The organism is Desulfovibrio ferrophilus, from assembly GCF_003966735.1.
Lineage (GTDB): Bacteria > Desulfobacterota > Desulfovibrionia > Desulfovibrionales > Desulfovibrionaceae > Desulfovibrio_Q > Desulfovibrio_Q ferrophilus.
This window is the reverse complement of the sequence record NZ_AP017378.1, coordinates 667,501-1,590,246: the sequence shown is the minus strand read 5'-3', so window position 1 is coordinate 1,590,246 and position 922,746 is coordinate 667,501. Positions and strand designations below refer to the sequence as shown.

The following is a 922,746-nucleotide window of genomic DNA, read 5'->3' as shown; positions in this document are numbered from 1 at the left end:
GCCGTTGGCCTGTTGGATAATGATATTTCAGGCGAAATGGCTGGTTGCCTCTCGGCCTGCTCCAAGATGGAGTTGCCCGTTGCCGAGGCCCGTCCCTATGTGGCTGTGGCAACCCGCGAGGGCATGCTGGTCAATCAGCATCTGGGCGAGGCTTCACGTTTCCAGATCTGGGCAGAACAGGATGGAGCACTGTCCATGGTCGAGGAACGTCAGTCTCCGCCTGCGGGCTGTGGCCCTAAGCGATGGGAGGCCTTGGCAAAGACCTTGAAGGATTGCAGCGCCATCTTTTGCGCCGCAGCAGGTGAAACCCCAAGTCTGCTGTTGGAAGAGAGCGGTATTCAGGTGGAAGCTTGTACTGGATTCATCAGCGATGTCTTGAGTGCTCATTTCGGTGATGGCGATCTGGCTGCCTTCAAGGCCCGCAAGGGCGGCTGTGCCATGGGCTGTGGTGGGGCCGGCGGCGGCGAAGGCTGCGGTTGAGCCGAACCGGTGAAAAACGGGTGCCTGCATTGTTGCTGCGGCGGATTTTAACTCTTGCGTATGAGGAATACGCAGCGATCTCAAATCCGCCTTTCGCCTCGCATCCACACCATTTTTGAACGATTCGGCAGGGCGCACTGCGACGGTGGACGAGGGGGCCGACTACGTCGTTTAACGCCTATGAGCGATTGCGCGGGGCGGCAAAGAAGGAACTTTATGTTTGCCCCGTGATTAACCGTCCGAATTATTTGAAATAGAAGTAATCAACTTTTCACAAGGGAGAACGAACATGAACAAGGGAACTTTGGAAAAAGTGTTTGAATATGCTTCCAAGCCCGTGCAGGGCACCATGTCCCGCAAGTTGCGCAAGGACATTGCCCTGCAGGTTAATGAAGGCCCGGTCTATAGCGAGGCCGTTTTATTCCTGGGCGAAGAGTTTGTGCGTGTGACTTGCCAGGACGATGGCAAGACCATGAATACCTATTACGATTGGGAGATGATCGCCTCGGTGCGAACCATTGGCCCAGCCTCGTAACGCCAAACAGCGGCACTCCTACTGAAAAGGCCCTTCGGATTGAATCCGAGGGGCCTTTTTGTGCAGCTGCAAGTTGGGACTCCTTGCAACCGAGTGAGGGTGGGAGTTACCTTCAAATTTAAGGAACAGTGTTCATTTGGTTCACGCTGCGGCAACGCATGCGCTCCGTCGCCACGCGTTCTTCGAGTCCAAATTTCTTGATGCGGTATCCGATCTGTCGTTCGGTAAGCCCCAGTGCAACACCCGCACGTCGTTTGATCCAATTACTCTCGCGCAGGGCGTTCAGGATTTCGGCTCGTTCGATTTCTTTCAGGGATTGCTTTCTGCCCTGCGAGGTCTGGTGCTGCGCCTGTGGCGCTGGTTCTGAGCTATGGGACTCGGGTGTGATGCGGGTCGATTCCGGCTCCATGGCCAGACCGATGAGCTGCGCGTCAATGCGGTTGGCTTCAGCCATGATCACCAGCCGTTCAACCATGTTTTCCAGTTCCCGAACGTTTCCGGGCCAGTCGTGGTTGTTAAGCAATGTCAGTGCTTCGGGGCTGAAATAGAGGTCGCGCCCATACTCATGGGCCATCTTCCGCAGGAAATGGTTGAGCAGGCCGATGACGTCTTCCTTGCGCCGTCGAAGTGGGGGCACGGTGAGGGGAAAGACATTCAGTCGGTAGTACAGGTCAAGGCGGAATCGTCCCTGATCGACCAGGTCACGCAGGTCGCGGTTGGTGGCTGTCAGGATGCGTACATCAGTGCGGATAGTCCGGTTACCGCCAAGACGTTCAAACTCCCGGTCCTGTAAGACCCTCAGCAGCTTGGCCTGAAGCCCCAGGGAAAGTTCTCCGATTTCATCCAGAAAGATACTGCCTTTGTTGGCATCCTCAAAGCGCCCGGCCTTGGAACCCGTGGCGCCGGTAAAGGCTCCACGTTCGTATCCAAAAAGCTCACTTTCCAGCAGATTTTCAGGGATGCTGGCGCAGTTGACCTTGACGAAGGGGTTGGTCTTGCGATCGGACAGGTCGTGAATGATGCGCGCGATAAGGGTCTTACCTGTGCCGGATTCTCCCAGCAGCAACACAGTTGCCCGAGTTGGGGCCACCTTGGCAACCTGTCGCTCCACCTCCTGCATGGGAGGGCTCTTGCCCACGATGTAAGGGCCGCGTGCTTCCTTGGACAACTGGTATTTGAGAGTCACGTTTTCACGTCGTAGTTCTTCCTCGCGTGCGCGAACGACTTCATTGAGCTTTGTGAACTGGGCGATAAGCGTTGCCAGTACGGTCAGGAATTCGATGTCTTCCTGTACGGTGGTTTCGCCGCTGAACAGCCGGTCTACGGAGAGGACGCCGATGGGTTCGTTATTCAGGATGATGGGCACTCCCGTGTAGGAAATGCGGCAGTCCTGGCTGCTTCGCGCCCCGGTTCTGTCCAGGAACAGGGGGTCGCAGGTGACATCAGGGATATGCAACGGTTTGACGGTGCGGAAGATGGTTCCCGTGACACCTTCGCCGGAGCGATAGACACCACGCTGGCGTTCCTGTTCAGACAGGCCATGTGAGGCCATGATCACCAGATGACCGGAGTCACGGTCCAGAAGGGTAACGGTGGCGCGCTCCATGGACAGGGTCGAGGACAGGATGCGCAAGACTTCCTGCAAGGCCTCTTCCAGATTCAGGGCTTTGTGGATAATGGCACTGACTTCCGAAAGTACCTGGAGCTTGAGGGCGCTGATGCTGCGTGACATGGGATGAGCATTGCAACAACGGTGCCTAAGCTAAAGACTGTGCGCTGAGAGTTTAATACCATGAAATATAAGAATATTCTTTTGGGAATGAATGTGTACAATTTTTGCGATTTGACGATAATGGGATATCACTTCTGAAAAATGTAAATAATAAAAGCTTAGTTTGACATATTTGGATAATGTATAGAGTAGTGAAGGCCCTGAAGGGATACTGCTTTTGCGGAGTGCTAGCCGAGCAATAGCTCTGCCAATTCAACAAAGCCAGCGCCCCCCCTGCTGTGGGAAATCCAGCCGGGTTCAGCGTCAAGTTCACCCCGGAAGTCCAGTACATTGGCCACACCCATGGAATTGGGGAAGAAGCCGAACATGGGGGCGTCATTGGGGGAATCACCGCTAAAGACAATCGAGTCGCGTATGGCATCCAGATCTGTATCGAACTGTTCGCTGAGCATCAGACGGGTCATGGAGAGTTTGTCCCAGTCGCCAAACCAGCCATTGACGTGGATGGAACTGACCTTGGCATGGGCACCGGCTTCTTCGAAAAGCTCGACGATGCGGGCGACCTGAGTCTTGTCCAGGGCAGGGACGTCTTCACAGAAATCGATGGCCAGATCGGCCTCCCTGTAAGGTTGGTCGGCGGACAATCCTGCTCCGGGTACTTCGGCCAGAATGCGTTGGCGCAGTTTGGCCAACTTTCGGCGATCTTCGGTGCGTTGGGGCTCGTCCTTCATGAACCGTCGGATCATTCGTTTTTTGGAATCGTCATAGCGAAAATAGAACGCCCCGTTTTCGCCCACCACTCCGTCCACAGGCCACATGCGGGCAATGTGATCACACCATCCGGCAGGACGTCCCGTGATGGGAATGACTTTCAACCCGGCCTCACGCAAGCGCTGCAAGGCACCGTAGGCCCCGGCACCGAGGCGGCCTTCATCGGTCAAGGTGTCGTCAATGTCCGTGAGAACGAATCGGATGGATTTACGGACGGCTTCGGGCATTTCGGCCAGTGGCTTCATGAGTGCTCTCCGGGGTGAAAAAGGCGCCGCCCCCAGTGGAAGCGGCGCCCATGTCGTTCATTTCATTGAGTCGGTTAGATGATCCGTTCTCTGATCTTGGTAACCAGAATCTCGGCGGCGATGACCACCGCGAAGATGCAGAGCAGAATCAGGGAGACTTCGTCCCACCGGAAAAGGTTCAAAGCCGTGTCCAGAGCCACACCAATGCCGCCAGCACCCACCAGCCCGATGACTGATGATTCGCGGACGTTGATGTCCCAGCGGAACAGGGTGATTCCCCAGAAGGCGGGCGCAATTTGCGGCCAGTAGCCTTTCAGGAAGATGCTGGTCCACGGTGCCCCCGCGGCCTTTAAGGCCTCGATGGGGCCGGGGTCGCATTCTTCCAGGGCCTCGCCCATCAGCTTGCCGCAGAATCCAATGGATCGGAATCCGATGGCCACGGTCCCTGCCAGTGCGCCCGGTCCGAAGACCGCCACGAACAGGATGGCCCAGACCAGGGAGTTGACCGAGCGTGATGAGACAAGGATGAGCTTGGCAAACCAGTTCAGCGCGGGAATACGGGTGATGTTCTTGGCGGACATCAGGCCCACGGGCAGTGCCAGCAGCAGCGCCAGCATGGTGCCAAGTCCTGCGATATTCAGCGTTTCGATCAGGGCATCGTGGATATTGACCGCGTAGCTTCCCGTATCCGGTGGCCACATGCGGGCAAACAGATCTCCGATTTGAGACGGTGCATCATACAGGAACTCGGGAATGATCTCCACTGTACGCAGGGAGAGCATGAATCCGATGGCAATTCCCAGGAAAATGGTGAATCGCGCCAGCCTCTGCGCCGGAGTGAAACGCTCCCATTCATAGTGTTGATCAGTCATTGAACACCGCCTTGACCTTCACGGCCAGATATTCACTGATCATGATCAAACCGATGATGGACAGCAGGATCGTGCACAGGAAGTCGTAGTCAAAGCGCTGGAATGCGGCGAACAATGTTCCACCGATACCACCTGCGCCCACGATGCCGACCATGGTCGAGTTGCGCATGTTGGCGTCGAACTGGTAGGTGGCAAAACCGATGAAACGGTTCAGCACCTGGGGTAACACCGCGTAGATCAGGACGCTCAGGAAGGGTGCTCCTGCGGCTTTGCAGGCTTCAACGGGCTTCAAGGAAATTTCCTCGATAGCCTCGGCAAAGAGTTTGCCGATGAACCCGATGGACGCAAAGATCAGCGTCAGGATGCCCGCCATGGGGCCGAAGCCCACAGCCTTTACGAACAGAATGGCGAAGATCACGGGGTGGAACGAGCGGCACACGCAGATCACGGTGCGCGCCGGCCATGTGGCCCAGGCAGGCATCAAGTTGCGTGCCGACATCAGCCCGATGGGCAGCGACAGGGTGATACCGAATGCCGAGGCAATGATGGCGATTTCCACGGTCTCGATCAGGTTCTCGACAAGCAGCTTCCAGCGCTCGAAATTGGGCGGGATCATTTCGCCCAGGAATTCGGCACCATTGCCGAGGCCCATCACGAAACGGTCCCAGGTGATGTCCAGGGCGCTCAAGGCATAAATCGTGTAGACCGCGAGTGCCACCCAACCCAGCCGGGCGAGATTGTTCGCCGGGAACGGTTTTCTCAGGGTCTGGGAATGGGCGCTCATGTCAGCCACTCCTCGCCGCCATAGATCTGCATCAGGTGTTCATCGGTCAGGTCATCGGGAGAGCCGTCGAACACGATGTGTCCTTCGGACATGCCGATGATCCGGTCGGTGAAGCGCTTGGCGAGATTCACATCATGGATGTTGATGAGTACCGGAATATCCTGGGTGCTGGAAAAATTGTTCAAGAGTTCCATGATTTCCACGGAGGTCTTGGGGTCCAGCGAGGAGGTCGGTTCGTCCGCCATGATGATGTGCGGGTTCTGCATCACAGCACGGGCAATACCTACGCGCTGGCGCTGACCACCGGACAGTTCATCCGCCCGGGCGGTGGCAAAGTCCTCAAGGCCGACCATCTGGATCAGCTCAAAGGCCCGGTCGATGTCCTGTTGCGGGTATTTGCGCAACCAGGCTCGCCAGACGGGGACGAATCCCAGGCGGCCGCAGAGCACGTTTTCAATGACGGTCAGGCGTTCCACGAGGTTGAACTCCTGGAAGACCATGCCGATGTAGTGGCGTGCCAGCCGCAGATCACGTCCGGAAAGAGAGGTGATTTCCTGCCTTGAGACTTCGATGGAGCCGCTGGTGGGTTCGATCAGGCGGTTGATGCATCGGAGCAGTGTGCTCTTGCCCGTGCCTGAAGGACCAATGATGCCGACAGTCGTCCGGCCCGTAACTTCAAAGGATATTCCCTTGAGAACGGGTTTGCCGGAGACGTATTCCTTGACGAGATTGTTGACGGTAAGGGAGCGGGGGCCTTGGCCCCCGTTCCCATTATTTTGATTGTTCACCATATTGCTCTATTACTTCTTTGCCTTTTTCTTGGCAGCCTTTGCTGCTTCTTTTTCTGCCATCTTCTTCAGACCAGCATTGTTGTAGCTGGTGCCCGTGGCGGCGGCGATGTCGCGAATGACTTTCCAGTCGGCAGCGTAGGTCACGGGGTAGAAGCGGTCAGCTCCACCGAAGGTTTTCACCATCTCGGGGGTGAAGCGGTAGGCGTGGAAAGCACCAACGATCTTCTGCGCCAGACCGGGGCACAGCTGATTGGAGTAGCCGAAGGAGGACGTGGGGAACTTGGGGCTGGTGAACACGATACGCAGGGCATCCGCGTCTACACGGCCGGCACGCACCATGCGATGATACACGTCGGAAGCCACAGGAGCGGCGTCATAGTCGCCGTGGGCAACGCCCAGAACGGACTGGTCATGCTTGCCGGAGTAGACCACGGTGTAGTCCTTGTCCGGGGTGATGCCCAGGGGCGGGAACAGGGCCCTGGGGGCCAGGTTGCCGGAGTTGGAAGAGGCGGAGGTATGAGCAACCTTCTTGCCCTTCAGATCGGCAAGGCTCTGGATGGGGCTGTCTTTTTTGACAACCACGATCAGGTTGTAGCCCTGGAAGCCTTCAGCGTAACCCTTGACTGCGATGGGGACATAACCGGCGAGATTGACGGCAAAGCCGGTGGGGCCGGTGGAGAAGCCAGCGATGTGCAGGCGGCCGGAACGCATGGCTTCGACCTCGGCGGCGTTGGACTGCACGGTGTAGTAGACAACCTTTTTGCCAGTGGCTTCACCCAGGTACTCCTGGAAGTCGGCGAAGGCGTCACGGTAGACTGCAGGGTCCTCAACCGGGGTGTAGGTAAACACCAGGGTGCTGGGGTCCTTGCACTGGCCGGCCTCGGCCAGATCGGCCGTGAGGTCTTTGTCGTTGTCACAGTACATCTCGTCCAGAGTGCCTCGATTCTGGCAGTCGGCCGCAAAAGCGGGGGCTGCCAGGGCCAGGACCAAAGCCATGGCCAGCAGGGTCAGCAGTTTTTTCATCATACTCTCCTGTTCCACAAAGGTTTCTCCCAAGGCATGGCCTTCCATACCTTCCTCCTCGACACATCACGGATTCCCGCAACGAACCTTGAAAGTGATCGCAGAGCGACCAACCAAGGCTCCCACCGTTGCAGTAGGGAACCCGTATAAAACTAAAAATTATGGCTTGGCTATGGCCTCCACGGCTGCGTAGGCCGTGGCAATGGCGACGCCTGCACCGCATTTCATCCGAATCCAATCCTGATGGGCCAGGATTGACCCTGCAGCAAAGAGCCGCGGATGGACCGGTGCGTTGTTCTCGTCCAAAGGACGAAATTTATCATCAGTCTGAAGCCCTGTGGTATGTATAGCATGGCCGCGCGGATCAAAGTAGTCGACCTGATACCAGTTCGAGCGGGTTTCGGGTTGAACCACGTCCAGATCGAAAACGGTTTCGGCAATGCCGTCCAACGAGCCTGCCAAGCCTCCTCCGAGGAAGCGGCCCGAAGCCAGCAGCACGTGATTCGCTCTGACCTCACGCTCCACGGGTTGGCCAGTTATACGCAGGGTAAATGGCGAATCCGAAGCCGGTATTGTTCCGGAGATCTGCTGTTGGCAGAACAAGTCTACACCAATTTCAGGCAGCTTGTCCTCGAAGGCTTCCTTGAGGCGGATTCCGGGAACTCCCGGAGGCATGGTGGGTACTTCGAAGACCGGTACGCCAAGACGCATGGCGAGGTCCTGGGCGACCTTGATGGGCCTGTGCATGCCCATGACAGCGGGCATCCCGACGGCCCTGGCATCGCTCAGAAGGGGCGCGATGGCCTCGGCCAAACGCTGCCTGGCATCTGGGGTTTCCAGAGTGCGCGCCAGTTGCTCGGTATAGAGTTCTCCGCTTTCGAACCCGGGGAATTCGATGCGCTCTGCCCGCAGTCCGGGCCAGAATTCTTTCAGGTTAGCCACGACCTGGCGTGCGGAAAAGCCCTTGAGGCCCTTGAAACCCAGGATCAAGGTCGGGGTTTTTTCCTCCAGGGCGATACACCCGGGCAGAACCGTCTTGGGAACACACCAAGTGTGCTTGAGTGTTCCAGCCGGTGAAATGACGCGGTAGTTGCGGTCACTCCCTGCCTGATAGGAAACCCCGGCATAGCGCAGGAACTCGATCAGATCATGAAAAGCGCAGCGGATGTCCTCTGGACTGATTTTGCCATAGGGGTGTCCGGGGAAGGCTTCGAGCAGCGCCGGAATCCCGGCGAATGGCTGATGAATGGTTCGGATCCCATCGTCCTTGCCCGAGGCGGGGATGGCCCCCAGCACGTCGAACACACCACTTGTGTAGGAAATCGCTCCTGTGCTGCCTGCCTGAACCACGGAGAGCCCTTGCTTGCGGGCGAACACTGCGGCGGCCATGCCGGCAATGCCAGTGCCCACGATGGCGAGATCGCAGGTGAGGTTGGTGGAAGGCGTCATGCTATTCCACCTCCTGCGGATCATCAGGGTTGACCAGCTCCAGGCCGAGGAGACCACAGTGCAGGGCTTCGGCCAGTTCGGCCTGAACGAGTTGTGCATTCCAGAGCGCCGGGCGCTGGCCCTTGAACCGTTCCTCGAAGAATTCACGCATTTTGACCAGTCCCTGGCGAGAGTCCATTTGTCCATTTTCATAGAGGTGTGCGGCAACGCGGACTCCGCAGAATGCGCCCTGGCAGGAGCCTTTGCCAATGCGGCTGCGCTTGCCCAGAGCCTGAAGTCCCGGGTCGGGAAACTCGTCGCGGCAGGAGTGGATGATTTCATCCACGGCACTGGCGGGAACCATCTCGCATTCGCACAGCAGTTCATCGCCGGAGTCGTGTCGTGCTGCCCACAGCTTGGGAGCGCGCCCGGGCTCGGTCCATTCGCAGGCGCTGGCCTCGGGCAGAGGTTCACTGACTGTGAGACTCGGTTTGGTGTTGCCCAATCGGCGGCACACCAGATCGGCTGTTTTTTCGGCCATCATGCGGAAGGTGGTCAGTTTGCCGCCAGCCACGGAACAGAAATTCGACAGGTTTGCATCCTCATGGTCGAACAGGGCAAAGCCTCGGCTCACGGATCGACCATCGCCACCGCCTGCACTGATCAGAGGGCGTACGCCGCAGTAAGCGCGGACATAGCGCGTATCCATCAGCGAGGGAATCATACCCGCTCCCTGGCGGACGTTGACGTCCACTTCGGCCACGGTGGGCCGGGCCAGGTCCGGGTTCGGGATGGTCACGGATGTGGTGCCCAGAATGGAAACAGTGCCTCCGGGAACCAGAATATCTCCGTCTCCGGGGGGACGCAGTCGGTTGACCACCCGGTCGGTCATGCGCTCGTGGGTCACCAGCAGAGTGCCCTGGGAATAGAGCATGGAAATGTCGGCCCCGGCCATGGCGGCGACTCGGTCGGTCCAGGCCCCGGCGGCATTGACGATTTGTGTGGCTTCGATGCTTGATTTCTCGCCGGTAACGGTATTCACCAATTGGACTCGAACGATGCGCCCGGCCTCGATATCGAAGCCGATCACAGCCGTGCGCCGCAAGAGAGTGGAGCCGGTCAGGGCCTTGGCGTGGGCCATGTTCTCGAGAGAAAGCTTGAACGGATCGATGGATGCATCGGCAACTTCATAAGCTGCGATAAGCTTGTCCGAGAGGACGGGTTCCATTTCGCGGGCCAGATCTGGATCGATGGTCTTGACCGGGACTCCGGCCTTGGCGCACCAGCCGGGATAATCGGCGATGAAATTTTCATCGTCACCCTGAACGGCAACGAACAGCCCGCCACAGTCCTCGACGCACTGGGGAGCCAAGCGCTTGAGCAGCAGGTTTTCCTCGTGGCATTCCCGGGCTGCTTCGGTATCATTAGATACGTATCGCCCGCCACTGTGCAGCAGGCCGTGGTTGCCTCCCGACGCGCCAGCATTGATGTCGCCGCTTTCAGTCACCACGCAGTGCACACCGCGCAGGGCGAGATCGCGTGCGATGCCCGTGCCGGTGGCTCCGGCACCGATGATCAGAACATCAGTCTGCATTGGCGCCTTCCACGGTGGCCACAGGCTGAGCCTGCGGGTATGATGAGTCGTGCAGCGGGAACATGGCCGCATGCTGCATGGGGTACTCCTTTCGGGCATTTTGCCCCTGGTGGCCTGCCGAAGCGTGTTTGCACGCCCCGAACAGGGTAGTTCTAGTTGAACGAATTGTTGAGTGCAACCTTTCTATCACTAAATTGTACCACTTCTGATAAGGTGCAAATAGCTTGCGTGATCGATCAGGCTACGAATAGTTGTGTGAGCAATTGCCTTGCCGGGGCGGGGGTAGTATACCGCGCCATTGAAAAGGCCACCCCGTACCGGGGCGGCCAACATGAAGGACAAATTATGAGTGAATCATACACTTCCAAGCGGCCTTCTTTCAAGGCCAAAGCCATGGAATTATTGCCTCAGGACGGGCATTATACCACGTGTCTGACCTGTGGGTTGTGTTCCTCGGGCTGCCCTGCCTCTGGGCTTGAGGGCATGGATCCTCGCAAGTTCCTGCGCATGGCCTCTCTGGGGCTGGACCAGGAACTGGTCGAGACTCCCTGGGTCTGGATGTGCACCATGTGCAAGCGCTGCCAGCACGTCTGCCCCATGAATATCGATATTCCGAGTCTGATCTATTATGCCCGTACCTGTTGGCCGCGTGAAAAGCGGCCCAAAGGCATCGTGGCTTCCTGCGATCAGAGCCTGAAAACCGCCACGCATTCGGCTATGGGCGCCAGTCCTGAGGACTTTGCCTTTGTGGTCGAAGACGTTTTGGACGAGGTCCATGAGTCACAGCCTGGGCAGGAGCATTTGCAGGCCCCGCTGAACAAGAAGGGTGCACACTTTTTCCTGAATCAGAACTCTCGTGAACCCATGACCGAGCCGGATGAGATGGTTCCGTTGTGGAAGATTCTGGATTACGTGGGGGCTGATTGGACTTATGCCACCCTGGGGTGGGCGGCGGAGAACTATTGCATGTTCGCCGCTGACGAGAAAAACTGGGAAAAGATTGTGCGCGGGAAGGTGGAGGCCGTGGAAGAGTTGGACTGCAAAGTCTGGCTCAATACTGAGTGAGGACACGAATTCTACGCAGTCCGGGCCGGGCTGCAAAAATTCAATATCACTCCCTCGTTTTCCCTGGAGAGCGTCATTTCCTGGTACGCCCGCTGGATTCGCGAAGGCAAGTTGCCTGTGAACAGCGACTGGAACCGTGAATTGGGTTTGAAATTCACGGTACAGGATCCTTGCCAGTTGGTGCGCAAATCCCAGGGCGATAACATCGCCAACGACCTGCGTTTCGTGGTCAAGGCTGTGGTGGGCGAGGAGAACTTTGTGGACATGCACCCCAACAAGTCCAACAACTATTGTTGCGGTGGTGGTGGCGGTTCCCTGCAGTCCGGGTATAATGAAGCTCGGCGTGCATATGGCAAGCGCAAACGGGATCAGATTGTGGCCACGGGCGCGCATTATTGCATTGCCCCATGCCATAACTGTCACTCCCAGATTCACGACCTTGCGGATCACTTTGAGGAGAACTGGCATACAGTCCACCTCTGGACGCTGATTTGCCTGTCCCTCGGAATTCTGGGCGAGAACGAGCGCGCTTATCTCGGGCCGGAGCTGGAAGCCTTGGGGCTTTGAACAGTCAGTGCTTAATGTGAGCCATCATGATTGAAATGAAAACGGGCGCTCCCTTGCGGGAACGCCCGTTTTTTATTGTGGCATGAAAGATCGGCTCGCGATCTCAACATGGTGGGCCCCTGTTGTTGTCATGGCTTGGACCCGGCTCCGGTCTGCCCGCGCTAGGCGCTGGTCATGGCGTCATTCAATTCTTCAATGCGTCCGGCGATGTCTTCGGCCTCGACGATTTCAGTCACGAGTGCAACACATTTGGCTCCGTGGCTGGTCACCTGGGCTATGTTGTGAACCTTGATTCCACCGATGGCCACAAAGGGCAGATCGATGTTTTTCGCCACATGGTTCAGGTACTCAAAGCCTACGGGTTCGCACACATCTTCCTTGGTAAAGGTCCGGAAGATGGGGCCTACACCAATGTAGTCGGCACCGTTCCGCAAGGCAGCCCGAGCTTCCTCGGGGGCGTGGGTGGACAGGCCAATGGCCATGTCTTCGCCCACCAACTCGCGTACGGCAGGCACGGGCAGGTCCTCCTGTCCCACATGGACACCGTCGGCATCCACCAGCAGGGCCAGATCAATATCGTCATTGATGATCAAGGCGGCCCCGGCCTGGCGCGTCATTTCGCGCAGGGCGATACATTCCTTGTATTTAGCACCCATTTTCTTGGTCTTTTCGCGGTATTGGATGATCTTGATTCCCGCATCCAACATGGCGCGAACGACATCGATGTTGTTTCGTCCTGCGGAAAACTTTTCGGCAGTCAGGCAATAGAGCCCGCCTGTGCTGATGAATGTGGTCACCAGCTCTCGTCCGTTAGTCATGGTGTTCCTCCATATAACGATCAAGCACGTGCGCCAGCACGGCATCGGCCTGTTTGGCAGCAGCTACTCCCACCATGGGGGCCAGTGGTGGTGCGGTGGCTCCGCATTCCGTTTCCATGTCGCCCACGAGAATGAAGTCGTCGCGCAGGCGGCGGGTGACAATGGCATCAGCCCTGCCGCAACCGCCCATGCCCGAGGCCGCGACAAAGAGCTTATTCTGCATCAGCATGGCCTCGGCCAGCATCTTCTTGGCTGCGGGATCGTCCAATGCTTCCACCACCACGTCGCAATCCGCGAACAGGTCGGCGGCATTGCCTTTGTCTATCCGGAGGTTGTGGGCAGTGATCCGCGCGTCCGGGTTGATGGCCCACAGGTTTTCGGACAGCGCATCCACCTTGGCCATGCCCACCTGATTCAGGAAGTAGAATTGCCGGTTCAGGTTTGAGGGTTCGACCATGTCGAAATCCGAGATGACCAGACGAACAAATCCAGAGCGGACCAAATGCATGGCGCAGTTGGAACCCAGCCCTCCGGCTCCGGCGATGCCGATGGTGATCTGTCTGAAGTATTTCAGAACATCTTCACCCAAATAGGCGGCCATGCCCTGTTCGGCGATATTCATCGGGCGATCTCGTGACTGCCGGGGGAAGTGATGGGTTCCCAGTCCTTGAACACGGGCTGGTATCCCCGTGTTTTCAGAGCGCTGCACATTTCATCCACACTACGCGGGTCAGAGATATCGAATTGAGCAGTGTCGTTGCCTTTGGTGTGACCGCCAACAGCTGTGGTCACACCGGCAGACATGCGCGTGACGCCCAGAGGCAGAATATTGTCGCGGAACTCCGGGGCCTCGCGAGTGGAAATGGTGATTGAGACCCGGGGCAGGAACAATCTGAGGGCGGTCATGATCTGAACGAGTTGTCGGTCGTCCACGATGTGTGCGGGCTGGAACGCCCCGGTATGGGGTCGCATGCGTGGTAGGGACACGGCAATATCAACGCCGGGATAGGCGTGCAGCAGATGAGCGGCGTGCATCCCTGTCATGAACGATTCGCGTCGCCAGTCATCCAGGCCCAGCAACCCACCGATATTGACCACTCGCATTCCCGCGCGGCAACCCCGGTCCGGGGCTTCCAAGCGATAATCGTAAACCCGCTTTGGACCTGCCGGGTGCAGCTTTTCGTAAAGCTCCTTATTATAAGTCTCCTGAAAGACTGTGAGCCCATCCACCCCGGCACCGATCAGGCGGACGTAGTCGGCTTCGTCCATGGGGAAGACTTCAATGGACACGGAGGGAAAGATCGGGGCGAGGACGGTGACGGCCTCTTCCAGATAATCCACTCCGGCCTTGTTCGGGGCCTCACCGGTCAGGATCAGCAGGTGCTTCAGGCCTGTAGCTGCAATGGCCTCGGCTTCGACTCGCAGCTCGTCCATGCTCAGTTGGCTCCGCGGAATATCGTTGCGTGCATTGAATCCACAGTAAACACAGTGGTTGCTGCAATGATTAGCCAGATAGAGCGGGGTGAACAATTGGATGGTGCGTCCGAAATGCTGGAGCGTACGCTTGTGAGCGGCCTGGGCCATGGCTTCGAGATGCGGCTCGGCAGCGGGCGACAATAGCGCCATGTAGTCCTCGGAGGACAGGGTGGGCTTGTCCAATGCTCGCAGCACGGCATTTTCCCCAAAATTACGGATCATATCTCCCAGGGGTTGGCGATCAAGCTCCTTGCAGGCGGGCAGAAAGCTCATGACTGACCTCCACCGAGGAATCCGGTCAGTGGTGAAGACGCTGTGGCCAGGGTTCGCGTGGCTCCAGGCCCTGCCAGAAACGCCTGACGACCAGCGGCTACGGCATTTCCAAAGGCATGGCCCATGGCAATGGGGTCGTCTGCGGTGGCAATGGCGGTGTTGACCAGCACGGCATCAGCGCCCATTTCCATGGCCTGACAGGCCTCGCTGGGTTTGCCGATACCCGCATCCACGATGATGGGCAGGTCGATCTCCTCGATCAGGATACGCACCATTTCCTCGGTGCGTAGGCCCCGGTTGGTTCCAATGGGGGCGCCCAAGGGCATGATTGCGGCGGCACCTGCGTCCACGAGGCTACGGGCGACGTACAGATCCGGGTTCATGTAGGGCAGCACCACGAATCCTTCCTTGGAAAGAACCTCGGTGGCCTTGGCGGTTTCATAACCGTCGGGCAGTAGATATTTGGAGTCGGAAATGACTTCGATTTTGATCCAGTCTCCACAGCCCATGGCCCTGGCCAGTCGTGCGATGCGGATGGCTTCGTCCGCATTGCGGGCACCAGAGGTGTTGGGCAGCAGGGTCATCTGCTCGGGGATGTGCTGCATGATGTTGTCAGTGGCTGCATCCATATCCACACGACGCAGCGCTGTGGTGATGACCTGAGAACCCGAAGCCTCACAGACCTGGGGGATCAGGGTGTCGTCGGCAAATTTGCCAGTGCCGATGAACAGGCGGCTCTGCAGGCTTTTACCGCCGATGTCGAAGAGATCGTTCATGGAATTCATGCTCCTCAGCCTCCGCCGACAAAGCGGAGGATTTCCAGGCGATCGCCATCGACCAGCTCTGTGGTCCCAAAGGCGTCGCCCTGAATGATGTCGCCGTTTCTTTCTACGACAACGGAAGCTGGATCGAGCTCTTTATTTCGCAACAGGGCCAGTACGGTGGTCAGTGGCGGAAGGGTCGTTTCCTGGCCGTTTATGGTGACGGTCATGGGTGCTCCAGCGTTTGGCTGGGGTGATTTACCTGAGGAGGTCGGTCGAGGGGCCGTCGTCCTGAAAAAAGAAAAGCGCTTGCATCGGGTGCATGCGCGGTTCGGACGAGGTCTGGAAATGTCGAAACCGGCTTCCCTACGGCAGCATCAACTGCGTCAGGTTCAAAGGGTCGGGAACAAGTCCCTTCTCAGCCCGTGGGCTCCCCCAGCGTTTTGATAGATTTATGAGGTTTCGATGTGCTTGTAAAGGCATGAACCGGGCCGATTGGTCAATATTCTGCTTCTCTGAGATTTCAAGCCTGCCTGCGCCTTAATAATTCCTTTGAGCCACTGGTGTGTTTGTCGTGCTTTAGAACACGCGTAATGAGAGTGGGATTGAAAACGAAAAAGGCCCGAAGCAGATGCTCCGGGCCTTTTATGTTGTGTTGAACTCGGTTACTTCTGGCTGGCGAACCATGTGGCGAGGTCAGCGATGTCCTGATCGGACAGGCTGGCGGCCTTTTTGTTCATGAATTTATTGATGAGCTTCCCTGTTTTGAAATCTGTAAGTGTCTGAGTCAACTTCTCCTCGGACCAGCCTTCCAGTTCGCCCTTGTGGCATTTGCAGCCTTTGGCTAGCTTTTCGCCATTGGAGGCATTGCCAGCAGCAAACAGGTTGGCACCTGTGAAGACCATTATTCCCAGCATGAACGTAATGACGAGCTTTTTCAGCATGCGTTCTCCATGATGTCTGTGAGGGTTACAGGGGGCGAGCCCCTTGCAAACAGGCCCTTGATGGGGCAGATTTTCCTTTGTGAATGAGACTTATACCAAAGGTGGCATTAATGGGCTATAGAAACATGCAGGAATGCCTGCTCGCTCTGGAAGAACAGGGGCAACTGGTTCGCATCCGCGAGGAGATGGAACCCAATATCGAGATAGGGGTCGTGCAGCGACGAGTGTTTCAGGCTGGTGGCCCTGCATTGCTGTTTGAGAATGTGCGCGGAACCAGATTTCCCATGGTCGCCAACGTGTTCGGCACTCTGGATCGGGTTCGCTTCCTGTTTCGCGACACTCTCGGGCTTCTGGAGCGGTTGTTCCAACTCAAGGTCGACCCTCTGGTCGCATTGAAGCAGCCCTGGAAATATCTGAAGACCCCGCTTGCCTTGTATAACACCATGCCCAAGTCTCAGCCTGGTGGGCCGGTAATGGCTCATAAAACCACCATTTCCGAGCTGCCGCATCTGAAGTCCTGGCCCCTGGACGGCGGTGCGTATGTGACCCTGCCGCAGGTCTATTCCGAGAGCCCGAACAAGCCCGGTTTCGGAGGCTCCAACCTGGGTATGTACCGGGTGCAACTCACCGGCAACGATTATCAGCCTGATCGTGAAGTGGGCCTGCATTACCAGATCCACAGGGGGCTGGGGCACCACCATTCAGAGGCCCTTGCCAAGGGTGAATCTCTGCCTGTGAACGTCTTTGTCGGTGGGCCTCCGGCCATGACCATGGGCGCGATCATGCCCCTGCCCGACGGGATGCCCGAGCTGTTTTTTGCCGGAGCGCTGGCCGGCCACCGCATGCAGATGGTTAAACGCCCGGGGCAGTTGCCCATTCTGGCACAGGCCGATTTTTGCATCTGTGGGCATATCTCGGCCCGGGGCGAAAAGCCCGAAGGGCCCTTTGGCGACCACCTGGGTTATTACAGCCTTGCACATGATTTCCCGGTACTCACTGTGGATGCGGTGTATCATCGCGACGGTGCGGTCTGGCCGTTCACCACTGTGGGGCGCCCCCCGCAGGAAGACACGATGTTCGGGGCCTTCATTCATGAATTGACTTCCGAGCTGGTACCAACAGTGTTCTCGGGAGTACACGAAGTCCATGCCGTGGACGCTGCTGGAGTGCATCCTCTGCTTCTGGCTGTGGGCAGTGAGCGTTATGTTCCCTATGCCGAGGAGCGTCGCCCTCAGGAACTGCTGACCAACGGCATGGCCCTGTTGGGCACAAGCCAGACCTCGCTTTCCAAGTACGTACTCATTGCCGCCCGCGAGGACGATGCACATCTGAGCGCACACCACATTCCCGAATTCATCCGGCACATGCTGGAGCGGGTTGATTTGACCCGCGACTTGCATTTTGTGACCCGGACAACCATGGATACCCTGGATTATTCCGGTATCAGCCTGAATCAGGGCTCCAAGCTGCTTTGGGCTTCCTGTGGGCCTAAGAGGCGGACCTTGGCTGTAACGCCGCCTTCGGACCTCTCCCTGCCTCCTGGATTCTCGGATCTGCGAGTCTTTGCCCCGGGCATTCTGGTTGTGCGCGGTCCGGCCCACAAGCGCGGGCGTGATGAGCATGATCCGCTCATGAATCGACTGGCCAATGCCTTGGACAAATCCGGTGGATTGGATGGATTCCCGCTGGTCGTCTGTGTGGATGATGCCGAGTTCACTGCCCGTGATTGGGACAATTTCCTGTGGGTGGCCTTTACCCGCTCGGACCCGGCAACGGACATGTATGGTGCTGGAGCCTTTACCCATTGCAAGCATTGGGGCTGCACAGGGCCGTTGGTTCTCGATGGCCGGTTGAAGACCTACCATGCCCCGCCTCTGGAAGATGACCCGGATGTGGAACGGCGAGTGGATGCTTTGGGCGCTCCCGGTGGTCCGCTGCATGGCATCATCTAACGAAGTCGTTGCCCCGGTCTTTGGAATTCGGTACCCACGGGAACTGTTGTGCGAACATTGATTTGATTCATTGCGGGCTCTGGCCCGCTGAGAGGAAATAGAATGAAGAAACCTTTGCTTGCTGCGGCCTTGGCCGCACTGCTGCTGCCGGGTTGTGCGGCTCAGCTTTCGGATCAGGAACTGGATCAGCGTATTCAGAAAACACTGCGCGAGAATCCCGAGATCGTCTTGCAGGCGCTGGAAAACGATTCCATCGCCGTGTTGGAGTTGGCTGAGGCCGGTTCCAAAGCGCGTCGGGCACGGGATGCTGAAAAGCGTTTTTATGAAAAGTTGGCTGATCCTCTTGATCCGACCATTGACCTCCAGCGACCGATGCTGGGTGATGCACAGGCACCCGTCACCGTGGTGGCCTATACGGATTTCCTGTGTGCCTATTGCGCCAAGGGTGCCAAAAATATGAAGGAACTCATGCGCCGCCATCCGGGCAAGATTCGTTACATGGCGAAGCATGTTCCCATGTCCGAGACTGGAGAGTTCGGGGGGCGGTTGTTCGAGGCCCTTGGGTTCCAGGACCCTGCCCTGGCCTGGGAGTTTTACATGTTGGCCTTTGAGCATCAGGATGAGGTTCGCAACGCCGAAGATCAGCAGGCCAAGCTGCTGGAGTATGCGACTCAGGTCGAGGGTGTTGACGCTGTGCGCCTGGCTCAGGACCTGAGTGACGAGCGTCTAAGCGGCTTTGTGCGTGATGATTTTCTGGAATTCCAGAGCTACGGTTTCCGCGGAGTACCCGTCTATTTGTACAACGGTGCCCCCCTTGAAGGCTCGATGCCTTTGGAGTTTCTGGAGAAGGCTGTTGCCAGAATTCTGGGTGACGCGACATCGGGACAGGATGAATTCACTGCCGAGGAAGCAGGGGCCTGCCTGGACTGCCTGGATAAGTAGTTTAGGGCTGTCGATAGAGGCTCGATTGCGGTGTTGCTGCAAACAAATCAAACCCTTATGTGCGGCAAGGTACACTTCGGTCTTTATTTTTTCTTTTGCCCTGCCTTCAAGTATCTCTCAATAGACTGATGGGATTGTTGAGATGCGATGAATTTGGAAAGTCCGGTCCCGCTTGGGGGCCGGGCTTTTTTGCGTGATATTTGTGGAAGATCGCCCACGAACCGCAGCAACGGTATTTCTTACAGTGGCGGTTCGTGGCGAGGAATTTATTCTCGGTCTGGAGGGATCAGTTCGTTTCTTGGTTGTCCAGAGCATAGGCCTCGCAGATGCTGTCAAAGCAGTCCAGGGTGTCGGGACTTCTGCCACGCATGTAGACCGCAAGAATTTTGTTGTCACCGGGCAGCCACGCCTTGCCTTTGAGTGCCCTGTACGCACCGTTACGCTTTAGCCGGGCCAGCAGGCCCGGGCGAGGTTGGGCTTGTCCGGAGGCTGCAGATGGTCCCGGCCCAGGCACAAAGAATCCGGGTTCGGCTCCACATCCGCCATAGAGTTTATCCGTATAGGTATGCAGGGCTGTATTGCCCAGCAGCACGTCTGCCGGTCCCAGCCGATCAAGGATCAACTCCGTGGCGCCCCTCCGGGATCGGCCTGCAAAGCGTAGCCTGAAGTGGCCGGGGTGAAACGAGTAGGATGACAGCCTCAGTTCACCGGGAACTAAAGCCTTGATGCCGTATGCGGCCCAAGGGACATGGCCGTCGGTTCCATGAAATCGTATTCCCGCCAGCAGGCGCGCCGCAGCGCCCCAAGATGGGGGCATGCTCTCAGGAAAGACGACCTGGGCCAGTGCAGCGGTGTGGGCCTGAGGGCAGTGCAAAATCAGGCCTGCAGCCTGTTGCTTACCCGATGCGGTCCAGGCGAAAGTTTTGGTTTCTATTTTGGTGTTTTCCAGAACCTCGGCGGCCGCAGTGATTTGAAGAGGGACTTCGGCATGGGTCGCTCCGGCAGCGATTTCACCACCAACCTTGTCCAGGCGCTTGCGAGCATCAAACCCTCGTGTGCCTCGTTCCCATTTCAACTCAAGAAACAGGCCGCCTGTGCCCGTTGCCCGCAGGGAGTGGGCTTCAAGCTCCACGGGGTCCCAGTCAGGAGGGACGTCCAGGCTGACGCCGTTCCAGGCCAGGGTTTTCCAGGGGGGAGCGGAATTGGGCATAGGTCAGCGGGAGATGTGGTCGCCAAGATTAAAGTCGCGCCCGTGCATGTGATGCTTTGGCTTGGGATGACTTTGCTTCCAGCATTGGTGCTCTGCTGGGAACAGTGAGCGGTGCGTCAGCTTGACGGAGATACGTTCAATATTCAGATCCACTTTATCCAAGACTGTGGCCTCGGAGTTGACCGCCACTGTGTCGTCCAGACAGGAGGTCTTGCGGTATTCCCTGCCCCAGCCTTGTCGAATACTCGCAATGGACCTCATGATATCTTGGGCAAAGGCTGATTTAGAGGCCATACGCAGGCTCAGTAGTACAAAAAATAAACATTGAAAGACGATAGACATTGTCTGTGTTGATGTCCAGAACTCGGCGGAAGGAGCAGGGGAGTCTGCGTTGTTGAATGATGTGGTTTGTCACGGAGTCAGTTCATGATGGTTCATGAATCCTGCGTTGAAAATGCCCGTGTGGGAATGGCGATTGCTGCGCGAGAGATCGTACGATGGAAGCTGTAGTTGCTCGAAAGGCTGAATGTTGGGACTTGTCTCGGAGAGAGGGGCGGGGTAAGTTTGGCTTAATCAATATATTAATTTTTGATGATTTTGAGCCCGTAGTGTGACTGAAAATATATTACTGGTGGGAATTGCTCTCCAGGCCGTGTGACCTTAGTGGCAATAAAAGTCACAGGCGTGATTCGTCGTTCAAAGCCGTTGCAGGACAAAGGAGCTGTCATGTTCAGGGGGAAAGAAACAGATTTTCTGCCCGTCGATCGAGCGAGCACTGAAGAATTGAACAGGGATGTCAGAGCCGTGGGCAAGGCGGTGCCCGCTGCTCTGGTGGATATGTTCCCCATCGGAATTGTAGTGATCAATCAATATCGACAGATCGTGTTTGCCAACTCGGCCTTCAAAGGCGTGGCGGCAACCAGCGGAACCAACGAACCTGTTGGGCTGCGGCCCGGCGAGGCCTTGGGCTGCGTGCATGGCTGCAGCGCAGAAAGTGGCTGTGGTACCACCCGGTTTTGTCGTCACTGTGGTGCTGTTCTGGCCATTCTGGAAAGCCTGCGGGGCCATCAGGCGGCTGAGGAATGTCGCATGGTGCGCAAGGGGGCTGTGGGTGATGAATCACTTGATTTGCAGGTATTCACCTCTCCTTTGGAAGTGGAAGGCAGACGATACAGCTTGTTTTCCGCTTTGGATATCAGCCATGAAAAACGCAGAAGCGCCATGGAGCGAATTTTCTTCCACGATGTGTTGAATAGTGCCTCAGGCATGTACATGCTTTCAGGATTGATGGAGGAGGGAATTGGCCCGGAACGAGAGGAGGCTGGAGCTCTGTTGCGTCAATCCTCATCCAAAATGCTTGAGCTGATTTTGTCGCAGAAGGATTTGTTGGCGGCTGAGCAGGGCCATTTACAGGTGTGCTTCGAAGATGCGGAATCCAGGGATGTGCTGGAGCAGGTTCGCGACAAGATGCTTCGGCGTCCAGAGGCGCAGGACCGAGTGCTTGTGCTGAGTGAGAACGTGAGCCCGGTGGCGTTTGTCAGCGATGAAAAGCTGCTCGGTCGTGTGCTGGGGAATCTGGTCCTCAATGCCCTTGAAGCAGCGGATCCCATTGATACCGTGACGTTGGATTGCCGGACAGTGAATGGTGAGGTGGAGTTTCTCGTGCATAACGAAGGTGTGATGCCTGAAGATGTCCAACTGCAACTGTTCAAACGTTCGTTTTCCACCAAGGGCCAGGGGCGCGGACTTGGGTTGTATGCTGCTCGGCTGATGGGTGAAGGGTATCTGGGAGGAACACTTTCCTTCTGTTCCAATGATGCCACTGGCACGGTGTTCAGTCTGCGGGTGCCCATTGGGCATCCTGAAATGCAGTGATTCGAATCAGGCTCAGAGGACGTAAGATCATGAGGCCGGGGCGTGTGCGCTCCGGCCTTTTACTGTCGTCGTGGAGTGGGTCGATGGGCACCCGCTCAAGTGACCTGAGGTGCCGGGGCCCAACCCCTGGCAGACATGCCTATCCGGCCCATGGTGCATGAGAATACGGCCAGTAGTACCGGGGCGTAGCGTCGCCATCTCCAGATTAGCTTACAAAATGAGCTGGCTGAGTGTGTTGAGGTCTGTTTCAGCCCCCTGGTGATAGTAGATGTCCGAAATGTACCAAGCGTATGGGTGGACGGCTGGCGAGGTCTTCGAGCAGGACATCCAGAAAATGGACGGCGTTATCATTCATGCGCTGGTGATGAAGCATGACCCCACACAGGCCCGACCTCAGTGTGTGCTCAATGTCGTGAAGCAGGTGAATTCTGTCCTGGGTGGCATCGGCATCGCGCCGGGTGTGCAGGTTCACGTTGACTCGGAATTCCGGCAGGTTGTGTGGGGCCTCTGGAGAGGCTGTTTGGTCTCTTGAAAGGGCCTTGAATCCGGCTTCGGGCAGAAGCTCGAGCGCTTGTGCGGATATGTTGTTCCAGGGCGGGGTAAACACGGGGGTGAACTGGTCGCCCAGAAACTGCTCCAGTCGTTGTCGTCCTCGAACCATGTCCGAAAGTAATTCTCCCGCAGGGCGGGCCGGTCCGAATTCGTGGTTTCGTCCATCGGGCTCATGGTTTTTGTGCCTCCAGCCGTGCTGATGCCAGCACCAGAGCGGGGATGGCCCTCCTGCCTGTTCCAACTGTGATTCCCATCGTGTCTGCGTGAGCCATGCGGGCACCAGCGCAGGGCATAACGGGGTGTTGTGTTTGGCAAAGGTCTCGAACATGACACCGGACAAGGTCCCCGCCACACCTACATCGTCTGCCCTGAAGAACATGTGCAACTGCTTGTTGCTGGAAGTTTCAAGGGCACGATCAAGGCATTGCTTGATGTCCTCGCGCATGGTGGGCCAGGGGGAGAGCCAGAGGGGGGAGGTGGGATGACGTAAACTCATTGTAGTGCTCGCTGTCGGAGAATGGGCGCCGTGGATGTGTTATCATTAAGGCCTATGGAGTGCTGAATGGGTTCTTCAGCCAGGGCCTGGACCATTAAGCTTGCCCGGATGCCTGTTGCGTTTTCGTCGTGGATCAGGCGGGGAAAATTGGCGTCCATGGCAAGGGGCGGCAATGGGTAATGGGAAATGTTAGAGGGCAGGGTAATGCCTATCTCCCTCTCTCCGCTGACCAGGGTCAAGTCATGATGATTCGACAGGGCATGTGTGATCTCCAGGCTACGAAAGAAGTGACCAATCCCTAATACATGTGGGCTGTAATGCCGGATGCGCATGGTCAGAGTTCCATGTTCAGGTGCAAAATGTTGAAACGGCCATTGGAATAGGTCAGTTCATGCAATGTCCGCTTGGCCACAGGATCTGGTGTGTCAGGCTCGAAACCAAGCTCAAGCAGGTCGTAGATCAGGCATTTGACCACTCCAAGGTGGGTCACCACCAGAATTGTATCCTCGGGGTGTTTCAGGATGGTGTCGTTTAAGGCTGCTTTGGCGCGAGCCAACACTTCCTTGCGATTTTCTCCACCGGGTGGTCGAAACTCCCAGGCGGCTTTCTCCTGGCGCCTGAATTCGCCACCAGAATTGGTTAGCAGGTCGGGCAGAGTCCGACCGACCCAGTGCCCCCAATCCTGTTCACGAAGGCGCTGGTCAGTCATCAACGGGAGTCCAAGTGACTGGTTCACCAACTGTGCGGTCTGCATCGCGCGTCCCAGATCGCTTGCCAAAATAAGCGTGTATCCTCGTCCGGCAAGGGTATGCCCCCAAGCCAGGGCCTGATCTCTCCCCGTGGGGGAGAGATCAGTTTCGCATTGGCCCTGGATTCGTTTCTCGCGATTCCAGAGCGTTTCGGCGTGGCGTATCAGTCCCAAGCGTATGGTTGTCATGTTTGCTTTCCTTTGTGTCCTGCCACAACCTTTTGCATGACCGCATCCATCAGGGCATAGCTTTGATGGATATCATGCCGTTCTTTTACGAAAGAGGTTGCATTGGAGCTCATGCGCTGACGTAATTCATCGTCTTCAAGCAGGGTCCGGATGGCGGAAACAAAGGCTCGTTCATCCCAGGAAGGGGTGATGAGTCCACTCTGCCCATGACTTATGACTTCGGGGGCCCCGGCGTGGTCCCAAGCCACGGTCGGCAGTCCGCAGGATTGGGCTTCCAGATAAACCATGCCCAGCCCCTCGTTGATGCCAGGGAAGGCGAAGACGTCGCCCGCGCTGAAGACTTGAGATAATTCTTCTCGGGGGACAAGACCCAGAAAGCGCACTTTACCGGGCAGGAGATTGCGGCCCAATTGTTCGAGTTCCTCGCGACCTGGCCCATCGCCAGCCAGGACCAGTTGCAGTCCGGGGATATTCCTAGCAAGGGCTGCGCAGGCCTTGAAGACCCATCTCAGTCCATCAAGTTTGATGCCGGGGCGGAACATGGCTGCCGAAATGACCACGGAACCGTCCTTGGCCTTCCATTTATCACGTAGGGCTTGGCGGGCCTGCGGATCAAATTGGAATTGACTGGGCTGAATGCCGGGCCGAAAATGGGTCGCATGTTCCTTGGACACGACGCGCAGGATGTTGAGCCAGTCGCCGCGTTTGTTGGCAAAATGATGATCGGCCGCTCGCAGAGCCCGTAGATTCAGGAAGTATCCGGGTATGGACTTCCATTGCCAGAAGCGTTTGAGGGCGTAGCTGCCTGCCAGGATGAAATAGGGGATACCTGCTCGTCTTGATGCCCACGGCCCGATGACATCAGGGGCCTTGTAGTATGAATGGTAGGTCAACCATGCGTCGCAACCCCTGGCTTGTCTGACGGCATGACGCGCAGCTCGTAACGTGTCTGTCCACAGTGCAGGTTTGCGCCATAACCACTTGCTGCTTGGGGTGCTGATAGGGAGGACTTCATGACCTTGATCCCTTAGATATTCCATCATGTCACGGGCGATGGTGTCATCCCCCGATATTCGCGGATGGTCCAAGGGCTTGAAGGGGGTGTGTAGTGCAATTCGCATGTTCGATAATTGTTATTCGTTTGCTGGTTTCAGCAGCTTTTTCGGGCCTTCACGCGAATTCTTTAGGTTTCATTTTATTTTTTTGGATTTCGTTGTCTGCGTATGTGCGGGGCAAACGCTCGATGAGTGTACGGTTGTCAAAGATATCCTCGGCCCGACGTCGGGCAGCAGGAATGATTTTGTCCAGGAAACGGCTATCCGCAAGCAGGCGTTCAATGGCCAGGACCAGAGCCTCATGATCGTCGGGTGCGGCCAGCATTCCCTTTCTTCGTACAGCACCAGTATGCCTGATATCGTTGTTGCTACCATGGGTCCCCTCCATGTCCATCCTTTCGGCGATGACGCTGGGGATTGCGTCTTGGTCATCATCCAGAGTTTCTTGGCAGCCAAGAACGAATCAATCCGCTCTGCGCTAAACAGTCAGCACTTGCTCGTGAGGGATGGTCCCAGGCAGTTCAACCATATCCTCCAGTTCCAATGATAGGATTAGCGAGATGCTTTCGGCTTTGTTCGGCCCGTCACGCCTCCCCAGAAAAATGTATCAGAGTGCCAACCCTTGTCTGCTTCGCCAAGGGCGAGTATTGGAGTGGAGAAATTGAGAATGTCATTGTTTTTAGAAGGGTAAACTGCCATGTCAGAAGACAGAACTCAAGCCGAGTTGCTCGTCGAGATTAAATCCTTGAAGCGTGAGAATGCGGCCCTCAAAGGCCACGTTGTGGGTGTCGAGATCGATGCTTTTCTCAGAAGTCTGCTGGATGATGTTCAGGGCATCAGCGTGCAGGGGTACGGGGCTGACTGTATCGTAAGCTATTGGAATAAGGCCAGTGAAGTGCTCTATGGTTATAGTGCCGAAGAGGCTTTGGGGAATGATCTGGTGGAAATGATCATCCCTGAACCGGCGCGCCCCGCTGTGCGGGCTTTGATTGCCGAAGCCGTGATGACCGGGTGCATGCCACCACCTGAAGAGCTTGAATTGCTGCACAAGGATGGTTCTCTTGTGCCGGTATTGTCGAGCCACAGCGTGATCAAGCTCCAAGGAGCCTCCCCCATGCTGTTTTGCATCGATGTGGATATGACTTCACTGAAACGAGTGGAGCGAGAACTGAAGCGCTCTCTTGTGGAAAAGGATTTGCTGCTGCGCGAAGTTCACCACCGCGTGAAGAATAATTTGCAGGTGGTGTCAAGCCTTCTGGATATGAGTGGACGCAGGGCCAAGACCGAGGAAGCTCAGGTCTTATGCCGTGATCTGGGGGCGAAAATCATCAGCATGTCCATGGTGCACAGCCAACTCTATCAGGATGATCATCTGAGCGAGATTGATATGGCGCACCACGTTCGCCATCTCTGGGGGCATCTCAGAGGATTGTTCTCTGCCACCCGAATTGAAGCCAGGATGAATATGCAGGATGTTCTGCTGCCTGTGAGCATGGCGCTTCCACTGGGGCTGGTGATCGGCGAGTTGGCGACGAATGTGCTCAACCATGCATTTCCCGACGGGAGAGGCGGTCTGGTTGAATTTTCTCTGGAAAGTGATTCAAGGCAGGTTCGGTTCACCATCCGGGACCATGGAGTGGGGCTTGGTGATAATGAAACCGGAGCCGCCGGGAAGCTGGGACTGAAGCTTGTTCGGAGCATCGTGTCTTATCAACTCAAGGGTGATATTCATTTTCGGACTGAGGGGGGCACTGCCGTGGCCATATGCTTCCCCTGGACAGAGGTTGGTCACCATGATTGTCCATGTCCAGTCGCTCCTCGGGAATGTGTCTGAGCAGTGATCAGAGAAGTCAGGGGGGGCGGGGATGCTTTCCGCCTCTATCTCTCCTGCGGGGATATTTTTTCGGTGCATTGATTCCATTCTCTCCCTTGCCTTATATTTTACTCCTGTCGGTGGTGTTGAATATTGTCGGGCATGACTGTTGTCGCGAATGGGGGGGCTGCCTCGATACTTGGGGCATTCCCATCAACCTGGAAATTCTGTATAGGATGAAGTGACTTCGATCATTCGACTCCAAGGGGGATGCATGTATATTCAGTGTTTGGACTGCCGCAAGAAACTCAAGGTCAAATCCGGATCCATTCCGTATCAGGGCGCTGTGGTCTCCTGCCCAGGCTGTGGTGGCAAGCTGAAGGTGGCCCCTCGCGATAATCAGGAAGCGGACATGACCAAGATTCCGGTCAACAAGCGCAAGCATAAGAAAGAGGTCAAGTGGCATGACCGCATGACTGAGATGATCAGAGGCTTTGGTTATCAATCCAAGACTCATGAATTTAACATGCTGTTCAGCTTGATGAAGGAGTATCGGAAACGCTTTGGTATCACCTTCTTCGACATCACCTGCTCGGCTCGTTTGGCCCATGTGGATCGGGAGTTGGCGTATAACGTTCTCGAGTTTTCCGGCAAATGCTGCGTGCCTCCTGCCAATGGCTTCGAGAGTTGTGTGGCTTCCATGATCGAAGGTACTTCCGAGGTCCTGAATTCTAAGGATTCAACCGGCCGCTACACCGTCGAGCCAGTGATGCGGGTGCAGTATCCTGATTCTTTTCCTGCGCTGATCAAATTCTCCTTGGATGCGGCATTCGAAACCTCATATGGGGAAGTGTTGTACGGCAACGCCGTGCGCATCGATTTGTCGCTGGACAACCTGCGTAGTGTACGTGCTCCTTTCGATGGTAAAGACCTTGTGCGCTATGCCCGTATCGAGATGGCCAGATATCCGGTGGATACAGGGCGGTTGACTTTTGCCCAGCGAACAACACCAGGGCTGCACGTTCATACTGAGCCGGATCCTGAGTTGCGTTGTGGAGATCCCGATGTGCTCAGCCTGATTGAACAGTATTCGTAAATCCTTTCAGCTTTCTGCAGTTTGGTTTTTCCTGACGGATTCCCTACCTCTAAAGGGTGCTTTTGAAAGCGCCTGCTTTGAGCCAATGATGGTGTTGCTTTACATAACAAGCCAAGATATATGACTATTTTGTGCTGTGGCTACTGGTGCGTTCTTGTGCCAGGCAGATGTCTTTGTCGCGCCTCATTCATCTTTTGAAAAAATAATTTTCCTTCCATAATTCTCCTCTTGAAGAGGGGTATTTATGCATGCTGATGCGATTGCGCTTCTGCCAAATGGGTAGAGGAGTATGTTTTAATCAATATTGGCTGCATGTTGCTTTGTTTTAGCTGATGCAGTGAGTGTTTGATTGAACTATAGCTATTCCATACTTATTCACTCTGTAATTGATAAACTCAGCCAAAATCAATCCATACCTGTGTGGTAGAAATTCGTAAGGTGTTGACTATAAAGAAAACATATTGTTAAGAATGGCTTAATTCCTACTCTCTCAAGAGGATAGTATTCGGTAGGACTTGCCGGAGAGTCGAATCGGACGACGATGAACACGCCTGTACAATCATTACCGCATCGGTCGGTCTACTACATTAGATTGCAGGTGCGGCGAGAGGCGAACAGATACAGCCTTCATAATCCTCATAATCCTGGCGGATGCACGTCGAAGGAGGAGCCATGGTGGATGTCGGTTTGTGGAACTGGGAACCAGGCGAACGGGTCGTCAGCGACGTGTCCGGCTGGGCCGACCGGTTTGAGTGGGTCGAAGAATTTTGTGTCAGCCCTGACGGTGAAAGAATCGCCGCCGTGGTCAATAAGGGTGACCTGCAGTTCACGGTCTGCGTGAATGGAGAGGCTTGGGAAGGGGATTACGATAGGGTTTGGCACCCCAAGTATTCACCTGATGGTCGACTGACCGCCTTGGCAACTGAAATGGCTGAATGGACTCTTGTCGTCGAGGGCGAAGCCTGGGAAGGCAGTTACGCCTATGCCTGGGGTACTAAATTTTCCGAGAATGGTCAGGTTATTGCGTGTGCCGTGCAGCAGGATGGCATGTATGGATGGGCCGTTGATGGCAAACCGTGGGAAACCATGTATGAAGCCGCCACGGATTTTGAGCTATCCAGTGATGGAAAAACCACCGCTGCAGCCGTGCAGACAGTGAGCTTCGGACAGGCAGACATATTTACCTTCCAGAAAGGGGGGTACTCTTGTGCGGTAAACGGCAAGGCCTGGGACGATAACTTCGTCAATATCTTCCATCTCAGCATCAGTCCCGACGGGGCACATGTGGCTGCCGAGGCCCGGACGTCACTGTACGACTATACCATCGTGTTGGACGGAAAGCCCTGGGGCAAAAGCTATCCATGCGTCTGGAAACCCGTGTTCAATCCGAGCACAGGTGAAGTGACGGCGCCGGTCCGCATTGCGGGCAAGTGGACCATGGCCAACGAGGCGGGTCCGCTCTGGCAGCCGTTCTTCAATTGTTGGCATGCCTTCTACAGTCAGGATGGTGCTCATCTGGCGGCACTGGTTGCCCCCGAATACGGGCGCTGGACCATCGCTGTGGATGGCAAGCCTTGGCGCAGTACCTTCAGCAGCTATGTCGGAGAGGCATCATTCTCTTCTGACGGCGAGCTGGTGGCTTGTCTCGGTAAGGATGGGGATGTCTGGAAGATTGCGGTTCAGGGCCAGATCTGGCCCGGAAAATACGACATGGCCTGGAAGCCCGTCTTCAGTCCCGGAGGGGCTCATGTGGCTGCCAAGGTCGAGCGTGGTGGCAAATATACCGTGGTCGTGGACGGCAATGAACTGCCGGGTGGTTTTGACCAGTGTTGGGAGCCCGCATTCAGTCCTGATGGGCGGTTCCTCCTTATTCGCGCTGTGGAAGGCGGTAAGTATGTCCGTCGTGTACTGCCCATCACGGACTTCAAATAGGAGGGGGGAAGCATGAACGCATTCTACAACCTCGTGAGTGGTCCTCTGGTTTGGGTGGCCTTTGCCGTTTTTATCGGTGGCAGCGTCTGGAAAATGACCTCGTTGCTCAGCGAAGCCAGAAAAAAAGATAATCACATTTTTGAATACTGGAGCTGGGGGCACGCTATCCTGTCCTATATCCACTGGTTGTTGCCCTTTGGGAGCGAGAATTCCAAACAGCAGCCCGTGATGAGCCTTGTGACGTTTCTATTTCATCTCGGAATCATACTCGTCCCTGTTTTCACCATGGGGCATATAGTGCTGCTGGAAGAAGGGGCGTTGGGCTGGTCCTGGCCGACTCTGCCGGATCAGGTGGCGGACATTGCCGCCTGGGTCGTGGTGGGCGGCTGTTGCTACTTTGCCTGGCGCAGGTTGACTCTGGAGCAGGTCCGCTATGTCACCTCTCCTGCCGACTTCGGCATTCTGATCATGGTCGCTGCACCGTTCGTGACTGGCCTCATGGCCTATCATGGCTGGGGCGACAATCTGCTGATGACCAGCCTGCACATGTTCTCGGGCGAGATCATGCTTGTGGCTATCCCGTTCACCAGGCTTTCGCACATGCTCACCTTCTGGGTGATCCGTGGCTATACAGCTTCGGAATTCGGTGCGGTCCGTCACGTCAGAGATTGGTAATCAGCAAGGAGGAAAACCGACATGTCGGAAGCCGAAGCTAAAAAGAAGATCGACATCGACAATATTCAGGACGCGGGCCTGGATCAGGGCGTAGCCAAGTTGACGCCGGAGCATATCGAGAAAGTGATCAATCAGGTCATGGATGCCGAGACCGGGGCGCGTATGAAGATGTACGTGGACACCTGTGTGCATTGTGGCCTGTGTTCCGAAGCCTGCCATTGGTATCAATCCTACGACCGGCAGCCCCGGTTCTCGCCAGTGGGCAAGGTGAAGCAGACCATCTGGAAAATTGTTCATCAAAAGGGAAAGCTGACCCCGCAGGAAGTGCGGGAACTTGCCGTGGTGGCCTATACGGAGTGCAACCTTTGCCGTCGCTGCCAGCAGTATTGTCCCTTTGGCATCGAGATCGCCTACATGATCGCCATGGTCAGGCGTATTTGCCACAAACTGGGCGTTACTCCGCAGTATATGCAGGACACCTGTCACAGTCATTCAGCCACGTTGAACCAGATGTGGGTCAAAGAAGATGAATGGACTGATAGCCTGCAATGGCAAGAGGACGAGGCTCGGGATGAGTTCCCGGATCTGCGTATTCCCGTCGGTAAGGAAGGGGCCGAGATCATGTACTCGGTCATCGCCCCGGAGCCCAAGTTCAGAACCCAACTCATCTATCAGGCGGCAAGTATCTTCCATGAATCCGGCGCGGACTGGACCATGCCCGAGACGCGTGGCTGGGACAATTCGAACATGGCGATGTTTTCCGGTGATACTGAACTGGCTGGTCGTATCGTCAAGGAACATTTCGAATCCGCAATGCGGCTCAAGGTCAAGCGCATCGTCATGGGCGAGTGCGGGCATGCCTATCGGGCCGTGTATGATGTGGGAAATCGCTGGAATGCATGGAAAATGTTCCCCATTCCCGTGATTCATTCGGTGCAGTTTTTCTATGAGCTGATCACCAGCGGCAAGATCAAGTGCGCCGAGAAATATCCCGAGAAGGTGTCCTTCAATGACCCCTGCAACATTTCGCGAGGGATGGGGCTGCACGATATGGGGCGCCATGTGACCGAGGTCTTTTGCGACGAATTGATCGAGATGCATCCCAACCGTGAGCATAACCTGTGCTGTTGTGCCGGAGGCGGAGTGATCAACTGTGGCCCGCCGTGGAAGAACAAACGCATCCTGGGCAATTCTGCCAAGGCCGACCAACTCAAGCGCGTTGTGGATCTAGGTGTGACGACCATTGTCGCCCCCTGTCACAACTGCCATGGTGGACTGGATGACATCATTCACCACTACGGATTGCCACTGAAGTTGAAATTCCTGGGCGACATCATTTATGCGCACATGGAAAAGACGCGGGCGGTCGAATAACCGGCGGGTCCATAGGACTCCAAACAAGGAGACGCGACATGAATGTCAAAAGAATAGTGCCGCACCTGATCGTCGTCCTGCTGGTGGCCTTTGTCTGGCTTCCGACGGCTCTGTCTCAGGACGATATTGTTGAATTGAAAAGCGATGCCTTTATGAAGCACACAAGGCCTGCAGCGGTGTTCATGCACGATGCCCATAACGAAAAAGCGGGTCTGGAAGATTGCTTCCGCTGCCACCATCTTTATGAGGATGGCAAGCTCGTGCCTGAAGAGGATTCGGCAGGCACAGCCTGTGCCGATTGTCATGCTCTCAAGAAGCAGGGCGGTCAGCCGGGGCTGATGACGGCTTATCATAAGCAGTGCAAGGGGTGTCATGTAGAGCAGGACAAGGGTCCCCTGGCTTGTGGTCAATGTCATGTAAAGGATTAAAAAGGCTTCTGACAATCAGTAGCTCATGATCGGAAAATGGCCCCTTTTCGTGTGAACGTTCTCACGCGAAAAGGGGTTTTTTCGTGCATATGGCCCATTGTCTCCCTGTTTGGAGGACAATGGGCCGCTTCGTGTGTCACCAAGCTGAAATAACTTGAATATTGTCAACGATATCCCTTGTTAAGATTTATACCCTTTTCGTAGGGGAATTGCCTATGGTTTTAGTATGATTACGAATTATTTTAATATGTTATGGGCCTTTTGCTGGACAAGAAACGCGGGTCATGATTAAGGGATTTTGTCAAAGTTGAGGCTCGGTAGGTAAGCGATCGGGGCGCGGTCCCGAACGATGTCAGAGCGACACAGACGCCGCAATGGAAGGAGGGTAGTCGTGGATACCTCAACATGGAGTTGGGAACCAGGCGAGAGGCTCATAGTTGACCTCAATGCCTGCAAAGACAAATACGAGTGGATCGAGGAGCTGCACGTCAGCCCTGATGGTGAAAAGCTCGGTGCTGTAGTCAACGTGCAGGGTGAATTTTCGGCCTGTATCAACGGTGAAGCATGGGATGAGACCTTTGAACGGGTCTGGAACCTTAAATTTGGGCCCAAGGGCCAGCTTACGGGCTGTGCTTCCGACATGGGCGAGTGGAAGTTTGTGGTTGACGGACAGCCCTGGGACGACACCTACGGGTATGTCTGGAATACTATGTTCAGCAAAGACGGGTCCAAAATTTGTACGGCCGTTCAGCAGGACATGAAGTATGGCGCGGCCATCGACGGTGTTCTCTGGGAGAACCTGTACGAAAACGCGACTGGCTTTGTCCTGAGTGACTGTGGCAACCATGCCGCCGCTGCTGTCCAGGTTGATCAGATGGGACAGGCGGAGATCGATAAGTTCGCAGCCGGCATTTACACCGTAGCTGTGGACGGCAAGGCTTGGAATACCAAGTTTACAAACGTCTTTGGTCTCGTCTTTAATCCCGACGGCTCGCGCATTGCCGCCGAGGTCAGACTGAATCTCTACGACTACACGATCGCAGTAGATGGCAAACCTTGGACGCAGACCTATCAGGGGACATGGGCTCCGACATTCAACCCGGTATCCGGTGCAGTCATTGCCCCGGTGCGTCAGGGTGGAAAATGGACCCTGGCTCAGGATGGTCTTCCCATCTGGGACTTCTTTGTCAACTGCTGGCAGCCTCAGTTCAGCCAGGATGGTAGCACACTGGCGGCCATTGTTGCCACTGCGCTGGGTTCCTGGACTGTTGCCGTGGATGGGCGTCCCTGGAACGTGACTGCGGATGCCATGGTCAGTGATCTGGTCGTGTCGCACAATGGCGGGCTGATTGCCGCATTGGGCAAGACTGGCGAACAGTGGACCGCTTTTGTCAACGGTAAGGCCTGGCCTAATCGTTACGACATGGCTTGGGCTCCTGTTCTTTCTCCCGATGGTGAGCATGTTGCCGCCAAGGTGGAAAAGAACGGCAAGTACACTGTGGTCGTGGACGGCAAGGAATACAGCCGCGCCGGCGACAACTGCTTCGATCCCGTCTTCAGCCCGGATTCGCGCTTCGTGCTGGTGAAGATGGTCGAGGGCGGCAAGTACTATCGCCGCGTCGTGCCAATCGCCGAATTCAAGTAACAGGGGGTAAGCCATGCACGCGTTTTACAATCTCGTCAGCGGCCCCTTGGTTTGGGTGGCCTTTGCCATCTTTCTGATTGGCAGCATTTGGAAGGTCTTTTCGCTGCTCTCAGGCACCAAGAAAAAAGACGGCTACGTCTTTACGTACTGGAGCTGGGGCCACGCGATTCAATCCTATATTCATTGGCTCATTCCCTTTATGAGCGAAAACTCGCGCCAGCAGCCCTTGATGAGTGTCATGACGTTCCTGGCGCATCTGGGAATCGTGCTGGTGCCGATTTTCACCATGGGGCACATCGTGCTTCTGGAGGAAGGGGCTCTGGGGCTGTCCTGGATCGCTTTGCCGGATCAGGTGGCAGATTACGCTGCCTGGGCTGTCATTGCCGGCTGTTGCTTCTTCGCTTATCGCCGCCTGGTTCTGCCGCAGGTCAAGTTTGTGACCTCGTGCTCGGACTTTGTCATTCTGGCCATTGTCGTCGCTCCGTTTCTTACGGGTGCGATGGCTTACCACGGCTGGGGTGACAATCTGCTGATGACCAGTTTGCACATGTTATCAGGTGAGATCATGCTGGTGGCGATTCCGTTCACCAAGCTCTCGCACATGCTGACCTTCTGGTACACGCGTGGTTATACCGCGTCCGAGTTCGGAGCTGTGCGCAAAGTGTACGACTGGTAAGCGACTGATCAACTAGAACGCTTCCGTGAGGAGACGATTATGTCCGATACTGCAGAACACACCGAAGCTGCCGAGCCTGTACTGACCTTCCTGGAGAAGGTTCATGCCAAGGCCGAGCAGGATCAGGTGGACGGAAAATACGCCGCGTTTGAAAAGATTGAGGACGTCGGCATTGATCAGGGCGTAGCAAGGCTGACGCCCGAGAAAATCCAAAAGACCATCAATGGTGTCCTCAAAGGTGAATGCGGCACACGCATGAAGACCTATGTGGAAACCTGTGTGCACTGTGGCTTGTGCTCTGATGCATGCCACCACTACCTGTCCAACGACAAGAATCCCAAGTATTCGCCTGTCGGAAAAGTCAAGCGTACCATCTGGAACATGCTCGACAAGGACGGCAAGCTCACTCCAGAGGAGTGTCGCGAGGCAGTGATTGTGGCGCAGACGGAGTGTAACCTCTGTCGTCGTTGCCAGCAGTTCTGTCCCTTTGGTATTGATATCGCCTATATGATTTCGACCGTAAGGCGAATCAGCTTCAAGCTGGGCATTACCCCGCAATACATTCAGGACACCGCCAACTCTCATTCGGTGACCATGAACCAGATGTGGGTCAAGGACGACGAATGGCCGGATACCCTGCAGTGGCAGGAAGATGAAGGCCGTGACGAGATTCCCAGACTGCGCATTCCTGTTGATAAGGAAGGGGCAGACTTCATGTACTCGGTCATTGCGCCCGAGCCGAAGTTCCGGACCCACTTGATCAACCAGGCGGCAGTGATCTTCGATCAGGCCGGTTGCGATTGGACCATGCCTCAGCTTCCCGGTTGGGATAACTCCGACATGGCCATGTTCACCGGTGATTTTGAGACCATGGGGCGCGTCAAGAAGATGCACTATGAAGTGGCTCAGAAACTCCGCGTCAAGAAAATAGTCATGGGCGAGTGCGGACATGCTTTCCGTAGCGTCTACGATGTGGGTAACCGCTGGTTGGGTTGGCGTATGCCTCCCATCGAGATGGTTCATTCCATCGAGTTCTTCGCGCAGCTGTTCCGCGAGGGACGCATCAAGCTGAAGGACAAGTATCCAGAACAGGTTACCTTCCATGATCCCTGCAACACCGTGCGTGGTCGTGGCCTGCACGAGGATGGTCGTTACGTGGCCAACCTGTTGACTCAGGGTGTGGTGGAGATGAGCCCTAGCAAGCTGTACAACTACTGTTGTAATGCCGGTGGTGGCGTCATCAACTGTGGTCCTCCGTGGAAGACCAAGCGGGTGCTTTCTAATAAGATCAAAGCTGAACAACTGGCGCGCATGAAGGACCGGGGGATCAACACCATTGTTTCCCCTTGTCACAACTGCCACGGTGGCTTGGAAGACATCATCCACCACTACGGTTTGGAAATGGAACTCAAGTTCCTGGGCGACCTGATCTATGAGCTCATGGAAAAGCCCGGGGCTGTGGAATAGGAACCTCAAGGAGAAGGGATATGAACGCAAGAACTATCGTCACCCTCGTCCTGGTTGGGCTCCTGACCGTGCTCTTTGTGGGCGCAGCCCAGTCTCAGGATGATATGGTGCAGTTGAAAGCCGATGCCTTTGTTACGCATACCCGTCCTGCAGCTGTCTTCGTCCATGACGAACACAACGAAAAGGCCGGAGTGGAAGACTGTAACGCCTGCCATCACGTGTACGAAGACGGCAAGTTCATGGCGGATGATGACTCTGCCGGAACCGCCTGTTCCGAGTGCCATATGCTGAAGGCCAATGGCCGCCAGCCTGGCCTCATGGTGGCCTATCACAAGCAGTGTAAGAGCTGTCACGAAGCCGAAGGCAAGGGCCCCATGGCCTGTGGCCAGTGCCACGTGAAGTAATGGCCTAAGACGGTAACCGTCGACCTAAACGACGGTCAATGCAAAGCCCCACCCCGCGCGATGTCCCTTGTCGCGGGGTGGGGCCTTTGTCGTTTCAGGTGAGGGCTAGTCTGTCAGGTGGAGCCCGTCGAAGGGGTCTTCGGGCATCCCGATGGCCATGAGCTTCCACATCCCTGCCCGGAAGTAACAGGCCTCGAACAGTCCTCCGCAATTGATCATGAGGCGCCCTTTGCCCGTCTTGCCAAGAACGCGGGCGAGTTCGTCGAATATGCTGGTCAGATCTGCAGGTGAATCACTAACGCCTCTGGCGCCACATAGATTGAGAGCACCTGTGTCGGCCTCGTATTCAACGAGATTGAACAAATCATCCAGGTAGCCTTTGCGCTTGGCGAAAGCCTTGTCGTCCACGCCTGTAAAGTTGCCGCAGTGCATGCTGCAGGTTTCCGAATGCATTGTTATTCCTCCATGGTTCTCTATCGCCGAATTTGGCTAGGTGAACATGTTGATGGCACAACCTTCGGCCAACTTCAGATATTCCTCTGCGTTCATGACCTCGACGTCTTCAATGAGATCATCCTTGGTCATCTTCATCATCTCCAGAGTCATATGGCAAGCAACGAGCCTGACACCTTCGATCTGGGCTATCTCAAGCAGGTCGGCGGGGTCCGGAATGTTGGCCTCTTCGATCTGCTTCTTCATCATTGAGGTCGCCAGGCTGGACATTCCTGGAATGGCTCCCATGAATCCCGGGGGATGGAACTTCAGCTTTTCCAGATAGCCCTTCTTGACGATATTGATCCCCATGAAGGTGTAGAACACGGTGGCTTCGTGCCCGAGGCGTACGGAGTTGAGCGCAAGGACAAGGGATGGATAAACCCCGTCCAGGGTCCCGCGGGAGCAGATGAATGTGTACTTCTTCTTTTCAGTGTTTTCAGTGGTCATTATTATTCTCCTTTGCGGTTTGCCCGCAGTTGACTCGTAGGGGGTTAGAACAGCCAGCTTAATCCAAGGGTCAAGCTGTCTTCGTAGAGGCTGGACTCGATGGATGCCGTTGCCCCTGTAAAGTCCGTGCCATCGACTGAAATCTTGTTTTCGAATGCGTGCATGTAGGCCAAGTCCACGGAAAAGGTCTTGCTGATATCCCAGGTTGCACCGAGAGTAATATGATGCTCGACGATGGCCGGGAAGCCGACCAGGCGGAAGGTCTCGTAGTAGTAGCGGGGCATGCCCTTGTCCTGGACAATGACGTTCTCGGTGCCGTCAAAATTGTCGTTCAGATCAACAGGGCTGGGCGCGTAGTTGTAGCCTGCCCTGAGCACAACCGAATCAAACCCTCGGTACTGTGCTCCGATATTGAAGACCCACTGGTCCTTCCAGCCGAAGTCCTTATAGCCAGTGGCATTGCTCCAGTTGATCCACTTGACGTCGGTTTCAATGAGCCATGTCATGTTGGGTTCCCAGGCCAGACCTGCCCCGAATATCTGGGGAGATTCAAGCTTCAGGCCGTCCATGATTCCATCGCTATTGAAATCCGCCACGTTTTCGTGATTGATCTCTTGGGGCGAGATATAGGTCAGTCCCAAGGATATTTGGTCGGTGGGCTTGTAGATGATGCCAGGCTGGAATCCAACGGTTATGCCGTCCTTGGGGCCATTGCCCAGATCCAGAGAGGCGTAGTGCAGATGGACGGCCAAGCCGATGGAAAGGTCGTTGTTGACTTGGTAAGCGAGTGCAGGGGCGACCTTCATGCGTTGTAAAATGGTATAGGTGCCTGTGGATTGAGGAAAGGCACCCACATAAATGGAATCAAGCCCTGTATCACGATAGTCCACGCCCATGCCGGAAACTCCGTAGGCGGCCAGACCGAAGCGCAGGCTGTTGCTCAGTGGATAGGACAGAGCCGCTGTGGGGATGGGGTAGGTCTTCTCTTCACTTGTGGCAGAATAGGAACCGGTACCGTTGGTGACCTTGGCCTTAACCGTGGGCTTGAACAAGGTCATCGAGGCTGATGCTTCGCTGCTGGGGCAGTAGGGACCGAAGCACATGGCCGCAGGATTGGCAAATACGGCACTGGCGGAATCCTGTGGGGATGCGATGCCAACACCGCCCATGGCTCGTGAAACCGGACCTACACTGATCAGGTTGTCTCCGTTGGTAGCGTGTGCTGGTTCTGGAATGACCAGCAGACCAAGAAGTGCGCCCAAAACGATGAACAGGTGCCACGTCCGCATTCCCTTGTCCTCCTGTCTGAAGTGAATGGGTTGAACTGTGGTTCAGTGGAACTCCTTTTGTCTATGTAGAGAAGGTTGACGCTATTAATATTTGATAGTGTGAACCTTGTGCTTAAATCAAATTGTACAGCATAATATGTTTTTTATGCAATCAGATCATTCTCTCTTTGATTGCTTCCATGGATAGCTTCAATGATCCAAGCGAGTTGATCAATGTTTGCCGTTGCTCTTGGCTGAATTGCTCAAGTACGCTGCGGTGAGTTTCCGCCATGAAGTCGACGATTTCTTCCAATTGCTGCTTGCCTTTGGGGGTAAGGCTGAGCAGTGAGATTCGCGAGTCTTCTGGGTCGGATGAGCGCTTTACCAGGCTCTTTTGGCGCAGGCCATCCACAATGCGCGTTACGCGGCTCTTGGCGATGTTCATGCGCAGTGCAATGGTTTTGGGGGTCAGGTAGTGCTCGTCTTCGAATTGCAGCAGACAGCGAAGCTCGGCATCAGGAAGTTCGAAGCGCTCACATTGGTATTGATTGCGTTCTTGGCAGCAACGCATCAACGAGATCATCAGGTCTCTGAATTGATCGAGCTGGGCGGAATTGATCTCGGATTCTTTATGGGTGTTATCGTTCATGCTGTTAACTATATATAGATTCAAAGCCAAGTCAACCCCCCTTGGGGGCGACTCGTTATGTATAATGAAACTATGCGGAATAATGAGTTCTTTCAGGGCGGTGTTTTGAGGCTGTTGAATCTTGAGTGAACGCTGGAGGAAGGAACGGGATTTCGGGAGGATAAAGAAAACTGGGTTCAGCGGTAAAAATGCGTTGACAAGTTGAAGGCAGGTAGCTAAACACTGTTCTCCCGAATGCGGGGGTTCTGGGCGGGTAGCTCAGCTGGGAGAGCATCGGCCTTACAAGCCGAGGGTCACAGGTTCGAGCCCTGTTCCGCCCACCACATTTTTCGGGAAAAGAGCGGAGCCGTAGTTAAGTTGGTTATAACGCCGGCCTGTCACGCCGGAGGCCGCGAGTTCGAGTCTCGTCGGCTCCGCCACTTTGACATCTAAGGGCCTGAGGTATCAGGCCCATTTTACGCCCCAAACTTTGAGCGGGGGTTTGGGGTCCAGAGCGACCCACCAGGCAGGTGCGGATTTCCAGGGGGAGTCCATGGTCATGCGACCATAGCTTGCTGAACCTCTCATGCGACATGTCGTATGTATGTTCTTCCCGCCAAATTGATATATAGCGGAGCCGTAGTTAAGTTGGTTATAACGCCGGCCTGTCACGCCGGAGGCCGCGAGTTCGAGTCTCGTCGGCTCCGCCATGCTAATCACCGCCCATGACAGGGCGATATCATTCCAAGGCCCGAGGATTAATTTCCTCGGGCCTTTCTGTTTTTCTGAAATGAAAAGACCTTCTGGGGGTGCGCCCTGTGTGTCGAGAAGTGCGCTCAGGCTGATTCTCCAGGGCAAGCATAGGTCCATAGTCATTCTTGCTCCTGAGCGTTCTCCGGGCAAAGCCAGCTCTTTGCAGGGCTATTCCTGTCCGGGGATCACGTAACGAGTGGCTGGGCCTTTTCCCACCTTGTTTAACATATCCTTGCTCACAAGTTCATTGAGGTCGTAATTGGCCGTTCGGGGCGAGAGATTACCGCCCACTAATTCCTGATATTCGCTACGGGACGTACCGCCGTTTTTCAAAATTGCCGGCCAGGCCTTGGCCTGCCGCGGATTGAGATCCGTTGTGGGTTGGGAGTCCGTTGTGGCCTTGTCGAGGACTGACTCCTGTTTTGTGGGCGGCGGTTCTTCGGCCGTAGGGGCTGCTCGGCGTGGCTCGGCAAGGCCACCTTCCAATCTGATTTCTTCGGCCTGAATGACATCGGTTTCGGCCATTACCGCTGCGCGCGTAATGGCATTGATCAATTCGCGAATGTTTCCGGGCCATGTGTAGGCGCAAAGTCGGCGCATGGCGCCCTTGCTCAATTGTAACCCGTTTCTTCCTGTCAGGGTTTCAGCCTGCTCCAGGTAATGCAAGGCCAGCAGAGGGATGTTTTCCGGGTGGTCGGCCAGGGCAGGGGTCTGAATGGAGACGACCTTGAGGCGGAAGTAGAGGTCCTCGCGGAATGTCCCTTCCTTGATCATTTCTGTCAGGTCGACGTTTGCCGCGGCAATGATACGGACATCAACGGGAATTTCGGTGTCGCTGCCCAGTGGTTTGATCCTGCGAACGGACAAGGCTCTGAGGAGCGATTGTTGGACCTTGGGGGACGCTGACTGGATTTCGTCCAGAAACAATGTCCCGCCGTTGGCTTCATGAAAAGCTCCATTGCGATCCGTTCTGGCCTCGGTATAAGCCCCCTTCACATGACCAAACAGGGCGTCGAGCAGCAGGTTTTCATCCAGCGCTCCACAGTTGATGGACACAAACGGTCCTTTCTTGCGACTGCCGTGATTATGAATGGCTTCGGCCACAAGCTGTTTGCCAGTGCCTGTTTCACCCACAACGAGGACATCCACATCCACCTGGGCTGCTTTGAGAGCATTGTTCTTGAGTGACATGATCTCCGGGCCGATACCTATAATGTCCGGCAACAGGCTCAGACGAGCTTCTTCGAGCAGGCATCCTTCTTCTGCGAGATCGGCTGGTTCTCGCAGGTTTACATTCAGGATGGCTTCATCCTTTTCTCGGATTTCCTCCATTTGTCTGCTGATGCGGCGGATCATGGAATTGACGGCGTTTTTGAGTTCGTTGATGTCATGGCCGCCATACGCAATCTCGATTTCCTTGATGTTCTCAAGGTCCTTGAGTGAATTCAGTTGCTCGGAGAGCATTCGAATAGGTGCCGTTAATTTGCGCCCGAGCCAATAGATCAGCAGGGCAATGACAAGAATCGCCGAGACGGTGACCACCAGCATGACATCGAGATACTGGTATCCCGCAAGGACAAGCAGGATGCTTCGATCAACCCGCACAATTCCGCCATAAATGATCGGACCTGATTCACCGCCTCCATTGAATCGCACGGGTGAGAAGGCAAAGTAATAGTCGTGCACCGCGGAGGTGATGTGTTGCTCCGGGACCTTGGACAGGCTGTCGGTGCCACCACGAATGCTCTGGACCATGTCCCAGTAGCGAGTATGTTCACTGTTGGGGCGGAAGGCATTGCGCAGGCCAGGCCTGCCCAGAGTTCCCTGGTAAGCCGATCGAGCAAGATATGTCGTGAGTTCCTGATTGGTCTGGTTTGGTTCGCCAGATTGAAAGAGCATCCAGCCGTCAGGGTCGATCATGTAGTCATAGCGAAGCTCTTTGCTACGGGGGAATGCCCATAACGGGGAGTTCTCGGAGTTGAACAGTGTCAGGATATCTCGAATGTCCGATGCTCGTATGGAAAGAATAATGAGCCCGGCATCTTTCTGACTGCTCATGCGGTAGGGAGTTACAAATCGAATGATTTGATCGCGACGCATGGTGTTTTCGGCTCCTGGTCTTGGCAGGGGATGTTCTGTTTCCATGACAGGTGAAATCCAAACCTCGCCGGATTTGAGCTTGGGTATTTCTCCGAAAAGCAGGAGTGGGTTGGGGGTGATTCGAGTGAAATCCCGGCCGGAAGCCCGTATGACCTGGTCGTCACGTCGATAGAGGAAGATGTGGTCGTCGCTGTTCGGCGCGATATAGGCAAATTCCAGATATTTGGTTCCTCCTGCCGCGGCAGTGTTCTGGAGGAAGTCTTGCATGCTTTTATCGGAGAGTTGCCCGTGTGCAGCAAAAAGAATGTCCTGCCTGCATTTCTCGAGGAAGGTTTCGACCTCATGGGCGACAGCAAGGTTTTGAAGTCGGACAAACCGTTCGAGGGCGACATTGATGAATTGCTCCGCCACTCCGTAGTTGGCCAGTCCCGCAATCAGGAGGATGGCAACAACTGAAGGAATGAGCGCTGCCATGAGGCGTCCGCGCAATCCTAGTGAGGTGAGGCGCAACCACTTGTTTTTCAATATTCCGACTCTGGTTTTCATCGTCGAATCCTCCGTAAGATATCTCGAACCTATTTCGCAAGTATTGCGCAGCGCAAAGAATGTCAAGCGTTATAGGGGGCATATGAGCTATCAATGTCGTATTTTGATCTGGCACACCCATTGCTATAGACGGTTGGCGTATTTTATTATGCGCGACTCTGCGTGTTGATATTGCTCGTACAAAAAACATCTAGGAGAGGCTGATGAACCTCGACATGTACAAGGACGTTCGCAAAACGCTTCTTGCGGTCATGATTCTGGTTCCACTGGTTCCATTTCTGGCATCGTTGACTATTGGGTATTCGTCGTACAGGGAGTCCATGGAAAATGCTGCTCTGAATACTACCAAGCGCATTGCCGCTGACCATGCCACTTTGATTTCGTCCTTCTTGGAAGAACGCAGGGTGGATTTGAGCGTGATTCTGACAACGGTTGAGGTGGCAGATCTAAATGCTCCCGAGAAATTGAAGGACCTGCTTGGGTCACTTCAGAGAGCATCCCGAGCTTTCATGGATTTGGGTTTGATTAATGAGCAAGGAATTCAGGAAGCATATGCGGGGCCGTTTGATTTGAAGGGCAAGGATTATTCGCAGGCTTCATGGTTCAAGAATACCCTGGAGTCGGGCAGTCATGTCAGTGACATCTATCTTGGCTATCGCCACCGGCCGCATTTTACAGTCGCTGTGGCTGCGATCAAGGGTGATGTGAAATGGGTACTCCGGGCGACAGTCGATCAGGGGCTTTTTGGGAATCTCGTTCAGGGGGTCAGCATTGGCGAGACTGGCGAGGCCTACATTGTGAATAGGGATGGCGTGCTCCAAACGAAGCTTAGATCCGGCGGGGATATACTGATGAAGGATACCAGCCTCGGATCAATTCTGGAGATCAGGGGCAATCGGGCAAGTCGCACTGATGAATATATTTATGCCACCGCAACTCTTAATTATGGCATGTGGCTTCTTGTCGTTCGTCAAAAGACCGAAGAGGCTTTTCAGGAGCTGGACTGGGCTTCATTGCTCATTGCATGCGTTTGTGCGGCCGGAGGGGCCCTCATTGTAGGGTTGGCGTTTATTGTCAGTGGTCGTGTCGTGGGCCTGATTCGTTCCAAGGAGCAGGCGCGTTTTGAGATGGAAAACCATTTGATGCGGGCAGCTCGCCTAGCCGAGCTGGGTGAAATGTCCGCTGGTTTTGCCCATGAAATCAACAATCCTCTACAAATCATGAAGAGTGAGATCATGTTGATGAGCATGACTGCGGAGGCAGACAAGCCTGAAGCCCCCATCAATCATGAAGCTAAAATCGAAGTGCTGGACGGGTTGCGCCAGATAGACAAACAGATCGATCGTTGCGCGACTATCACACGTTCCATTCTGAAGTTCGGGCGTAACTCCGAGCCTGAAAACACTGTGATCAAGCTGGATGAATTTCTCGCGGAGTTGTGTGCAATGATCAAGCGTAAGGCTCAGGTCTCCGGAATTGATTTCAGCTGCACTGTTCCCGGGAACACTCCTTCCGTCGTCGGTGATGCCGGTCAGCTGCAGCAAGTGATGCTTAATCTCATGAATAATGCACTTCAGGCTATTGTTGAGAGGCATGGCACAGAGGGTGGAATGTTGAAGGTTGCGACTCTTGCGGATGATCGCGGGCATGTCTCCATATTTGTAGAGGATAACGGTGCGGGAATTCCTCCGGAAAACATGGAGCGAATATTCAATCCGTTTTTTACTACCAAGCCTCCAGGTAAGGGCACCGGATTGGGATTGTCTGTCTGTCATGCGATTTTGAGTGCCATGAATGGCTCGATCAATGTCATAAGCAAGCAGGGTGAAGGGACTATCTTCAAAGTTTCACTTCCAGTTGGGCGATGACCTCATAGAGAGTGCGATTGCCTTTACATGCGGCCCGCTTCAGCGGGTCGTTTTTTTTGCATTTTTTTTGGGGCTTCTGGTTTGGTTGTTTCGTGCGCGATTTGTCGTTCTCGCAATCTTTAAGTATATGAAATGATTGATATTTAAGTTGGCACGGTGGTTGCTTTGTTCTGGTTGGGAATTGAAGCTTTGCGCGAATAAGCACTGCTCATGATAACAGCAAATCGGAAAGCAGGTTGGAGAATGATGACAAGGGAAACAATGACAATCCTTCTCGTAGACGACGAAGAGAGGCTTTTGGACACGACTCAAAAGCTTTTTGAGAAAATGAATATTCGTGTGTTTACGGCTCAGAGCGGTGAAAAAGCTCTCTCTATTGTCTGTAAGAATGAAGTAGATGTCATTTTTCTCGACATCAAGATGCCTGGTTTGGACGGCATGCAGACCTTGAAAGAAATAAAAAAGATCAATCCATTGACTGAAGTTGTTATATTAACTGGTCACGCTACAATGGAGGATGCTGTTGATGGCCTTAAACTTGGAGCTATGGACTTTCTTATAAAGCCTTTGAATATGAAAGATATGCTCAAAAAGGCAGAAGAAGCATTTGAGAAAGTCAGGCGTCACAGTGTTCTCTTTGAGTCAATAAAGAAGTCAGAAGGTTCCTGAGAATGATAACTCGGGTTGTTACATCAATTGAGGAGGCATGGAATGTCTAAAATACGGATTCTCATGGTCGATGACGAAGAGCGTTTCCGTACCATAACAGCGAAAATTCTCGGACGGAAAGGGTTCGAAACGATTGTTGCTGAAAGTGGTGAACGAGCGCTTGAGAAGCTTTCAGAATCACCGGATGTGGTGGTGCTGGATGTGAAAATGGGCGGTATGGATGGGCACGAGACCTTGCGTGAAATCAAGAAGCAACATCCTGATCTTCCTGTAATTATGCTTACCGGACATGGAGATGTTCCCAGTGCGGAGCAGGCCTTGAAGGAAGGCGCGTATGATTATCTCGCAAAGCCTTGCGATATTGATCTGCTGACCGCCAAAATCCAGGATGCCCTTCATTTCGGGCAAAAGGCCATTCGTCGGGAAAAAACGGTGAAGGATATCATGATCCCCATCGAGAGCTACACCTCCATTACTGAAACCAGCACTGTGGCGGATGCCATTGCAGCATTGCAAAAGGTGCATAGTGAAATGGTGGTTACAGATCGGCTGATGGATACGCGACACCGTTCGCTGCTGATTTTTACTGAAAGCGGTGAGTTGGTTGGTATTTTGTCTCCCAATGATTTGATTCAGGCGACTCTGCCTGCTTACATCTTCGCCCCCAAACCTTCCATGGCCGATTCCCTCCAATATTCACCGATGTTTTGGCAAGGCATGTTTACCTCTCGGGTTCATGAAATCATGAATCTCGAAGTAGCAGAAGTCATGTCTGAAAAGCCATTGCAAGTTGATTCGACCACCAACCTCATGGAAGCCGCTCACGCTATGTCCACTGGGCATCGCAGACGTGTGGCCGTCATGGAAGGCGGGAAAATTATTGGCGTCATCAGGGAACAGGAAGTGTTCTACGAAATAGCGTCGATCATTTCAAATAGCTAGGCACAGCCTGAATCGACACGAAAAGAGGTGCTCCATGGCTCAAGCTAAAAGTGAAAAGAAAGCAACTGGTTATGACAAGTATGTCAACTGGAAGCTTTTCATCATACCGGTAATATTGTTTGCGGCAATCCTTGTCATGCCCACGCCAGATGGAATGAAGCGCGTTGGCACGCAGTATTCGGTCGGCCCCAAAATAGTCGTCGACTTTATTTGTAACGAACTTTTTCAACAGAATAGCTCCGACGTGGAGCAGTGGCAGATGGTCACCGCCCAAATGATGGAGCGCAACATGCGCATGGGCGCGTTGACTCAAGATCGTTTCCTGAAGCGCAATGCGAAGTGGTGCAAGAAGTACAAGATCCAGGCAAGCAGCACCAACGTTGATCGAGCGAAGGAATTCGTGAAGTCGACGATGTCACCTGAGCAATTCAATTCTATCATGAAGGCCAGCTTCGACCTGCGGATCAAGAAGCTGAAGTATGACGAACTCAAGGGCAGCGACAAGAAGTCCGCCGACAAGGGTGCCTGGCATATCAAGGTCGCCATCGCCATGGTTGTCTTCGTCGTCTTCTGCTTTATGACCGAGTGCATCCCCTTGCCCGGCGTTGCATTCTGCATCGGCCTGATCCTGGTCTTCACCGGAGTGGTCACGCGCAAGCAGGTGGCTATGTACTACTGGTCGGACGCCTGCTGGTTCATCATGGGTTCGCTCATGTTTGCCGCGGCATTCGTCAAGACCGGTGTGGACAAGCGCATGTGCATGATGATGTTCAAGAAGTTAGCTGTCCCCAATGTCCGTTGGATCACGCTCATCTTCTTCCTGATCATCACGCCTCTGGCTGCGTTCATTTCGGACCATGCCCTGGCAGCCATGTTCCTGCCCATCGGTATGCTGCTCTATCAGAACAGCCTGACCGATGAGATTCCAGAGGACAAGGAACTGGCGAAGATGCTCATGATCGCCATTGCCATGGCCTGTAACATCGGCGGTCCGGGTGCTCCCTCCGGTGGCGCACGTAACGTCATCATGATGACCTATCTGACCGATATGTTCGGTTTCGATATCGGTTACTTCCAGTGGGTTACCTACTGCTTCCCGTTCATTATCATCATGATCCCCATTACCTGGATCGCAGTGAATACGCTGTTCAAGCCTCGGATCAAGTCCCTTGCCCCGGCAATGCAGCATCTTGAAGCCGAAATCGGCAAGATGGGCAAATGGAACAGGAACCAGATCTGGGCAGTCATCATCTTTGTTGTGATGGTCTGGGGCTGGTTTACGGAGAAGATCTTCTACAACATGGGCATCTACCCCGTGCGTCTGGGTATCGGTGTCATCGCGGTTGCCGGTGCGGTGGCCTACCTGTTGGCCGGTGTGGTCAACTGGCGCGACTATCACGAGAAGGTCGACTGGGGTGTTGTGTGGCTGTACGCAGGTGCCATCATCTTCGGTCGTACCCTGGATTCCACGGGTGCAGCATACTATCTGGCCGACTCGGTGGTCTCCTTCCTGGCACCGTTCGGGATGGACCATGGTCTGCCACTCATGCTGACCTCCAATGGTCTCACGGCTGTGCTCACCAACCTCATGGCAGACGGCCCCGCAGCAGCAGCTGTTGGTCCCATCTGCCTGAACATGGCGGGCATTGTCCATCCGGGCACGACCTTCCTGCCATTCATGGCCATGTCCACTGCCGTAGCTTCATCGTTCGCGTACTGCCTCATCATTGGCACACCGCCTAACGCAATCGTCTACGCCTCCGGCTATCTGGAGCCCAAGGACTATCTGCGGGTTGGTGTCCCGATGTGGTTTATCGCGAACATCGTCATCATTCTGGTGACGGCTGTGTACTGGAGTTGGAGAGGCTTTGGCGCATTGCCTGGATTCTAACCCGAACTGATTATCAGCGGCGGCTCGCAACCGGGCCGCCGCTCCCTCAGGGGATCAAAAGGAGCGAGAGCATGTTTCGAGAACTGGAAGAGCAAACGGGAAAGAGCTTCTGTCATGAAAAAGGTGTGACATCTTTCAGCAGACGCACCGAGCGGACCATCTTTTTTGTCCTGACCGTGGGAATGATGATCTGGGGCATTGTCGAAATGATCATGGCCCGGATGAACTAGGGAGGGCACAAGCAATGACAGCGCCAGCAACGACTGTGGAAGAAGTGACAACAGCCAGGAATACACTGGGCGTGAAGGATTACTTTGACGCTTTGGTCAATATCATGCGCTCACCGGCAGGATTCTACAGAGAGATTGCCGAAGAAACGGGGATGCGCAAAGCAATGCTGTTTCTGTTTGTCTCGGCCATGTTCTATTCCACTGTCAGCATGACATACTTTTATGAAAATTCGCTGACCATGGGCGGGGTCTATCTGCTCAATGCCCTGGTTATGCCCGTGCTTGCCGCCATATTCAGCTTTACTCTTGCAGGGATAGTACCCGGCAGCAACGTCCGTTTCGACAAGATATTTTCTGTTTATGCCTATGCCTCTGGCGCGATCATGGTCATTTCCTGGATTCCTGCCTTGAGCATGATTCTGGAGTTGTTTCGCGCCGCCCTGGTCACTGTCGGATTGGTCAGGGCATGCGGCATGGGGTGGATCAAGTCACTCTGTGTGGTGGGCATGACCGCTGTCCTGCTGCTGGTGTTTTTCTGGACTCTTGATCCTGTGCTGATGGAACTCAAGGCCCTGCTGACGTCATAGGCCCAAGCGACACATTGTTCCCCCTTGGTAGCCGTAAGGCAGCGGCCTCGCCGGATATACTCTCGCCCCCCGGCGAGGCCGCACAAAGGGGTGCTTGAAGGAGGTTTCTCATGGAGACGATGCAATTGCTCCTTGTGGATGATGAACAGGATTTCCTGACATACACGTCCAGGCGCTTCAAGAGGCGCAACGTGAAGATTTCAACGGCACAATCGGGCCAGGAGGCCTTGGACCTGTTTGAAGAGACCGAATTCGATGTTGTGGTGCTGGATGTGAAAATGCCCGGAATGGACGGCATGACTGTCCTTGAGCGCATCAGGAAAATCGCACCCAGGGCCAAGGTCATCCTTCTGACTGGTCATGCCAGTACAGAAGCTGCGGTTCAGGGGATGGCTTTGGGCGCGTTTGAATACATGCTCAAGCCCGTGCAGTTCGAAGAGTTGTATTTCAAGGTTATCGAAGCCGCCAGGGCCGCACGGGCCACGGTGTAGGTAAGGAGAAACAGCATGGCTATCATTGATGCTGTTAGAAAAATGATCACCAGAAGGCGCGAAGCAATCGCCGAGAAGGATAGAAGGCAGATGAATCTCTTTCTCGACAAGTGCGAACGCTTTCGCCAGCTTCTGGCTGCAAATCATGCCGCACTGGACGCCATGTCGGATATGGGGGACGCCCTTGCCGGGTTGCGCCCCATGGATATGAATTATGTCCGGTCCGAATGCGTCAGTGCCGTTGCTGCGGTTGGTCGTATGGTCGAGGCTCTTTGTGCCATGTCTCCCGACAAGTACGACGGACTCAGGCCTTCGCTTCGTAGCATCGCCTTGTCCATGGATTCGATTATTCATACTCAGAAGAAGGACGGCAGTGCCGGGCCGTTGGTTCTGGCCTTGGAGGATGTGGCGGGGCGCCCCGATCTTTGCGGATCAAAAACCGCAAGCCTGGCCGAAATTCAGGCGCGATTGGGACTGAAGATCCCGTCGGGGTTTGTCTTTACCGCTGATGCCTACCGCTTGTTCCTGGGAACGGGACTGCGTGAGGAAATCGAGAGACTGTGCATGGTCATGCCCTCCGACACCTTGAAGGGGCTGTATACCCTCTCATTTCGAATTTCCGATCTGATTTTTTCAGCTCCCATCCCACAGGAATTGGAGCAATTGGCGGCCTCCTTTCTTGAGCGGACACCTCCCGATGTCCGTTTTGCCGTCCGCAGCAGCGCAATGGACGAGGACATGCTCGGTGTGTCTTTTGCCGGGCAGTACAGTTCAGTACTCAATGTTCACCCCGAAGAACTGTTTGATGCCTTTCGCGAGGTGGTCGCCAGTGCCTATTCGGTGACGGCCATGACGTATCGACGCAACCGTGGGCTCAGGGATGACGACACGGTCATGTGCGTTGCCTGTATGGAAATGATCGAGTCTCAGGCTGGCGGTGTGATGTATACGGCTGATCCTTTGGGGCGAGAGATAAATGTCATTCAGATTCATGCTGTGCCCGGGTTGCCCGTCTCCATCGTGGATGGGGCCTGTGACCCTGATGTCTGGTGCGTCAACAGCAACCCCCTGAAGATTTCGAGCGTCACCATCGGGCATAAGGAATGGATTCGGCGAAGTGATGCGAATCAGGGCACCTGTCGAGTGCGTCTTGAGGGTAGGGACTGCCTGGAACCGTCTCTGAATTCCGGGCAGGCATTGGAACTAGCCAACATGGGGCGGTGCATTGAGCAGCATTTCGGCTGTCCGCAGGACGTTGAATGGGCTCTTGATGCTGAAGGCCAGCTGTGCATTTTACAGAGCAGACCTCTGGAAATACTGACTAAAAATGATATTTCTTTGCGCGGTGTCGGTGGCGAGGTCCTGCTTCAATGCGGCACAACGGCCAGCTCCGGCATCGCTGCAGGGCCGGTGCATATCGTTAACTGTGATGCCGATTTGCTGAGCATGCCTCGTGGCGCCGTCATGGTGACGGATCAGGCACATCCTGCATGGGCTTCGGCATTGGACCGGGTTGAGGCGATTGTGGCCGGGCATGGGAGCATCGCAGGGCATCTGGCGAATGTGGCACGAGAATTCGGAGTGCCGGCAATTTTTGGCATTGAGAACATCATCGAAGTCCTGAGTGAACAGGGCGAAGCCGCGGCGGAGATTACCGTGGATGCGGATTCCTGTTCCATCTATTGCGGTGTTCGTCAGGAGCTTTTCCTGAATCGGAAACCCAAGCCGATCCTCATGGAGAACAGTCCGGTCATGCAGTGCCTGCGAGAGGTGACGGAACAGATCATCCCTCTCAAACTGACCAACGCAAAGAGTCCCGATTTTGTGCCTGAAAATTGTTCAACACTGCATGATATCACGCGATTTTGTCATGAAAAGGGTGTGGACGAGATGTTCAACAACCCTGTGGATATTCCGGCGGGGTCAGCCCGAAGATTATGCACCGACGTCCCCACACAGTATTGGATGCTGGATCTTGGTGGAGGGATTGCCGGGCAGACGACTAAGGCCGTGTCCATTGATGATATCAGATCCGAACCCATGCTCGCCCTGTGGCAGGGTATGCACGCCATGCCGTGGCAGGGGCCACCGCCCCCGGATGCCCAAGGCTTTTTGTCGGTCGTCATGGAGGCTACGGCAAATCCGGCCCTTGAAGCCGGTGCATCGAATGCCATGGGGCAGCGCAATTACTTCATGGTCGGCAGCGACTATTGCAACCTGCAGTCCCGTTTCGGATTCCACTTCAGCACCGTGGAGGGCCACGCCGGGCCGTTTACTGACGAGAATTATGTCTATCTCCAGCTCATGGGGGGCGGAGCCGATTCCAAGCGGCGGAAGTTGCGGGCGTCGATGATCAGCAATGTGCTGGCCCGCAAGGGATTCACGGCAACAGCCAAGGATGATGCGGTTTTTGCCCGAATGGAGAATATTCCGGCGGCAAGTGTGCTGCGGGGAATGATGATCCTTGGGCATGTCATTGTTCATACGCGTCAGTTGGACATGGCCATGTCTGATCCCAATGCGGCAAAGCAGCATGAACATAAGCTGCTGGAAGATATCTCCTCACTACTCGAAACAGCCTGTACCCCCATGGGCTGTTTCCCCACCCCAGCGGACTCCGAGCCTCTCGGAGTCCGTTCTGGGCGGGAAGATTCGGATGGTGTGCAATGATCAAGCTCAACCGCAAGTATGCCATTCTGCGGCTCAAGCTCATGGGGATAACCCTGTGCTTTGCGCTCATTCCGCTGGTGGCTCTCGGGCAATTCATCCACTCCCAATTCAGTTCCACCTATCAGGACAAGATCACTTGTAATCTCAAATTGATGGTTGAAAACAAGCGCGATGCCATTGAGATGTTCCTTGAGGAGCGCGTCAGTCAACTCAAGAACATGGCTTATTCGCATAGTCTGGAAAGCATCAGTAATCATTCAAAACTGGCTCGTATCTTTGAGATTATTCAATCCAATTCAGGCTCGTTCATCGACCTGGGCATTGTGGACAATACCGGGCGGCATGTTGCGTATGCTGGTCCTTATCCCCTGCATGACGTGAATTATTCGCACGAAGCGTGGTTCCACGAGGTCATGCTCAAGGGGGTCTTCATCAGCGATGTGTTTATGGGGTTCCGCAATTTTCCGCATTTCATCATCGCAGTGCGCCGTCAGGAAGGAGAGCGCTCATGGATCTTGCGGGCGACCATTGATTCGGACGTGTTCACGTCGCTGGTGCGAAGTGTTCAGGTGGGGCGAAAGGGCGATGCCTTTTTAGTCAATAGTGGTCAGATTCTTCAAACTCCGTCACGGTTTGCAGAGAATGTTCTGTCCGTGGCCTCCGTGTCTGTTCCCGTGGTCGATCCCGGGCAGGGTGTTAATTTCATGGAGTGGATGGATGGTCGGGATATCATGATCGCGGGGGTGACGAATGTACCCGCGACGGGGTGGCGACTGGTCGTTGCCGAATCACCGACCGAAGAGATGTCTCCACTCATCAAGACGCAATCCATAACACTTGGGCTGTTGGGACTGGGTGTGCTCACCATTCTGGGTGGGTCATACCTGAGCACCGGATCAGTCATCACGAAGCTCATGCAGGCCGAAAAGGAAAAAGCCTTGCTGGATGCCTCTGTGGTGCAGTCCAGCAAGATGGCCTCGTTGGGCAAGCTCGCTGCTGGCGTGGCGCACGAAATCAACAATCCTCTGACGATCATCCGCGAAAGTGCCGGATGGATGCGTGACGTCATCAGTGACGGCGAACTGGGTGAATCGAAGATTGTCGAGGAACTGGCCCAAGCTGTGGATGACATTGATCGCCATGTGGAGCGGGCTGGCAAGGTTACACATCGAATGCTTGGCTTTGCCCGGCGCATGGAACCTCTTCAGGAGAACGTGGATATCAATGCGCTGACCAGGCAGACCTTTGCTTTTCTTGAAAGTGAGGCGTTGCACCGCGGCATCGAGATCGTTTTCAATCTCGATGAAGCCCTTCCCGGCGTGACCACGGATGCCAACCAGGTGCAGCAGGTGATCTTGAATCTCATGGAGAACGCCATCGACGCCATGACTCAGGATGGAGTTCTTACCCTGCACACCTATCGCATGGGCAAGGCCGTTGCCTTGAGCGTTCAGGACACAGGGGTGGGGATATCCGAGGAAAATTTGCCCAAGGTCTTTGACCCCTTCTTCACGACGAAGGCGGTGGGCGAAGGCACCGGGCTGGGACTTTCAATCATATATTCGACCATACAGCGGTTGGGTGGCGAGGTAACTGTGGCCAGCAAGCTTGGGCAGGGCTCGGAATTCACCATTACTCTGCCAGCCGCTGAAACAGACGAGGCATTGTGAACCGCAGAGTCGGTCGGGAGGTATCCATGAATAAGAGTATTCGAGTGTTGGTGGTAGATGACGAAGATCGTTTCCGCGAGAACATTGTTCGAATTCTCAATGATTGTGGTCTGGAAGCAGAAGGTGCCGAGGACGGGGAACAAGCCCTGAACCTTGTGAAGGAATATGAATTCGACGTGATCCTGTTGGATATGAAAATGCCGGGGCTCAGCGGCGAAGGAACCCTGAGGAGCATGCGCAGCACTGGCATCGATGCCGAAGTTGTGGTGCTCACGGGCCATGCCTCCGTTTCAGGGGCGCTCAGCATGATGGAACTTGGCGCATTTGATTACCTGCTCAAGCCGGCCTCCGTGAGTGAGATGCTGCGTAAGGTCAAGCTGGCAGGAGAAAAGAAAAGACAACGTAATAAACGCTCGGCCTCAAGAAACATGAAGTCGGACATGGACTGATTGCGACAACGTATGCCGGGGCAGGGTGGACTCTGTCGTGAGAATGCCCTGCGGCCAATTGCCCCAGAGTGCGGTTTGTGCACCGGCGTTAGGCATAGGCAGCGTGAGTTGTACCTACCTGACATCATGATGATTTTTTGATGGTCGCGCCTCATTTGTAAGGAGATGACAATGACAGTCAAAGCAAAACTACTCACCGTCCTTTTTGTGGCATTCTTCGGTTTTACTGCCGTTTTTGCTGCACGTTGGTATGGCGACAGGACTCTGGAGAGGGCCGACCATGCCCTTGCGCTGGCCGCTGAAAGCAACACGCTGATCCTTCAGGCGCGGAGTTGGGAGAAAAGCTACCTCCTGCTCAAGGACAAGGAGGCCGCGATCCGTGTGGGTGAAGATATTGTGCGCGCTGGTGAGGATGTAGCCGCCATCCGCGATTTGGCTTCGGATACGAATGTCAATTTCGAACAGGCCCAGTCGCTGCTTTCCGCCTACCGCAGCACGTTTACCGATGTCGTGAACCTGCAGCAGCACATCGGCTATGACGAAACCCAGGGCCTGCGAAAGGTTTTTGTCGATGCTGCCCGTCATCTGGAGGCTGTCTTCAAGGATGCCACGGATGAAGACGGATTTACCATCCGCCTGTTGCAGCTTCGCAGGCAGGAAAAGAACTACATGATCCGGGTTACTGAAAAGTACTGGAACAAGACCATGGTCGAGCGCGAAAGACTGGAACAGCAAATCCAGCAGGCTGCTTTTCCGCCAGCGACCCGCCAGGATCTTCTCGTCGCCCTGGAGGCTTATACTGTGTCTTTCCGCCAATACCGCGAAAGCATTGAGACAATGACAGGCTTGATGGCAAAACTGCAAGAGCACGCCTCCGCTCTTGAACCATTCTTTGTCTCCGTTGAAGAACACTTCGCTCAAGGTGCAAAGCGTACGGCCACCATCGTCAAGTATTGCGTCTATGGCGTCGAGGGGACCATGGCAGTGGGTATTATCCTCCTTATCCTCATGCTTGTGGTCAGCATTTCGAAGCAGCTGGAAGCATTGAGTAGTTATACTCAGGCTGTGGCTTCAGGAAATCTTGAGGAGCAGCCGGATGGTGACTTCTCAGCCGAGTTCCTGGATTTGACCAACGATGTTACGGCAATGGTCACGAGCCTCAAGGATTTCATTGCCCAGGCCGAGGAAAAGCAAGCGGAGGCCAGAGCACAGGCCAAGGCTGCGGAACAGGCCAGAATCCGTGCAGACAAACAGACCGAGCATTCGCAAGGCCTTGTGGAATTGATGGAGTCGTCCTCGATGGAAGCGGAGGATATTGTCGGCGATCTCTCGAATGCCGCAATGTCACTCTCATGCCAATCGGAGCAGATCAGTAAGGGCGCACAGGTGCAGCGGGATCGGATGACTGAAATGGCTACGGCCATGGATCAGATGAATGCGACGGTGCTTGAGGTTTCCAGAAATGCTCTGGAAGCAGCCGGAACCACGGAGCATTCCAGGGCCAAGGCTGAGCACGGCAGGCAGGTCGTCGGTGGTACGGAAACGGTCATGTCAGAGGTGGCTGAAGCCACGGCCTTGCTGTTGCGGGATATGAATGAACTGAACACCGAAGCCGAGTCCATCGGGCAGGTGATGGAAGTCATCAACGAGATTGCCGATCAGACCAATCTGCTTGCCTTGAACGCAGCCATTGAAGCCGCTCGGGCAGGAGAAGCGGGCAAGGGCTTCGCCGTTGTGGCTGATGAGGTGCGCAAGCTGGCTGAGAAGACCATGAATGCCACCAAGGAAGTGGAAACCAAGGTCAGTACCATCCAGAAGGCGACGCGCAGGAATATGGCCAGTGTTGACAAGACCAGCAAGGATGTTGCCGCAGCCAATGCCACTGTTCGCGAAGCAGGGCAGGCATTGATGGATATTCTGGATAGTACGGAAGCTGCTGCCTCGCTGGTGCAGGGCATCGCTTCTGCTTCCGAGGAACAATCCCAGGCCTCCAATGAAATCAGTGCTGTGGTAAACGAAGTGGCGACCATTGCCGGTGAGTTTGCCAAGATTGTGGATGTCTCCAACGACTCGACCACAAAGCTGGCTTCGATGTCTCAGCAGTTGCAGGGCATCATCGGCACCTTGCGTTCGGAGGACATGCATGTGGACCTGATGGGAGAACCTGTCGAAGCCATAAGACAATAACGCCAGGGAAGTGGTCACCCCCAACTGCCTGGCTGGCTCCTGTCGGGTGGTTCGGTGTGACGGGTATGGGCTCCCCATTGTGCGGGGGAGCACTTATTTGAGCCTCTTTGGGCTCTGCGAAACCAACCCACACTTTCGACTGGCGATGTTCACACAGGCCCGGGGATTCGTCCCCGGGCCTTTAGTGTGCAGGGGCTTCAGAAAGAAGGGGGCATGGGCTCCTTTTGTTGGGGAATGAGAGCGTTTGTGGTGGCGGTTCCATCTAAAATTCAATGCCGTCCTTGTGGCCATCTGCCTCTGTCCTGACGGCACGGTCACGCTTATAGATGTTGGCGTGACTTGGTTGTGGTCAAGGAGTGGGGCTCCTAAGGTGTAATCTATTCCGTCGTTTGTCTTTTGATTACAAGGCGTGGACTGCGGCTGAATCTGGATGTGCGTGTTTTAGTCACTGGGATGTGATTTTTGTCTGTTTCGGTGTTTGGCAGAGTTCGTCGGGTTGTTGTGAAAAGACGGGAATACATGTCTGCGCCGCGGGAGTTGAAACTGTTGCTGAGGTCCTGTCGGGCCTTATTGGTGTGCTCGTGTTGAGAGCCTTTTTCCCGTTGAAACGTTAGTCTACGGTAAAGCCGCGTGTGGTATTGATATGAATCAGATTCTCAATGAAGTCCGGGAACGGGCCGTCAAGGTGTGGAAGCAGGAGAACATGCTGGACCGGAGCGTCCGAGTGTTCACCGGTCCCTTGAATGTCAAGGAAGCCATTGGAAACCCAGAGGGTGATGATTTTCCCATTCAGCAGGGCAAGGAGCGGCTAATGGAGGCCGGATTCGGGGATGCGCGCGGGCAGGCTTTTACCGATGATTTCGGTGCCCATTCCGCCACGTTGGGAGAGATCGCACAATTGCCTTTTGATTCCAATTTCAATCGGGCTGTGTTTGTTGCAGCCTTCAATGCTGCCATGTGCAGCCTGGGCCGAGCTGGAAATACCGTACATTGCCGGGATCAGGGGCCACACGAATGCTCCCTGGCTTTGCCGGGATATTTGCGTGGAGAATATGGAGAGCCTCGCATTACGCTGGTGGGGTTTCAGCCAGCCATGATCGAGGCCGTTAATGCGCATTTCAAGCTGCGGGTGCTTGATCTGGACCCCGACAACGTGGGGCAAATCAAACGCGGTGTGCTGGTGGAAGGCCCGGATACTGCGGCGGAGGCCCTGGCCTGGGCTGATTTGTTGATGATCACAGGTACAACCCTGGCCAATGGCAGCATCGATGATTTCATTGATCTTTCAGGCAAGGCCAAAAATGGTGCCGATGTACTCTTTTATGGCACCACCATTGCCGCTGCTGCGGAGTTGATGGGCTGGCCTCGGTTCTGCCCCATGAGTAGCTAACGACGGCGAGTTCTCGAGGCGGACATCTCTTTTGGTAGAATACTACCTTTCCATGGCCCAAGTTTATCCTCGGGCCTTGTTGTTTCTCGATTTGGAAACGACAAAGATGTTATTAGAATTTGATGTAGAGCTTCAGTCCACTGATATAGAAATCGTTTTCCGGCTCCATGACCCTCCCCTTCACTCCACCGAAGGAAATGCGATCCTTCTTGGAGTCGGCAAAGTGCCAATACCGGAAATACGGCTCGGCACCCAGGGAATAATCACCGAAGTCGTATTCAGCGAAGATGGACAGGCGGGCCCCGCCTCCGTTGCCAAATCGTTGCCTGTTGAAGGCATCTTCGTAACCGGGGCCAGCTTGGGAAAGCTTGGACTCCACTCCACCCATGAGCAGGAGATTGCCTTCCAATGAGCCACCCAAGGACCAGTTCTCCCAGGGCCGTGAAATGACGTTCACTCCAGCAGTCAGATGCAACTGGGTGATGAAGCGTTCGTAACCACCCTGGACCTTGATTTTGTCATACCAGTGGCGGGCACTCAGGCCCACAAATGGCGTGACTCCGGTCCCGCGGAAGTCGAACCCCTTGCCTACGATGGCCCGTGCGGTCAGCAGGGTGTCGTTGGTTGAGCAGCGCAATGAGGTGCCGTTCGAGTAGTGGCCGACATAATCCATTGAACCACCGACGGCCCCGAGCTCCACCGAAGCCATGAGGTGATTGTCCGTAAAGTCGCCGGTCCACGAACCGGACAGACCGTTCAGAAACCCTTCTTCGTGCATGACGTTTGGCTCGTCATAGAACATGTACATGGTCTCGTAGGCCAGCTTGAATTCACTGGGCGGGAAGAGCTCTTTGGCCTGACACGGGAAAGCAAGGTTCATCAGGCAGATGAGTACGAGTACGAGTCTGGCAGCGATTTTGGTCTTCATGGCTTGAGTCATGTCCTTGCAATGAAAGCTGTCTGCTGAAGGCGTAAAGAAGTTGCGCCGCGTTTTGCGGTTGTCAGTTTGGCCAAGCGGTTCAATATTGTCTTGGAATCGCTTTGTCGAGTCTCTTTTAACCCGAGTAATTCAAATGAAATTGGATTGTTGATGCCAATCCTCAGGTTTCATGTTTTACGCTCTGGCCCTAAGAGGCCCGAGGAGAAATCCTCGGGCCTCTGTGCGTTTGGGTGGGCCGAGTTGGACGGCCACGCTTGGCCTTGATTTCCGGTTCCAGTATGCTGAACCTAATAATTTTGAATATCACTCGGCAAAAAGGAGGAGGCATGGTCATTGCCTGGATCAATTTTGCGGTGCTGTTGGGTAGCGCTGTGGCGATTCTTTATCTTTATGAGCAGAGTGTCTCCCCGGCAGCCAGAGAACGGTTGACTGGCGAATCCGAAACGTACAAACGATGCGGGCGGTTACGATGGTTGGTTGTGATCCCCATGGGGCTCAGCGTCGTGTGCTTTGCACTCTATCGTATTTTTCCATTGCCCGTGCCTCTGCCCGAGGACTTCCCCTGGCCCTGGTGGGTTTCCCTGGTCTTGGCTCTGCTGATCATGGTGCCGGCGGGGGGCATTATGATGGCAGGGGCCAGAGCAGCTGGACGGGAGACCATGACACCGCAAAAGGATCAGAGCTTGTTCGGTGGTATTTATCGATGGATACGCCATCCGCAGTTCTACGAGGTCTTCTTCTGGTGGGGGCTGGCTCTCGTCCTGCACTCGCCTTTTCTGTTTGTGTTCTCTTTTGTCTATTTGCCTGTCTGGGTCATGATGGTTCAGGCCGAAGAACGCGATCTTGTTCTGCGCCATGGGGATGTCTATGTGAACTATTATCGCCGTACTGGAGCGATTTTTCCGCGCCGGGACAGACGTGAACCATAGCGATTGTCCGTTGGGGAAAAGGACCGTGCGCCGGGAATTGGATCGTCAGGAGAGGAGAGTGAAATGCAGGACAACTACACCGTCAGGACCATGCGTGCGGACGAGGTTCCCCTGGCCGTTCAGTGGGCCGCGCAGGAGGGTTGGAATCCCGGGCTGGATGATGCCGGACTGTTCTTCAAGGCCGATCCGCAGGGATTTCTTGTGGGGCTTTTGGATGGTGAACCCATCGCCACGATTTCCGCCGTGAAATACGGAAAGACTTTTGGGTTTGTGGGGTTCTATATCGTTCAGTCGGAATATCGGGGGAAGGGGTATGGCCTTCGGCTCTGGGACGCCGCCATGCAGGCCCTTGCCGGACGGGTTGTAGGTCTTGATGGTGTTGTGGCGCAGCAGGGTAACTACAGGAAATCAGGCTTTGAACCGGCTTACCGCAATGTTCGTTACGAGGGCAGATGCGGAGGCGTTGCCCCCGAGCATTCCGGGCTCGTGGATATCTCTGGTCAGTCTCTGGAAAGTGCGGTGGCGTATGATCGGCAGTTTTTCCCTGATGACCGGGCGCAGTTTCTGCGGGCATGGCTTAGCCAACCTCGGGCCAAGGCTTTCGGAATACTGGCTGAGGGCAGGTTGGCGGGATACGGCGTGATTCGACAATGCCGGTCCGGCTACAAGATAGGCCCGTTGTTTGCCGATAATGATGACTATGCCGAAGTTCTGTTTCAGGCGTTGCGATCGGGCTATAGCGCTGAAGTCCCTCTGTATCTGGATGTGCCGGAGGTGAACTCGCAGGCTGTTTCACTGGCACAGGGCCATGACATGTCGGTGGTGTTTGAGACAGCCAGAATGTATGCGGGGCAGGTTCCGGACATCCCGGTAGATCGTATCTTCGGGGTGACATCTTTTGAGCTGGGTTGATCGTGTCCGTTCTTGTGTGCGGGGACAGGGGGCGCGACAGGGCGCGAAGACTGATTCGGAGTGAGTAGACTAGCCTTTTGGGCCGTTCATGGCTGCCTAAGTCATCCGATTATGGGCACAGCTTCTTCCTGATTGATGGTTGAGTATCGACGGTGACTAAGGTAATGAAGCGCATCGTTGGTGCCGCCGTTTGTCCGTGCTGGTGCCAGGAGCCCAAAAGGAGCAACCGTGGCCAAGCACAGACGAGACGTAGCAAAGGATTCCATCATCAAGTCCATGCTCCCCGCCAATACGGGGTTGGACATCTTCGAGAGCAGCGCCGGGCGTGGCGAGTTGGCCATCGAACTGCAAGACGCCGAGCACAGGGTCCGGGTCTCCAATTTCAAGCCTGGTTCCCTCCAGTTCGATATCCCAGAGGACATTGTCAATCTGGAAGCCGGACTGCCCTATGAAGACGCCAGCTTCGACGTCATCATCTGCCGCGAGGTGATCGAGCACATCGCCTGCAATCTGCCCTTGCTCAAGGAATTCGCCCGTTGCCTGCGCCCCGGTGGAACTCTGATTCTGACCTTCCCAAATAAACTTTCGCTGCCATCGCGCCTGTACCATCTGTTTACGGGCTTTTATAACGGTCTGAAATCGCCCATCAATCCGGGCGTGTTCTTTGGCGAGGCCCATGTCAATCTGATCTCCTACCATGAGATGGACTACCTACTGCGCGACAGCGGCATGTCTCAGGTGGTCGGTCGTTCCAGTGACATTCGCCCCGGAGCCTGGCTAACCGCGCCGCTGATTCCCGTTGTGCGCCTGCTGACGTGGTATTTCCTGTTTCAGTACAAGAAAAAGGCTCAGGAACACCGCAAGGACAAGCCGGAATTCGTGGCCTATAATCGAGAGATCTACGAGGCCATCACCTCCACCGAGCTGTTGCTTGGCAAGGATGTGATCATGTCCGCCCGCAAGAATTAGTTTACCTGCCAACGCCAGACGAAAAGCCCGGAAGGATAATAATCCTTCCGGGCTTTTTCATGCGCGCCGTGAAGCAGGTTAAGAAAGAAAGTTGACCAATTGCCCGGTGATGGGTGTGTTCTTGATCTGCTCGATGAATTCCTCTTCGTTGAGTTCACCGGATTGGAACTGCTGGTACAATTGCCAGAGGGCTCCCCTTTTGGTGCCGAACTGGTTGCCCTGAGCCTGCAATGCGTTTTCGTTTTCCTTGCGTGGGCCTTTGAATCCGCTCTCCTGCAACATTTGCTGCAGCTCTCTTGAGCGCGGAATTCCGGCTTCGTGAAATTCCTTTCGCATGGCCAACATGTCATCCCGGGTCATATTTTCCGGGTCATACTTGGCAAGAATTTCCTCTGCAGTGGTCTTTTGCTCCTCGGTCATGGGGATGTCCATTGACTGATTCATCCCGTAACCACCTGTAACTCTCATGCTTTTCCTCCTCTGTCCCCTCCCGACATGAAAAGGATATACGCCGTTGAACAGCTTTGAATGCACAGGCTGTGCCGCTTAACATGTCTTAAACATGGGAGGTTTGGAGAGGAGTGAGGACGCTCAGCGTCTTTCGATGAGCAGCAGATGGGTCTGAGCAGCGGGGTGATTGTGCATGGTGCAGCGCCTGACCCGCGCTAGGTTGGGTGACAGCGTGGCGCAATGTTTGTCCACGGCGACTGCTTCTTTCTGACCGCCTGGGTGGCCCGTATACATGACAATGGAGATGACTCCGCCGGGCTTCATGACGGATAGTGCGGAATCAATGGCCGGACAGGTGGTTGCAGCGCAGGTGACAATGTTCTCATTGCTGCCGGGCAGGTAGCCGAGGTTGAACATGACAGCCATGACCTGCCCATGGAATTCGTCGGGTAGCATTCGTGCCATGAGTTCATGCCCGACCTGGAGCAGGGTCACATTGTCGGGGGCATTCTTGATGTTGAGTCGTTTGCGGGTCTGGTCCAGCGCCTGCTGCTGGACATCGAACCCGAATACGTGGCCTTCGGGGCCAACGCATTGGGACAGGAAAAGGGTGTCGATTCCATTGCCCGTTGTGGCATCAACAACGATGTCACCGGGCAGGATGACCTTTTCCATGATGATTTTGACGAAGCTGATGGTGTGGCTGATGAGCATGGCGAGGTTGTAGCTTGCATCATGCTCGGGGGGCAAGAGCAGTACGACCAACACTTTTGTAGGTTGTTTTGAGGCGTGGCCTACCAATATGTCTGTTTTTGTGGCGGGTGGCTCTTGCTGTTGGTTCAGTCGACGTTCTATCCTGCTTTGTTGGCTCTTAGATGGTGTGTTTTTCTAGGATGTTAGGATGATCATGGGGCTTGGAGGGGCGTTGTCTTGGTGAAACTCATATTTTGGCATGATTCGAGTAATACCAACGCTGTCATCAAACCATTCAAGGAGACAGACAATGGATACACCGGTACGACCTCTTGGGTTGATAAAGGATCTCCTCGAGGATTTGGGACAGGAAGTGAGTTATGCCTACGATGATCTGGTTTTTGTGGGGCATAATGCTTTTTTGTTTCAATTCACGGGGCAGGGGGCATTTGTGGATTTGTATTTCAATACCCAGTGTAAGGACGCAGAACGGCAACGGCTTGCCTCAGCCATCATCAGAGGTGGCGTTTGCCGCGGTCTGACCGTGACCCCGAAAGGTCAGTATGATTTGATTGAAAATGATGACGAAACAATATCCATCGAGTTCTCATGATCTTGCGTATGTGCAGGCACAAGAATTTATCGATGGCATCTTGCCTAAGCGGTTACTTTTTGTTTGGCCCGAGTGGGCGCACGGCCAGTGCCCGGTATCCACGTTTTTTGGCCTTGCGATCCATGTAGGTTTGCCCTTTGCGGAAGTCATAGAGCCTTGCTGTGACAGGGGCCTCTTCCGCAGCCCAGACCCAGGCGCAGGATAAATCGAATTGCCTGACGATTTTGACCTCTGCTCCGCAGTCGGATTCGTAGCCATCGTAGTATTTGCTGTCGTTATATAAGCTGGCCAGTTCCTCGGTGGTTGGCAGGCGCCAATCGTCATACTGGGCCAGAATGGTGGTGGGAAAGGTGAATCGGACCCAGCGCTGGGCATCCTGCCAGGTGACATTCCCCTGATTATCGATTTTGGACCACATCAATCCAAGCTCATGGTCGCTGATGGTACCGTCTTCATTGTCGGTAAAACGGTCACCAGCAGACAGGGATGCGTGGGCAAGCAGCAGGACTGCGAATGCTATGGCGAGGATGCGTGTGATTTGTATGGCCATCGCGCGTCTCCTTGGTTGGGGTGCACGGATGTCCTGGTTCTATGGTCCATCCCGGAGAAGAGTTCAGGGGGCGGGATGGCAGAGCAGAGCAGATGTAGATTCTTGAACCGGGACCCAAAACTGAGGGTCTTATGATTGAGTCGTGATAGCCCGCCGCCTATTGGCGGCGGGCTATATTGGTATTGCGGAGCGGTTTAACCGCCCTGGCTGGAGTGTTCATCCATCATGGCTCGAACACGCCGTTGCACGCGGATGATGCGTTTGAGCATTTCTCCAAGGGCGAAGAGGGCGATGGCCGCGACCACCGAGAGCCCAAGAACGCCGAATCCTGCCGCGATCATCCACAAGTTGTGGGTAAGATCATTCGTGTTGGTATTCCACAGAAAGGCAATGCAGATCGCAGTGCCCATCAGCCACATGGCGTGCCCAACAAAACGCAGCATGGATTCCATGGGCAGTCGGGATATGGGATTGACCACGGTGTATCCTTCAAAGCGTCTGCTCCCGCACTTGGGGCATTGCTCAAAGGAGTCGGAGAAGGACTCCCCGCACTTTTCGCACCGCAGGACGGTTTTGATAATCACGTCTGACTGAACTGCCATAGCGTATCTCCTTGTCCTAGCAGGTTATGCGGATTGAGCCACGAGTTTGTTTTGCGCCGTGGTGAGTTTGTCCTGAGCCGCACGGGGGCGCTGCATCAGCCAGATCAGACCCCACAGAGTGAGACCGATAAGGTAACTCAGATAGCGCAGGTCATGCGGCAGTCCGATGAATTCAGCCACGTATTGTGGCTGCATCATGATGTATGTCACGCAGAGCAGCAGTGGGAATTCCCATATCCTGTTGCGCGTGATGAACCAGCCTTGCGTGGCCGAGGCAAAGGCGAAGTTGCCGATGCAGGCCATGCCGAAGATCAGCAGGCCCTGTGCCCAGCTATTGACGCCGTGCAGGATCAGTTCGGTGTTGAAGATGAACATGAACGGCAGGATGGCTGTTCGAATATCGTACATGAACCCCTGAAGTCCTGTTCGTATCGGGTCTGCCTCGGCGATGGCCGCTGCGGCGTATGCCGCAAGCCCCACAGGTGGCGTGTCGTCCGCCAGGATGCCGAAGTAGAAGCAGAACAGGTGCGCGGCCATGAGCGGCACGATGAAGTTGTGCAGTCCGCCCAAGCTGACAATGGCCGGAGCCGTCAGCGAAGCCATGACGATGTAGGTTGCCGTAGTGGGCAGGCCCATGCCGATCAGCAGGCTGGCAAATGCCGTGATGGCAAGCATCAGGAAGATGTTTCCGCCCGAGAGCACGTCAATGACCTGAGTGATCAGGCCGCCAAGTCCCATAGCCACGATACCGACAATGATGCCTGCTGCAGCTGTTGCCATGGCTACTCCGGCCATGTTGCGAGCACCTTCGGCCAGGGAGTTGATCAGTTCCTTGCAGCCCAGAATAAACGGATCTTTTAAGGACTTGAGGTCGATTCTCGTGTCACCGTTCTTTTTGCCTTTACTGATTGCGAGGATCGGATGCTGGACCAGCATGATCACCACCAGCACCATGATGGCGCGGAAGGCGGCCAGTTCCGGGCTGTGCCGGGTCACGATGAGTTCCCAGAGCAACATGCCCAGAGGCAGCATGAAATGCAGACCGGAAATGAGCGTGGGGAAGAACTTGGGCAGTTCCTTGCGGGGGATGCCTTCCAGGCCCAGTTTGGAAGCTTCGATGTGCGAGATGTAGAGGAGTGCGGCGTAGGATACAAAGGCTGGAATTGCAGCAGCCTTGACCACTTCGATGTAGGGAACGTTGACGTATTCGGCAATAATGAACGCCGCTGCACCCATGATGGGCGGAGCCAACTGGCCGTCAGTGGAGGCGGCCACTTCGATGGCGCCGGCCTTGGTCGCAGGGTAGCCGACTTTCTTCATCAGCGGGATGGTAAAGGTTCCGGTGGTCACAATGTTGGCGATGGATGAGCCGGAGACCATACCCGTCAGGCCTGAACCAAGGATGGCGGCTTTGGCCGGGCCACCCTTGAAACCGCCAAGCAGGCATAGGGCCAGGCGAATGAAAAAGTTACCTGCTCCTGCCTTTTCCAGCATCGTGCCGAACAGCACGAAGAGGAAGACAATGGTCGCTGAAACATCCAGTGGGATACCGTAAATACCTTCGGTGGACATGGTGATCTGGCCCACGAAACGATTCAGGGATACAGCCTTTTGCAGCAGGACTTCGGGCATGAAATCCATCTCTGAGACAAAACTGTAGCCGACGAACATGAGGGCAATCAGGGGCAACGCGGGGCCAATAACCCGGCGTGTGGCCTCCAGCAGCAGCACGACAAGCATCAGGCCCATCACGATGTCTCGTGTGGTGGGCTGCCCATAACGCGTGGCAATGCCATCATAATCAATAAAAATGTAGAGTGCTGTGATGACCGCCAGAATTCCTAGGATGTAGTCAAGGATAGTGACCCGGTGCATGGCCAGGAAGAACCTTAGGTCCGGCCTCCATGTCGGGGTGAACTTGAACATTGGAATGTTCAGGAAGATGAGGAACATGCCGAAGGCCAGGTGAATGGCTCGGATGAAGACGGTGTCGATAAGCAACCAGCTGGCAATGGAAAGTTGGAACAGGGACCATGTAATGGCCACCAGCATGGTCAGGTTGGCGGTGATGCCTGCGGCTTCACCTTGGAGACCGTGTTCGGCCTCGGCCAACTCCTTGGCGTATTCGACGCCCTTGATGTCGTTATCCTCGTAGGATGCTTTCTTATCCTTGGAGTGTTTTTTTACCTTTTCCATGGAATCTGGACGCTCCGGATTGTGGTGTAGCCTGTGAATGTAAACTGGTGGGCGGTGCATCTACCCATACCCATGCATCGCGCTCAAATGGGGTGTGCCCCCTGAAAAATGCGAAAAAAATGATGCGGCCGAACCCGAAGGTCCGGCCGCAAAGGAAACTACATCAGGCCAGCTTCCTTGTAATACTTCATGGCACCGGGGTGAATCGGTGCGGACAGGCCTTCAAGCATGGCCTTCTTGGTCAGCACTGCGTACGCGGGGTGCAGCTTCTTGAAGTCTTCGAAGTTCTCGAAAACTTCCTTGGTCACGGCGTAAACAACTTCGTCAGGCACGTCGGCGGAGGTCACGAAGGTGGCCTTCACGCCAAAGGTGTCCACGTCTTCCTTGTTCACAGCAGCGGGGTAGTTCTTCATAGGAACAAAAGCCTTGGCGTAGTAAGGCTTAGCCTTGATGAGCTTGTCAACGCCAGCGCCGGTGATGGACACGAAGCGAACCTTGCGTGCGCCAGCAGTGGCTTCTTTCATGGAGCCGTTGGGATGACCAACGGTGTAGAAGAATGCGTCAATACGGCCGTCCTGCAACAGGCCAGGAGCTTCAGCGGCTTTGATACCTTCAGCCTTGATGTCCGTTTCGAAATTGATACCGGCGGCTTCGAGGGCATCGATGGAGTTCTGGCGCTGGCCGGAACCGGGGTTACCGATGTTGATAACTTTGCCTTTGACGTCGGCAATGTTCTTGATGCCAGCATCTTCGGCAGCGACCAGAGTCACGGTCTCGGGGTGGATGGAGAATACGGCGCGCAGTTTTTTCTGAGCTTTGCCTTCCCATTCAGCCATGCCATTGATGGCCTGGTACTGGCGGTCGGACTGGACAACGCCGAACTCGAGGTCGCCGGCCATGACGGCGTTCACGTTGAATACGGAGCCACCGGTGGATTCAACGGTGCAGCGAATGCCGTACTGGTCTTTCTTTTTGTTGACGATACGGGCGATGGCGCCGCCAGTGGGGTAATACACACCAGTGATGCCGCCGGTTCCGATGGTCACGAAAGTGGTCTTGGCCTGGGCGGGCGCCGGAGCGAAGCCGCACAGAGCCAGGCCGAGGATCATGACCGCTACGAGAGAGAGAGTTCTCCGCATTCTAGCCTCCTGTCCTTGTTAAAAACTTTGGCCGTCCCCCCATGGGCTGGCCTAAAACAGAGTCCCGAGGAAAGCCCCCGGGATGATTCCCCATGTACGATCCTTCGTTTACAGCAGGATATGACGGGTGGAAATCGTCCTATTGAAGCAAAATGGTTAGCAAATCTGTTGCCAAAAAGCAATGTTGTTCTGATAAATTTGGATTAGTCGTCAGTGCTTTGGCTCGATATTTGATTGCTTGTTTGTTGGAATTACCGAACGTTTTTCGGTGATATGTAAGAGGATGCGGTGGTATGTATGGATGGATAGTGCTCGTGTTGAGAGAGCGGTGTAGTCGCTTGCATAAATTTTGATCGCGGATGGTTGACTCATTTTTCATGGCGATGAGAAGTGAATTTTGATGTGTGATCGTGAACAATTTGGTGAAAATTTGGCAGAGGAAATACGAATAATGTAACTTGTAATGATCGTGATCGCATCGTTTTGTCGGCCAATTTGTCGATTTTTTGAGGTCTGCAGGGTTGAAATATTGGCCCTTTTTTATACATGATTCAAGCTGATTGGTGCCGATGATTTGATTATCGGCACTCCCGTACGCCACTTTGGAAGGGGTCTTCTTGGGCGTTCTCCAATTGAATTTGAAGATAATCGATGAAAAACTGTGAAATACCAATGCAGTGGCGTCCGGTACTTGTCTTTGGGCCAAAACCGGACCGGGGGGGCAACCCCACTGTCCTGTCGGGGTTGCGTTCCGACCGGGCAGTCCATATCACGGTTGGAACAAAGCTAGAGAGGCCCTATGGAACACGTCTGTTTTGAAAATATCCGGCTGGAGTCGGGTGTTGATTATTTTTTGTATATTGGTGAGATCAAGGCCTTTGGACTGAGCGAATTTGTCAGCCAGGGGCTTGAGCGCCGACTTGGACGACCAGTCAGACCCATTGGCATCTGTCCAGATATTTTGCGCCAATATCCTTATGATAATGTGGTGGTGATCAACCCCTGGGCCAAACGCCCGCGCGTGATCTCACAGCGCGGCGAGGCTGAGCGGGTGAGCGTGGGGCCTTTTGTCGCTCATGTTTCTGCCAGCCGTTATGTGAAGTCGTTGGTGCGACTATTGCGTGAACGACAGGACGGGGTCTACGTCTGGATGTTCGAATCACGCCCCGAGTTTCTGCTTCAGGAGATGGATGGAGTCACCCTGCTGGGGCCGGACCCCGCCTTGGTTCACCAACTGAATGACAAGACCTGGCAGTATGAAACGTTCAAAGAGATTGCCCCTGTGGTGGATTTCAGGATTTGCCGAGGCCGCGACGATATGCTCTCGTGCTGTGCCGATTTTGCCAAGCGCAGTCCGCATGGAGTCTTCGTCTCCTGCGACTACAGCGCTGGCGGAGTCTCCTCCAAGGTCGTGCATAGAATCGAGGACGCCGAGTGTAAGTTTACGGACCCGGGCGGGAAATATCTGGTCAGCGCCTACAAGCCCCATGTCTGGGACCCCACGGTGCTGGGGGTTGTGGGGAACGAGAACGATGTTTTTGTTGCTGGCGTGGCTGATATGACCATCGTGGATGGAAACAAGTTCAGAGGTTCAACCTACCCTTCGCAATTGTCCGCTGCCGTCCAGACACAACTGGCGGAGTATACTGCCGCCATAGGGCGCAAGCTCGGTGCTCTTGGTTTCCGAGGCATTTTTGGCTGTGACTATATCGTGGATGCCAAAGGTAATATTTTTTTCATCGAGGTTAACCCCCGTAAACAGGGTACGACCATGGAATATTGCTGTACCATGGAGCACCTGTTGCCCGAAGGCGCGGCAAATCTGCCAGCGCTGGAGATTGGGGCTGTGCTGGATAACCGGTTCCCCGGGAACACCGTTTACCCCGATCAGCATCGTGCAGCTGAGTTGGACATTCATTGGGGGACGTTCAATTATAAGGTCGAGGGGCAATGTGTTCGCACTAGAGATGAACTTCCACAACGCCTGAAGGAGCGCGATCTTTTCAAAAGAGTCGCCAGTGGCGGTGCCGGAGGGCATGTTGTTTTGGAGCATGTTGGTGCCGATGTTGATGTGTTGCCCGGAACGTTCATGGGACGAGTGGCGGCAGTGAGTTCATCGCGACGAGGTATGCAGATGGCTCTGAATCGAGGTAAGAAGAAGCTCGCATCCTGTATTGCGGATGCATAATACATTAGGAGGGATTCACGTGGCGCTGGACAACCAAGCAGGCCTGGACGGTTTTACCAAGGATCTGCTGCAGGAGATTTCCGGGGGCGGTAACGCTCCGGCCGGGTTGGTCGAGAAGTTGACCGAATTGCACGAAGCGGCTGAACAAGGCGAGGGTACGGCCCCCATTGTCCGGTTCTTCAGTGCCCTGAAGGACGCCAAGGGTGAAGCCGGCGTCGGCTTCGAGGGCCTGGGCTTTTCCCGTGAGCAACTGCTTGCCCTGTGTTCCAAGCATGTAGAGATCGATGAGCATTGTGTCACCGTGGGCGGTCGTGTGGGCCGTGCATTGGAAGTAATGGCACAGGCTAATCCCCGTGTGGAAGAATATCTCTCCGCCAAAACCGAAGAGGCTCCCAGCGGTATCGAATTGTGGGATCAAATTCTGGAGAATCAGGCCCGCATCAAGAAAGCCCTGAATCTGGATGACGCCACCTGGAATTCTTTCAGTGGTCAGCTCGGCAATGCCATCAACGACGTGGAGACTCTGGCCAAGTGTATTGATCTCCCGGCTGATGCCATTCGGGACGTGACCCGCATTACCGAAAAATATCGCATGCGTTTGACCCCCTACTACGCCAGCCTGATTCAGCCCGGTGTTGCCAACGATCCGGTATTGCTGCAGGCCGTGCCCACCGCAGAGATGGTGGACAATGTGGGCGTGGAACTGCCCCCTGTGGCCTCCGACCATTCCCCCGCGCGCCTGATCGACCAATTCTATCCACGGGTCGTGGCTGTCAAGGTGACCAATATCTGCGCCATGTACTGTACGCATTGTCTGCGCATTGCTCATATCGGCAAGTCCGATCGTACCTTCTCCAAGAAGGCCTACGGCGAGGCTCTGGACTATATTGCCGCCAATGATCGAATCCGCGACGTGCTGATTACCGGTGGCGATGCCTTTATGCTGAATAACGAGAACCTGCGTTGGCTGTTGGGCCGTCTGGACGAGATTGATCACATCAAGATCAAGCGCCTCGGTACCCGTGTGCCTGTAACCACCCCCAGCGTGTGAACAACGAACTTCTCGATATTCTGGAGGAGTCCAACGACAAGGGACCGGTGCGTGTGGTCACGCAGATCAACACGGCTCAGGAAATTACTCCCGTGTCCAAGCAGGCCTTCAAGGATATCAGTAAGCGGGTCATGGCTGTGCTCAACCAGGCCGTGTTGATGCGTGGCATCAACGACTCCAAACCCAAGATGTGGAAGCTGGTGGAGACCATTCAGGAAGCCTATGTGCGGCCTTACTACGTCTTCAACTGCTCCTACCGAAATCCCCAGTACACGCATATGCGTGTCCCCGTGGAGCAGGGCAGGGATATCATCGAGGGCATGTACGGAAATATCTCCGGTGATGCCATCCCGCGTTATATCGCGGCTGCGGGCGGCAAGATTCCACTGCATCGCGATAATCTGGTTCGCCACGAGGATGGCAATGTCATCCTGCGCAAGCCTTGGAGTGGTGAGGAAACCGCCTATCCGGACGCCGTGCCCGAACTGTATAATGAAGATGCGGATTTCGCGTTCAACAAATATGGCAAGGACGAATAGATGATGAGTGCGCCTGCCGCGGCCAAGATCATGGAATGGCTTGAGCAGCGGGAGCCGGAGATGCTTTCGCTGCTGGAGCGTATCGTGCGCATCAATTCCCACACGCCGAACAAGGCGGGGGTGGACGCTGTGGGCGCGGTAATGACCGAGGTCATGCACGACATGGACTTTGATGTGGAAGTCCATGTCCAGGGTGAAGTGGGCGACAATCTCGTGGCCCGCAATGCGGCTGCGCGGAGTCTGGCCCCAGACGCGAGGCAGGTGCTGTTTTGTGGGCACATGGATACGGTATTTCCCGACGACGGGAGTTTTGATTGCTTCGAGCGGAGTGAGAAGCGCGTCATCGGTCCCGGTATCGTGGATATGAAAGGCGGGCTGGTCGTGGGAATTTATGCCCTGAAGGCCCTTGCCGAAACCGGTCTGTTGGAGCAGATGCCTGTGGCGTTCATCTTTAATTCAGATGAAGAGACAGGGTCCTACCAGTCTCGCGATCTGGTGATGGACGAGGCCCGCAAGAGCGCGTTTGCAATGGTTTTTGAATGCGCCGGGCTCGAGGGTGAGACCACGACAGGGCGTAAGGGGAAGACGACCTTCAAGCTCAAGGCTCTGGGGCAGGCCGGGCATGCTGGGAATTTGTCCGGGCCCAAGCCCACGGCGATTCTGGAACTGGCCCATAAGACAGTAGCCTTGGAAGCCTTGAATGATCCTGCGCGCGACGTGTCCGTGAATGTGGGGCTTGTTTCTGGTGGCCTTGGCCCGAATACCATCGCACCTAGCGCCGAAGCTGTTGTGGAGTGTCGGTATCGGAATGCCTCGGACGCCGATGGTCTGATTGCTGCCGTGACGGCCATGACCACTTCGCCCGATGTGCTAGGGACGACTCTTGAGGTCGAGGTGATCCCCGGGCGACCGCCCATGGAACAGACCGCCGCAAACCGCAAACTGTTTGACTTTGTGCGCGAAACCGGGACCGGACTGGACGTCCCCGTAAAGGAGGATTTCCGTGGCGGTGTTTCCGATGCCAATTATATCGCCCACGTGGGTTGCCCGGTCATAGACGGCATGGGACCGATCGGCGCAGGAGATCATTCACCCAAGGAATTCATGGTCATTGAGTCCCTGGTGCAGCGCGCTGCCTTGACTGCCGTGGCGCTGGAACGCCTGTGGGCGGAATATGACCGGGGAAATCTGTTCGGATGATTCTTTGTGCATTTGAATAATTCAAGCCCCGTCGCAACCATCGTTGGTTGCGACGGGGTTTTTTGATGATCCGTATAAGTCGATGAAGGGGATGCAATGGTCGAAATTCGCCGGGGCGGGCCCGATGATCTGAAGACTTTGTCCATGCTGCGAGCCAGGATGTTCGCCACGTTTTATGACACTGATCCTCAGACCTTGGCTGCTGCCGATCAGGACTTCTTTCTTTCTGCCATGTCGCGGGGAGATGCTGCCTTCTGGCTGGCCGAAGACGAAGCACGGGCGGTGGCCTGCGGTGCTTTGAGCTTGTATCACTTGCCCCCCAAACCGTTCTCGCTGAAGACTCCCTATGCCTACCTGTCCAGTATGTGGACGGAGCCGGAATATCGGCGGCAGGGGGTTGGACGTCAGATCATGGAACTGGCTGTGGAGTTTGCCCGGCAATGTGGTGCGTCACACCTGTCGCTGCATAGCACCGAGGCAGGCCGGTCAGTATACAGCCGTTTTGGTTTTGATCCCACCAATGAGATGCGATTGCCTCTTTTGATTGAATCCGAATAAATCCGCTTCCCCCAAGAGGGCTGAAGCGTTGTCGCAAGCCGTTGATTCTCATGAGCAACCATGGAGGCTCAACGGGTTGCGTCCCCTATTCGGGGCGTGTAGTCTGCCCTTGCTTCGTGCCGGGCTGGCAGAGGTTGGGGGACTGATGAAGACACCACTACAGGTCTTGTTCGTTTACGGGTCGTTGGACCGGGCCGAGATTCTCGTCGCTGAGCTGCGCAGAGGTGGCTATCAACCCGAATACGTGTGCGCGGGTGATAGAAACGACCTGGGGTCAGTGATCGGTTGGCCGTGGGATGTGATCATCTCGGATACGGTCATGTCCGGTATTACGTTGCGCGACGTGCAGGCCAGCCTGGCAATGCGCAAGTCTCCTCCTCCGCTGATTGTTGTGACCGGAAGTCCCGCCATGGAGTGCGCCGTGGAGGCCATGCGCCAGGGTGCATTCGATTATTTGCCTTGGGATGGACGGTCCCGCCTGAACGAGGTTGTGAATTCCGCTCTGGAGTATTCCAGTCGAGTGCAGCACCAGGCGCGTGAACACAAATTCCTTCGATTTACCCAGTTTTCCATCGAGCAGGCTGCCGAGGCGGTGTTCTGGATCGATTCTCTGGGGCGGTTTTTCTATGTGAACGACGCTGCCGGGAGGATGCTGGGGTACGCACCACGAGAACTCAGGATCATGAGCCTGTTCGATATCGATCATGCGCTCAAACGTAGTGACTGGCCCGAGGTGTGGGAACGCCTTCGGCGCGAGCAGTCCTTTGTGGCCGAGTCCCAGTTGTTGGCCAGCGGCGGAAGATTGATTCCCGTCGAAGTAGTCTTCAACATGCTGGTGCTCGACGGAGAGGAATACACGACTGCCTATGTGCGTGACATCACCAAACGCATTCGTGTGCAGAATGCACTGTCCAGCGAGGAAAACCGTTATCGCAGCCTATTTCATAATAGCCCGATTTCATTGTGGGAGGAGGACCTTTCAGACGTAAAGGCCTTCTTTGACGAACTGCGTGAGCGTGGCGTTGAGGACTTTCATGAACACTTCGGCGCGAACGTGGAGGATTTGTTGGAGTGCGTGCGTCGGGTGAAAATCATCGACGTCAATCAGGCGACTTTGGACATGCTGGATGCGCAGAGCAAGGACGAGCTGTTCGGTGGCCTGGACAAAGTGTTTACCGAGGATTCATTGCGGGTGGCGCGTGACGAGTTTGCATTGCTTGCCAATGGCGGACATAGGTACGCTGGCGAATTGGACCACATGACCCTTACGGGGCGCATAATCCGAGTGGCTGTCCATTTCAACGTGGCCCCTGAAGACCGCAAGACCTTGGGCCGGGTTGTGGTGTCACTGATCGATATTTCAGAGCGCAGGCATATGGAGCGCGAATTGGAGCGTGCTCGGGATGAACTTGAGCAACGTGTCGATGAGCGGACGCTGGAACTTGGCGAATCCAACAGGCAGCTGAAAAAGGAGATTTCAGATCGCGAACAGGTTGAACTGCAACTCCGGGACAGCGAACGGCGCCACAGGATGATTATCGACACCATGCCGGTCTTGATTCATGCCCATGATCAGAACGGGGATTTCGTGTTCTGGAACAGAGAGAGCGAACGAGTGCTGGGATATTCGGCGCAGGACGTTGTCAATACACCGAATTTTAAGAGTAAACTATATCCTGATCCGGAATACAGAGCTCAGGTTGTTCGAATGCACGGTACACCCTTTGTTGATATGGAGACGGATGTCGTGACAGCCTCGGGCGAGGTGCGCACCATCAAATGGTCCACCGTCCAATACGCATCGCCTGAACCGGGGTGGGAATCCTGGGAGACGGGCATTGATGTGACCAGGGCCAAGAAATCCGAGATGCGTATCCACACGCTGACTCATGAGTTGATGCGCGCCCAGGAGAGCGAACGGCAACGTATCGCTCTAGACCTGCACGATAATGTGGCACAGAATCTGTCTTCATTGAAGATTTCGTCTGAGACTCTTTTTGATGGGGTCAGTGGGGTTTCCTCCGAATTGCGCAAGCGGGCCGGTGAGTTATCCCGCAACCTGCAGGGCTGTATTGCGGCGGTACGCAATCTCTCCTACGATTTGCGTCCCTCCGGGCTGGACCAGCTTGGGCTTGTGAAATCATTGGATCAGTTCTGCCGGGAGCTTTCCGGTGGCAGAGAGATGGAAATTGTTCTAAGTTCAGCCGGAATGGACAACCTTGAGCCGGACTCCGATATCGAGATTAATTTGTACCGGTTGGCTCAGGAGGCACTTCGCAATGCTGCCCGGCATTCTGGAGCCCAGACGGTTCTGGTCAAACTCGTGGCGTCCTCCCCGCATATTTTGATGCGTGTGGAGGACGACGGGAATGGATTTGATATCCCCAAGCGCAAGACCGAAGCCGTTGATGAGCGGCGCATGGGGTTGCAGAGCATGGAAGAACGAGCGAAACTTCTGGATGGGGAGTTCTCCATCACATCTGTTCCCGGTAAGGGGACGAGAATTTTTGTAAAAGTGCCGTACAAGGAGAAGAGGCGTGGATAAGGAGACCATCAGCATCCTGATTATTGACGATCACCCAATGTTTCGCGAAGGACTCAAAGCCATCCTGAAGCGGGATTCCCGCTACGAGGTTGTTGCTGAAGCCGGTAATGGGCGGGATGGGCTGGTCGCGGCCAAGGATTTCCATCCTGACATGGCCCTGGTGGATATTTCGCTTCCTGATCTGAATGGTATTCGTCTGACCCGCGACCTCAAGCAATTACTCCCTGAACTGCGCGTGATCATTGTCAGCATGCATTCCAAGATTGAGCATATTGCCGAGGCCTTCAAAGCCGGAGCTTCGGGGTATCTTGTCAAGGAATCTGCATCTGAGGGGTTGCTCAAGGGCCTGAATAATGTGGTTCGGGGCGAATATTTCCTGGACAGTTCTGTCTCGCCCACTGTGGTGGAGAGTTTGATGAATGCCCCGTTGCAAAAAGGTCCGTCCCGTGATGTTGACTACGGGACGTTGACCCCGCGTGAGCAGGAAGTCATGAGGCTGCTTGCCGAAGGGTTGTCTTCACGTGAAATCGCTGAAAAATTGTTCATCAGTCCGAAAACTGCTGAGAACCATCGGGCAAACCTGATGAAGAAGCTCAATCTCCATAGTAATATTGAATTAATCCGTTATGCTGCCCGGTTGGGGCTCATTGATCTCGATTTATGGATTGATTCGGGAGAACCGCTTTAATCCTTGCGCATTACTAGGAGTATGTTGTTTGTGACGGGATGATATCCCGGCATCTCCTAGGGAAAATCCCTATTCTGTGTTGCTTAATAAGCCCGAAGGCCTGTGGCCAGAGGGTTTTTTTCTGTTTTGTGCTTGGAAATGCACAGATGTTCCATTGTGTGCTGAGGAGAAGCCCCAGAGATTTGGTTTATCTCCCTATGTACAGTAAGCACGGTGATTTCGTAGAGATCGCATTGGGAAGCCACATTCAGTTTCAAACAAGGAGAAGGGATCATGACTAAAGCTGGACTTGTCGAAAGGATCAAGGACAAAGCTGGCCTGAACACCAAGGTCCAGGCCGAGATGGTTTTGGATACGATCGTCGAGTCCGCCCGTGATGCTCTGCTTGAAGGGGACAGCGCAATCTTTACCGGCTTTGGATCTTTCAAGGTCGTTCAGCGTGCAGCCCGCACCGGCCGGAATCCCGGTACCGGTGAGATGATTCGTATTCCCGAGTGTAAAGTGGTCAAATACACCATGGGGAAACGGGTCAAAGGCGCTATTTGCTAGCGTTGTTTTAGCAGGGGGGGGGGACCAGTCTGGCTTGTGGCTGCACATCGGCGCCACAGCCGAGACAGATCGAACCAGCAAGGGTCCCCGGCAATTATATTGACGGGGACCTATCCAATTTGAACGCCCCGGACGAGTCTTCGTCCGGGGCGTTCTGTTGTTTGAACTAAGGGGATAGGTTCTTTCTGTGCCCGTGAGAGCAGCTCCGCAGCGCCATCACTGGTCGCTGGGCTTTCAGATGATCGTTTTCATAGCCTCGTGGACAGACGCGGCGAGGTCTTTCTTGAGTACCGGCTTGAGCAAATACCCCTTGAGGCCCATCTTTTTCGCTCGTTCGGCTGACATTTCATCGGAAAAACCAGTGCACATGATGACAGCGATATCCGGCCTCAGGTTCAGAATTTGCTGTGCAAGCTCGGCTCCGGTGACACCGGGCATGGTTTGATCGGTAACGATCAAGTCATAGTCGTGGGGAGCCGACTGGAACCGTTTCCATGCGGCTTTCGGGTCGGTTTCCACATCCACCGTAAACCCCATGGTCTCCAGCATCTCGCCCCCCACGGCTGCCAGAGGAGCTTCATCATCCACAAACAAGGCCCGACCACTGTGCTGCTGTGGCACTGAATGCGGAACGCGCAGCAGGCTCTGATCGTTGTCTTCGACTACGGGCAGCAGGATATCAAAATGGGTGCCTTCGCCGAGCACACTTTGAACAGTGACCACGCCACCATGCCCGGTCACGATGCCATGCACCATGGCCAGTCCCATCCCCGTGCCTTCGTCGGGTCCCTTGGTGGTGAAGAAAGGATCAAAGATCTTGTCTACGATGTCCGCAGCAATGCCGTGCCCCTGGTCGGAGACAGACAGGCGAGCATGAGGCGCGTCGGAAATGTTGCCGTCCTGTCCGGGCAGTGCGCTCCCGGCCGGGACGTGAGACAGTTTAATGGTCAGGGTGCCACCGTTGTCTCGCATGGCATGAGCGGCGTTTGTGCAGAGATTCATCAGCACCTGATGAATCTGGGACAGATTGGCTCGCACGGTGCCCGTGTTGTCGTTGAGGTCCAGGCGGATGTCGATACTCGAGGGCAGAGACGCCCGCAGCAGCTTGACCACTTCCTTGACCACGCTGCCCAAATCCAGGGGCTGGAGGTCCAGTTCCTCCTGACGGCTGAACGTCAGAATCTGGTGAATCAGGTCTCGGGCTCGTCGTCCGGCGGAGAGCACCTCGGTCAACCTGCGTTGGGCCGGGGCTCCGTCCTCGGCTTCTTCCAGGCTCATTTCGGTATAGCCCATCATGACGCCGAGAATATTGTTGAAATCATGAGCGATGCCGCCAGCCAGGGTGCCGATGGCTTCCATCTTCTGTGATTGGCGAAGCTTGATCTCCAGGTCCTTGCGATTGCTGACGTCGTGGGCAACGACCACCGAGCCTGCGGGTTGTTCGGTGTCACCGTCCACGAAGAAGGGGGAAACCGTCACCAGGAACCAGCCGCCCAGTGCCGGGATTTGCATTTCCTCGGCCTGGGAACCACTTTTCGACATCACCTTGACGCGGTCGCAGATGTCGTTTTCCTCTCCCTGCAGAGGGAAGAGTTCCGAGCATGGCTTGCCCACCAGGTCCTTGGGGTGCACCCCAAGGCGCTGTGCCAAGGTCATGTTCATTCGCCGTACCCGGAAATTCTGGTCCAGAATGAGGATGATGTCCGGGACGCTGTCGAAGGTCTTTTCCCATTCCTGTTTGGCGCGGATGATCATCGACTCGACGGTCTTGCGCTTTTGAATATCCTCGAAGGTGCCTTCGATGGCCGAAATCTCGTTTTCTTCGCCGCGAATCGCCCTGGCGCTGATGGAGACCCAGATGCGCGAGCCATCGGGACGGGTGATCATGGTTTCAAAATCCGAAACCCTGTCATGGGAGCGGACCATGAACAACAGGGCTTCCATAGCCTGGGGATCCAGGTGGGGCAGGAGCCTGTTGCCTTGAAGGGTCTGGTCCAACTGTTCGACGGATTCATAGCCCAGGATGCGGGCGAAAGAAGGATTGAAGGCGATCAGGTCTCCCCACGGGGCGCATTGGAAAATGCCAAGCACGGAGTTGTCGATCATGCCCCGGTAGGTACGCTCATTGCTGCGCAGCTTGTTCCAGCGGTCGGATAGGGTGCGGTGCTCTCGGGCCTGGCGCAGAATTCGGGTCATGGTGCCGGCTGTTTTCCAGTCACCAGGAATGAGCACATCGTCAGCACCGGCTTCCATGGCTGCAAGGGCGGCTTTGGGGTCGGCCTCATTCGTCAGGAGGAGAAAGGGAACGTCCTGGCGTTCGGCACGGGCCATGGCCATGGCCTCGGTCCAGCTGAGTTCGCCTAGCCATTCGTCGCAAAGCACCATGTCCCAAGGTTCATCAGCCAGTGCGCGGGAGAAGTCGTCGAGGGTGGTTGCTACGGTATAGGCAGGTCGAAGTCCCGCTTGCCCCAGAATTTGGGTCAAGTCCGCTGCATTGTCTTCGGATGATGTGGCGATGAGCAGGCTGAAGCGAGCGTCCATTGAGGGTTCCCCTAAGAGGTTCTCCGTAGCCGTGACAAGGGCGGAAGGCCCTGTGTTTTCTATAAATTGGGTATTCATCATGATATCAGATGGCAGGTTGAAGGACAATCCGTACATCAAAGGTCGCTTGCGGGGCGGTAGGCCCGGGCTTTCCTTTTGCCGACCAGCGGGCTATGGAGGTTCCTCGCCCCCTGTTTGGGGTATCGAGCAGCGCATAAGGAGTATGAAAAGACATGGAAGCCCCCAATATTGATCCGCTTGTGGCCAAGTACATCATCGATTCTCAGGCGTCGGACTTGTACGCCATGATTATGGATTACAAGCGCCGCGGCGAGACAACGAGCTTTGTGGCCGTGGCCGTCAACACACCCAAGTTCAAGGCGGCGTATCTGTTTCGTCCCGCCAAGGAAGTACTTTCAAAGGGCGGTTTGCCCGAGTCCTTCCGTGATCAGGTCAAGAAATTCAATATCCTGGGGTTTATTCAGGAAGGCGAAGGCAAGGCCAATATCGATTTGATGGCCGGGTTGAACAAGCCGTTTCACGCCGTGCGCAGCCCTGCGGAACTGCGCAAGGCCTTGTATCCCGGGTCTGTTTTGACTTTCACCAATCATTTCCTTCGCCTGCGTGGCCTGGAAAAGGATGTTTCCGACTTTACGTATGAAGAGTTCACTCAGGCGGTGCAGAGCCGCAGTGAGTTCCTGAAGAATTTGAAAAACGGAATGGCTTAGCCCGTTTTTGAATCCATCGGCGGCCCTTGCGGGCCGCCGATTCAGTTGCAGGGGAGCCATGGCTCGTTGACCATTCGCTCTCTGCCTGTCAGGACCATGTCATCGGGTACCAGATCCCCTATGATGGGGGTCAGTGCTTCATACGGGTAGCGTACCTCCACCTGTACCAGTTCGCAGGGAGCACCGGCATCATTGATGCGGCCGGTACCCGTGGCTCCGGTATAGGTTTCCCAACTGCTGACCGTGACCGTAGCGCTGCCGGGTAGGACTTCAATGATCCGCTGCGCCTCTTCAATGACCTTGGTCAGGCGTGTTCCATCATCGTCTCCGTTTCCAGTCACCGCATAGCGGACCGCCACCTGGGCGGCCTTGCCTACGGTCGCGCGGGCGAAGTAGATGTATCCCAATTCCACAATGCCGAAGATCATGGCCAGCAGCACGGGCAGGACCAGGGCAAACTCCAGCACGCTGGTCCCCTGTTCGCCACGGCGAGCCCTGCAATGTGCCGCCAAGCTGGTCTCTGCCCGATGCCGCATGGCAATTTCTCCCGACCGCTCCTAGTTGAGCAGTCTCCAACCGAGCTGACGCCCGATCTTCTTGAATATGTCGTCAATGTCGTAGGGCGACGGGGCATCATAGAAATGATCATCCGTGCCAGCCTTGCTCGAAGCCACCTGCTTCATGAGCGTCACATCTGTGGAATCCGAATTGCCATAGCGTACGGCAAAGATCTCGATTCCAGCGTCCTTGGCGAGCTGGGCTTCATCAAGCATCGCCTGGTTTAGTACGCCACCATTGTCACAGTGCGACTCCATGTCCAGCATGCCGTAATAGGCATTGGTCCAGTAGACGTTCGGTGTGTAACTGACGTCATAGTTGCCGCCGCACATGCCGTCTTCGGTGTCGCCATCGGTCAGCAGGATGATGATCTTGCGCATATCATCCTTGTCAGAACCTTCGGTGAACGGAGCTTCCGGGGTCAGAACGTGTCGCGCCCACTTGAGCCCTTCAGAGATGACCGTGCCCGAAGCCGTGCCTCGTGCATCCTGATCCTCGATGGCCGTAACGATGGAGCTGCGGTCATGAGTCAATCCCTGGGTCTCGGGGATGCCGGAGCAGGTGCCACTGCTCACGCGCAGGTAGCTTCCGACCGGATAGCGATACTCAGTCTTGTAGTATTCTTCATCCAGGTCCCAGTTGAATGTACCGTCCGCATTCCGGCAACCAGCAGGCAGTCCGTCCACGTTGGCCGGGATGCGAACTTTGCCGCGGAAAGGCACCAGGCCGACCTTGACCGAAGACTCCATGCCCGCAGGCATGATCAGGTTCACCAGATTCACTGATGCCTCGTTGGTCTCGGTGATGGGGGCGCCCTTCATGCTGCCCGAGTTGTCAATGACGAACACTATTTCCAGGTTGTTGAATCCGGCAGTGGCCTTGGCGGTGATGACCGTATCCGAGAGGCCCAGAGCATCCAGGAGCAACAGGTCCACCACGGCTTCGCCTTCAACCGTCACGCTTCGGGCTTCGGTGCCGGAACCCAGACTTTTGAGTTGAGCTTCGGGATAATTCTTTTCCAGATATTCCACGGCAGCGGCTTCCACGATGCCCTTGGTCATGTCGGGATCGTAGGGCAGCTCCAGGCTACCTGCCAGTGCTGCGGAATCCACAGCGGATTGCAGGCGGCCATGGGCCTGATACAGCAGGGCCGAGTCCAGCCCCAGTCCGGCAAGGCCGACCAGAGTCGGGATGGCAGCTGCCACGAAGACCGCTGTCGCACCACGTGTGTCGGTGATGAGTTGCTTAGGGAACCGGCATGCTCGTGCTCGCAACGAGCGTAAGCAGGTCAGAACTCGTGTCACTAAGCGGGTTTCCACCGAGCTGTGTTTGATAGTCATAAGTCACCTCCACGGTCACTGTGCTTCCAGCATCTTCAAAAGTTACGGTTGTGACGATGTCTGAGGGATCAAGGTCTGGCAGCAGTGCATTGACCAGATCCGGGATGTGCGAACTTTCACCGGTCATGAGTACTTGGCGAGCAGCCACACTGCTGGCTTCTGACAGCGATGAATAAGTGATCAGTGCTCCGGCTCCCTCGACGACCACGTACAGGAGTCCTGCCAGGACCGGCAGCAACAGTGCCGCTTCCAGGGCCGAGACGCCTCTGTTGGATCCAATGAGTTTGCGTAGCATGGCAATTCCTCCAGTCATGGGATTGCGCTCCTAACCTTGGGGCAGCAGATGACGCTGGCTACGGACAATGCGCAATCCCTTGAATTCGTTTTCCTGCCTATGGGACTCAAGACTTTCCCGTGCGGTGGCCAATGAGTCGTACATGCCGATGGTCACGCGATACCAGTCGCCCTTCTCGGGCAGATGCACATGCAGAATGTAGGGCGTCTGGCCCTGGGCCTTCAGGTTGTCTGCATGGCGTAAGGCATGTTCCGGGGTCCGCCAGGAGCTGACGTGCAATGTGTACACTGGCTTTGCGGGCATGGGTCCCGGGATGTATTCCGACAAATCAACGCTGGGCGTCGGTTCCGGGGTGTCCCCAGTGGCGATGGGGTGCGCAACGGGAGAGGCCATGGGCGGCCGGTTCATGGTTGACGGAACAGGTGAAAAAGCAACGGTCTGTGCCATGGGCAGTCCGCTGCCGGAAAGGGAGGCATGGCTAACCGATGCAGTGGTCATGAGCCCGTTGCTGCGAGGCATGATTGGGGTCGTAACCACCGCCTGCGCCTTGGACACGAGACCGGAGCTTGTCAGGCCGGAGTTGTGATCGATGGGTACCACGGGCTTGACGCTTTCGGAGTCGAACGACTGGGGTTGAGGTGTCTTCATGGCCGGGGCACCGGGTGTGGGGTAGGCCGATTCCAGCTCCGGGCCGGGGGCGCCACCAGCGGGCACCAGCGGGCCGGGAGATACGGAAGCGGGGGCCATCAGGCTGGGGATGGAGGTCGTGCCACGGACCGGGGCGCTACGCGGGGCAGCGTTATCGGCAAAACTCAGTGCCAGTCGGGCGCGCTTCAGGTTCTCACTGGCGCGGACGTAGTATTGAGGTTCCAGCTCAATGGCACGCTCGAATGAGGCGATGGCCTGCGGATACATGCCATCCAGGAAGTAGAGATAGCCGATGTTGTTATAGGCTGCGGCCTCGCCATTGCCGCAACGGAAGGCTTCCAGAGCCTCGTCCCAGCGTTGCAGACGGGCCAGGGCCAATCCCATGTTGTTGTATGCCTTGGCCGATGGAGCGCCCATGCGCAGGGCCATGTTGAAGGCCTGCACGGCGTCTTCGTCATTGCCCATCATGGATTGGGTCATGCCGATGTTGTTGTAGATGCTGCCATCGTTGGGGGCGACCATCAGGGCGGAACTGAAGGACTTGAGCGCTCCTTCATAATCCTTGGCATAATTGCGAATCACGCCGATATGCACGTGGGCCCTCACCAGGTTTGGATTCAGGCTCAGGGCGCGGATTAAATGCTGCTCGGATTCAAGATACAATGCACTCTTGAAGTAGACCAGTCCGGCGGCCTCATGGGCGGGGGCGAAGTCGGGCATCTGTTCGCTCACGGCGGCAAATTCGGCCAGAGCCTGGTCGTGCATGCCGTTTTCCATGAGGATCAGGCCACGGCGATAGCGGGCTTCGGCCAGAGTCGGGTCGAGGACCGTGGCTCTCGTGTATTGCTCGAAGGCCAACTCATAGCGCTGCTGTCCGGCAAAGTGCATCCCGCGGGAAAGGTGAGCTCTGGCTTGTTCCTGCTCACTGCTCAGGTTGCCGTCGTCGCCGACCAGCGACATGCCGCTGTGGTAACGCTCCATGAGCGTCAGGTCGGATGCCTTTGGTGCCTTGGAGGAGCATCCTGGCAGCGTGCTGGCCGTCAGGGCGGCGATGATCACGATGGTTGATATGGTTCTTAACATGGCGGAGTCCTCCTATTTCATCGTTGCAAACAATTTCACCATCTTCAGTCCTGCCGGGCCCATGATGGCCACGAGCAATGAGGGCAGAATGAAGAAGATCAGCGGGAATAGAATTTTTACGGGCATCTTGGCTGCGATTTCCTCGGCGCGTTGATAACGGGTGGTACGCAAGGCATCCGAGTACACGCGCAAAGTCTGGGCTACGCTGGTGCCGAAGGAGTCGGCCTGGACAAGAAGCGTCACCAGGCTTGTGACGTCATCCACGCCTACTCGCCCAGCCAGGTTACGCAGGGCGTCGGCTCGGGTCTTGCCTGCGCGCAGTTCAAGAATCACGGTGTGCAGTTCGCTGGCCAGGATGGGGCTGGTCAGTCGCATTTCGTTGCTGACGCGCGCCAGGGCCTGGTCCAGGCCCATGCCTGCTTCCACGCAGACCACCAAAAGGTCCAGCGCATCGGGCATGGCGTTGATGATTTCGCGGCGGCGCTTCTTGACCTTGATGCGCAACCAGATGTTGGGCAGGTACATGCCCATGAACATGGGGACCACGAACAGCAGCGCCAGCAAACCGTTGGGGATTTGCACCGGGGCCAGCATCTTTGCTCCCAGCGCGGCGATGAGGCCCATCAGTGTCAGACAGACCTTCACGCCCCAGAAAATCTTGGGTGCCGTGCTATTGCGGTATCCCGCCTGGATCAGCATTTCGCCGGTTTCAGAAAGTTCGCTTTCATCCTTGGGGCCGAGGCGTTCGCCCAACTGGCGTGCGCCCTGAGTCAGGGTGGCCGTGAGTCCGGGCTTCTTCGGCGCGCGCTTGCCTTCCAGTCGTTCACGCAGGCGTGAGACGCGGTTCTTGTTGCCCACCATCCCGGAGACGCCAAGCGTCAGAAGCAGGATCGAGGCAAAGGCCAGCCCGGCGGCGGCAAGAGGCAGAAGCATGGTGTCGTTCATGGCTATCCCTCCCTAGACCCTGATGGTGATGAGTTTCTTGAGCACTGCAGCGCCGCAGCCCATGAGGATGAGTGCTCCCGTGATGAGGTTGCGGCCAGCCTCCGTGGTGTGCATTTCGCTCATGTAGTCGGGGTTGATGGCAGTGATTGCAAAACCGATTGCAAAGGGCAGCGAGAGCAGGATGTAGGCTGTGAGCTTGCCCTCGGCAGCCAGAACCTGGACCTTGCCGGCGAATCTGAAGCGTTCCCGAACCAGGCGGGCGATATTGCCCACGATCTCGGAGAGGTTGCCGCCCGTCTCGCGTTGGATATTGACCGAAACCACGAAGAATTTGAGGTCCGTGCAGTCCACGCGCTGGGTCAGGTTGAGCAATGCCTGGCCGACGGAGATTCCAAAGTTGATTTCGTCCAGAGTCTTGGAGAATTCAGGACCGATGGGGTCTTCGAATTCGTCAGCCACCATGCGCATGCCCTGTGAAAAGGCGTGCCCAGCCTTGAGCGCCCGGGCAATGAGGTCCAGGGCATCGGCCAGTTGGGCATTGAACTTGTGCATACGCTTGGCCTTGCGCCGTCTGACCCAGAAGAACGGGGCGTAGAAGAAGATCGCCGTCGGGATCAAGCGGATGAAAAAGTTTTCCGTCATGGCCTGAGTAATGAACAGTGCCGTGGTTGCACCCACCAGAGAAGTCAGCACCAGAGTTGAAACATTGACCCTCACCTGGGCCTGTTCCAGGATGTTGTCCAGGCGTTGGCTCCAGGATTGCTGCTTCAGGGCCCTGTTCAGCCAGTCCACGTCAGACAGGCTGCGCGTGCGTTCGATATTCACCTGCTCGCCGGTACTCACGTTCTGATTCAAAGCGGTCAGGCGCTTGCCAACGCGAGCCCGGTTTGCACGCTTTTTGGCGAAGAACAGATCCAGGATGCCCATGGACATGGCAAACATGGCGATGATGATGACAAAGGCGACCAGAGCAATCATGAGGACCAACCTCCTTCATCCGCCAGCTTCGGATCGAAGATGGCACCGTCGAAATGGATGCCTGCAGCCTCAAGGCGCGGAGCGAACTTGGGTCGGATTCCCATGGCCTTGGATTCGCCAATAACCTTGCCGTCAGGGCCGATGCCTTCCTGCTTGAAGGCGAAGATTTCCTGCATGGTGATGGCTTCCCCTTCCATGCCGGCAATCTCGGACAGGCTGATGATCTTGCGTGAACCGTCGGACAGGCGGCTGACCTGCACGATGACGTCCACTGCCGAAGAAATGTAACGCTTCAGTGACGAGCCTGTGATGTTCAGACCTGCCATGGCGACCATGGTTTCCATGCGCATCAGAGCATCGCGTGGGCTGTTGGCGTGAACGGTGGTCAGGGAGCCATCATGGCCGGTGTTCATGGCTTGGAGCATGTCCAGAACCTCGCCGCCACGGACCTCGCCAACGATGATGCGGTCGGGGCGCATGCGCAGGCAGTTCTTGACTAGATCGCGGGCCGTGACTTCGCCTTCGCCTTCAATATTGGGCGGGCGGGTTTCCAGGCGCACCACATGGTCCTGCTTGAGTTGCAGCTCGGCGGCGTCCTCGATGGTCACGACACGTTCGTCGTGAGGCACGAAGCGCGACAGACAGTTGAGCATGGTGGTCTTGCCCGAGCCGGTTCCGCCGGAGACGATGATGTTCAAGCGGGCGCGAACGATGCCCTTGAGCACTTCGCCCATCGCAGGGGTCAACGCTCCGTAATTTATGAGGTCTTCCAGTTCCAGTGGGTCGCGTGAGAAGCGCCGGATGGACATACTCGGTCCGTCCAGGGCCAGAGGCGGGATAATGGCGTTGACGCGCGAGCCATCTTCCAGGCGGGCGTCCACCATGGGAGAGGATTCGTCTACGCGGCGTCCGATGCGCGAAACGATGCGGTCGATGATCTTCTTCAGGTGCTCATCATCACGGAAACGGGTACTTACTCGTTGCAGCTTGCCCCTGCGTTCCACGTAAATCTGGCGGTGGTTGTTGACCAGAATATCCGACACGCTGGGGTCCTGAAGCAAGGGCTCCAGAGGTCCCAGTCCAAGGACTTCGTCTTGAATTTCCGCGATGGCCTGGCGGCGTTCGGCTGCGTTCAGGGGGGCATGGCGGAACTCATCGCGCAGAATACGACCGACCAAGCGGGCGATTTCGTCGCGCAGGCGTTCGGGGGCCAACTCGTCCACCGCCGACAGGTCCAGGCTTTCGATGAGGCGTTCATGCAGTTTGGCCTTGATGTCGTAGTAATCTTCATTGTGGGTAATGCCAGGATCGCCGCTGCCGATTTCTGGGGTTTCCATGGGCTTTGCGAGAACGGGGCGGGTGGTCTCCACCTGACTGACGGGAGCTGCCGCAGACATACGAGGAGCAACGGGCTCTACAGGTGCAACGGGAGCCTCTGGTGCGTGATGTTCTCCGGGAATGGACTGTTCCCCCGCAGGTGTTTCAAACAGGAACTCGTCCTCAGGAATTGTGGATTCCACGGAGGGTTCTGCTACGGGCTGTTCAGGGCGCAGAGGTGCCGGTGCCGGTCTTGGGGCTCGGGCGATGCCGCCCATGCGGGCGCTACGGTTCAGTCTGTCGGCGAGACTCATGGCTTAGCCCTCCACCTGGAGATTGATTCCGGACGGGATGGAACAGGACTCGTTCTTCTTTCTGCCCAAAAAGCGCTTCAGCAGACCGGACTTCCCACCTGTCTGTGCCGATGCGGGAGCCGTGTAGCGGGCCGCGAGCTTGACGATGGACCGGGCTGCGGCAGACTTGGGAGCGGACTCATAAAGCGGGCGCCCGAGGTTGATGGCTTCCAGGGTTCCGGAATAGTCGTTGTCGATGAGCCAGTGGACCTTGATGCCCAGCAGTTCTTCGGCCTCGTTGGGGGTGATGCCTCCCTGAGCCTGATGGCGGGTGACCACCAGTCGGATCTTGTTTTCGATATTGCCGTCCAGATTGGCAAAGGACTCCAGTAGGCGCCGCACCAGGGACAGGCAGGGCAGAGACAGTTCGGTGGTGAGCAGGATTTCGTCAGCAGCTTCCAGGGCGGCCAGAGACGGAGGATCGAGATAAGGGCTGCCATCCACGACCACGGTGCCGTACATACCGCGCATCAGCTCCAGCATGGTCTTCATGCCCTCGGCGGACAGGGCCTCCGTATCTTCCAGGCGATCCGGGGCGGCGAGCACGTCCACGCCACTTCCGTGGCGGGTCATGAGGCTTTCCAGGAAGGTGGTGTCCAGGCGCTTGACGTCGCGTACGGCTTCGGCCCAGGTGTAAGTGTAGTCGAAGTCCAGGAACAGCGGGATTTCTCCTGCTGGAAGGGCTGCGTCCACAAGAGCCACAGGGCGCGAAGGATCGAGCCGCGCCGTTTCCACGGCAAGGTTTACGGCCAGGGTGGTTGCTCCCACGCCTCCCTTGACGCCCAGAACATGGATAATGCGTCCCTTGGGGCCTTCGGAGGCCAGGCTGGGCTGTCTGGTTGAGGCCGTTTCCCTGCGCTCGACAAAGCGGTTCAGAGCTGCGGTAAGATCTTCGGATTCCATGGGCCAAGGCAGGAACTCGGTGACACCGGCGCGCATGGCGGCGATGATCAGGTCCGGGTCCTTAACGGTGGCGGAAACAAACACTTCGGCCACGCGACCACCGGACACCAGACGATGGATGCGATCCAGATCGCTGGCTGTGTCGCGTCCCAATTCGTAGATGACCAGGCCGGCAGGGCCGTTCTTGGACTGGCCAACGTCAAAGCGCGGATGCGTGGCGACCAGAGCGCCGAGATGCTTGGCTGCCTTGGGGCTCTGGAGAACAAGATTGGTGGGGTAGGTGGTACTCATATGTATATCCCCCTACTTTTCCGTATCCATGAGGCTTTCAATGGCATCGGCAAAGCTCGGTCCCTTGTCCTTGGGGTCGGGAGCGCGATAGCCTTCCATGGCATCGGCGGCCACACGGCCATTGATTCCTTCCACCGGGGCGTCAGGAGCAATACGTGGTTCGGGATTCACCTTCTGGGCATTCAACTGCATGCGAAAGGAATCACCGAAGGCGCGGGGCTTTTGATCCCAACTCCAACCGGAGAGTGCCAACAGGGCCAGAATGGCCAGGGATATATGGATGAGATGTCGCATGATCGTCTCCTTGTCTCTATGGCTTCAGGATGTGTCCGAAGTCGCCTTCCATGCCCGCATCCGGGCCGGAGGGGGTTGCTCCGCCAGCGGCGGGTACTGTGGACGCCGGGCGGACACTGGTCTTGGCCGGGGCCGGAAGATCAGGGTCACGTTCACCTTCCATCTTGCCGTAGATGAAGAATTCCAGTTCGCTGGGTTCAACGAAATGATCGGTAGGTAATGAGCCGTCCACCACTTCCATGGGCTTGGCCAGATGCGGTGTGACGATGATCACCAGTTCGGTTTCCGACTTCTGGAAATTACTGGATCGGAACAGGGTCCCGAGGATGGGGATGTCGCCCAGTCCTGGATACTTCTTGATGTCTTCGCGGATTTCGTCCTGCAACAGTCCGGCGATGGCAAAGCTCTGACCGTCGCCCAGTTCCACGGTGGTGGAGGCGCGGCGACTGGTCAGTGCCGGGATGGTGAAGCCCGAAATGTTCAGGGCATTGGCGTAATCCAGCTCGGAAACTTCGGGGAACACCTTCAGGCTGATGCGGCCCTGCGAGAGTACGACCGGGGTGAAGGCCAGGGCCACACCGTAGGGCTTGTACTCGATGGCCACGGTGCCGAGTCCCTGCGGAATGGGCACGGGAATCTCGCCACCGGCCAGGAATTGGGCTTCTTCGCCACTGCGGCAGATGAGAGTGGGTTCGGCCAGGACCTTGACCAGTCCGTTTTGCTTGAGCACATCCAGAAAGCCCGTGATGTTGGTGCTGCCGATGGCGGTGCGACCGATCGCTGTGGTGGTCTCGGTATTGTAGAGCAAGCCTGGAGTATTGGTTCCGCCTGTCAGGGCAGGGTTCTGGTTATCCAGGGAAATCAGGTTGTTCAGCAAGGTGTAGGCCAGATTGCCATTGGATGCGAAGGCCAGGTCCACGCCCAGGCGTTCCAGCACATTGCGGTGCATCTCAGCGACCTTGACCTCGAGCATGACCTGATGCACGCCACCGACGCTCATCAGATTGGTTACCTTTTCCGGGGCATAGAGTTCGGCCAGATCCAGAGCGGTGCTCAGGTTGCCTGTGCTGCTGACAACGCCGGACAGAGTGATGGATTCACCGGCGGCCATGACCTTCAGGTTGCGCTCATCGGGGAGCACGCGGTGCAGCATCTGCTTTAGTTGAGCAATGTCCGGGGTCACGGAGATGTCGTAGATGTGCGAGACACGACCGTCATGACCCCACAGGGTCAGGTTGGTGGCGCCGGGTGCCTTGCCCGTGAGGTAGATCTGATTGGGCGAGAGCAACAGGATTTCGGCAATTTCCGGGTCAGCCACGGACAGCCGCTTGATGGGAATCTGACTGTTCAGGACCATGGACTTGCTCTTGGTCAGTTCAATGGATTCGGTCGCGAAATTCGTGCCCGCAACAGCACCGGTGCAGGACAGGGTCAGGAATGCGACGGTCAGCAAGACCGTCTTGCGGACGATGTTGCTACTAGTCATGACGTGCAAACCTCACTGTCTTGCGGCTGGTGCCGGTGATGACTTCCACTCCCACATACTTGGGCTTGCCGCTCTTGCCTTTGGGTTGCTTGAGCGATGACATCAGCTTGGGAACATCGATGCCTTCGGTGCGAACGTCCTTGACGTCTGCGGGATTGCGCAGAGCAAAATGCAGAGTCCCTCTGGAGGCGGCCAGAGCAAGCTTTTCACTTTCTTCGCTACTCAGTTCCAGGGTGTATGTGTCCATGGATGAGGTTTCGCCGTCGTCGCCCTCGGGCTCCAGTTCGGTGCCCGTGGCGATGACCTTGATGTCTTCAAGCACGGTCTTGGAGAAGGAGTATTCATCCTTGTTCTTGTCCTGGATATCCATGGTCACCAGCACATCCACGTGATTGCCGGGGCGAATGAATCCGGACAGTCCCAAAACCTTGTTGCCCTTGACGGCCACGGCGCGCTTGCCCGGGGCGATCAGGGTGCTGACACCCGAGAAGGCTTCGTCACTGACAAGGCGTGAGGCTGTGATGGCCTCGCCTTCGCCAATGGGGAAAGCCGCAACGCGGTTGGTCAGGGATTCGACTTCGGCATATGTTCCTGAGGGAGCATTTTCCTTCAGGAATCTGGCTTGCTTGAGTAATTCTTCAGTGAGCTTTTCACCCTTGGCAATGTCCTTTGCGGCAACGATGATCGTGACTTGCGAGCTTGCGTCTTCCTGTTGCTTTGCGCCCAGACGGGCGTTCATCCACTTGAAGACGAGCACACCGGCGATCAGCGACAGGACCAGGGCGATAACGATTTGGATAACTGCGGTCTTACGCATGGCGTTGTCCTCCTATGCCCACCAGACCGGAACAAAAGCATTCATCCCGTAATCACTGATTACGGAAATGATGGTTCCGGCCGCGATGGCGGCTCCGTATGCGAGTTGGGGAACGCCCTGCGATCTGCCTTGAAGATTCTGAACCCAGGTGCCAGCGCCAGCCAGCAGTCCCTTTGAGTCCTTCATGGCAGAGGCCAGCATCGTGGTCAGGGGAGAGCGCCAGGCAACAACGGCCACGGCGTAGACACCGCCAACGAGGCTGGTAAACAGAAATGCCTTGAGCGCGCCAGCGGGGCCCAGAAAGGCTCCAGCGACGGCCATGAGCTTGACGTCTCCGGCGCCCATGTATCCCATCAGGAAGGGGATGAGCATGGTGCCGAAACCCGCAGCAAGGCCGATGGAGGCAAAGACGAGACCGTCAGCGCCGGTCATCACGTAGTGCCAGCATAGGGCCAGCAGCATGGCGGGATACGTCAGCTTGTTAGGTATCCTTCGTTCACGCAGGTCAGTGACCGTCGCGATCAGGAGGATGAAGGTGAGGATGATGTAGTGCAGGGCGTCCATGAGATTCTCCTTTGGAGGCGGGACGCCCGGGGGTGGGGGTTGCCCGGGATGCAGACGGAGCCGGGGGGGATGAGGGGAAATCCGGCTCCGTCCGCTCTGCGCTGGGGAAAAAGCGCATAAATTGTGTCCCGCGCAAGGTGTGGATGCGTGTACTTAGCCGCCAATGGCGGTCAGCACGGTTTGGAAAGCGGTGTTGATGCCGGTGCCAAGCAGGCCGACGGTAGCGGCGATAACAGCGGCGATCAGGGCGGCAATCATGCCGTATTCGAGAGCGGTGACGCCTTCTTCGTTACGGATAAGGTTCATCAAGGTCTTCATGGTTCTTCTCCTCATGTTAGAAAGTTCCCGATTCTTGTTATGGCTTGGGGATGGATCCTTTGCCGTTGATGAACTCCACAAGGCAAGGCGTGTGCCACGAAGTGTTTTAGTAGGGCTATAGTTGAATAATTTAATCTCTAAACTGCTGTAATTATGGGTAATAAAAAACCACAAAACTCTGGAGCCTTGTCTGGCGGGGGCAAACTCCGATGCCCTTAGATGGGCTGAAATCTAAAAAAATGAGATTTGATTTGGTCGAAGAGCGAAGGGTTGGCTTAAGTAAGTGTCTTTAATTATTCAAGTAATATTAAGAGTGATGCTTTATCTAAAAAAAATAGACTGGGGGCGGGTGGGAGAAGTTTGTGGGAGAAATCATAGTGGAAGTTTATCTGTGAACAGGGGAAAGCTCCCAAGCCATGGGCGTAATCAGCAAGTTTTTGAGATCATGCATCTGATCTATAAAAAATAGATTTCGATGGGGAGGGCGAGTTGAGAAAGGTGGAGAAGGCTTGTGCTTGAATCAGTGCGGGGCTTTGGGATCGATGCCGTGCTTCTTGATTTTTGCCCAGAGGTTCTTGGGGGTCAGTCCCAGCAGGGTGGCTGCTTCGGTCTGCAGACCTCCGGCCCTGGTCAAAGCACCCACGATCAAGTTGCGTTCCACTTCACGCATGGTGGTGCGCAGATCGATAGCTCCTTGGTCGATATCATCACCGTCTGCCATGGTAGGTTTGGGGCCACCAAGGGCAGACGCAATATCCTGGGCACTGATGATGTCTGAGCCCGCATGTATGGCCGCACGCTCAAGGGTGTTGGCCAACTGGCGGACGTTGCCCGGCCAATCCTGTTTCTTCAGGGCGGCCAGGGCGTCGGGGGATGCCGATTTTACGGGCAGGCCGATGGTGGCATTGATTCTCTTGATGAAGTGCTGGGCAAGGAGTGGGATGTCGCTTTTGCGTTGCCGAAGAGGGGGCAGTTCAACCACTGCAATACTCAATCTGTAATAGAGGTCTTCGCGGAAGGCTTTGTCCCGAACACGTTCTTGCAGGTTCTGGTTGGTTGCTGCGATGATGCGTACATCAACATCTACGGGACGACGTGCGCCAAGGCGCTCAACCTGCTTCTGCTCAACGGCACGTAGGAGCTTGGGCTGGATGGGGAGTGGCATGTCGCCGATTTCATCAAGCATGATGGTCCCACCGTGTGCCAGCTCGAATTTTCCGGGCTGAGCATTGGAGGCTCCGGTGAATGCGCCTTTTTCATGGCCGAATAGTTCATTTTCAAACAGGTGCTCAGGGATGGCGGCGCAGTTGACCTTGACAAATGGACCCGATGAACGCCCGGACAAGGCTCGGATGGTGTCTGAAATCAATTCCTTACCTGTGCCGGATTCACCGATGACAAGAACAGTGGTGTCCAGCGGGGCGATGCGTTCGACCAGCGCCTTGACCTCGCGCATGGGGTGCGAATCCCCAAGGATTCGCATGGAAGGGCCTTCGCTACGTAAGGTTTCACGTAGAGCCACAACTTCATTTTGCAGGCGGCGTTTGTCCAGCGCGCGGCGGATAACCACGTCCAGCTCGGACAGGCTGAAAGGTTTTGAGAAGAAATCGTAGGCTCCCTGGCGCACGGCTTCCACTGCTGTTTCCTTGGCGGAGTAGGCCGTCATGACAATGATGTCAGCGTCCGGGGCCGCTTCCTTGAGCTTGGGGATGGCCTCAACACCGGACATGCCCGGTAATTTGACGTCTGTCAGGATCAGATCAAAGGCTCCACTCCCGGCAATGCTGATTCCATCCTCGGCACGCCCGGCGGCGGACACCTCGTAGTTTCGTGCTTTAAGGGCTTCCTCAATCATGCCTCGGAAGGCTGCATCGTCTTCTATGAGCAATATATTGGCCTGCATGAAATCAATGTATGCTATCTAAAAAAATTAGACAATGTGGGGCTTGAGAGGCCTTTTCCCCTAGAGGAGCGGGATGGAGAAGAGCAAGGCTGAAAAAAAGGCCCTCCTGTTCGAGAAGGGCCTTGGTAATTTACCGGAGTGGTACTGATCTAGTTGCTCAGCACCTCGACCAGTGCCTTTCCAAAGGCCTTGGCCGATTTGGGGCCATCAGCGGTGACGATGTTTCCGTCAACCACAACACTTTTCTTGGTATAACTGCAGCCATGATCCTTCATGGGGAAGCTTGCGCCGCTCTTAGGATGGGCTGTGGCGTTTTTGCCGTCAAGGACTCCGGCGTAGGCGAGGACTCCCGGGCCGGCGCAGATGGCGCCAATGATTTTGCCCTGTTGCTGAGCTTCGCGCAGGATGCGGTGTGCGTCTTCATTCTTCCATTCTTTTTTGATTCCATTCCCGCCAATGACAACCACGCCGTCATATTCGGCGGTTTGAACCTGTGTCAGTTCCAGTTCGGACTCAATGCGTTTGCCCTTGTTGCCCTTGAGGGTACCAATTTTGGTGCTGGCAACCGTACAGATTGCACCAGCATCTTCAAGAGTCGAGCGGGTGTTGGAGTATTCGCTCTGCTCGAAGTCGGCCTTGGCGACGATGAGCAATATTTTTTTGCCCTGTGCAGAGGCCTGCGCAGATGCGGCCGGGATCAGCAGGAGAAGAGCAAGCAACAAGCCGAGTGCCTTGATCATAGTGAAACGAAATGCATGCATTGAGATACGCTCCTAAAGGATTGGAATAGATGAGATGAACGAAAATTCTTATACGCTGGATTCAGAGTGTTTTACAATGGATAATTGAGGGCTCCTAAAGTGGCTGTCTCAGGCCGAAATTGTTGTTTTCGGTAGAATAAGAGCGTTTTGTATGACGGGATTGTTTGCGGGATTCCCTATCTGTTTTAATCAGTAAATAAATGTAAAATCAGGGAGAAATGATTGATTTACCTTACATTCGATGTTTTAGGGATGAGATGTTTTCATTTTTAGAGGAGATTGAATGTATGAGGTGTTCCATATTGGGATGTTTACTCGTGTTGCTGGCCGCTACTGTTGCACTTGGCGGGCAGGACGGGGGCTGCCCGGTCTCCATTTCGGTCGAAACCGGAATAGTATCGGATGCGGATTATGACGATCGTGAAGGTGGTTTTTCGGTTCTTCAGGCCGATGTGTCCATGACGTATGACATTCTGCGGTTGTCCTATGGGGTACGCAGCTACGACTGGAATGACAGGACAGGATTGCCTTTTGGCAATGGTGTCGATGATCCTTGGGATCAACTCCATGAAATTGAATTGTCCGCGCATGACAGAGGTCGTATCAACTCTGAGTGGGGTTGGTTCTATGTGGCTGGTGTTTCTGCAGCCTACGAAGAGGAGATGGACGACTCGTTGGGCATGTTCGTCGGTGGTGGAGCAAGTTATGCCCTGAGCGACGCCTGGGCAGTGCAAATGGGGGTGGGGGTAGCAGGGCATAAGATTCGTTGGGCGGTTGTGCCTATTCTCGGGGTGATGTGGAATCAGGGTGTCGAGCAGGGCTTTTCGGCTCGTATTGGATTTCCTGAGGCCGAATTGGTCTATCGGTTTGATCCGCAGTGGGCGGTTCATCTTGCAGGTAGGGTTGAGTACGACCTTTGGCGCCTGGCTGATGATAGTACCGTGCGTAGCAAGGGCTACCTTGAAGAATCCGGAATTCGTGTGGGGTTGTATGGAGACTGGACTCCTACGAAAGAGTTGTTTGTGCGCTTTGGTCCCGAGTTCATCTTTGCTCGTGAGACAACATTTTATAACAGTGATGGCGATGAGCAGAATTCCTATAATAGTGGGGCCACCGTGGGTGGTTCGTTCTCCATCGGTTATCATTTCTGATTTGTTTCTGAGAGGTTAAGACTTCGGCCGGAGCTGCGGGGCTTGCCAAGTCTCGAAGCTCCGAGTACTTTTTGATATGAAACGAGCTGTTGATTCTGTGAACTGCGGATTTTTCAGAGATCTGCGTGGGCAGCCCGAATCCGTTCACCATATCAAAAGGAAGACGAATGAGCGTGGTTGCCAATAAGGTTCTGGTTGTTGAAAACAGCGCTGTTCAGGCGCGTATCATCAGTGAACATATTGAAGACATGGCTCGCTTTGGAACGATCCTGGCCTCTTCAATGGATGACGTTGAGCGGTTGCTGGATGAACGCGGTGACGAGATCTTTCTTGCTGTGTGCAACCTGAGCCTCAAGGGTGCGCCTGATGGCGAAGCCGTTGAACTGCTTCTTTCTCAGAACCTCCCCGTGATTGTATTGACCTCGACCTTTGATGAGGAACTTCGGAATCGGTATCTCGAAAAACGGGTTCTCGACTTCTTTATCAAGGGGGCTCCCGGTGAGTTGGAGACCCTGGTGGATCTTGTACGCAGGGTCTGGCGCAACCGCGATACGGCGGTCTTGGTCGTTGATGACGCTGCCACCGTTCGCAATATGATGGTTCGCCTGCTTGAGAATCAGAATTATCAGGTCCACGCTGCGGTTGACGGCGAGCAGGCCATGGAGATTCTGGGCTCAGAATCCGATATCCATATGGTGATTACCGATTACGAAATGCCCGGCATGGATGGCCTGGAATTGATTCGCAAGATTCGTGAGCAGTATTCGCGGGAGGAGTTGGCCATTCTGGGCGTCTCGGCTCATAATTCGGGGGCGTTGACTGCCAAGTTCCTGAAGAGCGGTGCCAATGACTTTTTGAAGAAACCATTCGAAGCTGAAGAGTTTACTTGGCGGGTCAACAAGAACATGACGGAACTGGAACGAATTCAGCAGATTCGCGACGCCTTCCGCCGTGACGCCCTGACGGGTTTTTTGACCTTGAAGCATTTTGTGCAGCAGGCTGGGCCGGAGTTCGAGTTTTCCAAGGTGGGGGGCGAACAGTGCTCCATCGCAGGTATTTTTCTGGAAGGTCTGCCTTCGATTCATGCCCAGCAGGGTTTTGAAGCCGGAGATGATGCAGTGGAACGTGTGGCTTCGGCTGTGCGGATGCATTTTCCCAATGCTGGAGCAACCGGTCGACTGGGGTCCATGATCTACGTGATGGCTCATGCACCGCGTGAACAGGTCGGGCAGTCCTTGAACGCCTTGCTTGTTTCCCTTGATGGAGGGCTGAGTGCCGGGGCTGCTGTGGCAGGAGATGGATGCAAAACGGTTACCGAGGCTGTTCGGGCGTTGATGGATGCCTTGACGAGACCTGGACGGGCAAAAGGCAGTCTGACGATGCTGTAATCGTTGTCTTCTGGATTATTGATTGAAAAAGCCGCTTTGAAAGCGGCTTTTTGATTGGTCAGGTGTTGCTTACGCCTTGGTTCACAAGGCGGTGGATGGCCTCCATGACGATGTTCATGTCTGCCAGCGGCTTGATGAATACGTCGTCATGGGTGACGCCACAGTCCCGGATTTCTCGGGGCAGTTTGTAGTTGGTCGACCCCGTATGCACAATAAAGCGGGTCTGGGGACTGACCTTGTGCCCTTTGACGATGAATTCGCTGCCCGCCATTCCGGGAAGCCGCATATCGATGATGCCGACGTGAACTTCGTTTTTGGCCAGGACAGTCAGAGCCTCTTCACCGTTGGTTGCGGTCAAGGGATTGAGTCCCTCATCTTCGAGGAAGGCCTCCAGATTCTCACGGACCATCTGCTCATCATCAAGAACCAGAACGGTGATTCCGCTCAAGTCATCCATGGGGGTTCCCCTTCTCTCCAAATGTATTCTCAGGCCTATGTATCGCAGTGATCTGGACTGTCAGGGCATCTTCAATACGTTGGAACCGATGCCGCTTCTGGTCAAAGTATCAAAAAATAGTCGTATCGGGAATACTTGATTCTAGAATTCAAGGACGATCATTTTTTTGAGAATCGGAATTGCGAGATCCTGAATTGTGCGCAAGGTCACTAGATGTGTTGTCAGGCAAAGGTCGCGGGAACGGTTACAGCCTTGCGACAACTCCTTTGGCTCAATGTTATTTCTGGCAATATTGCGGACTGGTGGCATGGGGGAATTCAATATGAAGTTGCCGTGGCGACATGAAAACGTCACGGAATTATCACCGGAATGACCCCAGCTCTCTTGAGAATCCGGGATAGTTCGAATCCACTCTCGGTTCGGAGGTTCCGAATATGAGCAGTCATGAGTTCCAAAACTATCCGTTGTCCACTGGAGTCAACATGCTGGAAGCTGTCCGAGGATTCGGCTCGGCATTGTTTGCCAAAGATTCGTCCACGGGAATTGAATTGACCAAACCGGGAGAATCGTCCCTGTCATTTATGCGTCCAGGTGGTAGAGAGCGTATCGAGGCCTTTCTTGATTCAGGAAGCGTGGTCGCCTTGTTTTACATCGAGGTGGAGAACTTTCAGGTTTTTCTGGATATCTATGGAGGCATGATCGCCGGACGTATCCTGACCATCATCGAGGAAGAGATTCGCCTCTTGTCTGACGAGTTATTGTCCAAATGCAAATTGCGCTACATTGACCGGTTGGAACCGGGAAAATTTCTGATTCTGTGCGGCGATGACCAATGGCAGGAGGAGCATTTGGGCGATCTGGTGCTCACCTTCCGCTTAAAGCTCAAGAGCCGGGTCAAGCAGGAAACCCTGAATGTGACCGGACAGGGGCTGAACGTCCTAACCGGGTATGGGATGCTTGAAGATACTGATGCGAAGCTGGAAGATTCGGCTTATCGAGCTCTGTCGGATGCCCGCCGGGTAGCTGCCGGGACTCTGGATGTAACCAAACTCTCGTTGCTTCGCGAGTTTCGCGAGATCGTTTCGGACAGGCTGCTGGAAAGCGTGTTCCAACCCATCGTTGATCTGGAAACGGGCAATATCAAATCCTGGGAAGCGTTAACCCGGGGGCCCAAGAAGTCACATTTTCGCTCTCCGGCCGTGTTGTTTGATTTCGCCGAAGAGGTGGATCAGGTTTTTTGCCTGGAGCGAACCTGCCGCGAGAGCGCCATACACAGACTGGGAACCCTGGGGCAGGATCAGAAGCTTTTCCTGAATATCCATCCCCGGACGATTGTGGACCCGGAGTTTTCTCCGGGAAAGACCTTGCAACTGCTTGAAAAGGTCGGTCTCAAAGCCGCGGACGTTGTTTTGGAAATCACGGAACGCCACAGTGTACGAGATTTCGATCTGTTCCACAGAACGTTGGATCATTACCGCAACCAGGGTTTTCAGGTCGCGGTGGATGATGTGGGTACAGGATATTCCGGGCTCTGGTCCATTGCGCAGATTCGCCCTGATTATCTGAAGGTGGACATGTCGCTGGTACGCGGCATCGATAGTGATCCTGTAAAGCGGGCGCTCATGGAAACCCTGGTGACCTTTTCGGACAACATCGGTTGCCGTCTGATTGCCGAAGGCATCGAAAATGAGGACGAACTGTCCACACTGATGCGTATGGGGGTCCATTATGGTCAGGGGTACTTCCTGGCTCGACCAGCTTATCCAAAGCCCGGGTTGCCACCGGAAGTGCAGAATCATTTTTCGAAATCCGGCCGGGGCATGGTGGGGGACAGGCGCATTGCCTCTCCTCTGCGTGAATTGGTGGAGAGTGTGCCCTCCGTCAAGCCCGAAACCACGGTGATGGAAGTCAAGGAACTGCTTAAGGGAGCAGGTCCCATGGGAGCGGCCGTCGTGGTTAATGGACGGCGACCTGTGGGGTTGGTCATGCGTCATCATCTGGATAGCGCATTGTCATCGCAGTACGGTCTTTCGCTCTACCTGAATCGTCCGGTGAGCCTGATCATGGATCCGTCACCACTCTATGCCGAAAACGGGATCCCTGTGGAGAATGTGGCCCGAGAAGCCATGAAGCGCAAGAAAACGACTGTTTTTGACCACGTTGTGGTTACCGAGCGAGGGCGTCTTCAGGGGGTTGTTTCGGTGCAGCGCATGATGGACACCATTGCGACGGCTCAGGTGGAGATGGCCAAGGGTGCCAACCCATTGACCGGTCTGCCCGGGAATGTGGTCATTGAGCTAGAGCTTGAGCGCCGTTGCAATTCTGGCGAATCCTTTGCCATCATCTATGCTGATCTGGACAATTTCAAGGTCTACAATGACACATATGGGTTCAAGAATGGTGACAAAATCATCCAGTTGATTGCCACCGTCACTCAGTGGGCTGCCCGTCGCCATGGTGACTCCTCCCGAGATTTCGTGGGGCACATCGGAGGCGACGATCTGGTTATCATGTGCAACTCCGAACGCTCGGAACGCATTGCCAAGGCCATTACGCGTTGTTTTGGACGTTTGGTGAAGGGCTGCTACATGCCCGCTGACCGGGATCGTGGCTGGATTGAGGCCAAAGGTCGTGACGGATGCGTCCAGCAGTTCCCCTTGGTTTCAGTGTCGCTGGCCATTGTGGATTGCCAGGGCCTGTGTGATTTCTCAGTGCTGGGGCACCGTGCAGCCGAGATGAAGAAATACGCCAAGTCGATCACCGGGAACTCCTATGTGCGAGACCGCCGCGGATCCATCAGTGGCATGGAGTCCGAAACCGATCCAGAATACTGCTCCATCGCTATTGATGCTACGGGGCATGCCGGGGTTGCCGTTTGTGAATTTCCAAAAAACGAAGTGCCGAAAGTAGAGACCTCAGAACCTGTGTGCGAAACTCAGGAGAGTTGATTTTGACTTGTATACAACGATGAATTGAAGCTGTTTGCGGCCCGAAGCACATGTCTGCGCTTCGGGTCGTTTTTTGCGGTCATGCTTTGAGCGTTGGACAAATCCCACTCTTTGCTCTATCCCTTGCGGTCACTTTGCTGAAAAATCGATTATTGGAGGAAGCATGAATAGAACCATATATTTCATCGAGGGTGATGGCATTGGTGCTGAGGTTTGGGCAGCCGGACGTCCTGTTCTGGATGCTGCTGTAGCCAAGGCCTACAAAGGTGAACGTTCGCTTGAGTGGGTGGAACTGCTGGCTGGTGAGAAGGCCTTCAAGGAAACCGGCGAGTACTTGCCCCAGGTCACACTGGAGACACTTGCGAAAGCCGAACTGGCCATGAAGGGACCGTTGACCACGCCTGTGGGCAAGGGCTTTCGTAGCCTGAACGTGACCATGCGCCAGACCCTTGACCTCTATGCCTGCATCCGCCCCATTCGCTATTATGAAGGTGTCGAGTCGCCGGTGAAGCGCCCCCAGGATGTGGACATGATCGTGTTTCGTGAGAACACCGAAGATGTCTATGCCGGGATTGAGTACGCAGCCGGGACTGACGAAGCCAGACGTCTGATCGCTTTCTTGCGCGACGAACTGGGTGCCAACGTCGACGCCGAGGCCGGAGTGGGCATCAAGCCCATGACCGCCAAAGGGTCCAAGCGCTTGGTGCGCAAGGCGTTGCAGCACGCCGTGGACAACGGCAAGCCCAGCGTGACCCTGTCGCACAAGGGCAATATCATGAAATTTACCGAGGGTGCGTTCCGCGCCTGGGGATACGAGGTCGCTGCCGAGGAGTTTGCGGACAGTGTGATGACTGAAGACGCTGCCACAGCGGGAGGCTCCAAGCCTGTCATCATCAAGGACCGTATCTCTGACGCCATGTTCCAGAACGTGCTGATGTACCCCAGGGACTACAGCGTCATCGCCACCACCAACCTGAATGGAGATTATATCTCCGACGCCTTGGCTGCGCAGGTGGGTGGGCTGGGATTGGCTCCCGGTGTGAATATGTCCGATGATCTGGCGTTTTTCGAGCCGACTCATGGCACTGCCCCGACCATTGCCGGCCAGGACAAGGCCAACCCCGGCAGTTTGATTTTGTCCGGAGCCATGCTTCTGGAACATGCCGGTTTGCCCGAGGCTGCCGCTTTGATTCACAAGGCCGTGGACAAGGTGATCGCAGGCAAGAGAGTGACCGTGGACTTGGCTTCCCAGATTCAGGGTGCCGAGGTAGTGGGCTGTAAGGCTTTCGGCGAGTTGCTGGGTGAGAACCTGTAGTGACTGGTTGATCCGTAAAATATCCATGGAGCCGCTGCCCTAACGGGCGGCGGCTTTTTGATGTGATTGGCAAACTGACTGATTTCTGCCCGGAGGTGCCCCGTGCCCGAGAAATATCTTGAAGCTGTTGTCCATGCGGATCAGGCCGTCAATCCATTGCTGACGACCCTTGGGATCGAGGTGCTGAGCGCTGGAGAGGGTCAGGCCGTGTTGCGGCTGCCGTATGATCGCAAATTGCTGCAGGGCGCGGGTGTGGTCGGTGGTGGTGTGCTTGCCACCCTGGCAGATGAAGCCATGGCCCATGCCGTGCTTTCGACCCTGAACAATGGGCGAGTGACGGCAACAGTGGATATGTCCGTCCGTTATCTTTCACCTGCAGGGGCAGGGGAGGATCTGCGAGCCGAGGCCGTTGTGATTCGCCGAGGAAGCCGGGTGATATTCACCCGGGCTGAGATTGTCGACAGTCAGGGGCTGGCCGTGGCCTCGGCAGATGCTTCTTTTTTGGTCAGTGCCAAGAAAGACAAGGCCTGAATCTTGTAGGAATCGTTCATTTTATGGACTTGAATTCCGCTTTTGTTTCCGCCTTTCGCGAGTTGTCAGAAGCATTGAATGAAAAAAGCCGCTGTCCCGGAATGGGACGGCGGCCTTCTTTCGTGTCAGTGGGCAGCTGTCAGAGTCAGCTTCGCAGGCCGTCAATGACCGTGTTCAGATCATGGGTCAGTTGAGAAAGCTCCATAACGGCTTGGGAGGCTTGAACCATTGAATTGGCGCTCTCCCCACTGATGCCGTTGATGTCTTCCATGGAATGGGAGATTTCTTCCACGGCGGCGGATTGTTCCTCGCTGGCTGCGGCAATGCTCAAAATTTGCTCGGTGGTGGTGCCAACGATGTCGACGATCTCGCGCAATGCACTTCCGGCCTGTTCGGCGTAGCCAGAACTTTCGTTGATACTGGTCAGAGTGTCTTCCATGGCTTGGATGTTGTGGTTTGTTTCCTGTTGGATTCGGCCCACTGCATCACCCACTTCCTTGGTCGCGATGGTTGTTTTTTCCGCGAGTTTGCGAACCTCGTCTGCCACGACGGCGAAGCCGCGACCAGCATCGCCAGCTCGTGCTGCCTCAATGGCGGCATTGAGCGCCAACAGGTTGGTCTGGTCCGCAATGTCGGAGATGACGTCCATGACTGAGCCAATGCTTTCCGCCTGGACTCCGAGGTTGGTGAGGCTTGTCTTGAGTTCGGCCGATTGTTCACTCAGACGGGTCATGGAGGTCAAGGTGACTTCCATGCTGTCCCTTCCCGACTGTGCCTTGGCGCTGGCTTCCTTGGCGTATTCTGCTGAAAGTCCTGAATTGCGTGCGATCTCAATGACGGAGGCGCTCATTTGTTCCAAGGCCGTGGCGGCTTCCTGTGTCCTCTGGCTCTGCTGCTCAGCGCCTCGGGATGTCTGTTCGATCTGTGCCGAAAGTTCTTCGGCAGCAGCAGCCGTCTCCATGGAAATACGTCCCGCCTGTTCGGCTGTTCGGGTAATGGCTTGGTTCTGTTCGATGATTTGACGTTCCTGTTGCTTGTTTGCGGTCATGTCGAGATAGATACAGACGCCGCCGATACATTCCCCGTCCAGGTCGTGCAGAGGGAAAACGTTGGCTAGAACGTCAAGAGAGCCTCCCTTGTGCCCGGCGATCTGTACGCTCAGGTTTACGAATTTTTCACCATGATGGATGCTTTTGCCAACAGCCGTTTGGCGCGTGGGATCGTTGTAGAAAACCTCGCCCAGTTTGAGACCGTACTGCGCCTGTACTGGGCCATCCAGTTCCAGCATATCCAGACAGGCCTGGTTGGTGCGCACAACCCGTTCTTTGGCATCCACCATCAGAAAGGGCATGGGGAGATTGTCCAGAACGCCTTCTGCCGATCCTATGCGGAATTTAAGTTCGTGGACCATCTGTTCCAGGGCACTGCGAATCAACATCATTTCTCTGGGCATCGCTTCTTCGTTCCTGGCGTTGAGGTCGCCCCCAGCAACTTGGCTTGCCAGACTGACGATGTGTTTGACGGGCCTTCCCACGGCCTTGAGAGTCAAGGTAAGGGCCAGCAGTGCGACCAGCAGTGCCGCCAGGGTCAGGGCAGCGAACACAAACATGGCGTGCTGGTTTTGGGCATTGAGTTGATCAACGGTGCTGTCGAGGATGGCGATGTCGATCTTGGCCTTGTCCAGAGCCTCAATGATACTCTCGATGTCCTTATCCAAGGGGGCAAACAACTGCTGTATAGCGATGTCTCCCGTCGTTCCGTTGGCGGCTAGCTGTTGGGAAATGGAGAGGAAGTGATTGTGGTAATTTTCAAATCTGACGCGTATTTCGCGGAATTGCTGACGCTGTTCAGTACTGACGACGTTGAGTGAGGCTGCAAGGGGTTCGGCGTAATCCAGGTCCTTGAGTAAAGCCTGCATGGTCTGGTTAAAATATTGCTTGCTTTGGGCACGCGTAGTTGGGGACTTGACGTTTTGGGCGTATTCTTTTTCATGGATTCTGAGTTGGAGAGCTTGAATCTCCAGATTCTTCACGCTGATGATAAGCTGGGTGCATCGCGTCGTCAGCACATCGGCGGATTCACCGATGGATTTGATTTCTATAAATCCGAACAGGGCGATGGCGAGACTGATTGCACAGAGGCTTGAAAATCCGAGAATCAAGTGTGATTTGATGCTGTTGATCATTGGTGAGGTGCTCCTTCTGACAATTCATGTCGTTTCGACACTCCTCGCTAGTGGTATGTTAGTATGAAGGCAAGGGGGAGTAGCATTAATCGTGTTGCCTCCGGAAACCTCTTTGGTCAGGTTCTGTAGATTGTTTTCGATGTTTTGAGTGGGTGGTGTTTGCGCTGTTGATGATTGTTGAGTTTCGGGCTGGTTTGACCGAACAAAATCTGGTGGGTAAATTTGGAGAAATTATTTTTTGGTTCTACGCGACCTTTGGGACAGAAGAATTATTGAGAGGACGGCGATGTTGATTTTCTTCATGGTGTAGTCAAGTGGCTGTGGCGGTTGCGAAGTTCGGTGATTGTGATGGGCGATGTGTTTTTCCTTTGGATTTTTCTTGACTCTCCTTCCGTGTTTGCCTATCAATTTTCGTTCGTTGCCGGGGTGGCGGAATTGGTAGACGCACTGGATTCAAAATCCAGCGGGTTCACGCTCGTGGGGGTTCAAATCCCCCCCCCGGTACCACTAAGATTTTATACAAATGGGACTTGCCGTAGGGCAGGTCCCATTTGTTTTGTGTGGCGGTTTTGTTTTTCTTTTTCACGGTACGGATTTTTTCATTGGAAATGCGGGTTGGCGAAACCGGGGCCCACAGTGTATGCAATGCCTGAAGTGAAAATTCCGGAGGGAATGAATGCGCAATACAGTCTTATTTTGTCTCACCGCCTTATTGGCTCTGAGTATGGCAGCTGGCTTGATCTCCTGCAAAACAGCCGGGTCCAAACCTGCCAAGTCAACCATGGAACAGGCTTCACCCCAAAAGGCCACTGATCCCATGCAGGACCTGTCGAAACGGATGTTCATCCTTGATGATGGCCGCGACATGCGTCTGGTCATTATTCGTATGGGGAATCAGGGGATGTCGGCCGAGCAACTTCAGGCGTATGCCCGTCGCATGACTCTGGCTGACTTTGAGAAGTATGTGGAACAGAAGAGCGAGGCCAAGCGCCTTGTGTATATCGGGGCTGGACAGTTCCGGTTGGATGCTATGTCCTTTGATTTGGGCTCCGAACGTTTCAAAAACGCTCAAATGTTTATGAAGCTCAAGAACTTCGAAATTGAAGGGCACAAAATTGACGGTATCATTCTGGACAGGGTGATATTGGACGGGCGTGATTTTACCGACTTGGCCTCTCTGAAGATTTACAGAGGAGTGCTGGAGATGATGGCCCGGCAATAAGAGACTCGTACTATAAAACGATAACAGGGTGCCCCCTTTTGGGAGCACCCTGTTTTTTTAAATGGCAATTGGGCTTGTTAGGCTTTGACTTCGATCTGACGAACGGCTGTTCCGTAGCAGGAAATGTACTTGCTGCCATCGGGATGGAAGGCCACGTTTTCACGGTACCCGATAATGGCGTTGGCGCCATTGGACAGGGCACGGGTGATCATGCCGTAAAAAGCCTGCTCCATGTCGTAGCCGCGGAATGCGGCCAGTCCGATGATGCGCTTGACGTTTTTGCCGGGCATTTCCTTGGTGGTGACAACAGGAAATTGGCCGCTGGTGAACAGATCCTTGGCGCTCTGGATCTTGTCCGGCATCCGGGTCTCTTGTTCAGGTTTCTTGAGCAGGGAAAGCATGGTGCATCCTCCTTGTATCGCAGCTGGAAATGATGAGTGTGTTCAAGCGCTGCCCTGGTTCATGACTGCGCTGGCTAGACAACAGCAAACACCTTGCCAATATTCTTAACATGCTGATTTATTGGTGTTTATTTGTTTTTTGGAAAGGGCAATCACAGCGCTGGTCGATGACGCGCCAAAATGTCGGCAGGGAAGTAGATTTTTCTCGACAACCCGGAATGAAATTTTTAAAAAAGATTACAGACCAAAACCCCGGCATGCCGGGCTTGAAGCAGGGTTGCGATATGCGAAGAGGCATAAGGATTTTCGGTGAGTTTCGCGGTGTTTCAGAAGAAGCCTTTGGCAAACTTGATGAACTACTGGATTTTGATGAGGTCGGGTACGACGAAGGTGTGGTCGTTATTGAGCACGATGGTCACTACGAAGGCATTGAAGATGTCGTGTTGTGGGTGATGGACGCCATGGACGACGGATTTGAAAGTAATCTGGATGTGATTGACCATGAGGAGAACATCCTGACGCGTTTTGTCATCGAGGCTGATGGATTCAGATCCAAACAGCTGAATATCGATGATGTGGTGCAGGCTTATCCGAACTCCTAGTGACGCGAGATTGCTTCCTTGACGAATTTGAAAAGCCAGGGTCTGGAGTGGAATGCTCCGGGCCCTGGCTTTGCTTGTGTGTGGGTAGTTCGGCTGCTCAAGCTGCTGAATTATAATGCGGTTATGACTGAATTGAGCAGCTTGCTGAGTTTGTTGGCGGCTGCGCCTGCTGTGGCGATAACCTCTTCCAGGGAGGTCTCGGCCATGCAATCTGGCAGGTTCTTGTTGGTCAGACAGGAGATGCCCAAAACCCTGAGGCCCATGTGGTGTGCAGCAATGACTTCCAGCACCGTGGACATGCCAACGGCATCTGCGCCGAGCATTCTGAACGCTCTGGTTTCAGCAGGGGTCTCAAGATTTGGCCCGGTTACGCCGATATAGATACCACGTTCCAGTCTGATGCCCAGTTCAAGAGCCTTGGCGTGTGCAAGCTCGAGCAGGGCTTCGTCATAGGCGCGGCTCATGTCCGGGAAGCGGTCGCCCCAGGCATCATGATTGGGACCGGTGAGCGGGGACAGCCCCGTAAAATTGATATGGTCGCTGATGCCCATCAGCCCCCCGGCATTGAACTGCGGGTTCAAAGCTCCGGCGGCATTGGTGATAATCAGATTGTCGGCTCCGAGTTCGGCCAGGGTGCGAACGCCCATGCAGACTTCGTCTGGGGTGCGGCCTTCATAAAGGTGGAAGCGACCCTGTTGCAGCCATACGGGGCATCCGCCCACCAAGGCTGCCGTCAATTTTCCGGCGTGGCTCTGTACGGTGGAAGGCACGAAGCCGGGGATGTCGGCATAGTCGAAGGATTGGACCTCGGTCAGTCCTTTGGCCCAGTCGCCCAGGCCGGTGCCCAGGATGATGGCTGTCTTGGCATCGTGAGGCTTGCCAAGTCTGGCGCGGATAAATTCTGCTGCACTTTTAACTTGTTGGGGATTTTGCATAAATCTCTGATAGTGTTTATAAAGGATTCATCGTAACGGGGGCGCCCCTGATTCGCGAGCCATTTTCGGCGCAATCGCATGGCTTGTCAATGACGCCCTTGAGGCATCGGAGCTCAGTACATGGATATTGCAACTCTTTTTGGGTCCATCATCGGTTTCGTTCTCGTGGTCTCCGCTATTGTCATGGGCGGCGAACTCTCTCTGTTCTGGAACGGTCCCGGTGTGCTCATTGTCGTGGGCGGTACCTTTGCCGCCATCTGCGTGACCTTCCCTCTGGGCGATGTGATCGAGTCGCACATGGGCGCGCTGTCCATGTTCATGAAAAAAAAGGGCAAGGTTGAGGATGTTGTAAACATCATGGTCCGCATCGCGGAAATCAGTCGCCGTGAGGGACTGGTCGCTCTGGAGAACATTCAGACCGAAAACCCCATTCTCAAGAAGGCCTGCCAGCTCATTGCCGACAACGCCGACCCTCAGATCATTCGCGATACTCTTGCCATTGAAATTTCCACCATGAAGCGACGGCATAATATTTCCGTCGAGGTTTTTCAGAAGCTGGCGGGCTATGCCCCGGCTTTTGGTATGATCGGTACCCTGATCGGTCTGGTGCAGATGCTGGCCAAACTTGATGACCCCCAGAGTCTTGGCCCTGCCATGGCCGTCGCTATCCTGACCACCTTCTACGGCACCATCATGGCCAACCTCGTATTCCTGCCGTTCGCGGGCAAGATGCGCGCACGCACAAGTATGGAAGAACTGCATCTGCAGATCATCTTCGAAGGTGCCAAGTCGATTCTGGAGAACAACAACCCCAGACTCGTCTACGAGAAGCTGTCTTCGTTTGAACCGCCGAAGGAGCGCAAGTCCAGTGGCCGATGAACACCACGAACTCGACACGGAAGAACCGGTAGTCGAATCCAACGAGTGGATAACCACCTTTGCAGACATGTCGCTGTTGTTGTTGGTGTTCTTCATCCTGCTGTTCTCCATGTCCACCATTGACCAAACGAAGTTCACGGACTCGTTTCTGGCTGTGAAGGTTGCCCTTGGCCAGAAAGAGAAGGAGCTGATGACAGCGCGGGTCAAGACCGAGGAGGCCGCCATCCTCGATACCGTGCGCATGCAGAAGCAGTTGATCGAGTCCCAGCGCAAGGTGTTCTCCGATGTTCGGACGTTCATTACCCGCAAGGGTGTGGAGGGCGTGGTCGGTGCTGTGTTGGAAGAGGGCAAGATTACACTCCGAGTCCCCGGTGATGTGCTTTTTGCTCCAGGTCAGGTTGAGCTTGGGCCTCAGGGCAAGAAGGTCATCAGGACGCTTAAAGATTTTCTGGCTAAATCTGTTGATCAACACATGAATATCAAAGGATTTACCGACGACGTACCACCTAGCCGGAATAGCCGGTTCAAGGATAACTGGGAGATTTCCTCCTTGCGGGCCGTGTATGTTTTGCGATATCTTATGGAACTCGGGCTCGACCAGAAAAGGTTGACAGCCACGGGGTTGGCTGATTTAGAACCGCTGTACCCCAACAACACGGCCGAAAACCGTGCCAGGAATCGGCGGGTTGAAATCGTGCTTGAAAAAAGAGTGAGTAAGTAGCCGTGTCTTCATCAGACCTTGATTTTTCAATTGGTGCCGACGATGGCGGCAGTCAGCGGCGAGCTTTTCGGGCCAAGATTCCCGGAGTGGCAGTGTATGTCCCCATCCGCAAAGAGACGTTCGATGTTGCGGATTTGTCAGCGATGGGGTTGGCGTTTATGGACTCTGCCAAAGGCTTTACCGAGGGTCAGGTTATCGAATTTGATCTGCTCATCAACAAGAAAGTCTTCCTGAATAAATTGACGGCCAAGGTGATGCGTGTCCTCGACAAGGGGATTATCGGTTGCAATTTCGAAGGTGTCGACCATCGCAAGGAAGTTAAACTGGACAAACTGGTTCTTGAAGTCCAGAAGCGGCTGATAGCAATCAAGAAAAAGTCCCGAGAATAAGCATAGGATTCATAGGAAGTGTCGAACAACGAAAAAGTATTGGTGGCAAATAGAGGCGAGATCGCCATTAGGATAGTCCAGGCCTGCATTAAATTGGGTCTGGATTTTGTTTGTGTATACACCGAAACCGACCGTGACTCCGGGCATGTCCGTCTGGCTCGTGAAAAGGGCGGGGAGACATCCCTGTACCGCATCTCGTCGTACCAGGATGATAATGAAATCCTGGCTGTCGCAGATGCCTCGGGAGCTACTGCAGTTCATCCCGGTTATGGTTTTTTTGCCGAAGATTTCCGCTTTGCCAGGCGAGTCACCCAGCGCAAGCAGGGGCTGACCTGGATCGGACCCTCCTGGAAAGTGATTCGCGAACTGGGTGACAAGATCAACACCAAGCGTTTGGCCCGCGGGCTGGGCGTGCCCACCGTCCCTGGTTCCGACCGTCCCATCTATGATGAAATGGAAGCCGAGGCGATTGCCCGCAACCTGTTTGCCTTCCAGGAAGAGCAGGGGGTCAAGCGCCCCGTAGTTCTGGTCAAGGCGTCTGCGGGAGGCGGCGGAATGGGTATCGATGAGATTCATGACATCGAGGCTTTCCGTAGCGTATATCGCCGCATTCGCAACTACTCCAAGCGCCAGTTTGGTGACGAAGGCGTGTTGGTGGAGCAGCGGATTTTCGATTTCAACCACCTTGAAGTTCAGCTTCTGTGTGACCGCCATGGCTCTGAGCCGTTGCAGTTCGGCAGCCGCAACTGCACCGTGCAGTCCACGGGACGTCAGAAACGCGTTGAGGTTGCGCCCGGGTTCGCTCCCGCGGAACTCGATTATGCTTTCGACGCTGCCAAGGTGTTGGAGCAGATCAAGGATCACAGCCTGGCCATCGCGCGTGAAGCCGGATACGACAGTGTCGGCACTTGGGAATGGATCGTGACCCCCAAGGGCGAGCCATTTCTGATGGAAGTCAACACCCGCATCCAGGTGGAAAACGGTGTGTCTGCCGTGATTTCGCGTATTAATGGCAAGGGTGATGTGGACCTGATTGCGGAGCAGATTCGTTTGGGACTTGGCGAAGAAATCGGCTACTCCCAGAAGGATATAGAATTCGAAGGGGTTGGCATCGAGTATCGCCTCATTGCCGAAGACCCTGACAATCGCTTCACCCCCTGGTCCGGCGTCATCGATTCCTTCGCCTGGAAGGACGAGTCCTGGCTGTCCATGTACACTCAGGTCCCCACTGATGTTGCGTACCGGATTCCGACTGATTTCGACCCAAACCTTGCGCTCGCAATTATTTGGGGTAAGGACCTTGCAGAGGCCAAGTCACGCGGCCTGGAGTTTCTTGACAACCTCGTGCTCGAGGGGAAAGACTCTTCTGGTGAAGGACTGAAGTCCAACGTGGAGTTCCTGCGCAAAAAGACTGCGGACCTCCTCGTTTTTTCCTGATTCCGAACCGATAACGCCTCGCCCCGTCCTTGAACCCTGTCTGAGGGCGTGAGGCGTTGGAGCGTATGAGACGACATGGATATTGAAAAGAGAATACTGAGCCTCACCGAGAGGCTGCAATACATTAAGGACATCTTCGGCGAGAAGGAAAATGTCAACGTCGAGTTGTTGGAATCCAAACTTGCGGATTTCAATCAGCGCGAAAATGGCCTGTCCGAAGAGGATCAGGCCAGGCAGCTTGCCGCTCTTGAAGATTTGTACGTGTTTCTGGAGAAAAAGCTCGAACGCGAGCTGACCGCCATGGACAAGGTGCGCATTGTGCGTCATCCGCAGCGCATCTGTCTGAAGGACATTCTGGAAAACGTATACGATAACTATACCGAATTGGGTGGTGAGGGCGAGTACAACATCGACCCGAGCATGCTCATTGCGCGGGCCTACATCTCGCGTCTGGTTGGTGGCAAGGTCTACAACCAGCCCGTGATGGTCATTGGTCAGGAAAAGGGCCATGGCGAAGAGTTTCGCAACGGCGGTTCCGTCAAGCCCTGGGGTAATGCCAAGGCCTTGCACTACATGAAGGTCGCCGAAACCGAGAACATCCCCATTCATACCTATGTGTTTACTCCCGGATCGTTTCCCATCGAGGACTATCCCGGTGCAGCACAGCAGATCGCCAAGAACCTCTATGAGATGGCCGGGCTGACCGTTCCGATGATCGCCGTGTTCTCAGAAGGCGGTTCTGGCGGAGCCGAAGCTGTGGGGCTGGCAGACGTGCGTCTGATGCTATCCCATGGCTATTACTCGGTCATCAGCCCCGAAGGTGCTGCTGCCATCGAGGGACGTTTGAGGGGCGGAGATCGTGCCTCCGCCGAGCTTATTGAGACTTGTGCACAGCGCCTGAAGATGACGGCCGATGATAACAGAGCCATGGGCTATATTGACCGAGTCATCCCCGAGCCTGCTTTGGGTGCCCGCCCTGAACACTATGAATTCTTCAAGCTGCTTCGCAGCGAAGTCATCGGTGCGACGGATGAAGTTGTGCTGAACGTCAAGGGCTGGAGATTCTTCCGGGCCATGACTGTGCAGACCCGCAAAAAGAAGAAGGGTGCCAATGCCGAGGACATTTATGTCCGCTGGAGCCTTTCTGCTGGCGCGCGGTCCCGGCTTGCCTGGCGGCGTTATCAGCGTTTCCGCAAGATGAGTCTGGGAGCGTTTATCGATCGTACTCCGTTCAATCGCAAGATGGAGCGGCTGATGCGTGAGACGGGGTGGAGCATCTACTCCTTCTTCAAGTACGATTTCCTGCGCAAGCACCAGAAGAAGATCTCTCATGTCATGGAGGAGATCGGCAGCGAAATTCAGGTGGTCAAGGACCGGGTTGCCGTGCCTGTGCGATGGGTGCGTGAGACCCTGGCACTTTCCTCCAAGCAGGAGAATATCGAAGAGACTGAAAAAAGCCTGACCGAATTGTCCTGTTGGGACGAGGATGCCTGCGATCCCGGTTCCGGTGCCTCGTATGTGAGCCCCCAGGCTCGCGAGGACTACGCCGTGACCTGCCCCAACTCGGCAACCCATGGCTGCAAAGACCTCTGGGCTCCCGATCTGTTCCGTGATTTCGGTGGTGTGTGTTCCAACTGTGGACATCATTTCCGCATGGAATACCAGTGGTATATGCATAATCTGTTTGACTACAATTCCATCTTCGAGTTTTCGCGCAACGTGGAGGCGGGTAACCCCCTGTCCTACGATGGACTGGACGCCAAGCTGGAGAAGGCCAAGGCTCAGACCGGTCTGAAAAGTGCCTGCATCACCTTCGAGGCTCGGATCAAGCACATCAATGTGGTCTGCGCTACCCTTGTCGGTTCGTTCCGTGGGGGCACCGTTGGTGCGGCCGAGGGTGAGAAGTTCGTACGCGCCTGTGAACGCGCGCGGCGCAAGCATTACCCGCTTATTGCCTATGTGCATGGCACGGCTGGCATCCGTATCCAGGAAGGCGTCAATGGCGTTATCCAGATGCCGCGTTGCACCATGGCCGTACGGCGCTACATTGAGGCTGGCGGGTTGTATATTGTTGTGTACGATACCAACTCCTATGCTGGCCCCCTGGCAAGTTTCCTGGGCTGTTCGCCATACCAGTTCGCCATTCGCTCGGCCAATATTGGCTTTGCCGGACCCGGTGTGATCAAGGAGACCACAGGCATGGATATTCCGCCCAACTACCATGACGCGCATCTGGCGCTGTCGCGCGGGCATATCCACGGCATTTGGGATCGTCGCGAGTTGCGTGCGAACCTGCATCAGGCCCTGCAAACCATGGGTGGTCGCAACCTGTATTACAGGTAGCGGTAAGAACGGAGGGAGGCTTTTCGTTGCCTTGTGCAACGGAAACGAGACTTCCGGCGTCAGTTGCTGACGCTTTGCCTCTGTCTGGTCCGGCTTCTTGCCGGTGTGGGATGAATGCCCTGATCGGGACTACGAAACCAAGCTGCCTCAGGGCGGCTGAACGAAAACGGTTGGATAGAGATCGTGATAGACGTCAAGGCACTACTGGATGAAATGAAGGCTTCGCCCTTCAAGGTGATAGATATTGTGGCCCCGCATACCGGGGTTGTTGAATACGTGGCTACCGAACCCGGCACTTGCGTTTTTGGGGCTCGGGGGACCTGGCGTGAAAAGCCGGGAACCCTGTTGCTCAATCTGGAGCGCGAGCGCAACAAGAAGCCTGTGTACGCTCCGCTCAAGGGAGAGATCGAGACGGCCTTCAAGGAGTTGGATGGTACTTTTGTCGAGGCCGGGACGCTGTTGGCGACCATTCGACATTATCTGACCAAGGATGAGGTTATCGAGGCCATCCTCAAGAAGACTCTGTACCTGTTCAATGCTCCCGAGCAGGCCAAGTACTATTTCTTCCCCGAGGTGGACACCAAGATCAAGGCCTCAGGCCCGCAGTCCGTAAAGGTACACGACGGGATGGAGTTGTTTATTGTTTCGCGCATGAAGCGCGAGGCTCCACTTGTCTATAGCGGCCCCGAAGGCATGATCTACGCCGTGTATTTCAAGCACAACGAGAGCATCGAGGCTGGGACACCATTGATTGGCGTTTGCCCCGAGGATCAGCTGTCATTGATTCAGGACGTGGTCAGCCGCGTTCAGAGTGAATGGGAAGAGCGCGACTAGATGGCCAGACTGCTGCAAATCCGGGTTATGGCTCAGACCTATAGTCCCGAGGATGTGGAACAGGCGCTGCCCCGATTGTCTGCCCTGGCTTGGCCGCATCGAGCCGAAGTGGCTGGCCCGGCCATGGAGAAGCGGGGAGTGCTGGAGCTGGTGACCACCTTGTACGATCGTCTGCGTTTCGTCATTGACGATGCAGGCGTGAAGCAGGACCTGGGACCGGGGCTGGAAGAAGCCGCAGCGCTCAAGACGGGGCTGGAAACTGCTCTGGCTGATTGGAAACCGTCCGAGGCCGAGAGTCTTGCCCAGCGGCTTGAGGAGAAACTCAGGGAGCTTGAAAAGCTTGCCCCCGAGCGTCCTTTTGTCGTATCTCCACCTGAATAAATTTTGAACAGGAGAATTCCATGGCTTCTTTGAATAAAGTGATGCTCATCGGCCGCCTCGGGATCGACCCCGAGCTTCGTTACACTCAGAATGGTCAGCCTGTGGCTAACTTCCGCATGGCTACTGACGAGTCGTATCGCGGCCAGGATGGCAATATGGTTGAGCGCACCGAATGGCATCGCGTTGTGGTTTTCGGCAAGCAGGCTGAGCCTGTGGCCAACTACCTGCACAAGGGCAGCATGGCCTATGTTGAAGGTGGCCTCCAGACCCGCCAGTGGGAAGATCAGAACGGTGCCACTCGCTACACCACCGAGATCAAGGCTCAGCGTGTGCAGTTCCTGGATCCCAAAGGTGCTTCGCAGGGTGGCTATGACGCCCCGCGTCAGCAGGCTGCTCCTCAGGGCGGCGGCGGTCGTCCGCAGCAACAGGCTGCTCCCCAGCCCCAGCAGCAGGACGATGACCTCGGCCCCGCGTTCCCTTCCGAAGCTTCGGGTATGGACGACGTACCGTTCTAGTTTTTTTGCAGCATAAAGGCCGGCTTCCTCTGGAAAGCCGGCCTTTTTTTATGTGGGAAATTTGATTGCGTGTTCGAAAAGGCGGAGGGATATCCTCCTGCACAGGTTGATTCTGTTTTCTTTGAAGCCCTATGAGTCCTGGCGGAGTTTTTCCTCGACTTCCTGTTCTGTCTTGCAGGTAAGGCAGTAGGAAGTGACAGGACGGGCTAACAGACGTGCCGGGGCGATATACTCTCCACACTCTTCGCAGATTCCGTATTCGCCGTTTTCCATCCTGCTCAGCGCACCTTTGATCTTTCGGATCATCTTGTGCTCCCGATCTCGCAATCGAAAAACAACGGAGTTCACCTCCTCTGATGACGCCCGGTCTGCAGGATCTGCAAATTGTTCGGATCCCGAAGGCGCATATTGAGCCGTAAGTTTTCCCTTGCTGTATATCTCCGAAAGCACTCGTTTGAGTTCCTTGTTGATGTGTACCAATTCCTCAGGCTTCAATGGTCGGACTTCAGCTCCTTTTGGGAATTTGAAGTGGCGAACCTGATCAATAGTAATCATCTTCTTCATCCCAGTCGTAAACTTCGGGGGCATCCATGACTTCGAAGGATTGAACCTTGATGCGATAGATGTCCTGTTTTCGGCTGACGATACCGCGAGCTTCGACATATTCATCGACAAAATCGAGAAGGTCAGCGCCTTGCCCCGAATGTTCGATTTCGAATTCCCGGCTGTCGTTGGTGACGAGTTCAACCCCACAGACTTCTCCGTTCTCGCCCCAATCACAGGGAGCAACGTAGCCTTCCAAGGTGATCATTCCGGACCTGTTCTTTTTCATTGCAAACCTCTGTTCTGGTTGGTTGGTCCTTCTACTGTCTGGTTTACGAAAAGTTACAAGGTTGATCGAACCGTTTACAGGAGTGGATGGCGGTGGGTTGTTCCGGCAAATCTCTCTGATTGATTAGGATACGATCATCAATCTGGTTTAGTGAGCAATCGGTGTGCCAGTATGTATCTATCTGAGTTAATTGAATATACTTGTTTTGTGTTGGTTGGAGCAGGAAGTCGGTATTCCGATATGCCCTTGGGCAGCGCTCTTTCAGTGGTGCTGCGGCGCCGTGGTGCAGGACTCATTTAAATATGTTAATATTTTCAGATTATTACATTTTCTGTTGTTCATGGGTGAGTTCGATTTCGCTGGGACCCTGTGAGACAAGAATAGGAACAAAAAGTTCCTGTTTTTCACGGCTCCGAGGAATAACCAATTGAGCGAGGAGGCGTTTCGATTTGAATCGTGCAATTGGGAGATCTATCAGGATGTAGATCGTCGTGCCCAGGCAGCAAACTCCGATCAGCACCCAGAGGGGATTGGGTTCTCCCAGTAAATGATCGAAGACGGCGATGACCAGGAATTGCGAGATATACAAGGGATATGACAATTCACCGATGAGGCGATCCCATCTGGCGTGACGCATGCTCTCGAAGATAAAGGGAATGGACACGGCAAGGATCATTGCCATCAGAGGGTATTTCCAGGTGATGGTCATGCTTTGGTAAGTGCAGAGCAGGGTCAATAGTAATGGTAGGCCTGCCAGACCAAGGATACGCGGTAGGTGGCGCGCCAGGGGAACAAGACGGAAGGACAGTGCTCCCATGATGAATAGGTGGAGCTGGGGCAGTAGGGTGTGATGTGCGATGTTATCCCCGTCCGGGACCCACGCCACAATCGAAAGATGTAGTGTGAGACTGCATGAAAAGAGCAGTATCAGGAGGAGTGGGTGGCGGTTTACGATAAATGGCGCAAGCAAGTAGAATCCGAGTTCGACAGCAAGGGACCAAGCCTGGGGAATGAGTAATAGCCAGAATCCGAGGGTGGGGCAATCGGCGCAAGGGGTGAAGGATAGTCCGGATTCCGGATTGGAGTCGAATAGAAAGAACAGGTTTTGACCCAGAATGAGTAAGTTGCTGAGTCCCGCAATGATAATGGTGCCTGGCGATTCCCAGCGTAGGGCTTCGATGTCTTCCCGCGTGATGAATGGGTGAATGTCCATCAGCAGTAAAGCCAGCAGGGAAAGCGCGGCAATGGCAAGGTAGCCTGGGAATAATCTCAACAGACGACTGGAATAGAAAAGTATTTTGTGCTGAGTGCTGTATCGTTCGTTCAGGATCAAGGCCATGTAGAAACCTGAAATAATGAAAAACAATCGTACGGAAAGTGCCCCGGGAAGGAGTTCTCGGCTCAGGATCGGCTCATGATGTGTGAGTACTGCAAGCGCAAGGAATAATCGAATAAGCCCCATGATACCCTCCTCGGCATTCAGAAATGCTGAGTGAGAAGAGCAAAACGCGGTCCATATTGTAACTATTCGATATTAATGAAAAATAGACTTTTAATGGGGTGTGAAACGGAACTGGGCCTTCCGTTCGGGTTATTTGAAGTCTTCCTTGTGCAGTCCATGCCGGGTCATGAGTTTGTGGAGTTGCCGGGTACTGATGCCCGCCTGATTCGCGGACTTGTTGATTCGGCCCTGGTTGCTGGAAAGTAGTTCTTTCAGATAGTGCCGCTCGGCGCTTTCCTTGGCCCGCTCTCTGAATTCGGCCAGGGTCAAATCCATGTCTAGTGAAATGCTTGAACCAGAGGATTGCTTTTCGAACAATTCCGCGGGGAAACTCTCCGGTGTCAGGATTCGCGATGTTTCAAGAATGAAAGCCCGCTCCACAAGGTTTTCGAGTTCACGGACATTGCCGGGCCAAGGGTAGTGCTCGAAAGCCTTCAGAACCAAGGGGTGGATTCCCAGAATGTCTTTGAGCTGTATCCTTGAGAGTCGCTTCAGGAAGTTTTCCGTGAGCAGGGGAATGTCCTCGCGACGTTCACGCAGGGGGGGAATCTCAATGGGGAAGACATTGAGGCGATAGAACAGGTCCTGCCTGAATTCTCCTCGCTCGCACATGCTCTGCAAGTCGATGTTCGTGGCGGCCACGATGCGGGCATCCATGGGGATGTCCGAGTCGCCACCAACCCTTTGGAAAATTCTTTCTTGTAACACCTGGAGAAGCTTAATCTGGGCCGATGTTGATACCGTTCCCACTTCGTCCAGAAAGATTGTGCCGCCAGAGGCGATTTCGAAGCGCCCGAGTTTTCGCTTGATCGCCCCAGTAAACGATCCCTTCTCGTGACCAAACAGTTCACTCTCAACCAGCGTGTCCGGGATGGCACCGCAGTGAATGTTGACGAATGGTCCCTCCTTGCGGTTGCTCAGGGTGTGGATCAGACGGGCGATGACGCCTTTGCCTGTGCCTGTTTCACCGCTGAGCAGAACGGTGGAAATGGTGGGAGCGACAAGTCTGGCTTTTTCAAAGACCGTGCGCATCTGAGGGTTCCGGGTGCCAACCACTTCCGAGTGCTCCCCCTGACCACTGGTGGAGCGGAAATAATCCACCTCAGTCTGCAAGCGTTGCGCTTCCAGAATACTATCCACGATGTAGTTGGTTTCGGCCGGGTCAATGGGGTAGGTCAGATAGTTGTCTGCACCCTCCTTGACGGCCTTGACTGCGTCGCGAATTCGGTCCTGCTCTGACAGGACGACAATGATGATATGGGGATTGATGTTCCATAGGCGTTGCAAACCTTCGCGAGAACATCGTCCGTTACCTGCGGATTGCTTTTCGATGAAGCTGATGTCGATGAAAACCAGGTCATAGATGTGAGAGGCCAGTGTTCGGTCCAGCTCCCGTTGCCCGGTGACTGAATGCACCGTGGCACCCAGACCGAAGCAATCCTTGATTGTTTGTCTGGCATCCTGATTGCCGGTAACGGCGAGCACTTGGTTCATCGCAATCCCCTTGGTTGGTGGGCAGCACTTTACTCGCTGCTGTTTGGAGACGCAATAACCATTCTTTCAATGAGCCATGAAGAACAGCAGGGGCTTGTCGTCTTGAAGAGGAATCGAATGTTCCTGTTTGTTGTAACAGTCTAGATTCTCAGAGTTTTTATCGCATCGTCCTGGTTGAGCCAGATGCCGATTCTCAATCAATTGCATTGATTTGATGTAACCATCTTTAATAACAGTATATATTGAGTTTAAAAAAGCAGTACTGTTAGTGCTGTTTTATTCTCATTGGTGAGCATAAAAATCAAATATATAGGTGGTTTATTACTTGGTCCGAAGGTTGCTTATTTCTTTGGAGTACGGCGGTAACGTGCCCAGAAGTGAACCTCAAAAATGGCGAGGCGACTGATGTCCAGTATGCATGGAAAATCAATGAAGAAGGTGAGCGGTATTATCCTTCCCAATGACTGGGACCAGGACGGTAGCCTGATTGAGGTTGTCCTCTACGGTTCTGATGAATCCGAATTCGTCATCTCAGGTCCAAAGGAAACTGCCTTACTTGGTCTCTGTCATCATCGTGTGGAGTGCGAGGGCAAGCAGGTACTGGATAATCGGGGACGCTGGTTGCTTGTCGTTGGTCAGTGCCGGGTTCTTGGTGATGATGTGGACAGTGGCTATGACTTCAATTGGGATGGTGGTTCAGACGTCGGCCAATCTTTTCCTCGAATGTGGCGGCAATAAGCCGTGAGCACGAGTGTCCAAGGAGTTTGGTGATGCGTAGCGCAATGATGGCCAGCCATGAATGTGTTGTGGCTGTTTTTCTGAGTTTATTATTAACGATGGTGATTGCCCTGCCTGCTTCCGCTGCATTTGAGGCGACTGGTGATGAATATGTGGTCCGTGGTTTAGTCTATGAGAGTGAGGTTGGAATTGTTCTCATTAGTGAGGACGATGTGCTCTATCGACTCGAAGGACTGGACATGAGCCCGTATCTCGAGAGCATTGTCGAAGTGGTAGGCAGGGTTGTCGAAAACGAATTTGGCGAGGCTGTTATTGAGGTGTCTTTCGTCTCTCAGGAGGATGACACCGAAGAGGCCCTCGAAAAGACCAACGAAGCGGTCCAGTAGCTGCTTGGAGACGATGATATGTTTGAGCAAACCCAGACGGTAGATGTCGTGGAGAACCCCGATCAGCCTCCCTCTTCTTCCATGAAGAGGGTGACTGAGTTGATTGGGCGGCGTTTGCAGCTCAGTGTGGAAAGCGATGCCATCCGGGAATACCGGGCATTGTTTCATGCTGATGTGAGCGATAGGGACTGGAACGATTGGCGCTGGCAGATTCGTCACCGGTTGACCTCGGAGCAGGATTTTGAGCGCATGGTTGAGTTGACGGGTGACGAGCGCCAAGCTCTGCGCATGCAGCAGTGCAAGTTCCCGGCGGCGGTGACCCCGTACTATGCCGCTCTGATCAGGCACGAATCGTCTCTGGGGGGGAGTGCTCTTCGATACAGCATGATTCCCCGTCTGGCTGAAGGGTTTGTCACTATGAGCGAGTTGAACGATCCATTGGGCGAGGAGCATGACAGTCCGGTTCCTGGTATCGTGCAGCGCTACCCGGACAGGGTACTCTTTCTGACCACTGATTATTGCTCGGCCTACTGCCGCTATTGTACGCGATCTCGCCGCGTGGGCAGGCCGGAGACCAAAAGTCGGCGCATCGGGGTCTGGGACCGCGCCATCGAGTACATCCGTGAGCATCCGGAAGTCCGTGACGTCCTGTTGTCCGGGGGGGACCCCCTGACCTTGTCGGACGCGGCTCTGGAGTATCTGCTCTCGCGGCTAAGGGCCATCCCCCATGTGGAGATGATCCGGCTCGGAACCAAGACCCCGATGGTGCTGCCTCAGCGGATTACGCCTGCTTTGACCCGGATGCTCAAGCGTTATCATCCGTTGTTTGTGAGCATTCATTGCACCCATCCGGCGGAGTTGACCCCCGAGGCGGCGCAGGCCTGCAACCGTCTGGCAGACGCGGGCATTCCCTTGGGCAGCCAGACGGTACTGCTGGCAGGCGTGAATGATGATGAACTGATTTTGACATCTCTGTTCCAGGGACTGCTCAGGATGCGTGTGCGTCCATACTACCTGTATCATTGTGATCAGGTTGCAGGCACCTCGCACTTCAGGACGACGTTGGTTCGGGGGCTGGAGATTATCAGAAGTATTCGAGGTTTTACCTCCGGGTATGCCGTGCCGCACTTTGTTGTTGATTTGCCCGGAGGCGGTGGCAAGACCCCGGTCTGTCCCGAGTACCTGGTCCGTCGCGATGGCGACAAACTGGTTTTTCGCAACTACGAGGGGCGGGAATATTCCATCGCGGATCCCGTCGGGACTTTTCAAAGCAGACCGTGCGACAGCGGTCACCAAGGACCTCTGCAATGAGAATTGGCATCACCTATGACCTGAAAGAGGCATGGCTCTCCTCCGGTTATTCGTTGGAAGAAACCGCCGAATTTGACAGCCTTGAGACCGTGCAAGCCATTGAGAACGCACTGCGGTCCATGGGGCATCAACCCGTCAGGATTGGCGGGCTGGATGATCTGATGACGGCACTGTGCCGAGGGCGAAGTTGGGACATGGTCTTCAATATCGCAGAAGGGATGCATGGCTTCGGGCGAGAATCCGCCATTCCGGCGATTCTGGATGCCCGCCAGATTCCTTATACTTTTTCGGATCCCCTCGTCTTGGCTGTCAGCCTGCACAAGGCTACTGCCAAGCGGGTCGTGCGGGATTGCGGGCTGAAGACTCCTCGTTTCATTGTGGTGGAGACACCTCTGGATTTGGAGAATGCCGGTCTGAACTATCCGGTCTTTGCCAAACCCATTGCCGAGGGAACAGGCAAGGGCGTGGATGGACAGTCGTTCATCAAGACTCCTGAAGAGTTGGAGGCGACCTGTCGGGTGTTGCTGGCAAAACACCGGCAGCCCGTTCTGGTGGAAGAGTTTCTTCCTGGTCGCGAGTTCACTGTGGGTATTGTGGGCACCGGTCGGAATGCCCGAGTAGTGGGTGTGATGGAAGTGCTAGTGGACAGCGCCTACGAAGGGGGAAACTACGGCTACGAGAACAAGGCCAAGTATGAAGACCGGGTCTCCTATGTGTTGGCTTCGGGGGATGAAGCCGAGGCATCCGCTCAGTTGGCGCTCGATTCCTGGCTGGCTTTGGGCTGTCGGGATGGCGGACGTGTTGATGTCCGGATGGACAGCAGCGATAGACCCGCGTTTATCGAGGTCAACCCTCTCCCCGGGCTGCATCCCGTGGATTCGGACCTACCGATTCTCTGCGGATTGATTGGTGTTTCTTACGATTCCCTGATCGAGCAGATCGTGAACAGCGCTCTGGATCGGGTTCTGGATGATCCGGAAGTGGCACTCCTGCTGGAAGAGTTATCAGCGTTCGAATCGGAGAACGTGGCATGAAGATCGTCATGTTGTATGATGCCCCGCTTGCGGGGGCTTCTGCAGATAATCTGGACGTGCTGTTGCAGGTGCGTTGCCTTGCTGATGAGCTTCGGGCTCGTGGGCATGTGGTCCATTCCGTCTGTTTCTCATTAGATATGAATGCCGTGGCATCATCTCTGCGAGGGTTGGCACCGGACCTGGTTTTCAATCTTGTGGAGGGCGTGCAGGGCAAAGGGCGGTACATCCACCTTGCCCCGTCGCTCCTGGAGGATATGGGGCTGGTCTTTACCGGCTCAGGTAGTTCGGCCATGGCGCTGTCTTCCAACAAGCTCTTTGCCAAGGTTGTGATGAGGGCTGCAGGTATACCTACTCCGCCGTGGTGCGTCGCGAATGATTCGTCGAAGGTGCGTTATTCCGAGAGCAGGCGGTATCTCATTAAGTCGGTATGGGAACATGCCTCATTGGGATTGGAGGACGACTGCCTGGTGGATGCGAGGAGTAGTTCCGAGCTGGTTGATCCCATGCGACGGCTGAGGGCAAGGATGGGCGGTGATTGCTTTGCCGAGCGCTATGTTGAAGGACGCGAGTTCAATGTTGCCATTCTGGATAGCCCTGAAGGATTGATTGTGTTGCCCTTGGCAGAAATCCTGTTCGAGACACTGCCCCCAGGAGCTACCCCAATTGTGGGCTATCAGGCGAAGTGGGACGAAGATTCGGTTCAATACCAAGGCACGGTCCGTAGCTTTGAATTGCAGGACGCCAAGCTTGAAGAGGCGCTGAAGCGGCAGACCTTGGAGTGCTGGAAGGCTTTTGGCCTTTCGGGATATGCTCGGGTTGACTATCGCGTTGATGAGGGTGGAGGGCCGCAGGTTATCGACGTCAATGCCAACCCTTGTCTGTCTCCGGACGCGGGTTTCCAGGCGGCTTTGAAACAGGCCGGGATATCCTTTGGGACAGCTGTGGAGTGTATCGTGGATGCTGCTTTCTCCAGAGTTGGAGTTGCCCCGCAGGGGCTGGTGGCTTGAAGATGGACAGTGATACGGCAGTGATTGATCTTGGGCTACGCGACGAGGTGTGCTGGGAAGATGTCGAGACCGTGCGTGTCCTGACGGATTCCTCCGGGTTCTTCACCCCCAAGGAGGTGGAGATCGCCATGAGCCTGGTCGTTGAGCGTCTGGAACATGGGCCGGGTTGCGGGTATCATTTTCTGTTTGCGCAGGGGCCGGACAGTTGCCTTGGTTTTGCCTGCTACGGCCCCTTTGAAAATCGATCCGATTGGCATGACCTCTACTGGATCGCTGTGCGTGGCAGCCAGCGGAGTCAGGGGGTAGGCAGTCGGCTGCTCGCGGAAGTCGAGCTACGGGTGTGTGCTTCCGGTGGAGTGTGGCTGCGGGTGGAGACCAGTTCTCAACCACGCTATGAGCCCACTCGAAATTTCTATGAACGCAAGGGTTTTTTGCTGACTCGTGTGGACATCGATCATTACGCCAAAGACGATGATCGTTGCATCTACGACAAGCGGCTAGGAGCCTTGTGTGATGATGCAGGAAACAAAGGAACAATATTACAGCAGTAAGCTGGAGTGGGATGATGTCCAGGGTGAATAAGTTGCGGGAGCTGGTCTGTTTCCGGCTGCAAAGAGGGCTGTTCGCCGTGGATATCTCCACGGTGCGAGAGATTGTCAGGCCACAGCGTACGACGCGTGTTCCGAAATCGCCCGTGCATGTGTTGGGTGTGACAAACCTGCGAGGGCATGTGATCCCTGTTCTCGATCTGCGATTGAAGCTCGGGATGCAGCAGCGTGAGCAGAACACTCTCTGTCGTACGCTGGTGATGGAGATTGCCGGAGCGCTTGTGGGGTTTGCCGTGGACGAAGTCACGGGAATCGTCCGCCTGCCCTGGGACGTGATCGAGCCGGTGGATGCCCTTGGAGCACTCAAAGGCTCGGAGCTGATCTCCGGGGTGGCCAGGCATGGGGATGAACTGATTTGTCTGCTTGATTTGCGAGGCGTGGCAGAGAGCGGTGCGTCGTTGGCGTTGATGAGTGTTATTCCGGATTGGCAGGAACCGGAACCAGCTGCTCAATCCTCTGTCGTGCCCCTGAAGAAAGCCGCCTAGCGGAATGGAGTAGGTTATGAGACAGTATCGTCGGATTCTCTGTGCGGTTGATTTTTCAGAAGCCACTCCCACTGTTGCCGAACATGCGGCAATGATCGCCGAAGTGATGGATGCTCAGGTGTTGGTGGTGTATGTTGCCCCGAGTTTGAGCAGATACCGCGATTTTCAGGTCTCAGCCTCGTCAGTGACTGAGTTTGTCCAGTCCATTGTCAGCGGCGCTGAAAGAAGTATGGAGCAGGTGCTTGATAAATATTTTGCGGGGCTTGATGCCGATGGTGGGGTGTTGACTGGCTACCCGGCGGAACTCATCGTAAAAACAGCTTACGACGAACAATGCGACCTGATTGTAATTGGCACGCACGGGCGGCGCGGGGTTGGACGGATTTTGTTTGGCTCAGTGGCAGAGAAGGTGGTCAAGGAGTCATCGATTCCGGTGTTGACCATCAAACCGCTTGTGCATTGACGACTTCCCGAGTATGACCAGCCGCCCTGATGCTCCCAAGGATGGTCAGGGCGGCTTTTTTTTTGGAGGACACAATAGTGGCGCGCATCAAGAACCCCAAAATGCTCATTGGCTGGCGTGAATGGGTGGCTTTTCCCGATTGGGGAGTCCCCGGCCTCAAGGCCAAGATCGATACCGGTGCAAAGACTTCGGCGCTTCATGTCTATGAACCGGAGGTCTTTGAACGTGATGCAAAGCGGTTCCTCCGGTTTCAGATTCACCCCCTGCAGAACAGGGATGACGTCAGCATTCCCTGTGAAGCCGAGCTTGTGGAAAGACGTAGGATCACCAATTCTGGCGGGCAAACGCAACGTCGCTATGTGGTGCGGACCACTGTCGAGTTGGCTGGACGTTGCTGGCCCATTGAATTGACCCTGACCAACAGGGATCAGATGAAATTCCGCATGTTGCTTGGGCGCAGTGCCATGAGCGGACAACTGCTGGTTGATCCGCAGCTGTCCTACCAGGGCGGAAAAAGAAACACGAAGACACTCTATCCCCAGCTTGCGGAGATTGATTCATGAAGATTGCCATCCTCTCGAAGTCTAAACAACTCTACTCTACCAATTCTTTGATAGAGGCCTGTGAAGAGCGCGGTCATGAAGTTCTCGTGGTCAACCCTTTGCGTTGTTATATGAACATTGCGTCGCATAACCCGACGATTCACTATAAGGGTGAGGAGTTGAGAGATGTGGACGCAGTGATTCCTCGTATCGGCGCATCCATAACATTTTATGGCACGGCTGTTGTCCGCCAGTTCGAGATGATGGGGGTCTATTGCCTGAATGAGTCGGTGGCCATCACCCGTTCGCGGGATAAACTGAGGAGCCTGCAACTCCTGGCCCGCAAGGGAATCGGTTTGCCTGTGACCGGCTTTGCAAACTCGACCAAATTTACCGAGGACCTGATAGACATGGTCGGAGGTGCGCCCCTGGTGGTCAAGATATTGGAAGGCACCCAGGGCATCGGGGTCGTGTTGGCCGAGAACAGGCAGGCCGCACAGAGTGTTATCGAGGCTTTCCAGGGGCTTAAGGTGAACATTTTGGTGCAGGAATACATCAAGGAAGCCAAAGGACGAGATATTCGCTGTTTCGTGGTGGGAGGCAAGGTTATTGCGGCCATGGAGCGTCAGGCGGCAGCGGGGGAGTTTCGCTCCAACCTTCATCGTGGTGGAACGGCCTCGGTTATCAAGATTACCCCTGAGGAGCGATCAACTGCCGTCCGGGCTTCGAAGATTATGGGACTTAATGTTTGTGGTGTCGATATTTTGCGTTCCAATCATGGCCCCGTTGTGATGGAGGTTAATTCTTCTCCGGGGCTGGAAGGAATCGAGAAAGCCACGGGTTTGGATGTGGCAGGCAAGATCATTCGGTTTGTTGAAAAGAATGCAAGACCTGGACACACGAGGACCTCGGGCAAGGGATGATTTCAAAAGCTAGATATTCCATGCCCAAGGGGGATGTTCGGAACTCCCGCCTTGCTCTGCAATTTGGCTCCGTGCCCAATCGCTGGTAGGCTGTGTGAACAACACCAAGCACGGAGATGGAGCAATGGATCAATTGGCACCCAGGATGCGGGTCAAGATATGGCTCGAAGAGGATGAGAATATGATATTCGGGCCGGGGTGTGCCATGCTGCTGCGTGAGATTGAACGCTGTGGCTCCTTGGCCGGGGCCGTGAAAGGGCTTAAAATGTCCTACCGGGCCGCCTGGGGGCATATCAAGAAGGTCGAGGATAATCTGGGTGTGAACCTTGTGGAAAAGCAGGGGGGCAATAAATCCGGCTACAGCCTGTCCGAGCAGGGTCAGACACTGTTGGAGGCCTATGAAGCCTGGTACACCGCCGTGGAAGAGACATCTCTCAAGCTGGCTCAGCAATATTTCCCCTGGCCTGTGAAGCGCTAGTTCTGTTTGAGTATAGACAGAGAGAAAGGGCGTCCCCTCAGTGGGGGACGCCCTTTCTCGTGGGGAGTGGTGGGAGTGTTTCTATTGGGCATTCCGGGCCAGACACTGTTGAACAGCGGCTTCCCAGTCATCACTGTAGCGGGCTTTGTGGTGCTCGTCTGCCTGGCTGCGACAGTCCATCAGCACCTCGTCATTCACGCCTTGGGATTGCTGTTGGGCACAGCCCGTCGCCGTAACGATGACCAAGGCCAACAGCATAAGCAAAGTTCTCATCTCTCCTCCCTCGGGCGGCCTTGGCTTCGGGCCGGGCCGGATCATCCAAGTTTGTTCCAGGCGGTGTCGGCCACTGGCGTGTAGCCTTTGCGCTGCATAAGAATATCCAGAGGGATCAAGCCCAGCGCGGCCACATCAGGCTGGGGTTCCTCGAGATATTCACGGACATCCAGAGTGACCAGATAATGGCCACAAGCTTTGCACAGGTCGGCCCGTTCCGTTGTGTTGCTTTGGGACTGGTAGTATTCCAGCGTATCGTTTTCCTCATTACCGCAATGCGGACAGGCATGGCGCTTGAACCTCCATTGCGTGATGCAACGGGAGCAGGACAGCCAGCGCTGTGCTCCATGACCTTTCAAATATGGGTCGTCCACACCGGACTGTTTGAGCAAGGCGACGTGCGGCAGGCCACCGCAGACCGGGCAATAGCCACGCTCCCAATTATGATCTGCCATGGCCTCCTGAGCCTCACGTCCGCAGACCTGAATGATGGGGCGCATGGCGTAGGCTCCCGCCAGGGCGAGAACCTTGATGTTCAACTTTGATTTTTTGGCCAGAGCACGAATGGTTGTCTCGTCACCGGTGATACAGGCTTCCATGAGTGGGGTGGGATCGAGCATTCCGGTTTCCAGATTGTGCAGGATCAGGCCGAGGGCGTCGGATATCCCCGGAAAGGCTTGAGCCATGACGGGGAAGATCTTTCTTGCTGCCGTCAGGAAGGCATCGGCCCAATCGCCAAGGGGTTTGTCCACCATGATGGGAATACCACGAGTGAACTCTGCAGGATCGGGAGGGATGGCCGTCAGGCCAGCGGTAAGCAGTTCGGTGCGCATGCGTCCCTGAGCCAGGAGCAGGGGCTCGAAGGCTTCCAGGATGCCGCGCAATGATTCATTGGTTGCTCCCAATCTCTCAATTCCTTTCTCGATACGCTTGTTTTCTGCGTTGCCGAGCATGAGACTCTCCTGTTCTTCAGGTGTTGATGGGGGGCAATTGCCCCCCACCGGTTCTCAGGGAGGTGTCTCCTGAAACCTAACCCAGTCTGGTCAGCGGCCGTGCCAATCTGGCGAAGAGATCCTTGCGGCTCATCTTTCCGAGACCTGAGGCAATGGCGTACTTGTGCAGACGTTCAGGTTCGTCGGCCAGAAGATAGATCACGTTGACGTCGTCCGGGTTTGCCAGCGACGCTCTCGGGAACTCCTTCTTGACCGTAGCCAGGCGTTTTTCGGCCAGGCGCAGCATGTCATCTCGTTCGCCGAACTCCATGGCACCCATTGCGCAGGTGGTTACGCACATGGGCTTCAGGTTGTTCTTCACGCGGTCAATGCACATGTCGCACTTGGTCACGCGCCCGGTTGCTGTATCTCGGCGCGGGATGTCGTAAGGGCATGACTCCCGGATTTCCTCGAACTCCTCAGCGGACAGCCGTGCTGTCTGATCGGTGTAGATGATCGCACCGGTTTCATCGTCCTGGATCATGGCGCCGGGTGCATAGTCCTCGGCAACCTGCACGCAGGGCGGGGCCAGACAGTGGCGACACTGATCCGGGAAGAAGTACCATTTGACGACTCCGTCGATCAGGTGCTCGCTGAAGCGAACCAGTTTATAGTTGAACGGCGTCAGGTCCGCCGGATTCTGATGGGTCCCTCGTTGCTTTGTCTCCACGGCAGGGAGGTTGTGCCATTCCTTGCAGGCAACCTGGCATCCCCGGCAAGCCGTGCAGCGCGTGGTGTCGATGAGAAATGCCTTGGGCATGTTCGACTCCTTAAGTCTGTGCCGATCCGGGACTGGCCCGGACGGGCGGTTAACGCTACAGTTCCGTCACCTTGTCGGCTTTTCGGATATTCACCAGTGACGCCTTGTACTCCGGAATGGTCGTATTTGGATCGCCCACCGAGGGGGTCAGTCTGTTCACGGCATCACCGCACTTGGGGGTGGTCCAGCCAAAGCAGAAGGGCATTCCAACTTCATGGATGATTCTGCCTTCGACCTTGAATGGCCGCATGCGTACGGTGACCATGGCCACGGCTTCCACTCGACCTCGGGCGCTTTCCACGATGACGACGTCACCGTTTTCAATGTCCTTTTCCTTGGCAAGCTGCGGGCTCATCTCCACATACTGCTGGGGCTCGGCCTCAAGCAGCACGGGGGTGTTGCGCGTTTCGCCGCCGCCGCACCAGTGTTCGGTGAGGCAGTAAGTGGTAAGCACGATGGGGAAGCGTTTGTCACCGGGCTTGGCCATCGCGTCCGCATCACTGAAAGCCTGCTTGGCGCAGGGGTTGTTCAGCTGACGCGAGAACGGGTTGGATTTGAGCGGCGTTTCCATGGGCTCATAATGCTCGGGAAGAGGACCGTCCTGACGACCGGGGCCGAAGAGTTGGGCATGTCCTTCCTTGTGCATGATGAACGGATAGCGCCCCTTGCCGGTATCCAGCGGCGGCCAGCCTCCGTCAGGGATGTCACCGACCCATTTGCCGTTCTTCCATTCGATAACGGCCTTGGCCGGATTCCAGGGCTTGCCGCTGGGATCCACCGAGGCGCGGTTGTAGAGGACGCGGCGATTCACAGGCCAGGCCCAGGAGAAGTTCGGGAAGAGCCCGATATTCTTCTGCATGGGAGTCTGGTCGTGGTCGCGGCGTTTGGCCAGGTTGCCGGAGTCAGGGTACGAACCGCATTGCAGCCAGTTGGTGCTCACGGTGGACCCGTCGTCGGTCAGCTTGGTGAAGCTCGGAACCTGCTGGCCCTTCTTGTACAGCTTGCCGCCGATTTCGACATCGCGGGTGAACCAGCCATTGTTGCGTTTGGCCATCATGTCCGGGTTGTAGTCCGTGGGCCAATCCATGTTCACGATGGGTTCGGGGAAGACACCGTTTTCTTCACGATACAGGCGGCGGACCGCATTCATGATGTCCACCACCATGGCGCCCATGGGCTTGGATTGGGCAATGGGAGGCTGTGCCATGTAATGCCACATCATCCAGCGCCCGGAGTTGGTCACGCTACCTTCCTTTTCGCCGCGCTGAGCGCTGGGTAGCAGGAAGACCTCGGTGCCGATCTTTTCGGGGTCCGCACCTGGCCTGCGCCAGAAGTCGCTGGTTTCGGTGTGGTGAAGCTCGCCCACCACCAGCCAATCCAGGTTCTCCATGGCCTTGCGCACCTTGTTGGTATTGGGCGCGCTCTGGGCCGGGTTGGTGCCGTACACGAAGCCGCCCTTGACCTCTCCCTTGTACATCCTGTCGAACAGGAAGATGTAGGAGTAGTCGCCGTTGTCATCGCAACGGGGCAGCCAGTCATAGCCAAAGCCGTTCTCGGGGGTGGCATTGTCGCCGAACCAACCCTTCAACAGGCTGACCATGTACTTGGGTTTGTGTTGCCACCAGTTGGCACTTTGCGGGTCATTACTGACCGGGGTGTTGGCCTTGTTGTAAGACTCCAGGCTGTCCCACTTGGCCCTGGGCACCGGCAGGTAGCCGGGCAGGATGTGGTACAGAATACAGTGGTCTGTGGAGCCCTGCACGTTGGGCTCGCCACGCAGGGCGTTGATACCACCACCTGCCACGCCGATGTTGCCGAGCAGCAACTGCACGATGGCCGACAGGCGGATGTTCTGCACGCCCACAGTGTGCTGAGTCCAGCCCAGGGCATACATGATGGTTCCGGCCTGATCCCGCTTGCCCGTTGCTGCAAAGGTCTCGTAGACCCTCATCAGCTCTTTCTTGGGCACGCCGGTGGTGCTGGAAACCTTGTCCAGGTTGTAGCGGGAGTAATGCTTGTGCATCAGGTTCAGGACACAACGGTCGTGCTTGAAGGTCTTGTCCCTTCTGGGCACGCCGTTTTTATCCATTTCAAAGGCCCATTTCTTTTTGTTGTACGACTTCTTGGATTTGTCGAAACCAGCAAACAGACCGTTGGAGAACGAGAAGTCCTTGCCCACGATGAAGGCGGCGTTGGTGTACTCGGCCACGTACTCATGGAAGTACTTGTCGTTGTCGAGGATGTATTTCACCAGACCGCCCATGAAGGCGATATCGGTGCCGGAGCGCAGGGGAACATGGAAGTCGCTGCGTGCCGAAGTTCTGGAGAATTTGGGATCGACATGCATCACCTTGGCGCCCTTGTCCTTGGCCTTGAGCACCCACTTGAATGAGATGGGATGGTGCTCAGCCGCGTTACTCCCCATGATGAGGATGGCGTCTGCGTTAGCGATATCGGTCCAGTGGTTGGTCATCGCGCCGCGTCCGAACGACTCTGCCAGAGCCGCAACAGTAGCGCTGTGTCAGATACGTGCCTGGTGGTCCATGTGGACGACACCCAGGCCGCGCAACCCTTGGTGAGCAAGGGTACACTCTTCGTTGTCCATCTGCGAGGTGCCCAGCTGGAAAATGGATTCCACCCGGTTGACCCGCTTGCCTTCATCATTGAACTTCTTGAAGTCGCGGTCGCGGGTATCCTTGACCTTGCGAGCGATCCTCTTGAGCGTCCAATCCCAGTCCTTTTCTTCCCAATGGTCGGAATGTGCAGCACGATACAGGGGCTTTTCAAGGCGATGTTTGCCGGTGTGCATGGACAACAGCGCTGCCCCCTTGGCGCACAACGCGCCTTCGCTCACCGGATAATCCGGGTCGCCTTCCACACTAATGACCTTGCCGTCCTTGACGTGCATCAGCACGTTGCAGCAGCAGGCACAGAAGGGACATATGGAAATGACCTCCTTGGCCCCCTCGATCTTCATCCCGTAGGCCTGAGCCTCAACGGGAGTAAGATCGAGGCCGAGCTGCCCGAGAGTCAGGCCGACGACGCCTACTCCCGTTGCTTTCATGAATCCTCGTCTGGTGATCTTCATATCCTTTCCTCCGTTGTTTCCCTCGGCTTGAGCGAGCCGGCCGGCTTGCCGTGGGGTATGAAACGGTACCGTATTGCTATGCTCAAACGAGCATAATAGCTTCTGTGACTGACTGAAGGCGGCGCACCTCGCTGCCTTCAGATCAGATGCGGGATTACCCCGCAGAGCATCTCTCCGGTTATTTACCGAAGGGGCACTTGGGGAATGTGCAGGTCTTGCATTCGCTGCACATGCCGCCGTGTCCGAGCCGAGCCAGGTCGCGCCTGTTCAGCTCACATCCTGCCAGCAGCCTGGGCAATAAAAGATCCAGGCTGGTGGTTTTGTAAAAGAGCGCACAGGCGGGAACGCCCAAAACCTGCACTTCGCCGATTTTGGCAAGCAGGGTCATGGCGCCGGGCAGGATCGGGGCGCCGTAGAGAACGTCCTCGGCCCCGGCATCGACGAGGCCCTGACGGGTCACATCATCGGGATCAACGCTCAGGCCTGCTGTGGTAATGATCAGGTCACAGCCGGTGGCGATAAATTTCTGAATACCTTCACAAACGGCACTGCGATCATCAGGCACGACGGTGGTTCCACCAGCAGTACATCCCAGTGCCTCGAGTTTATTGGAAATGACGGGTTCGAATTTATCCTCGATCAGACCGTTGGCGACCTCGGTTCCTGTGACGAGGATACCAACCTGAGCCGGGCGCAAAGGCAGTACATTCAGAACGGGGCTATCATCGAGGATGCGCGTGGCCTGCCCCAGAGCGCTCTCAGGGAGGTAGAGCGGAATGGCCCTTGTCGCACCGATGCGTGCACCCTGTTTCACGAGGAGACCATCATGCCGTGTGGCAGCCATGACGCCGGAGACCATGTTGAAGGCTTCCAGGATATCGGTGTTGATCTGAAGAAGTCCGTCGCAGGCAGCAACAAGATTTGCCTTGCCCTCCCGGATGTCTCCCATGAGTTCCACTCCGGTACCAGAGAGCCCCAGGGCAAAGGCCCGGGCCGCATCATCTTCATGGACCCACCCCTCGGAGGCCGCGGTGGTCCGTTCGACATAAATATGGTTCTTGCCCATCTGTTGCAGGCGACAGACATCTCCTGCGCTCAGTACCTGACCTCGAGTGAAGGCTGGCCCTTTTTCAACTCCGGGATCGATGCGGGTCATGTCGTGCAGCGCAGCCTGGCCCACTGCCTCGTCCACGGGCAGAACAGTCAGATCTGCGGGGCCGTCGAAGGCTGATCCGGGATTGGGCGTAATATCGTACGGGGCCTCTCCCTGGCAGAATCGGCAGATGCGCCCGTGATCAAGGGGGTAGGGCTGATTGCATAATGGACAACTGGCGATGCGTCCCTTGCCTTTGCGGGCCACGGCCTGTGTTTGGACGTTGACGGGAGTAATACGGCAGACATTGATTCCTGCCTGTGCAATTTGCTGGCGCAGCAGAACAGAATCCTGTTCCCGCTTGGGCTTGGTCTTCATGAGCCAGGTGTGCATCTCGGACCAGCGCGACAGGAGCTTCTCGTCCACAGCAACCCGGACACCGATACCATTGCTTTTATCATAGAGGGTGACCGCATAGATTCCCAGATTCAGAACCTTGAGCCAGCCATTCCCAACTGTACACGGAGTAAGCATCTGTACGGCATCGGGCAGACACCATGCTGTTTCGGCAATGGCATCGAATAATACCCCTTCGGGGATGTGGGATTTGGCTTCTTCCACCATGAACCCCCCGAGTAACAGACCCGGTGCCGGATATCCGTGAAACTGTCTGGCGCGTTCAACGAATTCATCAAAGGTATCTGTTCCGACGGTTGCTTGATTCACAGTTGAGGTCTCCTGAGTGCTATTTTTATTGTGCCTATTTAGACATATAAAATAGCCGCTAGCCTTGAGGCAGGTTCAAGTCAACGAGATGTTAAGTGTTCAATGTTTTGCACACGATAAATATCTATTTTGTTCCGATTTTACTGTTCATTATTATCTTTCATCGTGTTGGTGTGGCGGGCTGTGTTTATCTATCGGACGTAGCGGGACCCATGACGAATGAGTTTAATTTGTGATACTGAAGGCTAATGTGATAGGTGAAGCTCTGGGGGTTTCCCCTACCTCCGATGGTAGGGTGGAACGCTGACATGGTTTTTTAGCAGCGTATGCAATGGTTGCAGTATCATCGGAAGGTTTAGGCATCTGTCTGTAAATATTGGATAAAAAATATAATTTTACGGCCGGATATGGTGATGGTTTGGGTGAAACTTATGAAGATTTTGTTATTTATCACAATAAATTAGATAGTTATGCTTTGTATGTGGGTTTTCTAATGAGTAGGGCTGATATGTCACAAGCAGCATTGCTCGGTTATGGGTATTCCCCCCATTTATTCTCATAAGTGTTGTCTTTAAAGGAAAAATGAAGCTAGAATTTGATTACTTGTCAACCAAAGTGATGTTGGCAAGTGTGGTGTTTATAGCCGGGAGTTGGGCAAAAAGGAGTGTGCATGTTTCGACGTTTTTCCATCTCAGTAAGGGTGTTTTCCATCCTCGTCCTGTTGGTTTTGTTTGTGGGGGGCGTTGTTGCTGGCTTTTATTCCAATTCAATGAAGATCAAGGATATTGGTCTGGAAAACCTTAATGCCGAAATGCTTGAGGGGCAGAAGGTAAAACTCAAAGTGGCCTCCGATGCCTTGGCGCACACTTTGGGTAAGGCTTTGAAAGGACTGGATGGCGAGGAACGGGACGAAAAAGCTCGCTCATTGCTCGAAGGCTTTGTCTTTGAAGAGGATGGGTCCGGATATTTTTTCGTGGCCCGTAAGACGGTATTGGTTGCCCACTTGAAGGCTTCACTTGTGGGTAAGGATCTTGGTCAGACCAAGGACAAGAACGGTCTGTTGTTTATGGGCGAATTAGCCCAGAAGGCGGCTTCCGGTGGTGGTTATGTCGAGTACGTCTGGCCCAAACCCGGGGCAGGAGATCAACCCAAGCTGAGCTATGCCCAGAAGATTCCCGGAACTGATCTTTGGACAGGAACGGGCGTATATATTGACAACATCGAAGCCCGGAAGTTGGAAGTTGCCGGTGTGATTGAAGACAACGTCAGCAGGAATACAACGGTCATTCTGGGGGTGGTGGGGTCCCTGCTTGTACTGGTCGTGATTCCGCTGTCGTGGTTGATCGTGCGAAGTGTGGTCGGGCCGATTCGCGAAGCCACCCAGGCTTCGCAGGATATTGCCAATGGCGATTTCGCTGTTCATGTTGATGAAAGTGGGCGTGACGAAGCGGCTCAGTTGGCTAAGGCTCTCAATGCCATGGCGAGTACACTTGCCACGAACATTGAAGAGATCAACGCCAAGACCGAGGAAGCCGAGAACAAGGCCGCTCAAGCTGAGATCGCTACCCAGGAAGCCAATGAAGCCAAGGCCAAGGCTGAAACCGCCAAGGCCGAGGGCATGTTCCAGGCAGCGACTCGCCTTGAGGTGATTGTCGAACGCATTTCCGCTGCCTCTGAGGAAATGTCCAGCCAGGGCGAGGAAATTAGGCAGGGTACTGACGTACAGTCTGAGCGGATTGCTTCCACAGCAACGGCCATGGAAGAAATGAACGCTACCGTGCTTGAAGTCGCCCGTAATTCTGCCGAGGCTGCCCAGAGAGGCGATGAGGCCCGTCAGGAAGCTCAGGATGGTGCTCGAGTGGTCGGCATGTCAATCGAGGCCATGAATACCACTCGCGATCAGGCCGCAGAGCTTAAGGACAATATGGAAGTCCTCGGCCAACAAGCTGAATCCATCGGTGCCATCATGACCGTTATTGAGGATATTGCGGATCAGACAAACCTGTTGGCCCTGAACGCAGCCATTGAGGCGGCCCGGGCAGGTGAGGCTGGTCGAGGCTTTGCCGTTGTTGCCGACGAGGTACGCAAATTGGCCGAGAAGACCATGGGAGCCACTAAGGAAGTTGGCGATTCCATTCGCTCCATTCAGGGCGTGGCTAGTCAGAATATTGAATCCATGGACAAAGCCGTTCGTGATCTTGAAAAGGCCGTGCAGTTGACTCATGAGTCCGGCGAGGCTTTGCAGCGCATCGTGGCCGGTGTGGAAGATTCTTCACAGCAGATCAATAGCATTGCCACTGCAGCCGAAGAACAGTCCGCCACTTCCGAAGAGATCAACCGTTCGGTGGATGAGATCAATCGCATTACCTCGGAAACAGCCGCAGGTGTCGCTCAGTCTGCTGAGGCCTTGCGTGATTTGTCCGAACAGATGTCCGAGCTGAGCACCGTGGTTCGGGAATTGAAGGAAGAAGGCAGCGTGTAATTCGATAATCCAAGAGTGGTTCAGCCTCTGATCAATAATCATGCGTAGAAGCCAATTCCAAAGGGATGCCATCAGGGCATCCCTTTTTTTTGCAGCCACCTGGAGATGGCAGATGAAGGAAGAGGCCAATGTCGCCAGAATCATCAATATCAATAACTAAAGGCATGAAAAAAATCGCATCGCCATACAACCTTGTTGTGTTTGTCACCGTCCCGTCATTCCTCGTGAAATGAAATCGGTTACATTTTGATTTGAGCACGGGGAAATGCTATTAAATTTGACCTCCCCCTTCCCTTTTTATCAACCTCGATGTAAACGGTTACATGTTATGGCAACAATCAGAGACGTAGCAGAAATGGCAGGTGTTTCGGTAGCCAGTGTTTCGCGATTCATCAACAGCCCGGACAAAGTACGGGCCGAGACTCGTGAACGCATTCGCTTGGCTATGCAAGAATGCAACTACCGCTATAACTACGTGGCCAAGGTTTTTGCCACGCAACGCACCCAGACCATCGGGCTGGTGATTCCCACTATCACCAATACCGTGTTCGCGGATTCCACACGTGGATTACAGGACGAGGCGACCCGGCGTGGCTATCAGGTGTTGATGGTCAATGCGGATTACGATCCCGACGCCGAGGGTGAGTTGGTGCGCCATCTGCTGGAGCGGCAGGTGGATGGACTGGTGATTACCGCTTCGGACCCGCATGGGGCCATTGCCGGAGAACTCGCAACTGCGGGGATTCCGGCTGTTTTCCTGTATAGCACCCTGTCCGAGGGGCCGGTGTCCAGCGTGGGCATCGACAATGAACGTGGCGGCTTCGATGCCACCGCGCATCTGGCAGACCTTGGGCATGAGCGCATCGCCATGCTCGCCGGATCTTTCACATCTTCGGATCGAAGTCGTCATCGTTATGATGGCTACCGGCGCTGTTTATCTGAGCGTGGATTGGAGTTTGAACCTGGGCTGGTTGTTGAAATCCCCTACGGCCTTGAACATTGCCGAGAGGGTGTTGCGCGCCTGATGGAGGCCGCACAACCGCCTACTGCGATCTTCGCATCCAATGATTTGATGGCCATCGGTGTCATGGGAGAACTGCGGGCCTTTGGCTTGTCTGTTCCTCGTGATGTGTCTGTGGTGGGGTTCGATGACGTTCTCATGTCATCGTATGTCGCCCCAAGACTGACGACGATTCGGCAACCTGTCTACGAGATGGGGCGGCGAGCCGCGCAGATGGTTCTGGATGCCTTGGACCGGGGAGGGCAGAGCGTTCCCCGGCATTTGATTCTCGATCATGAGCTGGTTGTAAGAGAGTCCACCGCTTCCCTGCGCCGGGCTTGAGTGGGGCCCGGAGTGGAGGGGACTTTCTGATGTTCCCGGACCTGCCACCTAAGGAGATTGAAATGAAACGTGTCGCATTATTCCTTGCCATGGCCATGTTTGCCCTCTTCAGCGCTGGCATGGCTAGCGCTTCCGAAGATGCCATCTGCTACAACTGTCCTCCTGAATGGGCTGACTGGGGTACCCAGTTGAAGACCATCGAAAAGGAATTGGACATCAAACTGCCTCATGACAACAAGAACTCCGGGCAGACTCTGTCCCAGTTGATCGCCGAAAAGGATCATCCTGTTGCCGATGTGGCCTACTATGGTGTGTCCTTTGGTATCAAGGCCAAGGAGTCCGGTGTCGTTGCTCCTTACAAACCCGCACATTGGGACGATATTCCTGCCGGTTTGAAGGATTCCGAAGGCTACTGGTTCACCATTCACTCCGGAACCATCGGCTTCTTCGTGAACAAGGATGCCCTGGAGGGCAACCCCGTTCCCCGTTCCTGGAATGACCTGCTGGATCCTCGCTACAAGGGCATGGTCGGTTACCTTGATCCCACCTCCGCTTTCGTGGGCTATGCTTCCGCCACGGCAGTCAACCTGGCCATGGGTGGCAGCCTTGATGATTTCGGTCCTGGTATCGAGTTCATGAAGAAGCTGAAGAAGAACGATCCCATCGTGCCCAAGCAGACGTCCTATGCCCGTGTGCTCTCCGGTGAGATTCCAATTCTGTTCGACTATGATTTCAATGCTTACCGCGCCAAGTACAAGGATGAAGCCAACGTTGAGTTCGTGATTCCCGCCGAAGGTTCTATCATCGTGCCTTACGTCATGAGTCTCGTGAAGAACAGTGAGCACCCCGAGCTCGGCAAGAAGATTCTGGACTTCATCATGAGTGACAAGGGCCAGGCCGTATGGGCCAACGCCTTCCTGAAGCCCGTGCGCGCCTCTGCCATGAGCAAGGAAGTGGCTGCCAAGTTCCTGCCCGAGTCCGACTATGCCCGCGCCAAGCCCATCGACTATGGAAAGATGGCCGTGGTGCAGGACAACTTCCGCGACCGTTACCGCGCCGAGGTGCGATAACTTCTTTCTCTTGTCTCTAGAGCGGGGCTTCGGCCCCGCTTTTTTCAAAGGATTCGTCTATGTCACTCAAGATAAGAAAACAGGCCATGCTTATGGCCGTTCCTCTGGGCGCCGTACTTGTGGCGTTTTTTATACTGCCGATCACGCGCCTGATTATTGAAACGGGCCAGGGTGGCGGCATGGAACTGTATGTGGAGGCCCTGACCAATCCGCAATACGTGCATAGTCTGGGCTATACCCTTGGTGTCTCCGTGGCGGTCACGGCAGTGTCTCTGGCTTTGTCTGGCGTGGTGGGTGTGTTCCTGGCACGCAATGAATTTCGCGGCAGGCGATTGCTTGTTGCCATGCTGACTTTTCCTTTGGCCTTTCCCGGCGTTGTCGTGGGTTTCATGGTGATTATCTGGGCGGGGCGGCAAGGGCTGCTGGGCCAGATGACCAAGGCCATGTCCGGAGACAAGATCGTGCTGGCCTATTCCCTGACCGGCCTGTTTTTGGGCTATCTGTATTTTTCCATCCCCCGGGTGGTGGTCACGGTCATGGCCGCTGCCGAGAAGATTGATATCGAGCTGGAAGAAGCCGCCAGATCGCTCGGGGCATCGCCTTGGCGGGTTGTGATTGACGTCATCATTCCGGCTTTGGTTCCGGCTTTCATCTCCTCTGGCGCCATTTGTTTTGCCACGTCCATGGGGGCGTTCGGTACGGCCTTTACCCTGGCCACCGATATCGATGTGTTGCCTATCACCATCTATACGGAGTTTACCCTGTCGGCCAATATCGCCATGGCTTCATGCCTGTCCGTGATTTTGGGTGTGATCACCTGGGCGGCATTGTTTGGCGCGCGCATCGCGGCGCGTGAAGAAAGTATTGGAGCGGCAGGATGAAGAAAAATGGAGTTCTGTTTGGCACTCAGCTGGGCCTGACCCTGGCATGCTGTGCCTTTCTTATTGTGCCTGTCTGTCAGTCCGTGCTGGCTGGTGTGACCGTCAATGCCTTCAAGGGCATCTCCAGTGGCCTGACCTTGCGTTGGGTGGGCGAAGTTTGGGTGCTGTATAGCGATACCATCTTCCGTAGTCTGTATATCGGTTTGGCCTGTTTGGCGGTGTGCCTGGTGGTGGGAGTGCCCGCAGCCTATTTCATGGTGCGCATGAAAAGCCGTTGGACCAAACTGTTGGAAGAACTGCTGGTCTTGCCATTGGCCATCCCAGGGCTGGCCATCGCTCTGGGGCTGCTGCTCAGCTACGGAGGGTTCAAGGACTTCCGCATGAGCTGGCTGTTCATCCTGGCTGGTCACGTATTGTTCTGCCTGCCGTTCATGGTGCGTTCCGTGGCAGCCGTTATGTCCATGATCGATCTGGACGCCCTGGAAGAGGGGGCGGCCAGCCTCGGAGCTGGATTTGGACGGCGGTTTCTGAACGTGGTTGTACCGAACTCCATGCCCGGCATCGTCTCGGGCGCGTTGATGGTGTTCACCTTGTCCATCGGTGAATTCAACCTGACCTGGATGCTGCATACACCGCTGACCAAGACCCTGCCGGTGGGATTGGCGGACAGCTACGCATCCATGCGCATGGAAATCGGTTCGGCCTATACGTTGTACTTTTTTGTTTTGATTATTCCGCTTCTGACGGCCATGCAATGGGTCGGTTCCAGAAGCGTTGACAAGGTCGCCGCCGATGATTCGGACCAATCCGACCTGCTGGAGGTAACACCCATGACGACTGCGAATATTGAACGGGAAAGCCGTGGCGTTCCCGTTATTTTGAAATCCTGCGGCAAGACCTTCCCGGACGGTACCGTGGGCCTGAAGCCCTTTGACCTGACGATCACTGCCGGTCAGACTGTGGTGTTGCTTGGCCCCTCGGGCTGCGGCAAGACCACGACCCTGCGCATCATCGCCGGGTTGGAATCACCGGACAAAGGTGGTCGGGTCATGTTCGGAGACGATGATGTCACCGATGTGCCCATCGAGAAGCGTAACGTGGGTATGGTCTTCCAGAGCTATGCCCTGTTCCCGAATATGACTGTTTCCCGCAATATCGAGTATGGCTTGCGTGTTCGAGGCGACGACAGTGCCAAGCGTAGCGCGCGGGTCAAGGAGATGCTGGCCATGATGCAAATCGAGCATCTGGCTGATCGCAGAGTGGATCAATTGTCTGGTGGTCAGCGGCAGCGCGTAGCCCTGTCCCGTGCCATTGCCGTGCGTCCGCGCGTGTTGCTGTTGGATGAACCCCTGACCGCTCTGGACGCCAAGCTGCGCGATTCGTTGCGCACTGAGATCGACCAATTGCTCAAGCGATTGGGAATTACCGCCGTCTACGTGACCCATGATCAGGGTGAGGCCATGGCCCTGGGTGATGTTATCGTGGTGATGGACCATGGCGAAGTGGTGCAATCCGGTTCGCCGCGTGACATTTACTTCACCCCCTCCAATCGGTTTGTGGCGGACTTCATCGGCACGGTGAATACGCTGACCTGTCCTGTGCAGGCCGGTCAAATCCAGTTTCCCGGTGGGCAGTCTCTGTCCATAGCCGATTTGGAGGACGTCTGTGATAACGGACAGTCATTGGTCGAACTGTTCTTCAGACCCGAGGCCGTGAGCATCGTGAATCCGGGGGAAGGATTGTTGACCGGTGAGGTTGCTGCGGCCAGTTTCCTGGGTGAGAAGACCAGACTCAGAGTTCGATTGGAAGACGGAGCCGTGTGTACTGTGGATGCCCCGGGAGATAAGGCTTTTGCCTTGGGTGATTCGGTGTCGTTCAACGTGTCCTCCAGATCTCTTCGTTCACTGGGCGGGGGCGGAGTATGTTGATTGCCCAGATCTCTGATTTTCATATCAGTGCCAGCGGAGTGGCTTATGGACAGGCCGATACCAATGCGGCCCTGAAACGGGCGGTGGCCCATCTGAATGCACTTGTTCCCGCCCCCGATGCCGTGATCATCACAGGAGATGTGGCCGATGCCGGAAATCCCGATGCCTATGCCATGGCTGCGCGTATTCTGAGTGATCTTGATGCGCCGTTCTGGATGGTGCCGGGGAATCATGACCAGCGCGACAATCTGAGGGAAGCCTTTCCTGATCACGACTATCTCAGCGGACAGTGTGCCGAGGCACGTGCCTGCTTTGTGGAAGATCGTTTCCCTCTCCGGTTGCTGGGCCTTGATACCCTGCTCCCGGGAGCCCATAGCGGTGGAGTTGATAAGCGGACGTTGGTCTGGCTTGAATCAGCCCTGAGTGACGGCAAGCCCACGGTGGTATTCATGCACCATCCCCCGTTTCCTGTGGGGATTGGTAATATGGATGCCGAACCCTTCAGGCTGGCCGATGAATTGGAGGGAGTGATCCGTCGTTTCCCCAATGTGCTGCGAGTCTGCTGCGGGCATATGCATCGTCCGGTGCTGCGCGGATTTGGTGGGACGCTGGCCTGCATCGCCCCTTCAGTGAGTATGCAGTTGGTGCTGGATTTGACTCAACAGGCTCCATCCCAATTTGTGATGGAACCGGGAGGCTTGGCCCTGCACCTCTATGAACCCTTGGGCGGTCGTCCTCCCGAGTTGGTGACTCACTTCGGGTTGATCCCGGGCGGTGGGCATGAGTTTGCCGGACCGTATCCTTTCAAGGATGTGGTTTCGCCCGTGTAGTGCTGGTGCATTGTCAGAATTGATAGTGTTTTTCAGATAATGAATCAGAAAGGCCGCTGCCCCTCCCCAGGGGCGGCGGCCTTTGTCGATTCCCAAGGAGGGAACCGGGTGCCATCGGTACGTGTCTCCGGCTGGTCCCCCGCAGTGCAAGGGACTGGTGTGGCCGTGTACGACATCATGCGCAAACGACCCGCTACCGGAGCGGGCGATGGGAACCAGAATACGTCTGAAGTGGTGGTGGGGAAGCTAAGAGAACGCACGTGGTTACATGCGTTGGCTTCCTCTGTCCTTTTGCCTGAGAGTTTCACCGGTGTGATCCGGCTTGCTCCTTCGGCGCCCCCTTTTGGGGGTCTCTCCAGAGGCTCGTCCGGTAGCAGTCCATTTGCCTGAAAGATTTACTTCTTCGGCGCTCCACTCGAGGTGGGGACTCTCCTGCTACCTTCATCCGATTTCCAAGACGTCCATCGGATACAACCGCGTGACCGACAAGGCAAGTGCTTTTTGATTCCACATCCTGTTCGAGAACGATTACTGCCTTGAATCGATGGTGATTCCGCTATACAGTGAGCGTAGCCGCGCCCCGGCGTGACGGGGAATCGCACGGCTGCGGTCCACGTCAACCCAGGCAATTCATGGCCACTTCACCCACACGCTACGCGCTCTATTCCATCGCAGCATCCGTGACCACTCTGGTGTTGAAATTCGGGGCGTACTTTCTGACGGGCTCGGTCGGTATATTGTCCGATGCCACGGAATCTCTGGTGAATCTGGCCGCCGCCATGCTGGCGCTGGTCGTTTTGACGCATGCCATGCGTCCTGCGGATGACAGTCACGCCTATGGCCACGGCAAGGCGGAGTATTTTTCCAGCGGCGTCGAGGGTATCCTGATTATTGTCGCTGCCATTGGTATTGTCAGCGCATCAGTGGGCAGATTTATGGACCCTGTGCTGCCTCAGCGATTGGGATTGGGGCTGGGCATGGCTCTGCTGGCTTCTGTGGTCAACTTTGCCACGGCCAAGGCCATGCTCGGAGCGGCCAAGCGGTTTGATTCGATCACTCTGGAAGCCGATGCCAAACACCTGATGACGGATGTCTGGACCTCGGTGGGATTGGTCGTCGGTCTGTCGGTGCTGATGGTTGCACCAGCTTCATGGGCCGTTCTGGATCCGGCCATTGCCGTTCTGATGGCCGTGAATATCGTGTTCACAGGCGTGTCACTCATCCGCCGATCTTTCTGGGGGCTGATGGATATGGCGCTGCCAGAGGCGGAACTCAAAGCCGTTGACATGGCCATTAGGACTCATGCCGGGCCGCAGGCCGAGTACCACGCCCTGCGTACACGCAAATCCGGGGCCAGGCGTTTTATTGATTTCCATTTGCTGGTACCGGGCATGGCTTCTGTTGCTCAGTCGCATGCCCTGTGCTGTGCCATTGAAAGCGAGATTCATGCACATTTGCCTGGGACGCAGGTGACCATTCACGTGGAGCCTCACGAGGACGCTGCCTCCCATGACGGGTGGGTGATTGGCGGGGCCTGTGGCGCAAAATTGGGTCATGACAACGCGCCTTGCGCAGAGCAGTGCAATTCAGGGAAGAGCGAGGCGAAAGAGTCAAAATAAAGCGAGGGGAGCATGGTCGAAAAGGTCATTATCATGGGGGCGGCAGGTCGCGATTTCCACAACTTCAATGTGTATTTCAAGAGCAATCCCCGGTACGAAGTGGTGGCCTTTACCGCCACTCAGATCGAGGGCATCGAAGACCGTGTCTACCCGGCCATTCTGGCAGGGAAAGGCTATCCTCAGGGCATTCCCATCTATCCCGAAGACAGGTTGCGCGAGTTGATCCGCAAACAGCATGTGGATCTGGTGGCCTTTTCCTATTCCGACGTTCCCCATACCGAGGTCATGCATAAGGCGTCGGCCTGCATGGCCGACGGCGCAGATTTTATCATGATCGGAGCCACGTACACCATGCTCGAATCCACAAAGCCCGTTGTTGCCGTGTGCGCGGTCCGGACGGGCTGTGGCAAATCCCAGACGACACGAAAGGTCTGCCGCATTCTTCAGGGGCAGGGCAGGAAGGTGGTGGCCGTGCGGCATCCCATGCCCTATGGCGATCTCTCGCGACAGGTCGTGCAGCGTTTTGCCGAGCTGGAAGATTTTGATCGCCACAAATGCACCATCGAGGAGCGTGAGGAGTACGAGCCTCTGGTTGAAATGGGCGTTATTGTCTATGCGGGCGTGGACTATGAATTGATTTTGCGCCAGGCCGAGGCCGAGGCCGATGTGGTGGTTTGGGATGGCGGCAACAACGACACGTCCTTCTACCGCCCGGACGTTCAGATCACGGTCTTCGACCCCCACCGTGCGGGGCATGAACTGTCCTATTATCCGGGCGAAACCAATCTGCTTATGGCCGATATCGCGCTTATCAACAAGGTGGACACAGCCTCGCTGGACCGGGTTGAAGAGGTGCGGCACAACATCCGTGAACACAATCCGAAGGCAGACATTGTGTGCGCCGCATCGCCGGTGACGGTGGATGCCCCTGATCGCCTGAAGGGCAAAAGGGTTCTCGTCGTGGAAGATGGACCGACCATCACCCATGGTGGAATGCCCTTTGGCGCGGGCAGCGTTGCTGCACGGCAGTACGGCGCCGCTGAACTGGTGGACCCGCGGCCATACCTTGCGGGATCCATTGCCGAAGTTTTTGATCGCTACCCGCACATTGGTCAGGTTCTACCCGCCATGGGCTACAGTGATGATCAGGTGGCCGATCTGGAAGCGACCATTGCGGCCGTGGATTGTGATCTCGTGTTGTTTGGAACACCGGTGGATCTGTCACGTATCATCAAGGTGGACAAGCCGTTCATGCGCGTACGCTACGAGTATGGGGACGCCCCGGGGCTGACGCTGGAACAGGCGCTACTGAGCCGCCTGAATTCCAAGGCAAAAGGCTAGTCATGCTCCGCGACGATCGCAAGACGCTGCTTTTGGCCTTTGGAGGGAACGCTCTGATACGCAAAGGCCAGACAGGAACCATTGATGAGCAGTTCGAGAACCTGCGTCTGCCTTTGGCCCAGGCTGCAACTCTGGCCCATGAGTATCGGCTGATCATCACCCACGGCAATGGTCCGCAGGTGGGTGATCTGCTGTTGCGCCAGGAATGCTGTGGTGATTCTCGGCCGTTACCGCTGGAAATTCTTGTGGCGCAGACTCAGGGGCAGATCGGATACATGATCGAGTCGACCCTTGATACCGAGTTGATGCACTTGGCTCCTCTGGATCATCGCCCTCTGGTCAGCCTGCTCAGTTATGTTGTGGTCAGGCCCAGTGATCCTGCTTTCTTGCATCCCACCAAACCCATCGGTCCTGTTCTGGATGAGGAGCGTGTCTCCTTGGCTCCATATCCAGTTCGCAAGACCGCCAAGGGGTGGCGAAGGGTGGTGGCGTCACCCGAACCTGTGACCATCGTCGAGAAACAGGAGATCAGTCGACTCATCGATGCCGGATTCATCGTTATCTGCTGTGGAGGCGGGGGTATCCCCGTCGTACGCGAAGGCCGTCGTTTCTGTGGCGTTGATGCGGTTATCGACAAGGATCTGGCCAGCGCAAAGCTGGCTCGTGAGGTAGGGGTGGACCTGTTCGTTGTGGCGACTGATGTCGCAGGGGTTTATCTGGATTATGGTGGTCCCGGCGAGCGGTTACTGAAGGATTTGACGGTAACGCAAGGCAGGGAGCTCATGGAAGCCGGTGCCTTTCCGGCCGGATCGATGGGGCCAAAAGTCCTGGCCTGTCTTCGGTTTTTGGAGTCTGGCGGCGGCCGGGCCGTGATCTGCTCCATTGAGCACATTGAGGAGGCCGTGGCCGGTCGAGCGGGAACTCAAATTGTGGGATCTGCTTAATGAGGGGCTTGGTCCCGTTCACGAGAGTTGGGGTCTTATTCCTGGCTCTGAGGGGCGATTTGGCTGAGTAGCTCGTGTAATTTTTCCATATTGATTGGCTTGGAAATGTAGTCCGATAAGCCTTGTTCAATGAATGATTCCCGATCTCCCTTCATGGCATGAGCTGTGAGGGCAATGATGGGGATGTCTTTGGAATACTGCTCTCTAATGATTTTTGTAGCCTCCAATCCATCGACTTGGGGCATCTGGATGTCCATCAGAATGCAGTCATAATGGGAACTCTGAAAGGCTTTCACCGCTTCATGCCCATTGTTTACGGCCAACACATGGTGTCCCGACTTTTCAAGCATGGCGACGATAGCCATCTGGTTGATGCGGTCATCTTCGGCAACGAGAATGCGCAGATGGTGTGTCACTGGAGTCTCAAGCTCTTCCTGAAGCTCTGCGTCAAGGTCTTGGGCTTTGCCGAAGCGGGCAGTGAGGCGCACGGTTGTGCCCAATCGAGGAGTGCTGTCTATGGTGATGTCTCCGCGCATCAGTGTAATCAATTGTTTGACGATGGTCAGTCCGAGCCCTGAACCCTGATAGTTTCGATTGCATGTGGAGTGCACCTGGACAAATTCTCTGAAGATATCTTCGAGTCTGTCTTTCGGGATGCCAATACCGGTGTCCGAAACGGTAAATCCAAGTGTCAGGACTTCAGATTGCTCCTCGTAGAGGAAGGCTTTGAGGATGATTTCACCACTGGGAGTGAATTTAATGGCATTGCCCACAAGATTGAAGAGAACCTGTCTGAGGCGGGTCTCGTCACCACTGATTCGTTTGGGGAGACCAGGGTCCAGTTCGTAGCGCAGATCTATGCCTTGGCTGTCGGCCTGGATTTTGAAAGTATTGATGACAGTCTCCAGGCTGTCGATCAGGGAGAAAGGCGTGTCTGACAGCTCCAGTCTGCCCGCTTCAAGCCTGGAGAGGTCCAGAATGTCGTTGATGACCGTAAGCAGGCTTTTCTCCGATGCCAGGGCCATGGATATCCATTGCTCCTGTTCCTTGTTCACGGGGGAGTCCTGTAGAAGTTGGAGCATGCCATGTATTCCGGACAAAGGAGTGCGGATTTCATGGCTCATGTTGGACAGGAATTCTCCCTTGGCCCTGCTTGCCTGCTTGGCGGCTTCGATGGCGACGCGCAAATCTTCTTCGGATTTCTTGTGCTGACTGATATCCAGAGCAAAACCCATGACTCCGGCGAACTCTCCGTCATTGCCCCGGAGGGGCGAGATCACCTGATACAAGTGTGTTGTGCTGTCGTTTCGCGTGTAGCGGACCTCATGTTTCATGCGTCTGCCGGTACTCAGACTTCGCTGGGCAAGTGAAAAGGTGATGGCCTCATCGTCTCTCAGGGCTTGGGAAATAGTCAGAGGCGGTGCATTGTGTTCGTTTTCGAATTGGGGTGGAAGTCCGACGGCGTTGGCGGCCATGTCATTGATGAACGTGAGATTGAAGTTGGTGTCAGCCGTCCAGAAATGGATGGGAATGCTGTTGATGATGGATTGGCCTTTCCCCACGACGCCGGTCAGCATACGCCGTAGACTGGTTGCCATTTCTCCCATTTCATTGCCGCTGGCGTAGGTGATGGTCTTTGAGAAATCACCCCGGGCAATGGCGTTGGAAACCTGAATGATTTCCCGGGCGGGAACCGTGATGGAACGGGTAACGTACGACGTGAACACCATGCTTATCACAATGGACAAAATGATCAGGCTGACCAGAAAGATGATCAGCAGCCGGCCTGTCCGCTTGGTCTCTGTATGAAATTGAATGGCTTTGAGCTGCGCGAAGTCGGTGAGTTCTCGCATGGCGTCAATGATACGATCCACATGGACTGCCCCGCGTCCTTTGGTGATATCTGCGGCTTCTGTACGTTTATCCTGGCGCATGAGCTGGATGACTTCGTCCCGAATGGGCTTCCACTCCTGTACCAGTGATTTTGTACGTTCGACCATGACTGTGTCACCAAGAAAACGCTGCTGCACGATTTCGAAGCTGTCGAGTACATCGGTCTCCAGGCGGTCCACCAAGGCAATGGCATGTTCCATCTCACCGATGTTTTGCGCCAGGGCGATATCCTTCATGGCACGGTGCATGCGTATGATGTTGGCGTCCAGCTTGCGCACCATGTTGCTGACGGTGAATGGGTGTTGGTACATTTTCTGGTTCAGTGCGCCGATGGTCTGTACTTCGTAGATTCCTACCGCACCAACAATGGCGAGCAATAGGATGACTGTCCCGAAGCCGAACCCAAGTTTGGCAGTAAGGTTGAATCTGGTCAGCACTGCGTATCTTCCATTAGGGACATTTTTATATGTTGGTCCAATTCTGAAAAACAATGAGTTCCTTAATCTAGCATACTTCTGGAGGATGGAAAACCGGGAAGGAACAGTGAAAGGTCCTGCAACGAAAATGTCACAGGTGATGTCGGGGTGTGATGTAGTTCAACGGGGGCGCCTCAGGCCAGACGAAATGACCACCTGCAACTTGGCATCCGTTGGACGGGGTGGCTCCGATCTGGCGATAGGCGGGGATTTGGTGCGGTGTTGTGGACGTCTAGATTCCTGCTAAGGTTGCATCGGGTGAAAGTTCCTTAAGCATTTTTGTGGCTTTTTCATAGTTGGGATTCAGTTTCAACGCAGCCTTGCACATGATCGCTGCGCGTTCCTTACGTCCGCTGTTGGAAGCAATAAGTGCGCAATTGAACGTGATGATGTGGTTCTTCTTCAGGAAGTTGTCGTTGAGTTCCAAAGTTTTTTCCAGGCTATGGAAGGCTTTTTGAGCATGACCGCCATCAGCGTAGGCCATGGCGGTATTGTAATACAGGTTCTCATCGTTGGGGGAGAGCTCAAGCGCCTTTCCATATTCCCGGACGGCCTCTTCCCATTTGCCCTGCTTGCGCAGAGCCGTGCCCAGGCGGTTGAAGATGTCGATATTGGCCTTTAAGTCGAAGCCTTTCACATTCATTGCTTTTTTATAGAATTCCTCGGATTTGGATGGATTCTTTTTCAGATAGGCATCAGCTATCTGGACGGAGATCATGGCCACCTGGGTCATGGCTGCCCGGGTGACATGTTCCATGGCTTGCTCAAAGGTGTTGTCGGCTTCTTCTTCGCGCCCCAACTCCAGATAGAGTTCACCCATGTCGACCTTGCGGCTCACATTGAGTGGGGAAAGTTCATCCAGACGCTCTAGAAAGCTGAGTTCGTTTTCTTTATGCCCCTGTTGGCGGTGGAAATTCGCCAGTTTTTTGAGCGGTTCAAGATACATCCGGGCACAGTCGCTGGCTTGCTCATAGGCCTGAAGAGCTTGGTCGGTCTGCCCCATGGCGGAGAGGGCGTCTCCCATGAGCATGAATGCCGCTGCGCTGTCGGGCTTTACCTTGAGGACCTTCCCGGCGATGGCAGCAGCCTCATCGAACAGGCGCAGGGCCATGAACTTTTTGCCCTCGTCGATGTATTTGCCGATCTTGCCATGCGGTTTGATGGTGAAGGCAATCTTGACCACCAGTGAGTTGGTAGAGATGGGTTTGATGATGAAATTGTCCGCACCGATCTCATGGAGTAGAGCGATGTCGTCTACGTCGGCTTCGCCAGTCAGGACAATGATCTTGAGGTTGTCATATGCAGATTTGAGCTGCTTGATGACGGCTCCCATCTCCTTGCTCACATAATCGCCATCGATAAACAGAATTACATTACGCCCATGATTTGTCTCCAGGCGGATGTGTCGAAGAATATCGTTTTCTTTGCGGATGATGCCCAGGCTTTTTGGGTTCACACTGGCCAGGCTCAAGGTCTTGCGCAGGAACGCGGTGAAGTTCCTGTCCGTGGAGTAGATCAGAAACCTGCCGTTACTCTCCAGAACGTACTGGCGGATGGTTTCTTCATAAAAGCTGTAGTTGATGGATGTTGAAACCGGAAGATTGATGATTTCCGTAATCAACTGTTCGTTGTGCTTTCTGTCCGCCATGCTCTTATCCCTCCCCCAGATGCAAGCCGCTCGTGCAAAACCCTCAGACAGGTTGTCCTGTCTTTGCTTGTTTTCATAAAAGAAATTCTGGGGGCATTTCAATGGGTAAATGCCATAAATATAAGAATTGCTTGTGATTTGTTTGAGAGTGGCAGATGTGATGGTGTCGAGGTGGATGTGAATTGGGTGGCCAGTGAAGGCTTGGCTGATTCTAATGTTCAATAAATTCATGTTGTTATGATGTTATTGGCTGGGTGTCTGGATTGTAATGATCTGAATTGTTTAGGCATAATAAAAAGCACGTTGATTGAACGTGATGTCAAGCAACGTGCTTCGGAAAGGATGTTTGGGGTGTCCCCTGTGCAGATTTAGCAGTTCCGCCTGGAGTCAAGTCCTCGTGCCGTGGTGACAACGAAATCCTGGACGTTGGTCAGGATTGAGCGTGCAGACAGAGAACCCCGGTTGGCCAGTTTGTTGACCACGAACTCCGACATGTCGACGCTATAGAAAAATACGGGGCGAACACTGTCGTCCTTCATGGTGGTATAGGAGGGAGTCATATTGCCCACGGCGATGGAATGCAGTTGGGTGGCCATGGCAATGACTGTGGTGGCCTGCTTGACTACACCGCGCATGGCGTCCTGAGCGTCATAGGCGCTGGGGATGACTTCGGGCATGGGCCCGTCGTCCCGAATGGAGCCAGCCAGGACGTAGGGAATATTCTGTTCGATGATTGCCTTCATGACTCCGTCTTTGACCTGCCCGGATTGCACGGCCTGCTTCATGGAACCAAGGGCACGGATTCGGTTCAGGGCATCCAGATGATGATAATGGCCCAGGCTGGCAGATCGTTTGGTGTAGATTTCCTGGCCCAGGGCAGTGGTGTAGAAGGCTCCTTCCAGGTCATGGGTTGCCAGGGCGTTGCCCGCCAACAAGCCGTGGACATAGCCGTCTTTCACGAGCTTTGCCATGGCTTCGCGTGAGTCGCGATCAAAAACTACGGCGGGCCCGAGTACCCAGCAGATGAATCCGTGTTCGCGCTCGTGCTCCAGCAAGTCATAGAGTTCGTCATAATCGATGGAAAAAGAGGTTTCGCGGCTCATGCGTGTGCGAAAGGCGAATTTTTCTTTTTCCGAGGCCGTTCCCCCAAAGGGCTCGGTATGGACATAGATACCGTCTTCGCCGTCCTCGCGGCGACCACAGGCAACCAGGTCGCCCTTGGCAAGATTCCTGAATTCCTTGATTTCAAGGTGATCGTTTTCCTGGAGCACAACGACGCAATCCATGCGGGACAGCCGGGGAAGTTTCCAAACGCCGGGGCGCAGGTGGTAGTACTCCGGGAAAATAGCTGTAGCATGGTAGCCTTCGGGGGCTACACCGGGCAATTCAACGGGTTTGAACAGCGCCAGAGGGGCGTCTTTCAGGTCCGGACGGTTGAAATCGGGTTCGACATAGGTGGGCAAGGTGAAAGCCATGGATTGACCTCCGTGGCGTCTGCGCATCACTGGTGGATACGCTAGCTCCCCCGTTTGTACAGCTGGGTGCCCGGGGCTCGGAGAGGGAGCGCTATCCGGCCGAGCAGCATGAAAGATGATTCACAGAAAAAGCCCCTCGTGTCCAGAACACGAGGGGCTTTGGTGTACGTTGAGCGTTTTTATTTGATGCCCTTGTTCAGCATAAAGTCGCTGTAGCGTTGATCCACGCCCTGAATGTGTTGGACCAGCCAGTCCTTCAGGAATTTCATCACATCCATGGAGACAGTGGCTTTGCCTGTCTTCAGGCCTTTTTCGAAATCCACGACTTTCTGTACGAACATCCGATGTGCCTTCTTGTGCTCCTCGGTTTCCGCGTAGCGATGGCGATCGAACAGCTGCTCCTCGTATCCGAAGTGTTTTACCGTGTAGTCCTTCAGGCGATCAACCACATCCAGCATGACTTCGTTGCCTTTGCGCTGACGCATGGCGGCATGCAGTTCGTTGATCAGATCAATGAGTACCTTGTGTTGATCGTCGATGGAACCGACCCTTACGGATAACTCATCGAACCATTCCAGAAGTTTGTCTCCATCGCCCAATCGGGTGCCAATGGCCTCTGCCTTGCCAGCGGCCATGATCTGGATCACGGAGTCCAATTCCTGCACAAGGCTTGTTATCTCCATCAGGGCGCCAGCGGCCCGGCCCATGCCTTCGGCAGTCTCTCCGGCGACACGGGTTACGTCTGATACAGCCATATTGATTTCTTCACTGGCAGCGGATTGTTCTTCGGAGGCCGTCGCAATGGACTCCACCTGCGAAGCGGTGTTTTGAACGAAGGAGACGATTTCCTCCATGAACTGTCCGGCTTCGGTTGCCGCCATGGTGCTCTCGGTGATGTAGGTGGCTGTGGATTCCACGGCCGCAATATTGTCTGTGGCTGTGGTTTGGATTTCCTTGATGGCCGAGGAAACTTCCTGGGTGGCAGTCATGGTTTTTTCTGCCAGTTTCCGCACCTCGTCGGCTACGACCGCGAAACCTCGCCCGGCTTCTCCAGCCCGGGCAGCTTCGATGGCCGCATTCAGGGCCAGGAGGTTGGTCTGATCGGCGATATCATTGATGACATTGATGATCTGGCCGATGCCATCGGCCTTGGAGCCCAATTGATCCATGGTCTGCTTAAGGGTCCCCATGCGGGTCTCGATTTGCTGCATGGAAGCGACTGCCTTGCGTACTTCATCCGCACCGGTCTGGGCGTTCTCGCGTGAGCGGGAAGCACTATCCGCGGCATCCGAAGCGTTGCGGGCGACCTCCATGACCGTGCTGTTCATTTCTTCCATGGCCGTGGCGGTCTCGGCCATGCGATCCCGTTGGATTTCCACTCCTCCATTGACTTGATCGACCTGTGTGCTGAGTTCCTCCACTGCGGCGAAGACGTCGCGCGAAGTGTCCGAGGCACGATTGGCCGTATCTTTCATGGTCTCGATGAGTGTGTTGATCTTGGTTTGCTTTGCCTCAGCCTCGCGCAAAGCGGTGGTGGCGAACTGGGCACTCTGCTCAGCATCATCGCTGCGCTGGTCTGCCTGTTCAATTGCCGAGCGCAGGCTGGCGATCATTTGACCAATGGTGTCAGCCAGGGCTTTGAACTCCATGCGCAGGACGCATTTGACCCTGGCGTCCAGTTTACCGGAAGCAACCTCGTGTGCATATTCACCCAAACTGGCCAAAGGGATGGCAAAGTGTCTGCGCAGATTGAACAGGATGATAATCAATGTGATGAGGGCGAAAGCTGTTCCTGCAGCCTGTGCGGTCAGCAAAAAGGAAACTTTGGCTTCAGCTTCGGTCTGCATCATGACCACTGCCTTGTTCATTTCCTTGAGTAGCTCGACACTGTCCGGGATGAGTTGTTGAATGGCCTTGGCATCATTACTATTGATAGTGTTGCCCACATCGTTGTGCAAATCGTTCCATTTGTTGCGAACGGCATCGAGCTGTGTTTTGACTCCTTCGGAGGGAACAGGGATGTATGCCTTGGGTCCGTTCGGATTCAGTGTTGTCGGGGCCTTTCCGGATTTGCTGAGGGCATCCAGTGTGACTCTGAAAAGGATGGATGTCCTTGTGATTTGTGTGACGATTTCAGCTGTGGGTTTGCCCGATTGAGACTGATTGACGTAGAAAAGAACTTCCTTGGTCAGCTTCTGGCTAAGCATGCGTTGGCGGCCTGCCAGATTGAGCACTTGGCTGTCATGCTTTTGTGCAGAAGATACGTACCAGGTCAGTCCAGACATGGTGACGGTTATCAGAAAAATGATGATGACTGAGGCTGTAATTCGGGTGGACAATTTCAAGGTAACCTCTCAGGCGCCATTAAGGAGCAGGCGTTTTGTCGCGTAGTTCTGGGGCTCATATGTGGTTTCAGGCTTCGTTAGCTCTTAATTCTTAATGGTAACTATTCTCGATTGCGCCATAGATCAAGAGGAATTTGATGAAATTTTTGATAGAAGTTGAAGACCACTGGTTAAATAATAATTATCCGGTGCTGTTTGAACGAAGGACGGGATTGGCGCGCGTTGCGAAAGCACATGTTTTGAGGTAGCTCACCACGACCTATGGCAAGAAACACTGCTTGGAATGAATTTTTCGCCAGCCGGTTCGCCGAGCTGGAACAGCGCTCACAATTTCGGGAGATTCCTCCCGTGGATCGTGGGGCGGACCTGTATATTGAATACGATGGGCGTAGACTGCTCAATCTGGCTTCCAACAATTATCTGGGCCTTGCTGGCGCGTCAGAATTGCGGGATGGAGCTATCCAGGCCGTGCAAAAATACGGCGCATCCAGCGGAGCTTCACGGTTGGTTACGGGAAATTTCGCTCTTTATGACCAATTGGATCGTGCCGTTGCCGAGTTCAAGGAGCAGGACGATGCCGTGTGTGTCGGCTCCGGCTATGCGGCCAATCTCTGCGTGCTGACCTCGTTGGCGGATCGCAACACCGTTGTGTTTTCCGATCGTCTGAATCATGCCAGCATCGTGGATGGCATCTTGCTGTCACGAGCCACGCATGTGCGTTATCGCCATAACGACCTCGAGCATTTGGCCGGGTTGATGGATCGATACGTCGATGCCCCCCGTAAACTCGTGGTGACGGATACGGTTTTCAGCATGGATGGCGACGTTGCCCATCTGCATGAACTTGTGCCGCTGTGTCGGGATTATGGTGCGCTGCTGGTGCTGGACGAGGCTCATGCAACCGGCGTGATGGGCCGTGGTCGCGGACTGGCGCATGAGTTGGGAGTTCAGGACGAGGTCGATGTGCATATGGGCACATTCTCCAAGGCTCTGGGCTCCTACGGCGCGTTCATCGCCGGGCGGCGCGATATTGTGGATGCCGTGCGAAATTTCGGCCGTGCTTTCATTTTTTCCACCTCCCTGCCTCCTGCTGCCGTGGGTGCCGGACTCGCTGCCCTTGAACTGGTGCGGAGCAATCAGGACCGTAGTGAGCGACTGATGCTGCTCAGCAGCCAGTTGCGGGCCGTACTCCGCCGCTTGGGGTTTGATTTTGGTCCAAGCACAACCCAGATTATTCCCATTATGCTTGGGGCCAATGATGTGGCCCTGGCAGCTCGGGATTTTCTGATGGACCATGGCGTCTTCGCCCCCGCCATCAGGCCGCCGACGGTGCCCGAGGGAACCTCTCGCCTGCGCCTGTCGCTTCGGGCCGATCTGGGGGGGAAAGATATGGATTTGTTGTGCGCCGGGCTTGAAGCCCTTGCCGGGGAGAGCGGACGATGAGCAGGATCGTGTTTGTGTCCGGTTGGGCCGGATATCCTGAATTGTTTCCGCAGGTCTCCGCATTAACGGAATTTGTGACCCCGTTTCATGATGGTTCCGAGACCGAGGTGGTGGAGCGTTTGCGCCAGGGGGGCGAGGTGCTCATGGCCTGGTCCACAGGGGCGCATCTGGTACTCAAGCATCGGCAGGACTTGTTTCCCCGTTGGCGGCGGGTGGTGCTGTTGTCACCGTTCATGAATTTCTGTGTGCATGTGCCGCGCAACACGGTTGAGCAAATGCGCGATACCATCATGAACGAAGGTCCCAAGCGAACCGTACGGGCCTTCTGGCGGAACTGTACCGCTCCCAAAGTGACATTTGACCATGATGATGACTCCCGCGCTTTGGCGGACGGCCTTGACTACTTGCTGGACTCTTCAGCGCTGATCGAACCTGGAGAGAGCGGAGCCAACGTGCGTATTGTTCATGGTGTCGATGATGTCATTGTGCCCCCATCGGCGGCCAGTGATGTGTCTAGCTTGCTGTCTGGTTCCTGGCTGTCGCTCATGGCCTATGGCCATTATCCTTCTGAAGATCTTCTCTTGGGCATTCTGTATGAAGAAACAGGTCGCAACGCATTTCAGCCGAGCCGGTAGCACGTACGCCGCCGCTGCCGATGTGCAGCGCGAAGTCGCTGCTCATTGTGCCGGGTTGGTGCCCGTGGGGCATTATCCCGTGGCCGTGGAGATCGGCGCCGGGGGTGGACTTTTGACTCAGCAGGTGCGCTCTCATGCAACATGGGAGCGGTATCTGGGGTTGGACATCGCCCGGGGGATGCTGGTTCCAAGTGCTGTTTCCGGCCCAGGCGAGGCCTTGATCGTGGCTGACGGCGAAGCCGCGCCTCTGCGTGAGGAATCAGCGGATTTACTGATCAGTGCCTCGACCATGCAATGGTATGCCTCTCCGCGCATTTCGCTGCCAGCCAACTTGCGGATGTTGAAGCCTGGCGGGCGCTTTGCCCTGTGCCTGTTTGTGCGGGGAACTTTGGCTGAATTGGAAGCCACCAGTACCGAGACCGGGTTTGGCTCCGTGCTGGAGATGCCGGATACTGATCTTTATACGAGCATTCTTGATGCCGAAAAAGGAATCGAATGCTCGCACCGTGTGACCGATTATGTGCGCGAATATCCTGATGCCCGATCTTTCCTGAGACAATTGCAATTCACGGGGGCTACTTGCACTGCAGGCAAGCGGGCTTTTTCACGCCAGCGCTGGGAATCCTTCCGCCAATTGTACGAATGTCGGTATGCTTCCGGTTGTGGCGTGCGTGCCACCTACCGTGTGCTATTCTTGTGGGGCCGTCGGGCCTGATTCCTGTCTTTCCCTGTCTGTGTATTTCGTTTTGATCAGAGGTGCGCCCCCCACAAGGACGCACCTCCGACATCTGACCTATGGGCAATGATGCTCATGGTCGTGGACGTACTTTTGAGTATTGGCAGAAACTGCCCGAGGCTCAGGTTTTGGTCAGACCGTGAAGAAATCCCGGTACCCCTGGGTCAGGGCTTTGGGCGAGAGGTCGTCCAGAGGCGGTATTTCCGCCACCACCTGGATGTTGCCGAAGACCTCGATTGCAGCATGATTGCCTGCGTTAAGTTCGCCGTTCAGGACGACTCCTGCGATGGTCAGTCCCGCACGGCGGATGGCCGACAGGGTCAGCAGGGTGTGGTTGATGGTCCCAAGACCGCTACGAGCCACCACAAGGACGGGGAGGTCCAGGATGCGCATCAGATCCAGCATGAAATGGCCGGGCCCGAGGGGGACCATCACTCCACCAGCTCCTTCCACTATCAACGGCTCACCATCGGGAAACTCCGGGATACCGATGGCCTCCACATCCACGTTGATTCCGTCCAATTCTGCGGCGGCGTGGGGTGAAAGCGGTTCGGTCAAGCGATAGGCCTCGGGCAGAAAACGATGCTTGGCCAGATCCGTCAGATTCTGCACCGTGGTCGTGTCGGTCATGTCTCGGCACCCACTCTGAATGGGTTTCCAGTAGTAGCCACCGCGACCTGCCATGAGCATGGCGCTGACCACGGTCTTGCCGATGTCTGTGTCCGTTCCGGTGATGAATAGTTTCGAGGGCAGGGTACTCATGTGAATAATTCCTTTTGGGCCACGGCATCGGCCATGGCAGCTGTGACTTCCGATAAGTCTTCTGGGCTGATGATATACGGTGGCATGATGTAGACCAGGCGCCCGAAAGGTCGGACCCAGACCCCACGATCCACGAAGAATTGCTGCATGGCCGCTGCGTCTGCTGGACGTCTGCATTCGATGACGCCAATGGCCCCGAGAACCCGAACATCCTGGACTGTGGGCAGTTCCGCGCAGGGGGACAGTTCCGCTCGCAGTTGTCCCTCGATCTGGTCCACTCGCTCCTCCCATGGGGAATTGACAAGCAGTTCCAGGCTGGCATTGGCTGCAGCACAGGCCAGGGGGTTGCCCATGAAGGTTGGTCCGTGATTCAGGATGCCGTGGGTTCCATTGGAGATGCCGTCGGAGACGCGGCGGTTGGCCAGAGTGGCAGCCAATGTCATGGTTCCGCCGGTCAAGGCCTTGCCGACGCACATGATATCCGGGGATATGCCAGCCCAGTCGCAGGCGAACATCTGGCCCGAGCGTCCGAACCCTGTGGCAATCTCATCAGCGATGAGCAGAATCCCTGTCTCGTCGCAGAGTTCGCGTACCCGGCTCAGGAATTCCGGTGAGTAGAAACGCATCCCGCCCGCGCCCTGGACCACAGGTTCAAGGATCACGGCAGCCAGTTCGTCGGTATGCAGGCGGATGAGCTTGGCAAAGGCCTCGATATGTTTTTCTTCCCAAGAATCACCAAAACATGGTTCCGGCTTGGGGGCGAAGAGATGCTCGAACACGATGCCCTTGAAAAACTGGTGCATCCCGCCTTCGGGGTCACAGACACTCATGGTGCGAAAGGTGTCTCCGTGGTAGCCCCCACGGACGGTGAGCATGCGTGTGCGGCCTTTGACCCCCTTGGACAACCAGTATTGGTAGGCCATTTTCATGCCCACTTCCACGGAGACCGATCCCGAGTCCGCCAGAAAGACCCTGTCCAGTCCATGCGGAGCGAGGTCAATCAGACGCTTGGCCAGTTCCACGGCTGGGCGGTGCGTGATGCCGCCAAACATGACATGCGCCATGCTCGAAGCCTGTTTCTGGATGGCTGAAATGATGAAGGGATGGGAATAACCGTGGATGGCGCTCCACCAGGAGGCCATGCCATCAATGAGTTCACGCCCGTCGGCCAAGCATAAGCGAACGCCTTGTGCTCTTGCCACTTCATAGACGGGCAGTGGGTCCCGCATGGAGGTGTACGGGTGCCAGAGGTGCTCGCGATCAAAGTCGAGGATTGTTTGGGGTAATGTCTGCATCACGCCTCATTTGTGGGGCAGTGGACGGGTGATGTCAACGATGGTTTTGGGGGATGGGTAGGTTTGTGTCTGGCAATGTTCGAAACCGAGTTGTTGATACAAGGTCTGGTTTTGCTTTCTCAGTCCGTTTCGAACATGTCGTCGATGCTCTGCTCCAGGCTGCGGATGAAGGTTGTCAGACGGATGACCGCGGCAATGAGATAGAAGACCATCTCGGGTTTGGAAAAACCAAGGCCGAGCAGCCGGACATAGACTGTGAATGCCAGCAGAAGTAACCCACCGCATAACAGCAGTTGCAGGAGGGATTCGTGCATGCGTCCGGCAAAGGTTCTTGAGGATATGCTTCCGTTTGATTTCAGGAAGGCAGCGGCGATCAGCCCTAGAAAGCCAAGCCAAGTCCGTCCGAACATTTCAACGGAGACAAGGCCCATCCCGGCGGCGAGCAGGAGAATGACGATTGATTCCATGCCTCCCCTCCTCGTTGGGAAGGTTGATGGCCTGGTTGAAGATTATTATTTTGCCTATACTTTAGTCCTTGGAATCGGTTCAGGTCAAATGGTCGGGAAGATATAGCTGTCCAACACGGAACAAAAGGCGTAGTCGGCAGTTGTCGGGCTCCGACGTTACTTTAGCCAGGAGTCCCTCTTGACCGATTTCAATCCCCCTTCAGAATCCAGCGATTCTTCTGATCCTCAGGCGCCTTCCCCGTCACAAGCCCCGGACTGCATTGGCTGTGGTTGGTGTTGCCTGACGGACCAATGCAATGTTTCTCATGATCTGTATGGCTACAGCCAGCCCTGTCCCGATCTTTATTGGGACGAGGCTCTGGGCAGGTACGTCTGCCTGTTGATGCGGGATGACGAGAAGCGCGAGCAGTATCGCAAGGCCCTGTATCAGGGGGAAGGTTGTTGCGCCCGGTTCAATCCATGGCGCGAGAATGTGCGTAATCGGGATGGGGAGCGGTAGGCAGAGGACGCTTATAGTTTTTCGCTGGTAAGAAAATCCGGCCCCGCACATGATCATTGTGCGGGGCTTTCTGTTTGTTAATCCTGTTCCAGATCTTCCAGCAGGATGTCCAAGGCCTGCACGGAAATCCTGATTTCCAGGAAGGAGATGAACAGAGAGGACAGCAGGAAGAGCAGGGACAGGGCGAACAGCACCTGGCCGGTTACAATCATGTCTTCAAACAGGCAGATCATGGACAGCACGCAGGAACACATGGACAGAACACCCAAGCCCTGCATGTTGCGGATCATGTGGACCCGTTTGCGTAAATTGCGAATCTGCTTGCGAAGCGAATCGTCGCCACCCTGCCGATACTGGTCATGCAGGCTGCGGATGCGTGCCCCGAGTGACAGGAAGCGGTTGGTGAAAGCCAGCATGAACAAGGATATGGCCGGGAAGAGCAAGGCGGGTGTCGTGACGGTGATTTGCATGTGATCTCTCTTTCTCGTGGCTTGAGGCTTATGATCCGTGGATGACAGTGGTTATGGCCTTGGCTGTCTCGTCGTCAAGCGTGAATGTGTTCTGACCGATGGCAGCAATGGGCTGCATTCCCATGAGCGAGTTGAGGGCCCAGGCGCACTTGAAATTGCCGATTTCATCCACCCTGACGGGCCGAGCGGTGATTTCAAGCGTTTCACTCGCTGCGGCCAGGGCCGTACTGGGAAGTATCCCTGGCGCTTGTTCACCTTGAAGGGGTGGGGCTGGGGTCAGCAATGTATTCCCATCCTGGAAGAGCAGGGCCGCGTGTGTGACTTCCAGTACATGTCCGCTGGGCGCGGCCAGGACTGCTCCATTCATCCCTGCAGCCAGGGCTTTCTTGTGCTCAAGAAAATACGGCAGATGACTGGTGCTTTTGTGGAGTCCCAGCCAGGAATGAAAGGGCCTGGGTGTCAGGACCAGACGGAGCGGTTTGTCTGGCGGGCTATAGGGTGCGGCCATGACGATGGCCTGGGCTGGCCCGGTGTCATCGATGGGGTACTGGATGTTGATGCGCGCGGTCTGGCCTGAGAGGCCGTTGTCGTGGGCTACCTGGGGGATGATTGTGGCAAAATTTTCATCGACGTAGTCCAGATCGAACGCCTTGAGGCTGCTGAATATTCGTTTCTGGTGAGCCTCAAGGCGGCAGACACGCCCGCCGTCCCAATACAGGGTTTCGAAAAATCCGAATCCATAGCGCAGGGCAGGACTTGTCACGGAGAGGTCGATGCGGTCTTTGTGATATTCGCCGTTCCGGTAGAAGATCATGATTTCCCCAAGGCCAGGAATTTATGCGCTTTTGCCATTGTCTCCCGGTACTCCTTCCGGGGGGCGGAGTCCACAACAATGCCGCTGCCGGCATGGAACGAGAAGGTGTCCGTGCGACTGTCATGCCAGCAGGTGCGGATGGCAATGGACGAGTCCATGTCTCGTTTGCCACGGATGATGACAAAGCTGCCGCAGTAGACATCGCGCGTATGCGGTTCCAGCGTTTCGATGAGCTCCATGCTGCGCCGCTTGGGGCACCCTGTGATCGAGCCCCCGGGAAAGGCATCCAGCAGCAGGTCGATCACGGTGGAATCCTCCCGTAAGCGGCCATGCACATTGGAGTACATCTGTACCAGATTATCCACGATGAAAGTGGACTTGTGCCCTTCGACCCGGACCGAACCGTATTCGCAGTTTTGCGAGATATCGTTGCGGACAAGATCCACGATCATGGATAATTCGGCACTTTCCTTGGCTGAGCTGGTGACTTTGTGCTCCAGTTCCGGCGTGTACTGCTTGAAGTGCAACGTGCCCTTGATGGGTTGAGACAGGACCTCACCGTCCGTGACGCGCAGGAAGCGCTCCGGAGAAGTTGAGAGGATTGTGTGCGTCCCGCTATTGAAAAAAGCATAGAAAGGTGCCGGGTGGCGCTGCCAGAAGTCCATGGCCAGTCCCGGCATATCCATGTCTTTGGCCGTGCGCGAAAATTTGAGCGAGAGGTTGAGCTGATAGGTGTGGCCGTCGCGGATGGCCTCAAGGGTTTTGCGAACTCCGGATTCGTAGGCTTCTTGGGTAAGGCTTTGCTGGACTTGTTTGGCTGGGGATGAGGCAAATAAGGGCGGCATGTCAAGCTGTGCTGTTGCCAATGCTGCGAGTTTGCGGGCGGCATTCTCGTCCGGGCCATGAATTTCTCCTCTGCCTGTGGATAGGTCGTGCTCCAGCACGGCGCCGTATTGTTTCAGATGTCCCAGCGGAAAGTCCGTTGTCTTGGTTGTTTTTACCCCACGGAGCTTCAGGCCGTAGGTGTATGAGATAAATCCCAGAGTTGGTTCCTGCGTGCCGAAGCAGTAGTCCTTGATGTCCTGGCGGGTCGTCCGATCCGTGATGATCAGTTCCGATCGGGGAATGAAGCCGATAACACAACGCGTCTCGTCCGATCTGCCTGAGCCGGACAGGAACAGATCAGCCTGTCCATCCTGCGCCAGTCGGTAGGCAAGCGCAGTGAAGGCCTGCACGCTAAGCGATACCGAATGATTGTAGCGCATGGTCAATGAAGACTCCGCCCTGTTTAGTCAAAAATGATTCGGGATGAAACTGGTAGCCCATGATCGGCCGGTTCCGGTGTGCCAGTGCCATGGGGACGCCGTTGGTGTTGGCAGCGATTACTTCCAGTCCTGTGCCCAGATTTGAGCAGTAGAGTGAATGGTAGCGAGCCACGGTTTGGGTCTGCCCCAAAAAGTTGATGTCTTCGGTCTTGCCGTGCACGCAGTGTTGCAGGCGGTCGGTTCGGCCTCCGAAATGTTCATTGATGATCTGCAAGCCGAGGCAGATCCCTAGCACCGGAATGCCGGAATCGATCCAGAGGCCATAACCAGGATACTCAGCAGGCCTTCCCGGACCGGGGGAGATGATGATCAACTCTCTGCCCACTGGCGACAGATGGGGCAGATCGTCATAGCAGACCACTTCCGGGCCGTGGCCCAGGTGTGCGGCCAGCAAATGCTCGAGGTTGTGGGTGAAGCTGTCGTGGTTGTCGATGAGGATGGCGTTCACGGCGTTATCTCGGAGGTGCGTCGCACCAGGGGGGCGTAGGCGACATGGGGGACGATCATGCAGCCCGCGAGCGGTGCTGTCAATGCACGAAAAGGGGCGCCGTGCACGGGGGGGATGCACACGACGCCCTACAGATGAGATTGAGACTTGCCCTTTGGAGTAGAAAGAGCGGAAGTGAGAGAGGGGGTAGAACCCCCGGGGAGATGGGCAGACCACCGGAATATCAGTGGCTTGTCCGTCTCCCCGGCGATAAGTGCTACTGTCCGCCGTGGGGCGGATACTCGATGGTGCTGCGGGTGTTCAGGTTGGCAACGATGCAGGCTTCCACATCGGTGTAATAGAATTCACCGGTTTCGATATTACCTTCATCGATGACGTTGGCCAGATGAGTGATGGCTGCAGACTGCCGGGTCAAGGCCGGACCAGCGACAAAGGTCACGAACCATGCCAGAACCAATCCAAGAACCAGGGCCGACCAGCGGGTCAGGGCGCTTTGGTTTTCCATGATGCTGTATCTCCTTGAAGGATGATCCTGGCGGGGCCGTGACCCCGCCAGGAAGAATTCATGGTTAGATCTTGGCAGTGATTTCAGGGAACACCAGGTAGAACATGACGTAGGCCATGCCCAGAGTCAGGACCAGGTTCAGGGTCTGGCCGCAAACGTACAGCAACAGCGGTCTGCCGCCCTGGAAGTGCTTGCGCAACTCACGGAAGTTGGTGGCCAGACCAATGGCTGCGAAGGAAAGGCAGAAGAACCAGCCACGGAAGACTTTACTCCAGCCGCGAATGACACCCTGGTCGATCATGGTGAAACCAGCGTCGGAACCCATGGAACCGTAGACCACGGAAGCCACAACGGAGGCGGTCAGGAAGCCCAGCACGAACTTGGGGAAGCGGTGCCAGATTTCGATCCAGCCCACGGACTGGCCGGCCTTGGCTTCGACCTTGGCGGTCCAGTACACGGCCACACCAAATGCGGTCACACCGATGAGTACGTTCTGGATCATTTTGATGGTGGCAGCCACGAACATGGCCTTTTCGGACAGGAACGCGCCAGCAGCGGCAACGGCGCCAGTGGCGTCGATGGTGCCACCCAGCCATGCGCCGCCCAGGATGTACGGCATGCCGGTGGCTTTAATGATCATGGGCATGATGATCATCATGATCGAGGTGAAGACCAGGGACAGGCCGATGGAGGCCGTCAGTTCTTCTTTCTTGGCCTTACAGGCGGCAGCGGTGGCGATGGCTGCGGAGGTACCGCAAACGGACATGTCCGCCGAGATGACCATGTTCAGAGTCTTGGATTTGATCTTAAGAACCTTCTGACCAAAGATGAAGGTAGAGATCAGGACGACAGGAGTGACAACCCAGGCCACGAAGATTCCGGGTACGCCAATGGAGATGATCTTGTTGAACAGAACTTCGGCGCCCAGCAGCACCAGACCGGTCTTGATGAAGAATTCGACTTCAAGGGCGGGCTTGACCCATTTGGGTGTGCCGACGGTGTTGGAGATGAGCATGCCGAAGAAGATGGCCCAGGCTGCGTAGCCGATGCCGTAATGTTTCATGGTGGCCTGGTAGCTCATCATGTAGGACAGAACGCCAATGGCAAACACGAAAACGAAGCCTTTCATGAAGGCGGCGGGGCTCTTGCCCATAAATGCCATACCGATGGAGAACAACAGGCCCATGCCGATCATGAGCAGCGGCAGGCTGGTCAGCAGGTTGTAGGGCTTGTTCCCAATCTTCTTCTTGGCTTTTTTGGCCTTCATGTACTGGGTGCGCCAAGCCGAAATCTTATCTTGAGCGGTTTCGTTCAAGGCCTGATTGGCAAAGCTTGCTTCGGCTGCAATCTGCTCGGCTTCAAGAGCTTCGAGTTTCAGGGCGTCGGACTTGGCCTTGGCGGCTTCGTACTTGGCCATGCCCTTGGCGTTCTTGGCGTCGGCAGCGTCCTTGTCCTGCATGAAGGAATCAAGAGGATTGCTGACCCAGGTCTTGGGTTTTGCCATGAAAGCAGTAATGGCTTTGCCGTGAGGCATGCTTTTGGCCTTGATCTTTTCCTTGGAATCCTGAGCCTTGTAGTAGGCCACAGTCTTGAAGGGAGAGCGATCAGCCTCTGCCTGCATCACTGCATTGGCCTTCTCGAATTTTTCGGCCATGTTTTCGGGGGTACGGGGCAGATAGATTATGGCGCCGATGATGAGTAGCGCAAAGCCCAGCCAGATGGCCCAGTAGTCCTCGGTTTTCCAGAGGTCGGACCAGGAGCTTTTGCCCTCGTCAACCACAACTTCGGTATTCTGTTCAGACATCTTTGAAGATCCTCCATGAAACTATTTCGTTCAAATGCTCCTGCCATTGTTTTGCATCTGCGTTTGGGATCATCTCAGTGGATGCCTGAATGAATCCGAAATGCGAATGCGAAACTCCCGGCTCCATGAGCAAGGGGTGTGCCAAGCATTTGAGTTTATATTAATCTGTAATTGTTGAGATTTTTATCTGAGTGTTGGGGTGGCGGTGCCACCTTGGATGCAATTGGTGCTAACTTGAGTTGGCATTTATGAGCTTCGAATGAGCAAAAAGAAGCGGCCGATCATGATGATCGGCCGCTGGGAATAATCGTTGTTGGGGACTACTTGTGCGAGTGTCCTGCTAGACGTCGAAGAGCATCTCCAGATCGTCTCGCGTGAGTGATTTCCAGGTGTCCTTGCCTGGGATGATGGACTCGGCCACTCCGCGCTTCATGTCCTGAAGTTGCAGGATTTTCTCTTCCACGGTGTTCTGGCAGATCATCTTGTAGGAGAAGACTTGACGGGTCTGACCGATACGGTGTGTGCGGTCAGTGGCCTGACTTTCCACAGCCGGGTTCCACCAGGGATCGTAGTGGATGACGTAGTCTGCGCTGGTCAGGTTGAGGCCCGTGCCGCCCGCCTTCAGGGAAATCAGGAAGATCGGGATGTCCGGGTTGTTGTTGAAATTGTCCACCTGTTCGAAGCGGTCTTTGGATGCACCGTCCAGGTAGGAGAAGGGAATGTCACTGATTTGCAGCCAGGAGCGGATGATGTGCAGCATCGGCACGAACTGCGAGAAGACCAGAACCTTGTGTCCTTCCTCGATGATGTCCTGGATCATATCCTTGAAGGCGTCGAACTTGCCCGAGGGCAGGTTTGTGGAGACACCCGGGATATCGAGTTTCAACAGGCGCGGGTGGCAACAGATCTGACGGAGCTTCAAGAGCGCATCCAGAATGGACATCTGGCTCTTGGCCATGCCCTTGTCATCCACGTCCTTGAGGACCTGATTCTTGAGCTTCTTGGCCAGCGCAGAGTAAAGTTCCATCTGCTCTTCGGCCAGAGCGCAGTACTGGACGTTTTCGATCTTGGGCGGCAGGTCCTTGGCAACTTCGGCCTTGGTGCGGCGCAGGATGAAAGGCTTCACGCGTGAGCGCAGGTAATCCAGTGTCTCCTCGTCGCCATCCTTGATGGGTTTGACGATTCCACGCTGGAAGGAATGCTGAGATCCCAGGAATCCGGGCATCAGGAACTCGAACAAGCTCCATAACTCGAACAGATTGTTCTCAATGGGCGTTCCCGAGAGACAGACGCGCAGCTTGGAGTCCAATTGGCGAACGCTACGTGCCGTGATGGTGTTCGGGTTCTTGATATTCTGGGCTTCGTCCAGAATGACGGAGTTGAATTCGTATTTCTGGAGTTCTTCCAGATCGCGTCGCATCAGGGCGTAGGTGGTCAGAACAAGGTCCGCCCCCTCGATCTGTTTGAACAGATTTTCACGCCTGGAGCCGTAAATAGTCAGTTGTTTCAGATCGGGAACGAACTTGTCAGCCTCGCGCGCCCAGTTGGGCAGCACCGAGGTGGGCATTACGATGAGGTTGGGCCCCTCCTGCCCTCGTTCTCGCATATACTGGATGAAGGACAGGGTCTGGATGGTTTTACCCAGGCCCATTTCGTCAGCAAGGATGCCTCCGAAGCCGTATTCCTTGAGGAAATACATGAAAGAGAGGCCCTGTGCCTGATATGGGCGAAGCTCGGCCTGCAGCCCCTTGGGCTGAGGCAGGGTCTCGATCTCCTCAAAGCTGTGAATCTTGGAGCGCAGATTCTCCCAGAAAGAGTCCACCGTGACATCAGGCAGATCTTCCAGAATCTTGTCCAGCACCGGAGCTTCGAACTGCTTGTATTCGGTCTTGGGCGGTTCGTCGGGGTCCAGGCCCATGGCCTTCAATTTGTGCCCCAGCTTCTTGAGCCAGGATTCAGGCAGACTGGTGTAAGTGCCGTCCTTCAATTGGACATAGCGTTTACCGCTGGTCCAGGCGTCCCAGATGATGTCGATGGGAACCCGCTGTCCGTCGTAATCCACGGCCAGATCCAGGTTGAACCACTTTTCGCCTTCTTCGGTTTCCACTTCGGCCACAATGTTGGGCGTAGTCAGGCGGACCTTGTAACGAGCAAGGTTCTTTTCACCGTAGATGCGATATTTCTCCACCAGATTCGGGTAGGAATCCAGCAGGAAATTGATGGCTTCTTCGGGCTCCAGGAACCAGTTCTCGTTGTTGCGAGGCTGAAAATTCATGTCCACCAGTTGCTGGGTCAGGTCACTCTCTTCATCCTGAGCACGCAGGATCAGATAAGACTTGCCGCTGTACTGGTAGCTTCCGGTCTGCAGGTCCGGGTTGGGGCCTGTCAGCACGGCTTCGCCGTGTTCGGTTTCGTACACGTTGGAGATACGCATGGTCAGCAGGCTGCCTTCCTCATCCAGGTACAACTTGGGCTTGTACTGCGCCGGCACGAAGATGGGTTTCATCTTCTCCAGGAATTGATCCTGGTTGTGCAGGTCGCTGGCCGGGAGCTTTGTCCATACGCGGTCCAAAAATTCGGAAATTGCATCCTGGGGGATGATGGGAGGTGCCTCGGCCATCTCCATGATCAGTTCCGGAGACAGGCTCGTCTGTACTGGATAGAACGCCTGTTTCCAGCACACCCAGATGGGGGTACGCCCGTAGAAGAAGACTTCTTCGCCTCCGATGGGGAAGGGCACCTTGCCCTCGCGGCCCAAGAGAACTTCAAAGGAAAGTCCGTCGTCCGTGAGCACCGGAGAGAGCCGCAGGCGCATGGTCTTGGACTGAATGCGAACGGGCTGTTCGGTTTCTCCCATGAACAGGTAATATTCGTCTCGAATGGTGCGGAAGAACCAGGAATGCAGACCCGAGGGGATTTCCACCCTGTGTCCGGCATAATCGAGGTAATGGCTGATCTGCTCGGCCACCATGGGCAGCATGGGAGACATCTCGCACCAGTCGGGATTGGCGATGATTTGTTCCAGGGTAACTTCGTTCTGCACCGTGGACAGGCCCGATTTGTTCTGGCGTGCACGGAAGAAGGCAACCTGAAGTCTGCCATGCTCCGGGTAGAAGCGGAAAAGGAGATAGTGCTTGCCAGCCTCGGGTTCGGGCTCGGTGGCGAAATAGGAGCGGAAGGTCTGTCGCCAGTCGGAGCGGATGGGGCCGGGAGTTCCGTCTTCCTTGACCTCGAAGGTCTGGTGCAGCTTCAGCGCAGTGGCTGCCACGTGGCGGCAGACGCCGGAGAACGAGTCCGGGCAATTGCAATAGAAATTGATGGTGCCTTCACCGAGGTTCAGGCCCAGCTCGGGGCTGTACGACTGGAAGTCGTCCCCTTGGATTTGTCCTTCAACGTCCCAATAGCCTTCGCGCTTATTGAGCGAAAGCTTCTGAACCCCGCCAGAAGAGAGGATATTTCTCGCCCCTTCCACGATGTAGTCGGGGACGGTGAAGTTGATAAATTCCTGGAGAAGGCTTTCTACGACCTTCTCGTCCGGGCTGTCCATGATGCGGTGTGCCTCACTTGCAATGATTGTCTATCCAGCCAACGAGTTAGAGCCGTCAGGGAATCTCGTACTTTCGACCATCTATTGATGGTAGCAGAAAAATGTGACTTGGCAAGGCCCTTGGCTTTTTCCCAACTCTGGTTCATAATCGTAAGTCCCGGCAATGCCCGGGAACTCCTAGGGCGAAGGCCTATATCACGCAAATTATACTTTTGTAAAATGGATGATGCATGCGCCGATTAATATGTCTCTGGCTGACTCTTCTCTTTCTCGTTGCTTCTCTGACTGGTTGTGGCTCTGATACTGATGCTGGCAAGGCTGGCTCCGGCGGTGACGCCACATCATCAGCACCTGCTTCATCAGTTCCCTCGACGCCTGACTATGGTGGTAACTATGTCACCGGAAGCATTGGTGAACCTTCGAATTTGATTCCTCGGTTGGCCTCTGATTCGGCTTCCAGCGAGATCACTGGGTTGTTGTATGTTTCTTTACTTAAATACAATAAAAATCTTGAGCTTGTCCCGTGGGCAGCAAAGAAATTTGAAGTTCTGGATGGCGGGCGTCGGCTGACCTTCGAGCTGCATCCGGGAATCATGTGGACCGACGGAGTGGAAACCACTGCCGAGGATGTGGAATACACCTACAAGATGATGGTGGATCCCAAGACTCCCACAGCTTATGCGGAATCCTACAAATTGATCAAGGAGTTCAAGGTCACAGGTCGATACACCTTCGAGGTTGTCTACGAGCAGCCTTATGCCCGTGCCCTGTCGACCTGGGGTGGTGAAATCCTGCCCAAGCATATTCTGGAGAACGAGAATCTTCTGGAGACAAAATACAGTCGGCAGCCCGTGGGCAATGGCCCATATATGCTCAAGGAATGGAAAGGCGGCAGTCATCTGATATTGCAGGCCAACCCGAACTATTTCAAGGGGCGTCCGTATTTCGACGAGGTCGTCTATCGCATCATTCCTGATCAGGCCACCATGTTTCTGGAGCTCAAGGCCCGCAACCTGGACATCATGGGGGTGACGCCGCAACAGTACCTGTTCCAGACCAAGGGGCCTCAGTGGGAACAGGATTTTAGAAAGTACACGTATCAGGCGTTTGCCTACACGTATCTTGGCTGGAATCTGAACCGGCCGCTCTTTCAGGATGCACGGGTTCGTCGAGCTTTGGCTCATGCCGTCAACCGGGAGGATGTTATCAAGGGTGTCCTGCTGGGGCAGGGGAGCGTGACCTCCGGCCCTTACAAACCTGGAACCTATTGGGTCAACGACAAGATTGAACCTTATCCCTATGATGTTGCCGTGGCCAAGGCCATGCTTGCAGAGGCTGGATGGACGGATAGCGATGGCGACGGCGTGCTGGACAAGGATGGCTCCCCCTTTGCCTTCACCATCCTGACCAATCAGGGCAATGAACAGCGCATCAAGATCGCGACCATTGTCCAGTCCAATCTGAAGGATGTGGGTATCTCTGTGAAGATCCGTACCGTGGAGTGGGCTGCCTTCCTGAAGGAGTTCATCGATACCGGCAACTTCGATGCCCTTGTCATGGGGTGGACCACCATTATTGATCCTGATTTGTATAATGTCTGGCACTCCTCCAAGGCGGTGCCTGGTGGTTTGAATTTCATCGGCTACAAGAATCCTGAGCTGGACGTGTTGCTGGAGAAGGGCAGGCATCTGGTTGATCGCGCAGAGCGCAAGAAGCTGTATGACCGTGCCCAGGAAATTCTGCATCAGGACCAGCCTTACTGTTTTCTGTATTCGCCTAAGTCTCTGAACGTGGTCTCGGCCCGTATCCAGGGCATCGAACCAGCTCCGGCAGGCATTTCGTATAATTTCGAGGAGTGGTGGATTCCCAAGGCCCTCCAGAAAAACACGGCAATGCAGCAGTAGGGGCCTGATAAACATGATTCGTATTCACGAAATACTCGATAAGGTCTCGTATCTTCCCGCAGAGGATCGGGCCTTGATCCAGAAGGCCTACGTGTTTTCTGCTGCTGCCCATGCGGGGCAGATGCGTCTGTCTGGTGAACCCTATCTCTCCCACCCCTTGGAAGTGGCCAACAAGCTGGCCGAGATGCGTCTGGACGCGGCTACCATCGCCGCAGGCCTACTGCACGATACGGTGGAGGACACCAAAGCCGAGGTGGAGGAAATCGACTCCCAGTTCGGTGAAGACGTTGCCGACATCGTGGATGGCGTGACCAAGATCAGCCAGATGCAGATGTCCTTCGACTCCAAGGAGGCTCGACAGGCAGAAAACCTGCGCAAGATGATCATGGCCATGAGTGAGGACATTCGCGTCCTGCTCGTGAAGCTCTGCGACCGCATGCACAACATGCGCACTCTGGACTTCCAGAAGTCTCACAAGCAGAAACTCATTGCCCAGGAAACCATGGATATTTATGCGCCCCTTGCCAACCGGCTGGGGTTGCACCTGCTCAAGATTGAGCTGGAAGACATCTCTCTCAAGTATTTGCGGCCCGACGTTTACAATCAGATTGGCGACGGGCTGAAGGATTATGCCGAGCAGGGCAAGGAGTATATCGATAAGGTCAAGGATCTGGTCCAGAAGAAGCTCAAGAAGCACAAGATCACGGCTCAGGTCTCGGGCCGGGTGAAGCATGTCTACTCCACTTGGCGCAAGATGGAACAGCAGGGGCTGACCCTGGATCAGGTGCATGATCTGATCGCCTTCCGCATCGTGGTGGAGTCCATCAAGGACTGCTATTCCGTGCTGGGGTTGATGCACGCAGACTACAAACCCGTGCCTGGCCGCTTCAAGGATTATATCTCGATGCCCAAGGCCAATATGTACCAGTCTCTGCACACTACGGTGGTGGGGCCGGATGGCGAACGCATCGAGATCCAGATTCGTACCGAAGAGATGCACAAGCTGGCCGAATTTGGTGTGGCTGCGCACTGGAGCTACAAGGAAAAGGGCTCCAAGACCGTGTCGCGCGATCTGGAGCGGTTCTCGTGGTTGCGGGAGATGATGGACTGGCAGAAGGAGGAATCCGACCCTGGCGAGTTCATGAAATCTCTACGCTTCGACCTGTTCAAGGATGAGGTCTACGTCTTTACGCCTAACGGTGATGTGCGTGAATTGCCCGAAGGGGCCACTGCCGTGGACTTTGCCTATCTCATTCACTCCGAGGTTGGCGATCGCTGCGCCGGAGCGCGGGTTAACGGCCGATTGGTGCCTCTGTCGCGCAAGCTCAAGAACGGCGACATGATCGAGATCATTACGGACAAGAAGCGCAGCCCGAGCCGGGATTGGCTCAAGTTCGTCAAAACCGCCAAGGCTCGCACGCGCATCAATCATTTTATTCGTACCGAGGAACGATCCAGAGCCATGGTTCTGGGCCGGGAGATGTTGGAGAAAGAAGGTCGCCGCATGAGCATCAATGTGGCCAAGGGCCTGAAGGCTGGCGACTTCGATGAAATCTCCAGGCATTTCTCCTTCAAGGATACCGATGAGTTGTTGGCTTCCATCGGTTACGCCCGGCTGACTCCACGCCAGGTGCTGAACCGTCTGGTGCCCAAGCTGGAGGAGAGCGAACGCGCCGAGGTTCGTGGTCGGCACAAGAAATCAACTGAGAAGGAAAAGGAAGCCCGGCCCACGGAAAAGGTCAGCATCAAGGGCGTGGACGACGTTCTGGTGCGCTTTGCTCAGTGCTGCAACCCTGTGCCCGGTGACGCCATTATTGGTTATATCAGCCGGGGTCGGGGGGTCACCGTACACACCACGGATTGTCCCAATGTTGGGACAATGGAGCCCGAGCGTCTGTTGAACGTTGCCTGGGAAGGCGAGCAGGAAGACCGAACTTATACGGCCAAGATCCGAGTGGTCTGCAAGAATGTGCAGGGCATGCTGATGCTCATCGCCGGGGCGCTGGACAAGCTGGAGGTCAATATCGATTCCGGTTCTTTCCAGTCCAATGTGGATGGAAATTCGGAGATCATCATGAAGGTGGATGTCCGCGATTCCGACCACCTCTATCAGGCCGTAAAACGACTCTCCGACATCAAGAATGTCATCGAGGTTACGCGCGTGACGTCCAAGAAGGATGAATAATCAGTTGTCGTTTCGTCCATAGTTGCACGATCGCTTTGTTCCTGCGGTATTCGCCGATCCTCGGATATGCTGAATATCCCTCGGTCCGGCGAATACCTTGCGCCTTGCGCTCGCACGACTCTGAACAAAACGCCTCATGCTTTGATGTAGCCGTTTATTTTCAAGTTTTGGCAATTATATAAACTCAAAGCCCCGGCTTGCTGACGCAGGCCGGGGCTTGTTAGATGCTTGCTTTTTCGGGGACGTTTAGTTGCCGCCAAGCTCCTTGGAGCGCTCTGCGGAACGCAGAGTGCCTTGCAGGATTGCGCTGCGCACAGCGTATTCATCAAAGACATTGAGCGCCGCAATGGTGGTGCCCCCGGGGGAACAAACCATTTCGCGCAGTACCGAGATGTGGTGTTCGCTTTCTTCGGCCAGCTTGGCGGAGCCAGCGAATAAACCCTCGGTCATCTGCGTGGCCTGAACGCGGGTCAGGCCCATGGTCACACCAGCTTCGATCATGGCTTCCATGAAGTAGAACACGTAGGCCGGACCGGAACCCACAAGGCCGGTAAAGGCATCGAACTGCTTTTCGGGCAGGATGTGGACCTGTCCCAGGCCGGAGAACATCTCCTTGACCAAGGCTGCACGTTCGGCGTCCAGTCGTTGGTCTTCCAGGCAGATGGCGAACACACCCGCCCCGACCATGGCCGGAGTGTTGGGCATGATGCGCACGATGGCACACTGGTCGCCGCAGCATTCGCGCAGGCTGTCAGTCGTCAATCCCGCTGCGATGGAGAGCACGCATTTGTCCTTGCCCAGTTCCTCTTCGATTTCGGAGAGGACAGCAGCAACCTGGTGTGGCTTGATCGCCAGCAGGATGAAATCCGAGCGGCGAGCCAATTCCAGGGTGGAAGTGGTGGCCTCCAGGCCATATTCAGCCAGAGCTGCAAGGCTGTCCTGATTCAGGTCGAAGCCGAGCAGCTTCAAGTCGTCACGGGTGGACAGGCCTTTGATGATGGCCGCTCCCATGTTGCCGGTGCCGATGAAACCTACAGTGGTCATGTTCTTGTCCCCATTAACAGGATGGTTGGGATTAGCCGACCAATTCCAGGGCGTTGAAGAAGTAGCTGATCTCCACGGCGGCGGTCTCAGGGGCGTCGGAACCGTGGACTGCATTGGCCTCGATGTCGTCGGCGTACAGCTTGCGGATGGTGCCCTCGGCGGCGTCGGCCGGGTTGGTGGCGCCCATGATCTCGCGGTACTTGGCGATGGCGTTTTCGCCTTCAAGCACGCTGACCACGCAGGGGCCGGAGCACATGAAATCACACAAGGTGCCGAAGAAGGGGCGTTCGCTGTGAACAGCGTAAAAACCTTCTGCCTGGGCTTTGGTCATCTGGATCTTCTTGGTTGCTACAATCTTCAGGCCGCTTTCTTCGATGATTTTGAAGATGCTGCCGATGACGTTCTTGGCAACCGCATTGGGTTTGATGATGGAAAAAGTACGTTCAATAGCCATTTCAACCTCCATTTACACGACTTACTGGTGAAACTCCATTTCAATCAGAGTGTTGCGCGTCGAGGCCTTACGCTGCCCCGTCGCACATCGTTTTCCGTCCGCCATGCCCATTCCTTACGCGATGATCCGGGCGTGGCGGGAAGTATGATCAACCATGGAGCATGAAGGCTGACACCCCTCATGCTCCACAAGTGGTCTCTAGGTCAGTAGCATCTTGTCAGAGCTGAATTCCTCACCCTTCACGGCGTAGAACTGGGCCAACAGATCGTTTACAGACAGCGCCTGCTTTTTCTCGCCGGAGATATCCAGAATGATTTCGCCTTGGTGGAGCATGATCAAACGGTTACCCAGTTTGATGGCCTGATTCATGTTGTGTGTGACCATGAGCGTGGTCAGATTCTGGGACGTCACCAGATGCTCGGTCAGGAGCAGGGTCTGGTTGGCGGTCTTGGGGTCCAAGGCCGCAGTGTGTTCGTCCAGAAGCAGGATGTCCGGACGGACCATGGTCGCCATGAGCAGGGTCAGGGCCTGACGCTGGCCGCCGGAGAGCAGCCCGATGCTGTCTGCCAGTCTTGTTTCCAGGCCCAGGCCAATCTTTTTGACTTCCTTGGCGAAGATTTTACGGTCTTCACCCGTCACGCCCCGTGACAGACCACGAATTTTCCCCCGGCGTCTTGCCAGGGCCATGTTCTGCTCGATGGACAGGGTGGAGCAGGTGCCCTTGAGCGGATCCTGAAAAACGCGGCCCATGTGGCGGGCACGTTTGTATTCCGGCCAGGTGGTGATGATTTCACCCTTCAGGCTCATGGTTCCTTTCTGGGGCATGTGGGTCCCCGCCAGGGTGTTCAGCAGCGTGGATTTGCCCGCGCCGTTGGAGCCGATGACGGTAATGAAGTCGCCCTCGTTGATGGTCAGGGAGACGTTATTCAGAGCGCGCACTTCATTGATGCTGCCCTTGTGAAAATAGAGGGTGATATCTTTGAGTTCTAGCATCGCTTCAGCCTCGCTTTGAGCTTGGGTCCGGTCAGGGCGGCGACCACGAGCAAGGCGGTGATCATATTCAGGTCGCTGGGAGTAAAGGCAAAGGAGCCGATTTTCAGCCCCAGCGCCAGGGCGATGGCGATGCGATAGATGACCGAACCCACGATGGCGGCGACGATGGCGCGGGGCACGGAGCCCGCACCAAAAACGGTTTCGCCGACGATGACGGACGCCAGTCCGGCCACGATGGTGCCCACACCCATGTTTACATCTGCTGCACCTTGATTTTGCGCGATGAGCGCGCCCGACAGAGCCACCAGCGCGTTGGACAGGCCCACGCCGAAGATGATGACCTTGTGGGTGTCCACACCCTGGCTGGTGATCATCTGCAGATTGTCACCCGTGGCGAGCATGGTCTGCCCGATCTCCGTGTACAGGAACCAGATCAGCCCCATGACCACGGCAATCACAAAGCCACCGAACAGCACGGGCGAAGCCCAGTATCCGGGTAAACCGGCATTGATCAGTGGGTCGATGACCGTGTCCACGCCGAGGAGGGAAACGTTGGGACCACTCATGACGCGAATGTTGATCGAATACAGCGCGGTCATGGTCAGGATGGAGGCCAGAAGGTGCAGGATTTTCAGCTTGGTGTTCAGGATGCCGGTCATGGCTCCTGCCAGAAAACCGGCTCCCATGGCCATTCCCAGCGAGGCCACAGGGTGCATTCCATTGGTAATGCATACGGCAGAGACAGCGGCACCAAGAGGCAGGCTGCCGTCAACTGTGAGGTCCGGGAAGTCCAGAATACGGAAGGTCAGATAGACCCCCAGGACCATGATTCCGTAGACGAGCCCTTGTTCCAGGGCTCCTAGCAGTGCGAATAGGCTCATTGCGATGTATGATTTCCTCTAAAAGGTGAAGGGCGCGGTTGAACGCGCCCTTACCTTGAATACTCAGGGAGTGCAAGTTTGGGCTACTCGACGATCTTGTCAGCCTTGGCCATCACGGCCTCGGGAATGACCAGCCCCTGGGCCTTGGCGGCCTTCAGGTTCAGGTGCAGGCTCATGCCTTCCTGGAACTCCACGGGGGTGGTTGCAGCAGAAGCGCCGCCGAAGATGCGACCAGCCATGGCGCCGGTCTGCTTGCCGTGCAGGTAGTAGTCAAATCCGAGGGCAGCAACGGCTCCGCGCGGCACGGAATCCACATCCGCAGCAAACAGGGGCAGATGATTCTGCTCACAGACCTTGACCATGGATTCCAGGGCGGAGACCACTGTGTTGTCAGTGGGCACGTAGACGGCCTGGGTGCGACCCACAAGGCTCTTGGTGGCCTGGTAAACGTCGGATGTCTTGGAGGCAGTGGTTTCTTCGAGGGAAACGCCCTTTGCCTTACAGGCCTCGCGCAGCATGTTGACCAGGGTCTTGGAGTTGGCTTCACCGGAATTGTAAACCACACCCAGGCTCTTCAGGCCGGGGACGGTCTCCATGATCATGGCCAGATGCTTGTCCACGGGGGTCATGTCAGACACACCGGTGATATTGCCGCCGGGGTGGTTGAGATCCTTGACCAGACCGGCACCCTTGGGGTCGGTCACGGCGGAGAACAGCAGCGGCACCTTGGCCATATGCGGGGCTTTCTTCACGATCTGCGCACAGGCTTGGGCGCAGGGAGTGGCAATGGCCACGACCATGTCGGGATTTTCACCGGCAATGGACTGGGCAATCTGGTTGGCAGTGGCCATGTTGGCCTGGGCGATATGCACGTTGTACTTCACCTCCAGGCCCTGCTCTTTCAGGGAATCCTGAAGACCCTTGAGTACGGCGTCCAAGGCCGGGTGCTCGACGAACTGGTTGACTGAAATGGTGTAGGTCTTGGCCCATGCCGCTGTGCACATGAGGCTCATGAGCAGGACTGCAATAAGGATCGACAAACGTTTCATTGCGGACTCCGTCTTATGGTTGAAGAGGTTTGAGTTCCCGGACCGGCACGACCCGTACAGTTCGGTTCTGCCGTTCCCCCCATGTCTTCAGTGCCGCCAGTGTTTCCGGGTAGGGGTGCCCGATGGCCACTGCCTGCCCGGTTGTGGCAGCGATACGCTCTGCCTTCTCCAGTTGGCGAAGGATGGCGTTTGTATCCCGTATGTTGTCCAGGAAGACATTGCGTTTGTAAACGGATAGTCCCGCGGCCAGACCTTCGCGCGCACCAACACTGCGCGGAGCCGTCAGGCTATCCAGAAAAAACATGTTTCGTCCCTTGAGCGTTTGCATGACAACGGCCATGGCTTTGCTGGTTTGGGTGAATTTGGAACCCATGTGGTTGTTCACACCCGCTGCCCCGGGGACACGCTCCAGATTTGTCGTCAGCACCTGTCGAATTTCGTCAGGCCCCATGGTGGTGAACAATGCGCCTTGGCCCGGGTTTACCTCGGGATAGGCCTTGGGCTCCATGGGCAGGTGCAGCAACAGTTCAATCCTGTCTCTGGCCGCGACCTGTGCCACCTCGGCTGAATGCGGCTCATAGGGCAGCACCGAAAATGTCACCGGAAAAGGCAGTTCTGCCAAGTGGTTGGCAAAACGTACGCTACGCCCAAGGTCGTCGATGACCACGGATAGTCGGCCACCCTCGGGGGCTTCTAGTTCAGGCGCAACCACATGAAACTTCAATAGGTGTGTGGCTTGACCTACCACAGTTACCTGCCAGGCGTCACCGATGCGAATGAGGCTGGCTTCCGGTGCCCATTTGCCGAGAGCGGTGGTCAGTGCACTCAGGAACCTGTCCGTGCCCCCTTCGAGTTCGATGGACAAAGCCTGAAAATGATACTGCTCGTCGTGGTAACGCTCCAGGCGCACCTCACTGATGGACATGGCCTGCGGGCTGTACCCGGTAAACAGCAGAGTCTCCACCAGGGCATAGTCCACCTGCCTGACCATCCGTTCCAGCGGGACACCCAAGGTCTCCTCAAAGCCCCGATAGCCTCCACCGTTCCCATTGGTTTGGTTCGGCGTTGGGGCTGCTTCGGGTGCTGCTGGGGGCTGTACGGGAGCCATAGGATGTGGCTGGCGTACCGGAGGTGGGTCTGCGGCCATGCGGATGCCGTTTGCCTGCTCGGGGCCAGGAGCATCACGCAGGAACATTCCCGCCAGGATGATTGCCAATACAACTCCCAGCGCCACACCTCCCCAAAGCCATGCCCGGCGTCGGGTGGCTTTGTCTTCTCCCTCGGAAGGGGGATCGGCCGGAGGTGGCTCGTCAGGGAGCAAGGGCAGTTTACCGCCGTTGTCCTCGTTCATGGTGATACCCGGGCGTTAGTTCCCGCCGCTCTTGATCAAAGAGAGGCTGGGCAGCTTTTTCACCAGTTGCAGGGCCATACGCAGCTGGTTGTCCCGCTCCAGCATTTCCTTGGCTTTGTCGGTGATTGTCTGCTTGTCCTTGCCCTTGGCGCCATTGTTGGTCTCAATGTGACCAGACAGGTCGCGTTCGCGCATGACCTTGCCACGTTCTTCCTTCTCGCTAGGGGCTTCGAAGGGATAGACCAGATCAGGAGCAATGCCCTCGGCCTGAATGGAACGGCCACTGGGGGTATAGTACAAGGCTGTGGTCAGTTTGATTCCGGAACCATCGGACAGGGGGATGACGGTCTGAACAGTGGCTTTGCCGAAGGTGCGTTCACCCACGAGCAGAGCGCGGTTGTGGTCCTGCAGGGCACCGGCTACGATTTCGGATGCCGAGGCGCTGCCTGCGTTGATCAGAACCACCATGGGCACGTCCACATCGCCGGAGGACGGGCGGGCGTCGAAGTCCTTGCGGTTATCCTTTTCGCGGCCCTGGATGTAGACGATGTTGCCCTTGGAAAGGAACGTGTCCGCAACGGAGACGGCCTGTTCAAGCAGTCCGCCGGGGTTGTTGCGCATATCGAGGATGATGCCTTTAAGCTCACCCTTTTTCTTTGTCTTCTTGATGGCGGCGCGCATTTCGCGGGTGGTGTTTTCGTTGAAGCGAGTCAGGCGCAGGTACAGGTATCCGCTTTCCAACACTTCACTCTTGGCGCCGAGGATGGGGATGGTGGCGCGTTCAATGGGCACGGTCAGGGGCTTGCCCTCACCCTTGTGCAGGATGGTCAGATTGACCTCGGAGCCTTTGGGGCCACGAATTTTCTTGACGGCTTCGATCAAGGTGATGTCCTGAGTGGAATCACCATCAATTTCAAGAATCAAGTCTCCGGCCTGTAAGCCGGCTTTGTCGGCTGGGGTGTCCTCGATGGGGGCGATAACGGTCAAGCGCCCGTCGCGGATGGAAATTTCAATGCCGATGCCACCGAATTCACCGGAGGTGCTGATCTGCATCTCCTGGAAATCCTCGGGGGCCATGAACATGGAGTGCGGATCAAGGTCTTCGAGCATCCCACGGATGGCTCCGTTGATCAGATCCTCGCGGGGCACTTCGCGCACGTAGTTTGTTTCTACCAGGTCGAGTACCTGGCTGAATCGTTTGAGCGGGGCATAGGGGTCTTCCTGATTGGCCATGGAAGGACCGGTGGAGAGAGTCAGCAGGGCGACGACGAGAAAGGTGCCCGTCCACGTGGCAAGGCGCATGCAAGCCTCCGGGTTGATCGTGTGTAAATTATCCGCATGGGCTGCGGAGTATTATAATAACTGTCTGCTGCGCAGGTAGCGTTAGCTACGGCCTACGAGCCAAAGAACAGGATTAATAGCTTTTTGGCCCAATCGCAACTCAAAATACAAACCGGGGCCCTTTGCTACCGGGTAGTATCCGGCTGTTCCGAGGGGTTCGCCTTTCTCCATTTCCTGTCCGATAGCAACGTGGCTTTCTCCCAGAAAGGCGTAGAGGGTGTAGTAGTCGTCACCGTGATAAAGGATCACGACCCGACCAAAGCCCCGCAGTACATCGTTATGTACGACTTTTCCCCAATATACGGCGGTGACGGGGGCATTCTCGGCAGTGCTGAACCCGGCGCCAGTACGTCCGCGAGCCGCGCCTACTGGTTTTCCATGCACGGGATTGGGAAGTGACCCCTTGAGATCAGAAAATTGACCTGCACTCAGGTTCTTCAAGCGGTATTCCATGTCTTTCACGGCTGCCAGAACCTGGTTCAAGGCCTGTTCGGCATTGATGCGCTCGGCTCTTACCTTGCGAATGCCTCGCACAAAATCCAATCGGTGCGTCAGCAGATTGTCCTTGTCTCCATTGATGGTGGCGAGCCGTTTTTCAGCCTGGGCACGGAGTTCTTCCTGGTGCTTAATGCTGGTTCGAATCAATTCGCTACGGCTCTCGATATCCTTCAGTGTACGGCGAGCATCGGCGTACAGGGCGCTTCCCCATGCAAATTTACGATCGGCTTCTTCCCAGGAGTCACCGCCTTCGGTCCGGCCGCGATGGGCGGCCACACGTAATGGCCAGAGGGCACGGACCAGTTTACCAAGCTCCTGCCACGACGCCTGCTGCGTGTTTTCCAACTGCTGATGGGTTGTCCGTGCGCCAGCCAGTTCGCTATCGATGCGGTCCAGAGCGCGTTCCTGTGTTCGAATCTCCCGGCGCAATGCATCGAGGGAATCCTCCACCTTTGCAAGATTACCGTGCAGCGATCGCTCTTCCTGGGTCAGACGGGTCAATGCCTTCCTGTTCTGCTGAGCCTGTGCTTCTCCCGTGCGCAGGGAGTCTTCTATGGCGGCCTTGTTCGAGGCCATGGTGTTGGCTGGCAGTATGAGGGATGCTGAGAGCAGCAGGGCCGCCAGGATCAGCAGCTGGAGCGCCGGAGGTGGCGCAACAGGCATGAATGAGGGCAGGGAAATGTATGGGATGTCGCGCATTAGTCCAGATACTCCCGCAGTGGGCAGCCCTCGCATTGCGGAGCCTTCTTGAGGCAGAACTCTTTGGCAACACGGACCAAGAGGGCGTGATATTCGTTGAACATCGCGGGATCGGGGGGCAGGACATCCATGAAGAATTCACGGACCTCTTCGTAGTGCGTGTCCTCGGGCAATAGTCCGTGTCGGGACAGGATGCGCCGGGTGTAGGCGTCCACCACGAAGCTCGGCTGGTTCAGTGCGTAGAGCAGGATGCTGTCCGCAGTTTCAGGCCCCACACCTTTGATGGACAGGATCATCGGACGTAGTTCGCCCAGATCGCGGTTAGACAGCAAGGATATATCCCCGTCGCATTGATCGTGCAGAAAAGCGATGAGTCCTTGGAGACGCTGTGCCTTGACGCGGAAATAGCCCGAAGGACGAATCAGCTCGGCCAGTTCATCCGGGGCCAGGGCTGCCATGGTGTCGGGATTGAGAGCACCTGCTGCCTTCAGATTGTCGATGGCCCGCTCTACGTTCTTCCAGTTGGTGTTTTGAGTCAGGATCGCGCCAACGGTCATCTCAAAGGGGGTGTCTGCAGGCCACCAGTGGCTTTCGCCTAGGGCGTCTAGCATGGACTGATAGATGGAAGTTAACAGTGTCTCGCGGTTCATGGCGCGCAGTGTAGTTCGTGGTGCGCGGTCTGGCAATAGCCATGAATGGAAGGGGCTTGGCCTGTGCGTTGTGAGAAAGAAAAACCCCTGCACCAGTGAAGTGCAGGGGCAAAGTGTTTTTTGGGGGGGCACTAGCCGAGGCGCTCCCAGATCAGCGCCGTCCACTCGCCTGCGGATTCGCGACGTGGTTCGGGCAGTCCCTGAGCCTGGTATTTCTCGATGACGCTGTCGGCCTGTTCGTTCAGGATTCCTGAAAGGACGAGGCTACCGCCCGGAGCAACTCGTTTCACGAGAGCGGGGGCCATGGATTTGAGCGGCCCGGCCAGAATATTTGCCAGCACCAGTTCGAAGGTGAGTTCGAGGTCCAGCGTGTCCAGGCTGCCCACAGACAGGGAGAATTCATCGCCGATCTTGTTGAGCGTTTTGTTTTCAACGGCATTTTCGATGGCTAGCGGATCGATGTCGAGTCCCATGCCGGAGAGTCCCAGCAGGCAGCAACCAAGACCGAGGATGCCCGAGCCTGTTCCCAGGTCCAGGAACGTTCCCTTGTTACCGACCACGCCGGAACTGGAAAGATTGGCCAGGGCGGTCAGACACAGGGCTGTGGTGCCGTGATGTCCGGTACCAAAAGCGGTTTTTGGCTCAATGAGAATGGGGATGCGCCCGTCAGGAACTTCATCAGCCAGCCACGGAGGCAGCACGGTAAAAACTTCTCCTGCATTGACCGGGGTGAAGAACTCACGCCAGGCCAGTGCCCACTCCTGATTCTCCACTGTGTCTCGCTGAACGCTGACCTCTGGCAGTTGGGCGGCCAGCCCCTGAACGATTGCTTCGGCGGTCGTGGTGTCTTCCAGATAAATGGTGAAGAGCACCTTCCCGTCGGGAGTTCGGTCTTCCTGCCAGCCGTGCGGTGTGTTTTCGGTCAGATACAGGGTCACGTCGTCTATGAGCGCCCGGGGCGAGGACGCCTTGATTTGGAGGAGATCTTTCATGAGGAACCTTTGATGATGGGGTGAGGTCGCATCGGGTCGACCAGGATGTGTCATGGGGTGGCGTCAGACGATGAAATCCATTACGCGTCCGGTCAACTGCTCGGGATAAGACAGGCGTGGAGATTCAACGGCCTCCTGAGGCGGGGTTGCGGAGGAACTTTCCTCTTGCAATTCTGCTACCTCGGCGGGCGTGATTTCGCTTATCGGTTCAATGTGCTCGTTTTGGCCATCTAGAGCAACCATGGGTGAAGACCTTCCGTTGGATGACGTCTACTGTCTGTGTAAGTCCGTTCCATGAAACGGTCAAGGCTGCTGCCCTCCGTAGGGTGAGCAGCAGCCTGTGTGAATGGGGTGTCGCGGTGGCTCTAGCCAGCCAGAATTTCTTCCAGCGTGCGGGCGAAATGCTCCATGTCCGCTTTCTCGATGACCAGCGGTGGCAGCATACGCAAAACGTTGCCTTGAGTCAGATTCAGGATGAACCCCTTGCCGATGAGGGCCTTCCAGATATCGGCTCCGTCGCACGAGAGTTCAATGGCCAGCATCAGTCCCCGTCCGCGGACTTCGGCGATTTTTTCGGGATGCTTGTTCTGGACGGCCCGGAACAGGGACTGGGCGTAGTCACCTACTTCGGCTGCCCGCCCGGCCAGGTCGTCTTCAAGCATGATATCCACGACCTTTGAGGCTACTGCGGCTGTCAGTGCACCCGCGCCAAACGTTGTGGCGTGGGTGCCGGGCTCAAAGCCCTGCGCCGCCTCGACAGTGGCGAACATGGCTCCCATGGGCAGGCCGTTGGCCAGGGGTTTGGCGGTGGTGAAAATATCCGGAGCCAGACCGAATTCCTGGTGCGCCCAGAATTTTCCGGTCCGACACATGCCGGTCTGCACTTCGTCGATCATGAACAGCACGTCTCTTTCCACACACAGCTTTTCCAGGCCCAGCAGATATTCCTCGGAGAGAGGACGGATGCCACCTTCGCCCTGAATGACTTCGATGAGTACGCCTGCGGTCTGCGGGCCAATGGCTTCAGCCATGGCCTTCAGATCGCCGAAGGGCACGGAAGTGAAGCCTCCGGGCAGCGGCTGGAAGTGTTTGCTGAAGTGGGCCTGTCCCGTGGCAGTCATGGTGGCCATGGTCCGCCCGTGGAAGGATCCTTCCAGGGTGATGATCTCGTAGGCGTCGCGCTTTGCCACGGTGCGCATGTAGCGCCGGGCGAGTTTGATGGCTGCTTCGTTGGCCTCGGCCCCGGAGTTGCAGAAGAAGACCTTGTCCGCACCACAGGTGGCGGTCAGCTTTTCGGCCAGAGTAGGGCCTTCTTCCTGATAGAAGAGATTGGAGACATGCACGAGCTTCTTGTACTGCGTGTTGATGGTCTCGAGCAGTGCGGGGTTACCATGTCCCAGATTGACCACGGCGATACCCGCCAGCAGGTCGATGTATTCCCTGCCGTCCAGGTCATAGAGACGGCAGCCTTCGCCCCGGGCGATAGCCAGGGGGTAACGGCCATAGGTGTTGCAAATATATTTTGAATCTTTTTCTTTCAGTTCTTCGAAAGTCATTGTCTGCTCCTAGAGTTTACCGGTCGATCCGAAGCCCCCACTGCCGCGGGAGGTGTCGGACAATTCTTCCACCTGGGTCATTTTTCCCTGGCGAAAGGGCATGAACACCAACTGTGCGATGCGCTCTCCGCGCTGAATTCGTCGTCGCTGGCCTGAGGTGTTCAGAATTGAGACAATGATTTCTCCCCTGTAGTCGGGGTCAATGACGCCTACTCCCTGGCTTACGGTGAGCCCCTTTTTGGTGCCCAATCCGCTGCGCGAATAGATGAAGGCTGCCCAGCCGGGTTCGCGGATATCAATGGCGATTCCAGTGCCAAAGGCATGGCGCCCCCCAGCGGGAATCTCGATTTCGTCCTGATCGATGCAGGCACGCAGGTCGAAACCCGCGCTGCCGGTTGTGGAATAGGCAGGAGGCATTTCGGCTGCCAGCGGGTGCAGAATCTTGAAGTTGACTTCGATGGGAGCTGGGGCCGTCATGGGAGTCTCCGTTGTGATGATGAAGCGTTAATCCCGCGAATTGCGTCACGGACGAACAGAATTATTCCAGGTTGGCGGTGAAGTCAAAGCAACATGTTGTGACTATCTGGTTTCATAACGTATACGTCTTGCCTTTTTTCTCCCTCGTTGGCACAAGAGAAGGAGCGGAATAGCGTCAAAAATCACCCGGGCCATGAAACTCTCGGGATGGAGGATGCATGAAACCGATCCAGACATACAGCGTGGTGCCCAAACTTCCCAAAAATCTGAAGCCGTTGTGGAGTCTTGCCTACAACTTCTGGTTCGCCTGGAACGACCGGATAGTGGATCTGTTCTCGCGAATTGATGCACGTCTGTGGCGCGAGAGCGGCGGCAATCCGGTGGCCTTCATCAATATGCTGCCTCAGGAAATGCTTGTGGACTTGTCCAACGACGAGCTGTTTCTGGATCGGATGACCGAAACGGTGGAATCCCTGTCTGCCTATCTGGGGAGTACGGCCTCCGCAGTGGAGTTCAAAGGGCGTGATACCTCCCAGCCCGTGATTGCCTATTTTTCTTTCGAATTCGGGATTACCCCCTGCCTGCCCATCTATTCCGGTGGTTTGGGCATCCTGGCGGGAGACCATCTGAAGTCAGCCAGTGACTTGAACCTCCCTCTTGTTGGTGTGGGCCTTTGCTATACTCAGGGCTATTTTCGTCAGTATCTGACCCCGGATGCCTGGCAGAATGAGCGCTACCCTGTCTATGATTTCGAACAGATGCCATTGACCGAGGTCATGAACGAGGCCGGAGAACCGCTGAAATTTCTCCTCGATCTCCGTGGTCAGAAAGTGGTGGTGCGCATCTGGAAAGCCGCAGTGGGGCGGGTGAATCTGTATCTGATGGATACCAATATCACTGAGAATCCTCCCGAGGTTCGGGAACTGACCACACGACTGTATGGCGGTGATCTGGAAATGCGCCTCAAGCAGGAGGTCCTGCTGGGTATTGGCGGCATGATGGCTCTTGATGTCTTGGGCCTTTCGCCCACGGTCATCCACATGAATGAGGGCCATTCGGCCTTTGCCGGGCTGGAACGCATCCGGCGATTCATGCAGGATCGTGACATTTCGTTTGAGGCTGCCAGTGAGCTTACGGCATCCAGTTGCGTGTTCACCACCCACACCCCTGTGCCAGCCGGTAATGACCGCTTTCCGCCTGATCTCATGCAGCGTTATTTCGAGGGCTATGCCCGTGATATGGGCATTGCCTTCAAGGTTTTTCTGGCCTTGGGCAGGGAAGACCCGCGTGATGATGCTGAGTCTTTCTGCATGACGGTATTGGCGCTTCGGTTGTCACGATTCAACAATGGCGTCAGCAAACTGCACGGCGAGGTCTCGCGTAAGATGTGGCAACGCGTTTGGCCACAATTCCCGCTGCAGGACGTGCCCATCGGGGCCATCACCAACGGGGTGCACCATCCGTCATGGGTGGCGGCGGACATGGCCGTGCTTTATGACCGTTTCTTGGGGGCCAACTGGCGGGAAGACCCGGATTGCGATCGGGTTTGGCGCAATGCGGATGCCATCCCTGACTCCGAACTGTGGCGCACGCACGAACGGCTACGTGAACGATTGGTTGACTTTGTGCGCATGCGGCTGCGGGCCGAGTTGACGGAACGCGGAGCCCGCTACAAGGAGATTGAGGCTGCGGATGATGTGCTTGATCCCGGAGCATTGACCATCGGGTTCGCGAGGCGGTTTGCCACCTACAAACGGGCAAATCTCTTGCTGCAGGACAAGTCACGGCTCTTGAAGCTCATTTCACGAACCGAGCGGCCCATTCAGTTCATTTTTGCAGGAAAGGCGCATCCTAAGGATAATGAAGGAAAGCGCTTGATCCAGGAATTGGTCCAGCTTTGTCGGACCCCCAAATGTCGCAACAAGATGGTGTTTTTGACTGACTATGACATGGATGTGGCCGAATACATGGTGCAGGGTTGTGATGTTTGGCTGAATACCCCGCGTGTACCTCTTGAGGCTTGTGGAACCTCGGGCATGAAGGCCATGGCCAACGGTGTCTTGCATTGTAGTACGCTAGATGGCTGGTGGGCTGAAGCCTATGAGTCCAATAACAGTCTGGGTTGGGCTATCGGGATGGGTGAGTATTACGACGATCTTGAGCATCAGGATTTTGTGGAATCCCAAACTTTATATAATTTATTGGAGAACGATCTGGTCCCAGAGTTCTATGAGCGTGGGCATGGCAATTTGCCTCGGACGTGGATCAGGCGCATGAAAAAGGCCCTGCTCAAGCTTGGTCCGGTATTCAACGGTCATCGCATGGTGGAGGAGTATGCAAAGGTGGCGTATCGGCCTGCCTATTCGAATTATAATGATCTGGCTGCCGACAATTTTGCCAAGGCCAAGGCTCTGGCCCAGTGGCGCATGGAAATCATGACTTGCTGGCATGGTGTGGAGATTCGCAATGTGGTGTCTCGTGAGCCAGGCCAGGTCCATGTGGGTGAGGCCATTGAAGTCGATTGCGAGGTCAATCTGAACGGACTGACAGCCGAAGACGTCACTGTGGAGATTTACAGCGGCGGCGTGGACCATGAAGGCGTGTTCACCGACCGGCGCACCAAGTCCATGGAACCAAGGGACACAACAGACGATGGCTGGCGCCGTTTCAGTGGCATGTTCAAACCCAGTTCTCCGGGGCGTTACGGGTTTAACGTGAGGGTTCTGCCTAGTCATGCCAACCTGCTGGATTCGCATAGTCTGGGTCTGATCCGCTGGGCGTAAAACCACTGAGAAGTGGCTGTCTGCTTTGTTACTGCAAACGGTTCATACTCTTGCGTATTGGTTATACGCAAGAGTATGAACCGTTTTTGCGTCTCGCATTCAGCCACTTTTGAGTGGTTGTTTAAACCAGGAGTTGTTCTGCATGGGAGTAGGGGAAGGATGGAGAAGAATAAAGCCGCCGGAGTTCGCTCCGGCGGCTTCTTGTTTACGGGTTCCGTGGGGGTCAGAATCTTGTGAATTCATCATCGTCATCAGGCTCGTGGGATAATTGATGTTCGAATGTGTTGGCTTCGATCCTGTGGCGAGAAATCATGGCCGAAGATGATGAGTTTCCGGTGGAGGAGCTGTTGATGCGGAAGAAGGAAACGTGCTTGTTCATTTCTTCGGCTTCGCTGGACAGGCTTTCGGAAGTGGCCGCAATTTCTTCTGAGCCCGAAGCATTCTGTTGCACGGTCTGATCGAGTTGCGACAGGGACTCGTTGACCTGCCGGGCACCTTCACTTTGTTCCGTGCAGGCGGCAGCTATTTCTTGAACCAGATCTGCATTCCTTTTGATCTCGGGAACCAGCTCCGTGAGCATGGTGCCCGCCCGTTCGGCAACATCCAGGCTGGAGGTGGAGAGGTGACTGATCTCAGCAGCGGCACCACCGCTTCTTTCTGCAAGCTTGCGAACTTCGGCGGCGACAACGGCAAAGCCTTTCCCGTGTTCTCCTGCCCGAGCGGCCTCGATGGCCGCATTGAGCGCCAGGAGGTTGGTTTGACGTGCGATTTCCTCCACAATGGAGATTTTTTCGGCAATGTCCCGCATGGCTTGTACGGATTGGGTGACGGCGTCACCGCTTTGTTCCGCATCATTTGCAGCTTTTGTGGCGATATCTTCCGTCTGTCTGGCTGTGTCGGCATTTTGCAGGATACCCTGAGCCATTTCTTCCATTGTCGCTGAAATTTCTTCAACGGCTGCTGCCTGCTCGCTCGCGCCTTGTGACAAGGCCTCGGATGAGGCGGAGAGTTCTTCACTGCCGGAGGCCACGCTGGCACTGGCACCTTGAACACCTTGCACAACGTCGGTCAGTCTATCAGCCATCGTGTTCAGAGCCTGGGCGAGATGCCCGACTTCGTCCTTGGAGTCAACGTCCAGCCGTGAGGTGAAGTCACCCTCTGCCATGTTTTCTGCAAAGGAGACGCCTTTGTTGACTGGGTGAGTGATGCTTCTGGTCGTAAGGATTGTTGAGATAACGCCAATAAACAGGGCCACGGTACCGAGAATGATAGTGATCAAGGTGGCGCTGCTGGCATCCGTGGTGATGCCGATCGACATTTCTTCGGCTTCCCGGGTCTGCACTGCAAGAAGTTTGTCGATGGATCCACCGAGAGCGGCGGAGTCGGTGTCGAATTCTTCCATGATCAGGTTGCCAGCCTCAAGGCCTTCATTCAGATAGGCTTGGGTCATACGTTGCCCAGTGGCATAGAATTCTTCGAACATATCGGACAGGGCAGCGAGGTTTCGTAGTTCGTCCTGAGCGTTTTCCTGCTGGAACATGGATTTGAATTTGTCGAGGTCGGTCCGGAAGGCCCCAGCGGCCTCATCGGCATCTTTTAACCCCTCGGTGTTATGGGTGGCTGCGACATCGGTCACCCATTGTTGAACATGGGCTGTTGCAAGTTTCATCCTTGAGGCAGCCAAAGTGAACGGCAGGCTTTCGTGCGCGATCTGTTCAGAGTTCGATTGGATGTCTGAAAGTTCTGAATAAATAACGGTAGTCATCAAGGCAATGACAGTCAGTACCAAGCCGAAGCCGATGCTGAGCCTGGTACCGATATTGAGATCGCGGAACCGCATGGGTCCTCCTTGGTAGAGATCCCTGAATTACGACACTATCAGTGGTTAAATGGAGAACAAGTCTATCATAGCGGAAGAGTCTAATACAAGACTGTTTTGAAAGGAGGCAAAGGATGGGGGGGGATGTAAAAGGAGGACTGAGGTTAGAGCTGGTTCAGAGCTTCGGCCAGGTGATCCAGCCAGATGTCTGCGTAGCCATCATATTCGGCTGTGCCACGCACCACGCATGATGTGCTGATACCTGCTGCGTCAAGAATGGAGACCCAGGAGTCTGGGCCACTGCCACACATGTCTTTCTGCACATGTCGGCCAGGAAGAGCCAGTAGGGGGACGAGCCATGCCTTGTTCATGCCACGGGCCAGAAGCTCGTCTCGAACACTTTCGATGGTCAGGCGCCCATCCATGGTGGCTACAAAGATGTTCGGGTCTTTGGTCTGCATGGCATCATAGAGAGTGTCATAGAGGCTGTCCCCTGCGTGCCAGGTGCCGTGGCCCATGAGGACAACGGCTTCCTGCGCCTTTCGGTCCGGGGGCAGGTGCGACAGGATTGCCTCCACAACGCGGGGGACATCTTCCTCGCCGCCAATGAGTGGACGCCCCAGGCTGACGGAGTCAAACCCGTTCGTGCGTTCGGCAAACTGGTCCACGTCTGTGGCCAGGGCTTCATATTCCTTGCCGGTGATGACGTGCAGAGACTGAACGGCAACATGAGTATATCGTTCGAACAGCATCTTTTGCAGCGCCTTGTCCGAGGAATCGGTTTTTTTACCCTTGTCGGCCAGCTTGCCACGCACGATACCGGACGTGAACCCCCAGCGAACGGGGATGTCCGGGAAGCGGTTGCGGACCCGTTCCTCGAATTGTCGAAGAGACAGGTGAGCTTCCTGGCGGCTGGAGCCGAATGCAACGAGTAGTATGCCTTTTCTCATGGGATTCCTTTGGCGCGTGGGGTGCCCCTGTCTGCGCAAGTCCGCAGACTAGCAGAAAATTGGCTTATGATGAAGGAGAATGGAAGACGGCTGTGTGGAGCTAGTCGCCGTGAGTGTGGGGCACATCACCATGCAGGTGTTCGTGGCGATGGCTATGGGTGTGGGCATGACCGTGAGAGTGTCCGCTTTCATGGGAATGGGCCTGAGCATGGTTGTGGCCGTTCTGGTGGTCGTGAGTGTGGGCATGCACATGTTCGTGGGTCGCCGTGTGCCCGTCAAAGCGGATCTTACCATCCTTCATGGCGTAGATGTCCTTCGTGGTCTGCGCCAGAAAATCGTAGTCGTGAGAGATGATGATGCGTGGCAAAGCCAGTTCATTCAGGATGTGGATCAGTCTGTGGCGGGTGTCCACGTCCAGGGCGTTGGTGGGTTCGTCCAGAAATACGGCCTTGGGTTCCATGGCCAGCACCGTTGCCAGGGAGACGAGCTTCTTTTCACCGCCTGAAAGTTTGTAGGTGATGCGTTCTTCAAAGCCTTCAAGGCCGAGGTGGCGCAAGGTTGTGTGTGCGATTTCGGCGGCCTCGGCAGGGGATTTGCCCAGGTTTAGGGGGCCGAAGGCCACATCTTCCAGTACAGTGGGGTAGAAGAGCTGGTCGTCGGCATTCTGGAAGAGTAAGCCAACTTCCTTGCGCAGGGTCGCAAAGCCCTTTTCATCCGAGATGGGGTGGCCCCGGTGCAGAATGGTACCGGAGTTTGGGTTGATGAGCCCCATGACGATGTGGGCAAGGGTCGTCTTGCCGGAACCATTGGGGCCGATCAGACCAATGTTTGCGCCTTGCTCGAAGCAGAAATCCAATTCATCCAGCACTGGCTTGCGGCAGGGATAGGCATAGGTGATTTTTTGAAGCTCGAACAGCGGCGTGGTCATGTCAGCGTGTATCCCAGGTCATAAAGTGCGATGGCGGCGGAAGCAGCAAGTATCAGTATCAGAAAGGCTGCGTCGGCACCAGTGGCTGACAGTCCATTCAAAGACCTGAAACGTCCGGTGAATGCGCGGCAGAGCATGGCGTTGTAGACTCGTTCGGATCTGTCCAGTCCGCGGACCAGAACCATTCCAGCGAGATAAGCCAGGGTGCGGTAGGAGTGCAGATTGGTTCGGGGGGTGAATCCGCGAATGCGCATGGCCTGTCGCATACGTTGGTATTCCCCGGCCATGACAAAGATGTAGCGATAGGTGAACACCAGGAGATACGCCAGTTTGTCCGGGACCTTCAGACGGCGCAGGGCCCGGCCAAGTTCAGTCACCGGGATGGTCGCTACCAGTGCGATAAAGGCCAGGACGATGGCGTTGGATTTCAAAGTGATCAACCCTGCGAGGGCAAGTCCCTCATGAGTGGCAGTGAATAGCCAGACATCAAAGACGGGCGCACCAGGCTGGGAAAAGGGCAGTATGGCCCACAGGAATAAGATGAATACGTTCACGGCCAGCAGGCGGGAAAGCAGACAGCGCAAGGGAGGTCTGGATATTGTTAATAGCAGCAAGGAAATTCCGAGGGCGGCAGCAGCGCAGGGCGGAGTTGAGAGCAGTGCAATGCAAACGGTCCAAGCCGTGGCCCCGGCCAGTCTGAACCGGGGGTCCAGGCGATGTATGGGGCTTTTGCCACTGGAAAAGGCATCTTCGATCATCGTTGCTCCGCGGTGGAGAATGTATCTGTGGAGCAGGCCATCAGCGGCTGCTTTTGCTCTTGAAATAGGCTGCTATACCGAACAGGCCGAGAATGTATCCGATACCACCGAAGATGTCAGAAGCCTTGGGACCGGGCTCGGCCATTGCGGCAAGCTTGTGATTGAGTGGAGCAATGCGTTTGCTGATGGCCTCATCTACAATGCGCTTGAGCGTTGCTTCGTCGAGGGAGGCTGTACGCATGGCGCCATCAATCGTAGAGGAGGCTGTGGTTGTTGGTTCAATAGCCTGTGAAGAAGGAGTTGCTGCTTTGTCAGCCTCAGCTTCACCGAGGTATTCGTCGGCAGTGATAATCCATTCGCCCCGATGGCCTTCACCGGCAATGAGTACGAGTTTGAGGTCCATGCGCTGCTCCCGGGCCTTGGTGGGGATGGCAAAGGTGCAGAGCCCTTCTTTGTCTGTTTGTCCTTCCGTAACAAGGGTGCCAGTCGCATTGTCCAAGACCTGGATGGGGGCTCCCATGGCGGGTTTTCCACCGGAGAAAGCGCATTCCACATGGATGGTATCGCCTTCTGCCCAAGCGAAGATATTCGAGCGGTGGGCATGGGCAGGAAGTGGTATGGCGAGAATCGCGCAGAGAAGAAGGGCAACGAACAGACGATGGCAGGAAACAGGCATTGGAGCTCCTTGAATTGCTTGGGACAGGCCGTGAACTGAACGAGTGACTGCGTAGCATACTTTTTTATAAAGTGCCATACCTGACAACTCGGATTTCAGGCTGTATCCAAGGAGACAATGAAAAACGGCCCGGAACAGGATGCTCCGGGCCGTTGTTAGTTGTTTTGATATCAGGTGGTTAGCCTTGAAGGTCCGGGTGCTTGGCCAGAACTTTCAGGAACTGGCTCGTACGGCGGTCCAGACGCAGTTTCATGAGCATGAAGATCTTGTTCATGAACTGGTAGCCGAAGGTATGGTCATCGTCCATGAACATTCTCAATTCGTAACCGGGCAACACGATGAGATCGCTGTCCGTGGTAGCGACAGCACGCATGGAATGATGCGACGAGGGGATCATGCCGTACCAGCCGAAGATGTACCCGGGCTTGATGGAAGCCAGGGTCACGGCGGTGCCTTCCATGAGGTCGGATTCCAGGACCACCTTACCGTTCTTGACCATGTAGAGGTTTTCGGCTTCCTGCTCGGCGTCGTAGACCACGTCACCTTCCTTCACGGACTCGAGCTGGGCGATCTTGAGAAGCTTTTCGAATACCTGGTCGGGCAATCCCTGCAACAGGGGGACGTTCTTGAGGTCGTCGATGCTGATCATATCTGAATATCCTCTTGTTTTCTTAAAGGCCCTGCTAAGGCAGGGTCAGGATGATGAAACCGAACAGATACAGGGCGGCCACGGCCACGGAAAGTCCGATGGGCGAGATGCCAGCCCGGAAGTATCTGGTGATCTGCTCACGCTTGGCCTCGTCCGCAGGAAGTACCGCCAGGGTCATGTTCAGCGGCCCTTCGGAGAAGTATCGGCCCAGTCCGGTGGCAGCGCCCTTGTGCATCAACTCGTTGAATGCGTAGTTGACGAAGTTCAGACCCTTGTCCATGCAGATGTAGAACCAACGGCCACCCTTGCGCCAGATGATGTCGGTGTCGATGGCGATGGTGTCCGTCCGCTTCAGAAGCTTCAGGAACACGAAGAACGCCAAAGCTGAGAGCATCAGCAACTGGAACTGCTTGATCACTCCACTCAGAGTGTAGGGGACATGCGGTTCCATCTCAAAGGGCAGCAGAGCATACAGCGGCGCGGGGTAGCAGCCCAGGAAAATGCACAAAAAGGCCATGATGCCCATGGCCCAGAGCATGGTCTTGTGCGGCGGCTCACCGGGCCTGAGCCCTCTGTCCTGGTTGAAGAACACGAAGTACGGGAATTTGATACCCGCGTGCAGGAACACACCCGCCGAAGCGATTTCCAGGATCAGCCAGGGCCAGACAAGATGCTGGTTTACGGCTGCCTCGATGATCAGGGGCTTGGAGGTGTAACCACTGGTGAACGGCACGGACGAGATCGCCAGTGCCCCTATAGTTCCGAAGATCATGGTCCAGGGCATGGTCTTGTACAGACCACCCAGTTCCGTGCATTTGCTTTTGCCGGTCATGTAGAGCACGGAGCCCGCGCTCATCCACAACAGCGATTTGTAGATGATGTGGCAGAAGGCGTGTGCCGCTGCGCCGTTCAGGCTCATGGCAGTGCCGATGCCGATACCGCAGATCATGAAGCCGACCTGGTTGATGATGGAATAGGCCAGGATGCGGCGCATGTCGTTTTCAAGCAGGGCGTAGATGATTCCGTACAGAGCCATCACACAACCGACGACGATCAGGATTTCATATCCGGCATACCCGCGGATCAGCGTGTAGACCGATGTTTTGGTGGTGTAAGCCGACAGGATCAATCCGCCGGTAACGGTGGCTTCGGGGTAGGCGTCGGACAGCCAGGCATGGAACGGCGGTGCCGCCGCGTTGACCAGGATGCCTGCCAGAATCAGGTAGGATGCCAGAGTGCGATCAGTGAAGGCATCGAATCCGATGGAGCCGGTGCCGTTGATGTGCAGCACAATACCCGCCAGCAGGACCAGCCCGCCAAACAGGTGAAGCATCACGTAGCGATAACCAGCGCCGTAAGCCTTGGGGGTCCTGCGGGCCAGGATCAGGAAGGTCGAACACACGGCCATCCATTCCCAGAAGAAGTACAGGGTGATCAGGTCACCCGAGAAAACAACTCCCAGCGCGCCGCCTATGTATCCAAGGGCGGACATGTGCTGTTGGGAGTCTTTCAGGTAGAAGGCATAGATGCAGACAATCGTTGCGTTCAGGGTGAACACATAGCCGAAGATCTTGGACAGCTTGTCCACCCGAAGCAGGGACAGATCATGTCCGAAGAAGTGCACGCTCAAGAGCTCACCGTGCGGCAACTGGCTGATCATCCAGAAAGCCAGGGCGGGCAGGGCAATGACATAGATGTTTTTGGCCTTGCCCGGGATCAGCGGCACCAGCAGGGCGCCGAGAATCAGGATGAAGGCCGGGGGGAAGAGAAGACTAGCGGTCATAGTAGTCCTCCCTCACTTTCAGGACCAGTCCCAGCAGTTTTGCCAGGATGATCAGCACCGAGCAGGACGCGAAGCCCAGCAGTGCCGAGAACCCGAAGATACCGTCGAACGAGAAATGCGGGTGCACGTGCACAAACGCCTCGGCAATGACGGTCAGGGCACAGGTGCCCCACAGGAGCTTCCAGAGAAGCTTCCTGTTCTTGTCGTGGTCAAACCAATCGAATTCTTTTTTATGACTCATGGCCGTCTCGTTCTCCGTTAAGGTGCCGGGACACCGAGGCCGATGGCGGCCAGTCCGGTGAAGATGTCGTAAAAGAAGAACAGTCCCAGGGTGATTACCGCAGTGGTAATGATGGGGATCGTGCATTGCACGGGTCCTTCGTTGCGCGGTCCGGGGAACATGTTCTCTTCTTCAGTGCAGAAGAAGGCCTTGTACACGATGGGCAGGAAGTAGGCCGCGTTAAGCAGCGAACTGACCAGCAGCACGATCATGAATTCCCATTGGCCGGATTCCAGGGTGCCCTGCAAGAGGTACCACTTGCTGAAGAAACCGCCCGTGGGAGGGATGCCGATGACCGAGAGTGACCCGATCAGGAAGCAGATCATGGTGATGGGCATTCGTTTGCCGATGCCGACCATCTCACTGATGTTCTTTTTGCCGGTGGCTACGAAGATGGCGCCGGCGCACATGAACAGCGTGATCTTGCCGAAGGCGTGCATGGCGATGTGGACCGAGCCACCCAGCAGAGCTTTGGGAGCCAACAGCCCCATGCCCAATACGATGTAGGACAGCTGACCGATGGTCGAGAAGGCCAGTCGGCGTTTCAGGCCGTCCTGCGAGAGTGCTATGAGCGAGGCTGTGATGATTGTCACCGAGGCGATGGTGGCGATGAGCGTGCCCAGGTTCAAATCCCTGAGCATGTCTACGCCGAATACGCCTGTAACCACACGCACGATGGAGAACACACCGACCTTGACGACCGCCACTGCGTGCAGCAGGGCCGAAACCGGGGTCGGGGCGACCATGGCTGCTGGCAGCCACGAGTGGAACGGCATGATACCGGCTTTGGCAAAGCCGAAGACGAACATCACAAGCAGTGCCGTGGCCACCTCGGGGGTGACATTACCGGACAGGAAGCCCTGCGGACCGAAGTCCAGGGTTCCGGCCTGGAAGTAGGCGATGAGCATGGCTGGCAGAGCCAGGCCGATGGACGTGCCCATGATGTAGCCGATGTATTTGCGACCGGAGACTCTCGCCTCGGGGGTCTGCATGTGTGCGACCAGTGGGTACGTGGACAGTGAGAGAATCTCGTAGAACATGTACATGGTCAGCAGGTTGGCCGAGAAGGCCACACCGATTGTGGACGACAACGCCAGGGCGAAGAACGTCGCGAACCGGGTCTGACTGTGTTCCTTGAGGCCTCGCATGTAGCCGATGGTGTACAGGGACACCACGATCCAAAGCGGTGCGGAGACCATGGCGAACATCAGGCCGAGGCCATCCACTCGGAAGGCGATGGGCACGCCGGGCAGGACCTCGAACAGGGTGTATGTGTATTGGGCACCAGCAAGTACTGCAGGGACCATGCTCACGATAAGGGCGAGCTTGATGCCGGCGGCGGTGAAGGTGACGGCTTCGCGCAGATTGGGCCTTTTCCCGGCTGCCGCGATGAACGGCATGGCGGCCAGGGAGACCAGCACGGCGAGAAGCGGTCGGATGGATTCGATGTATTCCATATCGATAGCTCCCTAGATGATGGTCGCCGGGATGGCGAAGTCGATGATGTTGGTGACGATGAAGCCGGAGTACAGCCCCAGAACCACAAGGCCGACGGCCACGACGAGCAGAGGCAGGACCATGCTCCAGGGAGCATCCTGAATCTTTTCATGCGGCGGTCCGTGGTAGTGGTCGCCATGCATGTCGCCGTAAGGCTCGAAGAAGGCGATTTCGAAGATTCTGAAGAACAGAATGACGTTCATCAGGCTTGAGAAGACCAGTGCGGCCACGAATCCGTAATGTCCGGCATCGAGTCCACCCAGAATCAGGTACCACTTGGAGTAGAACCCACAGGTGGGAGGCACGCCGATCATGGCCAGCGCACCGATGACCAGCGCGGCCATGGTGAAAGGCTGTTTGCGTGACAAGCCCTGAAGGGCTTCAAACTTCGTGGAGCCGGTGCGGTAGGCGATGCAGCCCACACACAGGAAAACGCACAGGGTCATGACTGCGTCGTTGACGATGTGCAGCATGGAGCCGGTGATCCCCAGTCGGTTACCAAGCCAGAAGCCGCCGACCATATACCCCACCTCGGAGATGAGGACGAAGGTCAGCATCTTTTTCATGTCCTTTTGGGACAGAGCAAAGAAGGCTCCCATAACCATGGCGACCACCGCTGCCCAGACAATGCCATCTGCAAACCAGGCGGCCTTGAAGGTGAACTCGGGGGTGAACACGGTCAGGCACATGCGGATCATGGCGTAGACCATGACTTTGGTTGTCATGGGGGCGATGAGACTGGAAGCCGGAGAGTTTGCGTCCGAATATGCGCCTGGTAACCAGGCATGCATCGGGAAGAACGCCATCTTGATGAAGATGCCCACCAGCACCAGTCCGAAGGCCGCTGCAATGGCGGGAGATCCGTACAGGCTGGGCAGCAGGCGTTGCAGGTCCAGCATGTTGAGCGAGCCGGTCATGATGTACATGTAGCCGACGCCGAGCAGGTAGAAGGACGCACCCACGGTCCCCATGAACAGGTAGCGCAAGGTGGACAACTGGGCTCGGGTATTGCCCATGGCAAGGAGCGCGTAGCCTGAGAGGGCTGCGATTTCCAGCAGGACATAGAGGTTGAACGCGTCTCCCGTGACCACGATACCCAGGTGACCTGCTACGGAGAGCAGATACAAGGTATAGAAGACCGGAGCCTTGTCACCGTAGCTCTTTTCGATGTCGGGCCGGGTGGCAATGAGGTTCCAGAAGGCCAGGGACGAAACGACGAACAGCACCAGGGCGTTGAGGTGATCGACATAGTATTCGATACCCATGGGGGGTGCCCATCCACCGATTCGGTAGGAGAGCGGCCCATTGGCGATGACCTGCCCCAGCAGGCCCATGGCCGCAGCCGCAGACAGTCCGAGAGCAAGTGCCGACATGATGAAGGCGGGCTTTCGGCTGAACCAGGCGCTGATGAACACGAAAAGCGCGAACAGCAGCGGTGCGATCAGGATAAGTGATGGATATTGATCGATCATGGCTACTCACTCAAGTGGCTTAAGATTTCGTCTTCATCCAGCGTCTGATGCTCGCGGTAGACTTTGAGCGCCAGGGCCAGAGCCACACCGAGAGTGGCCACGGACACGACGATGGCGGTGAGCATCAATACATGAGGGAGCGGGTTGATGTATTTGTCCGCATCCATGATGTAGTCGTGCCCATGCCCGGGAGCATGCTCCAGAATTGGGATCGTTCCGCCTTTTTTCGCGCCGATGGACACGTAGAACAGAATGATCGCGGTCTGGAAGATGTTCATGCCGATGATTTTCTTGATCAGGTTGACCTTGGCGATCATGGCCCAGATGCCGATCATCATCAGAATGATATAAATCCAATAATTGTATTTGGCCGTGAGGACCGTTTCCAGGAATTCCATCATGGTTACAGCCCCTCGTCGTATGCGCCGACAGAAGCGACGTTATTATAGATGATGACCATGGTGGACATGACCGTCAGGGCCACCCCGATCTCGACGATCAGGATACCCATGGAGCGGGCGGCGATGGGATCGAGGCCGAGCAGTACGCCAAGCACCGAGTAGTCCAGGAAGTTGCCGCCGAACAACAGGGCCAAGGCACCCCATCCAGCGTAAATCAGTACGCCCGATGCGGACATCAGTCCCAGGGTCTTGTTGCTGACGCGTGCGGAAAGGGTACGCAGGTTATGCGACAGGGCCAGCAACAGGAAGCCAGCGGCCAGGATGACGCCGCCCTGGAAACCACCGCCGGGGCTGTGGTGCCCGTGGGCCACGACATACAGTCCGAAGAGCTGGATGAACGGGATCATCAGGCTGGCTACCCGGGAGACGATGAAGTCATAAGGGGTCCAGGTGGGGTCGATGCGTTCGAAGTCCGACCGGGAATTGGGACGGGTGCCGTTGGGTTTGACCTTGAGGACCACGCCCGTGTCCTTGTGACGGAAGTAGCGGATCTGATCGTCATCCTCGCGGCGGAAGGCCCCAAGGATGAAGAAGCAGGCCGCACCGGCGCAGAAGACAACGGTGGTTTCGAACATGGTGTCGTACCCTCGATAGTCTCCAAGGACGGCAGTGACGATGTTCGGAACTGAGGTTTCCTCGATGGTTTTCTCGATGAAATGCGGTGAGAGGTACGTGGACGCAGGTGACTGCGGATCACCCCAGCGCGGGAATTCCGCGGTGATGGCGATGAGCATGATGCCCAACAGGAGGATGGTGACAGAAGCGAGTTTTTTCATCAGTCCTTCGTCCTCCTTGATGTTCTGAACACCGCAGCGATGAACAGTACGGTGGACACACCCGCGCCGACGGTGGCCTCGGTAAAGGCGACGTCAACAGCGCCCATGACGGTCCAGAGTACGCACATCATGAAGCTGTATGCTCCGAAGAGGATGCCAGCGCCGAGCAGGTCCTTGACCTGCAACGAGGCGATGGCGACCACCACCACCAACAGGAGCATGGCTGTATCGATTTGCCAGATCATGGTCGCTATCTCCTTGGTTGGCCCTGAGTCCATGGTTTCTGTCCGGCCCGGAATCCGGCATCCACGATGGCGTGGGTGGCCGTAGGACTGGCGATGAATACAAAGACCAGGATCAGCATGATTTTCAGAGCCGTGAGCACTGAGGTGCTGCTGATGTCATTGAGTTCATACAGGGCAAGTCCACCAAGCATGAACAGCGAGGCCAGGGTGTCCATCTTGCCTGCGGGATGCAGGCGGGAATAAAAGTCGGGAAAACGCACGATACCAAGGGAGCCGCCAAAAAAGACGATCAGCCCAAGGACAAGCAGCGTCACAACGATGATGTCGAGCATGGGGTTCTCCTATTGGCCCTGGGGTTCTTGGTGCAACCCCTTGCGTTTTTGGAAGAATTTTGCGGAGGCGATGACAGCAATGAAGTTCAGCATGCCATAGGCCAGCGCGATATCGACGAACATTTCCTCACGATGGAAGAGGTGCCCGGCGATGACCAGCAAAACAACGGTTTTGGAACCGATACCGTTGACGCCCAACAAGCGGTCGAGGACCGTGGGGCCGACAATGGCACGATACAAGGTCATGAGCATCAGTCCGATGAGGATCAGTGCAGTGGTCAGAAAGAATCCGTCCATCTAGTCCTCCCCGAAGGTTTTGGCGATTTTGTGCTCCATGTCCCCGGGCAGTCCGTCAGCGGACTTCTGATCGATGGCATGCACGGTGTAACGGCCGTTGATATCAACGTGAACCGTGATGGTGCCGGGGGTGAGCGTAATGGAATTGGCATAGGTCAGGCGGGACATGGTTCCCTTCAGGTTGGAGTCGATCTTGATGACCCGGGGGGAGATCTTGTCCATCATCCTGGGGTGAAAGGCGAGATACATGAGCCAGACATTGGCTTTCATGATTTCCCAGATCAGCCAGGGGATGTACATGATGAATCTGAACCAGGTTCCGGTGATGGCAGCTCTGGAGTCCGGAGGGAACAAGAGGTCAGACGAAAACCAGGCCACAATGGCGCAGGAGATGACTCCCAGGCTCATATGAAATGGATCGAATTGACCTGAGAGTACGATCCAGCTGAGCGCCATGATGAGAAAGGTCAGGGCCATGGCCCCGAACCGGCGTCTCGGCTTTCTCTTTTTGGACTGTTTGCGGTTGTATACCATTGTCTTTCCTTGCAACTGTTGGTGCGGGTTGACAAAACGATGAATGTTTCCGGCCCTAAGGGCCGGAAACATTACATACATAAATGAGTACGGACTTCAAGGACACTCCTTGTGAAAAATTCCCCAAAGGCGGAATATTTAAATAACAGGCTTGGAGAATCTGCCCCGCAAGCACCGTGTGACTTGCATTAAGCTGAAATCACAGTAAGTTTCCTGATATATCTCCGAAATTGTCGTGTTCTTCGTTTCGTCCTTTCCGTAAGCCCCCTAGAACATGTCCAGATGAGCTGGGGAGATCTCGACCGTGGGGTAGAGTCCCTTCAGCGGGCCATCCGGATAAGGCTGTACGATGTTAAAGGACATTTCGTTGTTCTGCTGGGCGTGGCCGATGCCATTGTCGCCGCTTTCGAAATAGGCTCCATTTTCTTCCAAGATGTGCTGAATGCGATGAGCGAAGGCGTCCACAAATGCCTTGCCCGATCCGGAGAAGCTCATATCGCCGAAGGTGGTTTCACCACTGAATTCTTTGAGGCGTGAAATGGCGATGGAGTTTCGCTCCAGATCGGCCTTGGAACCCACAAATCCCCAAACAAGTGTGCCATCGGGGATTTCAAGAGGCTCGTCGGCGTCGATGATGGTGTGGGGCATGATAATGCAGCCCTTGCCCACCTGTACGGGGTTTTCCGGTGTGCCGTGAACGAAGGCGTTGAAGCCGACGAAGCAGTTGGGGCCGCAGTGGGCGTGGATGATCTTGCCGCCATGTGCGGTGACGTTCATGCCATCCAGGCGGGAATGCACGATGTAGCAGTTCTCCTGGGCGTTGGCTCCTTGCCCCAGAGATGCTTCTTCCAGATAGGCCCGCTGGCAGACCAGTACATTTTCATCCACGCTGCAGTTGCCTTTAACCACGGCATAGGGCGACAGGGATGCACTCCCCGGCACATTGAGCTGGGTTTCCTGAGTCACTGAACTGTAGATGGGGATGAAGTCTGCTTTCCGTTCCTCCACATAGTCCAGCATCTTGCCAGTGGGGGGCTTGCCAGGCTCGTACTTGACGTACTTGTCGAGGATTTCACGGGGGAATTTATAGTCAAACTCGAAGGCTCCCTCGGCTTTGACCCAGATGCGCCCCGGCTCCACATAGGTGTGCGAAAGCTCTCCGGCCTGAACATAGCTGTGCGTGCCGAATGCGCAGTTGTGCGCACTGGTCAGGTCGACGGTGGCAAAGGGCTCCAGGAAACAGCCGTCCATGGGGGCGCCATGGATGTTGGCCCAGTGCAGAGCAACGGTATTGCGAATTGCGAATTTTTCAAGGTTTTCGGGGTCGTGAGACTTGTTATGGACCAGAGTCTTGATCAGGAAGCTGTCACGGATGGCAATGAACTCATCATTGTATAGTTTGAGCTCCATGTCTTCGAATTTGACCACATCACCTTTGCGCTTGAGTTCGTCGCCGCGGATGTCGCTCTTGTAGAGGACCGAGCGGGTCACTTCGCATTTGCCCAGAAAGTAGGTGCCGGACAGGCATGATTCCGAGAATTTGAAATGCAGAGGGTGAGTTGGGGTCAGGCCGTAAAAGGCATAGAAGGATGACAGGTTCTCTTGGGAAACGATGGTTCGAAGGTGAGGCCCCACGTCCACGAATTCGTGCAGGTTGACGTTGACGCGGGTAATGATGCTTTCGATGAGATTCTTCAGCTGGTCCATTGCTTGCTCCGGAAACGATTGGGTTGGCGGAGTAGGGCTCGGCTCCATAGTGATTACGGAGCCGAGCCGTGGTCTTCAGTATAGCCCCGCCGCTGGCAGCTAGCCGCCGACAGGCAGGGTGGTTGACATGCCCATGAGGGGCCACAGGACGTAGACGGCGAAGCCTGTGACGATCATCAGCAGAATCGATGCCGGCACACCGTACATGAAGAACTCCCCACTGGTAAACTGCTTTGAGTTGTAGGCAATGGCATTGGGAGCCGCGCCGACCAGCAGCAGGAAAGGCATACCAGCCACAATCAGGGAGGAGAACAAAATGACTTCGCCGGTCACGCCCAGATAAGGCGCGATGACCAGGGCCACCGGGAGCGAGATCGCGATGGCGGCCACGTTCATGATGAAGTTGGTCATCATCATGACGAAGAAGGCGATGCTCATCACAAACACGAACCAGTGCGCTTCCTGGAACATGGTCAGCCAGTTAACGGCCATCCACTTGGCAGCGCCGGTTTCCCAGAGGCAGAAACCGATGGACATGGCACCGGCAAAGAGCAGAATAATATTCCAGGGAACTTCCTCCAGATCCTTGAGGTCAAGAATCTTGAAGACATAGAACAGGACCGTGGTCATCAGGATGATGGCGGTTTTGTCGATGGCCTGCAGCGCAGGGATAAAGGAGCGGAGGCTCATGATCACGATGGCAATACCCACGATGAGTGCAGCCATGATTTCATTCCGTTTCAGGGAGCCCAAAGAGGCGTTCAGTTCACGAGCCTTCTCGCGCAAACCGGGTATGGTCTTCTTTTCGGGCTTGCACACGACCATGAAGAAGCCCCACAGCAGGAAGGTCATCAGCCAGCCGATGGGTGCCATGTAGTAGCTGAGCTCGAAGAACGTGATGTCCTTGTCCATGATGTCTTTATAGAAGCCCAGGGCCACTGCGCCACGGGCCGCACCCAGCAAGGTGACGATGGAGCCCGCGCCTGCGACATAGGCCATGCCCATGAACAGACCCTTGCCGAACTTGGTGGGGGTCTTTGGGTCGTCGGTGTACAGGCTGTAGATGGCGATCAGCAGCGGGTACAAGGTCGCGGCCACTGCGGTGTGGGCCATGATGTGGGTCAGTGCGGCACAAACCACGAAGCTGCCCAGATAGATCATGGATGTTCGTTCGCCCACGATGTCCAGCATCTTGTAGGCAAGTCTCTTGGTCAGACCGGTCTTGGTAAACACGGTGCCGATGACCAGAGAGGCGAAGATGAACATTACGGATGGGTCCATGAAATCCTTGAACGCGGCCTTGGCCGGGCGGATCAGGAACATGGCCTGCAGGATGCCGATCATCAGTGAGGTCACACCAATGGGGACGACTTCGAATACCCACCATGTGCCTGCGAGCAGGAATACGGCGAGTGCGCCTTTGCCTTCTCGTGAGAGGAGGAAATGCTGGCCCTGGGGGTCCACAGCATCGGGCCAGGCGGGTGAATAATAGACAATCGTGAAGAGGCCCACGCCTAGCAGCATGAAGATAAGCCGTTTCCAGTCGAAGGATTCGGCGGTCTTGGTTGCGGCAGTCATGATAAAATTTACCTTCCGTCTTTGTCGGTTTGAAACAGTGGCTTGGCTATATGCTGCAGGCCAGGGTCAGTTCTTTGATCTTGCCGAATACATCGCCGTAACGCAGGACGCCAACGACCTTGCCGCCTTCGCGGACAAGAAGTGGCTGATGGATGCCGGCGACATAGCGATTCAAAGCCGAGCCAATAGATCTGTCGGCTTCGACATATTCATCTTCTTTAGGCTCATGCATGATATCTTTGATTTTCAGCATTGCGGCCTTTTGACAATAATTATCCAGAGGCTCGCCCCAGATGTCGTTTTCCTTGAATTGGTTGGCCATGTACTCTGGGGTCAGAATGGAACCTGGCGAAAGTGAATCGAGCAGGCTTTTGTATCCAGGTTCCAGAGCAAGGAAGACATCCATCATGGTGACTTTACCCATAATAGTGCCGTTGTCGTCAAATACCAGGGCGTCACGATGTGAGTGTCCCTTGTCTTTGGTGACCTTGTCATCATCAAGAATTTTGAAATAATCATAGAGGGAGTTCTCCAGTCCCACGGAAACGTATTCCGTAATGGGGATCATGAGCTCCTTGATCAAAACAGTCATTGAACATCCTCCTCCAGTCGTTTCGGGCGGCAGCGAATCGGTTCAGATTCTGGCTGGCCGTCTCCGGGCAATTACTCTTGCTTGTCCTCGGGCCTGGCCCGTTTTCCTGCGGCACGGATTTTTTCCAGAAGTTCGGTCAATTCAAAGGGAATCAGGATGTCGTCCCAAACGCCTCGCTTGCGGGCCTCCATGACGAAATCAATGCTTCCTCCGTTTTCAAGCAGAATGATTCCAGCTTTAGGTGCGGCATCATGCATGCGTTGGATTCGGCGTAAATCGTCTTCGTGTGACTCTCCGGTGGCATATAAAACAACGTCAGCCCCATGATCCGTCAGCACCCGCACGGCCTCCTCCGGATCTGCTTCCTCTGTGACGAGTAAGCCCTGCGCAGCAAGCAGAACCGAAAGCTGTTGTCGGAAGCTGTCCTCCGGCGCGATGAACAGGACGGTATACGCCATGATCGATCTGTCTCCTGGGCACGAGATGAATCGTGCACGGTTCTTTGCCAAAGCATATTGGCAAAATTTTCACAAGCATTTCGTTCTATGAGCAGAAAGCGTGCCATGAAAAAAGATGAATGATTCCAGGGGTGGTAAGATCAAGAAGGTGATGTGGAGACGTAATGAAACATTTTGAATCGAAAGGTGTGTTTCGATTTGTTTCAAAATGTTTTGAATGGGGTTGCGCGGATCCAGTTTGTCTGAATTATAGAGCCTTTGCTTCAAAGTCGAGGATGTCTCCCTGTGTGAGTGTCTCGGCATCCAGGGCTTCGACTACGGCATCCAGGTGGCCCACTACGGAGTCGTACACGGTGACGCCTTTCCATTCCAGATAGTCGTAGAATTTGTATTCAATGGCACCGGTGACTACAATTTCGGCTTTTTCAGTGAGTATCAGTTTGCACAACTCATCCGCTGAGGCAGAGGAGAGAACGAGCGTTTTGCCTTTGGGTGATGAATCCGGTCCGACCTGTCCGATCCAGACCTCTGCGGTCAGATCGAAGCGGGAGGCAACGTGGTCAAGGTCCAGGGTGACGAGTGCTTTTTTCATTGATTATCCTTTGTCATCCAGTCCGTGTTTCTTCATTTTGCGCCACAGGGTGCTACGTGCCCAGTTCAAGGTGTCGGCGGCTTGTCCTCGCCGTCCCTTGGCCTGTACCAAGGCGTCCATGATGAGCTCGCGTTCGGCATCTTCCCAATTTGCGGCGTGGGGGCGTGTGTCTGTGGGGCGTGCTTCGGTGTGTGGCTGTGGGATTTTGGCTGGTTGGGGGGCTGAGGCGTAACGCTCCGGGTTGGTCAGGTAGGCCGGAAGGTGATCCACGGTAATGGTTTCGTCTTCGCAGACGTTGACCGCATATTCTACGATATTGCGGAGTTCTCGGACGTTTCCCGGGTAGTGATAGTCAAGGAGCATGTCTTTGGCCCGAGGATCGAAGATCTTGACCCCTTTCTTGAAGGTGGTTCGAAAACGGTTGAGAAAATGATTCATGATCAATTCGGCGTCCTCGCCGCGTTCCCGTAAGGGGGGCAGGTGCATCCGGACAACATTCAGTCGGAAAAGCAGATCTTCGCGGAAGCGTCGCTCCCGGACCATCTCTTCGAGATTGCGGTGGGTGGCGGCGATGATGCGCACATCTACCTTGGCTGGCTTTGAGGCTCCGATGGGGTAGAAGGTCTTGTCGTCCAGAAAGGAAAGGAGTTTGACCTGCAAGGCCAGGGGGAGATCGCCGATTTCTGTCAGGAACAGCGAGCCGTTGTGAGCCAGGCGGAACCGGCCGCTCTTGTTTTCCACCGCACCGGTAAAAGCTCCTTTGACGTGCCCGAAGAGTTCGCTTTCCAGTAATGTCTCGGGCAGTGCGCCGCAGTTGACCTTGACGAAGGGGCCTTTGGCTCGGCTCGAGGCCTGGTGGATTGAATCAGCCAGAAGATCCTTGCCCGTGCCGGTTTCGCCAGTGATGAGTACCGATGAATCGGTCTGGGCAACGCTGGGGATCAATTGAAACAGGCTTTCCATTTTTGGGCTGTGGGCAATGATGCCGGCAAATCCGAAGGCTGCTTGTTTCTCGGGTTCGAGATTCTGGATGAGGCTCATGTTGTCCAGGGTTTCCATGTAGCCCAGGGTGGAGCCATCCATTCCCTGGATGCGTGCGGCGGTGATGCGGACCGGTATGCGCTGTCGGTCGACATTGATGATATCACCCTCTACGCACACCGGCGCTCCATCGTTATCAATGGACACCAGCGGGCAGTTCTTGACGCAGACATTGCTCCGCAGGACGTGTCGGCAGGGAAGGTTCATGACCCGTTTGGCTGGGAGTCCGGTCAGGACTTCGGCGGCCTGGTTCATGGCGACAACTCTTCTGTTCTTGTCGAGAATGACAACGGCAATGGGGATTTCATCCAGCAATGGCTGAAATGCTATGGGCGAGTTGAGAATCCCCTGAACGCTGGGGCTGGCTACTATGGAGATGGCGTCGGGCATGATGGTCTCGGTATGTTTCAGTCTTGAAACAGAATGGAACAAATTGACATGAAGTCGGGGGGGCATGTCAAGCTTGGGCTCTCTACGATGATCCTTTGGGGGCAGTTCCTCTCCTGAAACGACGCGGAGTGTGGTGAATTTTGCTTCCCGACAAAAAAAGTGTATTCACGGCCCCACGTAAAACCTGAAGGATAATGATATGAAGAAACTCCCCCAGTGCAGAACAGACAACCGCAAGGCCCGCGTTCGCCATGTTGTGGAACGCCGCCAGAAAGATCTTCGATTGCTCGTTGCCAATGTGCACGATCCGCATAATGTCTCTGCCATTTTGCGTAGTTGTGATGCCTTTGGCGTCAATGCCGTGGATCTGTATTATACCGACACCGCGTTTCCGAATCTGGGCAAGAAATCATCGGCCTCCGCCAAGAAGTGGGTCTCGCAACAGCGTCATACCGATGCTGCTTCGTTGGTGGGGGGATTGCGTGAGCAGGGCTATCAGATTCTGTCCACTGGTTTTTCGGAGCGAGCCAAGCCTTTGACCGAATGGAATATGGCTCTGCCCACCGTTATTATGCTTGGCAATGAGCACCGTGGGGTGGACCCGGAATTGGATGCATTGGTTCCGGATCAGATCTATGTGCCCATGATGGGGATGGTTCAAAGTCTCAACGTATCCGTGGCAGCTGCGGTCATCCTGTACGAGGCCTGGCGCCAGCGAAACGTCAAGGGAATGTATGATCGTCCCAGCTATGGAGCCGACGAGGTTGAAGCCATGATTGAGGAGTGGTGCTCAAAATGAGCCTGAGCTTTGCCGAGGCCTCGGCCATTATGGCCAGGGGCGGTTGCCTGGTTTATCCCACCGAGACGCTTTATGCCGTTGGAGCGGATGGTAGGGATGCAGGCGCGGCAGCGCGCATTTATCAGTTCAAGTCTCGGGACGTGGACAAACCATTACCATTGATATTGGGAGATGTGGGGCAGTTGTCCCTGGTCACGGATCTGAGCGATCCTGATCTGGAGCGCCTGGCTCGGGCTTTCTGGCCGGGGCCATTATCCGTGCTTGTTCCGGCCTTGAAAGAGCTTCCTGCTCTGGTGCACGACCGCCGGGGATTGACTAGTGTGCGAGTGACGCCACATCCTCTGGCTGCTCGTCTGGCTCTGGATTGTTGCGCGCCACTCATTGCCACCAGCGCAAATATCAGTGGACGCCCGGCCGTGGCTGACCCGAGGCTGCTTGACCTTGAACTGACTTCTCAAGTGGATGGAGTGCTGGCTGAAAAGCCCTGGCCTTCCGGTGGATTGCCGTCCACAGTTGTGGGGCTTGAAGGACAAGGTCGGCTCACGGTCTATCGCCAGGGGGCCGTATCGCTGGCTGCCTTACGCCGGGCGGGGTTCATGCCCGAGTCCCTGTCTCCGATGGTTTAAAATCTTATACTCTCCTCGTTGCCATCACGGCACATTCTCAAAACAGTACAAAATATTTTACTATGGAGCCCTTCGCCTCCGGTTTGCCTGATGGCAGAAAACCCACGTGTGGTAAGGGCTGAAGGGAATGTTTTGCCTTTGTCTGAGTTTGGCATGCTTAGTGCTATACTCTTAGCATCATCCATCCTTCGTTTTCGGGAAGCCGGCTACTCTCTTGGCGGAAGTAGCCGGTTTCCTCTTTTCTGAATCCATCCCTTCCCGTTTTGCGCCTTTCTTTTCTAATGCTCCCAATCACTGTGCAATGAGTAGTGCCTTGTCAGAGGACTTTGTGGCGAGTGCGAGTCTGTGCCATCTGCTCTGTTTGAGGGTAGGGGGGGTGATGTCCTAATTGTCTGTAATAAATGGTTATATCTTGAATCAATGAGCAGTTGAAATTCTTGTACCGTTAGCCGGGCGGTAGGGCGAAATATACTGAGGTTTTCTGTAAAGTGTCTTGTCAAAGGCATGCACCTGCAATATAAATCATTTATAATGAGAATACCCACTCCTCCAGATTTGAGGTGCAAGTGGGACTTCAGTCGTCAGCCAGTACCGTTAAATTTTGTGACGTAGCATACGTTTCGTGGAGATCAGATGGTTCTCGAAAAGCCCTGTCCGCATTGTGGGAAGTCCGTCCTGCACTATCGTAATCCCGTCCCCACCGTCGATGTCGTAATTTTTGAACCAGAGCGAGGTATTGTACTCATCGAACGTTCCAATCCCCCTCATGGCTGGGCCTTGCCTGGTGGATTCGTGGACTATGGAGAGACTGTTGAGGCCGCCGCAATCCGTGAGGCCCTTGAAGAAACAGGATTGCCTGTCACGTTGACCGGATTGCTTGGTGTGTATTCCGACCCTGAACGTGACCCCAGGCAGCATACTCTCAGTGTTGTCTATACAGCCCGAGTACCCGAAGGCTTGAACCCGCAGGCGGGAGATGATGCGGCAAGGGCACAATTTTTCCCTCTGGAAAAACTGCCCGCGGTCATGGCCTTTGATCACGCAAAGATCATTAATGATTTTCAGTGCAGGTACGGTGAGGTCGTTCCCGAAATGTAACGCGAAATACTGAGTCTTCGCATCTGTCACAGGAGATAGATTTGATGGCAAAGCGTCCACTTGTGCTCTTCGCCACATCCGAAATGTTCCCCTTTTCCAAAACAGGGGGATTGGCGGATGTATTGGGGGCGTTGCCATTGGCATTGCACCGAATGGGCGTGAATACGGCGGTGGTTACCCCCATGTACGGACGATTGTCATCGGGGGAGTGGCCTGTGCACCTGCTGCATTCAGGCTGTCTGGTGGGGTATCCGTGGGCACCGGTGACCTGCGATGTCTACATGGCCGATTACTACGGGATGCCTGTTTATTTCATCGATCGTGCCGAATATTTCGACCGCCGCTACCATTACTGCACGCATCACGGCGATTATTTTGATAATTGCGAACGTTTTTTGTTTTTTTCTCGGGCTGTTTTGGAGTGGGCCAAGCATCTGGGACAACCTCCTGCGATATTGCACCTCAATGATTGGCAAACCGGAGTGGCTGCAGCCTTTTTGCATTACTGGCGCAAAAAGGATTTCTTCTGGAAAGAGTCCCGCAGCGTCATGACCATCCACAATCTGGCTTTCCAGGGCCGATTCTCCAACAGGCTATTCGAGAACAGCGGGTTGCCCACCGAGGCATGGCAGATGGATGGCGTTGAGTTCTATGGAGATTTTAGTCTGCTCAAGGCAGGAATTGCCTATGCCGACGCCATCACCACCGTCAGCCCCGGATATGCTGAAGAAATAGTGACCCCTGAATATGGCTGTGGACTGGAGGGGATTCTGTCACATCGCTCCCACCTGCTCTTTGGCATCTTGAACGGAGCGGATTACGATGTGTGGAGTCCAGATGGGAATCGTTTTTTGAATTGTCCCTATTCCCATGACAGCCTCGAGGGCAAAAAAGACTGCAAGCGCAATTTGCTGGGGGCGTTTGATATGGACCCGGCGCTGATGGACAGGCCACTGCTGGGATTCATCGGCAGGCTGCGGCAGCAGAAGGGCATTGATCTCGTTTTGGATGTCATGGCGAAGCTGATGGATTTGGATGTCGGCGTGGTTGTTCTGGGCGAGGGAAATCCTGAGTTTGAACAGCGATTGTCCGAGTTGGTGGGCGAATATCCGGGGCGGCTCCGTGCGCACATCGGGTATACCGAGGAATTGGCGCATGTGATCCAGGCGGGGGCTGATATCTTCCTGATGCCTTCCCGCTACGAGCCCTGTGGCCTGACTCAGATGTATGCCCTGCGGTTTGGGACAATTCCGGTTGCTACTGCGGTGGGTGGGCTTAAGGACACCATTATCCCTTATCCGAAACCAGGATCAACGGGGTTTACTTTTGCTCGTCCCGATGCCGATTTGCTGGCAGAAACCGTGGGGCGGGCCGTGGCAGTGTGGGACAAGTCGCAGCAGTGGAGGGCCATGTGCCAGCGCGCCATGGCAACGGAGTTTTCATGGGATACCGCGGCCAAGCGGTATCTGGACGTGTATCGTCTGGCTGGGGCGACGCTCTGACCGGATGAACAACTCAAGGCGGCTGTGTCCGCAGACGAGGAGAATCCCATGGCATTGAAGAAACAGCATTTGAAGACAAAGTCGTTGGTGAAAGTGACTTTCCGGCTGGATAAGGCTGCGGCCCTTGATGCGGAAAATGTATCCCTTGTTGGTGATTTCAACGAGTGGAACGTTTATGCCACGCCGATGAAGCGCCTGAAGGGTGGGTCTTTCAAGGTTGACGTGTCCCTTGAGCCGGGAAAATCCTATGAGTATCGCTATTTGATAGATGAAACGAACTGGGAGAATGATTGGGACGCAGATCGCTATGTACGCAGTACTTTCGGGAATTGCGATAACTCAGTGGTGGATCTGTAACGAGACCCTTGCCTTGAGAACCGCTCGGTGTGTTTCTCCAAGAGTATTGGATGATTCACCTTCCGATCGCTTTGGTCAGTGGCGCGCAGGACTGGACCACCTCTCGGCCATGGCGTAAGACCATGCGTTATGAATCAATCACCTCTTCTTCTTACTCTGGGCGATCCTAACGGGCTTGGGCCGGAACTGGTCTGTCGTCTGCTGGGCGATGGCTCGTACGATGGTCGTCCGTTGGTCCTGATTGGTCCCGAAGAATCTTTGGATCATCACTGTGAACGACTTGGTTTGCGCCGATTCTGGACCGAAATCGATACAAGTGGCGTAGCCTCGGCTTCGGCTTCCATCTCCCTGTATACACCGCCGGAACAGGGCGTGTTTACCATGCGATCTGGGCAGGCTCATCCCGAAGGCGGTCGTGCTGCCGGGTTGGCCCTGGAAGCAGCCTGTGAATTTCTGAATGCAAAGCAGAGTCCCGGAGTGGTCACCTGCCCTCTGAACAAGGCCATGCTCCAGGATGCGGGGTTTGATTTTCCTGGTCATACCGAGTTCTTTGCCGAGCGTTTGGGTGTTGGGCGCGAGAACATCTGCATGCATCTGGGAGGACCGAAACTACGGGTTTCGCTGGTGACTACCCATCCCCCTCTGACTGAGGTTCCGAGTCTGATTACACGCGAGCGTATCCTTCGCTGTCTGGAATTGACCTGGGGATTGGTCTCAAAGTTGGAGCCCGCCCCGGCCCCCATTGCCGTGTGCGGCTTGAATCCGCATGCTGGTGAGAGCGGGAAGATTGGGTCCGAGGAGGCGGCCATCATCGCACCGGCCATTGAAGAAGCCCGTGCGCGGGGGATATCGGTAGAGGGACCTTTCCCCGGAGATACCATTTTTCATTTTGCGGCCAAAGGGCTCTATTCTGCCGTGTTGGCCATGTACCATGATCAGGGCCTCGCACCTCTGAAGCTGTTGCATTTTTCCGAAGCCGTGAACGTGACTTTGGGATTGCCGGTTGTGAGGACTTCAGTGGATCATGGAACTGGCTACGATATTACAGGTAAGGATGTCGCCGACACAGGGAGTCTGGCTGCGGCCTTGGCCCTTGCTGAACGCTTGTTGGACTGAAGAGAAATGCTCTGGTTATCGCGAGGCGGCGTCTGGCAGAATACTGTTTGATGCCTTGCCTTGGGTGATTTCAATCCAGATCAAGATTGTTCTCAGGGGAATGAGTTATTTGTTCAACCATGGAGGAGCAATGCTTCCTGTTCTTGTGACCGGCGGAGCCGGATATATTGGCAGCCATACCTGCAAGGCTTTGGCCCGGGCCGGATTTACACCCATTGCCGTGGATAATCTTGTGCATGGGCATGGCTGGGCCGTGAAGTGGGGGCCGCTGGAACAGGGTGACATCGGTGATCGGGCCTTCATGGATCGGGTTTTTGCCCGCTACAGGCCTGTGGCAGTGCTGCATTTTGCCGCATTCATTGCCGTGGGCGAGTCCGTGGCCGACCCGCAGAAATATTACGGCAACAACGTGGCGGGAACCTTGACACTGCTTTCCGCCATGCGTGCCGCCGCCTGTGAGCGGATTGTGTTTTCCAGTACTGCCGCCGTGTATGGTGAGCCTATGCAGGTGCCCATTGCCGAGGCCCACCCCCTGGCACCGGTTAATCCCTATGGTCGCTCCAAGCTGATGATCGAGCAGATGCTGCGCGATTTCGACCATGCGTATGGCACTGGCAGTATATGCCTGCGTTATTTCAATGCTGCCGGGGCCGATCCGGATGGTGAGTTGGGTGAAGAACACGATCCTGAGACTCATCTAATTCCCCTTGCCGTGGGTGCCGCCTTGGGCAAACGTCCTCCACTAAAAATTTTTGGGGATGACTATGATACCCCCGATGGTACTGCCTTGAGGGATTATATCCATGTGACCGACCTGGCAGGCGCTCATGTGTTGGCCGTGAAACGCTTGCTGGATGGTGAGTGTTCCGAGGCCTATAATCTGGGGACAGGCACGGGCAACTCGGTGCGCGAGATTGTCGATGCAGTGCATCGGGTCTCGGGAAAGGAAGTGCCTTATGACTTTGCCCCAAGACGCGAGGGCGATGCTGCACGGCTTGTGGCTTCTGCCGAGGGAGCCAAAGCAGCACTGGGATGGCAGCCGAAATACACGGATATCGAGACCATCGTAAAGACCGCTTGGCGCTGGCACGCGGCTCGTTAGTGTGTCGTAAGGAATTATTGAGGCGTGGGCTTTACCTCTCTTTCATGCTAGTCTGATATGATTCTGCTTCGGACTGTTGACGACCACTGTCCGGGGTATATGGGGGACCTAGCATGAGTCAGACTGATATTCTTCTTGAGTCGGGCACCAACGAACTTGAGATCGTCGAATTCTACATTGATGAACAACTTCCAGATGGTGAAGTCTATCGCGGCCACTACGGTATTAATGTCGCTAAAGTCCTTGAGATCATTCGACAGCCCGGCATAACCCAACTGCCCACACAGACCAAGACAGCGGTAATGGGGACATTCAATCTGCGTGATCGTGTGATTCCGTTGATTGATTTGGCTCGTTCTCTGGGGAAAAAAGCTGCCCCGGTTGATGAACCCAAGGTTGTGGTCACCCGGTTCAATGAGGTGATCAATGCCTTTCTGGTTTCCGGAGTGACTCGTATTTATCGTCTGAGCTGGGAGCAGGTCGAGGCGCCCAAGCAACATATGCTGGACATGACCGATGATTCCATTACCGGTGTCGTGCGCATCGATGATCGTGTGGTTTTTCTTTTGGATATGGAAAAGATCGTGGGGGATCTGAACCCTCGATTTGCCTTGTCCGTAACCGACGACGAAATCGACCATGATGATGACTTTGTCTACAAGACGCTTATTGTGGATGACTCCCCGACCATCAGGCGAATGATCCAGGCTTCTTTGCTCAAGATGGGGTTCGAGGTGACTCCCGCCATAAACGGCAAGGATGCCTGGGACAAGCTTGAAGCCATGATGGCCGGGATTCAGGAGAGTGGCGATCCCCTGAATGATCATCTGCATGTCATCATTTCGGATATCGAAATGCCCGTCATGGATGGCCACAGTTTGACCAAGCGCATCAAGGATACTCCTGGCCTCAAGGATGTGCCCGTGTTGCTGTTTTCATCGCTCATTACTGAAAGCCTGCGCCATAAAGGGGAGGCCGTCGGAGCTGACGATCAGATCTCCAAACCGGACATGAAGACCCTGGGCGACCGTTCCAAGTCGTTGGCCAACACCTACCTCGGGCGGGCCTGATTTTTCTGTCGGTTCTTCGTGCTTCTTCGAGGTCGCATGATGCTTCTCAAGGTATTGCCGGAATTCGTCTGACGGAGTAACGTCCGGCATGCGTATTTGCGTCATCAATGCCCCCGTCTTTTGTCGAGCTTTCAAGGCCTTGGGTCATGAAACTCTCGATCTGCGCCTGTCTCCGGGGCCGCAGGATATTGTCGCTCAGTTGAAGTCTCATGACTTCGAACCAGACTTGTTGCTGGAAATCGAATTGCTCAGTCCCCGAACAATACTCATGGGACTGGGGGATTTGTCGTGCAAAAAGGTTTTCTGGTCGGTGGATACCCATCTCAATGCCTGGTGGCATCGAGCGTATGGCCGAATGTTCGATCTGGTTCTTACGACTCAGGATAGCTGGATTCCCGTGCTGGAGAAACTGGGGCTGAAGGAGGTGCACCATCTGCCCTGGTGTGGTTCGCGACGAGCCTACAAGCCCTGGAATGAGAGAACATCCAGGATGTGTTTTGTGGGGCGGATTACCTCCGCGCGCAAGGTGCGCAAGCGCATGGTGGATTACCTGTGCCGCGAACATGGTCTCGATCTGGTGCAGGACGCTAATTTTTCTGAGATGATGGGGCATTACGATAATGCTTGGGTGGTTCCTAACGAGTCCATCTTCAGTGAAATCAATTTTCGATTGTTCGAGGCCGCTTCCTGCGGTTGTCTTGTTCTGAATCAGGAGGTGTCTTCGGACATCGGCCGGCTATTCGAGCCCGGACGTGAAGTGGAGGTCTATTCCACAATCGTCGAGCTGGATGTTCTTGTGCGCAAGCATCTTGCTAACCCCGAGATTACAAGGAGTAAGGGCCGGGCGGCTTGGGCGCGAGTCCAGGCAGAACATCTACCACGGCACAGGGCTGAACGTATTCTTGAGCTGGCTGAATCAGCGACCGGGGCTGAGGTTGGTCCGGCAGCGGATTCCTTTGCCTGGGAGTCCGTCTTTCGATTGAATGAAGCGGGAATGTTTGAATCTGATTTGGGACAAGCGGCCGCAGGAATTGCTGTGCGGAGTTGCTCCCCCTGTGGAATCGCGGCGCTGATGCGTTGTCTGAACTGGGCAGGGAGAAAGGATGAAGCTCTGCCCATGGCCGCAAAACTGGTTGCCAAGAAACTGCATTCTGATTCTTTTGAGGTCAATCTGACGGGTTCGGGACTGGCCTTGCGACATGGGCAGTGGAATTTGGCAAAGGCCTTCTGGCTCCGTCATGGGCAGGCTGGCCACTTTGCCAAATTCGAGATTCCAGAATCGCCTTTCAGACTCTGGATGCTTTGGGCCGCGGAGTGTGAACGGCATTGGATATCCGTGCGCAGCGGTCTTTGCTATGATATCAGACGTGGTATTCCCGAATCTGCGATGGATTGTCTGATGGAAGCCAATGAAATCGAGCCGGGGCATCTGGATGTGGCCGAGCGCGTTGACGTCGTGCTTGCTCGTCAGGGGAGTGGTGGCGATGGATTCCGCTTGCATGTGCTGTCACATTTGGGCTTGCACAGGCCGGAGGACTGGCGGCTCGGTCTTGAGTTGGCCATGATCAACCTGCGGGCCATGCGTCTGGACGAGGGGCTTCAGGAGTTGCAACTTGCCCAGAACGCGGCGACTGATAAGGGCGAGAATAATCGTTTCCTGCAGGTGCTCGCCTCGCGTGACCCGCAAGGTGTGCTGACCAGCTTGCTGGCCGATGAACTCCCAGGATATCTGTCTCGGTGATGTGAGGCGTTGATACGTCTGACTACAGGTTTACAGCGTCTCGTAAAATTCCATCAATCGTCCGATGACCCGTTCTTCGTTCCAGTAGCGCTCCATGAAGGCGCGGCTATGGGCACCCGCTTTGTGACGTTCATCCGTGTCACAGCTCAGGTGGGTCAGGATATCTTTGAGAGCTTTCGCGTTTCGTGCCACCAGCCAAGGCAGATCTGCCGTGCCAGTGAATTCCTGCATTTGACCAATACACCAGTCTGATAAACCTGCCACGGTAGGCACGCCTTGGGCCAGAGACTCAAGGCTGCTCATGCCGTAGTATCCCTGCATATGGTCGAAGGAGATGTGCGCGCGGCGTTTGCGTTCCAGGCAGTCGCAGTGGGGTGCATCGTCGATGAGGTCCAGTTCAAGGGAATGGCCTTCGGCAAGGAGGGTTTGCATCACGCCGAGCAGGTCGTCGGTGTTCTTGAGGTCTCGCCTTGTGGGCGAATGGGCAATGCGGATTGGTGTCTGGGGTTTGTCGGCAAGAGGCTGATAGGCTGGGTCCTGCTCATTGACACAGTTCGGCTGCCAGCGGGCTTCAGGTAGAATGTGTTGCAGGTCGGGAGTGCTCACCAGCAGGTTGCGACGGTTGAGCATATCATATTTTTGGCTGTATTTGCCTGGATTGTCCCGGAAGTCTGGGTGTCCGTGATGATGGTGCACCAGTGCTTTGCCGTTCATGAAGTCTTTGGGCAGGAACGGGCCTAACCTCAAGTTCTCATCAGCGGTCATGTGGAAGTGGAAGACGTCGGCCGAGAGTAAGGTCTCTTCCAATTCAATCAACCCCGTTCTGTCCAACTCCGGAATGTGGAGGTCCTTGCGCCAGTTGTGATTATAACGAGTTTCCAGGGTCGCCACGCGGCAGAAATGTTCGGTGCGCCGGTTAATGGCATCGGCAAACCCGATGGCCGTTCCGGCGGGATCATTGACGGCAATCATCAGGATGTTCATGCCGATTCCCCCGTGGCCGTTTGAGGAGAGATTGCCTCAGTGATGTCCTCCCACATAAGCTGCTGGTCTTCGCTCAATGGGCGAGTCGTGACGCTGCCCATGACGCTGTCCCAGTGCATTGGTGAGATCCCGTCCCCTGGGCTTTTCATGGTAAGGTGTTCCGGGGTGAGCCGTGTTCCTTGAGGTAAATCCCGGGCTGCGACGATACTCTTGCGGAGTTTGACTGCACAGGCTGATTCCGTCGGCGTGACGCGTTTTTCGGATACGGCCAGGGTTGCTTCCACCTCGCGAATCATGGCCGTCATTCGGGCAAAGCCTTTGGGGTCCAGCGAAGCTGCGTGATCTGTCCCGGGTAGGGTGCGATTCAGAGTGAAATGACGCTCCACCATGCAGGCTCCCAAGGCTACCGCGGCGACGGAGGGGGCGATGCCCGCTTCGTGACCGGAGTATCCCACGGGAAGGCCGAACCGCTGCTCGAGTCGGCGCATGGCGGGTAAGGCAATCTCTTCGGGAGGACAGGGATAGGAACTGTTGCAGTGCAGCAGGATCAATTGGGAATGGTGCCGTCGGACTTCAAGCACGGCTTGGTTGATTTCTTCAACGCTGCTCATGCCCGTGGACAGAATTATGGGCAGATGCAGTTCGCTGGCACAGCGAATGAGAGGCAGGGTCGTCAGGTCCGCCGAAGCGATTTTGATCAGTTCCACTTCCAATTGACGCAGCCCTTCCAGGCTGGGTAGATCCCAAGGTGACGCAAAAAATGTCAGATTTTGATGCTCTGCATGGTCCTTCAGGCGCCCCATGGCTTCGATGGAAAGCTCCAGAGCATCGCGATGCTCGCCATAGGTTGGGCCAAAACTATTACTGCCCGGATAGGGCCTTTCGCGGCCTTCGCGGGTCAGCAGGGCCGTGGTGTCGCGCTTCTGGAATTTGACTGCATCAGCACCGCTCCGGGCCGCATGGTCGATCATTTCCCGGGCCATGTCCTCACTGCCTTGATGGTTGTTGCCGATTTCGGCAACAACGAAGCAGGGTTGACCAGGGCCGATGCTGCGGCCACTTTTGAGCTTGATGATAGGCAAAGTTTTCATAAGCGCACGACCTCCAGGCCATGGGCCATGGCCAAGGGTTTGAGCTGGGCGTGGATATCATCACTCTTGCCGAAGGAGGTGATGATCACGGCATCGCAATGCATGCTGGACAGAATGTCAGGAGGCAGGATGGCGTGCCCGGCCAGCATCGTGCCGTGCTTGGCGGGGGCGCTGTCCACAAGTGCCAGAACAGTCAGTCCGGTGTTCTGGATGGCAGAGAGCACAACCTCGCAGGTCTCTGATGCTCCCCAGAGGACCAGACGCTGCTTACCGGATTTTTCCAGGCTATCCAGTTTATTACCTATGAGAGCCTTCAATGCCGTGTAGCTGCGAACAATCTCGGCACAGTACTCACCGAGCAGTTCTCTGCGTTGACTGTGTCCGGCTTGGGTCAGGACATATTCGTAGCTCTTGGCATTCAGGGGGCGTTTGTCGATCAGGCCCTGATGCTGCAATTCCCGAAGGTACTTGTTGACCATGGCACCGGATAACCCCGTGCGTTCGCCCAGGGCGGATTGAGAGACCGCGCTGTCTTCCGAGAGGGTCTCCAGCAGAGAGAGCGTGCGGTTGTCGGTGCTGGGGCGCAGAAAACGCCCTTGGTGTTGCAGCATTATTCTTGTCTCCGGAAAATCGTTCAGTCGTCAAGTGATTCTATGCAAGCATCGCACCACTGTCAATGAGAGGTTCATGGAGTTAAAGACCTCGATGAATCTCGTTTGAATTCGTCAAGAGTGTTTTATTAAGTCGATATTTAAGGCGTTTATAGTCTTTTTAATTGGTTGGCGTGATATCAAATCTACAAATATTTATGTAGGTTTTGAGGTGGATATGCAGGCTGTGCGAAGAGGTGAAACGGATTATTTCATTTAGTGGGTGAATAATGTTGCCGGGGAAACATTCATAGGGCCTGCTTGTGTCACGTTCTTGTCACCTGGGAGCAGGGTGCTTGTTTGAGTATGGGAGGTTGATCTTGCCAAGCCATCAAGCCCACACTGGTGATACCAGTGTGGGCTTGATGGCTTGGCAAGTAATTTTTGAAAAGATTCTATAGCTTGATGGGTTTGCCCGCGTTCTTTTTGGCTTTTTCCTGCTTGGCGAGTTGTTTGTTGGCAAACTTGCGCATCTTGTGGGCTTCAGTGAAGCCTTTGTTCAACTCAATGGCCTTGGTTGCCATTTCGTCGACCTTTTCCCAGCGTTTCCAGTCGATGTACAGGCGGCCGAAGTTGAAATACAGGCCTGGATCGTCACCGGAGAGTTTGACGGCCTTGTTGTAGTACTTTTCTGACATTTCAAATTCTTCAAGCTTGCGCAGTACCATGGCCACCCGGTTGTAGAGGTGGGAGGATTCCGGCAAGTCTCTGAGTGCCTCTGTGAGGTATTTCAGAGCTTCCTTGTTGCGATCAAATTTGAGGTAGAGCTCGGCAATCTCGTATTTGAGCTCAGTGTCATCTGGAAATTGGAGAAGTAGCTTGTCGAAGGTGAACTTGGCGTCTTTGAACTTGCCCTTTTCCAGAAGGTGCTTGCCGCGTTCGAGCTGAATCCGTTTGGTGTCGTCGATGGCCTGCAAGAGAGCTTGAGCATCGGACACTGCGGAACTCTGCAGATCGTCCAGGAGTTCCTTGAGGGCGGAAAGCAGTTCCTTTTCGCCACCCTTTTTATACTCCAGAACCATGGGACAGACTTTGCGGAAGTCGTCGTTGTGGTTCAGAATGTCCAGCGCTATGTCCAGACTGCGTTCGAACTCTTCCTGCTCATGTTTGAGCAACGGGGTGCGGCAGATGATGCCGACGGATTCGTGCAAAGAGACAATAGCCGGAAGCAGCTTATCCTGCTTCAGATAGCTCTTGATATTGGATATCTTCGAACGTGCCTTGATAAGCTCGCTGGACATGCACCCTCCCCCTGAATTGGACTTCCCAGATCGCAGGCAGTATTCAACGAATGCCGATCAAAGTCTAGACCCCGGTATGTTCTCTCACCATCTCTCTGAATCTCTTGAAGAAGTACTGGCTGTCGTGTGGCCCGGGGCTGGCCTCGGGATGGTGCTGGATGGCCAGGATAGGCTTTTGGGTGTGGTGGAAGCCCTCAAGCGTATCGTCGTTGAGATTGACGTGGGTGATCTCAATGTTCTTCAGGCTGGCGACATCAACGCAAAAACCATGGTTCTGAGACGAGACTTCGATGTGTCCGGTGGTCAGGTCCTTGACCGGATGGTTCAGTCCGTGGTGGCCGAAGGGAAGCTTGTAGGTCTTGCCGCCCAGAGCCAGGCCCAGAATCTGGTGGCCCAGGCAGATGCCTGCAGTGGGGTAGCGGTCGGCCAGTTCGGAGACGGTGTCGGCGATGCCTTCGATGGCTGCGGGGTCGCCGGGGCCGTTGGACAGAAAGACCGCGTCGGGTTCCAGGCGGTTGACGGCCTCAGCGGTCGTTCCGGCCGGTACCATCAGTAGATCGCAGCCTTGTGCAGCGAGCAGGCGGATAATGTTCCATTTGATGCCGAAGTCGTAGACGACCACCTTGGGCCCTTTGCCGGTCCAGTGGTGTTTGCCATCCTTGAGTTCAACCGGTGCGGGCTGGTTGTCGATCCAGGTGTACGGCTGTTTGGCGCTGACGCGCGTAGCCAGGTCCTGCCCTTCCATGGTGGGGATGGACTGGGCACGCTTGACCAATTCTTCGGGGCTGACGTTGTCGGTGCTGATGACGGCACGTTGGGCGCCATGTAGGCGCAGATGCCGGGTCAGGGCACGTGTATCGATGCCCTCGATGCCCATGACGCCATTCTCGACGAGGTAGTCAGGTAGCGACATCTTGGAGCGCCAGTTGCTGGGCTCTTTGGTGCATTCCTTGACGATGAATGCTTCCACCCATACGCGGGAGGATTCCACATCCTCAAGGTTGACCCCGTAGTTGCCGATCAGCGGGTAGGTCATGCACACCATCTGCCCTGCGTAGGAGGGGTCGGTAAGTACTTCCTGATAGCCGCTCATGCCGGTGTTGAAGATGGCTTCGCCTTGGGCGTTGCCTTCGCCGGTGAAGGATTTGCCCTTGAACAAGGTTCCGTCCTCAAGTGCCAAATATGCTTTCATCAGCTAGTCTCCGAAAGTCTCTGAATGACTATGTCGATGTCCTCGGGCCTGTCCACACCGCAGGTGTTGTGGGCGGTTGGTACGACATAGATGGGAATATCATTTTCAAGCAGCCGAAGCTGTTCCAATTTTTCCTGGCGCTCCAGATCGCTGGGGCCGAGATTCACAAATCGTTTCAGTGTGCGCATTCTGAAGGCATAGAGTCCGATATGGCCCCAGAATTCTCCACCTGTTTCCGTGTCGCGGGGATAGGGAACCAGTGCACGTGAAAAATATAATGCGGATCCGCCTTTGGTCCAGAGGACTTTGACCTGATCCGGGCTGTTGGCCTGTTCGCGGTTGATTTTTGTCGCCAGGGTCGTGACCTGGATGGAATCATCGGCGAAGGGCTCCAGCAGTTCGGTCAGCATGGCCGGTTCCAACAGCGGTTCGTCGCCCTGAATGTTTACGACCACACCATCTTCGGGCACTCCAAGTGCCTGTGCAGCTTCCAGAACACGATCGGTGCCGCTGGCGTGTTCTCTGCCGGTCATGATCACCGGTACGTTGTACCGGCAGGCTTCGGAATAGATGCGGTTGTCATCGGTTGCCAGAGCGACCTTGCCCAGCAGTGGGCACTGGATGGCACGCTGGTACACGTGCCAGAACATGGGACGCCCCAGGATATCGGCCAGGGGTTTGCCCGGAAAGCGCGACGACTCGTACCGCGCGGGAATGATGCCTGTGCAGGGCGGAATGTTCGGCATGGTTTATCCGTTTGTGGACGCTGTCCGTTCCGATAAGCTGAGGATGAGTTCCAGGGCCTTGGACGTGCCGCCCCTGCGACTGTCCACATAGGCGTTGATCTTACTCCGCACGGCATCCCGCTTGCGCGGGCGGGCCAGAGTCTTGACCATTTGCTCGGCCAGTTCCTCGGGGGTGCGGACTTCTTGAACCAGCCCCTGCTCTACGATGCCCCGTCCGATCCATGAGAAGTTGGACCAGTGAGGCCCGATGCATGGAACGACGCCGTGAGACAAAGGTTCCAGGAAATTCTGCCCGCCCAGAGGGCGCAGGCTGCCACCGACAAATGCGGTTCGGCAAAACTCGTACGCAGTTCCCAATTCGCCAAAGGCATCCCAGAGAATCACGCTTGCCTCAGGCGGTGGCCCGTCCAGTTCGGAACGCAGGACAGGGTGCAACCCGGACTCATACAGAGCTTCGCGCCAAAAGTCGAGTCTGTGCATGTGGCGGGGAAAGAGTGCGAGGGTGGTTTTGGGGCGGGCTTTGCGGACCAGCAATAGGGTTTTGAGAATGTCGGCTTCTTCCTCCCGACGGACCGAAGCGAACAGGGCGCAGGATGGCTTGGGTCCAAGGATGGAGCGAACAGGATTGTCCTTGCTGGCAGGTTCCGGCGTGGCCGGGAATCGATCGAATTTGATGTTGGGCATGGTATCCACGCGCTCGGCCCCGAAGACCAGGGCATAGCGTTTGGCCGCTTCTTCGGAAATGGCCAGGATTTTGTCCGGGGCCAATTGTTTAAGCAACCCGTGTGCGCAGAGGTAGCCACCAAGACTGCTGGTATTCATGCGCCCGTTGATGACGGCCACGGGGACATCGAATTCCTTGCAGGCAGCCAGCAGTCCGGGCCAGATTTCCGTCTCCAGAAGAACCATGCACTTTGGCGAAAAGCGCTCCATGGCCTTGTTCATCAGCGAAGGCGCGTCAAAGGGCAAATAGCTGGTGTGCATCGTAAGCTGTGGATGCGTCTGGGGCAGGTCCCAGGCCGTTTGTTCCAGAATGCCCAGTCCCTGGCTGGTCATGGAGGTGACCAGCACGGTCAGCTTGCTGTCCTTGGGCAGGCCCAGAATCAGCTCGCGGGCAAGGTAGGCTTCACCTCCGCTGGCGGCCTGAATCCAGATGTCCACATACCCTTCGGGGCCGTCGCGCAACAGGCGCCGAGCGAAGCCTTCACGTATGCGCGGGGCGGCGTAGAGTGCGGGCAGCGCTGGGAGCCACAGCAGATTGTAGGCCCCGAGCAGGGCCTTGGTCATGACGGACAGCCTTGTGCTCATGCCTGGCTCCGGCTCATGCCAAGCTCAATGAGTTTGGCGATGAGATCCTCGAAGCTGTAGCCTGCTTCTGCCGCTTCCTGGGGAATCAGGCTGGTCGGCGTCATGCCCGGCAGAGTGTTGATTTCCAGCAGGTAGGGGGCGTTGCCCACCACCATGAAGTCTGCTCGGCTGTAGCCGGACAGCTTTAGGCAGCGATGTGCCTTCAGGGTGATGTCCTGAATTGATTTTGTCAGTGAATCCGGGATGGGTGCGGGGCAGATCTCGTCGCATTTTCCTGCGATGTATTTGCTGGCGTAGTCGAAAAATGATGCGCCATCCTTGGGGCAGATCAGGATGGGAGCCAGGGCGGTGTCGTCCAGCACTCCACAGGTGATCTCTATGCCTTTGATATAGGCTTCCAGCAGAGCCTCTTCGCCCATGTCGTAGATGGTCTTCAGTGCATCCTGGAGGTCTTCCGGTCCGTTGACCAGCGTCATGCCCAGGCTGGAGCCGCCAAGATTGGGTTTGGCAAATAGCGGGTATTCCAGTTGTGGTGCCCAATCGTTGCCCGGGGGCGTGGGCAGGAACTCCCAATCCGGCGTCGGCAGGTTCAGATCGCGGAAGACAGCCTTGGAGGCCGCCTTGTTCAGCGCCAGGAATGAAGCCGTTGGGTTGCTGCCCTGATAGGGACAGTTCACGGTTTCAAGCATGGCCTGGAACAGACCATCTTCGCCAGGGGAACCATGCAGATTGATAAAGGCAAAATCGCATTGGCGGGCCTTGGTGAACAGTTCGCCAAGGTCCGTTGAGGGATCGAAATCCATGACTTCGTGCCCGAGGTTTTTCAAGGCTGCGCGGATGCCGCGTGCGCCGGAGAGGGAAACTTCCCGCTCAGTCGACCAGCCGCCCGCGATCAAAAGTATACGCATGGAGCTTGACCCCCAAGAGTTCGCTTAAAGTGTGTTCCACGGCCTTGGCCTGGTCCATGCAAATGGTGATTCGTTCCCTGGCCAGAGCTGTCTTGGCGTAGCGTTCGAACAGGTCCGTGAACCGACCGCCCAGCGAGACGAAACCGTCGTGTGTGACTCGCTTGTCCGCATACAGCACGACCAGAGGCAGAAAATATCGTGTAGGGTCAACGTCGAATGGCCACCAGACATGGTGCAGGACCCCCTGAGCGATGGCGGGATTACCTGTTTCGGCCTGGACCCATACGGCTCCGAGCTGGGCGTGGTGTCCCCCATGCTCGATGCAGTACATCTTGCCCAGATCGTGAAGCAGAGCCGAGGCGCGAACGGCTTGGACTTCCGTGGCGGTGAGCAACCCCTTTTCTTCTGCTCTCAGAGCCAGGTCCGTTGCCGCTTCGGCCACCTTGTGACTGTGCGCCCGGATGTGGTCCGGCATGGCGTAGCTGGTGCACAGTTCGTCACACTGAGCATCGCTGGGGACCAGTCCCATGGCGGGTTGGGGCAACGGAATCAACTCCGGCGGTACGGCCCGGAAGGTCGGCATGCCGGTGTTTTTGTGCTGTTCGTTTTTGGCCTTGTTTGGAGAGGGCATGGGGCGCTTTGTTTCCTTGGCAGAAGTATGGCGCCGTTGCGCCGTCAGGCGGTTCTATCAATCTGGCGCGGAAAAATAAAGAGGGCGGCTTGAAGTCATATAGCCTTTCGTAGTAAGCCCGGACCTCAGGCTGTGATTCGTGGGTGAATATCCATCATTTTGGCCTGGGGGAAAACCGTCTATCAGGCCCGCCACCGGCCAAGGGAGCATCTGTGAGTATTCTTGATAAGTTCAGCGATCCCGCCCTTTGCAAGACCCTTCTGGACAAGATTCACGCGGAACTCAAAGATGAACTTCGGTTCATGGAAGTCTGCGGCACTCATACCGTTTCCATTTTTCGCAGTGGACTGCATACTCTGTTGCCGGACAAGATAATTCATTTATCCGGTCCCGGTTGTCCGGTCTGTGTGACCCATGATTCCGAGGTCGCTCTGTTCCTGGAACTGGCCGCGCGAGATGATGTGATCGTGACCACCTTTGGCGACCTGATTCGTGTGCCCGGTCCCGGCGGCGGAAACCTGAAAAAAGCCCAGGCCGAAGGCGCACGCGTCAGCGTGATCTATTCGCCCATGGATGCTCTGACCATTGCCAAGGAAAACCCGGACGCCAAGGTCGTGTTCCTGGGCGTGGGCTTCGAGACCACTGCCCCCACCGTGGCTGCCACCTTGCAGATGGCCCGCAGGATGGGGCTTGATAATTTTCTGGTGCTCTCTTTCCACAAGCTGGTGCCGCCTGCCATCCGTGCCCTGGGTTCCGATCCTGAGATCAGGTTGCAGGGGCTGATCATGCCTGGGCATGTGTCGACCATCGTGGGTATCGAGCCGTATCAGTTCATCGCCAAGGAGTTCGGGCTGCCTGCCGTGGTCACGGGCTTCGACCCGCTCGATGTACTGCAATCCCTGTTGGAGATTATTCGCCAGCGCAACGAAGGGCGCGCTGAGGTTGTGAACCTTTATACTCGTGCCGTGCATGATATCGGCAATCCGCGTGCCGTCGAGATCATGAATGAGGTCTTCACCGAGGCCGACGCCCTGTGGCGTGGTATCGGTATGATTCCGGGCAGTGGGCTGGTTCTGTCCGAAGCCTACGAGCAGTACGACGCCATGAAGCAGTTGGGGTTGGAACTCAAGGAAGTCAAACCCCTTGCGGGCTGCCGCTGTGGCGATATCCTGAAGGGCAAGATGGCTCCGAACAAGTGCCCGTTGTTTGGCAAGGCCTGTACCCCTGCCAAACCTGTTGGACCGTGCATGGTCTCCACCGAAGGGTCCTGCGCAGCGTATTTCAAGTACCATACTGATCTGTAGCCGATCGGGCGGGCTGTCGTTTGTGCGGGCTGTTGCCTGATTCGATCGTCAGGTCGATTTGCGGTCTTTGACCCGGGTGGGGCTTGCCGAAACAAAGGTTAAGGATCAGTATCGAATTCATCTGAAGAACATGCCCATATGGGCGATATGATAGGATTTACAAGGGAGTTGCACTGAAATGGACGATAAGCGGATTCTTCTGGACTATGGCAGCGGCGGCAAGGCCTCGCAACGACTCATCAGCGAACTGTTCATGCACCATTTCGACAATCCCATGCTGACCCAGATGGATGATGCCGCCTTTCTGAATATTCAGGGGCCGCTGTCCATGAGCACCGACACCTTCACTGTGGACCCCATTTTCTTCCCTGGCGGCAACATCGGCTCCTTGGCTGTGCACGGCACGGTCAATGACGTAGCCATGCTTGGTGCCAAGCCGTTGTATCTTTCCTGTGCCTATATCATCGAGGAAGGCCTGGAATTCAGCGTGCTGGAAGAGATCGTGATTTCCATGGCCAAGGCCGCCAAGGAAGCTGGCGTCGCCATTGTCACGGGCGACACCAAGGTTGTGCCTAAGGGCACGGTGGACAAGATTTTTATCAACACCACAGGTGTTGGGCAGATGATCGTTGAGGATTACCCGAGCGGCTCCAAAGCCCGCCCCGGCGACGCGGTGATCATCTCCGGCACCATGGGTGACCATGGTCTGACCATTCTGGCCCAGCGCGAAGGCTTGACCTTTGATACTCCGGTGGAGAGTGACTGCGCCTCCCTGAACGGTCTGACTCAGCGTCTGATCGAGGAAGTGGGTGACATCCATGTGCTGCGCGACCCCACCCGGGGCGGTCTTGCCACGACCCTGAATGAGATTGCCGGACAGTCGGGCGTTGGCATCGATGTGGAAGAGGATGCCATCCCCGTAAATGATGGTGTGCGCTCCGGTTGCTCGTTCCTGGGCATGGACCCGCTGTATCTTGCCAACGAAGGGAAATTGATTTGCATCCTGCCCGGTGACAAGGCCGACAAGGCCCTGGAACTGCTGCGTAGTGAGCCTCTGGGGACTGGCGCTGTGTGCATCGGTACCGTGACCGAGGACAATGCAGGCAAGGTCATCCTGGTGACGCCTCTTGGTGGTCGCCGGATGCTGAACATGCTGGAAGGCGAGCAACTGCCGCGTATCTGCTAGTTGTTTCTATCGTGTAATGATGAAGCCCCCGCCGGAGTGATCCTGCGAGGGCTTTTTTCTGGTGTATGAGACTTGTTGCCTTTTACTGCAGCTTACAGGTGTTCCCCAATCCGCACTCTGGCATCAATTTCCAGAGTACGTAGTCACGGTGCACCCCTGCGGCTTCGAAAAATCGGGCCACGGGTTGCTTGGCTGCGTTGGCGGGGGACAAGTCACTCAAGGATTTCAGATCGTTTTTCCATATCTCAGCATTGTATGGAGGAATGAAATCCGGCCGGTCGAACAGAACACCGCTTTTGGCCATTCTGCACCACTGCTCACAGCGATCTTCCTTGTTGCCCTGGAATCCAATGATTTCCTTGAGTACGGGCTTCATGTTTTTGAAAGGCACGGGCGAGGTGTGCTGATCGGCATATTTGGGATTCTTGGCGAGAAAGTCCGTAAACAGTTTGTGTAGAGCCTTGCAACCTTCCATGAATGTTGCCGGGTTGTCGCGCATTTGCAGGTTTGCTTTGCTCTTGTATTCGAAACTCCATTTCAGGAAGGGACGGTCGGGATAAGTCAGGGCGGGGCCATGTCCCAATCCATCGGACAGGGTTTCTGCAACCAGTGAAGTGACACTTGTCTTGATGACCGACCACCATTTACGATTTTTTCTGGATGAGAGTGTTTTGACGCCCCGGCCCCATGTCATTATCTGGCGCGTCATTCCTGTGAATTCTTCTGCTTTTTCAGCGAGATAACCATTGAGATGTGGTTCCACATTTTCAAGCCGGATGCTGGAGCTGACGATCTTGTTGTCGTCCGAGGAGAGTCCCGAAAATCCATAGTGGGAATAGGTGTCCATCAGTACATGTGCCGTGACGCCCATCAGTTCCAGGCCATAGCGTTTTTTGGCCTGTTTCATGTGGTGGGCGATGACATCGCGCATGAGTTGGCTTCCTGCACGGCATTGCAGTTTCTGCTCGCAATCATCCCCCTCATTTCCGGGTAGAAAATGGAACGGCACCCAAACGTGCCATTGATCCTCGCGCAGAAGGTTGTTGCCATCGTCACAGTGGTGGGCCGTAGGCAGAGTACCTATCCGGCTTCCATCGGGTAGGTTGATGTCATGTCCGTGCGCGTTATCATCCACGAATTGTGCCGCTGTGGCAGCGATGGTTGCTGCTTCAGGCGTCATTCCCGCCGCACGAGCCATGCACCATGTGCCGTAATAATGCATATCCAATTGCATGATAGCCTCCCCTTTTTTATCCCCTAAGCTTTATCTGCTTGTTGGCTTTAGCGTCAAGGATTCATGGTGACGGAGGTCTTGGTGGAGCGGGTCTATGATGATGGCAAAGGGGGAAAGAGGAGGGACAAAGGTTCCGAGGTGATAAGGCCGATGATTTGGGCAGGCAGTGGAAAGGTCGCATCCCGGTCAAAACAGGATTGTTGTCAAATGGTGGCCCATGGAGAAACTGGGGCAATGAAACCACTGCCCCAGCTTGCCAAGAGAGTTATTCTTCAGCGGCGTGACGCCCCATGAAATGCACGATGATATGGTGAAAAGGGCGGATCAGGTTGAAATAGATTGGTCCGGTCCAATGTTGGTAATGGACAATGGTGAAGGTGTTGAACCGGATGCTGCCGTCGGAATTGGGCACGGCGACAACGCCGATGTAGCCCTTGAGATGCTTGTCCGAAGCCTCGCCTATCCAGTAATGATCGGGGGCTCCACCCGAAGTGGTGAAAAAGCTGACCTCGGCACCGGGGGTGAAGTCGATGTCATCGGCAGTGAGGTGTTTATTGTCTGTGGCAACCTGCGAGAGCCCGAGGAGTTTGGCCAGTCCTTTGCGAACCATATACAGCAACTTGAGCCAGCCCGGCTCGTAGCTCACCATTCTAGCAATGAAATCGGACAGAGAGCGCTTGCTGTCGAAACTTTTCATGTCCACGTGATCGGCCTCATCCAGCAGTGTATTCAGTTCCGGGAGATTGTCGGCCAGGCGCATGATGTCGGCGTTCATGGTGTCATCCTTCCCAGGTTAACGGGTTCAACACGAAGAATTTTAAATTCGCGCAGGTGACCCATGTTTTTCCAGAGCAGATCGTGGCCCTTGAAATATTTGAATGGTCGCACCTTTGCCATCCATGCATCAATCTCGGTCTGAGTGGCTTTGCGGCGTTTACTGGCCTCACAGATCAGGCGCAGTGCGGGGTGAGTCACGAACCGTCCACGCCACAGCGAGCGGAACCAGTATCCCATGCCGGGGTGAACGGCCATGATGGCGAGACGGGGATCGCGGTCCAGATTATTCCGCATGCCTTTGGGAAAATGTTCGAAATAGTGACCCCGCCCTTCGTTGGAGAGAAACACGGAACCGATGGGCGACACGCGTGGGGTGCCATCTTCGTCCACAGTTGCCATGGAGCACGATTTGACCTTGGAAAACAGATTCTTGATTTCGTCCCAAGGGATGTTGGATTGCATGCGATCTCCTTTCAAGGAAAAGTCAGAGTTCTCATTCCGGTTCGGGTAGGTCGAGTCCGTACACTTCCGTGGCCATCAAGTGGAAGAGCTTTGCATGTTCGAGGCCTGTGATGGGAGGTGCCACCATGCGAGTGCCAACGTACAGGCAGTATCCGAGTTGTGAGAGATGTTGTGCGCGGTCTGCATCGCCCGTGAGTTCTTCAAACAGGCTGCGCAGATACTCCATGCGGACTGTGTCCACATATTCCAAATGTTCACGGGCCAGAGGATCACGCTGTGCCCAGGCTCGGATGCTGATTTCGGGGCCCTGGGGCACGGCCTCTGCCATCGTGACCATTTCAAGAAAGCGCTGTTGAATATTTTTCGTGTTGTCAGCGTCACGCATACGTCTTTCAGTCCACTGCTCGGTCCAGTGCTTGAGCAGGCGTTCCTGATAATCACGGCGGCCCTTGAAATGGTGATAGAACGATCCTTTGGTCACGCCCAGATGGCGACACAGGGCATCTATCGTCAATTGTTCGATGCTGATTCCTGCCAGCATGTCCAGACCTGCAGTCAGCAGATCCGGGGCGTTATGTCTGGGTGGGGTTTTCGTTTTCCCCGTCTGTTTCGTCTTGCTCATGAGGCTACTCCATTATCAATACCATACGGTATGGTATGTTTAGCGGGCGAAGGAGATACGCGTCAAGGGGTATTTGTATTCCTCTATGTTGTTATTTCTAACATGGGATATTTGTGCCCCGGTTCGTGTATGGCTGAAGATTGCCCGATGGGGAAAGGCAGTATTGCTGTTGGCAGAAAAGAGGGAGAAGAAAGAGGCCGAAAGGGTCAGTGGTTGACGCGCGCTGCCAGAGGCATTCGCCAGCCAGTACCAAAGGCGCGGTCAGTGATCTTGAGGCCTGGAGCAGCCTGGCGGCGCTTGAATTCCGCACCGCGCAGCAAGTGTGAGATCTTGTCTACGGTTGTTCGATCAAATCCAGCATTCACGACGTCGTCGCGCGATTCACGCAGGACCACCAGACGATGAATGATGGCATCCAGAATCTCATAGGGAGGCAGGCTGTCCTGATCTTTCTGATCCGGGCGCAGTTCAGCAGAGGGAGCCTTGTCGATAACGGACTGAGGGATGACTTCATGCCCCTTGTTTTGATTCAGCCAGCGGCAGACATCGTAGACCAGGGTTTTGGGGACATCGGAAATGACCGCCAGTCCACCGGACATATCTCCGTAAATGGTGCAGTAGCCGACTGCCAATTCGCTTTTGTTGCCCGTGGTCAGCAGAATGGAACCGTACTTGTTGGACAGGGCCATCAGCAGATTGCCACGGATGCGGGCCTGGATGTTTTCCTCGGTCAGGTCGGGGGAAAAACCTTTGAATGCCTTTTCCAGGGTCGTGTCGAAACCCTGCATCAGAGGGCCAATGGGCAGGGTCATGGTCTTGATGTCCAGATTGTCTGCCAGGGCAAGGGAATCGTCGATGCTGCCCTGGCTGGAGTAGGGCGATGGCATGAGGACTCCCAGCACATTACTCGCTCCCAGGGCTTCGGCCGCCACTGCCGCGGTCAGGGCCGAGTCGATACCGCCGGACAGGCCGAGCAGGGCTTTCTTGAATCCGCATTTGGTGACGTAGTCGCGGGTGCCGAGAACCAGAGCGCCCCAGGTTTCGCTTTCCGGTGCATTGTCTTGGGCTTCGATGCGTCCGGTGCCGGCCTGCATATCTACCAGCAGGATGTCTTGGGCAAAGGCATTGGCCTGTGCCATGAGGGTCCCGTCTGCTCCAAAGGCCATGGAGCGGCCCGAGAAGACCAGATCGTCATTGCCCCCTACCTGGTTGGCATAGCAAATGGGCTTGCCGTGCTTCTTGGCTGCCCAGGCGAGCATTTCCTGTCGGATGCGCTGTTTGCCCACGGTGAAGGGAGAAGCCGAGAGGTTCAGAACAAGGTCCGAATTGCGGACCACATCCGAACTCATTGGGTCACCGCTGTAGCGGGTCTCATTCCAGAATTCATTGTCATTCCACAAATCTTCGCAGATGGTTACTGCACAATTCTGGCCCCTCAGCTCGAAACCTCCCGGCCCTGGGCCGGGTTCGAAGTATCGGTCTTCATCGAAGACGTCATAGGTGGGCAATAGGGTTTTGTGGAACAGGGCTTCCACGCAGCCTGCGCGAAGCAGAGCGGCCGAGTTGTGCAGGGGGCGACCTGTGGCCTTTGTATTGGGGGTTGCTGTGCCCACGAGCACGGGGATGGCGTTGGCGAGTTCCCGCGCCAGTACTCTGAGTTGAGACTGGGCATTATTGATGAAAGATGGCGAGAGCAGCAGGTCGCGGGGAGGATAGCCCATCAGCGCCAGTTCCGGTGTGACACAAAGCTCGGCCCCCATGGCTTGGGCTTTGAAAACACCGTCGGCGATCCTGGAGGCATTTCCTTCCAGGTCGCCGACAGTCAAATTGAGTTGTAACAGGGCGATGATCATCGTTAGGCGTCGCGGCTAGTTCCCGGACGACTCCTTCTGGACAAACGATTTTCCTGCCATACGTTCCTGAATCAGCTCCTTGGCGCGTATGGCAAGCTTGGAAACCTCCGGTTTGGAGACCTGCTCGTCCGCACCCACGTTATCACCCTTGTGCCTGAGCTTGTCCGTGATCAGCGATGAGAACAGGATGATGGGCATGTCTTTCAGGAACGGGTCCTCGCGGACACGTTTGGTCAGATTGTGACCATCCATCATGGGCATCTCAATGTCCGAGACCATGACATTGACATAATCCCACAGGGAGGCCTCATCTTCTTCTGCCTTGGCTTTGATGGCTTGGAGGCGGTCCCAGGCTTCACGGCCGTTGTTTACGGTTTCAACCTTGAACCCGGCTTTGGTCATCAGGTCCTTGAGCATTTCGCGGACCAGAGCGGAGTCGTCGGCAACAAGAGCCCTGTAGCCGTCGTCCGAAGACCAATCGATGCTTTCGTCCAAACGCAGGCCCAGAGAGGGGTTCAAGTCCGCAACGATCTTTTCCAGATCCAGAATGAAGACGATGCGCCCTTCGAGCTTGACCACGCCGGTGATTGAATTGTTGGACAGAGCGGAGACGTACTTGTTGGGTTGCTCCACTTCTTCCCAGCTGATGCGGTGGATACGGGTAACACCCGAAACCATGAAGGCCGAAGTGACCTGATTGAATTCGGTAACTACGACTTTGGGAGCTTCACTTTCAACCCGTTCCTTACCAAGCCACATGGCAAGGTCGACCAACGGGATGATGTGAGATCGCTGGTTGAACGCTCCGAGAACTGAGGGATGGTTAACCTCTGGCATCTCGGTGATCTTGGGGAGACGGATGATTTCCAGGACTTTGGCGACGTTAACGCCATAGTAACCCTGGTAATGCTCACCACTCTTGCCCACTTCGTCCAGATAGAATTCGACGATCTCGAGCTCGTTGGTGCCAGATTCTAAGAGAATGTTCGTCTGGGACATGCGTCCTCCAGTATTCAGTGATCCGCTCGCGAGGACATACCCTCAAGCGCGGCCCGGACTTCATCTATAGTAATATCATGTGTTGAGGCCCCTGCTGTCAAGCCAACAAGGGAACAGTCTGCAAAATCCTCGGGATTGAGTTCCTCGGCTGTCTCGACATGGATGCAATCCACGCCTTGTTCACGGACCACCTGGGCCAGGCGTCTGGTATTGCCGCTCTGGTACCCTCCGACTACCACCATCTTGTCAACGCGCTTGGCGACTTCGACTGCTTCGTGTTGGCGAACCTTGGTGGCGTCGCAGATGGTTTCCAGAACTGGCAGTTTAAGGTTGCTCTGCTGTTTGGCGTAGTCCCTGATCTGTTCGAAGACACCCCGGTCCTGAGTGGTTTGAGCTGCCAGAAAATATTCCTGATTCTCGTTGATGTGCCCCTGAAGTTCTTCGAGAGAATCGAAAACCTCGGCATCGTCTTTGGCGTAACTGAGCAGGCCTTTGACCTCTGGGTGGTTTTCCTCGCCGTACAGGAGCAGGGTCCGGCCACGTTCGGCTTGGCGTTCAATCAGCAGTTGCGCTTTCTTTACTTTGGGGCAGGTGGCATCCACGACGACAACACCGTGTTTCTTCAGTTCTAGCTCTACGTCTTGTGGGATGCCGTGAGCGCGGATGACGACCACGGTGTCGGGTTCAACCTCTGCAGGAGACTGGATGCGTTTGACGCCGAGCTTTTCGTAATGCTCAAGTACTTGGGGATTATGAATAATCGGCCCAAGAGTGCAGATGGTTGCTCCGCCTTTGCGAACAGCTCTGTCCAGTTTCTTGAGGGCGAGGCTGACTCCCATACAAAAGCCGGCGGTCTCGGCGAGGATGACTTTCATAATTATACCTTTCGTCCGTTTGCTCCCCTGACTTTACAGGAAAAAATCAGGCTGCGCTATGATTGGCTTCGAGGAAATCGAGAACCATGGATTCCAGCTCTTCCCAAGAGTCGCAATTGATGAGTTGAGTCCGTAGTTTGCGGACTCCGGGATTATGCCGGACGTAGCGTGGGACAATGGAGCGCATCTTGAGCAGGGCTTTGCGTTCCGGAAGATGTTCCCGGGAGAGTTCGGCATGGCGCAGGATGACTTTGGCCAGGTCCTGGCCTGTGCGCGGAGGCAACACTTCGCCGCGCAGCAGCGTCAGGTAGTCGTTGAAGATGGTCGGCCCATAGAGCGCTCCCCGGGCAAACATGACACCCTGAACTCCGGTTTCACGGATGCAGCGTACGCCGTCTTCGGCAGTGATCAGATCTCCGCTGGCGATGACTGGAATATCAATAGTGTTGGAAAGTTCCTTCAGACAGGACCAATCGGCTTCACCGGCATACCCCTGCTTGGCCGTGCGAGGATGCAGGGCGACCCAGGCTGTCCCTGCGTCCTGAAGGCGTTTTCCGATGTCCAGGTAGTTGTCCTCACCGGCCACCCAGCCTCTTCGGAATTTGACTCCGCAGTTGCCTGGTCCTGCGATTTTGGCCATGCGCTCGGCAATGGACTCCAGCAGGCCAACATTGGTGTGCAGGGATGCTCCGCAACCGGTCTTGATGACCTTGCGCACCGGGCAACCCGCGTTGAGATCGAAATAGCGGACTCCCTGCTCCATGAGTGTGTGCATGGCACGTTCGATGAATTCAATCTCGGAGCCGAAGAGTTGTACCACCAAAGGGGAGTCCTCGGGGGTGGTTTTCAAAAGTTCGGAAGTGCCCCTGCTGTCGTAACAAAGACCCTTGGCACTCACCATTTCCGTGACCGCGACTCTGCAACCGTTTTCGCGGCATAGCAGGCGGAAGGAGAGGTCCGAATAGCCAGCCAGGGGGGCAAGCCATGGGGCATCCGGGGCGATGGATAAGGTGGAGGTACTGTTCATTTGATGCTGATTCCTGCGGAGCGTCATTGGATGCGTGGTCTTGTGATGCTTTGTTGCGTTGCCGGGCGTGTAGCACCCCACCCGGAGGTTGACAAGTTGGCGGGGGGCGCATCTGGCTAGATGCGTCTGGCGAATCGGGGCAGGGCCTGCCCGCTGGAGAGCTGAGGGGCCAGGACTCCTGCTCTGGCTTCTGGAGGGAGATTGGTCGGAGTGAAGAACTCTACGGACTTCTCGCTGAAGAGAAATGAAAGCAGTATTTTTTCAAAGGCCGGAGCCAGTCCTGTGTGCTCCAGAAAGAGACGGACCGTTGCTGTGGTCGGACTGACCATCAAACGCATTTCACATTGTCCATGAGGCGGTAGGGCAAAGGAAAAAGCCGTTTCTTCGATGGCCGTGCCTTGGTCCTGCGCGGGGGATGGTTCAGGGCGTTTGACGGTGAGCATTTCGCCGGACAAAGCGTCAGGGAGCAGCCATGGGCGGTAGTCGAGGCGTCCTTCTCCCCGAGTGGCAAGCAGGGCGTTGACGGCGTCGCGGGCTTTGATCACGAGTTGAAACTCATGGGCCAGATCCGAAGCTTCAGCCAGTCGGAGCTCAAAGACTACTTTACGTTGTTGTTCAGGGCCGGGCATGGCGGACAGTACTTTGCGAAGTTCCGTCGAGGCGGACTCAAAGCGCGTTCTCGTCGCCCAGAAGAGATTGACCGCTGGCCCCAGCGGGTCTCCCTGAGCCTGGGCAACGTGTAATTCCTGGAGCAGGATGTCTGGCTCAAGGCGGATGATCTGGAATAGTAATCGACTGCCGGGTTCCGGATCGGACTGGATGTTGGCCAACAGCTCAAGTCCTTCGAAGTCGACCCAGGCATATCCTGATCGCTCCCGCTTCAAGACTCTGCCTGTGACGCGTTCGCCTATGCGGTGGCGACGCTGGAACGCGGCAGAGCGTTCACGCTCTTTGCGAGAGTCGCTACTGTTGTTTGAACCCCATCCGGAGATGCGCATGGTGGCCTCCGGCTACTGATTGGCTTGATCGAGGATGAGTTCCACCTCGTCCACGGACAGGCCGGTGGAGGTGGCCAGATCGGGAATGGTCTTGCCTTGGCGTCTGCCCGAGAGAATGACCTCGCGCAGGAAATGTGGAGAACGTGAGACCTGCTCGGTCTGTTTGAGCAGATTGTTGACTTCCTGGATGCGTTCTTCGAGAGCGTTGTTCAATCGGCTGAGTTCGCCCTGGCGTTGCTCGAAGGTGGAAACAAGCTCCTGCTCCAGTTCGGCGTTGAAGTGCAGGTTCCGAAGCAGTGATTCCTGTTTTTCCTGAAGGGTATTGAGTAGAGTTTCAGAGCGCCGAAGGCGCATGAAGAAAACGAGTACGACGACAAGGAGCAAAAGCTCTGTCAGACTCACGAGGAACAACAGGACGAGTGATGAAGACATGTACGGGAGTATCCTGATTGTGTTGCTATATCTTCAGGTTGATGATGTTTCCGGCCCAAGGAGACTTGACGAGAGTTTCCTCTTCTTGTGATTCTTCTTCGGGCTTTTGCTCGCGCTTGTCAGAAGCCTTGCGCTGCTGTGCTTCCTGTCTTTCCTGATCACCAGTGACGGTGGTCTTGTCCTGCTCTTTTGTCTTTTGAACCTGATCCTTGGCACGTTCACTCTGTTCGCGAGAAAGCTGTTCAGCAAACTCGGCCTGCGTCTTCGGACCCTGCTGCTGCACGCTGGCAACCTTGGCCAGGTGGGGCAGTTGTGCCAGAAGCACGGGGAGGTTGATCGTCGTAGACATGCTATTTCACCAGGTATTGCTCGATAAGCAGGGTCTCCAATCGGTCGACACTTAAATATTGATTCACTACCGATAGGACGTCGGCTTTCAATGCCTCTGCATTCTTCTTATCGGACAGGAACGTTAAATCCTTATTCTTGAGATAGTAGAAGACGGCATCCCGGAGGATTGTTGTCTTTTGTGATATCTCAAATGACAGCTTTTCGTTCTGGGTGACGGCAGTGAACTGGCAGACCAGGAATCGGATCTTGTCGTTCTCGCCTTTTTGCTCAACCCAGAACGGGTCAAGGGTAACGAGGTATTCCTCGGGCTCGGGCTCCTCAGGAGGCGGAGGCGGGATGGCTTCTTCGGCTTCCAGCGTTTCCTGCTCGACTTCTGGCTGGGTGACTTCCGGTTCAGGCTTCAGGATCAGGGTGCCGATGATGACTCCCACCAACAAGAGCAGGATGGCTCCAGCGGCGATCTGGATCTTTCTGTTCTTGTACCAAACCGGAGTGCCATCCGGTTCGGGCTCCTCGAGGAGAACTTCTTCCTCCTCGTCCTCTTCTTCATCTTCATCGTCGTCGTCTTCGAGAAAAGGTGCATCCTCAAGGTCCAATTCGACCTTTTGCTGCTCCTTGGGAAGATCTTTGGTCAGCTCCTCGGCATCAAGTTCAGCTTTGGGCTCTCCATCATGTTCCTCCATGACGGAGGAAAGATCTTCCTCGAGCTCGGTGTCGGGAGCGAGCAGCACCATTTATTTACGCCGGGCCGTTGAGGTTATGCTTATTTTTCAAAAATCTTGTCGATCTTCTGGCCAAGAGTCTCCGCAGTGAAGGGCTTGACGATGTAATTGGACACTTTTGCCTGGACCGCTTCGATGATGTTTTCCTGCAGGCCTTCAGCAGTGACCATGAGGAAAGGAATATCTTTGAACTCTTCGCTGGCGCGAACCTTGCGAAGCAGATCGATACCGGGAAGCTCGGGCATGTTCCAGTCGGAGACGATAAAGTCGATCTTGTCCTTGTTCAGGACTTCCCACGCGGTGCTACCGTCATCGGCTTCCACGATATTATTGAAGCCCAATTGGCGAAGGATGTTCTTAACGATGCGGCGCATGGTGGAAAAGTCATCGACAACGAGGACCCGCATGTTTTTGTCGTAAGCCATGTATGTCTCCTTTTTACTCGAGGCCGTAGGCGGCTCTAAATTTTTTGCGTAATTTTTTGAGTGCTTGAGAGTGGAGTTGTGACACTCTGCCTTCGGTTATCCCCATAACTTCGGCAGTTTCCCTCATGTTCAACTCATCACTGTAGTACAAAGATAATACCAGTTTCTCTCGAAGCGTCAATTCGTCTATTAAACCGGCAATTTTGTCAACGACGTCTTGAAGGGCCGCACTGCGGTATGGTTCGTTGTCGTGGTGGGCGCTGGATTCCGGCGAGAAATGTTCCTGGATGGTTTCCAGCGACAGGCAGAGCTGATTTTGCAGTGCTGCCAAGCCCGATTCGACATCCTTGCGGGAGAGGCCAGTGACCTCCATGATTTCGTCGCGGGTAGGCGTTGTGCCTGTGCGGTGTTCGATGGTTCGGATGGCGTCTTCCAATTGGCGGACACGAGCTCGTAGCCCACGAGAAAACCAGTCCATGCGTCTGAGTTCGTCCAGCATGGCACCCTTGATGCGGTTTTCCGCATAGGTCTCGAACTTGATGTTCAGCTCGGGCTTGTATTTGCGCAGGCATTCGATCAGCCCCAAAGACCCGGCAGAGATGAGCTCGTTGAGCTCTACCTGCTGGGGCAGTTTTCCCTTGAGTCTGAGCGCAAGAATCTTGATCTTCGGCGCATAGTGCCTGACGATCTCATCCTTGTCCCTTGCACTGAAGTCTTCCCAGATGACCTCTCCGGTCTCCAGGAACTTCCAGGGCTCAGTCTTGGAAGAGGAGCTTTTTCCAGAAAAACTTAATGTTGCCATCGAGCTGAGCCGTTCCCTTCCACGAGGTTATCTTGCTGACCACGTTCGTGAGCGCCGTAGTCGCCGGGCCGTCGGGGTACATGACTGAAAACGGTTTTTGGTTGATTACGGCCGTTCGCACCCCAGGATCCAAGGGCAGAACCCCGACAAGGTCGAGGGAGATACCCGAAAGGAACTGGTCACAGGCGTTGTGCAGCTTGGAATAAACTTCTTTTGCCGCCGCCGGTGTTTTGGCCATGTTCACCACCACCCGGAAACGCTGAACCCCGTGTTCGGCCTTCAAGACCTTGATCAGGGCATAGGCGTCGGTCAGGGATGTGGGCTCGGGGGTGAGCACCAGTAAACGTTCCTGAACCGCCAGGTTGAAGTACAACACGTTTTCATTGATCCCCGCGCCGGTATCCACGATCAGGAAATCCACGTTGTTTTCCAGGACATCCATGGATTCCAGCAGGTCCAGCTTTTGTCCCGTATCCAGTTCAAGCATCTCGGCAACGCCGGAAGCGGCGGGCAGGATCTTGAATCCGTAGGGTGTATCAAGCAGGACATCCGTAAGTTTGGCGCCTTCCTCAAAGAGGTGGAAGAGGTTCTTCTCCGGCGTGAGCCCGAGGAGTACATCTACATTAGCAAGGCCGAGATCAGCATCCATGAGCACCACTCGTTTGCCCTTGCGGGCCAGCATGGTTGCCAGGTTGACGCTGATGTTCGTCTTGCCCACGCCACCTTTGCCCGAGGTCACTGAAATGACCTGGGGAACGGTGGCAGCGCTTCCTGCGCGGGGGGCCTTCCTGTCTTTAGTGAGCGTATCTGCCACGTTTCTCCTCGACGGGGCTAAGGGGGAGCTCCTTCTTGAACAGGAGCTTCCAGAGCATTACTGCCTTGGACGGGACAAGGGTGCCGCGCAGGCCAGGTCCGAAGGACAGGGCGGATGCGGGAAGTCCCGTAGCGAACGCCGCGTTCACGATGTCCCCGTAGTTACAGGCTTCATCGAGCTTCGTCCAGACGATGGACTTGGTTTTCGGGGATTTGTGCCGCCGGAAATATTCTTTGAGCTGTGCCGGTGCATAGAGCGGTGAGAGAACCAAGTGCACAGCAAGGTCATTGCGATTTGCCAGTCCCAAGAGCTTCAGGTGCGAATCCAGGTTCATGGCCGCTGTAGCAGCGGGTAAATCGATGAAGATGCTGTCAAAATGACGGGTGTCATCCAGTAGTTCAACCAGCTGCCTGGAGCTTTCGACTGTCTTGTGACTCATGCCGGCCAGCTCTGCATAGTGCTTCAGGTAACGACCGCCCTGGCCTTGTGTGCCAGCGGCGTCGATGACCAGAATTCTGGAGTGGGGCGCATGGTTGTGGTGCAGCATGGCCAGGCGCAACAGGGCACTCGTTTTGCCTGCGCCGCTGGGACCGGCAACGGCATGAACGCGTTCGCTCCATTCGTCGGGTCCAAAGGGTTTGACCGGGACCTGTTTGCTCAGTGGGCAAAGAATGGATGCGTCGGTGTCATGCTTGAGCCCAGCCAGAAGCGAAAGGATAGCGCCAGCGCCAACACCTTCGCGCTCCAAGTGCTCAAGGGGCTGGCGCTGGCGCGGTGCCAGATTGGAGAAGTCCATCTGGGGGCGCATGAGTGTCATCATGTGGGATCTGATTTGATCCCATTCGCGGTGCCATTCACCCCAACCGGGGGCAAGGCCTGTGTCCTGATCAGGGCTGTCTGCCATCGGTTCGCTACCACAGGCGCCGTCAAGGGCTGCGGTGACTTCGTACCAGCAACGTCCGGCTTCGGAGCGTTTCTGACTGGAAAGGATCACCGCGTCGGGGCCAAGCTCCGCCTTCACGAGATTGAGGGCACTCTTGGTGTCTTTGCCATGGAAAGTCTTAACCTGCATAGGGCACATCAATGTTGGCTAAGGTTTGCAGCTTCACATCTGCCGGGATCTCCGCCTGGGAGATGACGGGCAGATTCGGGATGAAGCGGACGAGGAGCTGGGCGAGGTGAGGTCGTACAGCCGGAGAGGCCAGGACAACGGGTTGACCGTCGGTCCCAACGGCCTGCTCGGCGGCGTTGTTGATGCTCTGGATGATTTGCTGGGCCAGATTGGGTTCCATAGCCAGATAGGCTCCCTGATCCGTCTGGCGGATATTGTCGCTGAAGGCTCTCTCCACGTTAGGGGAAAGCACGACAATTGGCAGGGCACCTTTGCTGTCCACATAGGGCTTGATGACCGTGCGCGACAGGCGTGCGCGGACATATTCCGTGAGTTGATCCGGATCCTTGATGGACCGGCCATAGTCGGCCAGTGTTTCCACCACCGAGAGCAGGTCGCGTACGGATACGGATTCGCGAACCATATTTTGCAGGACTTTCTGGATGGTTCCGAGGTCCAACAGTCCGGGGACGAGGTCTTCCACGGCCTTAGGGGCACGCTTGGCAAGGTTGTCCAACAGGCTCTGCACTTCCTGGCGGCCCAGGAAATCATGCATGTTATGCTTGAAGACTTCGGTCAGGTGTGTGGCGATGACTGTGGATGGATCCACAACAGTGTACCCGGCAAGCATAGCTTCTTCTTTCTGAGCCTGGGGAATCCACAGGGCAGGGAGGTTGAATGCGGGTTCCACAGTTTCGACGCCCTGGATTCGATGCTTGGCATCGCCCGGGTCCATGGCCAGATAATGGTCGACCATGATTTCTCCGGCAGCGACTTCGTTGCCCTTGACCAAGACCGAGTACTGGCCCGGCTTGAGCTGCAGGTTGTCCCGCAGGTGCAGAGAGGGAACCACCACGCCCATGTCCAGAGCGAACTGGCGGCGAATGGAGCGGATACGGGACAGGAGGTTGCCGTCCTGCTCCTCGTCCACCAGAGGAATAAGACCGTAGCCCACTTCCAGTTCGAGCATGTCCAGAGGCAGCAGGCTTTGCACTTCCTCGGGGGTGTCCAGGCTCGGAACGCTGTTCTTCTTGTCCTTGGCGGCCTGAGCAGTGATGTCTTGCTGGTCACCTGACATGCGGGACAGGAAGAAGAGCAATCCGGACAGGGCCAGAAAGACCAGCGTCGGCATTCCGGGGATAAGGGCAAAGATAATCAGAATACCGGCAACCAGCTTCAGCGCACGGGTGTGGTAGGTCAACTGGGCCAGGAATTCCTCGCCCATCTGTGCTTCGGCAGCGGCGCGGGAAACGATGAGGCCGGCACTGGTGGAAATAATGATTGACGGAATGGTCGAGACCAGACCGTCACCGATGGTCAGCAGGGTGTATGTCTGGGCTGCATCCATCCAGGACATGTCCTTTTGGACCATACCAATGAAAATGCCACCGACGATGTTGATGGCAGTGATTAGGATGCCTGCTTTGACATCTCCAGCCACGAACTTGCCCGCACCGTCCATGGCACCGTAGAAGTCGGCCTCTCTGCGGATATTCTTGCGTTCGAGCTTGGCTTCGTCTTCGTCAATGAGTCCTGCATTCAGGTCCGCCTCAATGGCCATCTGCTTACCGGGCAGACTGTCCAGAGTAAATCGTGCGGCCACTTCGGCGATACGCGAGGTACCAGTGACGATGACCATTTTGTTCAGGGCGAATAAAATCAAAAAGATGACAATACCGACAACGTAGTTACCACCAACAACAAATTCGCCAAAGGTCTGGATGACTTTGCCCGCAGCACCTGTGCCTTCGTCTCCATGCATCAGAATCAGGCGCGTGGAGGCCACGTTCAGCGCAAGTCGAAGCATGGTGGTGACCAGCAACAGGGAAGGGAAAATGGAGAATTCAAGGGGGCTGCTCATGAACAGGCTAGTGACCAGCACAACCAGAGCCAGGGAAATGGAGATAGTCATCATGATGTCTAGGAAGATCGTCGGCATCGGGATGAGCATCACGAACAGGATGGTCACCACGCCGCTAGCGAGCAGGATATTGCCCTGCTTGCTGAACTTCTCGTAGTTCATGTTCATTGTGCTACTTGCTGAAGCCATATTCTTGACACCCTCTTGTTATTCCGGACAGTTGCCGTTTAAGGCTGGGGACGCTTGAATTTGTTGAGTTGGGCGAGTACCGCTGCAACGGTTTGGAACAGCTCTTCGGGGATCGCCTCTCCAATCTCCACACTCTTATACAAGGCCCGTGCCAGTGGCTTGTTCTCGCGGATGGGAACGCCGTTTTCTCTGGCAATTTCCTTAATTTTTTGGGCAAGATGTTCGGCACCCTTAGCCAGCACAATAGGTGCCGGAGCAACCATAGGATTGTATTGCAGAGCCACAGCAATATGCGTGGGGTTGGTGACGACCACATCAGCCTTGGGTACATCCTGCATCATTCGTTCGGCCATTGCCTGAAGCATTTTACGGCGCTGAGCAGCTTTGACCTTGGGGTCTCCATCTGCCTGTTTGCGTTCGTCTTTGACCTCATCCTTACTCATCATGAGATTTTCTTCATAATCCCAGCGAGTATACCAAGTGTCTGCGATGGCAATGATCAGCATGGGCACCAGAGCGTAGATGACCATCTTGGCTCCGGTGGACAGGATATAGACGGCGATGCCCTCGGTGGTGGCGTAGAACAGCGGTCCGACCTTGTTAATTTCCTCTTTGAGCACCAGGTATGGTGCAAAGCCGATGGCAATGGCTTGAAGCAGGTTTTTGGTAAGATTGATGACCGTCTTGGGGTTGATCATTAACTTCTTCAATCCACCAAGTGGATTAAGGACTTTATCAAATTTGGGCTTGAGAACTTTAGTTGTCCAGAGTGGGCCAACCTGAAGTCGTTGAGTAAGGAAAGCCACAAAGGCAATGAATAGCATGACAGGCAGAGTCATATACGCAATGCGACCAGCAACATCAGTGAGCAGAGTGTAGACACCGGACGGACTGAGAACGGTTGAAGGTGCCGTACTCAGAAACCAGGCGAAGATGACTTTCAATTCGCTGGCGATAACATCAATATATACCGTCAGGCCAATCAATCCTGCGAGCAGGACAGTGGTCTTGCCCAGTTCCTGGCCCTTGGGAACGTTGCCTTCCTCGCGAGATTTATTGCGTCGTTTATCAGTCGCAGTTTCTGTTTTACTTGGATCTTTGGCCATCGCTCAAACTCGCTTGGTATCTATAAATCAACTTAGGGCCATTAAAAGATGTCTGAACATGGGCCCCATTTGGGCAATAAAGCCCTCCACGTGCAGGGACAGGGTTGTGAACAGGACCCCAAGAAAGAAGAATCCTACGCTGATCTTAATGGGGAAGCCCAAAATCAAGACGTTCATTTGTGGTGAGGCTCGTCCGACCAAAGCCAGTGCCAAATCGACCATGAATATGGCGCCCATGACGGGGGCGGCAATTTTGATGGACATGCTGAATATCTGCTCCGCAAATCTAATCAGATCGTGCGCAGCTGTTACAGTGAAAACCAGACCTCCGGGCGGAATCAGGGCAAAACTATCGGCTAGTCCCTCAAGTAGATAAAGGTGACCACCGAGTGATAGAAAGGTCAGCAGGGTGGTCATGTACAGAAAATGTGAAGTGATGACGACTTGCTGACCAGTGAGTGGGTCGGCGACGTTGATCATTGAAAAACCCATCTGGAAACCAATGACCTGACCGCCCATCTGTACGGCTGCAAACAGGAAGCGCACAACAAGCATAAGTGTCATTCCAATGACCAGTTCTCCGAGGAACATCAAAACCAATTGAAATGGGTGGTTGGGAAGCAGAACTCCAGGGAAGGATAAGTGTGGCCATAATGCCCAGGTTAGAATCAGGCATAAGGCACCTTTGACTGATTTGGGCACTGTTTGTCCGCCAAAGAATGGTAGAACAAACAGAACGATGCTCACCCGAAGCAGGGTGAGTAGAAAGCTGAAAGTGGTTGCGGGGTCGAAGTTGAACAGATCCATGCCGGTGGAGATGCAAGGGGCGGGCCACTGTGTCAAAGTGTTTGGCTAATGTGTTTATACCATAAAATAAGATAGTTGAAGCCTTTTGCGTCCTGGGTTTAGAGTTGGTTGTGGAGTCGAATTTTTGGCATCGCCGTCGATGGAATGAAAAAGCCCTCCGGCTCGCAGGGAGCGGGAGGGCCATATTGATTCTGTGCGAATCGCTTAGTTCAGGATGTAGCGCATGGGGTTGACCGGCACGCCGTTCAACCGCACTTCGTAGTGCAGGTGCGGACCGGTGCTGCGGCCAGTATTGCCCACATAGGCAATGAGTTGACCGCGGGTGATTTTCTGACCGTTCTTGATGGCAACGGAATGCAGGTGAGCGTAGCGCGTCAGGATACCAGTTCCGTGGTCAACGGTTACGGCCAAGCCATAGCCGCCATCACGCCCCGTGAAAGTGACCTTCCCCTTTGCCGGAGCATAGATCGGTGTTCCTGTGGGAGCGGAAATATCCAGCCCCTTGTGGAATTCACGCTGCATGGTGAACGGAGATGAGCGGTAGCCGAAGCGCGAGGAAATCCAGCCTTGGACAGGCCAGATGCTCGGTGTCGAGGCCCACAGTTCCTTGTTGGAGCGGATGACCTGCATCAGATCCTGCTGGCGGATTTCTTCCAGCCTGGCCTCTGTATTCAACTGATACAGGAAATTGTGCATCTTGCGGGCAAGGAGCTCCTGACGATGGGTGGGCAGGTAGCTGTCCGTAAAGTCGGAAGACTCGGCTCCACCAAGGGAGGTGCCCCCCTTGCGGTCCTGATCAATGTTGATCATGACACGAAGCTTGGAGTCAAAGTCCCGAATTCGCAGGATGTCTTTTTGCAGGGTCTTGATTTTCGAAGCCAGAGACAGAAGCTGCGTACGTTGTTCTTGCACGGTTTTCTGAGAATCATCGAATGATTTTTCTACGGTCTGATAGTTGACGAAGTATCGCCAAAAAAAGACATTGCTTCCGATGAGCCCAAGGCTCAGCAGAAGCATCAAAGCGATGATCCAGCCGCGAACACGAAGCTTTCTCGAGCAACCTTCGTTGCCCTTGAAGACGACGATGTGATATTTTTTAGAAAGCATGAGCCTCCGAAAAATACGGCGTTCCGGTAGGTTAGTGAATAAAATCCTTCACGCCCGAACCTAATTTACCGATATTTATTTAGTATTCAAGGTTATGTCAAGCTGCCAGCGCTGCAGGGCCTTTAAAACATTGCTTTTGATGCGCTTGTCTCGGGTAAATCTTTCTGCCAACCAATCTTCGGTTTCTGTGCGTCTGGTTTTGCCAGCGCTTGGGCAGGGATTTTGCCAGACAGGCAAATCAAAATCCTTTGCAGCTTTGATAACAGTCTTTTTTTCCAGGTACATCAGTGGTCTGATCATTTGAAGCACGCCACCGAAGAAGTCTTCTTTTATTGACATGCCATGAACCTTTCCTGTCTCAAAAATATTCATGAAAAATGTAGCCATAAGATCATCGGCCGTGTGTGCCATGGCCAGATGGGTGAGTTTGTACTGATCGCATAATTCGAAAAGTCTTTTCCGGCGCTGGTGGGCGCAATAGAAACAGGCCGATTTCTTTTGGTTCTCATCCGAGTGCGCTCGCAGTCCGTGGTCGGTCAGTTCAATATGCCCCGCTACGCCGTTCTCCTTGAGCCATGCTGCCAATGGGGCATGGTTATGAGGATCAAATCCTGGATTGACATGCAGAACCATCAACTCGAAGGGGAAGGGAACGATGCGTTGGCGCATGGTGAGAATTTTCAGCATCAGCCAACTGTCCACGCCACCCGATGCGGCGATACCGATTCGTGCTCCGGGATACACCATCTCGGTCTGCTGCATGAGCTTGCCTGTTGCGCCCAGGCATTGTTTTTGGGCGTAAGTCAGTTTGCCCCATCTAGCCATGATTCGTTTCCTCCTGGCGGTCGCTGGAATGTGGCCATTCGCTAAACACGGCCTGTGGGCGAATCAATAGATGAACATTGGGCTTGACGCAACTATCCCGAGCGATTCAGTCGAATTTATCGAATTCTCGTCGATTCTTGACATTAAAGGCGTGCAGGGCATAGTCAATAATCCTTAGGTAATAGCCTGTGATTGGGCCGCAGTTCGGTATTCATGCCGTAGTTTCAAGCTGTGGGGCCCTTCCGTTTGAGATTTCTCCGCGAATCTTTAGTTCCGGCAGAGGCCGGTTATATCGCTATGAGAATTGGTGCTCTTGTTTTCTTCTTTCTGATTGCCGTGGTTGCGGCTGGCATTGTCCTGACTAGGCAAGCTGTGATTCCTGCTCCGCAGGACGAGCGTTGGCCCGAGTATAGTGCTGCGGCTGCAGATCGGGTCATTCTCGAAGGGCCTTCAGGGGTCTTTGAGTTGTTGCGTCAGGACGGTGCATGGCGGTTGCGGTTACCGGACAGAGGTGTATTGCCTTTGGCCGAATCCCGTAAGGTCGAAGCTTTGCTGGAGTTTCTGGCATTGAATAAGCCAATCCGCAGACTGTCAAACAGTGCCGGTCCGGGGGGTGGTTTTCAGCCAAGAGCCGCCGTTACAGTAGAAGGCCGCTCCCGTTTGGAAATTGGAGGAGACGATGGTTCTGGCGTTGGCGTATTCGCACGAATGGCGGACAAGCCGGGCCTGATGGTGCTATCAAAAGATTATGCAGATGTGCTCGGCCGTTTGCCCGCTGCGTATTTGGATACACGGCTCATGGACTTGAGTGTGGAAGATGTCCTTGTCATTCGCATGTCCAGCATGCACGAGGGCTGGGAGATTCAGCGCAAAAAAGAAGAATTTGTATTCGTCAAGCCGGATATCCTTGGCTCGTCGCGAGTTCAGCGCGAGGCTATGGATTTGTGGTTACATGAACTCGGAGCGCTGCAAGCTGTAAGTCTGGCCCCTATGCCCCCTGAACAAGGGCGTTTACCCGATTTGGCTTTGATCTTGCGCCAGAAAGGCGGACGAAATTCTTTTCTGAAACTATGGCGCCCGTTAGATGATTCAAAACCCTGGATGGTTTCCTCGTCACGACAGGATGTGTTTTTTCTGCTTGACCAGGAGCGGGTTGAGAAATTAAACAGAAACGCTTTTTCGCTGATCGACCGTCGACTTGTTCTTGTTGAACTCGGGCAGGTGCGGCGGCTTGAATTGACCCATGCAGGACGTGTTTTCATTGCCCGTCGTGATGGTGAAAATTGGCGAAGTGAAGGCGCTGGGGAATTGACGGGCATTGACATGCGTCTCTGGCGTCTTACTGATTTGCAGTACGAATACGGTCCGGTGGGTGCACTTCCTGCCAGTGCGGAACAGGCGCTTCGGCTCGTTTTAAAGGGCGAGAAGGGTGTTCCACTGCTTGATCTTGTGTTTTATACGGACTCCGGGTTGCCCGGTGGCCAGTGCTGGGCTGGGAGATATGGCGAAAAGGCCTTTCACCCGGTAGATAGCCGTTTGTTTATGGATCTTAAGGGAATGCTGCCTCCGCTTGCGGAGTGAAGCCCCCATGCATTGAACTTAATAGGCTCGTGCGGACGCGCATGGGTCCAACGTTGTGATCACGGAGTATATGACCATGGCTAGAATCACTGTGGAAGATTGCTTGGCCCAGGTAAACAATCGTTTTCTTATCGTCCAGATGGGTATCAAGCGCGTGAAACAGTACCGCGAAGGCTACGAGCCGTTGGTGGTTTGCAAGAACAAGGAAGCCGTAACCGCTCTGCGCGAGATTGCCGGTCACAAGGTGATCCCTGGCGATAAACTTACTGAAGTTGGTCTTCAGACTGCCGATAGCTAAACCATGAGTCAAAAAGATTACTATGATGTTCTGGGCGTTGGTCGCGAAGCCGGTGAGGATGAAATCAAAAAAGCCTATCGCAAGAAGGCATTCGAATTTCATCCAGATCGCAACCCCGATGACGCCCAGGCCGAAGAAAAATTCAAGGAAGCCGCTCAAGCCTACGATGTGCTTAGGGACGCCAACAAGCGGGCCCGATATGACCAGTTTGGACACGAAGGGGTCAATGGCAATGGCTATGGTGGTTTCTCCAATACCGACGACATCTTCAGCTCCTTCTCCGATATCTTCGGCGACCTGTTTGGGTTTGGTCCGTCGCGTGGGCCACGTGCCACCAAGGGTGCCGATCTTCGGTACAATCTGAGGATATCCTTCCGTCAGGCCGCCAAGGGCGATCAGATGGAACTCAAGATTCCCCGCAAGGCGCGCTGTACGGAATGTGACGGCAGCGGAGCCGAGCCTGGCAGTCAGCCTGAATCCTGCCAACAGTGTGGCGGTTCGGGGCAGGTGACGCAAGCCCAGGGATTCTTCCGAGTCTCCACTCCATGCCCGATTTGCCGTGGCCGTGGAACAGTAATCCAGAATCCCTGTGCCAAGTGTCGGGGTGAAGGCATTGTTCAGGAGACTCGCGAGCTGCAGGTCAACATTCCAGCGGGAGTGGATAACGGCTCGCGCCTGCGTCTGCGCGGTGAGGGTGAACCTGGCGAATTGGGTGGCCCCTCAGGCGATCTGTATGTGGTCATCTACGTGGATGAGGACAAGACCTTCCGTCGTCAGGGCCAGGATCTGGTGCACACCGTAGAAATCAATATGGTGCAGGCGGCTCTTGGAGCCACTGTTGATGTTCCCACCCTGGATGAACCCGTCCCCCTGTCCGTTCCCAAGGGAACCCAGAGTGGCGAGGTCTTCCAACTTCGTGGATTGGGTCTGCCTTTTATCAATAGGCAGAGTACTGGCGATTTGCTGGTAGAGGTCCTTGTGGCGACTCCCACGAGTTTGTCCAAGCGTCAGGAGGAACTCCTTGAAGAGTTCTGGAAGCTGGAGGACAAGAAGCTGAAGAACAAGGCCAAGAGCTTTTTCAAGCGGGCTAAAGATAAGGCCATGGGAGACTGAAAATGGGCGACAAGCTGACGCATATTGACGCTTCAGGCAATGCTCGCATGGTGGATGTTGGAGACAAGGCGTCCACCAGACGTGTAGCCATTGCCGAGGTTTGGGTTAAGCTTTCGAGTAAGACCTATGCTCTTCTGGTTGGAGGCGCTTTACCCAAAGGTGATGCCTTGGGGACCGCCAAGGTTGCCGGTATTCTGGCTGCCAAGAGCACGCATCAGCTGATTCCCATGTGTCACCCGTTGGCATTGTCCTACGTGGATGTCCGTTTTGAACCGGACGAGGCAACCTGCTCCTTGCGAATCGAGGCTGAATCTCGTACTGCCGGTCCTACCGGTGTTGAGATGGAGGCCCTGACAGCTGTTCAGGTGGCAGCACTCACTGTCTATGACATGTGCAAGGCCGTGCAAAAGGACATCGTGATTGAGGGGTGTCGTCTGCTGCACAAAAGTGGTGGTAAAAGCGGGACCTACGAAGCTCGCTAAGCCTCTTTAGTTCGAATAAAAAATCAAGGCCCGCTCCGTTTGGAGTGGGCCTTTTCGTTGGTTTATTGAGACTTGCTGATTAAGCCTCCTCTGGCTTGTGTACATAGGGGCGGTGAGAGAGCTGTCGTGAAGTCGGACTAGTTTTGGCCACCGCGTCCCGTAACCATGCCACGACCTTGGCCCATGCCACGACCTTGGCCCATGCCACGACCCATGCCACGACCTTGGCCCATGCCACGACCTTGGCCCATGCCACGACCTTGGCCCATGCCACGACCTTGGCCCATGCCACGACCCATGCCACGACCTTGGCCCATGCCACGGCCTTGGCCCATGCTCATTGCTGCATTGGGTTGAGGTGTCGTTTGCGCACCAGACTCTGCGTTCTTGGTCTGTTCCAGTGCCTGAGCTACTGTGCCGGGAGCTGCGCTCATGATTTCAATCTTAGCCTGAGTCAAAGCTGCTAAGGCATTGGGCCCGACGCGACCGGTGACGACACGAGTCGCCCCTGCTGCGGCAACAGCCTGGGCCGTTTGGATGCCGGCTCCCTGGCCAAGAGCAGAGTTGTTTGAGTTGTCCATAATTGTAAATTGCTCGGTTTCCGTGTCGTAGATGATAAACATGACCGCACGGCCAAAGCGATTGTCCATGGCGCTGTCGAGCGTGTTTCCCGTGCTGCTGACGGCAATCTTCATGGCGGTATCCTCCTTTTTGTTGTTTTGTTCTATTCAAAACACAGCAAGGACCATGCAAGAAAGTGATTCTTAATAATATCAGTATAATGAGTTAGATTGTCTTCAGCTCGTGGAATAAGATTTCGCCCAAAAAAGAGCAGGTAAGGGCGAACTATGCGCCCTTACCTGCTGTGGAGTTGTACTTATGGAAAAAGCTGGTGTTGTCGGGAACTCAACTCCCGGTGATATCGACGGAGTCACCAGGTTTGACCATGCCTCCAACGACGACTTTGGCGAAGATTCCCTCGTTGGGCATGATGCAATATCCCACAGTCTTGTGAATGTTGCATTTGCTGTGGCACTTCTTCCCGATTTGAGTGATCTCAAGGCGGATGTCCGGTCCGATTCTGAGCTTTGTCCCAACCTTCAGCAATTCCAGCGGAAGTCCTGTCGTAGTCAGGTTTTCGGCAAAATCCCCTGGAACCAGTTCTGGCATTTTCTCCTGCATGCGCTGGATGCCTTCCAAGGCAAGCAGGCTGACTTGGCGTTCGCTCCCGGCATGGGCGTCGCCCACCATGCCAATTCCTGCCTGAAGGAGAGCCTTGTCGACGGTTTCCTTTTTCTGGTGCTTGACTGTGCTGGTGCATACGGCGTGGATGGTACCCATGGTTTCTCCAGATGTGTCACTCGGATTAAGTTGCGAGGAAACTATATCCGATAATTTCAATCGGGATCAAGTGCGGGAGACTTGGTCAGACTTTAGCACATGATAAAAACACGATCGGGGACATGGCGTTTGAATTGGAAAAAGACAAAGCCCTCGTCGTTTGGCGAAGGCTTTGTTGTGTTGAAAGAGAAGTGCTCCCGATTGGCGGGAAGAAGAATGTAGGGCTACCAGATTTCGCGGACCTTCACTCCTCGCTTTTTCATTACGTCTTTACAATCCTTGATGGAATACTCGCCGTAATGAACGATGGAGGCGATGAGAGCCGCCGAGGCTTTCCCTTCCAGGCAGGCATCAGCCATGTGGTCCGGATTGCCTGCGCCACCCGATGCAATGATCGGGATGGAGACGGCCTCGGAGATCATTCGGGTCAGATTGAGTTCGTAGCCATCCTTGGTGCCGTCGGCATCAATGGAGTTGAGGCAGATTTCACCGGCCCCGAGGGCTTCAACCGTCTTTGCCCATTCCAGTGCATCCATGCCCATGCGCTTGCGACCACCGTGGATTACGATTTCGTAGCCGGAGGGGCAGGCCTCTGATTTGTCGACGGCCAGCACGTCCATGCCCACGACCACAGCCTGGGAACCGAAAGCGGCTGCACCCTGGCTGATCAGGTCCGGATTTTTTACGGCAGGTGAGTTCAGGGAGACCTTTTCGGCTCCGGCCAGGAGCACGGCCCGCATTTCCTCGAGGGAATTGATGCCGCCACCTACGGAGAACGGAATGAAGATCTGTTTAGCTACTTCCTCCACCACGTTCAGCATGATGCCGCGATGTTCGTGGGAGGCGGTGATGTCGTAGAAGACCAACTCATCCGCGCCTTCCTCATAGTAGACGCGAGCAGTTTCCACCGGGTCGCCGATATCGACATTATCCTTGAATTTAATGCCCTTGGTGAGGCGGCCATCGCGCACGTCGAGGCAGGGGATGATTCTTTTACTGAGCATCACGCACCTCCTTGCAGTACTGGGCGAAGTTGGATAGCAGTGCCAGACCTGGTCGACCACTCTTCTCAGGGTGGAACTGTACGGCCCACAAGCCTTCGCGGCCATGGAATGAGCAGAACTCTGCGCCATAGGTGGTCATGCCCAGCATGTATTCTTCGGCCGGTGCCGGGTAGTAGCTGTGGACGAAATAGAATTCAGAATTGGGGTCGATGCCACGGAACAGTCGTTCCTCGGGATGATTGAGGGCGACTTTATTCCAGCCCATATGGGGAACACGGATGGGGTGGCCGTCTTCATCGAGCCAACCAGGGTTGAACAGTCGGCATTCACCGGGGACGATGCCCAGTGTCTTGGTGTCGTTTTCCGGGCTGTAATCCAACATGATCTGGCAACCCACGCAAATCCCCAGTAGGGGTTTGCCTGCGGCGACCTGTTCGGCCAGGACTTCGTTCAGTCCCGTAGAGGTCAGATTGCCCATGGCCTGTCCCGCAGCGCCCACGCCCGGGAAGATGATTCCGTCGGCCCTGGCAATGGCTTCGGCGTCTGCCGTGATGCGGCAGGGGATGGACAGATTATCAAGGGCTCGCCGGACCGAGGTCTGGTTGCCAGCCTTATAGTCGAGAATTGCAAGCATGTTCCTTCTCCTATGGTGAGACCTGCCGAATTAGTAAATATTGGGCTTGGACACAAGTGAAAATCGATTGTTTGTCCTTCTGAGTTGATGCGATGCCGTCGGTGTGATTGTGAGCGGAAGTCGACTTGTACAAGAGCATGTCTCATGGAAGGTACCGTATCCCGGTGCGTTGCCCTTCGGACGACTGCGGTGTATGACGGGGCCGTTCCGGCTAAGCCCGGACCTTATACGAGACATTTACTGACCACAGGAGAACGTATGCATATTGTTACCGGCGGAGCTGGATTCATCGGCAGCGCTTTTGTCTGGAAGCTGAATGAGATGGGTATCGACGATGTCATCATCGTGGATAACCTGGGCGAGACCGAGAAATGGAAGAATCTCGTCAACCGTCGCTACGTGGACTATTTTCATCGCGACGATTTTCTGGACATGATTCTGCACGATGAATTGCCGTTCGAGGTCGATTCCATCACGCATATGGGGGCCTGTTCTTCCACTACCGAGCGCGATGCCGATTTCCTGATGGAGAACAACTATCGTTATTCCGTGACCCTGGCCTCGTGGTGTCTGGAGAACGATGCGCGATTCATCAATGCGTCGTCGGCGTCCACTTATGGCGATGGTGAACTGGGCTTTATGGATGATGAAGAACTGATTCCCAGCCTGAAGCCTCTGAATATGTATGGTTATTCCAAGCAGTTGTTCGACCTGTGGGCGCTTCGGGCCGGTTGCATGGGGCGCTTGGCGAGTCTGAAGTTCTTCAATGTCTTCGGACCAAACGAGTATCATAAGGACGATATGCGAAGCGTGATCTGCAAGGCTTACAAGCAGATTGGTGAAACCGAGACCATGCGACTCTTCAAGTCCTATCATCCCGATTATGAGGATGGGGGACAGAAAAGGGATTTCGTGTACGTCAAGGACTGCGTGGAGGTCATGTGGTGGCTTTTGGAGAATCCTCAGACTGGTGGAGTCTTCAACGTCGGCACCGGCCAGTCGCGTACCTGGAACGATTTGGCCCGGGCTGTCTTTGCAGCAATGGATGTGCCCGAGGATATCCACTACATCGATATGCCCGAACAGTTACAGGGCAAATACCAGTATTATACCGAAGCCAACGTGGACAAGCTCAAGGCAGCTGGTTGTCCGGTTGGGTTCACGAGCCTGGAGGATGCAGCAAGGGATTATGTGCAGAATTATTTGGCACAGGCCGATCCTTACCTGTAGGCCGTTGAAATTCCCGCACTGATAGCGTTACTTTGATGCACTCCGCCCCTTGTATCTGTCCAATATGCGTCGGTTTGGTGTGCAATCATAGTTTACTCAAAGATAAGAAAAGACCGCTCCCATTAGGAAGCGGTCTTTTTTCGATGGAATCGGCTTAGCCGAAGAAAGAGGAGAAATGGAAGATCAGGGCTTCGACATCATCCTTGGGCAGGTTGTCGTCGAATCTGACTCCGAATTGGCTACCCAATTGGTTATACCAGGCAATGGTGCCAGTTTTGTCCTGCATGAATTCCAATCTCTCAGAGGCAAAGGACTGGAGCTCGATCACTAGGCCACGCTCAAGCGGGGTGTCGAGTGTATCGGGATTCAGTAAGCGACCACGTAGCCCACCTGAACTGACGTCGAGTAGTTCGCAGTGTACCGTACCGCATTGGGCTACTTCGGCGGTGTAGGCTGCGCTGTTCCCTTTGAGCTTCAGGCTGAAACGTGGCGCTGCGCGCTTATCTTCGCCGGGCATGGAAAGGGCCTCCCGATCAGTATTATTCCAGTTCGAATCCTTCGATCATGTCATCCAGGTCCAGGTCGTCGCCTTGTGGGTTGAGTACCACGGGCTCGATCATTCGCTTGCCCTTGGTGGTGTCGGTTCCTGCGGTCAAAGGGATTCCATTGTACGTGATGGAGGAGAGCAACCGATCTTCCAGGCCGAAGCTGGGGAAGGTTTCAACGCAAACGCTAAGCAGGGAGGGTTTGAAGTCACCCTTCACATCGTCAAGGGTCCAATTCAAAGTGCCCTTGTCCACCGAGCCCATGAGAATGAGCAACTCGTCCTTGTTGATCTGGGACAGCATCGGAGCAGGGGAGACAGGTGTTTCATCAACGGCGATTTTGTTGGGATAGATTTCCTGAATGGATTCACCGTCGATTTTGACGGTAATGGACATGCTGTCATCCAGGACAAAAGCCGAGCCGTGATAGAACCTGTTTTCGTCCCACCAACCTTTCCATTCATAGCCTACCGATTCGGCGAATTTTCGGGATAATCCCTCATCGAAATAGAGGACACCCTTGAAGCAGTTGTGTGCGAAGTAGGGGGTGTTATTTTTGCCGTAGCAATGGCGTACAACCTTGGCCAGAAAGGCCTGGGGCACGGAGGAAATCACGATTTCATCTTTGTATCCGGAAATTTCAACGGTCAATTGCATCTGAAGCACTCCTTGTTCAAGGGGGCGGGAGCTGAAACAGGTAGGTCCATGACTTGAAGATATACCCCTGCCCGTAAGTGTTGTGCAAGCAAAACCGAGGGTTGGGGAGATCATCGATACATTCGGAGCGGTCCAATTAGGCTTTGCGTTTGAACAGACGCTCCAATTCACTGAGGCTCCATGAAATCCGAATGGGGCGCCCGTGTGGGCAATAGTCTTTGTCCGGGGTCGTGCGCCAGGTGGAGAGTAGCGAGAGGGCTTCATCTCTGGCCAGGGATTGTCCGGCCTTGATGGCAGCCTTGCAGGACATCATGGCCCACAGGTCACGAATGTTTTTGGCCTGCCCGCTGATGGCAGCACGGAGATAATCCTTGGCTCGTGAAGCCGTCAGCAGTGCTGGAATGGCGTGTATTGACAGGGTCTCAGGCGTTGGCGTCCGCATGTCGAAACCAAGTTGCTTCAGGTCCGTCCAAAGTTCCTGAAGTCTTGAGGCCTCGGAAGGGTGCAGGGGCAATTGCAACGGGGTAACCAGAGGCTGGCTGTCGCCGCCCTGTCCTGCATGTTCGAAGCTGTGGAAAAGCACCCGTTCGTGGGCGGCATGCTGGTCGATGAGAGAAAGCATTCCGTCTTCGCCACGCAGGATGAGGTAGGTGTCCGCCAGTTGCCCCAGATAAGTTTCTGGGCCGGAGGCGACGGGGGGGGCGGCGGCAGTTATCGATGTTGCCCCGGCAGGAGCACTGGCGACCATGTCGGCCTCAAGCCAATGATTTCCGTCGGCGCTGGAACGGTGTGGGGCAATATCCAACGTCAGCTTACGTTCTGTCGCGTGATTGAATTTGTTGCTCAGAGATGTGATGTGGGAGTTGGAATAGGATTGCGATGCGGCACTGCCGCTGGCCCCAAGGGGATTGCGCGCGCGATGATTGTCGTGGCGGATTGTTTCGCTGGCGAATGTGCTGCCCATGCCGGGGCCGGAGGAATTGGTATGATCCAGAGCAGAGAGAATGGCACGGCGTACGGTTGAGAAGACGGATTTCTCGTTGCGAAAACGAACTTCATTCTTGGCCGGGTGAACATTGGCATCCACTTCATGCGCGGGAATTTCGACAAACACAACGGCTTGTGGGTACTCGCGACTGAGCAGCCTGCCCGAATAGGCGTCGCGCACGGCCCGTAGCAGCATTTTGTCCTGAACCGGACGTCCATTGACATACAGCAGGATTCGATCGCCTCTGCCTTGGGCTGCCTGAGGGTCCCCGGTGACACCATGCACGCGATATTCGTCGCGTTGATAGTCGAAGGGGTGCAGAACATCGGTCACCGCCGGGGGCCAGGCCTGAGAAAGTCGTTTGGATAGGGATTCCCCGGCCTGGAAGGTGTATATCTTTCGGCCGCCCGAGGTGAATGTCAGGCGTACATCCAGACGGGCTAATGCCAGTCGGAAGCAGGCATCCTGACAGCGGCGGGCCTCAGTGGCAGGAGTTTTCAGGAACTTTAAACGAGCCGGGACGCTGACAAACAAGTCCTGGACTGTGATACGGGTGCCTGAGCGGAGTGCGGCGGGTCCCTTGGATGCAATATGTCCGGCATCCAACTTGATTTCGAAGCCTTCGTCCCGGTCTTGCGTGATGGAAGTCAGGGTCAGTCGCGAGACCGAGGCAATGGATGGCAGGGCTTCGCCTCGGAAGCCGAAGCTGTCGATGGTGGCCAACTCCCTGATGTCGGTGACTTTGCTTGTGGCGTGACGGGTCAGTGCCAACTCCATCTCGTCGGGAGCCATGCCCCAGCCGTTGTCGAGGATTTCAATCAGGCCTTGTCCGCCTTGGTCTATGCTCACGTCGATGGCTGTTGCCCCGGCATCTAGACTGTTTTCCATGAGCTCTTTGAGTACCGACGCCGGGCGCTCGACAACTTCTCCCGCTGCGATCTGATTTTGCAGTTCGGGAGGCATGACCTGAATGGGACGTTTGTTTTTTGGGGTGCTGCTTGGCATGGTCAGAGTGTACCGGAAAGGCTGCTGGCCGAAAACCCCAGAAGGCAAAAGAAAACGCGCGAAACCATTTGGTTTCGCGCGTTGATTATTGCGAAAAGGTGACGCTAGAAGCTGATGCCCATCAGCACGATGCGAGCTTCGATGCGGGTGTCATTCTCCGTAGAGTCAAGCAAGAAGTGTAAGGCATAGCACTGGTGGCGGTAGATGAGCGTGAGTAGTTTTTCCAGTGTCGCTCCTGTCTTCAGGTTGGAGCGATAGCCCACGCCGATGTACCAGGGGTCAAACAGGCTCAAATAGGTGTCGAATCTGATTTGTCTGATTTGGTTCTGGTCCTGGCGTTTGTATTCGTCGATGGCACGATTGAAGTCGTAACGGACTCTGAACCAACCCACATCATCCCAACTGACCCGGATGGAGTCGTTGGTTTCGGTCCATTCCCCGAGGTAGGGGGAGAAGAACGAGCGGTGGGTATAGGTCAGCCATTCCCGCGGTGTGTATGATAACTCGGCCATGACATCCGAGAAGGGGCGTCTGGCATACTCGTCGCGCTCGTCTGTGCGCGTAGCTTCGCGCAGGTCATAACCCTGCTCGAGGCGAAAACGCATGAATTCCAAGTAGTCGGTGGAGAGTGCCGTGAGCGAGCCTTGGCCTTCAATTTCCTTCGTTGTTACGGTTTCCCGGCGGCGGTCAAAGAGGTTGGTTAGGGAGTAGACCAATTCGTTTTGGGCCGAAATTCGATCGACCTCATCGAAGAAAGGTTTCTCCGTCTGGCTGACGTAGGGTTTCCAGTCGTATTCGATCCGCGGCTGAATGGAGTGCTTGAGTTTGGTCCAACGGCTTTCGCCTGTGAAACTCTCATGCCGGATAAGCTCGTCTTCACCTCCAAGATCAAAGACCTTGTAAAACTCGGTGAAGGCAGTGATGTTGGCATCGAGGAGGAGTCTTGCGGTGGCGTCGTTGTCCGTTTCCGTGGAGGGACTGCCCGCATCCTTGTCTGTCATCCAGGCCGTCTCGCGGACTCCGATGGTGGGAATAATTGATATGCCCTGATAGGCAACGGGCAAACTCAGCTTGGGGTGGATATCCAGCCGGGATCCGGTGGTTCCGTATTCACGCCAGAAATTGGAAGCCTTGACATCTAGTTGGCCTTCCAGCGGAGTCTCCCACAATGACGTTTTCCAGAGGTATGCCGAAAGCTCGGGCAGAACCTGGACGGTATCGTTTTCGCTGCTATTGTTGTTACCGTTCTCAAAATTCAGATTGCGAGTCCACTGCGATTTCAGGGCCACTCCGCCATAATCCCATGAACGGTTGATGAGCAGGGTGGATTCGCGTGTCTCATCATCGGCGTTGTCCAAGTCGCGGTCGAATTCATCCAGAAAGATCTTGTCGCTTTCGGCAAAGCCCAACATTCCGTTGTCGAATTCACGCAGGTAGTTCTGGTCCGAGACCCAATCAATATCAAGCTTCGTGATCCAGTCCGGTGTGAACAGGTAGCCGTCGTATTTGCTGCGGAACCAGTAGCGGCTGCTGTTGGAACGTGTCAGGCCGTCGTTGTCGAATTGACCGTCTTCGTCGGCTTCGGTGTCATCCACGACGTTGTCGCGCATGATGTCCAGTTTCCACAGGCCTTTGGTCTTTGTGTCTGGTGTATGGCGATACTCCAGTCCCTGCTGGTAGCCGCGCGAGCTCATATAGTTGAAATAGAAGGTTGCGTCTGATTCATCGTCGATGGCCCAGAAATAGGGTTGGTTGTAGAAGGTGCCCAGCCGCGAACTGGTTCCCCATTCGGGCATCAGCAGTCCGCTCTGGCGTTTCTTTTTTGCTGGCAGGATGGCCAGCGGCGAATAGAAGACGGGGAAGTCACCGGCTTTGAGCTTGGGATGCCAGAGCCAGGCGTAGCCTTCGAGGGTGACCTCGCCTTCGACCATGTCGATGGACCATGCTTTTTCATCGCCATCGCAAGCCGTGACGGTAGCATTCTTGAAGCTGTAAGTGTCGCCCTGATGCTTCTCGATGTGTTCACCGTTGAAGTACAGATTCTGCGTGGGGGTGAAAATTTGCCCGTTATTGAGCCAACCCGTCTTGTTACGCAGGTCGAATTCAGCTTCTTCGGCTTCCATCTCGTCTTTGCCGAGTACGGCCTCGACATTGCCGCGCAGGTAGACCCAACCCGTAGATCGGTAGTAACGGGCGAAGTCGGCCTTCAGGAACTGTTTGCCCTGCCAGAGGTGGACATTGCCTTCGGCCTCAAGAATTTCAGTGTCGTGCTGGGCGGACAGTTTGTCAGCCTTGATCTGCCACTGTTCGGAGGCCGGTGCTTCTGGCTCTTGCTCTGTTGCCGTCGCCGTGGGTGCAGGTTCGGCAGCGGCAAACCCCGGGAGCGGAGTCACCGCCAAAGCGAAAAGCAGGAAGGCGGTGAGCGCCAGAATGGCGGGTATCGGACGGGAGATGAATCGCGCGTTGTGCTGTGTCATCGTTATCGCATGGCTATGGGGTGAAGAGGTTGGAGCCCCCACGATGGGCATTCAACGCACCTATCACACCCTTACTCAAATGAACAGTAGGCATGGTGTGGGAAATCCATTATATCCCCCGTGTTGCGGGCAGGTGCCCGGATTTGCAAAAAGGAGAAAGCACATGAGTATTGGGTACAATCATGTTCGAGCCAGGATACATGTCCGGGCCATTGCTGATAATTTTTTGGAAATGAACCGTCGTGGCGGCAATTGTTACGGCGTGGTCAAATCCGATGCATATGGGCATGGATTGGCTGTGGTTGCAGAAGCACTTGCCGGGGCAGGGGCCAAAACCCTGGCCGTGGGGACGGTGGAGGAAGCCGCATCTCTGGCGAATACGACCTTTACGGGCCGTGTTGTTGCGCTGCTCGGGGCACAATTGCCGGAAGATTACCCTCTGGCTGTGGCGCATGATGTCATTTGTTTCTGTGGGCGACGTGAACAGCTTCGTAGGCTGAATGAAGCTGCCGTGCTTGCCAGACGCAAGGCCCGGGTCTCTTTGAAATTCGATACGGGAATGCGCCGCCTCGGTTTTTTGCCCGAAGAAGCTTCTGAGGTTTTGGAGCTGGTGCAGAGTCTGCCGAATCTCGAGGCCATAATGGTGTCCTCGCATCTGGCTACGGCGGATGAACCTGAGCAGGAAGCACATGTCCATGAGCAGGGCGCACGGTTCAAGGGCGTCGTGGATGTCTTGCGCGCCGGTGGTCTGGAGATCGAGGCCAACCTGTGCAATTCAGCTGCACTGCTGGCTTTTCCGGAATATCATTTCGATGGGCAGCGCCCGGGTATTTCACTGTATGGTGGCAACCCTTTCTATGGGACAAGCAGGGAAGAGTTGGGTTGCTGTCTGCGCCCGACCATGGAAGTTACCTCGCGTATCTATCAGGTTCATGACCTGAAGGCAGGCGAGGGTATTAACTATGGTCTGACGTATCGTGCCGAACGAGACATGCGGGTGGCCATTGTCGGTGTGGGCTATGCGGATAATTATTCCCGCAATCTGTCCAGCAAGGGCTGGATGGTCGTTGGTGACAAACGGGTGCCAGTGGTCGGTCGTGTCTGTATGCAAATGACCGCTGTTGATGTTACTGATGTAGCGGATGCTCGCGCCGGGGATACCGTCTGGTTGCTGGGTGGGAACTCCCCCGCAGCGATCAGTGCCTGCGAATTGGCCGAGTGGTGGGGGACTATCAGTTACGAAGTCTACTGCCTGATGGGTATGAACCCGCGTGAATACCTTCTTGACAGAGATATTCAAAGGGGCTAATAGCCCCTGTTCGCCTTGCTCCCGCCAAGTGGCGGGGGCCGTATGACCATAAGGAGGTTTTGGCATGCGAAAGTATGAGAATCTGCTGCTGCTCTCCCCTGAGTTGTCAGCTGAGGAACGCCAGGGCATTCTTGACAACCTGATCGCCATTATTGAGCGTGAAGGTGGCAAGATCCTGGAAATGGATGAGTGGGGCATGCGCGATCTGGCTTACGCCGTGCGCAAGATGGATCGCGGTTACTACGTGCTGATCAATTCCGTGATGCCCGGCCCCGCCGTGGCTGAACTGGAGCGCAACATCCGTATCACGGATGGCATTTTCAAGTTCGTGACCGTTAAACTTGAAGACGTCGAGGAGGTTGCGTAAATGGCTTTCCGTAAAAAGTTTACCCCCCGGCGTAAGTTCTGCCGCTTCTGCGCAGACAAGGAATTGCCCATCGATTACAAGCGTGCTGATATCCTGAGGGATTTCATCACCGAGCGTGGCAAGATCATTCCTCGCCGTATTACTGGAACCTGTGCCAAGCATCAGCGCCGCCTGACTACTGAGATCAAGCGCGCTCGCCAGATGGCTCTGCTGTATTACACCGCTGTGCATAGCTCTGCTGTGCGCAAGAGGACCATCTAAGGAGGAATCGACATGAAGCTGATTTTACGCGCCGACGTCGATAACCTTGGTCATCTTGGTGATATCGTCGAAGTCAAGCCCGGTTTCGGGCGCAACTATCTGGTGCCCCAGGGGCTGGCTATGACCGCCACCAAGGGCAATCTGAAGGCCTTCGAACTGGAGCGCAAAAAGCTGCAGTCCGAGATGGATTCCATCAAGTCTGCGGCTCAGGAGCTGGCTGACAAGTTGGTCGAGTCCCGTGCCATCGTCCGCGTTCGCGTGGGTGAAGGCGACAGGATGTACGGCTCCGTCACCACCGCCAATGTCGTTGACGAGTTGCTCGAGATGGGCATAGAAGTGGATCGGAAGAAGATCGTGCTTGGCGATCCGATTCGCGCCCTGGGCGAGTACACTCTTCCCGTGAAGCTGCACCCCGATGTGACTTGTGAAATCAAAGTCGCTGTGGTGCGCCACAACTGGGTTGAAGGTGAGCCCATCACCATTGAGGAAGCCGAATTGGCTGCCTCCGAGGCTAAAGCCGCCGCCCTCGCTGAGGAAAAGGCTGCTGAAGTCGAGACCACCGAGGAAGTAACCGCCAGCGATGACGCAGAACAGGCTGACGAACAACCGACCGAATAATACCACAGCGCAGCGCCGGTCCTACGGGACCGGCGCCGCTTCTGGCGGCGACTTGGACAGGACAACCAGTGACCTCCTGCGCAAAGTCCCCCCCATAACCTGGAAGCCGAGCAGGCTGTTCTAGGCGGGGTTTTCATGAAGAACGAGGTCTTCCACGATCTGGTGGATATCCTCGGCCCCGACGACTTCTACTCTCCGGTTCACCGGACCATCTACCAAGCCTTCCAAGAACTGTTCCGCAAGTCCAAACCCATGGACCTTTTGACCGTGCAGGAAGAATTATCTCTGCAGGGTCAGCTGGACGATGTGGGTGGTGCCGTCTATCTGGCCGAACTGGCCGCTAGCACCGTTGCCGCAGCGAACGCTCCGCACCACGCCAAGATCGTTCGTGATCGTTCGGTGCAGCGCCAGCTGATCTCAGTGGCCTCGTCCATTATCGAGAACTGTTTCGAAGGACGCAACGAGGTGGACAGCCTGCTGGACGAATCCGAGCAGTCCATCTTTGCCATTTCCGAGGCCCGTTCCAACAAGTCGTACGTCAGTTCCAAGGAATTGCTGCAGTCGGTTTTTGATAAGCTGACCGAGTTGTACAACCGCAAGGAACTGGTCACGGGTGTGCCTACCGGTTTCCACGAGTTGAACGAGATTACGGCGGGCTTGCAGCCCACTGACCTGATCATTGTAGCGGCTCGTCCTGCCATGGGTAAGACATCCTTTGCCCTGAACCTTGCGCTGAATGCCGCCGCCGACTACGGCGTGCCGTCTGTGGTCTTTTCCCTTGAAATGGGTATGGACCAGCTGATGATGCGTATGCTGTGCACCAAGGCTCGGGTCAATCTGTCCAGCCTGCGTCGCGGCTATCTTGATGACGAGGATTGGGCTCGTCTGTACGATGCTGGAGATTATCTCTCGCAGGCACCGCTTTTTATCGATGATACACCTTCCATCAGTACCTTGGAACTGCGGGCTCGTTGTCGTCGACTGAAGGCTGAAAAGGATCTTGGGTTGGTCGTTGTCGACTATCTGCAGCTGATGCGTGCTGGTCGCAAGATCGATTCCCGCGAACAGGAAATCTCCGAAATTTCGCGGACGCTCAAAGCTTTGGCCAAGGAAATCAATGTTCCGGTCATCGCCTTGTCGCAGCTGAACCGTAAGGTGGAAGAACGTACGGACAAAAAGCCCAAGCTGTCTGACCTGCGCGAATCCGGAGCCATTGAGCAGGATGCTGACATGATCATGTTCCTGTATCGTGACTCCGTGTATAATGACGCGCCTGATAATCCCAAGGCCAACATTGCCGAAGTCATTATCGGCAAGCACCGCAACGGACCGACTGGAATGGTGGAACTTTATTTCGATAAAGAGTATACCGCTTTTCGTAATCTTTCCCGAGAGCCAGACCCGGTTTAGGGGCTGCGCATTCCGCCAATAACACAGATATTTGGGAGCTCATCGTGTACTTCGATACCGCAGAAACTTTGTCTCGCGAAGAAATCGATAATCTACAAACTGTTCGTCTGAAAAGTACCGTGGAACGCGCCATGCGTTCTCCGTACTATGGTGAAAAGCTCAAGGGCTTCAATGTCGACTCCATCACTTCTGTGGACGACATCCGGCGCCTGCCTCTGACCACCAAGCAGGATTTGCGGGATAATTATCCCTACGGTCTATTGACTTGCTCCACCGATGAAATCGTTCGCTTGCACGCTTCGTCGGGCACCACAGGCACTCCCACCGTTATCTTCTATACCCAGAATGATCTGAATACATGGGCGAACCTGATGGCTCGTAGCATGCATATTGCCGGTGTGCGCGCCGAACATCGTTTTCAGAATATGGCTGGCTATGGCTTGTTTACCGGCGGATTGGGCATCCATTACGGTGCCGAACGACTTGGGTGCCTGACGATTCCCTCCGGGGCTGGAAACACCAAGCGTCAGATCAAGATGATCCAGGATTTCGATGTGGACGTGCTGCACATCATCCCGTCCTATGCCTTGTATTTTGCGGGCGCTCTGGAAGCTGCGGGCATTGATCCAGCCACTTTCACACCCAGCATCGCCTTGATTGGTGCCGAGCCGCATACCGAGGAAGTTCGCCGTAAGATTGAGGAGATGCTCAATCTGAAAGCCTACAATTCCTATGGATTGTCCGAGATGAACGGCCCGGGTGTGGCTTTCGAGTGTGTGCATCAAGACGGGATGCACGTCTGGGAAGATGCCTTTATAGTTGAAATACTCGACCCAGAAACCTTGGAGCCGGTCAAGGAGGGTGAGTTGGGCGAGGTGGTCATGACCACAATCACTCGGGAGGGTATGCCCATCATCCGCTACCGCACCAAGGACTTGTGCCGCTTCATTCCGGGCACCTGTGCCTGTGGTCGGGCGCATCGTCGGCTGGATCGCATCGCCGGCCGAGCCGATGACATGATGATCATCAAGGGTGTGAATATTTACCCCATGCAGATCGAACAGGTACTGATGGGACTGCCTGAGGTTGGAGAGAACTATCAGATTGTGCTGGAGAAGGAAGGATTCATTGATCAGATTCGCGTACGCGTGGAGATCAAAGAAGACTTCTTTGAGGAAGACATGCGCATTCTGAAAGGACTGCAGAAGAAGATTCAGACCCAACTCTGCAACGAAATCCTGGTCACTCCCCGGGTCGATTTAGTACAGAGTGACAGCCTGCCCAAGAGCGAGGGCAAGGCGCAACGCGTTGTGGACCAGAGAAGCCAGGAGGATTAGGCCATGGATTTTGGCCAGATTTGGGCAGGGCTGTATATCATCATCTGCTTTGGCGTACTGGGGCTGCATATTTTCAGCCTGCCTGCGAACTGGGTGCTGCTGGCCCTGGTGGCAGGCTGGAAGGCCATGCACCCCGAGATGCCTCTGACCTGGATGTGGTTCGGCGGACTGGCCGGGCTTGCTGTGATTGCCGAGGTGCTGGAATTCGTAATCCAGCTCAAGGGTTCCAAGAAATACGGAGCCTCGGGCAAGGGGAACATAGGTGGAATCATCGGAGCCATTGCCGGTGCCATTATCGGTGCTGGATTCCTGTTTGGCATCGGCGCATTACCTGGTGCTCTTCTCGGTGCCTATGGTGGTTGCCTGTTGGTGGAGACGCTTATGGGACGCTCCTTTGACGAGGCCCGAGCTGCTGCCTGGGGAGCCATGTGGGGCAAGTTCTTCGGACTGACGGTCAAGGCCGGGATGGGCGGCGTAATCCTTTCCATCTGCGTTCCTGCCATCTGGAGTTGATTGGCTTTGGCTGATGATCTGCGTTTGCGCAAGGTCATCGCCTGAGAATCTGTTAGCGAAAGGCCACTTCAAAGAGTGCTTGCCTAGCGGCTCGCATCTTTCTACCTTGTTGCCTGTTTCATATTCCCTCAAGGATCAGATAGAGGACACGACATGTCAGAATCAAGCGCGTTCCCGGCGTATCGAGGCCGGATGGAATATTTTTGCCTGGGCTGCGGCGCGGTCTATGGCATTGACGAGTTGCATTACACCTGCCCCAAGTGTGGGGACGTGTTCCTGCTGCGGGACAATGGCTTTGATGATCTGAAGCAGACTTCCGGCCAGACTTGGCGCGAGATTTTCGATGCCCGGATGTGCTCTAAAGATAGCGCCCTGCGAGGCATTTTCCGGTTCTATGAGCTCATGGCCCCGGTCGTTGATCCAGAGGACATCGTCTACCTGGGTGAGGGGCAGACCCCCATTATCGAGGCCAGCCCAATGTTGCAGGAGCGCATGGGGGGCCAGCGTCTGGCCTTCAAGAATGATGGGCAGAATCCCTCAGCGTCCTTCAAGGACCGGGGCATGGCCTGCGCTTTCAGTTTTCTGAAGTCCTTGATCCGCAGTCAGGATCTGGATGAAGTCCTGGCCGTGTGCGCCTCCACTGGTGATACCTCCGCCGCTGCCGCGCTTTATGCTGCCTACGTGGGGGGACGCATCAAGAGTGCGGTGATTTTGCCTCAGGGCAAGGTCACTCCTCAACAACTGGCCCAGCCTTTGGGCAGTGGGGCAGAGGTGCTGGAAGTTCCGGGCGTGTTTGATGATTGCATGAAGGTCGTGGAATATCTGGCGGATAATTATCAGGTTGCCTTGCTCAATTCCAAGAATGCCTGGCGTATTCTGGGGCAGGAATCCTATGCCTTCGAGGTCGCCCAGTGGTACGATTGGGATCTTTCCGGCAAATGTATTTTCGTGCCCATCGGCAATGCGGGCAATATCACTGCCATCATGAGTGGTTTCCTGAAGCTGCATGAGCTTGGTGCCATCGAGAGCCTGCCCCGAGTGTTCGGTGTGCAGTCCCACCATGCCGATCCGGTCTATCGCTACTACGACCAGCCCGCTGGAAGTCGCAAGTTCGAGGCCGTGACCGTGACCCCGTCTGTGGCCCAGGCTGCCATGATTGGCAATCCAGTCTCCTTTCCGCGCGTGAAGTATTTCGCTGAGAAGTATCAGGCCATTGCCGGGGATGATGCCTTCAATGTCGTTCAGGTGACTGAACAGGATGTGGTCGAGGCCATGCTTACTGCCAACAACCATGGTCATATCTCCTGCACCCAGGGCGGCGAATGCCTGGCCGGCTTGGCCAAGGCTCGTGAGGCTGGCCTGATCAAGTCCGAGGAATTGGCCATTCTTGATGCCACGGCGCATATGCTCAAATTCATCGGATTCCAGGAAATGTATTTCGAGAACACCTTCCCGCCCGAGTATGGCATTACTCCCAAGCCCGAGTTGGCCAATAGGCCTTCGCTGGTCATTGAGCCTGCGGAGAAGGATCGCCTGTCAGCAGAGGATTACACTGCCAATGCGGCTCAGGCCGTGGTGGAAAAGTTGGGACTCAAAGCCCGATAGCTTGAAACGATTTGATTGTGTTGAACGAGGCCCGGCATATGCCGGGCCTTGTCCGTTTATGGGACATGACTTTGAATTGGGGGAGGCAAGCATTGCTCCGTGCGTCATTCGTTTTGTGCGGATGTTGCTGATAATTCCTGATAATCGAGGCTTGGGAGTGTTTGACGCAGGGCGCCGAGCTGGTGACTGGCCATAAGTATGGTCATCCCCTTGTGCAAGGATTCCTCAATCAGAAGGAGCAGTTTGCGTTGCCATTGGCTGTCCAGAAACGCGAAGGGCTCATCCAGAAACAGGATATCCGGGCAAACGGCAAAGGCACGGGCCAGATTCAGTCGGCGGCGCATGCCACCGCTCATTGCCGGGGGTAGAATCTGGGGGGGCAGGTCGAAGCGGCGCAGCCAGTAGCGGGCGATTCTTTGCCGGAGCCTTTTTTTGTCGTGCAGGACAAAAGTGATATTTGCCTCGGCATCAAGCCAGGGGATGATGGCGTCATCCTGGAATACACAGCCGATGTTCTGCGAACCGAGTTCAATTCGTCCACAGTCAGGAGGATTTAGGCCCGCAGCAATTTCAAGCAGCGTAGTCTTGCCACATCCTGATGGGCCGGTCAGACAGAGCCCTTTCCCTGTTTGGATATGAAGAGTGGTGTGGGGTAAAACCTCAACGTTGTCGTAGTGTTTGCCAACACTATGCAGGCGGATCATGCGCTCTCCCTCGTGGTTGTCCTGAATCGCGCAGCGAGGTTTCGTAACCGTGCGACAAGGCTCATTTCCAATCCCACGCCAATGCCAGCCAGCACAAGCGCCCAGGCAAACAGGTCTGGAATGTCCAGCATGCGATAAGCCCAGTAGATACGTGCTCCTATACCCTCTCCGGACCCCAGATATTCGGCCACGGCAGCGACCTTCCAGGTGGCCGACAATGCATAAGATAAGCCCGCCAGAAGCGCAGGCGTGACGCCGGGCAGGATAATATGGGTGAGTTTTCGGGCAGCAGATACTTTGTACAAGCTAGCCATGGTCAGTAAGCGCCTATCGATGGATAGGCAGCCCTGGGAGATATTGATGAACAGGATGGGAAAGATGGACGCGAACACGGCAACTACAGGGACTGCAGAGCCTGTTCCCACCCAGACAAGAACCAGACTGATCCATAGAACAGGTGGACAGGATTGCAGTGCAGCCACAAGTGGGCCGAGCAATCGGATGAACCCCGGCGATAGCCCGGCCGGGATGCCCAGGATGAGGGCAGCCGTCAGGGCCATTACGAGTCCGCATGCTCCTCGCGCCAGAGTCAGTCCTATGGTTCCCCAGAATTCAACATCCTGAAGCAGGCCACCCAATGCGGGAAAGACTCTCCATGGCGTTGGGATCAGGATAGGTCCGGTCCATAGGCTTGCCGCTGTCCACACGGCAAAGATCAGACTCATGGAGAATAGATATGGTGTCAGGACTTTGATCATTGCCCAAAAAAGCTGTCGGGCAGGTTGTGGATGGCTGATTGATTATCATCGGGCAAGACCATGCTCAGGTATTGGGTGATGATCTCGCGACATTCCCGGGCCGGACGGACAAGGATGATGTCCCGTTTGAGTGAATCCCGAACGATGTCTCGGGTCATGAATTGTTCAAAGTCCTCGGGCAGTGACTCAAGGCCTTTTGTCGGAGCTTCGGCCAGTTCTTGCCCTGCATTTACAAGCGCTTGTTGAAGAGCGTGAATCAATTCCGGGCGTTGACGGGCCAGCTGTTCGTTGATCGCGATTCCTGCGATGGGCAGCAAGGGCACGCGCCCGGTGAAGCGCCCAAACAAATCTTCGACTTGGGCTACAACATGCAGTCCTGGAATCTTGCCCAGCAGGACTGTTGTCATCGGTTCAGGTGTCAGAATCAGAATGGAGGGCTTCTGCAAAGACTCCAGCATCAATTGCCGAGGTTCATGTGGGACATAGACAAATCGGGGAAGTCCAAAGCTTTCCATCGTCCGCATGATCGGGATCGCCGGAGATTGGGGTGGCGCCACGGCTAGCTCGGTTCCGGCGGGACATTGCAGGAGATCCTCGAGGGTTTGGATGTTCGGGGCATTGGTCAGAATGCTGAACTTGCGCCAGCCCGTGACAGCCAGCAGGCGTACCGGAGCCCCTCGCATGGCCGCCTGGGCAAAACCTTCAATGTGGCCCAACCAGAGATCACCACGACCTGCAAGTACGACCCCTCGCAGGTCGTCGAGGTTCTTCCAATAATGGACATCTAGATTGTCGAGTTCAGGTATGGCGCTGTCCGCAACAGCTTTCCAAAAGGGCATCTGAGGGGTTGTCGCGCCGCCGGTGGTATAAAAGGTCAGGCCTTTGGGGGGCGGTTGGGATTCAGCTTCGGCCCCCGGACGACTCATGAACACGGCCAGAGTCAACCCGCATAGAAAGGCCAGGACCAGAGAGAAAAATCGAATTTTCATGGTGCTCATGCCTTAGAATTTCAGGCTGTAAATGAGTTCCGCATTGAATCCACGCTCCAGCAGTTCGATGCCTCTGGCATTGGCCAGGTAGTTGACAAAGCGTCGGTCGAACAGGTTGTTCAGGTTTATACTGAGACTATGGGCCAGGCCTTTATGAGGGACAGTGATGCCTGCTGATAGATTGGCGGTTGCCCACCCCGGTGTTGGGTCCGTTCCCTGGGGTACATTGTGCTTGCCTGCTGCCCACTGACATTCCCCCTGGGTCCAGAATCCCTTGTCGTTTTCGTAACGTAGGCCAGTGACACCATTCAAAGGGGGAACAGCCGGAAGCGGAGTGTCCGAGTTCTCGTCTCTGCCATACAGCCATGCCACGTTGCCGTAGAGTGCCCAGTGCGGGATGAATTGCCAGCGCGCTTGACCTTCTGCTCCATACAGACGTGCATCCCCCACATTTTTCATGGTGATGCTGGTGCTGGAAACCCGTTCTTCGGTGATGAAGTTTTTGATGGTGTCCATGAATACGCTGCCGGAGGCCGTGAATTTCTCGTTGGTGTAACAAAGGCCGTATTCCAGATGAATGGAGCGCTCGGGGTCAAGGTCAGGATTGCCTGACAACACGGTGCCGTTCCCCAGGTTGATGTTTTTGAAACGCTCCATGATATCTGCAACACGGTAGCTGCTTGCGACGATCATGTTCTGGCTCCAGCCTTCGGCAAAACGCCAGGCCAGGCCAGCGTGGATGTTCCAGCCCAAGTCGGTTGAGCTTCCTTCCTCAGCGAGGGCACTTTCCTGATTGGCAATGTTGACGCTGTCCAGCCTGGCTCCCAGATTCAGGCTCAAATTTTCAGTCAGCATCCAGTCATCTTCAGCAAAGACGCCGCTTGAGGTCATGGTTGTGTTGGGGGTGGGGCTATCTGTGATGGTGGCCCCCGAGATCAGAAATTTGGTGCGGGATGACACCATATGCCAATTCCAGGCGTCCATTCCTGCCACGAGTGTATGGTCACCCAGCCAGAACAGGCCCTGGAGCTTGCCACCCCAGGTCTCGTGATCGGCCCCGGGTCGAATCATGTTCACTGCAGGATTGGGAATATTCTCAAGGCGGACCCTGCGGTCATTTTTCATGTAGTAGGCATCCGCCTTGATGCGCTGCAGGAACTCCGATTCGACTTCCCAGGTATTATCCAAGGAAACCATGACATTGCTCGTTCGGGGATATGTCACCATTGCCGTGGCAGGCATGGTCGATGTTCCGCCTGGCAAGCCGATTTCGTTGGCCTCGTTGACCAGGACTTGAACTTCACTGCTCAGGTTGTTCGTCCACTTGATTCCTGATGCGAGCCGGAACTGTTTGTCTTCGTAGCGGCTGTTGGGGATCAATGCACTGTCGCCGCCTGAGTAGTCGTCATGGTTTCTGAAGGCGCCTGACAACTGCAACCACAGGTTCTCCTGGCTGAAGATCGCCCGACCATAAGAGTCAGTGCCTTCCGTGTTGGTTGAAAAGGATTGTGACAGTTCACCGTGCACCTGATTGTCGCTGGTGAAGGTGCCTTTCTTGGTGATGACGTTGACAACGCCACCGATGGAGCCAGTTCCGTACAGTGCACTCACAGGTCCCTTGAGGACTTCGATGCGCTCAATGTCCAGAGGCATGACGAATCCCATCTGAGCATTGATATCCTGCGCAGTATTGACTCGTTTACCGTCGATCAGAAAAATGATGGATGATCCACTAAGTCCCCGGATATTCAAGGCCTGTCCCCAAGGAGAGTCTCCTGTGCGGGCGACGCCGGGGATGCGAGATGCGGCGTCGGCAATACTTGCTTTTGTTGCAAGCTCGATTTCATTCTCGTCGACAACACCGATGGAGCCGGGGATGGTGGAAAGGGGGCTTTCAAATCCTCTGGCAGTCACTACAACGGGGTCCAGAGCCAATGGTTCGGATTTATCCTGTGCGAAGCAAGGAGTAGCCTGAATCAACCCAAAGAGGGCGAGAACAAATAGCACGGTGGAGGTAGGGGGAATATGGTTTAGACGCATGGCTTGACCACCAGGGACTTGACCTTCACGGCTTCGAGCATACCGAGTTTTCCGGTGAGCGCTCCGATCTGGTCCGTGCTGGCTTCTACGATCAGCGAGATCACACTCAGGCCGCGTTCCTTGTAGGGCAGGCCTGTTCTGGCAATGATCAGGCTCCCAAAATCTGTGAGGATTCTGTTGACCTTCGGTGCGGCTTTGGCCCTGTCCTGAATGATAATGCCGATGACTCCGATGTGCGTGCTCATATTGCTTCCTCGATGGCTGGAATCGACTGCGGCAGGGAGGAAAGAGCACAATTGGGCAGATGCAAGCCGGTCGCGATGGGGTAAGGATCACTTGACCGGAGTTTTCCACCCTGAGGTTCAGATTGAGTCCTTGCCGCAGGCCGATTCCGTTTGTGTGTTACGTTTTTATAAAACGTGCTAATGGCTAACGGTCACGCTTTGTATTGTCAAGTGCGATATTACTTTTAGTATATTTTTTTTAAATAGGTATGCAGCAGGAGGGGGCGTCAAGATCGGGAGAAGATATTGGGCGAGGTGTGGTCCGTTACGCAGACCCTTGGGTCAGATCGTCCTTCCGGCAGGTTGCGTACGGATGGCAGGTTGTCAGTGTTGTTAGAGAGCCAGCTTGTAGCCCTTGGCCTTCAAGGCATTGACCCTTGCGCTGCGATCCTCATAGTGGGTGTGCAGCAGGTGATGCGACATGTGGCCACAGGGGCCTTCATGCAGGAAACCGGTTTCATGATTGTAAATCTTCTGGACCATGGGGTTGTCCTGAGATTTCCGAATCTTGTAGACCTCAGCGTCGGTCTTGTAGACGGACTGCTGTCTGAGGCCGACAAAGTTCAATGCCGATGCGAAGGCCCGACGGGTCAGATTGATGCTCAACACCGAGTAGCCGGCAGCGATGCCAGCGGTTTTGATGAATCCGCGTCGGGTCATGGTAACTAAACTGCTCATATGGTCCTCCTTTAGGCAACGGTGCGAGCGCGGAAGCGCTTGTTGATCCTGGCGATGGTGCTCCGGAACAGGGATGCCTGCACGTCGGGATCCAGCGGTTGTCCACCACCGTTTACACACCCGCCGGGGCAGGTCATGACTTCGATGAAGTGGTAGGGAGATTTCCCTGCACGTACTTCGTCGCAGAGTTTGGCTGCATTGCTGAGTCCGCTGACCACGGCAACCTTGACGGTGCCGAAGCCGGGAACATCGACATTGGCCGTGTTGATTCCTTCATGGGTGCGAACGACTTTGATCTCGGGGTTGGCCAGCTTTTTGCCGGACAGCACCTCGTAGGCCAGTCGTAAGGCTGCTTCCATGACACCACCGGAGTTACCGAAGATGGTGGCTGCGCCTGTGGAGGCACCCAAGGCAGGATCGGGAGCGATGCTGGGCAGGCTGTTGAAGTCGATGCCAGCTTTTTTGATCATGTATGCCAGCTCACGGGTGTCGATGGTTGCATCGATGTCCCTGAAGCCACTGTCGGCGAGTTCGGGGCGTAAACCTTCGTATTTTTTTGCAATACAAGGCATGATGGAGACAGTGTACATCTTCTTGGCTGGGGTGTGAGTCTCATGTGCGCCATAGGTTTTGGCCAGGGGGCCAAGCATGCCGATGGGGGATTTGCAGCTTGAGAGGTTGGGGGCCAAGTCAGGGTAGAACGTCTCGGCAAACTTGATCCAACCGGGGCAGCAGGAAGTGAACTGCGGCAACGGACGAGCGTCGGGTTTCCCCTGCTCCTGGACTCGCTGGATGAGTTCGGTGCCTTCTTCCATGATGGTCACGTCGGCAGTGAATTCATTGTCCCAGACATAATCAAATCCCATTTTCTTGAGAGCCGCGTGCATCTGGCCGCCTACATAGGTGCCTGTGGATGCTCCAAAACACTCACCCAGGCCATACCGGACAGCCGGGGCAGGCATTGAAACAACGATTGTTTCCGGGTCGCGCAGTTTCTCGAAGATTTCGTCAACGTAGGAGACGCCTTCGTAGATGGCGCCATAAGGACAGTTGACCAGGCATTGGCCGCAGTTCATGCAGGCCGCAGGGTCTACCACCTGACGGATTCCTTCATCGTTAATGGACTGGATGGCTCCTGTTCCGCAAACTTCCTCACAGGTTCCACAGGCTTCGCATTTGGTGGCATCGACCTGGACGAAGAAGATACTGTCAGGGTCGATCCCCTTGGGGGCGTTGGTCTGATAATAGACGCCTTCGATTTCTCTCATAGTTCCCTCCTTGTCGGGTTTAATGTGACTGAGATTGACTGGGGCAACAGGTGGGCTTTTGGCCCTGCATCCAGACATAGGTTGTTCCTCCGTGAGAAAGTTGTTCGCACAGCCTTGGTGTGCTTCAATGGATACGTATTACTAAAATGTAACACGTGCTACCGACTGTTATCCACCATTCTTTTGCCATGTCAAGGGCAGAGGACTGGTTGCGGAAAGTGTTGTTGTTGACCTTGGTGGGGAATAAATACGGGTTTAAGGGTGACATTGCGGGCTGGTGGTGAGCCGTGCTAGCTTTCGGTTTCTGTGTAACGGAGCCATTGAGGCAGTTATTATGAAAAAATTATCCAATATTCTTGCCATCTTGATACTCCTGTTGGTGTGCTGTGCCAGCCTGGCTCGGGCCGAGTTGATACGCCTGATGCCATCGCCTGTGGAGCTGTCCGAGCGTCGGGTAGAATGGTTCGGGGTCTATCTGGGCGAGATCAAAGCCGGGCATATGCGTGCAGAGCGTGGCTTCTCACTGGATGCAGAGCATCCCGGGCATTTGTTCGCCGAGGATGTGTTTCTTAACTATGTGTCCATGGGCAAGCGTGTGCGTTCCCGGGTGCGATCGGAGTTCCTGTTTGACCTCCAGGCCCCGCACCGGCTGATCAGCGCCCGGTTGATATCAGACGGAAAAATTCGTGTGGAGATTTTGGCACGAGAAGACAAGTGGAGTGTGCGGGCCAATTCTGGCGGTGAGATGAAGCAGGCAGTGGTTCGTCCGTGGAATTTTGTGTACGCGGATTTGTTGACACCTGAGCTTTGGGTTCGCCGAGGGGCACAATCGGGCCAGGTCATGGACTATCGGGCGCTGTCCCTTGAAGATGCAGAAATGCAGGTTCATAGGGCAACTATTCAGTCCATAGTTTCTGAAACCGGGGAATTCGATATTTCGCTGCGTGATGGCAGAGAACGTGTCTATGCCATCCGGACCGGTATTCAGGGGCATTTGTTGCGTGCGGAACTCGGTGCTGGGCTGAGCATGCGCCGAATGTCCAAGGAGCAGGCGCAGGCAGGGAGTGGGGCCGTTGATCTCTACAATCTGTTTCAATGCCCTGTGGATCGTGAGCTGGGCGGTGCACAGTGGTTGGACGGGCTGGAGATGGAGGCCTTTGGTGCCGATGCTAGAAAATTAAAAGCCGGGCCCGGTCAACGTTTACAAACGCTGGAGGACGGTTCGGTACTGCTCCAGTTGGGGACGTTATATGTGGAGCCATCGAGGGCATCTAGCGTTGAGATCAAACAGGCCACAACGGCTGAACGTCGCTATGCCTCGGGCAATGACATCCTGAAGTCGCTGGCTCGGCGAGCCGTGCAGGGAGAACAGGATGCACGCAGGCAGGCCGAACTGCTGGTTGAGTTCGTTCAGAATTATGTGATTGACGATCCAACCCCCCAATATACAGACGTGCTGACCGTGTTGAAGCACAAGCGCGGTGACTGCACGGAACATGCACTGCTGTATACGGCGTTGGGGCGAAGCCTGGGGCTGGCCGTGCGCGAAGTGTACGGCCTGTTGTATGACTCTCGGCAACCCCCCGGATTCAGTGGACATGCCTGGGTTGAGGTCGCTCTGGACGGATGCTGGCAGGGGATGGACCCGACTCTGGGACAGATTGTGCTGGACGCGACTCATGTCCGTTTGGGCGCAGGCGAGGAAGGACTGCTTGCCTTGCCCGTGGATGATCTCATGTTTCGAGTGCGCAAAGTCAGTTGGTACGAGGCTCCACGCGAAGAATTGGAACAGGTATTAGGTGCAGGGAAACTGCCAAGCGGGCAGCGGGCACAGTTGTTGTCCATGCTTGCCGCTGATGACCTTACCCAAGGCCATGACGATCTTGCCATCAGACGTCTGGAAGAAGCTGTGGCCCTGGCCCCTGGTATGCCCTCTACGGAGATGTTGCTGGCTCGTGTGCTGAAATCTCTGGGGCGCGATGATCAGGCCTTTGCCCATGCCCGGTCAGTGCTGAGGCATGCAGAAGATTCGAAGCTTGTGGATCAGGCCATGTTGTTCTTGAATGACAAGGGCCCGGGAATGCCTCCTGTCGAAGCTGGTGAGTCAGGTCTTGGTGATGCCCGAATTGTTTTTGTGCCGGTGGGGACCCCTCAGCGTCGATTGCTGCGAGAAGTAGCCGTTCGTATTGAATCCTTGCTGGGTGTTCAAGTCGCCGTTGATGGTCACCGACAACCAATGGATAGCCCCCAGCGTACTCAGGCCCAAGGGTATGTTTTTGCAGCTTTTCGGGAAGTGGCTTCCCGACTCAAGCCTGAATTGAGCCGGAGGCTGGTTGCATCCATGGGGAAGACAGGACGGCCCAGCACCCACCAAGAGCGCTTGGAATTCATGAAGGCCTACTACGCTGCGGCCGGGCGAGAGAAGCGGCAGGAGCGATTTGATTTTCTGGTGGAGACTTCAAAGTTGCGGGGCCAGGAGCAGTATCGGGTTATGCCATTGCTCAAAAGTCTTGCCGCCCGGTTCTCCTTGGGGCAAGACAAGCCCCAGCGAGTTGTGTTGGGCGTGACCGAACGTGATTTGTTCGATCCGGGAGTGGAATACCTGCTCGGATATTCCAACTCTGGTTCCGCCATGGTGTCCTATCACCGCATGACCTCGCGGTTTGAGGGGCGAGAAGGGCAGGACCGCCAACGCCTGTTGTCCCGGTTGGTCAAGCAGACTCTGGGGAGTCTGTCCTTGGCTTTGGGAGCCCCCCCATGCAACAACGCCGAGTGTGTATGCTCCAGAAGCTTGTCGTTGCGCGAGTTGGATGCCAAGCCCGAAACCATGTGTGCTGAATGCCTGACTGCTGTGCAACGAGCCCTTCACTGAATATTGCCGTAGGATTGTTGAGATGCCGAAAAAAATAAGAGCAGATCACCTGTTACACCAGCTAGGGTTGGCCGAAAGCCGCGAGAAAGCCAAAAGGTTGATCATGGCGAGGCAGGTGTTTCTGGAGCGTGACGGGAACAAGGTTCCTGTGGAGAAACCCGGTCAGCAGTTGTCCCCGGAGAGCGAATTGTCGGTCAAGGGCGGACGGCGTTGGGTTTCGCGCGGGGCACACAAGCTGCTGACGGCCATCGAGGAATTCGGGTTGGACCCCACGGGCAAGACATGCCTGGATGCGGGGGCCTCTACGGGTGGCTTTACTGATGTTCTGCTGGAGCATGGTGCCACCAGAGTCTATGCCGTTGATGTGGGCTATGGCCAGTTGGACCAGAAGCTGAGGACTGATCCTCGTGTGGTGAACATGGAGCGGGTCAATCTGCGCCTGGCTCCTGATGATCTGATCCCCGAATTGGTTGATCTTGTGGTGGCGGATGTCTCGTTTATTTCGCTGACCAAGATTATGCCCCCCTGTAATCGTTTTCTGCGTCCTGGAGGCGAGGTTGCCGCTCTGGTCAAACCACAGTTCGAGGTCGGACCGGGGCAAACCGTCAAGGGGGTTGTCAAGGACGAGTCCTTACGTCGTGGGGCGGTGGACAAGGTCGTTCATTTTTTGGTTTCCGAACTTGGGTTGGAGTTTGTGGGTGAAGTTCCCTCGAAACTCAAGGGCCCCAAGGGCAACCAGGAGTACATCGTCTACCTTCGAAAGCCTCTTTCATAGATTCGAAAGAATAAGCCCCTCGCCTGCCGGAAGCAAGCGAGGGGCTTTTTTGAATTCGGAGGGCAGGATTGTGCCCGCGTAAAAAGTTGTTAGCCTCCGATACGCTTCAGCAGGGTGCCAAGGGCCTTCAGGTGTGCCTTTTCTTCCTGTGCGAGTTTCTGCAGCAGATCCCTGGATTCCTTGTCCTCAACCTTGTTTGCGTAGCGCATGTACAGGTCCAGGGCTTGAGTTTCGAACATCATGCCGGTTTCAACCACGCTGACGGGTTCGTCCAGCCAGGGTTGATTGAGTTCCATGAATTCTTCCGCAGTCAGTCCGCCTTCCAAGGGCTGATCGCCATCGGCAAGGCTGTCCGTGAGGAAGGTGCCGTCCAGTTCCTGACCAGTCAGTTGGCGATAGATGATCAAGAGCCAGTTCTTGTGCTTGTCCTCGAATCCCGCCAGTTTTTTCAGCGTGGCGGCGGTTTCGGAATCCTCGGCTTGTTCTGCCTGTGCCTCATAGAATTTGCCCAGGTTGACTTCCATGCGGCAGGCCACGGCGATGATGTCCTCGATGGAGGCATCCGCCGGAATGGCAGCAAGACCTGCCGTGGCTGGACCAACTGCCGAGCCGCCCTGCCAGGCGTCCACACCACCCATGATGTTGTAGACAACTGGGTAGTCCTGCCCTTTGAGCAGACTTGCGGCTGCGGCACTGCGTCCACCCGCGCGGCAATAGGCTAATACGGGTTTGTCCTTGGCAATCTCTTTGACCCGGTCCCCAAGTTCGGACAAGGGGATATGGGTGGCGCCTGGAATACGGAACTCCTCGTACTCCCAGTCCTCGCGGACATCGAGAAGTGTGAATTCGCCTTCCGTATGCGACTCAAGATAAGCCTTGGCCTGGTCAGGTTGAAAGGTTTCATAGTGGGACTGCATCTGCCGAATTCCGTTGATCAACTTTACGAGCATCATGAGTATTCAATATCAGTTATTGGGAATCGTTACTATAGGTTTGATGAAAAATTTGCGCTCGGAAGCTGGGGCAGGTATATGGCTTGCGTGAATCGAATAACCAGATGAGGATTGCCCATGAGGCTGTATACACCGCGTCTTGTCTTTTTGTATCAGGCCATCATCCTGGTCAGTGTCTCCATTGCCTTGGGCTGGTCTGCCAACGAGCTTCATCCAGATAAGTTGGCCTGGCTCAATATTGAGGACGACACCATTGTTGCCAATTCGGGGCTGGCAACGGTTGCGGACATCGATGTGACCGAGGCCATGCGATTGCACGCCGCGAATGAGGCTGTGTTCATTGACGCCCGGCATGAGGCCGATTACGCGCTGGGGCACATCCCAGGTGCTTTGAGCATTCCGCTTGGACTGTTTGAAGATGAGATCGAGGCCGTTCTTGCCTCCCATGACAGGGAAGCACAGTACGTGATCTATTGCAGCTCCATCACCTGTGGCATGGCTCAGGAATTGGCCTTGGCCTTGGGTTTTATGGAATATCCCAACGTGGTGGTCTTTGCCGGAGGCATGGCTGCCTGGGTGGAAGCCGGAGGCGAATCGGAGGTGGTGGCTCAATGACTTGGCTGACCGCTATTTTGCGTATCGGGTTCGGGTTGGTGTTCATGGCGGCAGGTGTGAGCAAGATCATTCACCCTGTTGATTTTTCGCAGGTTATTTACAATTACCAAATGGTTCCGGATCTGCTGGTGAATCCCATGGCGATCATCCTGCCCTGGGTGGAAGTCGTCTGTGGGGCTGCGTTGGTCACCAACTGTTTTGCCCGCGGGGCTTCCTTCATCCTGTCCTTTTTGCTGCTGATTTTCCTGGGCGCGCTGTGGTTCAATATATCGCGCGGGCTGGATGTGGGGTGCGGTTGTTTCACCGCAGATCCACAAGCCAAGGGCAACCTGATGCACTCCGCCATTCGTGATACGATTCTATTCAGCGTCGGGTTGATTGTGTTGTGGCGGGCTTTTGTCGATGCTGCCAGCCAGCAAGCATCCGCTCGTTTCTGGCGGGAGTTGAAGGCCCCTCCGGTTTCCAGGAAAAAGTCCAACGATCTTTTGGACTACGTTCCTCCTGAACCGACCATCCGGAATGGTACGCTGGTTGTGGGCATGGCAGCACAAAGCGCGCAGCCTGATATCGGTAGTGATATTATTTCTCCTGTTCCGCTTCCCGGTGATGATGGTGTGGATGATTCGAACGCCGAGGGCACACCACAAGACAAACCTGTCGAAGGGACGTAGGGGGCTGGGCTCAGGCGGTGACGGCCGTCTTGTGCCAGACCGCTTGGACCGAGGATCGTAAGGCTCGGATGAGTTTGTCGTCGGACCGGCGCCGTGACGTGATGAAATAGAGGGGGACGCTCCCGGGGGATTTTTCCCAGAGAACGATCTTGCCCTGATCACGGGCGGCACGGGCTTCATCTTCGCACATCAACGCCAGGCCACTGCCTGCCGCAGCAAACTCCAGCAACAGCGCCTCGTCATCAGCAATGGTCACGGCGTTGGGGGCTGGCTGTTCGTTGCCGAACAGTGCTTTGGCGACTTGGTTGAAAGGGCACTCCGGCGGAGTCCAGACCCAGGGCATGTGGATAATATCTTCTCGTGGTGCCCCAAGAACTCTGTCTTTCCACTGCACGGGTGCAACAACACGCATGTTCGTGCGATCCACTTCCAATCCATCCAATTCATTCGAAGGCTCTCCGTACATGAAGCCACCATCGAGCTTGCCCTCAGTCACGTCCGCATCAATGAGATGAGACATTGAGTTGATGAAGTGAACGGTCAGTCCGGGATGGGTTGTGCGCAGACTCTCCATGATTTCCGCCGTACGCAGGCGATGGGCTGCGCTGATGTTCAGCCCGACCCTTGCCAGTCCGGTCAATTCGGCGCGTAGCGTCCGGGCCGTATCCAGCATGCCATCGGCGGCGGATAAGGCCTGTTGTGCTTTTGCAAGCAGCGTCTGCCCCTGTTCGGTGACGATCATGCCTTTGGGGCTGCGTGTGAAGAGGGGTACTCCGAACTCCTCTTCCAGAGCCTTGATCTGGCCACTTACAGCGGATTGGCTGGTGTGGATACGCTTGGCTGCACGAGTCAGATGACCTTCTTCGGCGACCGCGATGAATGTACGCAATTGATAGAGTTCCATGAGTGTCACCTTGTCCCCGTTCGGTCTGGCCGAACGGGTTGATCGAATCATCCCGTTGGATTGCAGATTGGAAGCCGCAGTAGGTTTCATCCTTGAGATGCGCAACACGATGCATCATCCACGAATCGCAGTAAAGCGGAGCGTGAATACCAAGGAGGGAATTGGCATGCGTTATGGAATTGTAGTCTTTGTTCTGTTGTTGTCGGTTATGATGTTTAGAGGCATGGCTCAGGGAGAGGATGCCGTGTCGCCTTTGGAGCAGGTATTGGAAACATCCTCCAGTCAGCGGAGGTGGACGGCGAATGATCTTTTCGCAATTCGATATTGGGCGCTCAGGGCCAATCCTGGGCGTACCGTCATTCTCCCCACCCTCTGTGAAGCCTGTATTGCCGCTTCCCATGATAGTGATCTTGACTTTGTTTTGACTCGTGAGCGTTGTTTTAGGGCGTGCGGTCTCGATGGTTCCATTGTTGATCTGTCAAATTGAGGTGGTTTTTTTGGTTGGAATATGCATTTTCGGGATACTACTCGTTGACGTCGTGACACGTTCAGAGATATCAAGCAGGCGTTGCGTGCATAGGTTTGGCACGTTTTTTTAAGGAACCCCTTGGCCGTTGCGGCGGAGTGAACGAGTGACCATGGAAGCACACGATCAGGCGGTACAACGGCTGATGCCCGAAGCCTGTGGCAGACGTTGGATCATCGAGCGGACCTCTGACCTGGAGACCCTTTGGGAATCCATTGGCGAGGACGATTTTGGCGGTGATGAGCGGCTGCCATACTGGTCTGAGTTGTGGCCTTCGAGCCTCACTCTGGCGGATTGGCTGTGTGACAATGCCGGGCGCATTCAGAATCGCACATGTCTGGACATGGGCTGCGGGCTGGGGTTGACCGCCATTGTCGGGACCAGTCTCGGAGCGCAGGTCGTGGCCTTTGATTACGAGGTTGAGCCGCTACGATTTGCCATGGGTAATGCCACTGCCAACGCCGTGCCCCAGCCTCTTTGGCTGCAGATGGACTGGCGTGACCCTGCCATACGCCGTGGACGTGCGGGGGTGATCTGGGGCGGAGACATTGTGTATGAAACCCGATTTATCGAACCGGTTGGGCGCTTTATTGATCTGGCCCTGTCGCCCGACGGGGTGGCCTGGATTGCAGAGCCGGGGCGTAATATCGGACCACCTTTCATTCGCTGGATGCGCGAGCACGGGTTTTCGTGCGAGCGGGCTTTGACCCGGCGGTTCCCCCACGAGGACCATTCGGTCACCGTGCATATTCTGGAGATTCAACGAGACGCTTGACGCGTCGGCATATTTCAGTAAACCACCCACCCCGGAGGATCGACATGGGCAAGACCATTCGTTTCGGCGTTTCACTGGACTCGGACCTGTTGGACAAGTTTGACCTGCTCTGTGAGGAACAGAGCTATCAGACCCGTTCCGAGGCTATTCGCGATCTGATTCGTAACACTCTGGTCAAGAAGGAGTGGGAGGATACGGACCGTGAAATCGCTGGTACTCTGACGATGGTCTATGATCACCACCAGAGCCAGTTGGCCCAGCGACTGACTGAACTGCAGCATGAGGCGCATGAGGTCATCATGTCTTCGTTGCATGTTCATCTGGACCATGACAACTGCCTGGAAGTGCTTGTCTTGAAGGGCCAGGGCGAGGTTGTCCGCCGCCTGGGACAGAAGTTGATTTCCACCAAGGGCGTTAAGCATGGTAAGCTGAGCTTGACCACAACAGGTGAAGATCTGGTCTAAGCCCATCCACTGTTGTTGAAGGTGGTGCAAACAACCACCTTTCCGGGAGTTACATATTTCAAGGCCCGTCGGCTTTGGTCGATGCTGGCTGTTTTCTGTAGCCAGAGCCGGGCACTCCGAAGTTGAGTGGCCGTCTCCATATATTCACGATCTCAATGATGAGGAAACCATGAAAGATGTTCAAAGCGGACCGGCTGATGTGGCATTGCCCATTGACCGTGTTGGCGTGAAGAATCTCTCGCTCCCGGTCCGGGTGCGCACTCGTGACGACAAGGAAGAAGTGCGCCACACCGTCGCTGAGGTTGATCTGTATGTAGATTTGCCCGCACATTTCAAAGGTACCCACATGAGCCGTTTCATTGAGGCTCTCGAGGGCTGGTCCGAGGCTCTAGATTATGTGAGTTTCAAGACGCTCTTGCAATCCGTTTGTGACAGGCTCGAAGCTCGCCGCGCTCATATCCGTTTCAGGTTTCCATATTTCCTGACCAAAAAGGCACCTGCCAGCGGTAGCCCCGGCACCATGGACTACAAGGTGACGTTGACCGGTGAGTTGGAAGACGACCAACTTACCTGGGGGCTGGGTGTGGATGTGCCTGTCATGACCGTTTGCCCCTGTTCGCTGGCCATCTGCGACGGCGGCGCTCATAGCCAGCGCGCTATTGTGCGCGTGCTGACCCGGCATACGGGGTTCTTGTGGATCGAGGACCTGATTGCCATTGCCGAAGCTGCGGGTTCGTCTCCAGTCTATGCACTGCTCAAGCGTGAAGACGAAAAGGTCGTCACCGATGATGCCTTCGCCAACCCCGCCTTTGTTGAGGATGTGGTGCGGGCAGCAGCCCGGGCTCTGTCGGATCATCCGCAGATCGACTGGTATCGCGTGGAAGTGGAAAGTCAGGAATCCATCCATAATCACAACGCTTATGCCAGCATTGAAAGTGAGAACGAGTTATGAGACAATAGTCCTGTAGGCCGCCGGAATTTCTTCGGGCGGTCAACGGGAGGGAGAGGCCATGGTCAGTACCATGGATACAGCGCTCTCGGCCCTGAACGCGTTTTCCGTGGACATGGCCGTGACCGCCAATAACATCGCCAATGCGAATACCGAGGAGTTCAACCCTTCGCGGGTGATTCTTGAAGAACGCCCGGACATGGGTGGTGTGGCCGTGCAGGACATTCAGGAGATGGATGTTCAGGCAGCACTTGTGGAGACCATTCGTCCCGAGTTGAATGAAGCTACCGGCTTGATGGAACAGAGTTCCGTAATGGTCGAGGCTTCGGGTACGGACATCGCCACTGAGACTGTCAATATGATCATGAATCAACGTGCCTTTGAGGCCAATGCTGCGGTGGTTCGGACTCAGGACGAAATGATTGGTCAGTTCATGGATGAAATGGTTTGATTTTCTTTTTTGCTCATAAATTATGAAAACCGCGCTCTGGCGCGGTTTTTTTGTTTGAAAGCAAGGAGTTGTGGATATTAATGATTGCCTTGTTCCTGTACAGGGAAGTAAGGTGCAAAAAATATTCTAGAAGTTTTCTTGACAATCTGTCAGATAATTGACAGCAAGAGCATGTATCTTATGTAATAGACGGGAGTCACGTCCCCAACGATCCGCCCACCAGGAGTGATGATGGACATCGATACCAGGGGAATCATTGGCAGAAGCCCTGCGCTGCTGGAGGTCTTTAAAGTCCTTGCCAAGGTTGCCCCTACGGAAAGCACGGTACTCGTCACTGGTGAGTCCGGCACGGGCAAAGAACTCTTGGTGCGGGCGCTGCATGCCAACTCCAAGCGTACGGACAAGCCGTTTGTGCCGATCAACTGCGGGGCCATCCCCAAGGAGCTCCTGGAGTCCGAACTCTTCGGTCATGAAAAGGGCGCGTTCACCAGCGCCATCCGAGCCCGTCCTGGCCGTTTTGAACTGGCCGATGGTGGAACCATCTTTCTTGACGAAATCGGCGAGCTTGATCTCTCACTCCAGGTCAAGATTCTGCGAGTGCTGCAGGAGAAGGAATTTGAACGCGTCGGCGGCACTGTTACCAAAAAAGTTGATGTGCGCGTTGTGGCAGCCACCAACCGTGATCTTGAAAAGGACGTGGAAGCTGGTGTCTTCCGCGAGGATCTGTTTTACCGTCTGAATGTGATTCCCATGCAGTTGCCTCCCTTGCGGAACCGGGGGGATGATATCATGCTGCTGGCCGAATATTTCATGGAAGGCTTCTGCTCGGGCAAGGATCGCAAGACCCTGGTGCTGACTGCGGAAGCCAGCGACATGCTTCTGCGATACTCGTGGCCCGGTAATGTGCGGGAGCTTGAAAACTTCATGGAGCGCATGTCCATCCTCTGTGATGGCGATCAGGTCACGCCCGAAGATCTTCCCGAAAAGATATGGGGTAACCTTGGTGAGAAACCCAAGAAACCAGTCTTTGTGGCACCAGCAGGCTTTGTCTGGCCCGAGATACGGGATTTGAAGGGCAGGGGCGACGACCTCAAGGGCTTTTTGGATGAAATCGAGGAACGACTTCTCCGAGAAGCTTTGGACATGGCCAAGGGTGTGAAGAATCAGGCCGCTGAAATTTTGGGCATCAAACGCACGACTTTGATTGAGAAGCTCAAGAAAAAGGGCATCAAATAACGTTTTCGAGGCGTCACCGGGAACAGGGGCATCCGTCGTCATGCAGTGGGCTGAGCGGCGGCGCCGGTGGGGCAACGAAGCAAGCCGTGTGTCTAGCACGTTCCTTGCAGAGCGATATGCCGTGAGCTCGCTTCATGTTTGCAGGTCCGCCTGCCTCTTGCTCGTGACGGGAATTCTGGCGCTCGTCCTTGCTGCTCCTGCAGGAGCCGTGGTCTATAGCTTCGGCCGACATCCTGACAAGGAACGGCTTGTCTTTGCCTTTGATGGCAACAAAATCCCCCAATATTCCGTGTCCCGTACTGCTCAGCGTGAACTGACCCTTCGCGTTCCGGGTGGTTCCTTGGGAAATGCAGGTGTCATTCCTGATCTGACCGGAACCCGCTTTGTGTCGACCATTCGTCCCTCCAATGACGCCGTGGTGATCAACCTGAAGTCTTCTGCTTTTGGCTACGTGGCCTTTGCCCTGGATGAACGTGGGAAACTGGTTCTGGATGTTTTTTCCGATCCTCTGGGAGCTCGCTGGAAACCGCGGGCTGCACGTGGGGCTGCTGCACCGGCTGTCGCAGTCAAAACACGAGAAGTAGCCAAACCCGAGATTAAGACTCCAGCCAAGCCTCCCCGAGCCGAGGCCGTCGTACCGTTTGAGCAGGATTTAGCTGCCGTCAAACCTGAGGCGCCGGAACCGGTCAAGGTGCAGTCTGAGCGCCCGGCCCCGACTGTGGCTCCTTCTGTAACTGCGCAAGCAAAGCAAGCCGAGGATGTGCAGCCTCAACCGGATGTGCCCTCCGCGCAACAGGAGATGAAGGCTGCCAGTTCACAGCCTTCCGAGCCTGTCGAACAGCAGACCGACAGACCGCGCATGAAGAGTGATTCCAGGCCGGATACGACTTTGACGCCCCGCAAGCGTACGGTCATCCGCTTACCACATGTGTTCCGCGGGCGGGTCCTTCGCCCGGGTGAAGAGGCCCCTGAAGATTTCGAAGTGGTGGTCGAACCCTCTACGCCTTCTCGTCCTGAGGCACCGGTAACGCCTGTTGAAGCTGAACCTCTGTTGCCTCCAAAGTCTGATTCGGACAAGGAAGTCGTGACTGCTCCTCGGCCCAGTCAGCAGGAAATCGTCAAACGCATGGTCAGGAACCTGCTTGACGAGACAGCCCCAAAATCGAAGTTTCGCGGCGCAGCCGTGACTCCGCAAGCTGATTCCATTCCCATGGCTGGCAGTGGCGTTCGCATGAAAATAGGAGATCAGGACGAGCCCCCAACCGATACTGCTGCAGTATCGCCTCAGGGCGAGCAGCCGTTGCCCAGCGCTGCAGAAAAGGCTCCTTTACCTCAGCCCGACGCCGTGCCAGCTGTTGTTCCGGCCTCCGATCAGGCTGGCGAACCGGCCATGGAATCCGAGATGGAGGTGACCGAAACCGAAGGCGAGAAACCTCTGACAGATGCTGAAGTCGTCCGCAAAGAGGCTTTGGAAGAGGTCCTGTTTGCGGCTCAGTCCGCCATGGGCTCCGGTAACTATGACGGCGCGATCCAGGAATTGGATACGCTGTTGCGTCAGCGCAAGCTGCCTGAAGGAATGCGCGAGGAAGCGCTCTACACGAAGGCCGATGCCCTTTACGCCAAGCACAAGGGCGAACTCGAAGAGAATTTTGATCCCATCAATGGAGCCTATGAGGCAGCCGTCAACTTCAACCTCGATTCCTGGCGGGTTCCCGCAGCTTTGCTCAGGCGGGGAGTGATCAATCTGAAGGTGGGCAATACCCCCGAAGCCGAGGCGTTTTTCCGTATCCTTCGTGACAAGTTCAAGGGTGATCCCAACGTTCCTCTGACCTACTACTACTGGGGTGACCATCATTACCGTAATGGTGACTATCAGAAGGCTGCCGACGAATTTCAGTATCTGGTCCAGGTCTTTCCGGACAGCAAGTTCGTGCGCGAGGCCTCCCTCGGGTTAGCGCGATCACTGCGTAAATTGGGATATGACAAACAGGCTTTTCAGATTGTGGACTATATCGAAAAGCGCTGGCCCCGGTTCTATGTAGAATTTCCCCCGTTCTTGCGCCTGCTGGGTGACGCTGCCTTTTCCGTTGAAGACTACGACAAGGCCAAAAGCGATTATTGGACCTACTACAATATCGATCCCAACGGTGACGAATCGGATATCATCCTGGCAAAGCTCGGTGATATTTACATCAAGACCGGCCGTGATGGGGCTGCGCGCGAGTTGTACGAAAAAGCCGTTACTGATTTCCCGGACCGGGAAGGCGGGCTCATTGCCAAGATGCGTCTTGCCGAAGAGGGCGTTTACGACGAGCCGACCGTGGAGCAGATGTTCTCCATCTTTGATCGGCCCCTCAATCTGAAGCCGGCGCAGATCTATCAGCAGATCGTGGAGGAGCATCCGGACAGTCCCCTTGCCCCCCTGGCGCAGCTCAAGATGGCCATCTGGCAGCTCTGGAATAACAAGTACGTGGATTCCATGGCCGCAGTCATGGAATTTGAGAATAAGTTTCCGGAAAGTGAGTTGAGGGAACGCGCTCGCAGCGTTGGAGTGAAGGCGTTCAGTCGAATCGTAGATCAGCTCGTTCAGGATGAGAACTTCCCCAAGATCGTCAATCTGTGGGAAGACTATGGGTTTATCCGCGAAAAGAGCAAGGAGCTCGATCCCTCGGCCAAACTGGCCTTGGCCTTGTCTTTCTGGAAGCGTGAACGTCCGGGTACGGCTTTGGAACTGGTGCTGCCCTTCATGAATGAGGAGCAGGTTCCCAAATATTCCGAAATGGCCATGAGCCTTGCCTTGTCAATTTTTGTGGACAACCAGGCCTGGGAACGGGTGCTGGATGTGGGTGAAGGCGTGAGGGAGTGGGAGATTGGACGGGATTATCAACGCGAGTTGAATTATGCCCAGGCTCTGGCCTTTGAGAATCTGGGACGTTTCGACGATAGTCGCCCCCTTTGGGAGGCTTTGGGAGATGACCGCGAACTCGACGACCGGCAGCGTGCCTACGCTATTTTCTTTCTGGCGCGGGACGCCCTGGACAATAAACAGTTGCGCAAGGCCTACGACTATGCTGGTGAGGCTTATGAAATTCTACTGACTGATGGGCAGGATACTCCCAAGGTTCTGGAATGCCTTAATATCCTGATTGATGTCACCGAGCGCTCCGGGCGTTATCGAGAGTCCATCAAATGGGCCTCTGAATACGAAAAGAAGATGGGCGAGGGCAATCCGGGCTTACCCGCGTTGCGCTATCGTGTGGCCGGTTTGTACCGCAAGGGTGGTAATTCGGCCAAATGGCGCTCAATTCTGAGTGATATTTCCAAGAAGGATCCTGGGAGTCTCTATGGCCGCATGGCCACCTCAGATCTGGAAATGGAATCCCTGGAACAGGCAGCCCGACAGTATTCACCGCAGAGCAACGGTCTCTAACTCGTTTCGTGCGTCTCCCCGTACCTTTCTGAATCATTATTTACTTTGCCGTAACGCTGGTCGTGCTTATACTCAATGGTATGCTCGTACCCAGCGAGGAGGACGACATGGATAGATCGCCAGTGGTCGCCGGACGTTTCTATACGTCGGATGGTGCTGAACTCAGTGTTGAGGTAAATGGTTACCTAAACACGGCGGACGTGCCCGGTGTTCAACCAACGCTGCTAGCCATGGTTCCCCACGCAGGCTATATGTTTTCCGGAGCGGTGGCGGGCAAAACGCTGGGGGCAGCCAATCTTGCTTCCACAGTGCTGTTGCTTGGCCCCAACCACACAGGAAAGGGTGAGCCTCTGGCTGTATGGCCGGATGGAAAGTGGCTGTATCCCGGAGGTTGCCTTGGGGTGGAAGAGATGTTTGCCCAGGCTCTGCTGGAGGACATCCCGGCTCTGACTGCGGATACCAAAGCCCATGATATGGAACATTCCCTTGAGGTGGTGGTTCCGTTTCTGGCCGCATTGAATCCGGTTTCTACCTGCGTGCCCATTGCCGTGGCCGAGCACCGGCTGGATGTGCTGCGGGAAGTCGCCGCTGGCATGGCCGCAGTGATACAGAAGAGAGGAAATCCCGTATCCGTGGTGGTCAGCTCAGACATGAGCCATTTTGTGAGTGCCGATCAAGCTAGAGAATTGGATGGTCTGGCTTTGCAGGCCGTGCTTGACCTTGACCCGGAGCGTTTGTTTCGTGAGGTGCGTGATAGGCATATCACCATGTGTGGAGTCCTGCCCATGACCATGGGGTTGATGGTCGCCAAGGCACTGGGTGCGTCTCGGGCCGAGCTGGTGGAATATACCAATTCCGGTGTTGTGAGCGGAGATTATGAGCAGGTCGTTGGGTATGCCGGCGTCCTGGTGAGTTGATAGATCAAGGAGGCCACTATGTTTTCCCAACGCTTGATGCGAATCTGTTCCGTTGTACTGATGAATACTATGATTGTGTTGTCTCTGGGCTGTGCCGCGACCAAACCGTTGCCGCAGCCGCGCAAGGTGATTGATCCAGCTGAAGTGTCAGGTGCCGTGCAGACCTCTCGCTGGGATATCGGAGCGGTACATTATGAGCATTTCGGACAGGGTATGGATTATACGGAAGCCGGTCTGGAACCAATTTTTCTGGTCTTCAAGAACAAGAGCCTGCAAAGCCCCGAGGTGCAGGTGGAAGAAGTCCGTGGAGTTGGCTCCGACGGTGAGTATCTGCCGTATTCGCTGGATGAGGCCTCGGCCCTGGTCTTTGCGTCCGAGAGTTTTTCGGTGACTACGTCCAATGCGTCACGCACGGGAGCTCTGGGAGCTTTCCTTGGAGCCGGACTTGGTGCCCTGATCGGGACCATCGGTGGTGGCGATAATATCTGGAAGGGTGCAGCCATCGGTGCTGCTGGTGGTGCCGTGCTCGGTGGCGCGGCAGGGACCTATCAGAGCTCGGAACGGGACCTTAAGCGTGCCGTGCGCAAGGAATTGTCCGATTATGGATGGTCCAACGAACCCGTCCCCGCCGATTACACCAAAGTGGGTTACATCTATTTCCCTGCCAAGGTCGGGATCGATGTGATCAAGCTGGTCGTGCGGGTGGATGGGCAGATTTTGCGCTACACCATCGATGCATCGGATGTGGCGAAGATTGAGAAATAGCAGTTCCTGATAAGCTGAATAAGAAAGGCGGTGATGCAATGCATCACCGCCTTTCTTTTGGGCAGAGGAATAGAAAAGGCCGGAAGCGAACGAGTCGCTTCCGGCCTTGTTGAATTATTGATCGGTTAGTCTAGCGTCTGCCGCCGCGATCGCCACCGCGACCACCACGATCTCCACCACGACCGCCACGATTATCACGGCTGTCACGGCCTCCGCCGCGAGGGCCACGGGGGGGACGCTTGTCGAAGGTGGCCAGGTCGATGGTCTCGCCGCGGGCTTCGAGCAACACGGCCTTACGGGACAAGCGGACGCGGCCATTGGCCTCGACCTCAAGGACCTTGACCTTGCAGGTATCACCCAGCTTGACCACATCGGAGACGTTTTCGATACGCTCTTCGGCCAGCTGAGAGATGTGCACCAAACCGTCGAGGCCGGGCAGGATCTCGACCACTGCACCGCAGTCGATGACCTTGGTCACGCGGCCTTCATAGTCCTTGCCCACTTCAGCGGTCTGGTCATGGTACTGCACCATTTCACGGGCCATGGCCATGGACTCCGCATTGGGGGCGAAGATGAACACGCGGCCATCGTCTTCGATGTCGATGGACGCCGCAGTTGCTGCGGTAATGGCCTTGATGTTCTTGCCACCGGGTCCGATGACGGAGCGAATCTTCTCGGGGTTAACCGTAACGATCTCCAGCTGCGGAGCATGAGAGGACAGCTGCGGGCGAGGCTCGGCAATGATCTCGTTCATCTCGGCCAGGATGTGGTTGCGACCTTCCTTGGCCTGGGCCAGGGCGTTACGCAGCACGTCGGACGGGATGCCGGTGATCTTGATGTCCATCTGAATGGCTGTAACGCCTTCGCTGGAACCAGCCACCTTGAAGTCCATATCGCCGAGGGCATCCTCGTCGCCAAGGATGTCGGTCAGCACGAGGTACTCATCGCCTTCCTTGATCAGACCCATGGCAACACCGGCAATGGCGTTGGTCACGGGAACACCTGCATCCATCAGGGACAGGGAAGCACCACAAACAGTAGCCATGGAGGAGGAACCGTTGGATTCCATGACCTCGGAGACCACACGCAGGGTGAAGGGGAATTCGTCCTGAGGGGGCAGGATCGGCTGGATGGCGCGCAGGGCCAGGGTGCCGTGACCGATATCGCGACGGCTGGGGCCGCGCATGAACTTGGCCTCACCCACGCAGTAGGGAGGGAAGTTGTAATGCAGCATGAAGCGCTTGATGTCGTCACCAATCAGGGAGTCGGTACGCTGCTCATCACGGGTGGAACCGAGGGTGGCGGTAACTACGGCCTGGGTTTCGCCACGGGCGAACAGAGCCGAGCCGTGCGTGCGGGGCAGCAGGCCGGTTTCGATGCCGATGGGGCGCACGGTGGTCAGATCACGACCATCGATGCGGGTCTTGTCTTCCTTGATCTTGGTGCGGACGATCTTTTTGGTGATGTCCTTGAGCACGCCGCCGATGGCCTTGAGGCGCTCGGGTTGATCGGCAAACTTTTCGGCCAGGGCAGCTTTGACTTCATCCTTGATGGCATCCTTGGCGGCGTAGCGCTCCATCTTGGTGGGGATGAATAGGGCTTCCTTGAGCTTGGGAGTGGCGATTTCCTCGACGGCAGCCTTGATTTCCTCGTCCACAACCGGGGCGATGACTTCAAGCTTGGGCTGACCAATCTTGGCACGCAGATCATCCTGCATGGTCAGGATGGGCTGAATCTTCTCGTGGCCCCATTCGATGGCATCGGCAATCAGGGATTCGGGGGCGAATTTGGCTTCACCTTCCACCATGACGACAGCGTCCTTGGTGCCAGCAACAACGATGTTCAGTTCGCTGATAGCGGCCTGTTCGTAGCTGGGGTTGAAGATGAACTCGTTGTTCACGTAGCCGATACGGCCGGCACCAATGGGGCCCATGAACGGAATCTTGGAAATGTGCAGGGCTGCGGAAGCACCGCAGATGGCGAGCATGTCAGGATTGACGGTGTCGTCAGCGGAGTGCACCTGGGCGATGATCTGCACTTCGTCGCGGAATCCCTCGGGGAACAGCGGGCGGTGCGGACGGTCGATCAGACGGCAGACCAGAACTTCACGCTCGGAGGGGCGACCGATCTCACGGCGGAAGAAGCTTCCGGGGATGCGGCCAGCAGCGTATGCCAGTTCCTTGTACTCAACGGTCAGAGGGAAGAAGCCACGGTCTTCGGGCAGAACCTGGGTCACGGCGGTGACGAGCACTACGGTGCCGCCAGACTGGACCCAGATGGCACCGTCGGCCTGCTTGGCAAGCTTACCGGTTTCCATGATGATTTCATGGCCGCCGACCTCAGTGGTCACGCGGGTGGGATTAAATTCGAGTTTCATAACTCACGTCCTTGTTTAGAGAGTGTGCCACGGCGGTCTGTCGTGACAATCCCGGAAGAGACGTGCTGTAAAGTTGAGAGGATGAAACGTCGTACCGACGCCCCATCATTGCAACCTCACAGCGCTGGACCTTCCGGGGAAAAAGGCCGCCCCGCAAGCGGAGCGGCCTTTGGTAAAGCTGCGTTACTTGCGCAGACCCAGGCGAGCGATGAGATCGCGATAGCGCTGGACGTCTTTGCGAGTCAGGTAGTTCAGCAGTTTGCGGCGCTGACCGACCAGCTTCAAGAGACCCGTGCGGGAATGGTGATCCTTCTTGTGGGTCTTGAAGTGCTCGGACAGGTAGGCGATGCGGTGCGTCAGCAGCGCAACCTGAACCTCGGGGGAACCAGTGTCCCCTTCTTCCTGCCTGTACTCCTCAATGATCTTAGCCTTATCTTCAGCAGTCATAACCACAGCGATATCCTCCGTTTAAATGCGATGCACCCACCATGGGTGCGGAGATCTCTACCAGAGCCCCCTGAGTATGGACCATGACACGCTGCCTTCCTTTTCCTTGGCTTCGACCAGTGCCAGCGGCGTATTGCCGGAGTCAATGATCATGGCCTTGTCTCCCGGTACACCAGCCAGGGTTGTGTCCGTTACGGGCAGCCAGGTTCCATTTTGAACCTGTGCGGCCTGGTCAGCGGTCACGACCACCTTGGGCCAGTGAGGTAGGGCGTCCACAAGGGAAATCACCCGTTCGGGAAACCGTTCGGACTCGTCCAGGACCGTTTCCAGGTCATGGGCTTGATCGAGTCCGAAGGGATGGCAGTGCTCCCGGGTCAAAGCGGTGAGCATGGCGCCGCACCCAAGTCGAATCCCCAAGCTGTGGACCAGGGACCGTACGTAGGTTCCGGCGCTCACCGTTGTCCGGAAGCGCACACGCGGAAGATCCATTTCCAGGACCTCCGCATGAAAAATTTCAATATCCTTTACCTTTACAGGAACTTCCTGGCCAGTTCGCGCCAACTCATACAGGGGCTTGCCCTGATGTTTGGCTGCAGACACAGGCGGAACCTCCTGGGTGGAGAGTTCCATCCAGGAAAGGACGTCCTTCCTTACATCTTCAGGGGGCAAGTGGTCAAACGGCTTTTGCTCGACGATTTTGCCCTGGCGGTCATAGCTGTCAGTGACCGTTCCCAACTCCAGTTCTCCCCAGTAGGTCTTGCGACCTTCGGTGAGGTAAGGGGCGAGTTTGGTGCCATGTCCCAGCAAGACAAGCAGGACCCCTGTGGCCATCGGATCCAGGGTTCCGGCATGTCCAATCTTGCCCTGATGTAAGCCTCGCTTGATCATTGTCAAGCAACCGGCTGAGGTCGGGCCTTCTGGTTTGTTCAGAACCAGCAGGCCGTCCAGCTGTTCCTTGCTGCGTTTGCGACTTCTACCCATCAGTTTTCCTTGGGCATCCCAATAGACGGGCAGCGACTTCAAGAACGGTCTGCTCAGCTTTGTCGATGGGGGCGTGTACCGCACAACCGGAGGCGTTCTTGTGGCCTCCGCCACCGAGTTCGGCAGCAATGGCCTGAACATTGATGTCCCCGGTGGAGCGCAGGCTGATCTTGGTCAGCTCTGGGGAGTCTTCCCGTAGCAGGATGGCAGCTTTAACGCCTTTGATCCGGCCGATGAAATTCACAACACCATCGGTGTCTTCACTACTGGTGCCGGTATTCTCGAACATTTCCTTGGTGATATGGATCACACCAAGTTGACCAGCGCAGTGCAGCTCAGCTTGGGCGAAAATGCGGGACCAGAGTTTCATGCGGCCCAGTGTCCATTGGTTCTGGAGATTGGCCACGAAAGCGGAAGGATCGAGCCCTTGGCGAAGAATTTCTGCCGCCAGTTCCAGCGTGCGGGGACTGGTGTTGCCAAAGCTGAAGGAACCGGTATCCGTTACGATGGCTAGATAGATGCATTCTCCGAGCTTGTCGGACAGAGGCATATCCAGTTCGCGAGCCAGAACGGCAATCATCTCGCCCACGGCAGCGTATCCCGTGTCCACCCAGTTGATTTCGGCGAACTCGGGATTGCCCAGGTGATGGTCGATGTTGATGGTTCCTTTTGCCCCGAAGTTTTCGGCCATCGCCGAGCCCATACGGTGCTTGTCGCCACAGTCCAGGGAGATGATCCAATCAAACTTTTCGTTGGGGACGTCCTGTACCAGTGGGCAGGGCAGGGGCACCCAGCAAAAGGGCTTGGGCAAACGGGATTCGTTGTATAGCACGACTCGCTTGCCCATTGACTGAAGGATGTGACCAAGGGCGGTACTGGAGCCTATGGCATCACCATCGGGGCTGCTGTGGGCAACAATAAGGAAGGATTCGCCGTCTCTCAGGCGCTGGCTAATGGCCTTGATCGGGCTGTCCATAAACCATCTCCTCAAGGAAGTCGTCGCGCTTGAAGATGATCTTAGGCACGTACTTGCTTTTCAAGGCGCGTCCCACCTGGGAGCGGAAGAAGCCTGCAGATTTTTTGAATGCAGCTTCGATTTCAACGGGGTCTGAGCCCATGGGTACCGAATAGAGCACCTCGGCAATGGAGATGTCTTTATTCATGCGCACGCCGCTTACCGACACCATGGCCAATCGCTGGTCATCGATTTCGGTGGCAAGGAGTTGCGCCACGATGCGCATGATCTGGTCGCCCAGCTTGTGGGCTCTGCGTGATCCGGAGGGTTGCATTTGCTACCTCTATAAAAATTCGTCGGCGTCGTTGCCGGAGCTGAAAATCTCTACCTGCGAGTCGATAAGTTCCTCGCTGGTAGCGGCCTGTGCGTGATTGAGAGCCTTTTGGAGTTGGCTTTCCACCCGCCGGGATTCCGGTGAGACCGTCACCACGGCAAGAACCAATCTGTCCAGGCTGTCCTGGGCTTCAACTTCGCTCACTGCGACGTTGAATTTGTTCCTGAGTTTTTGTTTCAGGCTGTTGGCAATTTGCCGTTTTCCCTTGAGGGAACGGTTGCCGTGCAGTCGGAAATCAAGCCGCAGGAGGCCCAGTATCATTGTACACGATCCATTCCGGCGGAGGCAAGGATGTCCTTTCCTCCGCCGGCAGGCTTAATGGATTAGTCCAGAGTTGCTGCGGACTCCACTTCCGTGAAGGCCTCGATAACGTCTCCGGTCTTGATGTCGTTGAAGCGTTCGAGTCCGGCACCACATTCGTATCCCTTATTGACTTCCTTGGCGTCGTCTTTGAAACGCTTCAGGGAGGCCAGGGCACCGGTGTAGATGACAACACCTTCGCGCAGCAGGCGGACCTTGGCGTGGCGGGTCAGTTGACCGTCCACAACGAAGCAACCTGCGATGGTGCCGACCTTGGGCACCGTAAAGGTGTCGCGGACTTCGGCCTGGCCGAGGTACTTCTCCGAAATGATCGGAGCCAGCATACCTGCCATGGCGTCTTTGATTTCGCTCACCAGCTTGTAGATGATGTCGTAGAAACGGATTTCCACGTGCTCTTGCTCGGCGATTTCCTTGATCTTGGCCGTCGGGCGGACGTTGAAACCGATGATGATGGCGTTGGAAGCCGCAGCCAGCAGGATATCGGATTCGGTGATTGCCCCTGCGCCGGAGTGCAGGATGTTGACCTTGACGGCATCGGTGGAGAGCTTGTTCAGAGCGTCACCAATGGCCTCCTGTGAACCCTGTACGTCTGCCTTGGTGAGCAGGTTCAGAGTTTTCACATCGCTATCCGGGCTGGAAGCCAGGAAGCTTTCCAGGGTCACTTTGGACTCGCTTGCAAGCTGACGCTCACGCTGCTTGAGGGCACGATTCTGTGCGATGCGGCGAGCGACTTTTTCATCCTCGACACACACAAATTCGTCACCGGCCAGCGGTACACCCTCAAATCCCTGAACTTCAACAGGGGTAGCGGGGCCGACCGTTTTGACCTTGCGGCCCTGGTCATTCTGCATTGCGCGGACCTTACCACTCTGGACACCACACACGAAGCAATCGCCCTGATTCAGGGTGCCGGCCTCGATAAGGACAGTGGCCACGGGGCCGCGTCCCTTGTCCAGACGGGCTTCCACGATGTGGCCAACGGCAGGCTTGTCCGGGTTGGCCTTGAGTTCCAGGACTTCGGCCTGCAGCAGAACGAGCTCCAGCAGGGTGTCCAGGTTCTCGCCGGTCTTGGCGGACACGTTGCAGAAGATGGTCTGACCACCCCAGTCTTCAGGGACCAGGTCATGATCGGCCAACTCGCGCATCACGCGGTCGGGGTCGGCACCTTCTTTATCGATTTTGTTGACGGCCACGATGATGGGCACGCCAGCAGCTTTGGAGTGACTGATGGCTTCACGGGTCTGGTCCATGACGCCGTCATCAGCGGCAACAACCAGAATGACCAGGTCAGTGACTTTGGCGCCGCGGGCACGCATGGCGGTAAACGCTTCGTGACCAGGCGTATCCAGGAACACGATCTTGCCGCGAGGAGTGGTGACGTCATAAGCACCGATGTGCTGCGTGATGCCGCCGGCCTCACCCGAGGTGATCTTGGATTCACGGATGGCATCCAGCAGGGACGTTTTACCATGGTCAACGTGACCCATGATGGTCACGACCGGAGCGCGATCCTGCAAGGATTCGGGAGCGTCCTTCTCCTTGGGCACGATGTAATCGTCTTCGGAGAAACCGACCTTCTCGACTTCATAGCCGAAGTCAGAAGCGATCAGTACTGCAGTATCAAAGTCCAGGGACTGGTTGATGGTTGCCATCATGCCCATGGTGAACAGCGCCTTGATCAGCAACTGAGCCTTGACGCCCATCTGTTTGGCGAGGTCTGCCACACGAATAGCTTCTTCAATTCTGACTTTGCGCTTTGCGGCTTTGATGGGCTGAGTCGTGGACTGTGGCTCGACACCACCACGCTTACCTCTTTTGCCCTTTTTGCCGCGTCCCTGCATCTCGAAACGTGTCTCATTGTCACGCTTGGAAAAATCAACGACACGCTTGTCCTTTTTACGACGACGACGGCCATCGCCCTCAGGGGCTGCACCAGGAGCCGGACCACCGGGGCCACCAGGACCACCAGGACGACCACCAGGACCGCCGGGGCCACCAGGACGACCACCAGGACCGCCGGGGCCACCAGGACGACCACCAGGACCGCCGGGGCCACCAGGACGGCCACCGGGGCCACCTGGACCACCTGGACGGCCACCAGGACCACCGGGGCGGCCACCAGGACCACCGGGACGACCACCAGGGCCACCGGGACGACCACCAGGGCCGCCGGGACGGCCACCACTCGGGCGGGCCGTAGCTGCTGCTGCACGGCGTTCCTGAACCAGCGCCGGGTCAGGACGAGAAATAATTTTAACTTTGGGAGCTATAGGCTCTTTTTTCTTCTTCTTTTTCTTGGGCTCGTCACCAGCTTCGCCGTCGGCCTTTGCTGCAACCTTGGTTTTTTCACCAGCATCAGTCTTGGCATCCTTGGCGATTGCTTCGGGCTTGTCTTTGGCCTCAGTAGGTGCTGTCTTGACCTGCTCAGGTGCGGCTTCCTTGGCGGCTTCCGGTTCAGGGCTGACAGCCTCAGCAGTCTCTTCGGATTTGGCCGTGGGCTTGGCTTCTGGCTCGACCTTGGCAGCCTCTGCGACAGGTGCTTCGGGAGTTTCTGGAGCAGCCTCTTCAGCCTTGGGGGCTTCATCCACGGTAGGAGCCGTTTTTTCAGGCTGTTCAGGAACCACGGGCTTTACGATACGGGCAGCAGGAGTTTCGGGCCTTTTGGCTTTCTTTTTGGCAACGGGCTTTTTGATCTCGGGGGCTTCGGGCTTGGCTTCCTCCGCGACCGTTTCCGGAACCTTGGCCGCGGCCTCGGCGGGCTCCTCTTGGGGCTCGGGGATGATTTCAGGCTTAGCCTCGGCTTCAGCCTGACCATTGGGGGCTTTGACCTTCTTGCGGCGGCGACGCACCACGGCACCAGGTTGGACTTCTTTGGTCACAACCTCGGTGGAAGTGGGTGCCTTTTTTACATGACCGCGGATGGCCGATGCATCCTCGTCTTCCAACGTGCTCATATGGCTCTTCACCGGAATGTCCAATTCGCGACATGCCTGGAGAAGTTCCTTGTTACTAATTCCAAGTTCTGCAGAAATGTCTTTTACCCGAAGCTTATCCGTCATTATTTACCCCTTGGCGCCCTTTGCCAGCCCTTGTATTTACTTAATCGTATTTCGCATGCCTCATCGGTACACAGGTAGTAGCCTCGTCCAGGAAGAATCTGGGATTCGTCCTGAACCGGGCCCTGCGCACCGGCGGGGCAGATGTATCGCGTCAACTCCCGCTTGGGGAATCTTCTGCGGCAGATGACGCACATCCGGACCGGAACATGTTTTGATTGGCCGTCGTTCATGTCGGGTCCGTTTCGTCTCTTCATTTGCCTGCCGTACCCTCAGGGTTACTCGGCAGATTCATCCGTAGCGTCGACAGGCTTTTCTGCCTGTTCATCAGCCTCTGACTCTTCTCCTGCCTCGGTGGCAGGAGCCTTTTCCTCGTCCTTCAGGCCGTCCTGCTCTTCGTGAGCAGCAGCCTGGGAATGGAACGAGTTGAGCAAGTTGATGGCGGAACGGATGTCCCCGACTTTGTCCTCGGTGATGGACTCGATTTCCTGGAGCTGTTCGTCGCTGGCAGTGACGAGTTTTTCCATGGAATCGTAGCCCGCAACGATGAACTTTTCGACGGGGATTTCGGCCACACTGGCGATCTGCTCCAGAGACTGAAGCTCTGCGTGCAATTCGCCATAACGGCTCTCGGTGAAAATATCGATCTTCCAGTCAAGCAGTTTGGAAGCGAGCTTGACGTTTTGTCCTTTGCGTCCAATGGCCAGGGTGAGCTGATCATCGGGAACGACCACTTCCAGCATCTTCTCTTCTTCATCCACAGTGATGCGGGTGATGATGGCTGGAGAAAGGGCGTTCACAGCGTAGGTAGCCACGTCCGGACTCCAGACAACGATGTCGATGCGTTCGCCGCGAAGTTCCTGAACCACGTTCTGGATGCGGGAGCCACGGATGCCTACACAGGCGCCCACAGGATCTACATCACGGTCGTGAGAGGTCACCGCCACCTTGGCTCGGCTTCCCGGGTCCCGGGCGACACCAATGATGCTCACGGTGTTGTCGGCAACTTCGGGCACTTCGCGCTTGAACAGGGTAATCATGTAGTCAGGGTGCGAGCGAGAGACGATGACCTGAGGGCCACGTCCTTCACGGCGCACGTCAATCATGAAGGCCTGTACACGGTCGCCACGTTTGTAACGCTCGCGGGGAATCTGCTCATCCTTGGGCAACAACGCTTCGGTGCGGCCCAGATTGATGATCCAGCCCATTTTGTCGCGGCGTTGGATGATACCGCTGGCGATTTCGCCAATGCGGTCCTTGTATTCTTCGTAGATGATTTCCTGCTCGGCATCACGCATGCGCTGGATGATGACCTGTTTGGCAGACTGGGCAGCAATGCGGCCCAGATCTTCCACCTTCAGGCGGAAGCCGAGTTCGTCATCCATCTGTGCGCCGGGGTCGTGTTGTTGGGCATCTGCGAGAGTGATCTCGGTGCCCTCGTCTTCGACCTCTTCGACTACAGCCTTGAACTGATAGACTTCGATTTCGCCGTCTTCTTCGTTAAAAGAGACTTCGATGTCGATTTCGTCTCCGAACTTGCGCATAACGGAAGTGCGAACAGCTTCCTCAAGCGTGTCTACGAGCAAGTCGCGGTCGATGCCCTTGTCCTTGCTGATCTGATCGATGGCTTTTCTCAGTTCCATGCTCATGGAAAATCCTCCAGAAGCTTCCGACGCTCCCGGCGTGGCCGGGGATTGACGGTTTATGCCTTTCTTCCCGTGTTCTTTGCGGGAAACTGGTAACGAATTCGGACTCTTTTTATTTCGTCGAAGCCGAATGTCAGTTCGTCACCACCGTCCTCAAGGATAATGGTGAAGCGCTGCTCTTCCACAGTCTTCAGTGCGCCGATGAAACTTTTGGAACCCTCAAAAGGCTCGTGCAGTCTCAATTTAAGTTGTTGCCCTTCGTAGCCTTGCATCTGCTCCGTGCTGAAGAACGGTCTGTTCAGTCCGGGAGAGGAGACTTCAAGGCTGAAGCTGTCGGGAATGATGTCCTCGACATCAAGCATCACGGAGATGTCTCGCGACAGGGAGGCGCATTGACTTACGTCCACGCCGTCATCCGTATCAACATAAATGCGCAGGATAGCACGCCAGTCGTCACTGGACGACTCTATGCCCCACAGGGTGAGTCCCATGGCCTCGGCCATGGGGGCAACAAGCCCTGTCAGTTCCTTGATGATGTTCGGTGCGATCATGACTTACCGCCAGAAAATAAAAAAGTGGACCACAGGGTCCACTCGTATCTGTTAGAAAACGAGAGGGTTGAAGTTAATGGAGCGGGAGACGAGACTTGAACTCGCGACCTTCAGCTTGGGAAGCTAACACTCTACCACTGAGTTACACCCGCCTCCAAAACACCTTTCCCCAACAATGATCGGGGACAAGGGTGAATAGCAAAAATCACGAGCTTGTCAAGTCTATGATGCCAGTAATTTTCGCGTCAGCCAAGTATTTATGCGGCTGTTGGGAATTGTGAAGAGAGATGGATCGGTGGTAATGGTACTAATATCAATATATATGGGAGTCGGAGTTCAAAGGAATACGTTTGAGTTCGTCGGAGGTCTCGGTGAAAAGATTCTGGATGATTGTGTTGATTCTTGTCTTTCTTTTTCAAATTCCTGAGATTTTGCATGCCAAGACACTGAGGCTTGTGACTTTGAATAGCCCACCCCTTGAGTATCCCGATGCCCAGGGGCAGCCGACCGGGTTGAATATGGAAATTGCCCTTGAGGCTCTTCGGCGTTTGGGACATGACGCAGTGGTGGACTTTGTTCCCTGGAAGCGCGCTCTGGAGATGGTGCGAAGTGGCAGCGCCGATGCCATCGTAGATGCTGGCTACAATTCAGAGCGGGCAGCCTATCTTCATTACCCCTATGAAAATATCTATCTGGAGGAGGTCTTCGCTTTCAAGCGTGCCGAGAAGCATTTCACTTTGGATGAGGGGCTTGGGAACGCTCAAGACTTCAGGTTGGGAGTAGGTAGAGGCTATTATTATGGGATGGCAATGGACAGAGCTCTTCAGGAAGGACGTTTCAAGTCCATTGAGGAGGTATATCAAATCGAGCTTAGTTTTCGAATGCTTATGGCTGACAGGATTGACATGTTCATCGGGGTTCGTGTCCCAATTCTTTATTTATTGGAACAAATGGATTTGGCCGATGATATCGATATAGTCTTCAATACTGATACCGGGGCTGAATATGCCTTGGACTTTTCTCCGACCTACGTGGCTTTTTCCAAAAAAAGTATGAATGAACGCATTGCCGATGAATTCGATATTATTCTGAAATCAATGAAAGAAGATGGAACTTTTGAAAGAATTTATAGGCGGTATGGTCTGAATTGATTGGCTGGTTGAGTTAATTGTAAACAGCCGATCCCGAAGCGTTAACGCTTCGGGATTTTTTTTGCTGCGTGCTGTTTGTTCTGTGCGCCAGTCTTTCGTCGTTTGTCGAATTCTCGTCTTGAAGTTTCCTCTATGTAAAGTGAGTTGGTAATTGCTTAATATTATGAATTAATTGAATTAATTCTTAAGATGGGCACACGGGGGATTATCTTTTTGAGCTTGGCGCGGAACTTGCTTCTGAGTGGGCAGGATAAAACCCCACGGAGGGCCAGATCATGCAACAAAGCATGTATACCGCCATGTTCGGGGCAATGACCCAGGAACATCGCTTGAACATCATCGCCAACAATTTGGCGAACGTGAACACAACCGGCTACAAGCGCGATCGTCAGGCGTTCAAGGACGTTTTCGAGCATTATGCTCATGATGACATCCGTGAGCCCATGATGCATCTGCGGTCAAAGCCGTTGTTTCCTGCGCCGGATTATTACGCCAAGCCGCGTATTGCCGTGTCCAAAATCGAGTTTACTCAGGGCAGCCTGAAACAGACGAACAATGAATTGGACGTGGCTGTTTCGGGTGACGGCTTCTTCAAGGTCCGAAGTGGCGATGGAAAGGATTATTACACCCGTAATGGGGCTTTCAGCATGACGGCCGAAGGCCAGTTGGTGGACGGGGTAGGTAATGCCGTTCTGGGCGAGGGTGGCCCCATTGAGTTGCCACCAAACACCCGTATCAGCATTGACGGTTTGGGTAATATCTCAGCCGATGGCGATGTCATCGACACGTTGCAATTCGTGGACATAGTCGACCTCGAAGGTCTGCAGAAGTTTGGCAACAGCTATTACGAACCTGTTGCAGAAGGATCTGCGGTTGAGCGGCCTGTCGAAAATGGGACCATAGCTCAGGGATATCTTGAAGCACCCAATGTCGAAGTCGTGACCGAGATGGTGAATATGATCGAAACCCAGCGTGCTTTTGAAGCCTATCAGAAGGTGATTAGCACGACAGGTGAAACCGATACCAAGGCCATCATGAAGGTTGGCTCGAACCAATAGTTAGGAGGATCCAGCCATGATGCGATCTCTGTGGACTGCCGCGACGGGAATGGTCGCCCAGCAGCTCAATATCGACGTTATTTCCAACAACCTGGCCAACGTGAACACCATCGGGTTCAAGAAGAGCAGGGCCGAGTTTGAGGACCTCATGTACCAAAGCATGAAGATTGCGGGTTCCCCTACCGAGGCCGGCAATCTGATTCCCACGGGCATGCAGGTTGGTATGGGTGTCAAACCCACGACGGTGCACAAGTTCTTTACGCAGGGTGATTTTGAGAACACGGGTAATGCCCTGGATCTCGTGGTCGAGGGAGAAGGGTTTTTCCAGGTGGAGGTCAACGGTGAGTTGGCTTACACACGCGCTGGAGCGTTCAAGCTGGATAACGAGGGCCGGGTCGTCACGGCCAATGGGTATGTACTGCAACCGGAATTTACCGTGCCCACGGAGACCAAGAATATCGTGGTCACGGAAAACGGTCATATCTCCGCTTTGGACAGTGCTGGTGAAGAACTCGCAGCCACCGACATTCCACTTTACACCTTCATTAATAATGCGGGCCTCAACTCCATGGGCAAGAACCTCTATTCGCAGACTGAGGCCTCTGGTGCAGCTACCGAGGGAACAGCCGGTGAGGACAATGTTGGAACCATCGCTCAGGGTTTCCTGGAGATGTCCAACGTCGAAATCGTCGACGAGATGGTCCAGATGATCGTGGCTCAGCGTGCGTACGAAGTGAACTCCAAGGCCGTGACAACCTCTGACCAGATGCTGCAAACCGCAAACCAGATCAAGCGATAGCCTGACTGGGCGGGAGTAAAGACATGCATAGTTATCAGCGACATCTCAAGATCATGGCCACAGTCCTGTTGTGGTTTGCCATGCTGCTTTTCGCAGGGACGGCCCTGGCCGCGACGGTGGAAGCTTCCTGGCGCCTGACATTGGGAACCGCCGCTGTGGCACACGGAACTCGAGTGACTCTTGGTGAAATTGCCCATCCCGTGGGTGATTTGCCCGCGCAGCAGTGGGAACGTCTTGCGGCTATCGAGTTGTGGAGTGCCCCCGAAGAGCAGGGAAAACAGCACACCGTCACGACTGAGAAGTTAACCAAGATGCTGCGCTATTATCTTGGGGATGTCGCTGCTTTGTGCGTGACTTCCGGTCATCTTGTGATTCAGCGGGGCGGAAAAGTCATTGATGGTCCCGAGTTGGAACGCCAGGTCGTTCAGGCGCTGACCTCCAGGATTTCAGGCCTGCGTGGCGAAGTGAGTCTGCGAGATTTTCGTCTGCCCAGGCAGGTCTTTTTGAGTGACAGGCAAAGCAACATCGAGGTGTCCGTGGCTGGACGCTTCGAACCTGGGCGGCTGTCCTTGCAACTGACCGAGATGGATGCTGGGGGCAACGCGAAGCGCCGGTACACCGGAGGCGTGTTCCTGGATCAATGGTTGAATGTACCCTGCGCCCTTAGGCCCATCAATTCCCGGGAACGTTTGACTCCCGATGCCGTTGGTTTCAAGCGCAAGAACGCTGCCTACCTGCGCGGTGAACTCTGGGATGGACGCAGCTTCGGACAGCGCGTGCAACGCTCCGTCGGTGCAGGTGAGGTGCTGTATCAGGACAATCTTGAAGATGTGCCCCTGGTGAGCCGAGGCGATATCCTGACCCTGGTCTTTCAGGGCCAGTATGTCCGCCTGACCGCCAGTGCAAAAGCTCTGAGCGACGGCAAGCTTGGGCAACGAATTTTGGTGGAGAATCTTTCCAGTAAGCGTGAAATTGCGGCCGAAATCCGTGATGCGCACACTGTTGTGGTCCGATGATCGGCGACAGTGAAGGAGTTTGAATATGAAGACTTTGATGATGGCGATGATCTGCATCCTGGCCCTGAGCGGTTGTCAGACGGCTCAGCGCAATGCCGCGCCGTCGCCGGTGTTGACGGCCCCCATAGCCGAAGCACCGCCAGCACGTGAAAATCCCGGTTCCCTCTTCGATCCCGGAGAGGCCAACTATCTGTTTGGTGACAACCGGGCTCGTAACGTTGGGGATGTCGTGATGGTCAACATTATTGAGACCTCCAGCGGCAAGCATAAGGCGGATACCACCGCGGACCGCAAGTCCAGCATGAATTTGGGTATCAGCAACTGGTTTGGCAAGGATGAAGCGGCCTTGATTCCGCTGGGGCAATCTGTGGGCTTGTCGGGAGCCGTTGGTGCTACTCCGATGATTCAATCCAGTGCGACCACTGGTTTTGAGGGCGAAGGCGAGACCAATCGTGAATCCACTGTGTCAGCGACCTTGGCTGCGCGGGTGGTGCGAGTTCTCCCCGGTGGCCTGCTGCAAATTGAAGGCGCCCGCGAGATCAAGGTTAACAATGAAACTCAGATACTTGTGGTTCGCGGATTGGCCCGGGCCAAGGATATCACACCCAATAACTCCATCTCTTCGACCTATCTTGCCGATGCCAAGATCGAGTACTACGGGCAGGGCGTTCTTGCCGACAAGCAGCGCCCTGGCTGGTTGACACGAATTTTGGAAAATGTCTGGCCGTTCTAGGAGACCGAGCATGAGTACTGCAAATCTGAATAGAACTCCGCAAGACTTGCGTAAGCTTCGGGTCGCAATTGCCTGTGCCATTGTGTTCCTGCTGGCGGGGGCGCTTTGTCCCATGACGGCTGATGCCGTTCGCCTGAAGGACATCGCGTCGTTTGGTGGGGTTCGCAATAACGACCTGGTTGGTTACGGCCTGGTGGTCGGTCTTTCGGGCACGGGCGACAAGAGCAGTGGCTCGCAGTTTACCATCCAGTCCATGGTCAGCATGCTCGATCGAATGGGAGTTGCGGTGGAACAGGCTCAACTCAAGCCCAAGAACGTTGCTGCCGTCATGGTCACTGCGCGCATGCCCGTTTCATCCAAGCCGGGGTCGCGTCTTGATGTCACTGTTTCCTCATTGGGTAACGCTCAAAGCTTGTTGGGTGGTATCCTGTTGCTCACCCCCCTGCGCGGTGTGGATGGTAATGTCTATGCCCTGGCACAGGGTGCTCTGGCCCTGGGCGGTGTCTCCGTACAGGGTGCGGCAGCCGGTGCCCAGAAGAACATTGCCACTGTCGGTAGCATTCCCAACGGTGCGAGCGTTGAGCGGGGTGTGCCTTTCAAGTTCAACAATCAGGATGAACTCACGCTGCAAATGAATGTGGCTGATTTTTCAACCACGATGAGCGTGGTGGAGATTATCAACGAAACCTTGGGTCAGGATTTTGCGAAGGCCGACGATGTGTCCACCGTGCGCCTCAGGATTCCTCAGGAATTCAAGGGTAATCTTGTTCCCTTGATGGCCTCGCTGGAGAATCTCGAGGTGAGCCCGGACTCCAAGGCAAAGGTGGTCGTGGACGAGAAGACCGGCACCGTCGTTCTTGGTCGCAATGTACGATTGTCCAAGGTTGCTGTGGCGCATGGCAATTTGCAGATCGTGATTACGGAAGGAACCGATGTTTCGCAGCCAGCACCTTTCGGTGGTGGTGAAACCGTGGCGGCTCCTTCGACAGAGATTAATGTCCAAGAGGAAAACAGGCGGCTGATCATGATGGAGGGAGCAACTCTGCAGGAATTGATCGATGGATTGAACTCCATCGGAGCCACGCCGCGGGATTTGATTTCCATCCTGAAGACCTTGAAGACAGCAGGCGCTCTGCATGCGGATCTGGAGGTCATGTAAATGATTCCCTCCAAGCTTGATACCAGTTCCCCCATGGTGACCGGCGAAACCCCGGCCGAAGTGCGCCAGAAGATGGCCATGGACGAGGTGCGTAACAGCCTGAAGTCCGCTGAGGGTGATGATGCCAAGTTGCGCAAGGCAACTCAGGGGTTCGAGGCAATCTTCATTGGCAAGCTGTGGGAACAGATGCGCAAGAACGTGCCCAAGGAAGGCTATCTGCACAGTCGCGAAGAAGACACCTACATGTCCATGTTCGATCGCGAGCTGGCATTGAAGATGTCTGAATCCGGCGGCATCGGTCTGGGCCAGATGCTCTACGATGAACTCAAGGAGCAGCTGTCAGACAAGGCCAGCGGAATTCGTTCCCGCGGTATTGAAGCACCTGAAATGGTCGGAGACGCCGGACAGGGACTGCCCTTGAAGCAGGAGGCAGAGGTTCGCTCTCAGGACGATCAACATCGCGCCATGGCCTTGCAACAGGCGGAACTGGTCCTGAAGAACATGTCAGCCCGCAGGCTTGGTCCTGCGGAGACGGGGCAGACGCGCCTGGAGCCCGATTTCAATCCGTTGGCGGATACCGACCCCACGGTCCGGTCTGCTGCCTCCAGCCCGCCTGAGATCATGAATCGGGCACTGAACCTGGCCGCACGCATCGAGATGGGCAATGCCCGGACGGAAGCGGCGTCGGAAGTGGCGAAGGGCAATGCACAATCCCGGATGCTCAGTCAGTTGAATTGGCCCGTGCAGGGCGACATCGTCAGTGGTTTCGGTTGGCAAACCGATCAGGCTTCAGGCGAGCGGGTCTGGCGCTCGGGCGTGGAAATTTCCGGAGCTCATGGGGATGCGGTTCAGGCCGGATGGGGTGGAACGGTTGTCTTTGCGGGCGAACGCGGTGATCAGGGGCAGACCATTGTGCTTGAGCATCCCGAGGGATGGCGAACCGTTTATGGTCAAGTAGGCAAGAGCCTCGTGTCCACCGGTGATACCGTTAATGCTGGCAGCAAAATTGCAGAGTTGGAGGAAACCGGAAAAGAAAGCGAACCCCGATTGTACTTTGAAATCAGGAAGGGCGAGCAGGCCTGGAACCCCGAAGCGGTTCGGGAACGTATGCAGGCCGTGGCTTCCGGGAACTAACAACTGAGTGGGGTTGACGAATGCTGGAGAGAATCAAGGCTAATCTCCATCGCCAGGAAAAGGGGCTCATCCTGCTGAGTACCCTGCTTGAGGAAGAATTTACCCACCTGACAGGTCGGGATCCCAAGGCCGTTACGGGCTGCGAGTTCTCCATTCAGGAACTGATCAAGCAATTGGCTGTTGAGCGGCTCGAGCTCAGAGGCATGGTGGCTGAGATCGTTCCGGGAGCGACTTCGCTGCGTGACCTTGCAGAGGCCATGGATGAAGAAGAATCCAAGGGTTTTACAGCATTTTTGCAGTTTGTGGATACATTGGAACAAAAGTGCGCCGTCATGGCGGAAAAGAACTCCAGACTGGCCTTTGGTCTGGCAGAGCAGAGCAAGAATATGCTGGATTTCATTCATAAGCAGATTCAACCCAAGAATGAAGATACTTACGCCAGGAATGGTCGGTACCAGAATCACAGGCCCGAAGCGGCCATCTTCAGAGGGAGATCCTAAATGTCCGGCCTGACGACTCTCCTTGATATCGGAAAGGGCGCGTTATTCGCGAGCCAGTCTTCTATCGAGGTCACCGGCAATAATATTGCCAATGTGAATACCCCTGGGTATGCGCGTCAGGCTGTGCGTCTTGAGGAGGCCCACTCCATTGATTTCAATCCCGGCCAGTTGGGCACCGGGGTCAAAGCCGTTGAGGTCTTCCGCTATTTCAATGACTTCGTTGAGGAACAGTATATCGACAAGAATGCCCAGCAGTATCGTTGGGATGCCACCTACCAGAACCTGCGTGCCGTGGACAGTCTGTTCAACGAAAGCCAGGTGGCTGGTTTGAACGAAGCCCTGTCCAAGTTCTGGGCGGACTGGCAGGAACTGGCAGACAATCCTGCTCTGATTGCTGCGCGTGAAGCCTTGTCCGGCAACACGCAGAACCTCTTGTCCACTTTGCATACCATTCAGCAGGATCTGCATAACCAGCAGGATCAGGTGGATGAGTTCATCGGGCAGGAAGTGGAAGAGGTAAACGATATTCTGGATCAGATCGCGGACCTGAATCTGCAGATCCAGTCTCATGACGTTCCAGGGCAGAATAATGCCAACGAACTGAAGGACAAGCGGGCGCTTCTGGTGCGTGAACTGTCCGAGAAGATCGACATCGACTATGTGGATAACGGCGGAGGTGAGTTCACGGTCTGGACCAAGGCTGGACAAACCCTTGTTGATGGAACTGTAACGTTCTCGCTGGGCTTTGAGAATGCTCAATCCATGAAGGCGCTGACGTCGACCTCGAATTTTGATGGCGATATCTATTTTTCAGGTTCCGATGACTTCGAATACACATTCGAAGTGGTGTCCAGTGGGCTGGTTTCCAATGCAGGCAGTGCCGCCCAGATGCGGGTCTCTCTGGATGGTGGCAAGACCTGGCTGACCGACGATGATGGCAACGAGATGCATGTCGCGGCGCGCCCGGAAGGCGGCAAGACGACTGTCGGCGACCTGACCATCTGGTTTGGTTCCACTACGGATTCCAGTGGGACCCCTGCCGGTGACCTGGAAGTAGGGGACAAGTTCACTGTTGTGCCCAAGAAGTCGCTGTATTGGTACCGGACGACGTCTTCCAAGGAAAATATCACCCCGCAGATTTATGCCAATGGTGCCGACAACGAGTCGCGCCTGACCGGTGGCGCTCTGGCTGGCTATTTCCAGTTCAGAGATCAGCATGTGGGGCGCTACCTGGATAAGCTGGATGGTTTTTCCAAGGCTTTGATCTGGGAAGTGAACCGATTGCAGAGCCAGGGCATGGGGTTGCAGAAGTTTGATACTGCAACGGGTACATATTCTGTCGATTCAACCACGGCAGCCTTGGGGAGTAACGGGTCTGGTCTTGCCTTTTTCGACAAGCTGCAAGATGGCAACATGTCCTTGTATTTTTATGATGAAGCCAGCGGAGAGTTGGCCTCGGGAGCTTCCTTTGGTCCTCTGGATTTCGGTGGTGGCGCCAACTTCGATGCATCGGTCCATTCCATGACTGACGTTGTTGATGCCATCAACAATACTTGGGGAACCTTCATGACCGCCGATATCGTCAACAACCGTGTTCGGATGACAGCCAACACGGGATACGAATTCGGGTTTGGAACCGATACTGCTGGCCTCGCCGCCGCTCTAGGTGTGAATACGTTCTTCGAGGGTGACAGTGCCGCCAGCATGGAAATGACGACGCTGGTTCGTTCCGATCCTGACTTCATCGCCAGTGGACATGCCAATGGCACAGGAGAGATCAACTCGGGCGACAACACCACCGCGCTGTCCATTGCCCAGTTGAAGGATAAGGTTGTGACCATCAATATCAACTCCGAGAACCCTGTGAATCAGACCATCGGGGAATATTACAACGGGCTTGTGGCAGGTGTTGGCGCAGATACGGCCACTGCCGAATTCAATCTGAATTTCAATAGAACCCTGGCTAAAGACCTGAACACCAGACAGCAGGAAACCGCAGGCGTGAACCTCGATGAAGAGATGGCCAATCTCTTGAAGTTCCAGCATTCGTACACAGCGGCCTCAAAGTTGGTGAAGACGGCGGATAGCATGATCCAGACCCTTCTGGGGATGAAGAACTAGCGGGGAGCGTCCATGCGTATATCGACACAGACACGATTTACCTTTTTCATCGGCAACATGAACGATGCCCTTGGTGAGCTCATGGAGCTGAACATCAAGGCCTCGACTCAAAAGGATGTTAACCGTCCTTCCGATGACCCCGTTGGCATGGCTCGTATCCTGGATCACCGCGAGACCATTGCAGCCCTCGACCAGTATGCGGAGAATATCAATACGGCCACGGGGTGGCTGGGATTTGCCGATAGTACCCTGACCCGTACCAATGAGATTTTGACCCGCATCAGGACGCTGGCAGAGCAGGCGGCTACGGGCACCATGAGTGCCGATAACCGTGAGCAGGCCAGCTACGAGGCTCGACAGTTGCACGAGGAACTGATTGTTCTGGCCAACTCCAAGTACGAGCAGCAGTATATCTTTGCCGGACATAATACTGGAGAGCAGGCCTTCGAAAGGGCTTTGTGGCTGAATGATAACGACGGTGCCACGGCCGGGACCACCTTCTCCATTACCGGTGATGCCAACAAGACGGTGCTTGTCCGATTCACCACGGCGGGAGCCGTGGGAACGGATGCTCTGGACTATGAATACTCCACTGACGGCGGTACGACTTTTACCTCGGGGAGTATTCCGGCGGTGGCTGGCGACAAGACCTTGAATCTTGGTGGCGTCCAGTTGACTCTGGAGGCAGGCACCACGGTGACGGCGCATGATCCTGCCGTTTCTGGTGATGCAAATAATGGGACCTGGATGTGGATCCGGCCCACCGCCCAGTACAAGGGTGATGATAACGACGCCATAAGTGTAGATACCTTTGGCCCGTCGCTGCTCTCCAATGCCGCCTCCGGTATTTTCAACAAGAACGTCACCGTGCGCATTGATTCTGATGCCGCACTTGATAGTGATCCTGTGGAGTACTCCTACAGTACCGATGGTGGGAGCTCCTGGGTCGAAGGACTGACGACTGACGGGTCGGGCAGTGCCACGGAGTTGAGCCTTGTGGTGCCGGGTGGAACCCTGACGCTGTATGATTCGGGTTCGGGTAACACTCTGACCGCTGGTGATCAGTGGATTATCAGGCCACGCACGGCAAATGTGCAGATGGAAATTTCCCCCGGTGAGAACATCACCGTGAACAACGTCGGAAAGGATATTTTCGGCGGGATCTATCAGGACCCCAGCTCATCGGTTCTGACACTGGCTCCCGGCGTTCCATCCTCCGAGAATATGTTCGATACCGTGGGCAGGCTGATCGGCTACATGGAAACCAACAACCAGGGAGGCTGTCAGGAGGCGCTCGAAGAATTGACACCGATTTCCGAGCGCATCATGAACTATGCGGCCCGCGTCGGTGCGTCTGAAAACAGATTGCAGGTGGCCAGTGGAATTCTGGATACCATGCGCAATAACGAGAAGGAGCGCCTTTCGTCCGTTGAGGACGCCGATGTGACCGAATTGATGACCAATCTTGCCAATCAGCAGATGGTGTATGAGACCGTGTTGCGGTCCTCATCCATGGTGATGCGCATGAGCTTGGTCAATTACATCTAGCGGGGGAAGCGGCCAGGGGCCGCATGGATTCGCTTGGCTAGGAAGGCTGGGCGGAGGAACGACAACCAACGGGTTGACATGCTTATTCTTACCCGCCGTCCCGGGGAGAGCATTTACCTCGGCGACGACATCAAATTGACGGTCCTCAGCGTGCAGGGCAAGCAGATCAAGGTCGGGCTGGATGTGCCCGACGATATGCCCGTGTATCGCGAAGAGGTGTATTTGCGAGTACAGGAACAAAATAAATTAGCCCTTCAACTTACAGACCAGGACCTCCTGGCAGCGACGCAGTTATGGCACAAGAAATAGAGCGCACAGTAAAGACCCGTCTGGGCAGCCTGGCCGTGGACATGAACCGGGTGATTCGCTTCCCCCGGGGCATCATCGGTTTTGAGGATTGCAAGGAGTTTACCCTGCTGCAGCTCAAGGAAGATTCACCCTTCTTGATCTTGCAGAGCATGACTCGTCCCGATCTTGGGCTGATGGTGGCTGATCCGTATACCTTCTTGCCGGACTATAACGTCAAGATTGGCTCTGCGGAGCAGAAGATTCTTAAATTAGATAATATTCGTCAGATTGCGATTCTGGTGACGGTGACCATCCCTCCGGGTAGGCCCGAGGAAACGTCCCTGAACCTGATGGGACCGATCATAGTCAATTCCCGTTCCCGGGTAGGACTGCAGGTTCCGCAAGTTGATACCAAGTATCCCAATCGCTTTTTGGTGAGTGACAGAGAAAACGAAGCTGCCGAAGCCCTGAATGAAATTCAGGACGCCGGCAGCGGTAAGCTGGCTGGTTCGGAAGTCGGGGCGGCTGCTAAATAAGCAGTTCCAAATCCTCTTCCACGATCTTGGCCGCGGTCTTGCGCAGGTCGGGAGTGTATTCACCCGACTCCACGAGGGCCTTCAGTTCGTTGACCTTTTGCTGGCGGATGTCCGGAGCGCTTTGCGCTTCGGATGTCGCGCTGGCGACAAGCCTGGCCTTACTGGAGACCTTGACAGAATCGCCTTGCCCGGAAGTTGAGGACTTGGAGCCCTTTCCCTTCTTGGTGGACGAATCGGACTTGTCGACCCGGTCGTAACTCTTGAGTCCGTTGATGAGTCCGTTGATTTCCATAGCCGTCTCCCCTTGTACCGTCCCTAAAGCATCGTATCATTGACCCTTTCCAGGGTTATCTCCCACAAACGGTTGAATACGTGATGCCTTTCCGGGTCGGTTACTTCCATTGGGTCCTCTCCGACAAGTCGGAAAATCTGCAGGTCCACCTCGGCGGGCGGATACTCGAATCGGAATGTTTCCCCAAACTCCCGATTAAGTTGTTGCAGGATTTCAAGGACCACCTCATTCTCGCTTCCCGAGACAATAAGGTTCTCCACTATCTCCCTAGCCACCTGCTCCACCAACATTCTGCGCTTGGCAAGTCTTGAAATGGTGACCTCTTCCTCGGCTCCCGCCGCTGCGAGGGATTGTTTGAATCGTGCCAAACGACGGGCGCTTGTAAGTTGCCTGCCGTAGGTTTTAAGCATTCTGCGAGTTTCGTATGAGTGAGCTGCTGACACGATATGTTCCCTCTTACGTTGCTTATCGGACGCTTGTTGCTGAAACTTTAGGTCTCTTAAGGAATTAAAATGAATTCAGTGCAAGATGAAAATGCAACCTTCTGAGATTGCATGTGAAGTTGTTTCAGGGCATTCGTCAGCCTTGAATCCGTGGGCCGTATGGTCTAGAGAATGGTCACTATGACTGAGAAACCACAACATGTCTTGATTGTTTCCAGAGCCGGGCATCCCGATGCACCTGGCCTGGCTGAGGAAATTCGTCTCTGGCTGGAAGGCCGTGGAGTACGAGCCCGAACGGCGGAAAATAATGGTTCCGACGGTGCCGATCCACTGCCCGTGGAAGGCTGTGACCTCATATTGGTCCTAGGGGGCGACGGCACCATGATCAGTGTTGCCAGGCAGGTCGAGGGACGTGTGCCCATGCTGGGACTGAATCTTGGGCGCCTGGGGTTTCTAACGGAACTGACCTCCGACGACTGGCGAGGTTTTCTGAAAAGCGTATTGGCGCAATGCTGCCGCTATTCGGAGCGCCTGATGTTGCACTACGAGGTGCAGCGGGCCGGCGTTGTTGTTCATGAAGGACTCGCCATCAATGATGTCGTGCTCAACAGAGGGAACCTTGCTCGGCTTATTCGCCTGGGTCTGGAGCAGGATGGGGAACCTCTGGGCAGCATGCGGGCCGATGGCTTGGTTGTCGCTACTCCCACAGGATCGACAGCGTATTCCATTTCGTCGGGCGGTCCCATCGTGCATCCCGAATTGGACGTGTACTCCGTGACGCCTATCTGTCCGTTCCTGCACAATTTCAAGCCCATGGTTCTGCCTGGGAATTTGAAATTCACCGTGCGCGTCGAGGAACCACACTCTGAGGTTTTTCTGACCGTGGACGGGCAGGACTGTATTCCTTTGAATCATAGCGATGTGGTCCAAATTGTCCGTGCCGAGGCCCATCTTAAGCTGCTGGAGCCGGAACGTTCAGCCTATGTCTCCCGGTTGCGAGCCAAGGGCGTCATTGAATAGCGGCGGAGAGCAATCCCATGACAGTGTCTTGTCATCAACTCCTGCTAGGAACGACCAAATGAATAATGATCAGATTTTGCGCCGATTGGTCGTGTTCCTGATTGCCGTGTCTCTGGCGGCATGTCTGGCAGGTTGTCCGGGCAGGGTTCCGCCTCCGCTGGATTCGATTTCTACCCCTAGCGCGCGAACCCTGGCCAGGATGCTGGATCCACAGACCCAGAATCTGGCCTCTTGGGAAGAACTGCGCCCTGGTCTGGAACGCAGCTTGAAATACGTTGCTGCGCGTCCTGTGGATGGTGTTGCCGTGCATCAGGACGGGGTGGTCGTGACCTGGGACAGGATGCGAGTGACCCTTGAGGAGCTCTTGCGGGTGTTGCCCGAGCTGGATGAGCACCCCGAGCTTTTGGCTGAACGCTTTGAATGGCTAAGAATTGGTCCCGAAGATCCGCTGATGACAGGCTATTATGCCCCGTATCTGGAGGCCAGCCCAGTACCTACCGAGGAATTTAGCTATCCTCTGTATGCTATCCCTGATGATATGCAGGTGCTGAACCTTGGGTCGTTCCATCATCGCTGGGAAGGGCAGAAGCTTGTGTATCGCGTCGAGAATGGCAAGGCCGTTCCCTATCATGGGCGCAAGGCCATCGACTTTGAAGGGGCTCTGGAAGGCCAGGGGTTGGAAATTGCCTGGGTACGTGATCTGACGGATGTTTTCTTTTTGCATATCCAGGGCTCCGGGCTGCTGATGTTTCCCGATGGCAGCACGCGTCATGTCCTCTATGCGGGGAAGAACGGGCACAAGTATGTGAGTCTGGGGCGAGTGTTGGCGGATCGTGGCTTGTTGCCCCTTGAAGGCATGAGCATGAAAGTGATTCGGGATTTTTTGGCAGAACACCCCGAGGACGTCCCCGAGTTGCTGTCCACCAACCCGAGCTATGTTTTCTTTCGTTTGGGTGACGACGGACCCTATGGCGCCATGGGCAAACTGTTGACGCCGCGAGTCAGCATGGCTACAGACCCGAAGTTCCTGCCTTTGGGCTCGGTGTTAGCCTTCCAGACTCTGATGCCCCCCGAAACTCCCGGTGGCCTTGGCCGTCCGGTATCGGGAATCGGCCTGGCGCAGGACAAGGGTGGAGCTATCAAGGGCACGCGCATCGATTATTATTGCGGTAGCGGTACCGACGTCGAATATTTCGCCGGGCATATCAAAACCCGTGCAAGCGTCCATCTCATACTCATCCGAGAGGAGAACTGAACATATGACCACGACTTTGGCCGATATACAGCAGGCCGTTTCCCATATCATCGAAGAACAGGGCCTACAGGTTGACTCCTGGCATCAAGGTGACCCCGGTGAATTGCCCGAACCTGCTCCTGCAGGAGATTTGCAGGTCATGATCGCCATGGCAGCCCGCGAGCATCAGGCCAACTACCAACTCTGGCATGTGGAAGACGAAGCCAGACGCGTGGATGTCGGCCCTGAGATTATTGCTGATTGCAAGCGCCGGATCGATGGCCTGAATCAGCGCCGCAACGACCTTATCGAGAAGGTGGACGCCTGCCTCGTGCCTTTGGTATCACCGCTCATTCCAGCTGAAGCTCCAGAGCGCTATAATACCGAGACCGTGGGGACGGCCTTGGATCGGTTGTCCATTATTGCCCTGAAAATTTTTCATATGCGTGAACAGACCGAGCGGGATGATGTGGATCAGGAACATCTGGATTCCTGTCGTTCCAAACTGGCGGTGCTCGAAGAGCAGCGTGACGATCTGGCCCGCAGCGTTTCCGAACTGCTGGAGGAATACGCTGCCGGAACCAAGCGTCCCAAGGTCTATTATCAATTTAAGATGTACAACGATCCCAAACTCAATCCTTCGCTGTACGCAAATAAATAGTAACGACAAATATTTAGAATAATTAACGAACGTTCGAAGGTGATCCCATGCCCCAGTACGAAGCCGTTATCGGCCTCGAGGTCCATGCCCAGCTGAAGACCAAGTCCAAGCTGTTTTGTTCCTGCTCTACCGAGTTCGGCAAAGAGCCCAACTCCAACGTTTGCCCCGTGTGCTCCGGCATGCCTGGCGCGTTGCCCGTTATCAATGAGCGGGCCGTGGAGTATGCCACCCGCATGGCATTGGCTACGGGCTGTTCCGTGAACCTGAAGAATGTGTTCGCCCGCAAGAACTATTTTTATCCCGACCTGCCCATGGGGTATCAAATCTCGCAGTTCGAGTTGCCCATTGCCGAGCATGGCAAAATCGACATCGAGACCGAGAAGGGCGGCAAGAAGACCGTTGGAGTCACGCGCATTCACATGGAAGCTGACGCCGGAAAATCCATTCACTCCCAGGCTGAGAATGCCAGTTTTGTGGACCTGAACCGTGCCAGTACGCCACTGATCGAGATTGTCAGCGAGCCGGACATGAGCAGCCCGGAGGAAGCCGAGGCCTACCTGCGCAAGCTGCACGCCATTCTGCTGTACTTGGGCATCTGCGACGGCAATATGGACGAAGGCTCCTTCCGTTGCGACGCCAATATTTCCATCCGTCCTGTGGGGCAGAAGGAGCTTGGTACTCGTACCGAGCTGAAGAACATGAACTCGTTCCGTAATGTGCGCCGGGCTATTGCCTATGAGATCGAACGTCAGGAAGACTTGGTGGATGATGGTGAGGCTGTAGTGCAGCAAACTCGGCTCTATGATGCTGACGCGGGCACGACCCATGCCATGCGTGGCAAGGAAGAGGCCCACGACTATCGCTATTTCCCGGATCCGGATCTGGTGCCATTGGTACTGGAACAGACCTGGGTGGATGAAATAGGTGCCTCGTTGCCCGAGCTGCCCGAAGCCAAGTTCGCTCGGTTCATGGAACAGTACGGCCTGCCAGCCTCTGATGCCGAGGTCTTGACCGCTGATCGTGCGTTGGCCGAGTATTATGAAGCTGCTATTGAGGGCTTCGACAATCCCAAGAAGGTTGCCAACTGGATGATGTCCGACATGCGCCGCATGTTGAACGACAACGTCTGCTCCGTGGCCGATTGTGGCTTGGCTCCCAAGGACTTTGGGACGTTGGTCAGAATTGTGGACGAAGGCTCCATCAACCAGAAGGTGGGGCAAAAGGTTTTCAAGGAACTCTTCGAGCAGGGCGGCGATCCCGAAGCCTACGTCAAGGACAAGGGCTTGGTGCAGATCTCCGACACCGGAGCACTGGAAATCGCCGTGGACGAGGTCATTGCCGAGAATCCGTCCGAGGCCGAGGCCTTCCGGGGTGGCAAGAAAAAGCTCATGGGTTTCTTTGTCGGGCAGATCATGCGCAAGACCAAGGGGCAGGCTAATCCCAAGTTGGCCAATCAACTTCTCAACGAGAAGTTGAATTAGGGCGGACTGCCCATTTGGCACCGTCTGCTTTGTTGTCACGCAGGATTCGAAATCTCACGTATGTTTTGATACGCATCGATCTCGAATCCTGCTTACGCCTTGCATCCGGCACCAACTGAACAATCCGCAGTGCTAAGAGGAATGGTTGCTGAACGCCTTGGGTGGAAAGTTGGTTTTGTTGATTTTTTTATGAAAGCCTAGGGTTGTCGTCATGAGGCTGCAATAGCGACTGATTATGAGATTATTTCAAGGGGCCGGTTGGCCCCTTTTTAGAATGACCAAAGAGCCTGGCTGTTCAAAAATGCGTGGATGGTAGGCGCGAGAACACATCAAGGCTGAAATGTATCTGTGAATACATGAGGGTTTGATGTGTTTGAAGCAACACCGCAGACACGTGTTTTTCAGCAGCCGACAAAGGAGCAAGCGAATGGATTGGCATATGGTCTGGAACGATACTAAAGATCAGCTGGACCTCTTGGATCAGCGTTTTCTGCCCACACGTGAAGACTGGTACGCCTGCACGGATACCGACAGCACCATCTTTGCGCTTCAGGTCATGGTCATTCGTGGTGCTCCCGCCATTGGTGTAACCGCGGCCTATGGCTGCTATCTGGCTGCCAAAGAGGCCGCCCCGGCTGGCGACAATTGGAAGCAGAAATTGGACGAGTTGCTCATCAAGCTGGAAGACGCCCGGCCCACGGCTGTGAATCTGCGTTGGGGGGTGCGCCGTATGCGCGCCGCTTGGGACGAACAGCTAGAGTTGGACAATGCCGGACTGCGTGCCATGTGGCTGGAATTGGCCAAGGAAATCCACGAAGAGGACAAGCGCTTCTGTCGCAAGTTGGGCGAGATCGGCGGGACGGTCATCAACGACGGTGACACCGTGATGACCCACTGCAACGCGGGCGCCTTGGCAACCAGTGATTACGGCACGGCTCTGGGCGTGATTCGTGGAGCCTGGGACGCGGGTAAGAAGAAGATCAATGTCATCGCCAATGAAACCCGCCCCTTTTTGCAGGGCGCACGCCTGACCTCATGGGAACTCATGAAGGATGGCATTCCGGTCAAGGTCGCCTGTGATAACGCCTGTGCGTTGCTCATGAAGAAGGGCCTGGTGGATAAAGTCGTGGTCGGCGCCGACCGCATCGCGGCCAACGGTGATGCGGCCAACAAGATCGGCACCATGGGTGTGGCGATTCTGGCCAAGCACTTCGGGGTTCCGTTCTACGTGGCGGCTCCGCTGTCCACTATCGATCGCGAGACCCCGACCGGCGACGACATCCCCATTGAAGACCGCACCCCACGCGAGGTGACCCATGTGGGCGAGACCCAGATTGTGCCCGATGGAGTGGAGGTCTATAATCTGGCCTTTGACCCGACACCCAATGAACTCATCGCCGGAATCATCACCGAAGAAGGGATTCTGGAGCCGCCGTATGCCGAGTCCATCCCCGCGGCGTTTGCTCGTTCGGGGAAATAAATTCGATAATTTTATAATGCCCATGTTGTATTTTACTTGCGCAATGGGCCGATAGCGTATAGATACGCGGGCCGGTTGGGATGATATTCCTCGCCGGGCCCGCGTTTTCGCATTCCAAATCCCCTGAAAATCCAGTACAACGGAACCATCATGCTTGCTACCATCGCTCTTATCGGACGCCCCAACGTGGGTAAGTCCACGCTATTTAATCGGATGATTCGCTCTAACAAGGCGATCACCCATGACCAGCCCGGCGTGACCCGCGACCGAATCTACGGACTGGTGCGCCCCAGGAGCGGAGCCCAGCCTTTCGGTCTGGTGGATACCGGCGGCCTTGTGCCCGAGGGCGATGGTGATTTCGAACGCGACATCATGGATCAGGCCAACGAAGCCATGGGCGAGGCCAATGCCGTACTGCTGGTTGTGGATGCCCGCGAGGGACTAATGCCCGTTGATGAGCGTGTGGCCCGTGACCTGCGTGCCTCCGGTCTGCCGACCCTGCTTGTGGTCAACAAGGTCGATGGTCATGAGCAGGAATCCCTGACCGCCGATTTCCATGCCTTGGGTATGGATATGATCAGCGTGTCCGCTTCTCATGGCTATGGCATTCACGAGATGATGGATCGGGTTGAAAAATTTCTGAAGGACAACAGCATCGAGAGCGAGGAAGAGGCTTACGACGAGGAAAAGCAGGGCTTGCGCATTGCCATGCTCGGTCGCCCCAACGCGGGCAAGTCCTCCCTCATCAATGCCGTTCTTGGCGAACGCCGCATGATTGTCTCCGACAAGGCCGGAACCACCCGTGATAGCGTGGATGTGACCTTTGAGCGCCAGGGCAAGAAGTACACCTTCGTGGATACTGCCGGTGTGCGTCGTCGCACCAGGATCACCGATTCTCTGGAGCAGTTCTCCATCATGAAGGCGCTCAAGGCCTCGCAGAAGGCACAGGTTGCCGTGCTGGTGCTGGATGGCACCCAGACGTTATCTCATCAGGATAAGCGGCTGATCAATTTCCTGGACCGGGAAAAGACTCCGATCATTGTTGCCGTGAACAAGACAGATCTGATTCCCGGCCGTGGTGAACTCGACAAGCTCAAAGAGCATTTCACCCAGGAACTTTCCATTATCAAGCACGCTCCGGTGGTTTATACCAGTGCGCTGACCAAGGCTGGTCTGGGTGGACTGTTGCCCCTTGCCGAGAAGATCATCAAGGAATGTTCTCTGCGTGTGGGTACCGGTCAACTGAACCGCATCATGCAGGCCGTGATTGATCGCCACCAGCCGCCGGTGGTCAAGCGCCGCCGCGCCAAGTTCTATTATTTGACTCAGGCCGACACTCTGCCGCCAACCTTTGTCTTCTTCCTGAACGATTCCAAGCTCATCCCGCCGTCCTACGCCCGTTATCTGGAAAATCAGGTGCGTAAGCTCGTGGGCATCACCATGGCTCCGATTCTGATTCGCTTCAAGGGCACACACAAGAAGAGAACCAAGAAGTAACACGCGGGCCAGGGCCCGACTTTTCTTGACCTCCCCGCTGGTTTTTCTTAGGCTCCTGCGGCATTCATAGCTGCCCGCCAGGCACGCTCAGTTGAGCTTTTGCCCAGGCTTTGCCGTGATGTACAAATCAGAATCAAAGAGGGAGTTTCCATGGTCCAGAAAGCCGAAAAAATCTGGTTCGACGGCAAGCTCGTCCCCTGGGATGAGGCCAACGTTCATGTCCTGACCCATACTCTGCACTACGGGTGCGGCGTATTTGAAGGCATCCGGTCCTACAAACTCGCTTCCGGCGAGTCCGCCGTATTCCGCCTGCGCGAGCACATCGTCAGACATTTCAACTCCGCCAAGATCATGGAGATGAAGATCCCCTTCACGGTCGACGAGATCTACGACGCCGTGCTTGAAACCCTAAAGGTCAATAAGCTGGAAGAGGGCTATATCCGTCCTCTGTCCTTCATTGGTGAAGGTGTGATGGGAGTTCATCCCGGCAACAACCCCATTCAAACCATCATCGCCACCTGGCCTTGGGGAGCCTATCTGGGTGAAGACGCCCTGGAAAAGGGCATCCGCGTGAAGACCTCCACCTTCACCCGCCATCACGTCAACGTGATGATGACCAAGGCCAAGACCGTGGGCAATTACGTCAACTCCATCCTGGCCAAGCGCGAAGCCGTGGCTGATGGCTATGACGAGGCTCTGATGCTGGATACTGCGGGCTACGTGTCCGAGGCGACCGGTGAGAACATCTTCATCGTGCGCGGCGGCAAGATCAAGACCACTCCGCTGACCAGTGTGCTGGACGGTCTGACCCGCAATAGTTTGATCACCCTTGCCAAGGACCTTGGCTACGAAATCATCGAACAGCGCTTTACCCGCGACGAGTTGTACACCTCGGACGAGGCTTTCTTCTGTGGCACTGCCGCCGAAGTAACCCCCATCCGAGAGGTTGATCGCCGTGAGATCGGCGAGGGCAAGGCCGGTCCCGTGGCCAAGCACTTGCAGAAGGAATACTTCAAGGTCGTCAAGGGCGAGAACCCCAAGTACGATTCCTGGCTTGATAAGTATTCTGTCTAGATCGATACACGACCTGATTCGCCATTAACACGACCTCGCCGTACCGATTCGGTTCGGTGCGGCGAGGATTCCGGGACGCCATGAGCCAGTCGCATCTGACGCACAAGTATCGCCCGCAGCTGTTTTCCGAAGTCGCTGGGCAGGAGATGATCAAGGCCATTTTGTCGCGGGCGGCTCAGACCGATACCGTGGCGCCGGCCTATCTCTTTTCCGGCACTCGAGGCGTGGGCAAGACTACCATCGCCCGTATCTTCGCCAAGGCCATTAACTGCGAGAACGGACCTACCGCTGAGCCCTGCAACCAATGCAGCCATTGTCGCCAGATTCAGGCCGGAGCCGCCGTGGATGTGGCCGAGATCGATGGTGCGTCCCACACCGGTGTGGACAACGTTCGTTCCCTGAAGGAAGACGTGGGCTTTGCGCCCATTGACTGTCGCTACAAGGTCTTCATCATCGACGAGGCGCACATGCTCTCCAAGGGTGCTTTCAACGCCTTGTTGAAGACCCTGGAGGAACCGCCGCCTCACGCGACCTTCATCATGGCCACCACGGAACCGCACAAGTTTCCGGCCACCATCATTTCCCGTTGCCAGCATTATACCTATCAGCGTTTGACTCAGAAGGAACTGGAAGAGCATCTGACCAGCATCCTGGAAAAGGAATCCCTGCCGTTTGACGAGGATGCCGTGCTGCTCCTTGCCCGCCGTGGCGCAGGTAGTGTGCGAGACTCCATGTCGCTGATGGGGCAGGTCTTGGCCTTGGGCAGTGAGCGGTTGACCGCTTCCGATGTGCGCCAAGTTCTGGGGCTGGCCGGCCGCGATATCATGTTCCGCCTGCTGGAAGCGGTGCAGGGACAGGATTGTGTAGGCGTTTCACGCATTTTGCGAGAGGTGCTGGATCAGGGACTGGATCTGGGATTCTTTTTGCGCGAATTGACCGAGTGCTGGCGCAATATGTTTTTGCTGGCTCAGGCTGGCGACAAGGCCATGGATGTTTTGGATGTGCCCGGAGAAGAGGCCGATCAGTGGCGTGAGTGGTCAGGACGGTTCAGTCTGGCGCATATCCATGCCTGCTGGCAGTTGACGCTGGAAGGTCAGCAACGGGTCAAATCCAGCGTGGAACCTGCGTTGGCTCTGGAACTCCTGCTTCTCAATCTGGCCTATTTGCCCAGACTGATGCCTCTGGAGAGTATTGCCTCCACAGGGCAGGCACCGGCAGCTCCAGGGCCGCCAGCAGCTTCGACCCCGGTGCGGCAGTCGACTCCGGTTCCCCTGCATGACTCGGCTCACCCAGCCTATGAATCCATGGAGCAGGCTCCACCCAGGCGTTCGGCCCCTGCTGCCCCGGCACCAGCTTCTGCTCCTGACTCAGCAGCGACTTCAGGGAACCAGGATTCCGATCCTGCACCTGCGGAGGAAGACTCAGGGGCTGGGCACGGCGTCCCTGTCGTAGATGGTCCCAAGACCTGGAAAGGGTTTCTGGGCTATGCGGCGGAAGTGCAGGATAAAACCGGACAGGGGATCAACGGCCTGCAACAAGCGCATGCAGTCATTGAGGACGGAAGGGTCATTCTGGAATGCGTCAGTCGGCTGCATATGGAGCAGATTAAGCGTGGCGAGGCCTTCCATACCCTGACCAGACTGGCACATGAATATTTCGGGCCCGGTGTGGAAGTGCAGTGCACGGCACCGGAAAAGAAGCAGGTCAATCATAAGGAGCTTCGTAAGGATGCCACCAAGCATCCTTTGGTTGAAGCCGTGATGGAAGGCTTTGATGCGCGCATCGTGGATGTGCGGCCCGCGAAAGAAGATTAGGGAAAGGTGCTCCGACACCTTTGAAACGACAGCACAGACAAGGAGATTGATATGCGTGGTATGAACGATATGGTCCGTCAGGCGCAGATGATGCAGAAAAAAATGCAGAAACTGCAGGAAGAGATGGAAGACAAGGTTGTCGAGGCCTCTAGCGGTGGCGGTATGGTGACCGTGGAAGCCACTTGCAGTGGCGTGGTCAAGTCCGTGAAAATTGATCCTTCCGTGATCGATCCCGAAGACGTGGACATGCTGCAGGATCTGGTTCTGGCCGCAGTCAACGAAGCCGTGAAAAAGGGCAAGGATTTTGCTGAATCCGAGATGAAAGGCCTGACTGGCGGTATCAATATTCCGGGAATCTTCTAGGGCTTCGCATGCAGGATCAGCTTCCTGAAGCACTCCGGGTGGTGGTGGATCAATTATCCAAATTGCCCGGACTCGGCCCCAAAAGCGCCTTGCGTGCCGCTTTGGAATTGCTCAAGTGGCCCATGCCCAAAGCACAGGGCTTGGGCCAGAGCATTCTGGAATTGCGTGAGAAACTCTTTTTTTGTGAGCGTTGTGCCAGTCTGTCCGACTGCAACCCCTGCTGCATTTGCGCCAATCCTGGGCGTGATGATTCACAGCTCATGGTTGTGGCCGAATGGGACAGCCTGCTGACTATCGAAGAGGGCGGTTTCTACAAGGGCAAATACCTGGTCTTGGGTGGCCTGCTGGAACCCTTGGCGAATGTCTCCTCCAGTACCCTTGAGGTGGACCGTTTGGTGCGCCGCCTGGATGAAGGCAAAGTCGGTGAGATCATTCTGGCTTTGGGCACAACCCTGGAGGCCGAAACCACCGCATCGTTCATCAAGGACCTGGTGGAGCGCCGTTTCCCCGGGGTCAAGATCAGCCGGTTGGCTCAGGGCATTCCACTGGGTGCCGAGGTCAAATACATTGACCGCGAAACTTTACGGCAGTCGTTGCAGCATCGTCAGGATGTGTAGCCACTTCGGCGATTGATATTCAGGCCGGGGGCGTTTCTACGCGCTCCCGGCATTCTTGCATCCCAGCGAGGGACAGATGAGCGATACGCTCAAGGCCGAAGTACGGAATATTACCTTTCATAACCCATCCAACGGATGGACCGTTGCGCGTGTTCATGCGGATAACGGTCTTGGATCGGTTACGGTCGTCGGTGTGATGCCCGAGATCAACCCCGGCGAGATGGTGGAGCTTTCCGGCTGTTGGAAGGAACACCCCAAGTTCGGTCGCCAGTTTGAGGTGCATGTCTGCCAGCAGATGATGCCCGCCACCGAAAATGGCATTCGCCGTTATCTGGCCTCGGGTCTGATCAAGGGCGTTGGCAAGGTTATGGCCAAGCGGCTCGTGGAGGCCTTTGGCACCGAGGTGCTCGATATCCTCGACAGCGAGCCGGAGAAGTTGCTTGCCGTTGAAGGTGTGGGGCGCAAGACCTTGAGTAAAATCAAGGAATCATGGGACGCGCAGCACGAGGTGCGCAACCTGATGCTGTTCCTGCAATCCCATGATGTTTCGCCCACTCATGCTGCTCGTATCTATCAGCGCTATGGCAACAGCGCAGTCAAAAAGCTCAAGGATAATCCCTACGAATTGGCCTATGAGATTCGAGGCGTGGCGTTCCGTACTGCGGACAACATGGCCCTGAAACTTGGCTTTGCCACGGACGCTCCGCAGCGTATCGAGGCGGCGGTGATTTATGCCCTGTCGTCGGCCTCCTCGGACAAGGGGCACCTGTTCCTGCCCTTTGAGAAACTCGTTCCGGCGGTTTTGGGATTGCTGGAAGGCGGACAGACCGGCTGCGGCGGGGCTGCACCTACCGAGTTTGATATTCCTCTGGACGAGGAAGGCTGGCCTTGCGACGAGTACGTCGCCATTGGCCCTGTGCAGGTGGAGGCCGCCGTCGGTGATCTGTCCGTGCGCAAGAAGGTCATGGTGGAGGACCTCTCGGCTCAGGGCATCGAGCGTGCCGTGTATCTGATGCAACACTACAGGCAGGAGACGGAGATTGCCTCTCGCCTGTATCATCTCATCGAGCATCCTACACCGCTGGATATAAAGAAAATCCGCACGGTGATGCCCAGACTGGAGGCCTCGGACAAGATCGAACTGTCCGGCGAACAGCGCGAGGCCGTGTTGGGTGGTTGCGAAAACAAGATTTTTGTCATTACAGGTGGGCCGGGAACGGGCAAAACCACTATTACGCGCATCATGGTTCAGTGCCTGGACGAGATGAAGTTCAGGATCAAGCTTGCCGCTCCCACGGGCCGAGCTGCCAAGCGCATGGCCGAAGCCACGGGGTTCCCTGCCTCAACCCTGCATCGGCTGCTCCAGTATTCGCCTGACGGTGGCTTTGCCAAGAGTGAGGATGACAAGCTCAAGGCCGACGCCGTGGTGGTGGACGAAGCCAGTATGCTGGATGTGTCATTGTTTTTGGCGCTGCTGCGGGCATTGCCTCTGACCTGTCGCCTGATTCTCATTGGCGACGTCAATCAGTTGCCCAGTGTGGGGCCTGGCAATATTTTGTCTGATGTCATCGATTCCCAGGCCGTACCCAGTGCGGTGCTGACTCGTATTTATCGTCAGGCTCGGGAGAGTCTGATTGTGACCAACGCCCATCGCATCAATAACGGCCAACTCCCCGAGAATCCCGAGCCTCCGGGTCCGGAGCATGATTTTTTCTGGGTGCGTCGTCAGGAAGCAGCCGATATCCAGCGTTACATCCTTGAATTGGTGACTGAGCGCATCCCCACGGCCTATGGCCTGGACCCGAAACGGGATATCCAGGTGCTGACCCCCATTCATAAGGGGGAGCTAGGCACCCAGGCCCTGAATGCCCTGCTCCAGGAGCGGATCAACCCGAGTGGCCGCGAGATCAAGCGTGGTAACACCATTTATCGCGTGGGCGATCGGGTCCTGCAGCTCAAGAATGATTACGATAAGGATGTCTTCAACGGCGACCTGGGCTGGATTGAGGACGTGGACCCCAATGATGGCGAAGTGTTGGTCAATTTTGACGGGCGCATGGTCATGTACGAGTCCTTTGAACTGGATGAATTGGCGCCTGCCTATGCCATCAGCGTTCATAAATCCCAGGGCAGTGAATACCCAGCAGTGGTCATGCCCGTGGTCACACAGCACTACGTGATGCTTGAGCGGAACCTGATCTACACGGGATTGACGCGGGCCAAGCGCCTGGCTGTCATGATCGGCCAGACCCGGGCCATGAACATCGGCCTGGGGCGCAAGGAGAGTCGCAAGCGTTTTACCCATCTTCGTTACCGACTCCAGGAAGCAGTGAACAGATAGACCGTTGAAAATCCCGCGAGGACGGTGTCGCTGCGCGAGAATCAAATCTTCGTGTATGTTGAATACGCGTCGGCCTTGATTTTCCCTGGCTTCTAGCCCTTACTGTTTTTGAACGGTCAGCGAAGAAAAGATGCTGCGCTGTGTGGATTTCGTGCATTCAGCAAATTTCATGATACAGGTCATCGTGTGCCTGGCGGTCTCGAGTTTTTTCAGGTGCGGACAGGTCAGGCGATTGACTGAATTGGCCCTGGATTTGTGTTAACAATATTTATGTGAGAGGCGCTCATGCCCAATCCTCCTTCCATATTGACCATTGCAGGGTCGGACTCCGGCGGTGGAGCCGGAATCCAGGCCGATCTGAAGACGTTCGCCATGCTTGGTGGTTATGGAATGTCCGTGATCACGGCGCTCACCGCCCAGAATTCCATGGGTGTTACGGGTATCGAGGCACCATCTGCCGAATTCGTTGCCTTGCAGCTGACTACCGTGCTGGAGGATTTTGAGGTTGCTGCAGCCAAAACAGGAATGCTTTTCTCCGCATCCATTATCGAGTCCCTGGCCGAGAAGCTGGAAGGTAAAAATTTCCCACTGGTGGTGGACCCCGTTTGTGTCAGTCAGAGTGGTCATCGTCTGCTTCAGGAAGATGCCGTTCAGGCCCTGCGTGAGCGGATGTTGCCGCTTGCCGATTTGTTGACCCCCAACCGTCCTGAGGCTGAACTGCTCGCCAATATTGAAATAGCAGGGGAGGTTGACCTCCACGAGGCGGCGGCCAGACTGCATGATATGGGTGCCGGAGCCGTACTTATCAAGGGCGGACATTTTGACGAAAGTGAGTTGGGGCAGGGCAGGATGGCTGATTGGCTGTTCATGCCAGGCCACGAGCCGTTGGTGCTGGAACAGGAGCGCGTGGAAACCACCAACACTCACGGTACTGGCTGTACCCTGTCTGCGGCTATTGCTGCGGGTTTGGGTCACGGGCTGCATCTGGATCAGGCCATTTCTCTGGCGCAGGAATATTTGAACCTCGGGCTGCGCACGGGGTTTGCTCCCGGGCGGGGATGTGGTCCGATAAACCACAGTGCCACGTTGCAGTACGGGTTGCGCGGGGATATGTCGGAGGATGTCGTGGCCCGAGTCGCTGAATTGACGGCAAAGTACGGCTTTTGAACGCTGTCCGTGGCGTGAGAAGGCTTGACATGAATGTATAAATGAGGTCTCTACCGGCGGGCGGGATTGACACCGAAGCCGCCCACGAGTAGGTGACTACCGTTTGCGAGAGTGGCGGAATTGGTAGACGCACTAGGTTTAGGACCTAGCGGGTAACCGTGGGAGTTCGATTCTCCCCTCTCGCACCAAATTTTTGTTGGTGGCGCGGATCGTTTTAAGACGACCCGCGTCTTCCGTATATTTCATTAATGGGAACGCCGAACAGGTCAAGGAGGAGTTAATCCATGGAATATAAAGCCGAAGAAAAATCTCCCGTCGAACGCAAAATCGACGTCACCATCCCCGTTGAAGAGGTGAATGCGGCCATCAGTGCCACCATCGCCATCTACAAGACTTCTGCGGATTTCAAGGGCTTCCGTAAGGGCAAGGTCCCGACCAAGATGGTCGAGGCACGCTTCAAGACCCAGATCTACGAGGAAGCCACCACTGATCTCATCAATTATCAGATCAACGAGATTCTGGGCGAGCTGAAATTGGCACCCTTGTCCCGTCTGGAAGTCGATGCCGAGCTGCTGGTTCGCGACGAGGAGTTCACCTATTCCGTGGCCTTCGAAGTTGCTCCTGAGATCACGCTGCCCGAGTATCACAATCTGGAGGTTGAGCAGGAGAAGCCTGTTATCAATCCTGCCGAGATTGAAGCCGTTGTCGAGCGCATCCGTGGCAACCTGGCTGAAGAGATCAAGGTTGAAGAGGACCGCACCGCCGCTGACGGCGATATCGTCATGGTCACCTTCAATGCATGGGAAGATGGCAAGGCCATCGACGAGATCAAAGCCAGCAACTTCCGCATGGTGCTCGGTGAAGGTCAGTCTCTGGCTGACTTCGAGAATATCATCAAGAAGCTCAAGGCTGGCGAAAAGGGCGAAGGCGAAGTCGCTTTCCCCGAGGACTTCATCAATAAGGATTTCGCAGGAAAGTCCGTGACCATGCGTGTCACCCTGCACGAAATCAAGAAGCAGTCCCTGCCCGAACTCGACAATGATTTCGCAGCCAAGGCTGGCGGTTTCCGCGATATGGAACAGCTTCGTGAAGCCATTGAGAGTTCCTACATGGAGTCCCGCAAGAGCCTGGTGAAGGCCGCTGCCCAAAAGGACATGGTTGATGCCGTGCTGGCGAAGATTGACTTCCCGCTGCCTCCTGCCATGGTTGAAGAACACATTGACCGTCAGGTGCACGAATTCACCCAGCGCATTGAGCAGCAGGGCAGAAGCATCGAGGCTTTGGGCAAGACCCCCGAGGAAATCCGTGAGGATCATCGGGGTCCTGCCGAGACCACCGTTCGCACCCAGTTGCTGCTTCTGGCCATTGCCGCCAAGGAAGATCTTTCCATTTCCCGCGAGGAAGTTGAGCAGTATGTCCACCAGGAAGCCATGCGTAACCAGCAGGACCCCGAGTCTGTGAAGCGTTTCTATGAGGACAACAACCTGATGTTCGCCCTCAAGGATCGCCTGCTGTGCGACAAGGCTGTGGAACTCGTGTATTCCCTCGCCAAGGTCACCGAGGTTGAGCCTCAGATCGGCGAGGAGCCCAAGAAGAAAGCCCCGGCCAAGAAAGCCGCCGCCAAGCCCGCTGCTGACGGCGAGCTGGTCATGACCAAGGGTGGCACTCCCTTCAAGACCGAAGGTGCTGCCAAGTCCCGGCTGAAGGCTCTGGATATCGAGGGTGAGATTGTCGAGGCCGATGGTGGCTTCGCCATTAAGCCCACGGCTTAGTTTATTTGATGCCAAAAGGGCGAAGGCCGAATGGCCTTCGCCCTTTTTTTTTACGGATTGCCGTGAACTTCGACATTGTCGCGGCTTTTCTTGCATTTCGAGGGTGGACTCGTGTCAACACGATGGCTATAGTTTGCCCAGGCGAATTGACGCCGCACCTGAACATCCGAGAAAAAGGGAGAAAAGTGCACATGGCAACCATTCCCATTGTTGTTGAATCCACCGGCCGTTCCGAGCGGGCTTACGACATTTATTCCCGACTGTTGAAGGACAGGATTATCCTGCTTGGCACTCCTGTGGACGACCATGTGGCCAGCCTGATCTGCGCACAGCTTCTGTTTTTGGAGTCCGAGAACCCTGAGAAGCCAATCAATCTGTACATAAACTCTCCCGGCGGAGTCGTGACAGCAGGGCTCGCCATTTACGATACCATGCAATACATCTCGTCTCCGGTCTCCACCGTTTGTATCGGTCAGGCCGCCAGCATGGGAGCGTTGCTGCTTTCTGCCGGCGAAGCCGGAATGAGATTTGCATTGCCTAATGCCAGGATACTCATCCATCAGCCCCTTGGCGGAACGCAAGGTCAGGCCACGGATATTGAGATCCATGCCAAAGAGATTTTGCGCCTGCGTAAGCGGTTGAACCAGATTCTGGTTCATCACACCGGCCAGAAGCTCAAGAAGATTGAAAACGACACCGACCGCGATTACTTCATGGGTGCCGACGAAGCCGTGAAATACGGCCTGATCGACAAGATCCTCGTCTCACGGAAGGACTTGCAAGAAGAAGGTAAGGAGTAGCGATTACATGACCAAGCAGAAGATGGGCCTCCCTCCCGAGCTGTATTGTTCGTTCTGCGGCAAAAGTCAGGAGGAGGTTCAACGCCTCATTGCCGGGCCGGATGTCTATATCTGCGACGAATGCGTTTCCCTGTGCAACGAGATTATCGCCCAGGAAAGTCTTTCCGAGGAAGTGGAAGACGGCCGTCTGCTCACTCCCGCAGAGATCAAGGACCTCCTGGATGAATATGTCATTGGTCAGAAGCAGAGCAAAAAGACTCTGGCTGTTGCCGTGCACAATCATTACAAACGCGTGTTCTATGCCGGAAATTCCACTTCCGACGTTGAACTCGACAAGTCCAACATCTTGCTTATCGGTCCCACTGGCTCGGGTAAGACCTTGATGGCCCAGACTCTGGCGCGCATTCTCAAGGTTCCCTTTGCCATTGCTGACGCCACCACGCTGACCGAAGCCGGTTACGTGGGTGAGGATGTGGAGAACATCCTCGTGCAGCTGTTGCAGAATGCGGATTATGATATTGAGTCCGCTTCCAAGGGCATTATCTATGTTGATGAAATCGACAAGATTGCCCGCAAGAGCGATGGCCCGTCCATTACCCGCGATGTGTCTGGCGAGGGCGTGCAACAGGCGCTCTTGAAGATTATCGAGGGGACCGAAGCCAACATTCCGCCCAAGGGTGGGCGCAAGCACCCGCAGCAGGAATTCATCCGGATGAATACCGGGAATATCCTGTTTATTCTGGGTGGCGCTTTTATCGGCCTGGACAAGATTATTCAGCGCCGTGGCACGGGTGGCGGATTGGGTTTTGGAGCCGATGTGGCCGCCAAGAAGGAAGAGGAATTCAGCGAAGCGATCAAGTCCGTGTCACCCACGGATCTGATCAAATACGGGCTGATTCCAGAATTCGTTGGCCGTATTCCCATCGTAGCCACTCTGGAGGAACTCACCGAAGATGATTTGGTGCGCATTCTCACTGAGCCCAAGAACGCCCTGGTCAAGCAGTACGAGAAATTGTTCGAGCTGGACCACGTCAAGCTCAGGTTCACGACCAATGCCTTGCGCGCCGTTGCCGCTCTGGCCCTGAAACGCAAAACAGGCGCTCGTGGCCTGCGTAGCGTGCTGGAAGGCATCATGCTGGACATCATGTACCGCCTGCCGTCCATCGATGGCGTCAAGGAATGCGTGGTCAACAGCGCAGTGGTCGATGGTGCCCAGGAGCCACTGCTGATTTATCAGCAGGAAGCCCGCTCGGCTTAATCTGATTTGTTCTTTCACGGCCCGGATTCGTTCCGGGCCGTTGACAATCAGCGACCCGGAGTTAGTTAGAATTCAGCCCGCCCCCCGGCCCCCTGACCGGGGGGCGTTTGGCAGAATTGCATCCCGGAGGAGTTCATGACCAATTTTCTGACAGTTGATAACGATCCCCGCTCTGCCGACGTCCGCCTGCCGCTGATGTCCCTGCGTGAGGTGGTGATGTTCCCGAGGTCCATCGTGCCCCTGTTTGTGGGCCGTGCTGCCTCGGTCAAAGCCATCGAGACCGCCCTTGGCGAGCATAACAAGAAGATCTTCCTCGTGGCCCAGCGCACACCTGAGCAAGAGCGCCCCATGCCCGATGATCTTTATGAAGTAGGGACCGTCAGCAAGATATTACAGCTTCTTCGACTGCCCGATGGCACCATCAAGGTGTTGTTTGAAGGATTGTATCGCGCAACATGGTCTCCGGCTGGCGGCTTTGACGCCCTGGACGGTGATCTGGAAGACGATGTGTTCCCCATGGCCGATGTGGAGCGCATCGTGGATGCGGGACTTGATTCCGCAGACGGCGAGGCTCTTGTTCGCGCCACTCACGATGCCCTTGAGGAATACGGCAAGATCAACAAAAAGCTGGCGGCTGAGACCATTTCTGCCATCACTTCTCTGACCAACCCCGGGCGTCTGGCAGACTCCGTCATGCCGCACCTCAAAGTGGACTACGTCAAGAAGCAGGCTCTTCTGGAAGAGATCGATCCCAGTAAGCGCCTGGAGGAGACCTTTGCGCTCCTGCAGGGTGAGATCGAGATTGCCAATCTGGAAAAGAAGATCAAGACTCGCGTCAAGGACCAGATGGAGTCCAACCAGAAGGAGTACTATCTCAACGAACAGCTCAAGGCCATCAACAAAGAGATGGGCCGTGAGGAAGATCCGAATCAGGAAATCGTTGAGATCGAGAAACGTCTGGCCGAGAAGGTCATGCCCGATGAAAACCGGGAAAAGGCCCTGCGCGAGATCAAGAAACTCAAGCAGATTCCTCCATCATCCGCCGAGTACACCGTTGTCCGCAACTATGTAGACTGGATTCTGGATCTGCCCTGGAATGTGTGCAAGGAGACCTCTTTGAATATCGAAGAGGCCCGTGCCATTCTGGAAGAGGATCATTTCGGTCTGCAAAAGCCCAAGAAACGCATCTTGGAATATCTGGCTGTGCAGAGCCTCGTGGACACCATGAAGGGCCCCATTCTCTGTCTGGTGGGCCCTCCGGGAGTCGGTAAGACCTCTTTGTCCAAGTCCGTAGCCCGTGCCACCGGTCGTGAGTTCGTGCGCCTGTCCTTGGGTGGTGTACGTGATGAGGCCGAGATTCGTGGGCATCGACGTACGTATGTCGGCGCGCTGCCGGGCAAGATCATCCAGTCCCTGAAACGCGTGGAGTTCAACAACCCCGTGTTCTGCCTGGATGAAGTGGACAAGATGAGCATGGACTTCCGGGGTGACCCTTCGGCCGCCATGCTGGAGGTGCTTGACCCGGAACAGAACTATTCTTTCAATGATCATTATCTGGACATGGATTACGACCTGTCCAAGATCTTCTTCATCACCACGGCCAACAGCCTGCACTCCATCCCCCTGCCACTGCAGGATCGCATGGAGATCATCCAGCTGCCTGGCTACCTGGAGACCGAGAAGAAGCAGATCGCCAAGCAGTTCCTCGTGCCCAAGCAGATCGAGGAGCATGGCCTGAAGCCTGAGAATCTGGCTATTTCGGATAACGCGCTGATGGAGATCATCCGTCGGTATACCCGTGAGGCCGGTGTCCGAAATCTTGAGCGAGAGATTGCTGCAGTGGCTCGTAAATCCGCCATGAAACTGGTGGAGGACGGAGACCTTGAGCAGTCCCTGAAGATCACCAAGCAGAAGCTGCCCAAACTCCTGGGCGTACAGAAGCACAGCTATGGCTCCAAGGAAGATGCGCCTCAGGTGGGCGTGACGACCGGTCTGGCTTATACCCAGTTGGGTGGCGAACTGCTGATGGTTGAAACCGCTCTGATGCCTGGTAACGGCAAGATCGAGATTACCGGCAAATTGGGCGATGTGATGCAGGAATCCGTCAAGGCGGCATTGTCCTACATTCGCTCCCGCTCTGACCTGTTTGGCCTCAAGCGTGATTTCTACAAGCAAATTGACATCCATGTTCATGTGCCCGAAGGAGCTATCCCCAAGGACGGCCCGTCCGCAGGTATCACTCTGGGCACTACGCTGGCTTCGGCTTTGCTGAACATTCCGGTCAACAACGAATTGGCCATGACTGGCGAAATCACTTTGCGTGGTCGTGTCCTGCCTATCGGTGGCCTGCGCGAGAAGCTTCTGGCTGCCCATCGTGGCTTGATCAAGACTGTCCTGATCCCCAAGGAGAACACCAAGGACCTGAAGGACGTGCCCAAGGCTATCCTAAGGGACCTGACGATCATTCCGGTGGAGAATATGGACGAAGTGCTGGCCCATGCTCTGGTCTGTGCCGATCCGAAGTCCATCTTCAGTGGCAAGGACGCTGAAGAGTGCCCCATCTCGGCTTCGCTGATGAAGACCGATGAGGTCATCGAACAGACTCACTAAGGAGTCCCCTCGGAGAAATTGGTGCGGCAGTCGAACCATTGGTTCGGCGCGGCCTCCTGTTAGGTAAATAGAATAAATTAACCCCGGAGTTGGAAACAACTCCGGGGTTTTGATTTGGTAGGTAGACCATACTGGTGATTTTCAATGCGAAAGCCCGGAACTATTCCATAGTTCCGGGCTTTCTCCATATCCGTATGAAGCGGTGTGAAGGGCCGCTCTAGTCGGTAAGGTCGATGACGTTCGGTACGTCTTCCCGCACAGGCTTGGTCAGGGTGTGCATGTCCGTGAAATCGGGCAGCGCCCAGGTGTTCCAATCCTGTGTAGGGGTGCCAGCATCGTTCATGCTCACCTGCCGCAGGTTGGTGCTCACCGAGGGTTGGATGCGCCGTGCGCGTGCGCGTGCGCCTTCGTCCAGAAGCTGAGCCGTCTCGCGGGTGATCCGAATGGTTTGCGAGGCCATGGCCAACACCTCTCCGGTGGGAGCGTGCAGCAGGCGCAGATTGAAGCGCACGTTGCGCTGGGTCTGGCTGTAGGTGCCGGTCAGAATAACGGCGCTCTTCAGGTAACGGGCGTCCACAAAGCGGACGTCACGTGACAGCGACAATTCACCCAGGCCGGGTTCGAAAAGCATGTGCTTGGTCTTGCGGATTTCCTGAACACGATAGCCACTTTGCACGAACCACATGGCAAGCTCTTCGGCCAGCAGGCGCGACAGGGGCGAGCTTTCTTCCATGTTTTCCAGGCTCACAGGCGTGGACAGAATCAGCGTGGTGCCCTTGGCGGGGCCTTCCAGCAGTTGCAGGCGTTCAGCCAATTGGGTGTCCAACTGCGTGGCCGCAGACTTTGCTGCTCCGGGGATGCTCGTGGTACCTGCCAGGGCCGGAGCCGCGCAGCACAGCGTTGTCAGAACGGTGATGATCAACAGTACCTTTCTCATGTGGTCCTTCCTATCGTTGACTGAGGATCAATCGATCTGTGGCTTCGATTTCCAGGGCCAGTCGCTTGCGCATCTCTTCATCACGGGAAGTTGCCAACCCGTTCAGGAATGTCTCGCGCGCCAGTTCAAAACGCCCTTGGGTCTGATAGTGACGCCCCAGTGCAAGGCTGTTCACGCTATTTTCGTGATAGGGCAGGGCATGGGCGCCTTGCTCCGGCGCGGACCACGGCATCGAGCAACCTGAGAGCATTGTGGCAATTGTCAGCGTCAGCAAAAAATATTTCATATTCATGTGCTTTTCCTTCCTGCTAGTGCAGGTCGTCCTGCTGGAGCATGAATTCCAGACTGGCCTCGTCCTTCAGCTTGGCAAAGGATTTGACCTCGGTTTCGGCCTGTTGCAGCCGGATGCCGGTCCCGCGGGAGAGCATGGTCCGTGTGACCGGAGTCTGGGCAAAGACCAGATTCGCAGTGCGCAGCACCATGCCGTCCAGCGGACGGAAAAGGCGCGCATTGACGAACACATTGTGCTTGTCGAAATAGTAGGTTCCCGTCAGCACCAGCCCGGTCGTGGGCACAGGAGCCTGTTCTTCCATGCTGCGGGTCAGGGCGAACTCGCCGTCTTCGGGGCGTGTCATGATGCGTGGCAGGGTGCGGTATTCACGTACGGGGATACCCAGTTGGTTCAGCTCGTAGAAGAGTTGTTCGGCGATGTAACGCCCAAAGGAAGAGGAGCTTTCAAAGTTGTCCTGGTTTACGAATGAGGCGGGCATGGCAACGCCGTCCTGCAAGCCGTTTGTGCCGAGCTTTTCGAACAGTTGCGAGGCCATCTCACGAACCTTGAGGCGAATCTCGCGACCACCGGCATGTTCGGCGGAAGGCATGGGGATCGGCTTGTCCGAGCCAACCCAGACATAATCGCCACGGCCATCAGGCAGCATGGTTCCGGCGTGAACCTGACCATCGCTGTGCAGTCCATAGGATTGCCCATTCACATCGATTTTGCCGGTCTTGAAGGCCTTGACGCCTGCGCCCGGATCAAACGGACCCTGCTGCCCTGTGGCTTGGGCATTACGTTGAGCCAGCTTGTGAGCGGTCATGTCGTTCGGGGCGTCGTCCGCCGCCAGTGCGGGTACGGCCAGCAGCAGGATGAGTGCCAATATGGCCGGAAACGCTTTCGCGGTATGCATGCTCTCTCCCATGGGTTCGCGCGGTGCGCGTTACTTCTACTATCCTGACGTTCATATCGGCTGCTTACGATTTTTCCTTTACACAACGTGGGGGCTCAATGGGGGAATATTTTGACCCCTGTTTCCAGAGGACCGATTTTACAGTAGAATAAGGATTCAATCGAAAGGAGCGAATCATGCGTGGAATATTTGTTTTTATAGTGCTGGCTTTGATGATGGGCGGGGCAGGCGGGGCAGAAGCCCAGCATCCGCCGCTGGTGGACAATACCATTTATGCGGCACTGCTGGACGCGAATGTAAGCCCGACGGGTGAGGTTGATTATCGGGCATTGAAGATTCGCGAAGCCGAGCTGGATGCCTATCTGGATGTGCTGCGCGGAATCAACCCTCAGTCTCTGGGGCAGGATGAACGTTTTGCCTACTGGATCAATGTGTACAATGCGTTCACGCTGAAACTGATTCTTAGCGAGTATCCGGGGGTTGAGAGTATTCGTGATCTTGGTGGCCTGTTTTCAAGCCCCTGGAAGCGTAAGTTCATTGTCATCGGTGGGCAGGAATTGCATCTGGATAATGTGGAGAAGGATATCCTGATCCCGGAGTTCAAGGACCCAAGAGTGCATTTTGCCATTAACTGCGCCTCCAAGAGCTGTCCTCCGCTTTTGACGGAGCCCTATGAGGGGCAACGATTGAATGAACAGCTTACCGAGCGGGCACGTTCATTCGTCAACGATGGGCGCAATGTGGTTCTTCAGGGTGAGATGCTTTCTGTTTCGCGTATATTCAAGTGGTACGGGGATGATTTTGGTGATGTGGCACAGTATCTGATGCGATACGCCACCGGTGACTTGGCTCAGGGGATGCGTGCCTTGGGGCCCAAGGTCGAGGTTCGTTTTCTGGACTATGACTGGTCGCTCAACGGAAAGTAGGGTGGAAGTGAAAACAGCGCCACAGGCGGTGCAAGCCCAAGGGCTGGGGACATTAGGGCACGACAGGAGAACGCTTGGTTTGAAGCGTTGCTATGGGAGCTTGTGACGGGGACTCTGGAATTGGGAGGCGCTAGATTCTATCGCAGGGGACGTTGCCCATGAAGTCTTCGATGTCATCGATGTAGTCGACGTACTCTTCCAGGCGGAAGCGGCCACCGCATTTGTTGCAGAAAACGGTGACTTCTCGGCAGGAACGAATAACACGTAATGATCCTTCACATTTCTTACAGAACATTTCGGTGTCCGCTTGGCGCGGTGTGCCAAAACCCACTGGCGAATTGAGCATGCGTTCCCTTTCCCCTTGCTAATGCGTTGACGGATGGCGGGTCCAGCTGTGTGTCAGCCGGGCTCACATCTATGCCTCATTCGAAAACTAAGGGCAACCCGCGGGAAAGTCTTCACAAGCGTTGAGCCGTTCTGTGTCGTTTGTGTGTCGGAGATGACAGTTTTTATCCTTGCGCAACAAGCCTTGAAATGTAAATCTGAAGACTGTCATAAATCCCGTGCTTATGGTGGTTTTCGCTTTGGAAGAGCAAGCGGACCTGGCACTTCACTCATTTTTTGACGAATAGCTTTGGAGGAATACATGCTGAACAAGAAAATGGAACAGGCCATCAATGAACAGATCAAATGGGAAATGTACTCTGGATATCTCTATCTCTCGATGTCCGCATGGTGCGCGGATGAGGGACTGCCCGGATTTGCCCATTGGATGCGCCTGCAGGGGCAGGAAGAACTGGCTCATGCCATGAAATTCTATGATTACGTGCTGGAACGTGGCGGCAAGATTGAACTTCAGGCCATCGACAAGCCCGATCATCAGTGGAAATCCGCATTGGCAGTTGTTGAGCATACCCTTGAGCACGAGCAGCATGTTACCGCTCGAATCAACGACCTGATGTCTTTGGCTCAGGAAGAAAAGGACCACGCGGCCTGCATCTTCCTGCAGTGGTTCATTGAAGAACAGGTTGAAGAGGAAGATAGCGTGGGCGAGGTTCTGCATAAGCTGAAGCTCGTATCCAAGGACGGGGCCGGCATGTACATGCTGGATAAGGAGATGGCCACTCGCATCTTCACCCCGCCTGCTGCCGAATAAATACTCCATACAGGGCTGCGCTTGCTTGTGGGGCGCAGCCTTTATCCTTCCACCACACCTCTTTTCGGTGGAGAATCCTCCCAGGAGCGAGAGAACGATTCGCCCAGAGTGGCGAAGAGGAGAGCGCATGCCGGAGAAAACCGTAAATATTATGATTGGTGGAGCGGCGGGCCAGGGGCTGGCTACGGTGGGGCAATTGCTCACCAAGTCTCTGATTCGCAGCGGCTACCATGTTGTCGTCCGTCAGGATTATATGTCCCGGGTTCGGGGAGGGCATAATACCTATATCATCCGTGCCAGTGTGGATGAGATTTATGCCCCGCGTGAGGCCATGGATTTTCTGGTGGCTTTGAATCAGGAAACCGTGGATTTGCACCTGAATGAATTGGGTGATGGTGGTCTGATTATTTGCGATGAGGCTCTGGATTCCAAGGGGCGTCCTGGGTTGTCCATCTCCTTCAAGGATCTTGCTCCCAAACCAATTTTTCAGAATGTGGCTGCGCTGGGACTGCTGGCGTCCCTTTTGGGACTTGATCGCGATGTGCCCGCTAAATTGCTGACCGATACCTTCACCAAGAAAGGCGAGGCCATCGTCAAGCAGAATCACGAGGTGCTGGATGCTGCCTATGCCTGGGTGGCGGAGCAGAACGCTGGCATTGAACCGCTTGCTCCTGTTCCCGCTCCGGTAAAGCGACTGATGATGGGCGGCAACGAAGCCATTGCTCTGGGAGCCATGGCTGCCGGCGTGAAATTCTGTTCGTTCTATCCCATGACTCCGGCCACTTCGGTGGCGCAGAATCTCATTACCCATGGCCGCGAGCTTGGGGTGGTGGTGGAGCAGGTAGAGGATGAAATTGCGGCCATGAACATGGCTATTGGCGCTTCGTATGCCGGTGCCAGATCCCTTGTGCCGACCTCGGGCGGCGGGTTTGCGTTGATGACCGAAGGCGTGAGCCTTGCGGCAGTGGCGGAGACTCCGTTGGTGTGCGTGGTTGCCATGCGTCCCGGTCCGGCGACGGGGCTACCCACTCGAACGGAACAGGCGGATTTGAATCTGGTGCTGTACGCAGGACACGGCGAATACCCACGGGCCATCTTTGCCCCTGGAACGGTTGAGGAAGCCTTCCGACTCGCGCATCGCGCCTTTGATCAGGCCGAGCGTTACCAAAGTCCAGTGTTCGTGCTTTCGGACCAGTTCCTGGCCGATTCTTTCCGCTCTGTGGAACCCTTCGACACCCGTTCGCTTCCTGCTCCAGCTTCACCCCTCAAGGAATGGGCGGGCGAGGGGCCGTATGAACGCTATGCCGTGACGGATAGTGGCGTCTCTCCTCGGGTGATACCGGGATTCTCCGAAACGCTGGTGGTAGGAGATTCGCACGAACACACCCCTGATGGGCATATTACCGAAGACATCGAGATGCGCATCGAGCAGAAGCAGAAACGTCTGCGCAAAGGCTGTGGCCTGTGGGAAGACGTGGTCGCGCCTTCCTACATCGGCCCGGAGAGTCCGGATGTCCTGCTGGTGTCCTGGGGCTCTACCAAGGGTGCTGCCGATGAGGCGGCCATGGATTTACGGGCCGACGGGGTGCAAGCCGCGTCATTGCATTTCTCGCAGGTCTGGCCTCTCAAGCTGGATCAGTTTGCCGCAAAATTCGATGCAGCCAAAAAGATCGTCGTGGTGGAAGGCAACGCCACAGGACAGTTTGCCGCGTTGTTGAAGTTGGCCGGGGCCCAGTATACCGGACTTGTTCTGAAATATGACGGTCGGCCCTTCACTCCCGAATATATTGTCACCGCGCTGCACAAGTCGGGCGCGCTCGAGGCATAGGAGGCTCTCATGGTCAAGATCGAAGACTACGGTGAATTCACGACCTCCTGGTGCCCCGGGTGTGGAAATTTCGGTATCATGCAGGCCGTGCGCCAGGCATTGCTTGCTCAGGATATCGCCCCGCATCAGTTCGTCTACGTGTCCGGTATCGGGCAGGCGGCCAAGGCCCCTCATTATCTCAGATCGAACATGTTCAATGGCTTGCATGGACGGGCACTGCCCGTGGCTCAGGCCGTCCGGTTGTCCAATACGAACCTCCCTGTGCTCGTTTCCTCGGGCGATGGCTGTTCTTATGGCGAGGGCGGGAACCACTTCCTGGCTGCCGTGCGACGCAATGTGAATATGACTCTGCTGGCGCACAACAACCAGATTTATGGATTGACCAAAGGCCAGGCCAGCCCGACCACCATGACTGGGCAGGTCACCAAGACTCAGCCTTTGGGAGTGGCCGCCACCCCGTTCAATCCCGTTGCCGTCGCGGTCGCCATGAAGTGCAGCTTTGTGGCCCGGTCCTTCGCCGGTGATACGGAACATCTGGCCCAGATGATCGAATTGGCCATGCGCCATGAAGGATTTGCCTTGGTGGATATTCTGCAACCGTGCGTGTCTTTCAACAAGATCAATACCTATGCCTGGTATAAGGAACGCTGTGTGAATCTGCCTGACGATTACGATCCCACGGATTGGAGTGTCGCCATGCAGACAGCCGACAAGTTTGGAGACGAGATTCCCTTGGGGCTTATCTACAAGCAGGATCGTCCCTCCTATGAAACGCATATTCCGCAATTGGCAAATGGTCCGCTGGCTCAGGCCGCGACGGATTTTGATGCCTTGGATAGAGTGTTGGAGAAGTTCGTCTAGCATCTAATTATTTGTAACACTCAACTGTGAGCATTCCAGAGACTCTTAGAAGTTGTTGATTTATGGTGTGATCCCGCCCGCCCGGAGTTTCCGAGGCGGGCGGAGTTATCTGGACTGAATCCGAGTTTTTCGATCTGAAATAGCAAGAGGAATGTGATGAAAAAAGTTGCTTTGTTTGCTTTCAATGGAGAGTTGTTGTGCTTCGTGCACGTCATGCTCAACGCTTTGGACATGCAGGAGAAGGGCTACGATGTACGCCTTGTCTTTGAAGGGGCTTCAGTAAAGTTGATCCCTGAATTGGCGCAGACTGAGAACATGTTCCACAAGTTGTATCTGAAGCTCAAGGAGTCCGGCGTGGTCGAGGGCGCGTGCAAGGCCTGCTCGCATAAACTAGAGGTGGCCGACGCCGTGAAAGCCGAGGGAATTGCCATGATCGGCGAAATGATGGGCCATCCTGCCATCAGCGAATATATGGATCAGGGCTACGAAGTGATTACTTTCTAGCCTTGCTTTGACAGTCAAACGAAAAAGGCCCGCTTCCTTTCGGATGCGGGCCTTTGATTGTATGGATCGGCGTTGATGCCGCTCTTGGTCTAGTCGTACTTGACCGAGGAGAAGCGCATTACCCGCTCGAAGGCATGGTGGGCTTCCACAAAGCGGATACAGCCTGTTTTACCGCGCATGACCAGGGAGTGGGTGATCGCACCGTTACCGGTGTAGCGCACGCCACTCAGGAATGTGCCTCCTGAGATACCGGTGGCAACAAAGTACACGTCATCGGTCTTGACCAGGGTCTTAACGGTCAGGATGTCGCGGATGTCTTTGCCGGCGTCCATGAGTGCGCCTTCCTCGGCCTTGGAGCGCGGGTCCAGGCGGGCCAGCATCTCGCCGCCCATGGCGCGGATGGCGCAGGCCGAAAGCACACCTTCGGGAGTGCCGCCTGTTCCCATCATCACATCCACGTTGATACGGGGATCAACGGCCATCAGTGAACCGGCCACGTCGCCGTCTGTATGCAATTCGATACGGGCACCAGCTGCACGGATTTCTTCGATCAGCTTCTTGTGCCGGGGCTTGTCCAGCACGAAGACGACCAGGTCGTCCACGTCCTTGTCCAAAGCCTTGGCAATGCGGGTCAGGTTCTCCTTGACCGGGGCATCCAGGTGCACGACGTCCTTGGCGGCAGCGGGAACGACAAGCTTCTGCATATAGAAGCTCGGTCCGGGGTCGTACATCGCACCTGCAGGGGCCACGCCCACCACCGAGATGGCATTAGGGCGACCGAAAGCAAGCAGGTTAGTACCTTCCACGGGGTCCACGGCAACATCGACTTTGGGGCCGGTGCCGGTTCCAAGCTCTTCACCGTTGAAGAGCATGGGAGCCTCGTCCTTTTCGCCTTCGCCGATGATGACTTTGCCGCAAATATCCAAGGCGTTGAAGGACAGGCGCATGGCATCGACTGCAGCGCGATCGCCTTCTTCCTTGTTGCCCTTACCGAGCCAGCGCGCGGAGTTCAGAGCCGCGGCTTCAGTGACTCGGACCAGGTCCAGAGCCAGATTTCTTTCCGGTGCTTCCACAGGAATCTCTCCTAGGGTCTGCCGAGTGTAGCTGTTAACCGAGCTTCTCGTTAATGAGTGCGGCCAGCTTCTCGGGGGTGAAACCATATTCTTCTTCGAGCACCTTGCCGGGCGCGGATGCGCCGAAATGGGTCATCCCATGGATAAGACCATCGGTGCCGGTGTACTTGTACCAAAGTTCGGGGCGTCCCGCTTCCACGGCGACCTTGAAGGCACCGGCAGGAATGACGGAAGCACGATACTCCGCAGGCTGTTCGTCGAACAACTCCATGGAGGGTATGCTTACCACGCGGATGCGCTTGCCTTCAAGCAACTTGGCTGCCTTAATTCCCAAGGAGACTTCGGAACCGGAGGCCATGATCACGATTTCAGGCTCGCCGTCACAGTCCTGAAGCACATAGCCTCCCTTTTTGGGACCGTCGCCAACCTGAGCGGGGTCCAGTACCGGCAGACCCTGGCGGGTCAGCATCAGGCAGGTGGGGCGCTCGGGCTGTGTCAAAGCGATTTGCAGGCAAGCTGTGGTCTCGTAGGCGTCGGCCGGGCGCATGACCAGCATGTCCGGAATCAGACGCAGGGAACTGACGTGCTCAATGGGCTGGTGGGTTGGGCCGTCTTCGCCGACATAGAAGGAATCGTGCGTGAAGACATGCAGCACGGGCAGCTTCTGCAAGGCGCTCATGCGCAGGGCGTTGCGCTCATAGTCTGAGAAGACCAGGAACGTCGCGCCGAAGGGCACGATACCACCATGCAGGGCCATACCATTCAGGATGGCACCCATGGGGAATTCGCGAACGCCGAAGGACAGGTTGCGGCCCGAAGGATTGTCGGTGCCGAAGATGCCCACGGTGTCGCGGAATTTAACGGTTTGGTTGGACGGGTCGAGGTCAGCGGAACCTCCAACCAATAGCGGCAACTGGTGCATGATTTCGTTGAGAGCCGCGCCCCAGGCCTTGCGGGTAGCCACCATTTCACCGGGGGTGAACTCGGGCATTTCAAGGGTGAGATCTTCGCGGTTGGCCGTTACGGCATTCCACAGGGTCTCAAAGTCGCCGCCTTCGTCCAGTTTGGCAGCCAATTTGCGGCGCCACTTGCCAGCCTCGGCCTCGAGATGCCCGAAGCGGGAGCGGAAATGGGTCAGAACATCCTCAGGCACGTCAAAGTGCTTTTCGGGGTCCAGGCCCATTTTGGTTTTAGTGGCAGCAATTTCTTCGGGCGACAACGGCGCACCGTGAGTGTTGTGGTCGCCTTCCAGATTGGCGGAACCCTTGGCCATGACGGTCTTGCCGATGATCAGGGTCGGGCGTTCGGTCTCCAACTGGGCATTCATCACGGCCTTTCGGATCTGTTCGTGATCGTGACCATCAATGGTGATGACCTGCCAGCACATGGCCTCGAAGGCCTTGGCGTAGTCCATGCAATCGCAGCGGGATACGGGGCCAGCCAACTGGACGTCGTTGGAATCATAGAAAACGATCAGCTTGCCAAGTCCCCACAGGCCTGCCAGAGCAGCGGAACCCAGAGCAATAGGCTCCTGGATGTCACCGTCGGAAGCAAGCGCGTAGGTGAAGTGGCTGCAAAGTTCGTTGCCCAGTCTGTTGCGCAGCACTGATTCTGCCGTGGCCATACCTACAGACATGGCGAAACCCTGTCCCAGAGGCCCGGTAGTGGCCTCGACGCCGGGAGCCATATCGCATTCGGGGTGCCCTGGGGTGCGGCTACCGAACTGGCGGAAGGCTTTCAGGTCGTCGATCTCAAGCCATCCGCTCAGGTTCAGCAGAGCGTAAAGCAGAGAGGATTCGTGCCCTGCAGAGAGAACGAACCGGTCGCGGTTGAACCAGTCGGAGTTGTCAGGGTCAAAGTTGAGAAAGTCCTTGTAGAGCACATAGGCCATGTCAGCAGAGGACATGGGGCCGCCCGGATGACCGGAATTGGCTTTGCGCACGGTGTCCATGACAAGGCCTTTGATCACATTGACTGCCTTGGCGTCCATTTCAGGGTTGACCGCAGTTAGCATGGTGTCGTTCCTCGAAGTCTTTGAGATTTGTATGCAAGCGGGACGGTCCCGCTGGTGGTTAATCTAGTTCGATCAGGTCCACACGTCGTTGGTGGCGTCCGCCTTCGAACTCTGTATCCAGAAAAATGTCAAGGATCGAAAGCGCCGCACCAACGCCGGTAACACGCTCACCGACGCACAGGACGTTGCAATCGTTGTGTTTACGGGTCATTTCGCATTGGAAGGCATTGGCGCAGACAGCAGCTCGGATTCCTTCGTGACGGTTGGCTGCCATGGACATGCCGATGCCTGTGCCGCAGACCAGCACACCGTGGATGTTTTCATCCAGCACGGTCTTGCAAAGATCCTTGGCAATGGCCGGGTAATCACAACTGTCCGTGCTCATGGTGCCCACATCCACAGGCTCGAAGCCGCGCACGATCAGATGTTGCTTGAGGGTTTCCTTGAGCGCGTATCCTGCGTGGTCAGAGCCGAGTGCTACTTTAATCTTGGACATGATTGGTTCCTTTCGTGGTCGTGAGCCGTTAGTCTTCGTCGTTCAGTCCGAGTTCGCTTGTACGGCGTTGAATGTCCTGCTCACGGGAGGTGTCGATATCCTTACTCAGGAATTCCATTTCCTGTTCCAGGAATTCGATCTGGGACAAGATAATCCCGGCTTCGCCGTCTCTGGGCATGGCGGCTTTCTTGTCGCCTGAATCCATTCGTTGCCTGGCTAGTTTGCCGAGTAGGGCATATTCTTTTTCAAGGCGGCGGTTCATCTGTTTGATCTCATACCCGCGAACCATTTTGCTCACGGTCCATTTGAGTTCGTCAAACAGGACCTTCAGGCCGACCTTGAGATTGTCCAGAATTCCACCGCTCGGGGCGGTCTGGCTTTGGGTGTCAGTTTTGTCGGACATGTTCTCCTCGCTTGGCCTCAAGCAGGCCGAACATTTGTTCAGAGATCAAGGGGGGTGATCACGGTTCCTGGTGGTAGTTTCAGTACTAACGACTCATCAGGCCAAGGAGTGGAACGCCGTTCCAGCTGCTTGATCCGCAGGACCGCAGTAACGTCCTTGCCCAAGAGAATATTGATCTTTTCCGGCGCGGCTGTGGCATCTTCTCCATGTCGCGATAGCGTCATGGTCCAGTCTTTGCCGCTCAGACGCCCAGCGAATACCACCGGCTTGCCCTCTCCGTCCAGTGTCATGCTTGTGACCTGCGAATTGGGGGCAAAGAAATAGATCCAGCCTCCATCGGAAGTGGGCTCAGCCTGCATGAATTCTGAGGGGACAAGACCGTTGTAGCTTCCAATTGCCACTCCGACCAGTTCTCTGAGTGTAAATGGAAGATCGAGTCCAAGAGCACTCTGGCCATGCCTGGCATCTTGGCTTTCGTAAATGGTATTTTTTTCAGGGATGTATCCCCACCAACCCGAGTTGGTTTCACGGACCATGGCGAAGGTTGTTCCGAATCCTGCTGAGAGGTCCAGTCGCAGGGGGCGCATTGGACTGCCCCAGAGAGAAAGCGTGATCCTGTTCTGTCGGGTCCTGTCTGCATAGTGCAGGCTCGCCGAAATTTTGAGCCCTCGGAGTGACTGGTCTGCTGCGTCGCGACGCAGGGAAAAAGACTCCCATAGGTTGCTGGCAGGTGTCGTGGGTGGGGCTATTTGTTTGGGGCCGCAAGCTGTTGTCAGCAACAGCAGGCAGACCACCAGCAGCCCGTGTACGGGAACGCGAGTTCTGCGCAGCAAGAATGAAATCATAATTTTTCCAGCTTGGCGCGGGCGGACTTGTTGTCCGGATTCAGCTCAAGGCTGTTGCGGTAGCCTTCCTTTGCTTTTGCCGTCTTGCCCAGAGCGGCGGCAATGTCGCCATAATGTTCCCAGACGATGGGGTCATCGGCGACCCGTTCCACAGCCCGTCTGATTTCTTCCCAGGCTCGTGCGGATTCTCCACGACGGAAATACAACCATGCCAAGGAGTCGATAATATAGCCGCTGTCGGGCTCACGCTCCAAGGCGCGGGAGATGAGTACCATGGCTCGTTCCAGATCCCTGCTTTCGTCAGCCAGGACGTAGCCGACGTAGTTGAGGGCGTCGGCATGCTCGGGGTCCATGGTGATAATGCGTTCCATGGTTGCGAGGCCTTCATCGCGCAGATCCATCTTGTCCAGAACGATGCCCAGAGAATAGAGCAGGTCTGTATCCTTGGGCCAGCGGACAAGGGCACGTTCGAGTACCGTGCGGGCGCCGGGCAGGTCTTTCTGGCGTTGGGCCAGAGATGATTCCAGAAGCCAGTATTCACTTTGATCAGGATTGGCCTTTTGCTGATGCAGGATCAATTCCTGGGCTTCGGCAAAGCGGCCATTATCCATAAGCAGATGGATACGGAAACGCACCGCACGATGATAGTGCTGATTGGCGGCAGGAATTTTTGAGAGATATTCCAGGGCGGTTTCGGAGTTCTGGTCACCTTCGTAGGCCAGCACTGCAAGGTAGAACCAGATTTTTGGTGGGACGTCGCCATCTGTGGGAAGCGGGCTCAGGATGGCCCGTGCCTGGTCATAGAACTTTTCGTCCAGAAACAGGGTGGCTGCTTCAAGAGCGAAATCAATATCCCGCGGGCCTTGTCGGTAGAGTGAGAGTGCCTTGTCGGGATTGTTCAACTTGATGTTCAGGTTGATCAGACGCAGCCAAATCTCGCTGGCGTTTTCACCCATTTCGACCAAGCGGGTGTAGATTCCTTCGGCCGCCAGATAGTCTTTGTCCACCTCATAGAGATAGGCCAACTCGGCCCAGGCCTCGATGAATTCGGGGTCCATCTCCACGGCCTGCTTGAGCTTGGCGATGGCCTGTCGGTTCAGACCCAGGCCTGAGCTTGCTTTGGCCCAGTAGTAGAGAACTGGTGCATCACGCTTGTCCTCGGGGATTTGCTCCAGGGCATCCAGCGCCTCGGCGTGATGCTTGTCGTCCAAGTATATCAGAGCCAGATCGATGTAAGCCGTGGTGTCATCCGGGACACGCTGGAGGTAGGTCTTGATCGTGGTGATGGCGTCTTCATGACGTTTTTCTGAATAGTAGGTGTTGGCCAGGGTAACGGCCATGTCCCGAGAAGTCGGGTAGAGTTCTTCGCCACGTTTCAAGGTGGTCCGAGCTTTATCCATTCGACCCAGTCGCCAGTAGTAATTGGCTGCTTCGATATAGATCAGGGGCGAGGGAGCCAGCTCAAGGAGCTGTTCCATGGCTGTTAGGGCTTCGTCATCCCGACCGCCGCGACGTGCGTCTTCAAGGGCGAGGTAATAGTAGCTGGAGGCGGCAGTGGGCGTCATCTGCCAGACAGTTCGTTCCGGCCCGGGAGCGGGAGTGGACTGGGCGGCACAGCCTGCCATAATGGCTGCCAGGGCGAGAGCGCCGAGTGCGGCGAAGAGCGGTTTGTGCATCTGGATCCTCGGCTCCTGTGCTACGCCCCGAATGCTGTGGGGCGGGTTGGGCGATTGTGTTGCAGACTGTGGCGTTAGTCTTGGTCTTCTTGAATGACCTGAATGAGGCGTTCGTGGATGTCCCGCCCAAGGGACAGTCCCAGCTCAATAAATTGCGGGCCGAAGGTTTGGCCTACCGAAGTCCGGAATGTGGAAGCGACTTCCTCGATTTTCTTTACCCCGGAAGGGAATCGGTCAAGGATCTCCTGCACGGGGATATCATTGTAATCACACATTTCCCAAAGGGTTGTCGCGAAGTTATCCGGCCCCCAACGAAATTTGTCTGCATCGTAGAGCGCTTTCGACAACAGGAGGGCTTCGGGGTCTTCTGTTTGTTTGCGATTGCTGAATGCTTCGTGATCGGCAATGGCAAAAGCGATGCGCTCTTTGTCTTCCTTTTCAAGGGGATAATCCAGCAGAATGGTCTCGGATAATTCTGCCCCTCGGGCAGCATGGTCCTCCTCAAGACGGCAGATATCGTGCAGCAGACCAGCCATCTGCGCGAGCAGTGCCAGGTGCCTGGCTCTGGTCATGTTGCCGCCCTTCATCTCTACAAGGACAATGGCTCCGCCTTCAATGGCAACCTTCTTGGAATGATCGATGCCATGCCCGTAATCGTCGTACAGGAAGGGGATCACATCCTCACGCAGGCGATGGATGAGCGGGTGGTCGAAAAAAGAGGTTCGGGAGAAGTCCAGTTCAGGAGCACAAGCCTGGTAGAAACCGGGCATTTCCTGCTCTGCGACAAGGCTCTTGGCCTCCTGTTTCATGCGCAGCAGAGTCTTATTCATTGCGATTGATCCAGTCTTGTGAAAAGTCTTGAATTTGATCCGTGAGGTGCTTCTTGAGCTTCTGCAGAAGCCGGGCTTCGATCTGACGGACTCGCTCGCGGGTCACACCATACTTTTCACCGATTTCGCGCAGAGTCACGGGAGAATCGGATAAAAGCCTCAGTTCCAGAATATCCAGTTCTTTTTCGTTTAAATGGGGAGCGATGGACTTCAAATGTCCGTGCAGGGTCTCGGCAATTTCATCCTGCGCCAGAGTGTCTTCCACTCCGGGTTGCAGGGCGGGCAGGAAGTCCATGCGGGTTGCGCCTCCCTCCTCGCCCAGTGGCAGATTCAGAGACATATCCTGCCTGGAAAGGCGTTGATCCATCTCGATGACCACGTCCTCGGAGACGCCAAGGTTTTCGGCCAGGGTCGCACTGTTGGGGTCGAACCCCAGATTTTGCAGGCGTTGGCGTTCTTTGTTCAAGTTATAGAATAACTTGCGCTGGGCCTGAGTGGTTCCGATTTTGACCAGCCGCCAGTTATCCATAATGAACTTGAGGATATAAGCCTTGATCCAGAACGCGGCATAATAGGAAAACTTGATGCCCTTGTCCGGGTCGAATTTCTGCACTGCGCGCATCAGACCCACATTGCCTTCCTGGATCAGGTCGAGCACGTTCTGCATCCAGCGGCGTTGGAAGTCCATGGCAATCTTGACCACGAGCCTCAGGTGCGATGACACCAGCCGGAAAGCTGCGTCGGAGTCGCCTTCGTCGCGCACGCGGCGGGCCAGTTCGAATTCCTCTTCAGGTTTCAGCATGCTGAATTTTCCGATCTCGCGCAGATACATCTGCAACGGATCCTTGGGGACTACATCCGATCCGGTGCGAGGAGCGAGGACGAAGAGATCCTCGGGCTCGGGCAGATCGTCGATGCCTTCTTCAGCGATGGCTTCCAGCAGCAGATCGTCTTCCGGCGGGAGGACTTCCGGGGTCTCTGGATTCTCCTGTGGAGACTTGTCAGGCTTTGAGTTTGCGGAAGATTGTGTATTCATAAAGAGAGTCGAATATTTGTTTGAACGCGGCGCGTCGGAAGGCGCCACGAAAGGATTCAGGAGGGAAATATCCCTATTGATTCGTGTTTGGGTAAGCTCGCAGTCTATAGTTTTTGTTTGTCCTTTTCAATGTTTTTAAGTAATGAACACGGTCCCGGGAACGGGGGGAAAGCCCAAGCAGGACAAGGCTCCATGGCGCTCCCTGTGCTTGAATGATAACTCAGAATGGAGAATATACCGTGCCGGATTTCCAGCGTTTGCTGCAAGATGGTCGAGTCAGACTCTTTGATGGCGGCATGGGAACCATGCTTCAGGCCAGGGGGCTTCGCTCCGGTCAATCCCCCGAGGAATTCGGCTTGGCCAAGCCCGGAGTCGTGGAGGATATCCACCGCGAATACATTCAGGCCGGGGCTAGTGTTGTCACCACCAACACCTTCGGTGGGACGGGCCTCAAGCTGTGGGCCGATGCCGATGTTGTCGGTTTGAATCGCGAGATGGCTGCTGCGGCTCGTCGTGCTGCGGGAGATACGGCCTTTGTCGTGGGCAGTGTCGGCCCCACCGGGCACTTCGTCCAGCCCATGGGCGAGATGAGTTTCCGTGAGCTTGTGAGTTTTTTCAAGGCCCAGATCAAGGGGCTGGCCGAGGGCGGCGCGGATTTGATTTTTGTGGAGACACAGTTCGATCTGGCAGAGGCCAGGGCTGCCGTGATCGCCACACGCGAGGTGTGCGATCTGCCTGTGGGCGTGTCCATGACCTTCGAGCAGGGCTCCTGCCTGACGGGAACCAACCCCCTGACCTTTATCGATACCATGCAGAATCTCGGGGTTGATCTGTTGGGCACCAACTGCGGTGCTGGCCCCGAACAGATGCTGGAGACGGTCAAGGCCATGTTGCCACGGCTTTCCACACCGCTGGTCGTGCAGCCCAACGCGGGATTGCCGGAGCTGGACGGCGATGGCAACACCGTTTTCCGTTTGAATCCCGAGAATTTTGCCGAGCAGATCCTGCCCATCGTCGAACTGGGTGTGAAGTTTATTGGTGGTTGCTGCGGTACCACGCCGGATCATATCCGTTGCGCCAAAGCCGCCATAAACGGCAAGCCCTGGAGCCTGCCCAAGTCGCCTGAGGCCGAATGCTTGGTGGTGACTTCGCGCTCCATGTCCATGCCCGTCTCTCCCTTCAGGCGCAGCAAGATCATTGGCGAGCGTATTAATCCCACCGGCAAGAAGCTGCTGACCGAAGAGCTTCAGGCCGGGCAGTTCGGTGAGGCCATTCGTTTGGCTCAGGCCCAGGAATCAGCCGGTGCCCATATCCTTGACGTCAACGTGGGCGCGCCCATGGTGGAAGAGCAGATTCTGCTGCCGGAGTTGACCAAGCAGTTGACTTCGCGTGTCAAGGTGCCTTTGTGCCTGGATTCCACCAACCCGGATGCCATTCGAGCAGCTCTGGATGCCTATCCTGGTTCTGCTTTGGTGAACTCCATCAGTGGTGAGCCGGGCCGCATGCAGGCTTTGGGGCCGCTGTGCAAGCACTACGGCGCTCCGTTCATCATGCTTCCGCTGGAAGGCCGCAAGCTGCCCGTGACCGCTGCCGAGCGATTGGCTGTAATCGAGGGGCTGTTGCGCGAGGCCGACGATCTGGGCATTCCCCGACGTTTGATCCTTGTGGATGCGTTGGTGTTGACGGTTTCCTCCAAGCCGGAGGCAGCCAAGGCCTGTCTGGAAGTCATTCGTCATTGCCGTGATGAATGGGGACTGGCGACCACCTGCGGCTTGTCCAATATTTCTTTCGGCCTGCCGGCGCGTGAGTTGCTCAACAGTTCGTTCCTGGTGATGGGTATGGCGTCCGGCCTGTCCTCGTTTATCGCCAACCCAAGCTCCAACCGGCTGATGGAGTCCATTGCTTCCTCGGAGGTCCTTTTGAATCGCGACCCACAGGCCGAAGGCTTTGTGGCTGGATACGCGGATTGGAAGCCTGGTGAGGGTGGTTCTGCTACTGGCGGTTCTGGCAATGGGGGCGATAAGAAGCCCGTGACTGATCTGGGGCAAGCCGTGATCAAGGGCGCCAAGGACAGCATCGTTGCCATGCTTGATGCTGAATTGGACCAGGGCGCTGATCCTTTCGTACTGGTGAACGAGAAACTAATCCCGGCCATTACCGAGGTGGGTGAGAAGTACGAGCGAAAAGAGTATTTCCTGCCGCAACTGCTGCTGTCCGCAGAGACCATGCAGGTAGCCTTTGAGCGCCTGAAGCCACTTCTCGAGGCTGCAAGCGGTGCAACTGAACGAACCAAGATTATTATGGCCACGGTGGAAGGCGATATCCATGACATCGGCAAGAATATCGTGATTCTGATGCTCAGGAACAACGGCTTCGAGGTCATTGATATGGGCAAGGATGTTACCGCCAACAAGATTGTGGAAGCAGCCGAGCGCGAGGGAGCCGCCATCATCGGTCTTTCCGCCCTGATGACGACGACCATGATTCACATGGAAGATACCGTGAAGCTTGTGCGCGAGAAGGGGCTGAATGTGAAGGTTATGGTCGGCGGAGCCGTCGTGACCGAAGCCTACGCCGATTCCATCGGTGCGGATGGCTATTCCGAAGACGCCGTGAGCTGCGTCAAGCTGGCAAAGAGCCTGTTGCAATAACTCCCTTCCGGGTGGAGGCGAATCGACTGTGCATGCAAAAAGATTGATCCTGGCTTTGGCCCTGATTCTTGCCCTGAATATGGGAGTGGCATCGGCTTCAACCGACCCTCTGCAATCCATTGGGACCATGGGGACTTTGCGGACCATCGATGTGATGCGCGTCATGAAGCAGGCCCACGGCAAAGTCGTTGTCCTGACGTTTTGGGCCTCATGGTGTGCGCCGTGCCGGGCCGAAGTTCCGGAACTTAAGGAGTTGCGCGAGACCTTTGCCGAGAATGAGTTGCTCATTTTAGGACTGAACGTCGATAATGACATCAGTGAATACGCCAAGTTCGTGACCAAGGCCGGGTTCACCTATCCGGTGCGCAGGGTCGACGAAGGGGTACAGCGACTCTTCAAGGTGGAGTCGATTCCCCGCTTGTTGATTTATAACACCAAGGGCGGATTAGTGCTCGACCATGAGGGGATGGCTCCGGCTTCGGAATTGGAACGCGTGATCAACTCGCTACTGGCGGAGAAATAGATGGAATTGTATATCCGCAAGGCCCGGATGCAGGACGTGCGGGGTATTCATGCCCTGTTGATGAAATGCGCCGACAGGCAGGAATTGCTGCCTCGGTCTTTGAACGATTTGTATGGGAAGCTGCGCGACTTTGTCGTGTTGGCCTCGCGGGATGATGAGAAGGTCCACGGTTGTTGCGCCTTTGCCATTTGTTGGGAAGATATCGCTGAAATTCGATCTCTGGCCGTTGCTCCTGGGCTTCATGGGCAGGGGTGGGGAAAACGATTGGTGGAGACCAGCCTGTCCGAGGCCGTGATGTTTCGGGTCTACCGGGTCTTTACCTTGACGTATGTTCCTGGCTTTTTTGCCAAACTCGGTTTCAAGGAAGTTGGCAAGGAAGTGTTGCCCCAGAAGGTTTGGGCCGATTGCCTGAATTGCCCTAAGTTTCCTGAATGTGATGAAGTCGCGATGATACTGGAACTGTAAGATTATCCATCGGCCTTGATGTCATATGGATATCCTGTAATAATTAAAAAAGATAAAGGGTTGCCAAACCATGTCCGATAAAATGGTGGAAGTAATTTCAGCTGACGAAATCGCAGAGCGCGTTCAGCAGCTCGGTAAGGAAATCACCGAGCAGTATCAGGGCGAACCTCTGATCGTTGTCTGTGTACTCAAGGGTGCATTCCTGTTCTTTGCCGATTTGGTGCGCCATATCGATTTGCCCCTGGAGCTGGAGTTTGTCCGGCTGGCAAGCTACGGCCAGGGCACGGATAGTGGTGAGTTGGTCTTTTCCAAGGACCTGGAGACCAGCATCCAGGGCAAGAATGTGCTGATCGTCGAAGATATCGTGGACAGCGGCAAATCCATGGATTTCCTGCTCCGTACCTTTGATGAGCGCAAGCCCAAGAGTCTGCGGCTGGCAGCTCTTGTGGACAAATCCGAGCGTCGGAAAGTTGAACTGCATGTTGACTTTCCCGGTTTTCCGCTCCAGAAAGGGTTCATCGTCGGCTATGGTATGGACTTCGCGGAACGTTACCGCGAGCTGAGCGGCATTTTTGAAATTGTCGATTAATCCGACTCATGACCGGCCGTCGGGCCGGAAGGACAACGCGAGACGTCTATGATCGTCGAATGTTCCAACTGCCATAGTACGTTCAATCTGCCTGACGAGTTGATCCCGTCCGAGGGGCGCAAGGTCAAATGCTCTGTCTGCGATAATGTTTTCGACGTCGCTCCCGAGGGTGCTGGTGAGCCTGAAGAGGATTTCACGACTGCCCCTTTTGATGCCGACGAAGATGTGTCGGACGAAGATCTGGGCAGCGCGTTGGATGACGCTTTTTCTGATGACGAATCAGACGACGAAGAACCTGAAGACAGCGATGATGATGGCGCTGGAGGTCTTGGGTTCGACCTGGATGTAGCTCCCAAGAAATCAAAGAAGGATCTCGGGGGCAAAGGCAAACTCATCGGGATGATTGCCGCTGGCGTGTTGTTATTGTTGTTACTGGCCGGCGGGGGGCTCTATTTTTTCGCTCCAGGCGTTATTGGAATGGCCCCTGAAGAGCAGGAGACCCAGGCCGAAGATCCCATGCTCATGGCCGAGCAAGTCAAGAATATCTATCTTGAAGGCATTCGCCAATACTACGTGGATAACGATAAGACCGGTCGGGTTTTTGTGGTTGAGGGCAAGGCCGTTAACCAGTTCGACAAGCCCAAGGAACTCATCGAGGTCGAAGCCAATCTCTATGATGCCTCGGACGCGGTGCTCGATTCCGTCCGGCTGAAGTGCGGCAACACACTGTCTTTGTTCCAGTTGCAGGTTTTGTCCCGCGATGAAATCGAAGCCGCCTTGAGTGACGAGGCTGGCATTGGGGCCAACAATGTGAATCTGCAAAACGGGCAGCAGGTGCCGTTTATGATCGTGTTTTTTGATCCTGCGGACACGGTGGCTGAGTTCAACGTCAGTGTTGTGGCTGCTCAGGACGTCACCGGCCTGTAAGGCTGTTGAAAAAGCACGTTTGCGGCGGCATCACAGTCAAATCAAGTCCTCACTTACGCCATGTAAGCACCTGCCTTGGTTGGCCTCGCAGTTGTGAAAAATATGAGTCGGCTTTGCCGCCTGTGTGTTCCCAATAACCAGCTGTTTTTGAGGCATTCGCAAAAGAATTTCGGTTAATCGATTCAGATATTGATCTTTACAAGACCGCCTGAGACAATCGGAGCGGTCTTTTTTTGTCAGTTATTGAGGGGAGTACTCGTGAAATCCAAGATTATGCATGTCTGTTCGGCTTGTGGAAGCTCCACGCACCAATGGCAGGGCCAGTGCCCACGCTGCGGCGAATGGAATACTCTGTCTGAGCAGGCCAAACCCAAAATTTCCGGCACTCGCAAGGCCAAGCCCGGAATCCCTGCCTCCGCCACTGCAACCAATCGCCCGGAGCCCTTGCAGGACGTGACCTTCGAGCGGACTATGACGTATTCTTGCGGGTTGGAGGCTCTGGATGAGATCTTGGGCAAGGGCTTGGTTCCGGGGGCTGTGATCCTGCTGGCTGGCGAACCGGGCATCGGAAAGTCCACATTGCTTTTACAGATGGTTGGCGAATTGGCGCGCACGGGGCGACGGGCTGTTTATGTTTCGGCTGAGGAATCGCTGCCACAGATCAAGGGGAGAGCCGAACGCCTGGGCCTGCTGTCCCCGGATTTGCTGGCCATGGCGACAACCCGCGCCGAGGATGCCCTTTCCGCTTTGGAAACCGACACGCCTGATCTGATGATCGTGGACTCCGTGCAGACCATGGCCTCGGATGAGGTGGATGGTTTGCCGGGGAGTGTTTCGCAGGTCCGCGCCGTGTCCACGGCATTGGTGGAGTCCGCCAAACGCCGGGGGACGACCTTGGTTCTGGTGGGGCACGTGACCAAGGACGGGCAGATTGCCGGACCTAAACTTTTGGAACACATGGTGGATACGGTTCTGTCTCTGGAAGGTGACCGCAAGCATCTGTTCCGCGTTCTACGGGTCATGAAGAACCGTTTTGGTCCGGCGCATGAACTGCTGCTGTTTCAGATGACAGGTGACGGCATGGAAGTGGTCACAGATCCCTCCACGTTCTTTTTGGGAGATCGTAATCCCGAGTTGTCGGGGACGGCTCTGTGCATGGCTGTGTCCGGGCATCGGGCTTATGCCGTGGAGGTTCAGGCCCTGGTCAGTCAATCCGTATTGGCCATTCCCCGCCGTACGGCTTTGGGCTTCGATGCCAACCGCTTGCATCTGCTGCTGGCCGTGGTGGAAAAGAAGCTGCGTCTCAATCTGTCTGCGGTGGATATCTACACTAAGATTGGCGGCGGGATGAAGTTGGGCGATCCGGGATTGGATGCCGGAATCATCGCTGCGGTGCTGTCGTCGTTCTATGATCGTCCGCTGCCGGAAAAGGCCGTGGTCTGGGGCGAGGTGGATTTGAATGGACAGGTACGCCCCGTGACCAGCCAGGATATTCGACTGCGACAGGCCAAGCAACTGGGCTATAAGCCCATCCTGCATCCTGTTGACGTCAAGACCATCGCCGATCTTCAGTCCCGGTTGTTTGGCGGCAGGAAGTAAGCCCTGACACACCAGAGAACTGGGGAGAGTGAACCACTGAGGAGGGTGCCATGTTGAGTGGCAAGGGAAGTTATCTGGGCACGGAGATGGACTTCAAATGGTACCGGCGGTACCGCGCCGATGGCTATTTTGTGCGTGGCTCGGGTGAGTGGTGGTTCACAGAGGATGCCTTCTGCTTCAAGCGCAAACTGCTGGCGACGCCAATGGAGATTCCGTTTGCCTCAATCGTGAATGTACGCACGGGAACATGGCACGCAGGAAAGTGGGTGATTCGTCCCGTGGTCGTCAAGCTGGATTGGCATTTGGATGGCCGCCAGCTTTGCTCAGGGTTTGTGTTTGCCAAAACGCATGAAGGAACTCGGCAGATGGCGGCGCATATTGAGGCCCTGTCGTGTCGGCACTAGTAAGGGTTGGCTTATTGTTTCTTGATTGTTTCTTTAGGGGGGGACTTTTCTTTTTTCATTTCTTCTTTGATTCTTCTAATCATTGGGAAGGCGTGGGCCTCTACAATTGAAAGAGATGACATTATAACATCTTTCATTGCAGATAAAGATAGTAGCGTGAAGAATGAAACTGTAAAGAACAGTATGTTCAATTTATCTATGCTTGGTATTGGGTTTCGAAGGTGTGGAATGTCAGCATTGATCCATATTTTTACAATAAATATAGCTAAAAATGATGTGAACATTATTAGAAAGTCATTTTTCAGTGAGCTTAGAAAATCACTGTAAATTACATTTTCTCCACCATTTGTTACAACTTCTTTTATAAAATCTTTTTGTGTTATTACGCCAATTATTATTGCAAGAGAAGTTGTTGTTATACCAAGGAATGCTCCTGAAAATGTTAATGAAATATTGATTATTGATGCGATTTCATTTTTAGGTGTAACGTATGTTATAAGAGTTGCAAATATAAAAAAGGGAATAATGTCCCTCGAAAATACGAATGAGAATATTTTTTTTATTTGTTTACAGCTCATTTTCTTCTTCAAAAATTATTTTATCAAGTATGCTTTGAGCAAAAAAATTACTTGCGCCTTCAACGCTTGTCTTTGTGTATCGATCAGAGCTTTTTTGAGTTCCGTGATTGTTTTTTATCTTCCAGATACCACCTGTTTGTTCAGTTGTCCGTACTTTTGCATTTAGTATTTCATCTTCTTCGTTGATCTTTAGATTGCCATCTTTGTTTTCTAAAGTTTCTGAGATGTTTGTGACGTTATATCTTTCTTTTTGTTCGGTGAGGTATGCGCGAACTTCTTTGTCTGTTCTTCCTGCAATATTTGGTGATATCAAATTAAATTCAATGTTATATATTTTTTCTGACTCTTTAATTATTTCCCAGAATCGGCCTTTAAGAGGCATTATCTTTACATTAACAGAATAATATCCCCTAAGTAATTTTGTAAAAATATTTTCTAATATTTTTGAAAAAGCTCCGATATCTATTCCAATTTTATATTTAATATTAGTTTGTATATATATTATTTGTCTTTTTTGTGACCATAGAAATAATATATTTGGATAATCATCAATTTGTACTTCTTCAAGATGTTTACCGTCGTCATCTGTTATGAATTTAGACTTATGGACTGCAATTTTTCCACCTTGTAACGTTTTGTCATCTATCTCGAGATCTCTAAATAAAACTTTGATAGATTTATTACGGTGGGTTATTCTAAAATCTCTTTTATCTAGTATTTCTTTTTCAATTAGTTCAATAGGGGGTACTTCTTTGGATGAAATTGGAGGCTTTAACAAGTTTGGATAAATAGAAATAGTACAAGAAAAAAATTGAATATTTCTCATTGTGACCCTGCATAGCTTTAAGTTGAGAAAAACAGGTGTCTTTTAAATGTTTATCTAATTAAAATCAATTGGACTTTGCCGCCCGTCGTTTTTTGACTGTCAGATTGAGTGCCTCCACGAACAGCGAAAAGCCCATCGCGAAGTAGATGTAGCCTCGGTCAATATGCTTGCCCAGCCCCTCGGCTACCAGGAATATCCCCACCAGGAGCAGGAAAGAGAATGCCAGCATCTGGATGGTGGGGTGGGCCGATACGAAACGCCCCACAGGCCCGGCAAAGAGTAGCATCACGCCCACGGCTGTGACGATGGCTGCCACCATGACCCCGATGTGCTCGGCCATGCCCACTGCCGTAATGACGGAATCAATGGAAAAGATGGTGTCCAGCAACAGGATCTGGACAATGGCTGAGCCGATGCCGGTCACGGTTCGGCCTTCACCTTTGATATGCCCGTCGCTTTCCAGCTTGTCATGAATCTCGAATGTTGCCTTGCCCAACAGGAACAGCCCACCCACCAGTAAGACTAGATCACGCCCCGAGAATTCGTGTTTGAATATGGCAAAAAGCGGGTCGGAGAGGCGCATGATCCAGCTGATGGCGAAAAGCAGTACGATGCGGCTGACCATTGCCACCACAAGTCCCATGTTTCGAGCCTTGGCGCGTACAGTTTCTGGCAGCCTGTTGGTGATGACCACGATGAAGACGATGTTGTCGATACCCAGTACGATTTCCAGGCTGGAAAGAGTCAGGAAGGCAATCAGATTCTCGATGCTGAACAAGGCGTCCATATGTCCCTCGTGGTCTTCGGGTGACGGAGTTTGAGCAATAAAAAAGGCCGAATCCTGAGGATTCGGCCTTGAGTAGTACCTTGTATCGTCTGGTGACGTCTACATCTTGTAGAGTTCGGCCCCGGGAACGATGGTGAAGTCGGCTTCACTCAGAAGCTTGATGGCCTGGTCTGTGCGGTCAAAGCGGAAGATCATGATGGCATTCTTGCCGCTCTGCTGCACGAAGGCGTACATGTATTCCACGTTAACACTGTTTTCGGAGAGCATCCCAAGGATGGAATGCAGGCCACCGGGAGTGTCCGGGACCTCAACAGCCACAACGGTGGTGCGGCCTACGGTAAAGCCGTTTTCCTTGAGCACGGCCTTGGCCTTGTCAAAGTCGGAAACGATCAGGCGCAGAATGCCGAAGTCCGAAGTGTCGGCCAGGGACAGGGCTCTGATGTTGACGCCGGATTCGGCCAGTACACGGGTGACTTCACCCAAGCGACCGGCACGGTTCTCCAGAAAGATGGAAATTTGATCGACCTTCATATCGTTGATCTCCTCTCTGTATGAAACTGTCTCTCGCGGATTCTCTTATTAGATACCTGAGTCGCGCCCGTGGCGCAACCCGTTGGGATAACCTATTATTTGATCTCACGCTTGTCGATGATTCGCTGCGCTTTGCCCACGCTACGCTCGATGCCCATGGGTTCCACCAGGGTTACCTTGGTGGTCACACCCAGGAATTCCTTGATGTTTCTCTGGATCTTCTTTTCTACGGCCTGCATGGCCTTGATCTCGTCCGAGAAGAAACGTTCGTCCACTTCCACGCGGACTTCCATGGTGTCCATGTTGCCATGGCGTTCGATGATCAGCTGGTAATGAGGGGCAGTTCCTTCGGTTTCCAGCAGGATGGATTCGATCTGCGAGGGGAAGACGTTGACGCCGCGGATGATGAGCATGTCGTCGCTACGTCCGGTGACTCGTTCCATGCGGACATGGGTGCGGCCGCATTTGCAGGGCACGTAGTTCAGGCGCGTGATGTCGCGGGTACGGTAACGGATCAGAGGTTGGGCTTCCTTGGTCAGGGTGGTGATGACCAGCTCACCCTTTTCACCCGGAGGCAGTACTTCACCAGTCTCGGGATCGATGATCTCGGGCAGGAAATGATCCTCGAATATGTGCAACCCGTCCTGGGCTTCGTGGCAGCCGATGCCCACTCCCGGTCCCATGATCTCGGACAGGCCGTAGATGTCGATGGTGGTGATGCCAGCCCGTTTTTCGATGTCGCGTTTCATCTCCTCGGACCAGGGCTCGGCACCGAAGATTCCGACGCGCAGGGGCAGGGATTTGAAATCGATGCCGGCGGCTTCGGCGGCTTCAATGAGCACCAGCATGTACGAGGGGGTGCAGCAGATGACTGATGGGGCAAAATCGCGAAGCAGCAGTACCTGACGGCGGGTGCCGCCGCCGGAGATGGGAACGATGGTTGCGCCCAGTTCCTCGGCGCCGTAGTGCACGCCCAGGCCGCCAGTGAACAGGCCGTAGCCATAGGCGTTATGAACGGTGTCCAGGCTGGAGGCACCGGCAGACATGAAGGAGCGGGCCATGAGTCCGGCCCAGTTCTTGATATCTCGCTTGGTGTATCCCACCACTGTGGCTTTGCCGGTGGTGCCGGATGAAGCGTGGATGCGGACCACGTTTTCCTTGGGTACGGCAAACATGCCAAAGGGATAATTGTCGCGCAGGTCCTGCTTTTCGGTAAAGGGCAGATTCTTTAAGTCGTCGAGACTCTTGACGTCGCTGGGGAGTATGCCCATTTCGTTGAGTTTCTTCTTGTAGAAGGGGACGTTGTGGTAAACCCGCTCGACAAGCGATTTCAGTCGGGTCAGCTGGAGTTTTTCCAGGTCCTCGCGCGGGAGGGTCTCGTGCTCGACATCGTAAATCATGCCACTCTCCTGTGTACCTTTGGGCGTGTTGTTGGCAAGTGGGGCAGCAGCCCCGGGGAAATCGTCGTATCCGACTTTTTTGCTGCTAGCCGGATACCTTGCACGCAGGGGGGGCACGCGTCAAGTCCAGGCGTGGCAGAGGGTTGTTCTTGCTACCTGGAATTGTGGGGGATACCGGCTCAATTCCGGCCTTGCTTTTCGCTGTGGCGAAGGTACATTCAACCTGCATCGCCGATGGCCGTATGCCAACCAGGAACAGGAGCTACACACGGATGAATATTATTGAATTTGATGACATGGAATCCATGAGTGCTCACGCGGCAGATATGGCGCGTGAAATTGCTGTGGCTGCTGTAGCTGAACGCGGCGCATTCACTCTGGCCCTGTCTGGAGGGAGCACCCCCCGTCAGACTTACGAAATGCTGGCCGATGCCGGAGACATCCCCTGGGATAAGGGGCATATCTTTTTTTCCGACGAACGCTGCGTGAAGCCTGATCATGAGCACAGCAATTATCGTATGGCCAACGAAGCTTTGTTATCAAAGATCGATATTCCACCTTTGCAGGTGCATCGCATCAAGGCCGCTGGCTTTACTCCGGGATTGGACGCCGGAGGTTACGAGGTCGAGGTGTTCAACACCTTCAAGTTCAACAAGCTTGATGAAGATGGAGAATGCCCCTTTGACCTGATGTTTCTTGGGATGGGGGAAGATGGCCATACGGCGTCGTTGTTCCCCGGTGGTGACTCCATGCTTGCCAGACGTCAACTGGTGATGGCCATCGACCCCGTGGGGTATCCCAAGCTCAGACGTATCTCCATGACGTTGCCGCTGATCAACATGGCGCGTAATGTGGTAATTATGATATCAGGGGCGAAGAAGCGCGCTTTGCTCAGCAAGATCGAGCGCGATCTTGAGGCCGCTCAAGGGCGTTATCCGGTAGCTCTGGTGGAGCCTCGCGGAACCCTGACGTGGCTGGCTGCAAAATAGTTGTCGTACGGGTTGATTGCAGGCCCTGATAAAATACTCTAAGGAAGTACGCGCCCGGTGTGGGGCGGGGAGGCCGGATTCATGAATTTTACTGAACTCGCTTTCAACAACCGAACTTTCCGTCGATTCGACCCGTCCGTGCCAATTGGCATGGAAACTCTGGAAGATCTGCTTGAGACGGCCCGGTATACGGCCTCGGCCATGAACAAGCAGCCGCTCAGACATGTCCTTGTGACTGAGCCCGGGAAATGTGCCGAGGTGTTCGCGGGGCTGGCCTGGGCAGGATATCTGAAGGATTGGCCAGGGCCGGAAGAAGGGCAGAGACCCACTGGTTATGTGGTCATCTGCCATGAGGGCGAACCCGGCCCCTGGAGCAAGGTTGATCTGGGTATTGTGGCTCAGACCATCATGCTGGGAGCCGTGGAAAAGGGGTTTGGTGGCTGCATGCTGGGCGCTCTGAAGAAGGACGTCATTGGCAAGGCTCTGAACCTGCCGGAAGAATTGGAGATTATGCTTGTCCTGGCTCTTGGACGACCTGCCGAGACCGTGGTGGTCGAGGATCTGGAGCCTGGGGAAGATTTCAAATATTGGCGCGAGGATGACGACACCCATCACGTGCCCAAACGTACTAAAGATGAATTGATCGTCGCCAAGTATCCGGCGGCGGATGAATAGAGAGGGATTATTTTGGACAACAAACAGAAATTGCAGAATCTCGGTCCCAATACCGAGGACAAGATGCGGATCGTGGCCCGTTGGCTGCACGAGAAGCAAGGCAAAGACATCAAGGCCCTGAACGTCGAGGGCATCTGCTCCATCACCGAGGGTGTGGTTTTGGCTACCGCCAACAACCTTCGTCATGGTCAGGCTCTGGCAGACTTCGTTCTTGATATGTGCGACGAAAACAAGATCCCCTTCAGCGGGATGGAAGGCTACAAGACCGGCACATGGCTGCTTGTGGACCTGAACGACGTACTCGTACATATCTTCCAAGGGGAGTCCCGTGGCTTCTACAACCTTGAAGGGCTGTGGTCCGAGGCTCCGGAGCTGGAGCTGGATTTGCCCGAGGATGAAGACGACGAAGACGATTTCGACGACTAGATTGGGCTTGGCCCAACCGAATCATCTACCCCGAAGGATACCATGACCGCCTTGACGCCAACGCTTCTGCTGATTCTTGATGGCTGGGGGATTGCTCCCGAGTCGGAAGGGAACGCCGTGACCATGGCTTCCACCCCGAACCTGGATCGACTTTGCGCGGATTTTCCCCGCACGGAACTGACTTGTTCAGGGCGCGCTGTGGGGTTGCCTGATGGTTTCATGGGCAACTCCGAGGTGGGGCACATGAATATCGGGGCCGGGCGAGTCGTCTATCAGGACATGACGCGTATCGATCTTGCCATTGAGAACAATGAGCTGGCGTCAAACGTCGTTTTGAAGGAGTTGATGGACACGGCCAAGGCTGGCGGCGGGCGACTGCACCTGATGGGGCTGGTCTCCGACGGTGGTGTTCATAGTCATATCCTGCATTTGTTTGCTCTGCTGGAAGCCGCCAAGGCTGCTGGGGTGGAAACGTTCATCCATGTCTTTCTCGATGGCCGGGATACGGCGCCGACCTCCGGCGCCGGGTTTGTGCGCCAACTTCAAGCCAGGCTGGATGAGTTGGGTTTTGGGCGTATTGCCACGGTAACGGGGCGCTATTGGGCCATGGATCGTGACAAGCGCTGGGAGCGCAACAAGGACGCCTACGATGCCCTGACTCTGGGCAAGGGCGTGATGGTGACCGATGCGGTCTCCGCCATTGAAGCCGCCTATGGGGCCGGGGAGAACGACGAATTCGTCAAGCCTCGTGTCCTGATGGATGGCGAGGTGCCCGTGGGGCTTTTGCGTGATGGAGACGCGGCCTTCTTTTTCAATTTTCGCGCCGACCGGGCGCGGCAAATCGTACGCAGTCTGTTTGACGAAGAGTTTGCCGAATTTGAACGTGAGGCATGCCCGAAGCTGCATCTGGGCACCATGACCCGTTACGAAGCCTCATTCCCGTTGCCCGTTGCCTTTCCGCCGCAGACCATTTCCGAAACTCTGGGAGAAGTCGTTTCCGGTCTGGGTGCCAAGCAATTGCGGATTGCGGAAACGGAGAAGTATGCCCATGTGACCTACTTCATGAATTGTGGACGCGAGGAGCCTTTCGAGAACGAGGAACGTGTTCTTATCCAGTCTCCCCGTGACGTGGCGACCTACGATGAAAAACCCGAGATGAGCGTCAAGGAAGTCACGCAGAAGCTGCTGGCCGCCTTGGGCTCTGGGCATTATTCATTTATTGCCTGCAATTTTGCCAATCTGGACATGGTTGGTCATACCGGCATCATTCCCGCAGTTCTCGAGGCTGCCAAGAACGTGGACGAATGCGTGGGACAGGTGGTGAATCTGGCCCTGGCCTCTGGCTTCCGGGTGATGATCACTGCCGATCATGGAAATGCGGAACAGATGATAAGTGACGATGGCGGACCGCATACTGCCCACAGTACCAATAAGGTTCCCTTTGTGCTGGTGGACAAGAATCGTACTGAGGTGAGCTTGCGCTCCGGTGGAATTCTGGGTGATATCGCACCCACGGTGTTGAGTCTGTGGGGTATTGATGCACCCGTAGCCATGACGGGGCAAACCCTGGTGGAGGATTAATGGCCGATAAGAAAAAACCGATCACACCGGTCAAACCCGCAGGGATGGAGATTATTTGTTTCTATACCTGCCCGTTTTGTGAGCGGGATGTGCCCATGATGGCACCGACCCAGCCCACCATGGCTCGCTGTGATTCCTGTCAGAATAATTTCCCCGTTGTGCCCGTGGACGAGCGGGGGATTCGTTTCTTCAAGATGATGACCGCCAATGGCCGAGCTGCCGTTGACTCCGATTTCCTATAGCCGGGATTATTCTCGTGCCTCGTCTGTTATTTCTGACCCAATCCGGTGAAACCCTGCCCAGTGTGCGCTTTCGCGTGCTGCCGTTTGTGCAGCTGGCCCGTGAAGCTGGAGTGGATGCTGACTGGATGCGCTACCCCAAAACGGCACTGGCCAGAGCCGCTTTTTTTGCTCGACTCCCTAAGACGGAGATTATTGTTCTTCAGAAAAAACTGGTTTCCAGAGTTGAGCTGGCCCTGTTGCGAAGCAAGGCCGGAAAATTGTTTTTTGACTTTGATGATGCACTGTGGGCCAGTCATCCCAATCAAGGGGCCTGTGGTGGCGAGTCCGATGCTGGAGAACTCGCACGCTTGCTCCGTGTTTGTGCCGGGGTGGATGGGGTGATCGCGGGTAACGCTTTTCTCGCTGCCAAGGTGCGCGAGGTTTCGCAACGGGTGGATCAAATTTCCACGCCCCTGGATACGCAGAAATACGTGCCGGGAGTGGCTGAGCATTCCGGAAGGCCGGTGGTCGGTTGGATGGGCACATCGTGCAATCTGTTCTTCCTGCCTGAAGTCTTTCAGGCCCTGGAGCCCGTAGGGCACAAGTTTTTACTCTCTGTGATCTCGGATGCGGACTACAGCATCCCAAAAGCCCTGAGCGGCAGCAGTGAACGATGGGATTCCGAGCGTGAAGTGGCCCAGTTACAGGCGATGGACATCGGCCTGATGCCCTTGACCGATGACGAATATACCCGTGGGAAATGCGGTTTCAAGCTGCTTCAATACATGGCCTGCGGTGTCGTGCCGGTGGCCTCGGACGTGGGGTTCAACCGTGAAATCGTGACCCACGGTGTGGATGGTTTTCTGGCTGCCACTCCTGATGACTTTTTGGAATATGTGGATCGTCTGGCAAGTGATCAGGATCTGCGTCTTGAAATGTCTGCCCGTGCCAGGGAAACAGTCGTTTCCAAATTCGGTCTTTCTGCGGCAGCCCTGCGTCTGTGGGATATCTTGGGCCTGTCCACCTCATCGTAATACTCCTGCCTTCTAGCCTTCCCTTTCTTTCTATTCTCGAGTTGTTCATTTCATTGATTATTCTTGATTTGGATAAGGGAATGAACCTTTTGTTCTTTACTGTGGTTTGACTTTTTTTAGAAATTTGCTAAAAAATAACTAGGGTCAACTTCTTATAAGGTGCCCGGTGCATTGCCCACTCGCCACGGCAATGCGCCGGGCGCAGTCGGAGTGACGATATGCATACCTGTCCGAAGTGTGGGCTGAGGCATTACAGTGAAGAATGCCCTTGCAATGGGGGTGAAAAGCAGAGAGCGGAACAAGCCTGTTCCTATTGCGGTGGCAAGGGCAGTATTCATTCGCCATTGCCTTACGAGGATGATCCTGCTCCTTGTCAGGCTTGCGGGGGGAGTGGGAAGAACAGCCTTCAGTAATCATCTGTTCCGTACCAAGTAGAGGCCTCGCCATTTCCTGGTGATGGCTAATCTTTTCAGTTGTGGTGTGTTCTTGCCTTCGAGATGGCTTCTGGAGCTATCCCGGCTGTCAGGGATTGTGTCTGAGTCGTTTGTACAGCGCTATGACAAGACACAAGGCGCAAACACCAAGAGCCGGATACAGGGCCAATAGATCGATACGGATATTATCGTTCGGGCTGATAGTGGCTTCATAGGGGATGAATAGAAGCAGGGAAAATGCAGGCAGGGCTATTTGTATCGTGCTTGTCAGAGAGGGTGGAACCCGACGGTTGATAAAGGGGATGCTAGCCAGAAGTGAAACGAAGGAACCGATCAGGATGGTAATACCCAGGATGCCGGACAGAAAGTGGCTGGCTTGTGGCGGCATAGAGCCGGCCCAAGCAGTATTGATCAGAAGGAGACAGGTGAGTGCCGCGACAGCAAGAAGCCCGGAGGTTGGCCTTTTTGGTAGAATGACAGCGTCTCCTTCTTTGAGCGCTTAAAGGTTCAAAACGGTTGTCGTGAATTGTAAACCGCTATGAAGCCTGCCTGCAACGCTTAAAAAAGGTTTCGATTGAATCTTGTTACGGGCGAAGACCTAGAGTTTGTTCAGCACATGTTCATCCAGTACCTCCGCCAGTGGAGTGCGGCTGAACATTTCATTCCAGTCCTTCTGGATATCGGCCTTTTTGGGCGTCGGCATGGTGTCCAGAGCCTCATAACTGATTTTCTCAGCCCAGCCATCCTCCACCAGATCATCCAGCAGGGTGAACTCCGTATCCAGAACCCAAGTGTGTTTGCCGTAGGGGAGCAGGTCGTAGAGCAGGGTGGTCATACCACCTGCAACGATATTGATCTCGGCCATGAGTTCATCCGTGATGTCGAAGACCTCGATCACCCGGCTGCGGTAGTCCTCGGGCAGTTCGTAGCAATCCAACTGGCGCTGGGGACGTTCGTCGGGCTTGAATTTGAAGTAGACGGTGTAACCCCGGTCCATGAGTTTGACCATGTATTGCCCGATGCGTCGGGTGTTGCCCCAGAATTCATAGGGCACCAGAATATTGCGGGGATTGAATTTATCTGATTTCAGGCGCTTGTATCCGTAGCTATGCTTGTTGGCTCCGGGCAGGTAGTAGCCTTGCGGATAGACTTGGCTCCATTTACGAATCACTTTTTCCCAATACGGTCCCCAGGTGATGACGTTGTCAAATCCGTCATATTCGCCGGGTTTCCAGCCTTCGAAGGTATAGGCGGCCTGCCTGCGGGCGTACATGCTGAACTGATAGCCGATGCTGGGCACACCAAGCGTGCGACAGGCATAGAGCAGCGGGAAGATTTCCTGATGATCTTCCAGGCCGAACAGCAGCTTGGGCGGGTTGGGGGACAGGTCCTGCACATGTCGCCGGTATTCCCAGACCGCGAAGGACATCTGCTCTTCGGCGCGGGCGATGACTCTGGTCAGGGCGCTTTGCATCCAGGGGCTGAATTGGGAAAGATCATATTCATTGTGAAACAGACGCTCCACAGGGCGCTTGCGGTGCAGGAAATAGACGGGGTGTGGTTGCTTGTTTCTGTCTTGCAATAGCCGTTTCGAGGGCGAGTAGACAAAGCTGAATTTCGCGTCACGATCTTCAAAATGGCTGAGCATCTCGCGGGTGCGGAAATCCGTTGGACCATAGCGGTAGAATAGCATTTTCCCGGACAGATTCTGGGCGATTTGCTGGTTGTGGTGTCCCAGAGTGCGGTCATAGATCCACGAGGCCTTGAGACGTTTGAATAGTCCTTTTCGCTCGGGATTGAGGACTTCCCAGATGCGCCCCAGATTGAGCTTGTTGCGAAAGTGAGGGGAAAATTCGCCGGACTCGAAACGTTGGAGCAGAGGGCCGTATTGCACCAGCCTGAACAGCCAGCGCCAGTAGAGGTTGCCCACCTGGGTCGATAACCAGTTGAAGCCCTCGAGATGGTAGTTGTCCTGCAGGCGTGAGCCTTGGGTATTCTTGATTTCATAGAGGGCAAAGAGTAGCTCCAGAGCCTGATTAAGATCATTGTCCGGAGCGTAGGTCTCGGACACGCCTGAGCCTCTCAGCTCGATGATGCCGGAGGTTCCCTCGCTGGTCAGGACATGGGCCATGGTTGCTCCTAGATCTCGGTGCTGATGCCGCGGCGCTCAAGCAGCATGTTGTAGACATCAGCGGTGCGCTGCACTTTGGCGGTCATGGTGAATTCGACGGATTTGCTCTGGCTGGCACGTCCCCATACTTTTCTCAGGTCCGGATCATGGCAGACCTTGGTCATGGCCGCTGCGATGGCTCCTGAGTCCTTGGGAGGAATGAGCAGGCCATTGTCGTGGACCAACTCGGGCAGCCCGCCCACATTGGAGGCCACGATGGGCAGGCCGAAGAAAAAGGCCTCCAGGACGACGTTGGGCAGGCTTTCCTTGAGGGACGGCAGGAAGAAGGCGTCCATGACTTGCAGGTGGTCAGCGACATTCTCGACCCGGCCCCGGAACAGCGCTTTGTCCGCAATGCCCAATTCCTCGGCCAGCGGTGCCCAGCGTTCGGCTCGTGCACCCACAAGCAGCAACTGGGCTTTCACGCCGCTGTGCATGGCTTCGGCAAATCCTCGCAAAAGGAATTCGACACCTTTGACGGACTTGTCCCCGGCTACGGTCCCGAGCACAGGGATTCCCTTTTTTAGCCCCAGTTCGGAACGCATGGTGTGGCGATCCTTCAAAGGGGTGATTCTGGAGTCGGGAATGCCATTGTAAATGACTTCCAGTCGTTTGCTGGATAGCCCTGTCTGCCTGAGCACCTTGGCACAAGCCTGAGAGTTGGCCACAAAGCAATCGATTCCGGGAGACCAGTACGGCAGCGGGTTGGACGGCCGGTAGATGACTCCTCTGTACCCCAGGCACACGCAACCACGTTTGCGCCAGTTCAGCCCCCACCATGCCAGTTTCTTGTTGGCTTTGTTGTGGAAGGCGTGGACAATGCAAGGTTCGCCTTTTTCGGGCAGGGCGCGTTCGGCTTCTGCACGCCAATCGGCAGGTGCTTCAGGCAGCCTGCGCCAGTCGATGCGGTCATCCAGGCCGGTGATCTCCGCGTTGTGCGGAACCAGAAAAGTGACATTGTGGCCTCGATCCATCAGGCCCCGGGCCGAATACATGGCCTGGCGGGTGCCGCCAGAGAGCGAGGATGAAGAAGTCATATATATGATACGCATCAGCTTTGGTTCTCCTTGGTCAGCCCCGCACACTCCAGGAGCTCGGGCAGGACTTCATCGGGCATGAAATCGGTCATGCAACGGATGGAGCCGCTTGGACAGGAATTTTCATTGCAGGGCTGGCAGTCCAGACCTTTGGCCAGTGCCTTGTGGTCACTGCCTGGAAAGGTCCATGCATTGCTGGTGGAGCCAAGGACCGTGAGGGTTGGTGTGCCGACTCCCACGGCCATATGTCTGGGCGCTGAGCAGTTGCCCAAGTGCAACGTTGCATGTTTGATGCACCCGGCCATATCGCGCAGCGACAGCATGGATTTGGTGACGATGCAGGCTGGTACTCCGGCGGCATCCTGTACGGCACGGGCCACGTGCTCTTCGCCGGGCCCATAGAAGACAAGAAATTTCAGGCGCGAGTCCGCTTGTGAAGCCAAGCGGATCAGCTCTCCGTAATGGCCCTCGGGCCATTGTCGTGTGGCGCGGCGATGCGATGGGTCTACGGTGATTAATACATCGTCCGGGCCGATGCCGTGGTCGATGAGAATTGCTTTGGCCCGAGCCTGCTCCGTAGCGGTCAGGAACAACCTGGGCGGCTCCTTGTTCCAGCTGATGCCCAGAGGACGCAGGACGCTGGCCTTGGTCATGGCAGCATAGCCGTGCACCGGGCTGCTCCAGTGGGTGTAAAGCCAGCGGTTGTACCAGGGGGGATCATAGGTCAATCGGACCTGCGGACCGGATTCAGGCGGGAACAGACGCGAAAGTGCCACCACCCAGCGGATACGCGGTAACTGCTGGAAGTCCACCACCAGATCATACCGCTGGCTGGCCACTTGCCAGTAAAAGGCCAGTTGTGCGGCGATGTTCTTGTGTGCCTTCTTGTCGATGGCCCAGACACGAGTCACATCAGGGTTATTCTCCACCATGGACAGGGTCTTTTTTTCCGTAAGCAGGTGGATCTGCGCGTTGGGAAAGCGTTTCCTCAGCAGCCGGATACTTGGAGTGGAGAGCAGGACGTCTCCGATCTGTCTGAGCTGACAGACCAGGATGCGTCGGACTCCCTTGGGGTCGAGATCGATCGTCATGTCTTGGCTGGTCATCGTTGTTCCGGCAGCTTGCTGATGTAGTCTGCAAATTGGGCTGCGCGAACATTGAGGGAATGGTGTGTTGCGAACCACTTCCAGACGTCTGTGCGCAGGGTGTTCAGTTCTTCGTCACCCAGAGCAAGCAGTTTGTCCAGGGCTGTGCCCAGTCCCGCCATGCCGTTGTCCAGCGGAACAAGTGTTCTATCAAGAGGGGCGAGGTCTGCAGGCCAGGCTTCACCAATGCCTCCCACATTCCGAGCCACCGGGGCCAGCCCCCGGGCCATGGACTCCAACAGAGTGTTGGGCAGTCCTTCGGACAGGGACGGCAGACAGAAGATGTCAGCCTGATCAAGGATGGCGTTTACGTCGGTCACGAATCCATGCCAAGTGATGGCGTTGGACAGTCCTTGCTGCTCGGCCAGTTGCTTCAACTCCGCTTCGCTTCGGCCCGTGCCAGCGACATGCAGGTGGAATTGGCGCCCACGCCGTTTGAGCTCGGCCAGAGCCAGGATTAGGTCCGCATGGCCTTTGTCCGGGTTCAGCTGGCTGGTCACGGCGATGCTGCGCGGCGTGCGTACTGCAGCCGGAGCCTGGGCGGCAGGAACTTTCCCCGTGGGAATGACGTGGATGTCGTCTGCTGACAGAAAAGAAACTTCCTGAAGCATCTCGCGCTTGATGAACTGGCAGGGCGAGAGCAGGGTGGCCTTGGTGAAGCGGTGGGTATTGCGGACCTTCAGGGTGTCACGCATATCACGGGGCAGACCCACCCGGTGAACCACCGGGACGCCACATAGGCGCGCGGCAATACCTGCAATACGCAGGTCCTTGCCAACATTGGCCACAAGGGCGTCCACATGGTTGGTCTTGATGAATTGCATGAATCGCCACACGGACAGCGGGCGGTAGTCGAATCCGAACCAGCCCTCGCGGGCATCCAGACCCATGGCTTGGGCCTTGTCCAGAAATGGTCCTGGGCGGGCAAAAATCCATGTCTTGTGTCCCATGCCATCCAGAGCACGGCACAGATCCAGAGTCCAGGCCTTGACCCCGCCGAAGCGACGAGTGGCGTTGACGAATGCGATGTTCATGCGGCGACTGCCTACAGGCTTTGGACGTGTGCGTAAAGTCCGGTCAGGTCAGGCATCCAGGTGATAGGCGAGGGAAATTCGCCGACACCGAGGAAACGTGTCCCAACGGATTGTGCCGCATCCAGGTCCGTGCCTGAATCACCGATCATCAGAACACGCTGGGGGTCGGCCTGTTCGGAGGCCACGATATCCGCCAGCAATTGCGCCTTGGGAGTGGGTGAACCGAAGATCCCTTTGAAGTGTTGATCCAGCTTCATCTTGTTCAGGATGATTTTCAGCTCGTAGTCGGGCGCGCCCGACGCTACATAGAGCGGCCATGTGTCCTGGTGTGCACTCAGAAATTCTTTCACGCCGGGCAGAATGGGAGTCGTCAGCAATTGTTCCAGAGCCAGTTGGTTAAACTTCTGGTCCAAAGCCCTGGATTCATCCTCGGTGATGGAGCGGCCGTGAAATTTCTTGAAATAGTGCTCGAACTTGGCGTAGCGGCTGACCCCACCGTGCTCAAGGTGATAGCTGCGTACATAGTCCACGGCTTCGGGACCGAGCTCCTCAAACAGTTTGCAGAAGGTTTCGGTCTTGATGGTGACCGAATCCAGCAGCACTCCGTCGCAATCGAAAACAATAACGTCGATGCCGGACATGATTCCCCCCTATTTGAGCGCGCCGATCAGGTTCTGCACGGCGTCGATTTCCATCTGGATGCGACCTTCACGGGCGTAGGAGCCAATGTGTGGGGTCAGAACTACGTTTTCAAGCTCGCTGAGTGGGCCTGTGTATGGCTCGTCATTGAAGCAGTCTACGGCAGCACCGGAGAGGTGCCCGGAGGCCAGGGCCTCGTACAGGGCGGATTCATCAACCAGCCCACCGCGGCCGCAGTTCACGATCCAGGAACCAGGGCGCATGGCCTGTATCTGTTCGCGACCGACGAGTGCACAGGCTTCGGAGGGTTTGGAGCAATGCAGGGTGACGATATCGGCCCAGGCCATAAGCTCGTTCAAGGGCAGGCACAGCGTATCCTTGCAGGAAGGGTAGGGGTCGGCATAAGCGATTTCGCAGCCCATTGGGCGCAGCACGTCGGCCACGGCCTGTCCGATGCGCCCAAAGCCGATGACTCCCACTTTCTTGCCGCTGAGCTGCCAGCCCATGCGTTTCTTCCAGGTTCCGGAGCGAAGCTCGCGATCCATCTGGGTCACGTTACGCATCAGGTCCAGAATCAGTCCCAAAGTCAACTCTGCCACGGCCTGTGTCGGTCCGAAGGGAGTGTTGAGCACGGTGATGCCGTTGGCTTCGCAATACGGGATATCCACGCTGTCCATGCCGACACCGCAACGGGACAGGACCTTGAGCTCCGGAAGCTGTGCGAGCACGGCGGCGGAGAGTTCCTCGGTTCCAGCGACCACTCCTTGGCAACCTTGGAGAACCTCCACGGTTTCTGTGGGGGCAAGCTTTCGGCCATGGGGGTTCATGATATATTCGATGCCTGCTTCACTCAGCAGGTTCAAGGGCTCTTTGCTGTAGGTGGCAAACGATGAGGTTGTGAGGGCTATTTTCATGGAAATTCTCTTGGGTTGTCGGTTTGGTTGCAACCGGGAATGGATATCAGAAAGGGCCGGAAGCGACAATGCCGCGAGGCGCGTTCAAAAGATTTGGTAGTGGTTGTCAGGCGGTGCAGATGAGTTGTGGAGAAGGTTTATCAGACTTTGCGCTTGATCTGCTGCAGAGCGATGCCCGCGATGATGAACATAAGGCCATAGATCGTGGACGGCAGGATTTCCTCGCCCACAATAAAGTGGATCAGAATCAGGGAGACAAAAGGTGAGATGAAGATCAGATTTCCGACCTTTGCCGTTGTTTCCGAAAGTTTGAGTGCCTTGAGCCAGAGTACGAAAGTCAGGCCCATCTCGAAGACACCGACATAAGCGGCTCCTGCCAGCCCTCGCCAATCCCCAACCATGACGTCCGAGACAAGTGTCGTGGCAATCAACACGTAGATCGTACCACAAGCGAAATTGGCGGTCAGCCCCACAACCGGGTCCCGGGAATCACGGGTGTTGAATATCCAGTACAAGGCCCAGATGACCGTACTGCCCAGAGCCAAAGCCACGCCGAGCGGGTCCGAGAAAGTGAAGCCCAGCGGGTCGCCGTGGGTGGAAATGAGTACGACCCCAGTGTAACTGATGAGCAGGGCCAGCAGATCCTTGACGCTGAGTTTCTGGCCAAGCAAAGGGATGGACAGCAGGGCCAGAGTGACAGCCCACGTGTAGTTCAGTGGTTGTGCCTCCTGCGCGGGCAGCAGGTCGTATGCTTTGAAAAGTACGATGTAATACAAAAACGGGTTGATGAGCCCAAAGGCTGCGGAAACAAGCCATTGCCTGCGGTTCATGGAGAGAAGCAATGTGAGTTTGCCCTGGGCCATGAGGATGACCGTCAGGGTCATGAGCGAGGCGATGGATGAGTAGAGCAGGAGTTGCATGTGATCCATGTGTCTGAGCGACAGCTTGAAGGCTGAAGCCACAGTGGACCAGAGCAGGACCGTGATCAGTCCGTAGCAGTAGGCTTGGTGTTGTTGTTTCATCAGAATGATTCCGGGCCGCAACTGCGGCCCGGAAATATTATTGGTGTGCCACCACGAGGCTACACGATGACGTGTTTTTTGATGTATTTGACCACTTCGTCAGGAGTGTCGAGGATTGTCAGCAACTCCAGATCCTGTTCGCCAGCATAACCGTCTGCGATGAGGCGAGCCTTGATCCAGTCAATCAGTCCGCCCCAGTATTCACTACCGAAGAGGATGATGGGGAAGCGCTTGATGCGCTGGGTCTGGATAAGCACGAGAGCCTCGAACAACTCGTCCAAAGTGCCGAATCCGCCGGGCATGGCAACGTATGCCAGGGCGTATTTGATGAACATCAACTTGCGAACAAAGAAATAATTGAAGTTGACTCGAGTGGTCAGGTACGGGTTGGATTCCTGCTCGAAGGGGAGGTTGATGTGCAGGCCTACGGATTCGCCTCCTGCTTCCTTGGCCCCCTTGTTGGCGGCTTCCATCAGTCCCGGGCCACCGCCCGAGATCACGGAATAACCGGCCTGGGTCAGCTTGGCCGCAATTTCTTCGGTCTGCTGAAAGATGGGCTGGTCGGATTTGACTCGTGCCGAACCGAAGATGGACACGCCGTTCTTGATTTCGCTCATGGTATCGAAACCATCGACGATTTCGGCCATGATCTTGAACAGCCGCCAAGACTCTCCGACGGAAAGTTCGTCGATGAGAAACTGCTTCTTATCTCCCACTGTGTTCTCCTTGTTGGGATTGACGGACTATCTTTACATATCTGGTACAGGTTAGGTATGGGATGGAGTCCGTCAGGTCGTAGTATACTTTTTCATGCCACTTTGGAACCACCACGCTCCGGCTTTCCGGGGCCAGACAAGGATCACTCTCGATGAAAATCCAGTTTCTGGGCGCCGCCAAGACCGTGACCGGCTCCTGCCACATGATGGAGACCGGCAATCACCGTTTCGCCGTGGATTGCGGCATGCACCAAGGTAACGCGGAGATTGAAAAGCGCAACCTCGATACGTGGAAGTACAAGCCTTCCGAGGTAGAATTCTTTCTGATTACACATGCCCATATCGACCACTCCGGCCTGTTGCCGCGTATGGTGCGTGACGGGTTCAAAGGGACGATCTACTGCACTCCGCCGACCAAGGACCTGCTTGAGATCATGCTTCGCGATAGTGCGCATATCCAAGAAATGGAAGCCGAATGGCGCAACAAGAAGCGCCAACGCTTCGGCAAGGAGATGACCCAGCCTCTGTACACCATGGCTGATGCCGAGAAGACCCTGTCACTTCTCGAAGCCGTGGAATACAACAAGCCCTTCAAGCCTTTTCCGGAGCTTGAAGTCAATTACATGGACGCTGGGCATATTCTGGGTTCCGCTTTCATCGAACTCTGCGTGCAGGAAGCCGATGGTGAATTCAAGGCAGTGTTCTCAGGTGACCTCGGGCGACCGGATCAATTGTTGATCAACGATCCGAGTATTATCAAGGATGCCCATTATCTGTTCATGGAATCCACCTATGGTGATCGTGATCACAAGAACAAGACCAACAGCCGTGTGGAATTGGCTGAGGCCATTGCCTACAGCTACGCCAAGAATGAGAAGGTAATTATTCCGGCCTTTGCCGTGGAGCGGACGCAGGAAATTTTGTATTCCCTGTATCTGTTGGAAAAAGAAGGCAAACTGCCAGCGGACATGCCCGTGTACGTGGATAGCCCCATGGCCATCAAGGCTACGGAAGTCTTTCGCAAATATCCTAAATATTACGATGAAGAGACCAAAGCCATTCTGGAGTCCGGTGGCGATCCGCTGGATCTGACCAATCTGAAATTTACTCCGACCACGGCGCAATCCCAGGCAATCAACCTGACCGCAGGGCCTGCGGTGGTCATTTCCGCCAGTGGCATGTGTAACGCGGGACGCATCAAGCACCATCTGCGGCATAACCTCTGGAGACCTGGAGCCAGCGTGGTCTTCGTCGGCTATCAGGGCAAGGGTACGCCGGGCCGCCGTATCGTTGATGGTGCCGAGGTGATACGGATCTTTGGCGAGGAAATTGCGGTCAAGGCCAAGGTCTTCACCATCGGCGGGTTCTCGGCACATGCCGGGCAGTCCGAGATGCTTGAGTGGCTTGAGCACTTCACCACACCGAAGATGAAAATTTTCCTGGTGCATGGTGAGAACAAGAAGCAACGCACACTGGGCAAGCTTATCGAAGACAAGTTCAATCTTGAGGTGCACATTCCCGATTACATGGAAGTCTGCACGATGTTGCCCGGCCAGCCTCTTGCGACTGTCGTGGACGAGGAAGTCGCCCATCCGCGCATCGATTGGGATTTCCTCATTGCACAGACCGAAGGTCAGCTCACTACCCTGCGAGGTCGGGTCGAAGCCTTGCAAGACAAAAACTGGATAGATCAGACCGATCTGCGCGACAGGCTATTGGAAATCAACAAGGAACTGCTGGGACTGGCATCCGAAGTCTGATCAAGCGGTCAGAATTACAGCGGGGGCTGTGTTGCTGCGGTTGGTATGGAGTCTCATGTATCAGGATACATTTCGATCCCATGCGCCGTTGCACCTAGCCCTCGCCTTTTTTTGAACGATTGGGTGGTTATTTGAATTTCAGCAATTACGTCGTTATTTTATGGGATCCGAGCGTTTGCTTATTGGCAATATTTTCGATTCCCTTTCGCTTTCAAGCCTTGTACTCGCTGTTTTCCGAATGATTGGAAGGGGTGATAGTTGTGTTACCATTGTCTGAACGGATCTGCGTATGAGAATTATTAGTGGTGAATTTGGGGGGCGGACCATACGCTCCGTCTCTGGGCCGGGATATCGGCCAGCGACCTCCAAGGTGCGTGGGGCCATTTTCTCCATGCTAGTGGCCCGTGGCCTTGATTGGGAGGGGCTTTACGTCCTTGATCTGTTTGCCGGGAGTGGTAGCCTGGCATTGGAAGCCCTGTCACGCGGGGCGGCGTATGCTGCCTTTGTGGAGAAAAGCAAGAACGCGGCGACCTGCATCAGTGGTAATCTGAAGGATTTAGGGCTTGGCAAGGACAGGGCGCGGGTCTATGCAACGGACCTGTTCAAGTTGCTCAGTGGTGCACCGGACCGGGCCTTCGGGCTGGTCTTCATTGATCCCCCCTATGGCAAGGACCTGCTGGTTCCGGCCTTGGAAAAAGCTCTTGGCGGTGGCTGGATTGCTCCCGAGGCCTTTGTTTTGGCCGAGGTTGAGGCCGGACTTGCGCTCGAACCAGAGGCCGTGCATCCTGATTTGGAATTGGTGACTGATCGCTCATATGGACAAACAAGGATAGTGGTATGGAAGACTGTGTCAAAGTAACGGCCATTTACCCCGGGACCTTCGATCCCCTGACCAACGGGCATGTCTCCATCGTGCGCCGTGGGTTGAAACTGTTTCATTCGGTTGTGGTGGCCGTGGCTAAGGACTCTAGCAAGACCCCGCTGTTTAGCATGGATGAGCGAGTGGCTCTGGCCCAGGAAGTCTTCAAGGATGACAAGAATGTTGTTGTGGAGGGCTTTTCGGGATTGTTGGTGGATTATGTGCAACGCCGCAAAGCGGGAGCCATTCTGCGCGGGCTGCGAGCCGTTTCCGACTTTGAGTACGAGTTTCAGATGGCATTGATGAATCGCCGTCTGGCTCGTAATGTTCAGACTGTATTTTTGATGACCGATTACAAGTGGATGTACATCAGTTCCTCCATCATCAAGGAAGCCGCCTGCCACGGTGGTAATATTCAGGGACTGGTACCCAATCTCATCGTGCCGGAACTCTACAAAAAATGCGTACAGCGACAGCGTGAGCGCGATGGGAGCGGTGGCTAAGGCTCATGAGTTATCCCTTACTGTGCATCCCCGGTCCCACGGCCGCAGGCAAGACCGGGGCCGGTATCTATCTGGCCCGTGAACTGGACGGTGAGGTCATCAATTTCGACTCTCGTCAGGTCTACGAGGATTTTCCGGTCATCACGGCCCAGCCATCGTCCGAAGAACGCGCTCAGTGCCCGCATCTACTGTATGGTTTTTTGCAGACTCATCAATCACTTGGGGCGGCGGCATACTCTGACCTGCTGATCGAGACCATTGCCGAGGTCCGCTCGCGAGGTAAGGTTCCCATTCTGGTTGGTGGCACAGGCCTGTATCTGAAGGCACTGCTGCAACCTTTGGCTCCCATCCCGCCCATTCCCGAGGCTGTTCGCAAGAAGATCCAGGAGGCCTGCGAGAAGTTGGGGCCCAACCGGTTGCACCGTGATTTGGCCGAGGTGGATGCGCCTTTGGCTGAGCGCCTGCACCCTAATGATCGCCAGCGCATCATGCGTGGTCTCGAGGTCTACGAGGCCACGAAAAAGCCATTGTCCTGCTGGCATGCAGAGACCGTGGAGACGCGTGACTTTCATGCCGTGAAGCTGGGAGTGGGTATTCCTCTGACGGAGTTGACGCCGTATCTTTACAAACGCATTGACGTGATGCTGGATATGGGTGCCATGGGTGAGGCCAAGGCTGCCATGGAGAAGAACAGTGATCGCGAGGCCCCGGGCTGGACCGGAATTGGCTGCGCCGAGCTGCATGCCTATCTCAAGCAGGAAATCGATTTGGAGGAGTGCAAGGCCTTGTGGGGCAAGAACACTCGCGCCTATGCCAAGCGCCAACTGACTTGGTTTAATGGGGATAAGGAAATTCAGTGGTTCCGCCCACGCGAGCACGAGAAGATGCTTGAGGCGGCGCGAGCGGCGTTGGCGGAATAGCGGTTACTTGCGAATGACTGAAGCGGGCTTATGGCCCGCTTTTTCATGTGAGTTGAAGGCCTGTCTGTTGATCAGTCCAGGCAGGATTGAAAAAGGCGCAGCATTTCGTTCCAGGCATCTTCGTGGGCTTCGCGGCAGGGGAAGGAACCCGAAGCCGGATCGGGCTGAGCACTGAAGTTGGAAAAGGCGTGTCCGGCGTGGGGGTAGACCACGGTCTTCACATCCGCTCCGGCCAGATCCATCTCGCCTTCGAACATGCCCAGATGATCCATGGTCACCACCTTGTCCTGCATGCCGTGCAAAACCAGAAGCTTGGCCTTGATGTCGCCCGGGTTGGCCGGGTGGGTTGTGTCCAGATAGCCGTAGAAGCTGACCGCCGCATGGAGCTGGGCTCTGCTGCGGGCCAGTTCCAGAACGGCTCCGCCCCCGAATGAAAAGCCCACAGCATAGAGACTTTTGGTATCAACTCCGGGCAGGGTGGCCAGCGCATCCAATCCGGCCTTGGCCCGTGAGCGCATCAGCATTCTGTCATCGCGGAATGGGCGCGAAATAGCGGAAGCCTCGGCACGGTCCTTGGGGCGGACTCCAACCCCGTACATGTCGTGACAGAGTACCATGAAGCCTTCACGGGCCAGTGCCTCGGCATGGGGCACCAGATAATCTCCCAATCCCGTATACTCATGGATCAATAGAACGCCCGGCTGCGGCCCTTTGATTTGGGCATCGCGGACCACAAGCCCTTCCAATTCGGTTGGGCCGTCCTGATAACGATGGGGAATGATGCAGATGTCTTGACTCATGGTGCTGTCCTTGTGCCCCAACCACTGATCAGGTTCAAGTCCTTCTTGCCTCAACAACAAAAAAGCCGCCCGAAGGCGGCTTGATTATTTATTCAATAATAGAGTCTAGGAATGATCTGATGCGAGATGAAAAGACACTCGGTCTCGGGTAATTGGCCCCCAACTAAAGTGGCAGCAGGGAAAGGTGTTCAGGAATGAACATACCCGATCTAGGGTGCTTGGGAAGTTCGGATACAAGGCGCGAAAGGAAATCATGATCGAAGTGTACTATCCCGTACACGAGAGTATGATTTCCTTGAAGCAACGCCGTAGACGATGTTCACAAACGCCCTAGACGACGTCCCAGACCTGGCCGGTGGGCAGATCCTTAACCTCGACCTCCATGTCCGCCAGTTCGTCGCGGATGGCGTCCGAGGCGGCAAAGTCCTTATTCCTGCGGGCCTCAAGGCGCTTATCCAGCAGCTCCATGACTTTGGCTTCATCCACGCCCTTGCGCTTGGCCTTGATGTTGCGCAGTTCAAGCAGGAAGGGTTCGGGGTCGGCAGTCAGAACACCCAGCACCTGTCCCCATTTGTCCAAATCAGCCAGGATTCTTTCCCAGGCTTCCTTGGCACCCTTGGACTTGCGCCAGGATTTGTTCTCGGCGATGCGGCCAGCCAGACGGATGGCCCCGAAGACATGTCCTACTGCCGCAGCTGAGTTTACATCGTCAGCCATGGCGGCGTCCCACGCGGCTTCAAGCTCATCCAGTTCCTTGGTCAGTTCCTCGGGCAGATCTGCGCCCGACCACTTCTGTTTTTCCAGAGCAACCGCCAGATCACGCTTAACGGTGTAGATGCGTTTCAGATTCTTTTCGGCTTCATCCATATTCTCGAAGGTGAAGTCGATGGGGCTGCGGTAATGCTTGGTCAGCAAAAAATAGCGCAGCGTCTCGGGCAGGTAGACCTCCATGATTTCACGGATGGTCTTGAAGTTGTTCAGACTTTTGGACATCTTTTCGGAATCGACCTGCACGAATCCGTTGTGTACCCAATAATTGGCCATTTCCTTGCCGGTGGCGGCCTCGGATTGGGCAATCTCGTTTTCGTGGTGTGGGAAGATCAGGTCCTGACCGCCGCCGTGGATATCCAGCGGGAGTTCCAGGTGCTTGTCACTCATGGCGGAGCATTCCAGATGCCAGCCGGGACGTCCCGGACCCCAGGGGCTGTCCCATGTGGGTTCGCCTGGCTTGGCCGATTTCCAGAGGGCAAAGTCCAGAGGGTCTTCCTTTTCGTCACCGGGGGCGACACGGGCGCCGGAGCGCATGTCATCAATGTCACGACCCGAAAGCTTGGCGTAGTCCTTGAACGAGCGCACGCGGAAGTACACGTCTCCCGAGGGGGTGGCATAGGCGTGTCCCTTGGTGATGAGTTCCTCGGTCAGGGTGATCATTTCGGGGATGTGCTCGGTGCATTTGGGCTCAAGGTCGGCGCGCAGGATATTGAGGCGATCCATGTCTTCATAGAAGGCCTGGATGAAGCGCTCGGCAAGGGCCATGGGGTCTTCACCATTCTCATTGGCACGAACGATGATCTTGTCATCGACGTCCGTGAAGTTGCGGGCGAAGGTAACGTCGTAGCCGATATGGCGAAGATAGCGAACGAGTACGTCGAAGACCACGGCGGAGCGGGCATGACCGATGTGACAGTAGTCGTAGGCCGTGATGCCGCAGACGTACATGCGGACCTTGCCTTCTTCGACTGGGGTGAACTGTTCTTTCTTCCGGGTCATGGTGTTGTAAATCTGCATGTGCCGCTCTCCAGGATGTTCAAATATGTCGGTTGATTAAATTTTTATCTTGGCACAATGGGCAGGGGGATGACCATGTCCTTTGCGCGCAGGTTGGGCATCTTGCACCAAATGCGTAAAGTCGTCAAAGAGGCTTAGTCTGCCGGGCGTGTCGCCGTAACGCAGGCGACGGCCTTGATCCCCAGCTTTTTGCCTGTGAACCCCAGGCCTTCTTCGGTTGTGGCTTTGACGTTGACCTGTTTGCTGTTCAGGCGCAGCAGTCGTTCCACCGAGGACTTGATTTGGGCCGTGTGCGGTGCCAAGCGGGGCTTTTGGCAAATCAGCGTCAGATCGACATGGGTAATGTTCAGGCCATCCTTGTCTGCCATAAGCAAAATCTCGTTGACCAGAATGGAGGATTCGATTCCTTCAAAGGCTGCATCCGTGTCCGGGAAATGCTGGCCGATGTCACCACGGCCCAGGCATCCCAGCAGGGCGTCGGCCAGGGCGTGCAGCAAGACGTCTCCGTCAGAATGAGCGACTACTTCCGGTGCGCCTTGAATGGGGACGCCACCAAGGACCATGGGGCGGCCAGGACCGTATTTATGGACATCGTAGCCCCAGCCAGTGACTGGAATGGCCGGAGTCTGCTTCGGAGTGAGCATTTTCAGGTCCTCTGGGGTTGTAATTTTGATGTTGTCTTCTTCGCCCGGAACAATGGCAACTGAACCGCCCATGGCTTCGACCATGGATGCGTCGTCAGTGACTGCGATCTGATTTTGCTGGCAAAATTCGTGTGCCTTGCGCAGCATGGCGAGTATGAAGGCCTGCGGGGTTTGGACTGCACACAGTTCAGCGCGGGGCAGTGTTTCAGCGACAGTGGAACCGCTGATTCGCTTGATGGTGTCCTTGACGGGGATGGCGGGGATGGCAGCCTCCGCACCGGAGCCCAAGGTGTCGATGAGGGTATTGCTGAGTCGCGCCGAGGCAAAAGGTCTGGCAGAATCGTGCACAAGCACCTGGAGACAATCCGCGGGGAGGGCCTCAAGCCCGTTGAATACCGAATCCTGACGGCGTATGCCGCCCTGTGCAAAGCGACAGGGCAGGTTGAGCGGATACTGGGCGAGCAGGGCTTCAGTACTGGCTTTGGCCGCGTCAAATTCCTCAGGCGGGAAGACGAAGACCAATCCGGAAATCCTGGCGACATGAGCGAATGTCAATGCGCTATGCCAGAACAGAGGGAGCCCCTCCAATTCAAGAAACTGTTTCCTGGTCGCCAGTCCTGCCTCGGCCAGACGGGTGCCGCTGCCTGCGGCCAGAATGATCGCCCAACAATTCATTGTGTACTGCCTCTGAATGAACAGGTGAAGGTTCGTCTTGATGTTCTCGAGGAGCCCCTAAAAGGTGCCGCCGTGCGTTTCTATTTTTCGCTGAAGTCTAAAATTGATCGGGCGCGCCGTGGGTCAACCCACGACGCGCCCGTCATTGATATAAGGGAGCTGGACGATAAGCCGGGTTTTGTTCCCCGCAAGGGGGCAGCTATCATTCCTCTAGGGCTACGGTTACCCGCAGCCTCAAGCAGCCTACCCGAAGGCTTTGGCCGGGCCAGCCTCAAACACCTTCCTATTTGGCCTTGCTCCGAACGGGGTTTACCTAGCCGGTTGTGTCACCACAACCGCTGGTGGGCTCTTACTCCACCGTTTCACCCTTACCTGCAAGCAGGCGGTCTGTTTTCTGTGGCACTGTTCCGAGGGTCACCCCTCCTGGATGTTATCCAGCGTTCCGCCCTGTGGAGCCCGGACTTTCCTCTCCGGCCGCAAGCGACCGCAGCGATAGCCTGTCCTGCTCCCAAATCTTTTTAAGCCTCAGGGGCTCTATTCTTTAGCTTCCGCAATTTCTTCGGATTTCTTCTTGGCATTCTCTTTTGCCTTGGCTTCGCTGGTGGGAGCCTTTTCATCGGCACTGAAATGCTCGCACCAGAAGGTCAGACGCTGGCAGTTGGGACAGCTGATGATCTGTTCACCTTTCTGGAGGTCGTTGAAGATCTGAGGCGGAATCTGAATGTTACAGCCGGTGCATACACCGTCGATCACCGAAACGATGACGGGATTGTGAATGCGAGCGCGGATGAATTCGTAGCGGCCAAGCACAGGCTTGGGCACAACTTCACAGGCCTTGTTGCGCTGCTTCTCAAGAGCATTCAAGCGCTTCTTGGCAGCGGTGGTGCGCTTCTTGATACTGGCTCTGTATTCCTCAAGCTTTTCCTTGAGTTCTTTGGACTCCGTTGTAATCTCGGCCCCGATTTCCTTTTGGCGTTCGAGCTCTTCGGACAGGGCAACACGCTCTTCTTCACGAGTGCGGTTGATCTTGTCCATGTTGTCCATCTCGCGCATCATGGCATGATACTCGCGAGTGTTCTCGGCCATCATCAGCTTGCTTTTGCTCTTTTTGATTTTGACCGAATTGTCTTCGATCTCGTCATCAAGGCGTTTTTGCTGAGTCTTGAGGATATCAAGTTTATCGTTCAGCTGCTCGAGGCGCTGGCCGGTTTCTTCATCCTGCTGCTCCAGCTCGGCCAACTCTTTGGGCAGGTTCTCAAGCTCCTGCTGCAAGACGATGATTTCATCATCGACCTTCTGCAGGACCACAAGCTGCTCAATCTGTTCAAGATACATGCTCAACGGGTTATCCTCCCATGGTCTGCCCTGGCGTGAGGCTCGCTTGGCGAGCCCCTGCGGGGCGGTTCGTCTTAGATTCGAATGGGCAGGTGGGCCTTGAAAGGCTCCCTGCCGGGTAAAAACCGTACTTTGATTCCCTCGTTGCCCAGTTCGTCAGCCAGCAGATCAGCCAGCTCGGCGGACATCCGGTCTTCCAGGGAAAAATGGCCTACGTCCACCGTGAATTGGGGGGACTCAAGGGCCTGATGATATTTCAGGTCGCCGGTGATGTATACATCCGTTCCCTTTGCATAGGCCGCATTCATCAGCGAACCTCCGGAACCTGTGCAATAGGCGACTGTGGACACGGTTTCGGGTGTTGTCCCCGTGAGTGTCCAGAAATCTCTGTTGACGTGCTGACCCAGCCTCAGGGCGAAGTCCTTCCAGGGCAGAGGCTCTGGCAATTGCCCCCAGAATCCATAACCCACTTCCGGTTCGGACGGATCGTTGGGTGCAAGCACGCTCAGTTTACTGAGCTTCATGGCGCGGTGCAACCAGCCAGCTGGGCCTTCGGGACGTACATCCAGGCTTGTGTGCGCTGCATATAGCCATGCTCCGGTGGCCATGACAGCCCGGGTGCTGTCCAGGAAATATCCCGGTTCATTGAGCGCTTTGGGCTCCATGTACAACGGGTGGTGAGTGATGATCATGTCCGCGCCCCATTCAAGGGCGGCAATGACCATCTCTGGAGATGGATCGATAGTCACGGCAAGCCGGGTGACATCTTCCTCAAGCCCGACGATCTGGACGCCGCAATTGTCCCACGATGCCGCTCCCGCAGGGGGTGCGATTCGCTCGATACAAGAGATGATCTCAGCGACGTTCATGTAATCTCCAAATAAAAAGAAGGTGCTTCCCGGAGCTATGACCGGGGAAGGCACCTGGTTCCCTTGGGGCAAAACCAAACCGGACGGTTGCCGTGAGGCTTGGTATCTGCTGTATGCATGACCAATCCTGTGGTAGGCCGGGTAGGATTTGAACCTACACCAGTTCGGTTATGAGCCGAAGGCTCTGCCAATTGAGCTACCGGCCCGACCGTGGTTTGCTAAGCCGTTTTGCATAGCCCGCAACTGCATGAATTGTCAAGGTTGCGGTCAACTAATACGCTGTGAACAGGGCCGGATGCATGTTACGCATCCGGCCCTCATGGAATCGATTCAAATAGAAGAGGTTGGCTCTGTGAGCCGCCTCTGGTTGTGACGATTTAGGACTTGTCCTTGGGACATTTTTCCTTGGCATATTTGATGGCCTGACGGGCAGCGATGGAGCCTTCCCCGACCGCTACTCCAATCTGCAGGAAGCGGCCAACACAGTCTCCGGCCGCATAGATGCCGGGGAGGTTGGTCTCCTGCTTTTCGTTGGCCACCAGGTAGTGTCCATTGCGCTCCAGGCCCAAGGTGTAGGCAAAATCTGTGGAGCCGGCTTCGCCCATGGCGATAAACAGACCTTCAGTGTCAAAAGTCTCACCGTCGTCGAACTTGACACGGTCCAGACCGTTTTCACCTTCCAGGGTCTCGATTTTCTTCTCGATGACAGGAATGCCTGCTTCGTCCAGTTTGGCCTTCAGTTCATCACCGAACTCGGGCTTCTTGCCCTGAGTGCACAGAGCGACCTTTTCGGTGTAGGAGGTGAGTTCCAGGGCCTGGTTGGCAGCGTAGACGCCTTCACCCAGAGCCATGACCTGGCGCCCACGGTAGAAGAAGCCGTCACAGGACACGCAATGGGACACACCTTTGCCGTCGTAGTCGTCTTCGTTCTTGATGCCGGAACGGGTCTTGGAGACGCCGGCGGCAATGATGATGGCGCAGGCTTTGTAATGGCCGGATTCGGTTTTGACCTTGTAGGTCATGTCCTCTTCCATGTGGATGGTCAGTACTCGCTCGGTGATGATTTCGGTCCCGAAGCGTATTGCCTGTTTGCGTCCGGCATCCATCAGGTCGGCTGCCTGAATGGTGTTTTCGAAGCCGAAATAGTTATCGATGGCGTAGTCGCCGTCGATTTTCGGCTTCATGCCGATGACCAACGTGTCGATCCCGGCGCGGGAAGCATAGATGGCGGCAGACAGGCCTGCGGGACCCTGTCCGATGATCAAGAGCTGGACTTCTTTCATCACTTTCTCCTCGATTCGTACTGACCGTTTACAGGGTTCTTCAAGAGGCCGAAGCAGCCGCTCTTTCCCTGGAGACCACGCGTTTGGCGAGGTAGATGAAAGGGGTGTCCAGGGCGGCAACAAAGGCCTTGAAGAGATAAGTCGTAATCAATATTTCAATAAGGACGGGTGTCTCGAACACGCCCCAAAAAGCAATAAGGCAGAAGATTGCAGAGTCAAGCAATTGGCTGACAAGAGTACTCAGATTGTTGCGCAGCCAGAGTTTGCCTTCGCCGGTACGTTTGCGCCAGAAATGGTAAGCCCAGATGTCATGGAGCTGGGAGACCAGATATGCAGCAAGGCTCGCCAGGGCCAGACGTGGCAGAAGCCCGAAAATGGCCTCCAGATGCGGCTGGACAAAGTCATCGGCGCTGGGGGTGAACTGCATGGCGATTTGCATGTACACCGTTGCCATGACCAGTACTGCGAATCCCAACAGGACACCTTTCTTTGCAGCGTCCTTGCCGTAAAATTCTCCGAGCAGATCCGTAGCCAGGAAAACGCTGGCATAGAGTACGTTGCCCAAAGTGGTTGTGAACCCGAAGAGTTCGATGGTCTTCAGGACCTGGATGTTGCACAAGAGCAGGTTGAAAACGATGAGCCCATAAAGGGCCGGTTTGCCAAAGAGCCGAAACAGTACCACGACCATGGTTAGGTCGAGCACGGCAAAGGAAAGCCAAAGAAGCTCATTCATGATGTCATATCTCCGGAGTTAGATTTAGAAGGAGGGCGGCCTCCTTCCCGGCACCATGCCGGAACCATACATTTTTGCCTGATAATGGTTCTGTGGTCAAGAAGTCTGCGTGTGTGATTCAACCTGTCAGATTGAATAGAAAAAGCCGCGCAGGGCGCGGCTTGATGATAGTCTAGGCGGAGCATTCTTGCTTACGAACCGGCTTTTTGCTCCTGCAATTCTTCCATGTATTCGTCACATCCGTCGGAGGTGCAGACCATATTGCGACCCGACGCCTTGGCGAGGTACAGCGCACGATCAGCAGCCTTGATCAGGTCAGGATTTCGGCTGAAGCTGGATGCCGAGAGCGAAGCGACGCCTATGGAGGTGGTGACGGTGAAGGCCTTGCCATCGTGCCGGAAGCGCAGCTTTTCGACTTTGTACCTCAGGCGCTCTGCAAGCAGCCATGCCTGTTCCTCGCCGGTATGCGGCAGGATAACGGCGAACTCCTCACCACCATAGCGGGCAGCAAAGTCAGTGGTGCGAAGGCTTTCCATCAGCAATGAGCCGATTTCCTTGAGAACCAGATCACCGGCCTGATGGCCGTAAGTGTCGTTAATGTTTTTGAAGTGATCCAGGTCGAACATCATCATTGAGATGTCCTGGCCATAGCGTTGGGAACGACGCATTTCCTCGATAATTCGCTTGTCGAAGAATTGACGATTGTAGATGCGGGTCAACCCATCGTGGTCTGCCTTGATCTTGACCTCGCGGAAGAGCAGGGCGTTTTTAAGGGCAAGACCCAGATGATTGACGGCTGAATGCAACACGTCACGCTGTTGCTTGGTCAGCCTGACTGGTGCAGGAGTCAATAAGGCCAGGGTTCCGAATTCCTTGCCTCCCGCCTTGAGCGGAAGCATGATGACGCGTCCGGCAGCAGGTTCAAGGGTCGAATCAGTTTTGGCCTCGGCATCCATCAGATACGTCATCTGGTAACTGTTGACCTTGACGCCTGAAAGACGGCTGGCACTTTCCAACAGCATTTCGACCCATTGCTCCTGAATGGAAGCGTCTTCCTGAAAGGTCAGAAATATTTCGGATTCAACGAATTCCTCACCTGTTTCCTGCCAGAAAATGCCCTGAACGGCAGAGACGGCAAAGAGGGAGCACAGATCGCGTCTGGCCTGGGTGAGAATGGTTGCTGGATTCAGACTTTCAGAAGCTCGCGCCATGAATTCGTTCAGAAACATCAGATAATCTGTCTTTCGCGAGAGAATTTCCCGTTCAAGGGCGATTTCACGTGTCATACGCACGATATCTTCGTACAGGGCGTGGACTTCACGGGCGCGATACAGGGTTTCCTGAACCTTGTCGGTGGCCAAGGGGCTTCGCAGGACCGACAGAAAACCCAGGTCCAGAAGACGCTCGACATCCAGCACATCCTTGGCGTCCGCCAGCAGGACCTTCTGCGCGGGATCCCACTCAAGGATGGCAGACTTGAAGTCGTCATCCATGGTGATCCAGGCGCGCACAGGAATCCAGATCAGGAATGGGGCTTCCCCTTCCATTTCTTCATCTGTGGGCAGGGCGCCTGCACTGAAGTTTCGTACGCTGTATCCGGGGGCCGAACTCTCGATTTTCTTGCATTCGATGTCCGACAATCCAAGGCCCCAGAACAAGGTGTTGTTGTCCGTGGTGGTCATATGTCCGTCCTGTTGGATGGTGTTTTGCCTATTCACTTAGCAAAAACAGGGCCAAACTCGTGATTGATGGTGGGTGTGAATGGAAATACCCAACCCTCAGGCGGTTACTGGCTATTGTTAAGGATTGTATGTGTTTTTAATCCGAAGAAAAATGGCGGCAAAGCCGTCAGTAAGGGGCAAACTCTTCCGCCCAGCGTCGGTTTTCCGACTCTTTTTGGGGTAAACCTTCCCGGCGTATCAACCGACAAGAAGGATGAGGGAGCCAGTGAAGGTTGTCTGATAAGGAAGGGTTTGATGAAGCCGCTAGTCTCAATCGTTATCTCGAATTATGAATATGGGCATTACCTGCCTGCGCTATTCAACTCCTTGGCATCGCAGACACTGGGATTGATGCAGGTTGAAGTCATCGTCGCCGATGACGGAAGCTCGGATGGTTCTGCGGATACAGCCAGGACGCTGGGCGCGGCTCTTGGATTCTCGCGTTTCAAGGTCATTGCGCTCAAGCATCGGGGGAAACCAGGGCCTGTGCGCAATGCCGGGTTGTCCATTGCTCGGGGGCGGTATTTGTTGTGCCTGGACCCTGATGATGCCATTGAGCCGGGATTTCTGTCACGAACCGTGGCAGCACTGGATAATTGTCCCGAAGCCTCCCTTGCCTATACAGATTATTTTGAAGCCACGGGCGACGGTGGGCGTGTAGTCAGCCTTCCGGATTTTGATGCCAAACTGCTTCAGACGCAAAACCCCCTGACTTTGGCAACTCTTATGCGGCGTGAGGTTTTCGAACGAAGTCGGGGGTTCTCCGATCAGACGGCATATGAAGACTGGGATTTCTGGGTGCAGGCGGCGGAGAACGGTTTCAAGGGAATCAGAGTCCCGTTGCCGTTGTTCCGCTATAACCATCACGGTAGTAATTTTTCCTGGAAGGCGCGTTTGGTGGATGGCCGGGCCAAGGCGCAGATTGTTTTGGATAACAAGTATTTCTTTGACCCCGAAGTGGTGGGGTGGGCTCGCGCTCTTGTGCGGAGCGAGGCCTGGGCCGTGCCTTTCCGGCGTGGTTTGATCCCGCGGGGAGCGGATGTACTGGCCCTGCGCGAGATGGCATCCCGGGTTCTGGATCGAGAGTCCACCCGGCGAAAAGCCGCTAATGCTTGACGAACCACCGGTCTCACAGGCATTTCAACTGCATGCAATCACCGAAGATATGGGGAACGCTTGATCCCTTCATCGAAGGCGGAGACGTCATGGGCCGCAATGTGGCCAACGAGGCGTTTCTGCGTGCACTGTTGCGACGAGACCCTTTTGACGCCTACCATTTCTTTCTGAGCACCAGTTCGCAAGTGGACCAGTTGGCTGGGCAACTTCATCTGGAATTTCAGGATATTCAGAACCGCGGCGGACTTCTGGTCCGGCTGCGGAGCCATCTGCCGGCAGCCCTTGCGCGTGGTGGATACCATTGTTTCCATCTCTCGGATTGCATCAATTATCCGGCCTATTTGGCTGCTCTTCGAAACGCCGTGAGCCCGGATATCTTTCCCATCACTGGCGTGACCCATTCCCTATCCTATCAGCGCTATAGCCGCGATTTTCTGGCTCATCTCTGGCCGGGATGCACTCCGCGCGATTGCGTTATTGCCACTTCAAAGACCGCCGTCAAAGTCGTGGACAAGTATTACGATTTGCTCAGTGATAGCTATGGTGGTCTGCCCAGGCCCACGGTGGCACGCATCCCTCTTGGTGTGGATACAGACCAGTATCGGCCACCCAGTCCGGCTGAGCGCGATGCTGCGCGGGCCAAGCTGGACCTTGATCCCGAGCAGACGATGATTCTGGTTTTTGCACGATTGTCACATTTTTCGAAGATGGATTTGATTCCTCTACTGCGAGCCATGCAGCGCTTGCCACGTCTTGGAGTTCCCCTGGATAAGGTGCGGGTTGTGCTGGCCGGTTGGATGGGCAAAGGCGATGAAACCTATGTCGAGACTGTGTCCAATCTGGCGGGGAATCTGGGACTGCCCTTGATGGTGGTGCCCAAACCTGATGACAGAACCAAACGAGAGCTGTTCTGGGGCGCGGATGTGTTTCTTTCTCCCGTGGACAACCCTCAGGAAACATTTGGTTTGACGGTACTGGAAGCCGGAGCCATGGGGTTGCCTGCCGTGGTTTCGGAATACGATGGCTACCGGGATCTGGTTGTGGAGGGCGAGACAGGCTATCTTATTCCCACTCTGGGGCCGGAATCAACGGATGCCATTGATGTCATGGCGCCGTTGCTCTTCGATAACGAGTACCATCTGCATGTAGCCCAGCAAACGGTTGTGGACGTGGCAGCTATGGCCAAGGCTCTGGCTCGGCTTGCTCTGGACCCCGCATTGCGCCGCAGGCTGGGGGAAGCCGGACGCCAACGGATGCTTGATTCCTTTAGTTGGGAACGGGTGGTGGATCAGCACGTGGTCCTGTGGCACCGTTTGCGTTCCGAACCCATTGATTCAGAAGCTATCAAGGGCACACGACACCCCCATTCGCTGCCCATTGCAAAATTATTCGAAAGTTATCCTTCCAATCGCCTGGACGATTTCGAGGTTCAGTGGTCGCCATCAGGGCAGGCCGTATACCGTGGGCACGATTTTGTTTCCATCTACCGGGCTATTGCTCATCGCGTTAATCTTGATAACGTGAAGAAGGTGGTATTCATGGCCCGCAAGCCCATTTCTGGTCCGAAACTGACAGTAAAGGTCATTGAAATTCTTGGTAAATCCGAGGAAGATGCTCAATTCTTGGTGCTGTGGTGCCTGAAAAATGATCTGTTGGAGCGCGTGGATGATGGCTCCTGACCTGCCTGAAATACTGATTCATACCTTGCTGCGGGGCATGGGTGGAACCTCTGCCATTGCTCGTGCCCTGCATGCTGTAATTCCACACTCCGTCTACAGTTTCGAGTGCGATGACGGTCTGTGTGAGGACGGGCAGGGGGCGGTGTCTCCTGAAGATCTGGGACGCTATGCCAAACAGGAAAACATTGGCCTTGTGCACCTCCATGCTACTCAGGACTGGGAGAGTTGCCTTGAAGGGTTGATCAGGGCAGGGATACCTTCTGTAATCACCTTGCATGACTGCCGGGCTTTGACCGGTGGTTGCCCCTATCCTCTGCAATGCAAGGCCTGGGAGGACGGATGTTTGCCTGAATGCCCGCGCCTGTATCCCGCCTCGGATCAGGTTGCCCGTGGGCGCCGGTCTTTGTTGAGGGAGCTTGGACCCACCATAGTGGCTCCTTCCCGTTGGATGGTGGTCATGGCCCGGGCTATTCTGCCGGAGCTGGATGTTCGTGTCATTCCCAATGGTGTGCCCTGGCCAGAGACGCTGCCTCTCCGTAGCGAAGCACGCCAGGCCGTGGGGGTTGCTCCAGGAGCGCGCATGGTGCTGTTCGTGGCCCATGGTGGGGTTGAGGCTGTCTTCAAACAGGGTGAATATTTTCTGAAGGCCTTCAAGCAGATCAAGGCCCGTGTTCCGGAGGCTATTTGTTATGTGGTCGGCGGCAAGCGCATGGAACGCCACGGTGACGTTGTGCTTTGGCCCTATGCCGATAGTCAGACCATGGCCCGCATCATGCGCGCTGCGGATGTACTGGCCTATCCGACCCTGGCTGATAATCATCCTCTGGTGGTGCTGGAGGCCATGAGCATGGCTTTGCCCGTGGTGGCTTTTGCTTCGGGAGGGGTCCCGGAGCAGATTGCGAGGCCTGGTGCCGGGGTTCTCGTGCCACCAGGGCGCTGGGGGCTTTTGCAGCAGGAAATCGTGCGGCTGCTGGAACGACCTGTTCAGGCCCGACGGTTGGGCGAGACAGCCCGTATCTGGGGAGGAGATCGTTTCCGGCAGGAACGGATGGTTTCGGATTATTTGAAATTATACAGTCGGTTGACCAGGATCTGATTCTTTTCCCACGACTCCATCGGCTCGGTTGATGAATCGGAGAACGGCCTGGGCCGTAGGATGATGATACAGCATTCCCACGTGGCAGATTGGTGCAATCTGCAATTCTTTCCACCCATTCTTTCGGATACGTAGTCCTTCCAGGGGCATGACCATGTTGTCTACCAGTGAATAGGCAGCCAGGCAGGGGACGTCAGTTTGGACGCCCTGATCTTCGATTTCCTGAATCAGTTGTCCACGGTATTCCAGCTTGTGAGCGAGTTTATTCATGCCCATTTTTGCCAGAGTTGTGCCCTGATGGGGGGTGCCAAGAGTTGCGACGGCCAGTATTCGATCTTGTAACTCAGAGGTATTGAGCAGGCTACGTGCAGCAAGCCCGCCCAGACTGTGGCAGACAAGCACGATTTTTTGACCGGGGCGTTCATTCAGGATGGTTTTGGCCTCGTGCTCGAGTTGTTCGACAATCCCTCTGAAATCCAATTTCCAACTATTATAGGTAATGGCATGCAGATCTGTGTATCCGGCACGCCGAAACCATGTGGCATAGAGAATCCAGGCCGCTGCTGTATGGCTGTAGCCGTGTACGAAGAGTACAGGAGGCTTGCCGTCGCCGTTTGATGCCTGTGGCCTTAGCCATGTGTTTGTGACCAGAAACAGAGGATAGAGCAACAAAGCTGCAGCCTGGCTGACCAGACTGGACAGGAAACCGCGCCCTATCCATAACCAGGGGTGGCCGTGGCTGGCTTGGCTCAACAACTCCATATGAGCTGTTCCCGCGGCCTGTCGCCAGAATTGCCAGTAGGTGACTACACTCACGCTGAGCACTGCGAGGCAGAAAAGACTGAGTAGGATGATGAACATTGTTTGGCTCCTGCCCGTTCGTTCGGATAATAACAACGATAACTATTTGGTGTTCTTTTGGAAAGTCCTACTCGCGGCACAATCATTTGCTCGATCTGGTCCAGAATGTACCTCTTGGAAAAGGGGATTGCGTTGGTGACAGAAGGTCTTTTGATATATTGCCTGAAAAAAGGCCGCCTCCCGAATGGGAAGCGGCCTTTGTTGGTGTCGTCGTTTTGAGTGATTAGCCGTCGGCGTTGATCTGGTCGAGGATTTCCTTGAGCGCGGCTTCAGCGCGTTCATTTTCGACCTGGCAGGTGCCCACAGCTTCGTGACCGCCACCGCCATACTTGAGCATCAGTTTGCCCACATCGGTCTTGGAGCTGCGGTCGATGATGCTCTTGCCTACGGTATAGACGGTGTTCTGCTTGTTCAGGCCCCAAAGGATGTGAACGGAGATATTGGCCTCGGGGTAGAGTGCGTAGATCATGAAGCGGTTGCCGGCGTAAATGGTCTCCTGATTGCGGAGATCGATGATAACGGCGTTGCCCTGAACAGATGTGTTTTCTTTGAGCATTGCCGTGAACAGCTGCTGCTGCTCGAAGTAGCGATCAATGCGCTCCTTGACATCGGGCAGATCGAGAATCTTGTCTACTGTCATGGCGCGGCAGTATTCAATGAGGTCTTCCATGAGGCGATAGTTGGAAATACGATAGTCGCGGAAGCGGCCCAGGCCGGTGCGTGGGTCCATCAGGTAGCCAAGCAGAATCCAGCCGGTGGGATCAAGGATTTCCTCTCTGGTCAGCTGGGCACTGTCGACCTTGTCCACTGCTTCCATCATTTCGTCGAAGCTTTTTGGGAATTTGTCGTGCCCCCCGTAGTATTCCCAAATCACACGTGCGGCGCTGGGAGAATGCTTGTAGGATCCTTTGAATTCAAAGTCGGAGCCCAAGCGGGCAGCTTCGGACGCATGGTGGTCAAACCACATTCCACAACCTTTGACGTATGGCACGTTGGCCAGGATGTCGTTGTCCGTGACCTCGATGGTGCCGTCCTGCAAATCTTTGGGGTGGGCGAATTTCCATTCGTCAATCAGCCCGAGTTCATTAAGCAGAACGGCGCAGATCAGGCCGTCAAAATCCGATCTGGTAAGCAACCTCATGAAATACCTCCTTCAAGCAGAGAACCTGCGGACGGAGACCGACCGCTTGTACGTTTGTTGTAATTCGTACATCATATAGCCATAACGTAAAATTTCTGTCAAAGATTTTGCGACGCAAGACTGGAATAGGCAGTAGGTCCATTCTATCGGGAAAGTTGATGAACAATGCGGGGAATAATGCAGTTTGCAGTGTTTTTGGCCTTGATATTGGCGTGTATCGGGGGCTGGATTTGGCTGTTTCAGGAACGGATGGTTTTTTTTCCCTCCCGTGAATCTGTAGTTACTCCAGCGGCAGCCGGCATGCGTTATGAAGATGTTTTTCTGGAAACGCCGGATTTTGGTTCCCTGCATGGCTGGTATTTGCCCGCTGATGAACCTCGGGGAACAGTTCTATTCTGTCATGGCAACGCCGGTAATATTTCTCATCGGCTGGAGACGTTGACACTGCTTCATGGTCTGAGATTCAACGTCCTGATTTTTGATTATCGCGGATACGGTCGTTCCACAGGCAAGCCGACTGAGGACAATACCTATGAAGATGCTTCTCTGGCTCTGGCGTATCTGCTTTCGGAGAAGGGGGAATCTCCTTCGCGTATCGTACTCATGGGCCGATCTCTGGGCGCCGCAGTGGCCGTTCATCTTGCTGCGAAATTTTCCCCCGCAGCCCTGATCATCGAGTCAGGATTTACCTCGGTGCCTGATCTTGGCAAACGAATATATCCCTTCCTGCCGCGTTTTTTGGCGCGTATCCGTTACGATTCCATGTCCCGTATCGCAGCAATAAAATGCCCGATCCTGGTGGCGCATAGTCCGGATGATGAAATCATTCCCTATGCCATGGGGCGCAAGTTGTACGAAGCCGCAGTTGGTCCCAAGCGTTTTTTGGAGATGCGTGGGGATCACAATGCAGGCTTTCTGGTCTCGGGCTGTGCGTATATCGAGGGGCTTGAGTTGTTCTTTAAGGGGCAGGCCGGGCTTTAGCACTTGCTCTGGATAAGGCCTCACAACGCAGGTGTCTGAGTCGTTTCCCCGACTCTTCCCCCTTGTTGCGCCATTGCTCAGGCAGGTGCACTTCAAGCATCGTTTGCAAATCTGCCATTACTATGTCGTGCAGGTTCTGGCCTGTGTCTGCTTCGACCAGACGGAACATTTCCTTGGTCAGGCGTTGGGCGTGCAAGGCGGTAAGCATGTCCACCCGGGTGCCGGGACGAAGCTCGGAGTATCGTCCTGCGGTCATATGCCAACGGGCCGCCAACTCTCCGGCCCGAATGAAACGATTCGGCAAGGCCAGGCGCTCTCCCAGTTGTCGAGCAAGTGGTTCGCCCAAGCGGTCGTGTCCGTGGTGGCTGGGGTGACGATCCCGTGGGGTTACTCCCTTTCCCAGGTCATGGGTCAGGGCCATCCAACAGACCAGTTCGTCACCGGCCACCTGATCCATCAATTGAGCCGTGTGTTCCAAGAGCGACTCGTTATGATGTGGCACTGGTCCTGCGGGGATATCCACCGCGCCCGTCAGTTCGGTAAACCACGGATTCAGGGAGCCTGTTTCTGCCAGCAGGCGGATCATGTTGCCTGGTTTTTGGGAAAGCAGTGTTTTTCGTATCTCTCTGCCGATGCGTTCTGGAGCAAGATCTTTTGTCAGACCTTGGGCTGTGCAGGAACTCATGGCCAACTTGAGTTCATCGTGGGCCGTGAATGTCGGAAGTTGGGCCTGGAAGCGTGCAGCGCGAAAAACACGCAGAGGGTCTTCATTCAATGAAGACCCTCTGACAGGCCGAAGGATATTAGCGCGCAAGTCGCTCAGGGAAGTCGGGGTGCCTACAGCCAAGTCCCAAGCTTCAGCTCTGGACGGGATGTAGGGATAATCGGAAAGGGGCAGGGCCAGAGCATTGATTGTCAGGTCGCGTGCCTGCAGGTCGGTGGCAAGATCATTGAGCAGGTCATTGTCACCAAAGGCACAGCAGCAACTCGGGCAGTTGTCTGTTCGGGGAAAGGCGAATTCCTTACTCTCCACAAGATAAACAGGAAATGCCTTGCCCACCTGTGTGGCCTTTGGAAAACGCTCAAGGAATTGCCCGGGTGTTGCCCCAAGGACTAAATAGTCGAAATCCTGAGCGCTGCGGCCCATGAGGATGTCGCGGACTGCACCGCCAACAAGGCAAATTAGCATCATTTTTTCTATCAGCTTTTGGGGCAAGTCGCTATCATGAGATTGACCCCTGTCCCTGGCGGCGCGTAAGGTTCGGGCATGGAAACCATTAATGGATTGATGTTGTGGAGCGCGGGCCGTGAGGGCTTGGCGGACTCCATTACTGTGAATGAATTGAAATCTGTACATCCGGCATGGGCGCGGGTCGTGGCGGATTGTACGGCCTGGGTAGAACAGGGTGATTTTACTGTCTGCAGTACAACGGCTGAAACTCCTGCTCCTGTCTGTATCTGTGGGCCGTGTGGTTCCAGTTTGGACGTGGCCTGGGCTTTGGTTGAGCAGGGAGCTCTGTCCGAATGGGGCGCTGTCCTGGCTGTATCGCAGCGGTCTGGTCGTGGGCAATTGCGTCGGGATTGGATTTCACCTGCGGGTAATCTCTACGCAGCATGGCTTTGGCCCGAGTTGCCTCAAGCCTTTGCTCCGCTGGTCTCGCTTGTGGCAGGGGGAGTCGTTGCAGAGACGCTGAAGGAACTCGGTATGGCTGTTCACATCAAGTGGCCCAATGATCTACTGCTCGAAAATGGTAGGAAAGTGGGTGGAATACTCGTTGAAGAGCGTTTTGGAAAAACGCTGGTTGGAATTGGTCTTAATCTCGATTCGTCCCCGCAGGACAGTGAAATACGCGAATCGTGGAGTCCCAGGGCTGGCATTATGTCACCACTTGGTGACGAAAAAAATGTAATTTCGCTATGGTGTGGGCTTGTGAAATCTGCCCGCTGTTGGTATGAAGCCCATGCTTCTAGTGAAAATCCTCAAAATTTTCTTGATTGGTTGGAGTCTCGCATCGCCTGGCTCGGACTCAATGTCCGAGTGCGAAGCTCCCAAGGTGAATTTGTCGCAGTCCCGGTAGGGCTGGCCGCTGACGGCGGCCTTGTTCTGCGACGCGGCAACCAGACAGAAATTTTGTATTCCGGAAGCATCGCTCTCGAATGATCCCCGCCCGGCGCGGCGGGGAGATCCGCGGAGGCCGGGTCATCCTACGCTAAGAGGAGAAAGGTCTTGTCCCAGAAAAGAACTCGTCCCAGATTATTTAAGGAAGTCCTTGCCGATATCAAGGGCAAGAAAATATTGGTTGCCAACCGAGGCATTCCTGCCCGGCGCATCGCACGAACTATTCGTGAAATGTGTGGTGCCATTCCCATTATGACCGCCACGGACGTCGACAAGACTTCTCCGGCGACGACCGGCGTTCAGGAGTTGATGCTTCTGGGCGAGAACCCCCGCGCATATCTGGATATCGATCGTATCATCCGCAAGGCCAAGGCCCGTGGTATCGTGGCGATTCATCCCGGTTGGGGCTTCTCGGCAGAGGATGAGTCCTTCCCTGAGAAGTGCCGCAACGCAGGGATCAAATTCCTTGGGCCACAAGCCGGCCCCATGCGTATTCTGGGCAATAAGGTCGAGGTCCGTAATCTCGCCAAGAAGCTCGGAGTCCCTGTTGTTCCCGGTTCCGACGGAGCTGTTAGCATCCCCGAAGCTCGTCAGATTGCCGAGGAAATCGGCTATCCTGTGATGCTCAAGGCCGAAGGCGGCGGCGGTGGCCGCGGTATCTATGAGGTGTTCAAGCCTGAACAGCTCGAAGATGCCTTTGCCAAGGCCTCAGCCATGGCCGCGGCTTCATTCGGCAATCCGCGTCTGTACGTTGAGCGTCTGCTGCGTTCTGTCCGTCACATCGAGATTCAGGTCATTGCCGACAAGTATGGCAATGCCTTTGCCTTTGACGAACGTGACTGCACCATACAGCGCAATCATCAGAAGCTGGTGGAAATCACGCCTTCTCCCTGGCCTGGTATGACCAAGGAACTGCGCGAGCAGTTGAAGGATTACGCCACTCAACTGGTAACCGAGGTCGGTTATTACTCATTGGCAACAGTGGAATTCCTGGTGGAATCCGATGGCACTCCTTATCTGATCGAGGTCAATACCCGACTTCAGGTGGAACACGGCATCACCGAGATTCGCTATGGTGTTGACTTGGTTGAAGAGCAGATTGCCGTGGCTTTCGGGGCCAAGTTGCGTTTCAACAAGCGTGACACCCGCCCCCAGAACCATGCCATTCAGATTCGCGTCAACTGCGAGGACCCGCAGAAGAACTTCGAGCCCAACAACGGGCGCATCACGCGTTACGTTTCCCCTGGTGGCCCGGGCATCCGTCTGGATTCCTGCATCACTGCCGGGTATGAATTCCCCTCTCAGTATGATTCCGCAGCCGCACTCCTGGTAGGCTTTGGCCGGAGCTGGAAGAAGGCGTTGCGCGTTCTTGAACGTGCCCTCAAGGAATATCATGTGGGTGGGGTCAAGACGACGATTCCCTTCCATCGCCAGATCGTGCGTCATCGCAAATTCCGCGATGGCGACTTCGATACCAACTTTGTGGCCAATCATCCCGAGTTGATGATCTACATCGACGAGGAGCCCGAGGCCCATCGCCTGTCCCGGCTTATCGCAGATATCTCGGCCAAGGGCTTCAACGAATACGTTGCTTTGGACGAATACCGTGGCCGCCACGACAAGCGTTTGAATAACTTCGAACCTGTCTTGCCGCGTATCTATCCCAACGCCTACGAATATCCTTATCCTCGGTATGACCGTCAGGCCACGCTGGACTATATCCGCGACTCTGATCACGTCCATTTTATGGACACGACGACTCGCGATATTACTCAGTCCAATAGTGGCAACCGCTTCCGTTGGGCCGAAGACAAGCTCATTGCCCAGTATCTGGACAACTGCGGATTCTTTTCCCTGGAGAACGGCGGCGGGGCGCATTTCCACGTGGCCATGCTGGCGAACATGACCTATCCGTTCACCGAGGCTGCCAACTGGAACGAGTTTGCACCCAAGACGCTGAAGCAGATTCTGATCAGGTCCACCAATGTGCTGGGCTACAAGCCCCAGCCCAAGAACCTGATGCAGAAGACTGGCGAGATGATCAATGAACATTACGATGTCATCCGCTGCTTCGACTTCTTGAATCATATTGAAAATATGCGGCCTTTTGCCGAAGTGGCGCTGAACTCCACTCGTAATATCTTCGAGCCTGCCATTTCCATGTCTTGGGCTCAGGGCTTCACGGTCAAGCATTACCTCGGTGTGACCGAGGAGATTCTGCGACTTGTGCGTGATGTGGCCGGTGTCAGCACCGCCAAAGCTCAGAAGATGATCATTCTGGGGCTGAAGGACATGGCTGGCGTGTGTCCACCGCACTTCATGCGCGAGTTGATCACTGCCCTGCGCAAGAAGTACCCCGCCTTGATCCTGCACTATCATCGCCACTACACCGACGGCTTGTTCGTACCTGCCTGTGGTGAAGCCGCCAAGGCCGGTGCGCACATCGTGGATACCGCCATTGGTGCTAGCGTGCGTTGGTACGGACAGGGCGAAGTGCTTTCCACTGCTGCCTACATTGAGCAGGAGATGGGGCTCAAGACCAATCTGAATAAGGATATGATCCGTACCTGCAACTTTGTGCTCAAACAGATCATGCCCTTCTATGACCGCTATACAGCCCCGTACTTCCAGGGCATCGATTACGATGTCGTGGAACACGGCATGCCAGGTGGAGCGACCTCTTCCTCGCAGGAAGGGGCTCTCAAGCAGGGACATATCCACCTGTTGCCTTATATGCTGAAGTTCCTGGCCGGAACGCGCAAGATTGTGCGTTATCACGACGTGACTCCCGGCTCGCAAATCACTTGGAACACTGCCTTCCTGGCCGTGACCGGCGCGTTTAAGCGCGGTGGCGAGAGAGCTGTGGTGGATCTGTTGGAAGTGTTGGATTACGTGGTCAAGACTCCGGAAAACGAGCTGTCCGAGAACATGAAACGGGCACGGCTGGAAGTTTACCGTGATGCCAACGATGCCTTCCGCAATCTGCTGCTTGGTGAATATGGCCGACTGCCCCTGGGCTTCCCGGATGACTGGGTCTATGAGAGCGCCTTTGGTTCTGATTACAAGCATGCCCTTGCCAAGCGGACTCAGGTTTCTCCTTTGGAGTCTCTGGTCGATATCGATATGGACGTGGAGCGTGAGGCACTGGTTTCGCACATCAAGCGTGAACCTACGGACGAAGAGTTCGTGATGTACCTGAACCACCCCGGTGACGCCCTGAAGACCGTGGAGTTCGTGCAGCAGTTCGGCGATCCGAACAACGTGCCGCTGGATGTCTGGTTCGAAGGCTTGGAGACGGGCCGCGAACTGAACTTCCTGGATAGCCTGCGTAAGCCGCATTCCATGACCATCCTGCATATGTCTGATCCGGATGACGCGGGCATGAGCATTGTGCGTTATGTGCTGGATTCCGAAATTCTGACCTGTCAGATCAAGGTGGCTGAATCCACGAGTGCCATGATGACCTCCGTTGAAATGGCCGATCCTGCCAACCGGTATCACGTGGGCGCGCCTTCCAACGGTGATCTGTGGATCATGTATGTAGAGCCTGGCGATGTGGTAAAAGCCGGTGAGGAGCTGTTCAACATCTCCATCATGAAGCAGGAAAAAGCTGTGCTGGCTCCTGTGGATGGCATGGTCATGCGAGTTTTGAAATCCGCGAACTTCAAAGACGACAAGAAGATGGTCCCGGTGCTTGGTGGCGAAATGCTGGTGGAACTCGGGCCTGTGCCCAAGAAGTGCCCCACCTGTAAGCTGCACATCACCGATGATAAATATGTATTCTGTCCCGGTTGTGGTCAGAAGCTCTAGAATCGAACCGCTGTCGCTCACGTGGCAGCGGTTTTTTTAGACGGGCAGGGGCGTCGCTCTCAATTTGAGTGATGCGCGTCCCCTGCGCGGCAAAACGAGAAACCTTTCAGCATTGTTTGCATCGTGCCGGACAGTAGAGCCCTTTGGGTGATTTCGGCATGTCGCACATTTTGTGCCTCAAAGGAGGAGGACAAGATGGCCAAAGCCAAAAGTGCCACTACCGAGAAGAAGTCCGCGGCAAAGAAGAAACCCGCGACCAAGATCGATCGAACCAAACAGGTCGTTCTCAACGGCTCCGACATTGTCGCCATTGGTGAGGATGCGGAAATCCTGGTTGGCGGTAAGAACTACAACACCGCAATCATCAGTCAGGTTGAGGGTATCCGTGCGCCGCAGTTCAGGGCCATTTCATCCATTGCCTTTCATAAGCTCCTTGATGAAACCAAGGTTAATGCCGCTCTGGTCCGTTCTTCGGTTGACGCTGAGTATAGCCGCATCGACTGGACCGATGAAGAAGTAAACAAGGACTCTGAATTCCTTCAGAAGTTCGTCAAGAATATTGCCAAAATGGTGCGTGATTCCGAGCAGGATGGCACCTTGGTCAAGCTTCGGACCTTTATCAATAACGTGGTCGAAGGTTTTGCCACCAGTCCTGAAGGGATCGATCAGCTGCGCAAGCGTTCCGTGCTGGTGCAGTCGGCAATCCTTTCGGTTCAATTGCCCGAAGTGGTGGGCGCCGAAGTTCGCCGTGCATACCTGGATATTTGTAAGGAAGCGGGTCTGGAAGACGTACCTGTTGCCGTACGTTCCTCCGCTGCAGGTGAAGACAGCCGCAAGAAGGCATTTGCCGGGTTGCAGGATACCTATCTGAATATTGTGGGCGAGAACATGTGCGTGGATGCCTATCACTGGGACTGCGCCTCCGCCTACAACCTGCGCTCCATGACGTATCGTCGAGAGGCTATTCTGGATGCCATCGCCGAGGCCGAACGCACCGGTGATGATGAAATCGCCGTGATTGCCAAGCAGGAATGGGCGATCGAGAATACCTCATTGTCCGTGTGCATCATGCGTATGATCAATCCGGTCATTTCCGGTACCGCCTTCTCCGCTGACACCGCCACCGGTTGCCGTGGAACCGACAAGAAGGAACTGGTCTCCATGGATGCCAGTTACGGTCTTGGCGAGGCCGTTGTTGGTGGAATGGTAACCCCTGATAAGTTCTATGTTTTCCAGCGCGAAGATGGGGCCGAAGTTGTCATCCGCTTCATGGGCTTCAAGGACAAGAAAATTGTCTATCAGGCCGAAGGTGGCACCAAGCTGGTCAAGGTGGATGAACTGGAGGCCTATCAGTGGTCCCTGTCCCTGGCACAGGCCGAGGAAGTGGCCAGAGGCGTGCGGAACATCTCCAAGGCCTACGACGGTATGATCATGGATACCGAGTTCTGTATCGATCAGTCCGACAGGCTGTGGTTCGTTCAGGCTCGTCCCGAGACCCGCTGGAATGAGGAATTCGAAGATCATCCGGACACCATCTTCATGCGCCGCATGGAAGTGGACGCCGCTGCACGCGCTGCTGCCGAAGTGATTATTGAGGGCAATGGCGCCTCCCGTGGTGCTGGTCAGGGCAAGGTTAAATTCCTGCGCTCCGCCCTTGAACTCAACAAAATCAATAAGGGTGACATACTGGCCGCCGAGCGTACCGATCCGGATATGGTTCCGGGCATGCGTATCGCTTCGGCCATCATGGCCGATGTGGGTGGAGATACTTCTCACGCCGCCATCACGTCACGTGAGTTGGGTATTCCGGCTATCATCGGCATCCAACGGGCCGAAGTGCTGCGCAATTTGGACGGCCAGGAAGTGACTGTCGACGGTTCTACCGGAAAGGTCTATCGCGGTCTGCTGCCTCTGGTAGAGGTCGGCGGTGAGATCAACGTTGCCGAGCTGCCCATCACCAAGACCAAAGTTGGCCTGATTCTGGCCGATGTGGGGCAGTCCCTGTTCCTGTCGCGCCTTCGTCAGAGCCCCGACTTCGAGGTCGGTCTGCTGCGCGCCGAGTTCATGCTGGGTAATATCGCCGTGCATCCCATGGCTCTGGAAGCCTTTGATAACGGGCAGCTGGAAGTGCTGGTCAACAGCAATGTCCGTCAGTTGGATGCCAAGCTGACCAAGATCCTCAAGGATCAGTTGGCTGCCGGTGTACAGACTCTGGACCTGAACCTGCGCGAGTATGTCGCCGTAATCACGGGTCTGGGCAAGGAAATCGAGGAACTTACAGATCGTTCTTCGGCCTCTCGCGGTACGACCGACGAAGTTCTGGCCATCCACCGTCGCCTGCGCGAACTGGACAAACAGCTGGATTATCATCTGGAATTGGCCACTCGCCGTATGGACGTGCTCAAGACCTCCGAAGATCTTGAGGCCCATGTGGCCGTCATCATGGGCTACACTGAGATTCTGGAGACTCCCGGCACGGACCGTGAGGCCGACAAACATCGTCAGGATGTGATGGATAAGGTCACGATTCACTGTGCCAAGATTCAGGATGAGCCCATGGTGGTGGATGTACTGACCCGCATTGGTGCTCTGCGTACAGAAGTGGCCCTCAAGGTTGGCCTGAAAAGGGAAATCGAAGAGGTTCGTACCCTGCATGAACGTATTGCAGGCATCATTCGCTCACGCGGATTCCGTAACGGCAAGGAACATTACGTCCAGACGCTGGCTCAGAGCCTCGCGCTGTTCGCTATGGCCTTCCACGGACGCGACATCATCTATCGCACAACTGATTACAAATCCAACGAGTATCGCAACCTGATCGGCGGTAGCCTGTTCGAGGCTCACGAGGATAACCCCATGATCGGCTATCGCGGCGTGTCCCGCAATATCCATGACTGGGAAGTCGAGGCCTTCAAGATGGCTCGCGGTGTCTTCGGCGGCAAGAACCTGCAGATGATGCTGCCATTCGTGCGAACCCTTGAAGAAGCCCGGTCCATGAAACGCTATCTGGAGCAGGTGCATAAACTGAAGAGCGGCGACGACGGGTTGAAACTCATTCTGATGAGCGAAATTCCGGCCAACGCCATCCTTGCCAAGCAGTTCATCCAGGAGTTTGACGGCTTCTCCATCGGCTCCAACGATATGACCCAGATGGTACTGGCTACCGACCGTGACAATGCTCGTTTGCAGCACATCTATGATGAGGAAGATCCGGCTGTCGTCTGGGCTATCCTGGTGACGCTGTTTACCGGTCAGAAATTCGGCAAGAAAGTCGGATTCTGCGGTCAGGGTGTTTCCAATAGTTTGATCCTGCGCGGCCTTGTTGCCATTGCGGGCATCACTTCCGCGTCGGTCGTTCCCGATACCTACCATCAGACCAAGTTGGACATGGCTGCCATCGAGGCCGAAAATATCCCCTCGAATCAGCTGGGCAAGTGGCTCCGGAAGCAGCACCTGAATAATCTGGTGAATCTGCTCAAGGAGAAAAACTACGGTCACATTCTCAAAAAATACAAGACTGCCAGCGACCTCATGGAATGGTACGAAGGCGAACTGGCCCGCTTTGCCGAGCAACTCCGGGATAATCTGGATGCCGACAAGGAAGAGTTCTATCGCCAGGAAATGGAGCGGTTCCGCTCCGTTTTCCACAAGCCGGTGATTTACGCCAGCTGGGATTGGGAAAGTACTGTCGAGGATTCTCTGCACCAGGCAGGTTTTGCCTCTTTCGAAGAGCAGCAGAAGGCTCTGGAAGCTGTGCGCAAAAAGAACCTCTAGATGGATTGATGTAAGCATCCTTCCGTTGCTTGTCGGCGTGGATGCTGCATGAACATGCAAGACTCAGCCCCTCCGGTACACCGGAGGGGCTTTTGTTTACAGGGGGGGCAATTGACTATAATGACGGGAGCATCATGAAAAGCTGGATTGAAAAGGTTCCCCTGCTGGCTGAGGGGATGCACGACGAACTGTTGTCCAAGGTGGACCAACTGCGGCGTGACAAGTCCGTGTACCCATCAACAGGAATGGAGTTGCGGGCATTGGAATTGACTCCGTTTGATGACGTTAAAGTCGTGATTCTGGGACAGGACCCGTATCATGGCCCCGGGCAGGCCCATGGTTTGTCTTTCTCCGTCCCCGTTGGAGCTAAATTCCCACCCTCGCTGCGGAATATATTTAAGGAAGTGGGCGCCTCGGTTTACGGCGATGAAACACGGGAATTTTCGTCTGATTTGACCCGTTGGGCCGTTCAGGGCGTTTTGCTGCTTAATACGGTGCTTACGGTGGAAGAGGGCAAGGCGGGTGCCCACAGGGGCCTGGGCTGGCAGAAGCTGACCGATGACATTATTGCTACCTTATCCAATGAGCGTGAGGGCGTTGTTTTCCTTCTCTGGGGGAACGACGCCCGTTCCAAGTCTGCATTAATCGATGCAGAACGCCACCTGATTCTTGAGTCTGCACATCCATCACCTTTGTCAGCCTATCGGGGGTTCTTGGGCTGCGGGCATTTTGTTCAGACTAATACCTATCTGCAAGAGCAGGGCACCGACCAAATCACGTGGTAAGCGTGACCACTCTGGTTGGGCTCATATGAAGGCAATTCAGTTTTTTCTTTGGTGAAATCAAAAAGCCCCGCTTCAACCTAAGAAGCGGGGCTTTATACGTGGTGTTGGTCAGAACTATTGGCCTACACGGCTGGCAATGTTGTTCCTGATCCATGAGGCATCCCACCATTCCACGGGATTAACGGCTACTCCTGAAACATAGACCCCAAAGTGCAGATGATCGCCTCCGGCGAGCCCTGTGGCGCCTGTACGTCCTATGATCTGCCCTTTGGTTACGATATCGCCGTCTTCCACATCAATCTGGGAAAGATGGGAGTACAGGCTCATCAGCCCCAGGCCGTGGTCGATGATCACGTTCTCACCATAGATGCCGTGGAATCCTGTACGAACGATGCGCCCGGCATTGGCGGCCGGAATGGGTGCATTCTTCAGCGAGGCTAGGTCAATGCCCAGATGCGTCTGGTAGTCCACATCCTTGCCGTTGTAGCGATAGGTGCGGCTATCGGCAAAACGGGCACGGTTGGCAGCGTTGGGTAACCGGAGGAATGATCCCTTCCATGAGGCCTCGGAAGACGAGGTTTGCCCTAGAGACAGAATCGCAGCCCTGTCTTTGATACGCATTTCGCCGTTGACCTTGAGATAGACGGACAACAGGTCGGGTTCGTCGGGATAGTAGTCTTCATACTGGGGCATCTTGGCCTGCAGAAAGCTGTCGGGCAGATTGATCGTGTCATGCCTGAATGTACGATTGTTGACATGGAATGCAAACGTTCTGCTTCGAGTATTGCCTGCCAGATCTGTGGCCTCGAGCTTGGGCTGGAAGTCGGCAACTTCGATGTCATAGGGGAAGGCAAAAATGCAGGCGAAGTCTCCAGATGGCAGTTCGTAACCAGGGAAGAAGCGATTCCCGATGCGCACGCCGGAGGAGGTTACTGATTCGTTGACGGTATAGGCAATGGCTCCGCTGCCCCCCCGGTTCAGGTTGTGTTGCATGCTTTCCACGGCAATGCGTGGTTTTTTGCTGTCCAACATGAAGGATGCCGTCTTGCTGTTGGAATTTCCCTTGCCCATACGGTGATATGATGCATCCACAGCCGTGATTTCCAACTCGAAGGGACCATTTTTGAAGCCCGTCTTGGCTAGGTCGAAGGTCAGTTCGCTTTGCAGTGATTTATCTGCGGGGGCGCTGGCCAGAGTTGTGCGTTTGCCATTCTCAATCAATATTACTGACATGGAACGGATACCGGAAGGGTCTTCGGCTCGGGCCGTGAAGATTGCGGCTTTGCCTACAGGGCCTGAATCGGGTGTCAGGGTGATCAGTGGGGGAGTTGTATCCTTAAAATAGAGGTATGAGCCTGCGCCGAGTGCCAGGCAGGCCAGAACGCTCATGGCGATGATAATGATTTTTTTGATGTTCAAAGACATTTCTCCCAGTGCTCTAAGCTGCTTTTTGACTCTGTGTGGAACCGGCGGCACCATACCTTGTTCAGAGGGGGCGCTCAAGCCCGGACTTTACATTTGCAAAATCTGTGTAAACTGAGGCCGGAATAGGGTGGGGCCATGAAAGCTGGGACCATGACCAGATCTGTACTCATGGTCTTTTGGTAGGGTTTGCAATGTATTGAGTAGGCATGACTCTATGACTCAATATATAAGACTAGAGCAACACCGTATATTATATGTATACGTATTTACCATTGGTGTTACTACAGCGCATAACATTGGTATAAAGCGGTAACTGGTTGAGAATATGATTGAATTGACAAGGAAAAAAGCGAATTTCGGTTGACCTCCCCTTGAAAGTATGGTGAAAATTCTCACAATATTCGGATCGCGCAGTGCCTTCATAACACTCAACCCCGTAGGTCTCAGTAGGAGTTTGCCAGGATATGACGAGCCATACTCGTCGATTATTTGGTAACGTTGGAGGTGTTTTATGAAATGTTCAATTGGTAGCGGTAAGAATGACGTGTTGAAATCTTTGGAAGAGAAAGGAATTTCTCGCCGTGATTTCATGAAATTCTGTGCCGCCGTATCCGCCGCAATGGCCGCGGATGCTACGTTCACCCCGGCCAAGGTCGCTGAAGCGTTGACTTCAGGCAAGCGTCCGCCCGTTATCTGGCTCCATTTTGCGGAGTGCACCGGGTGTTCCGAGTCTGTGTTACGCAGCACCGAGCCCGACATCGCGACTGTACTGTTTGATGTGATTTCCCTGGATTACCACGAGACCCTGATGCAGTGCGCTGGCGAAGCCATCGAAGAAGCTCTGCACAAGGCCGTTCACGACCACGAGGGCGAGTTTGTCCTGGTGCTCGAAGGTGGCGTGCCCACCGCTGAAGGTGGAATTCATGGTAAGGTTGCCGGCAAGACCATGCTGTCCACCCTTGAAGAAATCTACCCCAAGGCCAAAGCCACCATCTGTCTCGGCACTTGTGCCGCGTACGGCGGTGTCCAGAAAGCTGCCCCGAACCCGACCGAATCCAAGGGCTGTTCCGAAGCTCTCGGTGGTGCTCTGATGGTTCAGGTCCCCGGCTGTCCGCCTAACCCCATCAGCTTCATTGGTACCGTGGTCTACTTCTTGACCAAGGGCCTGCCCGAGCTGGATGATGCTGGCCGTCCGACCTTGTTCTACGGCGAGACCGTTCATGACCAGTGCCCTCGCCTCAAGTACTTCGAAGAAGGCAAGTTTGCTCCTTCCTTCGATTCCGAAGAGGCCCGCAAGGGTTACTGCCTGTACGAGCTGGGCTGTAAGGGTCCGGACACCTACAACAATTGCCCGAAGGTCCTGTTCAACCAGGTAAGCTTCCCCATCCAGGCCGGACACCCGTGCATCGGTTGTTCCGAGCCCGATTTCTGGGATGAGATGAGCCCGTTCTACGAGGCCTAATCGACCGAGTGGACAATCTGGAAAACAGAAGAAGACTTTCGAGTAATTTTAGGAGGAAACCATGGCAGGTTGTAAGCCGAAATCAGCACCGGTCACCCCGGTTGGGGATTACTCCGGTAAAGTTGTAATCGACCCCGTAAACAGAATCGAAGGCCATCTCCGCATCGAAGTTGAAGTGGAAAATGGTCGCGTTAAAAATGCTTGGTCCAGCTCTCAGCTGTTCCGCGGTCTGGAGATCATCCTCCAGGGTCGCGATCCTCGTGATGCCAAGCACTTCACCCAGCGTTCCTGCGGCGTTTGCACCCATGTGCACTCTCTTGCATCGACTCGTTGCGTTGAAAACGCTGTTGGCGTTCAGGCTCAGATTCCCGAGACCGGATTGGTCCTGCGGAACCTGCTGCTCGGCGCCCAGTTCCTGCATGACCACATCGTGCATTTCTATCATCTGCACGCTCTTGACTGGGTTGACGTTGTCAGCGCGCTGTCCGCCAACCCCAAGAAAGCCGCCGAGATCACCAATACGGCCGGTTTGGGTCATCGCAAGCATACCGTAGCAGAATTCGAGGCCACTCAGGCCCGTTTGAAGAAGTTCGTCGAAGGCGGCCAGCTTGGTATCTTTACCAACGCCTACTTCCTCGAGCCTCATGCGGCCTACAAGCTTCCGCCCGAAATCAACTTGATCGCTACCCATCACTATCTGCTCGCTCTCAAGGTGCAGTTGCTTCCTTCCCGCATGATGGCCATCATCGGCGGCAAGAACCCGCACACCCAGAGCCTGTATGAAGGTGGCATCACTTGCTACGATGCTCTCAAGCCCGAGAACATTGCGCAGTTCAAGGCCCTGTTCCAGGAGACCATGGACTTCGTTAATCAGTTCTATATTCCCGACGTCCTGGCAGTTGCTCCGTACTACCTGGACTGGGGTGGCATCGGCCACACCACCCACTTCCAGAGCTGCGGTGAGTTCCCGACGGATGAGTCCGACCTGAACAGCCGCTTCCTGCCTCACGGCGCTATCTTCAATAATGATCTTTCCCAGGTTGCTGATTTTGACCTGAAGAAGATCGAAGAGCACGTGCAGCACAGCTGGTACAAGGAAGGCTCTCCGAAGCATCCTTGGAAGGGTGTCACTGACCCCATGTACACCAGCCTGGACGAGATGGAGACTGGCAAGACCGGTCGCTACAGCTGGATGAAGGCTCCTCGTTACCAGGGCCTGTCCACTGAGGTCGGTCCCCTGGCGCAGACTCTGGTGTCCTACGCTCGTGGTCACAAGCCTACCCAGGCTGTGGTCAACCTGGTGCTGAAGCACTTGGGCGTTGGCGCTGATGCTCTGTTCTCCACTCTGGGTCGTACCGCGGCTCGTTGCATCGAGACCAAGGTCATCGGCGATGAGATGGTGTCCTGGATTGAGAAACTGGAAGCCAACGTTGCCGCCGGTAAGACCGACATCGTTGCTCCCTTCACCATGCCTGACACCGCCTTCGGTGTTGGCTTCTGTAATGCTCCTCGCGGCACTCTGTCCCATTGGATCGAGATCGCAGGCGGCAAGATCAAGAACTTCCAGCTCGTTGTTCCTTCTACTTGGAACCTCGGACCCCGCTGCGACAAGGGCATCCTGAGCCCCGTCGAGGAAGCTTTGATCGGCACTCCGGTGTTCGATCCCAAGCGTCCTGTTGAAGTTCTGCGTACCGTTCACTCCTATGATCCCTGCATCGCCTGCGGCGTGCACATCATTGATCCTAAGTCTAACGAGACCTACAAGTTCAAGGTCTGCTAGCAAGGGTGGACATCAGTACCACAACGGTTATAGAAGGGACCTGGCCTCTGGGCCGGGTCCCTTTTTCTTTGTGACCGAGTTGAAAGGAGTGAGCGTGACTGCTGAAGCCGAGAACAAGATTTTGGTAATGGGGTTGGGCAATATTTTGCTACGCGACGAAGGCATTGGCGTTCGGGTTGTCGAGAGACTCCTGGAACGCTACGAATTTCCGCAAAACATCAGGGTGATTGATGGTGGTGTTCGTGGGATGATCCTGATGGACCCCATTATCGATTCCGATCATATCATTGTTATTGATGCCGTGCTCAACGAGCACCCTCCTGGGACCGTATATCGGTTGGATGGAGATGATGTTAAGCTCTCTCTTGCTTTCAAAAATTCCGTACACGACATGGATTTCCTGGAAACGTTGTGTTGTTGTGAGTTGGTTTCTGGAAAGAAACCCTCGGCCGTGATCATTGGCATCGAGCCCAAAGATTACCAGTCCGACCCCAGCCTGGAGATCAGTCAGGAACTGCTTGACCGAATTCCGGAAATGATCGAAAAAGTTCTGAATGAAATCGAAGCCGTGGGAGGTACGTATACTCCCAAGGCTGCATGAATCACCGACTCGGAGGTTGAAGAGCCATGTGCCTTGCCACCCCCTGCAAGATTGTCGAATTTGAGGATGATGACGTTGCCCGCGTTCAGGTTGGCGATAGCGAGACCTTTATCAAATGTGTCGTAATGCTGTTGCCTGAGAAGCCGGCTATTGGCGAATATGTGTTGGTGCACGCCGGTTTTGCCATTAACGTGGTGGAAGAGGAAGAGGCACGCAAGACCATCGCCTTGCTCGAGGAGATGACAGAGTTGACGGGCGTTAAGCCTGTCGGCAATACGGCCTTCGATCTCTCCGAATAATCACTGCGTTTTTTTATTTTGAATATTCAACCCCGGCTCCGGCCGGGGTTTTTTTATTTGATATGAAAAATTGAGGACCTTTGCCTTCATTTTCTGGTTTTTTGCCTTTTGATAGGGAACGAGAACTGTGCTGTTCTGTGGTGCAGTTTTTTTTGCGTGAAGAATTTCTTGATCCGTGGATGTCGTGTTGTTTTGAAAATGTGGGAGAATGGCGTGATCAATCGCGCAATGCAATGCTATTATGGCGTTTTGTTTTGCGTGATTTCAAAGCTATACCAATGTTTAATTGAAAATTGCAGTGGGGATTTGAATTAGATCAAGCAAAATTCCGCACGATCTCTTATGCGGCACGGCTGATGCAAATGAGGGGCATGAATTAACAGTAAGCTTCAAAACGAAGGAGATAATATGCAACTTTCATTTGCAGTACATGGGCGATCCTGTGACCTGGCCTTACACCCCATCTCCGAAAATACCGCTCGCAGAATTCGCGAGACGGGTTCGGAAGTCTATAAGGAAAAGCCCTTGCGCTGGTGGCGTAAGGGTAACACTGCGACATGGGGCATGAAGGTTGATGATGACTGTCATATCCGTGTGATGTTGAACGGCGAAACAGTGCCTATTGATACCAAGATAGTCACGCAGACCCCGCTCAAGCTCAGGCGTCGCATGTACCTCGACAGCAAGGCAAAGTATCTGTGCGTGCTCGGGTACGACAACGAGATCTGCAAGTTCTCATGGAACTGGGATGCGGTCACAGATTTTGACCCGTCGAAGTTTGAATTCATGGTTCACAAGTGGGACCGCATTATGGGTATCCCCAATTATTATATCCTGGATGAGATCCGTTACGATGGACAATTCGCAGATCGGCATGACTGGTGCGAAGCCAAGGGCTTCACCTTGGTAGAACCCAAGGTTATTGACCTGGAAGATGTTCGCAGACAGTGGGCTCACAAGGGGTGGGATATCGATCACGCGACAAAGGCTTGCGCTGGAGATGAGGCCTTGGCCAAGAACGTTTAAATACTCGGCCTTGCGCAACGCGCTGGCACAATATGACCTCCATCCGGGGAATGGTCGATAACAGTCCCGATCATTCCTGAAGGCACAAGGCCCCGTCTTTCTCGGGTGAAAGACGGGGCCTTAAAATGATCTCGATGTAATACTGCTATTCGGGAAGATTGCCTTCAAGGGCCTCCATGAGGCGGATGGTGAGTTTCAAGAAGTCCGCTTCAGTGATGATGCCTTCCAGCAGGCCTTCTTTGACCACGGGCAGGCAGCCGTATTTGTGATTCAACAGAATCTGGGCGGCTTCTTGTAATGGCAGGTCGGGAGAGATGGTCGTAACATCGGTCCGCATGATTTCCACAATGGGAATGCCGGAATCGATTTCATCTCGCGTGGGGCGGTCCACTTCAGCGAATTGGGATAAGGTTGCGGTCAGGATGTCACGGTGCGTGAGCAACCCCTGGAATTCGAGTCGTTCTCCAACAATGGGGATGTGGCGGATACGAGCCAGAGACATCATGGATCTGGCTGTTTTCAGCGTGTCAGACTGGCGAAGGGTGAAGACTTCCTGCGTCATCAAATCGGCGACCTTGAGCATGAAAACGACTCCTTGTTTTTCGGATAATTAAAGAATCGGGCATCCTGTCGTCCCTGTCAAGTACGTGCCTTTTGCTGGTTGATTGACTTGCGCACGGAAATCTGGTGGAACCCCGTGACGACGGGGCTTTGTGACTTGTCGCATCATCAAAACGAGAGGGAAGTGATTTGGTGAGAATTGACCCACGTCGGAGCAGAGAGCGAATGGTCCGCGATCAGATTCAGGGCCGTGGAATACATGATCCGGCTGTACTCGCCGCCATGTTGAAGATTCCTCGTCATGAATTTGTGGATGAGGCTCTGCATGCCCAGGCCTATGCCGATAATCCTGTTCCCATTGGTCATGGTCAGACAATCTCCCAGCCCTATATTGTCGCTCTGATGAGTCAGACCCTTGAGGTTCAGCCCGGTATGCGGGTTTTGGAAATTGGTACCGGTTCGGGATATCAGGCCGCAGTGCTGGCCGAGATGGGTGCCAAGGTCTACACTGTGGAACGCATCAAGGAGTTGCATCTCGCAGCACGAAAACGCATGACACGCCTGCGCTATCTCAATGCCTTGTGCAAGCTCGACGATGGGACTTTGGGCTGGCCCGGTCAGGCTCCTTTTGACAGAATTATTGTTACAGCTGGAGGGCCTTCCGTGCCCGAACCCCTGGTTGATCAGTTGGGCGACCCCGGGATGCTGCTGATCCCTGTCGGTCCGTCGCGTCGTGCGCAGGAGTTGATTATGGTGCGTAAGGAAGATGGCAAGATCGTGCAGGAAAACAAGGGCGCTGTGGTCTTCGTCGATTTGGTGGGCAGACATGGGTACTAGCCGATGAAATTGACCTATCGCCAGGCCTGGATGAACGGCCCCGGCCCAAGAACATGGCCCCAGGCCCTGATGCTGGCCGCCAAAGGGTTTTGCATGGGAGGAGCGGACATCATCCCCGGCGTATCGGGTGGAACCATTGCCTTTATCACAGGTATTTATGAAGATTTATTGCGCGCAGTGCGTTCCGTAAATCTGCAGGCGATCCAGGCTATGCTGCGCTTGGACTTTGCAGCTGTCATCAATCATGTTCATCTGCGTTTTTTGCTTCCTCTGCTCTTTGGGGTAGGTACGGCTCTGGTGGGGCTGGCCGGGCTGATGCATTGGCTGCTCACGGAATATCCTGTTCCCATCTGGTCGTTGTTTTTGGGGCTCATCGGTGCTTCGATCCTTGTGGTTGGGCGCAAGGTGGAGCGCTGGACTCCCGGGGCCTGGGGCGCTTTTGGTGCGGGAGCCCTTGCCGCCTGGTTTATTATCGGCTTGATTCCCGTGACCACTCCAGAATCATGGTGGTTCATCTTCTTATGTGGAATGATTGCAATTTGCGCGATGATTTTGCCTGGTATCAGCGGCTCATTCCTGCTGTTGATCCTTGGCAAATACGCCTACATCACAGGCGCGTTGCGTAATCCATTTGGTGATGCGAATTTGGCGATTCTCGCTGTTTTTGCCTGCGGCTGCATTGTTGGGCTGGCAGGTTTTTCCCGGCTGCTTTCCTGGCTTCTTGGGAGATATCACGGATTGACCGTAGCCATGCTGACGGGGTTCATGCTTGGCGCGATGCGCAAGGTCTGGCCTTGGAAGGAGACCCTGGAATCCGTTGTGATCCGGGGGAAATTGCATGTGTTGTCCGAACGCAACGTGCTGCCACCGACACTGGATTCCGAGGTCCTTGTCGCACTGGGCCTGATGCTTGTCGGGGCTATTGTTGTGCTTGGTCTTGAGCGGTTGACCCGAGGGCCACAGCAGCGTTAGAACGATTCCCCGATAAAGATGGTCTCCGGGGCTGGTCATTGGCCCCCAAGGACTTAATCTACAACGATTGCCGTGGCTGGCGGCGTACTGTGGAGCATTTATTTCTCTGTCACGCCGGCCTGAGAATAGAACCTGTTCAACGAGGTGAAAGATATGAGTTCCTGCGGTTCCTGCTCATCCACGTCCTGTTCATCTGCTGGTGGCGAGGCCCCCAAGGGCAAAAGCGCCAAGACGCTGATGCAGGATGAATTGATTTCCAGCACGCTGGAGAAGATCAAGTACAAGCTGTTCATCATGAGTGGCAAGGGCGGCGTCGGCAAAAGTTCCGTCACCGTCAATACCGCAGCCGCGCTGGCCAAGCTTGGCTTCAAGGTTGGCATCATGGATGTGGATATTCATGGTCCCAGCGTTCCTCGTCTACTGAACATCACCGGTGGCGGTCTGGACTCCGACCGGGGTAATCTTTTGAAACCTCGGGCTTACAGCGAAAATCTTTCCGTGGTTTCCATGGATTCATTGCTCAAGGACACCGATCAGGCTGTGCTTTGGCGTGGCCCCATGAAGTCCTCTGCCATTCGACAGTTTATCTCCGACGTGAATTGGGGGGAGCTGGACTTCCTGTTGATTGACTCTCCTCCCGGAACGGGCGATGAACATATGACGGTACTTAAGACGATTCCTGATGCGCTGTGCGTCGTGGTGACCACGCCTCAGGAAATTTCTCTGGCGGATGTGCGCAAGGCCATTAATTTCCTTCAGTATGCCAAGGCCAATATCCTCGGTGTGGTGGAAAACATGAGTGGCCTGGTCTGTCCGCATTGCCATGAGGAGATTGCGCTATTCAAGAAGGGTGGCGGTCATGCCCTGGCTGAGAAGTACGGTCTGCCGTTCCTGGGTGAGATTCCGCTGGACCCGGCCACGGTGGTTGCCGCGGATATCGGTAAGCCCGTTGTGGATCTTGAGGAAGACACTCCGGCCAAGGTGGCAATGCTCAAATTGGCAGATTCCATTGCCAATGCCGCTCAGAATAGTCTGGAGGTTGTGTCTTCCGCTCACGTGTAAGCCATCTGGCTGGGATTTCTGGTCAGGTCGGAGCCGTATGATGCGATTGCGAACTGGAATTTTCGCCACGGCCGCTTTTTTGGTGGTCGTGGCGTTCGCCTTGCCCGGACGGTGCTGGGCGGAGATGTTCTTTTATGAAGATGACCAGGGGCGGATGCATTACACCAACCAGCCCCGGATGACCACGTATCGTGTGTTTGCCATCTTCAAGAACTTTCCCAATGCCGATCGCGACGTAATCCTGCGCGTGGTTCGCCAAAAGGCCGATAAGTACGGCCTGGATAATCGCCTGATACAGGCACTGATTCAGGTTGAATCGAATTTCAAACCCGGCGCTGTTTCCCACAAGGGTGCACAGGGCCTGATGCAGATCATGCCTGGCACCGGAAAAGAGCTGGGGCTGGACCAACCTCATGATATTGAGGCCAACATCGAGGCCGGGGTCAAGTATTTCAGAATGCAGCTTGACCGGTTTGGTAGCCACGACCTTGCTCTGGCCGCTTACAACGCCGGTCCTGCGCAAGTGGAACGCTACGGAGGCGTTCCACCGTTCAAAGAAACTCAGGACTACGTTAAGAAGGTCCTTTCCATTTATCATAAACTCCAAGGCGGCGCCTAGATCATGCTCAAGCTGTTGCTCAATCTCAATCTGGCCAATAAGCTGACTCTTGCTCGGATATTGGCCGTGCCTATTCTGGTTGTGCTGCTGCATTTCCCGAGTAGGGCCACCTGTCTGGCCGCGATGATGGTGTTCATCATTGCTTCGTGGACAGATATGGTGGATGGCATGGTTGCGCGCCGTTATGACCAGGTAACGACCTTTGGCAAGTTTCTCGATCCGCTGGCCGATAAAATTCTCATAGGCTCTGCCCTGATCATGATTACGGCCAATGGTTGGATTCCGGCCTGGATCGTCGTAACGATTCTGGCGCGTGAGATCACGGTGACCGGATTGCGAGCTGTGGCCGTTGAACAGGGCGTTGTCATCGCTGCCGATCGTTACGGAAAATTGAAGACGGTGGTGCAGATTATGGCAATTTGCCCGTTGACGCTGCATTTTCCCTGGTGGGGGTTCGAACCAAACGGTCTGGGAATGGTGTTTTTATACCTTGCCCTCATTCTGACGGTTTTCTCCGGGGGAAACTATCTGTACAAATTCTATAAAAATTGGTTATACGAAAAGGAGATGGATTAGTAGCGGCCTGTTTTGCATTCGGGCCGCCTCCCTTATAACGCCTGTCCATTTCGGGGGGATAGAATGGCCCAGATTGATGCCTTCTTTAAGATGATGAACGAGATGGGTGCTTCCGACTTGCACCTTTCTTCCGGGAACCAACCCATTGTCCGCCTGCATGGCGATTTGGAACGGGTGAAGTACAAACTCCTGGAGCACGACGAACTCAAGAAACTGCTCTACGAGATTACCCCCGAAGCCAAGATCAAGGAGTTCGAGGAAAAGGGCGACATCGACTTCGCCTACGAAGTCCCTGGCCTGGCCCGTTACAGAGTCAACTTTTTTAATCAGGCCCGCGGATGCGCAGCCGTTTTCCGTGAAATCCCTTCCGAAATCCTGACGGTTGAGCAACTCAGTCTGCCACCGCTCCTTAAAAACCTTGCCATGCTGCCCAAGGGACTCGTGCTGGTCACCGGCCCTACCGGCTCAGGTAAATCCACCACTCTCGCTGCAATTATCGATTATGCCAACAAGATGCGCAAGCAGCATGTGTTGACCATTGAAGATCCCATTGAGTTTGTACACAAGCCGCAGCAGTGTCTGATCAACCAGCGCGAATTGGGGCGTGACACAAAGAGTTTTGGCGCGGCCATCCGCGGCGCACTTCGCGAAGACCCGGATATCATCCTAGTCGGCGAAATGCGTGACCTGGAGACTATTCAGTTGGCTATTGAAGCCGCTGAAACCGGTCACCTCGTGTTCTCGACTCTGCATACCATCTCGGCCGCCAAGACCGTTGACCGTATCATTGAGGTCTTTCCTGGAGACCTGCAGGAACAGATTCGTGCAGGGCTCTCTGAGTCATTGCGTGCTGTTGTTTCCCAGACCTTGTTCAAGCGCATAGACAAGAAAGGCCGTTGTGCGGCCTTGGAAATTCTGATTGGTGTTCCGGCTGTCCGCAACCTGATCCGTGAGAACAAGACCTTCCAGATCAACTCCACCATGGAGACCGGAAAGAAGTTTGGCATGCAGACCTTGGATGATGAGATTGCCAGGCTCTTGAGTCTGGGCTGGATCAGCCCCAACGAGGCCTATGAGAAGTGTCTCGATAAGGCGAGGTTCAAGCAGTATTTGACCAAAGCCCCGGACGACTTTACCGACGCATAGCGGGGGCATAGGGGGAGACAATGCAACGAGCGCAACTTGATCATTTGATTGGGCAAGTATTGGATTTTGCGCCGGAGACTTCCGACATCTTCTTTGTGGCGGGTAAGCCGCTGCAGGCAGAGGTGCACGGCGTACTTCAGGACATTCCCACTGAACCTGTTCTGGGAGCACTCAAACCGTTTCAGACCGAGGCTGCAGCCTTGGCCATGATGGGTTCCAATGCCCGGCTGTATCAGGATATGGTTGCACGTGGTTCGTGTGACTTGTCCTATGAACTGCTGGGCCGAGCCAGATTCAGGGTCAATGTCTTCAGTCAGCGTGGCTCCATGTCCATCGTGCTGCGGCAATTGTCCATGGAAGTGCCTAGTCCTAAAAAACTCGGGCTTCCACGGATTTTCGATGAGATGGCTCACGAGAAATTCGGGCTGATTCTGGTCACAGGCGCCACGGGATCGGGTAAGTCCACCTCTCTGGCGGCCTTGATCGACTCCATCAACTCCTCATATCCGGTTCATATCCTGACCCTTGAGGACCCGGTGGAGTATGTGCACCCCCACAAGATGGGCACGGTGAACCAACGTGAAATGGGGCAGGATTTCGATACCTTTGCCTCGGGACTTCGGGCGGCCTTGCGCCAAGCTCCCAAGGTCATCCTGGTGGGTGAAATCCGTGACCACGAGACCATTGAGATTGCCTTGCAGGCGGCTGAAACCGGCCATTTGGTGTTGGGTACCTTGCATACTGCGGATACCGGACAGACCGTGAACCGCATTATCGGCATGTTTGATCCCTCAGAGGAATACCTCATTCGTCAGCGATTGGCGGAAAGCCTCAAGTTTGTCGTTTCCCAGCGGCTCCCTCAGAAGAGAGGCGGCGGTCGGGTTGCGGCCTTCGAGGTCTTGCGCAACAACCTGCGCATCAAGGAGGTCATCCAGAATGGCGAAACTGCCGAGAAGAAGTTCTACAATATCGTGGAAGAGGGCGATGCCTATGGCATGATCACCTTCGACCAATATCTGGCGGACCTCTTTGCCGAAGGCAAGGTGACCGAAGAAACAGCCATGATCTATGCTTCCGACAAGTCCAACATCATGAAACGCATCGATCGGATCAAGACCGAGCGCGGCGAGCAGGTGACGGATATTGATGGTCTGGAAATTGACTCCAGCTACGGCAATAGCTGATCGGGGGGAGAGAGATGCAATTCACAAGCCCTTACAGCAACAAGGAATTCACCATTCCAGACGAGAAACTGCCCGCAGCGGATCGTTTCTCCATGAAATGTCCGTTTACCGGTAAGAAGATTCTTTTTTTACGGGTAGGGGACAAGATCAAGGTGACAGCCACTGAACAGGCGCGTGAAGAAGCGCCTGCGAAGTCAGAAAAACCAGCACTGAAGCTGCCTCAGGTTGAGCCCGATGTCTATCCTCCGGGTTCGAAAGTGGCCTTTTTGTTTCTGCAGGATGGAACCTGGGCCTCATCCTCACAGAGCTTTTTTCAGGGGCGGGATTATTATGTCAGCACCGCCGCTGACGAACTGGAAGCCATCGCAAAGCTGCGCCTGAATGAATATGACATTCTTGTGGCCGAAGATGGTGCCGGCAGTGTCCGTCTGCAGGAGGAAGTGGCGTCCTGGCCCGGTGGCAAACGCCGTGCTGCCAATGTCGTTCTTGTGGGTTCACAAGGGCAGAGCAATGATCCCAAAGCCGCTTTCGCCAAGGGCGTGAATGCCTATTTGGCCCAGTCGGACGGGGCAAAAGCGTCGGACTTGCTGGAAGGGGCACTTACGGGTTATGAGCTTTATTATCAAATGTTGGAAATGGCACGCAAACAGCTGGAAGAATAACCCAAAAAGGGCATATGGATTCCAAAACGACAGTCCTTCAATCGCGTCTCATGAATTGCCTGGAGACGATTATTGAGCTGGAGAGGGATTTGGAACGCCTCGATCTGGGGCATGTACTTCTGTCCGAATTCAGCCAGTTGAAGGATTTTATGGAAAGAATTGACCAGGTGGCGGTCGATGAAGAGGACGTGCGCCGTATCGAAGCGGCCACGTCCAACTTTTTGGACGAGCTCAAGATGCCGCTGGGCATCATGAATGATGAGCTCGAAGACGGAAAGCTCGTGCAATAACCATGATCGCTAAACGTATCTTTCTAGTCTTTCTGGTTGTTTTGAACCTGTTTCTCGGCTATCGCCTTCTAGCGGGTGATCAGGGCCTGTTTGCGTATTTGAATCTCAAACAGGATCATGATCAACTTCAAGCCCGTCTGGAAGCCGCAAGCCTCAGAAGTCATGAATTGTCCGGCGAAATTCGCCAGCTCAAGTCTGATTCCGCTTATCTTGAAAATGCCATCCGTCAACGGATGAATTACGTGGGTGAGAATGAGACTTTGTATATCTTCCCCGATAGGGAGGGGGAGCAGGCTGCAACCCAGCGCGCGGGAGCCGAAGGGTATGAAGACAAAAATTAAATGGTTTAAGGAAGTCCTGGAACTGGAACCCGGTTCGAAGGTCTTTTTTCCGTTGGCTCGTCTCTATTATGAAGACGGCAATATGGACGAAGCTGAAGAGACCCTGTTGCAGGGACTTGAGCGTAATCCGGACCATCTTGAGGCCCGTTTCCTGCTCGTGGAAATTCTGGCCAATCAGGAGCAACGGGAGCGGGCCGTCGATGAAGTAGGGACCATTACCGGGATGCTGTCACGGTATCCTTCGTTCTGGAAGGTTTGGGCTGAAAGCGCCGCCCCTACGTCCAAGGATTCAGCCATGGCGTTATCGTTCCTTGCTGCCAACTTCCAGGGGGCTCCGATCTCCTGGTCACAGGTGATTGAAAAAGGACTGGACGCCTTGTTTCAGGGCAATGGTGATGCCAAAGCCACCCCGCAGCCCGTTTCTGATGCCAATAAGACGAAACCTCAGGAGATGTCTGCCGAGGATGAAGCCTGCGACGGCGAGGCCAACCTTCGGACCCGAACCATGGCAGATTTATTGGCCGACCAGGGTGACTACCAAGGTGCTCTTGATATTTATGAAGAGCTGGTTAGCAAATGTGGTCCGGATGAGAACGGAGAGTTGGATGCCCTGATTGAGCAAATGCATGGCAAGCTCAATAAAGGCGCAGGCAGTCAGATTGAAGTTGCGGACTCCGATACTCTGCAAGAGACCGTTGCGAATTTTATTGATGAATTGACTGTAGGTGTTGACGATACTGATGAATCGGAGTTGATGCCCGAAGAACCAGAATATCATGAGCCAGCCACTGTTGAAGAGGCTGTGGCTGCGAACATGCCTGGCAAGGAACAACTGCTGGAAACTTTGGATGCACTTGCAGAACGACTGGAAGCCAGATCTGCTTTGTAGCCTGATTTTGAAGTGGGAGTGGGTACCCCGGACTTTTGGCCGGGAAGATTGCCCTTGAACAAAATCGTATCTTCTGTCACATCTCCGGGGACGGCGTTTCACGCCGTGTTTCCCGGTAATGAATACAGCATGAGAGGAACATCTTGACTCGGATCGCTGCTGCACTGTGCGCAATACTCGCTTTGGCCGCCCTTACCGGTTGTGAATCCATGAAACAGTCATGGGATAGCACCTGGACATCAAGCAAGGGCTACTACTCAGAATACATCAATCCCGATCCGGAAATCGATCTGGAGCAGTTGGGATATACCTCTACTGAAGAGAAGCTTGCCAAGTTGTTCACCCCGGTGGACAAGCCTGTGGCTGATCTTGCGGTGTACTTGAACCGGGTTGATACCTTCCCTGGTGAGAAGTGGGTCGCAAACCTACAACAACGGTTCCCCTGGATCAACGGTTTGGTCATCGCTACCCTTGATGGGACGATGGTTGCCAAGATGCCCGAGGAGACCATGAAGCCGCGCAATCTTCAGCCCATCCTTGACCATGGTGATGCTCTGCGTGATCGTCGTTTGCGTTCTTTTACTGATCAGACCCCCCTTGGTCCCGAGATGTATCTTGGGACGGCCTTGTTCAAGGGCAATGATCTGGTTGGTGTGATCGTCGTGCATTTCGACCCTAGAAGTGTTGTTGATTTTTGTCCTGCACCGCAGGAATTGATGGTACTGACCACCGATTTCGTGATTTGGAATGGTGGAGACTCTGCCTTGGCAGAAGCCTTGTTGGCTCGTCCCTGGAACGAAATGCTGGCCGAACAGGCCTCTGGGCGGGTTGATGAAAACGGAACTGAGTATGCCTGGCTGACCCGCTATGTGGGTGACAAGCAACTGGTGTACCTGACCGAGGCTGCAGTCCCCCGCGAGGACGAAGACGACTCGTTCCTGTGGTTCTTCTAGCTTTCTGGTCCCCAGATGTATCTTCGGCCGGATGCGGTTTGCCGCATCCGGCCCTTCGTTTGGTTTGGCCTTTGGTTTGATTTGGTTGGAAAGGTGTTTTAAGAAAGAGGAGTTGCGGGAAAGGGTGGCACTCTGCCTTCCCTTTGAACAGCAACGGAGGACCATCCATGCAACAGGTAACCGTCACTGAGCACCTTCTGCTGAACCAGAAGCAGTCGCCCATGGCCACGGGTCGATTCACCAGCTTGATTTCCGAACTTATTCTTTCGGCCAAAATCATCTCGCGAGAGGTGACCAAAGCTGGGCTTGTGGATGTTTTGGGATTCACTGGAGACACGAATGTCCAGGGTGAAAAAGTCAGGAAGCTCGATGAGTTCGCCAATAATGTGCTCATCCATCGCATGCGTCGTTCCGGAGTGCTGTGCGCCATGGCCAGCGAGGAAAACGGTGATCTGATTCAGATTTCAGGTGATCTGCCCAAAGGGGACTATATCCTGATCTTTGATCCTTTGGACGGCTCATCGAATATTGATGTCAACGTCTCCATCGGTACGATCTTTTCCATTTATCGCCGTCCGTTGAAGAAATCAGGTGAAAATCCGACACTGGAGGAAGTTCTTCAGCGCTGCGATAAGCAAGTCGCCGCTGGATATTTCATCTACGGTTCATCCACGATGATGGTTTTCACCACTGGCGCCGGGGTGCACGGCTTTACTCTGGATCCCAGTGTGGGTGAATTCCTGCTTTCGCATCCTAATATGATGATCCCGGAGCAGGGTAGAATATATTCAGTCAACGAGTCCTACTGGAACTATTGGGACAATCCGACCAAAGACGTTATTTCCTATTTCAAAAGCACGAAGACCGCCTTGGGTCAGCCCTATTCCTCGCGTTACATCGGGTCACTGGTGGCGGATTTCCATCGCAATCTGCTCTATGGTGGGATCTTCATGTATCCCGCAAAGCAGAATCCTGACACCGGAAAATATCAGGGAAAATTGCGTTTGACCTGCGAGGCTGCCCCCATGGCCATGATCATTGAACAAGCGGGTGGGCTGGCCACGGATGGTGTGAATCGGATTTTGGATTACACCCCGTCGGAGTTGCACCAGCGTGTCCCGTTCTTTGTGGGCTCGCGAAATGATGTGATGACGGTCAAGGATATCATGGGGCAGGCGGAAGACTGTGACTCTTTGTCTGGGGATTGAGACATCCTGTGACGAGACTGCCTTGGCTTTGGTCGAAGACGGTCGTCTGCTCACGGAGCGTATCGCTACCCAGGTGGATGCTCATGCCCTGTTTGGCGGAGTCGTGCCAGAACTGGCGAGCCGGGAACATTTGCGTGTTCTGGCCCCGTTGGTCGATTCCCTGCTTGAAGGCAGTGGACGCACCCTTGGCGAAGTGGACGTTGTTGCTGTCGCAAGGGGACCCGGGTTGCTAGGGAGCCTGCTCGTGGGCATGAGCTTTGCCAAAGGCTTGGCTCTTGCCGCCGGAGCGGACTTGGTGGGTGTGAATCACCTCTGGGCACATCTGTTGGCTCCTGCACTGGAGCAGGACATTGCTTTTCCTGCGCTGGGGCTTCTGGTCTCCGGAGGCCATACCCAGACGTATCGTGTCGATTCCCCGTTGGCCTTCGAAGTGCTCGGCCGCACGTTGGATGATGCCGCAGGTGAGGCCTTTGACAAGGCTGCCAAGGTCCTGAATCTCCCTTACCCTGGAGGGCGGATCATCGATGAGCTTGCACAGCGTGCGACTCCCGACAAGACGATTTTCCCGCGCCCTTACGTCAACAATACCAATCTTGATTTCAGTTTCAGTGGCGTGAAGACCGCCATGGCCAACTATGTGGCCAACCACCCTCATTTGCGCGCGGATCGTATGATGTCCGACATGGATGAACTGCTGGCGGACAGGGGAGAACGCGGCGTGCTGGAGGAGCTTTGCATCGTCTGCTCGTCTTTCAACTGGTGTATCGCCGAAGCTTTACGCATCAAGGTTGACCGAGCTCTTGAGCAGGTCGGGAAGGATGTGCGTTCATTGATCGTTGCAGGCGGAGTAGCCGCCAATTCCATGATCCGTTCTGCCATGACGGACTTGGCCAAGGGGCGTGGGCTCGAAATTATTTTGCCATCAACGAGGCTGTGCACCGATAATGGTGCCATGATCGCCTTGACCGGTTGGTATTTGCATTCAGCGGGCTATAGACATGGCATGGACCTGGAAGCAATCCCCAGAGGACGGAAAATTCCTTGGGATTACTGTCAACTGGAGATTTAGTCTGGCGTATTGTTCCTTATTTGCCGCTTGACAGGTCGTAGTTGCAAATCTAATGTTGTAGAATGATTCCAGCGTCCAGCCCGTAGGTGATCCTGAGGTCGACCTTTTATGGTCGGATGCTTTTGACAACGACATGAAACAGCAAGGAGTAACATATGGGTTTGCAGGTGACTGACAGCAATTTTGAGGCAGAAGTTCTTCAGAGCGAGATTCCTGTGTTGGTTGACTTCTGGGCCCCCTGGTGTGGTCCCTGTCGGGCCATGGGACCAGTCGTGGATGAGCTGGCCGAAGAGTTCTCCGGTCAGATCAAAGTCGCCAAGATGAATGTCGACGAAAGCCAGGCGACTCCGAGCAAGTACGGTATTCGTGCAATCCCTACCTTGATTTTGTTCAAGGGTGGTGAGGTTCTGGAGCAGGTGACTGGTGCTGTGTCCAAGAGCAGCATCAAGGAAATGATCAGCTCCAAGATTTAACTGATGGCTATTTGATCACGTTCGTTTAAGGCGGCCCGGCTGGCCCGAGGCCGCCTTTTTTGCGTTCTTGGTTGTGATATAATGCCTTCGGGCTTGACCCGAGTCTATCGGGTTGGGTACATCCACCCAAGTCCTGTTCGCGGTCGTGCGACTGGAAGGGAGTTGGGGGGCAATTGGCCCGTGACACTTGGATCGGAAGGGAACATGCGTAAACTGCTTCAATTCGTTTCTCTCATGGGATTGCTCCTGGTGCTGCCAGGATGTGGTATGATCGACTACTATCTCCTTCCTCCTCCTGAAGACACCGCACAGGAGCTGTACGAAGCTGGTTTGGATGCCATGAAGGCCAAGGAGTTTGAAAGTGCAGCAGGGCACTTCCAGGCCTTGAAAGACAGGTACCCCTTCAGTCCCTACACTCCCAAGGCTGAGCTCTCTCTGGGTGATGCCTGGTTCTTGGCTGAAGAATACCAGATGGCTGCCGATGTTTATGAGGAGTTTGAGGCTCTGCATCCCCGCCATGAGATGATTGAGTACGTGCTTTTCCAGGTTGGCGTCAGCAATTTCAAGCTGTTCGAGTCCATCGACAAGCCCCATAATACAGTGCGTACGGCCATTGAGTATTTTACTCGCCTCAAGCAGGTCTATCCGGAAAGTAAGTACATCGCCGAAGCTGATCGCTACATCGTTGAATGCCGCCGGCTGATGGCCGAACACGAAGTGTTTGTGGCGGACTTCTACTGGCGCTCCGAGCGATATGGTTCTGCATGGGAGCGTTATACTTACATCAAGGATAACTTTCAGGATTTGCCTGAGATCGCAGCCTACGCTGCCAAGCGAGCTGAGATTGCCTGGTTGAAACACCAGAAGTTGACTTCGGAAGAGGAACGCGAGCGACTTCAGGGAAGCTGGAAGGAATGGTTAGACTGGCTGTAGGCCATGATTTTGAAAACGGCCCACACGGGCCGTTTTTGTTTGGAGCGCAAGGAGAGAAGCTATGGGTGATTCGTTCTATGCTGACTGGATGACCGACTGTCTTGTTCCGGACGAGGCATTTTCCCTTGCCTACAACGCGATGCCAGGGATGCGTCGGGCCTGGATCAAGAAGACAGCCGCGCAGGTACATGCCCTGATCGGTCCCATGCGGGACCGACGTGAGGACAAATGCATTGCTCATCGTCAGGGCTTTTCTTCTCATGGGGTATCCGCTCCCATGGATTGTGCCGTGATTTTTCTGGATTCCACGTGTGTTTCGCCTGTCCAAGTCGCTGCGGCTGCTGTGCCTCTGGTCTTGTCGGGCGCCAAGCGCATGTGCGCTGTGCGTATCGAAGATGGTCTGGCTGTGTCAGATGATGTCTTGGCCGCTTTGGAGCTGGTTGGGCTGGAAACAGTCTTTCAATTGAGTGAACCCGAAGCACGGCGTTTCATGGAAAGGCTAACCGAAACCCGTTCAGCTGCAGTCCTGTTCTTTGGGCAGGGCACAGCGCTGAATTCGCTGGCTGTCGCTGCCGGGTATGCTGCTCCACCGCTCAAGCTTTTCAAGCCCTTTGTGACCGAGCGTCTTGGTATTTGGGCTGGAGCTGGCGGCGATTGGGACTATGAGACGCTGGCATGGGCCCATCCGTGCACAATGTTTGATATATGGGGTGCGCGGGAGTCTCTTCCTGATTTGCCGCTTAATTTTTCTCGCAAGCGTGGCAGCTTTGAGTCTTTTCTCCGTGAAGGGTATCGTGCGTTGTATGTCCCCGAAGCACGCTTGATGGAGTCCGTCGGGCGAGCAGCCTTGGCCCTGGGGCCGGGGCAGGAAGGGTGCTGGGCCTGTCCGGAGCTGACCACTGACTTTTTCCGTGCGGAAACACTGGCAATTGGTGGCTGGAACGAGTAAAAAGTTTCAGGAAAATCCATCTTCCGATCCCATGCCCCATTCACCGGAGCGCAAGGACAATTTCATGGGCAAAAAGCCAGTTGCACCCAAGAATTATCTGCAGGATTTGAGAAATATCGGGATCATTGCCCATATCGATGCTGGCAAGACGACCTTGACGGAACGCATTCTGTATTATTCCGGCAAGATCCATCGGTTGGGCGAAGTGCACGAAGGCACAGCCACCATGGATTTTATGCCAGAGGAACAGGAACGCGGCATCACCATCGGCTCGGCCTGCACCACCTGCCATTGGCAAGACTCCACCATCAATATCATTGATACCCCTGGGCACGTGGATTTCACCATCGAGGTCGAACGCTCACTCCGTGTGCTTGATGGCGCTGTCGGTGTGTTTTGTGCGGTGGGCGGTGTTGAACCCCAATCCGAAACGGTGTGGCGCCAATCCCAGAAATATCACGTACCCAAATTGGCGTTCATCAACAAGATGGACCGCTTGGGGGCGGATTTCGAAGCCGTCCTCACGGCCATGAGAAATAAGCTCAAGGTCACCCCTCTGCCCATGATCATTCCCGTGGGTGAAGGTCAGGACTTTGAAGCGATCATTGATTTGGTCAGCATGAAGAAGATCATCTTTGATCAATCTTCCAAGGGTGAAAAGTATTCGACAGTGGACCTGTCAGAGACTGAGTCGACCACCGCTGAAACCTGGCGTGAGCAGATGCTGGAAATCCTGGCCGATGCAGACGAGGAATTTCTGGCAGCTTATATGGAGGGAGAGATCACGGCTGAGGATGTGCATCAGGCCGTGCGCAGGGCGACACTCTCCCTGGCCCTTGTCCCTGTCTTTACCGGGTCGGCACTGAAGAATGTTGGGGTCCAACAGGTTCTGGATGCCGTCTGCAGGTATCTACCCAGCCCCGGTGAAGTTCCACCTCAACAAGCGGTCTGTCCATTGGACAAGACAAAGGTTGAGGTCATATCCGATCCAGGTGGCGATCTTGCTGCACTGGCCTTTAAGGTCAGCATGGATACCGGGCGTAAACTGGTGTTGATGCGAATCTATTCCGGAGTGCTGCAGGCCGGAGAGACCGTCTATAATGTCACCCAGGACAAGGACGAACGCGTCGCCAGACTGTTCCACCTGCACGCCGGGCGTAAGGAAAAGACAGACCATGCCTTCGCTGGTGAGATTGTGGCCGCGGCAGGCATGAAATTTTCTCGAACCGGGGATACTCTGAGTACTCGCGAGACTCCGGTTATACTCGAGAATATTGAAGCGTATAAACCGGTGATCTCTTTGGCCCTTGAGCCACGCAATTCCGCCGAGGCGGATAAACTTGAAGAAGTTTTGGCGAAGATGCTGATGGAAGACCCGACGCTTGCAACCGAGCGTGATGAAGAGACTGATCAATTGGTCATCTCCGGCATGGGGGAGTTGCATCTGGAGGTCGTTCTTGAACGGATTCGCCGGGAATATGGCGTTGAGCCTCGTGCCGGTAAACCGCAGGTGGTCTACCAGGAAACCGTGAGGGCTCAAGCCTCTGCTGATGGCATATTCGATCGCGAACTTGGCGACGAGGAACATTACGGTCACGTCAGTGTCCGCGTTGCCCCCTTGCCACGCAGCCAGGGCTGTGACGTTGTTTTTGAGATGGACACCACAGACTGGCCGGAAGCCTGGGTTCAAGCTGTGGCGGATGGCTTGGAGGACGGGATGCAGTCAGGTGTTCTCAGGGGGTATCCCTTGCAGGATGTGCGCATCACCGTTACAGGCATGCGTCGCGAGAATGGCAAGTCGAGCCCCGTGGGCTATCATATGGCCGCAGTGTCTGCCTTGAAGGACGCTCTGGCTGCTGCCAAGCCCATATTATTGGAACCCCTCATGGCTGTGGAGATCGGCGTCCCCGAGGAGTTCGTGGGCGAGGTCATCAGTCTGTTCGGAGCCAAGGGGGCCAAGATTGACAACATGTTTGATCAGGCCGGACAGAAAGTTGTCCAGGCGTTGGCTCCTCTTCGCCAGTTGTTTGGTTTTTCCACGGCGCTTAGGTCCGCCACGCAAGGCCGAGCCGGGATGATGATGAAGTTTTCCCGGTTTGATGTGCTGGACTAAATCGTAAATCCCAAACCGTTCATATTTTATCCGAGATGAAGCAAATCAAGCATTCCAGATGGTCCAGAATCAAACGCTGGACCCGATATCAATATTTGCGCGTGATGCGCATGAACGCAACTCCGCACTCCGTGTCCATGGGCATGGCAGTGGGGATTTTTGCAGGATTTCTGCCCATTGTCCCCTTGCAGACAACATTGACAGTCATTCTGTGTATTCCGCTGCGGGGTAACCCTGTGGTGGGGTTCATGGGGACCTGGATTTCCAACCCGTTTAATTGGGTGCCTTTCTATTATTTCCTTTATGTCACTGGGAAGGCCATGGTCCCTTGGGATGTGCCAGACATGGAGGTCGAGCAATTCAAGGTGCTTTTACAGACCCTGGATGTTCGCCAGTTCGCCAGCTTTGGTAAGGATCTGCTGGAATGCTTCAAGGTCATGATGATCGCTGGCTTCGTCATGGGACTCCCAGCCTCCATTCCTACGTACATTCTGACCCGAAAGGCCGTGGTTCGCTATCGCAAACGGCGGGCCTTGAGACTGCTCAAGAAACGTACTCGACTGCGCTAACCTGTTTTTCCTTTATAATTCTGATTTTCTTCGCCTTCCTGCTGATACGCGATGTTTTTTGCTGTCTCCATGAAGCTGGTGTAGGATTGTCATCAGTTCGCCTCCATGGCGACTCATGATGATTTTTCTATCCAACGGGAGCAGAGATGAAAACCTGGGACACTGTTTCGGCGCTGAGTGAACTCTGGGCTGGTCTATCTGGCTCGTCAGTCACGCTGATTCTGGATTATGACGGAACTTTGTCGCCGTTCGTTCCGAACCCTGAAGCTGCCCGCCCGTATCCTGGAATTCCAGAAATCCTGAATCAATTGAGCGAGGCTGGTTGCCGGCTGGTCTTTGTTACTGGCAGAAATTGCAGGCAGTTACCTGTTTTTTTGGGAATGGAAAAGACTCCTGAGGTGTGGGGGAGTCATGGTGGAGAACGTTTGTGTCCTGACGGAACCATTGAGGCCACTACGCTGAGGGCTGAGCAAGAGCAGGGCCTGAAGCGGGCCAGGTCTTGGGCAGTGACGGCAGGATATGGTCAGGCCGTGGAAGTCAAACCCGGGTGTCTGTCTTTTCATATTAGATCGATACCGACGGCATTGAGTTCCGGTGTCCTTCTTCGTGTTCATGAAATGTGGTTGGAGATCGCCGGTCAGCACGAGTTGGAATTGCGCCCCTTCGACGGAGGGGTGGAACTTCGAAGTGCTGATGTGCACAAGGGACTTGCTGTGGCCCGTGTGTTGAAGGAATCCTCCAAGGAAACAAGAATATTTTATCTTGGAGATGATCAGACCGATGAAGATGGTTTTGTTGCCCTGGAGGGCAACGGAATTGGAATTCTGGTCAGACCCGAGTATCGCGAAACGCAGGCGGACTGGTGGGTCAGACCCCCGGGCGAGCTTCTGGATTTCCTGAATCGGGTGTTGGTAGCCATCTCAAAGGGTTGAGTTTCCCTCAGTATTTCGGGTTTTCTTGCCATCAAGCTGTGGCTGAGGTATATTCCCGATATGATTGTGAAACCTCTTCACGACCGAATGCGGGCTTTGGGCTTGGCTTTTGACACCCCATGAGTAAATCATCAAAGCGGCTTGTCGTCGTCTCAAATCGTCTTCCCATCGCCTTGAAGAAACAAGGTGATTCTTTTGAAGTTCATCCTGGCAAGGGGGGACTGGTCACGGCTTTGGCTCCGGTTCTTCGTGATCGGGGAGGAGACTGGATCGGTTGGACTGGTGCCACGGGAGATGTTGATGTCCAGGCACATCTTGATACCTATTCGCGCAAGGCTGGGTACAATCTGGTGGCTGTACCTTTGTCGCAGGAACAGGTGCAGGGGTATTATCAGGGGTTTTCAAACGAAGTGATCTGGCCTTTGTTCCATGACTTGCAAACCCTCTGCAATTTCGATCCGGCTTTTTTTCAATCCTACCTTGAGGTCAATCAAAAATTTGCCTCGGCCATTGCCAATCAGAGCGATGAAGACGCCTATGTATGGGTTCAGGACTATCATTTGATGCACGCAGCCTGGAGCCTGAAGCAGCAGAATCATAAACGCCGCTGTGGATTTTTTTTGCATATTCCATTTCCCCCGCCTGATATTTTTTTGAAACTGCCTTGGCGTAAACAGATCATCGAAGCGTTGCTCGAATTTGATCTGGTTGGTTTTCAGACCGTGCGCGACCGCCGCAATTTCGTGCAGTGCGTGGGGTTGCTGCGCCCCGACGCCAAGCTTAGCGGACGTGGGCAGGTTGTATCCGTCAATTATGAGCAACGGGAACTGCGTGTGGGGTATTTCCCCATCAGTATCGATTTCAAGGAGTTCCAGGATCTGGCGAGGACGCGCGTCGCTGCCGACCTTGCCCATCAGGTTCACGCGGCCTTCAGGCGAAGGATATTGATTCTGGGGGCGGATCGATTGGATTATTCCAAAGGCATCCCTGAACGTATTCAGGCAATGTTAACCCTGTATTCCAAGTACCCGGAAGTGCGTGAAAAATTGTCTCTGGTCCAAATCGTTGTGCCCAGTCGGGAGGATATTCTAGGATATAAGGATAAGAAGCTGAAGATCGAGAGCATGGTCAGCGAGGTGAACGGTAAGTATTCCCAACCGGGGTGGGTCCCCATCCACTATCTCTATCGTAATTTGTCTCGCGAGGAATTGGTGGCCTATTATCGTGTGGCGGCAATCGCTTTGGTAACACCGCTGAAGGATGGCATGAATCTCGTGGCCAAAGAGTACTGCGCTTGCGACGTCTCGGGGCAGGGGGTGCTGGTGCTTTCGGAATTTGCAGGTGCGGCGGCACAACTCCAGCGCGGAGCGTTGTTGGTTAATCCACATGACGTTGAGGGGGTGGCCGATGCGGTGTATCGAGCCTATGTGATGGGTACTGATGAAAAACAGACTCGAATGCACAAGCTGAAAACCATCATCCGCAAGTACGACATCTACTGGTGGGTCGATTCCTTCCTGAACGCCGGTTTTGGCACACGCCTGGATGATTTTCGTCAGGATAGTGTGGACTTTCACACGGAACGTTGATAGCGCCCATACTCCCTCAGGGTCGGTCCATTTTGGCGCCGGACTGATTAACAGATTCATCCTCGGGACCCCAGCGACATGTCTTCCAAAAAACAATCCGTAGCGACTCCACCCAGATACGGGCGCTTTGCCAAGAAACGTTTTGGACAGCACTTTCTGCATGATAGTGGTGTTTGTCGTCGTATTGTTGATGCCTTGGAAATCCAGCCCGAGGATCGGGTTCTGGAGATAGGGCCAGGGCATGGTGCGTTGTCCGTACATATCAGTGAGGCAGCCCCCCGGGTGTACGCGGCAGTGGAACGAGATTTGGATTTGGCTCTTGAGTTGCGGGACAAATGTCCCTTGGTACAGCCGTTGGCAGCGGATGCCATGGCCGTGCGTTGGGAACGTCTGATGCCTGAAGGTGGTTGGAAGATCGCAGGAAATCTGCCGTATAACGTTGCCTCGCCGCTGATGTGGGATATTTTCTCCCAGGCTAGCGGTTTGTCCCGTGCCGTTTTCATGGTCCAAAAGGAAGTGGGGCAGCGCCTGGTCGCAGCTCCCGGTTCCAAGGTCTATGGAGGACTGTCCGTCTGGATTCAGAGCTACGTGAAGCCACGAATGCTGTTCACTATTGGTCCGGGAGCCTTTACTCCCCGCCCAAAAGTGGATTCCGCAGTGCTATCATTTTTTCCGCAGACGGGGCCTCGGGATTTTGATCCTAAAGCACTCGCTGCTTTGGTCAAAAAGTGTTTTCAGAATCGCCGTAAACAACTAGGTAAGACACTGAAATCATGTATTAATGATGATTTTGTGCAAGCTCTTGAACAGATGGGTCACAACCTGCGTTCAAGACCCGAAGAATTAGCCCCAATACACTTCCAGGCCTTGTCGTTACTGGTGAAACAGCATTTTATGGCTTGACATAAGGGACGGTTCGTTGCCAAGGTCTCTGGGTTGTCGGAGGGGTGGAAAACCTGCATGGGGTTAAAAACATGCAGTAATTCTGACAAAACCCCTAGACACGGAATGCTGATTGCTTTAATGCCACTGAAGGGTCTGCGCGTGTGTGGCACTAAGGCTACCAGCCAGTTTCATCCGATTTTTGTTAAGTGCGGTAGCACTGATGTCTGCCGCTTGATTCGTTCGGGATTCCGGGACGAATTTGGAAGTAGGTGTGCAAGTTTTTAGGGGAGTTAGAGTAACTTTCTATTGAGGAGGAAAGGACTGATGACTAAGGCTGATCTGGTCGTTAAAATCGCGGAAAAGGCGAACATCACCAAGGCGAACGCCGAGCGCGCTTTGAATGCATTCCTCGACACTGTCGAGTCCACCCTGGTGAAAGAAGGCAAGCTGACCCTTACCGGCTTCGGCACCTTCGTAGTTGAAGAGCGTAAAGCCCGCACCGGCCGCAACCCCCGCACTGGCGAGAAGATCAAGATTCCCGCCACCAAGGTTGTCAAGTTCCGTCCCGGCAAGCTCCTCAAGGACGCCGTAAAGTAAGTTGTCCGTTTAGGAGAGTAGAATCATGATTCATGGTGAAACCCTGCATAGCGCGCTTCCTTGGGATCTCCCCTGGTGGGCTCCCGATCACGCTGTGTTCTTTGGCGTACTGTATATGGTTCTGGGTATCCTGGGCCTCGCAGTGGGCTTTGTGGTGGCCAAGTCCTACATCGAGACCATCGTCAATCCGGACTCTGGTAACGGACACTAGGACCATCTTATTATTGTAAGATCAGCCCGGCTTGCAGCAATGCAGCCCGGGCTTTTTTTTTTCTTGCCTCGAGGCGCCGAGTGGGGTAGTTATCTTCGTTCTACATTGAGTGCCTCGTTAGACGAGGACTCACCAAGGGAGGTGATTTTCTTGCCAGGCGTGCTGCTTGAAGATAATGAGATTTTCGATATCGCCCTGCGTCGTTTTAAGAAGCAGGTTGAGAAGTCCGGCATTCTGTCCGAACTGAAGAAGCGTCAGCACTACGAGAAGCCTAGCGTCCAGCGCAAAAAGAAACGCGCTGCCGCTCGCAAACGGCTCCTCAAGAAGATGCGCAAGATTAACATGGGCTAGCGCCTTTGGCGCTTGTCTGCGTGGACCCTTGGTCTACTACAAAGCAAGATGTGCAGCGCGGGACGGCCTTTATCCGTTCCGCGCCGCATTCTTTTCTACCTCCGGTGTTCATCCGGAAAAAGTCTCTGAGGTGAGATGCCATGGGAACCCTTCTCAAAAAGCTCGAAAGTGATTTCATTACTGCCTACAAGGCTAAGGAAGAGGTTCGGGTCGGTGTTTTGCGCATGCTCAAGACTGCGATCAAGAACCGTCAGGTCGAGCTGAAGGCCGAGCCATCCGATGACGATGTTCTGGATTTGATTGCGCGCCAATTAAAGCAGCGCAAGGAATCCATCGAGCAGTTCAGCGCGGCGAATCGCGATGATCTGGTCGCCATCGAGGAAGCCGAACTCGTGATCCTTCAGGAGTACATGCCTGAGGCATTATCCCCCGAAGAGGTTGAAGCTTTGGTGGATGCCACTATTGCAGAGCTCGGGGCCGATGGAATGAAAGACATGGGCCGCGTGATGGGGGCGATCACTTCCGCTTATAAGGGGCGTGTGGATGGCAAGCACTTGTCTGGCCTTGTACGCTCCAAACTGGCCGGTTAGGCTCAGCGACTCTTGATGCAATCCAGATCAAAACTGCTTTTGGAATTTCCCAAGGTGCTCGGCATCCTGGCCGAATTGTGCGTTTCGGAGCCCGGAGCCGAGCGTTGCACGCGTATTGCGCCCTTCGACAATCCCAAAGATCTTGAATTGGAAGCCGAGCTCACCCGGCAATTTACGGATTGGAAATTGGAAACGGGTTTTCGACTGCCCGTGTTTCCGTCCCTGCTTGGTTTTCTTGATCACCTGAAGCGACCATCAGAAGTATTTGACCTGGACGCCCTGTGGGCTGTGTCTCAGGTCCTCGGTGATGCCCGTGACGTCCGTTCGCGTATGCAGGAAGCTGACCCCGAGCGTTGGCCTCTGCTGGGTGCCCTGACGGAATTCACCTGGCCCGACACCTTGTGGCCTGCACTCAAACGCTGCATCAATGCTGATGGGCTGTTGCGGGATGAATCCTCCCCTGAATTGTACTCCGTGCGTTCAGAAATTCGAGCCATTCACCAACGCTGTACCAAGCGAGTGAAGTCCTTTGTGGACCAGAAAGGCATTGCGCAGTATATGCAAGAAGACTTCATGACCGTGTCTTCGGACCGGTACGTGTTGCCTCTCAAAACGAATTTCAAGAATAAGCTGCCTGGAATCATACATGATTACTCGCAGACTGGTGAGACTTGCTATTTTGAACCCATGTTCCTGGTGGATCAGAACAACGAGCTTCAGGAACTCAAGAAGGAAGAACGTAGCGCAGAAAAAGAGATTCTGCGCTACCTGTCGGGGCTGATGCGGCAGGAAGAGGACGCCCTGAGGGCTTGCTACGAATTTTTGATTAATGCGGACATCCTGTTTGCCAAGGCGAGGTTCGCCAAACGATTCGATGCCCGGCCTGTAGATATTACCGAAGGTGCTCCGCTGAATCTGCGCAATGCGCGGCATCCGCTGCTTGTCCAGAGTAATGAAGCCAATGTCCCTGTGGATTTGATTTTGGAGGAAGGACAGAAGGCTCTGATTGTCAGTGGTGGCAATGCGGGCGGTAAAACCGTGTGTCTGAAGACCTTGGGACTGTCCGCACTGATGGGGTTGTCCGGTTTGCCCGTCTGTGTTGCCGAGGGCTCCAGCATGCCTTTGTGGCGCAAAGTGTTTGTACTTTTGGGTGACGAGCAGAGTATCGAGGACTCTCTGTCAACGTTCACCGCACAGATAAAAAATTTATCTGATGCCTACGATAGCGTTGACGATTCTACTCTGGTGATTATGGATGAATTTGGCGCAGGTACCGACCCCAGCCAGGGGGCCGCTTTGGCTCAGGCCGTGGTGGATGGATTCTTGGCTAAATCCTCCTGGATTGCCTTGGCAACGCACTTTCCTGCACTCAAGGCCTATGCCTTGACGCGAGACGAGGTGCGGGCGGCCTCGGTGCTGTTCGATCCGGCCACGCGTAAGCCGTTGTATAAACTGGCGTACGATCAGGTTGGTGCCAGTCAGGCCTTGGATGTCGCGCGTGAACACGGTCTGGCTGAAGATATTTTGATCCGGGCTGAGAAGTATATGCTGCTCGACGGCTCGGACACCTCCAAGGTTGTTGAACGATTGAATACCTTGGCGGTGGAGCGCGAAAGAGAGCTGACTGTGCTTCGCAGTGAGCGTGACAAGTTGCACGAAAAGCGAGTGCGCTATCACGAGCGTTTTGAGCGTGAGAAAGCCAAGTTGCTGGACGATATCCAGACCCAGGCACAATCTGTCCTCAAGAAGTGGCGAGAGGATAAAATTGGCCGTAAGCAGGCGCTCAAAGAACTTGCAGAACTGCGCAAGCAGGCAGCGGTGGAGCAGGGCGGTGCTTCGGTCGAAGACGAAGCTCAGGCCAAACCCCTGGGCTGGGATGATTTGGCCGTTGGCATGGCCATGAAGCATCAGGGGCTGGGTAAGAAAGGCGTGATTGCCGGGTTGAACGAACGCAGGCAACAGGTCAAGCTGGATATGGGCGGCGTCAGCGTGTGGGCGGATATCGCGAGTCTAACCCCGGACCATGTTGAGAACGGCCCCGTTGATGTTACCGTGAATGTCCCTGCGGGGGGAGCTGCGCAAACCATGGTGCTGGATTTGCGCGGAATGAGAGCTGATGAAGCCGAAGCGCAGTTGTACAAATTTCTGGATGGTGCGGTGCTTTCCGGCAGGGAAGAGCTGGAAGTTGTCCACGGGCGCGGGACTGGCGCATTGCGCAAGGAAGTTCACAGAATTTTGAAGGGATTTCCGGCTGTTGCTCGATTTTCGTTGGCGCCAGAGGATCGTGGCGGTGACGGTATGACCATTGTAGAACTGAAATAGACGGTGAAACATGGGTAAGGTCGATTCAGGCGCCATCGGGGCCATCAAACAGCGCCTGGATATCGTCGAGTTGGTGCGTCGATTCGTGGACCTCAGACAGGTCAGCGGGCGTTGGAGCGGACCGTGCCCATTCCATCAGGAGACAAAACCGTCCTTTTCAGTGAACCCGGAAATGGGGTATTATTATTGCTTCGGGTGTCGAGCCTCAGGCGATGTGATTGATTTCTATTGTAATATCCACGGCTTGGAGTTTCGAGAGGGGTTGCAGCAACTGGCTGAAGAGGTTGGTGTTGAACTGTCCACAGCCAGACCCGATCCCCAGCGTGACGAAAAAAAACGAAAACGAAGTCGGAGCCTTAAGCTTCATGAGCAGGCTGCCGAATTCTATATCAGGAACCTGAACGCCCCCAGCGGAAAGATCGCGGGGGATTATCTGGTTCAGCGCAAGCTTTCGGATGAAGTGATCAAATCCTTCAGCCTGGGCTACAGCCCGGACGATTGGCACGGGTTCGAGAAGTTCGCGCAGGCCAAGGGATTCCAGCCCAAAGAAGCCGTTCAGGCCGGGTTGCTGGTACAGAATGAAAAGGGCAATATCTACGATCGATTCCGTGGTCGATTGATGTTTCCCATTCATAATCTTTCAGGGCAGGTCATTGCATTCGGGGCACGTACCCTGACCGGCGATGATCCGAAATATTTGAATTCGAGTGAGTCGCCCATTTATGTGAAGGGTGACCATTTATATGGGCTATTTCAGGCACGGCGCACCATCGCTCATCTGAAGGAAGCCCTGCTGACCGAAGGGTATACGGACGTTTTGTCCTTGCATCAATTTGGTTTCAGCAACGCCTGCGGAGTGTTGGGCACAGCGCTCACCGAGAGTCAGGTTCGGCGATTGGCCGGATTCTGTTCACAGGTGGCCCTTGTGTTTGACGGAGACGGTGCTGGTCGCAAGGCTGCACTTCGTTCCAGCGAGATGATCCTGGCCCGGGGCATGAACTGCAGGGTTGTTATTTTGCCCGATGGTGAAGATGTGGACAGTTTGCTCCACGCCAAGGGAGCAGATGCATTCAGGCAATTGCTGGATGCGGCACCGGATGGCTTGGAGTACTGCCTGCGGATAGTGAGCGAAAAGTCCACGCGCGAAGTCGTGGAGTGGGCGAGTAATTTTTTGAAGCAACTGGATAGCCCGGAATGGCGATCTCCGCTCATTTCGCGCATTGCCCTGCGGCTGGGGTTCAAGGAAGTCGAATTTCGCGAAAAACTCGTCTCTGGGGTTCGCGAACGATCCGAGACCGCACGCCCGGTACAAAGTGGTGGCTTGGCTGCCCGTGACCGAGGGCAAAAGCTGGATAGGCAGCTGCTACGATTTGCGGTGTGTAACCCACATCGCGTTGGGGAATTGGCCGATCTCGGCATGGGTGACTTGCTCGGTAGTGAGTTTGCCATGTGTTTATGGGAAAAAATGGCCGCGAACCCTGGAAAGGATGTCATGCACATCCTGGCTCCGCACGAGAAGAGGTACTGGGTCGAATGCCTGGAGACTAGTACAAAAAAACAAGAAGATGCGGACCGGGAATTTCATGAAATATGTGACCATCTCAAGCGCGAGCATCTCTCTGATGAGAGAGCCGCTACGTTCGAGGCTCTGCGAAAGGCCCAGACCGATGGTGATGCCACCGAGGTGCAACGGCTTCTCGGTGTGCAGCAGGAGATCTTAAGGAGGCTCAATGAGCAACGTTAAGGAAGTCCAACAGATTAAAACCCTCATCGCCGAGGGTAAGAAGAAGGGATTTTTGACCTTTGACGAGGTCAATAAGGCCCTGCCTTCGGATATCAACAAACCGGAGCAGGTCGAAGAAATTATCGACATCTTCGACCAGTTGAATATTGCGATCGTGGACAGCGAGCAGGATGGCAAGAAGCTTGAGCTTGTAAGTGATGACTCCGATGATGGAGATGATAACAAGCTGAAGCTGGCTGAAACCGACGATTCGCCTGATTACGCCTCCCGCAGTACCGACCCTGTGCGCATGTATTTGCGCGAGATGGGTGCCGTATCCTTGCTGGACCGCGAAGGCGAGGTTGTCATTGCCAAGAAGATTGAGAACGGGGAACTCGACGTGCTCTATGCTCTGGTCGAAGTTCCCGTAGCCATTGAGGAACTGGCCCGCGTGGGCAAGGAACTCAAGGATGGCAACATCAAGCTCAAGGACGTGGTCAAGACCATTGAGGAAGACGATCCCAGTGAAGACCAGATGAACCAGCGCGAGCGGGTCATCCATTTGCTGGATGAAGTTCGCCAAGTCTATCGCAAGAAGCAGAAGATTTACTGCAAGCTTGATAACTGCGCCACTCTGGAGCGCCGCGTCTATGGGCAACAAAAGGAAATCTTGACCTTCAAGGAAGAGATCGTCCAACGCTTGCGTGACATCAAGCTCGAAAAGACCCTTATTGATTCCATCATCGAAACGGTGAGCGATTACGTTCGTCAGATGCATAACTGCCAGCGCGATCTCTCTGCCTATCTGCTCTCCACGGGCAAAACACAAGTCGAGACCAAAGACATCTTTGACCAGCTGGATGCGCGTGAGATCAATCCCGTGAAGGCTGCCGATGAATTGGGCATGACTGTGGAAGAGGTCTTTTCCTTCAAGGAAATGATCTCTGGCAAGATGGAAATTCTGGTTCGGCTGCAGGAAAAATGTTGCCATCCCGTGCATGACTTGGAAGAGGTCCTGTGGCGAATCCGACGCGCCAATTGGTCTGCCAGTCGTGCCAAGCAGGAGCTCATTCGTGCCAACCTGCGTCTGGTTGTTTCCATTGCCAAGAAGTACACCAACCGCGGTCTGCAGTTCCTGGATCTGATTCAGGAAGGCAACATCGGCCTGATGAAGGCCGTGGACAAGTTTGAATATCAGCGCGGTTACAAGTTCTCTACGTATGCAACGTGGTGGATTCGTCAGGCCATTACCCGTGCCATTGCCGACCAGGCCAGGACAATTCGTATTCCTGTGCACATGATCGAAACGATCAACAAGCTTATCCGGACCTCGCGCTATCTGGTGCAGGAGTTGGGGCGTGACCCGACCCCGGAAGAGATCGCCGAGCGTATGGATTATCCGCTTGAGAAGGTTAAGAAAGTCCTCAAGATTGCCAAGGAACCCATTTCTTTGGAGACGCCCATTGGCGATGAAGAAGATTCGAGCCTGGGCGATTTCATCGAGGACAAGAAGGCCACGGCTCCTTCCGAAGAAGTGGTCAATACCAAGCTGGGTGAGCAGATTGCCACGGTGCTGTCTGACCTGACTCCTCGTGAGGAGCAGGTTTTGCGCAAGCGCTTTGGTATCGGTGAGAAGAGCGATCATACCCTCGAAGAAGTGGGTAAGCTGTTCAACGTTACTCGTGAGCGTATTCGTCAGATCGAGGCCAAAGCACTGCGCAAGTTGCGTCATCCTGTGCGGAGCCAGTTGCTGCGATCATATTACGAGAATTAGAAGAGTTTGCACTTTGCAAATAATAAAACCCCGCCCGGGATACCGGGCGGGGTTTTTTGTTGTGGAGTGGGCTGTCTTAGCGGTAATTGTCCAAAATGCTTTGGATTGTACCGTCAGCTTTCATGTGTTTGATTTCGGAATTGAAGCGCTTGATGAATGGCTTCCAGTTCTGCTTCTTGTTGAACATCAGACGATAACCGAGAGTGCTCAGTGGATGCGCAGCAATATGGAAGTCTTCGAGGGAATATTCATCGGAATTCTTTATCAGCCAGAGCGCAGTGAAGCGATCAATAACCGCGCCATCAACCCGCTTCTTATGCGTCAAAACTAGCAGCTTTTGAGCGTTGCGAACATTGACGCGATGGAGGCTGTTTTGGGTGAAGGCCTCGTCCAGATAAGGATAGCTGAAGCCATGTATGGCTGCGATGGACAGACCCTGCATGTTGGCAATCGTGGGTGTCAGAATAGGTTTGTCTGCGGGGGAAATGATGACTGAATGGGGCTCCAGAAAAGGTTCTGACCAATCGTAGAATTCCGGGTGCAGGACCCATTCCTTGGCTTTGCCGCGAGCGTTGACTTCGCCACGAAGCAAAAGTTCCTGGCCACGTTTTTCTGGATGCAAGGTGATGGCGAGTTTATAATCCAGCCGTTGAAGTGCCCGGGTGAGAATGTCGACGGTAATGCCGGAGATTTTCCCTTCTTGCTCAATCAGGAAAGGAGGGTATCCATCTTCATTGTAGCTGAGAGTTAAAAGACCATCGTCCGGCCCAGCAAGTGAATTGCAAGGCACAAGTAAAAGTGTAACGACCAAAGCCGCGGTCAGGATTGCCCTCAAAGGCGCGAGTGGGTATTGCTTCATAGATATGGTTGCCCGGATAATTGTCGCAATTTTATAGCAGACAATGACGAGACCCGACAATTGTTTTTTTGCGCTAAGAGGTGAAACACAATGAATACAACGCACCTATTTTATAGAGTTTTATTTGTACTTGTTGCACTCTTATCGCCATTTGCCAGTGCTTCGGCAGTAGCGGCAAATGAAAGGTCCGTTATGGTGAAATGGGTTCCGGATGGAGATACAATGCGCCTTCGTTCAGGCCGTTGGGTTCGTCTTCAGGGCATTGATGCTCCCGAAATGGGGCGCGATGGTCAGCCGGGACAATATTTTTCGGAAGAGGCAACTGCGGCGTTGCAAGGATTGGTTATGGGGCAGCCCCTGACGCTTGTCAGTCATGGCAAGGACAGATACGGCCGAACCCTTGCCACCTGTCTGCTCGCTGATGGACGTGATGTGGCTGCAGCCATGGTTCAAGATGGCTTTGCATTTTATTATCCGCACAGGGAACATACACAGGTGCTTCGACACCGCCTGCTAACGGCTCAACGTACTGCCATGCAAAAGGGACGTGGGTTCTGGCCTCGAATCAAGATTCTGTCCGACAATCATGGAGCATGGATGGGGAATTCCAGATCCGGTAGGGCCTTTCCCGTGGGGACGGCAGCAGCCAATAGTATACATCCAACGAATCAGGTGCCACTGCCTGATTTATGGGAAGTTTATTGGCAGGGTTACAGTCCCGCTCGTAGCGTTTCCTGTTGGCCCGCTGCCTCACATTATTCAGCTCCATTCTTTACGGTTTCGGTTTCCTTGCCAGAGACTTGGAACCTGCCCTTTGTTGCGGGCGCAAGGATGAGGCGGGAGTCAGCGCCAAGTCTCACTTTCTTGCTGGTGGCATGAGCTTTGGGGCGTTGACTCCAAAGGTTGAATATTCTACCTTGCGTGAACTTTTTCGAGACCAATATATATCATATGAATAAACAACAATCAGGACGCTGACTATTATGGAAACTCTACGCACGCTGCCCGGTGATGACGTCCGCCAGATTCTGTGGCGCTATGCTGATCGCTTTGACCTGCAGATGGCTGTTCAGTCGGCCCGGGGCATTGCCCGCGGTTTGGTCGCCAGGCTTGTGGCTGATGGTGAACGCAATTCTCATGAGTGGACCGAGGGTAAGGCTGAGCTGCTGAAAGCCTTTGACGAATCCGGTCTGACCTCTATCTATATGGATCCCTGCCAGGGCGGCTTCATCGAAGGCCCTAAGAACCTGGCTTTGTCTTTGGTGGCGTTGGAATTGGCCTGGGTAGACGCAGGCGCGGCTACCGGCTCTCTGGCCAGTTGCCTGGGGTTGGCCCCCATTCATGAAAAGGGGACCGATGACCAGCGCAATACTTATCTGGGTATGTGCTGTCCGCCCCAACCCGGTGAGGACCGCGAGATCAAGCGTGCCGCCTTTGCCCTGACCGAGCCCTTACCTTACGTGGGGGTGGATACCGGAGTGCTGGGCGGCAAGATTCGTGTGGAATCCTGGGAAGATGGGCAGGAGCCCATGCTCAAGGTGGAGAAGCGCGGGCGTTTCATCACCAATATGGATTTTGCCGATATCGTGACCGCAGCTGTGGAATCCGATGACGAGCGGCTCAAGGGCACCTGCATGGTGATCTTGGAAAATGGTGACCCCGGCGTGTTCGATCGTGGCGCCCCGACCCTGAAGATGGTGCACCAGTTGTCTTCCACTCGTGACCCCGTCATGAACCTCTCGATCCCGGCTTCGCGGATCATTGGTGGCTATGAGGTCAAGGACGGAGTCATCATCCCCAAATACAATCACAGCGAGATCATTGCCTCGGTGTTTCATCGTACCCGCATCCCTGTGGGGCTGATGACCTCCGCCAAGTTGTTGTCCGCCATTGAGCCTGTGATTCGCTATCACCGTCAGCGTTTCCGAGGCGGTTCCGCAGAGCAAGGCAGCCCGAGATTCGATCTGGGCTTGCAGCAGAAGGAAGATTCACTGCATCGTTTGATCGATGTCTGGGCCGCTGGCGAGGCTGGCTGTTCCCTGGGCTTTGCCGCCGCGCGCCTTGCCGATGAGTTCGATCCCATCGAGCGTGAGAAGGACCGTTCTTTCGAAGAACAGGGCCTGAGCGGTCGTAAGGGCTTTATGGCTCTGCGCAAGAAGCAGGCCGAGGTGGAAGAATACATTGCCCTGAAATTTGCCCCCGAGGGTGAGGGTGACGCCACACGTATGGCTGAACTGGAATCTGACAATCTGGTCCGTTTTGCCTATATGGATGCCCTGGCTGGGGTGCTCAACCCCGGAACAAAACTCTGGAACACCGGCGTGGGCGCGACCATGATGCGCGAGGCCGTTTCTCTGGTTGGTGGCTACGGCATTACCGAAGATTGTCCCGGCTTCCTTTGCCACAAGTGGATGGACGCCCAGTTGGAGGCCACTTACGAAGGCCCCGAGGCCGTGCAGCGTCGCCATCTGACCCTGACCATGAGCAACCCCGTGTTCCTGGCCATCGTCAAGCAGTGGATTGCCGAACTCAAGCGCATCCACGCCACTGATGCCGGTGTGGGGGCCTGTACTCTCGCTTCGGCTATGGAACAGTGGCTGTGGGCCATGAACTACCTGCAGGGTGCCAAAGATTCCGATGGCCGCAAGCTCTATCATGGCAAACGCCAGGGTGTGACCTTTGCCATGGCGGATGCTCTGGGCTGGCTCATTGCCTCCCGCTACTTCATCAAGGACGTCCTTGTGCTCAAGGAGCAGGCGCCACTGAACCCGGTGCTGGCAGATGGCGTGGAAGGCCTGACGGATTTTTATGCCAACATGAGCTTTACCCAGGCCGCCCGCGCGGCTGGTGAATCCGCCCGTATCTGCGCCGAATTGGTGTTTGGATACGGCGACGGGGCGGAATTCGAAGGCCAGGATGAATTCGCAAGGCTTCGTCTGGAGCTGGATTCCTGTCTCTCTGGGGCGCGTTTGGCAAAGGATCGTGCGGCCAATGCCCTGACCGGGGTGATGATCCCCGAGGCCCTTGATTATCCCATGTAATTCATTGGGCCGCCCCCAATCCGGGGGCGGCCCGTTTCCCAATACCTCCGCGAGAAGCGAGACCCCATGAGCGAGAATCAAACCCCAGAGGTGCCCCGCCAGAGCATGGAAGCGGACATCGTCTGCGTCGGCTTTGGCCCGGCCGTGGCCGGTTTCCTGACAACGTTGTCCCGTGGCATGATGAACGAAGATGGCACTCCCGTAGCCGACTCCAAGGCCATGCCCGGTATGCCGCCGCAGGTTATCTGTTACGAACGTGCCGATGATATCGGCTTTGGCGTGTCTGGCGTGGTCACCAAGGGCCGGGGCATCCGTGCTTCGTTCCCAGATCTCGACCTGTCGCAGATTCCCATGGCCAGTGAAGTCACCGAGGAGAAGGTCGTCTATCTGTTGGATCCCATCGGTGCCAGCCGCAAAAGCGGTACGCTGAAGATGGGCGAAAAACTGATGGGTCTGATGCCGGGTTGTGACAAGTCCCTGCATGCCTTTGAATTGCCCTGGATTCCGCCATTTCTGAAGAAAGAGCCTGGCATGGTACTGTCCATGGGGCAGTTCTGTCAGTGGGCGGGATCACAGGTGATGGGCTCGGGCATGGCCCAGATCTGGCCTGGAACTCCTGTGGCAGGGCCATTGTTCGAAGAGGGGCGCCTGACCGGTGTGCGTCTGGTGGATCAAGGCGTGAACAAGCAGGGCGAACCCGAAGCCGGTTTTATGCCCGGCATGGATATCAAAGCTGCTCTGACCATCCTTGGCGACGGCCCCGTGGGACCTGTGAGCCACGCTGTGGACCAGGAGAAGGGCCTGCCGGAGGGCAAGCACCAGCGCGATTATGCCGTGGGTATGAAGATGGTCGTGCAGTTGCCCGAGGGCTGTGACCTGAAGCCGGGCACGGTGCTGCATACTCTTGGTTTTCCCGAACCTGAGATTTTTGGTTTTATGTATGTTTATCCTGACATGTCCGCCTCTCTGGGCATTTTCGTGCCCTCGTGGTTCGACAACCCGGTTCGTACGGCCTATCGCTATCTGCAACATTGGATGATGCATCCTTACCTCTGGCGTTGGCTGGAGGGCGGGACCCTGCGTTCCTGGGGTGCCAAAACTCTGGGCGAGTCCGGTAAGCATGGCGAACCGTTCCTGGCTGGTGACGGCTACGCCCGCATCGGCGAATGCTCCGGCTCGACCAATGTGCTCACAGGATCAGGCGTTGATGAGGCCTGGACCACGGGCATATTGCTGGGTGAAGCCGTGCTGGAACTGCTGCGCGAAGGCAGCGATTTCAGCAAGGAAGACCTGGAACGGACCTATGTTGCCAAGCGCCGTGCCTCCTGGGTGGAGTCCGAAGCTCTCGTGGCGGAAAAGGCCCGCGATGGCTTCCAGAGCGGCGTTGTGCAGGGTTTGATCGGCATGGCCATGTCGGGTCTGTCCGGTGGCAAGCTCAATTGGGGCAGTGCCATCAAGCGGCCCTATGAACGCATCCCGAGCATCGAGGAATTCTATAAGGGCCGAATCACCCCGTCGGAGATTGCACAAATCCGTAAGGACTGTACGGCCAAAGGCCAGGGGCTGCATGATGCCCTGATGGATAAAGTGGGCTGGCCCGAGATCCCCCTGGATGGTCAGATGCTTATTTCGCATCAGGATGCACTGCTCATGGGCGGCAAGGTACAGGCCAACCCCGGTTATGCCGACCATGTGATCTTCAAGCATCATTCGGTGTGCGAAGCCTGTAATGAAAAAATCTGTATCGAAGCCTGTTCCGGTCAGGCCATTGCCATGAACCCCGAAGGTGGTGTGCCGCTGTTTGATCGTGAAAAATGCGTGCACTGCGGGGCTTGCCTGTGGAACTGTTCCAAGGCCGACCCCAAAGACCCTGAGGCGACCAACGTCGCATTCAGAGCCGGTTCCGGTGGTCTGCATTCGGCTGAAAACTAGAGATGGAAGTCTTCGGCGTTCTTTTCGCCGACTGTATCACTCCGAAGATTGAGGAGATTATATGAGCTATCATATCGTGGTCTGCGGGAGCATTGTCCCGGACCCGCTCCAGACCCTGGAGCCCATGGATGGTCCGCAGGGACCGACGCTGAAAAATGAAATGATGCTGCCTGCAGTGCTCGATCCCTGGGCCGGGCATGCGCTGTTTGAAGCTGCCAACCTTGCCGCCAACGTGCCGGATTCCAAAGTCTGGCTCGTGAGCATCGGCCCCAAGGCCAAGCTGCAGCAGGTGATGATGAATATTGCCCAGAAGGTCCCCTTTGAGTTGGTGGTCATGGATGGTCCTGCCAGCGGTTTCATTGAAGCCGCCGACACCGCTGCCGCCTTGAAGGAAGCCATCGACGGTATCGCCACCTTGGACAAGGACAAGATGCTGTTATTCGGTGGCTGGCAGTCCGCCTCTCGCGGCACCGGTGCCGTGATGCAGATTCTTGGAGAGTTGCTTGGTGTGACCGAGCAGTTCCAGGGCGTGGACGAGTTTACTCCCGCCGCTGACAGTTCCTTTGAGGTCATCGAGCGCATCGAAGGTGGTAGCTACCTGCGCAGCAAGTGTGCTGGCGCTCCCGCTGCTCTGGGCTGGGCCACGGGTAACCTGCCCGAGCCCCCCAATAACCCTCAGGTGGGCATGCAGAACATGCGTTTCGTAATGCCCGCCCTGCAGCAGGCCAAACCCGCTGCCGTGGGTGCCGAAGGCGTGACCTACAAGAGTGTTGAGTTGCCCAAGGTGCGTCGTGACACACGTATCGTCAAGGATACTCCGGTCGAGGATATCGCCCGTGAGATCGTCGATTGGATCAAGAGTTAAGGGAGGCCGACATGGATACGATTCTCTATCTTGCGCATACCGAGGCTGATGGCTCCCTTTCCAAGACCGCTCTGGAAGCATTGTCTGCCGTGAAGTCACTGGCCAAGGGCCTGGGCGGTGGATTTGCCGTGGGTTTGGTGGGCGAAGCCGTACAGGCTGCTGCCGATTCCGTCGCCGGATGCGGTGCCACTGATTTTTATGCCGTACAGGGTGCGGACTATGCCGTCTCCCGCTACGCAACTGATACTGCCGCTTGCGAGGCTATCTGCAAGCAGGCTGGAGCCAACCTTGTGGTTGGTCCGGCCACGGCGCGCTTCTCTCGTTGTCTGCCTGGTGTTGCCGCTCGTTTGGGTGGCCGCACGGATACACAGTGCACCGGCCTTGCCGTGGACGGCGGCGAAGTTGTCGTCAATCGCTGGTATTATCGTCAGCGCATGGAGAGTGCCCAGACCCGCGCCCAGCGCCCCTGGGTGATTACCGTGGCTCCTTGCTGTTTCATGCCTGAGGAAGGCTGTGCCGGAAGCGCCAGCCTGACCGAGGTCGCCGTGAATGTTACGACCAGAACTGAAGTGGTGGGCGTGGAAGCTCCTTCCGCGGACGAACAGACGATCCGCCCCGAGGCCGAGATCTTGTTTGTGGCTGGTGCTGGTTGGACCAAGAAGCAGGCCGATGGTGCTGCACACATGAAGCAGGCCGAACAGCACATTTTGGGCTTCCTGGAAGGTTCCAAGGCCTCATTGGGATCGTCCAAGTCGCTGGTGGACCTGTCCGGTGAAGGCGAGGAAGTCTTGTCCTTCATGACTCACCTGCATCAGGTGGGGCAAACCGGAGCCACCCCGCGGCACAAGAAGGGGCTGGCAACCTGTTGCCACGGCGAAGAGCCTCATGTCGTTGGCTGGCGTTTCATTACCGAGCGTCGCGCTGTGAACCTGGACCCCAACTGCGGTTGGGCTCAGGGGAAGGCAGACGTGCTGTACGTGGCCGATGCCTTTGAGGTCATGACCAAGGTCAATGAGATGCTTGGCAAATAGCTCGAACGAATAGTTGGATTTCCGAGGCCCCGGCGGTATATGCTGCCGGGGCCTTGTCCGTGCAGTTATCGAGAAGGAGTGTTTATCATGGTCTTTCCTTTGGGCTCAGTGGTCAACGTGGCTGCCATTGTGGTTGGCGGACTTATTGGGCTCGTGGCGGGTGGTCGCCTGCCCGAGCGGGTGCGCTCCATCGTGTTCACTGGACTCGGGCTGTGTGTGTTGGTCATCGGTATGCAGATGGCTTTAATTACGAAAAATCCACTGATTATGGTCTTCAGTGTGGTGCTGGGCTGCATCACGGGCGAGTTGCTTCGTCTGGAGGACCGACTGACGAGCGTGGGCGACTGGTTGAAGGCCCGTTCGGGATCTTCAGATGCACGTTTTACCGATGGATTTGTCACGGCCTCGGTTCTGTTCTGCATTGGCTCCATGGCTATCCTCGGCTCTTTTGACGAGGGGTTGCGCGGTGACCATACAATTCTCTTCACCAAGTCCATTCTGGACGGATTCGCCTCCGTGGCTTTTGCTGCTGCGCTGGGGGTGGGGGTGATCTTTTCCTGTATCCCCGTCTTTTTGTATCAGGCCGGATTGACTGAACTGGCCACCGTGCTTCAGCCGTGGCTGACAGAATCCATGATGACGGAACTGACGGCAACGGGTGGGGTGCTGATTCTTGGCATCGGTCTGAGCCTGCTGGAGGTCCGTCGCATTCCCCTGACGAATTTACTGCCTGCCCTGGCCTTTGCGCCGCTTTTGGCGTGGCTTGTGGGGTAGAGAAGTCGGCAATTAATGTAAAAAAGTCCCTGAGTTTGCCGCTCAGGGACTTTGAGGTTAGTCACTTGCAATGATGATGTAGAGTGGGGCTCCATCTGCATCGAGTTTGGCTGTGCATGGATCTGTCCGGCAGTCGTTAGCTGTGATGCCCTCAGTTGAGGTCTCGAGAACCACGTTTTTGCCCGATTGACGATACGCTTCGGCGCGTACTGAGGCTTGTTGCTGATCTTCGAAGACATCTACGACGATATAGCTCATAACTTACTCCTGAATGTTTTTTGCAAGAGCCTCGATATTGGATTGATATCTGCCGTTCAAGTCCTTCTTGAATTTGTCGATGGGGTTTCCTGCGTACTTGTCCTTGAAGTTATCTCCAAGACCTGTGTTTGGGAGCAACAAGGCGAGGCGTTCACCATCGACGTTTCCTCCCTTCTGTACAAAGGCAATAATACGGCTGACGCTTTTGTTCCAAGTAGCAATTTGGGCCGTCGCGGCGTCCTTGATTTCTTGGGTAACCCCATTTGCAGAAACCTTGACCAGATCAGCACCGCCTTTGTCTGCCAAGGTGCGTGCAGCGAGGCCTGTGGCAAAGTACTGGGCTAGGCCTGATCCCGATTCTACGCCTGTGGCAGCGCCCTTGCCATTGAAGTCAGCACCAAATGAAGCAAGAACCGAATAGGTATCTCTATTATTTGCACCTTCTTCACCTTTGAAGAGCATTTGTGTGTTTGCCGAGCTGTTGCCATCCTTGTCTCTATTGGCAAGCAGGGGCAGCCACACAGCCTCCTGCCTATCGTATCCCAATAGGATGTTTCCTGAGGTCGTTGCCGCATCGTAACCAATATCGAAACCGACCTTGGTGTTTGTGCCGAACATCAGGGTATTGGTGTGTTTCGGAGTGCTGCATCCTGAAAACAGGGCACAGGCCAGAACGAGTAAAACAAAGGTAGTTATTCGACTACGGCACATAGTCCCTCCTTGAGGATAGGTCCCCATACAGACATGACATGGTTTATTTGTTCCTCATTGCTGACTTTGATCACAAGTCTACAATCGACCGGTATGCTTTCATTTCTACGATGCACGTATCCCAAGCCGAACCCTTTGTAGGCGTGAAGACCGAAGCATTCGATATCGTTTACGACGATATCTGCAGACTCAGGAGCAGTAGGAGGGGTGACGACTCTGACATATCCGAAATAATGCTGGACGATACTGCCATCATCACGCTTGGTGGTGCCGATGGCGCACCCAGACAGGATTGCCATTATGAAAAGGATCAGCACAATGACGGCTTTTTTCCTCATAGATCACTCCTCCCTTATTTTAGTGAAAGTAGTTGTCGCAGGGGATATTTCTCTGCGTCAACGAGGTTGCATTATTGATCCGTCTTGGGCTTTTTCGAAAACTGGTGAAAGAGCAGACTCATTTTGTCCGAGCTGCCTTTCGAGGAGCCCAGCCAGAAATTGAGGACCTGAGTGAAGCCGGCGGTCATGGTGCCCACAAGCAGGTATACGAGCTCCTTGTTGCCCCCGAGGTTCAAGTTCAGGGTCGCTGAGAGGATGACCAGAATGAGGACGAGAAAGAAACCTGAAGTGATGATAATCGATAGTATGACAGGAGCCTTGCCCAGGGATGTGTTCTGCAACGTTTTCATCAGGGATCTGGCATTTTGAGTGTCATCGTCTGGAGTGCAGCCATTCACCAGCGTAAAGAAATCGGTGCGGATTTCGCTGTCTGCTTGAAGCTTTTGGATGATTTGATCAGGCAGATCTTGGGAGAGCTGTGTGACCATGCAGGCGTATTTGATTATTTTTTCCTGTGAAATTGTACGCGCCGCGGGCTCACCCTGCGCATCCGACAATTCAAGTAGCTTTTCATAGATCCCCATGATCTCTCCCCCCCTGGAACGTGATGATTCATGACTTCAAGATATGACTTTGCTATTCTATATCTCACAATGAGTTATAAAAGGAAAGCGTTGGGAGAGAAGAGTATTCGTCTTTGATATCTAGCTTGTGCCTATAGCATTTGAGTGTTTTTGTGGGGTATTTCATATCGCCTGATAGGTGCTCTAATAATCTGAAATAACTATTGATATACATTTTTGTGCTGTGCTGGATGCCAAAATTGCAAAAAATGTAGGTTCTGTTTGACGAGGCGATACGGAATGAGTAATTAATTACTCACAGGCGATGACATTCTCTGTTCGTCGTTGCCGCTTTGAAATGCTAGTGTGGACTGGCCGACTTGGTGTCGGCTGGTGCCCGCCCCCAGGCTTATCCACCAGGCGAGGACCGCTGCGGTGGATTTTCCCGTCTTAAGGGGCTTGGGATTTCTTGAACAAACTGCGATCGTCGAAGGATAGTGACTGCTTATGACTCGCCAGCTTATTGCCCAGGAAAAGGATGCCTGCGCCATTATCGCCTACGTGGACAAGCGCGGACACGCGACCCACGCCAATATCGTCAAGACCATCGAAGCCTTGAAAAAGATGGCCCACCGTTCCGGTGACATCAATGACGAGGGTGACGGTTGCGGCATCTTGACGGATATCCCGCGCGAGGTGTGGGGGCATCGTCTTGAAGAGGCTGGGCTGTCGAGGCACCTGGCCGAGTCAGCAGGATTCTTCGTTGGGCATTTCCTGTTGCCCCATAGCATTCGTGACCGAACTGACGATATTCTGGCCATGATTCGGGACACCTTCACCAAGAACGGTGTGGAACTTCTGGCCGAACTCACGGGACAGACTCGTGATGATGAACTGGGGCCCATGGCCCGTTCTGAGGCTCCCTTATTTTGGCAGGTCGCTGGACTTGCACCGGTGGAAGGCAGCAAGAAAACCGTCGAAAAGCGCTTGTTCCATGTTCAGATGCAGCTGGAGCGTGCGGAGAAGGACCTGCATATCGCTTCGCTCTCGCGCGATAGCGTTGTGTACAAGGTTCGCGGTCTCGCGGACCTGTTGCCTCGGGTGTATCCTGAATTGCAATTGGAGGAAGCCCGCTCGCGCATGACCGTGGGACACAGTCGATATTCTACTAATACGTTGCCCACCGTGGAGCGCTCTCAGCCTTTTTCCATTCTGGCTCACAACGGCGAAATCAATACCATCGAGCGCCTGCGCAGTTCAGGCCGCGTGCTGGATATCGAGCCCGTGCCAGGCGGCTCGGATTCCCAAGACCTGAACCGTATTCTGGAAGGGCTGATCAATCTCTATGGGTTTGACCCGCTGGAGGCCTTTGCCATGGTCTTTCCGGCTGTACATACCGAAGTGGAGCAGTATCCCGAGGCCCTGCAAAAGGCGTACGGCTTCTTCCGCTGGTTTTTCCCGCCTTCTGCTCAGGGGCCTGCGGCCGTCATTGCCCGTCAGGGCCAGGTTTGCATGGGCAGTGTGGACGCTTTGGGGCTGCGTCCTTTGTGGTTTGGTGAAAGCGACTATGATTATTATCTTTCTTCTGAAAAAGGAGTGGTGGATATCGAAGACACCGTCTCCGATCCCAAACCTTTGGCTCCCGGCGAAAAGATCGCCATCCTGTCAGTGCCTGACCGCCGCGCCGTGGTTTTTGACTACACTTCGTTCCAGAAGCGTGTTGCCGGGCTTATGGCCGAGCGGGGTAAGGCTCTGGATTGCGTGGACGCACTGTATCAATCGATCCCGGACCAGAAGGGTGACAAGCGCCGGTTGGAATCCTTTTTGCCCCAAGGCAAGCGGGTGCCGACGGCACAGTTGACCGAACCCGGCTATTTGGCGGCTTTTGGCTGGCAGAAATACGATGTCGACATTCGCAAGAAGACGGCAACCATCGGGCGGGCAGTGATCGGTTCCATGGGATATCAGGGGCCTCTGGCTTGTCTGAATAAGGGAATGCCCAATATTTCCGAATATTTTAAGGAAAACGTGGCTGTTGTCACCAATCCGGCCATTGATAGGGAACGCGAGGCCGACCACTTTACCACTCGCGCTATTCTGGGCGATCGCCCGTCCGCGGACGGAGAGGGTAAACCTGCTGCCGTTGGCCTGGAACTCAAGACTCCGTTGTTGCTCGGCGGCTGTCTGGATGCCGAGGTCTGTGGCAGTGCCTTGTCCAAGCTGGCTCGGGCCTTTGGGACCCAGACCATCGACGATGTACTCAATTTCTTCACGGCACAGGGGCGCGACGCCTCGCGGGTGGCCATTCTGGACGCCACCTTCAAGCCGGGCAAAGGCCAGCTCAAGAAGCGTTTGGCCGCTCTGGCCGATGAAGGCGCGCAGGCTGTTGCTGATGGGGCCGTGGTCGTGGTGCTGGACGACTCCCGCAGTTTTTCGGACGGACGCTGCTATGTCGATCCCGGTTTGGCCGTGGCCTGGGTGGAGCAATCTTTTGCTCAGCGTCGTATCCGTCGCAAGTGTTCGCTTGTGGTCCGCTCCGCGGTGATTCGTAATCTGCATGACGTGATGTTCCTGCTTGGGCTTGGAGCCGATGCCCTGAACCCGTATATGATCTGGCGCATGGCCCGCGAACACGCCACGGAATCCCGCCCTGCCGAGCAGGTGATACGAACCACCATGGACGTGCTGCAAAAGGGTATCGAAAAGGTCATGTCCACCATGGGCATCCACGAATTATGTGGATATGGGCGCATTTTCGCTTCCATTGGTCTGGCTGATGATCTGACCAAGGTCTTTGCCTGTGCCAACTTCTGCCAGGCGGAGAAGATCGGTTTGTCCTTTGCCTCTTTGGAAGAGCGGGCGGCAAAACGTGTGGAACTGGCGGCAAGTGGCAAGGACGCCAAACTCTGGCGTGACCCCGCTCGTAACACCAAGGTTGGGCGAATCTTGCGTCGTGCTGCCGTGGGCGAGGCCGGTTTCCGCGAAATGGCCGATGGCCTGCGCGAATTAGAACAGGAAAATCCAGTTTCCCTCAGGCATTTGTTGGGCTTTAAGAAAGCTGAAGAGGCCAAGCCGCTGGCCATGAGCGATGTGGATCTGTCCATTGGCCGTCACGATATGCCCCTGCTTATCCCGGCCATGAGTTTTGGCTCTCAGGGCGAGAATTCGTTCAGGACCTATGCCGAGGCCGCCAAGCAGTGCAACATCATTTGCATGAACGGCGAGGGCGGTGAAATCCCGGATATGATGGGCAAATATCGTCATAATCGGGGACAACAGATCGCCTCGGGCCGTTTTGGCGTTTTCATGGAGTTTCTGAACTCTGCCGACTTCCTTGAAATTAAGGTAGGGCAGGGGGCCAAGCCCGGTGAGGGTGGGCATCTGCCCGGTCAGAAGGTGACCGAGATGGTGGGTTCCGCTCGTCATTGCAAACCCGGTATTGCGCTTATCTCACCGTCCAACCATCATGACATTTATTCCATTGAGGATTTGGCCCAGATCATCACGGAGCTGAAGACCGCCAATCCCGAGGCAAAGGTTTCCGTCAAGATTCCGGTGACCTCCGGTGTGGGAACCATTGCCGTGGGCGTCGCTAAAGCCGGGGCGGATATCGTTAACGTCTCTGGATTCGATGGCGGCACGGGCGCGGCTCGGGAACATGCCAAGAAATATGTGGGACTGCCCGCCGAAATTGGTGTGTCACAAGCACATCGTGCGCTGATCGAATCCGGCCTGCGCGATGAGGTCGAGCTGTGGTGCGATGGAGGCCTGCGTAGCGGCGCGGACGCCTTGAAAATGATCATGCTCGGCGCCAATCGCGTGGGCATGGGTACCGTTGCCTTGATGGGAGTTGGCTGTATCAGTTGCCAGCGTTGTCATCTCGATACCTGCCCCAAGGGGATTTCCACCCAGCTGCGAACCAAGGCCGAGGCCGAGGCGCGTGGGGTCAAGAACTTCAGCGTTGTGCAGATTGGTGAAGAAACCGGCAATCTGTCGCGTTTGCTCCGTTCCATTGGTGAAGAGATGCGTAGCATTCTGGCTGAACTGGGCGTTGCCAGTGTCAGCGAAGCCGTCGGACGAACCGATCTGCTGGAGCAGATTTCCGACCAGCAGCGAGTTGATTGTCATCCCTTGCTCGAAGCTCCGGCGATCGACGGGTCGGTAGGCCCTGCCGGGGCCATTCGTGGTCTTCGCAAACCATTGAATAACCTGACTAAACTTATTTCAGACATTGCCTTGGGAGAATTTGCAAATCCTGGAGTCACCGAAGTCCGCTATACGGATCAGTATGTGCGAAGTGTCGACCGAGCCGTGGGGACGTATCTGGCTGGAGCCATGGTCCGCGAGTATGGCTCCGAGGGTGGACGTACGGCACGTTTGCGCCTTGACGCTTCCGTTCCGGGCAATGGCCTGTGTGCCTTCAATATCCCGGGGATCGAGGCCATTGTGGACGGAGGCACACAGGATGGCACGGCCAAAGGCAGCTTCGGTGGGGCGCTCGGTGTATTCAAGGGCGCGAACCTGCTTGGGCGACGCGTGGATGGTTCTACAGGGAAGAGCTTTGCCTACGGAGCTATTGGCGGGCGCCTGATGGTGCAGAATTATGCTGATTCCCGGGCCTGTATTCGCATGTCCGGCGCTGATGCCATTTTTGGAGCGCGCATCACGAGTCCCGTTCGGGATGAATTGGGCAATATTGCGGCCCGTGCCCATCTGAAAGGCTTTGCCTTCGAGTACATGACTGGTGGGCGTGCTGTTGTCCTTGGTGACCCGGGCCCCTGGCTGTGCTCCGGCATGACCGGTGGCGTGGTGTTCCAGTGTCTGTACCCGGAGTTCGGGTTCACGCGTGCTGCCTTGACCCGTCGATTGGCCACTGGAGCAGATGTCACTATTGAGGTTATCAGTGATGATGGACTTAAAGAGGTCAAAGGGCTGCTCGCCGGTTATGTCGAGGAGCTTCGAGCCAGTTTTCAGGATGCCGAAGCCAGCGAAGTGGAAAGACTCCTGTCCGAGGCACGGCACCGTTTCGTGATGATCGTCCCGGCACACAAACGCCCGCCCAAGGCGGAATAGGTCGTCGCACGATCGCAGCCGATGGTTGCAGATGAATCGAATTGCATATCAAAGCCCCTCTTAGGAGGGGCTTTTTTAATGGAGTGTAATGTTTTGTTTCGAGGCTTGCCGTATTGGCTTCGGGACGATAGAAAAGCTCCATGAATCTGAAACAATTGTCTCCTCTGCTTGTGGTCCTGATGCTGGCTTTGTTGCTATGTGCCTGTGATAACCGCACGGTGAACACGTTGCTCATGGTGGATGAAAAAGCCCCCGAACCGCCCAAGATATGGGAAGGCCTGCCCGAGCCCCTTTCCCGTGTGGTCAAGGCTGCCGGCAATAACGGTGGGCAGATCCGCGGTTTCATCGAAAATTATGAAGAAGGGACACCCAAATATGATGCTGCTGCCAAGCAGGTTCAACAGATGTGTCTGGCCGACGCGGCGGGATTGAACATCAATGAACTGGTCGACAATCTGGAGCAAGCCTATGCATCGCGCGAGACCATGCCCTGGGGATCGCTGTTGTCCGAAGATCTGTTCCTGAATTATGTGGTTCCGCACCGCGTGGGGCACGAGATGTTCCGCCCCTGGCGCAAGCCTTTGTACGATGACCTCGCCCCTCGTTTGGGGCAGTTTGGTTCCATTTCTGAAGCTGTTCGTGCGGTTCGTCTGTGGACATACGAACAGGCCCATTTTGAGCCTTCGCGTGAGTACGTGGCCGCTGCCGTGGACACGGTCAATTGTTCCAAGGGGAGTGGTGAGGAACTGGCGGTGCTGTTGACTTGTGCTCTGCGCGCCGTGTGTGTTCCTGCACGTCTAGGGGGCCATGGAGCTGGACTCGTTGAATACTGGGATGGGCAATGGCAATTGGTAAACGCCATGGATTCCTCCGATTTGCCCCTGGCCGCGCGTGAGACGGCAGACAGGCGGCGTGAGGAGCAGGACAGGGCACTCAAGGGTTCGGCATTGGCCTGGATGGCCTCGCAGCGAAAGATGGCCTGTAGCCGTAATGACGCTGACAGGGTTTTGACCCAGGCAAGAGGCAACTGGAAAGAGGTCGCAGCGTATCTGTTGGCTATTCCCGGGTATCGTGCCGAGGCCTATTGTGCTTATGTGACTCATCTTTCGGATAAGGAATTGGCCTCTTTGCGTCCGGCTTCGGCTCTGGACAATGTGCGCATGGCTTTGGCTACCTCGAAGGCCAAACCGGAAAAAGAAAAAAGCTGGAACGAGTTTGTAACCAATGTATTGCCCAATCGTATTTTCAACGAACCGCCCAGCATGTGGCGCGGAGCCTATACCAAGCAGTTTATGGGGTATAAGCTATTGCTCGAGCCCGAAGTCCGCGCAGCTGTTCTGGTCTGGGCGCAGAGCTTGGAACTGACAGAGGGTTTTCCAGCCGGGCCTATGATGACGCCGCTTCAGATTATCAAGTCGAATCGCGTGAGCAACGAGACAGAACGGCAACTTGCGGAACGGGCGGCGCTTAGAGCGTTGGGTTATAAGTAATATGCAGAATCCATAGTTTCCTACTCGGTTGTCTTTTTCTGACAGTGTGTTAGATATCATATAAACCCCGGAACCCAGTAGGAGGGTCGCCATGTCCGAGTACAAGCAATCCGACATTCCGTGCAAGATTTGTCACGGTGAATTTCTTAAATTCGACGATGGCAAGACAGTACGGTTTGAAAGCAACGGAGAGGCCAAGGATGTCTTTTTCGGGGACGAGTGGACAGCTACGGTCCAACTGTTCCCTGCCAATGAATACGAATTTGAGTCCAGTGGTAAGAAGGTCAAGTTGACGGCCCTGTTTGAAGACGGGCTGCAGATCGAATACGCCTAAAATAATATTCTCCGGGGATGGATTGAAAAAGGGGAACCGCTGCGCGGTTCCCCTTTTGTTGTGTAGAATTGAGATGAACTGATTTGGTAACGGTCTTCAGTCCCCAGGCCTTTTGTCCCCGGAATTACAGCCCCTGTTGGCGCATGTATTCAATCAGGTCGGCGATGCGGCAGGAATAGCCCCATTCGTTATCATACCAGACATAGGTCTTGGCCAGGGTGCCCCCCTGAACGATGGTGAAATCGGCTTCCACGATGCCCGAATGCGGGTCCGCGATGAAGTCCGAAGACACCAGTGGGAGTTCAGAGTAACCCAAGATGCCCTTCAACTCACCCTGAGTGGCAGCCTTCAGAGTCGCTTTCAGTTCTTCGGTGGTTGTTTCCTTGTCCAGAACGGCCACAAAGTCCACAAGAGACACCGTCGGGGTGGGGACGCGCACGGAATAGCCGTCAATCCGGCCCTTCATCTCCGGCAGCACCAGAGAAACTGCCTTGGCCGCGCCCGTGGTGGTGGGGATCATGTTGCAGGCCGCGGCACGGGCACGTCGCAGGTCCTTGTGCGGCAGGTCCAGGATGCGCTGGTCATTGGTGTAGGAGTGGATGGTGGTCATCACTCCCTTGTTCACCCCAAAGGCCTCATGCATGACCTTGACCGCAGGGGCAAGGCAGTTGGTGGTACACGAGGCATTGGAGATGATGAAGTGCTTTTCAGGGTCGTAGTCCGTATGGTTCACGCCCATGACCAAAGTGATGTCTTCTTCCTTGGCCGGGGCGGAGATGACCACGCGTTTGGCGCCGCCATCCAGATGCTGTGAGGCGGTGGGGCCGGTGCGGAAAATACCTGTGGCCTCGATGACTACATCCACGTCCAGTTTTCCCCAGGGGATCAGGCGCGGATCGCGTTCGGCCAGGCTTTTGATGGAAAAATCATCGCCAACCAGGATGGTGTCACCTTCAACGCGCACTTCGGCCGGGAAGGTCCCGTAATTGGTGTCACGTTGCAGCAGGTGGGCGTTGGTTTTTACATCGAACAGGTCGTTGACGGCCACGACCTCCATGGTATCGCGATGATGCTGCCAAATGGTTTTGACCACTTGGCGGCCGATGCGACCGAAACCGTTGATGCCGATTCTGGCTTTTTTCATGCTATCCTCCGGGCGTCTGGCGCCTGTTGGCTCGAATCTTTCTCTTTCAATGTTCTTAATTAATTATTTTTCGTTTTGAAAATTCTACTGGCAGATGGAGGGTGCAGAGGGCGTTAGATGCGAGGTGCAAGGCTAATCCGATTCACGTACGCGAGGGTTCGGATTCGCCGCAGCAACAACGCAGATAATGTTCTCTGTGCACTCCACGCTAGTCGTCAAAGGTCTGGTAATTATACGCCTCTGCCAGTTCGGATGCCCGCTTCAGGGCATGGAACATTCGGGCGTTCTCCAGAGCGATGCCTGAAAGATTGGCGATGCAACCAAGGAACTCTTGTTCCTCGGCGCTGAACTCGCGAGGTTCACCGGAATAGACTCTGAGCACACCAACGACCTTGTCTCCGCGAGCCGTCAGGGGCACGACGACCAGCGACACAAGGCCTTCCTCGGCGGCTTCATTGCCATACTGGAAACGCTGGTCGGTGCGGACGTCAGGGATGAGCACGGCATCTCCGCGTAAAACATCCTGATCCAGCAGACTTTTTGCAACTTGTACCGGGCCTTTCTGGGCGTATCGTTCGCTCAGGCCATAGGAGGCGTCAGGCAGCAGGATTTCGCCCGAGGGGTCCAGCAGGCGGATGAAGCAGCCTTTGGCATCCATGGCCTGGGTGACCTGCTCGGCGATGCTGGCCAGGACCTTCTTGGGGTTCAGGCTCGAATTGATGACACTGGCGATCGTGTAGATCGATTTATACAGCCGTTGATTGCTCATGATCGGTCCTGCCTGTTCTGGGTTGTGGGCGCCGTTGATCTCCGACGCAAACGTATCAGGATATAGAATGCCCAAAAAGAACGAAACATGACAAGGAAAATCGTATGAATCGCAAAGCAAAATCGTTTTTTGATCGTTAAAACGATAGGGGCAATTCCAGACTGAAAACGGGATCAGGACAGAGTCTGGGGGATTCGGGCAAAGGAAAAGGCGGCTGCTCCATTTGGAACAACCGCCTTTGAATGTGTGTCAGGCCCTGGTGATTAACCGATGGGCGTGTTCTTGATCAGGCTCCAGATACCACAGGGGCAGGCGTCGGCGCAGAAACCGCAACCGATGCACTTGTCCGGATTGGAGACCATCTCGAAGTCATCGTCCTTTTCCTGGCGGCTGATGGCACCCTGAGGGCAAACGGTCACACACAGTCCACAGTCGCGGCAGGCTCCGCAACTCGAGCATTCGGTGGCGCATTCCTGCACCGAGTCGAAGCTATCCTTGCGCGGATCAAAGTACTCCAGGCTCATGCGGGAGTAGTCGATCATTTCCGAGAGCCTGCCTTCGTCGTCCACATAGTCCAGGCGGGCGCGCAGGTCGGCGGTCATCTCGGCAGGGTCGCCCACGGGGCGGGCGCCGGAGAAGATACCGTCCATGACCACAGCAGCACGGCGGCCATCACCGATGGCCTGGGTCAACAGCCCCAGTCGGATCACGTCGCCGATGGCAAAGACTTGCGGGTCGGTGGTCTGGAAGGCTTCATTGACGGTGACGTAGCCCCTGTCGGTGTCGATGGTCTCCGGCAGGAAGTCCAGATCGGGCATGTCGCCGATGGAAATGACCACGGTATCAGCCGGGATCAGTTCCCCTGTGTTCAGGAGTAGGCCTTCAGCGGTGACTTCCTTGGAGAAGCAGGGCCAACGGAATGTGGCACCGTATTTTTCGGCTTCCTCGCGCTCCTTGCCGAAGCTTGCAGGTTCCTGCACGTCCAGCAAAGTGATTTCCTCGGCGCCCAGGCGCCCGGCTTCGGAGGCCACATCACAGCCCACATTGCCTGCACCGATGATCACGATGCGCTTGCCGGGGGTGGCGGAGCCATCCTTGGCGGAGCGCAGGAAATCACCCGCGGTAACGAGGCGTTCCTTACCGGGCATGGGGATAATGCGCGGTTTCTGGGAACCTGTGGCCAAAACGACGAACTCGAAGTCGTTCTTCAGCTTTTCGAAGTCGGCCTTGGTCAGATCCTTCTCTACCTGCACATGAGGTAAAATCCGGCGTACGCGCTCCAGTTCAGCCTTCAGGACATCCGTGGGAATGCGGCCTTCGGGAATCTGGGAAGTGATCTTGCCGCCCAACTCCTTCTCGCGGTCGAAGATGGTGGCTTCGTGTCCCAGCAGCCTGAGCTGCCACGCCACTGAGATACCAGCCGGGCCACCGCCGATCACAGCAACCTTGTGCCCGGAAAGTGCAGGCAGTTCAGGGTCGCTGGCATCAATACCGGCCTGACCAAGCCCCTTGGCGTCCACAGGAGCCATCTTCTGGGTGGTGCGGGTACAACCTTCCATGCACAGGTTGGGGCACAGATGCCCACAGACCGTAGCCGGGAAAGGGGTGTAGCGCATAGCCAGGTCAACGGCCTTGTTCAGCTCTCCGGCCCGAATCAGGCCCCAGCGCTCGCGCACAGGAATACCCGATGGGCAGGAGTTCTGGCAGGGGGCCGCGTATTTGCGGTTTTCCCAGACCGGGACGTTGCGACGCATTTCGCCGGTGGTAATCAGCGGGATGGGGGAGCGGTCCAGGCTGGTCAGATCGCCGATCAGACCGCCTCTGCCCAGCTCGGCGTCCCAGACGTCGCTATGGAACTCGGCCATGGTGCGGCGTTTCTTGGAAACACGCTCCAGCGGGCTTCTGGCTGTAATTAGCTGCCATTCTTCGCGATTGCTGAATTTCTTCAGTTCTTCGGGTTTGCCGACCTTGTTCAGGAAAATCTCAAGATTTTCGGTCAGCCAGGCCCAATCCTCGTCGCTGATTTCAATAATCTTGGCGTCGGCTGTGGAGTAGCCCTTGTGCGGACCGCGGAAGAAGATCTTGCCGCCCACCATGCCTACGCAGGGACGGTAGCCAAGGACGTTGTCCGGCTTGACCGGGTTCAGCCCGCAGACAACGGCGATGCCGCCTGCCATGAATTCGGCAAAGTAATCACCCACGTCGTCCTGCACCCACAGTTCGGGTGGAGTCAGGCGAGGATTCTGCTTGGTCATGGTCATGCCGCGTGAACCGATGTGTCCACCGATGTAGACTTTGCCCTGCGCCATGGCGTTGCAGATGCCGTTGGAGGCATTGCCACGCACCACGATCTCGGCGCCGGTATTCAGCCAGCCGATGTCGTCGGAGCCAGGCCCGTCCACTTCGATGCTGGTTCCGGGAAAGCCCATGGACCCCAGGCGCTGGCCCGGGGAGCCCGTGACCTTCACGGAAACGGGGACGTCTTTGTTGATCCACAGGCGGCCACCGATGCCGTGCTGACCGCAGGCCTGCACTTCGATGGTGGTGGCTCCGTCCTTGACGGCCTGTTGGATGCGTTCCTCCAGGATGCGGGATTCGATGCGCTCCCCGTTGTCCTGGCCGCTTATTTTGATAATGTTGCTTTTGGCCATGATATGTCCTCTCCCTTACACGCAGTAGCGGATCTGCAGCCGGTCGGCCGCGGCCTTGTCCGAGATACCCAAAGCGTCGGACATGCCGATGGGCAGGGCAGTGGAACGTCCGAGCGGGGCAAGGATCTTGCGCATTTCCGCATCAAAGGACGTGAACACGTCGACCACTCTCTCCGCCACTTTTTCAGGATCCAGCCGGCGATAGAGGCGCGGGTCCTGGCTGGTGATACCCTTGGGGCAGACACCGATGTTGCAGACGTTGCAACGGTCGCCTTCGCTGCCCACACAACCAGCAGCAGCCTGCATGATGTACTTGCCAATCTGAACGGCAGAAGCACCCATCATGATCAGAGCTGCGGCGTTGGCAGCGAGGTTGCCGTTCTTGCCGGTACCTCCACCTGCGATGATGGGCAGTTCGTTCTGTTTTCCGATCTTGCACAGGTTAAGGTAGCAATCACGGATGCTTGAAGCGATGGGATGTCCCATGTGGTTCATGGAGACATTGTACGCCGCACCAGTACCACCATCTTCGCCATCGATGGCCAACCCGGCAGCGTAACCGTTGCGGGCAAGGTTGTTCAGCACAGCCAGCGAGGTCGTGGTGGCGCTGATCTTGGGGTAGACAGGGACACGGAATCCCCAGGCCATGGACATGGACTGGATCATCTTGGCCACTGCCTCCTCGATGGAGTACTTGGTCTGGTGCGTCGGAGGCGAAGGCAGAGACACGCCCGTGGGTACGCCACGAATGGCGGCAATGAGCTTATTGACCTTGTGCCACATGAGCAGACCGCCGTCGCCGGGCTTGGCGCCCTGACCATATTTGATCTCCACGGCACAGGGATCGACTTTCATCTCGGGGATGGCCTGGATGATTTCATCCCAGCCGAAATAGCCTGATGCGACTTGCAAAATAACGTATTTCAGGAAGCGGGAACGAAGCAGGCGGGGCGGACAGCCACCCTCTCCGGTGCACATGCGCACCGGCATGTTCAGTTCCTCGTTCAAGTAGGCCACACCCATCTGCAAACCTTCCCACATATTGGGAGACAGAGCACCGAAGCTCATGCCACCGATCATCAGCGGATAGATTTCGCGTACCGGCGGCATCCAACCCTGTTCGTTGAAGGTCTTGATGCCTTCTTCGGGGGGGAGAATGCGGCCAATGAGGGTGTTCATGCTGAATTCATGGCGCCCGGCGTCCAGGGCTGGATCCGTGAGCATGGAGATGCGTACGAACTTGATCTGATCCAGCAGACTGCCCGTGTCGTTGCGGCGACCGCCTCGGGTGCGGGCTGCGCCTCCACGGTTGCTGTGCATGGCAAGCTTGGACTGCTCGTCGCTATGCATGGGCATAATGGCATCGTTGGGACAGACCTGGGTGCACATGGCGCAACCGATGCATGAAAACGCGGGGTCGGTCTTCTGGCGAATACCATAATAGATGGAATAATCATTCTCGGACTCGGTTTTCAGTCCCATCTTGACTTTAATTTCGCGCTTTCTATGAACACCCAGTTCAATGGCCTGCACCGGACAAACGGTGGTGCATGAACCACACAGGGTGCACTTATCCTTGTTCCAGTTGATCTGCCAAGGCAGATCCTTGATGCTTAGCGTACTGGGGGTAATGACTGCGTTTGACGGCATATCTTAAGCTCCTGACAGTCAGGGGTGACTATGGCGGTGTCCAAATGCATGGGTTGGAAGTCGGCGGTCTTGTCCCGCTCGGGGATGGCGGCATCCAGGCCACAGATCTCCGAGGAGAAGGCGTAGATGCCGTTTGCTCCGCCGACAACACCGGGGCGTAGTTTTTTGCGGTCCTGGACCATGAACATGGTCTTGTCCGGCAGACAGCCGATGACGCAGTTGGGGCCATCGATAATCATCTTGCGGCAGACAGTTTTCAGGTTTGCAAGGAAGGGGGCGTTTTCATGTCCCTGCATTTCCTCGTCGGAAAGCGGAGTGATGATGTGCTTGTAGGCCTCGATGGGCAGACCAAGCCGACGGGTCGCATAATGAAGGATATGGGTGAAAACTTCAGAATCGGAATGATAGCCTTCGTAACCGGGGATGCCCAGGCCCGTCAGATATTCCTTAATAGGGATAAATGCCGTGTTCTCACCATTTGTCATGGTGCAAATACCCTGAATGAAGAAAGGGTGGCAGGCATAGAGATTGATAGCGTAGTTGGTGTTTTGTCGGCCCTGAGCCAGAATCTGGCGGGCACGGAGCTCCTCGCGATCAACCTGAAGATATTCGCCCACGTGCATGGGATCGCCAATCTCCTTGAGCATGATCACATCGGGCCAGAAACTGAACACTGTCATGTCTTCGGCATCGAGGCCCATGTGTTTGAGATCCAAACGGGTCTGCATGGTCCGCAGTTCGATTTCCGACTGCGGCAGATGCCTCCAGTCTTCGGGGATGTCATAGGCTGCAACCAGATACACGTCACGCCTGGGGGTACCTTCCGGGGGAGTTTCAGCCAGGTCCCAGGACAGGCGGTGACGTAGTTTGAAGCCGTGCTCGGACATGTATGTCACGAGGCGTTTCTCGCCATTCTTGGTGAAAATACCGGAGAGGATAGGGCATCCGGAAAGCTCTTCGAAAGGACCGCCAAGTCCGGTCAGGAACAGTCCCACACCAGAACCGTCATGGCCTTCGCGCATGACGTCGAGGGCCTTGACGGCCCGCATGGGTGAGACGGGTTCAGAGCTGGTGAGCGCGAACAATCGGCACATCGTCGTCTGTCTCCCTGCTGCAAGTGGTTGTCGTGCGTCACCGCTTGTGGCGGCGTGTCCATCAAACTGAAGGCAAAGAGTGCTATAAAGACATAGGCCTGTGAGCATCTTCGCCAGGAAGGTCCGGCTGCCCTGTGAAAACTCACAGAAAGCACTGGCGACCTTAAACGGGGAAATCTTTTTATAGTAATAGATTGTTTTCGTCTAGAGTTGAAGGCACCTATTTTTTTACAAATATGCAAAGCTATAATTTTCATTGCTGTCAAAAATGGTAAAAAACAATGGTTTTGGGTGCATAGAGTCAAGGGCTTTGAGAACAGGAAGCAAGAGCTGAACAGGGTGATTAGAGTTGACGAAAGAGTAAGGACGATTTAACAGGACTCGATGCGGCGTTTTGCCGCATACCGCCTGGTTTCGGCTAGGTATTTATATTAAGGAAATGATACCGCCCATCGGGGCGGCCCTTCCATGTAATCGTTTAGGAGGCCCAATGTTTTTTGCAGACGTAGCCTACGCCATGGGCGCCCAAGGTGGCGCTGGTGCCGATGCCGGCAACCCGCTGATGTCCATGATGCCGCTCATCCTGATGTTCGTTATCTTCTATTTCCTGCTGATTCGTCCGCAGCAGAAGAAGGCGAAAGCGCATAAGGATATGCTCGGTGCTCTGAAAAAGGGCGACAAGGTCCTGACCGGTGGTGGCATGTATGGTCGTATCGAGGCCATTGACGGCGATGTCATCTCTGTTGATCTGGGCAGCGGCCTGATCGTCGAAGTCAATCGCAGCTTTGTTTCCGGCCTGGCCGACCGCGCTCCCAAGAGCGCCAAGCCCAGCAAAGGCGACAAGTAACTGAATCGCCCCGCGCAGATATGTGCGCGGACCTGGCGAAGGCAAGCCTGCCAAGCCGCGCATAGCGCAGGCAAGGTCGCTTGCCTTCGTTTTTCATAAGGCGTATTCATCCTGTGCTTTTTTGGCGTCGATTGCGTGGGGAAAAGCCCCGCGCCACGTATCGTGACCGGATCTGAGGAGAACCAATGAAAGGCACCCTGCGTTACCGCATTATTTTGGCCCTGTTTGTGGGCATCTTGGGCCTTGCCTGGGCCCTGCCGTCCTTTGTAGGCAAGGACTCCCCCTTGAGGAATGTCCTGCCCGCCGATGAGATCAATCTCGGCCTGGACCTGAAGGGCGGAGTGCATCTGACCCTTGAGGTGGATGTACCCAAGGCTGTGGAGTACACCCTGAGCCAGATGGGTCAGGACATCAAAGCCGGAACCCTGGATGAAAAGATCGTGGTCACCAAGACCACCGTCCTTCCGGGTGAGAAGCTCCAGCTCTCCGTTGTCCGCGAAGGTATGCAGGAAGGCTTTGAAGCTTATCTGGACGACCATTATGGCAGTGCTCTCAATATTGAACTGACAGAGCCTCAGGCCGACGGCACCATCCGATATGTGCTTGCCATGGCTTCGGATTATCGCAAGAACGTCGAGCGCTTGACCATTGATCAGGCCGTCAAGACCATGCGTAACCGTATTGACCAGTTTGGTGTTGCCGAACCCGACATCCGCAAACAACAGGGCTCTCGCATCCAGGTGCAGTTGCCCGGTCTTGATGATCCGCAACGTGCCATTGAACTCATAGGACGCACGGCGCACCTCGAATTCAAGTTGGTGGATGACGATGTCAGCCCGACTCAGGCCAGGGTCAAGGGCCGTGAGGTTCTTCAGCGCAAAGTGCTGAAAGCTGATGGCTCATACAGCTCCGAGCCCATCGTGGTGTACAAGGAAGCTTTGCTTTCCGGTGAGTACATCGCCAACGCGGGTACCAATTTTGACCAGTTCGGTCAGCCTTATGTCACCATGACCTTCAATACCGCTGGCGGTCGCAAGTTTGCCCGCATCACGGGCGAGAATGAAGGGCGCCGTCTGGCTATTGTTCTGGATGGTGAAGTGTACTCGGCTCCGGTCATCCGCGCCAAGATCGTTGGTGGTCGTGCCCAGATCGAAGGCAACTTCAGTACCGAAGAAGCCCACGACCTGGCCGTGATCCTGCGTTCAGGCTCTCTGCCTGCGCCGGTGCACATCCTTGAAGAACGCAGCGTCGGTCCCTCCCTGGGGCAGGAATCCATCGACAAGGGCATCAAGTCCACCATGGTGGGCTTTGCTCTGGTTCTGGTCTTCATGGCCCTGTACTACGGCTTCGGCGGTATTGTGGCCAACCTCGTGCTGCTTTTGAACATTGTGTTGATCATGGCAGGATTGGCGGCCTTCGGGGCTACGCTTACTTTGCCGGGTATCGCCGGTATCATCCTGACCATTGGTATGGCGGTTGATGCCAACGTTATTATCTTTGAGCGTATCCGAGAGGAATTGCGGCGAGGATTGTCACGTGGACAGGCCGTTGCCGAAGGATATGGCCGCGCCACGCTGACCATTCTGGATGCCAACGTCACCACCATCATTGCTGCCATCATCCTGTATCAGTTCGGTACCGGCCCCATTCGTGGATTTGCCGTGACCTTGACTCTGGGTATCCTGGCCTCGATGTTTACGGCCATCTTTGTCTCCCGCATCCTGTTTGATCTGTTCCCGGCGATCAAGAAGCCTGTTTCAGGTCTGTCCATCATCAAACCGAACACTAGGTACAACTTCATTGGTCGTCGCAAGATCGCCTTTGTCGTCTCCACACTGGTGATTCTGATTGGTATCGGTTCCCTGCTTGTGCAGGGTGGCCCCAAGTACGGCGTTGACTTTGCCGGGGGTATCACCGTGCAGGTCAAGGCCGATCACGATGTGGATATCGATTCTCTCAAGGGTGCCATGGACGGTTCCGGTCTGGATGGCGTTGTCGTCCAACGCCTGGGACTGGACGAGGACAACGAGTTCCTGATTCGCATCTCCGAGAAGGGCCTGACCACCAATATGGTTCGGGGCAAGGTTCAGACCGCGTTGGAGCAGGTGCCTGACGGCAAGTTCGAGATCCAACGTCAGGAGATGGTTGGTCCCAAGGTCGGTGCAGATCTACGTGAGAAAGCTCTGGAAGCCATGTTCTTCGCGGTGCTGCTCATTGCAATCTACATCTCTGGACGATTCGAGGCCCGTTGGTTTACCGCTGGAATCATGGCTGCTGGCCTGTCAACGGGAGTGTACCTGCTGGGTTTGATCAACGTGCCCATGAGCGTGTTGATTTTTGCAGCTCTGGGCATCACCTTGGGACTGTGTTGGTATCTACGCTTGAATTATGCCCTGGGAGCCGTCGTGGCCCTGATTCACGACGTCATCATAACCATCGGTGTCTTCTCGCTACTGGGCAAGGAATTCGATCTGACCATCGTGGCAGCGCTGTTGACCATTATTGGTTACTCCCTGAACGATACAATCATCGTCTTTGACCGAATCCGCGAGAATCTGCATGGCAAGAAGCGTCCGAGCTTCAAGGAGATCATCAATATCTCCGTGAACCAGACTCTGTCCCGTACGTTGCTCACCTCCGGTACGACCTTGCTGGTTGTGCTGGCGCTGTTCATCTTCGGCGGCGGCGTGATCCATGATTTCGCCTTTGCTTTGCTCATCGGTGTGTTGGTCGGTACTTACTCCTCCATCTTCGTGGCCAGCCCGATCCTGCTTGGATTTGGCCCCAGCAGCGTTGAGGAAGAGAAGACCGAATCACCTGCCGTTGCCTAACTGTTGGTTATAATAGATAGATATCGCCCGGTTCCGCATCTGCGGGGCCGGGCGTTTTCGTTGGTCAGAAGAGGCGAAACGGCCTGTTGAGAGTGTGACAGCAATGAAGTATGGAAACCCAATGCAAACAACAATGCGTATCATATTTCGCTGGATATTGTTCGCCTCGGTCATGTGCGGGGCGCTGGTGTCATCGGGGTGCTCTTGGCGTGATGTGACCGCCAGATGGGAGTTTTCAAACCCCAAGGCTGCCGTTGAAACATATACAACGGCAGAGACTGCCGAGGATGCGGCTCGTTGTTTCCCCGCCTCCTGGCCTTTGGTCGAACGTAAAGCCTTTTTTGGGCGCCTCGGTGAGTGGACAGACCACAACATTGTGACTGTTCGCCCCACGTTGTTCAAAGGCGAGCGAATGTCTGTCTACGATGGAGCCTCGGTGGTTATCGTGGCCGAGGATATGGAAGTCGTACAGGAAGTGACTCGTGCTGATGGAAAGCAGCGTTTTTGGTATTTGCTGCGTGACTGCGAAGGGCAGTGGAAGATCATAGCCTTGTTCAAGAACTCGGAATAATTTCATTTTTTAATTCAAATAGTCAGCCCCGGTCCAATGGACCGGGGCTTTTTTGTGAAGATGTGCAAGATGTGCAATACGCGGCACGGACTGCTGCACATTGCTGTGCATAATGCTGCACAAGCCGAGTCTGTTTCAAACACTTAAGTTTATTTAATGTATAAATATCAATAGGATAGTTTTTGGCACGGCGATTGTAATATGTCTTGCAACGAAGGCAACGCAAACTCCTTCGATAGGACACTCCTCCTCAGTCCATATGCCCCTCAAGGGGTTCCTCGTCCCCCCCGAGGAATCCTGCGAAACCCTCCCCCCGGCCCCTGTTCAAGGGGCCGGGGTCTTTTTGAGGGAAAATCTGATTCAATGGAAGAACCTGCGAGAGGATAACCTGGATTAATCATCCGAATCGGTCTTTTTACCCTTTGAGATCTTTTTTGAACTTTTCCGTTCTTCCTTTTTCAAGGCCCTTTGGGCTTTATTTTCTTCCTTGCGTTGTTCACGCATCTGCTTTTTGTCCTGCTTGATTTCATTGTGCAGAGCTTCCCTTTCTGTTTTGTGCTTGTCGCGAAGTTCCTGCATTTCGGTTTTATGTTTTGCCCTGAGAGCTTCTGCTTCCTGTTTATGTTGCTTCTGTAGGTTTTCCATTCTCTCCTGGCGATATGAATCCTCATCGGCTTGGGTGTCGTCCTGCGCCACGAGGAATGAACCTTCGGGGAGTATTTGCTCCGCTGACGCCTGCATATTCGAACCTGTCCAGATGATCGACAGAGCGATCAACATCATTACCTTGATCCATTGTTTCATGGCTTGCCTCCTGATTAATATGTTCTCCAAGAATAGCATAATATGAAAGGGAAAAGACAGATTGAAATGGAGGGTGCAAAAAAAAGAGAGGAAATAAAAAAGCGGCACCGTAGGCACCGCTTCAAAGGACAGGATTCAAAACGACCGGACTATTGTTGAATGCGATAGTGGCAGCCATTGCTTTCGGTATTGCGCAATGCAGCCAGAGTCACAATATAGGCTGCGTAGGCTCCATGGAAAAGGTCGATGATGTCTTTCGACATGGGGGTAGACTTGTAGAAGTCCTGCAAGTGCCTATACAGACTACGCATATCATCAAAGGCCCGGTGCAGTCTGGCGTCGGTCCGGGTGATGCCCACATAATTCCACATGGTGTGGCGCAGGGTTGCCCAGTCTTGTGCGATCAGCGCCGGGTCTTCGTTCTTGACGTCACCCGGGTTTACCCAGTCAGGGATGGAATCAGCCAAGCGTCGGGACAGGGTGGTCTTCTTGCTGTAGCGGCCAGCGATATCCTTGCCTGCCGAGATTCCCCACAGAAGTCCCTCCAGCAGGGAGGTGCTGGCGAGACGATTGGCTCCGTGCACTCCGGTGCAGGAGCATTCGCCACCTGCATACAGACGCGACAGAGTAGTACGGCCACGCACATCGGTCAGAATGCCGCCGCAGAAGTAGTGTGCCGCTGGCACCACAGGGATGGACTCCTTGGTCATGTCCACACCGATCTCGAGGCACTTGGCATTGATGGTCGGGAAGCTGTTTTCCAGGTCTCGTGAGACGTGGTTCACAGCGTCCAGATACACGCAGTCGTCGCCCAAACTAAGCATTTCTTCCTGAATGGCGCGGGTTACGATATCACGTGGAGCCAGGTCGGCTCGGGAATCATAGCGCTGCATGAAGGCTTCGCCCTTGGAGTTGATGAGCTTGGCTCCCGCTCCGCGAACGGCTTCAGAAACCAGGAATTTGCGGTGCGCGCGGTGAAAGAGTGAAGTGGGGTGAAACTGGACGTATTCGGCGTTGATGGTTTTGGCCTTGGCTCGTGCGGCCATGACCATGCCCGAACCGATACTGGACGAAGTGTTGGTTGTGTGCAGATAGATCTGGCCGATGCCGCCGGTGGCCAGCAGAGTATAATCGGCAAGGATGGTCTCCACCTGTCCCAGTTCTTGGTTGAAAATGTAGGCTCCGCAGCACTGATTGGTCAGTTGGTACTTGAATTCCAGACTGTTGGCGTGGTGGTGGCTGGTCAGGAGGTCTACAGCGGTTCGACGTGTAAGCAGGTTGATTCCGGGGTGTTCCTGGACGGCGGCCATGAGTTTGTCCATGATGGCCCGGCCGGAGTAATCGGCGCAGTGCAGGATGCGCCCCTTGCCATGACCGCCCTCACGGATCAGATCGTAGCTTCCGTCCTCGCTGAGGGCGAACTTCACTCCCAGTCGCTCCAGAAGCATTTCTTCAACGGCCTGAGGCCCTTTTCTGGCTAGGTAGCGTACGGCCCGTGGGTTGTTGAGCTTCCAGCCCGCAGTCAAGATGTCTTTTTCCAGATCGCGTGGGTCTTCGTCTTCAGCCTTGTAGACAATACCTCCTTGAGCCAGGGTCGTATTGCCGCCATCGGGTTTGTCGTCTGCAGTAATGAGTGTAACTTCCAGGCCCGCGTCGGCAAGGGTCAGGGCAGCGGTACTTCCCGCAATACCCGTGCCGATGATCAAAACCTGAGTTTTCAAGCGATAGCTGTTCATGTGGGTCCCTTGGTTCAACTGCAGATATCCAGCATGCGTTCGATAGCCACCGTTGCCTTGTGGGCAACGTCTCCAGGCACGGTCACGGCGTCGATACCATCAAGGTCTTGTAACGTCGCTGCCAGGACTTCTTCGGTCGTCTTGGCCATGTTCAGACAGCGGCTGGGATACAGAGGCCGAACAAGTTTTTCGTTGCGATACTGTTTGGCCAGACGCTCCACGAGATTGATCTCGGTGCCGATGTAGATGGCTGCACCAGGGGGCGCTTCTTCCACATACTTGATGATGAAGGAGGTAGAACCGTCGGCATCAGCCTTGGCAACCACGTCGGGATGGCACTCGGGATGAACCACCACCAGGGCATCGGGGTCTCTGTGTCGGATTTCATCAATCTGTTCAGCCTTGAAGCGCTTGTGAATGACGCACAGTCCCGGCCAGAGAAGCATTTCTTTATCAGCCAGATCTTCTGGATTTAGATTCTTGGCCATGCCGGAAACATCCAACCGTGCCCATTTTGATTCAGGGATGCCAAGGCGATTTGCCGTGTTCATCCCGAGATTGGCATCCGGCAGGAACAACACGCCATCACCTTGCTCGCGTGCCCATTTGAGCATGGTCTCGGCATTGGCAGAAGTGCAGACCGAGCCGCCGTAGTTCGCCACAACGGATTTGATGGCGGCTTCGGTATTGACGTAAGCCAGAGGGGTGACCCGGCGTCCATCAGCGGTGAGTTTACGCATCACGGCGTCCAGCAGGGCCCAAGGGGCCATGTCCGACATGACACACCCGGCCTCGGGTGCGGGCAGAATGACCTTTTGCTGATCCGAGGCCAGCATGGCTGCTGTCTCGGCCATGAAGCTGACCCCGCAAAAGACGATGTATTCGGATTTCAAGCCGGGAACCTTGCGAGCCAGTTCCAGGGAATCACCACGGAGATCACAATGTTGGATGACGTGATCATTTTGGTAGTGATGGCCCATGATGGTCAGCCTGCTACCCAATTCAGCCTTGATATTGGTAATGATCTTGGAGTGACTTTCGCTCATTTGTTTGTCCTATGCGATGCGAATCCGCATGCTGTAGTCCGCCGCAGGTGCGGAATGAGTCAGTCGGCCCACGGAAACGAAATCCGGTCCGGCCTGGGCGATTGCTGTAATGGTCTCAAGGTTCACGCCTCCGCTGACTTCGGTTTCAATGCCTTCTGGAATCAGGGACAGGACCTTTTGCAGTTTGCTGATGGGCATGTTGTCGAGCATGATCCGCGTGACGGATAAGGAAGCCGCCTCTTGGACTTCATCCGGTGTCCGGCACTCCACTTCGATGGGAGGGCAGGGTGAATAGGCGGCCCGGAGGGCCTGCACCGCAGGAGTAATTCCTCCGGCACGGTCGATATGGTTGTCCTTGAGCATAAGCATCTGCTCCAAGTCCATCCTATGATTTTTGCCTCCGCCCAGCAAGACGGCGTATTTTTCGGCATGACGTAAACCGGGCAGAGTCTTTCGGGTGTCCAGCAAACGTGTGCTGGTTTCACCCATGCGCTCAACATACGTCTTTGTCAGGTTGGCGACTCCAGACAAGTGGCAGATATAATTAAGGATAACTCTTTCAGCCTTCAAAATGACCCGGGCCGGGGCCTTGATCGTGGCGACGATGGTTCCGGGTTCAACCAAAGAGCCTTCATCTGCCAGCAGGGTGGTTCCCTGCCCGCAATGCTCCTGAACCATGTCTAAAATCATAAAAGTCAAAGGCAATCCTGCCACCAGGGTTTGTTCCTTGGCAACTATTTCGGCCTCTGCCATGACTTCTGGAGAAAACAGGGCGTCACTGGTAAGATCCTGTCCATCCTCGTCAAGGGCAAGGCGTAAGGCTTGTTGGAGATACTCAAAAGCTTTACCTTGAAAGAAGCTTGAAAAATTCATCTGGGTCATGGTTGGCGGGCCTTGATGTTCGTAACAGCGGAACTCTTGAAACTGTTTGCTCCGCTAGGTTTTGTGGACCGGGGGTACGGCAAAGCCATTGTGCCGTCAAGCCACGGTAGGTTTTGACCTTCCAAAGCATTTGGTATACCTCAGGAGCGCCATGTCGAAGAACGAAACTATCGCTCATAACGAGCAGGAAATCCAGCGGACAGAAGCCCATCTGGCTGAGTTGGAATACGCTCACCCAGCCGACGGTGCAGACGTCATCGAAGACCTGCCCCTGGCCGACCAGGTAGAGGTCGTCAGAGGTCTTGATCTTGAGGATGCCGCCGAATTTCTCTCAGAGATGGAGAAGCACGATCGCGCCAGACTGATGCGCTCTCTTGCTCCTGACCTCGCTGCCGATATCCTTGAGCAGATGTCTCCCGATGATGCTGCAGACGTGCTGGACGATCTGGATGATGCCCACAAGCAGCAACTGCTCAATCGCGTGGAAAGTGAGGAAGCCGCCGAGATCGAAACGCTGATGACGTTTGATCCGGATACGGCTGGCGGTGTCATGAACACCGAAATCACGGTGGTGGATCAAAATCTCACCGCTGATCAGGCCATCACGCTCATTCGCCGGGCAGCTGAAGAATCCGAAATTCCCTACTACGCCTATATTGTGGACAGTGTTGAAACGCTGGTGGGTGTGGTCTCCCTGCGCAACCTCATGTTGGCCCGGCCACGCAAGCCCCTGCGTGAGATGCTGGAGAACCAGCAACTGGTGACGACCCTTTACGACACCGACAAAGAGGACGTCGCACACCTGCTGCGCCACTACAACTTCCTTGCTGTGCCTGTTGTCGACTATGAAGGCCGTCTGATGGGCGTGGTTACCCATGATGATGTTATGGATATCATTCATGAGGAGGCCAGTGAGGATATGCTGGGTATGGTGGGTGCCGGTCAGGATGAGACCGTTGATACCCCCTGGCTGCGTTCAGTTGCGCTCCGTTTACCCTGGCTGATCGTCAACATCGCCAACTCCATCGTGGCGGCACTGGTGGTCTATCGGTTCGAGGGAACCATCGCTCAAATTACCATTCTGGCCGTTTTGATGCCAATGGTCGCCAACCTGGCGGGCAATGCAGGGCACCAGTCCCTGGCAATGATGATTCGCCAGTTGGCCATGGAAGGCTGGGACCCAAAACGAGCCTGGTACGCCGTGTGGCGCGAATCCAAGATTGGTGTCGTCAATGGTTTGGTCATGGGCTTGTTGATCTTTATTGGTGTGTTCCTGCTGACCCATCAACCATTGCTGGCTGGTGTCATGGCAGTGGCCCTGGCCCTTGATTTGATTGTGGGTAATGCATCGGGAGCCATGTTCCCCATCATCCTGAAGATGTTGGGACGTGATCCTGCTCAGGCGTCATCCATCTTCGTGACCACGGTCACGGACACCATGGGCTTCTTCCTGTTTTTGGGACTAGCCAATATGTTCCTGCTCTAGGTTATCCCCAAGCCGCCAGCTTCTTTGTTGCTACAAAAAAGCTTAATGTCCGGAATATCAGCAGAAAATCAAAATGACCGCTTTCCTTTGGAAAGCGGTCATTTTGTTGAAAGACACGAAAGAAAAAGGCGTCTCCCGTGGGAAACGCCTTACTAGCTTCTGTGTTGGTCCAGAGTTATTACAGACCGAGCTGAGCCAGCAAATCGTCTACATCATCCTGTGAGGTTCCCTTTTGGGGGCCTTTGAGCTTGGAGCCCTTGATCTTGTCCTTGGACAACTTCTTAACGGTCTTTGTGGCCAACTTTTCAATCTCTTTCTCGTCGCGTCCAGGTTCCTGATCACGAGCACGGACCTTTAGTCCCGTGCTCATGTAGACATTGAACACGATCTCTTCGATCTTCTTCAGGGCGGTGATGATCTTTTTGATGCGCTGACCGGTCAGATCCTGGAAAGAGAGTGCCGTGATGATCTCCATCAGGTCCTGCTGGTTCTTCTGATTCAGCTCAATGAGTTCGTTGACATTGTCCTTGCTTGCACCACCGGTGCGAAAGGTCTGAAGCAGCGTGCCCGCATTGATAACGCGTTCCTGGTGGTCTTCCACAATGTCCATGATTTTGACTGTGGCGGACTCGGTGGACTCAAGGATGGCATCCAGTTCATCGGAGGCCTGATTGATGAGCTCGTTGGTGTCTTCGGGGGTGAGGCCTTTGGCAGCATCCTTCTTGGCCTTTTTGATCTCGCCGTAGATCTGCTCCAGCCCTTCGCGCATATCATCATTGACCTTGCGGAAGAATTCACCGTCTTTCAGGGCGTTGGACAGGGATTTGGACAGGGCGCTGGAAATCTCGGCCTGCACCGTTTCGAGCAGTATTGAATCCAGGCCTTCGACCACCTTGGTCGTGATGTCCTGGACCATTTGCTCGAGTTTCGGATTGTCGGACGAAGTCATGAATTCTCCCCCTCAGGATATTTCGTAGGTCGTAGGCGAGGCTAATCGGACCATTTTGTTTCGCGGATGCGCATGCGTTGTTCCTGGAAGACATAGCTCACGATGGCTTCCAGATCGGGTTCGCGGATGCGTGTGAATGTCACGGGATGTCCTTCTGCGCTGTCGTCCTGCGCCAGAACTCCCACTGCCGATGCGATGCGCAGCGGAAACTGGTTCAGCACAAGGGCAAATTCAAGGGCATCACCCGGTGTAAAGGAGCTGCCCTCGATCAGCCGCAGCCCATCACCACCGATTTCGATCACTTCCAAATCAGAGGTGAATTCATCCTCAAGGCGCTTCTGGTTGAGCAGGCTGATCACCGTGTCCAACTTCGCATCAACTTTCAGCAGAAAGTCGTTCACGGCCTGGGACAAGCCCCCTGCCGTAAGGTCAGGCTGCTCAGCACCATCCTGCAGGGCAGGGTTGTCATACGCCATGGGCAGTGAATCCTTGGAGGCCGCTGGGCGCACATAAGCCCGTAATCTGGTTGGCACTCGTGAGAAATCCTGCTTTGGCATCATCATCTCCCGTTTCTAATCGCCGTTTTCCAGCTCAACGTTCATGGCATTGACCGGACAGACCCGAGTGCACATGCCGCAGGCCGTGCATTTTTCGGAGTCGAATTCAACCTTTCGGGATTCAGGGTTCACGGACAGAGCCTGGCTTGCGCACAGTGACGTGCACAGTCCACAGTCAATGCAGGTTTCTTCGTCGCGTGAAATTTTTTGGGCAACGTTTTCGGTCTTGATTCCCTGGTCTTTCAGGTACTCAATGCCTTTTTTATAATTGTCACTCGTCCCGGTCAGCTCAAGAGTCATTCGGCCTTCGCCTCGCGGCAGGATATGCGCCGACAGAATATTGAAGGTCAAATCAAAGAGCCTGGTCAGGTTGCACATGATAGGGCGCCCTGAACGTTCCGGTGGAAACTTCAGATAAACGACCTTGCGCTGAGTCTTGCTGGTAATGGCCATGAGAATCTCCGACTTTCCGGGATGCACCCGGAGCCCGTAGTTAGTTCATTTTTTTCAGGATAGCTTCGGCGCGTTTGCCTTCGGCAGCCTTTGGGAACTTCTTGGCAACATCGGCCAACAGGAGTTTCCCGGCCTTTACGCGCCCCAGACGCATGAAGGAAATACCTTGTTTCAGAAGGGCTGTGGGATACTTGGGGCTCTTCTGATACTTGTCGATAACGACCTGGTACTTGAGTACCGCACGAGCGTAATCCTTCATTTGATAATAGCATTCACCCTGCCAGAAGAGGGCGTTCGGAACAAGCTTGTGGCTTTCAAAAGTGGATGCGAACTCGTCCCACAGGGCGATGCCCTGACGATAATCTCGGGCTTCGAAGGCTGCACGGGCACTTTTGTAGAGGGTCGATGCGGCGTCAGCATTGACTGCAACAGCGGGCTGTGCAGCGGGTGCCGGGGTTGCGGCAGGCGCAACAGCAGCAGCTTCAGTGCTGGCAGCCGGATCAGCTGCGGGGAGAGGCGTATCAGTTGCAGGTGTCTCTACGTTTGCTGCGTCAGTTGCGGCTGTAGCCTCACTGGTGACGGCATCGGCGGCTTCTGTTGTATCTGGAGTAGGCAAGGCCGGGACCGGTGTCCGCTCGGCACGAATGGCCATCAGATCTACATCGGTTCCCAGCTGGGAATTCAGGCGTTGCCATCCGATTTTCAGGTCCTTGACGTCTTCGGCCACAACTTCGATGGCTTCGCTGTCTGCCTTCAGGGTCTGAATTTCACGATTCAGGGCGTCCAACTCATTTCGAGCATCCGCCAGTTCCTGACGCATGCTCTGGACCTGTGACCAGGTATCGGCCTTTTGCGGGTCGACGCTCGTCAACTGTTCAACTTTACCTTCAATCCCGTCGAGACGCAGTTTCTGCTCGTAGACGCGATTGTCCAGTGTCCGGACATCGTCAGCCTTGACGCAGGCGGTCAGGGCCATGCAGGCCATGATAACAATCAGGATGCGTTTCATTCGGATATCCTTCCTCGTTTGCGTCCCCAAACCAGATAAGCAAAACCACCGATAAAGGGGACGAAGACGGCTACGACCAGCCAGATCATCTTTTCCTGGATAGTAGGAAATTCTCGCCAATACGCATGGTAAATAGCCCAAAAAGATATGGATAAGCAAACCAGAGTCAGAGCCAGGATGCCCATGAACCAGTGGGGCAGATTGGCGAGCATCTCCATTAGGAGTCCTCCCTTTCGTGACGGGTGCCGGTTCGCCGGGTACGCCGTTCGGTGATGTAGAACGAGATCAACAGGATGGTGACGCCACAACTAATACCGATGTCGGCAACATTGAAGGCTGGCCAGTGCCATCCATCGTAATGGAAATCGAGGAAGTCCACGACATATCCGATGCGAATGCGATCGATCAGGTTGCCCACGGCACCGCCCAGGAGCAGGCCCAGCCCAGTGGAGGCAAGGGGCTCTCTGCCGTAGCCGATCTTGAGCAGATAGAGGATGACCCCACAAGCCAGCAGCGACGTGCAAATGAAGAACGGTCGCTGCCAATCAATGGATTGATCCCCCAGAAATCCAAAGGCTGCGCCCTTGTTGAGCACGAAAACCAGATCAAAGAATCCTGGGATGACCGGCATGGCCTCGAAGCGCAGTCCAGAGGACTCCACCCAGAGCTTGGTCACCAGATCCAGCCCTAATACTATGGAAGCCAGGATCATGGGATACGTGTATTTCGACCGCATAAGTGTCTTGCCCTCCAGGGCCTAAGCCTCGGTGCTGTCGGCGTTCATCACGCCCGTGCAACGGGGGCAGAGGGTTGCGTGCCCGGCATCGGTGCCCAGGTTCTCATTGAACTTCCAGCAACGCTCGCACTTCTCGCCGGGAGCCACGGCCACGGCGATCTTCAGGCCATCGATTTCATCGCTGACAAAGGCATCTTCAGGGGCATCCGCCAGTGGAGCCAGAATGGCCTTGGACACGATGCAGACCTCTTCCAGATCCACGCCCGGTGCCTTGAGATCGGCCAGCAGATCTTCTCGGCCATAGACTGTAACCTGAGTATTCAGGCTGTGACCAACGATTCCGGCCTTGCGCACGGGCTCGATGGCACGGCTGATTTCGTCTCGTACGCTGGACACGGTCTCCCACTGGTGGCGGGCTGCTTCGTCCAGCAGGTAATCGCGGTCCATGGCAAAACGCATGGCCAGCACGGTCTTCACGTCCGGGCGCACAGAGTCAGGCAGGTGCTGGAACGTTTCCTCGGCAGTGAAGGTCATTACCGGGGCGATGTCGGAAATGAAGGTCATCAGGATTTGCCACAGGGCTGTCTGAGCCGAGCGGCGTTCCAAAGAGTTGCCAGCCGAAACATACAGACGGTCTTTGACGATATCCAGATAGAACGCGGACAACTCGGTGACACACATGTTGTGCAGGGCATGATAGGCCCGATGGAATTCGAATTCCTCATAGCCGCGCTGAACGCGGTTGTGGATGTCGTAGACCAGGGTCATGGCATAGCGATCCAGGGGCAACATGTCGGCAGGGGAGACGGCATGCTTGGCCGGATCGAAATCGCCCAGGTTGCCCAACAGGTAGCGCAGGGTGTTGCGGATACGTCGGTAAGCGTCCACCAGACGTGAGAGAATGTCATCGGAGATGCGTACGTCGTCCTGATAGTTCACCGAGGAGACCCACATGCGCAGGATATCCGCGCCATGCTTGGCGATGATTTCCTGTGGGGCTACAACGTTGCCGATGGATTTGGACATCTTCTTGCCCTCGCCATCAACGACGTAGCCGTGGGTCAGGACGGACTTGTACGGGGCGCAGTCGCGAGTGCCCACACTCGCCAGCAGCGAGGAGTGGAACCAACCGCGGTGCTGGTCGGAACCCTCAAGGTACATGTCCGTGGGGAAGCGCAGCTCTGGGCGCTTCTCGGCCACAGCAGCAAAGCTGGTGCCCGAGTCGAACCACACGTCCAGGATGTCGTCTTCCTTTTCCCAGTGATTGCCGCCGCAGTGCGGACAGGTCAGCCCCTCGGGCACAACCTCTTCCATGGTAGCCTCGAACCAGTAATCGCAGCCGCGCTCGTGGGTTTCGAATTTGTCCACGATGCCCATGACCCAATCCTTCTCGAACCATGCTTCATCGCAGTCCTTGCAGAGCAGGGCCACGATGGGCACCCCCCAGTTGCGCTGGCGAGAGATGCACCAGTCAGGGCGGGATTCGATCATGTTGAAAATGCGCTCACGGCCCCAACTGGGAATCCAGCGGACGTCGTTGCTGATGGCCTTGAGTGCCTTCTTGCGCAGGTCGTTGCGCTCCATGGAAATGAACCACTGTGTGGTGGCGCGATAGATAACGGGTTCCTTGCAGCGCCAGCAATGGGGATAGGAGTGAGAAATATTCTCCTGAGCCAGCAGACGCCCCAACTCCTTGACCTTGGCAATGACATGCGGATTGGACTCATCCACGCGCATTCCGGCAAAGAATTCGACGCTGGGCAGGAATCGGCCCTGGTCATCCAGCGGCGACAGCACCTCGATATCGTACTTCAGCGCGACATCGTAGTCCTCGCGACCATGACCGGGGGCGGTGTGGACGCAACCGGTACCCGACTCCAGCGTGACGTGATTGCCCAGAATAAGGGTGGACTCACGGTCGTAGAAGGGATGGGTGGCCTTGAGGCCTTCAAATTTATCACCGCTAACCGTTGCCAGCACGGTGTAGTCGGCCCAGCCGAATTTCTTGGCGCAGTCTTCCAGCAGTCCCTCGGCCAGCAGATGCTGTTCACCGCCAACCTCGACAAGCACGTAGTCGAAATCGGGATGCAGGGATACGGCCATGTTGGATGGCAAGGTCCAAGGGGTGGTGGTCCAGATGACGACGTAGGCCTTGGCTGGATCAGCCTGCGGAATGATGTCCTTCAACTTGGGGTCATTCAAGGGAAAGCGCACGTAGATGGAAGGCGAGCTGTGATCGGCGTATTCCACCTCGGCCTCGGCCAGGGCGGTTTCACAATCATAGCACCAGTAGATGGGCTTTTTGGAGCGCACTACCGAGCCTTTGCCCATGAAGTTGCCCAGTTCGCGGGCCGTGGCGGCCTCATAGACCGGCTTCATGGTCAGATAGGGGTCATCCCAGGTTCCGAGCACTCCCAGGCGCTTGAACTCGCCGCGCTGGATATCAACCCATTTCTCGGCATAGCTGCGACAGATCTTGCGAATGGTCAGAGCGGGCAAATCGGTTTTGCCTTTCTCGCGCAGTTCGGAAGAAACCTTATGTTCGATGGGCAGGCCGTGGCAGTCCCAACCCGGAACATATTCGGCCTTCTTGCCACTCATGTTGCGGGACTTGACGATGATATCCTTGAGGACCTTGTTCAGGGTCGTGCCGAGGTGGATGTGCCCGTTGGCATAAGGCGGGCCGTCATGCAGCACATACCGCTCCTGACCTTCATTAGCAGCAACCATCACTGAATAGGCGTCGATTTCCTCCCAAAACTTGAGCATTTCTGGCTCACGCTGGACGAGGTTCGCCTTCATGGGAAAAGAAGTGCCGGGAAGGTGCAGGGTTTTCTTATAGTCGCTCATTGGATTTTCAAGTCCTTATACTAATGGGTGGCGGTTTCGAAACGGGAAGTCAGACTATTCAAATGAGGTGCAAAGTCAAGAAAAGAGCGGGGTGACAGGGCAGGAGTTTGGCAAAAATCGGCACGAAGAACGATCAACCAGTGGTTGAGTGCGGTGGTTTGAAGAAAAACCGGAGGGTTGAATCAGCTGTTCTGTAGCTCAGAGTGAGTGCATCAGACCGTAATAAGCATGGGGAAACACGGAGTTGTCAGGTCACGCTGGGCTAACGACAGGAGACGTTTGGCTGAGAGACTGGCAATTTGGGTGTGATCCGGTGCTATGCGCTCAAGAGATAATGGTGCTCGCATCATTGAGGGCCCTGAATCGACCATGAGTGTCGGCGACTTTATGCTTTTGACTGACGAAGTGATTGCTCGGGAAGTACGCGGACGCGAGAGGTTCCCAATAGGCTTGAGTTCCCTGCTCTGCTTGTATCGGCGGGAGTAAGTGGTGGGGACAGCTTTCATGCGGATTGTGCTTTGCCCGGCGGGCCTCACAAGTCTTGCTTGGGAGGTCGAAGTAGATGTCACGGAAGTGACACTGGAGACCTGTTTGGCCGTTACTGGGCCGGGGGCGGCTGCAGGAGTCGTGAAACCAGTCAGTAGGACCAGGCACAAAGGCAGAAGCAACAGAGTGTAACGCATCGAATCCTCTCGACAATCGTTAGAGTTTGTCATGCAGAATGTGAATAATCTTGTCCCTCAGAGGGTTTCGAAGATAGTTGCAACGGATGGGCCATGTTGATTTTTGTCTGAAATAACGAGGGTAAATTTGATTCGAAATGAGCAGGTTTAGCGTCGCGACAAGGTCTTGACTCTTTCGAGAGGAAAAATCGGGAGCAAAAACCATCATGAAAGAGTCTAGACAAACGAAGTTGAGATCGGACTAAGGGGCAACTACCCGAGGTTGAGAAGCTTTTGGAGATGGGCTGAATGCCAGCCTCATATTCAGGCTGACCAAAGGGATGACAGTGAAGAAGGAATGAGGTAATTTCGCCCTCGCTTGATGGTCGTTCTCCAGGGACGATAATAGGGAACCCGGTGTGAATCCGGGGCGGCCCCGCCGCTGTGATTCCGGCCTTTGCTCCCGCAGAGGAAGTTTTCCGCTCACAAGACCCACTGTTTAGTTGTGTGCAATGCGCAGTCTGAACGGGAAGGGGAGCCGGAAACCGGAAGAGCCAGAAGACCTGCCATGAAGACCTGTACTCGCCGCCCGGGCAACGAGGGCATTTGTCTGGCGGGTCCGACGTGACAAGTATGCGTCCGGTACAGCCCCGGTTTTCGGTATTTCGCCGGGATCCGGTTTTTCGTCACATCATTTTCAGGCCGCCCACCTGTTCGAACGCTGGAGGGTTTGTCCTATGCGTTTCGTTCATGGCCGCCGCACACCACGCACTCTGTGTTTGGTGCTGCTGCTTCTGTTGTTCTCTTCTGTCGCCTATGCCGGTCACGGCGAGGCATCAGCCGCTAAAAAGGGCATCCTGCTCGTAGCCTTCGGGACTTCCGAGCCTGCCGCGCAGGTTTCCTTTACGCACCTGGGCGAAGAAGTCGGCAAACGCCTTCCCGGAACTCCGGTGCGCTGGGCATACACGTCCAATATCATCAGAAGAAAATTGGCAAAACAGGGCCAAGTGTACGATTCCGTGCCCATCGCCCTGTCCAAGATGATCGACGAAGGCTTTACGCACATCGCCGTGCAATCCCTGCACACCATTCCGGGTGAAGAATTTCATGAGAAGCTGCTACGAGTCGTCAAAGGATTCCGATCCATGGCTCAGATCAGCGTTGGCGCACCACTCATGGCAACGCCCCAAGACATGGAAGCAGTGGTCAAAGCCATCAAGGCCACCATTCCTGCTGATCGCAAAGCCAGCGAAGCCGTCGTGCTCATGGGCCACGGCACTCACCATCCCGGCAACATCTACTACCCCGGGTTGCAGTGGTACCTGTCCAAGGCCGCCCCGTTGGTGTATGTGGGCACGGTGGAAGGCACGCCCAGCCTGGACGACGTCCTGGCAGGGTTGAAGGCTAACAAGGTCAAGAAAGTCTGGCTGATGCCTTTCATGTCCGTGGCTGGTGACCATGCCCGCAACGACATGGCTGGCCCCGAGGACGATTCCTGGATTTCGATCCTGACGGCCAAGGGATACAAGACGGAGGCCGTGCTCAAGGGGACCGCCGAATATGACGTCTATTCCACCATCTGGATCGACCATTTGCAGAGCGCCTTTGAGCGCCTGAATTAGAACAAGAGGACAGGGGACATGAGGAGTCACGCCATGACGGAATCGGGACGCAAGACCCGGCTGACAGCCCTTGGAGGGTTGTTGGCTCTGGGGTCGATCCTGTCCGTATTTGCGGGCTGTCTGTTTGGTCCCCTGTCCATTCCTGCTGATCAGGTTGCAGAGCATTTGGGAACGCTGTTTGGATTCAATGCAGGGCAAAGCCTCGATGCGGCCATGGGGCTGGTGGTGAATGATATTCGCCTGCCTCGGGCCTGCCTGGCCTGGCTGGTCGGGGCGTCTTTGGCTGCTGCAGGAGCCGTATTCCAGGGGATTTTACAAAATCCTCTTGCCGATCCCTTCACCATTGGCGTGTCCACCGGTGCAGCATTTGGCGCCTCATTGGCCATCTTTCTGGGCGTGGCATCGCTTCCGATCTGGCTGGGCATGGGGGTATTGCCCCTGGCTGCCATGGTGGGAGCAGTCTTGGCCTTGGCAGCGGTCATTTCTCTGGGCCGTGTGGCTGGTCGCCTGCGCCGTGAAACCGTGGTTCTGGCCGGTATCGTGGTCGCAACATTCCTCTCCGCATTGATTTCCTTACTGAAATCTCTGGATGAGGAATCCGTGGCAGGTATTGTATTCTGGGTGATGGGCAGTTTTCAGGGCCGAAGCTGGGAGCATGTGGCCTTTGCCTGGCCTTATATGCTGTTCGGTGGCCTGGCGGCTGTACTTTGGGCTCGTGAGATAGATCTACTGTCTATGGGAGACTCCCAAGCCCGGTTGTTGGGGCTTGATGCTGATCGGTCACGCCTTAAATTGCTTTTGGCTGCCAGCCTGATGACAGGGGCGGCTGTTTCCGTGTCCGGTGTCATCGGCTTTGTGGGGCTGGTGGTGCCGCACCTTGTACGTCTGGTGATCGGTGCCGAGCATCGACCCCTTGTGTGTATTTCAGCTCTGGCCGGTGGCGTTGTGCTGATCTGGTCTGACGTGGCCGCCCGAACCATCCTTTCGGGCGGGCAGGAATTGCCCGTGGGAGTCATTACGGCGCTTCTGGGTGGGCCGTTCTTCTGTTTGCTGCTGCGTCGCAAAGGCGGAAAATCTTTATGATCCGCGCGACCACACTGGGCTGTGCCCATGGAGGGCGGCAAGTATTACAAGATGTAAACTTGAGTCTGCGACCTGGCGAGATTGCCGGGTTGCTGGGGCCCAACGGCAGTGGCAAGACGACTCTGATTTCAACCTTGGCAGGGATTCTGCCCCCCGTAGCGGGCAGGGTGGAGCATGGGGCGGACCTGTGCGATGTGCATGCCATGACTTCCCGTGAGCGTGCCCAGCGTATTGCCTGCGTGCCACAAAGGGCCGAGACGACATTTGCCTTGCGCTGCTCTTCGGTGGTGCTTATGGGGCGTTGGGCCTATCAGACCGGGTGGTGGGGCGGAAACGATTCCAAGGATCGGGGTGTCGCCCGGGCCTGCATGCGGCAGGCTGGGGTTGAAGCCTTGTGGGATCGGCCTGTTGATCAGATATCCGGTGGAGAGCTGCAACGGGTGCTTTTTGCCAGGGCCTTGGCCCAGGAGGCTGGAACGCTCCTGCTGGATGAACCTACGGCGAGCATGGATCTGGCTGGAACCGTGGTCCTGTTTGATCTGGTGCGTGAATTGACTCTAGAGGGTGCCTCTGCCCTGATTGCCGTTCATGACATCAATCTTGCCGCTCTGTATTGTGATCATTTGTATTTTTTGAAAGACGGACGTGTAGCTGCACATGGCTGCACTCAGGATGTATTCAATGAAGAGACTCTCAGCCACATATTCGGAACCAGAGTCATGGTGGGACCGCACCCCGGAACAGGAGTTCCTCAGGCTCATTTTGTGCCTGGCAGTACCACTTGTGCTGTTGCTCGGGACGCCGGCATTCGCTGATCCTGTAGAGATCGTGGATGGACAGGGAAGCGTCATCCGTTTGGAGGCTCCTGCCCGGCGCGTGATATGTCTGTACGGGGCCTTCAGTGAGTTGTTCGTGTCCATGGGGCAGAACGATCGCCTTGTGGCCCGAACCAAAGCCGATGCGTCGATACCGACACTGGCTCATCTCCCCTCCGTGGGGACGCACATGCGCCCGAGTCTGGAGTTGATTGTAGGGCTTCGCCCGGACGTGGTGATTCAACTCGCAGGACGCAAGGAAGCCGTGCAAACGGTGGATGCCTTGCGCAAGCACGGCCTGAATGTGGCAGTGTTTAATCCAACGACCTTTGGGGAATTGTTTGAGGCCATCAAGGCCATGGGAACGTTGGTCGGAGCGCCGGGTTCAGCACAGTTACTCATAGATAATATGACGTTGCGCTTGTCAGCTCTGGCTAACTGTTTGGAAAAATTGAAGGACAGACCACGAATTTTTTTCGAGGTGCGTTCGCCCAGCCTGTTGGCTGCGGGGAGAGGGGGCATCGTCAATGATATTATTGAACGGGCAGGAGGCGATAACGCTGTCGTGTCAGAACGCAAGATCGTACGCCTTGGTGAAGAAGGGCTGATTGGTCTGGACCCGGATGTCTATGTCGTTCAGGAAGGGGCCATGAATCGCAACCCGTTGCCACTGATCAAGCGTCCTTTATACTCACAGTTGAGAGCCGTGAAGCAGAATCGGACACTACTTGTGGACGAAAGCCTGTTTTCCAGACCCGGCCCACGCGCCGTGGATGCTGTTGAGCATCTCGCAGGTTTTCTGCATCCAGAGATAATGTGTAACCAGAAGGACCCTCAATGAATTACGGAATCCTTTATGGAGTGGGCACTGGTCCGGGTGATCCGGATTTGTTGACCCTGAAGGCTGTGAAGGTCCTGTCCAGTGTTGACAGGGTTTATGCAGCCCGCTCCAGCAAGAATACTCACTCTGTTTCCCATGGTATCGTGCGCCCCCATCTGCGCGAGGGGGTGGATGTCCAGTCACTGCCATTTCCCATGACCCGTGACAAGAATATCCTGGGTGAAGCCTGGACAGCCAATGCTCAGCGGGTTCTGGATGATCTGCGCCAAGGATTGAACGTGGCGTTTCTGACTTTGGGAGATCCCATGACGTACAGCACGTTCGGGTATCTGTGGCGAACGTTGCACGAGCTGGATGCACAGGCCCCTGTGGAAGTTGTGCCGGGGATCACTTCTTACAATGCCGCTGCGGCCGCGTCAGGAACCATCCTGGTGGAGGCCGAGGAAACTCTGGCTGTGGTGTCTGGAGCCAATGGCGGGGGAAATCTGCGCAAGGCCGCTGAAATGGCCGACAGTGTCGTGGTGCTCAAGGCCTACAAGCATTTTGACGATATCCAGCAAAGTCTGGAGGATATCGGGATGCTTAAATCATCAGTGCTTGTGTCCAACTGCGGGCAGCAGGGTGAACGGATAGCAGAGGACTGTTCAACCAATGGCGATGGTCCTCAATACTTTTCTTTGATCCTGGCCAAAAAGCCCAAAAACATCAGCTCATAAACATCTTTTCATGGATGATGTTGCAGTCCGGCGCAGTCGGTTGAACAAAAAGAGTTTTGGCTGATGTGCAAAGCACAGGGCCCGCATGGATTTCCATACGGGCCCTGCATTTACACCGGATCCCCCCCGGTCAGATTCGTATTAATCAAGCTTTTCGAAATATTCTTTTTCAGCGCCACACTTGGGGCAGACCCAATCTTCCGGAACTTTCTCCCAGGGAGTACCAGGCTCGACGCCATTTTCGATGTCGCCTTCCTCGGGATCGTAGACGTAGCCACAAGGGCATTCCCATTTGTCCATTCTATCCTCCACTCTTGTGTAGTGTTTCTGTGAATGGGAATATAATAGCTTGCCATGGAAAAAACGCAAGCTTCTGTGTGAATTGGGTTTGCCAGGCTTTTCAGTACTGAGAATTCAGAAACGCTTAATATGTAACATCTTGGTATCATTTGTTATGCGATTGTACATTTGTACAACCGCTCAAGTAAATGAGGTCGTAGATGGTCCCGAAAGGTCTAATTGCCAAAGGGACCGGAGGATACCTTGGGTGAGGAGGGGGCTGTCTGGTCTGATACATAGGCTTTGGCCCAGAGGGCGACGCTCCCGGAGTCACGGGTGACCTCCACTTTGGAAAACCCGGAAATACGCAATGCCTTGCCAAGCGAGGATGCCGTAAATCCGGTTTTATGCAGCATGAACAGGTTGCCGCGTTCCAAAGCCTTGGAATGACCATAAAGAATATCCATGGGAGTCACGGGGCCAAGGGGAGAGGTGTAAATGGCCTGATCAGGTTTGTCCTGTGCAATCAGCGCCGCAGCGGCCTGCAGATCGGGAACAGCGATCAGCGCCATGCCCTTTGGTTTCAGCACACGTTGGAATTCACCAAGGGCCTTGGTGACCTCGTGTGGAAGAAGATGCTCAAGATTATGGGATGAATAGAGGGCGTCCATGGATGCAGTGGCAACGATGCGCATATCCGTAATGGAGGCAATGAGATCGGGCCGTGCCATGGGATTGATGTCCAGCCGTACCTCGTTCCACTCAGACGAAGTAAACATGGAATGTAATCGTCCTGGTTTTTTGACGCCGCATCCGACGTGCAGTACGTACTTGCTAGGACCATTACTCATCTTGCTTATCCTGCCGAGTTAATAAGGTTTATCTCTAAGAGCGAAATCTTTGAGACCAGCGCCGCACTTCGGGCATTTGAAGTCGGCATCGACAGTGTTGAAGTCCGTCCCCTTGGGAAGGTTCATCTCAGGGTAGCCGCGTTCAGGTTTGAAGGTCCAGCCGCAATGCAGGCAGGAATACCAATCAAGTTCTTGTATTTGATCTTCAGTCATTGAAAGCTCGCAAATTGCGTGATTGTTTCCGGATCGTTATCAACACAGGCGGTGTACCACTTGGGTTGCTGCCGCGCAATGCAACTAGCGCTGCCCGTTGTCTCTGTCAATCCATCTCATCCTCCAAATACGGGCTCCAGGTGAGCTTTACGGCATGTAAGAGGCCGTGTATTTGATTTTTTATCAAGGAGCCACCCCCATGTCCAAGCCATCCTATCCACGAATGCACACCGCGGAACATATTTTGAACCAGACCATGGTTCGTGTTTTGGAGAGTGATCGTTGCTTCAGTGCTCATATCAATTCCAAGAAATCAAAATGCGATTACCATTTTGATCGAACCATGACCGATGAAGAGGCCGTTGAAGTTGAAATGCGAGTCAACGATGTCCTAGCCTCAGGCCTAGCTGTTATAGAAGAGATGATGCCCGTGAATCAAGCCGCGGAGTTGTTTAATTTGTCTCGCTTGCCGGATCCTGATGTGGATGTTGTGAGGATCGTACATGTGGGTGAGTACGATGCCTGTCCGTGCATCGGGGAGCATGTCTCCAATACTGCCGAAATTGGAGCGTTTCGCCTGGTCTCGCATTCCTGGGAAGAGGGTGTATTGCGATTGCGCTTCAAGCTTTCGGCTCCTGTTTGATTCGATAATTAATCTTTACTCATGATTGGCAGAATGTCCTGTTTTGGCGTAAGATTGGTTTTGAATTGGATATTATCACCCTGTGGAGAAGGTGAATGAATCGCATTGTTGCGACCGCGATAGTGGCAGCACTATGTTCTCTGAGTACAGCTGCCCTTGCCAACGATGGAATCAGAATCCTGTCTGGCACCTTTGAGAACGGTGTTGTGGGATTGCTGGTGCTATCGATTGTGGCTCTGATCATTCAACTCGTGATTCTTCGGTTTCGTGGATCGCTCTTGCGGCAGGCACTTAAAGAGCGCGATGAAGCCATGGATGCAATGCGTCTGAGCAAAAGGAAATATCAGGGGCTGTTTGAAATGGCACCTGTGGCGATCTTTCGTAGTTCGCTGGACGGTTCCAGATATCTGGCAGTGAATCAGGCAGGAGCCAATATGTACGGATATGAATCTGTACAGGATTTCGTCGACAACGTCAGCCCTGTGGATATCTATGCAGATTCTGAGTCCCGCCAACGGATGGTGGAAGAGCTTAAGGCCACTGGATTCATCCATAATATGGAAATACGGCTGATTCGTGTCGATGGCTCGTTTCGCGACGTGTTAATGACTGCCCGATTGTATTCTGATGAAGAATTCATCGAAGGCTGCGTTGTCGATGTGACTGACTACCGGGTCATCCAGAAGAATTTGGCAGATAAAGGCCGATTCTTACAAGCCTTGTTGGACGCCATGGCCAACCCGCTTTTCTACAAGACAACGGATGGGAAGTATCAGTTGGTCAATGAATCCTTCCTGCGCATGCTCGATACCACTTCCGAGGCCATTCTTGGCAAGACCGTGTACGATGTTTCTCCCCCGGACAAAGCTGCGATCTATCATGAAATGGATGAGGCCCTGTTCCAGGCTCAAGGACAGGCCCAGCAGCGCTATGAGTCTGTCGTTGTTGGTGCCTCAGGCCATCGTGACGTGGTTTTCAGCAAGCAGACAGTGCTGGATGACCACGGGCGGGTTGAAGGCCTTATGGGTGTCATTACCGACATTACCCGGATCAAACGTCAGGAGCGACAGATCGACGCGCAGAGGGCTCAACTCAAGACCCTGTTCGAGTCGGCTTCGGAACTCATCTTTTTCAAGGATACAGACGGTGTTTATCTTGGCTGCAACGAAAAATACGCCGGGAGCACGGGGCTACACCCTGACGATGTCATCGGCAAAACAGATTTTGAAATTTATCCCAAGGGGTTCGCTGAACAGATTGTTGCCAAAGATAAAATCGTACTGGAGACTCTGGCCCCTCTGAGCTACGAAACAAAGAGTTTTTTCAGCAAGGACCCAATCCTGGTTGAAATGGTCAAAGCCCCCATGATCAGTGCTAAGGGAGAAGTTCTCGGCGTGCTGGGGGTGGGACGGGACATCACTGAACGCAAGAAGCTCGAGCTGGCCTTGCAGAGCGCTGAAGAGCGCTATCGTACCATCTTCGAAAATGCGACAGAAGGTATCTTTACTGCTACGCCCCATGGTCGATATCTCAATGCCAATGCCGCCATGGGCAGATTGTTTGGGTTTGACTCGGCAGAAGCCCTCATGCGTGAGGTCAACGATATAGGCATGGAGTTGTATGAAAACCCTCAGGACAGAATTGTTTTGATGGACCGGGTACGTACGGAGAAGTCCGTGGCTGGTTTCCAAGCGAGCTGCTTGCGCCGAGACGGTTCGAAGTTTTGGATTGAACTTCATGTCCGTGGTGTTTTTTCTGGGGATAACACCTTGCATTTTATCGAAGGTGTCGCCACGGATGCCAGTGAGCGCAAGGCCTCTGAACATGAACTGCGCCGCAAGGCTGCTACGGATTCATTGACCGGACTGCCCAATCGCGAACAGCTTCGTCAAACCTGTCGCCATATGCTGGCTCAGGCCAAACGCTCTGGTGAGCAGGTGGGTATTCTCTTCATTGATCTGGATGGTTTCAAGGAGATCAATGACACTTACGGCCATTTGGCGGGGGATGATCTCCTTGTCCAGGTGTCTGATCGCCTGCGTTGGCGGCTGCGGCAATCCGATGTTGCGGCCAGACTCGGAGGCGATGAATTCGCGGTGTTGCTCTGGAATGTCCGAGGGATCAAGACCGTAAGCACGCTGGGACAGACCTTTGTGGAGACTCTCACAGGGGATTATCAATGCGCAGGGCAGGCGTGCCGAATTTCTGCCAGTATTGGTGCCAGTGTCTATCCTGACCATGGAACTTCCGTCGACGATCTTCTTGAAAAGGCTGACCAAGCGATGTATTCGGTCAAGAAGGCTGGGAAAAACAGTTTTCGCCTTGCTGATAGCTCCATGGAAACCGATCTCTCTGGAGAGGAACATCTCTCCAAGGAAGCTGACTAGATGATCTCGTTGTACAAGAGCCTACGCGACCCAGTGAGTGGTTTGACGCACCTGTTGGGTGCTCTTCTGGCTATTGTCGGTCTGGTGCTCCTGCTGGTTGAATCCTCGTCACCGGTCAAGCCGTGGCATCTCGTTACCTTTTCAGTGTTCGGGGCCACGATGATCGGTCTGTATGTGGCCAGTACCTGCTATCACCTGATTCCCTACGACGAAAAACGAACGCCCCGATTGCGCAAACTGGATCATATCATGATTTTTTTCATGATTGCAGGGACATATACGCCCATCTGTCTGATCCCTATCCGGGGTGCCTGGGGTTGGAGTTTGTTTGGAACAGTCTGGGGGCTGGCCCTGGTTGGTCTGATACTGAAACTGTTCTGGATGAATGCTCCGCGCTGGCTGTCTACAGCAAATTATCTGCTCATGGGATGGCTTGTGGTGGTCGGTGTCTATCCGTTGTTCCAAACACTGCCACCCGCAGCTCTGGGCTGGTTGCTGGCAGGTGGACTCTTTTATACGATCGGCGGAGTCATTTATGCTTTGAAGAGGCCTGATCCCTGGCCCAAGTATTTTGGATTTCATGAAATTTTTCACATCTTTGTGATGATGGGGACCTTTTCCCATTTCTGGGTGATGTACCGCTATGTGACCCGTTTCGCCTAAGCATGCCTCCATGCCTCTGATGGATTATCCTGTTCAATTATCCATTCTCACACTACGCGAGTTTCCAGCATGACCGATTACGACGCTTTCAAAGACCTGATTGAAAATCAAATTCCATATAACAAATACGTCGGCATGAAGCTTCTTGCCCTGGAACCGGGGATGTGCAAGCTGTGCATCCCGTATTCAGATAATTTGGTCGGTGACGCACGGCGCAAGGCGATTCATGGAGGGGTCATCTCCACCCTTGTGGATACGTGCGGTGGATTTACTGTCTGGGCGGCTTCGGGGATAGCCGACCGTATTTCCACCATTGATTTGAGGGTGGATTATCTCAAGCCCGCCATTGGCTGCGACTTGGTGGCCGAAGGGCATATCAAGCTCCATGGCAACCGCGTGGGCAATGCCCACGTTCAAGTCTATGCCAAAGGCGAGCCTCAGAGCGTACTGGCCGAAGGGCGGGCCGTATACAATATCCGCAAGGCAAGAAAACATTGAGAATGTAATTTCCTGAATATTGAGCCATAAATACAAGCAAAAGGCCCGCCATCCGTGAGGACAGCGGGCCTTTATCGTAGGTCTGAACAAGTGGAGGCGTTGCTCTACTTGATAAACAGCATTTCCTGATAGGAAGGCAAGGGCCACAGGTCGTCGGCCACAACCTCTTCCAGCTGGTCTGCAAAGCTGCGGACCTTCAGCATGGCAGGCAGAACCTTGTCGCACATGAATGCAGCATGGGCCTTCATGGTTTTATGATCCTTTTCGGTCAGCTTCTCCAGTTCGGCCATGGCAGCTTTGAGGCCGCGAGTCTTGGCGGTCACGTCTTCCAGGGCAATCATCTCGTAATCCATACCGATAGCCTTCATGCTGGCGCAGGTGTCAGCCAGCTGCCCCATGTAACGCAGGGCTGCAGGCAGAATGGTGGTCTTGGCCATCTTGACGCACAAGAGGGCTTCGGTGACCAAGGCCTGGATGTACTGCTCGAAGTAGACTTCCTCACGGCTTTCCAGCTCGCGGGGGGAGAGGACCTTGTATTTGTCGAACATCGCCACCACTTCTTTCTTGGTGATGATGGGCAGAGCTTCCACAGAGGTCTTCAGGTTGGGCAGACCACGCTTCTTGGCTTCTTTCTGCCAGGCGTCAGCATAACCGTCACCATTAAAGATGATGGAACCACATTCCTTCATGATTGATTGCAGGAGCTTCTGTACCGCCGCGCTGAGTTTCTTGGGGTCACCCTTGGTCTTGGCTTCCAGTTCGGTGGCAATATAGTCCAGAGATTCAGACATGATGGTATTCAGAGCAACCTGAGGGCCAGCGATGGACAGGTTGGAACCAACAGCGCGGAACTCGAAACGGTTGCCGGTAAAAGCGAAGGGGCTGGTGCGGTTGCGGTCTCCAGCGTCCATGGGCAGCGGGGGCAGGGTGTCGACACCCACGGTGAGCATGCCCTTGGTCTTGCAGGAACTGCATTTGCCGGTTTTGATCTGTTCGAAGATGTCGGCCAACTGTTCACCGAGGTAGACGGACAGAATCGCCGGAGGAGCCTCATTGGCACCCAGACGATGGTCGTTACCAGCTGTGGCGACAACGGCGCGCAGCAAGTCGCCATGCTTGTAGACGGCGCGAATGGCGGCGGCGCAGAACACCAGGAACTGCATGTTCTCATGTGGGGTATCACCGGGATCAAACAGGGAGCCCAAGGACTTGTTGCCGATGGAATAGTTCAGGTGCTTGCCGGAGCCGTTAATGCCTGCAAAGGGTTTTTCATGCAGCAGGCAGGCCATACCATAGCGTTTGGCGACCTTTTTCAAGGTGGTCATGATGATCTGGTTGTGATCTGTGGCCAGGTTAGCTTGCTCGTACAGCGGGGCAATTTCGAACTGACCGGGGGCCACCTCGTTGTGACGGGTTTTGACCGGGACGCCAAGCTTGTATAACTCGCGTTCAGCCTCGAACATGAAAGACAACACACGATTGGGAATGGCACCAAAGTAATGGTCATCCAATTCCTGGCCTTTGGCGGGTTTGGCACCAAAGAGGGTGCGGCCAGTCAGCATCAGGTCAGGACGGGCGAAATAGAAATTGCGATCAACCAGGAAGTACTCTTGCTCGGGACCAGCGTATGAATTGACCCGTTCGCCAGTATCATGTCCAAACAGCCTCAAAACGCGCTGAGCCTGTTCGTCAATGGCTTGATTGGAGCGCAGCAGAGGGGTCTTCTTGTCCAGAGCTTCACCAGTCCAGGAAACGAACGCAGTGGGAATGCACAGGAATGTCCCGTTAGGATTCTCGGTGATATAGGCAGGGTTGGTTACATCCCAGGCGGTGTAGCCTCGGGCTTCGAAAGTGGCGCGCAGGCCGCCAGACGGGAAGCTGGAGGCATCGGGCTCGCCCTGAATCAGCAGCTTGCCCGAGAATTCGGCCATGGCACCGCCCTTACCGTCGGGCTCCAAAAAGCCGTCGTGCTTTTCTGCGGTCAGGCCGGTCAGCGGATAGAACACGTGGGTATAGTGAGTTGCACCTTTGGATACGGCCCAATCTCTCATGGCTGCAGCCACGGTGTCGGCAATGGAGGGGTCGAGTTGCTGACCATTATCAACAGTCTTTTTCAAAGATTTGAAAATGGACTTGGGCAACCGCTCTTCCATGACCTTCATGCTGAACACATTGCAACCGAAAATTTCGCTGGCGCTGGTCTCGGTGAAGTCCAGGGGGGCGTGGGTCGGTCGATAGCTGGTGACCGCTTTAATGGCGTCCTGACGGGACTGGTAACCGCTCATGAAGTTTCTCCTTGCACTAATGTTTCAACTGCTTGTGGCTCAGTGGGCCGATAAGGGCAATGATATATTTTAACAATCAACTGGATCCCCTTATAACAAGCGCTGTGCCACAGCAAAAATATCTCAAGATTTCAAACGAATATCATTGAACTCTCATTGAGGGTATATTTTTTATTTTACATTTTTGGATAATTCAACTTGTTTGATCAGCCAAAAAAGTACGTTTTTGTAGAATGAGCATTAGCGGTAGGGGCGAGAGAGCATGAGGAAAGAAAATAAAAATGACTGAATATGCAACATCAAAATTAGCCCAATTGTTAGCTCCCTGCAACGGCAGAGCTCTCATTAACAATGCTATGAAGGTAGGGAAAGTCCAAAATGATAACTAGCGCCAGGTCGCTTTAGAATTGATAGGCTCCGGAATTGAGATTCCAAAGCGCTTGAGTTGAGCTTCGTTAAAAACAAAAAGTCCCTGCCGGTCCATAATGTACATCATATTTCTTGGGACAATCTTGTCCTCCAGGATTGATGCCACCATTTTTGCAACTTGGGCGCCATGAGCCTTGGCATCCAAAGTATATGCCCCAACCGCTCCTTCTGGGAACACCGTATAATCCTGATTGGTGAAGAACGGGACATCGCTATTTTTCGAGGTCCATCTAATGAGGTCTTCCACATCTATATACCCACCAGATTTAACTTTGATGGAATGAAATGTAGGGGACACTATCAGGTCAAATTCGGCTTGCTGCTTGATCGTGTTTTGCCATTCATTCCAGTCTGATACGATCTTGTATTCCACATGCATGCCACTGACGGAGATTTCCGTGCGGTCCTTGAAAGTGACGTTGATGATCGACGTAGAGGACTGACTACTGTCCATCAAGACAAGTGCTCTTTGAGCTTTGGGCAATATCTCCCGTAAATACCTTAGCCAGGGAATCAAAGGGGTGCGCTCCAAGACGCCTGTGATGTTTTTTGGTGAAACATCGAAATAATTACGGGGATTATTATTTATGCCAAAGAAAACGACAGGGGTGTAGGTGTTGGCAAACCGTTTTCCCAAGAAGCGCAAGGCATTGTCATCACCCAATATGACGAGATCGGGCTTTATCTCCTGATACATTTCCCAGGCACGGTCTGCCTGTTCTTGAAATTTCTCTGGGGCAATGCGCTTTGTGTCCATATAAAAGGTGTGGAATTCATAATTATTTCGTAGATTTTCCCTAATTCCTTCTTCGCATAGCCGAGTCCACTCCAACACCGGGTGATAGCTTTCGATAATCAGTATCTGGTTGTTGGTTTCCGCATATGCTGAAATGACGAAAAATAAGGACATCAACAGGGTCACTACAGCAACATAAAATTGTCTCATATTTAATCAATACCAGATTCAGGATACCCCAACCAGTTTTTAATTAGGTAAGATGCACTGATCGTCATAAGAAAAGTATAATAATATCATGTTATTATTCATGCTTAGACATTTTGGTTATTCAGCAGGTCTGTTTCATCCAGATAATGCATCACCCGTGTCACTTCGCCTGCGGCCATGGTCCCGCCAAGAGAAATAGCGACGGCACAGGCTTCGAGGATTTCATCCTGTGTCGCCCCCAGTTCAATGGCATAATCAAGTTGGTAAATGATACAGGCCCGGCATCTGCCCACAAGCGCTGCAACCATTGCCATCAGACGTTTTTCCTTTCCTGTCAGTGCGCCATCCTTATAGGTTTCCGCAGGCAGTTCATCATAAGCGGCAGCGATCTCGGGCATCAATTTCTTGTATAGCTCGAATCCATTGGCAATACTCTGTTTCAATTCAACTTGGCTTTCGATCATTGTTCTCTCCTTGTTTGAGGTGAAACATCATGGTCACATTCAAGACATTCGACAAACGAATCTAATTCATAGTATCCATAAGAATGTTTGATGGAAAAGATTCACACCTGCTGTCACCGGATTTATTGCGAACCTTTGTTGCAGCCACGGACTCGGGCAGTTTCACTGGTGCCGCGCGCCTTGTGAACAGGACACAATCCGCAGTGAGCATGCAGATCAAAAGACTTGAGGATGAACTTGGCTGCGTATTTTTTGAGCGACGAGCCCGGGGTGTGGTGCTGACTGCGGACGGAGAAACGCTGTATCGCTATGCGTTGCGTATCCTGAGGCTCTATGATGAGGCTGCGGCTTCATTGAGTGCGCCAGAAACCAAAGGGGTCATACGTTTTGGAACGCCAGAAGATTACGCATCAACCCATCTGCCAGTGATTCTCAAGCGTTTTGCCGAGGTGTTCCCTCTTGTACGTGTGGATGTTCTTTGTGACACCAGCCCTCGGCTTCTGGAGGCATTGACGGCGGGAGAGTTGGATCTTTGCTTGTGCACATCGTCTCATGGGCTGGAGGGTGGGAGGTCCGTAGGAAAGATGGCTCTGTGCTGGATAGGTCCTGAGCGGGGATTCTCTCAAAGTGATGAACCACTGCCCCTGGCCGTTTTTCACGAGGGCTGTACCTATCGCCGGTGGGCTTTGGAAGCACTTGAAAAGGCCAAGGTAAACTACCGCATTGCCTATGCCAGTCCTGGCGTTGCAGGTGTGTTGGCGGCAGTCCGAGCCGGACTGGCCGTTGCGCCATTGACACGCAGCATCGTTGCTCCTGGCTGCAGAATCTATGGCAACGCCGAGGGAATGCCCCCTTTACCGGCCGTGACCATGAGCCTGCACCTCAGCGCAGGAGCTCAACCTGAAATCGTAGATAGATTTGCCAGCCACGTCACCGAGGCCATCCGCGAAACAAAGGAGCTTGTCCTCTAATTGGTCTGTGTCATGATGACGAACTGCACAAAACCTACAAAAATGTAACCCCGGACAGGTTGACGCTGACCGGGGTAGTTTTTCAAGAATATGTGACCAAAAATCATGATTGTAGAGCCGCAAACAGTCCCTTAGCTGCATTTTTGGCATCCTGACCAATGACAACAAGAAAACGCTCGCCAGTATCTGCGTCTGCAGGAGTAAGACTGTAAGACCCCGGAACGTATTGAAACACTTCGGGAGCACTGGCATCGATAAAATCGACGACACCCTTAACGCGTAGGATATGCGAGGGGAGGGATTCGGCCTGATGCGAAAATTGGGCACGGTCCAGGGGAGCATCAAAGGAAATGACGGCGCTGGAAATGTCGTCCTGCTGATGGGAAGGAGCTTTGCCCATGGGAAAAAGCTGAGGAGCAGGGCGGGAGGCGCGTTGTCTGAAATTAACGCCGTAGAGCATGGCGGGTGAGATGTCGCCGTGCATCGTGTGATGCATGGGGGCTGACGGATTCAACTCTCGCACCAGAGCGCAGAGTGCATTCTGGTCAGCCTCGTTGGCCTGATCGATCTTGTTCAGCAGCAGAACATCGGCCAGCCGGACCTGGCTTCGCGCCACCTCATGGTTTGCCAGGGCATTGGGAGCATTCACTGCGTCCAATATCGTGGTCACCGAGGCAAAGTCCAACATATCGTCCAAATCGGCGATTTCCTGCAACAGATTCGATGGGTTGGCCAATCCTGTCGTTTCAAGAACAACAAAGTCGGGTTGAAATTCTGATAGAATATCGGCCAGAGCAAGGCGCAGGCTACCCGCCAAAGTGCAGCACACACAGCCTTCGTCCACTTCCGTAACCGCAAAATGCTGACCGAGAAGTTTCCCATCCAGACCTTTTTGGCCAATCTCATTCTGAATAACGGCGACAAAACCGCCTTTGGATGCTTGATTTTCGATGAATCGTGCCAGAAACGAGGTCTTTCCCGCCCCCAGGAATCCAGTCAGAACGATCAGTCTCGGCTTGTCGGTGATGCCCATGGTGCGTTTGTCAAAGCTGTTTTTTGCTCCGGGAATGTTCGGGTCCCACCAGGGGGCGTTCGCAAAGGCCTCTGGGATGGGCGATGGCGCCTTCCAGACCAGTTCAGCTTGCCCATCTCCATCAGGAACCGGCAAAGGCTCTTCAAAGGAATATCCCAGACTGAGATTGAGGATATGGGCCGTATCGCTTTGTTCCCAACGCAACGGCAGGCCCGCTCCATACACACGACAGGTTCCAAGGCCCGTGTATTGCTCTAAACGATCCGGGCTAACGCCAAGACAATAGCTGGCCGAGGCAGCAAGAGCTTGAAACAAAGGCCAGGCTGTCTCCCAGCAGGGCAGATTCTGATCCACACCACCAGGTTCGATCGCTTGAACCGGTCCCTCCGGGGTCTGGACCACAAGTCCATCCAGAGAACGTATCTCGTCGCAATTGACTGCAGTGAGAGTCAAACATATTCCCGACGTGTCGGGGACATACGTCGATTCAAGCCGGGCAATTCCAAACAGAGCGCGCAAATCGTCGTGCTGAGTAAAGTCTCGCACACGATCCAAATAGTCCCTGCCATGGGCGATGATGCCCGCCTGCACGCTGTAGGACTCTATCACCTCTTCCGTTGGGTCAGGGAAATAATACAATCGAAATGCTGCCCGGCCCACATTGTCACTCATGGACGCGGACTCGGCTTCAAGACCGAACACGCCGGACTTACCTGTGACGCGCACTGTCAATCCGTTCTGAGTGGCTGAACAATCGCGCATGCCTCGCCACCCGAGACGGTGGCGCACACCGGGGATGAAATTCGTGCGAGCCATCAGCGCCCGTGGCAACTCTGCGGCAGCGACTTCGGGATCTTCCAGAACTGCGGGGGGCAGCAGTGTTTGTAATTTTGTCTGCACGATGAATACTCCGGGGTGGCCGACCACCCAACAATCTGGGTGGCCGACCTATACGGATGGTGGTGTTGATTATCCGAAGGTGATGGTGTCACCGTTGCCGAGATAGGCCTTATCCTTGGAACGATACTGCGCCGTGCCTTCAATCACCGGGTACCCGGCGGTGATGAACTTCTTGGCGCAGAGCACACCGGTGCAATGGTTGCAGCCAATGCGCTCGAATCCATACTTGCCCAGTGAAATCACCAGGTCATCGTACTTGGGATCCCAGTCGTCGAAGGGCGAGATGTGCAGGCCTCCGTAGATGCCGTGGCAATTGTCATTTTCGTATTTGATCTCGTTGTAGGCCGTTTCCGCAAAGCGGATAATGCCCTGGTGGCAGCAGCCGGTCACGCTGACCAGCCCCTTGTCCGCCACGTTGAAGTACAACGATTGCTCGCCGTACACGCGACAGATAATGGGAATGGCGAAGACATAACTGGACATGCCGGGGATGATCTTCTGCAGACCGGGTTTGACGGTGATGAGTTTGCCTTTATGTCCGCAATCCTTGATGTATTGCAGGCCCTCGGGGTAGAAGCCCTCGGGGATATAGATGGTGATCTCGGGGTCGTACTTCAGGGTGACGGGCAACCCCCAGTAATGGTCGAAGTGCTCATGCGAGAAGAACAGAGCTTCGATCTCCTTGTTTTCCAGCATCTTGTCGATGCCTTCACGCTTGAAGCACTCTTCGGTCCACTTATAGGACCAGCCGGAGTCGAGCAGGAACTTGCGCTTGGCACCGTCCATTTGCTCCAGTTCGATCAGAGCGGCATAGCCACCGGCATTGTCCACGTTCACGCAGTTGGCTTCGATGATCTTCCAAGCCTCATCCAGACGGTCGGGGAGCAGATGCTTGATCTTGGCCATGCCGTCTTCATAAGACCCCTTGCCCAGCCCCTTGCCGTTACCAAATGGCGGCCAGTTATAGTCATACTGGTTCACGAGCAAACCGCCCGCGCCCTTGATGTCGCCCATGAGGACGGCATTTTCGAACCAGCTGGTCTCCGAGATGTTGGTGACCTTGATGCTCTTGCACACGCCAATGTCGGCCATTTTGCGCTCGGCCTTCTGGAAATGGCTCTTGCGCATGGGAGAGTATGAATACAGCCCCATGGCCCCCAACAGACCAATACCCACGCCAGTGGCGGCCCCCTTCAGGAAGTCACGACGCTTGATGTTGTCAGACATGCGAGTCTCCTGTTCCGGGCTACTTGCCGGGGATGATGTTAACGGCGGCGTACACCGCGGGCAGCGCCCAGACAGTGACGAAGTAGAAGGCCACACCCATTGCCACACCAGCACCCAGGCCCACGCCGAACTTGGAGTTCAGGCGCACATCCTCGATGGCGGCAAGCTTGGCGGCGTGATCAGCCTCGATTTCCTCAACAGTCTTGGGAACCATCTTCCATGCCGGCCAGTTATCCATGAACCAATGATGCACCAGCCAGATATTGACCAGCCAGATCATGGGAATCATGGGGAACTGTTGCGGATGCGAAAAGCCCTTCTGGGTGCCCAGGAAGTCATGCGACGTCTTGTAGTAGACGATGTACAGCGCAATGGCGCCAACGGTCGTGGCAATGGTGCGCAGCAGCACGTTGACAGGCAGGGAATACTTCTTGGGCCAGTTGTCGCAATAGAAGGTTACGAACAGGGCAGGCACCAGGAAGAAGATGGCCATTTCACCCACGTGCAGCCAACGCCAGTCAGGTGCAAAGGCTCGGCGGGTACCACGGATGGCTTCGCCCCAGGTCAGTTCCTGCGCAAAATACAGGAAGAAGTGCATAGCCAGGGCAATGGCGATGATGCCGAAGAAAGCGGCAAAGCGCCTTGCCCAATCGTTTTTGATCAGACTGAAGGGATAGCGTTCCCAGATGGTCTCCACCAGCCAGACCACCACCGTACAGCACATGATCCAGGACACGTGGAAATTGCCCGAAACCGTGTTGGCGAACTGCTCCCAGTAGGGCGGAGCAATGGAGGTGAAGTACTGCCAGGGATGATACAGGATGCCCATGTGCGGGTGCATGGTCACGAAGTAGACCACTGTGGACAGGAAGAAGGTCATGATCAGAATGGAGAAGCCTTTGCCAGGCTGCTTCATCTTTTCCCACGGGGCTTCTTCAAAGGCCACGACCCAGGCCGGTGACAGCCAGGACGCGATGGCAGCAAACATCAAGATCGCCAACGAGGCATACTCGATGGCGAAAAAGCTTGTAATACCAGGGAGTTTCTCAAGCTGTTCGGGGTTGAAGTAGGCCAATCCGTAGTTGCCCATCAGGCCTTCGAAAAAGCCCTTGATGAGTCCTACCAGGATGACCGTGGAAACCAGAGTCAGCACCACGCCTTTTGTGAGCGGGTGGGTGTTCTCCAGCCACTTGCGTTTGAAGGGCCAGAAGTTGAAGATGTAGACCATCCAGATCATCATGATCAGCCACCAACGGCAGTACATGTAGCCCACATACGGGGTATACATGCGCATCAAGCCGCGTGGGTCCTGGAAGATCCACCACGTGAGATAGAAAACACCGAGCGTCAGCGCCAAGCTTACCAAGGCGGGGATTGGCCCCGACCAACGCTTGACGAGCTTTCGCTCCTCCAAGTATCCTTCACCGTACCGTTCCATAAAAACCTCCTCTTCGGAAGGTGGTTGCCGGGTGCAGGGGCCTCACCCCCCGCGCCTGGCCTTCGGTTACTGCCCGGGTGCCCTCGGCCCTCCTGCTGCTGCCATGGCTTCATACACGGCGGTCAGCAGTTTTGTGCGGTCGGGGGAATCCGGGTCCAGCCCCAGCCTCTCTGCTTCCATCTGAAGCATTTCAGGGGGGAAATCCCCGGCAATGGCTTCCAACTCCGCAGACAGGTCCACCTGATCTGTCTGACTATTGGTTTCCTTGCCGGTGGCCGTGTCAGCAATGCGCTGTCCGGCCTTGACTGCTCCCCGAAAGAGCTGTCTGCGCGTCAGGATCGTCATGCGTCCTCTCCGCCGTTTTGCTCAGCCCGCTCTCGTAGCGCGCGATACACCACATCCGTCATGGTGATATTTTCACGTTCCTCAAGGATACTGCACATCCTGAGAAAGAAATTTTCCGTGATGGCTTTGGCCCATTCCTCGTCGCGGGCCCGCAGGGCGTGCAAAAGCTTGATGTGATCGGCAAAGATGGCCTCGCGTTCTTCACGCTCAAGGGTAAAGAAGATGTCGTAGGCGGCCATGTCGCAGGAGCAGATCTGCTCCACAGTGCGTACCAGGAAATCATTGCCCGTACCCATTGCCATGAGCCGGAAATAGGTCAGGCTTTCGTTCCAGACGAGTTCAGGAGATTTCTGAAAGATACTGCGTGAAATATCCACGCTACAGCGCTTGAGTTCGTCCAGTTGCCGTTCGCCGATATGACTTGCGGCGTGTTCGGCGACCATGGGCAGCAGCATGTAAGCAGCCTCCAGCTGATCGGCCACGACCTTTTCGGGACTGAGGGTGATATCGAGAGGGTTATCCTGAAGCCCGGAGATACGGACCCGCAGGTAGCAGCCGCTTCCTGGTCGAATTTTCAACAGGCCGCGGGCCTCCAGAGAATGCAGGATGCCGTGCAGGGTGTTGCGGCTCACACCCAGCTTCGTCGCCAGCTTACGCTCGGACGGCAGACGATCTCCGGCTTTGAGTTCCAGATCCATGATGATCTGACCAAGTTGCTTGAGCGCCTGTTCCTTCTTGCTCATCCCACACCTCTGTGCTTTTTTCAGCACGTATTGGAGTTACCAATTAGCGAGAGTTTGAACACAATGACAAATACTATTCAATTTTGTTCTGAACTTAGGCCACAATAGGGGTTTTTTTAGACCGATTCCAGTATTGGTTGAGCCAATCAAACAAAAAGTGCGCTGACTAGTTGGTCAGTCCACACAGGGTGAAAAGCGAAGGAAGCAAGGCTATTACTTGGTCGCGAGGAAAAAAAGAGAATGCAAGGAAGAGGAAACAGAGAGAATCATGCGTCAGCTATAGACAAAAATGGCGACACGATTCCAACAACCTGATCATCAAAAATGATCAGAGTCTGTGGGTTTGAAAGAAGAAGCTGGACAGAGAGGGCTACGAGCTTGAAGAGCGCGTACGGGTATTGCGACGCCAGGTGCGCGTGGCGGAATTCAGGGTGCCCAGGATGGATTCAAAGGCTTCAGATCCAAGCCCAGTGAACCGGTTCGGCTCGGTGGAACAAAGAATGACCACCGTGCGAAGCACCTTGCGTTCATAAAAAGGCTTGGCAAAATACGAGCGAATGCCCCGAGGGATGAACAAGGCCCAGTCGATGGGTTTGATGCTGTCCATGGTGTCATCGACCACAAGATGGTCCAGCCCAAAACGCACGATATCCTCGGCCACAGTGCCTTTGTAGGAGAATTCCTCTCCTGTTGTCATACCTTCCAGCACCTCACCCGCACCGTAAACAATGACCTTGTTCTTACGAATATGAATGTCGGAGAGCATTATGGCGTCGCAATTTTCCTGAATAAGTGGATGATCCATCAGTCGATCCAACATGGTGGACAGATCAGGAGCGTCTTTCAGCAACTCCTTGGACAGACAATCCATATCTCCGGGCCCACACTGGGATATGGCGGAGGGTTCGGCCCTGTGCTGCTGTTTCTGTTCGACGGGAATGATGGAGATCCTGACCAATGCCCGTTGTTTCCAGCCCACATAGCGCAGGGTGCTGTCGGCCATAAAGGTGTCGCCTTGCACGTTTTTGAACTCCAGCCTACCGCTCCAGGAGTGCTCAAAGGGCAAATCATCCAGGATACGATCAACGGCCTTGGTCACGGAGGACGGGTACAGGCTTGCAAACTCGGGGCGCTTGCCCCCCATGGAGCGGGGCAAACCGAACTGGTCGCGAGCAGCGGCATTAGCCTGTTTCAGCCGGCGTGTCTTGAAGTCCACCAGCATCACGGGAGTGGGGACATTATCGATGCGCAGCCGCGCCTTGTTGTCGCTTTGCTGAATACCCTGAATCACCTCAACGGTATCGCTGATGTCCAGGCAATAGCCATAATAATAGCGAGGGTCGGAGGTGTTGACCGCACCAGTAAGCTTGAGCCACATCACGCCGCCGGACGGGGCATGGACACGGAAAACAGTGGCCATGGTGCGACCTTCCTTCACGGCATCCATGAAGGCGTCCAGCAGATGAGCATCTTCAGGCAGCAGGAGTTGCTTGCGAAAATTCTTGTTCTTCAAAAAAAGGCGGGCGTCCTCACCCAGAGGTGCGAGAGGGTAGTCGTTGAGGAATTCGATACGCGACTTGGCGATTTCAATACGCCAGAGAAGCGCCGGGAAATCGCCCACAAAGCTCTGAAGATCTTCGATGGGAATATTCCGGCCCCTGCTTTGGGTAATTGTCTTTGAGTCGCGCATATAGTGATTCTCCTGCAACAGCATCAAATAGTGGAATTGCCCTGAGGGGTCAACAGGGCTTGAGCTTTGACCCGTGTTCGTTGCACCTCAGCCGCAAGAGCCACCAGGGGGGATGAATTCCTCCCTGCATGATGCAAAGCATTTTCGTTTATGACGACGTGTGCTATATTTTGATCAAAATATCTGATTATTCGAAAAAAAAATACGGAATATTTTGTTTTTATCTTTACTCCCTTGAATCCTCGTGAAATTATTCTCATGAATATTACAATGAAGCCACAGTGAGATAATAGTATGAATTCCAAGAGTGAAATGAATCTGGACGATGTCGCTCCCCAGAATATCTGGGAGCGCCGCCTGCTTTTCGATAGGCAAGACTATGAGCTTTTGCGCATCGTAAACGATGTGCTGGAACGTGGAGGCTACGCAGGCTGGAAAAAACTCCTGGCGCCGTATCTCCATCCCAATGGTATCAAGGAAATGGCCACCACCTTTGGCCTGCGCATCGCTTACTCGGTCGTCAACCTTCTCGGTTCTCTGGAGTCGGGTGAGGCCGTTGAACGACTGGCAGCACTGCGAACCCTGCGTGACGAAATTCTGACCGCGCCTCAAAGCGCCATGCGCTACAATACGTCACGAGTTCTGCTTCAGATCATGAAAGAGCTTGTGCGTTCCAAGGGAAATGATCTCAAGCAGTTGCAGCTTGCCCACGACTTCCGGCTCTGTGTTTCGGGCAAGCCCCGCATGATTCGTGACCAGTTGGAGAAATACCACCTGCTTGAGATGCACGAGGACCGGAAGCAGCTGGCTTTTGATGACCACGTGCACGATGCCTATAGCAAGGGACGCAAGACACCTTCGCATCTGGTGATGGATGCATGGATCAAGGGACTGCGCAAAGTGACCCTGATCTATTACAATCACATTCCCACGAAAGTGGCTTGGGAAGTCCTGAATGCGGCTGAAATCATGGGGCTTTCCGTGCGCATCTGCGTCGAATTACGTGCCCGGCACATGGGGCGCTATGTGAAGCTGCTCTGGACGCCTCGGGACCTGACGGAAGCCGAAGATTTCATGGGGTTCCTGAAAACCTCCTCGGTGCAGGAACTGATGCGCAAGGGTCGGGAAGTCTCTACTTTCCAACAGAAATATGTGTGGCGTCTTGTGGACAAATTCAACAAGACACTGCGCTTCGAGATGGCTCGCAAAGAGGGCGTTGACGTCCCCGAAATCGATCTCAACGCTTTTTCCCGCTTCCTCGGCGCTGGTCAACCATCGGTTGACCAGCTGGCCAACTATCTCTCGTTGCTGATGGGCACTGAATTTCACGACCAGCTGGACTCTGAGTATCTTCTGTCCACATGGCTGGCCCCGACGGCAAACCCGGACATCCCCAACCCTTTTGTGCCTTCCGAAGATGAAGATGTGCCCGAACTTCTGCGCCATACCCCGGCCTCATTGACCAAAATGCTTGGGAGCATCCATCCTCACAATTGGATTACCCTGGACCCCGAAGGCCTTGATCTTGCTGATATGACCATCGTGCTGGCGGAGTGCAATGCCGCGGTAACCCACTTGGAAACCCTGAATCTTCGAGCTCACGCTACCGGTTCCGGGGATATTTACCGGCAGGCAATTAAGCTGCAAGAGATGCTCAACTCCGCCAATGCCATCCGCTGCAAACGTTTTTTGAACAAGGTCATGGACGACCTGCGGGACGGCACGGCACCGCAAAAAGAGCAAAAGCGGGAACGCCTGCTGAAGCTACGCGAAAAACTGCATGATTTCTATGGGTTGTACCGCAAGAGGCCCCTGCGCTCACGTGCGGGAACGGATTCCACGGGCAAATCCACCTTGCGCCACGGGATGGGCATCGTGGTGGCGGAAACACTGCCGCCCCGCGCCCAACGCTGTATCCGCAAGAGCAAAGACGGAAGGCACGAAGCACTCCCGCTCTTCCTGAGCGTCAAGCAGCAGGTGACCTACAGCCCTCGTCCCTCGCCTTCCCGGTTGGATGCCTTACTGCAACGCCTTCCCGGCGGGCGTCTATTGACATCAGATACCTCTCGTTGCTGGCTCAAGGGGCGATACAGCCTGCCTCGCCATGGAAAAGGCAACCTTCATGCCCTGGGGGGAAAGGTAAACCAACCCCCTGTGGAAACGTCCCCCACACAGACCAAAGGCGGACGCCCACGACTGCAATGGAGCTATTTAAACAGCAAACTGAAGAACAGCCTCAAGATTTTGCTGGGGTTGCTCCCGGCTGCGGCGTCCTTCTATTTTACAAAGGACTGGTGGCTGCTGGCCTGGTTCGGTGCTCTGATCTGGTTCACCATCACGGGCTTTCGCAATATCATCCAGTCCGTTCTGGGCTGTGGCGGTTTGCGCCGCTCCCGGCTCCTGAAGTGGAAGGACCTGGTCAGCTGGGATCGGCTCTCGGATTCTTTGTTGTTCACGGGTTTTTCCGTGCCGCTATTGGATTGGCTGGTCAAAATGGAGTTGCTGGACAAGGGGTTGGGCATCAATACCAGCACCAACCCTTTGCTGCTCTATACCATCATGGCCATTGTCAACGGTCTGTACATCTCGGGCCACAACATTGTGCGCGGCCTGCCGCGTTCGGCTATTGTCGGCAATCTGTTCCGGAGCATGCTTTCCATCCCTCTGGCCTTCATGTTCAACGGGATGGTGGGGCAATTGCTGCTGTTCAACGGCGTTGTGGGTGTGGATGCCATCCTGCAAAAATGGGCGGCCATCATCTCCAAATTCGCTTCGGACTGCATCGCTGGCGTGATCGAAGGTCTGGCGGATCGCAGCAAGTATATTGCCTTGCGCAGGCGTGATCTGAAGCAGAAAATCAAGCAAATGTTCGACACCCATGCCCAACTGGAGATGATGTATCCTCAGGACGATGTGATCGAACTCCTGGAAATGCCCAAGGCATTCATTGAAACGCTGTCCACCGAACAAAAGGGGCTGGAACGAATCGTTATCGTTAACGCTCTGGATTTCATGTATATGTGGATGTACCAACCCCGTGCGAGATCGGTCATGGCTTCCATGATGCGAGACATGTCGCCCGAGGAACGCCGGACCTTCTTGCTCTCGCAGTATGTGCTGCAACGGGAAAAGGAGATCAGCGTGATGCTGGTCAATGGCCTGGTGGGCAAGCATTTCAGCGGTTCATTGGCTTTCTATCTGGATAATGTGCAGGACTATCTGGACCAGATTCAGCGGGTGGCGGCGCGCTCCCAAACGGCCTTGGCCGTGCTGGACTGATGAATGGAGCAGGGGATTTCTCATGACTCCGCTCACTTCAAGCAGACATTCAAGTGTTTTGTCCATCCCACTTTCATTGTTGAATAAATAAAATGTAAAAAACCATAAAGCCTCACTCTGGTATCGCAACCGCGATTGCCGGAGTGAGGCTTTTGTTATAATCCGTGCGCCCCTCCTTCAGAGGGGCAATGCTTTCTTTAGATGAACAATTCAGGTTCGCGACGTTCGGAGAAGAGTTCGTGAATCTTGACGTTCAGATCTGCAATAGGGGTGCCTTTGAAGCTACGTCCCTGTTCTGGACAAGCGCGGGTGCAGGCAGCACAGACAATGCATTTACTGCTGTCCGTAGTGGCTTTCCCGTTGATGCTGATAGCCCCCGTAGGACAGACGCTTGCGCATTCACCGCAGCCCGTACACAGGCTTTCATCCAGAGTCGGCGACATGGGGGGCTTGTTCCAGCCTTCCTTGTAGGGACGATTGCCGGGCACTTCGAGCTGTGCACAATCTGCAGCCGAAGGCAACTCGGTAATCTTGGTGGCGACCTGTTCACCAAAGGCAGTGGCCTTGTCCGTATCGCTCATGTCTGGACGTCCTTCGGCCACTGGAAGCTCCGGCGTGCTGAAGGAATGCTCGGCCACGAAAGCGCCACCCGCCACAGGGGTGAATCCCAGTTCCTCGGCCAGATCGGTCAGTTCAATGAGTGCATCGTCGTAATGGCGATTGCCATAGGTCACGACCAGTACGGCCAGAGAGCCCCAGCCCTGCATGGCTCGCAGGCGTTCGGCAGCTACGGCGGGGATGCGTCCGGCATAGACGGGTACACCGATTACGGCTACGTCGCCCGCACCTTTGCCAAAGCTCGGCACTTTGGCGTCCGGCAGGGTCAGGTCCCAAGCCTTGACGGACTCGGCGCCCAAACCCGCAGCAACGGCGGCAACAAGGTGTTTGGTGGTCCGAGTAGGGGAAAATACGATGGTCTTGACGGTTTTCACGTTCATTATTCTTCTCCAAGAATGTCAATACGATAAAGGCTGAGCGAAATTCGAATACTGTGCTTCATGCAGTTCGAGACGATGCCCGACTGCCTGCTCGGTCATCGGTTTACTCCAACATGCCAGGAACCGCCAGAATCATAGTGGCGCAAAGAACTACAGACAGGGTGGATTTTGTGACGGCCTGGATCATCGCTCGATTTGAATTAGATGATTGACCAATAGCGCCAAACAGTGATGCCAAGGATATTTTAAAAAGCGAGAGAGGTCGTACCTCTACCAATTGCGTGGGGTAGTTAAAGAATGATAGCAGCACCGAAAGCGCTTGTTTCGAGACGATAGAAACCAGCATGAAACCAATCACCGAGAAACAAACATATGGACGGAATAATGGCCACTTTTGATGAAATTGTTAACGAATTACAAGACAAGATTAACCAGGAAACCATTGAGGCCTTCGGGGAAGAAGGATTTGAGCGGTGGCGCAACACTCCCCACCGGGGAAAGCCCCCCTTGGCCAATTACCAGGGCGCTTCGACCGGCAGTTGCGGCGATACCATCCAACTGTTTTTATACATTGAAGACGACAGGGTCTGCGATGCCGGGTTTCTCACCGATGGCTGCGGCTCCAGCATGATCAGTGGCTCCATGGCTGCCGAACTGGCCCTGAACAAGCACTGCGATGAGCTTGCCGCCATCTCCGGGGAAGCCGTCCTCGAAGGCCTGGGTGGCCCTGATTGCCTTCCGGAGGACGACCAGCATTGCGCCTGGCTGGCCGCCAATGCCCTGCACGAGGCCCTGGGGGACTACTACAAGCAAAACATTCACAAAAGAATATCCGACTAAGAACATTAGAGGTTTGTTCCGAGGCAGGGTGCTATTGGAAGCAAGACTTTTGGTTGAGCGTTTTTGTCCTGCCATAAAGATCAATCCCCTGGCCGCTTTCAAGCGGGCAGGGGATTTGCTTTGCGACTTGATGTAAATACACTTTGCAAGATAAACCCATAGTCATGGAAAATGAAGGATCACTCAGGCTGATGGTTTTCATGGCAACCGCCATGGTTCTAGGATTGTGGGAGGTCCTATCACCTCGCCGAACCCAAGACCCTGATCGTAAAATTCGCTGGACCGAGAATCTCGGGGTCGTATTTCTCTCATCCCTGACCCTGCGTGTACTTTTCCCGATTCTTCCGGCCCTGCTTGCAGCGACAGTCCAAGCACGAGGCGTGGGGTTGCTTCCATTACTGCATATCTCCTGGGGGCTCCAAGTGATCCTTGGTGTCGTACTTCTTGATGCCGCCATGTACTTCCAGCATAGAGCCTTTCACAAATGGGCATTCTTATGGCGACTGCATCGAATGCACCACACTGATACGTCGCTTGATTTCACGACAGGAGTGCGATTCCATCCACTGGAAATATTCCTATCTCTGATATTTAAGCTAACTGTGGTTGTCTTTATCGCCCCACCGCCAGAAGCGGTTTTGGCTTTTGAGATCATCCTTAACAGTGCCGCGATGTTCAATCATGCAAACATATTCTTGCTGTTCCCTGTGGATAGGCTTCTTCGCCTGTTCCTTGTAACGCCAGACATGCACCGGGTTCACCATTCAACGGACAGGGTAGAGATGAACAGAAATTTCGGTTTCAGCTTTCCTTGGTGGGATTGGATATTCACGACTTATAAGGACCAGCCGGAAGAGGGGCATGAATCCATGAACATTGGGCTGAATATCTTCCGGGAAAGAAAATACAACTCCATCTTCTGGTTGCTTGCCATACCGTTCGTAAATCCGATCAAAACACTGCAATAAATAACCTGAAAATTTTATTCACTTATCTTCAATTCTTCATAAACGTCCTGACCTCACTCTTCAATTCTTTACGCTCTTGATTTTTCACAAACGTTCCAAGGTTTACATCTGATCTTTCTTCTTGACTCTGCTTTATTCACCTTGATATCCAATAAACAGTTGTATCTATATGAAGTTGAAAATGGCATTTCAACTATGTGTTGATTTGATATAGCTACTAAGAAAACTTACCATCTGGCATTTAGGAGTGCGAAATGTACCGAATTGGCAGAACTATTCTATTACTAATTATTACATCACTTGTCTTTTGTTCGTATTTGTTTGCAAACGACATGTCCCAAGGTCTAAATTGCCCCCCCGGATGGAATGACAATACATCTGCAAGAGGTAATGATCTTATAAAACAATGCATATCTCCTTCACAAGATGCTTTTATAGAACTATACGCATCTCCTGGAAAGGACGTTCCGCTTGACAAATTGCTTGATGCATGGGCTAGCGAAATGACCCAGCGCGGATTACCTTTCCAAAATCTTGTCTCTGAACAGCCAGGACAAGTTTCAGGCTACCCGGCCGTCACCCGCGTATACTCAGGGCAAATCAACAACGGTTCCCAGTTTGATTCTTCCCTCGTAGCCTCCAGCTATAACGGAGTGAAATACGTATTTCAGGGGCTGTCTTTAAAGGGAAACAAGAAAGCTCGAAAACAGATCCGCCATGCCATGAATACTTGGTATTATCCAGGCGTGTCCTCTCAGGCCTCCAGTAATACAATCGGCGGACTGCCGCTCGGATCAGGCAGTTCCGTAAATACGAGTCAGAACGTAAACTCTGGGGGAGGGCTCCCAACGATATCCGGAACATTTATCGCGGATAAAAAAGATTATTTTGGCGGAAAATACTACTACCGGATGTACCACTATTACGGCGATGGAACATTTATAGATGGGACTAAGAATGCAAAAACCGGTGAAGTGAAAATGGGGACGCGGAAGAAGCAATGTAAAATATCAAAATCGGGAAAATCCTACGTGGTGACGAGCGGTAGAAGTTGCACGGATGGATATGTAACCGACACCGAAGGTAATGAGATTAGACGATTTAAGAGCGGGTGCTATACCTCTGGCGGTAAGCCGATGTATTTTAGTCGAGTTATTGATAATTCTAAAAATTATACCAACAGAGTAGAAACAAGTGGGCTTCCCACGATAGCCGGAACATTCATCGCGGACAAAAAAGATTATTGGAGCGGAAAATATTACTATCGAATGTACCATTATTACGGAGATGGAACATTTATAGATGGTCAGAAAAATGCTGCTACCGGTGAAGTGAAAATGGGGACGCGGAAGAAGCAATGTAAAATATCAAAATCCGGGAACTATTACGTAGTGAAGAGCGGCGGAAGTTGCACGGATGGATTTGTAACCGACACTGAAGGTAATGAGATTACACGGTTCAAGAGCGGGTGCTACACCTCCGGCGGCAGAGCGATGTACTTCAAGCTGGTCAAATAAATGCTTGGTGCCCCCGAATTTAGACCAGGGAAGGTTTGCTTTCGGCGGGCACTAGCTCTGATGATATGAATAGCACTTTACCTTGTGGGCAATGCCCACTGTACGAATAATATGTGCCCCTATCGGTAGTGCCATGTTAATGAAGAATAATCATATATTTCTGATGATTAACATCCTTGCCACCATTCTGCTTGCTGGATGCGACAAGGACCCGGTAGACACACTGGTTTATGAAAAGGATTTCTGTACCCGTTATCATGAATCTTTCCTTGCTTGTGATTGCTTCTTTGATCCAGCGTCAGGCAATGACGGGCCTGGGGGGTACGGAGATGGAGCTTTGTATAAATCAGGAAGAAAGATCAGAAACAATGATGATGCAGAAGCTTTTTTCAACAGGTGGTTATTTTTGATTCAGAAAGACTATTACGATACGACTAAGATAAAAAAAGACACAAGAATTGAATGTAAAGACCTGGGGTATGGTTTTTATAACTGTTTTGTATTTAATGAATTATACGTGACTGTTTCTGATGACGGCGATATATATAAAACTGTGTGTATGGAGTAGTGTGTCCACATCGCCCTCTAACAAGATACAGTATGAATTGAAAAAGAGATGGGCTGAATGGTGTAAAACTTCATCGCAGGAAATCATATGAAGAGAATAAAGCTGTTAGCTTTCATCTTTGCTACTGTTATTGTCGCGTGCAACTTGACCATAGCTGCAGAATTGCCGTCCTACACTATAACTGTGCCAAACGGATGGAAGGACAATGCAAACCTGGGAAATGACATGCTTCGGCAAATCACTGACCCGGGCAACAATTCCATGGTTGAAATATACTACGGCACAGAATCGCCTGATACTCTTCAGGCGCTGGCAGAAAAATGGGAATCAACCGCTCGTAAACGTGGAATCCCATATATGAAAAACCTAAATTCATCAGAATTTTTCGACTACCCCGGAACAGAGGTGCGGGCCTTAAGAAGAAAGTATTCAGGCCAACACGGTGATGTCGTTTTGGGCTGTCAAATTGATTTTATGAAATATGATGGATTTATTGTCATTGTTGTCGGCATTTATCCTCAAAATCATCCGGTTTATCGAGAGCCGCTTTTAAAAGCTCTGGCCTCTTTCCAGCCCGGAAAAAAGATGCCGGAGATGGCGCAACCCCCTCAATCTTTCCCCGTAGATACTCTAGATATGGACATGGTTTTACGGGCCAATTCCAATATGGAACCGGCTTTCAATGTGAAAATGCCTGATTCATGGCAGGTTTCGTTGGCATCGAGCAGCTCTATCAAAATCGTCAATCCTGATGTCAAATTCAATTTCCTTGGGATAGATCTGAGTTACACTGAAAATGTATTAGAAGATGAAAAAGTGTACCTTGAGCTTCTTGGTAACAACCTTTCAGATCAATTTGAAATGCAATTTGCAGGATTTAAGCCGGGTGAGATGAATGTGTATTTAATGGAAAACACACCTGTGCTTTTTTATACATTCAAATATTCAATCCCAGGCACAGATGATGAACAGGGAAATGCAAAACAATGGAATTTTATTATTAGAGATAGATTTCTTGTAACTCTTTTTTACACTGCCCCTGAGTTTTTAACGACACCTTATGAAGAGGATATTCTTCCAAATGTTTTCGCATCTTTTGAGCTCAAGCCAGCATGGCTCAATTTTGCTGATGGCCTTGATGCATACTTTGCAGGGGATTATGAAGTAGCTGAAATACTATTTAAAAAAAGTCTTGAAACAGAAAAAAACAACACATGGCTCTGGTATTATACAGGTCTTAGTATACAGGCCGTACATGGCCTGAACCAACTTGAGTTTTCAAGTGATTGTTTTGCCAAGTCAGCAACGTTGGACCCACGTAACATAAAAGCGCTCAATCAGTTGTCTGCCTGTTTTATGACTATAAATGATTATCAACAGGCCCATGAGATCTTAGCAGATGCTCTAAAAATCGATCCCTTTGATGAAGAAACCCTTCTGAACCGGACGAAGCTCTTTTTGAAAGAAAAAAATGGTGATCTGGCACTTGCGACGATTACAACGCTTTTATCAAAGCACCCCGAAAACGAAGAAGCCATTATGATAAGAGAAAAACTCATTCACTTGAAAAATCAGGCAATGTGACAGGGCTCAACGAGGGCTGGTCTTCTTTTTAACGTTTTTAACATACCATTAAGATCAATCCCCTGGCCGCATTCAAGCGGGCAGGGGATTTGTTTTGCGATTTGCGATTGAAGGAATTATTTTGCACTGAAATCATGAGGGCTTTTAGCGTATCTGCCTGCGCCACAAGAAATCTGGATTGCAGAAGAAATAGGTATGGTGTCCCCCTAATACAGAAGAAATAGGTCTGGTGTCCCCCTAATACAATTCCGTGTCCCCTTAATTCCCTTCCCTTACATCATCGCCGTCAACCTTCGATCCAACAAGTTCGTGAAATTCTGTTTTTCCTTGGGGCCGAAGGGGGGAGGGCCTCCGGCGATCATACCTGCTGAGCGAAGTTCTTCTTTCAAATTGCGGACAGTGAGGGTGGCCTGGATATTATCTTCAGTGAAATGGTCCCCGCGCGGCGTCAGCACCTCGCACCCTTTATCAATGACCTCAGCGGCCAGGGGAATATCGGCCGTGATGACCAGATCGCCGGATGTTATGGATTCTGCAATGTGATCGTCCGCAACATTGAAACCCTGTGCCACATGTACGGTCTGAATGAATGATGAGTTTGGCACCCGTAAAAAACTGTTCGCCACCAGAATCAACTGAACCTTCCGCCGCTCAGCCACCTTGAACAGCACTTCCTTCACTGCTTTTGGGCAGGCGTCGGCATCAACCCATATCTGCATTCTTTACTCCGAATTCATTGCCCCGAGAGGGGCTGTATGTATTTGTGATTGCATTTGAAAGTTCTTATGGAAATAGCTTGAACGAGGCAGGGGGGAGACAAGTTCTCGTCTACGTCATGCGAATAATATTCTTGGGTTTGACGGTCCCGTCAAGGCATCCTGCCGAATGATTATGGGGTGAAGTCATGTATTTTAGCGTAGTGAATTGCGGGGGGCTGAAATCAAGACAGAAGAGAAAACAGGTATGGTGTCTCCCCTGATTTTGTTTTCTTCATGCCTATAATCCGCCGCATGGTTCTTTCCCTGTGCCGCAGTCGGGGTTCGACATCCCTGCAAATATGACGACCCGAGAATTGAGTTGAATCGTTGCCACGCCTGTAATGATCATCTTCTGGGACATGATTTTTATGCCTATGAAGCAGACCTCATTGACTTGTAATCTCGGCTTGTTCTATTTGATTTATGGTCTTGAATACAAATGGAGATTCATTTGAACCGGAAAACTACGTGCCTGCCTTGACGAGCCTTCTGTCGAAAAGCCTTCAGCTTGCCTTGCTCGTCTGCGTCTCGATATCAATCTGCTTTGTCACAGGGTGTCGTGGAAGCGAAAATGCAATGCCTGTCGCCAAGCGCGGCATGGTTGATCTTTCCGAATGGAATCCTGCACTGGATGGCCCCGTCGCTCTGGATGGGCAGTGGGAGTTCTATTGGGACCGCCTGCTACTCCCGGACGATTTCGCTGCTGACAGCAACGCTCAGCCCAAGAGCGGCTATCTGAACCTCCCCGGCTACTGGAAAGGGCATGACCTCAACGGGCAGCCATTGCCCGGCACTGGACAGGCAACATTCCGCCTGCGAGCCCTGATGCCCCCTGGTGATCATGTTTTGACAGCGCGATTTTTCTCGGTTCGGGCCGCCTACCGGGTGTGGGCCAACGGAGAGCTTGTCGCCTCAAGCGGCGTGGTGGGGAGAAGCGATGAAGCGGAAGAACCAGACCGCTCAATCGTCCTTGCCCGGATCGCAAGCGATGGAACACCGCTTGAATTGGTGATGCAGATATCCAACCATTTCTTTCCCGGCGGTGGTGTGCAGAACCCGATCATGCTGGCTGTGCCGGGGCCTTTGGAGCAGGCCCATGCCAATGCGCGAAGCTGGGGACTGCTGTTTGCGGGCTGCATGCTGATCATGGCTCTGTATCATTTCATCCTCTTCATTTTGAGGAAGAAGGATGTCTCGACCCTCTATTTTGGATTGTATTGTATTATCCTGACGGTCTTGGTCGCCTCGAATGATGCCTCCGACTGGTTGATCAGAGCATACCTTCCAAGTCTCCCCTTCGGGGCTGTGAGCAAGGTCGTGATTGTCTGTTACGCCATATCGACATCCGTGTTGTATAGATTTTACAGGTCATTATACCCGAAAGAGTTTGGGCGTATTCTTCTCTATATCGTTGATATACGAGGACTCATTTTCATTGCAATCGTCCTGTCTCAACCTGGCGTCGTTTACCAATCAGCTCTCCAGTTGTTTGCGCTGACGTCCATCCTCTTTACGTTTTGTTTTGTTATCTTGCTGTTCATGTGTTTTCGTCGCGGCTACAGCGGGTCGCTGCTTCTTCTATGTGGGGTCGTTCTGCTCGGCTTTACATCAACGCATGACGTGTATTTCTTGATATTCAAAACCCATGTGGTGAGTCTTCTTCCACTGGGGTTGTTTGCGCTTGTCATGTCACAGGCGGGGGCTTTGGCGCAGCGTTTTTCCAAGTCCTTTGCCGATGTTGAAAACCTTTCCGAGAAGCTTGAACTCAGGAATATCAATCTTGAAAAGGAAATTGCCGAACGCAGCCGGTTGGAACGGGAAATCGTGAACATCAGCGAAGAAGAGCGACGGAGTATCAGCCTGGGCCTCCACGACGGACTGTGCCAGCAATTGACCGGAGCCCGTTTGCGATGTGCCGCATTGTCGCGGATGAGTCCCGTGCCAAATGGCAAGGACGAGGAATTGCGCCAACTCTCGTCGCTCTTGGACGAGCTGGTCGATCAGGCATACGACCTGTCCTGCGGCATCTGGCCGCTGGAGCATGGTGCCGGAAGTACGGGGCCGTCCTTGGAGGACCTGGTCAGGCGTTACTCTCGGTCAAGCGGAATCCCAATGGAATTCAGTGACAAGAGAGGCTGTGAATCGTGCCGGAATATGCAAGTGACGCAACTCTACCGCATTGCCCAGGAAGCTATCGCTAATGCCGTTAAACACGCCAAGCCAAACAAGATAGCTGTTACGTTCGATTGCGCCACGAGCGGCCAGGCAACCCTTGTTGTTCGCGACGACGGCGTTGGCAGATCCGCAGCCTCTCGCTCCGAAGGTGGGCTGGGAATGAGCATTATGGCGCACAGGGCGATGATGATTGGCGGAGACTTTCAGGTCTCGGACATCGACGAAGCAGAGGGCGGCGGGACCATGGTTGCCTGCTCGGTCGTCTGCCATTCCAAAGTTCGATAGTACCGCAGGGGAGAGAACGAGAGGACAGGGTTATATCTTTTATTTTAGGGCTTTTTAAATACCTTAAGAATCCCCCCTGGTCGCATCGTGAAGGATATTCTGTGGCTGAAACGCTAAAATAAAAGACCTGACCCCATTCTCAGGGGCTGAAACCAAGACTGAAAAGAAATTAGGTATGGTGTCCCTCTAATTCGTAATTCTTGATTTTGACAGGTGAACTATCCAGATAAATACTCTAGTAATTCAGCTGTTGCTGCATTTTTCATGATTCTGGCTCGAACTGGACCTACTAGGTATATTTCTTTGATAAGGCTTTCTTCGGTTTTATTATGCAATTCTTCGATTGTATTGATTCCTGCGCTTATTAGCTTCATTTTTTGCCACTCTGTAAGAAGCTGAAGGACGCCAATTGGTTTCTTTAGCATATTCAATAATGCTTTTTTATATTGATCGTCGTCGAGATCTATTCCAGAAGCATTTTTAATGTCGATATATGCAGAGTGGTTCTTGCCAAATTCAGGAAATTTCTTAATTGATAAAGAATTAAAAAACGGCATAGACATGTTCATAGGGCTACTCTTTAGTGCAATAATACATCCATACTTAACTTCATATCTCGCACCAAGCTCTGATCTTGTTGCACGAATACTGGAATCAATCTTTCGTATAACACCAGTATATGTAAGTAACCTTAATGCCTCTTTAACAGATTCTGGCGAATCTTTATGAATCCAGAAGTATATACTGGACTCTTCCACCCCTTTTGTCTTCCGTGATTCATTATATGACTCGATGGCGGGGATAACAGTTCTTTCTAAAAAATCCCTACCCCAATCGATGAGTACTTTGTGACCTTTATACTTTTCCCCTAGTTCCGTGTGTTCAGTCCAAATACTACCTCGGTAAAAATCCTTGATGAGTTGATTTATGGACAGAGTGTTAAATTTAGGTAGATCTTGTAAAGTCTTAAGCAGCATTCGCGGGTTGCCACCACAACACAAAGCTAATGTATTAAATAACTCTTTTTGATTCTCAATTGTTGTCTTGGTATTATCGTCAGCCTGCTTGAAAACAATTTCTTTAAAATAATTTAAGTACTCAGCATCTTTGATATTTCTTTCAAGTTTTTTAAAAATACAATCATGGGTCGGTTCGAATGAGTCACCAAAGTATGTGACCCCCGGATAGATGGCAGCATTACAAGTGATGTATGGTGACCTGAGATCTTTATAGAGGCTAAAAAATTGCCTTTGCTGTTCAGGCCTAAAAACATGGGCGGCTTCATCGAAAAAGAAAAACATTCTTTCCAGAGAATTATCTAAACAAATCAATTCAATGGCTTCTTTTACATCCTCTATATCAGGCAGTGTATCTGTCTTGACACTCTGTTTACCCTTATAGGACGCCTCATAGGCCTTTACGATTGATTTCAAATCATTTTCAACGTTTTGGCCCTCATCGCTCTCGTCATTGCTTAAAAGATTTGCGGAATGAGGAGAAATCAGCAGCCCTTTTTTTCTAAGTTTATTTATAAGTGTCTTAAGAGTTTTAGCTAGCATCCAATGATAAAATTGCAAGGGATCTTTAGTGCTAATCAACGAACTAATATTAAAAGAGACAAATACCGCCAAAACCGGGGATTTTGTCATCTCAAGCTCTAGTTCTGCAACTCTCATTAAAAATGATTTTCCCGTACCTCTTGACCCCTCGATTAAGCAAGGTTCTGGAGAATTAAGCGCAGCGATAATGCTTTTATCGCTGTCGTTTGTGACTGAAAAAGACAATATTTCATCATACTTAATGCTTTCTGTGCGAAGATAGTAGCTTGACATAGGTTACTCCTTTGGCCCACCCAGCAATTCGCGAATTGGGGCAATGTGATTCATCTCTTCTCTGAGGAAAAGTAAATCATCTGCTTGGATGTCAGAAAAAGACTTTAGGTGCCGACAAGACAAAACAAATAGAATTATCTCAGCAACTTGCTTGAAATATCCAAAAAATAAATCAACGAGATCCTGTTGGTAAGTGAGTATGAGTCCATTTTTTCCCCAGGTTTCATTGTTGCCATGGACGTACTCAGAAAGTTGCCTATAAACAGAGGTTGCTTTTTTGTTATATTCTTCAATGTATCCCTCTAGTTCGGGGAAAAAAGCAAGAGCGTATCTTTTTGAAAGTACCCCATTATTTTTGTCAGTTAATTTTGACCAAATGATGTCAGCCCGACCGTTTACCCACTCATATTGTTCGAGTTTGTGCACAGAAAAAAATGCTGCACCAAGGCCCATCTCCATGGCTAGCCTTAATGAAGAAAATGCCTGTCGATACATACCATACGCAAGATTAATGTATGAATACTCAAGCTGCGAACATACTTTAGCTAACATGTTCTTATCATTTATATCGTTAATCTGACTAGAAAAGTCGGAGATACACGTTGAAAAGTGGTTGGCAGATCCAAAGTATTCAATATTTTGAATACTCCTCTTAAATATAGCTTGCGATTTAATTTCAATTTTTTCCAAATATTCTTTTATTGTCATGGGACATCTCTATTTCCAAATGTTCATTTTTTATATGGAGAACAAGATACCTATTACCTTTTTTAAAACGGTTGATTCGTAACCCAGCACGCGACCCATGTCTATGCCGTTCTATATAGATATTATTGTAGGGACAGAGGGAAACATTAATGAATTAAAAGGACCATACTCATTCTTCACTTTCTCCATCCCCCCCCATCCCACAGAAAAACCCCTCCGGGCATGGCCCAGAGGGGTTGTATCTATCAGGGGGGTGGTGGAGGCGGGGGGAATCGAACCCCCGTCCGGGAATGCTCCACTCATGGCGTCTACAGGTTTAGTTCATCATTAATTCTCGTCGTGCGCATGTCGATGAACAGGCGGACGCACGACCAGTCCACAAACTTCTCGCCCCGAGCATGGCGGACGCATGCCGGTAGCCAGTCCGAAAGTCGTTGCCCAATCCCGCTTATCGGACGTCAGCAGGTTGGACACAGGCTATTTACGCAGCCAGAGCGTATTCGTGATCGTTGGCAATTAACTTGCCTGCCGCTTTTTAACGGGGCCAGCGGCGCCCCGACCTGCAACCATGGCTTCAACCATCCTCGTCGAAACCAGGTCGCCCCCTGTCAATGAACCGGAATCAGATATAAGGCTTTCCTGCGCTTTGGCAAGGGAAAACGCCTCCCTCTTTTCTTTTCCGTCATGATGGCCAGCGGTTTTTACACGGTAGCAGGTCACTGGGTAAACGTTCCAGACCTGTTGCAATATCGCCGCGCCTGTTCTACATTTGCAAATGATGAAGAATTCTACTCAGTAGCATCCAAAAGATGATCCACCGCAACTCCCTGGGGGGGATGGAGTGATGAAAAAATCCATTTGCAAAGTCTTTGTAACCTTGATGTTGCTTGCCGCTTTTGCCACTCCGGCCTTGGCTTCCATGAGCCTTGACTACTACGTGAGCGAAATACAAAAACTGCTGACCGAAAAGCGCATCAATTCCATGATGGATGTAACCCGCGCCCTGAAACAGGGGGGGGCTTCCTTCCAGAAGGATCTGGCTCTGCCCACGGGACTGGCCAAAACCGTCAAATCCGGTGAATCCGCAGGCATCATGGTGGGCATGTATCAATTCGATGCGGTCTATGCCGTGGCCTTTGGCCGTAAAAAGGACGCTGCGGGATACATGCAGGCCCAGGATCAATTGATGAATCGCCTGAATATGCGTGGTCAGCTTGAGGTCTCGGCCCTGTTCCCGCCCGCATTCAAAAAGTTGGTCAAAACTCCGGACAAGATCAGTTTTGAAGAGGTCGTGAAGGCCTACGCCGCCAACACCGAAAATTACACCATCCTGATGCAGGCCCCTGGCGGGTTTGATGTGGTGGAAGACTCCCTCTACGGCTTTATCGTGGAAGCGCTGTATGTGGTCAGCAATGCCATCATTCTGTCCGATTATGACCCCACCTTGACCGCGCTGCTGGCAGACACCACGCCAGTGATTCAGCCGGTGCTCGATTTCTACGAAGCCTTCACCAGCGAGGATTACGCCAAGTTCGTGGATGACGAAAACTTCCTGGAGCAGGGGCAGCGCGCCGGTTGGCTGAAGATGCTGCTCAAGATGATCATCAGCAAGAAGGACAACCTCACCGAAAAGCAGGTTCGCGCCGTTGCCTCCATCGCCGCCCGTGAACGTGCGACCGTGATTGCGGACGGTAACTAACAGAACTTATCCTTTCTGACGGCCCGGCGGCAGATGTCGTCGGGCCGCCTTGCCGTTTGGGAGGCCCATGTCGGAAATCGTTCTCAATGCCGTGCTTCATCTGTTTGCACTCATTGCCAGCGCAAGGGGTGAAGAAGAACACAAGGCATGCCATGCCTCGGTCGAGGCTTATCTCCGCCAACAGGTGCGCATTGGCTCTGTAGAGCAGTACCTGGGCCTGTACGACGAGTTTTACGACCTGTCCCTGGCCCTGGATGAAAAAGCCCGTAAACAGGCTGCCTGGGGCATTTGTGACCAATTGAGGGGCAAGCTGCCGCGTCAGGAGCAGTTCGTGGCCCTGGCTGCGGTGCTGACCATCACCTCGGGCAGCGGAGCAGAGCCCGGCATCGCCACCATCGACGGCATCATCGCGGCAGCGTTGGATATCGACCGCAAGGACTTCGATGCCCTGCGCCTGCTCATTCTGCATCCCGAAGACTACACCGCGTTGGATGAGCGGTTCCTCGTGCTGGACGATGGGCATTTGCATGCCGACGTGCCAGCGCGGCGACTCTCCATGCCCGGGTTCAGGGCTCAGTGGACCCTGACCCGCATTCAGGAGACAGGAACGCTGATCCTGGTGCCCACAGGGCGCGGACACCTGACCATCAATGGTCAATTGGCCGTGCAGGGTAAACTGCACGTGTTGCCGCCCGGATTCGTGCTGCGCGACAGTACCGGAACCGGAATTTACGCCTCGCAGATCGAGGCCGCCTTGACCGATCAGGCCGTTGGCAGCCAGCTTGTCTTCGAGGGGCGTGGGCTGGATTTCCGCTTCCCTGGCAGTGACAACGGCCTGCATACATTCAACTTTACCGAAGGCTCGGGGCGACTGATCGGCGTTATGGGCGGTAGCGGTACGGGCAAATCCACGCTGCTTTCCATCCTTTCGGGCACACTGCCACCGGATGCCGGGCAGATACTGCTCAATGGGCGTGACCTGTATGCCGAGAGCGACTCTCTGGATGGGGTCATCGGGCTGGTGCCACAGGACGACCTGCTGTTTGATGATCTGACGGTGCGTCAGAACCTGACTTCCAGCGCAAGGCTCTGTCTGGCGGACCTGCCTCGCGACGAACTGGATCAGCGCGTGGAGCAGACGCTGCACAATCTTGGACAATTGGACATTGCCGATCTCAAGGTAGGCAGTCCACTGGACAAGACCATCAGCGGCGGGCAGCGCAAGCGTCTGAACATTGCTCTGGAGTTGATCCGCGAACCAGCTGTCCTTTTTGCGGACGAGCCCACCTCCGGGCTCAGTTCCGCCGACTCCTTCAACGTCATGAGTCTGCTCAAACAACAAGCTTTGTCCGGGCGCTTGGTGATCGTTGTCATTCACCAGCCATCTTCGGATATATTCAAGCTTTTTGATGGTTTGTGGCTACTGGACAAGGGTGGGCGGCCTGTGTTCGAGGGCAATCCCCTGGAAGCGGTGTCGTATTTTCGCTCGGCCATTCATGCGGCAGGCGGGGGAGAGGGCTTTTGCCCCACCTGTGGCAACGTCAACCCCGAGCAGATATTCAACATCATCGAGATGCGCCGGGTGGATGAGGGCGGACACTTCACGGACGAACGACTCGTTTCGCCTGAGGATTGGCACCAGCGCTATCTGGCACACCATAAGGCTCAGGACCAGCCCGAAACCGAACCACCGCCCAAAGACGTGCCCGCAGGACTGCGCAGACCCGGACTGTTGGGGCAGTTCTCCATCTTTTTCGAACGCAACCTGCTGGCGCGGCTGGCCAACCGGCAGTACGTGACCCTGAACCTGCTGGAAGCACCGTTCATCGCCTTGTTGCTGGGGTTGCTTTGCCGACGGTCATCCGGGGAGAGCTATATCTTCCACGACAACATGAACGTTGCGGTGTTTTTCTTCATGAGCGTGGTGGTGTCCCTGTTCCTGGGGTTGTCCGTCAGTGCCGAGGAGATCGTACGCGATCGCAAGATTCTACGACGCGAGGCCTTCCTGAACCTGTCGTGGGCGTCCTACGTCAATGCCAAGACCGCCTATCTAGCGGGGCTAACCGCCGTGCAGACACTGGCGTTTACCTTGGTGGCGCAGGCCGTTTTGCAGGTCCCGGACATGACGCTTGCGACATGGGCCGTGTTATTCTCGTGCGGCACCTGCTCTTGCCTGCTGGGGTTGAATGTGTCCTCGGCCATGCGCTCGGCCGTGGCCGTGTACATCCTGATTCCGCTGCTGCTTATCCCGCAGATGCTGCTGGGTGGATCAGTAATCTCCATGGACGAACTGGTCTCGCGCGATTCCGGCGATCTGCATGTGCCCTGGTACGCCAACGTCATGCCCTCGCGCTGGGGATATGAGGCCCTGATTGTGGGGCAATATGCCGAAAACCGCTGGATGCAGGGGCAATTCGAGGATGATTGCGCCGTGCGTCAGGCGGATTGGGAGCTGGATTATCGGGTGCAGGAGCTCAAAACTCTGGCGGATTTCCTGTTCCTGCCTGATCCGCCGGATGACTTTGCGCCGAGGGCAGAGCGCTATCTGACCGTGCTGGTCCACGAAGTCATGGCTCTGGAAGCGGAGACGGGGCTGGATTCAGGCCTGGAGATGGATGTGTTCAGCCTCGCAGGGTTTGACCAAGAGGCATCAAAGCAACTGCGAAAGTTCCTGAAGGATGTTGCCAAGCAGATCAGGACAGAGCGGAGCAAGTCCTATGACCGAATCTCCAGCCTGGAGACACAGCGCCTGGATGAATTGGGAGAGAATGGACTGGAGCAACTTCGCCGTGATTACACCAACCGATCTGTGGAATTGGCAGCGCGAAATGCCATGAGCCTGGAATCCATACGGATTTCCGGACATCGATTGGTGCAGTTGACGGACCTTGTGTGTGCGCCAACACATAGCGCATGGGGCATGGCCCACTTCGGAGCCGGGACCAAGAAACTGTGGGGAAGGGCAGTACCCACCGTGGTCTACAACATCTGGTTCCTGTGGCTATTGACTTTGCTTTTGTATCTGAGTTTGTACTTTCATCTGCCGGAGCGGTTGTCCAAGCTCGGTAAACGCTGACCCTAAGGAAATAGCAGACTCCTGAATCCTGCATTCTCAATCTAATCAGAGTAAAGACCACAAAAAAGGCTCGCCATCCATAAGGACAGCGGGCCTTGAGGTCTCTATTGATCCGAGTGCTACCAGCGGGGGCGGCGTTCGGTACGGGGGTGAGCCTCGTTAACCTTCAGGGAGCGGCCACCGAAATCGGTACCGTCCAGTGCTTCAATGGCGGCCAGTGCTTCCTGGTCTTCCATTTCAACGAACCCGAAGCCACGGGGACGACCGGTCTCACGATCTTCGATCAGCTTGACAGATACGACTTCACCGTAATTTCCAAATGCGGTCCGAACTTCCTCTTCCGTGGCGCTCCAGGGCAGGTTGCCCACATAAATGCTCTTAGCCATTCTCGTAAAACTCCTACTAAGACAGTTGCTACAGTGCTCAGGCACCCATTAAAAAAGAGGCTGTGTACACCAAGATGCGTACATTGCCCCTTGTTGAACCCAGAAGTTGATTCCAATCAGATTCAGCCGACCTTTTGCGGCCACACCCAAAACCGGCGTGTCTGCATTTTTAGCTAATTTCCTGTTAGGCTAAAAAACTGTTGAAGTCAAGGGGGTTCGATGAAAAAGATGGATATCTCTATAAAAAAATATCGAATAAAATCAAAGGGCTGGAAATGAAGAACACAGTCGACTGTTTTCGAGATAACTTTGCCTTATTTCACAGGGGGTAACCCGTGATGTAAAAAACAACAACAAACGTATTATTCTGATCATAAGAAGCGAGAAGTGGTCAAATATCCGAATTCCAAACCTATCCTCTGGCACAGGACTTTGCAGCTTGTTCCCGCCTTTTTAATCCTGATTAGTCTACTGAAAGTTTTTGCATTGCTTCATTGAAATTATTGAAAATATTATTTTTACCAATAATTGATTCCGTTCCCATGTGAGAAAGAACTCTATGTACGCTGTCGTTCACTCCCGTCAATATAACTCGAATATTCTGAGATCTGGTTTTTCTCAGAATGGTCTCTAGCGCTTCTGCGCCTGTCGCATCAATGCTCGGAACGTGACGCATGCGAAGAATAAGAATGTCTGGCGTGTCGCGCGTAAAGCGCATGACGTTGATGAAACGTTGAGTCATGCCAAAGAATAACGGACCACCTATCTCATAAATGACAACCTTGGAATTACCAATCTTTACTCCACAGGCATCACCGTCCTGCAATCCGGGGGTGAACGGATGTATATCAGCGAGCTCACTCATCCGTTTCATAAAGAGAATTGCCGCTAAAACGACACCAACCTCAACAGCAACAGTAAGATCAACAAAAACAGTAAGCAGAAGAGTCAGAATCATTACACCTGAATCGGCCTTTGGCGCATGCAGCAAGCGTTTAAAGCGATGCAGTTCACTCATGTCCCAAGCCACAACAATAAGCACAGCGGCAAGACTGGCCAAGGGAATACGTGAAGCCAGAGAGGCGCAGGCCACCACAAATCCCATCAAGGTCAGAGAATGAATGATACCGGATAACGGCGAGTAAGCTCCGGCGCGGATATTTGTTGCCGTGCGGGCAATCGCCCCGGTGGCTGGAATTCCCCCAAAGAGCACAGAGCCGATATTGGCAACTCCAAGGGCCACGAGTTCAGTGGATGAGTCGTGGCGATCACCGGTCATGCCGTCTGCCACAACAGCGCTCAAAAGGGACTCAATACCTGCAAGCAGAGCAATGGTCAGGGCGTCCGGAACAATATCTCGCAAAGATCCCGTAAAGTCCGAAGGAAAGGCAAAATGGGGCAACACGGCAGGAATACCGCCGAAACGGCTGCCAATGGTGTCAATCTCCATCCCCCATAGCCCAGCCATCACAGTGGCCACGACAATACCCACGAACGGGGCCGGAATCCGAGGTATGTACCTGCGCACAAGAATCATTGAGACAAGCGTTGCGACACCAATCCCGAGAGCGGCGGGGGTAAATGTCTGGAGTCCGTTGGCACAGGCCAATATTCGATCAAGAAAGTCAACCGGCAGAGGGTCGATGCGCAACCCCAAAAAATCCTTGATCTGTGAAGTGAATATGAGCAGCCCAATGCCTGTGGTGAAGCCCGTTGTGACCGGATACGGGATGAACTGAAGCAACCTGCCAAGACCAAGCAGCCCCATAACGACAAGAATGGCTCCCGCCAGCAAAACGGCCATAACCAGACCTGTATAGCCGTGATGGGCAATCACCCCGGAAATAATGACGACGAATGCGCCCGTTGGCCCGGCAATCTGAAAGCGTGTCCCACCCAGGAGAGACACAAGGATGCCAGCCACAATTGCCGTGAAAAGTCCGCGTTCGGGCGAGGCGCCCGAAGCGATGGCAAACGCCATGGAAAGCGGCAACGCCACAATGCCCACGGTAACGCCAGACATCAGATCTCGCTGAAGATATTTGAATGAATAGCCCTGTCTGTAGGTTTTGATGCTCGCAGGGGCGTGACCGAATAAACGCAACAACAAAGAGTGCAACACTGAGGTTACTCCAAATGAAGAAATGCATCCGGGGGCACAGGCGATGGTCAGGTCGAAAAGACTCGGAATGGCCAGGGGCTGGAGGCTCGCGCGGGGAAAGTGACAGCAGCGGTGATATGCCTAGCCGTAGGCGTAGTCAAGAAAAGCCCAAAAAAGAAAAAGAGTTGCCCATTAGGACCAGCGAAAGGGAAGAGCGGGTGCCGACAATGGAGAATATCTTCGTTTTACTAAGGCTTTCTCCATTAGCGATGGCCGAATAGAGCGGATACGCTCTCGGCAAGTAAAGATTGAATATCATCTGGAACGTGGCTGAAGAGCCTCTTGGCCCGTAGCTCGCAATGGCGTCTCATAAGGACAGAGGCTGTGCGCAGGCATCATTTTTTACGCGCCAAAATCATGATGCTCAAGCTTGCGATGTGATCATCCAGGAATTCCTTCTGAATATACTTGCGTGCAGTGGTCAAATACGGCTCGACTGCGGACTTGACCGTTATGATCTGGATATCACCCCATCCGTTGTCCTTCAGGATGGATTGATACTGGCTTGGGCGTACCCTGTTTGGTGAAGCCTTGTGCGAAAGAAGATTATATAAAAAATCATTATATTTGTAGATATTCAATGGGTCATTACTCCGAACCCATCTGCTGTGAGACTTCAAATCGACTTGGGCGACAAGGATCGACCCGCTTTTACATTTGGTCGAGAGGAGGGAAAGTGCTTGCTGTGGATTATCAAGATGCTCAAAAGCAGCCTGACTGAAAACGACATCAATCTGTCTATCTTTGATTTCACTGAAATCAATAGTGTTTTTGCAAATATAGTTTATTTTACCCTCCCCGGTACGGGAATAGGTAAGCACGGTATCCAGTAAGTCGGGGGGGAGGGTATCCTGGGAATCTGATCGCTCAGCAATCTTATCGATGAGCTTTTCATAAAAATCAGGCTGAACATTTTTGACAAGATCATGGATATCAAACGCATAATAGCTTTCGGCTCCCTTCGAAAGAAGAATGGTGGCGATGCCTAAATCAGCGCCTGGTCCCAACTCCAAAATCGTTTTGTCCTGTATGGAATAGTTCGGAAAGTATTTACTTGCGTGTTCTTCCCATTGGGAGACAACGGAAAAATCATAATTGATGCAATCGTCCACTCTATCAATTGGCTTCGGAGTGTATTTGGCGAGATGGTATTTGCATTTACTCAATACAAGAAAAAACAAACCGATCACGTAATGTTTCATACTAAAGTCCCCCTCAGGACAACAGCCATTCAGCAAGTTTCATTTTCAGATCACACTAAATGGCTTAAATTCAACCTGAAGTCTACTGCACAGTCCATCGGGACGTATCCAGATGGGCAATGGGGACAAACGAAAAAAGCCCTGTCCAAAAAGGACAGGGCTTTGAGTTCGTATGGTAGCGAGGAGAGGACTTGAACCTCCGACACTGCGGATATGAGCCGCATGCTCTGACCACCTGAGCTACCTCGCCACACGGGAGAAAGGCTTATATGAGCTTCCCGAGCAAATTGCAAGGGGAAAATCTGACTTTTTCAATCCTCTCTTATCAATTAATAAGGCAGTTTGAAAAAAATTATGAGTTTATTCATGGTTGCCGTCGCAAGGACGAAAAATGACGTGTACCTAGACCAGAAAAATAAGCACGGCAGCAGCCAATGCAAGCCGATACACGGCGAACGGGCGAAGGGTCAGCCGCCCCAACAGGGCGATAAACCCCTTGATGGCGATCCAGGCCGCGATAAATGACACACCAAAGCCTACGGCCAGGAAGGGTAAGTCTGCGCTGCTGAAGAGGCCATAGTTTTTGAGCATGTCATATCCCGTGGCAGCAAACATAATGGGCACTGCCGCCACAAAGGAATACTCGGCTGCAGTCTTTCGCTCGGCCCCCAGAAGCATGCCCCCCATGATAGTGGCAGCTGAGCGGGAAAACCCGGGCCACAGGGCCAGACACTGAAAGCAACCAATCCCGAAGGCCAGGGCCGGAGTAATGGCGTCCAGGCCACGAATGCGCTCGCTGCTGCGCCTGCTTTCCACGACAAAGATTGCCAGGGCTCCCACGCCAAGGGCCCAAGCAACCGTCTGAGGGCCAAACAAGTGTTCCTTGATGTAATCATGGGCCAGCAGCCCCACAACGCTGGCAGGGATGGAGGTCAGGATCAGCAGCCAGATTCCGCGAGGACCGGAAAAGGCTCGCTCGGGGTCGGTCTTCAGCAAGCCGAGGAATCGTTCCCAATACAGCACGACCACCGCAAGAATGGCTCCGAGTTGGATGACCACCTCAAAAGTCGCGGCTTTTTCACCAGTAAATCCAAGAAGATGGCCCGTCAGAATCAAATGACCGGTGGAGGAGACCGGCAGAAATTCTGTCAGCCCCTCGATGATGCCCAGGATAATTGCGCTAAATATGGAGTCCATCTGAGTCCTTGTCTGCTGGAGGTCACGAGCCAGGCCCGCCTAGATTCGGGGAGGTTACCGCCTATCCGATGCCTGTTCAAGTTGCAAGGCGCAGGCGCTTGGTGTAGATGTGCCGTCACGTCGGCGGGTCTGTGAACAAACCGCCGCGAGGAGAATGAATGCCTACAATCATGCCCAATGGAGAACTGCTGCGTCGAGCCGTGAAGTGGATCGCCGAACAGCGCAAGCAGGGCGTCACCAATACAGCCCAGCTTGTGGAAGACGCCTCCGTGCAGTTCAACCTGAGCCCGCTTGATCAGAACAACCTCCTTCGCTTGCTGAAGGAAGAAAATACAGGGGAGCAGGGCCCTGCGTAACTCCATCTCGATCCTGCATCGGCAGGTATTCAAAGAGCTGCTGAGCCTGTTCTCACTCACAGCCGTCGCGCTCCTGACGTTGCTGTTGATCGGAAGAATGCTGCAACTGCGCGAGTTGTTCCTGTCCCAGAATATGGGATTTGTCGATATCGCGTCCATGTTCCTGTATCTGAGTCCGTTCTTTTTGCTGCTGATCATTCCGATTGCTTGCATGCTTTCGGTCTTCCTGACTTTTTTGCGCATGGGGACAGATCTTGAGTCCGTAGCGCTCAAGTCATCGGGCATCAGCTTGTATCAGCTTCTGCCTGCACCCGTGTTCTTCTGCCTGCTCTGCGTTGTGGCCAACATGGCCATCAGCTTCTGGGGGGTCTCCTGGGGCATGGAGAATTTCAGGGCACAAGTGCTTGAGATTGCCCGAACCAAAACCCAGCTGGTCATGCAAGCTGGTGTATTCAATAAGGATTTCCCGAACCTGACCGTCTTTGCTCAACAGGCCGATAACACCACGGGTGAACTGACTACGGTGTTTGTTCAGGACCGGACCCACGAAAGCGTCAAGGCCACCATCCTGGCCCCCACGGGCAACGTGCATACTGATTCCGACAAGGGCGAGATTGTCTTCCATCTGCGTGATGGACGCATCTACCGTCAGGAAAAGGGAGCGGTCAGTGTGGTCGGTTTTGGCACCTATCAGGTACGCATGGACCTCTCGAAGCTGCTCTCCGGCTATGACCTGGGGGATATCAAACCCAAGGAAATGAGTTGGGAAGAACTCCATGAAGCCAACGATGATCCGGCAACTTTAGCCATAGATAACGGGATGTTCTCTCGGAAGGTTAAAGTTGAGATTCAAAAACGTCTTGTCCTGCCGTTGGCCTGTCTGGTGCTGGGTTTGTTCGCTTTGCCCATGGCGGCAAGCTTTGGCGGGCTGAACCGTCACTGGGGCCTGATCCTGGCCCTCGGATTCTTCCTGTTCTATTACACGCTGCTCTCACTGGGGCTCTCGTTGGGTGAAACAGGCACCGTCCCTCCCATAATCGGCCTCTGGCTCCCCAACGTGCTGTTCCTGATCGTGGGGGTCGTCGGCATCCGCATGGCCGCCATGGAACGGGCCATTTCCGTTGCCGCATGGCTATCGCACCTCAAGCTGCACTGGGCGAGGAGGGTAAGCCATGCGAATTAGGACTCTTTCGCAATATCTGTTCAAGCAGAACCTGTTCCTGTTGCTCACCACCCTCGCTGCGGGTTCGGCACTCTACATCATGGCTGACCTGTTCGACCGGCTGGACGACTTTCTTGAGGCCGGGCTGGGGCTAGGCACTGTGGCCACCTATTTTGCGGCCAAACTCCCCTTGATCATTTCACAGATCATGCCTGCGGTCTTTCTTGTCTCCCTGGTCATCCAGCTCTGCCTGATGGCCCGGAGCCGTGAACTTCTGGCGCTTCGGTCCGGAGGGGTTTCTCTGGCCGCCATGTCACGCTTTTTTCTGGCCTATGCCTTGCTCTGGTGCCTGATTCAGATGGCATTCTCGCAGCTTGTGGGAGTCTATGGGCAGCAGATCGTGCGCAGCATCTGGTCCGAGCAGGTGCGAGGCAACATTGTTGAGAAAAAAGTCTTGTATAACATCTGGTTCAGAGAAGGCGACCTGATTGTCGAGGCTGCTCAGCTTCGGCCTGCCAAGAATATGGCGCAGGACCTGTCCATCTACGAGATGTCAGACGACCGCCAATCCGTTAAGCGCATTATTACGGCAAAAAATGCCTTCGCCGAGACCGGAAAGTGGACTCTGCACAATGTTCAGGTTCTCGATCCTGTGAATTTCTCCGTGACAAATCTGCCGCAGATGACTCTGGATTTACAGCAGGACCCCATGACCTTCGTCCATATCGACCCCAACGTGGATCCAGCCTCATTGCCCATGTGGCAGTTGTCGCGGGTCATTGAACGTCTGGATGCTTCCGGGTCCAACGTGGAGCGGTTGCGTACCGCATGGCACATGAACTGGTCCTATGCCTTTTCCATTATGTCCATGGCATTGCTGGCTCTGGCGCTTGTGACCCTCTCCGAGAATGTATACCTGAATATTGGTCTCTCGCTCGTGCTGACGTTTATGTACTACGTGGTCTACATGGTCGGAGCGACCATGGGGCAGAAGGGAATGCTTCTGCCCTGGATGGGGGCCTGGCTCGGAAATATCGTATTCTGTTCGGTGGCTGGCGGCTGGCTGGCCTGGACCATGCGTCCATCAGGCATCACCCGGAGCTGACTCAGACCCCCTTGCACTGAGACATCAAAAGCCCTCGCACAAGAACATGCGCGAGGGCTTTTTGCTTATCAATGGATCCCGGATCGGCCCGGATATCAAGAACAGATTACTTGGCCACGGCTGCTCGCAGGGCCTCCCAAGCCGTGTCCATGCCCATCCCCGTCTCAGCAGAGGTCACCAGAGGCTTCTGTCCGTCCAGAATGGTTGCCCATTGCTTACGAACCTTCTCACGATCACGCTGCTTCGGCTTGTCGGCTTTGGTCATGATGGGAATAATCGTCATGCCGATGCCCTGCAGGAACGTCACTAGCTCCAGATCGATTTTTTGGGGGCTATGACGAGAATCCAACAGGACGGCAACGGCTCTTAACCAATCATTATCTTTGATATAGATTTCGATGAGATTGGCCCATTGGGCACGTTCCTTCTTGGAAGTTCGGGCGTATCCGTAACCGGGCAGATCCACCAGGTAGAAATCCCCCGGTGTCACCATGTAGAAGTTCAGACTTCTGGTCTTGCCCGGAGACGAGCTGATCTTGGCCAGTTTTTTGCGCCCGGCCAAACGGTTGATCAACGAAGATTTGCCCACATTGGAACGTCCGGCCATAGCAATCTGGGACGCGGGCATCTCCGCCAATTGATCCATCAAGTAGATGGTTTTTTCGAGTTCAAAGTGAACCTTGCTCATGAATCCTCCGTTATGCCGGTCGGAGGTTCCGTCCCGGCGTGCCCGGCTACTATGCCCGGGAAGGGCGCGTTTGCCAACATCAATGGAAATGGATACATAGGAGCAACTTCGATTCGTGCCTGCAAAAGGCCCGGAAACAACGGATGGGAATAGAATGGCGAAACATGAGATTTTGATCCTGAACGGTCCCAACTTGGGGCACTTGGGCAAACGGCAGCCTGATATCTATGGCAGCCAGGGGATGAATGATGTCCCGGCGCTTGTGGACACCCTGTTGGGCGCTCGTGCAAAAGACATCGAGTTGTCCTTTTTCCAGGCCAATGGCGAAGGCGAATTGATCGACAGACTTGAATTGGCACGCGAACAGGGCATTGCCGGCATCGTCTTCAATGCCGGGGCCTACACGCACACCAGTCTTGCCTTGGCCGACTGTCTTGCCTGGATTGGCATTCCCTGCATTGAAGTTCATATTTCCAATGTCTGGGCACGCCCTGAAACCATCCGGCATCAAAGCTTCATGGCCGCTCAGGTCGTGGGGGTAATCGCTGGTTTTGGTATTGATTCCTATGCCCTGGCCGTGGCGGCACTGCTGAACCGCTTCGAGCGCAGCTAACAACAACGATAATTATCAACCGGAGGATAGATGATTCCCACTTCTGATTTCAAGAATGGCAAAAAGATCGAAATGGATGGTATTCCTTACGAAATCCTTGAGCACCAGCACCACAAGCCCGGCAAGGGCGGCGCCGTCATGCGCACAAAGCTGCGCAATCTGCTCAATGGCCGGGTCATTGACCATACATTCCGTTCCGGCGAAAAAGTCGCCAAGCCCAATCTTGAGACCCGAGAGATGCAGTACCTGTATCGTGAGGGCAAGGACTTCGCCTTCATGGACATGACCTCCTACGAGCAGCTGACCATTACCGCAGAGCAGGCAGGCTCCGCTGGTGGCTTTCTGGTGGAGAGTGAAGTGGTCAAGGTCCTGTTGTACAATGAGAATCCCCTGACTATCGATCTTCCTGCATCCGTTGTCATGGAGATTGCCGAAACAGAGCCGGGTGTACGAGGCGACACCGTCTCCGGCGCAACCAAGCCCGCGACCCTGAGCTCAGGCATCGTCGTCCAGGTCCCACTGTTTGTGGAGCAGGGCGAAAAGATCAAGGTGGATACTCGTTCCGGGAACTACATCGGTCGCGAAAAGTAGATCAAACGTCTGACACAGGACTCCAGAACAGGCTCCATGGCATACGGTCAAGGAGCCGCAAACGGAGGATAGGGCTACGAACGGAAGGAAGTTGCTGAGGGAAATCGTCGCATTGGCGCTGCTGTTCTGTGCCATTGCACTGGCGGTGTCACTGACAAGCTATTCGCCGCAAGACCCGAGCTTCAACCATGCCGTGAGCCATGGCTACGAGGTCAAGAATGCCGTGGGCCTTGTGGGTGCCTACGTTGCGGATCTGCTCGTTGTCCTGTTGGGCATCGGCAGTTGGCTTGTGCCCGTGGCCTTTGGCGCCTTGGCTATCGGAAACTTCCTACCCCGACTATTTCCTGCCTGGTGGCGCTGGCTGGGCTGGTTCCTGTTCCTGCTGTGCACCATGCCCCTTGGGGCTTCGGAATGGGGCAGGGCACATGCGGCCATCATTGAAGTCAAAGGCGGCGGCCTGTTCGGACAGATATTTATCGATCAGGCCCGTTTTTACCTTCGGCCCACCGGTGCCGGCCTACTTTGGCTGTTTACCCTGATTGTTGCGTTCCAACTCCTCATGGGACTGACATGGGGAATGTTCTTCAAGCGCATTCGCGGGCAATTCCTCGATCTTGGATTCAAGCTCAAGGAACGCCGGCATCGCAAACAACGCCGCGAGACCGCGCTCCCCAAAGAATCCAACAGGAAATCATCCAAGACGCAAACACCTGAAGAAACAGGTAGTTTTCTGCGTCTGGGGCGCAAAAAGAAGGCCGAGGTGTCTGCTGCGGCGACCAAGCCAAAGAGCAGCAAGCGAGCCCCCGCCAAAAGAGTTCCCACCCCAGGAGAAGCCGCAGCCGCTGGTTCCGGCCCTCCGCCCGTGGAATTCCTAAAAGCGCCGACCTCTGATGGTCCATCCATCCCTCAGGAAGTGCTGGACGAAAGGGCCGTCCGCCTGGAAGCCTGTCTGGCTGATTTCGGCATTCAGGGCGAGGTTCAGGGAGCGACTCCCGGTCCTGTCGTCACCATGTTCGAATACAAACCCGCACCGGGCGTCAAAATCAGCCGAATTGCCGGATTGTCCGATGATCTAGCCCTTGCACTGAGGGCTTCGGCCGTTCGCATCGAAGCCCCTCTGGCCGGACGTGACACCGTTGGCGTCGAAATTCCCAATGATGACCGCGAGACCGTGTATTTGCGCGAAGTCATGGAATCCGAGCAATTCCAGGGATCAAAATCTCTGCTGACGCTTGCCTTGGGCAAAGATATCCACGGCACACCGTATGTTTCCGACCTGGCCAAGATGCCACACCTGCTGGTGGCCGGTGCCACGGGGCAGGGCAAGAGTGTCTGTATCAATTCCCTGTTGATGAGCTTTTTGTACAAGGCGTCACCCGACGAGGTGAAGCTGCTTCTGGTGGACCCAAAGCGCATTGAATTGGCCCTATACGCTGATTTGCCGCATCTCGTGCATCCGGTTGTCACTGACATGGCCCTTGCCAAAAATGCCCTGGACTGGGCCGTCTATGAGATGGAGCAACGCTACGACGCCATGGCCCGGCTTGGTGTTCGCAACATCGAGGGATATAATAAAAAACTTGAATCCTTTGGCGCTGAAAAGCCCGAGGAATTTGCCGACCTGACACACATGCCGTTCCAGGTCATCGTCATCGACGAATTGGCCGACCTGATGCTTACTGCCAAGAAGGAAGTGGAAACCTCCATTGTGCGATTGGCACAGTTGGCTCGTGCTTCCGGCATTCACATGATTCTGGCAACTCAACGACCCTCCGTGGATGTCGTGACCGGGTTGATCAAGGCTAACTTCCCCAGCCGCGTGGCCTTTACCGTGACGTCACCCCAGGATTCCCGAACCATCCTTGATACCGTTGGTGCAAACCACCTGCTGGGCAAAGGCGATATGCTGTTCAAGCCTGGAGGCGGCAAAACCCTTCGCCTGCATGGTGCGTTGGTGGATGAGGACGAAATCGGGCAGGTCATCAAATACTGGAAGGCTCAATCCGCACAGAACTTTGATCTCGACTTCGGAGACTGGTCGCGGGAAGAAAAGCTGAGCGGAAGCGCCACAGGCGGCTCCGGCGGGCAGGGGATTCCCGATGATCCGATCTACGGCGAAGCCGTACAATTCGTCATGGAGCAGGGGAAAGCCTCCATCTCGCTCATTCAGCGCCGTTTTCGCATTGGCTTCAACCGCGCCGCACGCTACGTGGAGCAGATGGAGCAGGATGGGATTGTAGGCCCTGCCGACGGGTCCAAGCCCCGCCAAGTAATTGGTGGACGGGACTAATTGCCTAATCGTCTTTCAACCCTTTCTATACATGGACTGAACGTCTATTTGGTAGGGAATTCCTGTATTTCCAAGCTGTTGACAGTTCAACGAAAAGAATCCATCAAAAAGAAATGAGTTGGGCCAATCATTTTCCCTTTACAAAGAATGCAGTGATCGGGACGATCCTGAACCTTGCGTTACTTCTTATTGCTGTGCTCCTGAGTACAGTGGGCAATGCTGTCCCTGCCTCGGCCAAGAGTCAGGCCCCGACTCTTTATCTGTCCAAAGTCATCGGACCCGTCTCCCTGGGGCCACATCTCGAAATACTTAAAGATTCCGAGAAAAACATAACCATTGAACAGGTTGTCACAGGGCAGGTGTCTCAACGTTTCCTGCCTTTGAAATCAGACACGTTCTTCCTTGATGACTCCAAAGCCAATTGGTGGATCAAGGCCGCTCTGAGTATTTCAGAAGTGCCTGAACAGTTGCCTCATCATTGGGTCATCGATGCTGGCTGGCCTGAATTTTGGGACTGGTATGCCGTCAAGGTCTTTGATGTTTACCTAGCTGATAGCAATGGGAATATTCGGCTACAGCGGGCTTTCGGAAAAAACGAGTTTTCCCTGTTCATCTCCCCATTTGTTCACCAGCTTCAATTCCCAGAACCCGGAGATTACACACTATTTATCCGGGTCAGGAGTGATCTCCCCGTCTTTCTTCCCCTTGTGACGAATACCGTCGGCAGCTACATGCATTCATTCCGCAAGGTCAGCATGATCAAGGCCTTGGTCTGTGGTGTCCTGCTTGCCATGGCGTTCATCCATTTCGTGTTGTACCTCTGCATTCGTGACGACGCCTACGTATGGTATTCAGGATTCATCCTCACCTTGGTGTTATATCTTACTGTCCAGACAGGTTTAATGCGCGAATACGTTCCGGCACTTTGGTCTGCAGGGCTCGGACAGTATCTGGACCCGGCACTTTTGACTCTTTTTAGTATTGTTTTCCTTCAATTTGCACGAATCTATCTGGCTTCACGAATATACGCTCCAAACCACGACAGACTCAGCCTGATCATTATCTGGAGTGGCGTGTGCTGGCTGGGGATTCTGCCATTCCTGAATGTATCCCTTGTCAACACGGTGACGCTTGCGTACCCAATGTTCTGCATTTACTCGATGCTGATCGCAATCGTCACGATGCGTAAGGGATTTTATCCGGCAAGACACTTCATCTTTGCGTTTTCCCCTTATATACTGGGTGGTCCGACAGTCCTTTTGGCCTATATGGGCATTTTTGAATACTCGTCATTCCTGTTCTATCTCTTACCGCTGGTGTCCATGATTTCGGTTCTGCTGTTCCCCTATGCCCTGACTCGTCGCTTGGGGCATCTGCGCATCGATCAGGGACAGATTCAACGCAAGAAGCAGGCAACCAGCCAGCGGGCCATGACCGATAGCCTGACGGGATTGCCCAATGCCAGGCTCTTCCAACGTGATCTCGTACAATTTACCCGAAGGACTGATCAACAAGGAGAGTCACTCTCCCTTGCCATCTTCGATGTGGATGATTTCAAGCAACTCAATCATGAACACGGCCCCATGGTTGGTGACGAAGTGCTCAAAGCCATGGGAAGAATCATTCGAGTTGCCATAAGAGACTCGGATAAAGCCTATCGGTATGGTGGCGAAGAGTTTTGCCTGCTGTTACCGGGAAGTACCGTGCACGAAGGTGCGGCGATCTGTGAACGGATAAGGGAATCCCTACAAAATTTGAAATTTGCCAGCGATAGCGAACGGTTGGCAAAAGTCACCATCAGCACGGGAATTGCCGAGTATTCAACCGCTGAAGGTCCAGACAGCCTCCTGTTCAGAGCAAGTCGAGCAATGTATCGTGCCAAGGCTGATGGCAAGGACACCGTAGTGGTCGCTGTTTGACCTGGCGTTCTGCCCTCAAAAAAACTATCTATCAGGAAATAATCATGAACATTCTTGTCATTCTGGGCCACCCGGAGCAGGGGAGCCTCAATCATGCCATTGCAGAGCAGACCGTCACCACCCTTCACGAACTTGGGCATCAAGTCGTCTTTCACGATCTGTGCAGAGAAGGATTTGACCCGGGACTTCCGGGTATGGAAATTTCCAGAGATGCCAAGTTGCCCCCAGAGATTCAGCAGCATTGCAATGAACTCGCTGATGCCGATGGTATCGTCATCATTCACCCCAACTGGTGGGGTATGCCTCCTGCAATTCTGAAAGGGTGGGTGGACCGCATCATGCGGGTAGACGTGGCGTATCGCTTTGTTGGCGAAGACGGTGGTGAAGGGGTTCCCGAAGGGCTTCTCAAGGCAGACAGAGCCCTGGTCTTCAATACCAGCAACACAGCCACAGAACGGGAACAGAACATATTTGGCGATCCCCTGGAGCGCATCTGGAAGGATTGCATCTTCGATCTCTGTGGAGTCCGGGAATTTCATCGCCGCATGTTCAATATCGTCTGCCTTTCCTCACAACAGAAGCGCGAATCCTGGCTGTCCGAAGTCAGAGATACAGTCAGCAGGATCTTCCCCTCTGATTAATCGTCATCGGTAGTCTCGCGATTGCCCATAATCAAAGCCTTCGCCTGCTCCGGCTTCATGGGCCGGGCAAATAGATAGCCTTGATACATCTGGCAACCGAGTTCAGAAAGGACTTGTTTCTGAATAGCGCTTTCAACTCCTTCGGCGACAACGTTGAGCCCCAAGCCTCCGGCAAGACTGATAATTGCACGAACAATCTCCCTGTTCTCGGGGTGCTGCTCCAGTTTTTGTACAAACCCCAGGTCAATCTTTAGGTTGTCCAGAGGGAGTTGTTGCAGATAGCTCATGGATGAATAACCAGTCCCGAAGTCATCAACGGCGATGGTGACTCCCAAGGCGCGCAACGCCTTCATTCGGCGTACTGCTGTCCGGGCATCCTGCATGATGGCTGTTTCGGTCAACTCCAACCGCAAACGATCCGCCGGGAAATTAGTTTTCTCCAGAACCAATCTGATATCATTGACGATATCTTTCTTGGCAAACTGTCTGCTGGAAATATTGACCGACAAAATGAGTGGTCGAGCTTCGGGATGAGCTGCCCTCCAATCTGCCATATTCGAACAGGATTCTGACAAAACCCAAAGCCCCAAAGCATCGATTCGGCCTGTTTCCTCAGCAACAGGGATGAACTCCGAAGGCAGAATTTCCCCTCGCTCGGGATGACGCCAACGTGCCAAGGCCTCAAAACCCATCAGGGTATCTGCCTCAAGGCCGACAATCGGCTGAAAGACCACATAGAACTCACCCTCCGCCAGAGCACGGTCCATGTCGGTTTCCAGTGACATCATCCATACGGCTTCTTCATGGAGCCTGGGGGTAAATACCTTGAAACGGTCAGGCCCCTGATCCTTGGCGCGATGCATGGCAATATCCGCATTGCGCAGCAAGTCTTCAGCATTCGTGTAGGGAGCGGTGTTCAGGACTACACCAGACGAAACCGTGATCTGGACAGCCTGATCATCCACAGTCATGCTGGCACGCATCTCGGTATGGATTCGTTTCAGGATGCGCGCAGCCTCGCGGGGCGTATCAATCTCCTCAAGCAGCACGACGAATTCGTCACTTCCAAATCGAGCCACGGTGTCCAATTCCCGAACACAGTTCCTCAGTCGCTGAGCAGAGGTTTTGAGAACAGCGTCACCAAAGGCATGACCATAACTGTCATTCAGCACCTTCAAGCGATCGATATCCACAAAAAGAACCGAGAAATAATAATCTTCACGGCGCCGGGTCCGTTCAATGGCACGACTGATACGATCAGTCAGCAGGTCACGATTGGCCAGTTCCGTCAAAGGATCATAGAGGCGCTGTTTGCGCAGCTGGGCCTCGGTAAGCTTTCGTTGGGTTATATCCGTGACAAACCCCTCAATGCGCAAAGGATGTCCACTTCTATCATTTACGATCCGGGCATTGATCTGGACCCAGACCAGAAGCCCGTCCTTGCGAAGCTGAGCAGCCTCAAGCCCCTGAACACTCCCGTCCTCACGTAACAGACGCAGAAGCTTCTCCCGATCATGAGGATGTGCATAGAGCTGATGCCCGATGTCTGTAATTTCACGGACGAGTTCGCCGGGAGAGTCATACCCCAGAATGGTTGCCATGGCCCGATTGGCACTGATGAAGCGTCCCTCCAGCGTGGTCTGGAAGATGCCCTCAACGGCATGCTCATAGATATCCTGCACCCGGCGTTGCGTCTTGCTTCGAGCAAGCCCGACAAGTACAATGCAAGTGCAGAAGAAAATGATAATCGCCAGAGAACTCCATGAAAAATCAAAAGAGAAGCCTGAAGCGGCGTGGCTGGTTGAACCTGCTTCTTCCCAGAACAGTGCTGCCATGACAAAGGTAGAGAAGAGAGGGCGAGATTGAGACGAAAATCGAAGACGGTGCAGCATGAGTTCCTCAATATCCTTCTGTAATAGTGCCTCATACCCCCCAGACGTGAGACGCTCGTGATGCATTGGGCAAGAGTCACGAAAAGCCTCAATTCACGGCCCGACATTAGCACGATGAAAAGGATGCTGCAAAACAAAACATGAATTTGTACAATAGAATAACGATTTACTAATGGAGTTGGCTTACATGTATTTTTCGACAACAACGCGCATGTGGCGGGCGCCATCTGAGTAATATTCAGCCTGAATGTATCGTGGACGATTGAATCTCAAAAGCGTGATAACGGTCCCTTACTTGCAAATCACATCGGAATGGTTAAGATTTCACAAGTCCATTAGGCCAAATTCATGCCCTTAACTGGAAGAAAGGAAGACCATGCTGTTCATTCGCATTCCGGCGCTGATTCTGACCATTTTGATTTGTGTTCCCGCTGCATGGGCAAGCGACGTCGCAACTCTGACCGCATCCATGCAGGCCCGATACGAGTCTCTGGATAGTTTTTCGGCATCATTCAACCAGGTACTGTTCAATGCCTCCAGCAGCGAAACTCAACAGCGCGCAGGAAACATTGCCTATCGTCAACCAGGGTTGGTTCGATGGGAGACAACAACGCCGGAGCCCGAACTTTTGGTGGTGGGCAAGGATGAGGTATGGAGCCATTTCCCTCATGAAGATGCAGCTTACAAGTATACAGTGGAACAGGTGCTGTCGTCCAAAACCGTGCTGCGCTTCATTTCGGGCAAAGCCAACCTGCGAGACGATTTCTGGGTCACATCATTGGGACGGGAAGATGGGCTGGATAAGCTTGAGCTCATTCCCAAGGAGCCTGAACCGGAAATGGTCCAGGCCTACCTCTGGCTGACTCCAGAGTATGCCTTATTGCAAAAGGTTCAAATCCTGGATTTTTTTGGAAATGAGAACACAGTAATTCTGAAGGGAATCGTCATGAATCCAGAGCTTCAGGACAGCGCTTTCAGTTTCACGCCGCCGCCAGGAACTGATGTATACGACAACACCCACAAGTAGCTTTTGCCAGGCCTTCCACCAATGTGGGAGGCCTATTTTTTATTCGTCTCCAACCCCACGGCCTTGCGGAGTGCAGCCAATTCGTCGGCCTGAAGCTCGCGGGCCTGTCCCTCTCGGAGACGGCCCAGGGAAAGAGGGCCTTGGGACACTCGCTCCAGGCGCAGGACAGTCCACTTGAGATCGCGGCACATGCGCCGAATCTGACGATTCAAGCCCTGGATCAATGTCATTTCCAGTTGCACTGTTCCAGCTTGCTGTTTCGCAATGGTCACTTCAACAGGAGACAGTCGTTCGCCTTCGGCCAATACCATGCCTTTACGCATGATATTCAGCTTTGCTTCAGCAATTCCCCCTCGAATCGTTACACGATAGACCTTGGGCAAATGCCAACTGGGGTGAGTCAACCGATTGGCCATTTCTCCGTCATTGGTCAGCAGGAGGAGTCCCTGTGAAAAGAAATCCAATCGTCCGACGGGGAAAAGGCGATTCTTTTTAAGGTTTTGGGGCAACACATCCAACACGGTCCGGCGACCTTGAGGATCGCTGACCGTGGTCACCACCTGAGTCGGCTTATTGAGCAATACGTAGTTGAATTCGTCCTGCCCCGGGGAGGACAGAGCAATGGGTTTGCCCTGGACAGTGATGTGATCCTTGCCAGGAACAACCTTTGTTCCGGCAGCAGTGACGGTTTCACCGTTAACAGCGACCAGCCCCTGAGCTACCAGATCATCGGCAGCACGCCGGGAGCAAATCCCAGCCTGGGCCAAGGCCTTGTTAATGCGAATGGGAGCGGACGAGCCGCTCCCAGTATCAGAGAATGTATTGGAGTCGTTTTTTTGCGGCATGCCGCATAACTAGACGTGAATGACCTTGGTGGCAAGTTGCATCGATGTCACCACGTCCAACATGTTTGTGGTCTGCCCGAGCCCTCTGTCATTCAAGAGGCCAAAATGGTCCAGGCAAGTCCCGCAGACAAGAATTGTTGCCCCTGCATCTTCCAACGTTTTCAGGCCATTGAAGCAGGGATGTCCGGGGATGGACAGTTTGACCCCGGCATTGACCAAAACGATCCGCCACAGTTCGTGACCAAGTTCAGGCAGTGTGGCGATGAAATTCACCAACAACTTGCCTCCCAATTCATCATCCCCCTTGCCGACAACGTCAGCCGGGATGAATACGGTCACCTTTTGTTCCAGAGCCTGGATTTCAGCCGGACTCATGACTTCACAATCGCAGGCCTGACCGTCCACAGCCTTTGAACCCGTACCAGTCCTACCTGAAGCCACAATGCGCCATTGAGCATCGCCACCGATACAAACAGCTTGATATCCTTTGGATTCCAAAAATCTGGTCACATTTTCCCGGGCGGCTTCGTTGTCCACGATGACGGACAACTCTGCGGGATCATCATTGTCAATGCACTGCTTGCATTGTAAGACAGGCTGCGGGCAGGGCATGCCTTTGCAGTCCAAGACGATATCGGACATCAACGGTTCTCCTTGATGGTGTTCGTTATGAGCCTATCGAACGCGAGAGTTCGAGGCGGGTCAAATAGATAATTCCCATGGGATTTGACCATTTGCATCGAGAACTCCCGTTCAGAGAAAGATGCCGCCCCATGCCCGGCTGGATTTCCAAGCCCGGATGCACTATCAAGCGGGCACAGCAAGTCATAACCGCCATTGAAGGGCCACCCCTTCCGAAGGCATAAGGAATACCAAGTGGGTTCAGATAAAAAACAGTTCTCCATCAAGAGCATTCCATTGCTCAAGCGCTGCCTCAGCTATTTCAGCCCCTACAAAGGGCGGATTGCTCTGGCACTTATTTCCATGGCCATCGTGGCCGGGGCATCTACATTCTCGGCTTATCTGTCCCAACCAGCCTGGGATGAAATTTTCGACAAGCACGATCAGACAGCACTGGTCATCTATCCCTTACTCTTTGTCTTGACCTTTCTGGGCAAAGGATTGTTCCGTTATCTGCAGAACTACCTGATGCGCATGTGCGGACTGAAAGTGCTTGAACGCCTGCGCAACGAACTCCATGAAAAGATTCTTCGCCTGCCCATGGGTTATTTTGACGACACTCAGGTAGGGATGCTCCAGTCCCGGATCATCATGGATGTCAACATGATCCGCAATAGCCTGCCCGCGATCGTGATGCTGATCCGCAGCTGCCTCGAAGTGGTCGGATACATGGGGGTGGCCATCTACATGAACCCCAAGCTGGCCTCCATGGCGATATTCATCTTTCCGCTGGCTGTGTACCCGATCATTTTCTTCGGCAAAAAGCTCAGAAAGATCGGACGCAAGAATCAGAGCAAGATTTCAGACATCTCGGTCATTCTGAACGAGGTTTTCAACGGCGCTCGCGTGGTCAAAGCCTTTGCCAATGAGCGTGGAGAGAATGACAGGTTCGCCAAGGAAAATGAGCGACTGGTGAGCATCGCTGAGAAAGAAGTCATTTTTTCCGAGCTGTCGTCCCCCATCATGGACTTTATCGGTGCCATGGGGATTGCCGTGGTCATGTGGTACTGCGGGGGACAGGTCATGGCCGGTGATGTCTCTCAGGGGCAATTCATCGCGTTTGTTGTGGCTGCCGGCCTCATTTACGCGCCCATCAAGAAATTCAACAGCAACAACATGGAAATACAACGCGCCCTAGCCGGTGCCGAGCGTGTCTTTGAAATCCTCGATTCCCCGGACATCGTGGAAGAGCAGGGCGGAGACATCAGGTTTGAGCCACCTTTCAGCGAGCTCAAGCTTGAACATGTCAGTTTTTCATACCCTGGCTGTCAGCGGCCAGCGCTTGCCGATGTAAGCCTGACCGTCAAGGCCGGACAGCGAATCGCACTGGTTGGTCCCTCGGGTTCCGGAAAAACAACTCTGGTCAATCTGATTCCCCGTTTCTATCTGCCGCAGGAAGGGCAAATCCATTTGAATGGTCTCCCTCTGGAGGATTACACTCTGGATTCGCTGAGGCGCAACGTGGGTATTGTGTCGCAGGATGCATTCCTTTTCGACACCACGGTTGCAGCCAACATCGCCTATGGACAGGGAGCGACCGATCAGGAACGCGTTGAATCCTGCGCCCGTACAGCCTATGCGCATGAGTTCGTGACCGAAATGCCCAAGGGATACGATACGGTACTGGGCGAACGCGGAGTCAAGATGTCCGGCGGACAAAAACAACGCCTGACCATTGCCCGGGCGCTCTTCAAGAACCCACCACTCCTCATTCTGGATGAGGCCACCAGCGCTCTGGATACGGAAGCTGAACGCAAGGTCCAGGCTGCACTCGAAAACCTGATGCAAAACAGGACCAGCGTGGTCATTGCACATCGCCTGTCCACGGTCATCAGTGCCGACCTGATTGTGGTCATGCAGAACGGCAGGATCGTGAATACCGGCACCCATGCAGAACTCCTGGCCAAATGCGAGCTATACGCCAGACTGCATGCCATGCAGTTTCAGGACGAGCCCCAAGCCGCAGGACCGGCTTGTTAGGTCTAGAACACCAGAAGAGAGTGGGGCGTTGTTGCCTCTTTGCTCAAGAATTTTGTACTTTTTGACTTTCGAGGGTCATGATCCTCAGCTACAATTTTGATTTCACACTATTTCCAGAATCAGAAATACGACGCGCTGGAGAATATTCTCAATGAACTGGGGTAAGTTACTTGGAAAAACGTCTGTCCCCGTGTTGTGCTACCACAACCTGGGAGGCAATGGCGTCCCCCGAGAATCATTCGTCAGCCAAATGCGCTGGCTCAAGGACAACGGCGTATGCACTCTGAATCAATCGGAGCTGCGTCGATTTCTGGAAGGCGAAACATTGACCAGTCCTTCTGTCATGATCACCTTTGACGATGGTTTTCGTGACCTGTACACCTTCGCAAGGCCGATTCTGAAGGACCTCGGTCTTACGGCTACGGTATTCATCATTAATGACCGTATGCGCCCGAATTCCGAAATTGGATTTGATCGAGAAATCTTAGCACACCAGGCCCATCTGGACTTTTTGCTCACTCAGAATCGAAGTGCCTGGCTTTCCTTGCAGGAACTTAAAGAACTGCTTGAAGAAGGTGTATTTGAACTCGGCAGTCATTCCTTCTCACACAGGATGAAGCCTACCTGTGCCCCGGAACTGGTTGAATTACCAACACATTGGGCGTATGCACTTCAAAGTGGACAGGACGGACCCTACTCGGAACTAAAGCCCGAGCTGGCACACCCTCTCTGGCTGGCGAATGAACAGCGCCAGGAGACCACTCAGGAAATGATTTCCCGGGTGCAAAACAATCTGGAAGAGAGCCGCCGCGAACTGGAAGCTCAGTGCGAAAGACCGGTGACCGCCTTTGCCTGGCCCTGGGGAGAAACACATCCCGCCGCCGAGCAAGCTGTTGAAAAAGCTGGCTTGGACTTACGCTTCACCTTGAAGCGTGGCGCTGTTGATCATAAGACGCCTCCCGGCAGTATTCCGCGGCTGGAAGTAAGAAGACACAAAGGCCTGGGCTGGTTCGCCTCGCGGGTTGCGCTGTATAGCAGGCCCTGGACGGCAACTCTGTATTCGGGCGCGAGGATATAAATGAAAGAAATTTTGTATGAAGCGCTTGCCGGGGCAGGGCATTCCCTGGATTTTGCCGGGGTGGAACGCTGGGGCAACCGCCTTGGCTCGCTACTGTGGACCGCACTTCGCGAGCGCCGGAGCATGGCCGAAGAGAACATGGTCTATCATCTCGGCGTTACATCAGAGCAAGCCCGAACCATGACTCGCAATAATTTCCGAAATACAGGACGCTCCTTTCTCGAACTTTTTCTATCGAAAAACGTGGACAAGCGCTTTGTCAAAGACCGCCTGACCATCTCTGATCCGGAATCATTTCAAGCATTAGTGGAAACAGATCGCCCATTTGTCGGGACATCGGCTCATCTTGGTGCCTGGGAATTGATGATCGGCCTGTATCATGTGCTGATCCCCGAGCGGAAAAAACAGGTTGTCGTCCGACGCCCTAAAGACGAAGCTCTTCACAAGCTCATGACCCGCATGCGCACCAATCCCACGGTTGAGGTTGTCGAACACCGTCAAGCTGTCCTCAAGGTCCTCAGGTGTCTGAAAAAAGGCGGGGCTACCGGATTTATGGTTGATCACAACTGCAGCACCACGGAAGCGGTCTATCTTCCGTTTTTGAAAAAAATTGCTGCGGTCAACATGGGGCCGGCACTCCTGGCCATCAGAAGTGAAGCACTCATTCAGCCTCTATATCTGCTCAGGGATGAAGAGAACGGCTTCATCCTCCACACCGAGCACGCCCTGGACACCAGAGTTCTCACCGGGAGCCGGGAGGAAAAAATTCAAAAAGCGGCTCTGTTCTATACTCAATCGGTAGAGCGTGCTGTACATCGCTGGCCCGAACAGTGGTACTGGCTGCACCGTCGCTGGAAGACTCAACCCCCTCCGGAATGGAATTACATTCCGCCCGAAAACATGAAGTAAAACTTTAAATTATTCTCAATACTCCAATATTATTGAGAATAACAACAATGGCAACTTCATTCTCCTTGAGCTACCCACCTCATCTATTTTCCTTGGTGATGAATTCTGCTACACCTTCATGAAATCCGGGTCTGGATTCATCTGAAGGGCTCGTAGGCCGTATAACCATGGAATAGCGCCATCATGAAGCAACAACTGCTCAAGGCTTTTGAGCGTTTCAGAGACAGTTGGGCCTTTCTTTTTGTTCTGGGCATGGCCTCGACAATGTTCATCGCGTGGCTGTACATGCAGCGGCCAGTACTACTGAAGGCCCTGGACCTGAAGCTCTATGACCAGATGATGCGTGTGTCTCACAGCACCGAGACCAGCGGAACCCCGGTCATTGTCGATTTGGATGAACGCTCACTGGCAGCTTACGGCCAATGGCCATGGCCCAGATACCGTGTCGCCTTGCTTTTGGCCAAAATTCGTCAGGCCGGAGCATTGGCCGTGGGTATCGATATCGTTTTCGCAGAAGACGACCGCACATCCCCCAAGATCATCCAGCAAGACATCAAGCGTGATCTCCAGGTAAACATGGGATTTACTGGAATTCCTCAGGCTCTGATGGATAATGACCAAGTGCTGGCAGGCGTACTGGGCCAAGGGCCCTTTGTTCTGGGATATTACCTGAACTTCGATGATGGACATATTGCAGCGAGCGATGATTGCGTGCTTCATCCCGTCAGCCTGGTCGAAAAACGCTCCAAAAACGCTCCTCCCAGTAAAGACTTCATGGTGGATGCACCTTCGGTTGTCTGTAATATCCCCGCCTTGGGCGCTGCCGCCAGAATGTCCGGATTCTTCAATACCAACCCGGATCTGGACGGCATCTACCGCAAAACACCGCTCTTTGCCCACTATAAGGGCAAACTCTATCCCAGTCTTTCCATGGCAACCCTGATGACGGCCATCGGCGCCAAGCAGGCTGTGATCAAGGTCTCGGAGCAGGGGGTTGAAAGCGTCAGGGTAGGGGGCACGGTCATCCCGGTGGATCGACAGGGACAGGTTTTTGCCCATTATCGTGGCCCCAGAGAATCCTTTCCATACATCTCTGCTTCAAAAATTCTTTCGGACAGCCTGCGTCCAGGAGAATTGAAAGGGAAAATTGTCTTCCTGGGCACCTCGGCCGCGGGCCTGAAAGACCTGCGAGCCACCCCCTTTGACCCGGTCATGCCCGGCGTTGAAGTCCACGCCACGGTGGTGGACAACATCCTTCAAAAAGATTTCATCCAACGGCCAGCCTGGGCCCCGGGCCTGGAATTCATGGTACTCATCGCCTCGGGACTGCTGACCACAGCACTCCTGACCTGGGCCAGAGCCGCCATGAGTTTGATTCCGCTGGGTGCGTGCGCCTGGGGCGCTTGGGAAGGGGCCGTGTACTTGATGGAGACGAAAGGGTTCCATCTATCCCCACTCTATTCATTCCTCGCCCTAGGACTCAATTTCGCTCTGCTCACGCTGGTCAAATACTGGCGGGAGGAAGGGCATAAGAAATTCCTGCAATCCACTTTTGCCAGTTATTTATCCCCCGAACTTATTGATGAAATGTTTGAAAACAAGGCAAACCCGGAACTGGGCGGTGAAGCCCGTGTCATCACAGCCTTTTTCTCGGACGTTCAGAGCTTCTCTAACTTCTCCGAAAAGCTTACAGCAACCCAACTCGTTGAATTACTGAACGAATACCTAACAGCAATGACGGACATCCTACTACTTGAACGGGGCACGCTGGACAAATACGAAGGCGATGCCATCGTGGCCTTCATCGGCGCGCCCATGGATGTCCCTGACCATGCTCTTCGAGCCTGCAGAATTGCCGTAAACATGCAGAATTCCATACTTGCATTGCGCGAAAAGTGGAAATCTGAAAAACAATTGCCTGATGAACCGGAACGCAATTCCAAGGGCTATCCGCCTGAGGTCTGGGGCGTTGGCGACAAATGGCCTGTCATTGTCCATAATATGCTGGTGCGTATCGGTCTGAATTCTGGCGAAATTGTTGTAGGCAACATGGGCAGCACCATGCGCATGAACTACACCATGATGGGCGATGCCGTGAACCTGGCCGCGCGTCTGGAATCCGGGGCAAAACAGTACGGTGTGTACAACCTGATCAGCGAGTACGTCCTGGATCAACCGGCCTGGGACGATAGCGGCAACGAAACAACCGTCCGTGAGATGGTGGAGTGCCGTTTCATCGACAATATCGCAGTCGTGGGCAAGTCCGAGCCAGTCAAAGTCTATGAGCTCGTCGCCATGAAAGGTGACCTTACCGAACAGGAAATCGAACTATTCAAATTGTTTGACCAAGGCATGAAATTGTATCTGGATACGCAATGGGATGCAGCCATTGAAGTCTTCAAGGAAGCAGAAATAATTGAACGAGTCCCAGAAGGTATGACCACTCCTTCTAAGGCCTATATCCAGCGTTGCTATCAATTCAAGACAGATCCTCCTGTAAAGCAAGGTCAAGCCTGGGATGGCGTCTATCGCATGACCAAAAAGTAGATGTCCACCTCCAGAAGGGGAGAACACTACCTCCAGACTTCTCCCTTGTCACAATACCTCCAACAAAGGCCTCCAGTTCGCCTGTGGGGCCTTTTTCATTGTCCAACGACCTTTGCCTCACATCGTGTGACTAGAAGCTCATACAGCACGCTTTCGCCTCAACTTGAACAGTAGGGCATAGCGAACGTTTCAGCCCTCGCATTCAACAACAAACATTCAAGTTAGAGCATGCTGTCGGATTCCTGTTTCACATACGAGTTTCCAACGAGATAAACACATAATTACAGACGCTTATGTACAAATAGCCTCGTCTTAAAGTTAACATAATTTACATTATGAGACTTGATAACGATACTCCTAAGGCGGTCAGGGGGTTCCAGTCCCACCCAAAGTCAAAGCGAACTTTCCCGTTTTCAAGGAGGTTCTGATTCCGTCTGTCGCACAGTTCGATATTGGCTGTGATGCCGTCCTTAACTCATGGCGATGCTTTCTCATCCCTAAGGCTTCACCGAGTCGGGTTCAGACAGACTCTCTCTTCACTGTTCTATGGCCCTGTCAATCCATGACACTATCAAACCCCAGGTGTTGGGATGTGCCGGATACACAGCCCCCAGGAGCCCTTTATGCTAGTTTCTCAATCCCAAGATCGAAACGGCATAAAAAAGCCCCTCTGGCGAGGGGCTGTCTCAACATGATGATGACGAAGAAATCTTACACTCAGGCTCGACAGGCCATCAGCGCCCTGCCCCCTTGGTATTTTTCCAATCAGCCAGGAAATCGGCCAAGCCCTTGTCAGTCAATGGATGCTTCGCCAACCTTTCAAGGACTTTGTAGGGAATTGTCGAGACATCGGCGCCCATCAGAGCGGATTCAACAATGTGCATAGGGCTACGAATGCTGGCTACCAGTACCTGTGTTTTAAAATTGTAATTATTAAAGATAGTAACGATCTGTTCGATGAGTTCCATGCCATCAGCCCCGGTATCGTCCACACGACCGACAAAAGGACTCACGTAGGTAGCACCGGCCTTAGCGGCCATCAGAGCCTGCAGGGGCGAAAAAACGAGGGTGACATTGGTGTCGATACCCATCTGGGATAGCTGTCGAACAGCGACGAGACCTTCCATGATCATGGGAATCTTGACAACGACATTGGGACCGAATTTGACCAGCTCTCTGGCCTCAGCCACCATCTCTTCTGCTGTCAGGCCAACGACTTCAAGGCTGACCGGACCGTCAACGGCCTTGCAAATAGCCGCTGCCAACTCCTTCCAATCCTGTTGTTCCTTGGCAAACAGCGACGGATTGGTGGTCACGCCATCAATCAAGCCATACTTTTGGGCCTGATGAATTTCATCAAGATTGGCCGTGTCGATAAAAAAACGCATGCTTCGCTCCTTGGATGGAAACCCGTGTATTCCTTCCATTATAGCCTAGCTGCGGCGAATTGGGAAGCTACTCTCCCGATTCAAGCTGCTTCAGATACTTGTCGCGACACTCGAAGCTGCAAAAACAGTGAACGCCCTGATCATCCTTGACTCGAATGTCTGCGTCCTTGTCCACATAGGTTCCACAAATGGGATCCTTGATCATCTCACCCGAAGCGATCAGGCGATCACGTTCCTTGTCACTGTGGGTCTCTTTCTTACGGGCATCTCCCTTGAACATCTTGTACAGAAAGAATAGGGCCACGCCGATGACGATAAATTTGAGCATTCTGCAACCAGCCTCAGCTTGAAGTTATACTTTAGCTTTTCTTTGAAAACCAATAATAACAGCAGTTAGTCCTGCCAAATCTGATCGCCCTCACGACGATAATCCAACTGTTCAAGAACTTCTCTTATGGCTATCCCATCGGGCAAAACGAGATCAGGGGCCAGATCCACAAGCGGCAGCAACACAAATGCGCGTGCCAGAATCCCCGGATGGGGCAAGGTCAGACGCTCTGTCTGCATCACCACGTCATCGAACAGCAACAGATCAAGATCAATGACCCGTGGCCCATAACGAATTGGAGCGCCCTCCCCTCGAGTTCGATCCCGTCCAAGATCAATCTCAAGGTTCAGAAGTTCTTCAAGAAATGCAAACGGGGTGACCTGTGGGCCGCATATCACGCGCGCAACTTGGTTGGCAAACCACGATTGCTCGCGCACCAACTGCGGCTCGGTGCGATAGATGGGAGAAGCTTCGACGCCCAGAACATCGGGAATCTCGCCCAGACGGGTCATCGCCCGGGCAAGATTCTCCGTGGGCTGGCCCATATTCGAGCCCAGCCCAACATAGGCGGTTATAGAGAGGCGATGCGGGATACCGCTTCCTCCAAACGTTCTGTAGGTACGGTCAACGAGATACGGAAGTAGCCTTCACCAGGCGCGCCGAAGCCATTGCCTGGAGTCAGGACTACGCCCGTCTCCTGAATGACCTTGGTCACGAAGTCCGAAGAGTTATATCCTTCGGGGACGTTGGCCCAGATATAAAAGGAGGCGTCAGGCAACGGGCATTTGATGCCCGCCTTTCGAAGAGCAGCCACAACAGCGTCACGCCGCTCTCTGTAGATGCCTCGGAACTTTTCAGCATAAGGCTCGCCCTGCTCCAGTGCGGCGATACCCGCTTCCTGGACAGCCTGGAAAATACCGGAATCCACATTGGTCTTGACCTTGCCCAGACCACCCACAAGCGTGGCGTTACCCACAGCCATGGCCACGCGCCAGCCGGTCATGTTGTACGTCTTGGACAGGGAGTGGAACTCAATGGCCACTTCCTTGGCTCCCGCATACTCCATAATACTCTTGGGCTTATTGGCCGGGTCGAAATAAATTTCGGTATAGGCCGCGTCATGGACAATGATGGTTTCAGTCTCGATGCATTTCTTGATCAATTTCTCAAAAAAGGCATCATCGGCAACCCCGGCAGTGGGATTATTGGGATAATTCAGATAGATGGACTTGGCCTTGGCCCATGATTCATCACTGATGGCGTCCAGATCCGGCAAGTAGGCATTGTCCTCGGTCAGAGGAACAAACTCCACCTCACCTCCGGCAAATTTCGTGGCGATGGGATACACGGGATAATTGGGCGTGCAGACCAAGTTCATGTCGCCAGGATTGGTGAAGGCCAAGGGGAAATGGGCAATGCCCTCCTTGGAGCCAATCAGGCTGACCACTTCGGTTGCCGGATTAAGGTCAACGTCAAAACGCTGCTTGTACCACGTTGCCACCGCAGTCCTAAAGGACAGCATCCCCTCATAATCCGGATAGCGATGATTCGGGGCTTTTCTGGCAGACTCGGCGAGCTTGTCGATGATAAAATCAGGGGTAGGCAGATCGGGATCGCCGATCCCCAGACTGATGATGTCCACACCGCGCGCGGCAACCTCGCGTTTCACGGCATCGATCTGGGCAAACAGATATGGGGGCAGCTCAGCAATGCGCTGCGCAAGCTTGAAATCGGGCACTATGGTCCTTCTCCTTAGGCGATGGTTTCGAGGGGCCTCCGTGGAACCTCAAAGAGCCATTTTGATTACGTGGGCCGGGCGCTGCTGTCAATGAGCACCTCCATTGCCGGGCTCTTGTGTCTGCCCCTTCGGGAGTGTACTCTGTTGGAAAAACGGACCTTTTATAAATGACAGCACTCCATGACTCCTACTCCGCTCATCCTCAGATGGATGCCTACCTTGAGCATCTGCTCGTGGTTCGCGGCCTGTCGGAGAACAGCCTGGCCGCCTATGCTACCGATCTGCGAGAATTTTCAACCTTCCTGAATGAGAAAAACGCCGAGCTTGCAGATGTAAGCGGACAAACCCTGTCCCTCTATCTCTTTCATTTGCGTCGCAAGGGGCTTGCCAGCAGAAGCCTGGCCCGCCATCTCTCTGCCTTACGTGGCTTTTTCTCGTACCTGGCGGATGAAGGCCTAGCCGATTCCGATCCCGCTGAGTTCCTAGAAAACCCCAAGCTGCCCCGCAAACTACCGGAAGTATTGACTATCAACGAGATGGCCGAGGTACTCAAACAACCCGATCTTTCCACCAAGCTGGGATTCCGGGATCGAACCATGCTTGAACTCCTCTATGCCGCCGGGCTTCGCGTCTCTGAACTGGTGGAAATGAAGGCTTTCGACTTCGACCCTCAGGTGGGTGTTCTCAAAATTTTCGGAAAAGGTTCCAAGGAACGTTTGATCCCCATCCACTATGCTGCTCAGGAATTCCTGCAGAATTATTTGCAAAGCTGGCGCGGACAATTTAAACCCGTTGAAGATGCGGTGTTCCTGAACCGCTCAGGCAAGGGATTGTCCCGACAGGCCGTATGGAAAGCTGTCAAACGTCATGCGTTGACAGCGGGCATTACCAGAAATGTCTCACCGCACACCTTCAGACACTCCTTTGCCACTCACCTTCTGGAGGGCGGGGCCGACTTGAGAACCGTACAGCTCCTTCTGGGGCATGCAGATATCGCAGCAACCGAAATTTACACTCATGTCCAGGCTGGTCGACTGGTCAAAATTCACCGTCAGCACCACCCCCGGTCAGGAATGTAAACCTCTTATAAATGATTAAAGTATTACTTTAATAAAGCGCTAAAAAAGACATAATAGTCTGGAAATATTAATGAATAAACCAGAAAAGATAGACGCTCCCCTGATCATTACATCCCACGCCAATGCGGATTTCGATTCATTGGCGGCCATGGTCGCAGCGAGCAGACTCTATCCTGGAGCGGTCCTTGTCTTCCCCGGAAGCCAGGAAAAAAACCTACGCAATTTTTATATCCAGAGCGCCATGTACATGTTCAATTTCCGCAACGTTCGGGAAATCGATCTGTCCACTGTCCGAACTCTGGTCCTGGTGGATACACGGCAACAGGGGCGCGTGCCTCATGTCAAACAGGCTTTTGACAACCCAAATCTCGAAATCCATACCTACGACCACCATCCAGATAACGATGACGATGTTGTACACTCCAAGGGGAAAGTCATTGATTGGGGGTCAACGGCCACCATTCTGACCCATGAAATCATGGGAATGGGCATCACCCTGAAGCCTGACGAAGCGACCATCATTGGACTTGGTATTTTCGAAGATACAGGCTCGTTCACCTTCAATTCCACAAAACCTGAGGATTTCCAGGCTGCTGCGTGGTTGCTGACCCAGGGCATGGACACCACGGTCATCTCAGACCTCATTACCCGGGACCTCTCCGCCGAACAGGTCTCCCTGCTCAATGCCCTGCTGGAATCGGCCAAAACCCACGACATTCGTGGTGTACCCGTTGTGACAGCCGAAATCTCAACTGAAGAATACGTCAGTGATTTCGCGCTATTGGCTCACAAAATCATCGACATGGAGAACATTCGGGTTCTGTTTGCCCTCGGTCGAATGCACGACCGGGTTCATCTCGTAGCGCGTTCCAGAAGTCCAGAGGTAGACGTCGGCCAGATTTGTGCATCCTTCGGTGGAGGTGGGCATGCAGCCGCAGCCTCCGCCAGCATCAAGGATCGCACCATGTCGCAGGTCAAGGACGAACTCTTTGCGCTGCTCAATACCCTGATTCGCCCACAGCACGGCGTGCAGGACCTGATGTCCCGCCCGGCCATTGTCATCGAACGCGAAATGACCACGGCTGAAGCGGCAGAAATCATGTCTCGCTACGGCTTGAAGGCTGCACCCATCGTGGACATGGAGACAGGTAAATTCATTGGTGTTCTCGAGCATCAAATCGCCGACAAGGCCGTGGGGCACGGACTTTCCGAGACCCCTGCCACCGATTACATGATGCGTGCCTCGGCTTCCGTTTCACCGGATACCAATCTGTATGAGATCATCGAGATCGTTCTGGGCCAAGGCCAACGTCTGGTCCCTGTCATCGACAAGGGCCATATCGTTGGTGTTGTGACACGCACAGACCTGATCAATTTGTTGGTGGACGAACCCGCTCGAATTCCAGAGTCGCTGATGCCTGAGCGCTCACGGGAACGAAACATCCGCATCCTGCTCAATGAACGCCTGCCAAAGGAACTGGTTGGCATTCTGCACGAGGCCGGAGAACTTGCCGACGAACTCGAACAATCCATTTATGCTGTAGGTGGATTTGTCCGCGACATTCTGATGGATACCCCCAACCTGGACCTGGATCTGGTAGTGGAAGGTGACGGAATCGCCTTTGCCCAGGCTTTGGGGGACAAACTTGGTGGTCGTGTCCGAGCTCACCGCAAATTCCAAACAGCCGTTATTGTCCTGCCCGATGGACAACACATTGACGTGGCCACGGCCCGGCTGGAGTACTACGAGTACCCAGCGGCTCTACCCACCGTGGAACTGTCTTCCATAAAAATGGACCTCTATCGACGGGACTTCACCATCAATGCCTTGGCCGTACAGCTCAATAAGAGCCAATTTGGGCGGCTGGTAGACTTTTTCGGGGCACAGCGGGACATCAAAAACCGCGTGATCCGCGTGCTACATTCCTTGTCCTTTGTGGAAGACCCTACCCGCATCCTGCGCGCCATCCGTTTTGCCCAGCGTTATTCCTTTCAAATCGGTGGACAAACTGAACGGCTCATCAAAAACGCTCTGGGCCTGGGCATGATGGAAAAACTTTCAGGCAGCCGCCTGTTCAACGAGATGTGTCTGATTTTCGAGGAGAAAACGGCTCTGGCGTGCCTGCGCCAGATGCGTGATCTGCGCCTGCTTTCGGCCATTCATCCCATGTTGACACTGTCTCCAGCTCAAGAGGAACTGCTGGAGGAAATCGAAAAGGTGCTGGAATGGTACCGCCTGCTCTACCTGAATCACGCGCCCCGTTCCTGGATCATCTACTTCATGGCCCTGGCTAATGGCGCCAAGGATGAAGAGACCCAGTCACTGGCCGAGCGCTTCAACCTGACTCCCAAGCAGATCAACGATTTCCTGGCGCTTCGCAAGCAGCTCAACCAGTCCATTTACCATTATAAGATGTGGAAGCATCGCAAAGGCCCACTCTCTCAGTTATGCTTCCAGCTGGATGAATTACCGGTGGAAGGCGTCCTGTTCTTTATGTCCAAATTCAAGCAGGAAGCCACACGCCGCGACCTGTCTCAATATCTGACACGCTTGAAAGACGCAGAATTGGACATCAGCGGGCGCGACCTGCAACTTGCCGGATTACCCGAAGGACCAGCTTATGGGGAAATCCTGAAAAAGGTTCGTGCGGCCATGCTGGACGGCAATGCCTCCTGCCGTGAGGACCAACTGAATCTGGTCAGGAAAATAATCAAGGACCCAGCGTATATCGGCCTGGAACCTCATCCCAGAACCAAAAAGGACTCCAACTCCCGCTAGGCTCACCGATCTCAAATCTGTCTTGCCCTTTCTCATGAGCCTGTGTCAGATTTAGAATCCGAAGATCGTACAGGTGGACCGATAAGGAAAGTGCATGCCCACGTAGCATAAAATTTCCATCATCGAAGCAGGAGACTGCGGCGAAGAAAACTCACACACCGAAATCTAAATGTTCGAATTCATTGCGTTAAAATAATTGGCGCTCGTATGTGGAGGCCAAGAAGGGGTCATGGAAGCAGCCCGTCAGGGCGCACGCAAGGCCGGAGGGCAAACCATCGGCATCCTTCCAGGTCTTGACCCGACCGACGCCAACCCGTACATCGATACGGCTGTGGCCACAGGGCTTGGGCAAATGCGCAATCTTCTCGTGGTCATGAATGGCGATCTGGTCATTGCCGTGGAAGGCGGCTATGGCACTCTTTCCGAAGTGGCTCTGGAGCTCAAGGCCGGTTGAACGGTCATCGCCATTGGCAACTGGAAGAATATTCCGGGAGTGATCCCGGCATCCGGCCCGGAAGAAGCCGTTCTACTGGCGGCCCAGGCTTTGAACCAATCCGCGTAGCGCATCGAGGAGGTATCATATCATGGAAGTCCTCTGGGCCCCTTGGCGGCTGGAATATATTCTGGGCCCGAAACCCGATTCCTGCCCTTTCTGCCTGCCCGAGCACACCGATGAAGATACCGCACGTCGCGTGCTGTATCGAGGTCGCAAGGCCTTTGTCATCATGAACATTTTCCCCTATAATAATGGGCACCTCATGGTCTGCCCGTACCGCCATGTGATGAATCTCGTGGATCTGGAAACCGATGAGCAACACGAGCTCATGGATTTATTGAATCATACCACCAGGATTCTTCAGGAACGCTTTACGCCTGGCGGAGTGAACATCGGGCTGAACCTTGGCGAGGCCGCCGGGGCTGGGATCAGGGAGCACATGCACTTCCACCTCGTGCCCCGCTGGGTAGGCGATTCCTCTTTTATGGCTATCACGTCCGAAACACGTGTTGTGCCCGAGCATATCGATTCCACCTACGCCGCACTGAAACCATATTTCGACCGCCTCGATGAGACGGCCGGGTAATCAAAGGAGATATTCAAATGCGTTATGTCAAAATGCTGCTGTTGCTGGCTCTGTTCTTCTTGTCCATGGTCATGTTTGCCCAGAACATGGAGACCCTGAACACCGCCCTGCCCCTGTCTCTGGAACTGTTCGGGACTCCTGTCTTTGCCCTTGAGCAGCCCGTATACCTCTGCCTGCTGAGCCTCTTTGTACTGGGTGGCCTGCTGTGTACCCTGTATTTCCTGTGCGAGAAAATCCGCCTGTCGCGTGAAGTCTCCCAGGCAAAAAAGAAGGTCGCTTCTTTGGAGCAGGAAGTGAACTCCCTGCGCAATCTTCCCTTGGACGACAGCAACTACTCTGCCGAGCCGGAAGCCAAGAACGAGGAGTAACATCCCCCCTCTGGAGGGTGCATGAATTTTCTGAAGTCGTTATTTCCCCGCCGCTTGGATGGGGGGTCTGGAAACGGTCATGGTTCGGCCGGGTCCCGTGACGGCTATGCGCCCGTTACCCAGGATACGCAGGCCGCCATTACAGAGTTATCCCAAGTTGTTAGAAACAATCCTGATGCGGTTGAAATCTATCTTGCTTTGGGCAACCTCTATCGCAGCCATGGCGAAATCGAACGCGCGGTACAGATTCGCCAGAATCTAATCGTGCGCCCGGGACTCGCCCCCAAGGTTGCCGCGCGCACCTGGTTCGAACTCGGAAAGGACTTCAAGCGCGGCGGTTTTTTGGATCGCGCCCTGGCAGCCTTCGAAGAAGCCAAGAAATTAGGTGGTGACACCGTGGGCATCGTCAGTGAACTGGCCTTGCTCACTGCTGATTCCGGTGATTTTGAACGCGCAGCCCGCTATTATGGTCAGTTAGGCAACGAAATTGCCCAGGCCCACTACATGGTTCGACTGGCTCAGGATCATTTTGCGGACGACAACGACAGCATCGGCTTCAAGTGGCTCAAGAGGGCGTTAAAAGCCTATTCGGGTTCTCTTGAGGCCTGGCTGGAACTATTGACCCAGGATTTGCGCCAGGACGACTGGCTGGATTTGGCACGTCATCTGGACAAGGCACTTTCAAGCGTCGCCCAGGATCAGCGTTTTGTTCTGTTGGAAGGGCTGCTTGAAGCAAGCAAGCGCCGCCGCTATGGCGATCATGTGGTCTTCGAAACGGACAAGCCGTTCCAGTACCATCCCCAACCGGAATTCTGCGATGCGGTCCTCCCTGTCCTTCAAAAACAGGAACCAGACCTCCTCTTGCAATTTTACGCTGCCTGGATGCTTTGCCGCCACGACCCGGAAGAATCACGCCGTTGGCTGGAGAAGACGCTGGTCCTGCAACCCGAATTCTGGCCTGCGCGCCTGGAGTTGCTGGCTCTGGATATGTTGGATCAGGAAATGTCAGCCCCCTTCCGCAAGCAACTTGAATTCTTCATCCTGCGCGCCCGCGAGTTAAAGCGCTTTGTCTGCCGCCGTTGCGGCCTGAAACGCGAAACCGTGTTTTTCGCTTGCCCTCGCTGCCGCAGCTGGCATTCCATCAAGTACCGCACCACCATCAACGAGTAATCCACACTAGTATTTCGTGAGCACAAAAAAACTGACCCCCATGTTCGAACAGTACCTCTCCATCAAGGAGGAGTACCCTGATTGCCTGCTCTTTTATCGGATGGGCGATTTCTATGAGCTGTTCTTCGAGGACGCTGAAATCGCTGCCCGTGAATTGCAGATTGCCCTGACCGCCCGCAACAAACAGGCCGATAACCCCGTGCCCATGTGTGGCGTCCCCCACCATTCCTACGAAGGCTATGTGGCCAAGCTCCTGGAAAAGGGCTTCAAGATCGCCATGTGCAATCAGGTGGAGGATCCGCGCGAGGCCAAGGGACTCGTCAAACGCGAAGTCACCCGGGTTCTGACCCCCGGCACGGTGGTGGAAGATCAGAATCTGGGCTCCCAGGCAGCCAACTATCTGGCCTCCATTTTCTACGACAGTGACAAAGGCGCAGGCGGTCTGGCCTGGGCCGATGTCTCCACCGGGGAATGGTCCGGACTCTTCTCTACTCGTGAAGATCAGCTATGGCAGTGGCTTATAAAGATTGGTCCCAGCGAAGTCCTGATGCCCCACGAACACGAGGTGCCCAAGGAATATTCCGGCTTCGAAGCCCGTACCAACCGCCTGCCCATCCGCTCGCATTTCGACTTGAACGCTGCCGCGCGCAACCTCTGCGCTGCTCAGGGCGTGGCCGACCTTGAAGCGTTGGACCTGGCAGACAAACCCCAACTGGCTCAGGCCTGTGGATCAATCCTGGTCTATTTGCGCCAGACCCAGAAAGCCGAAGATGTACCACTGGCTCCATTCAAACCGCTGAATCTGTCTCGGCATCTGCTCCTGGACGAGGTCACCGAGCGCAACCTGGAGATTTTTCAACGCCTGGATGGCGGCCGTGGTCGAGGTACTCTGTGGGGCGTTATCAACCAGTCCATGACCCCAATGGGCGCTCGCCTGCTGGCTGAACGCCTGCGCAGACCGTGGAAAGACGCCGCCCCCATCAATAAAACTCTGGATGCGGTTACACTTTTTGTTGAGCGTGAAGACCTGCGCGAAGAGCTGCGCACATTGCTGGACAGAGTGTATGATGTGGAACGACTGGCAACACGCATCTTCCTAAACCGAGCCACGCCCAAGGATTTCATCGCCCTGCGTGAATCGCTGACCGCCGTACCACAAGTCAAGGCGCTGATCAGCCAGGCCGGTGAACAGGCAGAACTGCCCACAGCCCCCAAGCAGTTATTATCTGGTTGGGACGGCCTGGAAGATTACGCAGAGTTGCTGACACGCGCTCTGGCGGACAGTCCCCCTCATCTGATTACCGAAGGTGGGCTGTTCAATCGGGGGTATCACCCCGATCTGGATGAATTGATCAACCTGACCGACGATGGTGAAGCCCGCATCAAGGAACTCCTTGACGCAGAACGCGAATCCTCGGGACTGGAAAAGCTGAAGCTCGGCTTCAACAAGGTTTTCGGCTATTATTTCGAACTATCCAAAGCCCTTATAGACAAGGCGCCGTATCATTTCGAACGCAAACAGACTCTGGTCAATGCCGAGCGATTCATCACTCCTCAATTGAAGGAGTTGGAGGATCGCATCCTGCATGCCTCGGACAAACGCAAAGACTTGGAATACAAGCTTTTCAACGAACTGCGTGAAAGTGTTGCATCGGCCCGGCACAGATTTATGGACATGGCCTCTCGATTGGCCGCCCTGGACTACTGGCAAGGGCTGGCCCACGCTGCACGCCGTCACGATTGGACCCGGCCAGAACTGACCACCGATCTGGATATGACCATCAAATCCGGACGACACCCGGTCGTGGAAGCGGTGCAGGGAGCCGGGGGCTATATCCCTAATGACCTGACTCTGACTGCCGACAAGCGCGTTCTGCTGATTACCGGCCCCAACATGGCTGGTAAATCCACCGTTCTGCGCCAGGCCGCCATCATCTCGATCATGGCTCAAATCGGCAGTTACGTGCCCGCAGCCAGCGCCACCTTGGGCCTGACAGATCGAATCTTCTCCCGGGTGGGTGCTTCAGACAATCTTGCACAGGGCCAATCCACCTTCATGGTGGAAATGATGGAAACCGCTCGTATCCTACGCCAGGCGGGAAAACGCAGCTTGGTGATTCTGGATGAAATCGGGCGAGGCACCTCCACTTTTGATGGGCTGGCCCTGGCTTGGTCCGTGGTCGAAGAACTGGCTTCACGCGGAGACGGTGGAGTTCGCACCCTGTTTGCTACCCACTACCACGAACTGACCGTGCTCGAATCCGAAATTCCCGCCGTGGCCAACTTCAATATCGCGGTCAAGGAATACAAGGGCGATATCGTCTTCCTGCGGCGCATGGTTCCCGGCCCATCTGACCGCAGCTACGGTATCGAGGTCGCCAAGCTGGCTGGAGTACCACGTTCCGTGGTTTCCCGCGCCAAGGAAATCCTCGGTGATCTGGAAGCCCGCGCAGGTGGCACTCGCTCACTCATGGCCCTTCGTGCACCGGCACAACAATCCGTGCTGCCAGGATTGGGGTCTGCCACTGCCCAACCAGCCCCGCAGGCTGAACTCCCTGCCGAGGCCAAGGCCTTTGCCGAGGAGTTAAGCTCCCTTGAGGTTGACCGCTTGACCCCCATTGAGGCATTGAATTTCCTACACACATGGAAATCCGTGAACCTGAAGAAGGACTGATAAATCATGACCCCTGCCCGTTCCTGGCGCGCTGCGCTGCTTATTTTGTTGGCCCTGGCCGTATCAATGGCCGTATCCGGTTGTGGCAAGAAAGGCTGGCCGGAGCCAAGCGACTCTGAACACGTCATCACCATCGCCGAAGTCAGCGGCACGTTGAACAACGGCTGCCTGTTCGTTGATGCGACCTTAGGTGGCGCATGGAAAAACGTTGAGGCGGTCTATCTCAAGTACGGTCCAGCGGATTGCCCCGAATGCCCCTTCACCCCCACGGCCTCAATCGAATTCATCCCCGGTCAGGGCAACACCATGCTTGCCAAGGGCAGACTGTCACTCCAGGCCTGTGGCCTGGACGCTCCCGAGGGTTACCGCTGGCAAATTGAAGTGGCAAACCGACATGCCATCCTGCGTCCCGTGGCCTCTGAGGTCATGAATACTTTTTAGAACAGATTCTGTTGACGGAGCCCTTTAATGCATCATTTTGAATACAAAAACGGCGACCTGCATGCCGAAGATGTACGCGTGGGCGATCTCGCTCGCGAGTACGGCACTCCACTCTACGTTTACTCCGCAGCCACTCTGCGCCGTCATTTCCAAGCCTTTGATTCGGCTTTTTCCGAGCTTGATCGCCTGACCTGCTATTCAGTCAAGGCCAACTCCAACCTTTCGGTGCTGCGCCTGCTGGCTGCCGAAGGAGCTGGCATGGACATCGTCTCCGGTGGCGAGCTGCACCGGGCCATGAAAGCCGGAGTGGACCCGGCCAAGATCGTCTACTCCGGGGTGGGCAAACGCGCCCATGAAATACGCGAAGCCCTCGAAGCTGGCATCCTGATGTTCAATGTGGAAAGTACGGGCGAGTTGGACCTGATCAACGAAGTCGCCATTTCCATGGGCAAGGTTGCCAAAATCAGCCTGCGAATCAATCCGGATGTGGACCCCAAGACCCACCCTTATATTTCCACCGGCATGAAGAAGAACAAATTCGGCCTTGATATGGTCAGTTCGCTCAAAACCTACGAACGCGCCCGGGATATGGAAGGCATCGAGCCCGTGGGCATCGATTGCCACATTGGTTCGCAGTTAACGACCATCGAGCCCTTCCTGGAAGCCCTGGACAAGGTCCTGGTTTTCTACGAGAAACTCGGCAACATGGGGATCGACATCAAGTTCCTTGATTTGGGCGGAGGCCTGGGCATCACCTACGATGAGGAAGAGCCCCCCCACCCCAAGGAATTTGGAGCCGCTCTGACCGCCAAGCTGAAAGGCCTGCCCCTGAAGCTGATTCTTGAGCCAGGGCGAGTTATTGCAGGTAATGCCGGCATTCTGGTGACTGAGGTTGTCTATACCAAGACCACCCCATCCAAGCACTTCGTCATCACCGATGCGGCCATGAACGACCTGGTGCGGCCCTCGCTGTACGGAGCATTCCATCGCATCGTGGAGGTCAAAGAATCCGGGCGCGCTACCCGCGATGCGGATGTGGTTGGCCCCATCTGCGAATCTGGCGACTTTCTGGCCCGTGACCGCGAGCTGCCCGACGTGCAGCCCGGTGAATATTTGGCCTGCTTGTCCGCTGGTGCTTACGGCTTCACCATGAGCAGCAATTACAACTCACGTCCGCGCGCCTGCGAGCTTGTCGTGGACGGAAATACGGTCGTCGTTGCACGCCGCCGCGAGACCTATGAAGACCTGACTCACCTGGAAGAAGAATAGTTCAAAGAATCAACAGGTTGAAACAACACGCTCAAGTCGTTTTTCATAAATAGAAGGCCCTGCATTACAGGGCCTTTTTCTTGTCTGTACGAACAAAATCAATAACCAATTACACCTTGCTCGGTATTCTCGCTATCTGCTACCGCTACTCCCAAAGGGAGTTATGCAGCATGAAGAAACTCTTTTTCCTGATCCTTTCCGTCATCGTTCTGATTGGTTGCGCCAGCCGTCAGACCATCACGCTTACATCCAAGCTCGTATCCGTCCAGGACCAGCAATGGTGCATCGTTGATCCCTTCATCTCCTTCCCCGTTCTTGGAGTGTGGGAGGGGGCAGAGGGGGCATTGGGAATGAGACCGCAGGGCGAAATTCACCCGCCCCCATAGCCCCCTTGGCCGCCGGAGGCATCACAACCTTTAACAACCCAGTATCGCATCAATACACACCATTATTACATCTCAAGACGCGTTTATCAGCAATGACAAGCCAACTATCCACCAGCACATTAGCATTACAACTAAGAACGCTTCTATCGCCCTCCTACCGCCTTGGGGGTGAGGGGGTTCCAAGGGGGACTCAGGGGGGCATTGGGAATGAGACCGCAGGGCGAAATTCCACCGCCCCCATAGCCCCCTTGGCCGCCGGAGGCATGCTGACAGCCGAAGGCACAAAAAACGCCTGAAGCATACTAACTCACAAGGCACAAAAAAAGGGACGCAACAGCGTCCCTTTTTCTTGCCCCTACTTCGGCACGAGCGAATTGAGCTTGTTTTTCATTCGTTCCCGTTCCTTTGCCAACACGCTCGCATCGAGTTTCTCGGTGGTGACCTCGTAGGGGTCACCAAATACCAACTCACAGCGCGTAAAAGGATATGGCAACTGGAACTTGTCCCATGCTTTTTCAAAGATCTTCTTTCGTGCCGGATACGCGCGGATCGGGACAATCTTGGCTCCAGCTCGCTGGGCAAGGAAAATAGCCCCGTCCTTGGGCTCATGGCGTGGTCCGCGGGGACCATCCACGGCAAACACTGCCATTTTATTCTCTTTTTCCATCAAACGTTTGGCTTTCAACAGGGCCTTCACGCCCCCTCTTGAGCTTGAACCGCGCACAGTCGACTGCCCAAGTCGTTCCATCACGGTCGCGACAAATTCACCGTCCTTGCTGGGACTCACAACGCCCACAAGCCCAGTGGTATGGATACATCCATACCCTGCGATGGAGAAAAGCTCATCATGCCACAAGGCAATGACAAGGGGTTGACCGTCCTTGTTCTGATTCAGAATCGTCGTCATTTTCTCAGGAACATCAAAACGCATGGTGGACAACCAGGCTTTGAACACACCGGCAATCAACGGAGCAAAACGAATGGCATCAATGGATATTTTCATATGTCGAATGATTCCCCTTTCCAGCCTTCTTAAAGCCTGAGCATCGGAAGAACAAGGTTTTAAGTGTCTCGCTTCAGGCCATCCACATCCTCCCTCATTGCCCCTTTCAAAAAATCCTTATCTCGTTGGGTCCAGACACAACAAGACCCCGACCTGCCCTGCAAGCCGAGGCACAAATGCAACTTACTGAAATCACCACAAATGGCATGTCCAGCGGGGGTAATATAGGCAGAGTTCAGGCAAAGGGAATGTGCCCTCCATAATCATTCCTCTTCCAGTCCGGCTCCTTCGCACTCCAATGCACCGGTGCTGGTTCCTGGAATCAACACTCTGAAATGTTTATTTAAATGACCATGAGCCCGATACCGTGACAGAATCTTGTACACAGAATCCGAGATTTCCATGCCCTCCGTCGCCAAAAGCACTCCGTCATCGCTATGCACATCTTCATCCAGAATCATCCCAGCCAGAAGTTCATCTGCCGAGATGGTCTTTACGGCCAATTCCAGGGCCGAGACCTCCAACACGCATTGCAAAAGGTTCACCAAACGGGGGTCATACTGACCTGTGTCGTCTCGCATCTGCCGCAATGCGACCTCCTCGCGTGCGCCCATACCCATCACGAGACGATCATAATCCCCCACCAACCGCAGCAAATGTGCCCCCAAATCGACATGATCCCGCTTTCTGGGTGTAGGCCAATCGCCCTCATTCCCAAAAGGCTCATGCTGGCGGACAATCATCTCCGCAACCTTTTCCAAACGTGGCAGGTGTGCCAACAGATCTCTCGCCATGGCAGGATGATCTGCATACATGGCCTGCTCTTCCGGGGAGAGTGGCTCGCCCCGCTCAGCCTTGGACAAAAGCGCTTCCGGCAACATCAAGCATCCCAGTTGCGATAACTGCGCAGCCAAATCAAAGGCCATGCGTTCCTTGATATTCAAGGCTGCAACCAGTTCTGCCATCAGTTGTCGAATGCGCGAGGCCCGCGAAAAGGCCATAGGATTGGTCAAGGACAGGATATCCGTCATCATGCGAATGCTCCCGCCAAAGGTCTGATGCAACAACTCGTTCAAACTGCTCCGGGCCTTTTTGAGTTGCAGGTGGGCGTTGACTCTTGCCCTGACGATGGCCGGAGTCACCGGTTTGGTGATGTAATCGACTCCACCCACGGCAAAACCTTTGGTCTCGTCATCGATGTCATTACGTGAAGTCACGAAGATTACAGGAATTTTTCTTGTCTTTGCATTGGCATGCAAGGCCTCACAAACCTCATATCCATCTTTCCCGGGCATGACGATGTCCAACAGCACCAAATCCGGGATATTGCCCCCCAGGATTCCTTCCAATGCGGCATCACCACTGGTGGCTGCGGACAATTCATAGCTATCCTTCAAAATATCATGCAGGATTTTGATATTGGCTGGTTCATCGTCCACGAGCAGAATTTTCTGAATAGCCATGTCTTCCCCCTCATTGAAGCATCACGACGATGGTTGGAACAACCATCCTGTATGATCTTAGCCATTTTAGACGAGTTCGTGCAACCAACCTCAGTACACAGGCAATGCTTTTGATTTTTTAGTATCCGCGCTATGAGCCTCCACATGCAGAACAACATCATCATTCGCCAAGCAACTCCGGCCGATATCGACACATGTCTTGCTCTGGAAACTGTCTGTTTTCCAGCCAGTGAGGCTGCCTCACGGGAGAGTATCTCCATTCGCATCGAGCAATTCCCTGAAGGCTTCTATGTCGCTGAAAATCAGGGGCAAATAGTCGGTCAAATCAATAGCGGAGCCACCAGCAAGGATGACATTTCGGATGAGGCCTTCAAGGCCCTGGAAGGACATGATGCTGCGGGCAGCAACATTGTCGTCTTTTCCCTGGCGGTACTGCCCGATCAGCAAGGAAATGGACTGGGAGCGCAGTTGATGCGCCACTTCATCAAACAGTCCAGACAGCAGGGGCGACAACAGGTCCTGCTTCTTTGCAAGGATGTATTGGTCCCCTTCTATTCTCGTCTGGGCTTCGATGACAGAGGGCTTTCGGCCTGCACCCACGGCGGAGCTCAATGGCGGGAAATGGGGCAGGTTCTGTAGAAACGAATCACATCGCCGCCCAACTCCTCATAATCAAGCTCACCCCCAGCAAGATAAGCATCCACAGCACCAGCACCCGAAACAGCGCTTCGGAGACTCGCCTGCGCACCCTGCTCCCTAGCCGAATCCCCACAGCCACAGGGATAATCCCCACAGCCGAAATCGTGATCAACTCCGCCGACAGCAAACCCAACTTGCCCAAGCCCAGAAGCATGACCAGGCTGGAAATGGTAAACGAGGTATTGATGGCCTGAACCACGATGTTCTTGGTCAGTCCCAGCGAAAGCAAATAGGGCAGAATGGGCATGATCTGCGAGCCGGTCAAACCGTTGATCACTCCAGTGACAAGCCCCACAGGCCCCATCAGTCGCCGTTGCCAGTTCTCGGGCAACACATACTCCCCTTGCAGCAAGGCCCAGCAACCGTACAAAGCCAATACGATTCCCAGCACAAAACGCGGCCTGTCGCCCGACATGCTGTTCAAAAGCCAGAGTCCCATCAGAAGTCCCGGAAAGGCACAGACAAACATTGGAACAAAGCGTCTGAAGGTGCTTCTGAATTCTCCTGCGTCGATCATCACGAGGGCATTACTGGTCAGAGATGGAAGAATCACCAAGGGAATGGACAACTTGAGGTCCACGAAACTGGCCAACATGCCCAGGCACAAGGTGGAGAACCCCAGCCCGGTCATGCCCTTCAAAAAAGCGGCGGCGATGAATGCCACCTCAACGGCCAGTATCAACGTGAGTTCCATAGAACGCCTCGGTTATGTAATGAACCCAAGGGAAAGGCATTGAGTTGCCCTCATTCTAACACACTGTGCTGACATAACAAAAAGAGCGAACCCCGGCTTCCAGCCAGGGTTCGCGCAGGTATAGGAGTGCGGACCGGTCAGGACCGCTATCCGCCGTAGAGGTTAGTTATAGACCTTGATGAAGGCATCCAGCAGTGGAAGTTCGTCACTCTGTTCACCCATGGGCTTACCGCCTCCTGGTCTGGCTGGTGGACGGTGCTTTCCCATATTGTCTTTGAGAATCTCCTGTTGTTCAGGACTCAGGAGGACAAATAATTCGCTCACTATCCTATCCTTGAGCACCAGCATCTCCACCCGTGCCGCCGAGATAAGCTCATGGGCCTTACGCACCTCGTCTTCATTGAATTGGCCTATCTCCGAACGAAATTCTCTGGCCTGCTCAAAGGCCTCGCGCACTGCGGTCCGCCTGCGAAGGATATCATCGCGATATTCCTTCAGAATCGATGCAGCCTGTGACTTCTGCACATCCGAAAGATCCAACTCAAACCAGACCTGGAACATCTCCACTCCAGGTCCTTTTCCATGATATCCCGGACCGCCAGGGGAAAATCCCCAGGCCAAACCTGAGGATCCAAGCACCAGAACCATAGCAATAATACATTTTTTCATACTTCTGACCTCCTTTGACTGTGACTCGAGGGGCGGGCGCGGCTCTTGGTTTTGGCCCAGATGCCGGGCAAGACATGGACCAGATTACAAGTGGGTGAGGGCAAGCCGTGCGCGCCACTTAAACCACAGGTTGTCATTCACAGAGACTCAATTCCTGGCTTCGCCTTCCGACCAAGCCCTTTCCCTGTGAGACTCCCGAGCATACGCCGCCAGCCATTCTCCGACCTAGTTAAGAAAAGTCAAAGATGGACAAGAAACATGTGGAAGCCATAATCACGGCTTGGCTCCCTCCTCCATCTACAAACACGAAAAAGGCCCGAAAGAGAGCTTGAAAATGAATAATTCCCATGGATGTTTTGAACGCTTCGGCAAATAGCAGCAGGCTTAAACTTGTTTTTTATATTCAAATAAAACAACAGTTTAACAATGAATTTAATCAAAACATGGTCTCTCCCTCTTAAGCCCGGCTAATGGGTTTCCAGCTTCCGACGACTACGCAGGCAAATCATCCCGGAAAAAACCAGGAGGAACTGTCTCACCCCGGGAGCGCATTCAAGGGAACCCAAGCAAGGAAGCAAACACTTATTCTATGGAGGGAGATTCATGTCTCTGGTTATCAACAACAACATCGTAGCCATGACGGCTGCCCGCAACCTGGGCACTGCCTATGACGCGTTATCGTCATCCACCAACAAGCTGTCTTCGGGTCTGCGCATCACCACCGCAGCCGATGACGCCGCCGGCCTGGCCGTTCGAGAGTTGATGCGCTCGGACATCGCAGCTCTGGACCAGGGCGTGCGTAATGCCAACGATGCCATTTCCATGATTCAGACCGCTGACGGTGCACTTCAGGTCATCGACGAAAAGCTGATCCGCATGAAGGAACTGGCCGAACAGGCAGCCACAGGTACCTACAGTTCCACCCAGCGTCTAATCATCGATTCCGAATATCAGGCCATGGCCTCGGAGATCACCCGTATCGCCAACGCCACGGACTTCAACGGGATCTACCTGCTGAACGGAAACCTCTCGTCTGACACGCACACCGGGTCCGGCCTGAGCTCAACCGGCAAGATGAAGATTCACTTCGGCACCGCCAACGACAGCGCAGAGGACTATTACTACGTACAGATCGGAAATAGCACCGCTTCAGCACTAGGCGTGGGCAACAGCGCCGCTGCAGGATCCGCAGGGTTCACCATCTCGACTCAGTCTGCAGCTCAGAATGCTCTGGATGCCATCACCAACGCCATTGTCTCCAAGGACAACATCCGTGCCAACCTGGGTGCCCTGCAAAACCGCTTGTCAAACACGGTTTCCAATCTGGAAATCCAGGCCGAGAACCTGCAGGCTGCGGAGTCCCAAATCTCCGACGTGGACGTAGCCACGGAAATGACTGAATACAGCAGGCAGCAGATCATCTCGCAGTCCGCAACATCCATGTTGGCTCAGGCCAACAGCCTGCCCCAGCTGGCATTGTCACTTCTGGGCTAACCATAATCTCATCAGAACCTGGCCGCTGACACCTCGGCCAGGACCTGTCTCCCACGACCCCGCCTTCTCCTGGGCGGGGTCTTTTTTATGCCTCATGGATGAAACACGGTCCCTCAGCCGTATATCAAGTTGAGATCGGGCAAATTTGACTCACAACTCAACCCCCTCCCCAAGGGATTTGCCTGATCACAATGAACCTCTATTCCCTTCCACAGGCCCGTCCGGTCCTAGACCCACCGGACGGGCTCATCTTTTAAACAACAAAACAAACACACCCCATGGATGTATTGTAGACCTGCGCACGTATAAACAATAAACAAGAACAAAATACAATAACGATAACAGCACACATTCAAAATACAACTCTCATTTTAAAAAAAACAGATATGCCTTTCCTGGCATTATTTATAATAGGCAGCGTCACCATCACCTCAGCTTCAACATCAGGTGAGCGCAAATCACGGCGCAGACGACGCACAGGGCAACACAAGCAAAGGGGGTGACCATGTCACTAGTCATCAACAACAATCTCATGGCCATGAATGCGGCCCGAAATTTGGGTAACGCCTATGACGCTCTGGCGTCGTCCACGAACAAGCTTTCATCCGGACTACGCATTAATTCCGCAGCCGACGATGCGGCAGGCTTGGCAATTCGCGAATTGATGCGTGCTGACATCAGCACACTGAACCAGGGCGTGCGTAACGCAAACGACGCCATTTCCATGATCCAGACCGCCGACGGCGCGCTCCAGGTTGTGGATGAAAAACTGATTCGAATGAAGGAATTGGCCGAGCAGGCAGCCACTGGCACCTACAGTTCTGCCCAGCGTCTGATCATCGATTCCGAATATCAGGCCATGGCTTCGGAAATCACCCGTATCGCCAATGCCACGGACTTCAACGGCATCATGCTGTTGGATGGAAATCTGTCTGGAACAGAGGCGTCGCACGATGGTTCTGGCATGTCTGCCACCGGCCCTCTGAAGGTCCACTTCGGTACAGGCAACGACTCCACAGAGGACTATTACTACGTCACCATTGGTGACTGCACAGCCTCGGCACTTGGCGTGGGCAACAGTGCTGCCGTTGGGTCGGCGGGCTATACCATTTCCACTCAGTCTGCGGCTCAAAGCGCATTGGATGCCATCAACAATGCCATTGTCTCCAAGGACAATATCAGGGCTCATCTTGGCGCCATGCAGAACCGGCTCTCCAATACCATCAGCAATCTGGAAATCCAGGCCGAGAATCTGCAGGCCGCAGAATCCCGCATCTCCGATGTGGATGTGGCCACGGAGATGACCGAGTACAGCAAGCAGCAGATCATTACCCAATCAGCAACCTCCATGCTTGCCCAGGCCAATAGCCTGCCCCAGCTGGCTCTCCAGCTGCTGGGCGGCTAAGCCAGAGACATGTGAGGATATGCGCCGTGAGGCAGGGTCTGGGAATGTCCCGGACCCTGCTGTCGGCCCATGAGGAACCACGATGCTGCCCACAGGCTTTCCACGTTGGCTCAGATTGATGAACGCGGGTCAGAATATCCGCGCCAAACGTGTTGTCTTCATGGAGGCCATACGTTCGCTCCGTCACGCTGGCCCGAATGCCCACAAGCCAACCAGAGAGAGTAAATGCGGCCTACCTTCCTGCTCCCAAATCAGGCAGGCCATGGTCAGAGCCCAGGAAATCATCAAGCAGTATACCCGATGGGAAAGTCGGATCGAATCCATCGATGTTCGACTCCCGTCGGCATTGAACCCAGGCGAAAACTCAACCCTTGGGGCTCGAGGGCGCATCATCGACAAGGCAGACGCCCCACAGGCCTCTTTCTCATCCTCAAGACCACCCTCGGCAAGCGCCCCTCATCACCATGCCGAGGGCTCCTCCACCACGCAGCAGGCCAGTCAGGGCTCCCCTCTCCATCCTACGGCGCAGTCGCCCCAGAAGGGAGCAGCTCAGGGCGAATCTGCTGTTACCACAGTGGAATCAGGCCTGGGAGTCGTTACTAACATCAAAGGCTGATCGCTCCCCCTGCTCAGTTCATCCCACCTCCTTGCCTTGATCATCTCAGTCCCCAACCTTCTCGCAAGAGCACAAGAAGATAGACGAGTTAGAGTTGAATCCACGGGTGGAATCAACTCTAGCTCGCCCCCCATGCCCCATTTCTCTTGCCCCGTAGGGATGATCATAAGAAAGCGCCGTGCGGGGGGAGACCGGCACGGCGCATCGGGGAACGAAGACCACATCCCATGGGGATCATCTTCATTAGTTTCAACTAGCCAGTCATTGCACCAGTCTTCAAGTTAATTTTGTTTAAGAGGAGAAACTCGTCAGGGAGTTGATCAGTGTATCAAGCGTGGCGTCGATGCTGTCGTATTCGGACAAGGTCTCTTCCAGGGCAGCATAACGCTCGCGCAAGCGGTCCTCAAAGAGGGCAAGGCGATCCTCTTCAGTTTCGATGGACTCCTGAGTGTTGGCAACGATGTCATCATAGTTTTCCTGGATGATCACCAGAATCCCACTTTCCGAATCGGTCAGACGAGTCATCTCGTCAGCCATTTCACCGATCTTCCCCTGCTTGACAGAGACGGTCCCGGTATAGACTCCGTCCACCATCGTATTCGCCCGCACCTCCATACCAGAGGCATCGGTACCATAATCGCCCGTAATCGTATTGCCATCAATGGTACAGCTTTCACCATTGATAGTGGCACTGATGATGACGCCACCGGAAATCTCATAGACCACATCATGGTCACCGGGACTTGTCAGCCCGTCAACCGAAGAGACATACGTCATGTCTGAAGAATCAGATGAACCTTCTTCACTTGCTGCAAAAAGATCAATGACTGCATCCGAATCGGTTTCCAGGGCATCGTCCAGCTCATCCTCGTCGATAAGCAACTGGCCATACGTTTCGGAACTCTCGTCCGCATCCGTACTGATTCCCAGTTGGGAAAGCGTCGAATAATAATCACCAATCCCACTGTCCGAATCATAGTAGCTGAACCCAAGCCCTTTGGAAGCCGTGATATTTTGCAAATTCTGCTTGACGATATCCACACCGTAGTTGCCGGTCATGACCGAACCTGCGGCATCGTCATCCACATAAGTCAGCTCCTGAATCAACAACCGGATTTCGTTGACCGACTCCACAAACTCTACAATCTTGTCCTTAATGGCATCAGTGTCGGTTGTGACATTCAAAGTGGTGATTCCGACATTGGCCAGAGACAGAGTCACGCCATCAAGAACATCGCTGATCGTATTGGTATCACGCGTGATCCACTCATCTGCGCCCGTGGGGTAGCCATCGACCTTGATTTCCGCGCTCTGCGCTATCTGGGTATTTTCGAAATCTGCGGCATCATATCCCGCAAGCGTTGTATTGGCAGTTATCGCCACGGTGTTGTCTTCGCCCATATCCATTCCATAGAGCTGGAGATGATACTCGCTACCGTCATTGATCATGGTCGCACGGACATCACTCTTGCTGTCGGGATTGGCATTGATCATATCCACCAACTCACTCAGGGATGTCCCCGCAGACACATCAAGACTGTATTCCTCTCCGGCATAGGAAAATGCGAACACTGCATCCGTACTGGTGATGGAATCCGCCGAATCCGAATGACCTGTTGTGGTGTTGGTCCAGATATCATTCTGAGCCAGTTGATTGATTTCAATGGTATGCGACGCATCCACGGCGTCTCCATCAGCAGTAGCACTCAGCACGGATGTATCGGAGGAACTTGCTGATTTCTCGGCAAATTCCGTAACCGTGTCCATGGATTCAAGAGAAGATCGCATACTGACCAGAGCCGTATTCAATTCCTCGAGTGAATCCGATTTTTCCTGCCAATACTCTTCCCATTCCGTCAACTGGTTGAGTCGGACGCTTTCAGCTTCGACAGTGGCCTCGATGATAGAATCGAAGTCAGTGCCATTGCCCAGTCCCGTGAAATAGATGGCTCCGGATGTATAATCAGCCATGATAATTTCCTCTGAAGTAGACGAATCTAGATATAATTGATCAATGAAAGCTGCATGATATTCGTTGAGGTCTCGACCACGGATGTGTAGACGGCCTCGGCTGCTTCCAGCTGGACAGAAAGCGTAATGATGTCGACGTCTTCAATATCTGAAAGTTGAGACGTCTGGTTACCACTGCGAATTTCGAGGGTGTATTCAGCCGCGGTCAATCGCTGCTCGCGTGCCCCGACATCCGCTGCGGCGGAGGTGACCACCTCCTGCGCGTTGGACAATTTCTCCAGGCATGCAGCGATGGCATCCTGATCATTGGTGCTGAGTGCCCCAACCAATTCACCAACAGTCTCAAAAAGATTGGGCTCGTCCTCGGCCGTGGCATAGTCCTCACCGGGAGCCTGGTACAAGCCTCCGAAAATATCCTTACCGACGTTATTGATAGTAATGGTTGAAGAATCTGTGATGGACAGCTCGATGTCTGCCGTGTGAGGTGAAATAACGAATTGCTCTCCTGCAGCCACTGTTGTGCCGCCATCAGGCTGCAAACTCAGCGTGCCTCCAGGCACAGTCAATAAGCCATCATCGGCTTGATTGCCTTCGACCCAGGTCGATCCGCCGTCCGTGCTGTAGGAATATTCAATAGTATCGGTGGTCACATCGCCACCGGTATCGATACGCACGGCGATCTTGGATGAAAACGAGCCTTCGGCCTCAATCGTCAACGATGACGAACCATACTGCATGACTTCGGCACCATCAGCATCGTCGCCCTGATAAATGGCCGCAGGACGTATCACAAAAGCGCTTGCCCCCGCGGCGTCACTCTCGTCGCTGACCACGGTACCATCGGCCAATTCCACCTGAACACCGCCAAAATCCAGAGTTGTGTCACCCATGGCAAGGGTGGCTATGGTCCAGGTCTCCCCTCCATCCGTGGAATACTGGTAATCCACATCCCCGGAGGCAGTCGCTCCAACGGTGTCGGCCCCCAGAAATTCGACCTGATAGACGTGGTCAGTGTCACCAGTAATCGTGAGAATGTCCGCTTCGGTCATAGTCCCACTGGTAACATCCGCACCCAACCCCATGGCATAGGTATCCACATCGGTCTGTTGACCGGCAAAGATGCTGTCATCCATGAACTCTGTATTGGCTACTGAGATCATTTCCTCATAATATTCCACAACCTGCTCACCAAGGCTTTCGCGCTGGGCCTCAGACAGAGTCCCCGTGGCCCCCTGCTCTGCCAATTCCATGACATAGGTAATCAGATCACTCATGGTGGTCAGGGCATCGTCAGCTGACGACAGGTATCCCGCCGCTGTATCGATATTCTCCTGGTACTGCTCCAGAGCGGAAAGACTATCACGCAGATTCAAAAGAGATCCGGTAGCAGAGGCGTCATCGCTGGGCGAGTTCACCTTCTTCATCGTGGAATTCTGCTCGGACAAGGCATAATAATCTGACAAGGCCTTGTTGGTGGAACTGATCACCGAACCCCAGATCATTGAATTGGAAACACGCATCGAACCTCCTAGGACACCATGCTCATCAAGGTGGCGAACATTTCGTTGGATGTTTCGATCAAGGAGGATGCGACCTGGTACAAACGCTGATATTGCTCAATCTTGATCAGTTCTTCATCCAAACTGACACCGGAAACGGACTCCTGCTGCTGAGCCAATTCGTCTGCCAACGTCGAGTAGTAGCTCTTGTTGGCTTGGGCAGTTGAGGAATCCGCCCCCACCTCAGCCACCAGAGCATTGACATATTCGGACAAGGTCATCGTGCTTTGATCTCCACTCTGAGTGGTGATGGTGATGTCCTTGTCCGCCAGATCCGCAACAGCCAGGGCTACGGTATTGTCCCCTTCCCCGATGTCGCCCGTGGCCTCCACGACAGCGGCATTGATTCGATTGGTGTCGGACAGCACCGAAGCGTTGATGCCAATATCCTCAGCCGTAGAACCAGTGTAGAAAGTATTGATGCCGGAGGCGGCGAGAATGCCGGAGGTATCGCCGGCAAACTGGAACTCCACCCCACTGGCTGCAGAGATGTTCAATTGCCCATTGGTAATGGTGGCGGTGAGTTGCCCGCCGTAGGTGTCATTGATGGCCTGAGCCACATCGTCCAAAGAGTCCGTTGCAGGATCGAAGGTGGCCGATCCTGTAACACTGGTAAAATCGACAGCCGTAACCTCCAACACATCGCCTGTGGTTTCGTCGTACAGGGCGATGGAGAAGGTTCCACTTTGCAGGTTATCGGCAAAGGCCAACCCGCTATCAGCCATGGCGGCGGCACTATCCTCAGCCGCATAGGTGCCCGTCACCTGACTGTAGTTGGTCAGCCCCGCACCCTGACTGGAGGCAAAATTGGTTTCCCAGATCAGACTTTGCGCAAAAGCATCGAGTTCCTCGATATAACTGCCCAGTTCCGAGTCACGGACAGAGAATAACCCCGCCAGGCTACCACCTGTCAGCCGGTCATCCTCATCGCCACCGGAAACGCTGGCCAAAGGAGTGATGTTCTCGGAGGTTGAGGTATTTTTATACCAATAGACCCCGCTCTTCGCCATGACAGTGAAGGAGTCACCCACGGCCAGTTCGCCGCTTGCCAATGCACTCGAATCACTGGAATCACCCAACCAGATGGTCACCCCATCCACCTCGATGGCCCCAGACTCGCCGTCGGCGCTATACAGCAGTTCATTGCCGTCGTCGTCGGTCTGCCAGGTCTGACCACCATCAAGGGACACTCTGTACTGCGCGGCCCCTGCTCCACCATCAACGGTACCTGCGGTTACGACCTCAAGAACGATTTCATTACTGGACTCTCCTTCAAAATAGGCCGTTCCCTCGAAGCTGGAGTCGCCTGTCAGCGAGGCCCAGGACTTGGCATCTTCATAGGTGATCTCATAGGCCTTTTCTCCGTCCACCAGCATCTGCCCGGACTCCAGGTAGACAGTCACCTGGCCGTTCTCGGCATACTGGGTCTCCACGTCCATCAAGTCCGCCAAGTCACGGACCAGAAGATCACGGGCATCAAGCAATGTATTATTGCCAGGTTCCCGGGCGATCTGAATGTTCAGAGTTGCCAGATCCTCCATGATGGAGTTGACATCTGCGACCTGGGACTGGATTTCGGTTTCGATGAGCTCCTGTTGAGATTCCAGATCCTCACCCATGTCAGAGAGAATGGAGTTCAGCGTTTCAGTCGCCCCCAACAAGGCTGATCTGGTCGATTCATCATCAGGATAGGCGGAGAGGTCCTCCCAGGCCTGAAACAGTTCGGCCAGGGCATTATTGAGTCCATTCTCCTCGCTCTGGTCGAAAACATTCTCGATATACCCCAACCACTCGGCCTCGGTTGACCATCGGCTGGCGTCGGTACTTTCGTCCAGATACATCGCCTCGATATAGAGGCTGAACGCGCGCTCTGCTTCTTCGGTAGACACCCCCATCCCCAAATATCCATTTGGAGAGTCAACGACATAGCTTTCGGTCAGGGTTACTGTCTGGCGACAATAGCCCTCGGTATCGGCATTGGCGACGTTGTTGGAATGTACACTCAAGGCATACTGCGATGCATTCAGCGCACTCCAGGCCGTGCTCAGGATGGGATCAGACATGACTTACCTCCGACTTGAGCTCAGGCTTCGTTAACGCTTCAGCGCAATAGCGGTCTGGAGCATAGTGTCTGCCGTAGAGATGACTTTACTCGCGGCGTCGTAGACACGTTGGTAGACGATCATGTCAACCATCTCCGAGGCCATATCCACGTTCGAAGACTCCAGAGCATTGGACTGGACGTAGCCCAGGCTCCCGGTGTTGGCCGTCCCCGTAATGGCCTCTCCCGAATCCCGAGTTTGGGTAAACAGGCTGCCTCCAGCGCGTTGCAATCCGTCTTCACTGGCGAAGTCCGCTAGACAAAGCACATAGAGATCGTCGATCTGACCATTGGAATAGGTGCCGGTGATTACTCCGTCGTTACTGACCGAGAGTTCAAGCAGATAGCCGGAGCCATATCCGTCCTGGGACTGGCTCAAGGTAGTGGAAGAGTCATTATAGCTGGTCACGGCGGTCGAGCCGAGTTCCATGTCCGAGAAGTTGCCAATGGCCGAGAAGTCGGTGCCGATGGCCCCTGCGTTGGATGCCGTGTCCGCGCTCCAGGGGTTGGCCGTATCACCGGTACTGATGCCGAAGTCCAACTCGATATCCAACGATGCTTCATCGTCGGTGCTATTGGCGTTATCCGCGCCGGTGAAGTTGGCCGTGAATGTGGCCAACCCATTGTCCGAGACATCCGCGGTGGTCCAATTGGTCAGGTCGGTTAGATCGCCCGAGGCGTTACTTTGCAGACTGTAGGCGGTCATGCTCGTGACCTCCCCCGAAGAATTGAAGGTCAGAGTGCCGGCCATAAGCAGGCCACCACCCGAGGTCTCGCTGAGAGCCTGACCGTCAATGGTTCGACCATCCTCGTTGGGATCGCACGTCACGATATATTCGTAGACCGTGGAACCCGAATTCCCATTGACATAGGAGTCTTCGCTGACGGGGTCGTAGTACACGGTCAGCGTATGCGAAGCCCCATTCTCATCGTAGGTGGTGATGGTCGTCGAATACTCGTAGAGTTCATCGCCAAGAGGTGTATCTTCGGTGCCATCCCAATTCTCAAGCATGGAGAAGAACGGACTTGTGGCACTGGTGGAATTGTCATCAGCAGACGAATCCAGGTTGGTGTACATGGTCACGCTGCTCGTCGGACTTGGTGGAGACTGGGAATTGTCAATCTGAATACTGGTCAATGCGCCCACAGGATTGCCGTCATCATCCACTGCCCAGCCCTGGACCTGGTAGTCATGAGTATCAACCAGATACCCGCTGGAATCGAAGCGGAAATCACCGGCCCGAGTATAGTACAGCGTGCCGTTTTCGGAATCTTTCAGCTGAAAATAGCCATTGCCACTGATGGCGACGTCTGTGGCTTCGGTACCGGTCTCAATTGAGCCCTGATCAAAATTACCATAGATATCGGAAACCTGAGACCCAGTACCCACCTGGCTCCAGCCATTGGCAGAGCTGATTGCCTGATAGAAGGTGTCTTCAAAGGTAATAACGGACGCTTTGTAGCCAACGGTACTGGCGTTGGCGAGGTTGTTACTCACCACGGAAATGCCCTGGCTGGCAGTCAACATGCCGGAGATTCCGGTGTAAAGACTACTCGTCGTGCTCATGATCGACCTCGTTGAGTTGAATCGTGTGGCCGCCCTTACGCGAAGGTCAAAAGCCACCAAAAGTGTTAATCGTCGGAGTTTTCGGAGTCGCTATCAGCGCTCAACGAAGTATCCACGACCTTTGAAACGTTACTCGCCGCGACAATGCGCCCGTCAGTGGTCTCCAGATAGGTCGTCCCATTCTCCACATAAACGGAGCTGACCAGACCGGAGACGCTGCAAGACACCGAAACCGAATCATCGTTGGAATCGTAGGCCGTAAAGGCAATGGCATAGGAGCCGTCGTCGGCCTCATTGCCGTCGGAATCCAGACCATCCCACTCAAAGGAGTAGGAACCGGCTTCCTCGGAACCCAAGACAACACTGGCGACGATGTCGTTGTTTTCATCAATGATGTGCGCGGTGACTTCGCTGGCATCCCCGGCAAGGGTGTAGGTCACGGTGCTGATGGAATCCCCATCCTTGGACATGGATGAACCGTAAGCTTCGACCTCTTTGCCCACATAGCTCGTTGCGCTGATGTAGAGTTGGTTGGCCAGCATATCGACGGTGGTGTCCATGTTCTCGTTGAGCTCTTCGAGTGAAGACAGCTGAGAGAACTCGGCCAACTGGGCGACCATTTCCGTGTCATCCATGGGGTCCATCGGGTCCTGCCATTGGAGTTGGGTCAGGAGCAGTTCGAGAAATGCGTCCTGATCCAGCTCACTGGAGGCCGTTGTATCCGCCAGGGTAGAATCATAAGTGGAGTTAAGATAATCTGTAATAGAGACCGACATTGCCATACCTCGTTGAATCATTGTTACGCCGGGATGGCACAGAGCCATTCCCGACGGGACTGAATCGCGAGCAGGCGAGTCCCTCGGGTGCTCCGGCCTGGACCGGAGCGAAATGTTCAATCTTCTGACGTTTCCGTCCGAAAATTCTATTGCGTAACGAAATCTTCCCTCAAAGTTCCGTCATGCACCAAGGCCTTGGCGGCCTTGACCAACTCCAGCGGGGCTGGGGGTGCAGGACGCAGGCGGAGCAACAAATACAACTCCACCACGACCCGGCGGCACGTCGAGCACTCCACCAGATGCGCCTCAACCTTTGTCTTGTCCTGATCGGCCATGGATCCATCCAGATACCCACCCAGGGTAACCAGACCGATGCAATCGGCGGAGGCCTTGCGCCTTCTCCCCAGAGGACGCACTTCCTTCATCTCGCCACCAAAGTAGGCCTTGATCACATTCGCCATCACTGGTGTTCTCTCCCTGCTTGGTTCTATGAGGCTCTCACTTCATCATTGTAATGATCACGGAGCCTGGTCAGAGCTTGATGCTTGATGCTACGAATTGTCTGGGCCTTGATTCCCAAGGCATCAGCAGCCATGGAGACGTCGTAGTCCTTGCAGAACAACAGACGCATGACCGTCAACTGGCGCTCCGTCAGGACACCCTTGGGAAATTCCGGCCCAGGAAAGGGTTCTTCCGCTTCAACCCGCAAATCGCGATCAAAATCGTCCAGCGGAATCGAATTGAAGAAACCGTAACGCACGAAATCCAACGCAGTGCTGCGGGCAATGATCGTCAGATAGGTCACCATAGAGCAGCGACTGGAGTCGTACCGACGCAACAAATGGAAATCCCTCTTGACGAGCCTGATGAATACATTCTGAGTTACATCACGAATGTCTTCAGGATTGACCCTACGAATCTTGGATTGGATGACTTTTTTCACACCAGCATAGACAACAGGCATGTATCGATCCACAAATCCATTCCATGATTTCTTGTCTCCATTAATACAACTGTGCAAATCCACAGTTGAATCCATAGTAGTGCTCATGTTTTCTCCGTTTGAGCCGCCACAGAATGATCTCCCCAGATCATTTCAGACTTCTACAGTAGCGAGTTGGGTTCCCTAAGCCTGCTCGCGCTTTCATGAAGTCATACGAGCAGGGGCATCTAAAACATCCACAAGTGTCAAAAAAACATTAAACTTCTCTTGTGACTGACCGATAAAATCAGGTTTCACGCCAGATTCGCTTAAGATAACTGTCGTATTGTAATGAATAATTAGAGAATAATTAGAGACATGTAGAAACATGCAGGAGCATTCAGCACTATTAATCTACTTAATAAAACTTAAGGAGAAATGCAGACTTACAATGTTTCCCAAAGGAGAAGGATGTGTTTAAACAAAGGAGGAAGGGGAGGGTTACACCATGAGGGATAAAATGGAACGAATCCTGGTCATCGATGATGATATGGAACTGTGCTCTCTGCTCGAGGAGTATCTGACCCCCGAGGGGTTTCTCACAACCGCCGAGAACAACGGCGAAAAAGGCCTTGCCACGGCAAAAAAAGGACAGCATGACTTGGTCATACTCGATGTGATGCTGCCCGGCATGAGCGGATTCGACGTACTGCACAGCCTGCGCGAATGGTCATCCGTACCGGTTATTATGCTCACAGCACGAGGCGAAGACGTGGACCGTGTGGTGGGATTGGAAATGGGCGCAGACGATTACATGCCCAAACCTTTTCTACCCAGAGAACTTGTCGCGCGCATTCGAGCCGTATTGCGGCGTTCCAGACGTGAGAGCCCCCTTGCGGGAACTCACAGAACGCTCTGTGTTGGCGACGTTGAGATCGACACTGGTGCTCGGGTTGCCAAGGTGAGCGGCAAATCCACGCGCCTGACGGATGCGGAATTTGTCATTCTGGAAAAACTGCTTGCCGAAGCCGGGGGCGTTGTCTCCCGCGAACAGCTCAGCCTGGCAGCACTGGGGCGTGAATCCGGCCCAGAAGACCGCAGTCTGGATGTCCACATCAGCAATCTGCGCCGCAAACTGGGTAAAACCATTGATGGCATCCCCCGCATCAAGGCAGTACGCGGAGCTGGCTATTTGTATACCTTGCCACTAAGAGCCGACGCTCTCTCATAAAGGATATCACCTTGTTCCGCAGTCTCTACGGAAAGATTTTTCTCTGGTTCTGCCTGACGGTCATCCTTGGGTTCGTGGCGACCATTCTGGCGGCTTACCTCTTTAATATGCCTGGAGGCCCACAGGATATCGGCCCCATCTCGCGGCTCAATCACATGACCGCCCATGGCATGGCTCGTGCCTATACCGAAGAAGGACAGCCAGGGCTGCTTGATTTCCTGGATTCTTTTCACAGTGACACCCGCTGTACAGCACGACTGTTCGACGCCACAGGCAAAGAGCTTTCCGGACTGCCCGTGTCTTCCAAGATTAAGAAGGCCGTGGAAACTCACCTGGCAAGCCCAAACCCCGTTCCTCCAAAGGAAATCACCTCCCGGCCATCCTGGAAGCGCCCTCCCGGCCCTCCTCCAGGAGTGGATAGCATGAGCCACGCCCACACGACGCAATCCATACGTTTCTCAACTCCACGGGGCGACATGTTCGTGGCGATCATTCAGTTCCCCAGCCCTCTGCATTTCATAAGATTGCAGTTCTCCCAAAAGCCACCATTCCGGTTAATCATCTTCCTGGCCGCAGGTTTTCTACTCTCGTACCTACTGGCACGTTACCTGACCACGCCCGTACGTAAACTCCAGCAAGCCGCGCGCAAACTGGGCCATGGCGACCTTTCGGCCCGTGTCACCGACGGATCGATGAACTACAGTGAATTCAGAGAATTAGGGCATGAGTTCAATCGCATGGCGGGACGAGTTGAAAAGCTGGTGCGTTCCCAACAACAGCTTATCCGCGACATTTCCCACGAATTACGGTCTCCATTAACCCGGATGAAACTGTCCCTTGAACTAGCCCGAAAACGTTCGGACCCGGTGTGTCAGGCTGAATTGGATCGCATCGAGGCGGATACCGCTCGCCTAGAAGAACTGGTGGGACAATCCCTGGCCTTTGCACACATGGACAAGCTTGAGGATGATCTGGAGTTGGAAATGGTCAACCTGGGGGCCCTACTCATCTCCGTGGCTCGGGATGCAGACCTCGAGGCCCAGGTCAAAAACGTGAATCTGGCCGTAAACGTCAAAAACGTGGTCATGCTCAACGCGAATACCGAACTGTTGCGCCGCACATTGGAAAACATCCTGCGCAATGCCGTGCGCCATTGCCCTCCTGGCAAATGCGTGGAAACCACTCTTGCTACGGACGATTCCGCCAGCCAGGCCATCATCTCCATTCGTGACTATGGGGCGGGCGTTCCCGAAGAGCACCTCTCCGAGCTATTCAAGCCCTTCTTCCGCTCCGAATCTTCCCGAGACCGGGGAACCGGCGGGACCGGGCTTGGACTGGCCATTGCCTGGCGCGCAGTCAAACTACATGGCGGAGATATTTCCGTTGCCAACGCCGATGGCGGAGGGTTGGTTGTGGAGGTCAGGCTCCCCTTACCCGCTTAGCGTTCAGCCAACACCCAAGGCCTTGATCGTCTCGTTTCCCCCTCCCTTTCTACGAGGGATAGATAAATCATACCGAGCCTTAACGGCCTGGATTCCGGCTAGTTTCACTCGGCAATCTGACACAACTCAAAACGGGCAGCCATCAAAGATGACTGCCCGTTTTCTTTCTTCCATTTTGTCTCATCCAGGAGATCGTTCATTCTCCAAGGATAATCCCGCAAACATCCTCGGGATCTTCATATCCAGCTTCAGGAGGAAACATCCCGGAACCGCCAAGATACCGCTCATAAGCGACCCCCCACAAGCGCATATCCCTGAGTATGGGCAATAGACTTTGCCCCAGGACCGTTAAGGAATATTCCACCCGTGGTGGCACCTCGCGATAAACCTCACGATGCACCATGCCATCGGCTTCCAATTCCCGAAGCTGACGGGTCAGCATGCGCTCAGTGATGTCTGGCATTCCACGCCGTAATCCTCCGAAACGCAAAATCCCTCTCAAACCGAGATGGTTCAGTATAATCGGCTTCCACTTCCCGCCGATGACGGACAGGGTCAATTCGAAATAGCAACGGTATGAGCGCCCTGCCAGCTGTTTGGTCTTGCAGGGGACAATAGCATCATCCTTTATCCGGGCCATGAATTCTCCATACTATACTTCATGTAAGTACAGCACAATAATGTGTGTACTTGTTCAATTCGCCTGTGTGTGGGATACACTGGTCTCAACCCACAGGTCAATAACAAGGAGAACACCATGTACGCAGTAGCATTCAACGGCAGCCCCAGAAAAGGCGGCAACACACAACATCTTCTGGAAGCAACCCTGAAACCCCTTGCCATGGAAGGATGGGAAACGGAACTGGTCCAGGTGGGTGGCAAGAATATTCGCGGCTGCATCGCCTGCGGCAAATGCATCAAGAACCAGGATGGGCGATGCGGAGTCAAAGGCGACATCGCCAACGACTGTATCGAGAAGATGGCTCGGGCCGATGCCATCATCATCGGCTCCCCCACTTACTTTGCCGGGGTGGCCTCCGACATCAAGGCACTCATCGATCGCTCAGGATTCGTGGCCCATGTCAATGGCGGCCTGTTCGCCGGAAAGATCGGTGCCGCTGTGGTTGCCGTACGCCGGGGCGGAGCAACACACGTCTATGACACCATCAACCACATGTTCCAGATGTCGCGCATGGTGCTCCCCGGCTCCACCTACTGGAACATGGGCTACGGATTGGACAAAGGCGAAGTGGCCGACGACGCCGAAGGCCTGGCCAACATGCAGAACCTGGGTGAAATGATTGGATGGGTGGGCAATGCCTTGGCACCGGTCATGAAATCCGTGCCTCAGATTGGCGGAGCAACGTCCGAAGAAGCGTAGTTCTTGCCAGATTTGGCGCACCGCCAAGTCGACAGCACACATTAAAACTCCAATCAGCATAGCACTTCAAGCACAACACTTGCCTTACACAATGGCCGGATAAAATTTGATCCGGCCATTGTGCTATGACCGCAACAAATTCCCCCCTCGCTTGTGCTGCTCCCAAAGCTCAGCTAATGTTAGTAACTGGAATCTTCAGGTAAGCAAGCTTTCGTCATTGTATTTCCGAAGAGCAAACCATGAGTCATTCGAGCATACAACAAGATATCTTCAAAACCCTTGAACATCGCATGGGGAAAGACATTCTGCGCCGCAGGCTCAACATCCAAGCCAAAAACGCCGCATCCTTCTATCAAGGCAAAGGGCTTTCCCAATTTCACCCGGAAAATGTTGAGTGGATTCCCAAGCTCCTCAAAATCATCCTGACTGGATGTGGCATGCTCAACCGTGGCTATCGCAATTCTATGGATTATCGTGTGGAGTATGTGGAAACGCGCTTTGACGTATTACCAAAAGCTTTCGACGGCCTGCGCATCCTTCAAATCGCCGACCCTCATTTTGACGGCATCCCGGACGGGGGCAAAAAGCTTTCGAGCATACTCTCAAGTCTGGAGTTCGATCTCTGCGTACTCACAGGCGACTATCGCTTCCTAACATTCCATGAATACACGCAGCCCATCAAAATTTTGAGCAATATAATCAGGCTGCTGGAATGCGAGCACGGCATTTTCGGCATTCTAGGCAACCACGATTTTGTCGAAATGGCCCCCATGATGGAACAACTGGGAATCCGAATGCTACTCAACGAGAATTTCAGTCTCGTGAAGAGTGGAAAGACCATTCATATTGCCGGAGTGGATGACCCGCATTACCACGGCTGCCATGACCTCCGAAAAGCCCTGACCGGACTTCCCCGTGAAGATTTCACCCTATTGCTCAGTCACAGCCCGGAAATCATCAAGCAAGCAGAAGCTGCCGGGGCCGACTACTATCTCTGTGGTCACACCCATGCCGGCCAAATCTGTTTGCCGGGAGGAGTGCCCATCATCACCAATGCCCACTGTTCTCGCAAATACACCAAGGGGAGTTGGTCCTTTGGCTCAATGCATGGTCATACCTCACGCGGCACCGGCTCATCAGGAATCAGCGTCCGTTTCTTCTGCCCTCCCGAAATAACCATCCATAGCCTGCGCTCGAACAACTGAGTTGTTCCTCTTCTGAACGAAAAACCTGTTTCAGAGGTACGATATCGGCATTTCAAACAACAAGTGTTCAAACCATGATCAAACCGGGGACCGTCCATGAAAAATATCCAGGCTTTTCTCGACGAATCACAATAGGCAGTAGTCGCCAATTGCAATGGCATCCTGACTCAGGTGACAGAAGGTTTCTGTTCCACCTTCGGGTAGAAGGCCGACGATCTGATCGGGCCCTCCATCACGTCAAACATCCCCAAGAATTTAGACGATTCCCACCACATGGGATTCTCCAGATTCCTGACTTCCGGGAAAGGCACTATCCTCGACACATCTCTGGACCTCGAAGTTGTCACCGGAACCAGCGCAACGGCACGGGACATCGGCCTGTTCGAGTTCGATAATCGCCTGCTGCAAATCTATGAATCAAGGCGGACAAACACTTGCGACGCTTGCGCTCACCGACTACTTGGCAATCTTCTTGATGAGTGAAATTCCATAGTTCTGAGGCGCAGTATCAAGCTCAACAAACTGATACTTTCCAGGCTGTTTTGCGATAATTGAGTTAATGACATGGGCAGGACCGTCCCAACCACAGACCTCTGGATAAATGTCATGAAACATCAGATAGCCACCCTTCTTCAAGTGCGGCTCGTATAAAAGGAAATCACCTGTTGCTCCTTCAATGGTATGATCTCCATCGATGAACAAAAAATCAAGCTCATCACCAATGAGTTTATCATACTGGGATCCAACAAGATGCGAATGCCCGACGTGCTGAATATTGCGATGCGAGAGCTCTGCCTCATCCAAACGCTTTTGAATATATGAAAGCGCGTCCAATAAAAACATGTACTTTATATGCTTGAACGGCATCTTATCGCCGTAAAGATCGACTGAATGCAGTATTCCATTGTTGCCACAATCCTCAAGAGCTGAACATATCCACAATGTGGAAGCCCCGATGAAACAACCAATTTCAAGACATTTCTTAGGATTGATATTCTGAATCAAGGATCGCAGGAATTCGCCTTGCTGAGGTGACATGGAAGCAGGCCAGGCCGCATCCTCTTCATAAATACCCTTAAGAGCCTTGGCCCAAGGCAGGTCAAGATGAGGCAAAAGACTCTTGGTCAAAACATGCCTTCTCCTTGGAACATCCCGACTGATTTCCTCGAACAGCCTCGTCAGATCATTACGATGGACAGTGATCGTCCCGCTCTTCTTTTGAAGCTTGATCCCATTCGTGGTGGCCAACACCAAAAGGTCATGCAGGTCTTCGTTGACGAGGTTTGCAATGTGATCCATTTGGTACCATGTAGGAGTATTATTCACTTATTGCCTCCAAACTCAGGGATCCAAGAAGAACGCGCGCCAAAGTGACGACGCGACGGGACAGATGTACGTATTGCTGCACCAAGTAATTTTTTCCGCATCGTGCCTCTTCAGCAAAGGGTATGCCGTGATTGCGATTGGTAAAAATAGAATATGTTTTCGCGCAGGTAAAGATGATGTGCACGATTGAATTGCAAGATCTCACACACAAAAAACGGGCCGTGATCGTAAGATCACGGCCCGCTGAATTATCATGGTGCCGAAGGGGAGACTCGAACTCCCACGAGGTTTCCCCCACTACCCCCTCAAGATAGCGTGTCTACCAGTTCCACCACTTCGGCACGATATTAACGAGGGGTTGATACTACTGGGTAGCGCCCTCCGGCTTTGCCAGATCATCCGAACCGGCAGGCTCGGAAGGAGTGGCGCCGATGTCATCCACACCTTGCTGCGGCTGAACCGGAGCAACAGGGGCGGCAGTTTCCTCAATCTGGATGTCATCCGTCATGATGGAATCGCCAGACGGCTTGGAGCTGATCAGAACGTTGTACACAAGAGAGGTCACCAGGAAAGTGGCAGCCAAAAAAGCGGTCAACTTGGTCAGAAGGCCACCGGCTCCAGAGCTACCAAAAACGGTGCTGGACCCGCCGCCAAAAATAACGCCCATGCCTTCCTTGCCGGACTGAAGCAGTACGAGCACAATCAAAATCAGGCACGCGATAATATGCAGAGTGAGAACCAAGGCTTCCAAGTGAATTCCTCCTAAACGATTCGGCGTCCGTACGCGAAATTATCCCGCGAGGACGATCTGGCTGAAACTGTCAGCCTTCAAGCTCGCGCCTCCTACCAATACTCCGTCAACATTGTCAAGAGATATGATGTCCGAGGCATTGCCCGGCTTGACGCTGCCGCCATACTGGATGCGCATTTCATTACCATTCACACCAAATATCTCAACCAGAACAGAACGTACAAAATCGTGCGCCTGGACGATTTCCTCGGGTCCGGCGACTTCACCAGTACCAATGGCCCAAACAGGCTCATAAGCCACGCTCAAGCGCTCGGGAAGCACATCTCTGGGCACGTCTGCAAGGCCGACCTGCAACTGGCGTCTCAGAACTTCTTCCACCTTGCCAGCGCGGCGCTCCTCGATGAGTTCCCCCACGCACAGAATCATGGACAGGCCCTGTTCCAATCCAAAGGCCGTCTTACGGCCAACCGTAGCATCGTCCTCGCCCAGGACATGCCTGCGCTCGGAGTGCCCAGCCAGGGCATAAGAACAACAAGCGTCCTTGAGCATGACCGGAGAAATCTCCCCCGTAAAGGCACCTTCCAGCTCAGGGTAGAAGTTCTGTCCACCGAGGAAAAAACTCCCGGCGTGCTCGAATGCACCCGCCACTGCGGTCATGGCCGTAAATGGTGGAATCACCAGAACTTCACGATCAGCTGGAACATCCCCGCACAGGCGAACCAGTTCTTCTGCGGTTTCAAGCGCTTCAGAAACAGTCTTGAACATTTTCCAGTTGGCAGCCATGAGTTTTTTCATGTGCTAGACCTCCAGGGCCTTGAATGCGGGCAGTTCCTTGCCCTCCATGAATTCCAAAAACGAACCGCCACCCGTGGAAATGAACGTCACCTTGTCCGACAGGCCTGCGAGTTTCAGGCATGCGCCCGTATCGCCACCACCGATGATGGTCAGGGCGTCCAGGCCAGCCACGGCCTCTGCCACCCCTTTGGAGCCCTCGGCAAAGGCTGGATTCTCAAACAGCCCCACGGGGCCGTTCCAAACCACGGTGCGGGCATCTTCCAGAGCCTTGGCCCACAGCTTGACCGATTCGGGACCGGCATCGAGCACCATCTGATCGTCACCAATGGCATCGATGGGTGCGACACCTGCGGCCTGCGCATCGTCCGGCCCGGAGGCCAACACCACGTCTACAGGCAGCAACAGCTCGACACCCTTGCGCCGGGCATCTGCCATGATCGTCTTGGCGGCTTCCACCAGATCTGACTCTGCCAGGGACTTGCCCACGCCGTGCCCCATAGCCAGGAAGAACGTGTTGGCCATGGCTCCACCGATGATGATTCGGTTGACCTTGGACAGCAGGTTTTGAATGATTGCCAGCTTGGACGAAACCTTTGCCCCGCCCGAAATCGCCACATACGGCCGGGCAGGTTTCTTCAGAGACTCACCCAGGAATTCCCACTCCTTCTTGAGCAGAAAGCCACCACATTTTTCCTTGGCATGAGCGGGGATACCGGTCATGGAGGCGTGGGCCCGATGGGCAGTCCCAAAGGCATCGCAGCAATAGACATCACAAAGTGACGCCAGAGCCTTGGCAAAATCATCGTCCCCGGCTTGCTCACCAGCATGATAACGCAAATTTTCCAGCAGCAGCACATCGCCCGGCATCAAAGCAGCGACCATGGCCTCGACTTCCGGCCCCACACAGTCCGGTGCCGTTTGAACGGGACGCCCCAGCAGCTCGGAAAGACGCTGAGCCACCGGAGCCATCGAGAACTCCGGAACAACCTTGCCCTTGGGCTTGCCCAGATGGGAACACAGGATCAGGGCAGCGCCCTGCTCCAAGGCATATTCCAATGTCGGAAGGCTCCCCTGGATACGATTGTCGTCGGTGATAGCCCCATTCTTGAGGGGAACATTATAATCAACTCGAATCAGAACCTTCTTGCCAGGCAGATCCATCTGATCGATAAACCGAATCACGGCGCGTCTCCTTGCCTGAGGGTTGATATCGGATGCGGCTGTTGCCGCCAGTGGTCTTGTACTACGCACCGCTTAGATTTTCCAGATCAAGACGCATCAAAATTGCATCCTCACCGTTGTCCGGGTAGTAGCCCTTGCGAACACCAATCTCCTGAAAACCAAACGACGCATACAGGGCCCGCGCGGCAACATTGCCAACTCGAACCTCCAAATGCCCGTTTTGTATGCCCATTTTCAAACAAATTTGCAACACGAGCGACAATAATCGTCGACCTGCTCCGTGCCTGCGCCGCTCAGGAACAACGGCAATATTCAAAATCTCCATCTCATCAACAACATGGTAAAAAGAGCAATAGGCAACAAGCTCATCGCCATCCTTGAGGCCAAACACCTTGAATACTTCACGTTCCAGACCAAGTAAAAACTGTTCTTCCTTCCAGGGCGCACTGAAACATTGCTGTTCCAGAACAACCAAATCCGCCAAATCCTGAATCCCCAGGCGGTGGAAGGTCAATTCTTCGATCATCCGCATATCCTGTTTGCCCACGGCTGGAGCCTTTGCTATAATTTCTGACGGGTCAAAGCGCCCGAAACACTCTGCCATGCAAAGCCATCACAAACAACCGAAACGCCTTCCCGAAGCCATTGAGGTCGTAGACACCAGCGACAGACCGCTGGGAGTCATGCCTCTGGACGAAGCCCATCGCCAAGCGTTGCCACATCGCTCGGTGCTGGTCATCATCTATGACAAGGACGAGCGAATCTATGTGCAGCGACGCTGCCGCTCCAAGGCCATCTACCCCGGACGATGGGACCTCTCCGCCACTGGCCACGTCAAAGCTGGCGAATCACGCCTGGGCGCGGCACTGCGGGAACTGGAAGAAGAGCTTCGGGTTCGAGCCTCGAACCTGACCTTGCTTGCTGAAGTCGCAGCCTGCCCGGAGACCAACTGGGAATTTGTCACCCTGTATGCAGCCTCGGGAGTTGTCGGTGCCCCTTCGCCCAACCCCGACGAGGTTATGGACGGCATGTACCTTGACCGCGACGAGCTGGAAGCCATGGTCGAAAACTTCCGGGAAATGTTGACCCCTGCTTTGGTTGCGGCCTGGGAAGGAGGCTATATCTATCCCCTTGAGGGTTAATCGCGCCCGACAACCAACTGACTCAGCATGGAGTGCAGTTGCCCATTGGTGACCAGGATATCTTCAGCACCTGGCGTGTATGGAGTCGTCCCGTCAAAGCGGGTCACCATGCCTCCAGCCTCTTCCACAAGCAGCCACCCGGCGGCTGTATCCCAAGGCTTCAAATGCATTTCATAAAAGGCATCCAGCCGACCACAGGCGGTATAGGCCAAATCCACAGCAGCAGCTCCCATGCGGCGCACACCGCGTGTGGCAGGCAAAACCCGTGAAAGAGCCGCTGTAATCTGATCCACGTCTTCGGCCACTGAATAGGGAAAACCGGTAGCGACCAACGCGTTGACAGGTTCATCCGTTGCCGTGACCCGTATGGGGTCGCCGTTCAGAAACGCCCCTTCCCCACGCACGGCATAAAAAGTCTCGTCGAGCACGGGGATGGAGACGACTCCCAACTCCACACTACCCTGACGCCACAGTCCCACAGAAATGGCCACCATAGGCAGATCATGAGCAAAATTGGTGGTTCCATCCAGTGGATCGATGATCCAGGTCAAATCGCCGGGCTCGTAGCTCTCGGCACTTTCCTCAGCCATGAAATCGGCATCCGGAAGGATCGGGGCAAGTCGCTCCTTCAGCAGCTTTTCAACGGCGACATCCGTTTCCGTCACCAGATCGATGCGCCCCTTGAGGGTGATTTTCTTGGGCCTGTTCCTGGCGTCCCTGATCAACTCGCCGGCCTCGGCCACGGCACTAAGAACCTGAGCCAATAAAACGGGGGTTACGAAATCGCTCATTGCCTTGCTCCCGAAAGCGGTTTGCGCAAAAAAGGCGACCCAAAGGCCGCCTGTGAAACCATAGATGCCGGAACATTCCGACTTCGCCCTTCTAATTGATGTAGACCTTACCGTAAGTCTTGATGTCATCAAGAGTGCGACCAGTGCCACGCACCACCGTTGTCAGCGGATCATCGTCCACGATGACACTCAGGTTGGTCTCGCGAGACAAAAGCACATCCAGTCCCTTGAGCAGCGCACCGCCACCCGCAAGAAGGAGCCCGTTGGTTGCGATATCGCCGACCAGTTCCGGTGGAGTCTTCTCCAGAGCACGCTTGACCGCCATGACAATGGCAGCCACGGGCTCATGAATGGCCTCACGAATCTGGGCGTCGGTCACCTCGATACGCCGAGGTGTGCCATCCACCATATTCTTGCCGGAGACCTCTCCATGCAATGTTTCCGGCAACGGGTGGGCCGAACCCAGCGTCATCTTGACTCTTTCGGCCTGATTCTCACCGATGAGCATTTGGAATTTATCCTGAAAATACCGCTGGACCGCCTCATTCATTTCGTCGCCAGCCACTCGGGCAGATTCGGCGTAAGCAACAGCCGACAACGAAATCACGGCAACCTCAGTGGTACCACCACCAATGTCCACCACCATATTGCCGATGGGTTCTTCGATGGGCAATCCGGCACCGATGGCCGCAGCCATCGGTTCTTCGACAAGCTTCACTTCGCGGACACCAGCCTGCAGGGCAGACTCGATGACAGCACGTTTTTCCACTTGGGTAATGCCCGTCGGCACACAAATCACGATTCTGGGTTTGACCAAAGACAACCCTTTGATGGCCTTCTTAATAAAGAAGGAGATCATCTCCTTGGTCACCTCGAAGTCAGCAATTACGCCGTCTTTCATGGGCCGGATGGCGTTGATACGCTCAGGGGTACGACCCAGGAAATCCTTGGCTTCCCTGCCCACGGCAATAATGTTGCCCTTGTACGCGTCCATGGCCACAACAGAAGGCTCGTTGAGCACAATGCCATCCTTCGGAGTATACAAAAGGGTGTTCGCTGTGCCCAAGTCCATCGCCAGGTCTTTACCCAGCAAGCCCAGAAGGCGCTTGAATATCATGGGATCTCCCCCCCGAATCTAGGGTTTGTCCTCGAATTTGTACAAAGAAAGTCTAGAAAAACTTCTAATAATGGGTGTCTATATATACGATTCAAGACGGCGCGGCAAGAAAAAGCGCGCCAGAATGGTCTACGGGCCAGGCTGCGTCAAGCGGGTGCGGAGATAGAGGTTTTCCAGGAATAATGAAAGATTGTCCGAGGCCATTTCGACAAAGGTCTTCATGGAGGAAGTCACCGGAACCAAATCCGTATGGCTCATGACCAGCACCCCACGAGTCTTCTTGTGGATAAAAAGAGGCATCAAGACGAGGCTTTTCACTGGAGGAGTGGGAAGATTACGACCGAAAAGCGACTGCCCGGCCGGACAACAATCCTTCTCCCCCGAAAACATCGGCTGCCCATTACCAAATACCCAGCCGATCAATCCACTCTTGATGGGGAGTCGATCGGGCGCCTCGGCTCCCGGGGCAAAGAAGCCCTCAGGGACACCTTCAAGGAAATAGCTTTTGCCCAACTCGTCTCGCTCGGCAAGGAAACAGGAGGAAAAACCTGTAGTCTGGGCAACAATCCCCAGGAAGTGAGCCAGATAGGTAGACCAGCGAGGATAATGCTTACGCAGGGCGCTGATCACCTGCAACGAGCTGTAATACTGCTGCTCGGCCTCGTCCTGATCGGCACGAAAAACACTGGTTTTGATTTCACACGCCAGACGCGCGAACAGATCCAGTATCTTCTGATCTTTGTCGCTGAAGGAGTAGGTTCGGCGGGAGTCCAGGCACAGAGCCCCGCCCCTGGGCAACGGACAGCCCATGAAGGCCTTGATCTTGTTTTCCGCATTGTCCTCGTAATAACCGAGATGACTTTTACTGCGGTCGAAATTATTGATCAACAATGGTTTTTGATTACGCAGAATCCAGCCCACAAGCCCCTGACCAGGGCGAATGACAGTATGATCGGCAATATGATCACCCAAGCTAAACTTGGCAGCAAGGCCATAGCCATCACTCCCCTCCGCACCTGGAAGAAACAGGACGGACGAGTAGGCGTCGAAAACGCTGCCGACGACATTCAAGAATTTCTCTAGGCTATTGGAATCCATTGCAGCTTTGCCTTGCTCCTTTACTCGGGGTCCGGCTGCGGACCGTTTGGCAAACTACGCCAGCAGCGACCGATTGAACAGTCTTTTTTCAACGCCTGTCTTCACCGGAAAAACCTAACTCAATGACACCCACAGCAGCAATACCTCACTTCGAAATCCCTCCTGAGCGCTCCTGATTTCTCCCCAAAACGAATCATTTCAGGCACTGCGAGTTACAGACCATATCATTTTTAAAGTTAATCTTAACGCCCAAACAACAGACGCATTCCCAACCTGAAAAAGATAAATCAAATTTATAAACTCTGATAGTTATAAAAAATGAACTCAGAGAGAGAAACCCTGCAAGCAAAGAGATTTTATAAATCATATAAAATCATTCACATGACCGCTAATAAGTAACTTTAAACATTAGCAAAACACTCAAAAAAACTATACACAGCAGAAAAAGCAAATATCAATATATAAAACATATAAAATCAAACATCATATTATAATTTAATCAAACAGAAACCACGCTGGGATGGATTAGTACAAACAAGAAAAGAATAACAACAGACAACGACCACTCTACATTTTTAAAAATCGGCGTATCGCTCTGCGATTTTTTATGATTTCTTTTGCTCTTTCACAAACTAACCGATCCTCGAGGAGAACCCAAGAGCCAGAATGATTTACCTCCCAGAACTCTCCCCGAGCCACTTTCCACCAGCCTGTCCCGAGGCAAGAACACACACTCGACAGTCAAAATTCTGAAAACAAAGAATGACGACATAAAATCATCATATAATTGAACAATAATTATTTCAATCAAACTCCACAACATCCTTAGGATTCACATTTCATCTCTGAAGTATTTTTTTATACATTTTCTCGACTTTATATTGTCAACTGGGAACGGGCCAGCTACAATTACATTTAAATTGTCGCAAAACACATCATAATCATGGATTCGACAGCTCCTTTCTACCGGAGGCATCAAGGCAAGGGCATGAAATTCACTTGGGATCAGGCGTTTACAAAAGTCAAAGAATTCAACCTGATGAATGAAGGTGCTGACGATGCACCAGTTCAGGTTTCAACTCTTTCGGGCCTCAAACGCTATCTCGACTGGGTGCAAATTAAAGAATGCCTGCTCAGGCCCTATTTCGAGAACGAAGACTATCCACTGGTCGAATCCCGCGAACTGCTGCCTTCCTTTGAATCCGATGCCTTCGAATATGCCGACCTGCCTGGCTTTTCCATGGTCGCCCTCGGGCGCTCTCTGAACTACTTTTCTGAAATCTTCCAATTTGACATCCTGCACGACCTGTTAGGCGATTCCGGCATTGGTCTGGAAAACGCCTGCCCCCTTGAACGCACGGTCCAAACCCAGAACAGGCAGGCTTTCCTGAACCGACTTCCCAAGTATCTTCAGGAAGACTTCAAAAAAGACTACCTGCGCAAAGACCTGACCGCCCCCGAAAATTATCCAGGGATACTTCAATATCTGCTCAAGATGGATCGGGCGCATGTTCTGGCCAAGGACAAATCCGGGAACTTCAACCTCGCAGGAATCTATGCCTCCCTGCCGTCGGATCTGGACACCGAGATAAAACGATTCGGCCTGAAGACCGGAAAATTCTCTGTGGGCGACAATGTCCGTTACGAACTGAACCGGCTGTTCGTCTATCAATTCATGATGGAACTTTACGGATTCCCCATTGTATCCGAACGCCGGACCTCAAGCGCTCTGTTCGCTCGCCGTCTACAACGCATGGGCGAAGATTTCATGGTTCGCGTTCTGGGCCAGAGCGACCGAACCATCACGACGCTGTATTCCCACCCCCTCTCCAAGCGTTATCCGAGGGTTGAAAAAATTGCTCTGGTTCAGGTTGATCCTGACATGAAGGAAGCCCGGCGTATGCTTGGTCAGGGCCGATACTTCGTGGACAAGAAAAAACGCGTGGTCATCCTGCGCGTGATCTACCGCCAGCATAAATACAACGCCGATAACGTTCGGCAGGACCGAGCCCTGTCAGTACTGCGCCAGGAAGTGATCCACCCTCTTTCCGGACGAATCAACGATCGGGTGAACATCATCAAGGACGCTTCCAACATGTTCCTGCGCTTGAACGACATCGTGCGCGGAGAATTCACGGGGCGCATCGTCTACAAGCGTAATGAGGTCATCGAAAATACCGACACGTATGAAAAACGTCTGAAATTCCTGTTCGCCTGGCTTTCAAAGCACCAGCGCAGAATCATCGGCTATACAGACGAATTTTATTCAAACGTGGTCAAGGTGCTGGACAACTATCTGCTCAACCCCGACCACTACGAAGTTTTCAACACCCTCAATGATCTCTATCAAGAGGTCTGGTCCAAATACAGCTATATCCAGCAAGCCAGAAAAACACAGCTGCTGGATAACCTGAGCCAACGCATGCACCGCGGCCAGCGCATCGGTTATCTGGAAATGCTGAACACAGTAAACGAAACCCTGCACCAGTTGAAATTTGAAATTGTCAATTATTTCGAAGAACTGGTTGATCGCGTCATAGGCATTGTGGAAAACATCCTGCACGATGCCTACCTGGTACGCAAATATATAAATACCAAGGAAGATGAGTTGTCAGGCTATGGTCAGGATATCCGCCGTAACTACGGACGCCTGGTTGCCCAACTTGACGAATTCAACTCCATACGCAAGTCTCGTACGGAACAGGGTGACAAGCTACGGGCTCATGCTGTATAAGGCTGGCGCGCATTGATTATCAATTTTCTCCCTTTCCCATAGGAGGATTCGTTGTCCGATCTCTTCAAAACACCTCTTCATGCCTGGCATGTGGAAAACGGCGCCAAGATGGTCCCCTTTGCCGGGTGGGACATGCCCGTGCAGTATTCCGGTATCCTGGAAGAGCACCATCACACGCGTACCAAGGCCTCAATTTTCGATATCTGCCACATGGGTGAGTTCAAACTCATGGGCCCCAAGGCCAAATCTGCGCTGGCAAACGTCGTCACCCACAATCTGAACACGCTGGGCCCCGGACGTTGTCGCTATGGCTTCCTGCTGAACGAACAAGGTGGCATTCTGGACGATCTGATCGTCTATTGCCTGGCCGATGATGAATACATGCTTGTGGTCAACGGCGCCCGTGCAACTGCCGACTATGCCTGGATCAAGTCCCATTTGCCCGAAGACATGTTCTTTGAAAATATTTCCGACATGACGGCCAAAATCGACCTGCAAGGCCCTGAGTCCTGTAAGGTCCTCAATCGCCTGATGGGTGAGGATTGGAGCTTTCTGACCTATTTTGCCTGCAAGAAGGACGAATTCGATGGGGACCCGTTGCTCATCAGCCGTACCGGCTATACCGGAGAACTGGGCTACGAACTCTACCTGCGCGAAGACAAGGCCATCAAACTCTGGGAAAAGCTCGTATCCATCTCCGGCGTCAAACCAGCAGGACTGGGTGCACGAGACACCTTGCGCCTGGAAATGGGCATGGCCCTCTACGGTCAGGACCTGGATGAGAATCACACCCCTGCCGAAGCAGGGATGGGCTTTTTCCTGAAATCAGAAACGGATTACATTGGCAAGGCTCACGGCATGGACGTCCGCGTCAGCCTTGTTCCTCTGGCTCTTGAAGGCCGCCGCGCTGCACGACATGACGACCCGGTATTCCTGCCTTCGGGCGAAGAGGTCGGCCATGTCACCAGCGGTTCCTTTGCTCCCAGCCTGGGCCATAGCGTGGCACTGGCTTACATCAAGGCCGAACATGCTGATAACGCCGAATTCCTGCTGGGCAAAGGCAAAAAGAAAATCACTGGCAAAAAGGCTGATCTGCCTTTCTATACCAAAGGCACTGCCCGCATCAAACTCTAGCTTTTATTCCCGTTCTAGAATCAAGGCCCCATCGTGTTCCACGGCGGGGCCTTTTTATTTGACCAAGAAGAGACAAACAGCCAATCTCTTAATCATCTTGAATTTTGAACCGGTTTAATGGCATACTGAACCATGCAGCTAACGGCCATAATCGAACAGGAATCAACATCAATGTACCATCAAAAGGCGTTGAGAACTCTCCTCTGCTCCGCTGCCAGAACCCTGCTCATAATCCTAGGAATCTGCCTGTATGGCGGATTTCTACTTATGTCGAAAACTGCGCTTGCAACTGAAGCACCCCAAGCTCTCACGCCCTTGGTAAAACCAAAATGCGTCTTGATTCTTAATTCCTATCATCGAGGATTCAAATGGAGCGATGAAATTGTCACAAGTATAGAATCCGTGCTTTTGTCCCGCCAACAGGCCATTACCCTGCACCATGAATACATGGACACAAAACGCATTTTCACCCCGAGCTACCAGAAATTGCTCTCCGACTATTTGAGCCTGAAATTCAAACATATGCGCTATGATCTGGTCATCGCATCGGATAACAACGCGTTCGATTTCATCCGTGCTAAGCGGGATGAATTATTCCCCAACACCCCTGTCGTCTTTTGCGGCATCAACTATTTGAGGTCCGAAGACCTCGACGGCTTCCCTCTCTATACCGGTATTCGAGAAGATGCCGACTTGGAAGGCAGCATCAAACTGATCCGCAAAATCCATCCCAACGTACGGCGAATCGTCATGATCACCGACAGGACGACAACGGGACAATTAATGCGCGCCGAGGCAGAACGCGTAACAGCCAACCGCTACCCGGACATGGATTTTGTTATCTGGGACAGTCTAAACATCCGCGAATTGCTCTCGGCGATCAAAGAACTCAAAAAGGGAGACATTCTTCTCCTAACGCTTTTCTTTCGCGACAGCACAGGCCAGTTTTTTGAGTATGATGAAGCTCCGCGTCTAATCAGCGCCGTTTCCTCCGTGCCCGTATACGGCACGTGGGATTTCACTCTGGGCCATGGCATAGTGGGTGGCAATATGACCACAAGTAAGGCCCAAGGAAAAACAGCCGCCCAGCTAGCCTTGCGCATTCTTTCTGGCGAACCCATGGAAAATATGCCGGTGGTCACCACCCCACCGGCTATTCCCATGTTTGACTTTGAAATCATGTCCCGCTTTAAAATCAAGACATCCGACCTTCCCGAAGGCAGCGTCGTCATTAACAGACCTGTTTCCATCTACGAACAACACAAGGCCAGAATCATTGGCCTCGCCATCCTGCTCATATTCATGATGGGAATCATCATCGCACTGTTGATCGCGGTATCGCGGGGCAAACGAATCCAGGGAGAACTCGAAAAGAGTGAGGCCGGTCTGCGCCAGATCATCGACACCATCCCCCACGCCATTTCGGCCCGCGATGCAGAGGGCAGATTCCTGCTCGTCAACAAAGCCGTCGCCAAGCGGTTGGGAACAACCGTCGATGAACTCACGGGGAAACTCCTGATGGATATTCACCCGGTCCCTGCTCAAGCCCAAAAAACGCTGGAATCAGACAGGCTAGTGATCACCAAGGGGCAAAGCCTGTTTATCCCCGAAGAAGCCCGCAAACTGAAAGACAGGACCATCTGGACGCAGACCACCAAACTGCCTTACGTGGCATCACGTACTGGTGAACATGCAGTGCTATGCGTCTCCATGGACATCACCGACAGAAAACTTGCAGAGGACTACCTCCAGCATTCCCAAAGATTTATTCAGGATCTCATCGACTCCCAACCATCTTTGGTCGTTGGCGTTGACCCGGCATGCAAAGTCCTCCACTGGAACAGACAGGCAGAAATGGAAACAGGGATTGCGGCTGACAAAGCCCAAGGCATGGACTTGTTCGATGTGTTGCCAATACTTAACATCTCCCGCGAGGACATCACTAAAGCCATTGTAGAGCAAAAGAACTATCAGGGTTCAAAAATCCCCTTCCAGTCCGATAAGCAGATCCGATATGAGGACATCACTGTCTCCCCCCTGCTGACCGATGGTCGAGGAGGAGCCGTGATCCGAATCGACGATGTGACCGAACGTGTGCGCATCGAAGAAATCATGATCCAAACCGAAAAGATGATGACCGTCGGCGGTATGGCTGCAGGCATGGCTCATGAATTGAACAATCCCCTTGGGGCGATCCTTCAGGGAATCCAGAATGTTGAACGGCGTATCTCGCCTCAATTGCAAGCAAACTTAAAGGCGGCAGCCGAAAACAATATCACTCTGGAAGGCATCTCCGCATACCTGAAGGCAAGGCGCATAGACCAGATGCTGGAAGGCATCCGGGAGTCTGCCATCAGAGCCTCAACCATCATCCGCAACATGCTGGACTTCTCGCGCAAAAGCGAATCACAGCTGGCTCCCATGGACATCAATGCCCTGATCGACACGGTGCTTAACCTGGCTGCAAGCGACTACGACCTCAAGAAACTGTATGATTTCAAGAAAATCGAGATCGTTAAAGACTACTCCAAGAACTTGCCCCAAGTTCCAGTCACCACCACCGAGGTCGAACAGGTGCTCCTGAACCTGCTCAAGAATGCAGCACAGGCCATTGCAGGCTGGACGGACATGCCACATCTTCCCTGCATCACCCTGCGTACACGCGAGGAGCGTGACTTTGTTCGCATCGAAGTTCAGGACAACGGCCCGGGTCTGGACCCGGAAGTCAGAAAGCGAGTCTTCGAGCCGTTCTTCACGACCAAAGCTCCAGGAGTTGGCACCGGACTGGGCCTTTCTGTCTCCTATTTCATCATTACCCAAAACCACATGGGAACCTTTACGGTGCGTTCCCGCCCCGGTCAGGGGGCAATCTTCTTTATCCGACTTCCCAAGGACCGTCCTTCTTCCTGAAAACGGTTGCTCTCCGCTGCTGTGCGGGCTAGAAAACCAGCAGTCCATTGACCCTTGAACTGCGTAGAAAAACAGCATGAAAACCTTTTTCCTCGATTCCGAATCCTGGTGCGAACCTTATGCCCTGACAGGACAGGAAGCTCATCACCTGTCCCGGGTGCTGCGCCTTGGCCCAGGTGCCGAAGTGCACCTCATCGATGGCGTGGGCCACGAGGGGACGTTCCGAGTGGACTCCGTGACAAAAAGTCGGGTTTCTCTGACCCCGTTGTCTCTCAGCGAAGTGTCACCTCAATCACCGAGGATCGTTCTGGCAATGGGCTGGACCAAAGGTCTGCGCCGTGGCTGGTTGCTGGAAAAGGCCGTTGAACTTCGTGCAGGGGGCCTCTGGTTCTGGCAGGCTGAACACAGCCAGGGGCGCGTACCTAATGCCCCCAAGGAGACATGGTCCGGCAAACTGCTGGCAGGAGCCAAGCAATGCGGTAACCCTCTGCTCCCGGAGCTCAAGACCTTGCCTGGCGGAGTCAGTGAATTAATTCAAGCAGGCAAGAACTTCGAACGGACTTACCTGCTGCATGAAGACCGCACCGCTGGGGCGCCTCTGTCACCTGCCGAGGTCACAGCCTCTGGTGATGCCCTGTGCGTGCTCGGCCCCGAAGGCGGTTTCGCCCCAAGCGAGGCCCAGGCCCTGATGGATGCCGGTTTTACCCCCATCAGCCTCGGCCCCAGCATTTTACGTTGGGAGACCGCCGCCCTGACGACGTTGTCTCTGTTCTGGTGGGGAGGCCAACATGCTTGAGAATCCCAGAAATCCTCATGATCCACCGGCAGGTCAACCTCTGGCCGACAAAATCCGACCCCGCAAATTTGAAGATTTTATTGGTCAATCCCACATCAGGACCAAGCTCGAGGCCATGGGCAAGGCCGATCATCTCTCCAGCCAACTGTACTTCGGCCCTCCAGGCTGTGGAAAATCAACCCTGGCCCTGCTGATGGCCATGGAAAGTGGCTTGCCCTACCTGCGAGTCTCCGCCCCTGAGGCCGGTCTGGCCGAACTGCGCAAGCGCATCAAAGGCATACGCCTGCTGATTCTGGATGAATTGCACCGTTTCTCCAAGGCGCAACAGGACTTCTTCCTGCCCATTCTGGAATCCGGCGAAATCATCCTGTTGGCAACCACCACCGAAAACCCCTCTTTTTCGGTTACTCGCCAGCTGCTTTCGCGCCTGCACGTGCATAAACTTCGCGCCCTGTCCCGCCCCGAGTTACAGGAGATTGCCACACGCGGAGCACAGGCCCTGAGGGCCGACATCCCCGTCGAAAGCCTTGAAGTTCTGACTTCAGTAAGCCACGGCGATGCCCGAACCTTGCTGAATCTTGTGGAATATACTTCACAGATGCCCGAGGAAAACCGTCAACCCGACGGTTTGCATGCTCTCCTCCCGGACATGGTGATCCGTGGGGACAGGGATGGTGATTCGCACTATGAACTCGCCAGCGCCCTCATCAAATCGATCCGGGGTTCAGACCCTGACGCTGCGGTCTACTATCTGGCATGTTTGATGGAAAGTGGCGAGGACCCGCGCTTTGTGACCCGGCGTCTGATTCTCTCTGCAGGGGAGGACATCGGCTTGGCCGACCCTCAGGCACTTCAGATGGCTGTGGCCTGTCAGCAGGCCGTGGAATTCGTTGGAATGCCCGAAGGCTTCATCCCCATGGCTGAGACGGCTGTCTATCTGGCTCTGGCAAAGAAAAGCAACTCCACCTACATGGCCTATCGCCATGCCTCTGCTGAAATTCGCAAAAACGGGACCAAACCTGTGCCCATGCATTTGCGTAACGCCTCGACCAAACTCCAAAAGGATTGGGGCTACAAACAAGGCTACCAATACCCGCACGATTACCAAGGGGGATGGGTTCCCCAGCAATACCTCCCGGACGAAGTCCAGGGGAAAAGCTTCTACCGCCCCAGAGGAGAGGGCCAGGAGCCTCGTCTGGCTGCCTGGTGGAAAAGCCTGACCCGCAACAAGTAAACAGCCTATCCCTTCCTTTCTTCTCGACAGGAAGTCACCCAATTGCCTTGCATTTCTCCTCCTCAATGGGCATTGTATGATTAGAAAACCACGTGTGCGGTGCGCTATATGATCCTCAGGCTCCACCGCAAGGAGAAGCCCATGCCAGATGAGACTCCCATTGTCGTATCGCAGACCACGGAACGTGCCGAAAAGTTCCTGAAATCAATCATGCGCAACCATGATCTGGATCATCCCCTGACGACCATGCTTTTGGCCGTTGGCATCCCGGCACTCGCCAAAGAGATGAACGTCCGTCCCAAGGATTATCTCCCCGTGGTCAATGGCGTACAGCAATCGAAAGTGCACCTTGAAAAGCCCGACATGGCCACTTTAGCCGAGAGTGTCTCACTACCAGCCATGCCCGAAGTCGCTGTTCAACTCGAACGTGTCACTTCCGACCCGAGTTCCTCGGCCCAGAATGTAGCCGACGTCATCAGCTTGGACCCCAGCCTGTCGACTATTCTTTTGCATATCGTAAACAGCGCCTTCTACAATTTCCCGTCCAAGATTGACTCGATCCCGCGCGCAGTTTCCATTGTCGGAACCTCCCAACTCCACGCTCTGGCTCTGGGACGCATGGTTCTCAATATGGCCAATGAAATGCCCCCAAAACATTTCAATATGGATGTATACTGGGAACACTGTGTGGCTACAGGAGTCATTGCCAAGGAACTGGCAACACTGTGCAATTTCCCTAACCCGGAACGACATTTCCTGGCCGGACTCCTGCACGATATTGGCAAGCTGGCCATTGCCAAGGCCCTGCCCCGACACGCAGAGGCCCTGAACCTCATCCGACATCACAGTGTCCCTCACATTGCCGAAGAATCCGTGCTGGGTTTTGACCATGCCCGTTTCGGAGCCATGATTCTGCGCAAATGGAATATTCCCTACCAAATCGTGGAAGCCGTTGCGCACCATCACCATCCCGAAGAGGCCACTCATCCCGAAGGCGCGCGCATTCTGCACTTGGCGGACATCATTGCCCGGGCTCTGGTTATTCCCAGTTCAGATGTTCCCCTGAGCCCTTCCTTATCAAAAGGCGCATGGTCATCGCTCTGCATGAAGCCGGAATTGCTGAAAGATGCCCTCGGTGGATTGGAGGGAAAGATGCATGAAATGGTAGAAATATTAATGGGCAAAAACTAGGACGAATTATCGAATCAGGCCACGGGCATCAATATTCATTGACCTCAATTCGCCCCCGGCTCCCATCAGTGCAAGCCGATCTCTGAGGTTAACAACCACGCAGGAATGGTTGGGGACAATGCGGACCTTGTCACCAATGGCAAGGTTCGCGCCTTCATTGATAATCCAGCCATGCTCCTCGGAAAGTCGCCCTATGACCAGAGGAGCACCCAGCTCCCCACCAGCTCCCAAAGGATAAGCCAGCCCAAAATCAGTGGCACCGGCCCCATGCGCCCCACCGTCGCTGGACAGGGTCTTGGACCCGGCATCAATGATCAACCACTGCTCGTTTTTGCTGACCACAGTCGCCAACACGGTCAATGCCACTTCACTTTGCTGTGCCAATCCGAGGCGCACCGGGGTTCGATCCATGAACACGTAATTTCCCGGACGAATTTCCGTAATCCCCTCATAGTCATCCGAAGCCAACACCGTGGGAGTACTCCCCACGCTAACCTCGGACACGGGCACCCCGTGCTCTTCCAATAAAGCCTTGGCTCGGCGCATCAGCGTGGCCTCGGCACGGGCCACAGCCAACACACCTGCGCTATCCTTGGCGGCGTAAGCCTGCCCAGCATGGGAGAGAATCCCCACAAATTCCAAATGCGGAGAATGATGAACCCGGGAGGCCAATCGAAGCAATGCTGGATCGTCCACGGCCACGCCACAACGGTGAAGGCCCACGTCGATCTTCATAGAGACCGGAATAACCAAACCAGCCCGTTCACCTGCCTGATGCAGAGCTGTCACTCCTGCGTCCGAATCCGCCAGGCAACGCAAGTCACAGTCGTAGTCCCTACCAACAGCCAGCAGCCGGTCCAACTTGGCCCCGTCAAGAACAGGATAGGCACAGGTCACGCTGGGGATTCCAGCCCGCACAAAAACCAAAGCTTCATCGACCTTGGATGCAGTCACGCCGCAGGCTCCGGCCTGCATCTGCATCCGGGCAATATCCACGCTCTTATGAGTCTTGATATGTGGGCGAACGGCCACACGGTGACAACGCCCAATGGCAGCCACACGTTCAATATTTGCGGCAAGCCTCGCACCATCCACCAGGACACACGGTGTCTCAACATCTAGGGGAAAGGGGCCAAAATCAGGCACTGACATCCTCTGGAGATGGGTAATGTCCATCCCCTATCTCCTCGATCTATTTACCACCGTATTGCTTCTTCCATTCATCAAGGAACAACACCGCGGTTTCGATGTCCGACAATTTACCGTTCTGCTGACGGACCACGGCAATCAAATCCTCGAAGGAGACTGTAGCTGGCAGATCCAGCCTGTCCAAAAGCGAGGTCAGCTTCTCCTTCAACTCCGGAGGGAAGTCTCTCATGGCATCCACGGCCTTGCGTCGTGGCGTGGGCCAGCCAGGACGACGGGAAGCAATAAAATCGATCAGGGTCTGCATGCGATGGGCGTACGTATGCTCGGCCAGAACCTTGGTGCGCCCTCGTTCGGCAACCTCTGCCCGCTCTTCGGGGTGAGCCAGATAATAATCAATTTTTTCAATCAAATCAGGCATACTATCGAAGGTCGCCAATTCATCAGAATGGAACATATCGAACAGCAAACCCCGTTCATCCACCAGTTGAAACGCCCCGCAAGCAGCCAGCTCGAAGGTCCGCGGATTCACGAAATCACCTTTGCTGACCAACTCATCCGACTGCACACTGGAGTGCAGATTCAGATTGATGCGGGAAGCATTGAAAATTTTTACACATTCCTCGGAACTGATGCGCCTGCCATCAAATTGCAGATGGCGCTCCAGAGTCGGATCTCCATCCCACTCAGTACCCCAAATTTTGAAATCGTATTTGATGAGTTGCCGGAAGGCCTGGCGACGGTTGGGATATCCTGCCCCCATGAACGACACATCCGAACCAAAAGTTCGTCGGTCCACGCTGGAGAGTTCCATGGGCATGTGGAAGTCGGGGTCTGCAGCCAAAGGGAGATACACAGCGTTGGGCTGTCCCACCTTTTCCAACTCTTCAAAAAACGGATCTTCCTGAATAATGGCAAAGGTGTCGTAGAGCGGGGCAAAGCCCTTCCAGTATGTAAATATCCTGAAATCTTCCACAAACCACATGGCTGTGGCGACCCCGTCTTTGCGCAGCTTGCGCAGGGTCTGCGCGGCCAAAGGGGCCTGAGCAAGAGAGAGCACCAGGTCCGGTTCAAAGCTCTCTACCTTGGAATAAATCGCCTGCGAGACCACCTGCAGGAAGCCATTTTCCAACTGCCCCAAGTTCTGGGAGGATACGGATAAATCCTTCAGAGCCGTAAACGCAGGATGGAAAGCAGGGGCTTCGAACACATCCACGAGATGGCCCATGGACTTCAGCGCACGCACGCAGGAATGCCCTACGGGCAATGAACCGCCGTACAGGGGTAACACAACAAGGACACGCAATGGACGCGCCGGGGGAATATCAGAAATCATGGTCATGCTCGGTTCCTCTCGGCTCGCTCGAAAAACTCCAAAGGATTCTCTGGCAACGTACCCCGGTCCAGCATCCAATCCTCCTCTGCAAACAACTCCTGCGCCAATTCATGATCCGGATCTCCGCCCATGGATAGCCCCAGCCAGGAGCCTATCGTCTGTCTGAATTTCAAACGGCGTGAGGCGAGGGCATCCTCTCCCAAAACAGGACGATAGACCACACCCAGCGCATCAAATCCACTGACCAGCCCCATCAATCCCTCTGGTACCTCGAAGGCCGGATTGCCCGACAGGTGCCGGATCAGATCCCGCGATGCAAAGGGGGCCGCGCATTTCACATCATATGGGCAGGGGGTGGATTCCAAACAAGGGGCACAGTCCTCGGCTGTTTGCCAGACTCGGTGCCCCATGCCGTAGGGGCCGGTTTCCCAACACCAGGCCGAAGACAGGAAAAAGGCATGCACAGGGACACCCAGATGTGCGGCAAGGTGCATTGTTCCAGTATCCGGAGTTAACACGGCGTCCAAATCGGTCAGTTCGTCAATCAACCCGGACCAGTCAGTACGTCCCACCTGATCCACTGTTCTTGAGCGAATGGCCGACGGCATGGTCGCCATCATTTCCTTGGCCAATCCCTGTTCGGCTTTGGAACCCAGCAGAACGACCCGCTCGGCACGAATGCCCTGGGTCACTGCAGCGGCAAGGGTGGACAGCACCTGTGGAGCCAAAGAACGACGCGTTTCACGCCCCGCCAGCACCACGCCCACACCACGTCCACCCCGGCGGGCAATGGGGTTGACCTCGCCCGGAGCCACGGCTTGTGGGGCAAACAATCCCCAGAAATCCACAAGATTCAGCCCGGCAAAACGCCGAAGCCGCGTCCAGCGCATCGCCATATCCTGCCAGACCCCACGCCGTTCATGCCCGTGTTCCAGACGATAGCCCACGACGGTCGTCGGATCGAAAAGGCCGGCAACGGCGACATTCAGGCCGGAAAAATTGAGATTGTAGACTCGTTTGAACTTCAGACTGCGCAATTCGGCAAACACAGGTAGATTGGCTGCGGCCGCCTGGGCCGCCGTCTCCACTCCCGAAGCATGAGCCGTCAGGGGATGCACTACCACCCCGGGATAGACCAGCCCAGCCAGCTCAGCCAAAGAATGGTCTACAGCCAGATGCACTTCAACTCCCTGCTCGGCCATGAGCGTAGCCATCAGCCTTTTGGTCTGCATCAGGTCGCCAAATCGGGCGAGTTGGATCACGAGATGGCGCTTGGCCGGAGTGTCAGGCATGGATTCCGTCGCTTGCTGAGGGCATTGTTCAACTGCCCGGAAACTATCGCAGATAGGGCAACGGGGCAAGGTCCTGTCAGCGGGAGAATCTCCATTATCTTCTTTTGCAGGCAGTCAATGGTTCTGCTATGTAACCTCGATGCGACATTATCCTGCGTTTCTGGCTCCTTCGAACCTTTCCTGCCTCGTCATTGGGGCAGGCGAAGTCGGCCTGCGTAAAATTGGCACCCTGGCAGCTTGCGGCGCCCACAAAGTGCTGGTGCTGGACTCTCAGGCTCCCTCGGCCCGAATGGCAACCCTGGCCGAAGCTCCCGGCATTCATTTCGAGCAGCGCGAATTCCGCCCGTCGGACCTGGAAGGACGCAATCTGGTGTTCGCCTGCACCTCCAACCCCAAGCTCAATGCCAAAATTGGTTGTCTGGCCCGTGAACGCGGGATTCTGATCAACCTGGCTGACGCCCCGGAAAAAAGCTCTTTCCTCGTGCCCAGCACCGTGGAGCAAGGGCCACTGACCGTTGCTTTTTCCACCGGAGGGGCCAGCCCGGCCATGGCCCGACGCATCCGTGCCGAAATGGAAGAACACTTCGGCCCCCATTACGGCTTGTTTTTACGACTGATGGAGCGTATCAGACCCATGGTACTCGGGATGGGCCGCCCCACCCCGGAGAACACCGCTCTCTTCCGTTCCCTGACCGCCTCGGATCTGCTGGCGCTGCTGGCATCCAATGACCGTCAGGCTGTGGAAACCGAACTTGCGAACATCCTGCCCGGGTCACTCTCCGGGCGCATTGCGGAGTTGTTGGATGGAATTTGTTAATCTCATCGAGATTGCCGTAGTCGCACTGTATCTGTCCGGCGCAGCCCTGTATCCTGCGGGAATGCTGGGGCGCAAGCCCATGCTGATGCGCCTGGCCGGGTTGACCGCTGGCGGCGGGTTCATCCTGCACACCCTGCGCATTGCCCTGATGTTTGCCAGCACCAAGCACATGACGTTCACTCAGGGTGGACTGTATTTCAGCCTTATGGCCTGGGTGGTTCTTCTGGTCTTTTTCACCATCTCCTGGCGCAAAAAGCTGGAGTTCATGGCGCTGGCGGCTTCGCCTCTGGCTCTGCTGCTCTACCTTTCTTCCATCGCCCTGCCCGACAGCGTCGTCAAAATGCCCGACAATCTCTCGGGCCTGTTCTTTACGCTGCATATCGGCTCGCTGTTCGTGAGCATTTCGCTGCTGGCCATGGCCTTTGCCGCCGGGGCGCTGTTTCTGCACATCGAAAAAAAGATCAAAACCAAGGAAAAGCTCGCTGGCTTCCGCAAAGATTTACCCAGCCTGAACACCTTTGACCTCGCTAATAAATGGGCTGTGAACTGGGGGTTCCCACTCTACTCCGTGGGACTTCTGGCCGGCTTTGTCTGGGGACGTTTCACCTGGGGCAAACTGCTCACGTGGGACCCCAAGGAAATTGTCTCTCTACTTATCTGGATGCTTTACGCCTTTTTGTTCCACCAACGGCTGGCCCAGGGCTGGCGTGGTGGCAAGGCAGCCAAGTTGGCGATGCTGGTCTTCATTTTCTCCATCGCATCGCTTGTTGGCGTTAATTTCCTGACCCAATCGCACCATAATTTCTAGTACGGACCTATGGATCAGACACTTTATCTCATCGGACTCAATCACAAGACCGCGGGCGTAGAAATCCGCGAGTCTTATGCTCTGACGGACTGTGACCCTCGGGCGCAGGGACTCGTGACAGACACCGGCCCGATCTCTGAAGCCGTGCTGCTCTCCACCTGCAACCGTGTGGAAATCATGGCTGTGGCCGACCAAGGCACCCCCCCCGAGGTCATCCTCGAATTCTGGGCCAAGGCCTGCGGCGGCAGCGTGGGCACTCTTGCGCCCCACGTCTATATCCACCAGGGTCTGGACGCCGTGAACCACGTCTTCACCGTGGCTTCCAGCCTGGATTCCATGGTCATGGGCGAGCCGCAAATCCTGGGTCAGCTGAAGGATGCCTACCGCAATTCAGTAGAGCACAACACCTCACGCGTGGTCCTGAACCGCCTGCTGCACAAGGCCTTTACCGTCGGCAAGCGTGTACGCACAGAAACCGCCATTGCTTCATCGGCGGTCTCCATCAGCTACGCAGCCGTGGAACTGGCCAAAAAAATCTTTGGTGACATGGGCGACAACACCGCCCTGCTCATCGGTGCTGGCGAAATGGCCGAGCTAGCCGCCATGCATCTGGTCAATGCAGGAATCAAGGAAGTGCTGGTCTCCAACCGAACCTTCACCCGGGCCGAGGAACTGGCCGGGCGGTTCAATGGCCGGGCCATCCACTTCAACGAACTCATGCGCCGCCTGCCCGAAGCCGACATCATCATTTCGTCCACGGGTGCCACCGAGGCCATCATCCATGCCAAGGACATCAAGCCCGTCCTGAAGGCACGCAAGAACCGGCCCATGTTCTTCATCGATATCGCCGTACCACGCGACATCGATCCCGACGTCAACGCCCTGGACAACGTCTACCTCTACGACATCGACGACCTGAAGGAAGTGGTGGAGGAAAACCTGGCTCAGCGCCGCGAGGAAGCCGTCAAGGCCGAGGCCATTATCGAGTCTGAAACTGCACAGTTCGCCCTGTGGCTGGAATCATTGGACCTGAAGCCCACCATCGTGGACCTGCTGGAACAAGGCGAGGACATCGGCCGCCGCGAACTGGCCAAGACACTCAAACGCCTCGGACCGGACCTGCCCCCGGAAACTGAAGAAGCTCTGGAAACCCTGGTCACCTCGCTGGTGCACAAGCTTTACCACGAGCCCATCAATTTCCTGAAACGTCGCACCCAGGAAGAAGGCAAAGCCGGGCGTTTCATCGATTCCACCCGCCGCATGTTCAATCTGGACCATGAGCAGATTCCCACCGATGCCCACGCCAGACGCAAAAATGTTGTCCCTCTGCGACGCGACTGTACGTTGCCTCCGGACGGGGGCGATGCGAGCGACAGCGAAGAAAACAACGGCTAAAGACAAGAACGAATCAACTCAAGGCTGTTCAACAATGTGCAGGGCTCACCGTGCATTGGTAATGGCCGCATGATGACGAGGACCCCTCAATGCGCGCATATATCGTAGACGAACTCAATACCGACGACATCGAACGATTCCAGACTCACGTCGCCTCCAAGACCGAAGCGGCCTCCATGGGTGGAATCTACTGGCTGAACCTGCCCGAAGACCTGCTCTCGACCGAACAGGCCGAACACGCCCCCGAATGTGGCCCGCACGCCTTCGGTATCGAGATCGGCGAGGAAAGCATCACCCTGGAACTCCTGGTGCGCGCCCGAGGCCGCATGCGCTGCTCTTGCGTTACTTACGCCGATGCTGCCCAGCGTGCCTGGGGCATGGACACCTTGGACGGCATGTTCGAGGAGTTGGACATCCCCGTCTAACAGGAAAACCACAAACAGCAATTTGCTTCGTTGCCTCAAAACGTTCAAACTCTTACGTATAAATGAATACGCTGCGAGCTTGAACGTTTTTTGCGCCGAGCATCTGACCAGTTTTTGAACGATCTCAGTGGAATAATAATCCCAAAAACCGGAATCTCCATGACCGTTCCCAATCGCCTGCCCCGCACCTTGCAGGAAATGCCCCCAACAGCGGCGCATTTCTGTCTGGATGTGGAGCGTTTTCTGCGCGAGGAACCGGGGTTGGACCTCTCCGGGAGCACAATCGTTTGCGCCTATTCCGGGGGGGTGGATTCCGCCGTTTTACTCACCGTTTTGAACGCCCTTGCCCCGCGTTTGGGATGTACCGTCCATGCCGCACATCTGGACCACGGGTTACGCCCCGAATCCGCAGCCGAAGCCAAACACGCTCTGGCTTTCTGCACAGCCTTGGGTGTGCCCGGCACCGCCCGGCGTGTGGATGTCGGCGCGAGGTGCCCAAACGGCACAGGGATTGAGGAAGCCGCCCGCAAAGCCCGCTATAATTTTCTGACAAGCGTACAGGCCGAGACAGGTGCCCGTTTCATCGCCATGGGGCACCACCTCAATGATCTGGCCGAAGACGTACTCATGCGCCTGACTCGCGGTTCTGGCTGGCCCCAACTCGGCGGCATGCGTTGTTTCGATCCAGAACGAGGCCTAATCCGCCCTCTACTCATGACCCCACGCGCCGATATCGAAGCCCTTGCCCGCGAACTCTCCCTGCCGTGGGTCGAAGACGCCTCCAATCAGGACCCAGCCTATCAGCGCAACCGCATGAGGCACTCTCTGCTGCCATTATTCCTCAAGGAAAACCCTAATTTCCTGCAATCCGTCGCCAGCCTGTGGCGCAGCTCTCGCCAGGACCGCGAATTCTTTGATGCAGAGGTTCAAAAACAACTAAAGACTCTGGCTGACCCCACTTTCCTTCCCCGCCCGCACCTCACCGAACTGCCCGCAGCCCTGCGCCTGCGCCTGTACAAGGCCTGCCTGGAAGCCCTTGGTCCCGGCCAACCTCTGGCCGACAGCCTGAATCGCCTGGAAACGGCCTTCACCAGCGGCGAAGGGGGCAAAACAATCCAATTCCCAGGCAATAAGCAGGCAAAGGTCAATGCCCGGGGAATTGATTTTTCAATTGAACCCAATGCAGAGGGTTAAGGTCCGCAAAACACGTCCAAAACTCAGGAACTTTGCCCCCAACAGGCTTCCGGCCATTGACAGCGGAAGATTCAGGGGATACTTAGCTTTGTGAAATTTTTACTTTGTAGGAGGAAACCTCGTGAATATTCTGATTTTCGGCCCCAACGGCTCCGGTAAAGGCACCCAGGGTACCCTGGCCAAAGACAAGTACGGTCTCGATCACATCGAGTCCGGCGCCATCTTCCGCAAGCACATCGGCGGCGGCACCGAGCTGGGCATGAAGGCCAAAGAATACATCAACAAGGGCGAGCTCGTCCCTGATGATATCACCATCCCCATGGTTCTGGACGTTCTTGGCGAGTCCAAGAATGGCTGGCTGCTCGACGGTTTCCCCCGCTCCCTGGTTCAGGCCGAGAAGCTGTGGGAAGCTCTGGAGAAAGACGGCGTTGCTCTTGATTACGTCATCGAGATCAAACTGCCCCGCCAGATCGCCAAGGACCGCATCATGGGTCGTCGCCTCTGCGAGAACAACCCCAATCACCCCAACAACATCGGTATCGCTGTAATCGCCCCCGACGGCGACAAGTGCCGCGTGTGCGGTGGTGCCCTGTCCTCCCGCGATGACGACCAGGACGAGGAAGCCATCAACAAGCGCCACGACATCTACTACGATGAGACCACCGGCACCATGGCTGGCTGCCTGTTCTACAAGAACATGCCCGGCGCCAAGTACAAGTACATCGAGCTCGACGGCGAACAGGGTATCAACGAGATCAAAGAATACTTGATGGGCCAGCTCGTCTAGTTCATCTTGTTATAGAGCCTTTCAGGCCCTCAATGCTTCGGCATTGAGGGCCTTTTTTTCACTGAAATCGCTCTGTTCTGTGCGACATCAATTTTCCCTGAAATCGTCGCCTGCCCGACACCTTGATCAAATTCATTCTGCCAAAATCCATTCATCCATTCCGCCCCGTCCTTCCCCATTAATCAAGCGAGGATTGAATGATCGACTGGAGCAAGGCATCCCTCATTGAATGGTTCCCAAAACTCACACTACTCTATGTTTGCGCGGGTCTTCTGGGATTTGGCTGTGTTTCGCTAACACTCTCCACTTGGGTATAATTATCAAGGCCCTCGATGCTCCGGCATCGAGGGCCACTTTCTGTCAAAAGAGTACGCTTAAAACAGCACAAAATCCTTCCATCGAAAGGAGTTTTCAGCTACCCACAGCCCATGAGCAATCACACACTGCGCATCGGGCAGATCAGCTATCTGAACGTGCTGCCCCTCTACCATCATCTGAAGCGAATCTTCCCGACCACCGAAGCCATCGAGTACATTCCCGGGCATCCCTCGGAAATGAACGCCATGCTGGCCAAGGGCACATTGGATGCCGCCCCGGCCTCGGCTTTCGAGTATCTGCATGATGCCGAGAAATACTGCCTGCTGCCGGACCTTTCCATCACCGCCTCCCATGGCCCGGTCAAGAGTGTACTGCTGGTCAGCCCCACTCCACTGGAAGACCTGCCTGCCTGGATGCAAGCCCATGGCAACACCATCAGCATCACCAAGGCCACAGCCAGCTCCGTGGCGCTGCTCAAGGTGCTCTGGAAGTATTTCTGGAAGCTGCCCGAAGCTGACTGGCAGGACATCGAACCGGGCACCGGCCTGGATTTTGAGCGCCCTTTTCTGGAGATCGGCAACCATGCCCTTCGCAACTACCTGAACCCGCCAGAAGGCTGGCAGATCATTGATCTGGCCGACGAGTGGATGCGCCACACGGGACTGCCCTTCGTGTTTGCGGTGTGGATTGTACGGCGGGGACTGAATGAGAGGCAAATGGAGCTGCTGGGCGACGTTCACGCCGCTCTGATGCACTGCAAGGCGTCCTGCCACGAGTCCATCGACGAGATCGCTGAACTGCCGGGCATCAAACCCTGGATCGACCGGAACGGCGTGGAGAACTACCTCTCCACTCTGGGTTATGACCTTGGCCCGCAGGAAATGGCCTCTCTGGCGCTGTTCGGTGACTACTGCACCCGTCTGGGTCTTATCGAAGGAATGCCGGGTCTGAGTTGGGCATTGTAGAATCGTAATTTTTCCGCATAATTTCTTTAAAGCATCTTCCCACAAAGGGCGTCAAACGGCACCAGAAGATGCGAGTGCTAGGCACAAGAAAAAACAGGACCGATGTGTATCAAGAATACATGAGGTCCTGTTTTTTTCGACGTAACAACGCAATCGCTTTTTCTGGTGTCGTTTGTCAGGGTTTGAGCTTCTCCAACATCTCCTCCTGCACAATAACAACCAACTCATCGCCCTTATTCAGCACGTCATCCGCGCTGGGCAGATAGGTAAAGTCGTTTTCGGGAGATCCTGCCTTGCGAACGGCAACGACCTGCGCCCTAAATTTCTTGGTCAAATCCAAATCGCGTAATGCCTTGCCCGCCCACTCGTCCACGGTGAGCTTTTGCATCAGTACGCCCTGACCGAACTGCATGTATTCGATGAGACCGGGGTTGGTGAGCTGCAAGGCCACCTGATGGGCTCCGAAGCGCTCCGGGAAAAAGACCTCGTCCGCACCGATCTTGCGCAGCACCTTTTCATGCTCCCAGGAAATGGCCTTGATCCAGACCTTCTCCACCCCAATTTCCTTGAGGTGCAGGCAGATCAGGATGCTGGCCTCCATGGCGGAGCCGACGCTGACAACGACATTGTTGAACTCGGCGAATCCCAGCTGTTCCAGAACTTTCTTGTCCGTGGCATCGCCCTGATAGACCTGGGTCAATGCTTCCTGAGCGCGGCGCACATTATCGGGATTACCATCCAGACCGACCACCTGATGCCCCAGTTCCATCAACCGCTGAGCCACGAAGAAACCGAACTTCCCCAGACCGATCACACCGATTTCAAGCTTATTCAACATCGACTTTCTCCCTATTCCCACTCACTTCTTTCTTTTACATTCTCTACGAATAGGCTGTTCAAAAATGTGCAGTTGCAAGGCGTGAGCTCAATTCAAGGCCGAAGCGTACTTAGGGTACGTGAGGTTTTGAATTTATCGAAACAACGCCGCAAATGTATATTTTTCAGCAGCCTATTACCCCATGGGGAGACGCTTCTCAGGCCACATAAACCGCTCCGTGCGTTGCAGGTCATGCAGCAGGGAAATAAATACGATGGGCCCCAAACGCCCAATGAACATCAGCACCGTGATCACCAGCTTGCCGGTGACGGTCAGATTGGGTGTTACTCCTGTGGACAGGCCCACTGTAGCGAAGGCGCTGACGCATTCGAACAAAAGTTCCAGAAACAAACCACGTGTCTGATTATGGGGCACAGCCCCGACTTCGGTAATGGACAGCACCAGCGCGGCTACACCGATAATGACCATGCCGAACATGATCAGCGTCAGGGCATCGTTCATGCTGGCCTCATCCAGGGCAAAACGACGTGCCACGACCGACTGCCTGCGCCCGCGCAAGCGCGCCAGACAAAAGGCCAGCAAGGCTCGGAAGGTCGTGGTCTTGACGCCGCCCGCACAGGAACCGGGCGAGCCGCCCACAAACATCAGGCCCATCATCACCAGCAGGGAAATATTGGTCAGTCCACCAATATTCATGGTGTTGAATCCGGCGGTCCGGCAGGTCACGGACTGGAACACCGAGGCCAAAAACTCCTCGGCATGGGAGAACTGGCCCTGATGCAACGAAAACTCAGCCAGATAGATTGCCAATGCCCCGCCCGCAATGAGCATGAAGCTCGTGGTCAGCACGATGCGGCTGTGCCAGGACAAGCGGGCGGGAAGCGAAGCTCTATCCCGCAGGCGGATGCGGCCGATGCGTTCGGCCAATTCCAAAAGCACGGCAAACCCAAGCCCACCCAATATGATCAAAGCCATGAAGGTCAGATTGATCCCGGCGTGATCCTTCCAGGCCACAAGGCTATCGCCCTGCAAGGAAAAACCCGCGTTGCAAAAGGCGGAAACAGCATGGAACAGCGCAGAGAACGGGGGAAAGGACTCGGAATCGAACAGATACAGACACGCTGCTCCCAACAATTCCAGAAGCAAGCAGGCCAAAACGACCTGTCGCAAAAACGTCGCCATGTTGAAGGACGGGTCATGCAGCAAGGTCTGGCGCACGGCCAACCGGTCGGATAACGAAACACGCTGCCGCCAGAGCAGAAAGACCATGCTGGAATAGGTCATGATGCCCAGGCCACCCAGCTGAATGAGCCCCAGAAGCACCACATGCCCCGTGGAAGAGAAAAAGGACCCCGTATCCACCACGGCAAGCCCGGTGACACACACGGCGGACGTGGCGGTGAACAAGGCGTCCACCAGAGACAACTCTCCCCCTGCTCGGCAGGCATCAAGCAGGAGCAAGGCCGTGCCGACCACAATGGTCAGCGCAAAGCCCATAATGAGCATCAAAGAAGGGGAACCGTGTTTGAAGAGCCTCATGGTCACGGGATATACGCCTAACCCAGCGAGGTGTAAACGTATCGAGATGAGGCACCCTCGTGCATAATCAGCCGAAGTAACCTCGTCAGAAACAATAAAAGCCCTGCCCTCTTCTCTCCTTCTTTACCCTCATATGCCCACACGCGGCGCGAGGGAGGATGTTCCACGCATTAAGGCGAAGAGATTCGGCGTTCAGACAAGAAAGCCGAAACAGGGATAGCAAAGCTATCGCGATGCAAACTGACGCAGCACACGCCCAGCCGAATCAGCCGACGATAGGCCAGTCCGACCGAACGCCGCGCTATTTGCGCCAAAACTCGGGAACGAACAGAATGATTACGGTATAAATCTCCAGGCGTCCCAAGAGCATGCAGAAGACCAGCAGCCATTTCCCCATCATGGGCAAATGCGCATAGTTATCCGTTGGGCCGACACCGCCCAGACCGGGGCCGATGTTGCCGATACTGGCAACCACCGCGGAGAAGGCTGTAACCACATCCACTCCCATGGCCGCCAGCAGGAACGATGAGAGAATGAACAGACCCAGAAAGAGCATGAAGAACCCAGTGATGGACGACAGAACCTCGGGTTCAACATTGTGGCGTCCCAACTTGACTCGGGTCACGGCGCGCGGATGGATGAGCCTGAACAGCTCCTGATAGGCCAGCTTCAGCAGCAGCATGATGCGCATGCACTTGATGCCGCCCCCGGTGGAACCGGCGCAACCGCCCAGAAACATGAGCAACAGGAGCAACGCCTGAGGCAGCGGTGTCCAGATTTCATAATCCGCCGTGGCATAGCCTGTGGTGGTCATGATGGATGCCACCTGGAAAGAGGCAAACCGCAGCGCATCACCGAGGGATTCGTAGTTATTGCCCCAGATGCTGATGGTGGAAGCCAGGGTAAAAATAACGAAAATACTCATGAAGAACTTGAATTCAGGGTCACGGAACATGACCGCCGGGCGTCCCCGAAGCACGTTGTAATGCAGGGTAAAGTTCGCTCCGGCAATGAGCATGAAGATGGTGATGACCGTGTCGAAATACACACTGTCATAAGCAGCGATGGAAGTATTGCGTGTGGAAAAGCCCCCCGTGGCCATTGTCCCGAAGGTGTGGCACAGGGATTCGAACAAATCCATACCCCCCAACAGTAAAAGCACCGTTTGCAAAACCGTAAACAGCAGATAGACCTTCCACAGCAACATGGCTGTGTCCTTGATGCGGGGCTTCAGCTTCTCGGCCACAGGCCCAGGCACCTCGGCCTTGTACAGCTGCATGCCGCCAACGCCCAGAAAAGGCAGGATGGCCAGGGAAAGCACGATAATTCCCATACCACCCAGCCAGTGCGTGAGTGAACGCCAGAACAGAATACCCCGTGGCAGGGCCTCAATATCCGAAAGCACACTGGCTCCGGTGGTGGTGAAGCCGGACATCGATTCAAAGAAGCAGTCGGTAAACGTCGCAAATGTCCCGGCAAACCAGAACGGCAACGCCCCCATAAGCGCGGCGGCGATCCAGCCGATGGCGACAATGGCCATGCCCTCGCGGTGGTTCATGGCTGGAGCTTCCGGGTTACGGAAGATGTGGAACATGCCCCCACCGATGCTCAGAGTAATAAGAATCGACTCCATGAGCGGCATGATAGCGGAATCTCCATAGTACACCGACCAGCCCAAAGCCAGGAGCATGGTCATGCCAATGGAAACGAGAAGCGCTCCAACCACGTAGAGGGTGTATTGCCAGCGCATCTTAAACCGACTCCAACTTGACCTCGAGTCGTTTCTCGATGCGGCTGATGGTCTTGCGTGTGGACAGGATGACGATGCGATCACCGGGTTCAATCACTGCGTCTCCGGAGGGGAATACGATTTCGCCTGCGCGCTGGATGGTCAGGATGAGCGCGCCCTTGGGCAGCTTCAAATCCTTGATGGCCTTGCCCACAAGGTCCGAATGTTCCGGCACGATGGCTTCCAGGGCTTCGGCCTCGTCGCCCCTGATGGAGGCGGCGGAGATAACCATACCCTTGCGCATGTATTGCAGGATGGAATTGACCGCGCTCTGACGCGGACTGACGATGTTCTCGATACCGATGGCCCGCACCAGCGGGAAATAGGCAAACTTGTTGATCCGTGTGACCGCTCTCTTGGCTCCCAGGCTCTTGGCCAGCAGAGACGTCAGGATATTGGTCTCCTCGTCTCCGGTCAGGCTGACCACCATATCCATATCTTTCACGTTTTCTTCTTGGAGCAGATCCTGATCCCGGCCATCACCATGCAGCACGATGGCACGATTCAGACTCTGAGCCAGCCATTGGCAGCGATCGGCATCATTCTCCACCAAGCGGACGTGGTAGCTTCTTTCAAGGCGTTGCGCCAGACGAAACCCGATATCGCCTCCGCCGATGATCAACAGACTTTTGACTGGCTCCGCCTTGCTCCCAAGACTGGCCATGATGTCATGCACCCGGTCTTCCATGCACACGAAATAGACGAGATCATCTTGCTCGATGACGTCTTCACCCGAAGGAATGATCAGCTTCTCACCGCGTACAATGGCTGCGATGATGACGGAGAGCCCCTGCATCAGCTCGGGCAAATGGATCAGCTTGCGCCCGACCACGGAACTCTCACCGATCCTGTAGCCTACAAGCTTGACTCTGCCTCCGGAAAAATCAATTATTTCAGAAGCCTGAGGAACGGTAACGGCCTGCTCAATAGCCTTGACCACTTCAACATCGGGGTTGATGGTCTTGTCGATATTCAGCAATGTCTTGACACTGTGCTCTCCCACATTGACGTATTCGTCGTTGCGGATACGAGCCAGCTTGACGATATCCGGGGCCAGTGCCGAGGCAAAAGTACAGGCAATGATATTGATCTCGTCTGAATCCGTCACGGCCAACAGCACGTCGGCTTCATCAATACCGGCGCTTTGCAGGATTCCGGGGACCGAGCCTGACCCTTCAATGATCTGAACATCAATGGATTCAATGATCCGTTTCAGGGCTTTTGGGTCCCTATCGATGATCACGACATCCTTGGCTTCTGCAGAAAGACGACGGGCGATATGATAACCGACCTCACCCGCGCCGATGATGATAACCTTCAATGACATCTCGCTTTGCTGGTTCATCCAAAACGGCTCAAGCCGCTTTTCTTCTGTATAGGAATTACACGGGTAAATCCAGTCTCAGAGGCCCGACAACAATGTCCAAAAGTTGTCCAACGCAAAAAGCCCACCACACTTTCGCGGGTGGGCTGAATTGCCGAATCGGTTTGCTAAAGCTAGCCGAGCTTGTTAACGGCCAGGTTCAGGCGGGAGATCCGTCGAGCAGCCTGACGGCTGTGGATCACCTTTTTGGTAGCAGCTTTGTCCAGGACGGAAGTAGCAGTCAGAAGAGCGGCCTGAGCCTGCTCGACGTTATTCTCTTCCACGGCCTGGCGCACAGCCTTGACCACGTTCTTGATACGAGTCCTAACGGCGCGGTTGCGCTCATTCCGCTTCAGGCTCTGGCGATGCCGCTTAACTGCGGACTTGTGGTTAGCCAATGTCTTTTCCTCCAAAAAAATTACACAATGATTATCTCATTGTCCTCAACAGTGGGGAGCAGTGAATTATCTATTCCCCACACTCTTGTCAAGTCATTATGCCCGATCTTTGCAAACAGTCAATATCGAGCCTTCTGCCAAAGTAGCAACTCCGGAAAAATCCTGAGCGCAAAAAAAGGTAACACCTTTTATTCAGGCTGTTCAAAAATGGATGAGTGAAAGGCGCAAGGATAACTCAATGCCGACACGTATCTGCATAATACGCGAGGCTTAGAGTTATCCGAAGCAACACAGCAATCATCCGTTTTTCAACAGTCTGCTACACCTGCAAAGCTGAAAAATCAGCCAGCCGACCCAAACGGGACACCAAAGCCTGCAACAGATTCAGGCGATTCAGACGCAGGGTCTCGTCTTCACACATGACCATCACGCCATCAAAGAAGGCGTCCACATCCGGTCGAAGCTCACCCAGCAAGCCCAGCAGGCTAGCAAAGTCCGCCTCGGCCCAGAGCTTGTCCCAAGTGGGACCTATTTCGTCCAGGCGTGCGGCCAAAGCCTTTTCCTGGTCATCCTCGAACAATGTGGGATCATATCCGCCGGTCAGTTCAACGCCATCAGCGTTGCCCTGCTTGATGATGATATTGGCGGCACGCTTAAAGGTCAGAACAGCCTGTCCGAAGTCATCACGGCGGCTGAATTCCGCCAAGGCTTCGACCCGTCGAGCCAACGCACACAAATCAGTGAATCCGGCTCCCAGAGCTGCCTCGACAACCAGGGTCTCATAGCCCTTGCCCGTAAAGTAGGCCTTCAGACGACCGGCAAAGAAGTCCATGAGCTGCGTGTGAATCTCTTCGGGCTCCAGCTTCCAATTGATCCCTTTATAGGTGTCCTGCGCGGCCTTCAGCAACTCACCCAGATCGATCTTGAGATCAAAAGCCAGGATGATGCGAATGATACCCAGAGCAGCACGACGCAAAGCATAAGGATCGTTGGCACCTGTCGGCACCTTACCCAGCCCGAAACAACCAGCCATGGAGTCGGCTTTGTCCGCCATGGACAAGATCGCTCCGAACAGACTTGTGGGAACCGGGCTATTGGGGCCTGCGGGCAGGTACTGCTGATACAGGGCGTCGGCTACGGCTTGGGGCTCGCCACGCTTTTCAGCATAAATCCCGCCCATAAGGCCCTGAAGCTCGTCGAATTCACCAACCATCTCGGAAACAAGATCGGCCTTGGACAAACGTCCGGCACGGGCGGCATCTTCTTTCAGGTTCGAATCGATCTGCGAACCCAAGGCACCACACAGGGTCTCCAGGCGGCGAGTTTTATCACCCATGCTGCCCAGACCCTTCAAATAGATTACGTTATCCAGGCTGGCCAGCCAGTCGTCCACCTTGGCGTCCAGGTCCGCCTTCCAGAAGAAACGTGCGTCCTCCAGGCGGGCGCGCAGTACGCGCTCCCATCCCTTTTTGACCAGAGAACGGTCCTTGGGCTCCAGGTTCAGGGTGGAGATAAAATGCGGCAGCAGAGAGCCATCCGAGGCCTCTACACCAAAGCTCTTCTGGTGCCCTTCCATGCTGGACAGCAGGACTTCGCGCGGTACCTCGAGGAACGACGGATCGAAATCGCCCATGATGACCACGGGGGTCTCCACCAGGCCAACGACCTCGACCATCAGGCTCTCCTTCCAGACCACGGAACCGCCCGCAGCAGCGGCCAACTCGTCGGCCTCCTTGCGGATAGTCTCGCTACGCTCGTCGCGGCTGAGGACAATCTTGCACTGGTCCCGAACGACATTCTGATAGTCGGCTGCGGTAGAGACATCAAAGGGGCCCGCGCCATGAACCCGGTGTCCCCAAGTCTGACGACCGGACTTGACTCCGGCCAACTCGAAGGAAACAACCTGTTCATCAAGCAGAGCCAATAACCACTGGATGGGACGACCAAAACCAAAGTCACCAGAGCCCCAACGCATCTTCTTGGGGAACTGCAAGCCGGAAATGGCGGCTGCGCAGATGCCCGCAAGCAGGTCGATACTGTTGCCGCCCCCCATGGTCTTTTTCACGGCCAGGTATTCACCCTTTCCCGTTTCCTGAATAAAGCAGTCTGCGATATCCACGTTCTGGGTCTTGGCAAAGCCCAGTGCGGCCTTGGTGGGCTGACCGTCCTCGCCATAGGCGATGCGCCTCGGCGGGCCGGAGACAAGCTCTTCCTCGCTACGCTGGGTCTGAGCCACATCGTCGACCATGACCACCACGCGACGCGGCGTGGTAAAGGTCTCAACGGTTCCATATTCGATCAGAGCCTCGCTCAGGCCCTTTTCAACTGCCTTCCCCAAATCATCGGACAATCTGGGAAAAAATCGCGCCGGGAGTTCCTCGGTGCCTATCTCAAGAATGAATTTCGACATTCGTTCGTCCTTCTCGCTTGTCGCCCTATTTGGCGAGCATGGGATAACCCATTTCCTCGCGCTGGTCGGCATACAGCCGGGCGATCTTCTGGGCCAGGGAACGCACACGCAGGATATAAGCCATGCGCTCGGTGATGGAGATGGCTCCACGGGCGTCCAGGAGGTTGAAGGTATGGGAGCATTTCAGACAATAATCGTAGGCAGGCCAAGGCTGCGCGGCCTCGCACAGCTTGTTGCACTCGCCCTCGTACATATCGAACAGCTTGAGCAGCATGTCCGCATCGGAAAGGTCGAAGTTGTAACGCGACTGCTCCACCTCGTTCTGATGGAAGACGTGCCCGTAGGTCACATTCTCGTTCCAGGTCAGGTCGTACACCGACTCCTTTTCCTGAAGATACATGCAGATTCGTTCCAGACCGTAGGTAATTTCCACACTGACGGGAGACAGATCAATACCGCCCACCTGCTGGAAGTAGGTGAACTGGGTGATCTCCATGCCGTTGAGCCAGACTTCCCAGCCCAGGCCCCAGGCACCCAGAGTCGGGGATTCCCAGTTGTCTTCAACAAACCGAATATCGTGTTCGGCAGGATCAACGCCCAGAGCCCGCAGACTTTCCAGATACAACTCCTGGATATTGTCGGGGGAAGGCTTCAAAATCACCTGAAACTGCGAAAAATTCTGCAGGCGGTTGGGATTCTCTCCGTAGCGACCATCGGTGGGTCTGCGGGAGGGCTCCACATAGGCCACACTCCACGGCTCAGGACCGATTACACGGAAGAAAGTCGCCGGGTTAAACGTCCCCGCACCGCATTCGATGTCATACGGTTGCTGAATCACGCAACCACGGTCAGCCCAAAATCTCTGCAGGGCCAGAATCACGTCCTGGAAATGCATATCGTCTCCTTTCTCACTGCCCAGAAGGACAGAACTACTCGGGAATAGCGTCAAATTCGTTGAAAACGGCCATCTTCCCAGGCCAGGCCCAGATGGTAACGCACAATGCCGTCAACGATATCATACAGTTGTCGCCTGGCTACGGGAGAAGGCTCCAGAGCATGCCAGTCCTCGGGGCGGCCAGCCTTGACTATCCTCAAGATATCCAAGGCTTCCGTTCCCAGGGGGATTCGTCTACCACTTCCCTGGATATGCTCGGTACAGGCCACTTGGCCCTGCTCCACCAGGAACATCGGCGCAACGGAATTCCTTAAGTCTTTTCCGCAATGAGGGCAAGTCAACAGCGCCGGGCCATATCCCTGCGTGAAGGCCACCTTGGCCCGGAACAACACAGGGAACATGGGAGAGGAATCAACAGCGGCTTCCAGTACAGACAGCGCTTCGGACAAGAGTTCGAACCCCTGTCGGGAATCGCCAGGCCCTTCGTAAACAGATTCGTAAAATTTCAGGCAGTTGGCCGCACGGCCCAGCATTCGCTGATTGGACCGCAAATGAGGATGCCCCGAAATGAGCGTACCTTCCATCAGGTAAAGATACTCGCCCCGGGGGCTCTTCTTGAACCGGAAGAGAACATGGTTCAAGGGGTCCAGACAGCCAAGAAAACGGCGCCGACTCTTGGACCCCCCAAATGCGAAAGCGGTGAATACACCGCGTGAGGGGGTGGCGAGCCGCACCCAGAGATCAATCTCGCGGAAGCGCCCCACCTTGATGATCAGGGACCGTTCCGTGAACTCCATATGCGGCCCTTACCTTTAGGGAGCGGGGAAAAGCAGCGTCTTGACCTGACCGGACTGCGCTGTGAAGGAATAAGGCTGACCGTTATACGTCACTTTCACACCGCCTCCATTGCCCAGTTTGACAACAAGAGTCTTGTGAAACCGAAGCAATTTCGACTGCCCCGGCTGGAGCATCACATCCACGGTGACGCCACCTTCGCCATTCTCACCGCCGTCAACTTCGGCCAACACCCAGCAGGGTTCTTCGGCCTCCACGACCACCCGCTCGCGGGAATCGGAAGGATCGTGCATGGCATCGGTCGAAGCTGCATGGCCGGTAACAACTGGAGCAGCATCCTGAACCGCTTGTTCTGCCCGGGCCACTTCATCCTGAACAGTCCCCGCAGCCTGTTGTTCCACATCAGCCTCTACAGGTACTTCAGTGGCAGAGACTGTATCGTCAATAACCGGAGTCGTGTGTTGTTCAACTGCTGGCTGCTCAACATGCGCCGGAGCCAGAACATCCGAAGGCGCCTCAGACGCTGGAGAGGAAAACATGAAGATGGCACCACCAATAACCATTGCCAACAAGGCCAGCCCAAGCACCAGGATCTTGAGCCCGTTACCCGAGGATTCCAGTGGAATCTGTTCTTCGAATTCATCCGAAGCAACGTCCTTGCCGACGTTATCCTCGGTCACGAATTCACGACCCATGGCAGACGCGTACTCTTCAGGATCAAGTTTCAACAGCTTTGCGTAGTTACGTGCAAAACCCTTGGCGTAGACAGGATGTGGCAACTCGTCCATATTCCCGGCCTCCATAGCCAGGATATTCGACTTGCTGATCTTGGTTCGTTGGACCACTTCATCAATGGTCAATCCCTGACGCTCACGTTCGCGCCGAAGGTTCTGACCCATATCATTGAGATTCATTCACTGACTCCCGTTGGCTCCAGACACAAAGCCTAGAGCTTTATCTCAACCACCGCTTCAGAGCGGAGGCGTTCCATGTATGAATTAAAACGCTCTTCCAATTGCTGCTGATAAAGCTTCTGACGAATTTCAGCTTCCACAACAGCATCGAACTCAAGGGCTTCGCCACCGGCCACAGACACGAGCTGAAGAATCGCCCCCATCTGCCTGAACTCAAAAGACTTGCTCAGACCACCGGGCTGGACACCTTCAAGGGCGTCACGCCAGTCCGACGCAATACTGCCCCACTCCAACGTCCCAAGATTACCTCCCTGGTCCGTTCCCGGCCCCTGGGAATACTTGGCCGCAGCCTCGGCAAAGGTCATTTCACCCTTGGTGATGGCCGCGTGAAGCTTATCCGCTCCGTCTTTCGTAGGCACAAGAATGACGGCAAGTTCGACCCGCTTGTCCTTGGCGTACTGGCTGCGATGCTCATCAAAATACGATTTGACCTCTTCATCGCTGACCACGACTTTGCGCTTGACCATCGCCCCAATCAGACGATGCTTCAGGATGTCATCCCCAAGCTTCTTCTTGTACTGCTCAACAGTCATTCCCTCAAGCCTCAGCTGAGCTTCGAAATCTTCCTTCGACATCTTGTTGCGGCTCTGCACCGACTCCATCTCATTCAGAATCTCGCTGTCGGTCACAGTCACGCCCAACTTGGCTATCTGCTGTTTGATCAGGATGTCCTGAACCATCTGCTCCAGTAAATTCTTACGGATATTAACGATGGCCGCCTTTTCCTTATCGGTCACTTCACGGCCCTGGAACTTCTCAAAAACCGGCTTCATACGCTCATTGAGATCGAACAATGTGATAATTTCGCCATTGACCATGCCAACGATACGATCAACGACGTCCCCTGCGACGGCAGGCTGTACGCTTGTGAGCGCCACCACCAGGATGGCAATACGGATAATGGACAGCAACTGAACTCTCCTTGGTTCTAGGCGCGGCCCCATGGGGTTCCGCATTCAACTATCCTGCATCCGGCTAAATGGTGCCAGATGACGTTTCTCTCGAACTCCAGACCATGCCGGAGACACAGATCACTGGCCGGAAGCGGCCTCTGCATCTGAAGCAACTCCTTCCTGCTGCGGCTCAACCTCCTCAGCGGGGAAAACCCCTTCCTCCACGGAAGGCTCCTCGGCTGTGAGCTTGATGGGCAGATGTGGAGTCACCTTGATCACGGCAACAGCCAACGCATCATCCAACCAGGAATCAAAAGATTCCCTCAGTTTCTGATCCAGCAAAACCCTCTCTACAACGGGATAGGCCTGAGATGGATCCAAAACCTTGGCCGGAATTTTCTCGGAAAACACGAGGGCTTCATAGCCATTTTCACCACCGAGTACAGAACTGGCCTCTCCAGGTGCCAAGCCTTTGAGAGCATTCTTCCAATTCACGGTCAATCGATCTTCCCGAAGCCGAATTTCACGAATGGCGATACGATCAAACCGTCCTTGCAACGATTCGAGAGTCTCACCCTTGCGATAGAGATCCAGGGCATTCTGGACACCTTCACGGCTGGGACCTGAGACCAATTGGAAACTGAGTCTGGAAGGCAGGAAGAAGTCCTGAATATGCGTCTTGTAATACGCTTCGGCTTCTTCATAGCCAATGGTGATATCGGGGCGCAGGACTTCGCTGAAGAATTTCTCCATGACCAACCGATTACGCAATTCCTGACGCCAGAATTCCAGATCCAGATACTCCTCGACAAGAACCTCTTCAAAGGCCCCTTCGGGATAGTCGGCACGAATCTCGTTCTCGGCAGCAGCAAGTTCCTCGTCAGTCACCGAAAGCCCCAAGGTCTCAAGTTCCTGCGTCACAAGCTCCTGGACGATCAGATCTGTAAGAATACCGCCATAGTCCTTTTTCAAGGCAGCTACACCGGCTGTTTCAGCGGCGTAGGACAGTTTCTTGAAATCGTATTTGAGCTGAAGTTGCTCCAGAGTAATCGGACGTCCATTGACCCGTGCAACAATACCGTGCTCTTCCTGATCGCCACCGCAACCAGACAGACCAGATACTGCCAAGAGCATCAAAGTGACAGCATAAAACAGTCTTTTCATAATGATAATAGACCTTTAAATACTTACTGGGGCAATTTGTCGTTTCCGGGTGTTGTAGCCCCGGGGAGAAGAGCGGTCAACGCCTTTTCCAGAGTGGACAACCCCTGGCGAACGCTACCATCAGTTTGAACACGAATTTCCAGCCTGCCCGGCGGCAACAAACGTGCCTCGTGTCCATTTTCCTGAACAAAGGCGACAATTCTGTCAGAGGTGACAACCGTTGCACCTTCGGCCCAGGTCAGTACAGCCCTGACCGGCGAAACATCCGCCTTCGCCACCTGCAAACGCCCAAGCAGACGTTTGAAACGCAGCACAGCCAGAAAACGTTCCAATGGCACCGGCAGCACTCCGAACTGGTCACGCACCTCGGAGGTCAACTCTTCCAAGGCTGCCGGGTCAGCAGCAGAGGACAGGGCCTTGTAATAACGCAACCGCTCCTGCGTGTCTGGAATATATTCTTCGGGAATATGGGCTTCGAACATGAAATTCAATTCAGGACTGGTCTCCTGTACAAGATCCTCACCACGAATACGCCGCACTTCCTCTTCAAGCATCTCAAGGTACAGATCCAGCCCAACCTTGGCCACAGTACCGGACTGAGCTTCACCCAGAATGTTGCCGGCCCCACGCAGCCGCAAGTCTTCCATGGCGACCTTGAAACCGGCTCCCAGATAGTCCATGTCCAAAATAACCTGCAAACGCTTGCGCGAAAGCTCGGGCAGTCCATCCAGCGAGGGAATCACAAAACAGGCATAAGCCTGGCGGGAACTGCGCCCCACCCGTCCTCGGAGCTGATACAGCTGCCCCAAACCGAACATTTGGGCCTGGTCGACGATCAGGGTATTGGCCCGAGGAAAATCCAACCCGGATTCGATAATGGCCGTACAAACCAGAATATCCAATTCCCCATGCCAGAACTGATGGATGGTCTCCTCCAGCTCACGCTCCTTCATCTGACCATGAGCCAGGCCGATACGGGCACCGGGCGCCAATTCCTGCACGTATTCAACGACCCGAGGTAAACTCTTGACCCGGTTGTGGACCCAGAAAACCTGTCCATCACGTTCCAGTTCACGCGCCAGCATGGCCCCAAGTGGTTTCTTTTCCCGCTCCAAAATTGAAGTGCGCACAGGCTTGCGGTCCAGAGGCGGTGTTTCCATGACCGACAGCCCTCGGATTCCGGCCAATGACAACTGCAAGGTGCGTGGAATGGGAGTGGCAGTCAGAGTCAGAACATCAATATTCTTGCGTAGTTCCTTGATGCGCTCCTTGTGTCGCACCCCGAAGCGTTGCTCCTCGTCCAGAATCAATAATCCCAGGTTGGGGAGATTGACGTCCTTGGATAACATGCGGTGGGTCCCAATCAGGACATCCACCTGCCCCCTGGCTGCGGCTTCAAGGGTCAATTTCTGACTATTGCGCGTGACAAAACGGCTGAGCATGGCCACCTGAAGAGGAAATCCCTCCATGCGCCTCCTGAAATTCTGATAATGCTGCTCGGCCAGTACCGTTGTGGGACAGAGAAGGGCCACCTGATGCCCCCCCATGGCAGCACGAAAAGCGGCCCGCATGGCAACCTCGGTCTTGCCGAAACCGACATCGCCACAAACCAGTCTGTCCATAGGGGCTGGCTTGTCCATATCGGCCATCACGTCACGAATCGCAGCTTCCTGGTCTGGGGTTTCTTCAAAGCCAAAAGAGGCCTCGAATTCGGCGTATTCGTCACCACCGGGAGCATAGGCATGCCCCTTCACCACCTGACGATAGGCATACATCTCAACCAGTCCCTGGGCGATTTTCTCCACAGCCTTGCGGGCTCTGGACTTGGCTCGTGTCCAGGCCGCACCACCCATCTTGTCCAGGACCGGTGTCGTTCCTTCCGGGCCCTTGAATCGCTGCACAACATCCAGGCGGTCCACAGGCAAATAGAGTTTGTCCTCCCCTGAATAGATCAGCAGCAGGTAGTCGTTGGAAACTCCGCCAAGCTCAAGTCGATGCAGCCCTTCGAATCTTGACAGTCCCCAGTCCCGATGCACCAGCAGATCGCCAACGCTCAGGTCTTCGTGGCTGGACATGCCCTTGAATTTTTTATCCGAACCGGGTAGCCGCGCACCACGCGGAGTGGGCTGCAATACGTCTTCCGACAGTACCAGCACATGGCTCCAGGAAAGCTCCAACCCTTTGCGCATGGGGGAAATCAGAGCAAACAGCCCCTTACGATCGGGTGCGTACTCCATCGCAGGAACAACGTCGTCCTGAGCAGCCAGCTTCATGAACTTGCGGCGCGAAGCCTCATTACGAAAACTCAGGATCGTCTGCGGTCTCTCTCGCGTCCACTTGCGCAAGGAGTCCAAAAGCGCATGCCAAGGCCGATTGCGCTCTTCCGGCTTCCAGAACAGATCATCAAAGGAATGGATTGCCTTCTCCGGCAATTCGGCTCCATCCTTCTTGTCGCCGATGGTCAGGTCCTCAAAATGGATCTGTGCACGATCCATCCAGGACTGCCGGGCCCGTTCGCCAGTTTCCAACAGCTGAGCGCGAGGCGGACGCCAGCCATGTTGATCGGCCTCTTCATCCAGACGCCCGGTCCAGGCCCATTCGGTTTCGTCCAGGCGAGTTCGAATGGTCCCTGCACCACACAGCAGCCACACGGCGTCACGCGGGAGCCACTGGCTCAACGCAGTCGGATTCTCATAAAACAATCCTGGACGGGTCATGCCGTTGGTGGACTCAACCCGGCGTTCAAGCTCTTCGCAGGCCTGCCCTGAAAGTTCACCGATCCCCTTCAAACGTTTCCACTTGGCCTGCGCCGCTTCCACTAAGGGCGGAGTCAGGAGGGCAGGCGCGCATGGCAGGATGACCGCTTGCTGGATATCGGTGCGGGAGCGCTGTGTCGTCGCGTCGAACAGCCTGATGTCTTCAAGGCTGTCTCCAAAAAATTCAAACCGCAGCGGGTTGTCGTATCCTGGCGCATACAGATCCAAAATATCGCCACGCATGGCGATCTCACCAGGGCGACTCACCCGGGTGACCCGCTCGTATCCCCACAACGCAAATTGCTCGAGCAGGTCGTCCAGCAGCAGTTCCTCACCCTTGGACAGTATCAGGTGATGATGGTCCAGAACATCTACAGGTGGCCACTTGGGCAGCAGATTATCAACGGACAACAATACTCCGCGCGCGCCAGAGCCACGGGCCAGTCCGTAGAGCCCGGCCCAGCGACCGGCCCAGCGTCCAGGATCTGCCGACTGCGCCGGATACGGCGGCAGCATTGTCCAGGGATTTTCGGGAAAGGCTTTGCCTCCGCCCGGGGTCATGAGTTCCAGCAGAGCCTTGGTCTGGTGCAATTCACGAGCACCGGGAACGACCATGACAACACTTCGCCCACGTGACAAAAGTCCCGCAGCCGCAGCGGCCTGGGTTCCTGGGCCTGATTTGTAGACCCTGAGGTTTCGCTCCGCTTCACTCGAAACGAACGGGCGTAATATTTCGGGAAGAATCACTGCTTTGAGGGTAACCTTGATGAGTTGAAAAAACAGAACCGCCGCTCCGCTTACGCGGACACGGCGGCTCCACAGGGCCGTATTCCGCGGCCTTTGGATACGGTATTGTCCAGTCGCCGTCTAGACCTGCAACAGAACGTCCTTCTCTTCACCGGACAGCAGGCGATCAAGATCAAGCAGAATGAGCAGGCGGTCTTCCAACTTGCCCACACCACTGATGTACTCGGATTCCAGACCAGAGACGACCGGCGGCGGCGGCTCAACCGTATTTGCGGGAATCCGCAATACTTCGGAGACCGAATCCACCACAAACCCGACAACCATCTTATTGATCTCAATAACGATAATGCGGGTGTGCTTGTCGTGTTCACGCGTTTGCAGGCCAAAACGCTTACGCAGGTCAATGATGGGGATCACATTTCCGCGCAGATTAATCACCCCTTCAACAAAGTCCGGGGCCTTGGGCACCTTGGTAATTTCCATGGTGCGAATAATTTCCTGGACCTTGAGAATATCGACGCCGAATTCCTCTTCGCCGATAGAGAAAGTCACAAGCTGAATCAGCTCGGCATCCTGCTTCTTCTGGGTCTCGTCCATGCTCTTCTCCTAGGTTGCCCGGATTAAAACCGTGCCTTCAAATTGGTTCTTGTTTTTAATTTTACGAAATTTTTCCCAATTTGCAACACATTTCAAGAACTTCCACAGGTCATATCGGCAGCTCCCCCTCAGGAGTTTACCGCTATCTTTCTGATATGATATATGTTTTTCATACTGCATACAGACTTGCCCTTGTTCACAGGCTGCTGTAAGGTCCGCCCTTCGCTTGCCAAGACAATCGGCAAGCTCAAGGAGGAGCCCTTTTTATGGCCCATTTTCTGCCCCAGTCGTCGAACTTTCCCCTCGAAGAACAAATCAAGACCCTGGCCGACGACGAACTTTTGGACTTTTGGGAAGAAGCCCAACACCTGGAAAAATTCCTCGGAGACGAGATGAATGACCTCGACACCACGGTGGAATACGAGCGTCTCATCCTGTTGGAACTCCAGTTCCGTTCTTGCCGCCGAAGCCTTCGTTTACCGGCCTAAAAAATCCCTTGCCATTTAGCAAAGATTCCCATAATTTCGCGCCCTCAACAGCGCAGGGGTGTAGCTCCAACGGCTAGAGCGCCGGTCTCCAAAACCGGATGTTGCGGGTTCGAATCCCTCCACCCCTGCCAATGAAAACATCAGCGCCCTGGTTCATCTGAACCAGGGCGCTTTTTCGTGCACCTCTGCTTTCACACACCATCTCTCAGGTACAGCCACCAGACCTCACACCTCAGGCGTGAAAAAGGGCAGAGCCGACACGCATTCGCATGTGGGGCCTGCCCTCATAAGCGGCTTAGCCTAAAACAAGGCGAATAATTTTCTATGCGGGATCAGGACGCCCGATGCAGAAATAGGCAAACCCGGCTTCCGCAAGATCACGCGGCGGATACAGATTGCGCCCGTCAAAAATCAAGGGAGCCTTCAAGCTGTTCTTGATCTGTCCGAAATCAGGATTGCGGAACTGATTCCATTCCGTGACCACGGCCAACGCATCAGCTCCGTTCAGGGCCTCGTACTGGCTATCGACGATCTCCAAACCCTGCACACCTTCCAGTTCACGGGCCGTATTGGGGCCAGCGACCGGATCAAACGCTTTGACACGCATTCCCTTGGCCGTAAGATACTTGATGGTCTCCAGAGAAGATGCTTCACGGATATCGTCAGTATTCGCCTTGAAAGCCAATCCCCACAGGGCCAAAGTCCGCCCTTCCAGACCGCCCTGCTGGGCAAAATAGCTTTCCACTTTCTTGGCAATAGCAAATTTTTGGCGATTATTGACCTCATCCACCGCAGCAAGAAGTTGGGGTTCATGGCCAACCTCACGCGCCGTGTTGATAAGCGCCTTCACATCCTTGGGAAAGCAGGAGCCACCGTATCCAACACCAGGATAAATGAAATGATAGCCGATGCGATGGTCGGAACCAATTCCCAGACGAACATCACGCACATCCGCCCCGACCTTTTCACAAATGCCGGAGACTTCGTTGATGAAGGAAATCTTCGTCGCCAGAATGCAATTGGCCGCATACTTGGTCATTTCGGCGCTGCGCACACCCATGACCATGACCTTCTCGCGACTGCGGGCAAACGGGGAATACAGGGAACGCATGATCTCGGCACTATTCTCATTCTCGGTACCCAAAATCACACGATCAGGTTTCATGAAGTCTGAAACCGCATCTCCTTCCTTGAGGAATTCGGGGTTGGAGACCACATCATAATCAATGGAAGCCCCTCGTTTGGAAAGCTCCTCCGCGATGATTTCCCGAACCTGATCGGCTGTACCCACAGGTACGGTGGACTTGTCCACCACCACCAAAGGTTCAGTCATGGCTTGGCCGATGTCACGGGCAACCTGGTGCACATAGCACAGGTCGCAGGAACCATCTTCACGACTAGGAGTACCAACGGTAATGAAGGCGACTGCAGCGTCCTTAAGTCCCTCAGCCAAGGTGGTGGTAAAGGCCAATCGACCTTCAGCCCTGTTCCGGGCGACCATTTCCTCAAGGCCGGGCTCATAGATGTGCACTTCACCATTGTTGAGGCGTTCAACAACAGCAGGGTTGACATCTACACAGCACACATTATTGCCCATTTCAGCAAAACATGCCGCGCTCACGAGACCAACGTAGCCAGTGCCGACAATGCAGAGATTCATTCAAATATCCTTTGGTTTCCTTATGGCTTAATGCAAAGCAAATTTCTTGAAGCGCAGAACGTAGCCATGGGGGCACGTCAAGTCAATAAATAGCATAACGGTCACCGTCCGCTGGAACCCATGCACACCGCCATTTTCCTTGACTTTCCAGCACGGTTGGGCACAATTTCGGTTTAATCCACCCGCACAACGGGCAGTACCAATCCAAACCTCAATCCCTCAGGGAGGGGACCCATGCCCTCGCTTGCCGTAAATATCGATCATATTGCCACGCTGCGCCAGGCGCGGCAAGGCACAGAGCCAGACCCGGTAACAGCAGCCCACATGGCTGAACTGGCCGGAGCTCAATGCATCATCTGCCACCTGCGCGAAGACCGCCGCCATATCAATGACCGCGACCTCGCCCTGCTGCGCCAGACCGTGCAGACCCGTTTGAATCTGGAAATGGCCGCCACCGACGAGATGCAACGCATCTGCCTGGAAACCATGCCGGACATCATCTGTCTGGTTCCGGAAAAACGAGAGGAACTGACCACCGAGGGCGGTCTGGACGTGGCTTCCCGAATTGACGAAATCCGCGATTTCCTGGCTCCGATCATCGCTGCAGACATCGAGACAAGTCTGTTCATCGACGCCGACCCCAAGCAGATCGAAGCTGCGAAGGCGACAGGCAGCGAATACATCGAAATTCACACCGGTCACTACGCCGATGCCAAGGGACGCGCTGCAACCAAGGCGGAACTGGAAAAAATCCTGACCGGGATCAAACAGGCTCAGGATATTGGCCTCAAAGTCAATCTCGGGCACGGCCTGAACTACGTCAACGTTATGGATTTTTCCCAGGTCCCTGGAATCAACGAATATTCCATCGGGCACAGTATCATTTCCCGCGCCGCCTATGTTGGCATCGGTCAGGCTGTACGCGAGATGAACGAACTGGTTCGTTCCTTCGTCTCTTAAGGAATATCATTCTATGATCATTGGCCTGGGCATAGATATCGTGGAGGTGGATCGCATCGAACACTCGTTGGAGCGCTTTGGCGACCGATTCGTGAAACGCATCCTGACTCCCGCTGAAATCGATATCATCCGGGGTGACAAGGTTCGTTTTGTCGCCGTACGTTTTGCGGCCAAAGAGGCCGCCTCGAAAGCCTTGGGCACCGGCATCGCTCAGGGAGTGGGTTTCCAGGGAATGGAAATCCTGCGAGACTCACTGGGCAAACCGATACTCACCTTTACCGATGGGGCAGCCCTACGCTGTCAGGAACTTGGCGCAACCCACGCACACATCAGCCTGACCCATGGTCGCGACACGGCAGCCGCGGTGGTGGTCCTGGAGAATGATTCATGAGCATCCCCTCCTGCATCCCACTGCCCACGCCATACGAAATGGCCTTGTGGGACCAAGAGACCATCAGTGATTTCGGCTTGCGCCAGGAAGTCCTCATGGAGTGCGCCGGACGTGGCTGTTTCGATACCCTGACAGAACAATTCGAATCTCTGGAAGGACTGCGAGCGCTGGTGCTGGCCGGGTCCGGCAATAATGGCGGTGACGCCTTTGTGATCGCCCGTTTGCTGGCCGATGCAGGGGCTCTTGTTTCAGTGATCCATACCGGGCGCAAAAAGCGCTATCGGGGGGCAGCAGCGACCAACCTTCGCTTGGCGCAACGCATGGGCTTGCCCATGACCTATCTCTCCGGACCCAACCTGACGGAAATGACCTCCGAGCTGGGCACACCCGACATTATCATTGATGGTTTACTGGGAACGGGGTTCACCGGAGAGTTGCGCGGCAACGCGCAACATTGGATCAATGCGATCAATGGTCTCGGCCAGGAAGCCTATGTCCTGGCCGTGGACATTCCCTCCGGACTCAACGGCGAGAATGGCAGGCCCCAGCCCGTGGCCGTTATGGCAGACTGTACAGTGACCTTTCATGCTCCAAAATTGGGCTTACTGATGCCCGGAGCCGATGTCTGGACCGGTGAAATCATTGTGCACCCCATCGGGATTCCGGGATTTATCGAACGCTCTGCCCCTCCGACCTGTGCCCTCTTGACGCACGGCGTGGGTATTCTTGCTCCGCTCCCTGACGAAGCCATGCATAAAGGACACGCCGGACACGTCTTGGTCATGGGTGGTTCACCGGGACTCACGGGAGCACCTCTGCTGGCTGCTTTGGGGGCATTGCGAGCTGGCGCCGGGCTAACAACCGTGGCCTGCCCACGTGGGTTGGCCATGGAGATCAAGGCCGGTGTCCCCGAGGTCATGACCCTGCCCCTGGGCAAGGGTGATGCCTGGATGGCTCCCATGGCTGATGATCTTCTCCATCATATCGCTAAATTTTCCGCCCTGTCCCTGGGACCGGGCATCGGTCGCGACGAACGCACTCTGGAATTCCTGGACGCTCTGCTGGAACAGGAATTGCCACCACTGGTCCTGGATGCCGACGGCCTGTACTGGCTGGCAGAACAACCCGAGTTGCTGGGTCCCAACGCTCCACAGACCATTCTCACCCCACACCCCGGAGAAATGGCCCGCCTGCTGGGGCGTTCAACGGCCGATATTCAAGCCAACCGCCTGCAAGCTGCCCGCGAGGCAGCCGACACATACGGGGCCATCACAATTCTCAAGGGCGCAGGCACGGTCATCGCCCAACCCGGTGGCCAAGCATGGCTCTCGCCCTTCTCATCACCCAATCTTGCCGTCGCAGGATCTGGAGACGTTCTTTCCGGCCTATTGAGCGCCATGCTTGCCCAGGACCTGACTCCTTTGGAAGCAGCCTGCCTGGGTGTCTACTGGCATGGACTGGCCGGTGAACGACTGGCCAATGATTACCCCCTGCGTGGCAATCTCGCTGGCGATATCGCCCTTGAGCTACCCCAAACACTGGAGGAACTGATCGATGCTGACAGCTAAAGACATCATGACTTCTGACCCGATCACTCTGAAGACCTCCGACGACGTGGCCAATGCCGCGGCAATCATGATTGAAAAACGTATCAACGGACTGCCTGTGGTGCATGACGATGGCACCCTTGCCGGCATCCTCTGTCAGAGCGACCTCGTGGCTCAGCAAAAGCGCTTGCGGTTGCCCTCGGTCTTCACTCTGCTGGATGGGATGATTCCCCTGTCGTCCACCAAAGATTTGCAGCAGGAAATGGAAAAGATCACGGCATTGACGGTAGGCCAGGCCATGACCCCTGACCCGAAAACAGTCACTCCGGACACTCCCATTGATGAAATCGCATCGCTGATGGTCGAGAATAAATACCACACCCTGCCCGTCATGGACGGTGACAGCCTGGTTGGCGTTCTGGGCAAAGAAGATGTACTGCGCACTCTGCTTCCGGGAGGCAATTCTTGAGCAACGCGCTGGCCATTGTTGAAATTCGACTGCCCGATGAAGGTGCGACCCTCGACTTCGGGGCCAAACTGGCAAGAGCACTGACAGGTTCAGAACCGGAGCAGGTACTGCTGTTCTCGGGCGACCTCGGCGCGGGCAAAACAACCCTTGTGCGTGGCCTCGTGTCCGCCCTTCCGGGTGGTGACGAAGCGCGGGTCTCAAGCCCGAGTTTCAATATAATGAACATGTACCCCACCGATCCGGAAACCGCTCACTTCGATCTGTACCGATTGGAGGGCTTTCCGGCCGATGATTCCCTGCTTGAACACATGCAGGATGATAGAAGTCTGGTGCTGGTGGAATGGGCGCAGTTTCTGCAAAAAGAAGATTGGCCTGAAGAATACCTGCTGCTTGAATGGCAGCCAGCGGAATCGGGACGCACAATTTTGTTGACGGCAAAAGGAAAGAAGGCCAAACAGACTCTTCTTGCTTTGGCATAATCGATTACCTACTGCCAAACCGACCAACGACGCGAGGGAGTTTAGACGGAAATGGGCATCATTGTTCAAAAATTCGGCGGAACCTCCGTGGCCAATCTGGAGTGCATGCAACAGGTCCTGGCCAAGGTGACTAGCGCACATTGCGACGGGGCCAACAAGGTCGTTGTCGTACTCTCGGCCATGTCCGGAGAAACCAACCGCCTCATCGATCTGGCCAGCCAGTGGTCCACGAGACCCGATTCCGCAGAGATGGATTCCCTGGTTTCTACCGGGGAACAGGTCTCGGTGGCTCTATTCAGTATGCTCTTGAAGGATGCAGGCTACAACGCCCGCTCCATTCTTGGTCACCAGGCCGAGATCAAGACCGACTCCAAGTTCGGTCGAGCTCGCATTCTGGACATCAACTCCGACAGACTCAAAAGCTATCTGGAAGAATACGACATCCTCGTTGTCGCCGGCTTCCAGGGCATCAATTGCGATGGCCGCATCACGACTCTCGGTCGTGGGGGCTCTGACACCTCAGCCGTTGCGCTGGCAGTCGCTGTTGATGCCGATGTTTGTGAGATCTTCACCGATGTTGAAGGCGTCTACACCACAGACCCGAACCTTTGTTCCACGGCTCGCAAAATCCCAAAAATCTCGTATGACGAGATGCTGGAGATGGCCAGCATGGGAGCCAAGGTACTCCAGATTCGTTCCGTTGAATTTGCCAAAAAATATAATATGACCGTCCATGTCCGTTCGACCTTCTCGGACTGTAACGGTACATTCGTGACCCAGGAGGATGAAAGCATGGAAGCCGTACTGGTTTCGGGCATTGCCTACGACAAGGATCAGATTCGCGTCACTGTCTGCGACGTTGAGGACCGGCCCGGAGTGGCCTCTGCCATCTTCCTGCCATTGGCCGATGCCGGAATTGTGGTCGACATGATCATCCAGAACACCTCACGTGACGGCAAAACCACGGACATGACCTTCACCGTGCCCAGAAACGACCTGGAAAAAACCCAGGAGATCATCAACCGCATCGAAAGCGACATCAAAGCTTCCGAAGTCCTCATTGATGAGCGGGTCTCCAAGGTTTCGGTCATCGGCGTGGGCATGCGCAGCCATTCCGGTGTTGCGTCACGCATGTTCGAATCCCTGTGCAAGGAAGGCATCAATATCCTCATGATCTCGACTTCGGAGATCAAGGTCACCTGCTTGATTGAAGAGAAATACACGGAGCTTGCCGTGGGCACTCTGCATGACACCTTCGAACTCGATAAGGAAGGACACGTCTGCACATGAAGAAAATATCCATCTACGACACCACATTAAGAGATGGCACCCAGGCGGACGAAATCAACCTTTCGTCTCCGGACAAGATACGCATCGCGCTCAAGCTCGATGAATTGGGTGTTGACTATATCGAAGGCGGCTGGCCCGGTTCCAATAAAACGGACAGGGCTTTTTTCGCCGAGATCAAGAAACACCAACTCAATCATTCCAAGATTGCAGCCTTTGGCAGCACGCATGCGGCCAAGAACAACGCCGAGAACGACAAGAACCTGAACATGCTCATCGACGCCGCCCCGGATGTCGTGACCCTGTTCGGCAAGACCTGGGACCTGCATGTCCGCGAGGCCCTTCGTGTGCCTCTGGAACGCAATCTTGAACTGATCCACGATTCCCTGGCTTACCTGCGCCCCAAATTCTCCGAAATTTTCTACGACGCCGAACACTTCTTCGACGGATACAAGGCCAACCGGGACTATGCCCTTGCGACCCTCAAGAAGGCCCATGAAGCCGGTGCTGATGTGTTGGTGCTGTGCGACACCAACGGCGGAACCATGCCCCAGGAGATCAGTGACATCATCGCTGACCTGAAAAAGGAACTCGGCGACGCCCGTTTCGGCATCCACACCCACAACGATTCCGAAATGGCTGTAGCCAACTCCATCCAGGCCGTCCTGCAGGGTGCAGAACAGATTCAGGGCACAATCAATGGCTATGGAGAACGCTGCGGCAATGCCAATCTCTGCTCCATCATTCCCAATCTGGAACTGAAATTTGATGGTCAATACCAGTGCCTGCCCGAAGGCAAACTGCAACAGCTGACCACCATCAGCAACTTCGTTTCCGAGACCTGCAACCTGCGCCCCTTCCTGCGCCAGCCCTATGTTGGACGCTCGGCCTTCGCCCACAAGGGCGGAGTCCATGTTTCGGCAGTGATGCGCAATGCCCTGACTTATGAACACATCGTGCCCGAGGGCGTCGGTAACCACCAGCGCATTCTGCTTTCTGACCTGTCGGGACGCAGCAACATCCTGTTCATGGCCAAAAAATACGGCTACGACTTGGACAAGAACGATTCTGCCGTGCTGGACCTGCTGACCGAAATCAAGGAACGCGAAAGCATCGGTTATGAATATTCTTCTGCCGAAGCCTCTTTCGAATTGATGTTCTTCCGTGCCATGGGCTGGTCCAAACAGTACTTCAAGCTCATGAATTTCAGCGTGATGGATGCCATGCGCAAAAATGGAGAAGCCTTCATCGAGGCGACCGTAAGGCTCAAGGTTGGCGGAAAGATCGAGCATACTGCCGCTTCGGGCATGGGTCAGGTCAACTCCCTTGACCAAGCGCTCAGAAAGGCACTGTATCCGTTCTATCCATGTCTGAAGGAAATGCGCCTGGACGACTTCAAGGTGCGAGTCCTGTCCGGGACCACCCGCGACACTGGCGGCACCGCTTCCAATGTCCGAGTCCTCATCGAATCCGCAGACAAGGATTCCCGCTGGACCACAGTGGGTGTGTCCTACGACGTCATCCATGCCAGTTGGGAAGCATTGGTGGACTCCGTCAACTACAAACTGTTCAAGGATGACCCAAAAAAATGGCCTTCCAAGGCTGACTAGGCGGAACCGGCGGGTCCTGACTCGGACGGGAGAGACTGATGGCTGAGCACGACGCGGCAATGCGCGGATGGTTGCTGGCGCTCTTGGGAGCGGCGGTGCTATTTCTCGCTGGTTTGGTGCTGTCGTACATCCTATGGAACCGTATCGAATCTGCGGCAACGGTCCCCTGCGCAGAGTTACATCCTGCACGGGTTGAATCGGCGCAAGAAAATCTGCGCCATGCCGCAGCGCTGATGAACTCAGAGGCTCCCGAATTGCGGGTCTCCCTGTCCCATATCTTTCAGTTTCCCTTCAATCATGCAGGATTCATTGCCCCTTATACCGACGCCAAGGGGATTAGCGAGCAGTTGCAGACAAACTGGAATTGCGCACAGCGCTGGGCTGATCACATAACAAACAATGACTCATACATATCGCTCATGGCCGTGGCCGGGGCAGACGTGATTCCCATCCGTTTGCAACGCACCGAATTTGACATGGCCGAGCCGTCCTCAGCCAATCTTTCGCCCGATACTGTCCTTATCCTGCGCAAGCGCCCAGGGAGCGATCAAATCCTAATTCGCATTCAGCCGACACCCGCTCCCTAAGGCTGCATTTAGCGTAGCAGACTGCTGATTGCCGACCACCGGCAAATGAGGTATATTTATTGCAATTTTGCAGCAGAACTTCATGCGGCGGCATTTTTCCGACAATTCCAGTTCCTTTTTTATGCTGAGGATGACCACACGCCGTAATGCACCGAAGACTTGAGGCTGCTCAAGGATGGATTTGAATAGACCGTTCACCAGTGGTTTCTGGAAATTCACTGTCCCGGCCACATTGCGCCAGGGCTGGAGAATTTCTTATAACCACACCCTCAGCATGATCCAGGCTCAAAAGCTGCGTCTGGCCCAAGCCGCATGCGCTCCAATAGTCTCGCAATTGAGCCGAGCTCTGCGACTTGCCACGGCAGAAATCATCATCAGTTCCAAACGCTGTGCCGAATTCATTCTGCCCGCCAAAGCGCGATTCCCAGTTGCGTTGTTGGCCTATCTTTTTCTGGTCTTTGCTCTGGAAGTCTTTTTTCTCAAGACATTCTTGCCCGGCGACATCGCCATTCAACCCAAGAAATCGTCATCAGGACTCATGGCGATCTGGGACCCGGATGAAATCGCCGATGCACGTGAAGTCATCCTTGCAGCCTTGCCCTCGGCGTTCATGACCCACCTCTCCCCGCTACGCATCACAGGCAGCACTGCTGTTTTTTTCAGTGATCCCGACTCACTCTCGATATTTTACGAACCATCTGAAATTTTTGAAGAATTCCAGCACCAGCTCCTCACACTGAACGTGACCCCATCCCATCAGGAGCCAGCTGTCCCCTTTGACAGTGTCAGGCTCAGTGTAGACCGTTCAACTCTGCGCATGCCGGTGGATCCTGAAGCCGTTCATCCCCTGGACCGTGCCGCTTTTCAGGCAACGGCAACTCGCAGGACCCGTTTGTCCGGCCTGTTCGCACGCCTGAAAAGCCCAAAAATGGCACACGCCTCACTGGCCAGCCTGCCCAGCAGCGCCATTGCCCCGCCCATGTCCCGTCTCGACAAGATTCGCTCTGCAGAATCTCGACGCAACAGACTGGGGAGCCTCTGCGCCCTGTTCGAATCTGGTGTTCGCGGCATCTTCGCCATTGGCTATGACGTCAAGGGGGGAACCTCCTACGGAAAATACCAGATCTCGAGCCGCAAAGGGGCCATGCGTAATTTCATCACCTATCTGGAAAAACGTGCTCCCTCCTGGGCCCAGCGTCTGAAAATTGCCGGGCGATCCAATACGGGCGGGACTTTGGGCACAATGCCCAGAACCTGGAAGAACATCGCATCAGAACACCCGAAGCTTTTTGAAAAACTTCAGGATGACTTCATCCACAACTACTATTATTCTCCCACCTTGAATGAGGTAAAAATGCGTGCCGGGCTGGACCTGGACTCACACCCTCCAGTGGTTCGCGAGGTCCTCTGGAGCACGGCAGTACAACACGGCCCAAGCGGTGGAGCATCCATTTTCATCAAGGCCAACAGCCGAGCAAAGGGGCATCCCGGCAAGGATTATGTTGTAACACTGCTCAAGGAAGTCTTCCGCGAACGTGAAAAACGATTGTCGAAGATCCCTCTGCAGACTCAGACTGCGTTGCGAGCCCGTCTGAAACATGAGATGACATTGGCCCTGAACCGTCTCGGGAGCGCCCCGGAACGAAGAGCAGTACTTCTGTCCAAAGGCAACGATCGACTGATGTGATTCCAAACGGGGCACGACCATGGCTTCAATTAAAAATATTCATGTGCTGATCGTTGAGCAAAACGAATCCGTGCAAAAAGCCATCGCCACTGCCCTTGGCAAAATTGGTTTTACAAACGTTTCCGCTACCGGGGACCTGCTCGGTGCCTGGAAATCCATTGCCAGACAAAAAGTAGGCCTACTGATCTGCGAAGCCGTAGTGGGCGATAAATTCGGCATCCATCTGCTGAAGAAAATCCGCTCCACCCAGGGCGTAGCCAAGCTCCCAGTGTTAATCATGTCATCCAAGAAGGACCCCAAGATCGTTGCCGCGCACATGAAGGCCGGTGCTTCGGAATTCCTGATCAAGCCTTTCGATGCGGCAACACTGCTGACCAAACTCAAAAACGCCCTTTCCAAACCCCCGACGCCCCCTGCATCTTCAAACGAGAAGAAACTTCTGGAGCAGGGGTATCACTGCCTGGACAACTATGATGCGGATAGGGCTCTTGCCCTGTTCACCCAGGCGGCACGGGCCAACCCCAAGTGTGCAGAGGCTTACAAAGGCCTGGCTCACGCCTGCAAGATCAAGAAGGACATGGACCAGTTCTCGATTTTCATGAACACGGCAGCCAAGGTTTTCGTGGCAAACGGAGATCATGCGGCCGCCGAAAAAATATTCAATGAACTGCGGATGTACGACGCCTCAGCCCCAAATCCTTTTTCTGCTGCGGCCTCAGCCCTGCGCGACAAGGGTGACATGAAAAGTGCCATCGCCCTGTTCAGAAAAGCCATCGGAGTCGAGCCCGACAACGCGCAAAATTTCTTCGCCCTCAGTGAATGCCTGATGAAGACAGGACAACTCGACGATGCCAAACAACGGGTCACGGAAGCCCTGACGATTCAGGATGATTTCCCTGACGCCCGCAAGTTGTACAAGGGATTGACCGGAGAGAAATGGACCTCAAGCGACCAGAGCGACGCTGCGGCCAAAAAGAAGCAAAAAGAAAAGGAAGATGAAGATAAACGCGGCACCGTCCGCTTCTGGGTTCCCGACTTGCTCATCGAGGTCGTCGGACACAAGGATCATTTCGCCCTAACAGAACTCAGCCTGAATTCACTGGGCCTGAACCCCATGGATGACACGTCATTCGAGATTGGCCAAAAGGCAAAGATTCATATCCTCAGACTGGGCGAAGTCGGGACCAAGCCGGAAATCAAAAACCTGAAGGGCAAAGTCATGCGCGTCGAGGAGGAGACCGTAGGCCTTGAACTCCACGACCTGACTTCCGAGCAGGAGTCGGAACTGCTCCAGATCATCGAAGCCGCCCAGGAACGTCAAAAGCAGAAATTCAAAGAGGAAAACAAGGAAATCAAATTCGAAATCGACATGATGTTCATGTAAATTCCAAACCGCCCTCCTGCACGGCAACCTGCCTGCATCTTCTCTTTATTCAGCCAACTGCTTCAGAGCAAAACCCTCGACCAACTCCTGAACCCGATCGCGGGTTTCCTCATGCGTTGTCAGCACATGGTGTTTGGTCACCGTTTCATGAATGGGCAGCAACTCCAGCCGACGCTCAAGCGACGAAACTCCAGACATGATGGCATAGGCACTGGACAGGGGGACCGTCCGATCACAGGGACTGTGCACACAAAGCAAAGGCGCCTCCAATTTCGAAAGCCCCATCTTCACCTGCCGCATTCCGTCCAAAAAGCTGTCCAACGCCTCCAAAGACACATACTCCTCATACCCCTTCCAAGGGGCAATCCGCCTGGCCTTGGGATCTGGTGATCCTGTCGGCCAGACCGGACGGATATGCTTGAGCAGCGGAACAAGTGGCATGCGCCAATCAGGAAACTCGGGCGGCCAGAATTGGAACAGGTGGACCGGAGCGGCAATGGTCAACACCCCCGCTGGCTCGCGAACAATACCCAGATGCAAGGCCAGGGTTCCCCCCATGGACAGGCCACAGACCAGGACACGCTCATGGCTTTGGACCAAGGCGTCGAACTCCTGTTCCATTGCCATGGTCAAGTCCGAGAAGGATGATTTCCGCCAATCCGCAATACTGGTTCCATGCCCCGGTAGCAGGGGCACTGACACCTTGCACCCAAAGGATTCGAGTGCTTCTGCCAGCCCCAGCATTTCAAACGGCTCCCCACCGAACCCATGAATCAGGAGCGCCGCAGTATCGACAAGGGAAAAATCAGAAATCAAGACAAACTCCTCAGCATCAAAAATCTTTCCGGGGACAATCCGGTATCTTTACGAAACACAGGCGGGAAGCACCATAGCTGTCTTGCGAATGACCGGGACTTCCATTACATACTTCAGACCCTTACCGCAAACAAGCCCTCCCTGGAGCCAGCATGCCCACACCTTGTGATACCCTACTCACCTGCGACGTTCTGATGACTCAGGACATGGCCCGTACAACCATCAATGACGCCGCCATTGCCATCACAAATGGAACCATCACCGCCGTTGGTCCCAAGACTGAACTGCAAGGCTCATTTACTCCCGCATCCCACCTGGACCTGGGGCCTAGCCTTGTCATGCCGGGCTTGATCAATGCGCATACTCACGTGTCCATGACCTTGCTTCGGGGACTGGCCGACGACCTGCCACTCATGGACTGGCTGACCAAACACATTTTCCCTGTCGAGCAGAAACTCACCCCGGAGCTGGTCCGGCTGGGGGCTCTGCTGGGCTGTGCAGAAATGCTGCGCACCGGCACCACCTGCTTCTGCGACATGTACCTGATGGAAGCTGCCGTTGCCGAAGCCGTTCATCAATCGGGCATCCGGGCCCGCGTGGGAGAAGTAATTTTCGCGTTCCCCTCTCCGGCGTATCCCGACCTTGACGGAGCGCTGGATGTTGCCCGCGGCCTGGAGGAACGCTGGGAAAGCGATACCCGCATCCGCACGGCCGTGATGCCGCATGCGGTCTACACCACCAATCCCGACCTGTTGCAGCGATCCTACGCCTTGGCCGAAGAACTGGACGTGCCCCTGCACATCCACCTGGCCGAATCGACAACGGAAACAGCTCAATGCCTGGAGCAGACCGGTCAGCGCCCAGTGGCCTACTTGCAGGACCTCGGCCTGCTTGGCCCCCGGACCCTTGCCGCACATTGTGTGGATCTGACTGACGATGAAATTTCAATCCTGGCTGACAGTGGCACCTGCGTCTCGCATTGCCCGGAAAGCAACATGAAACTCGCCAGCGGGTTTTGCCCGGCTCAGAAGCTCCTGGATGCAGGAGCCATGATGGGCATCGGCACCGACGGAGCATGCAGCAACAACAACCTTAACATGTTCACGGAGATGGGCACTGCCGCCCTCGTGCAGAAGGTCCATCGTATGGATCCCACGGTGCTGCGCGCCCAAACTGTCTTGGACATGGCGACCCTGGGCGGTGCGGCCAGCCTGCACTGGCCCGAGCTTGGTTCCATCGAAGCCGGCAAGGCCGCCGACCTGATCGCGCTGGACCTGACCCGGCCCAATATGCAGCCCATGTACAATCCGGCCTCTCATGCCGTCTACGCGACCAATGGCGGCGAAGTCCGACTGACCATGGTCGAAGGCGAAGTCCTCTATCAGGATGGTTCGTACACCCGGCTGGACTACCCAGCCCTGTTGAATGAAATCCGTGAAGCCGCCCATTGGGTGCAGAAACAGCTCTAAAGGATATTTCCACTATGCAAACGCCTAGCCCCTGCGATCTCCTGATTCGTGCCGGTGTCCTCATCACTCAGGATGAGAACCGATCTGTCCTGTCTGACGGAGGCCTGGCCATTATCGACGGTATCATTGTAGCCTCGGGCCCGTGGGCTGAGGTTGCAAGCGCCTACAGCGCATCCCGGACTCTTGATCTGTCCTGTCGGCTTGTGCTGCCCGGATTGGTCAATACCCATACCCACGCCGCCATGACCGCCTTCCGTGGTTTGGCCGACGACCTGCCCTTGATGGAGTGGCTGACCGACCACATCTGGCCCGTGGAAAACCGACTGAGCCCTGAAATCGTATACGCTGGCACCTTGTTGGCCTGCGCAGAGATGCTGGCAACAGGCACAACCTGCTTTGGCGACATGTATCTGTTCGAGCCGGAAGCCGCACGGGCCGTTGAAAGGCTTGGCATGCGGGCCGTGCTTGGCGAAGGTGTCCTTTCCTTCCCCACACGTGCCTACGAAACACCTCAGCAGGCTTTCGAACACATCGAGGCTTTCACGCACGCCACTCGCGACTCCACACTGGTACGTACGGCCGTGGCACCTCATGCGGTCTACACCACGTCGCCCGAAATTCTGCAGGACAGCTATGCCCTGGCAAAGCGTCTGGATCTGCCCTGGATGATTCATGCCGCCGAATCAGCCACGGAAACGACACAGTGTCTGGAGCATTTTGGCAAGCGTCCTGTCCCTTATCTTGCTGATCTGGGCCTGTTGACCCCGCGAAGTCTGTTGGTTCATATGGTTGATATCGACGAAAACGATATCGATCTGGTGGCCAAGGCCGGTGCGGGAGTCTCACACAATCCGCGCAGCAACATGAAACTGGCCAACGGCTTCTGCCCGGCCCAAAAGTTCATGGATGCTGGCGTTCCCGTTTCACTGGGCACTGACGGCGCGGGCAGCAACAACAGCCTGAACATGTTCGCCGAAATGAATGCCATGGCTTTGCTCCAAAAGGCCCACCGCATGGACCCCACAGTCACCAAAGCCGCCGATGTCCTGGACGCAGCAACCCTGACAGGGGCCCGCGCTCTGGGATGGCCCGAACTGGGGAGCCTCGCTCCCGGCAGTCCGGCAGACCTAACGGCCTTGGACCTCGATCATCCGGGCTTGGCGCCGCTTTACGAACCCATCTCGCATTCTGTATATGCAGCCACAGGCGCCGAGGTGCGCATGACCATGGTGGCAGGTGAAATCGTTTATGAAGACGGACAGTTCCCCTCACTGCCGCAGGATGAATTGAATGGGCTGGCCACCACCCTCAGACAATGGGCTTTGGCCCGGAATCAATAGACACGAGCAGTTTTAGCTTGACAGAGACGCAACTATCCATAAAGAATCCTCTGCTTTCTATGACTGACAATTAATCCACAGCCCGCTGATCACAGGCAGGCATTTTTTAAGGAGACACTCCAATGGCAAAGAAGAAAGTCACTACCATTCTGGACAATGCAGTTATGACCGACGCCGGTCTGACCCTCAACGGTGTTGTGCTGCAGCAGGTCATCGACAAGTGTGAAGGCTGTGAGCGCGTGATGGACCACGCCTCTGGCGGCAACTACTGCACCAGCTACGCCCAGCCCGCTTCCAAGTGGTCCCACGGCGTCTGCAACTTCGCCACCCACGTCCGCGCCGAGAAGGACACTGGCGGCAAGGTCAAGATCAACCCCTTGAAGGCCTCCAAGCGCGCTGCTCGCGGTCGCTAGGCCCTCTAGGTTATTCTCATGTTTCTACAGGGGCGGGCGCGAGTCCGCCCCTTTGTTTTGCTGTGGCAATCATGTACATACTAAGATTTGCCCTCTCCCAAATTTCTTTGTGAACGCAGTTACGGAGACACCATGTCCGAGACGTTGATCAAGCGCATCCATTCCATGAGCGACGAAGTCGTCGACCTCCAGCGCAAGCTGGTCGCCATCCCCGCTTTGGGCCCCGACAACGACGGTGATGGAGAAAAAGAGAAGGCGGACTTCCTGATCGACTATCTCAAAGGCCTTGGCGTTGAGGATATCCGGGAAATCAATGCGCCGGATGACCGGGTCTCCTGTGGCTACCGCCCCAATATCATGGCCTTCATCCCCGGTGAGGATGCTTCCCGCACCTTCTGGATCATCTCGCACACCGACATCGTGCCTCCGGGAGACCCCAGCCTGTGGGACAGCGACCCGTACGAACTGCGCGTCGAAGGCGACAGCATCATCGGACGTGGAGTGGAAGACGATCACGGTGGCATCGTCCCTTCCCTGATTCTGACCAAGGCCTTGCTGGAATCCGGCCTGACTCCCCCCATGAATCTGGGCATCCTGCTTGTGGCCGACGAGGAAACCGGCAGCCACAAGGGTCTTGGATATGTGGTTGAAGAGCACGACGATCTGTTCGGCAAAAACGATCTCTTCTTGATTCCGGATTTCGGAACCCCCGACGCCGCCTTGGTTGAAGTAGCGGAAAAAGGCATGCTCTGGCTTGAAGCAACCGTCACCGGCAAGCAGTGCCACGCCTCGACACCTTCCGAAGGCGTCAACGCCATGGTCGCCGCATCGGCCCTGGTTCTGCTCCTCAATAGTGAGCTTCCCATCAAATTTCCGGCCACTGATGATCTGTTCTCACCTCCGACCAGCACCTTCAGCCCCACCAAGCGTGAGGCCAACGTGCCCAATATCAATACGATCCCCGGCAAGGACGTATTCTGCATGGATTGCCGCATCCTGCCCGAATATTCAGTGCAGGAGGTCAAGGATGCCATTGCCGCCCTGGGCAAGACAATCGAGGATCAATACAACGTGACCATCGATTACCACGAAGCCCAGCGTGAAGAAGCAGCTCCGTCCACCTCCATGACCAGTGAAATCGTCACGCGCCTGGCTGCGGGCATCAAGGAATTCTACGGTGTCGATGCCCGTCCCGAAGGCATTGGAGGCGGTACTGTTGCGGCCATCCTGCGCCGCGCAGGACATGAAGCCGCAGTCTGGTCCACCTGTGTCCATAACGCCCATCAGCCCAATGAGCGCTCCCTGATCTCCACCCAAGTCTCGGATGCCAAGGTCATGGCCCGAGTGCTCTTCGGATAACACTCAGGTCGACAGATCAGGACATTATAATGAAGCCCATCTTCCCGGATATCTTCGACTGCATCGTCGTTGGCGCAGGCCACGCCGGATGTGAAGCCGCCATGACGGCCTCATCTCTGGGCATGTCCACCCTGCTGCTGACCATCAATGCGGACCGCATCGGCCACCTGTCCTGCAATCCCGCCATCGGCGGATTGGCCAAGGGGCATATGGTCCGTGAGATCGATGCCTTGGGCGGACGTATGGGCATCTGGGCCGACAAAGCGGGCATCCAGTTCCGACGTCTGAACACTTCCAAAGGCCCCGCCGTTCGCGCCACCCGCGCCCAGATAGACCGAGATGCCTATTTGAAAGCCGTCCAGGCAGATATATTCAACCAGGAAAACCTCTGGGTCTTTCAGGATATGGCTGAAAACCTGCTGGTCGAGCAGGGCCGTGTGGCCGGAGTGACCACCCAATTGGGTCAACGTTTTGGTGCACGCACGGTCTTGGTGACCACAGGCACGTTCCTGCAGGGGCTCATCCACATCGGACAGAGCAATTTCGCAGGGGGCAGACTGGGCGATCCGGCTTCCAAAGGCCTCTCTGCCAGTCTTGCTGCTTTGGGGCTGGAGTTGGGGCGCTTGAAAACGGGTACGACTCCGCGTCTGCTGGCTGACTCCATCGACTTCTCGAAATTGGATGTGCAGCACGGCGATGTTCCGCCCCCGTCCTTCAGCTTCCACGCCCCCTTCAATCCGCTCCCCCAGTTGCCCTGCCACATCACCTGGACCAATGAGCAGACCCACGAGGCCATCCGCTCCGGATTTGACCGCTCCCCCATGTTCACAGGAGTGATCAAGGGCGTTGGCGCGCGTTACTGTCCCTCCATCGAGGACAAGGTCGCCCGATTCCCGGACAAGAATCGTCATCAGATTTTCGTGGAGCCCGAGGGCCTGAACAGTCCCGAGGTATATCCCAACGGCATTCCCACCAGCCTGCCCCTGGATGTACAGAAAGCATTGTTGGCGACGGTGCCGGGCCTTGAGAAGGCTCAGATCGTACGCCCAGGCTATGCCATCGAGTACGATTTCTGTTTTCCCACGCAGTTGGACCCGACCTTACAGACCAAGATCCTTCCCGGCCTGTATCTGGCGGGCCAGATCAACGGTACCTCAGGCTACGAGGAAGCCGCAGCCCAAGGCCTGTGGGCCGCAGCTAATGCCTTCTGCGCCCTGAACGGACGCGAGCCTTTCCTGCCGGGCCGTGATCAGGCCTACATGGCCGTGCTTGTGGACGACCTGGTGACCAAAGGCACCGAAGAACCCTACCGCATGTTCACTTCCCGCGCAGAACACCGTCTGCTCCTGCGCGAGGACAATGCCGACGCACGAATGACGGAACTGGGTCGTGACCTGGGGCTGGTGACAGACGATCACTGGCAGATCTATACGACCAAACGCGACGCCTTGAACACCCTGCTTGCAGGCCTGAAGGAAACGCGCATCCGCCCCGACGTCGCCACTTGCGACATTCTGGCAAACATCGGTGCCTCCATTCCGGGCAAGGCTGTCTCCCTTGGAGACCTGCTGCGCCAGCCGGAATTGACCATCGAACGCCTCGAGCCTTTATACCCGGCTATCGCCCAAGCGGCACCCGAAGTCCTGCGCGAAGCAGAAACCATCGTTAAGTACGAAGGCTACCTCAAGCGCCAGGAACAGCTTGTGGCCCGCTCCGCCCACCTTGAATCCGAGCGGCTCCCAGAAGACATGGACTATTCCAAAGTGGCCGGATTGACCCGAGAGGCCGAGGAAAAACTCGATCATGTCCGGCCCATGACTCTGGGTCAGGCGGCTCGTATCTCCGGCATTACTCCTGCGGCCATATCCTGTCTGGAAATCCACCTGCGCAAATTGTCCAACTGACAAATCGCACACCCTTCCCCTCGGCAATAATTCCGGTTACATGAGTGCAATGAACGCCCGGAATACGGTACGCCGCGTTGGCGAATTCACACTCCGCAAAAGCAGACCGCTTGTGCAGACCAACGCCATCCTCATGGAAACGGCCCGCTCATTCGTACGCCTGACATTCCTGAATACGGCCTGCTACCGGTCCATGGTGAGGCACCTCTACGCCGTAGCCGTGCAAAGCCTGCCATCAACCTGTTTCATTGCCCTGATCATGGGTTCCATCACTGTCCATTACCTGTTGTCCATCCTCACTGGACTCGGTGCCTATGACCGCATCGGTGACTATCTCATTGACGCCATGCTGCATGAAATTGCCCCGGTCACCGTGGCCGTCATTCTGATGGTGCGAGCAGGCACAGCCACCCTTTCCGAAACCGCGCTCATGGCAATCCGTGGCGAACTGGACACCCTGTCCATGCTGGACATCAGACTCAGGGATTATCTCTTTTTGCCACGCATCATGGCTTTTGCGGTCGCTGGCCCCTGCCTGACCCTGGCCTTCAGTCTGGTCGGATTACTCGGCGGCTTCCTGGTCATGGGCTATCTTCAGGATATCACCCTGGCCAACTATCTGGACCAGATTGCCGAAGCGCTTGTGCCAAGTGATCTGCTCTACATCACGGCCAAACCATTCCTGTTCGCCACGCTTGTCGCGGCCATCAGTGTGCAGCGCGGCCTGAATATCCAGGCCAAGCTCACGGACTTGCCCAGGCAACTCATCCAGGGGTTGATGTATGCCTTGGCAGCCATCGTAGGTGTGGAAGTCATCTTCATCCTCTTCACCTGATTTTCATAGCAAACAAGCCCGTTGCGGCATTCAACAGGTACAACATGGACATTGCCACACTGCTCGCCGAGACCACAGACCTGCTGCTGACAGCCTCCAACAAAGGTGGCATTCAGCAATTGGTCGATCTCTCGTTGCAGACTGATTTCCACATCGGTGTGGTCGGCCGCCGCTATCCTCTTCTGGAGGAACTGACAGTGGAGGAGAACATCGCTCTGCCCGGCATGTATCACCGCAATCTGAATCCTCAGCAGGTCATCGAGCGGCTGCAGGGCCCTCTGGAAATTCTGGACCTGCTCGGCGCCCTGAGCCAGCGCCCGACCAACCTGAGCCGACGCGACACCCTAAAAGTCAAGCTGTTGCGCTGCCTCGGCCAGGACAGCGGTATCATCCTATTGCCGACTCCCGGCGTCGAGGATGTCACTCAAGCGTTCGAGGCCGCACAGGCGCTCAAGAATGGCGTACGTATCTGGGTTGCCTGCCTGGACAAGACCGCCCCGGCTTATGACCAGTTCAATCTGAAACCCATGGCATTGCAAGGAACCCCATGAGCACCAGACATGAAACTATGGAATTGCGGGTTGGCGCCTTTGTCCTGATTTTTGTTGCCGTGCTCATTGGCACCCTGATCGTTCTCGGCATCAAGAAGGATCTGTTTTCGGACTACGCCACATTCTATGTCATCAGTACCACCGGCGAAAACGTGGAACGCGGCACCCCGGTACGGCTGTCTGGATTCCGCATCGGTAACGTCAATGATGTGGATCTATCTCATGTGGGTCGCGTCATCATTGAAATCGACATCCTGGATAAATACAGGGAATGGTTCCGTCAGGACTCCCAGATCATCCTTGTGCAGGGGGGAATTATCGGTAAAACCTACCTGCAATTGGCTCCCGGATCACAGAACAGCCCCGTGCTCGAAGAATACACCCAAGTCGAATTGAATCGTATCGGTGGGCTGGATGAAATCATTGCCGAAGCCAAACCGGTCATTGAGGACCTGAAGGTCATCGTCGCCAATATCCGGGCCATCACCGCTCAGCTTCTGGATAAGGACGGTCCGGTCCAAAGCGTGTTGGTTAACCTCGGAAAACTCTCCGAGGATCTACGCTCGGACAAGGGCCTTGTCGGATACCTGACGAAAAATCCCGAACCCGTCCAAAAGCTTGACTCGTTGCTGGCCAATACGGACATGGCCATGTCCCGCATGACCCGTTTGGTTGATGCCACCACAGAACGAGTGGAAGACCTTGAACCGTTGCAGAAAGAAGCGGTGAGCATGATGCAGGAAGTCAACAGTTTTGTTAAGGAACTCAAGCAGTTCAGGACAGACATCCAGCCAGCCGTAGATAATTCCGTTGCCATCACTGAGGACATTCGCGCGGCCACGACAGACCTTGCACGCCTGCGGGCACGCACCGAGCACACCATTCGTCTCGGCACCGAACTCCTGGAGCGTCTGAACAACACATGGCCCCTGTCCAGAGGTCTCGGTTCACCTGCCCCCGAGGAACACCCGGCCCCATAGGAGATTACTCATGATATTCAGATATTTCTCCATATATATTATTCTCTTGGCCTGTTGCGTTACTGGCTGCAGCACAGCAACTGATCGCAGCCCCTATCCGCTCAGTACATCCCCGGCCCAAGCCCCCATACAACGTCGTGATTTTGTGGACTCTTTCTTGCAAGGTTATTGGTGTGAAGCTGAGATCCAGTACACCAAGAGCCTGGAATCGTCGCTACGCAGTGACGACTTCTGCGCTGCGGCCAAAACCGCAAAACTGGCAGCAAGACTCAGGGCCTACCTGGACATGGACGCAGGTGTCCTTGAACAGGAGGCCAGGCGCTATGCCAAGGCAGCCCTCGATTGTCCCGGCTCTCTTGAACAGCGAACCCAAAGAGACAAGGATTACGAGACACTGATTGAAGAACGCAACTACCTGCGCCTTGAGCGGAGCCTGAAGGCTGAAAAAGACAGTCTGTTCGCCTCCGTCTATGCACGCAAGGCAGCGCGTACCGCCATCGCTCAGGGAGACGACACCACAGCCCTGACGCTGATTGAATTGGCAAGGATTCGGGACGCCCGGCAAGGCTGGGTGACTTTTTTACGTGAAGATTGGCGATTGCGCCTGAGCATTGAGGATAACCCGCAGAAAAGGCAAGCTATCAATGACCGCATTCGGATTCTTGACGACCAGATCTTCCCTTGCGACTGAGCATATTCTCGCAGGAATAGACCGCTCCTTTCTCGGGAGCGTCAAGGACAACTTCGCGGCTCTCGGGTTCTCTTCCCAAGGGCTGGAGATCATTGTCTGGACCGTTGCGTTGGCCTGCATTGCTGGCGGTTCTGTGCTTTTGGCCAACCACTATGTCTTTCGCCGCAAGCCCTCTCTCCCCATTGGTGTGATTGTCGCCCCGGAACAGGTGACCGACCTGCTGCAAGCCGCCCTTGATCAGCGCAACAAGATCGAATTCAGCTTCTCCAGGGATGAGCAGGTTTCCAGGCCATTGCACTGTTCCATCGAGGAACTCAGCCACAGCAACCTGACTCTGGATGCAGGCGATTTTGTGCAAGCCCATCAGGGATGGATTGCGCGACCAGTGACCTGCTATTTTCGAGTCGCCTCGCGCGGAGGAGGCGGAGCCTCGCAATTCTATAATTTCGAATCCGAAGTGGCTGGCATCAAAAAACGTTCCGACGGGAGCACTCTCATCACTCTGCCCATTCCGGACAGTGTCCGGATGCAGCAGAAACGCATCCACCTGCGTATGGAGCCTCCGTTGGAATACATGCTCGGCATGGCCCTGTGGCCCGAGGTCCACTCCAAGGATGGGACTCTTGAACAATGCCTGAAATGCTGGGGGAAGCCTTCCCTTGTTCATCACGCCGGAGAAACCGACATGATGCGCGTGGCAAACATCTCGGCTGGTGGCCTACGAATTGATATCACGCGACAATCATTGAAAGAAAACGGCCTGGACTTTGAAATCGGGCAACGCTTTTACATCCTGACCAAGCTTTTCGACCCGGACATGAAACGCAAACAAAAGCTGTGGTTTGTCGGTCGTGTGCAGAACCGCTACGAAGATTTCAAGACCAAGGACCTGGAGATTGGATTCAAATTTATTGAAACCGGCGAAATATCCGACCCGGAAACCATGCAGATCACCTGGACCAAAATCGGCGGGGGCGGTATCGACAAGTTGGGCAACTGGATTCAACGCAGGCATCTGGAACTCTACCGTTCCAGAGGAATTGTCTAAAAAACCCAACCGGCAGGGATTGCCAACACTCCTGTAACTTCCTATACCTAAGGTTAATTCAATCTACGTGAGGAGGTCTCCAGTTGGAAGACGAATCAGACAGTTTGTTCTCCACCCTTTTTGGCAAACTCTTCAAGAGGGACGACTCCGTCCTGGAAAAGTTCATCCACTCTGCCAAGCGCGACGGCGACCTGACCGGCGACGAAGTCAGTCTGCTGCTCAATGTGCTGCGCCTGGGGCGGAAACAAGTCCGTGAAATCATGATCCCGCGCACCGACATCGCCTGCGAAGCTGTAGACGAGCCACTTCAGGCCGTTGCCGAGCACCTGATGAAACGCGGCCATTCGCGCATTCCCATCTACCAGGACAACCGAGACAATATCGTAGGCATCGTCCACGCCAAGGATATGCTGCGCCACTGCATGCTGGGGGGCGACCCTAAGTCTACGGCCGACATCATGCGCAAGCCCTTGTTCATTCCAGACACCAAGAACGTCATGGACATGCTGCAGGTCTTCCGTACCAGGAAGATCCACATGGCCATTGCCCTGGATGAATACGGAGGCACCTCTGGACTGGTGACCCTTGAAGATGTTTTGGAAGAAATCGTCGGAGATATCGAGGACGAGTACGATGCTCCGCGCCCCGACGATATTCAGGTTCTGGAGAACGGCGACATCCTGGTCTCAGGACGAACCCCTCTCTTTGAATTGGACGAGCAGTTCAACCTGCAGTTGACTTCGGAACAGGTCGATACCGTCAGTGGATTTGTCTGTGAACTGGCGGGTCGCGTACCGTACTCCGGCGAAACATTCTCCACCGATGGTCACCGTCTCATCATCAAGGAAGCCGACCCCAAACAGGTACACTGGCTTATCATTCAGGCCGTGGAGCGTCCCAAGGCCGATGATTAATCTGCTCTTTCCGGCAATTCTGGCCTGCATCGGAGCCTGGTTTGGCTTCGCCAATCCCTTGGCCCATGTTCCGCCTCTGGCGTTACTCCTGCCCATTGGGCTCATGCTCTGCGCCCGGCACGCCCCTAGCCCTAAGGCAGCCTTCAAACGTGGCTGGCTCATCGGCGCGGCAGCCTTTGCCGGAAGCCTGTACTGGGTCGCATTGCCGGTTCATGATTTTGGGGGACTGCCCTGGATTCTGGCAGTGCCCTGCCCCATCCTCATCGGATTATTTCTGGGCCTGTATCATGGCCTGTTCTGCCTGGGACTCAGGTTGGTCAAGGGGCGACTCTCCTGGCCTTTTTTGGCCCTGTGGGTCGGTTCCTCCTGGTGGTTCCTGGAACTGCTGCGAGGCATCCTGTTCACCGGATTTCCGTGGCTGACCCTGGCCTCGGCCTTCTCCCCCTGGCCCTTTGCGATCCAGACAGCCTCCGTTGTCGGTTCCTATGGCCTCTCTGGACTACTGGCCACAGCGGCCGTTCTCATCTCGCGTGGCACGGGAATCCTGTCACGACAACGACTGGCAGGGGCTCTGATCCTGGCCCTTCTCGCAGCGACGGGGTTCTGGAACCTCTCCCTGCCACTCCCTGAGACAAACACGGCCAGCATCAGCCTCATCCAGGGCAATATCGACCAGAGCCTCAAGTGGGACGAAGCCTACCGTTACGCAACACTGGCCCGGTACGAAACACTGACCCGGGGCGAATCAGACCGCAACAAGCCCGATCTGATGATCTGGCCCGAGACAGCACTGCCGTTCTACCTTCAGGAACTCAATTCCCTGTCCCTGTCTGTGCGCAACCTAGCCAGGGATATCCAGACGCCCATCATCACGGGTTCTCCTGCGTTCACCTTTCTTCCCGGCAGGCGAAAGCCCACACTCTATAACCGGGCCTTTCTGATTGAGCCTTCGGGGCGACTTGGTTCTTATTACGACAAAGAGCACCTTGTCCCCTTCGGCGAATATGTTCCCTTTGGCGAGTATCTCCCGTTCATCACCAAGTTGGTGCAAGGCGTAGGAGACTTCGAGCCCGGTAACAACGAAGGTCCTCTGCCTTCCGGCAAGATACGCTCGGGGATACTGCTCTGCTACGAGACCATCTTCCCAGAACTTGCCCAGGCCCGAGTGGCAGCGGGAGCCAACCTGCTGGTCAACATCTCCAATGATGCCTGGTTTGGTCGTTCCTCGGCCCCGCTCCAGCACCTGTACCTTTCGGCGCTACGTGCCGTTGAACAACAGCGCAGCATCGCACGCTGCACCAACACCGGAATCAGCGCCTTCATCGATCCCCATGGTCGAATCCAGTCGGCAAGCCGACTTTTCAGTGCTGCGGTCGTGACTAAAACCGACGTACCGATCCTGACGTCTACAAGCTTCTATCATCGCAATTATGACCTTCTGGCATGGCTGCCCGCCATCCTGCTGGCACTGTGCTCCCTGTGCGCCCTTCTCACGCGCCCCAAGAGCTGAAAAACACAGATCCAAGCCTGAAACCGCAAGGCTTGCTTCACAGCGGTCTTCGGGATATACTTACAAATTGCCGCAGAACGACATTAACCCTACGGATTATCTTATCATATGCTTCAGTATACTGATTTAAAGGCACAAGGTTCCACCCTTCTGGAACAATTCAGTTCCCTTTGGGGGCGTCTTTGACCACGACCAGAGTGACTCTCGCCTGAAAGAAATCGAAGCGGCCCTGTCCAAGCCCGGTGCTTGGGACAATCCTGACGCACTCAAGCCCCTGTTGCAGGAAAAAAGTCGTTTAGGCGCCATGGTGGAGTTGTGGGACAACCTGCGACAAGCCAAGGAAGACCTGGACGAATGGCTGATGCTGGCCCAGGAAGACCAGAGCACGGAAGTCCTTGAAGCGCTGAATGAGCAGGTGAATGCCCTCACCGCACATCTTGCCGAGACCGAGCTCAGAACATTGCTCTCGGGTCAGCAGGACTCTGCGGCGGCACTGCTGGAAATCCATCCCGGTGCAGGCGGCACCGAGGCTCAGGACTGGGCCGAAATGTTGCTGCGCATGTACCAGCGATGGAGTGAGCGCCGCGAGTTCACGGTCAAAACGCTGGATTTCCTTCCCGGCGACGAGGCAGGTGTGAAAAGCGTCACCCTGCTAATCGAAGGCCCCTATGCCTACGGTCTACTCAAGGCCGAACGCGGCATCCACCGTCTGATCCGCATTTCACCTTTTGATTCATCGGGGCGCAGACATACCTCGTTTGCTTCGGTGGATGTGTATCCCGACGCGGGCAAGGACATTGAAATCGAGATCAAGGATGAAGACCTGCGCGTTGACGTCTTCCGCGCCAGCGGTCCTGGTGGACAGAAGGTCAACAAGACCAGTTCGGCGGTCCGCCTGACCCACGAGCCTTCGGGAATTGTGGTTTCCTGCCAGAATGAAAAGTCCCAGTTCCGCAACAAGGACACGGCCATGAAAATTTTGAAGGCCCGCCTCTACGAACTGGAACAACAAAAGCTCAGCGCCGAAAAGCAGGCCCAGTACGACTCCAAAGATGCCATCGGTTTTGGTAGCCAAATCAGGACCTATACCTTACAGCCTTACCGGCTGGTCAAGGACCATCGTTCCAAAACCGAAGAATCCAACGTGGATGCTGTCCTCGACGGCTCCCTCGACACCCTCATCCGGAATCAGTTGCTGCATGAACATGCCCAAAAACACAGCTGAAGACATACTCTCCGCCAAGGAAAAGGAAATCCTGAGCGAACTGGAATCGTTGCGCAAGCTGCTGCAGGTCCACGGGGCTGATGCAACATGCGTCGAGAGCACGCAAAAAGTGCTCGGGATCCTTCGCCTCTGTCCAGGATTGTCCATGGATCAATGGCCGGCACTCTCCGAAGAGTATGGACTGCGAGACTGGCTTGCCCTGCCCGTGGATGGTGAGGAATACCCATTTCTATCGCAAATCCAGAACAGCTTGCAGGAGTTGGCCTACCAGACCGAGCACGACCCGTTGACCACCCTTGCCAACCGCCGGGCATTCGACCGGTTGCTGGACCAGGAAATCGAACGGGCAAAGCGTATGGGAGACTCTCTCTCCATCGCCATTCTCGACTTGGACAACTTCAAAGCCGTCAATGACACTCACGGCCACCCCTGCGGGGATGATGTGCTCGTGGGCCTGTCCAAGCTGCTACTGACCAAGATCAGACGCTACGACGTTGCAGCCCGCCTTGGAGGCGAAGAATTCGCGCTGCTCCTGCCCGGTACCGGCCTGCTCAAGTCCCGAGCCATGCTGGAGCGTATCCTGGAATCAGTCCGCGAACTGACCTTCAACTGCTCGGCTGACGGTACCCCCTTCTCGGTGACTTGCTCGGCAGGACTGGTCTGTTACAAAGGGGTCTCCGATTCACCGATACCTGACCTTGTGGACCTGGCAGACAAAGCCCTCTACAAGGCCAAGGCGCAGGGCAAGGACCGGGTTATCACTGCCCCCCTTGCGGATATGCAAAAGCTGTCCAAGGCCTCGCTTGTTGAATCCAACGAAAAGAAATTTCTGTTCACCGGCAACGGTTAACCAAGGACCATTCCATGGCGAACAATACGAATAGAGTTGTCAGTTTTTCCATTGTCAGTGGCAAAGGCGGCGTGGGCAAGACCAACCTCGCACTGAACCTGGGCTATGCCCTGTACCGGGGGCATCACAAGGTCATGCTCATGGACTGCGACCTCGGCCTGGCCAATCTGGATGTTCTACTGGGCCTGACCCCGGACAAGACCCTCCAAGATCTGCTGACGCAGGACGTGGACCCGGCGGATGTGGTTGTCCCCATCGAGCAAGGCGGTTTCGACTTTTTGCCCTCGGCATCGGGCGTACCCGAACTCATCGACCTCGATGAGGACCTTCAGGGCCTGTTGTTCGACAAATTGAACAATGTTTTAAGCGGCTACGACTTCCTGCTGCTTGATCTGGGAGCCGGAATCAGCCGGACAGTAATGCGATTCTCTGCCATGACGCAGGAGCGGATTGTCATCATCACGCCTGAACCCACATCATTGACCGATGGCTACGCCATGATCAAGGTCATGAATTCCGAGCATGGGGTGAAGAACTTTCACGTGGTGGTCAACATGGCCACGGACCACGAGGAAGGCAAGCGCAGTTTCCAGCGTCTGCACGCTGCCTGTGAACGTTTCCTGGGGCTCGACATCAAATACGCCGGGACGGTGCGCCAGGACCCAACACTGATCCAGGCAGTCATCAAACAGACCCCGCTACTGAAAATGGCTCCCTCGTGCAATGCTGGCCGGGATATCCTGCAACTGGCAGTACGCCTGAAGCGCATGCGTGACGCCCGTTTGCCAGAACTTGGCGATCAGGAAGGTCTGTCGTTGCCACAGGAAAATAATACAGATTAACACTTGACGAAAACCCTCATAATTCGCATAGTTGTCATGATGCTGATAGTATCGAAGTCGAAATGGCCGTTGGGGGGCCGTTTTGAAAACAGGGAGGGCAAGTATGAATAAAAGTGAACTCATCAAGACTCTGGCAGAGAAGAATGACATCCATGTCGACGAAGCATCCATGGTAGTCAACACATTCTTCGATTCAATCAAGGACTCGCTGTCCAATGATGAACGCGTTGAAATTCGCGGATTTGGCAGCTTCAAGGTCAAAGACTACGGTGGATACACCGGTCGCAACCCCAAGACTGGGGATGTGGTCAAGGTCAGCCCGAAGAAGCTTCCTTTCTTCCGCCCAGGTAAGGAATTGAAGGAATTCGTCAATAAATAGCTGATGACCCGAACACTACTTCTCTTCCTGCTGCTCATTTTCTCGATTGGGTCCTCACCGGCTGTCGCAGAAGATGCCCTGACGCTCATCTATTCAGCCAATAGTGTCGGGGAATATGCTCCCTGTCCCACCTGAGGGGGCAAGACTCTGGGCGGCCTGGCTAGGCGCGCCACGCTTTTCAAGAATCTCAAGAATTCAGACCCCGGTGATGAACACAACCTGTTCATCGCCGGGGCCTTCGAATTCCTTCCCTTGACCCGGGAAGGGCTGGAATCCAAAGAATTGGCTCAGGCTCTCAGCAAAGCCTACAGCAGCCTTGAATACCATACTGGATATCTGGTCCCGGGCGAAAAGGCTTGGCTGGAGGATTCCGGTACGACGCCTCCCGAAAACTGGGTCACTGCCTCCGACAGAATTCAGGAAAGAATCATTGACCGCGCTGGCTACAAAGTAGGCTTGATCTATTTCCCCAAGCTGATCAAAGGGGCCAAAGAACCCTCTGCAATGATGATGAAGGCCGTTGTTCGCAAGGCTGAAAGTTTGAGCAAACGTTCTGACATCGTCATCGGCATCAGCCCTTGGGGTGGTAATGCCGAACGTACGCTTCTGGAGAAGCACACTCCACAAATCCACCTTCTGCTCGGTGCAGGGCCCGGCCCTGGCCTGGCAGGACGATTCGCCAGGAATGGCCAAACGTTCTGGGTCAGATCCTACAAGCGTGGAAAAGCAGTCCACGTCATCCACATCAGCAAGTTGCCCACTCGGAGTAATGACTGGAAATGGATCAAGAATGGGAACATCAGCATGAAGCTGGAAGTGCTCAATCAGGATCTTTCCGAAGACGCCGACCTGGTCGCTCTGCTTGGAAAATTCACACTCCCCCCACCAAAATAGTTGCAATCCATGTGGAAAACGGCCACGCTAGTTGACCTATCCGCAAACGCACAACCACTTGGTACCATCATGAGTCAATCCACAGGCATGACCGTGCCCTTTTTCAAGATGCATGGCAGCGGCAATGATTTCGTTCTTATCGATAATAGAAAGCTGGCTCTGCCCCGAGCCCAGATGACCCTCTGGGCACAGCGCATCTGCCGCAAAGCCTTTGGCATTGGCGCAGATGGCTTGATCTTTCTTCAAAATGCCCCCGCAGGTGAACAGGTTGATTACATCTGGCATTTCTACAATGCAGACGGATCACGTGCGGAAATGTGCGGAAATGGATCGCGTTGCGCAGCACGCCTGGCTTGTGAAATCGGCCTTGCAGACCGCAACCATGTGCTGGGAACGGACGCTGGCCCCATTCGCGCCCAAGTCCGCCCCGACTCCACTCTGGTCAAGGTTCAGCTGACTCCGCCCCAGGATTTACTCCTTGGGACCAGTCTGACCGTGGACGGTGTCCAATATGAAGTGCATTTCGTGAACACGGGCGTTCCTCATGCCGTGATCATTGTCGATGACGTCTCCGCCATTGATGTGGACAAACTTGGGCGTGCCATGCGCAACCATGAGCATTTTGCCCCGGCCGGGACCAACGTCAATTTCATTCAGATCAGAGGCAACTGCAAACTCCTGCTGCGCACCTATGAGCGCGGAGTGGAAGGCGAGACCTTTGCTTGCGGAACAGGAGCTGCGGCCTCGGCTCTGGTTGCCCATGAACTGGGGTTGGTTGATGAGTCTGTTGAACTCAAAACGTCCGGCGGCGAAGTTTTGCAAATCCATCTGGAAAACGGTACGCTCTTTCTCGAAGGCCCAGCTGTAAAGACCTATTCAGGTGAAATGTTTATCGAATCTCTTGGGCTGTAGCTCTAGGGATCGAGTCTTATGATACGTGACTATGGAGGGAGCAATGCAATTTAAGGGAGCGTTCACGGCGTTAATTACGCCGTTCAAGAACGGAGCCGTCGATGAGGAGGCCTATCGCGGGCTCATCGAATGGCAAATCGAACAAGGAATCAATGGGCTTGTGCCCTGCGGCACCACAGGTGAATCCGCAACACTCAGCCACGCCGAACACGGCGAGGTCATCCGCATCTGCGTGGACCAGTCCAAAGGCCGTGTGCCCGTGCTGGCCGGAGCAGGATCAAACAATACCCGCGAAGCCATCGAGCTGACCCGCTACGCCAAAGAAGCCGGTGCCGATGGCGCATTGCTCATCACTCCCTACTACAATAAACCGACTCCCGCCGGTCTTGTCGCCCATTTCAAAGCCATCGCAAACGAAGTACCCATGCCGTTTGTGGTCTACAACGTCCCTGGCCGCACCGCATTGAACGTGCTTCCGGCAACCTTGAAAGCCATCAAAGAGGCCGTGCCCAAGGTCGTGGGCATCAAGGAAGCCACCGCCAATCTGCAACAGGTGTCCGACATGGTCGAGATCATGGGACCGGATTTCTGCATGTTGTCAGGCGATGACTTCACTGTCCTGCCTCTGCTCTCCGTGGGTGGCTGTGGTGTCATTTCCGTTGTTTCCAACATCGTGCCGGACAAAATGTCCGGGATGGTCAAAGCCTTCAACGAGGGTGACATGGAAACTGCTCGCAAGCTGCATTTCGAAATGCAGCCTCTGAATCGCGCCATGTTCCTGGAGACCAACCCCATCCCGGTCAAGACGAGTCTTACCATGATGGGCAAGATCGGCCTGGAACTGCGCCTGCCTCTGGTGGAAATGCTGCCCGAGAATCTGGAGCAGCTCAAAATCGCACTCAAAGAGAATGGCTTGATCTAAACAGGCCACTCACCTGAAAAAGACAAAAGCCCGGTGGAACCCTTTCGCCGGGCTTTTGTCATGGCTTGGGACTCCCGCCTAGTCCGGGACAGCCGGTCATTCTGGCGTGTTTGGCCGTTCCCGGATAAAAACGACAGACTTCCGGCTTTACATCCTGAATGGAACATACAAAGGCCGTATCCCCAGGAACACGCCTGAGCCAGGGACAAGTCTCAGTATAATATGGCGTGTCGGGATAACGCCAAACCCGGTACTCAACCTGCCCATCTATTCCAACATCCTGCCCCACCCAAGCCATGATATCGTCACGCCCGCTTCTGATCCACATTTCGACATCAGACTCAGTACAGTCCAGATGTATATCCAACTTCAAACAACACTGACCGCAGCGAGTGCAGGCAAAAGACTCCATTCCGGTCTCAACCCAGAGCCCAGAGTGTCCTTTGCTGTCAGAACCCATTTGGACCGGTGTACTGAAAACAAGCATGCACAAGGGGATCAACTCTTCCAATGACAGATTCTGAGATTTGAGGCTCTCAATCCGGCGCTCAAGGGGTATTGTTTCCCCCCTCTGCCCCCGGCATCCCATCTCGCCCAATAACGCCAGCAATGGCCCTTCCAGTTCCCTTTGCGATCCATAGGACATCAAATCGATTCGCACCGCCTCCAAAGCTTCCGAAGAAGTCAAAAAAATATGATCCTTCATTGGTGTCCTCCTCACGGCAGGATGCCTTTGATGGAAATATGACACATCTCGGCTGTATATCAAACATCCTCATCAAACCGACGCCCCCTGTAGCGTATACATTCAGCAAAGGCGTCCCTGGCAATAAGCAATGAATGACGAATTACACCCGATGAAAATTACAATTATTAATACAAATCACTCTATAGCCAGGCTGTAAAACTCCGATAACGAGAATCAGAAGACACATTTATTATGCAGGAGGCCGCAATGTCAGATATTTACTCGGATATTGCTTCGCAACTGGGGATGTTCACCCAACCGACTGATGCGCTTCGCGAGCAGGGCGTTAGCCCGCCATCCAAGGAACAGCTGGACAAGATCAAAACCGCCATGGAAGAGCAGGGGCTCAATCCCGAAGACCATGTCGATTTTTCTCCAGAGGCCATGGCTAAGGCCATGGAATTCGTCCAGAAAAGTGAAGACTCTCCTCAAAGTGATTTGAAACAGCAACCTGAAGGTGACCAGAAACAGGGAGCCAAAGCCCAGGCAGGCGGTACAGGTATCGCAGGCGGCGTAGGTGCAACCGACAGCAGCGAAGAGTCCGACGATATCGAAGAGTTAGAAGAGGAAATCGAAGAGCTTGAGCAGGAAATTCGAGAACTTCAAGGCAAGACCGACGAACAGAGCAAGACAAAGCTGGAGCAGAAGCAGCAGGAGCTTTCCGCCAAGCAAGTGGAACTTGCCCAACTGCAAAGCAATGAGGCTTAACTCAACTCACAGCCTGACTCTCATTCTGTTCATCCCGCAGCGCTCCTCCTCGCGCAAAACATAATAAAGCCCGACACGGAGAACCGTGCCGGGCTTATTCAGTGGCCCGAAGGCCTTGCGATCAAATCAGCTTATTTAAAAGCCTTGCCCTGGAAGTCAGGCACGATCTGCTTTTTGCGGGACATGCAGCCCTGCATCCAGAAGCTCTTGTCTGCGGCGTCGATGCCGAAGGCCTTCTTGAAGACGGCCTTGTCATCGGTCACGTACAGAATCTCGGAGCCTTCCTTCATGATGTCGGTCAGCATCAGGATCACGGTGTGGTGGCCCTTCTCTTCCTTGACCTTGGCGATGTCAGCGTACAGGTCGTCAACCAGGGGCAGGAGCATGGCACCATCAACGACTTCCAGCTGGCCGATGCCAACGCCGTTGCCGTCCATGTCGAAGTCCTTGTAGTCACGGAAGACCAGCTCGCGGATGGGGGTTCCGTCCACGGCGCTCTTGACCTTGAACATCTCCAGGCCGATCTCCATGGGATCAGCAACGCCGGCGATCTTGGCCAGAGCTTCAACAGCCTTCTTGTCAGCGTCGGTGCAAGTCACGGACTTGAACATGACGGTGTCGGACAGGATGGCACACATCATAGCGCCGGCGATACCCTTGGGGATCTCGACGTTGTAGAAATCGTACATGTTCTTCAGCACGGTGCCGGTACAACCAACAGGCCAGACCCACATTTCCAGGGGCTGGGAAGTGGCCAGGTCACCAAGCTTGTGGTGATCCACAACAGCCACGACTTCGGCTTCGCCGATGTCGGAAGGCAGCTGGGACAGCTCAGTGGTATCTACAACGGCGACCTGCTGGCCGGCCACGGAGGTCACGACCTCAGGAGTGGCAAGACCAAACTTCTCGAGCACGTAAGCGGACTCGGGAGTCACTGCGCCCTGGGCAACGGCCTTGGCGTCTTTGCCAAGTTTGCTGGCCAGATCGGCGTAGGCAATAGCGGAAACAATGGTGTCGGTATCCGGGTTCATGTGACCGAAAACGAGCATTGGAGATCCTCCTCTAAGTATTGACTGAATTCCTTAAACGTCTCTCTTGCGCACAAAGCTTGTGCCAAATAGCACAAAGCTTAGCGCCTGCCAAGAGGGGATCAGGAATGAAATACGATTTTTGATTGGAAGGGGGAATCTCAACCCATAAATAGGCTAAGCATTGCGACGCCGCAGGCGCCCAGAACAAGAATGACATAGGCCCCTGGCACCCGAAGCGCCAGCATGCCTCCAAGTGTGGCTCCAATCCAGAGATACCCCCAGGAGAACATTTCAGAGGGAGGACGTAACAAGCCGTGAGCAAGCAGCCACGAGGTCAACGCCACAAGTGAAGTCATCGTCAGCAGGAAAAACAGAAAATATGCGGTGAGAGTCTGGGTGATAGCGCGCCGGATGAGCCGCCCAGGAGCATAATCCCCCTGCCGTTCAGAACGGAGCCAACTCTGGAGTATGTTGTAGCCACGGTCCTGTCTGCGGCGATGCGCCTGTTCCAAGCGCGAACTAATCCAAGCCAAGGGGAACGCCAAAAGAATGGGAAAGACGACTTGCGCAGGATTACTGAAACCAAACACCGTTGTCAGACACAAGGCAGCCAGATTCGCTGCAGCGGCATTGGGGGGGATGAACGTCCCCGCTGGAATCAAATCCAGCCAGAACAGTTCGAAAACCAAAGCAACGGACACTCCAAGGGTGACGTTGCCCGTCAGCAGGCCCCAGACAAGGCCCTGTACCAGTGGGCGCTCAACAATGCCAAGGTTCAAGGAAAAACGAAGAAAGGCGAATAAAGTATACAGGCTGGTGGCCGTCAGAATCCAGATAATGGCCGCGGTGGACACCTCTACCATGATCGACTGACCTGGATTGGTTGGTTAGGCACGCAGCGGAAATCAAGATCAACGTCGTTGTCATCGAAATATTGCAGGCAGGAGCGATCATGACCATCCAGGGCCACATGCGCGCAGACTTGCTCCTTGCCTGGGCCATAATGCATATTCCCGAGGTTCAAGGATTTGAAAGCCAATCCCTTCTGATGGGCCCGCCTTGCATCGACACAGGAGGAAAACAGCACCAGTACATCGGGTTCTTCCACGGCATAAGCACGTGACATATATTCATGCGTATCCTCGACACACACAAATATCTTGTCGATATGACTGGGAATAGCCAGGCCCATGATCTCCTGGCGCAGAGGATCGCCGCACACCTCATCGTTGGCCACAATGATCGTGCGGGATTTCGTATACGGCAGCCAGGTTTCGATGATCTGCCCGTGGATGAGTCGATTGTCCACTCGAACCCAGAACACGGCCCTACCCTCCGGCGACTTTCTTTCGCAACACCTCACCGGCCACAACGATGCCCTGCATGCCAGCGCTCTTGGCTTCATCCGCCAGCTTGGCCAGAGGCATGGAACGCATCCCCAGAACCTTGAGCAGCATGGGCAGGTTGACCCCGGTGATCACCTCGAGCTTATAGGCACCGAGCAGTGAGAGACTCAGGTTGGTAGGAGTTCCGCCGAACATGTCGGTCAGAATCATCACTCCCCCGCCCTTGTCCACGGACTCCACAGCCTGACGCAACGATTCAACGATGTCGTCCATGCCGTGGGAAATGTCCACGCTCACAGAGACACAATCGTTCTGTTCTCCCAGGATCATCTCGGCCGCGGCAATCAGCCGTGTGCCGTAATCCGTGTGCGTGGCAACAACCACGCCCACATTCTTGATCTTCTTGGTTTCTTTGCTCATGTATTATGTTCGTCCGGGGGACAGCGACGCCCATCACCTCAGCAAGATGCCGTCCCTATTCTAGGTCGAGGTGGCGATGTTCAAGAAAGACTGCATAATCCGACTTGCGCAAGGAGTCAAAGACGGCCTCGGCAGTAGCCACTGATCGATGACGTCCGCCGGTACAGCCAAAAGCCAGTGTCAGGCGGTAACGCCCCTCGCGGGCATAGCATGGCAGGATATAGTTCAAATATTCCATCTGGTGTCGTAAAAACTCGCTGCCCTCGTCCGAACCAAGAACAAAATCCGCAATAGGCTTGTCCTTGCCCGACATGGGACGAAGCTTCTCGTCAAAATACGGATTCGGCAGGAAACGCAGGTCAAACACCATGTCTGCATCTGTGGGAACCTGGTGCTTGAAGCCAAAGGACAACACGTAAATCCTGAGCCCCCACTGTCTCTCTTTCAGGAAATTCCACTTCTCCTGCAAGAAGCGTCTGAGATCGTGGATCGAGTAGTCCGTCGTATCAACGACCAATTCGGATCGTTCGCGGACCGGGAACAACCTCCTACGCTCCTCTTCCATGGCACGCTCAAGGCCAAGTTCTCCTTCCAGGGGGTGAGGGCGGCGGGTAGCGGCATAACGCCGCATCAGGACAGGGGCGCTGCATTCGACGTAAACAAGACGGGGTCTGGCTCCGATGGCTTCCAACTCGCCCAGGGCCAGCGGCCACTGCTTGGCAAAATCGTCGCCGCTGGCGTCCAACCCCAGGGTCAGCCCGCGATGACGAAAATCCTTCTGCGTGCGAAACAGGCGAACCATCTCCGGCATCACCAGAGGCGGTAACCCATCCATGGTCAGAAATCCGAGGTCCTCAAAGACTTTGAGCGCTGTCGACTTCCCGGCACCCGAGAGCCCGGTGAGAATAATAACCGGAAACTCACCACCATCGGCTCTGACCGGCTTCATCGAGCTCAGGCCCCCTTGAGCAACCGCCACAGGTCATCGCCCGTATCGGCCTCGACAAATGATTTCCTAAAGGAATCTTCCTTGAGCAGGCGTGAGATATGGGCCAGGACACGCAGATGCATGCCTGCCACCTGTTCTGGAGCCAAAACCAGGAAAAAAATATGACAAGGCTTTTGGTCCAGGGCTTCGTATTCGACGCCCCCCGCGCTGCGGCCAACAACCACGACAATATTTTCCAGGTTATCCAACTTGCCGTGAGGAATGGCAATACCATCCCCAATACCAGTTGTGCCCAGAGTCTCGCGTTCGGTCAGGACCTCAATTGCCGTGTCCCGATCCAGTTCCGGCAGTTTATCCACTGCCGCCGCCACAAGCTCGGCCAGGACCTGTTTCTTGGTCCCGGCCTTGAGCTTGGGCAGAATTAAATCCCTATCCAGCAAATCTCCGAGCTTCATTTACTTACATCCCAGGGTCAATCAGTCCATAATCTCCGTTCTTACGGAGGTAGATCACATTGATTCGTTCGGATTCTGCATTATGAAAGACCAGGAACTCATAGCCCAGGGAATCCAGCTGCAGGGCGGCTTCTTCCACGGCCATGGGCTTGGGTTCATAGGAGTCACTTTCCTCAATGGTAGGAACGCGCTCTCCGGCGGCAGAATCAGCAAAGCTGATAACGTCCATGCGGACTGAGCCTCTCGCCTGACGACGATCCTTGGCCTTTTCGCGAGTCTTGCGGACCTGAGCATCAAGCTTATCCAGAACCAGGTCAACGGTGGAGTACATGTCTTCAGATTCTTCAACCGCCGAGATGTGCAATTCATCACCGGTGAATACGACGTCCGCCTTATGCCGGAACTTGTCGACCGAAAGATTGACCTGAAGCAGGGCATTCTCGGTCCTGTCGTACTTGAACAGCTTTTCAAATCGGGTGGAGGCGTAATTCCTCAGATGGTCGGACGGTTCAAAGTTCTTGAAGTTGTACTTGATTTGCATAGGCGTCCTCCTAACTTAAGCTGTGGAACCGGGAATCCCAGTCACTTCCAGTGTAGGATGAATCCAACGCAAAATAAAGGGCTTTGCACCATTGTGCCCGCTAAAAAATCTGCTTGCGCTTGGACGAGGAAAGAATGCCCAACGCACTCCGATACTTGGCAACCGTACGGCGGGCAATGTTGACCTGAAGTTCGCCTTTGAGCATTTCGGCGATTTTCTCGTCTGACAAGGGCTTGCGGGGATTTTCGCTTCCGATATAGCCCTTGATCATGGCCTTGACGGATTCGCTACCCACCTGAGAGCCATCATCCAACCCCAAAGCACTATTGAAGAAAAATTTAAGCTCGTGCACACCGTGAGGAGTAGAGACGTACTTGCTGGTGGTGATGCGACTGATGGTGGATTCATGCATCTCTATATCGTCCGCAACATCCTTCAGGATCAGCGGCTTCAGTTTCTTCACCCCGTGGCGGAAAAACTCTTCCTGAAACCTGACGATACTCTCCATGACCTTGTAGAGCGTCCGCTGGCGCTGATACAGGCTCTTCATCAGCCAGACTGCAGAACGCATCCTGTCCTGCATGTATTCTTTATCTTTGGAGTTTGTGGTCTTGACGGAATCCACATAATAGGGGCTGACCTGCAATCGGGGGAGTCCTTCTTCATTCAGGACGATAACGAATTCACCATCGTATTCGTAGACGAACACGTCCGGGCTCACATACTGCGGCTCGCTCCCGGCAAAAGACGATCCGGGCATGGGGTCCAAGGTCTGAATAACATCCAGATATTCCTTGAGTTCTTCCATTGAAATCTTGAATTTGCGGGCAATAGGCTTGTAGCGGCGCTTCTCCAGATCCTCAAGATGCTCGGAAACCAGCGAGACAAGAATGGGGTCATCCATATTATAGGCATCCAGCTGCACCAGTAGGCATTCACGCGGATCGCGTGCGGCAACACCCAAGGGGTCAAAACGCTGCATGCGCAGAATAACGGACTCCACCTCGGCAGAGGTCGCCTGCACAGACACAGGCATATGCTCCAACTGATCTGCAATTTCTTCGGCAGTGGCTCTCAGATACCCAAGCCCATCGAGATTACCGATAATCTGCTCACCAATTTGAACATCCAGCTCAGAGGCACCGGAAAGCCTGAGCTGCCAATCAAGGTGACTCTCAAGGGAAGGCTTGGCAGACAGACGGGCCTCAAAGGACATGCCCTCTTCCGGTGTCTCGTACTCACGTCCCACCGCCTGCTTGGCCGTGGATGAAAACTCGCCCAGATAGCTTTCCCACTCAGCCGTCTTGGCCAGGTCCTGTTCAACGGATTCGTCGTTGTAAGTCTCTTCCTTGGTCGGTGCGGCCTGCTCCTCTGCAGGGCGTTCCACAGCCTCTTCCTCGGGCTTCTCCTCCAGCAGCGGATTCTCAAGCAACTCCTGCTGGACCATGTCCAACAATTCAAAACGTGACAGTTGCAACAGCTTGATCGCTTGCTGCAGCTGTGGCGTCATGACCAACTGCTGTGAAAGTTTGAGCTGCTGCCTGAGTTCCAATCCCATAATATAATCGCTTGTTGGAGGGTAGAGAGGTCGAGAATCCGGTCAATACCGGTGAGATCTATGGCAATGCACCGTTATCCATAACAAAAAAAGTGGCATTCCTCCTGGCACGCCCATTTAGAGCGCATCAAGACAATGCCACAGACACGATAGCCTTGCAATAGAAATGGCAAGGTTTTTGTATAGGGAGAAAGATCTATTAGGACAGGCTGTTAAAGACAGAAACCTTCGCCAAGATACACTCTTCTGGCCTTTGGATCATCTATAATTTCCTGGGGAGTACCCGACAGAATGATCCGCCCTTCATAGACCAGATAGGCCCGATCACAGATGCGCAAAGTCTCGCGCACATTGTGGTCGGATATCAGAACGCCAATGCCCTTTTCCTTCAGACCACGCACGATCCCCTGGATATCATCCACGGCAATGGGATCAATACCGGCAAAGGGCTCATCCAGCAGCATGAACTTGGGATCAAGGATCAACGCCCGAGCGATCTCCAAGCGACGGCGCTCGCCACCGGAAAGATGCATGGCCTTCTGATCGGCCAATTTGGTGATGCCCAATTCATTCAGCAGATGATCGGCCTTGGCCCTTTGTTCCTTATGAGACAGGCCCGTGTGCTCCAGGATGATCTCCAGGTTCTGACGCACCGAGAGCTTGCGGAAGACTGAGCTTTCCTGAGGCAGATAGGACAGGCCCAGTCGGGCCCGGTCATGCAAAGGCAGAGAGGCCAGCTCGGTTTCATCCAGACGAACGCACCCGCCGTTGGGCTTGATGATGCCCACCAGCATGTAGAAGGTCGTCGTCTTGCCCGCGCCGTTGGGACCAAGCAGCCCCACCACTTCGCCCTGTTTCACTGAAAGTCCGATGTCGTGCACGACCTCGCGCTGGCCGTAACGCTTGCAAAGGTCTTCTGCCAGGAGCACTGCCATTACTGAGTCTCCCCGTTGGAAGCAGGAACTTCAGGCTGTGCGTCATCTGCTGCGGGCTTGGTCTCAGCAGCAGGTTTGCCTGCGTCCTTAGGCGTAAAGAAGATGGCTTCCACCTGGGTGTTGCCAGTCCCTTCGACCTCGCTGCGGTTCTCCTTCAGATAGAGACGAATGATCTTGCCCTGAATGGTGTTCTTGCCATCGACAAGGCGCGGCCACTCTTCCATCACAAGCAGATCCTTCTCCACCATATAGGTGGCCTTGCCGCAGAAGCCTTCCTTGCCCTCGCGCAGCATTCGCACCTTCTTCAAAGCCACGATCTTCTCGATCTCGCCCGGATCACCACCCAAAGGCGCAGCAGCTGCACCAGCCTTCTTCGTGGTCTGCTTGAGATGCACAATCATCTTCTGGGACCAGATCTGCATGTCAGGCCGGGTGACATGCACGTTGCCCGTAAACGTCACCTGGCTTCCACCCGACTCGTAGACCATGCGGTCCGAGGTGATCTTGGTGGGAATCTTGTCGTCCTTGGCAAAGGCAATGGAGGCAAACAGCCCGGTCAGAACCAAGGCCATGAGAATGAAATATGCTACGCGCTTCACTGTTGGCGCTCCTTTGCCGGGACAGCGGTCTGCTCAGACCAGAGCAGACTCGTGACGCCACCATCGGCTTTGATGTCGTTGGTCTTCATATCCATAATCAGGTGCGGGGCAGTCATCATCATCTCACCCTGCTTCATGCGAACATTACCGGTCAAGTCGATGTCTCGCGTCTCACCGCTGTAGAACAGATGATCGGCATACACCGTCGTCGGTCCCGACACAATCACCACGTCCGGCCACAGGCGGGCATCCCCGGAAGACTGTTCGACCTCGCCTTCCGTAGCGGTAACATTGACCTCCGAACCGTCCTGCTCCTGGTAGTAGATGACACGCGGGTTGTCCAACCTGACAAGCTGTTCATCCTTGAGATAATTGGCCTTGTCAGCCACAAGACGCCAGCTGGCCTTGCCTTCGGAGCCCTGTGACAACTCAACCTGTTGCAAGGCCACGTCCACATCAAGTTCCTGAGCCAATTCGGCCACGGCAGCAACATCATTTTTCATACGTTGCCACAGCCAACCGCCAACAAGCGCCAGAACGACCAGCAGCACAGCAATCCAGGGCAAGAAACGTTTCATCGATTGCCCCATTCTTCCCACAAGGCATCCAGGTCACCCCGGGCCTCGAGGATATGACGAATGGCCTCGCGCACGGCACCTTGGCCACCATGGGCCTCGGTGATGAAATCGGCCATTACGAGAATCTCGGACTGGGCATTGGCGACCGCCATGGGCAGCCCCACGGCCCGCATGGGGCCAGCGTCAACCCAATCGTCGCCCAAATAGGCCACTTCGGACAAATCCAGCTTCAAGCGCTCGCAGATGCCCTCAAGCAGGGGAATCTTGGCCAGATGCCCGGCATGGTATTCGGTGATGCCCAACTCGCGCACCCGGGTTTCCACCGCCGGAGAATCCAGACCGGTAATCACGGCCACTTCCAGCCCGGCAGCTTGAGCCAGCTTGATGCCCAGCCCATCCTGGACGTTGAAACGCTTGGATATATTGCCCTGATGGTCGTAGTACAGACCGCCGTCGGTCAGCACTCCGTCGACATCCAGGACCAACAGACGAATTTTCGCCGCCTGCTCCTTGTCCTTAACATTCATATTTCAGGCTCCACAGGGTCATCAAATCCCTGAGCAGGGCTTCGAGGTTTTCAAGCGGCCAGGAGTTGGGACCATCACACAGCGCCTTGTCCGGGTCCGGGTGGGTTTCCAGAAAGACTCCCGAGGCTCCGGCAACAACAGCGGCACGGGCCAGAGTGGGCACGAATTCGCGCTGCCCGCCTGAACAACCGCCCTGCCCGCCCGGCAACTGCACGGAATGCGTGGCGTCAAAGACAACCGGACAACCGTGCGAGGCCATAATGGGCATGGAGCGCATATCCACAACAAGGTTGTTGTAGCCATGGCAGGCACCACGTTCGGTGAGCCAGAGCTTCTCGTTACCGGTGCTTTTGACCTTGCTCACGACGTTGGCCATGTCCCAGGGGGCCAGAAACTGCCCCTTTTTGACATTGAGCACACGCCCTGTGTTTCCGGCTGCCACCAGCAGATCCGTCTGGCGACAGAGAAAGGCCGGAATCTGAATGACGTCCGCCACCTCAGCCACCACGGCAGCCTGTTCAGGCTGGTGGATGTCCGTGACCACGGGCAGGCCGAAGGTCTCCTTGACCTCGGCAAGCATCTCCAGCCCCTTATCCATGCCCGGCCCGCGAAAGCTGGTCACGGACGTACGATTGGCTTTGTCGAAGGAGCCTTTGAAGATCACGGTCAGTTCGAGCTTTTTGGCAACCTCGGCAATATGCCGCGCAGCGGTCATAACCACATCACGGCTTTCCAAAGCGCAAGGCCCTGCGAGAACGAAGGGCCCCTTGCTGGTGGCGGCGAACAGCTGTTCAGACGTCATGAGTTCCTACTTCTTGCCGTATTTCTGCGCCCTTGACGCGCCAATGAAGGCAGCGAACAGCGGATGCGGGCGCATGGGATTGGACTTGAACTCGGGGTGGAACTGGCAACCCAGGAACCACGGATGGTCGGCAACCTCGACAATCTCAACCAGTTCTCCGTCAGGAGACAGGCCGGAGAAAGTCAGGCCCTTTTCGCCGAGCATGTCGAAGTATTCCTTGTTGAATTCATAGCGATGGCGGTGACGCTCATCGATGTTGGTGACCTGATAGGCAGCGTCGGCCTTGGTGTCCTTGACCACGGCGCAGGGGTACGCGCCCAGGCGCATGGTGCCGCCCTTGTCGCTGGACTCGTCGCGCACTTCCTTCTGCTGGCGCTGGAAGTCATACCATTCCTTCATCAGGTAGATCACCGGATGCGGGGTGTTCTGGTCGAACTCCTCGGAATTGGCATTATCCAGACCGACAACGTTGCGCGCGAACTCGATCACCGCGCACTGCATGCCAAGGCAGATACCGAAAAACGGAACCTTGTTCACGCGGGCATATTCAATGGCCTTGATCTTGCCTTCCACGCCGCGCGAGCCAAAGCCACCGGGTACGAGCACGCCGTCCAGGCCTTTGAGCTTCTTCGCCACGTTCTTGGCGGTGATTTCCTCGGAGTTCAGGTACTCCAGGTTCACCTTGACGTTGTTGGCCACGCCACCGTGCACCAGGGCCTCGTGCAGGCTCTTGTAGGCCTCCTTGAGGTCCACATACTTGCCAACGATACCAATGGTGATTTCACCCTTGGGGTTATCCAGCTTGTATGCCAACTCCTGCCAGGGGGTCAGGTCCGGGTTCTTGGCCGGGAGCTTGAGCATGATGGCGAGCTTCTGGTCGATGCCTTCTTCGTACAGGTTCAGGGGAACCTTGTAGATGCTGTCCACGTCCACAGCGGTGAACACGGCGTCTTCATCCACGTTACAGAACAAGGCGATCTTGGCCTTCAGGCTGGCGTCGAGGTCGGTCTCGGCACGACAGAGAATAATGTCGGGCTGGATACCAATGGAGCGCAGCTCCTTGACGCTGTGCTGGGTGGGCTTGGTCTTCAGCTCGCCCGCAGTCTTGATATAAGGCACCAGGGTCAGGTGAACGTAGAGGCAGTTTTCCTTGCCCAGATCACCGCGCAACTGGCGGATGGCTTCCAGGAAGGGCAGGCCCTCGATATCGCCGACGGTGCCGCCGATCTCGATGAGCGCCACGTCGAGGTCATCGTTGCCGAGTTGAATCACGGCCTTTTTGATCTCATTGGTAATATGCGGGATGACCTGCACGGTACCACCCAGGTAATCGCCACGGCGTTCCTTGGTGATGACCTTGTGGTAGATGGAGCCGGAAGTGTAGTTGTTCTTCTGGCTCATGGGCACGTCGAGATAGCGCTCGTAGTGGCCCATATCCAGGTCGGTTTCGGCCCCGTCGTCGGTGACGTAGACTTCCCCGTGCTGGAACGGGTTCATGGTACCCGGGTCCACATTGATGTACGGATCGAGCTTCTGAATGGTGCACGTCAAACCACGTGCTTTCAATAGAGCTCCGATGGAAGCCGCAGAGAGTCCCTTGCCGAGGGACGACAGTACGCCGCCAGTAACGAAGATGAATTTAGTTTTCATACTCCGGACCTTCCCCTTGTCGTAATACGTTCAACTACAACGCGGCGAGATACACGCAAGGTGCACCCACGCCACGATTAATCCACAATACAGCACGGTTCAGCCCGCCGCATCCTGAGCTGATTCGGCGGGCCGTTTTTTGGGGGCAAAATTCCTATAACAACCTAAAAAGGCTATGATTTCCGGGATAATTAACGACGAAGTCGCCATGGTCCCTTATTGACGATAAGAGCTTGTGTCATTATGGTCCCACTGTTTCGCGTAAGCTAGTCAACGGGTATGCCCCTGTCAAGAAAACTTCTGGAGGAATCAATGGCCCAGGTGAAGGCTCTGGTCATCACGGGATACGGTACAAACTGCCACGCCGAGAGCGCGCATGCGGCCACACAGGCCGGTGCGGACTCTGCCACCGTGGTGTATTTTTCTGATCTCGTGGCCGGACGCAACCGTCTCGAGGATTATAATTTTCTGATCTTCCCCGGCGGATTTCTGGACGGAGACGACCTGGGTGCGGCACAGGCTGCCGCCCTGCGCTGGAAGTTTGCCAAGACCAAGGACGGCCACGCCCTGCTCGATCAACTGAAAGCCTTCTTTAACGCAGGCGGCCTTGTCATGGGCATCTGCAACGGCTTTCAGCTTCTGGTCAAGCTGGGCCTCTTGCCCGGCCTGAACGGCGAGTACTTTGATCGCCAGGTTTCCCTGTCTCTGAATGATTCCGCAAAATTCGAGGATCGCTGGGTCCAGCTGAAGGCCAACCCCAACAGCCCCTGCGTCTTCACCAAGGGTATCGACACCCTGGATCTGCCCATCCGCCACGGCGAGGGCAAGCTGATCCCCAAGGACGACGCCACCCTGCAAGCACTCATTGACAATAATCTCATCGCCTTGCAGTATGCGCACCCCGAGTCCGGCGCACCCACGCAGGAGTATCCGTTCAACCCGAACGGCTCCCCGCATGCCATTGCCGGACTGACCGACCCGTCGGGCCGGGTGCTGGGTCTGATGCCCCACCCCGAAGCATTCAACCACAAGACCAATCATCCCAATTGGACCCGTGGCATTGATACTCAGCTCGGAACCGTTCTCATGGAGAACGCGGTCAACCATTTGAAAGGTCAGTAACGCCTGCCCGCACAGGGCACGCGCTTAAAAATTCCAGAGGGGAGTTCCGCCGCATGCTGCGCGATCCGGGTCCCTCGGGCCTGCGGGGCTCCCCTCGGGATTCAATCATGACAAACGCCATCCTCACCCCTCCTCCCGGCTGGGACAGCTGGGAATCCATCATGCACCGCGCACTGGCGCAGGCCCACAAGGCTGCTCAACACGGCGAAGTGCCCGTGGGCGCGATTCTGTTGAGCCCGACCGGCGAGGTCCTTGCCGAGGCCTGCAACGCACCGCTGACCATGAACGACCCCAGCGCCCATGCCGAAATGCTGGTGCTTCGGCGCGGCGCGGAAAAAATCGGTAACTACCGGCTTACGGACTGTGTGCTGGCCTGCACTCTGGAACCCTGCATGATGTGTCTGGGTGCCATGATTCACGCCCGCATCGGCGGATTGATCTTCGGCGCACGCGACCTGAAATCCGGCGCTCTGGTTTCGCGCATGGACGGGGCGGACCTGCCCTTCATGAACCATCGCTTTCCGTACATCGACGGCATCCTGGCCGACGAATGCAGCGCGGTCCTCACAGACTTCTTTCAGAACAGACGCTCCAAATAGCCCCCCAGCCTCACTCCGCACCTCGACACGCCCGTCCACTCCACGCGCACACGCAGCAACGGCCGCCCAAAGGCGACCGCTGTCACAAAAGAAGAATGGACTGAGTAGCGAGGTCTTCAGATACCAGCGCCCGGGGCCATCAGACCTCGAAAGTGGCGTTGCACAGATCGCGTATCAGACGCCCCGTCCAGGGCAACCCCCGGCCCGAAGTACAGCCAGCGGCATTCAGGCGATGCGCCGCCAACTCGCAATCACCATCCGAAGGCGCACCCATGCGCGTCAGTTCCCGAACCAGCCCCAAGACCTCCGAGGCATGGACCTCGGACAGCGGCACAGCACCTGTGCCCGAGGCATCGATACCAAGCCCCATGAGCATCACATCCAGATTGATCCCGTTCATGGCGCGAAGTTGCCCGGCGACCTTGGCATAGCCAGTGGTTCTGGCAAGGCCGGACTGTTCCATCAGCTTCAGGGCGCGGGCATAGTGACGGGCAGCCATGCGCACCACTCCCTGGTCCTTGTAGATACGGGCCATATGGCGCGCCGCACTCACCTTGCCCTGGAATCCGTGCAGATCATAGGCTTTGGAAATGGCCTGTTGGAAGAAATGGTCGGCAGCCATGAAGCGGCCCTCACGCGCTGCCTGCAATCCCCGCTCGTAGTACTCGTGAACATGCTCGAACGAACTCATAGGCGGACTCCTTCCCGTATATTCAATATGATCATTTTCGTATGGAATCGCAACACAAAAACAACCATTTCGGTCCGCCTGAATCCCTCGCTATCAAGCTCGATTCATGAAATCCTGCATTCGAGGGCAGTTGCCCCTTGCATCCCTCGCCGTTTTCACCTAAAAAATCCCCTCGCCTTCGGGCGATGGCCGATGGTAACGTTGTTGCCACACACGCGGAGAGGTAGCGAAGTCCGGCCGTAACGCGCTCGACTCGAAATCGAGTTACGGGTTCATAGCCCGTACGTGGGTTCGAATCCCACCCTCTCCGCCACAAAAAACCAAAGGGTTTCAGTCAGATGACTGAAACCCTTTTTTGTTTTTCCTAATGTATTCCTAACTCGCCTCACCAGACGCCATTGCACACTAAATCAGTATACTTATTTTATTAAATTAGAATAACCTAATCATTTCTATATTATATTACACTAAATTAGAAAATGTATAGAAAGTTGCTTGACTCAGAGAAGACCGAAATTATCGTCTAATGGAACCAATTAGCAAGGCACATTTAGATGAAGTTTCTCGACAAATACAATCGTAATGCAAGGTACTACCCCGTACTTCTGGCGCTTTTACCACTTGGCATAGTGGTCGCTAGCTTTTTCCCAGACAGCTTTTCCGGCTCTAAAATCTTATCCGGCCTCCTTACCAGTGGAGGACTCACCCTCTTTTTAGCTCACCTCGGACGAGATCGAGGCAAAAAGATCGAACCACTCCTGTACGAGAAATGGGGTGGCAAACCCACAACACTCACGCTCAATCCCAACACCACAACACTCAATAAAGCAGCCCTTAAGCGCATCCATGCAAATTTAGGACAACTTCTCGGCCACCCACTACCGTCTGAAGAAGAAGCCGCAAGCTCACCCACCGAAGCGAATGCTCAGTATGACAGCACAACTGCCTATCTGCGCGAGCAGACGAGAAACACAAAATCTTTTCCTCTAGTATATGAGGAACTTATAAACTATGGCTTCAGGCGAAACACCCTTGGCTTAAAACCACTCGGAATACTCACTTCAAGCTTAGGCGCATTGGCTATCATTCTTCACGACCTACCGCCCACTAAGGCTGAAATCAACTTAGCATGGGCCACCAGCTTACCCGCCATCTCTTTTTTCTCATTCTCTTTATGCCTTCTCCTGCTTATCTCCTGGATTTTCATAATAAGGGAACCATGGGTGAAAACGGTTGCCTACGCGTACGCTGAACGTCTGATTTCTTCAGCCGAAACCATCAAGCAAACAAAGATAGGAGATAATTAGCATGACAGCCACCTTAACCTTCCACCCTCTGGGCAACGCAGACAGCACACTGATCAAACTGGCCAACTCGCAACTCGTCTTAGTTGACTACGCGGACATGTGCGATCCATCAGACCCAGGCGACAAACGATGCAACCTTCCTCGCGAACTACACATAGCGCTTGCTCAAGCGCAACAAACTGACTTTAGAGTTGTCTGCTTCACCCACCTAGATGAAGACCATGTGAAAGGGACACGAAATTTTTTCTGGCTGGACCACCTCAAAGAAACCCAAAAAGAAGGCCGACCTAAAATTGAAGAGCTTTGGGTTCCTGCCGCAGCGATCACGGAAGTTGGAGTTGAGGACGATGCATGGTGTGTGCGTCAAGAGGCTCGCTACCGCTTAAAGCGGGGAGATGGAATCAAGGTATTTTCTCGCCCCGAATCACTCAAAAAGTTTCTCGAAGGCGAAGGGCTTTCAATCAAAGACAGACGGGATTGTATCGTGGACGCAGGGGAACTTGTACCAGGCTTCCAGATCGAAGCCCCAGAGGCCGTAGAATTCTTCGTCCACTGTCCATTTGCATGGCGGCAAGACGAAAACACTCTTGAAGACAGAAACCAAGATTCAATCGTATTTCAAGCCAGATTCAGAGAAAGCGACTCCACAACCAACGCCATCTTTGGTTCAGACGTCGACTCCGAGACTCTTAGCCAGTTAGTGCACATCTCAAAAAGCCATGGCAATGAAGATCGTCTTGAGTGGGACATCTTCAAAATACCTCATCACTGCTCCTACAAGACCCTTAATAAAAACGATAGAGGGGAAGACACCACCACCCCTGAGCCTAACGTAAAATGGCTTTTCGAAACACAAGGAAACGCTGGCGGCCTGATCGCTTCGACAAGCAAACCTATCCCTCAAAAAGGCTCCGATGAGGACAAAGCCCCTCAGCCTCCCCACAGGCAAGCCGCATCATACTACTCTAATGTCGCAGGCGAAAAAGATGGGGAATTCCGTGTAACTATGCAATACCCATCCTACCTCGACCCGAAACCATTCAAAATTGAAATCACGCGGTACGGAATCCGAACAGTTTCAGACATCACAAGCGGCGCGGCCGCAGCAGCATTAACACCACAGCGCGCTGGGTAAAAGCAATGCATGAATGGTTTAACCAATTCGCCCCAATAGAAGAAACTGATTTAAGACTTCCGCTGGCCATCAATTTCGCCAATTACATTCGAAAACACGGTCATCCTATAGCTAAAATCACAGGGTTCTTGCGATGCAATGAGAGGAGCATTGATGTCATTTTAATTCAAGTTGAGAGTGGAATGCCTCAACGTCCCCCGTACGCCATACATCGCCATGAAATAATTGGCGTATGCTTTCCTCAGACAGATGAATATCCTCGTGTTTTTTCAACACGCCCGGATTTCCCCGACACCCCACATCAAAATATAGCAGCAAAAGGACTACCATACAGCCTATGCATTGACGAAAGACCATGGCGGGAAGCTAAACTCACACACACTTCAGCCGACTTACTCTACAGAATAACAAATTGGTTCAATAGAATCTTAACAGACGAACTCCATGGTGCAGAACAGGCCCTCGACCCATACCTGCTCCCTGGAACATCTTTTACTGTCATATTCAAAGAAGAGGTTTTTAAACAACAAGAGGGAGAAGAGAAGGATATTGTCTGCATCGGAATACCAAACACAAGAATACTCATCGCAAAAAACTCAGATCAGAACGATAAAGAAAAAGCAAGTTTTGAAGACGTCGTATTCCTCACATTCGAATTGCATCCAGACAAAATGAAAAGAATTAGAGTATCACCAGATACACTAGAGCTATTACACGACGAAATGTTTCAAAGGGGTGTCGATTTAATTCAAAGCATATATGACAAAACAAGAGAATGGACTGAAGAAAAAAGTAAATTGCAAAATTTCAGATTCGGATGCCATCTTGGGATACTTGTCAAAATGCCAATAATCCACCCACTCACGGGACACGCAGGCGCATCAAGTACAATTGCATTTGTCACCGAAAACACCTTAGGAGAAATTGGAGTCGCTATTGATGCAATTGTTCACAACCCAGAAAAAGATGCAAGCGAATCTCAATATGGAGCAACAATAAACTTCGAAAAAACAGTAATTGAAAAAGAAAAACTTAGAGAATTCACAATAAGCGCAGCCGATGTCACAAGCTACTTCAACTCAAATCTTGCAGCGCGCCTAGCAGGATCAACGTCACATGACACAAGAAAAGTGACACTAATTGGCGCAGGAGCTATTGGCTCACTTGTCGCAGAATCTCTCGCACGTGAAGGCAGATATGAATGGACAATAATAGACGCCGACATTTTATTTCCACACAACCTCGCTCGGCACGCTCTGTCTGTCGGAGATATAGGACACCCAAAAGCCACGAGGCTATCTGAGCACCTCATATATGAGATACCTGCCACTCGCGCATCTGGATACTTCGCAGACATCATGTCTGAAAAAAGCGAAGTGAAACCAAAAATTGATGCTGCACTAAACGATTCGGACCTGATATTCGATGCTTCGGCATCAGTCCCAGTAAGTCGATACATAAACGACCTCGAAACAGAGGCACGCCGGGCGTCTTTTTTCTACAACGCAACAGGATCGACATCCGTATTAATGATGGAGAGCTCAAACAGATCAGTTGACATAAACAGCATCGAGTCCCTTTTCTACAGCACAATCATCACCACACCGCAAATCAACGACATATTAACTGTAAAGCCGGACCAAATACAGTATTCAGGAGACTGTAGATCACTGACAACTCGACTTGCATGCTCACGAGCGCAATTACTCTCAAACCTTATCGCCCAGGCCATACCAAACGCCACTGAACAAGACGATGCGCTTCTACAAATCTGGACCATCAGAAATGACGGCAGTATTTCAACAATGAGAATTACTCCTGATCCGCTTGAAACATTAATCAAAGATGGCTGGACCATTCGCATGCTCCGTCAGACGATGGAGAACATGACAAAACTTCGAAACGATAGATTGCCATCTGAAACTGGTGGAGTTCTCTTAGGAGTAGTAGACACCTACAAACAACGCATCGACATCGTTTCGGCTCTTCCGGCCCCCCAAGACAGCCAAGAACACCCACATGAGTTCATCAGGGGGACTTTGGGCGTCCTAGAAACCATAAAGGCTGCAGCAACCCAAACAGGAGGGCATATCCGCTACGTAGGCGAGTGGCACTCACACCCCCCCGGAGTCTCACCCCACCCAAGCTTCATAGACCTCACACAGCTAGCAGGGCTAACCTTAACTCTCGCAGACGATGGGAGCCCCGCCGTCCAACTTATCATAAGCGACCATGGGATAAGCGGAACGTTAGGGACAACTTCCCCCCTAAATTTAAATTAGGGGGACACCATACCTGTTTCGCAACCGTAAGGCCCCCCTCTTCACCCCAAAGCCAAAGGGTTCCGGCATCGATCGGAAGCCTTTCTCTATTTCCAGCCCCACCGCGAATGCCAGGTTGCCGCGCTCCCCAGCCCCACAGGACAAGACCAAAGTTGTGCTGATGCCGGGCGTGAGGTACAACCGCGAGGCGGACAAATCAAACACATACAGCTGCAACACCTTTGAAAAGTAGACTGCAATGCGAAGTGAAAAAATACTCATCCTCGGGCTGGGCGGCGTGGGATTCTATCTGGCCAAGGAACTGGTGCGCCAGGGACACGACATTACCATCATCGAACACAATCCGGACCTGGTCCGCCAGGCGGACAGCGAGATCGACGCCCGCATCATCCTGGGCGACGTGATGAGCTTCGACTACTGGAAACGTGCCAACGCCGACCATATCGAACACCTTATCGCCGTCACGGACAACGATTCGGTGAACATCATGGCCTGCATGATCGCCGACCGATTTGGCATCAAGAGCAAAGTCGCCCGCATTCGGACCCTGGAGATCTGGGAAAAGGATTCAATCCTGCGCCCCGAAGATCACAAAATCGATTTCATCATTCGTCCCGAGGAACTGACCGCGCAAGAGATCGCCCGTCTCATTACGCTGCGCGCGGGCAACGTGGTTATTGATATGGCCGAAGGCGCCATGAAGCTGACGTCCATGCGCATACCGGCCGACTCCCCCCTGGCGGGCAAAAAAATCCTGGACGTTTCCCGCGAGCACAAGGATGTCTTCTTCCGCATCGTGGCTATTGCCCGGGGCATCACCACCATCATCCCAAGCGGCGATCAGGAGCTTCTGCCCGGCGACCAGATCTTTTTCATGGCCACCAGCAAGGATTCGCCCATGCTCATGGAGCGCACCGAGGGCAAGGCGCAACGCAAACACCGGACCATGATCCTCGGCGGCGGCCTTATCGGCCGGCGGGTGGCGCAACTGCTGGAAAAATCGCATGACGTGCGACTTGTGGAGCGGGAAGAGAAACGCGCCGAGGCGCTTACCAACGAACTCGCGCATACCCAGATACTCCACGGCGACGCCTCCCACGCCGCGACTCTGGAGCAGGCAGGCGTGCTGGACATGAATTCCATCATCGCCGCTACCAACGACAACGAAACCAACATCATGAGCTGCATTCTGGCAAAGCATCTGCTCAAAACCCAAGGCCAGAACGGCCATTCCGGCGATAGCAAGACCATCGCCCTGGTGAACAAGGAAGAATATCTGGTATTGGCCGCCTCCATGGGATCGGATGTGGCGCTCAACTCCAAGGTCATCGCCGGTAACGAAATCCTCAAATACCTACGCCGCGGCAAACTGCTTTCCATGGCGCGGCTGCACGGATTCGATGCCGAAGTGGTGGAAATCAAAGCCGACCACCGCTCCCCCATCACCAAAAAGCCACTTTCCAAGCAGGATCAGTTGCGGGACAAGATTATTATTGGCGCGTACCTGCGAGACGGTGAGTGGCAGATCGCCGTGGGTGACACGCAGATACAGGCCCAGGAACGGGTCATCGCCATCTGCGGTTCCGCCAATATCACCGATTTGCAGGATCTTTTCCTGCACTAGGGTCTATCGACACACCCTGGCGATTCGCCCCGCACAGCAAAAACCGGACGTGCCGATTTCCTCGGCGCGTCCGGTTTTTGGTTGGGTCGAAAAAAAGCCCTACTTTTTCCAGAAGGCAGGATAGAAGACCACCAACGCGCTGAACATTTCCAGCCGCCCTACCAGCATCATATAGCTAAGGAACCACTTGGCCGTATCGGAAAGAAAGGCGTAGTTCTGCGCCGGCCCCACTTTGCCCATGCCCGGGCCGATGTTCATGAGCGTGGCGATGACCGCGGACATGGAGGACGTCAGGTCCAGATCATCCGTCAACGAAACAAAGCATCCCCCCGCCAGGATCAGGAATATGTTCACCAGAAAGTAGCAAATGGCCCAGTTGACGAGGCGGTTGTCGATGGGCTGGCCATTGAGACGCACGCTGACGATGCTCATGGGCGAGAAGAAGATTTTCTTGATGTTCTTGATCATGAACTGCCAGATGATGACGTAGTGCACGATCTTGATGCCGGACGTGGTGGACCCCGCACACCCCCCTATGAAAAACACCGCGTACAGCACCATCTGCGCCGCATGCGGCCATTGTTCATAGTCCGCAGTGGTGAAACCCGTGGTGGTCAACAGGGAATTGATCTGGAAGGCGGAATACCGCAAGGCGTCCACGGGGCCGTATGTGCCCTTGGCCCACAGAATCCACGCCACCCCCACGCAGAAAAACAATGTGAGGTAGACGTACCACTGGAACTCGGTGTTCCGTACGACGGTGCGCCAGTCGCCGCGCAACAGATGCAAGATAAGGACGAAGCTCATGCCGCCCAGGAACATGAACAGGGTGGTGCTCCAGTCGATCCAGGCGCTATTGTAGTATCCCACGGAGAGGTTCTTGGTGGAATAGCCGGATGTGGAGAGCGCGCCGAAGGCATGACATATCGCGTCGAACCAGGACATGCCACCCAGCCAGAGCAGCACCATATGAATGGCGTTGAGGCCCAGATAGAGCCCCCACAGCAAGATCATGGCATTGCGGTTGCGCGGCAGGATGCGTTCACCCACGGGATTTTGTCCTGGGCTGGATTCTGCCCGGAAAATGCGCACCCCGCCCATGCCGTGGGGCAGGAAGATGATGGTCAACGTGAGGAAGCCCATGCCGCCCAGCAGATGGGTTTCACTTCGCCAGAAAAGCAAGCCGTGCGGTACCGCTTCGATGTCCGTAAGGATGGTGGCGCCACTGGTGGTATACCCAGACATCATCTCGAAGAATCCGTCAGTGAAAGTGGTGGTGCCGTAAATGTAAAAAGGCAACGCCGAGAAGGCGGAAATGAGCATCCAGCCCAGCACCGCGATGACGAAAGCGTCCTTGGTGGAGATATCCTGATACTTGCGGAACCCCCACCACATGGGCAGCCCCCAGGCAGTGGTGAGACCAAACGAGAGGAGAATGGCGAACAGGTCATCCTCGCCGTAGTACACGGAGCAAAGGGCAGGAAAAAGCATGGAAACGCCGGTGACCAGCATCAGGGTGCCCATGACGTAGGCGATGGATCGTAGGTGCATAATCAATCCGGTCAGCCGCTGCGCCAGAAACCATGATGGCCGAAGGGCACAGGACAGGCTGGAGGAGCGTACAATTCGCAGAAATATATACAAGAAGTTGATCTGCGCCGCAAGCTGAAACCAAAAACACGCACGAGGAATTAGGGGGACACAGGAATTAGGGGGACACCATACCGGAATTAGGGAGACACCACGAATTAGGGGGACACCATACCTATTTATTGAAACCGAATTAGGGGGACACCATACCTATTTATTGAAACCAATTGCCTCAAACACAACCATCACATTCCATTGATTATTCCCTTCACTCACCCATTGCACTTCCCCCTTGCCCGCGCTAGGAACTCCGCATGGGACACATCATCGCCAAGGATATCTACAGGGAATTGGGGGACAAGGTGGACGGAATGCCCGTCCGGATGCCGTGGTCCGACGCCATGCATCGGATGCTGAAGGCCATCTACACCCCAGCCGAGGCACAGTTCATTATCCGCATGCCGTACCGCCCCTCCACGGCCCAGCGCATTGGCCCCATGGTGGGCATGCAGGAGCCGGAGCTGTCCAAGACGCTCAACAGCCTCTGCCACAAGGGGCTGGTCTGCGACATCTGGCAGGGCGACCATTACCTGTACATGATCTCGCCATTTGTGATCGGCTTTTTCGAATTCACCATGATGCGAACCAAGGGCGAACTGGAACCCAAAAAATGGGCCGAGTTATTCCAGAGCTACATGTTCGGCAATCGGGATTTTCTGGAGGCCAACTTTGGCGATGGGCAGATCGTCTCCGTGATGCGCGCCCTGCCCCACGAGGAAACCATCCGCCAGCAGGATCACGTGGAAATCCTGGATTACGAGCGCGCTTCGGCCATGATCGAGGAAGCCTCCATCTTTGCCGTGGGGCTGTGCGCCTGTCGGCACGAAAAGCACCACATGGGCACCCGGGAATGCGACGTACCGCTGGAAACCTGCACCTCCATGGGACCGTCCGCGGAATTTCTGATCCGCAACGAATTCGCCCGCGAGATCCCCAAGGGCGAAATGCTCGACATCTTCGCCCGCTCCAAGGATTATGGATTCACCCTGTCCACCGACAACGTGCAGCAGGACGCCGGCTTCATCTGCCACTGCTGCGGGTGCTGCTGCAACCTGATGCATGGCATCAAGTACTCCGGCTACCCGGGGGTGCTGGTCTCGTCCTCGTTCATTGCCAAGGTGGATGCCGAGGCCTGCAACGGCTGCGGCAAATGCGCCCGCGCCTGCCCCATCGACGCCATCACCATCCACAAGGAACAAACCACCGAGGGCAAGCCCCACTGCTGGGCCGAGATCAACGAGGAGCTCTGCCTGGGCTGCGGCGTCTGCGCGCTCAAGTGCAAATTCGATGCTCTGGACCTGCGCAAGCGCGATCAAAAGGTCTTCCATCCCGAAGACAGCTTCGAGCGGGTGATCCTGCAATCCCTGGAACGGGGAACCCTGCAAAACATCCTGTTCGACAACCCCAATTCCAAATCCGACAATTTCTTCCGGGCCGTGCTGGGCGGTTTCCTCAAGCTGTCGCCAGTCAAGAAGGGGCTGATGTCCGACGCACTTCGGTCCCGGTTCATGCACGCCCTGCGCAAGGGTTCAGGCCAATAAGCCGAGCGTTGAAGGCAGCCACGGTGTGCGGCCCTCTCCGCAAAATACGACCTATCCCCATGACCGGATTGACCGAAAATCAACAGGCCTCCCAGCCACCCCACGGACCTGCCCGGTGCGGTTGACACCTGCCAACCAATCGGGCAGAGGGTATTCATTGTTGAATAACAAGGAGTTTGGATGTTCAGTCAGTTTATGGAGCTTGTGTCCGAAGTTGCCGAAATGAAGGGCAATCAACAGGCTTAAACGGCTTTCCCGCCGCAATCCCTTGCGGTCCGAAATCGAGGCGTTCCAGCCTGTCCGATTGGTGTTTCTTCCGAAGCAGTCATTTGTTGCGCCCTTTCATTTTCGCAACGCCTTCACCATCATGCAGATATCAAGGCCTTTGACCTCTGGTCATTGGCTGGCAATGATCATGACTCATGGCCGATGCACGCCACCGGCCGCAATACAATGGTGATGACACATGACAAATCATAAGGAATTGCAGGCAGATACTTCAGTCGCCCCAACAACTCTCCTCAAACTGGGCTGGGACAACCACTTCGACCGCCAACTGGCGACCATAACCACAACCTACGCCCACATTGCCCGCGTCATCAGCGTACAGCGCGGTCTCTTTCTGGTGTCGGACGGCAACAGCGAATGGCTCTGCTCCCCTGCCGGCAGACTGCTGCACTCCCACAAGGGAGACTATCCCGTCACCGGAGATTGGGTGTTCATCGACGACACCGTGGTGACCGGCGTCCTCCCCCGCAAGAACATCCTCTCCCGAGGAGAGGCTGGCTCGCGGGGGGGCCGGACAGGCGCAACCACACGCGAACAGGCCATTGCATCAAACCTTGATGCGGTGTTCATCGTGTGCGGATTGGATCGAGACTTCAACATCCGGCGGCTGGAGCGATACCTGACATTGGTCTACAACTGCGGGTTGTCCCCCGTGGTGGTGCTGACCAAGGCGGATCTGCACGAAGACTCGGAGTCATTCCGGATGGAGGTCGAGACCATCGCTTTCGGCGTGCCCGTCGTGCTGACATCCATGCTTGACGGCAGAGGCAGAAGCGAACTGGAAAGTCATCTTGGAGGCGGGCAGACGGTGGCCATGGTCGGTTCGTCCGGTGCGGGAAAATCCACCCTGGCGAACATGCTGTATGGCAACGACATTCAGTCCACCAATGCCGTCAGCAGCAGCGTGGGGAAGGGGCGACACACCACGACGGTGCGCGAGCTCATCCGCATGCCCCAGGGCGGAATGCTCATGGACAACCCCGGCATCCGCGAAATCGCCTTCCACGAAGACGGTCACGGAGTGGAAAGCGCCTTTACCGAGATACAGGAATTGGCCGAGAAATGCCGCTTCGCCGACTGCACACACCAGCACGAGCCTGGCTGTGCCGTCTTGTGCGCCGTCGAGACCGGCGAACTCCTCCCCGACCGGTTGGAGAGCTACCACAAGATGAAGCGTGAAATGCAGTACCTTTCGGACCGTCGCTCCAAAAGTGCGGACCGCGTTGAGAAGGAACGCTGGCAATACGTGGCTCTGCTAAAAAAGAGTATGTACAAAAAGAATAAATAATTAGGGGGGACGCTCAAAGCATCATGATCGGTGGACACGCCGCTCTGCCCTGCTGGCAGCTTACGCCAAAAAGCAGAGAGTGCTATCATAAGCTAAGTTGAATATTGGGCCGCTTAAACCACCTTCTCTACCACAAAAACCAAAGGGTTTCAGCTAATAAGCTGAAACCCTTTTCCTAACCTATTCCTAACTCAAACACTAAAACGAAAGATCTTGCCCTATTTTACCCGTCACCCCATTGCACCCTTGCATTTCTGTATGCCCCTATTTCTGTCTTAATTACTCGAAGTGGCCCTCGTTGCCACTATGGCAGGAGGAATGGCGGGCTGCCACAGCAATCGGCTTTGTGAGCCAATCTTCTTGCTCAGAGCAGATTCTTTGATGGCCAGAAACATAACGGAGCCTTCGACTGGGCCAGATGGTTCGGAGTCCGGGCCGTAGGTAAAAATGGTCGATGAAAATTGATAAAGAACGCGTGTCATGCCGGTTGTCGAATCGTTAAACAGCAAGGCGTCCACATCTCCTGGCACCCTGCTGACGGTAAGCTTCCGATCAGGATCAGAAGGGATCGAATACGAGCCACAGAACTCATCGAGAGCGAACTGATCGGCACCAATGGAATGCAGGCTTTGCTTCAAATATTTATCATCTCTGCGCTGGTGGGAATCCTTCCCCATCGGGTACACAACAGCTCCGGACTGGACCAGCAGGACAGCAGAGGCGTGCTCATCTCCGGATACTCCCTGAGCAGCGGACACCGACGCCAGGAACAGGATACTCACCAGAACGAATTGCCCCAAGACAGGCAAGAACCTGGAAGTTCCAATCACAAAGCCACCTCCACTCTCACAAAACATCCAACACTGCAGGCAAAGATCAGTCGCTTAACCCTGCCGTATAGGTATGACTCTGACAAGGGACCATTGGCAATTGAGCCAAGTGCTTTCATTTTAGCATGTTGCATTACACTTCGACTCACGAAACCTAAAGCCAAAGCATATACAACCACACCAACCTTGCAGGAGCGAGATTGCTATTCACCCTCCAATTGCTTGGCAATTTCGGTCAGACGAGTCGATATGGATTTGCGTTCTTCGCGGCTCAAAAGATCAACATCAATTGACAGGGTGAAGCCTTTTTCCTGGTGTTTGAGCGTGCGCTTGAGGTCGATGCTTCCTTCATTTTCATCGCACAACGAGACCAAGGCATAGGGCCGAATCTCCCTGCGTATACCCTTCACAGACAGAGGAGGACGCTCCTCGACATTCACAATGTCCTGCACGAGGACGTATGTCTCCGAAGACATGAGGACCCCACCGGGATCAGCCTGTCCCTCAAGCCGGGCCGCCAGATTCACCTCTCCACCGATGATGGTGTAATCCATCCTGGTTTCAGAGCCGAAGTTCCCCACATTGCAATATCCGGAATTGATCCCAACCCGCATCCTGAAGGGTTTGTCATAGCCCATCTTCGGCCATTCCTTCTCCAGTTCGGCCATGCGCTTTTGCATGGCAAAGGCCATCCGCACGCAGAGCTCGGCGTCTTCCTTGACTCCCTTGGTCTCAGGATCGCCAAAGAACATGAGCATGGCGTCGCCAATGAACTTGTCTATGGTGGCTCCATACTGCAGCGCAATGGCGGACATCTCCGTAAAATAGTAATTCAGCAGCATGGTTAAGTCTTCAGGCTGCATGTCGTCTGTGGTTTGGGTAAAGTCCTTGATGTCGGAAAAGAACACCGTCAGTTTCTTACGCTCGGTGGAAAGGACCACATCGCGATCTCCCGCGAATATGGAGTCATACACCTGGGGCGAGAGATATTTCCCCAATTTCAAGGAAAGGCTCTCCAGCATTGTGTTTTTCTCATCAAGGGAACTCAGAGTGTCGGCCAATTTGGTCTGCGCCTTTTTCCTTTCTCTGATTTCGCTGCCCAGCTTACGATTCCACAATACGATCAAACCAATCACCAGGATCACCCCGCCAGTAACGGGAAGTGCCCAGTTGAGCACAGTCTTCATGTCCAAACCGTGCTCAAATTTTAGGGCGAGCCATTTGCCCTTGAACTCGGCGGCCTGTTCTTCCGTAACCACGGCCATGGCCTTGTTGAGGATTGTGACCAACTCGGGGCAATCCTTTCGCACGGCCATTGCCAGAGACATGGAGTAATCCGTGGAAACAGCGATCTTGAGCGTGGTTATTCCCTGCTGCTCGATGGCATAGCTTCCGGTGGCCAAATCATTAACGAACCAATCCACATTGCCGAGGGCAAGGGCATCAATGGCCTCACGGACGGTCGGGAAGGTGATCAGCTCCATCTTTGGGTAGTCGGCAAGGAGATATTCATGGGCCGCATACCCTTCGACCACTGCGACGCGGCCTCCCATGACATCAGTCAGCCCGGAAATCAGCGGGGCTTGCTTTGGGGAGAATATGACGATGGGGAATTCTATGTAGGGATCAGTGAAAAGCATGTGTTCTTCACGAGCAGGAGTCCGGGCTATGGACGTAATCACATCCAGCCGTCCCTGCTTGGCGTAATCCAGAACCTCACTCCAACTCAGGCCCTCGACCGGCGTCATATCCACCTTGATCTTATCTTCTATGAAGGCAACATATTCCGAAGAAACGCCCCGGTATTCCCCCTGATCGTTGATGAATTCAAAAGGAGCACTTTGGGGGTCTATCCCGATCCTGAGCCTGGGATGCTCCTTCAACCAGGCCCATTGCTTCTTGGTGAGTGAAAAGACTTTTTGCTGGAAACCGGAGGTATCAAGGTAAGTGGACAAAATGGCTTCGCGCTCTTCCTTGGTGATGGCATCCAGTCCTTTTTGCAGGATGTCGCGCAGGATGGGCCTGTCCTTGTCCACCGCAAAGCGGAGCTGACCGGGCAGGTCCGTGCGCCACAGGCTCACAAGCTTCAAATTAGGCAGGGTGAACTTCTTGATCAGGTAGGATGCCACCACTTGATTACCAATGTAGGCATCGGCTTTTCGTGTTGAGACAGCCTCGAGGGCGTCCTGAGTTGATTTTACGATCAGGACGTTAATTTCTGGATGTTCCTCGGGTAACGCCTTGGCGATTGCGTACCCATCTTCAAGGGCCACTGTCTTACCCGCCAAGTCTGCCGGTGACTTGATATCCTCTCGTTCTGTTGTCGTGAATATGGCCGAGTAGTATTCAATATAGGGCTTGGTAAAAACAAAATCTTCAAGACGCTTGGACGTCTCATTCAAGCCGGGGGCAACGTCCAATTCGCCAGCCTTGAGTTTGCTCATGTGAGCGCCCCAATTGGTGTCGAAAACCGGCTCGATCCCCAAGCCCAGCTTGCCCGCAGCGACCCTGATGAAGTCTGCCGCTATACCGGCATAAGAACCATCAGCCTGCGCCATCTCAAAGGGTGGCCAGTTGGGCGTTGACGTCAGCGTGATGGTTTTTTTTCCCTGCAGAAAGGACTTCTCTTCGTCTGTGAGGTTAACCTTGTATCCGGCGACGTCATGGTAGAAACGATCTTTGGGATTTACGATCCAGCGTTTATCAATATCGGCCAAAACCATCTGGTTCAGATCGTTAAATCCCTCGTCGATGAGCTTGATGACATTCTTACGGGTCTTGAGCACAGCAGCATGAACAGTGTTGGCGATTTCACTGCCTGATATTCGCGAAACAAGCCCTTGCCAGCCAAGCTTGGCCAAGCTTTGTGAAATTGTAGGGACTTCTTCGAAAATGGCATCCACTTCACTGGCGACAAGGCTGATCAACAACGCTTCATGATCCTTAAAGACGACAACGGGGATATTCGGGTGCTTTTCGCGCAGGTAACTAAGTTGGTAAGTACCAGCAACCGCGCCTACTTTTTTATCTTTCAGTGTTTCAAAAGAGAGCGGAATGGAGTGCGTACGTTGGTAGAGAGCGCTATTGATGGTGTGTATGGGAGCCGAAAAATCAAGCCACTTGGCTCGTTCTGTATTCTTGAACAACCCGGAGTGCACATCCGCCTGACCGGATTGCAACATCGTTAACGTTTCATCCCAAGTCCCGGCGGCAAACTCCACCTCGACACCGGTCTGTTTCGACCACTGCTGCCACATTTCCACAAGCAACCCTGCGGGCTTACCCGCTGGAGTGACTATGGAAAACGGAGAATATGTCTTGTCTATAGCGACGACAAGCTTGTCCTGAGCATGAGAAGCAGTGGATAGAAGTAGACTCAGCAGAAAAGCAACACACACACAGCGAAAGAGACGGATAAAAAACACAGAATACTCCTCGTCAGGCAGGCGTATAGGTTAGTTGGTCATAATGCGACTCTTTCCGGTACCAAAGAGCAATAGAAAAGGAAATAGCATCATTTATTTTATACCCTTGCAAAAATGAAATATCATAGAACGACAGCAATATTATCAAATTCACAAATTTTCGAGAATCCTCATGATTACGAGCAGAAACAGTAGAGGAACAATGAGGGCAGGAGAGAACCAAGGGAGAATAATGGGGGCAGTATACTTTTATTTCAGAGTTTTTCTCCCTTCATCCTTCAATGAGCAATCACCCTCGCCACTCAGCCACTAGCCAAGTCCCCCCCGGCGGTGGCGAGTTATACCCTGCGCCCAAGACTCTTCTGCGCTCTCACGAATACAAATTCCAAACATACACTCTTGGCGGCTTGCATGGTCAACAGGGCCGACACAGCGCAAACATCGCTCCCCCAAAGCACTCAAGGCGGTTTTACCACCCTCTTCCTCTTTACATTGCTTGATATCTCATGATTTATAGTAAAGATTCGCAACTCCCAAAGGTTCTGCGTAGCGCCCATCAGCCCGCAAGGGCAAAATACTGAGGAAACATCTTGTGAAGAGCAGATACATCGCCTGCCACGAATGCGACCTGTTGCACCACGTCCGGGAAATTCCCGACGGGGGCTCGGCCCGTTGCATGCGTTGTGACGCCCTGCTTTACAGGCGCAAGGACAACAGCATCGATCAGGTTCTGGCCCTGACTATTGCGGGGCTGATCCTCTTTGTTCTCGCCAATGCCTTCCCCATGCTGACCATGCGCCTTGATGCCAATTTTCAGGAAACAACACTACTCACTGGAATGCAACAGTTGTGGAATCAAGGCCTGCCGGGGTTGGCGGGGTTGGTGTTCCTGACCACCGAGTTGGTTCCACTAGCGAAGCTGCTACTCCTGGCCTACATCCTGATCCCCATACGCATGGGTATTTTGCCTCCCGCCACGGGCAAGGTCTTCCGACTGGTGCTGGCCCTGCAACCCTGGGCCATGATGGAAGTGTTCATGCTGGGGGTGCTGGTGGCCATGGTCAAGCTGGCCTCCACGGCCGAGATCATCGTCGGCCTTGCCCTGTATGCCTTCGGTTTCCTGATCCTGATACTGGCCGGTATATCCTCCTCTCTCGACCCCAATGAGGTCTGGAAGCGTCTGGAGGCCCGTTGATGGAAATGCAGATGCCCATCGCCGCAGAGGTCGGCCTGGCAAGTTGCCACAGTTGCCAACTGCTGATGCGCAAGCCCCCCGAGGGCATATTCCATGCCCAATGCCCCCGTTGCGGTGCAACGCTGCATACGCGAAAGCCCCGCAGTCTTGGCCGTACCTGGGCCTATCTGGTCGCCGCCGTCATCTTCTATTTTCCGGCCATGGCACTACCCATCATGACCACCACGACCTTTCAGGGGGTCCGGAGTGATACCATCCTCTCAGGCATCTACTACCTGCTGACTACGGGCATGTGGCCCCTCGCCGCCATCGTCTTCTTTGCCAGCGTCGTGGTGCCTATCCTGAAAATCATCATTCTCATCATGCTGGTGTTCACGGTCCAGCGGGGATCCTGCTGGCGCCGGCTCGACCGAACCCGCCTCTACCGCCTGACCGAAGCTGTGGGCCGTTGGTCCATGGTCGATATTTATGTTGTAACCATCCTGGTGGCCCTGGTGCGCCTCCAGGCCTTGGCCGTCATCGAGGCCGAGCCCGGTGCCGTATTCTTCGCCTCCGTCGTGGTACTGACCATGTTCGCAGCAAAAAGCTTCGACCCCCGGCTGATTTGGGACAAACAGGAGCACTAAGAGACCATGAGCGAGACCCCTCAGAGTATGACCGACACCAACGATACCTTTGCGGACATGCCCGAGCCGACCATCCGCAAGAGCAGGCGCTTTTCCATCGTCTGGCTCATCCCCCTTGTGGCGGCAATTGCGGCGTCCTGGATGGCATTCAAGGCTTTTGACGCCGAAGGTCCACTTGTCACCATCCGCATGGAAACGGCCGAGGGCCTCGTTGCCGGCAAAACAAAAGTCAAATTCAAGGATGTTGACGTCGGACTGGTGGAAACCATCGAATTCGGCGAAGACCTGCAGCATGTGGTGGTCACGGCCCGCATGATCAAGGGCATGGAACGCTACCTGCGCTCAGAAACGCTGTTCTGGGTAGTTCGGGCACGGATCACGCCAAGCTCGGTCACGGGGCTGACCACCCTATTCTCAGGGGCCTACATCAGCGTCCAGCCCACCAAGAAGGGCAAGCTGATTTCGGAATTTACCGCCCTCAAGACTCCGCCAATCATCACCGACGAGGGCCAAGGGCGCTATTTCCTGCTGCGCACCGACAACCTCGGCTCCATCGATGTGGGCCTTCCTGTGTATTTCCGCAAGGTCAAAGTCGGCCAAGTCGTCGGGTTTGATCTCAAAGAAAACGACATGGTCGAGATGAAGATCTTCGTTGAGGCTCCACACCACGGACGGGTTCGCAATAACACCCGATTCTGGAACGCTTCGGGCCTGGATGTAACCATGGACGCCCAAGGTGTACGAGTACAGACCGAATCCTTTGTTTCCATGCTCCTTGGTGGCATCGCCTTCGACACTCTGGACACTGGCGAGACCAGTGAACAAGCCCCCTCCAATGCCGAGTTCACTCTCTATCCCTCCAAGGAAAAGAGCTTCGAGACCGCCTACGACTATCGTGAACGCTATCTGCTGCATTTCAACGAATCCGTACGCGGACTGAACGTTGGCGCGCCCGTTGAATTCCGTGGCATGAGCATCGGCCGCGTCGTGGACATCAAGCTGCAAATGAACCCCAGAATGAAAACCGCCAGCATCCCCGTGATCATCGAAATCGAGCCCGAGCGCTTCGACATCCTCGGCAAGGACAATACACGCGACAAAGTCATCACGTCCCTGGTTGCCATGGGCATGCGCGCCCAGCTCAAGACCGGCAACCTGGTCACGGGCAAGACCTTTGTCGATCTCAATCTGTACCCATCCATGCCCAGGGGCACATTGGCCCTGGGCGGCAAATACCCCGAACTGCCGTCGGTCCCTTCTCCATTGGAAGGCTTGCTGGCAAGCACCCAGCGCATCATGCAGAAGCTGGAACGGCTGCCCCTGGGTGACATGACCAGCGAACTTCGCATGACACTGGATGACACCCGAGTCACATTGGGACAAATGCGCGGGCTTATGGGCCGCGTGGATAAACTGGACCTGCTGCCCAAGGCCGGAAAAGCCCTTGAACAGGCCACCAAAGCACTCAAGGAAATCGAACTCACCATGGCCCCGGATTCTCCGGTCAAGACCGACCTCGCAAAACTGCTTCGTGAAATCGGCGACACGGCCCGGTCCCTGCGCGTTCTGGCGGACTATCTCGAACGGCAGCCCGACGCGCTGCTTTACGGCAAGGAGAACAACTAATGCGCACAAGAACTCTACAAATCCTGGGGCTGCTGCTGACTCTGATGGCTCTTGGCGCCTGCCGTGGAGCCGTGCCTCCCGTGAGCTTCTACACACTTTCTTCCTTGCCCGTCACCGGAAATACGGAGCAGACAATTCCCGCTAATGCTCTGGCCGTAGGCGTCGGCCCCCTGACCATCCCACGTATGATTGACCGCCCGAACATCGTGACACGCACCGCGCAGGGCGAACTGCATATCGACGAATTCCACCGCTGGGCCGGAACACTGGAAAGCACCGTTCTCGGGACACTGACTCAGAATATCACCCGGCAACTTGGCTCGGATCACGTAGTCGCCTATCCCTGGACCAACTTCATTGCTCCCGACTATCGCGTTCCCATTGACATCATGCGCCTGGACGGCGAATTGGGAGGAGTCGTCACGCTGGAAGCCACCTGGGGCGTGACCCCAAGCGGGCAACGTCGTGCAGCAGTCGTCCGTAAAACGGAGATCCACGAGCAATCCACCGGAGCAAGCTACGCCGACCTCGTCGCGGCCCATAACCGGGCTTTGGAAAAACTCGCAAACATGATCGCAACGGAAATCGACACATTACGCGCTACAGGGCAATAACAAACGCCTCCACAGGCTCGCCCGGTATACCATCGCGATTGAGACGAGATTTGACTCAAAAAACACATCGAATCTCGGATTCATAGTTCGCATGGGGGTTTGAGCCGCACCTCTGCGCCAATGACAACAAAAAGGGTTCAGCTTGTTTGCTGAACCCTTTTCATTTCGCCCTTCTGCATGGAAGGAAAGACACATTCACCAACGCGGGATCTCAGTTCGAGTCGTCGTTCCTTCTGACTGCAAGCTCTGCTGACCGCTCTGAAATCAACGTGCGGATAGCGGCCACGGCACGGGGGTGAGTCTGTTCCCAGTGCTGCTGATCCACACGGACGCATGACAGATGCGCCTCGATGCTCTCCGAGGTCAGGCGAATGCCAAAATCGTCAGGCAACAGCGGATTATTCACAGCGTATATTCGGTCCTGCATCAGGTCGCCCAAAATGCTACGACAGTGCGAGGCCTCATAGTACCAGTGCATTTGCGCCGCCATGTCGCCAGCATCGGGAACACGCTCGGTGGTGATAATATTGTAGCCACTGAAATCCCAAAGCGGAAACGGGCTGCGCCCCATGCGTCGGGCCACAGCCTCGTTCAGGCGCACAAGGCCACGCTTCCAGTCCTCGATCTTGCCCCACTGCCCACGCTCCTTATACGGCTGCCACAACCAGGCATGAACCGGAGACAGAAACAGGGTCAGTCGAAGATCATTGGCATGAGCCGTTACAAGCATGGCTTCATATTGATCCCAGGTCTCCGACTTGCGCACGGGTTCGGCTCCAGCCTGAGCCGGAACGACCTTGTTCACAATGCGAGACAATACGCGAGTGAAGGCTGCATACTGCCCCCCGTCTCCCACAAGGCTTTCAAACTTGCCGAAGTCATGCCCGCTCACGGGATCATACAGCGAATCGCGCCATTGCTTGCCGACAGACTCAGCGCTGATCTTGAACAGGGACGACGAAAAGGCAAGGGCCACACGGTCCCATGGTTTGACATTGGGTGCGAGGATGGACTCGTCAAACCCCGGCTTGGGCACAAGATTCGTATCAAACATGTAGAAATCAAGCCCCACCAGAGCTTCCTGCAATCTGCCCTGAGCAATGGCGTGGTCCAGATAGCGCCTCATCTCGTACAGGCAGGCCCCACTCAGGGCCAGATTATACCAGTCTTTCCCCGCATGATGCGGATGCCCGGGGCCAATGCTCAGTTCCGTACGCGAGCTGCCCAGTACAACAGCCTGCGGCTTCAGACGACTGATAATATGTGCCTTGCCCAAGCGAACAAAGCGCGAAAAAATCGGTTTGTTCGCATTCACTTTCGCAATGCGAGGCGTGCCAAAGGCCCACAACGGATCAACGATCACATTTACAGCGGCCACCAGCAAAAACAAGGCGGCAATGGCGATCAGGACGTTGCGGTTATATCGTTTCCACATGGCCAGGCCCTAGAAGTTGAAGTACAGAAATTCGCTGACGGCGGTCTGCATGGTCAGCAGCGCCGACACGGCGCATACGCTGGTCAGGGTCGTATAACGCCTGTTGGGCCGGAAGCTGCGCCGCAGTTCAAGACTGTCCCGCCAGGCGATGAGGGTGATGGCCCCAATGGCAGCCACCCAGAATTGCCCCAGCACCACCAAGGGTTCACCTGAATTGGTTACGAAGGGCAGCACCTCAGCCACTCGGTACAATGAACGATAAACCGTCACCCCGTTGAATCCACACATGCCCGAAAGCACTTTCATCGCATCGTCCCATGTGGTGGCCCGGAAAAAAACCCACGCCACATTGACGAAGTGGAAGGTGACGAACCATGCCGCCCAGCGCGGCAGCGTTTGGCCCGTCATCTTCCACAAACGGTGCACAATGAGCGCTGCGCCATGCAGCCCACCCCAGAACACGAAGGTCCAGCCCGCGCCATGCCACAATCCGCCAATAAGGAAGGTCGTCATGATATTCGCGGCCACGCGCAAGGAGCCCTTTCTATTGCCACCCAGTGGAATGTAAATGTAATCACGCAGAAACCGTGAAAGCGTGATGTGCCAACGCCGCCAGAAGTCCTGAATATCCAGAGCCCGGTAGGGGCTGTTGAAGTTCATGGGCAGGCGAATATTGAACAGCAGCGCCGCTCCGGTAGCCATGTCCACATAGCCGCTGAAGTCGAAATAGAGCTGCATGGTATAGCTGAGCGAAGTGCCCCAGGCGCGGAAGAACGAAAGCACCTGCAACTCGTCAAACCCAAAGGTGCTCCACACGCCAAACGTGTCGGCAAGGACGGTCTTTTTGAACAGACCGATAGCGAACAGAAACAACCCGGCGGCGATGTTGCGCTGACTCAGCACCATGTTCCGTGCTTTGGAGAACTGAGGCATCATTTCGGAATGGTGAACGATGGGCCCGGCAATGAGTTGCGGAAAGAAAGTCACGAACAGGGCGTAGTTCAAGAAATCGTATTCCCGTGTCAACCCACGGTGGCTGTCCACAATGTAAGCGATCTGCTGGAAGGTGAAAAAGCTCAGTGCCAGGGGCAGCACGATGTTCTGGAGCGGAATGCTCGTGCCCAGCAGTTGATTGCTGTTGGCGATGAGAAAGTCCGTATACTTGAAATAGCCTAGCAAAGCGATGTTCGCAGCCACGGCCACAAGCATGAACGCCTTGCAGGAAAGGCCAGCCACCCCCCTGCCCCGCGTCAGGATCGATCCTGCCGTGAAGTTGAAGAGCAGGGAACCGAGGATGAGTCCGAGGTAGGACGGATTCCACCAACCGTAAAAGAACAGCGAGGCAACCACGAGCCATGCCTTGGCGGTCTGCGCATGCCGATTGCCACCGAGCAGGAAATATACGGCAAAGGTGATGGGCAGAAACAAAAAGATGAAGATATAGGAATTGAACAGCATGGTGCGTCTTGGTCGATCTCTCTGGAATTCGTCGGTTACGGGCCGGGTCGCCAGAATCACGCGCCTCGGATCAAGGACGGGCGGACTCTATCGCCTGCAAGCACGGGGCGTCAATGCCGGAGGGGTAATCCTCCACCTTCGTCACTGGAGGAGCATGACAGACAACAGAATCATTTGAACTCCCTGTACGTCCCAAAACAAAAGGGCTCCAACCTCAAGCTGAAACCCTTAAAAAGACACATCGCCCCGGCAATCATCACACGGGCACCAAAGGCCTACTTGGTGTCGAGGATGTCCCAGACCTGGTAGCCGCTCAGAGTGACCCCTTCCAGAGTCACGGTGGTATCGCCATACTTGATGATGGTATTACCGTTTTCGTTTGTCACGTCCATGTCCACCAGCCCATTGGCCGGAACGTTGGTCAGGCCGAGCTTGTCCTCTTCCGGGTTAAAATCTGCAATGGTGACGTTTCCGTCGGATTCGCCGATGACAAAGACGTCAGCTCCGCTGCCGCCAATCAGGACATCATCCCCCCCTCCGCTATCGGCCCAGAGGGTGTCGTTACCGGCTCCGCCGTACAGGGTGTCGGTTCCAGCGCCACCATGAAGGACGTCGTTGCCTTCGCCACCGGACAGAAGATCATCACCAGTGCCGCCAAACATGGTGTCGTTGCCTGATCCACCATGCATGTTGTCATTTCCGGAGTCGCCCCTCATGTAGTCATTGCCTGCTTCGCCAAGCATTCCGTCATTACCCGCGCCACCATACATGGTATCGTGGCCGTCGCCCCCATACATACCATCACTGCCCGTATGCCCCACCAACAGGTCATTACCTGTGCCGCCGTCCATGTAAGTACTTGCCGTACCACCAAGCAGGGTATCGTTACCTTCACCGCCGTACAGATTATTGCTCCCCAGCCCACCAGACAGCAGATCGTTGCCAGCACCACCGTAAAGCGTATCTTGGCCGTAGCCCCCCCGCAGAGTGTCGTCACCTTCCTCGCCACGCAACAAGTCATCGCCCAAGCCGCCTTCCATGGAGTCGTTGCCACTGCCGCCATACATGATGTCATTGCCGGAGCCACCGTCCATGGTATCGGAATTGGCACCACCGTACATGGTATCGTTGCCGGAATCTCCAGCCATATTGTCGTTACCGGTACCGCCATACATCTCATCATGACCATCGCCACCAACCATCGTGTCGTTGCCCTGCCCCCCGGTCATGCTGTCGTTGCCTTGGCCTCCATTCATGTAATCGTGGCCTTCACCACCGCGCATGACATCGTCGCCCGTGCCCCCGTAGAGGGTATCATTCCCAGTTCCGCCAGCCAGGGTATCGTTGCCCCAGCCACCGGAGATGTAATCATTCCCCTCTCCACCATCGAAATTGTCATCGAGCGTAAACCCGAAGAGATCCAAAAATTGATTGCCATGAATTACATCATTTGGACTGGCGGGCTCTCCCTTGCCACCGACAACCATGTCCAATTGATCGTCAGAAAGTTCAGTATTCATTTTATCCTTTAAAAAAGTATGAACGGAATCCGGTGTCACGTGCAGGCCATGGTTCTTCCCCTGACGTACGATCACTTCCATGCGCTCCTGATCATTTCCCGCATCAAGCAGCTCGGTCTGGGCGGCCTGGTCGTTCATGATCTTCTGGTACAGTCTGGCTTCGATGGTGTACATGCAAATCCCCTCGTAAATGCGTGCTGGTTATATCTACAAGACGACTCAAGGTATAAATAAGTTTCAATAACTTATGAAGTTTTATAAATATTTAACACCAACTACTTCAGCTGGTAGCCCAAGCAGAACCAACGGCATAAAAAAAGCGGCGCCCCCCAGGCACCGCACCCCTTTATCTTATCATGAGCCCTTTACAAAAACAGCAGATCAAATGAGGCTCATCTCCTCAGTACGCCGCACCCGGTTCCCGGATCCAGAGTAAAGAAGCCTCGGGTCTCTGCAAAACAGACACCGGAAGTCACTAAGTCGGAGAGTACACAACTGCTCGCCAACCAAAAGGCTTAAAATACACCCCGTTCATTCATGAAAGGCCCCATTTCCTGATCCAATCCCAGCGTATGATCCATAAGCCAATCATGCAGGAAATCCAGCAATTCAAAGGATAATGTCGCGCTCCCGTTGCGTAGCTTGGTCTGCAGCTCCACGGCGGTTCCCGTCAACTTGTCATGCTCGAATTTGTGATCTTCATATCCGGGAAAAGCATGTTCAATATATAGCTTCTCTTCGGTTTGAAAATGATAAACCGTGTACTCGATCAGCTCATCAAGAATTGAAAACAACTCCCCCTGCTCTTTCCCCTCAACCACTGAGCTATGCAGCCGGTTAAGTATTGCAAAGAGCTGCCTATGCTGGTCGTCCACTTCCTCGATGTTGACCTTATTCTTATCGGTCCATTCGATAAATGCCATCTACATGTCCCCCTCTTTACACTCGATTATAACGTACTCACTCCTGTCCATCCCTCACCGGGGGGAATACGCTTCATGGTGTTGCACCGTTTCAGATAAATTGGCGGGATGCTATCCGTCGGGCAGGCTTCGGCACAGGCTGTAAATTTATCCAAAGCCAAATCGAATTCACCGGCCTTGTAATGCCCTATGGCTTCTGCCAACAGGGGCATTGTTGCAACCTTACCTTTGGCAATATCCTCGGGATCCGCATCAAAGCATTCATACAGGGTCACAGGCTCGTGCTTGCCCTTAACGCGTACGGTATCAATCTCACGCAGCAGAAACTCACTGGGATCAGGCAGGCGAGCGTAGACACTGTCCGAGACAACAATCTCCACCTTGAACGTCTTGGTCACGGACTCGATGCGAGACGCCAGATTGACCGTATCACCAATAGCCGTTGTCTGCATACGCTCCTGAGTACCAAGGGTACCCAAAGTAACCTCGCCAAAGTGCAATCCATACCCACAGTGCACAGGGGGCATACCGGTTTTACGCCGACTGTCATTGAATTCCCGCAAATCATAACGCATGCTCACGGCAGAGCGCAGTGCGTCTTCGGGAGATCGAGGGAAAAGCGCCATCAGCGCATCGCCGATAAAAATATCAATGAAGCCTTCGTTGGCTCTCACGGGCTTGGAGACAAATACAAAATAATCGTTCAGGAAGCTGAACACTTCCTCAGACGTCATCCCTTCAGACAGCGTCGTATACGAACGGATGTCCGAAAAAAGCACGGCCACTTCACGCTGCACACTGGTAGATAATTCCACATCGTGCAAACTTCCCTTGCCCACCAAGCGCAAAAATTCCTGCGGGACAAAGCGGGCAAACGACGCGTTATTCTTGATAATGGAAAGCTCGGCCCGCCGACTTTTCTGGCAAAAATGCGCCATCAGCATCGAGAGGGCAATCAGGAAAAACGCCCCGGGACCGCCAACCATGGCCAGGCGACTCGCATACTGCCGTTGGTTTGCATTAAATACATCGTCCGGAACCAGCGAAACAATCTTCCAACTGTCAGCCTCATGTTCCAGTTTCTGCCCCTTACTGCCGACAATAACATCCGCCAGATGAATGGTGTCGAAGGTATACAGCCCCGCATCGCTCATGAACTGGCCGTTCTCGTTGGAGGAAATTTGCTGCCAGGCCTCGGGATTCCGGGACTGGAAAGTCCTGTCCAACCGATCCTTAAACATGAAGCCCCATTCGTCGGCCTCATCCAGCCCCTTGAGCCAGTAGCCCTGCTCATTCAAAAGCATCACACGGTCGACGTCACTGCTTGAAACTTCACTGATCACATCCAACAGCCGTTTCCCGAGGAAGTTGAGAACAACCAACCCCCGCCGCGTATTGCTATTGTCAAAAACCGGGGTAACAAAACGAATCATGGGTTTGTGGGGAAGCTCTATGGCACCCCTTTCCATATTCAAATCAAATGGGGAAATATAGATGTCACCGTTCAAGAGCTTCATGCCCTCTGCGACATAATATTTGGAGCCCTTGAACTGAAGTTTATTTGCAGAAACTACAGACGGATTACCGGCATTATAGTTGATGCGAAAAACCTCCATACCTGTGATATCCAGATAGCGAATCTGGTCGTATACCTTCTTCTTGTCCGTAAAAAGTACCAGACTCTGGTATTCACTTTTTAATAACTCCCCAGTCATGACCGCCTCGGCTTCATGAACTCCAGCCAAAAACTGGAGGTCAGAAACAACCGATGCCAGCTCCATGCGCAACATCTGCTTCGCGACACACACATTACTTTTGGAGCGCTCAGAAATAATGGCTTGCGAATGCTGACCATTGACCGAGTATAAAAAGAAAAGTCCTAAGGCGAGTAGTACCAACAAGGGCACCACAACGATGACGACCTGCCTGAACTGGGATCCTTTCATACACACTCTGACCAGACAGACAGCCTGGCCCCCCTCTCAAAAGATGATGATTTCAGGACTTATAATACATTGCAAAGCACACTAAATATCTCTTAATTCAGGTCGTTTGACAATATCAATCATTATAAAAACAATTACCACCAATGCCAGAAAATTTTCCCCCTCGCCTAACAACTAAAAACGTTCCTCGATAGTCCACGAGAAGCTCAAGCAGAAAAAGACTCATCCGGTGTTATCAGAAACCACGAATGAGCCTTGATCTTCGCAGCATACTGCCTGATCTAAAGCAAATCCAAATTCATTCGCCCTACAACTTCCCGCAAAAATTCCAGAGAAACACCCTTGCCAGACATACTGGCATCAACAACCAGTAGCACAAGGCTTCTGTCTGAAGCCAACTGCACAAGCAACCCCTTCGCCCCCATGACGCCTGCATCAAAGAATTCAGCCTGCCTGCCTTCAACCTTCAGCCTCCTGACCTCCGGCACACCAGATTCCATGTCGCTGGAAATTGTAAATTGATAGGAAAATCCATCTTTCATGCAGGTCACAAACAGGCCTTCTTCATCCTGCTCGGCATCCACAACAGACACATTGCCACCAACGCCCTTTGCAGCCTCAGCCTTGAGGGTTTCAAGTGGAGTGGAGGCAACGGACGCAGATGCCACCAACAACAGCAAAAAGATCATCACAAATGACTTGCGCACGAAAACTCCAAAAATTTATTGATAACAAAAGCACCATCGGCCAACCTCTACCAACCATAAAGATTAGCGCTTATAATCAAATGCAATACAAAATGGAAATATAAATCGAGGGGATACAAAACACGAATCGAGAAACAACCTCAGACAGACACTTCGTCCACATGATTTCAAAAGAGAGCCAAGGAGGTCAGCCCGACCAACCCAAAACACAAAATCAGAAAAGCAAAGAAGGTCTACAGGCTCTCACATCCGATGCAAAAACAATGGCATTAAAAACTCCATTCCCTCCCCATTGTCACTTCTGTATAAAATCAGCTATGTTCTTCAACAAATATCTAATCTGATCAATTACGCCAAAGCAATGCCGGGAGGATATCATGAAGAAGCAGGATTTCGCCAAACAGGTGGCACAACGCGCCGAGCTTGAATCAACGAGTCAGGGCATGATCGTAGTCGATACCGTGCTTGAAGCTCTCACCCGAGAGCTCTCATCTGGAAATAGCATACAGTTCCGAGGATTTGGAACCTTCGGCGTAAGCAAGCGCAAAGCCAGAACAGGTCGAAATCCGCAAACCGGCGCCCCCCTTAAGATCAAAGCTCACAAGGCCGTAACGTTCAAGGCAGGAACAGAATTGAAGAATGCAGCCAACTCACCCCATTTCGGCCTGGACTGGCTGCAATTCAAGGATATCTCCAAGACTGTGGGGGACATCAAGTCCAAAATCGAGACTAAAATCAAAAACCCTGATCAAATTGGCAAGGAAGCCAAGCAATATCTGGATAATGCACAAACCCTTTATGAGGATGCCGGAGATCGGCTAAAAAAAGCTGCAGACTCAGGTGGCAAAGCCTGGGGCGAAGTTAAAACCGGACTGGACAAGGCTCTAGGAGAACTCAAGATCGCCTGGAAAAAAGCCAAGGATTCATTCTAACACCACCCAAGCAAACCCAACAAGAAGAGCCTGCAGCGATGGCTGCAGGCTCTTCTTGTTTTCATAAAACCTATACACAAAGCAAACGCTTCTTGAACTCTAACACCTCATCCAAAACAATCGCTCCAAATCGCAAACCTCAACCCGCAACTCTCACTCTTGTCACTGGGGCCAACGACAGACTGTGCACACAGCAACACTCCGGCCCAAGCTTTTAGGAAGTCTCATAACCGCGAACCGGAACACGTTGATCTCAATACTCCCCAATGTAAAAATATATTCATTAATTACAGAGCATTAAAAATGGCATTCGAATTGCTCAGGCTCATCCTGCCCGAGGCATAAAACGCTCCGACACGGTTTCCACATCTGACAAACTGGCTCAAGACCCATGACATATGGAAGAAAATGGTTCTTCCTCGTTACCCCTTTCCACGTGACGCATCTGGCCAGAAGCATCAGGCCCACGGCACAGGCACAATCCGAAGAGGACGCACGAATGATTCATCCGTACACGACATTGCAATTCGTGAATTCCCACATTGGCAACGGAGTGTTCGCAACCGCAGACATTCCCAAGGGCACCATCGTCTACGTCAAAGATTGCCTCGAAATCGAACTGCCGGAATCAGCCTTCAACACTTTGGATCACCTTCATCAGGGGATCGTGGACAAGTATTCTTACATTGATGAAAAAGGAATTCGTATTCTGAGCTGGGACAACGCCAAATACGTGAACCACCGTTGCAACTGCAACACCATCAGCACAGGGTACGGCTTTGAAATTGCCATTCGCGACATCTTCGAGGGCGAAGAAATTTGCGATGAATATGGGTTGTTCAACATTGACCAGGAAATACCTCTAGCTTGCAATTGCCCCAACTGTCGCAAAGTCCTCCGTCCAGACGATATCGATAATTACTATCATGTCTGGGACAAGTGGGTCGCCTCGGCTCTCGAAAAAGCACAATACGTTTCACAGCCACTGATGGAATACATGTGCAAGGACACTCGAAGCAGCCTTCAGGCATATTTTGAAGGTCAAGAGGCATACCGTTCCGTATTAGCCCTCAAATGGCAACGGGACTTGGCAACGGCAATCTAACGCGTAGCAAGATAATAACGAAACAAAAGGATCGCTCTAAACTGAAACAATCGATGAGGGTGTTGCACCCCAAAAAAGCTAAAAAAACAGCAAGTTCATTTGCCCGCCGCAATGGCGGAGCCAAACGTTTTCAGGAAGTCCGGATACCGGTGAACAAATTCCTTTGAAAAATACACCCCCAAGGGCTCGTCTTCATCTGCACAACCCTGACCTTCTTTTCAAGTCCCCTTCGACGCAGAATATCCTGGACAGTATGCCTGCTGTCCAGGATGGCGTCAAAACGACCCACAACAAGCATCTCTACCAGCTCACCGACCGCTGCTGGGCATTTAGACATATTGTAGCCATTATCCTGAAGCCATTTCTGCATGGCTCCCCCCCGGATTCCTGCCACTTTCGCCGACTTCTTGAATGAGTCCGCCAAAGGATCCAGAGGACTCTCCCTAAGCAGAAACCAGTTCCATCCATCATCGTCCAATTGTACAAACACCTGCCCCTCAGCATCTCGCTGGGCCCCTCGATAGGCTGGAAAGTACCCTTGAGCATCCCCCGCTTCAACCATGTGCAAAGCTCGTCGCCAAGGAACAACGACAAGTTGGAGTGAAACACCCATCTGCTCGAAGGCTCGTCTGACCTTTCTAACAAAAAATCCGTCAAACACACCCTCCTCATCCGAACAGCCATATGGGCACAGATCTTGAGTTACAAGCACAACGGACTCTGGAGTTTTGCCCAAAACGGGAGTCCAGACAAGAACCATCATTGTGGTCGCAATCAATGCCATCCTCGCCCACACTGGCCTTACGCCTCCGTTCACTTCTCAACAAAACAGAAATCTACCACCGAACTAGTGAGTACATCAAAAAATTGCATTAAAAAAGCCCACCCCTCAAAAGAGGGATGGGCTAAATTACTGAGAATCAACTCAGCAGCCAATGGCTACCAACGCGGACGGGGCTCGCGGGGCTTGGCTTCGTTGACTTTGATATTGCGACCGTCGAAATCAGTGCCGTCGAGAGCCTGAACGGCCTCCAAAGCACCCTGGTCGTCCATCTCAACAAAACCGAAGCCACGGGGGCGACCGGTCTCGCGATCTTCGATCAGCTTGACAGACATAACTTCACCATAGGCCTCGAAAGCATTGCGCACATCGCTCTCGGTGGCGGACCAGGGCAGATTTCCAACATAAAGACTCTTGGACATTCAATAAACTCCAACAAATAAGTAATAACAAGAACTGGCACACATCATGCCATACAAAAAAAGGACCTTTGCACAAAGTGCCAAAGCTCCTTGTTCTTCGAATTTAACTCAACCAGCTCTGATCAACTCGTGTGATCGCACCTCAACCGGGTGCCGCTGGACAATTCAGACTTGGGTAGTCATCGACCTTTCCTGCCGCTTTGTCAACAAGAAAAAACAAATATATTTTATTTTTTTGAATAATCCAATTCAACAGGTACTTAGCAACCGAAAAAAGGCCCTCCACTCTCGCGGAGGGCCTTCACTCTCGAGCAACATTTCCGGGGTATTTGCCCTTGGGCAGAGACTCAGGGCACTAACGGGTCAGTCTGCGGTATTTGATACGGTGAGGCTGGTCGGCTTCCTTGCCCAAGCGCTTCTTACGGTCCGCTTCGTACTCGGAATAGGACCCCTCGTAGAAATAGGTCTTGGAATCACCCTCAAAGGCCAGAATATGTGTTGCAACACGATCCAGGAACCAACGATCGTGGCTGACAACCAGCACACAGCCACCAAAATTCAACAGTGCCTCTTCCAAGGCTCGAATGGTATTCACATCCAAATCGTTGGTGGGTTCGTCAAGCAGCAGAACGTTGCCGCCCTCTTTGAGCATCAGAGCTAGATGCACCCTGTTGCGCTCACCACCCGAAAGAACGGAGCATTTTTTCTGCTGATCGGATCCTGTCAGATTGAACTTTCCAACATAGGCCCGGGCATTGATTTCACGCGTCCCCATGCGGATTGTCTCCTGTCCGCCTGAAATGGCCTCGAACACTGTCATGTCATCACCCAGGGCACTTCGATGCTGATCCACATGGGCGCACTGGACGGTCTTGCCCAGCACCAGTTCACCGGCATCGGGTTTTTCCTGACCTGCGATCATCCTGAACAAGGTGGTCTTACCCGCACCGTTGGGTCCGATAATACCGATGATACCGCCTGCGGGCAGGATAAAGTTCATATCCTCTACCAGCAGCTTGTCGCCTGCCTGCTTGCGCAAACCTTGGGCCTCGATCACAGTCTTCCCCAGACGCGGTCCGGGTGGAATGAACAGCTCAAGCTCGCGCCCTCTCGATTCGCTCTCGTTCCCCGCCAATTCTTCATAGGCGGCAATGCGAGCCTTGCTTTTGGAACGGCGGCCCTTGGGTGACATGCGAATCCACTCCAACTCGCGAGCCAGGGTCTTGCGACGCTTGTCGTCGGACTTGGCCTCATTAGCCAAGCGCTTTTCCTTCTGCTCCAGCCAGGACGAATAATTGCCCTTCCAGGGAATACCTCTGCCGCTGTCCAGTTCCAGAATCCACCCCGCCACGTTATCCAGGAAATAGCGATCATGGGTCACAGCAATGATGGTGCCTGCGTAATCACTCAGATGCCGTTCCAACCAGGAGACGGATTCGGCGTCCAAATGGTTGGTGGGCTCATCCAGCAATAAGATATCAGGCTTTTGCAACAGTAAGCGGCACAGAGCCACACGGCGACGCTCACCACCGGAAATGACGGAGACAAGGGTATCACCGGGAGGGCACCGCAAAGCGTCCATGGCCATCTCCAGGCGGGATTCCAAATCCCAAGCACCGGCAGCGTCCATTTTTTCCTGCACGTTTGCCTGCTTCTCAAGCAGAGCGTCCATCTCTTCCGGCTCCATGGGCTCCGCAAACTTCTCGTTGATTGCATTGAACTCATTCACCAGGGCAGCAATTTGCGCCACGCCCTCTTCCACCACTTCGCGAACGGTACGGGATTCGTCCACCAGCGGCTCCTGCTCCAGGTATCCAATGGTATATCCGGGAGAAATATGGGTTTCACCCTCAAAATCCTGATCCACCCCAGCGAGAATCTTCAGCAACGAGCTCTTACCCGAGCCATTCAGACCCAACACGCCAATCTTGGCGCCATAGAAATAAGACAGGGAGATATCCTTGAGAATGGGGCGCTTTTCGTAATGCTTGCTGACCCTGTGCATGGAATAGATAATCTTATCAGGCTCGTTACTCATTGGTTTATCCTTGTATTAATGCTCATTGTTGGATTTGATTTATGGCAAAACTCTTGATGACCCGCAACGGTCATTCAAACTCATAAAACAGGACTACCGAAAAAATAGAGTGGCGTTCAGGACCATCACGACAGGGATAACGCACCGCACGGCAGGCATTCCCCGTAGGCCTAGAATGCTGGAGGGACTGAAAACTCCATCATTTCCTTGGTCTTGGGATGCATAAATCGCAGATATTTGGCATGCAGTTTCAATTGTCCGGGGGCAGTGCCAGTCCCATAAAGCCGATCACCAACAATGGGGCAATCAAGGCCCAAGGGATGCGAGGCATGAACACGCAGCTGATGGGTCCGCCCGGTATGGGGGGTAAACTCCACACGTGTACGCCCATTCTCCTCGCCAAGCCTACGCCAATGTGTCAGGGCGGACTTGCCATGGATAGGATCATATATCTGATAAGGACGATTATACGGATCCAACCGAAGGGATAACTCGATTGCGCCCTCAGGCTTATCCACCCGACCGTCGAGCACGGCCTCATACCGCTTGGCAACGCTGCGCTGCTGGAACTGTTCAATGAGTTCACGTACGGTCCGTGCCGTAAATCCCAGGACCAGAATACCAGACGTATCCATGTCCAGCCGATGTACGGTGGGAAACCTGCGGCATTCCGGGAACAACGCCTGAATGCGAGTCACGACACAGTCCTGGTTCTCAGGACCACGACCGGGCACGGACAGCAGCCCCGAGGGCTTGTTGACCACAACCAGCTTGCTATCCGAAAACAAAATATCCAGTTCAGGCTTGTCGCTCATCTCTTATCCGTTGTCACGTGGGAGTCACAGGAACTTCGATCATCCTCATCCAGCCCACAGAGCATGAACCCCAGGATCGGGGCACAGCGTTCCGCACAAGCGGGGTAGAACTCTCCCTGAATCCGTGTGCCGGAACTGTTTTCTCGCCCCCAATAGAACTCGACCAACCCTGTGGGGGTCAAACCATGCAATGCTGCATACTGCAACAGTTTGGGGGCGCAGCAATCACCTGTACCAGTGGGCAAACCACCGGCCCCAAGAAAGGCTTCGCTCATGGGAGAAGTCAGCCCCCGAAAATTCCGCAACTGATACAACGCATGCAGTTCCTTCATATTACGCTGAGCCAGGGTCTTGCGTTCCTGCTTCAGGGCCAAGCGTCCGGAGTCATCCTGGGGCAAGGCATCAATCTCCCGCCCCAAGGCCTTAATACGCCGTTCCACCGGGTCATGCACGCTGGCAAAGGCCTCCACATCCACAACCGGCGGCACCCAGCCAGGCACCAACCACGACGCATTATACTGACACGAGAAAGCCTTCAGTACTCCAGCAAGCCCCTGAGCATCCCGATACGCCAACACGCCGAACATCTGCCCACGTGCCGGGCCATTCAGATAATCCACTGAAAATCGTGGATCAACCTCTGCCTCGGGCACATCCAAATCGATCCGTCCCTTCTCCCGGAGCCTGCCAATCAGTTCATACGCAGGGGCCAAAGCCTCACCAGCACGCAAAACGTGCACATGCCCACAGGCACTGCAGTACCCGGAACAAGTCACGGTGTCGGGCATAATGGTATCCAGGGCGACATTGGGCATGGCGTGGGATTAATCGAAACCGCCAAGGAAGGAAAGGGGCGCCCCCTTGGCAGGACCACCCCAACCAATCAAGGCCGTTACTTGAACAGGCTCAGATACTTGCCGTATCCTTCCTCATCCAGCTTCTCTCTGGGAATAAAACGTAGTGCAGCGGAATTCATGCAATAACGCAATCCAGTCGGTTCGGGGCCATCATCAAACACATGCCCCAGATGGTTATCCCCATGACGGCTGCGAATCTCGGTTCGCGTGACGAACAGCTTGCGATCCTCCACGGAGACGATGTTCTCAGCCTCCAGAGGACGGATAAAGCTCGGCCACCCCGTGCCGGAACGATACTTATCCGTGGAACTGAACAAGACCTCACCCGAAAGCAGGTCCACATAAATACCTTCACGCTTGTTATCCCAATACTCATTGGCAAAAGGACGCTCGGTGCCATCTTCCTGCGTGACCTTGTATTGAAGTGGAGTCAAAAGCATCTTCAGTTCTTCCTTGGTGGGCTTGACGTAAGAGCCTGTTCGCCCCGTGTCCGAGGCCCAGGCCACGCTGGCCATAGCCATAAACAATAACGCAACAGCAAATATAAGAATCTTCATTATCTTGCCTCTTCTTTAAATGTCTCTCTAACAAGGTGCGACAGAAATAGATTTTGTCAATTTACGAGACAGGATAAATTTCATTTTCCCCCTGCCACACAAGAAAAAACATCTCCTTCTCCTTTACGTTTGAAATATGCTAAGAATGTTCATCCTTTCATTCTGAGCAGCATTGCAACCGGAATATCCAATGACCGAACTGTGGGAGAATACCATCCATCCTCAACAGGATCTTCAAGCCGCAAAAAAGCGTATCGCCGAACTGGAAGCGCTTGTGGCCGAACGCGCCCTGGAAGTCGTTGCCCTTCAAGAGAAGGAAAAACAATACAAGACCCTGTTCGAAGGCACCCCCGGTGGTTTGGTCCTGAGCACTCCCTCGGGGCGCATCATTTCCATTAATGAAGGGCTCGCTACAATGATGGGCTACACGATGGATGAATTCCGCCGTAACCTTGCCATGAATTCCACTGCCCTTGATTTCTATCTGGATCCCACAGATCGAGAACCGCTCCTGGATCATCTTGCCCGAGAAGGTGTCGTCAAAGGGCACGAACTCAAATTGAAGCGCAAAGACGGCTCTTCGCTGCATGTCAGCGTGGATATGCGCACCCTCGATTTTTTCAACCGCCCGCATATCCTTTCCACCATTCTCGATATTACCGACCTCAAACAAGCTGAAGCAGCACTGCGCGCCAACGAGAACTACTTGCGAACCCTCCTCGACTCCGCCCACGTCGGCATCATGCTCATCGACGCCAACGACCACACAATCGTGGATATCAACGAATTCGGCAGACAACTGGTGGGGTTGAAGAAAGAAGACATCACCAACAAGGTCTGCCACAAATTCGTCTGCCCCGCAGAAGAAAAGAAATGTCCGGTGACCGATCTGGGGCAATTGGTGGAACGATCTGAAAGATCTCTTCTGGACAAGGATGGTTTAGAAATCCCCATCCACAAGACGGTCACCCGGCTGCGTTACCAGGGGCGGGATCTTCTATTGGAAAGCTTCGTCAACATTCAGGAACTCAAAACGACTCAACAGGAACTTCGACAGGCCCACGATGAATTGGAAGACAAAGTTGAAGAACGTACTCAGGAATTGACTCGTGCCAACGAAAACCTGACCCGAATCAACGAACAAATTTCCCAGGAAATCAAGATTCGGAAGGAAACCGAAGCCGCCCTACGAGACAGCGAAGAGCGCTTCCGGTCGGTATTCGAAAACAACCACGCGGTCATGCTGCTCGTCGATCCCAGTTCCGGTAGAATTGAAGATGCCAACCCTGCTGCTGCCAACTACTACGGGTACCCACGCGAGCAGTTAACCTCCATGCATGCCTCCGAAATCAATACCCAATCCAAAGAGGACATTGAGCAGGAGTTACGCAAGGCGAAGGTGGAGATCCGCAGTCATCTTGAATTCAAGCACCGCCTGGCAGACGGAACCCTTCGTGATGTCGAGGTTTTCAGCGGTCCTATCGCCGTCAATGGTCGTATTCTCCTGTATTCCATCATTCATGACATCTCCAAGCGTAAACGCATGGAAAAACAGCTTACTGAACTGGCAACCAAGGATTCCCTGACAAAGATCAGTAATCGCCGCTATTTCATGGAGCGGGCATACGATGAAATTGCCCGAAGCCGGCGTTATAATAGTCCGTTATCCATGATCATGATCGACATCGACTATTTCAAGGCAGTGAACGACACCCACGGACACATTGCCGGCGACGAAGTCTTGAAAGCCATGACCAAGGCCAGCCTGCAAACCCTGCGTGAGACTGATATCTTCGGCCGCATCGGTGGCGAAGAATTTGCGGCGATCCTCATCAATACGGATTCCAAGGTTGCCCAGGACATCGCTGAACGGCTGCGGGCAACACTCGCCGAAACCCATGTTCAAGGCGATTCCGGCCCCATCAATTTCACGGTAAGCATCGGGGTCACCACAATGACTGCAGAGGATGAAACAGTGGAAGGCTTACTGAAACGGGCTGACACGGCCCTATACGAAGCCAAGCGTGGCGGCCGGAATCGGGTCGTTATCTTCAAGTAGTCTTCAACCTTCGCCGCAGTCGTAGCGCGCCCAAACGCAAACATTACGAGCACCTGCCTCACCTCACAGAGTGAAAACGCGGTTCTTCATGCCGTACCTCTCTTCACCGAATCAACTCTTCTCTGGGACACACTCTCCAGACAGACATCACCCGGTCTTTCCTAGGCTGACTTCTTGGGTAGACCAGGCCGCTCGCATTTACGCTCTAGGTAAACCATAAGACCGGAACCCAATCATCGCATAAGTGAGCGCCCCACCCTGTGCAAACACTAAGACCTCGTCCGTCGAAGTGATCTTCGAAGGACGAGGTCAGTTGTAAAGGCCTTTGAAATCTAATCAATCAGTTCATCGTCGTTTCAACCTGCACACCGCGCTCGGCAAAAACCTTCTTCGCCACGAACATCCCATTCAAGGCAGCTGGAAATCCTGCATACACGGCCATCTGAATGACCACTTCCACAATCTCCTCGGGCGTACAACCGACATTAAGCGCACCGTGGATATGTACTTCCAGTTGTGGAGCGGCATTGCCCAGAGCAGTCAAAGCCGCCACCGTGCACAACTCCCGAGACTTCAAATCCAACCCGGGGCGCGACATGACGTCGCCAAAGGCAAATTCAATGCACACCTGCCCCAGGTCCGGGGCCACGTCATTCAAAGCGGCCACCACCTTCTCTCCGGCTTCGCCATCAATCTCTTTGAGTTTTGCCCAACCCCGATCAAATCTGTCATTCATGACTTTCTCCATGGTTTGTGTTTTGTCTGATCCCACGGTAGGAAAGCCTTATTGATTCGTCCAATATCATTGTAAACATTGATTAATATATTTAGGATATCAATCATGGACCTACGCCAACTCCGCCACTTCCTGGCGGTTGCCAAGGCACTGCATTTCGGCAAAGCCGCCATACAGTTGCACATCTCGCAGCCCCCGCTTTCACAATCCATCAGGAAACTTGAGGATGAACTCGGCGCTCGATTATTCGAACGAACAAGCCGATCAGTGTCACTGACCGCCGCGGGAAAGTATCTTCAGGAAGAAGCACAAGCCATTCTGGACAGAACGACCGCAGTAGCAAAACACGTTGAACAAATGGGGCAAGGCAAGGAAGGACAACTAACAATTGGCACTATCGGCCCTGTGCTGGAAGGTCCATTGCCGTACTCACTTCGGCATTTCAAAGAAAAAAATCCCCACGTGGACATAAGCCTGCAACAACTCACGACCCGGAATCAACTTCAGGCCTTGCTCCGCCAAGAGCTAGATGTCGGCTTTGTCAGGCCTTTCAATACTATTGACAGCAGACTATCTCATACACGCTATGCGCGCGAATCCTATGTCATGGCTATACCGGAAGGACATCCTCTGGCAAAAAACTCCACCTTGAGTCTCAAGGAAATCGCCAACGAAACCCTGCTCATCTTCCCACGCCCAACAAACACGGGGCTGTATGACGCCATTATCACCTGTCTACACCGGGCTGGAGCCACACCGAAGCTACTGCACACGGCTCTGCTCAAGCACCCCACCGGTGCGCTCGTCGCAGCTGGACTCGGGTTCTCTCTCATGCCTGAATCATTGGCCGCCATTCCTCGCCCTGGGGTTGTTCACCTGCCCATCAAGGACAAACTCCCCATCGTGGAATACCACTTGGTCTGGACGAAAAACAATTCATCCCGATTGGTTCAGCGATTTGTCGAGGCCATGCTTGAAAAAACGACAATACAACAGGTCGATTGCTAGGCGACGGGCGTAATTCCCCACACACAATGGAAACCAATGATCCAATAAAAAGCTGCACAATGTCGCGGGACAATGTGCAGCTTATAACCTTTCGGTGAAGAGATTCAACAAGCTAGTCTTCGGTCACTCCGTGAATAATCACTCGATTCCTTCCTGCGGCCTTGGCGCAGTAAAGCGCTGAATCAGCAGCATCCAACAGAGAAGGCATTGACCCACTCCATTCACCATTCAGAACAGCAACACCAATGCTGATCGTAATCGAGACATTGATGCCATCGACGCATGGAATCCTCAGTGCTGCCACTTCCTTCAGAATTTTTTCGGCAATCTCAGCGGCTTCGTCACGGTCAACCTCAGGCAAAATCACCGCAAATTCCTCACCACCGTAGCGGGCAGCCACCTCGCCCGGACGACGAACGGCCCCTTGCAGTACCTTGGCCACCATGGCCAGACAGGCATCCCCGGCCATATGTCCGTGCTTATCATTAAACTCTTTGAAACGGTCCACATCCAACATCAACAGAGACAAAGGACGCCCGTTGCGCGTGGCACGCGAAATCTCCCGACGCAACTCTTCATCGAAATGACGACGATTTGCTAAGTTCGTCAGACCATCAAGCAGCGAAAGATCATGTAATTTCGCGTTGCTATCCCGCAGCTCCCGCAGCACTCCGGCATACCGTTCAACGGCTTTGCCAATGGCGTCCAACTCAACGAAGAATGCCCTCGGACCGCCGATCAGATTGCGCTTTCCGCCATGCACAGCCTCCAAGGCACGGGTCACGGACAGGATAGGCCCCAGAACATGCCGCTGAAAGACCCACACCACAAGAAGCAGCAGAGAACACAGAAGTCCCGTCATCGCGTAGCTCACCAGTCCGACCTTATCGGCTTGCCCCTTGATGGCTTCAGCCATGGTCACCGCCCGCAACCCGGCATCGGTGGCAATGCTATCGGCCAATTCGTCCAACTGCTGCGAAATATCCCCCCACAAGGTCAGTGCATCGGAATCCATGGCAAGCACGTCGCGCTGCAACTCAACAGCCTTAACAGAATTGTCGTAAGCGGCAGTCAAGGCCCCGCGCAATGGCAACGTCTCTTCCACTCCGCTCAAAGCATCCAATTGACGCACAGCAGAGGAATAGTGCTCGGACAGTTCGTTTCTTCGGGCTTCAAATACTGAAGGATTCGATTCAAGCAAGGCATCCAAGGTTCGCGCCATCACACCAAGGTCACTCAGCAATCCAGCCATGACCAGACGATCTGATTCAGCGAGTCGCCCCGTCACGACCAGCCCGGCAGAGGTCTCCATCTTATGTATACCCAAAGCCAGTTCAGCCGCTTTTGTACGCAGGGCATCCTGTCTGTCACGCAGGCGAGCAATGGTGGAGATACCCCTGAAAACCTTCTGGGCCTTGGCGTGAGTAGCGCTCTCCGGCTCAAAGGCCAAATCCTGCATCAGAATCCGGGCGGTCAACCGTTTGGCACGGCGAATGGAAGGGTCCTGGGAATAAAATATGATTTCACCAAAACGTCCCAGGCGTTCGATGTTCATTGCAGAACGTTGGCGCGCCAGGATATCCGGAATAAGCACATTTCGGGATTCATGGGCGCTGCGCACAATACTGAACAGAGTGTTGTGTGAGATCCAGCCCACCCCGCCCAACACGAGTAGCATGAAGATGACCGTGACGAGCCCGGCCTTTGTCAGACTGATACGAAGAGAACGCGCCTTGGACTGTTTTTCTTTAATCGCCACGTTTATTGCCGACTAGTAGATGCTAAAGGGGAAATACTTGTGATTGATGCGCTCATAGGTACCGTCCAGGCGGATAACCTGGATGGCTTCATTGATACGCTTGCGCAATTCGTTATCGCCTTCGCGCACGGCGATATATGCAGTGGAAGACGTGGCTTCTCCAGGCAAAGCCTCCCCGGCGAAGTCAAAATCAATCCCTTGCTCAGAATCAAGAAAATCCAGACAGTTCAAGGCATCGGAAAGAATCAGATCGATTTTTCCTTCAGCAAGAAGCCGATAGCTATCCGGTGTATCCTTGGCGATGATCACTTCGGAAGAGGAGGAGTAATTTTTGCGCAGATAATCGAGTTGCACGGTTCCATCTGCGGCTGAAAGACATTTTCCCTTCAACGCCTGAGGCGAGACATCGTCATAGAGTCCAGCCTTGGCAATAAAGGCACTCCGAGACCGATAGTAACGATCCGTAAAGTCGGCCCGCTTATCTCTTTCCTCGGTTTTCGCCATACTGGCTACGATCGCTGAGTAGTCCCCATTCTCCAACCCATCGAGGATTGAGTCCCACTCCACGGCCACGATCTCGCATTCGACGTTCATGGCGCGGCACAGCGCACTCGCTATATCCACATCGAATCCTGCCAGCTTGCCCTGATCATCCACATAATTAAATGGGGGATAAGCACCTTCAGTGGCGATGCGTAGAGCATCGCCAGCATAGGCTGAACACGGAACAGCGAGCATCAGTCCCAACAACACATTCAAAAGCATTTTCATAGCGCTCATTTCAGATACCCAACCGTGTAGTAGATGTGGATTATTGGCCGGCAACTATTCTTAATTCTTAATTCTTAAGCAACACAAAACTGAATACCCTAAAACAATCAAAGTTATAAAAATTAACTCGCCGTAAAACAGCGACTGTTTCGGCGAGGATTCTGCTTATTCAATTCCCGGGAAAATAAGAATTATCATTTTGCAGCACCAAGAACCGCTGCGACACCAAAATCACAGCACGTCTGACAGCTGCGCCTCAGGAAAGACCTCTGAAAAGCCATCCAGACCTGTACAGCGGCATCCAAATCAAGCGGCAACGGTATCTTCAAACTCAGGCCAAGGCCTGAAAAACCTTGCCCGTTGCCTGTTCGGCGGGCGACTTCACATCACGCAAGTCAGTGATTACATTCGAATACTGCTCGGCATTCTTGCGCACGGTTTCATTGTACTCGCGCACACTTTGCGAAGCCATACTCTTGCTGCCAAAGGACATCTCGCTGACCATGGTCAGTCCATTCACATTTTGAGAACTCATGATTCAATCTCCCCTGATGAAACACGTATCCCATTATGCTCGCAAATAGCCCTTCTTGGCAAGCCTAGTAGCCTCTAAGAACTTAAGCGATCATGTCGGACAGTATTTGGGGCCACATCTCAGGGACCATTTTGATTAAGGCGGGTGGCCAATGCCTTGATCAAGGCAAAGTTTGAATCCACTTTACCCTGAAGCTTTTCGTTGTCGGCCTGGAGCTTCTGCACGAGCAGCTGAAGAGAGGTCACCTTGTTTTCCAAGGTCTCAACTTGGGCCTCAAGTTTATTGATCAAGATACGGGCACGTTTATCGGTTTCAGCACGGGCAATTCCCATGTTGGCAAACGCAAACATCATGGTCATCGCTATAATCAAAATCATCCGCTTCATGTTGTCCTCCTTCTCGCCGACGGCGTATTCAATCAATATCATACCCCTCTTCCTGAGGGAATCTATCCCCCGACGACTTGCCCGGCATCCGGGAATGATTACAGTATTCATCGAACCCAAGGCACTAAGGAGAAGCCCATGAACGATACCGTCCACGTTACGTGCCCCAACTGTGCAGGCATCAACCGCGTCCAGACCGCAAAAATGGCTGCATCCCCCGTCTGCGGGCGCTGTGAATCCCCTTTACTCTCCGGCTCAGTCACTGACCTCAATGCACAAACTTTTGACCGATTCATCACCAAAAACGACTTGCCCGTACTGGTGGATTTCTGGTCGGCTTCATGCGGTCCCTGCCAGATGATGGCTCCAGCGTATTCCCAGGCAGCCACGCTGCTTGCCCCGAAAATTCGTCTGGCAAAACTTCAGACTGATACGAACCAGGCCATCGCCAGCCGCTATGCCATCATGTCCGTCCCCACCATGATACTTTTCAAGGGTGGGCAGGAAGCGGGCAAAATCAGCGGAGCCATGGATGCAGCAGCCATCACTTCCTGGGCCAAACTTCATGCCTAAAGTTCCCCGCATAAAAAAGGCCCACTCCCGAAGGAGTGGGCCATAACGACCCGTGGTCTCAAATTCTACTTTTAAGAAATGCACCTTGAACAATTTCAGGGACTTTGGCCGCCCCGGGCGTAGGGTGCGGATCTCCATAATCGGGGTTGGAGGCCGATTCAGCAAGCTGTCTTCCCTGAAGCTGGCTTTTCCAATTGGTGATCACCCGATCAGAACGGAGCAATTGTTCAGCCTCCTCCACGCTGTGGCGAATGATCGCCAGTCCCGTATCAAGACTCAACTCCCCTATGCTGCGAGTTTCGAACGCCATAATCAACCTCTTAAGTACCACTTTACACTATCCCCAAACGCACGGCAAACAACACCTCTATGTGCATGGGGGAATCCCCCGATTTTTATCGGGGGCGTTGACCCAATTTTAACGGAGGATGTATAGTTCGAGGTGGTAATTTTATAACGGCTCACAGGAGCAAATGATCGATGACCGACGACAAACGAACCACCAAACGCCTCGCTATCCAAGCTGTAGATTTCGCCACCTTGCTGGTCAACGACACCTACATGCTCTACGGCAGCATCACCAATGTCTGCCAATGCGGGCTGAATATGGAACTTTTCCCCTCAAGCCCCGGGGCATCACCACTCCCGGGAGATGCCATTCAGTTGCGGAGCTGCCCAAAAGGGCTGAATTGTCTGATTGGGGGCGCATCAGGAACCATCGCCTGGGTCCAAAGCAACATCTGCGGTATCCAATTGAACAAACCCGTCGCCAAAACCATTCAGGAACTCGAACAACATTTCTATGCCCGAAACCTGGCCCCCTGGTCAGGCCAAGGTGTTTAGCACTCGTCGCTTGTGAAAAACAGACAAAACAAGACCGCTCATAATCGAGCGGCCTTGTTAATTTTAAGCCCTTGATCTGGCAAAGCAACTAGAGGATCTGACTCAGGAAGAGTTTTGTGCGTTCATGTTCCGGGTTGACGAAGAAATGCTCTGGCGTTCCCACCTCGAGCACCCGTCCCTGATCCATAAATACAACACGATCGGCCACTTCTCGGGCAAACCCCATCTCGTGAGTCACCACGACCATGGTCATGCCCGCTTGAGCCAGGTCCTTCATGACATCCAGCACCTCACCCACCATTTCAGGATCGAGAGCGCTGGTGGGTTCATCAAAAAGCATCACCTTGGGGTCCATGGCCAGGGCGCGGGCAATGGCCACACGCTGCTGTTGACCACCGGACAACTGATCCGGGTACACATTCCACTTCTCTTTGATTCCAACCTTTTCCAACAGGGCCATCCCTTTGGCTTCGGCCTCTTTTTTGGACCGTTTGCGAACGGTCATTTGGGCCATGGTCAGATTCTGAAGCACTGTCTTGTGCGGAAACAGGTTAAAACCCTGAAAGACCATTCCGGCCTCGGCACGGACGCTGTTGATATCACTGTGCGGAGACAAGACACTGGTGCCATCGATACTGATCTCACCTTCATCCGCGAATTCCAGACGATTCAAACAGCGCAGGAAGGTAGATTTGCCCGAGCCGGAGGGACCAATGACAACGACAACCTCGCCTTCAGTCACCTCAAGGGAGACCTTGTCCAAAGCAACGAGTTTCTCGGGAACGTAGAAGTACTTGCAGACATCCTTTGCGACTATCATCCTACACCGCCTTGCGTTCCAGGGACTGCACAAACACGGAGAGGGTAAAAGTCAGCACCAGATACAACAGGGCACAGAGCAACCACATCTCGTAGTTCATGAGCGAGGCGCTGGCCACCTCGCGTGTAATCTTGGTCAGCTCGCGGATGGCAATAACCCCCAGCAAGGACGAATCCTTGATCAAGCTGATAAACTGACCCGCCAAGGCAGGCAGGATACGTTTCAGAGCCTGAGGCATGATGACCTTGCGCATGGACTCGGCATAGCTCATGCCCAGCGAACGCGCCGCTTCCATCTGTCCCACATTGATGCTCTGAATACCCGCTCGAACAATTTCTGCGGTATAGGCACCGGTGAACACTGCAAGTCCGACCACGCCATACCAGAAATTCTCGACCTGGGGGATCCCCGTATTGGCCAGCACCTGATTCACCAAAGTACCGATAACGTAGTACCAGACCATGAGCTGCACCAGCAGCGGAGAACCACGCACCAATTCGATATAGGTAATGGCACTCCACTTGAAAGCCGGATTATCCGAGATGCGGGCCAGACCAGTCAGGAGCCCAACGGCCATCCCCAGGAAAATGGCAATGAAGCTGACCTTCAAGGTCATCCACAATCCTTTCAGGAACAGGCCGACCTTCCACTGTTTACTGGCCCCAAGCACATCTCCGGAATAGATAAAATCGCCCTCGGAGACACGCAGCCCATCCGTAGGCACCAGATAGGCTTCCTCGCCATCCGGGCCAGTGACAACAACCTGGGTCTGCTTGCCCTGGTCATCCAGAGACAAAACTTCACCCTCGATTTCCGCCTGGATCTGTACGAATTCCTGATAGAAAAAATATTGGGGGACACGATTCCAGCGCCAGACGTAGTCCACATACTGCGTGGCTCCATAGATGCCGACGAGCGTCAAAACCACCATAGCGGCGAAAACGCCAAACCATATCTTGTTATATAAAGGTCCCCTGGGCCGATCCAGGCCGGGATACAATGACATCTTTGAACTCCTTGAAATAACGGCGCGAACAGGCGCCCCATCCCCCACAGAGAAGGACGGGGCGCCTCGCAAACTCAATCAGGCTAACACGCTGTTATTGCGTATTCTTGATCCAGCCGGTGCTCTTGATCCACTTGTTGTAGATCCGGTCATAGCGACCATCGGCCTTGATCTGTTTCATGAAGTTATTCAAGAAGTTCAGGAAGTCCGGATCACCCTTCTTGATGCCCCAGGCAAGAGGCTCGTAAGTGAAGGGCTTGTCCAGCAGCACGACATTCTTGCCGCCCTGCTGAGCCATGAAGACGACCAGGAAAGGCAGGTCGTAGACAAAGGCATCAGCCTGGCCGTTCACCACGTCCAGGGCGCCGTCGGCTTCCTTGTCGAAAGATTTGTAGATGGCCTTGGAAATCATGCGCTTGGTAGCGATTTCACCGGTCGTCCCCAAACGGGAAGCAACAGTGTATTTGGGATCATTCAAGTCTTTGTAGGACTTGATCTTTCCTTCGTGCTTCTTATTCAGGATGATGGCCTGCCCCACCACGATGTAGGGATCGGCGAAGTTGATCTGGAGGTTGCGCTCCTGAGTCAGGGTCATGCCCGAAGCAACAATATCGAATTTGTCGGCGCGCAAGGCGGGGATGATGCCATCGTAGTCGGTGCTGACAATATTCAACTTGACGCCCATGGCCTTTGCCATTTCCTTGGCGAGGTCAATGTCGAAGCCAACGACATTGCCCTTTTTATCGGTCATCTCGAACGGGGGATAGCCCGGATCGGTACCGATGCGCAGTTCACCGCGCTGCATGATGGTCTCGAGAGTGGATTTCTTGGCCAGCTCGAAGTCTGCTGTAAAGGCCTGGGATGCCAAAACCGCAACAAAGAAAGCGGCAAGCATCAGTTTTCTGGCGATGTTCATGGAACAACTCCTCATAAAATTCAGGTGAATAACAAAGGCGCGCCAGAGGCGCGCCTGGGCCAGCACGTTAATATTTGCCTTCGGAAAGTACTTCCTTGATGATCATGAGCTTCTTGCACTTGGGGCACTTAGGCATCTCTTCCTCGGGAAGGTAGATCACCTTGGTGATCTTGTGGATCGGGCAGTGAACTTCCACTGCAACCCTTTTGTACCTGTCTTTGAGCGCATTCATCTGTGCACCTCCTCTGGCATCAATCCAAACGCCATATCCTGCGCCACACGTGGCGACAAGGAAACATTGGCATTTATGGATAATAGATAATGGTTTAAGCGGAAAACCTCAGAGAAAGACAAGTCAGGGCGCCATCCATCTTGCGGGTCTCGCTCATGTCCAACTCGATCACATCCAAACCGGTTGCATCGAGTACGGCACGGACTCCGGGAAAACCGGCAGGAGTAATGAGGGTGTCATTGATGAGCAAGGCATTGGCTGCATACTCCTCGCCCTCGGGGGTGACAAAAATCTCGTATCCTTCCAGGGCTTCACACTGAGCAAAATCAGGTGTCACCAAAAGACGATTGCTACCGATATGGTTCACTCCGGACTTGAAGTGCAAGCCTTCCCCAACCGGCACGGAAACAGCCTGGTAGCCATGTTCGGCCACAATACGGGCAAACTGCTTGAAACCCTCCGCATTGGTTCGCTCAGACTGTCCCACGAAGAACTGCTTACCCACGAGCAGGACATCACCACCATCCATGGTTCCCGGTGCCTCGATACGGGCAACAGCCTTGTACTTGGCCAATGCGGGTTCGATACTGACCTGTTCACCGCTTCGAGAAGGTGCTCCCGGATTGGTGATTACTGCAATTTCGTCGATGACAACGGCCGTGTCCTCCACGAAATGCGCATCCGGGTAGGAAGCCTGGGCTTCCAGCACATCAACGGTCAAACCAAGTGAACGCAGGGCGTCGCAGTAAGCTTCATGTTGTTTAAGCATCAGGGAATAATCGGCAGCTCCGAGATGGCCGGAGGTCGTCAGGCCTTGGGCAAAATTCTCGCAGGGAATGCGAACAATGGCGTGCGTGAACAAAATAAGCCTCCTCCAAGGGTAAAATGAAGAGGGTCATTTAGCCCCTGAGGCGCCGGATTGTAAAGTGAGAAACAATCAATAGGTGCTCGTGGCCATGGACAGTAGCAATTCGTACAATCGCAGTGCCTGCGCTGGCTCGCGCTGGGCAAACTTTTCCATGGCATCCCGAGGGATGAATGCCAAGACGCAATTTTCATCGGCTCGAACTGTGACAGCAGAGACCCTGTCAGAAAGAATGCCTTGCGGAACAACTACATTTCCACGCCCGACAAGGCGCAAACGAATCTCTTGTTCATCCTGCTCCATATATTCCCCAACCGTGCCCCAAACCACGAGATACACACCATTCAGGGATTGCCCCACCTTCACAATGGTACTTCCCTGCGACACCTTTTCTTCGTGGGCAAAATGCTGGACACTCTCCAAAACAGCCTCGAAGCGCTCCATGCTCTGGAGGTGTGAATCAAGCTCATCATAAGCCTGATGAAAAAGTCGATCACTGTCACCCGTTCGGTTCATGGCGTCGCATTCGCGCTGCAAAATTTCGTTTTCACAGCGTTCAAGAGCCAACTCCAGATGATTATGAAGACTGACGCCATCAAGAACATCAGGGGTTGAATTACGCTTGAACAGCTCCCATAAACGATCCGGGACACGGCTCATCAGAAGTTTGACGTTCCCATTCTGAGCCTGCTGCGCAATTCGCAAGAAGTTGTTCACTGCCGAGATATCAAATCCGTCGATGGCACCCATATCAATAACAATGAACCGAGGAGAATGATCCGCTTTCAGCAAGGCTCCCACACGCTGAGCAAGAAAACAGGCGGAACCGAAAAAGACATAGCCGTCCAGCATGATCACCCGAATCTCATCCGCATGTTGCCCGAGCAGAATGCGCGCTGCCACAGGCCGTTCCACCTGACTGGACACATCTGCTCCGGTCAGTTCCTTGCGAATGACAGAGACACGGCTGAAACGGAAAATGAAGATGAAAATCGCCAGCAACAGCCCGAGTCCAACACCTTCAAGGAATCCAAACCAGGCAATGGCGGCGATGATGGCCACCACAATGCCGAAATCCACAACCGTGAGTTTTTTCCAACCCGAGAAGATCCAATCATCAAAAAAGAACAACCCCAGCAAAAAGAGCAGGCTCCCCAGAATGGGCTTTGGGAAAAAAGTCAGGACCTCAGCCCCCACGAAGACAACCATCAGGCAGACCAGTGCCCCGAAGATGGACACCAGCCTGCTGCCAACACCGGTTCGGTGTGACAGAAGGCTCAGGGATAAGGCCGCGTACCCGGCAAACCCTCCTCCCAGGCCACCCAAGAGATTTGCAGCAGCCCCTGAGAACAATTCCTTGTCCATATCGAGATCCGCACGAGCCCCCAACTCGATGCCCCCCATGTTCAGTAACAAGGCAATAGTGGCCAGCAGGGCAACTATCATCACATTGGGTAATTGGGTCAGGACAACGCCCCAATCCACATAGGCAAAATCGTCCGGCGTAAAGGCTGGCCACAGTCCTCCCGAAGGGAGCGAGCCAACTAGCCAACCACCCTGACGGGCAGTACTCGCATCAATCCCAAGGACCGCCAGTCCCAAGAAAAACGCACCAATTCCAAGCACCAGTGCCCCAGGCAGGATCAAGAAATGAGGGCGCAGCTTGAGCAATGCAAACAGCCCCAGAGCAAACCCCACTCCCAGCAGCCATTTATAAAAGACCTGGCCCTGAGCGTATGACTCCAGAGTCTCAAGCCCGGGCGAAACGCCCGTCATCACGCCGAGGCCACCAAGACAGAGCAAAAGCCCACAGCCCGCCAAGAAGCCGCCCACAACAGGGAATGGCAGAAAACGCACCAGATTCGAAAGCTTGAACAAACCCATCACGAAAAAGCACAGCCCGGTAAATACACCGGACAGCATCATCAGAACGACAAGGGTGGAGAACTGCTCTTGGGATTCCTGTGAGCCCATGGTGATCATAAGGGTGGAAGCAATCCCGACGAAAATAGCTGCCGGTATATCCTGTGGAAGAGTAACCACGCCTTTGAAGGAACTCGTCACCCCCGTGACCAGGGTCATCATCATGGCCCCAAAGATCAGCAATCCCGTGGCCTGCGCCGAGAAATTCGATAAAGAACCGGCAAAGATCATATTGGCAAAGGACGATTCGATGATCACCAACATGATGCCGATAATCAGGCCCTGCGCCATTGAGGGCAGCAGGATCGATGGAGTCAGCAGATCATCTTTGATTTCGCTCAGGCGTTGAAGCACATGGTCTCCCTGTATAATGTCACCCAACCACAATTATTGCAGGTTCATGCATAATTTATATGAAAAAAGCAAACAATAGCAATAGACGCCAAGGTTGAAAGGAGCAGAGTTCACGGCAGTTGCACGTCCCGTCGCCCTTGGATACAACCCCAGACATGCTCACTATCCGCTGCGCAAACTGCAAGACCAAACTCTGGAAGTACAACAAACTTGGCAAAGGCGAAGTCCTGCGCTGTCACAAGGCGCGCATCACGAAAATGCTTGATGCCCGGGAGCAGGACGGTGCCATCGACTGTCCGTGCGGCAGTCGCATTGGGATTGATAAGGGAACGAATTGGAAAATGATCAAAAATGCCTTCAACTACTCGGGGAAAAAAGTCAGCAAACTGTAAAAAAAAAATCGATAAATTACCCCACGGTGCGCAAGCCAAACCTCTCCATGCCAACTCGAACCCGTCCAGCCTCACGTCAAGGCATTTTGAACCGTGGGATGGACTTCCATATACGAGGGTAATAAGCAGCACAGCAGTCAACGTCCCTTTGAGTACCTCATATCCTAGACTTTTATTGCAGAGCCTAACTCCGATAATAGGCGATAAACATGTCCACAGCGGCCGCAACCACCCGCTCGCATTCCTCTGGACCAGGATCAGGATTCCAACCAATAATCCGTGGCCAGAACAAAAAACCCTTGATCATGCCCAAATATTGATGTGCAGCAAAATCAATATCCGCAATATCCAGCTTTCCATCTGCCACCATCTGCGAAAGCAAGATATGGATGCCAGATTCCACTTTCTTCATATCCGTAAACATGGTCTCCGCCCACTCAGGCGAGCGGATGCATTCAGACAATACGGCTCTGGTCAGCCCCATGAACTCCGTATCCATCAAAAGCCCTGCCTCCCGCCGTCCGAGTTCAAGCAATTGGACACGCAGAGAGATAGTCGGATCATAATCCACAGCAATAGCCTGTTGAGCCTGCTCCCAGTGCTCACCAATCACGGTCCGAAACAACACGTCCTTACTTCCAAAATGATTATACACCGTACGCTTGGAAACCTTCGCCCGCTGGGCGATCCGGTCCATGCTGCTGCCCTGATACCCCCGTTCCAGAACCTCAGCAGCCGCAGCAGTGACTATCGCCTCGCGTTTATCCTTTCGCAACTTTCGCGGTAAAGTCATCGTTCCCCCTTCCTTTCTCTGTCGAAATCAATCCCTAAAAACTACACTCTACAGTTTACTTTCGTAGAGTCAACAGGTAAACTGCACAGTGTAGTTTACACTAAAAAACATTAAACCAGCAATTCTACAAGACAATCCATGCAAGCTAAGCCATTTCGAGCCTTCTGCGCAGTATGCATCCTGATCGTCGGAATCATGTCTTGCGGGGCGGAACGCACTGAAAACAAGGACCCATTCTCGATGAAAATAAAAGCCTCACCGCAATTCAACGATGGAAAATTCCACAATATCAATAAAATCCAGATAAATATCATGGACAATCTGTTTGGTATGACCCGTGCCTATCTCTGTGGTGATGAGCAGAGGTTTCCCAAATCAGCACCACCAGTTCAAACACTAAATCTTGCTGCCCTTGAATCTTCCGGTGATCTGGGCGTGACCTGGTTGGGGCATTCCACAGCACTGATCCACATCGAAGGTAAACTGATTCTAACAGACCCCGTGTTCGCAAATCGCGTGTCTCCCCTGCCCTTGCTTGGACCCAAGCGATTTCATGACTCCATGCCCATCACGACCGAGGACCTGCCCAAGCTGGATGCAGTGATCATCTCCCATGATCATTACGATCATCTGGATCGAGATGCCATTTGTTCTCTCGCCTCCAGGACTGAAGTTTTCTACGTTCCTCTTGGAGTGGACAAGCATCTGCGTGGATGGGGTATTCCGCAGAACAAAATCGTTGCCCTGGATTGGTGGAATAACAGTGAACACCGTTCCGGATTGCGCTTTGTCGCTACTCCTGCCCAGCACTTCTCGGGCCGCGGCCTTACTGATCGGAACGAAACCCTGTGGGCTTCATGGACCATCTTGGGACGAAACAAACGTGTCTTCTTCAGTGGTGATTCCGGTTATGCCGGTCATTTCAAGACCATCGGCGACACCTATGGCCCCTTTGATCTCACGCTCATCGAATGCGGTGCCTATAGCCAATACTGGCCCGTCGTTCACATGATGCCGGAAGAAACGATTCAGGCCCATCAGGATTTACGAGGGCAACTCCTTGTCCCTGTCCACTGGGGCACATTCAATCTTGCCATTCACAACTGGTTCGATCCCATGCAACGAGCCACAAAAGCAGCATCGGTTCAGGGAGTTCACATCCTCACCCCACTACCGGGTGAAGTTATCAGCATCCCCCATGCCGCAGCATGTCAAAAATGGTGGCTGTCAAAAGGCATTTGAGTTGTGTTCATGAACCAAACAAGCAATCATGAATGGAATGAACGGCAACAGATGATGCCACCAGTGGTTATACCCCAGCAGACAGTGCTGCCCGAGTAGCGAGAATACTCACAGGCCGAAAACAGAACACACGTCAAGCCAAGGTCATTTCGCATGAAAAATAACCTTTCCAGATACACAACGTCTGTGACCCTGATACTAACGATATTCATCTTCAGCCTTCCGTGCTTCGGAAGCCAATTCATCGACTCTCCCGTCAAACAAGCAGCGGTCAATGATATCTCCATCGGCTATCGGATTCTCGGACAGGGCGAACCACTGCTGCTGATCACTGGCTACGGGGCAACCATGGATGTCTGGGACCACACTCTGGTGGAACGCCTTGCGCAATCCTTCCAGGTTATCGCCTTTGATAACCGCGGCATGGGCTATTCCAGCACCTCCGAAACCCCCTTTTCCTATGAATTATTCACAAGTGATGCCCTCGGCCTACTTGATGCCTTAAACATCTCACGCGCCCATATCCTTGGCTGGTCCATGGGCAGTTGCATCACTCAGGAGTTGGCCCTTACAGCGCCCGACAGAACACGGAACCTGATTCTGTACGCCTCGGCCCCGGAATCAACCGAGATCGTCAAGGTTTTGGACAGGCTGGGCAACCTCGCCCCTGAAGAACTGGCAGGCATGATGTTCCCCAAGCCATGGTTTGATGGGCATCCTGACATCTTCGGACATCTCCCCGCCCCACCAACTGTCCCTGACCCCGCAATCATTGCCCGACAGCGTATGGCCATCGAACAATGGGCAGGAGCAACCGCGCGTCTGAAAACGATGAATAACGACGTATTGCTCCTGGTCGGCGAGGATGATTTCATCACTCCTCCAGCTCATAGTCAGAACATGACTGAACTCATCCCCAAGGCACGGTTGGTCACATTCCCACATGGTGGTCACTGGCTCATGTACCAGGCTCCGGAAGAGATGGCGCAGGCCATCACGTCTTTCATCCGATCAGACCAGGAATGGAGCCAATAGCTACAATCGTGGCCCGGTTGAATAATGCTTTCGAAAACTCCATCATGACAATCTGGACCACGAAAAACCGCCATCTTCCGGGGAATGGAAGATGGCGGGTGTAAAGATTATGGAGTGCCATACGGCAGGAGCGATCCTACGAAGGCATCCACATCGGCAATCAGAAGATATCACTCATGGTGTAGAGTTTTCCGCTCTGCTGCTGAACCAGCCACTTGGCTGCACGCAGGCTACCAGCCGCAAAGGTATCGCGCGAATGAGCCTGATGCGTAACTTCAATGCGCTCGCCTGGGCCCATGAAATACATGGTATGCACACCGACCACATCACCACCGCGAATGGTCTGCACGCCGATTTCCTTCTTGGGACGAGCACCGATGATGCCCTCACGGCTGTACTTGCCCACTTCCTTCAGATCCCAGTCACGGGCCTCGGCCAGGCACTCGGCCAACTTCAGAGCCGTACCGCTGGGTGCGTCCTTCTTCTGATTGTGATGGAGTTCCACCATCTCCATATCGTAGCCTTCGCCAAGGGCCCGCACCAGCATGGGCAGCACCTTCTGCAGCACATTCACACCCACACTCATGTTCGGAGCCCAGAAGACCTTGCCATTTTGGGCGATCTCTTCCAGCTCCCCTTTCTCGTCATCAGAAAGGCCTGTGGTGCCGATAACGATGGGGTTCCCCGCCGCCACACACTTTCTGGCATTGGCTACGGATACGGCGGGAGAAGTAAAATCAATCACTACAGCGCCAGGGCATTCAGGCAACATGGCTTCCAATTCAGTGCCGCACAGGCAACCGTAAACGTCCAGACCTTCGTCACAGCCCGCGCGTTCGATAACCCCGGCCAGTTCAAGCTCGGGGTCGGCCTTGGCCATGCCCGCAATAATGGCGCCCATGCGCCCCTTGGCGCCGATAACGATAATAGAGGTGCTCATGATACTCTCCGAATGATTGATATTAAATGAGTGACAACTGCTGAGGGGTTCCTGTGGGCACGACATCCTCATCGGGTTCATCGTTCCCACTCTCATCGCCGCTCAACAGCCGCATGAATTCAGCATGATCAATGACAGTCAAACCCAAAGCCTCGGCCTTGTCCAGTTTGCCGCCCGCCTTCTCGCCAGCCACCAGATAATCCACCTTCTTGGAGATAGTCTTGACGACCTTTCCTCCAGCGGCTTCGGCCAGCTTGGCAGCCTGGGGTCGACTCATCCCGGGCAGCGTTCCCGTAAACAGAAATGTCTTGTCCGCCAGCACCCCCGCAGAGGAGGACTCCTCCGTGGGATCAGATACGGGCCACAACCCGGCCTTGCGGAATCGCTCCAACAGGGCGCGATTGTCCTCATTACCGAAAAACACACCAATGGACGCCGCGACCTCAGGACCAATGTCCGACAACCCCATCAACTCGTCGCTGCCGGCGCTCATAATTTCGTCCAGATCGTGATACTGTCGGGCCAGGGTCTTGGCCGTCTGCTCACCCACATGGCGAATGCCCATGGCTGCGATCAAGCGATCCAGCGATGCGGTCTTGCAGGCCTTGCCAATTGCAGCGACGGCGTTCTCGGCGGACTTGGTCCCCATACGCTCCATAAGCGCCAATTCCCCGGCCCCGAGGCCAAAGAGATCGGCTGGAGATTGCACACGCCCTTCCTTGACCAACTGCTCAATCAGCTTCTTGCCCACACCCTGAATATCCAGCCCGGCCTTGGACACAAAATGGATGATGCTTCGCTTGACCACCGCCGGGCAGGAGGCATTGACGCAACGCCAGGCCACTTCGCCTTCCAGACGCACTGCGTCCGAATCACAGGCCGGGCAATGGCGGGGAAATACATACTCCTGCTCTGTGCCGTCACGCTTCTCCTTGACGGGACGAACAACCTCGGGGATCACGTCCCCGGCCCGCTGCACCACCACAGTATCACCGATCAGCAGTTCCTTGGCCCGAACCTCGTCCTCATTATGCAAAGTGGCGTTGGATACGGTGACGCCCCCTACACTGACCGGGGCCAGTCGGGCCACCGGAGTCAGCACCCCGGTCCGCCCCACCTGAATCTCGATGGCTTCCAGGCGGGTTTCGGCCTGATGGGCCGGAAACTTCATGGCAATGGCCCACTTAGGGAATCTGGCCGTGAAGCCCAGAGCCTCCTGCAGTTCCAGATCATCAAGTTTGGCCACCACGCCATCGATCTCGACGGGCAGTCCATCACGTTCTTCGGCCAGCCGCTCGTAGTACCCGGCCACGCCATCCGGGGATTCGAAGCGCTGCGCACCGGGCGGGATGGTAAAGCCCCATTCCTCCAAGGCTGACATAACCTCAGCCTGAGTCCGCCAATGCTCCCCGGGCGATTGCGCCCCGTCGGCCCAGCGGACACTGCCCACGCCATAGGCCATGAAACGCAAAGGCCGAGAGGCCGTGATCTTCGAATTCAACTGACGCACAGACCCGGCAGCCGCATTGCGAGGGTTGGCAAAGACCTTTTCGCCCTCTTCCTCCTGACGCTCGTTCAAGGCGTGAAAGTCATCCTTGAGCATGACGACCTCGCCACGGACCTCCAGCAACTGAGGAATAAAATGTGCAGAATTGGAGTCGGGAATCGTCAGGGTCAGTGGCAGATTGCGAACCGTACGCATATTCTCGGTCACCACTTCACCAATTTCACCGTCACCGCGCGTCAGAGCGGCAGCCAGCCGACCATTCTCATAGACAACCTCCACAGCCAACCCGTCCAGTTTGGGGTCCGCCCAGAAAGCCAACGGAGCGTGCGGTTCCTCACGGCGAATACGTTCGGTAAACAGAAGCCATTCGTTCACATCAAAGGCATTGTCCAAGCTATACATTCGCTGAGTATGGCTACGTTTCTCAAACCCTTCGCGCACGGCCCCACCCACTCGGCGGGTCGGGGAGTTGGGGTCATCCAACTCCGGGTGCTCCTGTTCCAGGGTCAGAAGCTCTCGAAACAGGACATCATACTCGGCATCAGTCAGTTCGGGATCATCCAGCACGTAGTAGCGGTGATTGTGATATTCAAGAAGGCCGCGCAGCTCGGCAACGCGCCCCTGTATGTCCTGAGAGATTGTCATCGGAAGGTCTCGTAGTCGGTAAAATCGTTTTTAAGTCTCCGTAAAGTCTCACGCCAATCAGGACCAAACCGCTGGGCCAGAAATTCAGCCTCGGCGCGGGCGGCGGTGTCCATGAATCCATCCACGGTGCGAGCGGTGCTATGGTAGATATGGCGCACGCAGACCTGATGATCCACGGCCAACACCCATCCAGCCTTGGCCACACGAGCCGAAAAATCCAGGTCCACACCATAGCCGAAGGGATTCATCCCAAAAGCCAGGCCTCCGGCTTCTCGCCAAGCATCCACATGCACCAGAGGCGCAATGCCGTCCACCAGATTCACCTGCCTGAACTGCGCTTGAGAGCGCTGTTCCATCTGGGGATGGTAAGGGTTGGAGGTCACAGATGGTGCATAAATCCCCACCCGTCCCAAAGCTATCTCCATGCGGGCAAGCCTGCCTACAACGGAGCCCACCAGCGGCGGTCTGGAAACAAAATACAAATCGTTATTGAGAAACCAGACACGTTTGAAGCCTTCTTCCGAAAGCCGCCGCATGGCCCATTCGAAGGCCCCGGCCCAATAGAGATTTTCATCCAATCGCTGCCAGGAGTCGGGATAGAGCTGCGGCGCTGCATTGTCCAGCACCAGAACCGGAATATTCAGCCCCTTGGAGTTCTGCACATCGGCCTTGAGTTGCCGCTCAAGCTTGGCTGTCAGTTCAGGCTTCCCGTAATGAAGAATAACTATGGCCAGGGAGTTGTCCGGCATGATTTCCATCAGGCTGCAAGTTCGTGCGGCCTTGTTTTATTTTGCATTTTTGCGCGCCCGGACCTACAATTACCGGGACTTGAACTGTACGTGCAACCCACAAAAACCGCAATCATCCGAGGCTTGCCCATGCCGTTTCAGTGGAACACACTGCCCACCCCGCTGCTTGAAGCTCTTATGACGGGCAGCACCGGGAAAGCGCATCTGGCCCGTTCTGCGCTATTGGCTCTGGGGGCACCCCAACCATTAGTGGATTTGGGACTGACGCTATTGGCCGAGGCCTGGACCCACGACCCGCTGGACGCGAACCTGGCAACTCAGACTCTCTCCCTGGACGCCAAACTGCACCTTCTGCCTGCGCCAATCAAAGCCCTATTGAAACAGGCTTCCAAATCCCAAGGCAAACTCAGAAGCCTGCAACCAGCGCTTGCACACGCCCGAGACGAAGTGTCCGCCAGCGAAATGCTCACACTCGCCTCACAGATCGAACCGTTTTTCCCCGCTGTAGCACATATGCTCCAAGCCGAAGGACACTTCCTGGCAGGCCGTTTTGAGCAGGCGGGCGAGGCTTGCCGAGCCTTGGATGTCCCCCTGCCCCGCATTATGAATCTTGAAGCAGAATGCGCCCTACGCACAGGGGACCGCGAACGGGCCATTACTCGGTACCGTGAATCACTGCTGGCTTCTCCTTGGCAAGTCAACACCCTGATGCGCCTGTATGACCTGGTCATGCAACGGGACCAGACCATCTCGATGCCTAAGGGAGAGACGGTGGTGCTGCTCTACTCCTGGAACAAAGCCGACGATCTGGACAAAACCCTTGCCAGCCTTGCCGCCTCGGATGCAAAAGAAGCCTGCATCATCACTCTGGACAACGGCAGCACCGATGCCACCCCGCAAGTTGTGGACGCCTGGGCCAACCGTCTGGGCAAGCGCTTCAGCAAGATTCGTCTGCCATCGAACATTGGCGCCCCTGCGGCGCGCAACTGGCTGATGACTTTGCCAGAGGTTCGCAATTCACGTTGGACCGTCTATCTGGACGATGACGTCGAACTCGTTCCCGACTGGTTGGGCCGTTTGGGCGCAGCTACCGAGGCCTACCCCGCAGCCGGAGTCTGGGGTTGCAAGGTCGTGGATATAGCACGCCCCGCCATCATCCAGAATGCGGACCTGCACCTGCGCGAACCATATGACGACTCAACTCTGGCACACATCAGCAACCAACCAACCCTGTTTGAGGTTACGGACCTGCATCACGAAGGCCCGGACCTGGGCCAGTTCGATTACATCCGTCCCTGCGCCTCGGTCACGGGATGCTGCCACATGTTCAGCACGGCCAAGCTGCTCCAGGCGGGTGAATTCGACATCCGCTTCTCGCCCACCCAACTTGATGACCTGGAGCACGATCTGCGCCTGTTGCTGGCCGGTCACATCCCCGTTTACACGGGCCATCTGACCGTCCGTCATGCCCGGCTTTCGGGCACAAAATGCGCCATGAGCAGTGCTGCCAGTGGCAATGCCTTCGGCAACCAGCTAAAACTTCAGTACAAAATAGGGCCAGACAATGCCAAGGCCATGCGTAAAATTGCAGCCCAGGCACTGCTCGATGACGTCCTCACCAAACAAGAGGCCCTGAGCTTGTAGTTCCTTCCAAGGCCACGATTATGACAATGACAAAAAAAGCCGGGCATGCCCGGCTTTTCCGCGTGGTCGAAAATCTCATCCCCTTCGCTGAAAACCAAAAGGGAAAATCACTTCAAATGGATGAAATGGTCTGGTTCTATTACGAAGTCACTTCCCACAGGTTGCCCAGATTTTCCCTGTCGCCAACGGCAATGACGGTGTCACCAGCAGCAAGAACAGTCTTGGCATCGGGATTGAAGACAACCTCTCCGGTTGCATGCTTCAGACTGATGATAATCACGTTGAACCGCTGACGAATCTTGGATTCAATCAGGTTCTTGCCACAGAGTTCTGACCGGTCGGAAAGGGTCAACTCTTCCATGGACAATTCCACTCCATCACCAGCGACTGCCAGTTCAAGAAAACTGGTCACAGCAGGTCGCACAACGGACTGGGCCATGCGAATACCACCAATGGTATGCGGCAGCATCACACGGTCTGCACCCGCGTGCTTCAGACGGTTGATGTGTGACTCGTTATTGGCCCGAGCCACGATATTGAGTGCAGGATTCAACTGCCGCGCAGTCAGGGAGACATAGACGTTGGCGGCCTCGGAGGACAGAGCAGTAATCAGATTCTTGGCACGATGGATACCAGCACGGGTCAGGACATCGTCCGAGGTGGCGTCACCGGAGATGAACAAGATCTCGTCTTCTTCCATGTTAGGGATAAGTTCCTCGCCCATTTCAACGGCCACGACAGGCAACCCTTCGCGCTCAATCTCCCGCACGGCAATGGACCCAATACGCCCGTAACCACAAACAATGGTATGATTAGTCAGTTTATCGATACTTTTTTGCACTCTGTGCCTCCCCCAAACAGTTTGAAGCCGGCCTTCCACCAGAATCTGCGTGAACGAACCGATGAGAAAAGCGAAGTTGCCCACGCCCAAAATGAGCAGGACACTGGTCAACACCATACCGTTTTCCGAAAGAGGATGAACCTCCTCAAACCCGACGGTGGAGAGGGCAATAAGGACCATGTAAAAACTTTCAAGGTAGGTCCAGCCCTCGACGGCCATATAGCCGTAGACTCCGCCGAAGAAAATCAGCATCAGAGAGCACAAGCCCATAATCAGCGGCCAGAAGCTGCCATAGCGCCGCTGCAGCTTACTGAGCTTGATCTGGCCACACAGGCCATGTTTGTCGGGTCTGCCCTTGCTCAATTTACATACATCCGCACACATCAAATAGCTCGCATCAGTTCCCGCAGCAGTGTGATCCGATCCCGAAGTTGTGCTGCACGCTCAAACTCCAGATCCTTGGCCGCAACACGCATCTCACGCTCAAGACTCTTGATCTCGGCAGCCATTGCCTTGGGGTCTCCAGCCATATCTTCGGCTGAAATCGGCGTCTTGCCCCTCCCCCTCTCTGAGCGTGTATATAACGAATCCAGTACATTATTCAATTCTTTCCGAATGGTGGTCGGTTCCATTCCGTGCTCAATGTTGTAGCCTTGCTGTTTTTCCCTGCGACGCGAAGTTTCCTCCATGGCTTCCCGCATGGAGCGCGTAACCTTGTCAGCATACATCAACACCCGACCATGGGTGTTGCGCGCAGCGCGTCCGAACGTCTGGATCAACGAGCGCACCGAGCGCAAGAAACCTTCCTTGTCTGCATCCAAAATGGCAACCAAGGATACTTCCGGGATATCAAGCCCTTCCCGCAGCAGGTTGATCCCTACAAGGACATCGAACTCACCCTTCCTCAGGGATTGGAGAATGGACACACGCTCCAGTGTATCGATATCCGAATGCAGATAGCGCGTCTCGATACCCATGCCCTGTAAGTATTCCGTCAGGTCCTCGGCCATGCGCTTGGTCAACGTAGTCACCAACACCCGTTCACCCGCATCACGACGTTTACGGCACTCGGCCATCAGATCATCCATCTGGCCGGCCGAAGGCCGGACCTCGATTTCCGGGTCCACCAACCAAGTGGGGCGAATGATCTGCTCCACAACCAATCCCTGGGCCTGATCCAATTCCCAATGCCCGGGCGTGGCTGAAACAAACACCGCCTGTCCGATGCGCTGCTTGAACTCCTCAAAATTCAAAGGCCGGTTATCCAGCGCCGAAGGCAGCCGGAAGCCAAAATCCACCAGCGTCTGCTTGCGCGAATGGTCGCCTTTGAACATTCCCCCGACCTGAGGCACGGTCACGTGTGACTCGTCCAGGAACATCATGAAGTCCTCGGGAAAATAGTCCAACAGGGTGTGCGGCGGTTCGCCGGGCTTGCGCCCATCAAGAAAGCGGGAGTAGTTTTCGATGCCGTTGCAATAGCCAAGTTCCTCGATCATCTCCAGATCCAGTTGGGTACGCTGCTCCAGGCGCTGAGCCTCCACAAGCATGTTGCGCTCCCTGAAATGCCCCAACTGAATCGCAAGCTCATCACGAATCTCATCCATGGATCGATTCAAATTGGCTCGGTCCGAAACATAATGGCTGGCGGGGAAGATAATGGTCTTGGGCAGACGGTTCAGCACCTCCCCGGTGATGGGGTCGGTTTCGGATACGGCATCAATCTCATCCCCAAAGAACTCCACGCGCAAGGCCTGCTGATTGGAATAGGCCGGAATGATCTCAAGCACATCGCCACGCACGCGAAAGGTTCCACGGTGGAAGTCATAATCGTTGCGCTCGTAATGGACCTCCACCAACCGATCAATAAGCTGCCCACGCGACAGACGTTGCCCAGGCTCAAGAGGCACCACCATCTTGGAGTAATATTCTGGAGAACCCAGGCCATAGATGCAGGACACCGAGGCCACGATGAGCACATCGCGTCGGGTCAGTAGTGCATGGGTTGCAGCATGGCGGAGCTTTTCAATCTCGTCGTTGATGGACGAGTCCTTCTCGATATAGATATCCGTGTGCGGAAGATAGGCTTCGGGCTGGTAGTAATCGTAGTAGCTGACAAAATACTCAACGGCATTGTCCGGGAACAGCCCCCGGAATTCATTATAGAGCTGGGCCGCAAGGGTCTTGTTTGGGGCCAAAACCAGCGCAGGTCGCTGCAAGGCTTCCACCACCTTGGCCACAGTGAACGTCTTGCCCGACCCGGTCACACCCAGCAGGACCTGATTCGACACTCCTGCGCTCAGGTTGGCCACCAAATCGGCAATGGCCTCGGGCTGATCGCCACGAGGCTCGAACGGACTCTGGATACGAAAGGGAATGGTGTCTGTAACATTATCGAATGAGGGCATACAGTGCTTGTACCCGGAGCCCGGTCCGAGGTAAACATCCAAACTGCAGATCAAAAAAAGGAGGCCAAAGCCTCCCTTGATGTGTGCATCACCTACAAATCTATTCGAACAATTTCTTGGTCTTGTCCTTCAGATCATCAGCAGCCTGATCCAGCTGCTTCCCGGCCTTTTCCATCTTTCCTTCCTTTTCACAACCAAAGACAGGAACAAGCAAGGCCAACAAACAGGTCAATACAACAAAACGCTTGAACATGTAGAATCTCCTTCCCGATGATTTGATTGGCGCACGTTATCATAATGTCCCCACAAGCAAAAGAACGGCAAGAAGCGCTTGTGAAGGGCTTCACAGAAGCGTTCTTTTTTCGTAAACAAACCTCACCTGAGTGCGTAAACCGCGCTCAAAGGACTCAACCGCAACCGCACAGGAGTGACGGCATGCAGATACACAGCGTTGCCTCGGAACAGCCCCTGCCCTCTGACAGGGCCTATGTCATGACCATGACCATCAAAAGCTTCAAGGGCCGCAAGAACGTGCAGGTGCACCTCTTCCGTCCGGAATTCAGCGAAGAAGAATTCAACAGCTACAACTGGGATGGCCTCTTGGGCGACCCGGTAGAACCGGACCTGACCGACCCCGAAGGCAGCAAAAAACTCATGCTGGAGGCCTTCACCAAAGAGGAACGGGACCAGATTTTCGACTACATCGAACGTCGTTATGAGGATCGTGTAATCGAAGCCACCTCTGCCCCCATGAGCTTCCCCATCCCCACGGGACTGTCCCCCCTGTCTGCCGTCCCCGAAGGCAAGACCATCGGCCTGATCCGTTTCTCTCAGCTGCCGAACTTCGATCTGCCATTCCCCATGCATGGGCTCTATGACCTGTCTCAGGCCGAGCCCCTGGTGGAAGAACAGGCCTAAGGCCAACTCAACATCAACAAAGGGGGCGCGGACAGCAATGGTCTGCGCCCCCTTTTTCATTCAGGAATCACAATGCCCCAGATCATTGACCTCTCACATCCCATGCAGAACGGCATGCCAATTTATCCCGGCACCGAAGCTCCAAACTTCGAACAGGCAACCACCATCCAGGCCAATGGATATGCTGAGAAACGCCTGACTCTGTTCTCGCATACCGGAACCCATCTGGACGCTCCGGCACATATGCTGCCCCAAGGTGCCTCCCTGAGTGATCTCCCTCCAGATCGCTTCATGGGACCGGGTTGTATTCTTGATCTGCGTGGCATGAAAGAAGCGCTCCCTTCAGACCTGGAAGCTTACACCCCGGCCCTTGAGCAATCGGCCTTCGCCATCCTGCGTACAGGTTGGGAGCAATTTTGGGGTACTCCCGAATACTTTCACCCCTTCCCCGTACTGACCGAGGCCGCTGCAATCTGGCTGACTGGTTTCAACCTGTTTGGCATCGGAACCGATGCCATCTCAGTAGATGAGGTGGATACCAATGATTATCCAATTCATCATGTATTTTTCACCAATGGGCTGATTATCGTGGAAAATCTCTGCAACCTCGAACAACTGCCAAGAAACGGCTTTGACTTTCAAGCCCTTCCCCTGCCCATCGTTGATGGTGACGGTTCCCCCGTGCGTGCCATCGCCACTGTTATCTAAAACCAGCCACACAATTATACCGAAACAACATTGCAGTGCCTCTTTAAAAGTAATAACAAATCAGGGAAATGTTCAAACTCACAGCACCCCTGATAATCGCGCTCTTTATCGCTCTGATCTTCCCCTTGCCCAACACAGCAACAGGAAAAACACTGCGTTTTGCCATTATCCCCAAGACAGGAAACAGCGAATTCTACACCCCAGTAAAACACGGCTGCATGAATGCCGCAGAGGCCTTGGAAGATGTGCAATGCATCTACAGAGGCCCGGAAAGAGCAGACCCTCGCCTGCAAAACAACATCATTTCAGATCTCATTGACGAGGGGATCGATGGCTTGGCTGTAGCTGTAATCAACTCCGAATTCATCGAGGAGCGAAGCATTGCCAAAGCCCGAAAGGCTGGCATTCCCATCGTGACCTTTGATTCGGACTTTTCCAGAGCAACCCTTTCCAACAACCACGATATCCGTAAAGCATATATCGGCACCGACAATTATCAATTCGGTCAAAGGTTGGGAGAACTCGCCAAACAACATCGCCCGGGCGGCGGCACGTATTGCATCATCAGTGGGCACAAATCCGCTCCGGGACTGGCCGACCGTATGCGAGGAACCATCAATGCCCTGAATCGAAACAATTCAGGAAAATGGACACAATACGAACGCTGCCCCCTGTTTTGCCGAGACGATCCAGAGGTAGCACTGAATCAACTGCTGTATATCCTTGATGATGGCTGCATGAATACTGGTCACGTTGACACCATCATCATTCTTGGAGCCTGGCCTCAACAAAGGCCAGAAGAATACCTCACAAGTCTGAGCAAACGCCGTGCAGATCTGGATTCCAAGAAAATAATCATCATCGTCGGTGACACCTTACAAAACCAGCTTCAACTTTTGGAGCAAGGACTTGCCCACGGAAACATTGGCCAGAAACCCTACGCAATGGGTAAGAAAGCCATTGAAATCCTATATAAAATCTACCATGGCGAGCCTGTCCCAAATGTGATTTATACTCCAACGGAAAGTTGTGTGCGAAGGAGTTCTTCCGACGTAATATGCACCGAATGACAACCAGATACAAAACCTGCAAGGCCAACACCTTTGACTCACAGCCCCTCTGGATGTAGCACTTCTTGAATTCCGAGAATTGAGCCCGCACCCGAGGAGCCCCATGGAACCCACCTTTCTGTCCGAGGCCATGCACCCCGGCCATCCCAAATGGGATCAAGCCGTCACCCGCCGAGATCCGCTCTACGCCCGCCAGGGCGATCTGCGTAGCGAATTTGCGCGGGATTACAATCGCACCCTGCACTGCACCGCCTATCGCCGCCTGAAACACAAGACTCAGGTCTTTTACGCCACGCAAAACGATCACGTCTGCACGCGCATCGAGCATGTGAATCACGTGACCGCCGTGGCCCGGACCATTGCCGAGACCTTGGGCCTGAACGCCGAACTGACCAGCGCCATCGCCATCGGCCATGACCTGGGGCACGCCCCCTTCGGGCACGCGGGTGAACGACTCCTTTCCCGCATCGCGGAAACAGAACTGGGCAGCCGATTCCGGCATCAGAACAACAGCCTGCATTTCGTGGATCGAATCGAGACTCTGGAAGCCCCGGGCGGGGTCCATTACAACCTGAATCTGACTTATGCGGTGCGTGATGGCGTGGTCTGTCACTGCGGTCAAATGGGAGACAGGCCGGTCTACCCCAGAGACACAGCCCTTCCACTGGAACAAATCCCCGGGGATACCATTGTCGAGCCGTTCACTTGGGAAGGGGCAGTGGTCAAGGTCGCAGACCGCGTAGCCGCACTTGGCCGCGACATCGAGGATGCCATCCGCCTGAAGATTCTGACTCGAGATGAACTGAAATATCTGCGTGCGGTGGCTCAGCGTTTCGGAGAATCCACCTTCCGCCACATCAACAACTCCCTGCTGATGCAGGTCTTCATCAACGACCTGTGTCGCAGCAGCTCTCCTGAAACAGGGCTGCGCTTCTCAAGCGCCAATGTGGAGCTGATGTCCGAACTGACGGAATTCAACTACCGTCACATCCATTTTCATGAGCGATTGGCCTATTTCGTGGAATATGCAGAACTAATCGTAAACACCATTTTCAAACGACTCAAAGGTACTTACCATCCAGACAAAAGCCTCTCCAATGTCAACCAGTTGCGTGAGGTCTGCCCCCATCTGGCCGACACCTTCTACGACTGGCTGATCAAATATGGACACCCGAGCCTGCGGCGCACCATCAGCCTCAAGTACATGGCTGACCGACTCTACAATCCCGAGGACGAAGACGATTACACCCGAGCCATTCTGGACTATATCTCAGGCATGACCGACTCTTTCGCCATCAAGGCTTTCGAGGAGATCGTTTCATTTTAGGGAGAGGGATTACAACGGATCAAAGCCAGCAGGAATGGTCCACGCCCCGTCCAGCACAGGGACGGTCACAAGCGACGCAATTCGCGACAGAAAAGATCGGCGTGGGATTTCATTGGCTCCAAAGCGCAACAGATGCGCCGTCGTCTGCTGGCAATCAATGAGTCCATAACCCCACTGCTCCAACAGCCGTACCAGCCAGACAAACGCCACCTTGGAGGCATCCGCTTCGCGGTAAAACATGGATTCACCAAAAAAGGCCCGGCCCACGGCAACACCATAAACGCCACCGACCAGCTGTCCATCCAGACGTGCTTCCACACTGTGTGCCCACCCCGAATGATGCAAATCCACATAGGCCGAGATCATCTCCGGCACCAGCCATGTGCCGGGACCTTCTCGGCGTGGTGCGCGTGAGCACTCGCAGATCACTGAGCGAAATCCCGTATCAACACTGATCTCGAAACGCCTGGAGTTGATCACCCGACGCAGGGAACGCGAGACGTGCAGATCTTCAGGTTCCAGCACCAGGCGTGGGTCAGGCGACCACCAGAGAATGGGATCTCCCGGCCCGTACCACGGGAAAATCCCCCGGGCGTAGGATTCCACCAAGCGCTGTACGGAGAGATCTCCACCAAAGGCCAGCAACCCGTCCGCGTCCGCTTCGTTCGGATCGGGGAACCAGAGGTTGTGGGGTGGAATGAAATCGATACTCATGAAACAGCTTCCACCAAAAACGGCGCGGACGGCGAACCGCCCGCGCCGGGGTTAGTCAATTTCAAGTATTCAACGCCGCCTAACGCTACTTCGAGCCACTTGCAGACTTGGGAAACTTGAAACGCAGCTTTTCAGGCTCGCCCTTCTTGCGGCGCTTTCTGGGGGCCTCGGCCACCACCTCGCCACCACGCACCAAAGCGCCAAACAGCAATTCATCGGCCATGGGGTCCTCCACCTCGGTCTGAATCAATCGAGACAGTGGACGTGCACCAAAGGCGTTATCGAAACCTCGTTCAGCGAGCCAGGAACGTGCGCCCGGTGTCAAACGGATTGTCACCTTGTGTTCGGCCATGCGTTCATTCAATTCACCAACGAACTTGTCCACGATGAGCCCCATGACATCAGGGGTCAGGCTGGCAAAGGGTACCACTCCGTCCAGGCGGTTGCGGAACTCGGGACTGAAGACCTTTTCCACGGCCTGCATGCACTTGTCCGAACGGTCCTCATACATGGTATCGCCAAAGCCCATGGCCCCCTTGCCGCTGGCCTCCCAGGCCCCGACATTGGAGGTCATGAGCAGAATCACATGCGAGAAGTCGGCCTTGCGCCCGTTATTATCCGTCAGTGTTGCATAGTCCATGACCTGCAACAGGATGTTAAATACATCCGGATGAGCCTTCTCGATCTCATCCATCAACAATACCGTATAAGGATTCTTGCGAATGGCGTCAGTCAGCAGTCCTCCCTGGTCAAAACCGACGTACCCCGGAGGCGCTCCGATCAGACGCGAGACGGCATGCTTCTCCATGTATTCACTCATGTCGAAACGAACAAAATTCACACCAAGGCTGGCTGCCAGTTGGCGGGCCAATTCGGTCTTGCCCACGCCCGTGGGACCAACGAACAGGAAACTGCCCGTGGGCTTGCCCTGTTGACGCAACCCGGCACGAGCCCGCTTGATGGATTGGGACAACGCCTCCACGGCCCTATCCTGCCCAAAGACACGGGTCTTCAGATCAGGCTCCAGATTGCGCAGGCGTTCGCGGTCCGTGGTCGTGATGCGGTTCACAGGAATTCTCGCCATACGGGCGATGACAGCTTCGATATCCTGTGGACGAATATCATCTCCCTTGCGACGACGCTTCTTGAGCTTGTAGGCTGCGCCTGCCTCGTCGATGACGTCAATGGCCTTGTCGGGCAGGAACCGGTCGGCCACATGCCGGGCTGACAGTTCCGCTGCACTACGCAATGCGCCATGAGTATAATGCACCCCGTGGTGCGCCTCGTAGTAGGAAGACAATCCCTTCAAAATCTCGAAGGTCTCGTCCACCGAGGGTTCGGGCACGTCAATCTTCTGGAAGCGACGTGACAGGGCACGATCCTTCTCGAAATGGTTCTTGAATTCCTCATAGGTGGTGGAGCCAATGCAGCGCATCTTGCCCGATTGCAACACGGGCTTCAGAATATTCGAAGCATCCATGGTGCCTCCGGTGGTCGCCCCGGCCCCGACAATGGTGTGAATCTCATCGGCAAAGAGAATGGAGCCGGGGATGGCGGACAATTCCTTGATCACACCCTTCATCCGGGCTTCGAAGTCGCCGCGATACTTGGTCCCCGCCAGCATGGACCCCATGTCCAAGGCAAAGATACGGGTCTCGAGAAATTCCTCCGGGACCCGGCCCTCGACAATGCGCAACGCCAATCCCTCGGCCAGGGCCGTCTTGCCCACTCCGGGGTCGCCAACAAACAACGGGTTGTTCTTACGACGGCGCGAAAGCACCTGCACAGCTCGCTGAATCTCGTGGTCACGCCCGATAAGGGGGTCGATCTCACCCTTGCGGGCAGTCTCGGTAAGGTCCACCGTAAACTGCTCCAGCATGGAATCGCCCTCACGCACCGGACGCTCAGGTTCCCCGACATCACGGGCCGGCCCCTGATTCCCTGGCATGGACCAACCACCACCATCTTCGGGCTTGCCACCGCCGTGCGAAATATAATCCAACACATCAAGACGAGTCACACCGTGTGACTTCAGGAAGTAGACCGCGTAGGAATCCTCTTCCTCAAACAGGGCCGCCAACACATCACCAACACGGACCTTGTCCTTGCTGGCGGACTGAATCTGCAAAATGGCACGCTGCAGCACGCGCTGCACACCAAGGGTCTGCACGACCTCGCTGGGAGTGTCGTCGGGCAGAATCTCCATATGATCAATAAAGAAGCGCTCCAGCTGATGCTTCAGCCGGATAACATTTACGCCGCAATTGACCATGATGTCCCGCCCGGTTTCTTCGAGCAGCATCGCGTACAAAAGGTGTTCCAGCGTCAGGTATTCGTGGTTGCGTCTCTTGACTTCCTTAACAGCCGAACTCAGGACATTTTCCAGGCGCTTAGAGAGCATCTACACCTCTTCCATTGTACACTTGAGAGGAAATCCATCTCGGGCAGCCAACTGCCGCACAAGGGCAACCTTGGTTTCCGCAACCTCTGCCGTGAAAATGCCGCAAACGCCGATGCCTTCATTGTGGATCTTGAGCATGATATCCATGGCCTCGACCTCGGACTTGGAAAACACGGCTGTCAGGACGCGAACGACAAACTCCATGGTCGTGTAGTCGTCGTTGTGCAGCAGCACCTTGTACTTACGCGGCTCGCGAACCTCATCCTCGATATAGACACCCGGTTCCCCGGGCCGCGCGAAAGGATCCGCCACCGTGGACTCCTCCTACGTTACAGGAAGCCCCGCCCCACCTTGGGAAACGGGAATTCCTCCATTACAAACAGAATACGTCAACCAACCGGTCACCACAAGAGAAAAACATTGAAACCACCCCCAGAACTAAGACCTGTGGGGGATTTGTCCAGATTCTGAAGCCTTGGACAATTGAGCCAGCAGAGCCTTTTTTTTATCGGAATCAAAAACAAAGCTCTCCCGTGGTTCAAGGCCGACGGCTTCGCGATGCTCGCGATTGAGCTGATGGTAATTCTTGGTAGAAGCCTCACAGGATTTCACACCCAGAGCAGAGGCAGCAACCGGGATGGCAAGAGGATCACCTTCGATCTCCAGGAAGTCGCCAAAAGGCATCTGGTCCAGACAGATATGACAGCCCTCCAAGATCCACTCCTCACGGACTTTCTCATAGGAAAAAGCCGGAGCGTAACCCAGAGTCCCCAACAACGTTTCGATAACCCCGGGATCGTCAATCCTGGTTTCATGTTCGTCCCAGGCCTTGACGCCCTCAGGAACGGGTCCCGCAGGAGGTCGTTTCAACGTCAGAATCCGCCGCCCGTCGTCACGCAGGCGCACCAGAATACCACGCCCCTTGAGGGAACGCTGCTCATCGTCAAACACGATATTGGATTCAAAGCGCTTTCCCTGGAAATCCGCGCCCAAAGCCTGTAGCCTGTGGCGCACGTCGTCCAGGTTCACGCCGAGATATTTGAGTTCCGTCTCCATCGGCATGGAAATGCTCCCCTCACCCGCTTAGGGGCTGTTTTTCCAAGGGTAAACCGTCCCGGGCGAAACCGCAACGGCGCATGGAGGAACACGCGCGTGCAGAAACTTGTGCTCATCGCCCTTGCCGGAGGAGCCGGTGCCCTTTCGCGCTATGGACTGGCAGGATTGGTCCAACGCTGGGCCGGGGGCTCGTTCCCGCTCGGAACCTTTGCGGTCAACATGCTGGGTTGTCTGCTCTTCGGCCTGGTCTGGGGGATACTGGAAGAACGTGCTGCCTTCGGGCCACAAGCCAGGGTCATCGTCCTGACCGGCTTCATGGGGGCGTTCACCACCTTTTCCACATTTGCCTTCGAATCCGTTGCCCTGATGCGTGCAGGACAATGGATCTTTGCAGTCGTGAACATCACGGGACAGAACCTGATTGGCTTTGCCGTACTGTTCGCCGGGCTCAAGTTGGCACGGCTGGTTCCATAAAGCCAAGGACTTCGCAGGAGAACAATACCATGCAGCTACCAAAAAATGCTGAGCGGCTGAGGATTTACACCGGTGAAAACGACCATTACAAGGGCCGTCCGGTGCACGAAGCCATCGTGGAGCAAGCCCGCAAGAGCGGCTTTGCCGGAGCTACGGTACTACGGGGTATAGCAGGCTTCGGCGCCAACAGCCGAGTTCACACCTCGAAGATACTGCGCCTGTCCGAAGACTTGCCCATTATTACCGAAATCGTGGACGAGCCCAGCAAGATAGACGATTTCCTGCCGCTGCTCGACGAGATGATCGGCGAAGGACTGGTGGTGCGCGAACAGGTGCAGGTCCTGGTCTACCGCCACAACGACGGCAAAAAGAAATAGCCCTGAAAACCAGCAAAAAGCCGCCTGAAGAATCTCCAGACGGCGTGATCAGTGTCATTCAACAGATCAGGCTAACTTGCCCCCAATCGCACAACCTCCGGCGCAATTGCTTCCAAGGGCATAATCTTGTCCACACCGCCAGCCTTCACGGCCTCACCGGGCATGCCATAGACCACACAACTTGCCTCATCTTGAGCGATATTATAGGCCCCTGCGTCCTTCATTTCTTTCATACCAACGGCGCCGTCGTCGCCCATGCCCGTCATGATCACACCCAGAATATTGCTGCCGCCATACCTCGCAGATGAACGGAACAGCACATCCACACTGGGTCGATGGCGACGCACCAGCGGACCATCCTTGAGCTCGACATAATAACGTGCCCCACTCCGTTTCAACAGCATATGCTTATTCCCAGGGGCGATAAGGGCTTGCCCGGGAAGCACCGTATCTCCGTCGGCGGCTTCCTTGACCTTGATCATGCAGGTGGAGTCCAGGCGCTGGGCAAAGGCCGCTGTGAACATTTCTGGCATGTGCTGAACAATGACCACCCCAGGACAGTTGCGGGGCAAGGCTTCCAAAAAGATACGTAACGCCTCGGTTCCGCCGGTTGAAGCCCCCACAGCCACAACCTTTTCCGTGGTCTGCAGCTTATTCATCTTGGGGGCGGGCCCATCGATCACGGCATCAGCCGACAATTTGGGCTGAATCTTGATCTTCTTGCGGACTCTCAGCTTTTCCACCTTGACCCGGGCCGCAGCCTTAACGGCATCGGTGATGCGAATTCTGGATTCTTCCAAAAACTGTTTGGTGCCCAGTTTCGGCTTCTGAATAATATCCACGGCTCCGTATTCAAGAGCACGCATCAGGGTTTCGGAACCTTTTTCAGTCAAGGTAGAACACATCACCACCGGAATGGGATGCTGGCTCATGATTTTCTTGAGAAAAGTCAGTCCGTCCATGCGGGGCATCTCGACGTCCAGAGTAATCACGTCGGGAACCTCGATCTCCATTTTCTTCGCTGCCACAAAAGGGTCGGCAGCAGTATCCATCACCTCAAGCTCTGGGTCGGAAGAGATCAAATCGGCCATGGTGTTGCGCACCACAGCCGAGTCATCAACAATGAGAACCTTGATTTTCTTTCCCATACATCTCCCCATGACAAGCCAGGCTCCGTCAGGATTTTCTATAGATCGTCGGAGCCACCTGTTCCAGTGGCAGAGACTGACCGGCCAGACTTTCCGAATGGCCAATGAACAAATACCCACCGGGTTTTAGGTTCGCACAGAACTTCTTCATCAAACCGGCCTGGGTGGGCTTGTCGAAATAAATGATCACATTACGGCAAAAAATAATATCCTTGGGCTCGCGAAATTTGAACGACTCCATGAAGTTCAGTTGCCTGAATTCAACCTGCCTCCGAATCTCCGGGGCCACACGAACGAGCTTCTTGCTGCGATCCTTGCTACGCATGAAATACTTGCGCAGGGTGTTTCCGGGAACCCCCCTTGCCTGCTCCTGCGTGTAAATGCCGCGGGCCGCCTTTCCCAACACCTCGTTGGAGATGTCCGTCGCCAGGATGCGGAAGCGAAATTGCGAGTACTTCTCCTTGAAGTCGGACAACACACAGGCCATGGTATAGGGTTCGGCTCCGATGGAACAACCAGCGCTCCAGATGTTGAGCGCGCGCTGGGCGCCCTGCCGCGCCATCCACTTAGGCAGCAGCGTTGAATACAGATACTCGAAATGCTTGGGCTCACGGAAGAAATCCGTGGTATTCGTAGTGACCTGATCAATCAGGTTGCACAGTTCACATTCCATACCCTCTGGAGTGAACAGAAATTCGCAATACTCCCTGTAATCCCCATATCCCAACGCACGCAGCCTTTTCTGCAAACGCGCTTCAAGCATGGTCTTTTTGGAAGGAGGCAGCTTGATACCGCATTCCTCGTGGATGAACTCGGCAAAGCGCTTGAAATCCTTGTCACTCATGGAGCGAGCCCTGGTCGGGCACAGAGAATTCGTTCCGGCTGCGTGGGTGGAGGAAGAGGACTCCAATGCTGTCATCGTCGCCTCCGTCAAATCCGACTTGCGGACGCAGTGCGGATAATTTGAGGCACGTCCAGAATCAGCGCCATGGACCCATCCCCCTTGATGGTCGCCCCGGAGATGCCATCCACATCACGATAGACACGGCCCAGACTCTTGATCACGGTCTGGTGTTCGCCAATGACGTTATCCACCACAATCCCGATTCGACTTCCATCAAATCCGGTGACCACAACCTGCTCAATCTCGGGAGCAATTCCAGGCACGGTAAACCAATCACGCAAACGGATATAAGGAACAATGTCGCCACGCAGGTTGAGCACCTGTTGTTCACGGGCCCGTTCTTCCTCGGTCTGCATGAGTTCGACGCATTCCTCCACCAAGGACAGGGGAATCACATAATGCTCATCCTCCACCTTGATCTGCAGACCGTCGATAATGGCCAGGGTCAAAGGCAGCCGCACGGTAATCACCGTCCCTTCGCCACGCTTGCTATCCACATCGATGGACCCGCGCAGGGCATCGATGCCGCGCTTGACAACGTCCATGCCCACTCCGCGACCAGAGACACTGGTGACCTTATTCGCAGTAGAGAATCCGGGGGCAAAAATCAGATTGAAGATGTCCTTATCGCTCAGGTCGGCATCCTTGGGCACCAGCCCGCGCTCAACCCCTTTGGCCAGGATGGTATTGCTATCCATCCCCGCCCCATCATCCTTGATGGTGATCAGGACCTCACCTCCCGCATGTTCTGCGGAAAGAAAAATAGTACCTGCAGTCGGTTTACCCGCGGCGTCCCTGATTTCAGGAGGCTCAATGCCATGATCAATGGAATTACGCAGCAGATGAACCAACGGGTCGTTCAAACGCTCGATAACGGTCTTGTCCAGTTCGGTTTCCGCCCCGCTGGTGGTCAACTCAATCTTCTTGCCCAACTCGTCGGACAAATCCCTGACCAAACGCCGAAACTTGGAGAACGTAGAGCCAATGGGCAGCATACGCACCGACAGCGTCGAGTCACGTAACTCGTCGGTCAACCGCTCAAGCTCCTCGGCGAGCTCAATAAATTCCTGATCGCTCTTTTCTCCGGCAACCTGGGTGATCTGAGCCTGCACAATCACCAGTTCACCCACCAGATCCACCAGATAGTCGAGCTTGTCAGCGGCCACACGAATGCTGGAAGCTGTAGTCTGTTCTTTCTTGACCTTGCGCATCGACTGCACGGCATGCTGCTCGGCCAACGCAGATTGAATCTGCTCCTCGGAGACGACTCCGGCTTCGGTCAGCAAATCCCCCAGGCGCTTCTGTTCGCCCAGCACACCCTTCAGGTCGTCCTGAGTCAGATCGCCACGCTCCACCAGAATTTCGCCCAGACGCTTGTAACTGGTATCGTTTTCCAGTGCCCCCAGCTTGTCGATGGTCTGAATCATCAATTCGCAATCGTCTTCCACAAAGATGAACACGTCACGAATCCCGTCTTCACCCTTATCCGTGGCCAGCACGACATCCCACCAGACATGGCAGTCTTCAGGATCCAATTCCGAAAGGGGCGGGATATTTTCGATATGAGCAACAACCTGATGCATGCCCATTTCGGTCAATTCCTCGATCAAAGCCAGAGGGTTTGTCCCTGAACTGAAGACACCCTGCTCGGGTTTGAAGCGCACTCGATAGGTGACAACGGAATCGGAATCGCCGGAATCATCCTGAGCGACCTCAGGCCGTTCGACAGAATCGGTACCACTGCCCATCCCGGACAGATTACGCAATCCCGCGATAATGGCTTTGGATTGGGGGGATCCTGCAGCCTTTCCGGTGTCATCCTCGAGTAATTCCAGAATGTGATCCCGTGCGCCCAAAGTCAGATCAAGCAGTTCCTTGGAGACTGGAACATCGCCCCCGCGGACCATATCAAAAACGGTTTCCACGTCGTGCGTAAAATGCGCAACATCGTCAAACCCGAACATGGCACCGGAGCCTTTGATGGTATGCATCGCACGAAAGACTCGATCGACAAGCTCGGAATCCTCCGGCGTATCTTCAAGTTCCAGCAAGGCCGTTTCCAGTTCTGCCAGCAGTTCATTGGCTTCTTCAAGAAACGCTTGGCGATTGATATCATCCTGCGACATATCCAAATCTCCCTGGAAATCTCATCACGCACATGGCTCGCATACGGGAGTTACCCGTGGGGAAATGCCCCGCCCACTCTCAGTACAAGCTATCTGAGCACCTTTTTCACCACAGCCAGCAATTGCTCGGGCTTGAAGGGTTTCACGACCCAACCCGTGGCTCCGGCGGATTTGCCTTCCTGTTTCTTCGATGCCTGGGATTCCGTCGTCAGCATGATAATGGGGACAAACTTGTAGGAGGCATTGGCCCTGACATTCTTGATCAGGGTAATGCCGTCCATATTCGGCATATTCAAGTCGGTGATCACCATCTTGATGGGGCCCGAGAGCTTGCTCAAGGCATCCTTGCCGTCGCAAGCCTCGATCACTTCGTGCCCGGCATTCTTCAAGGTAAAACTCACCATCTGCCTAACGCTGGCGGAATCATCAACGGTCATTATCAAAGCCATCTAACTTCTCCTCCAAAAGCAATTATCAACGCTGCCCATTAGAAATCCGGCGGTCCCTGCGAGCTCTTCCACTGCAGCTGAAGTCGAGCCTGCCGCCTTCAAGTTCTTGCCTTTACTCTTCAATTCAGCCTGAGCGGCGCAAACTGTTTGCAAAAAAATCAAATCAGCTCGATCCACGCCCGAAAGATCCAACGCGAGTTCTTCAAAACGCTCAAGGGCTTCCTGAAAGGCCTGCTTGAGCATGGAGGCACTCTCAATGGTCCATTCGCCCGACAAGACCAAAGTCCCCTCGGGCCCGGCACCAATCATATCATATTTTGCCATGAGTCCTCCTTCGTACGGATTAAGATCAGAACAACTCTACGTTATCCCAATCCTCACCTGCCGGTTCCTCATCGCCCTGTTCATCAAATAATTCCACATCGTCAAACAACTCGACTTCGCCCTCGTCCTCATGATTGAGGACAGGATTTGCTCCCCCAAATCCAAACGCGGATTCATGCACCAACCGCTCCGCTTCCATGGTGTATCGGGACAACATTTCCTTCAAGCGCGCTGGACGTCCTTCATCGTCCGAGACAGGGACCAACCGGCGTGAAGCATCAACGACCTCACGCAGCGCAAGCCGGGCACTGTCCAGCCCTGGGCAGATTTCATCATCCAGGCGGATGGAGTTCACAAGCCCATTCATGTCGGCGCCGAGAGCGGACGAGAGTGAAAGGACCTCACTGGCAGCTCCAGACAATCTTCTGGATAGTCCATTCAGGGATTCCATCAGTTCCCGCTGGCGCTCGGCATACTGATCAATAAGAGCCTGCTTCTGTGTCGTGTCCGAAGCCCGCTCCAACTCGGAAGAGGCGTTGGCAATCTCCATCAGCACTTCTGACACGGCCTGGGTCCTGTCTCTGGCATCCACGGAAAGCCGTTGAATCGCCTGAGCCAAAACGCCCAGAGCCTTTCCCTCTTCGCCAGTGTGTGCAGCCTTGATGCTGGCATTCAAGGCAATCAATTCGATTTCCGATCCAACCTCTTCAATGTTGCTGACAAACTCCGTCATCTCGGCAACCGTTCCGGTCACGGAACCAATCAGGTTGGCGATTTCAGCGGACTTCTTCGAAAAAGTTTCCATAGCCTCCAGTACCGCCTTGGTGCTCGCGCCAACGCGGTCCATGACGGTCCCTCCGTCACGTCTATCTCCTGCAGAAAGGATATCGGAAACATCAGTCCCGATTTCACCTGCTGCAGCGGATATTCCCCCCAAACCATCGCGCAACCCGCCGACCGCAGCGGCAAAACGCTGACTGGCATTATCCAGTTGCGAGATCTGGAGTTCGGACACGTCGGCAACCCAGCCCACCATATCCTTCATCCCATTGCCATTGCCATTGCCGGAAGGCGGCTGCGGCTCGTCGGCTTCGCTGACAATTTCGACATCGGGAGCAATCTCTTCCTGGACCTCCTCGCCGGTCGAACTCTCATTCGAGACAACGGGACGTTCAATGGAAGCGCGGGTCTGAAGAATCATCTCATCAAGGGCTTCTTCAATATGTTCCACCTGCTGACGCACAATGTCATGGAACTGGAGAGAAGAGACGACTTCAGCCACGTTGGCAGCCACAATTTCACTACGCTGGGCAATATGGCTGGCTCCGGTTCTGGAACGCTCCATCATCTCGTTCAACGCGGTCAGACTGGAATCAATATCCGAAAGAATACCATCGGAGCATTCATCCTGCTCTCTGGAAAGAGCCCTGGTACGATGGCGAACAGATTCGAGCAACGTGCCAAGAGATTTTGATTTTTCGGCAATGGAGGACGAATCCTGAACAATCTTGTTGGCCAGGGTTTCCACATCATCGGCAAGGGTGCTGAATCCAAGCCCCTGATCTCCCAGACGGGCACTCTCGATACGAGTCGATATCCCGAGCATGGTCAAACTTTTGATGATCCGACCAAACTCGACGACTTGACCGTCAAGATTGGAGACCAAGCCCATGACACGCTCAAGGGCCTGAAGCCCGGTCCTCGCTTCTTCAGAGTTGTAGATTGCCGACAGACTCGCCAGCTCATTGGACAATGCCGAGGTGTTTTCAGCAATTTCCTCGCCAGAGCAAAGCTCGGTCAATGCGGATGCGCTCTGCGCAAGGGATTGGGACCGGGAGGTGAACTCCATCAAACTGGCGCCCAACCCAAGGAACTCTTCCTCTCTGCTGGAGACAAGCTCGGCAAGACCAGAAGACAAACCACTCATAACATCAACGTGGGCCGTCAACAGCCCAGTCAATGCCTCCAAGGGAATCTCAGCCTTTGGTTCTTCTATCATGCGACACTATTTTGCCCGGATGTTCGCGCGCCCTTTTGGGGAAGGCGCATATTATTATCATCACTCACATTAAGCTGATCAACCCATTGAATCAAGACCTAGAATGAAAATCGGGGTTTTCCACCCCCTTGGTCCAAAGGGCACCGGCATGAAAAAACAAGCCGCACCGCTCACAGCGATTAATAGAGGAGCATAACTAAATCAAATGATTTTAAGATGTTTTTGAATATCGACATCTGGATCAAACTCCCCGAGAGGATACAATCGGATCTTGTTGCTCCGTGGAAATTCTTCGGCCAACAAACGACGAATCGTCTTTTTCAACTCACCTTGGCCCACAACCCAGTCCCTCTGACTGAACCCATTTTGCACAACCCGAAACTGACCGATATCAAGTCGGACGAAGAGCACTGAACGATTACGCTTGTAGGTCCTGATTTCCAAGGCGTGGCGAACCGGGAGCTCAGCGAGTTTAGCCAAAAGAGCCTTCTCGATGTTCCTGCGTCCAATCATTGCTGAGCAGGCCCCTAGCAGGCAAAAAGGCCATTCTCGTAGACAACCTTGGTTTTCCCGTCTGCCAGGGTCGCTGTAACGATCTTGGGTTCCGTATTGACCAGATCCCAATGCAATGCGGAAGAGTTGAATCCCAAATCGCGCCTGCGTTCGTCACTGAGTTCCGCCGGATTTCCAGCGTAAGTCGAAGGGTATGACGCTCCAAGGGCCACGTGGCAGTTTCCGAAATCACCACCAAAGTTTTCATCAAACAACGTCATGGCCATGAACTTGCTGATCCCCGAGAACCGCTTGTCCGTCAGAGAGAACTCTCCCAATTTGGATGCACCCTCGTCCATGCGCAGTTGTTCCTGCAGAAAATGTTCGCCCCGGTCGGCAGTGGCATCCACCACCCGGCCGTCCACGAACTCCAAGCGGACCCCCTCCACATAATTCCCACCGCGATAGGAAGGCTGATCCGCATAATACACGCCACGTGTCCCGCGCCAGTCCGGGGACAGATAGAGCTCGAAACTGGGGATGTTGTGACCGGTCAAACCTTCCCAACTCCGTGCCTCGCCGGGATCGATCTCGATATCCATATGCTCGGATTCAACCCGAAACCGGCGCGCGTCCAAGCCGTCCAGCCAGCTCCGCAATTCCTTGACCCGCTTCATGGTCTGCTTCCATTCCCCAAGGGGGTCAGGTCTGTCCAGGTAGCATGCCTTCGCCACTTGCCGGGCATATTCCTCAAGGGACAAGCCGGCCTTTTCGGCCAACCCTGCGGTGGGATACAGGCACAACGTCCATGAAAAATCCCCCTTCAATTCCCTGCGATCCAAAATATCCCGAAACGGTTTCCGGGCACGGGCGGCAGCCGCTATATCCGCAGGGTCCGCATCGGCAAGATGCGTCAAGGCCTGGGGCGCCAGCAGATGAATGGAGCCCGCCACCTGCTCGAACAGATCAGAAGTTCCGTGGGACACGAAGGACAACTGCCCCGGAGAGGCATTCATATAGAAATCCTTTTCCATCGCCGCGGTCCTGTTCATGCGGATAACTGTATTCACGTGCCGCTTCACCAGACGCCGATGCAAAGCTTCCGCCAATTCAAGGGCAGGGATATCAAACCTGACAAGCACGGCGTCGCCGGACTCAATGGGGGCAGGCCTGGATGCATCCAGAGCCCAAAGCATAATTTCGGCATATTGTTCAAGCTGGGAGGATGAAAACATGGGATTTCCTGTAGCCGGACGTGCGGGAAGAACTCCCCACTCTGGCAAAATGTTTGGAGAAAGCCTTCTGAAGTAGACAACGCGAAGCGTTGACTAGATTTTGAGGCTTCTGATGAGGCCGAGCAGATGCTCGGAGGCAACGGCGGTGCGCCGAGGCAGATCAAGGATGCTGGGATACTGCCCGCCAACGTCACGTGACCACATGTATCCAGCAGCAGTCGTATCGGCGACAGTCATCTCGGCATTGTTGGTTGCTTTGTCGCGCAGGATGGATTTAGCCATCTTCTCGCCACTATTGGTCACAACCGCATGTGCATTGACGCTGTTATTTCGAACGATCATAGTCATAGTGCTCGCTTGCAATGTGTGTGTAGTCCAACTCAAAATGCCATGGCCGTTGCCAAAACGCAACCAAACCACCAGCTGCAGGCCGAATCATTGACCATTGCTCATCAGTCTTTCTCATCGGTCACTTACAGGACTTCTTTAGGGTTTCGCAGAGGATAATAACCATGGCAAAGCTCACCCCCCTGATCAACACACTTATCCTGATATTCTTCTTTGCCATCGGTGGATGCACCCCCGAGCCAGTCATGCTTCGCCCTCTGTCGCCAGAGTCCATCATCCTCGCCTTTGGCGACAGCCTGACTTACGGTACGGGATCGGGCGGTCTGGGCTTTGCTTCGCCGGAACGTACCTACCCTGCCGAGCTGGAACTCCTGACGGGGCATCCCGTCATCAATGCCGGAAAACCGGGGGAACTCTCCGCCCAAGGACTCAATAGATTGCAGCAAACTCTGGATCGGTGGCAGCCCGAACTCGTGATTCTTTGTCATGGGGGGAATGACCTGTTGCGGCGCCTCCCCCATCAAGCACTCAAACAACACCTTTCCGACATGGTTCGAATTATTCAGAATTCAGATGCCCAAGTCATCCTCATTGGTGTCCCGGCCCCTGGTCTGTTCCTCAAAACTGCCGATGCTTACACCGAAATCGCCTATGAATTCGGCATACCGTTGGAATCGACAGTCCTTCAGGATATCCTGGCCGATGGGGCCCTGAAATCCGACACTATCCACCCCAACGCCAAAGGATATGCCAAACTCGCGCAACATATTGATGCGCTACTACGGGCAAGTGGCGCCTTGCCCGCCCTTGACTCCAGCCCTCAATAAAATCTAATCGCTTTGCATAGCCCCTTATCTGCATCAACTCCCGAGTGTACCCATCCATGCCCCATATTATTTCCATAGCCCTGACCATCCTTCTGCTTCTTGCTTCGCAACAGGCCGACGCGCAAGACATCACCGTAGGCATGGACGACAACTACGAACCTTTTTCCTTTATCGACAAAACAAGCTACTCCGGCTTCGATGTGGATATCATGAGTGCCCTCTGCGATATCATGGGAATCGGCTTCACGATCAAGCCCATGCCATTTCAGGACCTGGTCCCTGCCTTGCGGCAAGGCAAGCTTGATGCAGCTATGGCTGGCATCGCCATTACCGATAAACGAACATCTCATGTGGCCTTCTCCGATCCCTATTTCCATGGTGGCCAGCGCATGCTCGTCGCCGCGAATACAACCGGTTTCTTCACGGTGGACGGCCTTAAGGGGAAAAACGTTGGCACCAAGCTCGGTTCCGACGGTTCATTCTTCCTGTATGACAACGTGCCCGATGCAACAGTCAGCCTGTTCCCCCACATCAGCGATGCCTATGACGAATTGATCCACGGCAGGCTGGATGCCATCTTCTTTGATTCCTCCGCCATCGGTTACTTTGCCATGACCAAAGGGAAGGACAAGGTCCGACCCCTTGGGCCTCTGTATGAATCCCAGCCCTACGGCATCGCCCTGCCCAAAGATTCACTCTGGATTGCCCGTTTCAACGACGCCCTGTGGCGGATCAGGGAAAACGGCACCTACAAGACCATCTACTACAAATGGTTCGGAGAATTGCCCGACGATCATTGAACCTGCACCATGAACTCACAGAAAAAGGCCCGGTCCCCAAAGGGAACCGGGCCTTTTACAAGACACCAGAGGCAGGGTGCACCACATTAATCGTGGGAAACAACCTTGCTCAAAAAGTCTCGCAAGCGTGGATTTTTCGGATTTGCAAAGAACTCGTGCGGGGCGTTCTCTTCCTGGATAACGCCCTCATCCACGAAGATCACCCGGTCAGCGACTTCCTTGGCAAAACCCATTTCGTGGGTCACCACAACCATGGTCATGCCCTCACGCGCCAACTTCTTCATAACTTCCAGCACCTCTCCCACCAATTCGGGGTCCAATGCGCTGGTCGGCTCATCAAAAAGAATGACCTTGGGATTAAGGGCCAAGGCACGGGCAATAGCCACGCGCTGCTTCTGCCCGCCGGACAACTGCTCGGGGAAATTAGCAGCCTTGTCGGCCAGACCAACCTTGGCGAGCAACTTGCGCCCTTGTTCCTCGGCCTCGGGCCGGGATACTCCCCGAACCTTGATCGGGCCCAGAGTCACATTGCTCAAGACGCTCATATGCGGGAACAGGTTGAACTGCTGGAAGACCATTCCGGCCTCGGTCCGCACGAGATTGATATTGGTATTGGGGTCGGTAATATCATGTCCGTCCACCACAATACGCCCTGAGGTCGGGTCTTCCAGACGATTAATGCATCGAAGCACCGTGGACTTGCCCGACCCGGAAGGACCAATAATGCAAACAACCTCACCAGTGGCAACGTGCAGATCAATGCCTTTTAAAACCTTCAGTTTCCCGAAGCTTTTATGCAAATTTTCAATAGTGATCACAGCATATCTCCTAGCGCGTCGTCCGGCTGGCCAAATGATTCTCCAACTTTCGAAGGCCATAAGCGATGGTCATGGTCATGGCCAGATAGACCAGCCCCACCGTAAAATAGACCTCGAACGCCCGAAAGTTCACTGCCACGATTTCCTGACCGGTCCTGAGCAGTTCGCCCACACCGATGACCATAAGCAGAGAGGTGTCCTTCAGACTGATAATAAACTGGTTACCCAGAGGGGGAATCATGCGCCGAAACGCCTGGGGCCAAATGATATAGCCCATGGTTTGCGCGTGTGTCAGCCCGATGGAGCGCCCGGCTTCCATCTGGCCAACATTGATGGACTGCACCGCTCCGCGCACGATCTCGGCAATATAAGCACCAGAATTGACGGCGATAATGAGAATGCCTGCCACCAAGGGTGGAATGCGTATTCCCAAGGCCATGGGTATACCAAAATACAAAAACATGGCCTGCACCAGCATCGGGGTTCCGCGAATGATTTCCACGTAGGTCCCAGCGAGCTTGCGCACGGCAATATTACGCGACAGCTTCATCATTCCAGCGATGGCACCCAGGGCAAAGCCCAGGCTCAAACCACCGAGGGTGATGCCCACTGTCCACTTCAGACCCCGCATCAACATGGGCAGAGTCTCGATAATCACACTTGGTTCAAATTGAAACGCCATTAGGTACCTTCAGGGATACAAGACAGGGGCGGCATTTGCCGCCCCTGAGATAAGTGCATGATCAAGCAGATGAAACTACTTGGGTTCGGTGCCGAACCACTTCACGTACAGGTCACGGTAGCGACCGTCGGCCTTCATCTGAGCCAGAGCAGCGTTCACCTTGACAACCAGAGGGCTGCCCTTGGGGAAAGCGATGCCGTAGGACTGGCCCTTGTACAGGGGACCAACGACCTTGACCTGGCCCTTGCCGGCCTTGCGCATGAAGTCGGCGATAACCGGAGAATCAAAGACAACGGCGTCAGCACCGCCAGCCATCAGTTCCATGAACATGGCGTCGTTGTTGGGGAACAACTTCACGTCCTTGGCATGGGCTTCCTTCTTCACGAAATCTTCGGAAGTGGTGCCCAACTTGGTGGAAACAACTTTGCCCTTCAGAGTGGCAACGTCGGTGATCTCGTTGTTGTCCTTCTTGACAAGGATCAACAGACCGGCGTTGTAGTAGCCATCGGAGAAATCAACGACCTTGGCACGCTCGGGTTTGATGGTGATACCTGCGATACCCACATCAACCTGGCTGGACTGCAGGCCGGGGATGATGCCGTTGAAGTCCATGGGCTGGAGATCATACTCAGCGCCAATTTCCTTGGCCAGAGCTGCCCACAATTCAACATCAAAGCCGGTGTGCTTGCCACTGGCAGGATCCTTGAACTCAAAGGGAGGGAAGTTGGTGTCAGTACCCACGGTCAGGGTCTTCGCCATCGCGGGAGCACAAAGAGCCACAGACATGGCCAGCGCACAAAGCATCGTCACAAAGCGTTTCATGTTGCCTCCTAGCAAATAATGATGCCAGAACCTCCAGCATTCCGTGATTCACAAAAATGCTGCGACTCTTGCGTGAAAAATCGTCTTTTCATGCACTGAATTGACGATTTTCGCAAGCAAATCATTATCATTCAGTGTCGTTTTGAGACATTCAAATCGCGACGATCCGTCGAGTATTCAATCCGCATTTTACGATTTGTTTGGTCAAGAATACTCACAAAACGAACTACAACAGCAACTGAAATCAAGCCCATCAATCTTCAAACCCTATCCAGCTTGAACAAACCCTCTTTTCTTTCAAAGAAAAACCCAAGCGATATCGTTAAGCAGACACCCTCTCCCCTGCGCCCCCATTGAAAACTTCCGATCAAAAAACATTGAATACTGAGGCTCAAAATACCTTCAACCGTGATGAACATGCGATGGCAAACAACAAACACGAGTCGCATAAATCAAAAATCAAAGACATAATTGCACGCCATTATCCATCCTCTCAGGTTCAAAACATCGACTCCCCCACACATAAACACACACCATTTCAGCACCTGACGGCGACGATATCATTCCCCCAACCTCATTTTTAGGCACAAAAAAGGCCTCATCAGAGGCCTTCCAGAAACTTCACTCAAAATGATCGGATCACAATTCGGCTGGCAATTCCTTCAACTCAGCCCAGGTGAAGACCGGTCCGTCCACGCACACATACTTGGGACCGATATTACACCGCCCGCAGAGGCCGACACCACATTTCATGCGCCGCTCCAGAGTGGTGATGATCGCTTCATCCGTAAAGCCAAGCTCCTCCAGAGCCTGTACGGTGAACTTGATCATGATGGGTGGCCCGCAAGTCACTGCCACGGCATTGGAGGCACTGGGAGCCAGATCCTTCAACACATGGGGGATCAACCCGACCCGGTGCTCCCAGCCAGAGGCCTCTGCGTCCACGGTCAAAGTCAAATCCGCCCCGCCTCCGGTCCATTCATCAAATTCGTAGCGGTAGCTCAGGTCCTCGGGGCTACGTGCCCCATAGAGCACGGTGATGCTACCGTAATCAGCTCGATTATCCAGCATGGTCAGCAGCAACGTCCTGAGCGGAGCCATGCCAATACCGCCTCCCACGATGACCACATCCTTGCCCTTAAGTGCAGCCAGGGGAAAACTGTTGCCAAGGGGAGCACGCAGTCCGACTTTGTCACCAGCCCGTAAGCCATGCAGGGCTTCGGTGACTTCGCCCGTACGCATCACGGAGAACTGCAGATAATCCATGCGAGTCGACGGAGAGTTGATGACGAAAGTCGCTTCTCCTGCGCCATAGGCCGTCATCTGGCCCACCTGCCCGGGGTCGAAGCTGAAGTCACGCATCTTCTGCTCATCATCCAGCACGACTCGGAAGGTTTTGATGTTTGGAGTCTCGTCCAGCACCTCGATAATGGTGGCTGGCTCGGGCAGATAGGGATTAGGAAGTTCTGTCATGAGCGCTCCATCAAGGCCGTCAGCAGGTCTCGAATATCCACACAGGACGGGCAGGCCCGCACGCAACGGCCACAGCCGGTGCATCCAAGACCACCACTGTTCTCAGGGTGATAGCTGAATTTGTGCCCCAGGCGGTTCCGCCAACGGGAGGCATTACTGGGCCGGGGGTTGTGCCCACTGGCTTCCAGAGTGAATCCGGCAGACATGCAGCTATCCCAGGTCCGAATCCGGCGCCCGGCATTGCCAGCAGTCTCCTCGGTAATATCGAAACATTGGCAGGTGGGGCAGACATAGGTGCAAGCACCGCAGCCGTTGCATGGCCCGGCGGCCTGTTCCCAAAAATCAGTATCATCAAAGGCGTCACGAAAGCGCTGCTCGGCGTCAACGATATCCGGGGCTGTTCCCATGGCCTCATGGGCAGCTGTGCAAGTACTCTGAACCTCGATATCGATATCGTTCTCCACCGTGGATGCCAAACCAATCAGGGCCTCGCCCAGCTCAGTCTGAGGGAGCGCGGCATAGCCCTTACCCAGACGAATCAGTAAAACGTCCGCTCCCGGAGCCTGAGCCGGTCCACCACCGGTCCAGTGACAGAAGCAGGCTCCATCCTGAGGACCACCGCAGGCCAGAGCGATGAACGCCGTGGCTTCGCGTCGGGCAGCATAGTACGGGTCACGGGTTCGACCATTCAAAAAGACCTGATCCAACGTATCCACGCCCTGCATATCGCAAGGGTGCAGACCAAAGACCACTGTCTCCGGTGGAGCGGATGGCACTTGTTGCCTGACCCGCGGTTCACCTGATTCGGGATCGACGGATTTCTCGTAACGAAACAGTTCTTCGGTTTGGGGCAGCAGCACCCATTTGGGGGACACGGCAGCGGATCGGTCAAGCACCACATTCTGAGGATTATCCAAAGGCCGAAACAAAAGACAGCCTCCTTCATCAACCGGGGCGACCACCCGCCTCTTGGCCATCAACGCTTCCAGCCAGGGGGCCAGACCATCGTCATGCAAAAATTTCATGCCCTAGTCCCTCTCCGGAATGGTTTCTTCCTCAGCCTTGAAGGTCAGCAGTGGCGCCAGACCTTCCGGGTCTGTCCCGGCCACATGCCCGAACAGAGCTTCGGCATCCCGGGCCAAAGCCCGCCTCAGCGCCAGAATGGGGATATCCACGGGGCAGGCACGCTGGCATTCACCACATTCCGTGCAGCGCCCGGCGGTGTGCAGGCAGTGCATCACCTGGAACAGGAGCTTCTCGCGCACACCCGAATCGGCGGACAGCCAATGCGGGCTGCGTGATTCGGCAGCGCAGTGATCACGACACACGCACAGCGGGCAGGCATCACGGCAGGCGTAACAACGCAGGCAGCGCCCCAGCTCGCGCTCCCAATGTCGAAAGCGCTCCTCCAGCGGCAACTCCAGAAAAGCGTCGACATCCGCCCAGACTCCGCCTTCAGGTTCACGCGGCGCAACCTGTTCGCCAAAATTTTCATCGGCCAAAACGGGGTTGGGATAACGACAGCGCAGGCAGCGTTCGTCAAGCGCATCGTCCAAAGCGACTTCGCACTCACCAGCAGCTGTACTGACACGAACGGTCCCGGCGTCTTCCGTTGCACCGAGCACCACACCGTCAACCTGCCTGCCCAATCTGGTCCGATCCAGAACCCCATCGCAGGACAAACCGAAAATCACCAGATCATCTCGTTTGATCAGCCCTTCGGACAGCAACTGCGCAACACTGCGACTATCGCAGCCCTTGACCACCACGCCCACTTTCTGTCCCTTCAAACGGGGCAGATAGGCAGCCAGGTTCCGCACACTGCCCCGTCCGAAGACCAACTTGTCAGCATCCTCGGGGCTACGGGCATAAAAAGGAGCATCACGTAACGGATCCGAACATTCCCGCCAGCCAAGAACCATATCCACCCGGCCCTCTTCCAGAGCCTTGCGCACGGCACTTCTGAGATCGTCGATCACGGCCATGGCTACTCTCCTCCACCCAGGCACTGGGCCAACTGCTTCATGGCAGGATCGGATTCACAGAGCTGCGGTAGAGGACCCAGCGAGTGAATACGCTCCACGAAATCGGTCACGGTCTGCTGCCAGCGCTGGCCTTCGGAGGCCGACACCCAGGTGTAATGAAAACGCTGTGGATCAATGCCCAGTACAGGCAGAAAACGCAGAAACAGCTCCAGACGACGGCGGGCGTAGAAATTGCCCTCGGAATAATGGCAGTCGCGCGGGTGGCAACCTGAAACAAGTACGCCATCAGCCCCACCATAAAAGGCCTTGGCGATGAACATGGGATCCATGCGACCCGAGCACGGCACACGGACGATGCGCAGGTCAGTTGGCTGATTCAAACGCGCCACACCGGCAGTGTCAGCCCCGCCATAGGAGCACCAGTTGCACAAGAATCCGATTATTCGGAGTTCAGGCCGAGATTCGGCTGACATAGGGCATTGACCTCCGCCAGAATCTGGTCGTCGGTAAAGTGATTGAGTTGAATGGCCCCCTGCGGGCAGGTGGCGCTACAGATGCCGCAGCCCTGGCAGACGGTTTCCACGACTTCGGCCTTGGGATCGCCCGCCCGGTCCTCGACTTCCTTGACCGCGCCAAAGGGGCAAGTCTTGGCACATTTCATACAGCCCACGCAACGACGCTGATCCACGGTGGCGACCTGTGGGTCGCTGGTCAGTTCGCCCTTGGCAAACAACCCCAGAACCTTGGCTGCTGCAGCACTGGCCTGGGATACGGATGCGGGGATATCCTTGGGCCCCTGGCAGGCACCGGCCAGATACACTCCGGCGGTGTTGGTTTCCACGGGCTTCAATTTGGGATGCCCTTCCAGGAAGAATCCATAGGTATCGGTGGATACACGCAGGGTCTCGGCCAGCTCCTTGGCACCCGGGGCACTCTCCACGCCCACGGCCAGCACCACGAGATCGGCCTCCACCTGCACCTGAGCACCCATCAGGGTGTCGGCTCCACGAACCACAAGGTGTCCGTTCTGGGGGAAAATGCGCGACACACGCCCGCGCACGTAGCGTACGCCATACTCCTCCACCGCGCGGCGGATGAATTCGTCGTAGCCCTTTCCGGGCGAACGTATATCCATATAGAAGACGTACGATTGGGAATCCGGGATGTGGTCCTTGGTCAGGATGGCCTGCTTGGCCGTATACATACAGCAGAACCCCGAGCAATATGGCCGTCCCACGGACTTGTCACGGGAGCCAACGCACTGGATGAACACCACATTCTTGGGTTCCTTGCCATCGGACGGGCGCTGAACATGCCCACCGGTCGGACCGGAGGCCGAAAGCATGCGCTCGTACTGAATTGAAGTAATTACATCCGGGAAACGCCCGGCACCATACTGACCATAAACCTTATGGTCGAACAGGCCATAGCCCGTGGCGATGATGATCGCCCCGACCTTCTCGGTAATGATGGTATCCTGCTGCTCGTAATCGATGGCGTCCGAAGGACAGATCTTAGCACAGACCCCACATTTGCCTGTGATCAGGCGCTTGCAGCGGCTGGCATCGATAACGGCCTTCTTGGGAATGGCCTGGGGAAAAGGAATATTGATAGCGCGGGTGGTGGCCAGATGTTCGTTGAATTCGTCCGGGGCATCCTTGACCGGGCACTTTTCCATGCATTCGCCGCAACCGGTACACTTGTCCCAGTCAACATAGGAGGCCTTCTTGCGAATGGTGGCCTCGAAATTGCCCACAAATCCGCTCACGGCCTGAATGTCCGAATAGGCATACAATGTGATGTTAGGATGCTGTGCCACATCCACCATTCTGGGGCCGAGCACGCAGGAGGAACAGTCCACGGTGGGGAAGGTCTTGTCCAACTGGGCCATCTTGCCACCGATGGTGGAATTGCGCTCCACAAGCACAACTTCCAGCCCGGCATCGGCGCAGTCCAGCGCGGCCTGAATCCCGGCTACACCACCACCGATTACCAGCACGCGACGAGTCGCGGCAAAACTCTTGGATTGCAACGGCCGGTTATGGCGAAGCTTCTCCACAGCCATGTGAGTCAGATCCACGGCCTTGGTCGTATTGGCCTTCTTGTCTCGACCGATCCAGGAGACATGCTCTCGGATATTGGCCATCTCGAACATATAGGGGTTCAACCCGGCACGCTCCACCGTACGTCGGAAGGTGCGCTCGTGCATACGCGGGGTGCACGACGCCACCACGATCCCATCAAGGCGATGCTCTGTCACAGCCTTGATTATGGCTTCCTGACCGGGTTCGGAGCAGGTGTACATGGAGTCCGTGGCAAAGGCCACATCGGGCATGGAACGAGCCGCTTCGGCCACGGCCTCGCAATCCACCGTACCCGCGATATTGCTGCCGCAATGGCAGATAAAAACGCCGATGCGCATGGTGACTAGCCCTCCCTCTCCAGCTTGGAGAGGAACTTCTCCGGAGATACCGCCAACTTATTCAAACCCAAATCCTTGTCAGGCAGGCCAAGGGCCAATCCGAGCAGTTGGGTAAAATAGAACACCGGCACATCATACTCCACTCCTTTGTGCGCACTGACCTGGCCCTGCCTAAGGTCCAGATTCATCTGGCACAACGGGCAGGCAACCACAAGGGCGTCGGCCTTCAACTCATGGGCAGCATCCAGGATACGTCCGGACAGCTCCATGACAAGATCCTTGCGCGGCACACCATAGGCGGCTCCACAACATTCAGTCTTGTGCGGAAAGGGCACGGCCACGGCACCAGCGGCTTCAAGAACCCTGTCCATGGCCATGGGATTTTCAGGATCATCAAAATTCATGAGTTCAGGAGGACGATTCATGATGCAGCCGTAATAGCAGGCCACACGCAAACCCGCCAAGGGACGAGTCACCCTGCTAGTGATTTCCTCAATGCCCACTTTTTCCACCAGAAGCTGCAACAGGGAGATGGCCTCCACCGAATCCTCACAGGGAGTATCCAGCAAGCGGTTGATTCGTTTCCGCGTCTCCGGGTCTTCCAGGTCACGCCCAGCAGTTCGCATATTGACCAGACAGTTGGGGCACGGGGTCGCAACCGCAGACATCCCGGCCTTGGAAGCCAACGCCAGATTTCGCGCAGAAAGCGCACCGGACAGTACATGGTCCACGCAATGGGCAGGCGAAGCTCCGCAGCAGCTCCAGTCGGGAATGGTTTCCAGCTGGATGCCAAGGGTTTGGCAACAGGCGCGGGCCGAGCGGTCGTATTCCTCGGCAGTTCCCTCAAGGGAACAGCCGGGATAATAGCCTATAATGATATCCTTGCTCACTCGTCCAAGCCCTCTTGATAACGTGCGAAAATCTTCTCCACTTCCTCACGGCCGCAGATATCGCGGGCCCGGAAATGCAGCTTGCCCTTCATGGCGGTTTTGGGGCCAAGATCCAGATCCGTCAGCCGGCGCGAACGGGCAATGAACCGGAGCATGGTGCCCAGTTCGAACACTCGCCCGTGCTTCTTCACGGAATCAAGAAAACTATCCTGAAATTGCTTGATCTTCTTTTCCGGGGCATAGCCCTGACGGCGTGACATCTGCCGCAGCACATCCATGATGCGCGCCACATCGATGCCATTGGGGCAACGGGTCGTGCAAGTCTTGCAGGTAGCGCACAACCAGATGGACTTGCACGTCAGTACAATATCCTTCTGGCCCCACTGCAGGGCGCGCATGACCTTGGAGACTGGAAGATCGTAAGCGAAGGTATAGGGGCAACCGGCGGTGCAGTTGCCACACTGGTAGCACAAGGACAGGTCTTGCCCGCTCTCCTTGGCAACCTTATCAGCAAATGAAGCATCAAATGACTGGGTCAGGTCCAGGACCGTCACAAGCCACCTCCCTGAATCGCGAGTTTCAAGCATCGTCTAAAACAAACTCACAACGGCTTTGAAATACGCTTAATTTTCGAATCGACAAAAAAGCAACTCGTTTTTATTCAGATAACAAAAAAAGGCATACCCATATTTTCGCAATCCGTCTAGCTCAATCAGATCATTCTAATCAAGCGAGTTCAAACAAATAAGTTTAATCCCGACAAAGTCAATCTGAAAATAGTTATCTCTATCCGTTAGATATTTTCTAGAGAGTATCTCCCAAAAGCCCGAGAAGCAACGCCTAGCCTGCCCTCGGTAGATATCTTACTTCAGGCCAAATCGCCCTCCATTACAAATAATATCCCCACAAATACTGAGTTCAATCATACACACCAATAACTGTTTCGACGGCGAAGCCAAATCACAACAGATTTGTCTCTCAACTAGCGCCGCACAGCCTATATCAACGGCAAGCAGCCTTAATTGCGAGCAAATCATCAAAAACAAACCCACCACATTTGACTCTTAGGCTGCATTGTCATAGAAATCACAATCGATGATGCGATGTAGTGTGGAGCATGGCATCGCAACTGGATCGAACAATCCAGTAACCAGTCAAGAAGGGGCTTTTATTCCAGAGTTGCCTTGCTCCGATTCACAGTAAGAGGGTTTCTGCAGGAGAAACTGCATCGCCAAACAGTCTCACCCTGTAATGCCGAGGAGGCATTGCCGGTTGCTGATATATCTGTTTGTTTCCCAACATTCCTTCCTTGGGGGTAGCATGAATTCTCTCGTCATTGCCCTGCTGTGCTTCGTTGGCTACGTCGTGGCCTACCATACGTACGGCAAATTCCTCTCCAAAAAAATCTTTCAGACCAACGAAGCACTTGAGTGCCCGAGTTGCTCGCTCCAGGATGACAAGGACTATGTCCCCACCAAAAAAGAAGTCCTTTTCGGCCATCACTTCACATCCATCGCTGGCCTCGGCCCCATCGTCGGCCCGGCCATCGCCATCATCTGGGGTTGGGTCCCGGCCGTAATCTGGGTCTTTTTCGGATCCATTTTCATGGGCGCGGTGCATGACTTTGGCTCCTTGATCGTCTCCATGCGCAACAAAGGACGCTCGGTTGGCGATGTGGCTTCCAGCCTGATCAGCTCGCGCGTGCGCACCCTGTTCCTGCTCATCATCTTCTTCGAGCTGTTGATCGTCATCGCAGTCTTCGCCCTGATCATCGGCATCCTGTTCAACATGTACCCGGCCTCGGTCATCCCTGTCTGGGGTGAAGTACCCATTGCCATCCTGCTGGGCTACATGGTTTACAAAAAGGGTGCAGGCCACACAGGTCTGGGTATCCTGGCCGTCATCATCATGTATGCAACCGTCGTTGTCGGTGCCTACGTACCGCTGTCCATGCCCACCATCGGCGGCATGAACCCCATCGTGATCTGGGTTGTAATTATGCTGGCCTACGCATTTATAGCGTCGACCCTGCCAGTGCAATTCCTGCTGCAACCACGTGACTATATCAACGGTCACCAGTTGATCGTTGCCCTGGGCCTGCTGGCCATCGGCGCCCTGGTTGCCGCCCCCGCTTTCGTGGCTCCGGCCGTGAACATGAATCCAGCTGGCGCACCGCCCATCTTCCCGTTCCTGTTCGTGGTCATCGCCTGCGGCGCAATCTCCGGATTCCACTCCTTGGTGAGCTCTGGAACCAGCGCCAAGCAGTGTGAAAACGAACGCGACTGTCAATTCATCGGTTACGGCTCCATGCTGACTGAGGCGGCCCTGTCCACTCTGGTTATCGTGGCTGTGGGCGCAGGCATTGGCTTGGGTCTGACCACCTCCGACGGTAGCGTGATCACAGGCACCACCGCCTTCACCACCCACTACGCCAACTGGTCCACTGCGGCAGGTCTTGGCGCCAAGCTGGGTGCTTTCGTCCAAGGGTCGGCCAACCTGATGGCCAGCTACGGAATCCCCGGCCAGATCGCCCTGACCATCATGGGCGTGTTCCTGGTCAGCTTTGCCGCCACCACTCTGGATAGCGCCACTCGTATTCAACGCTACGTGGTCGCCGAGCTTGCAGAAGCTTACAACTTCAAGCCCGCCACGACCCCCATCGGCGCAACCTTGGTAGCCGTGGGCACCGCCGCATTGCTCTGCTTCCACGATGGAACCAGCATCGGCGCAGTCAAGAAGGGAGCCTTGGCCCTGTGGCCCCTGTTCGGTACCGTGAACCAGCTGATGGCCGCCATGGCTCTGCTGGTTATCACCGTGTATCTGGCCCGCAAAAAGGTCCGCACCGTGTTCACCGCCGTTCCGTTGGTCTTCATGGTCGCCATGACCGGTTGGGCCATGGTATACAATCTGAATAACTTCATGGCCAAGCAGAACTGGATGCTGTTCGGCATCGGTCTGGCCGTATTCCTGCTCGAAATCTGGATGATCATCGAGTCGGTCATCGTACTGAAGTCCCTTTCGGGTTCCGAGCCCGAGCCTGACCCCAGTACGGCGTAAAGACACTGCACATAAACAGCAAAGCCGCCGGGTTACCCCGGCGGCTTTTTCATTCCTGACAAACAAACGGAAATCAGGGGATCAAAATCGTCGATCCGGTGGTCTTGCGTGCCACAAGGTCCCGATGAGCCTGCGGCGCATCCACAAGGGGATACGTCCTGCCCACACTGATCTTCACCGCGCCACGCGCAACAACTTCAAACAGATCGCGAGCGTGGGCCAATAATCCGTCACGCGTCGCGGTATAAGTCATGAGGGAGGGTCGCGTCAGAAACAGCGATCCCTTGGTAGCAAGCAGCCCAATATTGAACGGCTCCACAGGTCCCGATGCATTGCCGAAGGAAACCATGGTCCCCATGGGACGCAGGCAATCCAACGACTTCATAAACGTGGCCTGGCCCACCCCGTCATACACGGCATCTACACCCTTACCGCCAGTAATCTCCTTGACGCGAACCTCGAAATCCTCGGTCTGATAGTTGATCACATGGTCAGCCCCAAGTTCCGTCGCCAGGGCAGCCTTCTCTGCCGAACCCACGGTGGCAATGACATTTGTCCCCTTGTCCTTGGCCCACTGAACCACAATCTGCCCCACTCCGCCGGCAGCAGCATGGACAAGCACAACATCACCAGCCATGGCATTGAAGCACCCATAGAGCAGATAGCGGGCGGTCATGCCCTTAAGCATCATGGCCGCACCCTGCTCAAAGGACAATTCACCGGGCAGATGCACCAGCTTGGCTTCCGGGATAAGTCGCGTTTCGCTATAGGCTCCCGGTGGATGGGCGTAAGCCACTCGATCACCCGGCTTGAATTCCGTCACATCCTTGCCCACCGCTTCTACAACACCCGCACCTTCCATACCCGGCACGGCAGGCAATGCAGGCAGCGGATATAATCCGGTACGGTGATAGACGTCGATAAAATTGAGCCCCACGGCCTTATGTCGGATGCGGACCTCTCCCGGGCCGGGATCGCCAACCTCTACGTCCTCCCACTTCAAAACCTCGGGTCCACCGTATTCGTGAATCAGATACGCCTTGTTCATGGCTACTCCTGAAAGGGATTCCCCATTATTCAAGATAATACCCACCAAATCCCGCCCTGTCTACCAAGGGCAAACTCCTCTTCGGTTGATGTTCTGCCAACGCCACTCTTCATCCTTACCCCACAATAAAAGCCGCGCCCCTAAAGGGACGCGGCCTTGATTCTTTTCTTCTTTCGGAAGTCCGACTGTTGAACAGGGCTCCCAGGAAGCGTCGAGGAGCGCTGCTCGTCGCACCGAGGATGAGCGTTCACGAGCCGGAGAAGGAAGGCGCAGCAGGCTTAGCAGCGCTAAGTCGATACAGCCTAACGCCCTCCGGCGCGGGACAAGCCATTCGAATGCAGAGCAGCCGATCCGAGCCGCTTCCTAACTATTTTTTAAGCCAGCTCATCATGCCTCGAAGTTTGTTGCCCACGACTTCGATGGGATGGGCAGCGGTCTGCTTGCGCATTGCGTGCATGGAAGCCTGACCAGCCAGGTTCTCAAGGATAAATTCCTTGGCAAAACGACCGTCCTGGATTTCTTCCAGGCAGCGCTTCATTTCCTTCTTGGTCTCGTCGGTCACAATGCGGGGTCCGCGAGTGAAATCGCCATACTCGGCGGTATCAGAGATGGAGTGACGCATCTTGGCCAGACCACCCTCGTAGATCAGGTCCACGATGAGTTTCACTTCATGCAGGCACTCGAAATAAGCAACCTCAGGCTGGTAACCGGCCTCGACCAGAGTCTCGAAGCCCTTCTGGATCAGGGAGGTCAAGCCACCGCACAGAACCACCTGCTCGCCGAAAAGATCAGTCTCGGTCTCTTCCTTGAAGGTGGTCTCCATGACACCGGAGCGGGCACCGCCCACGCCCAAAGCATACGCCAGAGCAATGTCCATGGCCTTGCCGGAGGCATCCTGATGCACCGCGGCCAGACAGGGAACACCGCCACCTTCGGTGTACACGCGGCGCACGAGGTGACCGGGGCCCTTGGGGGCGACCATCACGACGTCAACGTCCGCGGGGGGCAGAATCTGGGAGTAGTGAATATTGAAACCATGAGCGAAGAACAGCACGTTACCGGGCTCAAGGTTGGGGGCAATGTCGTTCTTGTAGACAGCAGCCTGGGTTTGATCAGGCAACAGGATCATGATGCAATCAGCTTTCTTGGCAGCTTCGGCAGCGGACATGGGCTCGAAGCCATGTTCCTTGGCCAACTCGTAGTTGGCGCCACCGGGGCGCTGACCGATGATCACGTTCAGACCGGAGTCACGCAGGTTCTGAGCATGGGCGTGGCCCTGGCTACCGTAACCGATGACGGCGATGGTCTTGCCCTTCAAGAGGTCAAGATTGGCGTCGCTTTCGTAATAAATCTTCATGATGTCCTCACAGCTTTTTTAATGTTCCTATTCAAAATTACAGACAAAATCAGCCCCCGGAGTACTCCCCGGCGGCTGATCCTCATATTGGTTTTGGGAATGGGCCACGCCGGGTCATCGTCCCGGCGGGTAATCTATTACTGCATACTTCTCTTGAGTGCAACAGTCCCGGTCCGAGCAATTTCCTTGATACCAAATCGCCGTAGTAGGTCGATAATCGCCCCTACCTTATCACGATTTCCGGTGGCCTCAATGGTCAGCTCGTCCGCAGCCACATCCACTACTTTACAGCGGAAGATATCTACAATTCGAAGGATTTCAGCACGGGAGGTATCCATGGCGCTGACTTTCACCAAGACCATCTCGCGTTCCACGGCCTTGTGCTCATTCATGTCAACAACCTTGATGACCGTGACGAGCTTGCGCAGTTGCTTGATGATCTGTTCGATGATCACTTCAGGAGCGGAGGTGGAAATCGTCATCAACGACACATCGCGTTCCAAGGTCGGCCCCACATTGAGGGACTCGATATTGAAACCGCGGCCACTGAACAGCCCGGAAATACGCGAAAGCACACCGGGTTCATTTTCCACAAGAACAGAGAGTACATGTCTCGACATCGGGGCAGCCTCCTAAACGAGCAACATCTCGGACAGGGAAGCACCCGCCGGGACCATGGGATAGACGTTCTCTTCCTTGGCCACGGGGATATCCACAATCACCGGTCCGGGAAGTGCAAAGGCCTTCTTCAACGTTGACTTCACCTTCTTGGGATCGGTCACGCGGAAGCCTTCGGCCCCATAGGCCTTGGCAAGCTGCACGAAGTCAGGGGCGTAGTCCATGCATGTGGAGCAGTAGTTCTTCTCATAGAACAACTCCTGCCACTGCCGGACCATGCCAAGGAAACCGTTATTCAGGATGACGATCTTCACGGGCAGGTTGTAACACACTGCCGTGGCCATCTCCTGAATACACATCTGAATGGACCCGTCGCCAGCCACATCGATGACCAGCTTGTCCGGGAAAGCCACCTGCGCACCAATGGCGGCGGGGAAGCCGTAGCCCATGGTACCAAGTCCGCCCGAGGTCAGCAGAGTTCGAGGAGCGTGGTAGTTGTAGAACTGCGCCGCCCACATCTGGTTCTGCCCCACCTCGGTGGTGATGATGGCATCGCCCTTGGTCAACTCGTAAATGCTCTCGACCACGGCCTGGGGCTTGATAACCTTGGGGTCGTCCGCACCATTGTAGGTCAGAGGATGATCGGTCTTCCATTTGGCAATGCGCTTGCGCCACTGCTGGTGAACCTTGCATTTGCCCTTGCCAGCCTCGCCCTTCTCCATCATTTCCTTCATGCCGGACAAGGCCTGCATGCAGTCCGAAACAATGGGAACGTCAACGGACACATTCTTACGAATGGAGGTGGGGTCCACGTCCACGTGAATGACCGTGGCATTGGGGGCAAAGGTATCCAACTTACCGGTTACTCGGTCGTCAAAGCGCGCACCCACGGCAATGAGCAAATCACATTCCTGCACCGCTCTGTTGGCAGCATAAGTGCCGTGCATGCCAAGCATGCCCAGCCACAACTCGTCATTGCCCGGGAAAGCGCCCAGGCCCATGAGCGTCGCAGTGACCGGAACCTTCAGCGTGTGAGCCAACCAGGTCAGTTCCTCATGCGCATTGGCGGAAATTACGCCTCCGCCCACGTAGAACAACGGTTTGTCGGCCTTGCAAATCAGATCCAGCGCACGCTTAATCTGCTTATTATTAGGCTTGGTATTCGGATTGTAGCTACGCATGGACACAGACTTGGGATACTTGAACTCCGCCATCTGCTGGAGCACGTCCTTGGGCAGATCAACGAGTACAGGACCGGGCCTGCCAGTACGCGCAATATAGAATGCTTCGGCTATGGTCTCGGCCATCTTGTTGATGTCCTTGACCAGATAATTGTGCTTTGTACACGGGCGGGTGATACCCACGATGTCCACTTCCTGGAAGGCATCGTTGCCAATCAGGGGAGACGGGACCTGCCCGGTAAAAATGACCACTGGAATGGAGTCCAGGTATGCGTTGGCAATACCTGTGACAGTATTGGTCGCACCGGGGCCCGAGGTCACCAGGCACACCCCGACCTTACCCGTGGCACGGGCGTAGCCGTCGGCGGCGTGGATCGCCCCCTGTTCATGACGCACCAGGTAATGCTTGATTTCCGGGTGCTTCGGAAGCTCGTCATAAATATCGATCACAGCTCCACCAGGGAAGCCAAAGACCGAATCAACGCCTTCCTTCTTCATACTTTCCAAAAGGATCTGAGCCCCGGTGAGCTCCATATTAAGCCTCCGCGCGATGTCTTGCCAATATGTTGAGCAACTTGGTCTTGCCCGTCAGCTTCTTCTTCTTTACTTCCTTGACCACCCGATCTTCTTCGGGGGTTAGGTGTGACTTCTTATCCAGCTTATCAAGCTGCTTCTCATAAAGGAGATGCTCTTCCCAAAGAATCTTCACTTCAGGGTTCATGTCGGAGAGTTCTGCGATCAGTTCAAGATCCTGCTTTTCCATTGATCCTTCTCCTGGGTTTTGGTTGTTCAAGCCCTCTTTCCTTTCAGGGCCATTCGGGAGAGGTCTCCGAATCTATAACCAACGTCTTGGCGCGGCTTTTCTCGCCACGAACTAGAGCGACGCGATTCCTCTTGATTCCAAAAGTCTTGGCTACAAAGGCCACAAGGGCCTTGTTCGCCTTATTCTCCACGGCCGGAGCCTGGAGTCTGATCTTCAAACGCCCATCATGAATGCCGTCCAGCAGGGACTTCTTTGCTCCAGGCTGAACCCAGACCTTGAGCCACCAGGCCCCATCGATCTGTTCGGCGTATTCGGGCACCGCAGCCACAGGCCGCTAGGCCCCCGGCTTGGCAATGAACTTGAGCTTGGATTCAGCGACATCAAGCTCGTTCTGTTCTTCCTTATCGGCTTCCAGCATGCGTACGTGTGCATCCAGAATAGAGCGCAGCTTGATCTCAAACTGTGTGCGCTGCTTCTTGAGCTCGGAAATGTCACCGTGCAGTTGAGCCAAACGCTGATGCGATTGCTGAACCATGATCTCGGCCTTGGAGTTGGCGGCATCAATGATCAGCTGCGCCTCTCTTTGGGCGTTGGCTTTCATATCATCCATCATGCGCTGGGTGGTCATCAGGGTATCACGCAGAGTCTGCTCGCGCCCCTTGTGCTCTTCGAGTTGCTCTTCCAGCATCTGCACACGCGATCCCAGCGCATCCTTCTCTTCGGCCAAGCCGCCCAAGGATTCGGCGATGTCCTGAAGAAAAGCGTCCACTTCGTTGCAGGTATACCCCCGAAACGAACGCCCAAAAATCTTATTCAGAACATCGATTTTGGTAACAGCCATGGCCACTCCCTAGCCCATATGCATGGCGAGCCTGAACAGGTTACCCACCAGGACAGTCTTCAGGAAGACAATGCCCAGCAGAATCACAATGGGGGTCAGATCGAGGCCCCCGATATTCAAAAATGGCAACCAACTCCGGACCCGCCAAAAAACGGGTTCGGTCAGGTTTCTCAACGTGCGAACAATAGGATTATAGGGATCGGGGTTTACCCAACTCAGCAGGGCAGAGATGATCACGATCCACATATAGAGATTCAAAACGATCGACAGGACTTCGGCAATTCCTTGTATGAACAGGCCCAACGCGTCCTCCTTAAGGATGTTCAACGCCCTCATTAAGCCAAAAGGCTGATGGTGGCGTAGTCAAAGTGTTGGCACAGACAGGTGCGGTTATCAAGAAAAAATTCAAAGAATACGGTTCAAGGATCAAGGCTGTACGCACGCCGTAACTGACGCAGGAGACTCCAGAAATCCGGCAGGTGCAAATCTGCCACCAAAGACGGAGCTTTGTATGCCCAGAAGGGAACACCTGCGGCACGGGCAGCATCACCGTCCAGATGCGAATCACCAACAAAAACAATTTCATGGGGACGCACGCCCCACTCGTCCAAAATACGATGCAATCCATCGGGGCGAGGCTTGGGCGCCACTTTTCCGGCTGTCATCACCGGTGAAAAATACTGCTCAAGGCCAAAAATATCCAGTACCAGTTCCATCGTATTGGTGCGGTTGGTGAAGATCCCCAACCTGAGCCCTGCCTCGCGTGCGGCACCCAGCATGGTTTCCAATCCGGGCTCGGGGATCATGTGGTGCAGCAGATCACGATATTCAAGGCTCTTGGCGACGGTAAACGCCTCGTCCCAGCGGTCCTCAGGCGTGACGTAATGAATGGATTCCTTGACCGTATGAGCATGGACATAGCGCTCCATGTCGGCATCCATGGGGCCAAAATCCAACCCCGCGCGGATTCCATTGTAGTAGGCCTTGTTGGCCTCCCAAGAATCAAACAGGACACCGTCGCAGTCAAAGGCAATTCCCTTGAGGCCACGTAGAAAATCAGTTGACAGAAAATCATTACAGATCAAGGCACTACGCGGCATCCAGAACTCCAGCAGGTGCAAAAACCAGACGCTCGGCCAGGAATTCTGCAGCGTCTCCCTTTGCCCCCAGCAGATCGTATCCTGTGGCGCGCAGCATCTGCCACTCGCCCTCGGGCAGATCTTCGCAGTCCTCAGCTTCTGCAGGGACGAATTTCAGCCCGAGTTCGCGCCAATGAGCCAGCACACCTGCATCATCCACATACAGAGCAGCTTGCGCCGGAATCAATCTGAGCATGGCATCCAGTACAGGGAGCCATTCATCGGCAACGGAGAAAAGCGACGTATGCAGATCCGGGCGAATATGCGCGGCCACTTCGGCCAACTCGGCGGCATCGTCCGGCTCCAAGCCCAAAGCCTCTCCCATACCATCCCAGGAGGCCTCGACTCCATTGTCCAGACTACCGATCTCCATCAGAGATTGTTCACGCTGCCAGGACAACAGCAATAAGGCCTGGGCACGAATGAGCTCCTTGCTCTGGGCATCATCTTCACGGGGTTTGTCCATGGCCCGCAGCTCGCTGACAATGGCATGCGCCGTTTCAGAATAAAAATCGTTGCCTCCAGCCGTATACGCAGCCAGAAGCTCACCAGGTTTCCTGAACAGATCGGCATAGCCAACGGCCTGAGCCAACCAACCGGCAGCTTCGGCCCGGGTCAGGGGCAATGCTTCCGGCATAAGCTGCCCCGCGTCTTCGGGGGCCAGGCCAGGGTCGAGATACGTCACGCCAGAAACAGGTTCAGGGCGGGACCTAGGGTGCATCTGAGGGAATGAAATGACCAGACGAGGCTGGGGCATGGTCGTTCTCCACGTTCCCGGCGGCGTTAATCGTCGCAGCCGTTAATATTGTTATCTGATTTAAGGATGGTGTAATGACGGCATCTCCCGTCACACTCAGGCAACATCTTCATGCACAGACCTTCGAGTTCGTTCAGACAGCCCGTAGCAGACTCTTCGGCCCCTGCCGAAAAATCAGGACACTGCCGAGCCTGAGCCATGAGCCGTTCCAATCGAGCTTCCCACAATTCCACAGCTTCTTCTGGCTTCAGGTGGAAGGCCTCTGCCCGGAGCAGAAAATCATCATAGGCTTTTTCCCACTCAGTAAGCACCTTGCAACGCCAGCGCTCCCGAAACCCAGGATTCAGACGTTCCTCATACAGGCAATGACCTAATTCATAGTGCCTGCAGGCGCACGCGGGAAAATGCCGGACGTTGTCGGCCATGAAGTCATCCTTATCTCAATTCCAGCAAAGTAAGTAACCGGAAACCTACCGGTCACTTGGTTTTCTTCCAGTAATCCCCGGAAATGGCAAGCCGATTATTCTTCTGGATTTTGTAAGCCTTCTTGACCTGCCCAAAGCCGAAGTGTATAGCGCAACAATCCAATCCAACGGAGGAAAGACAATGCTCGGAGCACCTGGTTTCTGGGAACTTATCATCATTCTGCTTATCGTCCTGGTGATCTTCGGCGCCAAAAAGCTCCCCGAGATCGGCGGAGGCCTTGGCAGGGCCATCAGCAATTTCAAAAAGGCGACCAACGAGCCCGATGAAATCGATGTGACCCCCAACAAATCCGAAGAAAAGAAAGAGGAAAAGGACAAGGCGTAAGCCCGTCCAGATATTTCCACCAAAACGCCCCGAGAGCCTCTGGCTCCCGGGGCGTTTTGCATGCCCTATTCAGCACAGGTTCCGCACACATCGCAAACATCAGCCCTTTCCATCTTCTCCCGATGGAATCAGGGCCAACCCGCGCATCACATAATCAATACCGGTATACACAGTCAGAACTGCCGTCAGATACAAGACCACAGGCTGGAGCCAGGGCAAGAACATCCAGTCCATGCGCTCGGTGAGTATCAGCAGAATCAACACGATCTGAGCAGAGGTATTGGTCTTGGAAGCAAAGGTCGGACGGATTTGGGAGCGTACGTCCACCCCCCAGAGGTTGACCAGCATCAGGCCACCCACGATGATCAGGTCCCGCGTGATGACAATAACGACCAGCCATGCCGGAACCCACTCCAGAATCCCCAGGCAAAGGATAGTGGCCACAATCAGCACCTTATCAGCCAGCGGATCAAGCATGGCCCCGAGTTCAGTCCGCTGCTTAAGTAACCGGGCCAGCAGACCATCCAGAGCGTCTGTAATCCCGGCCACAAAAAAAGAAAGCAACGCCAGGTCCACACGCTTATGAATGAAGGCCATGACAACGACCGGAGTGAGCATAATGCGCACCACAGTCAGCAGGTTGGGGATCGTCCAATTGTTCTCACGCATGGTCATGGTCGTCCCCCCCCGGGAGTTATTCTCTGGATTCAGGCTGCCCGGAAAAATCCCAGGACAACCCTCGGTCAGGCAGATTCTGATCCAACTTAAGTCGCAGTGAAGCTCGATCCAGAGTTCTCACACTCCAGACGGCGGCGATGCCATCGGGCAGCATCAGCACCTCGCGCAGTTGTGCACTTTCCACGACCTCATCCCAGGCGGCCAGTTCCTTGTCAAAGGCCTGGACTCCATCCGGGGCGTACCAGCCGGACACACTCAAAGGAACTCGTTCAACGGTTCCGGCTTCGGCTCCGGGCCGGGTAAAGAACCCGCCCCACAACTCGAACCACACCTCTTCCAGGCTGCGATTCGAAGCTTTCCAGGTCCTGCCTTGCGCCGTCAAACTACCGGACCACATGGGTGCAGCTTCCGCGAGACCATCCTTGATTTCCTGCTCGGTAGGCTCCACCAAAGTGGTATCCACTTCCAGCAACGGCTCCGTTCCGCGACGAACAGTGACACCAGACAAGGCCTGCAAACGACCGATTTCATCCCAGGCTCCGGCAGCGGAACCCAACAGGCTCAAATCGTAGGGCTGGGGCGAAGATACGGTGAAATACACACCGGCACGCTTGAGCTCAGCCTTGAGTCCGGTCCTGTTCACGGTCACTTCCATGCGCAACGTGTTGGGAGCGGCAATAACGGAGAGTGCTTCTCCCTGCCCCGGGGCAAGGGTCAGGGAGCCCGGAGCTACGCTTTGTGCACCTTCAGGAGTATCGACAGAAGGAGCCAAGGACTCTTGTGGAATCCCGGCCTGCACCACCTCGGAATAACTGAGCACAAATCCGGCGGCTTTAGGTGCCAGATACTGGTACAGCAGCCCGTTGCGGTGCTCATTCAATGAACCAGGCAACAGATCCAGTGCCTCATCGTAGACCGCACGCTTGAAACCTACAGTCCGGGCGGCGTCACGGGTGCGAATCTCGGCCTGCTCGTCCTCTGGTGACCAGTTGACTTCGACCATGCGGGCACACACCGGCGAGGCGGCACAAATCAAGACCAGAAGCGCCATTGCAAGGGCGCCAAAACGAACAATATGGGGAGTGACGAAGTTGCGTTTCATGATTCCGGGCGAATACACCTTTTCCTTTGAAAAGTAAAAAACGGAACGGATGCAAATCACCCGTTCCGTCCATTGATCAAGAGCGATGCCGAACCGGCTCAGAAGAGGCTCAACTCACGTCGCAAGGCCTTCACGGCCAAGAGCGCCTCAATGCCGGAAACCGTATCCAACGGGCGGAACAGCCCGGTGCGGATGTCGGCATCCATAATGCCCCGTGTGACGTTCAGCATGGCCGCGTTATAAGCAGGATGATCACCCCGCATATCCGGGATGCGGCTTTCCTGTCCGATAAACTGGGTCGCCAATTCGAGGCGCCCCGTGGAACGCACGACCACATCCTCGAAGATCATTGCCGCTTCAGCACGAGTCACCGGTTCGTCAGGATGGAAGGAACGATCAGGATATAATCCCAACCCTTTGACTTCATAATGCAGGACTTTTTCGATATCGGCCCGCAGGGGATGCTCGGTAATATCGGTCACCGCCAGGGTCGTATCCAAAATCATCTGGTCCGCTACAGGCTCCACAAACTCACCCGCCAAGGGAATGTCCGTGCGCGTATAGAACTTGTCCACGTCCAATTCCTCGACCATCAGCGCCGCCAGATCGGCACGGGTCAGGGCTTCCACAAGAGCGATCTTCTTTCCCACGACGGTATTGGGTGCGGCACGGTTCACGTCCTGCACCAAACGCCAGCGCTTTTCGGCCCGGGCTTCATAGCCCTTGGCCAAAAGCAGCACCTTGTGGAACTGCCCTTCGGCAGGACCGAATTCCAAGGCCCGTACATAGGCTTCACCCATGTAAAAATACGGTTGGGGCGCATGAGGAGCCATCTCCAAGGCTTCTTCCTGAATATCGACAATCTCTTCCAGAAAATCCTCACGTGACAGCATCCGGGCAGAATACATCTCGGTCAGAACCCGCAATTCCATCACTTCGGGCCACATGCGAACCTCCGGCCCCCAGTCGTCTGCCGCGTCTCGCGCGTCGTCCACCAGGTCCAAGGCATCTTCGTTGCCATTCATGGCCATGACCACACCCTTGCCCGCCAGGGCCGGTGGATACTCAGCCTCGATGGACAGGGCCAGATCGAATTCCCGATCCGCCATGAGCGCGTTGCCTTCATCCAAAAATTTGAGGCCATTATTGAAATGATGCGCGGGGCTGTCCATGACACCCACAGGCACCCGAGGCTGTTTGCTTCCGCAACCGCCCAAAGCCAGGGCAAGGAGCATCACCCCAGCCAGAATAGTCAGTCGTTTCGCCGCTTGAAACCACATAGAAGTTCCTCCCATCACCGCCGCAGATTAGCAGGCAGGCTATTCAACGTATGCCCTTGGGCATTCTCGCTCAATCCAGCAGAATCATGACCCGGGCCTGCCCCAGATACTCTTTACTCTCGGCCTGAGTTCGAATTTCCTCGGCCTTGGCCGTGGGAATCACCAGATCGGAACGCGACCGTCCCTTGACTGCCACGGCAGCCACGGTCATGGGGTTGCTGCCCACCCTGGGGTTGGTCATGGCCTTATCCTGGTCCTTGGCATAGCCCGCCATGCCCTGCTGGATGGCATACTCGCGGCTGACCATGACCGTGCCATACAACTCCTTGCCGTCCTCATCGAGAATACGCGGGCTCATGGCCGGACGCACACCCAACCCCCGGGCATCCACGACCAGTCCCGTATACGCACCGGGAACAAGCTGTTCCGGCTTGGGCGCAGCCGCCGGAGCCTGGAGTTTGAACCTGTCGGCCTTGGGCAGTACCACATCGGAAATGCCTCCGCGCAGCTTCAAGCCCACGGTCACTTCCACCGAGCCATCAGACATATAGGCGGTGTCCAGAATCTGTGAATTCTGCAGGAACCCGCGTATCCTGGAGACCACGACATCGCTGGAGACCATGAAATTCTCCACCGTGGTGCTGGAATCGATCTGCACGCCCTTGATCAACTCCAGAAGATTGCGTCGCGCAATGACCGTGGCCGCCCTCTTGGCCATTCCTCTGGCCTGAGCCGCATTGACAGCATTGGCCGGAGGTGCACCCACGCCCGTGGCAATCATCGAGCCATTGTCCCAGTTGATGGAACCGCTCTCAGCCTGCTGCACGTAGTCTTCCCCAGAGGGGGCGTCCTGCTGTGCAACCGCAGGGCCTGCCACCAGTAGCAGTGCAAGGACCATCAACAGTGCCTGCTTCAGAATTTTCATGCCCATTGCTCCTTGGTTACGCCACCCGAATCCCCAGGCGACCTTATCATCGTCGTAGCCCGCAACATCCCGTCAGCGCAAGTAAAACAGCGCTGCCTTGTTGCCGGAGTCGTATTCCAGAGCCTGCTGAAAACGTGCTTGTGCGGCTTCAAGGTGCCCTTTGTGCCTCAAGTCTGTTCCTTCACGAACCAACACGGCAGCCAGGCTGGCCCGTGCCTCGTCATGCCTGGGGGCCACCGTCAGGGCGCGAGTCCAGGCTTTCAAAGCGACATTGCGCTGCCCGAGGTTATAGTAAAGCCACCCGAGTCCCACCAGAGCCGCAGCATGCCGGGGGTTGATTTCAAGAGCCCGGAGATAATGCAACCGGGCGTTGGTAGACAACTCCAGACCTCGATACGCCTCCGCCAAGCGGAACTGCACATCTGCATCATCATGACCCGAACGCCCTGCCCTTGCGAATAATTCCACCGCCTGGGCAAGATCACGCCGGGACGCCGCTTCCACGCCCAACAGGTACAGCGCTCCAGGATGATCGGGACTGCGTTGCAACACATCCTGAAACCAGCCCCGCGCGCCCTCGGGATCGTCATCATGCAAGGAAATGATTCCGAGCCAAAGCCTTGAAAACACATTATCCAGCGAACGGTCGGCCACCTTCGAAAAAAATACCCTGGCTTCGTCGAACCGTTCCTGGCGTGCCAGAGTCAATCCCAATTGGTTCATGGCAAAATCATCGCTGGAATCACGACGCACAACCTCGCTAAAAGCCTGTTCCGCCGCCGAGACATCACCGCGATACAGAGCATCTGCACCAGCCAAAACCAGATCTTCCGTAGCCAGGGCAGGTGTCGCCATCAGCACAGTGACCAATAGCGACAGCAACCCAAGGAACAGTACCCGCAAGGTCATACGCCCTCCCGGTACAATCCTGCCACCGCCGTTGCCACGGCGGAGGCAATCCGCTCGCGGTGATCCTCCCGCCTGAGCGCTGCTTCCTCATCAGGGTTGGAAATGAACCCCGTCTCCAACAATACCGAGGGCATCCGTGCCTTGCGCAGCACATAGAAATCAGCGCTGTGCACCCCTCGATCCCGCATGGGCAGCATCCCCGTCAGCACATTCTGCACCCGTCGGGCTGCACGAGCCCCGGCATCCCAGTAGCGCCGCCTCTCAAACCGGAACAAGAGTTCTTCCATATCTATGAAACCGGGCTGCTCCCGCTGTTTGCCCTCCAGCTTGAGAACAGAATTTTCGTAAGCCGCCAACCGCTCTGCTTCGAGGCTGGAGGCCTTCTCGGAACAGGAATATGTTTCCACCCCTTGCGCAGCGCGGCGTTCACCCGCATTGATGTGCAGAGACACGAAGATATCAGCGGAAAACCGATTGGCCTCCGCCGTGCGTGCGGACAAGGGCAAATAGTAATCGTCCCGCCGGGTCAGATAGAGTTTCAGTCCCGGTGCCGTCCTCGCGAGGATACGCTCCGTGCGCAAGGCAAGATCAAGGGTCACTTTTTTCTCCATCAGGCCTCCGCGGCCCATGGCTCCGGGATCAAAGCCACCATGCCCGGCATCCAGCACCACCCGGCGCACGGAAAAACCGCTTGCTCCTCGTCTGGAATCCTGCCTTGATGCAGCCTCGCGTCGCTCCTGCTCAGCCTGACGCTCCACGGCTGAGGGGCTATGAAAGACACGCGCAGGGGCAGGCGGCAACGGCGTCTGCATGATACGATCGGCCATCATGCGCGAATAGCTGTCGTTGGAATCCAGGGAAACAGCGTAACGAAAAGCCTCCAGCGCACCACGACGATCGCCAGCAGCAAGGCGAGCCCGGCCCATCAACCCATGCAACCAGGGGTCATCGGGCCGCTGGGCCACAGCCTTGGCTAAGACCTTTAACGCCGTCGGAGCATCGCCGGCAGCCAATAAATCCTGACCTCGCAGTCCGAGTTCCAAAGCCGATTGCGCTGCTCGTGCCAGAGGGGACCACAGAGCGTGTGTCATCGTGGCGACGGACAACGCAGCCAGAGATTGAAGCGCCTTGCGCCTTGAAATCATTTTACTTTCTTGCCTGTTCTTCACCTTGCCTCACAACACAGGGGAAAAGCCTTCCTCTCCCTCATTCTTCATGCAAGAAACATGAAACACATCGGACTATCGTTGCTCGCCATGCCCCCCTCTGGTAGGCTCGCCAAAACCGCAGCCAGGAGTAGCTCATGGAACTGTACCTGATGCAACACGGCAGTTGCCTATCCAAGGAGATCGATCCGGACCAGCCCCTGTCTCCGGTGGGCAGGGATCAGATATTCAAAAGCGCTGATGCCATACGCCGCCTTGGTCTGGGATTCGACGCCATCGTGTGCAGCCCGAAGCTACGCGCCGTGCAGACCGCCGAAGCCGTGACTCAGGCCTTGGGACTGAACGCATCGAGTCTGACTATCACTGAATCTGTCAAAGCCATGAAACGCCCGGAGGAAACCGTGACCTTCCTGCGTAACCTGAGGGCCGAGTCAATAATCATCGCCGGGCACCTGCCCAATCTGGGCGAACTGGCTTCGTACCTGCTCTCCAGCCCGAACAAACTTCGCCTGGGAATCGAAAACGGCGGACTGATGCGTATCGATGCAGACACTCTGCCCACGAACAACGCTGTCCTGCGCTGGATGCTCTCGCCCATGCAATTACAACTTATTGCAGGCCGTTGACACCATCTGGTTATACGAGCCTGTTGACGATAGTATCACAGCAAAAAGCCAAAAAAAGGGCCGGACAGCAACGCTGCCCGGCCTTTTTTTGGACAAAACCCAACAAATCTAATCAATCCAGTGGATATCCGCTCCCTTGCGACAGGGAATCCGTTTGTAGCGGAATTTGGGATAGCCGAGCATCATGGCGGCGTAGACTTGATGACCATCGGGGACCTTGATGGCCCGACGCAATGGCTCGTAATCCTTGGCGGCGTCCTGTAAAAAACCGGCCCAACACGCGCCCAGCCCCTCGGCATGGGCGGCCAGTTCCAGATACGAAGCGGCCACACTGGAATTTTCGCAGGGACTCAGGCTGTCCACAGGAGCACAGGCCACAGCCACATGCGGCGCTCCGCGCAGAATTTTATCCCGCCCGTTCTTCCAGTGGCGCACGATGCCCGGGAAGACATTCATCTGAGCCATGTATTCCACCACCAACCCGGCCAGATGACGAGTAGCTTCTGGCGTGCGGGTCACGCTCCAGTGCACGGTCTGAGAGTTGTGCGCGCTAGGAGCCTGGGCCGCAACCTCAAACAGACGTTCCATGACGTCTCCGGGAATGGTCTTGTCCCGATAGGTGCGCACGGATCGGCGGGTGCCGATAAACTGAGCGGCCTGTCCAGCGTCAATATTCCAGGCACGCTCCACCACGGGGCAATCATCCGGCCCCATGCGCGGCGCTACTGGCAGGTCAGGCAGAGTCACCGCGCCCACCGGACAAATGGCCACGCAGTGACCACACCCGATGCACAGCTTCTTTGCCGCAGGCCTGAGCTTGGGAAAGCCTTCCTTATCCTCAACCACAACTTCAAACGGACACTCGGCCACACAGGCGCCGCACCGTTTGCATTTTTCGATATCGCAGAACATGGAGGGCAAATAAACCCCACTGAGAGGCTTGGCAAGCCTTGTCACACGTTTAAAACGCTACATCTCGGACTCATTAATCGAAGCGACTCGCAAGTGGCTCAAAAATGGTCGGAAGTCAGGCGCGAAATTATCCCGCCCGTGGCGTACCAAACGTACACGAGGGCTTGTTTTTGATGCACCAACGCTGGCACCCTTTTATCAATCGCTTTCGGCTTCCTTTTGTTCGACCCACTTCCCCATGGCATCCAGGTAAACATAGCTCTCCGAGGCAATCACTCCACCGATGTCGGACAGGCCGTCCACCAGGAATTTACGCAGTCCCCGGCGTGAAGACACGGAGACCTCGATCATCAGATCATATCGGCCAGTGGCGTTGATGACGGACTGAACCCCAGGCAGGGCCGCCAACTGTTCCATCAAGGCACGATCAGCACGACGCTCCAAATTAATGCCCACCAGTGCGGTCACTGTGTTCTCGAAAAACAGGGGATCCACCGAGGCGGAAATACGCAAGTAGCCAGCGCGAATCATGCGTTCGGTTCTCAGACGAACCGTCCCGTCGGAAACACCAAGCTTGCGCGCGATGCTCTTGTAGGATTCACGTCCGTTGACCTGCAATTCTTCGATGATTCCCCGATCAACGTCATCCAGAACAATTTTCCTCTCTTCCATCACCGCTCCTTGTTTCGCGTTTCTTTACGTTGCCATGCATAATCGATTTTCGCGGAATCATAGGCGCAGGCACACATCCACGTCAAACTATGATATAGGGAATAAACTTATAATTTTAATCTTTGACCCCATCGATTACGAAACGCGCAATCAAATTACGATTGAAGACCTTGACAAGCAATTTATTGCTATGTTTCTTACCGAATGAGAAACAGCCAGCCATGGAGGACCCCTATGAGCCACCCCCTTCTCAAACGCCTGAAAGCGGATGCCGAGCAATTGCGCCGCGAAGGTCTCTATAAGGAAGAGCGAATCATCACCTCGCCACAGCAGGCGGCCATCACCGTGGGCAACGGACCCGAGGTGCTCAATTTTTGCGCCAACAACTATCTGGGACTATCCAACAACCAGCAACTGGTGAACACTGCCAAGTCAGCGCTGGACACCTACGGCTTCGGCATGTCCTCGGTGCGCTTCATCTGCGGCACCCAGGATATCCACACCACGTTGGAAACCAGACTCACACAATTCCTGGGAACTGAGGACACCATCCTCTATGGTTCCTGCTTCGACGCCAATGGCGGTCTTTTCGAAGCCATCCTCGGCCCCGAGGACGCCATTATCTCCGATGCACTGAACCACGCTTCCATCATCGATGGCGTGCGCCTGTGCAAGGCCAAGCGCTTCCGTTACGCCAACAACGACATGGTCGAGCTCGAAGCCAGACTCAAGGAAGCAGACGGCTGCCGGACCAAGCTCATCGTTACCGACGGCGTGTTCTCCATGGATGGTATCATCGCCGACCTCGCCACCATCTGCGACCTTGCCGACAAGTACGAAGCACTGGTCATGGTGGATGACTCCCACGCAGTGGGCTTTGTCGGTCAAACAGGCCGCGGTACTCATGAGCACTGCGGGGTCATGGGCAGGGTAGACATCATCACCGGCACCCTGGGCAAAGCTCTGGGCGGTGCCTCCGGCGGTTACACCTCCGGGCGCAGGGAAATCATAGAGTGGCTCAGGCAGCGTTCACGCCCGTATCTTTTCTCCAACAGTCTGGCCCCGGTCATCGCGGCCACGTCCATCGCCGTGCTGGACATGCTGTCCGAGACAACGGAACTGCGCGAACGCCTGACTGACAACAGCCACCATTTCCGCAGCCGCATGCAGGAGGCCGGATTCGATCTGGTTCCTGGCGAACATGCCATTATCCCGGTGATGCTTGGCGACGCTGTTCTGGCCCAGAAAATGGCCGCAGGGCTGCTGGAAAAAGGCATCTACGTCATCGGCTTCAGCTTCCCTGTTGTGCCCAAGGGCAAGGCACGCATCCGCACCCAGATGTCCGCTGCCCACACCCGTGACCAAATCAATCGCGCGGTGGACGCCTTCATCAAGGTGGGCCGCGAACTGGGAGTGATCAACTGATGGAGGCCACAGCCATGGAAAACATGAAGGCACTGGTCAAGGCCAAGCCCGAGGAAGGCATCTGGATGGAAGAGGTGCCCGTACCGGGCATCGGTCCCAACGATGTGCTCATCCAGGTCAGCAAGACCGCCATCTGCGGCACGGACATCCACATCTTCAACTGGGACAAATGGGCCCAGAAGACCATTCCCGTCCCCATGGTCGTTGGCCACGAGTTTGTGGGAGAAATCCTGGGCATCGGGTCCGAGGTCATGGGCCTTGCGCTGGGCGATCGGGTTTCTGCCGAGGGCCACATCACCTGTGGACATTGCCGTAACTGCCGCGCCGGACGCAGGCATTTATGCCGCAACACCATGGGTGTCGGCGTCAACCGGCCGGGATGTTTTGCACAATTCATCAGTGTCCCGGCTTCCAATGTTTTCAAGGTGCCCGAAGCCATCTCCGACGAGGTTGCTTCGGTACTTGACCCACTGGGAAATGCAGTGCATACCGCGCTGTCCTTCGATTTGGTGGGCGAAGATGTGCTCATCACCGGGGCGGGCCCCATCGGCACAATGGCCGTTGCAGTCTGCAAACACGTGGGTGCAAGACACGTTGTCATCACCGACGTGAACCCCTACCGCCTGGATCTGGCCCGCAAGATGGGCGCGACCCGTGCGGTCAACGTGGCCGAAGATGATCTGATGCAGGTCATGGATGATCTGGGCATGACCGAAGGCTTCGACGTAGGCCTGGAGATGTCCGGCAGCCCAGCGGCCTTCCGCCAGTTGCTCAAGACCATGAACCACGGAGGCCATGTCGCCCTACTGGGCATCCTGCCTGAGGAGACCCCCATCGACTGGACTGAGGTGGTCTTCAAGGGATTGCAGGTCAAAGGCATCTATGGCCGTGAAATGTTTGAAACCTGGTACAAGATGGCATCCATGCTCCAAAGCGGGCTGGATGTAACCCCGGCCATCACCCACCACTTCAAGGTGGATGATTATGCCGAAGGCTTCGAGATCATGCGCTCGGGCCAATCGGGGAAGGTCATTCTCGACTGGGACTAGATATTGATTCACACGCGCGCTTCGTTCTCCTCCACGAATGAACGCGCAACTGACGTACGAGAAGGGTCCATGGCGGCGGTCGTCATGGACCTTTCTCTTTTTTCGCTGCCTTCCCCATTCCCCTTTGATAAATCTGTCTTCCACTTCGCGGACATGGTGCCCGGAAGCCGCGGGTCTCCCAACTCTGCGATGGTGCTCACCGCCCTTCCCGCAACGCCACAGATCACACCGTAATCTCCGTGATTTCAGCTGCTGGGATTTTTTTATGCGCAGGGTTTGGACGCGTCATGCGTTAGTTTCAAAGAAGGGAGTGTTCCTGACTACTATCCAGAGATATACTGCAAAGCGCGTCCAGCGCCCCAAATACGCCAAAGCACCCAGAGGAGCCTCTATGAGCCGCCACCTGCCTCTCGTTTTCAGTTGCCTTATGGCGCTAATCATCCTGGAAGGCACTGCCATTGCCGGGCAACTGCCCTACCCCATAGTGGATACCGGGCAACAGACCTGCTACAGCGACACGCGCCAGATTCTCTGCCCCAAGACAGGCAGGACTTTCAGTGGTCAGGACGCCCAGTTCACGGGCAATGCCCCAGCCTACCGCGACAATGGCGACGGGACCGTCAGCGATCTGAACACGGGCCTGATGTGGGTCAAGGAACGCGGTGACAAAATGAGCTGGAAACAAGCCATGCGCGGTGCCCAAAATTGTCGAGTGGGAGGATACAACGACTGGCGCGCCCCCACCATCAAGGAACTCTATTCCCTCATCGACTTTCGAGGCAGAGTTCAAAGGTTCTCCGCAAAATCGATCCCTTATCTGGACACCCGATATTTCGATTTCCAGTACGGTGACACCCGCACTGGAGCGCGTAATATTGACTGCCAAGACTGGTCCGCCACCAGATACCAGGGCACGACCATGAAAGACCAGCCCACAGCCTTTGGCGTCAACTTCGCAGACGGACGCATCAAGGGCTATCCTACCGCCACTCGCGACCAAAGAGGCCTCCGCTTTATGCGCTATGTGCGTGGCAACCGCACTTACGGCAGCAATGATTTCAAAGCCAATGGCAACGGAACCGTCACGGATCGGGCGACGTCCCTTGTCTGGCAGCAGGAGGATAGTGGCAAGACGCTGAACTGGCAGGATGCTCTCAACTACTGTGAAGCCCTGAACCTCGGTGGCAAAAGCGACTGGCGACTGCCCAACGCCAAGGAACTGCAAAGTATCGTGGATTATAGCCGCAGCCCCACAGCCACGAAGTCGGCGGCCATTGATCCCGCATTTTCAGTGAGCAAAATCGAATCCTACTACTGGACCAGCACCACTCATCTGGATGGCCCACACAATGGCGACGCCGCCGTGTATATCGCCTTCGGCCGAGCCATGGGATATATGAACAAACGCGGCTCCGCCCAAAAGACTTTCATGGATGTCCATGGAGCAGGTGCGCAGCGCAGTGATCCAAAATCCGGCGATCCCGCAGCCTATCCACAGGGCCAGGGGCCCCAAGGGGATGACCGACGAATCTACAACTTCGTCCGCTGCGTCAGGGGCGGACAGACCGCAGCCTACGTGCCCAAGGCACTGTCCGCACTCCCGCCGTGGGACGGCACATCTTCCATCCCCACCGGTGCCATAAGCACGGGCACGCACCCCAGACAAAGCCCTCCCAGTGATGGCCAAAGGATGAATCAGGGCTCCTCCGGGATGGGTCAACAAGGTCACCGTGGCATGGGCAAACAGGGCCGCCAAGGGCCACCGCGCGAGGCGTTCACAGCCTGTGAGAATAAATCCAAAGGAGATCAGTGTAGTTTCAACACTCCGCGTGGGACAATGGAGGGCCTGTGCATTGCTCCCCAAGATCAACTGGTCTGCGCACCAGCCAATGGGCGACGAGGCGGCATGCAATAACGACAAAGCCCCCGGATCAGATCGATACCGGGGGCTTTGTTGCATTCAATGATCAGCCTCTCCATAGCCCACGACAAGGGCGCAAACAATCAGAACAGCCAGTGAACGCCCTCCGATCTACTTACCCACAGACCCGAAAACTTTGCGCAGCAAATCGGTGGTTCGGGCCACGGGGTTGTCCCGAATCATCTTTTCCTCGCGAGCCATCATCAGGAACAGACCTTCAGTCGCCTTGTCCGTGACATAGCCATCCAGATCATCCACCTGCATTCCAGTCACTGCACCAAGGGTCGAGACCCCGCCCATGAAACTCTTGTACTTGCTGGTCACTCCCACGGAATCGGTGGCCTTTTCAACGATGGGCCGGATGCGCTTGATAAGCGCCGCGGAGCTGGTGCGCTCGAAATACTTGGTGGCGGCATCGTCCGGCCCATTCAGAATGGCCCGGGCATCGGCAAAACTCATCTTACGGATGGCATTGCTGAAGATGGAGACGGTCTCGGGCGCTGCCTGTTCCGCAGCACGGTTCATGGAAGTGATGAATTCGTCGGCCAACTTGTCCTGCCCAAGCCCACGGGCCATTTGCTCGGCGCGAGTCAGGGAGGATGGCATGGGAATGCGTACATCCAGATTATCCAGATATCCACCGGGACTGCCCAGAGACGACGTGGCCTTGTCCACGGCCACATTGAGCGCCTGCTTCAGGCCGGAAATGACCTCGTCGGAACTCAGGGCAGAGGTTGCGCTTGTGCCTGTCTTGCTACCGCCATCGTCAATAATCACGGGCGCGACTTCCTTGACCGTATCCAGCCAGCCGCCACGGGCGGCAACGGGTGACAGGCCAATCACTATCGCCACAAGGATCAGTATTGTAAGTGTATTAGATCGCTGCATGGGAGGTACCTCCAAAACGGTTAGCACTCAGTATAGCAATAGATGGGGGGAAGAACCACCAGTCAATACCACTTGCATGTCGAATATCACGCAACGGAAAACCCTAACGGCATAAAACAAAAAGCCCTGATCAATGGACCAGGGCTTTTCAGCACACCAAGAGATACCGTTCGGCTATGCTCCTCTTGCAGCTTGCCAAGCCTCGCGAATTCTGGCCTCGGTGTATGCAACCAAATCCTTATCGGACGTAGAGACATCAAAACAGCGGGCATCGGAACCATTCAACCCCTCGGGAACCCAATCACCGATGTCGTCGGCATCGGTGATCTGATCATCATAAAAACAGACCGACAGCCAACGCTCGGCAGGATCATCATCCACCACATCGACCATCACGAACAGATCGCGCTCGTGTTCCGGGCAGGCACCCCGCAGGGAATAGCTCACGTTCGGGCGTGCGTTGAAAGAAACATCTGCGCCTTCAAAGGATTCCAGAACAGTCTTGAAGTGCTCAAAAACAGATTTAACCTCATTGGGGTCAGTCTCCCAATCCTTGATAAACAGCATGCATTCTTTCATCTATCTCATCTCCATCTGGGGTTAATGCTGCGTTGCTACGAGCAAAGACAACCGCATGTCAATTACGCTAAGGAACTACTATGATAACAATTAATACCCACTACTCGTCGTTTTATTCTCGATCATCTCATGCCAAGCCTTCAATCTTGAAGAGCCCCTTGCCCGTGAGTTGTGGTATAAGAAAAGGGCCAGCACTTTCGTGCTGGCCCCTTACAATCATGGTGCGCCTGACAGGAATCGAACCTGTGGCCCTCTGCTTAGGAGGCAGATGCTCTATCCAGCTGAGCTACAGGCGCGCTTGGTTCCCGGGATGATAGACCAACTTGGTGCCGGCAGCCAGTCCCGAGAGGCGGATTATCTAGCCGAGCGCCCCTGAAATTGCAACCGCTTTCTGCCCGGGCAGGTTTCCGCGCATCAGCACAGCAACCTATCGAACCCAATCAGGCCGTTACAATTACCCAAAAAATATGTGAAAATATCGACACAACAGGTTTACACAATTTCCGGATGCTTTATACTGATGGATGTCTCAAGCGGCTTCAAATTCCGTTAACCGTGCCCCTTGCAGACGGAACCCCATAGGGAGGACATACAATTGCACAAACGACTCACGAATCTACTGGCTCTGTTTATCATGTTGGCCATCAGCGCCCCGGCAATCGCCTCTGCAGCCTTGCCCGAGTTCACAGAACTCGCTGCCAAGGCCGGCAACGCTGTCGTCAATATCCATACGGTCAAGCTGGTCAAACAAACCGACCAGATGAAGGACTTCTTCAAGTTCCGCAGGCGTGGCACTCCATTCGACGAGTTCTTCGACCAGTTCGAAAAACACTTCAAGAACGCCCCCGATGCCAAGCCACGCAAGGAGCGCTCCTTGGGTTCCGGCTTCATCATCTCGTCCGACGGTTATGTGGTGACCAATAACCATGTCATCGCCGAAGCCGACGAAATCAAGGTCAAACTCCAAGGCGAGGAGGAATCCTATGACGCCGAGTTGATCGGGCGCGACCCAGAAACAGATCTGGCGCTGCTTAAGATCAACACCAAGCGCAACTTCCCCACCCTGAAGTTCGGTGACTCCGACAAGGTCAAGGTAGGCCAATGGGTCATGGCCATCGGCAACCCCTTCGGGCTGGATCATTCCGTCACAGCAGGCATCATCAGTGCCAAGGGCCGCATCATCGGCTCCGGCCCCTTTGACGACTTTATTCAGACGGACGCCTCCATCAACCCCGGCAACTCTGGCGGGCCGCTCCTGAACCTCGACGGTGAAGTCATCGGTATCAATACCGCCATCATTGCCTCAGGCCAGGGCATCGGCTTTGCCATCCCGGCGACCATGGCCAAGAAGGTCATCGCTCAGCTTCGCGACAACCAGAAGGTCTCGCGCGGCTGGCTCGGCGTGACCATCCAGGCCGTTGACGAAAACACGGCCAAGGCTCTGGGACTGCCCAAAGCCTACGGCGCACTCATTGCCTCCGTCATCCCGGACCAGCCCGCCCAGAAGGCAGGCATCAAGGCCGGAGATGTCATCATCGGTATCGAAGGCAAGGAAGTAAAGGACTCCAGCGACCTGCTGCGCACGATTGCCTCCTTCACCCCGGGCAAGAAAATCGACCTCACAATATGGCGCAATAGTCGCAAAAAGAAAATCAGCGCCACTCTGGGCGAGCGCGACACCAAGATGCTCTCGCAGGGCAAAAATCAACAGCCTGAGGACCAGCAATCAGATGCATTCCTGGGCATGGTGGTTCGCCCCGTCACCAGCGAGGAAGCCACTGCCATGGGCCTTGCAGAAGCCAAGGGACTCATCGTCACCGAGGTTGCCGCAGGCTCCCTGGCTCAGGAAAGCGAAGTCCGGCCCGGCGATGTCATCACCCAGGCTAACCAGACCCGAGTGCTGACCCCCAAGGATCTGAAAGAGATCATCGAGGGCGACGCCAAGGACAAGGGCGTCCTGCTGCTGCTCATCCAGCGTCAGGGCCAAAGCGTCTTCAGGACCATCTCGCTGCCCAAGGACTAGGGATCTCATTAAAACAACTTCAGGGGGCCATCAGGCCCCCCTGCTTTTTCTTGCACGAGCAAACGTTATGCGGCAGGTTTGCGTGGCCATGAACACATCCCCGGATACAATCACTCTTCGCGCAGGTTGCAAGGTCAATCTGTACCTTGAGATCACAGGACGCCTGGACAACGGCTACCACACCCTGAAAACCCTGTTCTACCCCTTACCGACTCCCCACGACACCCTGACTCTCACCTTTGGTAAACAAGGCGGGGAGTTCACGCTCTCTGCTGGTGACCCTGAGCTGGAATCCGACTCCAACACCATTGCCAAAGCCTGGAAGGTGTTCACCGAACAGACGGGGTTTGCCCCTGGTCTGTCGGTGAAGCTGGACAAGGGGATTCCCATGGGAGCCGGACTTGGCGGCGGCAGTGCCGACGCGGCAGCAGTTCTGCGGGAATTGAATACCCGTGCGGGTGACAAGGCGTTACCACCGGACCAACTGAACGAGCTGGCCGCCTCCATCGGAGCGGATGTGCCGTTCTTCCTGCTGGATGGCCCGGCTTGGGCAGAAGGCATCGGCGAAGAGCTGCATCCCGTAAATGTTGATTTGCAGGGGTTAAGCCTCGTATTAATATGCCCTCCTATGCACGTTTCCAGTGCCTGGGCCTACCACGCATGGGACAAATTAAAAACAAAACGCCCCCACCGCGTCGAAAACACGCTTGGTTTCTTGACATGCGCCCAAACTGAGTTTAAAAACTCCCCTCGCTCTCGAATCCTACTTCACAACAGCTTTGAAGACGTTGTTTTCCCGAAACATCACAAATTATTGCGATACAAGGAAAAACTTCTCGCCCAAGGGGCATGTGGAGCGGTTTTGAGTGGTAGCGGGGCTAGCCTCCTCGGCCTTTTTCGTGATTCGAGGATTGCTGAGGCAGCTCGCATTGAGTTTAAAAAGCAGGGCATCCCCGCACACCTGCACTGTTTGTAATTGCTGGGGTGTAGCCAAGTCCGGTAAGGCAACGGGTTTTGGTCCCGTCATTCGGGGGTTCGAGTCCTCCCACCCCAGCCATATATTTTGAGGAAAAAGCACGATGGCCATCGGCGAATTGAAGATCATGACTGGCTCGGCCAACCCCAAGTTGGCCCGCGAGATCTGCGACCACCTGGGTTGCGAACTGACGCAGTGCCTGACAGACACCTTTTCCGACGGTGAAATCCGTGTGGAAATCGGCTCCAACGTACGTGGAGCCGATGTGTTTTTGGTACAGCCTACTTGCGCTCCGGTAAATTTCCATCTGATGGAGATGTGCATCGTGCTGGACGCCCTGAAAAGGGCCAGCGTCGGACGCGTCACCGCAGTGGTTCCTTATTATGGTTATGCACGCCAGGACCGCAAGGTTGCTCCGCGTGCGCCCATCACCGCCAAGCTGGTGGCCGACTTCCTGACCGTTGCGGGCATTGACCGTCTGGTCACCGTCGACCTGCACGCCGGGCAGATCCAGGGCTTCTTCAACCTACCCGTGGACAACCTCTACGCTGCTCCGGTCCTGCTGGATCACCTGCGCACCACCGATGACGATCTGGTTATCGTCTCCCCGGATGCCGGCGGTGTGGAACGTGCACGAGCCTACGCCAAGCGCTTGGGCGCCGGTCTGGCCATTATCGACAAACGTCGTGATGCGCCCAACCAGGCCAAAGCAATGAACGTCATCGGCGATGTTGCTGGCAAGACAGCCATCGTTCTTGATGATATGATTGACACCGCTGGTACCATCGTAGCCGCAGCCGACGTGCTGAAAGAAAACGGCGCCAAGGACTGCATCGCCTGTGCGACCCACGCCGTACTCTCGGGTCCTGCTGTTGAGCGCCTCGAAAATTCTCAGTACTCACAGATTGTCGTTACCAACTCGATCCCGGTGAACGAGAAAGCTGCACAATGTTCCAAGCTCAAGTCGCTGTCCCTGGCCAGTATTCTGGGCAAAGCTATTCACAACATCCACACGGAATCGTCCGTGAGCGTGTTGTTCGTATAATTAGAAAAGTCACCCGCCAAGGCCAAGCGGCCAGACGGCAGGAAAATAGTCCAATCAGGAGAATACGAAATGTCTGAACAGGTCACCCTGAAAGTAGCCAAGCGTGATGAGAAGGGTAAAGGTCCCAACCGCCAGCTTCGAGCCGAGGGCATCGTCCCCGGTGTGTTCTACTCCAAGGAGTCGAACATCCCCGTCAAGATGGCGCTGCTGCCCCTGGAAAAAGCTTTCAGGAAGGTTGGCACCTCCCACCTGATGACCTTGGAAATCGAAGGCGAAGAGCCCGTTCCGGTCATCATCAAGGAGATGATTCGTCATCCTTATAAGAACCGCATCGATCACGTCGATTTCTACGGCGTTAACATGAAGAAGACCGTGCGCATCCAGGTCAAGATCGTTACCACCGGCAAGCCCGAAGGTATCGACAAGGGCGGTGTGCTGACCATCTTCCGTGATTCCATTGAAATCGAATGTCTGCCTTCCGACATCCCTCAGGAAATTTCCCTGGATGTCACGGCACTTGATGTGAACGATCACATCAACATTGAAGACATCGAGATGCCCAAGGGTGCCACCGCTATCTTCGACGAGAACTTCGCCGTTGTTGGTGTTGCCGCCAAGGCCGAAGAAGCCTCGGAAGATGGCGAAGAGGCTGCCGACGAGCCGGTCGCCGAAGAAACTACGGAATAATACCGTACGTCAATCGACTATGCCGAGGGCTCCGGAGGCGTCTCCGGGGCCCTCGTTTTTTGTCGGCTCAGGCCTGTACACCAGCACCTGGACCACACAGGCAAGACCGCAAGACGCTGTGCCATGAAAAATTACGCGATGCTCATCGCCGGGCTGGGAAATCCTGGTCCGGAGTACGAACTCACCAGACACAACTTCGGATTCCTGGTCATAGACCGACTAATCGAACGATCGGGGGGGCCTGATCGGTGTCCCAGAATCGAAGTGCGTGGTGATTGTTTGACCTGGGAATGCCAACCCGTGCGCAACAAGCCCAAGGTTCTGCTGGCCCAGCCGCAGACCTACATGAATCTTTCAGGTATAGCTGTGGGCAAGCTGGCAAATAAATTCGAACTACCTCCGGAACGAATCCTCGTCATCCATGACGATCTCGACCTGGAACTTGGACGAATGAAGCTCAAAAAAGGTGGGGGAGATGCCGGACATAATGGCATTAAATCCATCGTTGAGCACCTCGGTTCAGCTGCCTTCCTCCGACTAAGGCTTGGAGTGGGACGCCCCGAAGGGCGTGGCGGAACCAGAGATTACGTGCTGGACAACTTCGATTCTCAAGACACTGAAATTGTGAATGAAGTTCTGTCCAGTGCCATCAAGGGCATCAATGTGTTGCTACGAATGGGCTTGCAGCCCGCGGTACAGCACATCAACAGCTTCGACGCTAGGCCAAAGCTTGAAAAGCCCGATGAAACCTAGACTAAATGCTAAAATTGCGGTACGGTTCTTACCCGTATGTGCTTTTTTGCAAGGTGGTTGAAGAGTGTCCAAGGGTTTTAAGATCAACGAACTCGTCGTCTATCCCGCACAAGGTGTGGGCATGGTCGAGCGTATCGAGAATCAGGAAATCGGTGGTGCTACTGCCGAGTTTTACATTGTCAGGATTTTATCCAACAATGTAACTCTGATGGTGCCCGTATCCAACGCCACAAACGTTGGCTTACGTGCTGTTTGCTCCAAGAAAAAAGCAACTGCCATCATAGACTCTTTGAAGGATCGCTCCGACTTTACGGGCTATTCCGGTCAGAACTGGAACCGCCGTTATCGTGAGTATTCTGAAAAACTCAAAAGTGGCGAACTCTGTGATGTCGCCTATGTTCTCAAGGAATTGCTGCTCATTGGCAAAGACAAGGAATTGTCCTTTGGTGAGCATCGCTTGCTGGAGCAGGCCATGGGACTGCTGTCTCTGGAACTGGCGCATGCCATGGAAGTCGAGCAGGATGTCATCAGAACAGACATTGAAGCCTTGTTCGCAGATGTGATCAGACCCAAAGAAAATCAATAAATACCCCCTTGCCATTATTCGTGGCTTGCGCTAATGGATTTTTAACGCACCTACGAACCAATCCAGATATAGCAGCGAGCCACAAAAAGCTCTTGTAACAATCCCCATATTATAGATTACTAGAGTCTAAAGCCTTTTTAAAATTTGTTCTGATATTGCAGAACAATCATAACAATAGGCGCCTTAAAGACTCACCGCAATAAATTCGGCATTGTCGCCGTCCACAGATCATTTACAATTTCAACGCTAAAGACAGAGCACCTCGCATTACGCGTACGTTATTCGTACCGTATAGTCGGAGTGCATCTCAATGGAGCAGCATGGGCAATCCAAAACCGAAAAGCCAAGGGAAAAACCAGGATCCGGAGTCTGAGATGAATCAGTCCGAGCTAAAGATGAAGTCCATGAGTGATCTCATGGAACTCGCCAAAGAGTACAAGATCGAAAACCCCAGCGGCATGAAGAAGCAGGAATTGATTTTCGCCCTGCTTAAAGCGTGCGCTTCGCAAAATGGCAACATCTATGGCGAAGGTGTTCTCGAGATCCTCCCCGATGGATTCGGTTTTCTCCGCTCTCCAATGTACAGCTACACCCCTGGACCGGACGACATCTATGTCTCTCCTTCGCAGATTCGCCGCTTTGGCCTGCGTAAGGGTGACGTCATTACCGGCCAGATTCGCCCCCCCAAAGAGGGTGAGCGTTATTTCGCTCTGCTCCGGGTCAACGAGATTGGTTTCGAAAAACCGGAAGCCACCAAGCATCTGGTCCTGTTCGACAATCTGACTCCCATCTTCCCGGATGAACAGTTCAAGCTCGAAAACGGTGCCGAAGGATATTCCTCCCGAATCATCGATCTCATGGTACCCATCGGCAAGGGGCAGCGTTGTTTGATCGTCGCCCCGCCCCGCACCGGTAAAACCATCCTCCTTCAGACCATTGCGAACTCCATCAGCACCAACAACCCAGATGCCTACCTCATCGTGCTGCTCATTGACGAGCGCCCTGAGGAAGTCACGGATATGCAGCGTACGGTCAATGCCGAAGTGGTCAGCTCCACTTTTGACGAGCCTCCGCAGCGCCACGTACAGGTTGCAGAGATGGTCATGGAAAAAGCCAAACGACTTGTAGAGCGCAAGATGGATGTTGTTATCCTGCTGGATTCCATCACTCGCCTGGGCCGCGCCTTCAACGCCGTGACTCCATCTTCGGGACGCGTGCTGTCCGGTGGTCTGGATGCCAACGCCCTGCAGCGCCCCAAGCGCTTCTTCGGCGCAGCGCGCAACATCGAAGAAGGCGGCAGCCTGTCCATCATCGCCACCGCCTTGGTGGATACCGGCTCCCGCATGGACGATGTCATTTTCGAGGAGTTCAAAGGCACCGGCAACTGTGAAATCCAGTTGGAGCGCCATCTGGCTGAGAAACGTGTCTGGCCTGCCATCGACATCAACCGTTCCGGCACCCGTAAGGAAGATCTGCTTCTGGAACCCAACATCATGAACCGCATGTGGGTTCTTAGGCGGGTTCTAGCTCCAATGAATTCCATCGACTCCATGGAATTCCTGCTGGGCAAGATGAAGAATACCAAGAGCAACAAAGAATTCCTGGACATGATGAGCAAATAGGAACGTCTTTGCATCAAGCTTATTCAGGCCGATCCTCGCGGGGATCGGCCTTTTTTTATCAATAGTTCTTAAGATTGACTCCCTTGGCGTCACATAAGCTTTAGAGTAAGCTCCGTACCTACTGGACGGCTTCAAGACAGAGGCCTTCACCACCCCAGCAGGACAACCATATGATATCCCTCTCCCGCCGGCACGCGAAGTCACCGGCCATATTGATTCTGATCTTTGCCCTCACCCTCGGGCAGATCGCAGCACCCGCCCAGGCTCTGGCTGGTCTGTTCGGTGATTTCACCTTGAAGGATGAGAAAGAACTCGGGAAAAAATATTATACTCTGATCAAGGCCACCTACCCTATCGTTGAGGACCCGGAAATCGTCCGCTACATCAAGGATGTTGTTAACCGTGTGGCCGAGACACTGCCACCTCAGCCTTTCCCCGTCACAACCACGGTGGTGCGCAACAACGCCATCAACGCCTTTGCCACTCCGGGCGGCTACGTCTATGTCTTCACCGGCCTGATCACCGAATTCGAGAATGAAGCCGAACTGGCAGGAGTCATTGCCCACGAACTTGCCCATGTGACACAACGCCACGTAGCCAAGCGTATTGCCCAGCAGCAGGTCACTTCACTGGGTATGCTCGCGGGGGTTCTGGCCGGAATGCTTATCGGACAGGCCTCAGGAGGAGACAGTGGCCGTGCCGCCAGTCAGGCCCTGATCATCGGGTCAATGGCAGGAGCACAAAGCTCCATGCTTAATTACAGCCGCATCGACGAGCGCGAAGCTGACCAGGTGGGCATGAACTATCTGCTGGAAGCTGGCTATCCTCCCACGGGCATGATGGACGGCTTCAAGAAAATCAGACGCAAGCAATACCTGTCGGGCCGCAGCATCCCCGCCTATCTTTCCACCCACCCGGCAGTGGACGAACGCATCGGCTACCTCGAGGATCGCATTGCAGGCCTGTCTACAGACATCAAGGCTCGCACGGAAACCGAGAACCGCTTCCAACGCATCAAAACCCTTGCGCTGGCCCGCTATACCGATATCGACGGCGCGCTGAGCACGTTCAGGACCGGCACGGGGAATCCCGCTTTGGACTTCATGGGAACAGGCATTATCCTTTCCCGCCAAAACAACATTCCCGAGGCCGCACAAGCCTTTGATTCCGCCTTGCGATTGGCTCCCAATGATCCGCTGATTCTGCGCGAAACGGGACGTTTCCACTATCTTCAGGGCGATGTCTCAAAAGCGGCCAGCTATCTGACCAAGGCCATGCTGCTCAACTCCGACGATCTCATGGCCTTGTTCTTCATGGCCCGCCTGCAGGCGGACAAAGGTGAGATTAACCGCGCGGTGGGCTATTACAATCGTATTCTGGAAACCTTACCCGAGGACCCTGAAGTACACTTCTATCTGGGCCGAACCATGGGCCGCTCCGGCAATGATTTCGATGGGCATCTGCATCTGGCCTATTGGGGCATCTACAGTCTGAACAAGAAAAAAGCCATTTTCCACAAGGAAAAAGTACAGGCCCTGGCCGAAACCGAAGAACAGAAAGCTGCATTTGAAACCTTGACCAAAATCTTCGACGAACGGGATGAGTTCTGGAAGGAAATGGGAAAGGGTAAGAAGAAATGAACGCACCTCGGGGAGTCTGGCAATTCGGCAACGGACGACTCTCCGTCCGCCAGGGCGACATTACGCACTCCACGGCCCAGGCCATCGTCAACGCCGCCAATCCGCAGCTTGCAGGAGGTGGGGGCGTGGATGGAGCCATCCATAAGGCCGCTGGCCCGGCATTGCTAACCGCAGGCAGGCTCTGGGTCCAGGACAATGGCCTCCTGCCCACGGGCCGGGCCATCATCACCCCCGGGTTCAACCTCCAGGCCAAGTGGGTCATCCATACCGTTGGCCCCATCTGGCACGGCGGCAATCAAAACGAAGAGGAACTCCTTGCATCGGCCTATGCCGAAAGCATGCGTCTGGCCCGGGAAAACAATATCGACTGTGTCGATTTCCCTGCCATTTCCTGCGGAGCCTATGGATTTCCCCTTGAACGAGCCATGCCTATCGCCCTGAAAACCCTCGCACAAAGTTTAAGCAAGGGGGTGGTCAAGGCGGTTTCCATGGTTATATTCTCCCCCAACGCCGCGGCTCACTGGGCCGAAACGGCAACTGAACTCTTCGGGACTCCGGTCTAAAACCGATCCCGCCCAACCCAATAGACTGACTGGAGGCCTCATGGAACTGCGCGGAACCACTATCCTCGCCGTTAAGGATGCCAATGGCATCGCCGTGGCAGGTGACGGCCAAGTGACCTTTGGCCAAAGCGTGGCCCTCAAACACGGTGCCCGCAAGGTTCGCCGGCTCTATCATGACAAGATTCTGGCCGGTTTTGCCGGAGCCACCGCTGATGCCTTTACCCTGTTTGAACGCTTCGAGGCCAAGCTGGAGGAATTCGGCGGCAACCTCACCCGCGCCAGTGTTGAACTGGCCAAGGAATGGCGCATGGATAAGTATCTGCGCCGCCTGGAGGCCATGCTCGTCGTAGCTGACGCCGAAACCATCCTCATTCTGACCGGTACCGGCGACGTTATCGAGCCTGACGACGGAGTCGTTGGCATCGGCTCCGGCGGAGCCTACGCTCTGGCCGCTGCTCGTGCCCTGAAACGCGAAACCGACCTGCCTGCAGCCGTAATTGCCACCAAGGCCATGGCCATCGCCGCCGAGCTGTGCGTGTACACCAATAATTCCGTCACCTTGGAAACCATCGAGATAGAGGCCTAGCGCCCGTCTCTTCACAGATAAGGAGCCCCCGTGCAGCCACTGACCCCACGTGAAATCGTCTCCGAGTTGGATAAATTCATCATCGGCCAGAACGACGCCAAACGCATGGTCGCCATCGCCATGCGCAACCGCTGGCGGCGCCAGCAGGTTCCACCCGAACTGCGCGATGAAATAGCCCCCAAGAACATCATCATGATCGGCACCACCGGTGTGGGCAAGACCGAAATCGCCCGCCGATTGGCGCGGCTCTCCGGCTCTCCGTTCTTCAAGGTCGAGGCCTCCAAGTTCACCGAGGTGGGCTATGTTGGACGCGATGTGGAATCCATGATCCGCGACCTGATGGAAATCGGCGTAAACATGGTCCGCAACGAAGAGCTGGAAAAGGTCCAGGTCAAGGCGGAACGGCATGCCGAGGAACGATTGCTGGACCTGCTCTACCCAACCCCGCCCCAGAGCCAGGGCACAGTCATTGCCTCCGGTACCCAGCCGGGCAGCGCCCAGCCTGCGGAAAGCAGTTCCTCCACTCGTGAGAAACTGCGCAAATTGTGGCGTGAAGGCAAAATGGATGACCGCATCGTAGAGCTTGAAGTCTCCGAGCAGAGTGGCACCCAGATCGGCGTCATGGCCATGCCCGGTATGGAAAACATGGAGATGCAGGTCCGGGACATGATGGGCCAGCTATTCCCCAAACAGAGCAAACCACGCAAGATGAACGTGCGTGAGGCCTACGAAATTCTCATTCAGCAGGAATCCGAACGCCTCGTTGACATGGACAAGGTCACAGAGACCGCAAAGGAGCGCGTTGAGCAAAGCGGCATCGTCTTCCTAGACGAAATAGACAAGGTCTGCTCTTCCACCGCCAGCCGAGGCGCAGGCACAGCAGACGTCTCACGCGAAGGCGTACAGCGCGACCTGCTACCCATTGTGGAAGGCAGCGTGGTCAACACCAAGTACGGCATGGTCAACACGGATCACATCCTGTTCATTGCCGCGGGCGCCTTCCACCTGTCCAAGCCTTCTGACCTGATCCCCGAACTTCAGGGCCGCTTCCCGCTGCGGGTCGAGCTGGATTCCCTGAACAAGGAAGAGTTCTATCGCATCCTGACCGAACCGCAGAACGCTTTGACAGTACAGTACAGGGCCCTGCTCGCCACCGAAGGGGTCACGTTGACCTTCGAGGACGAAGCTCTGCAGGAAGTGGCTGCCTTTGCCCAGAAGATCAACGAGGAAACTGAAAATATCGGGGCGCGACGCCTGTACACCATCCTCGAGAAGATTCTCTCTGATCTGTCCTTCGAGGCCCCGGACAAGAGCGGCCAGCAGGTCGTGGTGGACCAGGAATATGTGACCAAGCATCTGGAAGACGTGACCAAGGATCGGGACTTGTCGCGCTACATTTTGTAACAGGTCGTCATCTGGGGCGGAGCGTGGGATTGCTTCCACCCCGGTTTTGGTGCAAAAGCAACAAACGATTATCGAGCCAAAACATCCTGCATCAGTCCATTGAACAAAGGACCGCATCGTGAAGAAAGAAAGCAAAATCGCAAAACTCCTGCTGGAGTCCCTGCCTTATCTGCGCAAATTCTACGGGCAGACCATCGTCATCAAATACGGCGGACACGCCATGAAGGACGAGGAGCTGAAGCAGGCCTTCGCCAAGTGTGTCATCCTGCTGAAATACATTGGGGTCAACCCCGTCATCGTCCATGGCGGCGGTCCCCAGATCGGTCAGATGCTGGAAGCACTGAACATCAACTGCCAGTTCCGCGAAGGACTGCGAGTAACCGACGCAGCCACCATGGATGTGGTCGAAATGGTGCTTGCGGGCAAGGTCAACAAACAGATCGTCAACCTGCTTAATCAGAACGGTGGCAAAGCCGTTGGCCTGTCCGGGAAGGATGGTCAGACCATCCGCGCCCACAGGTTGGAGATGGCCATTCAGCCCGATGACCCGTCCATCGCTCCGGAGATCATCGATCTGGGCCAGGTTGGCGAGGTCACTGAAATCGACCCTGCCCTGATTCGGACTCTGGAAGCCAAAGGATTCATCCCGGTCATCGCTCCCGTGGGCGTGGATGACGAAGGCAACACCTACAATATCAACGCCGACTCCGTGGCTGCAGCCGTGGCTGGTGCGCTGGAAGCGCGCCGCCTGATCCTGCTGACCGACGTTGAGGGTGTTCTGGACAGCAATGGCGGACTGATCTCCTCCATGACTGCTCGTACAGCTGCCCAGGCCATTGAGGACGGCACCGCCAAGGGCGGCATGATCCCCAAACTCAAATGCTGCCTCGAAGCCCTGGATGCAGGCGTGGAAAAGGCTCAGATCATCGACGGCCGACTGGAGAACTCCATTCTGCTGGAGATGTTCACGGTCCAGGGCGTGGGAACGCAGATCGTCAAGGACTAGTCATTGAAGTGATGAGCATCTTTGGACATAAATTGATTTTCCAAAGAGTTCGGAATTACCAATAACAAAGCGGCGCACAGGACAATATCCTGCGCGCCGCTTTCATTTCAATTCCAGCCGAATCAGTTGGTGAGGACCACTTCCTCGCGCTCATCTCGCTCGGAAAGATACACATCCACGTGTTCACCGCGACGGGTATCAATGGTCTTGCCGACATAGTCGGCGGCAACGGGTAACTCGCGGTGCCCGCGGTCCACCAGCACCAGCAGTTCCACCCGATTGGGACGCCCGAAATCCAAAATGGCCTCCAGCGCCGCACGTGTCGTGCGCCCGGTGAACAGGACATCGTCCACAAGCACGATATCCTTGCCATCGATGTCAAAAAAGATTTCGGTCTTGTTGATCTGCGGTTGCACCTCCAGAGAGGTCCAATCATCCCGATACAGATTGATATCCAGCTGGCCTCCAGGAATTTCGCGTTGTGCGCGCTTTTCCAGAGCAACCTTCAACCGTGCAGCGAGGTCAACACCCCGTCGCTGAATCCCGAGAATGGCAACAGACTCGCAGTTGCCGTGACGTTCAACAATTTCCATTGCAAGCCGATCCATGGTGCGGGAGATCTCCTCCGCAGTCATCAGTACCTTGCTCTCGCTCATCTTCGCGTCTCTCCATGGTTATGGCGAACAGCCCCCTCAGGGGCGCGAAATATCGAATGATCCAACGATACGTAATCCCGGCACGCATTGCAATATATGTCACCAATGTATGATATAGATATTCTCGATGCTAAACTAAATAATAATCAATACTATTGACAGCAACGAAACCCAGCATTACTTGACTCATTCACATCACAATTCCATCGGAGGAAATCATGCTGGAAGTGACCGATAAAGCTCGCGAGGAGCTTTTGTCCTACTTCAAGGACAAAGAGCTCTCCCCCATCCGGGTGTATCTCGCGCCGGGCGGCTGAGCAGGCCCACGACTGTCATTGGCTCTGGATGAGCCTAAGGATACCGACGAAGTCTTCGAATTTGATGGTGACATCAAGTTCGTCATGGAAAAAGAACTTCTTGAAGCTGCGAAGCCCGTGAAAGTAGACATTACCTACACTGGTTTCTCCGTGGACTCCAACCTCCAGCTTGGCGGCGGCGGTTGTGGATCCGGTAGTTGTGGCACCGACTCCAGTGGTGGCTGCGGCTCCGCTGGCAGCTGCTGCAGCTAGCACGCCTTTCGACTCTGTCGAATCGCCGGCGTCTCTTCGGAGGCGCCGGTTTTTTTATACCCGCACAAAATACCCGACTAAAAAGCTTTTCCTGATGCAGGCCATTGACAACATCAATGAGAGATTTACACTGATGCCTGAGACAAACATAAGGAGGCATTCATGATTCAAGTTTCAGACGCCGCCAAAGGCGAATTGGTTAAGTATTTCGAAGACCACGATAACGCTCCAGTGCGTGTATATCTTGCCCCGGGCGGATGCTCAGGACCACGACTTTCCCTGGCGCTGGACGAGAAGCGTGACAATGATGTGAGCCTGGAACTGGGCGACGACATCCAATTCGTCATCAACAAGGACCTGCTCGACGAAGCCAAGCCCGTGAAGGTGGACCTGACTTACACAGGATTCATTGTAGAGTCGGAGATGGAGCTTGGCGGCGGAGGCTGCGGTTCCGGTTGTGGATCCGGCGGTTGCGGTTCCAGCGATGGCGGCGGCTGCGGCTGCGGCTGATTCAACGAGTCTTTTTCCCCCTCTCCAAACAGAAAGGGCGGTCCACCCACGGACCGCCCTTTTGTATCAAAAATTCTAGCAACCTGGTCTATTCAAACAGACGCTTATCCAGCAGAGCAGGAGCTTCCTTAGCCAGATCTTCGCCAGCACCAAGCACTGTCAGCACTGGGCGCAGCTTGCACTTGGCCTGAAAAGCCTGAGCGAATGCATCCTCATCCAATGCCCCGCTCAACTTCAGCTTCAATTCCAATCGATCCTGTCCTCGGGGGTTGGTGACCAGAACCTGCCACCGTTCGATCTGTTCAAACAAGGCCACAACCTCCGCCACCTGTGCAGGGTAAATGAACTGTCCCTTGACCTTGGCAGTGTCATCCACACGCCCGACAATGGCCCCCAGACGCAGGCTAGTCCTCCCACAGTCGCAGGGTTCATCCACAAAGTACGACAAATCACCCGTGGCAAATCGAACCAGAGGATACTGAGTCGAGAACGGCGTTACCACCACTTCCCCCGTCTCACCCATGGGCAAAGGCTCATGGGTCTGGGGATCACAAATCTCGACATGACAACGATTGGAAACGTGCATGCCACCAAGGGCAGGACATTCATAGGCAATGCAGCCCAAATCAGCCGTACCGTAGCCCTGACGAATGAGCATCCCAAAATCATGTTCCAGGCCGGAGCGCAAGGATGAGGACAGCCGTTCAGCCGCCACAAAGGCCACTTCCAGCTGGAAATCCCGCTTGAGATCCAGACCTTTGGACACGGCCTTATCAGCGATAATACGCAGGTAACTGGCCATGCCCACAAAACCGGTCACCGGCAGTTCTGTCAAGAGCTCCAACTGTTTTTCCGTGTTACCCGGACCAGCAGGGATAACAGCACAACCAATTTCCCGGAGTGGTTCTTCCAGCATCAAACCAGCCGGAGTCAGATGATAGGAAAAGGTCATCTGCACGACATCGCGTTTGCGGAACCCGGCGGCATGAAAAGCCTCGGCCCAGCCCCAATAATCCGGCCCTTGCCCTTCCGGGTCAAAGATCGGTCCGGGAGACTGATAGATACGGCGCAAATCGCCCAACTCACAGGCCAGCAGCCCTCCCATGCGAGGTCCATGACTCTGCATCTCAATGAGTTCCTTCTTGCGCAGCACGGGCACACGTGCCCAATCCGCCAGGGAGCCAATATCCGACAAGGTCAATCCGGCCCCGTCCAGGCGAGTCACGAACTCACCACCATTGTCCCAGGCCACCTCAATGACCTGTTCAAGACGATTCCATGTACGTTCGGCCCGCTCACCTGGACTCATGGTTTCCAGATCGTGATATACGCCACTCATGCGCTCAGCCAGAGTCATGCCGTACTCCTTGTCGAATGAGAAAATAAAAGGGGTTGAACTCTTTATAACAAATTGAATGCGCAGCGGAAAGGGCCGATCCCTTTTACCTCAAAAGCCGAATCAGCCCATCTCATTCGCATCAATTCAAATGTTGCTCGTCAACGTCGCACGGCCTTTCCATGCGGGTCAGTCTCCGGTGAATCGATTTATATTCTGCGGTGGCGGCGTTGTCTCAGAACATTGAAATTCGACGCGTAATCTTCTGTTCGCGAGAATTTGAATATTGTGCAGCAGCCCCCTCTCTGGTTAAAATGTTTTGGAACAACGAAGACTAGGCGCGAGGTGAGATCAAGACCGAAGTGTACTTAGAGGTACATGAGGGTTTGATCTCTCCAAAGCAACAACGCCTTCGTCGATTCAAAAACGTTTTAACCCAGCCAACGCTTGCGGCGTCGGTAGTGTTTCACATCACGGAAACTGCGCTTCTCGCCACCATGGCCCATGCCCAGATAAAATTCCTGTACGTCGGGGTTGTTCAACAGGTCTTCGGACTTGCCGTCCATGACGATGCGCCCGTTCTCCATGATATAGGCCATTTCAGCGATACCCAGTGCCGCCCGAGCATTCTGCTCGACCAGAAGGACCGTGACGCCCTCTTCGGCATTGATGCGCCTGACGATGCCGAAGATCTCCTCCACCAGCAACGGGGCCAGCCCCAGGGAGGGTTCATCCAGCAGGAGCAACCGCGGCTTGGCCATCAGCGCCCGGCCAATGGCCAGCATCTGCTGCTCACCGCCGGACATATAGCCGGCAACCTGCTTACGGCGCTCCTTGAGACGTGGGAAATATTCGTACACACGTTCCACCCCGGCTGCGTATTCGCCTCTGGGGCGCGTATAAGCACCGCAGCGAAGGTTCTCTTCCACGGTCAGATCCTCGAAAATGCGACGACCCTCCATGACCTGGAAAATCCCCTCGCGCACGACCTTTTCCGGGGCCCATTTATTGATGGGTGTTCCGTCATAGACCACAGCACCATCAGTGACTTCCCCATCTTCGCTTTCCAGCAGACCGGAAATAGCCTTCAGGGTGGTCGATTTCCCTGCACCGTTGGCACCGAGAAGCGCGGTGATCTTGCCTTCCTCGGCAGCCAGGGACAGCCCCTTCAACACGAGCACGACGTCGTTGTAGACGACCTCGACATTCTCGACTTGCAACAATTCCACGTGTGTTCTCCGGGTTGCGGGGCGACCCTTGGCCGCCCCGCTCAGAAGGTTCTTAGTGACCGAGCCACTCGGCCTTGCGTTCCAGGGTCGGGGAAGCGGTCTTGACCAGCTTGCCACCCTCGATCGTGTAGATATTCACACTCATGTTCGGGCGATGGTCATCAGCAAAGTAGCTGATGGCAGGAGTCAGGCCCATGGGATCAAAGTCGCGCAGGGTCTCGGCTGCTTCCTTGATCCCCTTGCCGTTCAAGTTACCGGCAGCGTCTGCAATCTTGATGGCCTCAGCCATGACCAGAGTGGAAGCAAATCCACGCAGATAATGCGACATCACGGCCTGACCACCGGTCCGCTCACGGATCAGAGCGGCACCGGGCACGTCATCGTTGTAAACGGCAGCCGCCTGCAGGCCGACCTGCCCCTTGGCAGCTTCACCTGCGAGGTCAATCAGACTCTCGTCATTACCCCAGAGGTTGATCAGGAAGGTGGTGGTCATGGACAGCTTCTTGGCGTCCTTCAGAATAACGGAAGTGGAAGGAGTCGTCCCACCAATCCAGCAAAAGTCCGGAGCCTTCTTCTGCAGAGCCAACAGCTGGGTGGTGGCATCCATGGCCTTCAGGCTGACATTCTCTTCGCCCACAATTTCAAAACCGATCTCAGCTGCGTATTCCTTGCCACCCTTGATGGGGGACAAGCCATAGGGATGATCAGGATAAATGAAGGCCAATTTGGGCGCACGCGCCTCCTTCCAGTTTTCCTTCAGATACTTCAAGCCAGCGCGCATTTGGGTGGTGTAGTCTGCGGCCACAAAAAAATTGTATGGAGCAACCTTGGGATCGGTCAGGTGCGCCGAGTAGGACGCGGACCATGTCGGCATCTTGTCGCGGGCCACGAACTTGGTCAGCGCTTCGGTGTCTGCAGTGCCCCAGCCCTGCAAAGCGACCATGCCCTGGCTTTTGAAGCGCTTGTAGGCAGCCAGTGCCTGCTGCACATTGTAGGCGTAGTCCACCTGCAGCAACTTGACCTGCTTGCCATTGATGCCCCCATTGTCATTCAGGTACTGAGCGCAGGCCTTGATGCCTTCGGCATAAGGCTGACCAACGGCCGAAGTGGGGCCCGACAGGTCGGACAGCACACCGATCTTGATCTCGGCTGCCGATGCAGACACGGCGGCGACCATGAATGCCATGGCCATGATGATGGTGATGATGCGTTTCATTTCATTCCTCCCTCTGGTTATCAAAACATTGATTGCCCCGGTGCAAACGCCCCAGGCTCTCCCGGCCTAATGGGCGAAGGGATACAGCTTCCAATATGCCTTCACGAGCCGCCAACGGTGTGCAAGACCTTCAGGCTCGAAAATCAGGAACAGAACCAGAACCAGGCCGAAGATGCCTTCCTTCATGGCAAGCAGGTAGGTGCTCACATCAGGGAAGATGTCACCCAGCGCGCTGGCGGTGATATTCAGGAACTCCGGCAGCAACGTAATGAATATCGCCCCGAAGATGGCCCCCTGCACACTGCCCATGCCACCGATGATGATCATGGCCAGATAGCTGATGGACAGCCCGATATTGAACTGCTCGGGCGTGATGTACATGGTATAGTAGGCCCACAGGCCACCGGAAACGCCAGCCAGAAAAGAACTGACGCCAAAGGCCTGGAGTTTCGTGGTGAAGAGGTTCACGCCCACGATCTCCGCGGACAGATAATAGTCTCGGATGGCGACGAATGCCCTGCCCTGGCGGGTGCGTACCATGTTGCTCACGGCCAGCACCGCGACCACGGCTACGGCCAGCGTGAGATAGAACATCTTCTCGTCGGTATCGAAGATGAATCCGAATATTTCTGGTGAATCCACGGCCACACCGGATGAACCGCCAGTGGCAGACTCCCAGTGCAGGAACACGTATTCCAGGATCAACTGGGCAGCCAGGGTGGCAATGGCCAGGTAGATGCCCTTCAGACGTAATGACGGAATACCGAAGATCATGCCCACAACCGCAGCCACGGCCCCACCAAGGGGCAATGCCAGCAGGAAGGGCACCCCCAGAGCGGTGAACTTGGCCGTAGCATAGGCACCAACGCCGATGAACGCGCCATGGCCCAAAGATATCTGACCACAGTAACCAGTCAGCAAGTTCAATGAAACCGCGCCAATGACCGCAATATTCACCAGGTTCAGCACCGAGACCATATAGGAATCAAGCATGTATGGAGCGCCCAGCAGAACCACCATGAACAGCCCAAGGCTCCATTTCTGGAAAGCGCTGGGCAACAGCTGGGCCTCGCCACGGTACGTCTCAAAAAACAGTCCGCATTTACCGTTGCTCATGCCCTAGACCCTCTCGATCTCTTCGGTTCCGAACAAGCCATAAGGCCTGATCATCAGAATCAGCACCAGGATGACAAAGGCCGCGACTTCGCGGAAACCGCCGAGCCCGAGGATATCCTTGGCCAGACCGTCGCCGATATTCTCCAGCACACCAATAATCAGTCCACCCAAAGCAGCACCAAGCAGGCTATCCAGTCCACCCAGAATCACCGCCGGGAAGACCTTGAGTCCAAGGTGTCCGAGCTGCGAATTGATGCCATTGATATTACCCAGAATCACACCACCGATGCTCGAGACCACAGCCGCGATACACCAAGACAGGGCAAAAATATTCTTGATGCCAATGCCCATGCTCTGAGCGGCCTGCTGGTCCTGCGCCGTTGCACGCATGGCAATGCCCACCGACGAGTATTTGAAGAAGGCCGAGAAAATGGCGAACAGCACAACCGAAAGCACAAAGGCGGCGATATATACAGGAGAAATGGGCAGCCCGGCGATAAACACCGGCTCCTGCGGCAGCACAGGCGGATACGCCCGCAGCTGCGTTCCCCAGAACATCTGAACCAGAGCTTTCAACACGCTGGACAGCCCCACGGTGACCATAATCACGCTGATAATGGGTTCGCCAATGAGCGGCCTCAGGATCATGCGCTCGATGGCCATTCCCAGAATAACCGAAAAACCAAGCGTCATGACAAACGCCAGCAGAAATGGAATCTGAAACTGAACGGTCAGCGAAAAACACATGTACGCGCCGACCATGACCAATTCACCCTGGGCAAAGTTCACGACCTTGGTGGCCTTGTAGATGATCACGAATCCCAGAGCCACAAGGCTGTAGATACTGCCCACAACCAACCCGTTGATGATCAACTGAAGATAATATTCCATGATCAGTCCCTACTCGACGTCTCGAAGTTGCATGGTTCCGCACATCTCCCGGGTCCGGCCGTCCTGGTATTGGATACAGGCCGTAAGCTCCACACTGGTCTTGCCCGAATACAGTCCCTCGATGACCTCGCCGTAACGCTCGGATACAACAGCGCGGCGCACCTTTCTGGTTCGGGTCAACTCGCCATCGTCGGCATCCAGTTCCTTGAACAACAGCACAAATCGACTGATCTGTGTTTCGGAGGGCAACGTGGAATTGATCTGCTGCACCTCACGAGCCACAAGGTCATAGACCTGTTCCTTGGCGGACAGATCCTGATAGGTGGTGTAGGTAATCAGCTGGGATTCAGCCCAACGCCCAGCGATCTCCGCATCCAGACAGATGATGGCGGCAATGGCCTCGCGCTTCTCTCCAAGGACCACGGCTTCCTTGACGTAGGGCGAAAACTTGAGCTTGTTCTCCATAAACTGCGGGGAAAAACGGGTGCCGTCATTCAGGTGCATTACGTCTTTCAGGCGATCGATGACCACCAACTGGCCGTTGTCCTTGAAATATCCAGCATCGCCCGAAAGCAGCCAACCGTCCTCGATGGTCTCGGCAGTGGCTTCCTCATTTTTGTAGTAGCCAAGGAACACCGCCGGGCTCTTGGAAAGAATCTCACCCAGTTCACTGATTTTGATCTCGGTCTCGGGGATGGGTTCACCCACCGTGTCAAAATCAATGGCCCCATTGCGATGGATGCAGGAGATGCCCGCGATCTCGGTCTGGCCGTAAATCTGTTTCAGATTCACACCCAAGGCGTGAAAGAAACGGAAGGTGTCCGGTCCAAGAGCCGCACCACCGGTCGAAGCACTGCGCAAATTGGAAAACCCAAGCCGATCGCGCAGAGCACGGAACAGCAACCAGTCCGCAATGCGATGCTTCACGCGCTCCACAAGGCTCGGTGTCTCACCCGCCAGGATGCGATCAGCCCACTTTGTGCCCCAGGGCAACAGCAGGTTGTACAGCCCACGCTTGAGCGAGGTGGTTTCCATGATCTTGACCTGAACCTTGGCTGCCATGTTCTCCCAGACTCGTGGAGGGCTGAAGATCAGGTTCGGCCCTATTTCGCGAATGTTTTCCTGCACGGTATCGGGTTCCTCGGGGAAGTTCACGGTGAACCCAAACAGCAGGGCTGAGGCTACTGCCATCATCTGCTCGCCCATCCAGGCCAGAGGAAGGAAGGACACAAACTCGTCAGAGACGTGTTTAGGATCAGCCGCACCAAGGTTCGCAGCCATGGACAACATATTGCGATGGCTCATCATGGCCAGCTTGGGGCGACCCGTTGTGCCCGATGTCGTGGCAATGAGGCAGGGATCATCAGGTGACAAATCATCTGCCCAGGCCTCGAAACGCGAGGCTTTATCCTTACCTATGGCGCGGATATCCTCGAAGGAGTGCAGACCCTGTTCGTCGTAGCTCGATAACCCTTTGGGGTCGTGGTAGACGATGTATTTCAGATCCGCCAAATCTGGACGCAGGGTCAGGATTTTATCCACCTGTTCCTGATCCTCTGCGATAACCATTTTTGCTTCCGCAAGTTCAAAAATATAGCCGACCTCATCAGGCGTTGCATCCTGATACAGGCCCAGGGCCATGCCCCCCAAGGCTTGGATACCCAACTCGGCCCACAACCATTCAGGCCGGTTGTCGCCAATGAGAATGACAATATCGCCCCGACCAAAGCCGAGGGTCTTCAACCCACCCGCGAATTCGCTCGCGGCCTGAAGGTATTCGTTCCAACTAAAGGGCTGCCAAACGCCCCACTCCTTTTCGCGCAGGGCCACACTGTCGCCCTGACGGCGAGCCTGCTCAACCAGCAACTTGGGCAGCGTGGTATCGTGTACTTGACTCATCACGCCTCCCTAGCGTCCTGCATAGGCCGCGTCACTACCCAAATAGGCAGCAACCACGTCCGGGTTGTTCTTCACTTCATCGGGACTGCCCGAAGCCAGCACCTGACCGAAGTCCAAGACCACCACATGATCGGAAAGGTCCATGACCACACCCATGTCGTGTTCCACCAGGAGTACGGTCACGCCCCACTCCTCATTAATATCCAGAATGTAGCGAGCCATGTCCTCGGTTTCCTCAAGGTTCATACCCGCCATGGGTTCATCCAGCAGGATGAGCCGGGGTTCGGCAGCCAGGGCCCGCCCAAGCTCGACACGCTTCTGCACGCCATAGGGCAGACGCCCAGCGGCCTGATGACGATAGGGAGACAGTCCCAGGAAATCGATGATGTCCTCCACCCGGCGGCGATGGGCATCCTCGGACCTGCGAGCCTTTCCAAAATAGAACATCGATGCCAGCAGTCCATAATCCAGACGGCTGTGACGCCCGACCATCATGTTGTCCAACACAGACAACCCACGGAACAGAGCAATGTTCTGGAATGTACGAGACAGGCCATCATGGGTTCGCTGATGAGCCTTCTTGCCCAGCAGCGGGGCATCGTTCAAGCTGATGCCGCCCTCGTCGGGGGTATAGCGACCGCTGATGCAATTCAGCATGCTGGTCTTGCCCGCGCCGTTGGGACCGATCAGCGAGGCGATCTGCCCCTCCCCGACCTGAAAGCTGACATTCAACAGGGCGGCAATGCCCTTGAACGTCAAGGTGATGTTATCTACGGAAAGCAAGGTGTTCATTTCCAATTCTCTTTGAATGTATCAGGACCGACCAGCTTGTAGCCGCGATCACTCAGTTCCTTGGCAATGGGGGTAGGATCATCGGCTTGCACTCGGAAGACAACAATGCGGGTGCCGTTATGAAAGAACGTTCCTGTCGAAATGATGGAGATGCCCATCTCCATAATAATGCCCGACACCTCATGGATGACGCCGGTGCGATCCTCCACCTCAAAGACGATGCGCGATCCCCCCTGCCTGAGCCCCATTTCCTCAACCAGAACATCAAGCATGACGTTGCGATTGATAAAGCCCAGCAGATTGTTCTTCACGTCTACCACCGCCAATCCGGCAATGTTCTTGGTGAACATGATCTCTGCGGCTTCCTCGATCTCGGTTTCGGGAGAGACGGTGGTCAGGTCCGTATGCATGATCTTGCCGATCTTGAGCTTGGAGAGCAGATAGTTCAATTCATGGCGTTCAAGGGTGGTCGCATCCGAAGGCAAGGCCTTGCGCACATCTTCCTTGCGGACATAACCGGCAAGCTTATCTCCATCCTTGACCAGCAGCATCCACAACTGCTCATTCTCCATGATCCTGTCGGCATCGCTGACCAGGGTTTCGGAAGTAATGGTCACGAAATCCGTTAGCATCTTCAGACCGACGTACATAGTGCGTCTCCTTTACCGAAATAGCATTCGGTTCGTATAGTGAAGCGGGGGTTTTCGAGAGAAGTGTGCCTTACAATGAAGACAATGGCATTTGCCGTACGTTTTCCGTGAACGGGCGAAGTGCCCCCGTGACCGGGGAACCCGTCCTCATAGAGAGGAATTTATAGTAGTCGTAGCTGTACGGCAAACATAATAGATATGACGAGTTAGTCGTTCACACCTGTTTAACATCATAATCGATCGCGTCGTCAAGACTTTTACGTGATATATCAGAATTTGCGCCTTTTCGCCCTCTCGCGGATTGCCTCTTGGCATTCTTCGCCACGAAGTATACAACATCCACCGACCCAAGAGACCCAACGGATTCACCCATCTTTGCCCAGGAGAGAGACCGCCCCATGCACGAGATGTCCATTGCACAAGGCCTGATCGCCATCATGAAGGAAGAGATGGAAAAACACGGGGTCACCAAACTGCACAGCGTACGTGTGGCCTACGGTGAATTAGCCGCTCTGGTGCCTGAAGCCCTGACGTTTGCCTTCGAAGCCTGCACCCTGGGCACAGACATGGAAGGCGCCACTCTGGAGATGATTCCCATCCCGGTGGTCCTCAAGTGCTCTGATTGCGGCGAACAGTTTTCGCCAGACAGGTCGGATCTGTTCATGCCCTGCCCAAAGTGCGGAGAAGGCCTTGGACACGAAGTCCTGCAAGGCAAGGAACTCTACCTCGACAACATGGAAGCGGAATAGCGTTTCGGTCTGGGAGCATTGCCAAATCCCAACCAGACAGTTACGTTTTGCCCCAAGACTGAACCTGACAAGGAGAACCCCATGGAAATCCCCGTCGTCCGTAATATTCTGGAAGCCAACGATCGCATCTCCAACCAGCTGCGCAAGATCTTCAAAGCCAACAAAATCCTGGTCCTGAACCTCATCAGCTCACCCGGATCGGGCAAGACCTCCACCCTGGAGCGTACCCTGACCGACCTGCGTGATGAGATGAAAATGGCCGTTATCGAAGGCGATCTGCTCACCGACAACGATGCCCGCCGCGTAGCTGCCACCGGTGCCCAAGCCGTGCAGATCAATACAGACGGCGCCTGCCATCTGGACAGTTCCATGGTGCTCGAAGCCCTGGATTCCATCGACATCGAGGGCCTGGACATCCTGTTCGTGGAAAACGTCGGCAACCTGGTTTGCCCCGCCGAATTCGAAGTCGGAGAGGACTACAAGATTTCACTGCTGTCCGTCACCGAGGGTGACGACAAGCCGGAGAAATACCCCCTGCTGTTCGCCGAATCCCAGGTCATGCTTCTGAACAAGACCGACCTGCTGCCCTACGTGGACTTCAGCATGGAGCAGGCCTCCAAGTTCGCCAGGGCCTTGAACAAGGACATCAATATCTTCCCCATCTCCTGCAAAACCAGCGAAGGCCTGGACGCCTGGTACGAATGGCTGCGCGTCAAGACCAAGGAAAAGAAAGAAGCCTAGCTGGAGGGTAGCATGGCGATTCCGGACCAACTCCCCTGCGAGGCCATCCTCGAGAGCATCGCCGACGGTGTCTTCACCGTCGACCTGGACTGGAACGTCACGTCCTTCAACCAAGCCGCCACCCGTATTACGGGTGTTTCCCGCGACGAGGCTCTAGGTCAGAAATGCTGGGAAGTTTTTCATTCCAGCCTTTGTGACGGAGCCTGCGCCTTGCGAGCCTGCATGGACGGAGCACCGCCCATTGGATGCAAATCCATATTCATCGTCCGACCAGACGGTGAAAAGGTGCCCGTTTCCATCTCGGCAGCGGCCCTGCACGACGCCCAAGGCAACCTCATCGGCGGTGTGGAAACATTTCGCGACCTGTCCGAACTCCATCGCCTACGCCGCGAGGTGGAACGCTCACACACCTTTGAGGACATCGTTGGCAAGAGCCCGGCCCTGGACAAGATCTTCGGTATTCTGCCCCAAGTTGCACGCTCCAATGCCACCGCCCTGATTCTGGGCGAATCGGGCACAGGCAAGGAGCTCTTTGCCCGCGCCCTGCACAACCTCTCCGAACGCGCCAAAGGCCCTTTCATCACCGTCAATTGTGGCGCACTGCCCGAGACCCTGCTGGAATCCGAGCTCTTCGGATACAAGGCAGGAGCCTTCACCGACGCAAAGCGCGACAAGCCAGGGCGCTTTCACCAAGCCAAAGGCGGCACCATCTTTCTGGACGAGATTGGTGACATGCCCATGTCCCTACAGGTCAAGCTGCTACGCGTGCTTCAGGACAAGACCTACGAGCCCTTGGGGTCGGTCCGCAGTGAGACCACCGACGCCAGGGTCGTTGCCGCCACCAACCACGACCTGGCTTCGCTGGTTGCCGAAGGCCGTTTTCGACAGGACCTGTATTACCGCCTCAATGTAGTGCAGATGACTCTCCCCCCCTGCGGGATCGACGTGAGGACCTGCCACTACTGGTCAACCATTGCCTGCGCCGCCTGAACACAATCCAGGGCAAAGACCTTCAAGGCATCTCCGAAGACGTCATGGCCATCTTCATGCGCCACGACTTCCCGGGAAACGTCCGCGAGCTTGAGAATATCCTTGAATTCGCATTCATCCTCTGCCCCTCGGGGTTCATTCAACTCGAACATCTCCCCGAACAAATCCAGCCTCAAGACATTCCCACCCAAGGGCAACCTCAACTCAACACCCCCATGACTCTTGAAGAAGCCAAATGCCACACCGTTCTCGCCGCGCTCTCGCGTAACAACGGCAAACGCATGGCCACTTGCCGCGAACTGAATATCTCCAAGGACACCTTGCGCCGCATGCTGGCCCGCTGCAGTGAGCTAGGCGTAAAATAAGCCCAAACAGCTCCACAACAAGGCGCAGCCCGCGCCCATCTTCCCCATCTAAAGACATCAACAGCCTATAATATAACAATATTTTATTTGGCACTCATTGTGCTCTCTTGAATCTATCAGCCGCAGAGCTTGCGCCTGAAAGACCAAGGAGAATTTTGTGCTGTTGTGCATGGCCTGCTTCGGCGACCGGCTCGCCTCATTGGCCGAGAATGCAGATTGTTTCCGCCTCTATCGAGTGGACGGCGGAGTTCCCAACCAGGAGGGTAGTATCAATCCTCCTGGACGGGAACCCGCCGCCCTCACGGCGGCGCTGACCTCTTGCGGTGTGGATGAACTGATCTGCGGCGGCATGACTGGCTGTACCCGTCGTTTTTTGACCCAGGCTGGAATCACTGTCCATCCGTGGATCAAGGGAACGCTGGATGAAGTCCTCGGCGCCTGGGCATCCAAAACCTTGGATTCACTCGCTATGCCGGGCTGCGGCGGTCCACGTTGCGGCCCGGGTAATGGCCCGGGGCAAGGAACCAGAGGTCAAGGCTGTGGCCAGGGGCGACGCAACGGCATCTGCACCAATGAATCAATCTCCCGCCCCGGACGCTTGCGTCATCAGGGCGGCAAGACAGGAGACACCAAATGATCATCGCCGTATCCAGCCAAGGCCCCGGCCTGGCCAGTTCGATAGACCCCAGATTCGGACGCGCCGCCGGATTCGTGGTCATAGACACCGACACTGATGAGCACAGTTATTTCGACAACGAGCAAAACCTCCAGTTGGCCCAGGGCGCAGGTATCCAGGCGGCGCAAAACGTGGCCAAAACCGGCGCACAGGCTATCCTGACCGGACATGTCGGCCCCAAGGCCTTCCTGGCTTTGGATAAGGGCAAGATTCAAATATTCCTGGGCGCATCCGGCACAGTCGCCGAGGCTCTGGAAGCCTATAAGAATGGGACCATGCAGCCCGCAAGCGCCCCTGACAAACAGGGACACTGGTAGGCCATACCACACGCACCGGGGCAGGACTTTCCTCCGAACCACCCATGTCTGCCCCGGTGCACCATTCATTACAACAAGGTTGAATCATCCATGCGCATAGCCATTGCAAGCGGCAAAGGCGGCACCGGCAAAACGACCGTGGTCGCAAATCTTGCCGTTCATCTGAAAAATTCGAAGCACTCCGTCGCGGTCGCAGACTGCGATGTGGAGGAGCCAAACCTGCACCTGTTCCTGAACCCCCATCTGGATATCGAAAAAACCGCCGTAGTGCCCATTCCGGAAGTGGATAACGAACTCTGCACAGGTGACGACTGCGGCCTGTGCGCGCAGCTCTGCCGCTTCAAGTCGCTCATCCTCATGGCCGGCGAGGTCATGGTCTTTCCCGAGTTGTGCCACGGCTGCGGACTGTGCACCCTGGCCTGCCCGGAGAAAGCAATCACTGAAGGTAGCCGGGCCATAGGTGTAGTACGTAGCGGAAAGGCCAATTGCATTCCCTTCACCGAGGGTGAAATGAAAATCGGCGAAGCCATGGCTCCGCCGCTCATCGAAGAGGTCAAAGCCGCTTCGCCACAATGTGACATTGAACTCATCGACTGCCCCCCGGGCACCTCGTGCCCGGTGATCAAGGCTCTGGATGGAGTCGATTTTGCCGTACTCGTCACCGAGCCGACCCCCTTCGGGCTGCATGATCTGGATCTGGCCGTACTGACTTTGCGCCAACTGCGCATTCCCTTCGGCGTGGTCATCAACCGCGACGGCATGGGGAATTCATGCGTGCACGACTACCTGAACCGTGAAAAGATCACACTCCTGGGCGCAATCCCCCACTCCCTGAAAGCGGCACAAGCCTATTCCAAAGGCCTGCTGCACGTGGGTAACGTGGAGGGTTTCGACGACCACTACGCCAAGCTCTGGGAGAATATCCAGCAGAGCATCGGGGAGGCCCGGTCATGAGCCCGAGCATGAATACCAAGACCATCAAGGAAATCGTCGTCATCAGCGGCAAGGGCGGCACGGGCAAAACTTCCGTGACCGCGGCCCTGGCCTCGCTGGGTCCTCAGAAAGTCCTGGCCGACTGCGATGTGGATGCTGCGGACCTGCACCTGGTGCTGGCCCCGAAGAATATTCGCACCGAAGACTTCGTCGCTGGCGAACGAGCCTTCATCAATACTGACAGTTGTGTGGATTGCGGACTGTGCCTTGAGCACTGCCGCTACGGTGCGGTCTCGGAGGATTTCCAGATTATCCCCGAAAACTGCGAAGGCTGCGGCGTATGCGCCTTTGTCTGCCCCGAAGATGCAGCGGTGATGCTACCGCGCACCTGCGGAGTCTGGCATGTTGCAGAAACCCGCTTCGGTTCCATGGTCCATGCCCGCCTCGGCATCGCCGAAGAGAACTCTGGCAAACTGGTAACCACGGTGCGCAAGACTGCCCGTGAATTGGCCGAAGCCCAGGGCGCCTCCCTGATTCTCACTGATGGCCCTCCGGGCATCGGGTGCCCGGTCATCGCCTCACTGGGTGGAGCCAACCTGGCCATAGCCGTGGCCGAACCCACAACCAGTGCCCTGCACGACCTCAAACGAGTCTTTGGCCTGACGAAACACTTTGACATTCCCTTGATGGTGATTATCAACAAATCCGGCATCAACGAAGAAACCGCCAAGGTCATCCGGGACTACTGCAAGGACAACGGCGTTGAGGTAGCGGGAACGCTGCCGTACGACAAAGCCTTCACTCAGGCCCAGATCAACGCCATGTCTGTCGTAGAATACGACCCCGAAGGCCGGGGCAAGGACCTCGCCGCCATTTGGGAACGCATCCAAACGCGACTGAACCAACAAGACCAGTAACTTCCGAGGAGGAAAACGAATATGAGCCACGAATGCGGAAACTGCTCCGGCAACGACGGGAGCTGCTCCCCCGATAGCTGCGGAACCAATCCCCAGGACGAGAAGATCAAAAATACCCTGTCCAAGATCAAGCGCAAGCTGGTCGTCATGTCGGGCAAGGGTGGCGTGGGCAAATCCACGGTGGCCACCAACATCGCCGTGGCCCTGTCCATGGCGGGCATGAAGGTCGGTCTGTTGGACGTTGACGTCCACGGCCCCAGCGTACCGCGTCTGTTGTCCCTGTCCGACGCCAAGCCGCACATGGAACGCGACTGCATGGAGCCGGTGCCCTATTCCGACAATCTCTATGTCATGTCCCTCGGATTCCTGCTGCCCAGCAAGAACGACGCAGTCATCTGGCGCGGTCCCGTAAAAATCGGTCTGATCCGTCAGTTCATCTCCGACGTGGTCTGGGGCGAGTTGGATTACCTGATCGTCGACTGCCCTCCGGGAACCGGCGACGAGCCTCTGTCCGCCTTGCAGGAGCTTGGTTCGGATGCCCAGGCCGTCATCGTCACCACCCCGCAGGGCGTGGCCATTGACGACGTACGTCGTTCCGTGACCTTCTGCGATCAGGTGGGTAACAAGGTCTTCGGCATCGTGGAAAACATGAGTGGTTTCACCTGCTCCAAATGCGGCCACGTGGAAGACATCTTCAATTCCGGCGGCGGCGAAGCCCTGGCCAAGGAAATGAACGTCAACTTCCTGGGGCGCATCCCTCTGGACCCGGCCGTGGCTCGCTCCGGTGACGAAGGCTACTCCATTCTGAAGTTGGGTGAGCACACTCCAACTTCAGAAGCCATGAATCGCATCATCAAGCCCATGCTGGGCATGGCCGAACGTCTACAGGAACTCGTGGCCCCAGGTGCTGCGAGTATCAAGGCCGAGCCTGTCATCTCCAGTAACGGAGAATCCGTCATCGCCATCCCCGTGGCCGGAGGCCAGTTGTGCCAGCACTTCGGGCACTGCGACGTGTTCACCTTCATCACTGTGGACAACGAGACCAAGACCATCAAGTCTTCCGAGGATCGTACCCCACCGCCGCACGAGCCGGGCGTACTGCCCAACTGGCTCGCGGACCAGGGCGCTCATCTCATTATCGCAGGTGGCATGGGCTCGCGTGCCCAGTCCCTATTCACCGAACGCGGCCTCAAGGTACTTGTGGGCGCCACCCCGGCTCCGGCCGAAGACGTGGTGAAATCCTACCTCGCTGGCGGTTTGACGCTGGGTCAGAACATCTGCGATCACTAGCCTTGCATCGAAGCCGTCCATGAAGACGACTTCCATCAACACATAAAAAAAGGCCGGGAGCAAATGCTTCCGGCCTTTTCGTTTCAATGAGCTGGCGCCCTACATGGGGCGGCCCTTGAAAAAGCTGTACAATTCTTCGGAGACCTCGACACGCACGCCGCCCTTGTCGTCGGTCTTGACCACGCGCACGTTCATCTCGGGGTACAGAGCCACGTCTTCGGCAACATCGGCCCAACGTTTCTGCTCGGCCCAGGCATCGTCATTGTATTCGGGGAAGGTTCCCACGGAAAACCATTCATCACTCATTGGTATCCTCCTCGTCACACCCCGCAGGGCATCTTGTTATCAACAAACAGGGTCAGTCGAATTCCGGTGCCCACAGATGGCAAAAACCGGAGACACCGACCCCAGGCAAAGCTGGCAACCCCAAATCAATCAAAGCAGGGGTGCGCCCTTGATAGTCACTGGTTGCCGTGTTGTACAGGTTATCCTCGGCAAAATGTGTTCGCCGGTACACAACCACACGTGCATCCTCGGGCAGTTCTGCCAGGCGCATGGCTTCTTCCAGCGCCTCGTGCACATAGCCTACGCGGTCGATCAGGCCCAGTTTCAAGGCCTGACCCGCCGTCAGTACCCGCGCATCGGCTACATCTTCCAAGGCCGCTTGGTCAAGCCCTCTACGCTCGGTAACCAGCGCCAGAAAACGGCTATTCATTTCATTGATCATGCCCTGCATGATGCGTCGCTCTTCATCCGTGGAAGCGCGCAAGGGAGATCCGATATCCTTATGCTTCCCGGACTTGTAGACCTCGGCTGAAACACCTATCTTGTCCATCAGCCCCGCCACGTTGGGTGAGATGAACACAGTCCCGATGGAGCCGGTAATGGTAGAGGGGTGTGCCACGATCGCATCTCCTGCTAGAGAGGTCATGTACCCGCCACTGGCAGCCACACTCATCTGTAGAGCCACAATCTTGGCCCCGGTCCGCTCACGCCAGCGCATGAGCTCGTTATACAGAATCTCACTAGCGACCACGGTGCCGCCCGGGCTGTCGATCTGCAAGACAACGGCTTTGATCTGTGGATCATCCGCAGCACGGGAAAGATGCGAAACGACCTCCTGAACCAAGCTGGGCCGCCGTGACACCAGACCTTCATGAGGACTGGTGGACACGATCCCGCGCACGGGGATGACCAGCACCTTGGCGTCTCCCTCTCCCTGCAGCACGATTTCTTCCAACGGTTCATCATAATCGCGGAAGGTTTCCACATTAATGGCGCACCCTGAGGTCAGCAGGATCAAGACGATCAACACTATGCAGTGAGAACGGAACATGGAGCCTCCGTGTTTTGAACAGTCATACCGCACACCACCCTACTCAGGGAAGCCCGTGCAATTGAAAACGGCCACCCCGAAGAATGGCCGTTTTCATGGCTGGAATGCACAAAAGACCTGCCAGCGTTATTGGAGAGATGCTGGCGGGAACAATCTGAATGGCCCAGGCACCGGCGTGGGGCCATCCTGCTCAGTGGGTGGAGCCACCGGGATCAAGGGAAATTCCTGGACCAGAGGAGCAAAGCCTGCCGCAGGAGCCTGCATGGAGGCCTCAGCCACCGGGCCATAGGCTCGCTGGCGCAGATACTTTGCAAAGACAACATCCTCGGTGCCGTCATCCAGCAAACGTGTCACCATGCCCTGGTTAGGCACAACAAAATCATATGCTGCCACCACAACGCCGGTATCAAGGCGCACCAATCGGCTGGACACGAAGACCCCGGCATCATCCACGGTATAATCACCGACAAGAATCGCGCTGGCATCAAAGTTCTGGCGCATGTACTGGGCGGTCTTGCGCGACAGAGCAAACTCTCCCTCACGCACACGGATGCCCATCTCGCTACGTAGACGAATCTCCATGACCCCGAACCCGGCCTGGGAAAGCCGCGTGACATACTGAGCGGCCACCAGACGGCCAAAAGCCGAAGACTCGTCGAAATTATCGCGATTGACAAAGGTTGCAGCCAGAATTCGCACTCCTCGCGGCAACCGGCTCTCCAGATTGGCAATCATGCCGTCCGCAGCCACGTGACTTTGCGCAATAAGGGCGTCGCCCTCCCAGGCATACGTGGTGGGCTGGCTGTAATTGACCTGTGGTGCGGGCTCCTGCGCAGAATGACCCATCATGCTCCCACACCCGGACAGGGCAATGGTAGTGGCAAACAGAACGCAGACAATAACAATTCTTCCTGGCACGGCTTCGTGTCCTCCGCTATTCGTTCACCACACCCATGGAGGCGACACCAATGTCGGCCATGGGATCAGGCTGGACCGTGGCGACTCCGGGGATGGGATCGCCGTAGTGCTTGTAGTCCGGGTCGTTGATGTAATAAATATCCGAGCAATGGACGACGTACCTGTTCTTCCAGACCATCTCCGTAGTGATGACCACCTCATGATTGGAATGGAAATTCAAATAGCCAATGCCAATGTCAGCCAGAAAACCGATGGGAGCAGCGGCATAGTTGGCGTTAACCGTCAGGTGATCACGCATCACGGCAATACCGGAGCCAATGGCCGTCAGCAATCCCGGAGGAGGCCGCTGAAAGCGTGAACCGTGCTTGACCACCTGTACCTTGTACTTGACCTCAAGCTGATTCTCTTCCTTGTCAGCCACCTGCAAGCCCCTGAACACAAGCTGTGACTTGAGCAGGTTCTGAAAGACGTCATGAAACGGACCACTCTGGTCCGTGTCGATATCAATGGCCAACAGTCGCAACTCAATGCGCTCTTCTGTCGCCGTCTTGATTCTTTGGGCCACGTCTGCAGCAAGAATATCCCAATGCTCGGCAGCCTGCATCTTGTGCTGAGTGGTCATGGGGTAACTGCTGGCCATGGGCAGTTGGGACTGGCATCCCGCCACCAGCAATACCGGCAACGCAAGCAAGACTAGCCTTTTTATCATGACGTGTTCCTTTTCCGAGTTTCGGGGCTGAACCGTGTTGCCGAAAGACATGCACACACAACACGGCGCAACGCCCACATGCGCTCTTCAATCCTATCGGCCTAGTTCGACCATTACTTTAGCATCATCATCTCCACCTCTGCCACCACATCTCGGGAACACTCGGTGATTTCGATATATTTTCCCCACAAAAAAAGGCCGCGCAAAGCACGGCCTTGAAAGACGGGATAAAACTGTCGGAAACTAACTGATCTGACGAACGTACTCTTCCATGTCAGACTCCTTCTGCTCCTTGCTGACCCAGAAGGCAGTGGCCCAAATCATCAAGGCCGCGGCCTGAGTATCATTCAAGCGCTTCAGCTTGGCCTCAAGATTAGCCTTGGATGCCCCATACTTGGTATGGGTCATGTTCAGCTCGCAAGCATCCTGAACCCGCAGTTGCAGATACGCCAACCGGGACTGGTCCGGCAGGAGTTTCACATCCTTATGCGCTTCAAGAACTGTTTTGAGTTCTGCGGTGGAGAACTGACCACGGACGGCGTTGATGGAACGGAAAAAGGTGTCCACGGCCCATGGGACCACGAACTCAGCGCCAGCGCTTTTGGTCCGAAAATATTCCTTGAGCCATTGCTCGTGCTCGTCGGAAACCCGTGCGGCTACCTGAGGCATGCAATCCCCCTTGTCCTGATCCAATAAAAATTTCCCTTGACATCTACTACCCCCCTATATCCGCAATCACCACATGAAATCAAGACTTTTTCTAGATCAAACAGGAACGATCTGCGGGACAACTCCCAACAATGTTTAGCAAATAATCCGAGAAACCAAACGCACCTTCACCAAAGCCCCGTATATAGCCGAAATTCAATCAATGCACAGGGCGGACGCAGATCATCTCCGGCCACAGCTTGCCCGTCACCAACAGGCAATCATTACGCTGGTCATAGGCAATGCCGTTGAGTACTGCCGCCGGATCATCCAATGGCGGATGAAAGGGGGCCAGATCCAACCAACGCACCACATTCCCGGTTCGAATATCAATCACGGCAATCCGCGAATCCCGCCAGACATTGGCATAGAGCACCCCACTCACCCACTCCAACTCGTTCAAACGCTCCACCGCTACACCGCCATCCGTCACCTGCACTTCACCATGACGAACAAAGGTCTGTGGATCACGAAAGGAGATCACACTGCTCCCGTCGCTCATCATGAAGCGGTCACCGTCGCTGGCCAATCCCCAACCCTCTCCCCGGTAACTGAATTCACCACTCGCTTCTAAGGACTCCAAATCAAAGATAAACGCCTGTTGCCTGGTCCATGTCAGCCAAACCACGTGCGGGCCCATCGCCGTCGCTCCTTCGCCAAAATACCGGGCAGGAAGAAAATGGGTTCGCAACATCTCCCCTGTGCGCGGATCAAGCTCCATCATGCGGGATTGCCCATGCCGCCCCGTCGTCTCAAACAGACGTTCGCCGACAAAAAACAATCCCTGGGTGAACGCCCCCGGCGCATGCGGCAGGCGATACACCTCCGTAACCTGTTGGATCGGAGCTGGTTCAGCTGCAACACTCGAAGCGGCAGTATACGCAAAAAATACGCCACCCATCACAAGGACGATGAGGACCATCATGCACGTGGACAGCACCACGTCCCAAGCACGAGCCCAACGGGGAGCGTTCCGCGCAACGATATGACCAGTCAAGATTCTCATCCCCTCTCCATCAAGCCATCATCCCACAACAAACCAAAGGGCGTATTCATCTTTCAACGATACCACCACGCCTAAGCCATGCCGCAGAGCCTCCCCTGCCCACATATCCACAACAGACTCGGGAAACACAGGAGGAACCTCCGCCCCACAACCGTTAGCCAATCCACCAAAAAGCCCGCCAGGTTCACAACCGGACGGGCTTTGTTATTACACCTCAAAACAGACAAGGGCAAAGCGATCAGTTATCGCCCTGCTTCTTGATGGTCTTGCCCAGTTGGGTCATCTTGGCTCGAATATAGCTGGAAGCCAGATCACCGGTGTCATCGGCGCCGGTCATCGACAGACCATATTCCTTGAGGTCTTTGTCAATCTGATCCTCCATGCGCTGGGATTCCAGGAACATCAGATAGATCAGCAGGATTGCTGCGTTGTTCTCGTCACTGCCATCGCACAGCAACTCGATCTGTTCCTTAGGTACGGTCTCGAAAAACCGTTCCACAAACATGCCCACCCATTTTTCATACAGTTTGGGTAGCAGAGGAGGAACCAGGTCGGCCAGCTTGTCCATGGCCACGGTGTCAGCTCCGCTCATGGTCACGCCAAAGAATTCGGTCAGGGCTTCGGTTCGCTTGTCCGCATCCTGATCCAGGCGTTCAAGGACAACACTGCGAACGTGTTCCTGCATGGATGTTTCAGGCATGGTCATGGTTATTCCCCTCTGAGCGTCGAATTGGGGCAGGTATCGGACTGCATGCAGACCTCACACCCACCACGGTACGGCATGGGGGTGTATACCGCATACTGACGATTCAAGGAGCCAATGGCCGGATTCCACTCCAACCCCATCTCCTCGAAGATCCCGAGTACTTCCTCGCCGGGGCGAGGCAGAGGAGCGCAACCTTCGGCCATTTCAGGAATCAGACTGCTAGCGGCACTCATGACAAGAGTGATGGCGAGATTATGGAAGAACATGCCCGAGTCAGGGGATTCCTGCCAGGCGTCTTCCACGGCATCCTCAACGCCCTTGGTCAGATAGACCAGTAGGAAACCGTCGTCATTCTTGGATGTGGAGGGCGTGAGCTTGTAAGCATGCACGCGATCTTTCCAATCCAACCAAGCGGCCTCGAGTTTCTCCATCAAATCATGTTGAATGCGGCTCTCACCGCAGATCTCAAGAAAATACATCAGCTCGAATTCGGGCTGGGTCTGCTGGGGGGTCACTTTTATCTTGCTCATGTGGCTCTCCTTCTCTTGGTGCGGGGAAAAATCCCTCGTCGGGGAGTGCATATCCTCTTTGCGCCTTGGCCTCAACCCATGACATATCCCTCTTCACCGCCGGCGCGAATTGAGCTACCCTGCGCGCGGAGGCAAAATGAAGAAACTGTGTTGGATAGGATCACCTTTTTTCGCCAATGAAATGACAGCATTAGGCTGGGATGTCACCGTCATAAGGCAGCGCACAACCCGGTTACTCACCTGGGGCGAAGTGGTGGCAACTTGCAAAGGCGAACCAGACGCCGTGGTCCTGGGCGATGCCAGTCTGCCTCCCATTCTGGCTGGCATCGAGGCCTGGCCCTGTCTTACCGCCTTCCACTGCGTGGATTCGCACATCCATTCCTGGCAGCCGGTCTACGCCCAGGCCTTTGATCTCTGTTCCATCAGCCTGAGGGATCATCTGCCCGGATTCCAGGGCAAGATCTTGCCTGATGAATGCCTGAAATGGCTCCCCCCTTGGGCGCCGGACAACATGCGCCCCCGGGACGTAGACAAGGAATGGGATTTGCTCTTTGCTGGAACCGTGAACCGCGAAACCACCCCAAAGCGCTTCACTTTCCTAACCGAACTCAAGCGTCATCTTCCTTCCCTGCACGTGACCCACGGAGATTTCCGCGAACTCTTCCCCAAGGCCAGGGTCGTACTCAACTATTGCGAACGAGGTGACCTTAATTTCCGCGTCTTTGAAGCACTCGGAACGGGAGCCTGCCTGCTGACGCCAGAGGTGGGCCATGGTCAAGACGAACTGTTCACCCCTGGCGAAGACATGTACACCTATCCCGCAGACGATATGGACGCCCTCATCCAGCAGGCTGAACGGCTCCTGGCACTGGATGGCCCCTGCGAACAGGCCGGACAGAACGGCCTTGCCAAGATCGATGCCAAGCATCGCGCCTCGCACCGCGCCAGAGAGTATTCGGACTGGTTGCGATCCCAATCTGACAAGTACCGATCTCGAAGACTGGCCCATGTCGCAGATATCCATGACGGCGTCCTCAAGCTGCTGTACCTCCATATGGCCGAAGGCGTCGCCAATCATGAACTGCGAACGCAATACCTCCGACTGTCCGTGGCAACCCCACCATTGATCTAGGGGCCCTTTGCACCCCCAGCACCGCCCCTTGGCGTTTGTCCGGTTTTGGCCTATAGCCGGGGGACCCAAAACTACATCCTAGGAGAGACCAATATGTCCGATCACCCGATGGTCATGATGGAGACCGCCATGGGCGAAGTCGTCATCGAACTGTACGAAGACAAAGCCCCTGAGACCGTAAAGAATTTCATGAAATACGTGGAGGAAGAGCATTACGACGGCACCATCTTCCACCGCGTCATCCCCACATTCATGATTCAGGGCGGTGGTTTTACCGGCATGATGAAGGAAAAGGCCACCGGCGCTCCCGTCAAGAACGAAGCCAACAATGGCCTGAAAAACGAGCGTGGCACCATTGCCATGGCCCGCACCATGGACCCTCATTCGGCCACCGCACAGTTCTTTATCAACGTTGAGGACAACGCCTCCTTGAATTTCAGAGCCGAAAATGAGGCTGGCTGGGGCTACTGCGTATTCGGCAAGGTCATCGAGGGCATGGAAGTTGTGGACAAGATCCGCAAAGCCCGCACCAAATCCATGGGCTTCCATGATGACGTTCCCGCGGACCCGATTTACATCAATTCCATCCGCCCCTTCGAGTGGTAGGATTATATTCCTTTGAACGACTTCAGGCCGCTTCCCGATACCGGGAGGCGGCCTGTTTTTTTGTCAACGCAGAGGAATGCATGGAAGTTTACTGCACCGAAACAATCTCGGACGTCGCACGCCAGAAAGAGCAGAAAAATGCGGGAAAGCGGCATCAGACGTTCTGTGCAGCGGCATGGGCCGAAGCCCAGGCCCAGTGGAGATTGTAGCCCCCCAGCTCACCAGTCACGTCCAGAACCTCGCCGATGAAATACAAGTCGGGAACGTCACGGGCCTCCATGGTCTTGGACGAGAAGGCGCGTGTGTCCACACCACCCGCAGCGGCCTCGGCCTTTTCCCAACCCTCGGAGCGGGTGGGCAACACTTCCCATCCATGAATACGTGCGGTGAGCGTGTCCATGGTCTCGCGATCCAGCTCGCCCACAGGCAAAAATCCCACATGACCTGAGACGCGTTGGGCAAGGCGAGAAGGCAAATGCTTACCCAGCAGGTTGCGCGTCAGAGTCTTTCCCGACTCGCGGCGCGTGTCATCAATGAGTGCTGCCACATGTTGTCCAGGCAGCAGATCAATAATCAAGGACTCCCCTTTCTTCCAGTGTGATGAAATACGCAAAATGGCAGGACCGGAAAGCCCCCTATGCGTAAACAGCAGATCATCGGCGACCACAGCTGCCCCACAGCTCACACGCACTGGCAGGGCCAATCCAGCAAGGTCGACATGCTTCCAATTGCCACAAATCAACGGCACCAAGGCCGGGCGTGGCGGTTCCACTCGCAGGCCGAACTGCCGGGCCAGTTCGAATCCAAACCAGGAAGCGCCCACTCCGGGCCAGGAAGGGCCACCCGTGGCCACGACCAGACTCTTTGCCCGGTAACGCCCCTGCTCTGTCTCCACAGCAAAACCATCTTCGTCCTTCAGCACGCCCAGCGCGGACTCACCAAGTCTGATGGAGGCTCCTGTCCCTTTTGCAAACCCCTCCAGCGCACGGGCCACTGCCCCCGCGCCCTCGGCACAGAACAACTGTCCCTCGGCCTTTTCCTCGTAAGACAAACCGTACTCGCCCAGAAACCCAACCATGTCCCAGGGAGTGAATCGAGCCAGTGCGGACTTTACAAAATGCGGATTGCCACTGCCGAAATGTTCAGCATCCATGTCCAGGTTCGTGAAATTGCATCGCCCGCCACCGGAAATACGTACCTTGCGCGCAGGCTTTGGACCCGGGTCTAACACGATCACGGACCGCCCACGTCCAGCAGCATGTCCGGCAAAAAAAAGCCCCGCAGCTCCGGCCCCGAGCACAATCACATCGCAACGCTTCATACCTCTCCTATCCTTGAAAAAACGCCCCTGTCGACCAATGCCGACGGGGCGTCCTAGCTACCTGCACGGCGCCGAGGGGTCAAGAGCACTCGCCTCCCGATGGGCGTCCTTTGCAACTCCGAATGTGCTGGGCATACTGCTTATCCACCTCGACGATATGCTCACCCCACCACGTTGTCGCATACGCTGAAATTCGATCAGCCAAATCCAGAAAGGATTCACTGGCCTCGGTATCCTGATGAGCAATATACCCCTCTAGCTCTTCAGAAAACTCCATCAATTTCTGCAAAAACAGGTCATGCTTGCGTAGGTGGCCATAAACCCCAGGATAGCGATACTTGACGATGAGGCCTTCTTCCGTGTGAAAATGGTAAAAGGCATAGTTGCGCAAGGCAAATATGGCTTTGATAATATTGCGAACGGAAATGGCCTCTCCCTTTCTGGCCCGGTCACAAAGCAGAGCCTGCTTCATGCACAGGTCAAAAAAACCCTTGTGCTGTTCATCGATTTCATCAATCTCCAACAGATACTTCTGCTTCCACAGCGTTTGCTTCCCTTCCATCGTCAGTATGCCTCCAACCCTATGATTTTGAATTCAACATTCAATCCATACCATTGTTCAGGGCCAAGTCACCACCCCCAAGAGCCATACAAAACGGATCAGTATACAGACCACACTCTAAGGACTTGAAATAATCACAACCAAGAGTCGCTTCTGACCACACAATCGGTAAAAAAAGAAACCACCACAGAGGTTGGATATTCATTTTCAGACAACGTTCGGGGCAAGGATCAACTGAGCCAAATCCGTTCCAAATCTGAACGGTTATTAAGCAACAAGCGCATATAAGCCATTTCCATTTCGATCATCTGATCATCGCTCCGGCGCAACCATTCCGAAAGCCATGCAAAGCGCAGCCCCAAGAACAGGGGGAACAGCCAACGTCCATTGGCAGTTGTCAGCACCCCCGATTGGCGCAATTCAACCAGAAAGGCCCGGGCCAAACCCGAGGCCAGGAATTTCGGATCCTCACTACCCGTACAGCCCAGCATGTTGGCTGCGTCATAAAGTTCCGGTCGCAAGCCACAGAATTCCCAATCAATGACCGAGCGAACGAGCTGTCCTTTCCAGATGACATTCAACGGGTGAAAATCACCATGAGCCAGACTTCGTGGCAACTCATCCCAGGCTTCATCAAGCTCACTCAGAGCCTCGCGCACGGGTTGAACAACGGTCAGCAATTCAGGTCGATTCTTGCTGATGGTCACGAGCAGATCATCCATATATTCCGGCAGCGAAAACACCGCATCCAATCCTGCAGAGGCCTCTGGCCCCAATCGCTGCAACCCAGTTATGAACGAAGCCAAAGACCGTCCTCGCTCATCGTGCTGAATGTACTCCGGCTGAGGAAGTCTATCACCTGGAACATACGGGCCGATCTGCCAGTCCCAGCCCCCTTTGCGCAAGACATGGCTGCCCTGCCGGCTGGGACGATAGGCAGGAACAGTGCCCAGACCTCCGGCCTGGAGCTTGGCCATGGCCCGCGCCACAGATTCACGCCGGTCAGCCTGTTTCGGGAACAGACGTTCGAGGACCCACAAACCTGCGGAATCATCTGCTACGACAACCCTGGCCACACAGCGTTCAGGACTCCCGGGAATGGCAATGTCATGCCTAACCAGAATCCGACTCAGTCCGAATTCTTCCGAAGTCTCAACCGCGATATTCTCGGGTATCTGATCATGTCTCATAGCTGTGACTTCTAACATCGCCAGGACTAGGGGAAAAGGCCAAGTTGCAAACACCAACCAGTTCCTATTCCATTGGCCTGAACTCACGACGTGGAAAGGCCCGGGGCGTCGCGCAACACCCCGGGCCTCTCTCTCCAGTTGGTCGGTAGGTTGGAGGTAAATTTTATGCGGCAGAACCAAATCTGCGACGCGGAGCACTGGTCTCGACCACCACAGCCCTGGAGCTTCTGGAATAGACTGACATCACTGCGGCCTGGAACTCATCCCGCGTGGTATCCAGTGCGATGTATTCATCAGCCCGCACACGGCCACCAAGGCGTACGGATTCCAACTCGCATGCGGGGCACGCGGCAATGACACTGGTCGTGGCAACCCGGCTCTTGATCATTCCCAAGGCCTTGCCCGTACAGCCCTCAACCCGCGAATCCACAACAACTAAATCCATGTACTCCAGCATCTTGTTCATGGCCTTCTCACAGGATTCGGCCACATGCACACAAACGCCTTGGGCGCGTAGCATGTCGGAAACGAAAAGGTCGCCAGCCATGTGATCTTCCACTACCAGCACTTGTATTTCCTTGGTCATATCATCAACTTCCTTACATTCGATGTTCGGCGCTTACGCGTCCTTGTTGATCCAGAAATAAAACTGATTGAACGTTCAATCAAGTATTTTTTTCACAAGCCCCTCTTTTTATAAACTCCCCTTAAATTCAAAGGTGATATCTATCTTTAATTGCAATTAAAATGCTGAAATTGGTCACAAACGTTCTTTTGGATATTGCAAGGGACAAATCTCTGGGGAACAATCAGGTCATGTCATCAGACATCGCCATAGTGCTCGCCGACCTCATTCTCGCCCTGCATTGGGCATTTGCGGCCTTCATCAGCATGGGACTTGGTATTATCTGGCTGGGAAAATTCTACGGATGGAAATTCATTCGCTCGCGCTGGTTGCGCCTAACGCATCTGGGGGCCATGGGGATTGTCGTTGGGGAATCATTGTTGGGCGTCTTCTGTCCCCTTACCGAATGGGAACATCGACTGCGGCGAGTAGCCGACCAGTCAGCTGGATATGAAACAACCTTCATGGACTACTGGGCGGAGAAGCTCTTCTATTGGGATATCCCAACGAACGCTTTCATGCTGATTTATATACTTTTCTTCGCTCTAATGCTGATCACCTGGCGGCTTGTCCCTCCATATTCACGCCCCTCTCGCTAAGCGCACACCAAAAGCATTGCCTCTCGAGCAATGTAGGTGTAATTTTGCGCCACCTTACTGATATATTATAATTTTAATATCATACACCAAGCCCTAGTGCCCTGCCCGGAGCTTCAATCATGGATGCCGTCGCCTCTCTCATGCCACTGATTAAAATTCTTGCAGCCTTCACCGCGATGCTGGTTGGGATCCGTCTGCGTATTGGCCTGGGCGCCTCCATTCTGGCAGGGGCAGCCCTGACGGGACTCTTTTTCAACCTGCCCATAGGGCAATGGCCCGGAGCCGTTACCTCAGCACTGGCCAACGAAAAGACACTGTTCCTGTCCGCCATCGTTGGACTGATCATGATGCTCTCGGGCACCCTGGCCGAGACAGGCCAATCCAAACGCCTCATGGAGGCCCTGACCGCCTATTTGCGCAGTCCCAGGCTTCGCCTCATCTTTTTCCCGGCACTCATCGGCCTGTTGCCCATGCCCGGCGGCGCAATTTTTTCCGCACCCATGGTCGATGAAGTCTCCCGCGACATGGATCTGGACAATGCCGACAAGGTCATGCTCAATTACTGGTTCCGTCACGTCTGGGAACTGGCCTGGCCGCTGTATCCGGGCCTCATCCTTTCGGCATCCCTTGCGGACATCCCCTTGCACCGGTTGATCGCCTATACCTTCCCGGCCATCCCCATCATGTTCCTGCTGGGCTGGTTCTTTGTCCTACGGCGCGTCAAGATATCCGCCTCGGCATCCTCACCCACGAATACCCAAAGGAACCTGGGCCGAACCCTTTCTCTCGGGTTGCCACTCATTGTCGCCATTTGTGGAGCGGTGATACTGGAGATAGGAATTGGCATCTTCATGCCGGGTGTCGCCTTTGAATGGGGCGTGCTTGCCGCTCTCAGCGCAGCCATCACCTGCGCAGTCTTACAGAACAGAATGTCCGCCTCTGATCTGGGCAAAATCCTATTCTCCAAGCATCTCGGGCAGATGCTTTTCGTCATCGTAGCCATCTTCATCTTCAAGGAATTCATGCAGGCTTCGGGGGTCGTCACCGAGCTGGCCCGCATGGCGGGTGGCAATGTAGCCCTCATCGCCTCGGCCGTTCTACTGCCATTTCTTGTGGGCCTCATCTCCGGCATCAATGTCGCCTTCGTGGGAGCAACCTTTCCCTTGATGCTTGGCCTGTTGGCGCAGATGAACATGATGGACCAAGTCATCCCTTATCTGGTCCTTGGACAGTTCGCGGGCTTTGCCGGGGTCATGGTTTCACCCATCCACATCTGTTTCCTGCTGACCTGCCAACACTTCAAGGTGGATATTGGTCGAGCCTGGCGCAGGCTGGCGGTGCCCTGCTTCTTTTTAACAATATTTGGCCTGAGTTATTTCGCACTGTTACGAGGGTAGCCATCACCCTGTCCCAGAGTCGCAAGTCAGCGCAAAAATAACGGCGTAATTCAAAACAACGCCTACAGCCGGGCGTAATCCCTCGATGTCTGAGTCAATCTCACGCAGACTTTAAACAGCCACACAACGTTCACGGTTGTGTACTGAACCGCCATATTCTCGTCACGACGGCATGCTTTGCTGTGCCTGAAAACAACCCCAACAGCCGACTGCTGCACGCCAAATTTCGCTCAATCCTCCTCATCGACAGCCCCATAAGTTGAACCTGACTATCCAATCGAACGAAATCATTGCCAATATATTTATTCATTTTTATGCACAAAAAACCAAAATACTGCTAACATTAACGCAAAATGAATCAATGGAGGCAACCATGAAAACCAATAAACAAAAAGAAAACAATAAAACTATACAACTCAGCCGAATGCTAAAGGCATATCCAGCCAGTGAACCATGCAGAATATTATCTAATGCAGAAAAATCAGAAGGCTTTATTGTTTCAATAAACAGTAAGTACACAAGAACAATCATAACAACATTGGAATCATTGGATTCATTCCCCTTTGATTCCGACATCACACTAGAGACCAGCCTCAAGGCCGGAAGTCATTGCCTGCATAATATTGAATGCACTCTGGCCTGGAAGCACGGCTTGGAAATGGGTTTGGAATTCAAGACAGGAACAAGGGTGGGACTCGTTGAGCTTCAGAAAGAGCTCAACGGCATCAACAAAATATAAATCACAAATAGCCAGAACCATTCGCAGAAATGCATAGATTTCCGACTCCATTCACGGACGGGCAAAACTCCCTCTCAGCCCGATCCGACACATTGCCAGGCCTCATACTGTAAGGCCGCGTTCATTCAAACATGCGGCCTAATCCAACCATTCGACCTCGCCACTATCCAAATCATACATTGCCCCAACCACCACGGTATGCCCCTCTTCGACGGCCTGACGCACCACGGGACTATCGCGAAGAATCTCACCACAAACGCGCTCTACATTGATTGCCGAGGCATGATCGGCCAAAGCATGCGGTCCACAGTGCGGACACTCCAATCGAGCCTGCTCAACGATGGGTCTCAATTTCTCAACCAGCGGAGGAATTGTGCCTTCGGGCAGGTTACCGCCCAAGGCCGCCTGGACGGCTCCACAACCAGTATGCCCCAGTACAACGACAACCGGGGTTCCCAGTTCGTGCACCGCATACGCGATGGAACCCAGCACATCCGGGCCGGAAACGTTCCCCGCCACGCGAACCTGAAAGACATCGCCGATGCCCACATCGAACAGCACAACCGGGGCAACCCGGGAATCCGAGCAGGTCAAGACCGTGGCAAAGGGCTGCTGCCCTTCCCTGGCGGTGGCGCGCCGACGCTCCTCGTCATGGTTGGGGTGCTCAAGCCTTCCGCTCAGCCAGCGGGCGTTACCTTCTCGCAGCAATTCCATGGCCCGTTCGGGCGATATTTTTCTAAACATGCAAGCTCCCTACACCCCTGCTATGCAAGGCACAACAGATAATTAGCGTCTCTGGATCAAATATTAAGAAGGACGCCCTTCAGCGACAGGATTGGCGATGCGCACACGCGGCATCATGGCGCATTCGCCCCAGAACATTGGTGGCAAGCCCAATGAAGACCAGAAGGGACGCCCCAAGTTTAAGCAGGGTGAATTGTTCGCCCAGCAACAACCATGAGAACGTCATACCAAAAATCGGGACCAACAGGGAGAAGGGAGCCACAACATTGGGAGGATAGCGTTTGAACAAGTCACCCCAAACGCCAAACCCGAACACGGTGGCACCATAACCGACATACAGGACGGCTCCAATTCCTTTCACATCCAATGATGCCAGAGCCTCCATCTGCCCGGATTCAAACAGGGCGGACATCCCCAGCAGCGGCAGAATGGGGACAAGGCTCATCCAGACCATGAGCCGAAACATGTCGATACTCCCGGCCCGCTTCAAAATGATATTGGACAGTGCCCAGACAAATGCAGAGGCCAGAACAAGGCTTAGCCCCAGCGCAGAGGACTCACCTACAAACTCCCAGGCGATGAGGCCGATCCCGGCAAAGGCGATAGTCATGCCCAGTTTCTGGGCCGCGACAGGAGGATCCTTCAGCAGGGCTGCGGCCAGAATTGCCGTAAACGCCGCCTGAATCTGAACAACGAGCGACGACAAGCCCGCCGGAACTCCACGCTCCATCCCCACGAACAGCAAGCCGAAATACCCAGCTCCAAAAACCAGCCCGACGGACACAATGACACTCCAAGGCACATTGCCTCGGCGCACAAAAAAAACAGCCGGTACGGCTGCGGCAAAAAAACGTAGTGCTGAGAAGAGCAACGGTGGAAAACTTTCCAGCCCCACCTCAATGACCACAAAGGTAAATCCCCAGACAACGGCAACGACAAGGGCCAGTACAAGATCGCGTGCTTTCATTGCAGAATCATTAATATATCAGAATAGAGAACACAATAAACAAGAGCTGTTTGAAACAAAAATAAAATCAAAAAAATCCCCCGTGCCACAACGTGACGCGGGGGATAGCTAAAGACATGAATTTGAAATCAAAGCATGGACGATTTAGCTCTTCTTCTTCTTTTTACCTGCCATCTGATGGCGCTTGATGGCTGACAGCTCAACCTTGCGCAAACGGATGGACTGCGGTGTCACCTCGACCAACTCGTCCTCACGAATAAAGTGCAGGGCACGCTCCAGAGTCATGGGAATCACGTTGGTCAGGACCACGGATTCATCCTTGCCGCTGGCGCGCATGTTGGTCAGCTTCTTTTCCTTGCAGGGGTTGACGTCAATGTCGTTATCGCGGTTGTGCTCACCCACGATAAGCCCCTCATAAACTGGCTCGCCAGGCTGGATAAACATCTGCCCACGCGGCTCAAGGTTGAAAATGCCGTAGGCCACACCCTTACCCGAGCGGTCACCAACCAGAGACCCGGAGAAGCGGGACGGAAAGTCACCCCGGTGAGGCTCATATCCCGAAAGATAGGAGTTCATGATGCCGGTACCCTTGGTGTCGGTCAAAAATTCATCACGGTAGCCGATCAAGCCACGCGAAGGCACGGAGAACTCCATGCGGATACGACCGGTTCCGTTATTGATCAGGTTGGTCATGCGACCCTTACGCTGGTTAAGCTTCTCGGTGACCACACCCATGAACGGCTCGTCGCAATCAACGAACAAGTGTTCGACTGGCTCCAGGCGATTGCCCTTTTCGTCGATCTTGTCGATGACTTCAGGACGACCAACGTTAAGCTCAAAACCTTCGCGACGCATGGTTTCAATGATGATTGCCATCTGGAATTCGCCACGCCCCTTGACCAGGAAGGCATCCCTGTCTTCGGTGTCTTCCACGCGGATGGCCACGTTGGACAGAGCTTCCTTGTTCAGGCGGTCACGAATCTTGGAAGACGTCACCAGCTTGCCCTCGGTGCCAGCCAGCGGAGAGGTGTTGATACCAAAACGCATGGACACGGTGGGCTCATCCACGGTGATGCGCGGCAAGGCTTCAGGTGCGGCAGAGGTGCAGATGGTGTCACCAATCGTCACGTCATCAATGCCGGAGATGACGGCGATATCGCCGGGCTCGGCATTGGTGGAATCCACCAGAGTCAATCCGTCGTAGGTCTGGAGACGGGTCACACGCAGAGGGCGAGGCTTGCCGTCTTCACCGATACAGACCAGCTGCTCGTTGCCTTTGGCAGTTCCACCCACGACTCGGCCAACAGCCAAGCGGCCAAGATAGTCGGAATACCCCAGGTCCGACACCAGCATCTGGAACGGAGCATCTGGATCAAAACGAGGAGCGGGCATCTTCTCCACGACGGCGTCCATAAGAACATGCAGGTTCTCACCGTGGGTCTCCAGCGAGGTGGAAGCCAAGCCGTCTCGACCAATGGCGTAGAACACCGGGCAATCGATCTGTTCCTCGTCCGCGCCGAGATCGATGAGCAAGTCGTAGACCTCACCCAACACTTCTTCGGGACGGGCATCAGCACGGTCGATCTTGTTCACAACCACAAACAGCGCCAGTCCAGAGTTCAAAGCCTTCTCCAGCACAAAACGGGTCTGAGGCAGCGGACCTTCAGAGGCGTCTACCAACAGAATCGCACCATCAGCCATGGACAGAGCACGTTCGACCTCGCCTCCGAAGTCGGCGTGACCAGGGGTATCAATGATGTTGATCTTTGCGCCCTTCCAGGAAATGGAGCAGTTCTTGGCGGCAATGGTAATGCCGCGTTCGCGCTCCAGGTCCATGGAGTCAAGGACCCTGTCGTTGACTTCCTGATTCTCACGGAAGAGCCCGCTCTGCTTGAACATTTGGTCGGTGAGCGTGGTCTTGCCGTGGTCAACGTGAGCGATAATGGCAATATTTCTGATGCGGTCGTTGGCAGCCGTCTTCTTGGGCATATCTAATCCTTATAATATTGGGAGTCCCCGGGATGGGAGGCCCTAGGTATCCTAACACGCCAAGGAAGGCAATAGAAACTCTGATGATGTATTCGTGACGTTTTAGTCCGGCATCAGCGGTCATTACATATAGTAAGAGCTTGATTCTTCGAGCGTTCTCTGGCCTATTGTGGAGACAACAGTAACAGTATTCAGAGGCAGAAATCATGACCATCGATCGCTCGATCCATATCCTCATCGTTGACGACTACCAGTCCATGCGCCGCATGCTGGCAGATATTCTGCGAGCAGTCGGCTTCAAGAACCTGTCCTATGCCGATGATGGCGACATGGCCTGGCGCATGCTGAATGATGAGGATCAGGACTTTAACTTGGTCATGCTGGACTGGAACATGCCCAAAAAAACAGGCCTGGAACTGTTACAGATGATGCGCGAGTCCGAAAAGTTCAATGACACCCCGGTGCTCATGGTTACAGCCGAGGCCGAAAACGGGCATGTCGTCGAGGCCATCCAATCCGGGGTCAACAATTATGTGATCAAACCCTACACGCCCAACACCATCTACAAGAAAATGCAGGATATCTTCAAAGATAAACTATAGCCTGAATTGATCATACCCTGCTTCATGAATGGTTCAAAAAACCTGAAGAAGTCACCGTGACAAGTTACGCCACAGGAAGACTCACCGTCACGGTCGTGCCCCGTCCATCCTCGCTCTCCAGACTGATTGCCCCTCCCAACGTCTTTGCAGACAATTTGGCAGAATACGTACCCAGCCCCGTACCCTGACGTTTGCCGTGGGTGACGTACTTGTCAAAAAAACGGTCCCTGATCTCAGAAGGAACTGCACGGGGGTTATGTATAACCATACGGGCGGGATCAGCACTTTCCAGACGCACAACGACATCGTCTCCCACCGCCGAAGCCTCAAGGGCGTTGCGTACGAGATTGCCAAGCATGGAATACACCAGCAGCTCCTCACCCATCACCTCGAAAACGACTCCCTCACCGGGAGGTGTTCCATCCATCTCCAGAGAAAGCTTCGCCTCCCGGGAACCTGCAAGTTCGTTCAACTCTCGAAACACGCGCTTAGCGAGCAAAACCAAATCCACGGGTTCCGGCTGGAGGGTGTAGGTCCCTTGCTCCATCTTGAAGAGATCAAGGGAAAAATTGATCATGGACAACATGGACAATCCGGATTCTTCCACCCGCTCCAACATCTCCCGCTGGTGGTCTTCCAGATTGTCGGCCATGAGCATCAACTGCGGAACACTGATGACATTGGTCAACGGATTCTTCAAATCATGACGAGTGATCCGGTCCACTTCCTCTCGCAACTCACTGGCCTTGACCAGCTCCCTATTCTGCTCCTCCACCCTGCGACGGGCCATGAGTAAAGACAGATGCGTTTTAACCCGGGCGCGCACGACATCCAGATTAAACGGCTTGGTGATATAATCCGCCGCCCCCATCGCAAGTCCTCGCGTCTCGTCCTGAACGTCCTGCATGGCTGTCACAAAGATCACCGGAATATCAGCCGTGCTGTCATCAGCCTTCAGACGTTCACAGACCTCATAACCATCCATTTCAGGCATCATGATATCCAGCAGGATCATGTCGGGTTGTTCGTCACCCTGCGCAATCTCGAGCGCAGCCTGACCGGACGTTGCCACCATCAGCGAGTATCTATCGCGCAGCGCATCTGAAAGAATTCGCAAATTTGCTGGCGTATCATCCACGAGCAGCAGGCGTGGTTTTGACTCCGAAGCCATTTAATTTATCACCTTATTATCGTTGCATGTTTCACCAAGGCACAGTTTAGCCAAACGCCCCATCAGCACAGGCAGCGGCACGACGCCCCGGATGCCGCTCTCATTGACTAGAATCAATGGTGAATATGCCAAAACACCACTACGATCCGCCGCCAATTGCGAAGCTCTTGCCACGCTGACGCCCGGATCGACAACAAGAGGGGCATGATTCATGACTGCCGAAACCGGTCCATCCAATACGGCCAGCGGATTACCGGAATCCATCGCCTGAAAAATCATCTCCCTGGTCACAATACCAGCAATCTCGCTCTCTCCACCCATAATAATCAGGCAAGTCGAGGCCTCGCCGGAAAGCTGAGTTCGGGCTTCACGAACGGTTGTGGCTCCTTCAATCGTCAGCGCCTGCTCTGCAAGTTCCTCAACGGGATGGGCATAATCCCCACCGCTCACGTTCTCAATAAGGTCCACAACCTGATAGGTTTGAACCGGATACGGAATACCTTTCAGAGCCAGGGGCTGTTTCTTGATGCAATAGATCTTGTCTCGCACAAGCGACCAGGTTTCATGGGAAATAAGTATCTGATCCGGTTCGGCATTACTTTCCAGACGACTGGCAATATTCACCTGCCCACCGATGATGGTGTACTCCATGCGCTCGGCGCTGCCAAAATTGCCCACAGTGCAATAGCCGGAATTGATACCTGCACGGACTCTAAACGGAGTCTCCACACCCCGATCAAACCACTCACGACGAAACTCCTTCATGGCCTCACGCATTTCCATGGCCATGAGCACGCATGACAAGGCATCTTGCGTTTCGCCCTTACTATCGGGATCGCCAAAGAAAGCCATAATCGCATCACCCATGAATTTGTCGATGGTACCGCCGTGCTTGATGACGATTCCAGACATGCGATCCAGATAACTATTGAGCAAGGCGCTCATTTCCTCGGCTTCGAGACGCTCAGTTGTGTCTGTAAACCCCACGATGTCCGAAAAGAACACGGTGAGTTTCTTGCGCCGTGACCCAATGAGGGCATCCCTTGTTCCCTTGAAAATTGAATCATAGAGTTGAGGAGACAGATAACGGGAGAGTTTGGCCGACAAGCTCTTCAACTCGCGAGTTTTACGGCGCAGGGCAACAGCCGAACGTACGCGACTGCGCACAATGGCTGGGCTGATGGGCTTGGCGATGAAATCCACCGCACCCAGTTCAAACCCCTTGGTTTCGTCCTCCACGTCATTCATGGCCGTGACGAAGATCACCGGCACATCTGCCGTGGACTCATCAGACTTCAGCCGAGTGCAGACCTCGTAGCCATCCATATCGGGCATCATGATGTCCAACAGCACCAAATCGGGTCTGTCCTTTGCTGCGAGTTCCAGGGCATCTGCCCCATTGGTCGCCACGGACAGGATGTAGTCTTCGCGTAACAAGTCGGCCAACAGCTTGATGTTGACCGGGGTATCGTCCACCAACAGAATTCTCGATTTTTCGCCCATACCCCCCCCTTCGTCGACTCTCTACCGCGCCTTGCCCCCGGTCATTAACGCCTGAGCGCCTCACGCTCCGCGTCACTATCCGCATTATTCATGGCAATGGCCCTGAATGTTTCGGACAATTCCCGAAAGGGCCCTTCAAAGGCAGGATCAAAGTGGCTCCCCATGCCTTCGAGGATTATTCTCACTGCCTTCGAATGCTCAAAGGGGGACTTGTAGACCCGCTGACTAATGAGGGCGTCATAGACATCCGCAACGGCCATCAACCGACCTGACAAAGGGATATCCTCCCCGGCCAAGCCCTGCGGATATCCACTGCCATCCCAGCATTCATGATGGGTGTAGGCGATCTCGGCCCCGAAACGCAGGAACGAGCTGGTTCCCAAACGCTTCTCCGCGGCTCGCAATGCTTCCCGACCATAAATGGCGTGACGTTTCATGACCTCGAATTCTTCCTCAGTCAGCTTTCCAGGTTTGAGCAATATACCATCCGGCACGCCTACCTTACCTACGTCATGCAACGGGGCGGAACGGTACAGCATATCCACGGTCTCCGAGGTCAAATAGTCGGAATACGCAGAATCCTCGGACAACCGCTGAGCAAGGCAGCGCACGTAATTCTGAGTACGGCGGATATGCCCTCCTGTTTCAGGATCACGGGTCTCGGCAAGCCCGGCCAGACATTCCACCGTGACTTTCTTAGTCTGTGCCAGCTCATAGGTTCGCTGCTGCACAATATCTTCCAGGTGGTCGCGATGCCGCTTCAAATCCAAATGGTTGCGCACCCGGGCCTTGACCAAACCGGGGTGGAAAGGCTTGGCAATGTAGTCCACGGCCCCCAAGTCCAATCCCTTCTGCTCGTCCTGAACCTCCGACATAGCGGTAACGAAAATAACAGGAATGCCTGCGGTCAGGGGAGAGCTCTTGAGCCTATCCAAAACCTCATAGCCATCCATTTCCGGCATCATGATGTCCAACAGAACAAGGTCAGGATGATCCTCCTGGGCACGGATCAGGGCATCAGCCCCATTGGTCGCCACGGACAGTTGATAGTCCTCACGCAAAAAATCCGCCAATAGCCTGATATTGGCCGGGGTGTCGTCCACAATCAAGATTCTCGGAGAATCAGACATCATTCCATCCCCTCAGCACACCCGGCATTCCGAATGGTTACAATCACCAGCCGCATCTCTATCATCATTACCGGCACACACGACTCGCCCCCTCCTTACAAAGAAATATCCATGGCCCTGGCGATGCCATCCAACTCGGTCAGCGCCCCCTTGAAATCAAACATATCCAACTTATCCGCCAGTTGGTGGACTTGATTGGACAGCTCTCCTCTCAACTCCTTGCGCACCTTCTCCAAAGCCAATTCGGCATCCGGATTGCTTTTGTCGAGCATTCGCTTCAGGTCTTCCAACGCCTGAGTCAAAGCCTCCGGGTCAATATCACCACCCTGGCTGGCTTCGGCTGCCTCACGGGCCAACTCGGCATCGGCCTGGATCTGGGCAAAGTCTCCAAGCGGCCCGAGGACGACATCCAACTGCTCCTGCAATGCTCCGAGCATCCCCAAAGCCTGCTCATAGTCCTCTTTTTTCAGAGCGGCATCGACATTTGCAGCGGCTTCGAACAACGCACTGGCTCCAATATTTCCCGCCACGCCCTTGACAGTATGAGCCTGGCGCTGGGCCAACTCCAGCTTGTTCGTTGCAATGGAATCCCTGATTTCTGAAACGCACTCTACGTAGTCCCTGTGGAAATCCATCAACAACTTGGCGTAGAGTTTACTGTTTCCAGCCACACGTTTGAGCCCGTTGTCCATATCAATGCCGGGCAACGATTCAGGTAGAGTCACCTCTGTCTGAACCACCGGGGCATCGCCTTCGTCATCATCCGAACCAAAATCGCGCGGCTGAATCCACAACACCAGGGTGGCGAAAAGCTTGTCAGGATCAATGGGCTTGGTCACATGATCGTTCATGCCTCCTTCAAGACTCTTTTCGCGATCCCCGGCCATGGCGTGAGCCGTCATGGCAATCACCGGCAAATCCTTGAAACGCGCTTCTTTTCTGATCGCCGCTACGGCCTCGAATCCATCCATGACCGGCATCTGGATATCCATGAGTACGGCATCAAAGGAGGTTGTATTGATCAGGTCTAGAGCTTCCTGCCCATCATTGGCAATACTGACCCTAAGTCCAACAGATTCCAGCAATTCCTGCGCAACCTGTTGATTGATCTCATTGTCCTCGGCCAACAGAATGTGGGCGCCACGGATGCCGCGCACCGCCTCTCGGGCCTGGTCTTTGACCGACAACTCGCGATGTGTCTTTTCGGTTTTGCGCCCAAAGACATCCATGATGGTATTGAGCAGAACGGACTGGTTGGCCGGTTTAATCAGAAAACCATCAAGCCCGGCATCCTCTGCCTGCTTCATGATTTCCTCCCGACCATAGGCTGTGACCATGATGATCACTGGCGTCTTGGGCAGATGATCATCCTTTTTGACCCGGCGCGAGGCTTCGATGCCGTCGATGCCAGGCATTTTCCAGTCCATGATGACCAGTTCATAGGGTTTTCCTTCATCGGCAGCTCGATCCAGCATGACCAGCCCCGTCTCACCGTCAACGGCAACGTCGACCTCGAAACTGAAGGATGACAAATGGTCCGAGAGAATGTCGCGTGACGTGGCACTGTCATCCACGACCAGCACTCGCATACCGCGCAAATCGCCGACAGACTGGTTACGCCGCTCACGGCCTTCCTTGCCCAAACCGAAGCGGGCGGTGAAGATAAACTGACTGCCCTTGCCCTTTTCGCTTTCAACATGAATCTCGCCGCCCATCATCTCTGTCAGACGCTTGGAGATGGTCAGTCCCAGCCCGGTGCCCCCATACTTTCTGGTTGTGGACGTATCAGCCTGGGTAAACGCATGGAAGAGCTTGGCCGTTTGCTCCGGCGTCATACCGATGCCTGTATCCGAAACCATAAAGCGTAGCAGTACATCATCTTGCCCCTGCTCCACGATTTCAGTCGCAACAACGATTTCACCCTTTTGCGTAAACTTGATGGAATTGCCGCACAGGTTGATCAAAATCTGACCAAGCCTCAGCGGATCACCGACAAGGGACAAAGGAACTTCAGAAGATGTCTTGAACAGCAGTTCCACGCCCTTTTCTTGGGCCTTGATGGAAATCAGAGTCGAGAGATTATCCAGCACATCTTCCAGATGGAAGTCCACAGCTTCCATCTCCAGCTTACCAGCCTCGATTTTTGAAAAATCAAGAATGTCGTTGATAATGCGCAGTAGGGAATGTGCAGACGCATCTATCTTCTTCAGGTAATCATGCTGCTTGGGCGTCAAATCCGTTTGCAGTGCAAGGTGAGTCATACCGATGACCGCATTCATGGGGGTCCGAATCTCGTGACTCATGTTGGCCAGGAAATCGCTCTTGGCTTTGTTGGCCTCATCGGCCTCGTCCTTGGCTGACTCAAGCTCTCTTTCCAACCGTTTCTGCTCCGTGATGTCTACCAGCAACCCCACCAGACCACCGACAGAACCATCGGATAGATAAAAAGTCGTCGCCCAATAAAGCGCCGTCCGCGGGATTCCATCTGCATATTCAAGGTCCAATTCGTAATGAGTCATTCCCCCTTCGCGCAGCAGGCCCAGGTCCTCATTGTGGAAGTGCTTACGTCCTTCCATCGGAATAAAATCAAGATCAAGCACCGTCTTGCCGATATAATCCTGGCGATGCATGCCGAAGGCCTCTGCGTAGGCCTTGTTGAAGATACGGAAATGAGCATCCGGGCCTTTGACAAACAGAGGATTCGGGATGGTATCCACAAGGGATTCCACAAAAGCCAACTGATCCGCTATCTCCTTCTCCAGTGCCTTGCGCTCGGTGATGTCGCGAATCACGGCCGAGGTGAATATTTCACCACCGACTTCCCATGTGCCGAAGGACACTTCCATGGGAAACTCGCTTCCATCCTTGCGCTGCCCGACCTGTTCCACCGTCTGACCGGAGAGAGGATGCCTCCCCGTTTCACGAAAGACATCAAGTCGATCCTCACGCGTATCCCGATCGCGTTCCGGTACGAGCATCGAGGTTGGCATATCGATGGCTTCATCCTCGCTATAGCCGAACAAGTCCTCGGCCCCCTTGTTCCAGAACGTGATACGCCCATTGCGGTCCGAAGAGGTGATGGCATCAGTGGCCGATTGCGTGATCTGACGCACCTGTTCCTCTGACATGCGCAAGGCGTCCTCGGCCAGCTTGCGCTCGGTAAAATCACGCACGCTGATGCGCATACCTAGGGGCTTGCCCTCGCCATCAAACACAGGGTTCCAGGAAATAGCTGCCCAACGCACCGTCCCGTCTATCGCATTGTAGCGGAAGGGAACGTCGTTTTCCTCTTCGCGAGCCTTCATCTGCTCAAGGACATCCCGCATGAATGGCTGATCTTCGGCATAGACGATGGGCAAAGGATACTCCTGCATCGTCATGCATTGTTCAGGGCTGTATTGGGTCATCCGCTCCACAGCAGAGTTCACCCAAAGCAAGTGTCCGTCATCATCAATCCAACTTTCCCAGTCATATGTGTAATCGGCAATGATACGGAACTTCACCTCGGATTCGCGCAGGGCCTTCTCAGCCGCCTTACGCTCGCTGATGTCATCGACGATCCAGACCACCCCTTTATCCAAATCAGGAGGTGAACCATCATCGAGGGCCGAGCCTGAGAGCTCGCACCAGACAGGCTCACCGTCCTTGCGGCGCATCTGGTATTCCACATGAATCTGTTCCCCCTGGGTCAAGGGGTAGTAGTATTTTTCACCAAAAGACTTGAAGCTTTCCTCGGTGAGATGCAGATCAAGCATATTCATGCCCACCATTGCGTCGGGCGAGTCATATCCAAAGATCTCGGCCAAGCGTTGGTTTCCTTGGGCAAAATTTCTGCCTCCGCGCAAAAACATGATCCCAACCTGGCTATTTTGCAGAATAGCGTTTTGTTCGGCCATGGATTCATGAAGAGCCTTCTCAGCTGCCTTGCGTTCAGTAATGTCCCTTACCGAGGCGACGACTTGCAGGCCATCCTTGGTCTGGATGGGCGCCAATCCGACACTCACGGGAATAAGCGCTCCCGCCTTGCTCTGGAGCGTCAACTCGACATTTCGGCGTGTTGGATTCAACACATAGCCTTGGCGCAATTTGGGATGCCTCGGGCGCACCGCTTGGGGCACCAGCATTTCTATCTTTTTCCCGAGCAATTCCTCGCGAGAATAGCCAGAAAGGGCTTCCGTCTGTGAATTCACCACCAGAATGGTCCCCTGATCATCCACCACGATCATGCCATCCGGGGCGGACTCCAACAAAGCCTCGATGCGCTTCTGGCTATCACGTATTGCATCTTCAGCGGCCTTGCGTTCGGTAACGTCCCTGAACACGATAACGGCACCGGCAATAGTCCCACCCTTTTTAATGGGCGCGGCCGAATATTCCACCGGAAACCCGCTGCCATCCTTACGCCACAGATATTCATCATCAATGTGATGGGCACTGCCTTCGGTATAGGCCGCATGCATGGGGCAATTTTCCACAGGAAAATGACTGCCATTGGCATGAGAATGATGGACCAGGTCGTGAATTTTCTGTCCGAGGATATCACCGTTGACGTACCCAAGCATCGCCATTGCAGCAGCATTGACAAACGTGGCTCGCCCATGGTCATCAACTCCGAAAATCCCCTCGCCCACGGATTCCAACACCATCCGTGTTCGCTCTTCGGCCAAGCGACGGGCCTCGCTCTCACGTGCAAGACGGCGGTTCCAGACAATAATGACAAACAAAATAAGTCCAGTCACAACAGCAACGGCCACACCAACCTTCCAGATCAGCCCCCAATCCACTCTGCTTTCAAAGCGCAGATTCAACCAGCGATCCTGAATATCAATCCGCTCACGTTCAGGAATAGCCCACAGCACCCGCTCGATGAGGGGCACAAGTTCCGGCCAATCCTTGCGAACTCCAACGCAGAGTTCCGAGGAATACGGCGTGGTTGCTGCCACAACGAGATTCTCAATACCGTGGGATTTGATGTGGAAGGTAATAGACAACAGGTTGTCCACAAAGGCGTCGAGCTTACCTTCAGAGAGCATCTGTAGCCCTTCCCGCAGATTCTCGACCCGGACCAAATTGAGATCAGAAGGATCATTGGTCAAAAATTCATCCGAAACATAGCCTTCCACCACACCAACACGTTTGCCCTCCAAATCAGCCAGAGAGGCCACAAACCCCGAATCCGTCCGGGTTGTAATGACAAAGGGGTAGCTGAGATAGGGCCTTGTAAAATTGAGGTATCTTTCACGGTCAGGGGTCTTTGCCAAGACGGGTATTACGTCCAGTTCACCCTTTTTGGCCTTGGCCATCACCTCGGGCCAGGGCTGTGCTTCGGGCGGAATCAGCTCCACTCCGAGCTTTTCGGAAATCTTGCGCATGTAATCCGAGGCGATGCCTGAAAATTCACCTTGAGCATTCAAAAAATCAAAAGGAGCCCAGGTCATATCCGTCCCTAGACGGATATTGGGATGATCGGCAAGCCACTTTTTCTCGGTGGCGTTGAGTTCAACCTCCTTGGGCAGAATCGAATACAACCGCTGGTCTGGATCAGGAATCCAGCGACGCTCAAGCTCTAGGATTTCGCTGGGATGAATCGCCGCAAAGCCCTCATCGACGACACGCAGAAGATCGTCGCGCCCCTTGGGCACTGCTGCCCGATAATACTCAACAAACAACCTGTCCCTGAGATGACCGATCTCACTGGTAAATCCCATACGTGAAATCACGGCCAACGTGCTGCCATCTTCACCCACATACGCCTGGATGACACCGTCGACCAAGCTCTTGATCGCAGTTTCCGGTTCCAGATAGGTCACCAGATCGATCTGTGGATGATTATTGCGTAACCAGGCTTCATGGAAAGACCCGGCCAAAGTGCCAACCTTGCGCCCATCCAGCGCATCCATAGTCACAGGCCCCTGGCGGGCAGTGAAAAACACATCCGAGGCAGTGGGATAATACGGCGTTGAAAAATTGAGCCACAAATCACGCTGCTCACTTCTATACAGCCCGGCATGAATATCAGCCCGTCCCTGAGCCAGATCCGACAGAGTATCCACCCATGTCCCAAACCGAAAGCTGACCTTACGCTTGGTCTTCTTAGCCCACAGCTTCCACAAATCCACAGACAGCCCGGTGGCCTCTCCGTTATCACGCAGCATGGTGAACGGCTCATTCCCGCGCATGCAGGCAATGACCAGCCCGTCGCCACCTTCAGCTGATGCCACACCGGTCCAACGCTTCTGCAGGCGTGCCTTCTCCAGCTCGGTGATGCGCTTCATTCCTTCCAGAACATCACTGGCCAGATGCGTATTCCCCTGTTTTACGGCCGAGAACAACTCATTGGCATACAGGGGATGATCGATATCGTAGGAAAATTTCTGACGCTGACCAATGCGAGTCAGCCAGTCCAAAGCAATGACTGTATCCTTAACAAAAGCTTTGATTTCACCTCTTTGCACCGCCTCAAACAATGTGGCATTGGACGAGAAAGTAGCAACCTCATCAGTCGAAATCCGGCGGCGAAGGAAATCCTCAGCCCGATCCCCCTGAAGCACTCCAATTCTGACCCCCGGAGGTCTTTGAGGCCCTTCACTCCCAGGATATTTTCATGAACAAAAAGATGTGTTTCCATCTTGGCCACGGGCAATACGTAATCCAGATAGTCGTCCCGCTTTTTTGTGTACAACAGGCCACCATGCACATCGGCCTTTCCGGCCTTGACCAGCTCCAGAGTCTCGCTAAACGTCCCGGAGGTAAAATCCACAGCAACCCCGGTCTTTTCAGACCATAGTCGCCACAGATCCACCATCCAGCCACGAAGACTCCCCGTCTCATCCTGAAAATACAATGGGCTGCTGTTGTTACCGACAGCCACCACAATACGATTGCGATGCACGTCATGCCTGGCTCCATTCTGGGCAAGGGCATTCCCTGCCTCCGTCACCCACAACGCAACCATCACAACAACAACCGTCATACCGAGTTTATTGATCAGATACCGCATGCATTCCTCTCAAATCGCTCTATTGCACGGGAGTTGTGTCGTATCCCATGGCCTCAAGCAACAGTTTCGCCGCCCGGGAATCATGGGAGATTGGTCGTAACAGTTCATCATACCCAAACCCACTTTCCAGAAAACAAGTCGCGAGTCTGTCCCCATAGCCACCATAGACCTTTGCCAGAATCTCCTGCCAATCAACGGCGTATGTAACGGCTTTACGCAATCGAATGTCATTAAATGGCGGACGGGCGTTATTGAGTTCAATCTGGTAGGAACGTGTCCCCTCAACAGGCTCGGCCCTGACTGAATCATTCTGATTGATTTCTGGCAGTCTATTGAAGGGAACTTCTTGCGTAATGTGAACCTGTCCCCTCAACAACATTTCGATTCGCTCGTCAGCTACGGGAATCAAACGAAAAACAACCCGCCTGATTTTGGCAGGCCCCACAGGCTCAAGCGCCGGAGATCCGCCGTAATAGCGGTCGAATCGTTCCATAATCACTTCCGAATCAAAATTGCCGGAGACATATCTGAATGGCCCGGAACCAATCGGATGTTTAGCAGCGAATTCATCCCCCACCCGCTTGAAGTATGCCTTGGGGACAATCTGAAAATGCACAAGAGCCTGCAAGAAGACAGAGAAAGGACGATCCAGAACAAATTTAACATTATAATCATCCAGGGCTGTTACACGAACCAGGGGTCCCAAAAGTCCCTTGCGGGGGCTCGGCCTGCCACCCACGCCGTACGGATTCAGAATCCGATCAAAGGTGAAAGCCACGTCATGAGCCGTCACGGGGGTTCCATCATGAAAAACAGCACCAGTACTCAGGGTAAATATGTATTCCAATGCGCCAACGCGAACCCAAGATTCGGCAAGCTCAGGTACAACAACACCCTCAGGCGTTCTAGTCACAAGCCCATCAAACATGTTTCGAATCAGGGTTTCGGAATTTCGGCTGCGAAAGGCTGCGGGATCAAAAGAAAGAAAACGGGTATCGCCTACACCAACCACCAACTCCTCACCGTTTGTCAATTCCACATCATGCAGATTGATTCGGCCATCCATGGAGGGGCGATAGCCTTTGACCAGGTTGGAAACACCGTCGAAACGCAGAAGGGTATAGCCAAAAATCCATGGAGTCTGGTCCTGTATGATGCGTTGCGCCTCCTGATAGGACTGCTGTCGAACGACCTTGCTTGGCGCCCCTCCCCCTTGTTCCAACAACGCATCCACATACCCATTGGAGTAGCCGGAGAAATTGCCTCGCCCTCCCGTCATCAGTTTAGGCACGGCCAGATCGAACGGATCGAAATATGCACTGCCCCAATCCGTGAGATACGCGGCCCGATCCCCCTTGAGCACGGCGGCCAGCATATCCCGCCTCTCCCAGACAGAAACCCTGGCATCAATACCGACCTCACCCAACTGCCGGGCAATCATCCGGGCCTCGTCAGCACGCTCTGTAGGGGAATCAAGTACAAATGAAAATCGTTCTGCCCCAGCCTGAAGTGGCGTCAACAGAAAAAATGAAATGATCAACAGGAAAAAAGATGCAACGCGAATGCGCACCGGACACATCCCCCCTCTTCAATTATCTACAAAGCGCAAGACATTAACAATATCTCAACATTACAGAAGAAAGGAGATTAATTCCACCGTTATCTCATTTGAAAGGAGAAGAAACAGTCACAACAAAACAGTTCACCAACAGCGTATTTCAAACTGAAAAAGCAACGTCATTCATCAGGTGCAGCAAATCCTGCACAGCATGAATTCCTGACACAAAACCGAGGTCGCAGCTTCTCAGCCCAGATAATGCGCTCGTACCATAAAGAGTAGAAATGATACGATCCATCACTCGCATCTCATTTTCCAGTACTTCCGGTTCAACATGTGGAGCTCGATCCCCGGTCAAAAGCATCGTCTCGAAATTGCTCTTATCCAAGCGTTCCTGAAAGGCTTGATGGGTCTTCAATTGCCGTTCGGCATCCTGTCGCTTCCTGATCATGGCGGCAGCCAAATCCCCGGCATCAACCTCGGATTCTAGAAAAAGACAGCAGAAATCCAACAAGGACATGAAGTCCGAATCACTTCCCAATTTCATGATCACTGAATTGGCGAAATGTCCCGCCTTGAAAGTCCAGGGAAATCTGGCCCGCCGCAATCGAAATCGCGCCATCAGGGCCAGCTTGTCCGGCAAGCAGCGCAGGGCAGCCTGAACAGCCGCTGGCGAGGTTCTGGTGAGGCGCAACCTGCGAACCAGCATGCGGGAATCATCACTGGTCAGGGCAAAACGAATTTCCGTGGCGTCCGGAAGCTGAAAACAAGCCGGTTCGCCTTCCAGGGTCCGGGCAAGGGCAAGAGTATGAGCCTCGGTCCACTCCAGGTCGACCAGTAACGATTCCAACTTCGTCGAAATTTCAACATCGGGGAAAAGCAACAGTTCTGCCAGCATCATACGATCCGGGTTGTCCAGATCATTCAACACGCTGTTCCAATCTCCGTACTCGCCGATATCCAGCACGTCCTCTGCCAGACGTAGAACGCCCACATCCACAGCAGAGACTGACGCCAGCCCTTGCTGCAACGTACAGACAACAAGATCAAACCAATGTTCAGACATACAATCAGCCTTATCCTTCCCCCCACTTTCTGTCCATGCTCGGCAACGATAAGAGCACGTCAACATGGAGCATCCAGCGATTGCCTATGATCCTGCTCGTGTGATATGGCAACAACTGAAAACGCTTGAAAACGGCCCATTTGCTTTGGCTATTCTGATTCACAGCACAGCAGGAACGCAGGCCCATCATGGAGTATAAGGAACACCGCCCCCTCAGGCGAATCCTCAAGACAAATGGTAATCTGAAACGACCAGTGGCGGTGGGAACACAATTCGGTACTCTGCCAAGCCAGCGTGGGTTCGAGAAGGATGCCTCCTGTTCCGGACTGCCCTATCCCCCTTGCACGAAGACTCCCCCGGCTGCGAGTTCGATCCGGAAACCAGAACACTGGTGGCAACCGTCTTCGGCACGGTTCAATTCACCAAAGAGGGAATCAGGATCATCCCAAGCTGGGAACTCTCTCATGACAAGACACTACTCATGGTGGATGTCCACCCCGAAGACTTCAATGGAGAAGAGATATCCTCCGGTCGGCTGTTGGCCGTCATTCCCCCGGAAGCCAAGGAACTTGAACTCGATTTCGAAGCCTTGAATGCGGCCTTGGCACAAGCTCTGGAAACCAAGGAATTCTGTCCCGCCGTCATGGCGCGAGGCCTGCTGCCGGAGCCTGGACAGGATGGAAGACTCAAACTGGCCTTCAAGGCAGATCAGACAGCCGGAACCCTGCGCGAAGACGGCAGTATGGACTTCCGCGAACGCGGCGGCATCCACTTCGTCAACGAGGGTGATGAGCTTGGCATCCTCTATCCGCCCATCCCCGGCACTCCCGGGCACGACATCTTCGGCACTCCCATCGAACCGGCTGAGCCACAGCCGTCCAAGGCCAAAGCCGGCCAAGGCGTCACCAGCACACACAACGACGACGGCACGACGGCCTTCACGGCGTCGCGCGTGGGCGTCGCTCATTTTCTGAATGACACTCTGGAAGTCTCGGAACTTCTCGAAATTTCCGGAGACGTGGATTACGACACCGGCAATATCCACGCCGAGCATGGCGCCGTACACATCCGTGGAGCCATCAAGAGCGGCTTCAAGGTCGAGGCCTCTGGTGACGTCATCGTGGACGGCCTTATTGAAGAGGCCGATGTCACTGCAGGCGGTCTGGTCGTAGCTGGCGGGATCATCATGAACGGCAAGAACAAGGTACAGGCCGAGGGCAATGTATCGGCCAAATTCTTCCAGAATGCCCTTGTCAGGGCCGGAGGCGATGTCATCGCCGAGCTGGAAATCTCACACAGCGACATCATCGCCACGGGGAGCATCATTGCCCTGGGCAGAAAAGGAATCATCAGCGGTGGGCACATCATCAGCGGCAGCGACATTCACGCCAAAATCATAGGCAATGAATCTCGCTCCAAGACCATCGTGGAAATCCGATTGCCATCGCCCAGGCAGGACCAACTCACCAATGCCCGCAACCAGTTGACCGAAGAACTCAGCAGGCTGGACAAAGCCATCGGGGCCGAAGATGCCCTGACCATGTTGATGACCGCTCCCGAGGAAGACCGACGCATCTTGGCAGAACTGGTCAAGGTTCGAGGTAAGATCCAGGCGGATATCCGAACCATTGACGAATCCATTGCCACGGAACGCAAAGCTCTGGAGGACCTCCTGGCAGAGAAGCAGGTCAAGGCCGAACAACAGGCATTCTGCGGGACAGAGGTCATCTTCAGTGGAAAATCACTCAAAGTTACCGAAGACATGAACGCCCCCCGATTCCACTGGAATCCACAAGATCGCAAGATCGAGACGGACTAGAGAGCAATACAACGATGCCCACCATCCTGTTTGTCGATGAAAATGATGCCGTTATGGCTAATCTGCCCGAAGTCGCACACGACAAGTTTGAGCTACTGCTGGCCACGTCATACGAGGACGCCACAAAGCGGCTCAAAGGCCAAAACGACATCGCCGTTGTCGTCACCGAACTCAACCTGAACGGTGAGGACGGCATCGTCTTTCTGGCCAACGCACGCCAGAATTCTCCTGAGACAGTGCGCATCATCTTCACGGCCCAGAATGATTTTCTTGATGCCTTCAATGCCCTGAACACAGCCCAAGCGTATCGTTTTGTCAAAAAACCCTGCCCACCTCAGGACCTGCTCAAGGTCATTGCCAAGGCAGTCCGCCGTCATTCCCGCAAAATCAAGGAAAGACGAGCGGCGCGCAACAGCCTCATCGGCAGCGTCAAGGCGCTGGTGGATATCCTGGACATGGTCAACCCCGAAGCCATGGGCCTGAGCAAGCGCATCCGCTCGCGAGTCATGGCCACAGGCAAGGCCCTGGAAATCAAACCACTCTGGCAATTGGACCTCGCAGTAACATTGTCACACATTGGTTGTGTCGCCCTGCCCGCAGAAATCCTGAAAAAGATCGACCAAGGGGACAACCTGACTCCCGAAGAGCTTCAGATTTTCGGTATGCACCCGCGCATCGCGGCCAACCTGCTGGCCAACATCGATCAAATGGCACCCGTTGCCGAAATCATTCGTCATCAGCTCTCCCCGCAGCACGACAAACAACCTCTTGAGTCCAGAATCATCAAGATTGCCCTAGATCTGGACCGAATGGTTCAAAAGGGAGCCGAAGCCATCAACGTTCTCAAGCACATGAGGGCCAAGGACAAGATCTACGACCCTCTGGTTGTGGATGCCATGCTGAGTCTGGAGGGGACAACCCAAGCTCCAGAACCTAGCTCTGTTCGGGAAATTTGCATCAGTGAACTGGAAGAAGGCATGATCATGGCCGAGGACATGGTCAACAAGGAAGGAACTAAGCTTCTGCTGCGTGGGCAAGCCGTCAGCAAGCCCTCCCTGATTCGCCTGCAATCCTTTTACATTGCTCTGGGCGTCATCGAACCCATCCGCGTGATGGCCGAGTCTGCCCGGGAAGCCGCACCCGCCTGTTCATGAAAAAAGGCCCACTGCAGACGCAGCGGGCCTTTCTTATATCAGCCTCTCCCGACGCTGAAAGAGAGGATCGGGCTAGGCTCGTTCCAATCCCGCCCAATTTCTGGTGGCGATGCGTGCCCCACTTCTCCCCAACACCAGGCATTCACGCCCGGAAAGAGAGTCAACCAGAGACACACCTGCCTGAGCAGGCATCACCATGACAGCAGTAGACAGGGCATCGGCTTCCATGGCTGTCGCAGCCACAGTACTCACACTTACGGTTTGACTTGGGCTCAAGCCAGAAGCCGGATTGATCACGTGATGATGCTTACCCGCAGGGTCATAGCTGCGCTCATATCCACCGGACGTGGCAATGGCGCAATTGGCCAGACTCAGCACACTGGGATGTTGACCATTGCCCGTTGGGTCTTCTACGGCAACGGTCCAGCGGCGCGCCCCACTTACACGAATATCGCCACCAGCGTTGATCATCAGACCGGAAACCCCAAGGGCAGTCATGGCCTCGCAGGCCTTATCCACGATATAGCCCTTGCCCATACCATCCAGGGTCAAACTCATTCCCGGCTTGTCAAAACAGATATCCCGGCCATCCACGGTCACAGCAGAGCCGTCCACAAAGGACAACGCCTTGGCCAACTCCTGCCGGGAAACAGTCAGCGATCCGTCAGGGCGCAGGCTATTACGAATAAGGTCAGCCACAGGAAGCACGGTGGCATCGAACGCGCCGTTGGTGAGTCGGGTCATCGCCACCGAGCGTTCTGTCACGGCAACCAGTTCCGGGTGGGCCCTGCGCAGCTTTCCAACGCCATTGAGCACACTGATTTCCGTGCCTTCGCGATGACGATCGAAGATGTCGCTTAACCGACGTATTTCACCAAAAGCGGCCTGCACGGCCTCCTCGGCTCTATCGGCACTATCATCGTGCGCAGTAACAGTCACAAACGTTCCCATAAGCAGTGCCGTGCGGGTCACCTCTGCCTGCCCAGCACGCTCTGTCGCACGACCGAAGCTGACTTCTGCCAGGGCTGAAAGAGGTGCCAGGGCAGTCCCTACGCCCAGCGCAACAGCAGCCTGCAACACGTCGCGTCGGCTGTAACCTTTACTCTGCATCCTTCTTCTCCTCGTACTCGATGAGTCGAACATCTTCGTCGTCTTGATACTCACTGCCCGCTTCGGCGTCATAGCAGGTCAGACCACAGCGCAGGCAACGACTGGCCTCCTTGAGCGCAAGACGTTTCTCCAAAGGTAGACTGACTTCTTCCTTGAAGGTACTGCGCCGATCTCCCACGGAGATCTCCGGCACCTCGACCCGGGGAATGGTGTACTTGACCCGCATCCCTTTCAAAATGGACTCGGTGATGACACGCTGCTGGGGATTCACCGGTTTGGCGATCTCACCATCGGTGAGCAGCATATGAATGGATCTGGCAGCCACACGGCCATCGGCCACGGCCTGCACCACCACATTACGGCCCGAATACAGCTCTCCGCCCACGAACACGCCGGGCACCGAGGTCTCCAGCGTCACGTTGTCGGCATCGATGGTCCCTTTCTTGGTGATCGCAAAGGGGCTGGTTCCATCCTGAACCACATACGGTGTCAGGTCCGGCACACGATCAACACAGTTGATCACCAGATCACACTCGATCTGCTCTTCGGTTCCTACCTGAAGCAGAGGCTCGCCCGAGCATTTCTTGGGGTCCTTGTACTCGGTCTGACCGTACTCCACGCACATGTCACCAACTTCACATGGCACTATGGCCGTAGGTACGGTCTTGTACAGGATCTCGGTCCCCAACTCCTCGGCCCGATCGACTTCCTTGTTGTTGGCCTGCATCTTGCGTTTGATATGCTTGGAAAGCACCGTCACCGAATACGCTCCCAGACGTCCCGCACTACGGGCCACATCCATGGCAGTGTTGGTGTCTCCGATAATTACCAGGCGCTTGCCGGACAGGTCCGGGCGATCCTTGACGATCCGCCCCAGGAATTCCACGCCGTCAACGACGTCCATGGAATCCTCTCCGGGAAGATCCAAAGCCGGCGTTTTCCAAGCACCGGTCGCCAGGAAAATCGCCTCAAATCCTTCAGCCTTCAATGATTCCAAGCTAAAGTGCTCACCCAGCGTCTTACCGAGACGGGCTTTGACTCCCAACTCCAGAATACCCTGCACTTCCCAATCCATAACCCGGTTGGGAACACGGTATTCAGGAATGGTGTGACGAACCATTCCACCCAGGCTGTCCTTGGAATCAAAGATGTGCACTTCGTGGCCCAGCCGCGCCAGGAAATAGGCGCAGGACAGGCCCGCGGCACCGCCGCCGACCACCGACACCTTGTGTCCGGTATCGGGATTCTTTTGCAAAGGTACGCGCCCACCGGAACCCATCTCCCAGTCGGCCACATAGCGTTCCAGAGAATTAATGGCCACGCCTTCGTCCACAATCTGGCGCCGGCAGATCGTTTCGCAACCATGAGGACAGATACGTCCCACCACAGCGGGCAGCGCAATGTGATCCTTCAAGGTCAGCAGGGCTTCGCCCATCTCGCCATTCTTGAGCTGCTGAATCATGGTGCGCACGTCCAACTGGGCCGGGCACTTTTGCATGCACGGAGCCAGACAATCCGAGAGCTTGTTCAGATGCAGCAAGTCCGTGGACAGTCCTTTCAGACGCAAAGCACCCGTCGGGCAGACCTCGGCGCATTTACCGCAAGACCGGCACAAGGCCTTGTTGATGATGGGCAACCCCTCGGCGCCAAGCTCAATGGCACCAAAGGAACAGGCCTTCACGCAGGACCCCAGTCCCAGGCAAGCCAATCCACAGGCCTTGTCACCGCCATAGAGCATGGCTTCGGCGCGGCAGTCTCGTGCTCCCGAATAATCAAACATCAGATTGGCACGTTCACCCCCGGTACAAATCAACGAAGCCAGGCGAGGTTCCTTGAAGGCCACACTTTGCCCCATGACCTTGGCCACGGCTTCGGCAATCTCCATCCCACCGGCCACGCACAACGCGGGCGGAGCCTCACCCTTGACCACGGCTGCCGCTGCAGCGCTGCATCCCGGATACCCACAGCCACCGCAGTTGGCACCGGGGAAGCAGGACTCCACCGCCGTAATGCGAGGGTCTTCTTCCACATGCAAAACCTTCGAGGCAGCGGCCAACACCGAAGCAGCGACCAGCCCCAAACCAGAAAGCAGGAATATCGAAGTGCTTACCATTGGATATCCTTAGTGGCTGGAGTTAGGCGAGAGAATGACCTGCCGCGAGCCAAAGCAACGCAGCATCGGCGGCAAGCACGGCCAGGGCCGGAACAGCCAGCTTGGCGTGGCGAGCGAGGGGAGTTCCGGGAAACCCGGTTTCCATCCCGCGACGAACACGACTGACCAGATTGACCAAAGCCGCCACGGCCAGCATGAAAGCCACGGCATGGAACAGGGAACCGGCCACCAAGGGGATGACCGCCAGAATCAACAAAATGGAATTCAACATCAAAAATTCTCCTTTATGCGCCCATGCCTTGAAAGGCAAAGAACGCCAATGACATGGCTCCAGCCATGATCAGGGCTATGGGAACACCACGGAAGGCCTGCGGCACGGGGGCCACGTCCAGGCGTTCGCGAATGGCAGACAAAATAACCAGGGCAACCGTAAACCCCACCCCCGAAGCCAATGCGTAAAGCAGCGACTTGCCAAAACCGTATTCGTTACGCTGAACCATGATGGCAACGCCAAGCACGGCACAGTTGGTGGTGATGAGCGGCAGGAAAAGCCCCAGGGACTTATACAACGGTGGAATCACCTTACGCAGGAACATTTCAACGAATTGCACCAGCGAGGCGATGATCAGAATGAAGGCAATGGTCTGCAGATATTCCAGCCCATTGGGAGCCAGGGCATAGACATGCACGGGCCAGGTGATGGCCGTAGCCATGACCAGCACGAAGATGACCGCGCCGCCCATGCCCAGAGCCACATCGGTGCTCTTGGAGGTACCCATGAAGGGGCACGCGCCAAGGTACTGCACCAACACGATATTGTTAATGAAAATGGCAGATATGACAAACAGGAAAGTATCCATGAAATTATCCCGTGGTTGATGGTCCAGCGCTTTGGGCGCTTACATCTTGCAGGCTTTGCACGAACCGCAGCCGTCGCCACAACCGGTAATCGGCTTGGGTGCGGGCAACTGATTACGACGCGCATGCCAGGCATTGAAAGCGTTCATGCCAGCCAGGATCAGCCCCAGGCCGATGAATGCACCAGGAGCCTTGACCATGATGGCAAAGGGCTGAAAAGCATCCCACATCACGCCATGCCCGAAGACCGTACCGTTGCCCAATATCTCACGCACCGCCCCCAGAAAGGTCAGAGACAGAGTGAAGCCGATGCCCATGCCCAAGGCGTCCATGATGGAGGACACAATCGAGTTTTTGGAGGCAAAGGCCTCGGCCCGGCCCAAAATCAGGCAGTTGACCACGATAAGTGGCACGAAGATGCCCAACTGCTGGTACAGCGGATAGGTATAGGCCTGCATCAGCAATTCGACCGTGACCACCAGCGATGCGGCGATGACGATGAAACAGGCTATACGGACCTTGGTCGGAATCACCTTGCGCAGGGCCGAAATAATGATGTTGGACATGGTCAGTACGAAGATGACGGCCAGCCCCATGCCCAGGCCGTTTTCAGCAGTGGTGGTCACCGCCAGGGTCGGGCACAGCCCCAACAGCACCCGGAACGGGGGCAGTTCGGTCCACAGACCCTTGGAAAACTCCTTCATCAACTTGCTCATGGCGTTCTCCTTTAGCCCTTGAAGGCCTTGATGATGGCAGGTTTCAGCGACTCGTAGACCTTGGCGGCATTGGCTACGGCATTCGCCGTCCCCACGGACGAGAAGGTCGCACCGGAGACTCCGTCGATGTCACCGCCCTGTGCCTTGAGTGCCAACCCACCAAGCGAGTGGGCCGCAAACTGTCCGGTAAAGGACGGCTCCATGACACGAGTGCCCAGCCCGGGGGTCTCGGTCTGTGTGGTCACGCCAATGCCCATCAGGGTGTCGTCTGCCAGATTGAATCCGACCATCACACCGATGTTGCCCGAATAACCGGGGGCAAAAGTTTCCAAAGCCACACCCACCAACTCGCCATCGCGAATCACGGGGAAGACGAACTGCTTGTCATCGCCCAGAACCTTGCGCTCGGCGATGGGGTCGTTGTCATGCTCGCCGACCACAGCCAGCAGCGCGGGGCCCTGAACATAGGTCAGGACCTGACCTTCAATGCGCTCCCGGGTGGCCTGCTTCAAAGTGGCCAGCGAAAAGCCGGACACGCCGCAGATCAGCGACAGCACCACGATCATGTGCAGAATCTCTTTCATGGGTTACCTCGCTCCAAAGGGCTTGGGCCGCACACGGTCCAGCAATGGGGACAGCAGATTGACCAGCAGAATGGCAAAAGGCACGCCGTCGGTGTAGACACCCCAAGCCCGGATCACCACAACCATCACGCCCGCCATGAGTCCGAACAGGATCATGGGCATCCGTCCCACGGGACTGGAGGCGGTATCCGTGGCCAGAAAGAATGCGCCAAAAACGACACTGCCCGTCAGTAGGTGAAAGACCGGTTCGGCATACAGACTGGGGTCGATCATGTGCAGCAGTCCTGCCATGCCCAGGACACCGGCAAGAAAGGCCAACGGGATGTAAGGCCTGATGACCTTGAAAACCATCAGGGCTACTCCGCCCAGAGCAAGCGGAATGATCTGCACCGCGCCCAGTGCACCCAAATGCCTGCCCAACAACAGATCAATCATCTCGAATTGATCCAAGGCCTGTACCCCGAAATACTTGAGTTGAGCCAAGGGCTCGTGCATGGCCGAAGCCGCCATGGCAAAATCGACATCCATGGCTGCGGGCCAGGAAATCCGACACATGGCCCAGGCAACAAGAGGCGCACACAGCGGGTTGGAGCCGAAGCCACCGAAGAGTACACGGCCCAGAGAGGTGGTCAGTATCGCACCCATGGCAACCAGCCACCACGGAGCCGAAGCAGGCAACAAAAAGGCAAACAGCAGCCCCGCGTACAAGGCGCTGAAATTGTCCACATCAACATCGCGGCCAGCAAGGCGCAGGCACAGTGCTTCCGTCAGTACGGCCACGGAACCGGCCAGTGCCAGGACTCGCGCGGCATCCAGGCCGAAGTTCCCCATGGCCATGATCGCGGCCGGAGCCAAAGCCAGCAACCCGGCAAGGGAGAGCCCTCTCACGCCCAATCCCGTCCGCACATGCGGCGGCGGACAAACAACCAGGGCACCGGCGGAGTCCGCAAGCGGTTTAATCACAGGAGGTGTCATATTCGTTTCCTTCTGATGAGGTATCGTTGAATCGCGTCGGGCCCGTTAAGCGTCCAGAGTCGTGCGGACCTGCTCCTTGGCGAAGCGGATCAGATGCAGCAATGGGCGTCGAGCCATGCACACCGTGGCGCAGATGCCACACCCAAAGCAGATATCCAAACCTTGCTTGCGGGCATCCTCAAAACGATCGAATTCAGCGTAACGCGTAATCAGGTTGGGCATCAGCCGGGCCGGACAATGCAGGACGCATTCGCCGCAGTTGATGCAGGGCACGTTTTCCACGGGGGCAACCTCACCCGCCTTGACCAGACCGATGGCCCGACACTGCTTGGAAATACCCTGATCCAGACTGTAGGCGGCTTCACCTCGCATGACACCTCCCAGCCGAACCACGTCACCTTCGGCGCACTCCAGGCCTCCTTCGGCCAAGGCGTGACGAAGCGGAGTCCCCACGGGTATGCGCCAATTGTTCTCACCCACGGTGACGACAACCTCGGTCACGGGCAGACCGGTGGTGGCAACCATGCCTAATTCCCACAAAGCATGAATATCGAGAACGGCTGTCCCTTCAGCATTCTCCTTGCCGGTAATGGCTTTGATCAGCAAAGGCTCGATGGAAGCCGGATATTCGGCCCGCACGGTCTGCACTTCGCAGTCGCCCAGGCCCTGAACCTCGGGGCCTCCCGAAGTTACAAGAATGCATCGGGATGGCTTCACCAGTCGACGAGCCAGACTCAGCCCCTCAATCAGGATATCCTTCTCGTGAGCCAGCAGAGCTTCGGCGGATGTTACTCCGGGTTCTGGATTCAGCCCGTTGATGAGCAACAGTTCGGATTCCATCAGAGGAGTCGCGCTCACCCCCAAACGGCGCAATGTGCGAATCATCTCCTTATCGTCGTCCACGGAGCTCAGATCCACAGGAGCGACACCCCCGCCCTCACCGGGCAGCATGGTCACATAAGCAAAACTGACCTTGGTCACCTTGCCCGCCAAAGAGGCGTGGACATCGGCACTCCCCTGTCCCGGATGCTGGGCAACAACGGCGCCCTTCTCCAGTTTCTTGCCACGAGCCGTTTTCAGGCTCATGCCGCGCACCGGTATATTCAACAGTCCCGGAACGAGCATTTCCTGAATAGGCTCAATATGGTCACTGCGTAAGTTGAAATCGATCTTGGTCATGGCGTCCTTACTTGGCGTGGCAGGTTGAGCAGCTCTCTTCCCCATAGGGGCCGGCATCTTCCGCCTTGTGGCAGTCCATGCATTGGCCATGGAAAGCGTCGGCTCTGGTCAGCAGCATGTCGGAGTCGGGGCGTTCGTCATCGGACATACTCGAGACGGGCTCACTGTCATGACAACGCTCACAGTATTCCTTGCTGGGAAAAGCCCGCTGATGCACTTCCTTGAACAACCCGTCAAAGGCCTTGGGGTGGCAGCTGCCACAAGCAATGGGTTCTGCGCCTTCAACACCATCGTGGTGGCAATCGGCACAATCATATCCGTAGTCATCAGCATGGATGGCGTGGGTGAAAAAGACTCTGCCGCCATTATTGACCATGAGAACCCTGGTGGGGGACTTCTGCACCACGGGCGGCTGTGAGTATCCAACGATCGCCACAGCAAGCAGAACAGCAATGGTGACGACTATAGGGACATATCTCTTGTGCAACGAACACTCCTTATGGAGTTACGGTTCCTGAATCGGTTGCGGCCACAATGTGCCGGACCCTCTACCTGAAATTGGTTGGTCAATCAACCAAGCCTTACTTTAGCAAACATCACGCCAGACCAAAGCCAATCCAGGCGTCTGAGCTGGGAAGCAATCACCAGATTCAGGCCGCACCGATTAGTAAATAGGTTCAATTTTATCAGAAATTTAAGAAGACAGTTGGGTATCTATCTGCAGGCCCATCAATGAGAGGAAGACAAAGGCAATCAATCACATCTCGGACGCGGGAATGACGGTACGTCCACTTTTCCACACAAGCCCGAACGAGTAGTAAATGCGCGTGGATTCAAGGCTGTGCAGAGTCCTGCACCGGATCAATGTGATATTGACATCAGAAATTTTCCGATTCTTCGGACATCTCAACGCGCCTCATGACAACGCCTCAAAAAAAGATGCGCATGCCGCTATTTTCAGATAAGCGACGCAACAAAATCAGCAGAAGCAGCTCACAGAGGCGATTTTTTCCATTTCCGACTGTGGTCTGTCCGAACATGAGGACATGAAGGAGACAAGCTGGCCGATGAGGCTTTACTACTCATACAAGACTGGTATTACATTGACAGACTTGGTCATTTTAATCACAGAATGGCCTAGGAATTTCACAGGTGACCCCGGAGCACATTGATGACCTATCGTTTAAGCAAGCTTGAAATTGCCGGTTCTCTCGCCGATCTGGGCGTCATTCTGCCCATTGCCGTGGGCATGATCATGGTCAATCAACTCTCACCCCAGGGCGTGTTCCTGTCCGTGGGCCTGTTTTACATTGCCTCAGGCATCTATTTTGGCACCACAACCCCAGTGCAGCCCATGAAGGTCATGGGTTCCTATGCGATCACCATGGGGTTGGCATCCTCGGAAGTGCATGCAGCAAGCTTAACCGTGGGAGTGACATTGTTTTTGATCGGACTGTCTGGCTCCATGAAACGCATCATTCGTATCATCCCCAAGCCAGTCATCCGAGGTATCCAGCTCTCTACCGGCATCCTGCTGATGGCGCAGAGTGTGCGTTTTGTGTTGGGTGAAGCCCCACTGCAGCAACTTCGCCATTCGGCCGAACCCTTTCTCAGCGTGACCAAGCTGGGGCCAGTACCCATCAACTGGCTCCTTGGCCTTGCAGCCATGGGCCTAACCATGGCGCTACTAACCAGCAAGCGCTTTCCTGCAGGACTTGTTGTGATTGGATTCGGCATTCTCTCCGGTCTCTTGCTCGGGGCGGCAACAGACGGTATCGCACTGGCACCACAGCTTCCCAGTCTGATGCCCGAAGGTATGCCATCTCTGGACATGCTTGTGGCAGTCTTCATAGCACTGACCCTCCCGCAGCTCCCCATGACCTTAGGAAACGCCGTTATCGCCAATGCCGATCTCGCCAAAGAATATTTCGGCGACGATGCCAGACGAACCACACCCAAAGCCCTGTGCCTTTCCATGGGTCTGGCCAATCTTGGCAGTTTTCTGCTGGGAGGAATCCCCATGTGCCATGGGGCAGGCGGGCTGGCAGCGCACTACCGATTCGGCGCACGCACTGCAGGCTCAAACATGTTTATTGGCGGGCTGTTCGTGATCACGGCATTACTGCTGGGTGACACCATCCTGGACGCAGTACGGCTGATACCACTATCAGTATTGGGAGTTCTTTTGTTTTTTGCGGGAAGCCAACTGGCGCTGACCATTCTGGACATGAAAACTCGCCAGGATCTGTTTATCTGTGTGACTGTACTCGGGATCACCCTGGCCTCGAATCTTGCCGTAGGATTCATTCTCGGAGCAGCCCTTGCCGCGCTGATGCGCTCAGGTCGTTTCACTCCCTGACACCACGCATGACGATTCTTCCCGGTATCAAGCACTTATGGGCAAAACAATCTTGAAGGTAGTGCCTTCGCCCGGCACAGTTTCAAAGGTCAAATCTCCGTTATGTGTATCCCTGATAACTGTCTGTGAAATGGCCAACCCCTGCCCGGTACCCTTGCCCGGAGCCTTGGTCGTATAAAACGGCCTGAAAACATGGTCCCGATCCTCAGGGGCAATGCCTGAGCCATTATCCGACACTTCGAGATACACCCAGTCCTCATCATGAGCGGTCCTGATCCTGATCTCACCCTTGAGATAATCTTTGGCCTCCACTCTGGGCTCGATAGCCTGAGCTGCATTGACGATCAGATTCAAAAGCACCTGATTAATCTGCCCGACCACGCATGGAACCATCGGTAGACCTTCTTCCAATTCCATAATCAAGTCGGCCATGTACTTCCACTCGTTGGTTGAAACGATCACGGTATTGCGAACAAGCTCGTTCAAATCGGTTGCAGCCTTTTCCTCAGCCCCGGGGTTGGCGAACTGCTTGACCGAACGCACAATGGCAGCGATACGATCAATTCCTTCCAGGCTTTCAGTGATGGCGGCCGTCATATCTTCCTGAAGATAATCAATCTGCTGCTTTGCCAGTTCATCCTCCAACTCCTGAACCAAAGCCCGCGTCTCTCCCCCATTGTCCACCGCAAGACGCAACTCCTCGTACATTTTCAAAACGGCCAGAACAATGCTCGTTGCCTTTCGCAAAAACTGGGTATTATTGAGCACATACTGACAGGGAGTATTAATTTCATGCGCGATACCTGCAGCCATGGACCCCAAAGACTCCAGCATTTGCGCCTGAACAAGCTGTCCCTCGAGTTCCTTGAGTTTGGAAATATCAGCAATGGCAATAGTTGCTCCTTCCAGTTCTCCATCATTGCTGTAGATCAAGGCTGGGGAAACATAGGTATGAACCTGCCGCCCACTATGATGGGTCCAAATCAACTCATGGGGCTCACTCCGAGGCGCAGACTCCATATCAAAATATATCCTGAAACGCTTGGCGTTGGACGGATCAAGAAAATCTTCAATCCGCTTACCGAAAGTTCGCTGACGAGCAATACCGAGCATCTCGCAAAAACGCTGATTGGTGTATTCAAGCTGCCCTTTCTTGTTCAGAGAAACCACAGCCTCATTCATGGATTCCACGAGCACCCGGAATCGCTCCTCACTTTGTTTCAACGCCTGCTCACGAAGCCGTTCTTCGGTAATATCCTGCCCGGAACTCAAACTCCCCAGAATGGTACCACTTCCCCCTTTAATCAGAGTGTTATTCCAGGAGAACAATCGCAGGTGCCCATCCCTTGTCAGCACTTCGTTCTCGTGATGATCAAATGGCTTGAGTGCTCCTGACATCAAGGATTGAAAGACAGCACGTACACTTTCGCTAGAGCGTCGAGGAATGAAATTTTCAAACCAGTCCATGCCTTCAACCGTACCTGGTTCGTATCCCAGAAGCTCGCATCCCTTGCGATTCAACAGAGAAATCCGTCCCGATCTATCCAATGCAAGCAGAGCAACACCAGCGGTATCCAGATACAGCTTGATCCGATCGCGTTCGACCTTCAACTCGGTTTCAGCTTGCAGACGCTTGTCAATCTCCTGGTTGAGCTTATCCCGAGAGGTCGTGACGCGCACGAGTCCTTCAACCATCTTATCCATTGAGACGGCCAGCCTACCGATTTCGCCAATCCCTTTCACACCGGATCTGGCACTTAAATCGCCCCTGGCAACGGCATCGGCAACCCGCTCCAGAGCCCGAATCGGCTTGAAGATATACCTGCGGAACAAGAACATGGTAATCACGGCCAAGCCAAAGATCAGAACCGTCATCGACAGTACAAACTGCTGCACTTTGTTCATCAGCAATTCATTTAACGATTCAAAGGACACTGCAATCTCAAACATACCAATAGGCACACCATTACGGCGAATTGGCTGTTCTTCCCAATGAAAATCTGATGAATTACGAAAGAAATCTGTGCCATACAGCGAAAACTCCAATCCTCGTTTTTCATAGATTTCGCCCTCACTCCTGACGCGCACAAAGGCGACATAGGGCAACATAAACAACGAATCGATGTAATCCCGAATGTAGATATCGTTGTATTCCCAGAGGGCTGAAGGCAAGATAGAGGATGCACGCCGAACCACAGTATGAGCCGTTTCGCGAATCTCTTCTCGCAGGGCTTCGCGCTGGTAATGCAAAGAACCAAGGGTGAACGCGGCCATAATCACCACCGAGAAAACAATCAGGGTGACGATGATACGGGTATACAAACTCGATTGTTTCTGCATGCTTTTCACTCTTGATCAAAAGGACAGTTCTCGGTGTATATCCTACTCGAATATATCGATCTGGCAAGCCATCGGATTCAACCAAAGCCTCACAGTTCCCATATCGTGGACGCTTGCCCATGCTCGTTGGGCAATAAAAAAGGCCCCGCAAGAAGCGGGGCCCTTATCGCCAATGGACGACGCGACAAAGATTCGCGATCTACCAGCCGTGTTTCGTAATGATATCCTGAATCTTGTCCTGATCCTTCTTTTCCAAAAGCACCAGCTTCTTGGCACTGGCCTTCTCGATACGATCCATCAGGGTTTCAAAGTTGGCTGGCTTCTCAAGAACATCCAGAGCGCCAAGCTTCACAGCCTCGATCCCCTTGTCCACGGTGGCGTGGCCAGTCAGCAGGATCACCTGCATCTCGGGGCGTGCGTCCTTGATGGTGCGCAAGAACTCGATGCCATTCATGCCGGGCATCTTCAAGTCCACGACAATCACGTCGTAGCCATCGTTCATGGCAATCTCAAGAGCTTCCGCGGGTTCAGCAGAGGAAGAGACGTCCAGGCCACGGGTCTTCAAACGCTCGGACAAAGTGTCGAGGAAATCCTTTTCATCATCAACGAGCAGCACTTTCTTGGTCATGATATGCCTCCTGTGGGCATGCGGTTGTCTTCAGGCTCGAGACTATCGTCTCAGGCCGAGGGTCAAACAGTGATTTTCAGGCCGGACCTCACAGGTGGCGGCCAGAGCATTCAGCAAAGCCTTCACAGCATTCCCGGAGGGAAGCTCCAAGGCATCGGGAGTAATCCCGATAAAATGAATATCGACACCACTCTCTGTGGTTGCGATTTGAACACTTAACGTCCCCTGAGCAGCAGGGAGTGCGGCTTTGATGCACGCCCCGAGGATGTTCCCAAGCTCAAAGGGCCGGGTCATCAATTGAACCCCTTCATCTACGGATTCAATCACAATTTCAACACGTTTCTGGCTGGCAAGACGAAGATGCAAATTCACGGCAAGAGCCACAGCCTCGTAGACATCCACTTGTCGCCTGGGTTCATCAATCAAATGCCCAAAACGGTTCAGGTTGGCAATAGTCCCGTTGGCGATGCCCACGTGCTTGGCGATACGCTCGGCAATGCGCGCCACCTTCTCATGGTCCAGGGGGTGGCCCTGTTGTGCACGAATCAGCAGGTCATTCATCAGCCCCGCATTTTCGTTGATCAAGGCCAGACTGTTTTTGAGTTCGTGCGAGATGGAGGCGCAAGTGCCACCATAAAATTCCAATCCCGCCGGGCCGAGTTCATCCCATTGTTCCAACATACGGTTACCCGTCCTCGCCTGTGCCCAACACCTTGTGGATTTCTTTGACCAAAAGGTCAATGTTTACAGGCTTGACCAAATAAGGTGCTCCACTGGAGGCTCCCGCTTCGAAGTCGAGTGCGGAGCCATGCCCGGTGAGAAAAATGCACTTCATCTCTGGAAGAATTCGGTAGAGCCGCTTGGAAAGCTCCAACCCACTGATCTTGGGCATTTTCACATCCAACACAGCAAGATCGTAAGCGTTCTCCTTCGCCATATTCAAGGCATCATCCCCCGAGGTGGCGAAATCCGCATCAATCCCTCGGAAGCTGAACCTCTCGGCCAATGCAGCCACAAGGTCCCGTTCATCATCCACTAACAATATTCGCATGTGTCCTCATTCCCTCCCCCGCAGTCACGAGGCAGTACGATTGTAAAAATCGTCCCTTCACCCTCCGTGCTCTCGATGCTGATGTCTCCCGACAACTTATGCACGAGGCCATAGGTGATGGACAAGCCAAGACCGGTTCCACCCGAAGCCGTCTTGGTCGAAAAAAAGGGCTCAAAAATCCGCTTGCGATCAACGTCAGAAATACCACACCCGTCGTCGCTGACCTGGATTCGAATATGATCGTCGTCGGGGCTGTCGGCGGTTACCGAGACATGCCCCCCTTCGGAAACGGCCTGGAAGGCATTGTTCACGAGGTTGAGCAGAATCTGTTGCAGCTTGCCTCGGTCGCATTTGAAATCCGGCTGGCCTTCGGCCACAGCCGTTGTAATCTCAACACTGCGATATTCGGCTTCCTTGCGCAAAAAGCTCATTGTTTCATCAATAATCTCTGCCAGATTGATATTTTCAACCGACACATGAATGTGCCTGGCAAATCCCAACAAGTGCTTGGTAATGTTGCCACAGCGCTCCACTGATTGCTCAATGTCCCGAGCCAGATCCAGCAACCTGCTCTGACTCACATTCTCGCCACCATAGGTCAGCAGATCCTTGAGCAATCCCGTCTTTTCTCCAATCACGGCCAGTGGATTATTGACCTCGTGGGCCACACCTGCTGCCAACCGCCCAATGGAGGCCAACTTGTTGGAATGCTCAACGTGGTGAAGGACTGCAGCCCGATTCTGATCGGCAATATAGATGCTGTTCACCAGATATGTCGCCATTGCCGACACCACCAGCAGCACAACAATGATGCTCGCAATCAGGAAACCCAATAACTGAACACGGGTTTCATACCACGACGCCAACAATCCGGAACGATCCTTGATGACCATAAAAATGAATGGCGAGTCAGGAATATAGGCGTATCCAATAAAAACACGCCCGCCTGCGGCATTTTCCTCGATCACCTCCGAGTGATCTGAAAAAGTGGGAACAGGAAGCTTGAAGTCCGAAAGCACATCGCCGTGATATCGTGAAGGAGTCTGGAGCACACCACCATGATTGATAATGAACGAGTCTCCGCCCGAAGACAGTTCCAGACCGGCAAGGGAACTGAACTGCTCGGTATCCAGGGTTGCACGTAACAGGAAGAAACCACCGCCAGGCAAATCATGGCGCACGACCACAACAAGGTGGGGCACGTTACGGAAGCCCAAAAATACACCGCTGATGTAGCTGCCTCTGGAAGCTGCCAGCCCGAACCAATCCTGCCCTTTGTAGTTCTTGCCTTGCAGATTGTAAGGCCCAACGTAGGTCTTCTGGCGACCGTCCTGGTCAATAATTCCCAAGTCGATGAAGCCACCATGACTCTGGGTCAAATCCTCAAGAAGCAGTTGCAGACGTGCGTTGTCACTCAAGGATCCGTAGGTGTTGTCCCGCAGCACAAACTGCAGGGCACTGATACGTTCCTGAAGATAAAACGAGAGCACACGCTTGGCATTGGACACGGTGCGCGATGTCCTGAGCCGCACCTCGGATTCCGCTGCGGAACGACTGATCTGATAATCAAAAGAGACCATAGCCAACAATGGGGCAAGGGATGAGAATGCCGTCAATACGATAGCCAGCAGCCAAGCTGTCTTGTAATTGAACAGCCCCTTGAAACGATTGGAGTCCGAAGAACCCCGCCAGAATCTTGGTAGAATGAAGTCTCTCATCGCTCTTCCCTTGCCCCTGTATCGTTAGCTGCTGACAGGACGGTTACGAATCTTCTGATTGGCCTGCTTGAGGGTCTGAGACAACACCTCGATGTCCACAGGCTTATGCAGATAGGCAAATGCACCCAGGTCCATGCAGACCTTGCGATCGTCCTCGGAGCCATGACCGGTGAGGATGATCACCTCGATGGCCGGGTTCTCGGACTTGACGCGCCTGAGCACCTCGATGCCGTCAATGCCGGGCATCTTAAGGTCGAGAATCATGACTTCAGGCTCATCTGAACGCATCATGTCCAGAGCTGATTCGCCATCAAAGACAACATGCGAACCCACATCGCGCATCTCAAGGCGCTCAGACAGTGTCTGGACAAATTCGCGCTCGTCATCGACAAGCAGAACCTTGGACGGCATCTCGAAATCAACCTTGCGGTAGATATCGGTCTGATAGAATCCACTGCCCACTTTGACCTCCACATCCGTGACGCCATCAACCTTGGACGCTGCGCTCAGCAACTCGCCTTTCAAGCGTTCAAGCATCATGACGTTCTTATTGATGGTCAGGACAAGCTTGCCGTCCTCGGCACGAACGCCCACGTCGTGGCCTTCATCCACGAGGTACACCTCAGCCTTGGCAGCGAGCCTGAAGTCGTCCAGAGCCTTGCGAGAAAACTCCGTGACGGCCAATGCCTCGTTGGTCAGGTTTTGTTCGATCAAGGACACAGCGCCATCCACGCCCTGCTTATCCATGGGAATCAGCATATCATAGAGCCCCGTTGTCCAGGGATCTTTGGCGCTAAGAACCATGTCGACCCAGGTTGCGCTGTCTGCATCATTCTTGCGGATACGCTTCAGGGCATCCCTCTCTTCCAGTCCCTTATCCTCATGAGCAATCTGCAGCCGATGCTGAATATCGGCAATCAGGCAGACACGAAGACAATGGGTCACGCTGGGCGGAACCAGAAGTCCGGCCGCTCCGTCAAGGATCAGATCCTCACCGGTCAAGGTCTGCGCGGTGGCAAGCTTGAGCCAGGCTACGGTGCGTTCCTTTTCGCGGGTGAAGCGGTTGAACACAGAAGCCTTGGACGTCAGGGCCTTGGCGATTTTTTCCTCGGCCATGCCCGAAAGCTTGGCCGCAGTGGAGACAATCTGCTCGTCACTCAGGCGCACATAGCCCGTGGAGGACATGAGCTTGCGTACCACCTGCTCCTTTCTGCAAAAGGAACCACCGAAGATATTGATAATAGGCATGTTCTTGTTCCTCCCTAGGAGTTGTAGCAAACCGTCGTCAGGGGGCAGTTGCCGCCCTCTTCAGCCGCTTTGTGGGCGTCCTCGTGGATGGTCTCCAGAGCCCGCTCGGAAGTCGCGTAGATATGATCTTCGCCGATCTTCTCCAGCAGGTGGGTCCTGACCAGAACCTTGCGCACCGATTCGTTCACACCTGACAGGGAGATATCCACCCCATTCTGGCGACAACGATCCACCAGCAGGGACAGCACTTCCTCACCAGAGGCGTCCATATCATTCATACCGCTGGCCACCAGCACAATGTGCTGCAGCTTGGGCTTCAAGGACATGCGCTCATTGATCTTGTCTTCCAGGAAACTGGCATTGGCGAAGAACAATGGGCCGTCAAAGCGGACCACATCCACGTATTCGCACTCCATCAGACTATATTCCTCGGCGCAGCGCAGAGCATTATCGTCGGCCATGGCCAGGGAGCGCACACTCGGGCGCATGCTCTTGTACAGGAACACGCCCAGAGACAGTGCAACACCAACCATGATGCCCTTGTCCAGATGCGGAGCAAAAGCCAGGGTCGCCAGGAACGAGATCACGGAGATGATGCCGTCGTAGCGCTGGGCCTTCCAGGAGTGGATGAAACCCGAGGCATTGATCAGACCCATGACAGCCATCATGATAACAGCAGCCAACACGGCCTGAGGCAGATGATACAACAGCGGGGTAAAGAACAGCAGCGCGATGACAACCATGGCACTGGTGAACACGCTGGACAAACCGGTCACAGCGCCAGCCTGGAGGTTAACCGCCGAACGCGAAAACGAACCCGAGACCGGATAGCTTCGGGTCAATGCACCCAGGATGTTAGCCAGGCCCTGACCGATGAGTTCCTGGTTGGGATCAAGGCGCTGGCCGGTCTTGGCTGCCATGGCCTTGGCGATGGAGATGGCCTCCATGAAACCCAACAGGGAGATGATGGCGGCGTAGGACAGCAGGTGCAGAATGATACCCAGGTCAAACTTGGGAATGGTCAGCGCGGGCAGCCCTTCGGGAATCGTACCGACTACGGCACCACCACCGGTGACCAGCAGCGAGGCGGTGTCCAGCAGCTTGTTGCCGACCTTCAAACGCCAGACTCGGCCATCGGTCTCTGCACCAATGGGCACGGCATCCTGCGGGAACAGAGTCAGACCCTCGGGGCCTTCGATACCGGAGAACAACGTGGCACGCAGGCGCTCACGCTCGACGTGTGCAATCTGCTTCTGACTGCTGATCGTGTGGTTGATGCGAATCAGATCATGCGTTGCATCGTTGGCAGCATCAAAATTGTCAGCCTTTTTGGCCTCGTCCAGGGCGGCGGAAATACCGGCCCGCTCTTCGGACAGATCCTGGACAGCCTGGGTTGCAGTATTGAATGCCTGCAGAGAAACAGCGACATCCGCGGACTGAATGGCACTCACATCCACGCGGGCGTCATGCTGGAAACCAATGGCCCAGGACAGAACTGTGGTCAAAGCCACGGCCACCAGAACGTTGGGAATCTTGGGCATGGTGCGCTTGAGGCCGTACATAATGATAAAGGCCAACACTCCCATGCCCAGTGTGGGCCAGTGAGTGTATTGCACGGCCGCTTCGACCACGCGCATGATGGTTTCATAGTGATGTTCGGCCTTGTCCACATAGACACCAAACATCTTGGACAATTGGCTGGATGCGATGATGATGGCGGCGGCGTTGGTGAAGCCGTTGACCACCGGGTGAGACAAGAAGTTCACGACCAGCCCCAACCGCAGAATGCCCAGCGACAACTGAAAGACACCCACAAGGACCGCCAACAGGATTGCATAGGCGATATAGCCCTCGCTTCCTGCCGTGGCTAGTGGTTCCAGGCTGGCTGCCGTCATAAGTGAAACCACCGCCACCGGGCCAGTAGCCAACTGACGGCTGGAGCCAAACAGAGCGGCAATCATCGGAGGCATGAAAGCGGCATACAAACCATAATAGGCAGGCAGACCCGCCAGCTGGGCGTAAGCCATACTTTGAGGAATGAGGACCAGTGCGACCGTGATACCGGCTAAGGCGTCGAGTTTGAACTTTTCGGCGCCGTACCCTTTGAACCAGTCGAGAAAGGGCAGGATTCTCGTGAGCATAGATGTTCCGTCCTGTCTTATTGTGCGTGTACCAGAATTTTCCGCGCAGAGGCGATCATTTCCTTGAACAGTGTCCCGGCGTCGTACAAGTTGTACGTCTTGAACCGGACCAAGCCATCAACCATGGTGAACAGGATGAGCGCCGTTTTACGGGCAGGGATATCGGCTACACTGCCGTCTCGTTTCCCTTCCTCGATGGCCCGCTCAAAAATATCGGCCATGCAGTTGTACACAGCCTCCAGGTTTTCTCGGCAAACCTCGTTTTCTTGAGCCAACAGATACGGATAATGGCGATGCAGGAGCAGAAATGCATCCTCCATGGTCCCGGCAAGATAAAGGTAATAGCCCAACAGCCCTTCAACCTTTTCCAATCCGGATTCGTACTCCTGACTCCCTTCGTGCTCTTCGAAATGCTGCACAATCTCCACTCGGACCTTGCGCAAAACTTCGAGGAACAGCTCCTCTTTGTTCTTGAAATGATAGAAGATTGTACTCTCGGCCGCCCCGGTGATTCCGGCGAGTTCCGCAGTGCTCGTATCGGCAAAGCCCTTACCAGCAAACATCCTGGTGGCCGCAAGCAGTATCTTGTCTTTCTTCGTCATTTCATCTCCTGAAAACCTGACTGAGTACTCGCTCAGTCGCATGTTATTTAATTATCAATCTCTCCCCCTGTCAAGGGGAAGAAGCCATAATCTTATGAAAAATGGGGGATTAGCCGCCAAATACCATAAATCACGGTATTTCTTTTTCACAAACTGAGTATTCACTCAGTAGGGATAAATCAAGTCTTTTTCCGCAAAAAACCCCGCAACAGCACAGGCTGTTACGGGGTTTTGGTGGATAATCAGGCGCTTAAAAAAGGCTTTTAAATACGTCGCGCACGCCCTCGCGCACACCTTCAATAGTAGAATCCTTAGCCTCGTCTCGGGCAGCCTGCCCCACATCCTTGGCATCCTGCCCTAGGCCAGTGCTATCGGATTGCTGCTGAGACTGCTGAGGGGGCTGCTGCACCTGCATCTGCTGGGCACCTGCTGGCAATGAAAAGTAGGACGCCTTGAGGCTCGTTTTCTTCAAACTCTTCAAGCGCATTTCATCGCCATAGCGCAGCATTCCGCCATAGCCATATTCTTCTGCCTGCTCGAGGCTCTTGTCCATCGACGCGGCAGCGGAATGCCCCATGGCCTTGGTCATCGCTCTGGCAAAGGCCACCCACCCCTCATTGACCTGTTTGAGGTCGGAGTGCGTAGACAAAACAGCCTCATCACGACTGACCACTTTGCCGTTTTCCTTGTACTCTGCACTGTAAACCAGCCCAGTGTACCCGGCCACTTTCTCTTTCTTACCGGTCTTGGTGTAAGTCAATTCGCTATCAGCAGGGTCAGGAGTACCACCACCGAACATACTGCCCATACCGGCAGACATGGCAGCCATCTTTGCCATATCCATAACCTGCCAGTTGCCATCATCGTCCTTGTTGACTGAATAGACCTTGTTGCCCTTGAGCAGCGTGTAGCTGGTCGGCGAGGTATCCATGCGCACATGCTCGGAGTCGCGCACACACAGGGTCATCATGGTGCCGTCCTGATAGACATAGGTCGCCACCACATCCGACGCCGCACATGCAGCGGTGGACCATATCATTAAAACACAGACACTTAAAAACAATCGACGCATATTGCCCCCTCCAATGAGTTCTTCATCCCCCGATGTTTGAACGCAACATATACAACACCCAAGACTGGATTGTCGACAGCCAGCAATGCGCAACGGGCATCAAGCACTACATCATCACATTCCTACGCAAACGCTCAGATCAAGCATCACAAACAATGAATGATTCGAATCAAAGAAAAGAACTGAAAAACACCGAGTTCAATTACAGCTATCCCCTGCTGGCGCCTCCTCTATGGGGTCACATGTCGAGCTTCAATTTCCGCCCTGCCACAGACTATTGACACTCCACTTTCCCATAGCTAGAAGCACGAACTCTTTTCACATTCAACCTACTGGAATCATACGATGCTCAGACACACACTCCTCATCCTGGTCGCTCTTCTGCTATCATCTCAAAGTGCCTTTGCCCAAGAAACAGGCTTCTATCTTGCAGGAAAAACAGGCCCGTCAATCATGGCTTTTGCCAATGGGAACTGGACCAGTGACGCCATTGGTGATGTCACTTCGGAATACACCAGGGACAGCAGCGAGACTGTTCTCACTCTAGGCGCAGCAGCAGGGTACGAATTCAAGCAGGATATCCGGGCTGAAATTGAATACATGTACCGGACAAATTACCAACACGATAAAAAGCCCACCACAAGTGGCACCTATGATGTTGAACAGGATCTGACGACACACACTGTCATGCTCAATGTCTTCTACGACTTCAGAAATGACTCCAAATTCACACCGTTCATCATGGCGGGAGCTGGCTTGGCAATTCATGAAAGTGACAATTCAGTTAATGAATTGCTTGGTCTGTTTGTGGAATATGAGGGTCGAGAAGTAACCAAAACTGATTTTGCGTGGAATGTTGGTGCGGGAGTTGGATATGCGATCAATGAGCACCTTACCGCAGATGTGCTCTTGCGCTATATCGACATGGGGAAAGCCAGATGGGAAAATGTCGCCCCCATCGACGAGGCGCACTCTGTTGCAAACATGACTGCCACTGAAGTGACATTTGGACTACGCTACAAATTCTAATCCGCCCCAATCAAACAAAAAGACCCACAGAAAAGGGCCACGGTATCCGGCATGGATATCGTGGCCCTTTGATAATCTTTGGAGCCAACGTGGAGAATTGAACTCCAGACCTGCTGATTACGAATCAGCTGCTCTACCATCTGAGCTACGTTGGCGATTTGAGAGGGAGAATATTTATCCGAGGGCCTGTTGGCAGTCAAGAAAAAACACCCATGAACAATACCCCATCTCTCCTCCCCTCCATATTCGCAGCCAAACGGCAATCAACAAGCTCGGACAGGATCAATCCCCACCGCTTATCGACTTGACACTCACGGGCATTGAAAGCTGTGCCAAAGTCAACCTTTGAGGGACCTCCGGTGGCAACCATCATTGGTTCATCAGAGGACTACAAACCTCAATCACTTGGAATTCATGACGATCCTGATGCAGAAAGCAGATATCCACGGCAAAATCAAAATTGACCAGCCTCCCGCCCCGCACACCCAGGGCTCGCGATAACGAAACAGCAGCCTACTTCCCTTGAAGTTTGATCTCGATGGGGCCCGGTGCATATCCCTTGAATTCCTTGAGCATTCCCACCAGAGACGCAGAAAAAACCCGCTGCACAAAGGGATTCATGGCGATAGTATTCCCGCCCACGGTCACCTCGACCCCGGAGAACTGAGACTGGCATTCCTTCACCGTGGCTTTTCCCGCCACAATGTCACGCGCCAGCGACGCACAGTCTGGACGTCCGCAGGCCCCGCAATCCAAACCTGCCAGGGCAAAGCCCTTTTCCAGCACCAGATCGGCCAAAGCGGAAACATCGGTCACGTGGTTCATTTTATACCCCTCTACATCACCGTAGCTCGCCAGGGCCAAATCTTCACCAAGACTTCCGGCATCGGCGATGGAACGCAGCAACAGAATTCGTGGCAGCCATCCAAGGCTCTTGCCCCCTTCCACAACCACGACATCGGCGTTGAGCAGCGGCAACAAATCGGGCAAATAGCGTTTCCCCTCCCAGAACAACGCAGCCCCATCCGGGCTCAGCAGAGCAGCACTGCCATAGACCCTGCGCAATCGTTCGGTGTCCGTCCCCTCAATGTCCACGCCGTCATGATGCGTGAACTTGACCGCAGCAATGGAGACGCCCCGGCTCCTCAGCTCCTCGCCCAATGCCAGAGCCAACGTCGTCTTGCCCGTATCCTTATAGCCAACGATGCTTACAGCTATCATATCAGTACTCTCCCTGAGCCTTCAGTGCGGTATGGATCGGTATTGAGGACCAGAGTTCACCCAACAGGTCAAGCGCCCCCCCGGTTAAAATTGCGTTTGGCTCACTAGATACCCCCACCAGACAATCATCACAAATCAGCTTGGATTTCACAATATTGCCACAAATATTGTTATCAATGACGCCAAACACCTACAACAAGCAGACACAACCCACCAAAATTCAAATGGTTTTTTTTAGTATTGACAAATCCTCTGCACGTTTTACACTTCTATTGACTGCCAGGTCATTCCCCCTCAGCACTCTGGCGGTTTCACACACAGTTAGAGGTCTGGCCCGTCCGCGACACCGGGTCAGGCCTCCTTTTTTTATTTTAAAACACTCAACGACAACAGACCGATCAATCCTCATGCAAAACAGATTGCATCCAAACAAAAAAAATCAAGCCACGCAGCTATCAACATAGAACAAAAGGAGAGGCCACAAGCTTCGCCTTACAGTCATCCAGAGTTGAAAACAAACCTTCAAACCGAAAAAAGAACACGCACAGAAACTCACAACAACTAAAAACAACGAATAGCAACAGCATGAAGACACCATTGCCATAGGAGGCAAAAGCCAAAAACGTCCTCAGGATGAGTAAAACAACGCCTCAGGATGAATTGTCAGGCGATTGAATTCGACCGCTGCGCAGGGATATTATCTCGTCGCACACTTTATTCAACCAGCCCATGTCATGACTGACAACGACCAGAGTTGTTCCCCACTGCTCGCGGGCAGCCAGAACAGCATGATGTATGCGATCAACACTCACTTCATCGAGGCTTGCCGTGGGTTCGTCCAGCAGAAGAACCTTGGGCCGCAGCACCAGACGAGCAGCCAACGCAACCCGCTGAGCTTCCCCACCGGACAGTTCATACCACGCCCGATGCATGAACAGCTCAGGATCAAGCCCGACCATTTCAAGCGAATGCCCCACTCGTTCCAGGCTGGCACCAAGCCCCCGCACCTTCATGCCATAGGCCACATTGGCGGCAACCGATCTCTTCAGCAAATACGGTTCCTGCGTCAGCAGGGTCACCTCGCGCCGCACGCCATTGTCGGCATCCGCCTTCCCATTGCCCGCGTATTTCACAACACCGTGAGCGGGAGATTCCAGAAAGGCCAACAAACGCATCAAGGTACTCTTGCCGCTGCCGTTGGGTCCAGCCAAGCCGGTTATCCTACGTTCGTAGAGATCAAGCTTCGGCACTCGCAAAACTTCCCTGCCACCATATTCTTGCACCACATCACGCAGTTCATACAGCAATGGACTCATTTCTCAGCCATCCTTCTCAGCCCAACAACGGACAAGTTCACGGCAAAAGCGATGAGTAGCAACACCAGTCCCAAAGCGATACCCATAGCAAACTGCCCTTTGCCCGTTTCCAGTGCAATGGCGGTGGTAATGGTCCGGGTGTGCCATTTGATGTTACCACCAACCATCATCGAAATCCCTATCTCAGAGACGATGCGGCCATAGGCAGCCACTGCGGCCAAAGCCATATGAAAACGCGCTTCCCAAAGCGTGGTCAGAAGCACCTGACGAGGCGACGCGCCCAGAGTCCGCAGAGTCGGCTTCAGGCGACTGTCCATGTTCTCCACTGCCGTGGCGGTCATGGCGATGACGATGGGCAGGCCGAGCAATGTCTGCCCCACGGCAATGCCGGGAATGGTAAACAGCAACCCCAACTCGCCCAAGGGGCCTTTCGAGGACAGCATGGCATAAACCAGCAGACCAATAACCACAGTGGGGAATGAAAGCAGGGTATCCATGAGCATCCGCAGGACTTTGCGTCCCGGGAACTTGTTGTTGCCCAGAAGAAACCCCAGCGGAGCTCCAATTATCAGACAACAGGCGATGGACAGAGACGAGACCATAATGGTGATCGACACCGCCGAATAGGTCTCCTCATGCCCTGAAAAAAGAAGAACAAATGCCTGCATGAGGCCGTCGAGCAAATAATCCATACATCCTCAATTGCAAGAGGGGATGCATATCGCATCCCCCCAATCTTTTAGAATATGACAACCTCGGTACAGCCGAAGCTCATCTTTTACATCCCTGCGTTAGGCGTAAACAACTGCTTGCCCATCAGGCGGAAGTCAGCGATAGCCTTCTGCGCTTTGGCAGAAGCCATCCAATCAATAAACTTTCCGGCCAGCTCATACTGGACCTTGGGGCACTTGGCAGGATTCACGGCCATGGCGCTGTACTGATTAAACAGAGTCTTGTCACCCTCAACCAACACCTTCAGCGCAGGGTTACCCTTCTCGTTTGCCTCATACTTGATGTAGGTACCACGGTCAGTCATAGTATAGCCACCCTTCTCTGCGGCAACACGGATGGTGGCAATCATACCCTGACCGGTCTGCACATACCAATCCTGCTTCTCAGGCACTGCCATCCCGGCGGCCTTCCACAAGGAAAGCTCCTTCTTGTTGGTGCCGGAGTTGTCACCACGGCTGCAGAAGACACCATGCTTAACAGCGAACGTCTTCATGGCCTCGACCACGCCCATACCCTTAACACCTGCGGGGTCAGAAGCAGGCCCGATAATCACGAAGTCATTATACATCAGCTGGGTGCGATCAATTGCATTCCCGGCATCAACTTCCTTTTTCTCCGCACCGGGAGCGTGCACCAAAAGAACATCCACATCACAATTGCGACCCATAGCCAAGGCCTTGCCAGTTCCAATAGCAGTCCAGCGCAAATCAATGCCCGTATCCTCAGTAAACATAGGGGCCAACTCGTCCAGCAGACCGGTATTATCAGTACTGGTTGTGGTGGCCATCATCAAGACGTCCTTGGCCATACCGACGGTTGCCAGCATCATGATCAAAGACAGGGCCACAGTTGTCGCCACAAGCATTTTCTTCACGGTATTCCTCCTCAAAGGGATTTATTCATGCACACTTCTACCATAAATAACATAAACTAACTTGTGCCAACAAATATGCTTTTCATCAATGCCTGTCCACAAAACAAGGTATACTCAAGATTTGACACCTATAAAACCTGTTCAGGCACTCAGCGAAGCACATTTTATACAATCATTCGAAAATGATAGACTCTATTTTCCATGGCATTCCAAAAGGTGTAGGATGTTGCCAAGTCGTCCCCACCGTAACCAAGGAAGCCAACATGTCCTTTTCTGCCGACCTGGATCTCAAGCGACTGTCCAAACGTATTGAGACATTGAAGAAGCGTGGCGATATTCCCAACGACCTCCTGGAATTGGTTGACGCAGTTTTCCGTCGTCAACTCATCGCTAGAGGCGAAGCCAAGGTCAACGCACCTTCAGAGGAGCAACTGACTTCGGAAGGACAGCACGCCCAAGGCGCCCCCCTCGTTGAGAGGGAACAGTTTCCTTATGACAGAATACAGGCAGAGGCCCTGTTCAAGGAATTTCTGGCTCTCATTACGGTACGGGAAGACGGCCTTGGCAAGGCAGGACAACTCATCGAGCAGGACCTGAACAGCGACAATCTCGATCTGGATATCGCTTTTGCCGCGCACTTGAGTGGTGATGAATCCTACTTCGAAGCCATGGCAGAAAAAACTCCCGAAGCCCCTCGCACCTTGCCCTTCCTCGTGCAGGCCAGCCTGTCTCCGTCCATCGGTGCGGCAGCAGCCCTGCTGGACGATAAGCACGACTCACAAATGGTCTGGTCGCATGGTCATTGCCCCATCTGCGCCAGCCTGCCTCTCATGGGCGAATTGCGCGAGAAATCAGGCTTCCGTTACGTAAACTGCTCGTTCTGCTCGACGAGTTACCGCGTCCCTCGCATGGCCTGCGCCTTCTGTGGCGAAACCGATGCACAAAAACTGGCCTATTTCAGCGCTGACGATGAAACAGGGTACCGGGTCGAGGTTTGCGAATCCTGCAAGATGTACATCAAGTCAGCAGACTTCCGCGAATTGGACAAGGCAGCGCTACCACTGATCGATGATCTCGAATCCCTGAGCCTGGATATCCTGGCTGGAAACGAGGGGTACTCCCGCCCAACCCTGTCCGGACTGGGTTTTTAGGAGACCACCATGCCAAAGACCAGCACATCATCCCTGCCGGCCGATGGCCTGGCCACGGCCAAATGTCGACGGTTTGAGAGCGGCGCCTGGCGCGACTATACCGACACCGTGACCCCGGAGGTCCGTGTCACTTTGCTCTGGCCTGCCTCGGAACCTGTCCAACTCTGGGCCTACCCCACGGACCTGACAGACCTCGCATTGGGACATGCAATGATCGAGTTATGCTCACAGGGGCAAATACCAATCCTGCAACAGACCTCGGGAATGGAATTTTCCCTGATCCCAGCAGATGCCCCCGGGCGGCCTGCCGCCGCAAGGCAACGCCCTCTGGAGGCCGATGAAATCCTGACCCGCATGGAAGAATTCGTGACTGACGGAGGACGTTGGGATGCCACCGGTTGTTTTCACCGCATGGCCGTTTACTGCCCCCGCCGTGAGCAGTTCATTGACACCGTCGAAGATATCGGTCGTCACAACTGTATCGACAGGATAGCCGCGCGCATGTTCACAGCTGGTGAACACCCTGCGGAGTTGACCCTGTTCATCTCCGCCCGAGCCACAGCATCACTGGCTGACAAAATCGCACGTGCTGGCTTCAAAGCTGTCATCAGCCGGGCAGCAGTCACGACCACAGGTCTCGATGTGGCCCAAAAGGCCGAGATGACTCTGGTAGGGTTCGCACGCCCCGGCCGTTTCACGGTTTTCAACGACCCCGAAGGACGTATTCAGGATCCTAAGGAGGCTGCATGAGCAAAGGGCTGATCGGATACGTTCTCGCTGGTGGCAAAAGTACTCGTCTTGGACGGGACAAAGTAATCCTGCCCTATTCCGGCGAAACCCTGCTGACCAGAACCGTGTCCCTGGCCTCAAAATTCTGCGACCAGATCTGGATTTCAGGCCGCGATCCGCAAACGCTGGGGGTCAACCTGCCATGGATGCAGGATGACGAACCCGGCATGGGACCACTGGGTGGCATTCTCACCGGTTTAACCCGACTGAACAAACCGCTGCTCGTGCTGGCCTGTGACCTGCCCATGCTCGACGAAACCACCGTGGCCAGACTGGTCACCGCCCGCAAGCAGCGCCCGGCCAATGCCGTCATGACGACTTTCCTGCAGCAGGAGACGGGGTGGATCGAAGCCCTGGTTTCCATTTATGAACCCCAGGCGGCCGCCCTGCTCCACGAGGCGGGCAGACAGGGGCTCTACAAACTCTCAGCAGCGCTCCCTCCTGCCGTGCGGCACCACGTGCCCTATTCACAGCATGAGGCCAGCCCCTTCTTCAACATCAATTTCCCCGCAGACCTTGCCATGCTCAGGCAGGTCGAAGGACGAGAAACAGCTTGAACATATTCTCCCGATACAAAACCTTCATCGCAGTCGCAGCCATGCTGTTGTCACTGCTTTTCCTCTCCTCTGCTCACGCTGAAAGTGCCGATGCCCCCCTGAGCGCCAAAGCCCTCAAGGAACTTGTCGCCAAAGAACAGGGCCGTGTGGTGGTCATCAATTTCTGGGCCTCCTGGTGTGGTCCATGCCGTCGTGAATTCCCAGCCCTGAAAAAATTACGGACCAGATTCAAGGACAGCGAACTCCTTCTTTTGGGAGTTTCTCTGGACTTCGACCGCGAGATGTATACAGAGTTTGTCACCGCGCAGAGATTCGCCTATCCAGTAAGACTCGGCGACTCGCAAATAATGAATGACATGAACATAGAGGCCATCCCCAAGACGCTCATCTTCGATATGGACGGCAACCTCGCTCAGAACCATGACGGACCGGCCCCCTTTGCCGAACTGAATGCCTTGGTCAAGGCACTCCTCAGGAAAGGCCGCGCTTCGGAGAAACTTCAATGATCGTTGACTCACATGGACGCGTCGTCCGCTACATGAGATTGTCAGTCACGGACCGCTGCAATCTACGATGTTTCTACTGCCGCTCCTGCGAAGACCTCCAGAGCATCCCCCATGATCATATCCTGACCTATGAGGAAATGCTTTCCCTGGCCAAGGCAGCGCAGCAAATGAAGGTGGAAAAACTTCGCCTCACAGGCGGCGAACCCTTTGTCCGGCGAGACTTTCTGGCCTTTCTGGGAATGCTGCGCGAGGACTGTCCTGACCTGGATGTACGCATCACCACCAACGCCACCCTGCTTTCGGGCAAAGTCCCTGCCCTGAAGCACCTTGGCGTCAAGCGGGTGAATATCTCACTGGATACGATGTCCCCGGCCAAGTTCCAGGAAATCACCGGACGCGACATGTTTGACAGGGTCCGGCAAGGCATCGACGACTGCCTGCACTACGGTCTCAAGGTCAAAATCAATGTGGTGGCCGTACGCGGCGTCAACGACGATGAACTCCCCGCATTCCTCGACTTTGCACGTACCCATCCAGTGGATGTGCGCTTCATCGAATTCATGCCCATCGGCTGTGCCACGCGCTGGAAAGGCAGCAGCACCTGGAAATCCTCGGAAATCCTTGCAGACGCCACAAAGTATGCGACTCTTGAGCCGCTACCCCGCAGCCGCGAGACCGACGGCCCGGCCCGGATGTTCAGCATCAAGGATGGACAGGGGCATATTGGCCTTATCTCGCCACTCACCAATCATTTCTGCGACACCTGCAACAGGCTTCGCATCACTTCCGACGGCAAGCTCAGAACCTGTCTGTTCTCGGACAAGGAATTCAATCTGCGCAAGGTGATGCGCCACCCCAAGCTTGGCCCCGAAGCCGCACTGCGTGTCATGCGATTGGCCGCCATAAACAAACCCATCGGGCACGAGCTGCTGCGCCAGAAAATCAACAATCAGGTCTGCAACAAGGTGATGTCATCCATTGGAGGTTGACGTGTTTAAGGAACAGCCCAGCGAATGCGAAGACTTCGACTCCATCATGGAGAGCGAGGCCACGGCCAAGCGCTGGCTGCTCAAGCACTGCTGGAGCAACCACCAGCGCTTCTGCCCACGCTGCAAGAGTCGTAAGAACTATCGCCTGAACAGTGGACGACGCCGTTGCGCCCGCTGCCGCTACACGTTCCACGACTTCACTGGCCGCTGGATCAACAACTGCAATCTCTCTGCCCAGAATTGGGTCAGGGTGCTGGACCTGTTTGCCAACGAGACCACCGCCCGACAGGCCAGCAAGGACCTAGGGCTGTCCTACAATACGGCCTACAAGGCCATGAACACCATCCGTTTCGCCATCCTGGCCCATGCGCTGGACGCCCGTCAGTTGATCGGGCCGGACTCTGCCCTGGGCCTGTCCCTGAGTGGCAGAATGCTCAAAAACGAACCAAAGATCGAAAGCACCACTGTTCCGACACCGGTCTTCGGCATCATGGACCGCAAGGAATGGGTCTTTGTTGATCTGATTCCCGGTTTTGACATCGAGACCATCCTGCACTTCAAACTGAACTTCCAATTAGCCACGGTGCGCGTGGGCAATGTAGTCTACACGGATCGTTACCAGCGTTATGACACCCTCATCTGCTGCGCCGGCAACCATCCTTCCGCCGACTATATCAAGGGTGGAGACAGTGTTGCCATCGATAAAGACCACGAAGGGTTCTGGCGCTTTGTTTCCTCACGCCTTGCAAAATTCCACGGGGTCACACCCCAGCGATTCCCGCTCTACCTCAAGGAGTTGGAGTTCCGCTACAACTCCCGCAACAAGGACCTTTTATCCGTTCTTGCCGACCATCTCTGCGATTTTGTTCCCGAACAGGACTAACCCACCCGGCGCTTAGGTGCCAAACCATGATCAATTAGCCTGTGCCCCGCCAATTTCCCGATCCCTAAGAGCTTCATCCTGCCTAAAAAAGCATAATACAACATTCTCAAATACTTAGCGTTCATTTTCTAAATCCAAAAAGATAAGTGATAAATACAATTTTTGCGTGTGTGCAAGAGCATGAGCAGGTATTCTATCTTTGAATTGGGTTCCTCTATTCACTATCTATTCAATAGAAATCAAAAACCTGCGGCCCTCGGGTCGCGCAACACACAGGAGGGCGATTTGTCCCAGGCAGCGGTTTCGTCCGCACTTCCCTTTGCCGGGCTGGGCATGGATCTCTCCCCGGTTATCCTGCGGGCCGCGACCATGGCCCTCAGGTGCATTCGTTTCTACGAATGCTGCAAAGATTTGGTGGGGCGCCATCAGGTCCCCGGACTGGCCGGCTTTCGGCTACTCGTGGCCCTTTCGCGCGAAATCCGCGGTCGCTGACCGCACATCTGCAACTCAAGGAGACACGGCATGAAAATTTGTCGTAGAGGTTTTCTCAAGCTCTCCGCTGCGGCAGGCACCGCTGCAGCATTCGGTGGACTGGGCATCAGTCTGAAGCCCACCGTTGCAAGAGCCCAGCTCCTCAAGACCCGCTGGGCCAAACAGACCACATCAGTCTGTTGTTACTGTGCCGTCGGCTGTGGCCTGATCGTCCATACGGACAAAGCCAGCCTGCGGGCCATCAATGTCGAAGGCGATCCCGACCACCCGGTCAACGAAGGTTCCCTGTGCGCCAAGGGCGCATCCATCTGGCAGCTCGGTGAAAACAAGCGCCGGGTGAAGAACGTCCTGTACCGTGCTCCCTACAGCGATAAGTGGGAAGTCAAGGACTGGGACTGGGCTCTTGAGCGTATCGCCAAGCGGGTCAAGGATACCCGCGACAAGACCTTTGCCCGCAAGAATGCAAAAGGGCAGATGGTCAACCGCTGTGACGGCATCGCGTCCGTCGGTTCAGCGGCCCTCGACAATGAAGAATGCTGGGCCTACCAAAGCATGCTTCGAGCCCTTGGCCTGGTGTACATAGAGCACCAGGCACGTATCTGACACAGCGCAACTGTTGCGGCTCTGGCAGAGTCGTTCGGACGCGGTGCGATGACAAATCACTGGATCGACATCAAGAACAGTGATTGCGTTTTGATCATGGGCAGCAACGCTGCCGAAAACCATCCAATTTCATTCAAATGGGTCCTTCGGGCGCGCGACAACGGCGCGAAGGTCATCCACGTTGACCCCAGGTTCACCCGAACCTCCGCCAAGGCTGACATCTACGCCCCCATCCGGTCGGGCTCTGACATCGGCTTCCTGGGCGGCATGATCAAGTACATTCTGGACAACGATCTGATCTTCAAGGAGTACGTGGTCAACTACACCAACTCCTCGTTCATCGTTTCCAAGAAATTCAAATTCAATGACGGGCTGTTCTCCGGCTTCGACCCCACGACCGCCAAATACGACAAGTCCCAGTGGGCCTTCGAGTATGAGTCTGAAGGTATCCCCAAAAAGGACCCCACCCTCTCCCATCCCCGCTGTGTCTACCAGCTGATGAAGAAACACTTCAGCCGTTACACTCTGGACAAGGTGGAAAAGATCACCGGTACTCCCAGAAAGGACATCCTGAAGGTCTACAAGGCCTACACGGCCACCGGTAGACCCGACAAGTCCGCCACCATCATGTATGCCATGGGCTGGACCCAGCATACCGTCGGCGTACAGAACATCCGCTCCATGGCCATGATCCAGCTGCTGCTGGGTAACATCGGTGTGGCTGGTGGCGGCGTCAATGCCCTGCGTGGTGAATCCAACGTCCAGGGGTCCACGGACCACTGTCTGCTGTGGCACATCCTGCCCGGCTACCTCGGAATCCCCACGGCCTCTCTGGACAGCCTGGAGACCTACAACACCAAAAAGGCTGCTCCGCACCTCAAGGGTGCCAAGGACCCCATGTCCGCAGCCTGGTGGCAGAACTATCCCAAGTACATGGCCAGCTTCGTGAAATCCATGTACCCCTCTGCCGATCCCAACAAGGCCTACGAGTATCTGCCCAAGGTCGATAATGGAAAGAACTACTCCTGGCTGTATCTCTTCGAAGAGATGAGCAAGGGCGCGTTCGATGGCTTCTTCGCCTGGGGCCAGAACCCGGCCTGCGGTGGCGCCAACTCCAACAAGACCCGCGAAGCCATGGCCAATCTGGAATGGCTGGTCAACGTCAACATCTTCGACAACGAAACCGCGTCCTTCTGGAAGGGACCGGGCATGGATCCCAAGAAGATCAAGACTGAGTGCTTCATGCTGCCTTGTGCAGTCTCCATTGAAAAGGAAGGCTCCATCACCAACTCCGGTCGCTGGATGCAGTGGCGCTATCAAGGGCCCAAGCCCTGGGGCGACACCCGGCCCGACGGTGAGATCATCCTTGAGCTGACCAAGAAGATCAAAGAGTTGTACGCCCACGAAGGCGGTGCCTACCCCGAACCCATTCTGGGCCTGGGTACTCACCTCTGGGAGGACGCCCACGGCGAGTTCGGCCCTCACGAAGTGGCCAAGCTCATCAACGGTTACTTCACCCGCGATACCGAGGTGAAGGGCAAGCAGTTCAAGAAGGGCCAACTGGTTCCGAGCTTCGCGTACTTAAAGGACGACGGCTCGACCATGTCCGGCAACTGGCTGTACTGCAACTCATACACCGAGAAGGGGAACATGTCCGCCAGACGCGACCTGTCCCAGACCAAGGAACAGGCCATGATCGGCCTGTACCCGAACTTCTCGTGGTGCTGGCCCGTCAACAGACGCATCATCTACAACCGTGCATCCGTTGACATGAAGGGCCGCCCCTATGCTCCCAAGAAGCCCGTCATTCAGTGGTCCGGCGCCAAATGGATTGGTGACGTTCCCGATGGTGGCTGGAAGCCTGGTACCAAGTATGCCTTCATCATGAAGCCAGAGGGCCATGGTCACATCTTTGGCCCCGGCAGGGCCGATGGACCATTCCCCGAATACTACGAGCCTCTGGAGTGCCCGGTTCCGAACCACCCGTTCTCCAAACAGCTCAACAACCCCACGGCAGTGCAGTTCTCCAGCGAGTACAAGGCGGTCTGTGATCCCAAGTACCCGTTCGTATGCTCCACCTACCGTGTGACCGAGCATTGGCAGTCCGGTGTCATGACCCGCAACACTCCCTGGCTGCTCGAAGCCGAACCGCAGATGTTCTGCGAAATGAGCGAAGAGCTGGCCAAGGCGCGCGGCATCAAGAATGGCGAAAAGGTCATGGTGGAAAGCGCTCGCGGCGAACTGTGGGCCATTGCCATCGTCACCAAGCGCATCAAGCCCTTCAAGGTCATGGGCAACACAGTACACCAAGTGGGTATCCCCTGGCACTTTGGCTGGGTCTTCCCCAAGGATGGCGGCGATGCGGCAAACCTGCTGTCCCCGTCTGTCGGTGACCCCAATACCGGCATCCCCGAAACCAAGGCCTTCATGGTCAACGTCAGAAAGGCGTAAGGAGGAAATACCATGGATAAAACCTTCTTCATCGACCTGACGCGTTGCACGGCTTGCCGTGGTTGCCAAGTGGCCTGCAAGCAATGGCACGATCTGCCGGCTGAAAAGACCCACAACTTCGGGTCCCATCAGAACCCCGCGGATCTGTCCTTCATCACCTATAAACTCGTGCGCTTCAGCGAGGTCGAGGTGGGCGGAAAGCTGAAATGGCTGTTCTTCCCCGAGCAGTGCAGACACTGCATTATCGCGCCTTGCAAGGAAGTTGCTGATGGCTATAACGAACAGGCCATTCTGCGCGATGAAACCACCGGAGCGGTCCTGTTCACCGGATTGACCGAAACCTTGTCCGATGACGAGAAACAGGAAGTCCGCGAGGCCTGTCCTTATGACATCCCGCGCATCGACAAAGAGACCGGTCTCTTGTCCAAATGTGACATGTGCATCGATCGTGTCCACAACGGCATGAAGCCTGCGTGTGTTTCGATCTGTCCCACCGGAGCCATGAACTTCGGTGATCGTGATGAGATGCTGGCCCTGGCCGAAAAACAACTGGCCAAGGTCAAGAAAAGCTATCCTAAAGCGCATCTGGTCGATACCGACGATGTGAATGTCATCTACCTCGCCGAGGAAGACCCGAAACTCTACCATGAGTTCATGGCCGCCGACGCGAGCCCGAGCACGCCTACCATGGGTAGACGCCGCATGATGGCCAAGTTCCTCAACCCCCTGAGGAACCTGACATAAACACCTCCCATTAACTCTCAAAACGCCGCGGCCCGGATGACTCCCCCGGGCCGCGGCTCCTTTTTTGTCTCCAACACAACTCTCCATTTCCGTCAGACAGCAGGTGCCAGACGTTGACCAGGAAAAAGCTCTTGCCTACTAAACTAGTAGGATATAAGAACGGCTGTCGACGGCACCGACGGCATCCCCCCCCTCTTGCCACCTCAGTCGGAGCCGTCACGGGAGAGGCTTCCCAATTGCACTCCCACAACTCCCTGCGCCGCAGCCGATCACACACGGTTGCGGCGCTTTTTTATATGCACAGGAGGTCAGTGGAAACGACAACCACAAACGTATCCCCTTTCCATTGATTGGGAATTTTCTTGGTCGCGCGCAGGGAAGAAAGACTACAGATCGATGATAGTCACGTCACCCGGAGTCAGGTGGTCCCCCAGAAAAGTCGCTGCCACGCGGGCAAAACGCTGCGGGTCGTCAGTGGCCAGGAAACGAACGGAACCGGAACCCGTTCGAGGATGGTTCAAACCGTCATCCACGAGGCATTCCGACACTTCCTGAGCTGTAGTAGCGGCAGAATCGATAACAACCACCCCGTGCCCAGCAACGTGGGCTATGGCCGGGGCCAACACCGGGAAGTGCGTGCAACCAAGGACAATCACATCGGGGCGATCTTCGGGTGGCTTGGCATACAGAGGGTCCAGATAACGAGCCGCAACCCCCTCTACAATGGGTCCATCGGTCCAGCCCTCTTCGGCCAGCGCCACGAACAACGGACAAGCCAGAGAGGTAACCTGCATCTGAGGACAGAGCTCATGGATGGCGTCCTGATACGCCCCACCGCGTACGGTACTCTCGGTAGCCAACACGGCGATGCGTCGGGTCTTCGTCGCCAGACAACCGGCTCTCGCCCCTGGTCGAACAACACCGACCACGGGCAAATCAGGATAGGCTTCATTGAGCGGCGGCAAAGCCACGCTGGAGGCCGTATTGCAAGCCACCACCAGCATCTTCACCCCGCGCTCGACGAGTTCCTGAGTACATTGCAAAGCATAGCGTGCAATGGAACGCGGACTCTTGGTGCCATAAGGCAAACGGGCAGTATCACCCAGATACAGGAAGTCTTCATGGGGCAGGCGTTCACGTAGGGCCTTCAGGACGGTCAAGCCGCCAACGCCAGAATCAAAAACACCAATAGGGAGTGTGGTACGGTCCGTAGTCATGGGCAGGGTGTAGCGCTCAGATTACTGGAAGTCCAGCGGGTTTGGATTACCGAACCTGCCGGAACTCAAGATTCCCCACACTGGGTAACTCCAGCCGGATAACACCATCATCACCAATTTTACCGGGCAATACCCCCCCACTCTTGGTATGCAGCCAGACCTCTCCTTTCTTGATCTCCCAGGTCAGAGGCACGTCATCATCCTCGGTGGACCACAAGCCCTTGCCATCTTCCCCCAAAGTCAGACGGACAACGGCATCACCATTTTGGGCATGATAGAGGCCCGGGATGTCAGGTGCCTGAGCGCAACCAAGCAAAAGAGCAATCACGATCACCGCGCACAAGTTGCGAAGATTCATCATTCCTATAACTCCTCGACCTTCCAAGAATATCGATTCTCCAGATGGAAGACATTATCAAAAAAGAAAACGTGTACGGCCATTGCGAGCCACGTCAAATCCCGGACCACGGTCTTCCACGAAACTTCATCTTCCAGGCTGGTAAAACATCCGCAACCAATTGGAATCTCAGCTATAATCACATATCCAAGAGCCAGGGTGAACATGATAAGCATCACGCCAATAGCCAATATTGCGGATTTGCTGCGCACCCCTGCCACCAGCAGCAGTCCAGTCACTAGCTCAATCCACGGCATGAAGACAGCCATGGTATTCACCAGCCAGAAAGGAACGACCTGATACCCGGCTATGACTTCCGCAAACTCGGCAGGGTACTGAATCTTGTAGACACTGGCATAGATGAACAGCCCCCCCAGATAAAGGCGGAAGGCAAAGGCCAGATAGCGATGAGTCAGCAGCTTGCGGACCAGGCTCATTGCGCACGCTCCATAGGATACCCCCGTTCTTCCCAATCCTCGAGACCACCAGGCAGAACAAGGACACTCTTGAACTCACGCTTTTTGAACAGTTCGGCGACATCTTCATCGTAGCGCCGCGACATTGTACGCCCGTAGACGATAATGGGGGTCGCCAGTCCAATATCAGCAAAGCGCATGGAATACACGAAGTCGAACAGTGTGCTGGGCACGTTAACGGCCTCCTTGATGTGCGACTGGCGATAAAACTCTGCCGGACGCGCATCCACGACCACAGCCCCGGCCAGCATCAACTCGCGTGCATGGGTCACGTCCACCAATGGAGCCGGCTCTGCGATCCAGGATTCAGGGAACAGGTTCACACCGTTGGGATTGGAAAAGTTGAACAACAACCCGACAAGCAGGGACACGAGCAGGATGAACACAAAATCCGTTCGTCGCACCTGCGAAGAACGTGATGTTTCCCTGCGGATGATATCCAGAATCTTCTCGCGCGCCATTTCAACGTCGGAAAGCTCGAGCTTGCACTGGCTGACTTCCTCCAACAGGCGATTAAGCTCCTCATTGCGTTGGACAAGATCCTTGTTAAGTTCGTTAACCTCTTCAAAGTACCTGGCATTCTTCAGGAAGACCAAAAAATTACTGGTCAGTGCCTTGAGCAAATCGAGTTCGTCGGCAGCGTGTTCCTGATCGCCCAGGCATTGCCCCAACGCCAGGATGCCCTGAGTCTGCTCATCCACCGAAAAAGCCACGGCAACGTGCGGCTTGAAGGGGAATGTCCTGCCCTCGAGTACCTTCTTGCCCGTCAGCACTCGCACGCTCATGGGGATGGGCATCCGCTCGCTTTCGGTTTCAAAAAACCGAGCCAGTTCCGCCGCTCCCAGACCGTCAGCATTGGCATCAGCCGTCACTCCGCGCATCACCAGATGCGGAGTCTCTCCATGCAGATAGATTCCTCCCTGCCGTGCGGAAAAAGCCCCCATGGAGGTCAACAGAAAGGTGTCCAGAATGCCTCGGGTTTCCACAATGCCCGAAAGCTCGTTGGTCGCCTCATAAAGTGTATTGAGGTGAAACACCCGACGATCCACCTCGCGCTGAGCTTTGACGGTCAATCCCAACGCCTGCTCATACTCGGCGTTCTTGACGGCTAAATTCCGACTCAAAAGGGCCACAGCCTCTTCGGCTAGGGCATTCCTCAGGCTGGTGATCAACACCCCCACCAGGCGAGAGAGAAATTCCTCATCATCAGCCGTCGAACCACCTTCAACAAGATGCTGCCCAAGGGCCAAAAGTCCAGCCTGTTCCCCCGGCCCACACCAGCGAACCAGAGTTGCCACGCCATCAGGCAAAAAGGGCCAGGCATCAAGACCTGAGGTACTGATCTCCACTCGCCCATCAACATTCACACAGGAAGGTCCAAAAAGAGCCTCAGAGATGGATTCATCGCCCGAGACAAGGGCTGAAGCATCGACATCCGTGAGTCCTCGATGCGAAAATCGTGGTGCCCCTCCTGTGGAATCCATGCACATGGCAAAACCCATGGAAACCCCCAAAGGTCCCATGGTCATCAGCAGAAAGGTATCCAGAATGTGGGAGGGACTTGAGAGTGTGGCCAGCTCCCGCGCGGTATCGTACAACGCCTTCAGCTGAAAGAGCTTTCGCTCCTTGTCCGCAAGGACGCGCTCGGCCTGCTCCAAAGCCCGGGAAGGATCACTGGACGCAGAACTGACCACCTCGACTCCTAGAGAAAGGATTGAATAATCGTATAAAACTCGCCAAAGTCCGCGATTTTACCCAGATGCGCCCAGAGCACAGTCCCATCGGACTTGAGCAGCATGGTATATGGAGTTTTGGGTTCACCTAGAACCTTGTGCACCGCAAAGTCAGGGTCACGGATGATAGGATACACCGCATTGTATTGTTGTCTGACATGATCGACCTCCATCTGGGTCGCCCCACCAGCCACAGAGAATAATTTAACACGATCCCCCAGACCGGCCCTCTGGATACGCTTAAAAAGTTTGCGCACATCGGGGGCCTGCTGATGGCAGATGGGACAATAGACACCCGAAAATTCAAGGATGATCACATCAGCGCTAATATCACTCAAAGCAAATGAATCGCCATGCACCCCAAGGTAAACCTGATCGGATTCAAGCGGGGGCATGGGAATGGCAAAGCGCGGCAAAGTCGTCCCCGGTTCGGGCAGATTCATGGCCCCTGCACTGCCAGCAAAAAGCACCAGAAAAACAGCCAGCGAGATAGCGCGACGCATTCTAGCCCTCCAGGGCGGCAATGGCCTGTTCTTCAGTGTCATAGATGGCCGCAAATTTGGTAATGCCAACCATATCGAACACCTTTCGGAAATTTTCAGACAAACCGGCAATGGCTACAGAAGCACCCCGGCGCTCACTCTCGGACAAGAGCTGAATCAGAACAGCGATTCCAGCACCGTTGATGGACGAGCTTTCATCAAAATGCATAATGATCTTACCGCCATCAGACACTTTATCATAGGCCGAGACAAGAAACGGCTCCGAGCGTGAAGTCACATTACCGCGGACCTCAACGATGGTTACGCCATTGTCGCCATCCCGCACGTACACTTCCTCTTCTTTGTCCTGGATGAGTTGCAGACGTTCCTTGGCGCGTCTGAGTGCCGTATCCAAATCGTTTTTCTGAATTGGCTTATTGATGAAGTCCGTGGCGTTCAGATTCAGTGCCTTGATGGCAATATCCATGTCACCATGCCCGGTGATCACGATGACCTCGGTCAGCGGATCGATCTCCTTGATGCGCTTCAAGACCTGTAAGCCATCCATGCCCGGCATCTTTATATCCGTCAGCACAATGGGTGGCTTTTGGTCGATAAAGACCTCCAACCCTTCCTCGCCGCTCTGGGCGGTCAATACCTCAAAGCCATACGCTCCAAGAAACAACTGAAACATTGACAGAGTGGGTTTCTCGTCATCTATAACAAGGATTTTACTCATGCGGGCTCCTTTTCCCTATGCCGCGGGGGGAAACATCAACTTGAACGTTGTACCCGCGCCAATCTTGGATGTAACGGAGATTTCTCCTCCGTAGTCTTTCACTATTCCATACGAAATCGCAAGCCCCAGCCCCATCCCCTTTCCGGTTTCCTTGGTGGTGAAAAAGGGCTCGAAAATTTTATCAACCTGGGTCTGGTCAATACCCACTCCGGTATCACTGACGGCAATGGCCACCCTCCCATCCTCCTCAAAGGTTCGAATGGTGATCTGCCGCTCGCGGGGATCGCTGTCCTCGGGATCAGACCAGACATTGATGGCATCCCGCGCATTGGATACCAGATTGAAAAACACCTGTTGCAGACGATTGCCATGCGCCTGAATTTGCTTCAGGTCCTGGCCCAGATCAAGCTTCAGGGCGATGCTCTGCAATTCCATTTGGCGGCCAATGATCTTTTGAATGGCCCGCACCGGGTCATTGATATCCAACTTCTCCGGGGTAAGGTCCGACATACGGCCAAACTGGCGCAGAGTATTGATGATCTCCGTTGCACGGTCCACCTGCTCACTCATCTGCCCGGTCACCTGTTCCAACTGATCTTCGGGAACTTCGCCCTCTCCGCCCACAATCATGGACAAAAAGTCGCTGCCCATCTTGATGGCATTCAACGGCTGGTTCAACTCATGGGCGATACCTGCGGACATCTCGCCAAGAGTGGTCATCTTGCTGGCCTGAATAAGCTGGGCATCCTTTTCGATGATATCGGTAATATCCGTGGTGGAAACAATAAGCGCCTCATGACCGCCATAGGCGGTGGCCGACGCATGCATGTTTACGAAAAACGTCTGACCATCGGCCTTGCGGTGAATGGCCTTGGGATAGAACACACTACCGCCGTTATCAGCAGTAAGAGCCTCAAAGGATTTGAGCGTCCCCATTTCTCCTTCGGCTTCCAGGTCGAGGAATGACTTGCCGTGAAACTCCTGAAGCCCATAGCCATAAAGTTCCGAAGCCCGGGGATTCACGTCCAGAATATCCAAAGAGGAACGCTCAATCACAAAGATCGGATCCGGACCAGCATCAAACAGAGAACGATACTTGGCCTCGGATTCATTGAGCCTGTTCCGATACAGTTTGATGGAGCGAACCATGTAGGTGAACGAGTCTGCCAACTGTAGGACTTCGTCACCAATCTGCTTATGGCGAATAACACATTCTCGGCAATATGGCGGCTTTTTGGGCCGCGGGGCATCTTCCGAAACAGGCCCCATAGTCTTATCAACATGCCAGCATGGAAGATCGGAGTTATGATAAGCCGGGCAACGCTCCCCGCTCTCCTGGTCCACCAGCAAATCTTCGTATTGCTTGCCAAGGTCCAACTTGAAATTCAGATTGCCCTTGGAAATTTCATCCGACATCTTGATCAGCTTGGTCACAGGGAGTGTGATGTATCCGGAGATACGATGGCTGATCCAAAAAATGATCACAATAACCAAGGTGATGAATCCCAGGAAGGTAATGCGCAGCTTGGAGACCAGGTTATCAATGTGGCGCTGGTTCAGCCCCACATGCACAGTGGCGATGCGATAGATTCCCTCAAGCACGGGAACCGCGATATCCAGAGCCGTCTCCCCACCCATGAGTATCGGTCGGACACTGGGCGCCTGAACCTCCTCCGCCAGGAGGTTCGTCCCAAGAATTTCTCTGGGAAATGGACGGATAAACGTATGAGCCAAGACATCGACTTCCGGCCCCGCGACATAGATGTATGAAACCAGATCACGCCGTTCACCCAGCATACTGACATCAAAAATCAGCGCAGTGAGACTCGGGAAGTCACCATCCAACACATAACCACTTCCCCGATCCGCAACGGATTGGGCAATAGCCACGCCCCGGTGCTCTAACTCACTGGTCAGACTGGACAACAAAATCCAGCGGGCCAACAAGGCGATGATCACGCTAATGACCATGATCACTCCAAGAATGGAGAGGAAGATCTTGTTCTTCAGGCTGATATTTCTATATCGCTTCATAGGGGTCCACTGCCGGGCCAGAGCCGGGCTACTGAGCGGCCTCGTCGCCGAGAATGTTACTCTTCACATCATTCCAGTCGGTAATGAGCACGAATTTGCCATCAGTGAATCGCGTAAAATACACCCGGTCAAACCCCTGATGATCCTTGGCGGAGAAGGACAAGGTATTGGCGATTCCCAGAGAATAGTCCTGAATGGACTCCAGAGCCCTGATAAAACCCTCCCGCGTCAGATCCGGGCCGGCGCGCATCAACCCTTCCACCATGACCTTGGCATTGATGTATCCCTCAAGGCCGACGGAGTTGGGGCGCTCGTCCGGATAATACCTCCGCAGCAAATCAATATATTCCCCGGCTCCCCAGAGCAGGGTTCGGGATTCCGGAGATTCCGGCGGAGGAACAACCTGGGTGACGAAAACGTTTTCACCTTCTGCGCCCAACAGGCGAGCCAGTTCCTCGGCGCCCACGAAGGACACGTTATGAAACAGCGGAGTAAATCCCTGTTCATGAGCCCGCAGGATGAATCTGGCGCAGGGTTCATAGGTCCCGATCATGACCACTGCCTCGGCCTGAGAAGAAACGATTCGAGAGAGCCCTTCTTCGATGTCGGAAGTCCCCCGGGTGTAGGAACCACGAGCCACAGGGGTCAACCCGTATCGTTTGAGTGCAATTTCGGTCCCTTTGAGACCATCAAAGCCGTAGGCGTCATACTGATAGAAAACAGCGATGCGCCTGAAACCAAGGTCCTCAACAAAACGTCGAACCGCTTCTGCAGTCTCCTGGTAATACGAGGCCCGCACATTGATGATATAAGGCTGGAAAGGCTCGCGTAGCGCATTTGCTCCGGTGAACATGCCAACCAACGGAATCTTGGCCTGATCCACCAGTGGAATGATCTTTACCGTGGTGGGGGTTCCCACATAGCTGAACAGGCTGAAGACTTTGTCCTCGATGATCAGCTTCTGAGTGTTGGAAACACACAATGGCGGATCATATTTATCATCATAGGGAATGACGCGAATTGCCCTGCCATGCACCCCGCCCTGCTCGTTGATGTATTTCAGATAGCTCATGGCTCCGAGCATGGTCTGCTTGCCCAGATAACTGGCATGCCCCGACAGGGCCAGGGAGGACCCGATAAGAATTTCGGAGTCAGTCACCCCTGGTGGCGTCTGGGCAGGTCCATCGGCTTCGATTCCAGTCCTGTCGCACGCAACTGACAGGCCCAGGATAATGACAATCAGGATGGTCGATAAGAGCCGCTTGAACAAAGGACACCCCCCCTTCGGCCGTAGAACGACCAAAACGGATTTTTCAGTGGATTTCCGACACGATACCAGACTGCACAAACGGGTCAAGCCGTAGACTACTTGATCAAGATTGAGGCCAAGCCAACCTTGCATTTTCCAGACTTCATCCCCTTCATCGTCCTGTGTTGATTCGTGCCGACGAACCCGTTACAGTCCTGCCAATGGAATCGGCAAACCTCAATCGCCGTCAAAACGACTCAAACGCACCCTAGGGAGCCCCTGCATGAAAAAACTCCTGTCCACCAAGGAAGTGGCCCATAAACTCGGCGTCAACGAGAAGATGGTCTACACCCTGATTGCGGAGAAAGGTCTCCCCGCCTCAAAAGTTACTGGCAAATGGCTATTTCCAAGCCATCTGGTGGATCAGTGGGTGGAATCAAAAACCATCAACTACCCCGAACACAGCCAGCCCGAACCCCGCGAGGATCTGCTGGTCATCTGTGGCTCCAATGATCTGCTGCTGGAACGAACGCTTTCCCTGTTCATGGAATTGTACCCGGACCAGACCGCCGTTTTCGGGAACCTCGGCAGTCTAGGAGGACTCAAGGCCCTCAGGCGAGGTGTCTGCCACATGGCTTCCAGCCATCTGGCACAGGACAGCGGCGAGGAATACAACTTCTCCTTTGCACGGGAAGTACTTCAGGAGCTACCGGCAGTAGTCAATTTCGCACGTCGCGAACAGGGGATCATACTGCCCCCTGGCAACCCGAAAAAAATCGGCAGCATCGCTGATCTGGGCAGCAAGAACCTAACCGTTGTCAACCGACCGCTTGGAACAGGCACCCGCCTGCTTTTCGATAGAATGCTTGAAGCCGCAGAGGTCGATGTATCCAACCTGAAAGGATACGGCGATGAACTGCCCAAGCATATAGATGTCGGACTGGAAGTCCTGTCCGGGCGTGCAGATTGTGGCCCTGCCATTCGCCCGGTGGCGGGCCTTTTGGGATTGGACTTCATGCCTCTGGGATGGGAGCGCTTTGACCTGCTGATCCCCAAAGACCGTTTCTTTGACAAAGCGGTACAACTCTTCCTGAACATGTTGCCCGACAAGTCCATTCGCGAAATGGCCAGTACCATGAGCGGCTATGACCTGAGCATGACAGGAAAAATGATCTTCCCGGGCTAACCTTCGGTGTCATCCCCGGGGTGAAACGCTCCGAACAATTCCCTCACAAGGGGTTCATTGCCCTTGTCGTGAGACACGTAGTCCTGAACGTCCGAAAGAGCCGTAAAATGCAGATGGAAGTGCCGGACCCTGACCTTCTCGTAGCTATCCAGCACAAGCAAATATTCCCCATCAACCCTACGGAATAGGCGGTACTCGAAGACCGTACTCCTGCGAGCATCATGATCAACTTCGCGGGAAGCGGTGGAGAGGAGTTCCCCGGAAAATTCCAGGATGTCCCCGTTTTCCAGTTGGACTTTGACGTTATCCATAGCACTCGATGACCACCGGGACGATCAGCCCAACTGCTTCATGCCCCGGTGTGGAATTTACATCAATGTTGCCATAAAAAACAAAAAGGCGGAAGGCGCTTACGCCTTCCGCCCTGAAAAGAGACAGATTCGGGAGAGTTATTCTGCCTGACCGGACTCCACGGCAGGAGCTGCTGCTTCAGGAACCTGACCAGCCGGGGTCTCGACTTCAGGAACCACAATTGCAGGAGTATCGACGACCGGGGTGGCAGGCACCGCAGGAGCAATCTCAGCTTCCTGAATAACCTCAACCTGGACCTGCTGCATCAGCTCAATGGCCTGCTGCAATCTTGCATTCTGGCCCTCACCATCTAGCTGCGTGCTCAGATAGGCAGCACGTTGAGCCATCTCCTGAAGCATGGTGCCCATGACCATTTTCTTGGCCTTCAGAGGCAATCCTTCCAAGGTGACCAGACGATCCTCAACGACGTTCATCCGCCCGCCAAGGGCATCAACGTCGTTCTTCAACACACCCAAGTTATCCACTCGAGTGGACAGGCCGGAAATATTCTGATTCAGGCCAAAGAAAAACACGACAAGCAAAACGACAGACAGAATCGCCACAAGCAGGGCGACTTTGCCCATGTCCCGGCTGGTCTTGTCTACGGCCTCGGCAGCTTGCGGCTGTACAGCCGCTTTCTGCTCTTCGTTATTCTCACCAATAAAATGTACATTTTCAGCAGCGCTCATGGGATCCTCCAGGGAAAAATGAACTGTCACTCGCAAGAGCGAATCATATAGGCAACAATAGGTCGCAAAGCAAGCAAAACATGCGCCACAACCTATATATAAATATTCATTTCAGTAGGTTGGATAGCAACTCAACATTTCAAACCACTGGTTCATCCAGGTGATGAAAGCACAACCCTGTTCCGGCCAAGATGCTTGGCCTGATACAAGGCTTCATCCACCCGCTTGAGCAATGACGAGGTGGATTCCCCCGCAGTCGCCTGGGCCACGCCAAAGCTGGCGCTGATCACCTGGGGAACACCTGGAAAATCGTATCCTTCTACCTTACGCCGCAGCCGTTCCGCCACACGGTTTGCCCGGCGGTGGTCCGAATTGGGAGTCAGGACCATAAACTCCTCTCCACCCCAACGCGCCAGCACGTCCGAACTGCGTGCGTTGTTCAGAACCAGCTTGGTCAACTCCTTGAGGACAACGTCGCCCACGTCATGGCCCCATTCGTCATTCACACGCTTGAAATGATCAACATCGAACATGATCACCGAATACTGGCTGCCTCCGTGGGTAGCAGTCTTTTCTAATTCGGCCAGCATATCCATGAACCGGCGACGGTTGAGGGCTCCAGTCAGTGGATCCGTGGAGGCTTCGTCCATCAAGGCCCGCTTCTCATCCTCCAGTTCGGTTACATCTGCCAGTGTCAAGAGATAGCGCCCTGGGGTTGGAAATTCCTTGAAGGCAATCATGAAAGAGGACAAACGCCTGGAGGGATCGCGCAGATTGGGGATGGTCAGCATTCGCTCCCGGTCCAGCGGGTCCTCAATGACGCTCCTGAGCCAGCCATCGCCCCCGGGCCACGGTTCATTGTCCAAGTCCTGAATAAAATCACCTATCTTGGCTCCTGTCCGGGAGAAATCCTCAAAGGTCGTGAAGCCCAAAAAGGCCAGCATACCTTCATTGACATAAGAGACCTCTCCATCTTCAGCCAGCAGGACAAAATGGGGCGAAGTGTCCATAATCAGTCGCACCGCACCATCAGCAGCTTCCAACTTACGCCGCAGTTCCACATTGCGCACGGCGCTGGCAATAGCCGGGACCAAGACATCTGGCAGTAAAGGCTTCAAAAGCAAACGATCGGCATCTTGTTCGGCAGCCTTGAGCAGCAGCCCCGGTTCTTCGACTCCGCAGGCCAACAATATCGGAATATCCTGCATAGCAGTTCGAATCTCCCGAATCAGCCTGATGCCATCAAGATCTGGAGCCAAAATGTCCGTAATCACGATATCGACGGGATTATCCTTCATGAAGCCAAGAGCCTGATCGACGGATTCCGTGACTTCGATATCCGTCACCATTCGGCTCAGAATAGCAGCGGCCTGCTCGCGCGCCACTGGGTCGGCATCCACATACAGCACGGTCACATCATGCATCGATTGGGAATGCCGGTCATCCGTCTGGTCCACACTCATTATTGCTCCCTGTTGCCCAATGACAGGGCTGAATATTCAATATAGCACAAGGGCGCGCTGTTTGCTCCATGCGGTGAGCCCACCAGAAGGGTGGACACTCTTAATTGACCCAGCGCCCCGCCACAAATCTAAATATTTCGGTCACCTTCAATCTTCCAACTCGCGAAAAAGGCCCCTGTTGCGCCTTATCGTGCGTTTCTCCATGCCCTTCAAAATGGTGCTCCTCATATTTAAGGACACCAATATAGCTACACGACGGAGAGGAGGACGGCTTGACCTTCAACTGCATGGAATCAGTTGCTATTTTGGTAAAACTGGCGACATAGCCACTATGAGCGGACGCGATATCCATATTCGCATCCGTATGCCGCAGGCTGCGACCAATCTTGACCAGCCAGTCCCTGGCAAACAATTCAAAATTATCACTGGCAGTTCGCAACGTCACGACCCCTTTCAATGCAGGGCGCCGAGTCGCTGCAGGAGATCCCGGGGGAGCTGAATGAGAAAAGCGTGGTTTGATCTGAGGACTCGGTTGAAAGAATTTCCAGGAGGGGTCGAAATCCTGTCCCCATTGCTTATCCGGGGCCCGCTCGGTGAGCAAAGGCGAAAAAGCATCCCAGTTGCCATCAAAATCGCGAGCCCAATCCTTGTCTGGCGCACGCGAAGTCAGCAGTGGACCTTGGGCCTCGGAAGCTTGTTCCCCGGAGTTGCAGCCACAGAGAGTTGCGGGCAACACGAGGACACACAGGGCAAAGATGAAGATTTTCCGGCTCAGCATGGGGCATTTTACTCTGAGCGCCCCGCTCGGGCAATGAAAAAGGCCCGGAGCCTTTCGACTCCGGGCCTTGCTTCGAAATTCCAGTTACTTGAGGAACACCTCAACCCTACGGTTCAGCTTGCGTCCTTCCTCGTTGTTGTTGTCATACTTGGGCATGGACTCACCCATGCCGGAAGTCCCAAGCCTGACAGCAGGAACACCCTTGCCCACCAGATACTGCTTAACGGATTGCGCACGGCGTTCGGACAGGCCCTGGTTGTAGGCATCGGGACCGATGTTACAGGTATGCCCTTCCAAAATGGCCGGACGGTCGGCATTCATGAGCATCTCAGCGGCCTCATCCAGAATAGGCATCACGTCGTCCCGAATCTTGGCAGAATCGAAATCAAAGGGAATGCGCAGTTCGATGACTTCATCGACCTTCTCCATAACGACAGGAGCAGGAGCGGCATCGGCAACTTCATCATAGAAGACATCGCGCACAAACTGGTCCATAGCGGCGCCGTCAGCCAACAGGGCCGGGCCTGAGGCAGACACGGAACAACCGGACAAGGCGGCGATATCATCAAGGATCTTCTGTCCTGCGGCAGTATCCGCAAAGGAAACTACATGGAAGCAGAGACGGCCTCGGGCAGCCTGATACAGGGTCGTAGCTTCGGCAACAGGATCCATCCCCTCGTTGCTCACGCCATCGGAAAAAATAATCACGGCGACCTTGCCATTCATCCCTTCCAGCGCAGGAGCCAAGGCGGAAAAACCATCACCCATGGGGGTCATGCGACCAAAGATTGGAAAATCTTCGCTCAGACTTCCCGCAGCTTCGGCAATCTGGGTCTTGCCATACTTGCCCTGCCACTTGTGCTCAAAGGGGGCAAAGGTTGCCATTCCGGCTTCATAGCCCAAGGCAGGAATCTTCTCATTCATGCCCAGCAAGACCTGCTTGGCAAGAGTGATCTTCTTCACTCCTTCTGCTTCATGGCGCATGGCCATGGACCCGGAGTAATCCGTAAACAACACAAAGCCGTCAACCTTGGGGACCAGCTTGGCCTGAGCCGAGCCTGCGCCGAGCATCAGCACCACACCGATGGCCAACGCGGCGAGGATAAACATGCATTTCATTCTGCTCATAATCATTTCCTCAGCATTTTAGAATTGTTAAGATATTACCCATAAGTGGGTTGAAATTCGCCAAACAAGGTTCATAATACCCAATACGTGAATTGAATGAAAGGGTTTTGAATAATTTAGTGACTACTCCACAGACCGCCCGGAAGGAACCGTTCACCGATTTCCCACTGCCTTCTGGTATCATTCCATTTATTTGATTAGCGCCGGTGCGGGGACAGGCCTCGCGCGCCCGGTCGATAGACGCGGCACTTTCTCAATTACGAAGGAGCACTCTCTCCATGTCCACCGATTCCGTCATGAACAGATGGCTCGTCGTCCTTGGCGCGATCCTGATCCAGCTCTGCCTGGGGGCAATCTATGCATGGTCCGTCTTCACTCCTGCACTCATCAATGCAGGCTGGACCAAGCTGCAGACCCAAATCGTCTTTTCCGTCGGGTTGGTGACCTTTGCAGCGGTCATGGTCTGGGCAGGGCGAAAACTCCCCGAATGGGGGCCTCGCAAACTTGCGTGGCTCGGTGGTGCGGTTCTTGGCTTGGGGTACACCCTGGCAGGCTTATTTGGGCCAACCGACTTTCTGACCGTAACTCTCTTCATTGGCATCATCGGCGGTGCGGGTATCGGCATCGGATACGTTGTTCCCATCGCCGTGGGCATGCGCTGGTTCCCAGACAAAAAAGGAATGATCACTGGCCTTGCCGTTGCCGGTTTCGGTTTCGGAGCCATGCTCTGGGTCAAACTGGCCGGGGCCTGGGGCCACCTCATTGCGGACATCGGCCTGGGCGGCACTTTCACGGTCTACGGTGTTGCCTTCACGGGCCTGGTCCTCTTGGGTGGCATCTGGATGGTTTTCCCTCCTCCAGGGTGGACTCCCGAGGGCTACATTCCTCCCAAGCCCACCAATGACAACAGCGCGGGCACTGGGACATCGGATTTCAGTGTTGGTGAGATGCTCGAAACACCTCAATTTTATCTCATTTTCCTGACCTTCGTCATCAGCGCAGGTGCCGGATTGATGTCCATTGGCCTGATGAAGCTCTATCCCATGGAAGCTTTACAGGCAGCAGGTCTTTCCAAGGCCGAAGCCAGCGGAGTAGCAGGAACGGCCATGGCCGTTTTCTTCAGTATCATGAATGGACTGGGACGCATCGCCTGGGGCATCATCAGCGACAAAATCGGACGCAAACGTTCCATTCTGATCATGACAACAACTCAAGGGTTCTTTGTCATTGCCTTCACCTTCATGGCCGGGCAAGAGCACATGCTCTACCTCGGAGCTGCACTCATCGGCTTCAACTTCGGCGGCAACTTCGCCCTGTTCCCCACCATCACGGCAGACACCTTTGGCACCAAACGCGTGGGCCAAAACTACCCGTTTGTTTTCCTCGCGTACGGTGTGGGTGGTATCCTTGGACCAATCCTCGGCGGCATGCTGGGTGACATGGGGAACTTCCCCTTGGCATTCACCACCTGTGGTATCGCATGCATCATCGGAGCTGGCTGCATAGCCCAGGTCAAACCAGCCAAGCGTGCCGAGGCCGAATCCGACCTTGGCCCCGAGGACGCCATACCTACCCGACCTCAGTGCACAGGCCTGACCTTCCGCGATTTGCATGAAGAGGATGCCCCGGCCATCTGTGGATTCCCCAAGACCGAACGGGAACTGATGTATATGTTCCCCAAGATCGCCCCGCCCCTGACAACCAAGCAGTTGTTGGTCATGGCAGAACAACGCCATGCGCCCACCGTGGCGCTGTGCGAAGAAGACCTTGCAGGATACGCCAATTTCGTATCCTGCGCACATGGAGGAGTTTGCGAAGTGGGCAATGTTGTCGTGGCACCTAAATTCAGACGCCAAGGTGTTGGGGCCTATCTCATGGAAATCATGGAAGAGAAAGCAAAAGCAGACTTTAAATCCGACCGTCTGAGGGTCCGCTGTATCAGTGAGAATACTGCGGCACTGCTCTTCTATGGCAGGCTTGGTTTCCAGCCCGTGGGGATGGATACCCGCGAGGCCCCGGACGGCCGCACTTTGGCCAGGATACAACTGGAAAAAATGCTCTAGCCACCAATTCAGCAAAGAAAAGCCCCGTTGTTTCAGTAGCGGGGCTTTTCTCATACACTGCAGATCTATGACCAATCCTGCTATTGAACTAGAACTTGAAACACTTTAGTACAAATCAAAAAGCCTTGTACTCCCACTATTGTGTGGCCTTGTCGGCATCCTTGAACCACCAGTGATCACGGGGTATCTCAACCAGCATGTCCGCATCGATTTCTGGCACCGCAAAGATAATCACGAGATCTTCACTCTCCTCCAGCCAGTACATTTCACCCGTCAGGCGCTTGGTGATCTCATGATCGAACAAGCCCAACTGCGACGCAATGTCTTTGACCGCAAGGCCGATGGTATACTTGGCGTTGTCGCTGAAACTCACGTCGGTCAGATGGACCTTGTGCGCTCCTGCAAAATGCTTGTGGAATGCAGACCCGGAATCCTCAAACGCTTTCGATGCATGGCTAATGGCGTCGCGCATGGCCGCCTCCTTCGGCTAGGACGGGACGACATCCTGGTCCCGAAGAGGGACCGCCCCGTCTAGTTCAATGCTAGCAACTGCGGTGCCACAATCGATTTTCAAATGAATTTCAGTATTGTTAAGAAAACGCCAGGGCAAATTATCCCGACAAAAACAGTCCGACTCAAATATTCGACACTGAATGAGCACAAAATCGCCTCTCTCTAAGCCAAAATTAAATTTCACTATCTGTTGGAACGTTACGCATATATTCTAGGATTCAGATAACGCTCTGGTCAGCATCAATTCAATTGTTCTCTCGATGCGTTCCCAACCGGCATCAGATTCAAGATCGACTCCGCCGATGGACTTCAGGCGCGTTGACAGAATCCCGGTTCGTGATACTGCCAGAGCCATCAGCAGAATCACAGCTGGCAAATCTATATCTGGCGGTGGATCGTCCCCCAGAATCTCCTCAAAGAATTCAAGTGCACGACGTTCACGGATATACGCCAGAGCATGAGTCAAAAGGCAAACCTGCCGCCCTTCTTCCGCCATAACGGCGAGAGTCCAAGGGCGACGCCGAAGAGCTCGAAGATAATTCTTAAAGAAGACCGACATCTGATCACCCAAGGGTCTCTTGCTCAACTCTTGAGGATCACCACCAGCTAACTCGCTAATGGGTGGCCAAAACCGATCAGACATGGCGAAATCATCAAGAACGTGTGCAAGCCCACCAAACAGACGTGTAATCAGAGCCTCATCAACTTTTGCCTGGATGGCAATTGCAGACAACGTAACCTTGCACGGTCCTCTTTTGGAGATCACTTCACCTGTGGCCTCAAGGATTCGATCGCGCAGTTCTTGTGGAGCCGTAAGGGATATGACTGTTCGTGCTGGCATTGGTAACCTCTCAATGGATGTCTTCCCTCAATGTAAGTCCTGCTTACCGCCAGTCAAAAAAAAAGCCCGCCAAAGCGGGCCAGATCAAACAGAAGTCATATGCAAAACTACAATTCTTTCTCGATCCTGGCCAATACACGTTCAGAGGCAACCTTGTCGCCCAGATAACCAACACGTACAGCAATCTCGGTTACTCGGGGATTTTCGCTTTCCAAATCGATCCAAACCTCGGAATCACCATCAAGCGCCTTGATACTCGCATCAGCAAGATGGCGCTCTCTGGATTGAATCTTCAAGCCTAGAGACTGACAAGCATCAACAGATGCATTGTACGCCACATCAAGATCCACGTTATAGACCTTCTTGCCCCAGCCTGAAACATAGACATATGTCCCACCACCAGCCATGCCAGCAGCGACAACGGCACAGCCACTCAGGCCAGCTAGAGCTAACAAGACAAGTAAAATGGACATGTTTTTTCTGATAGATTTCATCTTCATGAGATTCTCCTTGTATTCAGAACCACCAGTATCTGATTTCAATGGCACTCTGATTCGCTGTGATTTCTACCAGTTGACGCGCTCAGTGTAAACAAGCCTCCAGACTGAATGATCAAGGGAACACAGTCACTGCGAGTTATAATATAGCCATGCCAAGGCTTAATGATTGGATTCAGTTGCACCTCACAGCACCCCTCTGGAGCCCGTGATGCCTGGACAAGAGGCCTATGCCTGGCTGACCGCGCTTATGGCCGTGGCTGGCGTAACGGCCCCAATCAAAGCGTTCCTCCCCCCGGCAGAACACCTGACAGACACGTTGATCACCGTCGTCGCAACTTTCATTTTGCACTGTAGGTAAGGCTGTCTCCAACGCAGAAAGGCCCACAAGCTTGTTAGCTTGCGGGCCTTTCCAAAAGAGAGTCCTGGCACCGGCCTACTTTCCCACTGACTACTCAGCAGTATCATCGGCGATGAAGGGCTTAACTTCCGAGTTCGGAATGGGATCGGGTGTACCCCCTTCTCCATGGGCACCAGGACAAATATATTAGTTAATAAGGAAGGATGTAGTTGTTCTATAGTAAAGGAGTTAAGACTCACGACCTATTAGTACCGGTTTGCTGAATACATTGCTGCACTTACACATCCGGCCTATCAACGTTGTAGTCTTCAACGGGTCTTTAGGACTTGCGTCAGAGAGACCTAATCTTGAAGCAGGCTTCCCGCTTAGATGCTTTCAGCGGTTATCCTTTCCGAACATAGCTACCCTGCGATGCCGTTGGCACGACAACAGGAACACCAGAGGTTCGTTCACCCCGGTCCTCTCGTACTAGGGGCAACCCTTCTCAAGTCTCTTACGCCCACAGAAGATAGGGACCAAACTGTCTCACGACGTTTTAAACCCAGCTCGCGTACCACTTTAAACGGCGAACAGCCGTACCCTTGGGACCTGCTCCAGCCCCAGGATGTGATGAGCCGACATCGAGGTGCCAAACCGCGTCGTCGATGTGAACTCTTGGACGCGATCAGCCTGTTATCCCCGGCGTACCTTTTATCCGATGAGCGATGGCCCTTCCATTCGGAACCACCGGATCACTAAGACCTACTTTCGTACCTGCTCGAGATGTCTCTCTCACAGTCAAGCTCCCTTATGCCTTTGCACTCAACGGCTGGTTTCCAATCAGCCTGAGGGAACCTTTGCGCGCCTCCGTTACTCTTTGGGAGGCGACCGCCCCAGTCAAACTACCCACCAGACACTGTCTCCCACCCGGATTACGGGTTGGGATTAGACTCCTAGACTATCAAGGGTGGTATTTCAAGGGTGACTCCACCAATACTGGCGTACCGGCTTCAAAGTCTCCCACCTATCCTACACATGATAGCCCAAAAACCAATGTCAAGCTGTAGTAAAGGTGCACAGGGTCTTTCCGTCTTTCTGCGGGTAGACGGCATCTTCACCGCCAATTCAATTTCACTGAGTCTCTGGCCGAGACAGTGCGGAGATCGTTACGCCATTCGTGCAGGTCGGAACTTACCCGACAAGGAATTTCGCTACCTTAGGACCGTTATAGTTACGGCCGCCGTTTACCGGGGCTTCGATTCAGAGCTTCGGGCGAACCCTAACCCCACCTCTTAACCTTCCGGCACCGGGCAGGCGTCAGACCCTATACGTCGTCTTACGACTTCGCAGAGTCCTATGTTTTTAGTAAACAGTCGCCCCCGCCATTTCTCTGCGGCTCCAATCAGCTATCCAAGTAAATGGGTCACCAATCGGAGCACCCCTTCTCGCGAACTTACGGGGTCATTTTGCCGAGTTCCTTAGCCAGAGTTCTCTCAAACGCCTTGGGTTACTCACCCCACCCACCTGAGTCGGTTTACGGTACGGTCTCATAGAGCTAAACTTAGAAGCTTTTCTTGGCAGCATGGAATCAATGGCTTCAACATAAATGTCTCGGCATCGCGCCTTGGCCTTAAAGAGAACCGGATTTACCTAGCTCTCAAGCCTACACGCTTACACCAGCTATTCCAACAGCTGGACCATCTATCCTCCTGCGTCCCTCCATCGCACACTCTATAAGGTACAGGAATATTAACCTGTTTCCCATCGACTACGCTTTTCAGCCTCGCCTTAGGGGCCGACTAACTCTGGGCAGATTATCTTTACCCAGAAAACCTTGGGTTTACGGCGAAAGGGTTTCTCACCCTTTTTATCGTTACTCATGCCAGCATGTTCACTTCTCATTAGTCCAGCAGGCCTCACGGACTACCTTCATCCCAAATGAGAACGCTCTCCTACCGCGCGTAGTAAAACTACGCACCCGTGGCTTCGGTGGTATGCTTAGCCCCGTTACATTTTCGGCGCGAAATCATTAGACCAGTGAGCTATTACGCTTTCTTTAAAGGATGGCTGCTTCTAAGCCAACCTCCTGGCTGTCTAAACGATTTCACTTCCTTTCCCACTGAGCATACACTTCGAGACCTTAGCCGACGGTCTGGGCTGTTTCCCTTTCGACCATGGACCTTCGCACCCATAGTCTGACTCCCAGGATGAAACTAACGGCATTCGGAGTTTGATAGGGGTTGGTAAGCGGGTAAG

General features: G+C 54.8%; 854 protein-coding genes, 14 tRNA genes, 2 rRNA genes, 2 other RNA genes, 1 pseudogene and 4 riboswitches (2 of these 877 cut by a window edge). Of the genes and pseudogenes, 407 read left to right on the top strand and 466 right to left on the bottom strand.

Going from position 1 to position 922,746, the window contains the following annotated elements:
• Together EL361_RS07410 and EL361_RS07405 are read left to right on the top strand one after the other, a co-directional pair.
• Nucleotides 1-480: the 3' portion of a radical SAM protein gene (locus tag EL361_RS07410; RefSeq protein ID WP_126378110.1), read on the top strand. Its footprint begins 795 nt before the window's first position; the window shows 480 of its 1,275 coding nt (coding positions 796-1,275); the start codon falls outside the window, past its left edge; the stop codon is at nucleotides 478-480.
• A 289-nt stretch (nucleotides 481-769) separates the two neighbouring features.
• Entirely contained in the window at nucleotides 770-1,015 is a 246-nt protein-coding gene (locus tag EL361_RS07405; RefSeq protein ID WP_126378108.1) for a hypothetical protein, read from the top strand.
• A gap of 118 nt (nucleotides 1,016-1,133) precedes the next feature.
• Here the strand turns inward: EL361_RS07405 and EL361_RS07400 are convergent, their stop codons facing one another.
• The 8 genes from EL361_RS07400 to glpA form a co-directional block, all read right to left on the bottom strand.
• On the bottom strand, nucleotides 1,134-2,747 hold the full coding sequence (locus EL361_RS07400) for a sigma 54-interacting transcriptional regulator (protein ID WP_126378106.1): 1,614 nt from the start codon (nucleotides 2,745-2,747) through the stop codon (nucleotides 1,134-1,136).
• A gap of 227 nt (nucleotides 2,748-2,974) precedes the next feature.
• Nucleotides 2,975-3,763 carry an HAD-IIB family hydrolase gene (locus EL361_RS07395; RefSeq protein ID WP_126378104.1) on the bottom strand — a complete coding sequence of 263 codons (789 nt, stop codon included), beginning with the start codon at nucleotides 3,761-3,763 and terminating at the stop codon, nucleotides 2,975-2,977.
• Between the two features lie 74 nt (nucleotides 3,764-3,837).
• Complete coding sequence (phnE, locus tag EL361_RS07390) at nucleotides 3,838-4,635, bottom strand: phosphonate ABC transporter, permease protein PhnE (protein ID WP_126378102.1); 798 nt, start codon at nucleotides 4,633-4,635, stop codon at nucleotides 3,838-3,840.
• Nucleotides 4,628-5,419, bottom strand: a complete 792-nt coding sequence (gene phnE, locus EL361_RS07385) for a phosphonate ABC transporter, permease protein PhnE (protein ID WP_126378100.1) — start codon at nucleotides 5,417-5,419, stop codon at nucleotides 4,628-4,630. The genes phnE (EL361_RS07390) and phnE (EL361_RS07385) overlap by 8 nt, the downstream gene beginning before the upstream one ends.
• Entirely contained in the window at nucleotides 5,416-6,210 is a 795-nt protein-coding gene (phnC, locus tag EL361_RS07380) for a phosphonate ABC transporter ATP-binding protein (protein WP_126378098.1), read from the bottom strand. Before phnC ends, phnE (EL361_RS07385) begins: the two co-directional genes overlap by 4 nt.
• 9 nt (nucleotides 6,211-6,219) lie before the next feature.
• Nucleotides 6,220-7,236: a phosphate/phosphite/phosphonate ABC transporter substrate-binding protein gene (gene phnD / locus EL361_RS07375; RefSeq protein ID WP_126381351.1), complete on the bottom strand. Its 1,017-nt coding sequence runs from the start codon at nucleotides 7,234-7,236 to the stop codon at nucleotides 6,220-6,222.
• 156 nt (nucleotides 7,237-7,392) lie between these two features.
• Entirely contained in the window at nucleotides 7,393-8,682 is a 1,290-nt protein-coding gene (gene glpB / locus EL361_RS07370; protein ID WP_126378096.1) for a glycerol-3-phosphate dehydrogenase subunit GlpB, read from the bottom strand.
• A 1-nt stretch (nucleotide 8,683) separates the two neighbouring features.
• Nucleotides 8,684-10,255, bottom strand: a complete 1,572-nt coding sequence (gene glpA, locus EL361_RS07365; RefSeq protein ID WP_126378094.1) for an anaerobic glycerol-3-phosphate dehydrogenase subunit A — start codon at nucleotides 10,253-10,255, stop codon at nucleotides 8,684-8,686.
• Nucleotides 10,256-10,600: 345 nt separating this feature from the next.
• On the opposite strand from glpA, the gene EL361_RS07360 reads away from it, so the two are divergent.
• On the top strand, nucleotides 10,601-11,887 hold the full coding sequence (locus EL361_RS07360; RefSeq protein WP_126378092.1) for a (Fe-S)-binding protein: 1,287 nt from the start codon (nucleotides 10,601-10,603) through the stop codon (nucleotides 11,885-11,887).
• Between the two features lie 161 nt (nucleotides 11,888-12,048).
• Here the strand turns inward: EL361_RS07360 and thiE are convergent, their stop codons facing one another.
• From thiE to EL361_RS07330, 6 genes are all read right to left on the bottom strand, one after another.
• The gene (gene thiE, locus EL361_RS07355) at nucleotides 12,049-12,705 is read right to left on the bottom strand and encodes a thiamine phosphate synthase (RefSeq protein WP_126378090.1); all 657 of its coding nucleotides are present in this window, start codon (nucleotides 12,703-12,705) and stop codon (nucleotides 12,049-12,051) included.
• Nucleotides 12,698-13,327, bottom strand: a complete 630-nt coding sequence (gene thiF, locus EL361_RS07350) for a sulfur carrier protein ThiS adenylyltransferase ThiF (RefSeq protein ID WP_126378088.1) — start codon at nucleotides 13,325-13,327, stop codon at nucleotides 12,698-12,700. The genes thiE and thiF overlap by 8 nt, the downstream gene beginning before the upstream one ends.
• The gene (gene thiH / locus EL361_RS07345; protein WP_126378087.1) at nucleotides 13,324-14,454 is read right to left on the bottom strand and encodes a 2-iminoacetate synthase ThiH; all 1,131 of its coding nucleotides are present in this window, start codon (nucleotides 14,452-14,454) and stop codon (nucleotides 13,324-13,326) included. The genes thiF and thiH overlap by 4 nt, the downstream gene beginning before the upstream one ends.
• Nucleotides 14,451-15,230 carry a thiazole synthase gene (locus EL361_RS07340; RefSeq protein WP_232034902.1) on the bottom strand — a complete coding sequence of 260 codons (780 nt, stop codon included), beginning with the start codon at nucleotides 15,228-15,230 and terminating at the stop codon, nucleotides 14,451-14,453. The genes thiH and EL361_RS07340 overlap by 4 nt, the downstream gene beginning before the upstream one ends.
• Nucleotides 15,231-15,244: 14 nt before the next feature.
• Entirely contained in the window at nucleotides 15,245-15,445 is a 201-nt protein-coding gene (gene thiS / locus EL361_RS07335) for a sulfur carrier protein ThiS (protein WP_126378083.1), read from the bottom strand.
• A 116-nt stretch (nucleotides 15,446-15,561) separates the two neighbouring features.
• Nucleotides 15,562-15,662: riboswitch (TPP riboswitch) on the bottom strand.
• 218 nt (nucleotides 15,663-15,880) lie between these two features.
• Nucleotides 15,881-16,159: a c-type cytochrome gene (locus EL361_RS07330; RefSeq protein WP_126378082.1), complete on the bottom strand. Its 279-nt coding sequence runs from the start codon at nucleotides 16,157-16,159 to the stop codon at nucleotides 15,881-15,883.
• Between the two features lie 110 nt (nucleotides 16,160-16,269).
• Here EL361_RS07330 and EL361_RS07325 point away from each other — a divergent pair, with 110 nt between their 5' ends.
• Entirely contained in the window at nucleotides 16,270-18,111 is a 1,842-nt protein-coding gene (locus EL361_RS07325) for a UbiD family decarboxylase (protein WP_126378081.1), read from the top strand.
• A 102-nt stretch (nucleotides 18,112-18,213) separates the two neighbouring features.
• On the top strand, nucleotides 18,214-19,053 hold the full coding sequence (locus EL361_RS07320) for a DsbA family protein (protein WP_126378080.1): 840 nt from the start codon (nucleotides 18,214-18,216) through the stop codon (nucleotides 19,051-19,053).
• 286 nt (nucleotides 19,054-19,339) lie between these two features.
• Here the strand turns inward: EL361_RS07320 and EL361_RS07315 are convergent, their stop codons facing one another.
• Nucleotides 19,340-20,263 carry a hypothetical protein gene (locus EL361_RS07315; protein ID WP_126378079.1) on the bottom strand — a complete coding sequence of 308 codons (924 nt, stop codon included), beginning with the start codon at nucleotides 20,261-20,263 and terminating at the stop codon, nucleotides 19,340-19,342.
• Nucleotides 20,264-20,266: 3 nt separating this feature from the next.
• On the bottom strand, nucleotides 20,267-20,557 hold the full coding sequence (locus tag EL361_RS07310; RefSeq protein WP_126378078.1) for a hypothetical protein: 291 nt from the start codon (nucleotides 20,555-20,557) through the stop codon (nucleotides 20,267-20,269).
• Between the two features lie 432 nt (nucleotides 20,558-20,989).
• On the opposite strand from EL361_RS07310, the gene EL361_RS07305 reads away from it, so the two are divergent.
• A complete protein-coding gene (locus EL361_RS07305) occupies nucleotides 20,990-22,138 on the top strand; it encodes a sensor histidine kinase (protein WP_126378076.1) in 1,149 nt (382 codons plus the stop codon).
• A gap of 247 nt (nucleotides 22,139-22,385) precedes the next feature.
• Here EL361_RS07305 and EL361_RS07300 read toward each other — a convergent pair whose 3' ends face one another.
• From EL361_RS07300 to EL361_RS07285, 4 genes are all read right to left on the bottom strand, one after another.
• Nucleotides 22,386-23,186 carry a polysaccharide deacetylase family protein gene (locus tag EL361_RS07300; RefSeq protein WP_126378074.1) on the bottom strand — a complete coding sequence of 267 codons (801 nt, stop codon included), beginning with the start codon at nucleotides 23,184-23,186 and terminating at the stop codon, nucleotides 22,386-22,388.
• A gap of 334 nt (nucleotides 23,187-23,520) precedes the next feature.
• Nucleotides 23,521-24,123: a histidine phosphatase family protein gene (locus EL361_RS07295; protein WP_126378072.1), complete on the bottom strand. Its 603-nt coding sequence runs from the start codon at nucleotides 24,121-24,123 to the stop codon at nucleotides 23,521-23,523.
• Complete coding sequence (locus EL361_RS07290) at nucleotides 24,120-25,016, bottom strand: glycosyltransferase family 4 protein (protein ID WP_172961668.1); 897 nt, start codon at nucleotides 25,014-25,016, stop codon at nucleotides 24,120-24,122. The genes EL361_RS07295 and EL361_RS07290 overlap by 4 nt, the downstream gene beginning before the upstream one ends.
• Before the next feature lie 277 nt (nucleotides 25,017-25,293).
• Nucleotides 25,294-25,503, bottom strand: a complete 210-nt coding sequence (locus EL361_RS07285; RefSeq protein ID WP_126378068.1) for a glycosyltransferase — start codon at nucleotides 25,501-25,503, stop codon at nucleotides 25,294-25,296.
• Between the two features lie 372 nt (nucleotides 25,504-25,875).
• Here EL361_RS07285 and EL361_RS07280 point away from each other — a divergent pair, with 372 nt between their 5' ends.
• The 10 genes from EL361_RS07280 (at nucleotide 25,876) to tmcA (EL361_RS07235) (ending at nucleotide 36,688) form a co-directional block, all read left to right on the top strand.
• The gene (locus EL361_RS07280) at nucleotides 25,876-27,012 is read left to right on the top strand and encodes a sensor histidine kinase (RefSeq protein ID WP_126378066.1); all 1,137 of its coding nucleotides are present in this window, start codon (nucleotides 25,876-25,878) and stop codon (nucleotides 27,010-27,012) included.
• A 253-nt stretch (nucleotides 27,013-27,265) separates the two neighbouring features.
• Nucleotides 27,266-28,087, top strand: a complete 822-nt coding sequence (locus EL361_RS07275; protein ID WP_126378064.1) for a hypothetical protein — start codon at nucleotides 27,266-27,268, stop codon at nucleotides 28,085-28,087.
• A 672-nt stretch (nucleotides 28,088-28,759) separates the two neighbouring features.
• Entirely contained in the window at nucleotides 28,760-30,019 is a 1,260-nt protein-coding gene (tmcD, locus tag EL361_RS07270) for an electron transfer complex subunit TmcD (protein ID WP_126378062.1), read from the top strand.
• 12 nt (nucleotides 30,020-30,031) lie between these two features.
• Entirely contained in the window at nucleotides 30,032-30,694 is a 663-nt protein-coding gene (tmcC, locus tag EL361_RS07265; protein ID WP_126378060.1) for a TmcC family electron transfer complex membrane anchor subunit, read from the top strand.
• Between the two features lie 21 nt (nucleotides 30,695-30,715).
• A complete protein-coding gene (gene tmcB, locus EL361_RS07260) occupies nucleotides 30,716-32,068 on the top strand; it encodes an electron transfer complex ferredoxin TmcB (RefSeq protein WP_126378058.1) in 1,353 nt (450 codons plus the stop codon).
• Between the two features lie 38 nt (nucleotides 32,069-32,106).
• The gene (tmcA, locus tag EL361_RS07255) at nucleotides 32,107-32,496 is read left to right on the top strand and encodes an acidic tetraheme cytochrome c3 TmcA (protein ID WP_126378056.1); all 390 of its coding nucleotides are present in this window, start codon (nucleotides 32,107-32,109) and stop codon (nucleotides 32,494-32,496) included.
• Nucleotides 32,497-32,887: 391 nt separating this feature from the next.
• The gene (gene tmcD, locus EL361_RS07250) at nucleotides 32,888-34,141 is read left to right on the top strand and encodes an electron transfer complex subunit TmcD (protein WP_232034901.1); all 1,254 of its coding nucleotides are present in this window, start codon (nucleotides 32,888-32,890) and stop codon (nucleotides 34,139-34,141) included.
• Nucleotides 34,142-34,154: 13 nt separating this feature from the next.
• Nucleotides 34,155-34,817, top strand: coding sequence for a TmcC family electron transfer complex membrane anchor subunit (tmcC, locus tag EL361_RS07245; RefSeq protein WP_126378051.1), 663 nt, complete (start codon nucleotides 34,155-34,157; stop codon nucleotides 34,815-34,817).
• 39 nt (nucleotides 34,818-34,856) lie between these two features.
• Nucleotides 34,857-36,284: an electron transfer complex ferredoxin TmcB gene (gene tmcB / locus EL361_RS07240; protein ID WP_126378049.1), complete on the top strand. Its 1,428-nt coding sequence runs from the start codon at nucleotides 34,857-34,859 to the stop codon at nucleotides 36,282-36,284.
• Between the two features lie 20 nt (nucleotides 36,285-36,304).
• Complete coding sequence (gene tmcA, locus EL361_RS07235; RefSeq protein WP_126378047.1) at nucleotides 36,305-36,688, top strand: acidic tetraheme cytochrome c3 TmcA; 384 nt, start codon at nucleotides 36,305-36,307, stop codon at nucleotides 36,686-36,688.
• Nucleotides 36,689-36,793: 105 nt separating this feature from the next.
• On the opposite strand, the gene EL361_RS07230 is transcribed toward tmcA (EL361_RS07235), so the two are convergent.
• From EL361_RS07230 to EL361_RS07215, 4 genes are all read right to left on the bottom strand, one after another.
• Entirely contained in the window at nucleotides 36,794-37,141 is a 348-nt protein-coding gene (locus EL361_RS07230; RefSeq protein ID WP_126378045.1) for a hypothetical protein, read from the bottom strand.
• A 36-nt stretch (nucleotides 37,142-37,177) separates the two neighbouring features.
• Nucleotides 37,178-37,630 (bottom strand): DsrE/DsrF/DrsH-like family protein, encoded by a 453-nt coding sequence (locus tag EL361_RS07225; protein ID WP_126378043.1) that lies wholly within the window; start codon nucleotides 37,628-37,630, stop codon nucleotides 37,178-37,180.
• A 44-nt stretch (nucleotides 37,631-37,674) separates the two neighbouring features.
• Nucleotides 37,675-38,919: an OmpP1/FadL family transporter gene (locus EL361_RS07220; RefSeq protein WP_126378041.1), complete on the bottom strand. Its 1,245-nt coding sequence runs from the start codon at nucleotides 38,917-38,919 to the stop codon at nucleotides 37,675-37,677.
• 151 nt (nucleotides 38,920-39,070) lie between these two features.
• Nucleotides 39,071-39,547: a MarR family winged helix-turn-helix transcriptional regulator gene (locus EL361_RS07215; RefSeq protein WP_126378039.1), complete on the bottom strand. Its 477-nt coding sequence runs from the start codon at nucleotides 39,545-39,547 to the stop codon at nucleotides 39,071-39,073.
• Between the two features lie 247 nt (nucleotides 39,548-39,794).
• Between EL361_RS07215 and EL361_RS07210 the strand changes: the two genes are divergently transcribed.
• Nucleotides 39,795-39,870: transfer RNA gene (locus EL361_RS07210), tRNA-Val, on the top strand.
• Nucleotides 39,871-39,889: 19 nt separating this feature from the next.
• Nucleotides 39,890-39,966, top strand: a tRNA-Asp gene (locus tag EL361_RS07205).
• 25 nt (nucleotides 39,967-39,991) lie between these two features.
• Here EL361_RS07205 and EL361_RS17310 read toward each other — a convergent pair.
• Nucleotides 39,992-40,114 carry a hypothetical protein gene (locus tag EL361_RS17310; RefSeq protein ID WP_269471681.1) on the bottom strand — a complete coding sequence of 41 codons (123 nt, stop codon included), beginning with the start codon at nucleotides 40,112-40,114 and terminating at the stop codon, nucleotides 39,992-39,994.
• 45 nt (nucleotides 40,115-40,159) lie between these two features.
• Here EL361_RS17310 and EL361_RS07200 point away from each other — a divergent pair.
• Nucleotides 40,160-40,236: transfer RNA gene (locus EL361_RS07200), tRNA-Asp, on the top strand.
• Nucleotides 40,237-40,447: 211 nt separating this feature from the next.
• On the opposite strand, the gene EL361_RS07195 is transcribed toward EL361_RS07200, so the two are convergent.
• Entirely contained in the window at nucleotides 40,448-42,853 is a 2,406-nt protein-coding gene (locus EL361_RS07195) for a sigma 54-interacting transcriptional regulator (protein ID WP_172961667.1), read from the bottom strand.
• 275 nt (nucleotides 42,854-43,128) lie between these two features.
• On the opposite strand from EL361_RS07195, the gene EL361_RS07190 reads away from it, so the two are divergent.
• The 12 genes from EL361_RS07190 to EL361_RS07140 all read left to right on the top strand — a co-directional run bounded on the left by EL361_RS07190 (nucleotide 43,129) and on the right by EL361_RS07140 (nucleotide 57,969).
• On the top strand, nucleotides 43,129-44,793 hold the full coding sequence (locus tag EL361_RS07190) for a sensor histidine kinase (RefSeq protein ID WP_126378035.1): 1,665 nt from the start codon (nucleotides 43,129-43,131) through the stop codon (nucleotides 44,791-44,793).
• Nucleotides 44,794-45,036: 243 nt separating this feature from the next.
• The gene (locus EL361_RS07185; RefSeq protein WP_232034900.1) at nucleotides 45,037-45,462 is read left to right on the top strand and encodes a response regulator; all 426 of its coding nucleotides are present in this window, start codon (nucleotides 45,037-45,039) and stop codon (nucleotides 45,460-45,462) included.
• A gap of 42 nt (nucleotides 45,463-45,504) precedes the next feature.
• Nucleotides 45,505-46,404, top strand: a complete 900-nt coding sequence (locus EL361_RS07180; RefSeq protein ID WP_126378033.1) for a response regulator — start codon at nucleotides 45,505-45,507, stop codon at nucleotides 46,402-46,404.
• Nucleotides 46,405-46,438: 34 nt separating this feature from the next.
• Nucleotides 46,439-48,295, top strand: coding sequence for an SLC13 family permease (locus EL361_RS07175; RefSeq protein WP_126378031.1), 1,857 nt, complete (start codon nucleotides 46,439-46,441; stop codon nucleotides 48,293-48,295).
• A 71-nt stretch (nucleotides 48,296-48,366) separates the two neighbouring features.
• Entirely contained in the window at nucleotides 48,367-48,525 is a 159-nt protein-coding gene (locus tag EL361_RS17055) for a hypothetical protein (protein ID WP_172961666.1), read from the top strand.
• 14 nt (nucleotides 48,526-48,539) lie between these two features.
• Nucleotides 48,540-49,112: a YIP1 family protein gene (locus tag EL361_RS07170; protein ID WP_126378029.1), complete on the top strand. Its 573-nt coding sequence runs from the start codon at nucleotides 48,540-48,542 to the stop codon at nucleotides 49,110-49,112.
• Between the two features lie 110 nt (nucleotides 49,113-49,222).
• Entirely contained in the window at nucleotides 49,223-49,603 is a 381-nt protein-coding gene (locus EL361_RS07165) for a response regulator (RefSeq protein ID WP_338031069.1), read from the top strand.
• Nucleotides 49,604-49,618: 15 nt separating this feature from the next.
• Entirely contained in the window at nucleotides 49,619-52,273 is a 2,655-nt protein-coding gene (locus EL361_RS07160) for a PEP/pyruvate-binding domain-containing protein (protein WP_126378027.1), read from the top strand.
• Nucleotides 52,270-53,943, top strand: coding sequence for a sensor histidine kinase (locus EL361_RS07155; protein ID WP_126378025.1), 1,674 nt, complete (start codon nucleotides 52,270-52,272; stop codon nucleotides 53,941-53,943). The genes EL361_RS07160 and EL361_RS07155 overlap by 4 nt, the downstream gene beginning before the upstream one ends.
• Nucleotides 53,944-53,969: 26 nt before the next feature.
• Nucleotides 53,970-54,392, top strand: coding sequence for a response regulator (locus EL361_RS07150; protein ID WP_126378023.1), 423 nt, complete (start codon nucleotides 53,970-53,972; stop codon nucleotides 54,390-54,392).
• Between the two features lie 171 nt (nucleotides 54,393-54,563).
• A complete protein-coding gene (locus tag EL361_RS07145; protein WP_172961665.1) occupies nucleotides 54,564-56,579 on the top strand; it encodes a methyl-accepting chemotaxis protein in 2,016 nt (671 codons plus the stop codon).
• 643 nt (nucleotides 56,580-57,222) lie between these two features.
• Nucleotides 57,223-57,969 carry a Rossmann-like domain-containing protein gene (locus tag EL361_RS07140; protein WP_126378019.1) on the top strand — a complete coding sequence of 249 codons (747 nt, stop codon included), beginning with the start codon at nucleotides 57,223-57,225 and terminating at the stop codon, nucleotides 57,967-57,969.
• 112 nt (nucleotides 57,970-58,081) lie between these two features.
• Here EL361_RS07140 and EL361_RS07135 read toward each other — a convergent pair whose 3' ends face one another.
• Complete coding sequence (locus tag EL361_RS07135; RefSeq protein ID WP_126378017.1) at nucleotides 58,082-58,897, bottom strand: hypothetical protein; 816 nt, start codon at nucleotides 58,895-58,897, stop codon at nucleotides 58,082-58,084.
• A 338-nt stretch (nucleotides 58,898-59,235) separates the two neighbouring features.
• Between EL361_RS07135 and EL361_RS07130 the strand changes: the two genes are divergently transcribed.
• From EL361_RS07130 to EL361_RS07120, 3 genes are all read left to right on the top strand, one after another.
• A complete protein-coding gene (locus EL361_RS07130) occupies nucleotides 59,236-59,838 on the top strand; it encodes a methyltransferase family protein (RefSeq protein ID WP_172961664.1) in 603 nt (200 codons plus the stop codon).
• A gap of 63 nt (nucleotides 59,839-59,901) precedes the next feature.
• Entirely contained in the window at nucleotides 59,902-60,750 is an 849-nt protein-coding gene (locus tag EL361_RS07125; protein ID WP_126378013.1) for a GNAT family N-acetyltransferase, read from the top strand.
• A gap of 228 nt (nucleotides 60,751-60,978) precedes the next feature.
• Nucleotides 60,979-61,719 carry a class I SAM-dependent methyltransferase gene (locus EL361_RS07120; RefSeq protein ID WP_126378011.1) on the top strand — a complete coding sequence of 247 codons (741 nt, stop codon included), beginning with the start codon at nucleotides 60,979-60,981 and terminating at the stop codon, nucleotides 61,717-61,719.
• Between the two features lie 78 nt (nucleotides 61,720-61,797).
• On the opposite strand, the gene EL361_RS07115 is transcribed toward EL361_RS07120, so the two are convergent.
• Both EL361_RS07115 and mnmM read right to left on the bottom strand, forming a co-directional pair.
• Entirely contained in the window at nucleotides 61,798-62,187 is a 390-nt protein-coding gene (locus tag EL361_RS07115; RefSeq protein WP_126378008.1) for a hypothetical protein, read from the bottom strand.
• Between the two features lie 123 nt (nucleotides 62,188-62,310).
• On the bottom strand, nucleotides 62,311-62,919 hold the full coding sequence (mnmM, locus tag EL361_RS07110) for a tRNA 5-(aminomethyl)-2-thiouridylate-methyltransferase MnmM (RefSeq protein ID WP_232034899.1): 609 nt from the start codon (nucleotides 62,917-62,919) through the stop codon (nucleotides 62,311-62,313).
• Between the two features lie 253 nt (nucleotides 62,920-63,172).
• Here mnmM and EL361_RS07105 point away from each other — a divergent pair, with 253 nt between their 5' ends.
• Nucleotides 63,173-63,475, top strand: coding sequence for a hypothetical protein (locus EL361_RS07105; RefSeq protein WP_126378006.1), 303 nt, complete (start codon nucleotides 63,173-63,175; stop codon nucleotides 63,473-63,475).
• 52 nt (nucleotides 63,476-63,527) lie between these two features.
• Here the strand turns inward: EL361_RS07105 and EL361_RS07100 are convergent, their stop codons facing one another.
• The 4 genes from EL361_RS07100 to EL361_RS07085 all read right to left on the bottom strand — a co-directional run bounded on the left by EL361_RS07100 (nucleotide 63,528) and on the right by EL361_RS07085 (nucleotide 67,962).
• Complete coding sequence (locus EL361_RS07100; RefSeq protein WP_126378004.1) at nucleotides 63,528-64,025, bottom strand: Lcl domain-containing protein; 498 nt, start codon at nucleotides 64,023-64,025, stop codon at nucleotides 63,528-63,530.
• Nucleotides 64,026-64,219: 194 nt separating this feature from the next.
• Nucleotides 64,220-64,627: a toprim domain-containing protein gene (locus EL361_RS07095; RefSeq protein ID WP_126378002.1), complete on the bottom strand. Its 408-nt coding sequence runs from the start codon at nucleotides 64,625-64,627 to the stop codon at nucleotides 64,220-64,222.
• A gap of 24 nt (nucleotides 64,628-64,651) precedes the next feature.
• On the bottom strand, nucleotides 64,652-66,823 hold the full coding sequence (locus tag EL361_RS07090) for a TRAP transporter permease (RefSeq protein WP_126378000.1): 2,172 nt from the start codon (nucleotides 66,821-66,823) through the stop codon (nucleotides 64,652-64,654).
• 158 nt (nucleotides 66,824-66,981) lie between these two features.
• Nucleotides 66,982-67,962, bottom strand: a complete 981-nt coding sequence (locus tag EL361_RS07085; RefSeq protein WP_126377998.1) for a TAXI family TRAP transporter solute-binding subunit — start codon at nucleotides 67,960-67,962, stop codon at nucleotides 66,982-66,984.
• A gap of 799 nt (nucleotides 67,963-68,761) precedes the next feature.
• Here EL361_RS07085 and EL361_RS07080 point away from each other — a divergent pair.
• The 8 genes from EL361_RS07080 to EL361_RS07050 all read left to right on the top strand — a co-directional run bounded on the left by EL361_RS07080 (nucleotide 68,762) and on the right by EL361_RS07050 (nucleotide 77,280).
• Nucleotides 68,762-70,150, top strand: a complete 1,389-nt coding sequence (locus tag EL361_RS07080) for a carbamoyl-phosphate synthase large subunit family protein (RefSeq protein WP_126377996.1) — start codon at nucleotides 68,762-68,764, stop codon at nucleotides 70,148-70,150.
• Nucleotides 70,151-70,169: 19 nt separating this feature from the next.
• Nucleotides 70,170-71,201 carry a KamA family radical SAM protein gene (locus EL361_RS17240; protein ID WP_232034898.1) on the top strand — a complete coding sequence of 344 codons (1,032 nt, stop codon included), beginning with the start codon at nucleotides 70,170-70,172 and terminating at the stop codon, nucleotides 71,199-71,201.
• Nucleotides 71,198-71,740 carry a hypothetical protein gene (locus EL361_RS17235; RefSeq protein ID WP_232034897.1) on the top strand — a complete coding sequence of 181 codons (543 nt, stop codon included), beginning with the start codon at nucleotides 71,198-71,200 and terminating at the stop codon, nucleotides 71,738-71,740. The genes EL361_RS17240 and EL361_RS17235 overlap by 4 nt, the downstream gene beginning before the upstream one ends.
• Nucleotides 71,741-72,940: a M20 family metallopeptidase gene (locus EL361_RS07070; protein ID WP_126377994.1), complete on the top strand. Its 1,200-nt coding sequence runs from the start codon at nucleotides 71,741-71,743 to the stop codon at nucleotides 72,938-72,940.
• A 96-nt stretch (nucleotides 72,941-73,036) separates the two neighbouring features.
• Nucleotides 73,037-73,498, top strand: coding sequence for a GNAT family N-acetyltransferase (locus EL361_RS07065; protein WP_126377992.1), 462 nt, complete (start codon nucleotides 73,037-73,039; stop codon nucleotides 73,496-73,498).
• A gap of 145 nt (nucleotides 73,499-73,643) precedes the next feature.
• Nucleotides 73,644-76,043 carry a hybrid sensor histidine kinase/response regulator gene (locus EL361_RS07060; RefSeq protein ID WP_126377990.1) on the top strand — a complete coding sequence of 800 codons (2,400 nt, stop codon included), beginning with the start codon at nucleotides 73,644-73,646 and terminating at the stop codon, nucleotides 76,041-76,043.
• Nucleotides 76,036-76,731 carry a response regulator gene (locus EL361_RS07055; protein WP_232034896.1) on the top strand — a complete coding sequence of 232 codons (696 nt, stop codon included), beginning with the start codon at nucleotides 76,036-76,038 and terminating at the stop codon, nucleotides 76,729-76,731. The genes EL361_RS07060 and EL361_RS07055 overlap by 8 nt, the downstream gene beginning before the upstream one ends.
• Nucleotides 76,732-77,004: 273 nt before the next feature.
• Nucleotides 77,005-77,280 (top strand): HU family DNA-binding protein, encoded by a 276-nt coding sequence (locus tag EL361_RS07050; protein WP_126377988.1) that lies wholly within the window; start codon nucleotides 77,005-77,007, stop codon nucleotides 77,278-77,280.
• A gap of 234 nt (nucleotides 77,281-77,514) precedes the next feature.
• Here EL361_RS07050 and EL361_RS07045 read toward each other — a convergent pair whose 3' ends face one another.
• Nucleotides 77,515-79,821 (bottom strand): hybrid sensor histidine kinase/response regulator, encoded by a 2,307-nt coding sequence (locus tag EL361_RS07045; protein ID WP_172961663.1) that lies wholly within the window; start codon nucleotides 79,819-79,821, stop codon nucleotides 77,515-77,517.
• Nucleotides 79,822-80,054: 233 nt separating this feature from the next.
• Here EL361_RS07045 and EL361_RS07040 point away from each other — a divergent pair, with 233 nt between their 5' ends.
• Nucleotides 80,055-80,549: a hypothetical protein gene (locus EL361_RS07040; RefSeq protein WP_126377984.1), complete on the top strand. Its 495-nt coding sequence runs from the start codon at nucleotides 80,055-80,057 to the stop codon at nucleotides 80,547-80,549.
• Nucleotides 80,550-80,590: 41 nt separating this feature from the next.
• On the opposite strand, the gene EL361_RS07035 is transcribed toward EL361_RS07040, so the two are convergent.
• The 15 genes from EL361_RS07035 to EL361_RS06965 form a co-directional block, all read right to left on the bottom strand.
• On the bottom strand, nucleotides 80,591-81,085 hold the full coding sequence (locus EL361_RS07035; RefSeq protein ID WP_126377982.1) for a TadE/TadG family type IV pilus assembly protein: 495 nt from the start codon (nucleotides 81,083-81,085) through the stop codon (nucleotides 80,591-80,593).
• 21 nt (nucleotides 81,086-81,106) lie between these two features.
• A complete protein-coding gene (locus EL361_RS07030; RefSeq protein WP_232034895.1) occupies nucleotides 81,107-82,312 on the bottom strand; it encodes a Tad domain-containing protein in 1,206 nt (401 codons plus the stop codon).
• 40 nt (nucleotides 82,313-82,352) lie between these two features.
• On the bottom strand, nucleotides 82,353-82,760 hold the full coding sequence (locus tag EL361_RS07025) for a TadE/TadG family type IV pilus assembly protein (RefSeq protein WP_232034894.1): 408 nt from the start codon (nucleotides 82,758-82,760) through the stop codon (nucleotides 82,353-82,355).
• A 12-nt stretch (nucleotides 82,761-82,772) separates the two neighbouring features.
• Nucleotides 82,773-84,473 (bottom strand): SPOR domain-containing protein, encoded by a 1,701-nt coding sequence (locus tag EL361_RS07020; RefSeq protein ID WP_126377978.1) that lies wholly within the window; start codon nucleotides 84,471-84,473, stop codon nucleotides 82,773-82,775.
• A gap of 12 nt (nucleotides 84,474-84,485) precedes the next feature.
• Nucleotides 84,486-85,418 carry a type II secretion system F family protein gene (locus EL361_RS07015; RefSeq protein ID WP_126377975.1) on the bottom strand — a complete coding sequence of 311 codons (933 nt, stop codon included), beginning with the start codon at nucleotides 85,416-85,418 and terminating at the stop codon, nucleotides 84,486-84,488.
• Nucleotides 85,419-85,430: 12 nt separating this feature from the next.
• Nucleotides 85,431-86,396 (bottom strand): type II secretion system F family protein, encoded by a 966-nt coding sequence (locus EL361_RS07010; protein WP_126377973.1) that lies wholly within the window; start codon nucleotides 86,394-86,396, stop codon nucleotides 85,431-85,433.
• Nucleotides 86,393-87,733: a TadA family conjugal transfer-associated ATPase gene (locus tag EL361_RS07005; RefSeq protein ID WP_232034919.1), complete on the bottom strand. Its 1,341-nt coding sequence runs from the start codon at nucleotides 87,731-87,733 to the stop codon at nucleotides 86,393-86,395. Before EL361_RS07005 ends, EL361_RS07010 begins: the two co-directional genes overlap by 4 nt.
• A 297-nt stretch (nucleotides 87,734-88,030) precedes the next feature.
• On the bottom strand, nucleotides 88,031-89,260 hold the full coding sequence (locus EL361_RS07000; RefSeq protein WP_126377969.1) for a CpaE/TadZ family protein: 1,230 nt from the start codon (nucleotides 89,258-89,260) through the stop codon (nucleotides 88,031-88,033).
• Between the two features lie 12 nt (nucleotides 89,261-89,272).
• Entirely contained in the window at nucleotides 89,273-89,554 is a 282-nt protein-coding gene (locus EL361_RS06995) for a hypothetical protein (RefSeq protein WP_126377967.1), read from the bottom strand.
• A gap of 16 nt (nucleotides 89,555-89,570) precedes the next feature.
• The gene (locus EL361_RS06990; protein WP_126377965.1) at nucleotides 89,571-91,040 is read right to left on the bottom strand and encodes a type II and III secretion system protein family protein; all 1,470 of its coding nucleotides are present in this window, start codon (nucleotides 91,038-91,040) and stop codon (nucleotides 89,571-89,573) included.
• Nucleotides 91,033-91,857: a Flp pilus assembly protein CpaB gene (gene cpaB, locus EL361_RS06985; RefSeq protein WP_126377962.1), complete on the bottom strand. Its 825-nt coding sequence runs from the start codon at nucleotides 91,855-91,857 to the stop codon at nucleotides 91,033-91,035. Before cpaB ends, EL361_RS06990 begins: the two co-directional genes overlap by 8 nt.
• A gap of 12 nt (nucleotides 91,858-91,869) precedes the next feature.
• Nucleotides 91,870-92,421 (bottom strand): A24 family peptidase, encoded by a 552-nt coding sequence (locus tag EL361_RS06980; RefSeq protein ID WP_126377960.1) that lies wholly within the window; start codon nucleotides 92,419-92,421, stop codon nucleotides 91,870-91,872.
• 153 nt (nucleotides 92,422-92,574) lie between these two features.
• Nucleotides 92,575-92,739, bottom strand: a complete 165-nt coding sequence (locus tag EL361_RS06975) for a Flp family type IVb pilin (protein WP_126377958.1) — start codon at nucleotides 92,737-92,739, stop codon at nucleotides 92,575-92,577.
• Between the two features lie 520 nt (nucleotides 92,740-93,259).
• On the bottom strand, nucleotides 93,260-94,642 hold the full coding sequence (locus EL361_RS06970; protein WP_126377956.1) for a sigma-54-dependent transcriptional regulator: 1,383 nt from the start codon (nucleotides 94,640-94,642) through the stop codon (nucleotides 93,260-93,262).
• 149 nt (nucleotides 94,643-94,791) lie between these two features.
• Entirely contained in the window at nucleotides 94,792-95,403 is a 612-nt protein-coding gene (locus EL361_RS06965) for a DJ-1/PfpI family protein (protein WP_126377954.1), read from the bottom strand.
• A gap of 287 nt (nucleotides 95,404-95,690) precedes the next feature.
• Between EL361_RS06965 and EL361_RS06960 the strand changes: the two genes are divergently transcribed.
• Nucleotides 95,691-96,554 carry a hypothetical protein gene (locus EL361_RS06960; RefSeq protein ID WP_126377952.1) on the top strand — a complete coding sequence of 288 codons (864 nt, stop codon included), beginning with the start codon at nucleotides 95,691-95,693 and terminating at the stop codon, nucleotides 96,552-96,554.
• A gap of 167 nt (nucleotides 96,555-96,721) precedes the next feature.
• Nucleotides 96,722-97,942 carry a response regulator gene (locus tag EL361_RS06955; protein WP_126377950.1) on the top strand — a complete coding sequence of 407 codons (1,221 nt, stop codon included), beginning with the start codon at nucleotides 96,722-96,724 and terminating at the stop codon, nucleotides 97,940-97,942.
• 58 nt (nucleotides 97,943-98,000) lie between these two features.
• Here EL361_RS06955 and EL361_RS06950 read toward each other — a convergent pair whose 3' ends face one another.
• The gene (locus tag EL361_RS06950; protein ID WP_126377948.1) at nucleotides 98,001-98,399 is read right to left on the bottom strand and encodes a response regulator; all 399 of its coding nucleotides are present in this window, start codon (nucleotides 98,397-98,399) and stop codon (nucleotides 98,001-98,003) included.
• A gap of 434 nt (nucleotides 98,400-98,833) precedes the next feature.
• Between EL361_RS06950 and EL361_RS06945 the strand changes: the two genes are divergently transcribed.
• The 3 genes from EL361_RS06945 (at nucleotide 98,834) to EL361_RS06935 (ending at nucleotide 103,193) form a co-directional block, all read left to right on the top strand.
• On the top strand, nucleotides 98,834-101,347 hold the full coding sequence (locus EL361_RS06945; protein ID WP_126377946.1) for a GGDEF domain-containing protein: 2,514 nt from the start codon (nucleotides 98,834-98,836) through the stop codon (nucleotides 101,345-101,347).
• Nucleotides 101,348-101,510: 163 nt separating this feature from the next.
• Entirely contained in the window at nucleotides 101,511-102,662 is a 1,152-nt protein-coding gene (gene icd / locus EL361_RS06940) for an NADP-dependent isocitrate dehydrogenase (protein WP_126377944.1), read from the top strand.
• 102 nt (nucleotides 102,663-102,764) lie between these two features.
• A complete protein-coding gene (locus EL361_RS06935; protein ID WP_126377942.1) occupies nucleotides 102,765-103,193 on the top strand; it encodes a PaaI family thioesterase in 429 nt (142 codons plus the stop codon).
• Between the two features lie 145 nt (nucleotides 103,194-103,338).
• On the opposite strand, the gene EL361_RS06930 is transcribed toward EL361_RS06935, so the two are convergent.
• Nucleotides 103,339-105,378: a methyl-accepting chemotaxis protein gene (locus EL361_RS06930; protein WP_126377940.1), complete on the bottom strand. Its 2,040-nt coding sequence runs from the start codon at nucleotides 105,376-105,378 to the stop codon at nucleotides 103,339-103,341.
• A gap of 420 nt (nucleotides 105,379-105,798) precedes the next feature.
• Here EL361_RS06930 and EL361_RS06925 point away from each other — a divergent pair.
• Both EL361_RS06925 and EL361_RS06920 read left to right on the top strand, forming a co-directional pair.
• Nucleotides 105,799-105,885 (top strand) — tRNA-Leu (locus tag EL361_RS06925).
• Between the two features lie 169 nt (nucleotides 105,886-106,054).
• Entirely contained in the window at nucleotides 106,055-106,600 is a 546-nt protein-coding gene (locus tag EL361_RS06920; RefSeq protein ID WP_172961662.1) for a hypothetical protein, read from the top strand.
• Nucleotides 106,601-106,677: 77 nt separating this feature from the next.
• Here the strand turns inward: EL361_RS06920 and EL361_RS06915 are convergent, their stop codons facing one another.
• A complete protein-coding gene (locus EL361_RS06915) occupies nucleotides 106,678-107,001 on the bottom strand; it encodes a heavy metal-binding domain-containing protein (protein ID WP_126377936.1) in 324 nt (107 codons plus the stop codon).
• Nucleotides 107,002-107,111: 110 nt separating this feature from the next.
• Between EL361_RS06915 and EL361_RS06910 the strand changes: the two genes are divergently transcribed.
• Entirely contained in the window at nucleotides 107,112-107,603 is a 492-nt protein-coding gene (locus EL361_RS06910; protein WP_126377934.1) for a hypothetical protein, read from the top strand.
• A gap of 110 nt (nucleotides 107,604-107,713) precedes the next feature.
• On the opposite strand, the gene EL361_RS06905 is transcribed toward EL361_RS06910, so the two are convergent.
• Nucleotides 107,714-108,538, bottom strand: a complete 825-nt coding sequence (locus EL361_RS06905) for a purine-nucleoside phosphorylase (RefSeq protein WP_126377932.1) — start codon at nucleotides 108,536-108,538, stop codon at nucleotides 107,714-107,716.
• Between the two features lie 120 nt (nucleotides 108,539-108,658).
• Between EL361_RS06905 and EL361_RS06900 the strand changes: the two genes are divergently transcribed.
• From EL361_RS06900 to EL361_RS06865, 8 genes are all read left to right on the top strand, one after another.
• Complete coding sequence (locus EL361_RS06900; protein ID WP_126377929.1) at nucleotides 108,659-109,417, top strand: motility protein A; 759 nt, start codon at nucleotides 108,659-108,661, stop codon at nucleotides 109,415-109,417.
• Nucleotides 109,407-110,138 (top strand): OmpA/MotB family protein, encoded by a 732-nt coding sequence (locus tag EL361_RS06895; RefSeq protein WP_126377927.1) that lies wholly within the window; start codon nucleotides 109,407-109,409, stop codon nucleotides 110,136-110,138. Before EL361_RS06900 ends, EL361_RS06895 begins: the two co-directional genes overlap by 11 nt.
• A gap of 2 nt (nucleotides 110,139-110,140) precedes the next feature.
• The gene (locus tag EL361_RS06890) at nucleotides 110,141-110,527 is read left to right on the top strand and encodes a PilZ domain-containing protein (protein WP_126377925.1); all 387 of its coding nucleotides are present in this window, start codon (nucleotides 110,141-110,143) and stop codon (nucleotides 110,525-110,527) included.
• An 18-nt stretch (nucleotides 110,528-110,545) separates the two neighbouring features.
• Nucleotides 110,546-111,964 carry a biotin carboxylase N-terminal domain-containing protein gene (locus EL361_RS06885; protein ID WP_126377923.1) on the top strand — a complete coding sequence of 473 codons (1,419 nt, stop codon included), beginning with the start codon at nucleotides 110,546-110,548 and terminating at the stop codon, nucleotides 111,962-111,964.
• A gap of 75 nt (nucleotides 111,965-112,039) precedes the next feature.
• On the top strand, nucleotides 112,040-114,307 hold the full coding sequence (locus EL361_RS06880; protein ID WP_126377921.1) for a carboxyl transferase domain-containing protein: 2,268 nt from the start codon (nucleotides 112,040-112,042) through the stop codon (nucleotides 114,305-114,307).
• 183 nt (nucleotides 114,308-114,490) lie between these two features.
• Nucleotides 114,491-115,141, top strand: coding sequence for a biotin attachment protein (locus EL361_RS06875; protein WP_126377919.1), 651 nt, complete (start codon nucleotides 114,491-114,493; stop codon nucleotides 115,139-115,141).
• The gene (locus EL361_RS06870) at nucleotides 115,142-115,522 is read left to right on the top strand and encodes a hypothetical protein (protein ID WP_126377917.1); all 381 of its coding nucleotides are present in this window, start codon (nucleotides 115,142-115,144) and stop codon (nucleotides 115,520-115,522) included.
• Between the two features lie 20 nt (nucleotides 115,523-115,542).
• The gene (locus tag EL361_RS06865) at nucleotides 115,543-116,037 is read left to right on the top strand and encodes a single-stranded DNA-binding protein (RefSeq protein WP_126377915.1); all 495 of its coding nucleotides are present in this window, start codon (nucleotides 115,543-115,545) and stop codon (nucleotides 116,035-116,037) included.
• Nucleotides 116,038-116,166: 129 nt separating this feature from the next.
• On the opposite strand, the gene EL361_RS17350 is transcribed toward EL361_RS06865, so the two are convergent.
• The 4 genes from EL361_RS17350 to EL361_RS06850 form a co-directional block, all read right to left on the bottom strand.
• Nucleotides 116,167-116,592, bottom strand: coding sequence for a TraR/DksA family transcriptional regulator (locus EL361_RS17350; protein ID WP_338031067.1), 426 nt, complete (start codon nucleotides 116,590-116,592; stop codon nucleotides 116,167-116,169).
• Entirely contained in the window at nucleotides 116,579-116,869 is a 291-nt protein-coding gene (locus tag EL361_RS17045; RefSeq protein WP_172961660.1) for a hypothetical protein, read from the bottom strand. Before EL361_RS17045 ends, EL361_RS17350 begins: the two co-directional genes overlap by 14 nt.
• Nucleotides 116,870-117,191: 322 nt before the next feature.
• The gene (locus EL361_RS06855) at nucleotides 117,192-118,331 is read right to left on the bottom strand and encodes an acyltransferase family protein (RefSeq protein WP_126377911.1); all 1,140 of its coding nucleotides are present in this window, start codon (nucleotides 118,329-118,331) and stop codon (nucleotides 117,192-117,194) included.
• A gap of 129 nt (nucleotides 118,332-118,460) precedes the next feature.
• A complete protein-coding gene (locus EL361_RS06850) occupies nucleotides 118,461-119,864 on the bottom strand; it encodes a sigma-54-dependent transcriptional regulator (RefSeq protein WP_126377909.1) in 1,404 nt (467 codons plus the stop codon).
• Nucleotides 119,865-120,293: 429 nt separating this feature from the next.
• Here EL361_RS06850 and EL361_RS06845 point away from each other — a divergent pair, with 429 nt between their 5' ends.
• The 11 genes from EL361_RS06845 (at nucleotide 120,294) to EL361_RS06795 (ending at nucleotide 127,839) form a co-directional block, all read left to right on the top strand.
• Nucleotides 120,294-120,602, top strand: coding sequence for a hypothetical protein (locus EL361_RS06845; RefSeq protein WP_126377907.1), 309 nt, complete (start codon nucleotides 120,294-120,296; stop codon nucleotides 120,600-120,602).
• A gap of 32 nt (nucleotides 120,603-120,634) precedes the next feature.
• Nucleotides 120,635-120,988, top strand: coding sequence for a hypothetical protein (locus EL361_RS06840; protein WP_126377902.1), 354 nt, complete (start codon nucleotides 120,635-120,637; stop codon nucleotides 120,986-120,988).
• Nucleotides 120,989-121,006: 18 nt separating this feature from the next.
• Complete coding sequence (locus EL361_RS06835) at nucleotides 121,007-122,299, top strand: KamA family radical SAM protein (protein WP_126377900.1); 1,293 nt, start codon at nucleotides 121,007-121,009, stop codon at nucleotides 122,297-122,299.
• Entirely contained in the window at nucleotides 122,296-123,333 is a 1,038-nt protein-coding gene (locus EL361_RS06830) for a D-alanine--D-alanine ligase family protein (RefSeq protein ID WP_126377898.1), read from the top strand. Before EL361_RS06835 ends, EL361_RS06830 begins: the two co-directional genes overlap by 4 nt.
• Nucleotides 123,330-124,340, top strand: coding sequence for a D-alanine--D-alanine ligase family protein (locus tag EL361_RS06825; RefSeq protein ID WP_126377896.1), 1,011 nt, complete (start codon nucleotides 123,330-123,332; stop codon nucleotides 124,338-124,340). The genes EL361_RS06830 and EL361_RS06825 overlap by 4 nt, the downstream gene beginning before the upstream one ends.
• A 2-nt stretch (nucleotides 124,341-124,342) precedes the next feature.
• Nucleotides 124,343-124,891, top strand: a complete 549-nt coding sequence (locus tag EL361_RS06820; RefSeq protein ID WP_126377893.1) for a GNAT family N-acetyltransferase — start codon at nucleotides 124,343-124,345, stop codon at nucleotides 124,889-124,891.
• 23 nt (nucleotides 124,892-124,914) lie between these two features.
• Nucleotides 124,915-125,433: a chemotaxis protein CheW gene (locus EL361_RS06815; RefSeq protein ID WP_172961659.1), complete on the top strand. Its 519-nt coding sequence runs from the start codon at nucleotides 124,915-124,917 to the stop codon at nucleotides 125,431-125,433.
• Nucleotides 125,434-125,449: 16 nt separating this feature from the next.
• Nucleotides 125,450-125,896 carry a universal stress protein gene (locus EL361_RS06810; RefSeq protein ID WP_126377889.1) on the top strand — a complete coding sequence of 149 codons (447 nt, stop codon included), beginning with the start codon at nucleotides 125,450-125,452 and terminating at the stop codon, nucleotides 125,894-125,896.
• A 77-nt stretch (nucleotides 125,897-125,973) separates the two neighbouring features.
• Entirely contained in the window at nucleotides 125,974-126,459 is a 486-nt protein-coding gene (locus EL361_RS06805) for an ATP-dependent zinc protease family protein (RefSeq protein ID WP_232034893.1), read from the top strand.
• Nucleotides 126,456-127,361: a 30S ribosomal protein S6--L-glutamate ligase gene (gene rimK / locus EL361_RS06800; RefSeq protein WP_126377887.1), complete on the top strand. Its 906-nt coding sequence runs from the start codon at nucleotides 126,456-126,458 to the stop codon at nucleotides 127,359-127,361. The genes EL361_RS06805 and rimK overlap by 4 nt, the downstream gene beginning before the upstream one ends.
• Nucleotides 127,362-127,485: 124 nt before the next feature.
• Nucleotides 127,486-127,839, top strand: coding sequence for a winged helix-turn-helix domain-containing protein (locus EL361_RS06795; RefSeq protein WP_126377885.1), 354 nt, complete (start codon nucleotides 127,486-127,488; stop codon nucleotides 127,837-127,839).
• An 81-nt stretch (nucleotides 127,840-127,920) separates the two neighbouring features.
• On the opposite strand, the gene EL361_RS06790 is transcribed toward EL361_RS06795, so the two are convergent.
• The 5 genes from EL361_RS06790 to EL361_RS06770 all read right to left on the bottom strand — a co-directional run bounded on the left by EL361_RS06790 (nucleotide 127,921) and on the right by EL361_RS06770 (nucleotide 134,771).
• Complete coding sequence (locus EL361_RS06790) at nucleotides 127,921-128,112, bottom strand: hypothetical protein (protein ID WP_126377883.1); 192 nt, start codon at nucleotides 128,110-128,112, stop codon at nucleotides 127,921-127,923.
• A gap of 41 nt (nucleotides 128,113-128,153) precedes the next feature.
• Nucleotides 128,154-129,065, bottom strand: coding sequence for a formate dehydrogenase accessory protein FdhE (locus EL361_RS06785; RefSeq protein WP_126377881.1), 912 nt, complete (start codon nucleotides 129,063-129,065; stop codon nucleotides 128,154-128,156).
• 76 nt (nucleotides 129,066-129,141) lie between these two features.
• A complete protein-coding gene (locus EL361_RS06780; RefSeq protein WP_126377879.1) occupies nucleotides 129,142-129,864 on the bottom strand; it encodes a 4Fe-4S dicluster domain-containing protein in 723 nt (240 codons plus the stop codon).
• Between the two features lie 55 nt (nucleotides 129,865-129,919).
• A complete protein-coding gene (gene fdnG / locus EL361_RS06775) occupies nucleotides 129,920-132,952 on the bottom strand; it encodes a formate dehydrogenase-N subunit alpha (RefSeq protein WP_126377878.1) in 3,033 nt (1,010 codons plus the stop codon).
• Between the two features lie 178 nt (nucleotides 132,953-133,130).
• Nucleotides 133,131-134,771 carry an FmdE family protein gene (locus EL361_RS06770; protein ID WP_232034892.1) on the bottom strand — a complete coding sequence of 547 codons (1,641 nt, stop codon included), beginning with the start codon at nucleotides 134,769-134,771 and terminating at the stop codon, nucleotides 133,131-133,133.
• 670 nt (nucleotides 134,772-135,441) lie between these two features.
• Between EL361_RS06770 and EL361_RS06765 the strand changes: the two genes are divergently transcribed.
• The 9 genes from EL361_RS06765 (at nucleotide 135,442) to EL361_RS06720 (ending at nucleotide 147,208) form a co-directional block, all read left to right on the top strand.
• On the top strand, nucleotides 135,442-137,253 hold the full coding sequence (locus EL361_RS06765; RefSeq protein WP_126377874.1) for a methyl-accepting chemotaxis protein: 1,812 nt from the start codon (nucleotides 135,442-135,444) through the stop codon (nucleotides 137,251-137,253).
• Between the two features lie 328 nt (nucleotides 137,254-137,581).
• On the top strand, nucleotides 137,582-138,595 hold the full coding sequence (locus EL361_RS06760) for a LacI family DNA-binding transcriptional regulator (RefSeq protein WP_172961658.1): 1,014 nt from the start codon (nucleotides 137,582-137,584) through the stop codon (nucleotides 138,593-138,595).
• Nucleotides 138,596-138,657: 62 nt separating this feature from the next.
• Nucleotides 138,658-139,665, top strand: coding sequence for an ABC transporter substrate-binding protein (locus EL361_RS06755; RefSeq protein WP_126377870.1), 1,008 nt, complete (start codon nucleotides 138,658-138,660; stop codon nucleotides 139,663-139,665).
• A gap of 59 nt (nucleotides 139,666-139,724) precedes the next feature.
• Complete coding sequence (locus EL361_RS06750; RefSeq protein ID WP_126377868.1) at nucleotides 139,725-140,546, top strand: ABC transporter permease; 822 nt, start codon at nucleotides 139,725-139,727, stop codon at nucleotides 140,544-140,546.
• Nucleotides 140,543-142,474, top strand: a complete 1,932-nt coding sequence (locus EL361_RS17190; protein ID WP_197723458.1) for an ATP-binding cassette domain-containing protein — start codon at nucleotides 140,543-140,545, stop codon at nucleotides 142,472-142,474. The genes EL361_RS06750 and EL361_RS17190 overlap by 4 nt, the downstream gene beginning before the upstream one ends.
• On the top strand, nucleotides 142,468-143,304 hold the full coding sequence (locus tag EL361_RS06735) for a phosphodiesterase (RefSeq protein WP_126377866.1): 837 nt from the start codon (nucleotides 142,468-142,470) through the stop codon (nucleotides 143,302-143,304). The genes EL361_RS17190 and EL361_RS06735 overlap by 7 nt, the downstream gene beginning before the upstream one ends.
• Nucleotides 143,305-143,584: 280 nt before the next feature.
• Nucleotides 143,585-143,666, bottom strand: a riboswitch (glycine riboswitch).
• A gap of 2 nt (nucleotides 143,667-143,668) precedes the next feature.
• A riboswitch (glycine riboswitch) is annotated at nucleotides 143,669-143,749 on the bottom strand.
• A gap of 187 nt (nucleotides 143,750-143,936) precedes the next feature.
• A complete protein-coding gene (locus tag EL361_RS06730; RefSeq protein WP_126377864.1) occupies nucleotides 143,937-144,923 on the top strand; it encodes a cation diffusion facilitator family transporter in 987 nt (328 codons plus the stop codon).
• Nucleotides 144,924-144,935: 12 nt separating this feature from the next.
• On the top strand, nucleotides 144,936-146,264 hold the full coding sequence (locus tag EL361_RS06725) for a cyclic 2,3-diphosphoglycerate synthase (RefSeq protein ID WP_126377862.1): 1,329 nt from the start codon (nucleotides 144,936-144,938) through the stop codon (nucleotides 146,262-146,264).
• A gap of 2 nt (nucleotides 146,265-146,266) precedes the next feature.
• On the top strand, nucleotides 146,267-147,208 hold the full coding sequence (locus EL361_RS06720; protein WP_126377860.1) for a carbamate kinase: 942 nt from the start codon (nucleotides 146,267-146,269) through the stop codon (nucleotides 147,206-147,208).
• 35 nt (nucleotides 147,209-147,243) lie between these two features.
• Here the strand turns inward: EL361_RS06720 and EL361_RS06715 are convergent, their stop codons facing one another.
• The 4 genes from EL361_RS06715 to EL361_RS06700 form a co-directional block, all read right to left on the bottom strand.
• Nucleotides 147,244-149,538 (bottom strand): response regulator, encoded by a 2,295-nt coding sequence (locus EL361_RS06715; protein WP_126377858.1) that lies wholly within the window; start codon nucleotides 149,536-149,538, stop codon nucleotides 147,244-147,246.
• Nucleotides 149,539-149,809: 271 nt separating this feature from the next.
• Nucleotides 149,810-151,225 (bottom strand): DUF2989 domain-containing protein, encoded by a 1,416-nt coding sequence (locus tag EL361_RS06710; protein WP_172961657.1) that lies wholly within the window; start codon nucleotides 151,223-151,225, stop codon nucleotides 149,810-149,812.
• 368 nt (nucleotides 151,226-151,593) lie between these two features.
• On the bottom strand, nucleotides 151,594-152,700 hold the full coding sequence (locus EL361_RS06705) for a putative NPN-dependent ornithine cyclodeaminase (protein WP_126377854.1): 1,107 nt from the start codon (nucleotides 152,698-152,700) through the stop codon (nucleotides 151,594-151,596).
• Nucleotides 152,701-152,879: 179 nt separating this feature from the next.
• Nucleotides 152,880-155,045: a bacteriohemerythrin gene (locus EL361_RS06700; RefSeq protein WP_126377852.1), complete on the bottom strand. Its 2,166-nt coding sequence runs from the start codon at nucleotides 155,043-155,045 to the stop codon at nucleotides 152,880-152,882.
• 261 nt (nucleotides 155,046-155,306) lie between these two features.
• On the opposite strand from EL361_RS06700, the gene bioF reads away from it, so the two are divergent.
• Genes bioF through EL361_RS06690 form a run of 3 tightly spaced genes read left to right on the top strand, consistent with a single transcriptional unit; the run spans nucleotide 155,307 to nucleotide 157,838 of the window.
• Complete coding sequence (bioF, locus tag EL361_RS06695) at nucleotides 155,307-156,488, top strand: 8-amino-7-oxononanoate synthase (protein WP_126377850.1); 1,182 nt, start codon at nucleotides 155,307-155,309, stop codon at nucleotides 156,486-156,488.
• On the top strand, nucleotides 156,485-157,123 hold the full coding sequence (locus tag EL361_RS17040; RefSeq protein ID WP_172961656.1) for an alpha/beta hydrolase: 639 nt from the start codon (nucleotides 156,485-156,487) through the stop codon (nucleotides 157,121-157,123). Before bioF ends, EL361_RS17040 begins: the two co-directional genes overlap by 4 nt.
• Nucleotides 157,083-157,838, top strand: coding sequence for a methyltransferase domain-containing protein (locus EL361_RS06690; RefSeq protein ID WP_172961655.1), 756 nt, complete (start codon nucleotides 157,083-157,085; stop codon nucleotides 157,836-157,838). The genes EL361_RS17040 and EL361_RS06690 overlap by 41 nt, the downstream gene beginning before the upstream one ends.
• Nucleotides 157,839-157,991: 153 nt before the next feature.
• On the opposite strand, the gene bioD is transcribed toward EL361_RS06690, so the two are convergent.
• The 3 genes from bioD to EL361_RS06675 form a co-directional block, all read right to left on the bottom strand.
• Nucleotides 157,992-158,621: a dethiobiotin synthase gene (gene bioD / locus EL361_RS06685; protein ID WP_197723457.1), complete on the bottom strand. Its 630-nt coding sequence runs from the start codon at nucleotides 158,619-158,621 to the stop codon at nucleotides 157,992-157,994.
• Nucleotides 158,618-159,916 carry an adenosylmethionine--8-amino-7-oxononanoate transaminase gene (bioA, locus tag EL361_RS06680; RefSeq protein ID WP_126377846.1) on the bottom strand — a complete coding sequence of 433 codons (1,299 nt, stop codon included), beginning with the start codon at nucleotides 159,914-159,916 and terminating at the stop codon, nucleotides 158,618-158,620. Before bioA ends, bioD begins: the two co-directional genes overlap by 4 nt.
• Before the next feature lie 119 nt (nucleotides 159,917-160,035).
• On the bottom strand, nucleotides 160,036-160,383 hold the full coding sequence (locus tag EL361_RS06675; RefSeq protein WP_126377844.1) for a hypothetical protein: 348 nt from the start codon (nucleotides 160,381-160,383) through the stop codon (nucleotides 160,036-160,038).
• Nucleotides 160,384-160,561: 178 nt separating this feature from the next.
• Between EL361_RS06675 and EL361_RS06670 the strand changes: the two genes are divergently transcribed.
• On the top strand, nucleotides 160,562-160,882 hold the full coding sequence (locus EL361_RS06670) for a hypothetical protein (protein WP_338031066.1): 321 nt from the start codon (nucleotides 160,562-160,564) through the stop codon (nucleotides 160,880-160,882).
• A gap of 77 nt (nucleotides 160,883-160,959) precedes the next feature.
• On the opposite strand, the gene EL361_RS06665 is transcribed toward EL361_RS06670, so the two are convergent.
• The 7 genes from EL361_RS06665 to EL361_RS06635 all read right to left on the bottom strand — a co-directional run bounded on the left by EL361_RS06665 (nucleotide 160,960) and on the right by EL361_RS06635 (nucleotide 169,795).
• On the bottom strand, nucleotides 160,960-161,352 hold the full coding sequence (locus EL361_RS06665; protein ID WP_126377842.1) for a DUF2721 domain-containing protein: 393 nt from the start codon (nucleotides 161,350-161,352) through the stop codon (nucleotides 160,960-160,962).
• Between the two features lie 28 nt (nucleotides 161,353-161,380).
• Entirely contained in the window at nucleotides 161,381-162,166 is a 786-nt protein-coding gene (locus EL361_RS06660) for an aminotransferase class IV (RefSeq protein WP_126377840.1), read from the bottom strand.
• Nucleotides 162,163-163,431 carry a chorismate-binding protein gene (locus EL361_RS06655; RefSeq protein ID WP_126377838.1) on the bottom strand — a complete coding sequence of 423 codons (1,269 nt, stop codon included), beginning with the start codon at nucleotides 163,429-163,431 and terminating at the stop codon, nucleotides 162,163-162,165. The genes EL361_RS06660 and EL361_RS06655 overlap by 4 nt, the downstream gene beginning before the upstream one ends.
• Nucleotides 163,403-163,939: an anthranilate synthase component II gene (locus EL361_RS06650; protein ID WP_126377836.1), complete on the bottom strand. Its 537-nt coding sequence runs from the start codon at nucleotides 163,937-163,939 to the stop codon at nucleotides 163,403-163,405. Before EL361_RS06650 ends, EL361_RS06655 begins: the two co-directional genes overlap by 29 nt.
• Before the next feature lie 256 nt (nucleotides 163,940-164,195).
• Complete coding sequence (locus tag EL361_RS06645; RefSeq protein ID WP_126377834.1) at nucleotides 164,196-164,444, bottom strand: hypothetical protein; 249 nt, start codon at nucleotides 164,442-164,444, stop codon at nucleotides 164,196-164,198.
• 64 nt (nucleotides 164,445-164,508) lie between these two features.
• Nucleotides 164,509-166,248: a putative sulfate exporter family transporter gene (locus tag EL361_RS06640; protein ID WP_126377832.1), complete on the bottom strand. Its 1,740-nt coding sequence runs from the start codon at nucleotides 166,246-166,248 to the stop codon at nucleotides 164,509-164,511.
• Nucleotides 166,249-166,588: 340 nt separating this feature from the next.
• Nucleotides 166,589-169,795 carry a DEAD/DEAH box helicase gene (locus EL361_RS06635; protein ID WP_126377830.1) on the bottom strand — a complete coding sequence of 1,069 codons (3,207 nt, stop codon included), beginning with the start codon at nucleotides 169,793-169,795 and terminating at the stop codon, nucleotides 166,589-166,591.
• Nucleotides 169,796-170,025: 230 nt separating this feature from the next.
• Here EL361_RS06635 and EL361_RS06630 point away from each other — a divergent pair, with 230 nt between their 5' ends.
• Together EL361_RS06630 and EL361_RS06625 are read left to right on the top strand one after the other, a co-directional pair.
• Nucleotides 170,026-171,699, top strand: a complete 1,674-nt coding sequence (locus tag EL361_RS06630) for a peptide-binding protein (protein ID WP_126377828.1) — start codon at nucleotides 170,026-170,028, stop codon at nucleotides 171,697-171,699.
• A 13-nt stretch (nucleotides 171,700-171,712) separates the two neighbouring features.
• Nucleotides 171,713-173,884: a RelA/SpoT family protein gene (locus EL361_RS06625; protein ID WP_126377826.1), complete on the top strand. Its 2,172-nt coding sequence runs from the start codon at nucleotides 171,713-171,715 to the stop codon at nucleotides 173,882-173,884.
• A gap of 246 nt (nucleotides 173,885-174,130) precedes the next feature.
• Here the strand turns inward: EL361_RS06625 and proC are convergent, their stop codons facing one another.
• The 12 genes from proC to dut all read right to left on the bottom strand — a co-directional run bounded on the left by proC (nucleotide 174,131) and on the right by dut (nucleotide 185,869).
• A complete protein-coding gene (proC, locus tag EL361_RS06620) occupies nucleotides 174,131-174,928 on the bottom strand; it encodes a pyrroline-5-carboxylate reductase (protein ID WP_126377824.1) in 798 nt (265 codons plus the stop codon).
• Between the two features lie 31 nt (nucleotides 174,929-174,959).
• Nucleotides 174,960-175,382: a nucleoside-diphosphate kinase gene (gene ndk / locus EL361_RS06615; RefSeq protein ID WP_126377822.1), complete on the bottom strand. Its 423-nt coding sequence runs from the start codon at nucleotides 175,380-175,382 to the stop codon at nucleotides 174,960-174,962.
• Between the two features lie 198 nt (nucleotides 175,383-175,580).
• The gene (locus EL361_RS06610; RefSeq protein ID WP_126377820.1) at nucleotides 175,581-176,375 is read right to left on the bottom strand and encodes an ABC transporter ATP-binding protein; all 795 of its coding nucleotides are present in this window, start codon (nucleotides 176,373-176,375) and stop codon (nucleotides 175,581-175,583) included.
• On the bottom strand, nucleotides 176,369-177,256 hold the full coding sequence (locus tag EL361_RS06605) for an ABC transporter permease (RefSeq protein WP_126377818.1): 888 nt from the start codon (nucleotides 177,254-177,256) through the stop codon (nucleotides 176,369-176,371). Before EL361_RS06605 ends, EL361_RS06610 begins: the two co-directional genes overlap by 7 nt.
• An 83-nt stretch (nucleotides 177,257-177,339) precedes the next feature.
• Nucleotides 177,340-178,305: an ABC transporter substrate-binding protein gene (locus EL361_RS06600; protein WP_126377816.1), complete on the bottom strand. Its 966-nt coding sequence runs from the start codon at nucleotides 178,303-178,305 to the stop codon at nucleotides 177,340-177,342.
• 13 nt (nucleotides 178,306-178,318) lie between these two features.
• Nucleotides 178,319-179,656, bottom strand: a complete 1,338-nt coding sequence (locus EL361_RS06595) for a divergent polysaccharide deacetylase family protein (RefSeq protein WP_126377814.1) — start codon at nucleotides 179,654-179,656, stop codon at nucleotides 178,319-178,321.
• Between the two features lie 15 nt (nucleotides 179,657-179,671).
• Entirely contained in the window at nucleotides 179,672-180,958 is a 1,287-nt protein-coding gene (locus EL361_RS06590) for a S41 family peptidase (RefSeq protein WP_126377812.1), read from the bottom strand.
• 81 nt (nucleotides 180,959-181,039) lie between these two features.
• Entirely contained in the window at nucleotides 181,040-182,194 is a 1,155-nt protein-coding gene (locus EL361_RS06585) for a murein hydrolase activator EnvC family protein (RefSeq protein ID WP_172961654.1), read from the bottom strand.
• On the bottom strand, nucleotides 182,194-182,844 hold the full coding sequence (locus tag EL361_RS06580; protein ID WP_126377807.1) for an endonuclease III domain-containing protein: 651 nt from the start codon (nucleotides 182,842-182,844) through the stop codon (nucleotides 182,194-182,196). The genes EL361_RS06585 and EL361_RS06580 overlap by 1 nt, the downstream gene beginning before the upstream one ends.
• 131 nt (nucleotides 182,845-182,975) lie before the next feature.
• Complete coding sequence (locus EL361_RS06575; RefSeq protein ID WP_126377805.1) at nucleotides 182,976-183,836, bottom strand: 50S ribosomal protein L11 methyltransferase; 861 nt, start codon at nucleotides 183,834-183,836, stop codon at nucleotides 182,976-182,978.
• Between the two features lie 365 nt (nucleotides 183,837-184,201).
• Nucleotides 184,202-185,392, bottom strand: a complete 1,191-nt coding sequence (locus EL361_RS06570) for an aspartate aminotransferase family protein (RefSeq protein WP_126377803.1) — start codon at nucleotides 185,390-185,392, stop codon at nucleotides 184,202-184,204.
• 9 nt (nucleotides 185,393-185,401) lie between these two features.
• Entirely contained in the window at nucleotides 185,402-185,869 is a 468-nt protein-coding gene (gene dut, locus EL361_RS06565; RefSeq protein WP_126377801.1) for a dUTP diphosphatase, read from the bottom strand.
• Between the two features lie 218 nt (nucleotides 185,870-186,087).
• Between dut and glgP the strand changes: the two genes are divergently transcribed.
• Nucleotides 186,088-188,652 carry an alpha-glucan family phosphorylase gene (gene glgP / locus EL361_RS06560; RefSeq protein WP_126377799.1) on the top strand — a complete coding sequence of 855 codons (2,565 nt, stop codon included), beginning with the start codon at nucleotides 186,088-186,090 and terminating at the stop codon, nucleotides 188,650-188,652.
• Nucleotides 188,653-188,875: 223 nt separating this feature from the next.
• Here glgP and EL361_RS06555 read toward each other — a convergent pair whose 3' ends face one another.
• The 22 genes from EL361_RS06555 to EL361_RS06450 form a co-directional block, all read right to left on the bottom strand.
• Nucleotides 188,876-190,492 carry a methyl-accepting chemotaxis protein gene (locus EL361_RS06555; protein WP_126377796.1) on the bottom strand — a complete coding sequence of 539 codons (1,617 nt, stop codon included), beginning with the start codon at nucleotides 190,490-190,492 and terminating at the stop codon, nucleotides 188,876-188,878.
• Between the two features lie 143 nt (nucleotides 190,493-190,635).
• Nucleotides 190,636-191,421 (bottom strand): sirohydrochlorin cobaltochelatase, encoded by a 786-nt coding sequence (locus EL361_RS06550; RefSeq protein ID WP_126377794.1) that lies wholly within the window; start codon nucleotides 191,419-191,421, stop codon nucleotides 190,636-190,638.
• Between the two features lie 100 nt (nucleotides 191,422-191,521).
• A complete protein-coding gene (locus EL361_RS06545) occupies nucleotides 191,522-192,349 on the bottom strand; it encodes an ATP-binding cassette domain-containing protein (protein WP_126377792.1) in 828 nt (275 codons plus the stop codon).
• On the bottom strand, nucleotides 192,346-193,107 hold the full coding sequence (cbiQ, locus tag EL361_RS06540; RefSeq protein WP_126377790.1) for a cobalt ECF transporter T component CbiQ: 762 nt from the start codon (nucleotides 193,105-193,107) through the stop codon (nucleotides 192,346-192,348). The genes EL361_RS06545 and cbiQ overlap by 4 nt, the downstream gene beginning before the upstream one ends.
• A 40-nt stretch (nucleotides 193,108-193,147) precedes the next feature.
• Nucleotides 193,148-193,783, bottom strand: coding sequence for a hypothetical protein (locus tag EL361_RS06535; RefSeq protein ID WP_126377784.1), 636 nt, complete (start codon nucleotides 193,781-193,783; stop codon nucleotides 193,148-193,150).
• Nucleotides 193,784-193,961: 178 nt separating this feature from the next.
• Nucleotides 193,962-194,432, bottom strand: coding sequence for a Crp/Fnr family transcriptional regulator (locus tag EL361_RS06530; protein ID WP_126377782.1), 471 nt, complete (start codon nucleotides 194,430-194,432; stop codon nucleotides 193,962-193,964).
• 34 nt (nucleotides 194,433-194,466) lie between these two features.
• A complete protein-coding gene (locus tag EL361_RS06525) occupies nucleotides 194,467-196,215 on the bottom strand; it encodes a Na(+)/H(+) antiporter subunit D (RefSeq protein WP_126377780.1) in 1,749 nt (582 codons plus the stop codon).
• Nucleotides 196,205-196,456 carry a hypothetical protein gene (locus EL361_RS06520; RefSeq protein ID WP_126377778.1) on the bottom strand — a complete coding sequence of 84 codons (252 nt, stop codon included), beginning with the start codon at nucleotides 196,454-196,456 and terminating at the stop codon, nucleotides 196,205-196,207. The genes EL361_RS06525 and EL361_RS06520 overlap by 11 nt, the downstream gene beginning before the upstream one ends.
• Nucleotides 196,457-196,473: 17 nt before the next feature.
• Nucleotides 196,474-197,952 (bottom strand): monovalent cation/H+ antiporter subunit D family protein, encoded by a 1,479-nt coding sequence (locus tag EL361_RS06515; RefSeq protein ID WP_126377776.1) that lies wholly within the window; start codon nucleotides 197,950-197,952, stop codon nucleotides 196,474-196,476.
• Between the two features lie 12 nt (nucleotides 197,953-197,964).
• On the bottom strand, nucleotides 197,965-199,464 hold the full coding sequence (locus tag EL361_RS06510) for a complex I subunit 5 family protein (RefSeq protein WP_126377774.1): 1,500 nt from the start codon (nucleotides 199,462-199,464) through the stop codon (nucleotides 197,965-197,967).
• A 2-nt stretch (nucleotides 199,465-199,466) separates the two neighbouring features.
• Nucleotides 199,467-199,865, bottom strand: coding sequence for a cation:proton antiporter subunit C (locus EL361_RS06505; protein ID WP_338031065.1), 399 nt, complete (start codon nucleotides 199,863-199,865; stop codon nucleotides 199,467-199,469).
• Between the two features lie 2 nt (nucleotides 199,866-199,867).
• Nucleotides 199,868-200,701, bottom strand: a complete 834-nt coding sequence (locus tag EL361_RS06500; RefSeq protein ID WP_126377772.1) for a Na(+)/H(+) antiporter subunit B — start codon at nucleotides 200,699-200,701, stop codon at nucleotides 199,868-199,870.
• Nucleotides 200,701-200,946: a Na(+)/H(+) antiporter subunit B gene (locus tag EL361_RS06495; protein ID WP_126377770.1), complete on the bottom strand. Its 246-nt coding sequence runs from the start codon at nucleotides 200,944-200,946 to the stop codon at nucleotides 200,701-200,703. Before EL361_RS06495 ends, EL361_RS06500 begins: the two co-directional genes overlap by 1 nt.
• A gap of 5 nt (nucleotides 200,947-200,951) precedes the next feature.
• Nucleotides 200,952-201,278 (bottom strand): monovalent cation/H(+) antiporter subunit G, encoded by a 327-nt coding sequence (gene mnhG, locus EL361_RS06490; protein WP_126377768.1) that lies wholly within the window; start codon nucleotides 201,276-201,278, stop codon nucleotides 200,952-200,954.
• Nucleotides 201,279-201,287: 9 nt separating this feature from the next.
• Entirely contained in the window at nucleotides 201,288-201,575 is a 288-nt protein-coding gene (locus EL361_RS06485; protein ID WP_126377766.1) for an MrpF/PhaF family protein, read from the bottom strand.
• Nucleotides 201,576-202,109 (bottom strand): Na+/H+ antiporter subunit E, encoded by a 534-nt coding sequence (locus EL361_RS06480; protein ID WP_197723456.1) that lies wholly within the window; start codon nucleotides 202,107-202,109, stop codon nucleotides 201,576-201,578. It lies immediately after the preceding gene.
• 267 nt (nucleotides 202,110-202,376) lie between these two features.
• Entirely contained in the window at nucleotides 202,377-203,816 is a 1,440-nt protein-coding gene (locus tag EL361_RS06475) for a transferase (protein WP_126377764.1), read from the bottom strand.
• A gap of 99 nt (nucleotides 203,817-203,915) precedes the next feature.
• On the bottom strand, nucleotides 203,916-205,394 hold the full coding sequence (locus EL361_RS06470; protein ID WP_126377762.1) for an SLC13 family permease: 1,479 nt from the start codon (nucleotides 205,392-205,394) through the stop codon (nucleotides 203,916-203,918).
• Nucleotides 205,395-205,440: 46 nt separating this feature from the next.
• On the bottom strand, nucleotides 205,441-205,986 hold the full coding sequence (locus tag EL361_RS06465) for a hypothetical protein (RefSeq protein ID WP_126377760.1): 546 nt from the start codon (nucleotides 205,984-205,986) through the stop codon (nucleotides 205,441-205,443).
• A gap of 71 nt (nucleotides 205,987-206,057) precedes the next feature.
• Nucleotides 206,058-206,444 (bottom strand): DNA-binding transcriptional response regulator, encoded by a 387-nt coding sequence (locus tag EL361_RS06460; RefSeq protein WP_126377758.1) that lies wholly within the window; start codon nucleotides 206,442-206,444, stop codon nucleotides 206,058-206,060.
• A 247-nt stretch (nucleotides 206,445-206,691) separates the two neighbouring features.
• A complete protein-coding gene (locus EL361_RS06455) occupies nucleotides 206,692-207,036 on the bottom strand; it encodes a NifB/NifX family molybdenum-iron cluster-binding protein (protein ID WP_126377756.1) in 345 nt (114 codons plus the stop codon).
• A 3-nt stretch (nucleotides 207,037-207,039) separates the two neighbouring features.
• Nucleotides 207,040-208,467, bottom strand: a complete 1,428-nt coding sequence (locus EL361_RS06450) for a sigma-54 interaction domain-containing protein (RefSeq protein ID WP_126377754.1) — start codon at nucleotides 208,465-208,467, stop codon at nucleotides 207,040-207,042.
• Nucleotides 208,468-208,666: 199 nt separating this feature from the next.
• Between EL361_RS06450 and EL361_RS06445 the strand changes: the two genes are divergently transcribed.
• The 9 genes from EL361_RS06445 (at nucleotide 208,667) to EL361_RS06405 (ending at nucleotide 217,878) form a co-directional block, all read left to right on the top strand.
• Nucleotides 208,667-209,266, top strand: coding sequence for a TrmH family RNA methyltransferase (locus EL361_RS06445; RefSeq protein WP_126377752.1), 600 nt, complete (start codon nucleotides 208,667-208,669; stop codon nucleotides 209,264-209,266).
• Nucleotides 209,263-209,892, top strand: a complete 630-nt coding sequence (locus tag EL361_RS06440; protein ID WP_126377750.1) for an L-threonylcarbamoyladenylate synthase — start codon at nucleotides 209,263-209,265, stop codon at nucleotides 209,890-209,892. Before EL361_RS06445 ends, EL361_RS06440 begins: the two co-directional genes overlap by 4 nt.
• A 633-nt stretch (nucleotides 209,893-210,525) precedes the next feature.
• Nucleotides 210,526-210,990 (top strand): NUDIX domain-containing protein, encoded by a 465-nt coding sequence (locus tag EL361_RS06435; RefSeq protein WP_126377748.1) that lies wholly within the window; start codon nucleotides 210,526-210,528, stop codon nucleotides 210,988-210,990.
• 44 nt (nucleotides 210,991-211,034) lie between these two features.
• Nucleotides 211,035-212,492 carry a glycogen synthase GlgA gene (gene glgA, locus EL361_RS06430; RefSeq protein WP_126377746.1) on the top strand — a complete coding sequence of 486 codons (1,458 nt, stop codon included), beginning with the start codon at nucleotides 211,035-211,037 and terminating at the stop codon, nucleotides 212,490-212,492.
• Nucleotides 212,493-212,540: 48 nt separating this feature from the next.
• On the top strand, nucleotides 212,541-212,849 hold the full coding sequence (locus tag EL361_RS06425; RefSeq protein ID WP_126377745.1) for an isoamylase early set domain-containing protein: 309 nt from the start codon (nucleotides 212,541-212,543) through the stop codon (nucleotides 212,847-212,849).
• A gap of 129 nt (nucleotides 212,850-212,978) precedes the next feature.
• Nucleotides 212,979-213,965, top strand: coding sequence for a 4-hydroxythreonine-4-phosphate dehydrogenase PdxA (gene pdxA / locus EL361_RS06420; protein WP_126377744.1), 987 nt, complete (start codon nucleotides 212,979-212,981; stop codon nucleotides 213,963-213,965).
• A 130-nt stretch (nucleotides 213,966-214,095) separates the two neighbouring features.
• Complete coding sequence (gene galE / locus EL361_RS06415) at nucleotides 214,096-215,067, top strand: UDP-glucose 4-epimerase GalE (RefSeq protein WP_126377743.1); 972 nt, start codon at nucleotides 214,096-214,098, stop codon at nucleotides 215,065-215,067.
• 113 nt (nucleotides 215,068-215,180) lie between these two features.
• Complete coding sequence (locus tag EL361_RS06410) at nucleotides 215,181-216,137, top strand: chemotaxis protein (protein ID WP_126377742.1); 957 nt, start codon at nucleotides 215,181-215,183, stop codon at nucleotides 216,135-216,137.
• A gap of 88 nt (nucleotides 216,138-216,225) precedes the next feature.
• Nucleotides 216,226-217,878: a glycosyltransferase family protein gene (locus EL361_RS06405; protein ID WP_126377741.1), complete on the top strand. Its 1,653-nt coding sequence runs from the start codon at nucleotides 216,226-216,228 to the stop codon at nucleotides 217,876-217,878.
• 30 nt (nucleotides 217,879-217,908) lie between these two features.
• Here the strand turns inward: EL361_RS06405 and EL361_RS06400 are convergent, their stop codons facing one another.
• The 9 genes from EL361_RS06400 to EL361_RS06360 all read right to left on the bottom strand — a co-directional run bounded on the left by EL361_RS06400 (nucleotide 217,909) and on the right by EL361_RS06360 (nucleotide 226,629).
• Nucleotides 217,909-218,862 carry a glycosyltransferase gene (locus EL361_RS06400; protein WP_126377739.1) on the bottom strand — a complete coding sequence of 318 codons (954 nt, stop codon included), beginning with the start codon at nucleotides 218,860-218,862 and terminating at the stop codon, nucleotides 217,909-217,911.
• Complete coding sequence (locus EL361_RS06395) at nucleotides 218,859-219,953, bottom strand: N-acetylneuraminate synthase family protein (RefSeq protein ID WP_126377737.1); 1,095 nt, start codon at nucleotides 219,951-219,953, stop codon at nucleotides 218,859-218,861. The genes EL361_RS06400 and EL361_RS06395 overlap by 4 nt, the downstream gene beginning before the upstream one ends.
• A complete protein-coding gene (locus EL361_RS06390; protein WP_126377735.1) occupies nucleotides 219,950-220,564 on the bottom strand; it encodes a winged helix-turn-helix domain-containing protein in 615 nt (204 codons plus the stop codon). Before EL361_RS06390 ends, EL361_RS06395 begins: the two co-directional genes overlap by 4 nt.
• A gap of 434 nt (nucleotides 220,565-220,998) precedes the next feature.
• On the bottom strand, nucleotides 220,999-221,844 hold the full coding sequence (locus EL361_RS06385) for a tetratricopeptide repeat protein (protein WP_126377733.1): 846 nt from the start codon (nucleotides 221,842-221,844) through the stop codon (nucleotides 220,999-221,001).
• 64 nt (nucleotides 221,845-221,908) lie between these two features.
• Nucleotides 221,909-223,036 carry a glutamine-hydrolyzing carbamoyl-phosphate synthase small subunit gene (carA, locus tag EL361_RS06380; protein WP_126377731.1) on the bottom strand — a complete coding sequence of 376 codons (1,128 nt, stop codon included), beginning with the start codon at nucleotides 223,034-223,036 and terminating at the stop codon, nucleotides 221,909-221,911.
• Nucleotides 223,036-223,782, bottom strand: a complete 747-nt coding sequence (gene kdsB / locus EL361_RS06375) for a 3-deoxy-manno-octulosonate cytidylyltransferase (protein WP_126377729.1) — start codon at nucleotides 223,780-223,782, stop codon at nucleotides 223,036-223,038. The genes carA and kdsB overlap by 1 nt, the downstream gene beginning before the upstream one ends.
• A 3-nt stretch (nucleotides 223,783-223,785) precedes the next feature.
• Nucleotides 223,786-225,090: a 3-deoxy-D-manno-octulosonic acid transferase gene (locus tag EL361_RS06370; protein WP_126377727.1), complete on the bottom strand. Its 1,305-nt coding sequence runs from the start codon at nucleotides 225,088-225,090 to the stop codon at nucleotides 223,786-223,788.
• Nucleotides 225,087-225,998 (bottom strand): D-alanine--D-alanine ligase family protein, encoded by a 912-nt coding sequence (locus EL361_RS06365; RefSeq protein WP_126377725.1) that lies wholly within the window; start codon nucleotides 225,996-225,998, stop codon nucleotides 225,087-225,089. Before EL361_RS06365 ends, EL361_RS06370 begins: the two co-directional genes overlap by 4 nt.
• Nucleotides 225,961-226,629 (bottom strand): HD domain-containing protein, encoded by a 669-nt coding sequence (locus tag EL361_RS06360; protein ID WP_232034891.1) that lies wholly within the window; start codon nucleotides 226,627-226,629, stop codon nucleotides 225,961-225,963. The genes EL361_RS06365 and EL361_RS06360 overlap by 38 nt, the downstream gene beginning before the upstream one ends.
• Before the next feature lie 212 nt (nucleotides 226,630-226,841).
• On the opposite strand from EL361_RS06360, the gene hypD reads away from it, so the two are divergent.
• Together hypD and hypE are read left to right on the top strand one after the other, a co-directional pair.
• Nucleotides 226,842-227,933, top strand: a complete 1,092-nt coding sequence (hypD, locus tag EL361_RS06355) for a hydrogenase formation protein HypD (protein ID WP_126377723.1) — start codon at nucleotides 226,842-226,844, stop codon at nucleotides 227,931-227,933.
• Nucleotides 227,934-228,111: 178 nt separating this feature from the next.
• Complete coding sequence (gene hypE, locus EL361_RS06350) at nucleotides 228,112-229,119, top strand: hydrogenase expression/formation protein HypE (protein ID WP_126377721.1); 1,008 nt, start codon at nucleotides 228,112-228,114, stop codon at nucleotides 229,117-229,119.
• Between the two features lie 82 nt (nucleotides 229,120-229,201).
• Here hypE and EL361_RS06345 read toward each other — a convergent pair whose 3' ends face one another.
• From EL361_RS06345 to EL361_RS06245, 21 genes are all read right to left on the bottom strand, one after another.
• Nucleotides 229,202-230,353: a DUF6765 family protein gene (locus EL361_RS06345; RefSeq protein ID WP_126377719.1), complete on the bottom strand. Its 1,152-nt coding sequence runs from the start codon at nucleotides 230,351-230,353 to the stop codon at nucleotides 229,202-229,204.
• Nucleotides 230,354-230,618: 265 nt separating this feature from the next.
• Nucleotides 230,619-231,128 (bottom strand): DUF2867 domain-containing protein, encoded by a 510-nt coding sequence (locus EL361_RS06340; protein WP_232034890.1) that lies wholly within the window; start codon nucleotides 231,126-231,128, stop codon nucleotides 230,619-230,621.
• Nucleotides 231,125-231,592, bottom strand: coding sequence for a pyridoxamine 5'-phosphate oxidase family protein (locus EL361_RS06335; RefSeq protein ID WP_126377717.1), 468 nt, complete (start codon nucleotides 231,590-231,592; stop codon nucleotides 231,125-231,127). Before EL361_RS06335 ends, EL361_RS06340 begins: the two co-directional genes overlap by 4 nt.
• Nucleotides 231,593-231,623: 31 nt before the next feature.
• Nucleotides 231,624-232,214, bottom strand: a complete 591-nt coding sequence (locus tag EL361_RS06330) for a TetR/AcrR family transcriptional regulator (protein ID WP_126377715.1) — start codon at nucleotides 232,212-232,214, stop codon at nucleotides 231,624-231,626.
• 206 nt (nucleotides 232,215-232,420) lie between these two features.
• Nucleotides 232,421-234,067, bottom strand: coding sequence for an NAD+ synthase (locus tag EL361_RS06325; RefSeq protein WP_126377713.1), 1,647 nt, complete (start codon nucleotides 234,065-234,067; stop codon nucleotides 232,421-232,423).
• 15 nt (nucleotides 234,068-234,082) lie between these two features.
• Nucleotides 234,083-235,066, bottom strand: a complete 984-nt coding sequence (locus EL361_RS06320; protein ID WP_126377711.1) for a chemotaxis protein — start codon at nucleotides 235,064-235,066, stop codon at nucleotides 234,083-234,085.
• A 14-nt stretch (nucleotides 235,067-235,080) separates the two neighbouring features.
• Nucleotides 235,081-235,941, bottom strand: a complete 861-nt coding sequence (ispH, locus tag EL361_RS06315) for a 4-hydroxy-3-methylbut-2-enyl diphosphate reductase (RefSeq protein ID WP_126377709.1) — start codon at nucleotides 235,939-235,941, stop codon at nucleotides 235,081-235,083.
• Nucleotides 235,942-235,987: 46 nt separating this feature from the next.
• Complete coding sequence (locus tag EL361_RS06310; RefSeq protein WP_126377707.1) at nucleotides 235,988-236,968, bottom strand: tRNA dihydrouridine synthase; 981 nt, start codon at nucleotides 236,966-236,968, stop codon at nucleotides 235,988-235,990.
• 116 nt (nucleotides 236,969-237,084) lie between these two features.
• The gene (locus tag EL361_RS06305; protein WP_126377705.1) at nucleotides 237,085-237,966 is read right to left on the bottom strand and encodes a hypothetical protein; all 882 of its coding nucleotides are present in this window, start codon (nucleotides 237,964-237,966) and stop codon (nucleotides 237,085-237,087) included.
• A gap of 12 nt (nucleotides 237,967-237,978) precedes the next feature.
• Nucleotides 237,979-238,398, bottom strand: a complete 420-nt coding sequence (locus tag EL361_RS06300; RefSeq protein ID WP_126377703.1) for a hypothetical protein — start codon at nucleotides 238,396-238,398, stop codon at nucleotides 237,979-237,981.
• A gap of 25 nt (nucleotides 238,399-238,423) precedes the next feature.
• Nucleotides 238,424-238,747, bottom strand: coding sequence for a hypothetical protein (locus tag EL361_RS06295; RefSeq protein WP_126377701.1), 324 nt, complete (start codon nucleotides 238,745-238,747; stop codon nucleotides 238,424-238,426).
• A 1-nt stretch (nucleotide 238,748) separates the two neighbouring features.
• A complete protein-coding gene (locus EL361_RS06290; RefSeq protein ID WP_126377700.1) occupies nucleotides 238,749-239,483 on the bottom strand; it encodes a flagellar basal body-associated FliL family protein in 735 nt (244 codons plus the stop codon).
• 29 nt (nucleotides 239,484-239,512) lie between these two features.
• Complete coding sequence (locus EL361_RS06285) at nucleotides 239,513-239,896, bottom strand: chemotaxis response regulator CheY (RefSeq protein WP_126377698.1); 384 nt, start codon at nucleotides 239,894-239,896, stop codon at nucleotides 239,513-239,515.
• A 13-nt stretch (nucleotides 239,897-239,909) separates the two neighbouring features.
• Nucleotides 239,910-240,698, bottom strand: coding sequence for a FliA/WhiG family RNA polymerase sigma factor (locus EL361_RS06280; protein ID WP_126377696.1), 789 nt, complete (start codon nucleotides 240,696-240,698; stop codon nucleotides 239,910-239,912).
• Entirely contained in the window at nucleotides 240,652-241,512 is an 861-nt protein-coding gene (locus EL361_RS06275) for a MinD/ParA family protein (RefSeq protein WP_126377694.1), read from the bottom strand. Before EL361_RS06275 ends, EL361_RS06280 begins: the two co-directional genes overlap by 47 nt.
• The gene (locus EL361_RS06270) at nucleotides 241,493-242,584 is read right to left on the bottom strand and encodes a flagellar biosynthesis protein FlhF (RefSeq protein ID WP_172961653.1); all 1,092 of its coding nucleotides are present in this window, start codon (nucleotides 242,582-242,584) and stop codon (nucleotides 241,493-241,495) included. The genes EL361_RS06275 and EL361_RS06270 overlap by 20 nt, the downstream gene beginning before the upstream one ends.
• A complete protein-coding gene (gene flhA, locus EL361_RS06265; protein ID WP_126377690.1) occupies nucleotides 242,574-244,673 on the bottom strand; it encodes a flagellar biosynthesis protein FlhA in 2,100 nt (699 codons plus the stop codon). The genes EL361_RS06270 and flhA overlap by 11 nt, the downstream gene beginning before the upstream one ends.
• 38 nt (nucleotides 244,674-244,711) lie before the next feature.
• A complete protein-coding gene (gene flhB / locus EL361_RS06260; RefSeq protein WP_126377688.1) occupies nucleotides 244,712-245,779 on the bottom strand; it encodes a flagellar biosynthesis protein FlhB in 1,068 nt (355 codons plus the stop codon).
• Between the two features lie 27 nt (nucleotides 245,780-245,806).
• Nucleotides 245,807-246,586: a flagellar biosynthetic protein FliR gene (gene fliR, locus EL361_RS06255; RefSeq protein WP_126377686.1), complete on the bottom strand. Its 780-nt coding sequence runs from the start codon at nucleotides 246,584-246,586 to the stop codon at nucleotides 245,807-245,809.
• A gap of 204 nt (nucleotides 246,587-246,790) precedes the next feature.
• Nucleotides 246,791-247,693, bottom strand: coding sequence for a M23 family metallopeptidase (locus tag EL361_RS06250; protein WP_126377684.1), 903 nt, complete (start codon nucleotides 247,691-247,693; stop codon nucleotides 246,791-246,793).
• Between the two features lie 75 nt (nucleotides 247,694-247,768).
• On the bottom strand, nucleotides 247,769-248,518 hold the full coding sequence (locus EL361_RS06245) for a tRNA lysidine(34) synthetase (RefSeq protein WP_126377682.1): 750 nt from the start codon (nucleotides 248,516-248,518) through the stop codon (nucleotides 247,769-247,771).
• A gap of 246 nt (nucleotides 248,519-248,764) precedes the next feature.
• Between EL361_RS06245 and EL361_RS06240 the strand changes: the two genes are divergently transcribed.
• From EL361_RS06240 to moaC, 4 genes are all read left to right on the top strand, one after another.
• Nucleotides 248,765-250,099 carry a DUF4340 domain-containing protein gene (locus EL361_RS06240; RefSeq protein WP_126377680.1) on the top strand — a complete coding sequence of 445 codons (1,335 nt, stop codon included), beginning with the start codon at nucleotides 248,765-248,767 and terminating at the stop codon, nucleotides 250,097-250,099.
• Between the two features lie 76 nt (nucleotides 250,100-250,175).
• Nucleotides 250,176-250,397 (top strand): DNA-directed RNA polymerase subunit omega, encoded by a 222-nt coding sequence (gene rpoZ, locus EL361_RS06235; RefSeq protein ID WP_126377678.1) that lies wholly within the window; start codon nucleotides 250,176-250,178, stop codon nucleotides 250,395-250,397.
• Between the two features lie 3 nt (nucleotides 250,398-250,400).
• Nucleotides 250,401-251,510 carry a molecular chaperone DnaJ gene (dnaJ, locus tag EL361_RS06230; protein WP_126377676.1) on the top strand — a complete coding sequence of 370 codons (1,110 nt, stop codon included), beginning with the start codon at nucleotides 250,401-250,403 and terminating at the stop codon, nucleotides 251,508-251,510.
• A 2-nt stretch (nucleotides 251,511-251,512) separates the two neighbouring features.
• Nucleotides 251,513-251,992 (top strand): cyclic pyranopterin monophosphate synthase MoaC, encoded by a 480-nt coding sequence (gene moaC / locus EL361_RS06225; RefSeq protein WP_126377673.1) that lies wholly within the window; start codon nucleotides 251,513-251,515, stop codon nucleotides 251,990-251,992.
• A 137-nt stretch (nucleotides 251,993-252,129) separates the two neighbouring features.
• On the opposite strand, the gene EL361_RS06220 is transcribed toward moaC, so the two are convergent.
• The 4 genes from EL361_RS06220 to hisH all read right to left on the bottom strand — a co-directional run bounded on the left by EL361_RS06220 (nucleotide 252,130) and on the right by hisH (nucleotide 254,971).
• A complete protein-coding gene (locus EL361_RS06220; protein ID WP_126377672.1) occupies nucleotides 252,130-252,687 on the bottom strand; it encodes a NifB/NifX family molybdenum-iron cluster-binding protein in 558 nt (185 codons plus the stop codon).
• A 211-nt stretch (nucleotides 252,688-252,898) separates the two neighbouring features.
• Entirely contained in the window at nucleotides 252,899-253,333 is a 435-nt protein-coding gene (locus tag EL361_RS06215) for an MOSC domain-containing protein (protein ID WP_126377670.1), read from the bottom strand.
• A 224-nt stretch (nucleotides 253,334-253,557) separates the two neighbouring features.
• A complete protein-coding gene (hisF, locus tag EL361_RS06210) occupies nucleotides 253,558-254,337 on the bottom strand; it encodes an imidazole glycerol phosphate synthase subunit HisF (RefSeq protein ID WP_126377668.1) in 780 nt (259 codons plus the stop codon).
• Entirely contained in the window at nucleotides 254,327-254,971 is a 645-nt protein-coding gene (hisH, locus tag EL361_RS06205) for an imidazole glycerol phosphate synthase subunit HisH (protein WP_126377666.1), read from the bottom strand. Before hisH ends, hisF begins: the two co-directional genes overlap by 11 nt.
• Nucleotides 254,972-255,229: 258 nt before the next feature.
• On the opposite strand from hisH, the gene rfaD reads away from it, so the two are divergent.
• Entirely contained in the window at nucleotides 255,230-256,201 is a 972-nt protein-coding gene (rfaD, locus tag EL361_RS06200; protein WP_126377664.1) for an ADP-glyceromanno-heptose 6-epimerase, read from the top strand.
• Nucleotides 256,202-256,355: 154 nt separating this feature from the next.
• On the opposite strand, the gene EL361_RS06195 is transcribed toward rfaD, so the two are convergent.
• From EL361_RS06195 to EL361_RS06180, 4 genes are all read right to left on the bottom strand, one after another.
• Nucleotides 256,356-256,718: a PilZ domain-containing protein gene (locus tag EL361_RS06195; RefSeq protein WP_126377662.1), complete on the bottom strand. Its 363-nt coding sequence runs from the start codon at nucleotides 256,716-256,718 to the stop codon at nucleotides 256,356-256,358.
• A gap of 22 nt (nucleotides 256,719-256,740) precedes the next feature.
• Nucleotides 256,741-257,403 (bottom strand): hypothetical protein, encoded by a 663-nt coding sequence (locus EL361_RS06190; protein ID WP_126377660.1) that lies wholly within the window; start codon nucleotides 257,401-257,403, stop codon nucleotides 256,741-256,743.
• Nucleotides 257,404-257,539: 136 nt separating this feature from the next.
• Nucleotides 257,540-259,396, bottom strand: a complete 1,857-nt coding sequence (mutL, locus tag EL361_RS06185; RefSeq protein WP_126377658.1) for a DNA mismatch repair endonuclease MutL — start codon at nucleotides 259,394-259,396, stop codon at nucleotides 257,540-257,542.
• 104 nt (nucleotides 259,397-259,500) lie between these two features.
• A complete protein-coding gene (locus EL361_RS06180; protein ID WP_172961652.1) occupies nucleotides 259,501-261,873 on the bottom strand; it encodes an LPS-assembly protein LptD in 2,373 nt (790 codons plus the stop codon).
• A gap of 163 nt (nucleotides 261,874-262,036) precedes the next feature.
• Between EL361_RS06180 and alr the strand changes: the two genes are divergently transcribed.
• From alr to thrC, 8 genes are all read left to right on the top strand, one after another.
• Entirely contained in the window at nucleotides 262,037-263,182 is a 1,146-nt protein-coding gene (gene alr / locus EL361_RS06175) for an alanine racemase (protein ID WP_126377655.1), read from the top strand.
• Nucleotides 263,183-263,246: 64 nt separating this feature from the next.
• Complete coding sequence (gene rpsF / locus EL361_RS06170; RefSeq protein ID WP_126377653.1) at nucleotides 263,247-263,549, top strand: 30S ribosomal protein S6; 303 nt, start codon at nucleotides 263,247-263,249, stop codon at nucleotides 263,547-263,549.
• Complete coding sequence (rpsR, locus tag EL361_RS06165; protein WP_126377651.1) at nucleotides 263,550-263,810, top strand: 30S ribosomal protein S18; 261 nt, start codon at nucleotides 263,550-263,552, stop codon at nucleotides 263,808-263,810.
• 12 nt (nucleotides 263,811-263,822) lie between these two features.
• A complete protein-coding gene (gene rplI / locus EL361_RS06160; RefSeq protein WP_126377649.1) occupies nucleotides 263,823-264,428 on the top strand; it encodes a 50S ribosomal protein L9 in 606 nt (201 codons plus the stop codon).
• A 135-nt stretch (nucleotides 264,429-264,563) separates the two neighbouring features.
• Nucleotides 264,564-265,838, top strand: coding sequence for a replicative DNA helicase (gene dnaB / locus EL361_RS06155; RefSeq protein ID WP_338031064.1), 1,275 nt, complete (start codon nucleotides 264,564-264,566; stop codon nucleotides 265,836-265,838).
• Nucleotides 265,839-265,882: 44 nt separating this feature from the next.
• Nucleotides 265,883-267,175, top strand: a complete 1,293-nt coding sequence (locus EL361_RS06150; RefSeq protein ID WP_172961651.1) for a phenylacetate--CoA ligase family protein — start codon at nucleotides 265,883-265,885, stop codon at nucleotides 267,173-267,175.
• Nucleotides 267,176-267,178: 3 nt separating this feature from the next.
• Complete coding sequence (locus EL361_RS06145) at nucleotides 267,179-267,688, top strand: DUF456 domain-containing protein (RefSeq protein ID WP_126377644.1); 510 nt, start codon at nucleotides 267,179-267,181, stop codon at nucleotides 267,686-267,688.
• 153 nt (nucleotides 267,689-267,841) lie between these two features.
• Nucleotides 267,842-269,293: a threonine synthase gene (gene thrC, locus EL361_RS06140; RefSeq protein ID WP_126377642.1), complete on the top strand. Its 1,452-nt coding sequence runs from the start codon at nucleotides 267,842-267,844 to the stop codon at nucleotides 269,291-269,293.
• Between the two features lie 104 nt (nucleotides 269,294-269,397).
• Here the strand turns inward: thrC and EL361_RS06135 are convergent, their stop codons facing one another.
• From EL361_RS06135 to EL361_RS06105, 7 genes are all read right to left on the bottom strand, one after another.
• A complete protein-coding gene (locus EL361_RS06135; protein ID WP_126377640.1) occupies nucleotides 269,398-269,997 on the bottom strand; it encodes an ATP-binding cassette domain-containing protein in 600 nt (199 codons plus the stop codon).
• A complete protein-coding gene (locus EL361_RS06130; protein WP_126377639.1) occupies nucleotides 269,994-270,755 on the bottom strand; it encodes an ABC transporter permease in 762 nt (253 codons plus the stop codon). Before EL361_RS06130 ends, EL361_RS06135 begins: the two co-directional genes overlap by 4 nt.
• Complete coding sequence (locus tag EL361_RS06125) at nucleotides 270,752-271,744, bottom strand: ABC transporter substrate-binding protein (protein WP_126377637.1); 993 nt, start codon at nucleotides 271,742-271,744, stop codon at nucleotides 270,752-270,754. The genes EL361_RS06130 and EL361_RS06125 overlap by 4 nt, the downstream gene beginning before the upstream one ends.
• A gap of 12 nt (nucleotides 271,745-271,756) precedes the next feature.
• On the bottom strand, nucleotides 271,757-273,784 hold the full coding sequence (locus EL361_RS06120) for a TonB-dependent receptor plug domain-containing protein (protein ID WP_126377635.1): 2,028 nt from the start codon (nucleotides 273,782-273,784) through the stop codon (nucleotides 271,757-271,759).
• On the bottom strand, nucleotides 273,775-274,029 hold the full coding sequence (locus EL361_RS06115) for a TM1266 family iron-only hydrogenase system putative regulator (protein ID WP_126377633.1): 255 nt from the start codon (nucleotides 274,027-274,029) through the stop codon (nucleotides 273,775-273,777). Before EL361_RS06115 ends, EL361_RS06120 begins: the two co-directional genes overlap by 10 nt.
• Before the next feature lie 372 nt (nucleotides 274,030-274,401).
• A complete protein-coding gene (locus tag EL361_RS06110; protein ID WP_126377632.1) occupies nucleotides 274,402-274,746 on the bottom strand; it encodes an iron hydrogenase small subunit in 345 nt (114 codons plus the stop codon).
• An 11-nt stretch (nucleotides 274,747-274,757) separates the two neighbouring features.
• Nucleotides 274,758-276,092, bottom strand: a complete 1,335-nt coding sequence (locus EL361_RS06105) for a [FeFe] hydrogenase, group A (RefSeq protein WP_126377630.1) — start codon at nucleotides 276,090-276,092, stop codon at nucleotides 274,758-274,760.
• Nucleotides 276,093-276,348: 256 nt separating this feature from the next.
• On the opposite strand from EL361_RS06105, the gene EL361_RS06100 reads away from it, so the two are divergent.
• Together EL361_RS06100 and EL361_RS06095 are read left to right on the top strand one after the other, a co-directional pair.
• Nucleotides 276,349-278,886, top strand: coding sequence for a transglutaminase domain-containing protein (locus EL361_RS06100; RefSeq protein ID WP_126377628.1), 2,538 nt, complete (start codon nucleotides 276,349-276,351; stop codon nucleotides 278,884-278,886).
• Between the two features lie 22 nt (nucleotides 278,887-278,908).
• Nucleotides 278,909-279,661 carry a TlyA family RNA methyltransferase gene (locus EL361_RS06095; protein WP_126377626.1) on the top strand — a complete coding sequence of 251 codons (753 nt, stop codon included), beginning with the start codon at nucleotides 278,909-278,911 and terminating at the stop codon, nucleotides 279,659-279,661.
• Between the two features lie 89 nt (nucleotides 279,662-279,750).
• Here the strand turns inward: EL361_RS06095 and EL361_RS06090 are convergent, their stop codons facing one another.
• The gene (locus tag EL361_RS06090) at nucleotides 279,751-280,614 is read right to left on the bottom strand and encodes a rhodanese-like domain-containing protein (RefSeq protein ID WP_126377624.1); all 864 of its coding nucleotides are present in this window, start codon (nucleotides 280,612-280,614) and stop codon (nucleotides 279,751-279,753) included.
• A gap of 117 nt (nucleotides 280,615-280,731) precedes the next feature.
• Between EL361_RS06090 and EL361_RS06085 the strand changes: the two genes are divergently transcribed.
• Together EL361_RS06085 and EL361_RS06080 are read left to right on the top strand one after the other, a co-directional pair.
• Nucleotides 280,732-281,229, top strand: coding sequence for a rhodanese-like domain-containing protein (locus tag EL361_RS06085; RefSeq protein WP_126377622.1), 498 nt, complete (start codon nucleotides 280,732-280,734; stop codon nucleotides 281,227-281,229).
• Complete coding sequence (locus tag EL361_RS06080) at nucleotides 281,226-281,900, top strand: MauE/DoxX family redox-associated membrane protein (protein WP_126377620.1); 675 nt, start codon at nucleotides 281,226-281,228, stop codon at nucleotides 281,898-281,900. Before EL361_RS06085 ends, EL361_RS06080 begins: the two co-directional genes overlap by 4 nt.
• Before the next feature lie 10 nt (nucleotides 281,901-281,910).
• On the opposite strand, the gene EL361_RS06075 is transcribed toward EL361_RS06080, so the two are convergent.
• A complete protein-coding gene (locus EL361_RS06075; RefSeq protein ID WP_172961650.1) occupies nucleotides 281,911-282,804 on the bottom strand; it encodes a LysR family transcriptional regulator in 894 nt (297 codons plus the stop codon).
• On the opposite strand from EL361_RS06075, the gene EL361_RS06070 reads away from it, so the two are divergent.
• The 9 genes from EL361_RS06070 (at nucleotide 282,803) to EL361_RS06030 (ending at nucleotide 292,317) form a co-directional block, all read left to right on the top strand.
• Nucleotides 282,803-283,291, top strand: coding sequence for a hypothetical protein (locus tag EL361_RS06070; RefSeq protein WP_172961649.1), 489 nt, complete (start codon nucleotides 282,803-282,805; stop codon nucleotides 283,289-283,291). The two genes, EL361_RS06075 and EL361_RS06070, sit on opposite strands and share 2 nt — an antisense overlap.
• A gap of 151 nt (nucleotides 283,292-283,442) precedes the next feature.
• A complete protein-coding gene (locus tag EL361_RS06065) occupies nucleotides 283,443-284,105 on the top strand; it encodes a class I SAM-dependent methyltransferase (RefSeq protein WP_126377613.1) in 663 nt (220 codons plus the stop codon).
• Between the two features lie 44 nt (nucleotides 284,106-284,149).
• On the top strand, nucleotides 284,150-284,569 hold the full coding sequence (nikR, locus tag EL361_RS06060) for a nickel-responsive transcriptional regulator NikR (protein WP_126377611.1): 420 nt from the start codon (nucleotides 284,150-284,152) through the stop codon (nucleotides 284,567-284,569).
• Nucleotides 284,570-284,738: 169 nt separating this feature from the next.
• On the top strand, nucleotides 284,739-285,521 hold the full coding sequence (gene folE2 / locus EL361_RS06055; protein WP_126377609.1) for a GTP cyclohydrolase FolE2: 783 nt from the start codon (nucleotides 284,739-284,741) through the stop codon (nucleotides 285,519-285,521).
• A gap of 58 nt (nucleotides 285,522-285,579) precedes the next feature.
• The gene (locus EL361_RS06050) at nucleotides 285,580-285,969 is read left to right on the top strand and encodes a flagellar basal body rod protein FlgC (protein WP_126377607.1); all 390 of its coding nucleotides are present in this window, start codon (nucleotides 285,580-285,582) and stop codon (nucleotides 285,967-285,969) included.
• A gap of 231 nt (nucleotides 285,970-286,200) precedes the next feature.
• Complete coding sequence (locus EL361_RS06045) at nucleotides 286,201-287,205, top strand: sigma-54 interaction domain-containing protein (protein ID WP_126381323.1); 1,005 nt, start codon at nucleotides 286,201-286,203, stop codon at nucleotides 287,203-287,205.
• Between the two features lie 163 nt (nucleotides 287,206-287,368).
• On the top strand, nucleotides 287,369-290,635 hold the full coding sequence (locus EL361_RS06040) for a tetratricopeptide repeat protein (RefSeq protein ID WP_232034917.1): 3,267 nt from the start codon (nucleotides 287,369-287,371) through the stop codon (nucleotides 290,633-290,635).
• A gap of 107 nt (nucleotides 290,636-290,742) precedes the next feature.
• Nucleotides 290,743-291,552 carry an AmmeMemoRadiSam system protein B gene (amrB, locus tag EL361_RS06035; RefSeq protein ID WP_126377603.1) on the top strand — a complete coding sequence of 270 codons (810 nt, stop codon included), beginning with the start codon at nucleotides 290,743-290,745 and terminating at the stop codon, nucleotides 291,550-291,552.
• Nucleotides 291,553-291,570: 18 nt separating this feature from the next.
• A complete protein-coding gene (locus EL361_RS06030; RefSeq protein ID WP_126377601.1) occupies nucleotides 291,571-292,317 on the top strand; it encodes a glycine zipper domain-containing protein in 747 nt (248 codons plus the stop codon).
• A 130-nt stretch (nucleotides 292,318-292,447) separates the two neighbouring features.
• Here the strand turns inward: EL361_RS06030 and pnp are convergent, their stop codons facing one another.
• The 11 genes from pnp to EL361_RS05975 form a co-directional block, all read right to left on the bottom strand.
• Entirely contained in the window at nucleotides 292,448-294,694 is a 2,247-nt protein-coding gene (gene pnp / locus EL361_RS06025; RefSeq protein ID WP_126377599.1) for a polyribonucleotide nucleotidyltransferase, read from the bottom strand.
• Nucleotides 294,695-294,877: 183 nt separating this feature from the next.
• Nucleotides 294,878-295,147, bottom strand: coding sequence for a 30S ribosomal protein S15 (gene rpsO, locus EL361_RS06020; protein WP_126377597.1), 270 nt, complete (start codon nucleotides 295,145-295,147; stop codon nucleotides 294,878-294,880).
• A 51-nt stretch (nucleotides 295,148-295,198) separates the two neighbouring features.
• Entirely contained in the window at nucleotides 295,199-296,122 is a 924-nt protein-coding gene (gene truB, locus EL361_RS06015) for a tRNA pseudouridine(55) synthase TruB (protein WP_126377595.1), read from the bottom strand.
• A complete protein-coding gene (locus tag EL361_RS06010) occupies nucleotides 296,115-297,098 on the bottom strand; it encodes a DHH family phosphoesterase (protein WP_126377592.1) in 984 nt (327 codons plus the stop codon). The genes truB and EL361_RS06010 overlap by 8 nt, the downstream gene beginning before the upstream one ends.
• A complete protein-coding gene (rbfA, locus tag EL361_RS06005; protein ID WP_126377590.1) occupies nucleotides 297,073-297,411 on the bottom strand; it encodes a 30S ribosome-binding factor RbfA in 339 nt (112 codons plus the stop codon). The genes EL361_RS06010 and rbfA overlap by 26 nt, the downstream gene beginning before the upstream one ends.
• A gap of 9 nt (nucleotides 297,412-297,420) precedes the next feature.
• Nucleotides 297,421-297,732, bottom strand: coding sequence for a DUF503 domain-containing protein (locus tag EL361_RS06000; RefSeq protein WP_126377588.1), 312 nt, complete (start codon nucleotides 297,730-297,732; stop codon nucleotides 297,421-297,423).
• A 62-nt stretch (nucleotides 297,733-297,794) separates the two neighbouring features.
• A complete protein-coding gene (gene infB / locus EL361_RS05995; protein ID WP_126377586.1) occupies nucleotides 297,795-300,851 on the bottom strand; it encodes a translation initiation factor IF-2 in 3,057 nt (1,018 codons plus the stop codon).
• Nucleotides 300,851-301,045, bottom strand: a complete 195-nt coding sequence (locus tag EL361_RS05990; protein ID WP_338031076.1) for a DUF448 domain-containing protein — start codon at nucleotides 301,043-301,045, stop codon at nucleotides 300,851-300,853. The genes infB and EL361_RS05990 overlap by 1 nt, the downstream gene beginning before the upstream one ends.
• Before the next feature lie 81 nt (nucleotides 301,046-301,126).
• The gene (gene nusA / locus EL361_RS05985; RefSeq protein WP_126377582.1) at nucleotides 301,127-302,497 is read right to left on the bottom strand and encodes a transcription termination factor NusA; all 1,371 of its coding nucleotides are present in this window, start codon (nucleotides 302,495-302,497) and stop codon (nucleotides 301,127-301,129) included.
• A gap of 53 nt (nucleotides 302,498-302,550) precedes the next feature.
• Entirely contained in the window at nucleotides 302,551-303,045 is a 495-nt protein-coding gene (locus EL361_RS05980) for a ribosome maturation factor RimP (RefSeq protein WP_126377580.1), read from the bottom strand.
• Between the two features lie 77 nt (nucleotides 303,046-303,122).
• Nucleotides 303,123-303,197: transfer RNA gene (locus tag EL361_RS05975), tRNA-Gly, on the bottom strand.
• Between the two features lie 219 nt (nucleotides 303,198-303,416).
• Between EL361_RS05975 and EL361_RS05970 the strand changes: the two genes are divergently transcribed.
• The 12 genes from EL361_RS05970 to fliW all read left to right on the top strand — a co-directional run bounded on the left by EL361_RS05970 (nucleotide 303,417) and on the right by fliW (nucleotide 315,088).
• Nucleotides 303,417-304,196: a substrate-binding periplasmic protein gene (locus EL361_RS05970; protein ID WP_126377578.1), complete on the top strand. Its 780-nt coding sequence runs from the start codon at nucleotides 303,417-303,419 to the stop codon at nucleotides 304,194-304,196.
• A gap of 275 nt (nucleotides 304,197-304,471) precedes the next feature.
• The gene (flgF, locus tag EL361_RS05965; protein ID WP_126377576.1) at nucleotides 304,472-305,254 is read left to right on the top strand and encodes a flagellar basal-body rod protein FlgF; all 783 of its coding nucleotides are present in this window, start codon (nucleotides 304,472-304,474) and stop codon (nucleotides 305,252-305,254) included.
• A 16-nt stretch (nucleotides 305,255-305,270) separates the two neighbouring features.
• Nucleotides 305,271-306,053 carry a flagellar basal-body rod protein FlgG gene (gene flgG, locus EL361_RS05960; protein ID WP_126377574.1) on the top strand — a complete coding sequence of 261 codons (783 nt, stop codon included), beginning with the start codon at nucleotides 305,271-305,273 and terminating at the stop codon, nucleotides 306,051-306,053.
• A gap of 23 nt (nucleotides 306,054-306,076) precedes the next feature.
• Nucleotides 306,077-307,069: a flagellar basal body P-ring formation chaperone FlgA gene (flgA, locus tag EL361_RS05955; RefSeq protein ID WP_126377572.1), complete on the top strand. Its 993-nt coding sequence runs from the start codon at nucleotides 306,077-306,079 to the stop codon at nucleotides 307,067-307,069.
• Nucleotides 307,070-307,094: 25 nt separating this feature from the next.
• The gene (locus EL361_RS05950; protein WP_126377570.1) at nucleotides 307,095-307,802 is read left to right on the top strand and encodes a flagellar basal body L-ring protein FlgH; all 708 of its coding nucleotides are present in this window, start codon (nucleotides 307,095-307,097) and stop codon (nucleotides 307,800-307,802) included.
• A 10-nt stretch (nucleotides 307,803-307,812) separates the two neighbouring features.
• Nucleotides 307,813-308,961, top strand: coding sequence for a flagellar basal body P-ring protein FlgI (locus EL361_RS05945; protein WP_126377568.1), 1,149 nt, complete (start codon nucleotides 307,813-307,815; stop codon nucleotides 308,959-308,961).
• Complete coding sequence (locus EL361_RS05940; protein WP_126377566.1) at nucleotides 308,962-310,095, top strand: peptidoglycan DD-metalloendopeptidase family protein; 1,134 nt, start codon at nucleotides 308,962-308,964, stop codon at nucleotides 310,093-310,095.
• 20 nt (nucleotides 310,096-310,115) lie between these two features.
• Nucleotides 310,116-310,595 (top strand): flagellar protein FlgN, encoded by a 480-nt coding sequence (locus EL361_RS05935; RefSeq protein WP_126377564.1) that lies wholly within the window; start codon nucleotides 310,116-310,118, stop codon nucleotides 310,593-310,595.
• Nucleotides 310,596-312,716: a flagellar hook-associated protein FlgK gene (gene flgK / locus EL361_RS05930; RefSeq protein ID WP_126377562.1), complete on the top strand. Its 2,121-nt coding sequence runs from the start codon at nucleotides 310,596-310,598 to the stop codon at nucleotides 312,714-312,716. It abuts the gene before it with no gap.
• Between the two features lie 12 nt (nucleotides 312,717-312,728).
• The gene (gene flgL / locus EL361_RS05925; RefSeq protein WP_126377560.1) at nucleotides 312,729-314,264 is read left to right on the top strand and encodes a flagellar hook-associated protein FlgL; all 1,536 of its coding nucleotides are present in this window, start codon (nucleotides 312,729-312,731) and stop codon (nucleotides 314,262-314,264) included.
• 78 nt (nucleotides 314,265-314,342) lie between these two features.
• A complete protein-coding gene (gene csrA, locus EL361_RS05920) occupies nucleotides 314,343-314,573 on the top strand; it encodes a carbon storage regulator CsrA (protein ID WP_126377558.1) in 231 nt (76 codons plus the stop codon).
• Nucleotides 314,558-315,088 carry a flagellar assembly protein FliW gene (fliW, locus tag EL361_RS05915; RefSeq protein ID WP_126377556.1) on the top strand — a complete coding sequence of 177 codons (531 nt, stop codon included), beginning with the start codon at nucleotides 314,558-314,560 and terminating at the stop codon, nucleotides 315,086-315,088. Before csrA ends, fliW begins: the two co-directional genes overlap by 16 nt.
• Here fliW and flgM read toward each other — a convergent pair.
• Both flgM and EL361_RS05905 read right to left on the bottom strand, forming a co-directional pair.
• Complete coding sequence (gene flgM / locus EL361_RS05910) at nucleotides 315,081-315,380, bottom strand: flagellar biosynthesis anti-sigma factor FlgM (RefSeq protein WP_126377554.1); 300 nt, start codon at nucleotides 315,378-315,380, stop codon at nucleotides 315,081-315,083. The genes fliW and flgM overlap by 8 nt on opposite strands.
• Nucleotides 315,381-315,403: 23 nt before the next feature.
• Nucleotides 315,404-315,790, bottom strand: a complete 387-nt coding sequence (locus EL361_RS05905; protein ID WP_126377552.1) for a DVU0524 family FlgM-associated protein — start codon at nucleotides 315,788-315,790, stop codon at nucleotides 315,404-315,406.
• 213 nt (nucleotides 315,791-316,003) lie between these two features.
• Between EL361_RS05905 and EL361_RS05900 the strand changes: the two genes are divergently transcribed.
• The 17 genes from EL361_RS05900 to lon all read left to right on the top strand — a co-directional run bounded on the left by EL361_RS05900 (nucleotide 316,004) and on the right by lon (nucleotide 337,012).
• Nucleotides 316,004-316,843, top strand: coding sequence for an NAD(+)/NADH kinase (locus EL361_RS05900; RefSeq protein WP_172961647.1), 840 nt, complete (start codon nucleotides 316,004-316,006; stop codon nucleotides 316,841-316,843).
• A 58-nt stretch (nucleotides 316,844-316,901) separates the two neighbouring features.
• Entirely contained in the window at nucleotides 316,902-318,098 is a 1,197-nt protein-coding gene (gene mltA / locus EL361_RS05895; RefSeq protein ID WP_126377548.1) for a murein transglycosylase A, read from the top strand.
• Between the two features lie 4 nt (nucleotides 318,099-318,102).
• Entirely contained in the window at nucleotides 318,103-318,738 is a 636-nt protein-coding gene (locus tag EL361_RS05890) for a DUF4254 domain-containing protein (protein ID WP_126377547.1), read from the top strand.
• 47 nt (nucleotides 318,739-318,785) lie between these two features.
• Nucleotides 318,786-320,219 carry an Asp-tRNA(Asn)/Glu-tRNA(Gln) amidotransferase subunit GatB gene (gene gatB / locus EL361_RS05885; protein ID WP_126377545.1) on the top strand — a complete coding sequence of 478 codons (1,434 nt, stop codon included), beginning with the start codon at nucleotides 318,786-318,788 and terminating at the stop codon, nucleotides 320,217-320,219.
• 427 nt (nucleotides 320,220-320,646) lie between these two features.
• Complete coding sequence (gene mtnA / locus EL361_RS05880) at nucleotides 320,647-321,699, top strand: S-methyl-5-thioribose-1-phosphate isomerase (protein WP_126377543.1); 1,053 nt, start codon at nucleotides 320,647-320,649, stop codon at nucleotides 321,697-321,699.
• A gap of 150 nt (nucleotides 321,700-321,849) precedes the next feature.
• Nucleotides 321,850-323,196, top strand: coding sequence for a ribosome biogenesis GTPase Der (der, locus tag EL361_RS05875; RefSeq protein WP_126377541.1), 1,347 nt, complete (start codon nucleotides 321,850-321,852; stop codon nucleotides 323,194-323,196).
• A gap of 150 nt (nucleotides 323,197-323,346) precedes the next feature.
• Nucleotides 323,347-324,270, top strand: coding sequence for a branched-chain amino acid transaminase (locus EL361_RS05870; protein ID WP_126377539.1), 924 nt, complete (start codon nucleotides 323,347-323,349; stop codon nucleotides 324,268-324,270).
• A gap of 80 nt (nucleotides 324,271-324,350) precedes the next feature.
• Nucleotides 324,351-326,084, top strand: coding sequence for a DNA polymerase III subunit gamma/tau (gene dnaX, locus EL361_RS05865; protein WP_126377537.1), 1,734 nt, complete (start codon nucleotides 324,351-324,353; stop codon nucleotides 326,082-326,084).
• A gap of 51 nt (nucleotides 326,085-326,135) precedes the next feature.
• Nucleotides 326,136-326,447 carry a YbaB/EbfC family nucleoid-associated protein gene (locus EL361_RS05860; RefSeq protein ID WP_126377535.1) on the top strand — a complete coding sequence of 104 codons (312 nt, stop codon included), beginning with the start codon at nucleotides 326,136-326,138 and terminating at the stop codon, nucleotides 326,445-326,447.
• An 8-nt stretch (nucleotides 326,448-326,455) separates the two neighbouring features.
• Complete coding sequence (gene recR / locus EL361_RS05855; protein WP_126377533.1) at nucleotides 326,456-327,064, top strand: recombination mediator RecR; 609 nt, start codon at nucleotides 326,456-326,458, stop codon at nucleotides 327,062-327,064.
• A 76-nt stretch (nucleotides 327,065-327,140) separates the two neighbouring features.
• Nucleotides 327,141-329,405: an SF1B family DNA helicase RecD2 gene (gene recD2 / locus EL361_RS05850; RefSeq protein WP_126377531.1), complete on the top strand. Its 2,265-nt coding sequence runs from the start codon at nucleotides 327,141-327,143 to the stop codon at nucleotides 329,403-329,405.
• 285 nt (nucleotides 329,406-329,690) lie between these two features.
• Nucleotides 329,691-330,572, top strand: coding sequence for a bifunctional hydroxymethylpyrimidine kinase/phosphomethylpyrimidine kinase (gene thiD / locus EL361_RS05845; protein WP_126377529.1), 882 nt, complete (start codon nucleotides 329,691-329,693; stop codon nucleotides 330,570-330,572).
• A gap of 105 nt (nucleotides 330,573-330,677) precedes the next feature.
• Nucleotides 330,678-330,760 (top strand) — tRNA-Leu (locus EL361_RS05840).
• 96 nt (nucleotides 330,761-330,856) lie between these two features.
• Entirely contained in the window at nucleotides 330,857-332,344 is a 1,488-nt protein-coding gene (gene tig / locus EL361_RS05835) for a trigger factor (protein ID WP_126377527.1), read from the top strand.
• A gap of 191 nt (nucleotides 332,345-332,535) precedes the next feature.
• Nucleotides 332,536-333,144 (top strand): ATP-dependent Clp endopeptidase proteolytic subunit ClpP, encoded by a 609-nt coding sequence (clpP, locus tag EL361_RS05830; protein ID WP_126377525.1) that lies wholly within the window; start codon nucleotides 332,536-332,538, stop codon nucleotides 333,142-333,144.
• 7 nt (nucleotides 333,145-333,151) lie between these two features.
• Nucleotides 333,152-334,402 (top strand): ATP-dependent Clp protease ATP-binding subunit ClpX, encoded by a 1,251-nt coding sequence (gene clpX, locus EL361_RS05825; RefSeq protein ID WP_126377523.1) that lies wholly within the window; start codon nucleotides 333,152-333,154, stop codon nucleotides 334,400-334,402.
• A 135-nt stretch (nucleotides 334,403-334,537) separates the two neighbouring features.
• Nucleotides 334,538-337,012, top strand: coding sequence for an endopeptidase La (lon, locus tag EL361_RS05820; protein ID WP_126377521.1), 2,475 nt, complete (start codon nucleotides 334,538-334,540; stop codon nucleotides 337,010-337,012).
• 217 nt (nucleotides 337,013-337,229) lie between these two features.
• On the opposite strand, the gene EL361_RS05815 is transcribed toward lon, so the two are convergent.
• The 3 genes from EL361_RS05815 to EL361_RS05805 are packed head-to-tail and all read right to left on the bottom strand — an operon-like array spanning nucleotide 337,230 to nucleotide 339,136.
• The gene (locus EL361_RS05815) at nucleotides 337,230-337,949 is read right to left on the bottom strand and encodes a FlgO family outer membrane protein (protein ID WP_126377519.1); all 720 of its coding nucleotides are present in this window, start codon (nucleotides 337,947-337,949) and stop codon (nucleotides 337,230-337,232) included.
• A 10-nt stretch (nucleotides 337,950-337,959) separates the two neighbouring features.
• Nucleotides 337,960-338,241 carry a hypothetical protein gene (locus EL361_RS05810; RefSeq protein ID WP_126377517.1) on the bottom strand — a complete coding sequence of 94 codons (282 nt, stop codon included), beginning with the start codon at nucleotides 338,239-338,241 and terminating at the stop codon, nucleotides 337,960-337,962.
• Between the two features lie 16 nt (nucleotides 338,242-338,257).
• Nucleotides 338,258-339,136 (bottom strand): FlgO family outer membrane protein, encoded by an 879-nt coding sequence (locus tag EL361_RS05805; RefSeq protein WP_126377515.1) that lies wholly within the window; start codon nucleotides 339,134-339,136, stop codon nucleotides 338,258-338,260.
• A gap of 176 nt (nucleotides 339,137-339,312) precedes the next feature.
• Between EL361_RS05805 and EL361_RS05800 the strand changes: the two genes are divergently transcribed.
• Nucleotides 339,313-340,062, top strand: coding sequence for a DUF547 domain-containing protein (locus EL361_RS05800; protein WP_232034889.1), 750 nt, complete (start codon nucleotides 339,313-339,315; stop codon nucleotides 340,060-340,062).
• A gap of 130 nt (nucleotides 340,063-340,192) precedes the next feature.
• On the opposite strand, the gene EL361_RS05795 is transcribed toward EL361_RS05800, so the two are convergent.
• A complete protein-coding gene (locus EL361_RS05795; protein WP_126377513.1) occupies nucleotides 340,193-340,408 on the bottom strand; it encodes a dual CXXC motif small (seleno)protein in 216 nt (71 codons plus the stop codon).
• A 300-nt stretch (nucleotides 340,409-340,708) separates the two neighbouring features.
• On the opposite strand from EL361_RS05795, the gene EL361_RS05790 reads away from it, so the two are divergent.
• The 4 genes from EL361_RS05790 (at nucleotide 340,709) to EL361_RS05775 (ending at nucleotide 344,411) form a co-directional block, all read left to right on the top strand.
• Nucleotides 340,709-341,218 (top strand): ferritin, encoded by a 510-nt coding sequence (locus EL361_RS05790; protein WP_126377511.1) that lies wholly within the window; start codon nucleotides 340,709-340,711, stop codon nucleotides 341,216-341,218.
• Nucleotides 341,219-341,345: 127 nt separating this feature from the next.
• Nucleotides 341,346-343,046 (top strand): 2-oxoacid:acceptor oxidoreductase subunit alpha, encoded by a 1,701-nt coding sequence (locus EL361_RS05785; protein WP_126377509.1) that lies wholly within the window; start codon nucleotides 341,346-341,348, stop codon nucleotides 343,044-343,046.
• A gap of 9 nt (nucleotides 343,047-343,055) precedes the next feature.
• A complete protein-coding gene (locus EL361_RS05780; protein WP_126377507.1) occupies nucleotides 343,056-343,907 on the top strand; it encodes a 2-oxoacid:ferredoxin oxidoreductase subunit beta in 852 nt (283 codons plus the stop codon).
• A gap of 156 nt (nucleotides 343,908-344,063) precedes the next feature.
• Nucleotides 344,064-344,411 carry a DsrE family protein gene (locus tag EL361_RS05775; RefSeq protein WP_126377505.1) on the top strand — a complete coding sequence of 116 codons (348 nt, stop codon included), beginning with the start codon at nucleotides 344,064-344,066 and terminating at the stop codon, nucleotides 344,409-344,411.
• A gap of 89 nt (nucleotides 344,412-344,500) precedes the next feature.
• Here the strand turns inward: EL361_RS05775 and glpX are convergent, their stop codons facing one another.
• From glpX to EL361_RS05735, 8 genes are all read right to left on the bottom strand, one after another.
• A complete protein-coding gene (glpX, locus tag EL361_RS05770) occupies nucleotides 344,501-345,484 on the bottom strand; it encodes a class II fructose-bisphosphatase (RefSeq protein ID WP_126377503.1) in 984 nt (327 codons plus the stop codon).
• 34 nt (nucleotides 345,485-345,518) lie between these two features.
• Nucleotides 345,519-347,498 (bottom strand): transketolase, encoded by a 1,980-nt coding sequence (gene tkt, locus EL361_RS05765; protein WP_232034888.1) that lies wholly within the window; start codon nucleotides 347,496-347,498, stop codon nucleotides 345,519-345,521.
• Nucleotides 347,499-347,556: 58 nt separating this feature from the next.
• Nucleotides 347,557-347,994: a ribose 5-phosphate isomerase B gene (gene rpiB, locus EL361_RS05760; protein WP_126377501.1), complete on the bottom strand. Its 438-nt coding sequence runs from the start codon at nucleotides 347,992-347,994 to the stop codon at nucleotides 347,557-347,559.
• A 28-nt stretch (nucleotides 347,995-348,022) separates the two neighbouring features.
• Entirely contained in the window at nucleotides 348,023-348,397 is a 375-nt protein-coding gene (locus EL361_RS05755; RefSeq protein ID WP_126377499.1) for a hypothetical protein, read from the bottom strand.
• 38 nt (nucleotides 348,398-348,435) lie between these two features.
• The gene (locus EL361_RS05750) at nucleotides 348,436-349,242 is read right to left on the bottom strand and encodes a hypothetical protein (RefSeq protein WP_126377497.1); all 807 of its coding nucleotides are present in this window, start codon (nucleotides 349,240-349,242) and stop codon (nucleotides 348,436-348,438) included.
• Nucleotides 349,239-350,918 carry a tetratricopeptide repeat protein gene (locus tag EL361_RS05745; protein ID WP_126377495.1) on the bottom strand — a complete coding sequence of 560 codons (1,680 nt, stop codon included), beginning with the start codon at nucleotides 350,916-350,918 and terminating at the stop codon, nucleotides 349,239-349,241. The genes EL361_RS05750 and EL361_RS05745 overlap by 4 nt, the downstream gene beginning before the upstream one ends.
• A 74-nt stretch (nucleotides 350,919-350,992) precedes the next feature.
• Nucleotides 350,993-351,748, bottom strand: coding sequence for an HD domain-containing protein (locus tag EL361_RS05740; protein WP_126377493.1), 756 nt, complete (start codon nucleotides 351,746-351,748; stop codon nucleotides 350,993-350,995).
• A complete protein-coding gene (locus tag EL361_RS05735; protein ID WP_126377491.1) occupies nucleotides 351,741-352,784 on the bottom strand; it encodes a sigma-70 family RNA polymerase sigma factor in 1,044 nt (347 codons plus the stop codon). Before EL361_RS05735 ends, EL361_RS05740 begins: the two co-directional genes overlap by 8 nt.
• Before the next feature lie 239 nt (nucleotides 352,785-353,023).
• Here EL361_RS05735 and EL361_RS05730 point away from each other — a divergent pair, with 239 nt between their 5' ends.
• The 7 genes from EL361_RS05730 (at nucleotide 353,024) to EL361_RS05700 (ending at nucleotide 359,942) form a co-directional block, all read left to right on the top strand.
• Nucleotides 353,024-355,435 (top strand): homocysteine S-methyltransferase family protein, encoded by a 2,412-nt coding sequence (locus tag EL361_RS05730; protein ID WP_126377489.1) that lies wholly within the window; start codon nucleotides 353,024-353,026, stop codon nucleotides 355,433-355,435.
• Nucleotides 355,436-355,463: 28 nt separating this feature from the next.
• The gene (locus EL361_RS05725; protein ID WP_126377487.1) at nucleotides 355,464-355,958 is read left to right on the top strand and encodes a TlpA family protein disulfide reductase; all 495 of its coding nucleotides are present in this window, start codon (nucleotides 355,464-355,466) and stop codon (nucleotides 355,956-355,958) included.
• Entirely contained in the window at nucleotides 355,959-356,423 is a 465-nt protein-coding gene (locus EL361_RS05720) for an N-acetyltransferase (protein WP_126377485.1), read from the top strand.
• A gap of 70 nt (nucleotides 356,424-356,493) precedes the next feature.
• Nucleotides 356,494-357,012, top strand: a complete 519-nt coding sequence (hpt, locus tag EL361_RS05715; protein WP_126377483.1) for a hypoxanthine phosphoribosyltransferase — start codon at nucleotides 356,494-356,496, stop codon at nucleotides 357,010-357,012.
• A 48-nt stretch (nucleotides 357,013-357,060) separates the two neighbouring features.
• The gene (locus tag EL361_RS05710; RefSeq protein WP_126377482.1) at nucleotides 357,061-357,939 is read left to right on the top strand and encodes a DUF3426 domain-containing protein; all 879 of its coding nucleotides are present in this window, start codon (nucleotides 357,061-357,063) and stop codon (nucleotides 357,937-357,939) included.
• A 258-nt stretch (nucleotides 357,940-358,197) separates the two neighbouring features.
• A complete protein-coding gene (radA, locus tag EL361_RS05705; protein WP_232034887.1) occupies nucleotides 358,198-359,538 on the top strand; it encodes a DNA repair protein RadA in 1,341 nt (446 codons plus the stop codon).
• Between the two features lie 50 nt (nucleotides 359,539-359,588).
• Complete coding sequence (locus EL361_RS05700; protein WP_126377480.1) at nucleotides 359,589-359,942, top strand: PH-like domain-containing protein; 354 nt, start codon at nucleotides 359,589-359,591, stop codon at nucleotides 359,940-359,942.
• A gap of 11 nt (nucleotides 359,943-359,953) precedes the next feature.
• Here EL361_RS05700 and EL361_RS05695 read toward each other — a convergent pair whose 3' ends face one another.
• The 5 genes from EL361_RS05695 to EL361_RS05675 all read right to left on the bottom strand — a co-directional run bounded on the left by EL361_RS05695 (nucleotide 359,954) and on the right by EL361_RS05675 (nucleotide 364,064).
• Nucleotides 359,954-360,520, bottom strand: a complete 567-nt coding sequence (locus EL361_RS05695; RefSeq protein WP_126377478.1) for a hypothetical protein — start codon at nucleotides 360,518-360,520, stop codon at nucleotides 359,954-359,956.
• Complete coding sequence (locus EL361_RS05690) at nucleotides 360,510-361,346, bottom strand: hypothetical protein (RefSeq protein ID WP_126377476.1); 837 nt, start codon at nucleotides 361,344-361,346, stop codon at nucleotides 360,510-360,512. Before EL361_RS05690 ends, EL361_RS05695 begins: the two co-directional genes overlap by 11 nt.
• A 64-nt stretch (nucleotides 361,347-361,410) precedes the next feature.
• The gene (locus tag EL361_RS05685; protein WP_126377474.1) at nucleotides 361,411-362,133 is read right to left on the bottom strand and encodes a TerC family protein; all 723 of its coding nucleotides are present in this window, start codon (nucleotides 362,131-362,133) and stop codon (nucleotides 361,411-361,413) included.
• 99 nt (nucleotides 362,134-362,232) lie between these two features.
• Complete coding sequence (locus EL361_RS05680) at nucleotides 362,233-362,664, bottom strand: ACT domain-containing protein (RefSeq protein WP_126377472.1); 432 nt, start codon at nucleotides 362,662-362,664, stop codon at nucleotides 362,233-362,235.
• A 95-nt stretch (nucleotides 362,665-362,759) separates the two neighbouring features.
• A complete protein-coding gene (locus tag EL361_RS05675) occupies nucleotides 362,760-364,064 on the bottom strand; it encodes a phenylacetate--CoA ligase family protein (protein ID WP_126377470.1) in 1,305 nt (434 codons plus the stop codon).
• Nucleotides 364,065-364,336: 272 nt separating this feature from the next.
• On the opposite strand from EL361_RS05675, the gene pgl reads away from it, so the two are divergent.
• From pgl to EL361_RS05645, 6 genes are all read left to right on the top strand, one after another.
• Entirely contained in the window at nucleotides 364,337-365,053 is a 717-nt protein-coding gene (pgl, locus tag EL361_RS05670) for a 6-phosphogluconolactonase (protein WP_172961646.1), read from the top strand.
• An 81-nt stretch (nucleotides 365,054-365,134) separates the two neighbouring features.
• Nucleotides 365,135-365,728 carry a nitroreductase family protein gene (locus tag EL361_RS05665; protein ID WP_126377466.1) on the top strand — a complete coding sequence of 198 codons (594 nt, stop codon included), beginning with the start codon at nucleotides 365,135-365,137 and terminating at the stop codon, nucleotides 365,726-365,728.
• 12 nt (nucleotides 365,729-365,740) lie between these two features.
• On the top strand, nucleotides 365,741-366,154 hold the full coding sequence (rsfS, locus tag EL361_RS05660) for a ribosome silencing factor (RefSeq protein WP_338031063.1): 414 nt from the start codon (nucleotides 365,741-365,743) through the stop codon (nucleotides 366,152-366,154).
• Between the two features lie 42 nt (nucleotides 366,155-366,196).
• Complete coding sequence (gene gpmI / locus EL361_RS05655; protein ID WP_126377464.1) at nucleotides 366,197-367,735, top strand: 2,3-bisphosphoglycerate-independent phosphoglycerate mutase; 1,539 nt, start codon at nucleotides 366,197-366,199, stop codon at nucleotides 367,733-367,735.
• Nucleotides 367,735-367,977, top strand: coding sequence for a hypothetical protein (locus EL361_RS05650; protein WP_126377462.1), 243 nt, complete (start codon nucleotides 367,735-367,737; stop codon nucleotides 367,975-367,977). Before gpmI ends, EL361_RS05650 begins: the two co-directional genes overlap by 1 nt.
• 14 nt (nucleotides 367,978-367,991) lie before the next feature.
• Nucleotides 367,992-368,990, top strand: coding sequence for a glycosyltransferase family 4 protein (locus tag EL361_RS05645; RefSeq protein ID WP_126377461.1), 999 nt, complete (start codon nucleotides 367,992-367,994; stop codon nucleotides 368,988-368,990).
• Between the two features lie 522 nt (nucleotides 368,991-369,512).
• Here EL361_RS05645 and EL361_RS05640 read toward each other — a convergent pair.
• The 9 genes from EL361_RS05640 to EL361_RS05600 form a co-directional block, all read right to left on the bottom strand.
• Complete coding sequence (locus tag EL361_RS05640) at nucleotides 369,513-369,812, bottom strand: hypothetical protein (protein WP_126377459.1); 300 nt, start codon at nucleotides 369,810-369,812, stop codon at nucleotides 369,513-369,515.
• A gap of 210 nt (nucleotides 369,813-370,022) precedes the next feature.
• Complete coding sequence (locus tag EL361_RS05635) at nucleotides 370,023-371,555, bottom strand: hypothetical protein (protein WP_126377457.1); 1,533 nt, start codon at nucleotides 371,553-371,555, stop codon at nucleotides 370,023-370,025.
• A gap of 8 nt (nucleotides 371,556-371,563) precedes the next feature.
• Nucleotides 371,564-372,646, bottom strand: coding sequence for a glycosyltransferase family 4 protein (locus EL361_RS05630; RefSeq protein ID WP_126377455.1), 1,083 nt, complete (start codon nucleotides 372,644-372,646; stop codon nucleotides 371,564-371,566).
• Nucleotides 372,646-373,737: a glycosyltransferase family 9 protein gene (locus EL361_RS05625; RefSeq protein ID WP_232034886.1), complete on the bottom strand. Its 1,092-nt coding sequence runs from the start codon at nucleotides 373,735-373,737 to the stop codon at nucleotides 372,646-372,648. Before EL361_RS05625 ends, EL361_RS05630 begins: the two co-directional genes overlap by 1 nt.
• A complete protein-coding gene (locus EL361_RS05620) occupies nucleotides 373,734-374,810 on the bottom strand; it encodes a glycosyltransferase (protein WP_126377453.1) in 1,077 nt (358 codons plus the stop codon). Before EL361_RS05620 ends, EL361_RS05625 begins: the two co-directional genes overlap by 4 nt.
• 11 nt (nucleotides 374,811-374,821) lie before the next feature.
• The gene (locus tag EL361_RS05615) at nucleotides 374,822-375,451 is read right to left on the bottom strand and encodes an HAD family hydrolase (RefSeq protein WP_126377451.1); all 630 of its coding nucleotides are present in this window, start codon (nucleotides 375,449-375,451) and stop codon (nucleotides 374,822-374,824) included.
• A 9-nt stretch (nucleotides 375,452-375,460) separates the two neighbouring features.
• On the bottom strand, nucleotides 375,461-376,363 hold the full coding sequence (locus EL361_RS05610) for a phosphoglycerate dehydrogenase (protein ID WP_126377449.1): 903 nt from the start codon (nucleotides 376,361-376,363) through the stop codon (nucleotides 375,461-375,463).
• Between the two features lie 140 nt (nucleotides 376,364-376,503).
• Nucleotides 376,504-377,385 carry a DMT family transporter gene (locus EL361_RS05605; RefSeq protein ID WP_126377448.1) on the bottom strand — a complete coding sequence of 294 codons (882 nt, stop codon included), beginning with the start codon at nucleotides 377,383-377,385 and terminating at the stop codon, nucleotides 376,504-376,506.
• Nucleotides 377,386-377,444: 59 nt separating this feature from the next.
• Nucleotides 377,445-378,101: an LOG family protein gene (locus EL361_RS05600; RefSeq protein ID WP_126377446.1), complete on the bottom strand. Its 657-nt coding sequence runs from the start codon at nucleotides 378,099-378,101 to the stop codon at nucleotides 377,445-377,447.
• Nucleotides 378,102-378,253: 152 nt separating this feature from the next.
• Between EL361_RS05600 and EL361_RS05595 the strand changes: the two genes are divergently transcribed.
• From EL361_RS05595 to miaA, 4 genes are all read left to right on the top strand, one after another.
• Nucleotides 378,254-379,861, top strand: a complete 1,608-nt coding sequence (locus EL361_RS05595) for an MBL fold metallo-hydrolase RNA specificity domain-containing protein (protein WP_126377444.1) — start codon at nucleotides 378,254-378,256, stop codon at nucleotides 379,859-379,861.
• Between the two features lie 289 nt (nucleotides 379,862-380,150).
• Nucleotides 380,151-380,720 (top strand): 16S rRNA (guanine(966)-N(2))-methyltransferase RsmD, encoded by a 570-nt coding sequence (rsmD, locus tag EL361_RS05590; RefSeq protein WP_126377442.1) that lies wholly within the window; start codon nucleotides 380,151-380,153, stop codon nucleotides 380,718-380,720.
• On the top strand, nucleotides 380,699-381,223 hold the full coding sequence (gene coaD, locus EL361_RS05585; RefSeq protein WP_126377439.1) for a pantetheine-phosphate adenylyltransferase: 525 nt from the start codon (nucleotides 380,699-380,701) through the stop codon (nucleotides 381,221-381,223). Before rsmD ends, coaD begins: the two co-directional genes overlap by 22 nt.
• Nucleotides 381,224-381,228: 5 nt before the next feature.
• Nucleotides 381,229-382,143, top strand: a complete 915-nt coding sequence (gene miaA / locus EL361_RS05580) for a tRNA (adenosine(37)-N6)-dimethylallyltransferase MiaA (RefSeq protein ID WP_126377437.1) — start codon at nucleotides 381,229-381,231, stop codon at nucleotides 382,141-382,143.
• A gap of 71 nt (nucleotides 382,144-382,214) precedes the next feature.
• Here the strand turns inward: miaA and EL361_RS05575 are convergent, their stop codons facing one another.
• The 10 genes from EL361_RS05575 to EL361_RS05530 all read right to left on the bottom strand — a co-directional run bounded on the left by EL361_RS05575 (nucleotide 382,215) and on the right by EL361_RS05530 (nucleotide 391,952).
• Nucleotides 382,215-382,943 carry a dienelactone hydrolase family protein gene (locus tag EL361_RS05575; RefSeq protein WP_126377435.1) on the bottom strand — a complete coding sequence of 243 codons (729 nt, stop codon included), beginning with the start codon at nucleotides 382,941-382,943 and terminating at the stop codon, nucleotides 382,215-382,217.
• Nucleotides 382,944-383,273: 330 nt separating this feature from the next.
• The gene (cysS, locus tag EL361_RS05570) at nucleotides 383,274-384,731 is read right to left on the bottom strand and encodes a cysteine--tRNA ligase (RefSeq protein WP_126377433.1); all 1,458 of its coding nucleotides are present in this window, start codon (nucleotides 384,729-384,731) and stop codon (nucleotides 383,274-383,276) included.
• A 134-nt stretch (nucleotides 384,732-384,865) separates the two neighbouring features.
• Nucleotides 384,866-386,050 (bottom strand): 2-C-methyl-D-erythritol 4-phosphate cytidylyltransferase, encoded by a 1,185-nt coding sequence (gene ispD, locus EL361_RS05565; protein ID WP_126377431.1) that lies wholly within the window; start codon nucleotides 386,048-386,050, stop codon nucleotides 384,866-384,868.
• 151 nt (nucleotides 386,051-386,201) lie between these two features.
• An RNA gene (gene rnpB / locus EL361_RS05560) (RNase P RNA component class A) lies at nucleotides 386,202-386,559 on the bottom strand.
• A gap of 25 nt (nucleotides 386,560-386,584) precedes the next feature.
• Complete coding sequence (locus EL361_RS05555; protein ID WP_126381311.1) at nucleotides 386,585-387,385, bottom strand: zinc ribbon domain-containing protein; 801 nt, start codon at nucleotides 387,383-387,385, stop codon at nucleotides 386,585-386,587.
• Nucleotides 387,386-387,459: 74 nt separating this feature from the next.
• Nucleotides 387,460-388,254, bottom strand: coding sequence for a Nif3-like dinuclear metal center hexameric protein (locus EL361_RS05550; protein ID WP_126377429.1), 795 nt, complete (start codon nucleotides 388,252-388,254; stop codon nucleotides 387,460-387,462).
• Between the two features lie 130 nt (nucleotides 388,255-388,384).
• A tRNA-Ile gene (locus EL361_RS05545) sits at nucleotides 388,385-388,460 on the bottom strand.
• 171 nt (nucleotides 388,461-388,631) lie between these two features.
• Nucleotides 388,632-389,537 (bottom strand): NAD(P)/FAD-dependent oxidoreductase, encoded by a 906-nt coding sequence (locus tag EL361_RS05540; protein WP_126377427.1) that lies wholly within the window; start codon nucleotides 389,535-389,537, stop codon nucleotides 388,632-388,634.
• A 40-nt stretch (nucleotides 389,538-389,577) separates the two neighbouring features.
• Nucleotides 389,578-390,270, bottom strand: a complete 693-nt coding sequence (locus tag EL361_RS05535; protein ID WP_126377425.1) for a queuosine precursor transporter — start codon at nucleotides 390,268-390,270, stop codon at nucleotides 389,578-389,580.
• 191 nt (nucleotides 390,271-390,461) lie between these two features.
• Nucleotides 390,462-391,952 (bottom strand): GGDEF domain-containing protein, encoded by a 1,491-nt coding sequence (locus EL361_RS05530; RefSeq protein ID WP_126377423.1) that lies wholly within the window; start codon nucleotides 391,950-391,952, stop codon nucleotides 390,462-390,464.
• 294 nt (nucleotides 391,953-392,246) lie between these two features.
• Here EL361_RS05530 and EL361_RS05525 point away from each other — a divergent pair, with 294 nt between their 5' ends.
• Genes EL361_RS05525 through EL361_RS05515 form a run of 3 tightly spaced genes read left to right on the top strand, consistent with a single transcriptional unit; the run spans nucleotide 392,247 to nucleotide 395,882 of the window.
• Nucleotides 392,247-393,107, top strand: coding sequence for a glycosyltransferase family 2 protein (locus EL361_RS05525; protein ID WP_232034885.1), 861 nt, complete (start codon nucleotides 392,247-392,249; stop codon nucleotides 393,105-393,107).
• Nucleotides 393,108-393,139: 32 nt separating this feature from the next.
• On the top strand, nucleotides 393,140-394,786 hold the full coding sequence (locus tag EL361_RS05520; RefSeq protein ID WP_126377420.1) for a glycosyltransferase family 4 protein: 1,647 nt from the start codon (nucleotides 393,140-393,142) through the stop codon (nucleotides 394,784-394,786).
• On the top strand, nucleotides 394,773-395,882 hold the full coding sequence (locus tag EL361_RS05515; protein WP_172961645.1) for a glycosyltransferase: 1,110 nt from the start codon (nucleotides 394,773-394,775) through the stop codon (nucleotides 395,880-395,882). Before EL361_RS05520 ends, EL361_RS05515 begins: the two co-directional genes overlap by 14 nt.
• On the opposite strand, the gene EL361_RS05510 is transcribed toward EL361_RS05515, so the two are convergent.
• Together EL361_RS05510 and EL361_RS05505 are read right to left on the bottom strand one after the other, a co-directional pair.
• Nucleotides 395,856-396,743: an esterase/lipase family protein gene (locus EL361_RS05510; protein WP_126377416.1), complete on the bottom strand. Its 888-nt coding sequence runs from the start codon at nucleotides 396,741-396,743 to the stop codon at nucleotides 395,856-395,858. The two genes, EL361_RS05515 and EL361_RS05510, sit on opposite strands and share 27 nt — an antisense overlap.
• 223 nt (nucleotides 396,744-396,966) lie before the next feature.
• The gene (locus EL361_RS05505) at nucleotides 396,967-397,884 is read right to left on the bottom strand and encodes a DHH family phosphoesterase (protein ID WP_126377415.1); all 918 of its coding nucleotides are present in this window, start codon (nucleotides 397,882-397,884) and stop codon (nucleotides 396,967-396,969) included.
• A 300-nt stretch (nucleotides 397,885-398,184) separates the two neighbouring features.
• Between EL361_RS05505 and EL361_RS05500 the strand changes: the two genes are divergently transcribed.
• On the top strand, nucleotides 398,185-398,865 hold the full coding sequence (locus EL361_RS05500) for an alpha/beta hydrolase (protein ID WP_232034884.1): 681 nt from the start codon (nucleotides 398,185-398,187) through the stop codon (nucleotides 398,863-398,865).
• Here the strand turns inward: EL361_RS05500 and EL361_RS05495 are convergent.
• Nucleotides 398,843-400,057: a tRNA nucleotidyltransferase/poly(A) polymerase-related protein gene (locus EL361_RS05495; protein WP_232034883.1), complete on the bottom strand. Its 1,215-nt coding sequence runs from the start codon at nucleotides 400,055-400,057 to the stop codon at nucleotides 398,843-398,845. The two genes, EL361_RS05500 and EL361_RS05495, sit on opposite strands and share 23 nt — an antisense overlap.
• A gap of 75 nt (nucleotides 400,058-400,132) precedes the next feature.
• Here EL361_RS05495 and EL361_RS05490 point away from each other — a divergent pair, with 75 nt between their 5' ends.
• From EL361_RS05490 to ung, 4 genes are all read left to right on the top strand, one after another.
• Nucleotides 400,133-401,026 (top strand): biotin--[acetyl-CoA-carboxylase] ligase, encoded by an 894-nt coding sequence (locus tag EL361_RS05490; RefSeq protein ID WP_126377410.1) that lies wholly within the window; start codon nucleotides 400,133-400,135, stop codon nucleotides 401,024-401,026.
• Nucleotides 401,027-401,092: 66 nt separating this feature from the next.
• Complete coding sequence (locus EL361_RS05485) at nucleotides 401,093-404,794, top strand: pyruvate carboxylase (RefSeq protein WP_126377408.1); 3,702 nt, start codon at nucleotides 401,093-401,095, stop codon at nucleotides 404,792-404,794.
• Between the two features lie 195 nt (nucleotides 404,795-404,989).
• The gene (locus tag EL361_RS05480; RefSeq protein ID WP_126377406.1) at nucleotides 404,990-408,568 is read left to right on the top strand and encodes a PEP/pyruvate-binding domain-containing protein; all 3,579 of its coding nucleotides are present in this window, start codon (nucleotides 404,990-404,992) and stop codon (nucleotides 408,566-408,568) included.
• Between the two features lie 134 nt (nucleotides 408,569-408,702).
• Entirely contained in the window at nucleotides 408,703-409,353 is a 651-nt protein-coding gene (gene ung / locus EL361_RS05475) for a uracil-DNA glycosylase (RefSeq protein ID WP_126377404.1), read from the top strand.
• A 114-nt stretch (nucleotides 409,354-409,467) separates the two neighbouring features.
• On the opposite strand, the gene EL361_RS05470 is transcribed toward ung, so the two are convergent.
• Nucleotides 409,468-410,772, bottom strand: coding sequence for a M23 family metallopeptidase (locus EL361_RS05470; protein ID WP_232034882.1), 1,305 nt, complete (start codon nucleotides 410,770-410,772; stop codon nucleotides 409,468-409,470).
• A gap of 517 nt (nucleotides 410,773-411,289) precedes the next feature.
• On the opposite strand from EL361_RS05470, the gene EL361_RS05465 reads away from it, so the two are divergent.
• The 5 genes from EL361_RS05465 to EL361_RS05445 all read left to right on the top strand — a co-directional run bounded on the left by EL361_RS05465 (nucleotide 411,290) and on the right by EL361_RS05445 (nucleotide 415,946).
• On the top strand, nucleotides 411,290-412,240 hold the full coding sequence (locus EL361_RS05465) for a hydrogenase small subunit (protein WP_126377400.1): 951 nt from the start codon (nucleotides 411,290-411,292) through the stop codon (nucleotides 412,238-412,240).
• A gap of 61 nt (nucleotides 412,241-412,301) precedes the next feature.
• Nucleotides 412,302-414,020 (top strand): nickel-dependent hydrogenase large subunit, encoded by a 1,719-nt coding sequence (locus EL361_RS05460; RefSeq protein ID WP_126377398.1) that lies wholly within the window; start codon nucleotides 412,302-412,304, stop codon nucleotides 414,018-414,020.
• Between the two features lie 94 nt (nucleotides 414,021-414,114).
• Nucleotides 414,115-414,621 (top strand): HyaD/HybD family hydrogenase maturation endopeptidase, encoded by a 507-nt coding sequence (locus EL361_RS05455; protein WP_232034881.1) that lies wholly within the window; start codon nucleotides 414,115-414,117, stop codon nucleotides 414,619-414,621.
• Nucleotides 414,622-414,647: 26 nt separating this feature from the next.
• A complete protein-coding gene (locus EL361_RS05450; RefSeq protein ID WP_126377396.1) occupies nucleotides 414,648-414,920 on the top strand; it encodes a HypC/HybG/HupF family hydrogenase formation chaperone in 273 nt (90 codons plus the stop codon).
• A 408-nt stretch (nucleotides 414,921-415,328) separates the two neighbouring features.
• Nucleotides 415,329-415,946: a hypothetical protein gene (locus tag EL361_RS05445; protein WP_197723454.1), complete on the top strand. Its 618-nt coding sequence runs from the start codon at nucleotides 415,329-415,331 to the stop codon at nucleotides 415,944-415,946.
• A gap of 145 nt (nucleotides 415,947-416,091) precedes the next feature.
• Here the strand turns inward: EL361_RS05445 and EL361_RS05440 are convergent, their stop codons facing one another.
• Nucleotides 416,092-416,529: a CBS domain-containing protein gene (locus tag EL361_RS05440; RefSeq protein WP_126377394.1), complete on the bottom strand. Its 438-nt coding sequence runs from the start codon at nucleotides 416,527-416,529 to the stop codon at nucleotides 416,092-416,094.
• Nucleotides 416,530-416,732: 203 nt separating this feature from the next.
• Here EL361_RS05440 and EL361_RS05435 point away from each other — a divergent pair, with 203 nt between their 5' ends.
• From EL361_RS05435 to rpoD, 29 genes are all read left to right on the top strand, one after another.
• Nucleotides 416,733-417,344, top strand: a complete 612-nt coding sequence (locus EL361_RS05435) for a protein-L-isoaspartate(D-aspartate) O-methyltransferase (protein ID WP_126377392.1) — start codon at nucleotides 416,733-416,735, stop codon at nucleotides 417,342-417,344.
• A 3-nt stretch (nucleotides 417,345-417,347) separates the two neighbouring features.
• Nucleotides 417,348-418,316 (top strand): DUF368 domain-containing protein, encoded by a 969-nt coding sequence (locus EL361_RS05430; protein ID WP_126377390.1) that lies wholly within the window; start codon nucleotides 417,348-417,350, stop codon nucleotides 418,314-418,316.
• Nucleotides 418,317-418,469: 153 nt separating this feature from the next.
• Nucleotides 418,470-419,378, top strand: a complete 909-nt coding sequence (locus EL361_RS05425; RefSeq protein ID WP_126377388.1) for an Mrp/NBP35 family ATP-binding protein — start codon at nucleotides 418,470-418,472, stop codon at nucleotides 419,376-419,378.
• A 37-nt stretch (nucleotides 419,379-419,415) separates the two neighbouring features.
• The gene (locus EL361_RS05420; RefSeq protein ID WP_232034880.1) at nucleotides 419,416-419,997 is read left to right on the top strand and encodes a lytic transglycosylase domain-containing protein; all 582 of its coding nucleotides are present in this window, start codon (nucleotides 419,416-419,418) and stop codon (nucleotides 419,995-419,997) included.
• A 3-nt stretch (nucleotides 419,998-420,000) separates the two neighbouring features.
• The gene (pgsA, locus tag EL361_RS05415; RefSeq protein WP_126377383.1) at nucleotides 420,001-420,573 is read left to right on the top strand and encodes a CDP-diacylglycerol--glycerol-3-phosphate 3-phosphatidyltransferase; all 573 of its coding nucleotides are present in this window, start codon (nucleotides 420,001-420,003) and stop codon (nucleotides 420,571-420,573) included.
• A gap of 63 nt (nucleotides 420,574-420,636) precedes the next feature.
• A complete protein-coding gene (locus EL361_RS05410) occupies nucleotides 420,637-421,719 on the top strand; it encodes a type IV pilus twitching motility protein PilT (protein WP_126377380.1) in 1,083 nt (360 codons plus the stop codon).
• Between the two features lie 20 nt (nucleotides 421,720-421,739).
• Entirely contained in the window at nucleotides 421,740-422,903 is a 1,164-nt protein-coding gene (locus EL361_RS05405) for a type IV pilus twitching motility protein PilT (protein ID WP_126377378.1), read from the top strand.
• Nucleotides 422,904-422,917: 14 nt separating this feature from the next.
• Nucleotides 422,918-423,565 (top strand): hypothetical protein, encoded by a 648-nt coding sequence (locus tag EL361_RS05400; RefSeq protein ID WP_126377376.1) that lies wholly within the window; start codon nucleotides 422,918-422,920, stop codon nucleotides 423,563-423,565.
• 89 nt (nucleotides 423,566-423,654) lie between these two features.
• Complete coding sequence (locus EL361_RS05395; RefSeq protein WP_338031062.1) at nucleotides 423,655-423,855, top strand: hypothetical protein; 201 nt, start codon at nucleotides 423,655-423,657, stop codon at nucleotides 423,853-423,855.
• Nucleotides 423,856-423,857: 2 nt separating this feature from the next.
• Nucleotides 423,858-424,196, top strand: a complete 339-nt coding sequence (locus EL361_RS05390; RefSeq protein ID WP_126377372.1) for an FtsB family cell division protein — start codon at nucleotides 423,858-423,860, stop codon at nucleotides 424,194-424,196.
• The gene (locus EL361_RS05385; protein ID WP_172961644.1) at nucleotides 424,180-425,085 is read left to right on the top strand and encodes a tetratricopeptide repeat protein; all 906 of its coding nucleotides are present in this window, start codon (nucleotides 424,180-424,182) and stop codon (nucleotides 425,083-425,085) included. The genes EL361_RS05390 and EL361_RS05385 overlap by 17 nt, the downstream gene beginning before the upstream one ends.
• Before the next feature lie 143 nt (nucleotides 425,086-425,228).
• Nucleotides 425,229-426,038 carry a hypothetical protein gene (locus tag EL361_RS05380; protein ID WP_126377368.1) on the top strand — a complete coding sequence of 270 codons (810 nt, stop codon included), beginning with the start codon at nucleotides 425,229-425,231 and terminating at the stop codon, nucleotides 426,036-426,038.
• Between the two features lie 167 nt (nucleotides 426,039-426,205).
• A complete protein-coding gene (gene fbp, locus EL361_RS05375; RefSeq protein ID WP_126377366.1) occupies nucleotides 426,206-427,246 on the top strand; it encodes a class 1 fructose-bisphosphatase in 1,041 nt (346 codons plus the stop codon).
• Entirely contained in the window at nucleotides 427,224-428,315 is a 1,092-nt protein-coding gene (tsaD, locus tag EL361_RS05370; RefSeq protein ID WP_126377364.1) for a tRNA (adenosine(37)-N6)-threonylcarbamoyltransferase complex transferase subunit TsaD, read from the top strand. The genes fbp and tsaD overlap by 23 nt, the downstream gene beginning before the upstream one ends.
• Before the next feature lie 155 nt (nucleotides 428,316-428,470).
• A complete protein-coding gene (gene trxA, locus EL361_RS05365) occupies nucleotides 428,471-428,788 on the top strand; it encodes a thioredoxin (RefSeq protein ID WP_126377362.1) in 318 nt (105 codons plus the stop codon).
• 204 nt (nucleotides 428,789-428,992) lie between these two features.
• A complete protein-coding gene (locus EL361_RS05360) occupies nucleotides 428,993-429,721 on the top strand; it encodes an outer membrane protein assembly factor BamD (RefSeq protein ID WP_126377360.1) in 729 nt (242 codons plus the stop codon).
• 61 nt (nucleotides 429,722-429,782) lie between these two features.
• Nucleotides 429,783-430,670, top strand: coding sequence for a hypothetical protein (locus EL361_RS05355; RefSeq protein ID WP_126377358.1), 888 nt, complete (start codon nucleotides 429,783-429,785; stop codon nucleotides 430,668-430,670).
• A 64-nt stretch (nucleotides 430,671-430,734) separates the two neighbouring features.
• Entirely contained in the window at nucleotides 430,735-432,783 is a 2,049-nt protein-coding gene (fusA, locus tag EL361_RS05350; protein WP_126377356.1) for an elongation factor G, read from the top strand.
• A gap of 110 nt (nucleotides 432,784-432,893) precedes the next feature.
• Nucleotides 432,894-433,352: a DUF2062 domain-containing protein gene (locus tag EL361_RS05345; protein ID WP_172961643.1), complete on the top strand. Its 459-nt coding sequence runs from the start codon at nucleotides 432,894-432,896 to the stop codon at nucleotides 433,350-433,352.
• A gap of 146 nt (nucleotides 433,353-433,498) precedes the next feature.
• Nucleotides 433,499-434,284 carry a trehalose-phosphatase gene (gene otsB, locus EL361_RS05340; RefSeq protein WP_126377352.1) on the top strand — a complete coding sequence of 262 codons (786 nt, stop codon included), beginning with the start codon at nucleotides 433,499-433,501 and terminating at the stop codon, nucleotides 434,282-434,284.
• Between the two features lie 119 nt (nucleotides 434,285-434,403).
• Nucleotides 434,404-435,873 carry an alpha,alpha-trehalose-phosphate synthase (UDP-forming) gene (locus tag EL361_RS05335; protein WP_126377350.1) on the top strand — a complete coding sequence of 490 codons (1,470 nt, stop codon included), beginning with the start codon at nucleotides 434,404-434,406 and terminating at the stop codon, nucleotides 435,871-435,873.
• Nucleotides 435,874-435,951: 78 nt separating this feature from the next.
• On the top strand, nucleotides 435,952-436,776 hold the full coding sequence (gene rsmA, locus EL361_RS05330) for a 16S rRNA (adenine(1518)-N(6)/adenine(1519)-N(6))-dimethyltransferase RsmA (RefSeq protein WP_126377348.1): 825 nt from the start codon (nucleotides 435,952-435,954) through the stop codon (nucleotides 436,774-436,776).
• 306 nt (nucleotides 436,777-437,082) lie between these two features.
• The gene (locus EL361_RS05325) at nucleotides 437,083-437,355 is read left to right on the top strand and encodes an HU family DNA-binding protein (RefSeq protein ID WP_126377346.1); all 273 of its coding nucleotides are present in this window, start codon (nucleotides 437,083-437,085) and stop codon (nucleotides 437,353-437,355) included.
• Nucleotides 437,356-437,380: 25 nt separating this feature from the next.
• Nucleotides 437,381-437,566, top strand: a complete 186-nt coding sequence (locus tag EL361_RS05320) for a hypothetical protein (protein ID WP_126377344.1) — start codon at nucleotides 437,381-437,383, stop codon at nucleotides 437,564-437,566.
• A 150-nt stretch (nucleotides 437,567-437,716) separates the two neighbouring features.
• A complete protein-coding gene (gene rpsU, locus EL361_RS05315) occupies nucleotides 437,717-437,917 on the top strand; it encodes a 30S ribosomal protein S21 (RefSeq protein ID WP_126377342.1) in 201 nt (66 codons plus the stop codon).
• Nucleotides 437,918-438,057: 140 nt separating this feature from the next.
• Entirely contained in the window at nucleotides 438,058-438,507 is a 450-nt protein-coding gene (locus EL361_RS05310) for a GatB/YqeY domain-containing protein (protein ID WP_126377340.1), read from the top strand.
• 15 nt (nucleotides 438,508-438,522) lie between these two features.
• Nucleotides 438,523-440,829 carry an endonuclease MutS2 gene (locus tag EL361_RS05305; RefSeq protein ID WP_126377338.1) on the top strand — a complete coding sequence of 769 codons (2,307 nt, stop codon included), beginning with the start codon at nucleotides 438,523-438,525 and terminating at the stop codon, nucleotides 440,827-440,829.
• A gap of 10 nt (nucleotides 440,830-440,839) precedes the next feature.
• Nucleotides 440,840-442,573 (top strand): DNA primase, encoded by a 1,734-nt coding sequence (dnaG, locus tag EL361_RS05300; protein WP_126377336.1) that lies wholly within the window; start codon nucleotides 440,840-440,842, stop codon nucleotides 442,571-442,573.
• The gene (gene rpoD / locus EL361_RS05295) at nucleotides 442,560-444,326 is read left to right on the top strand and encodes an RNA polymerase sigma factor RpoD (protein ID WP_126377334.1); all 1,767 of its coding nucleotides are present in this window, start codon (nucleotides 442,560-442,562) and stop codon (nucleotides 444,324-444,326) included. Before dnaG ends, rpoD begins: the two co-directional genes overlap by 14 nt.
• Nucleotides 444,327-444,402: 76 nt before the next feature.
• Here the strand turns inward: rpoD and EL361_RS05290 are convergent, their stop codons facing one another.
• On the bottom strand, nucleotides 444,403-445,185 hold the full coding sequence (locus EL361_RS05290) for a substrate-binding periplasmic protein (RefSeq protein ID WP_126377332.1): 783 nt from the start codon (nucleotides 445,183-445,185) through the stop codon (nucleotides 444,403-444,405).
• Nucleotides 445,186-445,275: 90 nt separating this feature from the next.
• On the opposite strand from EL361_RS05290, the gene EL361_RS17370 reads away from it, so the two are divergent.
• The 6 genes from EL361_RS17370 to EL361_RS05260 all read left to right on the top strand — a co-directional run bounded on the left by EL361_RS17370 (nucleotide 445,276) and on the right by EL361_RS05260 (nucleotide 452,828).
• Nucleotides 445,276-446,064 carry a thermonuclease family protein gene (locus EL361_RS17370; RefSeq protein ID WP_126377330.1) on the top strand — a complete coding sequence of 263 codons (789 nt, stop codon included), beginning with the start codon at nucleotides 445,276-445,278 and terminating at the stop codon, nucleotides 446,062-446,064.
• 104 nt (nucleotides 446,065-446,168) lie between these two features.
• On the top strand, nucleotides 446,169-448,226 hold the full coding sequence (locus EL361_RS05280; RefSeq protein WP_126377328.1) for an acyl-CoA dehydrogenase family protein: 2,058 nt from the start codon (nucleotides 446,169-446,171) through the stop codon (nucleotides 448,224-448,226).
• A 66-nt stretch (nucleotides 448,227-448,292) separates the two neighbouring features.
• Nucleotides 448,293-450,158, top strand: coding sequence for a 4Fe-4S ferredoxin (locus EL361_RS05275; protein ID WP_126377326.1), 1,866 nt, complete (start codon nucleotides 448,293-448,295; stop codon nucleotides 450,156-450,158).
• Nucleotides 450,159-450,219: 61 nt separating this feature from the next.
• Nucleotides 450,220-451,023 carry an electron transfer flavoprotein subunit beta gene (locus EL361_RS05270; protein ID WP_126377324.1) on the top strand — a complete coding sequence of 268 codons (804 nt, stop codon included), beginning with the start codon at nucleotides 450,220-450,222 and terminating at the stop codon, nucleotides 451,021-451,023.
• A gap of 11 nt (nucleotides 451,024-451,034) precedes the next feature.
• Nucleotides 451,035-452,054 carry an electron transfer flavoprotein subunit alpha/FixB family protein gene (locus tag EL361_RS05265; protein ID WP_126377322.1) on the top strand — a complete coding sequence of 340 codons (1,020 nt, stop codon included), beginning with the start codon at nucleotides 451,035-451,037 and terminating at the stop codon, nucleotides 452,052-452,054.
• Nucleotides 452,055-452,141: 87 nt separating this feature from the next.
• The gene (locus EL361_RS05260; RefSeq protein WP_126377320.1) at nucleotides 452,142-452,828 is read left to right on the top strand and encodes a DUF554 domain-containing protein; all 687 of its coding nucleotides are present in this window, start codon (nucleotides 452,142-452,144) and stop codon (nucleotides 452,826-452,828) included.
• Nucleotides 452,829-452,885: 57 nt separating this feature from the next.
• On the opposite strand, the gene EL361_RS05255 is transcribed toward EL361_RS05260, so the two are convergent.
• The 4 genes from EL361_RS05255 to EL361_RS05240 all read right to left on the bottom strand — a co-directional run bounded on the left by EL361_RS05255 (nucleotide 452,886) and on the right by EL361_RS05240 (nucleotide 454,719).
• Nucleotides 452,886-453,086: a hypothetical protein gene (locus EL361_RS05255; RefSeq protein WP_126377319.1), complete on the bottom strand. Its 201-nt coding sequence runs from the start codon at nucleotides 453,084-453,086 to the stop codon at nucleotides 452,886-452,888.
• A gap of 3 nt (nucleotides 453,087-453,089) precedes the next feature.
• Nucleotides 453,090-453,704 carry a hypothetical protein gene (locus EL361_RS05250; RefSeq protein WP_126377317.1) on the bottom strand — a complete coding sequence of 205 codons (615 nt, stop codon included), beginning with the start codon at nucleotides 453,702-453,704 and terminating at the stop codon, nucleotides 453,090-453,092.
• A 74-nt stretch (nucleotides 453,705-453,778) separates the two neighbouring features.
• On the bottom strand, nucleotides 453,779-454,135 hold the full coding sequence (locus EL361_RS05245) for a hypothetical protein (protein ID WP_126377315.1): 357 nt from the start codon (nucleotides 454,133-454,135) through the stop codon (nucleotides 453,779-453,781).
• A gap of 71 nt (nucleotides 454,136-454,206) precedes the next feature.
• Nucleotides 454,207-454,719: a hypothetical protein gene (locus tag EL361_RS05240; protein WP_126377313.1), complete on the bottom strand. Its 513-nt coding sequence runs from the start codon at nucleotides 454,717-454,719 to the stop codon at nucleotides 454,207-454,209.
• Between the two features lie 486 nt (nucleotides 454,720-455,205).
• On the opposite strand from EL361_RS05240, the gene EL361_RS05235 reads away from it, so the two are divergent.
• The 3 genes from EL361_RS05235 (at nucleotide 455,206) to EL361_RS05225 (ending at nucleotide 461,595) form a co-directional block, all read left to right on the top strand.
• A complete protein-coding gene (locus EL361_RS05235; RefSeq protein WP_232034879.1) occupies nucleotides 455,206-459,771 on the top strand; it encodes a glutamate synthase-related protein in 4,566 nt (1,521 codons plus the stop codon).
• 140 nt (nucleotides 459,772-459,911) lie between these two features.
• A complete protein-coding gene (locus EL361_RS05230) occupies nucleotides 459,912-461,261 on the top strand; it encodes a transglutaminase-like domain-containing protein (RefSeq protein WP_126377309.1) in 1,350 nt (449 codons plus the stop codon).
• Nucleotides 461,262-461,352: 91 nt separating this feature from the next.
• Complete coding sequence (locus EL361_RS05225) at nucleotides 461,353-461,595, top strand: hypothetical protein (RefSeq protein ID WP_126377308.1); 243 nt, start codon at nucleotides 461,353-461,355, stop codon at nucleotides 461,593-461,595.
• A gap of 124 nt (nucleotides 461,596-461,719) precedes the next feature.
• Here the strand turns inward: EL361_RS05225 and gap are convergent, their stop codons facing one another.
• The 5 genes from gap to EL361_RS05200 all read right to left on the bottom strand — a co-directional run bounded on the left by gap (nucleotide 461,720) and on the right by EL361_RS05200 (nucleotide 468,903).
• Entirely contained in the window at nucleotides 461,720-462,739 is a 1,020-nt protein-coding gene (gene gap, locus EL361_RS05220; protein ID WP_126377306.1) for a type I glyceraldehyde-3-phosphate dehydrogenase, read from the bottom strand.
• Between the two features lie 208 nt (nucleotides 462,740-462,947).
• The gene (locus tag EL361_RS05215; RefSeq protein WP_126377304.1) at nucleotides 462,948-463,508 is read right to left on the bottom strand and encodes a GAF domain-containing protein; all 561 of its coding nucleotides are present in this window, start codon (nucleotides 463,506-463,508) and stop codon (nucleotides 462,948-462,950) included.
• A 263-nt stretch (nucleotides 463,509-463,771) separates the two neighbouring features.
• Complete coding sequence (locus tag EL361_RS05210; RefSeq protein ID WP_126377302.1) at nucleotides 463,772-466,159, bottom strand: FAD-dependent oxidoreductase; 2,388 nt, start codon at nucleotides 466,157-466,159, stop codon at nucleotides 463,772-463,774.
• Nucleotides 466,160-466,174: 15 nt separating this feature from the next.
• Complete coding sequence (locus EL361_RS05205) at nucleotides 466,175-467,809, bottom strand: glutamate synthase-related protein (protein WP_126377300.1); 1,635 nt, start codon at nucleotides 467,807-467,809, stop codon at nucleotides 466,175-466,177.
• Nucleotides 467,773-468,903, bottom strand: coding sequence for a class II glutamine amidotransferase domain-containing protein (locus EL361_RS05200; protein ID WP_126377298.1), 1,131 nt, complete (start codon nucleotides 468,901-468,903; stop codon nucleotides 467,773-467,775). The genes EL361_RS05205 and EL361_RS05200 overlap by 37 nt, the downstream gene beginning before the upstream one ends.
• Nucleotides 468,904-469,393: 490 nt before the next feature.
• Here EL361_RS05200 and yajC point away from each other — a divergent pair, with 490 nt between their 5' ends.
• The 3 genes from yajC (at nucleotide 469,394) to EL361_RS05185 (ending at nucleotide 473,152) form a co-directional block, all read left to right on the top strand.
• Nucleotides 469,394-469,750 carry a preprotein translocase subunit YajC gene (gene yajC / locus EL361_RS05195; protein ID WP_126377296.1) on the top strand — a complete coding sequence of 119 codons (357 nt, stop codon included), beginning with the start codon at nucleotides 469,394-469,396 and terminating at the stop codon, nucleotides 469,748-469,750.
• A gap of 185 nt (nucleotides 469,751-469,935) precedes the next feature.
• Nucleotides 469,936-472,581, top strand: a complete 2,646-nt coding sequence (gene secD, locus EL361_RS17345) for a protein translocase subunit SecD (protein WP_126377294.1) — start codon at nucleotides 469,936-469,938, stop codon at nucleotides 472,579-472,581.
• 133 nt (nucleotides 472,582-472,714) lie between these two features.
• Entirely contained in the window at nucleotides 472,715-473,152 is a 438-nt protein-coding gene (locus EL361_RS05185) for a hypothetical protein (RefSeq protein ID WP_126377292.1), read from the top strand.
• Between the two features lie 393 nt (nucleotides 473,153-473,545).
• Here EL361_RS05185 and EL361_RS05180 read toward each other — a convergent pair whose 3' ends face one another.
• From EL361_RS05180 to nadC, 4 genes are all read right to left on the bottom strand, one after another.
• Nucleotides 473,546-473,956: a hypothetical protein gene (locus EL361_RS05180; protein ID WP_126377290.1), complete on the bottom strand. Its 411-nt coding sequence runs from the start codon at nucleotides 473,954-473,956 to the stop codon at nucleotides 473,546-473,548.
• Between the two features lie 149 nt (nucleotides 473,957-474,105).
• A complete protein-coding gene (gene nadB / locus EL361_RS05175) occupies nucleotides 474,106-475,692 on the bottom strand; it encodes an L-aspartate oxidase (protein WP_126377288.1) in 1,587 nt (528 codons plus the stop codon).
• Between the two features lie 14 nt (nucleotides 475,693-475,706).
• Nucleotides 475,707-476,738, bottom strand: coding sequence for a quinolinate synthase NadA (gene nadA / locus EL361_RS05170; protein ID WP_126377286.1), 1,032 nt, complete (start codon nucleotides 476,736-476,738; stop codon nucleotides 475,707-475,709).
• Nucleotides 476,739-476,747: 9 nt separating this feature from the next.
• Entirely contained in the window at nucleotides 476,748-477,620 is an 873-nt protein-coding gene (gene nadC, locus EL361_RS05165) for a carboxylating nicotinate-nucleotide diphosphorylase (protein ID WP_126377284.1), read from the bottom strand.
• 151 nt (nucleotides 477,621-477,771) lie between these two features.
• Between nadC and mgtE the strand changes: the two genes are divergently transcribed.
• Nucleotides 477,772-479,106: a magnesium transporter gene (gene mgtE / locus EL361_RS05160; RefSeq protein WP_126377282.1), complete on the top strand. Its 1,335-nt coding sequence runs from the start codon at nucleotides 477,772-477,774 to the stop codon at nucleotides 479,104-479,106.
• Nucleotides 479,107-479,284: 178 nt separating this feature from the next.
• On the opposite strand, the gene EL361_RS05155 is transcribed toward mgtE, so the two are convergent.
• The 7 genes from EL361_RS05155 to ileS are packed head-to-tail and all read right to left on the bottom strand — an operon-like array spanning nucleotide 479,285 to nucleotide 485,660.
• Complete coding sequence (locus tag EL361_RS05155; RefSeq protein WP_126377280.1) at nucleotides 479,285-480,055, bottom strand: protein phosphatase CheZ; 771 nt, start codon at nucleotides 480,053-480,055, stop codon at nucleotides 479,285-479,287.
• Nucleotides 480,056-480,096: 41 nt separating this feature from the next.
• A complete protein-coding gene (locus EL361_RS05150) occupies nucleotides 480,097-480,588 on the bottom strand; it encodes a PilZ domain-containing protein (protein ID WP_126377278.1) in 492 nt (163 codons plus the stop codon).
• A 39-nt stretch (nucleotides 480,589-480,627) separates the two neighbouring features.
• Nucleotides 480,628-481,065, bottom strand: a complete 438-nt coding sequence (locus tag EL361_RS05145; RefSeq protein WP_126377276.1) for an NIL domain-containing protein — start codon at nucleotides 481,063-481,065, stop codon at nucleotides 480,628-480,630.
• Nucleotides 481,066-481,105: 40 nt separating this feature from the next.
• A complete protein-coding gene (ybgF, locus tag EL361_RS05140) occupies nucleotides 481,106-482,074 on the bottom strand; it encodes a tol-pal system protein YbgF (protein ID WP_126377274.1) in 969 nt (322 codons plus the stop codon).
• Nucleotides 482,071-482,292 carry a PLDc N-terminal domain-containing protein gene (locus EL361_RS05135; protein ID WP_126377272.1) on the bottom strand — a complete coding sequence of 74 codons (222 nt, stop codon included), beginning with the start codon at nucleotides 482,290-482,292 and terminating at the stop codon, nucleotides 482,071-482,073. The genes ybgF and EL361_RS05135 overlap by 4 nt, the downstream gene beginning before the upstream one ends.
• Nucleotides 482,292-482,810 (bottom strand): signal peptidase II, encoded by a 519-nt coding sequence (gene lspA / locus EL361_RS05130; RefSeq protein WP_126377270.1) that lies wholly within the window; start codon nucleotides 482,808-482,810, stop codon nucleotides 482,292-482,294. The genes EL361_RS05135 and lspA overlap by 1 nt, the downstream gene beginning before the upstream one ends.
• A gap of 21 nt (nucleotides 482,811-482,831) precedes the next feature.
• Complete coding sequence (ileS, locus tag EL361_RS05125) at nucleotides 482,832-485,660, bottom strand: isoleucine--tRNA ligase (RefSeq protein WP_126377268.1); 2,829 nt, start codon at nucleotides 485,658-485,660, stop codon at nucleotides 482,832-482,834.
• Nucleotides 485,661-486,688: 1,028 nt separating this feature from the next.
• Nucleotides 486,689-486,907, top strand: a riboswitch (cobalamin riboswitch).
• A 152-nt stretch (nucleotides 486,908-487,059) separates the two neighbouring features.
• Between ileS and EL361_RS05120 the strand changes: the two genes are divergently transcribed.
• The 5 genes from EL361_RS05120 to cobI are packed head-to-tail and all read left to right on the top strand — an operon-like array spanning nucleotide 487,060 to nucleotide 491,399.
• Nucleotides 487,060-487,944, top strand: a complete 885-nt coding sequence (locus tag EL361_RS05120; protein WP_126377266.1) for a sirohydrochlorin cobaltochelatase — start codon at nucleotides 487,060-487,062, stop codon at nucleotides 487,942-487,944.
• A gap of 33 nt (nucleotides 487,945-487,977) precedes the next feature.
• Nucleotides 487,978-489,027, top strand: a complete 1,050-nt coding sequence (locus EL361_RS05115; RefSeq protein ID WP_126377264.1) for a FecCD family ABC transporter permease — start codon at nucleotides 487,978-487,980, stop codon at nucleotides 489,025-489,027.
• A 59-nt stretch (nucleotides 489,028-489,086) separates the two neighbouring features.
• Nucleotides 489,087-489,842: an ABC transporter ATP-binding protein gene (locus EL361_RS17220; RefSeq protein WP_232034878.1), complete on the top strand. Its 756-nt coding sequence runs from the start codon at nucleotides 489,087-489,089 to the stop codon at nucleotides 489,840-489,842.
• Nucleotides 489,811-490,683, top strand: coding sequence for an ABC transporter substrate-binding protein (locus EL361_RS05105; protein ID WP_232034914.1), 873 nt, complete (start codon nucleotides 489,811-489,813; stop codon nucleotides 490,681-490,683). Before EL361_RS17220 ends, EL361_RS05105 begins: the two co-directional genes overlap by 32 nt.
• Complete coding sequence (gene cobI, locus EL361_RS05100; protein WP_126377258.1) at nucleotides 490,680-491,399, top strand: precorrin-2 C(20)-methyltransferase; 720 nt, start codon at nucleotides 490,680-490,682, stop codon at nucleotides 491,397-491,399. The genes EL361_RS05105 and cobI overlap by 4 nt, the downstream gene beginning before the upstream one ends.
• A gap of 141 nt (nucleotides 491,400-491,540) precedes the next feature.
• On the opposite strand, the gene EL361_RS05095 is transcribed toward cobI, so the two are convergent.
• The 3 genes from EL361_RS05095 to EL361_RS05085 all read right to left on the bottom strand — a co-directional run bounded on the left by EL361_RS05095 (nucleotide 491,541) and on the right by EL361_RS05085 (nucleotide 492,742).
• Nucleotides 491,541-491,699 (bottom strand): rubredoxin, encoded by a 159-nt coding sequence (locus EL361_RS05095; RefSeq protein ID WP_126377256.1) that lies wholly within the window; start codon nucleotides 491,697-491,699, stop codon nucleotides 491,541-491,543.
• A 215-nt stretch (nucleotides 491,700-491,914) separates the two neighbouring features.
• A complete protein-coding gene (locus EL361_RS05090) occupies nucleotides 491,915-492,529 on the bottom strand; it encodes a class I SAM-dependent methyltransferase (protein ID WP_126377255.1) in 615 nt (204 codons plus the stop codon).
• Nucleotides 492,530-492,547: 18 nt separating this feature from the next.
• Nucleotides 492,548-492,742: a rubredoxin gene (locus tag EL361_RS05085; protein ID WP_126377253.1), complete on the bottom strand. Its 195-nt coding sequence runs from the start codon at nucleotides 492,740-492,742 to the stop codon at nucleotides 492,548-492,550.
• A gap of 199 nt (nucleotides 492,743-492,941) precedes the next feature.
• On the opposite strand from EL361_RS05085, the gene EL361_RS05080 reads away from it, so the two are divergent.
• The 4 genes from EL361_RS05080 (at nucleotide 492,942) to EL361_RS05065 (ending at nucleotide 496,933) form a co-directional block, all read left to right on the top strand.
• The gene (locus EL361_RS05080) at nucleotides 492,942-493,385 is read left to right on the top strand and encodes an alanyl-tRNA editing protein (protein WP_126377250.1); all 444 of its coding nucleotides are present in this window, start codon (nucleotides 492,942-492,944) and stop codon (nucleotides 493,383-493,385) included.
• A gap of 95 nt (nucleotides 493,386-493,480) precedes the next feature.
• Nucleotides 493,481-495,772 (top strand): sensor domain-containing diguanylate cyclase, encoded by a 2,292-nt coding sequence (locus tag EL361_RS05075; RefSeq protein ID WP_126377248.1) that lies wholly within the window; start codon nucleotides 493,481-493,483, stop codon nucleotides 495,770-495,772.
• A 9-nt stretch (nucleotides 495,773-495,781) separates the two neighbouring features.
• On the top strand, nucleotides 495,782-496,435 hold the full coding sequence (trhA, locus tag EL361_RS05070) for a PAQR family membrane homeostasis protein TrhA (RefSeq protein ID WP_126381305.1): 654 nt from the start codon (nucleotides 495,782-495,784) through the stop codon (nucleotides 496,433-496,435).
• Between the two features lie 69 nt (nucleotides 496,436-496,504).
• A complete protein-coding gene (locus EL361_RS05065) occupies nucleotides 496,505-496,933 on the top strand; it encodes a PaaI family thioesterase (RefSeq protein ID WP_126377246.1) in 429 nt (142 codons plus the stop codon).
• Between the two features lie 104 nt (nucleotides 496,934-497,037).
• On the opposite strand, the gene EL361_RS05060 is transcribed toward EL361_RS05065, so the two are convergent.
• The 3 genes from EL361_RS05060 to EL361_RS05050 all read right to left on the bottom strand — a co-directional run bounded on the left by EL361_RS05060 (nucleotide 497,038) and on the right by EL361_RS05050 (nucleotide 501,057).
• On the bottom strand, nucleotides 497,038-499,218 hold the full coding sequence (locus EL361_RS05060) for a glutamine synthetase III family protein (protein ID WP_126377244.1): 2,181 nt from the start codon (nucleotides 499,216-499,218) through the stop codon (nucleotides 497,038-497,040).
• 385 nt (nucleotides 499,219-499,603) lie between these two features.
• Nucleotides 499,604-500,593, bottom strand: coding sequence for an ABC transporter substrate-binding protein (locus EL361_RS05055; protein ID WP_126377242.1), 990 nt, complete (start codon nucleotides 500,591-500,593; stop codon nucleotides 499,604-499,606).
• A 104-nt stretch (nucleotides 500,594-500,697) separates the two neighbouring features.
• A complete protein-coding gene (locus EL361_RS05050; RefSeq protein WP_126377240.1) occupies nucleotides 500,698-501,057 on the bottom strand; it encodes a carboxymuconolactone decarboxylase family protein in 360 nt (119 codons plus the stop codon).
• 83 nt (nucleotides 501,058-501,140) lie between these two features.
• Here EL361_RS05050 and EL361_RS05045 point away from each other — a divergent pair, with 83 nt between their 5' ends.
• Nucleotides 501,141-502,028: a LysR substrate-binding domain-containing protein gene (locus EL361_RS05045; protein ID WP_126377238.1), complete on the top strand. Its 888-nt coding sequence runs from the start codon at nucleotides 501,141-501,143 to the stop codon at nucleotides 502,026-502,028.
• A gap of 103 nt (nucleotides 502,029-502,131) precedes the next feature.
• Here the strand turns inward: EL361_RS05045 and EL361_RS05040 are convergent, their stop codons facing one another.
• From EL361_RS05040 to EL361_RS05015, 6 genes are all read right to left on the bottom strand, one after another.
• Nucleotides 502,132-503,961: a CobW family GTP-binding protein gene (locus EL361_RS05040; protein WP_126377236.1), complete on the bottom strand. Its 1,830-nt coding sequence runs from the start codon at nucleotides 503,959-503,961 to the stop codon at nucleotides 502,132-502,134.
• Between the two features lie 69 nt (nucleotides 503,962-504,030).
• Nucleotides 504,031-505,188 carry an MBL fold metallo-hydrolase gene (locus EL361_RS05035; RefSeq protein WP_126377233.1) on the bottom strand — a complete coding sequence of 386 codons (1,158 nt, stop codon included), beginning with the start codon at nucleotides 505,186-505,188 and terminating at the stop codon, nucleotides 504,031-504,033.
• 19 nt (nucleotides 505,189-505,207) lie between these two features.
• The gene (locus EL361_RS05030; RefSeq protein WP_126377231.1) at nucleotides 505,208-506,626 is read right to left on the bottom strand and encodes a hypothetical protein; all 1,419 of its coding nucleotides are present in this window, start codon (nucleotides 506,624-506,626) and stop codon (nucleotides 505,208-505,210) included.
• Nucleotides 506,627-506,692: 66 nt separating this feature from the next.
• Nucleotides 506,693-506,971, bottom strand: a complete 279-nt coding sequence (locus EL361_RS05025; protein WP_126377229.1) for a hypothetical protein — start codon at nucleotides 506,969-506,971, stop codon at nucleotides 506,693-506,695.
• Nucleotides 506,968-507,714, bottom strand: coding sequence for a FadR/GntR family transcriptional regulator (locus EL361_RS05020; protein WP_126377227.1), 747 nt, complete (start codon nucleotides 507,712-507,714; stop codon nucleotides 506,968-506,970). Before EL361_RS05020 ends, EL361_RS05025 begins: the two co-directional genes overlap by 4 nt.
• Before the next feature lie 370 nt (nucleotides 507,715-508,084).
• The gene (locus EL361_RS05015) at nucleotides 508,085-509,404 is read right to left on the bottom strand and encodes a PAS domain-containing protein (protein ID WP_126377225.1); all 1,320 of its coding nucleotides are present in this window, start codon (nucleotides 509,402-509,404) and stop codon (nucleotides 508,085-508,087) included.
• Between the two features lie 294 nt (nucleotides 509,405-509,698).
• Between EL361_RS05015 and EL361_RS05010 the strand changes: the two genes are divergently transcribed.
• Nucleotides 509,699-512,683 carry an MATE family efflux transporter gene (locus EL361_RS05010; RefSeq protein ID WP_126377223.1) on the top strand — a complete coding sequence of 995 codons (2,985 nt, stop codon included), beginning with the start codon at nucleotides 509,699-509,701 and terminating at the stop codon, nucleotides 512,681-512,683.
• A gap of 197 nt (nucleotides 512,684-512,880) precedes the next feature.
• Here EL361_RS05010 and EL361_RS05005 read toward each other — a convergent pair whose 3' ends face one another.
• The gene (locus tag EL361_RS05005; protein WP_126377222.1) at nucleotides 512,881-513,681 is read right to left on the bottom strand and encodes a 4Fe-4S binding protein; all 801 of its coding nucleotides are present in this window, start codon (nucleotides 513,679-513,681) and stop codon (nucleotides 512,881-512,883) included.
• 384 nt (nucleotides 513,682-514,065) lie between these two features.
• Between EL361_RS05005 and EL361_RS05000 the strand changes: the two genes are divergently transcribed.
• The 5 genes from EL361_RS05000 (at nucleotide 514,066) to EL361_RS04980 (ending at nucleotide 519,158) form a co-directional block, all read left to right on the top strand.
• Nucleotides 514,066-514,521 carry an iron-sulfur cluster assembly scaffold protein gene (locus tag EL361_RS05000; protein ID WP_172961642.1) on the top strand — a complete coding sequence of 152 codons (456 nt, stop codon included), beginning with the start codon at nucleotides 514,066-514,068 and terminating at the stop codon, nucleotides 514,519-514,521.
• A 164-nt stretch (nucleotides 514,522-514,685) separates the two neighbouring features.
• Nucleotides 514,686-515,489, top strand: coding sequence for a sterol desaturase family protein (locus EL361_RS04995; protein ID WP_126377218.1), 804 nt, complete (start codon nucleotides 514,686-514,688; stop codon nucleotides 515,487-515,489).
• A 254-nt stretch (nucleotides 515,490-515,743) separates the two neighbouring features.
• Nucleotides 515,744-517,006 (top strand): hypothetical protein, encoded by a 1,263-nt coding sequence (locus tag EL361_RS04990; RefSeq protein WP_126377216.1) that lies wholly within the window; start codon nucleotides 515,744-515,746, stop codon nucleotides 517,004-517,006.
• Nucleotides 517,007-517,139: 133 nt separating this feature from the next.
• On the top strand, nucleotides 517,140-517,574 hold the full coding sequence (locus tag EL361_RS04985) for a hypothetical protein (RefSeq protein WP_126377213.1): 435 nt from the start codon (nucleotides 517,140-517,142) through the stop codon (nucleotides 517,572-517,574).
• 87 nt (nucleotides 517,575-517,661) lie between these two features.
• Nucleotides 517,662-519,158, top strand: a complete 1,497-nt coding sequence (locus EL361_RS04980) for a tetratricopeptide repeat protein (protein ID WP_126377211.1) — start codon at nucleotides 517,662-517,664, stop codon at nucleotides 519,156-519,158.
• Between the two features lie 272 nt (nucleotides 519,159-519,430).
• Here EL361_RS04980 and EL361_RS04975 read toward each other — a convergent pair whose 3' ends face one another.
• Nucleotides 519,431-519,877 (bottom strand): YaiI/YqxD family protein, encoded by a 447-nt coding sequence (locus EL361_RS04975; protein ID WP_126377209.1) that lies wholly within the window; start codon nucleotides 519,875-519,877, stop codon nucleotides 519,431-519,433.
• A 615-nt stretch (nucleotides 519,878-520,492) separates the two neighbouring features.
• Between EL361_RS04975 and EL361_RS04970 the strand changes: the two genes are divergently transcribed.
• Nucleotides 520,493-522,376: a 7TM diverse intracellular signaling domain-containing protein gene (locus EL361_RS04970; RefSeq protein ID WP_172961641.1), complete on the top strand. Its 1,884-nt coding sequence runs from the start codon at nucleotides 520,493-520,495 to the stop codon at nucleotides 522,374-522,376.
• Between the two features lie 218 nt (nucleotides 522,377-522,594).
• Here the strand turns inward: EL361_RS04970 and EL361_RS04965 are convergent, their stop codons facing one another.
• The 3 genes from EL361_RS04965 to ssrA all read right to left on the bottom strand — a co-directional run bounded on the left by EL361_RS04965 (nucleotide 522,595) and on the right by ssrA (nucleotide 525,522).
• Complete coding sequence (locus EL361_RS04965) at nucleotides 522,595-524,208, bottom strand: hypothetical protein (protein WP_197723453.1); 1,614 nt, start codon at nucleotides 524,206-524,208, stop codon at nucleotides 522,595-522,597.
• Between the two features lie 3 nt (nucleotides 524,209-524,211).
• Nucleotides 524,212-524,916 (bottom strand): hypothetical protein, encoded by a 705-nt coding sequence (locus tag EL361_RS04960; protein WP_126377205.1) that lies wholly within the window; start codon nucleotides 524,914-524,916, stop codon nucleotides 524,212-524,214.
• A 254-nt stretch (nucleotides 524,917-525,170) separates the two neighbouring features.
• Nucleotides 525,171-525,522, bottom strand: a transfer-messenger RNA (tmRNA) gene (ssrA, locus tag EL361_RS04955).
• A 238-nt stretch (nucleotides 525,523-525,760) separates the two neighbouring features.
• On the opposite strand from ssrA, the gene EL361_RS04950 reads away from it, so the two are divergent.
• The gene (locus tag EL361_RS04950) at nucleotides 525,761-526,615 is read left to right on the top strand and encodes a hypothetical protein (RefSeq protein WP_126377203.1); all 855 of its coding nucleotides are present in this window, start codon (nucleotides 525,761-525,763) and stop codon (nucleotides 526,613-526,615) included.
• A gap of 67 nt (nucleotides 526,616-526,682) precedes the next feature.
• A complete protein-coding gene (locus EL361_RS04945; RefSeq protein WP_126377201.1) occupies nucleotides 526,683-529,691 on the top strand; it encodes an ATP-binding cassette domain-containing protein in 3,009 nt (1,002 codons plus the stop codon).
• A gap of 119 nt (nucleotides 529,692-529,810) precedes the next feature.
• Here the strand turns inward: EL361_RS04945 and EL361_RS04940 are convergent, their stop codons facing one another.
• From EL361_RS04940 to EL361_RS04920, 5 genes are all read right to left on the bottom strand, one after another.
• A complete protein-coding gene (locus EL361_RS04940) occupies nucleotides 529,811-530,077 on the bottom strand; it encodes an RNA recognition motif domain-containing protein (RefSeq protein ID WP_126377199.1) in 267 nt (88 codons plus the stop codon).
• A 463-nt stretch (nucleotides 530,078-530,540) separates the two neighbouring features.
• Complete coding sequence (locus EL361_RS04935; RefSeq protein ID WP_232034877.1) at nucleotides 530,541-532,199, bottom strand: SulP family inorganic anion transporter; 1,659 nt, start codon at nucleotides 532,197-532,199, stop codon at nucleotides 530,541-530,543.
• A gap of 374 nt (nucleotides 532,200-532,573) precedes the next feature.
• Nucleotides 532,574-533,440: a methyltransferase domain-containing protein gene (locus tag EL361_RS04930; RefSeq protein WP_126377197.1), complete on the bottom strand. Its 867-nt coding sequence runs from the start codon at nucleotides 533,438-533,440 to the stop codon at nucleotides 532,574-532,576.
• A 173-nt stretch (nucleotides 533,441-533,613) separates the two neighbouring features.
• Nucleotides 533,614-533,690: transfer RNA gene (locus tag EL361_RS04925), tRNA-Met, on the bottom strand.
• A gap of 152 nt (nucleotides 533,691-533,842) precedes the next feature.
• Nucleotides 533,843-534,637, bottom strand: a complete 795-nt coding sequence (locus EL361_RS04920; RefSeq protein WP_126377195.1) for an undecaprenyl-diphosphate phosphatase — start codon at nucleotides 534,635-534,637, stop codon at nucleotides 533,843-533,845.
• Between the two features lie 158 nt (nucleotides 534,638-534,795).
• Between EL361_RS04920 and EL361_RS04915 the strand changes: the two genes are divergently transcribed.
• From EL361_RS04915 to EL361_RS04905, 3 genes are read left to right on the top strand one after another with little or no spacing between them, the layout of a single operon-like run.
• Complete coding sequence (locus EL361_RS04915; protein ID WP_126377193.1) at nucleotides 534,796-534,993, top strand: hypothetical protein; 198 nt, start codon at nucleotides 534,796-534,798, stop codon at nucleotides 534,991-534,993.
• Nucleotides 534,968-536,176: an LPS export ABC transporter permease LptF gene (lptF, locus tag EL361_RS04910; RefSeq protein WP_338031075.1), complete on the top strand. Its 1,209-nt coding sequence runs from the start codon at nucleotides 534,968-534,970 to the stop codon at nucleotides 536,174-536,176. Before EL361_RS04915 ends, lptF begins: the two co-directional genes overlap by 26 nt.
• On the top strand, nucleotides 536,166-537,260 hold the full coding sequence (locus tag EL361_RS04905) for an LptF/LptG family permease (RefSeq protein WP_126377189.1): 1,095 nt from the start codon (nucleotides 536,166-536,168) through the stop codon (nucleotides 537,258-537,260). The genes lptF and EL361_RS04905 overlap by 11 nt, the downstream gene beginning before the upstream one ends.
• A gap of 106 nt (nucleotides 537,261-537,366) precedes the next feature.
• On the opposite strand, the gene yihA is transcribed toward EL361_RS04905, so the two are convergent.
• Nucleotides 537,367-537,948, bottom strand: a complete 582-nt coding sequence (gene yihA / locus EL361_RS04900) for a ribosome biogenesis GTP-binding protein YihA/YsxC (RefSeq protein ID WP_126377187.1) — start codon at nucleotides 537,946-537,948, stop codon at nucleotides 537,367-537,369.
• Between the two features lie 154 nt (nucleotides 537,949-538,102).
• On the opposite strand from yihA, the gene EL361_RS04895 reads away from it, so the two are divergent.
• The 5 genes from EL361_RS04895 (at nucleotide 538,103) to EL361_RS04875 (ending at nucleotide 544,002) form a co-directional block, all read left to right on the top strand.
• A complete protein-coding gene (locus tag EL361_RS04895) occupies nucleotides 538,103-538,561 on the top strand; it encodes a type II 3-dehydroquinate dehydratase (RefSeq protein ID WP_126377185.1) in 459 nt (152 codons plus the stop codon).
• Between the two features lie 30 nt (nucleotides 538,562-538,591).
• A complete protein-coding gene (efp, locus tag EL361_RS04890) occupies nucleotides 538,592-539,152 on the top strand; it encodes an elongation factor P (RefSeq protein WP_126377183.1) in 561 nt (186 codons plus the stop codon).
• Nucleotides 539,153-539,243: 91 nt separating this feature from the next.
• Nucleotides 539,244-541,442, top strand: coding sequence for a DNA translocase FtsK (locus tag EL361_RS04885; protein ID WP_126377181.1), 2,199 nt, complete (start codon nucleotides 539,244-539,246; stop codon nucleotides 541,440-541,442).
• A gap of 113 nt (nucleotides 541,443-541,555) precedes the next feature.
• The gene (locus tag EL361_RS04880; RefSeq protein ID WP_126377178.1) at nucleotides 541,556-543,361 is read left to right on the top strand and encodes a sensor domain-containing diguanylate cyclase; all 1,806 of its coding nucleotides are present in this window, start codon (nucleotides 541,556-541,558) and stop codon (nucleotides 543,359-543,361) included.
• A gap of 44 nt (nucleotides 543,362-543,405) precedes the next feature.
• Nucleotides 543,406-544,002 (top strand): NAD(P)H-dependent oxidoreductase, encoded by a 597-nt coding sequence (locus EL361_RS04875; RefSeq protein ID WP_126377177.1) that lies wholly within the window; start codon nucleotides 543,406-543,408, stop codon nucleotides 544,000-544,002.
• Here EL361_RS04875 and EL361_RS04870 read toward each other — a convergent pair.
• Complete coding sequence (locus tag EL361_RS04870; RefSeq protein ID WP_172961640.1) at nucleotides 543,999-545,894, bottom strand: putative bifunctional diguanylate cyclase/phosphodiesterase; 1,896 nt, start codon at nucleotides 545,892-545,894, stop codon at nucleotides 543,999-544,001. The genes EL361_RS04875 and EL361_RS04870 overlap by 4 nt on opposite strands.
• A gap of 376 nt (nucleotides 545,895-546,270) precedes the next feature.
• On the opposite strand from EL361_RS04870, the gene lolA reads away from it, so the two are divergent.
• Nucleotides 546,271-546,921, top strand: coding sequence for an outer membrane lipoprotein periplasmic chaperone LolA (gene lolA / locus EL361_RS04865; protein ID WP_126377172.1), 651 nt, complete (start codon nucleotides 546,271-546,273; stop codon nucleotides 546,919-546,921).
• A 32-nt stretch (nucleotides 546,922-546,953) separates the two neighbouring features.
• On the opposite strand, the gene EL361_RS04860 is transcribed toward lolA, so the two are convergent.
• Together EL361_RS04860 and yedF are read right to left on the bottom strand one after the other, a co-directional pair.
• Nucleotides 546,954-547,766: a pseudouridine synthase gene (locus EL361_RS04860; RefSeq protein WP_126377170.1), complete on the bottom strand. Its 813-nt coding sequence runs from the start codon at nucleotides 547,764-547,766 to the stop codon at nucleotides 546,954-546,956.
• 9 nt (nucleotides 547,767-547,775) lie between these two features.
• On the bottom strand, nucleotides 547,776-548,408 hold the full coding sequence (yedF, locus tag EL361_RS04855; protein WP_126377168.1) for a sulfurtransferase-like selenium metabolism protein YedF: 633 nt from the start codon (nucleotides 548,406-548,408) through the stop codon (nucleotides 547,776-547,778).
• A 234-nt stretch (nucleotides 548,409-548,642) separates the two neighbouring features.
• Here yedF and EL361_RS04850 point away from each other — a divergent pair, with 234 nt between their 5' ends.
• From EL361_RS04850 to EL361_RS04835, 4 genes are all read left to right on the top strand, one after another.
• Nucleotides 548,643-550,427, top strand: a complete 1,785-nt coding sequence (locus EL361_RS04850; RefSeq protein ID WP_232034876.1) for an ABC transporter ATP-binding protein — start codon at nucleotides 548,643-548,645, stop codon at nucleotides 550,425-550,427.
• A 151-nt stretch (nucleotides 550,428-550,578) separates the two neighbouring features.
• The gene (locus EL361_RS04845) at nucleotides 550,579-551,505 is read left to right on the top strand and encodes a polysaccharide deacetylase family protein (protein ID WP_126377166.1); all 927 of its coding nucleotides are present in this window, start codon (nucleotides 550,579-550,581) and stop codon (nucleotides 551,503-551,505) included.
• A complete protein-coding gene (locus EL361_RS04840) occupies nucleotides 551,506-552,414 on the top strand; it encodes a lysophospholipid acyltransferase family protein (protein WP_126377164.1) in 909 nt (302 codons plus the stop codon).
• A 183-nt stretch (nucleotides 552,415-552,597) separates the two neighbouring features.
• Nucleotides 552,598-554,961 carry a CHASE2 domain-containing protein gene (locus EL361_RS04835; protein ID WP_126377162.1) on the top strand — a complete coding sequence of 788 codons (2,364 nt, stop codon included), beginning with the start codon at nucleotides 552,598-552,600 and terminating at the stop codon, nucleotides 554,959-554,961.
• A 734-nt stretch (nucleotides 554,962-555,695) separates the two neighbouring features.
• On the opposite strand, the gene fsa is transcribed toward EL361_RS04835, so the two are convergent.
• The 4 genes from fsa to EL361_RS04815 form a co-directional block, all read right to left on the bottom strand.
• Nucleotides 555,696-556,349, bottom strand: coding sequence for a fructose-6-phosphate aldolase (fsa, locus tag EL361_RS04830; protein ID WP_126377160.1), 654 nt, complete (start codon nucleotides 556,347-556,349; stop codon nucleotides 555,696-555,698).
• A gap of 67 nt (nucleotides 556,350-556,416) precedes the next feature.
• Nucleotides 556,417-556,677, bottom strand: a complete 261-nt coding sequence (locus EL361_RS04825; RefSeq protein ID WP_126377157.1) for a transcriptional regulator — start codon at nucleotides 556,675-556,677, stop codon at nucleotides 556,417-556,419.
• Nucleotides 556,678-556,742: 65 nt separating this feature from the next.
• Nucleotides 556,743-557,222 carry a 2-amino-4-hydroxy-6-hydroxymethyldihydropteridine diphosphokinase gene (folK, locus tag EL361_RS04820; RefSeq protein ID WP_126377155.1) on the bottom strand — a complete coding sequence of 160 codons (480 nt, stop codon included), beginning with the start codon at nucleotides 557,220-557,222 and terminating at the stop codon, nucleotides 556,743-556,745.
• A gap of 26 nt (nucleotides 557,223-557,248) precedes the next feature.
• Nucleotides 557,249-558,415, bottom strand: a complete 1,167-nt coding sequence (locus EL361_RS04815; protein WP_126377153.1) for an LL-diaminopimelate aminotransferase — start codon at nucleotides 558,413-558,415, stop codon at nucleotides 557,249-557,251.
• Nucleotides 558,416-558,582: 167 nt separating this feature from the next.
• Here EL361_RS04815 and xerD point away from each other — a divergent pair, with 167 nt between their 5' ends.
• The 10 genes from xerD to EL361_RS04765 all read left to right on the top strand — a co-directional run bounded on the left by xerD (nucleotide 558,583) and on the right by EL361_RS04765 (nucleotide 569,663).
• A complete protein-coding gene (gene xerD, locus EL361_RS04810; protein ID WP_126377151.1) occupies nucleotides 558,583-559,494 on the top strand; it encodes a site-specific tyrosine recombinase XerD in 912 nt (303 codons plus the stop codon).
• Between the two features lie 70 nt (nucleotides 559,495-559,564).
• The gene (locus EL361_RS04805; protein ID WP_126377149.1) at nucleotides 559,565-562,273 is read left to right on the top strand and encodes a CBS domain-containing protein; all 2,709 of its coding nucleotides are present in this window, start codon (nucleotides 559,565-559,567) and stop codon (nucleotides 562,271-562,273) included.
• Nucleotides 562,274-562,502: 229 nt separating this feature from the next.
• Complete coding sequence (locus tag EL361_RS04800) at nucleotides 562,503-562,727, top strand: SLOG cluster 4 domain-containing protein (RefSeq protein WP_232034875.1); 225 nt, start codon at nucleotides 562,503-562,505, stop codon at nucleotides 562,725-562,727.
• 130 nt (nucleotides 562,728-562,857) lie between these two features.
• On the top strand, nucleotides 562,858-563,355 hold the full coding sequence (locus tag EL361_RS04795) for an HIT family protein (protein ID WP_126377147.1): 498 nt from the start codon (nucleotides 562,858-562,860) through the stop codon (nucleotides 563,353-563,355).
• 17 nt (nucleotides 563,356-563,372) lie between these two features.
• Nucleotides 563,373-563,723: a lipopolysaccharide assembly protein LapA domain-containing protein gene (locus EL361_RS04790; protein ID WP_126377145.1), complete on the top strand. Its 351-nt coding sequence runs from the start codon at nucleotides 563,373-563,375 to the stop codon at nucleotides 563,721-563,723.
• Between the two features lie 21 nt (nucleotides 563,724-563,744).
• On the top strand, nucleotides 563,745-564,893 hold the full coding sequence (locus EL361_RS04785) for a tetratricopeptide repeat protein (protein ID WP_126377143.1): 1,149 nt from the start codon (nucleotides 563,745-563,747) through the stop codon (nucleotides 564,891-564,893).
• 40 nt (nucleotides 564,894-564,933) lie between these two features.
• Entirely contained in the window at nucleotides 564,934-567,567 is a 2,634-nt protein-coding gene (gene mutS / locus EL361_RS04780; protein WP_126381297.1) for a DNA mismatch repair protein MutS, read from the top strand.
• A 6-nt stretch (nucleotides 567,568-567,573) separates the two neighbouring features.
• Nucleotides 567,574-568,008, top strand: coding sequence for a hypothetical protein (locus EL361_RS04775; RefSeq protein ID WP_126377141.1), 435 nt, complete (start codon nucleotides 567,574-567,576; stop codon nucleotides 568,006-568,008).
• 27 nt (nucleotides 568,009-568,035) lie between these two features.
• Complete coding sequence (gene lysA / locus EL361_RS04770) at nucleotides 568,036-569,277, top strand: diaminopimelate decarboxylase (protein ID WP_126377139.1); 1,242 nt, start codon at nucleotides 568,036-568,038, stop codon at nucleotides 569,275-569,277.
• Between the two features lie 170 nt (nucleotides 569,278-569,447).
• On the top strand, nucleotides 569,448-569,663 hold the full coding sequence (locus EL361_RS04765) for a putative periplasmic lipoprotein (RefSeq protein ID WP_126377137.1): 216 nt from the start codon (nucleotides 569,448-569,450) through the stop codon (nucleotides 569,661-569,663).
• A gap of 355 nt (nucleotides 569,664-570,018) precedes the next feature.
• Here EL361_RS04765 and EL361_RS04760 read toward each other — a convergent pair whose 3' ends face one another.
• The gene (locus EL361_RS04760; RefSeq protein WP_126377134.1) at nucleotides 570,019-570,666 is read right to left on the bottom strand and encodes a lysophospholipid acyltransferase family protein; all 648 of its coding nucleotides are present in this window, start codon (nucleotides 570,664-570,666) and stop codon (nucleotides 570,019-570,021) included.
• 263 nt (nucleotides 570,667-570,929) lie between these two features.
• A complete protein-coding gene (locus EL361_RS04755) occupies nucleotides 570,930-572,129 on the bottom strand; it encodes an HD domain-containing phosphohydrolase (protein ID WP_126377132.1) in 1,200 nt (399 codons plus the stop codon).
• Nucleotides 572,130-572,273: 144 nt separating this feature from the next.
• Here EL361_RS04755 and EL361_RS04750 point away from each other — a divergent pair, with 144 nt between their 5' ends.
• Nucleotides 572,274-572,768, top strand: coding sequence for a GNAT family N-acetyltransferase (locus EL361_RS04750; protein WP_126377130.1), 495 nt, complete (start codon nucleotides 572,274-572,276; stop codon nucleotides 572,766-572,768).
• Nucleotides 572,769-572,775: 7 nt separating this feature from the next.
• On the opposite strand, the gene EL361_RS04745 is transcribed toward EL361_RS04750, so the two are convergent.
• Both EL361_RS04745 and EL361_RS04740 read right to left on the bottom strand, forming a co-directional pair.
• Nucleotides 572,776-573,522: a sulfite exporter TauE/SafE family protein gene (locus EL361_RS04745; protein ID WP_126377128.1), complete on the bottom strand. Its 747-nt coding sequence runs from the start codon at nucleotides 573,520-573,522 to the stop codon at nucleotides 572,776-572,778.
• Between the two features lie 162 nt (nucleotides 573,523-573,684).
• On the bottom strand, nucleotides 573,685-574,191 hold the full coding sequence (locus EL361_RS04740) for a Spy/CpxP family protein refolding chaperone (protein WP_126377126.1): 507 nt from the start codon (nucleotides 574,189-574,191) through the stop codon (nucleotides 573,685-573,687).
• Nucleotides 574,192-574,794: 603 nt separating this feature from the next.
• Here EL361_RS04740 and EL361_RS04735 point away from each other — a divergent pair.
• Complete coding sequence (locus tag EL361_RS04735; RefSeq protein ID WP_126377123.1) at nucleotides 574,795-575,685, top strand: flagellin N-terminal helical domain-containing protein; 891 nt, start codon at nucleotides 574,795-574,797, stop codon at nucleotides 575,683-575,685.
• 505 nt (nucleotides 575,686-576,190) lie between these two features.
• Nucleotides 576,191-577,090: a flagellin N-terminal helical domain-containing protein gene (locus tag EL361_RS04730; RefSeq protein WP_126377121.1), complete on the top strand. Its 900-nt coding sequence runs from the start codon at nucleotides 576,191-576,193 to the stop codon at nucleotides 577,088-577,090.
• Between the two features lie 907 nt (nucleotides 577,091-577,997).
• Here the strand turns inward: EL361_RS04730 and fliD are convergent.
• The 7 genes from fliD to EL361_RS04695 all read right to left on the bottom strand — a co-directional run bounded on the left by fliD (nucleotide 577,998) and on the right by EL361_RS04695 (nucleotide 586,731).
• Nucleotides 577,998-579,677, bottom strand: coding sequence for a flagellar filament capping protein FliD (fliD, locus tag EL361_RS04725; RefSeq protein ID WP_126377119.1), 1,680 nt, complete (start codon nucleotides 579,675-579,677; stop codon nucleotides 577,998-578,000).
• A 26-nt stretch (nucleotides 579,678-579,703) separates the two neighbouring features.
• Nucleotides 579,704-581,197, bottom strand: a complete 1,494-nt coding sequence (locus tag EL361_RS04720) for a flagellin N-terminal helical domain-containing protein (protein ID WP_126377117.1) — start codon at nucleotides 581,195-581,197, stop codon at nucleotides 579,704-579,706.
• An 8-nt stretch (nucleotides 581,198-581,205) separates the two neighbouring features.
• Nucleotides 581,206-583,299: a flagellar hook-associated protein FlgK gene (gene flgK / locus EL361_RS04715; protein WP_126377115.1), complete on the bottom strand. Its 2,094-nt coding sequence runs from the start codon at nucleotides 583,297-583,299 to the stop codon at nucleotides 581,206-581,208.
• 30 nt (nucleotides 583,300-583,329) lie between these two features.
• Nucleotides 583,330-584,904, bottom strand: a complete 1,575-nt coding sequence (locus EL361_RS04710) for a flagellar hook protein FlgE (RefSeq protein WP_126377113.1) — start codon at nucleotides 584,902-584,904, stop codon at nucleotides 583,330-583,332.
• 65 nt (nucleotides 584,905-584,969) lie between these two features.
• Nucleotides 584,970-585,680 carry a flagellar hook assembly protein FlgD gene (locus EL361_RS04705; protein WP_172961639.1) on the bottom strand — a complete coding sequence of 237 codons (711 nt, stop codon included), beginning with the start codon at nucleotides 585,678-585,680 and terminating at the stop codon, nucleotides 584,970-584,972.
• 146 nt (nucleotides 585,681-585,826) lie between these two features.
• Nucleotides 585,827-586,141, bottom strand: a complete 315-nt coding sequence (locus EL361_RS04700) for a zf-HC2 domain-containing protein (RefSeq protein WP_126377109.1) — start codon at nucleotides 586,139-586,141, stop codon at nucleotides 585,827-585,829.
• 26 nt (nucleotides 586,142-586,167) lie between these two features.
• Nucleotides 586,168-586,731 carry an RNA polymerase sigma factor gene (locus EL361_RS04695; RefSeq protein ID WP_126377107.1) on the bottom strand — a complete coding sequence of 188 codons (564 nt, stop codon included), beginning with the start codon at nucleotides 586,729-586,731 and terminating at the stop codon, nucleotides 586,168-586,170.
• Between the two features lie 379 nt (nucleotides 586,732-587,110).
• On the opposite strand from EL361_RS04695, the gene EL361_RS04690 reads away from it, so the two are divergent.
• Nucleotides 587,111-587,833, top strand: coding sequence for a response regulator transcription factor (locus EL361_RS04690; protein ID WP_232034874.1), 723 nt, complete (start codon nucleotides 587,111-587,113; stop codon nucleotides 587,831-587,833).
• 11 nt (nucleotides 587,834-587,844) lie between these two features.
• Entirely contained in the window at nucleotides 587,845-589,275 is a 1,431-nt protein-coding gene (locus tag EL361_RS04685) for a sensor histidine kinase (RefSeq protein ID WP_126377105.1), read from the top strand.
• A gap of 196 nt (nucleotides 589,276-589,471) precedes the next feature.
• On the opposite strand, the gene EL361_RS04680 is transcribed toward EL361_RS04685, so the two are convergent.
• Nucleotides 589,472-589,915: a winged helix-turn-helix transcriptional regulator gene (locus EL361_RS04680; RefSeq protein ID WP_126377103.1), complete on the bottom strand. Its 444-nt coding sequence runs from the start codon at nucleotides 589,913-589,915 to the stop codon at nucleotides 589,472-589,474.
• Nucleotides 589,916-590,032: 117 nt separating this feature from the next.
• Here EL361_RS04680 and EL361_RS04675 point away from each other — a divergent pair, with 117 nt between their 5' ends.
• From EL361_RS04675 to EL361_RS04665, 3 genes are all read left to right on the top strand, one after another.
• Complete coding sequence (locus EL361_RS04675; protein WP_126377101.1) at nucleotides 590,033-590,656, top strand: flavodoxin family protein; 624 nt, start codon at nucleotides 590,033-590,035, stop codon at nucleotides 590,654-590,656.
• A 239-nt stretch (nucleotides 590,657-590,895) separates the two neighbouring features.
• Nucleotides 590,896-591,861 carry a metallophosphoesterase gene (locus EL361_RS04670; RefSeq protein WP_126377099.1) on the top strand — a complete coding sequence of 322 codons (966 nt, stop codon included), beginning with the start codon at nucleotides 590,896-590,898 and terminating at the stop codon, nucleotides 591,859-591,861.
• Nucleotides 591,862-592,134: 273 nt separating this feature from the next.
• On the top strand, nucleotides 592,135-592,344 hold the full coding sequence (locus EL361_RS04665) for a hypothetical protein (protein ID WP_126377092.1): 210 nt from the start codon (nucleotides 592,135-592,137) through the stop codon (nucleotides 592,342-592,344).
• On the opposite strand, the gene EL361_RS04660 is transcribed toward EL361_RS04665, so the two are convergent.
• The 6 genes from EL361_RS04660 to rimI all read right to left on the bottom strand — a co-directional run bounded on the left by EL361_RS04660 (nucleotide 592,318) and on the right by rimI (nucleotide 596,441).
• Nucleotides 592,318-593,187, bottom strand: coding sequence for an O-methyltransferase (locus tag EL361_RS04660; RefSeq protein WP_126377090.1), 870 nt, complete (start codon nucleotides 593,185-593,187; stop codon nucleotides 592,318-592,320). The genes EL361_RS04665 and EL361_RS04660 overlap by 27 nt on opposite strands.
• Nucleotides 593,188-593,441: 254 nt before the next feature.
• Nucleotides 593,442-593,528: transfer RNA gene (locus tag EL361_RS04655), tRNA-Leu, on the bottom strand.
• A 23-nt stretch (nucleotides 593,529-593,551) separates the two neighbouring features.
• Nucleotides 593,552-593,938 carry a preprotein translocase subunit SecG gene (secG, locus tag EL361_RS04650; RefSeq protein WP_126377088.1) on the bottom strand — a complete coding sequence of 129 codons (387 nt, stop codon included), beginning with the start codon at nucleotides 593,936-593,938 and terminating at the stop codon, nucleotides 593,552-593,554.
• Between the two features lie 39 nt (nucleotides 593,939-593,977).
• Nucleotides 593,978-594,733, bottom strand: a complete 756-nt coding sequence (gene tpiA, locus EL361_RS04645) for a triose-phosphate isomerase (RefSeq protein WP_126377086.1) — start codon at nucleotides 594,731-594,733, stop codon at nucleotides 593,978-593,980.
• Nucleotides 594,734-594,736: 3 nt separating this feature from the next.
• Entirely contained in the window at nucleotides 594,737-595,912 is a 1,176-nt protein-coding gene (locus tag EL361_RS04640; RefSeq protein ID WP_232034913.1) for a phosphoglycerate kinase, read from the bottom strand.
• 64 nt (nucleotides 595,913-595,976) lie between these two features.
• Complete coding sequence (gene rimI / locus EL361_RS04635) at nucleotides 595,977-596,441, bottom strand: ribosomal protein S18-alanine N-acetyltransferase (protein WP_172961637.1); 465 nt, start codon at nucleotides 596,439-596,441, stop codon at nucleotides 595,977-595,979.
• A gap of 76 nt (nucleotides 596,442-596,517) precedes the next feature.
• Here rimI and EL361_RS04630 point away from each other — a divergent pair, with 76 nt between their 5' ends.
• The gene (locus EL361_RS04630; protein ID WP_126377084.1) at nucleotides 596,518-597,057 is read left to right on the top strand and encodes an NUDIX hydrolase; all 540 of its coding nucleotides are present in this window, start codon (nucleotides 596,518-596,520) and stop codon (nucleotides 597,055-597,057) included.
• Here EL361_RS04630 and EL361_RS04625 read toward each other — a convergent pair.
• The 3 genes from EL361_RS04625 to EL361_RS04615 all read right to left on the bottom strand — a co-directional run bounded on the left by EL361_RS04625 (nucleotide 597,054) and on the right by EL361_RS04615 (nucleotide 600,063).
• Nucleotides 597,054-597,848, bottom strand: a complete 795-nt coding sequence (locus EL361_RS04625; protein WP_126377081.1) for an inositol monophosphatase family protein — start codon at nucleotides 597,846-597,848, stop codon at nucleotides 597,054-597,056. The genes EL361_RS04630 and EL361_RS04625 overlap by 4 nt on opposite strands.
• A 91-nt stretch (nucleotides 597,849-597,939) precedes the next feature.
• Nucleotides 597,940-598,965: a rod shape-determining protein gene (mreB, locus tag EL361_RS04620; protein ID WP_126377079.1), complete on the bottom strand. Its 1,026-nt coding sequence runs from the start codon at nucleotides 598,963-598,965 to the stop codon at nucleotides 597,940-597,942.
• 129 nt (nucleotides 598,966-599,094) lie between these two features.
• Nucleotides 599,095-600,063, bottom strand: a complete 969-nt coding sequence (locus EL361_RS04615) for a GAF domain-containing protein (RefSeq protein ID WP_126377077.1) — start codon at nucleotides 600,061-600,063, stop codon at nucleotides 599,095-599,097.
• A gap of 988 nt (nucleotides 600,064-601,051) precedes the next feature.
• Between EL361_RS04615 and EL361_RS04610 the strand changes: the two genes are divergently transcribed.
• The 6 genes from EL361_RS04610 (at nucleotide 601,052) to EL361_RS04585 (ending at nucleotide 610,062) form a co-directional block, all read left to right on the top strand.
• Nucleotides 601,052-602,797, top strand: coding sequence for a hypothetical protein (locus EL361_RS04610; protein ID WP_126377075.1), 1,746 nt, complete (start codon nucleotides 601,052-601,054; stop codon nucleotides 602,795-602,797).
• A gap of 51 nt (nucleotides 602,798-602,848) precedes the next feature.
• Nucleotides 602,849-603,931, top strand: a complete 1,083-nt coding sequence (gene gcvT / locus EL361_RS04605; protein WP_126377073.1) for a glycine cleavage system aminomethyltransferase GcvT — start codon at nucleotides 602,849-602,851, stop codon at nucleotides 603,929-603,931.
• A gap of 402 nt (nucleotides 603,932-604,333) precedes the next feature.
• Complete coding sequence (locus EL361_RS04600) at nucleotides 604,334-606,841, top strand: ABC transporter substrate binding protein (protein ID WP_172961636.1); 2,508 nt, start codon at nucleotides 604,334-604,336, stop codon at nucleotides 606,839-606,841.
• A 76-nt stretch (nucleotides 606,842-606,917) separates the two neighbouring features.
• Complete coding sequence (locus EL361_RS04595) at nucleotides 606,918-607,637, top strand: 16S rRNA (uracil(1498)-N(3))-methyltransferase (RefSeq protein WP_126377069.1); 720 nt, start codon at nucleotides 606,918-606,920, stop codon at nucleotides 607,635-607,637.
• Entirely contained in the window at nucleotides 607,630-608,871 is a 1,242-nt protein-coding gene (locus tag EL361_RS04590; RefSeq protein WP_126377067.1) for a replication-associated recombination protein A, read from the top strand. Before EL361_RS04595 ends, EL361_RS04590 begins: the two co-directional genes overlap by 8 nt.
• A gap of 141 nt (nucleotides 608,872-609,012) precedes the next feature.
• Nucleotides 609,013-610,062 carry an HDOD domain-containing protein gene (locus EL361_RS04585; protein ID WP_172961635.1) on the top strand — a complete coding sequence of 350 codons (1,050 nt, stop codon included), beginning with the start codon at nucleotides 609,013-609,015 and terminating at the stop codon, nucleotides 610,060-610,062.
• A gap of 6 nt (nucleotides 610,063-610,068) precedes the next feature.
• Here the strand turns inward: EL361_RS04585 and EL361_RS04580 are convergent, their stop codons facing one another.
• From EL361_RS04580 to EL361_RS04570, 3 genes are read right to left on the bottom strand one after another with little or no spacing between them, the layout of a single operon-like run.
• On the bottom strand, nucleotides 610,069-611,238 hold the full coding sequence (locus EL361_RS04580; protein ID WP_126377063.1) for an alanine racemase: 1,170 nt from the start codon (nucleotides 611,236-611,238) through the stop codon (nucleotides 610,069-610,071).
• Nucleotides 611,239-611,254: 16 nt separating this feature from the next.
• Nucleotides 611,255-612,550, bottom strand: coding sequence for a CgeB family protein (locus tag EL361_RS04575; RefSeq protein ID WP_232034873.1), 1,296 nt, complete (start codon nucleotides 612,548-612,550; stop codon nucleotides 611,255-611,257).
• Complete coding sequence (locus EL361_RS04570; protein WP_126377061.1) at nucleotides 612,547-613,836, bottom strand: glycosyltransferase family 9 protein; 1,290 nt, start codon at nucleotides 613,834-613,836, stop codon at nucleotides 612,547-612,549. Before EL361_RS04570 ends, EL361_RS04575 begins: the two co-directional genes overlap by 4 nt.
• 139 nt (nucleotides 613,837-613,975) lie before the next feature.
• On the opposite strand from EL361_RS04570, the gene EL361_RS04565 reads away from it, so the two are divergent.
• The 7 genes from EL361_RS04565 to EL361_RS04535 all read left to right on the top strand — a co-directional run bounded on the left by EL361_RS04565 (nucleotide 613,976) and on the right by EL361_RS04535 (nucleotide 620,545).
• Nucleotides 613,976-614,653 (top strand): precorrin-2 dehydrogenase/sirohydrochlorin ferrochelatase family protein, encoded by a 678-nt coding sequence (locus EL361_RS04565; RefSeq protein WP_126377059.1) that lies wholly within the window; start codon nucleotides 613,976-613,978, stop codon nucleotides 614,651-614,653.
• Nucleotides 614,640-615,461 (top strand): cytochrome C assembly family protein, encoded by an 822-nt coding sequence (locus EL361_RS04560; protein WP_126377057.1) that lies wholly within the window; start codon nucleotides 614,640-614,642, stop codon nucleotides 615,459-615,461. Before EL361_RS04565 ends, EL361_RS04560 begins: the two co-directional genes overlap by 14 nt.
• Nucleotides 615,462-615,470: 9 nt before the next feature.
• Nucleotides 615,471-616,856 carry a glutamyl-tRNA reductase gene (gene hemA, locus EL361_RS04555; protein ID WP_126377055.1) on the top strand — a complete coding sequence of 462 codons (1,386 nt, stop codon included), beginning with the start codon at nucleotides 615,471-615,473 and terminating at the stop codon, nucleotides 616,854-616,856.
• 89 nt (nucleotides 616,857-616,945) lie between these two features.
• Nucleotides 616,946-617,281: a hypothetical protein gene (locus EL361_RS04550; RefSeq protein WP_126377053.1), complete on the top strand. Its 336-nt coding sequence runs from the start codon at nucleotides 616,946-616,948 to the stop codon at nucleotides 617,279-617,281.
• Nucleotides 617,282-617,440: 159 nt separating this feature from the next.
• Nucleotides 617,441-618,475 (top strand): tRNA lysidine(34) synthetase TilS, encoded by a 1,035-nt coding sequence (gene tilS, locus EL361_RS04545; RefSeq protein ID WP_126377051.1) that lies wholly within the window; start codon nucleotides 617,441-617,443, stop codon nucleotides 618,473-618,475.
• A gap of 121 nt (nucleotides 618,476-618,596) precedes the next feature.
• A complete protein-coding gene (locus EL361_RS04540) occupies nucleotides 618,597-619,262 on the top strand; it encodes an adenylate kinase (protein WP_126377049.1) in 666 nt (221 codons plus the stop codon).
• Nucleotides 619,263-619,690: 428 nt separating this feature from the next.
• Nucleotides 619,691-620,545: a menaquinone biosynthetic enzyme MqnA/MqnD family protein gene (locus EL361_RS04535; RefSeq protein ID WP_172961634.1), complete on the top strand. Its 855-nt coding sequence runs from the start codon at nucleotides 619,691-619,693 to the stop codon at nucleotides 620,543-620,545.
• Nucleotides 620,546-620,720: 175 nt separating this feature from the next.
• Here EL361_RS04535 and EL361_RS04530 read toward each other — a convergent pair whose 3' ends face one another.
• From EL361_RS04530 to EL361_RS04470, 13 genes are all read right to left on the bottom strand, one after another.
• Complete coding sequence (locus EL361_RS04530) at nucleotides 620,721-621,383, bottom strand: potassium channel family protein (protein ID WP_126377045.1); 663 nt, start codon at nucleotides 621,381-621,383, stop codon at nucleotides 620,721-620,723.
• 174 nt (nucleotides 621,384-621,557) lie between these two features.
• Nucleotides 621,558-622,922 (bottom strand): TrkH family potassium uptake protein, encoded by a 1,365-nt coding sequence (locus EL361_RS04525; protein ID WP_126381287.1) that lies wholly within the window; start codon nucleotides 622,920-622,922, stop codon nucleotides 621,558-621,560.
• A gap of 301 nt (nucleotides 622,923-623,223) precedes the next feature.
• The gene (locus EL361_RS04520; protein WP_126377043.1) at nucleotides 623,224-624,672 is read right to left on the bottom strand and encodes a TrkH family potassium uptake protein; all 1,449 of its coding nucleotides are present in this window, start codon (nucleotides 624,670-624,672) and stop codon (nucleotides 623,224-623,226) included.
• Between the two features lies 1 nt (nucleotide 624,673).
• On the bottom strand, nucleotides 624,674-626,038 hold the full coding sequence (trkA, locus tag EL361_RS04515) for a Trk system potassium transporter TrkA (protein WP_338031060.1): 1,365 nt from the start codon (nucleotides 626,036-626,038) through the stop codon (nucleotides 624,674-624,676).
• A 170-nt stretch (nucleotides 626,039-626,208) separates the two neighbouring features.
• Nucleotides 626,209-626,472, bottom strand: a complete 264-nt coding sequence (gene rpsT / locus EL361_RS04510; protein WP_126377040.1) for a 30S ribosomal protein S20 — start codon at nucleotides 626,470-626,472, stop codon at nucleotides 626,209-626,211.
• Between the two features lie 319 nt (nucleotides 626,473-626,791).
• A complete protein-coding gene (glyS, locus tag EL361_RS04505; RefSeq protein WP_126377038.1) occupies nucleotides 626,792-628,882 on the bottom strand; it encodes a glycine--tRNA ligase subunit beta in 2,091 nt (696 codons plus the stop codon).
• Nucleotides 628,883-628,907: 25 nt separating this feature from the next.
• Nucleotides 628,908-629,777, bottom strand: a complete 870-nt coding sequence (glyQ, locus tag EL361_RS04500) for a glycine--tRNA ligase subunit alpha (RefSeq protein WP_126377036.1) — start codon at nucleotides 629,775-629,777, stop codon at nucleotides 628,908-628,910.
• A gap of 50 nt (nucleotides 629,778-629,827) precedes the next feature.
• Nucleotides 629,828-630,574 (bottom strand): DNA repair protein RecO, encoded by a 747-nt coding sequence (recO, locus tag EL361_RS04495; RefSeq protein WP_126377034.1) that lies wholly within the window; start codon nucleotides 630,572-630,574, stop codon nucleotides 629,828-629,830.
• A 15-nt stretch (nucleotides 630,575-630,589) separates the two neighbouring features.
• Nucleotides 630,590-631,486 (bottom strand): helix-turn-helix domain-containing protein, encoded by an 897-nt coding sequence (locus EL361_RS04490; RefSeq protein WP_126377032.1) that lies wholly within the window; start codon nucleotides 631,484-631,486, stop codon nucleotides 630,590-630,592.
• Nucleotides 631,487-631,518: 32 nt separating this feature from the next.
• On the bottom strand, nucleotides 631,519-632,457 hold the full coding sequence (locus EL361_RS04485; RefSeq protein WP_172961633.1) for a SurA N-terminal domain-containing protein: 939 nt from the start codon (nucleotides 632,455-632,457) through the stop codon (nucleotides 631,519-631,521).
• Nucleotides 632,458-632,577: 120 nt separating this feature from the next.
• Entirely contained in the window at nucleotides 632,578-633,603 is a 1,026-nt protein-coding gene (locus tag EL361_RS04480; RefSeq protein ID WP_126377028.1) for a peptidylprolyl isomerase, read from the bottom strand.
• Between the two features lie 23 nt (nucleotides 633,604-633,626).
• Nucleotides 633,627-636,974 carry a transcription-repair coupling factor gene (gene mfd, locus EL361_RS04475; RefSeq protein WP_126377026.1) on the bottom strand — a complete coding sequence of 1,116 codons (3,348 nt, stop codon included), beginning with the start codon at nucleotides 636,972-636,974 and terminating at the stop codon, nucleotides 633,627-633,629.
• 252 nt (nucleotides 636,975-637,226) lie between these two features.
• Complete coding sequence (locus EL361_RS04470; RefSeq protein ID WP_126377024.1) at nucleotides 637,227-637,703, bottom strand: chemotaxis protein CheW; 477 nt, start codon at nucleotides 637,701-637,703, stop codon at nucleotides 637,227-637,229.
• Between the two features lie 266 nt (nucleotides 637,704-637,969).
• On the opposite strand from EL361_RS04470, the gene EL361_RS04465 reads away from it, so the two are divergent.
• A complete protein-coding gene (locus EL361_RS04465; RefSeq protein ID WP_126377022.1) occupies nucleotides 637,970-638,191 on the top strand; it encodes a hypothetical protein in 222 nt (73 codons plus the stop codon).
• A gap of 54 nt (nucleotides 638,192-638,245) precedes the next feature.
• A tRNA-Trp gene (locus EL361_RS04460) sits at nucleotides 638,246-638,322 on the top strand.
• Nucleotides 638,323-638,513: 191 nt separating this feature from the next.
• On the opposite strand, the gene EL361_RS04455 is transcribed toward EL361_RS04460, so the two are convergent.
• Complete coding sequence (locus EL361_RS04455) at nucleotides 638,514-639,851, bottom strand: UDP-glucose dehydrogenase family protein (protein WP_126377020.1); 1,338 nt, start codon at nucleotides 639,849-639,851, stop codon at nucleotides 638,514-638,516.
• Between the two features lie 234 nt (nucleotides 639,852-640,085).
• Between EL361_RS04455 and EL361_RS04450 the strand changes: the two genes are divergently transcribed.
• The 10 genes from EL361_RS04450 (at nucleotide 640,086) to EL361_RS04405 (ending at nucleotide 650,252) form a co-directional block, all read left to right on the top strand.
• Complete coding sequence (locus EL361_RS04450; RefSeq protein ID WP_126377018.1) at nucleotides 640,086-640,811, top strand: pyridoxine 5'-phosphate synthase; 726 nt, start codon at nucleotides 640,086-640,088, stop codon at nucleotides 640,809-640,811.
• Between the two features lie 13 nt (nucleotides 640,812-640,824).
• Nucleotides 640,825-641,202 carry a holo-[acyl-carrier-protein] synthase gene (locus EL361_RS04445; RefSeq protein WP_126377016.1) on the top strand — a complete coding sequence of 126 codons (378 nt, stop codon included), beginning with the start codon at nucleotides 640,825-640,827 and terminating at the stop codon, nucleotides 641,200-641,202.
• Nucleotides 641,199-642,770 carry an NAD(P)H-hydrate dehydratase gene (locus tag EL361_RS04440; RefSeq protein ID WP_126377013.1) on the top strand — a complete coding sequence of 524 codons (1,572 nt, stop codon included), beginning with the start codon at nucleotides 641,199-641,201 and terminating at the stop codon, nucleotides 642,768-642,770. The genes EL361_RS04445 and EL361_RS04440 overlap by 4 nt, the downstream gene beginning before the upstream one ends.
• Entirely contained in the window at nucleotides 642,757-643,218 is a 462-nt protein-coding gene (locus EL361_RS04435; protein WP_126377011.1) for a CBS domain-containing protein, read from the top strand. The genes EL361_RS04440 and EL361_RS04435 overlap by 14 nt, the downstream gene beginning before the upstream one ends.
• A complete protein-coding gene (tsaE, locus tag EL361_RS04430) occupies nucleotides 643,215-643,697 on the top strand; it encodes a tRNA (adenosine(37)-N6)-threonylcarbamoyltransferase complex ATPase subunit type 1 TsaE (protein ID WP_232034872.1) in 483 nt (160 codons plus the stop codon). Before EL361_RS04435 ends, tsaE begins: the two co-directional genes overlap by 4 nt.
• Nucleotides 643,698-643,748: 51 nt before the next feature.
• Nucleotides 643,749-644,987 (top strand): aspartate kinase, encoded by a 1,239-nt coding sequence (locus EL361_RS04425; RefSeq protein WP_126377009.1) that lies wholly within the window; start codon nucleotides 643,749-643,751, stop codon nucleotides 644,985-644,987.
• Nucleotides 644,984-646,594 carry a citramalate synthase gene (gene cimA / locus EL361_RS04420; protein WP_126377007.1) on the top strand — a complete coding sequence of 537 codons (1,611 nt, stop codon included), beginning with the start codon at nucleotides 644,984-644,986 and terminating at the stop codon, nucleotides 646,592-646,594. Before EL361_RS04425 ends, cimA begins: the two co-directional genes overlap by 4 nt.
• 38 nt (nucleotides 646,595-646,632) lie before the next feature.
• Nucleotides 646,633-647,181, top strand: a complete 549-nt coding sequence (locus tag EL361_RS04415) for a hypothetical protein (RefSeq protein WP_126377005.1) — start codon at nucleotides 646,633-646,635, stop codon at nucleotides 647,179-647,181.
• A gap of 175 nt (nucleotides 647,182-647,356) precedes the next feature.
• The gene (locus EL361_RS04410; protein ID WP_126377003.1) at nucleotides 647,357-648,868 is read left to right on the top strand and encodes a VgrG-related protein; all 1,512 of its coding nucleotides are present in this window, start codon (nucleotides 647,357-647,359) and stop codon (nucleotides 648,866-648,868) included.
• 19 nt (nucleotides 648,869-648,887) lie between these two features.
• The gene (locus EL361_RS04405) at nucleotides 648,888-650,252 is read left to right on the top strand and encodes a response regulator (protein WP_126377001.1); all 1,365 of its coding nucleotides are present in this window, start codon (nucleotides 648,888-648,890) and stop codon (nucleotides 650,250-650,252) included.
• 45 nt (nucleotides 650,253-650,297) lie between these two features.
• Here the strand turns inward: EL361_RS04405 and EL361_RS04400 are convergent, their stop codons facing one another.
• Entirely contained in the window at nucleotides 650,298-651,068 is a 771-nt protein-coding gene (locus EL361_RS04400; RefSeq protein ID WP_126376999.1) for an alpha/beta hydrolase, read from the bottom strand.
• Nucleotides 651,069-651,220: 152 nt separating this feature from the next.
• Here EL361_RS04400 and EL361_RS04395 point away from each other — a divergent pair, with 152 nt between their 5' ends.
• The 20 genes from EL361_RS04395 to EL361_RS04300 all read left to right on the top strand — a co-directional run bounded on the left by EL361_RS04395 (nucleotide 651,221) and on the right by EL361_RS04300 (nucleotide 671,562).
• Entirely contained in the window at nucleotides 651,221-652,537 is a 1,317-nt protein-coding gene (locus EL361_RS04395) for an amidohydrolase (protein ID WP_126376997.1), read from the top strand.
• 14 nt (nucleotides 652,538-652,551) lie between these two features.
• Nucleotides 652,552-653,877, top strand: a complete 1,326-nt coding sequence (locus EL361_RS04390) for an amidohydrolase (protein ID WP_126376995.1) — start codon at nucleotides 652,552-652,554, stop codon at nucleotides 653,875-653,877.
• 122 nt (nucleotides 653,878-653,999) lie between these two features.
• Entirely contained in the window at nucleotides 654,000-654,290 is a 291-nt protein-coding gene (locus EL361_RS04385; RefSeq protein ID WP_126376993.1) for a PxxKW family cysteine-rich protein, read from the top strand.
• A gap of 132 nt (nucleotides 654,291-654,422) precedes the next feature.
• Nucleotides 654,423-655,649, top strand: coding sequence for a M20 family metallo-hydrolase (locus EL361_RS04380; protein WP_126376991.1), 1,227 nt, complete (start codon nucleotides 654,423-654,425; stop codon nucleotides 655,647-655,649).
• Between the two features lie 29 nt (nucleotides 655,650-655,678).
• Nucleotides 655,679-657,553: a tRNA uridine-5-carboxymethylaminomethyl(34) synthesis enzyme MnmG gene (gene mnmG / locus EL361_RS04375; RefSeq protein WP_126376989.1), complete on the top strand. Its 1,875-nt coding sequence runs from the start codon at nucleotides 655,679-655,681 to the stop codon at nucleotides 657,551-657,553.
• 49 nt (nucleotides 657,554-657,602) lie between these two features.
• On the top strand, nucleotides 657,603-658,388 hold the full coding sequence (locus tag EL361_RS04370) for an ABC transporter permease (RefSeq protein WP_172961632.1): 786 nt from the start codon (nucleotides 657,603-657,605) through the stop codon (nucleotides 658,386-658,388).
• A gap of 44 nt (nucleotides 658,389-658,432) precedes the next feature.
• Nucleotides 658,433-658,939, top strand: coding sequence for a hypothetical protein (locus EL361_RS04365; RefSeq protein ID WP_126376985.1), 507 nt, complete (start codon nucleotides 658,433-658,435; stop codon nucleotides 658,937-658,939).
• A complete protein-coding gene (locus EL361_RS04360) occupies nucleotides 658,936-659,919 on the top strand; it encodes an MlaD family protein (RefSeq protein ID WP_126376983.1) in 984 nt (327 codons plus the stop codon). Before EL361_RS04365 ends, EL361_RS04360 begins: the two co-directional genes overlap by 4 nt.
• A gap of 157 nt (nucleotides 659,920-660,076) precedes the next feature.
• Nucleotides 660,077-660,610: a hypothetical protein gene (locus tag EL361_RS04355; RefSeq protein WP_172961631.1), complete on the top strand. Its 534-nt coding sequence runs from the start codon at nucleotides 660,077-660,079 to the stop codon at nucleotides 660,608-660,610.
• The gene (locus EL361_RS04350; RefSeq protein ID WP_126376978.1) at nucleotides 660,564-661,658 is read left to right on the top strand and encodes a PilZ domain-containing protein; all 1,095 of its coding nucleotides are present in this window, start codon (nucleotides 660,564-660,566) and stop codon (nucleotides 661,656-661,658) included. Before EL361_RS04355 ends, EL361_RS04350 begins: the two co-directional genes overlap by 47 nt.
• An 83-nt stretch (nucleotides 661,659-661,741) precedes the next feature.
• On the top strand, nucleotides 661,742-662,572 hold the full coding sequence (locus EL361_RS04345; protein WP_126376976.1) for a hemolysin family protein: 831 nt from the start codon (nucleotides 661,742-661,744) through the stop codon (nucleotides 662,570-662,572).
• Nucleotides 662,565-664,082 (top strand): apolipoprotein N-acyltransferase, encoded by a 1,518-nt coding sequence (gene lnt / locus EL361_RS04340; RefSeq protein ID WP_126376974.1) that lies wholly within the window; start codon nucleotides 662,565-662,567, stop codon nucleotides 664,080-664,082. The genes EL361_RS04345 and lnt overlap by 8 nt, the downstream gene beginning before the upstream one ends.
• A 108-nt stretch (nucleotides 664,083-664,190) precedes the next feature.
• Nucleotides 664,191-665,307 (top strand): peptide chain release factor 2 gene (gene prfB / locus EL361_RS04335; protein ID WP_126376972.1). Its coding sequence is split into 2 segments (ribosomal slippage): nucleotides 664,191-664,265 and nucleotides 664,267-665,307, totalling 1,116 coding nucleotides; the frame shifts between segments, so codons are not numbered across the junction.
• Nucleotides 665,282-666,157 (top strand): GGDEF domain-containing protein, encoded by an 876-nt coding sequence (locus EL361_RS04330; RefSeq protein ID WP_232034871.1) that lies wholly within the window; start codon nucleotides 665,282-665,284, stop codon nucleotides 666,155-666,157. Before prfB ends, EL361_RS04330 begins: the two co-directional genes overlap by 26 nt.
• Nucleotides 666,158-666,171: 14 nt before the next feature.
• On the top strand, nucleotides 666,172-666,999 hold the full coding sequence (locus EL361_RS04325; RefSeq protein ID WP_126376970.1) for a MinD/ParA family protein: 828 nt from the start codon (nucleotides 666,172-666,174) through the stop codon (nucleotides 666,997-666,999).
• Between the two features lie 103 nt (nucleotides 667,000-667,102).
• Nucleotides 667,103-667,378: an HU family DNA-binding protein gene (locus tag EL361_RS04320; protein WP_126376968.1), complete on the top strand. Its 276-nt coding sequence runs from the start codon at nucleotides 667,103-667,105 to the stop codon at nucleotides 667,376-667,378.
• 3 nt (nucleotides 667,379-667,381) lie between these two features.
• Nucleotides 667,382-668,272: a UshA-like (seleno)protein family 2 gene (locus EL361_RS04315; RefSeq protein ID WP_420705198.1), complete on the top strand. Its 891-nt coding sequence runs from the start codon at nucleotides 667,382-667,384 to the stop codon at nucleotides 668,270-668,272.
• Nucleotides 668,273-668,341: 69 nt separating this feature from the next.
• The gene (gene dapF, locus EL361_RS04310) at nucleotides 668,342-669,184 is read left to right on the top strand and encodes a diaminopimelate epimerase (protein ID WP_126376964.1); all 843 of its coding nucleotides are present in this window, start codon (nucleotides 668,342-668,344) and stop codon (nucleotides 669,182-669,184) included.
• 43 nt (nucleotides 669,185-669,227) lie between these two features.
• Nucleotides 669,228-670,106: a 4-hydroxy-tetrahydrodipicolinate synthase gene (gene dapA / locus EL361_RS04305; RefSeq protein WP_126376962.1), complete on the top strand. Its 879-nt coding sequence runs from the start codon at nucleotides 669,228-669,230 to the stop codon at nucleotides 670,104-670,106.
• Nucleotides 670,107-671,061: 955 nt separating this feature from the next.
• The gene (locus EL361_RS04300) at nucleotides 671,062-671,562 is read left to right on the top strand and encodes a hypothetical protein (RefSeq protein ID WP_126376960.1); all 501 of its coding nucleotides are present in this window, start codon (nucleotides 671,062-671,064) and stop codon (nucleotides 671,560-671,562) included.
• 131 nt (nucleotides 671,563-671,693) lie between these two features.
• Here EL361_RS04300 and EL361_RS04295 read toward each other — a convergent pair whose 3' ends face one another.
• The 14 genes from EL361_RS04295 to EL361_RS04230 all read right to left on the bottom strand — a co-directional run bounded on the left by EL361_RS04295 (nucleotide 671,694) and on the right by EL361_RS04230 (nucleotide 682,953).
• The gene (locus EL361_RS04295) at nucleotides 671,694-672,611 is read right to left on the bottom strand and encodes a manganese-dependent inorganic pyrophosphatase (protein ID WP_126376958.1); all 918 of its coding nucleotides are present in this window, start codon (nucleotides 672,609-672,611) and stop codon (nucleotides 671,694-671,696) included.
• Nucleotides 672,612-672,751: 140 nt separating this feature from the next.
• Entirely contained in the window at nucleotides 672,752-673,456 is a 705-nt protein-coding gene (locus EL361_RS04290; protein WP_126376956.1) for a PTS sugar transporter subunit IIC, read from the bottom strand.
• Nucleotides 673,450-673,917, bottom strand: a complete 468-nt coding sequence (locus tag EL361_RS04285) for a PTS sugar transporter subunit IIB (RefSeq protein WP_126376954.1) — start codon at nucleotides 673,915-673,917, stop codon at nucleotides 673,450-673,452. Before EL361_RS04285 ends, EL361_RS04290 begins: the two co-directional genes overlap by 7 nt.
• Nucleotides 673,918-673,921: 4 nt before the next feature.
• Nucleotides 673,922-674,359, bottom strand: a complete 438-nt coding sequence (locus EL361_RS04280) for a PTS sugar transporter subunit IIA (RefSeq protein ID WP_126376952.1) — start codon at nucleotides 674,357-674,359, stop codon at nucleotides 673,922-673,924.
• 55 nt (nucleotides 674,360-674,414) lie between these two features.
• Nucleotides 674,415-675,317: an RNase adapter RapZ gene (gene rapZ, locus EL361_RS04275; protein WP_420810702.1), complete on the bottom strand. Its 903-nt coding sequence runs from the start codon at nucleotides 675,315-675,317 to the stop codon at nucleotides 674,415-674,417.
• Nucleotides 675,314-675,763, bottom strand: a complete 450-nt coding sequence (locus EL361_RS04270; RefSeq protein WP_126376948.1) for a PTS sugar transporter subunit IIA — start codon at nucleotides 675,761-675,763, stop codon at nucleotides 675,314-675,316. The genes rapZ and EL361_RS04270 overlap by 4 nt, the downstream gene beginning before the upstream one ends.
• 4 nt (nucleotides 675,764-675,767) lie before the next feature.
• Nucleotides 675,768-676,304: a ribosome hibernation-promoting factor, HPF/YfiA family gene (hpf, locus tag EL361_RS04265; RefSeq protein ID WP_126376946.1), complete on the bottom strand. Its 537-nt coding sequence runs from the start codon at nucleotides 676,302-676,304 to the stop codon at nucleotides 675,768-675,770.
• A gap of 100 nt (nucleotides 676,305-676,404) precedes the next feature.
• Nucleotides 676,405-677,862, bottom strand: coding sequence for an RNA polymerase factor sigma-54 (gene rpoN / locus EL361_RS04260; RefSeq protein ID WP_126376944.1), 1,458 nt, complete (start codon nucleotides 677,860-677,862; stop codon nucleotides 676,405-676,407).
• Between the two features lie 212 nt (nucleotides 677,863-678,074).
• Nucleotides 678,075-678,797 carry an LPS export ABC transporter ATP-binding protein gene (lptB, locus tag EL361_RS04255; protein ID WP_126376942.1) on the bottom strand — a complete coding sequence of 241 codons (723 nt, stop codon included), beginning with the start codon at nucleotides 678,795-678,797 and terminating at the stop codon, nucleotides 678,075-678,077.
• Nucleotides 678,797-679,396, bottom strand: a complete 600-nt coding sequence (locus tag EL361_RS04250; RefSeq protein WP_126376941.1) for an LptA/OstA family protein — start codon at nucleotides 679,394-679,396, stop codon at nucleotides 678,797-678,799. The genes lptB and EL361_RS04250 overlap by 1 nt, the downstream gene beginning before the upstream one ends.
• The gene (lptC, locus tag EL361_RS04245) at nucleotides 679,393-679,974 is read right to left on the bottom strand and encodes an LPS export ABC transporter periplasmic protein LptC (protein WP_172961630.1); all 582 of its coding nucleotides are present in this window, start codon (nucleotides 679,972-679,974) and stop codon (nucleotides 679,393-679,395) included. Before lptC ends, EL361_RS04250 begins: the two co-directional genes overlap by 4 nt.
• Nucleotides 679,971-680,501 carry a KdsC family phosphatase gene (locus EL361_RS04240; protein WP_126376937.1) on the bottom strand — a complete coding sequence of 177 codons (531 nt, stop codon included), beginning with the start codon at nucleotides 680,499-680,501 and terminating at the stop codon, nucleotides 679,971-679,973. The genes lptC and EL361_RS04240 overlap by 4 nt, the downstream gene beginning before the upstream one ends.
• Nucleotides 680,491-681,303: a 3-deoxy-8-phosphooctulonate synthase gene (gene kdsA / locus EL361_RS04235; RefSeq protein ID WP_126376935.1), complete on the bottom strand. Its 813-nt coding sequence runs from the start codon at nucleotides 681,301-681,303 to the stop codon at nucleotides 680,491-680,493. The genes EL361_RS04240 and kdsA overlap by 11 nt, the downstream gene beginning before the upstream one ends.
• A 6-nt stretch (nucleotides 681,304-681,309) precedes the next feature.
• Nucleotides 681,310-682,953, bottom strand: coding sequence for a CTP synthase (locus EL361_RS04230; RefSeq protein ID WP_126376933.1), 1,644 nt, complete (start codon nucleotides 682,951-682,953; stop codon nucleotides 681,310-681,312).
• A gap of 312 nt (nucleotides 682,954-683,265) precedes the next feature.
• Between EL361_RS04230 and EL361_RS04225 the strand changes: the two genes are divergently transcribed.
• Nucleotides 683,266-684,075 (top strand): phosphoribosylformylglycinamidine synthase subunit PurQ, encoded by an 810-nt coding sequence (locus tag EL361_RS04225; RefSeq protein WP_126376931.1) that lies wholly within the window; start codon nucleotides 683,266-683,268, stop codon nucleotides 684,073-684,075.
• 107 nt (nucleotides 684,076-684,182) lie between these two features.
• Nucleotides 684,183-684,674, top strand: coding sequence for a tRNA adenosine(34) deaminase TadA (tadA, locus tag EL361_RS04220; protein WP_126376929.1), 492 nt, complete (start codon nucleotides 684,183-684,185; stop codon nucleotides 684,672-684,674).
• Between the two features lie 139 nt (nucleotides 684,675-684,813).
• Here tadA and EL361_RS04215 read toward each other — a convergent pair whose 3' ends face one another.
• Nucleotides 684,814-685,365 carry a hypothetical protein gene (locus tag EL361_RS04215; RefSeq protein WP_126376927.1) on the bottom strand — a complete coding sequence of 184 codons (552 nt, stop codon included), beginning with the start codon at nucleotides 685,363-685,365 and terminating at the stop codon, nucleotides 684,814-684,816.
• Nucleotides 685,366-685,582: 217 nt separating this feature from the next.
• Here EL361_RS04215 and EL361_RS04210 point away from each other — a divergent pair.
• The 5 genes from EL361_RS04210 to trkA (EL361_RS04190) all read left to right on the top strand — a co-directional run bounded on the left by EL361_RS04210 (nucleotide 685,583) and on the right by trkA (EL361_RS04190) (nucleotide 691,713).
• Nucleotides 685,583-685,678: transfer RNA gene (locus tag EL361_RS04210), tRNA-Ser, on the top strand.
• Nucleotides 685,679-685,919: 241 nt separating this feature from the next.
• Nucleotides 685,920-686,672: a hypothetical protein gene (locus tag EL361_RS04205; RefSeq protein ID WP_126376925.1), complete on the top strand. Its 753-nt coding sequence runs from the start codon at nucleotides 685,920-685,922 to the stop codon at nucleotides 686,670-686,672.
• A 1-nt stretch (nucleotide 686,673) separates the two neighbouring features.
• Entirely contained in the window at nucleotides 686,674-687,807 is a 1,134-nt protein-coding gene (locus EL361_RS04200) for a ComEC/Rec2 family competence protein (protein ID WP_126376923.1), read from the top strand.
• A gap of 5 nt (nucleotides 687,808-687,812) precedes the next feature.
• Nucleotides 687,813-690,089 (top strand): ThiF family adenylyltransferase, encoded by a 2,277-nt coding sequence (locus EL361_RS04195; RefSeq protein WP_126376921.1) that lies wholly within the window; start codon nucleotides 687,813-687,815, stop codon nucleotides 690,087-690,089.
• Between the two features lie 238 nt (nucleotides 690,090-690,327).
• A complete protein-coding gene (gene trkA / locus EL361_RS04190; RefSeq protein WP_126376919.1) occupies nucleotides 690,328-691,713 on the top strand; it encodes a Trk system potassium transporter TrkA in 1,386 nt (461 codons plus the stop codon).
• Between the two features lie 99 nt (nucleotides 691,714-691,812).
• On the opposite strand, the gene EL361_RS04185 is transcribed toward trkA (EL361_RS04190), so the two are convergent.
• Nucleotides 691,813-693,264 (bottom strand): TrkH family potassium uptake protein, encoded by a 1,452-nt coding sequence (locus EL361_RS04185; RefSeq protein WP_126376917.1) that lies wholly within the window; start codon nucleotides 693,262-693,264, stop codon nucleotides 691,813-691,815.
• 353 nt (nucleotides 693,265-693,617) lie between these two features.
• On the opposite strand from EL361_RS04185, the gene EL361_RS04180 reads away from it, so the two are divergent.
• Together EL361_RS04180 and rsgA are read left to right on the top strand one after the other, a co-directional pair.
• Nucleotides 693,618-694,904, top strand: coding sequence for an ATP-binding protein (locus tag EL361_RS04180; RefSeq protein WP_126376915.1), 1,287 nt, complete (start codon nucleotides 693,618-693,620; stop codon nucleotides 694,902-694,904).
• Nucleotides 694,905-695,370: 466 nt separating this feature from the next.
• Nucleotides 695,371-696,480, top strand: a complete 1,110-nt coding sequence (gene rsgA / locus EL361_RS04175) for a ribosome small subunit-dependent GTPase A (protein ID WP_126376913.1) — start codon at nucleotides 695,371-695,373, stop codon at nucleotides 696,478-696,480.
• Between the two features lie 275 nt (nucleotides 696,481-696,755).
• Here rsgA and EL361_RS04170 read toward each other — a convergent pair whose 3' ends face one another.
• Entirely contained in the window at nucleotides 696,756-697,262 is a 507-nt protein-coding gene (locus EL361_RS04170) for a hypothetical protein (RefSeq protein ID WP_126376911.1), read from the bottom strand.
• A gap of 251 nt (nucleotides 697,263-697,513) precedes the next feature.
• Complete coding sequence (locus tag EL361_RS04165) at nucleotides 697,514-700,735, bottom strand: transporter substrate-binding domain-containing protein (protein ID WP_126376909.1); 3,222 nt, start codon at nucleotides 700,733-700,735, stop codon at nucleotides 697,514-697,516.
• A 592-nt stretch (nucleotides 700,736-701,327) separates the two neighbouring features.
• On the opposite strand from EL361_RS04165, the gene EL361_RS04160 reads away from it, so the two are divergent.
• Genes EL361_RS04160 through EL361_RS04145 form a run of 4 tightly spaced genes read left to right on the top strand, consistent with a single transcriptional unit; the run spans nucleotide 701,328 to nucleotide 704,796 of the window.
• Nucleotides 701,328-701,930 (top strand): paraquat-inducible protein A, encoded by a 603-nt coding sequence (locus EL361_RS04160; protein WP_126376907.1) that lies wholly within the window; start codon nucleotides 701,328-701,330, stop codon nucleotides 701,928-701,930.
• Nucleotides 701,930-702,556 (top strand): paraquat-inducible protein A, encoded by a 627-nt coding sequence (locus tag EL361_RS04155; RefSeq protein ID WP_197723452.1) that lies wholly within the window; start codon nucleotides 701,930-701,932, stop codon nucleotides 702,554-702,556. The genes EL361_RS04160 and EL361_RS04155 overlap by 1 nt, the downstream gene beginning before the upstream one ends.
• Nucleotides 702,557-702,562: 6 nt before the next feature.
• Nucleotides 702,563-704,182 carry a PqiB family protein gene (locus EL361_RS04150; RefSeq protein WP_126376905.1) on the top strand — a complete coding sequence of 540 codons (1,620 nt, stop codon included), beginning with the start codon at nucleotides 702,563-702,565 and terminating at the stop codon, nucleotides 704,180-704,182.
• Nucleotides 704,182-704,796 (top strand): PqiC family protein, encoded by a 615-nt coding sequence (locus tag EL361_RS04145; RefSeq protein WP_126376903.1) that lies wholly within the window; start codon nucleotides 704,182-704,184, stop codon nucleotides 704,794-704,796. The genes EL361_RS04150 and EL361_RS04145 overlap by 1 nt, the downstream gene beginning before the upstream one ends.
• Nucleotides 704,797-705,007: 211 nt before the next feature.
• On the opposite strand, the gene EL361_RS04140 is transcribed toward EL361_RS04145, so the two are convergent.
• From EL361_RS04140 to EL361_RS04115, 6 genes are all read right to left on the bottom strand, one after another.
• On the bottom strand, nucleotides 705,008-706,231 hold the full coding sequence (locus EL361_RS04140; protein ID WP_126376901.1) for a hypothetical protein: 1,224 nt from the start codon (nucleotides 706,229-706,231) through the stop codon (nucleotides 705,008-705,010).
• 9 nt (nucleotides 706,232-706,240) lie between these two features.
• Entirely contained in the window at nucleotides 706,241-707,749 is a 1,509-nt protein-coding gene (locus EL361_RS04135; protein ID WP_197723451.1) for an MBOAT family O-acyltransferase, read from the bottom strand.
• 215 nt (nucleotides 707,750-707,964) lie between these two features.
• Nucleotides 707,965-709,383 carry a calcium-binding protein gene (locus tag EL361_RS04130; protein WP_126376899.1) on the bottom strand — a complete coding sequence of 473 codons (1,419 nt, stop codon included), beginning with the start codon at nucleotides 709,381-709,383 and terminating at the stop codon, nucleotides 707,965-707,967.
• 341 nt (nucleotides 709,384-709,724) lie between these two features.
• Nucleotides 709,725-710,132 (bottom strand): bacteriohemerythrin, encoded by a 408-nt coding sequence (locus tag EL361_RS04125; protein WP_126376897.1) that lies wholly within the window; start codon nucleotides 710,130-710,132, stop codon nucleotides 709,725-709,727.
• A gap of 26 nt (nucleotides 710,133-710,158) precedes the next feature.
• Nucleotides 710,159-712,078, bottom strand: a complete 1,920-nt coding sequence (locus EL361_RS04120; RefSeq protein ID WP_126376895.1) for an adenylate/guanylate cyclase domain-containing protein — start codon at nucleotides 712,076-712,078, stop codon at nucleotides 710,159-710,161.
• A gap of 281 nt (nucleotides 712,079-712,359) precedes the next feature.
• A complete protein-coding gene (locus EL361_RS04115) occupies nucleotides 712,360-712,785 on the bottom strand; it encodes a hypothetical protein (RefSeq protein WP_126376893.1) in 426 nt (141 codons plus the stop codon).
• Nucleotides 712,786-713,162: 377 nt separating this feature from the next.
• Here EL361_RS04115 and EL361_RS04110 point away from each other — a divergent pair, with 377 nt between their 5' ends.
• The gene (locus EL361_RS04110) at nucleotides 713,163-713,717 is read left to right on the top strand and encodes an HU family DNA-binding protein (protein ID WP_126376891.1); all 555 of its coding nucleotides are present in this window, start codon (nucleotides 713,163-713,165) and stop codon (nucleotides 713,715-713,717) included.
• 499 nt (nucleotides 713,718-714,216) lie between these two features.
• Nucleotides 714,217-714,822, top strand: a complete 606-nt coding sequence (locus EL361_RS04105; RefSeq protein WP_126376889.1) for an SET domain-containing protein — start codon at nucleotides 714,217-714,219, stop codon at nucleotides 714,820-714,822.
• 130 nt (nucleotides 714,823-714,952) lie between these two features.
• Here the strand turns inward: EL361_RS04105 and EL361_RS04100 are convergent, their stop codons facing one another.
• The 6 genes from EL361_RS04100 to msrB form a co-directional block, all read right to left on the bottom strand.
• Complete coding sequence (locus tag EL361_RS04100; protein ID WP_172961629.1) at nucleotides 714,953-715,600, bottom strand: substrate-binding periplasmic protein; 648 nt, start codon at nucleotides 715,598-715,600, stop codon at nucleotides 714,953-714,955.
• Nucleotides 715,601-715,761: 161 nt separating this feature from the next.
• The gene (locus EL361_RS04095; RefSeq protein WP_126376885.1) at nucleotides 715,762-716,025 is read right to left on the bottom strand and encodes an RNA recognition motif domain-containing protein; all 264 of its coding nucleotides are present in this window, start codon (nucleotides 716,023-716,025) and stop codon (nucleotides 715,762-715,764) included.
• 355 nt (nucleotides 716,026-716,380) lie between these two features.
• Nucleotides 716,381-718,063 (bottom strand): energy-dependent translational throttle protein EttA, encoded by a 1,683-nt coding sequence (gene ettA, locus EL361_RS04090; RefSeq protein WP_126376883.1) that lies wholly within the window; start codon nucleotides 718,061-718,063, stop codon nucleotides 716,381-716,383.
• 170 nt (nucleotides 718,064-718,233) lie between these two features.
• On the bottom strand, nucleotides 718,234-718,878 hold the full coding sequence (locus EL361_RS04085; protein WP_126376881.1) for an RluA family pseudouridine synthase: 645 nt from the start codon (nucleotides 718,876-718,878) through the stop codon (nucleotides 718,234-718,236).
• Nucleotides 718,875-719,666 carry a hypothetical protein gene (locus tag EL361_RS04080; protein WP_232034870.1) on the bottom strand — a complete coding sequence of 264 codons (792 nt, stop codon included), beginning with the start codon at nucleotides 719,664-719,666 and terminating at the stop codon, nucleotides 718,875-718,877. The genes EL361_RS04085 and EL361_RS04080 overlap by 4 nt, the downstream gene beginning before the upstream one ends.
• Nucleotides 719,667-719,770: 104 nt before the next feature.
• A complete protein-coding gene (gene msrB / locus EL361_RS04075) occupies nucleotides 719,771-720,292 on the bottom strand; it encodes a peptide-methionine (R)-S-oxide reductase MsrB (RefSeq protein ID WP_126376877.1) in 522 nt (173 codons plus the stop codon).
• Nucleotides 720,293-720,482: 190 nt separating this feature from the next.
• On the opposite strand from msrB, the gene EL361_RS04070 reads away from it, so the two are divergent.
• A complete protein-coding gene (locus EL361_RS04070) occupies nucleotides 720,483-722,351 on the top strand; it encodes a diguanylate cyclase (RefSeq protein ID WP_126376875.1) in 1,869 nt (622 codons plus the stop codon).
• Nucleotides 722,352-722,691: 340 nt separating this feature from the next.
• Here the strand turns inward: EL361_RS04070 and EL361_RS04065 are convergent, their stop codons facing one another.
• Nucleotides 722,692-723,087, bottom strand: a complete 396-nt coding sequence (locus EL361_RS04065; RefSeq protein WP_232034869.1) for a carboxymuconolactone decarboxylase family protein — start codon at nucleotides 723,085-723,087, stop codon at nucleotides 722,692-722,694.
• 105 nt (nucleotides 723,088-723,192) lie between these two features.
• Between EL361_RS04065 and EL361_RS04060 the strand changes: the two genes are divergently transcribed.
• Nucleotides 723,193-724,095: a LysR substrate-binding domain-containing protein gene (locus EL361_RS04060; RefSeq protein WP_126376871.1), complete on the top strand. Its 903-nt coding sequence runs from the start codon at nucleotides 723,193-723,195 to the stop codon at nucleotides 724,093-724,095.
• A gap of 112 nt (nucleotides 724,096-724,207) precedes the next feature.
• Here EL361_RS04060 and EL361_RS04055 read toward each other — a convergent pair whose 3' ends face one another.
• The 4 genes from EL361_RS04055 to EL361_RS04040 all read right to left on the bottom strand — a co-directional run bounded on the left by EL361_RS04055 (nucleotide 724,208) and on the right by EL361_RS04040 (nucleotide 727,588).
• The gene (locus EL361_RS04055) at nucleotides 724,208-725,854 is read right to left on the bottom strand and encodes a GGDEF domain-containing protein (protein ID WP_126376869.1); all 1,647 of its coding nucleotides are present in this window, start codon (nucleotides 725,852-725,854) and stop codon (nucleotides 724,208-724,210) included.
• A gap of 12 nt (nucleotides 725,855-725,866) precedes the next feature.
• The gene (locus EL361_RS04050) at nucleotides 725,867-726,634 is read right to left on the bottom strand and encodes a transporter substrate-binding domain-containing protein (protein WP_126376867.1); all 768 of its coding nucleotides are present in this window, start codon (nucleotides 726,632-726,634) and stop codon (nucleotides 725,867-725,869) included.
• Between the two features lie 322 nt (nucleotides 726,635-726,956).
• Entirely contained in the window at nucleotides 726,957-727,160 is a 204-nt protein-coding gene (locus EL361_RS04045; protein ID WP_126376865.1) for a hypothetical protein, read from the bottom strand.
• Between the two features lie 119 nt (nucleotides 727,161-727,279).
• The gene (locus EL361_RS04040) at nucleotides 727,280-727,588 is read right to left on the bottom strand and encodes a coiled-coil domain-containing protein (protein WP_126376863.1); all 309 of its coding nucleotides are present in this window, start codon (nucleotides 727,586-727,588) and stop codon (nucleotides 727,280-727,282) included.
• A gap of 96 nt (nucleotides 727,589-727,684) precedes the next feature.
• On the opposite strand from EL361_RS04040, the gene trxC reads away from it, so the two are divergent.
• Nucleotides 727,685-728,119 carry a thioredoxin TrxC gene (trxC, locus tag EL361_RS04035; RefSeq protein ID WP_126376861.1) on the top strand — a complete coding sequence of 145 codons (435 nt, stop codon included), beginning with the start codon at nucleotides 727,685-727,687 and terminating at the stop codon, nucleotides 728,117-728,119.
• A 58-nt stretch (nucleotides 728,120-728,177) separates the two neighbouring features.
• Here the strand turns inward: trxC and EL361_RS04030 are convergent, their stop codons facing one another.
• Nucleotides 728,178-728,429, bottom strand: a complete 252-nt coding sequence (locus tag EL361_RS04030; RefSeq protein ID WP_126376859.1) for a hypothetical protein — start codon at nucleotides 728,427-728,429, stop codon at nucleotides 728,178-728,180.
• 170 nt (nucleotides 728,430-728,599) lie between these two features.
• Here EL361_RS04030 and EL361_RS04025 point away from each other — a divergent pair, with 170 nt between their 5' ends.
• Nucleotides 728,600-728,962, top strand: a complete 363-nt coding sequence (locus tag EL361_RS04025) for a hypothetical protein (RefSeq protein WP_126376857.1) — start codon at nucleotides 728,600-728,602, stop codon at nucleotides 728,960-728,962.
• Nucleotides 728,963-729,050: 88 nt separating this feature from the next.
• On the opposite strand, the gene EL361_RS04020 is transcribed toward EL361_RS04025, so the two are convergent.
• The 6 genes from EL361_RS04020 to EL361_RS04000 form a co-directional block, all read right to left on the bottom strand.
• On the bottom strand, nucleotides 729,051-729,782 hold the full coding sequence (locus EL361_RS04020; RefSeq protein WP_126376855.1) for an amino acid ABC transporter ATP-binding protein: 732 nt from the start codon (nucleotides 729,780-729,782) through the stop codon (nucleotides 729,051-729,053).
• Nucleotide 729,783: 1 nt separating this feature from the next.
• The gene (locus EL361_RS04015) at nucleotides 729,784-730,788 is read right to left on the bottom strand and encodes an amino acid ABC transporter permease (RefSeq protein ID WP_126376853.1); all 1,005 of its coding nucleotides are present in this window, start codon (nucleotides 730,786-730,788) and stop codon (nucleotides 729,784-729,786) included.
• Between the two features lie 94 nt (nucleotides 730,789-730,882).
• The gene (locus tag EL361_RS04010) at nucleotides 730,883-731,704 is read right to left on the bottom strand and encodes a transporter substrate-binding domain-containing protein (RefSeq protein ID WP_126376851.1); all 822 of its coding nucleotides are present in this window, start codon (nucleotides 731,702-731,704) and stop codon (nucleotides 730,883-730,885) included.
• Between the two features lie 67 nt (nucleotides 731,705-731,771).
• Nucleotides 731,772-731,936, bottom strand: coding sequence for a hypothetical protein (locus tag EL361_RS17035; RefSeq protein WP_172961628.1), 165 nt, complete (start codon nucleotides 731,934-731,936; stop codon nucleotides 731,772-731,774).
• 94 nt (nucleotides 731,937-732,030) lie between these two features.
• Nucleotides 732,031-732,798: a dimethylarginine dimethylaminohydrolase family protein gene (locus EL361_RS04005; RefSeq protein WP_197723450.1), complete on the bottom strand. Its 768-nt coding sequence runs from the start codon at nucleotides 732,796-732,798 to the stop codon at nucleotides 732,031-732,033.
• Between the two features lie 75 nt (nucleotides 732,799-732,873).
• Nucleotides 732,874-735,078: a SulP family inorganic anion transporter gene (locus EL361_RS04000; RefSeq protein ID WP_126376847.1), complete on the bottom strand. Its 2,205-nt coding sequence runs from the start codon at nucleotides 735,076-735,078 to the stop codon at nucleotides 732,874-732,876.
• A gap of 155 nt (nucleotides 735,079-735,233) precedes the next feature.
• Here EL361_RS04000 and EL361_RS03995 point away from each other — a divergent pair, with 155 nt between their 5' ends.
• A complete protein-coding gene (locus tag EL361_RS03995; protein WP_126376845.1) occupies nucleotides 735,234-735,470 on the top strand; it encodes a hypothetical protein in 237 nt (78 codons plus the stop codon).
• A 184-nt stretch (nucleotides 735,471-735,654) separates the two neighbouring features.
• On the opposite strand, the gene EL361_RS03990 is transcribed toward EL361_RS03995, so the two are convergent.
• Nucleotides 735,655-736,263 (bottom strand): TetR/AcrR family transcriptional regulator, encoded by a 609-nt coding sequence (locus EL361_RS03990; RefSeq protein ID WP_126376843.1) that lies wholly within the window; start codon nucleotides 736,261-736,263, stop codon nucleotides 735,655-735,657.
• 138 nt (nucleotides 736,264-736,401) lie between these two features.
• Between EL361_RS03990 and EL361_RS03985 the strand changes: the two genes are divergently transcribed.
• Both EL361_RS03985 and EL361_RS03980 read left to right on the top strand, forming a co-directional pair.
• Nucleotides 736,402-737,505: an MBL fold metallo-hydrolase gene (locus EL361_RS03985; RefSeq protein WP_126376841.1), complete on the top strand. Its 1,104-nt coding sequence runs from the start codon at nucleotides 736,402-736,404 to the stop codon at nucleotides 737,503-737,505.
• A 153-nt stretch (nucleotides 737,506-737,658) separates the two neighbouring features.
• The gene (locus EL361_RS03980; protein WP_126376839.1) at nucleotides 737,659-738,540 is read left to right on the top strand and encodes an alpha/beta fold hydrolase; all 882 of its coding nucleotides are present in this window, start codon (nucleotides 737,659-737,661) and stop codon (nucleotides 738,538-738,540) included.
• Nucleotides 738,541-738,700: 160 nt separating this feature from the next.
• Here the strand turns inward: EL361_RS03980 and dapB are convergent, their stop codons facing one another.
• The 3 genes from dapB to EL361_RS03965 are packed head-to-tail and all read right to left on the bottom strand — an operon-like array spanning nucleotide 738,701 to nucleotide 742,381.
• Nucleotides 738,701-739,480, bottom strand: coding sequence for a 4-hydroxy-tetrahydrodipicolinate reductase (dapB, locus tag EL361_RS03975; RefSeq protein ID WP_126376837.1), 780 nt, complete (start codon nucleotides 739,478-739,480; stop codon nucleotides 738,701-738,703).
• 22 nt (nucleotides 739,481-739,502) lie between these two features.
• On the bottom strand, nucleotides 739,503-741,632 hold the full coding sequence (ligA, locus tag EL361_RS03970; RefSeq protein WP_126376835.1) for an NAD-dependent DNA ligase LigA: 2,130 nt from the start codon (nucleotides 741,630-741,632) through the stop codon (nucleotides 739,503-739,505).
• Complete coding sequence (locus EL361_RS03965) at nucleotides 741,629-742,381, bottom strand: glycosyltransferase family protein (protein ID WP_126376833.1); 753 nt, start codon at nucleotides 742,379-742,381, stop codon at nucleotides 741,629-741,631. Before EL361_RS03965 ends, ligA begins: the two co-directional genes overlap by 4 nt.
• A gap of 129 nt (nucleotides 742,382-742,510) precedes the next feature.
• On the opposite strand from EL361_RS03965, the gene EL361_RS03960 reads away from it, so the two are divergent.
• Complete coding sequence (locus EL361_RS03960) at nucleotides 742,511-744,025, top strand: glycosyltransferase (RefSeq protein WP_172961627.1); 1,515 nt, start codon at nucleotides 742,511-742,513, stop codon at nucleotides 744,023-744,025.
• Nucleotides 744,026-744,164: 139 nt separating this feature from the next.
• Here EL361_RS03960 and EL361_RS03955 read toward each other — a convergent pair whose 3' ends face one another.
• The 3 genes from EL361_RS03955 to EL361_RS17030 all read right to left on the bottom strand — a co-directional run bounded on the left by EL361_RS03955 (nucleotide 744,165) and on the right by EL361_RS17030 (nucleotide 747,524).
• Entirely contained in the window at nucleotides 744,165-745,229 is a 1,065-nt protein-coding gene (locus tag EL361_RS03955) for a potassium channel family protein (protein ID WP_232034868.1), read from the bottom strand.
• Nucleotides 745,230-745,249: 20 nt separating this feature from the next.
• A complete protein-coding gene (uvrB, locus tag EL361_RS03950; RefSeq protein ID WP_126376827.1) occupies nucleotides 745,250-747,271 on the bottom strand; it encodes an excinuclease ABC subunit UvrB in 2,022 nt (673 codons plus the stop codon).
• A 100-nt stretch (nucleotides 747,272-747,371) separates the two neighbouring features.
• Nucleotides 747,372-747,524, bottom strand: a complete 153-nt coding sequence (locus EL361_RS17030) for a hypothetical protein (protein WP_172961626.1) — start codon at nucleotides 747,522-747,524, stop codon at nucleotides 747,372-747,374.
• 182 nt (nucleotides 747,525-747,706) lie between these two features.
• Here EL361_RS17030 and EL361_RS03945 point away from each other — a divergent pair, with 182 nt between their 5' ends.
• The 4 genes from EL361_RS03945 (at nucleotide 747,707) to EL361_RS03930 (ending at nucleotide 751,294) form a co-directional block, all read left to right on the top strand.
• A complete protein-coding gene (locus EL361_RS03945; protein WP_126376825.1) occupies nucleotides 747,707-748,189 on the top strand; it encodes a hypothetical protein in 483 nt (160 codons plus the stop codon).
• 72 nt (nucleotides 748,190-748,261) lie between these two features.
• Nucleotides 748,262-748,897, top strand: a complete 636-nt coding sequence (locus EL361_RS03940; protein ID WP_126376823.1) for a cyclase family protein — start codon at nucleotides 748,262-748,264, stop codon at nucleotides 748,895-748,897.
• Between the two features lie 68 nt (nucleotides 748,898-748,965).
• Nucleotides 748,966-749,967 (top strand): substrate-binding domain-containing protein, encoded by a 1,002-nt coding sequence (locus EL361_RS03935; protein ID WP_126376821.1) that lies wholly within the window; start codon nucleotides 748,966-748,968, stop codon nucleotides 749,965-749,967.
• Between the two features lie 103 nt (nucleotides 749,968-750,070).
• Nucleotides 750,071-751,294, top strand: coding sequence for a deoxyguanosinetriphosphate triphosphohydrolase family protein (locus tag EL361_RS03930; protein ID WP_126381275.1), 1,224 nt, complete (start codon nucleotides 750,071-750,073; stop codon nucleotides 751,292-751,294).
• A gap of 9 nt (nucleotides 751,295-751,303) precedes the next feature.
• Here EL361_RS03930 and aat read toward each other — a convergent pair whose 3' ends face one another.
• From aat to EL361_RS03910, 4 genes are all read right to left on the bottom strand, one after another.
• Nucleotides 751,304-752,008, bottom strand: a complete 705-nt coding sequence (gene aat, locus EL361_RS03925) for a leucyl/phenylalanyl-tRNA--protein transferase (RefSeq protein ID WP_126376819.1) — start codon at nucleotides 752,006-752,008, stop codon at nucleotides 751,304-751,306.
• 85 nt (nucleotides 752,009-752,093) lie between these two features.
• On the bottom strand, nucleotides 752,094-754,409 hold the full coding sequence (clpA, locus tag EL361_RS03920) for an ATP-dependent Clp protease ATP-binding subunit ClpA (protein WP_126376817.1): 2,316 nt from the start codon (nucleotides 754,407-754,409) through the stop codon (nucleotides 752,094-752,096).
• Nucleotides 754,410-754,721: an ATP-dependent Clp protease adaptor ClpS gene (locus tag EL361_RS03915; RefSeq protein WP_126376815.1), complete on the bottom strand. Its 312-nt coding sequence runs from the start codon at nucleotides 754,719-754,721 to the stop codon at nucleotides 754,410-754,412.
• Nucleotides 754,722-754,847: 126 nt separating this feature from the next.
• Entirely contained in the window at nucleotides 754,848-755,471 is a 624-nt protein-coding gene (locus EL361_RS03910) for a class IV adenylate cyclase (RefSeq protein ID WP_126376813.1), read from the bottom strand.
• 90 nt (nucleotides 755,472-755,561) lie between these two features.
• Here EL361_RS03910 and crcB point away from each other — a divergent pair, with 90 nt between their 5' ends.
• Together crcB and EL361_RS03900 are read left to right on the top strand one after the other, a co-directional pair.
• Nucleotides 755,562-755,939 (top strand): fluoride efflux transporter CrcB, encoded by a 378-nt coding sequence (crcB, locus tag EL361_RS03905; RefSeq protein WP_126376811.1) that lies wholly within the window; start codon nucleotides 755,562-755,564, stop codon nucleotides 755,937-755,939.
• 29 nt (nucleotides 755,940-755,968) lie between these two features.
• Nucleotides 755,969-756,316 carry a DUF190 domain-containing protein gene (locus tag EL361_RS03900; protein WP_126376809.1) on the top strand — a complete coding sequence of 116 codons (348 nt, stop codon included), beginning with the start codon at nucleotides 755,969-755,971 and terminating at the stop codon, nucleotides 756,314-756,316.
• Between the two features lie 71 nt (nucleotides 756,317-756,387).
• Here EL361_RS03900 and EL361_RS03895 read toward each other — a convergent pair whose 3' ends face one another.
• From EL361_RS03895 to EL361_RS03855, 8 genes are all read right to left on the bottom strand, one after another.
• Nucleotides 756,388-757,464, bottom strand: coding sequence for a protein-glutamate methylesterase/protein-glutamine glutaminase (locus EL361_RS03895; protein ID WP_126376807.1), 1,077 nt, complete (start codon nucleotides 757,462-757,464; stop codon nucleotides 756,388-756,390).
• 28 nt (nucleotides 757,465-757,492) lie between these two features.
• Nucleotides 757,493-758,383 carry a CheR family methyltransferase gene (locus EL361_RS03890; RefSeq protein ID WP_126376805.1) on the bottom strand — a complete coding sequence of 297 codons (891 nt, stop codon included), beginning with the start codon at nucleotides 758,381-758,383 and terminating at the stop codon, nucleotides 757,493-757,495.
• 11 nt (nucleotides 758,384-758,394) lie between these two features.
• Nucleotides 758,395-760,494, bottom strand: a complete 2,100-nt coding sequence (locus tag EL361_RS03885) for a chemotaxis protein CheA (RefSeq protein ID WP_126376803.1) — start codon at nucleotides 760,492-760,494, stop codon at nucleotides 758,395-758,397.
• 89 nt (nucleotides 760,495-760,583) lie between these two features.
• Nucleotides 760,584-760,943, bottom strand: a complete 360-nt coding sequence (locus EL361_RS03880; RefSeq protein WP_126376801.1) for a response regulator — start codon at nucleotides 760,941-760,943, stop codon at nucleotides 760,584-760,586.
• The gene (locus EL361_RS03875; RefSeq protein ID WP_126376799.1) at nucleotides 760,944-761,267 is read right to left on the bottom strand and encodes an STAS domain-containing protein; all 324 of its coding nucleotides are present in this window, start codon (nucleotides 761,265-761,267) and stop codon (nucleotides 760,944-760,946) included.
• A 25-nt stretch (nucleotides 761,268-761,292) separates the two neighbouring features.
• Nucleotides 761,293-763,266, bottom strand: coding sequence for a methyl-accepting chemotaxis protein (locus EL361_RS03870; protein WP_126376797.1), 1,974 nt, complete (start codon nucleotides 763,264-763,266; stop codon nucleotides 761,293-761,295).
• A 527-nt stretch (nucleotides 763,267-763,793) separates the two neighbouring features.
• Entirely contained in the window at nucleotides 763,794-764,993 is a 1,200-nt protein-coding gene (locus tag EL361_RS03860; protein WP_126376793.1) for an aminopeptidase, read from the bottom strand.
• 93 nt (nucleotides 764,994-765,086) lie between these two features.
• Nucleotides 765,087-765,341, bottom strand: a complete 255-nt coding sequence (locus EL361_RS03855; RefSeq protein ID WP_126376791.1) for a hypothetical protein — start codon at nucleotides 765,339-765,341, stop codon at nucleotides 765,087-765,089.
• A 164-nt stretch (nucleotides 765,342-765,505) separates the two neighbouring features.
• Here EL361_RS03855 and EL361_RS03850 point away from each other — a divergent pair, with 164 nt between their 5' ends.
• Together EL361_RS03850 and EL361_RS03845 are read left to right on the top strand one after the other, a co-directional pair.
• Nucleotides 765,506-766,168 (top strand): arylesterase, encoded by a 663-nt coding sequence (locus EL361_RS03850; RefSeq protein ID WP_126376789.1) that lies wholly within the window; start codon nucleotides 765,506-765,508, stop codon nucleotides 766,166-766,168.
• Nucleotides 766,169-766,224: 56 nt separating this feature from the next.
• Complete coding sequence (locus tag EL361_RS03845; RefSeq protein ID WP_126376787.1) at nucleotides 766,225-766,968, top strand: transporter substrate-binding domain-containing protein; 744 nt, start codon at nucleotides 766,225-766,227, stop codon at nucleotides 766,966-766,968.
• A gap of 86 nt (nucleotides 766,969-767,054) precedes the next feature.
• On the opposite strand, the gene EL361_RS03840 is transcribed toward EL361_RS03845, so the two are convergent.
• The 10 genes from EL361_RS03840 to EL361_RS03795 all read right to left on the bottom strand — a co-directional run bounded on the left by EL361_RS03840 (nucleotide 767,055) and on the right by EL361_RS03795 (nucleotide 776,614).
• Nucleotides 767,055-767,786, bottom strand: a complete 732-nt coding sequence (locus tag EL361_RS03840; protein WP_172961625.1) for an amino acid ABC transporter ATP-binding protein — start codon at nucleotides 767,784-767,786, stop codon at nucleotides 767,055-767,057.
• A gap of 10 nt (nucleotides 767,787-767,796) precedes the next feature.
• The gene (locus EL361_RS03835) at nucleotides 767,797-768,468 is read right to left on the bottom strand and encodes an amino acid ABC transporter permease (RefSeq protein ID WP_126376783.1); all 672 of its coding nucleotides are present in this window, start codon (nucleotides 768,466-768,468) and stop codon (nucleotides 767,797-767,799) included.
• A gap of 75 nt (nucleotides 768,469-768,543) precedes the next feature.
• Nucleotides 768,544-769,290 carry a glutamine ABC transporter substrate-binding protein GlnH gene (glnH, locus tag EL361_RS03830; protein WP_126376781.1) on the bottom strand — a complete coding sequence of 249 codons (747 nt, stop codon included), beginning with the start codon at nucleotides 769,288-769,290 and terminating at the stop codon, nucleotides 768,544-768,546.
• Between the two features lie 639 nt (nucleotides 769,291-769,929).
• Nucleotides 769,930-770,763 (bottom strand): FAD/NAD(P)-binding protein, encoded by an 834-nt coding sequence (locus EL361_RS03825; protein WP_126376779.1) that lies wholly within the window; start codon nucleotides 770,761-770,763, stop codon nucleotides 769,930-769,932.
• Entirely contained in the window at nucleotides 770,760-771,788 is a 1,029-nt protein-coding gene (locus EL361_RS03820; RefSeq protein WP_126376777.1) for a 4Fe-4S dicluster domain-containing protein, read from the bottom strand. Before EL361_RS03820 ends, EL361_RS03825 begins: the two co-directional genes overlap by 4 nt.
• A gap of 3 nt (nucleotides 771,789-771,791) precedes the next feature.
• Nucleotides 771,792-772,748, bottom strand: coding sequence for a 4Fe-4S dicluster domain-containing protein (locus tag EL361_RS03815; RefSeq protein WP_126376775.1), 957 nt, complete (start codon nucleotides 772,746-772,748; stop codon nucleotides 771,792-771,794).
• Between the two features lie 2 nt (nucleotides 772,749-772,750).
• Entirely contained in the window at nucleotides 772,751-773,221 is a 471-nt protein-coding gene (locus EL361_RS03810; protein WP_126376773.1) for a hydrogenase iron-sulfur subunit, read from the bottom strand.
• Nucleotides 773,188-775,170 (bottom strand): CoB--CoM heterodisulfide reductase iron-sulfur subunit A family protein, encoded by a 1,983-nt coding sequence (locus EL361_RS03805; protein ID WP_126376771.1) that lies wholly within the window; start codon nucleotides 775,168-775,170, stop codon nucleotides 773,188-773,190. Before EL361_RS03805 ends, EL361_RS03810 begins: the two co-directional genes overlap by 34 nt.
• Before the next feature lie 5 nt (nucleotides 775,171-775,175).
• The gene (locus tag EL361_RS03800; protein ID WP_126376769.1) at nucleotides 775,176-776,060 is read right to left on the bottom strand and encodes a CoB--CoM heterodisulfide reductase iron-sulfur subunit B family protein; all 885 of its coding nucleotides are present in this window, start codon (nucleotides 776,058-776,060) and stop codon (nucleotides 775,176-775,178) included.
• Nucleotides 776,057-776,614, bottom strand: coding sequence for a 4Fe-4S dicluster domain-containing protein (locus EL361_RS03795; RefSeq protein ID WP_126376766.1), 558 nt, complete (start codon nucleotides 776,612-776,614; stop codon nucleotides 776,057-776,059). Before EL361_RS03795 ends, EL361_RS03800 begins: the two co-directional genes overlap by 4 nt.
• A 766-nt stretch (nucleotides 776,615-777,380) precedes the next feature.
• Here EL361_RS03795 and EL361_RS03790 point away from each other — a divergent pair.
• On the top strand, nucleotides 777,381-779,117 hold the full coding sequence (locus EL361_RS03790; RefSeq protein ID WP_126376764.1) for a carbon starvation CstA family protein: 1,737 nt from the start codon (nucleotides 777,381-777,383) through the stop codon (nucleotides 779,115-779,117).
• Nucleotides 779,118-779,190: 73 nt separating this feature from the next.
• Here EL361_RS03790 and EL361_RS03785 read toward each other — a convergent pair whose 3' ends face one another.
• The 11 genes from EL361_RS03785 to EL361_RS03735 all read right to left on the bottom strand — a co-directional run bounded on the left by EL361_RS03785 (nucleotide 779,191) and on the right by EL361_RS03735 (nucleotide 787,246).
• A complete protein-coding gene (locus EL361_RS03785) occupies nucleotides 779,191-780,165 on the bottom strand; it encodes a quinone oxidoreductase family protein (protein ID WP_126376762.1) in 975 nt (324 codons plus the stop codon).
• Nucleotides 780,166-780,532: 367 nt separating this feature from the next.
• A complete protein-coding gene (gene ilvC / locus EL361_RS03780) occupies nucleotides 780,533-781,522 on the bottom strand; it encodes a ketol-acid reductoisomerase (protein WP_126376760.1) in 990 nt (329 codons plus the stop codon).
• 137 nt (nucleotides 781,523-781,659) lie between these two features.
• Nucleotides 781,660-782,142 (bottom strand): acetolactate synthase small subunit, encoded by a 483-nt coding sequence (gene ilvN / locus EL361_RS03775; protein WP_126376758.1) that lies wholly within the window; start codon nucleotides 782,140-782,142, stop codon nucleotides 781,660-781,662.
• Between the two features lie 12 nt (nucleotides 782,143-782,154).
• A complete protein-coding gene (gene ilvB, locus EL361_RS03770; RefSeq protein ID WP_126376755.1) occupies nucleotides 782,155-783,855 on the bottom strand; it encodes a biosynthetic-type acetolactate synthase large subunit in 1,701 nt (566 codons plus the stop codon).
• Nucleotide 783,856: 1 nt separating this feature from the next.
• The gene (locus EL361_RS03765; protein ID WP_126376753.1) at nucleotides 783,857-784,084 is read right to left on the bottom strand and encodes a DUF465 domain-containing protein; all 228 of its coding nucleotides are present in this window, start codon (nucleotides 784,082-784,084) and stop codon (nucleotides 783,857-783,859) included.
• A 43-nt stretch (nucleotides 784,085-784,127) separates the two neighbouring features.
• The gene (locus EL361_RS03760; RefSeq protein WP_126376751.1) at nucleotides 784,128-784,412 is read right to left on the bottom strand and encodes a DUF167 domain-containing protein; all 285 of its coding nucleotides are present in this window, start codon (nucleotides 784,410-784,412) and stop codon (nucleotides 784,128-784,130) included.
• 6 nt (nucleotides 784,413-784,418) lie between these two features.
• On the bottom strand, nucleotides 784,419-784,925 hold the full coding sequence (locus EL361_RS03755) for a DivIVA domain-containing protein (RefSeq protein WP_126376749.1): 507 nt from the start codon (nucleotides 784,923-784,925) through the stop codon (nucleotides 784,419-784,421).
• A 9-nt stretch (nucleotides 784,926-784,934) separates the two neighbouring features.
• Nucleotides 784,935-785,261, bottom strand: a complete 327-nt coding sequence (locus EL361_RS03750) for a YggT family protein (protein ID WP_126376746.1) — start codon at nucleotides 785,259-785,261, stop codon at nucleotides 784,935-784,937.
• 83 nt (nucleotides 785,262-785,344) lie between these two features.
• On the bottom strand, nucleotides 785,345-786,025 hold the full coding sequence (locus EL361_RS03745) for an HAD family hydrolase (protein ID WP_126376744.1): 681 nt from the start codon (nucleotides 786,023-786,025) through the stop codon (nucleotides 785,345-785,347).
• On the bottom strand, nucleotides 786,015-786,821 hold the full coding sequence (locus EL361_RS03740) for a hypothetical protein (protein WP_126376742.1): 807 nt from the start codon (nucleotides 786,819-786,821) through the stop codon (nucleotides 786,015-786,017). The genes EL361_RS03745 and EL361_RS03740 overlap by 11 nt, the downstream gene beginning before the upstream one ends.
• Before the next feature lie 26 nt (nucleotides 786,822-786,847).
• Nucleotides 786,848-787,246, bottom strand: a complete 399-nt coding sequence (locus EL361_RS03735; RefSeq protein ID WP_126376740.1) for a hypothetical protein — start codon at nucleotides 787,244-787,246, stop codon at nucleotides 786,848-786,850.
• 181 nt (nucleotides 787,247-787,427) lie between these two features.
• Here EL361_RS03735 and tatA point away from each other — a divergent pair, with 181 nt between their 5' ends.
• Nucleotides 787,428-787,631, top strand: coding sequence for a twin-arginine translocase TatA/TatE family subunit (gene tatA, locus EL361_RS03730; protein ID WP_126376738.1), 204 nt, complete (start codon nucleotides 787,428-787,430; stop codon nucleotides 787,629-787,631).
• Between the two features lie 99 nt (nucleotides 787,632-787,730).
• Here tatA and EL361_RS03725 read toward each other — a convergent pair whose 3' ends face one another.
• From EL361_RS03725 to EL361_RS03700, 6 genes are all read right to left on the bottom strand, one after another.
• Nucleotides 787,731-788,306 carry a CDP-alcohol phosphatidyltransferase family protein gene (locus tag EL361_RS03725; protein ID WP_126376736.1) on the bottom strand — a complete coding sequence of 192 codons (576 nt, stop codon included), beginning with the start codon at nucleotides 788,304-788,306 and terminating at the stop codon, nucleotides 787,731-787,733.
• Nucleotides 788,307-788,325: 19 nt separating this feature from the next.
• Nucleotides 788,326-789,411, bottom strand: a complete 1,086-nt coding sequence (locus EL361_RS03720; protein WP_126376734.1) for a hypothetical protein — start codon at nucleotides 789,409-789,411, stop codon at nucleotides 788,326-788,328.
• Between the two features lie 98 nt (nucleotides 789,412-789,509).
• Nucleotides 789,510-790,691 (bottom strand): S-layer homology domain-containing protein, encoded by a 1,182-nt coding sequence (locus EL361_RS03715; protein WP_172961624.1) that lies wholly within the window; start codon nucleotides 790,689-790,691, stop codon nucleotides 789,510-789,512.
• 70 nt (nucleotides 790,692-790,761) lie between these two features.
• Nucleotides 790,762-791,616 carry an LPP20 family lipoprotein gene (locus tag EL361_RS03710; RefSeq protein ID WP_172961623.1) on the bottom strand — a complete coding sequence of 285 codons (855 nt, stop codon included), beginning with the start codon at nucleotides 791,614-791,616 and terminating at the stop codon, nucleotides 790,762-790,764.
• A gap of 72 nt (nucleotides 791,617-791,688) precedes the next feature.
• Complete coding sequence (locus EL361_RS03705) at nucleotides 791,689-792,525, bottom strand: tetratricopeptide repeat protein (RefSeq protein ID WP_126376728.1); 837 nt, start codon at nucleotides 792,523-792,525, stop codon at nucleotides 791,689-791,691.
• Nucleotides 792,522-793,670, bottom strand: a complete 1,149-nt coding sequence (locus EL361_RS03700) for an N-acetylmuramoyl-L-alanine amidase family protein (RefSeq protein ID WP_126376726.1) — start codon at nucleotides 793,668-793,670, stop codon at nucleotides 792,522-792,524. Before EL361_RS03700 ends, EL361_RS03705 begins: the two co-directional genes overlap by 4 nt.
• Before the next feature lie 158 nt (nucleotides 793,671-793,828).
• Between EL361_RS03700 and sixA the strand changes: the two genes are divergently transcribed.
• Nucleotides 793,829-794,317, top strand: coding sequence for a phosphohistidine phosphatase SixA (gene sixA / locus EL361_RS03695; RefSeq protein WP_126376724.1), 489 nt, complete (start codon nucleotides 793,829-793,831; stop codon nucleotides 794,315-794,317).
• A 108-nt stretch (nucleotides 794,318-794,425) separates the two neighbouring features.
• On the opposite strand, the gene EL361_RS03690 is transcribed toward sixA, so the two are convergent.
• On the bottom strand, nucleotides 794,426-795,229 hold the full coding sequence (locus tag EL361_RS03690) for a nitroreductase family protein (protein WP_126376722.1): 804 nt from the start codon (nucleotides 795,227-795,229) through the stop codon (nucleotides 794,426-794,428).
• Between the two features lie 198 nt (nucleotides 795,230-795,427).
• Nucleotides 795,428-795,901 (bottom strand): Lrp/AsnC family transcriptional regulator, encoded by a 474-nt coding sequence (locus tag EL361_RS03685; protein WP_126376720.1) that lies wholly within the window; start codon nucleotides 795,899-795,901, stop codon nucleotides 795,428-795,430.
• A 234-nt stretch (nucleotides 795,902-796,135) separates the two neighbouring features.
• Between EL361_RS03685 and EL361_RS03680 the strand changes: the two genes are divergently transcribed.
• The 3 genes from EL361_RS03680 (at nucleotide 796,136) to EL361_RS03670 (ending at nucleotide 800,290) form a co-directional block, all read left to right on the top strand.
• Nucleotides 796,136-797,326: a glycine C-acetyltransferase gene (locus EL361_RS03680; protein ID WP_126376718.1), complete on the top strand. Its 1,191-nt coding sequence runs from the start codon at nucleotides 796,136-796,138 to the stop codon at nucleotides 797,324-797,326.
• Between the two features lie 14 nt (nucleotides 797,327-797,340).
• Nucleotides 797,341-798,375 carry an L-threonine 3-dehydrogenase gene (gene tdh / locus EL361_RS03675; protein WP_126376715.1) on the top strand — a complete coding sequence of 345 codons (1,035 nt, stop codon included), beginning with the start codon at nucleotides 797,341-797,343 and terminating at the stop codon, nucleotides 798,373-798,375.
• A 391-nt stretch (nucleotides 798,376-798,766) separates the two neighbouring features.
• Complete coding sequence (locus tag EL361_RS03670; protein WP_126376713.1) at nucleotides 798,767-800,290, top strand: Lcl C-terminal domain-containing protein; 1,524 nt, start codon at nucleotides 798,767-798,769, stop codon at nucleotides 800,288-800,290.
• A 117-nt stretch (nucleotides 800,291-800,407) separates the two neighbouring features.
• Here the strand turns inward: EL361_RS03670 and EL361_RS03665 are convergent, their stop codons facing one another.
• The 3 genes from EL361_RS03665 to EL361_RS03655 form a co-directional block, all read right to left on the bottom strand.
• A complete protein-coding gene (locus EL361_RS03665) occupies nucleotides 800,408-801,184 on the bottom strand; it encodes a DUF4197 domain-containing protein (RefSeq protein WP_126376710.1) in 777 nt (258 codons plus the stop codon).
• 174 nt (nucleotides 801,185-801,358) lie between these two features.
• Nucleotides 801,359-801,763, bottom strand: coding sequence for a hypothetical protein (locus tag EL361_RS03660; protein WP_126376708.1), 405 nt, complete (start codon nucleotides 801,761-801,763; stop codon nucleotides 801,359-801,361).
• 219 nt (nucleotides 801,764-801,982) lie between these two features.
• Nucleotides 801,983-802,059: transfer RNA gene (locus EL361_RS03655), tRNA-Arg, on the bottom strand.
• A gap of 299 nt (nucleotides 802,060-802,358) precedes the next feature.
• On the opposite strand from EL361_RS03655, the gene EL361_RS03650 reads away from it, so the two are divergent.
• From EL361_RS03650 to argB, 13 genes are all read left to right on the top strand, one after another.
• On the top strand, nucleotides 802,359-803,786 hold the full coding sequence (locus EL361_RS03650) for a DegQ family serine endoprotease (RefSeq protein WP_420810699.1): 1,428 nt from the start codon (nucleotides 802,359-802,361) through the stop codon (nucleotides 803,784-803,786).
• 88 nt (nucleotides 803,787-803,874) lie between these two features.
• Nucleotides 803,875-804,762 carry a 4-(cytidine 5'-diphospho)-2-C-methyl-D-erythritol kinase gene (gene ispE, locus EL361_RS03645; RefSeq protein WP_126381271.1) on the top strand — a complete coding sequence of 296 codons (888 nt, stop codon included), beginning with the start codon at nucleotides 803,875-803,877 and terminating at the stop codon, nucleotides 804,760-804,762.
• Nucleotides 804,763-804,766: 4 nt separating this feature from the next.
• Nucleotides 804,767-804,843 (top strand) — tRNA-Gln (locus tag EL361_RS03640).
• A gap of 22 nt (nucleotides 804,844-804,865) precedes the next feature.
• Complete coding sequence (locus EL361_RS03635) at nucleotides 804,866-805,807, top strand: ribose-phosphate diphosphokinase (RefSeq protein ID WP_126376706.1); 942 nt, start codon at nucleotides 804,866-804,868, stop codon at nucleotides 805,805-805,807.
• Nucleotides 805,808-805,876: 69 nt separating this feature from the next.
• Nucleotides 805,877-806,494 carry a 50S ribosomal protein L25 gene (locus EL361_RS03630; protein ID WP_126376704.1) on the top strand — a complete coding sequence of 206 codons (618 nt, stop codon included), beginning with the start codon at nucleotides 805,877-805,879 and terminating at the stop codon, nucleotides 806,492-806,494.
• Between the two features lie 123 nt (nucleotides 806,495-806,617).
• Nucleotides 806,618-807,247 carry an aminoacyl-tRNA hydrolase gene (pth, locus tag EL361_RS03625; protein ID WP_126376702.1) on the top strand — a complete coding sequence of 210 codons (630 nt, stop codon included), beginning with the start codon at nucleotides 806,618-806,620 and terminating at the stop codon, nucleotides 807,245-807,247.
• Nucleotides 807,248-807,368: 121 nt separating this feature from the next.
• Nucleotides 807,369-807,833, top strand: coding sequence for a CarD family transcriptional regulator (locus tag EL361_RS03620; protein WP_126381269.1), 465 nt, complete (start codon nucleotides 807,369-807,371; stop codon nucleotides 807,831-807,833).
• A gap of 374 nt (nucleotides 807,834-808,207) precedes the next feature.
• The gene (rho, locus tag EL361_RS03615) at nucleotides 808,208-809,455 is read left to right on the top strand and encodes a transcription termination factor Rho (RefSeq protein ID WP_232034867.1); all 1,248 of its coding nucleotides are present in this window, start codon (nucleotides 808,208-808,210) and stop codon (nucleotides 809,453-809,455) included.
• A 170-nt stretch (nucleotides 809,456-809,625) separates the two neighbouring features.
• Nucleotides 809,626-811,095: a beta-barrel assembly-enhancing protease gene (locus tag EL361_RS03610; RefSeq protein WP_126376698.1), complete on the top strand. Its 1,470-nt coding sequence runs from the start codon at nucleotides 809,626-809,628 to the stop codon at nucleotides 811,093-811,095.
• A complete protein-coding gene (locus EL361_RS03605; RefSeq protein WP_126376696.1) occupies nucleotides 811,092-811,658 on the top strand; it encodes a macro domain-containing protein in 567 nt (188 codons plus the stop codon). Before EL361_RS03610 ends, EL361_RS03605 begins: the two co-directional genes overlap by 4 nt.
• Nucleotides 811,659-811,698: 40 nt before the next feature.
• On the top strand, nucleotides 811,699-812,244 hold the full coding sequence (gene hslV / locus EL361_RS03600; RefSeq protein ID WP_126376694.1) for an ATP-dependent protease subunit HslV: 546 nt from the start codon (nucleotides 811,699-811,701) through the stop codon (nucleotides 812,242-812,244).
• Between the two features lie 30 nt (nucleotides 812,245-812,274).
• Nucleotides 812,275-813,648, top strand: a complete 1,374-nt coding sequence (gene hslU / locus EL361_RS03595) for an ATP-dependent protease ATPase subunit HslU (protein ID WP_126376692.1) — start codon at nucleotides 812,275-812,277, stop codon at nucleotides 813,646-813,648.
• A gap of 118 nt (nucleotides 813,649-813,766) precedes the next feature.
• Nucleotides 813,767-814,654 (top strand): acetylglutamate kinase, encoded by an 888-nt coding sequence (argB, locus tag EL361_RS03590; RefSeq protein ID WP_126376690.1) that lies wholly within the window; start codon nucleotides 813,767-813,769, stop codon nucleotides 814,652-814,654.
• Between the two features lie 122 nt (nucleotides 814,655-814,776).
• Here argB and pyrR read toward each other — a convergent pair whose 3' ends face one another.
• The gene (pyrR, locus tag EL361_RS03585; RefSeq protein WP_126376688.1) at nucleotides 814,777-815,310 is read right to left on the bottom strand and encodes a bifunctional pyr operon transcriptional regulator/uracil phosphoribosyltransferase PyrR; all 534 of its coding nucleotides are present in this window, start codon (nucleotides 815,308-815,310) and stop codon (nucleotides 814,777-814,779) included.
• Nucleotides 815,311-815,528: 218 nt separating this feature from the next.
• Between pyrR and EL361_RS03580 the strand changes: the two genes are divergently transcribed.
• Both EL361_RS03580 and EL361_RS03575 read left to right on the top strand, forming a co-directional pair.
• Complete coding sequence (locus EL361_RS03580) at nucleotides 815,529-815,879, top strand: IscA/HesB family protein (protein ID WP_126376686.1); 351 nt, start codon at nucleotides 815,529-815,531, stop codon at nucleotides 815,877-815,879.
• A 162-nt stretch (nucleotides 815,880-816,041) separates the two neighbouring features.
• Nucleotides 816,042-816,389, top strand: coding sequence for an IscA/HesB family protein (locus tag EL361_RS03575; RefSeq protein ID WP_126376684.1), 348 nt, complete (start codon nucleotides 816,042-816,044; stop codon nucleotides 816,387-816,389).
• 88 nt (nucleotides 816,390-816,477) lie between these two features.
• On the opposite strand, the gene EL361_RS03570 is transcribed toward EL361_RS03575, so the two are convergent.
• The 8 genes from EL361_RS03570 to EL361_RS03535 all read right to left on the bottom strand — a co-directional run bounded on the left by EL361_RS03570 (nucleotide 816,478) and on the right by EL361_RS03535 (nucleotide 825,518).
• On the bottom strand, nucleotides 816,478-817,746 hold the full coding sequence (locus EL361_RS03570; RefSeq protein ID WP_126376682.1) for a phenylacetate--CoA ligase family protein: 1,269 nt from the start codon (nucleotides 817,744-817,746) through the stop codon (nucleotides 816,478-816,480).
• Nucleotides 817,747-818,156: 410 nt separating this feature from the next.
• Nucleotides 818,157-818,954, bottom strand: a complete 798-nt coding sequence (locus EL361_RS03565; protein WP_126376680.1) for an ABC transporter ATP-binding protein — start codon at nucleotides 818,952-818,954, stop codon at nucleotides 818,157-818,159.
• Between the two features lie 52 nt (nucleotides 818,955-819,006).
• Nucleotides 819,007-820,170, bottom strand: coding sequence for an ABC transporter substrate-binding protein (locus EL361_RS03560; RefSeq protein WP_126376678.1), 1,164 nt, complete (start codon nucleotides 820,168-820,170; stop codon nucleotides 819,007-819,009).
• 66 nt (nucleotides 820,171-820,236) lie between these two features.
• A complete protein-coding gene (locus EL361_RS03555; protein WP_126376676.1) occupies nucleotides 820,237-821,286 on the bottom strand; it encodes a branched-chain amino acid ABC transporter permease in 1,050 nt (349 codons plus the stop codon).
• A gap of 3 nt (nucleotides 821,287-821,289) precedes the next feature.
• Nucleotides 821,290-822,177 carry a branched-chain amino acid ABC transporter permease gene (locus EL361_RS03550; RefSeq protein ID WP_126376674.1) on the bottom strand — a complete coding sequence of 296 codons (888 nt, stop codon included), beginning with the start codon at nucleotides 822,175-822,177 and terminating at the stop codon, nucleotides 821,290-821,292.
• Nucleotides 822,178-822,186: 9 nt separating this feature from the next.
• A complete protein-coding gene (locus EL361_RS03545) occupies nucleotides 822,187-824,076 on the bottom strand; it encodes an AMP-binding protein (RefSeq protein ID WP_126376671.1) in 1,890 nt (629 codons plus the stop codon).
• Nucleotides 824,077-824,085: 9 nt separating this feature from the next.
• Entirely contained in the window at nucleotides 824,086-824,868 is a 783-nt protein-coding gene (locus EL361_RS03540) for an ABC transporter ATP-binding protein (RefSeq protein ID WP_126376668.1), read from the bottom strand.
• A complete protein-coding gene (locus EL361_RS03535) occupies nucleotides 824,865-825,518 on the bottom strand; it encodes a CBS domain-containing protein (protein ID WP_126376666.1) in 654 nt (217 codons plus the stop codon). The genes EL361_RS03540 and EL361_RS03535 overlap by 4 nt, the downstream gene beginning before the upstream one ends.
• Before the next feature lie 398 nt (nucleotides 825,519-825,916).
• Here EL361_RS03535 and hypA point away from each other — a divergent pair, with 398 nt between their 5' ends.
• The 8 genes and pseudogenes from hypA to EL361_RS03495 all read left to right on the top strand — a co-directional run bounded on the left by hypA (nucleotide 825,917) and on the right by EL361_RS03495 (nucleotide 832,496).
• Entirely contained in the window at nucleotides 825,917-826,267 is a 351-nt protein-coding gene (gene hypA, locus EL361_RS03530) for a hydrogenase maturation nickel metallochaperone HypA (protein ID WP_126376664.1), read from the top strand.
• Nucleotides 826,268-826,348: 81 nt separating this feature from the next.
• Entirely contained in the window at nucleotides 826,349-827,008 is a 660-nt protein-coding gene (gene hypB / locus EL361_RS03525) for a hydrogenase nickel incorporation protein HypB (protein ID WP_126376662.1), read from the top strand.
• A gap of 12 nt (nucleotides 827,009-827,020) precedes the next feature.
• Nucleotides 827,021-828,363, top strand: a pseudogene (locus EL361_RS03520) (sigma-54 interaction domain-containing protein).
• A gap of 157 nt (nucleotides 828,364-828,520) precedes the next feature.
• A complete protein-coding gene (locus EL361_RS03515; RefSeq protein WP_126376660.1) occupies nucleotides 828,521-829,000 on the top strand; it encodes a NifB/NifX family molybdenum-iron cluster-binding protein in 480 nt (159 codons plus the stop codon).
• A complete protein-coding gene (locus EL361_RS03510) occupies nucleotides 828,997-829,356 on the top strand; it encodes a NifB/NifX family molybdenum-iron cluster-binding protein (protein ID WP_126376658.1) in 360 nt (119 codons plus the stop codon). The genes EL361_RS03515 and EL361_RS03510 overlap by 4 nt, the downstream gene beginning before the upstream one ends.
• 90 nt (nucleotides 829,357-829,446) lie before the next feature.
• On the top strand, nucleotides 829,447-830,310 hold the full coding sequence (locus EL361_RS03505) for an ATP-binding protein (protein ID WP_126376656.1): 864 nt from the start codon (nucleotides 829,447-829,449) through the stop codon (nucleotides 830,308-830,310).
• Entirely contained in the window at nucleotides 830,307-831,206 is a 900-nt protein-coding gene (locus EL361_RS03500) for an ATP-binding protein (protein ID WP_338031059.1), read from the top strand. The genes EL361_RS03505 and EL361_RS03500 overlap by 4 nt, the downstream gene beginning before the upstream one ends.
• A 21-nt stretch (nucleotides 831,207-831,227) precedes the next feature.
• Nucleotides 831,228-832,496 carry an iron-sulfur cluster carrier protein MrpORP gene (locus EL361_RS03495; protein WP_126376654.1) on the top strand — a complete coding sequence of 423 codons (1,269 nt, stop codon included), beginning with the start codon at nucleotides 831,228-831,230 and terminating at the stop codon, nucleotides 832,494-832,496.
• A 99-nt stretch (nucleotides 832,497-832,595) separates the two neighbouring features.
• Here the strand turns inward: EL361_RS03495 and EL361_RS03490 are convergent, their stop codons facing one another.
• The 8 genes from EL361_RS03490 to EL361_RS03455 form a co-directional block, all read right to left on the bottom strand.
• Entirely contained in the window at nucleotides 832,596-832,802 is a 207-nt protein-coding gene (locus EL361_RS03490) for a hypothetical protein (protein ID WP_232034866.1), read from the bottom strand.
• Nucleotides 832,803-832,854: 52 nt separating this feature from the next.
• Nucleotides 832,855-833,832, bottom strand: a complete 978-nt coding sequence (gene sppA, locus EL361_RS03485; RefSeq protein WP_126376652.1) for a signal peptide peptidase SppA — start codon at nucleotides 833,830-833,832, stop codon at nucleotides 832,855-832,857.
• A 126-nt stretch (nucleotides 833,833-833,958) separates the two neighbouring features.
• A complete protein-coding gene (locus tag EL361_RS03480) occupies nucleotides 833,959-834,750 on the bottom strand; it encodes a FlgO family outer membrane protein (protein ID WP_126376650.1) in 792 nt (263 codons plus the stop codon).
• A gap of 16 nt (nucleotides 834,751-834,766) precedes the next feature.
• On the bottom strand, nucleotides 834,767-835,459 hold the full coding sequence (locus tag EL361_RS03475) for a hypothetical protein (protein ID WP_126376648.1): 693 nt from the start codon (nucleotides 835,457-835,459) through the stop codon (nucleotides 834,767-834,769).
• Between the two features lie 243 nt (nucleotides 835,460-835,702).
• The gene (locus EL361_RS03470) at nucleotides 835,703-836,128 is read right to left on the bottom strand and encodes a hypothetical protein (RefSeq protein WP_126376646.1); all 426 of its coding nucleotides are present in this window, start codon (nucleotides 836,126-836,128) and stop codon (nucleotides 835,703-835,705) included.
• 199 nt (nucleotides 836,129-836,327) lie between these two features.
• The gene (locus EL361_RS03465) at nucleotides 836,328-837,173 is read right to left on the bottom strand and encodes a glutaminyl-peptide cyclotransferase (RefSeq protein ID WP_126376644.1); all 846 of its coding nucleotides are present in this window, start codon (nucleotides 837,171-837,173) and stop codon (nucleotides 836,328-836,330) included.
• A 238-nt stretch (nucleotides 837,174-837,411) separates the two neighbouring features.
• The gene (locus EL361_RS03460) at nucleotides 837,412-837,879 is read right to left on the bottom strand and encodes a hypothetical protein (protein WP_126376642.1); all 468 of its coding nucleotides are present in this window, start codon (nucleotides 837,877-837,879) and stop codon (nucleotides 837,412-837,414) included.
• Nucleotides 837,880-837,881: 2 nt separating this feature from the next.
• A complete protein-coding gene (locus EL361_RS03455; protein ID WP_126376640.1) occupies nucleotides 837,882-838,409 on the bottom strand; it encodes a hypothetical protein in 528 nt (175 codons plus the stop codon).
• A gap of 253 nt (nucleotides 838,410-838,662) precedes the next feature.
• Here EL361_RS03455 and EL361_RS03450 point away from each other — a divergent pair, with 253 nt between their 5' ends.
• Nucleotides 838,663-839,541 (top strand): glycosyltransferase family protein, encoded by an 879-nt coding sequence (locus tag EL361_RS03450; protein ID WP_232034864.1) that lies wholly within the window; start codon nucleotides 838,663-838,665, stop codon nucleotides 839,539-839,541.
• 93 nt (nucleotides 839,542-839,634) lie between these two features.
• Nucleotides 839,635-840,147, top strand: coding sequence for a peptidylprolyl isomerase (locus tag EL361_RS03445; RefSeq protein WP_126376636.1), 513 nt, complete (start codon nucleotides 839,635-839,637; stop codon nucleotides 840,145-840,147).
• A 154-nt stretch (nucleotides 840,148-840,301) separates the two neighbouring features.
• Here EL361_RS03445 and EL361_RS03440 read toward each other — a convergent pair whose 3' ends face one another.
• From EL361_RS03440 to EL361_RS03425, 4 genes are all read right to left on the bottom strand, one after another.
• Nucleotides 840,302-841,468: a BaiN/RdsA family NAD(P)/FAD-dependent oxidoreductase gene (locus tag EL361_RS03440; RefSeq protein WP_126376634.1), complete on the bottom strand. Its 1,167-nt coding sequence runs from the start codon at nucleotides 841,466-841,468 to the stop codon at nucleotides 840,302-840,304.
• A 79-nt stretch (nucleotides 841,469-841,547) separates the two neighbouring features.
• Nucleotides 841,548-842,030: a bacteriohemerythrin gene (locus tag EL361_RS03435; RefSeq protein WP_126376632.1), complete on the bottom strand. Its 483-nt coding sequence runs from the start codon at nucleotides 842,028-842,030 to the stop codon at nucleotides 841,548-841,550.
• Between the two features lie 230 nt (nucleotides 842,031-842,260).
• On the bottom strand, nucleotides 842,261-843,220 hold the full coding sequence (locus tag EL361_RS03430) for an aminoglycoside phosphotransferase family protein (RefSeq protein ID WP_172961622.1): 960 nt from the start codon (nucleotides 843,218-843,220) through the stop codon (nucleotides 842,261-842,263).
• Nucleotides 843,221-843,383: 163 nt separating this feature from the next.
• Nucleotides 843,384-843,806, bottom strand: coding sequence for a response regulator (locus EL361_RS03425; RefSeq protein WP_126376628.1), 423 nt, complete (start codon nucleotides 843,804-843,806; stop codon nucleotides 843,384-843,386).
• Between the two features lie 161 nt (nucleotides 843,807-843,967).
• Between EL361_RS03425 and EL361_RS03420 the strand changes: the two genes are divergently transcribed.
• From EL361_RS03420 to EL361_RS03410, 3 genes are all read left to right on the top strand, one after another.
• On the top strand, nucleotides 843,968-844,444 hold the full coding sequence (locus EL361_RS03420; protein ID WP_126376626.1) for a DUF2784 domain-containing protein: 477 nt from the start codon (nucleotides 843,968-843,970) through the stop codon (nucleotides 844,442-844,444).
• 119 nt (nucleotides 844,445-844,563) lie between these two features.
• Nucleotides 844,564-845,841 carry a DUF401 family protein gene (locus EL361_RS03415; protein WP_126376624.1) on the top strand — a complete coding sequence of 426 codons (1,278 nt, stop codon included), beginning with the start codon at nucleotides 844,564-844,566 and terminating at the stop codon, nucleotides 845,839-845,841.
• A 373-nt stretch (nucleotides 845,842-846,214) separates the two neighbouring features.
• Entirely contained in the window at nucleotides 846,215-846,580 is a 366-nt protein-coding gene (locus tag EL361_RS03410) for a hypothetical protein (RefSeq protein ID WP_126376622.1), read from the top strand.
• A 138-nt stretch (nucleotides 846,581-846,718) separates the two neighbouring features.
• On the opposite strand, the gene EL361_RS03405 is transcribed toward EL361_RS03410, so the two are convergent.
• The 3 genes from EL361_RS03405 to typA all read right to left on the bottom strand — a co-directional run bounded on the left by EL361_RS03405 (nucleotide 846,719) and on the right by typA (nucleotide 850,280).
• A complete protein-coding gene (locus tag EL361_RS03405; RefSeq protein ID WP_126376620.1) occupies nucleotides 846,719-847,324 on the bottom strand; it encodes a carbonic anhydrase in 606 nt (201 codons plus the stop codon).
• A 79-nt stretch (nucleotides 847,325-847,403) separates the two neighbouring features.
• Nucleotides 847,404-848,291 (bottom strand): EamA family transporter, encoded by an 888-nt coding sequence (locus tag EL361_RS03400; protein ID WP_172961621.1) that lies wholly within the window; start codon nucleotides 848,289-848,291, stop codon nucleotides 847,404-847,406.
• A gap of 144 nt (nucleotides 848,292-848,435) precedes the next feature.
• A complete protein-coding gene (gene typA, locus EL361_RS03395) occupies nucleotides 848,436-850,280 on the bottom strand; it encodes a translational GTPase TypA (RefSeq protein ID WP_126376618.1) in 1,845 nt (614 codons plus the stop codon).
• 206 nt (nucleotides 850,281-850,486) lie between these two features.
• On the opposite strand from typA, the gene EL361_RS03390 reads away from it, so the two are divergent.
• The gene (locus tag EL361_RS03390; RefSeq protein WP_126376616.1) at nucleotides 850,487-850,882 is read left to right on the top strand and encodes a response regulator; all 396 of its coding nucleotides are present in this window, start codon (nucleotides 850,487-850,489) and stop codon (nucleotides 850,880-850,882) included.
• Between the two features lie 64 nt (nucleotides 850,883-850,946).
• Here the strand turns inward: EL361_RS03390 and EL361_RS03385 are convergent, their stop codons facing one another.
• From EL361_RS03385 to EL361_RS03355, 7 genes are all read right to left on the bottom strand, one after another.
• Entirely contained in the window at nucleotides 850,947-852,053 is a 1,107-nt protein-coding gene (locus tag EL361_RS03385) for a hybrid sensor histidine kinase/response regulator (protein WP_126376614.1), read from the bottom strand.
• Nucleotides 852,054-853,556: an adenylate/guanylate cyclase domain-containing protein gene (locus EL361_RS03380; RefSeq protein WP_126376611.1), complete on the bottom strand. Its 1,503-nt coding sequence runs from the start codon at nucleotides 853,554-853,556 to the stop codon at nucleotides 852,054-852,056.
• A 44-nt stretch (nucleotides 853,557-853,600) separates the two neighbouring features.
• A complete protein-coding gene (locus tag EL361_RS03375) occupies nucleotides 853,601-854,689 on the bottom strand; it encodes a response regulator (protein ID WP_197723449.1) in 1,089 nt (362 codons plus the stop codon).
• Between the two features lie 92 nt (nucleotides 854,690-854,781).
• Nucleotides 854,782-861,093, bottom strand: a complete 6,312-nt coding sequence (locus tag EL361_RS03370; RefSeq protein WP_197723448.1) for a PAS domain S-box protein — start codon at nucleotides 861,091-861,093, stop codon at nucleotides 854,782-854,784.
• Nucleotides 861,081-861,686: a transporter substrate-binding domain-containing protein gene (locus EL361_RS17340; protein ID WP_126376607.1), complete on the bottom strand. Its 606-nt coding sequence runs from the start codon at nucleotides 861,684-861,686 to the stop codon at nucleotides 861,081-861,083. Before EL361_RS17340 ends, EL361_RS03370 begins: the two co-directional genes overlap by 13 nt.
• Nucleotides 861,687-861,705: 19 nt before the next feature.
• Nucleotides 861,706-863,127, bottom strand: a complete 1,422-nt coding sequence (locus tag EL361_RS03360; protein WP_172961620.1) for an ABC transporter substrate-binding protein — start codon at nucleotides 863,125-863,127, stop codon at nucleotides 861,706-861,708.
• Nucleotides 863,128-863,404: 277 nt separating this feature from the next.
• A complete protein-coding gene (locus EL361_RS03355) occupies nucleotides 863,405-864,310 on the bottom strand; it encodes a hypothetical protein (protein ID WP_126376602.1) in 906 nt (301 codons plus the stop codon).
• 340 nt (nucleotides 864,311-864,650) lie between these two features.
• Between EL361_RS03355 and EL361_RS03350 the strand changes: the two genes are divergently transcribed.
• A complete protein-coding gene (locus EL361_RS03350; RefSeq protein ID WP_126376600.1) occupies nucleotides 864,651-866,129 on the top strand; it encodes a DUF342 domain-containing protein in 1,479 nt (492 codons plus the stop codon).
• A gap of 14 nt (nucleotides 866,130-866,143) precedes the next feature.
• Complete coding sequence (locus EL361_RS03345) at nucleotides 866,144-867,283, top strand: HD domain-containing phosphohydrolase (RefSeq protein ID WP_126376598.1); 1,140 nt, start codon at nucleotides 866,144-866,146, stop codon at nucleotides 867,281-867,283.
• 72 nt (nucleotides 867,284-867,355) lie between these two features.
• Here the strand turns inward: EL361_RS03345 and EL361_RS03340 are convergent, their stop codons facing one another.
• The 9 genes from EL361_RS03340 to EL361_RS03300 are packed head-to-tail and all read right to left on the bottom strand — an operon-like array spanning nucleotide 867,356 to nucleotide 875,305.
• On the bottom strand, nucleotides 867,356-868,393 hold the full coding sequence (locus tag EL361_RS03340) for an FAD:protein FMN transferase (RefSeq protein ID WP_172961619.1): 1,038 nt from the start codon (nucleotides 868,391-868,393) through the stop codon (nucleotides 867,356-867,358).
• The gene (locus EL361_RS03335) at nucleotides 868,383-870,506 is read right to left on the bottom strand and encodes an FAD-dependent oxidoreductase (protein ID WP_126376593.1); all 2,124 of its coding nucleotides are present in this window, start codon (nucleotides 870,504-870,506) and stop codon (nucleotides 868,383-868,385) included. The genes EL361_RS03340 and EL361_RS03335 overlap by 11 nt, the downstream gene beginning before the upstream one ends.
• Nucleotides 870,507-870,528: 22 nt before the next feature.
• Nucleotides 870,529-870,777 carry a hypothetical protein gene (locus tag EL361_RS03330; RefSeq protein WP_126376591.1) on the bottom strand — a complete coding sequence of 83 codons (249 nt, stop codon included), beginning with the start codon at nucleotides 870,775-870,777 and terminating at the stop codon, nucleotides 870,529-870,531.
• A 13-nt stretch (nucleotides 870,778-870,790) separates the two neighbouring features.
• Nucleotides 870,791-871,366, bottom strand: a complete 576-nt coding sequence (locus tag EL361_RS03325) for an electron transport complex protein RnfA (protein WP_126376589.1) — start codon at nucleotides 871,364-871,366, stop codon at nucleotides 870,791-870,793.
• Nucleotides 871,367-871,405: 39 nt separating this feature from the next.
• Nucleotides 871,406-872,080: an electron transport complex subunit RsxE gene (gene rsxE, locus EL361_RS03320; protein WP_126376587.1), complete on the bottom strand. Its 675-nt coding sequence runs from the start codon at nucleotides 872,078-872,080 to the stop codon at nucleotides 871,406-871,408.
• An 11-nt stretch (nucleotides 872,081-872,091) separates the two neighbouring features.
• Entirely contained in the window at nucleotides 872,092-872,664 is a 573-nt protein-coding gene (rnfG, locus tag EL361_RS03315; RefSeq protein ID WP_126376585.1) for an RnfABCDGE type electron transport complex subunit G, read from the bottom strand.
• Between the two features lie 3 nt (nucleotides 872,665-872,667).
• Nucleotides 872,668-873,639, bottom strand: coding sequence for an RnfABCDGE type electron transport complex subunit D (locus EL361_RS03310; RefSeq protein ID WP_126376583.1), 972 nt, complete (start codon nucleotides 873,637-873,639; stop codon nucleotides 872,668-872,670).
• Between the two features lie 45 nt (nucleotides 873,640-873,684).
• The gene (locus EL361_RS03305) at nucleotides 873,685-874,818 is read right to left on the bottom strand and encodes a 4Fe-4S dicluster domain-containing protein (protein ID WP_172961618.1); all 1,134 of its coding nucleotides are present in this window, start codon (nucleotides 874,816-874,818) and stop codon (nucleotides 873,685-873,687) included.
• Between the two features lie 7 nt (nucleotides 874,819-874,825).
• Nucleotides 874,826-875,305 (bottom strand): cytochrome c3 family protein, encoded by a 480-nt coding sequence (locus EL361_RS03300; RefSeq protein WP_126376579.1) that lies wholly within the window; start codon nucleotides 875,303-875,305, stop codon nucleotides 874,826-874,828.
• 684 nt (nucleotides 875,306-875,989) lie between these two features.
• Between EL361_RS03300 and EL361_RS03295 the strand changes: the two genes are divergently transcribed.
• Entirely contained in the window at nucleotides 875,990-877,177 is a 1,188-nt protein-coding gene (locus tag EL361_RS03295) for a putative sulfate/molybdate transporter (protein WP_126376577.1), read from the top strand.
• A 27-nt stretch (nucleotides 877,178-877,204) separates the two neighbouring features.
• Here EL361_RS03295 and EL361_RS03290 read toward each other — a convergent pair whose 3' ends face one another.
• The 9 genes from EL361_RS03290 to EL361_RS03250 form a co-directional block, all read right to left on the bottom strand.
• On the bottom strand, nucleotides 877,205-879,517 hold the full coding sequence (locus EL361_RS03290; protein ID WP_126376575.1) for a PAS domain S-box protein: 2,313 nt from the start codon (nucleotides 879,515-879,517) through the stop codon (nucleotides 877,205-877,207).
• A gap of 199 nt (nucleotides 879,518-879,716) precedes the next feature.
• Complete coding sequence (locus EL361_RS03285; RefSeq protein ID WP_126376573.1) at nucleotides 879,717-880,145, bottom strand: response regulator; 429 nt, start codon at nucleotides 880,143-880,145, stop codon at nucleotides 879,717-879,719.
• 42 nt (nucleotides 880,146-880,187) lie between these two features.
• Nucleotides 880,188-880,826, bottom strand: a complete 639-nt coding sequence (locus EL361_RS03280) for a histidine kinase (protein ID WP_126376571.1) — start codon at nucleotides 880,824-880,826, stop codon at nucleotides 880,188-880,190.
• Between the two features lie 4 nt (nucleotides 880,827-880,830).
• Nucleotides 880,831-881,196 (bottom strand): response regulator, encoded by a 366-nt coding sequence (locus tag EL361_RS03275; protein WP_126376569.1) that lies wholly within the window; start codon nucleotides 881,194-881,196, stop codon nucleotides 880,831-880,833.
• Nucleotides 881,181-882,914 (bottom strand): sensor histidine kinase, encoded by a 1,734-nt coding sequence (locus tag EL361_RS03270; RefSeq protein WP_126376567.1) that lies wholly within the window; start codon nucleotides 882,912-882,914, stop codon nucleotides 881,181-881,183. Before EL361_RS03270 ends, EL361_RS03275 begins: the two co-directional genes overlap by 16 nt.
• Before the next feature lie 24 nt (nucleotides 882,915-882,938).
• Nucleotides 882,939-884,162: a response regulator gene (locus tag EL361_RS03265; RefSeq protein WP_126376565.1), complete on the bottom strand. Its 1,224-nt coding sequence runs from the start codon at nucleotides 884,160-884,162 to the stop codon at nucleotides 882,939-882,941.
• A gap of 14 nt (nucleotides 884,163-884,176) precedes the next feature.
• Entirely contained in the window at nucleotides 884,177-886,303 is a 2,127-nt protein-coding gene (locus EL361_RS03260) for a SulP family inorganic anion transporter (RefSeq protein WP_126376563.1), read from the bottom strand.
• 17 nt (nucleotides 886,304-886,320) lie between these two features.
• Nucleotides 886,321-886,905: a TetR/AcrR family transcriptional regulator gene (locus EL361_RS03255; protein ID WP_126376561.1), complete on the bottom strand. Its 585-nt coding sequence runs from the start codon at nucleotides 886,903-886,905 to the stop codon at nucleotides 886,321-886,323.
• A 250-nt stretch (nucleotides 886,906-887,155) separates the two neighbouring features.
• Nucleotides 887,156-887,977, bottom strand: a complete 822-nt coding sequence (locus EL361_RS03250) for a hypothetical protein (protein ID WP_126376559.1) — start codon at nucleotides 887,975-887,977, stop codon at nucleotides 887,156-887,158.
• Between the two features lie 345 nt (nucleotides 887,978-888,322).
• Between EL361_RS03250 and EL361_RS03245 the strand changes: the two genes are divergently transcribed.
• Nucleotides 888,323-889,006: an outer membrane protein gene (locus EL361_RS03245; protein WP_126376557.1), complete on the top strand. Its 684-nt coding sequence runs from the start codon at nucleotides 888,323-888,325 to the stop codon at nucleotides 889,004-889,006.
• A gap of 79 nt (nucleotides 889,007-889,085) precedes the next feature.
• Here the strand turns inward: EL361_RS03245 and EL361_RS03240 are convergent.
• The 5 genes from EL361_RS03240 to EL361_RS03220 form a co-directional block, all read right to left on the bottom strand.
• Nucleotides 889,086-889,161, bottom strand: a tRNA-Thr gene (locus EL361_RS03240).
• 358 nt (nucleotides 889,162-889,519) lie between these two features.
• Nucleotides 889,520-890,227 (bottom strand): molybdopterin-guanine dinucleotide biosynthesis protein MobB, encoded by a 708-nt coding sequence (locus EL361_RS03235; RefSeq protein ID WP_126376555.1) that lies wholly within the window; start codon nucleotides 890,225-890,227, stop codon nucleotides 889,520-889,522.
• A 650-nt stretch (nucleotides 890,228-890,877) separates the two neighbouring features.
• Complete coding sequence (locus tag EL361_RS03230; protein ID WP_126376553.1) at nucleotides 890,878-891,543, bottom strand: ABC transporter ATP-binding protein; 666 nt, start codon at nucleotides 891,541-891,543, stop codon at nucleotides 890,878-890,880.
• Entirely contained in the window at nucleotides 891,540-892,235 is a 696-nt protein-coding gene (locus EL361_RS03225; RefSeq protein ID WP_126376551.1) for an ABC transporter permease, read from the bottom strand. Before EL361_RS03225 ends, EL361_RS03230 begins: the two co-directional genes overlap by 4 nt.
• Before the next feature lie 86 nt (nucleotides 892,236-892,321).
• Nucleotides 892,322-893,140, bottom strand: a complete 819-nt coding sequence (locus tag EL361_RS03220) for an ABC transporter substrate-binding protein (protein ID WP_126381261.1) — start codon at nucleotides 893,138-893,140, stop codon at nucleotides 892,322-892,324.
• Nucleotides 893,141-893,412: 272 nt separating this feature from the next.
• Between EL361_RS03220 and EL361_RS03215 the strand changes: the two genes are divergently transcribed.
• From EL361_RS03215 to EL361_RS03175, 9 genes are all read left to right on the top strand, one after another.
• Nucleotides 893,413-894,300, top strand: coding sequence for a formate dehydrogenase accessory protein FdhE (locus EL361_RS03215; RefSeq protein ID WP_172961617.1), 888 nt, complete (start codon nucleotides 893,413-893,415; stop codon nucleotides 894,298-894,300).
• Nucleotides 894,301-894,309: 9 nt separating this feature from the next.
• Nucleotides 894,310-895,050 (top strand): formate dehydrogenase accessory sulfurtransferase FdhD, encoded by a 741-nt coding sequence (locus EL361_RS03210; protein WP_126376547.1) that lies wholly within the window; start codon nucleotides 894,310-894,312, stop codon nucleotides 895,048-895,050.
• Nucleotides 895,047-895,646, top strand: a complete 600-nt coding sequence (gene mobA / locus EL361_RS03205; RefSeq protein WP_126376545.1) for a molybdenum cofactor guanylyltransferase — start codon at nucleotides 895,047-895,049, stop codon at nucleotides 895,644-895,646. The genes EL361_RS03210 and mobA overlap by 4 nt, the downstream gene beginning before the upstream one ends.
• Entirely contained in the window at nucleotides 895,643-896,152 is a 510-nt protein-coding gene (locus EL361_RS03200) for a TlpA family protein disulfide reductase (protein WP_126376543.1), read from the top strand. Before mobA ends, EL361_RS03200 begins: the two co-directional genes overlap by 4 nt.
• Nucleotides 896,149-897,141, top strand: coding sequence for a GTP 3',8-cyclase MoaA (gene moaA, locus EL361_RS03195; protein WP_126376541.1), 993 nt, complete (start codon nucleotides 896,149-896,151; stop codon nucleotides 897,139-897,141). The genes EL361_RS03200 and moaA overlap by 4 nt, the downstream gene beginning before the upstream one ends.
• 1 nt (nucleotide 897,142) lies before the next feature.
• A complete protein-coding gene (locus tag EL361_RS03190; protein WP_232034862.1) occupies nucleotides 897,143-898,024 on the top strand; it encodes an IS1595 family transposase in 882 nt (293 codons plus the stop codon).
• Between the two features lie 285 nt (nucleotides 898,025-898,309).
• Entirely contained in the window at nucleotides 898,310-898,516 is a 207-nt protein-coding gene (locus EL361_RS03185) for a hypothetical protein (RefSeq protein WP_126376539.1), read from the top strand.
• 30 nt (nucleotides 898,517-898,546) lie between these two features.
• Nucleotides 898,547-901,570 (top strand): formate dehydrogenase-N subunit alpha, encoded by a 3,024-nt coding sequence (fdnG, locus tag EL361_RS03180; RefSeq protein ID WP_126376537.1) that lies wholly within the window; start codon nucleotides 898,547-898,549, stop codon nucleotides 901,568-901,570.
• A gap of 12 nt (nucleotides 901,571-901,582) precedes the next feature.
• Nucleotides 901,583-902,314 (top strand): 4Fe-4S dicluster domain-containing protein, encoded by a 732-nt coding sequence (locus tag EL361_RS03175; RefSeq protein ID WP_126376535.1) that lies wholly within the window; start codon nucleotides 901,583-901,585, stop codon nucleotides 902,312-902,314.
• Nucleotides 902,315-902,700: 386 nt separating this feature from the next.
• On the opposite strand, the gene murI is transcribed toward EL361_RS03175, so the two are convergent.
• From murI to EL361_RS03135, 8 genes are read right to left on the bottom strand one after another with little or no spacing between them, the layout of a single operon-like run.
• Nucleotides 902,701-903,531, bottom strand: a complete 831-nt coding sequence (gene murI / locus EL361_RS03170) for a glutamate racemase (RefSeq protein ID WP_126376533.1) — start codon at nucleotides 903,529-903,531, stop codon at nucleotides 902,701-902,703.
• A gap of 46 nt (nucleotides 903,532-903,577) precedes the next feature.
• Complete coding sequence (locus tag EL361_RS03165) at nucleotides 903,578-903,892, bottom strand: hypothetical protein (RefSeq protein ID WP_126376531.1); 315 nt, start codon at nucleotides 903,890-903,892, stop codon at nucleotides 903,578-903,580.
• 2 nt (nucleotides 903,893-903,894) lie between these two features.
• Complete coding sequence (locus EL361_RS03160; RefSeq protein WP_126376529.1) at nucleotides 903,895-904,365, bottom strand: MauE/DoxX family redox-associated membrane protein; 471 nt, start codon at nucleotides 904,363-904,365, stop codon at nucleotides 903,895-903,897.
• Nucleotides 904,362-906,098, bottom strand: coding sequence for a rhodanese-like domain-containing protein (locus tag EL361_RS03155; protein WP_126376526.1), 1,737 nt, complete (start codon nucleotides 906,096-906,098; stop codon nucleotides 904,362-904,364). The genes EL361_RS03160 and EL361_RS03155 overlap by 4 nt, the downstream gene beginning before the upstream one ends.
• A gap of 8 nt (nucleotides 906,099-906,106) precedes the next feature.
• A complete protein-coding gene (locus EL361_RS03150; RefSeq protein ID WP_172961616.1) occupies nucleotides 906,107-906,640 on the bottom strand; it encodes a peroxiredoxin family protein in 534 nt (177 codons plus the stop codon).
• A gap of 1 nt (nucleotide 906,641) precedes the next feature.
• A complete protein-coding gene (locus tag EL361_RS03145) occupies nucleotides 906,642-907,358 on the bottom strand; it encodes a response regulator (RefSeq protein ID WP_126376522.1) in 717 nt (238 codons plus the stop codon).
• A gap of 15 nt (nucleotides 907,359-907,373) precedes the next feature.
• Nucleotides 907,374-909,392 (bottom strand): ATP-binding protein, encoded by a 2,019-nt coding sequence (locus tag EL361_RS03140; protein ID WP_126376520.1) that lies wholly within the window; start codon nucleotides 909,390-909,392, stop codon nucleotides 907,374-907,376.
• 28 nt (nucleotides 909,393-909,420) lie between these two features.
• Nucleotides 909,421-910,662, bottom strand: a complete 1,242-nt coding sequence (locus tag EL361_RS03135; RefSeq protein ID WP_232034860.1) for an ABC transporter substrate-binding protein — start codon at nucleotides 910,660-910,662, stop codon at nucleotides 909,421-909,423.
• Between the two features lie 262 nt (nucleotides 910,663-910,924).
• On the opposite strand from EL361_RS03135, the gene EL361_RS03130 reads away from it, so the two are divergent.
• Nucleotides 910,925-911,827, top strand: coding sequence for a helix-turn-helix transcriptional regulator (locus tag EL361_RS03130; protein WP_126376516.1), 903 nt, complete (start codon nucleotides 910,925-910,927; stop codon nucleotides 911,825-911,827).
• On the opposite strand, the gene EL361_RS03125 is transcribed toward EL361_RS03130, so the two are convergent.
• The 5 genes from EL361_RS03125 to EL361_RS03105 form a co-directional block, all read right to left on the bottom strand.
• Nucleotides 911,824-912,138, bottom strand: a complete 315-nt coding sequence (locus tag EL361_RS03125) for a hypothetical protein (protein WP_126376514.1) — start codon at nucleotides 912,136-912,138, stop codon at nucleotides 911,824-911,826. The genes EL361_RS03130 and EL361_RS03125 overlap by 4 nt on opposite strands.
• A 138-nt stretch (nucleotides 912,139-912,276) precedes the next feature.
• The gene (locus EL361_RS03120; RefSeq protein ID WP_126376512.1) at nucleotides 912,277-912,867 is read right to left on the bottom strand and encodes a hypothetical protein; all 591 of its coding nucleotides are present in this window, start codon (nucleotides 912,865-912,867) and stop codon (nucleotides 912,277-912,279) included.
• A gap of 152 nt (nucleotides 912,868-913,019) precedes the next feature.
• Complete coding sequence (locus EL361_RS03115; RefSeq protein WP_126376510.1) at nucleotides 913,020-914,330, bottom strand: sensor domain-containing diguanylate cyclase; 1,311 nt, start codon at nucleotides 914,328-914,330, stop codon at nucleotides 913,020-913,022.
• A 100-nt stretch (nucleotides 914,331-914,430) separates the two neighbouring features.
• Nucleotides 914,431-914,775 carry a hypothetical protein gene (locus tag EL361_RS03110; RefSeq protein ID WP_126376508.1) on the bottom strand — a complete coding sequence of 115 codons (345 nt, stop codon included), beginning with the start codon at nucleotides 914,773-914,775 and terminating at the stop codon, nucleotides 914,431-914,433.
• Nucleotides 914,776-915,192: 417 nt separating this feature from the next.
• Entirely contained in the window at nucleotides 915,193-916,236 is a 1,044-nt protein-coding gene (locus EL361_RS03105) for an OmpA family protein (protein ID WP_172961615.1), read from the bottom strand.
• 278 nt (nucleotides 916,237-916,514) lie between these two features.
• Here EL361_RS03105 and EL361_RS03100 point away from each other — a divergent pair, with 278 nt between their 5' ends.
• The gene (locus EL361_RS03100) at nucleotides 916,515-918,299 is read left to right on the top strand and encodes an L-lactate MFS transporter (protein ID WP_126376504.1); all 1,785 of its coding nucleotides are present in this window, start codon (nucleotides 916,515-916,517) and stop codon (nucleotides 918,297-918,299) included.
• Between the two features lie 136 nt (nucleotides 918,300-918,435).
• On the opposite strand, the gene EL361_RS03095 is transcribed toward EL361_RS03100, so the two are convergent.
• The 5 genes from EL361_RS03095 to EL361_RS03075 all read right to left on the bottom strand — a co-directional run.
• Nucleotides 918,436-918,771, bottom strand: coding sequence for a hypothetical protein (locus EL361_RS03095; RefSeq protein ID WP_126376502.1), 336 nt, complete (start codon nucleotides 918,769-918,771; stop codon nucleotides 918,436-918,438).
• 252 nt (nucleotides 918,772-919,023) lie between these two features.
• A complete protein-coding gene (locus EL361_RS03090) occupies nucleotides 919,024-919,653 on the bottom strand; it encodes a TetR/AcrR family transcriptional regulator (protein ID WP_126376500.1) in 630 nt (209 codons plus the stop codon).
• 107 nt (nucleotides 919,654-919,760) lie between these two features.
• Entirely contained in the window at nucleotides 919,761-920,153 is a 393-nt protein-coding gene (locus EL361_RS03085; RefSeq protein ID WP_232034858.1) for a DUF3568 family protein, read from the bottom strand.
• 420 nt (nucleotides 920,154-920,573) lie between these two features.
• Nucleotides 920,574-920,688, bottom strand: a 5S ribosomal RNA gene (rrf, locus tag EL361_RS03080).
• A gap of 47 nt (nucleotides 920,689-920,735) precedes the next feature.
• A 23S ribosomal RNA gene (locus EL361_RS03075) occupies nucleotides 920,736-922,746 on the bottom strand; it runs 927 nt beyond the window's last position.

Bases quoted from the DNA above. Each gene is read 5' to 3' on its own strand.
- EL361_RS07405 (WP_126378108.1), top strand. From the start codon at position 770: ATGAACAAGGGAACTTTGGAAAAAGTGTTTGAATATGCTTCCAAGCCC.
- EL361_RS07400 (WP_126378106.1), bottom strand. From the start codon at position 2,747: ATGTCACGCAGCATCAGCGCCCTCAAGCTCCAGGTACTTTCGGAAGTC.
- EL361_RS07395 (WP_126378104.1), bottom strand. From the start codon at position 3,763: ATGAAGCCACTGGCCGAAATGCCCGAAGCCGTCCGTAAATCCATCCGA.
- phnE (WP_126378102.1), bottom strand. From the start codon at position 4,635: ATGACTGATCAACACTATGAATGGGAGCGTTTCACTCCGGCGCAGAGG.
- phnE (WP_126378100.1), bottom strand. From the start codon at position 5,419: ATGAGCGCCCATTCCCAGACCCTGAGAAAACCGTTCCCGGCGAACAAT.
- phnC (WP_126378098.1), bottom strand. From the start codon at position 6,210: ATGGTGAACAATCAAAATAATGGGAACGGGGGCCAAGGCCCCCGCTCC.
- phnD (WP_126381351.1), bottom strand. From the start codon at position 7,236: ATGATGAAAAAACTGCTGACCCTGCTGGCCATGGCTTTGGTCCTGGCC.
- glpB (WP_126378096.1), bottom strand. From the start codon at position 8,682: ATGACGCCTTCCACCAACCTCACCTGCGATCTCGCCATCGTGGGCACT.
- glpA (WP_126378094.1), bottom strand. From the start codon at position 10,255: ATGCAGACTGATGTTCTGATCATCGGTGCCGGAGCCACCGGCACGGGC.
- thiE (WP_126378090.1), bottom strand. From the start codon at position 12,705: ATGACTAACGGACGAGAGCTGGTGACCACATTCATCAGCACAGGCGGG.
- thiF (WP_126378088.1), bottom strand. From the start codon at position 13,327: ATGAATATCGCCGAACAGGGCATGGCCGCCTATTTGGGTGAAGATGTT.
- thiH (WP_126378087.1), bottom strand. From the start codon at position 14,454: ATGAGCTTTCTGCCCGCCTGCAAGGAGCTTGATCGCCAACCCCTGGGA.
- EL361_RS07340 (WP_232034902.1), bottom strand. From the start codon at position 15,230: ATGAACGATCTCTTCGACATCGGCGGTAAAAGCCTGCAGAGCCGCCTG.
- thiS (WP_126378083.1), bottom strand. From the start codon at position 15,445: ATGACCGTCACCATAAACGGCCAGGAAACGACCCTTCCGCCACTGACC.
- EL361_RS07330 (WP_126378082.1), bottom strand. From the start codon at position 16,159: ATGCTGAAAAAGCTCGTCATTACGTTCATGCTGGGAATAATGGTCTTC.
- EL361_RS07325 (WP_126378081.1), top strand. From the start codon at position 16,270: ATGGGCTATAGAAACATGCAGGAATGCCTGCTCGCTCTGGAAGAACAG.
- EL361_RS07320 (WP_126378080.1), top strand. From the start codon at position 18,214: ATGAAGAAACCTTTGCTTGCTGCGGCCTTGGCCGCACTGCTGCTGCCG.
- EL361_RS07315 (WP_126378079.1), bottom strand. From the start codon at position 20,263: ATGCCCAATTCCGCTCCCCCCTGGAAAACCCTGGCCTGGAACGGCGTC.
- EL361_RS07310 (WP_126378078.1), bottom strand. From the start codon at position 20,557: ATGGCCTCTAAATCAGCCTTTGCCCAAGATATCATGAGGTCCATTGCG.
- EL361_RS07305 (WP_126378076.1), top strand. From the start codon at position 20,990: ATGTTCAGGGGGAAAGAAACAGATTTTCTGCCCGTCGATCGAGCGAGC.
- EL361_RS07300 (WP_126378074.1), bottom strand. From the start codon at position 23,186: ATGAGTTTACGTCATCCCACCTCCCCCCTCTGGCTCTCCCCCTGGCCC.
- EL361_RS07295 (WP_126378072.1), bottom strand. From the start codon at position 24,123: ATGACAACCATACGCTTGGGACTGATACGCCACGCCGAAACGCTCTGG.
- EL361_RS07285 (WP_126378068.1), bottom strand. From the start codon at position 25,503: ATGCTGGCCGCACCCGACGATCATGAGGCTCTGGTCCTGGCCATTGAA.
- EL361_RS07280 (WP_126378066.1), top strand. From the start codon at position 25,876: ATGTCAGAAGACAGAACTCAAGCCGAGTTGCTCGTCGAGATTAAATCC.
- EL361_RS07275 (WP_126378064.1), top strand. From the start codon at position 27,266: ATGTATATTCAGTGTTTGGACTGCCGCAAGAAACTCAAGGTCAAATCC.
- tmcD (WP_126378062.1), top strand. From the start codon at position 28,760: ATGGTGGATGTCGGTTTGTGGAACTGGGAACCAGGCGAACGGGTCGTC.
- tmcC (WP_126378060.1), top strand. From the start codon at position 30,032: ATGAACGCATTCTACAACCTCGTGAGTGGTCCTCTGGTTTGGGTGGCC.
- tmcB (WP_126378058.1), top strand. From the start codon at position 30,716: ATGTCGGAAGCCGAAGCTAAAAAGAAGATCGACATCGACAATATTCAG.
- tmcA (WP_126378056.1), top strand. From the start codon at position 32,107: ATGAATGTCAAAAGAATAGTGCCGCACCTGATCGTCGTCCTGCTGGTG.
- tmcC (WP_126378051.1), top strand. From the start codon at position 34,155: ATGCACGCGTTTTACAATCTCGTCAGCGGCCCCTTGGTTTGGGTGGCC.
- tmcB (WP_126378049.1), top strand. From the start codon at position 34,857: ATGTCCGATACTGCAGAACACACCGAAGCTGCCGAGCCTGTACTGACC.
- tmcA (WP_126378047.1), top strand. From the start codon at position 36,305: ATGAACGCAAGAACTATCGTCACCCTCGTCCTGGTTGGGCTCCTGACC.
- EL361_RS07230 (WP_126378045.1), bottom strand. From the start codon at position 37,141: ATGCATTCGGAAACCTGCAGCATGCACTGCGGCAACTTTACAGGCGTG.
- EL361_RS07225 (WP_126378043.1), bottom strand. From the start codon at position 37,630: ATGACCACTGAAAACACTGAAAAGAAGAAGTACACATTCATCTGCTCC.
- EL361_RS07220 (WP_126378041.1), bottom strand. From the start codon at position 38,919: ATGCGGACGTGGCACCTGTTCATCGTTTTGGGCGCACTTCTTGGTCTG.
- EL361_RS07215 (WP_126378039.1), bottom strand. From the start codon at position 39,547: ATGAACGATAACACCCATAAAGAATCCGAGATCAATTCCGCCCAGCTC.
- EL361_RS17310 (WP_269471681.1), bottom strand. From the start codon at position 40,114: ATGAGAGGTTCAGCAAGCTATGGTCGCATGACCATGGACTCCCCCTGG.
- EL361_RS07195 (WP_172961667.1), bottom strand. From the start codon at position 42,853: ATGGCAGCGCTCATTCCTTCAGTTGTTGCCATCCTCCTGATTGCGGGA.
- EL361_RS07190 (WP_126378035.1), top strand. From the start codon at position 43,129: ATGAACCTCGACATGTACAAGGACGTTCGCAAAACGCTTCTTGCGGTC.
- EL361_RS07185 (WP_232034900.1), top strand. From the start codon at position 45,037: ATGATGACAAGGGAAACAATGACAATCCTTCTCGTAGACGACGAAGAG.
- EL361_RS07180 (WP_126378033.1), top strand. From the start codon at position 45,505: ATGTCTAAAATACGGATTCTCATGGTCGATGACGAAGAGCGTTTCCGT.
- EL361_RS07175 (WP_126378031.1), top strand. From the start codon at position 46,439: ATGGCTCAAGCTAAAAGTGAAAAGAAAGCAACTGGTTATGACAAGTAT.
- EL361_RS17055 (WP_172961666.1), top strand. From the start codon at position 48,367: ATGTTTCGAGAACTGGAAGAGCAAACGGGAAAGAGCTTCTGTCATGAA.
- EL361_RS07170 (WP_126378029.1), top strand. From the start codon at position 48,540: ATGACAGCGCCAGCAACGACTGTGGAAGAAGTGACAACAGCCAGGAAT.
- EL361_RS07165 (WP_338031069.1), top strand. From the start codon at position 49,223: ATGGAGACGATGCAATTGCTCCTTGTGGATGATGAACAGGATTTCCTG.
- EL361_RS07160 (WP_126378027.1), top strand. From the start codon at position 49,619: ATGGCTATCATTGATGCTGTTAGAAAAATGATCACCAGAAGGCGCGAA.
- EL361_RS07155 (WP_126378025.1), top strand. From the start codon at position 52,270: ATGATCAAGCTCAACCGCAAGTATGCCATTCTGCGGCTCAAGCTCATG.
- EL361_RS07150 (WP_126378023.1), top strand. From the start codon at position 53,970: ATGAATAAGAGTATTCGAGTGTTGGTGGTAGATGACGAAGATCGTTTC.
- EL361_RS07145 (WP_172961665.1), top strand. From the start codon at position 54,564: ATGACAGTCAAAGCAAAACTACTCACCGTCCTTTTTGTGGCATTCTTC.
- EL361_RS07140 (WP_126378019.1), top strand. From the start codon at position 57,223: ATGAATCAGATTCTCAATGAAGTCCGGGAACGGGCCGTCAAGGTGTGG.
- EL361_RS07135 (WP_126378017.1), bottom strand. From the start codon at position 58,897: ATGAAGACCAAAATCGCTGCCAGACTCGTACTCGTACTCATCTGCCTG.
- EL361_RS07130 (WP_172961664.1), top strand. From the start codon at position 59,236: ATGGTCATTGCCTGGATCAATTTTGCGGTGCTGTTGGGTAGCGCTGTG.
- EL361_RS07125 (WP_126378013.1), top strand. From the start codon at position 59,902: ATGCAGGACAACTACACCGTCAGGACCATGCGTGCGGACGAGGTTCCC.
- EL361_RS07115 (WP_126378008.1), bottom strand. From the start codon at position 62,187: ATGAGAGTTACAGGTGGTTACGGGATGAATCAGTCAATGGACATCCCC.
- EL361_RS07105 (WP_126378006.1), top strand. From the start codon at position 63,173: ATGGATACACCGGTACGACCTCTTGGGTTGATAAAGGATCTCCTCGAG.
- EL361_RS07100 (WP_126378004.1), bottom strand. From the start codon at position 64,025: ATGGCCATACAAATCACACGCATCCTCGCCATAGCATTCGCAGTCCTG.
- EL361_RS07095 (WP_126378002.1), bottom strand. From the start codon at position 64,627: ATGGCAGTTCAGTCAGACGTGATTATCAAAACCGTCCTGCGGTGCGAA.
- EL361_RS07090 (WP_126378000.1), bottom strand. From the start codon at position 66,823: ATGGAAAAGGTAAAAAAACACTCCAAGGATAAGAAAGCATCCTACGAG.
- EL361_RS07085 (WP_126377998.1), bottom strand. From the start codon at position 67,962: ATGCGGAGAACTCTCTCTCTCGTAGCGGTCATGATCCTCGGCCTGGCT.
- EL361_RS07080 (WP_126377996.1), top strand. From the start codon at position 68,762: ATGGAACACGTCTGTTTTGAAAATATCCGGCTGGAGTCGGGTGTTGAT.
- EL361_RS07070 (WP_126377994.1), top strand. From the start codon at position 71,741: ATGATGAGTGCGCCTGCCGCGGCCAAGATCATGGAATGGCTTGAGCAG.
- EL361_RS07065 (WP_126377992.1), top strand. From the start codon at position 73,037: ATGGTCGAAATTCGCCGGGGCGGGCCCGATGATCTGAAGACTTTGTCC.
- EL361_RS07060 (WP_126377990.1), top strand. From the start codon at position 73,644: ATGAAGACACCACTACAGGTCTTGTTCGTTTACGGGTCGTTGGACCGG.
- EL361_RS07050 (WP_126377988.1), top strand. From the start codon at position 77,005: ATGACTAAAGCTGGACTTGTCGAAAGGATCAAGGACAAAGCTGGCCTG.
- EL361_RS07045 (WP_172961663.1), bottom strand. From the start codon at position 79,821: ATGGACGCTCGCTTCAGCCTGCTCATCGCCACATCATCCGAAGACAAT.
- EL361_RS07040 (WP_126377984.1), top strand. From the start codon at position 80,055: ATGGAAGCCCCCAATATTGATCCGCTTGTGGCCAAGTACATCATCGAT.
- EL361_RS07035 (WP_126377982.1), bottom strand. From the start codon at position 81,085: ATGCGGCATCGGGCAGAGACCAGCTTGGCGGCACATTGCAGGGCTCGC.
- EL361_RS07025 (WP_232034894.1), bottom strand. From the start codon at position 82,760: ATGACTGGAGGAATTGCCATGCTACGCAAACTCATTGGATCCAACAGA.
- EL361_RS07020 (WP_126377978.1), bottom strand. From the start codon at position 84,473: ATGTTAAGAACCATATCAACCATCGTGATCATCGCCGCCCTGACGGCC.
- EL361_RS07015 (WP_126377975.1), bottom strand. From the start codon at position 85,418: ATGAACGACACCATGCTTCTGCCTCTTGCCGCCGCCGGGCTGGCCTTT.
- EL361_RS07010 (WP_126377973.1), bottom strand. From the start codon at position 86,396: ATGATTGCTCTGGTCGCCTTTGTCATCATCATCGCCATGTTTGCCATG.
- EL361_RS07005 (WP_232034919.1), bottom strand. From the start codon at position 87,733: ATGGAAACCCCAGAAATCGGCAGCGGCGATCCTGGCATTACCCACAAT.
- EL361_RS07000 (WP_126377969.1), bottom strand. From the start codon at position 89,260: ATGAGTACCACCTACCCCACCAATCTTGTTCTCCAGAGCCCCAAGGCA.
- EL361_RS06995 (WP_126377967.1), bottom strand. From the start codon at position 89,554: ATGCGACATCTCATCCATATATCCCTGGCCATTCTGGCCCTGTTGGCA.
- EL361_RS06990 (WP_126377965.1), bottom strand. From the start codon at position 91,040: ATGACTAGTAGCAACATCGTCCGCAAGACGGTCTTGCTGACCGTCGCA.
- cpaB (WP_126377962.1), bottom strand. From the start codon at position 91,857: ATGCGTAAGACCGCAGTTATCCAAATCGTTATCGCCCTGGTCCTGTCG.
- EL361_RS06980 (WP_126377960.1), bottom strand. From the start codon at position 92,421: ATGGACGCCCTGCACTACATCATCCTCACCTTCATCCTCCTGATCGCG.
- EL361_RS06975 (WP_126377958.1), bottom strand. From the start codon at position 92,739: ATGAAGACCTTGATGAACCTTATCCGTAACGAAGAAGGCGTCACCGCT.
- EL361_RS06970 (WP_126377956.1), bottom strand. From the start codon at position 94,642: ATGCAGGCCAATATATTGCTCATAGAAGACGATGCAGCCTTCCGAGGC.
- EL361_RS06965 (WP_126377954.1), bottom strand. From the start codon at position 95,403: ATGCATGCATTTCGTTTCACTATGATCAAGGCACTCGGCTTGTTGCTT.
- EL361_RS06960 (WP_126377952.1), top strand. From the start codon at position 95,691: ATGAGGTGTTCCATATTGGGATGTTTACTCGTGTTGCTGGCCGCTACT.
- EL361_RS06955 (WP_126377950.1), top strand. From the start codon at position 96,722: ATGAGCGTGGTTGCCAATAAGGTTCTGGTTGTTGAAAACAGCGCTGTT.
- EL361_RS06950 (WP_126377948.1), bottom strand. From the start codon at position 98,399: ATGGATGACTTGAGCGGAATCACCGTTCTGGTTCTTGATGATGAGCAG.
- EL361_RS06945 (WP_126377946.1), top strand. From the start codon at position 98,834: ATGAGCAGTCATGAGTTCCAAAACTATCCGTTGTCCACTGGAGTCAAC.
- icd (WP_126377944.1), top strand. From the start codon at position 101,511: ATGAATAGAACCATATATTTCATCGAGGGTGATGGCATTGGTGCTGAG.
- EL361_RS06930 (WP_126377940.1), bottom strand. From the start codon at position 105,378: ATGATCAACAGCATCAAATCACACTTGATTCTCGGATTTTCAAGCCTC.
- EL361_RS06920 (WP_172961662.1), top strand. From the start codon at position 106,055: ATGCGCAATACAGTCTTATTTTGTCTCACCGCCTTATTGGCTCTGAGT.
- EL361_RS06915 (WP_126377936.1), bottom strand. From the start codon at position 107,001: ATGCTTTCCCTGCTCAAGAAACCTGAACAAGAGACCCGGATGCCGGAC.
- EL361_RS06910 (WP_126377934.1), top strand. From the start codon at position 107,112: ATGCTGATTTATTGGTGTTTATTTGTTTTTTGGAAAGGGCAATCACAG.
- EL361_RS06905 (WP_126377932.1), bottom strand. From the start codon at position 108,538: ATGCAAAATCCCCAACAAGTTAAAAGTGCAGCAGAATTTATCCGCGCC.
- EL361_RS06900 (WP_126377929.1), top strand. From the start codon at position 108,659: ATGGATATTGCAACTCTTTTTGGGTCCATCATCGGTTTCGTTCTCGTG.
- EL361_RS06880 (WP_126377921.1), top strand. From the start codon at position 112,040: ATGGATATTGAAAAGAGAATACTGAGCCTCACCGAGAGGCTGCAATAC.
- EL361_RS06870 (WP_126377917.1), top strand. From the start codon at position 115,142: ATGGCCAGACTGCTGCAAATCCGGGTTATGGCTCAGACCTATAGTCCC.
- EL361_RS06865 (WP_126377915.1), top strand. From the start codon at position 115,543: ATGGCTTCTTTGAATAAAGTGATGCTCATCGGCCGCCTCGGGATCGAC.
- EL361_RS17350 (WP_338031067.1), bottom strand. From the start codon at position 116,592: ATGATTACTATTGATCAGGTTCGCCACTTCAAATTCCCAAAAGGAGCT.
- EL361_RS17045 (WP_172961660.1), bottom strand. From the start codon at position 116,869: ATGAAAAAGAACAGGTCCGGAATGATCACCTTGGAAGGCTACGTTGCT.
- EL361_RS06855 (WP_126377911.1), bottom strand. From the start codon at position 118,331: ATGGGGCTTATTCGATTATTCCTTGCGCTTGCAGTACTCACACATCAT.
- EL361_RS06850 (WP_126377909.1), bottom strand. From the start codon at position 119,864: ATGAACCAAGTGCTCGCCGTTACCGGCAATCAGGATGCCAGACAAACA.
- EL361_RS06845 (WP_126377907.1), top strand. From the start codon at position 120,294: ATGAAGAAGGTGAGCGGTATTATCCTTCCCAATGACTGGGACCAGGAC.
- EL361_RS06840 (WP_126377902.1), top strand. From the start codon at position 120,635: ATGCGTAGCGCAATGATGGCCAGCCATGAATGTGTTGTGGCTGTTTTT.
- EL361_RS06835 (WP_126377900.1), top strand. From the start codon at position 121,007: ATGTTTGAGCAAACCCAGACGGTAGATGTCGTGGAGAACCCCGATCAG.
- EL361_RS06830 (WP_126377898.1), top strand. From the start codon at position 122,296: ATGAGAATTGGCATCACCTATGACCTGAAAGAGGCATGGCTCTCCTCC.
- EL361_RS06825 (WP_126377896.1), top strand. From the start codon at position 123,330: ATGAAGATCGTCATGTTGTATGATGCCCCGCTTGCGGGGGCTTCTGCA.
- EL361_RS06820 (WP_126377893.1), top strand. From the start codon at position 124,343: ATGGACAGTGATACGGCAGTGATTGATCTTGGGCTACGCGACGAGGTG.
- EL361_RS06810 (WP_126377889.1), top strand. From the start codon at position 125,450: ATGAGACAGTATCGTCGGATTCTCTGTGCGGTTGATTTTTCAGAAGCC.
- rimK (WP_126377887.1), top strand. From the start codon at position 126,456: ATGAAGATTGCCATCCTCTCGAAGTCTAAACAACTCTACTCTACCAAT.
- EL361_RS06795 (WP_126377885.1), top strand. From the start codon at position 127,486: ATGGATCAATTGGCACCCAGGATGCGGGTCAAGATATGGCTCGAAGAG.
- EL361_RS06790 (WP_126377883.1), bottom strand. From the start codon at position 128,112: ATGAGAACTTTGCTTATGCTGTTGGCCTTGGTCATCGTTACGGCGACG.
- EL361_RS06785 (WP_126377881.1), bottom strand. From the start codon at position 129,065: ATGCTCGGCAACGCAGAAAACAAGCGTATCGAGAAAGGAATTGAGAGA.
- EL361_RS06780 (WP_126377879.1), bottom strand. From the start codon at position 129,864: ATGCCCAAGGCATTTCTCATCGACACCACGCGCTGCACGGCTTGCCGG.
- EL361_RS06765 (WP_126377874.1), top strand. From the start codon at position 135,442: ATGTTTCGACGTTTTTCCATCTCAGTAAGGGTGTTTTCCATCCTCGTC.
- EL361_RS06760 (WP_172961658.1), top strand. From the start codon at position 137,582: ATGGCAACAATCAGAGACGTAGCAGAAATGGCAGGTGTTTCGGTAGCC.
- EL361_RS06755 (WP_126377870.1), top strand. From the start codon at position 138,658: ATGAAACGTGTCGCATTATTCCTTGCCATGGCCATGTTTGCCCTCTTC.
- EL361_RS06750 (WP_126377868.1), top strand. From the start codon at position 139,725: ATGTCACTCAAGATAAGAAAACAGGCCATGCTTATGGCCGTTCCTCTG.
- EL361_RS17190 (WP_197723458.1), top strand. From the start codon at position 140,543: ATGAAGAAAAATGGAGTTCTGTTTGGCACTCAGCTGGGCCTGACCCTG.
- EL361_RS06735 (WP_126377866.1), top strand. From the start codon at position 142,468: ATGTTGATTGCCCAGATCTCTGATTTTCATATCAGTGCCAGCGGAGTG.
- EL361_RS06730 (WP_126377864.1), top strand. From the start codon at position 143,937: ATGGCCACTTCACCCACACGCTACGCGCTCTATTCCATCGCAGCATCC.
- EL361_RS06725 (WP_126377862.1), top strand. From the start codon at position 144,936: ATGGTCGAAAAGGTCATTATCATGGGGGCGGCAGGTCGCGATTTCCAC.
- EL361_RS06720 (WP_126377860.1), top strand. From the start codon at position 146,267: ATGCTCCGCGACGATCGCAAGACGCTGCTTTTGGCCTTTGGAGGGAAC.
- EL361_RS06710 (WP_172961657.1), bottom strand. From the start codon at position 151,225: ATGGCGGACAGAAAGCACAACGAACAGTTGATTACGGAAATCATCAAT.
- EL361_RS06705 (WP_126377854.1), bottom strand. From the start codon at position 152,700: ATGGCTTTCACCTTGCCCACCTATGTCGAACCCGATTTCAACCGTCCG.
- bioF (WP_126377850.1), top strand. From the start codon at position 155,307: ATGGCAAGAAACACTGCTTGGAATGAATTTTTCGCCAGCCGGTTCGCC.
- EL361_RS17040 (WP_172961656.1), top strand. From the start codon at position 156,485: ATGAGCAGGATCGTGTTTGTGTCCGGTTGGGCCGGATATCCTGAATTG.
- EL361_RS06690 (WP_172961655.1), top strand. From the start codon at position 157,083: ATGAAGAAACAGGTCGCAACGCATTTCAGCCGAGCCGGTAGCACGTAC.
- bioD (WP_197723457.1), bottom strand. From the start codon at position 158,621: ATGAGTACCCTGCCCTCGAAACTATTCATCACCGGAACGGACACAGAC.
- bioA (WP_126377846.1), bottom strand. From the start codon at position 159,916: ATGCAGACATTACCCCAAACAATCCTCGACTTTGATCGCGAGCACCTC.
- EL361_RS06675 (WP_126377844.1), bottom strand. From the start codon at position 160,383: ATGGAATCAATCGTCATTCTCCTGCTCGCCGCCGGGATGGGCCTTGTC.
- EL361_RS06665 (WP_126377842.1), bottom strand. From the start codon at position 161,352: ATGCAAATCACCGTCACGACACCCGCCTTGCTCTTCCCGGCCATATCC.
- EL361_RS06660 (WP_126377840.1), bottom strand. From the start codon at position 162,166: ATGATCTTCTACCGGAACGGCGAATATCACAAAGACCGCATCGACCTC.
- EL361_RS06655 (WP_126377838.1), bottom strand. From the start codon at position 163,431: ATGCGCTACAATCATTCGGTATCGCTTAGCGTGCAGGCCTTCACTGCG.
- EL361_RS06645 (WP_126377834.1), bottom strand. From the start codon at position 164,444: ATGGAAAACCAAAGCGCCCTGACCCGCTGGTCGGCCCTGGTTCTTGGA.
- EL361_RS06640 (WP_126377832.1), bottom strand. From the start codon at position 166,248: ATGTCTGAACAGAATACCGAAGTTGTGGTTGACGAGGGCAAAAGCTCC.
- EL361_RS06635 (WP_126377830.1), bottom strand. From the start codon at position 169,795: ATGGACAGCCCGGACGAGAAGGTCGTAGAAAGCCTTCTCCAGGAATTT.
- EL361_RS06630 (WP_126377828.1), top strand. From the start codon at position 170,026: ATGCGCCGATTAATATGTCTCTGGCTGACTCTTCTCTTTCTCGTTGCT.
- EL361_RS06625 (WP_126377826.1), top strand. From the start codon at position 171,713: ATGATTCGTATTCACGAAATACTCGATAAGGTCTCGTATCTTCCCGCA.
- proC (WP_126377824.1), bottom strand. From the start codon at position 174,928: ATGACCACTGTAGGTTTCATCGGCACCGGCAACATGGGAGCGGCCATC.
- ndk (WP_126377822.1), bottom strand. From the start codon at position 175,382: ATGGCTATTGAACGTACTTTTTCCATCATCAAACCCAATGCGGTTGCC.
- EL361_RS06610 (WP_126377820.1), bottom strand. From the start codon at position 176,375: ATGCTAGAACTCAAAGATATCACCCTCTATTTTCACAAGGGCAGCATC.
- EL361_RS06605 (WP_126377818.1), bottom strand. From the start codon at position 177,256: ATGAGCCTATTCGCACTGCTAGGAGCCCTGGAACAAGGGCTCGTCTAC.
- EL361_RS06600 (WP_126377816.1), bottom strand. From the start codon at position 178,305: ATGAAACGTTTGTCGATCCTTATTGCAGTCCTGCTCATGAGCCTCATG.
- EL361_RS06595 (WP_126377814.1), bottom strand. From the start codon at position 179,656: ATGAACGAGGACAACGGCGGTAAACTGCCCTTGCTCCCTGACGAGCCA.
- EL361_RS06590 (WP_126377812.1), bottom strand. From the start codon at position 180,958: ATGCGCCTTGCCACGTGGACGGGCACCTTTCTCGTCGTCGCCCTGCTG.
- EL361_RS06585 (WP_172961654.1), bottom strand. From the start codon at position 182,194: ATGCGCGACATCCCATACATTTCCCTGCCCTCATTCATGCCTGTTGCG.
- EL361_RS06580 (WP_126377807.1), bottom strand. From the start codon at position 182,844: ATGAACCGCGAGACACTGTTAACTTCCATCTATCAGTCCATGCTAGAC.
- EL361_RS06575 (WP_126377805.1), bottom strand. From the start codon at position 183,836: ATGAAAGATCTCCTCCAAATCAAGGCGTCCTCGCCCCGGGCGCTCATA.
- EL361_RS06570 (WP_126377803.1), bottom strand. From the start codon at position 185,392: ATGACTTTCGAAGAACTGAAAGAAAAAGATTCAAAATATATTTGCAAC.
- dut (WP_126377801.1), bottom strand. From the start codon at position 185,869: ATGACGGCCCCAGCTCCCATCGAAGTCAACTTCAAGATTCTGCACCCG.
- glgP (WP_126377799.1), top strand. From the start codon at position 186,088: ATGAAACCGATCCAGACATACAGCGTGGTGCCCAAACTTCCCAAAAAT.
- EL361_RS06555 (WP_126377796.1), bottom strand. From the start codon at position 190,492: ATGCGGTTCCGCGATCTCAATATCGGTACCAGGCTCAGCATCGGCTTC.
- EL361_RS06550 (WP_126377794.1), bottom strand. From the start codon at position 191,421: ATGAGAAAAGGCATACTACTCGTTGCATTCGGCTCCAGCCGCCAGGAA.
- EL361_RS06545 (WP_126377792.1), bottom strand. From the start codon at position 192,349: ATGACCACGCCGCTGTTCGAGCTTCAAAAAATCACCTATGCCTATCCC.
- cbiQ (WP_126377790.1), bottom strand. From the start codon at position 193,107: ATGATCGAAGATGCCTTTTCCAGTGGCAAAAGCCCCATACATCGCCTG.
- EL361_RS06535 (WP_126377784.1), bottom strand. From the start codon at position 193,783: ATGCCTGTTTCCTGCCATCGTCTGTTCGTTGCCCTTCTTCTCTGCGCG.
- EL361_RS06530 (WP_126377782.1), bottom strand. From the start codon at position 194,432: ATGATCAGCATCGACGACCTCAAGAACGTCCCCCTGTTGCAGGGATTG.
- EL361_RS06525 (WP_126377780.1), bottom strand. From the start codon at position 196,215: ATGACCGCTAGTCTTCTCTTCCCCCCGGCCTTCATCCTGATTCTCGGC.
- EL361_RS06520 (WP_126377778.1), bottom strand. From the start codon at position 196,456: ATGAGTCATAAAAAAGAATTCGATTGGTTTGACCACGACAAGAACAGG.
- EL361_RS06515 (WP_126377776.1), bottom strand. From the start codon at position 197,952: ATGGAATACATCGAATCCATCCGACCGCTTCTCGCCGTGCTGGTCTCC.
- EL361_RS06510 (WP_126377774.1), bottom strand. From the start codon at position 199,464: ATGATCGATCAATATCCATCACTTATCCTGATCGCACCGCTGCTGTTC.
- EL361_RS06505 (WP_338031065.1), bottom strand. From the start codon at position 199,865: ATGATGGAATTCCTGGAAACGGTCCTCACGGCCAAATACAATTATTGG.
- EL361_RS06500 (WP_126377772.1), bottom strand. From the start codon at position 200,701: ATGAAAAAACTCGCTTCTGTCACCATCCTCCTGTTGGGCATCATGCTC.
- EL361_RS06495 (WP_126377770.1), bottom strand. From the start codon at position 200,946: ATGATCTGGCAAATCGATACAGCCATGCTCCTGTTGGTGGTGGTGGTC.
- mnhG (WP_126377768.1), bottom strand. From the start codon at position 201,278: ATGCTCGACATCATCGTTGTGACGCTGCTTGTCCTTGGGCTGATCGTC.
- EL361_RS06485 (WP_126377766.1), bottom strand. From the start codon at position 201,575: ATGGACGGATTCTTTCTGACCACTGCACTGATCCTCATCGGACTGATG.
- EL361_RS06480 (WP_197723456.1), bottom strand. From the start codon at position 202,109: ATGGTATACAACCGCAAACAGTCCAAAAAGAGAAAGCCGAGACGCCGG.
- EL361_RS06475 (WP_126377764.1), bottom strand. From the start codon at position 203,816: ATGGACCAGCTGAAGAATCTCATCGAAAGCATCATTACCCGCGTCAAC.
- EL361_RS06470 (WP_126377762.1), bottom strand. From the start codon at position 205,394: ATGACTGCCGCAACCAAGACCGCCGAATCCTTCGACTGGAAACGGCTT.
- EL361_RS06465 (WP_126377760.1), bottom strand. From the start codon at position 205,986: ATGACTGTTTTGATCAAGGAGCTCATGATCCCCATTACGGAATACGTT.
- EL361_RS06460 (WP_126377758.1), bottom strand. From the start codon at position 206,444: ATGGCGTATACCGTCCTGTTCATCGCGCCGGAGGACAGCTTCCGACAA.
- EL361_RS06455 (WP_126377756.1), bottom strand. From the start codon at position 207,036: ATGAAAAAAGCACTCGTCACCCTGGACCTTGACCACGTTGCCTCCCGC.
- EL361_RS06450 (WP_126377754.1), bottom strand. From the start codon at position 208,467: ATGCCCGACGCCATCTCCATAGTAGCCAGCCCCAGCGTTCAGGGGATT.
- EL361_RS06445 (WP_126377752.1), top strand. From the start codon at position 208,667: ATGAAGAAACTCCCCCAGTGCAGAACAGACAACCGCAAGGCCCGCGTT.
- EL361_RS06440 (WP_126377750.1), top strand. From the start codon at position 209,263: ATGAGCCTGAGCTTTGCCGAGGCCTCGGCCATTATGGCCAGGGGCGGT.
- EL361_RS06435 (WP_126377748.1), top strand. From the start codon at position 210,526: ATGGTTCTCGAAAAGCCCTGTCCGCATTGTGGGAAGTCCGTCCTGCAC.
- glgA (WP_126377746.1), top strand. From the start codon at position 211,035: ATGGCAAAGCGTCCACTTGTGCTCTTCGCCACATCCGAAATGTTCCCC.
- EL361_RS06425 (WP_126377745.1), top strand. From the start codon at position 212,541: ATGGCATTGAAGAAACAGCATTTGAAGACAAAGTCGTTGGTGAAAGTG.
- pdxA (WP_126377744.1), top strand. From the start codon at position 212,979: ATGAATCAATCACCTCTTCTTCTTACTCTGGGCGATCCTAACGGGCTT.
- galE (WP_126377743.1), top strand. From the start codon at position 214,096: ATGCTTCCTGTTCTTGTGACCGGCGGAGCCGGATATATTGGCAGCCAT.
- EL361_RS06410 (WP_126377742.1), top strand. From the start codon at position 215,181: ATGAGTCAGACTGATATTCTTCTTGAGTCGGGCACCAACGAACTTGAG.
- EL361_RS06405 (WP_126377741.1), top strand. From the start codon at position 216,226: ATGCGTATTTGCGTCATCAATGCCCCCGTCTTTTGTCGAGCTTTCAAG.
- EL361_RS06400 (WP_126377739.1), bottom strand. From the start codon at position 218,862: ATGAACATCCTGATGATTGCCGTCAATGATCCCGCCGGAACGGCCATC.
- EL361_RS06395 (WP_126377737.1), bottom strand. From the start codon at position 219,953: ATGAAAACTTTGCCTATCATCAAGCTCAAAAGTGGCCGCAGCATCGGC.
- EL361_RS06390 (WP_126377735.1), bottom strand. From the start codon at position 220,564: ATGCTGCAACACCAAGGGCGTTTTCTGCGCCCCAGCACCGACAACCGC.
- EL361_RS06385 (WP_126377733.1), bottom strand. From the start codon at position 221,844: ATGTCCAGCGAGCTTATCAAGGCACGTTCGAAGATATCCAATATCAAG.
- carA (WP_126377731.1), bottom strand. From the start codon at position 223,036: ATGAAAGCATATTTGGCACTTGAGGACGGAACCTTGTTCAAGGGCAAA.
- kdsB (WP_126377729.1), bottom strand. From the start codon at position 223,782: ATGCCGAACATTCCGCCCTGCACAGGCATCATTCCCGCGCGGTACGAG.
- EL361_RS06370 (WP_126377727.1), bottom strand. From the start codon at position 225,090: ATGAGCACAAGGCTGTCCGTCATGACCAAGGCCCTGCTCGGGGCCTAC.
- EL361_RS06365 (WP_126377725.1), bottom strand. From the start codon at position 225,998: ATGCGTATACTTTTGATCGCGGGCGGCTGGTCGACTGAGCGGGAAGTT.
- EL361_RS06360 (WP_232034891.1), bottom strand. From the start codon at position 226,629: ATGCCCTCTCCAAACAAGGCCAAAAACGAACAGCACAAAAACACCGGC.
- hypE (WP_126377721.1), top strand. From the start codon at position 228,112: ATGGACGATAAGCGGATTCTTCTGGACTATGGCAGCGGCGGCAAGGCC.
- EL361_RS06345 (WP_126377719.1), bottom strand. From the start codon at position 230,353: ATGCAATTGGATATGCATTATTACGGCACATGGTGCATGGCTCGTGCG.
- EL361_RS06340 (WP_232034890.1), bottom strand. From the start codon at position 231,128: ATGAACGCCGACATCATGCGCCTGGCCGACAATCTCCCGGAACTGAAT.
- EL361_RS06335 (WP_126377717.1), bottom strand. From the start codon at position 231,592: ATGCAATCCAACATCCCTTGGGACGAAATCAAGAATCTGTTTTCCAAG.
- EL361_RS06330 (WP_126377715.1), bottom strand. From the start codon at position 232,214: ATGAGCAAGACGAAACAGACGGGGAAAACGAAAACCCCACCCAGACAT.
- EL361_RS06325 (WP_126377713.1), bottom strand. From the start codon at position 234,067: ATGATCATCGCCCTGTTACAACTCAATTTGACTGTCGGCGACCTGGAA.
- EL361_RS06320 (WP_126377711.1), bottom strand. From the start codon at position 235,066: ATGTCCCAGACGAACATTCTCTTAGAATCTGGCACCAACGAGCTCGAG.
- ispH (WP_126377709.1), bottom strand. From the start codon at position 235,941: ATGAAAGTCATCCTCGCCGAGACCGCCGGCTTTTGTATGGGAGTCAGC.
- EL361_RS06310 (WP_126377707.1), bottom strand. From the start codon at position 236,968: ATGAACAGTACCTCCACCTTATCCATCGCCCCGGATGCCCCATGGCTT.
- EL361_RS06305 (WP_126377705.1), bottom strand. From the start codon at position 237,966: ATGCGCATCTCCGGATGGGGTTCAAACAACAGTAGCGACTCTCGCAAA.
- EL361_RS06300 (WP_126377703.1), bottom strand. From the start codon at position 238,398: ATGTCTTCATCACTCGTCCTGTTGTTCCTCGTGAGTCTGACAGAGCTT.
- EL361_RS06295 (WP_126377701.1), bottom strand. From the start codon at position 238,747: ATGTCTACGACGATCAACCTCCCCGTGCTTCTGGCACAACTGCCCCAC.
- EL361_RS06290 (WP_126377700.1), bottom strand. From the start codon at position 239,483: ATGGTGCTGCTCGCTCCCGACACCGAGCTCGAGGAAGATCTTTCCTCC.
- EL361_RS06285 (WP_126377698.1), bottom strand. From the start codon at position 239,896: ATGGCTTACGACAAAAACATGCGGGTCCTCGTTGTCGATGACTTTTCC.
- EL361_RS06280 (WP_126377696.1), bottom strand. From the start codon at position 240,698: ATGGCAACATTAAGTTTTTCTGGAAAAAGCTCCTCTTCCAAGACTGAG.
- EL361_RS06270 (WP_172961653.1), bottom strand. From the start codon at position 242,584: ATGCAGGTTAAGACTTTCCATGGCAAAGACACCAAGAGTGCCCTCAAT.
- flhA (WP_126377690.1), bottom strand. From the start codon at position 244,673: ATGGCTTCAGCAAGTAGCACAATGAACATGAACTACGAGAAGTTCAGC.
- flhB (WP_126377688.1), bottom strand. From the start codon at position 245,779: ATGGCCAAAGATCCAAGTAAAACAGAAACTGCGACTGATAAACGACGC.
- fliR (WP_126377686.1), bottom strand. From the start codon at position 246,586: ATGGATCTGTTCAACTTCGACCCCGCAACCACTTTCAGCTTTCTACTC.
- EL361_RS06250 (WP_126377684.1), bottom strand. From the start codon at position 247,693: ATGCTTTCTAAAAAATATCACATCGTCGTCTTCAAGGGCAACGAAGGT.
- EL361_RS06245 (WP_126377682.1), bottom strand. From the start codon at position 248,518: ATGGCTAGATGGGGCAAACTGACTTACGCCCAAAAACAATGCCTGGGC.
- rpoZ (WP_126377678.1), top strand. From the start codon at position 250,176: ATGGCTAGAATCACTGTGGAAGATTGCTTGGCCCAGGTAAACAATCGT.
- dnaJ (WP_126377676.1), top strand. From the start codon at position 250,401: ATGAGTCAAAAAGATTACTATGATGTTCTGGGCGTTGGTCGCGAAGCC.
- moaC (WP_126377673.1), top strand. From the start codon at position 251,513: ATGGGCGACAAGCTGACGCATATTGACGCTTCAGGCAATGCTCGCATG.
- EL361_RS06220 (WP_126377672.1), bottom strand. From the start codon at position 252,687: ATGAAGATTGCCGTCAGCAGCACGGGAAACACGCTCGACAGCGCCATG.
- EL361_RS06215 (WP_126377670.1), bottom strand. From the start codon at position 253,333: ATGGGTACCATCCACGCCGTATGCACCAGCACAGTCAAGCACCAGAAA.
- hisF (WP_126377668.1), bottom strand. From the start codon at position 254,337: ATGCTCAGTAAAAGAATCATCCCCTGCCTCGACGTGCGCGATGGCCGC.
- hisH (WP_126377666.1), bottom strand. From the start codon at position 254,971: ATGCTTGCAATTCTCGACTATAAGGCTGGCAACCAGACCTCGGTCCGG.
- rfaD (WP_126377664.1), top strand. From the start codon at position 255,230: ATGCATATTGTTACCGGCGGAGCTGGATTCATCGGCAGCGCTTTTGTC.
- EL361_RS06195 (WP_126377662.1), bottom strand. From the start codon at position 256,718: ATGCCCGGCGAAGATAAGCGCGCAGCGCCACGTTTCAGCCTGAAGCTC.
- EL361_RS06190 (WP_126377660.1), bottom strand. From the start codon at position 257,403: ATGCAATTGACCGTTGAAATTTCCGGATACAAAGATGAAATCGTGATT.
- mutL (WP_126377658.1), bottom strand. From the start codon at position 259,396: ATGCCAAGCAGCACCCCAAAAAACAAACGTCCCATTCAGGTCATGCCT.
- EL361_RS06180 (WP_172961652.1), bottom strand. From the start codon at position 261,873: ATGACACAGCACAACGCGCGATTCATCTCCCGTCCGATACCCGCCATT.
- alr (WP_126377655.1), top strand. From the start codon at position 262,037: ATGAGTATTGGGTACAATCATGTTCGAGCCAGGATACATGTCCGGGCC.
- rpsF (WP_126377653.1), top strand. From the start codon at position 263,247: ATGCGAAAGTATGAGAATCTGCTGCTGCTCTCCCCTGAGTTGTCAGCT.
- rpsR (WP_126377651.1), top strand. From the start codon at position 263,550: ATGGCTTTCCGTAAAAAGTTTACCCCCCGGCGTAAGTTCTGCCGCTTC.
- rplI (WP_126377649.1), top strand. From the start codon at position 263,823: ATGAAGCTGATTTTACGCGCCGACGTCGATAACCTTGGTCATCTTGGT.
- dnaB (WP_338031064.1), top strand. From the start codon at position 264,564: ATGAAGAACGAGGTCTTCCACGATCTGGTGGATATCCTCGGCCCCGAC.
- EL361_RS06145 (WP_126377644.1), top strand. From the start codon at position 267,179: ATGGATTTTGGCCAGATTTGGGCAGGGCTGTATATCATCATCTGCTTT.
- thrC (WP_126377642.1), top strand. From the start codon at position 267,842: ATGTCAGAATCAAGCGCGTTCCCGGCGTATCGAGGCCGGATGGAATAT.
- EL361_RS06135 (WP_126377640.1), bottom strand. From the start codon at position 269,997: ATGATCCGCCTGCATAGTGTTGGCAAACACTACGACAACGTTGAGGTT.
- EL361_RS06130 (WP_126377639.1), bottom strand. From the start codon at position 270,755: ATGATCAAAGTCCTGACACCATATCTATTCTCCATGAGTCTGATCTTT.
- EL361_RS06125 (WP_126377637.1), bottom strand. From the start codon at position 271,744: ATGAAAATTCGATTTTTCTCTCTGGTCCTGGCCTTTCTATGCGGGTTG.
- EL361_RS06120 (WP_126377635.1), bottom strand. From the start codon at position 273,784: ATGCGTCTAAACCATATTCCCCCTACCTCCACCGTGCTATTTGTTCTC.
- EL361_RS06115 (WP_126377633.1), bottom strand. From the start codon at position 274,029: ATGAGCACGCACATCGGAGTCATCGGCATTATCATTCAGGACAGGGCC.
- EL361_RS06110 (WP_126377632.1), bottom strand. From the start codon at position 274,746: ATGAGCAGTTTAGTTACCATGACCCGACGCGGATTCATCAAAACCGCT.
- EL361_RS06105 (WP_126377630.1), bottom strand. From the start codon at position 276,092: ATGTCTGGATGCAGGGCCAAAAGCCCACCTGTTGCCCCAGTCAATCTC.
- EL361_RS06100 (WP_126377628.1), top strand. From the start codon at position 276,349: ATGAAAAAATTATCCAATATTCTTGCCATCTTGATACTCCTGTTGGTG.
- EL361_RS06095 (WP_126377626.1), top strand. From the start codon at position 278,909: ATGCCGAAAAAAATAAGAGCAGATCACCTGTTACACCAGCTAGGGTTG.
- EL361_RS06090 (WP_126377624.1), bottom strand. From the start codon at position 280,614: ATGATGCTCGTAAAGTTGATCAACGGAATTCGGCAGATGCAGTCCCAC.
- EL361_RS06085 (WP_126377622.1), top strand. From the start codon at position 280,732: ATGAGGCTGTATACACCGCGTCTTGTCTTTTTGTATCAGGCCATCATC.
- EL361_RS06080 (WP_126377620.1), top strand. From the start codon at position 281,226: ATGACTTGGCTGACCGCTATTTTGCGTATCGGGTTCGGGTTGGTGTTC.
- EL361_RS06070 (WP_172961649.1), top strand. From the start codon at position 282,803: ATGAGTGTCACCTTGTCCCCGTTCGGTCTGGCCGAACGGGTTGATCGA.
- EL361_RS06075 (WP_172961650.1), bottom strand. From the start codon at position 282,804: ATGGAACTCTATCAATTGCGTACATTCATCGCGGTCGCCGAAGAAGGT.
- EL361_RS06065 (WP_126377613.1), top strand. From the start codon at position 283,443: ATGGAAGCACACGATCAGGCGGTACAACGGCTGATGCCCGAAGCCTGT.
- nikR (WP_126377611.1), top strand. From the start codon at position 284,150: ATGGGCAAGACCATTCGTTTCGGCGTTTCACTGGACTCGGACCTGTTG.
- folE2 (WP_126377609.1), top strand. From the start codon at position 284,739: ATGAAAGATGTTCAAAGCGGACCGGCTGATGTGGCATTGCCCATTGAC.
- EL361_RS06050 (WP_126377607.1), top strand. From the start codon at position 285,580: ATGGTCAGTACCATGGATACAGCGCTCTCGGCCCTGAACGCGTTTTCC.
- EL361_RS06045 (WP_126381323.1), top strand. From the start codon at position 286,201: ATGGACATCGATACCAGGGGAATCATTGGCAGAAGCCCTGCGCTGCTG.
- amrB (WP_126377603.1), top strand. From the start codon at position 290,743: ATGGATAGATCGCCAGTGGTCGCCGGACGTTTCTATACGTCGGATGGT.
- EL361_RS06030 (WP_126377601.1), top strand. From the start codon at position 291,571: ATGTTTTCCCAACGCTTGATGCGAATCTGTTCCGTTGTACTGATGAAT.
- pnp (WP_126377599.1), bottom strand. From the start codon at position 294,694: ATGAAACTCGAATTTAATCCCACCCGCGTGACCACTGAGGTCGGCGGC.
- truB (WP_126377595.1), bottom strand. From the start codon at position 296,122: ATGGGTAGAAGTCGCAAACGCAGCAAGGAACAGCTGGACGGCCTGCTG.
- EL361_RS06010 (WP_126377592.1), bottom strand. From the start codon at position 297,098: ATGGACAGCCCGATCAAGGCCATTAGCCAGCGCCTGAGAGACGGCGAA.
- rbfA (WP_126377590.1), bottom strand. From the start codon at position 297,411: ATGCAACCCTCCGGATCACGCAGAGCCCACAAGCTGGGCGACCAGATC.
- EL361_RS06000 (WP_126377588.1), bottom strand. From the start codon at position 297,732: ATGATACTGGGCCTCCTGCGGCTTGATTTCCGACTGCACGGCAACCGT.
- infB (WP_126377586.1), bottom strand. From the start codon at position 300,851: ATGACGGATAAGCTTCGGGTAAAAGACATTTCTGCAGAACTTGGAATT.
- EL361_RS05990 (WP_338031076.1), bottom strand. From the start codon at position 301,045: ATGTGCGTCATCTGCCGCAGAAGATTCCCCAAGCGGGAGTTGACGCGA.
- nusA (WP_126377582.1), bottom strand. From the start codon at position 302,497: ATGAGCATGGAACTGAGAAAAGCCATCGATCAGATCAGCAAGGACAAG.
- EL361_RS05980 (WP_126377580.1), bottom strand. From the start codon at position 303,045: ATGATCGCACCGAACATCATCAAGGAACTGACAGGGCTTGTTGCCCCC.
- flgF (WP_126377576.1), top strand. From the start codon at position 304,472: ATGCAACAAAGCATGTATACCGCCATGTTCGGGGCAATGACCCAGGAA.
- flgG (WP_126377574.1), top strand. From the start codon at position 305,271: ATGATGCGATCTCTGTGGACTGCCGCGACGGGAATGGTCGCCCAGCAG.
- flgA (WP_126377572.1), top strand. From the start codon at position 306,077: ATGCATAGTTATCAGCGACATCTCAAGATCATGGCCACAGTCCTGTTG.
- EL361_RS05950 (WP_126377570.1), top strand. From the start codon at position 307,095: ATGAAGACTTTGATGATGGCGATGATCTGCATCCTGGCCCTGAGCGGT.
- EL361_RS05945 (WP_126377568.1), top strand. From the start codon at position 307,813: ATGAGTACTGCAAATCTGAATAGAACTCCGCAAGACTTGCGTAAGCTT.
- EL361_RS05940 (WP_126377566.1), top strand. From the start codon at position 308,962: ATGATTCCCTCCAAGCTTGATACCAGTTCCCCCATGGTGACCGGCGAA.
- EL361_RS05935 (WP_126377564.1), top strand. From the start codon at position 310,116: ATGCTGGAGAGAATCAAGGCTAATCTCCATCGCCAGGAAAAGGGGCTC.
- flgK (WP_126377562.1), top strand. From the start codon at position 310,596: ATGTCCGGCCTGACGACTCTCCTTGATATCGGAAAGGGCGCGTTATTC.
- flgL (WP_126377560.1), top strand. From the start codon at position 312,729: ATGCGTATATCGACACAGACACGATTTACCTTTTTCATCGGCAACATG.
- csrA (WP_126377558.1), top strand. From the start codon at position 314,343: ATGCTTATTCTTACCCGCCGTCCCGGGGAGAGCATTTACCTCGGCGAC.
- fliW (WP_126377556.1), top strand. From the start codon at position 314,558: ATGGCACAAGAAATAGAGCGCACAGTAAAGACCCGTCTGGGCAGCCTG.
- flgM (WP_126377554.1), bottom strand. From the start codon at position 315,380: ATGGAAATCAACGGACTCATCAACGGACTCAAGAGTTACGACCGGGTC.
- EL361_RS05905 (WP_126377552.1), bottom strand. From the start codon at position 315,790: ATGCTTAAAACCTACGGCAGGCAACTTACAAGCGCCCGTCGTTTGGCA.
- EL361_RS05900 (WP_172961647.1), top strand. From the start codon at position 316,004: ATGACTGAGAAACCACAACATGTCTTGATTGTTTCCAGAGCCGGGCAT.
- mltA (WP_126377548.1), top strand. From the start codon at position 316,902: ATGAATAATGATCAGATTTTGCGCCGATTGGTCGTGTTCCTGATTGCC.
- EL361_RS05890 (WP_126377547.1), top strand. From the start codon at position 318,103: ATGACCACGACTTTGGCCGATATACAGCAGGCCGTTTCCCATATCATC.
- gatB (WP_126377545.1), top strand. From the start codon at position 318,786: ATGCCCCAGTACGAAGCCGTTATCGGCCTCGAGGTCCATGCCCAGCTG.
- mtnA (WP_126377543.1), top strand. From the start codon at position 320,647: ATGGATTGGCATATGGTCTGGAACGATACTAAAGATCAGCTGGACCTC.
- der (WP_126377541.1), top strand. From the start codon at position 321,850: ATGCTTGCTACCATCGCTCTTATCGGACGCCCCAACGTGGGTAAGTCC.
- EL361_RS05870 (WP_126377539.1), top strand. From the start codon at position 323,347: ATGGTCCAGAAAGCCGAAAAAATCTGGTTCGACGGCAAGCTCGTCCCC.
- dnaX (WP_126377537.1), top strand. From the start codon at position 324,351: ATGAGCCAGTCGCATCTGACGCACAAGTATCGCCCGCAGCTGTTTTCC.
- EL361_RS05860 (WP_126377535.1), top strand. From the start codon at position 326,136: ATGCGTGGTATGAACGATATGGTCCGTCAGGCGCAGATGATGCAGAAA.
- recR (WP_126377533.1), top strand. From the start codon at position 326,456: ATGCAGGATCAGCTTCCTGAAGCACTCCGGGTGGTGGTGGATCAATTA.
- recD2 (WP_126377531.1), top strand. From the start codon at position 327,141: ATGAGCGATACGCTCAAGGCCGAAGTACGGAATATTACCTTTCATAAC.
- thiD (WP_126377529.1), top strand. From the start codon at position 329,691: ATGCCCAATCCTCCTTCCATATTGACCATTGCAGGGTCGGACTCCGGC.
- tig (WP_126377527.1), top strand. From the start codon at position 330,857: ATGGAATATAAAGCCGAAGAAAAATCTCCCGTCGAACGCAAAATCGAC.
- clpP (WP_126377525.1), top strand. From the start codon at position 332,536: ATGGCAACCATTCCCATTGTTGTTGAATCCACCGGCCGTTCCGAGCGG.
- clpX (WP_126377523.1), top strand. From the start codon at position 333,152: ATGACCAAGCAGAAGATGGGCCTCCCTCCCGAGCTGTATTGTTCGTTC.
- lon (WP_126377521.1), top strand. From the start codon at position 334,538: ATGACCAATTTTCTGACAGTTGATAACGATCCCCGCTCTGCCGACGTC.
- EL361_RS05815 (WP_126377519.1), bottom strand. From the start codon at position 337,949: ATGAGAAAGGTACTGTTGATCATCACCGTTCTGACAACGCTGTGCTGC.
- EL361_RS05810 (WP_126377517.1), bottom strand. From the start codon at position 338,241: ATGAATATGAAATATTTTTTGCTGACGCTGACAATTGCCACAATGCTC.
- EL361_RS05805 (WP_126377515.1), bottom strand. From the start codon at position 339,136: ATGCATACCGCGAAAGCGTTTCCGGCCATATTGGCACTCATCCTGCTG.
- EL361_RS05800 (WP_232034889.1), top strand. From the start codon at position 339,313: ATGCGTGGAATATTTGTTTTTATAGTGCTGGCTTTGATGATGGGCGGG.
- EL361_RS05795 (WP_126377513.1), bottom strand. From the start codon at position 340,408: ATGCTCAATTCGCCAGTGGGTTTTGGCACACCGCGCCAAGCGGACACC.
- EL361_RS05790 (WP_126377511.1), top strand. From the start codon at position 340,709: ATGCTGAACAAGAAAATGGAACAGGCCATCAATGAACAGATCAAATGG.
- EL361_RS05785 (WP_126377509.1), top strand. From the start codon at position 341,346: ATGCCGGAGAAAACCGTAAATATTATGATTGGTGGAGCGGCGGGCCAG.
- EL361_RS05780 (WP_126377507.1), top strand. From the start codon at position 343,056: ATGGTCAAGATCGAAGACTACGGTGAATTCACGACCTCCTGGTGCCCC.
- EL361_RS05775 (WP_126377505.1), top strand. From the start codon at position 344,064: ATGAAAAAAGTTGCTTTGTTTGCTTTCAATGGAGAGTTGTTGTGCTTC.
- tkt (WP_232034888.1), bottom strand. From the start codon at position 347,498: ATGCTAACTGCGGTCAACCCTGAAATGGACGCCAAGGCAGTCAATGTG.
- rpiB (WP_126377501.1), bottom strand. From the start codon at position 347,994: ATGTCCAAGATTAAAGTAGCACTCGGCTCTGACCACGCAGGATACGCG.
- EL361_RS05755 (WP_126377499.1), bottom strand. From the start codon at position 348,397: ATGTCCGACAAAACTGACACCCAAAGCCAGACCGCCCCGAGCGGTGGA.
- EL361_RS05750 (WP_126377497.1), bottom strand. From the start codon at position 349,242: ATGATTTCATTCTTGCTGCGCAGAACTCGCGTTCCCGTACACGGGCTG.
- EL361_RS05745 (WP_126377495.1), bottom strand. From the start codon at position 350,918: ATGCACAAACCGCTCTTCGCCGCACTCGGCGCTCTCGCCCTGGCAGCC.
- EL361_RS05740 (WP_126377493.1), bottom strand. From the start codon at position 351,748: ATGAATAAGACTCTGCTGCGCATGAAACAGGAGGCCAAGAGCCTTGTC.
- EL361_RS05735 (WP_126377491.1), bottom strand. From the start codon at position 352,784: ATGAATACACAATCTTCCGCAAACTCAAAGCCTGACAAGTCTCCACAG.
- EL361_RS05720 (WP_126377485.1), top strand. From the start codon at position 355,959: ATGGAATTGTATATCCGCAAGGCCCGGATGCAGGACGTGCGGGGTATT.
- hpt (WP_126377483.1), top strand. From the start codon at position 356,494: ATGTCCGATAAAATGGTGGAAGTAATTTCAGCTGACGAAATCGCAGAG.
- EL361_RS05710 (WP_126377482.1), top strand. From the start codon at position 357,061: ATGATCGTCGAATGTTCCAACTGCCATAGTACGTTCAATCTGCCTGAC.
- EL361_RS05700 (WP_126377480.1), top strand. From the start codon at position 359,589: ATGTTGAGTGGCAAGGGAAGTTATCTGGGCACGGAGATGGACTTCAAA.
- EL361_RS05695 (WP_126377478.1), bottom strand. From the start codon at position 360,520: ATGAGCTGTAAACAAATAAAAAAAATATTCTCATTCGTATTTTCGAGG.
- EL361_RS05690 (WP_126377476.1), bottom strand. From the start codon at position 361,346: ATGAGAAATATTCAATTTTTTTCTTGTACTATTTCTATTTATCCAAAC.
- EL361_RS05685 (WP_126377474.1), bottom strand. From the start codon at position 362,133: ATGGACGCCTTGTTCAGCATCGAGAATCTGATTGCCTTCCTGACTCTT.
- EL361_RS05680 (WP_126377472.1), bottom strand. From the start codon at position 362,664: ATGAAGGTCGATCAAATTTCCATCTTTCTGGAGAACCGTGCCGGTCGC.
- EL361_RS05675 (WP_126377470.1), bottom strand. From the start codon at position 364,064: ATGATTTACGATGTCGAGCACGAGACCCTCCCGCGCGAGGACCTGGAA.
- pgl (WP_172961646.1), top strand. From the start codon at position 364,337: ATGAATATTATTGAATTTGATGACATGGAATCCATGAGTGCTCACGCG.
- EL361_RS05665 (WP_126377466.1), top strand. From the start codon at position 365,135: ATGAATTTTACTGAACTCGCTTTCAACAACCGAACTTTCCGTCGATTC.
- gpmI (WP_126377464.1), top strand. From the start codon at position 366,197: ATGACCGCCTTGACGCCAACGCTTCTGCTGATTCTTGATGGCTGGGGG.
- EL361_RS05650 (WP_126377462.1), top strand. From the start codon at position 367,735: ATGGCCGATAAGAAAAAACCGATCACACCGGTCAAACCCGCAGGGATG.
- EL361_RS05640 (WP_126377459.1), bottom strand. From the start codon at position 369,812: ATGCCGCCACAAGCCAGCCACTTTCTGTCCGGCATCCTGGGTATTACC.
- EL361_RS05635 (WP_126377457.1), bottom strand. From the start codon at position 371,555: ATGGCCCATGTCCTGACCAGCGAGGGAACCTCCGGCATCATCGAGCTG.
- EL361_RS05630 (WP_126377455.1), bottom strand. From the start codon at position 372,646: ATGCGTATCATATATATGACTTCTTCATCCTCGCTCTCTGGCGGCACC.
- EL361_RS05625 (WP_232034886.1), bottom strand. From the start codon at position 373,737: ATGACCAGCCAAGACATGACGATCGATCTCGACCCCAAGGGAGTCCGA.
- EL361_RS05620 (WP_126377453.1), bottom strand. From the start codon at position 374,810: ATGAACATCGCATTCGTCAACGCCACTCGTCGCTTCGGCGGGGTCAAG.
- EL361_RS05615 (WP_126377451.1), bottom strand. From the start codon at position 375,451: ATGTCCGGCATCGACGTTATTGTTTTCGATTGCGACGGAGTGCTGCTG.
- EL361_RS05610 (WP_126377449.1), bottom strand. From the start codon at position 376,363: ATGAAAATAGCCCTCACAACCTCATCGTTTGCCACCTACAGCAAAGAG.
- EL361_RS05605 (WP_126377448.1), bottom strand. From the start codon at position 377,385: ATGAAACAACAACACCAAGCCTACTGCTACGGACTGATCACGGTCCTG.
- EL361_RS05595 (WP_126377444.1), top strand. From the start codon at position 378,254: ATGAAAATCCAGTTTCTGGGCGCCGCCAAGACCGTGACCGGCTCCTGC.
- rsmD (WP_126377442.1), top strand. From the start codon at position 380,151: ATGAGAATTATTAGTGGTGAATTTGGGGGGCGGACCATACGCTCCGTC.
- coaD (WP_126377439.1), top strand. From the start codon at position 380,699: ATGGAAGACTGTGTCAAAGTAACGGCCATTTACCCCGGGACCTTCGAT.
- miaA (WP_126377437.1), top strand. From the start codon at position 381,229: ATGAGTTATCCCTTACTGTGCATCCCCGGTCCCACGGCCGCAGGCAAG.
- EL361_RS05575 (WP_126377435.1), bottom strand. From the start codon at position 382,943: ATGAGTCAAGACATCTGCATCATTCCCCATCGTTATCAGGACGGCCCA.
- cysS (WP_126377433.1), bottom strand. From the start codon at position 384,731: ATGCAGATTTACAACACCATGACCCGGAAGAAAGAACAGTTCACCCCA.
- ispD (WP_126377431.1), bottom strand. From the start codon at position 386,050: ATGAATTGTTGGGCGATCATTCTGGCCGCAGGCAGCGGCACCCGTCTG.
- EL361_RS05555 (WP_126381311.1), bottom strand. From the start codon at position 387,385: ATGTATCTTGAACAGATTGAGCAGCTTGTGGTCCTGCAGAAGGTCGAT.
- EL361_RS05550 (WP_126377429.1), bottom strand. From the start codon at position 388,254: ATGAACGTCGCTGAGATCATCTCTTGTATCGAGCGAATCGCACCCCCT.
- EL361_RS05540 (WP_126377427.1), bottom strand. From the start codon at position 389,537: ATGAAAGAAGTCCAGCTCTTGATCATCGGACAGGGTCCCGCAGGCCTG.
- EL361_RS05535 (WP_126377425.1), bottom strand. From the start codon at position 390,270: ATGAATGAGCTTCTTTGGCTTTCCTTTGCCGTGCTCGACCTAACCATG.
- EL361_RS05530 (WP_126377423.1), bottom strand. From the start codon at position 391,952: ATGACCACCACGGACAACAACACCTTGTTCTGGGGCCTTGGATTGTCG.
- EL361_RS05525 (WP_232034885.1), top strand. From the start codon at position 392,247: ATGAAGCCGCTAGTCTCAATCGTTATCTCGAATTATGAATATGGGCAT.
- EL361_RS05520 (WP_126377420.1), top strand. From the start codon at position 393,140: ATGCAATCACCGAAGATATGGGGAACGCTTGATCCCTTCATCGAAGGC.
- EL361_RS05515 (WP_172961645.1), top strand. From the start codon at position 394,773: ATGATGGCTCCTGACCTGCCTGAAATACTGATTCATACCTTGCTGCGG.
- EL361_RS05510 (WP_126377416.1), bottom strand. From the start codon at position 396,743: ATGTTCATCATCCTACTCAGTCTTTTCTGCCTCGCAGTGCTCAGCGTG.
- EL361_RS05505 (WP_126377415.1), bottom strand. From the start codon at position 397,884: ATGAGGTTGCTTACCAGATCGGATTTTGACGGCCTGATCTGCGCCGTT.
- EL361_RS05500 (WP_232034884.1), top strand. From the start codon at position 398,185: ATGCGTTATGAAGATGTTTTTCTGGAAACGCCGGATTTTGGTTCCCTG.
- EL361_RS05495 (WP_232034883.1), bottom strand. From the start codon at position 400,057: ATGATGCTAATTTGCCTTGTTGGCGGTGCAGTCCGCGACATCCTCATG.
- EL361_RS05490 (WP_126377410.1), top strand. From the start codon at position 400,133: ATGGAAACCATTAATGGATTGATGTTGTGGAGCGCGGGCCGTGAGGGC.
- EL361_RS05480 (WP_126377406.1), top strand. From the start codon at position 404,990: ATGGCCAAAGCCAAAAGTGCCACTACCGAGAAGAAGTCCGCGGCAAAG.
- ung (WP_126377404.1), top strand. From the start codon at position 408,703: ATGAAAAGCTGGATTGAAAAGGTTCCCCTGCTGGCTGAGGGGATGCAC.
- EL361_RS05465 (WP_126377400.1), top strand. From the start codon at position 411,290: ATGAAATGTTCAATTGGTAGCGGTAAGAATGACGTGTTGAAATCTTTG.
- EL361_RS05460 (WP_126377398.1), top strand. From the start codon at position 412,302: ATGGCAGGTTGTAAGCCGAAATCAGCACCGGTCACCCCGGTTGGGGAT.
- EL361_RS05450 (WP_126377396.1), top strand. From the start codon at position 414,648: ATGTGCCTTGCCACCCCCTGCAAGATTGTCGAATTTGAGGATGATGAC.
- EL361_RS05445 (WP_197723454.1), top strand. From the start codon at position 415,329: ATGCAACTTTCATTTGCAGTACATGGGCGATCCTGTGACCTGGCCTTA.
- EL361_RS05440 (WP_126377394.1), bottom strand. From the start codon at position 416,529: ATGCTCAAGGTCGCCGATTTGATGACGCAGGAAGTCTTCACCCTTCGC.
- EL361_RS05435 (WP_126377392.1), top strand. From the start codon at position 416,733: ATGGTCCGCGATCAGATTCAGGGCCGTGGAATACATGATCCGGCTGTA.
- EL361_RS05430 (WP_126377390.1), top strand. From the start codon at position 417,348: ATGAAATTGACCTATCGCCAGGCCTGGATGAACGGCCCCGGCCCAAGA.
- EL361_RS05425 (WP_126377388.1), top strand. From the start codon at position 418,470: ATGAGTTCCTGCGGTTCCTGCTCATCCACGTCCTGTTCATCTGCTGGT.
- EL361_RS05420 (WP_232034880.1), top strand. From the start codon at position 419,416: ATGATGCGATTGCGAACTGGAATTTTCGCCACGGCCGCTTTTTTGGTG.
- pgsA (WP_126377383.1), top strand. From the start codon at position 420,001: ATGCTCAAGCTGTTGCTCAATCTCAATCTGGCCAATAAGCTGACTCTT.
- EL361_RS05410 (WP_126377380.1), top strand. From the start codon at position 420,637: ATGGCCCAGATTGATGCCTTCTTTAAGATGATGAACGAGATGGGTGCT.
- EL361_RS05405 (WP_126377378.1), top strand. From the start codon at position 421,740: ATGCAACGAGCGCAACTTGATCATTTGATTGGGCAAGTATTGGATTTT.
- EL361_RS05400 (WP_126377376.1), top strand. From the start codon at position 422,918: ATGCAATTCACAAGCCCTTACAGCAACAAGGAATTCACCATTCCAGAC.
- EL361_RS05390 (WP_126377372.1), top strand. From the start codon at position 423,858: ATGATCGCTAAACGTATCTTTCTAGTCTTTCTGGTTGTTTTGAACCTG.
- EL361_RS05385 (WP_172961644.1), top strand. From the start codon at position 424,180: ATGAAGACAAAAATTAAATGGTTTAAGGAAGTCCTGGAACTGGAACCC.
- fbp (WP_126377366.1), top strand. From the start codon at position 426,206: ATGCAACAGGTAACCGTCACTGAGCACCTTCTGCTGAACCAGAAGCAG.
- trxA (WP_126377362.1), top strand. From the start codon at position 428,471: ATGGGTTTGCAGGTGACTGACAGCAATTTTGAGGCAGAAGTTCTTCAG.
- EL361_RS05360 (WP_126377360.1), top strand. From the start codon at position 428,993: ATGCGTAAACTGCTTCAATTCGTTTCTCTCATGGGATTGCTCCTGGTG.
- EL361_RS05355 (WP_126377358.1), top strand. From the start codon at position 429,783: ATGGGTGATTCGTTCTATGCTGACTGGATGACCGACTGTCTTGTTCCG.
- fusA (WP_126377356.1), top strand. From the start codon at position 430,735: ATGGGCAAAAAGCCAGTTGCACCCAAGAATTATCTGCAGGATTTGAGA.
- EL361_RS05345 (WP_172961643.1), top strand. From the start codon at position 432,894: ATGAACGCAACTCCGCACTCCGTGTCCATGGGCATGGCAGTGGGGATT.
- otsB (WP_126377352.1), top strand. From the start codon at position 433,499: ATGAAAACCTGGGACACTGTTTCGGCGCTGAGTGAACTCTGGGCTGGT.
- EL361_RS05335 (WP_126377350.1), top strand. From the start codon at position 434,404: ATGAGTAAATCATCAAAGCGGCTTGTCGTCGTCTCAAATCGTCTTCCC.
- rsmA (WP_126377348.1), top strand. From the start codon at position 435,952: ATGTCTTCCAAAAAACAATCCGTAGCGACTCCACCCAGATACGGGCGC.
- EL361_RS05325 (WP_126377346.1), top strand. From the start codon at position 437,083: ATGACTAAGGCTGATCTGGTCGTTAAAATCGCGGAAAAGGCGAACATC.
- EL361_RS05320 (WP_126377344.1), top strand. From the start codon at position 437,381: ATGATTCATGGTGAAACCCTGCATAGCGCGCTTCCTTGGGATCTCCCC.
- EL361_RS05310 (WP_126377340.1), top strand. From the start codon at position 438,058: ATGGGAACCCTTCTCAAAAAGCTCGAAAGTGATTTCATTACTGCCTAC.
- EL361_RS05305 (WP_126377338.1), top strand. From the start codon at position 438,523: ATGCAATCCAGATCAAAACTGCTTTTGGAATTTCCCAAGGTGCTCGGC.
- dnaG (WP_126377336.1), top strand. From the start codon at position 440,840: ATGGGTAAGGTCGATTCAGGCGCCATCGGGGCCATCAAACAGCGCCTG.
- rpoD (WP_126377334.1), top strand. From the start codon at position 442,560: ATGAGCAACGTTAAGGAAGTCCAACAGATTAAAACCCTCATCGCCGAG.
- EL361_RS05290 (WP_126377332.1), bottom strand. From the start codon at position 445,185: ATGAAGCAATACCCACTCGCGCCTTTGAGGGCAATCCTGACCGCGGCT.
- EL361_RS17370 (WP_126377330.1), top strand. From the start codon at position 445,276: ATGAATACAACGCACCTATTTTATAGAGTTTTATTTGTACTTGTTGCA.
- EL361_RS05280 (WP_126377328.1), top strand. From the start codon at position 446,169: ATGGAAACTCTACGCACGCTGCCCGGTGATGACGTCCGCCAGATTCTG.
- EL361_RS05275 (WP_126377326.1), top strand. From the start codon at position 448,293: ATGAGCGAGAATCAAACCCCAGAGGTGCCCCGCCAGAGCATGGAAGCG.
- EL361_RS05270 (WP_126377324.1), top strand. From the start codon at position 450,220: ATGAGCTATCATATCGTGGTCTGCGGGAGCATTGTCCCGGACCCGCTC.
- EL361_RS05265 (WP_126377322.1), top strand. From the start codon at position 451,035: ATGGATACGATTCTCTATCTTGCGCATACCGAGGCTGATGGCTCCCTT.
- EL361_RS05260 (WP_126377320.1), top strand. From the start codon at position 452,142: ATGGTCTTTCCTTTGGGCTCAGTGGTCAACGTGGCTGCCATTGTGGTT.
- EL361_RS05255 (WP_126377319.1), bottom strand. From the start codon at position 453,086: ATGAGCTATATCGTCGTAGATGTCTTCGAAGATCAGCAACAAGCCTCA.
- EL361_RS05250 (WP_126377317.1), bottom strand. From the start codon at position 453,704: ATGTTCGGCACAAACACCAAGGTCGGTTTCGATATTGGTTACGATGCG.
- EL361_RS05245 (WP_126377315.1), bottom strand. From the start codon at position 454,135: ATGAGGAAAAAAGCCGTCATTGTGCTGATCCTTTTCATAATGGCAATC.
- EL361_RS05240 (WP_126377313.1), bottom strand. From the start codon at position 454,719: ATGGGGATCTATGAAAAGCTACTTGAATTGTCGGATGCGCAGGGTGAG.
- EL361_RS05235 (WP_232034879.1), top strand. From the start codon at position 455,206: ATGACTCGCCAGCTTATTGCCCAGGAAAAGGATGCCTGCGCCATTATC.
- EL361_RS05230 (WP_126377309.1), top strand. From the start codon at position 459,912: ATGAATCTGAAACAATTGTCTCCTCTGCTTGTGGTCCTGATGCTGGCT.
- EL361_RS05225 (WP_126377308.1), top strand. From the start codon at position 461,353: ATGTCCGAGTACAAGCAATCCGACATTCCGTGCAAGATTTGTCACGGT.
- gap (WP_126377306.1), bottom strand. From the start codon at position 462,739: ATGAAAAAAGCCAGAATCGGCATCAACGGTTTCGGTCGCATCGGCCGC.
- EL361_RS05215 (WP_126377304.1), bottom strand. From the start codon at position 463,508: ATGAGCAATCAACGGCTGTATAAATCGATCTACACGATCGCCAGTGTC.
- EL361_RS05210 (WP_126377302.1), bottom strand. From the start codon at position 466,159: ATGGCCAAAAGCAACATTATCAAAATAAGCGGCCAGGACAACGGGGAG.
- EL361_RS05205 (WP_126377300.1), bottom strand. From the start codon at position 467,809: ATGCCGTCAAACGCAGTCATTACCCCCAGTACGCTAAGCATCAAGGAT.
- EL361_RS05200 (WP_126377298.1), bottom strand. From the start codon at position 468,903: ATGTGCCGATTGTTCGCGCTCACCAGCTCTGAACCCGTCTCACCCATG.
- yajC (WP_126377296.1), top strand. From the start codon at position 469,394: ATGTTTTTTGCAGACGTAGCCTACGCCATGGGCGCCCAAGGTGGCGCT.
- secD (WP_126377294.1), top strand. From the start codon at position 469,936: ATGAAAGGCACCCTGCGTTACCGCATTATTTTGGCCCTGTTTGTGGGC.
- EL361_RS05185 (WP_126377292.1), top strand. From the start codon at position 472,715: ATGCGTATCATATTTCGCTGGATATTGTTCGCCTCGGTCATGTGCGGG.
- EL361_RS05180 (WP_126377290.1), bottom strand. From the start codon at position 473,956: ATGAAACAATGGATCAAGGTAATGATGTTGATCGCTCTGTCGATCATC.
- nadB (WP_126377288.1), bottom strand. From the start codon at position 475,692: ATGAACAGCTATCGCTTGAAAACTCAGGTTTTGATCATCGGCACGGGT.
- nadA (WP_126377286.1), bottom strand. From the start codon at position 476,738: ATGAGCGAAAGTCACTCCAAGATCATTACCAATATCAAGGCTGAATTG.
- nadC (WP_126377284.1), bottom strand. From the start codon at position 477,620: ATGACCCAGATGAATTTTTCAAGCTTCTTTCAAGGTAAAGCTTTTGAG.
- mgtE (WP_126377282.1), top strand. From the start codon at position 477,772: ATGTCGAAGAACGAAACTATCGCTCATAACGAGCAGGAAATCCAGCGG.
- EL361_RS05155 (WP_126377280.1), bottom strand. From the start codon at position 480,055: ATGACTTCGTCCGACAATCCGAAACTCGAGCAAATGGTCCAGGACATC.
- EL361_RS05145 (WP_126377276.1), bottom strand. From the start codon at position 481,065: ATGGCCATTACCAGCAAGACTCAGCGCAAGGTCGTTTATCTGAAGTTT.
- ybgF (WP_126377274.1), bottom strand. From the start codon at position 482,074: ATGAAACGCATCCTGATTGTTATCATGGCCTGCATGGCCCTGACCGCC.
- EL361_RS05135 (WP_126377272.1), bottom strand. From the start codon at position 482,292: ATGGAGATGCTCGCCAATCTGCCCCACTGGTTCATGGGCATCCTGGCT.
- lspA (WP_126377270.1), bottom strand. From the start codon at position 482,810: ATGCGGTCGAAATACACGTATCCCATGATCCTGGCTTCCATAGTATTA.
- ileS (WP_126377268.1), bottom strand. From the start codon at position 485,660: ATGAGCGACTATAAGAAAACCCTGCACCTTCCCGGCACTTCTTTTCCC.
- EL361_RS05120 (WP_126377266.1), top strand. From the start codon at position 487,060: ATGCGTTTCGTTCATGGCCGCCGCACACCACGCACTCTGTGTTTGGTG.
- EL361_RS05115 (WP_126377264.1), top strand. From the start codon at position 487,978: ATGACGGAATCGGGACGCAAGACCCGGCTGACAGCCCTTGGAGGGTTG.
- cobI (WP_126377258.1), top strand. From the start codon at position 490,680: ATGAATTACGGAATCCTTTATGGAGTGGGCACTGGTCCGGGTGATCCG.
- EL361_RS05095 (WP_126377256.1), bottom strand. From the start codon at position 491,699: ATGGACAAATGGGAATGCCCTTGTGGCTACGTCTACGATCCCGAGGAA.
- EL361_RS05090 (WP_126377255.1), bottom strand. From the start codon at position 492,529: ATGAGTAATGGTCCTAGCAAGTACGTACTGCACGTCGGATGCGGCGTC.
- EL361_RS05085 (WP_126377253.1), bottom strand. From the start codon at position 492,742: ATGACTGAAGATCAAATACAAGAACTTGATTGGTATTCCTGCCTGCAT.
- EL361_RS05080 (WP_126377250.1), top strand. From the start codon at position 492,942: ATGTCCAAGCCATCCTATCCACGAATGCACACCGCGGAACATATTTTG.
- EL361_RS05075 (WP_126377248.1), top strand. From the start codon at position 493,481: ATGAATCGCATTGTTGCGACCGCGATAGTGGCAGCACTATGTTCTCTG.
- EL361_RS05065 (WP_126377246.1), top strand. From the start codon at position 496,505: ATGACCGATTACGACGCTTTCAAAGACCTGATTGAAAATCAAATTCCA.
- EL361_RS05060 (WP_126377244.1), bottom strand. From the start codon at position 499,218: ATGAGCGGTTACCAGTCCCGTCAGGACGCCATTAAAGCGGTCACCAGC.
- EL361_RS05055 (WP_126377242.1), bottom strand. From the start codon at position 500,593: ATGAGACAATTTTATGTTGCTGTAGTGACCCTGTTGATGTCCTTATTT.
- EL361_RS05050 (WP_126377240.1), bottom strand. From the start codon at position 501,057: ATGATCGAAAGCCAAGTTGAATTGAAACAGAGTATTGCCAATGGATTC.
- EL361_RS05045 (WP_126377238.1), top strand. From the start codon at position 501,141: ATGTTTGATGGAAAAGATTCACACCTGCTGTCACCGGATTTATTGCGA.
- EL361_RS05035 (WP_126377233.1), bottom strand. From the start codon at position 505,188: ATGTCTGACAACATCAAGCGTCGTGACTTCCTGAAGGGGGCCGCCACT.
- EL361_RS05030 (WP_126377231.1), bottom strand. From the start codon at position 506,626: ATGGAACGGTACGGTGAAGGATACTTGGAGGAGCGAAAGCTCGTCAAG.
- EL361_RS05025 (WP_126377229.1), bottom strand. From the start codon at position 506,971: ATGACGATCCTGACGCGCAGACAGCTCTTTCGGGGAGCAGTCAAGGCC.
- EL361_RS05020 (WP_126377227.1), bottom strand. From the start codon at position 507,714: ATGAGCAAGAAGGAACAGGCGCTCAAGCAACTTGGTCAGATCATCATG.
- EL361_RS05015 (WP_126377225.1), bottom strand. From the start codon at position 509,404: ATGCGCGACTCAAAGACAATTACCCAAAGCAGGGGCCGGAATATTCCC.
- EL361_RS05010 (WP_126377223.1), top strand. From the start codon at position 509,699: ATGAATTCCAAGAGTGAAATGAATCTGGACGATGTCGCTCCCCAGAAT.
- EL361_RS05005 (WP_126377222.1), bottom strand. From the start codon at position 513,681: ATGAACGTGAAAACCGTCAAGACCATCGTATTTTCCCCTACTCGGACC.
- EL361_RS05000 (WP_172961642.1), top strand. From the start codon at position 514,066: ATGGCCACTTTTGATGAAATTGTTAACGAATTACAAGACAAGATTAAC.
- EL361_RS04995 (WP_126377218.1), top strand. From the start codon at position 514,686: ATGGAAAATGAAGGATCACTCAGGCTGATGGTTTTCATGGCAACCGCC.
- EL361_RS04990 (WP_126377216.1), top strand. From the start codon at position 515,744: ATGTACCGAATTGGCAGAACTATTCTATTACTAATTATTACATCACTT.
- EL361_RS04985 (WP_126377213.1), top strand. From the start codon at position 517,140: ATGTTAATGAAGAATAATCATATATTTCTGATGATTAACATCCTTGCC.
- EL361_RS04980 (WP_126377211.1), top strand. From the start codon at position 517,662: ATGAAGAGAATAAAGCTGTTAGCTTTCATCTTTGCTACTGTTATTGTC.
- EL361_RS04975 (WP_126377209.1), bottom strand. From the start codon at position 519,877: ATGCAGATATGGGTTGATGCCGACGCCTGCCCAAAAGCAGTGAAGGAA.
- EL361_RS04970 (WP_172961641.1), top strand. From the start codon at position 520,493: ATGCCTGTCGCCAAGCGCGGCATGGTTGATCTTTCCGAATGGAATCCT.
- EL361_RS04965 (WP_197723453.1), bottom strand. From the start codon at position 524,208: ATGTCAAGCTACTATCTTCGCACAGAAAGCATTAAGTATGATGAAATA.
- EL361_RS04960 (WP_126377205.1), bottom strand. From the start codon at position 524,916: ATGACAATAAAAGAATATTTGGAAAAAATTGAAATTAAATCGCAAGCT.
- EL361_RS04950 (WP_126377203.1), top strand. From the start codon at position 525,761: ATGAAAAAATCCATTTGCAAAGTCTTTGTAACCTTGATGTTGCTTGCC.
- EL361_RS04945 (WP_126377201.1), top strand. From the start codon at position 526,683: ATGTCGGAAATCGTTCTCAATGCCGTGCTTCATCTGTTTGCACTCATT.
- EL361_RS04940 (WP_126377199.1), bottom strand. From the start codon at position 530,077: ATGGCTAAGAGCATTTATGTGGGCAACCTGCCCTGGAGCGCCACGGAA.
- EL361_RS04930 (WP_126377197.1), bottom strand. From the start codon at position 533,440: ATGAAACATTACGTGATCGGTTTGTTTTTTCTTGTATTGAGTAAATGC.
- EL361_RS04920 (WP_126377195.1), bottom strand. From the start codon at position 534,637: ATGGACTCCATATTTAGCGCAATTATCCTGGGCATCATCGAGGGGCTG.
- EL361_RS04915 (WP_126377193.1), top strand. From the start codon at position 534,796: ATGCCTACAATCATGCCCAATGGAGAACTGCTGCGTCGAGCCGTGAAG.
- EL361_RS04905 (WP_126377189.1), top strand. From the start codon at position 536,166: ATGCGAATTAGGACTCTTTCGCAATATCTGTTCAAGCAGAACCTGTTC.
- yihA (WP_126377187.1), bottom strand. From the start codon at position 537,948: ATGAGCAAGGTTCACTTTGAACTCGAAAAAACCATCTACTTGATGGAT.
- EL361_RS04895 (WP_126377185.1), top strand. From the start codon at position 538,103: ATGGCGAAACATGAGATTTTGATCCTGAACGGTCCCAACTTGGGGCAC.
- efp (WP_126377183.1), top strand. From the start codon at position 538,592: ATGATTCCCACTTCTGATTTCAAGAATGGCAAAAAGATCGAAATGGAT.
- EL361_RS04880 (WP_126377178.1), top strand. From the start codon at position 541,556: ATGAGTTGGGCCAATCATTTTCCCTTTACAAAGAATGCAGTGATCGGG.
- EL361_RS04875 (WP_126377177.1), top strand. From the start codon at position 543,406: ATGAACATTCTTGTCATTCTGGGCCACCCGGAGCAGGGGAGCCTCAAT.
- EL361_RS04870 (WP_172961640.1), bottom strand. From the start codon at position 545,894: ATGCTGCACCGTCTTCGATTTTCGTCTCAATCTCGCCCTCTCTTCTCT.
- lolA (WP_126377172.1), top strand. From the start codon at position 546,271: ATGCTGTTCATTCGCATTCCGGCGCTGATTCTGACCATTTTGATTTGT.
- EL361_RS04860 (WP_126377170.1), bottom strand. From the start codon at position 547,766: ATGCCGCAAAAAAACGACTCCAATACATTCTCTGATACTGGGAGCGGC.
- yedF (WP_126377168.1), bottom strand. From the start codon at position 548,408: ATGTCCGATATCGTCTTGGACTGCAAAGGCATGCCCTGCCCGCAGCCT.
- EL361_RS04845 (WP_126377166.1), top strand. From the start codon at position 550,579: ATGAACTGGGGTAAGTTACTTGGAAAAACGTCTGTCCCCGTGTTGTGC.
- EL361_RS04840 (WP_126377164.1), top strand. From the start codon at position 551,506: ATGAAAGAAATTTTGTATGAAGCGCTTGCCGGGGCAGGGCATTCCCTG.
- EL361_RS04835 (WP_126377162.1), top strand. From the start codon at position 552,598: ATGAAGCAACAACTGCTCAAGGCTTTTGAGCGTTTCAGAGACAGTTGG.
- fsa (WP_126377160.1), bottom strand. From the start codon at position 556,349: ATGCGTTTTTTTATCGACACGGCCAATCTTGATGAAATTCATCAGGCC.
- EL361_RS04825 (WP_126377157.1), bottom strand. From the start codon at position 556,677: ATGCTCAAATTTATCGTCATCGGCGTGGCCCTATTCTTTCTGTACAAG.
- folK (WP_126377155.1), bottom strand. From the start codon at position 557,222: ATGGGCCAGCCCACGGAGAATCTTGCCCGGGCGATGACCCGTCTGGGC.
- xerD (WP_126377151.1), top strand. From the start codon at position 558,583: ATGACAGCACTCCATGACTCCTACTCCGCTCATCCTCAGATGGATGCC.
- EL361_RS04805 (WP_126377149.1), top strand. From the start codon at position 559,565: ATGAATAAACCAGAAAAGATAGACGCTCCCCTGATCATTACATCCCAC.
- EL361_RS04800 (WP_232034875.1), top strand. From the start codon at position 562,503: ATGGAAGCAGCCCGTCAGGGCGCACGCAAGGCCGGAGGGCAAACCATC.
- EL361_RS04795 (WP_126377147.1), top strand. From the start codon at position 562,858: ATGGAAGTCCTCTGGGCCCCTTGGCGGCTGGAATATATTCTGGGCCCG.
- EL361_RS04790 (WP_126377145.1), top strand. From the start codon at position 563,373: ATGCGTTATGTCAAAATGCTGCTGTTGCTGGCTCTGTTCTTCTTGTCC.
- EL361_RS04785 (WP_126377143.1), top strand. From the start codon at position 563,745: ATGAATTTTCTGAAGTCGTTATTTCCCCGCCGCTTGGATGGGGGGTCT.
- mutS (WP_126381297.1), top strand. From the start codon at position 564,934: ATGTTCGAACAGTACCTCTCCATCAAGGAGGAGTACCCTGATTGCCTG.
- EL361_RS04775 (WP_126377141.1), top strand. From the start codon at position 567,574: ATGACCCCTGCCCGTTCCTGGCGCGCTGCGCTGCTTATTTTGTTGGCC.
- lysA (WP_126377139.1), top strand. From the start codon at position 568,036: ATGCATCATTTTGAATACAAAAACGGCGACCTGCATGCCGAAGATGTA.
- EL361_RS04765 (WP_126377137.1), top strand. From the start codon at position 569,448: ATGAAGAAACTCTTTTTCCTGATCCTTTCCGTCATCGTTCTGATTGGT.
- EL361_RS04760 (WP_126377134.1), bottom strand. From the start codon at position 570,666: ATGAAAATATCCATTGATGCCATTCGTTTTGCTCCGTTGATTGCCGGT.
- EL361_RS04755 (WP_126377132.1), bottom strand. From the start codon at position 572,129: ATGGCTATTCAGAAAATTCTGCTCGTGGACGATGAACCAGCCAATATC.
- EL361_RS04750 (WP_126377130.1), top strand. From the start codon at position 572,274: ATGCAGAACAACATCATCATTCGCCAAGCAACTCCGGCCGATATCGAC.
- EL361_RS04745 (WP_126377128.1), bottom strand. From the start codon at position 573,522: ATGGAACTCACGTTGATACTGGCCGTTGAGGTGGCATTCATCGCCGCC.
- EL361_RS04740 (WP_126377126.1), bottom strand. From the start codon at position 574,191: ATGAAAAAATGTATTATTGCTATGGTTCTGGTGCTTGGATCCTCAGGT.
- EL361_RS04735 (WP_126377123.1), top strand. From the start codon at position 574,795: ATGTCTCTGGTTATCAACAACAACATCGTAGCCATGACGGCTGCCCGC.
- EL361_RS04730 (WP_126377121.1), top strand. From the start codon at position 576,191: ATGTCACTAGTCATCAACAACAATCTCATGGCCATGAATGCGGCCCGA.
- fliD (WP_126377119.1), bottom strand. From the start codon at position 579,677: ATGGCTGATTATACATCCGGAGCCATCTATTTCACGGGACTGGGCAAT.
- EL361_RS04720 (WP_126377117.1), bottom strand. From the start codon at position 581,197: ATGCGTGTTTCCAATTCAATGATCTGGGGTTCGGTGATCAGTTCCACC.
- flgK (WP_126377115.1), bottom strand. From the start codon at position 583,299: ATGTCTGATCCCATCCTGAGCACGGCCTGGAGTGCGCTGAATGCATCG.
- EL361_RS04710 (WP_126377113.1), bottom strand. From the start codon at position 584,904: ATGAGCACGACGAGTAGTCTTTACACCGGAATCTCCGGCATGTTGACT.
- EL361_RS04705 (WP_172961639.1), bottom strand. From the start codon at position 585,680: ATGTCGGTCTCTATTACAGATTATCTTAACTCCACTTATGATTCTACC.
- EL361_RS04700 (WP_126377109.1), bottom strand. From the start codon at position 586,141: ATGGCGAATGTGATCAAGGCCTACTTTGGTGGCGAGATGAAGGAAGTG.
- EL361_RS04695 (WP_126377107.1), bottom strand. From the start codon at position 586,731: ATGAGCACTACTATGGATTCAACTGTGGATTTGCACAGTTGTATTAAT.
- EL361_RS04690 (WP_232034874.1), top strand. From the start codon at position 587,111: ATGAGGGATAAAATGGAACGAATCCTGGTCATCGATGATGATATGGAA.
- EL361_RS04680 (WP_126377103.1), bottom strand. From the start codon at position 589,915: ATGGCCCGGATAAAGGATGATGCTATTGTCCCCTGCAAGACCAAACAG.
- EL361_RS04675 (WP_126377101.1), top strand. From the start codon at position 590,033: ATGTACGCAGTAGCATTCAACGGCAGCCCCAGAAAAGGCGGCAACACA.
- EL361_RS04670 (WP_126377099.1), top strand. From the start codon at position 590,896: ATGAGTCATTCGAGCATACAACAAGATATCTTCAAAACCCTTGAACAT.
- EL361_RS04665 (WP_126377092.1), top strand. From the start codon at position 592,135: ATGGGATTCTCCAGATTCCTGACTTCCGGGAAAGGCACTATCCTCGAC.
- tpiA (WP_126377086.1), bottom strand. From the start codon at position 594,733: ATGAAAAAACTCATGGCTGCCAACTGGAAAATGTTCAAGACTGTTTCT.
- rimI (WP_172961637.1), bottom strand. From the start codon at position 596,441: ATGATCGAAGAATTGACCTTCCACCGCCTGGGGATTCAGGATTTGGCG.
- EL361_RS04630 (WP_126377084.1), top strand. From the start codon at position 596,518: ATGCAAAGCCATCACAAACAACCGAAACGCCTTCCCGAAGCCATTGAG.
- EL361_RS04625 (WP_126377081.1), bottom strand. From the start codon at position 597,848: ATGAGCGATTTCGTAACCCCCGTTTTATTGGCTCAGGTTCTTAGTGCC.
- mreB (WP_126377079.1), bottom strand. From the start codon at position 598,965: ATGATATTCAAGCGCCTTCTGGGCTTGCTGGGTAAAGACCTGGCGATG.
- EL361_RS04615 (WP_126377077.1), bottom strand. From the start codon at position 600,063: ATGGATTCCAATAGCCTAGAGAAATTCTTGAATGTCGTCGGCAGCGTT.
- EL361_RS04610 (WP_126377075.1), top strand. From the start codon at position 601,052: ATGAAATTCACTTGGGATCAGGCGTTTACAAAAGTCAAAGAATTCAAC.
- EL361_RS04595 (WP_126377069.1), top strand. From the start codon at position 606,918: ATGAAAACCTTTTTCCTCGATTCCGAATCCTGGTGCGAACCTTATGCC.
- EL361_RS04590 (WP_126377067.1), top strand. From the start codon at position 607,630: ATGCTTGAGAATCCCAGAAATCCTCATGATCCACCGGCAGGTCAACCT.
- EL361_RS04585 (WP_172961635.1), top strand. From the start codon at position 609,013: ATGCCAGATGAGACTCCCATTGTCGTATCGCAGACCACGGAACGTGCC.
- EL361_RS04580 (WP_126377063.1), bottom strand. From the start codon at position 611,238: ATGGACATTACCCATCTCCAGAGGATGTCAGTGCCTGATTTTGGCCCC.
- EL361_RS04575 (WP_232034873.1), bottom strand. From the start codon at position 612,550: ATGACCATGATTTCTGATATTCCCCCGGCGCGTCCATTGCGTGTCCTT.
- EL361_RS04570 (WP_126377061.1), bottom strand. From the start codon at position 613,836: ATGCCTGACACTCCGGCCAAGCGCCATCTCGTGATCCAACTCGCCCGA.
- EL361_RS04565 (WP_126377059.1), top strand. From the start codon at position 613,976: ATGCGACATTATCCTGCGTTTCTGGCTCCTTCGAACCTTTCCTGCCTC.
- EL361_RS04560 (WP_126377057.1), top strand. From the start codon at position 614,640: ATGGAATTTGTTAATCTCATCGAGATTGCCGTAGTCGCACTGTATCTG.
- hemA (WP_126377055.1), top strand. From the start codon at position 615,471: ATGGATCAGACACTTTATCTCATCGGACTCAATCACAAGACCGCGGGC.
- EL361_RS04550 (WP_126377053.1), top strand. From the start codon at position 616,946: ATGCGCGCATATATCGTAGACGAACTCAATACCGACGACATCGAACGA.
- tilS (WP_126377051.1), top strand. From the start codon at position 617,441: ATGACCGTTCCCAATCGCCTGCCCCGCACCTTGCAGGAAATGCCCCCA.
- EL361_RS04535 (WP_172961634.1), top strand. From the start codon at position 619,691: ATGAGCAATCACACACTGCGCATCGGGCAGATCAGCTATCTGAACGTG.
- EL361_RS04530 (WP_126377045.1), bottom strand. From the start codon at position 621,383: ATGTTGAATAAGCTTGAAATCGGTGTGATCGGTCTGGGGAAGTTCGGT.
- EL361_RS04525 (WP_126381287.1), bottom strand. From the start codon at position 622,922: ATGAGGCTCTTCAAACACGGTTCCCCTTCTTTGATGCTCATTATGGGC.
- EL361_RS04520 (WP_126377043.1), bottom strand. From the start codon at position 624,672: ATGCGCTGGCAATACACCCTCTACGTGGTTGGAGCGCTTCTCGTTTCC.
- trkA (WP_338031060.1), bottom strand. From the start codon at position 626,038: ATGTCATTGAAGGTTATCATCATCGGCGCGGGTGAGGTCGGTTATCAT.
- glyS (WP_126377038.1), bottom strand. From the start codon at position 628,882: ATGTCGAAATTCATTCTTGAGATAGGCACCGAGGAACTCCCGGCGCGA.
- glyQ (WP_126377036.1), bottom strand. From the start codon at position 629,777: ATGCATTTCCAGGACGTGATTCTGGCCCTGCAGAGATTTTGGGCTGAC.
- recO (WP_126377034.1), bottom strand. From the start codon at position 630,574: ATGGAGTTCACGGAACGGTCCCTGATCATCAAGGTGGGGCGCTTCCGC.
- EL361_RS04490 (WP_126377032.1), bottom strand. From the start codon at position 631,486: ATGAATCTCAATGATATGGGTCAGAACCTTCGGCGCGAACGTGAGCGT.
- EL361_RS04480 (WP_126377028.1), bottom strand. From the start codon at position 633,603: ATGAAAAGACTGTTTTATGCTGTCACTTTGATGCTCTTGGCAGTATCT.
- mfd (WP_126377026.1), bottom strand. From the start codon at position 636,974: ATGGTCGTTCCCGGTGCTCGTGAATTGCACCAGACCAAGGCTCTGCTG.
- EL361_RS04470 (WP_126377024.1), bottom strand. From the start codon at position 637,703: ATGGACGAGACCCAGAAGAAGCAGGATGCCGAGCTGATTCAGCTTGTG.
- EL361_RS04465 (WP_126377022.1), top strand. From the start codon at position 637,970: ATGGCCCATTTTCTGCCCCAGTCGTCGAACTTTCCCCTCGAAGAACAA.
- EL361_RS04455 (WP_126377020.1), bottom strand. From the start codon at position 639,851: ATGAATCTCTGCATTGTCGGCACTGGCTACGTTGGTCTCGTGAGCGCG.
- EL361_RS04450 (WP_126377018.1), top strand. From the start codon at position 640,086: ATGCCCTCGCTTGCCGTAAATATCGATCATATTGCCACGCTGCGCCAG.
- EL361_RS04445 (WP_126377016.1), top strand. From the start codon at position 640,825: ATGATCATTGGCCTGGGCATAGATATCGTGGAGGTGGATCGCATCGAA.
- EL361_RS04440 (WP_126377013.1), top strand. From the start codon at position 641,199: ATGAGCATCCCCTCCTGCATCCCACTGCCCACGCCATACGAAATGGCC.
- EL361_RS04435 (WP_126377011.1), top strand. From the start codon at position 642,757: ATGCTGACAGCTAAAGACATCATGACTTCTGACCCGATCACTCTGAAG.
- EL361_RS04425 (WP_126377009.1), top strand. From the start codon at position 643,749: ATGGGCATCATTGTTCAAAAATTCGGCGGAACCTCCGTGGCCAATCTG.
- cimA (WP_126377007.1), top strand. From the start codon at position 644,984: ATGAAGAAAATATCCATCTACGACACCACATTAAGAGATGGCACCCAG.
- EL361_RS04415 (WP_126377005.1), top strand. From the start codon at position 646,633: ATGGCTGAGCACGACGCGGCAATGCGCGGATGGTTGCTGGCGCTCTTG.
- EL361_RS04410 (WP_126377003.1), top strand. From the start codon at position 647,357: ATGGATTTGAATAGACCGTTCACCAGTGGTTTCTGGAAATTCACTGTC.
- EL361_RS04405 (WP_126377001.1), top strand. From the start codon at position 648,888: ATGGCTTCAATTAAAAATATTCATGTGCTGATCGTTGAGCAAAACGAA.
- EL361_RS04395 (WP_126376997.1), top strand. From the start codon at position 651,221: ATGCCCACACCTTGTGATACCCTACTCACCTGCGACGTTCTGATGACT.
- EL361_RS04390 (WP_126376995.1), top strand. From the start codon at position 652,552: ATGCAAACGCCTAGCCCCTGCGATCTCCTGATTCGTGCCGGTGTCCTC.
- EL361_RS04385 (WP_126376993.1), top strand. From the start codon at position 654,000: ATGGCAAAGAAGAAAGTCACTACCATTCTGGACAATGCAGTTATGACC.
- EL361_RS04380 (WP_126376991.1), top strand. From the start codon at position 654,423: ATGTCCGAGACGTTGATCAAGCGCATCCATTCCATGAGCGACGAAGTC.
- mnmG (WP_126376989.1), top strand. From the start codon at position 655,679: ATGAAGCCCATCTTCCCGGATATCTTCGACTGCATCGTCGTTGGCGCA.
- EL361_RS04370 (WP_172961632.1), top strand. From the start codon at position 657,603: ATGAACGCCCGGAATACGGTACGCCGCGTTGGCGAATTCACACTCCGC.
- EL361_RS04365 (WP_126376985.1), top strand. From the start codon at position 658,433: ATGGACATTGCCACACTGCTCGCCGAGACCACAGACCTGCTGCTGACA.
- EL361_RS04360 (WP_126376983.1), top strand. From the start codon at position 658,936: ATGAGCACCAGACATGAAACTATGGAATTGCGGGTTGGCGCCTTTGTC.
- EL361_RS04350 (WP_126376978.1), top strand. From the start codon at position 660,564: ATGACCGCATTCGGATTCTTGACGACCAGATCTTCCCTTGCGACTGAG.
- lnt (WP_126376974.1), top strand. From the start codon at position 662,565: ATGATTAATCTGCTCTTTCCGGCAATTCTGGCCTGCATCGGAGCCTGG.
- EL361_RS04330 (WP_232034871.1), top strand. From the start codon at position 665,282: ATGAACATGCCCAAAAACACAGCTGAAGACATACTCTCCGCCAAGGAA.
- EL361_RS04325 (WP_126376970.1), top strand. From the start codon at position 666,172: ATGGCGAACAATACGAATAGAGTTGTCAGTTTTTCCATTGTCAGTGGC.
- EL361_RS04320 (WP_126376968.1), top strand. From the start codon at position 667,103: ATGAATAAAAGTGAACTCATCAAGACTCTGGCAGAGAAGAATGACATC.
- dapF (WP_126376964.1), top strand. From the start codon at position 668,342: ATGAGTCAATCCACAGGCATGACCGTGCCCTTTTTCAAGATGCATGGC.
- dapA (WP_126376962.1), top strand. From the start codon at position 669,228: ATGCAATTTAAGGGAGCGTTCACGGCGTTAATTACGCCGTTCAAGAAC.
- EL361_RS04300 (WP_126376960.1), top strand. From the start codon at position 671,062: ATGTCAGATATTTACTCGGATATTGCTTCGCAACTGGGGATGTTCACC.
- EL361_RS04295 (WP_126376958.1), bottom strand. From the start codon at position 672,611: ATGCTCGTTTTCGGTCACATGAACCCGGATACCGACACCATTGTTTCC.
- EL361_RS04290 (WP_126376956.1), bottom strand. From the start codon at position 673,456: ATGGTAGAGGTGTCCACCGCGGCCATTATCTGGATTCTGACGGCCACC.
- EL361_RS04280 (WP_126376952.1), bottom strand. From the start codon at position 674,359: ATGAGCAAAGAAACCAAGAAGATCAAGAATGTGGGCGTGGTTGTTGCC.
- EL361_RS04270 (WP_126376948.1), bottom strand. From the start codon at position 675,763: ATGAAGCTCGGAGATTTGCTGGATAGGGATTTAATTCTGCCCAAGCTC.
- hpf (WP_126376946.1), bottom strand. From the start codon at position 676,304: ATGCAAATCAAGTACAACTTCAAGAACTTTGAACCGTCCGACCATCTG.
- rpoN (WP_126376944.1), bottom strand. From the start codon at position 677,862: ATGGGATTGGAACTCAGGCAGCAGCTCAAACTTTCACAGCAGTTGGTC.
- lptB (WP_126376942.1), bottom strand. From the start codon at position 678,797: ATGGCAGTGCTCCTGGCAGAAGACCTTTGCAAGCGTTACGGCCAGCGC.
- lptC (WP_172961630.1), bottom strand. From the start codon at position 679,974: ATGAAACGTTTCTTGCCCTGGATTGCTGTGCTGCTGGTCGTTCTGGCG.
- EL361_RS04240 (WP_126376937.1), bottom strand. From the start codon at position 680,501: ATGAATGTTAAGGACAAGGAGCAGGCGGCGAAAATTCGTCTGTTGGTC.
- kdsA (WP_126376935.1), bottom strand. From the start codon at position 681,303: ATGACGTCTGAACAGCTGTTCGCCGCCACCAGCAAGGGGCCCTTCGTT.
- EL361_RS04230 (WP_126376933.1), bottom strand. From the start codon at position 682,953: ATGAAAACTAAATTCATCTTCGTTACTGGCGGCGTACTGTCGTCCCTC.
- EL361_RS04225 (WP_126376931.1), top strand. From the start codon at position 683,266: ATGGCCCAGGTGAAGGCTCTGGTCATCACGGGATACGGTACAAACTGC.
- tadA (WP_126376929.1), top strand. From the start codon at position 684,183: ATGACAAACGCCATCCTCACCCCTCCTCCCGGCTGGGACAGCTGGGAA.
- EL361_RS04215 (WP_126376927.1), bottom strand. From the start codon at position 685,365: ATGAGTTCGTTCGAGCATGTTCACGAGTACTACGAGCGGGGATTGCAG.
- EL361_RS04205 (WP_126376925.1), top strand. From the start codon at position 685,920: ATGAAGTTTCTCGACAAATACAATCGTAATGCAAGGTACTACCCCGTA.
- EL361_RS04200 (WP_126376923.1), top strand. From the start codon at position 686,674: ATGACAGCCACCTTAACCTTCCACCCTCTGGGCAACGCAGACAGCACA.
- EL361_RS04195 (WP_126376921.1), top strand. From the start codon at position 687,813: ATGCATGAATGGTTTAACCAATTCGCCCCAATAGAAGAAACTGATTTA.
- trkA (WP_126376919.1), top strand. From the start codon at position 690,328: ATGCGAAGTGAAAAAATACTCATCCTCGGGCTGGGCGGCGTGGGATTC.
- EL361_RS04185 (WP_126376917.1), bottom strand. From the start codon at position 693,264: ATGCACCTACGATCCATCGCCTACGTCATGGGCACCCTGATGCTGGTC.
- EL361_RS04180 (WP_126376915.1), top strand. From the start codon at position 693,618: ATGGGACACATCATCGCCAAGGATATCTACAGGGAATTGGGGGACAAG.
- rsgA (WP_126376913.1), top strand. From the start codon at position 695,371: ATGACAAATCATAAGGAATTGCAGGCAGATACTTCAGTCGCCCCAACA.
- EL361_RS04155 (WP_197723452.1), top strand. From the start codon at position 701,930: ATGGAAATGCAGATGCCCATCGCCGCAGAGGTCGGCCTGGCAAGTTGC.
- EL361_RS04150 (WP_126376905.1), top strand. From the start codon at position 702,563: ATGAGCGAGACCCCTCAGAGTATGACCGACACCAACGATACCTTTGCG.
- EL361_RS04145 (WP_126376903.1), top strand. From the start codon at position 704,182: ATGCGCACAAGAACTCTACAAATCCTGGGGCTGCTGCTGACTCTGATG.
- EL361_RS04140 (WP_126376901.1), bottom strand. From the start codon at position 706,231: ATGTGGAAACGATATAACCGCAACGTCCTGATCGCCATTGCCGCCTTG.
- EL361_RS04130 (WP_126376899.1), bottom strand. From the start codon at position 709,383: ATGTACACCATCGAAGCCAGACTGTACCAGAAGATCATGAACGACCAG.
- EL361_RS04125 (WP_126376897.1), bottom strand. From the start codon at position 710,132: ATGGCATTTATCGAATGGACCGATAAGAATAAGGTCAACATCGAGGAA.
- EL361_RS04120 (WP_126376895.1), bottom strand. From the start codon at position 712,078: ATGAAAGGATCCCAGTTCAGGCAGGTCGTCATCGTTGTGGTGCCCTTG.
- EL361_RS04110 (WP_126376891.1), top strand. From the start codon at position 713,163: ATGAAGAAGCAGGATTTCGCCAAACAGGTGGCACAACGCGCCGAGCTT.
- EL361_RS04105 (WP_126376889.1), top strand. From the start codon at position 714,217: ATGATTCATCCGTACACGACATTGCAATTCGTGAATTCCCACATTGGC.
- EL361_RS04095 (WP_126376885.1), bottom strand. From the start codon at position 716,025: ATGTCCAAGAGTCTTTATGTTGGAAATCTGCCCTGGTCCGCCACCGAG.
- ettA (WP_126376883.1), bottom strand. From the start codon at position 718,063: ATGAGTAACGAGCCTGATAAGATTATCTATTCCATGCACAGGGTCAGC.
- EL361_RS04085 (WP_126376881.1), bottom strand. From the start codon at position 718,878: ATGAGCGACAAGCCTGAACTGGATATTTTGTTTTCGGATAGCAAGCTG.
- EL361_RS04080 (WP_232034870.1), bottom strand. From the start codon at position 719,666: ATGCCCGACACCGTGACTTGTTCCGGGTACTGCAGTGCCTGTGGGCAT.
- msrB (WP_126376877.1), bottom strand. From the start codon at position 720,292: ATGAAGATTCTTATATTTGCTGTTGCGTTATTGTTTATGGCTATGGCC.
- EL361_RS04070 (WP_126376875.1), top strand. From the start codon at position 720,483: ATGACCGAACTGTGGGAGAATACCATCCATCCTCAACAGGATCTTCAA.
- EL361_RS04065 (WP_232034869.1), bottom strand. From the start codon at position 723,087: ATGAATGACAGATTTGATCGGGGTTGGGCAAAACTCAAAGAGATTGAT.
- EL361_RS04060 (WP_126376871.1), top strand. From the start codon at position 723,193: ATGGACCTACGCCAACTCCGCCACTTCCTGGCGGTTGCCAAGGCACTG.
- EL361_RS04050 (WP_126376867.1), bottom strand. From the start codon at position 726,634: ATGAGCGCTATGAAAATGCTTTTGAATGTGTTGTTGGGACTGATGCTC.
- EL361_RS04045 (WP_126376865.1), bottom strand. From the start codon at position 727,160: ATGAGTTCTCAAAATGTGAATGGACTGACCATGGTCAGCGAGATGTCC.
- EL361_RS04040 (WP_126376863.1), bottom strand. From the start codon at position 727,588: ATGATATTGATTGAATACGCCGTCGGCGAGAAGGAGGACAACATGAAG.
- trxC (WP_126376861.1), top strand. From the start codon at position 727,685: ATGAACGATACCGTCCACGTTACGTGCCCCAACTGTGCAGGCATCAAC.
- EL361_RS04030 (WP_126376859.1), bottom strand. From the start codon at position 728,429: ATGGCGTTCGAAACTCGCAGCATAGGGGAGTTGAGTCTTGATACGGGA.
- EL361_RS04025 (WP_126376857.1), top strand. From the start codon at position 728,600: ATGACCGACGACAAACGAACCACCAAACGCCTCGCTATCCAAGCTGTA.
- EL361_RS04020 (WP_126376855.1), bottom strand. From the start codon at position 729,782: ATGATAGTCGCAAAGGATGTCTGCAAGTACTTCTACGTTCCCGAGAAA.
- EL361_RS04015 (WP_126376853.1), bottom strand. From the start codon at position 730,788: ATGTCATTGTATCCCGGCCTGGATCGGCCCAGGGGACCTTTATATAAC.
- EL361_RS04010 (WP_126376851.1), bottom strand. From the start codon at position 731,704: ATGAACATCGCCAGAAAACTGATGCTTGCCGCTTTCTTTGTTGCGGTT.
- EL361_RS17035 (WP_172961628.1), bottom strand. From the start codon at position 731,936: ATGAATGCGCTCAAAGACAGGTACAAAAGGGTTGCAGTGGAAGTTCAC.
- EL361_RS03995 (WP_126376845.1), top strand. From the start codon at position 735,234: ATGCTCACTATCCGCTGCGCAAACTGCAAGACCAAACTCTGGAAGTAC.
- EL361_RS03990 (WP_126376843.1), bottom strand. From the start codon at position 736,263: ATGACTTTACCGCGAAAGTTGCGAAAGGATAAACGCGAGGCGATAGTC.
- EL361_RS03985 (WP_126376841.1), top strand. From the start codon at position 736,402: ATGCAAGCTAAGCCATTTCGAGCCTTCTGCGCAGTATGCATCCTGATC.
- EL361_RS03980 (WP_126376839.1), top strand. From the start codon at position 737,659: ATGAAAAATAACCTTTCCAGATACACAACGTCTGTGACCCTGATACTA.
- dapB (WP_126376837.1), bottom strand. From the start codon at position 739,480: ATGAGCACCTCTATTATCGTTATCGGCGCCAAGGGGCGCATGGGCGCC.
- ligA (WP_126376835.1), bottom strand. From the start codon at position 741,632: ATGACAATCTCTCAGGACATACAGGGGCGCGTTGCCGAGCTGCGCGGC.
- EL361_RS03965 (WP_126376833.1), bottom strand. From the start codon at position 742,381: ATGCCGGACAACTCCCTGGCCATAGTTATTCTTCATTACGGGAAGCCT.
- EL361_RS03960 (WP_172961627.1), top strand. From the start codon at position 742,511: ATGCCGTTTCAGTGGAACACACTGCCCACCCCGCTGCTTGAAGCTCTT.
- uvrB (WP_126376827.1), bottom strand. From the start codon at position 747,271: ATGCCCTCATTCGATAATGTTACAGACACCATTCCCTTTCGTATCCAG.
- EL361_RS17030 (WP_172961626.1), bottom strand. From the start codon at position 747,524: ATGTTCAAGCGTTTTGTTGTATTGACCTGTTTGTTGGCCTTGCTTGTT.
- EL361_RS03945 (WP_126376825.1), top strand. From the start codon at position 747,707: ATGCAGATACACAGCGTTGCCTCGGAACAGCCCCTGCCCTCTGACAGG.
- EL361_RS03940 (WP_126376823.1), top strand. From the start codon at position 748,262: ATGCCCCAGATCATTGACCTCTCACATCCCATGCAGAACGGCATGCCA.
- EL361_RS03935 (WP_126376821.1), top strand. From the start codon at position 748,966: ATGTTCAAACTCACAGCACCCCTGATAATCGCGCTCTTTATCGCTCTG.
- EL361_RS03930 (WP_126381275.1), top strand. From the start codon at position 750,071: ATGGAACCCACCTTTCTGTCCGAGGCCATGCACCCCGGCCATCCCAAA.
- aat (WP_126376819.1), bottom strand. From the start codon at position 752,008: ATGAGTATCGATTTCATTCCACCCCACAACCTCTGGTTCCCCGATCCG.
- clpA (WP_126376817.1), bottom strand. From the start codon at position 754,409: ATGCTCTCTAAGCGCCTGGAAAATGTCCTGAGTTCGGCTGTTAAGGAA.
- EL361_RS03910 (WP_126376813.1), bottom strand. From the start codon at position 755,471: ATGCCGATGGAGACGGAACTCAAATATCTCGGCGTGAACCTGGACGAC.
- EL361_RS03900 (WP_126376809.1), top strand. From the start codon at position 755,969: ATGCAGCTACCAAAAAATGCTGAGCGGCTGAGGATTTACACCGGTGAA.
- EL361_RS03895 (WP_126376807.1), bottom strand. From the start codon at position 757,464: ATGGGAAAGAAAATCAAGGTTCTCATTGTTGATGACTCGGCTGTGGTG.
- EL361_RS03890 (WP_126376805.1), bottom strand. From the start codon at position 758,383: ATGACAGCATTGGAGTCCTCTTCCTCCACCCACGCAGCCGGAACGAAT.
- EL361_RS03885 (WP_126376803.1), bottom strand. From the start codon at position 760,494: ATGTCGCAGGATGATATCAATCGCCAAGCGTTTCTTGAAGAAGCCAAT.
- EL361_RS03880 (WP_126376801.1), bottom strand. From the start codon at position 760,943: ATGGCTTTGATAATGACCGTTGATGATTCCGCCAGCGTTAGGCAGATG.
- EL361_RS03875 (WP_126376799.1), bottom strand. From the start codon at position 761,267: ATGGCAAAATATGATATGATTGGTGCCGGGCCCGAGGGGACTTTGGTC.
- EL361_RS03870 (WP_126376797.1), bottom strand. From the start codon at position 763,266: ATGATAGAAGAACCAAAGGCTGAGATTCCCTTGGAGGCATTGACTGGG.
- EL361_RS03860 (WP_126376793.1), bottom strand. From the start codon at position 764,993: ATGTTTTCATCCTCCCAGCTTGAACAATATGCCGAAATTATGCTTTGG.
- EL361_RS03855 (WP_126376791.1), bottom strand. From the start codon at position 765,341: ATGACTATGATCGTTCGAAATAACAGCGTCAATGCACATGCGGTTGTG.
- EL361_RS03850 (WP_126376789.1), top strand. From the start codon at position 765,506: ATGGCAAAGCTCACCCCCCTGATCAACACACTTATCCTGATATTCTTC.
- EL361_RS03845 (WP_126376787.1), top strand. From the start codon at position 766,225: ATGCCCCATATTATTTCCATAGCCCTGACCATCCTTCTGCTTCTTGCT.
- EL361_RS03835 (WP_126376783.1), bottom strand. From the start codon at position 768,468: ATGGCGTTTCAATTTGAACCAAGTGTGATTATCGAGACTCTGCCCATG.
- glnH (WP_126376781.1), bottom strand. From the start codon at position 769,290: ATGAAACGCTTTGTGACGATGCTTTGTGCGCTGGCCATGTCTGTGGCT.
- EL361_RS03825 (WP_126376779.1), bottom strand. From the start codon at position 770,763: ATGACAGAACTTCCTAATCCCTATCTGCCCGAGCCAGCCACCATTATC.
- EL361_RS03820 (WP_126376777.1), bottom strand. From the start codon at position 771,788: ATGAAATTTTTGCATGACGATGGTCTGGCCCCCTGGCTGGAAGCGTTG.
- EL361_RS03815 (WP_126376775.1), bottom strand. From the start codon at position 772,748: ATGGCCGTGATCGACGATCTCAGAAGTGCCGTGCGCAAGGCTCTGGAA.
- EL361_RS03810 (WP_126376773.1), bottom strand. From the start codon at position 773,221: ATGTCAGCCGAATCTCGGCCTGAACTCCGAATAATCGGATTCTTGTGC.
- EL361_RS03805 (WP_126376771.1), bottom strand. From the start codon at position 775,170: ATGCGCATCGGCGTTTTTATCTGCCATTGCGGCAGCAATATCGCGGGT.
- EL361_RS03790 (WP_126376764.1), top strand. From the start codon at position 777,381: ATGAATTCTCTCGTCATTGCCCTGCTGTGCTTCGTTGGCTACGTCGTG.
- EL361_RS03785 (WP_126376762.1), bottom strand. From the start codon at position 780,165: ATGAACAAGGCGTATCTGATTCACGAATACGGTGGACCCGAGGTTTTG.
- ilvC (WP_126376760.1), bottom strand. From the start codon at position 781,522: ATGAAGATTTATTACGAAAGCGACGCCAATCTTGACCTCTTGAAGGGC.
- ilvN (WP_126376758.1), bottom strand. From the start codon at position 782,142: ATGTCGAGACATGTACTCTCTGTTCTTGTGGAAAATGAACCCGGTGTG.
- ilvB (WP_126376755.1), bottom strand. From the start codon at position 783,855: ATGGAGCTCACCGGGGCTCAGATCCTTTTGGAAAGTATGAAGAAGGAA.
- EL361_RS03765 (WP_126376753.1), bottom strand. From the start codon at position 784,084: ATGGAAAAGCAGGATCTTGAACTGATCGCAGAACTCTCCGACATGAAC.
- EL361_RS03755 (WP_126376749.1), bottom strand. From the start codon at position 784,925: ATGGCTGTTACCAAAATCGATGTTCTGAATAAGATTTTTGGGCGTTCG.
- EL361_RS03750 (WP_126376746.1), bottom strand. From the start codon at position 785,261: ATGAGGGCGTTGAACATCCTTAAGGAGGACGCGTTGGGCCTGTTCATA.
- EL361_RS03745 (WP_126376744.1), bottom strand. From the start codon at position 786,025: ATGCCGCGTAGTGCCTTGATCTGTAATGATTTTCTGTCAACTGATTTT.
- EL361_RS03740 (WP_126376742.1), bottom strand. From the start codon at position 786,821: ATGCCCCAGCCTCGTCTGGTCATTTCATTCCCTCAGATGCACCCTAGG.
- EL361_RS03735 (WP_126376740.1), bottom strand. From the start codon at position 787,246: ATGGCCGACAACGTCCGGCATTTTCCCGCGTGCGCCTGCAGGCACTAT.
- tatA (WP_126376738.1), top strand. From the start codon at position 787,428: ATGCTCGGAGCACCTGGTTTCTGGGAACTTATCATCATTCTGCTTATC.
- EL361_RS03725 (WP_126376736.1), bottom strand. From the start codon at position 788,306: ATGACCATGCGTGAGAACAATTGGACGATCCCCAACCTGCTGACTGTG.
- EL361_RS03720 (WP_126376734.1), bottom strand. From the start codon at position 789,411: ATGAAACGCAACTTCGTCACTCCCCATATTGTTCGTTTTGGCGCCCTT.
- EL361_RS03715 (WP_172961624.1), bottom strand. From the start codon at position 790,691: ATGTGGTTTCAAGCGGCGAAACGACTGACTATTCTGGCTGGGGTGATG.
- EL361_RS03710 (WP_172961623.1), bottom strand. From the start codon at position 791,616: ATGAAAATTCTGAAGCAGGCACTGTTGATGGTCCTTGCACTGCTACTG.
- EL361_RS03705 (WP_126376728.1), bottom strand. From the start codon at position 792,525: ATGACCTTGCGGGTACTGTTCCTTGGGTTGCTGTCGCTATTGGTCACT.
- EL361_RS03700 (WP_126376726.1), bottom strand. From the start codon at position 793,670: ATGATTTCAAGGCGCAAGGCGCTTCAATCTCTGGCTGCGTTGTCCGTC.
- sixA (WP_126376724.1), top strand. From the start codon at position 793,829: ATGGAACTGTACCTGATGCAACACGGCAGTTGCCTATCCAAGGAGATC.
- EL361_RS03690 (WP_126376722.1), bottom strand. From the start codon at position 795,229: ATGTTCTGCGATATCGAAAAATGCAAACGGTGCGGCGCCTGTGTGGCC.
- EL361_RS03685 (WP_126376720.1), bottom strand. From the start codon at position 795,901: ATGGAAGAGAGGAAAATTGTTCTGGATGACGTTGATCGGGGAATCATC.
- EL361_RS03680 (WP_126376718.1), top strand. From the start codon at position 796,136: ATGAGCCACCCCCTTCTCAAACGCCTGAAAGCGGATGCCGAGCAATTG.
- tdh (WP_126376715.1), top strand. From the start codon at position 797,341: ATGGAAAACATGAAGGCACTGGTCAAGGCCAAGCCCGAGGAAGGCATC.
- EL361_RS03670 (WP_126376713.1), top strand. From the start codon at position 798,767: ATGAGCCGCCACCTGCCTCTCGTTTTCAGTTGCCTTATGGCGCTAATC.
- EL361_RS03665 (WP_126376710.1), bottom strand. From the start codon at position 801,184: ATGCAGCGATCTAATACACTTACAATACTGATCCTTGTGGCGATAGTG.
- EL361_RS03660 (WP_126376708.1), bottom strand. From the start codon at position 801,763: ATGAAAGAATGCATGCTGTTTATCAAGGATTGGGAGACTGACCCCAAT.
- ispE (WP_126381271.1), top strand. From the start codon at position 803,875: ATGAACACATCCCCGGATACAATCACTCTTCGCGCAGGTTGCAAGGTC.
- EL361_RS03635 (WP_126376706.1), top strand. From the start codon at position 804,866: ATGGCCATCGGCGAATTGAAGATCATGACTGGCTCGGCCAACCCCAAG.
- EL361_RS03630 (WP_126376704.1), top strand. From the start codon at position 805,877: ATGTCTGAACAGGTCACCCTGAAAGTAGCCAAGCGTGATGAGAAGGGT.
- pth (WP_126376702.1), top strand. From the start codon at position 806,618: ATGAAAAATTACGCGATGCTCATCGCCGGGCTGGGAAATCCTGGTCCG.
- EL361_RS03620 (WP_126381269.1), top strand. From the start codon at position 807,369: ATGGTCGAGCGTATCGAGAATCAGGAAATCGGTGGTGCTACTGCCGAG.
- rho (WP_232034867.1), top strand. From the start codon at position 808,208: ATGAATCAGTCCGAGCTAAAGATGAAGTCCATGAGTGATCTCATGGAA.
- EL361_RS03610 (WP_126376698.1), top strand. From the start codon at position 809,626: ATGATATCCCTCTCCCGCCGGCACGCGAAGTCACCGGCCATATTGATT.
- EL361_RS03605 (WP_126376696.1), top strand. From the start codon at position 811,092: ATGAACGCACCTCGGGGAGTCTGGCAATTCGGCAACGGACGACTCTCC.
- hslV (WP_126376694.1), top strand. From the start codon at position 811,699: ATGGAACTGCGCGGAACCACTATCCTCGCCGTTAAGGATGCCAATGGC.
- pyrR (WP_126376688.1), bottom strand. From the start codon at position 815,310: ATGAGCGAGAGCAAGGTACTGATGACTGCGGAGGAGATCTCCCGCACC.
- EL361_RS03575 (WP_126376684.1), top strand. From the start codon at position 816,042: ATGATTCAAGTTTCAGACGCCGCCAAAGGCGAATTGGTTAAGTATTTC.
- EL361_RS03570 (WP_126376682.1), bottom strand. From the start codon at position 817,746: ATGACTCTGGCTGAGCGCATGAGTGGCGTATATCACGATCTGGAAACC.
- EL361_RS03560 (WP_126376678.1), bottom strand. From the start codon at position 820,170: ATGAAACGCATCATCACCATCATCATGGCCATGGCATTCATGGTCGCC.
- EL361_RS03555 (WP_126376676.1), bottom strand. From the start codon at position 821,286: ATGAGCAACGGTAAATGCGGACTGTTTTTTGAGACGTACCGTGGCGAG.
- EL361_RS03550 (WP_126376674.1), bottom strand. From the start codon at position 822,177: ATGGAATATTATCTTCAGTTGATCATCAACGGGTTGGTTGTGGGCAGT.
- EL361_RS03545 (WP_126376671.1), bottom strand. From the start codon at position 824,076: ATGAGTCAAGTACACGATACCACGCTGCCCAAGTTGCTGGTTGAGCAG.
- EL361_RS03540 (WP_126376668.1), bottom strand. From the start codon at position 824,868: ATGAACACCTTGCTTTCCGTAGATAACATCACCTTGACGTTCAAGGGC.
- EL361_RS03535 (WP_126376666.1), bottom strand. From the start codon at position 825,518: ATGTACGTCGGTCTGAAGATGCTAACGGATTTCGTGACCATTACTTCC.
- hypA (WP_126376664.1), top strand. From the start codon at position 825,917: ATGCACGAGATGTCCATTGCACAAGGCCTGATCGCCATCATGAAGGAA.
- hypB (WP_126376662.1), top strand. From the start codon at position 826,349: ATGGAAATCCCCGTCGTCCGTAATATTCTGGAAGCCAACGATCGCATC.
- EL361_RS03510 (WP_126376658.1), top strand. From the start codon at position 828,997: ATGATCATCGCCGTATCCAGCCAAGGCCCCGGCCTGGCCAGTTCGATA.
- EL361_RS03505 (WP_126376656.1), top strand. From the start codon at position 829,447: ATGCGCATAGCCATTGCAAGCGGCAAAGGCGGCACCGGCAAAACGACC.
- EL361_RS03500 (WP_338031059.1), top strand. From the start codon at position 830,307: ATGAGCCCGAGCATGAATACCAAGACCATCAAGGAAATCGTCGTCATC.
- EL361_RS03495 (WP_126376654.1), top strand. From the start codon at position 831,228: ATGAGCCACGAATGCGGAAACTGCTCCGGCAACGACGGGAGCTGCTCC.
- EL361_RS03490 (WP_232034866.1), bottom strand. From the start codon at position 832,802: ATGAGTGATGAATGGTTTTCCGTGGGAACCTTCCCCGAATACAATGAC.
- sppA (WP_126376652.1), bottom strand. From the start codon at position 833,832: ATGTTCCGTTCTCACTGCATAGTGTTGATCGTCTTGATCCTGCTGACC.
- EL361_RS03475 (WP_126376648.1), bottom strand. From the start codon at position 835,459: ATGATAAAAAGGCTAGTCTTGCTTGCGTTGCCGGTATTGCTGGTGGCG.
- EL361_RS03470 (WP_126376646.1), bottom strand. From the start codon at position 836,128: ATGCCTCAGGTAGCCGCACGGGTTTCCGACGAGCACGAGCAATGGCTC.
- EL361_RS03465 (WP_126376644.1), bottom strand. From the start codon at position 837,173: ATGAGAATCTTGACTGGTCATATCGTTGCGCGGAACGCTCCCCGTTGG.
- EL361_RS03460 (WP_126376642.1), bottom strand. From the start codon at position 837,879: ATGACCATGCCTGAAACATCCATGCAGGAACACGTTCGCAGTGTTGTC.
- EL361_RS03455 (WP_126376640.1), bottom strand. From the start codon at position 838,409: ATGAGCAAGATAAAAGTGACCCCCCAGCAGACCCAGCCCGAATTCGAG.
- EL361_RS03445 (WP_126376636.1), top strand. From the start codon at position 839,635: ATGTCCGATCACCCGATGGTCATGATGGAGACCGCCATGGGCGAAGTC.
- EL361_RS03440 (WP_126376634.1), bottom strand. From the start codon at position 841,468: ATGAAGCGTTGCGATGTGATTGTGCTCGGGGCCGGAGCTGCGGGGCTT.
- EL361_RS03435 (WP_126376632.1), bottom strand. From the start codon at position 842,030: ATGGAAGGGAAGCAAACGCTGTGGAAGCAGAAGTATCTGTTGGAGATT.
- EL361_RS03430 (WP_172961622.1), bottom strand. From the start codon at position 843,220: ATGAGACATGATCAGATACCCGAGAATATCGCGGTTGAGACTTCGGAA.
- EL361_RS03425 (WP_126376628.1), bottom strand. From the start codon at position 843,806: ATGACCAAGGAAATACAAGTGCTGGTAGTGGAAGATCACATGGCTGGC.
- EL361_RS03420 (WP_126376626.1), top strand. From the start codon at position 843,968: ATGCTGAAATTGGTCACAAACGTTCTTTTGGATATTGCAAGGGACAAA.
- EL361_RS03415 (WP_126376624.1), top strand. From the start codon at position 844,564: ATGGATGCCGTCGCCTCTCTCATGCCACTGATTAAAATTCTTGCAGCC.
- EL361_RS03410 (WP_126376622.1), top strand. From the start codon at position 846,215: ATGAAAACCAATAAACAAAAAGAAAACAATAAAACTATACAACTCAGC.
- EL361_RS03405 (WP_126376620.1), bottom strand. From the start codon at position 847,324: ATGTTTAGAAAAATATCGCCCGAACGGGCCATGGAATTGCTGCGAGAA.
- EL361_RS03400 (WP_172961621.1), bottom strand. From the start codon at position 848,291: ATGAAAGCACGCGATCTTGTACTGGCCCTTGTCGTTGCCGTTGTCTGG.
- typA (WP_126376618.1), bottom strand. From the start codon at position 850,280: ATGCCCAAGAAGACGGCTGCCAACGACCGCATCAGAAATATTGCCATT.
- EL361_RS03390 (WP_126376616.1), top strand. From the start codon at position 850,487: ATGACCATCGATCGCTCGATCCATATCCTCATCGTTGACGACTACCAG.
- EL361_RS03385 (WP_126376614.1), bottom strand. From the start codon at position 852,053: ATGGCTTCGGAGTCAAAACCACGCCTGCTGCTCGTGGATGATACGCCA.
- EL361_RS03380 (WP_126376611.1), bottom strand. From the start codon at position 853,556: ATGGGCGAAAAATCGAGAATTCTGTTGGTGGACGATACCCCGGTCAAC.
- EL361_RS03375 (WP_197723449.1), bottom strand. From the start codon at position 854,689: ATGATGTCTGATTCTCCGAGAATCTTGATTGTGGACGACACCCCGGCC.
- EL361_RS17340 (WP_126376607.1), bottom strand. From the start codon at position 861,686: ATGCGGTATCTGATCAATAAACTCGGTATGACGGTTGTTGTTGTGATG.
- EL361_RS03360 (WP_172961620.1), bottom strand. From the start codon at position 863,127: ATGATTGCCCGGCAGTTGGGTGAGGTCGGTATTGATGCCAGGGTTTCT.
- EL361_RS03355 (WP_126376602.1), bottom strand. From the start codon at position 864,310: ATGTCTGAACATTGGTTTGATCTTGTTGTCTGTACGTTGCAGCAAGGG.
- EL361_RS03345 (WP_126376598.1), top strand. From the start codon at position 866,144: ATGCCCACCATCCTGTTTGTCGATGAAAATGATGCCGTTATGGCTAAT.
- EL361_RS03340 (WP_172961619.1), bottom strand. From the start codon at position 868,393: ATGCAGAGTAAAGGTTACAGCCGACGCGACGTGTTGCAGGCTGCTGTT.
- EL361_RS03335 (WP_126376593.1), bottom strand. From the start codon at position 870,506: ATGGTAAGCACTTCGATATTCCTGCTTTCTGGTTTGGGGCTGGTCGCT.
- EL361_RS03330 (WP_126376591.1), bottom strand. From the start codon at position 870,777: ATGTTGAATTCCATTTTGTTGATTCTGGCGGTCATCCCCTTGGTGGCC.
- EL361_RS03325 (WP_126376589.1), bottom strand. From the start codon at position 871,366: ATGGATACTTTCCTGTTTGTCATATCTGCCATTTTCATTAACAATATC.
- rsxE (WP_126376587.1), bottom strand. From the start codon at position 872,080: ATGAGCAAGTTGATGAAGGAGTTTTCCAAGGGTCTGTGGACCGAACTG.
- rnfG (WP_126376585.1), bottom strand. From the start codon at position 872,664: ATGAAAGAGATTCTGCACATGATCGTGGTGCTGTCGCTGATCTGCGGC.
- EL361_RS03310 (WP_126376583.1), bottom strand. From the start codon at position 873,639: ATGACACCTCCTGTGATTAAACCGCTTGCGGACTCCGCCGGTGCCCTG.
- EL361_RS03305 (WP_172961618.1), bottom strand. From the start codon at position 874,818: ATGACCAAGATCGATTTCAACTTACGCAGTGACCATATTGAGCCTATT.
- EL361_RS03295 (WP_126376577.1), top strand. From the start codon at position 875,990: ATGACCTATCGTTTAAGCAAGCTTGAAATTGCCGGTTCTCTCGCCGAT.
- EL361_RS03290 (WP_126376575.1), bottom strand. From the start codon at position 879,517: ATGCAGAAACAATCGAGTTTGTATACCCGTATCATCGTCACCCTGATT.
- EL361_RS03285 (WP_126376573.1), bottom strand. From the start codon at position 880,145: ATGACCAAGAAAGTGCTGCTCGTTGATGATGAAAAGGATTTCCTCGAC.
- EL361_RS03280 (WP_126376571.1), bottom strand. From the start codon at position 880,826: ATGTTGGAACAATGGGATGAACTCGGCCCGGCGGGATTGGAATTTTAT.
- EL361_RS03275 (WP_126376569.1), bottom strand. From the start codon at position 881,196: ATGCGAATATTGTTAGTGGATGATGAACGGGACCTTGTGGCTGCATTG.
- EL361_RS03270 (WP_126376567.1), bottom strand. From the start codon at position 882,914: ATGAGAGACTTCATTCTACCAAGATTCTGGCGGGGTTCTTCGGACTCC.
- EL361_RS03265 (WP_126376565.1), bottom strand. From the start codon at position 884,162: ATGCCTATTATCAATATCTTCGGTGGTTCCTTTTGCAGAAAGGAGCAG.
- EL361_RS03260 (WP_126376563.1), bottom strand. From the start codon at position 886,303: ATGCTCACGAGAATCCTGCCCTTTCTCGACTGGTTCAAAGGGTACGGC.
- EL361_RS03255 (WP_126376561.1), bottom strand. From the start codon at position 886,905: ATGACGAAGAAAGACAAGATACTGCTTGCGGCCACCAGGATGTTTGCT.
- EL361_RS03250 (WP_126376559.1), bottom strand. From the start codon at position 887,977: ATGCGTCGATTGTTTTTAAGTGTCTGTGTTTTAATGATATGGTCCACC.
- EL361_RS03245 (WP_126376557.1), top strand. From the start codon at position 888,323: ATGCTCAGACACACACTCCTCATCCTGGTCGCTCTTCTGCTATCATCT.
- EL361_RS03235 (WP_126376555.1), bottom strand. From the start codon at position 890,227: ATGATAGCTGTAAGCATCGTTGGCTATAAGGATACGGGCAAGACGACG.
- EL361_RS03230 (WP_126376553.1), bottom strand. From the start codon at position 891,543: ATGAGTCCATTGCTGTATGAACTGCGTGATGTGGTGCAAGAATATGGT.
- EL361_RS03225 (WP_126376551.1), bottom strand. From the start codon at position 892,235: ATGGATTATTTGCTCGACGGCCTCATGCAGGCATTTGTTCTTCTTTTT.
- EL361_RS03220 (WP_126381261.1), bottom strand. From the start codon at position 893,140: ATGCTTGTGGCGACAACTGTGGCCCTGTCTTTGATCATGATGCTGGCA.
- EL361_RS03215 (WP_172961617.1), top strand. From the start codon at position 893,413: ATGTCCTTTTCTGCCGACCTGGATCTCAAGCGACTGTCCAAACGTATT.
- EL361_RS03210 (WP_126376547.1), top strand. From the start codon at position 894,310: ATGCCAAAGACCAGCACATCATCCCTGCCGGCCGATGGCCTGGCCACG.
- mobA (WP_126376545.1), top strand. From the start codon at position 895,047: ATGAGCAAAGGGCTGATCGGATACGTTCTCGCTGGTGGCAAAAGTACT.
- moaA (WP_126376541.1), top strand. From the start codon at position 896,149: ATGATCGTTGACTCACATGGACGCGTCGTCCGCTACATGAGATTGTCA.
- EL361_RS03175 (WP_126376535.1), top strand. From the start codon at position 901,583: ATGGATAAAACCTTCTTCATCGACCTGACGCGTTGCACGGCTTGCCGT.
- murI (WP_126376533.1), bottom strand. From the start codon at position 903,531: ATGACTACGGACCGTACCACACTCCCTATTGGTGTTTTTGATTCTGGC.
- EL361_RS03165 (WP_126376531.1), bottom strand. From the start codon at position 903,892: ATGATGAATCTTCGCAACTTGTGCGCGGTGATCGTGATTGCTCTTTTG.
- EL361_RS03160 (WP_126376529.1), bottom strand. From the start codon at position 904,365: ATGAGCCTGGTCCGCAAGCTGCTGACTCATCGCTATCTGGCCTTTGCC.
- EL361_RS03150 (WP_172961616.1), bottom strand. From the start codon at position 906,640: ATGCGTCGCGCTATCTCGCTGGCTGTTTTTCTGGTGCTTTTTGCTGGC.
- EL361_RS03145 (WP_126376522.1), bottom strand. From the start codon at position 907,358: ATGAGTAAAATCCTTGTTATAGATGACGAGAAACCCACTCTGTCAATG.
- EL361_RS03140 (WP_126376520.1), bottom strand. From the start codon at position 909,392: ATGAAGCGATATAGAAATATCAGCCTGAAGAACAAGATCTTCCTCTCC.
- EL361_RS03130 (WP_126376516.1), top strand. From the start codon at position 910,925: ATGAAAAAACTCCTGTCCACCAAGGAAGTGGCCCATAAACTCGGCGTC.
- EL361_RS03125 (WP_126376514.1), bottom strand. From the start codon at position 912,138: ATGGATAACGTCAAAGTCCAACTGGAAAACGGGGACATCCTGGAATTT.
- EL361_RS03120 (WP_126376512.1), bottom strand. From the start codon at position 912,867: ATGAGCGCTGCTGAAAATGTACATTTTATTGGTGAGAATAACGAAGAG.
- EL361_RS03115 (WP_126376510.1), bottom strand. From the start codon at position 914,330: ATGAGTGTGGACCAGACGGATGACCGGCATTCCCAATCGATGCATGAT.
- EL361_RS03105 (WP_172961615.1), bottom strand. From the start codon at position 916,236: ATGAGCAGAATGAAATGCATGTTTATCCTCGCCGCGTTGGCCATCGGT.
- EL361_RS03100 (WP_126376504.1), top strand. From the start codon at position 916,515: ATGTCCACCGATTCCGTCATGAACAGATGGCTCGTCGTCCTTGGCGCG.
- EL361_RS03095 (WP_126376502.1), bottom strand. From the start codon at position 918,771: ATGCGCGACGCCATTAGCCATGCATCGAAAGCGTTTGAGGATTCCGGG.
- EL361_RS03090 (WP_126376500.1), bottom strand. From the start codon at position 919,653: ATGCCAGCACGAACAGTCATATCCCTTACGGCTCCACAAGAACTGCGC.
- EL361_RS03085 (WP_232034858.1), bottom strand. From the start codon at position 920,153: ATGAAGATGAAATCTATCAGAAAAAACATGTCCATTTTACTTGTCTTG.